The organism is Shewanella mesophila (genome assembly GCF_019457515.1).
Taxonomy (GTDB): domain Bacteria; phylum Pseudomonadota; class Gammaproteobacteria; order Enterobacterales; family Shewanellaceae; genus Shewanella; species Shewanella mesophila.
In genome coordinates, this window is the sequence record NZ_CP080421.1 from 3,633,305 (window position 1) to 4,323,583 (window position 690,279).

Here is a 690,279-nt window from a genome sequence, read left to right on the forward strand (position 1 = left end):
CTGTCAAATTCCACAGTTTGGGTTAATGTTCCAGAGCAAACAAAGACAGAAATATGTAATGTGAAAAACACTTAATCGGGTAGCCGGAGGTATCTAGCCTCCAGCCCCCACACCACCCTGCATGCGGCTCCGCACACGACTAAATGGATTAGGAGGTAGGGCGAAGCAGGATGCCAGAGCTGAAGGCGGTTCATTTAGAACGCCTAACGAAACTTTCTGGTTAGCTTCTTGGTTTCGAGAGTGAACTGCGATCCATCCATCTCTCAGTGAATATAATCCCGCCTTCTTAAGATAATCATTACTCAGTGCTTGCTGTATCCCCGGTGTTTTCGAGCTTCGCCACGGCCCTTTACTTGTGATCCCACAAGCAACAGCTGATTGGATCCTGACGCCACGTTTAAGTAAGTTCTGCACCTTAGTCCGTGGTTTTCGCCACTGACGCCAGTAGCACATACGTACTCGACGACGGATCCAATGATCGAGTTTGACACACCCTTGGTAAGCGTTAGCTATGCCAAAGTAGTTTATCCAGCCTTGCATGTATTGCCGCACTTTAAACAGCTGATAACCCATGCTTACACCCCAGTTTCGGTTCGTCAGCCGTCTCATCTTTTGTTTGAAAATGTGCAATGTTTTAGCATGCCACTGGATCTTACCTCGGTTAAATGTAAACCCAAGAAACTTGCTTTGACCTACCTTAACCACTTGGCTTTTCTGTTCATTAACAACCAGTTTTAGCTTAGTCGCAAGGTATTGAGTAATGCTCTTGAGTACCCGCTCTCCCGCTCGAATAGACTTTACCAAAATGATAAAGTCGTCCGCGTAGCGGGCGAATTTATGCCCTCGGCTTTCCAGCTCTTTATCCAGACTATCCAACATAATGTTTGATAGTAATGGCGAGAGTGGACCGCCTTGAGGCACGCCTTCAAAGCTTACTTCAAATTGGTCATTGACCATCACACCAGCTCGAAGGTATTTACCAATAAGCGCCAACAGACGCTTATCCTGCACCTTGCTCCTAAGTTGAGTCATCAAGAGATCATGATTAACTCGGTCAAAGAACTTAGACAGATCAACATCGACGGCAAATTTGCGTTTCTGTTTGATGATATCCCTTACTTGCAGTACCGCTTGTTTGGCATTTCTGTTCGGCCTAAAACCAAAGCTGTTGGTCGAGAAGAATGGGTCAAACAGTGGCGTGAGTATTTGCGCAATCGCTTGCTGTATGACACGGTCAATGACATTTGGGCTCCCCAATTTGCGTTTACCGCCATCGGGTTTGTCGATCTCAACACGCCTGACCGCTGAAGGTTGGTATTCACCTTGCCCATGGTTGATGAGACAGGCAGAGTTATTCGTAGTGACAAACGTGGAGTTATTTCGTCGAGTGCAGAAAACATCCTCAGTCGCTTGAATATACCGTCAGCAAATTGGCTCAAAATTGTCACGGAGTTTGGTCAATTGTTCCACGGCCCTGTTGGTACATTGGAGGAATTTAGCCGATACTGCGAACACCTCAACAAGCGACGACGGCACTTTTCAAGCAGCTGCAAGTATATGCAAAACCACTCACTCTAAATGTTACAAAAACATCGACTTTCCTTAGACGAAATTGCTGAGTTAACCATCTGCACTTATTAGAAAGCTATTTCAACCAAATTTCATCATTTCCTACAAATTTCGATAGAAGGTTCTCTTTCGCGAGGAGGATTCATGATAAGAATACGACTAAGTATTGAAATCGCGCTTTTAGCTCGTTATGTTGTTGATTAGCAATGGCTGGCTAATAACTTACTAAACTGGCAAAGAAAACGGCAAATATGCAGCCAACTAACCCACATAAAAACCGTCACTTTGACACAGAAACCACTTGTAGCAACTGTCATAACGTTCACGAAAAATCACAAAACTACTGTGAAGGTTGTCACGCTCGTTTTAACTTCGTAGTACCGTAAGCTGGCTAAGAGCATTTAACCACTTCATCTACAATAAAAACCACCCGCGTTAAAGGGTGGTTTTTTTATAACGCTGAGCTCAATAACTCACACTCCAGTATCTCCCATTTTCCACAAATGCAACTGATTGCCCTTTTATCCAGCTCCCCTCTGCTTAACTGCTAAGTAGCTCAGTTTGTTAGTGCTCCATCCACTTGCTTCGGTTACGTTTGAGAACATTCTTATCTGCTGAGTGGCCATGAAGGTCGTCCTTTCCTTATGGCTGACGCTTTTACTTCAACCGAGGTGTGCACAGTTGCCCCTTATGCAATGGTGCAGTCACATTAGGCGAGCACTTTCCTAACTTGCTCAACAATGTGGCTCTCATTAAGGGGCTTACCGTTCATGGTTTGTGTGCTTAATAAGCCTAACATCAAGGTATACAATGAAGCTCGGTGCTCTAGAGAGACGTACCGCTCTAACATAGACATATACTTTTGATTGGCGAGTAACATGCATGGATCACTCGCTACGTTTTCTTGCCCAATAACATCGATATAATCGAAGACCAACTTCATTTCCTGGAAGAATCGAGGCGCTATCTGATTAAATATTAATATAAAATTTTCAATGCGCTGCTCGTCGCTAGCGTCAGGCAACGCTGGCCGTTCAAACAAGACATTTGCATCAAAATTCACACTCGCCTCTGTCGCAGCTCGGAATAGCTCATTTTTACTTTTATAGTAATGGTAAACGGCGCTTTTGCTCATCCCGAGTTGTTCACATAACTGTCTCATTCCAACATTTTTATAGCCAAATTCAAGGAACACTTCGGTGGCTTTTAGCGCAATCTCTTGTCTTTTTTTGTCATGGTCGACAATTTTAGGCATCTATTGATCTCGATTATCTAAGTTCTACAAACTATATCACAACTCACATTTATTAGACCAACCGGACTATAAAACCCTTTACCTTAAATGGCGAATGCATTAACTTATAAAGACCACCTGGTCTAAATAAGGTTTTTGGCGATGAAAACAAATCCTCGAATACTCGTTGCGGGTTCTACAGGCTATCTAGGCAAGCATATTATTGAGCAATTACTGTTCAAAAAAGCCGATTTCATCGCATTCGCAAGAAGCAAGGAAAAGCTACTCGATATAGGTTTAGATGAGTCTCAAGTGTTATTGGCGCAAGTCACCAATCCAGATGAAGTGCGCGGAGTATGCGATGGCGTCGATGTGGTGATTTCATGCTTAGGTATCACTCGGCAAAAAGATGGCCTTAGCTATATGGATGTGGATTATCAAGCCAACCTTAATCTACTCGAAGAAGCCAAGCGCGCTGGAGTAAAAAAGTTTATCTATGTATCTGCTTTCAATGCACAAAAGTACCCACAAGTTAGGCTATTGAGTGCAAAAGAGCGCTTTGCAAATATACTGTTGAAATCTAACGATATAGTGCCATGCGTGATTCGTCCAAACGGATTTTTTTCTGATATAACAGAGATTTACAACATGGCAAAAGCAGGTAGAGTATATGCTTTTGGAGATGGAAACGTTCGCCTGAACCCTATTCACGGCGAGGATCTCGCTAACTTCTGTCTAGAAGCTATAGATAAGACTGAAACCGAGTTAGCAGTTGGCGGACCTGATGTGCTGTCTGTCAATGAGATAGCACTTTTGGCTTTTAATTCATTACACAAACCAGAACGAGTGACTCACTTACCTGACAGCTTACGCCTTTTATCACTTAATATTGTCAAACGGTTACCTGAAAAATGGGGTGGGCCAGCTGAGTTTTTCTTAACCATGTTGGAAAGCGATGCCATTGCTCCCCAACATGGTTGCCATCGACTTAAGGGTTACTTTAATGAACTCTCAGAAAACGAGTCGTAGTGGCAAAAACAAATGTTCTTCCAACCCAGAGCAAAAGTCATTTGATTCCAGCCAAACTGACAAGGGCCTGTAAAAGGTTGCGGTTTTCTCTCTTTAAGATCTAGAGTCAAGACACCTACTCCTTGAGCCGTTTCCTCAGTTTAACTTACCCTGTTAGGTAATTGGATGCATCTTCTGATCTGCATGGATGTGAAAGAACGACGTATGTGCAGATACGCCGGTGGCACGCTGTGCGCCCTCTGACCTCCAAGGAGGAGGAAATGCCAGAATTGTAGTGGTCAACTAAAATTGGCCCTGGCTGCTCTGCAGTTTCATCTGACCTATATGGATGTAGGGAATGCCGAAAAATGTCTGGAACATTTTCGGCCATAATTTCGAAGGCCAAAACTGCGCTTACACCTATCTCTAACGCTTCTTCGATTTGGCGGTATTTGGAGCTAGTAGCGAATCTAAAGGCTGGGTTATTTTGCCCCATTGCGCGTTTGTACATGTACTAATTCATATAATTATTTTTTATCAATCAGTTATGTATTCACGATTTGAGATAATAGGTTTGGAAAACGCGCATGCGCGTTTTTCTAGATGGTATATTTAGCAAAATGCTGATAAGTTCATTACATACAGATAGTTAGCTGTGCGCGTTTTCACTGGTCCAACGAGGTAAACGCGCATGCGCACTAATAAAATGTTCTTGACCTGCGGTAGACGATTTTTAGCAAAAAAGAAGTGATATTTAAGTCTAGCCGAAGGAATAGATAGAGCCAAACGCGATGGAAGAAACGCCTCATTTATGATAGCTTGAAGGCACTTGCTAAGGCTCGTAAAGCGAAGCTTTCAAAGAGACCTGCAATTGACTTCAAGTAAAGCAGCGATGCTTCCCTCACGCCGCAGGGGGCATAAATTAAGCCCCAAGGGCATGGAATAAGAGCTCACGGATTGAGTAGCGATAACCTCCTCTCTCCGAAAGTAAAGAACAAGCCGTTACACGAGACCTTCGGCTCGTGAACTAAATCGTTAAGAGCCTATGAGATACATAGACGTAGAGTGGAAGCATGATTTCAAAGATGAGCCTACAAGGCTTGTCTCAGAAATTGGAGCGGATGATTACGAAACAAGAAAATTGGAGTTCTTTCCTGATGGCTCAGTTGGCTTTGCTTTCGAATCAACAGAAAGCCTCAATACGAGGCTAGGTACTGATGTTGTGCCGCCCTTAGAAGAAATAAACTCACAACAAGAGTTTCGGGGGAAAACAATATCAAAAAAGCAATTCGAGTTGCTTTGGCAAGAGTATGTGCCAAGTAGCTCTTAACAAGTTTAGGCAAGCGACGCCAAAAAGCGGCGCGCCTGCTAAAAGCGTTAGGTTTTTAAAGGAGTAAGGCTTTTGAATTCAATTAGGAAGATTATATTAATTAGTTTGTTTTTACCATTTGCAGCTTTCGCAGAAGGTAAAATTGGAATTGCCGCAGGTGTGTCTGTTGATGGATTCTTTAGTCCTGAAATAACCGAGTTTAAAATTAATGAAGTTCATTCTGGATCCCCAGCAGAAAAAGCTGGAGTTACAGTGGGTCAATTAGTTATTGAACTTGATGGTTGCAAGATTCCTGGCTGTCCAGCGGCTAAAGCTAAAAAACTAATGGATAAAGAAACAGGTGAAATATTACCATTGCTTGTCAAAAACTTAGATGGAAGTGAAGTTTTGCTGAAAATCCATGTCGGTGAGTAAAAACCTAACAAATAAGGATAGGCCGCGCGCAGCCGCGTCCTTATCCCGAGTGTTGAACAAGCCCGATTGATACCTTTAATTGTAAATAACAGATCGAGAGTTCGGTCTGTTTGAATGATTGGTCAGTAGTTTGTTTTCACCAGAACATATCTAGCCCTTAGCAAAGCAGCCAATTAGACAAGTCCCGCTATATCAGTGTGTTGTATTTACTCCCCTTCTTTTAACTCAGTGTTACCGTTATCCTTATTCTTCCTGCGCTAGGCTGTGAACATTGAACTCGTCGGTCGTCTGTTGAGATGAATGCCCATGAAGCGCATCGGCTGACGGCAGCAAGGACAAGTGCGGTTCACCACAGTACGCTTTAGCTCTGGCACTTCCAGACTTCCTACTACTTGAGGCAGCGCACCAGCAACCGCAAGCATTAGCTGGATCTGCTGACGGATCTTTCGACTGCTACCTTGCAACAAGCCATAATCTCTGACTCGTCGTAGCCCTTTGGGTAATACGTGTTGCAGCACTAACCATAAGAACTTCACCGTAGCTAAGGTACGTATTTTTGTCGTTTTACTCTGGCTGTCTTGATACTTAAAGCTGACTTGGCCATCTATGTCGCTGATAATATCCTTATCGGGTAATACACCGCGATAGAGGTATCGGGACAGGTACTTTAGAGCTGGTAAGCCTTTGCCCACATGCAGGCAATCGACTACCCACTTCTTAGGCAGGTGTTCTGGTAACATGATGTTGAGTTTTTCGGTCAGTTGTTTAAGCAATCTTGCTTTCCACACAGTGGCGAGATTAAAAGCGTTGAACAGATATTTACCTCTGCTTTTCAACCACTGATTTTTGGCTTTGTTGAAGCTACCTGCGGGAATGATGAAGTGAATATGCGGATGGTAGTCTCTACGCCTGTTGTGGGTATGCAGTACGCCAGTAAAGCCAACCTCTCCACCGAGTTGCTTTGAGTTTTTTGCGAATGCTTTTAGCACGCTGGCAGCTACAGAAAACATAGCTTGATAGCTCAACTCAGGTTGATGTTTTGCAATGACTCGAAGCTCAAAAGGTAGGGTAAAAGTCACCATGTAATACTCAACGGGCAGTAGTTTAGCTTGCTGCTTGTTGAGCCAATCTGTCGTGGTGTTGTGCTGGCATAGAGGGCAGCTCCGGTGACCACATGAGAGTGGATAATCAGTGGTATGAGTACAACTCTGACAGGCCCAATGACTCGTGCGTTCAGTATTGGTGCGACAGCTGAGCATCGAATAAATGGCTTGTCGCATCGCGGTTGTTATCTGTTGCTCGTATGCCTGATTAAACGCATCTAGATGGTCACGTAAAATATCGATGAACTTCATACGCCACACTCCCACTTCAGCGCTAACCCCTCTGTCAGCAAGTTAATTGCCTCGACGGTGTTCTTGCGAGTGATCTGGGGAAGTCGTGTATATCGAGCAGTGGTATTAAGGCTGTTATGGCCGAGCAGGCTTTGAACAGAGCGCAGATCTAGCCCTTGTTCTAGCAGGTGTGTAGCATAACTATGGCGTAGATTATGCGGGCTGATGGATTTATGAATGTTGCACTCAGCAATGACGCGTTTTAGCGCTTTTTGGATCCCACCTTTGTCTATCAATGAGTCAGACTTGTTATCTTTACCGGGAAACAGGTAGCGGGGATGGCGATGGGTTTTCCAGTAATAACGCAGTGCTAGTAAAGTACGTTTAGGCAACGGAACCAACCTATCTTTACCGCCTTTAGCGTTACGAATATGCACCTGCATTAACTGTGAATCGATATCCCCCACCTGCAGTGAAATACCTTCGCCAAGCCTAAGCCCCATGCTGTAGAGCACCAAAAAGAACACCTGATAACGCAGTTGATGAGTGAGGCTAATGACGATAGCGACTTCAGCAGGGGTTAGAATATCGGGCAAACGTTTTACCGGTGGCGGCTTGACGATGTTGAGCCACTGCCACTCCTGATTGAGAACATGACGGTAAAAAAACTGCAGGCCGTTACGGTCAAGTTTAATAGTGCTCCATGAGTGTGATGCGATTAAATCGGCAAAGTAGCGCTTCAAATCATCAGTAGATAGGTTATCGGGGCAACAATCAAAGTAGTTCGCAATACGCCTGACTGCACGACTATAAGCGCCGATGGTTGCGGGTCGCTTGCCTTGTAGGGTTAAGTTGGTAAGATGTTGTTCATAAAGAAAATCAAAGCGTTGTTGTTCGGATGTGTTCATGACAATACTCCTAGGTTAGCGCTCCAAATGGAACGCCTCTAGAAAGTATTTAGGATGGAAAAGCAAAGAGGCTTGTTATCTCTTCTGCCGCGTAGCGGCTTCGTTCAACAAGCAAATTAACAGGACAAAAAACAGTTGATTTTGCTCCTGCATCGCTATTTTAACCAACTATTTTTTGCCCATTATTTGGGCATCATGTGGCTAGGAGGCCTAACTCATGAAGATTAAGATCAGGAGAAGTTCTTCTCATTCATACGGTATTTTTCGGAAAATGAAAGTCGTATTGGACGGCAAAGTAATTGGACATTTAAAAAGAGGAACCGAATTAGAGTTTGAATATTCTGAGGGTAGCGAAATTTTCGTAAAAATTGATTGGTGCCGAAGTCCTAAATTAAAATTATCAGTAGAAAATACATCATTGCTCTGTGGTACTGAAAATTTTTTCAAGGCACTTTTATTTACATTTATATGGCCTGTGAATGTTTTCAAACTAGAGTGCGGTTAATTCGCCACATAACAAGGGTTATCAAGTCGGACTCGTAGCAGCTTGCTCGCCGCTTAAAACGGCGTTAAGAATCAATCAAGCATGAGTAATCTAAGGCGAAAATTAGAGCTAAAAATTGATCCTGAGCAAGGCTTGGTTTTAGACCTAGATGATTGGAACATCGAGATTACATCGAGGATGTCTTGGCTGAACATTTTGATATCGATTATGAATATCTTGTCGAAGATGAAAAATCAGGCAGATACACTTTGTATTTCTGTGACTCTGCCAAAGAAATTGATATTCAAAATGCCATAGAAATATTACTCTTAAACTCACATAGTAGAGCAAAAGTCCTAACGCAGAAATGTCCAGAAATGAGTTAACTTGTGATTGCCCAAGAGGTACCAGTAAGGTCAAATCGAAGAGATAGAAAACTCGGTGTGAACACAGTTGTGACCTTCCGAGGCATGGACGCCGAGGTAGAGCTCACATGGAAGTGCTCGTAGCGCGTCACAAATGTGTTTGCACATGAGGCCTGCTGCAAGCGATTCAAAACAATGAAGGTTAACGCTACCATCAGCCATACCAAAAACCAATTCAGCCAAATGTTATAAGCCAAAAATGCCAACACCTTCATTCGAAGGTAAATCCACTTTTGTCCAAAAGTGATTTGATTTTAACTTACCTAATGCTCCAATACAGCTAAATCGAAGAGATGAAAAGTCGGGTGTAGATACGCTGGTAAGCTTCCGTGACAGGGAAGTCACCGCAGAGTCTACAGGGATGTACTTGCGGCGTCTCACTAGCGTATCTGCACATATGGCCTGCCGCAGGCAATTAATAACAGTAACGGCTACCGCTAAAACAAGGGTAATGAATTTCAATTAATCACAAAGAAGGTCACCCTTTAACGCAAAAAAGGGCTTAGATTTTCATCTAAGCCCTTTCAATAACTGGCGCCTGTTACTCCATAAAGTAACTAAAGCGCCCTCACTAATCGCTAAAATTAATGAACAATCTCCATTTCTGCCAACAGGTTATCGGCATGATCCAGATACTTCATCACCCATAGCATGTAACGGCTGTCGACCTGAATAGAGCGGTTGGTGTCGGTATCGTAACCCCAATCACCAATGATGCTCTCATACACACCGTCGAACAGTAGACCGACTAGCTCGGCGCGGCCGTTTAGTGTTGGCGAACCAGAGTTACCGCCCGTTGTATCTAAGGTCGATAGGAAGTTAACAGGCACAGAGTCAATTGATTTCACGTAGAAATCGCCGTACTGCTTCTGCTTAATTAACTCAAGCTGCTTCTTAGGTGCATCGAATGGATCTGCGCCAGTATCTTTAGCCAAAATCCCCTCAAGGCGGGTAAATGGCACAGCCTGCAAGCCATCTTGTGGTGAGTAACCTTTCACATGACCCACAGTCACACGCAGGCTTGAGTTAGCATCGGCATAAACAGGCTTACCTAGCTCTTTGTTGTAAGCGATGATGGCATCCATATACTGAGGACGCACCTTCATTAACTTACCGGCTAACTCTTTCTCTTGCTTCTCTTGGGCCATATCTGTGTCGTACATGGCTACCGCAAACTTAATGAACGGATCGTTAGAGGCTTTAAAGTCACTGACCGATTTGTCCATCCAAGCGAGACGGGTTTCTTTATTACCAAGTTTGGTTTTAGCATACATCTTGTCTAAGGTTTTGCTCAGCTTAGCGGCATCGAACTTCTTACCCAGACCAAATGCTTTATCGAGTGCAGGGATACGCTCATCGGCTGGCAATGCGGCGTAACGCGTTAGTAGATCGAGCACAACCGCTTTATCAACACTTGGCGCATAACGTCTATCGATACGCTCCATACCAGACTTAAAGCGCGTCATATCACGCTCTTGATAACCTGGCTCACGCGCCATATCATCAAGCTGCTTTTCATTGGCTAAACGATATAGATTTCGTGCTGTAGGCAACATGGTGGTGTAACCCAGATAGCCTAAGATAATGTCGCGCGCTTGGTGATCTTGGCTCTCTTTGATCAGCTTATCGAGCTCAGCCATGGTCTTGCCGTATTTAGCCTGACGCGCGCTGTCTTTGTTGATCCAAGCCGTTAGCTCTGCTTCACGCCCTTTACGGTCATCAAGCATGGTCGACTTGCCATAGAACTCGATCATCGAGGTGAAGTTTTTGGCATAGTTAGCCAAGCCAGCAATCAGGCTCTCATACTTGATACGCTCGTCGCTGCCTTCTGGGGCGGTTTCTTTAATGATCTCAATAAAGCGTTCGCGCAGCATCTTACCTTCTGGGTAAGCCCACTCGAACTGGTTTTCGACTTCATTGGCGGTGCGGTAACGGTTAGTGCGACCAGGATAGCCAGCCACCATCACGAAATCACCGTCACTCACGCCTTTGGCCGAGACTTTAAGGAAGCTCTTTGGCTCGTAAGGCACGTTGTCTTGGCTAAAGTCGGCAGGCTTGCCATTTTTCGCCACATAACCACGATAGAAAGAGAAGTCACCGGTGTGACGTGGCCACATCCAGTTGTCGATATCGCCGCCATATTTACCCACGCTCGCCGCTGGATTATACACCAAGCGCACATCGCGGATCTCAAGCTGTTTAACCAAGTAGTATTCTAAGCCGCCATGAAAGCTATATACCTGACAGCGATAGCCATCTTCCGCTTCACACTCTGCAACCAGCGCTTTCTCTTTGGCTTCAATGCCTTGGTAGAAATCGTTACCGACTTTCTCTGCTTGTCCCGCTTTAACCTTGTCGGTCACATTGGTGACGGCTTCGGTGACATAGATACGAGATCCAGGTGTGGCAGGCAGTTCGTCAGCATAAGATTTTGCTAAGAAGCCATCTTGCAGTAAGTTTTTCTCCGGCGTTGAGTTGTATTGAATAGAGCCATAAGCACAGTGATGGTTAGTCACAACCAGCCCTTTAGGTGACACGAATGATGCGGTACACCCACCGAGACTGATGACAGCATTCATAGGGAATTCAGTTAATTTTGAGATAGATTTAGCATCAATCTCTAATCCTTTTGCTTTTAGCTCATCCGCCATTGCGGGTAACTGATAGGGCTGCCACATTCCTTCATCAGCTTGTGCGGCAAAAGAGGCCACCAGCGCTGCTGTTATTATCAATTTTTTCATTTTGCTAAGTCCGTTTTGTTATCGTTATTTCATCGATATCATGATGATTGTTAAACCCTAAATTTCAAACATAAAAAAAGCCGGGCTAATGCCCGACTTTATCACAATTTTTAACAACTCACACAGCGACAACCCTGCCTAAAACAGGGATAGAGTTGTAACCAACTGTGTCATTACAAGGCGACCCAAAGCTGGGCAGCAATAATAACTAATCCTAGCGCCGCTGATGCCATTAGCGCTGGCTTTCCACCACACACTTGGTAACCACCAAGATCTTGTTTACGCTGACTAAGTGCCATAGCGATCGGCAAGAAAATAATCATCACCACTAATGGAATAGCCGCAAACCCTAGCACCTGAATAAAACCATCGGGGTAATAAAGCGCGCACAATAACGGCGGTACAAAGGTCACTAGCCAAGTTATGATACGGCCACCAACATCGTCTTTAGCACGAGTCAGCTCAGCAATATAGTCAAACAGACTCATGGTTACCCCAAGGAAGGAAGTGATCAACGCCAAGTTAGCAAACAGGTCAATACACTGCTGCAAAATAGCCGAATGAGCGATACCTTGAAGCGCCGAAACCAATTTAGGCAATGAGCCTTCAAACCCATAAACCGTCGCGCCACCCACCGTACCTAAGGTCACCATTAGCCACAGGATGTAACAGACTAATGGAATCGTCGAGCCAATAATCAACACCTTACGCAGTGACATAGCATCACCATCCAAGTAGCGCACAATCGTCGCAATACACACATGGAAACCGAATGAGGTAAAGACCACAGGAATTGCCGCTAGCCACAGGTTACCTAGTTCACCTTTTGATACGATCTCACTCGCCGATTCACGCAAGATATAGCTAGGGCTCACTTCAGGTAGCAAAAACAACACCACGACGATAAAGAGCGCAACCATGGCGGTAAACAGCACCCGAGAAACTTTGTCGATCCAAGAGACACCAACGGCGATAAAACCACCGAAGACCACAGTAAAAAGCAGCACCGCGAACTCATGGTCCATGGTAATACCCAGAGGCTCAAAACGAGATTTTAATAGCGAAGAACCGCCCATCAGGTACACCATAGTCAAGGCGAACAACAGGCTTAAGAAGGAACCACCTTGGAGTAACTGGCCTACTTTACCTAATGTTTTACCTGTAATGGCGTGCACGTTTAAACCAACGCCTGCACGCAGGTTGATTTCTAACATTAACAAAGAGGTATAAATGGATATGGCCCAAATGGATACCAATAGAAGTAACGCGGGAATCGTGCCTAATGAAGCGGTTGCCAGCGGCAGTGCCAACATTCCGCCACCAATTGCAGTACCAGCGACTATGGCAATAGAGCCAAGCATTTTTAAGTTCACAAAATTGTCCTGTCTTTAATTATTATCTATTTGGGAAGGTCAGATTTAGAACGGCTGCAAAGGCGGGAATTAGTAAAAAAACAAACTAAGTGCTAGCCTCCTAACCGAACTTTTGCATCTCTGCCTAAGTACGAGTTGGGTTGGCCTCAACAGCTTAGCTAACATAGTGTACCGATACTCTAGCTAAGCCCTTGAGGCTGCATAAATCGGTAACAATATCGATAGGTTTGTTTCATCACTACCTTACTCTGTAAATTTGACTGCTTGGCACATTAACAGAGGCAAACGCAGTGCACAAGGCATCTATCGCAATCCAAGCCAAGATTGTGCAATCGAGCAACAATGCAGAAATAACGGCACTACAGACAGCTTGATTACCGAACACTTTTCACTACTGATTTAATAATCTAGGATCTTGCCATAGCCGATCTTATCAGTATAATTGCGCCACTGCTTTAGGGGAGTAGCTAACGAGTCTCTATTTGAGTCGCGAGTGAGTATCAACACACTTGGCCATATGCCATGGTACTCACAGCAAAATGAAGGGCTGTAAACGCCGCCACTTTTGCCTGGCAAGACCTAAGCACAGTAACCGCTCAAATTAGGGGGGCGGCGGACTGTGCTTGGATTTTTTGCCCCCTAAGGAACCATCATGGAAGCTTTACTCGCATCAACTTTCACCGTTGCCATTGCCGAAATCGGCGATAAAACTCAACTGTTAGCGCTTATTCTTGCCGCCCGTTTTAAAAATAAAACCGCCATTATTTTGGGTATCTTGCTATCAACATTAGCCAACCACTTTGCTGCTGCCTGGTTTGGGCAATGGGCCATCAATTGGCTAAGTCCAGCGCTGGCCACCTATTCAGTCGCCTTCTCCTTTTTTGCCATTGCCTTATGGGTATTAGTGCCAGATAAGGTCGATAGTGAAGAGAGTCGTTTTTATAAGATGGGTCCTTTAATCGCCACCTTTATTCTGTTCTTTCTGGCTGAAATGGGCGATAAAACCCAAATAGCTACAGTAGTACTGTCGGCCAAATATGATGCTCTCGGTTTAGTCGTCATAGGCACCACCTTAGGCATGATGATCGCCAACGTACCAGTGGTGATCGCTGGACACTTCAGCGCCGATAAATTGCCAATGAAGTGGATCCATCGCGGTTGTGCCGTCTTGTTTGCGCTATTAGGGGTGGCGACGCTATTGGTCTAGGAGCTGGGAGTTACGAGCTAAAGGCCTGAAGCGAGAAGAATACCAAGCAAAAAACCAATGGCTTAGCCATTGGTTTTCATTCACTTGTCGCTTATAACCCGAGAGCTTGTTTAACTCGCTGACCATAATCACTGTCGGCGTTGGTAAAGTGTGTCACCATGCGTTGCTGAACATCTAGCGTCGCTTGGCTCAATGACCCAGATATAGTGGCCACCAGACGTACTTTCTCCTCTTCTGAGAATATCCGGTATAGATTTCCCGCTTGAGTAAAATCGTCTTGATCATAACGGCTGTAACGCGCCGCTTCGCCCTCAATTCGTAGTGGTGGCTCAGCAAACTGAGTCGGTTCCACTAACGCTGCAGCCGTACTATTTGGACCGTAGTTTGCGCTAGCGTCGGCGCCAGTCTGACTGCCACTAAATGGACACAGAGTACCAGCCATTGCACCGCCACGTTGATGGTGGTTAGCTTGCGTAGCATGCGGGCAGTTAACAGGTAACTGGTTATAGTTAGCACCAATACGATAACGCTGGGCATCGGCATAGGCAAATAATCGCGCTTGCAGCATCTTATCTGGTGATGCGCCCACACCTGGCACTAAGTTACTCGGCGCTAGCGCCACTTGCTCCACTTCGGCAAAATAGTTTTGCGGCAGACGATTAAGCTCCAGCTCACCCACTTCAATTAACGGGTAATCGCTATGCGGCCAAACCTTAGTCAAGTCAAACGGGTTGATATGATAATGGTTGGCGTCAGCTTCTGGCATGATCTGCACATTGACCGTCCAGCGAGGGAAATTACCATCATTAATCGCAGCGACCATGTCGCGTTGCGACGAGTCCGGGTCAATCCCTTTCAAAATATCGGCTTGCTCACCCGTCAAGTTGACCACGCCTTGTTGTGATTTAAAGTGGAACTTGACCCAAAAACGCTCACCCTTGGCATTCCAGAAAGAGAAAGTATGCGAACCATATCCATGCATTTGACGATAGTTAGCGGGAATACCGCGATCTGACATTAATATGGTGACTTGATGCATGGCTTCAGGGTTTAGCGACCAAAAGTCCCACATTGCCTGTGGATCTTTTAAGTTGGTTTGTGGATTACGCTTTTGAGTGTGAATAAAATCGGGAAACTTGATACCGTCACGCAAAAAGAAGGTTGGCGTATTATTCCCCACAATATCGTGATTACCGCGAGCCGTGTAAAAACGCAGTCCGAAACCACGCGGATCACGCTCCGCATCGGCAGAGCCCATCTCACCGCCTACGGTGGAGAAACGAATGAAGGTCTCTGTTTGTTTACCAACGCCATTAAAGTGATCCGCTATGGTGAAATCACTTAGATCTTTAGTTAAGGTGAAGGTGCCATATACACCAGTACCTTTGGCATGAACGATACGCTCAGGAATACGCTCACGGTTAAAATGCGCTAGCTTCTCAATTAAGTGCCAATCTTGAAGTAGCAGTGGACCACGCTCGCCAACCGAGAGTGAGTTTTGATCATCGGCAATAGGGGCGCCGCTTTGGCTGGTTAAAGTATTGTTCGTCTGAGTCATTATGTTTATCTCCAAAGTTCAAATTTGTCTGCGCTAAATAGGTTTATTCAACTAATGCTTGCTGTTAATCCAATCTTCAATCACGTCATAGATGGTTGCCATAGTGTGAGCTCCTAACCGACGCCTTCCGTCAATGCGACTTCAATAACGCAATAATAGAGCGAACAGGAAAACAATAAAAACGATTAAAATGAATCAGAGTTATAGATTTAACAGATTAAGAGTGAGTGATGATGACTTAAATGTAGGAGTGATGGAAAGCTTAAAATACTGAAGTGCTTGAGCGATAAAGAGATTTTTAAAATAAAACAGCCCAACGAATGCGGGCTGATAGTCAATAGAGTGGTTACAGGAAAAGCTCACCTGCTCCTTTTACCAATCGATATAACATTATGCAATCGATTGATCATAAGTTGTTCGGTACTGCCCGCAACGACTAACCGTCAGAAGCTGGTAGCTCTGGCTCACGATATAGCTTTACTAAATAGTAGGCATCGATTAACACTATAAAGAAGTTAACTAATGCAACCGGAATCGCCCCAATAGCAACACCGTAGGCGACGAAAAGCAACGCACCTATTAAGTTCCACCAGCGTAGCTTCTTGATATTTGACATCATCAATGACACAGCCACAACCACTGAGGCTAGATAACCTACCCATTCCCAAATTGTCGCGCTATCCATAGATACCCCTTCAATTAACAAACTCTATTTTTTATTATGGACACTAACTGCTATAAACGACAGTAATGGCCAAGATAACAAGCGTTTATTTAGCACAATAAATACGCGCTATATCGCTAACAATTAACGCTGCACTACGGCAGCCGTCATACGGGAGATACAACATAGTTCGCCCGCGCTATTATGGATCAGAATTTCCCACACAGAACTGCGTTTCCCCAGATGAACGGGTTTTGCCGTCGCAGTGAGCACCCCATTACGTGATGCCTTCAGGTGATTGGCATTAATCTCTTGCCCGACGCAATAAAATTTCTCGAAATCGACAACAAAATTAGCGGCGTAACTGGCAACGGTCTCGGCCAATGCGACGTTAGCACCACCATGAACAATGCCAAGTGGATTATGGATCGCTGGAGAGGCTGGCATAGTAGCCTTCATATAATCCTCGCCAATTTCAGATATTGTAATCCCCATGGTTTGCATCAATGTACCTTTACCATGCATGCCTGCATCCATCTTGGCGCAGTCTTCCAGTGTCACAGGTCTAAACCAAATGCTCATGCGTTATTCCATTTTGTCTTTAAAGAGGGAGCGTTAGTCTACTGCGTCAGACCGGAAATATAAACGGGTAGAAGCAATTGCCTTACGGGTTAGTCGATTGCAATTCGAGAGTGAAAAGTGCCGTTTGCCTGGTGCATACCAAGAAAAGCGCCCACCCCAAAGGTTGGGCGCAGTTTCGAGCTCTAAGGCAGTACCAGACTAACCTTATTAAACAATAAGATTAACCGCCGCAGCCATCAGAACTTCTGGAGTTGATATAGCGAACATCTTTCGCTCTGTCATAATCTACAGGGTCAAGCGTGCCATGCTTTTTAATGAATTGATAAAGCATATCTGCGTCAATAAAACCTGTATCTCTCGCCTTTTCCTTCAACTTGGGATATTTATTACCGCCCGCAGCGTTGTAGCTAGGGAGAGTAAATCGATAGTTATCCTCTAGGTTAAAAGGCTTACCGCCAACCGTTCTAATATCGACATCTTTAGCTTTACAATCAACGGTCATCTTGATGCCACTGAAGTGGGCAAAGCCGCCAGAACCTCGAGTCTTAAGCGCCACCTTAGACAGATACTTCTTCAGTTCTGCCCCATCCATTTCAGTCACAGTCACGCTGTTAGAAAAAGGCTGCACCTTAAGCACATCACGATAGCGAATAGGCCCTTTCTTTATGGTGGCACGAATACCTCCAGAGTTCATGATGCCGAAATCTGCAGGCACAGGAAGCTGAGTCTGAGCATGGGCGATCATCATCCCCAGAGGTGTAGCCTGGTTACGAACAACCTTACGCTTACCAATGAAATCCGCTTTTGCAACACCGATCTGCTCTCTCAACTTCAGCTGACCATTACGCTGATAAGGACGGAGCAGTTCAAGGGTTTCTTTATCCTTAGGCGTCATCATTTCAGGCGGATAATAGGAACCAAACTTGGTTTCGGTATTCACCGGCACCAACTGGTAGTTTGCCAAGTGTAACTCACCACCATAGTATTCAAAATCGGCGCGACCAACATACTTGCCCCATTCGTAGGCTTGCATGATCCAAGTGCCATTTTGACGATCAGGCTTACAAGGTTCATCTCGACCATAATCTTTTACGTACTTACCAGTATCCCCTTCCATACACACAGGTAATTGCGAATGACCGCCAATAATTGCTTGGATCTGGCCAGGCTTTAGGCTACGAGCCAGAGCAACATCACCGGGCGCGTTGCTGCCATGTACCCCGTTTTCATAGTGACCCATATGGGTAAGGCCAAAAACAAGGTCCGGCTGATACTTCTCTTCAAGCTCAGCCAAAACCGCTTTAGCCTCAACTTGAGCGGGTGTGAACTTTAGCGCTTCAACGTACTCTGGATTGCCGATCACCGCAGTATGTTCGGTAGTCAGGCCGACCACCGCTAGCTTCAATCCTTGAACCTCGAATAGTTTATAGGGTTCAAAGTAGCGTTGCCATTCACCATCAACTTGGCGATAGATGTTGGCCGATAACCAAGGAAACTTTGACCAGCCTCTCTGCTTATCCATCACCGTCGATGGATTATCAAACTCATGGTTACCTACGGCCATGGCGTCATAGCCAAGGTGGTTCATACCGATAAAATCTGGCTCGGCATCTTGAAGATCAGACTCAGGAACCCCCGTGTTGATATCGCCACCAGAGAGCAGTAAAGTCTCCCCACCTTGTTCGGCGACCTCTTTACGGATCTGGTCCAGTATGGTTTTTCGTGCAGCCATACCATACTCACCTCTTGAGCCCTGCCAAAAGCGGCCGTGGTGATCATTGGTATGCAGCACGGTGAAGCGCTTACAGTCATCACCAGCGGCTTGACAGGCAATGGATGCTGTCGTCTTAGGCGCCTCTTTCACCTTTTCCTTACCACAGCCGCTCAATACTAATGTTAGAGCAATAGCTGAGCCAGTAAGAAATAGGCGAGAAGGACGGAGTGAAGTATTCATAATAATACCTTCAATAATATTCAGATAAGCGTTGTCACTTGCCCTAAGGACTTTGTATCGATATTGACAACAACCCGCGCAAAGCAAGCTATAGACAACGTCTGTAGCGTTAAAAAAAGCAGCACCCAGAGCGATCCCGGTGCTGCTTTTTCAGGCTTAACTGATGATTAGCCTTGGCGGCGACGCAACCAGACTAGCGGTAGAAGTAGAGTCATAAAACCACCTAAACTACCCGCCCCATCTGGCTTAACCCAACCAGGCTCTTCGGTGTTTGTCACCTCAATGCTAACAGACTTAGCGAAGCTTTCTTCGCCAACTGTTGCCGTGAGTTCGAACACAAGTACTTGGTCAATATTGACACTAGGTGCAGTCACATCAAGTGTCAGACCTGTAGCGCTAAACACTGCCGTAGTACCAGATACCTGTTTCCAGCTGTAGCTAGCCCCTTCTGGTGCATCGGCAACCGCTGCAGTAATTGAAGCCTTTTCACCTTCAGTCACTTTAGTTGTACCAGCAAACTCTACATTCAGTGTCAACGGCACGTTGATCACGCTTAGGCTAACCGCTTTAGTTGTTTCCAACGTACCGTCACTGATGGTCAAGGAGAAGTTCAAAGTGTCATCGACTGCAACCATTGGTGCGGTCAGAGACAAGATCGCCTCATTGCCAACAACAGTCTTCTCTTCACCAACAATCTGTTCCCACTTGTAAGTAAGCGCAACACCTTCACCAGCTTTGATTGCAGAGGCATCGATGGTATATGCAGCCCCTTCAGTAACACTTTCAGGAGTAACAATATCACCTTCGACTACCAAACTAGGGCTTGGATCATCACCACAGGCAGCACCATACACTTCTTGCACTAACTCAGGGCGGTCAATGAAGGGGTTACGGTTACCCTGGTATTTGTATACCTGGTTGTTACGGTTCTGCTCGTAGGTATCAACAGCATCTAACTGACTCCACGCATACAGAGTACAAAGCGTACCAATAAGCGGAGCGTCATCCTCCTCGGTCGTCGTTAGACGATCGACCGCGACGAGATCAGGCATATTAGTTGTAGCTGTATCGGTACCTTGATAGCGCGTATCCATATACATGATCATACGGGCAACGTCGCCTTTCACCTCATCACGAGGCTCCCAGCAATCCGTGGCTTTGTCCAGATAGTTACCAGTACCAACACCGTTGAATAGAACCTCTTCACCAGTGTCCTTACACAGACCAAAGTCATTATTGCTTCGTGCAGTGTTGATACCTGGATCTGAAGGACGCAGGTGGTGAGCATCGGTATAGCCCCACTGAGACTCACTTGGGAAGCCATGGCTCTTGGCCCAAACGTGTTCACGGTTCCACTTACCTACACCGCTACCACCCGTCTGGTTGTCATACTTGGAAATAGAAGCACCTGTGTAGATTTCGATAACATTTTTATCGTTATCTGGATCTTGGTCTGCATAGCTCAGAGCGCTCCAAACCTGCTTATAGGTCAGTTGCTTATGATCTTTCGCAATGACAACAGACAGGGCATTCTTAAGTTCTTCGGCATTGGCAAAATCACCACTCAGAATATCTGAGTAATAGATCTCACTATTGAACTTAGTAGGATCGGCAACCGGAGTCAGCGTCTCGCAACCCGTGCAAGGACCAGTTTCTGGCTCTGGTTCTGGAGGCGTAACCGAACCGTCGCAGGCTCCCTCACCAGCACAACCAAGGCCGTCAGAGGTATCGACATCAAATACTGCCCACTGATTGTTGGCTCCAGGGAAATCGCCTTCAGCAACTGTGTCACCGGCAGTGACACTGGCTTTACGACGCAGCGTCTTGTTCGCTGTAGAGAAATTGGCATCATTTGGATCGGTCCAAGCAGAGCCTGGATCTTCACCACGCTTACCGAAGCGATCGATAACCACATCGTCTTTGGTCAATACCAGCGCATCATCACCGTTGAAATAAGTGACCGTAGAAGCATTGCCTACTTTAAAGGCATCTGCAGCACCTGCGTTGTGAAAAACAAGACTCTTTCCAGGCTCCAGAGTGCCAGTCAGTGTCTCACTGTTGCCAGGGTTTGATGCGTCAGCACCATTACCAAACAGGGTCAACTTATAAACGTTGGCATCCAGATCGATGGCAGTGCCACCGACGTTAGAAATCTCAATCGCTTTGTTGTTGCTGCTACCTTCAATATATTCGGTCAGCAAGAGTACGCCAGGCGTCGCTTCAGTGCTACAAGCGCCTTCACCCGAGCAACCAAGGCCATCAGCAGTGTCAGTATCGAACACGACCCACTGATTGTCTGTACCAGGGAAATCAGCCTCAGCTACGGTATCACCAGTAGTGACACTGGCTTTACGACGCAGTGTCTTATTCGCTGTGGAGAAATTAGCATCGTTTGGATCTGTCCAAGCAGAACCAGGATCTTCACCACGCTTACCGAAGCGATCGATAACCGCATCGTCTTTGGTCAATACCAGTGCATCGTCACCATTAAAGTAAGTGACGGTAGAAGCGTTGCCCACTTTGAACGCATCAGCGGCACCAGAGTTGTGGAAAACGAGACTCTTTCCTGGATCTAGCATGCCAGTCAGCGTCTCGGTGTTACCAGGATTTGATGCGTCAGCGCCATTGCCAAACAGAGTCAGCTTGTAAACATTGGCATCCAGATTAATGGCACTATCACCAACATTGGAAATCTCAACCGCTTTGTTGTTGCTGCTGCCTTCAATGTACTCAGTAATCAGTAAGTCGGCATTGGCTGCTGTAGACAAGCCGCCCAAAACCATGGCAGTGGCCGCAGCAACTGCATTCATTTTAATTCTCATAATCGTATCTCTTTTGAATCCTTGATGGGAAGCGCACTGTCCAAAGGCAGGCGCTTCATTATCGAGAGCAACGCTTATTTGCGAAGACGACGGCGCATAGCAGCTAATCCGAATAGGGATAGTAAGCTGATGAAACCAGTGCTACCAGCACTACCGTCACCACCTGTTTTATCGCTTTCTTCTTCTACAATGTCAGCAATCAAGGCGTCACGGTTAGATACCTTGGCACGGAAAGATTGCTTAGATCCTTCCACAAGTTTGCCATCACGCATTAGGCTTACGGTCACGTCGTAGATAGCAGATGGTGCACCAAAGACCTCAAAATTCACCAAAGCAGTGTCGTCATTAGAAAGGACCACATTAGGCTGTACCATTTGGGTCAAATCTAAACGCTGTTCATCATCCACAGGACTCATACTGATGGTCGCCACATCGCCAGCTTGAGCGGCAATATCTGTAGGGATCTGGTAAGGAACCTTGATCAGCTTTCTCAGTTTTGGCAGGTTCAGAGGCACGTTAGCATCCGCATCACCAGGCTTATAGCTAAGAGAAATTAATGCTGGATCGTGATCCGACGCGCGATACATGTTTGGTTTGTAGAACTTATGCGCGCCAGTGCCGTCGATACTACCTTTAAAGCGGTTTTGGTAGTCATACAGGCCAGTCTCGGCTGCATTAACATGCCAGTCAGTAGCATCAATCACACGATCTTTTAGCGAAGGAGAGATCAAGATGTGATCAAGCGAGCCAATTTCATCACTGAAAGAGTAACTCCAAGGCGTCTCGCCCTTCTCCTTGAACTTTTCACCGACGATATCGACGTAGCCGTAAGTTTTAGTGATGGTAACTGGTGAGCCATCTTCGTTAAACTGAGGCTTAGGTCCAAGGAAAGTGTGGCTAGCGCTAACGATCGTTTTGTTACGTGGGTTCTCAGTTAGAACCAGTACTGGATCTTCTTTAGCGTAAGAGTTCAAATCACCAAGGATGATCTTATCCCCAGGAATGTCTTCCATCTCTTCGCCTAAGTGAACGGCACCCGCTACGCGGAACTCAGCACAAGATCCTTGGAAATCTAGATCCGGTGCTTCACGGTTGTTCCAAGTTGTAGCATTACCAAACTCAACACCTTGCCACTCTTCCCAACAAGTAGAGCCTTTTGACTTAAGGTGATTGACAGATAGCGTCAAACGCTTGCCTGTTTGGTTAACGATAAAGGTTACCACCAAGGCGTCACGGTGATAGTTCTGACCGTTCTCTAGAATTTCCTCATTCTGATCTTTGATCACCTCACCTAAGTCGTTCACTATGGTAGGTGCTTTTTGCTGAGGCATTGGGATCACGCGAGTGCGCTCAATGCTCAACTTGCTTGGGCGATAGATGATACCTGTAGCAATGGCATCAGAACCAATGGCGTCCAGATTATCCAACATTTGATTGCCGTTGTTGTCAAAACCAACAAACACATAACGGTTCTCAGTTGAGTTAGGACCATTGTAATCTTGGGCGCGCTCATCCACATACTGGATATTGACCTGATTAACAATCTCTGCAATGGCTGAGGCATCGCCAAAACCGTTGTTTTCAATCTCCATCAGTGCCATGACATCGGCATCCTGAGCACGAATAATTTCTACCAGCTTGGTTCTCTGGTGAATGTACTCATCGAAAGTCTCTGCACCTCGGCTCTGACCATAGTTGTTATTGTCACCACCGAAAGGAGAGTTGAAGAAGTTAAACAAGTTCTGGCTAGCAACGCGAATAGCAAACTCATCTTCTGCCACTGTGTCTTTCAGAGCAGGTTTCGTCGTACGTGGTAAGTTATGAATAAAGTTATCACTGGTCAACTGGTTGGTAATCGTCAGGCTATAGTCCTGATCAAACTTATCAGTTCCTGGGATCAACTCAGTTTCATATTGACTGATCACACCCTGCGCGTTAACGAGGCTATCATCGATACGAATATAGTTTGTGTGTGGGTCACTGTTAAAACCAGCGTAATAAGGCAAGTCAGTGCCGTTGGACTTAGTGGCACTCTCAATCACTAAACGATAGTCATTGTTTTGCTCATAAGCCGCTTTTGATTCTGGGCTTCCGGCAACGTGCAAGTGGTTGGGCTGCAAGTTAGGACGCTTATAAGCCGCCACCATGTTATTGCGACCGTTAGGAGACGACAAGTAGTTGTAGCTAAAGCTGCGAGTAATACGCATATCTTGGTCGCCATCAGTCTGAGGATCCAGATCTGTAGGCAGGTTAACCAACATACCTTCATAACGCTCTAATGTCTTATCGAAAGAGCCGTTATCAGAGCTTAGAACCTCAATATCTGTAGGCTGCGTTAGAATGTCAGTATCTGTCACGTTCCAGCTAAATGCGGTATCTGCAGATAGTTGAGTCTGACCTTGGTACTCGACGACTTTACTACCGACACAGATAGTTTGCCCAACCTTCAGAGCGCCCGCTGCGCTAGAACTAACGAAGATACCATCGGAAGTCTCAGGATCGTTGTCAGAGGCAATATTGCGAAGATAGAAGCCCTCATTAGGAAGAGACACCTTAGCTGAAATAATACCTTCTACGGCAACTTTTTCAGCTGATTCGGTTTCCCCTTCGGCAATCAGAGGCGAGGTAAAGCCTGTACCCTGGACTTCGCTAGGAGACAAGATTTCATTGCTATCAGTTGGACAAGTGAATATGTCCATGATGTCGGCAGCGTCGGCAGCAGGCAGCTCTGACTTACCTAAATCATCAAACCTCATTGGTAAGATGTTCTGCCATTTAGCTGCATCGAAGGTGCCTGATTGAGCAGGATTACTGCCATCGGCGGCTTTTTTACGACGCAAAGTGGTATTGGGTGCCCACTTGCTAGAATCATTCACGGCACCAACACGATCGATAACGGTATCGCCATTTTTCAGGAAGAAACCGTCATCACTGGTCATGAACAGGTTGTTGTACTTATTACTTGGATCATAGGTAGAGACAACAACGCTGCCACCTTGAGCCACAATGGCATTACGAAACTCTTCGCTCGATCTGCTATTGACAACCACCATAGAAGCACCAGGTGCAAGCGTATAGCCAGTCAACAACGGCTTAGCATCAGCGTTAAGCAACTCGTTGTCGTACTTGCCGCTAGAGCGTTGATAAGCAGTAATGCTATCGGTGAAAGTAAAGGCATCAGAGCCTGTATTAGTGATCTCAACCGCGCCGACATTGGCATCGGTGCTTTGGGTCATTTCGGTGATCAGCAGATCTTCAACGCCAGCGAAGGCGCCCATGCTGATGGTACTGGCAATGGCCAATGATAGGAGACTTTTTTTCATAGTAAACTCTATAAAAGTTGAATTCAATTCGGACTAAAAATACATACGCGCATAAGCGTAAGCTGCCTCTGGGGCCTCGCCTACTCTGCCTTCTAGTGATAGAACGATGTCACGAGCTGGACGATAGTTGAAACCTAAACTGGCCCAACGACGCTCTTTTCCGTACTCTGGAGGCAACTCCGAATAGTCATAGTTCGGACCGATCAGATCCCAGCCCTCGTATTCTTCATGGTTTACAGAGCTGATGATTTCCCAGTGTTCATTCCAATCGTACTTGGCAGTGAGCGTTAGTCCTTGGTTGCGGAAAGTCTGGTAATCTAGGTGTACATCGCCGCCCTTACGTGTAGACAAGTCTTCATCTTCTAAAAAGCCATTGAGACCAATAGACAAATCAGGCATCACTTTCAGGCGTACACCCAAACCTATCTGCTCTTGCTCACCATATTTACTGACGCCGTTGGAACCACCGCGAGTTTCTAAACCAACTACAACAGATAACAGATCAGACATCCAGCCAACATATCCGTTGACTATGTCACCTTGCAGCGCACCACTCTTGTGTTCACCATTGTATGAATAAGAAACACCGTAGATCAGATGTTCAAACTTGGCTTGGTATTTAACTGTGTTCTCTTGGTCACCCGCTTCACCGGTTTCAACAGACTTGTTGAAGGTGAAATCACCGAAGTGGTCGTAGTCGTCGAATGCAGTATCGGTCAAGCCTAGCTCGATCCACTGCTGATCGGTTAAGAGATAACCTACGTACATCTTGTCGATGGCCAACTCGAACTCACCATCGCCGCCAAGCCAGTTGCGACGTTGGTAGTCTAGTTCTAGACGATAAGTGAACTGTTGACGTTGACCTTCTACGCCCATAGTCGCAAAGCTATCATCTACATAGCCCTTGGTTTCGTAGAATTCATCGTGGTTGTAATCTGCATGGGTATCGAAATGCCCACCTACACCTACTTCGCCATACAAGCGAACATGGTCACCTTGACTGTCGCCATCTAGCGTTACAGCGCTCACTGAACCAGCACTAAACATAGTGACGATAGCGATTGCAATTGTTGTTTTTTTTAACATTCCTGTTACTTCCGATTAGAAATTTGTCAGCCTATATTTGAAGGCCAAACTCAAAATTAAAAATGTCTATTAGTAATATCTTAAACTTCTGGCTGGTCAGATAGGTGGAGAGTTCGATGACGAAATCACCGATACAGTTATTACATACTTCATATATCAACCCCATTTTTTATAATAATGTCGCTAACTTTCATTAACGCGCGAAGCGATTGTTGCAGAGTTTTATAACAAAAAAAAGAAGGGTTAATCACATTTGGAATGTATAAGCGATTGTTAAACAAAGGAAAACAGAGCCAGATTGACCACATCAGAGAACGTAGCTAAACTTCAGAAGCAACAAATCCATATAATCAAACACTTAAGCAAGAACAGGGATGCGTATTTTTTTGTATAAAATGATGGAAAAATTAAGATGATTTTTTTATGAAAAACTAAATTTTGATCATGAATCTTCGACTACAAGCTAAAAATGGTCAGAAAAACCCATTTAAAAGCTATAAAGAGGCTTTTAAAAGGCTTTTTATAGAGATAATAGAGACGACCACGAATAACAAAGAGGCGACACAAATCTTGATGATTGCATCTTTCAAAGGAAACGATGCTGTTAAAGAATAGAGTTCGAAGTGGCTAGATAGGTACCCAGCGCTGCTTTTCAATCTATTCGACACTAAATCTAGATGATAGAGTCTTTGAAGCGAGGCTATATTATGGGCTCGTGCCCAAAAGATTCCTTGCTAAGTACAAAACTCCAAGTGGCAGGCATTGGCCTGAGACCAGCGTAGTAGTTCGACTCGATTCCGTGACTGGGTTTTTCTAAAAATAGAGGAGATATGCGCCTTAACCGTGTGCTCACTTATACATAAACGATCGGCTATTTCTTTGTTTCTTGCGCCGCTGGAGACAAACTGAATGATGGTCCGCTCTCTGCTTGTTAACTTCTGCAACATAGCAACCGTATCTTGGGTCAACTCGATACCACTATCTTGCCGGCTCACTAAACGCCTAAATACTTTAGAAATCAACGGACGATCATACCATAACTCGTCACCAACCATCTTACGTAACCCCGTCAGCAACAGGTCCATGCGCTGATCGGAAAACAACAAGCCTCGCACACCAAGTAACAAGGCCGCTTCAGGCTCTAACGTGCCTCTTTCAACTTGGTAAAGGGCAATCGGCACATGGGGTAGTAATCGAGACACAATTAATGGCACACCATTACTGTCTAAAGCGGCACCTTTTTGGGCAACAAGATAAAAACTATTATGATCGCGATCCGGATCGAGATCACTCACCAGCTTAGCGATTCGAGTTTTTAAGCCTATTGATTCCGCCAAAACGGCTAAATGGCAAGGGGTGGAGAGCTGATGTAAAAATACTAATTCGTTGATTCTACTCATTAACTTCTCTCCCTGAAAAGTGTTGAATCACATAACTAACCATATTAAGTATGCTATCCCTATCAATCCTAATGATGACTTATTGACCCATTCTATTCGTCAATTTAATGCGCTAGCCTAACCGATACCAAGTTAGGCCTAGTAGAAAAGTATCGCTATCATACTAACCAAGATTAATAATAACAGCTATCACCAATAGTTATAAGAAACAATAAACTTACAACTATTACCAACTAGAAAAGCATTAACTACCGCTACCTTCTGCTCGTTTTGAGAGAGGCTAGCAATCTATCATGCCAGCGAGATAAAACGATCAAGCTAACCACCGCGCCCAACAGTGCCATCGCCATATCTGATTGGGTATCCCACACATAACCTTGAGTCCCTAAAAAGGATTCTGCATCTTCCCCAGAAAATAGCGCCACCCACCATTCGATAAGCTCATAAAACGCTGAAAACCCAAGAGCGAAACAACAGATTAAAAAATTACACCAAGCTCCAGGCTTAACCACTTCGAGCCTTAGAAACACTTCGCGAGCAAGCAATGCAGGAATAAAGCCTTGGGCAAAATGTCCTAGCTTATCGTAGTTATTACGCTCTCCTCCCATGAGCTGAGCGATCCAATCGAATAGCGGAACCTCGGCATAGGTATAGTGACCTCCCACCATTAAAATGACCGCGTGGATCAAAATTAGCCCATAGGCTAATGAGGTCAAAGGGAAGCGTTTACGGGTAAAAAATAGCACAGGTAAAGCGATCAACGCAGGCACAACTTCTAAAAACCAAGTGAAGTTATCTTTAGGCTCAATACCCGACCAGATAAGCACGGCAAAGAAAATTGTGAGCCAGATAGTGCTTTTATTCAAAATTGAAACTCCTTAGATGATATTGTTTTAATATCAGAATAATAACTTTAGCCATCTAGCCCTCCACACTGACTAAAAAAGGTGCTATTTTGTGGAGGCTTTGGCAGTCAACAATCAAAATAATTACCACATAATAGCAACAACCGACAAAGAGGGTACCTAAATCATGGCGAAACACTCGCTGGACAAGGATAAGATCAAGATCCTGCTGTTGGAAGGCGTCCACCAATCTGCGGTAGATGTGTTCAAACGAGCAGGTTACAGCAACATTGAATATCACAAAGCATCACTGGGTGAGGAGGAGTTACTCGCCACAATCAAAGATGCTCACTTTGTCGGTATTCGCTCGCGTACCCAACTAACTCAATCTGTACTTAACCATGCAGAAAAACTGGTCAGTATCGGTTGCTTCTGTATCGGCACCAATCAGGTCGATCTCTCTGCAGCTGAAAAACTGGGCATCCCAGTGTTTAATGCCCCCTTCTCAAATACTCGAAGTGTGGCAGAACTGGTATTAGGTGAGATCATCATGCTGTTTCGTGGAATTCCACAGCGTAATGCTTTAGCCCATCGTGGCGGCTGGTTAAAGAGCGCTTCGGGTAGCTTTGAGGCTCGTGGTAAGACCTTAGGTGTGATCGGTTATGGTCACATAGGGACTCAGCTCGGCATCTTAGCTGAAACCTTAGGTATGAGAGTGATCTTCTTCGATATTGAAGATAAGTTGCCATTAGGTAATGCGCAACAGGTGCATTCTATGGAGCAGTTGTTATCGCTATCGGATGTAGTCAGTCTGCATGTTCCTGAAACACCACAAACTAAGAATATGATTGCCGAAGATGAATTGGCTTGTATGCGCGCGGGCAGCATCTTAATCAATGCTTCTCGTGGCACAGTGGTCGACATCGATGCCCTAGCGAAAGCGATCCGCAGTGAACATATTGCTGGCGCTGCCATCGATGTATTTCCTGTCGAGCCAAAATCAAATGATGATGAGTTCGTCAGCCCGCTTCGTGGACTAGATAACGTGCTGCTAACGCCTCATGTTGGCGGCAGTACCCAAGAAGCACAGGAAAATATCGGCATCGAAGTGGCTGGTAAGCTCGCGAAATACTCTGACAATGGCTCAACCATGACAGCAGTTAACTTCCCAGAGGTTTCACTAGCGCAGCATAAAGATGCTTCACGCTTGCTGCATATTCACCATAACCGCCCAGGTATCTTAATTAAGATTAACCAAGCGTTCGCAGAGAAAGGCATTAACATCGCCGCCCAATACCTGCAAACCACGGCAGAGATAGGTTATGTGGTGATGGAAGTCGACTCAGACCAAGCTGATGAGGCTCTCGAAGAGATGAAAGCTATCGAAGGAACTATCAGAGCGCGCCTACTGCACTAATTCTTACATCGATATCCAACACAAAAGACGCATCCGATAGGGTGCGTCTTTTTTAATCTCAACTCACTGTTCCATGACTGACTTGCTCACATTCATCGCTTTAACAATAGCTCTGGTCAATGACCAATTGAACAGCTTCAAGTCGCAACTCTGGGCTATATGTAGGTCTAGCTCTCGTTGTCATAATGCCACCGGTTAAATACAAAAGTGATGATATCACCTCTAATCAGGTGGCCAAATTCACCAAACGACTACATCCCCCTTTAAATTGGATTAAACGCCCATATATTTATGAGTAATAAACCATTAAGGTTACAATCGAATACTATCTCCATGCCAACGCCTAGGAACATGATATGACACTTACCGTTTCCCAACCTCAGTGGAGTGTAACTGAGGAGATCCCCGAACTCGTTTTTTGTAATCTTTCCCACTTAGGCCTACTTAGTGTCACTGGCGAACAGGGTCGTAGCTTTATCCATGGTCAAGTGACTACAGATATCAGTTCACTTAGCGCCGACCAATGGATGTGGGGCGCCCACTGCGATCCCAAGGGTAAGATGCTTGCAAGCTTCAGAGCCTTTAGCATAAATGATGCATTGATGCTGATGATGCCTAAAGACACTTTAGCCGCAGATTTACCCCAACTGGCCAAATATGCCGTATTTAGCAAAGCCGACCTTGTTGATGCAAGCGATAGTTGGATCATATTAGGCGTTGCCGGACAAGACGCCAATACCTGGGTTGAAACCCAGTTTGGTGAGGTCTTAGAGCCTGTTACCGCTATATCTAATGGCGTTATTGTGAAAGATGGCGAGCGCTACATTATAGTCCTTGCTGCCGAAACCAGCGATGCCATAATCGATAAACTAGAACAACCTATCTACGCAAGCAGCGTTTGGCAAAGCATAGAGATTAAAGCAGGATATCCCAATATCGCTGCAGTTCATCAAGGCCAGTTTGTGCCTCAGATGTGTAATCTACAAGCCGTCAATGGAATCAGCTTTAATAAAGGCTGTTACATGGGCCAAGAAACGGTTGCTCGGATGAAATATCGTGGGGGTAATAAGCGCGCGCTCTATATTTTGACGGGAACATCCAAGAACCCAATCTCCCTCGAGAGCCAGCTCGAATTAGCCTTGGAAGCGGGTTTCAAAAAAACTGGGACAATTATCGAGTATGCCCAATCGGGAGAACAGCTGGTATTAACGGCTGTACTCCCCAATGATACTACTGACGCTGCGGTACTTCGTTTTGCTGATGATGAAACATCAAGCCTGTCGATTCAGCCACTGCCCTACGCCCTCGATGACGAATAACTTTCAGCATTAATCTAATACAGACCAAGATAAAAGGCGCATTAAGCGCCTTTTTCACTATTCCCATGACATCCAATAAGCGCTATTCAGATTCGTTATGGGCATCACGGATTTTTACCGCTTCATCTAAAATGGCGCTAAAATGGACCACCAGATCAGGATCAAAATGCTTGCCCGACTCACTCTCGATTAAGTTCATGGTGTCTTCAATTGTCCATGCTTTCTTATAAGGCCGAATGGAGGTGAGTGCATCAAATACATCGGCAATCGCCACTATACGTCCCTCTAATGGAATATCTTCTCCCGACAATCCATTAGGATAACCAGAACCATCCCATTTTTCATGATGACTAAGGGCAATTCTTTTGGCCATTTCAAGTAAAGGATCATTATGATCGCCGATGATCTCTGCACCTATTTCGGCGTGGCGTTGCATCTCTATCCATTCATCTTTATCTAACTTAGCAGGCTTTTTCAAAATTGAATCTGGTGTACCTATTTTACCTATATCGTGCATCGGCGCCGCATTGTAAATAAGTTCACAGAACTTATCGGGTAAGCCTGCTTGCTGTGCTAATAGCTTGGCATAATGGCTCATGCGTATAACATGCAAACCCGTTTCATTATCCTTGTATTCAGCCGCCCGTCCAAGTCGACGGATGATCTCAAAACGAGTCTCTTCGAGCTCTTTCGTCCGAGATTTAACCTCCTCTTCTAACAAACGTTTTTGATCATACAACGCTAAATGAGTTTTTACTCGAGCCTTTACTACGGGTGCACTTACTGGCTTAGTGATGTAATCGACCGCGCCAAGTTCAAACCCTTGGGTCTCATCGGCAACCTCGGCTAATGCGGTAACGAAAATAACGGGAATATGACTCGTTAGGGGATCTTGCTTAAGGCGTTGACACACTTCATAGCCGTTCATGCCTGGCATCATCACATCAAGCAAGATGAGATCGGGGGCGCTCTTGTTTGCCAGCGCTAAAGCTTTCGGGCCATCAATGGCCACTTTGACCTTATAATCCCCCCCTAAAATCCCAACCAAAATATCGATATTTTCAGGGGTGTCATCTACAACCAGAATCGTAGCATTGTCCATGAAACTCATTCTCCTTTGAGTGCAAAAAAACCGAATCAGACTGATCTCAGTATAGTCACCAATACTTGATGACTTTGTTCAATTCCACGTGATTTATAGCTACAACCATCAACTCAGCTTATTGATCGTGGGCGAAGTACTCTTCAATCAACTCCGCGGCCTCATCGAATTGGTAGCCATTGACCATAGCGACCGCCGGACTGATTTTTTGCCACATTGCAGCGGGGATCCCCTCTTTAATCTGATTCATCTTATCTACAGCACTAGAGTCAGCATCTTCTAGCATATCGAGCAGCTCCCGAATCGCTTGACTTAACTCACTATCTGACATCAACGGTTTGTCTGATGCGGCATCATCGGGCGCATCTTGTTGCTGATGCGATATCCACTCAGAGATGGCTTCACATATCGATGTAACTAGCTCAGACAAAGTCGCTAGCTCAGCAGAAATATCAGCTTTCTCCGAAGTCACCAGCTTGGCTTCGATCTCTTTCGCCAGTTCGACCAATTTGGGACTGCAAAGATTCCCTGACACGCCCTTAAGAGTATGGGCGTAACGAATAGCGTCATCGACGCGTCCCTGACTTAAGGCTAAGTCTATCTCTTCGGCAACATGCATCTGACCAGAATAGAAACGCTCAAATATTCTCCGGTACAGCCTTACTGAGCTTTGGACTAACTGCAGTCCCTTGTCGATATCTATGGCTTCGTGCTGCGGCCAAAACAGCATAGACTCCTCATGGACATTCGCTGCAATATCCTTATCACTAATCGCCTGCGAGCCATCACCTAAATACTCAATTAAGGTCTTATAGAGCAGGGAAACCTCTATTGGCTTAGCAATATGGTCATTCATCCCTGAGCGCAAACACATCTCTTTGTCACCCGCCATAGCATTAGCTGTCATGGCGATCACAGGAAGGGATTCAAACTGGGGATTTTTACGCAGTGCTTCTGTTGTTTGGTAACCATCCATAACCGGCATCTGGCAATCCATTAACACCAAGTCAAAACTCTGCATGGCCAGTTTCTCTAGCGCAATTTGGCCATTTTCGGCAATCGATAATATCACCCCAACCTGCTCCAGAAACTCGGTCGCGACCTCCTGATTCATCTCATTGTCTTCGACTAATAAGATACGCTTACCCTTAAGTTGTGAAAGCACCTCTTTACTGATATCGACACCTCTGCGGCGCACAGGCATGGCACCATTCTTGCCCAAAGACAACATGATGCCATCGAGTAAACGTGAGGCACTGATAGGTTTAGTGATATATCCAGATATCCCACTGCTCTCTATCTTATCGATAAACTCGGCATTGGCATGAGCTGAGACGATCAATAATTTAGGTGGATTCTCGATCTGATTTAAGATCTTTTCCGATGTCTCTAAACCATCCATTTCTGGCATACGCCAATCAATCAACGCCATGGGGTAATGCACCTGCTCACAGCGAGAGATGGCTTCGGCACCACTTCGCACCGTATCCACCTCAAAGCCCATGCTTTCTAAGGTAGTACGTAAAATATCGCGCGCTGTCGCATTGTCATCGGCCACCAAGATCTTCATCCCTTCTAGCTCTTGCTCAGCCTTTAACAGTTGACTGTCGGCGACTTTAAAGCGCACCGAAAAGAAGAAGGTGCTGCCATTACCAAATTGGCTTTCGACCCCAATTTCACCGCCCATCAACTCGACCAATTGTTTGCAAATGGCCAACCCTAATCCGGTGCCACCGTACTTACGGGTCGTCGAGGTATCGGCCTGACTGAATGACTTAAACAATTTACTACGTTGCTCTTCGGTCAAACCGATGCCATTGTCGCGAACACTAAATCGCAACACGATATCGTCTTCGACTCGCTCTAGCTGACTAATCGACAGCAAGACTTCGCCCTGTTCGGTGAACTTAATCGCGTTGTTCATTAGGTTGATCAGCACCTGACTCAAGCGCAACGGATCACCTTCGAGATGCCTTGGGATATTGGGCGCGACTGCAAACAACAGCTCCAGCTGTTTATCGGCGGCTTTTACTGAGAACATATCGCTAAGATCTTCAAGCATGGTATCGAGTTGAAACGGTATCGATTCGATATCTAACTTACCCGCCTCAATCTTAGAGAAATCCAAAATATCATTGATGATCCCCAGCAATGATTTAGATGCGCGATCAATCTTCTGTATGTAATTTTGCTGTTTCTGATCCAACTCGGTCTGCAAACATAACTGAGACATGCCGATGATGGCGTTCATGGGGGTGCGGATCTCATGGGACATATTGGCCAGAAAATCACTCTTAGCCTTACTAGCCGCATCGGCAACATCTTTAGCCTCTCTTAACTCCTCAGATATCGCTTTCAGCGAGGTGATATTCGCCATGGACAAGACGGCTGAATTGATATTGCCTTGTTTGTCTTGCAGCCAAGTGACTGTGATATCCATCCACATCAATTCACCACTGCGATTGACTAATCTTATTTCGCCAGAAATGCTGTCACCGCCCTTTTCGACTCTCTCACGTAATAGCGCCTTAGCATCAGCACGGCCTTCGGGATGTTGGCAATCAAAGAATGAGGTCCCCTTGAGATCGGCTACAGATAACTGCATATATTGGCTAAACTGCTCGTTACAATCGATAATGACTCCGCGGTCGTCAATATTAACAATGCCGATACCCGCATGATCAAACAGGGCTCTAAAATGAGCTTCTCGGTTCGCAAGCTCCCTATCTAACTGTTTACGCTCTGTAACATCCATGAGGTAACCATTCCATAGTAGGCTACCATCCTCCTGATAACTGCCATGAGCCCCCGCTTGCAACCAGCGAACATCTCCTGTTGGATGGTTATATCTAAACTCCTCTATCCATTTTAATCCTTCACTACTTTGACCCGACAGCAATTGGATAATATGCGGCCGTTCCTTTTCAACGATGCAATTAGCAACAAGGTTAAAGTTATGGATGGCTTGGTCTCGATGGAAACCTAAGGTGGTGATGCATGCACTGGATAGGAAGGTAAATTTACGTTCCTTATTGGATATCCAACGTAATTGATACACAGTACTAGGTATTGATTCGGTAATGGTTTCCAGTTGGCGCTGAGATTGAGCAATCTTCTGCTGGGCCAGTTTACTGCTGGTGACGTCATTAATACTGCCATCAAACCATAAAGGTTGACCGGCATCATCGTAGATCGCCTTACCTTTTTCGTGCACCCAATGTTCGCTACCGTCTCTGTGTTGAATACGATACTGCACCTCAAATCCGCGGCGCTCAGCGACACCACGGTTGATCGCCTCACTGACTAATTCACGATCGGCCTCAATAATCAAACTGGCAAAACTACGTTGACTGTTTTCGATAAAATCACTGGCGGGATAGCCTGTAATATCACCTATGTTGTCGCTGACATATTCCATCAACCAAGTATCGCCTATGCGCGTTCGATATACCGCGCCAGGAATATTGGTAACTAGACCTCTAAAACGGTTTTCACTATCACTAACACGCTTGGCGATCGCCAACTCTTCTGTCATGTCCCGCACAGATGCGGCAACTTGCCTAACACCATCAACATCTTGCGGCAATATTCCAAGGCTGATTTCAACAGGAAATAGACTTCCATCGGCCTTAAGTCCCATAAGCTCAGCACCAGCACCGAGTCCCATCTTCCTATCCTGTCCAGAGGCAACAAACTTACTCCTAAATTCTGGGTGCTTATCGCGGGCATATTCTGGTACTAACTTATCGACAGACATAGATAACATCTGCTGTTCATCATAGCCAAACAAGGTTTGACAGCGAGTATTAGTGAAAACAATCTGACCCCTTTCATCGACGATCAACATCGCCTCAGGCGCTGATTCGAGTACGGCATTAGACCATGCCGCGGCAGAAAACTGTTCAGTCACATCATTAAATAACATCTCAACCGACAGTAGCTCTTGGCTATCGGAAACCAGTGGCTGCATAAACAGATCGAGCTGACGCAACTTACCACGGGCATCAAGCATCTCGACTTGATGAGGCGGCACACTTTCCCCCTTTAACGCCCTGTCCATATACTCCCAATTTTGCTCATTTAAAGGGTTATCAGAGAACATTCGTTGATACTTTCGTTTCAACAGATCAGGAGTCACCCCCAACACCTTTTCAACTCCAGCGCTGACCTGAGCAATCTGCCCATCGGGTTCTAATGAACAATAAAAAGATTTATCGCTCATACCGTCAATCAACTTAGCAAAACGATTGCCGCGAGAGTCTAATAGCGCCTGCTCTCGCTCCTCTAACACCCCCGCCATATCATTAAACTTATTGGTCAGGGTCACGATTTCACTTACTGCGCCACCCGGTTTTTCTATCCGCTTGGCGCTCCCGGCGGCGAATGCGACGATCCCCTCTTCTAACTCTTCAATTGGCCGTGTTAGACGACGGGCGGTAAAATAGCTTGTCAGTAACAGCACTATGACTATCAGTAGCAGATTCAGTGTCAATGAGGAGGAACCACTGAAAAACTGGTTATAAAGTTGATCTTCTGGGGTCATGATAATCACTCGCCAACCGAGTGTCGGCACCACACCTACACTGGCAAGAAAAGTATTACCTTCACTATCTAGGAGCAAGCTACTCCCCTCTTTACCAGCATTAAATAGGTCGACAAACAGTTGATTATCATTTGACTTGGCCAACCAGGCCTCAGTCCCTTGTGCCAACAGAAGGCTTTGATTCTCGTGAAAAATTAATCTGCCACTATCATCGATAATCACAATCCGCTCAGGAGGGATACCCGTCATTTGTGGAATAACATCTAAGGCCAAGTCAACCGTCAGCACCCCGTCATAGGGCAATGCGGAACCAAAGGGGTAAGAATAAGTGATCATCAAAATATTGCCCGCTCCCTCATCAAAATAAGGGGCAGACCAATAGCCATTAATGTTATCTATCGCCTTACTCCACCAATCCCATTTCCCATCGGTATAGTCATAACCATCGACACCAATATCTAGGACATTGATATTTTCTTTCTCACGATAAACGTAGGGAGCATACAGGTTTCGCCCCTGTACTTTGTTTTTTTGAAAGGCGATGGCACTGCCGTAGAAATCAGGATGAAGCGCTAAACGACGGGTAAGTAATTGACGTAGTTTTTGATCGTCACCGAACAGCTGCTCATTGTCGATGTCACTAAGCAGATCAGCGATGGCTTTAGTATCTTTTGCGGCCGTCGACAAAAAAAACTGCATTCTACGAGCAGCATTGTCGGCTTGCTTGGCCAAGTCATCATAAATATATTTTTCTTCAGCCTGATAATTGAACCAAGCATTGATACTGAAAACGATAGCCATGATCGCAATTAACGGTAGAGCGATATGCGATAAAATCCTGCTACGAAAAGTACGAAGTCTGCTCATATCCATATTCCACAGTGCTGAGAAGTCGAGAGATTTACTCACAAATAAATCAATACGCCGTCACGGTCAAAATCGATCGCGTCAATTACAAATATTGAAACCGATCGCTTTTGCTGAAACAACGCCGTCATTGTGCTAACCCACTTAAGTGTATAACTCAAATGTCGCTAACTACATGAAGATTTTGAAAATAGTGAACTCATTAAAGCACCATGATGGGATGCATTCAACAACAAACTGATGATTTAACCAACAAACATCAAGCTATCCGCCTTAAAGGCTTATCCCCTTCTTAGGCCTTGGCGAGCTAGCTATAAAACGGCTTTTCATTAGTAATGAAAAACCTCATAAAATAAACAACAAAGATCTTTATCAAGATCCCACGCGTACAAGCTTGTTTTAGGCAGAACCCAGGCTAAATTACGATAGGATAACAATATGGTTTACGGCATGATGCTACTAGGGCCAGTTAATCTTTGCTGGTTGAAGCGTTCGACAAACACAAGATTGCAAGATTAACAGGCCCTAGGCAATAACTTGAGTAGGAGCGGTAATGGATACAAGCGTCGTTAGCTTAGACAATATCTCTAAAGGGTTTACCGATGGCGATAAATTTCATCGCGTTCTTGATGATGTCGTCCTCAAACTCAATCATGCCGACACTGTAGCCCTTACAGGCCCAAGTGGCTGTGGTAAAAGTACCCTACTCAATATCATTGCTGGATTTGAACCACCGACATCAGGCACCTTATCAATACTGGGGCAAATCTCGACACATTGGAGTGATACCGACTGGAGCCAGTTTCGTCATCAACAGCTTGGAGTGGTATTCCAACAATTTAATCTGCTAACGCCGCTCAATGTCGAAGATAACATTGCCTTCCCGCTTCATCTTAATGGCGATCGTTGGAACAACTGGTGCGATCATCTCGTTGACAACTTAGGCTTACGCCCCCTGCTCAAACGGCACGTGGAGACCCTGTCTGGCGGTCAACAGCAGCGAGTAGCGATAGCCCGAGCCCTAGCCCATAAACCCGCATTGCTCCTAGCCGACGAACCTACGGGTAACTTAGATCAAACCACCAGCCTAGAGGTGATGGGGTTAATCTGTGCCCTTGCAGCCGAACATGACACTAGCATTCTAATGGTGACTCACAGCCAAGAATGCGCCGACTTTATGCAACGACGTTGGCATTTAGATCTTGGCAAAATACATGAATAATCCCAACATCAAAGGCAGCCTGTTAACTCTTAAGGTGTTCTTAGCTCACTATCGCCAATCACCGCTGCAAGCCGGGGCGATCATTATTGGGATCATTTTGGCCGTCACCCTATTAACAGGGGTGCGTGCTACCAATGAGAACGCGATAAACAGTTATAGCAATGCCACCGAACTCCTGAGCCAACAAGCAAAATGGATCATCACACCTCGCCCACAAGATGTATTAGACGAGCAACGCTATTTTGAGCTTAGGCAGATGGGGATTTACCACAGCTTAGCCGTGGTTCAGGGCTGGATAAGTGATAGTAACCAGCAACGCTGGCAGGTTCAGGGCAGTGATTTAATCGCCGCGATAACCGCCTCAGTAAATCACTCGACTGATAGCGACCACACTACCCCCATTGCTCGGTCGCCTTTACCCCTTAACCGAGTGATCGCTGGTGAGCCGATTGTACTCATGAGTCAATCTAGCGCCGATACACTCGGCAGTAACACATTGACGCTAGCCGAGCATACCTTAGAAATTGTCACCATCGATGACAGTTTTAATCTAGGCAATCGTCTATTAATGGATATTTCGCTGGCGCAGCAAGTGTTAAACAAGCCTAACCAAATCAGTTATATCGCTATTTTTAGCGATATAAGCAACAGACAAATCCAGCTGGAAAATTGGCTCAGCGATAAAGGAAATCTTAGTCAGAGTGACAACGGCGACAGCATGAAGGCACTGACCAACAGCTTTCATCTCAACCTCACCGCCATGAGCCTACTCGCCTTTATCGTGGGGCTTTTTATCGCTTACAACGGTGTGCGTTACAGCCTGCTTAAACGCAAACGCCTCATCACTCAGCTGCAACAGCAAGGGATCATGAAACGGTCGATCATGCTGGCGCTCACTGGCGAGCTATTGTTGTTAGTGCTACTTGGGTCGATCATTGGCTTTATCTTAGGCTTGCAGCTCAGTTATTGGCTGCAACCTATGGTCTCTGTGACCTTAGAACAGCTTTATGGCGCGAATATTTTACCAGGGATCTGGCGCTGGCAATGGCTATTGCAGGCCACAATCTTAACCTTTGTCGCCGCTTTGCTCGCTTGTAGTTCACTATTTTCCGAGTTGATAAGGCAACCCTTAGCGCAAGGTCATGGTCAGTTTAACCTACAGAGCAACGCCAGAAAGACGCAAAAACGGCAATTAATTTGCGCTATTTTACTGGGCTTAATTGCACTCATTTTTATGCCCATCAGCCAAGATTACCGTATTACCATGGCGCTGCTGGGCTTAGTCGTCTTAAGTATTCCGCTCTGCTTACCTTGGCTGTTGCAGCATCTAATTCTGCTTATCGAGAAGATTAGCCCTAAAGGGCTTATTGGTTATCAGATTGCCGAAACCAAGGAGCTTATCCCGCCGTTATCTCTCGCCATGATGGCCATGCTACTGGCGCTGACGGCGAACATTTCGATGAATAGCCTAGTGGGAAGTTTTGAGATCACCTTAAAACAATGGCTCAACGCTAGGCTACATGCGGATCTTTATCTGCGTCCACCTAAGAGTCAAGTGAGCGAAATCACCGCCGCTCTGTCGCAAGATAAACAGGTTACGGGGATCTATAAACAGTGGTTTACCACCACTCAATATCAGCAAACGCCGATAAATTTAATTACCCGCGATCGCTATTCAATCGAGCACACTACGGTGATCAAAAAGGCACAGCCAAACCTTTGGCAGCACTTTTTTGCTCAGGCTCCATCGGAAAAAACGTTATCGGATCAAGAACCATATGTACAAACGATAGCTTTGGTGAGTGAGCCATTTGCGATAAAACATCAAATGCAATTGGGAGACACCATTAAAGTGGCGGCGCTGGGCGATACAAAGCTCACCATTGGTGCCATTTACTATGACTACGGCAATCCTTATGGCGAGGTGATCATCTCCCCAGCTCTGTGGAAGCGAGCAGATCTTGGCTCGACGCCCTTAAGCTTAGCGATAACCTATCGAGGTGATTTCGACGCCTACGGCATACAGTTACAGCAACAATTTGATCTACCTGAGATCCTGATTTATAGCCAAGCTCGGATAAAAGCCCAGGCGATAGAGATGTTTAAACGCACTTTTTCTATCACCCAAGTGCTCAACAGCTTAACCTTACTGGTCGCAGCCGTAGGACTATTTAGCGCCTGCTATATGTTAACTCAAGCCCGTATGGCTCCCATTGCACGCTTATACACCTTAGGGGTTAACCGTCGCCAGCTCACCCTTATGGTCACCAGTCAGATGTTACTCATGGTGATATTGACCTGCTTGGTCGCCCTGCCCACTGGAGCGATATTAGGTTACCTGTTAATCCATAAAGTGACCCTACAGGCCTTCGGCTGGAGCATCGCCATGGTCTGGGATTGGCAGGCCTATTTTGAAATAGTGCTGCTAGCACTGATTGCCAGCGCCCTTGCGGTCGCCTTTCCACTGTATCAGCAGACAAGACGCCCATTAATCAGTAGCCTACAGAGTGATGTACTATGAGTTATTGCACCAAGTTACTCACCAGCATGCTGCTATTGACCTTGATTGGCTGCGATTCACCAGCAGACACTCACAACTCAGCTATGGGCGGCTTAATGGGTGAAACGACGAGCGATTTTACTCAAGTGCTGCCCGATAAAGAGATCCGCTTTCCAAGTGATCATCTAGCCCATGATGGTTTTCGCCAAGAGTGGTGGTACTTAACCGCTAATCTCACCATCGAAACAGGCGCTCCCTTAGGACTGCAGTGGACTCAATTTCGTATTGCCTTATCAGCTGAGGCGCCTAAATCAAGCTCAAACTGGGCGAGTAACCAGCTCTATATGGCTCACAGCGCTATAACTACAGGTAAGCATCATCAAGCCGAAGAGCGCTGGTCTCGAGGTCAGCCGCAACTGGCCGGTGTATCCGCGGTGCCGCTAACGATAGAACTCGATAACTGGCGCTGGCAGAGCCAAGACGAGGAACTGTTTCCTGCCACGCTCGATGTTGCAGGCGATAGTGTTAATTACTCGCTTAGGCTAACCACCAGCGCGCCTTATCAACTGCAGGGAGAAGGCGGCTACAGTGTAAAAAGCGCCGATGCGAGTGTCGCCTCTTACTACTACAGCCAACCCTTTATCGATGTCAGCGGCCGAGTGATGCTTGATGGCAAATTCGTTCAGGTATCGGGCAAGGCGTGGCTCGACAGAGAATGGAGTTCGCAGTTTCTCACAAGACAACAGCAGGGCTGGGACTGGTTTGCCTTGCGCCTAGATGACGGCTCAACCTTAATGCTGTTTCAGCTCAGGGGTGATGTTCAAGAGGCATCCAGCAAGCACTTCTACAGTGGCAGACGCATGTACGCCGATGGACGTGGTGAGACCATTACCTCCAATGACATAAGTATGACTCCCACCGCTTGGCAAACGATTGATGGTAAAACCTACCCTGTGGAGTGGCAGATCCGTATCGACAACCAAGCCATTGAGCTGCAGATATCACCGCTCAACCCCAATGCCAAGATGCCGCTTTCTATCACTTATTGGGAAGGGCCAGTTTCAATCGAAGGTAGCCATACTGGCTCGGGCTATATGGAACTTACCGGATATTAACCACCTAGATTACGAATAATTATCATTTTTATAATGGATCTTTTGATTCAATAACTTAGAAAATTACCGTCTACTTAACTGCACACTAATTAAGCAATATATAGCTCAAAACTGTTTTGCAACAATTTGTGAACAACATCACGCCAAAAAGTTTGATCTCGATCGACAAAAGCCTCAGTTACCCCCGAAGAGGTATACCCACATAAAGTACAAGGTTTAGACTGAGTTCAATCTTAGAGCAGGTCTTACTCCTTTCATTCCCCAAATGCTCAGACGTTAGCCTGCACGCCAAAAGGTAAAAAGATGAATCTGGAATATCATGTTACAAGCTTGGTAGTGCACGCTGCTCCCAACGCGGTAACCCAAGTAAGAAATGAGATCGACGCTTTAATTGGCGCCGATATCCATGCCGTTACCGACGAAGGTAAGTTTGTGGTCACCCTAGAGGGTGAAACTCAAGCATCTATACTGAGTAACGTCGAAGCCATCAACGCCCTTAACGGGGTGTTATCAAGCAGTCTTGTCTATCACCAAGTTGAACCAATAGAAGAAAAGAGTGAGGAAACACCATGAGCATTAGCCGCCGCGAGTTTCTAAAAGCCAACGCCGCAGTTGCAGCTGCGACCGCTGTTGGGGTCACTCTGCCAGTGAAGATCGTTGAAGCCGCTGAGCAGAAGGACAACATCAAGTGGGATAAAGCCCCCTGCCGTTTTTGTGGCGTGGGTTGTAGCGTATTAGTAGGCACAGATAAAGGTAAAGTCGTTGCTACTAAGGGCGATCCAGAAAGTCCAGTGAACAAAGGCCTTAACTGTATTAAGGGTTATTTCCTATCAAAAATCATGTACGGTAAAGACAGGCTAACCACGCCGCTACTGCGCATGAAAGATGGCAAATATGATAAAGAGGGTGAATTTACCCCTGTGAGCTGGGATGTCGCACTCGACACCATGGCCGACAAATGGAAAAACACCCTCAAAACCAAAGGACCGACTGCCGTCGGGATGTTTGGTTCTGGCCAATGGACAGTATGGGAAGGCTATGCCGCCTCGAAACTGCATAAAGCGGGTTTCCTCACCAATAACATCGATCCTAATGCCCGTCACTGTATGGCCTCTGCCGTCGGTGGCTTTATGCGTACCTTTGGTATTGATGAGCCAATGGGTTGTTATGATGACCTAGAAGCCGCCGATCACTTTGTACTTTGGGGTGCAAACATGGCCGAAATGCACCCTATTCTATGGGCGCGCTTATCGGACCGCCGCCTCAGCAGCCCAGATAGTCGCGTGCACGTGTTATCGACCTTTGAAAACCGTAGCTTCGACCTAGCGGATAACCCTATGGTGTTCCGCCCGCAATCAGACTTGGTGATCCTGAACTATATCGCCAACTACATCATCCAAAACGATGCGGTAAATAAAGACTTTGTCACCAAGCATACTAAGTTTGCCTTGGGGACAACCGATATCGGTTACGGACTGCGTCCAAACCATCCACTAGAACAAAAAGCCAAAAACCCAGGCAACGGTAAGTCGACGCCAATCAGTTTCGATGAATACGCCAAGTTTGTCAGCACCTATACCTTGGAATACGCCGCTAAGATGAGTGGCGTCGAGCCAGAAAAGCTTGAAATCATGGCCAAAGCTTATGCCGACCCTAAAGTGAAGGTGATGAGCCTATGGACCATGGGGATCAACCAGCACGTACGTGGTGTCTGGGCCAACAACATGCTCTACAACATCCACCTACTTACAGGTAAAATTGCCACACCAGGTAACAGCCCATTCTCGCTAACGGGTCAACCATCAGCCTGTGGTACCGCTCGCGAAGTGGGCACCTTTGCTCACCGTCTACCTGCCGACATGGTGGTTAAAAATCCTAAGCATCGCGCCGCGACTGAAAAGCTATGGCAACTGCCTGAAGGCACTATCCCGCCAAAACCGGGTTACCACGCCGTACTGCAAAGCCGTATGCTTAAAGATGGCAAGCTCAACTGTTACTGGACCATGTGTACCAACAACATGCAGGCTGGCCCTAATATTAACGATGAAATTTACCCAGGTTTCCGTAACCCAGAAAACTTCATCGTGGTGTCAGATCCTTACCCAACGGTCACCGCCATGGCCGCCGACCTAATTCTGCCTACCGCTATGTGGGTAGAGAAAGAGGGCGCCTATGGTAACGCCGAGCGCCGCACCCACATGTGGCACCAACAGGTTAAGCCACCTGAAGGGGCAAAATCTGACTTGTGGCAATTAGTTGAGTTCTCTAAGCGTTTCAAAGTCGCTGAAGTTTGGCCAGCCGAGCTGGTCGCGAAGAAGCCAGAGTACGCCGATAAGACACTTTACGACGTGTTGTTTGCTAACGGTGTGGTGAACAAGTTCCCAACATCGGATTGCAAAGCCGACCTAAACGATGAATCCGAGGCCTTTGGTTACTACCTGCAAAAAGGCTTGTTCGAAGAGTATGCCCAATTTGGTCGCGGCCATGCCCATGACTTAGCGAACTTTGACCGCTACCACGAGACCCGCGGTCTGCGCTGGCCTGTGATTGACGGTAAAGAGACATTGCGCCGTTTCGTCGAAGGCAGCGATCCTTATGTTAAGGCTGGCGAAGGTTTTAATTTCTATGGCAAGCCAGATGGTAAAGCGGTAATTTTCGCCCTACCTTATGAGCCCGCCGCCGAAGAGCCTAATACCGAATACGATCTGTGGATGTCAACGGGTCGCGTGCTTGAGCATTGGCACACAGGGTCTATGACAGCCCGCGTTCCCGAACTTTATCGCGCCTATCCTGATGCACAGATCTTTATGCACCCAGAAGACGCCAAAGTCCGTGGACTGCAGCGTGGCGACGAAGTGGTTGTGGCCTCACCTCGTGGTGAAGTTAAAACCCGTGTCGAAACTAAAGGCCGGAACAAACCGCCTAGAGGCGTGGTATTTATGCCATTCTTCGATGCGCGCCAACTGGTCAACAAGTTGTTACTCGATGCGACCGATCCACTCTCTAAAGAGACGGATTTTAAAAAGTGTCCAGTAAAAGTGATGAAAGCCTAAGGCGATTCATTCAACCCAAACAACTTTAAACGCTTGAACTAAAACAGAGAGTTAACGAGCACAATATGAACCAGGTCAATCGCAACACCAAAGCCAAAGGCGTCAACCGCCGCCAGTTCTTAGCCACATCGGCTAAGGCGGGTTGTGCGATGGGATTATTGGGATTAGGTGTGACGGGGGTTGCTAAACAATCGTCTCATCTTGACCCATTGGCGATTAGACCACCCGGTGCATTAACGGAAGATGACTTCTTATCTGCATGTGTTCGCTGCGGCTTGTGTGTCGAGGCTTGCCCCTACGACACGCTAAAACTGGCACGCTGGTTTGAGGGAGCCCCAACGGGAACACCCTACTTTACCGCGCGCGCAGTACCGTGCGAAATGTGTGACGATATTCCCTGTGTTAAAGCCTGCCCATCGGGCTCGCTGGACCACAGTTTGACTGAGATTAATGAGTCAAAAATGGGCATTGCCGTATTAATTGATGAGAAGAGTTGCCTCAATTTTAAAGGGCTACGCTGTGACGTCTGTTACCGCGTCTGCCCATTAATTGATGAGGCCATCACCTTAGAGCGGCAGCACAATCAACGCAGCGACCACCACGCTATGTTCCTCCCCACCGTCAACAGCGATAGCTGCACCGGTTGCGGTAAATGCGAACATGTTTGCGTGTTGGAAGAGTCGGCGATCCGTGTATTGCCCGCACACATTGCACTGGGTAAAACAGCTTCACACGATACCTATATCAACACCGAAGAGACCACACTTGAGATGTTAAACAAGGGGCTCACATTATGAGCAAGGGTACAAGCAATACCTCTACAGACCGTTTCGCTCAAGCTGCGATCGATGAACTAGGCTGGTGGCGTGCCCACAAGTTTCTATTTCTACGTCGCGCTAGCCAACTGTCTGTGTTGCTTGCCTTTGCTATTGGCCCTTGGTTTGGCCTTTGGTTACTCAAAGGCAACCTCTCAAGTAGCGAGTTATTGGCTACCATTCCACTGTCTGATCCACTGGCGACCTTGCAAGTGTTGATGACAGGGCATTGGCCAGAACTCAGCCTACTGCTAGGCGCCGCCATCATCGCCCTATTTTATCTAGTGGCTGGTGGACGCGTATTTTGCAGCTGGGTATGCCCGGTTAACTTAGTAACAGATGCCGCTAGCTGGCTGAGACGTAAGTTTCATTTGCCTCGCACCAGCGAGATGCCAAGAAACTTACGCTACTACCTGCTGGCAGTGGTGCTGCTTATGCCACTATTTTCGGGCATCGCTGCCTGGGAGTGGGTTAATCCTGTCCCTGTCGTCTATCGCGCCCTACTGTTTGGTGCGGGAAGCGGCTTGTGGATCTTAGCGGCGATCTTCTTGCTCGACCTGTTTATCAGCGAGCGAGCATGGTGTGGTCACCTTTGCCCAACCGGTGCGATGTTTGCGCTGCTCGGTAAAGCTAGCCCAGTAAAAGTATCGGCTGTGAATGCCAAAGATTGCGATAACTGTATGGATTGTTTTGAGGTATGCCCAGAAAGGCAGGTGTTAAAGCCCGCCCTTAAAGGCACAAGCCCCATGATAACTGACAGTGATTGCACCCAATGTGGTCGTTGTATCGATGTCTGTGCTCAACGCGTTTTCCAGTATCAAAATCGAATTGCCCTAAAGGCGGAGAACAACCAATGAAAAAAGTACTCACTTTAGTCGCGCTCATGGCGCTAGGTGCCTGCTCTGGTCAGCAAGCCAACAATACAGCAGAGCCTGTGAATGTCAGCTCACTCGGGAAATCTGAGATCACCGACGTCCGTGCGGCCGACGCGATGCCCACTTACCCTAAAAAGGGAGCATCAATCGAGCGTGGCTTTGTCCACCAGCCACCGCTGATCCCCCATAAAGCCGACTACAGCATCACCATTAAGAAAAACGGCTGCATGACGTGTCACAGTCCAGCAAAAGCTCAGCGCATGAAAGCGACGGAGATCCACGCTTCGCACATTCTTGCCGACAACAAGCTTAACAACGAATACTTCAACTGTACTCAGTGTCACGTGCCACAAGCCGAGAACAAGCAGAAGTTAGTCGAGAATAACTTTTCGAATCAGTAAGGTTTAGCCTCCTAAGACGTAGCTCCTTAGGGAGTCGCTTAGATGTACTGAAAACCACCCAACAATGGGTGGTTTTTTATTGCCTGGCGGCAATGGAGGCTCCGCAGCTGTATCTACACTAGGTTATTCACTCTCTTCGATTTGACTGTGTTTGGTGTGAGTGGCGAGTAAAAAGCTAACGTGCTTTTACCCCAAAGTTTGGTGGCCTTAGAATGAAGGTTTAGCATTTTTTGGCTTAGTAGCGTTTGGCTGTATTTTCATTTACTGAGAGTATTTGAAGGTCGAACCTTCACTGTTATTAATCGCCTGTCCGGCGAGGAATGTGCAAGCACTCTTTTGGCTCGCTGTGAATATGTCCCTATACGCTCCACGGTGGCATCCCTGCCACCAAGGGCCAAAACCGCGCTTACACTTATCTCTAATGCTTCTTCGATTGGACTTCATTTGATACGACTAGTGAGTGAAAGGCTAACGTGCTTTTGCCCCAAAGTGAGTTAGCACCTGTTTTGCGGAGTAGTTACAAGCAGACTTTCTCGCCTAGAAATTTTCATCCATTTCACTCAAATGTTGCAATGCTTAAAAGCTGGACAGACATGGCTCTTCGTCGAAGGTGGTGGTAAACGTAGCTTTTAAGATAAACTTCTTCGTACAATTTCATATTCCCGATAGTCATGAGCGAAACCCTTTTATACCAGAAAGTATTAGGCCTAAAGGCTCCATGGTTAGTTTCTAAAGTTCAACTTGATGAAGAGCATCAACGTATTATCGTCGTTGTGGACTATGTACATAGTGGTGATTCAGTTTGCCCTGTCTGTCAGGGTTTAGCTCGTCATTATGACTCACGCCCTCGAACTTGGCGTCATCTAGATACTTGCCAATTTGAAACGATAATCCACTCAAATGTGCCTCGTATTCATTGTCCTAACCATGGCTATCAGACACTCCAAGTTCCTTGGGCGCATGAAAGCAGTCGCTACACTGAATTACTGGAAATGAGAGTGTTGGCGATGTTAGCAATGAGTACGCTAAATGCGGTCAGTAAATTTTTTAAACTAAGCTGGGGAGCCATTGACCGAATAATGGAGAGAGCCGTCTCTAGAGGGTTAGCGCATCGAACCGCTTGTTCGACAGAGTCGTTGCTGATTGATGAAACAGCGATTAAAAAAGGGCATGATTACGTCACTGTGCTTTCCAACTCTCAAGGCCAAGTGTTAGCCGTCTCAGACGGTCGCTCTAAAGCCAGTTTTAACGCTTGTTTTGCGCAATTGCCTTCATATACGAAATCACAAACTAAAACCATTTGTATGGACATGAGCCCTGCTTATATTTCAGCGGCAAAGGCAGCATTTCCTGACGCTGAAAAGCGGATTGCATTTGACCATTTCCATATTGCTAAATTACTGACTGAAGCCGTCAATGCTATACGAAGGGATGAAATATACAGGCTGTCTCCCTCAATGAGACAAGAAGCTCATCGCACACGCTTCTTCTGGCTTAAGCAGAGGCACAACTTATCAGCAGATAGGAAAGAAAGACTAAATAAACTCGTGCCTTCGTTAATGAATACAGCGCTAGCTTGGTATTTTAAAGAGCAAGCTCGTGACATATGGTATGGCGAACTGCGTTCGCGGCACTAAGCAGAGATGGCTAGAATGGATAGCTTTAATCAAGGCAAGTAATATCAAGCCTTTAATTTCCGTAGCTGAAACAGTTGAGTCTAAATTATGGGGAATACTTAATGCGATGCGTTTTGGTGTTTCAAATGGTCTAGCAGAAGCTATCAATAGTCAAATAAGGCTGCTGAGAGTAAAGGCCATGGGGTATAGAAATACAGAGCGATTTAAGCGAGCAATACTGTTTCACTTTGGGAAGTTGGATATGGGGTTCCACCATTAACGACGAAGAGCCACAGACATACAGTCATATTGAAATCATGACCATTTTTATCCCAACTTCGTGCGCGTTTTTACATTCCAATATAAATAAATATGATTAAAATCATATAATTATAAAAGCTATAGGTTAGATAATAGGTTTGGGAAACGCGCATGCGCGTTTTTCCGGATGGTATATTTAATAGAATACTGATAAGTTCTTTTCATACAGATAGTTAACTGTGCGCGTTTTCACTGGTCCAACGAGGTAAACGCGCATGCGCACGAATAAGCTGTTATATGCCACGTGGATATTCAATCAAGGAGGCTGTATATGTCTAAAAAATCGAGAGTCGTTCTATTGCCACTTATTGCCAGCATTTCATTTGTATTTTCGTTCTGGATTTTGGAAGTGCGCAAGGCGCAAGAGTTTTCGGGTATCAGTAACGATGTAGCAGGAGGTGCGGTTTTGGGTTTGGGTATTGGTGTAATGCTCGTGCTACTTGCAACTGTACAAAACAAAAAACAGGGCTCTTTTTAGAGACCGTCATATAACAAAACGCTCAAGTCGCATCCCGCTGCGCGGGCTGCTGGGACAAAAACACAATGCGGCTTCGCTATTTTCGCATTGTGCTTTTGCCCCTTAGCTTAGCGTTAGCCATAGAAATATTAATCTTAAACTCACATAGTAGAGCAAAAATCCTAACGCAGAAATGTCCAAAAGCTTCTCACAAGGTCAAATCGAAGAAATAGATAACTCGGTGTAGGTACGGCTGTGACCTTTCGTGACATGGATGTCACGGCAGAGCCTACAGGGAACGTACTTGCGGCGTGTCACAGAAGTACCTGCACGAATAGCCTGCTGCAAGCAATTCAAAACCATGAAAGTCAACGCTACCGTCAGCGAAATAAAACCAACTCCGCCAAATGTTATAAGCCAAAAATGCCAACACCTTCATTCGAAGGCCATTAATAAACCATGAAGCTATGGTTCACAAAACACTGACCAATAACCACTCAGCCGAAGGCCAAATGCTGAAAGCGACCCTTTCGATAACGTTAATTCGAAAACTTGAGTTCGATGACATTCCCTTCGGGATCGTTAATGTAGAGTGAGCGGCCGAAACCTTGGGCGCCGTAACGCTTGGCGAATCCCTCAGGGGCAATGTTGAACTCTACGAGGTAATCCAGCAGTGCCTGTTCATCCATTGGGTTAATCAGCAGGCATACATGGTCGACGTTACGTCCATCTTGCTGCGGAGCTTTGCCACCTAAACAGCCAAGTTCACTGTCACAACACACGATATCAATCAGGGCATTGCCAGCTCTTAGCTGAGTAAGGCCTTCATCCTTTAACTCGCGCTCAATGGCGCATCCGAGTATCTGCTGGTAAAAATGCAGCATGGCATCTAGCTTAGTGGTACGAAACACCACATGGTCGAGCCCTTGAACCTGAATCATCATTTCTCCACTAACACCGCCACTAGCACCACCATTAATACCGCAAAATCATAGCTTAATGCTGTAATAATAGCCGATTGAGAATCAGTTAATGCCTAAATCTAACATCTTGTTCAATATTGGTAATTTGTCATTTTTTATTCACCCTATTTAGGGTAGTTTAGTACAATCAGCTTTGATGGAGTCAGTTATGAAACAAGGCAAGCACGACGCACAACTATTAAAACTCGCCATGGAAATTGGTGTAGGCTACGCCAAGAAACGTGGGTTCGATGATTTCGATAAAGGGATCTCCCCTAAAGATAAAGTCGAGTGTATCTACCGATTATTAGTACAAGATAAACTGATCCAACCGTTAGCCACAGACAAAGAAGATGGCCCTAATATGAAGCATAAGCTGATACTGTGGATCAGCCGTCAACTCCCCGAAGATCACCCTCTACTCAATTAATATTATCTAGGGCCTGTTGATCTTTGCTGGTTGAATTTTATTCGAGACAAAAACGTTTTAATCAAGGCAAGTGGATTGCAGCCTAGTCATCTAAGCAAAATTCACTTAACAAAGCGTAAAATGTTTTTAGCCGAACCCTTCGGGCAGCGTTTGTTGGTGATTTCTACTGCGTTCTCAGCTTTTTATGTAGAGCAACTACACCACAAAGCTTCTGCCTTGTATAAATACCCAACCATTCGCTGCAAAAATAACCTTGAAAGATCAACAGGCCCTAGTTAAGAAATCAGAGCCTATCGACAGATCTATGGGCACTGATTTCGCTGTATATCAATGCCCCAAAAGCAAGATGTTGATCTCTATCAACAAGCGCTTCGATTCCCTGCAAAGTTCCTCTAGATAAGCTATAGATCAATTATCATTCACTAACCAAAATCTAGGGTCTCCAGTGGCACTGCATGGACTAACGAGTCAGCAGGCACACACTCTGTTACAGCAACATGGCCAGAACTGCCTGCCTAAACCGCCAAAATTAAGCTTTATTACACTCTTTATCACTCAGTTTAAAAGTGCCTTTATCTATGTCCTATTGGCAGCCTTTTTGATGTGCTTGTTGTTAGGGCAACTTCTTAATGCCATTTTCATTTTCGCGGTATTAATGCTTAACGCCATCATAGGCACAGTACAAGAGTTCTCAGCCCAGCAAGCGGCTGATGCATTGAGCAAGATGGTGCCACTGCAGAGCCATGTGATCCGCGATGGACATCCGCTGACGATTAGCAGCATGGATCTCGTCCCAGGGGATTGGCTCATGCTGAGCAATGGTGATCGCATTGGCGCCGATATTCGCATTGAAAATCACAATCAATTTAAGGTGGATGAGTCGGCGTTAACCGGCGAGTCTGTTTCGGTCAACAAGACAGATTTAGCCTTTGCTGGCACCTTAGTGACCCACGGCCGCGCAGAGGGGGAAGTGATAGCCACAGGCACTAATACCCAGATCGGCCAAATTGCCGACTTAGTTCATCAACAAGGCGGCGCTAAGCCACCGCTAATGCAACGTATTGAAAGATTTACCCTAATTATCGCCATCGCGACATTGGTGATCATCGCGCTGATTTTTGGGTTAACCTTAATTCGCGGCGCCGATCTGTCACAGGTATTCTTACTCGGGGTCGCGCTAGCCGTATCAGCAATCCCAGAAGGCTTGCCCGCCGCCATTACCGTGGCATTAGCTATCGGCATGAAGCGGATGTCCAAAGCCAATGTGATCGTGCGAAAACTGGTGGCGGTAGAATCCTTAGGCTCTTGTACCTACATCGCCTCAGATAAAACAGGTACCCTCACAGTTAATGAGATGACGATTAGCCAAGTTTGGCTGACCAATGGCGACAAGTATCATGTTGCAGGCACCGGGCTGGCATCGACAGGGCTGATTCATAAACATGGTCACGGCGTTCGCGTATCTAACGATGATGCGCCGCAGCTCTATCGATTAGGATTAACAGGCATACTCGCCAACGAGGCTCACCTGGTTTTCGATGATGGTAAGATTCACAGCGATGGTGATGGGGTTGACCTTGCCTTTTTAACCTTGGGCTACAAACTCAATTTGCCGATGCAAACCTCACAGATCCCTCCACAGGCTCAGCTTTTTCCCTATGAGTCTGAGAATCAGTTTAGCGCCAGCATTAATAAGATTGATGGCCAATTAGTTATCTCGGTAAAGGGTGCGGTCGAAAAGCTGCTAACCATGTGCAATCTTAGCGATGCCGAAATAGAACAAATCCACCATGAAACCCATTGGATGGCACGCCACGGCTATCGCGTCCTAGCCCTTGCATCTGGTCATCCCTGCGAGCTAGATAATCCATTTACTGGACTCACGTTTCTGGGATTAGCTGCAATGAGCGATCCCCTCAGGGAGGACGCTATCGAGTCGGTAAGTCTGTGCCAAAAGGCCAGAATCAAGGTGGCGATGATCACAGGCGATCACCCTGTCACTGCGCTGGCGTTGTCACAGCAACTTAAACTGGTATCAGATAAAGATGATGTGGTCACGGGTGATCAGCTAAGCCAAGCACAACAACAGGGCGTGAAGGCATTCGATGCTTTGATTGCAAAACATAGGGTATTTGCCAGAGTACAGCCCAAACAGAAGATGGAGATCACTCAATCATTGATCCGCCAAGGGGAATTTGTCGCCATGACAGGCGATGGTGTCAATGATGCGCCCGCACTAAAACACGCTCATGTGGGCATTGCCATGGGGTTAAAGGGTACTGATGTTGCCAGAGAAAATGCCGACCTCGTGCTCACCGATGATAAGTTTAGCTCAATCGTAAAAGGGATCATCGAGGGGCGAATCGTCTACAATAACATTCGTAAGGTGATCTATCTGCTGATCAGCACGGGGGCGGCCGAGCTGTTGCTGTTTATTCTGAGTGTACTTTTCGCCCTACCGATTCCGCTGTTTCCACTGCAGATTTTATGGCTGAATTTAGTCACCAATGGCGTGCAAGATGTGGCGCTAGCCTTTGAGCCAGCAGAAGGCCATGAGATAGAGCAGCCACCTAGAAAGCCGAGCGAACCGATTTTCGATCACCTCATGTTAGAGCGTGTATTTATCAGTGCCCTGTGGATGGGCCTTGTTGCCTTTGGGCTATTCGCCCTCACACTCAAGATGGGAGCCACTGAAGAGATGGCACGTAATCTCACCTTAATGTTGATGGTGTTGTTTGAAAATGTGCATGCTCTTAATAGTCGCTCAGAGCGTAACTCACTGTTTGCGATGCGTTGGTTTAGTAATCCTTTACTGCTGGTCGGGATGATCGTCGCGCAAACTATTCACATCGGCGCAAGTTACACTCCCGGACTAAGTGACGCTTTAGGACTAAGCCCAATAGGTATACAGCAGTGGCTAATCCTACTAGCCACTGCATTAACGCTATTTATCGTCGATGAACTCCACAAACGTCATTGCCGTAACAAACACCAGACTAAGCCAGCGGCATCAGCAACTGATCATCAGCTGGAATAACCAGAACATTACTGCGAATTCGACTCAACATCGCTTCGACAGTGTTACCTATGACATAACCAAGCATACCGCTGCGTTGGCGCGCGCCGAGCACGACATAGCCCGCTTTTAAGCGGCATGAAAGTTCATACAGACAAAGATCCGGTTCACCCGCTAAGATATGAATATGATCTTGAGGTAGATCGATTTCAGCCAATTGAGTCTGATAACGCTGATAGGCATCTTTAATCAAGGTACGAGTATTAACCAGATCCATATCTCTCAGTATTTTGGGGACCCGAATAATATAAGCTAAATGCAGCTCGCTGTTAGTGGCTTGCGCCAGCGCCTTAGCTTGTTTAATAACACATTGATTTAGCTGTTTCTTTATCATGTTATCGCTACCTAAATCGACAGCCATTAATACACAGTCACTGCGATTAAGGGGATTGTCAGACAATAGCATTAATGGGATTTTAGTATGGCGGATCAGATGCCAATCCATGGGTAAATAATGGTCGGCATGATGTACGGCTTTGACCATTAAATCGAATCCATGGCGCACGGAGTGATTACAAGCATGCTCAAACAGATCTTTAGTCCACACTGTATGTACAGGAACATCGTCAGCGTGAAGGGCGCCGAGCTCATCTTCTATTTCGCTGCTGCGTTGTTTCATAATTTGCAGCTTAGCAACAGCGGCAAGGCGGGGGTTGTAGTGCTCTTTACCACTAAAGGATTCGTAACTATAAGCAAATACTTCGGCGCTTTTATCAAGCGTTTTTGCGAGGCTGACACCTGTTGCTATCGCATCGGCTTGCTGTTGTTCTTTCTGCGAAATAATAAACACCTTATCCATGGTTCTCTCCTATTACTAAAGCGTATTTTGAGCTTAGTCACACTTGTACAAAATAGCCTTGATATCGGTCATCATATTGACAAAGATCATACTTACATCGCCACTCGCGATCGGAGACCGATATGGCCATAGATAACTTTGTGCTATCACTGTGTCTAATCTTACTTTTTGGTCGCCTGTTCGGTGACCTATTTCAGCGCTTACAACTCCCCAGCGTCGTCGGAGAGATGCTCGCGGGATTACTACTGGGCCCCACATTACTCAATTGGGTCACTCCCCACGAAACCCTTGGGGTCATGGCTGAACTCGGCGTGATTTTGTTGCTGTTTTCCATCGGCTGTGAGACCTCGATAAAACATCTATATCAGGCAGGAAGCAGTGCTATTGGTGTGGCCTTCATCGGCATATTGATGCCTGCTATCGTCGTCACTGTGACGGCCATGTTGTGGTTAAACCAATCTGGCTTTACCGCTATCTACCTTGGCTGCGCACTCACGGCAACAAGCATAGGGATCTCCATAAGAGTGCTAGCGCAAGCTAAGCAGGCACACTCTCGCGAAGGCCATATTATTCTAGGCGCTGCGGTGATCGATGATATCGCAGGAGTTATCTTACTGAGTGTACTGTTTAACTTCGCCGCCAAAGGCGAGCTGAGTCTGCTTGCGACTCTGTTATTGATCATCAAAATCGTCGGCTTCTTGCTACTGTCTCCTCCTATCGCTCGCGGCTTACTCTATATCTTTAGAGCATTAAGGCCGACCGAACACCATACTGGCTACGAAGCCATTATCACTATGGTGCTAATCTGTCTATTTGCTTGGCTGGCGCACGCCTTTGGTGCACCAGCGCTGCTCGGAGGCTTCGCCGTTGGACTCGCCCTAAGCAGGCAATTTGTCTCCCCGATTAACCGATATCTAAAAAACCCCTTCCCCTTTACCCATCAGATGGAGGTCGCCTCTAAACCTTTAGTAGATGTGTTTGCACCGATCTTTTTTGTTTATGTCGGTGTGAGCTTAGATCTAAGTCAAATCGATACCAGTTGGAGCGGCCTATTAGTACTCACCACCCTGTCGATCTTGGCGATTGCGGCTAAAATCGCAGCGGGGGCGTTTATCGAAGGAAGCTCGCGCACTAAACTGATCATCGGCAGCGCCATGGTGCCACGAGGAGAGGTAGGGCTGGTTTTTGCCGAGATGGGACTACAGATGGAGATCATCTCCTCAAAACTGTTTACCGAGTTGGTACTCGTCATCGCCATCACTACGATAGCTGGCCCACTGCTCTTAAAATGGGCACTGCATTCGCCACGAAAAGCTAACTAAGCAGACAAAAAAATACCCATCATAAGATGGGTATTTCTAATATTATTCTGCTAGACGTGATTGCCTACACTGGCGATACCACAAATAGAAGCTCACCTTGTGAAACCTGCTGACCGTTACTGTTAAGAATACGCTCAATACGGTATTGCTTATCTTCTGGGTACAACACTGCGTCTTGGCGGTTAAAGCCTGCAAGCGTGACCTGTGAGAACATCTTCATCGCTTCGGTTAATGCTAACGTCTGATCGACACTGACGATATCACCTTCTTTAACAAAATCTGACTCACCTGGTGCTGGCGAGGTATAGAAGATACCAGCGCCTTGTGCCAATACTTTCAGCTCGTTACTCTCGCCGACACGTAGCGACTCGGTATCGACACCTATGGTTTCAGCAGCCGCTTCCATCTCTGCGATCAACACAGGGATATCCAGTTCAGCCATGAAACGTGGCAGATAGTTAGTATCGTAAACGCCTTCGTTGAAGGTGCCATCTTTGAGGATACGCGTTAACAATGGAATGTTAGTCGCGATACCTTTGATCACCACTTGATCCGCTAAGTAGTCGTGTAACTTGTTAATCACATCCTCACGGCTTTCACCACGACAGATGATCTGAGCGATCAAGCTATCATAATATGGTGAAACCTCTTTGCCTTCACCGGCGATAGAGATGATCTCAATATCATCACGCTCAGGCATGACATACTCAGTGATCTTACCTGGATGTGGTACTAACTGCAGAATACCGTTGCTGTCGAGCGCCGCTTTCTCTGCCGTTACACGCACTTCAATCGCATAACCTATGTCTTGTGGCTCAAGATTTTCAATTGAGCGGCCTGCCGCAATATCAAAACCAGCGCTAACAATATCGATACCTGAAGTCGCCTCTGTCACAGGATGTTCAACCTGTAGACGGGTGTTCATCTCCATGAAATAGACTTCGTTAGCGTCTAGGTTGTAGATAAACTCAACGGTACCTGCGCCCATGTAATCGGTCGCATCACCCAAGGCACGAGTGTAGGCCATAACCTGTTGCTTAAGCTCATCTGGCAACATAGTAGAACCAGACTCTTCAACCACTTTCTGGTTATTACGCTGAACCGAACAGTCACGTAAACCCAGTACCTTAGTGTTACCAAACTTGTCACGTAGCAACTGAACTTCGATATGACGCAGTGAAGTTACATACTTTTCTAGATAAAGGTCACCGTTACCAAATGCTGCTGCGGCTTCGGTAGAGGTCTTCTGGAACAGAGAGATCATATCTCCTGGACGTTCAACAACCTGAATCCCCTTACCGCCACCACCTTGTACCGCTTTAAGTAATACAGGGTAACCAATTTCACTGGCAACATTTACCGCCTGCTCTGCATTGGTCAAAATACCGTGGCTGCCTGGTACGACAGGTACATTTTGTGCCTGTGATGTCTTAATCGCGTTCGATTTGTTACCCATGGTGGTCATTGAGTGAACACTTGGGCCAACGAAGTTAACGCCGTTGTTGACACAAAGTGCCGCAAACTGTGGGCTTTCAGACAAGAAACCGATACCTGGATGCAGCGCATCTACCTGCTCATATTCAGCCACTTTCAGCACTGAGTAGGCGTTTAGGTAACTTTCATCGGAAGTATTACCACCGATACACACTAGCTTGTCGTTCTCATTTAGCATATCGGCTGGCACTGATGTCATATCGGGATCAGATGCAACCAGTACAACCTTGATATTGTTGTCGTGCGCTTTACGAATAAGCTTAACTGCGGTACAACCACGAGCGTGAACCAGCACCTTGTCGATAGGCTTCATCAGCTGACGAGGATCGTCTTGAACGATCTCCTCTTCGGTGATCATCATCTCAGGAACAAGAGTCGATAATGCACTACCAATAACATCTTCAACTTTAGCCGTTGGCTTAGGCATCAATGGATCGATACCCGCGAGCTGCTCGTCAATACTGTCACTAAATGGATTGTTCACTAGCGCGTTCATCGCACCAGGGACTTTCGACAAGTAGTTAGACAGAGTCGATGTTGAAGGCAAGTATGCAGGTACAACCATTTGACCCGCAAACGGCATATTGGTACCCGATAGGTAATAGGTCTGAACCAATGGATGGGTTACAAAACTTGCTTGCGCGCCACCGGTACAGTCACCGTAACCGAACATCAATACTGGCAACTCATTATCACGGATAAAACGAGTAATACGATCGTTTACTACCGCCATTGAGAATAGTGCCGCGGCGCCCTCTTTGGTCTGCATGCCACCTGAGCTAATAAAGCAGATAACAGGGAGTTTACGCTTCGCACACTCGATAAGTAGCGCACTGAATTTCTCAGCACTGGCCATATCGAATGCACCGGCTTGGAAAGCGGTATTTGATACAGCAACACCCACACGCATAGTCTGGCCGTTATGCTCAAAATCAGCCGTACCGGTGATCAAACCACAAGGGCGAATCCCTTTATCTAGCGCATCTTCGATAGAGAGACGGAAACCAGGGAAGTTAAGTAGGTTAGCCGACATCTTGTCGCCGTTAAGTTCATCAAACTCGGTGAAGAACTTAGCAATGACATTTTCCCAGGTCATATTTCCTTTGCGCTTCTCATCACGAAGCACTTTTTGGATAAGCAGATCTTGGTAACCCATGGTTAAGCGGTTCCAGAAATCTTTACGACGACCGATACGTACAGGGTTGATTGCACCAGTATATTCACTGCTCTTCTCTTCGCTGGCGAAATACTCTGGTAATAGACGCTCGAAGAAGTAGGTCAAGATAACGAAGAGACTGTCGTTAAGTTGTGGGAAACCCACACTCTTCCACTGCTCTGTTTTGGTGAGCAGATCGGCGCGGTTTGACTGAGACATAAAGTACTTCAGCCACTTATAGAATTTGCTCTTATCGTTAGCCGTGTCTTGCTTAGAGATGGCGCGATCGATTGAATCATGTAACAGGCTATCAACTGATGCACGTGACAAGCTCTTAGACATCATGGCTTCTTTAGCTATTGAGGCCAAATTACCTACAACATTGTCATAAAGCGCGTTGAAGATCAGAATGTTATAGCACTGCCAGATGAAGTCTTCGCGTAATTCGTCATGGACGATCACATCGAGAACCGTTAGCTGGTTAAGCTCAGGCCAATCGGCTTGAGTCACTTCATCAGGTAGGCTTTCCAAGTAATGGATTAGGCCCTTGAAGTTGTTTTCAGCGTTGCTCTTCCAGCGGTGGTATAGCGACCAACCGATGTTAAACAGTAGCGCCTTACGTGCTTTCTTATAGTTCTCTTTTGGCTCACCTAAGATGAGACGAGTCAGCATGTTACGTTCGGTAGCAACATCGTCACGCTTAGAGGTAAAGTTACCCCAAAGCTTGTTTAGCTCTTCGTCGTAAACTAATTTATCAGGGCTAGATAACCAAGATTGGAATACCTTGTCTTGCTCTTGCTGAATACGTGCAAGTAGATCACCTTCAGGAATACTAACCTTAGATAGGCGACCATACTGTTCTTGAGAGATAGAGTGAATACGGCTACGTAGCGTAAGATAGCGTAGGTAACGATAGGCACTACCAAACAGATTTAAGTGCATGGTTGGATTGTCAGCGACCGCTAACTCCGCCTGTTCCTCTAATGCAGCAAGGTTCTTCGACGGGAGAAGAAAACGGGTCAAACTACGATCGTAATGCTCACGCAGATCTTTTGACTCACGAACAAACTGCACTGCCGCATTTTCAACCGCTTCGATGCTGCTAACGATAGCGCGGCGCAGATTGTGCTGGCGCTCATCTTTGTCTGAAGGCGAGAAATCGATAATGCCATCGATACAACCTGAGGTGTACAACTCTTCTGGCGATACCCCAACAGACTTAGCACATTCCTGCCAAGACAAGTTGTACTTACGCGCAATGCTCTGCAAGCCCTGTGGTTGAATGGTATTGAAAATACCATCACGCAGAGAGAGTAAGATGTTTGCTGCTGCTAATGGAATTGCGCCGCCTGAATAACCCGCACCGATAACGATACCGACAGTCGGTACATCAACGTTAGCACTCTCAGCAATCGCCTTAGAGATGGTATGCGCTTGGTTTTGGCTGTTAGCCACCTCACCCGCGTCAGCACCAGGGGTGTCAATAAGGTAAACGATTGGCATACATAATTCGGCAAAATGACGAATAGCAGCACATGCCGCTAAGTGATGCTCAGGCATCCACGCACCATTACTGGTGGTGCGTTCTTGAGCAATAAAACCGATACGGCGAGTACGAGATCCAAAATTCAGTTCGATCTCTGCACTATAAAAAGCGCCTAAATGTTTTTCGGTTATCAGCTTACCTTTAAGATCGGCAATCACACGCTTAGCGCCAGCACGGTTCTTATCTAGCGTTGGCTGAATAACTTTGGATACATAACCGTCAACGTCTAACTGTTCCAGCTCTTTAAGGTTAGACTGAATCGTATCTTCGCTTAGTAGACCATTAATCTGATGCGAAAGACTCTGTTTACTGTGCTTAGGAAACAGAGAAAAATCTTGTGCCAAATGCTCTGCTTGAAGAAAAAGCGGATCGGCAGTTTGAACCTGAGTCGTGTTTGTGGGCTGATTGGTGCTGGTCATCAATAGATCCTCTGCTTTAGCCTCTAAAATTTTTAGCCCATAAATATAGCTTTGTTATAGGGTCAAATGCTATTAAACTGGCTTAGACGCTTTGTTCCATATTTGAGACAGTGATAAAAAAATGCCAGATTTGAACGGTATGATGCTATTTGCAGCGGTAGTTAGAGCTAAGGGGTTCTCCCAAGCAGCGCGTAATACCGGTATGCCAAAATCAACCATAAGTCGTAAAGTTGCCCAACTTGAAGAGCAGCTTGGCGTACGATTGTTGCAGCGAGATACCCGTAATTTAAGCCTAACTCAAGTGGGTGCATTATTTTATCAACACTGCAGTAGTATTAATGATGAAATCGAAGCTGCCAAGGCTGCAATCGAAAATACTCACAATGACGTATCGGGTTCACTGCGCATCGCTATCCCAGTTTCGTTTAGCCAAGAGCTAATAGCAAAGCTCTGTAGTAGCTTTATGCGCCTCTACCCTAATGTCGAACTCGACGTACAGTTCACCGATAATGATGTGGGCCTCGTTGGCGAAGGTTATGACATCGCGATTAAATATGGTCCGCTACAATCCTCAGATTTGGTCGCTAGACTACTGTTAGAGCGCCAACCTATTTTGGTCGCGAGTCCGGCCTATTTAAAAGCCAAGGGCACTCCTGCAACACCACAGGAGCTAAGTGAACATAGCGGTATCTTACTTGGTACTTCTCGCTCGGCGCCCATTTGGCCGTTAGGCAAGGGGGAACGCAAGACTATGGTCAACTTTCAACGAAAAGTGAGGGTCAACAGCGCAATTATGGTGAAACAGCTAGCATTGGATGATTTTGGCATTGCCATGCTATCTAATTCGGTATGTAAAAATGAGTTAGCCGGAGGCAGCTTAGTGCCACTATTACAAGAGTGGCCGATAGAGCCGTTCAAAGTATATGGCGTATATTCAAGCCGGCGTCAGCTTGCAACCAATATCAGTGTCTTCTTAGATTTCTTTACCAAACGATTTAGCAGTCATGAATCGCTGCAGACTTTGATGATCTAACGCTTGAGCTTGAGGGTTTAGCAGAATATAAACACCTACCCGCTCTATTACTTTCCAACCTAAAAGGCCTTTAACCAAACGACAAAAGCGATCACATTAGTCCGAGGTTTTTCAGCGCCTGCCTGACGATAGCTTGTCGATAGGGCAACTCTTGGGTGTTGTCTAAATCCATATTCATGGCAAAGAAATAGGTATTATCTTCTTTCTCAATCCAACCAACCCACCAGCCAATTTTTTTATTCTGCCTAACGCCATATCCCGTTTTTGCCCTAAGCACCCAATCACTATTGGCTTCGTTCAACATCATGGTTTTCACTATACGTTGACTACGCTCGGAGACGGGAAGCTGATTATGATAAAGTCGCTGCAGAAACTGCACCTGCTCAGTTGCAGAAATAGCTAGCTCACCGTCTAGCCAAAAGCTATCCAAACCACCAGAAATATCCTTATTGCCATAGTTAAGCAAGCGAACCCCTTTGCTCATTTTATCCTCTCCGAGGGCTAAGGCTAATTTTTGATAAATGGGCACAACTGAATACTTCATCGCTGAAGCGAAGTTATGGTCTCGATTCCAACTGCTATAGTCACGCTTAACACCATCCCAAACAAATTGCGTATGCTCATCTTTAACTAATCCTGCCTCAAGTAAGAGTAAACTGTTAGGGATCTTAAACGTTGAAGCTGGAATATATCGCTGTTGGCTGCGGACGCTATTATTGGTCAGTTGCTCGCCACTACTGTCATTAAGCAACACAAGAGCGCCGTCGACATTAACATCATTAAACGCTTGTTGCAGCGGGTCGACCTTGGCGTTTGCTTGATGGCTCAGCGATACCAAACTGATTACGGCAATAGTGGTTAAGATTAGAAAACGCATGAATTACACTCCAAATGATCGACGTACTCAGCATAACAGAACATGAGGTTCGACAATCGGCCAAAGCTGTGATGATTTATGTCAAAAAAAGGGCATTTTATCAATAAACCTCAATGCTTTATTTGCGCTTTGATGTCGTGCATACTCAGTTGTTGACTATAATAAATTCAAATTGATAATTACCCAGCCATACATTGCCAGATCCACGCCTTGTATCCTAGGAAAGGGTCAAAAGATAAGTACGGAAAGGATTAAAAGCCATGAGTAAATCAGCCTTAGCCTTGGCGATGACCGCCATTTTAAGCAGCACCGCCGCCCTTGCAAATCTCGATGTCGAAGAGCTACGCATCCCAAGCGCGACCCAAGCGATTCCTAATGTGGTGAGTCGCTACCAAGCTATGGTTGAAGATCTCGACAGCAAATATCGGCAACAAACCGATGAGCTTGTCATGACCCAAGTGGTCGCCCGTCAGGGAGAGAGATTATGGCAACAAGCGGTCAGAGATGTGCAGTCTGGTGGCCAAGATGATAGACCGCTCTACTGGAGCCGCCTCTCTATGAAGCAACAGCTCAAGCAGCATAATCCCGCATTCAAGATTGCTACTTGGCAACGTAAAATTCTCCTTAACGCGGTGGAGAAATCTTCTCGGGGTTTTAGTGATATACAATTCGATGACAATACTCAAATCCGTATTCTATTGACAGGCTTCGATCCCTTCTTCCTCGATCGCAATATTGATCAGAGTAATCCATCTGGTTTAGCCGCCCTAGCGCTTGATGGTTACAAGTTCAGTGTCAATGGTAAGCAAGCTCAAATCGAAACCGTGATGATACCTGTGCGCTTTGCCGATTTTGACCAAGGCATTATCGAATCCTTGCTGACACCTATTTATCGTGAAAATAGCGTTAAGGCAATTTTCACCGTCAGCATGGGGCGTGATAACTTCGATCTTGAACGCTTTCCAGGGCGTAACCGCAGCGCCGCAGCGCCTGACAATTTAAATGTACTCACGGGAGCCAGTGCTTCTGCGCCTAAAGCCCCCATGTTCGATGGCAAGACCCTAAATGGACCTGAATTTGTGGAGTTTTCCCTTCCGGTAGCGGCAATGCAAAGTGTCGAGGGACCATGGAAGGTCAATGATAACCACACTGTGACCACACTTGCCAAAGGTGAGTTTCAGGCTAAATCGCTACTGGAATTACAAAGCGCAACTTCGGTAGAAGGCTCTGGTGGTGGCTATCTCTCAAATGAGATCTCCTATCGCACAGTGTTACTTGGGGCGCAGTTTAACAGTGCTATCCCTGTTGGCCATATTCACACCCCGAGAATAGCGGCCTATGAAGCCGAGACGGAAATGAAGATAGTGGCTCAGGTCAAAGCTATGGTTGAAGCCGCGGCAACTCAGTTATAATATCCATCATTAAGGTGCCCACATACAGTGGGCGCAATCATAAGATTTAACATGTATCAGCGCATCAGAACTATGATCAAGGGCAAGGCGTCCGCTCAAGTTATTCCCCCTCACGTAAATAGAAGTGCGCCGCCCAAGACTGATAATCAGGCGCACATTTTGCGCAGTGTAGAAAGTTGCTATCGACTCGCAGAGCAACAACTCAACAGATCCTTTCCTCGCCCAGAAGTTAACTTCAAACTTAGAGGTAAAAGCGCAGGCACGGCCCATCTACAACTCAATAAGCTGAGATTTAATGCTACCTTGCTAGAAGAGAATGCGGCCGAATTCGTTGCCCAAGTAGTGCCCCACGAAATTTGTCATCTACTCGCTTATCAGCTCTATGGACGGGTCAAACCCCATGGAAAAGAGTGGCAATCTTTAATGATAAAACTCTACCAACTACGACCCAGCACCACTCACAACTTAGATATCAGCTCAGTTGAAGGTAAAACCTATGGGTATCGATGTGATTGTGGGCCCGTAAATCTGAGCGTTCGCAGGCATAATAAGATACTCCGTCAACAAACGCAGTACCGTTGCCGCCGTTGTAGCCAGACATTAACCTTGGCAGGATGATGAGCACTACCCAAAAAGATTAGTCAATCACTCACCTCGACGCCTTGCTTCATTACTGTCCCATCCCGTAAAATCAGCGCCAAACAGCAGAAGTAATGTTAAGTTTTTGTCACTACTAGCATAACTATCACCATAATTTTTACTGTATCTATTACTGTAACAATCGCTGTATCAAGGTGACACTGAAGCTCAAGGCCATCTAGAGCCAATAGCATATATTCAGTGCCGCTGTAATTGTATTTTTAGGGATTTATTATATTGAACACCATATCTAGCCGGTGCAAATGGGCACTGACGGCTATGCTGCTGGCGCTGTCTATATTGTCGAGCGGTGCACAGGCTTCACACCCCAGCAGTTTTGGTCAGGCTAAAAATATCGCGCGACTCCTCTATACAAAAGAACTTCCCGCCACCAGTTTCTATTGTGGTTGCGATATCACGGTGACGGGTAAAAAATGGCAGCCTAATTTTAGCCATTGCGGATATCAGGTGCGTAAGCAGCAAAAACGCGCCAGCCGAATAGAATGGGAACACATTGTCCCAGCATGGGAGTTTGGTCATCAACGTCAATGCTGGCAAAAGGGTGGCAGAAAACAGTGTGGTAAGAGTGATGACCAATTTAAGATGATGGAAAGCGACCTGCACAACTTGGTGCCTGCCATCGGCGAGGTCAATGGCGACCGCAGCAACTACCGATTTAGTCAATGGAATGCCCATCCAAATCAGTATGGTCAATGCGCCATGGTGGTCGACTTTAAATCTCGCAAAGTAGAACCGCCGAGTTATACTCGCGGTAAAATTGCCCGCACCTATCTCTATATGCAACAGGCGTATGGATTACAGATCGCTAAAAGCCAATTAAAGCTATTTAAAGCATGGGATAAAACTTACCCAGTTGATACTATTGAGTGTCAACGAGATCTGGCGATAGCTAATCGCCAAGGCAATCACAACCCTTTTGTGCAGGCACAATGTCAAAAGTTGGCCGAATTTAAACAGACTGCGGAGTAGCAGATGAGAGTTCCAAGGATCTATCAGCTGGGCGAACTCGCCCTATCTCAAACTGTCATGTTAGACAGCGAGGCCGCGGGCCATGTTGGCCGAGTATTACGTATGGGACCGGGCGAAAAGCTCGAACTCTTCAACGGCGACGGACACAAATATTTAGCTGAAATTGTCAGCGCTAGTAAGAAAAACGTCGAAGTTAAGGTCTTAACTCAAGCGACCAACGATAGCGAGTCACCATTGAACTTGCATCTAGGACAAGTGATCTCACGTGGTGACAGGATGGAGTTTACGATCCAAAAATCGGTAGAACTTGGCGTAAGCACCATTACCCCGCTGTTTTCTGAACGTTGTGGAGTAAAACTTAACGGCGAACGTTTAGAGAAAAAGATCCAGCAATGGCAGAAGATTGTTATCAGCGCCTGTGAGCAATCGGGTCGCAGTACAGTGCCGCTTGTACGCCCAGCAATGTCACTCGAAGCCTGGTGTGCAGAACCAAGCGATGCACTAAAACTTAACCTTCATCCTCGCGCGGCTCACGGTATTAATGGCTTGCAACTCGATACCACTAGAGTACGTCTGCTAATCGGCCCAGAAGGTGGTTTATCAGAAACTGAGATCATGATGACAGAGCAATATCAGTTTACCGATGTACTGCTTGGTCCCCGCGTACTAAGAACAGAAACCGCGGCGCTGACGGCGATCAGTGCGCTACAACTTAGATTTGGCGATTTAGGTTAATCAACCTAGATGAACCACCAGAAACAATAAGGATACAGAGATGATTAAGCTTGGCATAGTGATGGACCCGATTAGCGACATCAACATTAAGAAAGACTCGAGTTTCGCCATGCTGTTAGCGGCGCAGTCTCGCGGCTATCAACTTTTTTATATGGAAATGAAAGATCTCGCTATGGTCAACGGCGTTGCTATGGCAACCATGAGTCCGTTAACCGTGCAGCAAGACGAGCAGAACTGGTACCAACTTGGTGACGCTACCGACACACCTCTGGCAGAATTAGACGCGATTTTAATGCGTAAAGATCCGCCATTCGATACTGAGTTTATCTACGCAACCTATATGCTTGAGCGCGCCGAAGAGCAAGGCGTACTGATTGTTAACAAGCCGCAAAGTTTGCGTGATGCCAATGAAAAACTCTTTACCGCTTGGTTTAGTGAGTTCACTCCAGAAACCATAGTAACCCGCGATGCTGCACGAATTCGTGCTTTCTATCAAGAGAAAGGCGATATCATCTTAAAACCACTCGACGGCATGGGTGGCAGCTCGATTTTTAGAGTTAAAGCTAACGATCCAAACCTTGGCGTGATCATCGAGACACTGACTAATCACGGTCAACAATACGCGATGGCACAAGCCTTTATCCCAGATATCACCTCTGGAGATAAACGTATTTTGGTGGTAGATGGACAGCCCGTGCCTTATAGCCTGGCGCGCATTCCACAAAATGGTGAAACCCGCGGTAACTTAGCTGCCGGCGGCAGAGGCGTCGCCCAACCACTGTCAGAAAGTGACTGGGCAATTGCCAATGCGATTGGCCCAGAACTTAAAAAACGTGGACTTATCTTCGTCGGTTTAGATGTTATCGGTGACAAACTTACTGAGATCAATGTGACCAGCCCAACGTGCATTAAAGAGATAGAAGCCGCTTTCGATGTTGATATTACTGGCATGTTGATGGATGCCATCGAAGCACGCGTTAATCCTTAATTCGGAGCCCAAATGAAGTTATCTCAATTTGTATCTTTTATCGCTGCCGCGCTGTCACTGGTTAGCTGTGCGAGTTTTGCCAATGCCATCGCGCCAACAGAAGCGCCTGCTATCCCTAAAAATATCATCATCATGGTGGGTGATGGTATGGGGCCTGCTTATACCGCGGCTTATCGTTATTACCGCGATAACCCAAACACTCAAGAGGTTGAACAAACCGTTTTTGACCGCCTTTTAGTGGGCAATGCCAGTACCTACCCCGCAGCGGTAAGCGGCGTAGTGACTGACTCGGCTGCGGCGGCTACCGCTTTAGCTACCGGGATCAAGAGTTATAATGGTGCTGTCTCTGTCGATGTAGACAAACGCCCTATTCCAACCATTATGGAGCAGGCTAAAAAACGAGGCATGAGCACAGGTATCGCAGTGACATCGCAAATCAACCATGCAACTCCAGCCGCCTTTTTAAGTCATAACGAAAGCCGTCGTAACTATGATGAGTTGGCAAAAAGTTATCTCAATATCGATGCCGATGTGCTGCTTGGCGGCGGGCAAAAATATTTTCCAACGTCCTTAATCCAAAAGTTTGAAGCCAAGGGTTACCAGTATCTCTCTGATTTCAATTCGCTAGCAGCGCTAACTCAACCCAAAGTCATCGGGCTTTTTGCCGATGTGCAGCTGCCTTGGGCCATCGATGAACCAGAAGCTAACCGTCTAAGTCAGATGACAGAAAAGGCATTAAGCTTATTATCCAATAATGACAAAGGATTTGTGCTTTTAGTCGAGGGAAGCCTTATTGACTGGGCTGGTCATGATAACGATATCGCTGCCGCTATGGCTGAAGTGAATGAGTTTGCCAACGCTATCGAAGTGGTAGAGCAATATATTCGTAGCCACAATGATACGCTGTTAGTGGTCACCGCCGATCATAACACTGGCGGTTTATCTATTGGCACAGATGGCGACTACCGCTGGGATGGTCAACTCCTTCGCAATATTACCGCAAGCCCTGCCACGATAGCGACTCAGGCAATCGCCACTGATGAGTGGCGCTCGGTAGTTGAAAATCACCTAGGGCTAGCATTAACCGACGATGAATTTAAACAGCTTAGCAATGCAAGAATGCAAGGGCAGAAAACACTGCACGCCAAGATTAAGCGCCTTATCGACAAACGCTCAAATACAGGCTGGACAACTGGCGGCCACACTGGCGTAGATGTGCAAGTGTTTGCAACAGGTCCAGCATCGACACTATTTTTTGGCCATCAAGATAACACCGATATCGCCAATAAGTTGATCAGCTTATTGCCTAAGATGCCAAGGCCTACAGCAACGACACCTGCGGCGCCCAAGACACAAAGCGGTCAACCTGAAAGAGAGCAACCTATAGCCACAAGTATGCCAGCGGAAACAGGCACAACGACTAGACTATAAGCTTAACTCGCTCTCGCAGTTTGGCAGCAAACTGCGAGAGCTTATTCATCGATATACCCAATTGACTTAAATAACCTGGACTCGGGATACTAAACGTAAAACGCCCAAGTCATCTAACCTTAATCCATCTCTTAACCCGAGTTCAGGTTAAATAGATCTTCAGTTTAAAAAGCGATTTTAATCTCGAGTTAACTGCAAAAATAGACATCACCCGATAAAATCATTACTGATAATGGCTAATCACAGATATAATTATCGACAAATTCTATCGATATATTGGTTTTTCGTGCTATCTAACCCCTCGCAACTTATTTTAAGAAACAGTGAACTATTTGAATCAAAGAATGTTTTACTGCTCAACTTTGAAAGTGATCTACTCGCTAAAGAACTACTTCACAGCGCCAAACAGGTCACCGCGTTAGCACTCGATTTCAATCACTATCAACAATTAGCTTCCCATGAGTCTGCAAGTCTATCGGTCTATTTCGGGCACAATTTGCCCGTTGAGGCTAAATTTGATGCTGTAATATTGTTTTATCCTAAGTCCAAGAGTTTAGCCCCTTACCTCATCAACTTAGCAGGTTTACATCTTAAATCGGGCGGAGAACTTTTTGTCGTAGGCGAAAATAAGGGCGGCGTTCGCTCTATTGCGAAACAACTTCCCGACTACTTTGATAGCGCCAGCAAATTGGACAATGCGCGCCATTGCCTACTCTTTGGCACAGAGCTGATTAATACCGCCCCGGCAATAAAACTGGAAGACTGGGTAAGCCAATACACCTTATCGACGCCACAAGGAGAGATCACCATATGCAATCTGGTCGGTGTATTTAGTGAGAAGCGTTTAGATGAGGGTACAAAACTACTACTCGAACACCTTCCTGCATTGCATGGCAAAGTGCTCGATTTTGGTTGTGGCGCGGGCATCATTAGTGCGGCGATGCTGAAATTACAGCCGACACTCGACATCGATTGCGTCGACATTAATGCGATGGCCTTGGCCTCTTGCCGACTCACATTAGCTGCCAATGGCATGACGGCAAACGTCTATCCGTCAGATGGCATAGGGCAAGCACAAGGGGTATTTGACGGTATTATCTCTAACCCGCCCTTCCACGATGGATTGCAGAGCACCACCAATATTGCGGCACAATTTGTACAAGATAGCGCCAAAAAGCTAAAGCCTTCGGGTAAATGGCGCATCGTAGCCAATCGCCATCTCCCCTACAGCGAGCTTATTGCGAAACAGTTCAAAACCGTGAACGTCATAGCGGAAAATAATAAATACAAAGTTTATTCAAATAGTTAAAAACGTTTTATCAATCTGTAAAACCATTTAATAAGGCTGAGGGTTATCGATTTCCCCCAGCCTTTATTTTATATTCTCTCCAACACGAGACTCAGCTCAAATACTTCATAAATAAAGACTTCATAGGTCAAACTTTATGCTGTTATACTCAGGCAACACACTCTAATAATAAGAATCTAACTTCGGAAACAACATATGCTGGATCCCGGACTCATAGAACTAAGTAACGATGGCAAATTTGCAGAATTAAGATTGATCCCCAACACCCACGGACCAGTGAGTGTTGAGGGGATTAACGAGTTGCTCTCTTTCCCTGAATTATCACGTCTCTTCCCTCGTACCAATGTCATCGATAAAGCCGTTATACAAGTAAACAAGTTAATAGGCCAAGATGATGGCCAATATGAACTCTTCTTTGAGGTAGCTGAGCGGCGTGATGGCGAAATTGAAATTGCGATAGCCGAAGATAATATGAGTGCCGAGATGACTTTAGTCGCGCCATGGGGTGGCAATGAAACCACCCTACCCGATATCCTAAAGGCATTAAAAGCTAACAATATCAGCATGGGGCTCAGCAAGCTTAAGATCCAATCCTTATTGAAACAATTGACATCTCTCCAGCCTGGTGAATCTTGTACCAACGTCATTGCTCATGGAAAACCGGCTATCAATGGTGATAACGCCATTATCGAACGCAAAGTTCCATTAGCAAGAGAGCGACTTTTACAGCCCCAAGAACGCGAAGACGGCACTGTCGATATGCGAAACTTGGGCGATGTGATCATGGTCAAGCCTAATGATACGCTAATGATAAAAAAGCCAGCTACCGAAGGGACTTCTGGTTACGATGTTAGAGGTCAAAAGCTAGAACCAATCCCAGGCAAGGATATTACATTGACTGCGGGTAATGGTGCCCACCTGCTTGAAAGCGATGCAAACGTACTAGTAGCATCGGTTGCGGGTCAACCCGTCGAAACCAAGACAGGCATGCAGGTCGATGATGTACTTGAGATAAAAGATGTCGATATTGGCTACGGTAACGTCGACTTTAAAGGCAGTATCTTAGTAACCGGCGATGTTCATGAAGGTATGGTGGTCAAAACCACAGGTGATATTACCGTGATGGGATTTGTCGATTCAGCTCACCTCATCGCGAATGGTGATATCACCGTCAGCAAAGGGGTGATCGGAAGACAGTTAAAAGAAGATCAGCTTTCAACCAAGTTGCATGCCAAAGGTCAAATTTCAGCTCAATTTGTCCAATATTCGGAGCTTGAGGCAGAAGGTGAGATTTTAGTTACTAAACAGCTACTTCATAGTCATACCAGCACAACCCAAACCCTGACAGTCAGTGACGCGAACGGACGCAGAGGTGACTTAGTTGGCGGCATAGCCAAATCAGACAAAGGGGTCAAAGCGGTAATTATTGGCGCTACCGCTGGTACCAAAACCGAAATCTATTGTGCGATGAAATATGGCGAACTTAAAGAATCACTCAAACAGTTCGATCAAAGTATTAAACAGATGGTGGTTGCTAAACTTAATATCGAATCGAGCCTGAATAAATTACCGCCAAAAGCCCAGTGGCAAGATGATGAATTAATGGTTGAACAAGTAAAAGGCATGCTGGAAGAGAAACGGCGAATCACTGCCGAGTGCTCAAAAGAAGAGATCGAATATAATCTGGCCCATCAAGAAGTCGAAGACTACTATCAACAATATCGCATAGAAGCTTGCAAACATATCTTTGCCAACGTAGAACTTCATATCGGGCCAGCCTTTAATCGCACTCAACGCGAACACGGCCCCTGTATTGTGACAAATGTAAACCAAGAGATTAACTTCGATTACAGCAGTAGAAAGTAACTCTGTCGTAGCTTTTTCTTGAAGAGGCGTAACCCAAAATTACGCCTCTTTTATTTCTTTCAGTTTTACAGGCATAATCCCGCACTATAACGCTGTGTAAATAAGAGATATAACGTGGAAATACTCAGGATCGACTGTCTAGGAAAAGAGCTACGCCTTGAAGGCTCTATGGCCGGTTGGCAACAACTGTATTGGAGCAATGAACTCGTTTCTATTAAACAAGCCTCGGCAAATCCAGAAGGATTAAGAAGCCATGAGTTTGAACTTAACGCTCAAACCGCTGAAGCCGAAGAGCAAACTCTAATATCAACAAGCATAAAAATCACCCTAGAAGTCGACTTGCAGTGGCAACCCTTTAATTTGCAGTATCGTCTGCTCAAAGATGATGAGATCCTTAGCCAAGGTCATCGTGACAGCAAAGATATTGAGCGGCAGACTCCGGTTACGCCTATCCCAGTAAAAAAGCAGTTTAGCTTAGTCGGCTTAGCTTCTTTAGGCTTTAAACTTTTAAAAAGTGCCAAGGTGATCAAGGTGATCCTCGCAGGTGCGAGTATCGCGGCATACTCTTGGCTATTCTCTTTTCAGTTTGCTTTAGCACTTATCGCCTGCCTTGTGTTTCACGAATATGGCCATATCAGGGCAATGAAATATTTCGGCATGAAGACTAAAGGCATTTACCTAATCCCATTTATGGGAGGACTCGCCCTCAGCGATGAAAAAATTAACACACGCTGGCAAGATGTGGTGATCTCCATCATGGGGCCAACATTTGGCTTATTGATGTCTATTGCAGCGCTAATAGCCTACTGGGTCACTGGCAATGTGTTTTTCGCAGGATTAGCCGCCTTCAATGCCCTACTCAACCTGTTTAACCTTTTACCAATTTTACCTTTAGATGGCGGTCATATTCTCAAAAGCATCAGCTTTTCCATGAACAGCGTACTGGGGTTGATCGCCTGTGTTGCTGGTGCGGCTATAGGCGTGTTTATTAGCTACACCTTAGGGCTAGCACTGCTAGGATTTTTACTGCTCATTGGTAGTTTGGAGATCGTATTTGAGTGGAAAACCCGTCACCAAAGTCACCTCCTGCCGTTAGACAGATATGGCCAACTGTTTTCTGCCATTTGGTACCTTATTACTGTTGCTGCACTCGTCGCTATCATCTGGTACTTTGCGGGCAGCGGCGATGATATGCTCGGTTTACCCCTGAAGATATTACAAAGTTAATATTGTTTGCATGAGGGGATACGAACCATCCCCTCATCTATATTCGTTAATATACTGCGCCCTTCCAAACCAACCAGATCAATTCAAGTCGTAGGATTGATAAAAAAGCCGTTGAAGAAATCAGAGAAATATAATTCTGACGCTAACTCGCGATTTGACTCCTTAAGTCTAAACTTAATTAAAACAAAGGAGTCGCCATGTTTAAAAGTATCCGAGTTAAATTCTCTTTGATGTTTATCGCCGTCGCGGCTGTACTTATTTTTATCTCTATATTTGATGCCACACGCAATCATCAAATAGTCAATCAACTACAAGAGTTTAGTCAACGGTTTAACCCTGCGACATCAGCTATCCTGAATGCTGATCGAGATTTATACCAGGCACAGCTCAGTGAAGTCACCCTACTAGGCGATCAATTAAATGCAGAGCAGAGACAAAAAGAGATAAAAAACTGGCAAGAAAATGTCGATCAAGCCAAAGATAGAATGCTGCAGTTTAGAGAGATGCTAGTCGACCACCCAATGGTAACCGATGCAACGAAAGGTTTTGATCAACAATTCAAACTTTGGTATCAAGCATCTAGCAAGGTAGTGAAGTCTATAGAGCAACAAGACTATGCTGGTGCGATTTCTCTGCATAACCAATTCTCTAAAAAAGAGTTTAAAGCATTGCGAAGTATATATAACGCAGCTGGAGAAGCAGCAGATAAGAGAGTACAAGAACTCGACACAATTATTAGTGAACGAGCCACCAGCCAAAATAGGATATCGGTCGCTGTCGCCGTCATCGTAGCTATTTTTGCACTCATCATTGCCTACTTTGGCCCTAAAACTATAGTTGACGCAATCAATGAGATAACCCATAGGATCAACGATATAGCTAACGGCAATGGTAATCTAACCCAACGAATTCGAATAAAGCGAGACGATGAAATTAGTACCCTTGCCAGCTCTTTCAATCTGTTTGTCGAACAACTACAGAAGATGATAATCACCATTAGCGCTCAGACGAGTGAAGTTAACTCTAGCGTTGAACAGTTATCAGAGAAATCCACTGAAACACTAACAATCAGTTCAGACCAGTCGCAGTTTGTTGAAACCATAGTCACGGCCGTAAACGAAATGAGTGCCGCAGTAAGAGAAGTCGCCAGCAACGCAATGGATACCGCGAGCGAGATAAATAAAGTGAACGATCAAACCATAGAGGGGAAACGCGTTCTCAGTCTATCGGTTGATCAAATAGATCAGCTATCCGGGTCGGTAAAACAAGCCGTTACTGTTATTGAGAAACTATCGGAAAACTCGGCTAATATCGCCTCCGTACTAGATGTGATCCGCGGTATCGCGGAACAAACCAACCTATTAGCATTGAATGCCGCAATTGAAGCTGCCCGCGCCGGAGAGCAAGGTCGAGGCTTTGCAGTGGTCGCAGATGAAGTGCGCACCTTAGCGAGCAGAACAGAAACCTCCACCCAAGATATTCAAAAAATGATAGAGCAATTGCAACACGGTGTGTTAGATGCAGTAAAAACCATCGAAGCTGGCGCAGCCTTGACCGACTCTACGGTCTCGTTAACAGCCCAAACTCAAAATGCCTTAGATGAGATCTTATCCTCAACCTCCAGAGTAAGTGACATGTCTAGCCAAACCGCAACGGCAACAGAAGAGCAGACTCATGTGTCTGAAGAGATTAACCGAAACTTGACCGAGCTGTCAGATAAAACCGTGCACTGTCACGATGTGATCAGTGAGACGCAGAAAATTGTTCAAACCACACAAACTATCTGCAATAACCTTCAACATGAGGTATCACGATTTAAAGTTGCTTAGGAAAGGTTAGCGCCATGTTCTATAGATAAAGCCTTGCATCAGCAAGGCTTTAAAGTTGGTACAGATGGCGAGACTTGAACTCGCACGACCGTTAGGCCACTAGCACCTGAAGCTAGCGTGTCTACCAATTCCACCACATCTGCAAATTTTTGATATAAAAAAACCTGCTCTAAGGCAGGCTTTCTCTCTCTAAAGAGAGTAGCTCTTAAAGAGCAATTTTTGATAATGGCACCGAAGGACGGACTTGAACCGTCACTCCCGAAGGAAACGGATTTTGAAAAGAACACCTCTAAAAATACTCAATAATATCAATAGATAAAAACCACTAAAAACACCTTTGCAAACTCTTTGCAAGAACAAGCGTTTCTCATTATGATGGATGAATGAGTGTTAATTTGTAATCGCTCTCAGTTCAGTAATCACAACCAGTTATGACCAGAAGCCCCCAGAACATCTCTCAGAGGGCTTACAGCAGCGAAATTATCTATTGAATGTAATGGCGTTGTTGCCTAAATCGAAGGAACCATTTGGGCACTCTGTGATCTGATCTTGTAAGTACCGATACGAGACAGGCTACATGGGCAAATCTAAGCGTAAAATAATTAACTGGAAACAGTACAACCAAGCATTAGTCAATCGAGGTTCGGTCACTTTTTGGTTGGATGAATCAGCCATCAATGCTTGGCACTGCAAAGCCCATCACGGCGGTCGTGATAGAGGCTTTCAATTCAGTGATACAACGATTGAAACTGCCCTAATGCTCAAAGGTGTATTTAAGTTGTCACTGCGGGCAACTGAAGGCTTCATAAATTCTCTGTTTCGACTGATGGATGTACCATTAGCGGCACCGGATTACACTTGTATAAGCAAACGGGCAAAGACTGTTGAGGTTAAGTATCGTAACCCCTGTCGAGGCCCCGTTACTCATCTTGTCGTCAATTCAACAGGATTGAAAGTTTACGGTGAAGGTGAATGGAAAACCCGCTAGCAAGGTAAGGAACGGCGTCGCACGTAGCGTAAGTTACATCTCGCGATTGGCACAGAGACTCACGAAGTCGTATCAGCCGAAGTTAGCTTCGATAATGTGGCTGATAGCAAGGTATTACCGACAATGCTCAACCCGCTTCGCCGAAAGGTTAATCAAGTCTCAGACGGTGGTACATACGACACAATAGAGTATCACCAATTGCTTCGACGTAATGGTTCAAAACCCACCACTCCACCGCGTTCAAACGTAGGATACTGGGAGGCGGGCACCCGAGAAATGGAGCCGTTAAAGCGCTCAAAATGAATCAATTAGCACAATGGAAACAGAGCAATAATTACCACGTCAGGTCACTATCAGATACAACGATGTATCGATATAAGCAGTTGATTAGTCCTAAAGTTAGCCTTGTGATTACAACGCTCAGAGCGGCGAAACTTCAACTGGTATCAAAGCGAAGAACAAAGTCATAAAACCAAAAATACCTATTAGGAAACAAGCTGCCCAACTAGGTACAACCCTTGGGGCAAGAGTGTCTAGGGCCATGATTTGATCAATAACGCCCTTTTATCGATAAAAACCAATCTGAGACACAGAATTACCAGGAAAATTTGTTTAACTTAATGAGGGAATGTTAAAAATCAAACAACAGAAACTTTTACTCTCTCCCCTATGAATATTGATAAACTCGATTATCAGTCACTGATCATTTTCGAATCGATCAGTCGTCACTTGAATGCAGGTCTGGTCGCCAACGAGCTGGGGACGAGTATCTCATCGGTCAGCCGTCACCTAGGCATACTCCGAGACATTTTTAAAGATGTGCTCTTTATCCGTCGTGCACAAGGTTTTGTGTTATCTGACAAAGCCATACAACTACTACCCTATATCAAGCAATTACTTCATGATTATCAAGTTATCAAACATAATCATATTCATTTTAATCCGCTCACCGCTAGGGGACACTTCAAGATATACGCCTACAACGAGTTCACCTATGTGATCAACAAGGTGATTCATCACTATATATTGCCTCTTGCACCTAATTTAAACTTCGAGGTACGTACCCTTTCCAGCGATTGCAGTCGTGCGATAGAACATGGTGAAATAGATTTCGCGGTGGTTTATGAAAACTTTAAAGATCACAAAATCATCAGTGAGATGTTTTCACCCACCGAAAAGCTTTTTTTAATAGCCAAAGAAGATCATGCTGTATTTGGGGAGGCGTTTACCATAGAAAACTTATGCCAATATGATTATTTTGCCTTGGATAATTATAATGACCTAAATCAGCCCTTAATAGAACAACTCGCCAAACAGCAAGGGATAGCAGTCAATGTCATAGGCGCGACGGACAATATCGCCGCACTGAGCCGCCATATTCTCGATGGACGCGCCATCTCCATGAGCTGTAACGTATTCACCCGAGAGTTTTACTCTTTAATCAAGGGAATACAAACGGCCACCCTCCCGAGTGAGCTAACCGAGCGATTACTCAAACAGATCACTGTCGGACGCACGATCGGCAACTACCTCATCTACTCGGAGATCAACCAATCTCCCACCCACCATTGGCTGAAACAGCAATTATTTAAGCACTTAAGCGATGAGTGGACTTTAGCGATGAAGCACTAAAAGAAAAAACTCTATTTATCAAAAGAGCGGATAAATAGAGTATCAAGGTAAAACCTTTGTCGCTAAGACAGGAGGGGGGGGGGCAAAAGTGTCCTATCTGCAAGATTGACAACAAAGATAAGCCTAGAAAAAGAGCACATCTAATCTGAACTTAGCAAATAGGAGCGTCGTCTCAATAGAGACGACGCTCCTATTGCTTTTACACCTTACGAATCGCCACTGGCACCCCATGTCTCGCTGTCGAACCAAAGGTTCTGTCGCGATAGAGACTCGCGCCTTTGCGGCTTGGATCCACTACGTTGAAGGGATTAGGACAAACTCCCGTACCTCTCGATGGAATCCCAGGGACTAACTGACCATCGAGCTCTAGATCGCTGGCGCCGAAGCACCAGTGGCCATAGCCCATGCCCACCACTATGGTATTACGAGCCACCGTCTTATCAGCCTGCACTATCCCCTCGATATGTTTCCCTTTGGGAGATAGCACCTGCGCCCTATCGCCATTCTTGATATCGAACTTGGCGGCATCATCCTCATGCAGATGAATATAGTTAGTCTCACCCAGTGCCGTGATCCGTGGCAGGGTTACAGAATAAGGGCTGCGAAGATGCAGCTTGAAGGTAGAAAGGTTAAAAGGAAACTCTTTCACCTTCCACACCTCACGCACCGCCGAACCATCCCAGAAGCGATCCACATCGTAGACGGGTTGGCCGTCGTGGTACTTACCACTATAAGAGTCTTTCACCCGTGCAAGCGACTCGTTGTACACCTGGAACTGAGTGTCCATGCGCATCATGGGATTAAAAAACTCACCTTGGTAGCGCTCATCCACCCGCTCGTAACGACCACCACGGGTAAGCATGTAGGCGGTTGGTCCCACCTCCTCTGGCTTGAGTCTAGCCTTAAACAGTGGCAGCACGCGATCCACGCTGGTAAAGGCGATATCCTCTTCAGTAGGCGATGGCAGCACAGAGCCTGTATGGGCAATATTGGCAAACAGGGGCACATAGAAATCTGCCGGCGTATGAATAGGGAAATCACGTCCCTCGGCCCCCTTAAACGCCTTGTCACCAAAGCCTGGCAGACCTATTGCCTTACTGATATCGATCAGGAACTGTTCCATGTTGACCTCATGCCCTTGGGCGGTCTTGACGTTACGCGACGCCACCACAGGGACACAGGCCACATCACCAATAAATTCACTCCCCCACATGCGTGAGTTAGCCCACTGCTCATACTGCAGTGAGTCTGGCACTATGTAGTCGGCAAAGACATTGGTCTCGTTGATGTAGGGATCCAGTGCGATGATCAGCCCTAGTTGCTTCGGATCTTTTATGCTTTCCTCTACCTGATCTTGCAAACCAGAGCAGCCATAGATGGGGTTGGTCGCCCAGGTGATCCACGCCTTGAACTGGAAAGGATTCTTGTTGGCATGGGCCACCAGCAGCTCGCCGCTGTTATCCTGTACAAAAGTGTTGTTCCATGGCTGATCCGCAGGGTAAGGATCTAGCCCCTTGGCCAGTTTCTGCTGGTATTCATGGCTCTGTTCATAGTCGCCAGAACGCTCAGCGTTAAAGCCGGTCAATGTCGTATGCTTAAAATCCATTAGGTTATACAGAGGACCATCGTAGATGTCATACATGGCGGCGTAGCCCACGCCCCCCATATGCATCATGCCCCCCTTGGCGTTATGAGCACCCACCAAGGTAGCCAACATGATCATGGCAAAGGCGAATTGTCCGCCGTCCGAAGCATTACAACCAGTATTGGTCTCGATTGCCACACTACGACCATGAGAGGTAAATTCCTTGGCCAGCGCCTCTATCTTAGCCACAGAGATGCCACAGCGTTCGGAGAGTTGGCGCATAGAGGTCTCGTTGACCCGCTGTTTAAGCAGTGAGAAGGCGGTCTCGACTTGCAACTCGCCCCCGTTGCCAATCGACAGTTTGCCCTTGTAGAAGAGCTCGGCAGGTTGATCGCTCTCACCTGTCACCAGCTGACCCGTGGCCTTGTCGATCACCATCTTGACCTCGGCCTCGCCCAGGCCACAGGCTTCGGCTGTAAGGAACTGGTTATACAAAGGATGACCATGCTCTTTGACCACCAGATAGGTGGCATTGGTGTAGTTGATCTCACCAATTGCATCTGCGCAGGCCTGACTCGGCGCTTCCAAATAGGCACGGCGATAGCGATCATGGTTGATGATGTACTGCATCATGGCAAACATCAACGCGGTATCGCCACCCGAAATAATGGGCAACCACTCACCTTGGTTATTGTCCACCTCAGAGGTTAAGGAACGCAATATAGGATCGATAACCACATACTTAAAATCAGGGCGATCGCTACGGGCCTTAGCCAGACGGCGAGAGCCCACATTGAGCCCATTACCACTCAGCCCAGGATTCGTGCCGATGAAAATAGCAAACTTGGTCTCTTCATAATCCACCTGGGGCAAGGCCATTTCGTCGACAGCGTCAAAACAGCCCAAAGCACAACCCGCCACCTGTTGGTGGCCACAGTAGGAGTCTTTATTGCCTATATTAGGCGTGCCCCAGGATTCCTTGACAAAGCGGTGTAAAAAATCGGCCCGAGCACCCTGCTCTGAAGATGTGGAGACCAGTAACTGATTTTTCGCCGGACCGAAATCGGGATAATGAGGATTAGCTAACGCAGGGTTATCATGAATAGCCCTGAGTCCTTCAATCTTGCCCTCTCCGAACAGATCGCCGCCCTCGATCACCTCTTTAAGCAGCTGCTCGTAGGAGATACTCTTCCAGCGATTCTCACCGCGCTTACCCACCCGCTTAAGACACTGGGTGATACGGTGCTTGTCATCAAACGCATCGGGCACGGCATTACCGCGTCCACACAAGGTGGCGCGATTGCTCTGGTTCTGACCGCTGACCGCAGATAGCTGTAACATTGCCTCCTTAGGCGGCGTCTCCATGGTAAAGGGCTGACCGGCATTATTGGTCAAGGTATAGGGGTTCCCGACGGCGCGCAGCACCCTATCAGTCTTGTTATCTATGCTGACCCGAGCACCGCAGACGTTGAAACAACCGAAACACTTCGAGAAAGCGAAACGCTGCTCAGGATTTTCCACCAGTTGCTTGTCCTGATCAAAATAGTAATCAGGCGTCAACGACGTCGGAGCATAACGGCTGATCTCGGCATCGCTAATCTCAGTCTTTGTCGCGGCTTTGGCGTCCAACACACCAGTTGTCATCATGGCGGTAACAGACCCCGCCTTTAAAAAATCTCTACGATCCATGCTGTTACCTCTGCCAAGTTTGAGGAGAATTGATGCTGTAAGCTGTGTCGCTTTCGTTTTGGGTCAAGCCGATATAAAACACATTAGGGGATGTCTGCTTACCTGCCTGCAACACCAGCGGTCTATGTTGATGTATTAGTTTGGAGACTTCACTCTCGGGATCATTAATATCCCCAAAGACACGTGCGCCGCCAGTACAGGTCTCGACACAGGCAGGCAGCAGCCCACGACTAGTTCGCTGAATACAGAAGTTGCATTTATCTATTGTGCCCGTATCCGAGTGAATAAAGCGCACTCCATCGTAAGGACAAGCCTGGATACAATAGCTACAGCCGATACATAGCTCTGAGTCCACGACGACTATCCCGTCCTGCTCACGCTTAAAAGTGGCGCCCGTCGGACAGACAGAGACGCAAGAAGGCTTATCGCAATTGTTGCAGAGGATAGGCATATTAAACACATACTGCTTACCCTCTAGTTCCACACTGTGTTGTGGAACCTGAGTTCTGTGCTCATCTGGCAAGTTACCATTTTCTATTCCACAGGAGACCACACAGGCCTTACAACCATTGCAGCGCCCGAGATCGATCACCATAGCCAGACGCTTTTTACCCTGACGACGAATGTCGGCGATCACCGCCTCGGCTGGAATAAACATCATGCCTGTGGTTGCAATAGCACCACCAGCCAGGAGTTTGAGTGTTCTTCTTCTATCTAACATCTTTAACTCCTAATAATATTGATCGGCTAACAAGCTCGAATAACGTAAACACTTCACTCATAGACATTCCTTATTATTCTACTTATCTCTTTATTTCAGCCGATTAGTTTATAGGCGTTAACTAAAGAAATTCAGAGATGATATATAAATGGCCAAACATATTTTAAATTCACATTTGCCACCATTAAAATCATACAAACAAAAGCAAAATAAATAGGGAGCCAGATCACACTAAAAACCAATAACAAAAATCAATAACAACAACATGAAGGAAGTAGTTATTTTTACTTTATAAAAAATAGGTTTACCAAAATCACCAAAATAAGACACTCAAAGCGATACTACACAAGATTAGAATAAATGCACATCAAACAACAACTTAACAAGGCATCAATTACAAGCACAATACATTACCCTCTCCTAACAAGTGAAAATCTTATTTTTACAAAAACAGAAAAAAGCCACTGACTCACAAATAAAAGATATTTAAACAACTAGCAATTATTTTATTTAAATATATTCATTACAATCTAAACACCACAACATATGTGGCAAAAAAAGTATTTAAACAGATTTAATTAAAATTTATTAGAACAAACTAAAAAATAATTTAAGGGTTGATAATGAATAAGATAATACTCACCTCATGCGCTTTAGCTATCGCCTGCACCCTAAGCCAACCGCTGGCAGCAGAAGAAAGTCAATTCGCCGCATCGGGCGTACTCATGGGACTAAGTAATTACCTGTGGCGCGGCCAGACCATCAGTGACGACAAGCCCACACTGCAGGGCGATCTTATGGTGGAACATGAAAGTGGCTTCTATCTGGGCACTTCCTTCGAGACCTATCGATATGAAGATGAAGGTAACATTTTAAAGGACTATGAAATCGACTATTACGGAGGCTACTACCAGATGATCAACGAAGATCTGGGCCTGGGCTTCAATGCGATGAAATATACCTATGGGGCGGGTGGCTACACAGTCGAATACACAGCCAGCCTCGACTATAAGGCATTTAACCTTATGGTAAGCTACGACCAAGACGTAGAAGCATGGTATACAGAGATCAACTACGGCTTCGACCTGTTTAACGAGAGTCAATTAGTTGCCCACGCAGGCCTGTTCACCGATGCGGAAAACTATGAATATCTTAACAAGGGTAAGGTAGCCGACACCATTTATGATTTGGGGCTGCGCTATCGCTACCCACTCTTATCTCAGCTCGATCTGATGTTAGAGGCCAGCTATCAGGAGTTCGAGCACGATCACTATATGATTGGTCTAGGTTATAACTTTTAATCACCTGTAGATTAGGCAAACAGAAACAAAAATGGAGCGTCTATGGCGCTCCAGCTACTTAGGCTATAAGAGGGACTGCTGTATCATATGAGAGACAATCTGCAATATTGACAAATTTCAGGCATAAAAAAACCTGCTTTAAGCAGGTTCCATTCTTAGGGATTGCATTTTGTCAGTCACAACTTGGTACAGATGGCGAGACTTGAACTCGCACGACCGTTAGGCCACTAGCACCTGAAGCTAGCGTGTCTACCAATTCCACCACATCTGCAAATTTTTGATATAAAAAAACCTGCTCTAAGGCAGGCTTTCTCTCTCTAAAGAGAGTAGCTCTTAAAGAGCAATTTTTGATAATGGTACCGAAGGACGGACTTGAACCGTCACTCCCGAAGGAAACGGATTTTGAATCCGTCGTGTCTACCAATTCCACCACTCCGGCATTATCAAATAGACTATGCTAAGTGGTTACCCTTAGCTAGTGAACCGAATTATACCTTTGGTTTAACTAATGGCAAGCCTTTTGAAGCTTTCACTTTATCAAATGAACAAAATTCCGTCTAACTGGTTCAATCACAGCTAACGCTTATACCAAGCACGACTCAATTCGATATCTCGATCACAAATTGAGTACCCATATTTAACAAAAGTATCGAATTGACAGCGTTACTTGATCGAGATCAGCATTGGCAACATCCATTCGCGCTAATTTAGCTCTGACATCAGTATAAACATCTGCGAAAGAGGACTTCTCAAATGGCATTTTGGTTAGATTTAATGTTTGGTAACCCCATTGGTTTAATGTCTATGATCGTTATTTTCACAACCATCGGAATAATGTCATATCTCATGTGGCTGTTTATATCGAAATCAAAACCAGAATAGATAGAGCCTACAGGCTCAGTGTGAATACACTTTTCTAATGCGAATGGGGGCTTATGCCCCCTCTTTTTGTCTATGTTTTCCCATTATTGGATCATGCAGCGTGCTTGCGGCTCGGAACCACACTATGAATAAAGTGAGGCCTAGCCTTAATCAATAACTGCATCTGTTCTTGGTTAGGCTCACCTGGTGGTAAACGCAGCACTTGTCGATTTAGGTAGCGTCTTGCCGCCATAGAAATTTTATAGTCAGCCGTCGGTCCGTGGATAGCATAATGCTTCTTGTTACCTAGATATTCCAAGATATTAGTTTCAAGTAAGCTTTTCACCGCAGCTTCATTTTCAGGCAAAGTTAATACGGCTTCCCCTTGCAAGAAAAACTCGCGCAGCAAGGCTCTCTCGATTGGATCGAGCAATAGTACTTTGTTCTCTATCGTCTCGACGGTGCGCTTACTCCGTAAGTAATGAATCGCTTCATCAAGAAAGTAGTTAGCAATTTTCATCAATAAATATGCTGCGCCTATAATCAGTCCAAGTCCGATAAAGTGGGCATATTGATTAACTACACTATCTAACTTTAGCGCCCCAAGCAGCGAAACTGGTGCGAAAAGTAATGCGGAGCTAACCAATGTAAGCCACAACATAAGATTAAAAACCATTTGTTTTGGCGCTGCATGTTTAAACAGAGTCAGATTCAGCTTGTCCATCTCGATACCTAGTGTCAAAAATCCGCAGATACTTAGTCACTTGCAAATATAGTGCCAAAGAAAACACCACAAGAAAGACTTAACAAACATTACTTTGTGACTATTTTTATCAACTAGATCATGCAGAAAATAAGATCGAGACTATGCTTAAAGCTATCCCTTTCCTCTGCAAGCGATGAGCTAGAGCATCATCGTATCGATAGCATATAAAGGTAAGCGAACTTTTCAATGCCAAATATGACAAAGCAACTACTCAAAAGCCCGATAGGCAGAAAGCTCACTCTGTCTATTATCCTTTTTAGTTCGTTAATCACCTTACTAACGACAGGTTATCAACTGGTCAATGACTATCGCAGCGACGTCAATAGAATTTCAAATCAATTCGAGAGCATTGAAAAAGTGAACCTCGACGTCATGGCCGCAAGCATCTGGGTTATTGACGAACGCCTTATTAACACCCAAATCAATGGTTTGATTCAATTGCCCGATATTACTTATATCGCTATTTATGATGATAGCGGTCAGCAATGGCAAGCGGGGATAGCAACACCGAAAAACACCATCGAAAAATCTTTTCCACTAACCTACGTCTCGGGCGAGCAGAATATCAATGTCGGCACACTCACGGTACAAGCCGATTTGAGTGTGGTATATGAGAAGCTACTCGATCGGGCGATCATTATTCTACTATCCAACGCAGTTAAGACCTTCATTGTTGCAGGTTTCATTTTGTTTTTAGTGTGGTTTTTGGTTACTCGTCATCTTCACAAACTCAGTGAGTATAGCCAAAACATAGATTTAGACAGTGATTTTGAACCCTTGGTTTTCGTCAAAAATAGCCATAAAAATGATGAATTTTGGTTAGTGGCTGAAGCCATTAACCAAATGCAACGACAGCTTAGAACATCTTTTGACGATATAAAGAGGTCAAAAATTGAACTTCAAGAAGCCCTTGAAGACAGAGAAAGACTACTCGAACTTGAGCGAAGCTATAAAGATGAACTCGCACGACAAGTCAAAGAGAGAACCGCCGAACTAGAGCAGTCGCTATTGGTATTAAAGCGGGCACAGGAAGTATTAGTCGAGCAGGAGAAAATGGCGGCCTTAGGAGGGTTAGTTTCTGGAGTGGCCCATGAGATCAATACCCCAATAGGTATCTGTCTTACTGCGGCAAGCACTCAACTGACCCATATCGAAGAGTTGATTAAGTTAATTCACAGTGAGAATGCCACACTCGAAGAGATCAATAGCATCTTAGTGGAATACCAACAGAGCTGTGAATTGATCATCAATAATATCTCTCGTGCCAGCAGTTTAATTCAAAAATTTAAAACCATTGCCGCAGAGCAAAGCCAGGAAGAGAAGCGCTGCATCAACGTGCAACAAGGACTGATAGAGCATCATGAATCAATGAAATTTATCTATGGTACTCAACTTGTTAACGTCGACTATCATCTTGATCCCAACTTAACTATCTGGACTAACCTAAGCCTGTTTAAGCAGATCATTACCAACCTGTTTTCAAATGCCTATGCCCATGGCTTCAAAAATAGAACCAATGGCAGACTACGCATAGATGCCAATGTTGATAACCAGCTTCTTACCATAAGAATTCAGGATGATGGTGAAGGAATAAGCCCTGAGGCTGCCTCCCATATATTTGAGCCATTTTATACCACGACCCGTTCACAGGGTGGCACAGGGCTTGGGTTATCGGCAGCATTCAACGCGGCTACTTTGTTGAATGGAACAATGCGTTATCAGCCAGAATGTGAACTGGGCGGCGCTTGTTTCGAAGTCAGCTTTCCCGTCGAAGTCGTTGAAGTTGACTCTCCAGAGTTCGTCTCAGCCAATAGCCTTTAATTTCCAACCAGATCCTAACGATATTGCCTTGCCGTTAGCTTACAGATCTCAACAATCACCTCGGTTGCTTTTACCATTGACTCCAAACAAATGAACTCATGTTTACCATGGAAATTATGTCCACCAGTGAACAAGTTTGGGCAAGGTAATCCCATATATGACAGGCGACTACCATCGGTAGCACCACGAATAGGATCGACAATCGGTTCGACATCAATATTCAACATTGCCTGCTTAGCGATGTCGATAACATGAGGATAAGGTATCAGTTGCTCACGCATATTGTAGTAACTATCGGTGATCACAATACTCAAGGTTCCCTGCTGAAGCGCTTCGTTATATTGCTCGACCTTTTCTGTTAACCAATGCTTTCGCTGCTCAAAAGCATCTAGCTCAAAATCACGGATCAAGTAGGTTAATTGTGCTTTTTCGGTAACCCCTGCCATCTCAATCAGATGATAAAAACCCTCATAGCCACGGCTTTTTTCTGGCGTATCCCCCACAGGCATCTGTGCATGGAAATTGGCGGCGATAGTCTGAGCATTGACCATCACCCCAAATGCGGTACCTGGATGACAGTTATTCCCCTGCGCGGTAATAACCGCATGTGCGCCATTAAAGTTTTCATACTCCAAATGGCCAATGGCTCCGCCATCTACGGTATAAGCCCATTGAGAGTTAAAGCCTTCAACATCAAAATGATCCGCCCCTCGCCCAATCTCCTCGTCGGGAGTAAAACAGAGGTGAATATCACCGTGAGTAGCACCAGCTTCATTCTTGAGTACGCTAAGTGCGGTAATAATTTCTGCAATTCCGGCTTTATCATCGGCGCCAAGCAGGCTACTGCCATCGGTCGTAATAAGGGTTTGGCCAATATAATGCGCTAATTCAGGAAACTCCTCAGGAGATAAGGATTCATTTGCCCCTAGAGGGATGACGTGACCATCATAATCTTCGATGATTTGTGGCTTCACACTCTTACCTGAGAAATCGGGAGCGGTATCAAGATGAGCGATAAAACCGATAGCGGGTACATTAGCCACAGTCGCTGGCAATAATGCCGTTAGGTATCCCTTCTCGGAAAGCTCTACATTGCTAAAACCAAGTTTAATTAGCTCTAACTTGAGTTGATCCGCTAAAGCGAGCTGACCAAATGAACTCGGTATACTAGTGCTCGATGAATTGGATTGGGTGTCAAACTGAACATAACGCAAAAAACGATTAAGAAGAGCTTGTTTCATGACCAAAGACCTGCAAGAAAAGTCACATGAGTCTAACAAGCCCCATCAAGTTGTCTTTAGACCTTGATCAATTTTTGGCAATATTTAGCTTTGGTTAGCTTTGGCGGCGAGCTTATTAAGCACTCGACTAACGGCAACAAAGCCAAAGGTTCCAGTGACTACCGTTACCGCGCCAAATCCCGACGCACAGTCCATACGCATACTTCCCTCTGCAGTCGCCTTTACATTACATACGCTACCATCGGACTGGGGATAAACTAACTGCTCAGTCGAAAATACCGCTTCTATGCTAAAGCGACGTTGCACATTCTTCGAAAAATTATATTCACGTCTAAGTAGATTTCTAACCTTAGCAAGCAAGGGATCTTGATAGGTCTTAGCTAAGTCCGCTACCTGTACTTGAGTCGGATCGGTTTGGCCTCCAGCACCACCAACCGTCACAATCGGCAGCTTCTGGCGTTTACACCAAGCGATTAAAGCAGTCTTAGGCTTGACTGCATCGATACAGTCAACAACATAATCGAGACTTCCACCCAACTTCTTACCACTAAAGTAATCGCCCAAGTTATCTGTGGTAATAAAATCTTCGACTTCATTAACCTTACAGTCAGGATTGATCTGGCGGATCCGCTCGGCCATCACCTCAACTTTAGACTCACCAATCGTTTGTTTAAGCGCGTGTAATTGTCGGTTGGTATTCGTGACACAAATATCGTCGAGATCGATGAGTGTGATCTCGCCAATCCCACTTCGAGCAAGTGATTCCGCAGCCCAAGTGCCTACGCCACCAATGCCCACAACAGCAACGTGAGACTGAGCAAATTGATGTAACGCCCTCACCCCATAAAGACGACCTATTCCAGCAAATCGGTTTAAGTACGTATCGGATAACGTTGGCTGGCTCAAATTGTGCTCCACAGGCAATGGGATAAAGGCGCTGATTTTATCCTAATCATCCATAAAGCCAAAATAAAAATACCCGCAACAAGTGTTAACCAAACGGAAAAACCAACAGACATAGGCAATGGTGATGTGAAAGATGTAAAAATAAATATTAAACCAATGATTTTAAATGTAAAAAACAATAATCGATATCACGGCAATTCACCGAAACGTGATCGAGATCTCCTAGTAAAAATCTAGAAACATGCAAATATCTCCCCAAGATACAAAAGCTTACCTAACAAGAAATAAACGCTCTGATAAAAGAGCATCAACGCCACAGGAAGATAACAATGAAGAAGACTGTTCTATCCGTAACTATCGTATCTGCACTTGCTGCGACCTCTTTTACTGCATTAGCCGATGGGCCAAACTTCTATGGACGTGCCGATCTTGCTTTTACTAACTCAGATCTTGGCGTAGCAACTCAAAGCCAGAAAGATGGCACTATCATTGAGAATAACTTTTCTTGGCTCGGCGTAAAGGGCACAGAAAAACTCAGTGATGATATTGAAGTGGTTTACCAAATGGAGTTTGGCGTAAGCAACTTCGATAACTCCAACGCAACCTTTGCAGCGCGTAACACCTTTTTAGGATTGAGATCAGCCGCAGCAGGTACATTCTTGGTTGGTCGTAATGATACTGTGTTTAAAGCTGCTGAAGGTGGATTTGACCTCTTTGGTAACACTAACTCAGATATAGACTTACTTGCCGCAGGTCAATCACGGAGTGCCGATGGTATCACCTATTACTCACCGAAAATTGCAGATCTGGTCACCTTTAATGCTACTTACTTAATTGAAGACAACTATGTAAAATATGATGGTGATGAGCGTATTGATGCTGGCAACATGTATGCCCTTAGCGCAACCTTAGGTGACAAGGCATTAAAGACACAAAATTACTTCGTCTCTGCTGCATATAACGACAGTATTGATAGCGTTAAAGCCTACCGTGGTGTTGCCCAAGTCAAACTTGGCAGCGTTCTCTTAGGAGCTTTCTACCAAAATAGTGAACATGTCGATGATAAATACGCCAACTTAGAGGGTGACACTTTCTTCGTCAACGCAGCCTATGTTATGGACAATATCAAATTCAAAGTAAGCTATGGTCAAGATGACTCTGGTCTAGGTAAATACGTGAGTCGCTTCGTCGGTAATAACGATGGCACTGGCATGGAAACCGTTTCCGATGTGGATCTTAAGCAAATCAGTGTTGGTGCAGACTACCGCTTCAGTAAAAACACCTTACTTTATGGTCACTACACTAAATACGATGGTGACATGCTGCTCGGTGGCGTAACACAAGATTTAGGAGACGACATAATAACACTAGGTATGCGTTTCGATTTCTAAATCAGTTTTATGAAAGAATCAGCCAAGCGACCTCCGAGTCGCTTTTTTGTGACATCAATCACACACATACTGTAAACCCCTCTCTCATCTGCACATTATCTATACATTTCAATGCATTTATTAGCAAACAAACTACAATTTTAGCGTCTACTTATTAAGCTTGTATTCAATTTGACTTTCAACTTGAACTACCTCTTTATAAGTAGATGAAAAGCCATGATTTTACAAATTTAGTATTAATTTTGTACAGAGCATTCGAATTGTTCACAAATTAGCTTTAAACCTAACGTGAATAGATAGAAATTTGATCTACACCACAATCTTAATGACATAAAACTGTAAACTTCTGGCCAACTTTGTTACGAGAATGGACGCTTGGAACAAATTATAGAAACTATGTTAATAACCATTAAAAAATGGAAAAGAACTCAGTTCTTGGGAGCACAACAAATGAAAAAATCTCTAATCTCTGCATCAGTTGCATCTGTACTTACTCTAGCTTCATTCGGTGCGCTAGCCGATGGTCCTAACTTCTACGGACGTTTAGACCTAACTGTGACAAACTCTGACACAGGTGTAACGACACAAGAAGGTAAAAGTGGTACCGTTTTAGAAAATAACTTCTCACACGTTGGTGTTAAAGGTAGCGAAAAGATTTCTGATGGAATCGACGTTATCTACCAAATGGAATTCCAAGTAGAAAACACTTCTTCAAATAAAGACGTATTTAAAGCGCGTAACACTTTCCTAGGTCTTAAGAGCGCCGCCGGTACCCTGCTTGTTGGTCGTAACGACACTGTTTTCAAACAGGCTGAAGGTGGTATCGATCTATTCGGTAACTCAAACGCCGATATCGACCGTCTAGTGGGTGCTCAAACTCGTTCTGCTGATGGTATCTGGTACTACTCACCAAAAATGGCCGATCTAGTGACTGTCAACGCAACTTACTTGATGACAGATAACAATCAAGCTGGTGTTGAGGATGCAGATGACCAATATGCACTAAGCGCCACTTTAGGTGACAAGAAGTTTAAAGCACAAAACTACTATGTCGCTGTTGCTTATAACAAAGGTATCGCTGGTATTGACGCATACCGTGGTGTTGCTCAAGTTAAATTGGGTGATTTCAAAGTTGGTGGTCTATACCAAAATTCAGAAAGCGTTGCAGACGGCTCTGAAGACAACAACACTTATTTCGTTAACGTAGCTTACAACCTAAACGGCGTAAATCTAAAAGCTGAGTATGGCGTAGATGAAGCTGGTTTCGGTAAGTACTCTAAGCTAGCTCCACAAGGTTCTGACATCAATGTAACGCAAATCACTGTTGGTGCTGACTACCGCGTAGCGAAATCAACCCTAGTATACGGCCACTATGCTATGCTTGACGGCGACTACAAAGTTGCTGGTCTAAAAACAGACCTAGAAGATGATAACGTATTCACCGTTGGTGTTCGTTACGACTTCTAATCATCTGGGCCTCAGGCTCTAGTATGATAAAAGGCGACCTTAGGTCGCCTTTTTTATTGCCCTGAAGAGCGAGGAATACCAATAGTTCAAACCCTCGCTGTCGGCAACACGAGTTAACCTCTACGGGTCAATCGATAGACAGATTCAGTCAACCAAGGAACTTGCTTTTTCACAAATCTTGGATTGTCCGCCAGCACGTCCTCGGTATGTAGCAACTCAATCTCAAAATGCTCACTCATATGATCCATAACCCAATCGTTAGATACGGCAAATGGCGGACCATTAAGCGTCTCTTGAGGATAATCTAGAGTAATAAGTAAACCTAGGCTCTTAGGGGGAAGTAATTTAGCTAACTGCAGCACATATTGACGGCGCATCTCATCAGGCCATGCAATGAGTGCAGCCCGATCGTAAAAGGCCGAAATACCTTCCAATAGGTGGGCCGGTAAGGTGAAGAGGTCGCCCTGATAAATAGCGACTTGTTCCGTGCGATACAGAGTATGATCCGTTAGCGCTTGGGCATCGACATCAAGTTGATTGTCAGAAAAAAACTGCTCCACCGCGGTTTGGCTAAGCTCACAACCGACAACGTCTAACCCCCGCTCTGCAAGAAAACAGATATCTAAACTCTTGCCACATAGCGGAACAAAAACTTTGGCACCAGTGGTGACATTGAGTGCATCCCAGTTATCCACCAATAATGGATTAACCTCACCAAGATGAAACCCTATCTGCTGCGACGCCCATTTTTCATGCCAAAAACTTGGTTGCATATCTCACTCCATTTAACCCCAAGACGGTAAATATCTACCGTACTCTAATGATTAGTGAAACTAGATGCAAAATATCTTATGCAAACAACAACCCATCTTACTACTGAGGATTTAATACTTTCTGCACTCGCCTAAGCCAAACACAATTTTCACATTCGCAGTTACGCCTTGATAGATGATGTGGCGTGAGACTCGAATCGATAAAATCAACCGCGATGAGCAGTTGCTGCCTTAACTCTTGTACCGATTTACGTTCAACGGCGACTAACTCGTCATTGTGGTTCATCCAAATACATTCCATCCCTTGGTGGCAGTGGATACATTGGGGATCTGTGCTATTAAAGAAACCTGCATGGGGACAAAACTTCAGTTCCATCGACTGCACGATACGTTTTCTAGGATATTCCAACAGCTCAATTAATAGGGCTTTGTCCGGTTCCGTCATCACACCCTCCTCACTCATCGGGTATTACTCTTTATTTAGAGGCTTAAGTTTATATTAGCTTCAGGTTACCTTTATGTGTATGTAGCAGGATTGATGTAGGTCAACATCTACAGCGAAAATATCGGTTAGGGCTCACAGTGATGGAAAATCTAGCTATTGTGCACTAGACCTTGTTCTTGCTATAAAAACATATCGATTTGCAAAGATGTCACTCATGCCTAATTCAAGCAATCCAACACCAGAGTTGCAGCATTTTTATATCTCAGAAGAGCAATCAATTTATCTATTGAAGGCCGATGATGCGCGTAAACACAGAGCATGGATTCGTTTGTGTAAACAGCAATTAACTAAGCTGGGCTACAGCGACATTGAGTTAGTCGGTAAAGGTGCTTATGGCTTTGTATTTGCTGGAGTAGATAAGCAGCATAATGCCCATGTATTTAAATTCTCTCGACTAACGTTACCGCAACATATTCAGGATCGCTTAGAAGAGGAAGCCTTCATGCTCTCTCAGGTGATCCACCCCAATGTGCCACCCGTCATTAAATTCGAGCACGTAGGGAAACAAGGTATTTTAGTCATGGCTAGAGCGCCTGGGGAGGATCTAGACAAGCTTTGTAAGCGTCTTGGCGCGCTCCCAGTAGATATAGTTGTTAGTATCGCCCGTCAACTCGCTCATATATTGCATTATCTGCACAATGGTCGTCCATTAGTGCACGGCGACATTAAGCCATCCAACCTTGTCTACGATATGAAGACCAATCATCTCTCCTTGATCGACTGGGGATCAGCCGTTTTTGCCCAGCGGGATGGCAATGGCAATCCGGTCAATGGCAATGTCATGGATCTGCTATCGAGCGATCAACAACATACCAACGCCCGCATGGGGGATGTCTATTTTATTGGCGACGAGCAGCTCAATGGCGCGCTCTCAAGCCCAAGGTTTGATGAACAAGGCGCGGCAGCGACCCTATATGCATTGGCGTCGGGTCAAGCAAGTCGCTTTGGCAGCAAGGTGATCCCAGCTACTAGCATAGGCTTACCCATTGAGCTAGCAAAAACCTTAGATGGGATGCTAAGTGATGACCCTATTACTCGAAATAGGGCTGGCGATTATTTTCTTAAAAGCATGGCTCACAGCCATAGACTGTATCTCCCTGAATTACCCAAGCCACCGCTACTAGCGGAGATCCCTGTATGGGAACTCACTCGCAGTAAAGACGTTGAAACCGTGACTTACAGTTCCCGTAAGTCTTTTCTGAAAGAGCACAATGCAGATGATCCCATTGCCAAAATGGACGATCTACAACTGGAAAAATATTACCGCAACTTTATGGCAGGCATGGGAGATACAGAGAAGGGCTTCATCGCCGCTGTCGGTCGTGTGGGCCAATATTCGATTGTGGGTGGACTGGCAATTCATTGGCAGGAATCTGGCGTATTTATCGACTCAAACCTAGCGACTTACAATAGCGAAGAGAAACCTGCTTTAGTGCTCGCGGTGAACAACATGGTGACCTTGGCCAGAGGAATTCGCCGCATCGGTGTATTTAAAGCCTGCTTCTTTAATGCAAGAGACACATTGCATTTAGAGCGAGAGGATACCAGCCAACCTTTTAAACCGAGTCCAGCGCTGCAACTGCCTTTCGAAGTGGGTGATGTTCCATCGCTGGAAGACAAGTCGAGATTACACTCTTACTTCGAAGATGGGCGGGATCCCGATGAAAATCTCGAGCTGCCAAAAGAGATCATGACCGAGCTGGGTTGGATAAACCAGATCCATCATACTGGATGTATCATTTTCGAAGTGTTACCCAAGCATATGAAGATCCATAGTTACCTCAGGCTTCTGAACCCCAGAAAACAGGCCGCGTTTCGCGCCAGTCTCGATCGTATTCTAAGCCACGTAGGTAAGATACAGGGAAAGGGCGTGTCGGGCTTTATGAAGCTGCCATACAAAAATACGCGCCGCTTCAATCATATAGATAAAAAGCCTGACTTTTTCTATCCGAAGAATCCCAAAGCCGTTAAACATGAAACTTAAGCTTTAGGATCCTGTTTGTCGTCTAGCTGATGTGACTCATCTTTTTTTTCCGATGGGTCTGGCTTGCGTTCAAAGTCACCATCGAAGGTATTACCATCATCACGTTTAAAAGGACCATCGCCAAATGGCGAACGACCGTCTTGTGTCCCAAAACCACCAGGACCAAAACCAGCTTGAAAACCACCTTGACGACTCACCCTTAGTTGCATGCGCTTGTACAAGAAGCCTGCAACAGGAATTCGAGTTATCGGGGTTAACAGCAATAAGCCGATAAAATCAGTTACAAAGCCAGGAATAAGTAACAGCAATCCAGCTACAGCCAACATCATGCCTTCGACAATCTCTTGTCCAGGCGCTTCACCTCGAGCCAACTTTTGCTGCACCTGCATTAAGGTACTGATACCTTGGCTACGCACCAAAGAGACCCCAACCACAGCAGTAAACAGTACTAGACCAACGGTCGTCCAACTCCCTAGCGACTCGCCAACACGGATCAGTACATTCAATTCAATAACGGGCACGAGCACAAAAACAATTAATAGAATAAAAAACACACTGACCTCGCAAAAGAAAATTTTTCTTAGTTCATTGAAAACTAAATGGGGGCAATCTGGTCTACTTTCAAGCTAGCCGATAAAAACCACGGTTTCAACTCGGCTTAGTTAACTTGGATAAGCTCACTATTTTAGTAATAGCTTAATGCAAGACACAGGTAAAAGACGTAAAGTATCCCACATCACTCGTACCCTATGAGTCTGATAGTGATGAGTTTACACTCTTTGACTTAAAACAGCTTTAAAACCCTATGCGAGAAAGACTATCGACACCATGGATGACAACTATTTGCTGGTCATTACAAGCTGCCCTGATAAAGAGATTGCAGCTAGTATTGCGCGGGCCGTAGTCAACGCTAAACTTGCGGCGTGCGTACAAATATCATCGCCTGTGACCTCTGTTTACTCATGGCAGGGTGAGCTATGCCAAGAGCAAGAGTTTTCATTGCAGATCAAGTGTCATAGTCAGAATTATAATGAGCTCGCCAAACTGATACTCTCCATACATCCCTATGATGTGCCGGAGCTTATCGCCTTGGAAATCGCTAACGGCTCTTCTGCTTATTTAGATTGGATAAAAGAAACCACACAAATATGAAAAAAATACTGTTCCTTTTTCTCTCGTCACTGTTATTACTTGCCCCCGCGGTTCAAAGTGAAGGCATTTTCAGCAGTAATAAATTTGGCTTTCTAAAAGATGAGCCTAAGCTGATGCCCGTCGATCAAGCTTTTGTATTCGACTTTAAACAAGAGGGTGAGCAAGTTAAAGTCAGCTGGGTTATTGCCGATGGCTACTACATGTATCGCGATAAGCTCAAATTTGAAGCAGACGGCGCGACACTAGGCGAAATACACTTGCCCCGCGGCAAGGCCCATAGCGATGACTACTTTGGCGAGCAAGAGGTCTATTACTCTTATGTTGAAGTTCCTATCGCTATCAAACAAGCCTCTAGTGAAGGTACGCTGAAAGTTACTTTCATGGGCTGTGCCGAGGGTAAGCTCTGTTATCCGCCAACCAAGCGCAGCGCTATCTTAGCTGAAGTTGCAGCAAACGACGGCGTACTGCCAGCAACGGAGGCTAACGCCAACCAAAGTTCATCTGCCACGTCATCTGCCGAGCAAATGACGACTACACCGATCACTGAGCAAGACTCCCTGAGTCAAATGTTGGCTGGTGACAGCCTATTATGGACCTTAGTTATTTTCTTTGGCTTAGGTATCGGTCTCGCCTTGACTCCCTGTGTATTCCCTATGTATCCAATTTTATCTGGGATTATTGTCGGCCAAGGGGAAAAACTCTCGACTCGCAAAGCATTTACCCTCTCAATGGTTTATGTCCAAGGTATGGCTATTACCTACTCCCTACTTGGGTTAGTGGTGGCCTCTGCGGGAATGAAGTACCAAGCTGCACTGCAACACCCTGCTGTACTCGTGGTACTGGCTATTTTGTTCTTCGTGCTCAGCTTATCTATGTTTGGTCTTTATGACTTAAAACTGCCCTCTAGCTGGCAAGAGAAGATGAATCGCTTCTCAAACAACCAGAAGGGCGGCAATATCGCGGGTGTGTTTATCATGGGGATAATCTCTGGCTTAGTCGCCTCTCCATGCACCACAGCGCCGCTTTCAGGCGCCCTTGTCTACGTGGCACAAACTGGCGACTTAGTGCAAGGGTTCTTAGCGCTCTACGTCCTCAGTATGGGGATGGGATTACCTTTATTAATCATAGGTTCATCTGGCGGTAAGCTGTTACCTAGAGCTGGCGCATGGATGGATATCATCAAAACCGTGTTCGGTTTCCTATTAATCGCGGTATCGATTGTGATGCTAGGCCGTATCTGGACAGGTTTGGTCTCAGATCTACTCTGGGCTTTATGGGGTGTAGCGCTTGCTGGATACCTAATGCACCAGAATAAGCAGACTGAGTTTAACTGGAAACAGACCGTTCGCTCTGTGTCACTCTTGCTGATTCTACTAGCTAGCTTCTCCTATGGCTTTCAGGCTGTGATGAATAGCTTAGGGTTTCAATCTCACCCCCTAAGTAGTGAGAATCACGGCGTAACTCACAAGACCATTAAGTCTGTTGCCGATCTCAAGGCTGAGGTCGCTGCCGCAAAAGCACAAGGCAGGCCTGTGATGTTAGATCTCTATGCCGATTGGTGCGTTGCTTGTAAAGAGTTTGAAAACATCACCTTTAAAGATCCGGCGGTTCAACAACGTCTATCACAGATAACTTTTTTACAAGCTGATGTGACCAAGAGTGATGCGATTGATGTAGAACTGCTCGAACAATACGATGTATTAGGACTGCCCACACTGCTCATGTTTGATGCAAACGGTGAACTTCGCGATGAACTCAGGGTAACAGGCTTTATGAAACCCGAAGCCTTTGCCGCCCATTTGGATCTATTGCTCGCTAAATAGCTCAGAACTAAAACATTTAATTAAGCCTCCTTCGGGAGGCTTTTTTATTACAGGCTTATCTTAACCCCGACGGTAAAGGTATTATTTACCCCCGATATTTTCATTTATAGTTAACAAAAATCTTATACAATAAGAGATAGTTAAGGTCACACTATCCCCCTATTCCGAAGGAGTCACATGGAACCCGCCATCCTCATCATCACTTTAGCCTGCGGAATGTTGGTTAGTCGTATCGGATTACCACCGCTGATTGGCTATTTAGTCGCGGGGTTTGTGTTATTTCTTTTTGGGATAAAAGAGGAAAGTCTGCCACTATTGGAGCAGTTAGCCAATCTCGGGGTAACATTGCTCTTGTTCGCTATTGGCTTAAAGCTAGATATTAAAAGCTTACTCAAAGCCGAGGTATGGGCGGGATCGAGTCTACACCTCATAGGGTCGATACTTTTCTTAGTGCCGCTTCTAAAGCTACTAGGACTGTTAGGCCTTGAGCAGCTCAGTGGCCTCGAATGGGACCAATTGGCCCTATTGGCCTTTGCATTGAGTTTTTCCAGTACGATTTTCGCGGTCAAAGTGCTCGAAGATAAAGGTGATATGCAATCACTTTATGGTCGGGTCGCTATTGGTATCTTGATCATGCAAGATATCTTTGCGGTACTCTTCTTGACCATATCGAAAGGCGATATTCCCTCTATTTGGGCACTGAGCTTGTTACTCCTCCCCTTTGCTAAACCCCTTATTTACAAGGCGTTCGACCGTGTCGGTCATGGTGAGCTACTGGTATTATTTGGCCTGGTTATGGCCTTAGTGGTCGGTGCAGGCTTGTTCGAGCTAGTCGGCTTAAAGCCCGATCTAGGGGCTTTGATTGTCGGTATCTTACTCGCAGGACATCCGAAATCATCGGAGCTTGCTAAGTCACTATTTTATTTCAAAGAGCTATTCTTAGTCGCCTTCTTCTTAACGGTCGGCCTCAATGGGTTACCTAGTTTCTCAGATATAGGACTCGCGGCCCTGCTGGTGCTCGTGGTCCCCATAAAAATTGTGTTGTTCTTATATCTACTAACCTACTTTAAACTGCGTTCGCGTACCTCATTAATGACCTCTTTTAATTTGGGTAACTACAGTGAATTCGGCCTTATCGTCGCTGCCGTAGCCATTAGCAAAGGTTGGCTGCCTGCGCAGTGGATGATCATTTTAGCCGTGGCATTAAGCCTTAGCTTTTTGCTCGCGGCCCCACTCAACACGGCTGCAAATAGGTTATACCAACGTTTTCAACCCGGACTTCGCAAACTAGAACGTCATCCGCTACATCCAGAGGACCGCCAGATCCCTGTAGGTAACCCACGTTTTCTTATCTTAGGTATGGGGCGAATTGGTAGCGGCGCCTATGATGAACTGGCCAATAAATTCAGTGGCGAAATTTTAGGTATTGAGCATAAACAGGAGTTAGTCGATTTCCACAGAAGCGAAGGGCGTACAGTTGTTAAAGGGGATGCGTCCGATACTGACTTTTGGGAGAAACTGGATCACGCTCCAAATCTAGAGTTAGTACTACTCGCTATGCCGCATCACGTAGGGAATCTATTTGCGGTTGAGCAACTTAAACGATTAAATTACCAAGGTAAGTTGAGCGCTATTGTGCAATATAGCGAAGATGCTGTGCAGCTTAAAGAATCTGGCGTTCATAGCGTGTTTAACCTCTATGAAGCTGCTGGTGCCGGTTTCGTTGATCATGTCATCCAAGAGCTTGAGTCGGGTAGACAGCACGAAGCCGATATCAATATCGATGAGCAGACTAATCTCAGCTAACTCATAAGATAAATCTATTGCCGTACTTCTCATGGGTCACGACATGAGAAGTACGGCAAGGTAGAGATCCCGCAAGCTCGCAATTCCCCTTTCTTTCCTCCCATAGAACCACCGCTAACGACGACGAATGAAAAACTCAGTTACACCTTAGCTCAGTCGTGATATAAAAATGATAAGGAACGAATTGCGGCTGTCATAATACCTATCAGTATCAGCCGCGAATGACACTGCCACCTAACTATGGTGCAGAGAGTGATAACTTTTTTGTGAGAAGCTTGAAAGCATGTCGAATCCCGCACAGCGCGCTAACAAATTATTTGTGCAAACCTTTGGTACCACAGCCGATGATCTCTATCTCGCCCCAGGAAGAGTGAATTTAATTGGTGAACATACGGATTACAACGATGGCTTCGTATTGCCGGCGGCAATCAATTTTCACACAATAATAGCAATCAAACGCCGCGAAGATGATCTATTCAGAGCGGTATCCGATGTTTATCCCGGCAAGATCAACAGTTGGCATTTTGGCCAAGAGGATCAAGTTCACCCTGAAGATGATTGGGTCAACTACCTAAAAGGGTTTACCTCAGCGCTAGCGGCTTCAGGCCTGCCTGCCAAAGGAATGGATCTTGCCGTGGTGGGTAATGTGCCCTTAGGTGCAGGGCTTGCCTCCTCGGCTGCCTTAGAGATTGCCTTTGGCACCGCGGTAAATGAGAGCAGTCAATTACGTCTCTCTCCCTTAGCCGTCGCTCAGATGGCTCAGCGCGGCGAAAACCAATATGTTGGCAGCGCCAGCGGCATAATGGACCATATGATCAGTGCGCTCGGTGAACAAGATCATGCACTATTGATCGATTGTGAAGATCTCGATAGCGAACCCGTCCCCATTCCAGAGAGTTTAAGCCTGATTATCGTTAACTCTAATGTTCCGCGAGGCGATTTTGACGCCGAATATCATCTGCGTCATGAACAATGCGAACAAGTAGCGGATCATTTTGGTGTAGAGAGCCTACGTCACTTAGAACTCAGCATGCTAGAGGCGGCGGCATCTGAGCTCTCGGATGTAAATTATCGACGTGCTCACCATGTGTTAACAGAGAACCGTCGCACCCAAAACGCAGCCCACGCGTTACAAGCAGGCAATATCGCGAAACTTAGCGAGCTCATGGCGCAATCTCATGCATCGATGAAGGATGATTTTGAGATAACGACACCTGAAATAGATACCTTAGTAGAGATCATCGCTAAGGTTGTTGGCACACAAGGTGGCGTGCGCATGACGGGTAGAGGCTTTGGTGGGTGTGTGGTGGCCTTAGTGGATCATGATCTCACCGACGCCGTAGTGGATGCTATCGAAACTCAATATCAAGCTCAGACCCATCTTGAACCTACGGTTTATCTATGTTCAGCGAGCGATGGCGCGACCCGGCTTGATGATGAACTGTATGAGCTTTGATCTCCGAATACGTATTCAAGTTTAACCAACTAAATTAAAAGATAAAATGAGCCGTAATGGCTCTTTTTATTATTGACAAGGATAGAAGATGGTTCGTTTTCGTTCATTAGATGCGTGGCAAGACCCAAGAGGCGGCCAGATTGAGCGCATCAATATAGACAACGGCATAATTGCATTGGAGGTGCTAAGTTTAGGCGGGATTATTCGCTCTCTATGGACGCCAGATAATAAGGGAGAACGCAGCAATATCGTATTAGGATGCGATAGCGCTGACGACTACCTTAAGCAAAATGCCCATCTAGGCGCTATCGCCGGACGATACGCCAACCGTATTTCTGGTGCAAGTCTCTCTGTCGACAACATCCGCTACCAGCTAAATAACAATCATCAAGACAATTGCTTACATGGTGGAGAGGAAGGGTTTAATCGCAAGCAATGGCATATGGGTCAGCTTTCCGACGGCGTTCGACTCAGCCTATTTAGCCCTGATGGCGACATGGGATTTCCAGGCAATTGCAACATCCAACTCGATTATCGTTTGGTGGCGAATAACCTCTATGTTGAAATTTTTGCCGTCACGGATAAGGCCTGTCCTATCAGCCTTACTCAGCACAGTTATTTCAATCTCGAGGGTGCGAATCATCAAAGTAACGCCGAACACTCGATTGAACTCGCTTGCCAGCACTACCTTGAGACTGATACTCAAGGGATCCCTACGGCGATAAACTCGGTTGCAAATACGATTTTCGATCTAAGAGAGGGGCGTCGATTCAGTGAATTACAACAAGCCTTAGCGGCTACTGCGACTTCAGGCGTTGATCACTGCTTTTTAACCGAAAATACCGACAAAAATACCCTGACTCGAGTGGGGTCGGTGTCCGCAACTCACTCGGGCAGACGGATGACGCTGCACACGAATCAACCGAGCGTACAGGTCTATGGAAGTAACTTTTTGGATGGGACTATAGGTAAGCAAGGGCAGGCTCTTAGATCATACCAAGGATTCTGTATTGAGCCTCAGCAGCTACCCGATGCGCCAAATCAAACCGCACTACCTGGAACGCCTTGGGTAAAACCTGGGGAAGTGTATCATCACATCAGTCGATATCAATTTGACGCAGATGGATGTTAATAATCAATTCCAAAAAGAGATGTATTTTAGGCAAAGGCCTAGTTCAACTAGAACCTAATGCCTAAAATCCACTTATATAATTAAATCTCGCTTAGGGTCGATCGTCATCATCTGACCAATCGTCAAAACCATCATCTAAGCTATCGACTTCTAACTCAACATCATCATCGTCGTCATCACTGCTTACCTCAGGATCGACGACCTTAGGCTTTTTCGGTGCTGGAGCAGGCTTGGCATGAATAGCTTCAACCCAACCCGAATGCCGTTGCATAAACTCCGCCCGGGCTAGTTGCCAGTTGGCGTCATACTCGGCTTTCGCTGCCTTTAATTCCTCATCCGTTAGGTCATGCAGATTCACCTTTACGATATCTTCTGCATATTCAATCACAGCATCTCTTGCCGTGTTATAGAGATAAACCCGTCCGGCAGACGCCTCAGGGAACTCTTTATCATGAATGAGAATAGTGTTGCCTCGCGCAGTGCGGAGTTCACCAAACCAGACAGGTTCTTTTGAAGTGTTATACATATATGCTAATACCCTTAAATCAACACATACCAATATAAATTTATTAAGCCGACCATGGTTAGCTCAGTCATTGTCATCGCACAAAATCAGACCGCAGCGATTATGCCCACATTTTTAATAAATACCGACAGAAATCAATAGCAAAATAGATCTATTTTTTCCAATTGCTATCAAATTGTGCACTCTACCGATACTAGTATGGAATTTAGCCGATCAAATCAGTTATTCAAGTTTTTTTTCTAGTGCCTGGTATTCACATACTAGGATCAAAGCGCCACGCTTTGATCCGGCTCAGTAATCTAGACTGGGGTTAAGTAGCATCTTCTCCTGCAACCTTGAGCACTATCTTGCCTTTATGCTTCCCAGACTCCATGAGTCGATGGGCCTCGGACACTTTATCTAAACTAAATTTGGCAAAAATATGGGGAACTAACTTCTCCCTTTTACCCTGTAGAAATAGTGGCCAAACTTCTTCTAACAGCCTCTTGGCAATGAGCGCTTTGGCCTCGACCGATTGTGGCCTTAAGGTCGCACCTGTCCATGTAATGCGCTTTGACATTAGCCTGAATACATCAACCGAGGCCGTAGGCCCGCGCAGCAGTGCAATAGTCACTAAACGGCCCTCTAGCGCTAACGCCTTCAAGTTAAGATTAACCAGATCGCCTGATGCCATATCGAGCACAACATCGACACCTTGCGGCGCAACGGCAAGGATCTGCTCAAGCAAGTCCTCATCACGATAGTTGAAAGCATGATCGGCACCGAGCTGTTTACAATAATCACATTTATCTTGACTACCTGAAGTCGCTACCACCGTAACGCCAAACAACTTAGCTAACGCTATCGCCGCAGAACCAATACCACCAGAGCCACCATGAATCAGCACAGTCTCGCCAGCCTTTAACCCTCCACGCATAAACAAGTGACCCCACACGGTAAAGAAGGTCTCCGGCAGCGCCGCAGCTTGTGCAAGCGTTAAACCTGAGGGGATAGGTAAACAGTGACAGCCCCAAGTGACTACATACTCGCTATAGCCACCACCTGGCACCAAGGCACATACCACATCCCCAACCTGCCATTGAGTTACCGACTCACCGACTGCAACTATAGTGCCTGACACTTCTAGGCCTAAAATCTCACTCGCATCAGGTGGTGGCGGATACATTCCTTTTCGCTGTGCGATGTCAGGGCCATTGACACCAGCGTAGTTCACTTTAATCAATACTTGCTCTGAACCAACACTTGGCAGTGCCGCGTAAGCGATAGTCAGCACCTCAGGACCACCAGCTTGTTCAAATACGATCTGTTTACAGCGCTCTGTGTGTGCTGCCATTAGTTACCCCAAGTAGTGATTTTAGAATTGAATAGGGCAATTTATCTTGTAATAGCCAAGATCACCATAGCCGTTACATGTTTCTTGAGCATGACAATCAATAATCGGAGATGCTAAAAGAAACTCGAGCCAACCGATGTTCGCACTCTTAATGTTGCTGCAATCTATTGACTATTTAAACGAGGTAGCGAGATGACATTTAGTGATGATTAACCCTATAACATCACAAAAAGCATTAGAAAAAGAAAACCCAGTCATTTGACTGGGTTTGAATACTTCTTACAGCTTATTTTTACACTAATGTAATTACTGGGATCTAAAACGGAATGTCGTCATCCCAACCATCATCCAAATCTGGAGTAAAGTTTTGCTGTGGCTGCGGCGCTGGACGCTGCTGTGGGGCCTGCTGCCCTGCCGCTTGAGGCTTAGGCGCATAAGCGGGTGCCGCTGGAACCGTTTGCTGTTGCGGCGCATAACCTTGTTGTGGCGCGGTTTGCTGCTGTGGCGCATAACCTTGCTGAGGCGCTGGTTGTACGGCAGGACGAGGGGCTGGAGCTGGCGCAGTTTGAGCTTGCGGCGCATATTGGTTTTGCTGTGGAGCATAACCACCAGCACTTTGTCCCATACCACCTTGCTGCTGACCACCTTGGCCACGACTATCTAGCATCTGCATCTCACTGGCATTGATTTCAGTTTTATAACGATCTTGTCCAGTTTGCTGATCTTGCCACTTACTGGTCTGAAGTTTACCTTCGAGGTAAACTTTAGAGCCTTTCTTTAGGTATTCACCTGCGATTTCAGCTAAGCGACGATACATGACAATATTGTGCCACTCTGTACGCTCTTGCATCTGACCTTGCTGGTCTTTCCAAGACTCACTGGTCGCCACTGTAAAGTTGGCTACGGCATTGCCATTTGGCATGTAACGAACTTCAGGGTCTTTCCCTAAGTTACCGACCAAAATTACCTTATTGACACCACGACTGGCCATTGAAATCTCCTGCGATAATCTTACAAATCTAATATAAATACTGCTTAACGGCGAAGCTAAACTCAAGTCCGAAACAGTTAATTGACAGAGCCTAACACAGCTCGCGCTTCTCTCAAATCGAAATGCTCATCAACTTTCAAATAAGCGACTCTCTCCTCAAGAACAACAATGGCTTCTGCGACCCCCGAGAGCTGTGACAGCTCAGTGGCCATGGCTCTGGCTTGCTCTTTGCCTTCAACTTCTGCGGCTAAAGTGTAGCTCTTTAACAACACTGGATTTTCCATTCCGAGCGTCAACACTAACCAGATAAACATCAGGCCTAAGGCGACGGTAAATACCCCCGCTGCGCCGACTAATTGATAGGCACCGCCACCGAGTAATCCACCACAAAATGCTCCTAAAAACTGGCTGGTCGAATAAACCCCCATGGCAGAGCCCTTATCCCCTACAGGACAAAACTTAGCGATCAGGCTAGGTAGTGATGCTTCAAGATAGTTAAAGCCAGTAAAAAACAGCACAACCGCAACACTGAGTACCACTAAGCTGTTGGCAAATAATGCCATTGATGCGAGAGCAGCCATCATGATCAACAGTGCAATTTGGAAAGTCGCCTTCGTATTTTTCTTCTTAACGCCAATGATGATCAACGGCACCATGAGGAAAAAAGCCCCCACAAAAGCAGGGAAATAGAGCATCCAATGTTTTTCTTTGACTAAGCCAGCATCGACTAAATCAAGTGGCAATGCGACAAATACTGCCGTTAACACCAGATGCAAAATAAAAATACCAGCATCAAGCCTAAACAGCTGCGGATCTTTGAGCATGGCTTTGAGCTTGGCTGGCGCAGCGACGGTATCACCTTTCGGCGCTTGGCTAATGGGATTTGGCACCAGAAGTTGCACTATCACCATTCCCAGCAGCGCTAAGCCTGCCGTCATGGCAAACAGGCCTGATAGACCAAGATGCTGCGCGACAATGGGACCGACCAGCAGTGACAGCGCAAAGGAGAAACCGATACACATACCGATAATCGCCATCACTTTTGTGCGCTGTTCATCGCGAGTTAAATCGGCAGCCAAGGCTAAAACGGCCGCCGCAATCGCGCCCATTCCCTGCATGGCGCGTCCTGCAACCACCCCATAAATAGAATCTGCCATCGCCGCGACTACGCTACCGATAGCAAACATCAGTAATCCAATTAAAATAATGGGCTTGCGACCATATTTATCAGACAAAATCCCCATAGGGATCTGCAGTACCGCCTGAGTTAACCCGTATGCACCGATAGCAATCCCTACCCATAATGGCGAGAAGCCCTCTAAGTGTTGCCCATAAAGTGCGAAGACGGGCATGATCATAAACAAGCCCATCATCCGTAAACCGAAGACACTGGCTAACGAAAATGCGACTTTTTTCTCAGTCTTAGACAGTCCATTATTGGCCATTTTTCGCCCTGATCTGAATTCATAAATAAGTCGCGCATGTTATCACGAAGATTCGATTCAGCTCAAAAAGAAAAATGGAAGATGCGATATATATGCAAGATTATCTTTATGCTTAGGCAAGAAACAAGATGTCAGTAGTCAACATTCAAAGAGTGGCTTTTCTATGACCTGCTTCAAATTTTATGCGATAATCGGTCTCTTTTTTATTCGGCCAATCAGAGAGACAGATGGACAAGATTGAAGTTCGTGGCGCCCGCACCCACAATCTAAAAAACATCAACCTGACAATCCCAAGGGACAAGCTGATCGTGATCACTGGCCTGTCGGGCTCAGGAAAATCATCATTAGCTTTCGATACTCTATATGCGGAGGGGCAGCGTCGTTACGTCGAGTCACTTTCAGCCTATGCTCGTCAGTTTTTAAGCTTGATGGAAAAGCCCGATGTAGACCATATTGAAGGCCTAAGCCCTGCGATCTCTATCGAGCAAAAATCCACCTCTCATAACCCGCGTTCTACCGTGGGGACGATTACCGAAATTTATGATTACCTAAGGCTGCTATTTGCCCGCGTCGGCGAACCAAGGTGCCCGACTCATAATCAGCCTTTGGCGGCACAAACCATTAGCCAGATGGTCGATAAAGTATTAGAGCTCCCCGAAGGTAGTCGTCTAATGCTGCTCGCACCTGTCATTAACGATCGTAAAGGGGAGCATGTAAAACTGCTCGATAGCCTCTCGGCACAGGGATTCATCCGTGCACGTATCGATGGCGAGGTGTGCGATCTTTCCGATCCACCAACCCTCGAGTTACACGTTAAGCACACCATCGAGGTTGTTGTCGACCGTTTCAAGGTACGTGATGATATTACTCAGCGTTTAGCGGAATCATTCGAAACAGCATTAGAGCTTTCTGGTGGTATCGCCACGGTAGCCTCAATGGATGGCGATATTGAAGAACTGCTATTTTCGGCCAACTTTGCCTGTCCACACTGTGGATACTCTATGGCAGAACTCGAGCCACGCATATTTTCATTTAACAATCCAGCTGGCGCCTGCCAAACCTGTGATGGCTTAGGTGTGCAGCAGTTTTTTGATGCCGACAGAGTGATCACTAACACCGAGCTATCCCTTGCTGGCGGTGCGATACGCGGTTGGGATCGACGTAATTTCTATTATTTCCAGATGCTCAGCTCATTAGCCGAGCATTATAAGTTTGATGTTGAAGTGCCCTATGAGCAACTTAGCAATAAGGTCCGTCAAATTGTGCTTCATGGTTCAGGCAAAGAGAGCATTGCGTTTAAATACATCAACGATCGCGGCGATGTAGTGGTACGTAACCACCCTTTCGAGGGGATCTTAAACAATATGGACAGGCGCTATCGTGAGACCGAATCTAATTCAGTGCGCGAAGAGCTAGCCAAGTATATTAATACTCAGGCCTGTAAAAATTGTGGGGGGTCGCGTCTACGGGAAGAGGCGCGTAATGTCTTTATCGAAGATCTTAATCTGCCGAAGCTGACCGAGTGGTCGATTGGCGAGGCGATGAGCTATTTTGAGCAGTTATCTCTCACGGGGCAGCGCGCTCAGATCGCCGAAAAGATCTTAAAAGAGGTGCGCGATCGCTTAGGTTTCTTGGTCAATGTCGGGCTTAACTATTTGAGCCTGTCTCGCTCTGCCGACACCTTGTCTGGCGGAGAGGCGCAGCGTATTCGTTTAGCCAGCCAGATAGGAGCAGGTCTTGTCGGCGTGATGTATGTTCTCGACGAACCCTCCATTGGCTTGCATCAGCGTGATAATGAACGCTTGCTGCAGACCCTGATTCACCTGAGAGATCTAGGGAATACCGTTATCGTGGTCGAACACGATGAAGACGCGATACGCATGGCGGATCACATTATCGATATTGGCCCTGGCGCTGGGGTTCATGGTGGCGAGGTGATTTGTGATGGCTCCTTAGATGACATCATCAACTGCAAAGACTCGGTAACTGGACAATATATCTCAGGTACTAAGCAGATCCACATCAGCGAAACGCCAGCCCAGTATGATCCAAAACAAGTTATTGAACTCTTTGGCGCGACAGGCAACAACTTGCAAAATGTTGATTTAACCATACCTGTAGGCCTGTTTACCTGCGTAACCGGTGTTTCAGGCTCGGGGAAATCGACCCTGATCAACGACACCTTTTATAAGATCGCTCATCGTCAGCTTAACGGCGCCACGGTCGATGAACCCGCCCCCTACAAACGTATTGAAGGGATGGATCATTGTGACAAAGTGGTCGATATCGATCAAAGTCCCATTGGCCGTACCCCAAGATCGAATCCCGCGACCTATACTGGCATTTTCACCCCTATTCGCGAGCTGTTCGCCGCGACTCAAGAAGCCAGAACCCGAGGCTACAAACCTGGGCGATTCTCCTTTAACGTCAAAGGTGGGCGCTGTGAAGCCTGCCAGGGCGATGGTCTGATCAAAGTGGAGATGCACTTCCTACCCGATGTTTATGTGCCTTGCGATAGCTGTAAGAGTAAACGCTATAATCGTGAAACCTTAGAGGTGCGTTACAAGGGTAAGAATATTCATGAAGTGTTAGACATGACTGTCGAGGAAGCACGTGAGTTCTTCGATGCGGTGCCAGCCATTGCTCGTAAGCTGCAAACTTTGATGGAAGTTGGCCTCTCTTATATCGGCCTTGGCCAGAGTGCGACCACGCTATCAGGCGGTGAGGCGCAACGGGTCAAACTGGCGAAAGAGCTGTCAAAACGCGATACCGGCAAGACCTTGTACATCTTAGATGAGCCAACGACAGGCTTACACTTTGCCGATATTCAGCTATTACTGGATGTATTGCATCGTCTTAAGGCCCACGGGAATACCATAGTGGTGATTGAACACAATCTCGATGTGATCAAAACCGCCGATTGGATCATAGATCTTGGCCCAGAAGGTGGATCGGGGGGCGGAACTATTTTGGTCAGCGGTACACCTTTGCAAGTGGCCGAGCACCCCACGTCTCATACGGCGCGCTTCCTCAAGCCGCTGCTGCAAGCTTAATATCGAGCCATAAAAACCTTTCATTCGCTTAAAAGTAAAAAGCCTGGTGATAATCAATATTACTCTGGCTTTTTACTTTCTTATCGTTCAACGACTTTCTTTATCTTGCAACTGAAGGTAGGTTAACGGTTACCCTTCGTAACGACTCGCTTTCAATGAAATTGCTCGATTATCAAAAAATAGTCAGCTCATTAAATCCCTCGGTGCTAGCCATGCTTGCGGCTTTGAGTATTATGGCTGGCTGCTCAAGCTCACAATCACAATGTGGTGAGCCATACACTCTTACGTGGGCAGACCAACAGCAGTTAGCCACAGATATTGAAACCTTAAGTTCAGCCGACTTGGAAGGACGAAAAACGGCTAGCCCTGGCGCGGCACGCGCTCGAGCCTACATCATTGAACGCATGCAGCAGGCCAACTTAACCCCATGGGAACAGAGTTACGAACATGGTTTCGATTATGATTATCAGTTTAGCAGTCGTCATGGCGTTAATATCGTCGGCATGCATCAAGCCGCCATTCCAACGGACAAATGGCGAATTGTGGTGGCGCACTATGATCATTTAGGCAAAAGAGGATCAACATACTATCCTGGCGCCGATGACAACGCATCGGGCGTCTCTGCCATGCTTGTCATTGCACACTATATTGCTCAATCACCCGTACAAGATTCCATATCAACTAATCTGCTTTTTGTGGCAACCGATGCCGAAGAACCAGGGCTTTATGGTAGCGAAGCCTTAGTCGAACAGCTCTTGCAACAAGATAGTGTGCCATCTAAACCTCAAATCGAGTTAGTGGTTAATCTCGATATGATTGGCCGTCCAAGCCGGCGAAATAACATCTACATCGAAGGCCGACGTGGCTTTAATCAATTTGAACAACTCAAAGCCATCCTGCAACAAACCGTAGGGCTATGTATCAGGGCAAATCACCCACCTGAGGCGGGAAAATCGATTCAAAGAATAGATTGGTTGAGAGCATCAGATCATTACCCTTTTCATAAAGCCAATATTCCTTGGCTCTACTTTGGTGTCCCACCGCATCAGGACTACCACCAACCAAGTGATGAAGCGGCAAAGATAGATATGAATTTTCTAGCGGCTGTAACAGAAACCGCCTACCAACTGCTTGTTATAGACAGTTATCTCTTAAATAAATAACTAAAACAGTAAACAACCTTGTGTTTTTTAAAACATTCAACCTACTGTTAACCATACGAATTAGTTAACCATTGCTCGGTTAAAGGCTAAATATCCAATCATAGTGGTAGAAAATTACATAACCTCCTGCTATAATAATCGGCTTACTGATTCTTTTCGGTGCGGGAAGTCGACACGGGGTTGATTTTCTGTCTATAAAATCTTTAGGTGCAGTCTCTGCACTTTGTTACACCACAAGGCTACAACCCATGTCATCCAGTGAAAAAACTTTCCGCGAACTCGGCCTTTCCGAGCCTTTGTTGCGTGCTCTTGACGAGCTAGGTTATGAAAAACCAACGCCAATTCAATCTGCTAGTATCGAGCCTCTTATGGCCCGTAAAGACATTTTAGGTCAGGCGCAAACAGGTACAGGTAAAACCGGTGCTTTTGCTCTTCCCCTATTAAATGCGATTGATCCTGCATCAAATACACCACAGATTTTAGTATTAGCGCCAACTCGTGAACTTGCCGTGCAAGTTGCCGAAGCCTTTGGTAGCTATTCAAAATTCATGAAAGGTATGCATGTACTGCCAATTTACGGCGGTCAAAGCATGCACCAGCAACTTAACGCATTGCGTCGTGGCCCACAGATCATCGTGGGCACACCAGGCCGTGTTATGGACCACATGCGTCGTGGCACTCTTAAGTTAGAGTCACTAAAAGCAATGGTACTTGATGAAGCCGATGAGATGCTAAAAATGGGCTTCATCGATGATATCGAATGGATCCTTGAGCATACGCCTAAGCAACGTCAGTTAGCGCTGTTCTCTGCCACTATGCCAGAGCAAATTAAGCGTGTTGCTAACAAATATTTATCTGAGCCTGTACACGTTAAAATTGCGGCGACAACCACTACTGTTGAAACCATCGAACAGCGTTTTGTACAAGTATCACAGCACAACAAACTCGAAGCACTTGTGCGCGTTCTAGAAGTTGAAAAGACCGAAGGTATTATTATCTTCGTTCGTACTCGTAACAGCTGTGTCGAGCTCGCCGAAAAGCTAGAAGCTCGCGGTTATGCATCATCACCGCTACATGGTGATATGAACCAACAAGCACGTGAACGTGCGGTTGACCAGCTTAAGCGTGGCAAGTTAGACATTATTATTGCTACTGACGTTGCGGCTCGTGGTCTTGACGTTGAACGTATTGGACACGTAGTAAACTACGATATTCCATACGATACAGAAGCTTACGTTCACCGTATCGGCCGTACAGGTCGTGCTGGTCGTACAGGTATGGCAATTCTATTCGTTACACACAGAGAGATGCGCATGTTGCGCACCATCGAACGTGCAACCAATAGCCGTATCTCACCAATGGACGTACCAAGCCCAGAGACAGTAACAGAGCGTCGTCTTTCGCGTTTAGGTGAGCAGATTGGCGAAGTGATTGCTAAAGATTCTTTAGACTTTATGAAAGGCGCTGTAGCACAACTATGTCAAGAGCTAGAAGTCGATACAGACGTACTTGCAGCCGCTTTACTGCAACAAGTTCAGAAAGATCGCCCTCTACAGTTGCCTCCAATCAACGAACGTCAGCGCGACAGAAGTGATGACCGTAGCTCGCGTGACCGTGGTGAACGCGGCGATCGTGCTCCTCGCGAACGTACCCGTCGCGACTCACGTCCAACGCCGACCAACCTAGGTAAAGCTGATTCTCTTAAAGACAATCCAGACGTTAAGATGTGTCGCTATATTATCGATGTAGGTCGTGATCATGGTGTTGGAGTTGGTAACATTGTTGGCGCCGTAGCTAACGAAGCTAACATCGACAGTCGTTATATTGGTCAAATCCAATTATTTGATTCTATGACAGCGATTGACCTACCAGACGGTATGCCTAAAGATGTACTACAGCACCTAAAGAAAGTTCGTGTTTGTGGTAAACCGCTAAACATCCGTGAAGCTGGTACTGAACTCCCAGCAAGCAGTGGTGATGACAGCCGTCCACCACGTCGCCGCAAGCCAGCTGGCGACCGTAAACCACATCGTAAGGGTGGTAAAGACAACGCATAATTGCGTTATCTGCTAACAAGAAAGGAGCCCTATGGCTCCTTTTTTGTTGTTCTAATAACGATAATCTTATACCAATTACTGATTGGTATAAGCATTTCAGTCTACTCGTTTTAATCCTAACTCATATTCCTCAAGCAGCCGCTGGGCACAGTTCTGGCAAATACATGCTTTTATATCTTGCTCACTCAGCTCGACTGCACTTCTTGGTGGGAAAACAGTTTGGTGACACCAACAATGATCAGTTGATTGCTTGTTAGCGATAGCACAAGTATTCAACTTTTGACATAAGGGGCAAACTTTATCGTTATCGATCGATTGGGTCATGAGCTGCTATAAAAAGGGAGCAATAGCCTAAGCTAACACTCCCTTAGAAAGGGCTCAATATCTCAGCCGCTATTTTGACGGATTGATTGGATACGCCTTGCTACCCAACACCATGCCGCCATCAACACTCTTGCCGTAATAGCCTTGATGTTGATGATATTGCTTTTGTAACGCGTCAATATCACCTTTATATCGAGGATCTTGTGGACGCTCATGGGAGACCACAAATGCCGCAACATCCCAAGCTTGTTGATTTGTCAGCTGAATACTCTTACCAAAAGGCATATTCTCATAAATGAAATTAGCGGCAGTGTTCACCCTGTGCATACCCGCTCCCCAGTTAAAACTATCGGGTCCCCACAACGGCGGTAAACTGTATACACCCGCAATAGCCAACCCTTGACCATTATCACCGTGACAAGCTTGGCAGTGCGCCGTATAAACCTCAGCGCCGCGCTCAGGTGAATAGGCGAGTTCTGGTTTTGGGATAGCAGGAAAACCTCGTCCAGCCAGTTTGGCACGCTCATCAATCGTCATGGCAGAAGCTATCGCGCCAGGCAGGATGAAATCATCTCGCTTGCCCCCTTTAACTAATTCGGCATCGGACAATTCAGGTACATCCCCTGTGACCTTATATTTATCCATTAAGCCACTCATGACTAACCAATAAGAGTAAGCCGATAACGCGACCAGCTCTTTGCTACCGCTCTCTGGCGCTTTGCCGTTCATCGAATAGGTAAAACAGCCTTGAATCCGCTCTTGATAGCTATTGACCTTGTCATTTTTTTTACGATAGGCCGGATAAGCAAGGTACGCCGCCCACAAAGGTGAAGCATTTGCCTTACGCCCCGCATCCATATGACAATTGGAACAGTTGAGCTCATTGCCAACATATTGCCCTCTAAGCTGTTGGGTATTGACGAATAGTTGATAGCCTAATCTAACTTTGTCGCCAAATTCGCCCTGAGGAATCTCTGCCAGCGCTCCCGCCTTTAGATAGTCATCACTAATGACTGTCGCTAATTTCAGTTCGGCTTGCTTATCGGGTAATTCAGCCGCAATACTCATACTAAAAACGCTACAACCAGCCAAGCCAATAGTTAAGCCCAGCAGTGAGTTAAATTTATTCATTGGTGGCCCCTATTTAATGTCGGCAAAATATTTGGCTAATGCATCGATCTCTTCAGCCGTAAGTTTGTTAGCAATGGTACCCATCATGGCATCGACATCGCCCTTACGAGTGCCCGCCTGCCATGCTAACAACTGGGTTTTGATATAGCTTGCCTGTTGTCCTGCCAATCGAGGAAATTGACCACCGCCTAAAGCCGATGGGCCATGGCATGTGACACAGGCAGGAATAAGCCGCTCCCAATCACCTTGATACACCAACTGAGCAGTAGGGTCTGCATAGTCAACCGATTCTCCACGAAGATGCGGCGTAACTTCTGCAACCTCTTGAGATGCAAAGTACTGCGCCACCTGATTAATCGCATCTCCTTGGAGTGTCATTGACATAGGAGCCATAGTGGTATTTTGACGCAACCCCGTTTGAAACAGCTTAATTTGCTGACTTATATATTCAGCAGATAATCCAGCAAGACGAGGACCAAGAGGCTCAACACCTTGCCCCGTAGGGCCATGACAACTACCACATAACTGGGCTGCAGGCGGCATGACCATTGATTCTGAAAATACTGGCATAGACATAAACAATAGTGCCGCACCAAACGTAAACGATCTCATGTAAACCTCCTTTTTTGGATCTGTTAAGTTTTTCTGGTTGAATTTTGTTCGAGACCAAAACGTGTTAATCGAGGCGAGCGGATTGCAGCCTAGCCGTCTAAGCAAAATTCACTCAACAAAGAGTAAAATGGTTTTAGCCGCCCCCTTCGGGCGGCATTTGTTAGTCATTTCTACTGCGTTCTCAGCTTTTTATGTAGAATAACTACACCACAAAGCTTCTGTCTTGTATAAATCCCAAACAATTCGCTGTAAAAACAACCTTGAAAGATCAACAAATCCTAAATATCTAAATTAGGTAGAGAATGCACAATGCAATTATTCTACATTAGTTTTTTTTAATATTGCAATCTTACTCAACCTAATACAACCGCAGATCTTGGTATATGCCTTGAAGTACTTATGACCCACAAACAACAATTTGGCCGCTTTTCTACTCGAATATGATTCGATCGGACTAAAATTCAAAGATAAACAGAGACTAATACCAAGCAGTATAAGGATAGAAGGGTTTTACCTAATAAGATAATAAACTTAACCCGAGGTCAGGTTAAGTTAGCGAAAAGATGAATATTGAAGAACTATAACAGCTTAAAAATATAATGCCCCAGCGGAAACTGAGGCATTGAGCGATAAAACAGATCTTACTTTGCCGGCCTTACTCCTAATGTATGGCAGATAGCATAGGTCAACTCGGCGCGGTTGAGTGTATAGAAATGGAAATCCTTCACCCCTTCACGAGATAACACTTTAACCATATCGATCGCCACGTTAGCCCCAACAAGTTGACGCGTCGATGGGTCATCTTCTAACCCCTCAAACTGCTTATGTAACCAACGAGGAATAGAGACATTTGTCATACCAGCAAAACGCTTTAACTGAGTAAAATTAGTCACAGGCAAGATACCAGGAATGATTTCAACGTCGATCCCCGCCGCGACACAGCGATCGCGAAAACGTAAGTAAGATTCTACATCGAAGAAAAACTGGGTAATGGCACGATTAGCCCCCGCATCAATCTTCTTCTTAAGATTAATAAGATCGGCTTGAGCATTAGTAGCGTCGGGATGCCCCTCGGGATAGGCTGCAACGGAGATATCAAAATCGGCCACAGAGCGCAACAAGCGCACTAGATCATTAGCGAATCGAGTCGGTTTAGGGCTTCCATCGGGTAAGTCGCCACGAAGCGCCACAATATCGCGAATGCCTGAATTCCAGTAATGCTTGGCGAGTTCAACAAGCTCTTCATCACTCGCATCGACCAAGGTGAGATGAGGCGCAGCGACCAAACTGGTCTCTTTTTGAATACGTTCAATGACACCATGGGTACGATCGCGAACCCCAGAGTTAGCGCCGTAAGTAACCGACACAAACTTAGGCTTGAGTGGCTCAAGACGTCTAATCGAATTCCATAGGATTGTTTCCATCTCTGGCGAGGCTGGCGGAAAGAACTCGAAAGAAACGTTAATGTCACCATTGAGCTCAGACAAGCTTTGGTTTAATGAGTTTGCATGTTGCGCGTGGTGAAAAGCCATCTCTATTTCCTCAGACGTTCGAATAAATGTTAAATGGACGTTTGGACGTCTATATGTCCATATACTAGAGAAACTCAGTTTGAAGTCAAGCGCGAAAGTTAATCAAAATTAAAAATAGTGTGTTCCGCACCAATCTCTCCCTTTCAGACCGCCAGAAATAAGCCATAAGCCATAAGCCATAGTAAAATTTAACTTAAACAGCCAATCAAATGAGTCGACATCAGAAAGGGAAATGAGGATTAGCTAGCGAGAAGAAACAATTTATACCAATCCGTTTAAGGTCAACAAACAAAGATAAAGAACACAAATAAAGAACAGTAAAAAGCCGCTATATTAGCGGCTCTGTTGTGTAAATAAGCAGCCTAGATATCATCTAAGCCGCTACCATTATCCATTATTCTTGCAATAGATCGCGACAGATCTGTGCAAGATCCGACTGTACTGCAGCAGCTGTAACCTCTCGCCCTGCACCTGGGCCGCGGATGATTAATGGATTCGCCTGATAAAAATCACTATGAATAACAAACACATTGTCGCCAGGAGTCAAGTTAGCATAGGGATGGTTGCTATCTACCCATTCGATACCCACTTGTGCTTTAAGCTGACCTTCGAGACGGTCGAGCGCCGCAACATACCTAAGCACTTTATTCTGTTCGGCAGCGGCTTGAAACTGACGTTGCATCTCATCATCTAATTCAGGTAAGCGCTCAATAAACTCAGTCACTGAAATATCAGCAAGATATGCTGGCACTAAAGATTGCAACTCAATATCCTCCAGCTCAATATCATAGCCAATCTCTCGGGCTAAAATAAGCAGCTTACGTTGCATATCGCGACCAGAAAGATCGTCTCTAGGATCGGGCTCTGTGATCCCCAATCCCTTTGCCTCTAAAACAAGTTCAGAAAAGGGTTTCTTGCCATCAAAATGTTCAAATAGCCAACATAGGGTACCTGAAAATATTCCCCCAACGGCTTCAATCTGATCGCCACTATTGTGTAGATCATTCAGCACGTGCTGCACAGGTAACCCGGCACCACAACTGGCATTGTAACGCCAGAATAATCGTCGATTACCCAATTGTTGCTTCAGCTCTTGATAGAAAGGCAAAGGCCCAGAACCAGCTAATTTATTCGCACTCACAATATGAATACCACGAGCAAAAAACTCAGGGTATTGAAGGGTTAAGTCTGCACTGGCGCTGATATCAAGCGCAATAAGCTCGTCACACTCCAGATTTTGCAGCTGCTCAAATAGATGAGTGTACTGCCAGGGTGTCGCTCGCTCGTTAAACTGTTGCAACCAGCTATCTAAATCGATGTCCGTTTCACTGATCAGCGCTTGCTTTGAGCTCAATAGCCCCACTAATTCCACACTGACCTCGAGCTCTTTATTTAGCACGGGCCTAGCACGCTTAAACAGATCCACCCACGCTTCGCCAATGTTACCAACGCCAAGCAATAACACACCAATACGCTTTCGAGGGCCAGCACAGCGACGGTGTACTTTCTGAGTTAACAGATTAACCTGCGCCTTAGGCACTAGCGTCACTAAGCTCAAACCATCATTACATAAAGGATGAGCGTCACGGTTCAATAATCGTGAGAAACCACGGCGATATAGTCCTGCATCGGCACTCACTAACGCTACAAGACCGAGATCTTCCCGCATCTGCAGCTCGTCAATGCCCAAAAACTCTCGATTGGCTTCGAATATCGCTAATGCCTGCTTCTGGTTCTCATGGGTAAAGGCAAGTTCCGCTCTTCCATGGGCAAGTGACCAATACGCTAACGGCGTCAGTCCCGCTTGAGCAAAACAGTCCAACAGCTGAGGTAACTCGGCATTTAGCGTCAAATAAAATAACGATACGCTAGGCAAACTGGTCACCACTGGCGCACTAGCAGAAGAGCTCTTAGGTGCAATTAAAGTAAAGTCAGTATGTGGCGCGTAACTAGAGCGCACCGCCAGACTCACCTCGGTATCAAATAGCGGTTGTAGCGTGCGGTTATGCAGTACTGGAGAGCCAAGATGCGCCAAGCGATTGGCCTCGGTCAAAGACATACTCTTCAACAGTTTGGCATCGTTAATGCGGTTAGGATCGGCATTAAACACACCTTCAACATCGGTCCATATAGTGACACGTTCGATATCGGCAAGACTGGCAAATAAGGTTGCACTAAAATCTGAACCATTACGCCCTAACAGTAAAGTTTCACCTCTATCGTTGGCGCAAATAAAGCCAGTGATCACCAGCCGTTCGTTAGAGTGCTTGTTAAGCAAGTCTTGTACTTTTAGCTTAGATTGCTCGATACGGATCTGAGGCACAGCACCTTCATCGGCGACTAATAAGCTGCGAGCATCGACATCGGATGCTGCGACACCTGACTCTCGCAGTAATGCGGCCAATAATCGCGACGACCAACGTTCACCAAAACTGACCACTTGATTACGTTGATAATCATTCAATGGGTCAATCGACAGTAAGCTGGTTAATTGCGATTTATCGGTCGATAGACGCTCACGCAAACTACGGGCTTGTTCATTAGAGAGTAACTGCTCAATTAAATTCTGTTGATAACTAATCAATACTTGCAGCTCTTCTTGCCACAGCTGATTAGATTCGCTTAGATCGAGCAGCTTATATAAAAAATTAGTACTCTTACCGGCAGCAGAAACCACAATGAGATCATCGCTATGGCCGTGAGTAAGAAGAATATGAGCGACACGGCGGTAACAATCTGCATCCGCTAAACTAGAACCACCAAATTTATGCAAATGACATCGTGTCATTTTTTGCTCCTCAATACCTTTAACAACTTACTGCTTCAGCAGCATCTAAACCCGCCAGAATGTCGGCCACCAGATCATCACCATCTTCGATCCCCACAGACAAACGGATCAGAGTCTCTTTTACTCCAGCTTCAAAACGCGCTTCTGGGTCCATCGCTCTATGGGTCATGGTAGCAGGAACTGCGACTAAGCTCTCTACCCCCCCAAGACTTTCGGCTACTGAAAAGTATTTTAACTGATCTAAAAACGCAATAAGCTGGGATTCTCCACCTTTTAGTTCAAAACTAAGCATTGCACCAAAGCCTTTTTGTTGCTTTAGCGCGATCTCATGTCCTGGATGATCCGTAAGCCCTGGATAATATACCTTTGCAACCGCAGAATGAGATGTCAGTAACGCGAGTACCTTCTGTGCATTTGCTTGATGCTCACGAATTCTTATTGGCAAGGTACGTAAACCACGTAAGGTAAGATAACTATCGAAAGCCGAGCCAGTTAAACCTAAGGTATTAGACCACCAGTGGAGCAGTTCACCGACCTCAGCATCTTTGGCGACAACCGCTCCGCCAACTACATCACTGTGACCATTGATATATTTGGTAGTTGAGTGAATAACTATATCGGCGCCGAGCAGTAGAGGCTGCTGTAAAATAGGGGATAAAAAAGTGTTATCGACCACCACCTGTGCACCTACGCTGTGACTCGCTTTCGCTATTGCTTCGATGTCGACGACGCGTAATAACGGATTAGAGGGCGTTTCTAACCATACCATCTTGGGCTGCTGAGCGATCGCCGCGTCTAACGCTTTAGGATCTGTCTGGTCGACCACGACAAGTTTAAAAGCGCCTTTCTTTGCAAGATTGGTAAACAGACGATAACTACCACCATAGCAATCATGGGGAACGATAAGCAGATCGTCGGGGCCAAGCAAACTAGTCACTAAGGTAATTGCGGCCATACCTGTGCAGGTCACCACACCAGTAGCGCCTCGCTCTAATTCAGCAATTGCATCGCCTAAAATTGATCGCGTCGGATTACCCGAACGACTATAGTCAAAGTCGCGGGGATTGTTATGGCCATCAAAAGAGTAATTTGTTGACAGGTAAATGGGCGGTACAACTGCACCATGTTGAGTATCCGACTCAATCCCGGTACGAACCGCTGTGGTGGCTAGTTTTCGCTCTGTCATCTATTACTCCTAAAAATCGATACGCTAACAGTCATCTTCCACAAAGAGATGTCTGGACGTCTAAATGTACCGAAGCAAGCCCTCACCGTCAACACATTTAGACGTTTAGACGTCCAAACATTTAGAAATCTATTTGCAATTCACAAAAATTAAGGGCAATAATTTGACTGTAATTTGTAAGGGTATAAAATCTGCCCCGAATTTGAGAATTTACAGGTGAGTCAATGACTGAGTGGAATGGCGATTATATCAGCCCATATGCAGAACATGGTAAGAAGAATGAGCAAGTGAAAAAGATCACTGTCTCTATTCCTCTAAAGGTACTTAAGGTATTAACCGATGAGCGAACACGCCGTCAGGTAAATAACTTACGCCATGCCACCAACAGCGAATTGCTCTGTGAAGCGTTTTTGCATGCCTATACAGGCCAACCGCTTCCCCATGACGATGATTTGTCAAAAGACAAGCCTGATAGTATCCCAGCTGAAGTGAAAAAGCTGATGACAGAAATGGGCATCGAATGGGAAGAGTTAGAGTAATACACTCAACTTGCCAAATATTTATCTAGAAAGGGATCTTTTAACGGTCCCTTTTTTGTCAATCATTCCCGCCAGATGGAGTAATTGTGGCTGACTTTATCATCGACCCGACGAGCTTAATTCTCGCCTCATTAATCATCTTTATGGGTGCGTTTACTCAAAGCCTTATCGGTTTTGGCTTAGCCGTTGTCGCCTCGCCACTGCTTTATCTTGTCGATCCCAGCCTCGTTCCCGCGCCAGTGATCTTAATGGGATTTTCAATCTCACTGTTAACACTATTCAGAGAACGAGCAGCACTTGAGTTTAACGGTTTACAATATGCATTACTTGGACGAATTCCTGGAGGCATATTAGGTGCTTTGCTATTGCTCTGGGCACCACAACCGATATTAGGTTTAGCCATAGCGATTATCGTGGCACTGGCAGTATTGCTAAGTTTACTCAAGTTATCTCTCCCTATCACGCGAACTAGCTTATTTGCAGCAGGCATACTATCAGGCATTTTTGGTAATATTGCCGCCATTGGTGGACCACCATTAGCGATCTTACTTTCAGGAAAAGACGCCAAACAGTTCCGAGCCGCACTGTCGGCATTTTTTATTTTCAGCTCAACCATAGCGCTAATAATTTTAGGCTTCAGCGGCCTGCTCACCTTACACCACTTTTATATTTCGGCGCTGCTATTGCCATCGGTTATTTTGGGCTACTTATTTGCGAATCGACTCGTTGGTCGGGTAGACAAGCAGAAAACACGGGTTATGACGTTATCGCTGTGTAGTCTCAGCGCGATCATCTTAGCAAGCAAATCGATATTAGATATGACTAGTTAAATTCAGGTGGCCCAAATAAAAAAGCTGAGATCTTTGCTAATCTCAGCTTTCATCGCTTTTTACTATCAAGCTTAAAAATGATAAGAAGTTTGAATTACGCCGCCGACAGCATCATCGCTGCCCATCATGCCAGTTAAATCGAAATTAAATGAGCGACCAATGGTAAATCCTGTGCCTATGGAATAAATATCAGCGGTCGAATCCTCAAGATCATGACGATAGCCTAAACGCAAAGCAAGCCAATCAGTTGCTTGTATTTCACCGCCTAAACGCCAATACTGGGTGCTATCGATTTCATCAAAGCGCTTATTTTTATTAAGATCTATGTCTGTTGTTACGCTAAATCTATTCCACTCATAAGAAACCCCAGCGGTATAAAGCGCCTCAACTCGATAAGTAAATTGACGTCCAAGTGACTCGACAGTATCCACTTTATGATTGATCAAATTACGACCAGACAAACCAATAAGCATCCCCTCTATAGGTTGCATCGCGACGCCGACATCTAAGTTAAAAGCGGTCTCCTTGTTGCGATATTTTTCATCATCGAAATCGCCCGCATCGAAATCATTGGCGCTAATGACATAATTGTATGTATCGATACGTTGTAACTTAGGCGAGATCCCTACAGCAATAGGCATGTTAACTATGGATATCGGAAAACTAAGTGCAACCCCTAAATCTGAAACTGCACCTGCTATAACAGCACCTTGGGAATCAAGATCAGTCAAGGCAGGCGGATTATTGGGATCGATATTTTCCAACAAATCTAAATCACTTTGTTCTATCGCTGCGACACTCACCGCATCAATATAGGTTTTATAGAATATTGCCATTGGCATCCGCTTAGTTGGCAATACCACAGAGAAACCTAATCCCGCGCTAGCGTAAGCACTCTCATCTTCTAAAGATTGTAAATCACCGATTAGCGCAGTTTTATAACGCTCAATTTCTGCAACATCAGCCACATTAATTGCGCTTTCTAAACCATCATAGGAGAGCTGAAGCAGATCAAATTGATCGCTTAAGTTGTTCACATTTGCCGCATCGCCTCCCAATGCAGGTAACATGACGACACCGCCCGAATATTTTGGCGCATGCACAGCTAACAATGCGGGATTAATGAAGGCTGCACCCTCTCGATTAGAAGAGGCTACGCTCGCGCCCCCCATCGCATCACTACGAGCTTCGTAATATTGTTGCCCAGCGAACGCTGAAACAGATAAACCGCACAACACCATCGTAAATACACTATTAAGGAACCTCATTCCATTCACCCTAATTTTTGTTATTTTCATTATCAAATAGCTCGATTTTAAAGATAGTCCATCATCAGCTTATTGTGGACGATTTAAGCCCTAAAAAATAATAAATTCGTCAAATATCACTACGCCAAACAATATAGAGGCAGCGAACTAAAGTTACGGCCCAACATAATCAACATTTATCATAGAAACAATAGGCTACCACTAATAAACTGACGGCAATTGATAACGAGAGTTCGATACAGTTCAATCATCAACCTTGGTTAACAGTTAAACAACAACTCCACTCAAGAGTCAGGCAAACCGACAACGTTCGGTTAACCCGCCCCTTGTTTAGAAATAGTTAAAATAATGAAGTGTGACATAAATCATCACAGCCCCAGACCTTAAGTTGATTTCCCCTACCAAAACAAAAAACAAAAAAACATTATAAAACATAGAATTAAGAAATTTCATTAGATTTTTATTAATGATATTTTTATCAATTAGATTTTTTTAATTGAAGTGATCAACTTCAAATTAACATCTAGTGTCTTTTGATAAATTTTCCAACAAGAAACAAGCATTTTGTTTCATATCAATAAATCACTCGGAGTAGTGATTAAGGAAAAAGATGATGAAGAACCTAGTAAAAATTGCTACTTGCCTAATGTTAACTCTGTCAATTGGCGGACAAGCCTATGCCGTAGATGGCGGCAACCCGAAAAAGGGCAAACATCTCTACAAAAAAGAGTGTAAGGCCTGCCACAGCAAAGGTGATGCCGCTGGTGAGTTAACACCTATGAGCAAAACCATGAGTCAGTGGGACCGCTTCTTTCAACGTGACATGCACAAAGTAAAACCAGACGTTTTTGAAAAACTCTCCGAAAAGGAACGCTTAGATATTCAACAGTTCCTTTATGACCATGCGGCAGATTCTGATCAGCCACAAACTTGCGGTTAACCAAAAGCGAATTATTTACTGCGTCTTTACGTAACGGGAGAGATAACATGCGTACTCTACTATCAATACTGATTGCCAATGCATTAGCTTTTTCAGGCAGCGCCTACAGTGCCGACCAAGAACAACAAAAACTGGCAGATCTAAAACAGCAGCTAGCAGAACTGTCACAAGAAATTGACGATATTAATAGCCGTGTGGATAAAAATGAGCGCCATACTTCGCTCGATAGAATTGAAATCACGGGAGATTTTCGTACCAAGGCCCATTCATTGCATTACCAAAACGTCACCTGGAACCCTGCTATCAAGGTAGACTTTAATGATTTTGGTCAAAAAGCCATGTCTGGTGCCTTTGGTATGCCTAATGACCCTAGCTCACCATTAGGACAGATGCTCAGCGCCAATCCAGATCTTGCTATGGCTTTCCAAAACGGCATGCTACAAGGTGTTATGCCTTATGTGCTTGCGCCTAAAAGCACCCAAGATATTAACAACGACATTTTCTACACCACTCGTTTACGCCTTAACCTGAAAGCCAAGGTTTGGGACAATGTTAGCTTCGCCGCTCGCCTAAGCATGTACAAAAACTGGGGCGACTCAACAGGCACCCAAGTATTTGATTCATGGCGTTCATTCACTATGGATGGCACCAGCAGCGGTAACACCAGCGGTGACTGGCTCAGAGTTGAACGCGCTTATTTCAATTGGAAAGATATCGGCGGCTCTAACACCTTCCTATCAATAGGCCGCAGACCTTCTACCTATGGCCCTCCATCTCACTACCGCGAAAATGAAAAGCGTGGTGGCACACCTTCTGGTCACTTAGTTAATTTCAACTTTGATGGTTTGACCTTAGGCTACAACCTGAGTGAAATTACTGGTATCGATGGCCAGATAGTACGCTTCTGCTACGGTCAAGGTTTCGAGTCACAATGGGGTAACGGCGAGATGTTTGGCGACATAGTCACCAAAGATACTCATCTTGGCGGCTTTAATATCGATGCCATTAACGACGGAAACCACTTCCTCCAATTCACCCTATTTGGCGCCAAAGATATTAACGATGGCTTCAAAGGCACCATGGCCTTCCCGACTCAGCTAGCGGGCATTTTTGCACCAACCATGTACCAAGATATGCAGAAGTTCTCTAACTTCAACTTCGAAACCCGAGTGCAACCAAGCGGTGTCATTGGTGACATGTACTTAGGTGGTATCGGGTATGCCTACGAAAGTGATGAAGACATGAAAGTATTTGCCTCTCTAGGCTGGACTCGCGCCGAAGGTAACGGCAATGCAGGTATGTTCGGTGGCATGTTAAGCGATGCGGTATTTGAAGCACAGCTTAATGCTGATGGCAGCGAAATCATTATGATGCCAAGTGCCGCGGATTCAGATGATGCTAAAGATGGTTACGGCGTCTATGTCGGTATCCAAGTTCCTGTTCCTTACGGTAAATTTGGTCTCGAATACAACTATGGCTCTAAATACTGGACCCCTTTCACTCAAGCGCAGGATGATCCTATCGGTAGCAAGTTAGCGACCCGTGGTCACGTTGCCGAAGCCTACTACATGTTCGATATCAATCCACGCATGTTCATCAAGCTTGCGGGTCTCTATTACGACTATGAATACACAGGTAGTGGCACCCCAGTTGGCGCGCCACAAAAAATTGATGATGTGATCGCTGGCACTGCATTCTCAATGCTGCCAGCAGTCGACACGGCATACGACATTAACGCCTCATTAGTTGTCAATTTCTAAACCTTTTACTCCCCCCGGCGTAGTCGGGGGGTAGGGATGATTCGATGAAACATACGCTTTATTTAGCTTCGATTATCACCGCAGGCGTAATAGGACTCACCACCTTTAGCGCTGCGGCTGAAAATCCACATAAAGAAGCCATTCAAGGGCCATTTACTCAAGGATCTCAAGTTACCGAACAATGTATCGAGTGCCATGAAGATCACGCAAAAGAGTTCATGAAATCTTCACACTGGACATGGGAGCTAGAACAGGAGCTGCCTGGTCGCACCGTTAAACGTGGTAAGAAAAACGCCATCAACAACTTCTGCACCTCTATTTCAGGCAATGAACCAAGATGCACCAGTTGTCATGCTGGCTACGGCTGGAAAGATAACAGCTTCGATTTTACCGACATGACCAAGGTGGATTGCTTAGTTTGTCATGACACCACAGGGACTTATGTAAAAGATCCTGCAGGCGCCGGAGAAGCCGCTTCTAAGGTCAATCTTGAGCGCGTCGCACAAAATGTGGGAAGTCCCGTTCGCGATAACTGCGGAACCTGTCACTTCTACGGAGGTGGCGGAGATGCAGTTAAACATGGTGACCTAGACTCTTCTATGGCCTACCCTGATAAAGCCACAGATGTGCACATGGACAGCGATGGCAACGATTTCCAATGCCAAACTTGTCATACTACCGCGCAGCATCAAATCACGGGCAATGCCATGGGCGTCTCCCCTGGCGGCACCAATGATATCGGTTGTGAGAATTGTCACGACGCGGCGCCCCATGAAAACAAACGACTCAATACGCATACCGCCAGTGTTGCTTGTCAAACCTGTCACATCCCGTTTTTTGCTCGCAGCGAGCCAACTAAGATGAGCTGGGACTGGTCCACTGCAGGCAGCGATCAAGCGGAAACCGTCGATGAAAATGGCAAGCACACCTTTATGAAGAAAAAAGGTAGCTTCGTCTGGAAGAAGATGGTGCAACCTGAATATGCTTGGTATAACGGCAAGGCCGACGCTTACATGGTCGGGGATAAGATGGATCCAACTAAGGTCACCAAATTGACCTATCCATTAGGTGACATTAGCGACACCACAGCGAAGATCTATCCATTTAAGGTCCATAGAGGTAAGCAGATCTATGACAAGAAGCAGAATATCTTTGTCACGGCTAAAGTTTACGGTAAAGGGGGTTACTGGAAAGATTTCGATTGGGATAAAGCCGCGAAGTTAGGTATGGAAGCCAACCAAGCATTAGCCGAGAAGGGCATCAAGTACAGTGGAGAGCATGGCTTTGCTGAAACCGAGATGTGGTGGCGTATTAACCATATGGTTTCTCCAAAAGACCAAGCTCTTAAATGTAATGATTGCCACAACAAAGGCTCTCGTTTGAATTGGCAAGCCCTAGGTTACGACGGCGACCCGATGAAGAATAAGCAAGGCGCTAAACACGCTAAGTAGCATGATGTTGATAGCTCTATCGAACAAGCGATAGAGCTAATTTTATCGCCAAGGAAACAACACTATTGCAGTCAATGGCTACGAGTAACAATTATTCCATATGGTACCGCCCCCAACCATACGGATAACCTTGTTACTCTGCCATTTTTTGTTATGTCGCCATTGCTGTTATGCAGAAAGTGTCCGAATAAGTCAGGCTAATCTATGAGGCACCAAAAATATTAGCAATCGCAAATATTAGACCTCTTGTCCCACTTAAAAATACCTATGTGACAACTTGTCTCACTCTATCTGGTCAAAAAGGCTCACAAACGCCCTATTTTCCCGCTAAACCCACAAAATTTGTGGCATTAAAATTGTATTGTCCTAATTGACTATTTCCTACGGCAAGCTTTATGAAATGTAAGACAACCCCCTTTGACACCCTCAACAAATATTCAGGAGAATTCAGCGGCGCCTTTGCCGATTTAGGTACTTTTCTTCCCTTAGTACTTGGGCTTATTGCGATCAACCATTTTTCCCCCCAAGGGATCTTTATGGGATTTGGTCTATTCGCACTATTTACCGCCTTCTATTACCGCAGGCCCATTCCTGTGCAACCAATGAAGGTGATTGCGGCGCTGGTTATCGCACAAGGGTTAACCCCTGGCATGTTGCAAGCCAGTGGGATCATGATGGGCATCATTCTCTTAATCTTGGCTTATAGCGGTGCCATTACTTGGATGGCAAAACAACTTTCTCCCGCCATCAGTATTGGGATACAACTTGCCATTGGCTTGCAGCTGATTTGGATGGGAGGCCAAATGATAAGTGACACTTGGATTATCGGCATTATTGCTTTTACCGTCTTATTTGCGAGTCGCTTCTTCCCCTTACCTTACCTTGCTATGCCATTGGTCTTAATTTTTGGCATTATGTGGCAAATAACTAGTGGTCTAGCCCCTAGCTTTGAATTATCAGGTAGCACTCCGTGGCAACTGGGTTGGCCAAGTCTTAATGAATGGTCCTCCGCAGCAGGTCTGCTGGTACTGCCACAATTGGCATTAACCCTGACCAATGCCGTTATCGCGACATCCGCAATGGCCAACGAGAAATTCCCCGAAGACCATATAAAGTTCAACGATCGATTTAGCCCTAAACGATTCGCCACAAGCGCTGGCTGGGCCAACCTGTTACTGGCACCCATCGGCGCTGCCGCCATGTGCCACGGCGCCGGAGGCCTAGCGGTGCAGTATCACTTTGGTGCGCGTACATGGTTAACACCGACCATTTTTGGCGTAGCCTGTTTACTTATTGCCGCATTTTGGGGGCAAGGCATCGCCAGTCTGCTGTCGCTTATTCCGCTGGCAGTATTGGGTAGTCTGCTGGCCATCGCTGGGACGCAACTAGCCTGGTCAAAACGATTTGTCGACGGTAAACCCTTTTGTATTGTGGTGATTTTATCAACCGCCGCTATTTGTTTGCTGGTTAACACCGCAGCAGGATTAGCAGCGGGGGTGATACTTGAAATGGGCCGCAGACAATGGCGAATCATCGCGGACTTAACGCGCTAAGAACGATTTTTTAACCAATAAAAAGCCCAGAGTTCTCTCTGGGCGTTAACGGTAAAACCGAAACTCAAGCTAGGCTCAAGCTTTAGGCTGTGAGTTCATTATCAGCTGATATAACTTTGCCCGGCATACAGCACAAAGTGTCTCAGTGCTAATACCCCTGTTAAGCTACAGCAGGCAACCGCGATCATCACGCCTTTGGTGTGGCGAGTCTGAGCAGGCATGAGCATAGAGAGTAAGGGAATTGCAAAGCCAATACCCACAACGCCAATCCAGAATACACTCGCCCAAACACCAATCGTCAACGAGGCTAGCGCGGCTGCGGCTGCCCCACCTTTGAAATATAGTGCGCAAAATAGCATAAACAGAAACATCATTTCACTCAGCATCACTGGCAGTTCTAACCCATGCATTTTACCAAGAGTTGCGTCGTGACTACTGGTATTAAACATCACCAAAGCCCCAATGGCATTGGCCGCCGCCCCCGCAGATAAACCAGAGACTAAGAATAGCGCCGGTAGTACCGCAGTATTGAGCATAGGGTAGGCATTCATCGCCGAGATCAGGAAGCCAGTATAAGCCCCTACACCGATAGCGAGCACAAATAGCACCACTTCAATCGCCTTTCTAAACGGCTGCAAGGCATGTGCGAGTGGCACTAAAAAGCCCAGCTTCCATTTAGGTAGCTCATCACGGAGCACTATTAGAGAGTACGCGATACCTATGGGCGAGTAGGCCAATAGCGCCAGCACACCAATCGACATTACCGAGCTCAAATTGTAGTTGATTAGAATCAGCCAGAAATGAAATGGCTTAGTTAAATCAAACACTAAGCAAGCCAGGCCAAGCGAGATCGCCACAGGGCTAATAATCGCCGCCGCTTTTAATATTGCGCTCTCTACTGACTTATCTTTGCTGTACCAGCGCAGTCCGATACCGATAAGAATCGACCCCGCCGACAGACCTGCCATAAACAGGTAAACTGCGATGATCCAGTTCCACGTTACCGGATCGTATTGCGCCATATCGCCCCATGTATTGTTCATGACTGGATCCCCCCACGTTTAGTTGGAATGCGATACACCCTAGGTTGAGTCCCAAGATGGGTCTTCTCCTGATAGGTTGCCTTGGTATTAATCAGTTTTGCGACATCGCTTTGCGGATCGTTGGCATCACCAAAGATCAGCGCATCAGTTGGACATACCGTCACACAAGCGGGTAACTCACCGCGTGCTAAACGGGTATCTTTACAGAAATTACACTTGTCAGCCGCCTTGGTTTCGGGGTTCATAAAGCGCACTTTATACGGGCAAGCTGCGACACAATACATACAGCCAACACACTTATCCGCTTTGATGGACACTAAGCCATCATCGCCGACATACGCGGCGCCGGTTGGACACACAGTCACACAAGGTGCATTTTCACATTGCTGACAAGAGACGCGGTTATATTTAAAGTGCAGATGCGGCGCATCACCAAAAGGACCTTCAACTCTGACCTGAAGACGGCTAACGCTTTCAGGCGTGCCGTTTTCGCTTCGGCAAGCAACACTGCAAGCTTGGCAACCAATACAGCGATTTTCATCGTGCACCATTACATATCGTTTACTCATACTGGGCTCCTATTAGATCTTCGCTAGCGTGATGCCAGTAGTGTGAATATTCATGCCACAAACAGGCGCAGTTTGATGCGGTAGCAGGTTGCCACAATGGATACCTTTCCCCGTCGCACGTGCTAGCTCTTTGTTTTTAGAACCAAAGCCCATATAAGCAAATACGGTATCTTGGCGAATACCTGGAGTGACCAGCGCCGTACCCTCCTCACTACCCACACTGCTTGAAAGCCTTATCTTGTCACCCGATGAGATGCCAAGCTTGCCAGCGGTAAGCGGATGGATCCATACGCCATTGTCTGACATTAAATTGGCCAACATAGGAATGTTATGGGTTGCGCCATTGGTATGAACCGCGACTTTACCTTGAATGAAGTAGAGCTCGTCCGCCTGCTTAAGTTGCACAGGACGATACTTAATCACGCCGCGTCCGGTGGCCATTTTCTCGACTTTATCTGAACTGAGCTCAATCTTGCCACTCGGAGTCTTAAAACTCATGGCGCTGGCATAAGTGCCATCTTCATCCGTCGGTTTAGCGTTAGGATACTTAGCGGTAAACGCTGCCACCATGCTAGGTTCACGTAGCATTAAGGGCTTACCATAGCTAACATAACCCTTCTCTTTGATAGTATTCCACAGCGTGACATCACGATTAACTTGCAGCAGTTGCAGGCTTTCCATATTTTCCCAAGGGAAGAACTGACCTAGTCCCATCTCTTCGCCTAATTCTTTAAAGATTTGCCAGCTTGGTTTAGTCTGCCCAATGGTTTCAACGACGCGTTGACGCACATAATAAGCGGGGTTTTTACCCGACTTATCGGCAATCTCTTCATCACGTTCAAGGTAAGTCGATTCGGGCAAGATGATATCGGCGTAAGCAGCCGTTTCGCTGATGTACACATCACAGCACACGACAAAGTCGAGTTTTTTGAGCGACTCAACCACACGAGCTCTATCTGTCATGGTTTGCATTGGGTTGGTACGACTCATCACCCAAGCTTTAAGCTGGTAGGGTTTAGCCTCTAAGGTTGCATCAAGAATGGTTTGATAGATGCCGCCGGATGACCACATCATGGCGTATTGCTCATCCACTTGATCAATACGTTTGGCGGTTGGCTTAGGCAAGCCCTCAACCCCTGGCTTACCTAATGTGGGTGCCACTTTATCGCCAGCGAACTTATTGTAGGTTTTAGCTTTTTTACCAAGGTAAAGCCCACCTTTTCGCTCAATGTTGCCAATCAATACATTGGCCGCAAATAGGGCGCGGCGCATATCAAACTCTTCAGGCGTAAAGGTGGCTCTGTGGCCAAAATCCACCACGGCATGGGGCGCATGGGCAGCGTATTCATGGGCAATTCGGCGAATATCTTTGGCGGGCACATCACTCACGCCTTCTGCCCACTCTGGTGTATAGGCTTTCACTTCTTCGGCAAAGGCCTCAAAACCGACCACATGCTGCTCGATAAACTCACGGTCATACAGGTTATCTTCAATCAGTACATGGCACAGGGCTAACGCGACAGCAAGGTCAGTACCAGGGCGAATGGCAAACCACTCATCAGCTTTATCAGCAACCACGGAAAAGCGCGGCTCAAATACCACTAACTTGGCATTCTTCTCCATCTGCGCTTTCATCATGCCGCGGGTTTCAGACATGTTAATTCCCTCATAGAGGTTATGTCCGAAATTGATAATGTATTTGGAATTACCCAAATCACGCTTAACCTTGGTCCCAAATATCGCTTTAGCCGCGATAACATACCCCCCCGGGCAAGTGGAAGCATGGGTGAAACTATTGGGAGAGCCGAAGGCTTTACCTAAATGAAATAGATGGCCAGAAAGTGAACCTGACTTTGAAGAAAATGCCACGGCTTCAGCGCCATGTTTAGCTTTAATATCATTAAGGCTTTTAGCAATGGTTTGGTAGGCCTGCTTCCAAGTTATCTCTTCCCATTTTCCTTCTCCACGCTCACCTACGCGACGAAGCGGATTAACGATACGTTGCGGATCGTACAACAAACTGTGGCCAGCTCCGCCTCTGGCACATACTTTACCGCCAAAAGACTTAGCCTCTTTATTGCCGCCAATGAAGACATTTTTACCATCAACAACCCTTGCAGAAATAGGGCATCGGGTCGAGCACATTTCACAAATACTCGCCACCTCTTTACCAACGGCTTTTAATGGTTGTTGTTCTAAGGCGGCCAAACTACCGGGCAGTAGTGTCGCCAGCGCACAAGTAGCTCCACCAGCACCTGCACCCTTAATAAACGTTCGTCTATCAAGCTCTATCATGGTTTCCTCCTCATCAGCCTAGGCAGATGAAATCACACACTGTTATTAGTTTTTTTTGCCAACTTGTTGAAGGCATGCCCCATTGTTATCCCACAAAATATTCATGGGTATTGTGGTAAACCACATAGGAAAGAGGTGCGTGATCTAGCTCTGCTATTTCTAGAGGCGTTGTGAAAGAAGTGTGATATTTATGTAGATTGTTAAAACGCCAGCATTGGGCTGGCGTTTTGAAAGGGTTAAGCCGGTAAACTAATATCCATGTTGACTAACCTCAGGCCAATGCTTGTCCACTTCTTCCTTAATAAAGGATTGCTTTTGTTCAGTTAATTTTTCCAACTCTATACCAACTGCTTGCTGGGCACTCTCTTTGGTTGAGATGTCAGGATAATCGACCTGCTTGACCTCTAGCATACTTAACACCTCAGCCAAGGCGTTTCGAGCATAACTGGCCTGCTTGATTGCAGTATCGAGCAGCTCATTGCCCTCTTGTGGATTATGGGCATATAAACCGTGTGACGACATGGCAAAGTCCCAGCGCCATTGGGCGTGGCGAATGGCCATTATGGCATCATTCATGATTGGCCAACTCGCTCCCGCATCCCATGCGGCACCCGCTTCATAGTGGGCCTTAACCAGAAGTTGCTCAACTTCTCGGGCTTTAGCATCAATCTGCGCTTTACCCGATTCCAGCTTGGTCATTAGGGCTTGCTTGTCTGTGTGACAGCCTTGGCAAACCGTATCATAGTTAGGTAATGCCTTACCTACCTGATGATTGGTGAAGGTTTTACCTTTACTATCGGCCGATTGCGGCATATGACAACTAACACAGCTGACACCAGCTTTGGCATGCTCACTGCGACTCCAATGCTCAAACTCTGGATGACGCGCCTTTAAGATTGGCGTTTTAGAAATGGGATGGATCCATTCATAGAAACGACGAGTATCGTAGTACTTCTCTATAAGATCGGCCGTACTACCAAAAATCCATGGGATGTTAACCTTATTACTGCGTTCTGGCTGAAAGTAATAGGTCACATGGCACTGACCACAAACTTGCGAACCTTGCATATTACTGTCTTGCTTTTCGAATGGCAGGTGCACCTTAGTCATCGCATCTTGAGCATGAGGGCGAGGCAAAGTGAGCTTCGCAGACCCTTTAACATGACAGTCCGTACAGTAAACAACGCTGTTCATCTCCTTGCCAAGATCGGTAAAGTTCTTTGCCGAGAATCCCTCGACACCTAGCTCACCGATTAGGCGCGGTACATCGGGTGATTTACAGGTCCAGCAACTCGCTGACAAGCCTTTTTGTCCCTCGGTGGGCGCAACGCCTGTTCGTAACGTATGGCTGACATCGGCGACAGCAAAATGGTGACCGCGAGGGCTATGGTACTCTTTGGCATAAGCTGAACCCGCCCATAAGATGATCGCGGCTGGATAACTCGCGAGCATATCGCTACGTTCCTGCAGCTTGGAGGTGGCCAACCAGCTCGCATATTGATTCGGGAATTTCACCTGCATCAGCTCTGGGGTAACAAGATCTTGCCCTGCCATACTCTTGGTCATCGGCAGCAGTATGGCTAAGATTACGATCGCAAACGGCCTAAAAAAACGAAATATCGAACGATGGGTTATCATAGTTAACTTTCCAAATGTAGGCGCTATAGTGGGTTCGTAACCCACAATATTAATCATGCTCAACTCAGACTAACCAGGCCGACCATCGACTCTAGGTTTTGTCAAAATAGGCGCATACCACCAAACAAAGAGGCCAAAGGCTAAGGTCCAGCAGGTCGCCGCAGCCCAAAGCCAAAACTGCGAATATTGAGGCCATAGCAGTGGCATTACCGCTCGAAGCACGGCCGCTACAATCAGGGCTACAAAGGCGATACTCATATTAGGCCCTTGATAGATATTACGACTAGTATGGCCTAGTGATACGCGAGAGATCATCGACAAGCAGATCGCGGCTAACGTACCGATAGCAAATAGATGCAATAGTTGACGATAGGCATTTTCATCATGGATATTCCATGCAAGCGCAGCCAAAGTTATTGGCAAGAATAGATAGGCGCTATGCAGTGACCATAACAAAGGCTCACCCAAGGTTTTATGAGGATACCAACGTGACCAGCGAATAAGATGCAGTAACGCAGCCAAAGCCAATAAACCTTGCTCTATACCTAGAGGTAAGAACTTAGCTATTCCTTGGAACACGAATGTGAGCATCAATATGATCAAACCAATATCGACCGCTTTAATGGGATCAGGTTTTGTCTGCTTAAGCCGCATTGCAGTAAAGAAGGGAATAACCCGACCACCGACAACAGTGATAATGAGTCCAAGCCACCACAACATCCCCTGCCATATATGCTGGCTTAAGGTAAAGTTACGCTCACTAAGCGCATAATAACTCAGTAAATTAATGCCTGTCGCCAATAGCAGCATTATTGGAAAACCAATGTTGTTCCACTGCTTAACCTTAAAAATGCAACGCCATAGGGTAAACGCCGAGATCATCAAAAATAGTGAATCAAATAGTGCTGGCAGCCAAATAGGCATTTCGAACGGCATGAGCAATAACACGCGCGCCATTAACCAGCATCCAAAAGTCATCGCCAAAGGCCAACCTTTTAAACTCGGTTGATTAGTCCAAGTTTGTACCGCGGTCAGCAGAAAGCCGCATACTATGGCTAATGCAAAACCAAATAACATCTCGTGTGGATGCCACCATAAAGGCACGACTTTTACCCAAAACTGATCTTGAAAAACACTATATTGTGGCAAAAACCAACTTATGATCCATATGGGGATATAGAGCATTGCAACACTGGCACCACCGAGAAAAAACGGCCTAAAGCCTAGACGCCAAATTGCAGGGGTCTTTTCCACTTCACTAGGGTCATCAATATTTAACATCTATCTTGCTCCGCCAACAAATAACAATCATATAAAATGCATCTTTATTATTGAGTATAATAACCAGTGAAATAGGCTTCGACAATGGTTAAACGAAAGTATCTGAAGAAGTGTGAACCAAGCAGAGAAAATTAACCATAATTTTGGTTATATAGTGATGATATTAAAACAAAAATACCTCTTTATAGGCATGTGAGAATAACAAATGACGATCGAATCGATGTTGACAGCAAGGCACAGACAAATCTCAAATGACTCATTATCCGAGTTACAGCAAGTATTAACCCAACACCCAGCTGTAATGCTCTTATTTGGTGCGCCAAGCTGTGGAGTTTGCCAAAGTATCAAGCCACGCCTAGCGGCTATGCTAAGCGATGACTTTCCCAAGATAAAATTTATCTATATCGATTGCGTCGCCCAACCCGACATAGCGGCAAGCCATAACGTGTTTGCCCTTCCCGTGGTGGAACTCTATTTTCAAGGGCAAGCTTTCGGGCGATTTTCCAAGGTGTTTTCAATGGTTGATGTCAAAGAGGCGATCGCTCGCCCCTACGGCCTGTTAGATTGATCTGGACTGCACTTAATCAATTAACGATTCTAAAGCCTGAATAACTCACAGGCTTATCCGCTAATCCGTTAGGTTGACGCTGTTTATCAAGCAGATGGGAGTGAGATTCATCAACTTTATCACCACAGCTACAGTCTCCTGCGCAACCGCCAGAGCTAGCACAACCGCCAGAGCTAGAGCAGCATCCGCCTTTCTTCTCATGATTGAGCGATCTGCGTCCTTGAGAGGCGTCGAGCAGTCGTAGATTGAGATCGCTCGTTGCCGTTAATAAGGATTCGATACTGTTAGTGTTATCACCTTTACTCACACTAATGCCGGCGTCGAGTAGCTTACCCAGCATACGTTCCCCAATTTGCTGCACAATCACAATATCGGTTTTTTGTGCAACGATAAGGGTTAACATTGCTTTTTTAGCACTACAACCGCCCTCAATAGCAGGATTGTCAAAGCTAGTAATTAAGTGATGATATTCATTGAAAAAGCCGATTCGTTGGGCTTTAGAAAAATGAGCGGCAAGACGCCCCCGGCTCATAGGCATGGCGATAATCATAATGATTTCCTATTGTTCTGGCTGAGGCAGCAAGAGTGCATGCCCCTGAGTAATAGCTGTTGCTACCTTTTTACGTGCGCTCGCCAATAGATTGCCAAAAGTTTGTCTAGAGATCCCCATAGACGCCGCCGCGTCTAACTGACTCAATTTCTGTACGTCGCCTAAATTCAGCGCCTCAAACTCATCAGCCTCAAGCTGGATCTTGGTTAATTCATTCGATGCGATACCATTGGGCTTAAACATACTGCAAGGTGCGCAGCAGGAAAGCTGACGACATTTTTTGGGTCTGGACATACTTGGCCTATATATAAAATTAAGGCGTTTATCTGTAAATCACACAAGCTCACATTCAAACTTAATCTCAATGAACTTAGTCTCAATGAACCTTGTCTCAAAAAGCCTAGTCTCGATAGACTGAACCTGAGTAAACTGAATCGCGATAAACAACACTCTTAGTTATTGGCGCACGCCAATAACTAAGAGTTTGTGCTTGTTACCACTAAGAAACTGTGCCAAATGTCACAATCAGAAGATTTACACTGATACGTCATTAATGGCGTTAATGATCTAACCCCATTTATTTGGATAAGTGCCTGTTCAATCTTCCTTAATCGTTACCTTCTCGACAAGAATGACATCGACAGGCACGTCATCATGCTCACCTTTAGAGCATGTTTTAACTTTCGCAATCTTGCTGACCACATCCATCCCCGCAGTAACCTGACCAAATACCGCATAGCCCCACCCCACATTGGTTGTCGCAGTGTGATCCAAAAAACTGTTATTGGCTAAGTTGATGAAAAACTGCCCTGTGGCCGAGTGAGGCGCATCGGTGCGGGCCATGGCGATTGACCCTTTGACATTTTTAAGACCACGGTTGGCCTCATTAACGATAGCAGCACGCGTAGGTTTCTCATCCATATCGGCGGTAAATCCACCCCCTTGGATCATAAATCCTTTGATCACGCGGTGAAAAATAGTGCCCTCAAAGAATCCCTCTTGGCAATATTTAAGAAAGTTCTTCGAACTGACGGGCGCATGCTCCATATCAAGCTCGATTTCGATATCGCCAAAATTGGTAGTAAAAATAATCATAAGAATAGACTCAACTGCTGCATTTACATTTCGAACAAGTATACCTGCGGTTTCGCTCCCCAAGTAAAGAAACATACGCAACACCACAGCTAAGTTTTCCGCTCGACTCGCAGCTAAAGGCATGCTCTATCGGCTATCTACACCAACACATTAAGCCAAACACGAAAAAAGCCGACTCAAATCGGTATCAAGTTGCTCAATTTAGTCCCACTTAGCACTACATATATTCACTAATGGGTTACTCTTAATAAAGTGGTATTCAAACATTCCAACACTGAGTCTAAGACAGGCACTATACTGAATTAACGTTAGAATCTAACTGACGACTAGAGGACTTTTATATGCGATCAACGCTCAAAACCCGTCTGCTATTTAGCAGTCTATTCGCGGTACTTATTACCGTTTCTGTCTTGGTTGTTATCTCAAGTTATTTCATTAGAAATAATGCGCTCGATAATACCCAACAAGAGATTGATCAACTCGCCAACACCTTCGCTCAAGGCATTGGTGAATGGATTCAAGATAGGAAAAATGCGATATCAAGCCTTAAGCAAACCATTGAAACAGATCCTGATCGCGACTTAGTCCCCTATCTTCTGCAGACTCATATCGCGGCTGGATTTGGTCTGACCTACTTTGGTGATGAACAAGGCAACATGTATCGCCAAGATCCCAAGCTTAACAAGGCCGGTTACGATCCCAGAGTAAGGCCTTGGTATCAAGGTGCCAAAGCTGCAGGAATGATGATCATGACTGCGCCCTATGTCAGCGCAACCTTAAAAAAACAAGTCGTTACCATAGCCGATCCAGTCATGATCGATGGCCGTCTATATGGCGTCGCAGCCGCCAACCTGACCATAGGTCAATTAACTGATGCAGTGCAAAAACTTAAAGTTCCTGGCAAAGGTTATTCCATGATGGTCGACAACGCGGGACTCATCATTAGCCATCCCAATAGTCAGCTTAATAACAAGCAGTTGAACGAGGTTGATCCAAGTTTTACAACCAGTTGGTTATCGCAACGCGCTAACGCCAGCACAATGGAAGAACGCAAGCTGAACGACTCAACATCGCTAATATATGTTGCAACGATTCCCAACACCGATTGGGCGATTATTTTCGTAATGAATAAGCAAGAGATCATGTCTCAAGCCACCAATTTAGCCTGGTGGATGTCTATGATGGGTCTCGCGTTATTGGCGCTATTTGGTCTAGTACTTATTGCCATCTTCAAAATTCAATTTAGAGATCTTGAACGAGTAGCACTGGCACTCAATGACATTGCAGAAGGAGATGGCGATTTAACGGTACGTATTAAAACCGCTAATGCTCATGATGAAATTGGTATGCTCGCCTCTGGCTTCAACCGCTTTGTTGAACGACTTCACGGCATGATATCTCGCATGCATAATATTGCAGGTCAATTAGAACACCAAGCTCAAGGAACGAGCACGTCAGCAACCGAAAATAGCCAAAGAATTGAAATTCAGCAAGATGAGGTGACCATGGTCGCAACAGCCGTAACAGAAATGGCCAGCGCGACAGAAGAGATTGCTAATAATGCAGAGCATACAGCGCATACAGCGCAAGATGCCGTTGGTCTTTCTGAACATGGTCAAAATCAGGTGATGCAAAGCCAGCAATCCATTCGTAATTTAGCCAGCGAAGTTGAAACAGCCAGCCATATCATTGGCGAATTAAACGAGCACTCGCAAAAAATCAACAGCATCCTGTTAACGATTAGCGGTATTGCTGAGCAAACCAACTTGTTGGCACTCAATGCAGCCATTGAAGCGGCCCGTGCGGGTGAGCAAGGTCGTGGATTTGCCGTTGTTGCCGATGAAGTACGTGTACTATCCCAGCGCACTCACTCGTCGACGCAAGAGATCCAAGGCATGATTGAAACCTTGCAGCAAACAGCAGGTAAAGCCGTTAAATCGATGAGTCAGAGCCATGAAATGGCTGAAACTAGTGTTAACGATGCAAATTCTGCCAGTGAAAGCTTGCTGCAGATTAGCCAAGCGATTAACGACATCTCTAACATGGCGAGTCAAATAGCCACGGCAGCGGAGGAGCAGACTTCTGTAACCAGCGAGATCAACCGCAACACAGAGTCGATAAGAGAAGTTTCAGAAAATCTCTCTACCGAGGCACAAACCTCCATGAGACAAGCTCAAGAATTGGCACAATTAGCCGCGTCTCTGCAACAGGAAGTCAATCGCTTTAAGCTGTGACCAACAACATCCATATGAAAAACCCGTTTATAATCATTTATAAACGGGTTTTAACTTGCATTCGCTAACCGCCTATTGCTCAATAACTGACTTTACTCTAGATAGCTAAATATATAAAACTGAACAGCGGTGTTTAAAAGGGGCTGTCGAGTTACACCAATCAGTATAAAAACGTGATCCCATCGAGGCTTAAATATGACGAAAGATGATGTTTATTTCTATGAACCGAGTAAAGGGCACGGTCTAGCACACGATCCTCTCAATGCCATCGTCGGCCCAAGACCGATTGGATGGATAGCGTCTCATAATGGCAAAGGGCAACGTAACCTAGCACCATACAGTTTTTTTAATTGCTTCAACTATCATCCACCTATCATAGGCTTTGCCAGCGTGGGCTATAAAGATAGTGTCGCCAACATTATGGAAACTGGGGAGTTTGTCTGGAACCTTACAACCCGTCAATTAGCCGAAAAGATGAACCTAACCTCGGCAAACTTACCTCCTGAGGCCGATGAGTTTTCGTTTGCGGGACTCACGCCAACCCCGAGTGCCATAGTGAGTGTGGATCGCGTTAGCGAAAGCCCAGTCAATTTTGAATGTAAGCTGTCTCAATGCATTCAGCTGCAATCGGCAACTGGTGACAATATCGATACTTGGTTGGTGCTTGGAGAGGTCGTAGCTGTCCATATTGCTAAACATCTACTGGATAATCATGGTATCTATCAAACCGCATTAGCTCAGCCGATACTTAGGGCCGGAGGACCATCGGCTTACTATGGTATATCCGACGATTTGCGTTTCGACCTGCAGCGGCCTAAATCTCCTTAATCAATAAAAGTTGCCTCAATCGCTTAAAAGCTTCCTTCGTCGAGCAAACATGGCCTTAGGTAATCAAAAAAGCCGCCCAATAGGCGTCATATTGGGCGGCTTGTTCAAACACTATGGGGTTCGTTAGGCTAAAACTGCTTTACGTTTTCTATCAGCAAAAACAAGCGCAATTAAACAGACGATGCCTGTTGCAATACCGATCGGGTCGCTTAGGGATTGTTCTAGACCTAAGCCAATGCCCGCGGTCGCAATATACGATACCGTTACGGCCGTACCAATGATCGCTGGTAAACTCACAATCCAATGTATGGTGCCACGATCAAACAGATACTTAGTGGCTAACCACAAGACGCTGGTCGACAGCAGCATGTTGGAGAACGCAAAATAACGCCAAACTAACGAGAAGTTAATCATAGTCATAAAGTAAGCGATAACTAAGATAGGCACAGCCACTAACAGACGATTACGAATACTTTGTGGGATCTTAAAGGCATCGATAATCGTCAGACGTAGTGAACGGAATGCCGTATCACCCGAGGTGATGGGGAAAATTGCAACCGCGATAATCGCCATAATACCACCAGCAACACCTAGGTAAGTCGTCGCCACTTGATTAACGACAAGGCCAGGACCACCCGCATCTAACACGCTTTTAAGCTCTGCATATCCACCAGGGAATGCGGCAATCCCCGCAAGCGCCCATACACAAGCCACGATACCTTCTGACATCATGGCACCGTAATAAACAGGGCGAACATACTTTTCGTTAGTTAAGCAGCGCGCCATGATGGGGGCTTGAGTCGAATGGAAGCCACTGATCGCACCACAAGTAATGGTCACAAATAGTAGCGGCCAAACAGGCAAGCCATCTGGGTTAGGCGTCAATAAGGCTTCGTGTGCACCGTGGTCGAAATAAGCAAAAATATCATCGGCGACAGGTAGATGCGGCGCATTGATAAGCAAAGCAACAGCAATAGATACTGTCATGGTGATCATCAAGAGGCCAAAAGCAGGATAGAGCTTTGTGATGATTTTATCGATGGGTAGCAGAGTCGCAAGGAAGTAGTATCCTAAGATCACCAACACCCAAAACGTATTGTTGGCCATAATTGTGCCTTCAAACATTTCGAGATGGCTGAGCAAACCTGCAGGGCTCATTATGAAAACCACGCCAACAAAAAACAGTAACATGGCGGTAAAGACTAGCATTAAGCCTTTAAAATAGATGTTGAAGTAATGACCTGCAATTTCAGGAAGGCTCTTACCATCTTCCTTAATACTCAGTACACCCGAAAAGTAATCGTGTACCGCACCACCGATGATGTTACCCAATACAATCCAGACTAATGCAACAGGGCCATAGAGTGCGCCCAAGATTGGACCGAAAATAGGACCAACACCGGCTACGTTAAGAAACTGAATTAAGTAAGCTTTAACTGGATGGACCGCGACATAGTCGACACCATCGTTAAATCTTGCCTGGGGAGTTTTTGCGGTAGGGTCAATACCAGCCTGACGTTCTACAAAAGGACTATAGAATTTAAAAGCCAATACGAGTAACGCAATACAAATAAAAAATATCAGCATGGTTATCACCATTTATAGGTTTATAAGTAGGGTAGGAGCATAGATCTTCAGTAACTTATATATTCCCGTCAATTAACTATAGGTAGTATTGCAAAGTTACTGAAAAATCAGTTAGATTGGTACCAACTACAGATTGCAGTTACAACAACCACATCTAAAATCTAACTCGCTGATTTATCCTACTACAAGCCTCATCAATTTAATATTAGCAATTACTGATACCTTTCAATATCCCGTATCAAAGACCCCAGAGGGATCTAGCCTTTGGCAAACGGAAAAATCATAAGAAGTGCAGGTATAACGCTGACAGCCGAGCCCACTTAAGATCACTTCAGCTCACAATGTCTAGACTCACCCTTTTGAGCTGTCAGCGCCATACAGAGTTAACGCATTTTAGCGACTAACTTAAAGCTATCGTTTAGGGTCCTTGAGTATTCCACCTTCCCCAAGCGCTTGCGAACCCCAGCCCGTCTAAGCTTTAAGATCATTCTCGGCTGCAGATTATTAATAACTAGCCCTACCTGTTTATTGGCAAGATCATTAACGATTGATTCCATCGCCACAATAGCGCTCATATCGAGTAAGGTTACTTCCGACATATCGAGGATCACGATTTTCACATCGGGCCTCACCGTAGCAATGGTTTTTAGCGCCTTTTGCGCAGAACCAAAAAACAGTGGCCCATTAATATCGTAAACCACAACATCGTCAGGTATATCAGATGATTCGGTTTGGCGCTCTAACGCTTTGGTGTCAGTCAAACTGATACTGCGACGAATAAATAGCAGTGCCGCTAATCCCATTCCAACTGCAACAGCGATCGTCATGTCAAAGAGCACTGTCAATGTGAAGCATAAAACCAGAATCAAAACATCATCTCTAGGCGCTATTTTAACGGTACGAATAAAATGCTTCGCCTCACTCATGTTCCAAGCAACCACCAGCAATAACGCCGCCATTGAGGCCATTGGGATATAGGATAACAGCGGTGAAAGTAGCAGAATCCCCAATAGAATGAATAGACTGTGGATCACCGAAGACAGTGGCAAGTTACCTCCCGCCTTAACATTAGCAGCCGTGCGAGCTATCGCTGCAGTTGCAGGGATCCCGCCAAATAAAGGCACGAGCATATTACCTATGCCCTGACCGATAAGTTCATCATTTGGATTATGTTTTTTACCCGACATGCCATCGGCAACGACCGCGCACAATAGCGACTCTAGAGATCCAAGAATGGCAATCGTTATCGCCGATGGTAACAACTCTCTGATCAGCTCAAAACTTAAACCTATGGGCTCACCTGCGGCGTTGGGTAAATCCCAGGGCCATTGAAAACTCGGTAAAAAAGGCGGGATTCCGTTGCCAGCAACCCCGTTAGACTCAAAGTGGAAACGACTTCCTATGGTCGCCACTGAAAAATCAGCAAGTAACTGACTCAAAGTCCAAGCCAGCACGCCACCGCATAATAGTGCGGCTAAATGTGCAGGAATCTTAGTTCGTAATTTTGGCCAAATAAGTAAAACCGCTAAGGTTAATCCGCCAATCAAGGTCTCTTGCCAGGCTAGACTAGGGAGCGCTTGGGCAATTTTAGTTAGCTTCTCTAAATAATGCTCACCGCCAGCAGCGACATCTAGCCCGAAAAAATCCTTTATCTGAAAGGTCGCGATCACTACCCCGATCCCAGAGGTAAAGCCCACAATGACAGGGTAAGGCACAATTTCAATTAGCTTGCCGAGTCGTCCAAGACCCATCATCACCAAAATGATTCCCGCCATAAAACCACTAATGAGTAGGCCACCTAACCCATACTGCTGCACGATAGGCAGTAGTATCACCACAAATGCTGCCGTGGGGCCGGAGATATTGACCTTAGATCCCCCGGAGAGAGCAATAACGATCCCGGCAATAATAGCGGTATAGAGCCCATGTTGCGGTGGTACGCCACTGGCAATGGCCAACGCCATAGATAACGGCAGCGCGATCACGCCAACGGTCAATCCAGCCAAAATGTTGGCTTGAACATCCTGAGAAGAGGGTTTACTTCTAACTGATTTTTTAAGTGCTGATAACATGTTAATCCCGATAAAAGAGTGTCGACGACACCGTAATACCAATAGGTATAATGACTACCGAGTGTAGAGAGTCTAGATCAAGGCTTGTATGCACCAAGGCAAATATTGCAAGTCTGAGGTGACGGTACACCTTTGGGTTGTTGCAGGCGATGACACTGAAAAAGCATCATCACATCTTAATATCCACAAAATGGATACGAGTTTTTATTCTAAACCCTTAGCCAGGGTTTAGGTAAGGGGTCTTGTAAAAAATACCGAGAAAAATAAGTGCCTGACCAAGCCAGCGCAACTGATACTAGGGTTATAGCATCCCCTTTTTGGAATAAAAATCGCACAATTAAAACTAAGAGTCGATAAATTGTGAGCGTGCCCTCTTGAGCTCCCTTACAAATTAACGCATGCTATCGGGCCCTATAATTGGCAAGGCATTACCCTTGTCATTTTGGGGATCCGTTCGGATGAAGGTAGCAGGAGAGTGGGGGTTAACCCCACACCGACGAGGCAACTTTGGCGCTGATTAATACCCAGCACGAAGCACTCTTTCAGGTGCCACTTTAGTGGTGAGGACTGTTACTGGACGAGCCTCTGGAGAGACTGTGAACATTTAGTGTTCGTTAACTAGATGCCATCACGGCGCCGAAGGCGAAAGTATTTAGGTGTCAAACCTTTATGCGAAACGCTCAGGCAAAAGGACAGAGGAGAGGATGACTGTATCGGTTATAACGCTATGCGTTATATCAGTCACTGTCGTTTGTCGCTGTGCCTATTCTGCCTTATCTCATTTAAGTCAGTGGTTAGCTGCATTCGTCAGCGCCACCTATCAGCCATTTCTTTTCCTCCTCCATATTAATTTTGTTGTTTAATATTCGAGGAATATCATGAATTTTCACGCGCTACTCAGCGATATCAATGCGATCGTTTGGGGACCTGTCACCCTCTGCTTACTGGTCGGTACTGGGCTCTATCTCACGTTACGACTTAAACTTATCCAAATATTTAAACTACCCCTCGCCCTGAGCCTACTGTTTAAACCCGCCAGCGGCAAAGGCGATTTATCCTCATTTGCTGCCCTATGTACCGCCCTATCGGCAACCATAGGAACGGGAAATATTGTCGGGGTCGCAACGGCGATTAAAATTGGTGGCCCTGGGGCACTATTTTGGATGTGGCTCGCCGCCTTCTTCGGTATGGCAACCAAGTATGCCGAGTGCATGCTCGCAGTTAAATACCGCACCACAGATGCACGCGGCCAAATCGCTGGCGGCCCGATGTATTACATCGAGCGTGGCTTAGGTCTAGGCTGGCTCGCCAAACTGTTTGCCATCTTTGGTGTTGGTGTCGCTTTCTTTGGTATAGGTACTTTTGCCCAAGTAAATGCCATTAGCGATGCAATGAATATTGCCTTCGATGTCCCGACATGGACCACCGCTATAGTGCTAACCGTGATGGTTGCAGCGGTCACCCTTGGCGGCGTTAAACGCATCGCCAACGTGGCGCAAAAGTTAGTCCCTACTATGGCACTGGGATATGTACTCGCATGTGGCTGGCTCTTGATAACCTTTAGCGATCAGATCATTCCAGCGTTTCAGTTAGTACTTCATTCGGCGTTTACCCCCACCTCTGCCGCAGGCGGATTCTTAGGTGCTACCGTGGCTCAGGCACTGCAAGTTGGTATTGCCCGCGGAGTATTTTCTAACGAGTCAGGCCTTGGTAGCGCCCCCATTGCCGCTGCAGCGGCGAAAACCAACGAACCCGTGGAGCAAGGTTTAGTCAGCATGACGGGCACTTTCTTCGATACCATTTTGATCTGTACCATGACAGGACTAGTGCTAATCATCACTGGCGTATGGAATGGCGATACCGCAGGCGCGGCAATGACCAGTGCAGCATTTGCTTCTGGCGGCTCAGTTATGGTAGGCCAATATGTGGTGGCCATTGCCTTAGTCTGCTTTGCTTTTACGACGATTTTAGGTTGGCACTATTATGGCGAGCGCTGCTGGTACTATCTATCGGGTAAACGCTTGGGAGAGAAAGGAGTCAAGATCTATCAACTGCTGTTTTTAAGCTTGATTGCCGTCGGTGCATTTATTCAGCTCGACCTAATCTGGATGTTAGCCGACACAGTCAACGGCTTAATGGCTATCCCCAACCTAATCGCCATTATCGGGCTGCGGCACGTAATTTTGCTAGAAACCAACAAGTATTTTGCCAGAGTCAAAGGCATTAATCATAGTGACATAAAAGAAACTCAATCGATAAATACCTAGGGGAATAACTCAAAATTCGAACCTGAATATCAATATAAAGACGTATCTCTGCTTCAATGAAATAACCTTCTGAGTCGCTTCCCCAAGCGACTCAAAATCATCATTACTTTGTCTTCAGTAGGCTAATGGTCGAAGGTATAGTTTGAATATCCAGCTCCTGCATTATTTCATCAATCACATCGGCAAAACTAGATCGATGCTGACGTACCACCTGATACACTTGAAAACACAAGATAATATCGCTCTGGGTTAAACCTTGATATTTAAAGGCCATAGCAGATAAATAACAACGGATAAGAAGACAATCCAATACCAATAATCTAAATGCTTTCAGCGGTCCATCCTTGCCCAACATCGGAAAGTGATTATGAAAAATAGAATAGAGAATAAAACGCTCAAACAGATCTGGTGACTCACTTAATGCGGGTAAGGCAATGTTGTGCCAAGCTTTATTTAACTCTTCAATACTGTACAGATTATCTTCATTACATATTGAATTTACCGCCTCATTTAATCTAGTAAAACGAGGCCGATGTGCTCGAGAATGGATTTTACACAATTTAGAGTGCACAGAAACGAAAGCATTTTCTTGCACGGCTGGTGTACAAGAGAGCTGCTCATACTGTTCATTTAACAGTCCTGCCTGAACAAATTTCTGTAGCTGTTCAAACCTGACATCGAGAGCTGAAGCTGGCTCAAGACCATTTGCAACACTTTCGCTGGTTCGTATAAGTAACCCAATCGCAAGCAAGGCTTGCTCCCAATCTAACCCCAAGCCCACTAGCAACTCAAGACTATAATCGTAACTTTTCTCTTGCCACTCAGGAATGGGAGCCGCTGATTTATTGCCACTAATTTGAGCTTCAAATTGAAAGGCTTCTGGTTCAAACAGCACAATTCGAGCAACTTCAGGACAAGATAAGCTCAGACTCCTATATCTATTACCAGCTATATGATTGTTCACTTTAGGGTAGGTTTGACAAGTGTTGCTTAACGCTTCCGCCCCCGCTTGATCGTGGATCTTGCATAGTTTTTTCTCATTGAGAAACGGACAAGCTCCTTGCTCATCGAGTTCGATTACAGCCCAACTATCATTGTCCGTTTTCACCTCCTTAAACGCTATTTTGGCTAATGAGGAAAAATCAGGGTGTTTAACTATTTTCTTATAGGTCTTTTTATCGAAATAAATTCCCCAGTCATTGCAGCAACTATCTTCGCATTTAGGTCCTATACAACTAAATATATTTACATAGTTCGGTGTAATGACAAGATTATTCATAGGGGTATTTCGATAGACTAATTTAAAATTAAGATAACAAACAAACACCTCTACTCACAAGATGATTTTTAGTGTAAAACCGACAAAAATCAAAGCTAATATATTCAAAATAAAAACAAACTCCGTTTTATCAAATTGAGCTCTAGCCAGCGATTTATCCTAAACTTTAGTAATTTAGACACACTATTGTAGATCACTAAAAAAATGGCACTATAGAGTCTTCGGCTTTGGTACTTAACCCCCTCAACCTTGGAGATACCTTGCTATCCGATCCCCTCTTTTGGCTTGTTGCAATACCAGCGGTGTTGATAACGGGTATCTCAAAGTCAGGCTTTGCTGGCGGCGCAGGTGGACTGACGGTTCCTCTGCTCGCTTTAGCCATTAGCCCCACCGCTGCGACAGCCGTGATGCTGCCACTCCTCATCTATATGGATCTGCTTAGCGCTCGCTCGTGGTGGGGAAAACACAGTACTAAACAGCTATGGATTTTACTCCCCAGTGCTGTCTTAGGAATAGTTATTGCCTACTTGCTATTTGATCGATTAAACGAGCAGTATCTAAGGGGGATATTAGGTGTGGTCTCACTGGGATTTGGTCTATATGGGTTATTGCAAGGCTCACGTTTGCAACGCCAGCCCTCTTCTTGGCTTGGCAATATTTGTGGCACTATCGCTGGCTTCACCAGTTTTGTCGCCCATGCTGGAGGGCCACCGCTCAACGCTTATCTGTTGCCTCTACGACTAGTCAAAACGGAATATCTCGCAACTGCAGTGATGTTTTTCGCGGTCGTCAATGGCGTAAAACTTATCCCCTACAGCCTACTCGGCCAGATAAACTTAAGTAATTTGATGGTCTCGGCTGCATTGGCGCCACTAGCTTGGATAGGAGTGAAATTAGGGCTAAGGATCCAAGATAAAATAGATGAGAAACACTTCAAGCAGATCATTTTATCACTCATGGTGCTGGTCGGAATACGTCTACTGTGGACCGCTTTTTAAGGCGAATATCAGACTAAACTCGAAGAGGTCATCATAGGATGACCTCTTCATTAACAAGTTTTCGCCCCACTACACCTCAATTAAAATCATAATTACTTAAAACCATGCTCCTTAAAACAGGCGACATAGGCTTTATCTTCTTTTTGGATGTGCTGACTCAGCCAATTTTTTAAAAAGTTCATCAGTTCATCGCCAATATCTTCACCTGCCTCTACTCGCTTCTGAAACGACAACACTTGGCCAACCAGTTTCTGATGAGCGCCGATGTGTTGTTTATCTTGATGATAGCCAAACTGTTCGAACAAGATCTCTTCATATTTAAAGTGATTGGCGGTGTAATCGATGAGACCTTGAACGACGCGCTTGATAGAGGCCAAACCGTAGTTGTTATTGAGTAAATAATAGAGCTCGTTAATCAAATGAACTAGAGTTTGATGCTGTCTATTTATCTCGGCTAAGTCTAAATCGAGGGCATCACTCCACTCGATCAGTTTCTTTCGTCCTTTATCTTCATGGCTGATTTGATGGCTATCGGTTGCGAAACGATGCAGTAAAGAATCGATCTCGCCGGCTAAATTCCTCACAGTGATCGCAGCGAGCAGAGTCTCCTGAGTCGCTTTTACATTTTCATCAGACACTTTATCCACTTCGACTAAGCAGGTTTCTAACACTCGGGTCTGCTCAACTTGATGCTGTGATGCTACCGAAATTTGCTGTCCAAGGCCGTCAATGGCATCTATCTGAGTGGTTAATTCGATAAAATTAGACTCGACCTCAATGGCGACCTCTTTCGATCGCATGACACTTTCACGGTTTCTCTCCATCGAAGAGATCGCGGCATCGATCTGATGTTGAAGATTAACAATTTTATTACTGATATCTTCTGTAGCTACTTGTGTTCGCTGAGCTAATGAGCGAACCTCGTCGGCAACTACGGCAAAACCACGTCCAAGTTCTCCGGCTCTCGCACTCTCTATCGCGGCATTCAAGGCCAATAAGTTGGTCTGCTCGGCGATGCTGGTGATCGCCTCAACCACCTGACCAATTTGCAGGCTCTCACGCTGTAGCACCTCAAAGTTTTGGTTTGACGCCTCAAAATGTTCGCTGACCGCTTCAAGCGCATTCTCAAGCGACTTCATCTCTTCCTTACCCTTATCGGCTTGAAGCTTTGCCTCGGTAGCTCGTTGTGAGGTTGACTCACAAAATGTAGACACTTCAGCGGTAATATCAAACAGTTTAGCTACGACACTTTGAGCCTCTTCGACATCATTTCGTTGTCTAATCGCTCCAAATTTTGATGCTTCCGAGTCCGCTTGCACCGTGTCGGCGACACTCACCAGTTGTCGCGCCGACTTACTCAAAGAAAATACCGTTCTAGAAACATCTTCACCTATTCGATTAAAGGCTCTAAAAATAGGTGCACCTGCCGCACCAGCAGAATCAATCCGAGCACGTAAATCGCCTTCAGACAGTTCAACAGCGGCAGCACGGATCTTTTGCAACATCCCTTTCATGGAGACTAAAACGCTCACGACGAGCAAATGATACAAGATGAGCACAAGCATCAGGCCCCAATGGCCATTTTGAACAGTGAACACGAACAGAGGAAGCAAAGGCAAAGTAGATAATACGACCCATTGAGGTGTATTTAACATGCCAATCCTTTTGGCTATTTTATCAATCATTCCGAAACCTTATATCGCAAAAACCATGTTATAAAATTTAGCCTATATTAGCAGAAAATGTTACTAGCTCATTCACTTAGCACAACAAAAAGAGGTGTGTCGCCGTAAAGCTAATGACCCAAATTGAATAACAATGGCATCACTTTAACTTGTCAGTCACACTCCCTTATACTGAGCTGTTAAACCTAAGGTTAAATTTATTCATCGGCAGGCCGTGAGGTCTGTTAGAGTAATCATTATCTGTATTAAGAGGAGCTTCCCGATGCGCACATCCACTATTCTATCTTTCCCCCTCATGGCCATACTATTGTTAGGCTGCAATGACGAAGTCAAATCACAGCCCACACAAGAAAAACAAGCAACTGAAACAAAAACGGTAACGGATCAACTGAAGGCCTCTGATAATATCATGATTGAGAAGCCACAAATTTCACAACCAAAAGGGATCGTTATGAGACAGGGCACCGTAAGGTATATCAACCTAGAAGGAGGCTTTTGGGGGATCATCAATGACGACGGTAGCCATCTTTTACCTCAAAACCTTGCAAAAGAGTACCGAAAAGATGGCCTGCGCCTAAGCTATAAAGCTCAAGAAATCAAAGATATGATGACAATACAGCAATGGGGAATCTTGTCTAACTTGAGCGATGTAAAAGTGATCGGCCAAGTAGAGAGCCAAAATAGCGACCCTCGTATTTAATTTGGTTTCTAGTCAAAACAGGGCAAACCTTCAATACCATTAGCCCTGTAGAGACCTCTTGAGATAGACAATCACTCACCTATCCGCCAAGCAGATCCCGCAGTTGCTGCTCCGCAATTTGTGCCGCCGTTTTAGGTCTGTCGGCGGCTTTTCCAGACTCGGCTTTCTCTGGCGCAGCTTTATTTGAGAATGGGGGGACTTCACCAAACAGTTCTGCGAACTCTGCCATAGCTTGCGCATTGGCCATATTCTTATTGTCCATATGACCTACAGCTGGCTTAAAATAGTCACAAAAGTTAGCCCGCTCTCGATCCGATATCCACTCGGCGCGATCCTCACGACAGTCACCGCGGCCTGAATCATTAAAAAACACACACATTTTGCAAACGTGTTGATCGGCATGACAGGCAATGCACTCTTCGCGCCGAGACATAGGTAGAATAAGCGCCTCTAACGCTTTACCACACTGCCAGCAGTGAAATTGTTCAGACATGATAACACCTATAATAAACGGCCTATGAGTCTAGATAACAGCCGATATCAGAGACTTAAATCGACTGTTTCTCACGACAAGTTACCCAAATCAGTTATCGATTCAAGCAGCAAGAATTATGTTAGAATCTTGGGCTAATACCAATCGGTACAAACAACATTAATCAGCATATAAGGTATCCTAATGAACCCTATTATTGCCATCTTAAAAGAACACAATGTCAGTGATGAAAAGATCAATGAGCTATTTCAGACATTAACTGAAAACCCATTAATGGCGATGGGCACTATTGGTCAGCTTGGCATTTCCCCTGAAAAGCTACAGCAGTTAATGGCGCTAGTGATGCAAAATCCCGTGTTAATAAAAGAAGCCGTAACAGAGCTTGGGCTAGATTTCTCAAAAGTTGAAGCGGCGAAAGCCCAATTACAAAAGTAACCAAGTAACGTCAGATACCAATAAGTTGGTCTGGGAGAATTTCACCTAAATCAACTTATTGATATAAAAATAATCACTCGCCCTTGTATTCGCTAAACACTTACCTAAATCACACGATATTTAGAAACGAAAGCTCACATCGATCCCAACGTAGGTGCCCTCACGCTCAGGTTTGATAACTGGCGCGAGCCAATATCCATCGGTAACATATGCGCCAACAGCCGAGCCTAAAGTATGTGCCGCGGCATCGAGCAAGGCCTCACTAGCGGAATTAGTTCCTTTGTCATATTCATGGTATTGCACCAAGATACCAAACGCGGTACTGACTGAAAATCCGACCCAGGCTCTATCATATTCAGGCAAATAACTATCCGACATCCATACAAAAGCACCCGCCATAGCAGCCCCCCCAGCAGCATGGCTAAGTTCACTATTCAATCCATTACTAGCCGTTGCTTGACCACAGAAGTCCATTAAGCAAGCGAGAACAATTAAGCGCTTCATTTTATTTCCCTTAAATGAATAGATAAATCTACTGTATCGCTAAGTTATTCTGTTAAATACTGTTTCATACCGCTCCTATAGACGGTCGCAATAACAATAGCAGACGGCAAATCAAATCTTTGTGAACGATTAATCGCTCAGAACATGCGATTAAGGTTCAATATAACAATTAAACCTTAACAATTAACCGCTCAAAAAAAACAACACCTATCGATGTTCAATGACTCAAAATAACAATCAACTCTGTCTCACAAACTAATCCTAAAGTGTTTGATCCATCACGATAATGATCAAATGCCTTGTGCAATACTTGTTATAGCAAAATACATTTGGCTATTATGCCAAATAACAATTGTGCTAACAAAGCGATCAATATGGAGATGGCTATGACAGAACAGGAACAGCTTAGGCTCAACGCCCGAGCCGCGGTTCTCAAGGCATTAGCGCACCCAACTCGACTATGGCTACTCGAGCAAATACAACAACAAGAGCGATGTGTCTGCGATCTCAGCGATGGTATTAACGCCGATATTTCAACGGTTTCAAAACATCTATCAGTCTTAAAGCAGGTGGGAATCGTCAGTAGCCGCCGCGATGGCAAACAGATCTATTATCGGCTTGAGACCCCTTGCTTATTAAAGATGGTTGGCTGCGTAGAAACCGTTTTGGAAAAAAATGCTCAAGCACAAACCTCACGACTTCAATCTGGTTCAACACAAAAAACATAGCTAGAGGGTAACAAGATGAAAATTGAAATATTAGGCAGTGGCTGTAAAAAATGCACCAACTTAGCTGCCAGTGTAGAACAAGTCGCAAACCGTTTATCGCTCAACATTGAACTTGAGAAGGTGACCGATATGGCAACCATTGTTGATTATGGCGTGATGTCGACTCCCGCCATCGTTATCAATGGCACGGTCGTCTCATCTGGCAGTGTGCCCTCTGATACTGAAATCGAACAGCTATTAACCCAAGTAAGAAATGGTTAGCCCGATATAGCTCTATGATAACTGGGACTTAGTGACTAAAACTTGGCTAATGTGATTAAGCACCACATAGTTAGGGCTTATCTAATCTGCGAGCAACTTATGAGATGGCAAGCCGTGTTTAGCCAAACAATGTAATAGCAGGTTTTCCCTAATCCGTTAACGAGGTCAACCAATGTTTATTTGGTTTTCAATATTTGCCGATTGGCTTGTCTACGACACGTTAGGTTTATCCAATCAAACCCAAGTAGGACAAGCGCTGCACTTCTTTGTTGAAGACACCAGCAAGATTTTTGCCCTACTTGTCGTCATGATTTATGCCATTGGATGGTTACGAGCCTCACTTAATGTCGAACGGGTTCGAGACTATCTAGCAGGTAGACCTAAAGTGGTCGGCTATGGATTGGGTGCGGGGTTTGGCGCTATCACGCCGTTTTGCTCGTGCTCAAGTATCCCGGTTTTTTTAGGCTTTACGTCCGCAGGGATCCCCATAGGGATCACCATGGCATTTTTACTCACTTCGCCGCTCATCAACGAAGTGGCCATCCTACTGCTGTTTAGTCTACTCGGCTTAGAAATCACCCTGTTATATGCCTTCACGGGGATCGTTATCGGCATGCTCGGCGGCGCACTACTCGATCTGTTAAAAGCTGAGCGCTGGCTACAACCATTGGCGGCTAAAGCGTACGCCAGAGGACAGCAAGCCGCCCCTACAAAGTCGAGCAACACAGCATCGCTAAACCAAGCCGCTAGCCCATTAAATTGGCAGCAGCGGCATCAATTTGCGAAATCGGAAACCAGTGAGATTTTTGGCCGAGTATGGAAATGGGTCATTATCGGTGTCGGTATTGGCGCCGCGCTGCATGGTTTTGTACCCGCCGGCTGGTTACAAGCCAATCTAGGTGAAGGTCAGTGGTGGTCTGTACCGCTAGCGGTATTAATGGGAATTCCCCTCTACGCCAACGCTACGGGGGTGATCCCTGTACTCGAAAGCTTGCTATTACAAGGCGTGCCATTAGGCACAACATTAGCCTTTTGCATGAGTACCGTTGCCGCCAGCTTCCCCGAATTTGTCATGCTCAAACAGGTAATGCAGTGGCGCCTGCTAGCCCTACTGTTTGCTCTATTGTTGATCTCATTTACTGTCATGGGCTGGATATTCAACCTAGTGTCGTTAGCCTAGCCATCTTGTTCGATTAAGTGCAAGGATATAAAAAAGCCGTATTAAAGTGGTGCATAGCATCCATTAAACTGGATAATTATCCCATCAGTAAAGGTTAAAAGGGGAGCGTCTAGGCCTCAACGGAAGGCTCAATTGCAATCTGAACGGTAGTGATTGAGCGCGATAAGGCCTTGCAGCAGAATGCCATGATAGCGCGCTTGCACAAGCTGATAATCTAGCTCAGGAGCGAAATAGTAGGTCACTTCCTCGGCCCCGGTTTGCTCAACTGGCACAAGCGTAAGCTCGCCCCAAGGCGCTATCGTTTTCGTTTGCTTGGCTTGCACATAATATTGATAAGGCTCTATCGCATCTGAAGCCTGCCTGATTAAGGCAAACTGCTGGCGACCTTGCAGCAAGAGGTGACGCATCTGAATCGCCAAGGTGTCGACGTCGCGCAGCGCAATCGTTGACGAGCGATAGTGCTCGATATCACCGTCGACGTTCACCCGAGACTCGCGGCCATTATCACTAAAAGTCGCCTGCATATCTCTAGCGCGAAACCCACTCACCTGTTGATGAAACTTAGTAGTTAACCACTCATCGCTTGCCGTCGACCAAGATAGCTCGGCCCTCTGACGATACTCAGTGCCTATTCCTAAAATACTGGCTTTACTGTGAGAGCTCACTACCGCCGTTTTTCCCTGCCAAGTTTCGGTTCGACTCATGGTGCCAGTATGGATACCGCTAAGATAAATATCGTAATCTGACTGACGAACGCACTGGGGGACAAAAGCTTTAGCTGGAGCTGATGCTTGCGTAGCGCTGACCGATGCCTTGGCCTCAGTAGTCAAAGCGCCGTCGGCAAACGCTAACACCGAGATTAGCGCAAGCGCAAAGCCAGCTAAGCAAGCAGATGACCGCATCATGCCTAGAACACTTCATTCACGTTGAGGTAAAAGTTGGTTTCATTTTCACCCACACCGATATCGAGGCGTAAGTTAATATTGTCTTTGATCTTAAAGCGAAAACCAGCGCCATAAGAGGTCATCAGCTCGTCGTTGAGCTCGCTCACCTTGTCGGCCACACTGCCAACACCGCCCCAGAACACCATGCCATAGCGCTGGAAGATAGGCAGACGATATTCAACCTGCCCCATCATCATCTGCTCATCACGATAGCGGCCCTTAATATAGCCACGCATCGCACTTGAGCCACCCAAGTCTGGCAGCATATTCCATGGCACATCGCCACTGGTGAAATGTCCCTGCACTTGCCAGGCTATCAGACCTGGCGCAGAACTCAGCAGTGATGTCGAGCTCAGATCGATATAATTGGCCAGCTCAAGGTTATAAGTCGAGAACGTCGAATATTCGCTGTTTTGATAGAGTCCTGCATCAATCTGAAACAACCAGCCTTTAGTAGCATTGAGTCGATAATCGCGAGAGTCATAGATACTGGTTAGCACTAGGCCTGAACTAAAATTGTCTGGCAAAATAGCATTAGATGGCACAGGCAGATCGGTATCGACCAAGGCCAACTTATCGGCACTAGCGTAGGTAAAATCAGCCCCTACACCTAAAAAGTAGTTATCGGCAACTTCTGTCATCCAGCGAGGTTTGAAGCTGTACAGCTGCTCATCGAACTCATGGTGATTACTATCGATATTACCCTGCTCAACTCCTTGTCCGTAATACACTGACGCTTCGTTGTGTAACTCTAGACCGAGCAATAAGCGCTGCTTACCGCCGTTGAAGAAAGTCATGTTTTCCACTTCAACGCCATAAGAGTTGTTCATTGATACAAACGAATTTAACACCAAAGACGATGGCTGATCATCACTCGCAGCGCCGTCGGTTTTGTATAGCCCGACCATCAACAGGCCGATGCCAAACTTCTTCTCAGGCGTGTAATAGGCCGTTGGCAGGTAACTCATATCGATAGCTTTGCTTTCATCAAACTCACCGTCGGCACCAAAGACATCAAGGATCTCGTCGACCCAAGTTGGCTCCATATCTTTTGGGGTTTCAATCAAGGAATCAACGGCGACAGCCTGATGGGATAAGGCTAGCAGGGATAAGCATAAAATCCGTTTCATAGACGCTCTAATCACAGTAATGAAAAAATAGTATGTAGGCAGGCAAGAGACAAATAAAAATACCACTAGGCAAGGCACTACAATAAGGGGGCGCATTTTAACACCCCAGCGCTTTTCAACAACGACTTTTTCGATTAACAATTATTCAAGTAAGCTCGTCTAACCGTTAACAGCTAAGGTGAGCGCAACAGAGAAGTGAACCAACTGCATCACAATAAAAAGCCCCACCGTTGTCGGCAGGGCAATCTCAATCATTCAACAACAATGTGGGCAGCTTAGCTTCAGCAGGCATTATCGTACCCAGCGCATCAACTGATTGGCGTCTTGCACAGCAAGCTGACGCTTAACCAGCTTGCCCGAACCGTCGAACAACAGCAGTTCAGCGGCTCCTGCACGGTACTTAGCGATCATGTTATCGCCCTCGGGCGTGCCGACTCTGGCGAGTAAAAACAGTACCTTGTCGCCTAAGTGACCTCGCGCTTCGTTCATCTGCTCGGTCTGAGTTCCGCTGATGGTCAGGTTGGGATCATACACAAAGACCACCACTGGCTTACCTTGACCTATCTCCTCATGGGTCGCCTTAAAGCCCTTGGGCATCATCATGATCAGCAGCGCGATCAGCCCCACCACTGCCAGACTCACCCCGATCGCTATCCAAGGTCCCCGCTTAGTCCCGTTCAAATCTTGCTCTCCCATGATGCTCAACCTCTTGTAACCATTCAACACAAAACCGTCACCATGTTACCCAAGCAATCTGAGGCAAAGATTAAAAACGGCTAGCTTGAACACGACTAGAAAGAAAAACATCCGTCCGCTGAAAATGATGCGCCCAGCAAGGGCTGCCAATAACGCTACGTCTATGGTGGCGAGGACAACAGAGTGACCAATGCAATAGCCATGCGTCGATCAATTTTGTAACCCTCCTCACATAAAATGCAAATGTCAATGACTCTCATTCGTAATTCAGATATCATACCAACCTTAAAAATAACTTAATTTAGATACGTGTTGAGTATTCGTGCTTATTCAATCTATGTGTCATTCAACATTAAAAGGGAACTCCTTGTGGTAACAGCTCGTGTATTTAGTCAAACACTACTCGCTTCCTCTATATCACTGCTACTCACTGCGAGTGTCAGCGCGCAGGAAGTCGATCAAGAAATAGAGAGAATCCTTGTTGTTCAGCACAAACAAGCTTACAGGGGGGATGTTCCATTAAAACAAACACCTCAGGCCGTGAGTATCGTGTCAAGCGAGTTGCTAAATGATGCAGGGATCACGCGTTTTCAAGACGCATTAGATTTTACCAGTGGCGTAGTGCGCCAGAACAACTTTGGCGGCATGTGGGATAGTTTCGCGATTCGTGGCTTTGCAGGCGATGAAAACCTACCTTCTGGTTATATCGTCAATGGCTTTAGCGCCGGACGAGGATTTAGTGGCCGCAGAGGTACCGCCAATATTGAGAGTATTGAAGTCCTAAAAGGACCGGGCTCTGCCCTATATGGCCGAAGTGAGCCTGGCGGAACAATCAATATCATCACCAAGAAGCCGCAATTTTATCAAAATGGCTATCTACAGATCTCGGCAGGCAACTATGACACTTACCGCGTAGAGGGCGACTATACCAATGCGCTAACCGAAGATGCCGCCTTTAGAATTAACGGCTCTTATGAAGATGCCGGCAGTTTCCGAGACACGGTTAACACTCAGTCGTTAAATCTATCGCCGTCATTCCTTTACCAATTAAATGATGACACCAACCTTAGCTATGAGCTTGAAGTATTGGATCAACAGTCGCCCTTTGATCGCGGCGTCGTCGTACTCAACAATGACTTTAATACCGTACCCGCTTCACGATTTTTAGGTGAGCCAGGTGACGGCAATATGGACATTAAAGCACTGGGGCATCAACTGGTGTTACAACATCAGCTGACCGATGACTGGCATATGCAGGCAGGCTTAAGCTACCGAGAGTCATCGTTTGAAGGCTTTGGCACCGAAGTCGATTTATCTCCAGGTCGTCAGCTGCTGTATGTCGATGGTGAAACGGTTACTCGACTACTTGTAGATAGAGACTTTGACGCCACCGATTTATCTGGTCGCCTCGAATTCAGCGGTCAGGTCAATACCGGGGCATTAAAGCATCACGTTCTAGTTGGGATCGATGCCTATGATTATCAATTAGATAAAGTACAAAACCGCTGGCGTACGCAATTTGGATCACATGATACCACCTACTCGATTAATCTATTCAATCCTGAATATGGCCAAAGCGTCGACGACCTATCGCCACTGCGAAATGAAACCGACAAGCAACAGTCTATCGGGGCTTATGTCCAAGATCAGATCGACATCAATGAACACTGGCAGGCGCTGTTTGGTATTCGGATAGATAGGTTCTCTCAGGATGTGACCAATAATCTAACCGGAAGTGTGACCGAGCAAGATCAAACGGCTACCAGCCCAAGATTTGGCTTAGTGTATAACTTCAATGACGATTGGACTGTCTATTCGAGTTATGCCGAAGGGTTTAGGCCTAACTCAGGTATTAGCTATGACAATAAAGCCTTCGATCCCGAACAGAGCAAATCATACGAAGTCGGCATGAAGTGGTCGCTATTTAATGGTGACTTCAATGGTACTTTGGCGCTTTATAAAGCCGAAAAGAGCAATGTGTTGTCGGCGGACATGGTGCATATCGGTTTCTCAGCCCCACTAGGTGCTGCCGAGAGTAAAGGCTTAGAACTTGATTTAAACGCAAATATTACCAATGATACCCGCTTATCGCTAGCCTACGCTTACACAGATGCCTATACCAAAAATGAGGTGGTAAACAGCGATTGGGGCGTTGCTATCGCAGCAGGAAGTCCACTCATTAACGTTGCCAAAAACACAGCTAACGTCACCTTAGAACATAACTTGTCAATATCTCAACACGACACCTTAATCGGTATTAGCGCCAACTACGTCGGCGACAGATTAGGTGAAACGATAGATCCAAACTATATACTGCCTTCATATACGGTAGTTAGGCTGTTCACTGATATTGAACTTGCCGACGATCTGTCTTTAAAACTCAATATCGACAACTTGTTCGATGAAGAGTATTACGCCAGCTCTTACTCCGCATTATGGACCATGCCCGGCGCACCCAGGACCTATAAAGCCAGTTTAAAGTATCGTTTTTAACTCAAGCTTAGCGGTTCATCATGACAACCAAACCCAGCATTCGCTGGGTTTGGTTTTCTAAAGGCTACATTACCAGCGAAAATAAGTGCATCTTACGCAACACCAAAGTGTAACTTCGTACACCTTTGTTTAAATCTAGCGACTAAACCCAATAAAAGTGCCACTTGTTACACTTTTAAAACTACACCACTCCAGCAAAGTGGGGCTAAATCTTTTAGAGATGAGCTAACTTCAATCATTACCTATTTTTTGGGTTTATCTCTTGCTCCAGCTAAGTGCCCAAAAAATTCACTAAGGCCGTTTTGCTTTCTAATGCGTTCCGCCCAAAAGCCACCAATGATAAAACCTACACCTCCCCAAGCAATAATGGTGAGCGAGTTAAGTTGACCAGACTGTAAACCCCAGAGAAAAGGCCTAAAAGCGTGGGGGATGCCGCAACAGCCAACCACTGTAACGAGTAAACCAATAGACTAACTAACCGCATAGGTTCTCCTTAACCTCTTATATTGAAACCAATAACAGAGTAAAGATTAAATTGCTTATTTGCGGCATATTATGTCTCAAGAGTTAGCTAGTCATAGCTGCGCACCTTAAGCAGGCCAAATCCATTGCACCCATAGGCGATCTTGTGATAAAGCCAAGTTTTACAACCGCAAATGTTCAGGCACCAAACTGGACGGCAACAATGATGGCATACCCAGTGAAAGGTATTCCCTGCAAAAGGCATAGGGTGTAATTAACAGTTAAAGGGTCTAAGGACTTTTTACTCAGCCCCTAATAATCACCTGGTTAAAGCGGTGGCCAAATGAGTTGGCCACTCAATGAATCTATTGCAGAGGAAGTGGGTTACGAAGGCTTGCAACACACACTGTATCTTAAGCTGGCTCTACGATGGAGTTCATAGACTTCACAACCTAACATAGGCTCAGTTCTGTTAAGCACTGCGCCAAAACGGTCAAAGTAGTCTTCATTAACTTGTTTTGCACTAATAAGTGGTACTTCAATACTGACATCGACACGACCTTTACGAACCAAGGCCGGATCAAGACTCTCAAAATGGTTTGTGGTCATGACAACCAGGCAATCATCGAGAGGAATAACTCCGTCTAACGCGTTTAGCACGCCACCTAAGGTAAGTGGCGGGTTGTCTACATTACTTTCAGCCGCGCGTGATACCGTCGCCTTTACACAATCACAGTCCTCTATTAGCAACATAGACCCAGGCGGTACCTTTCTAATAGCCTTATGAATAGTTGCATCATTTACAGTCGATAGATTCAATATGTATAGATCGCGACAGTACTCAACCGCTAGGGCTCTCGCGATACCAGTCTTACCCGTACCCGTTTTTCCATGCAGCAGTATGGTTAACTTACTTACAACCGATTTTCCTCTGCTGGCGAAGTTATCAACTTCACCCATGAACTCTTGTTTAAACCCTTCATCTAGCACTAATTCACTAAAACCCGATGATTTCAATGTGCCATAACGACACCATTCGGTTTCCTCGAAAATATTAACTTTTGGGTCTGTAGAGATATCTCCACGAGTATCTTCCAAAACACTATGCAGTTTATCTTTTGCCCACCATGGTGCAGTTACAGTAATAGTATCGTACGCCATCGTGCTATCGACCTTAGATCGAGTCGCCAACATGAAACAACCATCATATTTAAACAGGTGCATACCGTAGCCAATAGACTTAACACTGACACGACCGTCGTAATTCACACTATAGTCATAGTACACAGCCTCAGAAATAGAGCGTGAAAAAAGCGGAATGGTAGTATTACTAATCAAAAAGGACAGTTTATTGAATACCTCTGTGCGCGCCTGATGGCTATCGTCAATAGTCAGCCGCACAAACAGCAGGCTAGTTAGCCAACTTAACACCGTCGCGAAGATATCTTTTAGCATGTAGCCTACGAATCCAATTAAGGTTAATGCTAACACTCCAACAATCACGGCGGTCAACAAAGGATCACCATTGGTGAGCGCCTTTATTTGTAGTAATACCTCGTTCATTTACGTACCTTTACTATAAATGCCTAATGGACATAGTCCAGAATACTACCAACAGAGGCGAGGATACTACCAAGCAATCCTCAGTATGTGCGCTATAGCACGCGGTTAAAGCGACTTAAGAAAGACGCCTGACTAATCCCCCCACTTGTCATTAGTAAGGTCCAACAATCACCCTTAACGGTTCGAGCAAAAGTGGCGGAAGTGGCGAAAGTCTAGTCAGCGTCTGAGGGATCCCGACGAATTTAATCTCTGAAAGAGCAACCGATTAATTTACAGTAGCTTTTTTGTACTAAGGCTATGTATTATAAAACTGATTTTTATCAGACTGCTAGCTCTTACCTAACGAAAGGGCTAAAGCAGAGAATGGATACGATTGATAGATGATTATCAAGACCAAATCAGTGAAAAATGCGCTGATAAGCCCCTAGAAAAGTATGTACTAGACAGAGGGCTATTCTGACCTGTTAATTAATGTAATTGGAATAAAAATATGCCGCTATGCGTCAACTTGAGTCGCAATTAGTTAATTGAGGAAAAAACTTTGAGGAGCCAGGATAAAGGCACTGCCTAGTTGGAGACTTACCAAGGGCCTTGTTTTCAGGCAGATCAACGACACTCGGTCAAAATCGGCGTTGAGTCACCAAAGAGTCACGGTCACGAAGAGAGGAATGGGATTGTAAACGAAATAAAATCAAAAAGCCCATGCTATTAGATAGCATGGGCTTCATGAATGTTGGCGGAGCGGACGGGACTCGAACCCGCGACCCCCGGCGTGACAGGCCGGTATTCTAACCAACTGAACTACCGCTCCTTTAGTAAAACGCTTACGCGGGATACTAAATTAGGCGCCTGGAAATGACCTACTCTCACATGGGGAGACCCCACACTACCATCGGCGCGATTGCGTTTCACTTCTGAGTTCGGGATGGGATCAGGTGGTGCCACAATGCTATGGTTTCCAGACAAATTTGGAAATTTAGAAAGCTGTTCCCGCCTAAGCAGGAAGTTTTAAAATTGAGTCACACTAAATCAAGTGGCTGTATTCTTTCGCTAAGTATTCACTTAGTTAGAAACCCTTTTGGGTTGTATGGTTAAGCCTCACGGGTCATTAGTACAAGTTAGCTCAACGCCTCACAACGCTTACACACCTTGCCTATCAACGTAGTAGTCTCCTACGGCCCTTTAGAGAGCTTAAAGCTCTAGGGATGACTCATCTTAGGGCTCGCTTCCCGCTTAGATGCTTTCAGCGGTTATCGATTCCGAACGTAGCTACCGGGCAATGCCATTGGCATGACAACCCGAACACCAGCGGTTCGTCCACTCCGGTCCTCTCGTACTAGGAGCAGCTCCCTTCAATCATCCAACGCCCACGGCAGATAGGGACCGAACTGTCTCACGACGTTCTGAACCCAGCTCGCGTACCACTTTAAATGGCGAACAGCCATACCCTTGGGACCGACTTCAGCCCCAGGATGTGATGAGCCGACATCGAGGTGCCAAACACCGCCGTCGATATGAACTCTTGGGCGGTATCAGCCTGTTATCCCCGGAGTACCTTTTATCCGTTGAGCGATGGCCCTTCCATTCAGAACCACCGGATCACTATGACCTACTTTCGTACCTGCTCGACGTGTATGTCTCGCAGTTAAGCTGGCTTATGCCATTGCACTAACCGTACGATGTCCGACCGTACTTAGCCAACCTTCGTGCTCCTCCGTTACTCTTTGGGAGGAGACCGCCCCAGTCAAACTACCCACCAGGCACTGTCCTCAACCCCGATTCAGGGGCCAGAGTTAGAACATCAACACTACAAGGGTGGTATTTCAAGGTTGACTCCAACAAGACTGGCGTCTCATCTTCAAAGTCTCCCACCTATCCTACACATGTAGGGTCAATGTTCAGTGCCAAGCTATAGTAAAGGTTCACGGGGTCTTTCCGTCTAGCCGCGGGTATACGGCATCTTCACCGCAATTTCAACTTCACTGAGTCTCGGCTGGAGACAGCGTGGCCATCATTACGCCATTCGTGCAGGTCGGAACTTACCCGACAAGGAATTTCGCTACCTTAGGACCGTTATAGTTACGGCCGCCGTTTACCGGGGCTTCGATCATGAGCTTCTCCGAAGATAACCCAATCAATTAACCTTCCGGCACCGGGCAGGCGTCACACCGTATACTTCCTCTTGCGAGTTTGCACAGTGCTGTGTTTTTGATAAACAGTTGCAGCCACCTGGTATCTGCGACTCCCGTCAGCTTAAAGAGCAAGTCTCATCACCAACAGGAGCGTACCTTCTCCCGAAGTTACGGTACCATTTTGCCTAGTTCCTTCAGCCGAGTTCTCTCAAGCGCCTTGGTATTCTCTACCCAACCACCTGTGTCGGTTTGGGGTACGATTCCTGCTAACCTGAAGCTTAGAAGATTTTCCTGGAAGCATGGCATCAACTACTTCAGTTCCGTAGAACCTCGTCGTCAACTCTCAGTGTATGTGCACCCGGATTTGCCTAAGTGCACCACCTACTGCCTTAAACGCGGACAACCAACGCCGCGCTAGCCTAGCCTTCTCCGTCTCTCCATCGCAGTTAGCAAAAGTACAGGAATATTAACCTGTTTCCCATCGACTACGCCTTTCGGCCTCGCCTTAGGGGTCGACTCACCCTGCCCTGATTAACATTGGACAGGAACCCTTGGTCTTTCGGCGAGGGGGTTTTTCACCCCCTTTATCGTTACTCATGTCAGCATTCGCACTTCTGATACCTCCAGCGTGGGTTACCCCTTCACCTTCAACGGCTTACAGAACGCTCCTCTACCGCACTAGCGCAAGCGCTAGTACCCATAGCTTCGGTGTATTGCTTAGCCCCGTTAAATCTTCCGCGCAGGCCGACTCGACTAGTGAGCTATTACGCTTTCTTTAAATGATGGCTGCTTCTAAGCCAACATCCTAGCTGTCTAAGCCTTCCCACATCGTTTCCCACTTAGCAATAACTTTGGGACCTTAGCTGATGGTCTGGGTTGTTTCCCTTTTCACGACGGACGTTAGCACCCGCCGTGTGTCTCCCGAGTAGTACTCATTGGTATTCGGAGTTTGCAAAGGGTTGGTAAGTCGGGATGACCCCCTAGCCTTAACAGTGCTCTACCCCCAATGGTATTCGCTCGAGGCGCTACCTAAATAGCTTTCGAGGAGAACCAGATATCTCCCGGTTTGATTGGCCTTTCACCCCCAGCCACAAGTCATCACCGCATTTTTCAACATACGTGTGTTCGGTCCTCCAGTTGATGTTACTCAACCTTCAACCTGCCCATGGCTAGATCACCGGGTTTCGGGTCTACACCTTGCAACTAAACGCGCAGTTAACACTCGGTTTCCCTACGGCTCCGCTATTCGCTTAACCTCGCTACAAAATGTAAGTCGCTGACCCATTATACAAAAGGTACGCAGTCACGGTCTCAAGAACCGCTCCCACTGCTTGTACGTATACGGTTTCAGGTTCTATTTCACTCCCCTCACAGGGGTTCTTTTCGCCTTTCCCTCACGGTACTGGTTCACTATCGGTCAGTCAGGAGTATTTAGCCTTGGAGGATGGTCCCCCCATGTTCAGACAAGATGTCACGTGTCCCGTCCTACTCGTTTTCACGTAAAGTTAGTTTTCATGTACGGGGCTATCACCCTGTGCCGCTGTGCTTTCCAACACATTCCACTAACACCCTCTACGCTTAAGGGCTAATCCCCGTTCGCTCGCCGCTACTAGGGGAATCTCGGTTGATTTCTTTTCCTGAGGGTACTTAGATGTTTCAGTTCCCCTCGTTCGCCTCACAACACTATGTATTCATGTTGTGATACTAGCTTATGCTAGTGGGTTTCCCCATTCGGACATCGTTAGCTCAAATGCTTGTTACTAGCTCGCCAACGCTTTTCGCAAGTTACTACGTCCTTCATCGCCTCTGACTGCCAAGGCATCCACCGTATACGCTTAGTCACTTAACCATACAACCCAAATGAGTTTCACAAGGAAACAAACTTTATCAAGCGGGTAAGCTTGATGTTGTATCGCAACTAATGGTGTTTACTTTCGCCAAAAGAATACTCATGAATCATCATCCTAATTAAAGGGAATGATTCGGCACTTGATTTAAGTGTTTGAGAACTCAATTTTAATTTTCGCGTCAATGCTACAAATAATTACGTACAAGTACGTCATTATCCCTTTCACATTAACACTATCAGCTTTCCAAATTTTTAAAGAACAAGCATCGCCGTTAAGACGTGCCACCTGCTCTAACAAGAACAAGTTATCTGTGTGAACACTCAACAAACATTAAGTTAGTCGTATAGGTAAGGAGGTGATCCAGCCCCAGGTTCCCCTAGGGCTACCTTGTTACGACTTCACCCCAGTCATGAACCACACCGTGGTAAACGCCCTCCCGAAGGTTAAGCTATCTACTTCTGGTGCAGCCCACTCCCATGGTGTGACGGGCGGTGTGTACAAGGCCCGGGAACGTATTCACCGTGGCATTCTGATCCACGATTACTAGCGATTCCGACTTCATGGAGTCGAGTTGCAGACTCCAATCCGGACTACGACAAGCTTTGTGAGATTAGCTCCACCTCGCGGCTTTGCAACCCTCTGTACTTGCCATTGTAGCACGTGTGTAGCCCTACTCGTAAGGGCCATGATGACTTGACGTCGTCCCCACCTTCCTCCGGTTTATCACCGGCAGTCTCCCTAAAGTTCCCACCATTACGTGCTGGCAAATAAGGATAAGGGTTGCGCTCGTTGCGGGACTTAACCCAACATTTCACAACACGAGCTGACGACAGCCATGCAGCACCTGTCTCAGAGCTCCCGAAGGCACCAATCCATCTCTGGAAAGTTCTCTGGATGTCAAGAGTAGGTAAGGTTCTTCGCGTTGCATCGAATTAAACCACATGCTCCACCGCTTGTGCGGGCCCCCGTCAATTCATTTGAGTTTTAACCTTGCGGCCGTACTCCCCAGGCGGTCTACTTAATGCGTTAGCTTGAGAACCCAGTGTTCAAGACACCAAATTCCGAGTAGACATCGTTTACGGCGTGGACTACCAGGGTATCTAATCCTGTTTGCTCCCCACGCTTTCGTACATGAGCGTCAGTCTTTGTCCAGGGGGCCGCCTTCGCCACCGGTATTCCTTCAGATCTCTACGCATTTCACCGCTACACCTGAAATTCTACCCCCCTCTACAAGACTCTAGTCTGCCAGTTCGAAATGCAGTTCCCAGGTTGAGCCCGGGGCTTTCACATCTCGCTTAACAAACCGCCTGCGTACGCTTTACGCCCAGTAATTCCGATTAACGCTTGGACCCCTCGTATTACCGCGGCTGCTGGCACGAAGTTAGCCGGTCCTTCTTCTGCGAGTAACGTCACACCTAAACGCTATTAACGCTTAAGCTTTCCTCCTCGCTGAAAGTGCTTTACAACCCGAAGGCCTTCTTCACACACGCGGCATGGCTGCATCAGGCTTGCGCCCATTGTGCAATATTCCCCACTGCTGCCTCCCGTAGGAGTCTGGGCCGTGTCTCAGTCCCAGTGTGGCTGATCATCCTCTCAGAACAGCTAGGGATCGTCGCCTTGGTGAGCCATTACCTCACCAACTAGCTAATCCCACCTAGGTACATCCAATCGCAGAAGGCCCGAAGGTCCCCTCTTTTCCCCCGTAGGGCGTATGCGGTATTAGCAGTCGTTTCCAACTGTTATCCCCCTCGACTGGGCAGTTCCCTAGGCATTACTCACCCGTCCGCCGCTCGTCAGCAAATTAGCAAGCTAATTCCTGTTACCGCTCGACTTGCATGTGTTAGGCCTGCCGCCAGCGTTCAATCTGAGCCATGATCAAACTCTTCAATTAAAGTTTTGTTGAAGCTTAAAGCTTCGGCTCAATGAATTCTGATTCCACATTAAAGACTCGGAAGAATCTCTAACATGTTGTACATATTGCTATGAACACTCATCTTACATTGAGTAAAATTTTTGATTGCTTTACATCCGAAGACAGAAAAGCAATTTCGAATAACTCAACACCTGTGAGTGTCCACACAGATTTCTTGTTTCATCTTGTTAAAGAGCGTGGCTAACATGACGATTTAACGCGTTCATTTAGCCGCCGCTGACGCTAGGTCGTTGGCTTAGGGATGCGTATTCTACACTTCCCGTTGTCGGCGTCAAGTGCTTATTTTAAGAAGTTTTCCAAGCGATGATTTGTTAACCACTAATGTAATTATCAATCAACACTGAAAGCCTACCGAAGCGCTTACCACCACATTCAAATCGCTTGCGATTTTGAATCCCTAACACCGCTGCAAGTCCCATACAATCTAGCTTGTCGCTAACTCGTTGGCCTGCTGTGCCGTGTCAGTGGATGCGCATTATAGGGAGTTCTCGGATGGGCGCAAGGGCTTTTTTCGATAAAAATCGATTTATTTTTTATACCTGATTTAGGCACACTCTTCACACATATTACACACAGAGTTATCCACACTTGAGACTCTAATTCATTCTCAAAGGTATATACTGGTACTTTCTACGCTGCACTACACAAGCTAAATAAATCCCGTAAATGTTGCCATCTAAACATGCATGAAACCAGTGAGTACTTAATAACGATTAGCTAGGCCACAATAGAGACTGTTCGACGAGTCATTGCGAGTGGCGACATTCTCCTATTCCTACTAATTAGGAATAGTACCAACTAATAATGAGCTGTGATCTAATATGCGCACCAACCTTAACCCGTATTCCAATTTGAAAACTTATAGTGCCGAAGAGCTTTTAGCTTTATCTAGAGCAGAAAAAGAACCTCGTAAACGTATGCGATTACTTGCCGTCGCTCTCTTCCTCGAGGGAAATAATCGTACTGATGTCGCCTTGAGGCTCAAAGTTGCCCGCACTAGCGTCAACGCTTGGGTAGCTAAGTATCTTGCCAACGGTATCAAAGGGTTGAATGCTAAGAAAAATAAGGGACGTGATAGCTACTTAACCTCAAGTCAAAAGCAGCAACTCAGTGCCTACATAGAGGAACAATGCCCGAGTGATTCAGGCGGAAGACTGACAGGTGATGCGATCCTAAAATATGTCAAATATCACTTTAATGTTGATTACCATCCAAACGCGATTTACAAATTACTGGAACAATTAGGTTTTAGTTGGATAACGAGTCGTTCAAAACATCCTAAGCAATCAATAGAAGTCCAAGAGGCTTTTAAAAAAGTTCCAACTGGAAACGATCCTTAACATCCCTCGTAGTGTGGCGCTTGAGAGAGTTGATATCTGGTTTCAAGATGAGGCCCGCTTCGGGCAGCAAAACACGACCACACGTTTATGGGCAAGAAAAGGCACTCGTCCTCGCGCTATACGCCAGCAACAGTTCGAATATGCGCATTTCTTTGGCGCTGTTTGTCCGCAAACAGGCGATACTGAAGCGATAATCGTTCCTTACCTAAGCAAAGACATCATGCGTCAGCATCTATCACTGATCGCACAAAGGACAAAACCAGGTAGGCATGCCGTTGTTGTCATGGATGGTGCAGGTTGGCATACGGCAGATCTCGCAGATGAATTTAACAACCTTAGCATCATCAAATTACCGCCATACTCCCCTGAACTAAATCCGATAGAGCAAGTATGGAGTTGGTTACGGCAGCATCATTTAGCTAATCGCAGCTTTCAAGGATACGAGGATATCGTTGCAGCCTGCTCTGATGCTTGGAACAACTTCATCAGTGATACGAAAAGAGTGATCTCTTTATGTCGTAGAGAGTGGGCAATAATGACTAAGTATTAAGATGGAATGGTATCACTACGTTCGGACTATTTATTTCCCCATTTTCGAGTCGTCATTTCAAAAGCTGTTAAACGAAAAAATCCCCAACACGAAGTACTGGGGATTTATCGACTCTCTTACGAGAAGTATTAGGCGCCTGGAAATGACCTACTCTCACATGGGGAGACCCCACACTACCATCGGCGCGATTGCGTTTCACTTCTGAGTTCGGGATGGGATCAGGTGGTGCCACAATGCTATGGTTTCCAGACAAATTTGGAAATTTAGAAAGCTGTTCCCGCCTAAGCAGGAAGTTTTAAAATTGAGTCACACTAAATCAAGTGGCTGTATTCTTTCGCTAAGTATTCACTTAGTTAGAAACCCTTTTGGGTTGTATGGTTAAGCCTCACGGGTCATTAGTACAAGTTAGCTCAACGCCTCACAACGCTTACACACCTTGCCTATCAACGTAGTAGTCTCCTACGGCCCTTTAGAGAGCTTAAAGCTCTAGGGATGACTCATCTTAGGGCTCGCTTCCCGCTTAGATGCTTTCAGCGGTTATCGATTCCGAACGTAGCTACCGGGCAATGCCATTGGCATGACAACCCGAACACCAGCGGTTCGTCCACTCCGGTCCTCTCGTACTAGGAGCAGCTCCCTTCAATCATCCAACGCCCACGGCAGATAGGGACCGAACTGTCTCACGACGTTCTGAACCCAGCTCGCGTACCACTTTAAATGGCGAACAGCCATACCCTTGGGACCGACTTCAGCCCCAGGATGTGATGAGCCGACATCGAGGTGCCAAACACCGCCGTCGATATGAACTCTTGGGCGGTATCAGCCTGTTATCCCCGGAGTACCTTTTATCCGTTGAGCGATGGCCCTTCCATTCAGAACCACCGGATCACTATGACCTACTTTCGTACCTGCTCGACGTGTATGTCTCGCAGTTAAGCTGGCTTATGCCATTGCACTAACCGTACGATGTCCGACCGTACTTAGCCAACCTTCGTGCTCCTCCGTTACTCTTTGGGAGGAGACCGCCCCAGTCAAACTACCCACCAGGCACTGTCCTCAACCCCGATTCAGGGGCCAGAGTTAGAACATCAACACTACAAGGGTGGTATTTCAAGGTTGACTCCAACAAGACTGGCGTCTCATCTTCAAAGTCTCCCACCTATCCTACACATGTAGGGTCAATGTTCAGTGCCAAGCTATAGTAAAGGTTCACGGGGTCTTTCCGTCTAGCCGCGGGTATACGGCATCTTCACCGCAATTTCAACTTCACTGAGTCTCGGCTGGAGACAGCGTGGCCATCATTACGCCATTCGTGCAGGTCGGAACTTACCCGACAAGGAATTTCGCTACCTTAGGACCGTTATAGTTACGGCCGCCGTTTACCGGGGCTTCGATCATGAGCTTCTCCGAAGATAACCCAATCAATTAACCTTCCGGCACCGGGCAGGCGTCACACCGTATACTTCCTCTTGCGAGTTTGCACAGTGCTGTGTTTTTGATAAACAGTTGCAGCCACCTGGTATCTGCGACTCCCGTCAGCTTAAAGAGCAAGTCTCATCACCAACAGGAGCGTACCTTCTCCCGAAGTTACGGTACCATTTTGCCTAGTTCCTTCAGCCGAGTTCTCTCAAGCGCCTTGGTATTCTCTACCCAACCACCTGTGTCGGTTTGGGGTACGATTCCTGCTAACCTGAAGCTTAGAAGATTTTCCTGGAAGCATGGCATCAACTACTTCAGTTCCGTAGAACCTCGTCGTCAACTCTCAGTGTATGTGCACCCGGATTTGCCTAAGTGCACCACCTACTGCCTTAAACGCGGACAACCAACGCCGCGCTAGCCTAGCCTTCTCCGTCTCTCCATCGCAGTTAGCAAAAGTACAGGAATATTAACCTGTTTCCCATCGACTACGCCTTTCGGCCTCGCCTTAGGGGTCGACTCACCCTGCCCTGATTAACATTGGACAGGAACCCTTGGTCTTTCGGCGAGGGGGTTTTTCACCCCCTTTATCGTTACTCATGTCAGCATTCGCACTTCTGATACCTCCAGCGTGGGTTACCCCTTCACCTTCAACGGCTTACAGAACGCTCCTCTACCGCACTAGCGCAAGCGCTAGTACCCATAGCTTCGGTGTATTGCTTAGCCCCGTTAAATCTTCCGCGCAGGCCGACTCGACTAGTGAGCTATTACGCTTTCTTTAAATGATGGCTGCTTCTAAGCCAACATCCTAGCTGTCTAAGCCTTCCCACATCGTTTCCCACTTAGCAATAACTTTGGGACCTTAGCTGATGGTCTGGGTTGTTTCCCTTTTCACGACGGACGTTAGCACCCGCCGTGTGTCTCCCGAGTAGTACTCATTGGTATTCGGAGTTTGCAAAGGGTTGGTAAGTCGGGATGACCCCCTAGCCTTAACAGTGCTCTACCCCCAATGGTATTCGCTCGAGGCGCTACCTAAATAGCTTTCGAGGAGAACCAGATATCTCCCGGTTTGATTGGCCTTTCACCCCCAGCCACAAGTCATCACCGCATTTTTCAACATACGTGTGTTCGGTCCTCCAGTTGATGTTACTCAACCTTCAACCTGCCCATGGCTAGATCACCGGGTTTCGGGTCTACACCTTGCAACTAAACGCGCAGTTAACACTCGGTTTCCCTACGGCTCCGCTATTCGCTTAACCTCGCTACAAAATGTAAGTCGCTGACCCATTATACAAAAGGTACGCAGTCACGGTCTCAAGAACCGCTCCCACTGCTTGTACGTATACGGTTTCAGGTTCTATTTCACTCCCCTCACAGGGGTTCTTTTCGCCTTTCCCTCACGGTACTGGTTCACTATCGGTCAGTCAGGAGTATTTAGCCTTGGAGGATGGTCCCCCCATGTTCAGACAAGATGTCACGTGTCCCGTCCTACTCGTTTTCACGTAAAGTTAGTTTTCATGTACGGGGCTATCACCCTGTGCCGCTGTGCTTTCCAACACATTCCACTAACACCCTCTACGCTTAAGGGCTAATCCCCGTTCGCTCGCCGCTACTAGGGGAATCTCGGTTGATTTCTTTTCCTGAGGGTACTTAGATGTTTCAGTTCCCCTCGTTCGCCTCACAACACTATGTATTCATGTTGTGATACTAGCTTATGCTAGTGGGTTTCCCCATTCGGACATCGTTAGCTCAAATGCTTGTTACTAGCTCGCCAACGCTTTTCGCAAGTTACTACGTCCTTCATCGCCTCTGACTGCCAAGGCATCCACCGTATACGCTTAGTCACTTAACCATACAACCCAAATGAGTTTCACAAGGAAACAAACTTTATCAAGCGGGTAAGCTTGATGTTGTATCGCAACTAATGGTGTTTACTTTCGCCAAAAGAATACTCATGAATCATCATCCTAATTAAAGGGAATGATTCGGCACTTGATTTAAGTGTTTGAGAACTCAATTTTAATTTTCGCGTCAATGCTACAAATAATTACGTACAAGTACGTCATTATCCCTTTCACATTAACACTATCAGCTTTCCAAATTTTTAAAGAGCGGGCTTAAAAAAGCCAAAGATAAATTTTTCATTTATCTTTGGCATCTCTATCCATGTGCAAGTAAATGGTGGAGCTATGCGGGATCGAACCGCAGACCTCCTGCGTGCAAGGCAGGCGCTCTCCCAGCTGAGCTATAGCCCCATTTACATGCAGTCAAACAAATATATCGAATGCCAAATAATTTTGGCGAAGCCAAATCGAGTTTAGTCAAGGTAACTTGTTGCGACGTTTAGTTCACTAAACGAGTAACAAGTTAACGTAGAGTAAACGAAGATTTGGTGGGTCAGAGTGGACTTGAACCACCGACCTCACCCTTATCAGGGGTGCGCTCTAACCAGCTGAGCTACAGACCCATTCTTTTTGGTTATTTAATTCTAACTGAATCAAATCCCTCAAAAATTATCTTTCGATATTTTGCTCTTTCTTTCTATCAAGTAATCTGTGTGAACACTCAACAAACATTAAGTTAGTCGTATAGGTAAGGAGGTGATCCAGCCCCAGGTTCCCCTAGGGCTACCTTGTTACGACTTCACCCCAGTCATGAACCACACCGTGGTAAACGCCCTCCCGAAGGTTAAGCTATCTACTTCTGGTGCAGCCCACTCCCATGGTGTGACGGGCGGTGTGTACAAGGCCCGGGAACGTATTCACCGTGGCATTCTGATCCACGATTACTAGCGATTCCGACTTCATGGAGTCGAGTTGCAGACTCCAATCCGGACTACGACAAGCTTTGTGAGATTAGCTCCACCTCGCGGCTTTGCAACCCTCTGTACTTGCCATTGTAGCACGTGTGTAGCCCTACTCGTAAGGGCCATGATGACTTGACGTCGTCCCCACCTTCCTCCGGTTTATCACCGGCAGTCTCCCTAAAGTTCCCACCATTACGTGCTGGCAAATAAGGATAAGGGTTGCGCTCGTTGCGGGACTTAACCCAACATTTCACAACACGAGCTGACGACAGCCATGCAGCACCTGTCTCAGAGCTCCCGAAGGCACCAATCCATCTCTGGAAAGTTCTCTGGATGTCAAGAGTAGGTAAGGTTCTTCGCGTTGCATCGAATTAAACCACATGCTCCACCGCTTGTGCGGGCCCCCGTCAATTCATTTGAGTTTTAACCTTGCGGCCGTACTCCCCAGGCGGTCTACTTAATGCGTTAGCTTGAGAACCCAGTGTTCAAGACACCAAATTCCGAGTAGACATCGTTTACGGCGTGGACTACCAGGGTATCTAATCCTGTTTGCTCCCCACGCTTTCGTACATGAGCGTCAGTCTTTGTCCAGGGGGCCGCCTTCGCCACCGGTATTCCTTCAGATCTCTACGCATTTCACCGCTACACCTGAAATTCTACCCCCCTCTACAAGACTCTAGTCTGCCAGTTCGAAATGCAGTTCCCAGGTTGAGCCCGGGGCTTTCACATCTCGCTTAACAAACCGCCTGCGTACGCTTTACGCCCAGTAATTCCGATTAACGCTTGGACCCCTCGTATTACCGCGGCTGCTGGCACGAAGTTAGCCGGTCCTTCTTCTGCGAGTAACGTCACACCTAAACGCTATTAACGCTTAAGCTTTCCTCCTCGCTGAAAGTGCTTTACAACCCGAAGGCCTTCTTCACACACGCGGCATGGCTGCATCAGGCTTGCGCCCATTGTGCAATATTCCCCACTGCTGCCTCCCGTAGGAGTCTGGGCCGTGTCTCAGTCCCAGTGTGGCTGATCATCCTCTCAGAACAGCTAGGGATCGTCGCCTTGGTGAGCCATTACCTCACCAACTAGCTAATCCCACCTAGGTACATCCAATCGCAGAAGGCCCGAAGGTCCCCTCTTTTCCCCCGTAGGGCGTATGCGGTATTAGCAGTCGTTTCCAACTGTTATCCCCCTCGACTGGGCAGTTCCCTAGGCATTACTCACCCGTCCGCCGCTCGTCAGCAAATTAGCAAGCTAATTCCTGTTACCGCTCGACTTGCATGTGTTAGGCCTGCCGCCAGCGTTCAATCTGAGCCATGATCAAACTCTTCAATTAAAGTTTTGTTGAAGCATAAGCTTCGGCTCAATGAATTCTGATTCCACATTAAAGACTCGGAAGAATCTCTAACATGTTGTACATATTGCTATGAACACTCATCTTACATTGAGTAAAATTTTTGATTGCTTTACATCCGAAGACAGAAAAGCAATTTCGAATAACTCAACACCTGTGAGTGTCCACACAGATTACTTGATAAATTGTTAAAGAGCGTTAGCACATCTCGGTAGTTCCAAGTGGCTAGGGCTGCGTATTCTACGCATTCCCCTGGTCGCGTCAAGCAGTTTTTGAAAACTTTTTGATGCGGCACTTTTCAGTGCCTGACCACCTTGTTAGCGAGGTTTATTAACCTTGCTACTTAGTGTTTCGACTTGTCTCTGCGAGCTTTGCCGTGTCAGTGGATGCGCATTATAGGCAGTTCTCGGATGGGCGCAAGCGCTTTTTTAATAAAAATCAGAATTTTTTCGATCTTTAAAGATAGCCACACCATACACACTATTTACCCCCAAGCTTATCCACAAAATCCTCGGGATTGCGCAATATAACAGCTATAGCAGCCTTTACTTATTAGCCCTTACCTCTTGTCTATACGGGTAGCGATTTACTTCAAAGCGTTTAGCCTTATCTGAAATGCCGCACCTTGTTGATCGCATAATACCAATCAGTATAAAGATGTGATCGCTCAGCGAGAATTTAGAACTAAAGTTTAGCGCTTATGAGGCAAGCCCCTTAATTGCTCCTCGCCTCTAGCATCCTCGGTAATTGCTCCATGCATTACCCTACCTCCTAAATCCCTTCAGTTGTGCTTCGCCCTATGTCCTATGTCCTATGTCCTATGTCCTATGTCCTATGTCCTATGTCCTATGTCCTATGTCCTATGTCCTATGTCCATATAGTCGTGCATTAAGGGCATTCACAACATCAGACCTCCAGGGATGGAGGGAATGTCTTAAGTATGTCGGGAACATGCAAGACCCTGTTGATTGCAACGAATGAAGAGCATAGTTGTTCTAGGGTCAAACTCGTTAACACAGCATCAAAAGTGCCAAAAACACGCTGAGTAGATCACTTTCTTATACTGATTGGTATAATTTGCATTGCTTGATAGATGAATGCAAAAAAGCCATCCGATTGGATGGCTTTTTATCATTGCTACTCGTTACTCACTGACTATTAGCTAAGTTTACCGTGGCATTGCTTGTACTTTCGTCCGGAACCACATGGGCATGGATCATTACGGCCAACCTTCTCTCCTTCACGCACAACAGGTTGTGTCGCGGCAAGGGCTTGGGCTTCTTCGGCACCGACTAATGCTTCGGCTGCTGCATGTTGATAATCAAGACGTATCTTAGCCTCTTCTTGGCGACGACGCTCTTCCATCTCTTCAACATCAGACTGAGCCTGAACCTGTACCTTTGACAATACACTAATGACATCATGCTTTAGGGTATCGAGCATTTGTTGGAAGAGCTCAAACGACTCACGCTTATACTCTTGCTTAGGATTCTTCTGCGCATAGCCGCGTAAGTGAATACCTTGACGCAGATGATCCATCGCAGCCAAGTGCTCCTTCCAGAGACCATCGAGTGTCTGCAACATCACAGCTTTTTCAAACTGACGCAGCACTTGGGCACCGACCATCTCTTCTTTCGCTTTATATGATTTAACCCATATATCAACTATACGCTCACGAAGGGTCTCTTCATGGAGGTCTTCTTCTTTATCTAACCATTCTTGAACAGGCATCTTTAATGCGTACTCTTGCTCAAGACGAGTTTCTAAACCAGCGATATCCCATAACTCTTCGACAGACTGAGGCGGAACATATTGATCCACTAATGCATTAACAACATCGGCTTGGATATTAACGATAGTATCTTGAATGCTTTCGGCATCCATAAGTTCGTTACGCTGAGCGTAAACGACCTGGCGTTGATCATTAGCTACGTCATCGAATTCAAGTAATTGCTTACGAATATCGAAGTTACGCGCTTCTACTTTACGTTGTGCATTTTCAATGGCGCGGGAAACCCAAGGATGCTCAATCGCTTCACCTTTCTCCATACCTAGCTTCTTCATCATAGAAGAGACGCGATCTGAAGCGAAGATGCGCATCAAGCTATCTTCCATAGACAGGTAAAAACGTGAAGAACCCGCATCACCCTGACGGCCTGAACGACCACGTAGCTGGTTATCGATACGACGAGATTCGTGACGTTCGGTACCGAGAATATGCAAACCACCTGCGGCAACGACTTCGTCATGACGAATTTGCCAATCAGCCTTGATCTTGGCTTTTTGCTCTGCAGTAGGATTATCGAGTTGTTCAATCTCCATATTCCAGTTACCACCGAGCACGATATCCGTACCACGACCCGCCATATTGGTTGCAATGGTTACCGCACCAATACGACCCGCTTGTGCCACGATTTCCGCTTCACGTTCATGGAACTTAGCATTAAGTACTTCATGGGGGATCTTAGCTTTCTTTAATAGACTATTAAGCAGTTCAGATTGCTCAATAGACACGGTACCGACAAGTACAGGCTGACCACGTTCACGACACCCGATAATATCTTTGATAATGGCGTCGTATTTCTCTTCAGCTGTTAGGTAAACCAAGTCCGCATTATCTTTACGCACCATTGGGCGGTTGGTTGGGATAACGACAGTGTCTAGGCCATAGATATGCTGGAACTCAAACGCTTCAGTATCGGCAGTACCTGTCATACCCGCGAGCTTTTCGTACTGACGGAAGAAGTTCTGGAAAGTGATCGATGCCAAGGTCTGGTTTTCATTTTGGATATGAACCCCTTCTTTAGCTTCGACGGCTTGATGCAAGCCTTCCGACCAACGACGACCAGGCATAGTACGACCTGTATGCTCATCGACAATGATCACTTCGTTGTCCTGCACAATATAGTCAACATCTTTTTCGAAAAGCGTGTGTGCACGCAACGCTGCATTAACATGGTGCAGTAATGAGATATTTGCAGCAGAATAGAGTGAGTCACCTTCGGCTAACATGCCGCGCTCAGTCAATAACACTTCGACTTTCTCTTGACCACGTTCGGTCATATGAACTTGCTTGGCTTTCTCGTCAACCGAGTAATCACCTTCACCTATCTCTTCCTCTGTATCCTCTTTCTCTTGACGGATCAGATGAGGGATAAGCGTGTTGATCTTTATGTAAAGCTCAGAACTGTCTTCGGCGGCTCCCGAAATAATAAGCGGCGTACGAGCTTCATCGATAAGAATAGAATCGACCTCATCTATCAATGCGTAGTGAAGTGGTCGTTGTACACGTTCAGCCGGCGAAAACGCCATGTTGTCACGTAGGTAATCGAAACCAAACTCATTGTTAGTACCATAGGTAATATCAGAGTCGTAAGCCATTTTCTTTTCGGCTTGCCCTAAACCTGCAACGTTAATACCGACCGTCATGCCAAGAAATTCAAACAGTGGGCGGTTATTTTCAGCATCGCGGCGCGCGAGATAATCGTTCACTGTAATGACGTGAACCCCTTTGCCAGTTAGGGCATTAAGGTATGCTGGTAGCGTTGCAGTTAATGTCTTACCTTCACCAGTACGCATCTCTGCAATACGGTTACTATCGAGCACCATACCACCAAGTAGCTGTACATCAAAATGACGCATCTCGAATACACGCTTAGATGCTTCACGAACCACTGCGAATGCTTCAGGCATAACATCGTCTAGTGACTGACCTGATTCTATGCGACCTTTAAACTCAGCCGTTTTCGCTTTTAACTCCTCATCTGAGAGCTTCTCATAGTCAGTCTCAAGAGCGTTAATCTTAGTGACAATCTTACCGAGTGTTTTAAGGGTGCGATCGTTACGACTACCAAATATTTTTGTCAGTAATTTACCAAACATCTGAACCACTTTTTATGTTATTGGCTAACTCACTAAAGAGTCTAAAAGCCTATTTTAAGTTTAACCTGCCTTACGGTAGACATATTTTTTTGGGTCTATCTGCTGTCCACTACGCAAAACTTCGTAATGCACATGCGGACCAGTCGAACGACCTGTGCTTCCCATTTTGGCAATACTCTCGCCTTTTGCGACCACATCACCTATAGCTACCGACAAAGACTTATTGTGTCCATAACGAGTACGTAGACCATTACCATGATCAATTTCAACCAACTCGCCATATCCAAACATATTGCCTGACCAAGTCACGACACCACCAGCGGTAGCCACAACATCGGTCCCCTCTTTCCCAGCAAAGTCGATACCTTTATGCATCGTTCTTCTACCGTTAAAAGGATCATTACGTAAACCATAGGGGGAAGATAACCAACCTTTCTGGATGGGACGCCCCGATATATAACGCTCATCATCTATATGGAGATTAGATGTCACTGTTTCAAGTAGTGATAATTGAACATTATTGTTATCTATTCGTGACACTAGCCTATCCATATCTTGAATAAGCTGATCGAGTTCGATATTGCTGCCCAGTTCACTCAGGCCGCCAACACCGACTTCAGAAGAGAAATCGAATTGATCTTCGAGTTTGTAATCTTTAGCAACTTGCTGACCAAGCGCCTCTAAACGAGCCACTTTCGCTTGCATACGGGCGACATGAGTCACCAACATTGCCAATTGGGATTCGGTAGCACCTTTTAACTCTATGAGTTGATGCTTTTGATCTTCGCGCGCAACACGCTCGTTATCCACGCTCGTTTGTTGCTGCTCAAGTTGTTTTGCATTCTGTTGATAAATCCCTGTTCCTGCTGCAATTAGCAAGACGGGGAGTAACAACCAACGCTTTCCTGGTTGCCAGCGCGTGGCACCATTTCGACCCTGAATAAAAACTGTTACACTCATAGCCTAATTAAGCCATTTTATTATGTTATGAAAAAGCCCCCGCAGGATCTCAGTCAGCTACTACATCAGCAAGGTCAATTACCTTCCATTGCTGAAAAAGCAGAACTATTACTTCACTTGGATCACTATGTGAAACAGGTGATGACTGGTCCTGTCACGGAACATCTTAAAGTTGCCAATTTCCGTCAAGGTGTGCTCGTTATCGAAACCACCACTGCGGCATGGGCTGCACGAATTAACTTTCAAAAGCCCAAAATGTTACAACAGTTACAAGTCGAAACGCTTCCCATGCTGTCCGCTATTGAGGTTAAAGTCAACCCAGGCCTAAATATGTATGCAACAAAATCAAAGCCGGCTCACAACCAAATAAGCGAAACTGCAGCGGCCCATATACAGGCGCTTGCAGACCATACAGAAGGTTCTTTAGGACAAAAACTAAAACGGCTGGCTGCTTTAGCCAGCCGTTCAAGGCAATCCTAATACTGAATTAGGCGAAAGTGGCACCGGTAGGCACTGCGAAGCTCACTGGAGCCTCCTCTTCTTTCTCGAAACTCACTAACTCCCAAGCACCTTGCTCGGCTAACAGGGCACGAACCAGCTGATTGTTCAGCGCATGCCCAGTCTTAAACGCACGGAATTCACCGACGATAGCATGACCGGCAACATAGAGATCACCGAACGCATCGAGAATTTTGTGCTTAACAAACTCGTCCTCATAACGCAGACCATCGGGGTTGAGGACGCGATATTCATCAAGCACAACGGCGTTTTCCATACTGCCACCTAATGCTAGGTTGTTTGCTCGTAGATATTCAATATCACGCATAAAACCAAAGGTTCTTGCACGACTGATATCACGAACAAATGCAGACGATGAAAAATCCATCACCATATGCTGCTGACTTCTGGCGATTTCAGGATGATTAAAATCGATAGCAAAATCGACTCTAAACCCTTTAAATGGACGTAACTCTGCCCACTTGTCACCATCTTCAACACGCACAGGGCGCTTAATTCTTAGATATTTTTTTGCTGCCGCTTGCTCTTGAATGCCAACTGATTGCAGTAAGAAAACCCATGGACTAGCACTGCCATCCATGATCGGAATTTCAGGCGCATCGACTTCGATAACTGCATTGTCGATCCCTAAACCCGCTAAAGCAGCAAATAGATGTTCAATCGTAGAAATACGAACACCATCGTCATTTACAAGCGCCGTACACATGGTCGTTTCACGAACTTGATCCGCTTTCGCTGCGATCGCAACATTAGGGGTTAAGTCAGTACGAACCAATACGATCCCCGTATTAACTGGCGCGGGTTTGATCGTCAAAGTCACCTTGTTACCGGAATGCAATCCGACACCAGTGGTCTTAACCATTTCTCTAACAGTTCTTTGAAAAATCATGTATTTACCCGTTATATCTCAACAAAAAGCATACTATTTTGGCACAACAAAGCAGCGCACAAAAGCGCGGCAGGTCGGACATGCTAGCATATCTTTGCCAATTAACCAAAATTTAGCGTCTAAATGACTTACGCGCTAATTTTAACCATCGCAATCGCTAACAATGTCTAACGACCCAATTAGTCAGCTTGCTTGCGCAAAAATGCTGGAATATCTAAATAATCAAGATCACTCTTTGGCGCTGTCGCTGCCGCAGGTTGTGCAACAGGTACAACATTACCTGCGCCCATCGCTTGTGGCATAGCTTCGTCAACTGGCAATTCGATTTTAACTTCTTGTGCAGCCACTGGCTCTTGACGTGGTGCAGGCTTAGATACCAACTGAATGTCTGGTTTTTTCTCTGCCCCAATACCCGTTGCAACAACAGTCACACGTAGCTCATCGCTCATTTCTGGATCGATAACCGCGCCCACTACCACTGTTGCGTTATCTGATGCATAAGCTTTAACGTGATTACCGACAGTTTCAAACTCTTCGATACTCATATCCATGCCAGCAGTGATGTTAACAAGTACACCACGTGCACCCGCTAGATCGATATCTTCGAGCAGCGGACTTGCAACAGCAGCTTCAGCGGCTTCTTCGGCACGGTCTTCACCACTTGCTACGCCAGTACCCATCATGGCATTACCCATCTCAGACATCACGGTTTTCACATCCGCGAAATCCACGTTGATAAGGCCTGGGCGAGTAATTAGCTCGGCAATACCTTGCACCGCACCTAGCAATACATTATTTGCCGCTGCAAATGCGTCGAGCAAAGAGGTGCCGCGACCTAATACTTTTAGCAATTTCTCGTTTGGAATAGTGATCAAAGAGTCGACATGCTTAGCGAGCATTTCGATACCTTGGTCGGCATAGGCCATACGCTTCTTGCCTTCGAAAGGAAAAGGTTTAGTCACTACAGCAACGGTTAGAATGCCCTCTTCACGAGCAATTTCTGCCACCACTGGTGCTGCGCCGGTACCCGTACCACCGCCCATACCCGCTGCAATAAAGATCATGTCAGATCCTTTAATCGCATTACGAATATTTTCTCTATCCTCTTCAGCCGCTAGACGCCCGATCTCTGGGTTAGCCCCAGCACCAAGGCCTTTAGTGACATCTCGGCCTAACTGAATGGTTGTGCCAGCCGCTGACTTGCGTAGCGCCTGTGCATCTGTATTTGTGGCAACAAACTCAACACCTTCGATGTTGTGCTTTACCATATGTTCTACGGCGTTTCCGCCGCCACCGCCAACACCGATGACTTTAATCACCGCCTCATCTGAATGGCTATCCATGATCTCAAACATGGTATTATCTCCGTTTAGTCTGCGTTATTAAGCTTAAAACTCGCCCTTAAACCAACTTTGGACCCGATTCCAAAGACTGGTTACCCCTTGACGCTCTGGTCGTTCGAACTGACGTTCAATGACCCTTCTTGCACCATAATGTAACAACCCAACACCTGTGGAGTAGATGGGTTGGTTCACATATTCAAATAAACCTTTTACAGGTAATGGCTCGGCCACTCGTACTGGCATACCAAATGTCGCTTCAGCAACATCCACCGCACCTTCAATAGAGGCCGTACCACCTGTTAATACAATCCCTGCGGCAACTTGATCTTCAAGGCCACAGTCTCTTAATTCTTTACGTACCAATTCAAACAACTCTTGGTATCTAGGCTCGACCACTTCAGCCAAGGTATGGCGAGACATGGTACGTGATGGACGTCCACCAACCGATGGCACTTCGATACTGTCTTCACGACTGACCATTGAACTTCTGGCACTGGCATATTGCACTTTGATCTGTTCTGCATGCGATAACGGCGTACGGAAAATCTTGGCAATATCGCTAGTCACTTGGTTACCTGCGACCGGCACAACTGCACAATGCCTAAGCGCACCATTGGTATAGATAGTGATGTCTGTGGTACCACCGCCCATATCGACCAGACATACACCAAGATCTTTCTCATCATCGGTGAGCACTGAGTCGGCAGATGCAATTGCCGAAAATACCAAGTCATCAACCTTTAGACCGCATCGCTCAACACTCTTGGTAATGTTCTTCGCCATGTCATTAGCACAAGTGACAATATGCACCTTGGCTTCCATACGCATACCCGACATGCCAATAGGACTCTTAATTCCATCTTGCACATCGATGGCATATTCCTGTGGTAGTACATGCAAAATACGACGCTCGGTCGGGATCTTCACTGAACGAGCGGTGTGAATCACATTATCCACATCCTCCTGAGTCACCTCTTCGTCATTGATCGATACCATGCCATTTTCGTTTTGACACTCGATATGCTTACCTGAGATCCCCAAATAGACAGAGGCGACCTGGCAATCGGCCATTAACTCCGCTTGATCGAGCGCTCGTTGGACGCTACGTACAATGGAATCAAGATCGTTCACACCACCTTTGTCCATTCCACGAGAAGGATGGCTACCTAAGCCGACCACACTGATCTCTCCGTCAGGTAGCACCTCGCCAATGATCACAGCAACTTTAGATGTTCCTATGTCTAATCCAACGATCAGATTTCTATCTTGATTCTTGGTCATTAATTAACGGCTCTCTTCTTGTGCATCATCCCAACCTACGGCCAATCCGGTATCGTAGCGCAAATCTACTCTAGCAAAGGGCTTTCCCTGCTTTACCAGTGTGGGGTACACATCAATAAAGCGTTGAACCCTTGCCATTTTATCTTCTCGTCCTAATTTCAATTCTATGCCGCTGTCTAGTACACCCAGCCATGCATGCCTAGGACTCAACTCTAAGTGGCTTAGTTTGAAACCATTTATTCCTAATAACTCACTGACCAACTGGTAATTGCTCAGTACCGATGATGCCTGATCTTCAGGGCCAGCTAGATGAGGTAGTTCACCCACCCCTTCTTTCATCGGTGCTTTAAATGCCTGTCCTTGATCGTTAAGCCAATCAGTTCCATTCCAGTGAGCCACCGCGGTTTGTTCAACCAAGTACACTTTCAATTTTGCGGGCCATTCGCGCCGAACCGATGCTTGATAAACCCAAGGTAACGCCTCTAACGCTTGCTGTACCTGGTTAACGTCTGCCGAAAAAAAACTGCGCTGCATTAAATCTTGCAAGGCATCTTGGATCTCTTGGTCGGACGTAAAACGCCTCTCACCTTTAATCGCCACCGCCTCAATGGGCAGTGCATCTGCATCATTTAACACCAAATGAAGCTTCCAGCCCCCAATGCATAATCCACAGAGAACGAGGAACAGAAAAATCAAACCGAAACAGAGATACCAATCAACCTGTCTCAGTCTATTTTTCCAGCCAATCCCCACGTCACTCCAGGACATTAGTTATCGCCCTAACACACTATTTTCAGTACAAAAAACAACCAAATCATTATTCATATGCTGCCGTAAATAACCGGTCATTATAGCGACCTCTGCCATAGCGTCAAAAGCTTCATCATCTGCCTATAAATCCGCACAACAAAACGGCATTACTGAGCCTGCTCAAACAGCAGATTCGAGTCGGCTAGCTGACGACTGATTGCGCCAATATTACCCGCTCCTTGAGTCAGCAACAGATCTCCGCCCTGTAACACACTGGATAAAATTGTCTGTAACTGCTCAGGATCGGCAACAAAAATAGGTTCAAGTTGTCCACGCTGTCTTATGGAACGACATAAGGCTCTACTATCGGCACCCGGCACAGGTGTTTCACCCGCGGCATAGACATCAAGCAGTACCAAGCAATCGACCTGAGCTAAAACCTCGACAAAATCCTCATAAAGATCACGGGTTCGACTATAACGATGCGGTTGGTAGATCATAACTAAGCGTTTTTCAGGCCATCCTGAACGGGCCGCCTTAATGGTTGCGGCCACTTCACTTGGATGATGCCCGTAGTCATCGACTAGCATCACATCGCCAGCGTCGATAGCGAATTCGCCAAGCTGTTGAAAACGACGACCAATCCCTTGAAACTCAGCTAAGGCTTTAACGATTGCCGCATCTTCAATCTCATCTTCTGTTGCGACCGCAATTGCTGCCAGCGCGTTAAGCACATTATGCTGACCAGGTAGATTGACCTTCAGTTCGAGATCATCCAAACCTTGGCGGCGTACCGTAAAGCTGCTGCTATAACCTTGCTGAACAAAATTAAGTGCCTGCACATCCGCATCTTCACTAAAACCGTATGTCACTGCTTTTCGGGCAATCCTCGGTAATAACTCTCTAACGACAGGGTCATCGATACAGGTAACTGCAACACCATAAAAAGGCAGATTATGCAAAAAGTCGACGAAGGTAGATTTCAACTTTTCAAAATCGCCTTCATAGGTATCCATATGATCAGCTTCAATATTGGTTACCACGCTGACCATAGGTTGCAGATGCAAGAAGCTGGCATCGCTTTCATCGGCTTCGGCAATAAGGTAACGACTCTTACCCAATCGCGCATTTGTACCAGCACTGTTAAGCAAGCCACCGATAACAAAAGTCGGATCGCGCTCAGCCTGGGCATAAATACTGGCGATTAAACTTGTGGTCGTGGTCTTACCATGAGTACCAGCAACGGCAACACCATGACGATAGCGCATCAATTCAGCCAGCATCTCCGCTCGGCGAACAATGGGAATACGCAGCTCTTTGGCAGCCATAATCTCTGGATTGCTTGCATCAATCGCAGTCGATACCACCACCACATCGGCACCTTGAACTTGTTCGGCCTGATGGCCAATATAGACATTAGCTCCTAAGCGTCTTAATCGGGTGGTCACCGCATTCTCCGCAATATCAGAACCACTTAAGCGATACCCTTCATTTAGCAATACTTCAGCAATGCCGCCCATACCCGCACCGCCAATCCCAACAAAATAGATCTGCTTTACACGACGCATCTCTGGGATAAACGTTCTCAATTGTGCGTATTTCTCTTCGGCTTTACTCATTTGAATCCTTATTTGCCAGCGCAATACAAACCTCAGCGACTCTGTCTGTTGCATCTAGTACTGCAACACTTTTCGCTAATGCCCCCATTTCATCTAGGGCCAGTCTATCTGAGGCCAGCATCTCTAATTTGCTGATCAACTTTTCACTATCTAATACGGCTTGCGGTAATAAAAAGGCACCGCCAGCTTCAACTAATACTTGGGCATTTTTGGTTTGATGATCATCCACCGCATGGGGATAAGGAACCAACAAACTGGGTAAGCCGACCGCAGCCACTTCTGAAACGGTGAGCGCGCCGGCTCTGCATAGCACCACATCAGCCCAGCGATATGCAGCTTCCATATCATCAATAAACTCAGCAACCTTTACGCTGCCCGAATGGCCAAGTTGTTGATACTCACCTTCAACAGTCGCCAAATTACCCTTGCCGACTTGATGCCATACCGTAATCGAATGATGCTTACTCACCGCAGCAGTGACCGCAGGCATTAAATCGTTAAACACCTTAGCCCCAAGACTGCCGCCAACGACCAAGACCCTTAGCGCATCGTCTTCTGCGTTGACAGCATCTTGCTGACCCAATGCGATCAGCTCAGTTCTAATTGGGTTACCTACAACTTCAGCGCCAGATTCAAAGGTATTTTGAAACGCACATAACACTCGACTTGCGATACGCGATAGCAGCTTATTGGTCATCCCTGGGATGGCATTTTGCTCGTGTAGCACTAGTGGAATACCACTTAATCGCGCTGCAACACCACCTGGACCACTTGCAAATCCGCCCATGCCTAAGACAACATCAGGCTTAAACTCTTTGATCACATCACGTGCCTGCATAATTGAGCGCAGGATCTTAAATGGTGCGGCCAATTTCCGGATCACGCCATTTCCACGCACACCTTTGATATCGATGAAATCGATATCAAACCCATGTTGCGGTACTAAGCGAGCCTCCATCCGCTCGGCGGTGCCGAGCCAGCGTACTTTCCAACCTTGTTTTACCAAATGCTTAGCCACAGCTAACGCCGGAAATACATGTCCACCCGTGCCACCAGCCATGATCAAAATTCGTTTTTCTAAGGCCATTATTTCACCTTACCTTGTACCGCCTGAATAAGGCCTAAACGTCGTTCATGGTCAATTCTAATGAGCAACATTGCTGCTGCGGTCATCACCCATAAACTACTGCCGCCATAACTAATAAAAGGCAGCGTTAGCCCTTTTGTGGGTAACATGCCAATACTGGCGCCAACATTCACCACAGTTTGAAAGCAGATCCAGATGCCAATTGAGTAAGCTAAATAGCCTTCAAACGCGCTATCTCTAAGCAAACACAAATTGCCTAATTTTATCGCCCTTAGTGCCACAAACAGTAAAACTGACAACACTACAATAATGCCGATGAACCCAAGCTCCTCTCCGATCACGGCGAAGATAAAATCTGTGTGTGCTTCAGGCAAATATTCCAACTTCTGAATACTGTTGCCCAAACCTTGGCCTAACCAATCGCCACGACCGTATGCCATCAGTGATTGGGTCAACTGATAGCCGCTACCGAAAGGGTCTTGCCACGGATCCATGAACGAAGTAACTCGTCGCATCCGGTACGGCTCTAGCAGGACCAAACCCACAAATGCCATTGCACCAGTCAAGATCAACGCAAAAAAGTCGAGTAATCTCGCCCCCGCCAAAAACAGCAAACCAACTGTGCCGACGAATAAAACCACAACCGTGCCTAAATCTGGTTGCAGTAAGATCAAAAAGGCATAAACCGCAAATACTGCGATGGGTTTATAGAAGCCTTTAGCGTTCTCTCGTACCTCTTGGTGCCGCCTAACGAGATAACCCGCCATATAGATGGCAAAGGCAAACTTAGCTAACTCGGCTACCTGGATCCGAATAGGCCCAACCGATAACCAGCGAGTCGCGCCGTTAACTGTAGTACCAACGATCGGCACGGCCAATAACATAATGCCAACGACTAACAGCAATATCGGACTCAGTTGTTGCCAACGATGCATTTCAATCTGTAATACAACTGCTGCAATAACGACGCAGCCCGTGATATAAGCAATATGACGCCATACAAAATGGTATGGATTCCCGGTTAAACTCTGCGCCTCGGGCATAGACGCCGACATGACCATAATAAAACCGAAACCAATCAGCGACATCACAGCAAACAACAGAGATCTGTCATAGAGCTGCATCCCAGGCGCTTCACGCTGACTAAACAGACTTGGTAGCGACCAAGCGAGTGAGCCACCAAATAAGTTGAGCTGACGCTCATCGTTACGCATTGACAGCCCCAGCATCTAGTGCTGCAACTTGTGCTCTAAAATCATCGCCACGAGCCATGAAGTTGCTATACATATCTAAGCTCGCACATGCGGGCGACAGCAACACAATATCCCCCTCTTTAGCCAGTGCTGCAGCTTGAGTGACCGCTTCTGCCATTGATTCAACCTTGATCGCACCCTCAAATATCGCCGCGATCTTATCGCCATCTTTACCTAAGGTGATAAGTTGGCTGACATCTTGGAATGCCTCAGAAAGCTGAGTAAAATCGGCGCCTTTGCCTTCGCCGCCAGCAATAAGGATGATCTCTCCTTTATGGGCCGATAACCCATTGAGTGCCGCGACCGTAGCACCAACGTTGGTAGCTTTAGAGTCATTAACAAAGCTGACCCCATGTAGCTTCGCAACCAACTCGCAACGATGTGCAAGCCCTGTAAACTGGGTCGCCACCTCGATCATTGCCGCCTTTTCTATCCCAACACTGTCAGCCAATGCCATCGCGACCAATAAATTAGCCTGGTTATGGCTACCGACTAATGCGATATCTTCCACCGCAACATATTCAGTTGCGCCATGAACCAAAATACCGTGATCGATTCCCCACTCATCGCCATCTGGAACTGATAAACCAAAACTGGTTTGATTCATGGGCTCGTTTGGCAGTGTCAGTAAGTCGTCGCGATTAACGACAGCCAACTTAGACTGCTGATATAAATTCAATTTGGCCTGACGATAGGCATCTATATCAGAATATCGATCCATGTGATCTTCACTGATGTTCAGGCAAGTAGCGCTAATGCAATGTAGGCTTTTAGTTGTTTCAAGCTGAAAGCTAGAAAGCTCAAGAACATAAAGTTCATAATCTTTATCAAGTAGATCCAACACAGGAATACCTATGTTACCGCCCACGGCATAGTTGATCCCTGACTTAGCCGCCATCTGCCCAACCAGCGTCGTCACAGTAGACTTACCATTCGATCCAGTAATTCCTATGACACAAGGCGCCTTATCCGCGATAGCGCGTGCAAAAAGCTCAACGTCACCGACAATATCAATCCCCATATCTAAGGCCGCACGGATCTCTGGCGTATCCATAGGAATACCGGGACTAATAACAATCTGACTCGCTTGTACCAAATAGCGACAATCAAATCCGCCAGTGATCAACAACACCTCAGGAAATTCAACAGTTAGCTGTTCGCGTCCGGGCGGGTGCTCGCGACTATCCATCACCAACGGCGTAATGCCCTGCTTAGTCAAATAACGCACCACGGAGAGCCCTGTTGCTCCCAGGCCTAAAACGACGTGCGTATAACAACTTGCCATAGCGTTTTACCTTAGCTTTAAGGTTGCTAGACCTAGCAACACTAAAAACAGTGAGATAATCCAAAAGCGAACGATCACTCGAGGCTCAGGCCAACCTTTCAATTCATAATGATGATGTATTGGTGCCATTCTAAAAATGCGCTGACCACGTAGTTTGTATGACCCGACCTGCAAGATCACCGACACAGTCTCCATCACAAATACGCCACCCATAATCACTAATAGGATCTCTTGACGCACCAAAACGGCAATCGTTCCTAAGGCCGCGCCGAGAGACAAAGAGCCTACATCACCCATAAAAACTTGCGCTGGGTAAGTGTTAAACCATAGGAAGCCCAAACCTGCGCCGACTATTGCGGTGCAGACGATCACTAACTCGCCCGAGCCTTGTAAATAGGGAAGATGGAGATAGTTTGCAAACTGAACGTGTCCCGATAAATAGGCAATCAAAGCAAATGCCGCCGCAACCATCACAGTCGGCATAATGGCCAGGCCATCTAATCCGTCAGTTAGGTTAACCGCATTACTCGCACCAACGATGGTGAAGTAGGCTAGCACGATGAAAAACACACCGAGCTGGGGCATCACATCTTTGAAAAATGGCACAACCAGTTGGGTTTCACCCACGTCTTGCGCCGATGCATAGAGGTAAAAGGCAATCGCGAGGGCGGCAAGGGACTGCAAAATATATTTCCAGCGAGCGATCAATCCCTTAGTATCTTTCCGTACCACCTTACGGTAGTCGTCAATAAAGCCAATTAAGCCAAATGCGCCTAATACAAACAGCATCACCCATACGTAACGGCTACCGAGATCGCCCCAAAGCAGCACACTGATAAACACGCCAGCCAAGATGAGTAAGCCGCCCATAGTCGGGGTTCCCCGCTTACTGAAATGAGATTCCGGCCCATCGTTACGGACAACTTGACCTATCTGCAACATTTGCAGACGCTCGATCATTTTAGGTCCCCACCAAAGGCTAAATACCATGGCAGTTAGCAGGCCAAGAATGGCCCTAAATGTGACGTAGGAAAATACGTTAAACCCTGAATAAAATTGGGTTAAATACTCAGCCAGATAAACCAGCATTAAAACAACTCCTTGCGCTCAAAGGCGACATTTAAGGCTTCGACAACTCGCTCCATTTTAGCGCTACGAGAACCTTTAACTAACACAGTCACATTTCCTGTTAACTGGTTAAAATAATTAATCAAACCGACTACTAACTCATCTAAATGGGTAAAATGTTGCCCCGAAAATGCCTCACTGCTATTTCGGCTAAGCTCTCCTAGCGAGAACAACGCATCGATCCCCTGCAATTTAGCTTTTTCGCCTAATTGCCGATGTAAAAGGGCCGCATTGTCCCCTAATTCCCCCAAATCGCCCAGCACTATACAACGATTTCCTTCAATTTCTTGAAGCCAGTCAATTGCTGCGCCTACCGAGGCAGGATTGGCGTTATAGCTATCATCGATTAATAGTATTCGACCTAGCTGAATTGGCAGCATCCGCCCCTTGACTGGTGTGAGTAATTTAAGGCCAGCCACTATCTCATCGAGACTCAAACCGAGCGCCAAGCAGATAGAGGTTGCCGCCAGAGCATTACTCACCTGATGACGACCAGATAAAGGCAAGATAACAGGCCTCACTTCGTCCTTGTAGGTCAATTGAAACTGATAACGTCCAACGATATCGGCATGCAATTCAGTCGCTGATACATCCGCAACTTGACCTTGGCTAGAGAAAGAAAGTTGTCGATACGCTTTTGCCGCCTTTCGCATAACATCGGCAAATTCATCATCGCCGTTAATCACCGCAATACCGTCAGCCGCTAGATGATTAAAAATCTCTGATTTTGCCTTAGCAACGCCTTCTAACGAGCCAAAACCTTCAAGATGCGCCGAGGCGACATTATTAACCATTGCCACATCAGGTTGCACCAAAGATGAAGTGTAATTAATCTCTCCGAGATGGTTTGCTCCTAATTCGAACACTCCATATTCATGTTGGGGCTCTAGGCGCAGCAGAGTTAAAGGCACACCCACTTCATTATTGAAATTTCCCGCGGTATAGAGCACTGAGTGGGATTGAGACAAAATCGTCGCCACCATCTCTTTGACGCTGGTTTTACCGTTTGACCCCGTTAATGCAACCGATTTAGGTGCTATGGTTTGCTTTATATAAGCACCAATCTGCCCCATCGCCTTCTGACTGTTAGCCACCACCAGCTGTGGGACGGCTACAGGAAGTTCACGCTCAACCAATAGTGCTCTGGCGCCATTGTTGACCGCCGTTTGAGCAAAATCATGAGCATCGAAACGCTCACCTCTCAATGCAACAAACAGAGTATCTGCATCGACTTCACGGCTATCTGTGGAGATCGCTTTAATCGTGACATCTTGTCCAACTAAGCTTGCATCTAAGTGCGCAGCAAGTGTAGATAGGCTCAAGGAGATCATAGTGCTCTCCTTGAGATCGCTTCAGCAAACGCTCGCTCATCATAATCTAGACGCTTACCCGCTATTTCTTGGTAAGTCTCATGTCCTTTGCCTGCCAGTAAGATAAGATCGCCAGACGAAGCCAGTGTCACCAATTGTTCTATCGCCTTTTGACGATCGACTTCAGTCAACGCCACCTGCGGGCGAGATAAACCGTTAAGTACATCCTTGATAATTAACTGAGGATCTTCGCTACGAGCATTATCACTGGTAACCATGACACAATCGGCGTTAGCTTCTGCAGCTTGTGCCATCAAAGGACGCTTGCCTTTATCACGATCACCACCGCAACCAAAAAGACACCAGAGTTTGCCTTTACAGTGGCCTCTCAATGCCTTTAAGGATTGTTCGATAGCATCTGGGGTATGGGCATAATCGACAACGAGAGTAACCCCATTTTGAGCGGTAAAACGCTCCATTCGACCAGCAACTGGACGCAAAGTAGAAACATGCTTTAGCAATTCGGTCATCGAATAACCACACAGATACAGTGCACCCAGTGCGGCGACCAAATTGGAGAGATTGAATATCCCAAGTAAAGGAGAGTCGATTAAAGCCTCACCTTCGGGCCAGACCAAGGTAGCGCTCACGCCATTGGCATGCTGTTTTACAGCCTTGGTGTAGATAGTGGCATGGGCGTTTCCTAAAACACTAAAGCCGATCAAGCCATTATCGCGCCTGTCTTGTAACCATTGCAGACCGATAGGATCATCGACATTGAGTAAGCCATTCGATAACGAACTAAAACGAAATAGACGTTGTTTGGCTGCTCCGTACGCATCCATAGTGCCATGATAATCGAGATGATCACGACTGAGATTGGTAAACACTGCCACATCAAACGGCACCGCATCGACACGCCCTTGAACTAGACCATGACTAGAGACTTCCATTGCACACACTTTAGCGCCTTGCTCATCAAAATCATGGATTTGACGCATCACAGTTATCGGATCTGCCGTGGTATTACCACTCTCAGTCAAGGCTCCCCACAAACCGTTACCTAAGGTTCCCATGACTGCACTTTTGAGTGCCATGGCATCACATAACTGAGCGATTAACTGAGTCACCGAGGTTTTGCCATTGGTTCCCGTCACCCCAATCAACTTGGTACGTTCAATGCCGAGGCTATAGACCTGGGATGCTAATGCTGACAGCTGACGCGATAGTTGAAAAAATTGGATCTGCAAACCAGCGTCACGACTGACTTTGCCATGTTGCTGAGGGTCATCTGTGTGAACCAAGGCAGCGACAGCACCTTTACTCAGTGCAGCCTCAATAAACTGACGCCCATCGGTTTGATGCCCAGGCACAGCGACGAAGACAAAACCTGGCGTGATCTCACGACTATCAAGACTCAGATGAGTCATAGACTCAGGGCCAGAATAATGAAACCAAGGCGCAAGCAGATCACGGATTAACATCATTCGCCTCTCCTTACATTGCCCGCCAATTTAATTTTTTCACGAGCGCTAATGGGCTCAACATTTAACATCTGTAGTGCACCTGACATCACTTTGGCAAACACGGGAGCAGCAACATCGCCGCCATAATAACGATCACCTTTTGGCTCATTAACGACAACGACCATAGCAAGTCTTGGATTGTGTACCGGCGCGACGCCTGCAAATAGGGCAACATAATCTTCACCGTAACCACCTGCGACGGCCTTACGCGCTGTACCAGTTTTGCCTGCAACTGGATAGCCATCGATATGAGCTTTCTTCGCCGTTCCACCCGGCTCAGTAACACCCACAAGCATCTCCATCACGCTCTGTGCCACATGAGGTGAGATCACTTGCTCGCCTTCAGGTGCTTGTTTGAGTTTTAAAATAGAAGAGGGATATAGCACACCACCACTACCCAACATGGCATACATGCGCGCGATCTGTAGCGGCGTCACAGTCAATGCGTACCCGAATGACAAGGTCGCGCGTTCGAAATCGGACCAACGACGGCGGTCTTGAATAATTCCTGCGCTCTCGCCAGGCAAATTAATTCCAGAGTAGTTACCCAGCCCCATAGATTGGTAGTAACCCAGTAACTCCTGCACTGGCATGGACAAGGCAATCTGTGTCATCCCCACATTGCTTGAGTGCACCAATACATCGCCTAAGCTCATATCACCGTAATTACGGCCGTCACGAACAATCTTTCCACCGATGCGAATACGCCCGGGATGTGTCTTAAATATTTGATCTTCTTCGATAGTGCCAGCTTCTAATGCGGCCGCGACCACAAGAGGTTTAATGGTCGACCCCGGCTCATAGGCATCGGTCAATGCGCGATTACGCATACGATAACTCTGTAAATTATCGCGAGAATTAGGATTGTAAGATGGTGTATTAGCCATCGCCAACACTTCGCCAGTGTGCACATCGAGCACAACAATTGATGCCGATGTCGCCTGATTAATTTCAGTCGCTCGCTTGATCTCACGATAGGCTAACTGCTGAATTCGCTGATCGATACTGAGCACTAAATCATTTGAGTTTTCACCGGTTTGTACAGTATCGAGACGCTCAACCACATGACCGTCGCGGGACTTACGCACCTTCTGTTTAGTCGGTGTTCCTGTTAACCAATTATTGTAGGTATTCTCTATGCCTTCGATACCGATGTCGTCGATGTTAGTTAACCCAACAAGTTGTGCGGTAATTTCACTGGTTGGATAGTAGCGACGTGATTCTGATTTAAGGTAAACACCAGGCAATTTTAGCTGTTTGATATATTCAGCGACCGCAGGAGTCACTTGACGTTTTAGGTAAGTAAATCGCTTCTTAGGATTGGATTGTACTCGCTCTAGAATGTCATCTTTGGGCTCGTGTAACACATCGGCTAACGCCTGCCAGCGACGCATATCGGCAAAACCATCTTTGTCATGAACCACTTTCGGGTCGGCATAAACGGCTTTAACTGGCACGCTCACCGCGAGCATCTCACCATTACGATCGGTGATCATACCGCGATGCACTTCGCGGCTCGTTGTACGCAAGGTGCGCATGTCACTCTCATGGCGCAGTTTTTCGGGTTCAATGATCTGAATATATGCGGCTCGGCCCACTAAACTGGTAAACAACACACACACAAAAGCCACCACGACGTATAAACGCCAGTGGAACAGTTGTGGTTTTTGCTTACGTTTAGCCTGCTTATTCACGGTACTCTTACCACCACTTCTTCATTGGGCAGCGGCCTGCTCATATTTAGCTCTTTAGTTGCAATACGGGTCACGCGACTGTGCTCCGATTGCGATTGCTCTTCGAGTAGCAAATTACGCCACTCAATATCGAGTCGATCTCTTTCCTGTAATAACTGATCCCACTGGGTGGTGTACTTACGACTAGCATGGCTGGTATACACAACTAAAACCGCATTCGCTAACACGATAGCAGCCAGCAACAGCACCCATTTGTGATGCCAGAGATCCAGTAAAACAATTCGGGTTAGGTTTAGTTGCGATTTACTCACTAGCGCCGCCCCTTAACTCGATATGTGCCAAACACAGTTAATAATCTAATCTTTCAGCCACTCGCAGCACTGAGCTTCTTGCTCTGGCGTTACGCTCTATCTCTTCGGCAGAAGGCTTGGTCGCCTTTCCTACCGCCTTAAGCAATCTGGTCTTGTTAATTTCTGCCTCGGTGATCGGCAAACCATGAGGCACAGACTCGCCCTGACTATGACGACGAATAAAACGTTTAACCATGCGATCTTCTAAAGAGTGAAAACTGATCACCGATAAACGCCCCTGGGGAGCTAACACCGTTACCGCGCCTTCTAGGGCCTGATCTATCTGCTCTAATTCGCTATTAATGTAGATACGAATGGCCTGAAATACTCGGGTCGCCGGATGCTTATTACGCTCTTTACTCTTACTGATCCTTGCGATTAAATCCGCCAACTCCTTGGTACGCAAAAATGGAGTTTTCTCTCTGTCGGCGGCAATGCAGCGCGCAATATGACGTGCATTTTTTTCTTCACCATAGGTTTTAAATACCCATGCCATATCCTCTATCTCTGCACGAGCAAGCCACTGCGCAGCGGTTTCACCTTGAGAATTATCCATCCGCATATCGAGTGGACCATCACGCAAAAAACTAAAACCGCGCTCGGCATCATCAAGCTGAGGTGAAGAGACCCCAAAATCGAATAAGATACCGTCGATTTTTCCTTTGAGATTAAGCTCATTGACATATTGTGCCAACTGGCCGAAACCACCATGAACGATGGAGAAACGCTGGTCATCGGCAAACTGCTCTGCAGCAGCGATAGCTTGAGGATCTCTATCGATAGCAATTAATCGTCCATGCTCACCAAGTTGCTTAAGCACTTCACGAGAATGACCACCACGGCCAAACGTGCCGTCAATATAGATACCATCCGGCTTAATATTGAGCCCAGCTACGGTTTCAGTTAACAGTACGGATAAATGCGCAAATTCTTGAGTCATCGCTCTCTTCTATCTATTAAGTTAATCTCTTCGCTACAAAGAGAAGTCCGCCAAACGTTCGCTTTCAACAAATGCTTCACTCTGAATCGCTTCGCGGCTAAGCTCGATCTGTTGCTGCCATGCAGCTTCATCCCAAAGCTCGAATTTATTTAGTTGACCCACCAACATGGCATGCTTATCTAAATTGGCATACTGACGCAAAGGCGGTGGTAACAACAGACGGCCGTTACTGTCTAATTCACACTCATGGGCGTAACCAAGCAGTAGCCGTTTCATGGCTCGCTCTGGTCTTTGGGTATCTGAAAGTTGCAACAGCTTGGCTTCGATTGTCTTCCAAGCTTCGAGTGGATACAGCAACAAACAGGCAGATTGAAAGTCAACGGTAATCACTAATTGGCTATTAAATTCGACGTGCAGCGTCTCTCGGTATCGCTTTGGAATGGCGATCCGCCCTTTGGTATCAAGGTTAATAGCGCTTGCCCCACGAAACACGTTAATCAGTCCCTGTTTGAATTAATAGATCCACAAATATCCACAATTTCCCACGAATGCTAAGTTTAGAGATACAACGCAAGCATTGTCAAGGGATGAAACTATTTATAAATCCAGTATTCAAGCGGGTTCGCAGCATGGTTGTAAATTTTTGATAACGGTGTCGTTGCGAGGTTAAAAGTGGGGTTTTAAAACTGAATATGTTGGAAAAACAAACAGAAGTAAGCAGTTAGATCGAGCTAAATGATCCTAAAGTGGATCTTAGGCCCAAATTCATGCCGTTTAGCTCTTTTAAACGCTCAAATGAAAAGCTAGCCAATCGTTCTTGGATAACTGATTGTTAGCAGGTAAAAAATAACTTGAGCCTCAAAGTCATCTCCCATAGGATGTGCAATAAAAACGAAAACTATGTTCACTAGCACTCAGCGTAATTGGATTCGAAAATCACACAAATGGCTGACCTTGGCCATCAGTATTCAGCTATTGCTCTGGCTTATCTCCGGTCTCTACATGGTATTAATGGAGATCGATTTTATTCGAGGCCAGCATTTAGTTAGTAGCGATAAGCTAGAACTCGATATTTCAGGCGATGTATTAAGCTTCGCAGAGCTGTCTGCAATCTACCCTAGCGCCAACAGTATTACCTTGTATGCATCGGCGATTGAACCTAGATATAAGATCACAATCGATAAACAGTTACAGGTGATCTCAGCCTTAACAGGAAAACCTGTCGCTAATATCACCAAAGAAGAAGCCCTGTCACTCGCTAAGCTTTTATACACTGGCTCAACTGAGCAAGTTGAAGCGATCTTACTGACGACTAACCCACCCAATGAGATCAGCGCTCGCGCTTTACCCCTTTGGCAAGTCAATCTAAATAACGCTCTCGACACTCGTCTCTATATTTCGGCAACTACTGGCGAATTAGTGAGTAAACGCCATGCTTATTGGCGTATTTTTGATTTCATGTGGATGCTACATATCATGGATTACGACGAACGTGAAAATATCCATAATCCACTACTCACAGCAATAAGTATTATCTCGCTGCTGGCCGCCCTTAGTGGTGTCTGTCTATTGTTCATCGCTTTTCAAAAACCTGCGAGCAAAACATCATGATACAGGCTCGCACTTTACACCGTTGGCTAGCATTGATTATCGGCGGACAAATGCTGATTTGGATTGTGACTGGACTCGCCTTCAATTTGGTAAATGAAGACTACTTTAATGCCAATCGTTACCGCACTAACATCGACGCTCGCATTACAGCCAAGTCGAGTGAAATTGAGATACTGAACATCACACCAGTATTACTACAACTCGCCAATGAGTCTGTTCAATCAGTGACTCTCAGCACTCTACTTGACGATCCTATAATCAGGATAAAAACCGCAGCCGCAACTCACAGCTATTGGGGAGCAGATCTCAGCCCTTTAAGACTTAGCGAACAGCAAATTACGCAACTTGCTCAAGCTAGCTACAAGGGACCTGGATTAATCAGCCCACCACAACCCGCTGCTGGCGAGGCACAAAAATATGCTGCGAGTCCTATGCTACTTAGGCTCGACACCAACGATGAACTGGCGACATCAATCTATATCGATGCCAATACCGGTGAAGTAAAAGCCCATGAGAATAGGGGATCTCGCCTCAAACAACTGCTCTTCATGTTGCATTTTATCGACTACTTCCCAAGCAATGGCTTGAGCTTTAATCACCTCGCTGTCCGGACGATTGCGCTGCTTGCCTTTATCTTAGGTTTGAGTGGCATGACAATAATGCTGCGCCAGATCAAAGCGGGGCATTATCGCTTAATCAATAACAAACAGAGCAATAAACAAAAGAACCAGCAGATCACGTTACTCTCTCCTCAAGGCGAAACTCTTGAGCACCTAACACTGCACCACCTAAGTTTGCTCGACAATTTGAACCACAAAAAAGAGCGCATCAGAACTCAATGTGGCGGCGGTGGCCAATGCGGAATGTGCCGAATAAAAATCCTCAACAACCCGCCACAACCGACTCAAGAGGAACTAAGTAAGCTTCGACCACAACACCTTGAGGAGGGCATTCGTCTTAGCTGCCAACATCTAAACATTAGCGGCGAAGTGTCACTGATTAGCTCTGCTCAGTTACGTCATTGGAAAATGCAATAATATGTCTTTTTCATATAATGATACGAGTGAACGACTAATATAAGACATACGGTCAAAACTGAAACACACATAAAAAGCAATAAATAGACTAAAATTCAACCAGAAACGGCCGATATAACACTAGGAGCAGTTATTTAGTCATTAATGGAGGACAATATGGTTGCGTTGGATAGCTTGTATGCCATGTTGGCAAGACCTGTAGTCAAGGTCGATAAGCGAAAAAGAGTAGTGGAACAAACCGAAGACATCGATAGCATTCATGCCGATAGTCATGAGGCGCCTCAATCTCAGCTTCCACCACATCTCGAGCGTCGCCGTCATCTTGAACGCCGTACAACGTCACGAGGGGATCGTCGAGGTAAAGCCAAAAAAGAGGAGGAACAGCAAAAGATACAAGAAGAGGTTATCTCTTCTCCACTTCCTCATATCGATATTGATGTATAGATATTGGTAGCGCTTAATCTGCGCTTATCTATTAAACCTAAATTAAATTTATTTATCCGTGACTTGTGATACGGCCTGTTTCCAACCTAAATACAAACGTTGACGCTCGTCATCGGCAATCATCGGCTTAAAGCTACGATCTAATCCCGCCTTGTGCTTTAACTCGGCAGTGGATTGCCAAAAGCCAACGGCCAAGCCAGACAAAAAGGCAGCGCCCATCGCCGTGGTTTCGGTAACGACCGGACGCTGAACTTCTACATTGGTAATATCGGCTTGAAATTGCATTAGAAAATCATTCGCAACCGCACCACCATCGACCTTTATCTGCTTTAACTCCACGCCGCTATCTTTAGTCATGGCATCGAGCAGATCCTTACTTTGATATGCAATAGCCTCGAGCGCAGCGCGAATAATATGATTACGGTTAGCGCCACGCGACAGCCCAACCAAGGCGCCTCTCGCATTGGCATCCCAATAGGGCGCGCCTAAACCAACGAAAGCCGGTACCAAATAGACACCATTAGTATCATTTACTTTTAAAGCAAAATATTCAGTATCTTGGGCATCACGGATCAAACCTAATTCATCACGTAACCATTGAATAGTTGCCCCTCCCATAAACACCGAACCTTCTAGCGCATAGTTGATCTCACCTTGAGGCCCCACTGCAATTGTGGTGAGTAGTCCATGATTCGATTTCACCGCCTGTAATCCGGTATTCATAAGCAAGAAGCATCCCGTTCCATAGGTGTTCTTAGCCATCCCCTCATCGATACACAATTGCCCAAATAGCGCCGACTGTTGATCGCCAGCCATACCCGCAACGGGTATCTCCCCACCCTCGCCAGCAATCCGAGTATTACCATATACAGCACAGGAAGGTTTAACCTCTGGCAACATAGCAAGAGGAATATTCAGCTCTCTGAGTAAGGTTTCATCCCATTGTTGCTGATGAATATTAAACAGCATAGTGCGTGAGGCGTTAGTGGGGTCGGTCACATGAATACGGCCTTCGGTCAGCTTCCACACCAGCCAAGTATCTATGGTGCCAAACAGCAAGCGCCCCGCCTCTGCTTGTTCACGGGCATTTGGAACGTTATCTAAAATCCAACGAATTTTGGTCGCAGAGAAATAAGGGTCAAGCACCAAACCGGTATTTTGTTGAATATATTGTTCGAGTCCGCGCAGTTTCAACTCCTCGCATAAGGGTTGGCTGCGGCGACACTGCCACACGATCGCATTATAAATAGGTTTCCCAGTTTCTTTGTCCCAAACAACCGTTGTTTCTCTTTGATTGGTTATTCCTATTCCAGCGACTTCATCACTATGAATGCCTGCTCGCGCCAACACTTCGATTAACGTCGAGCTTTGAGATGACCAGATCTCCATAGGATCGTGTTCAACCCAACCTGCTTTGGGATAGATTTGGGTAAATTCACGCTGAGAGGTCGCCACAATATTTGCATCGTGGTCAAAAATAATGGTACGAGAACTTGTAGTGCCCTGATCGAGAGCTATGACATACTTTTTCTTCACTGGACACTCCACACGCTTAACGATGAGTCTCGTCAGGCTCAGGGGTCGCAGTCGTATCAATATCAACGGGTTCATCGCAGGCGTGAGCGGGCAAATACCAAAACTCGGCAATCTTGCCATCTTGTATCCTAAAGTTACCAATACTGCACTGGCTCAATTGCTCTCCGTCGGCGCTCCAAGCGATACGCTCAACCGTACTGACATAATGGCCTGAAGTGATCATCTGCAATATCGACGCTTGTGGATTATTTAAAGTTTCAAAATAATCGGTCATTGCCGCACCAAATTGCGCCTTATCAGAGGTTTCTACTTCCACTTTCGTACCAGAGATATGCATCCAACGAACATCATCTGCAACATATTGCACCATAGCGCTGACGCTATGCTGGTTATAAGCGGTAATAAATCCGGTAACAACCTCAGCAGAGCTCTCTGCAGCAATAACGGATGTTGGAAGTAAAGCGATGCCGATGGCGACAAGGTAGGGTTTCATTTTGACCTCTTATTGAAATTAATGTGCGCCTAACAACACACTGCGAAGTAGCAAAAGTCTGGCGCAGTATAATAGGACAAAAAATGAGATATAACCAAAAAATACTATGAGAATTAGACGAATATAATCCGATGAAGTTCATAGATCCAATAAATATTATCGAGATAAAAAAAGCCCCACATCAGTGAGGCTTCAAATCGCTTGGTTTAAGCAACATTTTTCAAAATTACATTCTATAACTTAGCTGAGCACCAACTAGCCAAACATCACCACTCGCTTCGCCATCAAAGTTGACTTGTGCCATGCCAAGAAGGTTCATTGATTCATTGATAGGTGCGTCGCCATGAGCCTTAATATAAGTAACAGCAAAATCTAATGTCAGCTTCTTAGTTGCTTGATAACCTGCACCTGCACTAAACCAAATACGGTCTGAATCAGGAATAGTGATGGTACGGTACTCATCTTCTACTGCCGTTTTATCTAGCGCAACACCACCACGAACAACCCAGTCGTTATTAACTTGATAGGTCGTCCCTATTGCAAAACGCCAGTTATCCTTGAAGTTCTCTTCTTTTACGAGATCTGACTCAATATCACCAATCGGCTTTTGCTCACCAGGAAAGTAAGCGACTAACTCATCAAATACACTCCACTGAGTCCAGTTAATACTTCCATGCATTGCCCAATTATCAGTTAGCTGGTGATGAGAGGCCAGCTCAGCAAACGCTGGCAGCTCTAAAGGCATGTAACCTTCAATCTCTACATCTTGTCCACCGTTATAAACCAAGCCTGAAGCATGGCCATCCAGTTCGAGCTCAACTCCACTATGATAAGCAAAACCTAAACGATGGGCAGGAGCGATCTGCCAGCTTGCACCTAACTGCCAACCGAAAGCAATATCATCACCTTCCATAGTTTTCAAGCTAGTACCACTTGGCGGTAAAGCGGCGGCAACCTGAGCTGGTAATGTTGGAATGGCCTTGATGCCGTCAACCCATGCGGGCGTTGACGCGCCAATTTTACCGTCACCATAAACAATGCGAACACCCGCACCTACGGAAAATGCGTCATTGATTTTATACGCAATATTTGGGTTAAATTCGACGGTCGTCACGGCGGTTTCATTACCAAAAATCGCAGTGGCATGAGTGCTAGGCACTTCTGTTGCCAAACCGTAATTAGAGTTAAGTGCTAATCCCCAGGTCCATTGATCATTTAGCTGATTTGAGTAATAAAAATTTGGCACTAAAGCATCGCCTGCGACATCTAATGCATCGGCATTCATTGTTATCGTTTGCGAGCCTAAAAATGGAGAAGCTAAAGTAACGTCACCATGAACATCCACATTAGGCATAACATAGATACCACCAGCAGAAAGTTGACGCCCTTCAAGGTAAGTCAACATCGCAGGGTTGCGACCTTGGGCTGAGGCGTTATCTGCCATCGCTGCTTCACCAGCAAATGCGCGACCAAGTCCGGTAGAAGAGTATTCGGCCAGTTGAAAACCAGCTGCTTGAACTTGAGATAGAGGAGCAGCAATCGCTGCCAATACTGCTAAAGATATAATTCGCTTATTCATCGTGGCTCTCTAATGATTATTAATTCGACATAGAGTAATAGCTCCAGTCATTTTATGAGCCGCAGTCTACTTATACAGAACATCTTTACAAGTAAATTAATAATTTAAGATGATTATGCTAACGAATCAGCTAGAACCTAGCTTGAAAAAGGAGTTTAGGAGTCTTTTAAACACTCTCATTTATTGAAAAGTGTGATCTAGATTCACCAAACTGACTCATGAAAAACATAAGACAACACAAATATAAAACAAAAACAATAAGATAAGCGTAAACAACTTGCTTACATATGTTCACTTCAAATTGAAAGGTATGCCAGCATAAATCACTACTCAATAGTGAAAGCTGTTCAAAAAAGTCACCAATAAAATACAAGGCACTGAAAATTCAAACAAAATACCAAACCACATAAATCACTTAAAACAAAGCCAGTTAAATCTCAAATTTAACTGGCTTTGTTGTCATTAATGCTCAGTACAAGTGTACGCTAAATATCTTTCTAGAATATTTAGACTCTCCAACTGGGCACTTGAGATTCATACACTTTAATCTGATCATCATAGGTTAAGCTGATCCCAATCGCGTCTAAGCCATTTAACAGATTGTGTCTGGCGGACTCTGCAATCGCAAAACTAAATTGAACACCTGAGGATGATGTGACCGTTAAGCTTTGAAGGTCAACGCTGATCTCCGCGCCTTCTGTCGCCTGAACCTCATCCATTAATTGTTGCACTTCGGCATCCTTCAATTTTACTGGCAACAGGCCATTATTAATGGAGTTACCGTAAAAAATATCTGCGAAACTAGGCGCTATAATCACTCTCAAGCCAAAGTCGGCCAACGCCCAAGGCGCATGCTCACGACTCGAACCACAACCAAAGTTTTCTTTGGCCAGTAATATAGACGCACCTTTATAACGAGGTTGGTTTAGACTGAAATCGGAATTGGGCTGATCACCCGCCTCATCCAAATAACGCCAATCATGAAAAAGATGCACGCCAAATCCATCACGGGTCACTTTAGACAAAAACTGCTTAGGAATGATCTGGTCGGTATCGATATTGGCACTATCGATGATCACCGCCAAGCCTGTATGAGTTGTAAATGCTTGCATGGTGCTCTCCTAGTAATCTTTGCGTATATCGACAAAATGACCCGCTACTGCTGCAGCCGCAGCCATAGCGGGACTCACCAAATGAGTTCGACTACCTCGCCCTTGACGGCCCTCAAAATTGCGGTTGCTGGTCGATGCGCAGCGATCTCCAGCTTCCAATCTGTCGTCATTCATCGCCAAACACATAGAACAACCAGGCAGACGCCACTCGAAGCCCGCTTCGATAAAGATTTTATCTAAGCCTTCAGCCTCGGCTTGCTCTTTGACTAAACCAGAACCCGGAACAACGATAGCGGTAACGCCTTCGGCGACCTTACGCCCCTTAGCTTGATTTGCCGCAGAGCGTAGATCTTCGATACGCGAGTTGGTGCATGAACCAATAAATACTTTATTGATCGACACATCGGTCATATGAGTGCCCGCTTCCAGTGCCACATATTCAAGGGCTTTCTCAATGCTGCTGCGTACGCTTGGATTGGTTTCATCTAGTGGATTAGGAACGGCTTGATCAATCGCAACCACTTGCCCAGGGTTAGTTCCCCAAGTCAATTGCGGCGCAATGTCGGCGGCCTCAAGCACAACCAGGGCATCAAAAACCGCATCGCTATCGCTCTTAAGCTCAGACCAAGCTGCAATCGCGTTATCCCAATCAGTTCCCTTAGGGGCAAACTCGCGACCTTTCAGGTATTCGATGGTCGTCGCATCAGGCGCTATCATGCCTGCCTTTGCGCCCATCTCAATAGCCATGTTACACACAGTCATACGACCTTCCATAGAAAGTGCTTCGATCGCCTCACCGCAGAACTCGACGACATAACCCGTGCCACCGTCCATACCAATTTTACCGATAATCGCCAGTACGATATCCTTGGCTGTGATGCCATCGGCCACTTTTCCACGAACCTCAATCTTCATGGTTTTGGCTTTTAACTGACGCAAGGTTTGCGTGGCCATCACATGCTCAACTTCTGAAGTACCGATACCAAAGGCCAATGCGCCAAAAGCACCGTGAGTCGCGGTATGAGAGTCACCGCAGACGATCACTGTACCTGGAAGGGTGATCCCCAGTTCGGGCCCCATGACATGGACGATTCCTTGGTTTTTATGATGAATATCATAAAGTCGAACACCAAACTCTTCACAGTTTTGCGCGAGCGTTTCAACTTGAATACGCGCCATAGGGCTCAAGGCATCTAAGCTCGCACTTTTGGTCGAGGTGTTGTGATCCATGGTCGCAAAGGTTTTTTCGGGCGCACGTAGTCTACGTCCTGCCACTTTCAAACCACTAAACGCCTGTGGTGACGTCACCTCATGGACCAGATGTCGGTCAACATAAATAAGCGGTGCCTCACCTTGTGGCGCAGCAACAATATGGCTATCCCATACTTTTTCATACAGCGTCTTAGCCATTACTTTGCCTCTCTTATTGCTTGAGCGATATAGTCGCCCATTTCACTGGTTGATTTCGCATTACCGCGCTCACTGACAGGCAACAACTCACCGGTTAAGTAACCGTCGCTAAGCGCCTTAGCTACCGCGACTTCGATGGCCTGCGCCGCATCTTCAAGCTTTAAGCTATGGCGCAGTAATAATGCGGCAGATAAGATCTGCGCAATAGGATTAGCAATGCCCTGACCCGCGATATCTGGTGCACTGCCACCAGCTGGTTCATAAAGCCCAAAACCTTGGCTGTTTAAACTCACCGATGATAGCAAGCCCATTGAGCCAGTTAACATGGCAATCTCATCAGAGATAATATCGCCAAACAGGTTAGAGCAAAGCATCACATCAAAATCGAACGGGCGACGTAATAGCTGCATAGTGGCGTTGTCGATATAGATATGTTCAAGCTCGACATCGGGGAAATCTTTAGCGACCTCTTCGACCACTTCACGCCAAAGCACTGAGCAGGCTAAGACGTTAGCTTTATCCACTGACGTCACCTTCTTGCGCCGACCTTGCGCGGCTTCGAAAGCAATTTTTGCGATACGACGGATCTCCTTGCGACTATAACGCATGGTGTCGAATGCCTCTTCCTCTTCCCCTTCGCCTTGACGTCCCTTGGGTTTACCAAAATAGATCCCGCCCGTCAGTTCGCGTACACACAGCACGTCAAAACCTTGCTGTGAAATATCGCTACGCAGTGGCGACATATGCTCTAGGCCCGAATGCAATTTAGCGGGGCGGATATTACAAAATAACTCAAAATGTCCCCGCAGCGGCAATAATGCCCCGCGTTCTGGTTGATCATTTGGCGGAAGGTGTTCCCACTTAGGGCCGCCTACAGAGCCAAATAAAATCGCATCGGCAGCTTCACAGCCCTTTAGTGTCGCCTCTGGTAATGGACAACCGTGATTATCGATGGCCGCACCACCTACATCGTATTCGCTATATTCAATATCTAATGAAAAGCGCTCCTCGACTGCCGCCAACACTTTACGTGCTTCGGCCATCACCTCTGGCCCGATCCCATCCCCAGCAAGCACTGCTATTTGATAACTCATACGACACCTAACTCCCTGATCAATTTTATTTAATTCTGCACTGCTAAATATAGCTTTGCTCAATATTGTTACTCATTACTTCGACCGAGCTCTACACGCCGCCTAGAGCCGCACGTTTTTCTTGTATCCTACTTTTATTTTCAGCCACTTTATCGGCGCGCCAAGTCAAGTTCATCACATGCACCAGCGCCTGAACCGACGCTTCAACGACATCGGTAGCCAAACCTAACCCATGAAAATTCTGTTGGTTATAGTTTGCGGTAATATCCACCTGCCCCAAGGCATCCTGTCCTTCACCCTTAGCACCTAGCTTGTAATTAGTAATATTAATCTTGCAATTACTGGCATGAGTTACTGCGTTATAAGCGGCATCAACCGGACCGTTACCCGTTGCGGTCTCGGTAACCACCTCATGACCAACGGCTAAGGTTACTGTCGCAGTTGCTTTACCTTGAGTCGTGTCAGACTGAATAACCAACTGATCCAACTTATAGTGATTTTCATCGTCTGCTTGGGCCTCCATGAACACTAAGGCTTCCAGATCATAATCAAAAACTTGGCCTTTCTTATCGGCCAAATTTAAGAAGGCATCGTATAGCGTATCCATATCATAGTCTTGCTCGCCATAACCCATCTCTTCCATACGATGCTTGATCACATGACGCCCTGAACGCGACGTCATATTCAGATTGTTGCGGTTTAAACCTATGCTTTCAGGCGTCATGATTTCGTAGGTATTTTGCGCCTTAAGCATGCCATCTTGATGGATACCTGATGAGTGAGTAAAGGCATTGGCACCCACAATCGCCTTATTGGCTTGAACAGGCATATTACAAAGCTGACTGACCAAGTTCGAGGTACGATGGATCTCTTTAGCATTGATACCAGTTTCTAACCCTAATACACCTTTACGCGTAGCTAGAATCATGGCGATCTCTTCTAGTGAGCAGTTACCCGCTCGTTCGCCAATACCATTGACAGTACATTCAATCTGACGAGCTCCATGCTGAACCGCAGTAATAGAATTGGCGACTGACAAACCTAAATCGTCGTGACAGTGAACCGAAATCACCGCCTGATCGATATTAGGTACTCGGTTGAACAATGATTCGATAATACTGCCAAATTCGCTAGGAATGGTGTAACCGACAGTATCAGGAATATTAATCGTCTTCGCACCAGCCTTAATCGCCGCTTCGACCATACGACATAAATTATCTATTGGAGTGCGGCCAGCATCTTCACAGGAAAACTCAACATCATCGGTAAAACGGCGAGCATACTTAACCGCGCCAACGGCCATATCAAGCACTTGTTGGAATGAGCGCTTAAGTTTACTTTCAACATGAATAGTGGAAGTAGAGATAAAGGTGTGAATACGAAATTGATCCGCCACCGATAACGATTGTGCAGCAGCATCGATATCTTTCTCTAATGCCCGAGCTAAGGCACAAACACGACTGTTTTTAATCGTGCGCGCAATCGTCTGCACGGATTCAAAATCTCCAGGAGAAGAAACAGGAAAACCCACCTCCATAACATCTACACCGAGTCTTTCCAGTGACAATGCTATCTGTAGCTTTTCCTTAACCGTTAAACTTGCTGCTAATGCTTGCTCACCGTCACGTAAGGTCGTATCAAATATTATCACTCGGTTAGACATCTAGTTTCTCCATGGAACGTCTAGGTTCTATCTTGTGTATTAATTAAATCCATAAACAAAAAAACCCCGCGTTGTAAGGCGCGGGGTTTATGAATGCTGGGGTGTGTTATTAAGCGTGCAACACTACATTCTCCGCGCAGAGTCTGCGAGAAAGAGAATAAGGAGGCTGAGTAGTGCACGATTAGTATTCATCTATTATATTCAAAAAAAGTAACTATTTATTCTGTGTTTTTGGTAAAGACGATTAATTTTTAACGTGTGTAGCCATAATAGTCAACCCCATTTTTTTCACCTTTGAGATATTAGACCAGCTGAAAATGTTGATTTAGGGCGCAAACTCGGCAATTTATTCGATTAAGTTGATGACTTAATGATTAAATTCAGCATACTAGTTTATAAATCCAGCAATACTGCTGTTTGCATTGAACTAGATATTTTTTATGCAATTAGCTATAAAAAATCAGTATAATGCTCGCAATGGAAATATCTTAGTGATCTAGTTTCGGAGTTTTTTAAATGGATTTTCGTTTCATAGTGCTTTGCCTCAGCCTTTGGCTGACGCCGTCATGGGCGGACACTATGGCAGACTTAGATAAATTAGCCGAAACCGTTTATCAATATCCCAATGCAACTCTGTCGAAAATTACCGACCTAGAACCCACCTTAGACAAAGATAACTCAACACCACTACAGCAACTCAGGCTAGCTTTACTTAAATGTGAGGCCTATGTCCAACTTGGCGAAAATGAAGCAGCAATAAACTTAGCTCGAATGAGCGATGCCAAAGCTAAGGCGATGGGAATTCAACAAGCCAGTCCCTATTTTTTCAACTGTATGGCAGCGGCTTATATCGATTATGGTGACCTACGCCAGGCACTAACGCTATTAGATACCTCTATTTTTCAATCTAGAGAATTACAGCAGCCCCAATCTTTAGTGAATGGCCTGTTACTCAGAGGTCGAATAGATACTCACATCGAAAGCCAAAGTAGCGCACTCGAAGATCTGCGATTAGCACAAGACGTTTATCCCGATACATTACAGCAACGACGAAATTGGGCCACGCCACCACAACCGTATATACAACTCGCCATGGCAAAGCTATTGCGTCATAAGGGAGCCTTAAATCAATCCTTCAATACGGCTAAAGCAGCACTAGACAGCCAGCAAACCACTGGCAAAGTCAGATTAACCGTATTGTTAACGCTCGCAAAAATCGCACATTTTAATCAAGAAACTAAGTTTAGAGATGAGATGATTTTGGAAGCAAAAATCTTAATCCCTGAAATAGCGACTGCAACAGAATTAGCTGAAAGTTATACCGAACTCGCTGAAATTGAGTTTCTTCGGGCTAACAATAAAAGTGCAGCCCAACTTTTAGATATTGCACTCAACACTTTTAACAAACAGAAAAAGATTAACGACAGTCTCAGAGCCAGTCGGTTACTCGCACAAATACAGTTAGCAAATGGGGAAGAGCACGAGGGCTTATCCCTAATGCAACAGGCAATTGTGATTGGCGAACGCACCAATCAGTTCGATGAACTTATCGGTTGTTACCAGGTTTTAAGCAACTATTTTGTCGGCAAAGGTGATTTTCAGCGGGCATATCAGTACCAACTGAAACGCTTTGAGAGCGCACAGAGCAGCTATGAATTTCTAAAAGATACACGATTGCTGCAAATTAAGGCACAGTTGGGCCGCTATCAACAGTTGTCACAAAACAATAAACCTCACCCCATCAAGCTCAATGCACAAATCAGCGATAGCTATGGTTTAATTGGTATTCTTATCCTCTTCCTCATACTCACCATCTTTATCTTGCTATCACGTTATCGGAGTATCCCCACGCCGAAAGTCGATATGCATAGAGAGGCGCCATTAAACGTCGATGAGAAAATGGAGGCTTTGCTGACCAGTGCGAAACAGATAGGTTATCCAATCACCATATTGTTAATAAATCAGAATCATCTATACAAAGCTGACATGGAATTGCTGGTAAACCTGTTGAATAACAAATTACGCCAACAAGATATCTTAATCAATACGAGTAGCGATCAGATCTTAATCATGCTGCCATTCACCTCCCTTAAAGGCGCGCAAATCATAGCGAAACAACTAGAAACCATTATTGAACCGATGCAAAATGGCCATAAGGCCCCATTAGGAATGGCCGTCATGCAACATCATGACACCCTGACATCGTTAATAAAAAGAGCAAGCGTTGATCAACTCAGTAGATATAACGGCCAGTTGGCACACTAAAGCGATACTAGCCCTGAGCCAGATAGTCACTTATCTCATCTAAAAATTCACCGCCGAAACGATTTAGCTTGGTTTCTCCAACCCCGTTAACCGCCAACATTTCGCCAGGACTCGTAGGTAACATCGCAGCCATTTCGGCTAAGGTGGCATCGTTGAAAACCAGATAGGGTGGCACATCTAACTCTTCTGCAAGACTACGTCTTAACAGCTTTAATCGTGCAAATAACTTTCTGTCATAATTGAGCGGCGCTCGACTGCTGCCTCGTCGCTTAACATCTGTTTTCAATGCCATGCGAGGCTCTGCCAATTGCAGTGGCAACTCGCCTTTTAGTAAGGCTCTAGCTTGAGGGTTAAGCTTAATCGATGAGCCACGGGTGATATCCTGACTGGCAAAGCCAAGATGAATAATTTGTCGAATAATACTCAGCCAGAACTCATGGCTTTTATCCTTACCTATCCCCCAAGTCGAGAGCTTATCGTGTCCTCTATCCAGCACACTGGCAGATTTTGAACCTCTGAGCACCTCGATAAGATGGTTGATACCAAATTTCTGCTGCAACCTAAACACACATGACAACACTTTTTGCGCATCTTCGACACCATCATAGCGTTTAGGCGGGTCCAGACAGATATCACAGTTACCGCAAGGCTTTGACGCACTTTCATCGAAATAATGCAGCAACACCTGCCGTCTGCAGGTTTGCGCCTCGGCAAACGCCGCCATGGTATTAAGCTTATGAAATTCTACTTGTTGCTGGGGGCCAGGTTCTGATTGCTCGATCAGATGACGCACACGACCAATATCGGCGGGATCGAATAACATAAAAGCTTCGGCATCGAGACCATCCCGACCCGCCCGGCCAGTTTCTTGATAATAAGCCTCGACGCTCTTTGGAATATCGTAGTGCACCACAAAACGCACATTCGACTTATTAATTCCCATACCAAATGCAACGGTTGCCACCACAATCTCTAGCTGATCTTTAAGGAAGCGATCTTGAATATCCCCCCGCTCTTCTTGCGTCTTACCCGCGTGATAACCATCGGCCTTATAGCCTTGCAGCCGCAATCGTTCTGCCACCTCATCGACGCGACGACGACTACCACAATAAATTATGCCGCTATTCCCCTTCTGAGCTTCAATAAATTGTCTCAGCTGATTAGCAGCGTTTAACTTCTCGGCAACGGTATAGCGAATATTGGGACGATCGAAGCTGGTCAATAATACATAAGGGGTGATCCCTAAGCGCTGACAAATATCTTGCCGAGTCGCCTGATCAGCCGTAGCGGTAAGAGCCATAATAGGCACGTGAGGAAAATACTGTCGCAACTGGCCTAAAGAGGCATATTCAGGCCTAAAATCATGACCCCACTGCGAGATACAATGGGCTTCATCGATTGCAAATAGAGATATTTGTAAGTGTTGAATCCGCTCAATAAAGCTGGCCATCAATAGCCGCTCTGGTGAAACGTAGAGCAGTTTAAGCTCACCTCTATGCATCTGCTGAAAAATGGTCTGCGAATCTTCACGAGAGAGAGAAGAGTTTAAATAACCAGCGGCAACGCCCATCTGTTTTAAACTATCGACCTGATCTTTCATCAAGGAGATTAACGGCGAAACGACTATGGTAAGTCCTGGCATCAGCAATGCTGGTAACTGATAACACAAGCTTTTTCCGCCGCCTGTAGGCATGATGACTAATGAATCTTGACCCAAGAATGCCTGATCGATAACCTCTCGCTGACCCTGCCTAAAAGTGCGATAGCCAAATACCGCCTGCAAACAATGTGCTAGCGGATCATGTTCAATGGGATCAAGGTGACTTACTGCAGCGTCCATCAGTCTTCATTATCATCTATAGGGCCGCCTATTCTAATCAAGCCAAAGCATCTTGTCTCGACAACATCCAAAATGATCGGCTTTTAAAGCGTTCGAATTAAAAAAGGCAGTTTATTTATTGATGAGGCAAGATGAGAACCATCAGGGTACACGCCTTACTAACCAATTGTTATAACTGCAAAGATTATAGTTCACACTCGCGTATATTGCCCCGCTTGAGGGATAAAACCATTGGGAGATAAGTTATTATCTGTCGTTAAATTAATTTGATATGACTTCAAGCGCATAAAACCAACGAATGCTTGCTATGGGGCATTGTTTAGATATAGGTTATTTACTCTACTGGATATCGATTAATGGAGTAGTCTTCTGATGACAACGAGCGTTCAAGCCCAGGTCTTAGCCGCAGTAGCGAAGATATTTGACAATAAAGTCCCGTTTCATAATCTGCTTGGGATGGATATCAAGCGCTATGACATCGATGGTATTGAAGTTGTCGTCAATATGAAACAAGAACTTATCGGCAATATACATCAGCAAATCCTACATGGCGGCGTTACCGCAACAGTGCTCGATGTGGTCGGCGGACTGACTGCATTTTCTGGTCTTGTCGCTAGTCGAGATGATTGGAGTATGGAAGAACTCCAGACTCGCTTACAAACCTTAGGAACGATCGATTTACGTATCGACTATCTACGCCCAGGAAGAGGAGAACAATTTACGGGTACGGGTACCGTTATTCGAGCGGGTAATCGTGTATCCGTCTGCCGTATGGAACTACATAACGAGAAAGGTGACCATATCGCTTTTGGTACAGGCACTTACATGGTGGGTTAGCTTGAGCCTAAGCGAAATCGCGTTCAGAGTGTCAGCTTAATATTACTGGGTGTCAGTGATGCGTAACGGCGAATAAACTTAAAGCAGGTCTTATCTCTATTGAGTCAAAGGGCGTTGCGACCTACAATGCCCCTCCTTCTTACATCAGAATCCCAGATTTATGGCCGACACCGAATACCGTAAAGGCATAGTTTTAGCACTTTGCGCTTACAGCCTTTGGGGCTTTGCGCCCTTATACTTTAAACTTCTCAATCAAGTTTCAGCGACCGAGATCCTGCTTCATCGCGTCATCTGGTCATTCGTTTTCATGGTTATTTTAATGCAGTTTATCGGTGGATTCGCCAAGCTGCGCCAGCTATTTAAACGGCCGAAACAGTTAGCGGTATTAACCATTACCTCCATTCTTATCGCGGGAAACTGGTTACTGTTCATCTGGGCGGTGAACAATGACCATATGCTGGATGCTAGCTTAGGCTATTTTATTAATCCGCTACTTAACGTTTTATTAGGGATGCTTTTTCTGGGCGAGCGTCTTCGTAAACTACAATGGTTTGCGGTGAGTTTAGCCTGTGCTGGCGTGCTGGTTCAGCTCATCTCTTTTGGCTCCATTCCACTGGTTTCTCTTGCCTTAGCCGCATCGTTTGGATTTTACGGCCTGCTGCGCAAAAAGGTAAACGTCGATGCAAAAACGGGGTTGCTGGTTGAAACGGCAATCTTACTGCCCGTTGCTATCATCTATCTGTTTGCCACATTGGACTCTGCAACGGCGAATATGTTGACTAACAATATCAACATGAACCTGTTACTCATTGCGGCTGGAGTGGTAACCTCGGTCCCGCTACTCTGTTTTGCAGGCGCGGCGACGCGTATTCCATTGTCGATGTTAGGCTTCTTCCAATACCTAGGTCCAAGCATCATGTTTATCCTTGCCGTTAGCCTATTTAACGAGCCATTCGATCTGGAAAAAGGAGTGACATTCGCATTTATCTGGAGTGCACTGCTGATTTTTACCCTTGATATGGGTTTGAGAGCTAGACGCCGCTGACATAATATAAAAGCCTCGACTCGCTCGAGGCGTGATGCATAAAAAACCACGCTTGAGCGTGGTTTTTTATGCTAAAAGCACTACAGATCAAGGGCCAAAATCTTGGATTTACGTTGATAGTTATATAGCTGCTTCTTCTTATTGGGCAACGCATCGACCTCAACAATTTCAAAGCCATGCTCCAAAAACCAATGGATACTACGAGTCGTGAGCGCAAATAAACGAGAATATCCTCTCACCTTCGCCTGGCCGATAATGTTCTTAAGCAACACGCTGCCGCGGTCCGCATCACGATAATCAGGATGTACAACAAGACAAGCAAATTCGCCTGCATTATCTTCTTCAAATGGATATAGTGCAGCACATCCAATCACTAATGCATCACGTTCGATCAGCATAAACTGCTCAATTTCCATCTCTAACTGCTCACGAGAGCGTCTCACTAACACTCCGCTTTGCTCTAAAGGTCGAATCAGGTCGAGTACGCCACCAATATCCGCAATCGTAGCGCGACGCAGACGCTCAGCGCTCTCTGTAACGATTTGAGTACCAATACCATCACGTGAAAACAGCTCCTGCAGTAAAGCACCGTCGTCCAAGTAACTCACAAAATGACAACGAGCGACGCCGTTACGGCATGCATCGATACTGGCTTGTAAAAATGCCCTAGTTCCGACACACCAATTGTCCTCATCGGTTAACTCTGACAAGATCTGCTGGGCGTGAGTCGGCATTAGCTCGGCAAGCACTTCGCCGTCACTGTCTAAAATTCCCTTCTCGGCACTAAAACCTATCATCTTATCGGCTTTGAGTTTCACTGCAATTTGAGTCGCAACCTCTTCAGCAGTCAAATTAAAACTCTCACCCGTAACGGATGCGGCAACTGGGCCAAGTAGCACTATGCCATGATTGTCCAGCTGACGTTTTAATCCCTGTACATCGATCCTTCTCACCTTACCGCTAAGGCAATAGTCGACACCGTCATCGACCCCCAGAGGCTGAGCAATAACAAAGTTGCCACTGACGACGTTGATCTGCGCGCCCTGCATAGGCGTATTGCTCAGACTCATCGATAAACGGGCGGTAATATCGAGCTGCAACCCTCCAACCACCTGCTTGATAATTTTTAATGATTCATCATCGGTAATTCGAATGCCATTGTAATAATCTGGTGTTAACTGATTTTGCGCTAACGCTTCATCGATTTGTGGCCTAGCACCGTGCACCAAGACAATTTTTATCCCCAGACTATGGAGCAAAGCAATATCATTGATAATGGAGCGAAACTGACGTTGTGCCAACGCCTCACCACCTAACATGACCACAAATGTTTTCCCCCTATGTGCGTTCACATAGGAAGCGGAATGACGGAACCCATCGACTAACTCAGTAGTGCGCACGCGCGTAACCTCTAAATATCAATAATTATGTAACAGCAATTGCTGCATAAGAATAACCAGCCAATAATATTGCATTTAAATTCACTTTAAAAGAATTTATTTTCATTAGCCGACATTATTATAGAATTGAGTAAATAATAGTTAAGCAACTGACTAAACGCGAAATTACTTCGTAACCTGAGCGGATGATTGCTCATAGTCAACAACCCAATACTCAGAGCTTTCTATGGCTGTTCTATTAATAACACTGATTCAATACAATATGACTTCAGACAATATGAAAAAGGCACGAATTACATCTAGTTCTAGATGAAAATGGCGGCATATCAATCGGTATGGCACATAGATTACATCGACTTAGATAGTCTAGTGCAGCTCCTTCAGTCACTCACCGCCCTTCCTAACAAAGCGTATTTACACGCAGATACCGCATCCATTAAAAGCAAAATATTGTGCTGTTTGAGAAATCAAAAACAGAGCGCTGATGGGGCATGAGTGCTCACAAAATTAGGGCAAAAAAAAGGTTCTTCGCAGGTTAGCGGGAACTGAAAACAAAAACGGTAGTTCGTGGTAAGGTTACATCGCCAAACACAACCTTTCACAAACTACCGTTTTCATGCCGAATAATACTTTCCTATCGTCATTCTGGGAAGGCTTTCAGATCGTAAAGTCTTATAAAACTGACACATTAATTTCTATCACTTTAATTCCAGACTCCGCTCCATACTGTTCTTGTGGTCAAGCTTCTGACTCTATCCATGACACCCAGTGGCGAACGCTTAAGGATGCCATGATACTAGGCATACCAGTTGAGTTATTCGTTCAGACTCGACGCATCAAGTGTTCAAATTGTGGTATCAAGACTGAGTCTATCTCTTGGGTTAAGCCATATTCTCGCCTCACTAATCGGCTAATTGATTACATTGAGAATTTATTACCTTTGCTACCCATCAAACACATTTCAGAGCTTACTGGAGTGCACTGGCACACCATCAAAGAGGTAGATAAGCAACGTCTGAAACGTGTCGTGCCTGAGGTGCCTTGGGGGCGTTTGCGCGAACTGGTCATGGACGAGTTCGCCATATTCAAAGGCCATCGTTACGCCACTGTCATCGCAGATGCACAAACGCATCAAGTGCTTTGGATTGGTCTAGGTAGAAGCCGCAAAGACATACGTCCCTTCTTTGAGACGCTTGGAGAACATGCTCAAAATATCGAAGTTGTAGCAATGGATATGAACACCGCTTTTGACCTAGAGGTTCAAGCGCATTGTCCTAACGCTCGTATTGTCTATGACCTCTTTCATGTCGTCGGCAAGTTTGGTCGAGAGGTGATGGACAGAGTTCGAGTAGATCAAGCCAATCAACTTAAAGATGACAGAAGTGCACGTCGTTGGGTTAAGCGCTCGCGCTGGGTGCTACTGAAAAATAGAGAGAAATTAAATACCAAGCAACAAAGCTATCTGGATGAAATACTTGCGATTAACCGTGATTTAATGGTGACTTACTTGCTTGGTGCTCAACTTAAAGAGCTCTGGTACTGCGATTCGGAAAAACAAGCCAAAGACCTTTGGGAGGTATGGTGGCAACAAGTCCATGAAAGCGGAGTAAGGCCACTTATAAACTTTGCTAGAAAGCTGAAACCGTACCTTGATGGAATAGTGGCTTCGGCTTCATATCATTTAAATACATGTACCTTGGAAGGGATCAATAACAAGATCAAACTAATCAAAAGAATGGGCTATGGGTACAGAGATACGGATTACTTCTTTATGAAGATAAAAGCGGCTTTCCCCGGAAAGCCGCGATGAACCAAAAAAAAGCCCCTCCGAGGAGGGGCTTTCAAAAAAGTAGAATCAAGAATTACTTGATTTTAGCTTCTTTATAGATAACGTGCTGACGAATAACTGGATCAAATTTCTTGATTTCCATTTTTTCTGGCATGTTACGTTTGTTTTTCTCAGTCGTGTAGAAGTGACCTGTTTTAGCGCTAGAAACTAGCTTGATCTTCTCACGGTTACCTTTAGCTTTAGCCATGGTTTATTACACCTTCTCGCCGCGGGCACGAAGTTCAGCAACAACAACTTCGATACCTTTTTTATCGATAATACGCATACCTTTAGTAGATACACGTAGTTGAACGAAACGCTTTTCGTCTTCTAACCAGAAACGGTGGTTCTGTAGGTTAGGTAAAAAACGACGACGAGTCGCGTTCTTAGCGTGCGAACGGTTGTTACCAACCATAGGCTTTTTGCCAGTAACTTGGCATACTCTTGACATGTCAATCTTCTCCAAAAACAATTTAACGCTCGAGCACTAATGTACCTCGAATATGGCCGTCGCCCGAGGCACACAAAGAGGGCGCATTTTATACAGCATCTAAAATCAAAGATCAAGGGATATTCAATCTATCCATCCCCTCTCTGCAAACGAAACTATCTCACGATCGCCTATAACCATATGGTCTAAAAGCGAAACATCGATAGTTGCTAACGCGTATTTCAATCGCTCAGTAATTCGCCGGTCGGCATGACTTGGCTCCGCAACACCCGAAGGATGGTTGTGGCAGACAATGACAGCCGCGGCTTTTTTCTCAAGCACTAGGCTTACCACTTCGCGTGGATAAACCGAGGCTGAATCTATGGTGCCACGGAACAATTCAACAAATTGAATTACTCTGTGCTGACTATCGAGTAATAAGATGGCAAACACTTCATAGGCACGATCCGCCAATTGTCTCATTAAATAGTCTCGAGTTAAATCAGGATCTGTTAAAATCTTGCCTCTTTGTAGATTTTCTTTCGAAATTCGCTTACTTATTTCAATCGCCGCTTTCAATTGGGCATATTTTACCGGGCCTACACCACAGATAACGCACATTTCACTCTGATTGGCCGTCATTAGCGCTCTAAGGCCTCCAAAGTGACCAATCATAGTACGAGCCAAGGAAACAGCGCTCTGCCCCGGTAAACCGTTTCTAAGCAGCACTGCTAACAACTCAGCATCAGACAGTTGGCTAACCCCTTCCCTGAGTAACTTTTCCCTAGGTCCTTCGCCCTCTGGCCAATCTTTAATTGCCATCACAACCTCCGTGTTGCTTAACGCGCTCATTCATTTGTCAAAATTTTTTATGAGACATTGAGTATGGCCCAGTTTTTAAAAACTTGTATCTTCAAGCTAAGGTGGATTGTGGTATGGTTAGCTCCACGCCAATCTAGGCAAAATAAATACGATTAGTGATGAAAATGAGTCTGACAAATAAAAAGATATTGCTCGGGATCGGTGGTGGTATCGCCGCCTATAAATCAGCTGACTTAGTTCGCCGTTTGAAAGAGCGCGGCGCCGATGTGCGTGTAGTGATGAGCCAAAGTGCCCAAGAGTTTATTACCCCACTGACACTGCAAGCCTTGTCAGGTCATCCCATTGCTACCGACCTCTTAGACACAGCAGCGGAAGCCGCCATGGGGCATATTGAATTGGCTCGCTGGGCAGATCTGGTACTTATCGCTCCCGCAACGGCCAATCTCATCGCACGCATCAATGTGGGGATGGCAGATGAGCTCATTACCACAACCTGCTTAGCTACCGAGGCACCAGTAGTCTTGTGCCCCGCGATGAATCAGCAGATGTATCGTAATGCGGCAACCCAAAGCAACCTAGACTCATTGCGCAGCAGAGGCATCACCATTTGGGGGCCAGCTTCAGGCAGCCAAGCGTGCGGAGAGATCGGCCCTGGCCGTATGGAAGAACCTTTAGTTATCGCTGAGCGTGTCGAACAGTTTTTTGCACCAAAAATTTTACAGGGGTTATCCCTATTACTGACAGCAGGACCCACTCGGGAAGCCATAGATCCAGTTCGCTATATTTCCAATCATAGCTCAGGAAAAATGGGCTTTGCTATCGCCAAGGCCGCCGCGGATATGGGGGCAAAAGTCACTATCGTCGCTGGGCCAGTGAATCTCGATACGCCACTGAATGTTAATCGCATTAATGTAAAATCAACCCAAGAGATGCTCGATGCGGTGATGGAACAAGTACATCACAGTGATATATTTATTGGTTGTGCGGCGGTCTGCGACTATCGCGTTGCCGAAATAGCTAACGATAAAATAAAAAAATCTGCCGAAGAGATGGCGCTTGCGCTAGTGCGTAATCCTGATATCTTAGCCACGGTTGCAGCTCATGAACATCGTCCGTTTACCGTAGGCTTTGCCGCTGAAACTCAAGATGTCGAGCGCTACGCCAAAGATAAGTTGACCCGAAAAAAGCTAGATATGATCGCGGCAAATGATGTTTCAGATCCGGCTTTAGGCTTCAATAGTGATGCCAATGCACTGAAAGTCTTTTGGTCAAATGGCCAGTATGATTTGCCGGTAACCGACAAGCAGACCTTAGCGAAACAGCTACTCACCCTAATTGCACAGCAGATGAAGACAGCATGAAGACGCCAATTGAACTGAAAATTCTCGATTCACGTATAGGTTCACAATTTCCGCTACCCGGCTACGCCACTCCTGGCAGTGCGGGGATGGATCTTCGTGCCATGATTGAAACCACACTAGAGATTCAGCCTGGTGAAACTCAATTAATTCCTACAGGTATTGCGGTACATGTTGCCGACTCAAGCCTAGCCGCGGTTATTTTGCCTCGCTCAGGTTTAGGCCATAAACACGGTATTGTATTGGGTAATCTAGTTGGTCTCATTGACTCTGATTACCAAGGCCCATTGATGGTATCTTGCTGGAATCGTAGCGATAAGCCGTTTAGCATAGAGATAGGTGATCGCCTAGCTCAGCTAGTGTTTGTCCCTGTGGTACAAGCCGAATTTAAACTCGTCGATGAGTTTGATAGTTCAGATAGAGGTGAAGGTGGTTTCGGCCACTCAGGCACCCGATAATCCGACGCGCCAAACACAGAATTAGAGAGCTATGGGGCTAACTGACCCATTGGCTCCTGTAGTAATTGAGTAAAGGAAACTTAAATGGCTGCAAGCCCTAAAATCAATCGTCGTGAACATATCCTGCAATGTCTAGCCACTATGTTAGAGACCAGTCCTGGGCAACGTATCACCACAGCCAAACTTGCTGCCGAAGTCGGCGTATCAGAAGCGGCGCTTTATCGCCACTTCCCCAGTAAAGCGAGAATGTTTGAAGGGCTAATCGACTTCATCGAAGAGTCCCTACTATCGCGTATCAACCTCATCATGGATGATGAAAAAGACACCATGAAACGCTGTCAGCTACTGCTGCAACTCCTGCTGGTTTTTGCCGAGCGCAATCCAGGGATCTCACGAGTATTAAATGGCGATGCACTACTTGGGGAAAATGAACGTCTACGTAATCGCACCGGACAGATATTTTCAAAAGTCGAGACCCATCTTAAGCAGATTTTGCGGGAAAAGACCCTACGTGAAGGTAAAGCGTTTAACATTGATGAAGCGATTCTAGCCAATTTATTATTAGCCGTAGCCGAAGGCCGCATAGCACAATTTGTACGCAGTGATTTTAAACAGAAACCCACCGAGCACTTTGCCGAGCAGTGGAACTTTATTCAGCAACAGCTGCTGCAAAGTTAGACGACCGTCCCTATTAAGGCAACCTAATTGGTTGCCTTAAATTATTGCGCTCACAAAATCTTTATTTTACTCTCCTGTTGCAACATAAAACCTACAACCATTAACAAAATGATTTACAAGGAAGTTCGATGAAACTAATTAAGTCGTTTAGTTTTTTTTGCTTATGCGTACTTAGCTGTAATGCCCAAGCAAATAATACAGACAAAGCCCAATTATTCAGCCGTTCGGCTGAATTCAGTCAAGTTAAAATTTCTCCTAGTGGAGATTATCTCAGCGCTATCACCTCTAAAGATGGCAAATATATGCTGATGATCCTCGACGCAAAGACTAAAAAGCCCGTTAATGTTGTGCGATTCCCTAGTAATGCCCAAGTCGGTCAGTACGAATGGGTCAATGATGAACGAGTCGTATTAGCCAAAGAGTATTTGAAAGGTTGGCGCGATCATCCTATCTACTATGGCGAACTAATGGCAATCAATGCTGATGGTTCGAAAGCAGCTTATCTATTTGGATACTTAGGTGGCGAGCAGCAGACAGGTTCGCACATTAAGAAAAATACGCCGATACGAGCCACAGCTTATATCCTTGACCCAATGCCGGAAGATGAGCGATATATGCTAGTCAAAGCACTCCCTTGGGGATCTGGAGGAAGTAACACCCCAGAAAACATTCAACAGGTTTATCGCGTCGATGTCTACAAAGGCACTCGAAAGAAAATAGCTACTGCACCAATATCTTATGCAAACTTCCTACCTGATCACGATGGTAATATCCGTTTTGTCAGCGGCACTCGAGACTATATTTCATCTAGCCTCTATTATCTTGATGATGGTAACTGGGTCGATACCGATAAGCTAAATATCAATCTAAGTGACATGAGTCCTATAGCGTTTAGTGATGATAAGAACAGTGTTTATGTGCTCGGAAGTGAAAATAATCAGCCAAAAGGTGTATATCTCGTTAACGTAAAAACGGGAACTAAAAAGCTAATCAGCCAAGATAAAGTGGTAGACCCAAGTAATGTTTGGATAAACCAAATTAATAAAGCGCTTTACGCAGTTGAATATGAAAATGGCTATCCAACTTACGAGTTTGTTGACAATGAAGACAAATTGGCGACCACGCTAAAACAGTTACTAGGGGCTCTACCGGGCCATCAAGTTCATTTAGTCAGCCAGACAAACGACATGAGTAAGCTTGTTATTAAAGCCTTCAACGATCGAAATCCTGGCGACTACTACATCTTCGATACTAATACGAAAAAACTCGAATATTTAGTATCTCAGAAAAACTGGTTAGATCCAGATCAAATGGCCGAAGTTAAGCCCATTACCTTTACCAGTAGAGATGGAACAACGATCAATGGTTACCTAACACTGCCTTTTGGCAAAGAGGCAAAGAATCTTCCACTTGTAGTCAATCCCCACGGTGGGCCTCATGGCCCTCGTGATTGGTGGGGATTCGATGCTCAAAATCAGATGATTGCCAGCGAAGGCGCTGCAGTACTCCAAGTTAACTTCCGCGGTTCAGGCGGATACGGCAGTGCGTTTGAGCACGCAGGTCATCAAAAGTGGGGCAGTGATATTCAATACGACATCATTGATGCCACCCAATATGTGATCGAACAAGGTATCGCCGACAAAGACAGGATCTGTATTGTTGGCGGCAGTTTTGGTGGTTATTCAGCACTGCAAAGCCCAATCCTTGCGCCAGATTTGTTTAAATGCGCCATTGGATTTGCAGGTGTTTATGATCTCGAGGTGATGTTTAATGAAGGTGACGTGCAAGACCGTCGAGCAGGTCAACGCTATCTCGCTCAAGTATTAGGCGAAGACCCAAAAATACTTAAGGCTATGTCTCCAAGCCAAAATGTCGACAAGTTAAAAGCCAAATTACTATTGGTGCATGGTGGCGAGGATGAGCGAGCGCCAATCGAACAACTAGAAGCCTTAGAAGAAGGCTTAAAGAAACACAACTATCCTTATGAGAAGTTGGTAATGGACGATGAAGGACATGGTTTTTATAACGATGAACATCGCGCTAAGTACTATCGCCAAATGATGAGCTTTTTAAAACAAAACCTAAAGCTCTAAAAACAAAAACGCAAAAGCCGATTATCACAATCGGCTTTTTTACTATTCCCCTATTGATTCTGGGTATAAATTACCCGCAAATCAGGGTATCCTCCTTGCCCCGTCATTGTAAGTTTATCTGCAATTGGCGAGCTATAATTACTATTTTAGCGACAAAATATTCGAGTTTACCAATCAAATTGACGTCGTGCTCGACTAGCCTGTTGAGTAGCACATAAGTGAGATTGGTCGTATTTAGGGATTTTGTTGCAGTCGAACTAACCACTATCCACATGGTGGAGGATACAATGGCATTAAGTGAAGCAGCACAGCAGGTGCAAACCGCATTATTAGCACGTGGTCTTGAGACCCCTATGCTCCCGTGTGAGCTGAGCAGCGAAGAGCGCAAGGATAAAATCGAACACCACATGCGTGAGATCTTGACCTTAATGTCTCTCGATCTGCGTGATGATAGCTTAGTCGAAACGCCAAAGCGCATTGCCAAGATGTACGTTGATGAGATTTTCTCAGGCCTCGATTACGCTAACTTTCCCAAAATCACGGTTATCGAAAATAAAATGGGTTTCGATGAGATGGTGAAGGTAAAAGACATCAGTCTCACCAGTACTTGTGAGCATCACTTAGTGACCATAGATGGCGTCGCGACAGTGGCTTATTTACCGCGCAAGAACATTATCGGCTTGTCTAAAATTAACCGAATCGTGCGCTTCTTTGCTCAACGTCCACAGGTGCAAGAACGCTTAACACAACAAGTGTTGGTGGCATTGCAGACACTGCTAGAAACCCAAGATGTGGCCGTTAAGATGGATGCCGTCCACTACTGCGTAAAATCTCGTGGCGTAATGGACTCAACCAGCTCGACCACCACTACAGCGCTGGGCGGTATTTTTAAATCGAATCCAGCGACAAGAGCTGAATTCTTAAGTAACTAATAGAAAAGATTCGAGAGCGAGCCTTCGGCTCTACTAGAACGGGGCAAACCGCCGCGAGAAACTGAAAACAAAAAAGCAAAAGCCAAATAGCTTTTGCTTTTTTTCTAGAAGCGAACTCGTGAGCGCTCTAGTAATCTGAGCTTATCTTTTAGATCCCGTATTGGTCACGATAAGCACTTACTGATGCCAGCTGCGCTTCCATCCCTGGTTTTTCAGACAAGTAGTTAATCAGATCTTCAAGCTTAATAATCGACACGATGTCACAGCCAAAGTCGCGCTCAACTTCTTGAATCGCAGATAATTCACCCTTGCCTTTTTCTTGACGATCCAGCGCAATCAACACGCCAGCAAGTTGGGCTTTATGGGCTTCAATAATCTCCATCGACTCACGGATTGCAGTGCCTGCGGTGATCACATCATCCACCAACATCACACGACCCGTTAAGTCGCTACCGACGAGGCTGCCGCCTTCACCGTGGTCTTTCTTCTCTTTACGATTAAAGCAGTAAGGCATGTCGATGTCATGATGATCGCAAAGCGCAACCGCTGTCGTGGTCGCGATCGGAATACCTTTGTACGCAGGACCAAATAGTAGATCAAACTCAATGTCTGAATCGACTAACGCCGCCGCATAAAAGCGACCAAGACGCGCCAAATCACGACCCGTATTAAACAAACCCGCATTAAAGAAGTAAGGGCTAGTGCGGCCTGACTTTAACGTAAATTCGCCAAATCTTAATACATTACGCTCAAGGGCAAACTCAATAAACTCACGTTGATAGGCTTTCACAATCTCTCCTTAAAAATGTAGGGGTAGTACTTATAGTTTGGATATTAAGGTACAAAAAGGACCCCGTAGGGCCCTTAATAACAATAAAACAAATTAGCTCAATGCGGCCTTCTGCACATCGACGATTTCACGAATACCGTGCTTGGCCAACTCGAGTAGACTGAGTAGCTCTTCATGGCTAAACGGCTCACCTTCTGCAGTACCTTGGATCTCAATGATCTTGCCCGTTTCTGTCATAACGACGTTCATATCAGTTTCAGCGGCGCTGTCTTCAATATACTCAAGATCACAAATCGGCTCACCTTTATAGATACCCACGCTAACCGCAGCGATAAGGAACTTAAGCGGGTTGCTCTTGATGATCCCCTTACCACGAGCCCAGTTGAGCGCGTCAACCAATGCCACACATGCACCTGTGATAGCCGCAGTACGCGTGCCGCCATCAGCCTGAATCACGTCACAATCGATAACGATAGTGTTTTCACCCAACGCTTTCATATCAACAGCTGCACGTAACGCGCGACCGATAAGACGCTGGATCTCTTGTGTACGACCCGATTGCTTACCACGAGCTGCTTCACGGTCCATACGACTATGAGTTGAACGTGGCAACATACCGTACTCAGCTGTTACCCAACCTTGGCCTTGCCCCTTAAGAAAGCGTGGTACGCCTTCAGTGAAGCTAGCAGTACAAAGTACTTTAGTCTCACCAAATTCAACCAAAACAGAACCTTCTGCGTGAGCGGTAAACTGTCGAGTAATAGTTACTGGACGAGATTGAGCGGGCGTTCTGTCACTTGGGCGCATAGGAAATTCCTGTTTAGATAAAGAGAAAGCAAATTTGGCTGCATATTATAGGGGTTAGCGGCGATTGATGCCATGATATTCATGCGCCAAAGCGTAAAGGCGGCAGAGTTTGCTTTAACCCTTTGCATCATCAGACTATAATCGAAGCTCAATTAATCGATTTAAACAATTGGAATAACCCATGATCCAAAGCATGACAGCCTACGCTCGTATCGAGCACAAAGCACAATGGGGCACCGCCTCTTGGGAGATCCGCTCGGTCAATCAGCGTTATCTAGAAACCTACCTACGCCTACCAGAGCAACTTCGCAGCCTAGAACCTGTGCTGAGAGACCGTCTACGCAAACGTTTAAATCGTGGAAAAATCGAAGTCAACCTACGTTATGACCTAGGTGAGAACAAAGACAGCGACCTACAGCTTAACCAAGCCTTAGCTGCCCAGATCATCCAAGCGGCTAACTGGGTAAAACAAGAAGCAGGACAAGGCGAAATCAATCTCGTCGACGTATTGCGCTGGCCAGGCGTCATGTCGGGTAGTGAACAAGATATGGACGCGATCAGCAAAGAATTGCTCGTCGCCTTTGATGATGCAGTTGCGCAGTTCATCGAAGCCCGTGGCCGCGAAGGTGATGCCATCAACACCATGCTGCAAACTCGCCTTGATCAAATTGTCGAGCAAGTCACTATCGTACGTGAACACATGCCAAGCGTTATGCAATGGCAACGCGACAAAATAACCAATCGCTTGAGCGAAATTCAAGGCGAACTTGACCCCGCCCGTATGGAGCAAGAGATGGTAATTCTTGCACAAAAGATGGATGTTGCCGAAGAGATGGATCGACTCGACGCTCACGTTGCCGAGACACGTCGTATCCTTAAAAAAGGCGGATCTCAAGGTCGTCGCCTCGACTTTATGATGCAAGAGTTTAACCGCGAATCTAACACCCTTGCCTCTAAATCCATCAGTAGCGACGTCACCGCCGCAGCAGTCGAACTAAAAGTGCTCATTGAACAAATGCGCGAGCAGATCCAAAACGTTGAATGATATCCAATAGAGTCCAAACAAAACCTTTTATCACTGATTTTAAAAGATTTAATTAAATCTCAGCCCAGAGAGGTTCATTAATACCCACCACTTACCAACGTTAAATGGTGGGTGATATGGTGAGTAACTTAGTATATAGTAAATGCATAGCGGTGGGTAAAACACCCGCCCTTGTATTTGACTGGAGACTAAGGGCTTATGGGAAAGTTAACCGCAAAGGAAGTTGCAGCAAAAACTAAAGGTGAACCTGGCCGATTCGCTGATGGTGAAGGATTGTATTTTGTCGTTCCCAAATCCGGCAAACCATTTTGGATGCTCCGCTACACCGCCAACAAGAAACGCAAAGAGATGACACTGGCTAAATACAGTGATCTTTCATTAGCAGATGCTCGCGCAGAAGCCGCAATTAAAATGAAGCAGTTTCGTGATGGTCTAGATCCTCTAGTCGCCAAGAAACGTGCCGAACAAGCCGAAATTAAAACCGTTGATGATCTCTTTGCCGATTGGCATTTAGGTAATATCAAAAGACTCAAACATCACGAAATCCCCGAACGTATCTACCGTAAAGACATTGCTCCCCATATAGGCAGCTTCAACGTCGATAGCGTAAGAGCCAGAGACATAAGAGCAGTATTACAGGCCATCGCAGCCACTAACCGCCCAGCAATCGCTAACGACGCTCTGATGTACAGCAAGCAACTTTTCAATCACGGCATAAAACTGGATCTGCTTAGCGCAAATCCAGCGAGTGCATTTTCGGTTACTGATGCTGGTGGAGTAGAAAAGAGTAAAGACAGAGCCTTAACCATCGAAGAGCTCACTCAATTTTTTAAAACTGCACGCGAAAATAGCGACAGCTTTAGCCGTGAAAACTATCTTGCTTGTGCATTGCTGGTGACATTAGGTATTAGGAAGTCGGAATTGGCAGAAGCGCCATGGAAGGAGTTTGATCTAGAGCAGAAGGTTTGGAACTTATCAAAAGAGCGCAGTAAATCCGGTGTTGGCATTGTTATCCCATTACCTGAAATTGTAATGGACTGGATACAAGAGCTAAAGATAAGGGCTTATGGCTCTGAATATGTGTTCCCTAGCAGGCGTTCAAGCAAGAACCCACACATGGGCAAAGACACTTTAAATCGTGCTATCACCAAACTCTTTGGTCATGAAGCCGGTAAAAAGAAGCAACCACCCAACTTAATGGGTGATATGGCACACTTTACCGTACACGACCTACGTCGCACTTGCCGCACTTTATTAGCTAAGCAAGGCACACCAGCACATGTCGCAGAGCGTTGCCTGAATCATAAGCTTAAAGGTGTCGAAGGGATCTATAACCAACATGATTATTTTGAAGAGCGAAATGAAGCAATCACTAAGCTATCAGAGGTAATTTCTCCAATGTTGTCCAGATAATTTTAGTTCTCAGATTGTAGCCCCGCATACCGAGAACAGTGATATGCAGGGCTTAATTATCAAATTAGAGTAGCACTCTGGCTCCAGGAACATAGCCTCCTGCTTTGGCAATCTCTCGCTTTAATTCAAAAAGTGAGTCATCTGGTAAACCAAACCATTTTCTTATTTCTTCAATTTTTTGATACAAACTCAATGAATTAACATTACGAATAATAATAAGCCTATCATCAGGACCCACATCACCACGCCATTTTAAAGGATTTCCAGAATCATCATCAATATCAGCCGACTCTCCAATATAGGTAGGGGATAAGTATATTAGAAAGTGGTAATTCATATTATCGCTTAAGTACAATTCACAACGTACTTCTTGCCAATAGTCAGGCATATATTGCTCAGATTTTAACTTTAACCCCCGATATTTATTAAGTTCTATCCCGATTTTTTTCTTACCAATTAAATCAAAAAAAGCAGAGTTAATGATAGTGCTTTCTAATGACCCTCTTTTCATTATCAAAATGCACTTACCTGTTAAAATTACAGGTTCGCTCGGCACTTCAGGCTGAAGGTTTAAAGGGGTGTCACTGCCAAACTTAAACCCTAAATTAGCACTAAATAGTTTTGAAAAGAGATACAGTAGCTTGAAAGAGTCAAAATCTTTGATTATTAAACCTGCAATACTTAAAATCCGACATCCAGCCTCATCAATATTCCACCATTGAAAACCTTCAATAGGTCGTTCGTCATAACCTACTGTAGTTAGGAGTACTTTTGAATACTTCTCGCATTTATCCAGAAACTCTTCAGATATAAAAAGCTCATTTAGCATGGCTTCAATCGTTTCTTTATCTGCTTTATAGTGCAGTTCATGAGGTGATACTGCATCTAACAACTGACTATAAATATCATCATTTTTAATTAGCTTTTGTAATTTTCTATAGAATCGATTTACTGTAATAGATTTAAAATTATCAAAAAACTGTTGAAGATCATTGTATAACTCAACTTCTTCGTACCGACCCGGATTTCTTCTAGGGGCTCCACAATACTCGACTATTTTAACCATTAAATTTTGTGAAATGAGCCCACTCCCGCCTTTCATCTCACTTAACCTAGACTCTTCTATACCTAATAATTTGGCCATATCCTTTTGAGTTTTTCCGATACTTTTAAAATAAGTTATCGCATGATTAATCCATAATATTGTGTCATTTTTAGTTAATTGTTCCATTTTTCACCTCTGTAGTTACTAAGGTTAATAATCTAAAATAGCACCAATAAAATGTAATTACATTTTTTACGTAATTTTTTGTAATTAATTACAAATTATAAGATCGTTCGCAAACAGCAAACAGTTCTGCACTTTTTGATTAAACTCACCATTGATCTTAACACCTTAACTGTCTACTATTAGTGTCATGAAAAAAATTAACCGCTATACCTTAAGTGATCTTTGCCAGCTTGTTGAGCTAACCCCTCGCACAGTGCGCTTCTACATACAGAAGTCTTTAATGCCTGCACCTGAAGGCAGTGGTCGGGGCGCTTTTTACACTCAAGAACATATTGAGCGCTTACTAGAAATTAAGAAATGGCAAGATGCCGGGTTGTCACTTGAGCGCATCAGTGAACTGCTATTTGATGAAAGCAGCACAAAACCTTTGCCGCCACTTAAACGTGCCCAACCTGGTGATATTGAAGTTTGCAGTCATGTACACATTGATGAAGGCATATCGCTCACCTTGAATCCAAGCAAGGCAGGCCTAACACCTGAACAAGCTAAACAATTAACTCTCGAAATAATCTCGTTGTACCAACGCATTGCATTAAGCGATAAGGAAGATAAATGAACAGTGAAATAGGGTTAACGTCGTTATCAGGTGAGCAAGTAGCGCTTAAGTCTGTCGATATAACTGCAACACTTACTGGTGTGCTATCTGAAGTCGAGATTAAGCAACAATATAAAAATAACTCATCAAACAATATTGAGACTGTTTACACTTTCCCCCTTCCCATTGATGCTGTATTAACCTCATTAGAAGTCGAATTAAATGATGATGCTCTTCAAGGACATGTAACAGCACATAAGGGCGCAGAAGAAAATTACGAAGACGCGATTATTAGTGGCGATACTGCAGTGCTACTCAGTAAAACCGCCGATGGCCTATACTGTATCAATCTGGGGAATCTACTAGCTGAGCAAGAAGCTGTTATCTCAATCCGCTACGCTCAGCTGCATCACTGGCAAGGTGATAGCCTTCGTTTTTACCTTCCTACGACTATCGCTCCTAAATACGGTGAGCCACAAAAGAACAGTATTGCAGAGCATCAAGTACCTCAACAGTCATTGTCAGCATCGTATAATTTAAATTTCTCTATCACTGTCGACGGCTTGCTTGCGGGAGCGGCTATCAATAGCCCAACACATAACTTGGCATATCAAGTAACAGATCAAACAATGAGGATAAGCCTTAAACACCCTCAGCCTATGGATCGTGATTTCATTTTAGAAATTGATAAGCCAAAGGGATATATCGGAGAAGGTTATTGGGCGAACGATGGTGAAAGCACAGTTGCGTTAACGTCATTTATTCCACAGCTAGACTCATCGCAAAACCCAGCCATCAAGTACCAAGCTCGCTGCATTAAAATTGTTGTCGATTGTTCGGGCTCGATGGCCGGCGACTCAATAGAACAAGCGCGTATTGCACTACTTCAGATAGTCAATTTGTTAAACGCCCAAGATTACTTCAATATCATTATATTTGGCTCTAACCACCAGCAACTCTTTAATGAGTCGGTCATCGCAGATAGCAATAATATAAGTCTCGCTAAACAGAAGCTAAATGTACTTGCTGCAAATCTTGGTGGTACAGAAATGCAATCAGCATTAAGTGCCGCTTACCATTCAAAAACATTACCCCACTTACCAACAGATTTACTACTGATTACTGACGGACAGACGTGGGATGAAGATGCATTAATCGCTAATGCAGAACGTTCTGAACACCGTCACTTTGTGGTTGGGGTTGGCTGTGCAGTGAGTGAAGCATTTTTATCTAAGCTTGCCAAAGTAACAGGGGGAGCGAGTGAATTCGTTACACCAAACGAACAGATGAACAAGCGAATATTGCAACACTTTAAACGTATCAAGCAGACCAGAATTCACAATCCTCAACTCTGCCTTAGTGACAAGTATTCCGCACCACTTTGTTTTGACCCATTACCTACTCATAAAAGCACAATATTTTTGGGCGATACCGTAAATCTGTTAAGTCACTATGAAGGGTATCCACCGGCAACGGCAGATTTTTACTTTGAAGGTGAGTTTAATGAAGCCAAGAATGAGAATGAAATCTATGGCGCCACTATCACTCTAACTCACAAACAAAATGACAACGGTTTAATAGCGAGGCTTGCAGCCCATGAACGGTTAATGGGCCTAGATACGAATAAAGCAACAGCATTAGCTGAAAAGTATCAATTACTCACCAAGCACACCAGCTATATTCTAGTAAAAGTAAATGATAATAGCGGCCAACTTCCGATACCACAACTTCAACAAATTCCTCACCAAATACCTGCTGGCCAGAGCGGTTTAGGCAGCGTCATAGGTGAAAGTAGCGGTGTGGTATGCCAAGGTGTGCCCACGTATTCATCAGAGTCTATGCCAGATTTAGACTGCTTAGCTATTCCGGCATTCTTGCGACAACAATTTGATGACACACCAATAAAAGTGCATAACTTGACTCGCCTTCAAGCAAAAAATCATCACTCATTAGCTGAGTCACTCAACAGTGAGTTCACTCCCAATAACGACATGGGCATGAGTGAGTTTGATATCTACGATATTGAAGAGTTAGGTGAGAAAGAAACAATAATTGAAATACTCTACCAGCTGGAACATACAGGCTATCACGAGCAGAAGCTGGTGGCAGCTTGGTTAAGCCTTTATAACGAGTTTAATCCTGACAACCAGTTTAGCCGACATGTCATTCGCCTGATTAGAGTGTTATGCAAAGAGCTTGATGTCAGTGCAGACCTGATAAATACCGTTAAAGAAGCAATGAAACAAGAACTGGCTCCCCAGACGATCTAAAAATAAAGGCTGAACGATTCTTCACGAAGAAAAGCGGTTCGGCCTTCCCCACCCCTATCCCATATTGCTAAGGATCTATTCAGCTACTTAGCGTACCGTTCACCTAGCCAATGGCAAATCACATAGCACCGGAAATGTTCAAATACGACCAAGGAGCAATGATGGCTCCTGGTGGTACCGTATAAACATTTAAAATTAAGTCAAAAATTGTAGCTAACAAGTACCACTTCACAATCAAGATTTTTCAATCTAGCATTCGTATCGAAACTAATGATTATCATCTTTATATTGAGACTTATCGGTTAGAATCTTGTATAAATATTCTATTATTCCCAGGGAAGGCATAAAGCAATGATTGAACAAGCTCAAAAACACCGCCAACTTGTCACCGATATTCTTGAGGGTGATGCTTTACATGCCCATCAGGTCGATGCGGCAACAAAAACATTTTCTGCTCTTACGGGAGATGTTAGAGCTGTGGTCACTACCGCGGAGATGCAAGCGGGGAAATCAGGCATTGCTCTAGCTTTATGCTGCCAGCAACGCTTAAGTCTCAGTGATAACGACATCTGTGAGAGAAGACATCTTAAAGATACACTCTATCTAGTAACAATGCCTGATACAGCGCTAAAAGAACAAGCTGAAGATGACTTAGTTCTTGCCAAAAACGTAATCGTTAGCAACTTTGTTAATTTTGAAAAAGCACTTGAGAACGAATTCAAAGGTAACCCCCCTAAACTCATTATCATTGACGAATGCCATTACGGTTCGAATGTTTCAGCAGTTCGATATAGCAAAATATTCGATTACTTAGAGCAGGAAAATGACTCTTGCAAAGTGGTCTTCATTTCAGCAACTCCATTTGGTGCTCTATATGGCGCAGAAACAGAATATGAAGAAGCGTTGGAGTTGCAAGCCGAAGCAGAGTCGAAACAAGACAACGAATTATTCAACGAAGCTAATGATATCGCTGAAAAGGCACTAAAAGACTCTATACTCCGCCGAGACTTCAACACTCGCTTAGTTTTCCACAAGACAAGTGAAGAGTATTATGGCGTGAGAGAAATGCTTCACAATGACAAAGTTAAAAGTTTAGAAGGTGATAGCAGAAACTTTCTTTATCCTTCAGTTGAACGTGATGCTTTTATTAACCAGTTTAAAGATCATCAAGGTGTTGGTTGGTCGTTAGTTCGAGTTCCTGCAGGCAGTGCAATGAATGCGAAGGAATTTCTCATCTCACAAGGCCTGGAAGAGAATTCGATTTATATTTTAGGAAACTCACTTAGTGGTGTACCCGAGGACGAACACTGCAGTATTGAACGTTTTAAAAAGGAATTTGATGATGCACAACTTTTTGAAGACAAACTTATTGCGATAACTGTGGCTGGAGCAAGAGCGGGTATCAACTTTGGCGCCATGATGAAGAATAACCTAATATCCACTTGGGACAGCACTGTTGCAAGTGTCGCTGCGGTTGTACAAGCAAATATTGGCCGAGCTTGTGGTTATCATGGTAACAACTCTTCAATGCACTATACCAATATTAATGCCGCTGAAGCTTATGCTGCAATTTTAGACCATCTTGAAAAAACATGTTCTGAATCTGCAGCCTCAGACTTTGATGGCTTAAAAGAATTCTTTGAAGACGTTTGTCAGGAGTTCCAGGTAAATGGCCTCGATGTAGGTCTGACCATAAAATACAAACGTCGTAAGCCTATTGATGATGTAGAAACTTACAAGACAAGTAATTACATAGCAGTACCAGCAAAGTTACTAGACCATGATTCAGATTTTAGTCATTACACTAATGATAAGCATTTATTACAAGCTATTGAATTAATCAGACATGAGTTTACGGCTAAGGGTGCGCCCAGTGTCAAGGGTAATAGAGCTATGCGGGGCAAGACAAAGAACTGGATTAAGGCTCATTGGATCAATGGTGATAGTTACGACAACCCAGAAAAGGCGCGAGTAGATGGGACTCAAAAAGAGAAAACTATTATGTATACCAATATGCTAAATAATGGTGAATACCTTGAATTTAATCGTGTTGTCGCTCCAGGTTCTGGTGAGTTTTCTGAAAATAAACTCATTACCGCCTCTATATTTAGCATCTACAACATATCCCGTAGGCAGGTAGATAAAAAAATCATGACTACCGAAGATGTATGGGAGATGTGCGATCACTTCGGTATTGAACGCGATGACACAATGTTCGTTCTCTATAAACGTGGTGAATATGATCTCGAACGTTCACTGGCAAAAAAAGAACACAATCAATTACCAGCCAAATCAGGTGATCTCAGTGATGAATCTCATTTCTCTGATGCCGCTGAACTGACCTACTAAATATAAAGGGGGAGCTCTCCCCCGACCTGATTTAAGAGTACTAACAATGGCACAAAAGCATCGGCACTATGTTGAACAAACAATTCAAGAACATACATTTGAACATCAGCGAAATGCCGCTCATAACACATTCTCTAAGTTCAACACGGGCTCAAGAGCAGTTGTCATTTCCGCAGAGATGCAATCAGGTAAGTCAGGGATTGCTTTAGCGTTAGCAGGGTTACAACGACTATCACTTTCTGATGAATTCATTCGCGATAGAAAAAAGTTAAAAGATACACTTTACCTAGTCACCATGCCTGATATAGCCCTTCAAGAACAAGCTAAAAAAGATTTAGCTCCATGTAAAAATGTCGTTGTAAGCAACTTTACCAACTTCGAAACAGCCCTAAAAGTGGATTTTAAACATCATCAGCCACATCTTATTATCATTGATGAATGCCACTACGGTTCAAGTAGCGACAGTGTCCGTTATGATAAAGTGTTCAGTTATTTAGAAAGGGATAATATTCATTGCCGAGTTGCTTTTGTTTCCGCAACACCATTCAGCGCTCTTTATGCTGCGGGTGCAGACTCCATATTGCACCATAACTTTAATACCTCCCTCGTATTTCATCAGACAAGTAGCGAATATCATGGTATTCGCCAGATGCATCGCTTCAATCAGATTATTAAACTTGATGAGAGTCACCGAGATTTCTGTGAAGAATCGCTGATGAGAAAGCGCTTTATTAAGCAATTTAAAGAACATGTGGGTACTGGTTGGTCTCTCATCAGAGTTCCAAGTAGTCAAGCAAAGTCGGCAAAACAGATCTTACTCGAAAATGGTATTGATGAAGACCAAATTCACATAGTTGGCCAAAAGTTAGTCGGTGTTGAGGAGCATGAACTCTGCTCCATTGATGATTTAAAAAGGGAGTTTGAAACGGCGAGTCTATTTGATGAAAAACTGATTGCTATTACTGTCGCAGGATTCCGCGCTGGTGTTAATTTTGGTCAGAAAATGAAAGAGACATTAATCAATACATGGGACAGTAGTATTGCCAACATTGCAGCAGTGGTCCAGGCCAACATTGGTCGTGCATGTGGCTATCATCAAAATACACAGGCAAAACACTATACCAATCTCGATGCGGTTCGAGCATACAGTGAGTTATTAGAGCATTTAGAGTCCCGAGATAGGGACAAAGAGAAAGAGTTTGAAGGGCTCCAAGAAGTATTTGAACAAATTTGCGTTAAGTATGATGTCCAAGGATTCGACAGAGGTACTATTGTTACACCAACAGTAAAAACTGTTATAACCAGAAAACTAGATGACTCAAAAATATATTTAACCAAAGGTTACATTGTCGTACCTGGGAAGCTTAATGAACCAGACTTTGATTATAGTACATTGACTACTGACTCTGAATTACTAAGCGCTATTCAACTTATTAGACAAGAACTGCTCGACAATGATGGACCAATTCGCAAAAAAGGTCGCGCATTACGCGGGACTCATCAAAACTGGATCAAGGCTCAATGGGTTAATGGTGTAACCTATAATGACTACACGCCTAGTTGTGCTAAATCCAGGGCACAGCATTTTACTCAGAGCTTAAATAATGGTGAATCAGTCGAATTCAACCGTATTGTTAATCCTGGCGGTGGTGAGAAAACCGAAGATAAACGAGTGATGGCCAGTATCTTTAGTATTTACAATTTATCCGGTCAAATGGACGCATACAAACGCGCTATGGACATCGAAGATATGGCAGAAATTTGTACGCTTTTTGATATCGATCTAGATGACACGTTAATCTTGCTCTATCAACGAGGTGATTACTCTCAAGAGCGAACCGATTCGACAATACAAAACGATGAGACCTTACACAGTGGTAGGATCAAGCATATCAGCGTGTTTTAAATTCAACTAAAAGTGTACTAGCTCAGACCAGATCTGACAGCTACCCAGTTTTCTGGTGCCTTCGTCAAATTAGTTTGTTTCGGCAACATTTTTTATACTTCTTACCTGAGCCACAAGGACAAGGTTCATTAACTCCTAGTTTTTTTCCTACTTGTAGTGGTTTAGATTTTAATCCTTCTTTAGCATCATCGAGAGCTTTCATTAGGTTATCAGAAAATGCAGAGGTTATTTTTTGAATGGTATTTCCGAAAAATAAATCATAGCCTAATTTTGCCTTTAGATTTCCTTTCTCTGCTGCAAGGTTCATCCAATACTTGGCTTTATCAACATTTTTTTCAAATGTATCACCATTATAATAGTCCATTGCTAATTGAAGCATAGAATACGTACATTCAAGTTCACAGGCTTTTTCTATATATTTTATAGCTAACAAAGGGTCTTTGTTGCATGCTTTACCCTCAGAATAATAATAAAATAAAAAACGTGCAGCGAGAGCGTTATCAGACTGAAAAGCTGTCATTAACAGATTTAATGCATTGCTGTAATTTTCATCAGAATAGTATTTAGCACCCAGTAAAGCTATAGCTGGCATAAAGGATTTTTTTACAGCCACTTCCAATGCAGCAAAACCTTCTTTATACAACTCTTCGCCTAAATCTTCATTTACAGCTATGTCAGCAAAGTGGAACAAATATTCTGCTTTACTTCTCGAAAACTGATATTGCTCAACTTTAGAGTTATCAAGTAATATCTTCGTATCAAGGTCATCTAATTCGGCATCAATTTCAATTGCAGCTTTATAAAATGAGGCTGCTATTTTTAATTGCGACTTCTTATTGCTAATATCAGCATAACTAGCTATCAATGAACCAGACTGAGTCTCTTGATCAGTAAGTATTTTTTCAATAGCTTTGCCACCTAAAAACTTATCATGAGCACGCTGAGAATTCAGAGCATTAAACACCAACTCTCTCAACTCTAGATGCTCTAAGTTGGCCATGTATAGCTTTTCATTAGGCTTTATATATCTAAAATCAGCACTACAAGCTTTTAGTATATCAAACAATAATGCCCTACCATGTATTGCCTTATCTTGTGCTTCCTTATTTTGTTTATTTCTCTCAGATATAAACTCTTGCCTATATTCTTGAACTTGACATTGCTCTAAATCACCTTCTAAACAGGGTGCTTTATGAACAGCTTTATTAGTCATGATTCTTAATTCATGGAGTTTACTTTTTAATTTGTCATCAATTCTTCCCTGATGACAAAGTTCATTAATTTGAACATGTAGAGAATCATAGTGATCGGTAGGTATTTTATGTAACTTGCACAGTGCAACTGACAGTTGTTCAAGTACCTGTCTATATTTAAGTAACGCATATTCCGGAAACACCATCATGACTTCGACAGCCTGACGGTAATCATCACCTATTTTTGCACTAAAACGTGTAGACAATGACAGGTCATCTACTTTTATTTTACTTGGAACTAAATCTGTACCCATCAAAAACGGTCCTTGTTTTACAGTATTAACAACTTTATTTGTTTAACGAGTGTTTAACTAAATCTTGATATTAAGCACTGGCGTTAAGCACTGGCGTTAAGCACTCTTGAAGGCTCAAACCACCGTGATTGTAGTAATCCCCACCGATATAACCTGCAATGCCTGGAGCCATCGCAACTGTGACACTTGGGTTCCAATGCCAAGGAACCGTTAACCCAGATGAGCTCATATTGTCTTTCAAAATAGCGCAACGAGTTAAGCGTTTTTTCACCGATGTTTTAGGGATACTCGCCTCAGCCAACTTGTTCGGCACCCAAAGCCAGCCGTGATCTGTTACAACCTTAATTCGCTTCCATCCAGCATTCAAAAGCCCTTCTATTCGAGCAGCAACATCATTAAGCACAGCATCAATATGCAATGGCATTTTACGTTGCTGAGCATGCCCCATATTATCTAAGTCGCCCGTTTGCACCCAGGCATAACCATCGGGTTCACCGGTTTCTAAACCCTCTAAATATTGCCAACCTTTTTCAGCTAAGGCTTTTTTAAACTGATAAGCAGAAAACTCAGACTCTGTACCTAATAGAACGGGTGTAAAGTTTTCATTATCTTGAAGGCCCGACAATAGATCTGCCACCGGCGTAACCGCAGCTTTAGCCGTCGCAGTTAACGATGGCAGTGCCGCCCATTGCGTGGTTAAGTCGATATTAAGGCCAAGCCGACTTAACTTAACTTCTAATAATTTCGCGGTATCAAAACGCAAGCCATCAACAAAAAAGATCACTTCACCGCCAACAGTATAATGAGATGTAGACTCTTTAATTTGATTATCACCAGGGTAGCCTCTTTGCTCCACCAAGGTTTGAAAATTCAATGTCACCTGCTCTAACCAAGGTGTATAAATAACCGCTAATACATCAGCAATCACCTCTTGTTGGTGGATATCTTGCGCCTTAGCCATGGCGGCAATGGACGAAGCATCAGCTTGCCAAAATCGTTCTTGGTAAAACTCTGCCATTGCTTGAGGTGACGAGCCATTAAAGGAAATTTCTGTATGCTCCAGCACAGCTTTTAACTCAGCTAATATTGCTAACCATGGAGATAAACCTAATTGTGCCCAAACCCAAGATTGGCGTTGGTGTTGTTCGCTCCATAATCGAGTGATGACGGCGGCAATATCAACACGCATCTTATCTTTTAGCGCTTTAAGCTCGCTCTCAATAGCACGTTCATCGCGGTTATTCTCAAATAAGTAATGCTGCGCCTCAAACGCTAAGCCTGATGGCTCAACATCAGCTAAACGCTTAACTAGTAGAGGGAGGTTAGATGCAGTATCAATAAAGCGCTGCCACACACTTTGCCAAGCTCCGTCCGCTCCACATAACAAACTTAATGGGATATTCAGTTGAGTCTGAGTCGGTGTAAAACCGTAATTTTGAGCACAAGACTGCTTGAAAATGTCCCATTTATTACCTTGCCATTGCGACTCTTTCTCTTGGGGGTTATTCAGCCAAGCCAAAATATCTTTAGCAGGATCATTTAATACAATGGCATAAAACTCATCGGCAGTTAATTTTTTACCTTGTAACCGTTCTGCCGGTGATTCAAGAATATCCGGCAACACCTGAATTATCGCATCTAAGGTTTTTTTATCTTTAGCTAAATCTAGGCCTAAACCGACATTGGGATTGGTCAAAAATGACGATACGCTCCAATCACGACCAGCCGAATTATACGCCCACCAGCAACCACGGTATTGCAACTCTGCAAGCGGACGCAAATAATCAGGGCACTGCTCAATGGCACGTAAATCTTTGCGCCCTACTCCAGGTAAATAGATAATTGGCGTTTTACTCGCAGGTAATTGGCAATCCTCTAACACACCCGCAATCGCACACTTAACCCAAATCGCTGGGCCTGTACGCTCTTCGGGTTTGTATTCACCGAGTTCAATTAGTTCAGGCAACTGCTGCTTGATGTATGGCATTGCGGATTGCCATTGGCAATCAATGTCTGTCCACAAAATGGCAGCAGGTGCTACTTGAACTGACTTATTAAAAGTTGCTGAGTTTCGTAACTGCTCGATTAAATAATTAACAACTAACATCAAGGTTCCAACGTTGTTTGCAAAGGTCTACTAATTCTTGTTGGCGGCGTTCTAGTACTTCAGGCGTCCATATTGGTTCATTTAGAACCTGCGTCGTCAACACATAGGACGAGATTCCGCTTTTACCGCCGAAATATGCGGTTTTCTTGCGCTCAAAATCAAAATTTGAAGCTTGAGAGTTCCTCCTTTGTGTCAAAGGAACAAGGTTAGCCAAGCGATGTGTCCACTTATCTCTCTCTTCGTCATCAGGCCAGTTGTTATCCCAATCACTCCCGACTTCTACTGTTTGTGGTAGTACATGCTCTATAGTGAGTACAGAATGCTCGTACTTAGCAGCCCCATCGGTAAGGAAAGAATCGGTTCTAAGAATAAGGTAATTACGTCTTCGAGCCGTTAGGTGATAAACGTTTCCGTTAATAACGTCAACGAACTCTTGTGCTTCAGCTTGTGTTAGATTTATAGATTCTACATCTGACGAGTCAGACCTCTCGATACAATCAAGCACATCGGCATAACGCTCAATACGTTGGTTAATGTTAGCCGCGCATATATGTAGCTTTGCAGCTAAACGCTCCAGACGAATGATGAAATCCAACACTGCATTACTATCTGTTCCAAATTTAGCAAGGTAGCTTATAGCTACAGGTAACCAGTCTGAGTTATCAATCTTGTTCAACCAATAAAGTACCTGGTTAATTTCTCCAGCATTATCTGTAGATTGATAAGCGCAATCACGCGCTATTAGGTACGCATCAGCGTATGGCATTATGATGTCGTTGATTAGCGTTTCAGGCTCTGGTGTTTTTATTAAAACGTGTTCTTTAAACTCTTCAAGTAACGCTCTTTTTGCCTTATTTTTGGCATAAATCATTCGAATATAGGTGAGAAGATCATTTAGACCGTCTCGACCAGTTTCTACTTCAATCGCTTCCCACGTATCGTTAAATTCATCTCGTTTTTGCTCCGCAATCTTGCCTATAGCATCAGCTTTAATGAGATCTGAAGGTAGAAGATCTAAACCACGGTTATTCAAGACAGAAAAAACACGAAATGCAGACTGTTGGCTTGGCGATGTCACTGCAACCAAAAAACAACGCGTCATTAAGAACACGCCAAAGTTGATTAGAGACTGCTCTCTAACAAGCGCCTTACGTAGCTTAGTCTGAAGTAGCAAAGCATTTTTGCGAATGTTGACCTGAGACTCATTCTCCAAAGTAGCTTCATCAATATTAGCAAGCTCATCAAACTTCAGTGTTTGAACTGTATTAGCAAAAAACTCTCGATCACGCTGTCGAAGTGCCAAACGAGGTTTTGCTGGAATACCCTGAAATTTCTTTCCTGGCTCCTGAATGTAGGTAAAGCATTCGTTCCGTGCTTCGTCATCTTCCATCAACGAAGTCAATGCGGCGATCAATATAGTTAATGTTGTAAGCCGCTGTTGACCATCAATAACCTGCGAATGTGGTTTATTTTCCTCTTTCACCAAAACAATACTTCCGAGGAAATAACTTTCCTCGGCTTCATGTTGATAAAAATCGTACAGGTCGTCGAATAGCTCGCCTGCTTGTTCTGTCGTCCAAGCATAAGGGCGCTGATACGGAGGGATTTCATAATCGAAATCTGAACTAAAAATTTTAGAAAGGGCATACTCTGCCCCAGTAATGTTTTTAGACACCTGAAGACTCCTTAGCTTCCCTAGCCGCTTTCTTTTCAGCAAGCGTAAGGTGATGATCGTTAATACGACTACCCTCTTTCTCACCGTAAACTGGGCCAAGGTCAAACCATGGAGCGGAAGCTACATCTGTACCTCGGTCTTTTTTCCAGTGGATGTTTGGCTTACCACGCAGTACACCTGCGCCTTTTTTACCCACATCTTTCGCTAGCATAAATGGGCGGATGTTGAGACGTACCCCATCATTCAGATCTGGGTGCCAACCAATAGGTTGCTCTGCTAATGGTTTCCAGCGAACAAAGATATCTAAGCCTTTTTCACCAGCTAAGATTGCCTCGAGTTGTGTCTTTAGGTTTTCAGCAGCAGACAAACGAATGTCTGCCCCATCGATACCATCGGCGATACCGCGCTTTTGGGTGCTTATCCAGTCATCGAGGTAAGTATAGATAAGACGTTCAAGGCCTTTATAGTCGAGCTTGTGGTAATTCACTAATGCCGAAAAGCCATCTTTTAAGCCATCCCAGATTTGCCAGATAAAGGGTCTATGCTGGAACAGCTTACAATGTTGTTCAAAAAACTTATCTCGCAGCCAATCATCTATGCTGGTGGACTTCACTGCCTTAAGTAGATTAGCTTCAACCGAGTTTGACCAGGCTGAGCCATAGGCTTTTTGTAATATTGCCTCTATACGTTTTACCGCGTTCATTTCACCACGAATAGCAGGAATACAGACGATACCATCGTCATCGACTAGGCCATCAAAATCAGCATTTTTTAGCATCACCTGGCGCATTTGAGGTGCCAGTTCCATGTCTTCGTCTAACTCAGCAGGCCATTGGTAACCAAGTAAGCGTGCAACAGCGACTTGCAGTACGGTGTATTCCTGGCGTAATTCGCCAACAGCGGTGGTTTTAGTTTCTTCATCCCAAACTACAGAGGCACATGGATGACCATGGAAGATCCATTGGGTTGGGTCATCTGTGTATGGTTGTGGGAGGCCGTTGGGATATTTTTCTTCAGCTATTTTTGACCATTTCTCAATTTCAAATGGAACGTGCAAAAAGGAATCATCAGTAATACTTGGTTTCTGATTAATATTTCTAACTTCCTTACAATACTCTTCGCTTGAGCAAAAAGACCAAATAGCCTCTAAGTCATCCTCATCATTAGGAATTATGGTGCTGACATTATTGTTATATGTGTTTCCTCGATACAAGGTTGCAGGTAGATCGCCCATAACCCTTAGCATTATTCCATTTTTGCCCCATGCATCAAGACCACGAATCCATGAACTAACTCTTTCTCCGAGTCTTTCTTCAACATAACGATGAAAATCACCGTTTCCATTCTGCCACTTAATAATGTTATTTAGACCACCATAAGTAGATGTACCTGGAAAGCTGCCCTGCATGAATATCCAAGATGGCGATGTAGTGATTTCCCAAAATGCAAATGAAAACCGTTCAGCATCTCCTAAGCATAAGCCTTTATAAGTGCTGCAAAATGACTTCAAGTAAGCAGATTCACTTTTGTATGCCATTACTCTTGAGTTTGGATTTTTAAGTTGTTGAGCCTGATTCAATAAGTCAAATTGACAATTAGCAAGTGCAATTGACTTGCCATTACTACCCACATGTTGGCTCAAGTTTACATCATAAAAGTTTTTTGATGATTCTGGTTTTTGATTATTGATGGAAATTAAAATTGCTTGAACAACTTCACCTGATATTGTCTCAAATGCCCCAGCACCTAATCTAGCTATCAAGTTCCAAGTTTTGTTTGTAAGAAGCTTTTCACGAACTTTTTTATAGGACGCAAGAAACAACCAGTTTTGAGGCAGAACTATGCTTGATTCTCCAAAACGACCGCATTGTTCAATGCATCTTTCCAAAAAAACAGTTGATAAGTCACTTTTGGAATCTTCAAAATAAAGCTCACAATGTACCTGTAACTTCCTTTCTTGAAGTCCACGACCTAAATAAGGCACATTAGTTACAACCCACTGATATTTATCAGCCAGCAAACCAGCAGCCTTAGCTAATCCTTGCGCTGTAGCCTTTGCTTCGCTACTAGCGTCAGACTTATTTGCCATTGCTGACTGTAACAACTCCCAAGGTGGAGTTCCGTCAACTTTTAAAGCTTTGTTAGGATCTATCAAACTCCCCAAGGTTGGCGCATCTTTAAATGTATTTTGCATCCAAGAAATAGCATCAGAAAGTGCTTCATCTCCTTTAGCTAAATCTTTCCATTCTTTTTGTGCCTCAGTAATCGACATACCTGAACAGGCGAGTTGCAACTCCGGCAACACACGATAACCGCCAGCACCAGGGTAACGCCAAGCTTCAAGCGCTAATGCAAACGCTGCCAACTCCACACAGCGTTGATCTAGCTCTAGGCCATGGATGTTATCTTGCAATACCGCATTGACCGCTTCTTTAGCCGTTAAGCCTTCAAGATGCATGCGCATCGGTACTAACATTAAAAACACTGCCACCAAAAAGTGACCTGAACCACAACAGGGATCGAGGGTTTTCAACTCACTTAAATGCTCAGGCCATTTGTCAAAATCACCCGCAGCACTCTTCCAGCTCCCCTCATTCTGTTCGCTGTAGGCACTTTTATCTTCGCTGTTGGCACTTTCATCCTTAACAAAGCGCAGATACTCAAGTGGAACACCAGGAATAGCGGCAAGTTCACGTAGCTCTTGTTCGCTGTTAGCGCGGATTAAATCATCACTGCTCAAGCGGCGTTTAGCCCACCAGGCACCGAGGGCATTATCGAGTAAAAACGACACCATATAAGGCTCGGTAAATAACTGAGTAACAGGGCTTAGCTCTTTGGCACCAATCTTTACCCCAGACTCATTAACCTGTTTTTTCTTTTTATTTTGCCAAAACTGATAACACCAACCTAGGCTGTCTTGGGCTTGGAAAGTAGCTAAATCTAACTCAGCGATGAGGTTTTCGAGGGTATTGATATGGTTGATGGATAGCTTAATCTCGAATACAGGCGAGTCGGCACGGAAGATTTGCGGCAACATTTTTTGTGCTAAACGGCCCGCTAGCTCCCAACCGTCTTTACAATCAGGTTCTTCTTCGGCAAGCTCGTTGCACTCATCCAGTGTTACCGGGGTGCCTTCATACATGAGCAGATTATTTTGCTCGAGATAACGAGCAAACAGCATGCGATGCCAATGCTCGTAGGCCATTTCATTAACCAGTGACTCGGTTTCTTGTTCGCTACCCACGAGCTTATCGCCTAACTGGCGGGCATGGGCGCGTAAAGTGTTACGCAGCTTACGCTCATCATCGGATAAATAGCTGGGTGCTTGGGTATCAGCAACGCCTAGTCGTGTTAGTGCATCTGTGACTGCGGCTTCAACCACCTCACGAGCTTTTTCAACTGTAATCTCTAATTTTTTACGTAATGTTTTATCGAGTGAACTGCGCATAGTTATCTCTTAAATTTTTTAGCTATGAATGTCTAGCCGCTAGTGTTTAGACACTCATGTTTAGACTCGATCAATTAGTTATTAGCCATTAATCGTTAGCCATATATGTGATAAACCCTTGCTTGTGTGATGAACACATAGAGCAAGGGTGAGCGGCTAAATACTATATAATAAGTAAATGCACCATTTAAGATGGCACAACTGGTCCTTTGGCGAGCTCTGCACGTAAATCTTTTTCGACTTTGTCCAGCCACTTTTGTAGCTGGGTTTCATCTTCGATTAACGGCTTATTGAGTTTGTAATACCTGACTTTTGGTGTCAGCTCACTGATGGCATCTTTAAGTACTTGGTCGAAAATACTCGGTAGCGCGGCAGTTTTATCACTCCATTGATCAAAATTAATCTCATCGAGCGAGTCAAATACACCAGCCGCATCACTCACATTGACTGCAGGCAACTTATCAAGATGACGTTTTTTTAAGAATTCATTGCGTTTAGTTTCATCGAGTTTTTGCCAGTTTTCATCTTCTTCAAGCTCGAGCATGCAAGCTTTATGCTCTTGCTGGTACTCGTTTAACCGACTCGTTAGCGTGTCGCGTAAGCCATTAACCGCTTGCTTGAGTAAAGCATCCACCGGATTTGGATCATCTAATAAACTACGATTAGCGATAATCGCTTGGCGCTCTTTATCTAAAGCACTAAAGATACCTAAATCTTTTGCATACTTAAGTGCAAGTTCAAAATCACTCCAACGCGCTTGGCGAGCTTTAACTTTATCAGCCAATGCTTGCCAATCAGCAAAGTCGCTGAGTAATTGATCTTTATTATCGAACACGTGTTGTAACTGGTCGTTACCAGAATACATCTCTAAATCAGTGAGCAATTTAGTACTAGGCGCCATAGGTAGTGGTGCTTCACCACCAGCACGGCGAGCAAGGTTACGAGCATTAATAATGGCTTGCGGTAGATTGGTTGCTTCTTCACCGGCATTGCATGTTTGCTCATGCAAAGTACTAATGACTCCACGCACCTTGATTAACTGTACTTTTGATAAAGTAACATTTTCAGGGCGGAATTTTGTTTGAGTTATAGAAGACCTATCTAACTTTTTAGCATCTACCGCTCTCTCTTGGTTGTCGGCGGCGCGTAAAATATTGGCGGCGACCATTGCAAGCAATGCACCATCGATGGTGTCTTTACTCCAACCAAAAGGCGCTTGGCGGAAGTTGTCGACAATATCTTTTCCTGGCTTCATTGAACCAATAAAACGTTTTATTTCGGCGCATACTGGGTGTTTGTCGGCATCATCATTATGGCCAATAGCTTCGAGTGCATTGGCATCAGCATGCTTACTTGCACGCTCAAACACTTTAGCCCAGCCTTTATCATCAGCTATTTTAAATTTATGGTATAAACGCTGGCACGCTATTTCACCGGCATTTTGAATTTGATCTTTTAGGGTTTCGCCTTCAACTTCTTGACCACCCGCTAAGCGAACTTGAATTTGCGAGAAGATATCTTTCAGCAATGCCTTTTTAGTTCTCTCGGCATCTCGTAAACGAGTCTCCATGGCATCTTTAGCTTCTTTACCTGCGTCGGTAGTGGCACCACCACGAATGTCTAACGTGTTCTCTGCCGCTTTAAGCGAGACTATTGCCGCTTGTAATTCACTACGGTGTGATGTCGGCACATGGATAAAAATGGTTGCCTCATCAGGATCGCTACCCCGAGATAAATCATTAAACTGTTTCTCTGTTACTTCAGGTGCCCAAGCGCAGATTTTTGTATTCGCATCTTTAGGTAGTTCACCCTCAAAAATCGCCGTGATCATGCGGGACTCTGCAACACTGCCTTGGGTAATGCGTGCTTGAGCAATTTGTTGACGTACATAAGTTTGCAGTTCTTTAGAGCGGTATGACTCCAGCATTTGTGGGTTACCGATTAAATCAGATTCCTGGCGGCGAAATTCATCGTACCAGGCTTGGCTTTCAACCGTTTGTAAGCGGTACTCTTGCCCTACAGTGGTTTCCATAGACATGATCAAATGCTCATCCTCAAGCACTTGCAACATTTTGGGTACGATTGGGCGCAGTTTGTGTTTATCTTGCTGTAAATCTTCTAATAATAAATCCGCTAGGCTGTCTACCGTTGAATGAATGCCATATTCAATATCACTAGGTAGCTTGCTGATCAGTAAAATGAGAGATAATAAACGGCCTTGTAATTGCTCATCTCCATTACCCGCTTTTTTACGGCTGATGGTTTCGTAGATGTCTTTTGATATCACACCGGTTTGAAGTAAATTAGTCGCAATTTGATCGTATATAAAATCTGCGGGGACCACATAACCTAGCTCTTTTTCTGCGGTATTTTTAACAGCCTCATGTACCACACGTAATTGATTGCGCAGTTGAGAGCCGGTACCGGTTTTATCTAGTGCGGGAAGAATTCGCTCCCAAAAGCGACGACGGACAGGTAATAGTGGATAGTCTTTTACCATCCATTTCTCATCGTCTTTATTGTGTTCTATGGTACTACCACGCAAATGACGTGATATTTCACCTAGGTTGTTATCAATAACCGCTTGCACTTGTGCTTCTGCCGAGCTTTTCTTTTGCAGAATCACTTTACGGATCACTGAATCCACGTCGGTGTCTTCAAGTTGCACCGGCACCTGGAAACGGCCTAATAAACGTTGCAAGTTAGACATACCCGATAAGGCACTTTGGCCTGTGGCGATAAACAGTAATTTAGATTTTAATGCACTTGCACCACTACAGGTTTCTACCACTTCTTGAACATCAAATGCCCGCTGGGCATCATCACTGATGTACTGCTGTACTTCATCAAGCACGACAAGGGTTAACGGTAGTTCACCATCAACAGATATTGCATCGACTAAAGCTGACACCATTTCATCGTTGGTGACGTCTTTTACAATTGTGTATTGAGAACGAAGCATCTCACGCACTTCTTTGGCATCTGATGCAAAACCTGGGATCGCGTCTAATATGGCGGTATGCAGTATTGGAGATACATGCAGGTTTTTAAGCTCTTTGTCCCAGCTATCGACACCGTCTTTCGCTTTAGCGTGAGTTTTTACGTATTGCTGTACTTGAGCTAATACGCCTTCTGCTTTTAGCCACATAACAAAACGTGCGAGATGATACTGCTCTGGCAAACCCACAGATTTAAAGATAATGCCAAGAAATGCCATACGCACTTGGTCACGAACACCCGCACCTAGTGTGCCTGATGCGGCATGTAAACCACCGTGATTAATGGCTAGTGATGATAGCTCATCAAAATGTGCGGCAATGTGAGGAGGTAGTTCAACAACACTACGAGCATTGCTTCCATCATTTAGCGTTTGGTTAGTCCATAAAGTACGTAGCATTTTTGCTAAGTGAGACTTACCAGAACCAAAGAATCCACTGATCCACACACCAGGTTGTTCACTATTGGTTTTAACCGCACTTAAGTAGTGACTTAAAATGCTATCCATACCTTTAGCGTAAGCCCCATCGCACACAAAGGTTCTTAATTCGTATTCGAGTGTTTCAAGCGCGGCTTTTGAGTGATCGTCCTTGACTTGTGCAACACCATTGTTAGCTAAACGACTATTGATTGGGTCGTTTATAAAAATTTCACGGTTTAACATCCTTGATCCCTATGAATTAGCTGAAATTGCGGTGGCGTGATATCCCCAACCGTCCTTTGCATCTAGTAATTGAAAATTATTGTTATGTACTTCGCCCGGAAAAAATATCACCAAGCGTCCCTTTACATGTTCAGCCACGGCTTCAACAAGCCCTGATACTGAAGCAAAACCAAATAATGTACCGCAGCCTAACATTGCGATGACATCATTTTCATCTTGGTCATCGACAAACTGTTTTTTAAGACTCTCAACAAGTTCATCAGCAAAGTCACCATAAAGCCCAGTAAGGTACTCAGGGTCTTCAAAATAGGTTTCTTTGTAATCTTGGTCAGCCATCCATGTTTCAAAGCTGTTGGTTAAGTCCAATAGCGTCCACGGGTGGTTATACTGCGTAGTGGCCTGTTCAAACTCGCCTATTCGGGCTCTTAGTTTTAGCTCATCTTCTTTGTGATAAACCAAAAAAATGGTTCGTTCATCCGCTGACACAGTTGATGGCCATGGAAGGCTAATATGACTTTCATAGCTGTTTAACAGTTTTGATAATCTATCTGACATTACCTACACCTTAGGTATTTCAATATTTGGAAATGTGACTTCGACCACTTCACTGGCTTGCTTGAAGTTGATAAGGCCTCGAAGTGAGGCACTATGTGCTAATTCAAAAAGCCTGTCTTTATCTTGGTTTAACAATTTGCACCAAAAGCTATCAAACATTCGCTGACCAGATAGCCCATTACAATGCGCGAGAAATAATGCATAGGCAACATGGATATAGGTAACTTTTGGTATTGCGCGGTATTTTTTGGCTTTACCTGTCAAATAACCCGCTTGCGTCCAAGTCCCATTAATATTCTGAGCGAATGATTTTAATGAAGCAGGACTAAAGCGATCGGGATCATCCTTGGCCAAATGGGCTTCGACTGTTTCACGGGAGATATGTTCACCAGGCTCAAGGTTTAAGATCAGTTCAGCTGAACCTCTTAATATGGGGTCTCGAGCAACTGCAAGTTGCAATGCTAATATAGCGTGTGAATCCTCGGATAGTTCCCACCACTTTCGCAAAGCGTTAAACAGCGGAATATCTAACGAGATGCCATAGAGATCAACCAAGTGACGATAAGTTAGCTTACGTGATTTCTCAGTTGGCTTATGCAGAATATTAAACTCAACGATGTCTTTTTCGTAATCTTCACGAGTGGCGTTTTCTGGGCATGAGAACAGTAACAATGACAACTCTTCAATCATCATACTACGTGCTGAATGGGCACCGTTCTTACCAAATTTAAAGCCAAGCTCTATTAATCGTTCTTGGCTAGTCATTAGTAGACCTCATTTGCTTAACCTTTCTTTGAGATGCTGATTACATTGTTTATTCATTAATGAACCAACTACCTCTTATTCTGGAATATTAACACATTGGACTAGATTAACATTCAATATCCAGATGCTAAAGTAAACTTGGACTGGCCTCAGCCCAAGAAATTAGGGATACCAGGCTGCAAGCGAATATCAATCACAAATCACCAAACATTCTTTCTTAAGGCTTGTATGATAACGATTTACATGCATTATACTAAGATCCCTAAACCTTAGGACTAGGTAAGAAAAATAAAGGATTAAAGCAATATGAATGAAAGTGCAATTGCCTCATCGAGTCCCTCCGATTCGAACTCCCAGCAGCAACTGATCCAACTCCTTAAACGCTTGCAAATCTCACAGCAGGAACTGCAACTGAGCACGCCGCTGGCAGAAAATCTTCATTTTCTTGAAAACAGAATTACGAAATTTAAAGTAACGGTACCTTTGATTGGTAAGTTTTCCTCTGGCAAGAGCTCACTCCTCAACGCATACCTAGGTAAGGATTATTTAAGATATGACATTACGCCAGAAACCGCATTTGCAACGGAGTTAACCTATGCGGAACAGGAACAAGCCATAATTTATCGAACTGATGGCTCAGAACAAATACTAACGCTGGAAGCATTCAAACAGTTAGACGATCCAGATACAGTGCTATATAGCCAACTTAAGATAAATAATCAGACCCTAAAACAACATACCAATCTAGTTCTAGTCGACATGCCAGGATTCGATGCTCAGAACCAAGCCCATCAGAACGCCATTATTCGCTATCTAGAAAAAGGTGACCTCTTTATTAATCTGCTGCCATCTAATGTGCCCTTCGATGGATCTATCATGCAGCAATTAGCTGAAATTCATTATGGTTATGACAAACCTATTACTTGTCTAATCTCCAAAGCGGGAAGATGCACTCAATGTGAATTAACCGCTAAAAGAGAAGAAGTTAGCCAGTTACTAGCGTTACACCTGGAGCAAGACTCTGAAATAGGTTTCGTTGAGAGCATGGGCCCAGAGCAAGACTTGCAAAGCTTCTGCGAAGCACTTGAATTAGCAGAGCGTAGTTTTGACAGTCTACTGTTGCAGCGTTATTCCAACTCAATAAATGATACTATCCTACAAACCAGTACAGAGATTTCAGCCTTACTCAATTTTGCGGCTACCGACTATGCTGAGTTAGAACAAAAAATTCACCGCACATCTCTTGAGTTCGAACAAGCCCAAGAGTCCCTAGATAAACACCTCAACCACCTTCAGCATAACCTACTTGGTAATGGAATAACCCAGTTACGCCAACAGTGCCACAGCGCCCTCTCCAGAGGAAGCGAACAACTAATTCTGGCAGCAAAAAGCAACTCTCTCTCGCAGGCAATAAACAGTATTCTTAGGCCTACCGTTCAAAATGGACTGCAGCAGCTTGTACAGCAGGAAATGAGCCGCCTCCAAACCAATCTGGGGGCTCTCAGCTCAGGAGAATATGCTGAGCTAGATATCTCCCTACAGCTGCCAGAGGCACAAAAGGAGGGGCTACTGAGTGGGCTAGTTGATATCACTATCACACTGAGTACCTTACTGCTTAAAGGGAAATTGTTCTTTCTTGCCCCGATTGTTAGCATAATCGCCAAGGCTCTGGGCAGCGAAATGCAGGAACAAGAACGAGAACAACAGATCCGCGATCAAATTAACAGTCAGGTGATCCCTCAAGCTGTAGCAAGTGTTGAGATACAGGTCTGCGGCCAACTTAAACAGATTGTCACAGAGCTCAGCGACGCTTGCCAACTCTCCTTTGCAGATAAAAAAACTGATTTTGAAACCTGTATATCCCAAATGAAACAAGAATTGGCAGAGTCACAAGATCAACATCAGCAATTAACAGATAAGTACAAAGCCCACTATCGACAGGTTGAACAAGAAATAAAGTTATGCGAGTTGTTATCAATGATACAAGCCACCAACGAGCAACCTGAGGCCGTACTATGAGTGATACAGATTTAGATTTTGATACTTTAATGAACGGCCACCAGCAAACTAAATCGACGGTTCCACAAAAATATGCTCCGGTATCCCAAGGGCAAAATCCCTATCTACATAATCCGCAACAGGGTTTGGAGTTGGTGTCTCAGCTCGTTGCAGATGGCAATAAGCAGGCTTCTTATCATCAGCTTTTACAATCCTTCGACGCATTGATAGAACAGGAGTTTTCAACGCACTCTGAACATGACAACAACAGTGCAGCCACGCAAACTTATCGACAACTCCGACAGCTTAAATCCCGATTAGATGAAGTTGTCGCCTTTCCAGGTATTGAACGAGGTTATACGGTTGCTGTTGGTGGTGCGTTCAGCGCAGGAAAATCCCGTTTTTTAAATTCCTTGCTCGGCTATCATTCACTACTGCCAACAGATACAACACCAACAACCTCTATCCCAACCTATATTTCCCAAGGTAGTGAAGACCGAATCGATGCGCTCAACGTCTATGGTGGCAAAACTCAAATAGATGAGGATGCACTCAAGGCAATCTGTCATGCATTTCATCAACGCTTTAATGTCTCTTTCGGCCATTTTTTGCAGCTAATTTCAGTTGAACGTTCCAATTTTCATTATGAGAATATCAACTTCCTCGATACGCCAGGTTACAGTAAAGCCGATACCCTCAGTCAACAAAGAACAAACTCAGATGAAACGATCGCTCGACAGCAACTCAGTAATGTTGATTACCTTATTTGGCTGGTGGATCAGCAAAATGGCACAGTTCCCCAACCTGACATCGAGTTTATTCAGAGCTTGAACCTTGAACAACCTATCTTATTTGTCATTACCAAAGCGGATCATAAGCCAGCCGCGCAAATACAACAGATCATTGATACCGCACGAAATGATTTACTCGCAGCAGAAATACCAATCTATGATGTTATTGGTTACTCATCACAAACCGGAACAGAATTGTCCAACTCTGGTAATGTGCTGACTGACATGCTCGAATCCATCAATCAGGGTATGCAGGCTTCCACTCTGCTTTGGCAGAATCGCGAGATATTCCGACACTATCAGCGCCACTATGAAACGAATAAAGAAACGCTAAAACTAAGCCTTAAAACGCTAAACGAGCTGCAGTTTGATGAATCCATCTCTTCTGATAATCGCAAACACCTCAGTGATATGCACACTAAAACACGTACACAGTTAAAAATGCTTAGCCACCAGCAAGCCAGCGCAGAGACGATGCTCCAACGAGCCGATGAACTAATAGAAGTGTTATGTGAGCAACTACAATTGCCGCTTTGCTCACAACCCAACCGCATTCAACTAAAAGCCATGAGTAAGCAACAAGCCCACAAACAAACTAAGAACTATCATTTTGAAGCCTTGCTAAAAGGCTCACTAAACCACCTGTCCCACTCAGGGGAGTTAACCTCTCTGCCAGGTTCAGTCATCAAAGTGACCTCGAATGGCATCAGTATAGACATCAAGCAGCCATTGGAGATTTTTGTACCACGCTATGAGCTTGAAAAGCAGCTCAATACTGAAGAGTGGCACAGGCTGTTTTATGCTGGCTGTCTAGTGGAAGTGCAAATCATCAGCGACAAGCTTGCGTTAATTAGTCCTCATCAAGTAGCCAATTAACAGTGACTTATTGAAACGTTCAGACAATAAAACCAAATAGACCAAAAACCATTACATAGTAAGGATACCCAATGGATTTAGATATTTTTGACATCATTGAAGACGCCACCCGCGAGAACAACAGCTTTGAAAACCATCCAATCAATGAATATTCATTAGAAGAACAGTTGCTCTATCTGCAAGGCCTGGCCTTAGTGATGAACGCCGACAACGACATCCACGAAGATGAAAAAGAATATCTGCGGATCTTGATCAAATCTTTTGATATGGACCAATCTAGTCTTGAAGCCTTAGTTGAATTTGCAATAAGTCCCGATAAAGATACCGTCCAAGCATTTTTCAAGACCTTTCGCCGCAAGCCCATAGCCCAACTGTTCTTGTTCGATGCACTAATGATGACCCGCCGTGACAATCAAGTGCACGACAAAGAAACGCGGGTTGTTGATAAAATAGCGGAACAATTAGAAATCCTAAAAGGAACTCAAAGAGATATCTATGATCTGTTTTGCCACATTAAAAACAAAGACTGGAATGAAAGCGCCCTTTACTTCAGCTCTCAGCTATTAAATCCAGAGCATTTTAAGCATCTGCTCAACTATTTCGAAGTGGACTTTGAAGAATTAATGACGCGAACAACCTCATTAAGAGAAGCAAGGCTTCGAGAAGTTATTGCATCAAAGCTGAATTTAGCGAAATGGGACTGGATCCCTCTTAAATATACCACCGATGGATTGTTACCCGAAGCTACCGAGATCACAGCAGATCTTGTCAACCTGAAAGACATAATCACTAACTCAGACATCATCTTGCCCTATTTACAGTCAAAACTTGATAGAGGAGAACTCAGCGTTTCTGCCGAGTCCAACTTATTTACCAACCAAAATAATCAAGAGCAAAAGATTGGGCCATGCAGCCACTTAGGAGTGACGTATGATCATGAATCACGTTCCTTTGCTCTCAACCCTTCTAAAAACGAGGCGGAGCATCTTGAGCAATTGAGTAGCGTCATCGCCATTTTAGCTAATGGCCATCCAGAAATTATAGACGTAAATCAATTCAACCAAGTACTCGAGTTCATTACTGGAATAAAAGATGTCCAAATTGCTTATTCAAAAAGATATAGCTCGGGGGACTCAGACTGTTGCTTCCCGCAAACTAAAGATAATTCGTATCTAAACGAAGAAGTGCTCTATTCATACTCTGGTGCCTTAATCATAAGTGATGGCAATGAATACGCAAGGTATCTAACGCCATGCGATCTGACTTATAACCAGCTACTTTTTAGTGGCCAATTTCGTTTAATACGCTAAACCTAAAACTCAAGGAAGAGCATATGACAGCTTCATCGGCTAACATTAAAAAACAATGTCACAAACTAACAGAACTGCACCATCATTATCAGGACTATCAATCCATTATCAATCCTCTGCTATTGAACGAAATTGCTCGGTTGGCAGATGAATTCAGACTCGATGCAGAGAATGCCAAAAATGAAAACCGTTTGTTACGTATCGGCATCATAGGTCAAATTAAGCGCGGAAAGTCATCATTTTTAAACAGCTTATTGTTTGATGGCCAAGAGATTCTCCCCAAGGCTGCAACTCCGATGACAGCAGCACTGACCCGAATTAGATATGCAGATTTACCGTCTGCTGACATTGAGTTCTATAGCTTGGATGAATGGAACCAGGTCGAACAAACCGTTAGCCGAATGTCACGCATTGAGCAAGAATACCAACAGGAGCTACAAGCATTTCGTAATGCAAAAAAATCGGGCCAATTCAGTACCTCCATCCCTTTAGCACCGCAATTTAATGCAGAAGAAAAAGCCTGCCAAGAGCTGGTAAAAATGGTTCGAACTAGTGGTTTGAATGTCACGGATTATCTTGGGACGATTCAACAACTCGATAAATTTAAAAGCCATACAGAATTGGTCAACCAACTGAACGATTATGTCGGTTCTTCAGGACACTTCACCCCCATTGTAAAGAGCACTGGACTAAAGCTGAATATTCCAGCCTTGAAAAACATAGAGGTTGTGGACACACCAGGAATGAACGACCCTATCGTTTCCCGCAGCCGTCGAACTCAAGAGTTTATAGGGCAATGTGATGTCGTGTTCTTCCTTAGTTACTGTGGGCAATTTCTCGATCTACCCGATATGCAGTTACTGGCGCAAAATATCCCCAACAAAGGCATCGAAGATATTGTGCTTATTGGCTCGCTGTTTGACAGCGCGTTAATTGATGAAGGCCATAACTACAAGGATATCGCCACAGCCCTACACTCATTGACTCACAAGTTAGGCGATCAAGCTAAAAGTAATGTATTACGGCTGGGACAATCAAATAGCAAAGAGTTGTCAAACAACTCCCGACAAAGAGGGATACTTGCAAGCCTTAATCGAGCACTACCTCCAATCTTTATTTCGTCTCGCTGTCTTGATTTGGCACAAAAAGAACGAGCACTTTCGGAAGAGGAAACCCACAGCTTAGCTCAACTGAATGGCCTGTTTGAAGGCTTTGCTTTTACGCCACAAATACTCGAGAAATTAGCTAATTTTGGCAAAGTGGAACAACGCCTCAACGAAGTAAAAGAGAAAAAACAACAAATTTTAGCAGGACGTTTCAACAATCTCTTAATAGGAAGTCAAAGGGAAGTACTTCAAAAGCTTGAGCAAATCCGCGGTGAAGCCCTAAGCCAACAAAAAGCGTTATTGGAAGGTGATGTCGAAACGCTTAGTGCTTCTCAAAAAGCAATAAGCCAACGTATCGAAGCAGGCAAAGCGCGGGTTAATTCTGTATTTAGTCACTGCAGTATCCAAGCAGAGAAAGCGTTAAACAGACATAATACCGAATTGCAACAACTCGCATTGGAAACGAAACGCATTCAATCCCATTCGGGATCAAGACAGGAAAGTTATCAGGTTTCCAGTTCAGTTAGTGCCTCATCTTGGTATAACCCTTTTTCTTGGGGTAGCACTCGAACCGTATACTCTACCCATTACCGGACCATCGACTTCAACTATGCCAACGTCCATGAAGCAATCGATCTTTTAGAAGATTTCGTGCTTACAGCAAACCGCAGGTTAATGGATGCCTGTGAACAGGCGATCAATATCAGCAAGTTTCGCAATGACATCAAAACAGCCATTAAAGACATGTTCGACTTTTCCGACACTACGTTCGATGCAGAACTAATACTCTCGCCACTAAACAACGCAGTGGAGCGCTTAACCATCCCCAAAGTATCATTGGATCTTGATGCTCATATCGATACGATTCGCCAGCAATTTACCTCACACCAAGTGGAAAATGACGAAATAACGACACTGCGGAATGAGCAAGCTCGTGTAGTCTCAATTCTTATTACAGAGATAAATAAGGAGATCGGTATTTTGACAGATAGCATGCTTTCTAGCTTGGCGGCCCAAGAACAGAGTTTTATACCTACATTGACCAAAGGTTTGGAAAGCAAGGTCGCACAATTGAAAACCGATTTACAAAATAAAGAGCAGGCCCTAGAGACCTATTCTGAGTTGATTCAGCAACTTAACCAAGACATTGCGGAGCTATCATGACTAACCTATCTTTCGATACCTTAAAGCAACGTCAGCGAGCCGAGCGCAGTGAATACCCTGAAGCGCTGGGCTTGAGGGTACACAGAGCTTTGAGTTGGCTAAAAAAAGCTGAAACGTGTGATGATAATGATAGCCGCTTTATCTTCCTATGGATTGCTTTTAACTCTGCTTATGCCTGTGATATTCCAGTACAACATCGCCCCTTTGAGCAACAAATGTTTGGTGATTTCATTGCTCGATTGTGCAAAAGTGACACCCATGAGCACCTTGCCAAACTAGTGTGGAACAGCTTTACAGGCCCTATCCGTGTTTTACTGGATAATCCGTTTGTATTTCAGCCCTACTGGGACCACCTGAACGGAAAGATTAGCGAAGATGAATGGAAACAAAGTTTCTTAACCGCTAAACAATCTGCGACCAAAGCGCTCAGTCGAAACGACACAGAGAAATTACTTTCTATTGTGTTGTCTCGTGTCTATACGCTGAGAAATCAATTACTGCATGGAGGAGCAACTTGGAACAGTGAAGTCAATCGTCAACAAATTCGCGACTGCACTCGTCTAATGGAGGCATTGGTACCAAGCATTATCTCCATCATGATGGATACCGCGCAGTCCCATTGGGGAGACCCTTATTATCCGGTGATAAAAGAATAAGTAACCATGACATTGCGGAAGAGGGCTTGGTCTGTAAAATCACACTGAGGCAAGCCCTTTACTTTTGAAACCATAAACATAGTTATTCTAAGTCACATTCCAGCTTTTAAAACCGCCTGAGAACAGTCATCCCTTTCTGTAATCCTTTCTAAAATCCAATCTTGCACTTCGCTTTCAACCCAAGCAACAGCCCTTGCGCCAAGACTTACTGGTTTTGGAAAGGTCTCATCTGCAATGTAGTTATAAATAGTTGAGCGCCCTAGTCCAGTGCAATCCATCACTTCTTTCAGTTTAATTAGTCTCATTGTGAATACCTCATGTTTGATTCACAACATGAGTTGAGCTAGTAAAAATTTACGGTTGTCATCACCTAGATAAAATACGAAACCAATAAGTTTCAGGTATATATCACCACTGTGCATAAGCAAATAACTGATTAAAGGAGGCTTATATGCACAACAAATTTATCAATCAAACAACGTCACATTGGCCCACGACAGCCCTTCAAGTACTTGAGAGCGCTGCGAGTATCATTGCAGAAAAACTGAACCATCAGGATGTGTTCACTAACCCTCAGAGCACAAAGGACTTCCTTACTTACAAGTTAGGTGGTTATGAGCGAGAGGTATTTGGGGTGATGATGCTCAACAGTCAACATCAGCTCATCGAGTTTCGTGAATTGTTCTTTGGCACTATTGACGCTGCCAGTGTTTATCCGAGAGAAGTAGTGAAAGCTGTACTTGAAGTAAATGCCGCTGCAGTCATCTTTTCCCACAATCACCCTTCAGGTGAATCTGAACCATCTCAAGCAGATAAGCTCATAACAAAGAAGTTAATTGATGCTTTGGGATTAATAGATGTCAGGGTCTTAGACCACATTGTAGTGGGTAAATCGCCAGTATCTTTCGCTGAACGAGGCTTAATATAGCCTCGGCCTCAATACCACTAACTGACATTTTAGACTTGGATATTAAGGAGTTCATCATGATTGAATTTACTGACAGCTTTTCTCAAGCTTGTGTGGCTGAAGCCTGTGCCGCTTTCCCTGACTTAAGAAAGCGTTTAATGGTTGAACTGATTTTACCGATGTTTGCAAGGCCGCTTGATCCTGCTGGTAATCAGGCTGGAAAGCCTATTGTTAAACCCAACTCTTATTTGCAAAAAACGGTGTTGTTTGTTGCAGCTAGAGATTTAATTGACCACTTACCCAAAGAGATTGGTTTTTGCCGCTTTACTTGTCACTGTAATGAACACGGTCAGCCGACTGACGTGTGGCAACGTACCATCAATGGGATCTATTACAACCACGGTGATAATCAACAACCTAACTGGTGTGTTCACACCTAGACTGTAAATCTTTTTCAACATACAGCCACATCATTTCACGATTTATATCAATCGCTTCAGACAAGTCCACCAGCAGCATCACACGGACTTAAATCTCAATTTCAAGGACTTACTATTATGACAATGGTACAAGCTTCTACGCCTCATCAGTGGGGCTTACAACGCAGCATTACACCACGCTTTGGTGCAAGGTTAATATTACAAGGTAGTCGTTTAGATTTTCTATGGGACCGTTCTGGGTTCATAGGTAATTTTAGCGAAGTACAAGAACAACGGCTCAACGATGCATTCCCTGAATTTATCAAGCAACTTGAAAACCAGGTATCTGTTGGGAAACTCGATGCTCGTCAGCAACGCTGCGTAAATTTACAGCATGCAGGCTTCATCTGTGAAGCCGACACCTTAGGCAGTCATGGATACCTGTATATCGCAATTTACCCCATCCCCCCCCAAAGATAAGCTTGCTAGCTTCAACAATTAGTTACACCGCTTGAACATCGATATCACTCGCAAATCATCTCGTCACTAATACAGCATAACGCCCCTCCTCCAGACCATGCCATGCATGTGTCAGAGGGAGAGTGACGGTAATTTTTACTAAAAGGAAACACGCTATGACAATTCAATTTAACAAGAACGAAAGGCCAGTAGTACCCGCACGCCTTTATGGTGTTCTAGCCAAAGAGCTTAAAAATACTAACCCAAGTAATGCTAATGCAATTACGTTGAATTTTAGAGATCCAGATTACAGTGCCGAAACGGGTGGCTATCACCCTGTAGAAGTTAGATTAGAAAAGCAGAATAAAATCTGGCGCATGGTCTACATGACCGATTTTGCCTTTCAAGGTCAACCCTATCCAGAGTTAGCTAAAGAGATTGATATCTGCTTTAACTCTCATCAGGTTTATAGCGCGCTCAGTGGTTGGCTCAATCCACATCACGGTAAAGAGCTGCTGGACTTATTCATTAAAAACTTTATCAGTTATTACGCCATGGATGCCTATCAAGTCGAAGTATCACTGGATTAGTCATCTTGCTAATCCAAGTTCCCATATTGGTAAAACGGGAACAAGCAAACCCTTACCCCATGGGCCTTTGCGAAACCAAAGTGCCCAAAACATCGATATAGCAGAAAAAAGGAACTTGCCCATGCCTGAGGTTCAAGCAGTTAAAGATCATGATACGGTTAAACTCATTAGCTTCTTGCTTGAGAAACAGTTTAGCCAACAACTTGCTGATGTGTGGAATATCGGCCTAAACCTAGCGTTACGCATCTCTGACCTACTTTCAATTAAGTTTGATGACATTCAAGACGACAGGTTAATCATCCGTGAGTCCAAAACAGGTAAACTCGCTAACATTAAACTCAACTCGACAACCCTTGAGCGTATAACACGTATTCGCCAAGAACATCCTAACCATATCTATCTTTTTCAATCCTACCGTAATCAACGCGCTAAAACCGTAAAACCAGCACCGTTATCTCGACGCTACGTTTGCAGGGCATTAAATACTGTAGGTGAAGAAATAAAACTAGCCCTAGGTACACACTCCATGAGAAAGACCAGGGGCTATCATCTCTACCAAAACACTAAAGATATCGGTCGTGTAATGAAGATGCTCAGGCACAGCTCTGAGGGCGTCACATTGCGATACATCGGCATTGAGCAGGATGATGTCGACCAAGACTTTCAGGAGCTTGAATTATGAAGACTCTACAACCTACATCTGAACACTTTCAGCTGCTAAAGATAAGGCAAGTCATGAAGGTGACTTGCCTGGCTCGCTCAACCGTATACAAGTACTGTGCAGATAACAACTTTCCCAAACCGATTCAACTTGGCAAAAGGAATGCTGCATGGGTAGAGAGTGAAGTAAAAGAGTGGATTGAGCAGAAGATGCTTCAACGAGCACAGCCTCGTTGATCATCCACACTAAGAAGTGGAACTACCTCCATTTCTTTTTTGGTCATATATCGCCCTGTCACTCACGGACCTCTAGCTATTTTATTTGATGATGAATATTGGCTTTATCAGAAGTAATACAACAAGACTAGTAAGCTTGGAACCTTTAAAATGCGAGTTAGTACCCTAAAGGCCTTCAGGTATATATTATCTTCTAAAAACGATTTTCAGCTTATTTGCGACTACAGCCAAATGAATGAGTACGATCACCATAATGCTTGGTATCGACTTTAGCCAAGTAGCTAAGCCTCTTGAATACAGATTGATAATCCTGATGGAAAGTAACAGCATTCATATCTAAAGTGTAATACGGTGTATCTTTCGGGAAGTGAACAAGTGGTGCAGCTTGAAATGCTTCTCTACGTAGCGCGCTAGCCCAAGCCTTAATGATTTTAGTACTGAGATTATTACCAAGCTGATTATAATCCCCTAGATTAAAGTACCTATCCCGATTAAAGAATAATGCTACATGATAATGATCCTGTAGAGCATCATTCCTTTCTTTGACCCATACGTACCTGACAATACATGGATGCACCCGAATACCTTGCTGCATCTTCATCAATAAGTCTGCTTCAACTTGCGCTTTAAGCGAAGCCATAAAACGTGAGATAACGTTAGTATCAAACTCCATTGGATAATCAGCACAATCAGGTCTTGCTGGTAAATGTAGATCAACTCTAACCACAAATGTTCGCCTATGATCTTCTAGCGAGTACCCAATAACACGTTGAATCGAGCACAAGTGGTTTTGAATCAACTGATAGTTATTATTAACTGCTATGCCATTAAAAACACTGCCACTAAGTAAAACCAAGTTCTTGTTATCACGATGTCTAAAAGCCATTCTTACTCTCCTATGATTAAGTTCATAAGAGATGTCTAATTACTATTTTTTTATCGTGTTCTCATGTTACCTAAAGCCATCACTTTAAGGGTGATGGCTAGTTATTCAACACTACTAGCATTGTCATTAGTCTTCGACATGACAATAAAAAGCTGCTTGAACAGTATTAACAAACAGACATTAAATTTTTTAAAAATATCAGCCAAGAAGTGTGCATAACTATTTTTATACGTGAAAAATCACACTGTAGATAGCAGCCTTTACTCTGAAAATATATTATCTAAGGCTATTTTAGATAGTAAACCAACATATAGCGTTGTACTCAAACGTATTTGAGATACGTTTTTTCAACGAAAAACCTACGATTTCAACCCGAAAATTCCTCACAAAGCCTACATAAAATCACTGTGTAATGATGTTCTAGATTGCATATTAATGCTAATGTGTACTTACTGACTAAATTGAGGTGTGAGCGAAATGGCATTTTCTTGTGCAAAAAGTAACTTGAGTGTTATTAATGATTTTTTTGACACAGTTATAAATGATGAAAGAAAAGCAATATGGGTTTCGGTAAGACTTAAAACAACATTCCAAGATTTCTACCTCCCTACACCTCAATGTTACGAATCAGCAATGATCACGATTAATTACCATAAGAAATATCTGATTGATTCTATTAAATACCCACGCGTAATGAACAACTACATATCTATTATCGATGATTTTAATTATCGATTTTTCGTTACAGATTTTGACTGGATTGATGAAAGAACGCCGAGGATGTGCTTTTGGGTATGGACGCATTTTCAAGTCATGTTTGAAAAGTATGAATGGAAGGAATTAAGAACAACTTATACAAAAATTATGGAATATAGACCATCCAACCATTCAGACTGTAAAAGGTCATTTATATTGGCAATTGATTCATTATATATTCAACATTTAAGCACAAAAACAATAATTGAAAACATGAAAGACACGTGGAGCTTCAAAATATTACCCAATAATGATTACAAATGGATCAATAAAGATAACCACAGTCAATGCTCTTATATTTGGAATTATTTAGAAAATCAAGGTCTACAACAACCTTATTACCGGCCATTAACCACTATAGATATCTACAACTCTATTGTTGCTACCTTCGATAGCTGGATAATATTTGATGATTTAGCAATGAACATTGAGGTTAATGTAGGTAACACGAAAAAGAAATTAAATAGAGAACAGGTTTTATCTTTAATCTATAAAGCTTGGAAACAAAAAATATATAGAGAAAAACAAACCAACGACAAAAAAACCATTAAGTTAAAATCAAAAATTTTTAACTCAATAAAAAAAGAAGCTGAAACTAAAAATACAACTGTTGAATCTTACATAAACAATTTATTTGAAAACAACTTTAGTGGTGGGTAATGCGGTGGGTACAACCACAAAAAACCGCACGCAAACCACCTAATACATTAATTTTAATAGAAAATAAAAACGCAAAACACATTCAGATCCAGAACGTCGAGTAACCCTCTACTCTTAGAAAAAAAGCCTCATATTGAGGCTTTTTTCGTTTTAAGATGCAGTAAAGCTACACCGTGAGTCCCCACATATCGAAGGTTTCTTGGCAAAGCTGCTCTCTGAAATCAGGATGAGCGATGTCAATTAACGCGCGGGCTCGTTCTCGCAGTGATTTACCGCGCAAGTTGGCGATGCCATATTCGGTAACGATGTAATGTACGTGGGCTCTAGTGGTGACCACTCCGGCACCGGGTGACAGCACTGTTGTAATACGCGAGACACTTCCGCGCGCGGCGGTACTTGGCAGTGCGATCACCGAGCGGCCACCTTCTGAAAGGCCTGCACCACGAATAAAGTCCATTTGACCACCGACGCCAGAATAGATGCGCGTACCGAGCGAGTCGGCACAGATCTGCCCAGAGATGTCCACTTGCAGCGCCGAGTTTATAGCCATCACATTGGGATTCTTTCGGATAATAGAGGTGTCATTGACCTGCTCAATATCCATAAAGATCACCGATGGGTTGTCGTCCACGTAGTCATAAAGGCGCTGACTTCCTAACGCGAACCCAGTGACCAACTTGCCTGGATGTACTTTCTTGCGGCTATTGTTGATCACCCCGAGTTCGACCAGATTCAACACTCCATCGGAAAACAGCTCAGTATGGATACCAAGATCTTTATGCTCAGTTAGGCACGAAAGAACCGCATCAGGGATCGCACCAATGCCCATCTGTAAGCAGTCGCCATCACGGACTAACTTAGCCACATTTTGGCCTATCGCCAGACTGGTGACATCGCTCGCGGCGAGTGGATGTTGTGGCAAAGGCATACTCTGCTCATAAACCGCTGCAAACTTATTGTAATGAATAAAACCATCACCATGGGTGCGCGGCATCATAGGGTTGATGTGAGCGATGATCTTTTTCGCCATCTGGCACGCGGCTAAGGTCGCCTCAACCGAGATCCCTAATGAACAAATACCATGCTTGTCTGGTGGTGAGACTTGGACTATCGCGGTATCGATTGGTTGCTCGCCAGACCGAAACAGCTTTGGCACCTCAGATAGGAATATTGGCACGTAGTCCGCATCGCCCTGTTGCAGTAATAATCGCGTTGGTAAGCCACCGAAGAAACAGCGGTGACGAATGTGACCTTTCAAGCGTGGATCGCTAAGCGACTCGGCACATTCTGTATGCAGTTGCAACAAGGTTAAGTCTTGAATCGTTAACGCATGCTGGGCTAACGCATCGAGCAACAGCTTAGGCGTCGCGCCCATGGAGTGAGTCCATAAGGTCTCGCCACTTTCAATTAACGATACGGCTTCTAAAGCACTATTACAGATAATGGGTGCCATCAAAGGTTATCCAATGTAATGAATCTGTAAGCAGTGTAAGGGCTATTGCAAAGCTTTAATAGTAATAGCTATGCTGAGTTTGATCTCACGCAAAGAGTTAATGTCACAGCAGTAAAGATTAGATTGAAACAGGCAAGCGTAGATAAGATGAACGAGGAGGTAAATTCCTCCTCAGATAGTAACACCTACAAATATTTTTTAAGGTTATCTTGTTGGTTCAATAGGCTTTGATATAAGGTAAACTGATTAGCCGCTCGTTGTAGATTATGATTTTCATGATGCACATGGAAATAGACATCACCGTTAAGATGGTCAGTCAAAAAGCGTACACCAATCATTAGGCAGATCACTCGTGCGCCAAGCCAAAGACTTTGCTTCTCATCATGGGTTAATACATCACCTAGTTCACCTAAGTAACCACGGCAAATCGCAGCAAATATCGACTCGCGAACTTCAACCTTCTCGAGATTAGTGGAATCTTCCTCTTCTGGCGAGGTAAAGGTGCGCACCATGTCGCCGAAATCATACATCAGATGCCCTTTCATACAGGTATCTAAATCGATAATAGCCAGACTCGCCATATCACGCTTATCATAAAGCATATTATTGATTTTAGTGTCATTATGGCAAATTCGTAGTGGTAACTTTGTGGCGATTTGTTCAAGCTCTAGAAGCAAACTATCCTGCATTAGGGCAAAGTCTACCCACTTTTTGCAATCAGATAAGCGACCTACGGCATCTTGGGAAGCGGCAGCTTTTAGCTGTTCGATACGTCCAGGAAGATAGTGGAACTGTGGAATAACATCCTCTAAATCTGTGGCATCTAAATCACTTAATGCACAGGAGAAATGACCAAAAGCCTTCGCTGCGGATTCAGCCTCATACTCACTGGTCACCACTTCGATGCTGTGACTGTGAGGCAGATAGTTGATGGCTCGCCAATAGCCCTGCTCGGCCAAATCCAGTGAAAGCGCATTATCTAAAGTAGAGATAGGCTCGACGACACTAAGTTGATATTCCCCTTGAGCCACTTTCTTGTGCAGATGCTGGGCAATTTTTTCGGCGTTATTAACTAACGCATTGGGTATCTTAAATACCTCTGTATTAATACGCTGTAATACCAGCTCACCGCTTTGCCAACGCACTAAAAAGGTATCATTAATATGACCATTCCCAAGGGGAGTCACTTTAGCAGAATTTGCGATGCCAAAGCGTGGCAACACCTGTTGCCGAATAATCTCAATCACCCAATAACTCCATTAATTTTTGTTTTACCCACACGGTGTCTTGTGGATAGGTCACACCTAACCATGATTCGTTCGTGGCGTTGACATAAACAGCCTTACTCATACCCGCTTTGGTTGTCGCTAGGTGATTATCATCTGCAGATGGTAAACAGCTTTGCACTACCGCAGGTAAATAGCATTCACTGCTAGGCAGTTGACCGCTTACCTTAACAAATTTGGTTAACGCCTGCCCAAGTACTGTAAAAATATCTTGCGTAAACCCCCAGCAGGTCATAGAAACTAAACTGACTGGATCCAGCGTCGCCTTTCCAGTGTCATTATGGCCAACCACTTTTTCGCCTTGCCATGCAATATCGAGCCATTCTGCAACTGAAGTTAAATAATGTCCGTTGGTCTGACATATGCCACGGTTAACACCGCCATGATCAGACAAGGTTTCAGCCAAACAATAAGCCACCATCTGCCATCTGTCACTATCATGCCTAAAACCATCGGCCAACAACTGAAATGCCATGTCACCATAGTAATCGTCGGCATTAATCACAGCCATAGGGCCATCGACTAGATCCCTTGCTGCCCACAAGGCATGGGCGGTTCCCCAAGGCTTAGTGCGATAACTGGCATCACCAACTAAGGCTAAACATTCAAGGGGCAGATCTAGCTTTTGTTGCACACAGAAGCTCAGCTTAAACTCTTTTGGTAAGTGCTTGAGCAAGTGATTTAAGGGTTCAATCAGCTCTGCTCTTGTCACGATCACCGCAGCGGAAAATCCAGCTTTTATCGCACTTGCCAAAGAGAGTTCGAGCATAGTTTCGCCGCAAGGCCCAAGCCGAGCCAACTGTTTATCGCCGCCATAACGACTACCGAGGCCAGCCGCCATAATCACTAAGGTGAGTGATGGAACTTCTAAAGAGAGCACTAAAGACATAGTTACAACCAAACTAACTCACGGAACACCCCATGATTAGCCATACAAATACCGAGCAAGGAGTCTAATGAGTTAGCTCGATTAACACCAGTTCTAACTCATCGGCAGACTCACAACAGCAGGTTTTAACCATTATAGATATGGGCGAAATGCGGGTTCTTTAGCCAATGCAGCCTGACTGCCCTTGAGACTAAATTGATAGCCACACAGCTTAAGGCTGCCTCGCATGGCTATATCGTTAAGGATCGCACGCGTATCCAATGGCGAAAAACGTGCAACCGTTGCGGTAGTTGCGGTCAATCGAACCTCAATCGGACGATATTGAGCATCGTTATTAAAGGTCAGGTTTTGACAACTTTTGTCCCCTTTCGCCGTGGCTAAAGACCAAATTAATCCTGGTTCTCCGCGCTCTCCAAGCCAGCTTAACTGCAGCACGTCCCCCTCAAGCAGCACATTAAAACCATCGGGCATCACCACCGTTTTAATATCACTATTCACCTCAGATTGGGGCTCGATTGGCGCCTCTTGCTCAGCAGTTACGTCCTCTTTTTCTGCCGCTGGCCAAAGCATACTCACTGCTATCAAAACCAGCATTGAGGCTGCAAAAGTGCTCCCTACAACCTTTGGATAACGCTTAGCTACAGCTAACAGGTGGCTGACCGCCTTACTAATACCTGAAGCGATAACGGCAAGGGTTTCGGTCAAAGATCCGTTTAAATTAGCGTCATCCTTCATACCTACATCATGGGAGCGCTCTGACTCGAACGAAGATTCGGCGCTATGAGCATGCTCAAAGGGCTCATGCCCAGCGCCATCGAATGAATCTAGGCTAACCTCGCCATTAGGCGTCAACGTCGGCTCGACTCGCCTACGCGACACTCTCGTTGCTACAAGCGGTCCACTGTAACCAAAGGCGTCGAAATGACGCCCCGCATTAGGTAACGGGCGTAATGCGATAACCGCAACTGAGATAACAGATGTCACCACACTCACACCACTTAAAATAGGTAACTCATAAACTAATCCAATACTGAATAACAGCAGACCTAAAGCAGGGACCAACAGCAACGGAACCAACTGGCCATTCGCGCGACGTAGGGCACTTAAAATCAATATCACTGCCGCCCCCAGCGCCACCAAAATGCCGATTGAGTGTCCAGAAAACAACACAAAAAAGAGCCATACCGACAGAAAGCCAACTAGGTTGATTAACCCAAAACGTAGATTACTATCTACACCACGACGACAAAAAAAGGTGTTTAACTGCATAACGCCAAGTCCCATAAAAATCATTCAGTACAAAAAATGGTTAGCTCAGATAATTACTTTACATCCTGAGTCCTAACTTAAAAACCCACTAAAGCAGAACAAAACTGCGGTTTCATGAGCATTAGACCACTTGTTGGTCGCTAAATCACTAGCCTAAAATTGCTGCTAGGTTGTATAATGCGCGGCTACCTAAAACGAATCAGCCTTTGGATAGCAAACAAATGACCGCTCGCGGAAACCTATTTATCATTTCAGCGCCTAGTGGTGCCGGCAAGTCTTCTCTTCTTAGCGCTATTTTGCAGGATAAACCCGCCGATATGAAGGTGTCAGTGTCGCATACTACCCGTCAACCACGCGTGGGCGAAGTTAACGGTGAGCATTATCACTTTGTTTCTGTCGATGAGTTTAAAGCTCTTATTGAAAAACAAGCGTTTTTTGAATGGGCTGAAGTTTTCGGTAACTATTACGGCACTTCTCGCGAAGCCATCGAAGTCATGCTGGCGAAAGGTATCGATGTGTTTCTTGATATCGACTGGCAAGGAGCACAACAGGTAAAACAGATGATGCCTGAAGCTATAGGGGTATTTATTCTGCCGCCGTCGAAAGCCGAGCTTGAACGCCGCCTAACAGGCCGCGGTCAAGATAGCGAGGAAGTCATTGCTGGACGCATGGCACAAGCTACATCAGAAATTTCTCACTATGGTGAATATGATTTCATCATAGTAAATGACGACTTCGAGCAAGCTCAGGTCGATTTAAAAGCAATTATTCGCAGCCAACGCCTCACTCGCGCTGGTCAAATTCATGCTCAAAATGATATGCTTAATGATCTGTTGGCAGATTAACTGTCATCGTGTACAATTTTGCGTCATTTTTTCACCCATAATCACTGGAGTTTCAATACATGGCTCGCGTAACTGTAGAAGACGCCGTAAACAAAATCGGCAACCGTTTTGATATGATCCTGGTTGCAGCGCGTCGTGCTCGCCAAATCGCTGTGCAGGGCAAAGACCCTATGGTTGAAGAAGAGAACGACAAGCCTACCGTTATCGCGCTTCGCGAAATCGAACTGGGTTTGGTCACAGCTGATACCCTTGATGCCGATGAGCGTCAAACTGTCCGCGAACGTGAAGCAGCTGAAATCGCTGCTGTTGCTGCCATCGCTGAAGGCCGCAACATTTTATAAGGAGTGAAGCCACTTGTATCTGTTTGAAGGTCTCAAGGAGTCTGCGTCAAGTTATTTAGAACCGGCGCAAGTAGAATTACTCAAGCAGGCCTATCAGGTTGCGCGTGATGCCCATGAAGGTCAGATGCGCACCAGTGGCGAACCTTATATTACCCATCCGGTTGCGGTAGCCCGCATCCTGGCCGATATGCGTCTCGATCATGAGACGCTAATGGCCGCACTCTTGCACGACACCATCGAAGATACGCCTGTCACCAAAGAAGAACTCTCTGAGTTATTTGGTGAATCTATAGGTGAACTTGTCGAAGGGGTTTCTAAACTGGACAAACTTAAGTTCAGAGACAAAAAAGAAGCCCAAGCGGAAAACTTTCGTAAGATGATGATGGCGATGACTCAAGATATCCGAGTCATTCTTATCAAACTTGCCGATCGTACCCATAATATGCGCACCTTAGGTGCACTTCGCCCCGATAAACGTCGCCGCATTGCAAGAGAAACCTTAGAGATTTACGCCCCAATCGCTAACCGTCTCGGTATCCATAATATTAAGACTGAGCTCGAAGACTTAGGCTTTCAAGCTTATTACCCCATGCGCTATCGCGTCCTCAAAGAGGTCGTCAAAGCGGCGCGCGGTAATCGCAAAGAGCTGATCCAGAGTATCGAAGCTGCCGTTGAAACCCGTCTAGAAGATGCGGGGATCAAAGGAACAGTCAAAGGCCGCGAAAAAAATCTTTATTCCATCTATAACAAGATGCGTAATAAAGAGCTTCAATTTCAAGAAGTCATGGATATTTATGCCTTTCGCGTGATTGTCGATTCTATCGATACCTGCTATCGCGTTATGGGGGCGATGCATGGCTTGTATAAGCCTCGTCCAGGTCGATTTAAAGATTACATTGCCATTCCTAAAGCCAACGGCTACCAATCTCTGCATACTTCGCTTTTTGGCCCACATGCTGTGCCCGTTGAGATCCAGATCCGAACCGAAGATATGGATCAGATGGCAGATAAAGGGGTTGCAGCTCATTGGCTTTACAAAGGAGCTGGCACCCAGCAGCAAGGCACCACCACTCAAGTTCGTGCCCGTAAATGGATGCAAAGCTTGCTTGAACTACAACAAAGCGCCAGTACCTCATTTGAGTTTGTCGAAAACTTTAAGACTGAACTGTTTCCTGAAGAGATCTATGTCTTTACGCCAGAGGGACGCATTCTCGAACTTCCCGTTGGCGCTACCGCCGTCGATTTTGCCTATGAAGTGCATACCGATGTGGGCAATACTTGTGTCGGCGCACGGGTTAACCGCCAAGCTTATCCGTTAAGCCAACCCTTGATTTCTGGACAAACCATTGAAATTATTACGGCTAAAGGCGCTAGACCTAACGCCGCATGGCTTAACTTTGTCGTGACAGGTAAAGCACGTTCCAAAATTAGACAGCTGCTCAAGAGCCTTAAAGAAGATGATGCCGTCATTTTGGGTAAACGTCTTCTAAACCATGCGCTTGGCGATGTTAAAATTGCTGACATTCCCCAAGAACAGATCGACAAAGTTGTGCAAGACACTAAGCATAAAAGTCTCGAACATCTGCTTGCCGATATCGGTTTGGGTAACGCCATGAGCATTGTTATCGCTCAGCGCCTCAAGGGTGACCGCGTCGAACCCCATGAACACAAAGAATCGAACATGATGCCAATACGTGGCGCCGAAGGGATGTTGGTGTCATTTGCCAATTGCTGTCGCCCTATTCCAGGCGATGCCGTTATTGCACATGTCAGTCCAGGTAAAGGCTTAGTGGTACACATGGAAAGCTGCGCCAATATTCGTGGCTACCAAGGTGAACCCAATAAATACATCCCAGTGCATTGGGATAATGCCGAAGGCATAGAATTCCAAGCCAATTTGCGTATTGAGATAGTGAACCACCAAGGTGCACTGGCCAAAATCACCTCGATTGTGGCGGCTGAAGGTTCCAACATTCATAACTTGAGTACCGAAGAGCGTGATGGCAGAGTGTTCCTGATTAATTTGCGGATCTCGGTTACCGACCGAATCCACTTGGCAAACGTTATGCGTCGTATTCGAGTGCTGCCAGAAGTACTGCGTACCTCTCGCAACCGTTAAGCCGCTCATAAAAACCAATACTTCATCACATAGACTTAATCACAAAAGTAGAGAGATCGTTATGGCAGAAAAGATTATCATCGCGACCGATAAAGCCCCACAAGCTATCGGTACCTATTCTCAAGCGGTTAAAGTTGGTGGCACAGTATATCTATCAGGTCAGATCCCGCTCAATCCTGCGACTATGCAGATGGTAAGTGATGAATTTGAAGCCCAAGTCGTCCAAGTCTTCGATAATCTTACCGCGGTATGCGAAGCCGCCGGTGGTTCGCTGAAGGATATTGTGAAACTCAATATCTTTATGACCGACCTAAGCAATTTTGCTACCGTGAACGAAATCATGGGGCGCTACTTTGAGCAACCCTATCCTGCTCGCGCCGCGATTGGCGTTAAGCAATTGCCGAAAGATTCTTTAGTTGAGATGGATGGTGTGATGGAGCTCTAAGGCTAACACACTGCATTGGGGCGCTAAGGCGCCCTTTCTCTTTTTTAAAAAACCAATAAAGCTAAATAACCATGAGCCCTGAACGCTTCGCCCGCATTAATCAAATGCTCGATAATCGCCAAACCGATCTTACTCTTTGTCTCGATAAAGTTCATAAAACCAATAATATCGCTGCGGTTATCCGCACGGCAGATGCCGTCGGTATTCATCAGATCCACGCGGTATGGCCAGATATCGAGATGCGTGTATCAGGTAATACAGCATCAGGTAGTCAGCAGTGGGTTAAAACCATTAAACACTATCACATGAGCGAAGCGGCCGAGCAGTTTAAGGCACAAGGAATGCAGGTGTTAGCCACTAACTTTTCACCGACAGCAGTGGATTTTCGAGAGGTAGATTACACTAAGCCCACAGTGATTATCATGGGCAATGAACGAGATGGCGTCAGTGATGAAGGATTGGCAATTGCCGATCAACATATCATTATTCCCATGATAGGCATGGTGCAATCGCTTAATGTTTCGGTGGCATCGGCACTCATTATGTACGAAGCACAGCGTCAGCGTGAACAAGCGGGTAAATATGGTACTCGCACATTAGATGACGCCTACTGCCAGACCATGTTGTTTGAACAGGGGCACCCAATATATGCCAAAGCGTGTCGTCGTAAAAATATCCCCTACCCGCAAATTGACGACCAAGGGCAGATCCTAGCAGATGAAGCTTGGTGGCAACGGATGCGCGAACCCGATCCTCAAGCAGAAGCTTAACGTTTTAAACAGCTAAAAACGCGCCTCATTGGCGCGCTTCATTTTCGTAACACCGCACCTAAATCCATGACAAATCGCCTATTATTCAGGCAAAGCAATTGTCATAGATCACATTATTCGCCATACTCAATTGTACGCATAAAGATCTAACCAGCGCTAGGGAAAGGCCGCAATGCTCATTAATGGGGGTTAATTGAGATTAGCGGATAGATACAAAGATATCTTCGCGCCCTTTTCTTAAGCTAGGTTAAATAAGCAAGCCCATGCGTCTCCTTAAACACTAAGAATAATTATGGAATAGCAGATGGACTCATTATTTAAATCTCCAATCGACATGTTGCAGCATTGGGTCGAGCAATATGGAGACAACACCTACCTGAGACAACCGATTAATGGCCAATATGTTGATTTTAGCTGGCGTGCAGTACAGCAAAAAATGCAACAGCTGGCTGGCGGCCTGCGTCATTTAGGATTAAAGCCTGGCGATAAAATTGCGGTACTATCAAAAAACTGTGCCGAGTGGTTTATAACCGATCTTGCTCTAATGCATGGCGGTTATATCAGTGTGCCGATTTACCCCACAGCAAATGCCGACACCATACGCTATGTGCTTGAGCACAGTGAAGCTAAAGCCATTTTTATCGGTAAGTTAGATTACTGGGCCGATCAAGAAGCAGGAGTGGGTGGCGATCTACTGCGCATGGCAATGCCCTACGACACTATGCCAGCCCAATATCAATGGGATACCTTACTTAACCTTGGTCAACCACTGGTTGACACCCCAGCGCCTACTTCCGATCAGATAATGACCATTATCTATACCTCTGGTTCTACTGGTAAACCCAAAGGTGCAATGCAAACATTCGACAGCTATGCCTGGACCTGTAAAGCCGTCGTCCGCGATCTAAAAACCGATGGCGAAGACCGCTTATTGTCATACCTGCCACTGGCTCATATTACCGAGCGTGTCGCGATAGAGGGTTCCTCTTTCTATTCCGGTAGCAGCGTTGCCTTTGTCGAGAGCCTCGACAGCTTTGTTGCCGATGTCCAGCGAGCGCAGCCTACGGTATTTTTCTCCGTGCCACGACTCTGGAGCCTATTCCAGAAAAATATCATCGATAAGATTGGCTATACCAAACTTAACTTCCTGCTCAAGGTGCCAATTATTAGCGGCATAGTGAAAAAGAAGATCCACCAAGGTTTAGGACTAGAACATTGTCATCTACTGGGATCAGGCTCCGCCCCCATCCCACCATCACTGATTGCTTGGTATCATAAAATTGGTCTCAACATCAGTGAAGCTTGGGGAATGACCGAAAACAGTGCCTACTCCATTATTAACCATCCTTTTGATGCTCGTAAGATTGGTACCGTAGGTCATGCTGTTGAGGGATGTGAGATTAAGGTTGCAGAGACAGGCGAGCTGTTAGTCAAGAGTCCTGGCCTGATGCTAGGCTACTACAAACAACCAGAAGCGAGCGAAGCCTGTTTCGATGCAGATGGTTTTTTCCATACTGGCGATCTATGTTCCATCGATAATGATGGCTGTGTCACCATTACTGGCCGAGTAAAAGACAATTTCAAAACCTCAAAAGGGAAATATGTCGCCCCGGTGCCAATTGAACGTAAATTGGCGCAAGATCCTCATGTTGAACTCATCTGTATTATCGGCTCAGGTTTGCCGCATCCTATCGCACTGGTGCAGCTCTCTGAAGGCGCTGCATTGCAGCCTAGAGAAGAGGTTCGCACCTCACTAAAGGCAACCTTAGACAGCATTAATCCGAATCTAGAATCCCATGAAACTGTCGATGCTATTGTCGTCGTCAGTGAAGCTTGGGATGTCGAAAACGATGTGCTAACACCAACACTAAAAATTAAGCGTCACGTGTTAGAAGCCAGATTTAGTGCAAAGGTCGATGGCATTCGTGGTGGCAAGGTGCGCTGGGAAGATGAGATAGAATAAGATCATTCCCCGCTCTCACAGAAGGCACGTCTCAGACGTGCCTTTTTATTACATAGTCAGCAATGGCTCAAATTTCGTTAAACAAAATTTAATCCTCTTCTGGCAAAATTTGGTTGTCAAAGAACGCCTACAGTCTATCCTTGCCGCCTATCCATTTTAGAGAGTTAAACATGTTAATCGCACTGGCTATTATCGGTGGTTTTCTGATCTTAACCTTTGGTGCCGAAGCGCTCGTTCGTGGAGCGAGTTCCTTGGCATTGAAGCTAGGAATAACCCCTTTAGTTATCGGCTTAACTATTGTCGCGTTTGGTACTAGCGCTCCTGAGTTAACGGTAAGTTTAAAGTCTGCATTAGCCGGGAATCCCGGCATAGCAATCGGTAATGTCATTGGATCTAATATCGCCAATATTGGACTCATTCTTGGGATCACCGCACTGATCCGTCCGATTCAAATTCAGTCGCAGATGGTCAAGCGAGATATTCCCATTATGATCATCGCCTCGCTGCTATTTTTGGGGCTTAACAGTGATGAAAATCTTAGCCTGCTCGATGGTGCCATACTGACCTCTTTACTCGTTAGCTATCTCATATTTAGCTACTTAAGCGGTAAAAAAGCAGATAAAGAAGAGATAAGTTGTATTGAGATTAGTGGACCAAAGCCGCTTAATCCGCTCATAGCCAGCCTGTTTATCCTAGCGGGTATTTCTATGCTAGTGGGTGGTGGCATCCTATTTGTCGATGGTGCGGTAGAGCTCGCTGGCCTATTTGGCATCAGTGAACTGATCATTGGGCTCACCATAGTCGCGATAGGTACCAGCATGCCGGAGTTAGTGACCTCAGTGGTTGCCGCCCGCAAAGGCGAAAGTGATATCGCCATCGGTAATGTTGTTGGCTCCAATCTATTTAATATTTTGGGCATTTTAGGTATCACGGCTCTGCTACATCCCATTGCATCGAGTGGCCTGCAATTGCTAGACATGGGCGTTATGTTGATACTGGCGATAGTATTACTACCACTCGCTTGGACAGGTATGCGTATTGGACGCAGAGAAGGTGCACTGCTATTAGTAGCCTATCTTTGCTATCTAGGATATTTGATCAATAGCGCCAGCGCTTAGAATCGCTTTATTGTTTTTAAGCTTATTCGTTAACACATTCGAAAAGAGGTGACATTTGTCATCCCTTTTCGGTGACATCTGTGTCTGCAAAAAACTCGCCCCATCCTAGATACTCTCCCTAAGCCCAATAGAGGGACTTAACCATAAGGTAACTGGCCTTATGCTAATCAAGGAGAATCAAATGAAAACCCTAATTATTGCATCGAGTCTTGCTATCATCAGCTCATTGACCCAAGCCAATGAAATCGCCGCTATCGACGGCGCTTCAAATCAAATGAACATCGAGCAACTAACTCGACTCAGCCAACAGACAGACGGCTATGAGAAAGGTTATGCCCTATACCGTCTCGCTATCAATGCCAACATTTTGGGACAAAAAAGCAAAGCATTGTCAGCGCTCCAAGAAGCGGAATCACTGTTAGCTTCCGAGCAAGATAATGGCGAAGTTGCCACGCTGCTGGCGGCAATCTATGGTATGCAGATTGGCTTAGATCTCACCAAAGGGCGTAGCTATGGCCCCAAAGTGTCAGCCGCGATCAATACAGCCGAAAACCTCGTACCCGATAGTCCAAGACTTGCACTCGTCAAAGCCATTTCGGCCTATTCGACACCAGTTGAATATGGCGGCAGTATGCAGCATGCTATTGAGTTAGGAAGTAGAGCAATTGAGTTGTTTGAAAAACCTTGCGATAACATCTGTTGGGGATATGCCGAAGCCTATACTTGGAGAGGCCTTGCTAAGCAAAACTTAGGCGATCAACAAGGCGCGGTTGCAGACTGGAAAGCCGCGCTACGGGTTCAAAGTGATTACGCCTGGGCAAGCTTTTTACTCAAGCAAAATCAGTAATGATGTTAAGTTTATCCGGAGCCATAAAAAGCTCCGGGTCTTATAGAGAATATGACCATGAATAAAGTTAACCTCATAGCTCACCATCAACTAGATCAAACAAAAAAGGTCGAAGATAAACTAGCGTGGATCTATCTTATCAATCTAGGCTTTTATCTGATCCCGCTATTTGTTCAAACTATGCCGCTATGACATATTGCAGTCAGTCTAGCAACGCTAATCCCCTTTATTTACTGCTATTTCTGGGCATATCGCAGCCCAAGTACTGAAGCTCATAAGCCTATAATGGCCATGATAGCCATAGGCATCGCCATTACACCTATCAATTCAGGCTCTCTGTCACTATTTACGTTTGCAGGATTCTTTATCGGCTTTAACTACTCATTACGTATAGCTTTCTATTGTCTTATTGCGATGGCAGCTATATTAGCGATGCTCAGCTCCCTATTCGATTTCCACTATTACTTTATGGTGTACGGCACTGCTTTAATCGCCGGCGTTGGCTTCTTTGGCGTTGCCGAGCAAAAACGAGTCGCGACAAAACTGGCTGAACATCGAAGTCAGCAAGAGATCACTCAACTTGCGACAATGTTGGAGCGAGAGCGAATCGCGAGGGATCTGCATGACATTATGGGCCACTCCCTCTCATCTATCTCACTCAAAGCCGAATTAGCTCAAAAGCTTTTAGCCAAGAGTAAACTTGACCAAGCTAGCGCTGAATTACAGGAGCTTAACGCCATTGCTCGCGATAGTTTGAGTCAGATACGTCAAACCGTCTCAGGTTATAAACATAAAGGCTTAGCTTCCAGCGTGACCTACCTGTGCCAAGCATTACGAGACAAAGGGATGAGCGTTACCTTGAAGGGCGATATTCCACAGCTACCGCCAGATATAGAGACCCATGTGATCTTAAGCTTGACCGAACTTTGCAATAACATCATCCGCCATAGCAGTGCAAGTCACTGCGACATCGTCTTCGCTGATACGGAAGGTGCGCTCTCAATCACTGTAACTGATGATGCGTCTATCGCCTCTATTAACGAGGGAAATGGACTTACTGGTATACGAGAACGACTGGCTCAATTTGGTGGTACACTCGATTATCAGTTAAACACCAACACCCACTTTACGCTGACATTGCCACGCTAAGGATAAGCATGAGAATACTACTGGCTGAAGATCAAGCCATGGTCCGAGGGGCATTAGCGGCACTGCTGTCCCTAGAAGGAGAGTTTGAAGTGATTCAGGCTAAAGACGGCAATGAGGCTCTCGCGCTATTAAAGCGCGATAGTTTTGATCTGCTGCTGACCGATATTGAGATGCCCGGTTACACAGGTCTCGAACTCGCCGACTGGTGTAACACACAAGCCTCACCGATTAAGGTGATTATCCTGACCACCTTTGGCAGAGCGGGCTACATCAAACGAGCAATAGAAGCGGGAGTTGGCGGCTTTCTACTAAAAGATGCGCCATCAGACTCACTCATTGAAGCCATAGGATTGATCGCTAAAGGTAAGCGAGTTATCGATCCCGAACTGGCTATCATGGCCGTAGGCGAGCAAGACCCACTCAACGATAAAGAACGCCGAGCATTACGATTAGCCAGTGACGGACGTAGCACAGCCGAAATTGCCGATACCCTATTTATCGCCGAAGGCACCGTCCGTAATTATTTATCTGAGGCGATCGCCAAACTGAACGCAACCAATCGAATTGATGCGGCCCGTATTGCCAAACAAAAGGGATGGCTATAGCGACAGTGATATAGCAAACCTCAACGAAATTGCGGCAAGATTGCGTTCACATCAAACTCTGATAATATATGTATATATTTACAGTGATTGAGTTATCAAACTTCTAAATGACTCAATTAATCAAATGGGTATAAAGCGTGGATAGACTCGATCTTATGGCTGTAACTGAGTTAAAAGGCGTGGCGACCAAAATGGCGCAGCGGCTAGAAAAGCTCGGCATAAAAACAGTCCAAGACCTATTGTTTCATCTACCGCTACGCTACGAAGATCGTACTCAAATATACCCGATAGCTGCACTTTATCCTGGCAGCTATGGCACCATCGAAGCCACGATTCAATCATCACAAATTATTCAGGGTCGTAAGCGCATGCTCACCTGCACGGTGAGAGATGAAACCGGCATGGTGACACTGCGCTTCTTTAATTTCTCGGTTGCACAGCGCAATGGCTTACAAAACGGTGCCACGATCCGCGCCTATGGTGAGATACGTCGCGGCAAACATCATCCAGAAATTATTCATCCAGAGTACAAGGTTATCCACTCTGATAGCGACCTGAACTTGAGTGAGACTTTAACGCCAATTTATCCCACGACAGAGGGGCTAAAACAGGCCAGTTGGATCAAACTTACCGAACAAGCACTAGCATTACTCGCCCATGGTGGACTAAAAGAGTTATTACCACCTCAGCTGCAGCCAAATCAGATGTCGCTGATCGACGCGCTACAACTATTGCACCGCCCCCCGATCGGCGTAGCCCTCTATGAACTAGAACAAGGCACTCATCCTGCGCAGCAAAGATTGATCCAAGAGGAGCTACTAGCCCATAACCTCAGCATGTTAAAACTGAGACAGCGCAGCAATCATGACGCCGCAGTATCAATGACAGCGACTGGTCAGCTACTCACCCCATTTCTCGCATCACTACCCTTTAAACCTACTGGAGCACAGCAGCGAGTCGTTGCCGATATCACCGCCGATTTAGCGTTAAGCCATCCTATGATGCGTTTAGTACAAGGCGATGTGGGTTCAGGCAAAACACTCGTGGCTGCCCTAGCCGCACTGCAAGCCATAGAGAGTGGCTACCAAGTTGCTATGATGGCGCCAACAGAACTGCTAGCAGAGCAACATGCTACAAACTTCGCCGCTTGGTTTGAACCTCTTGGCTTAACCGTTGGCTGGTTAGCAGGCAAACTCAAGGGCAAGGCACGCAGTCAATCATTAGCACAGATAAAAAGCGGTGAAGCCCACATCGTTATTGGCACCCATGCGATTTTCCAGGAACAAGTGGAATTTAATAAACTGGCGCTAATTATTATCGATGAACAACACAGATTTGGGGTCCATCAACGATTAGGTCTACGAGAAAAGGGGATTAGCCAAGGCTTTCATCCTCATCAATTGATCATGACGGCAACCCCGATCCCCCGCACCTTAGCGATGACAGCCTATGCCGATCTCGATACCTCCATTATCGATGAGCTGCCACCGGGACGAACGCCAGTGACTACGGTCGCCGTATCTGACGGTCGCCGCTGCGAAGTAATTGATCGCGTACGCCAAGCCGCTCTGCATGACAATAGGCAAGCTTACTGGGTCTGTACTCTCATCGAAGAATCTGAGGTATTAGAGTGCCAAGCCGCCGAAGATACCGCCGAAGAGCTCAAACAGCAGTTACCTGAATTATCCATTGGCTTAGTGCACGGACGAATGAAGCCCGCAGAGAAACAAGCCATTATGGCTGACTTCAAAGCAGGGAATATTCATCTATTAGTGGCAACGACGGTGATTGAAGTGGGTGTCGATGTACCCAATGCGAGCCTGATGATTATCGAGAACCCCGAGCGACTGGGCTTGGCACAGTTACATCAGCTCAGAGGGCGAGTCGGTCGTGGAGCCATTGCCAGCCACTGCGTGCTCATGTACAAAGCGCCGCTATCCCATACCGCAACAAAACGCCTTGGGGTATTACGCGACAGTAACGATGGATTTGTGATTGCGCAAAAAGATTTAGAGATCAGGGGACCAGGTGAAGTATTAGGCACCAAACAAACGGGCATTGCGGAGATGAAAATCGCCGATCTTATTCGTGACCAAGCACTTATTCCCCATATTCAAAAGCTGGCTCAGCACGTTATGCAGCAGGTGCCCGATAATGTCGATGCCATCATAATGCGCTGGCTAGGCGAGCGGCAACAATATGTTCAGGCCTGATCTTTGACAGCGTAAGCTCTCATATCAGGTTAATTATTTTTTATTTCAACCAACTTCACTAGACAAGTCGAGTTAATTTTGCAGAATGGAGGAAGGCCATTAAGGGTACGCTCCTTACACACCAGCTATTTTTCAAGGAACTTTCATGCAAGTCAGTCAAGAAGATAGAATCGCACCCCAAGAAAAACGTGGTGGCGCTAGTGCATTAACAATTGCCGTTGCCGTTATCTTGCTGATGGTCGCTGGCGGTACCTATTATCTACTAGATGGCGAAGATAAACAGCCAGAGCCAGAAGTTGCCCCCCCAGTTACGCTGCCTGAAATCATCCCAGAAGAACCATTAGCCACGGACGCTAACATACCTGAGCCTGAAGCGATTGCAGAACCTCAGCCCCCTGAACCGACAGAGGTGGTGAAGCCAGAACTAGAAGTACTCCCCGCTTTGGCAGACAGTGATGAATATGTCAAAGAGAAGACTCTAGAAGTCGCTAATGGAATGAAAATAGATCCTATATTGGTCGAGAAGGATATCGTGCGTCATTTCGTGGTCTTCGTCGACAACCTCGCCCAAGGTGAATTGGCTCGCAAAGTGAGTCCCCTTAAAGCACCTAACAGTCAATTTACCGTATCGGATGTCACCAATAAGACCTATCTTAATCCTGATAGCTACCATAGATACGACCTGTATGCGGACTTTGTTAGCAATTTAGATGAGCAACAACTAGTAATCACTTATCAGCAATTAACCCCACTTATGGGCGAAGCGTTCGATGAACTCGGTTATGGCGATATGAGCTTCAATGACCGCGTCATTGAAGCCATCGATGTAATGCTTGCCGCACCGATAATCGAACAGGCCATCGAACTCAGTAGCGTCAGTGTTAACTATAAGTTTGTCGATCCCGAGCTTGAAACCCTGCCTAATGCACAAAAACTCATGATCCGCATGGGACCAGAAAACAGCAAGAAAGTTAAGGCTGCTCTGCGTAAGTTAAAAAAGCAACTTAAGTGAGTCCAACACCACCCAAACCGCCGACTAGGGCGGTTTTTCGTTTTATGTTGCGATAATTGCAACATCTGAACAGCTCAAAGAGTGCTTTCCTTCCACACTTAGGTGTACAATACCGGCCCCGTTTACCATCATTAACGGGTTCAACCTAATTGTTATGGAAAACGACAGTTTAAACTGTATGTAGAGGCAAAGTAGTGCAGTTAATCTTTGGCATTCAATCTTCGGGCGCCTGGTCGCCACGCTATCAAAAACTCTCAGATTGGCAACAATGGCCCAATAAGCTTATTGATGGTCAAGATAGCCTAGTTTTGGCACCGAAACTTCCTCAAGTACCAGCAATGCAGCGCCGCCGCTATAGTAAATTGACCAAGATGTTGCTCGAAGTCGCTTTCCAATGCGATGCCCCGGCAAATTGCCGTACTATTTTCGCTTCGCGCCATGGTGAGCTCAATCGTACCGTCGACCTATTGCAAGATATCGTGCGTGAACAACCTATATCGCCTATTGGTTTTAGTCAGTCAGTGCATAATACCGCCAGTGGTATCTTCAGCATCCTGACAAATAACTGTTCACCGTCGACATCGATCGCAGCGGGAGAAACCACATTAGCACAGGCACTCATCGAAGCTTATGGTCAACTCAGTGAACACGACAGCGACCTGCTATTAGTATTTGGCGATGAACCCGTAGCTGATATTTACAAAGAGTTTACCAATGAGCCCGAGCTGCCAATCGCCCTTGCCCTGCTGCTATCGCTGCCCAAGCAAGAGCAAAACCTTGAGCTGACACTAAGCCTAGAAACACAGCCAACGGCTGAGCAGCTCGATGCGCTTCAGACCATCAGCTACGGACAGCTATTATGCGCCATTGCCAGTAAGCAAAACCTTTGCGGCAAACTAAGTCAATTTGTCTGGAACATCGCCCATGGCTAAGACTATCGAGGCAAAACGTTTAACGGGAATAGCCTATATTCCTCGTTGGCTCGGCGGCGTAAGCTGTTACATCGTCTTTGGGCTTGGCGGCTTACTAAGCTCGCTCACCCTATTGCCCCTGCTTAGGCTATGGCCAGGAACGCCACAACAGAAAACCACCAGAGTACAACGAGCCGTACATCGCATGTTTCGTGGTTTTGTTGGCATGCTTACTTGGGCGGGTGTGATACGAGTGAGTACTCAACACTTAGAAAGATTAGCTGAAGCACAGGGAAAGGTGATTATTGCCAATCATCCCACCTTGGTCGATGTTGTGGTTTTAATCAGCCTAATGCCCAATGTCGGCTGTATCGTCAAACAGGGGTTATGGCGCAACCCTTTTATGCGTGGAGTCGTCTCATCTGCAGGCTATATACCTAACCGCGGTGCAGATCTGTTATTAAGCGACTGCAAAGGCGTATTAGCACAGGGAACCAACCTGATCATTTTTCCTGAAGGCACGCGTACCCATATTAGTGCTGTAATCAATGAATTCGCCCGCGGCGCTGCCAATATCGCACTGCGGACCAAGACAGACCTTATTCCGGTCGTACTGCGGACTACTGCCGTAGGATTGACCAAACAACAACCTTGGTATGAGATCCCTCGTCAAACCATCGGCATGAATGTCGAAGTAGGCGAAACTATTGAACATATCAGGTATTATGCTCAATCGGGTGGAGATGCCAAAATGGCTCGCCAGCTGACTCGAGATCTTGAAAATTATTATAAACAACAACTTGATACTAATTATGAGCTTACAAAACGAAATTAAACAACTGATCATTGATTGCTTAGATCTTGAAGATGTTAGCATTGACGATATTGAAACTGATGCACCACTATTTGGCGAAGGCTTGGGCTTAGACTCGATTGATGCACTCGAACTGGGCTTAGCGATTAAGAAGCAGTTTGATGTCAAGATTGAAGCAAACTCCGAGGCGACCAAAGCACACTTTTACAGTGTGACAAGCCTTGCTAGTTTCATCGAATCCCAGCGAGTTTAGGAGCCAAGATGCAAAATCGTGAACAGATCCTAGCAATGCTAACCAAGATATTGGTAGATGAATTTGAAATCGACGCCGACGATATCACCCTAGAAGCTTCGTTATATGAAGAGCTAGACCTAGACAGCATCGATGCTGTCGACCTAGTGATTAAATTGCAGCAGTTAACTGGCAAGAAAATTCAACCCGATGAGTTTAAAGCAGTACGCACGGTCGATGACGTCGTCTCCGCTATCGAAGGGCTAGTTAAACAGTAATGCGTGTGGTGTTGCAACTGGTTACTGGCATCCTGTTATTGGGATATCCGGTGGCCGTCTATTTCGGCTTAAACTATTTGCCACCAGGGGTTATCGCGCTGGTTTTATGCCTAATACTCTTGCTTCGACTTGCTATGCTAAAGAAGCAAGTCAAATCGATGGCAATACCCGTTTTAGTCGGCATAGGGCTCACTGCTGGTAGCTTTATCGCCAAGCGTAACGATTGGTTACTCTATTACCCAGTCGTGATCAATCTGAGTATGTTAGCCTTGTTTGGTTATTCACTTAAACGTGGGCCTAGCATGATTGAACGTCTCGCTCGGTTTAAAGAGCCTGATCTCCCAAATGACGCTATTCCCTATTTACATAGGGTCACGCAAATTTGGTGTGGGCTGTTTATATTAAACGGCACTGTTGCCTACTACACGGCAAGCTACGCCAGTTTAGAGATCTGGACATTATATAACGGCTTCATCGCATATCTGCTTATCGGATTATTGCTCGGTGGAGAGTGGCTATATCGAACATTGTGGTTAAAAAAGTCATGACAGAGTTACTTAAAACTTGGCTGTCTCAGGGCCCATCGAGCCAGCAACTTATCAGCTTCAATCATCATGATATCGTCATTGGTAGTGCCTTTACCGGGCAAGTGGCAGCCTTACATCAAACGTTAAGCGAACATAAAGCCACCCGCTGGCTACTCGCCTGCGATAGCAGCGACCTGTTTGCAGCAGGGCTATGCGCTGGCTTGTTAGCCGGTAAACAACTGATTTTACCTAGTAACACTCAAGCGGGTACCTTAAGCGAACTGACCCATGAGTTTGATGGAATACTGTCTGACACTTGTCTATGCGAAGGTAAAGTGTTTCTACCGCTTAAAAAGGAGCTGTATTTAAATGATGCAGCTTGGCCTCACGGCGAAAAACTGGGTGAACTGATACTCTTTACCTCGGGAAGCAGCGGCCAGCCTAAGGCGATCACTAAAACCATAGATCAGCTTGATGCCGAGGTGAGTGTACTCGAACAGACCTTCGCTGCACATCTGCCACAATGCAGTGTTATTTCAACGGTTTCACACCAGCATATCTATGGTTTACTGTTTAAGATCCTCTGGCCATTAGCCGCTAGTCGCCCCTTCTTGAGCGATCAGGTTGAATACCCAGAAACCCTGACCTATTACACAAATTTGTTCCCTAATTTATGCCTAATCAGCAGTCCAGCTCAACTGTCTAGACTTCCTGAAGCCTTAGAGAACCAGCCTCAATATCGTTCGCCAAGTCTGGTTTTTAGCTCTGGCGGACCATTAAGTCAGCAGGCCGCGATCGACATAGCGCACTGCTATGGCAAACCGCCGATTGAAGTCTTTGGTAGTACAGAAACCGGTGGTATAGCTTACCGTCGCCAGAGTCGTGATAATCAACCTTGGCGTGCCTTTAACTCTCATCAAATTGCACAAGATGAACACGACGGGGCTTTACTGCTTAAATCACCCTATTTGGACAGTGCCGACTGGCTAAGATGCGATGATAAAATAAGTATCACGGATACAGGGGAATTTGTGCTGCAGGGTAGGCTCGACCGTATCGTTAAGATCGAAGAGAAACGTATCTGCCTAGTACAGATGGAAGCCTTGTTAGAGAGTCATCCATTGGTATCTAAAGCTGCACTGTTAGTGCTAGAGCAACCAAGAGTTCAACTCGGCGCAGCCATAGTGTTATCAAAGCAGGGCCGACAGCTACTCGCAGATGAAGGTAAGCTCGCCGTCAACAACCGATTAAAAGCGCATCTACTAACCCAATTTGAGCGTGTGACGCTACCAAGACGCTGGCGCTACCCAGAGACGCTCACACTCAATACCCAAGGCAAACTTTTACATCAGGAGCTCAAAGAGCTATTTAGTCATGATTAACTCTAGTTTACCGCCAATCATAGCCAAAACAGTGATGGATGATGGCGTCGAATGGCTGCTCTCTATTACGGCAGATCTACCCTATTTTGAAGGGCATTTTCCTCAGCAGGCAGTACTACCTGGCGTTACCCAGTTAGATTGGGCGACTCAACTGGGGGCATTAGAGTTTGGCTACGCTGCAGAAGTAGAGAGTCTTGAAGTATTAAAGTTTCAGCAGCTTATTTTGCCTGGAACCCAAGTCTTCCTAAAAATCAGCCATAACGCGGGCAAACATAAGCTCAACTTCGCCTATTATGATGGTGACAAACGCTTCGGTTCTGGCCGCATCGCCCTTAGTGGTCGTAAATTCGAGGGTGCTAACTAATGCATTTAGCCTTAGTCATTCCAAACTACAACCATCGTCAAGCGATCACCGCAACTCTTGAGCGCCTCGCGCCATTTAACCTCCCCTGTTACTTAGTCAATGATGGTAGTGATGATGAGACTCGCTATCTACTCATTCAATTGGCCAAACAATATGATTGGGTAACCCTGCTCCATCATCCCCTTAATCGGGGCAAAGGGGCTGCTGTCACCACAGGTTTAAGAGCCGCCTACGCAGATGGCTACAGTCATGCCCTACAGGTCGATGCCGACGGTCAACATGATCTCGATGACATTCCAGCCATGATAACCAAAGCGACAGAGCAGCCCCAGGCGCTTATTTCTGGTTTGCCTCAGTATGATGAATCTGTGCCTAAAGGCCGACTCTATGGCCGCTATATTACCCATTTCTGGGTTTGGGTTGAAACCTTAAGCCTAGAAATTAAAGATTCCATGTGCGGTTTTCGCGTTTATCCACTAGCGGAGACCGAAGCGCTTTTTCTCCGCCAGTCCTTAGGCGAGCGTATGGATTTTGACATCGAAATCTTAGTTAAGCTCTACTGGCAAGGAGTGCAGATCATTCATTTGCCCACTAAGGTGATCTACCCTGATGATGGCAGTAGCCACTTTCAAGGCATAAAAGATAATCTGCGGATCTCAGCCATGCATACCAAGCTATTTTTTGGCATGCTCAAACGGCTACCCAATTTGCTCAGCCGTCATACTGACCGGCAAGAGTACAAGCACTGGTCACGTATGGGTGAACGCGGCAGCTATTGGGGAATTAAGTTGCTCGCCACTAGCTACAAAATAGGCGGCCACTGGTTATGCAGGGCGATCATGTATCCAGTGATCTGTTACTTCTTTTTGACGGGTAAAACGGCTCGTACGGCTTCATTAGCCTTCTTGCAGCAAGTGCAACAGGTCGACCCCAAGCATCCACAATTGCAAGGCGTGATAGGTTGGCGCCATAGTCTAAAACACTTTATCGCCTTCGGTAATGCCGCGTTAGACAGGATAGATGCTTGGTGCGATAGAATTCAGTTAAGTCAGGTGGATTTCCCTCAGCGAGAATTGCTTGCTAATCAACTTCAACAGGGGAAAGGCGCTGTGCTACTGGTATCCCATTTGGGCAACCTTGAGCTGTGCCGAGCAATCTCTATCCACCAGCACAAAGTCAAAGTTAATGTGATGGTGCTGACAGAGAATGCCGAGCACTTTAATCGAGTGCTCAAACAACTCAATCCCAATAGCGCACTGAATCTGATCCAAGTCACCGAACTCGGCCCCAGCACCTCTATGTTGTTACAACAGAAGATTGAACAGGGAGAATTAGTGGTTATTGCGGGCGACCGAACCTCCTCTAATAGTGAAGGTCGAGTCATATACGCCCCCTTTATGGGTAAAGAGGCTCCTTTCCCTCAAGGCCCCTTTATTCTAGCTGGATTACTTGATTGTCCTGTCTATCTGATGTTTTGTATTCGAGAACAGGGACGCTATCAAGTTCATTTGGAGCACTTTGTCGACAGTCTAAAAGGCCCTCGAGCAGGACGTATGCAACGCTTAGAGCAAGCAGTCAAACACTACAGCACACGGCTAGAACATTACGCAAGACGCGAACCAATGCAATGGTTTAACTTTTTCGATTTTTGGCGCAAGGATGAAGAACTCCAGCGCGAGGCTAGCACTAAAAGCAGCCCTCTCACTCCAAACAGGACAGATAAATAGATGACTCAGACGACTCAAACATCAGCATCGGCAACTACAGTTGAGTTCGGCCAACGCTCGCTAACGCTAGAAGAAGTGGTAGCGATAGCCAAGGGGGCCAAAGCACATCTGCAAGACAGCGCTGATTATCAAGAGTATATCCAAAAAGGTGCACGCTTCATCGATAGCCTATTGGCTGAAGAGGGCGTAGTTTACGGTGTTACCACAGGTTATGGCGACTCATGTACCGTCACCGTCGGATTAGATCTGGTCCACGAACTCCCTCTGCATCTATCCCGCTTTCATGGTTGTGGGCTCGGAGAGATCTTATCGCCAATGCAAGCCAGAGCCGTAATGGCCTGCCGCCTGAGTTCACTTGCGATCGGTAAATCTGGGGTGAGCTACGAGTTACTGCAACGTATCGAAACCTTACTTAACCTTAATATTACCCCCGTTATTCCAGAGGAAGGATCGGTCGGTGCCAGCGGCGATCTAACGCCGCTTTCCTATCTTGCCGCCGTACTAGTGGGTGAACGAGAAGTGATCTATCAAGGTGAGCGCCAAAATACTGCTGATGTTTACACTAAATTAAATATCACTCCGCTGAAGCTGCGCCCGAAAGAGGGCTTAGCCTTGATGAATGGCACAGCAGTAATGACAGCGCTAGCCTGTCTTGCCTACGACAGAGCCCAATATTTGGCTCGCTTGGCAAGCCGCATCACCGCGATGGCGTCATTAACCCTTAAAGGTAACTCCAACCATTTCGACGATATTCTATTTGCGGCAAAACCTCACCCAGGGCAGAACCAAATTGCCGCTTGGATCCGTGAGGATTTGAATCATCATGAACATCCTCGTAATTCAGACCGCCTACAAGACAGATACTCGATTCGCTGCGCACCGCACATTATAGGTGTACTGCAAGATGCGCTGCCGTTCATGCGCCAATTTATCGAAACCGAACTCAATAGCGCGAACGATAACCCTATAGTCGATGCTGAAGGTGAACATATTCTCCATGGTGGGCATTTTTATGGTGGCCATATCGCCTTTGCCATGGATTCAATGAAAAATACCGTTGCCAATATCGCCGATCTTATCGATCGTCAAATGGCGTTGGTAATGGACCCTAAATTCAACAATGGCTTACCCGCAAATCTATCGGCAGCAACAGGCAGTCGCCGCGCAATTAACCATGGCTTTAAAGCGGTGCAGATCGGCGTGTCAGCTTGGACGGCAGAAGCATTAAAAAATACTATGCCAGCCAGTGTATTCTCGCGCTCAACGGAATGTCATAACCAAGATAAAGTCAGCATGGGCACCATTGCTGCACGCGATTGCATGCGTGTCTTACAACTTACCGAACAAGTTGCCGCAGCGGCGCTACTGGCGATGACCCAAGGGATCAAACTGCGAATTACCCAAAATGAGCTGTGCGAAGCTTCACTCACCCCTTCGGTGGCAAAAACCTTAGAGCAGGTGAATCAGGATTTTGAAACCTTAATAGAAGATCGCCCGCTAGAAAGCGTACTCAGACAAACCCTTGATAAGATCCAACAAGGTCTTTGGGAAGTGTGTCACTAAGGCTATGGCAATGAAAGCAATACTGACAACCACTATGGAGATGACTATCCCCTTTCATGATGTGGACTCTATGGGCATTACTTGGCATGGTAACTATTTACGCTATTTTGAAGTTGCTCGTTGCCAGTTACTCGATGAGATTGATTATGGCTATCGGAAAATGCAGGCCTCTGGTTATGCATGGCCGATAGTCGATGCCCAGATAAAATATGCTCATTCGAGCACCTTCGATCAGAAGATTAAGGTGATCGCCTCATTAATTGAATGGGAAAATCGCATCAAAATTAATTATGAAGTCCGTGATTTAGACAGCAATAAACGCCTAACGAAGGGCTACACCATCCAAGCTGCAGTTAACATGCTTAATAACGAGCTCTGTTTTGTAACACCCGACTGTTTTCGCGAAAAAATCGCTCACCTTGTCGATATAAAACAGGAGCAATAAGATGACTAGGCTGCTCACCACTCTTCGACTGCCGATACTCGTTTGCTGGCTATGCACACTGAGTCTGTATAGCAATGCGGCACAAAGCCCCTCTTTTGAGGCTCTTTTTAACGCCAAAGTAAACAATGTCCAGCTTGAGCGGCTCGCAAAACAGTTAAATATAGGTGAAAGCGCCCAGGGTCACTTTACCCAGTACCGTTATCTAAAGGTACTTAAGCAGCCTTTGATCAGCCAAGGTGAGTTTATTTTCAAAGAACAATTGGGCTTGGCTTGGCTGCAACATAGCCCATTTGAAAGTGCACTCATATTGACCCAAGGCAACTTAATACAGATCGATAGCGACGGCAATAAGCAGCTGACTCAGGCAAGCGACAATCAAGAGGCCAGTAACTTAGCACAGATGATGCCGACCTTGATGAGCGCGCTTTTAAAGGGAAATATCGCCCCACTCGCCGAGCAATTTAGTCTTCATCTTGTTGAAGGTGAACAGGGTTGGCAACTAGGGCTAATCCCCCTAGATTCGCTTTTAGCTAAAGCGATGAGCGGCATTGTTTTGCAGGGCAGTCATCAACTAGACAGCTTGACGTTACTCAGTAGTAACGGCGATCGCAGTCAAATAAAATTTGAGCAACTGAACAATGCGCCACTCAGCGACAAGCAGCTAGATTATTTCTTGGATGCTACGGCCACTGAATCTGTAACCTCGCCAGAATCCTTAACCACGCCATGATCGCCCTTCTTAGCTATCAACTTAACCGACTATCGGTAAATAGTAGACTGGGTATTTGGTTGCTGTTACTACTGATGGTCACAGTCTTGGGCGCGATCCAGTTGCAACAAGGAGCCAAGATCCAAAGCGACATCCTCGCTATGTTGCCTAAGCTACAAGAGGAGCCATTAACCCAGAGGGCCATCAGTCGAGTCGAGCAGCAGCTTGCCGATAGGCTCTATATCGCGCTAATCACCAAAACCAAAGCTCAAGCGGTCACTGCCGCTCAGCAGCTTATCGATGCATTACACCAGTACCCAGACATTTTTACTCAAGTAAAGAGTGCCGATATCGATAGCGCCCAATCGTTAAATCAGTTCTATTTCCCCTATCGATTTAAGTTGCTGACAGAGCAGCAAAGAGCCCTGATTGAAAATGGACAAATATCGAGATTAGAGGCAAATGCGTTATCCCAGCTTTACAATGCCTTTGGATATGCCAATAGCAGTCTACTGAGCCAAGATCCCTTATTACTCTATCCAGACAATTTAAAGGCACTGGCACCAAGCCAGCGTTTGCATAGCGCCCAGGGAATATTGCTCACCTCTGTCACCGACGAGTCGGGAAACATGAAGCACGCCGCTATCGTGATGGCAAAAGGCGTAGGTAGCGCCTTTAACCCTGACGTACAACAAGCGCAAAATACCACCTTAGATAATGCGCTCAGCGAGGTCACGGTACACTTAGGCAAAGACGCGCAATTGGAAGTACTCAAGGCTGGGGCACTATTTCATGCTAGTGCGGCAACTGAGCAAGCCAAAGCCGAAGTATCTACTCTTGGGTTAGCCTCTCTCATCGGTGTCATTGCCTTAGTTTGGTTCGCCTTTCGCTCTGTTTTTCCGTTAGTGATAGCCAGCCTGACCATCGCCACCAGTTTATTATATGCAACGGTTTCGACTCTGTTTATCTTTGGCGAGCTCCACCTACTTACCTTAGTTTTTGGTACCAGCTTGATAGGCATAGCTATCGATTATAGCTTTCATTTTTACTGTGAGCGGCTCAGCCATATCGATGATTCAGCAACAGATTCGGTCAGTCATGTATTCCCAGCTGCCTTATTAGCGCTGCTGACCACGGTTTTAGCTTACCTAGGGATAGGGCTCACGCCGTTTCCAGGTATGCAGCAAGTGGCGGTTTTTTGCGCCGCTGGGCTTATAGGGGCATTTTTAACCCTTGTGTTTGCCTATCCAAAGATCGCCAACAGCAGCCTAACACCTCGTCCTCGGCCACTTAATTGGGCAACCGCTTACTTAACTTGGCTAGCAAAACTCAAATACGCCAAGCCAAGCCCCCTTGTATTCGCCACGCTTGGGACACTTTCCTTGGCAACGCTGATCGGTTTATGGCAACTCGATATCGATGACGACATTCGTTCTCTACAGCAAAGTCCTGATAAGGTGCTCAAGCAGGAAAAAGCCTTACGTCAACTACTTAGCGGTGGTACCGACAATCAGTTTCTATTGGTCAGAGGCGATAGCCCACAGCAACTATTACAAAATTTAGAAACACTCACCACTCCACTTAACAAACTTAAACAAGATGGTGTCATTGGTAATGCTATTAACCTGGCCAGCTATATTCCTAGCCATGCAAGGCAACAAGATAACTACCGACTGCAAGAATTGATCTATAGCCAAATAGATAAGTCACTGAGCCGATTGGGGCTAGATGAAACACTTGCCCTAGAGATAAAACGCCAATATGCACTGAGCCAAGATCTGTTCATTGAACCAGAGGCTTTCCTCAATTCCCCAGCGGGTCGCCTATTTACCCCACTTTGGTTAGCACCAAAAGACAATGAACATCAATATGGCGCAATAGTCTTGCTTGGTGGGATCAAAGATCTAAACCAGCTGCAAACAATCATTACCCCGATAGCCCATACCCAACTGATAGATAAGGTCGCTGATATCTCCAAGGTGATGGCGAAGTACCGAAGCCTCACCTTAGGTCTACTGGTTCTCTCCTTGGTGATCGCTGGTGCGATATTCTCGCTGCGCTTTGGATTTAAGCTCGCAATGCGAGTGACTGCCGTCCCTGCCTTGGCTGCAATAATGACGCTAGCGATGCTTGGACTATTTGCCTCCCCCTTAACCCTGTTTCATGCACTCGCTCTGATCCTAGTCTTTGGCATTGGGGTGGATTACAGCCTGTTTTTCGCCGAAAGCAAACAAGGCAGAGGAGTGATGATGGCGGTATTTATGTCAGCTTGCTCCACATTATTGGCGTTCGGCCTGCTGGCCTTTAGTCAAACGCCAGCGATTCATTACTTTGGCTTAACATTATTGCTCGGCATTGCAGTCACCTTCTTGCTCTCGCCGTTTATTTACACTTTTACAAGGATTGACAAGTGATACCAACAACTCATTATGATGTGGTTATTATTGGTGCAGGCCCCTCCGGTAGCGTCGCAGCAAGCTTATTACACCAACAGGGAAAGCGAGTGTTAGTGATAGAGAAGCAGCTGTTTCCCCGTTTTTCTATCGGCGAAAGTTTACTCCCCTGTTGCATGCAAATGCTTGAAGAAGCCGGCATGGCCCAAGCGGTAAATGATGCGGGTTACCAGTTTAAAAATGGCGCGGCGTTTAACTCGAAAGGCCGTTCAATTTTGTTTAATTTCACTGATAAATTTACCCCTGGCCCTGGCACTACTTTCCAAGTTGAGCGTGGCCACTTTGACAAGTTGCTAGCCGATACCGCCGCACAGCAGGGAGTCGAAATACGTTACGGCGAAACGGTTACCGCTGTCGACCTCACCGATAAACCCAGATTATCGGTTCTCGATGCGAATAATGAACCTTATCAAATTAGCGCCGAATACTTGCTCGATGCGAGTGGTTTTGGTCGAGTACTTCCCCGCTTGTTAGATCTTGAGCGACCATCTAACTTAGCCAGTCGCACCGCGGTATTTACCCATATCGAAGACAATATCGATCAGGTCGAAATGGATGACTATCAGTTTGATCGCAATAAGATCCTCATCAGTGTTCATCCTGAAAATCGTGATATCTGGTATTGGTTAATCCCCTTTAGTGGGGGCCGCTGCTCACTTGGCGTCGTCGGCGAACCTCATCTACTGGGCGATCTTAATGAAGATTTAGATATAGTATTGATGCGCTTAGTGAAGCAAGAACCTCGCCTAAAGCAGCTGCTTTCGAAAGCAAAAATTGTACGCGACTGTGCACGTATCGAAGGTTATTCGGCCAATGTCAGTACTCTAGCAAGTGACAAATTTGCTTTACTCGGTAATGCGGGAGAGTTCCTCGACCCAGTATTTTCATCAGGTGTCACCATCGCGATGCAATCAGCCTCTATGGCCGTTAAATGTGTAGTCAAACAACTCAATGGCGAAGTCATCGATTGGCAAACGGATTACGCGAAGCCATTGATGCGTGGTGTCGATACTTTTAGAACCTACGTAGAAGCTTGGTACGACGGCCGCTTCCAAGATGTGATTTTTTATGAGTCACCCAATCCCAAGATCAAACAGATGATCTGCTCTATCTTGGCAGGCTACGCTTGGGATGAAAATAATCCATTTGTGACTGAATCGGAGCGACGCCTCAATATGATCGTTGAGCTCTGCCAATGACAAAGCACAGCTTGATTCGCTCTCTCATACTCCTATGGGTTGTTATCGGCATGAGTGGCTGCGCTCAACATCTGCAACGACAAACCTGTATGACTTTGGCAACAGATCTTGATTACTGTCTCGCGCCTCTGCTACAAAATAGTCAACACTCACAGAGCCAAAGAGTTAATTTAGACGTCGATGGCAAGCGTCACCAACTCATGAGCCAACTGGAGTTAAGCCCTGAGCAGCTAACACTTGTTGGTTTAGCCCCCTTAGGACAAGCCCTGTTTACCTTGACCTTCGATGGTGAGCTGTTAAATAGCGAACAGAGTCTGTTACTTGGCGACCAATTTAAGGCCGAGTATCTGCTCGGTTTGCTGCAATTAATCTATTGGCCCCTTGACGATCTAAATCGCCATTTACAAGGAGGCATAATAACTTCACCCGCCTGCGAAGCGATGATGTGTAGAAAACTATATGCTAGTGGCGATATAGGTGGCAAAACCAATGGCAGTGGCAGTGGCAGTGGCAGAGAGATTGTTGATATTCGCTACAGTAAGCAATCCCTATGGCAAGCGAACATAGTGCTCACCCTAGCCCAAGCTAAACTTACGCTGAAGATAACACCGATTGAGTAGCGATTTCGCGACCACTGAAGAAGAATGGATACGATGACAGAGATAGCGATCACCCACTTGGGACTATGTACGCCGCTAGGACAAACTCCAGAACAAGTCTTGACCCATCTACTTGAAGGAAACACCGATGGCATGCAATGGCGCGATGATCTAATCCCTAACACTCAGGTGTTAGTTGGCCAAGTCGACGCGGTTTTACCCGAGATCCCAGAGCATTTTAAACGCTTTCGCAGCCGTAATAATCAACTATTACTCGCAGCAGCTCAGCAGATTGAGCAGCAGGTTGAGCTTGCAAAAACTCAATATGGCACTGAACGGATTGGCATCATATTAGGCACGAGCACCTCAGGGATCGCAAGAGGCGAAAATGCACTGGCTTATCGAATGGAGCATGGCGTTCTGCCAGATGACTACCTCTATTCCAAACAGGAGTTAGGCAATAGCTGTGATTTCTTGCAGCATTATTTCGAGCTTTCAGGCCCTTGCTATACAGTGTCCACGGCATGCTCCTCCAGTGCAAAAGTGTTTGCTAGTGCCAAGCGCTTATTGAATGCTGGTGTATGCGACATGGTCATAGTCGGCGGTGCCGATAGTCTATGTAAACTCACCTTAAATGGCTTTCACTCACTAGAATCTATCTCTAAAGGCCATTGTCAGCCCTTTAGTATTAATCGAGATGGCATCAATATTGGCGAAGGTGCAGCCCTTTTCACCTTAGTGCGTGGCAAGAGCGAAATCATGCTGGCTGGCGTGGGCGAATCGAGCGATGCACATCATATCTCGGCGCCACATCCAGAGGGTACTGGCGCCATCGCCGCCATCGAAATGGCACTAAAAGACGCCAACATAGATGCCTATCAAATTGACTACATCAACTTGCATGGTACGGCTACCATGAAAAATGATGCTATGGAAAGTCGAGCGCTGGCTAAGGTGTTTGGTCAATCCTTACCAATGATGAGCTCGACTAAACCCTTAAGTGGTCATGCGCTTGGCGCTGCAGGGGCCATTGAAGCCGCGTTTTGTTTCTTGCTACTATCTAAACTCAACGTTACTGGCAGGATGCCGCCGCAACTGGGTGACCATCTATGGGATGAAAATAACCCCCTATTGCCCTTCGTCCAATCAAATATGCACACTAAATTAAACTATATTATGAGTAACTCTTTTGCCTTTGGCGGTAGTAATGCCAGCGTAATTTTTTGCCGAGGGACGATCTAAACCTATGAGTCAATCTATAACAATGGACTATCCACTAGCCCATCTCGATGTAGCCGAGTTCATCCCTCATCGCGCGCCGATGATATTGATAGACAACTTACTGGAACATCAAACAGATACCTTGCTAACCGATGTTTACATTAGTGCACAAAGCGCTTATTTCGATCCTGCGACTCAATCGGTTCCTAACTATGTTGGGATTGAGTATATGGCACAGAGTATTGCAGCATTAGCTGGAATAGAAGCAAAAGCCAAACAGGAACCGATTAAGATAGGCTTCCTGCTCGGTACCCGCAAACTCAAGCTCGATATCCAAGCGTATAAGCACGGCGAACACTACCAAACCCGCGTCACCCGTTTATATCAAGAAGATAGCGGGCTCGCCGTGTTTGATTGTCAAATTGTACATAACAATGAAGTTGTGGCGCAGGCCAACGTTAATGTATTTCAGCCTCAAGATACACAAGCCTACATATCGGACAGTATCCAAGGCCAAGAGGAAGAAAAGTAATGACCAATAAACGAATACTCGTCACAGGCTCCAGCCGCGGTATAGGCAAAGCTATCGCGCTCAAACTCGCTCAAACTGGCTATGATATTGCACTGCACTTTCACAGTAATCTGCCAGCAGCACAAGCGACACAGGCGGAACTTGAATCTTTAGGCGTAAACGTCAGCTGCCTACAGTTTGATGTCGCCGATCGCACAGGCGTAAAAGCCGCCATCGAAACGGATATTGAACAACATGGCGCCTACTATGGCGTGGTATTAAATGCGGGGATTAACCGTGATACCGCCTTCCCAGCAATGACCGAAGATGAATGGGATAGTGTGGTTCACACTAATTTAGATGGCTTCTACAATGTTATTCACCCCTGTACCATGCCGATGATCCAGACGCGTCTGGGCGGCAGAATTATCACTATGGCATCGGTTTCTGGCATTGCAGGCAATCGCGGTCAGGTCAACTATAGTGCCTCGAAAGCGGGCATTATCGGTGCGACGAAAGCACTAAGCCTAGAGCTAGCCAAACGAAAAATTACCGTCAACTGTATCGCTCCTGGCCTTATCGAAACCGACATGGTTGCCGATATTCCCAAAGATATGGTTAAAGAGATGGTGCCAATGCGCCGCATGGGTAAACCAGAAGAGATCGCTGGACTGGCAAATTTCTTAATGTCTGAAGATGCTGCCTACATTACCCGTCAGGTGATCTCAGTAAACGGCGGGATGATCTAATGGCGCATTCAACAAGACGAGTGGTTATTACTGGCGTTGGTGGCGTTACGGCCTTAGGTCATGATTGGCCAACGATTGCGGCGAATTTGAAAGCACAAAAGAACTGCGTAAAAACCATGCCAGAATGGGATCTGTACGATGGGTTAAACACCCGTCTAGCGGCTCCTGTCACCGACTTTGAAAAACCAGCTCACTACTCTCGTAAGAAAATTCGCTCCATGGGACGTGTGTCACTAATGGCAGCTTGGGCGAGCGAGAAAGCCTTAATCGATGCAGACTTATTCGACTCGCCAGTGGTCACTTCGGGCGCAATGGGAATCGCTTACGGCTCCTCAACGGGCAGTACCGATCCCATTATTGCCTTTGGCGACATGCTTAAAGAAGGTGATATGTCTGGCGTCACCGCAACTAGTTATATTCGAATGATGGCGCATACCACAGCGGTCAACGTCGGGGTGTTTTTTGGTCTAAAAGGACGCGTACATACCACTAGCAGCGCTTGTACTTCAGGTAGCCAAGGAATTGGTTATGCCTATGAGGCGATCAAATATGGCCAACAAGATCTCATGTTAGCTGGCGGCGGTGAAGAGCTTTGCCCTACAGAAGCGGTGGTGTTCGATACCCTATTTGCCACCAGCACGAAAAATAGTACGCCAGCGCTAACACCCAGTCCTTTCGATAGCAACCGAGATGGGTTAGTCATAGGCGAAGGAGCCTGTACTCTTGTGCTCGAAGAACTTGAGCACGCCAAAGCACGAGGTGCCAAGATATACGCTGAATTAGTCGGTTTTGGTACTAACTCCGACGGGCTCCATGTCACTCAACCCAATGCCGATACCATGGAAGTCGCCATCCGATTGGCCCTAAAAGATGCCAAGCTTGAACCTGACGCTATCGGTTATGTTAATGCCCACGGCACAGCAACCGATCGTGGTGATATCGCTGAGACCCAAGCCACAGAGGCGGTATTTGGTCAACACATGCCAATCTCTTCACTCAAAAGCTACACTGGCCATACCCTCGGCGCCTGTGGGTCACTCGAAGCTTGGATTTCTATCGAGATGATGAATGCAGGTTGGTTTGCGCCAACCTTGAACCTCTCTAATATAGACCCAGCCTGTGGCAAACTTGACTATATCCAAGGCGCGATTCGTGAGATCGATACCGATTATGTGATGACTAATAACTTTGCCTTCGGTGGCATCAATACATCGCTTATCTTCAAAAGATGGCGTGACTAATCCCAATCAGTTAAATCATCTTTAATACCGCCGCTCGTCGGCGGTATTTCCACTGCAATCATTACGACCTTTTTCTCTTTGGCATGTGCCTTGCTAAATCTATAACGATACCCCGCACTATTTGGAGCTATTTATGCAGTTCGTTCTAGGTCTTATAAGCAACGCCAATGTGGTACAACTTCTACAACAACATAGCGACGATATGTATGCTACTTCGCCAGCTGATAGTGTCCACACCTTAGATATACAGGCGCTGTCACAACCTGACATTCGTTTTTGGACATTATGGGATGGCGATCATCTTGCTGGCTGTGGGGCGCTAAAACGTTTAGATAAATACCATGGTGAAATAAAGTCAATGCGAACTGCAAATGCCTATCGTCAACAAGGACTTGGAACGCAAATATTGCACCATCTAATAGCAGATGCCGCACAACTTGGGATCAATCGTGTCAGCCTAGAGACGGGCTCTATGGCATTTTTTACCCCAGCGAGACGGCTATATCAAAAATCTGGATTCCAACTTTGCCAGCCTTTTGGCCACTATCATTCCGATCCTAACAGCGTATTTATGACGAGAGCCTGTTGAGCGGCGAAGGTAAGCAAAAAGCTCATCCTCGCTTATGGTGGTTAAACCTGAGCTTGCACTCAAACATCAATTAGAATAATCTTATTGAATATTTTCTAATTGATGTTTGAGGTAACACAATGTTTCAATCTATCTTAGCTAAACTTTCTGGCAGCCAGTCGTCTGAAAATTGTTGGCAACTTATCGAGCAAGGTGCAAACGTGATTGACGTTCGCTCACCAGAAGAGTTTGCTCAAGGTCACCTACCTCAAGCAATCAATGTTCCGTTAGCACGATTAGATCATTGGCTAGGCAATCAAAAAGATAAGCAGCAAGCCTTTGTATTGTATTGTGGTGCGGGTATTCGGGCACAAAAAGGCTGTGACATACTGAGAGCCAATGGCTTTGAGTGTGCGATCAACGGGGGATCGTTAAAAGATCTACTCTGTTGCCAACCGAACCAGCCCAAGGCTTTATTATGAACACCACAGCCAAAGATAAAACAGTTCAGCCTGAGTTAACGGCACCGCAATGCAGCAAAGCGCAATTTAGGTTTAGCGCTAACCGCCATTTAGCAAGTCATAAGGTACGCTACGTTGAAACCAGCAGTAACAGCCAAGACTGCAGCTTATGTGAATTGACCTGAACTCAGGTTAAATTAATACCAATCAGTATGGCAACTTGAACGACAAAAACTGAAAGAAAATAGCGCTATTCAAACTGACAACCCAAATAGCGCTCTACCGACAAATAATAGGGGTTTGTTGGTAAGCCTTAAAGATAGGCTCGAAATAGATGATGAAAAAAGAAACTGACGTTAACTAAGCCGATAGCAAATCAACGGTGACCGGCTTATTACAAACGGTTAAGCAACTAGCTGGTCAATGGTTTGTTTAGCCGAATTGATCCCTTGCTCAGTCGCCTCAGGTCCCATATTCAAAGCTTCTGCGTAAACCGTATCAACATTATCTATGCCGATAAAACCAAGCACTGTCTTTAGATACGGCACAACATGGTCGGTTACACCACCTTTATGAACACCACCACGAGTCGTGACTAATACGGCACGTTTACCTTCAATCAATCCTTTAGGACCGGTTTCTGTGTAGGTAAAGGTGATGCCTGCACGGGCAATGAGATCGATCCAGTTTTTCAACTGAGTGGGGATATTAAAGTTATACATTGGCGCAGCAATCACAATGGTGTCATGAGCTTTTAACTCGGCAACAAGTTCATCTGACAGAAATAACGCTTGTTGCTGTTTTTCCGACAAATCATCACCACCTCTTAATGCCATAGCAATCTCGCCATCGAGTATCGGCAATGGGTTTTCCACCAAGTCACGTACAGTCACTTGCGCGCCCTGATTTTGCCAATGTTGCTGCAGATGCTCGACTAACTTAGCCGATTGTGAATAGTCACCCAAAATACTCGATTTCAATACTAAAACGTTAGCCATAACTCACCTCAAAACAGGATTAATGATAAACAATGGAGTAAGTTTATATATCGATTAATCGAAACAAAAGCGCATTAAATGCGATAAAAGATACCAAATAATCGAACTATAAGGCTAGTAATAGAGTAGCAAGGTCAATGCGGAAATAGCTTAATTCAGTTGCTGAATATTTTTATTAAGCCTAAACACCTGACGATTATTAAGGAAAGTCTAATAAAATGGATATACCCTGCACTACTCTTCAGTTCAATGCCAAATGCATGGACTGGAGATTCCTACGTGGCGCTCTTGGTCGCACTTAACGAGGCCCATCTGGTAGTGCTAGACAAAATGGCTAGCAGCGATGTAAGAGTGGTACATGGTGTTGCCAATGCCCCTGCAGTCGATGTGTTTCTCGATGGCGCAGCGACTCCCGCAGTGGATATGCTAGCCTTCGGTGATGTAACGGGTTATCTCAATGTCCCAGAAAGTGATCACACAGTTACTGTTGCCGCAGATGCCAGCAATAACGTGATTGTGATCGATGAAGCCCCAGTTACCCTAACCGCAGGCCAAAGTTATAGCGTATTGGGTGTCGGCTCACTCGGTGATGACGCCATTCAGCCTTGGGGGTTAATGGAAAATCGCCGCGCCGTGGTAACTAAAGCTAAGCTCAATGTGGCTCATGCTTCTTATTCTGCCGGTAACGTCGATATCTATCTCACCCCATCAGGCACCAAAACAGTCGCCATTGGTCCACTTAATGTCGGCTTAGCCGCAGGTGGATTATACGGTGTGGCAACCGTCGATGGGCAAGGTGGCGGTGCACCGCTTGGCGTTATCCTAACGGATGATTTTATTGCCAATATGTAACCACACGCTTTCAAATACCGGGGTCTGACAGTTCTAAAGCTTGATCAGAATCGTCTATCAAAGAGGAGTAACAGCGCCATTTTTGGCGCTGTTTCATTTTAATTAACTTAACAGCTGAGATTTAGCCGTACTTTACCAAAGCGTGATGCGCAAATTAGGGTTTGCTGGTGATTTTCTGGTATTCTATGCAGTTATTAAAAATGACTCTATGCATAAAGAATAATGTCAAAACAAGACTCTCTTTGGTTTAAATCATTACGTTGGATCCAAAAGCAATTAGTGCACACTATTGTGGTACCGCAGGATCCTTTTGATGATCTCAATTTAGACTCCGATAGACCGCTGGTCTACGTGATGAAAACGGAATCGATCAGTGATATTGCCGCACTGAGTGAGATCACAGACAAACTCGGTTTACCTAGCCCCTATGTTTCACTTGAGGTTGGCGGTGAAACCGCGCCACGAGTAGTCTGTCTCGAGGGCAGCAAGCCGTTATTAGGTAAGCGTGAAGGTAACCAGTATTACCTAGACAGCTTCACTCGCTTGTTAAGCGCCCATAAACAACAGCCTGAACTGGACATTCAATTGGTGCCCGTCAGCTTATATTGGGGCCGCACCCCAGGCAAAGAAGATGACACCATGAAAGCGGCCGTGTTGGAGCGAGAAAACCCAACTTGGCTTCGAAAATGCCTGATGATCCTATTCCTAGGCCGTCACAACTTTGTGCAATTCTCCAATGCGATGTCATTGCGTTACATGGCCGATGAACATGGCACTGATAAACGTATTGCGCAAAAACTTGCCCGAGTTGCACGAGTCCACTTCCGTCGCCAACGTAAGGTGATGACAGGGCCACAACTCCCTAATCGCCAAAACCTGTTTCATGCCCTGCTAAAATCAGAGTCGATGAAAAAAGCGATTCAAGAAGAGGCGCAAAACAAGAAGGTTTCAGAAGAGAAAGCACGCGAAACCGCGATGCAGTATCTCGATGAGATTGCAGCCGATTACTCAGACAGCTTAGTGCGTATTGCAGAGCGTTTCCTAACTTGGCTTTGGAATAAGCTCTATAAAGGCATCAATATCAAGGGCGCAGAGCTGGTCCGGCAGCTACACCATGATGGGCATGAGATCGTCTATGTGCCTTGCCATCGCAGCCATATGGACTACCTGTTACTCTCATACATCCTTTACTATCAAGGTATGGTTCCACCTCATATTGCCGCGGGTATTAACCTCAATTTCTGGCCAGCGGGCCCCATGTTCCGTCGTGGCGGTGCCTTCTTTATTCGCCGTAGCTTCCGAGGAAATAAGCTTTACACCGCAGTGTTTCGCGAATATTTAGATCAACTGTTTGCTAAAGGTTACTCTGTAGAGTATTTCACCGAAGGTGGACGTTCGCGCACAGGCCGCTTACTTGCCCCCAAAACGGGCATGATCGCCATGACACTCAACAGCGTGTTGCGCGGCGTCGAGCGTCCAGTAACATTGGTCCCCGTCTATCTAGGCTACGACCATGTAATGGAAGTGGCGACTTACCACAAAGAACTTAGTGGTAAGAAGAAGAAAAAAGAGTCAGTTTGGCAGGTTTTTGGTGCCATTCGTAAACTGGGTAATTTCGGTCAAGGTTATGTTAACTTCGGCGAGCCCATTACTCTGCACAACTTCCTCACCGAGCAGGTACCAGACTGGCGCGAAGAGCTAGCAAAAGACCCAGAGCAAAAGCCAAGCTGGTTAACGCCCGTGGTCAACACCTTAGCGAATCGCGTAATGACCCGTATCAACGATGCAGCGGCAGTGAGCTCTGTCACCTTAACTAGCTTAGTATTGTTAGCATCTGAACAAAATGCACTCGAACGCTCTCTGCTTGAGAAGCAACTCGATCTCTACCTAACACTATTAAAAGAGTTGCCCTATACCGAATTTGCTTCTGTCGTCGAAGGTGATGGTGCCAAACTCGTCTCTCAAGGGCTTGAACTGAAAAAATTTACCCTAGAGAGCGACTCATTAGGCGACATCATCTCTATAGATGAAAATATCGCGGTGGCGATGACCTATTATCGCAATAATATTATTCACCTCATGGTGGTTCCCTCATTAATTGCCAGTTGCTTGACTCAGCAAGAGCAATGCTCTCGCCAAGAGATCATCGATACCGTTAATGATTTCTATCCGCTGTTGCAGGCAGAGTTATTTATGGGGATTGAAGATGTGCCAGCTTACGTGGAAAAGCTGCTGGATCTATTCATCGAGCAAGGGCTAATCCTTGAATCCCATCGCTTTAGTGTCAATCCAGAGCGATTGAACCAACTGCTATTGCTCGCAGGTAGTATCAGCGAAACCATGCAACGCTATGCGATTATTTTCAATATTTTGGCCGCCTCACCTAATATTGAACGCTCGTCGCTTGAAAGTGATAGCCATCAATTAGCCCAACGCTTAGGGGCTCTACACGGTATTACCGCACCTGAATTCTACGATAAAAAACTTTATGGCACCCTCAGCGTTAAACTTAAAGAGCTAGGCTACTTGTCTGATAATGCTAATAAAGAGGATGTGCAACGTATTCGTGCCCGCGCGAATCAATTATTACGCACATCAGTAAAACAAACTATCGTCGATAGCGTGGCTGCGGAGCATAACGACTAATGGCCAATCATATGAATGCGGCCAAGAGCGCCGCTTCTGGCAAATCATTATTAGGCGGAGCGATGATCATCGCCGGTACCGCCGTGGGCGCTGGGATGTTTTCTCTGCCTGTTGTGGGTGCGGGTATGTGGTTTAGCTACTCACTCTTGATGATGATGGGCGTATGGTTTTGTATGTTGGTGTCTGGTCTATTATTGCTAGAGACTAATTTACACTTTGAACCCGGGGCCAGCTTCGATACCTTAACCAAAGATACCTTGGGGCAGTTTTGGCGCATAGTAAATGGCCTTTCCATCGCCTTCGTCTTGTATATCTTGGCTTATGCCTACATCAGCGGCGGTGGTTCTATTGTGAATCACAGTCTGACAGGCTTAGGTATAGAACTGCCACAAAGTATTGCTGGCTTGGTCTTTGCGCTAGGGCTAGCGATCATTGTATTTATTAGTACCAAGGCCGTAGATCGTATTACGACAATAATGCTCGGCGGTATGATAATTACCTTCTTCCTCGCTATCGGTAATTTACTCATAGATATAGAACCAGCTAAGCTATTTGTGCCCGATGGTGAAGCGACCTACCTGCCCTACATGTTAGCGGCGATTCCATTTGGTCTAGTCAGTTTTGGCTACCACGGCAATGTTCCCAGCCTAGTCAAATACTATGGCAAAGACTCAAGGACGATTGTTAAAGCGATCACCCTTGGCACCCTCATCGCGTTCGTGATCTATGTGTGTTGGTTGATGGCGACGATGGGCAACATTGCTCGTAGCGAGTTTGTCGACATTATAGCGAAAGGCGGCAACATGGGAGTGCTGGTTGCAGCGCTTTCCGATGTGATAGCAAGCGACTGGCTCACCACCATGCTAACCCTGTTTGCTAACCTGGCTGTTGCCTCATCATTTTTGGGGGTCACTTTAGGTCTATTTGATTATCTAGCGGATCTATTTGGTTTCGACGAGTCACGTAGCGGCCGTCTTAAAACCGCTGCGGTAACCTTTTTACCGCCAACTTTACTTGGATTGTTATTTCCAAATGGCTTCTTAATCGCCATTGGCTTTGCCGCGCTTGCGGCAACAATTTGGGCGGCCATTGTCCCGGCATTAATGGCTTATAAAGCCAGAAAGATGTTCCCAGACAATCAGGGCTTTAAAGTTCCTGGCGGTACGGCGGTGATTGCAATTGTCATAGCCTATGGCTTGCTCACTGGCGCCTGTCATCTATTGGTGATGGCCGACCTACTGCCCGTTTACGGCTCCTAGTCACACCACACCAACTAAAAAGGCGCTCAATGAGCGCCTTTTTGTTTTCAACCCTAAACATCGACTTCGGTAGGTCATTTTTACTACCTCTTTAATCTAATCGGCGCACATCTCATGACGCCAAAACAGTTTTATCACTCGATATATGAATGTATTAAGCAGTGAAGAAACGGATCGGCGTAGACAGATACCCAAAAGCAGACTTAACTTAACCTTAACTTATATTAAATGAGATTTTATAGACAAGGATACCTACATGAAAATATCGCATTATCAGCATGGTAGTCCCTGCTGGATTGAGCTAGCGAGCCAGGAGGCCGCCTCAGGTAAACACTTCTACGCAGCACTCTTTGACTGGCAGCTCAAAGATATGCCGATCCCTGAAGGCATCTATACCATTTTTGCCATCGACAATGACGATATTGGGGCCATGTACCAACTCCCCGAAACATCACTGGAACAGCACGTACCGACGCACTGGGGGATCTACTTTGCTGTAGACGACCTAAATGCCACCCTCGCAACCATAAAAGCCCATGGTGGTAAGGTCATAATAGGACCTCATAGTGTTGGTGAGGCGGGACAGATGGCGCAATGCCAAGATCCAGAAGGTACGACTTTCTCCCTCTGGCAAGCTGGGCAGCATATCGGCTCCATTCGTAAAGATGAGCCTAATAGCTTATGTTGGGTCGAACTTGCTTGTCGTAAGCCTGACGTCAGCAGAGCATTTTATAGCAAGGTGCTCGGCTGGTTGCCGCAAATCACTCTAATGGATGACTTTGACTACTGTGAATGGCTTGTTGGCGATACTGCAATAGGCGGCATGATGGAGATGACGTCAGAATGGGGCGACACGCCTTCGCACTGGATGCCCTACATCATGGTTGAAAACTGTGATGCCACGGTAGCTAAAGCGACAGAGATTGGCGGGAAAGTCTGCGTGCCTCCGACAGATATCGCCGAAGTCGGGCGTTTCTCGGTGTTAAATGATCCACAGGGCGGCGTCTTCTCTGTGATAAAACTATTCTCTCAATAAGCGGGAAACGCATTGTAGCACTAACGACTGATTATTCTTCTAAGTAAAGCGAGTACCATTGTATTTAAACATCTTTCTGGTTAATTTTACCGGTTCTATTACTCGAAAAATTACTCAAAAATCAGGGATGTTAACAATGCTAAAAAAATGGATACTGGTTCTTCTACCTACATTATTAATCGGTGCGGCAGGTTGTGCATCAACCAGTGATGCAGAAAATCAAACCGATGATCAATCGGTAACTAAAACGAGCAAAGATTGCCAAAAAGTAAGAACAACTGGTAGTCGACTTAGTCGTTGTAATAGATAAAAAGATTCAAAGTATAGAATAGCGCGACAAAGCCAAATACCTTGTCGCGCTATTTTTTTCATCGATTTAGCTAGCTACTTATCCAAGCTTCGTCCATAGATCAGCAGATATAGGGCTGGTAGCACAAACAGTGACAATAGCGGCGCAGTGATCATCCCTCCGACCATGGGCGCAGCAATTTTCTGCATGACATCATTACCCGATCCAGCTCCCCACATGATGGGCAATAAACCGAAGAAGATGGTTGCAACTGTCATCGCCTTAGGACGAATACGCATCACGGCACCTTCGATAAGCGCCGCCTTAAGATCGCCTACCGATTCATACCCGCCAGTATCTTTGCGGTGAGCAATCGCATTGTTGAGGTAGACCAACATGACCACACCGAACTCTGCCGCAACACCTGCCAGCGCGATCATACCAACGGCAACCGCAACCGACATATTAAAGTCCAGCAGATACAACAGCCATGTGCTGCCGACCAAAGCAAACGGCAAGCTGAGCATGATAATTGAGGCCTGTAAGGTTGAGCCAAAGGTCATCATCAACAAAATAAAGATCACCCCTAAAGCCATTGGGATCACTTTTTTGAGCTTAGCATCCACGCGTTGCATATATTCATATTGCCCAGCAAAGTTATAGCTATAACGCGCCGGAACCACCAGCTGCTGCGACAATGCCGATTTAGCTTGATCTATATATTCACCGATAGAGATCCCTTCAATATCAACAAATACCCATGAGATTAAACGTCCATTTTCACTCTTAAGCATGGGCGCGCCATCGGTTATCTCTATGTCGGCCAGATTACGCAGTGGCAGATAATGGCCAGACTTGGTAATAACGGGTAACTCTCTGAGTTTCTCAATATTGTCACGCAAGGCACGCGGGTAGCGCAGATTAATCGGGTAACGCTCGGCTCCCTGCACCGACTCGCCAATCTCCATGCCACCAATTGCGTAACGCACCACATCTTGAATATCGGTCAGCGTCATGCCATACCGAGAGGCAACATCAAGTTTTGGGGTTATATCAATATAACGCCCACCACCAACACGCTCAGCATAGGCCGACTTAGTGTTCGGTAACTGACTTAATATCGCCTCAATATCGGCGCCGACTTTTTGTAACTCGTTGACATCGGCCCCAGTAATTTTAATCCCCACGGGAGTCTTAATCCCTGTCGATAACATATCGATACGGGTCTTAATCGGTTGTACCCAAGCATTGGTTAATCCAGGGACTTTGACCGTTTTCTGCAACTGGTCAATCACATCTTTCAATTCGATGCCTTCGCGCCACTCCTCACGAGGTTTTAGCATAATAGTGGTTTCGAGCATGGTTAATGGTGCTGGATCTGTCGCCGTTTCCGCGCGCCCCACCTTGCCAAATACCCGTTTGACTTCCGGCACAGTCTTAATCAGCCTATCTGTTTGCTGCAATACCTCAGCCGCCTTACTGGCACTAATACCTGGCAGAGCCGTCGGCATATAAAGCAAGTCCCCCTCCTCCAACTCAGGCATAAACTCACTCCCCATATTAGTGACGGGATACCAAGCACTAAGCAGGGCAACGAAAGCGAGGATTAAGGTAATCTTAGGAAAACGAAGCACCAAATTAAGCGAAGGCTTATAGATAGCGATCAAGACTCGGCTGATGGGGTTACTGGTTTCTTTGGGGATATTCCCGCGGATAAAAAAGCCCATCAAGATCGGCACTAAAGTGATCGATAACACGGCCGCTGCGGCCATAGCGAAGGTCTTAGTGTAGGCCAAGGGACTAAACAGCCTTCCCTCTTGCGCCTCGAGTGAGAATACAGGTACAAAACTCAAGGTAATGATCAATAAAGAGAAAAATAGTGCTGGGCCCACTTCAATCGAGGCCTTAGAGACGATATCCCAATGCTCTTTATTATCGGGAGCACGTTGGTGCTCGTCTTTAAAATGCTCCAAGTGCTTGTGCATATTTTCGATCATTACAATCGCGCCATCCACCACGGCACCAATCGCGATCGCAATCCCCCCTAGGCTCATAATATTGGCATTCACTCCCATCTTATTCATCACGATGAATGCGATAAGGATCGACAGTGGCAAGGTAATAACGGCCACTAAGGTTGAACGAGCATGCAGCAAAAACAGCAGACAAACGATTCCCACGACAACCATCTCTTCTACGACTTTATGGAATAGGTTTTCCACCGAGTTTTCGATTAAATGGGATCTATCATAAGTAGGGACGATCTCAACACCTTGAGGTAACCCTGCTTTAAGTTGCTCGAGCTTAGCCTTAACGGCATCTATGGTTGCCAAGGCATTTTCGCCATAGCGCATCACAATAATGCCGCCGACCACTTCACCCTCACCATCTAGTTCGGCAATCCCACGGCGCGAAGCGGGCCCTTTACGCACGGTAGCCACATCCTTTAGCAGTAATGGGGTCCCCGATGGACTGGTTATCCCCAGCGGGATCTCGCGAAAGTCTTCTAATGTCTGCCGATAACCTTTAGCGCGCACCATGTATTCGGCTTCGGCCATTTCGATAACGGAACCACCTGCTTCGGTATTCGATTTTGAGATGGCATTCTTGATAGTGGCAATATCGAGTCGATAGATCGCCAATTTGTCAGGTTCGACCACAACTTGATAGGTTTGCTCCATACCACCAACCGTAGCCACTTCCGATACCCCGGCGACGCTTTGTAGCTCAAGCTTTAAGTACCAATCTTGTAAGCTTTTTAGTTGTGATAGGTCGAGACTGCCGGAACGATCGACCAAGGCATATTCATAAATCCAACCAACTCCCGACGCGTCAGGCCCCAACGAAGGCTGGATCCCTTGAGGTAAACGGCTGCTCACTTGGCTTAGGTATTCTAATACCCGCGAACGCGCCCAATAGATGTCGGTGCCATCTTCGAAAATGACATACACATATGAGTCTCCAAAAAAGGAGTAACCCCGTACAGTTTTAGCGCCAGGCACGGCTAACATCGCCGTCGATAATGGGTAAGTGACCTGCTCTTCGACTAACTTAGGCGCCTGACCAGGAAACGGCGTCTTAATGATCACCTGCACATCAGACAGATCTGGCAGCGCATCCAAGGGAGTATTTCTGAGCTCTTGTACGCCCCACACAGTGATCATTATGGTGATAATGAGCACCATCAGTCTCTGGCGAATGGAGGCTTCAATAATCTTCTTTAACATAACGCCTCCTAGTGTCGATGGCCGCTGCTAAGACGCATGAGACTGCCTTTCAGGCTAGCCTCTGAGTCCAGTAGGAATTGGCCCGAAATCACTACCTGCTCACCTTCACTAATACCACTCAGAATCTCGGCTTTGCCTTGGGACATCATGCCAACTGTCACTTGCCTCGCCACAAAACTGCTATCGACTTGCTTAACGATCACCCGATTGTCTTTACCCGTCTGGATCAGGGCTTCTTGCGGGATCACTAAAACATCTTTATTGGGTCCACCAAAAATATCTATCTTAGCTAAGGTATTAGGGCGTAATACGACATCGGGATTCTGCACCACGATGCGCACTCTTAAGCTACGAGTAATAGGATCGAGCTCAGGGTAGATGTAATCTATCACCCCTTCGATTCCCTGAAGTCCCATTGCAGGAACAGATACCTCTGTTTGCTGACCAATAGCCAGCCAACTCTGTTCATTCTCAAACACATCGGCTATCACCCAGACTTTAGAGAGGTCGACTAGAGACAGCACTTCTGTCGCTGGCTGAATATACATACCATCCCGTACAGAAAGCTCTTTAACGATACCGTTACTCAGGGCGTAAAAAGGCACTCGGTATTGGGTCTTTTCTGTTTTGGCTAACTTAGCGACTTGCTCCTTGTTCATACCTAAGAGCTCTAGACGTAAGCCCGCTCTGCGCACTAAATCTTGATAACTTTTACTGTTACCTGAACTCTTTAAACTCCCCAAAGCCAACAGGTAATCATCTTGGGCATTGATAAGATCTGGCGAATAGATCTCATACAACATCTGCCCCTTAGTGATCTTGTCACCTACAGATTTAATGGCCAGCTTCTCTATCCAACCATTTACACGCGCATGAACATGATTGATTTCACTCTCGTCATACCCTATTTGCCCCACAGTACTAACAAACTTCCACAGGGTATCTTTTTCGGCTTTGGCGACCTTTAACGCTAACGCCTGTTGCATGCTGCCTGAGACATCGATCTCTATCTGCTGTTGGCTACCACCAACTTCCACCTTTTCGAGGTTCATGCCGCAAATAGGACAAGTTCCAGGCACATCACTGACGATATGAGCATGCATAGGACATACATATTTAATCGAGGGTTCTGAATTTAGCGGCGCTGGCTTTGCCTCATCGAGAATAGAGAGCTCAGTTTCGGCAGAGTTTCCTTGCATTTTTGCCTGTGGCAGATCACTTTCATTAGCGTGATTAGCCCCATGCTCCTCCTCTTCCTCCTCAACTAAGAACATATTGCACTTAGGGCAACGACTACCCGCTTCGTGACTGGTTTCTTCGGGATGCATTGGACAAACATAAGTTTTTTGCGCAGCAACGACAGTATCCATGGTTTTTGACGATTCAGCCTCTTGCTCAACCAAGAACATGTTGCACTTAGGACAGCGATTACCCGCTTCATGGCTGGTTTCTTCAGGATGCATTGGGCAGACATAGGTTTTCTGGCCTGCCCCATGTTGATGCTCAGCATGCTCTAGAGGATTAGCTGCAACAGCTTCAAGCTGGCTATACGCCAGATGAGGGGTGGCCACCAGAAACAGGCTTAGTAAATAAGCGACTTTATTACTTTTATTCTTCATATTTAAACGATTCATAATGCCTCACTTCCACTCATTTACTAATGATGTTGATGCTGAGCATCATCTTCAGCAGCCTTGTCTGTCTTCTCGCGCTTTACTTTTTTCTCAAGGTTCATACCACACTTAGGACATGTATCGCCTTTTTTTCCTGTCACCTCAGGATGCATAGGGCAATCATAAGCCGCATTCATATGTTGAGCCTGCTGATGCTTAGGGCAGTTATCGCAACGCTTAGCATCATGATGTCCATTCATAGCACCAACTTGCTCTAGGTTCATGCCACATTTAGGGCAAGTATCGCCTTTCTCACCTTTTACTTCAGGATGCATTGGGCAATGATAGTTTTGTCCGTGATGTTCATGTTGAGCATGATTTTCGGCAAATACCATAGGTACAGAAATAGTAAAAATAAATGCTGTCAGCACCAGGCTGATAAGTGTTTTCATTGATTAACTCCATCAAAATAACCGCCCAATTGCTGCCTTGAATGACCCCACAGAGCCTAAGCAAGTGTTAAACAATCAATGGCTAATATAAAGTGATTATCGTTATGAACCTTAGCTATCTTTCCCGGGAACAATATCAAGGATGTTACGGCATTACGCGCTCATAATTGATATCGAAATCACGACAATAGAAATCGGCTAAAACTGATAATTATATAAATTTTAATTAAATATACCGCTTGCTGATCTGACGAACAGATAACAGATTAAGACACTGTTTTAGGCAATCGGAGGCCGCAGGGCAGAACCTAACGAGATGGAGTGGAAATGAGGCATTTGAATGGCCAAAATAGACTCTGAGCCGTTAAAACCTGGCCAAGGCTTAACAGTAAATAGCGTTCCAATCACAGAGATCACCAAGCAGTGATTACAATCTCCCTTGCAATATCCATTGCCTTCGCAACAATGCTGAGTCGCGGGAAGCACATTTTCCTCACCATCGCAGCAATGGGATTTCATCTCAACTTGGCTTTCATGACAATCATCGCTATTTGTCAGCTGCATCATCATTGGCATCTCATCCGCTTGTGCATATGACACCATAGAAAAACCATTAGATAGCATTACCTGGCCCAGCATAGCGAGCAAAGTAAAAGCAACTAATGTATGGTGACGCAGCATTTTACGCATGACACTTCCTAATAATAACGCAGCCTAAGTCTAACATGATAAAACTAGACAACATTGACTGAATTCACAATTTACTGACATTCGACCAGAAACTAGGCTCCAAAGATCAATAATTTGAATTCTGACAGCCCTATTTAACTAATTATCCAGCCAAATTTTTGCCATCAACTGCTGATGATTCATTAGCATGACCGCTTGAACCTGTCCATTATCAGACAGCAGCTTAAGCTTAGGCTGCTTTAAAAATGATTCGGCTTGCTGCTTGCTGTTTATTTGAGGTAGTTCAATACGATAAGTATCTTCGTCGCTAAGAGTCACCGTAAAGTAGAGCGGCGAAGATTTTACCCATGCCCCAGAATCATCGGCGTTGTCAGCAAAAAGATCACGATAAGTGACTTCAATAAGCTGTTTTCCCGCATCTAACTTAAGGGATTGCGTATGTCTGCCATTTACAACTCCTGATGCTTGCACTTCAAGTTCTGGCGGAATGATTAAGGTTGCTGCATTGACAACCGCGCTGGTTAATATGCTTAGGATAAATAGCGATACAGCTGAAACCTTGTTTAATTTTTTCATGACTAACTCCAATAATTATTACTGCGACTTAGCTCAAGCACGGCAGTGCTTACAGCTAAAAATCACCAGCCTAAATAGGCATAAACAGATTAAGGTTTATTGATAAATATTACTGATGAATAACTATCACTAACTTATTGGAGGAGGAGAGAGAGGTGCCAATTCGGCAGTTTGCACAGACCACATATATCCAGCGATCGCAGCACTTTGATCAATTAAAGGCATTAATGGTATCAACTGATGCAAGGCGGCTAAAGTCGAACCACCATGAGAGATACAATGACCGTTACCCACGATGTCACATAGGGATTGGCAATCAAGTCCAGCAAGTAGCTTGGTACCACCATGACTCATAGTGCAGGGCGATGAGCCATGAGACATCATTTTACCTTTCGCCATTACAGCTGTAGTCGTGTCCCGCGATGAATAATTAATTGTAGCCAAACTCATGATCACAGGTTCTGGCTTTACCAATAGTTCATTCATATTTTGCTGGCTATGAAGTAGAGACAATAGTGCACTTGGCATACCCATAGCTGGGGTCAGAATAAACTGCCCAGTGAGGATAATAATAAGTATCACCTTGGTCAAAATACACTTCATAGAGATTATTAATCACCAGAACTTAATTAACTACCAAAGTAGACCGATGTAAAAGGATAAAGGTTCCATCAACACACATGTTTATTTTCCCCTTGCGCTAATCCCTTAGTTTAATGATCGCTGCATTAACTCAACACTTTATAATCTAAGAACAAAATGTCACTTCTTTGTAAAAAAAAGATCAAACTTGTCATATTACAATCTATGCAGTAACTTTAGTAGATGCGCATATATGTTGAGCATAATGAGATAATCTTGCTTATGTAAAATAGAGTTAGAGCTAGCTCTCATTTTGCGGTTTTAAAGCCAGATCCGTAGCCATGTTCTGGTTATACTCTCAACTACAGAGATGAAGTAATTACAATCAAATAAAAATTATATTTTGGAGATAGAGTGATGAACTGGCGTGCACTATTCAAACCAAGCGCAAAATACTCAATTCTTGCCCTAATTGTGGTAGGTATTGTAGTCGGCGTTGTGGGCTATTTCGCTACACAACAAACCTTACACGCAACAAGTACAGATGCGTTCTGTATGTCTTGCCATAGCAACCATTCATTGAAAGATGAAGTATTAACATCTGCACACGGCGGTGGACGCGCAGGTGTTACTGTTCAGTGTCAAGATTGTCACCTTCCTCACGGTCCAGTTGATTATCTGATCAAGAAGATCATTGTGTCTAAAGATCTATATGGTTTCTTAACTATCGATGGTTTCAACACTCAAGAGTGGTTAGACGAAAACCGTAAAGAGCAAGCCGACCTTGCACTTAAATATTTCCGTTCAACTGACAGTGCAAACTGTCAACACTGCCACACTCGCATCTACGAAAATCAGCCTGAAACGATGAAGAAGATGGCGAAGAGAATGCACGAGAACAACTTCAAAAAAGATGCTGACAAGCGCAAGACTTGTGTCGACTGTCACAAAGGTGTCGCACACCCTTATCCTAAAGGATAAAAATTAACGCCAGACTGTACTCTCGCGCTAAAAAATAAAAGCCTCGCAATGCGAGGCTTTTTTGTTTCACTAACGCCAAAAACACGCTGAGTAGATCACTTTCTTATACTGATTGGTATTACAGACTAGGTAAACTCACATAGGTTCCTTCAAACTCGGCGCAGCGCTTACCCTCACAATAAAGCTCAACGGATAGGTTTACCTTAACTCGACGACCAGCAGATAAAGCAGAAAGATCATCTCCCGGCCAAGTCACCTTCGCGGTAGGAGAAGTGGTTATCGGAGCAAGATAGCGAATATGGGCATTAGCCAATACGATATCCCCTTTGACACCGGTTAATTGCTGATTAAGCCAAACGGCTCCCCACCCGGTGAGCGTCATTAAGGTATAGATACTGCCAGCAAACATAGTGTGATGCAGATTAATATTGGGCGCTAAAGGTGCGCTCACTGAAAACACATGTTGTAAATAAGACTCTGGACAGATCTGCATAAACTCACTGACAGGGATAGTTTGATGCCAAGTATTGCCCAGTTGTTCAAGCAGAATAGAGATTTTACTCGTCATCACTATACCTGCAGATTAAACGTCACGGGGCCATCGTTAATTAAGCTAACTTGCATGTCCGCAGCAAATTCACCAGTTTCAACATGCACACCTTTGTTCTGACAGAAATCCACGAATGCCCGATATAGGGTATCAGCTTGCTCGGGCGTTCCCGCGCCAGAAAAACTGGGACGCAGGCCTCTCCCCGTATCGGCAGCTAAAGTAAACTGCGACACGACCAGTAGGCTGCCTCCCACCTGCTGTAAATTCAAATTCATCTTGCCATTTTCATCACTAAATACGCGATAATTCATTACCTTAGTCGCCAGTTTTTCCATCTTAAGCAGATCATCTTCACGCTCAACACCCAATAACACTAACAAGCCATGATCTATGGCACCGATGGTTTTCCCTTCTACATCGACCTTAGCTTGTTTAACTCGCTGGATTAACGCAATCACGACAATTTATCTCCTCGGCTTAATTTGTTTGAGAAATAGGCATTACAGGTAAGGGTTTAATGAATTCGTAGGCATTTGCAGGTATAGCTTTACCCACTGCTTCAAGGGCGTCATCGGTCCAAATAAGGAAGCGACGTAACTCCTCAAGCTCTAAGGTATCGACAAAGGTTGCCGCGCCTTGTACTTGAATTACTTTGCCATTTTCACGCAAAGTAAACTTGGCGAAATTAAGTTTGTCATTCAACGTGAGCAACATCGCCATTAAATCTTGAGACCCCTGAAGCTTAGGACTAACGCTGTAATAGCGACTCGCTAGAATACGATCTATGCCGTTAGGGTTTAAACTCGGTTGCAATACAAACTGGTGGTTACCTAACTGAACTCCAACGCTAGTCGGCGCAATTTTTTTAACCATATAGTTCTTATTCATCAAAGAAACGAGTAAGGCATCTGTTGCGAGTTCATTACTCATACCGTTGAAATAGACGCGCTCAGGAGCCAGCTTTGCCTCATGAGTCTTGTTCGCAGGTATCCTATCTTGTGAGCTCTCTGTTGCCGCGCAACCAGCGAGTATCAGCATCATGCTAGTGATGATCAATTTGTTCATTTATTCAATTCCTTTAAGGTAAGATCGGTTAGCGAGTCGGAGGTTGTAGGCTCTTGGTGTACCGTGCCATCTGCTGCACCGCATCCGCTACTGCGTTACACATCCTATCATCCGTCAGAGTATGATACCCCCCCTTAACTAGACGAGAGCTTAATCGCTGTGGGCCAAATTGTGCTAAAAATTCATCGACTAACTTCTGTGGGCATACCCAATCTAACTCGCCCTGTAAGATAACGGTGGGAGACTGTACATTGACAGCCACTTTTTTCATTAGAGGATAAGCCCCGAAATAACGATGCTTGGCGTAGTGCAGTTCAAGCCTTGCCAGCACCCGCCTCTCATCGGTATAGGTCTCGCTAAAATGTAGTCCAGGCGCCGCTAACTCCAATTCCCAAGCTAACCAGCGGCTAATATATTGATCTCTCACTATGCTTTCTTGATGACTAAAGCCCTGATCAAAATCTTTAAAAAGTAACTCAAGCTCGCCGATCCCTTGAGGGTTAAATTGTCGATATTGGGGAGAAAATATCTGACCTGCGCCACTTCGGCCATATAACCACTCAACACCCTCATTTGAGGGAATAAACATGCCCCAATAAACTTGAGTTAAGACTCTCTCTGGATAAATACAGCTATACAAATAACCTAAGGTAGCCCCAAATGAGCCACCAAGTAGACACCATCGGTCGACCTCGGCCCAGCGCCTCACTTTTTCTACATCTTTTAATAAGCTAAGCAGGTCATTATTGTCCAAAGCACCACAGGGCTTAGAACGGCCTGCCGCGCGCTGATCTAACATGTAGATATGAAAACCGTCATCGATAAATAATTTTAACTCTTCACCACTGCATCCTGCGCCAGGACCACCATGAAGATAGAGCACAGGGATCCCCTCTGGATCGCCATACTGAGCTAAAAAAAGTTGGTGGCCTTCACCCACATCGACCCAATCTCGGCGGATCAGTGGATGAGCACCTTGCGACTTCAAGGCTTTGGCTCTTCGATATTATCTGCTCGTTGAGTATCAGCCTCTGTTGCTGATTCTTGCTCAACCGCATCAATCGACAGCAAGCGCTTATCTAAATATTCGGGCATAGCAGCGGTGATCTCCGCGCCAATGAGCACAATAATCCATGACAGATAGACCCAAACAAACAAGATGGGGATGGTCGCTAACGCGCCATAAATCGCTTCATATGATGGAAACTCGGTCAGATAGAGCGCAAAACCTTTCTTGCCCAATTCAAACAATATTGCCGCAGCAATCGCACCCAACAACGCGTGAAAAAACTTCACCTTTGTATTAGGCACAACCATATAGATGAGTAAGAATGTGGCGACCGAGAAAAACATCGGCAGGCGCTCCACCAATAAGGGCACCACACCACTTAAATCGGCCCCATTAAATACCTTTAGAGATACTATATAAGAGCTCGCCACAATACTCGCGCCCATTAACACAGGGCCTAAGGTCAATACCATCCAGTACATAGAGAAGGAAACGACCATTGAGCGCTTCTCCGTGGTTCGCCAGATCCCATTTAACGACTTGTCGATATTAGAGATAAGTAAAATAGCCACGACCACTAGCGCACCGATACCAACAGCCGTCCCTTTAGAGGCATTGGCAACGAATTCATTGATATACACTTGCACGCTATCACCGGCCGAGGGGATGAAATTCTCATAGATAAAGGCCTCAATATGACCGCGGATCCCTTTAAAAACCGGGAATGCAGATAGCATAGACATAGTCACCGCGACCATAGGAACCAAGGACAATAGGGTCACATAGGCCAAATGTCCCGCGCGCATATTAATCTGATCTTCCGCCACACGCTGTTTTAGATGTATCATAAACTCCCAGATACCCAGCATAATTGAGCGAAGTAGGCTCCCATCTATTCTATTTATCACGGTATTCTCTTGATTCAAGTGGTGTTAACTGCGTAAGCTAGATTACAAGTTTAAAGATGCTAGATACAAGTGTAAGGAACAAATAGATGTCACAACAAGGCTCTGCAGGCAATGTTATTGCCGCAATAGCAAGTTTTTTCTTCCCAGGTCTGGGACAATTAGTACAGGGACGCATCTTAGCCGCCTTGTTATTTTGCGTTATCACCATCGTCGGTTACGCCATGTGGTGGCTGATTATTCCCGCCATCATAGGTGGTATAGCGCATCTATGGAGTATCATCGACGCGGCAAAATTTAAGGCCGACTAACCCCATTAAAGGATAACTTCAGGATGAAAAACCTATTATCAGCTTTTGTCATCACCTCAGCGCTACTGCTCACAGGCTGCCAAAGTGCTTACTATGGTGCTATGGAGAAAGTGGGCTACCATAAGCGCGACATCATGGTCGACCGCGTTACTGCCGCAAAAGAATCTCAAGAAGAGGCACAACAACAGTTTAGTTCAGCGCTGGAAGAGATGCAGGCGCTATTAAACCATGATGGCGGCGATCTTGAAAAAGCCTACAACAAGGCCAAAGATGAGTATGAATCCTCTCAAGAAGCCGCCGATGAGGTAACTAATCGTATCGATAAGGTAGAAGATGTCGCCGAGGCGCTATTTGATGAGTGGCAAGCCGAAATCGGTGAGATTAGTAAAGCCAGCCTACGTCGTAACAGCGAGACCAAGCTACGAGAGACTAAACGCTCATACGGGCAGTTAGTCAAAACCATGCGCCGCGCCGAAAGTAAAATGCCACCTATTCTGACAGCAATGAAAGACAACATGCTCTATCTCAAGCATAACCTTAACGCCCAGGCGATAGGCGCCATCAAGGGCGAGTTTGCCAGCCTGCAAACCGATATATCCAGCCTGATAAAAGAGATGAATAAGTCGATTGCCGAATCAAGCAAATTTATCGAATCTATGGAAGGCAGCAACTAGCGATCTTTCATAGTGATTTTCTGTTATATAAAGCCCTGACCTTATGTTGGGGCTTTTTATTTTCTATCGCTAAGTAGTGCTGCGACACAAACTAGCAACAAGGCGACACAGATCATCAAAATTTGTATCAAGAAGCATTATTTCGCGAGTCACAGCACATTATTTTGATAGCAAAAGAACTTACATCATTCAATAGTCTCTCATAGATACAAGCGGTTACCTTACTCTCTCAATAACTGGTTCTAGCACTATGAGTATTATCGAATCAATCACCTTAACCTTGGCTTTGGTTTATAGCATTAGCTTACTTTACTGGAGCGGCAAAAAGTGGGGCGCTGTCGCAGCGGGCGGCTTACTTGTTGGCTCACTAATCACCACACTCTATTGGCCGTTATGGTTAGCACTGGTTGTCGCGGTTATTTGTCTTGGAGTCGCGAATCGATACCAAAACGAACTCATCAAAGGTGAGGTGCGTTCCAACACGTTGCGGGATGTTATTCAACACTTGTTAGCTCTGTCGATGTTGCTTGTCGGAATTCAATTTGCCGCTAATGCCGCCATGCTCAAGCTAGGAATAACGCCTTGGCTAATGCGCCCCGATGTCGGCGATGCTTTCTTGCCCATCGCTGGCGGCATTGAGATAAAAGCGATTCTAACCTTGGGGATTTGGGACCAAAACCATCCTGCTGCGGCTGTGATGCTCACTGCTGTATTGCTCACTGGTCTCTTGTGTAAACGTGCATTCTGCGGCTGGGCTTGCCCTTTAGGGCTCGCGGGTGAATATCTTTACAAACTGAGAAAACGCTTTATCAAACGTGAGCTTTTACCGCCAATCTGGCTCGATTGGCCACTGCGCATGTTGAAATATCTACTCCTCGGAGGATTATTTTATATCATCTTTACCATGCCAACCGCGTCCATCCCCCACTACCTTAACGGCAATTACCATAAGATAGCCGACCTAAAAATGGCGCTGTTTTTTATTACTCCAGGCCTAGTTACCCTTATGGGCTTTGGCATTATTTTAGGGCTGGCTGCGTGGCGTCGCCAAGGTTTTTGCCGCTACATCTGCCCTTACGGCGCGCTATTAGGACTACTTAGTTTTTTAAGCCCCTTTAAAATTCGCAGGAGTACCCAGCACTGCCTGATTGAATCGAAAGGGATGAACTGCGACAAGTGTACTCGCGCCTGCCCTGCAGGTATCAGTGTCCATACTCAAGCCCATATTCGCTCCGATGAATGCCAAGCCTGTATGCGGTGTGTTTCAGCCTGTCCTAAACAGCAAGCTTTACACTTCAGTACGCGCAATGGCATCAAATTATCGGCACGAGGGCTGACCATCATGTTGCTACTGCTACTTTTCATAGTGCCGCTTATCGCCTATGTAAGTGGTTTTTGGGTGAGCCAGACACCCACCGAGATCAGAATGTATTTAATTCAACACTTAGGCTCGATAGGCCATTGATAATGTTTGCTAACACTCAGATTTAGCCACAGAGAACTGCTACACTTTCTCGTTTAACAGAATCTCTCGGCAACTGAGTGTTAGTTTGACAAGGAATAACGATGCATCCATTTACCCATTTGGGCAACGCAAAATTGATTTTTGGTAACGGCGAGATTAATAAATTAGCCGACCTAGTAAAGCCCTATAAATCGGTACAGTTCATCACAGGTAAGCATTTTGTAGAAACTGAAAGCTGGGCGGAAATTCAAACTAAGTTACGCCAGGCGAATGTCCATTTTAACCACAACATTGTTAGCGGTGAACCGACACCCCAAATTGTCGATAGCTTAACGGAAATAGCTCGTCTCCAAGAGGTTGAGGTCGTTGTGGCCATTGGTGGCGGCAGCGTACTCGATGCAGGCAAAGCCGTTGCTGCAATGCTTTGTCATCAAGGTTCGGTGCTCGATTATCTAGAAGGCATTGGAACTAAAACGCCTGAAGCCAATACCTTGCCGCTGATTGCCGTACCAACAACAGCAGGAACGGGAAGCGAAGCGACTAAAAATGCGGTGATCGGGCAACGGGGCGAAAAACCGTTCAAAAAATCGCTAAGACACGATGCTTTCGTACCTCGCCTAGCCATTCTCGATCCTCAGTTGGCAGTAGGAACCCCCAAATTGGTCACTCTCGCCTGCAGTATGGACTCTTTCTGCCAACTGTTAGAGTCTTTGGTTTCAACCAAGGCAACTCCACTCACACATGCCTTGGCATTACAGGGGATCAGCTTATTTTCTCAAGGGAGCCAGTTGTTCACCGACACACTTTATGGCACGCCAACAGAGCTAGAACTAAGAGGCAAACTTGCACTAGCCGCTTATCTCTCAGGCCTTAGCTTAGCTAATGGAGGACTGGGAACCGTTCATGGTATTGCGGGGCCTCTTGGCGCGGTTTGCAACATTCCCCATGGCGCTGCCTGCGGAATCTTACTCGGTCCTGTATTTAGGCGTTTACTGGAAAAATCTTCGATTAAACAGTTTACGCTTGCCCGTCAGACTCTATTCGGTGAAACCATAGATGATTTAGAAGCGATCGATCTATTTGAGCAGTGGGCGAAGCCACTGGGCAAATTATCAGATTATGGCCTTCGCAAATCTGATATAGATGCGGTAGTTGCTCACGCAGACAACAAGAACTCCCCAGTTTCACTTGATGAAAATGAGATGAAACAGCTATTACTCGAGCTACTCTGATCCTAATTTACTAAAGAGATGCTTTCTGATTAACCTCACTGATAGAGAGATCTCTAATATTGGTATATGGCGGCCAATTAACTCAACTTGATTACAGCAATTAACGCAGCACCTGATAGTACAGCGACCAGAGCTAATAGCGATACAATGGTTCGCAGTATTTCTTTAAATGTCATTTAAATCATCATGTAAGCCGCTTTAACCTGTCACGTGCAGCGAATTTACACCGTATAAAAGTGACATTAGACGTTGATAATTACGGGTGGGACCGAGATTAAAAAATCAGCGCCGAATCAATGCGCCGCCAAATCATTCATGATTGAGGATTAAAAATGCCGACCAGCAAGCTGGTCGGCATGGTATTGCTGCATTAACGCTTATTGCGCGGCAGCTTCTTGACCTGCGATACGTCCAAATACGGTAATATCGGTAATGGCGTTACCACCAAGACGGTTCGAGCCGTGCGTCATACCAGTTACTTCACCGGCAGCAAACAGTCCTGCAATCGGCTTACCTTGGGTGTCTAACACTCGGGTATGAGTATCTGTCATCAAACCACCCATAGTATGGTGCACAGAAGGCTTGGCTACTAGCATATAGAAAGGTGGCTTCATGATCGTTTTCAGGCCACCACGATGATTAAATTCTTTATCATCACCTGCTTTAGCAAACTGATTCACACGGTCAACTTGTGCCATAAGCGCTTTTTTATCGACGCCGAATTTGTCGGCTAACTCTTCGATTGAGTCAGCTTTAAACATCATGCCTTTACGGTTCAGCTCAGCGAATTCATCTTTATGTACGCTAACCACATCGGCAACTTCTTCGATCTCTGCGCCCCACAGTACATAAGCCTGCTGATTAGTTTGCGCTAAGATCGCACGGCTGATAACGTCACGACGCTCTAACTCTTCAACAAAACGATGGCCCTGTTTATTGACAACGATCGCACCGAAGAAACGAGAATCGGCAATTAAAGAGATCACCCCAGTATCGATATGACAGATAGGATAAGTCTGAATCGACTCCATATTGTGGGTTTTAGCATTTAACTTTTCGGCCATAACAATGCCATCGCCCATGATCCCACGTGCGTTGGTGGTGCCATAACGACTATCTAGCTCAGGCACATATTTGGTACGCATCGCCACGTTAGCACCGAAACCACCGGTTGCCATGATCACACCACGCTTGGCGTTGTAGGTTATCTTCTGGCCATTTTTCTCGGCTTCTACACCGATCACGCGTCCGCTTTGATCTTTAATCAAAGCTGTTGCAGTCGTGCGGGTATGAATAGGGATCTGAAGCTCATCGGTTTTAGCCATAAACTTGCTGATCCACTCGGCGCCGGTATGGTTACGTGGGATCAAAGCACGCTTAACGCTGTGGCCACCGAATTGAAATAACTGATCTGGGTAAAAGTCGACCTTAATATAGTCTCTTAACCACTCGGCAGCAGGCAACGCTTGTTCGGCTAAGAGCTGCACCATTTCAGGGTCGCCAAGGTAATCGCCCCCTTTAAGCGTATCTTGTACAAATAACTCGATACTGTCTTCAATACCCATCTTTTTTTGCACCCAGTTGCCTGGCACATTCATCTGGCCCCCCGTGATTAAGCTGTTACCGCCTACCGTTGGCATTTTTTCGATAATAACCACATTAGCACCAGCATTTTTGGCGGTGATTGCCGCACTGAAACCTGCACCTCCTGAGCCAATCACTACCACATCAAAATTCTGCTCACTGGACAGCTGCTCATCTGCTTGGGTATTACCCTTAGCCATACCCGAAACCAAGGTCACGCCAGCAGCAGCAAGAGAGCCTTCAACCGCCTCTTTAAAAGCATTACTCGTGATTGTGGCACCACTGATACCATCTACCTGAGTGCTGTTGCTAGCAAGCATGGCATCTTTCATTTCGGTAAATACCGAGGCGGCTAAGACTTTGTTTTCATTTTGCTTAATGACACTAATATCCACCAACTGACCACCTTTAGTAGCAGTTTGGACCTGGATCTCTCCGTGCTTACCAAAAGCAGCACCTTCACTTTTCACTATAGGTTGACTCTCTTGTGTTGAGCATCCCATGGCCAGAGCTACAATTGCACTCGCGATAATCGTTCTTTTAATCATTCTTTATTCCTTTTTAAGTCAAACCGATACTAGAAAGTAAAACCAAGGGCAACGCCATATTCGATACCGTCATTTGGCACTGAGCCCCAGCTGTCGAAATGAGTAAGATGCAATTTGGTGTAGAAAGAATCGGTAACGCTGGTTTTTAACGTTGTGATGATCTGATGACCATAACTGTCATAACCCAGTGTGCTCATATGCTCGTCATCACGATCGATTTGGCCTTCATAATTGACAGACAATGAATGTTTTAGTCCCGCAAAAGCAAAAGGGTAACGTGCGTTTATCACGGCGGCGTAACCACTTATGCCATCGAAACTGGCCCCAGTTGGATCAAAGTGTGCCGCAGAATAGTTCACCCCTAAGCCCGCGTTAATGAGCAAATCGCCATATTTACGATTAGTCGTGACCCCCAAATAGAAGTTGTCTTCCATTACGGTACGATTGCTGACTAAGAAGTTTTGGACCCAAAAGTTGTACTGACTTTCAGCGATCTGCTTATCAAGCACCAGTAATGACTTCACTGTCAGCTTACCGTCTTTGCCCTGTTGAGCATCTTCGATTTCGCCTGGGTTTTCTAACTTCACATAGGCCAGTAAAGTGCCCCAATCCGCCTTGTTGAAATGAGTTAACTTCACAAAAGGCTGATCGTATGCGCCACCATTATCGGATTTAGTATCAGAGGTGTACGCCTTATAGCCCAAATCGACTGATGTAGCCGACATGGCTGGCGCCACGACAAACGCAGCCAAAGCTATGACAAGTTGCTTTTTCATTTAAACATCCCTTAATTTTAAAATTCCTCGACATGATAAATAAATAAGCAAAATTCTTTGTGAGCTAGCTCGTGTAATAATTTTGAATAGTAAAAAGTGTGTGGATTAGAGAAGTAAAAGCACCAATTAAAAACAGCAAAAAAATAAAAAATTTAATCTAGAAAATTTGACAAATTATATTTGTGAAAATAACGTCAAAATATAAATAAAGCCTAAATGTGAAAATAACGTCAAAATGAAAATGAGATATAAATAAAAATAAGCCTAAAATATTGATAGCAGAGACTAATGCAAAAAGCATGACTAGTTATCATCAATAGATTATTCAAACTCATGATGAATAGTGATTAAAATAGAGTAGGTTAACCATTCTATTTACTATTTTATGTAGATGTAAGAGATTTTAAACAAGAGAGCTAATTGAACAGATAAAATACAACTTAAACAACAAAGCGCTGTATTAGCGATGCAACTATTGCCATCACTAAACAGCGAGTTGTTATTAAAGGTTAAGCTGAATGTATGATGAGGCTTGCTCTAAAAAAGTTATCATCGTAACTGGTTGAATAGTGCCAATTAAGCTGTGCCGTTAAACGTTCAACCAACATCAAACCGAGCCCGAAACCACTGGAGTTATGCCGTGACAACGGGTTAACAATATCGATTCTATTACCTCGTTGAGTGATGCTAATACCTTTAGCACCGTGCTCTAAACTGTTACGCACCAAGTTATTTAACACTATGCTCAGCGGCTCTTTAAGCACTAATAATTGGGTGTCATCACAGGATAACTCCACCTCGACCTCGCTGCCTTGGGCAAATTGTTGATCATAAACAATGCTCTGTAACAAGCTGGCTAACTTCACATGGCTTTTATCCATCGGACTACAATCAGAGCTCATTAACCACAGCAGGGTTTCGGTGATCGATTTCATTTGAGTCGTCGCTTGACTGGCATGCAATGTCGGCCCCGTTAACTGGCCCTGTTGTAAGGTCAAAATATCAAACGAAGACTGACAGATAGCGATGGGCGTGCGGAGTTCATGACTGGCAAAACGCAAAAATGATAGCTCACGTTGCTGCGCCTCTTTAAGCTGTTTAATCGAGCTGTCTAAGGCATCGACAATAGATTGAAGCTCGGCATAACATTGTTTTGGAAACCGAAGTTGTTCCATCTTTTGCCAATCATGCTGCTTTATTGCCCGACTGATCTGATGCACTGGCGAAATGACTCGGCTTTGTAAATACCATGCCAAAATAGCATTCACAGTGAAAGTCATGATAATCAATAAGCAGATGGCGGCCATATTCTTTGGGGCAAACTCTAACTCATGGGTGGCATTATAGTGCAGCCATACATAGCTAGATTTTCCCGCCTCATCTTGATGTAACATCAGAGCATCGATGAATTTACCATCGATATGCTGGTGCTTTACGTCATTAGGCTCTTCGGGGGGCACGCCATTATTTATCGCCTTTATCTTGCTTGGTACTGACTCCCAGCTATTAAATACGCTCAGATTTTCGGTGTGAAAGGGACTATTTCCAGCACTAGCGTATTGCACTGCAGCTTGAGCCGCATTTCTCATGGTGATCTCATGCATGCTAAACATGCCGGTACACATCATACACAGCGGGATAAAACTGTTAATGAGTAAAGTGATCGCCAAAAAGCTTAAACCATAAACCTGATAGACACGCTTTAAACTGAGTTTAGGCTTCATCGTCATCGACCTTTAAACATAGGCCTACGCCACGGATAGTATGCAGCAGTTTTTGCTCAAAAGGCTTATCGACAATTTTACGCAATAGATGAATATGACTGCGAAGACTATCACTATCTGGCAAGCTATCGGGCCAGAGTAATCTCTCAATTTCATCTCGCTCTACTGTTTCAGGACTTCTTCTCGCCAATAGCGCCAGGATCTGCCAGCCTGTACGTGTCAACACTAATCGCTGCCCTTGTCGATGTACGCTATGTCCAGCAAAATCAAATTCAAGATCGCCAATTGTAAGCAAATTCGGCGACGGGCGCCGCTGCGACACCACCTTGAGTCGAGCCACTAATTCAGCCATAGCAAAAGGTTTAACCAAGTAATCATCGGCTCCCACTTCAAAACCAGACAGCCTATCTTGCAGGTTACTGCGCGCTGTCAGCATAATGATGGGAGCAATGATGCACTGCGCTTTCCATTTTTTACAGGCACTAATACCATCACCGTCGGGTAAATTAAGGTCGAGAATAATAGCGTCAAAGTTACGCTTTATTATCGCCTGCTCAGCCTGTGCGAGCGTCTCAGAATAATCCGTTTCGATATCATTCAGTTCTAAATAATGAATAATATTTTTAGCAAGTAGACGGTTATCTTCGACAAGAAGCACTAACATAATTATATAATTTCCAGTTGATGTGCAATGTGTACTAAATTAGCACGATTGCTAGCTGACAGCTTATTTCGCATAGATTCTAGGTGATATTCTACGCCACGAACGGTAATGTGTAATTCTTGTGATATTTCATGATTATGTAAACCAGTCGCAGCCATTTCCAATGCTTTAATCGCGGTTTGATTAAATAACTTATATTGACGGTAGGGATTTATTTGATCATGAAAATGTTCAAATAAATTCATTTGGGCTTGCTTAAGCGTAACCTCTAAGCCAGTCAGATTTAGGTCCTTATAATCATGTTTAGCAAGTAAAGTGAATCGACCGCTCCAAGCATTCGAAGCAAAGTTTTTCAGCGGCCAGCTGACGACCGTATTAACACCATATCGATTAAATAGTTTTTTGGCTTTATTAGGCTGTCCATCTTCTTCAAACACATAGCAATAGGGAGACTTTAGGCACAGAGCTTCGCCAAAGTTAATATCTGTTGCGGCGACACGAGCCAGATATTGTTGATGCAGTTGTTGCACCGTCGGTGATGACGCCAATACGCCAGCAGCACTTTGTAGCGTGCGCCGTGTCAGTAAATTGCCGCGATTATTTTCACGATAGTCTTCATAAGCACTGTTAGCTATGCCTTGGAACCAGAAGCCACCAAAGCCATGTGAGGCTATTGGCCGCTTGATATCATCGAGTACAGTACTGGCAATCGCTGGGGTTGCTTCCGCTTTCGTTATAGGCAGCTGAGTTAAACGTTCCATTTTTACACCACATACGCGCTATCAGAAACCACTACGGCGGCACTTAGCATGCACCGCATCAAACAACTTTGTTACAATTGTTAAACTGATGACGATAAGTCTACGCAATTAATGATATTGGATAAACGCTTATGGTGTGGAACTTCTAACTGCACAACAAAAACATAAATTTTATATTTAATCCTTCTAGTTTTGACGTAACTTTGACGTGCTACGTTTTATACTTCTGCTTACTCACGCCCTACGAGCCTCTCTTTTGTGCCTATTTGCCTTATTGATAATATATGCCCCAGTGATAAGTACATTAATAACAATTTTCTTGGACTGCCCAACCTCAAACCTATAGCACTAAGCTAGCTGGACGTTGAGTTAAACAAAATCAATGCTATGTGCAGATCACAGAAACACATGGAATAATCTTGAATGTGGAACCTTATATTGAGTGTAAGGTCAGAGCATTGTAAGTATTAAGATTTTCTTCTGAAACAAACCCTCTCACTCATATATCTGTAATAAGGTACTCCATGTTAAGCACACCTCCACTGCGCCGCTTGAGACGTCTACGTAGCTCTGAAACTATGCGCAATCTATTGCGCGAAAGCCATATTTCATTAACCGATTTGATCCATCCGATTTTCATAGAAGAACAGATCGAGCAAGCCATACCAATTGCAACTTTACCCGGTATAAGTCGCATTCCAGAAAGCCGCCTAGCCGATGAAATTTACGAGCTACAGTCACTCGGTATTCGCTATGTCATGCCCTTTGGTATATCACACACCAAAGATGCATCGGGAAGCGATACGTGGAACGACAATGGCTTACTTGCCCGTATGATTAAAACCATAAAATCTATCGCCCCCGAGATGATGGTGATACCCGACATCTGTTTTTGTGAATATACCGATCACGGTCATTGTGGTGTGATGCACCACAACGAAGTCGATAATGATGTCACCGTAGAAAACTTAGTTAGACAGTCGATAACCGCTGCTAAAGCTGGTGCCGATATGTTAGCCCCGTCGGCGATGATGGATGGTCAGGTAAAGGCCATTCGGCAAGGACTCGATAACGCTGGTTTTCAACACGTCGCAATTTTGGCCCATTCTGCAAAATTCGCCTCTTCTTTCTATGGCCCATTCAGAGCCGCTGTAGACTGTGAACTCAGTGGGAATAGGAAAGGCTACCAACTCGATTATGCTAACGGTCGTCAAGCACTACTCGAAGCCTCATTAGATGAAGCCGAAGGCGCCGACATTCTGATGGTAAAACCAGGAACCCCTTACTTAGATGTGATCAGCCGTTTAAGACAAGAAACCTATTTGCCTATAGCGGCATATCAAGTCGGTGGTGAATACGCCGGTATTAAATTTGCGGCGCTCGCAGGTGCACTCGATGAACGAACTGTGGTAACCGAAACCTTTGTTGGCTTAAAACGCGCTGGAGCCGATCTCATTGTGAGTTACTACACCAAACAATATGCCCAGTGGTTAGCTGAATAAAATATTGATACCAATCGGTAAAGTCCCTCAGAAACAAAAAGCCCTGAACACTTTCATGTTCAGGGCTTTTTTAATACTTATCGCTTACTCATCGCTGCACCAAAATAGTGCTTGATGACTCAGTAAACTTAAGAAGCGTCTTTTGAACCGCGGTTATGACGCTTACGATCGTTCTCTGTTAGGTAACGCTTACGAACACGAATGCTCAACGGCGTAACTTCTACTAACTCATCATCATCGATAAACTCAAGCGCTTGCTCAAGGGTCAAGTTGATTGGCGTAGTTAGCACTTGCGCTTCATCGGTACCCGATGCACGCATGTTAGTCAGCTGCTTACCTTTAAGACAGTTAACTGTTAGGTCGTTAGAACGAGAGTGAATACCAACAACTTGGCCTTCATACACTTCAGTCGCATGACCAATAAACAGACGACCACGGTCCTGTAGACCAAATAGTGCGAAAGTTAGTGCCTTACCCGTTGCGTTAGAGATCAATACGCCGTTAGCGCGTTGACCAATATCGCCACCTTTAACTGGACCATAATGATCGAATGTGTGGTAAATCAGACCAGTACCAGAAGTTGCAGTTAAGAACTCAGTTTGGAAACCGATTAAGCCACGGCTTGGGATAACGAAGTCGATACGGACACGACCCTTACCATCAAGCTGCATATCTTTCATTTCAGCTTTACGGGTACCTAGCTTCTCGATAACAGTACCTTGATGTTCTTCTTCAACGTCAACTGTCACTGTTTCGTATGGTTCGCACATCTCACCATCGATCTCTTTCATGATCACTTCTGGACGAGAAACGGCTAGCTCGTAACCTTCACGACGCATGTTTTCAATCAAGATTGAAAGGTGAAGTTCACCACGACCCGATACGCGGAAACGATCTGGGCTGTCAGTCTCTTCAACACGTAGTGCAACGTTATGCACTAATTCCTGCTCTAGACGCTCAAGGATGTTACGTGAAGTCACGTACTTACCTTCTTTGCCAGCAAATGGTGAAGTGTTGACCTGGAAGGTCATGGTCAGTGTCGGCTCATCAACAGAAAGCGGTGGCAATGCTTCTACAGCAGTCGTCGCACATACGGTGTCAGAAATCTTAAGTTCACCAAGACCTGTAATCGCGACGATGTCACCCGCGTTAGCAATTTCAACTTCTGTACGATCTAGACCCATGTAACCTAATACTTGGCCCATCTTGCCGTTACGCGTCTTACCGTCGGCACCGACGATAGTCACTTGCTGGTTAGTCTTAACGCTACCACGCTTAATGCGACCTACACCGATAACACCTACATATGAGTTGTAATCAAGTTGCGAGATCTGCATCTGGAAGTCACCTTCCGAATCTGCATCTGGGAATGAAACTTTTTCAACGATAGTTTCGAAAAGCGGCGTCATATCAACACCAACTTCATCTGGATCTAAGGTTGCGTAACCGTTTAACGCTGAAGCGTAAACGATTGGGAAGTCTAATTGCTCATCAGTCGCGCCTAAGTTATCGAAAAGATCGAATACTTGGTCGATAACCCAATCAGGACGCGCGCCTGGACGGTCAATCTTGTTGATAACAACAATTGGCTTTAAGCCTTGAGCGAATGCTTTCTTAGTTACGAAGCGAGTTTGTGGCATTGGGCCATCAACCGCGTCAACTAGTAGTAATACACAATCAACCATAGACAGAACACGCTCTACCTCACCACCAAAATCGGCGTGGCCAGGGGTGTCAACGATGTTGATGCGGTAATCGTTCCACTTGATGGCAGTATTCTTTGCAAGAATCGTGATTCCACGCTCCTTTTCAAGATCGTTCGAATCCATCACCCGCTCAGCGGCCTCTCCTCGAGTTTCAAGGGTTCCAGACTGTGCCAGCAACTTATCAACCAAGGTTGTTTTACCATGGTCAACGTGTGCAATAATGGCGATGTTACGTAAATTCTCTAACACGGATAAACCTCTTACCATCAAAAAAATAGGGTATTGATAACAGCTAATAATAATAGCTGTTGCAATAAAAAACGTGCCATTCTACTCTAGCCGAGGGCTCTCGCACAGGATTATTTTTTAGTCAGCTATGAATAGTCATGTTTATCATGGTGCGCACCAAGATGGTGATTGCACCATAAAAAGGCAACTAACGCACCAATATGGTGCAAAGCCGCAGAGCCTGGACTGCACCTTTCTATTCAAATCATTATTAATCAATAAGTTAATAAATTGGCACGAGTCTAGCTATACATTGGCCAGAACCGCGTTAAGCGCTACGTTGAATTATAAAGAAGGGCATCCCCTCTACCCTACTCGGAGACTTTAGAATGTCAGTTGAATCAGTTTTACAACAACTAGAAGAACTTGAAGTTAAGTTTGTTGATTTGCGTTTTACCGATACTAAAGGTAAAGAGCAGCACGTTTCTATTCCATCTCACCAGGTTGATGCCGATTTCTTTGAAGACGGTAAGATGTTCGATGGTTCATCAATTGCTGGCTGGAAAGGCATTAATGAGTCAGACATGGTGCTAATGCCAGATCCAACTACTTTTGTATTGGACCCTTTCACCGAAGAAACGACTGCACTTATTCGTTGTGACATTCTTGAGCCTGGCACTATGACAGGTTACGACCGCGACCCACGCTCTATCGCTAAGAAAGCAGAAGAGTACCTCATCTCTACTGGTATCGCAGATACAGTATTGATTGGTCCAGAGCCAGAATTCTTCCTATTTGACGATGTTAAGTTTGGTACCGACATGTCAGGTTGTTTCGTTAAGCTAGATGCTAAAGAAGCGGCCTGGAACTCAGGTACTCACTACGACGATGGCAACACGGGTCACCGTCCATTTGTTAAAGGTGGCTACTTCCCAGTTGCACCAGTGGATTCTTCACAAGACCTGCGCAGCGCTATGTGTCTAGTACTTGAAGAGATGGGTCAAGTTGTTGAAGCGCATCACCACGAAGTGGCGACTGCGGGTCAAAACGAAATCGCGACTCGCTTCAACACCCTAACTGAAAAGGCTGATGAAATTCAGATCCTTAAGTATGTTGTGCACAACATGGCACACGCATATGGCAAAACAGCGACCTTCATGCCTAAGCCAATCGTTGGTGACAACGGTAGCGGTATGCACGTTCACCAATCACTAGCGAAAGACGGTGTTAACCTGTTCTCTGGTGATAAGTACGCGGGCCTAAGTGAAACAGCACTTTACTACATCGGTGGTATTATCAAGCACGCTCGCGCGCTTAACGCTTTCACTAACCCAAGCACTAACTCTTACAAGCGTTTGGTTCCACATTTTGAAGCACCAGTTATGCTTGCATACTCTGCACGTAACCGCTCTGCTTCTATCCGTATCCCTGTGGTACCAAGCCCGAAAGCTCGTCGTATTGAGACCCGCTTCCCAGATCCAACCGCTAACCCATACTTAGCGTTTGCTGCACTACTAATGGCTGGCCTTGACGGTATCCAAAACAAGATCCACCCAGGTGAAGCGATGGATAAAGATCTTTATGATCTACCAGCTGAAGAAGCGGCTGAGATCCCACAAGTTGCAACCTCTCTAGAGAATGCACTTGAGAACCTAGCTGCTGACCATGAGTTCTTAACTAAGGGCGGCGTATTTAGCGAAGATTTTATTAGCTCTTATATCGCACTGAAAACAGCAGAAGCTGAGCGTGTTTCTCGCACGACTCACCCAGTTGAATTCGAGCTGTACTACAGCTTGTAATCAGTTAAATCAATAATAAAAACCGCCTAAATAGGCGGTTTTTTTATGCACAAAAATCCCCCTTTAAAAAGAGTTATGCCAATGCATTTAGCGATGTGATAGTTCACGGGCTTACCCTAATCGCTGTTGCAAAAATTAACAGCAGAGTAGTGATGCGACTTCCGTAAAATTAAGCATAAAATTTCACTCACTCCCATAGTTAAAATGATTTATCTTTATCGCCAAACTGCTATGATGAGCAGGCCGTTAATCTACCATAGAATCAATTATGTCTATCCGTTCTCCTTTTGAATGCTTCACCTGGAAAAGTGATATTTTTAGTTGCGACAGTAACGATATCGATACCTTTTATGCTCGCTTGTCTGAGCAGGTCTCACGCTTGGGGCTGCAGGAAAGAAAGTTAGGAGAGACAGGTGATTTTCCGGTTAATTTTTATCAATCTCCGGCTCAAAAGTCAGGCCAACCATCACTATTAATCAGTGCAGGTTTTCATGGCGAAGAAGCGGCGGGTCCTTGGGGCATGCTGTATTTTTTAAATGAACTAGAGCCAGAGTTATTTCAGCAGATTAATCTCAGTCTGTTACCCTTGGTCAATCCAACTGGGTTTAAACGTGGTCATAGATTCAATCAGTTAGGAGAAAACCCTAACCGAGGTTTCGTACTAGATAATGGCCGAGGTAAAAGCAATGATGACACATCTGCTGAAGGCAAGGTATTGCTTGAGCATTCACAACTATTACAAGCGGCCAGTAAAGATGGCATCTTAACCTGCCATGAGGATGTGTTACTCACAGATACTTATATCTACTCATTCGAAGCCAATCAAAATCCTGGTTCATTTAGTAAACATCTACGTGACACCTTAGGTCAGTTTTTTCCAATCGCCCAAGATGGTGAAATCGATGACTGCCCAGTAAAAGATGGGATTATTTTTAATCATTTCGACCTCTCCTTCGAAGCATTTCTGGTTCGTCTAGGGGCTGGTGTCGGTGTATGTAGTGAAACACCAGGCCTACAGAGTTTCGATCAACGGATACTTGCTAACGCCGCGATTATGAGACGTTTTATCGAACTGACGCTCGAAAAACAGTGATCCTCAGGCGACATCTGTTGTTGCAGCTAGCGGGAGCTATAACCTAGTTTAAATTTGAATAGATATTCCATTTATTCAGATATATAGTCACCCTATTATCTCAGAAAAAATAGGAAGTACTATGCAGGAGTTTACCCAAGTTTCCGTTTCAAAACTGGCCAATATCTATTTTGATGGCAAAGTCACCAGCCGCACAGTCACATTTGCAGATGGAAGTAAGCAAACACTGGGTGTGGTGCTCCCGGGAGAGTATCAATTTTCCACCGCCGTAGGCGAAATTATGCAAGTTACTGCAGGCAGTCTGTCGGTACTGCTGCCCGATACCAACGAATGGGTGGATTATGCTGCGGGGAGTGAATTCCAGTTAGCCGCACAAGTCAGCTTTAGCATTCGATGTACTGAAATAGCCCAGTACTGCTGCCAGTACATAGACTAACCGACGTCATTAAAGCCGTTTCATTCGAGCCGCTTAGATCAAGCGGCTTACTTCTAGCTACTGACTTCAAGCGACTTCATGACAACGAAACTTCCCTCTAAAATTACAATACCCAGAGACGAAAGCAGATCAGCAGTAAGGTTTTACCACCTGTAATAGGTGGGTAATATCTTGCTCGGTATTGTAGACATGGGGCGAAATTCTGATCCCTTGGCTACGTGCATCGACGCTAATATTGGCCTGCTCTAACGCTGCCATCACTTCGCTCTCTCGACCTGAAAACTGCAAAATCATGGTACCGCTGCGCCGCTCACGTTCACTTGGAGAGGCCAACCACTCACCTAAAACTTCCATAACCTTATCGATCTGTTGCTGGTTATGCTGTCTCACTACTTCAATCCCTAAGTTGGCAAAGTAGGCAATACTGTGGCTGGCAATAGCATAGGGCGCGATTGACGGCGTACCGCCCCAAAACTTGAGCGCCGAAGAGTGATAACGAAAATCATGAATATCAAACTCAAATGGGTTCTCATGACTAAACCAACCGACATCTTGGGGCTCACATGACTCAATGTGACTTTCATGCAGCCACAAGTAGGCCGCACCAGATCCGCCACATAGCCATTTGACGCTGGAGCCAATCATGAAATCTGGTTGCAGCACCGCTAGGTCAATAGGCAAGATGCCTGCCGATTGAGCCACATCGATAAGCGATAAGCTGCCACGCAACCTTGCGAGGTTGATCACCTCAGCAATCGGCGCTTGCTGACCGGTATTGGAATAGGCATGACTGATGAAGACCAAGTCGATGTCATGACTCAAGTGATCCGCCCACACTTGGGGATCGGTCACATCTAAATGTTTCGCGATAAAGCGCAGTTGGCAATGGGGTAGCGCCTTTCGTAGTGCAAACCCCATGCTAGGAAAATCGATTTCACTCATCAACACTACGGCGCCATCACGAGTTAGCCGTGGTAAGGCCATCACCAGCTTTGTTAGCGCACTGGAGAGATTAACTTGAGGACAAAACTGTCGCTGCGGGCTGTTAAATAGTTGCCCTAAGCTTGCGGTAAAACTGTCGATAACACCTAACCACTCTCCCCACGGCTCTCGGCTAGAGGCTTGCCATGGTGCAAAAAACGCTTGCTGGAATGCGCTTTCACTACTTTTTAATGGACGACCAACCGAGTGATTCAGTAGGTAAGTGCCTTCGGCTAATACAAAGTGATCTTGCAACATTTACGACTCCCCAACGTGAAGGCTTGCTTTTAGCTTGATGAGATCATCAAAGCGGGTGCGAATATCGCCTCGCTTGGCTGCGGCGCGTCGGTCTCGCAGCTTCTCTAACGCGTTAAGCAACACTGGCAGCGGTGGCCCACTTGCGGTGACCTTCTCCATGTGTTGCTGCTCCATCTGTTTTGAGGGCTGGGTAATATATTTATCAACCAATTGATTATGATGCTGTATCGCAGTTTCACCATGGCACTCGCAGACGGCAATAAAACGCTGTAGATTCTGTTGATACCACTGCTGCTCCATACAATCCATAGCCCCTAAGAACTCATCCATTATGCTCGAGCGACGCATGCAGTCCCGCAAAATACGTTGATCTTCTGGCATCATGTAGAGAAATTTATCCACCAGCAACTGAGAATAGGACTGCTCATTGGCAAAGCATAATCCTAGCTGCAGATCGATCACATTGATCCCTGCAAAATCACCGGCATTTGCCCCACGGTAGATCTGCTGCCCAACACGATAAGGTTTGTAGTAAGGGCGAACACAATTAAAGAACATCTCTGCGTCGAGATTATCAAACAGGGTCTTATTTGAACTGATTACCTCAGTCAACGCATGATGAGCGACATCGAGTAAGTCTGCGGTTATCGGATGTGAAATCCCTAAAGGTTGGATTTTTAACAGGGCATCGGCGGCACGTTTATAGGCGAGAATCCCCTTAGTATTGTAATCAACAAATAGCTTCTCATCGTCGAGATCGGTAAAGCGTTTATATAGCCCATTTACTGCACGGTTATGGGTCGTGAGGTGCGCGGTGGCAAAGCGCGGGGTAACACCGATCGACGCCCCGATGTGCATAGCGAGGGCTGAAGCTTCAACCAATGGTGAACAGGTCTCTCGACTCGGCTCCGTGATCTCATGACGACGGCATGCCGCCATATATAAACCGACATTACCCAGTAGGTCGAAGGCACTGTCAAAACCTTCGTCGGTATTGCCTTCATCGAGTAATGTCTTGATCAACTCTCTTCCCTGTTGCTCTAACGCTGTTTTTAACTCATCGCCAACACCAGCAACATTGGCAGGATCATCTTGCTGCAAATAGTTGCGCTCGAGTGCCGAATTTAACTCAACAAACTCATTGCGGATCCAATGATCGAACGCCTGAACATCTCTACTCATAGGGTACCCTTATCTATTTTATTATTTATGGGTTAACGGTTATGGGCTAACCGTTTTTGATTAATGCAGATAACCTAACATCAAGCGGTGAGTTTATATCGCTATAATCTGACTCGCTTTGGCCATTAATTAGTGATTTACGATAAAATTTAATCTATAAATACAGATAATCACTCAGCAATAATATGAATACGAATGAAGTCCCTAGATAGCAAAGACAAGCTGATACTGGAGATCTTGCAAAAAGAGGGACGCATCTCGGTTGCCGAACTCGCAACGCGGCTCAATATGTCTGATACTCCTTGCCTTCGACGGATCAAAAAGTTGGAGCAAGGCGGCTATATTGACGGGTACAGCGCTAGGCTTAGTGCTCAGGCGCTACAGCTTAACGTCGTGGTTTACGCTTTCATTCGCCTGACTGAAAATTCCGATCGTTATGCTGATCAGTTTGAGCAGGCGATCTCCCAACTTGAACAGATACTTGAGTGCTCAGTGATCACCGGAAGCCATGACTATCTACTAAAAATAGTGGCCCATGATCTACTGGAATACGAAAGGTTTGTTAAACGAAAACTGGGCAGCCTTAAGTGCATTGCCAGTATTGAATCGACCGTGGTTCTCAAGCAAACCTTCTCTCGTCACCAACTTCCTGTGGATTAGAGGGCGCCCGAGTTCAAGTTAGTTAACATTTACTCAATGATTTTTGCGACAAAAGCGGCTAATCTGATAGTGATATCACCGTATAACAAAGGATCTTTTATGCGACCGCTTCTGTTTGCTATCCTCATGCTACTCACCGCATCTGCGACGGCTGCCATCTATAAATGGGTAGATAAGGATGGCAAGGTTCACTACTCCGATTCTCCTATAGAAAACGCCCAAGCCGTCGAGTTTAAGAGTAATACCGAAAATCAGATAAAGTTGCCGCCTCCCGTGGTACGCGAATCGGCCCCTAAAGAACCCAAACAAGTTGGCGATATCTATCAGATGCGGATCACCAGTCCCTCTGAGGAGGAAACGATTCGAGATAATAATGGCAATATCACGATTATTGGCTCTATCACACCCGATCTTGCAAAAAACCATGTGCTGGTTCTATTGATGGATGGTCAAGTCACAGGAGCTGCACAATTAACCCCAGTTTTTAACCTAGAAAATGTCGACCGTGGCGAGCACATTTTTGAAATTAGGGCGCTGGCACAAAACGGCAAACAACTTGCATCTACTCCTCCAAGAACCGTATTTCTTCATCGAGCAACCATAAACGCCGTGCCACGACCAACACCTCGTGGCAACTAAAAATATAATTTTATTATTTTTTAGTTAGTTATATACAAACCATTTCATATCGGCTCGATGAAGTTAGCTTGCACCACGCACCATATTGGTGCACCATATTGGTGCAACCTATTTTCAGGGAGTCGTAAATGAACACAGACCCATTGCTCAACCATTTGGTGACCGCCATAATCGTCATCGATGGTGATCTCAAGTTGCGTTATGCCAATAGTGCAGCCGAGCAACTACTTGGCTTGGGTAGCCACCGACTCACCGAACATACGATAGATGATTGTTACCAATCCCTCAGTGTCGAAGCTGAGTTACTCACTACCGCGATTCGAGAGCATCAAGGCTTAACGGTAAACGCGGCAAGCATAGTGACTCTCGATGGACAACTGCACACTGTCGATATCACATTGACCCCGATAGAAACTGCCGATAGTGAAGAGCAAGGGCTATTAGAACTACGTCAAGTCGATCAGCAAAGACGTATCTTGCAGCAACTCACCATAGATGCCCAGCAACAAGCCGCACAATATCTTGTCCGTAATCTCGCCCACGAGATCAAGAATCCACTCGGCGGTTTACGTGGTGCTGCGCAGCTGTTAGCCAGAGAGTTGGAAGATGAAGAGCAACGTGAATTTACCGATCTCATCATCGAACAGGCCGATAGGCTGCGAAACCTAGTAGACAGGCTACTTGGACCACAAAAACCGAGCCAGCACAGCATCCATAATATTCATGAAGTGATCCAAAAGGTGCTCAAGTTGGTGCAGGTTACTCTGCCCAATGACATCAGCCTGATCCAAGATTATGACCCATCGATCCCCGATATCGAGATGGATCAAGAGCAGTTACAACAAGCGGTACTCAATATCGTCCAAAATGCGATTCAAGCGCTGGAGGAGGGTGGTGAGATCCGCATAAGAACACGCACCCAACATCAAGTGACCATAGGGACTCAGAGGCACAAGTTAGCCTTAGCCCTATCGATAATTGATAACGGACCTGGTATCAAACCAGAACTCATGGATACCCTGTTTTACCCCATGGTAACTGGGCGCGAACAAGGATCTGGCTTAGGCCTATCCATAGCGCACAACTTCGCCAGATTGCATGGAGGGCGTATCGACTGTACCTCTGTGGTAGGCCAAACCGAATTTACCATTTTATTGCCAGTCAAAAGCTAGGTAAGTGAACAAGCCAATGAGTATTCAACTTAAGAGAGTAAGTGTATGACAGAAAAAGTTTGGGTTCTCGACGATGATAGCTCGATACGCTGGGTGGTAGAAAGAGCCCTTAAAGGCGCCAAGATTAGTTGCGCCAGTTTCGCCGCAGCAGAATCACTTTGGCAGGCATTAGAACTCGCGCAACCCCAAGTGATCATCTCTGATATCAGAATGCCTGGCACCGATGGGCTAACCCTGCTGGAACGATTACAGCTGCACTATCCCCATATACCCGTGATCATCATGACGGCGCACTCAGACTTAGACAGTGCAGTGAGTGCCTATCAAGCTGGAGCGTTCGAATACTTGCCCAAACCATTCGATATCGATGAGGCTATAGGTTTAGTCGAACGCGCCCTTAGCCACGCCAGAGAGCAATCTCCCAAACCTAAAGCCGAGGCAGAGATCAAGGCACCAGAGATCATAGGTGAGGCGCCTGCAATGCAGGAAGTATTCCGCGCCATTGGCCGCCTATCACGCTCCTCTATCAGTGTGCTGATCAATGGTCAATCGGGGACGGGTAAAGAGCTGGTTGCTGGTGCACTCCACAAGCATAGTCCACGCAGAGACAAGCCTTTTATCGCACTCAATATGGCAGCGATTCCTAAGGAGCTGATTGAATCAGAGCTATTTGGTCACGAGAAAGGGGCCTTTACGGGAGCCGCAGGCGTACGCCAAGGACGCTTCGAGCAAGCCGATGGCGGCACACTCTTTCTCGATGAGATCGGTGATATGCCGCTGGACGTACAAACAAGGTTGTTGCGGGTATTAGCCGATGGCCAATTCTACCGTATTGGTGGCCACTCACCAGTCAAAGTGGATGTACGAATTATTGCGGCAACCCATCAAAACCTTGAGTCTCAGGTAAGCAAGGGGGAGTTTCGTGAAGATCTATTTCACCGCCTCAATGTTATCCGAGTGCATCTACCTCCATTATCTCAACGCCGTGAGGATATTCCTCAACTCGCACGCCACTTCTTAGCGACAGCGGCAAAAGAGATCAGTGTCGAGCCAAAGATCTTAACCAAAGCGACGGCAGAAACTTTAGCCAGCTTGCCTTGGCCCGGTAACGTAAGGCAGTTAGAAAATACCTGCCGCTGGTTGATGGTAATGGCATCGGGACAGGAGATATTGCCACAAGATTTACCACCAGAGTTACTGACGCCCTCCGCCAATAATCATAGTTCTACAGAGGTAGAATCCGGTTCTTGGCAACAAGCATTGACCCAATGGATCGATCGACGTCTCAGCGAAGGAGAAAGCGATCTGCTAACCGAAGTTCAACCCGCTTTTGAACGCATACTGCTTGAGACTGCGCTAAAACATACCAATGGCCATAAGCAGGAAGCGGCAAAGCGTTTGGGATGGGGACGTAATACACTGACGAGAAAACTCAAAGAGTTAGAAATAGACTAACTTCTCTAAGTTCAGATTAGGAAACAGGATAGCGCCAGAGTGATGAGTACAATTTTAGAGCGTTTTATTATCCGACTTTAGCCAGATAAAGATAACCCAGCTTACGCTGGGTTATTGTGTAGCTGTTTAGCACTTGAATCGATCACACCTGCTTGAGCTTGGTTTGATTGTTTTGCAACACACTGCTGTTCATTTTCAACTGGCATAGCCGCTTGCCATAAGGCACCGACCCATAAATTTTGACTTTGTTTCATAGTTATCCCCTTTTCTGTTAGTCAGTTCAAAGTATTCTTATTGCCACTATTAGTAAAATGAATATATTCCATACAGTAGATGCCATTTAAGAATGAACATACCAATCAAAACCTTGCAGCACTATCTAGTGCTAGTGGAAAGCGCTAATTTTACTCGTGCAGCCGAAAAGTGTTTTATCACCCAACCCACATTGAGCAAAATAATCCAGCGACTCGAAGAGAGTCTCGGACAACAGCTGCTACATCGCAACAATCAAAAAGTGGAGCTCACCCAAGCGGGAATACTGCTGGAACAGAGTGCTCGTGAAATCTTAGGGCAATGGCATCGATTACAAGAAGACCTGAACAACTTAAGTGGCCTTAAATCTGGTCGACTTCGTCTCGGTGTCTGCCCTATGATGAGCAGCCTGATCATTGGTTTACTGACAGAGTTTAGGCAACGCTATCCAGGTATCGAACTACAGATGTATGAATATGGCGGGTTTGGCTGTGAGCAGGCGCTACTCAATAACAGCCTCGATATCGCCTTTACCGCACTGCCCACCACCCACGATATCGAATTGGCCAATCAAGCACTAACTCGCTACCCCTTGCTTGCCTGTGTCCCAGAGGGACATGAACTGGCAACTAAAACATCCATTACGTGGCAGGATTTTGCAGCCTACCCTTTCATTCTTTACAACGAAGATTTCTCCTTGGCCAAACTCATTACTCGTCTAAGCGCTAAAGCCGGGGTGCAACTTAATATCGCCTTTCGAAGCGGTCAATGGGACTTCTTGGGCACCATGGTTGAGGCACAAATGGGAGTGGCCATCTTACCCGAACCCATCAGCGATAAACTGAGCAGCAACAAACTGGTATTTATCCCGATGGAGCCCAATCTCACTTGGGATCTAGCATTAATCTGGCGTAAGGATCTGCCGCTGACCCCTGCTGCAGAGGCGCTACTCAGTGTCAGTCAGCAAGCCCAGTCTCCACTGTGAGTGGTAAGCTGTACAGCCATCTTTATCTAAAACAAAAGCAAAAATTAGCACCAAAATCCAATACAGAGCCAAATAAAGGATAAAATGACTCTCTCTTTTGGCTTTTTTTATGATTTACATAAAAATAGTGAAAAACTTTTACTCAATAATTAAAACACCGCCTCTATCTTTTAGCCTACCTAAGCCAACAACTGACAGTCGAAGTAAGATTTGTTTAAAACAATCAACAGGCTAAAGCCAGTTCAACTAGTACTAATGTACAAATAAAAGCCCTTGAAGCCAGTGATTCATCCCGTTAGGTTCCCTAAAGAAGTCTGAAATATCAGGCTTCTACACCCTAAGTAATTAAAACTATAAATAGAGATAAGCCAATGAAGATCTATAACAAGCTAATAATGCTGGGTCTGTTTGCTGTCAGCCCATTGACTTATGCCGCTTCAGGACTCGCGTTCATCCATGGAACAGGCAATCAAACCGATGCACTATCAGATTACTGGACAAGCGAATTTGTCGACTCAGTACGCCAAGGTGCTACCAGTCCCAACAATTATGTCGTTATCAACTGTGATTTCGACCAATACATGTGGGAAGACGTCGCCGCAGGTTGTCTCGCAGAGCAACTCTCGACCTTTATCGACAACAAGGCTATTACTGACCTTACACTCATCACCCACTCCAATGGCGGAAACCTAGTGCGCTGGATATTATCCAACCCCACTTGGGATGGACGTTATCCCAAAATCATCAATGCCGTCTCCAACGTGATCGCCATCGCTCCCTCGAGCGGCGGCACACCACTAGCCGATGCTGTTAACCAAGGTAACGTATTTGAAACCTCATTGGGCTGGTTACTCGGTTACGGCAGTAATGCCGTCAAGCAGCAGCAAGTTAGCTGGATGAGTTACTACAACAATACTTGGCTTAACGGCACCACAAATCGCCCCACCTTAGGCAAGCCGTTCGAGGTTATTGTGGGCTCGGATGTGGAATCGGCAATCTGGGATAGCGACAGCTATTGCGCAGGTTATCAATATCAAGTGGCGCTAGAGACCACACAAAACTGGCTCGATGATTGCTCAGATGGCTTTCTTGAGTGTCAGTCACAAGGTGCCGCTGGCACCGTTTGGTTTACCGACAAGCAGCGCACCGCAGGCAAAGAACCTTTAAGCCATCAGCAAAGCCGCCGAGCTTGCTTTAATCTCGACACCATCATCGCCGATCATATTTAGGAGCCAACTGATGAAAAAATCAATCCAGCTGGCGAGCATGTTCGCCTTAACCACCCTGTTAACAGCATGCCAATCAGAAGAGTCCAGCAGCCTAGATGCTACTGACCAACAGTCTAGCCTCATCACCACAGTGCAACTCTTGCCGCCCAGTGGCAGTGATTTAAGTGTAAAAGACTTAACGGCAAGCGCCTTACCGCCCATTAACCAGGCTCGCGATACGATTCGCTTTTCACAATCTATCGATCCGACACTCAGCTTAACCGCACCCAAAATGACACAGCATCAGCGTAGCGACCAATACTGGCGCACCGTTAGTGGCGCACAGCTGAATGCCGGAATCAAACTAGCCATCAGCCAAAGTGAGAGCATTATTCGCGTTGCTCCCCGTGGCGATAATAGTTCTGGTGGATTACTCCATAGCCCCGCCATCGCTCCTGAGCAGTTGCGCCTCTATAAGATCAATAAAAATGGTATCGATAAATCGGCCTCTATCATCCACTCGATGAGCGATCCGCAAGCCATGGCAACCGCCGGCATTATCGATGACTCCAGCGCACTGACTCTGTCAAAACAAGCCAGCCCAGGCCAATATCAGCTGCAGGTCGTGCAACCATTGGCCGCGCAAGATAGCTATCTTATCAATGTCAAAGAGAAGGGGAGCCCTTACCAGCTTGAACTGGATGCCCCAGCGGCGCTGGCGAGTAATAATGACACGCTTAAGTTCTCCTTAGCGATTAGCGATAGCGATAGCGATAGCGATATCGCACTGCAACCCACTGCGACTCTGAAGCATAGTGATGGCCAATATTATCCACTGGATTTAGTCAATATAGACCAGCAATGGCAGGCGAAACTGCCTGAGGCATTAACCCTCCCCAGTAGCAATCGAGGCCTGAGCGAAATACAGCTAGATATCGAAACCCGCATCGACAACAAGCCCGTCATCCGCACCGTCAAAACGGCATTCAAGCAATATGTGCCTTCAGCAACGTGGGGGCAATCGGCGCAGATCCATTGGCAACAGCAGTTACCCGTTAAAGCGGTATTGGATCTACAAATCGCTAACCCTGGACGCTATGAGCTATCGGCGGTATTGGTGGGTACCGACGCGAACGGTGAGGCGCGCAATATACTGCGCAGCCAGTCGGCATTATGGCTAGAGCAAGATGGTCAAGTCAGCCTCGCTTTTGACGCTGACACTATCATAGCTTCGGGTCTGAAAGCGCCCTTCTTTTTGCAGGCATTGGAGCTAAAAGATCAGGGACAGATGGCAAGGTTAAGTTACTTGAATCATGCGGCGCAACTTTAATCCTTACCGGCAAAACGCCCTCATCATTTGAGGGCGTTTTATTATTACTACTTAAATATCTTGATGTTTATGTATCTTGCCAAAATCGGCCAAGATGGCATAGGCGCACGGGATGATAAACAACACCAACAGGGTCGAGGCAAAAATACCAAACACAATCGAGACAACTAAAGGCTGCACCACCTGTGCCTGTAAGCTGGTTTCCAGCAGTAGTGGTAATAGTCCTGCGGCCGTGGTCAACGAGGTTAAGAAGACCGCACGAAAACGCTCTCGGCTAGCGCTGATCACCGCTTGGTGAACGCTATCGCCCTCATCCACATGATGGCGAATATATTGCACTAGGAGTATCGAATCATTCACTACGATCCCCGCCAGTGAGATAAAACCCATTATCGATGGCATCGACAGGTTATAGCCCAACAGAAAGTGACCCCATAACACACCAATTAGCGCGAGCGGTATCGCGAGCATCACCACTATGGGCTCTAAATAACTGCGAAATTGGAAACTCAATATCGCGAACAGACCAAACAGACCTATCATAAAGCCCTTGGCCATTGAGCTCCCCGTCTTGGCTGTCTCCTTAGCGGAACCTTCAAAATCGACCCTTAAGCTAGGATATTGGGCCGTCACTTGTGACAACCATTCAGACTTAACCTTAGCTAAGGTTTCATTTGCATTGGCACTATGGTTATCAACATCGGCCATTACAGTCACTGTGCGCAAACTATTGATACGCTGAATGCGCACATAAGAGCGTTGATCTTCTAGTTTCGCAATCGCCGACAGTGGCAGTTGGCTACCATCAGCCAGTATGATGGGAAAATTCGCCAACGCCTGTAGGTCGCCCGCCTGCTCGGTATTGAGACGTACATCAATCTCTATATTTTCGGGCCCTACCTGGATCTCATCGGCGGTTTGACCATAGAAAGCACTGCGCAGCTGCGCCGCCACCAGTTGACCATCGATACCGAAGGTTTCTGCACCCGGACGTAAACTGACTTTTATCTCCTCTTTACCCGGACGCATGTCATCGAGGATGCCACTGATCCCATCAAACTGAGCTAAATACGATTGCAGTGACACCGACGCGTGTTTGAGCATATCGAGATCATCTCCCTGCAAGCGCACCTCAATATCACGTCCCGCAGGCCCCATGGTCGGCTGCTTATAGACGATGGAAAGCGGTAGTGCCAGATCGCCGCTATTGGTACGCCAATCGGCAATAAAGGCATCGATAAGGGTGTTGCGCATCTCTGCCGATAGTAGATCTAAGCGCACTGTGGCCACGTGTGGCCCCTTCTCACCTGCATCGGCGTTAAAGTTATATTGTGCTGTGATATCTTGAATCAGCTCAATCCCTCCTTCCACCTCCTCGCTGTAGCGCTCCCCCGTTCGCTTGGCACTGGCTATCAGGTGCTTAACTACACCTTTGGTCTGACTCAAAGAGGTGCCTGGCGGCAAGATGATCCGTGCCTCGGCGATATCGCCATCGAGATCAGGAAAGGGCACAAACTTAATCGCACCGCCCACCACCAAGGAGATTGAGATCAGCAAGAAGCCTAAGATTGCACCGACACTGACATAACGCCAACGCACCATGAAGGTCACTAGGTTCACCAGCTGATCATTTCTAAAGTACTCAAACTTGGCTAAAAACTTACGTTTAAACTTAAATGGCTCACGCTCTTTACCCGCATGGGTCAGCGAATGGTTTAAGTGGTTGGGTAAAATCAAGAAGGCTTCAATCAAACTCACGGTCAACACCATGATAAGCACTGTTGGAATCGCCGACAGCACCGCCCCCATCTGACCGTCGAGCCCAAGCAGCGCGCTAAAGATCAACACAGTCGTCAAGAAGGAGGAGACAACACCTGGTGCCACCTTGCTAACCCCTTTAACCACAGCATCACTCGGGGCCAATCCTCGGTCAATGTGCGATGCAATCGATTCTGCAATCACAATCGCGTCATCCATCATAATGCCGATTGCCATTAACAGACCGACCAAGCTCATGAGGTTAATGGACACCCCAAATAGACTCATCAAATAGAGGCCGCCAAGAAAGGCGACGGGAAGCCCTGCCGATACCCAAAATGAGTAACGCAACGAGAAAAACAGCCACATGCTAAAGAAGACTAAGATGATCCCCTGCCACCCATTTGTTAGCATCATATCTAGCCTATCTTGCAATACCGAAGACAGGTCATTGGTCATGGTTAAGGTTACACCCTCTGGTGCCCGAGTCTGCTCAAGCGCAATAAACGCAGTTACTCGCTCTTTAATCCGCAAGGCATCATCGGCCTTGTTCTTTTGTACCTTGATTAACGCGGCATTCTTACCATTAAACAGGATATGCTCTTCATCCAACTCAAACCTGTCTGTGATGGTGGCAATATCGTCAAGGCGTACCACACTACCATCACTATTGGAGGCCACAATGGTGCGGCCTAGCGCCTGAGGTGTGACCTTACGCTCATCGAAACGCAGCAAAATATTTTTGTCTTGCAGCTCAATATTACCCGCTGGCATTTTGACATTCTGCCGACCCACTTTATCGGCCACATCAGCCGCAGTCAGCCCTAGACGACGCATCGCAATGCTATCTAATTCGATACGAAGCTGGTGATCGGAAAAGCCCGCTATCGATACCAAATTGACGCCCGCATCAATCTTTAGTCGCCGCTTTATATCTTCGGCATAACTTTTTAAATGCGGCCAGCTGGTGTTGGCGACAATCGCGATATCGACGACCGGCTCCGCCCAATCAAGCTCTTTGACCACAGGGGGTTCGATTTGGGCAGGAAAGTTCTGAATCGCATTAATTTGGGTCTGTACATCCACCAGCATCCGCCCTAAATCAGCCTTGGGTTCGAGCTTGAGCCGCATCGATGCCACACCTTCCTGGGCATCACACTTCACCTCTTCAATATTGGCTAAGCCGTCTACCGCATCTTCCATACGCAGACAAATACTCTCCTCCACCTCGACAGGCGAAGCACCGGGATATACCACGGTAGCGACCACATAGGGCGGCGCAAACTCAGGAAAGGTCTCACGCTTTATCGACCCCATATTGATCAAACCCAGCATCAAAAAGGTCAGCATGATCAAATTGGCTAATGTAGGGTGCTTGGTGATATAGGCAATCACAGACTGGCCTCCTTAGGGCTGGTTTGTGGTGCCGTCGGCTCGACAACCTTCAGCGACATGCCAGGAATCGCTGGAATGAGATCGTTAAGCACTACCATATCCCCGGCGGTAACATCCCCATCAATGGCCACTTGCAAGCCATCACGAAACAGTACTTCAACGGGTTTTATCTGCAGTCGGCCATCCTTGTCCATCAGATAGATAGCCCCACCATGAAGCGCCTTTTCTGGGACCACAAAGTGAGGTTTTGCCCCGCCAATGATATCTGCTCGCACAAACATCCCTTTGGTTAATGGTGGGCGAGTTAACAGATCTAACTGGTGAAAATCTTGCTCGACTTCAAGATAAACTCCTATGGTGGCGAGATTTGGATTTACCGTCTCCGCAACGCGAGTCACCTTTGCTGGCCAAGTGAAGCGGTTATTGCCCACTTCAAATTCGACTTCCGCTTGCAGGTCGAAACGTTCGATGGAGGGCATACTCATAGTGGCTGATTTGGATAATATACTGCCCACCAAGGTACGCATATCTTGAATAGAGAGTTCGGCCTTAATCTCTGCGGTACCAAGTTGATGCGCCACCATCATCACAGAACCAGTGGTAACCACCTGATCTTGTTCGATGTTAACATCTGATACTCTGGCATCGAACGGCAGTACCACTTTGGTCTGCTCCAGTCGCCGCTGCGCATCGGCCAACAAGGCGATATCGACTTTCTCTTGCGCTTGACTCACTCGGCGGTCATCTGGCAGCAGCTTTAATGAACTCTGTAAATCTTCTACTAACTTGGTCTGCACCAACAGCGATTGCTTTTGATTTTCGACTTCTGAGCTCGAAACCAGATCACGCTTTTTCAGCGTGACCTTACGTTGATACTCTTGCTCTGCTAACACCAACTTCTGTCGTTCAATTTTGAGGCTGGCATTAAGGTTACGCTCTTGCTGCTCAAGCCGCGTCAACTGAGCCTGAGTTGCATTTAGGTTAGCCTGAGCCTGCGCCAACTTAAGTTCGTACTCCAGCGGGTCGATCGCTAACACCAGAGTGTCTTTTGGCAACATGCGCCCGGTTTCTAACTGTGGATGGCGATAGATAACTTTACCGCCGACCTCCGCCATGGCTTGCCAGACATGTTTGGGTTCCACGCGACCAAACCCTTCGATCCGAGGCGCTAACTCGATCTGCTGAAGCGATAAGACTTCAACAAAACGCGCCTTGTCGTACCCTTGCACTAATGAAGGGGAAGGCTTTAACAGTGCCGCAAAAACCAACACCAGAATACCTATGCCGATCCCAACAAATATCAGGCGTTTTTTATTGTTCATCAGTGTGGTCCTGTTCACGCAATAATCCTCTGCGGAGTAAATTGGCATTTTGTTTGGCTAAGGTTTGTAGAAAATCAGGTGTGAGCTCAATTCCGACACATTTTAGTAGATTATCGGGGACTAAAAAGGGAAACAGCATCATGGCGAAGAAGCTCAGTTGTGCACAGCGGTCATCGATATCCTCTTTTAACATCCCCTTGTCCTTCAACCGTTTAAACATGGCAATATTGTCAAAGTTAACCACCTCGTAAAACGCTTTGGTTACCTCCTCATTTTCCGGCAAGCTTTGATCTAAACCTGCGATACGAAACATCAGTCGAGGAAAATGTGGGTGTTTCGCCATTACGGTGTAATAGGTTTGCATCAAGCTCGCAGGGCTTTCAGCTTTTATGTTCAATTTAGACTGATGCAGCTGCTTGACGACTGGCATGGCCGTTTCACGGATCATGGTAGAAAACAGACTCTCTTTCGAACCGAAGTAGTATCGGATCAAGCCTGGGTCTGTGCCCGCACAGATCGCAATTTCGCGAATCGTGACCTGTGCATAGTCACGCTCAATGAACAAGTTTCGTGCCGCTAAAACCAGCTTAGCTCGATTTTGAGTGTCCCCGCTGGGACGACCGACACGCTTTTTCGCTTCAGCCATATTAATTCCTCATTAGAAGAATTAATTCTAGGAAAAGAATGACTAAATTGGCAGCGAAATAATTCCCCCGAATTAGGGGTTATGTAGAATTAACTTACATGAGATAGGTTGAAGAGAGGTCGCCTGCAGCTGGATTTATGGCTGCAGGGCTAACTTTCACCGCAGATACAGATCACACAGGGTCTTGATGAATGAGCACTTCAACATCGTCGAACAGAGATCTGACTCTCGCCTCAGCCGCATCGGCGATCGTGTGAGCTTCTTCTAGGCTTAATTTTCCATCTAGCTCTAAATGGCACTGAACGAAGGTAGTTTTACCCGACTCACGCGTACGCAGATCATGAAAACCATTGATGCGAGGATCCTTTTCCAGCGCCTGAACTATTTTCAGCTTAGTATCGGCATCTAACTCGCGATCCAACAAGGACTGCGCCGAACGGTAGCCAAGCTCTAGCGCTTGCTGACCAATAAATAGCGCAATTAATATTGCAAACAAACCATCGGCCCACACCCAACCATATTGAGCTAAGAACAATGCTAACAGCACGGCGGCATTGAGTAGTAAATCAGACTTGTAATGCAGAGAATCCGCTTCCACAACGGTACTCGATGTAGCGGCTAACGCTCGTTTTTGTAGCATCACCAAAGCAAAGGTCAGAACAATTGCGATCACCGATACCACCATACCCAATGACGCATGATTTACTGGAGCTGGATTAAGCAATCTATCGCCACCATGAAACAGTAACAAAAACGCCGACCCCATGATAAATGCCGACTGCGCCAAGGAGGCGAGTGGCTCAGCTTTACCGTGACCGTAGCGATGGTCCTGATCTGCTGGCACAATGGCGTAACGTATTGCAATAAAATTGACTATGGATGCGAGCGCATCGGCGAATGAATCGGTGAGTGAAGCCAGCATACTGGCGGAACCTGAATACATCCAAGCCGCCAGTTTGATGACTATCAGGGTGAGCGCTGTCGCAACAGATGCACGACTAGCCAATTTCACCCAAAAATCGTATTGGGAAGTGTCTTTCATAGGGTCACATTACTACTGATTAATGTAGGGGAAGAAATATGACCCAAGTGTAACTCAGTTAAACCTTATGGGCGATCTCCTTTACGCATGCCACGCTTAGCAAAGTTCTCTTTAAACTGAGTTTGCTGCTCAGGTGTGAGTAACTGATAAATCTCCCTTTGTACTTTCAACATTTCGATGCCGCTCTGCTGACGTCGTGCTTGTCTCGCTTCCATAAAGGCTATCGCATCGGCTTCATTAAACGAATCAGCGGTCACAAAGGTTAACATCTGCTCTTGATGAGCCTGACGCACATCACTCGACGGACGTCTCTCTTGCATCGCATCTCTGTGTTGTTGCATTAACCCCCTGATATCGGCGCGCTGCTGATCGGTTAAATTGAGTCCACGAAACATCTTACCCATGTTGTCATGGTAACCTCGATAGTCGCCACGCATATCTTGTCGAGATGCGAAACAATCACCACTGCCATCTCCATTTCCATAATAACCATTAGCGGCATAAGCCATTGGCGTCATTAGTGCTGCAGTTGTAACAAAAGCCAGTAGTCCTGATTTTAAAGTGAACTTATTCATAATTTGCCTCTTACGCTGGTTGCGAGTGATTGCAGTAAATAACTCTGAATGAGTCTGGGTATGACTTAAGTGTACGCCGCGCAACGTAATGGAGAGTGTTTGCTAGGTAAACCTCTGTAAAGTTAATGTAAAGCGCTCTTTAATCAGGGCAAAATGACGACTTTACACAGACTTACATTCGTAGACTGCAATTGACATCGAAACAGGTATACTCAAGCTGTTATAGATGTTGAGAGATGTACCATGAATCAAATACTGTTGATCGATGATGACTTAGGGCTAGCCGAACTGCTCGCACAACTGCTCGAACTGGAAGGGTTCAGTTTGACCTTAGCTCATGATGGCCAATCTGGCCTTGCGCTCGCTTTAGAGCAAGAGTTTGATCTGATTCTATTAGATGTCATGCTACCAAAATTGAATGGCTTCGAGGTACTAAAGGCCCTTCGCAGTAAGAAACAAACGCCAGTATTGATGTTAACTGCTCGCGGTGACGAAATAGACAGAGTGGTCGGTCTCGAAATTGGCGCAGATGATTATCTGCCTAAACCGTTCAATGATCGAGAACTGGTTGCACGTATGAAAGCGATTATTCGCCGCACTGGGCAACAAATTGATGAGATACAGCCCACTATCATCAAATTCTCCGACATCAAGCTTGACCCAAGTCGTCAAGAAGTGATCTGTCAGGAGCAGCTATTAATCTTAACTGGCACCGAGTTTAGCCTGCTCTATTACATGATCCAACACAGCGGTGAAGTACTCAGCAAAGATTGCTTAAGTGAGAAAGTGCTAGGTAAAAAACTGATGCCGTTTGACCGAAGCTTAGATATGCACCTGTCTAATTTACGCAAAAAACTACCCGAACGAACCGACGGTCGTCCCCGGGTTAAGACCCTACGTGGTAAAGGTTATATCTGGTTAACCTAATGAAATTCAGTAGTCTGCCCAATCGCATCTTCATCAAACTGCTACTCAGCTTTTGGCTTTGTAGCAGCCTAATTATCGCCATCGTCGGCCTACTGCCGCTGATCCAGCAACAACACGACCAGACCAAGATTCCCCCTCATCTAGAGGCCTTACTCGAACGCATCGCTAAACGCATCGAACAAGAACCCACACTGCTCGATTCTCGTCGTTCACAAAGATGGCATAGGTTCCGAGAGATGGACCATAAACCTGTACGTTTCTATCTCGTTGATGAGCAAGGACAAGTAGTCAATACCGACAGAGCGTCGAGAGCAATGCGCCGCTTTATGCTGTTAGCGGAGGAGGCTGGCCAACCGATAAGTCATCAATTTAAAGATGAGATCCTGTTCGGCCCCCATGAATTTACGGTCAATGGTAAGAAGTACAGCCTATATGGTCGCCTAGCCGAAATGCACCCTAGACCCTGGTTTTTCTTTTTCATCGACAACATCATCATGACCTTGGTTCTTGCTATTGTGTTATCTGGACTACTATGCGGTATTTTGGCATGGCACTTAGGTAAACCACTAAGATCGCTTAAGCACAGCGCAGAGGCTGTAGCCAAGGGTGAACTGAGTCATCGTGCCGACAAAAACACCACGGCGCGTAACGATGAAATAGGCCAGCTCGCGGTCGCATTCAATGCAATGGCAGACTCTATCGAATCTATGGTCAATTGCCAACAACGGCTTATTAGCGATATATCCCATGAACTGAGAACACCATTAACTCGCCTACAGCTGGCGTTAGCGCTCGCGCGTAAAAAAGGGCAAGAGTCAACCGAGCTAGAACGAATTGGCTATGAGGCACATCAGCTTGAGGCAATGATAGCGGAACTATTGGAATTATCTCGAGCCAAGTTAAACCTGCACGAAAACAAACATAGCTTGTCGCTCAGTGAAACCCTAGGCCAAGTACTGGATGATGCAGAGTTTGAAGCCGAGCAACAAAATAAACAGCTAGTGATCGATATTGATGAGCAGCTGATGTTGCCGATCGCGCCGCGTCCATTGTCGAGGGCAATAGAGAATTTACTCCGAAATGCGATTCACTATGCTAACAAGCAAGTCAGCATTAAAGCGGTAGCCTATAACGAGCACGTGGTTATTGAGATAGTTGATGATGGCCCAGGTATAGCGCTCGAAGCCGATCTCAAAGCCATATTTGATCCCTTCTATCGACCACAGTCAGCGAGGGAAAGAGAGTCAGGCGGCTGGGGGTTAGGATTGGCCATAGCGAAAGCTGCTGTCGACACCCATCAGGGACAGATAACCGCGACCAATACCACTCCTCATGGTCTGTTAGTCACCATCAAGCTGCCGAAATAGCAGTTTGTGTATGTAATAGTGACAGCCAGTTAGCAAACTTTTGCTTAGTGGGGATTCGTTTATCCGAATGCCCCATTAACTGACTTAACGCATAGCTAAATTGATAGTAAATTTGTACATCATCGCACTGCTTAATGCCGTCATCGCTGTTGATCATAGTGCCACGAATATAGTTCCTGAGCAGCTCATCGCGATCAAATCCAGGGCGATCGCCAACAGCTGAGATCATGCCCTGATTCCACTGACAATATTGCGCGAGTAGCTCATTAAATCTATCGCGATACACCTCTGAGGCCTGCTGCAATAACTCTTGATTGGGCATCATGCGCTCTATCACAAAGCGTTTCTGGGCTAGCACATCATGCAAGCGTTGGCAGTGATGGAATAGATAGCATTCAAACGGATCGGTATATTGCTGCTGCTCGCTCTTAGCCGCCGTCAACCAATCTTGATATTGAGAACAGGCAACCGCCACCACTAAATCTGCCTCCGTGGTGAAATGGTTGTAGATGGTTCCCTTCGAGATCTGACTCGCCGCAACAAGATGAGAACGACACAAATCAAAGCTTTGATGCCCCCTAAGACAACGCTGCGCCACTTCTACCAGATACGCCTCTCTCTGTTCCCAGCTACTCATACCGACTCCATCACACTTTCTTAAACAAAACGATTGCAACTTCACAATCAAACTATAGCAGGGTTTCTTGCTAGTCGTTATTGAGTAATACTGATACCACTATGAACAAACTCAATAGCACATGTTAAAAATCGAATTACTGGAAAGTTTTATCGCGGTAGCTGAGGCGGGGAACCTGTCGAAGGCGGCTGATAAAATTTGCCGTACACAATCGACCCTCAGCCTGCAAATTAAGAAGCTTGAAGAGAGCGTCGGCCAACCTTTGCTACTGAGAGACAACAAGGGGGTCACACTGACCGAGTCCGGTGAAACTCTGTTGAATTATGCCTATAAGATGATGCAGCTCAACTCACAGGCGCTGGATGATCTCAAAGATTGTCAAAACCGCGAAACCATCCGCCTTGGGGTTCCCACAGACTATATCAAATGCTACCTTGGCAGTTGCTTACTGGAGTTTATTCGTGAATTTACCTGTATCGAGCTGGTGATCGACACAGATGTTAGCGGCAACTTATACAAACGCTTGCATCAGGGAGAGTTCGATCTGATTGTGGCCACGCACTGGCAGCCACCAGCCAATGGCGAATTGCTATTTGAACGCAAGTTTCATTGGGCTGCGGCAAAAGGCGGCAACGCCCACAAACGCGACACTATCCCCATGGCCCTCTACCCAGAGAACTGTCCGATACGGGCGCAAGTCTTTGCCAACCACCAGCTGACCATGAGGCCGATCAATGTATTGCTCTCAACCCCATCGCCCCAGGCACTGTGTATGGCGGTCGAAAATGACCTGACTATCGCCCCTATTGCCGAGTTTCGTGTTAACGATAAGATGCAGATACTCGATCCCATCGAGCATAACCTGCCTGTGTTACCAGTATTTAATGAGGCCTTATACCTTAATCCCGACACCCAAACCGATGCGACCAAGCAATTGATCACGCTGATCAAAGCCAACGTCAAAAACTTAGCCGAGAATTATCCCGGCTAAATCCCAGCGCACAATCAAGGCTGTGCCAGTCGGCACAGCGGCTTTACGCTCGTTAACCTAAGGTAAACTTATCCACTACGGCCAGCAGTTTCTGATTCAAGGCCGACAACTTATGCGTCTCATCACGACTCGCCGAACCGCTATCTTCTAACACCACCACGATATCGCGTATCTCGGCCATATTACGACTCACCTCGGCCGATACCATGCTTTGCTCTTCAGCCGCGGTGGCAATTTGAGTATTAAGATCGCTCACCGTCTCCACCGACTGGATGACCTCATCAAGATTGGTCGTCACATTGTTAGTCCAATGATTGGTTTGCTCGCAAGTCTCCTTGGTTTGCCCCATAGTCGCGACCGTCGCATCGATCCCCTTGAGCAGCTGACTCAATGTCGATTCTATCTCGGCGGTGCTCGATTGAGTTCTGGCCGCCAGTGCCCTTACCTCATCGGCAACCACAGCAAAACCGCGCCCCTGTTCACCAGCCCTTGCAGCCTCGATGGCAGCATTCAACGCCAATAGGTTAGTCTGATCGGCGATGTCGCCAATCACCTGCAACACCTTGGTGATCGTTGTTGCGTCATGCGCAATATTGCTGATGCTACTCTCGGTCGCCTCGACATCTTCTATCAATCGTGTGACCGTCTCACGAGTATTAGCCACTATCTGTTTGGTGTCATTGATCTGCGAACTTGCCAAGGTCGCCACCTGCGAACCCTGCGAGGTATTACCAGCCACATCATTTGCCGTAGCGCTCATCTCCTCGACGGCGGCCACTATCTGTTCTGTCTCTTGTACGTGCTTGCTCAGCACTTGGCTATTGCCGTCCATCTGTCCCTGCAGCGCGACGATACTCCGCCCAATATCCTGCGAGTCGACATACAGCTCCTTCACTATCCCCTCGAGATTCGCAATAAAACGGTTAATGCCGGTGGCGATATCACCCAGATCGTCACGGCTATTGACTGGTAACCTCATGGTGAGATCGGCTTGCCCCTGTGACAACCCTGTGACCACCTGCTTAAGTTGTATGATCGGACGATACAGCCAATTAAGAATAAGCAGCACCAATATGCTACTGACCAATAACATGATGCCGGAATTGATCAAGGCTGCCTCGAGCGCCTCATCGACCTTGGCATAAGCGGTATCTTGATCGATATTAAGCACAAGAAACCACTTTTTCTTCCCCTGTAAGAGAGGAATAACATGACTGTAGAATAGTAAGTCTTTGCCTGCTCCCTGATACGCCGACGCGAATGCGTCACGCGTCACCATCTCTTGCTCCAGCTGCCCCCAACCTTGCTGGCTCATCAGTTTACCCGACTGTAATTCTGCCATATTGGAGGCCAGCACCTTGCCCGCTTCATCGATAATCGCGGCCGATGCACCGGGAAAATCGATGTTATTCACGGTTTCCTCTAAGATCTCCAGACCAATGTCACCCGACAACACACCATCTCCCACATCGGTAACGATGGAGATCACCGGGTTCCCAGTAACCATATCGACATAAATGTCGGTCAATACTGCCTTGTCATTGTTTTTGGCCAACTGATACCAGCCCCGAGGGCGAGGATCATACTGACTGGGATCGGCGATGCCATTGTGCCAAATCGCATCATCGACCACACTGGCATAGGAGCTACCATCTTCAAACCCCCAAAAGACCGAGTATAAAAGGCTATTCGCTTTGACCAGCCTAGCCAGCATCACATACTCCCCATTGAGTTGACCGCCCCTGTATTGTGCCGCTAGCGCATCGATACTGTTGGCCTTACTCATAAACCAATCCTGTATCCCTTCAGCCTCGAAGCGCGCCATGGTTTGCAGCTTACTGTTCACCTGTTCGACGGTATTAGTCTTTAAGGTGAGATAAGAGAATAAGTTAGACAGTGCCAAACACAGAGACACTAAGAGAATCACCGACAGGGTGATGGTTTTCTTGAAGCCGATGGTTTTCATTGCAGACCTATTTTCGTCATTAAAGCAAAATCGTTGACGCCTACTTTACCGTTGGAATAGATTCCAAACTGTGACGCCAACAGCCCGTTAACATTTGCGCTATTACAGCCCATTAACATTTGATCCATTTTTGATCCATTATAGTCAAAGCCTTAATCACTCGATAATAAAAAAATGCCAACCCTAAGGTTGGCATTTTTATTACAGAGACGAAGTGCGTTTCATCGACTTAGAAGTAATAGCCGAAGTTAATATTGACTCGCTTATCCCAGCTATCACCGATTTCAGGTAAACCGACATGGCCATTATCACGGGTCGAGGCATACATGTTTTTACCCACAATGAAATCGATCATGGTATAAGTTGGGCCTGCTGAAATGGCACAACCTGTGACGTTTTGATAACTGGTATCATAACTGTCGTCGGCAACATCAGGGGTTACCATGCCGAAGTCATTATAGAACTTCAGGCTACCCCAGTCGGTGGCTAAAGTCTTGGCGATATTGACACTGTATGCCTGCGCCTTAGCCGCAATCTCATATTGCCAGTTGTAGGCCGTCACGGCGATCTTGTTGCTATCTACTGCATCGGCGGCGTCATATTCATATTGCATCGCCTGCAGCTGCAGGTTCCAACCTTCGTAGCTGCTGTCCATGTGCAGCGCTACGGCATAGCGGTCGCCATTGCTGCCTGTTTTGTTGTTATAGATCTGCCCATATTCGACAGAGGCGCCAAACAATGTCTTACCACCTTCATAGCTCATCTCATAGGTTTGGCGAAGGTTTAACTGGTTTGTCTCTTCGTTGTTATACTCGGTACCGTTGACGACGCCGCTATACAGATCGGTTGAATAGCGATCGGCGCGACCCGCCCCATATTCGGCATTCTTATAGAAAGCCATCTCAGTTCCCCAGGCGCCGCTCGAATATACCCCTTTCACACCCAAATCGTAGTCATCTTCGAAGCCTAAGTAATAAGGTACGCCAAACCAGAAGCTGTTAGAGATGAAACCAGGATTGCCGAAGGGCACCTGATTGACACCAAACTGGATCTGCCACTCTGGGTTTAGGTCGTAGAAACCATAGCCATAACGCAGCGCTTGCCAACCATCGAAGAAACGGTATTCACTCGCCAATCCCCACTCACCGAGTTTGCCGTTAAATTTGATTGCCGCCATATCAAACGCAAAGTCACCGCCCTTGTCTTTTGAGCTTTCACTGTAGTCTTTATAGGCGTAGTTCACCCTTACAGTACCCGACACATCGATACCGTCCTGCTGCTCTGCTGCCTGTACGGCACTCGCCATCAATGCAGCGGGTATCAACGCAGCAACAAGAGACAAATTTAATTTTTTCATCATTTCACCCTATTATTTATCATTGCCGTGCGATATTAGGTGCACGGCACAACCTTATGTTGGCCTTATACTTGGCCTTACTTCGTTGTAGTTACCACTTCAGATGAGTCAGATCGCACTGAATCACTTCATCTTTATTCGCTGGGGTCCCTGGATTTTTTGCCGACTCACACAACAAGGTTGTGCCATAGTCATTGCGCTTATCGTGAGCATTACTTCTGGCCCAAACGGAGACGATGGCGCGTTCTTCAGGCTTGGCTTCACAGCTACCATCGACCTCGAAGGCATGAATGGTGTTTTGATGGAAGTACATCAGAGGATCTTGCTTATAACTGCCTGCAAGCCATTGGGTATGGCCGTTATGCTGGGCGGCATCAAACTGGACTCTACGCATCTTGTCGTCTTCTTTGACCGTGGTCAGAAGAGGAGAATCGGCACGTACGGCAAAGCTCTTAAACTCATTGCTACAAGCTGGCACGCGCATGTTGTAATAGATCTCTGAGATCGCGTGATTATGATAAGGGTAAAGGGTGTCGACGGACTGCACCGTCATGCCCACTTCTGCCCCCACTTTTTCACCATTGATCTCGTCGATACGCAGCAGCCCCCAGTGACCGAAAATTTCGGCATAGGCATAACCACCGCGAATATTGTTAAAGTTCTTGTCGTTACGCTTACTTTCTTCGGCATACATAGGGAACCAGCCCGCTGCCGCCCACAGGTTTGGCAGGGCGTTGGCGCTGATATCGTAAGGGAAGGCCGAAGGCATTTTGACTTCATCGCCAGTCACCATCTTGGCGAAGTTTTTGGTAAAAGTTTTACCCAGTTTTTGTACGTCTTTGTTGGTGACCTTAGTCTTAAAAAACTTATCAAAAGTTGTGCGCTTAAAATGCTGCGCTACCGGAGAATTCTTGGTGAGCTCTCCACCTGGGTTATAGATCCAGTTAACGTCTTCACGAGCACCGAAGCACTGTTTTGCTTTATCGGCGTTATTGATCACCTGATAGATATTTTTCACCATCAGTTTCATGTCTCTGCGATCCATGATGCACATCTTCTGACCGCCCTGGGTCGAGTCGATAATAGCCTCATCTGAGTTTAGGCAGTGACTGTTTTCGCCATTAGTTAAGGCTACGGCATAGGCTTTTAGATAGGTTAGCGTCTCGTCCCAAAGCATATCCACATACTTCTGATCAGCCTTTGAATAGGTTACAGGCTCACCCAGACATTTAAATTGTGCATTATCAATTTCGCTCTGATCTAAGAAGTCAGGTAGCTCGGCAGCCATCGCCCCATTTGCCGCCAATAATGACAACGCAATAATGGTCTTGTTCATTCATCTCTCCCTTATTTACATATTGTTTTTCACCACTTTGTGGAGGGGAATAATATGCTTGGAATCCATTCCAAAAATGTAATCTGCACATATTTGCAACAATCTGACAGCAGAAAAGACAACTCAGTTCACATAACTGTCAAAACACTGTTTATAAAGAAGTTTTAGGTAAATTAGTGATATAAAAAAAGCCCCTTAATCATGACGACTAAGGAGCATATAAAGCGAAACGGTTAACAGTAAATTGTCTTTGCAGGGATAATGATACGGCCAATGTCGCTAAACGTTTTATTTCACAAGTCTGGGGAGCACCAGAACTTGTTACCCCCATACGGGGAGGAGTTATGATTAGGAGATAGGCCCATTTTTCAATGGGCCTAAATATGGAGATTACTCTTTGTGCTTATCAAACTTAAATGTATGGCAGTTGCTGCATAATGGCTTTTTAGCTTTATGCTCACCATGACACTCTTGGCAAGGTAAGTCTTTTCCATAGTGAAGGTTATTATGTGGGTTCTGCCACTTATCTTCTTCACTACGCGCAGTTTGCTTGACTAAGTCGTCCACATCATGACACTGCAAACAGGCTTGGTCAGACGGAAACTGCTTGATGCCATTGTCATGGCATGTCTTGCAATCTTTGCCGATCACCTCTTTGTGCCAAGGGCGTTGATCGACCGCTTGAGCAGACAGACTCACTAAGCCACCTAAGACCAGCGCGAGTACAATATTTAACTTTTTCATTATTGATTCCTCTTAATTACCGGTCGACTTAGGCTTTCATGACGCTGCGTGCAGCCGTCATACCCATTACCATACACTCAGGAATTGAGCAGCTACCCAAACGGCTCACGCCGTGAATACCACCACACACTTCACCGGCCGCGTACAGACCAGGAATCGGCTTACCAGTGAAGCTATCTTTCACCTCGGCCTTGGTATTCACCTGCACACCACCTTGGCAATAGTGCACTTTTGGCCATAGGCGAACGACAGTAAATGGCGCCTCAATAAACTTATCTTTGGCCTTAGTCATGTTCTTACCGAACTGCTTATCTTCGCCAGACTTAACGTAGCTGTTGTACTCTTCAATTTGCGCTTTAAGCGGTTTCAAAGGCACGTCGAAGTGCTTAGCTAACTCTTCAATGGTGTCGAACTTCCAGCCCACGTTGTACTTAATCACTTTCTTGGTATTTGGATGCTTCTTAGAATCCTTATAGCTGGTGATCAAAATTGGAGGCAGTGCATTACCCTTTTCATCGCGACAAGCAAGCTCTGCATCGGCACGGGTCTTACGGTCGGCGATTTCATTCATGAAACGCTTACCCGTTAGGCGGTTAACCGCCATTGAATGAGGGAAGTTATAGATAGAATAGTTAGATACATAACCAAAACCACCTTCATCAGGTGATGCCCAAGGGCCAGACTGAATGTGTGCAAGATGCACTGGAATTGCGCCTAAACGGAACATTTCGTACATACCTTCACCCGTCGCGCCAGGTGCGTTAGTACAGCCCACTTCAGAGGTCAGGGTTGGATCTTGTGCCATACGTAAATCAACGTTTTGAGCAAAGCCACCTGTGGCCATGATCACGCCACGCTTAGCACGGATATTTAGTACTTTACCGGGTTGGTCTTCACCAAAGTGATAGTTTTGACGCATTTTAACGCCAACCACTTCGCCCTTATCGCCCACCAAGAAGCCTTCAAACTTAGAACGGTTGTGGGTGTTAACACCAATGCGCTTACACTCTTTATAAAGTGGTTGAGTAATCCCTGCACCACAGCTCACTGATGTTTGATAAGTACGAGCAACTGAGTGACCACCGAGCTGTTGCAGGTACGGATGGAATTCAGCACCAGCATCCATGGTCAATTGCAATGCCTCGACAGCGTGTGATGCCACATGACGCAACAAGGCTTCATCGGCAATACCACGACCAGATTTTAGCTGATCGGCAACCATACGATCGACCGAGTCTTGTACACCCTCTTTTTTCTGCATTGGCGTACCAGGCGCCGCAAACAAGCCACCGTTAATGGCAGAGTTACCGCCGAAGTAAGCCATCTTCTCGAAGATATGCACATCTTTCGCGCCCTTGCGCGTTGCTTCAATCGCAGCCGCTAAACCGGCAAAGCCTGAACCAATGATCAGTACTTCGACTTCTTTGTCCCATTTCACACCGTCAGCTTTCTCAGAAACCGCCATTGCAGGCGATGCCATTGCTACACCCGCAGCGGCACCTAGACCTTTAATGAAATTACGGCGTCCTAGCAGATCTATATTGCTCATCTGTTATCACCCTTTTATGTTTTATTGACGAGAAAATAATAGGACTGGAACCAGTTCCAAAACGGGAGTTAATCAACAGTTATCTTTAAAACAACTTCGTAACATTGTTAAAACAATAACTAGCTTCAAATTTACTCAAAATTACTACTTTGTGGGTATTTTGGAACCGATTCCAAAAACGTGTTCGCTGCACATTGAGCTTAAAAGTGAGAGCAAAAAGCTTGTGAGACTGTTAAATTAAATGACGTTTCTTCCCAAACAATAGAACGTCATGGAACTTGAAGAGATCTATCGCCAAGATCTAAGCCTGCTTATTGCACTGCAGATTTTGGTCGAAGAGTGCAGTGTTACTAAAGCAGCAAAACGGCTGCATTTAAGCCAATCCGCCACCAGCAGAATATTAAGTCGTCTGCGAGAGATGCTTGGTGATCCCCTGTTTTCTCGGGTGGGTCAGCAATTGGTGCCAACCCAATATGCCCTCGATTGTTATCAGCAATTACAGGGCCCCACGGGAGAGTTGTTACAGCTGCTAACCCCTAAGGCTTTTATTGCCGAACACTGCCGACAAAAGTTCACTATTGCCGCAACCGATTTTGCCATACAGGGGTTATTACCCTTTATTTTACCCAAGATCTACCAGCTAGCGCCTAATATTAGTATTGAGATCATTCCTGTACAACATCAAAATCTACAGACGCAACTCAGTTTACAAGGGGCCGATATGGCGATCTGTCGCGCCATTGGCCAAACGGAGCAATTACAACATACCCCACTAGGGCGGGTAGGTGTCAGCTGTTTAGTATCAAGCAAACACCCATTGGCAGATCAAGAAGTGGCACTGCAAGATTATCTACACTATCCCCATGCCACCATTGCCATTAGTGATGGCGTTAAAGCGATTGTGGACAGCGCAATCGAGCAGTTCCCCCCTAGAATCGAACTGCTGCGCACGCCGAATTTAGACAGTGCGTTAGCCTTACTAGAGCTACATCCTTTGATTATTACCTTGCCAGAGGGGTTAGCCGAAATGGCGGCGACAAGGCATAGATTACGGGTCAAACCACTGCCGTTTAAGATCGCGGCACTCAACTACAACTTGTTTTGGCATGGGCGCTATGAAATCGATAGTGGCCAGCGCTGGCTGAGGCAGCTAGTAGTAAACTTGATACGACCACTGCTTGGGATGGAGACAGCTGACTAAGCAGCAAATCTCAATAACAATAGACAAAATAGCTAATGTACTAAAAATACTGCTTGGATTAACAATGAAGATCAGACTGAGTAAGGGGCGATATTCACGACCTTGAGAGCAGGCAAGACTCAGGGCCGCCACCGAGGTATCCTTGCCAACTTCAACTGACTTAATAACACCCACAAAAAAAGTGGCTATCTCAGCCACTTTTATTCACTTCAGTCAGTTCTAGCATTAGCGCTCGACCTAAAAGGTTTAAATTAAACCTTAACCAAAATACGTCCAGTAACCTTGCCTTTTACGATATTAGCAGCACATTCTGGTACCGCTTCCAAGGAGACAGTTTGACAAGCTTGCTCATAAAAACTGTCAGGCAACAAGCTAATCACTTGCTCCCAAGCGCTCATTCGTTTCTCATAGGGACAAGATACAGAGTCAACACCGAGTAGATTAACGCCACGTAGAATAAATGGCATTACCGTCGTTGGCAGCGCAAAGCCACCCGCTAAACCACAAATAGCGGCACTGCCACCATAGTTAATCTGTGACAACGCATTGGCAAGCACCTTGTTACCCACGGTATCGACAACCCCCGCCCAGCGTTGCTTATCCAGTGGACGCCCCTCTTGTTCGAGTTCACTTCTATCAATAACGTCGCTGGCACCAAGCTGCTTAAGTAGCTCGCCGTTAACCTCGACTCGACCCGAGCTTGCCACCACGCGATAACCCAGCTGCGCAAGTAAGGTCACCGCCACTGAGCCTACACCGCCGCTAGCGCCAGTCACTAATATGTCGCCAGCGTCAGGCTTCACGCCAGCTTGTTGCAACGCTTGCACACATAACATGGCGGTTAAACCTGCAGTACCTATCATCATCGCCTTAGCTGCATCACAACCTTTTGGCATAGGAACTAACCAATCGGCTTTGACTCTTGCCTTTTGCGCCATACCGCCCCAATGATTTTCGCCCACGCCCCAACCTGTGAGAATCACCTCGTCACCCACCTTGTAACGAGGGTCGGCCGACTCGCTCACCACGCCAGCAAAATCGATCCCTGGCACCATAGGAAACTGACGGATGATTTTGCCAAGCCCCGTCACCGCTAGACCATCTTTGTAGTTGAGTGATGAATAGCTAACATCAACCAGTACATCACCTTCGGGTAAATCCGATAGGGATAATTGACGAACTTCTGCTTGGGTCTGCTTATCATGCTGGGTCAAAACGAGTGCGTTAAACATGGCGCCTCCTTATATTTCAAATAGAACAAAAGCATAGTGTAAAAAATGCTATGAATACACTGCACATTTTGCATATCAACCATGCATCACACACATAGTGACATTCGGCTTAAGGTTTAAGCCCAATCAACTTAAGTTTGCGATACAGAGTATTACGACTAATCCCCAGATGCTTGGCACACTGGCTAACATTGCCATTAAACCGATGAAAGGTCGCCACAATATTAGCGTTAACCATGAGGGCTAATTCACTCTCGCAAGCCTCTGATTGTGGTTCATCTTGTTTGGTTTGCCCTAATTGTTGCTGCAATGCATCGGGAAGATGATGCCAGCAAAGCACCTCTTCGCCATCAGCCATCAGGCAGGCAACCTGCATCAGGTTATCTAACTCGCGTAAATTGCCCGGCCAACTATGGCGTAGCAAACTCGCGAGTAACTCGGGAGATAATCGCTGCGGGGCAATACGATAACGTTTATGCAGTTTATGGATAATCCGCTCAATATCGGCGCGTTTCCTTAAGGGCGGTAGACTCACCTGCAAACCATTGAGCCTGTAATAAAGATCCTCCCTAAACTGCCCCCCGCGCACTAGCCCTTGCAGATCGGCATGTGTGGCTGCGACCACTTGAATATCGACCTTATAGCTACGATTGCCTCCTACGGGAACCACTTCTCGCTCCTGTAATACCCGCAATAAACGACTCTGAGTGGCGAGCGGCATCTCACCAATCTCATCGAGAAACAGAAAGCCACCATCGGCTTGGCGGATCTTACCCTCATAACCATTGCGACTCGCGCCAGTAAATGCCCCTGCTTGATAGCCAAAAAGTTCAGACTCCACCAGCTCTGCGGGTAGCGCGGCACAATTAACGGCCACTAAAGGCCGATTAGCACGCTGACTTTGGCGGTGAAGCTTGTTAACAAACTGCTCCTTGCCTACACCCGTTTCGCCAAAGATCAGTAGCGGAATATTACGACTCACCACCTTGTTCGCTTGCTGCCAAGCCCGCTCTAAAATCGAATCGCGAAAACGCACACCTATCTGCTGACTCACTAAATGAGTCTTTGGCGTGGGCACGAGTTGCTGGGTCTTGAGATGCAAGCGTTGATGGTGAGAGATCGGTTCGCCGCTGTTCCACTCCTGCCCCAAGTACTGACGAACATCATCACCGACTCTAGCGCTATGAAGTAACTTTTTCGCCATCGGATTACAGCCTAAAATCTTACCCTCGGCATTAGCGACCACGATTCCCTGCCAACCAGAGGCGATAAGCGATGGCTGCTCCGCCAGATCGATACGGTAATGACTACCAGGTAAGTGACATAGGAGCGCCGTCTCAACCTGCTGCACTAAGCTAGAGATCAAGAGTAAGGTTTGCTGGGTATGACGCTGCTGTTCGCTGGTGATATCTATCGCCCCTATGATCTCACCGTTTGGTGCAAAGATGGGACTGGCGGTACAACTCATAAAGCGATGTTGGCGAATATAGTGTTGTTCGCCAATCACTGACACCACTTGTTTGGCGGTTAATGCGGTGCCGATAGCATTAGTACCACGGTACTGCTCGTGCCAATTAACACCGATATCCAGTGCGATATTGGCAAGCTTATCTGAGTATTTGCTTACACCCCAATGATGCAGCACATAGCCTTCTGGGTCAGACAAGATAAGCCGACTTTGGCTGTGAGCCATTAGCTGATTAAACAGAGGTAAGGCATGCTGCTGCATTAACTCAATAAGCTGCTTATGAGCATAGTGGCGCTCGGCAAGTGCATCGCGATTGAGGCGTTTCTCTTGAGGTCGATCCGTCTCTCTGAGCCCCGCACCTTGACTACGAGACCAAGAGTCAGATAGCCAACCTTGTGTCGGTGAAGCGATCGTCATAACAGTGTTCCATTTTGGCACACATTAAGTGTGCACTTATGTCACAGTGCGACGGCTGTTCCAGTGCAACATCATCCTGGATAACGCACATTCGGACATCAAAAATTAGTTTTTCATCATACTGTTACTTGTCCATCACCACAACTCCTGCCAGTTTGGCGTGCACCTTGCGTTATCCCTTTTGTTAGAGCTTGTACTAGAGTTTGAGTGAGCTAGATGATCAAGTTGAACGCTTGAACATAAACAGTCGGCACTTAGCACACTTCAAAAACCTGTTTTATTTGAAACACAAAGCAAGACATAAGCGATTTATTGCCACAGAGATGGCGACATTCAACAAGACCAAACAAGGAAGCCAATATGATCTACACAAAACCAGGTAGCCCAAACGCACTCGTCAACTTTAAAAGCCAGTATGACAACTTTATCGGTGGTCAATGGGTGCCGCCAGTCGGTGGAGAGTATTTCACTAATAGTTCGCCTGTCGATGGCCAAGCGTTTTGCCAAGTCGCTCGCTCCGATGCGCGAGATATCGACCTTGCCCTTGATGCCGCCCATGCAGCCAAAGAGGATTGGGGCAAGACTTCGGTTGCCGAACGCGCTAATTTATTGTTAAAAATTGCCGATCGCGTCGAACAAAACTTAGAGTTTTTGGCGGTCGTTGAGACCTGGGAAAACGGTAAGGCAGTACGTGAAACCCTGAATGCCGATCTACCGCTGTTTGTCGACCACTTCCGCTACTTCGCCGGCTGTATCCGCGCCCAAGAAGGCAGCGCCGCCGATCTCGATAGCAATACCATCAGTTACCATTTCCCTGAGCCGCTTGGAGTCGTTGGGCAGATCATCCCGTGGAATTTCCCCCTGTTAATGGCGGCATGGAAAATCGCCCCAGCATTAGCCGCGGGTAACTGTGTGGTACTCAAACCCGCAGAGCAGACGCCTGTCTCGATTCTGGTGATGATTGAGTTGATTGAAGATCTGTTACCAGCAGGGATCCTTAATATCGTTAACGGCTTTGGCACCGAAGCGGGGCAAGCGTTAGCGGTCAGTAAGCGCATCGCAAAACTCGCCTTTACTGGTTCAACCCAGATTGGTCACCACATCTTAAAATGCGCCGCAGAATCACTGATTCCCTCAACGGTAGAGCTGGGTGGCAAGTCGCCTAATATCTATTTTGCCGATGTAATGGATCATGAAGATGAGTACTTAGATAAAGCCGTCGAAGGGATGCTGCTCGCTTTCTTCAATCAAGGTGAGGTCTGTACTTGCCCGTCACGCGTGCTGATCGATGAATCTATCTATGACAAGTTTATCGAACGAGTGATCGCCCGAGCTAAGACTATTAAGCAAGGCGATCCCCTCGATACCGATACCCAAGTGGGCGCCCAAGCTTCACAGGAGCAATATGACAAGATCATGAGCTACTTAGAGATAGGTCGTAACGAAGGTGCAGAGGTACTCATTGGTGGCGAAAGCTGTAAATTAGCTGGCGATCAAAGCCAAGGTTTCTATATCGAACCTACTATCTTTAAAGGCACCAACGACATGCGCGTGTTCCAAGAGGAGATCTTTGGCCCGGTAATTTCTGTCACCACCTTTAAAGATGAGGCCGAAGCCTTAGCGATCGCCAACGATACCGAGTACGGCCTAGGTGCTGGCCTGTGGACCCGAGATATGAATCGTGCCCAACGTATGGGCCGTGGCATACAAGCGGGGCGTGTATGGATAAACTGCTACCACGCCTACCCAGCTCACGCGGCATTCGGTGGCTATAAAAAATCGGGCATAGGTCGTGAGACCCATAAGATGATGCTCAATCACTACCAAAATACCAAAAACTTACTGGTCAGCTACTCGACCAGCCCATTAGGTTTCTTCTAACTCGGCCGCGGCCAAATCCTCTGCTGTAGAAGGTTTGGCCCATTTTTTTATCACCCAATAACCCAGGCCAAGCGCATTATGCCTACCCAGATCTCACCTTTAGCAGAAACTAAGATATTGCCCCACGGATTTCCAGATTGGAAATGATCCATTAGCGGTTTTTCACTTTTAGCCCAGTAACGAACCACGTAAATTATATCCATATCATTTTTGTGGATACCATCATGACCCTACTCGATAAACTGGCCAACATAGTTAGCGACCCTCACTTATCTCCCAAACAAAAGTCGAGCTATTTAGCCATAGAGGCCGAAGCGAGTTTGCCCTATGTCGCGGTTTCCGATGCGGTAACCGCGGCCATGCAAGCGGGGATAATTTGCGACATGTTTGAGGGTCACGCGCCTTTCAAGCCACGCTACGTGCTGCCCGATTATGCTAAATATTTGCGCCAAGGCTCAATCTACTTAGAGCTCGCCGCCGCGACAGATTTAGATGAAGCGATCAACGCACTGGTCATCCTCTATCATCATGTACCATCGGTGACTAATATGCCTGTGTATCTGGGCCAACTCGATGAGCTACTCATGCCCTACGTTGAGGGGGTTGATGAACAAAGCTTGTATCGCAAACTTAAAAACTTGTGGATCATGTTAGATCGCACCCTGCCCGACGCCTTTGTGCACGTTAATATCGGTCCGAGAGATAATATCGTCTGTCGCACCATTCTTAAGATAGATGCCGAGCTAAAACAGGTCGTGCCTAACTTGACCTTTATGTATGAGCCAGCCACCACACCCGATGATCTGCTATTGATGGCCGCCAGCAATATTTGTGAGTGCAATAAACCCCATATCGCCAACTACCCAGTGCACGCGAGCACCTTTGACACCAAAGGATTTGGCATTGTCAGCTGTTATAACGCACTACCACTGGCAGGCGGCGCCAATACCTTGGTCAGGATAAATCTAAAACTGTTAGCCAGGCGGGCGACGAGCATCGACGACTTCTTTGAACATACCCTGCCAAGCTACTGCGCCCTCGCCTATGAGCTGATCGAAGCCCGCGCTAAATTCCTCCATCAAGAGTCGCATTTCTTCGACAGTTTCTTGGTGAAAGAGGGCTTAATTGAACCGTCACGTTTCGCGCCTATGTTTGGCATTTACGGCATGGCCGAGGCGGTGGATATTCTACTCGGCAATGCCCCCATATCTGAGCAGATGGGCGACAAACCGAGCAAACATTACGGCCACCATGACACCGCCAATCAGCTAGGCTACCGCATATCGAAGGCCTTAGATGGCATAGTTAAATCGACGCCTGTGACCTACGGTTACCATGAGCGCGCCCTACTGCATTCTCAAAGCGGCATCAGCCTAGATATTGATGTCACCCCAGGCGTGCGGATTCCCTATGGCACAGAGCCTAATCCTGTGGCGCATATTCAAGCGTTAGCACCTCATCATCAATACTACACATCTGGGATCAGCGACATCCTTACTATCGATGCCACCGTCAAACAAAACCCCGAGGCCATGCTGCAGCTATGTAAGGGCGCATTTAACTTAGGCTTTCGCGAGTTCAGTGCCAATGTCGCCTCTAACGACTTAATTCGTGTCACGGGTTACATGATAAAACTCTCAGATATCGCCACCTTTAAGCAGCAAGGCTCGCGCACCAACACCACAGGGCTCGGCGCCGAAGCGGCGCAAAACACTGGCATACTTAAGCGTCAGCCCAGAGTCGCCGCCCATGAACTCACGCCACACTATTTTTAATAAAACAGCTGTGAGTGGAGTAGCTGAGGGACAAGTAGCTGTGAGCGAAACTAGCATAAACCGAGTGTCGGCAAGTACATTGACCAATGTCAGCCAGATCTTGCCCTTCTCCTGTGTCGACGGGCCAGGCAGTCGGTTGGTGATCTTTTTGCAGGGGTGCAATTACAGCTGTAAAAACTGTCACAACCCCCACACCATCACCCCTTGCGATCATTGTGGTGACTGCATCAGCGCCTGCCCACAAGCGGCGCTCGCCATAGATAACAGCGGCGTGAAACCTCGTATTGTCTGGGATAGTGAACGATGCAGCCATTGCGATCAGTGTTTGTCAGCCTGCACTAAACAATCCAACCCTAAAACCCAGCAGTACAGTGTCGAGCAGCTACTGACACAGATCCGCATTAACCGACCCTTTATCAATGGCATCACGGTTAGCGGCGGTGAAGCTAGCCTACAGTTGCCATTGGTTATCGCCCTCTTTAAGGCGATTAAAGCCTGCCCGCAACTTAGCCACCTCAGCTGTATGCTCGACACCAACGGCAGCCTAAGCCAAACAGGTTGGCTCAAATTATTGCCCTATCTCGACGGTGCAATGGTGGATTTAAAAGCGTGGCAGCAAGAGACCCACAACTACATTACTGGCCGCGATAACCACAGGGTTTTTCAGTCAATCAGGTTACTAGCACAACATGAAAAGCTGTATGAAGTGCGCCTGTTACATATCCCCAGCATCAGCGATTTCGACCAAGAAATAGATGCCCTGTCTCAATATCTAAACAAGCTACCCGAAACGGTACGTATTAAACTCAATGCCTTTCATCATCACGGCGTTACAGGTGAAGCGGCACATTGGCCGAACTGCCATGAAGCCGATATCAAGCGGCTTGCCGCTAAGCTGTCACAGCGAGGAGTAAAGAATCTGGTTCTGCCTAATGTATATTTGTAGCGTGATTTTTGAGCTTATAGCGCCAATCTGCCCATCTTTAGTTTTTGAGCGTCAAGCTGACTTTGGTATTTAAAAGGATATTTGAAACCATGACTTTATGGTTTATCAATTGCCTGCAGCAGGTGCAGCGCAGGGATGCGCCAATGCCGCGTTGACATAGACGTCAAAATAGTGGCCATGTCACGGAACGTCCGCAGCCGCATCTACACGAGGTTATTTTATCTCTTCGATTTAGCCTTTCGGGTATCAATCGGACAATCTAAAGTTAAATCGTTTTTGGACAAAAGTGGGTTTATCTTCGAATGAAGGGGCTGGCATTTTTGGCTTATAACATTTGGCTGAATTGGTTTTTGGTATGGCTGATGGTAGCGTTAACCTTCATTGTTTTGAATCGCTTGCAGCAGGCCTCATGTGCAAACACATTTGTGACGCGCTACGAGCACTTCCATGTGAGCTCTACCTCGGCGTCCATGCCTCGGAAGGTCACAACTGTGTTCACACCGAGTTTTCTATCTCTTCGATTTGACCTTACTGGTACCTCTTGGGCAATCACAAGTTAACTCATTTCTGGACATAAATGATTTAGAGTTTAGGCTCTAACTTATGAGATTTTGATTAGGAAAAGTATGGCAATCGGATCAACTACAGTTTGACACCATAGTCACTTGTTAGCACTTAGATCCCAAACTGTTTCACGACTTCATCAAATACTGCAAGATCTGCCTTTGTTACTGTTTTAACTTCTTTATCACGAAGGACCTTACCAAAATGGACACTAGAATTCCGCAATTTATTGATCGCTTTAAAGTGTTGCAAATTAAGCCCTAACGACTTATCTAATTGTAGAAGTTCAACATAGGTAACTAGTTTACCGAGACCTAAGCCATTATCTTTGTCCATAAGACTTCGTTTCACATCATTTTCTAGCAATAGCTGATAAAGAATCGCTTCACTAATAACACCTGCAAGTATCGAACAGGTACTGTATTGCTCATGTTTCAAGTTAGTTCGATATTGTTCGTAGAACGTTTTAACGTAATCACGAAAAGGACTTGTGACATTTATTTCTGATTTAATAGAGCCAGTAATTTTATTTTGAGGAATCGGAACAATTGTATTTAACAGTACTTTTCTAGGAATGCGCCTTAGCACTCCTCCGATTGCAACATCATTCCAATATTCAGATAAGCTTTCATGAGTGAAAAACCACTGTAAGTATTCTTCCGTAATTCCGAGTTCAATTCCTTTATTAGACATAATGAAAGGGATGAAGCCATATTTTGCTAGCTTGGGTTTATTCAATCTACGAAAGCTCAAATTCCCCTGCATTGCAGGTATAAGAACTAGTGTCCCTGTAGGTATTTCTGTTTCACCTTTAGGTATATCTTCGATCAAGCTTGAAAGAACAGCTGTTTTGGAACCGCTAAAGCTTTTATCTATGATATTCTTATTATTTTTTGACTCCAAACTCTCCTCCACTGGTGAGTGATACCGCCTGTCTAAGCGGATTTAAATTCTTGGCTATAATGTGGGACAAAGCAAAACTGAACCAACTGTTTTAGTACCGTTTTCAATGCCTTTTAGCACTATTTATTCATATGACTCGAGCCAATAATTAGACTTTGAGTCTAGCCCAATACGCTCAAGTCCAATTGTATTCTCACACCTTATTGATTGATAAAACTTTGTTTTCTTTTGATGATAACGCAACAAATGGGCTATGGCTGTTTTTGTTTCTACAGAGGTTCTTAATCCAAATGTGATACTAGATATTGCTTCTATTTCAAGTTTAAAAACTTTCCCTCCATTGTTTGGAAGTAAAAAGCGCCATTCTTTTTCGTAAGCCCAATCAGTAGACTTTGTTGTTAACATTTTAAAAAAGAGTTCCATCGTTGATCTGTGAGAATGACCCATTCCAGTTTTTGCAAATAACAAATATGAGTTTCTTACAATATCCTTTTCAGCCACATATTCAACTTGTCGAAGCCAGTCTACTACGCCATTTGGAGATTCGGGAGCTAATAGAACTGGATCGTAACCAATACAAATCCCTGTATGATTTTGCCCGTAATGTGACCACATAGTTGTACTTTCAGGGTCTTCTGATAGTGAGAGTATTCCCATAGTTTCAGATTCACTATCCCAAAATTCTCGAAATAAATTAACTTTCTCTTTTAAATGAGCATTTGGTTTACCATCTTCAAAAAGCATGTCGAAGCCTTCATATGAAATATTTTGGCCATTATTTTCCAAATACCATTTTCTAAAGCTTAAGAAAGCAGACTTAAACTCTTCAATGGAAACATCCGCATCACTAATCTTAAATTGAGCATCAAATGGATCATTTAACTGTTCTGGTTTTGGTATCCACAATCCTTTGCTTAACAAACTAAGTATGGTGTACTTTTCAAATTCTCGATACTTGAACAATTCATTGGGTATTTCCAATACTATCTCCTAATAATGCTGACATTTTAGTATTTATGCGTTGCGTGTTTATCAGGTTAGACTATTCGAGGCGCATACTCATAATCGTCTCATTTCTAAACAGTTGAAATGATTAGACCAAACACATCTTCTGGAAAAACGAGAATGCATATTTTGCTTGCCTTGTATCGCTTACAAACCGAGAATACGCGACTTTAGTTGTTTGAATTTACTATTCTTTTTATTTCCACTCAATAGCAAATCGCGAACTGATTGTTCATAATTTGGAGATTATCTACACAAAACCAATAATACTGTATAAAAATACAAATACAGGTTAAATATTAGGTTGCCGCTAAGCAGAAACACTTACCTTTCCGGTTGATGAGAAAATATATTGCAAAGAAGTTAAGGATGTATTGGAAGAATTGCTGGCGCAAACACGTAATGGGGCAAAACCTTCTTAGCTTTTAACTCTGAATACACACCAAATACGGCTAAATCGAAGAAGCGTTAGAGATAGGTGTAAGCACGGTTTTGGCCTTCGAAATCATGGATGATTTCGCAGAGCCCACATGGATGTGCTGGCGGCGTGCCAAAAGAGTGCTTGCACATTCCTCGCCGGACAGGCGTTCAGTAACAGCGAAGGTACGACCTTCAAGCTCACTTAACCCATTCCCATCCAGCCAAACGCTACATAAGCTAATCCAGAAAATGCCAAACCTTCATTCCAAGGCCACCAAACTTTGAGGCAAAAGCACGTTAGCTTTTAATGCGTTATTAGTCCCATATGAAGTTAAATCGAAGAGATAAAATAACCCAGTGTAAGCGCGGTTTTGGCCTTCGAAATTATGGCCGAAAATGTTCCAGACATTTTTCGGCATTCCCTCCGTCCTTGGAGGTCAGATGATTTCGCAGAGCCCACATGGAAGTGCTCGCAACGATATCCCTATCTAAAAGCCAGTTCGACAATCCCTGTCTCTCGTTCATAAGCACGAAGCTATGCTTCACTCACCGAGCCAAAAAAGCGCTTGCACATTCCTCGCCGGACAGGCGATTGGCAGCGGTGAAGGGACGACCTTCAAACACACTTCACCAATACCCACGCAGCCAAACGCTAAAACCCCAAACCTTACTCCACAGAACGATCCCATATATTAGGAATAACCTTACAGGTATATCCAGAAATAAATGGCTTTTTATGCCCAGAATGGAGGTCATACACATGGCGTTCTACTGCACCGATATTCGCGCCATAGACGTGGATACTGATCGACACACTATCCTTAAGGGCATTAGATACCTTATGGATATCGCCAATACGCGGTGATACAAGATCAACACTACCTGTGGGCAAATGATGTGAACCAATTGCACGCAAGCGAGCGGTTGCAGGGTCTAGTTCAAACACCTCAGATAGCTCATATTCCTCACACAGCTCGGCGCCGCGCATAACACCAACCATGCCCCATACAGTGTGATCATGCACTGGAGTCGTTTGCCCCGGCGCCCATACGAAACTCACCACAGAAAAACGCTCCAGCGGATCGCAGTACAATAAATACTGCTGATACCTTTCTGCGCTCGCCTTGGCAAACTCTTCTGGCAACCAATCATCATGGCTAATAAGCTCTGATAGCAGGTATTTACCCTCGACAAAGATATGCTCTTCATCGTTGCCAACTTGCTCAACCAAATGGGTAAAAGACTGAATAAACTCCCGCAATCTGGCACTGTTTTCCATGACATCACCTGCTTTCGATTTGTGTTCAAACAAGGGTAGGAGATTTGATCTCGCCAATAAATAGGCAATAGGTCGATAGAAGATAGCTGCACTAGATGATGCTTTACTACATCGAAAGGCGTTACAGTGAAATCATCCATTTACACCAAATGCCAACCAGATCAATCGTTAAACATAAAAATGTCATCGACCTCCATTCCGAGACTAACAAGCTTTGGGAGTAAACTCGTTAACTTGTTAACTCGCTACTCAAAAAATATCAAAAGTCACCCAACGCAAACACAGCTGCGAAACAAGCAAATAAAAAATGCCCCTTCACTCAAACGCCGCTCGACTACACTCAACAATCTGTTGATACAGCCAACGTGAGGCTGGGTCATTCATACTCGGACGATGCCAAACCAGACTGTAGGCGACCTTGCCATAATCGAACGGCAAAGCCTTAGTCACCAATCCCTTAGCTTGCAAAGCGGTCTTGGCCCAGTGACGAGAACAGGTAAACAGCAGTTCACTGTGATGACACATTAACGCCGCACTACCAAAATCGGGCACCACTACAGGGGTGGCACGCTGGCGAGACTGCTGGGCTAACTGCATCTCAAAAAAGGGAATATTTAAGTCGGCGTCGCTAATCCCCACATGACTGAAATCTAAGTAATCGGCCATAGAAATGGTCTCTTGAGAGGCCAATGGATGCGCCGGATTCATTAAGCAGACCATCTGATCGTCGATTAGGGTTTCCCAGACTAAGTCTTGCTCAGTAATGGGTGGCTGACTACGGTCATGGGGCAAGATGATGAAATCGAGTGAGCCTTGCACCAAACCGTCGAAGCCAATCCCCTCTTTGGCGCAGATGGTTAAGCGAATATTGGGAGCGATTTTCAGCACCTTGGCGGTTAATTTCGCCGCCAGCAATTCAAAGGAACTTTCACGCATGGCTAGTGAGAAACAGCCCTCATACACGGCAGGATTAAAGGCTTCCTGGCTAACCATCTGGTTCATATCATTAATAATTTGATGGACGCTCGGCACGAGTCGACGGGCAACAGGCGTGGCCACCAACTTATTACCGTTACGATAAAACAACTCATCATCTAAGCTGTTACGCAGTTGACTTAGGGTCTTACTGACACTTGATGGACTAAGACAGAGCCGACGAGCACTATCGGTCACACTCAAGGTGTCCAGCATCACGTGCAAAGTAATCAAGTGTTTCATGCTAATACGTGAAAGTTTAGCCAGATCCATACCTATCTCATCGAATTAATAACCGCCTAAGGCAATATAACCCTAAATGCCGACTATGTTGGTAGCGATGTCAAGAATCACGATCCCACTCACAGTGACGTTTTCCGCTATCGACTTTTACCGTATAATCGCCGCTCATCAATCCAAAGGTAGGCCAGCATGTTCCATATCGCCCTTTATGAACCCGAAATCGCTCCTAATACAGGTAATATCATTCGCCTATGTGCTAATAATGGCTGCCAACTGCACCTAATTGAGCCGCTTGGATTTGATCTAGAAGAGAAAAAGCTACGCCGAGCAGGTTTAGACTACAGCGATTTAACCCGGGTGACGCGTCACAAGGACTTCGCCCATTTTCTCGAGGCGATGGCCGGTAAACGCATTATGGCGTGCACCACAAAAGGTAGCCGCCCACACAGCGAACTGAGTTTTGAAAAAGAGGATGTATTGTTGTTTGGCCCTGAGACCCGTGGCCTGCCAATAGAAATTATCGAGTCGTTACCGACCTCTCAGCGCCTGAGAATTCCCATGGCCGCGAGTAGTCGTAGCTTGAACCTATCAAATGCGGTAGCGATCATCAGCTATGAAGCTTGGCGTCAAATAGGCTATGAAGGTGCGCTTTAACTCACGCCTTCCGTCACACTGAAGTCCAGACTCAGCAATAGATAATTAGCGCATTCTATGCTTGTTATAGTTGTTGTGGTGGGTTGATAGCGCCCTATTGTGGCTGCATGGCGATGGCTCTATACAACCTGTAGTGGTCTTCGTCTTCATCTAGGTATTGCAAGTTCTGCAACCACAACCAGCCCTTATCCTGACGCTCAAACCGTAACTGGATCAATACTGGACGCTGCTTCATCACCCCTTTGCCTAATAAGGTAAAGGCATTGCTGTCCTCATACAAACTAAAGCTTTGATATTTATCCTCATCAACCCCGTTGTAATACAGCAGCGATACCTCTGGAGGGAGATCTCTAAACCACCAAGTTTCGCTAAACGGGTAATTGGCATGTTCGCTAACCGAGAGGATCAATTGGCGCTTATCGGCGGAGCAGATCGCCTCGACACTCACCATTTTGGGTTGTGCCTGCGATTGTGAATGCGCCCGAGATTGCGCGGCATCACCACGCCACTGGCCGGCAAGTGCATCACAAAAGTTGGCTAGTGGAATTTTTTCCATTCCATAAACCGGAGATAAGCAGCAAATATTGATCACTAAACCTGCCAAGAATAGTTGCTTTAGATAGCTCAATGTCATCCTCTGTAACGATGCAAGTTGCCCTAAGTATGGGTATAAAGTGCCATTTTGTGTCAATGACAGCAAACTATCCCATCGCAAGCGCTTATCATCATTCTATTAAAACCTGACGCAAAAGAAAAAAGCCTCTGACGCTTTATCGCTCCAGAGGCTTTTTATCAATGAGCTTTAGTCATTATTGACCAAAACCTATGGCATCAATTTCAACTTGGGTCACTTCGCCATACTGAGCGGCCACACCGGCAATCTTTGCCGCGTTACCAATCAACACATATTGCAGCTTGTCTTGAGGAAAGTGTGTGCTAATGAGTCGCTGGGTATCGGCCAATGTCAATCCATCGACATTCTTTTGGAAGTCATTGATGAAGGCATCGTCGAAGCCGTATAAGTACATATCCGACAATAGCTCCGCCATTTGACCACTGGTCTCAAACTTTGGCGGGAACTGTCCTTTTACATAGGCTTTTGCCGAATCTAAGGTTGCCTGATCTATCCCTTTCTCCCACAGCCTAGCGTAGGTTTTCAGGGCTAAATCAATAGCCTCCTTAGTGGTTTCACTCTTAGTGAAGGTACTAATTCTAAAAACGCCACCCTTTGAATAAGGCGTAAAACCAGAACGGGCACCATAGGTTAAACCAGCATTGACTCTTAATTCATCGTTTAACCATGAGGTAAATCGTCCACCCAAAATGGTATTAACCACCTGTAGGCCCACATAATCAGGGTTGTCGCGAGCGACGCCTTTACCACCGATCAAAAAGGTAGTTTCAATAGCATCACCTTTATTGACCAAAAGTACTCGACTCTTATCTAGGGTCGGTTGCTGCTTTGCAAGCATAGGAGCTTGCACTGCCTCGCCGTTGCTCCAAGTGCCAAACAAACTAGCGAGTTTGGTTTTCATTACAGCAGGGTCAAAGTCGCCAACGATAGCAATCGAACTGTTACTCGGTTGATAGTAGCTTTTGTGAAACGCACGCAGCTGCGACACATTTAACTCTTCTAAAGAGGTACGAGTACCCGAACTAGGATTACCATAAGGATGCAGACCAAAAACTAACTTGTCGAAGTAGCGACCGATCACATTGCGCGGACTCTCTTTCGCTTGGGCAAGGCCAGCCATCTCACGTTGACGCAACTTATCAAACTCATTGGCATCAAAATCGGGAGAAACCAGCAAGTCACGCACCAGAGGCAGCATCTTATCGATATCTTTTGCCATAAAATCAGCACCGATATAGCTACCCTCTTTACCCGCTTGAGCGCCAATAGAGGCACCAAGGAAATCGACCATCTGCTCGATATCTGACTTAGACTGACCATTTGCACCTAACAGCAAAGACTGTGCCGTCATCCCAGCAACACCCGAAGTAGTGTCGTTAACCGCACCAACTCTTACCACGGCATTAACAGTGATCAGCGGCACCTCTTTTTGCGGCATGAGATAGACACTTAAGCCATTATCGAGTTGATAATGTTCATAGGCTGGCATTTTAAAGCTACCAGTATCGACAGATACCGATTGTTGGGTTGCTGCACAACCGGCAAGTCCCACCGCACTGGCAACGACAAATACCGATGCGAGTCGTGATAATTTTTGCGGGATATGATTTATAAAGTGTTTCATTCGTCACTCTCCTCTGTAGCCGCCAGTACAGCAACGGTGCGATTGGCGCGACGCAGATAGGTTTGTGCAACACGCTGAACATCGGCAGGTGTTACCTTGTTATAAGCCTCTGGAGCATTAAACAGTTTGTCGTAACTGCCAAAATAGAGCTCATAAGTACCTACGGTATTAGCTTTGCCATTAATGGTTTCCATTGCTCGATAGAAATCCATCAACTTAATGTTTTTGACCTTTTCCAGCTCTTGCTGACTGACGCCCTCACGAGCAATGCGGTTGACCTCTGCGATCATCCCTTTTTCCAGCTCTAGTGCTGTAATACCTGGGTTAGCAACCCCCATGACATAAAATAGATTGGGGTCAAAACTCATCGGCATATAGGTTTCGACCTCAATGGCGACCTGTTTTTCAACTAGGCCCTGATAGAGGCGAGAACTGTTACCTGTGGTTAAAATTGATGAGAGCAGATCTAAGGCGTAGTAGTCATCACTGGTCGTGGCCGGCACATGATACGCAAGCATGACATTGGGCGTACTCACTGAGGCTTTTTGCACATACACGCGGCGCTCACCTTTTTGCAAAGGTTCTACCGTTTTGACTTCACGCGGTGGCGCCTGAGCTGGAATAGGCGCAAAATATTTATTGGCTAACGCTTTAACTTCATTGAGTTTCACATCACCAGCGATCACAACAACCGCGTTATTGGGCGCGTAATAGGTTTTGTGATACTGCACTAAGTCATCGAGTGTCCACGCGGCAATATCCGACTCGTGACCAATCACAGACCAACTGTAAGGGTGAGCTCTGAAGGCGGCGCCTTTTATCTCCTCTTGCAGGGTTCGCCAGTTAGAGTTTTCTAAGCCCGTGGTGCGCTCTGATGCCACCACGCCACGCTCGCTCTCGACCATTTTCTCGTTGATATCGAGATTGGCGATACGGTCAGCCTCAAGATCGAACATGGTTTCCAAGGCATTCGCAGGAAACCAGTCGGTATAAACTGTGATGTTCTCTGTGGTATAGGCGTTGTTCGCTCCACCCGCGGCTTCCATAGTGCGGTCGAACATCTTAGGACCATACTTTTTAGCACCGTTGAACATCATGTGTTCAAAAAAGTGAGAAATCCCAGTAATACCAGGGACTTCGTTACGCGAACCCACCTTCCAAAATAGGTACATGTTGGCATTGGGTATTGATGAATCCTCCAACACCATAATCTTCATGCCATTATCTAGCGTGAAGCTTTTAATATCTTCCGCTTGTGTTGCTTGTGTCGCCACTGAAGTGAATAACACTCCAATCGACATACACAATGCGATTATCTTTCGCATCATCTGTCGTTCCCTCTTAGTGAGCAGATAAAAATAAAGGAGTTTGGAGACTAAGTCACAAACTAGCCCCTAAACAAACGTCACTATAAGAGGCTAAATTGCAAATGAGATCAAGTGTATTATGCTGATATACGGGCTACTTAATTGTAACGTATTGCTATAGATATCATATTGGATGACAAACCACTTCTGACTTTATTGCACAACAGGGAGCTAAATCTTGCTAAACAATAGCCCTAAGCTTGTGTAAAAAACACCACGTCGTTATCTATCACTTCGAGTTGCCACTGAAAATGACTCGCAATCCATTCAAATGTGGTAACGCTATAGAAACGAATATGGGTAAGATCGCTCTTGTAATGCCAATGAGCAAACGCTTCTTCGCCTAATACCCGCTTAGTCATAATCGCAAGTACACCATTTGCTTTCAGCATAGCGTTTAGCTGCGTGAGTAGCGCGGAAGCCTCTGCAACATGCTCTATTACCTCTGTCATGGTGATAAAGTCATATTGACGAGTGAGTAGGTCGGGGCGGTTGAAATAATACAGATCATAGTTATCCATCATTATCCCTGACTCTTGGGCCATAACGCTAATGGTTGGCCCGGGACCACAGCCAAAATCCAGCCCTTGCATGCTGGGAGATAAGCGCTCGCGCAGCGGATTCCAAGTACGACCAAGGAAACGTCGATAGCCTAAATCTTCACTATTGTTTTCATGATGATCGTAGAAGGCTTTTTCATCAACCGAACTTAACAGATAAGCCTGAGGTACAGACACTAACTGACACACATCACAACGCAAATATTCCCTATGTTTATCGCGATGAAAAAATGATAACGCAGGGCTGTTACATAAAGGACAAGAATTCACAGGGCTTCCTAGGGTTTAGTTTAGGCCAGTCACAATAAGGGATTTATCGGTTAATTATTAAGGCTTAGGTATTTTTCGCTCTTGAGCGGCAGCTTCTTTAGCTTCACGTAAATACTTCTCTTCACGACTCTCACGCTCATTAAACTGCTTTTTCGCTTTCTCTCGCTGCGCGTCTTCCCATTCTCGAGGTTGCAGTCCCTCTACCACCTTCTGCTCGCGAGCCGTGTTTTCCTTGACAGCTTGGCGGGCCTTGTCTAGCTGAGTCTGCTCAGTTTGTTGCGACAACACCTTAGCATCATCAGCCTTCTGGGAAAGACTCTTCTCCTCACCCGCAAGCAGATCAGCGCTCGCTAAGGACAGCAAAAACAGAAGCGGTCCCCATTGTTTAACTCGATTGTTCTCAACAGCCATCTCTCTGCTCCTTGGACTATGCCGCCTTTTTACGTCATTAATGATACTAGATTAGCTGACTTACACAGCCTAATTTTTCCTTCACTGGACGAGGTTATGGTACTGATTGTTATGAATAGCCCGATTCTCAAATAAAAATGCCCTACATGTTTGAGTCTAAACGGTATTCGAGGTACTTTTACTATTATCGCAATGAAACAATGATTAACCAGTTGTTAGCCATAGAGTCATTGATTAAATCCTTTAGCGGAGAGCCATGGATGAGCCAATGGTTTCAGATACTTAATCAGTTAACGTCTAATATCCCTAGCATCCAGCATCAAATTGATGGGTGGCGACAATCACCTGACGCTCAATACCTTGCAATATTAAAGGGTTACTCGTTTTTGGCCGCAAACCAAGGCACCCTAGACTACTTTCAAACCCAGCAAGATAGTTTCATCAATGCAACCCCTTATGACTTCTCTCCGCGCATTCAGTCTTCTGGTAGAAATAGTGTCGAATATTCACAACAAATGATCGACAAGACCAGTAACGGACAAGAGATAAGCTTTAACTGGTTGCACATGAGTCAGCTTGGCGGCGAACTACCAACTAAAGTCACGATTTATCCGGCAACATTCAAAGAGCAGGCCGTCACTGTAGTGCTATTTGAACCCACTAACCGCCGTAGTAACGTCAGACGCAATATGTCTAACGGTTTTGAATTGTTACCTCCTCAGCTAGTGTCTAGCATCTTAGAAGATAGCGCTGAAGCGGTTTATATCACCGATGGCTCACATAAAATTATCGCCGTAAATAAGGCTATGTGCCGAATCTGTGGTTATAGCACCGACCAACTCATCAACAGAAAAGCTGAAGAAATTGGCCTATACCAAGATGCCGAACAACAAAGTAATGAGTACCTTAAGAGCCTAGAGGAGCGAGGTAGTTGGCAGGGAGAAATCACTAAATCACGCTCAGATGGTAGCCAATTCCCCGCATGGAAAAGCTGTAGAAAGCTGCAGATAGAGGGAGAAGTCTTCTACGTTACCCTATTTAGCGATATCAGTGCTCAGAAGCAACTCGAATTGCGTCTGACTGAACAAGCGATGGTCGACACCCTAACAGGCCTCCCTAATAGACATCAGCTGAAACAACTACTCAATCAAGTATTAATTAATAATCAAGCCACTCCCGATAAGTTAGGTGCCGTGATGTTTATGGATCTTAATGGATTCAAAAACATCAATGATTGTTTTGGCCATGCCACTGGCGACAAGGTGCTGCAATTGGTTTCGGCTCGACTCGAAGCGAGCTGCATCGAAAAAGCCGATATTGCCAGGCTAGGTGGTGATGAGTTCACCCTGATACTGCAAGACTGTCATAGTCGCGCTGAGGTGGAAGAATTTTCAAAAAGTTTACTGGCTATCTTCGATGTGCCCTTTGAGATCGATGGCCAGAAATTTTACCTCGGCACTAGCGTTGGTATCGCGCTATTCCCCGAACATGGACGCCAAGCCTCACAGCTACTGAGCTTGGCTGACACCGCCATGTATTGCGCAAAAAAAAGCCCTAACCATGTTCTGTTTTACGACACGAATATGCATATCGAAGCCGAGCAAAAACTAAGAATGCTCAACGATTTACGCCATGCACATAGCCTTAAGCAATTCAAATTAGCCTATCAGGTGATAGTCGACCTTGAGTACAGCAATGTGATCGGAGCCGAAGCCCTGCTTAGATGGCAAAAAAGTGACGGCACGGTAGTTGAAGCCAGTGATTTTATCCCACTATTGGAAGAGACTGGATTATTGATCACCGTGGGGCAATGGGTACTCAATCAAGCTTGTAGCCAAATTGCGTTATGGCGAAAACAGCACGACTGCCAAATACAAGCCTGTATCAATGTCTCGCCAATTCAATTGGAGCATCCCGATTTTCTTAAGCAGGTAAAACATGCCCTCGACCTCAGCAAACTTCCAGCGAGCGGCTTAGTACTTGAGATCACCGAATCGGCACTATTAAGGCAACCCGAGCGGGTAAAGCAGACCTTAAACCAGCTCAAATCGCTCGGCGTTAGAATCGCTATTGATGATTTTGGCGCAGGCCTATCATCTTTAAGTAAGTTAGGTACTTTGCCTATCGATACCTTAAAGATTGACGCGAGTTTCGCCAAGCGTTTAAGTGAACCCCAAGGGAAAGAACTCTGCCAGGCAATGATCCAGCTCGCTCAAGCACTCGATATCCAATTTGTGGTTGAGGGGATCGAAACCCTTACGCAAAAACAGATATTATCAAGCATGGGAAAAGGCTTTGGGCAAGGATATTTCTTTGGTCACCCCGAATCGGCGGAGCGTTTTAACTCGACTAATTTTAGAGAGCATTGAACCGATAGCCGTGCCAGTTTGCATTTGTGCGGTGCGGCACTGCCTCCCTGCATGGACAGTGCACTGGCACAACTATCTGACCACTTGCTTACAAGTGACTAAGGCCATTAGACCCGATTTTGAAACGAATTAAAGTGATCCGCGCCGAAAGATGATTAAGCAAACCCTGATGTTCATCACAAGTTTTGTAAAAACTATTTTATCTTAAATATCTTTGCCTTACAGATAACGGCATCGCATTTAAACGCTGCTCAACTAACGCATTTAAGGCGTCAGTCAGCGGTGACACGTCACAACTAGGCTCAATCGCTTTAATCCCCATAGCGGCCGCTTCAAGGGTCGATAAGCTATCGGCTCGCTTCGCCTTTCGAATGATGTAATTAGAGGGCGAGTTCAGATCTAGATGCACAGCAGAATATTGATTCAACCAAGGGTTAAGGGCTAATAATTTAAACACCTTACGCCAAGTACCATCGATCAATAATAAGATCACATCTTTAGGTAGGGATAGTTCGCTGACACTCTGACTGTCTGCCGATGGATATAAAACAAAAATAGGCTTAATTTGGCTATCGAGATAACTCTTAAGCACCATAAAATCTTCAGCAGTCTCGCCAACCACCACTTGCAGATCCGGTATTACCGCCTTCATCAACTTTACGCTGTTTTTGGCATGTTTCACCTCGCCAGGATCTTGCAACACAACAAGTTCGACGCTGGTCGCAAGGGGTCGAATACTGGCACACAAGCACGCATTCGTGGGATATTGGCAATCAGGACAATTTGGACGTTTCAAAACATTCTCGCATAAAGTGCATAGATTTATAGTTTACAAAAAAAGCCTGCATTAAGGTCAAATAATGCAGGCTAAAGGGTGTTGCGTTTTGGATAATGAAGCGGCTTAACCCGAGTTCAGGTTACTTAATGCGCATGTCGCTCCTGATGCCAATGATCTAGTCGACTCATCGCCATCATCGCCAGTAATAAGATTGCTAATCCGCCCATAACGACCACAACCGCATAAGGCGCAGTTAAATCCGTTTGCTGAACTAGCCCCGCGAGTATAGATGCGCCACTCATCTGAATAAAACCTAACATGGCCGTGGCGGTACCTGCGCGCTCACCAAAACCAGCTAGCGCCATGCTAGTTGCGGGGCCGAGCAACAAAGCAAAACCAATACATAACAACATCATAGGTAACATAAAGGCGAAAGCCGCTGCCAAGCCAACCTGCGGGCCAAACCATTGAGCAGCGACCTGCAATAAGGCCGATGCCACTAAGGTATTTAACGCAACAACTACCGTACGACGATTGCCAACGCGCTGAATAACCATAGGCGCGGCGAAGCAAGCGACAATATTGACCACAGCATTCAGACCAAACAAGCCGCTGAAGGTCAACTCAGATACACCAATTCGCTCAATTAACCATACTGGAGCGTAGGATACATAACAGAGTATTGATGCCATTCCGGCCATACAGGCAAACGCATAGAACAAAAAGTGAGGGTCAATTAACACAGGCTTATAGCGCGACCAACGATACAATGGCCCAGTTGTAACTGTGTTTGCGGGGCGCGTCTCTGGAAGTCGGTAACCTACGACTATCATGATCAAAATGGCATACAGTGTCATAAACACAAAAGTCGAGCGCCAACCAAACTGCAACGCCAATAGCCCACCGAGCGTCGGTGCTAACGCTGGGATCACACAGATCACACCGTTTAAATAGCTGTAGTAACGGGCACCTTCTTTGGGGGTAAAACAGTCTCGTACCGCACTAAATACCACAATTGATGTGGAACAGGCCGCTAATCCCTGTAGCACTCGGGCGATCTGTAGCCAATGAAACTCCATCGCGACGGCAGCGAGTAAGCTGCTGGCGATATAGAGTAATATTCCAGCCATTGCGATAGGTCTGCGCCCATATCTATCGGCCAGCGGACCAATTAAAACCTGCCCCACACCCATGGCGAATAGGAACAAAACTAATGTCGATTGGACATCGCTGGCAGATACGGCAAATTCTGCTGCCATTGTGGGCATTGAAGGCAGATAAATATCGATGGCGAGTGGGCTAAGCACGACCATTAACATTAAAATGGGTAACAAATTACGGCGCATGGGGTCTCTTTATCTAATCAAAGTAGGGTGAAGCAATTAGGGTCTATTTTAGATGAATGATGTTATGAACAGAAATGGTATAATTTCAAAAGCTAATTTCCTTTAAGGAATATCATATGAATCTGGATAACCTCGCTCGTATCGATTTAAATCTGTTGGTCATTTTACAAGTCTTACTCGAAGAGCGTAGCGTCACTCGTGCGGCGAATCGCTTGCACTTAAGCCAATCGGCTCTAAGCAAAAGCCTCAACCGATTGCGCGACACCTTAGGTGATCCGCTGTTTATTCGCACCGCTCATGGACTAAAGCCCACGGCTCACGCAGTAATATTGGGGCAACAGTTACCGAACATGCTGCAAGGACTTTATCAACTTACTCAACCTCCTCGATTTGTTCCAGCAAGCAGTACTCGGCAGTTTTCCATCTCTATGGTCGAAAGTGCCTACGAGACACTCATCCCTTACTTTATCGGCCCACTGCTAAACAACGCCCCCAATCTAAGGCTCGATTCCTATCTTTGGACGGAAGAATCATTAGCTGGACTACAAAAAGGTCAAATTGACTTTGGTATAGCAGGGCGAGACATGACGCCGCAAGCGGATATCGTTACCGACCGATTACCGGAAGGGATTGCCCATCAGACCCTATTCACCGACCACCAAGTGTGCCTAGTTCGGCGAAACCACCCAATCTTGACTGTGCTAAAAACTGACAACTGGAACTTGAACATCTATCTAGAGATGTCTCATGTGCAGGTGCGTTGTGAGGGTAATGAATGGTGGGCACTCGATTACCACTTGGCCGATCTCGGCCATCGTCGCCATTTAAGTACGACCGTGCCAGACTTTTATGGCGCCGCCAGTATCTGTGCTCATAGCAACCTGATCTTTACGCTACCTTCAAGTTTTGCCAGCCACGCCCAGAAACTCTATCCACTCGTCGAATTACCGCTGCCGCTAGAATTTTCGCCATTGGCTTATGTACTGCTGTGGCATGAACGTAATAACGATGAACCCGGACATAAATGGATAAGAGAGACCATCTGTAAGAGTGTGGCAGATGCCTTTAACCAACAAGATAGATTTGGTTCAGCCTAGGTTAATCTAGACTCTGTTAAGGTAAAGGGGTTGGTTCGCTTGAAGAGATATCTGGTTACAGTTTTTGCCAAAGATTAACCGAATTTAACGTGATATCTCACCTGACAATGTGCAGAATCAAACCTTAGCAAATACAGGAGAAACTATGATCTATCATCAATTTCAGCAGACACCTTTCCAGAATCGATTTTCTGGTAGCAAGGGCTGGCTCGCATTTGCTATCGGATTAATTGTCATGACATTGGTCTTGCTAGCGCTTCCCTTTGTCATCCTCATTGGGGCGTTGAGCTTTATCACCTTGAGCCTGTTTGGGCGTCTGTTTTTAAAACGACAACTGGCTAAATTTCGCCAGCAAAGCCAAGATCAATTCGGGTTTGGGCACCACACGGAACAGACATCAAGTGAAACCGCAAACGTATTTAACGATAATACCCCTTTCGGTCGTGATCACGCTCCCCGCCAAGGTCGCACATTTGAGCACAACCCTAACGAGTAAACTTGGCTACTCGCTCAAAATAGTTGGCGTGATTGATCAAGCTGAATAAATGGGTTGCAGTGTCACCACCTCAACTGTAACCCATTTTAAATAACCGCTAACAACTTACTCAGACAAAAGCTCTTGTGCGCGTTGGAGGGTGATTAACTCTTCTGAGTTGGTGGTGACCTTAAGCACATTCTCTATCTGTAACACTAAAGATCGCCACAAAGGCGTAATCACTTCGAGTTCTCGCTCGCTGGCACGTTGGCGCGCTATCTTAAGTAACGCAGCGGAACCTACCACATCGATACGGCCTAAAATGCCATCGGCTAAGGCGATGCTTAACTCAATCATCGCAGGGACACTGTGACCATACTTGACCACTTCCCGCAGATAGCGCTCGGCAACGGTGAAGTCATCACCCAAAGAGTTCTCATTATTGAGCATCTGCTGAGCGCGATTTAACATCGCATCCAATTGCCCCTGCTCTGCTGCCTCAGCCATCCACTGTTCACTCGCCAACGGATCGGCAATACAACCCTCTCCCCGGGCTAACATCAAGGCCAAATGATATTGTGCATGAGGAAATCCCGCTTGAGCCGCAGAGGAAATGTAGTGATAAGCCTGGGTATAATTTGCCTGCTGATAATACAGAACACCAAGGTTAGCCATCGCCTCCGATTGCTCTAAGGCGGCGGCAGCCTGTAAGTAATGTAGCGCATCAGTCTGACTGACTTCTATATGTTCGCCGCCCACTAAATAAAAATAGCCTAACAGTGCCATCGCATTAGCGACACCCACTTTAGCGGCGGCGACAATCGCATTTTCACCGGCGACTCTATCCACCTCACCACTATAACCATGGAGCAGGCTCACGCCATGTTCATGCAAGGCATCTGGATAATGAGGTGCCGCTTGAGCAAACCAATATCCCGCTTGCTTAAAGCTGTTATCACTCTGGTTGACATTCGCTACCTGCTGCTCATTATCATCGAGAGCTTGCTCCTGCTCTCGCTGGATCAAGGCGCGAGTCTTCAGCGACATACCGACCAGATATTGCGCCTGATGATCATTTTCCATCACGGCGCGATAGCATAAGTCTCGACCAGCGATAGAATCGAAAGGCTCGAACTGATATCGCGGTGGCTCAGTTTGATGAAGCTGTCCATATAGATCGACCACAAGCTTAAGCAAACGCTCAATAGCACGCTCAGCGATCTCTTGCAGAGCGTCTGTGGTCAAATGATATTTTTCAGGATGAGCACCACGGTTACCATCACCACGGAGTCGATGCAAAGCACGAGTGACTCGAACATTGATCACCCGCTCTCTATTTAGCGTTTCTATACGATCGTACAGATTGGGGCTGTCGAAAATAATGTGTTGTGGCTTAGCCAGACACTCAGTCAACTTATGAGTAAAACTACGAATATGCAGCAGTGCTTGGGTTGGTACGTCACGCACATAACTCTTTGCGATGCGGTAATCATCTCCGAGCTCTGATGAAAATTGCGTAACAAGTTGGGTATCTGTCAGCACAGGTCGCACTCCGCAAAGGTGACAAACAGGGCCTGATATTCAGACCCTGAAAACGCAATCGTCGTTAAACTTGCTCGTCGATATTCGGGCGAGAAACCATATACAAACGGAATAATGCCACGTTAACAAACAAGCCAAAGAACGCCACTATCACCTCAACAATCAACATTAAAGGTAAGCCCACCGACTCGGCCAGACTCGATAAGGTACCGCCTATCAGTGAAAACGGAATATAAAGCATTAATAGCAGAAGGGTTTTAAATGCAACAGGACCACTAAATTTAAAACTTCCCTTGATCGCCGCCAGCGGCGTCAAACGCTCGACAACCACCATAAAATTTACGTAGGCTAAACGCGCAAATATATAGATACTCATCACTAAGCCGATTAACCACAAGGGGCCAAACGCGGCAAACAACATCACAGGTGCGATAATTGCCATACCAGAGAAAACCCCAGCAAGCAGTAAACCAGGCACAAAACTCAAGCTGGTCTTTAAAATCATCGCATTTGATGGCTCATGACCATGGGATCTCACTTCCATAAACAGAGTTAAAGAAGCAATTAACACAGAAAATACGAGTAACAGCACTATCATAGCGGCCATATGTGAGGCGCCAAATTGTGGGTTCTCGAGATCGGCACTGTTAATCTCCATCCCTAACCACATTTGAATCCCAACCTGAACAAACAGAATTGGCACAGTCAGAATGGCTAACTGACTAATATGATTGCGAAAGAAGTTATATGCTTCGGTCAAAATCGCTGATAATGACATAGGTCTTTCCATTAGATAATTATAAACCAACCAGTAAGTCCGACAGGATACCGAAATTTCAAATTTAATGCACAACAGATGTCTAAAAATAGATACAAAATCTTGACCTAGTTGCGCTAAAATATCTGCCAAATTTGGAACTTTTTTACCATAGGATGGCTATAAATGAAATTATCCACCGTTATTCCCGCTCTACTCGCAACACTGCTACTAAACGCACCCGTTTCAGCTGGGTGGTTTGATGACCTCACCAAAGAAGAGGAAACAAAGCCCGTTGCAGTTCAAACAGAAAATAACGACCTTGTAGGCTCGGTGATGTCTCAGCTAGGTTTGAATCAATCTCAGGCAGAAGGTGGGCTTGGTAGTCTACTAACCCTAGCAAAATCAACCTTGGGCGGTGATAGCTTTGGGCCTATCGCTAGTGCGATCCCTGGCATTGATAGCTTATTGGGCGCAGCGCCTGCATTAGACAATGATTCAGGTATGTCTGGCTTATTATCAAAAGCAGGCGACTTGGGCTCATCTTTACAAGGTGGCGCACAAGTATATGACTCATTTGAGAAACTCGGGATTTCAAAAGAGTTAGCTAAGCCTATGGTCGATATCGTTAAAGGTTATCTTGACGCAAATGCAGGTGCAGGTACCACAGATCTACTCATGCAAGGACTCGGTGCTATTTTATAATCCCGTCTGAGCGTAAGGTGTAGGTTAACATGAAAAAGAGTTCATCTTGTTAAGATGAACTCTTTTTTATTATCAAGTTCTAAAAAAACATTGAGACTCAAATAAGGCATGAATGATGATCGCGAAACTAAAACAATTTCTCAGCTCTCATATTGAGCCAATCTCAGCCGAAGAGCAGGCCAAACATCTACATCTAGCGGCTATAAGTCTGTTGTTAGAGGTGGTCTACGCCGATGAAACCCTAGACGATACGGAAGCCAAACTCCTACCAGAGATGCTCGCAACTTCACTCTCCTTGAGCCCCTCAGAGGTGGAAACCTTGATAGATGAAGCCAAAGCCATCCAAGGTAATTCGACCTCACTCTATGAATTTACCAAGGAGATCAACTCACAATGCTCTATCGAGCAGAAACAGCAACTGATCTTGGCGATGTGGAAACTTGCTTACGCTGACGGAAAGCTATGTCGTTATGAAGACCAGATCATACGCCGTACTGCCGAGCTATTACATTTAAAGCACAGCGAATTGATCCAGATGCGCAACGTGGCAATATCAAGTTAACAGCCAGAGTAGACTCGCTCGCCAGCCCAGGCGGCTCAGCACTTTTACCTCTTAATGACCTCACAATGGGGTGATCACTTGTGCGCTACAACACCCTGAGTCGATCACATTCTTATACTGATTGGTATAACTTAACTAAAACATCCACTACATCACTTTTTAAATTTCAGAACATAGCGATTGGTCTTGCCTTTGACCGACTTATCGAAGACGCTTTGAGTCATGGGATCTTGAGGGTTTTCAAGCAGTGATAGCGAATCTACGAGGGTAAATCCTGCTTGTTGCATCAGCTCAATCACATGAACTTTAGCTAAGCGATGCAGGCGATGAGCGGTTTCAACACCACTGCCAGTAATCGCATCATGATCTATGATGGCAACCAAGCCTCCGGGCTTGAGACTGTCATAGAGATGCTCAACGAGTCTAACCCTATCGATCGCAGGCCAATCCGCTTCATGATAAAACATGTCATGGAAACCTAAGATAAAAAAGACGCTGTCGAAGCTATTTTCCTTGAACGCCAAGTCGTCGGCTTCGCTCACCAACACCTCCACATTTGAGAAGCGATCGGAATAATTACGTTCGGCCAACTCCGCTTTTGCATAGGGCAGATAAGCTTGATTGTTGTGTACCAGTACGCTTCCCTCCTCTCCCACTACGCGAGATAAAAGTTCGCTGTAATATCCACCACCCGAAAACAGATCTAATACTTGCTGACCTGGTTTGATATCGTAAAAAGCCAAGATCTCACCTGGATGCCTATCTGGATCTCGCAACTTATCACGTTCCAGTCGCTCTGGTGCATTCACTGCGGCCGTGATCGCTTCACTCTGCGCAGTGGCATAACTTTGGCTAGTCATACTCGCCATCACTCCCCCCATCAAACACAATAAAATTCCCCAAGATATTTTCACAACAATCGCTCCTCAATTTTTGTATTTATACCAATCAGTATAAAGATGAGATTACACCTGAAACTCACACAAGGTGTTAACAATATGTAATAAAAAGTATCTTACTAAGATATCTACAGGCTTGTATCTGTTGAAAACCGACCAGTACCTAAAGTTAGCAACGCAACGAACACGTCAGCGCCCACTAATGTGTAGGCGCTGGGGATTATCTTAGGTTGAGACTTCTGATAGTTTAGATATTGGCTAAAGCGAGTTGTTTGCGAACATGGTGAACCTTTTGCCACCAAAGCAAAGGCGCAACAACCAGAGTGAGTATGACGGCGTAGAGCATATTCGTCCCTAACGCGATGGCCATCATCAGGCAAAACAACACCCCACAAATGACTAATGGCAGATAACGTTTGCTCAGCAGTTTTGCCGCTGCCAGCATTGCCGCAAAATAGATGATGACAAAAATACCGTTCGTCCAGGCGATCAAATGCTCCAGTTCTTGGCCAAACAGATAGGTGAGTACGATCACCCCTGCCATAGTCAACAATACCGCAATCAATGCCCTTACTGGTACACTGTGTTGATTGAGTTGATCGAAATAACGAGGCAAAACACCTTCACGACTAAAACTCCAAATCAATCTGGCTACGCTGGCGGTATAGACATTTACCGTCGACAAACCACCAGCAATGCCCAGCACTCCGATGATCTGTGCACCATAACCACCAACGAGCTGGTCAAAGGCGACAACCATAGCTAAACCATCGGTTGGCGGCACAAATAACAACAGGAGGGTACAGGCAACATAAACGAGTCCGACTAGGACGGTGCCAATAATCATTGAGGGCAGCATATCTCGATTGGGATTTTTAAAATCGCCTGCAAGATGGGTCATCGCCTCAATACCGAGAAAACTCCAAAAAGCGATACCAGCCGCCGCCATCACTAAACTCATATCACTGCTTGCCGTAGGCACAGCTAGCTCAAGGTCGCTTAAATTTGCTCCACCTGCACCAAACATCACTACTACAACCGTAACGATAGCGAGTGTTAGGGCAAATTGCAGCTTGGCAGACACTTGAATCCCCTTTAGATTGATCGCGAGTAGCAGGACCAACAGCATCAACTCGATCAACACTTGCTTCCAACCCGATAGCGGAACCAGCTCATTAACGAACTGAAACGTCATCATAATCGCAGCGGGTGCGCCAAGGGGAACCACTAAAAGGAAAATCAGCCCTATTGTTCGACCCAGCGTGCGGCCAAAGGCTTTTTCGACAAAATAAGCAGGCCCCGCAGCATGGGGAAACACACCCGCTAGACGACCAAAGACCAAAGTAACCGGAATGATGGCCAAGGTAAGAAATATCCAGGTAAGCAATGCGCCCGAACCAGCTAATGCGATAGTCATCTGAGGAAGAATAAACACCCCAGTGCCTAACAAAGTGGTGGCCATTAGGCCTGCGCCCTGCAAACGACCTATGGAGCCTTGGATCTGGTTCATCTTCTTATCTACTAGGGTTATTAATGGCTTTAGTATAGACTGTTCCGCAAGAACAAACTGTCACACCATTCCGACGAAGCCATGCCGATAACCAGCATTTTAACGGAATTTTCAGAATAAACCGACAATTCGTCGCCTTATTACAGAGAGAACCGATCTTGGACAAATTCGATCAGGCAATCATCACAGCACTGAGACAAGATGCCAGACAAAGCGTTTCCAGTATCGCTGACACCGTGAGCCTATCTCGAAGCGCGGTTTCAGAGCGGATAAAAAAGCTCGAACAGACAGGAATTATTCGCGGCTATCAGGTTTTACTCAGTGAATCTCAAAAAGAGGGAGTTTCCGCTTATTTTGAGATCCAACATCGCTGCCCGCGCTGCGCCGATGTCGTTCATGTATTTCAGGCCATACCCGAAGTTGTCACCTGCCGCGGAATTACTGGCGATATGGATCTACTCGTCTATGTCCAAGCTGAGTCGATGCGACGATTGCATGAGATCAGAGAGTATATCGATGCCCAAACCGATATCATCAAGATAAAAACCCATGTCGTAATGAGCGAGTGGATCGACAACAGAGGTTAGTGAGTTCCATTAGCTGGTTAAGCCGCGAATTTGGCTTTCATTAACAGTTTAGCCACTCAGTTTCCCTTAAAATTAAGTTAAAGATAAACTAGTGCAATCATTACCTTGGCCAAACAATTATGCAGATTGAAAAAACAGCCGAATTGAATCTACTTTGGGGTTCACTCATTTTAGAAGAACTTGCTCGCCTTGGTGTCCAGCACATCTGTATGGCACCGGGATCTCGCTCAACGCCATTAACACTTGCGGCAGCAAAACAGACGAAATTGAAGCAACATCTGCATTTCGATGAACGTGGATTAGCCTTTAAGGCGCTAGGGTTAGCCAAGGCAAGCTGTGCCCCCGTGGCTATCATTACCACCTCAGGAACCGCCGTCGCTAATCTTTATCCTGCAATCGTCGAAGCCTGGTTAACTCAGGTACCATTGATTGTATTGTCGGGCGACCGACCACCTGAATTGCTCGACTGCGGTGCTAATCAAGCGATCGTTCAACCTGCAATTTTTGCCAACTATGCTCAGCAGGTAAATCTACCGACTCCCGATCTGAGCATTCGACCGGAAGCACTGCTGACCACCTTAGATGCGGCTATCACCAATCAAACTCAACCCGTACATATTAATTGTATGTACCGTGAGCCACTTTATCCTGGCACCATGAGCGCAGACTTTACCGACTATTTAAGCACACTGGGGAATTGGCAACATACCTCATCGCCTTATACTCAATATGCCAAGACTCACCTAGAGAGCGCGCCTACCTCTGATGCGCTGGCGAGATTTGTTCACGGAAAAGGCGTTATCGTCGTTGGCACCCTAACGCCACAACAACAGCCCCAACTCATTGTCGAGTTCGCGCACAAGCTTGGATGGCCACTGCTGACGGATGCTCAATCTCAACTGAGACAGCATGGTGCGGCCATAGGGAATATTGATCAATTACTGTTACAGCCCAAAGCCAGGGCACTATTGCAACAGGCCGATAAGGTATTAGTATTCGGTGGACGTTTATTGTCTAAACGCCTGATTAATTATCTAGATGAGCAAAAGTGGAAAAGCTACTGGCAAGTGTTACCCCAGCAGCAAAGGCTAGATCCAAGCCACAGTGCAAAACAGATCTGGCTAAGTTCATTAAGCTCTTTTACCTCACTACCTTGGCCACGCTCTTCTGAAGCCAATTGGGCCGCGCCGTTGATCGAGGTGAATGAAAGATTAGCCACCCTGTTTGAGCGGCAAATCGACCAAGGTGAATTTGGCGAAGCCCAAGTTATCCGTGCCATTGCGAGTCAGACAGATCAACAGTTATTTATTGGTAACAGCTTGCCCGTAAGACTATATGATATGTATGCGCCAATCACTTCGGCGGCAGCCTCTGTCTACACTAACCGTGGCGCATCGGGTATCGATGGCTTGCTGGCGACCGCCTGTGGCATTGCCGCCCATAAGAAACAGCCAACAACCCTTATCATTGGCGACCTGTCTCAATTACATGATCTGAATTCATTAGCCATTGCAGCCAAACAATCGAGCCCGTTAGTCATAGTGATCCTTAACAATGATGGCGGCAATATTTTCAACCTATTACCTGTACCCGATGAGAAACTGCGTAGTGATTATTACCGGCTATCCCACGGTTTTGAGTTTGGTTACGGCGCAGCTATGTTCGGTATTGCCTACAACCAAATCGATGATATTGTCAGCTTCAATGAGGTCTATCGTGATGCCCTCGCCCACAATGGCCCATCGGTAATAGAGGTGAGTGTCGCGCAAGATCAGGCCAGCAATCAGATAGCCAAAATTGCAGCATGGATAACACAGAGCTAATGTTGGCCTCAAGCTGCTATGGCGATCCGTCAAAACCTGCACTGGTATTGCTACATGGCTTTTTAGGTAACAAGCAAGACTGGCAAACACTTATGCCAAGACTGAGTCAGCACTTTTATTGTGTCTGTCTCGATCTACCGGGTCATGGCGATAGCCCTAGCATCACACTTGATAAGCCAGGTTTTGTACAAGTGTCGCAAGTTATCGAACAGACACTTGCAGCACTTAATGTGTCTCACTTCCACCTGCTCGGCTATTCATTAGGTGGCCGTATCGCACTGCATATCGCACTGCTAATGCCGGAAAAAGTGCTTAGCATGACACTCGAATCCTGTCATTATGGTCTCGATAGCCAAGTATCACGCAGCGAAAGGCTCCAAAACGACGAGCAGTGGGATGAGCGCCTGCAACATCTTACGATGACGGAATTTCTAACGCTTTGGTATCGCCAAGCGGTATTTGCTGATCTGAGTGACGATGTGAGAGCAAACTTGATCAAACGTCGGGCGAACAATACCGCCGCAGCCCTTCGCAGCATCTATCTGGCGACTTCTTTGGGGCAGCAGCAACATTTGTCTAATATACCTAACCAATTAGTAGGTGATTGGCATTATTTTGTTGGGAAACAAGACAAAAAATTTATGCATTTGGCGCAGCAGTGGCAAAGCAAGGCGCCGATTAAGCTGCATTTCTTCGAAAATGCAGGTCATAATATCCACCTAGTAAGTAGCCAAGCTTTCTGTAATACCTTGATTCAACACCTTCTAAAGGATCGTACATGACGCTCTTAACTCTTAGCCTATACAGTTATCAGATCCCGCTCGATAAACTGCTTCCTGTGGGAAATCAGCGTATTGAGACTCGAGAAGGTCTAGTGCTTCAAGTAAGCACAGAAACACAACGGCAAGCAGTAGAGATATCACCGCTATCAGGTATCGATGTTGATGGTCAGCCAATAACAGGCTTTAGTCAGGAAAGTATTGCAGAGGTTATACAAGTCCTCGTCGAATCCATGCCATCACTTCAAGGGCTACATATAGACAAACTGTTAGATGTTGCCGACACGACGCCACTTGCATCTCTCGCCTATGGCCTCAGCCTGCTACATGCCAAACTGAATGGAAAACTATCCCTTCACCATGACAGTGCTGGCATTATTCCGCTGATCTATCGCCATCAAGATGAAGCCTCGGAGCATTTACAGCAACGCGTTAACGCATTAAGTAATAAGGTTCATGCGGTAAAGGTTAAAGTCGGACAAACCTCGATGGAAGATGAGATCCTACTCATACACCAAATCTTGGCTATTCGTCCCGATCTCAAGCTCAGACTCGATGCCAATCGCGCTTTTACTCTAGAGCAAGCGATCGATTTCTGCGCCTGCCTGCCATTGGCTTCAATTGAGTATATTGAAGAACCTTGCCACAGCGCCAAAGATAACGTGCAACTTTTCCAAACTGTGGGAATCCCTTTTGCATTAGATGAAAGCCTAAACGATAAAAGGTATCAATTTAACATGCTCCCAGGACTCACAGCTTTAGTGCTTAAGCCTATGTTAATAGGGCACCTTAATCGCTTACAGCAACTTATCGAAGAGGCCAATGTTAATGGCGTTAGAGCCGTTATTAGCTCAAGCCTTGAAGCGAGCCTAGGCATCGAAGCACTCAAAGCGATAAGCCTCGAATGCACGCCAGATGAAATTCCAGGGTTAGACACCTTATCAGCCTTTAGCTGCGATCTTATTGTCTCTAGCGGAAAGCAACACTGCTTAAGCGTCGACGACTTAACCCTTATTCATCGGTGCAAATAGGAGTTATTGGTGGCCTTACTTATCTCACCTGTGCATCACTCTGCGGTGGTAGCGCCAAAACAAACGGCCATCTATTTTTGGCAAAATAGGGCATACCACAGCCTAAGTTATTGTCAGCTGAGTAATATAGTCTCATCGGTTGCCACTCAACTTAAACAAGCAGGGCTTAAAGCTGGAGATCGTTTAGCCTGTATCGACAATAATTCAAAAGAGATGGTCATTCTGTATTGGGCATGTATCGATGCGAGTATCATCTTCTGCCCTTTGTCACCACGGTTCCCCAAAATACAAATTAGCGAGTTAAGTCAATGTTATCAGTTTGATAGGTTCTGGGCGCCGCAACAATTTCAGCATCTTTTGCCTGAATCATCTCTAGAGATAGATTTTATAACCCCCCTAATTAACGCCACCCCAGAGACCATAGATAGCTCACAGCCAGCCAACATCATTTTGACCTCAGGCAGCAGCGGCCAACCTAAAGCCGCAGTGCATTGCTTAGCCAACCATATCTTCAGTGCCAAAGGCTCAAGCGAACTCATTGCGATTAATCAAGGCGACAACTGGCTACTGTCACTCCCGCTGTTCCATATAGGTGGGCTCGCGATTATCAATCGCTGCGCGCTCGATCAAGCGGCTATAACTCTTCCCGCAGCCGAACTGTCGCTAGGTGAACAACTACAACAGCTCACTCTGACCCATCTCTCTTTAGTTGCTACCCAGCTGATTAGGTTGCTGGAACAAGACAAAAATGCACTCATAGGCATTAAGGCGCTGCTCCTTGGCGGAGGCGCTATTGGGTCATCGCTTCTGGATAAGCTCAAACCGCTAGGAATAAACGCTTATACTAGCTACGGAATGACCGAGATGAGCTCTCAAATCACCACCGGATTGGCCACCAGTAAAGGCAGCAGTGGTAAGTTGTTAGCTGGACGCGAATTAAAGATTATTGAGCAGCAAATTTATGTCAAAGGTAAAACCCTGTTTATGGGCTACCTGGCACCCAACAACCCACCCAAAAGATCACAAAACAAGCCTCAAGTATTAGAACCAGAGATCCACCAAGATATACAACAAGGCGGAAAAAGGCTTTGGCGACCACTAGACAATGAAGGCTGGTTTAACACGCAAGATTTAGGTTATTGGGATGAAGAGGGAGATCTAGTTATTATTGGCCGCGCCGACAATATGTTTGTCTGTGGCGGCGAAAATGTGCAGCCAGAAGAGATTGAAGCCGCCCTTAAGCGCCATCCAAAAATCACCGATGCGATTGTCTTTCCAATACCAGACAGCGAATTTGGCTTCCTTCCCGCGGCGATTATCAAAGGCTGCGTTAGCGAAACCAGCGACCTTGATGATTTTGTACGCCAATATGTTGCCAGTTTTAAACGCCCAAGACAGTATTTTGCGTGGCCCAATATCGAAATCGCTAGCCTTAAGGTTTCTCGCAAACAGCTTATCGCGGCAGTATTATACCAATCAGTATAAGCGTTATAGCTAAGCAACTTTAACAATCCATTGAATTTTGGGCATAAAAAAACCTGCTTATTCGCAGGTTTTTTTATTGAGTAGCAGCTTAAACTTCCATGCGCCCTTTGAGCTTATTCATGGCGTTCTTTTCTAGCTGCCTGATACGTTCAGCAGAGACTTGATAGGTTGCGGCAAGCTCTTGCAATGTCGTCTTCTCATCATTCAACCAACGCGCTTGTAAAATATGTTGACTACGCTCATCAAGGGTCTTGATGGCTGCTAACAGTCGCGTTTGGTTATCTGATTCGAAATTATCATTTTCTACCTGAGACGCCAGATCTGAAGAGTGATCTTCAAGGTAGTGCACAGGTGAATAATCTTGATCATCATCGTTATCACTTGCAAGATCGAATGCGGGATCTTGCGCCGCCATACGTGATTCCATTTCGGTCACATCGGCTTTAGAGACGCCCAGGTTTTCGGCAACCATAGTCACCTCTTCATCACTAAACCAGCCAAGACGTTTCTTAGCTTTGCGTAGATTGAAGAACAACTTGCGCTGCGCCTTAGTGGTTGCCACTTTAACGATACGCCAGTTTTTCAGCACATATTCATGGATTTCAGCTTTTATCCAATGAACAGCAAAAGAGACAAGACGGACACCCACATCTGGATCAAAACGTTTTACCGCCTTCATCAAACCAATGTTACCCTCTTGGATAAGATCTGCCTGTGGCAGGCCATAGCCAGAATAACCTTTAGCGACATGAACAACGAAACGAAGATGAGACATAATCAACTGCTTCGCAGCCTGAAGGTCACCAGTCTCTTGCAAACGCTTCGCTAGCTCATACTCTTCCTGAGGCTCCAACATACTAATGTTGTGCGCAGAATGAATATAAGCCTCTAAGCTACCGCTGCTTTGAGGGACAACTAGTGCCATTGATTGCGTTTGACTTGTCATTAACGCTCCTACTTCTTGTCTTTCAAAAATTTAAAACTCTAAATGCCAACAGCTTAGAAAGCCGATACGCCTTGCAACGCTTTAAAGAAGTCGTTTTACACAAGGCTAAGCTGATGAACTATCAACGATCTGACAGTCTATGTCAATATTCTAGGTCAGGCAGATGCCAATTTCACCCAAAACTATGGACATTTCAAGTGAACAATAGTTCATAAAGGGGATGATTGCGAGATCATGACGGCTCTATAGCGCGCAAGTGTTGACGCACAGATAGATAGGAGCCTAACCAACCTAAAAACGAGGCAAGCAACACTAATTGACCTAACTCAACGACCGTTAATGACTGCATCTCCAAGCGACTACCATAGAGGCCTAATAGATCGGCAAGCGCGCCATCAAGATACCACACCAGCACATTGATAATGAGCCAAGCTAAGATACCACCAATCACTCCAAACCAGATCCCAGTATAAAGAAAGGGACGTTGGATAAAGCTTTCGGTGGCTCCAACTAATTTCATCACCTCAATTTCGGTGCGTCGATTCATGATAGCCAATCGAATGGTGTTACCAATCACGAGTACGACCGCCAAGACCAACAATACCGCAATAGCCAACACGGTACGTTCCAACAATCGCACCACGGCCTGCAAACGTTCTAGCCACTCAATATCCAGTCGACCGAAACTTACTTCCGGCTCTAGCTCCAGCTTCTTTAACAGCTCTCTGGCCCCATTTGGACTCGCATATTTCAGTCCTGGCGTAACGGTGATCACCGCAGGTAATGGGTTTTCATCTAAATAGGCAATCGCCTCACCAAATCCAGACAGACGTTGAAACTCATCCAATGCCTGATCACGATTGATATAATTTACCGCACTCACCTCTGAATAAGCGCTAATACGGGTGATCAAGCTCTGTATCGTACGTTCGCTTCTCCCCTCATTAATAAACAGGGATATCTCAGCCGCACTATTCCATGATTGAGTGATGGTTTCAGCATTCTTAACCAATACTTGTAATGCAGCCGGCAGACTAAGACTCACGCCCAATACCGCCATTGTCATCAGTGATGAGATAGGATTGCGCCATAACTCCCCCATGCTGCCCATTGCATGCTGAATATGACGGATGAAGAACATCACTATGCGCCCAGTAAAAGGAAGTTTACTGCGAACTAATTGAGGTTTCTGACTCATCTTTAGCTCCTCAATTACAAGTTGGGTGAAGCTGAAAGCTCTTCACCACCGAGTATTCGACCTTGCTTCAAGGTCAAGGTACGATATTTCATTCGCGCGATTAACCCAAGATCATGAGTCGCGATAAGTACTGTCGTGCCCGAATCGTTAAAGGTCTCAAACAGGCGCAATATATCCATGGACAATTTGGGATCTAAGTTACCAGTAGGTTCATCGGCTAACAACAGTGGGGGCTTGTTGACAATAGCACGAGCAATGCCCACTCGCTGCTGCTCACCGCCGGATAACATGATGGGATAATGGCGCTCTTTGCCATACAGCCCCACCATATCGAGTGCGGCCAGAACACGCTTTTTTATCTCATGGAGTGCAAAACCTTCGATAACAAGAGGTAAGGCGATATTGTCAAATACACTACGATCCATCAGCAGGTGATGATTTTGGAAAATCATGCCGATATCACGGCGAAGATAGGGCACATCTTTAGGGCGAATATTAGCAATGTCATGACCGTTAATTGAAACACGTCCAGCATTCGCGCGTTCAATCACAGTAATTAACTTGAGTAAGGTACTCTTACCTGCGCCAGAGTGGCCAGTTAAAAATGCCATCTCTCCACGCTGCAGGTGAAAACTGACATCGCTGAGCGCCTTCTGTCCACCAGAATAAATTTTACTCACTTGCTCAAATCGAATCATAAATGCCCAATCTTAGTTATTGCAAAGGTCTGCCTAGAGAAAGTGCGCCAGCAAAAACCCTCCAAATGGAGGGTTGCACTTACAAGAAAATTATTGCTCTTCACCTTCTTGACTAAATAATGCATCGACAAAATCTTTGGCATCGAATGGTCGTAGATCATCTATCTGCTCACCAACACCAATATGACGAATAGGAATACCAAACTTATCAGCAATTGCGAAAATGACACCGCCTTTTGCTGTGCCATCTAACTTACTGATGGTGATCCCTGTTACACCGACCGCTTCTTTAAATAGCTGAGCCTGACTAATTGCATTCTGTCCAGTGCTCGCATCCAAGGTCAACATTACCTCGTGAGGCGCAGACTCATCGAGCTTCTTCATTACTCGAACAACTTTTTTAAGCTCATCCATCAAATGCGCTTTATTCTGCAATCGGCCAGCGGTATCGGCGATCAACACATCAATTTTACGAGCACGAGCCGCTTGCAACGCATCAAACAACACCGAAGCACTATCGGCACCAGTATGCTGTGCAACAACAGGAATATCATTACGTTGCCCCCATACTTGCAGCTGCTCTACCGCCGCGGCGCGGAAGGTATCACCTGCTGCTAACATGACAGACTTACCCTGTTTTTGATACTGTTTTGCTAATTTACCTATGGTGGTGGTTTTACCGACACCATTGACACCCACCATCAAAATAACGAAAGGACCATCGACATTTTCAGGCACTAAGGGAATGCTCACCGGATCTAACGTCTTTTGCATCTCTTCGCGCATCAGGTCGTACAATGCTTCTCCATCTTTAAGCTGCTTGCGACTCGCCTGCTCTGTCAGACTTTTGATTAAACGCGTGGTCGTTTCAACGCCCACATCGGCGATCAATAGCTGCTCTTCGAGTTCTTCAAACAGATCTTCATCGATCTTCTTACCCTTAAACAGACCAACAAAACCACTACCAATATTCTCACTAGTACGCTTTAGGCCACGTTTAAGACGGGCAAAGAAGCCCTCTTTACTCGGCTTCTGTTGAGGTTCGGGCTGCTTCTCAGATTGAGTTTCTGCCTGAACTTCTGCTTGAGTTTCTGGCTGTACTTCTACGGCATCCTCAGCAGCTTCGATAACGACAACTTGCTCAGCTAGTTCGGCAGCTACACGCTCGACTTCCGCTTTCTCTGATGCCAAACGCGCCTCTTCTGCCGCCTTAAGTGCATTAACACGTTCCTGCTCGGTTGCAATACGTTCAGCTTCGATACGGGCAGCTTCCGCTTGCTCTAATGCCAAACGCGCCTCTTCTGCCGCCTTAAGCGCACTAACACGTTCTTGCTCAGCCTGCTCGGTTGCAATACGTTCAGCTTCGATACGTTCAGCTTCCGATTGCTCTATTTGTTCTACTTCAGATGTTACTTCTACTTCTGGGGCCGCGACTTCCTCTTTCGATTTGTCTTTACGGAACCAGGAAAAAAAACCTTTCTTTGCCATGTGTAATACCAGTACTCAGCTAACTGATTTAAAATTCGGTATGAAGTCAATTTGTGCCCGTCATTATAACCAGATAGCGAGTCCAAATATGCAGAAAAGCACGGCATTTTTTCGTTAATGCCAGCCTCTTTTCACCATTTTTGGATGCTTTGAGTTAAAATAGCGACTTCAATTTAGCGCAACAGTCTATCACTTTCTCAGGTGAGGCGAAATTAACGCTGAATTTAGCAAACAATCAACAGGTGTAAGATGGCTAAGAATCGCCCCGCTAGCGGACAAGTAAGAATTATTGCAGGACAATGGCGCTCTAGACGCTTACCCATTCACGATCTCGAAGGCCTACGCCCAACGACAGACAGAGTCAGAGAAACGCTATTTAACTGGCTTTCTGGCGATCTTGTCGGCGCGAGAGTGTTAGATTGTTTTGGCGGCAGTGGTGCCTTAGCGCTTGAAGCCCTTTCTCGATATGCGAAATACGCCAAGGTATTCGAACTGCAAGCCAGTGCCGCTAAGCAACTACAACAAAATCTCGTCACCCTAAAATGTAACACGGCCGACGTGATCCATGGCAACAGCTTATCGTTACTTGCACAGGCTCCAGATGATGGATTCGATATTGTGTTTATCGATCCGCCTTTTCGCAAAAATCTTGCAGAGCAAAGTATCACTCTACTTAGTGAAAACAACTGGTTAAACGATAATGCCCAGATCTATGTAGAGACCGAAAGTGAATTAGCTCAACTCGCCGTTCCTGCCGATTGGGTACAGCTAAAAGAGAAAAAGGCCGGCCAAGTTATTTATCGTCTATACCAATATCAGCCTTGATACACAGGAAAGATTTAAGATGAAAATGATGATCCTAGCCGGTAAAGCCATCACCTTGTTTGCATGGGGCGTCATGCTCTACAACTTATTTGCCCCCATTGACGGCAATATAGGCACACTATTAACCATACTACTAGCGATAACCTTGGTGATGCACTGTGTTCAGGTGCTGATATTTCACGCGCTATTTAAATCACTAATGGCCATAGAGAAGTTGCATTATTTAGCCGTACTACTCTTTGGTGTATTTAGCTTATTAGAGTATCGCCAACGCATATTGTTAGCGCAACGAATAGATAGCCGTTAAATATTAGTCTAATAAAAAAGCACCTCAAGGTGCTTTTTTATTAGGTAAAACCTGAACTATAGACCGGGAAGTCGCCCTTGATAACTAATGGGGTAGAAACCTTGGCTATCTTTTTTACCCAGAAAAGTCAGTGCTTGTTTTAGGTCATTGGGCTGTGCATCGGTTTCTTTTATCTTAGCCGTTACCTGCAACAAGTTATCAGCCTTAACTACTGCATTACCTGTTAAACCGAGTTGATTCATGGTTTCATCGGTTGCAATCTTAATGTTGCCATCGACACAGCTCAGCCCTACACCTACATCACCTAGCGGATATTGACCAAACTGATTGTTCACTTGCAAATGCTGGGCAAACAACTTGCCATTTAGCTGCTCACACCAAGGCTGACCTTGATCTAGCTGCTGCACAATAAGGCTAAAGTTACCTTCAACCTCGGCTCGAAAAGGAAGACGAGTATTGCCAATTAAGAAGCTACTTGGCGCATCGAATCTAAGCTCTTTGGCATTAATACCCGATGCGGATAGAGACACAAAACCTTTACCATTAACTGCGCTGGCTCTGTTACCAATAACCAAGTCGAGATTCGCCTTGCCTAGAAACAACCCCCAAGGACTAAGCTGCCACTGAATCAACTCCAATTGACGCTTCTGTACTGTGACCAAATCTGCATTACCAGACCAGATAGTGCCAGAGACACCGCTGATCGCAATATTGTTTGGTAAGGGAGCCAATTTAACCGCGACGCTTGCAGGAAATAGCGCGATAAGGAAAACCAAGTAAACGGCGACACCAATAATAATTTTTTTAACTAAACTCACAACTACACCTTTAAACGCATATTACTGCGACAACTGTATACGACGGACTTTAACAAGACCTGGTGTATCCGATTGAGCCAGATCGATATTATCCAACGATAGCCCCTTCTGCTGCACAAGATCACTCAAATAACCTAAAAGAGAATCGAAAGGCACCTCATCCATCCATACTTGAATTTTGTTGCCTTGTGGCTGCATCCGAGTGATCTCTAGACCGTAGCTTTTTGCACTCTGAGTCACCGCGGCACTCAAACTGCCAGAAAACCCTTTTTGACCACCTGACTGTTTAAGACCAGCAATTTTATTCGCCGTTTGTTTCACATAACTTAAGGTGCTCTTCTGTGCCGTTAAGGATCTCTGTGCATCGTTCTCGGCATCACTTATCGGTGTCCAGACTCCCCAATAGAAAATCCCCATCACAAGCACTACCGCACAAGCACCAACAAGTTGCTGCTCACGTAAAATTAACCCATTCCACCAAGTCTTAATATTCTCCACTTACTTGCTCCTCAGGGTTAAGGTGCTGGTCACTTCATCTTCGCCACTATTCATAGCACCTGAATCGACCACAAACTGTTTGGTGATTATCTCTTTAAACTGTTCTATTTGAGCGTAGCTCTTGGCGGTTATTTGCATGCGTAACTCATTGCGACCACTATCAAAACGCAAGCTTGTCGGCTTTAAATCAGGCACCTTAGTAAAAGCGGCAGCAAGTTCATCTAGCATAGTGAAGAAGGCGGTGCCGCCACCAGAACCTTGCAAACTGCGCAGCTTACTCTCCATTTGAGAGCGAACATTTACCACGCGAGAACTTCCCACAACCTGTTTAAATATCTGCTCGCTTTGTACCTGTAGTTGTGCACGCTCTGCATTCATCTCATAGATATTTAACCCTTTATTGACTAGGGCTAACACTAAGGCAACGGCGATCACTATGGCACTATTGCGCCACAACATTAGGTGCTTACCGTACTCGCGCTTAGGTGTGTAAACACCAGACAATAGGTTAAGTGGCGCGTTCAAAATACCTTTGGCTAACACTAACATAGGCAGATCTAATGGCTGCTGTTGTTGCTCCACGCCTTCAATATCCAGCTCACTGTAACTGGCCAGTGTAATAGGCCCATTTAGGTTTTGCTTCGATAATCTTGGTAAAGCGGCTTCAAACCAATTCGCGTCAAGGCACACGCCTGATCCACTGCCCGTACGGAGCAGATAATCTTGACCAAATTTCATCGCCGCCCACTGGCACTCTTGCAGAGGCAAGGCTAAACAGTCGGGGACAATTTGCCTTGCTTTGATGCCTGCATCGCTTAACCAAGATAACCAGTTTTGCATCTGTTCATGAGCAACAACGGCCACGCTCAACGACTCACCTTCTCGAGGACCTGTAACGAAATGCAGTGCGTCGACATTCTCAGCCAAATTCTCTTCGAGCATAAAAGGCAAGGCCTTCAACGCTTGACGCTGCCCCTTTTCAGGCAGCTGAACCGACGTTAAGGTGATCGCTGACGCAGGCACCAAGATATCGACCGGACGGTTACCCGCACGCTCTGCCAGAGTCGACAAAGCACTCGCATCAGCCAATTCGCCCGACGCGATGATCTCTTGCTCCTGCTCAGACCAAACAAGCCATGAGCAGTTTTGCTCTATGCTTTTTCCTAAACGGATAAATAATCGTTCACTCAATGTATTTCTCCACAAGCCTGATAAAGTCCCGCTTTATTGACTCGTTTATTCTACTTAACCTGCCGCTCACGAGCGACAAAGGTGGTTATTTCTGCCCGCCATATTGACGCGTCAATACTTCTAACTTGTTCTTACCTGCAACTCGCAGCACGCTCTCTAAACGAAAGGTTGCACTATCCACTTTAGCGCCAGCTTCTAATAAAAAATACTGACTCTTCAGGCTAAAACTCGACGCTAAGTTTTTTTCAGTTCGCAGCCCAGAAATTGAACCATTAGCCCAGAAATCCTCAATGGTGTCATAACCATCCCCAGGACGCTGATTAATAATGCTTTCCGCTTCACCAACACTAATTTTGTTATCAAACATGCCCGCTAACAATGCGGCGTGGTCGACCTCTATGGTGTTAACGTTCAATACCTGTCGATCATTACCCGGTATGGCACATACATAGGGAGCCAACTTAAGGTAGATATCTTGGCTAAATCCAAGCACAGCTCGCAGTTCACTGCGATGACTCATCAAGGTATTTGCCGCCCGATATGGCACGGTTCTCGACTCATAGTCGGCATCTTCAGCGCCAAATGGACTCGCAATCGTATCTTCATCGACATAATCTTTTAAGGTATGAGCCAGTCTTTCGGCGGAAAAATCATCCATACCCAAGGCCACTAATAATCCTTTAAATTGCAGCGCTGGCAGTGACATCTTAGGTTGACCGTTTTCAACCTCTTTGGTCTCCATCGACAAGGCATTGAGATTGAAACAGGCTTGCATATCGCTAATCCTGCCACCTATCTCACCAAGCTCTGCTGGAAACACCACATCGGCTTGCGCCCAATACTGTTGTCTGTGGATCTTGCCCTCATCAGCATCTTCTAAATCTTGCTTCAGCACTTTCTTGGCTAGCTCTTCTGCAGAGAGCGCATACCAATAGGCTTGATCATACTGCGCCAAATTGATGGTGCGGCGCACTGAAATCTGATTACGACTATTAATATTGGTAGCAATAATCGCGATCATCGCCACGATCAGCAAAACAACAATCAACGCGACACCGCGCTGTTTATGAGGAAGATTAGTCATTCTCATCTATCTTCCTACCATTATCATCTTCGTCGTTATTGCCGCCAGTATTATTACCGCCGTTGTCGTCACCGGAGTTATTGTCGCCTGAGTTATTCCCATCAGAATCCTTGCCGTTGTCTTCTTCGCTACTTTTTGTGGCGATTGCGCCTAGCGGCAACAGAAACTTACGTTGGATCTTACCTAAGCCTTCGACCTCAACTTCCATCGCGATCCCTTGGGGCAGTGTTGTCGCTTCAACTTTGCGCTGCCACTTATCATCGACGAAGAAGGAATACTCAACTGACAACACATTTCTAATCACTATGGTCTTTATCGGCTCCGCGCCAAACTCTGGCTCTGGATAAGGAAAATACCAGCGCTCCAAATTATTCTGTTGAACAACATAGGCTACCGACTGCACGCTACCGCGGGGCAATATCCCATCAGGGTTTAACCAGCCAATACGATAAAAAACAATGGCTTCAGATTCAGAATCAAATAGATCTGAACCCGTTTGCAGTACAGTACTGCCACGACCACCTTCGAGCATTCTTGGCGTCCGGGCCACCATCTGGCCAAAATCGCGCTCTAATGCGCCAAAGCCCTGCTGCAACGATTTGAGTTTGGTGGCAAACTCCTCTGTTGCGACATCGTTTTTCATTACCGTATGCAGCACAGAATTAGCTGCCAATCCAAGCATGGCAAAGATGGCAATGGCAACTAGCATTTCCAACAGGGTAAAACCCTTAGCAGACCTACTCATCTTTAAACACATAACTGCTGACTTGAGTAATAATGCGCTTGTATCGCTCATCATCACTGACACTAATACGTATCATACGAAAACTATCATCTGTGGTTTTTACGACTTCCTTACGCCAAAACCACTCTTTGTCGGCCAACTCGACGCGTCCCTCTTTCTTGCCTAATTCTGGGAACTTACCCTCTAATCTGGCATCGACCATCTGATTACTTGCGACCCACTGTGCCAGGGTACGCTCCTCTAAGATCGGCATGTTTGCCATTTGCTCACCAAGACTCTTGGTGATCGAAACCGCGGCTATTGCAAACACCGCCAAGGCAACAATAACCTCTAACAAGGTCATACCCCGCTGGTTAGGATTCACAATTAAGCCCCCAACCTAATCGCCCTTTGCCTTGAGCAAGATTAACGAGATAATTCATTGAATTCATCCTCTCGCCCCAGAGTCAGTCGACCTAACGCATCACCCACAACTAAGGCTTCAATCTCGTTACCCAGTTCATCTTTACTCACAAAGGTCAGCTCAAACGAACTCATCTCACCACTTGGGAACAGCATGACCTGAGGCTCAGGAAACTTTTTCTTATCTTCAGCCGATGGTTCTATAAGCGGCTCATCGAACCATGAATCTTGCTCTTCATCATCTTGTGACAGAGGCAATCCGTCGAGTACTAGATACATCTGCACCCCGTACTCCATCTCCCTCTCTGCGAGCAATCTATCTTGCTGCAGAGGTTTCCACTTACCTTCGTCATAAACCACGAACTTATAGCCGTCTTTTTCGATCACAATACCGATGAAGTAGCCGCTAAGCACAGTTTCATCGAGCACTAACTCGGTGGACGCCATAAATTGCCTTGCAACGCGCTCGAGTGCCTGTTGTTTGTCGGCACCACCAGTGGTAAAAGTGACAGCCGAAGCTGCCAATCCCATGATCAGTACGACTAACAACACTTCCATCAGGGTAAACCCGGTCTGGCGTGACACTCTCATCAACTAGGCTCTACTTACTGAAAATCTTGAAGGTTCCAGCTACCGATATCATCTTCGGTGCCAGCTTGGCCATCAGGGCCAGCACTGAAGATATCAATCTTACCTTGCTCACCAGGGCTTAGAAGCAAGTAATTGTTTCTCCAAGGATCTTGAGGTAGACGCTTCACATAGCCGTCCTCACGGTAGTTACGCGGCTCAGGAGAGATAGTCGGCTTTTGCACCAACGCTTCTAGTCCCTGCTCTGTCGTTGGGTAAATACTGTTGTCTAAGCGATACATGTCCATCGCGTTTTCTAAGGCCACAATATCAGATACCGCCTTCTGTACATCGGCCTTGTCTTTGTTGCCCATTAAGTTAGGTACAACCATAGAAGCAAGGATCCCTAAAATAACGATAACCACCATAACTTCTAATAGGGTAAAACCTTTTTGCTTGTTTCTTGCTTGCATTAATACATCCTCTATAAAAAGTGCCTAACCGTAAAAAGTTAGTACGCTACTGCAATGTTGATGCCTATTGCATCATCCACTAATCATGTTATTAAGTTCTAAAATTGGTTGTAGTATCGCCAATACGATAAACAAGACTACCGCTGCCATACTCACCACCAGCAAAGGCTCAAATACCCCAAGAGCGATATTAACATTTGACTCGAACTCGCGGTCTTGGTTGTCTGCGGCGCGCTCAAGCATCTGCTCTAGCTGGCCACTTTTTTCACCCGAGGTGATCATATAGAGCATCATAGGTGGAAAAAGTTTAGTGTTAGCTAATGCCGCACCTAAACTCGTGCCTTCTCGCACCCTCGCCGTTGCCTCTTCGACAGCGGCCCTTACCCGCACGTTCATTAACACTTCGCTGGCAATGCGCATCGCATCGAGCAAAGGTACTGAACTGGCGGTTAAGATGCTTAATGTACGCGCAAAACGGGCGGTGTTAAGCCCTTTGCTGACACGACCAATCACCGGCATCTTTAACAATGCGGTATCGAAACGCATCCGATTGGCGGCGTTTCGAAGTAACTGCTTAGCGCCGGCAATGATGACAACAATCGCCACCAACACCAGCAAACCATAATCTCGAATAAAGTCAGATGAAGCGATCAATAGCTGAGTCGTCCACGGCAATTCTTGCCCCATATGCTCAAATTGACCGACCACTTGTGGCACTACAGCAGCGAGCAATATCGCGATAACGCTAATCGCCACAACAGTAAGCACGATAGGATAGATCATCGCTTGGGTCATCTTGCTTTTAAGCTGCTGACGACGTTCGGTATAATCGGCGAGACGGTTAAGCACCACTTCTAAGTGACCCGACTTTTCACCCGACGCCACCATAGCGCGGTAAAGATCATCAAAAATATGGGGGAACTCAGCCATTGAATCGGCAAGGCTGTAACCTTCTACCACCCGTGAGCGCACCGCCATCACCATGCTGGCAAGACGATCCTTTTCACATTGCTGGCCAACCGCCTTTAGCGCCTCTTCTATCGGCAAACCTGCCGCGACTAAGGTAGCTATCTGACGAGTGATCAATGCCAATTCGGCAACCGAAATGCCACGCTTAAAACTAAAACCACCGCTCTTGGTTTTCGACTCTTTCTCGACAACCGCAGTGATTTCAAGAGGCATTAAGCGCTGTTCACGCAGCTGTCCACGGGCATGACGCGCCGTATCGGCTTCAACGACACCCTTTTGCTGTTTTCCTTTGGCATCAAGCGCCTTGTACTCATATGCTGGCATCGATTACTCCTCGCGAGTGACGCGCAGCACTTCTTCAAGGGTTGTCACCCCACCGAGCACCTTACTCATACCATCATGGCGAATGCTAGGAACCGATTTACGGATATGCTTTTCGATGGCTAACTCTCCGCGGCCGGTATGGATAAGCTCACGAATATTGTCATCTACCAGCAAGAGTTCGTGAATACCGGTACGACCACGATAGCCATTGTGGCCACAAGCGGCACATCCATTGGCGCGGAATATGGTACGAGGATCGTCAGCAGAGATACCAAGTAGTTCGCGCTCACGCTGATCGGGCACATGCTCAGTCTTACACTTAGGACACAAGGTACGGATCAGTCGTTGAGCTAACACACCCAATAGACTCGATGAAACTAAGAAAGGTTCTACACCCATATCTTGCAAACGGGTGATCGCGCCCGATGCGGTATTGGTATGCAGTGTTGAGATCACCATGTGGCCCGTGAGCGAGGCTTGAACTGCGATTTGAGCCGTTTCTAAATCACGGATCTCACCGATCATCACCACATCGGGATCTTGACGTAATATGGCTCGTAGACCTCGAGCAAAGGTCATATCCACCTTAGTATTAACTTGAGTCTGACCAATACCGGCCAATTCATATTCAATAGGATCTTCGACGGTTAAGATATTGGTATCGATTGAGTTAATTTCGGTAAGGCCCGCATACAAGGTGGTACTCTTACCCGAACCTGTTGGACCGGTCACCAAAATGATACCGTGAGGCTTACGCAGCAATTCATCAAATTGATGACGAATCGCATCTGTCATACCAAGCTGTTTTAAGTCGAGATTGCCAGCGTTCTTGTCCAGTAGACGCATAACGACACGTTCACCATGACTTGATGGCATGGTCGATACACGCACGTCGACCGCACGACCCGCAATACGCAGCGAGATACGACCATCTTGCGGGACACGCTTCTCTGCAATATCTAAACGCGCCATGACCTTAATACGCGACACCAATAACGACGATAGTTTGCGATTTGGCTTGAGCACCTCTTTGAGCACACCATCGACGCGGAAACGCACCACCAATTGCTTCTCATAGGTCTCGATATGAATATCGGAAGCTTCCTCTTTAATCGCTTCAGATAACAAAGCATTGATCAACTTAATGATCGGGGCATCATCATCACCTTCGAGCAGATCTTCAGTTTGTGGCAACTCTTCTGCAAGGGTAAAGAGGTCCATCTCATTACCTATATCTTCCATCAGCTGCTGCGCTTCAGAAGAGTTAGCCTGATAAACCTGAGTCAACTTAGCCTCAAATACATTGGCTTCAAGCACCGCTAGTGCCAACTCCTGGCCGGTATAACGCCTAACCTCAAGCATCGCCTCAAGCGGCGTTGTCTGAGTATGATAAAGGATCAGCTTTTCATCTTCGCCTTTATCTAAAACCAGTTGAAAGCGATGCGCAAACGCAAATGGCAGACGCTCGCGGCTGTTTGAGTGAAAAACTTCATCCGATTCGGCCTCTGAGACCAGCCCAAGTTCACTCGATACCTGGGCAAGTTCATCACTTTGAGCGGCTTGCAGATCACTCATCGGTAGCATCTTGCTGTTTGTTTTCATTAATTTGTTTAAGAGCGGGATCGGTTTCACGCATTTGCGTCTCTAACCCTTTACGGTCTTTATAACGTTGCAGCACGTCATTCACCTCTGGTGGCAGATACTCTTCCTGATTCCACTCTTCAAGCACTGGCACATCGGTATTTGGCATCAGGTTAACGCCACGCTCTTGCTGCTCAAGCTGTAATGCACGGAAGTAGTTGTACTTACGACCTGCAATGCCTTCCATGGTGATGCCGTCACGGATAATGGTTGGCTTAATAAATACCATCAGGTTTTTCTTCTTCTTACCACTGGAAGAAGATTTAAAGAGGTGACCGATAATAGGAATATCACCAAGGAAAGGCACCTTCTGTACGCTCTCTTGTACTTCTTCGTTAATTAAGCCACCTAGCACCACAATTTGACCCGAATCGGCCATCACAGTCGTGGTTAAACGACGAGTTGCAAAAGTCACATCGACACCTGTCTTACCATTGATGCCAGAGACTTCCTGCTCAATGGTCAATTTGACTGTACTTCCTTCGTTAATTTGCGGCACGACCTTAAGCTTTACACCCACCTCTTTACGTTCAACCGTTTGGAATGGATTACTGTTACCGTTACTTGAGTTCTGGCTGCCAGTTAGAATCGGCACTTCATCACCGACAATGAATGACGCTTCTTGGTTATCTAGAGTAGTAATAGAAGGTGTTGCCAGTACGTTTGATTTTGTGTCACTCGATACCGCTTGAATAAGCGCACCAAAGTCCCCCATAGCCACGCCCCACGCCATACCGTTCACTTTACCCAAAGCTTGAGCTAGTAGCGTTATATCGCCTCGCTTATCTGGGTTAGTTGTAGTAACAGGATTACCATTCCCATCAATAGTCGTGACAGTATCACCGTCTTCACCTTGAGCCTGCCAGATACCTGCACCAATCTCACCTATGGTTGGGCCTAAATTATTAAACTGAGTACCGCCACCCGACTTGGTTGCCCACTGAATGCCAAAACCAACATCATCACCTTCGGCCACTTCGACAATAATAGCCTCAACAAGCACCTGAGCGCGGCGAATATCCAGCTGACTAATCACACTTTCGATGGTGCGCATCTGATCGGGTTCTGCACTAATGACCAGCGCATTAGTGTCGGCATGGGCCATGATATTGATATCATTACGGCGCTTACTGCGGCCGCCCTGCGCTTGAGCGCCACCATCTTGATCGCTAGCGAGCTTCTCGGCAAACCCTGTCAGCACTTCGACTAATTCTTCAGCTTTAGCGTAACGAAGATAGCGTACTTTAGTGTTTCCTGTGGTAGCCTGTTCGGCGTCGAGCTTCTTAATCAAGCTAACTACACGTTGGCGACTCTTTTCATCGCCACTCACAAGCACGGCATTAGTTCGTTCATCGGCGACCACTTTAGGCGCCTGCCCAGGAAGTTGCGACTGATTTGCCGTTGAGCGATAAAGGGTGTCGATAATTCGCACCATTTCGCCAGCCGAGGCAAATTCAAGTGGCACCACTTGCACTTCGGTATCCCCCTGCTTGTCGACGCGACGCACAATCTCAACCAGCTTGTTAACCACGGCAGCGCGGCCCGAGATCATCAAGACATTAGATGGATCATAGTTAACGACGTTACCGCCACCGGCATTATCATTTAACTGACGAAGTAGTGGCGCTAACTGCTTAGCCTCTGTGTTATAGAGGGCCACAATACGGGTTACCATCTCATCGCCCAAACCAGGCTTATTATCATCGGCGACTCGAATTGCCGAAGTTTTGGCGTCCTTGTCTTTAATGACTTTAATGATGTTATTGTCCATCTCCACTACTGCATAACCATATACCTGCAGTACGTTGAGGAAAAACTGATAATATTGCTCATCACTAAGAAGGTCGTAGCTACGCACGTTAATCTTACCGCGCACAGTTGGGTCGACGATGATGGTTCGATTCAAATTTTTACCAACAATATTGATAAACTCTTGAATGTCTGTGCCCTTGAAATTGGCCGCATATTGTTCTGACCATGCAAGCGAAGGCGCTAATAATGAGGCCCCCATAACAACGCTCGCGATAAGATTGCGGCGAATTTTCTTATTGTTCATTTAATGACTTCCCCTAAACCCTTTTTTATTGCGGCAAACTAAACATGATCTCGACCAGCTGACCCTCTCTTTCTACCATCAAAGAGATCTCGGTCAATTCCGGCAACTGCGCCATCACTTCCAATGCTTGGCTCATTTCAGTCAGATCATAGCCGTTGATTGATTTTGCTAAATCGTTGGCTTTAAAGCCAGCTTGTTGAAATAATTCTCTGTCTTTTCCAGGATTCAAACGATACCCCTGCAGCTCACCGTTACTGTTAACCGGTGAAATAGCGAGATAATCGGTGATCTTACTGGGATCGGCGAGTATCTCGTCACGAGAGCTCTCTAACTCTTCGGCAACGGCTTGGTTGCCTCTCTGGTCAACTTGACGAACGTCACGGGAGCGCTTGGCCTCTTGCAGCTGCCTATTCGCCTCACTTTCCGTATTATATTTGAGACCATCTAGCATCAAGGTTTCATAGCGACCGCTGTTAGAGATAATAATCCTATCTGCATACACCTCTTTAAGCGATGCAGAGGTACCCTTTATCTTGTCGCCTAAGCTATAAGTATTTTGGCTGCCACTGGATTCGATAACCGCTAAACCATGTTGTTCCGACGTTGAAGCAACAACGCCAGTTAACTGAATCGATAGTGAGGTCTTTGGTGCGTCGGTGATCTTCTCTTCGACTGGGGCAACTTTAGGTTGGTTACCATTGGGATCCGCTTTGCCAAAAAGTGACAAATTCTTCAAGGTGGTCAGATTTACGACTGAAGAGGAGTTACCATTACTAGTAGGAACAGGTTGCCATGCCCTAGGAGTCTCAGAGACAGGAACCAACTTCCATGTGATCTGAGCTAACAAATAGATGGCGACAACGAGTCCCACTCCAAAAGTAGCGCTACTCAAAGGCTTATGTGGTATGCCTTTGGCGATAGAAATTGCTTTATCTAATATATCCATATTATGTGGACCCTCTATACAGGTCTCTATTCTGATTATGATAATTTAGGAACTTGTGACTCATGCTAACCTACACTGCTATCGGCAACAAGCCCATAACAGCTGCTAAATTGGCCTACGAAGACTAATTATGCTAACTTTACGCGCCTGAAAAGGGTGTGAAGTGGGTCGCTATATCATCTTATCGCTCCGATCAGCATCGGACTTATTGTCCAGCTTGTGAACTCGCCCATCTTTATACACCTATGGAGATACGATAACCATGGCATCTGATCAACAGATTTCAGTTAGGCTCGACAAATGGTTATGGGCTGCACGGTTTTATAAGACACGTGCCATAGCCAAAGAGATGATTAACGGCGGCAAAGTACACTACAATGGCCAGCGCGCTAAATCGAGCAAAGTTGCGGAAGTTGATGCCGTGATTAGAGTAAGACAGGGATATGACGAAAAAGAGGTCGTCATAAAAAAATTATCCGAACAACGCCAAAAAGCGGTGATCGCACAAGCCTTATATGAAGAAACGCCCGAAAGCATAGCAAAAAGAGAAACCTATGCCGAAGCGAGACGCCTAAATGTACTCAATAATCCGGCACCAGATACTAAGCCAGATAAAAAGCAGCGTCGCCAACTAATACGCTTTAAAGAAAGCTAACTGTGAGATTGAAATGAGCAAAGATATATTAAATCGCTACCTATTTGATAACGCTGATGTACGCGGTCAAATCGTGCAACTTGAACAAAGTTACCAAGAAATCCTGTCAGCACATACTTATCCAGTAGCGATCCAAAAGCTACTGGGTGAGCTAATGGCGGCCACCTCATTGCTCACCGCAACGTTAAAATTCGACGGTGATATTAGTGTTCAAGTACAAGGTAGTGGCCCTGTTTCCTTAGCCGTTATTAATGGCAACAACCTTCAACAACTGCGTGGCGTTGCTCGCTGGGATGGCGATATTGATAACGATGCCGATATCGCAAAGCTGATGGGGCAAGGCCATATGGTCATTACCCTAACACCAACAAACGGTGAACGTTACCAAGGTGTCGTCGCCCTAGACAAGCCGACCTTAGCCGAATGCTTGGAGCAATATTTTGCCCAATCAGAACAGTTACCGACCACGATTCGTTTATTTGCCAACGGCAAACAAGCCGCAGGCATGCTGCTTCAGGTTCTACCAGGGGAGAGCGAGCACAATGAAGAGTTCGAACATCTTGAGCAGCTAACCAGCACCATTAAAGCAGAAGAGCTATTTGAGTTAGATGCCACGGACGTATTACATCGTCTGTATCACCAAGAAGAGGTTCGTCTATTCGACCCTATCGAGGTGAGCTTCTCATGTACCTGTTCTCGTGAACGCAGTGGTCAGGCGCTTCGCACTGTATCGAAAGAAGAGCTCGCTTCCATTTTAGCCGAGCAAGGAAAAATAGAGATGGGCTGTGAGTACTGCAACAGTAGCTATAGTTTCGACTCTATCGATGTTGAAGCTCTGTTTAACAATGCCCAAACACCTGATACAAAACAGTAAACAACAAGCCCCAGATCAAAAACCAAAAGAGGGCGCTCGTGAGCGCCCTCTTTTTTTCAGCAATTTCACGATCTTCCTCACACATTCAATAGCGCTTAAGTTACAATCACGATTCTGCGCCTATCACGCAGAAAAAATAATAACAAGCTGGCACAGACCGGCGCCCAAAACCTACTAAAAATGATGGAGACCTTACAGATGGCTGATGGATCGAAGCAAACTCATAAAAACCCCTCAACGGCACAACTTATTGAGTTTGCACTTGCTCGTGGCGAAGGAGAGCTAACAGCGAATGGTGCACTAGTGGCAAAAACAGGAGAACGCACAGGACGTTCACCTAACGACCGTTTTATCGTTAAAGAAGCCAGCTCTGAAAATGAGATCGATTGGGGCTCTGTTAATAAATCTTTCGAGATGGAAGCCTTTAATGCCCTATGGGATCGCGTAGAAACTTATCTACTAGACAAAGAAACCTTTGTATCTGACCTTGAAGTGGGTGCCGACCCTGAGCATTACCAACCTATTCAAGTGACCACCGAAACAGCTTGGCATCAGCTGTTTGCTCGTAATCTATTTATCGTCCCAGAGCACTTTAATGCCGCCAACAAACCAGTATGGCAGATCATGAATGCACCAGGATTTATATGTGATCCTGAGCGTGATGGCACCAATGCAGACGCAACCGTTATCATCAACTTCGCCGATCGCAAAGTGCTACTTGCTGGACTCAAGTATGCAGGCGAAATGAAGAAGTCGATGTTCTCAGTGCAAAACTTCCTATTACCAGCTAAAGGCGTACTGCCTATGCATTGCTCGGCTAACGTCGGCACAGAAGGTGACACCACGCTATTCTTCGGCCTGTCGGGTACAGGCAAGACAACCCTTTCAGCCGATCCTAAGCGCTTTCTCATCGGTGATGATGAGCACGGTTGGGCACCGGGCGGCGTATTTAACATCGAAGGTGGTTGCTACGCCAAGTGTATCGACCTAAGTCAAAAAAATGAGCCTGTCATTTGGGATGCTATCCGTTTCGGCACTGTGCTAGAAAACGTCACTATGGATGAGCACCGCGTACCTGATTACAGCAATACCGAATTAACAGAAAATAGCCGTGCAGCCTATCCGCTTGAGCATATCGCTCAGCGTAAAGAGGAAAATCGTGGCGCAGAGCCTAATGCCGTCGTGTTCTTAACTTGTGACGTTTCAGGCGTACTACCGCCAGTTTCTAAGCTAAGCAAAGAGCAGGCTGCTTATCACTTCCTCTCAGGCTACACGGCTAAAGTGGGCTCAACAGAGATGGGCTCAACCTCAGCGATTCAGTCGACCTTTTCGACCTGTTTCGGGGCGCCTTTCTTCCCTCGCCCTGCCGGAGTATATGCGGAGCTGTTGATTAAGCGCATTGAGTCATTTGGCAGCCAAGTTTACCTAGTAAATACTGGCTGGACTGGTGGCCCTCATGGCGTTGGCAAGCGTTTCGATATTCCAACCACTCGCGCCATCGTCGATGCCATTGTCAGTGGTGAACTGAAAGATGTGGAAACTGTACATATCGATAAACTTAACCTAGACGTCCCCGTTGCGATCTCTGGTGTAGATAGCCAACTATTAAACCCTGTGAACACTTGGGCTGACAAGGCTGAATACGATAAGTACGCCCAGCAGCTAGCAGAAGAGTTTGCCGCTAACTTCGTTAAATACGATGTTTCTGATGCAATTAAACAGGCTGGTCCTAAAGCATAATCGAGTCGCAACAGCACTCAAATGGCTCCGTTAAGGAGCCATTTTTTATCTGCAACTTAAGACTTACACCCAACCTACCCGAACGGGTAATGGTAATTTAATCATAGCTATAGATAATAGACCCTCAGTCGTATTGGGTTAGCCTGCTAATCCTTTTACCTTTAATATTTGTAAGGACACAAATATGCGTCTAAAGCTTCTAACATCAATTTTACTCACTACTAGCTTGCTCTCGGCCTGCGGCGGATCCAACTCTGATGACGGTACAGATCTCCCGCCTGACGGAGGCACGCCACCCGATGGCGGCACACCACCAAGTAGCTTTAATCATCAAATCACGGGCAATGTTGTTCATACAGGTGCGGTAGCTGGTGCCGATGTCTGTGTCGATTTAGATCAAAATGGACAATGTGATGAATCCGAGCCCAGTTCAACGACCAACAATGATGGGCTTTATCAAATTGATTGGGAAAGCGACCAAGAGCAACCCACTTATGATCTAATTGCCACATGGATTCAAACATCCCAAAGTTTAAGCAAGCCCTCGCCCCTAAAAGCAGCCATTAAGCCAGAGCTAACACAACAGGGCGTGGACGCTAATAGCCCTGTAATCTCTGATAGTGGTGAAGCTAAGTTAATGGCACTACAGGAGCACAACGGGGCCATTAATAGCTTAACCAACATTGAGTTTCAACGTACTACACGCATGCGACAAGCCGGTGAAACACCTCTTGATATCGCCGCCGAACGACTTATTCTTGCCGCCCTTTTACATACCATTTATGACAGAGGCGAAGCCAACACCTATCAACTCTCTGCAACCCAGTCTGTCGATGTTGATTTTCAAGATACCTATAAATTACATCAATATATTGACGCACTTATCGGCAATCAGCTTACCGATTATTTAGCGGTCGATGATGTAATGTCGATGAGCAAAGAACGGCTCAAACAATTAATTAAAGACAGCGGCATGGAAACCCAAACATATCTAGACAGCGATCCCATGGACATACGCTTCCTAGTTAACAACACCTTATTAGCCCAAGGCTATATTGAAGCCCCCATAGATCAAAAAATCATGTCAGCAGATGACTGGCAGGTGGTCACTACCAATTTCCTAGAAGACGAGCAGCAACCCAGTAAGTTCAACTTGGCCCCAGCAAAAGTCAATAACTCTTTTACACTAGACTACGGGGATCCTGCGCTGTCTTTCACTGGATCAATAAACGATGGCAAGGTATGGGGACAAGTTATTGATACGGATGACGGTACAGCTCAAATCGAAGAGTGCTGGAATACCGATATGGGCAAATGGATCAACCCAGATAGAGACGATCAAGGCTATCAACCTCATGCAACGAAGTTTGTTAATAACAACCTACAAACGGTTTATCGCGGCACTAACGTACCTGTAACCGTTGAGTTCACGAAATACCAAAGTAATGGTAGCGACTGGCAGGCCATCCTCAGCACCACACCTGCGGCGTTAAAACTAAGCACGCTGAGCTGGCCCACCGTTATTTATCGCTACACCATTGAACAGGCCGAAGATGTCATGTGTCGAGTTCAAGATGATTTTAATGTTTGGCCAATGCCAGCGCATCAAGATCCCCTACGACTGACCACCACAGATATGGCGAGACTCTTTTGGCCAAGTTTCTATCCACACGACATTGAAATTGATGAAAATACTAAACGGGTAAGTATTGATATCACGGGTGAAAAGGAAACCTATGAATGGTCATTACTGACTAGCGCTAGCGGCCAGTCGATGATCCAGATAAAACAAGTGGATCTTCCGGCTAAATTCGCCGAATTTGTGTTGCCAGATCATTATCTGATTGTTGGCGCTGATATTATCGAAATCACCCTCAACGAGGCGATGCGATACGGTGCCGAAAATGACTACTTGAATCTTGCCTATGATGGCGAAGAAGATGGCTTTAACCAGCGCTTCTATCAACATCTATCATCTCTGGTAGCGACCACCCAACCCTAATCCCCATCAGTATAATAAAATGACAACAGCGTTGAGGAGGCTTCGGCCTCCTCAAGCAATTTGCACTAAGTACCAATTGCAGTATCCGCATTAATAGTCCGCCTTATCGTCATATTTTTAAAAGATCACCATATTTTCCACGAAAAAAATGAGCTTTCTTCAATTAAATCCTGCTTTAATCTTCAGAGCCCTATTTTATCATCAAGGTTTGTCACGATTCACAGACCTAACCTTGTAGTAATGCTAGCCTCCTGCCCTTAATTAAATCGCTATAATCGATCAATCAAAGATACGATAACGAAGAGGCCATTGTGGCAAACAAAACCCATAAACTTATGCGTAATATCGGGGTGCAGGTGGTCATTGCGATGATCATTGGTGCCATTGTCGGCTTCATCATGGGGGAAGATGCCAGCATTTTCGCTCCGCTGGGCACCATTTTCATTCATTTAATCAAGATGCTAGTGATCCCTCTCGTGCTAGTCTCTATTATCTCAGGAGCCGCGAGCCTAGGTGATAGTCCCTCAGCAGGAAAAATTGGTATTGGCACCTTTGGATTTTTCATTGTCACCTCAGGTATCGCGGTCGGCTTGGCGCTGCTGCTAGGCAATCTGTTCCAACCAGGCCAAGGCGTCGATTTTACCGCTCACAGTAGCAGTAATTTAATGACGGTCACCGAGGAACATGGTGCACTACCAGGAGTCATGGACACCTTTATCGGCATGATCCCAACAAATGTGTTCGAGTCATTAACGGGCGGCAACATCTTACAGATCCTCGTTTTTAGTATCTTTTTTGGGATCGCGCTAACCAAAGTCAAAGGTGATGGTGCCAAGCCGATTCTGGCCGTCCTAAATACCATAGTCGATGCGTTTGTATGGATGATTAACTGTGTGATGATCATCGCCCCAATCGGTGTATTCGGCCTGATGGCAGATTCTGTCGGCACCTTCGGTTTCGATGCGCTTGAGGTGGTATTCAAACTGTTTGCTGTATTTGTCGTTGCAATTTTACTGTTTGGTTTCCTATTTTTTCCGCTCCTTGTACAACTCTTTTCTCGCGTCAGTGCGAGAGAATTTATCAGTGCGATGAAGAAGCCTCAGGTCATGGCGCTATCCACCGCATCATCCATGGCAACCTTACCCGTCAACATGGAAACCTGCGAAGAGGAACTCAAGGTATCTAAGGCAACCGCTTCTTTCGTGCTACCACTCGGTGCCACGATTAATATGAGTGGCAATGCAATCTACTACGGCCTAGTGGCGATGTTTTTTGCTCAGATGTATGGTATCGATCTTTCACTCACCGCCTACGCTGCCATTATCTTTACCGCGACCTTAGGCGCCATAGGCCAAGCTGGTGTACCCGGCCCCTCCTTTCTCGTTGTCGCCGTACTGATGGCCGCCGGAATCCCTATCGATGGCCTGCCGTTGTTATTTGCCTTAGACAGAGTGTTCGACATGATCCGTACTTCATTGAATATCACTGGCGATGCCGCCTGTGCACTGATCATGGATAAATATACCCAAGAAAAATAATGCCCTTAAGCGCTTGATGGACTGCAGTTAACGCGAGTTCATCAAGCTTTTTAACGATTTAATCTCCAATTTCTACGCCCCCATCTAAGCTCCCCATCTAAAAGATTTGCACTTTATCCTTTGTAAAAAGTAAAGCGAACCAATCATTATGTAAAATACACTTGACATCAAGGCGGCAGGATACTAGTTTGAATGTCAAGCTTGCTTTACTTCAAAGCAACACCTTGAGAGGGATTTTATGATGAAACATATATTCAACGCGATTTGCGCTAAGGGACTACCGGCAAGAGACCTTAAAAATGCAAACAAGGTAAACCTATTGGCACTGCTATGGGTGGCTAGCTTGGCGCTAAGTAGCTATCTGTTAAAACAAGAACCACTATCTGCAAGCTGGCTGGTTGCCACTCTGTTTGTGGTGCATAGTACGATAGGTATCTTGATGATATTGGCATACAAACGCTTTTTGACTCAGCTAGATGAGATGGAGCGCAAGATACAGCTTGATGCGCTGGCACTCGCCGTCGGTGTCACGATTGTCGGATTCTCAAGCTATTCTGTGTTGGATCTTGCCGATATGGTGCCCGATCTGAAAGCCTCTTATGTCATCGTCAGCATCGCAGTCACCTATATGGTTGGTATTATCTCAGGCCGAGTACGTTACGGATGAACAATCAATTAAAACTACTTCGCGCCCAGCGTAACTGGACTCAAGCCGACTTGGCAGGCTTACTCGACGTATCTCGGCAAACCATTAACGCGATTGAAAAAGATAAATATGATCCAAGCTTGCCCCTCGCTTTTAAGATAGCGCGCCTATTTGAACTGCCAATAGAAGCTATCTTCGATGACGGTAAAGAGATAGCCTAGCTGTCCCAATAGCCATGAGGCAAACTATAGAACAAGGCGTTGGGTCAGTTGTCGAGTAATCCTGGCGCCTCGGCTCTTGCTAAGCACCACACCTGGACATGAATATATCGAGCTTCAAACAGTGCCGCTATGGTATTAGCTGTCGTTCCTGTAGTGACTACATCATCAACGATTGCGACACGTTGGTAATTAACATCATCATTTAACTCAAAGGCATTCGCTAAGTTGCGTCGCCGCTGCTTCCCAGTTAACCCAGCCTGAGACTTGGTATCGACTCGCCGCAACACCGCATCATCAACCAAAGGAATATCGAGCTGACGACTCAGACTATCGGCAATTAGCCATGCTTGATTAAATCCTCGCTGACGCAGGCGATTAGGATGCAGCGGAACGACAATCAATGCCTGAGGCCGCTGAATAATAGCCAGTGCTTCCAGCTCGATGACCCGTTGCACTAGCGCTCTGGTTAGACTCTCTAGCCCTGCTAATTGAGCCTGATACTTGATCGCAGCAACATGTTCACCAAGCCCTTGGTGATAACTGGCTGACGCGATCACCATCAGGGGAGACACGGCCATGCAGCGACCACAGTACGCCATCTGCATTAGCATGGGTCGGCCACAGCCGAGACAGGTTGGAGTTTGATAGAGGCTGGCAGATAAGCAGTGCTGACAGATCCCCCGACTGTCATCGGTTATGTCCTGTTGGCACATCAAACAGCGATTAGGTAAACTAGCACCCAACAAGCGTCGCAGCAGAGAGACTGTGCGCTGCAAGGTTAGCGTATAAGTTAACATCCATTTAGGTAGAGGCATTTTGGTGAGCCAGCAATCCATGCATATTAAAACTATAGGACAGGGTCATCCCATCGTCATGCTTCATGGCTGGGGAGTAAATAGCGCTGTATTTGAACCTCTACATCAAATGCTGTCGCAGTATTGCGTCCATTATGTTGATTTACCTGGATTTGGTGACAGTCCTGCACTCGATGGTGATATTGATACCTGGGTTGACCACATTATCGAGCAGACTCCAGAAAACGCTATTTGGGCCGGATGGTCACTAGGCGGACTCGTTGCTACACGCGCCGTAATTCGCTATCCAAGGCATATTAAGGCATTGCTCACCATAGCCTCATCTCCCTGCTTTATGGCTAGAGAAGCTGAGGGTTGGCCAGGTATTTCGCCACAAGTACTCCATCAATTTGGTGAACAGCTAGATCAAGATTTAAGTAAGATGATAGAGCGCTTCTTAGCGATCCAAGCGATGGGGAGTGAAACGGCCAAGCAAGACATCAAGCAGTTAAGAGATCTCGTGATGGCCAAGCCGCTACCACAAGCCTCTGCACTTAAGCAGGGACTCACTATGTTAAAGGAGGTAGACCTGCGTGCACAACTTGGAACGCTAGATCTGCCTTGGCTAAGGGTATGGGGCCGACTCGATGGTTTAGTGTCACGCCGAGTACAACCCTTAATGCCACCAGCCAATAATCAGATACAAGATTTGATCTTAACCAAGGCGTCTCACGCGCCGTTCTTCTCCCATAAACAGGCATTTTCTGACGGCGTTTTGAGTTGGCTCAACAAGATTAGCTAGGAATCACTTTAATTTAACGCAGTTTTTGTTTATTATTTAAACACTATTGTAGGAGTGAACTCAATGTTAGTGGTTACCAACTATCCCCAAGTGCCTATAGCGACGACGAATCCCGCTACGGATACTGCGCGGGTGGAAAGCCAACAACGCCCACCTATCATTCCGCCCCCACAACTATCGAAGGGAAACGAAGAGCGCCCCTTTAATCCACAAAATGAGCGTGCAGCTGATCAAGCCAATATCCAAGCCAAGCTGCATGAAAAAGTTCAGGCTAAGCAGCAGGGGCACGGTCAGCAACAGCAGGAAGAAAGACAACAGCAGGAACAGGCAAAGCGCACCGCACCAGCCATCATAGGGCCTCAACTCATCAAACCCGCGCTGCAACGCCGCGATATTCGCAGCCCTCAAACCGAACCGCGTCAAACACCTGTGGTAAACGCAAAGGCGCCATTAAAACCCCAATCAACGAGCTTTTACCAAACGGTATCGGCACATATTTCGAGCTTCTATCAAACCCAAACCCTCCCCAAGGGAGAGCCCGGGTTATCAACCTTTATTTAAGGCGCCTTACTCTCTAACGGTGGCGTTTTATATAGCTGATTTTGATAGGCCATACTGCCCCACAATGCCCAAGATAATGCCGCCTGTTTCATCTCATCACTCTGATCTTGATGCACCAGCGTTTTCGCGCCAAAATCATATTTAAATCCTGAAGGATCTCGGTCTGGTTGCAGAATCACCACATCGTCACCACGCAAGTAAGCGAGGTTTTTGTCGTACTGCATCAAAGCTCTTCCTGGCCAGTCTGCGGCAACTTGGGTGAGATCTCGTCCCAGCATGGGGTAGCTATCTGAAATACCCATTAACGATAAGACTGTTGGCGCTAAATCTATTTGACTCACCACTCGCTTATCTTGTTTAGGCTCAATGCCATCACCTAAAATAATGCCAGGTATTCTAAATCGCGATATAGGCACAAGGTCTGCGCCACCAACACGGCTATCATGATCGGCAACCACCACGAAAATCGTATCTTTCCAGTAGTCGGATTGTTTAGCTAACTTAAAAAACTCACCCACCGCATAATCGGCATATTTAGCGGCATTATTACGCGTCTGCTTAGGTTGCTCATAAAGCTCTATACGATCATCAGGGAACTCGAATGGATCATGATTGCTCGAGCTAAAGACTAAACTAAAGAAAGGCTTACCCTGTTTATGGAACGCCTCAAACTCTTGGTTAGCACGGCGCATCAGATCTTCATCCGATACCCCCCAAGAACCGACGAACGCAGGATCTTTATAACTGTTTTCGTCGACAATATTGTTAAAACCATTCCCCAAGAAAAAGCTCTTCATATTATCGAAGTGACTCTCACCACCATACACAAACTGGGTTTCGTAGCCGTGTCGCTTCAGCAAATCGGCAATGGTAAAGAAGTCGGTTTGACTCTTACCTAACTTAACCACAGCGCGGGCTGGTGTTGGTGTAAACCCTGTGGTTACTGCCTCGATGCCACGTACCGAACGCGTTCCTGTGGCATATAAGTTCTCAAACGTCCAACCTTGCTGAGCAAGCTCATCAATTTTAGGAGTTAAGGGCATGCCACCTAAATGGCCCACATAGCCGGCGCCAAGACTCTCTTGCAAAATAATCACTAAGTTCTTTGGATTACCTTGATAAGAAGCTTGGTTAAAGGTCACGCTTGGCAGCTCATCGGAAGTAAATGCGCTCAATGGTCGGCCGCTTTCCTTGCGGACAGTATCGATAATGACCTGTTTATCGAGTTGACCATACACTTTTGATGCGTTCTCCTCATTGCCCATTTGATCTATGGCAAAAAAGAGCGAATAGGAAGAGTTAATCACTAGAGCATTAACTAGCGGATCATCAGCAAAAGCCACCATTGCAGGATTCAGCGGACGATGCCCAAGACTAGAGCGAGCGCCAAGGAAAGTAATAACGATAACTAACAATGCAATCACTGGGCGCCATAACCAACGCGGATAACGGACATCGCGCAGCAGGTAGCCACTAAACTTCCAGCCGCCCCATAAGGTTGCACCGCTAACCAGCAAACCTAGTAGCAATTCGCCTTTACGGCCAGCCCACAACATTGAAAGCACTTCTTTTGGATAGATCAAATATTCGATATAGAGTCGATTTGGACGAATGCCATACTCTTGAATAAACGACGGGGTAGAGATCTCAAGAAACACCATCAACCAGAGTCCAAGCGTCAGCCATACTCTAAGCACCTGCTTCCAGCCACGGCCAACCAAATGATCACCACCAAAAATTGCCGTACCTAATGCGGCAACACCCCATAACCAACATAGGGTAGCAAAATCAACACGAAGCCCTTGAATCAGTAGATGTGACCAACCATCGACGGCCGCGACTCTATCGGCTTGCCAGAGACCTAAGCCAATGCGACTCAACGTCGCCACAACGATTGCTATCAATCCAAAATACAAAATAGAACGAAACGGTCCCATTTTTGAAGCCGGTGTAATCATAATTTTCCTAAGCCAATCAGAAGTTAATATGTGCCCTCAAGGCAACAACTAAATAGGTACGACATAAAGTCGCTATTTTGACATAAAAGCGCTAGATAAGTTCGAAAAATCTCCTTCCACCACAAAACGAGAGGAAGTTGCACCATACAAAAATGCCGAGGCATTGGGCCTCGGCAACTTTTACTTCAACAAATGGTACTATTTCTTTAATTTAGCGAAAGCATCGGCAAAAGCATTTCCCATCGCCGCATTGGCGGGGGCTTTCGCTTGCTTGTTATGGTTCTTATGCGCAGGCTTACCTTGACTGGCTTTATTTGCCTTAGGTGCAGCCTGACGCGGCGCAGCTGCCTTTTCCGAGGCTTTTTCATCGAGGCGCATGCTCAAACTAATTCGTTTGCGTTCAACATCCACTTCCATCACTTTGACTTTCACCACATCGCCGGCCTTAACTACGGCATGGGGATCGCTAACAAACTTATCGGTTAATGATGAAATATGCACTAAGCCATCTTGATGAACACCCACATCGACAAACGCACCAAAATTGGTCACGTTAGTCACCACGCCCTCTAAGATCATATCAGGCTTAAGATCTTTGACCTCTTCTACGCCCTCTTTAAAGACGGCCGTCTTAAACTCTCCACGAGGGTCACGGCCTGGCTTTTCAAGTTCACTTAAGATATCGGTGATCGTGGGTAGACCGAACTCATCGGTGATAAAAGCCTTCGCATCGACCTGTTTTAACAAGTCGCTATTACCTATCAAGGCATCGACCGCCTGTTGCTGGGCGCGTGCAATCGTCTCAACTAGAGCATAAGCCTCAGGGTGAACTGAGCTGGCATCTAATGGGTTATCACCATTGCTAATACGCAAGAAGCCAGCCGCCTGTTCAAATGCCTTTGGTCCAAGACGCGCGACCTTTAACAGCTGCTGACGACTACTAAACTGACCATTCTCATCGCGATAATCTACGATGTTGCGGGCTAAGGTTTTGTTTAAACCAGCGACTTGGGCCAACAAAGGCGCAGACGCCATGTTTAAATCGACACCGACACCATTTACACAATCTTCCACCACGGCTTCTAGTGACTGAGACAGCTGACTCTGACTGACATCGTGTTGATACTGGCCAACACCAATAGATTTGGGTTCGATTTTAACTAGCTCTGCCAAGGGATCTTGCAGACGACGCGCTATAGACACCGCGCCGCGAATAGAGACATCCAGATCCGGGAACTCTTCGGCCGCAAGCTCCGAGGCAGAATAAACCGATGCGCCCGCTTCACTGACCATGATCTTAGTTAAATGAGGCACTTCAGCCTTCATGGTGGCAATCAACTCGGCGGCTAATTTATCGGTTTCACGGGAAGCGGTGCCGTTACCAATGGCAATAAGCTCGACCTTGTGCATTTTGACCAAGTTAGACAGGGTGCGGATCGATTTATCCCACAGATTTTGCGGTGCATGGGGAAAAATCGTCGAGTGAGCCACTAACTTGCCAGTATTGTTAACAATCGCTACCTTCACGCCAGTTCGCAACCCAGGATCGAGCCCTAATGTGCATTTAGCTCCGGCTGGAGCCGCCATCATTAAATCACCTAAGTTACGCGCAAACACATTAATCGCTTCGGTTTCTGCACGTTCACGAAGCTTAGCGATAAACTCAGTTTCCATCTGCAACGCAATTTTAATACGCCACGTCGAAGTAACGACCTGTTTAAGCCATTGATCAACTTCGCTGTCAGTCAACTTAAGGTTGAAGTGTTCACTAATGATCACCTCGCAATAGCTAGCTTGCTTAGCCTCAGTGTCGGGATCGGCATTCATATTGAGGCTTAACACACCTTCGTTGCGGCCGCGGAGCATAGCCAGGGCGCGATGCGATGGGATCTGCATCATCTTCTCGCTGTGCTCAAAGTAATCTCTAAACTTAGCGCCCTCTTTCTCTTTGCCTTTCACCATGCGGCTTTCAAGCACGGCGTTCTGACTTAGGTGACGGCGTACTTTTTGTAGTAACTCGGCATCTTCGGCGTAACGCTCCATCAAAATAAAACGCGCGCCATCGAGCACGGCTTTGGTATCGCCAAAACCAGCCTCACGATTAATAAATTCACTGGCTGCGACTTCGATATTGCCTTGACGATTTTGTAGCAGTTGATCGACCAAAGGTTCGATTCCCGCTTCAATCGCGATCTGGCCTTTAGTGCGGCGCTTAGGCTTATAAGGTAGATAAAGGTCTTCGAGGCGAATCTTGCTGTCCGCCTCGTTAATCGCCGCTTTCAATTCAGGAGTCAGCTTACCTTGAGTATCTATGCTAGAAAGAATCACCTTACGTCGATCATTGAGATCACGTAAATATCCTAAACGGCTAAATAAGGTCCGCAGCTGGGTATCATCTAAACCACCTGTGACTTCCTTACGATAGCGCGCGACGAAAGGAACCGTGGCGCCGTCATCCAATAACGTGATTGTTGCCGTCACTTGCTGCTCGCGGACCTTGAGTTCCTGAGCGATGATTTGTGCAATATTTTGCATAGATTACGTCGTGCCTAAATTGATAGATTTCATTGTCGCCAAAGATACCACAGGCGCTAGATAAGTTGTACGCCAAACCTATGTGAAAAAGCCCGCAAGACGCAGGCTTTTTGAATCAGTTCACCAAATACGGTTTAATTAGCGACAAAGCGCTTGCCACTGCTTTGTGGCTTCAGGATCGCCATTTCGATAGCCAATATAGCAGTTCAGTTTTTTAGTCGTATCACTTTGCAAGGCCAGATCTAATCCTGTGGGCACCTCGATAAGATGCAATCCACCTATCTCGGCGCAAGTCGCTAAGGTATCGATAAACTGTCCGCAGCTTTGACAGTGATGGCCTTTACCTCCATAAGCCGCAATAAGCATCTTGGGATCGAAACCATTATCATTACAGGCATAAATAGCCGCATCACCCGCCTTACCTAAATGAAAGATATTGTTGCGCATATACACTATCACGGCGTTAGCGCCCTGCTTTTGCAGATTGATGAGCTCATTGGCCTGAAAATTAAACCCGCCATCTCCAGTAAGCACTAAAATAGTCTGCTGACTGCCAAGCTGCGCTAGTTGATCGCTAATCGCTCTCGCATAAGGCAAACTTGTCCCCATCGCGGCATACCAAGGATTCGCCAAATAACTGCGGCCAATATCGCTCGCCCCTGTTTCGAGTTCAAAGCTAGCAAATAAGGAGTTGCCCACTTCAGGCACAAAAATGAACGACTGTTGCAACTGACGCTGCACCCGATTAATACAAGCGGCGATATTGTGATACCCCAAGGTACTATCGTAATCCAATGCCTGCTCACTCTTTACGGCTAACAGCGATTTAGAGATAGATTTAGAATAAGAATAAGAATTAGAATTAGACTTAGATTCAAAGCGATAATGCAGCTGCTCCATCACCGCGAGGATATCTTGCTCCCATTTAGCCGTGCCTTTTACCATGGTCTTGTTGGGGTGATTGTCTATGGTGTGCGTTTGGCTGCTAAAGGCGTTATTAGTGTCAGAGGGAAAAATGGCGCTGCCCAGCTCTAAGACATAATCGACTCGCTCATCTATATAGGCTTGATGTTCAAGTTGACTAAAGACCCCGTTATAACTACCTAAACACAATGAGTCCCTCTCATCTAACATTCCTTTGCCAAACCAACTGGTGGCATAGGGCAGATCATGTTGATGACAAAATTCGATAATATTATTGAGTAACGCTTTATTTAATCTCAACTTCTCGCCAAGAAAGACCAGAGGATATTTTGCCTGAGACAATTTTGCCTCAATCTGGGCAGCAATAAGCTCTGCGCCACTAAGATTAAGCGTCTGGGTCTGAAAAAATGCAAGATCGCGAGGAAGAGAGAGGGCTTGGGTGGGTTGATGTACTAGGTCTCTCGGGATCTCAATATATACGGGCTGACGATTGATAAAAGCATGGCTCAATAGATCTAAAAACTGCTCCGCTGCCACATTGGGCTGACCACTATGACGCTGACCTTGCAGACGCTCCGCTCTAAGACCTAAGGCTTTAAACGCATTTAATGCCGCATCGAGATCGGTATGCCAAGCGCTATGTGGATGCACACTATGATGCAAAGCATCACTGTTGATCTCAGTCTCACCTGGCGCACCCGAGATAAAAATCACAGGTAAACCTTCGGTACGGGCTAAAGCCGCAGCCGAGGTACAAGGTAAACTGCCCACGGTATAGGTGGTCAAACAAACCCCTAATGGATTTAACTCAGCTTGTGCACACGCGGTAAAGCCCGCATGCATTTCATTGCTTGAAGGCAGTACCGCTATCAGCTCAGACAGAGCGTTAATCAAGTTAGCGACAAAATCACCGCCGACACCATAGACTCTCTGCACCCCAAACAGCTGCAACTGCTGGGCGATGCTCTGACCGAGCGTCGGCAGTTGCTGGTAATATTGTTCACCGAAGTTGTCTTGTATCTTAGCGTTCATCACGTCACCGCTTAACCATATCTGAGAGAACGCAGCCTAGAGGGGTTAAGGGATTCATGTGTTGATCGAGATCAGTTTAAAAGATTTGAGCCCTAAGTCCCCTGCGAAAACTAATCGTTACGTTCTAGTTGAAATGACCTTTACAGCACTCGATAACCCTGTATTGATATCGTTACAGCCATCAGTATTGCTCTCAAATTTGAGGAGATGGATTAACACTGATGAACAGAGAGAAGCTGATTGGAGTGAATTGATACCGCTCATTCGAAAGAGATAATGAAAAGAAATTGCGCAGTAAAAGGCTTTTGTTTCTTGGAGGAATTGCCCTTTACTGCGATGAGACTAGGCTTCGAACGCCTTATATTGGATCTTATTGACGTACCACTCTTTTTTGCCTGCGGGAGTTCTCACGACAACTTCGTCATCGACCTGCTTACCAATTAACGCACGAGCCATAGGTGAGTCAATCGTAATGTAACCTAGCTTAGTATCTAGCTCATCTTTACCCACAATACGATAACGCACCACTTCACCGGCTTCATTTTCCAGCTCTACCCAAGCACCAAAGAACACCTTGCCCTCTTGCTGGGGTGAATAATCGACAATCTTTAGGTCTTCGACTCGCTTAACTAAATAGCGAACTCGACTATCTATTTGTCTTAAAAGCCTTTTATTATAAGTGTAATCAGCGTTTTCGCTTCGATCACCTTGCGCCGCAGCCTCCTGCACCTTCTTGGTGATCTCTGGCCGATACTCCTTCCACAAATACTTTAGCTCCCTATCGAGGGTCTGCCAGCCTTCGCGGGTGATTAACATGGCTTTTGTATCAATACTGGATTTGTTTTCCATTTAGCTTAATCACTCAACCTTTAGTTAGTTAGACGTTAATGATTTATAAATTAGTCATTCCATCTTAGTGGTAAACCACCATTAATGGCCAGATGATACCCATTGATAGAGGGAGATGACAATAGCATAACTCAGCGAAACACGGCCTAAGATTAACCACGCAGTTTTTACAACCAATAAGCATCATCAACTTAGACGATTCAATTTAGTTACAATTTCGCGTACCAAGCCCAAATAGACTATAATCTACTTTTATTTCAAACAATTAAATCATTAAAGATCGAGCCATAATCATTCTAGGCTAAGATGTAGATGAAATTCTCGCTAGTCATTTAATCGGCAAAACAGCTATATTAAGCGAGCATATAAAATTAATAATGAATATCAGCAAGTTGGACTGGCTTTTATTGGCCAATCGCACTGAAATAAGGGATAAAAAGCATGGGACAAGAAACCTCTAAAATTCTCGTCGTCGATGATGATATGAGGCTAAGAGCCTTACTAGAGCGTTACCTGATGGAACAAGGTTATCAGGTTAGAAGTGCCGCTAATGCCGAGCAAATGGACAGATTGCTCGAACGTGAGAACTTCCATCTACTTGTACTCGATCTTATGCTCCCTGGCGAAGATGGCCTGTCGATCTGCCGCCGTCTAAGACAGCAAGGCAACACCATCCCTATCGTCATGCTAACCGCCAAAGGGGATGAAGTAGACCGTATTATCGGCCTTGAGTTAGGAGCAGATGACTATCTACCTAAGCCCTTCAATCCTCGGGAGCTACTCGCACGCATCAAAGCGGTTATGCGCCGCCAAACGCCTGAAGTACCTGGAGCTCCGACTCAGCAAGAGGAGGAGATAAGCTTCGGTGAGTTTACCCTAAACCTAGCGACCCGCGAGATGTACCACGGCGAAGAGGCGATATCGCTCACCAGTGGTGAATTTGCAGTGTTAAAGGTGCTGGTCAGTCACCCGAGAGAGCCGCTTTCACGGGATAAGTTGATGAATCTTGCTCGCGGTCGTGACTACTCAGCACTGGAACGTTCTATCGATGTGCAGGTATCACGTCTACGTAGGTTGATAGAAAAAGATGCCGCCAACCCTCGTTACATTCAAACGGTATGGGGCCTTGGCTACGTATTTGTGCCAGACGGGGCGGCTCGTCGCTAATGCCGCAAACAATTTGCCGCTAATCGATGAAGTGGCTTAAACGATTTCTACCTCGCAGTGCATTTAGCCAAACAGTATTACTGATTGGCTCCTTGCTGCTGGTTAACCAATTGGTGTCATACCTCTCTGTCGCTGTTTATTTCATTCAACCCACTTACCAACAGATCAACCAACTCATTGCTCGCCAAGTAAAACTCCTGTTTGTCGATGGTGTCGATGTCGGCCGTGAACATTTGACCATGGTCGATGCGCTCAATGCCAAAGTACACGATGATGGCATGCACATTTACAACATCAAGCAAGCCCGTGAAGCCGGCGTCGAAAGAGCGACTTATTACACTTTATTGTCGGCACAGATGTCTGAACATCTAGGGGGCAAGGCCGAGGTGAGAATTGCTCAGGGTAAAGAGTTTGAGATCTGGATCCGTCCGCCGCAAGCGCCGTCGGTGTGGATAAAAGTCCCCTTGACCGGATTTAATGAATTCGGTTTGTCACCGCTAACCCTCTATCTGATGGTTATCGGTGCGCTCAGTGTTGCCGGAGGTTGGTGGTTTGCCCGCAAGCAAAATAAGCCACTTAAAAGACTACAAAAAGCGGCTATTGCGGTCTCTCGAGGAGACTATCCAGCACCACTGCCACCGAGTGGCTCGACCGAAATTATCGAGGTAACGAACGCCTTTAACCAGATGTCTCGTAGCATGCAACAGCTAGAACAAGACAGGGCCCTGCTGATGGCTGGGATCTCTCACGATCTACGCACGCCTCTGACCCGTATTCGCCTCGCCTCAGAGATGATGGTTGAAGAAGATGAATACCTAAAAGACGGCATTGTCCATGATATCGAAGATATGGATGCCATCATCAATCAGTTTATTGCCTATATAAGGCAAGATCAGGAATCGAACCGTGAACAGGGGCAGATCAATGATCTGATTGAAGATGTGGCCCAAGCCGAATCTAAACGTGAAGGTGAGATAGAGATAGCACTCACCTTCTGCCCCAAAATCCCCATGCAAGCGGTAGCCATTAAACGTATCATCGCCAATTTAGTTGAAAATGCATTTCGCTATGGTAATGGCTGGATCAAACTCAGCTCAAACTTCGACGGAAAACGTGTTGGCTTTAGCGTGGAAGACAATGGTCCCGGTATTCCATTAGAGCAGATCCCTAAATTATTCCAACCTTTCACTCAAGGCGATAGCGCTCGTGGTAGTGTCGGCTCAGGATTAGGTCTGGCCATCATCAAACGTATCGTCGATCGTCATCAAGGCGAAGTGGTCTTAACCAATCGTAAAGAGGGCGGTTTACACGCCCAAGTTTGGTTACCCTTAGAGTAGTTCACCTCTTCTATAAAAAACCAATTCATCAATATAGATAATCGCTCTGCACTGTCATCAACTTGTCATGTTTACGTAATAATCTGGCGCAAATTATTATTGGCGCGTGATAATGAAAATTTCTACTCTCTCACTCTGGGCCTCTGCAACCCTGTTACTCCTAGCAGCTCTTCTGGCGACAGTCGTCGTTTGGAGCGGCCAGCAGAGAACACAAATCGAACATGAGACAAGCCTGTTGGCCGACGTGCAAAAGCGCTTCTTGGTAGAGGTTCGCCGCCAACTCGAAGGCTATTTAACTAGTGGTAACGCCCAGTTATTGGACAACGCCAAACAACAACTCAATGATATCAGCAGCGATATCAATCGCCTTTCTCACCAAGATGCACAGCTAGTCGCACAAGCTATCTCAAGCTTTATTCTTGATCTCGATAGCCAATATCGCGCGGCAGGTAAGCTCGCTGGTAACCCTAGAGAATTACTGGCCCATGCAGAAAGCGAGATGCTCTCTTACAACCAACATCTTGCCCAATATGCCACCTCAGGGCTTATCGAACACTCCGAGCTCGCCATGCAATACATGGCGTTAACCCAAGAGTTGCCCCCTCTGGTTTACCAACTTTCTCAGCTAACTGAAGGTTATTTACTAGATAAAGATCAGCGCCTTAAGTCGATACTTTCTACTGCTACCCAAGCGCTAACCCAGTGGCACGATAAATTGGCCAAATTGCCCTTACTGGGAATCTATGAAACTCAGGAGGTCGATGAATTTGCCCTTGGTGATGATGAAGCAGAGCAAATAGAGATTGGTGAGGCTGACTATAGCGAACTCCTATCTCTGAGCAATCGCTACGATAAAGAGGTCACCAATACCGATAATCTATTGATTGCCAACAGACAAGCACAAGATGCCATGATGACAGCCATCGCAGACATAGAGCGGCAGTTACTCACCCTAGGCTTGGCGCAACAATCACAAACCCGTGAACTTAAACAGCAGCTACAACTCATCCTCTACGGCGTTGTTTCCATACTTACGCTGTTTGCACTAGCCTATCTGCTGTTGCAACAGCAGCGAGTGGTAAAACCGCTTAAGCAGCTCAATATCGCCTTTATGCGCTTAGGTGAGTCGAACGAGAGAGAGCGTATTGCGATTCATCGACGCTGCGAAACGGGTCAGATAGCGGGCCATTTTAATCAGCTATTAGATAGATTCGAGTCGGAAGATGCAGAGCAAAGGGTCAAAATAAGCAAAATTTCAGAGTCGCTTTCTCAGTTAGTCGAGCGAATATCCAAGCTGGCGCAAGGAACTGAAACCACACTAAACATTGTCGATATTGCCCAAACGCAGACAGAGCAGATGCGCGCAATCGCAAGAGACGTCAGCGAACTATCCTTACAAGTAGAGCAGAGTGCCCAGCAAACCCATCGGCAGATGGTGTCGAGCCAAGATGAAGTGAAAGCCGTGATGACAGCGGCGGATGAAACCCAACAAGCCGTAAGCCATTGTCACCAATCGCTTAACAGTCTTAATACCTCAGTGAGCGATGTCTCGACCATCATAGATGTCATCGGCAATATTGCCGAACAAACTAACTTACTCGCACTAAACGCCGCAATTGAAGCGGCTAGAGCCGGGGAACAGGGCCGAGGCTTTGCCGTTGTTGCCGATGAAGTTCGCAGCCTATCACAGCGGACACAGCACTCTTTGCAAGAGATCTTGACCATACTCAATCAACTGACAACCGCAAATAGTCAGTTAGAACACAGTGTAAAAGGGATCGAAAATGCCAGTATTAAACAGTCTCAAGGAGCGCAAGCGCTTTGGCAAGTCACTCAAACAGTACAACAGCAAGCGCAAGAGATGAATGAAACGGCCAAGCAGGGCAGCAATTACAGCAGCAATCAAGTAAGTCACTTAGACCAACTGTATAGCGCCATGGATGAATTAAAGCAGCACGCTTTGCACTCGGCTGAGCAAAGTGAAGTGATTGCTAGCGAAGTCGCCCAGAGTGTAGCCGATATAGAAGCGAGTTTAGGGATAGATGTTCCCCCAGAACAAGATAAGTGGGTTGCTTAACCATAAGTATAAGCAACCCAGCACAGTTACAGCGTAGCAATTACCACTTCAGCCTTGCTTACCTCAAAGCTTTTAGGTGCTTCGACGTTAAGGCTAGTCACTACGCCGTTGTCGATCACCATGGCATAACGCTGTGAACGTACGCCGCCAAACCCAGCAGTATCCATCTCTAGTCCCAACGCTTTAGTAAAGCTTGCATCACCATCGGCAAGCATCATCAGCTCGCTAGCATTTTGAGCTTCGCCCCACGCCTTCATCACAAACGCATCGTTAACCGATACACAAGCAATAATGTCGACGCCTTTGGCCTTAAACTCATCGGCTAAAACCACATAACCCGGTAAGTGGGCTTCTGAACAGGTTGGAGTAAATGCCCCTGGAACCGCAAAAAGTACAACTTTTTTATTGGCAAACAACTCGGTCACATCGTGATTAACCATCCCCTCTTTAGTCAATTGAGCTAATGTGGCTGATGGTAACTTTTGTCCTTGTTCGATCATGAGTCACTCCTTAATGATGATAAAAATGGATAACAGTGAATATAGCCTCCAGCATAGTCCTAAATTGCTCTAACAAACACCGACTAAGCTTGTGGTTACTCAATTTATGACGTTAATTTAACCTGTGGCGTTTTGGGCTCACTAGACGATAGGCTTTATGACAACATTTGCCACAAAGGACTAAACATAGTTCGCTCAAAATTGAGATAAAAAAGCCTAGCAGCAAACCTATAGCAATGGCACGGCCATCTAACATAATGGTATGGCTAAAATTCTGCCATACCTGATCGCGGATCTCTGGCAGAGGGCTCATGACAAGTTGGTCGAACCCACCATAGGTCGACTGATTAAATTCAGCGAATGCCTCTGACAACAACCGATATCTTTGGTAAATCGTCTCGATGCTCTCACCACCAGCGTTGAACACGGCATCGGGATTTTGTTTATAGTGAGCGATTAGCCTATCGATATCACCGCCGAAGAAACGGTCAGCGTCACGCTGAAACTCGGCCAGACTCTGCTTAGCCTCCTGGGTATGAGCCGCGAGCGCCTTGCCATACTGATCGACAAAGGCCGGCACCTGCACGCCTAACAGCACGCCACAGACAAACAGCACCAGCCTCAAGTAATCCATCAAACGCCTTAGCATTAATCCGACCTTAGCCTCTCAATTAACAGACATTAGCTCTCTATCACCACGCTAGGATACTGCTCGCTGGCATACTCATGATAGATATCGTCCAGAAAACCAGGTAGATCATCCTCTGCCAGCTCGGGTGGGATAGCCACATCATAGATGCGGGCACGCATCCCCGCTTGCGATTCGTTAAACAACTGCCACTCGCTACCGACGCGTCTAACCGACATAGATCTGCCGAACACATTTACCCTTATCATCGCTCGCTCCCAAAACACCACTAGATTAGCAAGCTAACACTCGCCGCAAGACATCACAATAGCAACCAAGCATCACTCACAAGGCAGAGAAGCAGATCAAAATTAGTAGCTGAAATTACAAATATAGCCAATAGAGAGTGAATCCTTATCAATCAAGAAGATAAGTTTCCCATAAGTAGTAAATAAAAAATGAGGCAACTCTCACCTCTGCTCCTTGACTATTCACAGTTACATGAACCAATAACATAATGATTATAAAGTAAATTGTATTGTAACCACTCAGTTAGAGGTACCTAACAAATCAATATCGAATCAGGTATGAATAAAAAAATCAGTTTTTAAATGAAAAAGCCAAATTGATTGGCTAAAGTTAAATTGTGATTGTTGAATTTATATAGATGAAGCGATTTTTGTCATTATAACAACTTTTGGTAAGTGTAAAGAATATATAGAAAACTTAACGCATGTGAGGCTGATATGTCCGGTACAAAAAATTGGGTTGAGGTTCTTCCATGGAGCCAAACTTTTGAGACTAAGCTTCCGTTAATCGATGAACAACATAAGCGGCTAGTTACACTTTTAAATGAAATGGGATCTAAACTGGCACTCGGTGACGAACTGCTTGAGCTCGATAACGTACTAGACGAACTCCACAGCTATATAAGTTATCACTTTGAATTTGAAGAGAAAATATGGAACAAATACTTTGGTGATGATGCATGGGCCATTAAGCATCATCAAACGCATTCCGACTTTATTGCTAAGGTGGATTATTTCAGACAGCAAGCACGATCAGGTAAGAGAAAGGCATTGTATGAACAAATATTACACTTTCTGCTTTATTGGTTAGCACATCATATTTTAGATGACGATATGCGGATGGCCAAAGTTATCCACTCCCTGGATGCTGGTATTTTGTTACAAGAGGCTAAAATTAATATTCAGACTGAAATGAGTGATTCCATTGAGGTATTTATTAATTCACTACTTAATACGTATGGAAGCTTAACTTCACGAACATTAGAGTTAGAAGAAGAGAAGAAAGAACATGCTAAAGTTACACACGCTCTTGAACTTCGTAAACGTCAGGAGCAGGAGTTTGGCAATGAAATCATAAACAGTGTGCCAGGGCTCGTCTATTTATGCGATAACCAGCAGAACCTCATTCGTTGGAATAAGCGTTTCATTGATGATCTTGGTTATTCAGAAGATGATTTGAGAAGCATGAAAATTTTAGACTTTATCGATAAATCGCAACACAAAAAAGTTTTAACTGCATTGTCAACACTGTTCGATGGCAAATCAATTACAGAGGCCGAAGCCAATGTAAAGACAAAAAATGGCAAACTGATTCCATATTTATTTACTAGCACACCCTTTATCATGAATGACAATCCTTGTTTTATTGGTACAGGAATTGACATTTCTATACGTAAAAATTTTCAAGATAATTTGATCAGAAAGTCGGATGAGCTGAAAGCAGCATTAATAGGAATTATTACCGCTGTTAGTAAGGCGTTGGAGACTCGTGACCCATATACTGCAGGACACCAACAAAGGGTTAAAGAGATAGCTACAGCCATCGCAGAAAAATTAGGCTTGAATGAAGAACGTATAGAAGGTTTAAAATTGGGGGCCAGTATCCATGATATTGGTAAGCTAGCTATTCCAGCAGAAATGTTGGTAAAACCTACTCGATTAACTGAGCTCGAATACAGCGTGATAAAAACTCATGTCGAGGCTGGCGTAAATATCCTTAAGGGCGTTAATTTCCCTTGGCCTGTTGTTGATATAATCGAGCAACATCATGAAAGACTTGATGGTTCTGGATATCCCAATGGACTAAAGGGGAATGAAATTTCTTTAGAGGGGCGTATTCTAGCAGTTTCTGATGTTTTTGAAGCAATGTCTGCTCATCGACCATATCGCCCTTCTCTAGGGATAGATAAAGCCATGCAGGAATTAAATATTAACAGCGGAAAATTATATGACCCTCAGGTTGTTGAGGCATTAAAAGAAATATTGAAAGAGGAGCCAGAGAGAATAAGCCCGCATATATCAAACTGATTATCTGGTGTTCATCATCCCACTTTTCTTTAAATTATGATAGAGCGAATGTTGCAGCAATCAAGTTCACTACGCCATAAATCCGTTTCTGTTCGGTAACAATGTTACATTGTTACCGGCTAAGATATCACAATGAGTTAAGAAATATGGAGTCGTTATTAATCAGGCTTACCCGCATGAATATATCATCATTAATCAATAATATAACTAGCCACCTCTCCAATATCAATACGCACTATCTTGGCCTACATCTGACAATGTACTTTTAACATTTATTGCTATCTATGAATAAGAAAAAACTGTTGATTTTATTCGAAGTAGTGAGCTTGAATACCAGGCAAGGTCATGAACATTTTAAGAGCAATGGCAGACCAAAGTTGACCTAGCCATCCTACGGTGATCTTATGCTCCTCTTTTTAGGAGTAGCCATGAACATAGATACCATCAAAGCACATTTCTCCATCATCCGTGGCGAGCGACAAAGCCCAAAAGTCGATTACCCTGTGTTTGATATTTTGTTTAGCTCGATCTGTGCCGTGATAGCCGAAGGTCAATGCTGGGCTGACATTCGCGAGTACGTTCTGGCCACCATGAATGGTTTCTTAAGCAGGGCTTGTTTGAAAATGACGTGCCTGTTGATGATACTTTTGTCCGCCTGATTGCAAGCATCGATCCTGCTGAATTTCGCGATTGCTTTCTGGCTTGGATGAAAGCCGTACACTGACTGACCAGTGGTGAAGTGGTAACCATTGATGGTTAGACCTTGCGCGGCTCTATGACAGACACGACAGGCAAATCGACAAGCAGTATCTTACCCCTGCCAGCGCTGGCGAGGTTCAGCACTTCAGAATCCGACATCAAGTAACCTCCGATTCGATAATATTTAATTTCGCTAGCGCCTGCTCAAAATCGAGAGCATGAACAGATGCATATAACTCTGGCCAAAGTGGGTGGGACGAAAGCGTGCCAGTTATGTCATCCACTAAGCCAATGGCATCTAAATTATTTTGTTGAAGTAACTCTTTTAACAAGCGAATACGCTCTTTAGCTACCTGCTTATCTTGAGGCGAATCATCAACTAGTTGATTTAAAACGGCAGCTTCACTGGTAGCTGTAGCTGATATGTAGCCAATAAGCTGGTTAACACTAAGTTGTGCCAACAAGGCTAACTTAGCAGTCCAAGCATCGATTTGCTGTGACTCTTGCGCCCCTTGTTTAAACTTTTTCTCCAGATAGGCTGCAAAATTCGCCAAGGATATCGCACCGAAATTACTCGCGAGGCCTTTAATACTGTGGCTATTGGCGGCCATAGCGACAGGATCTCGCGCCGCGACAGATGCTTTAAATTGCGTGAGTTGGTTATCTATTTCAGACTCAAACCCTAGCGCCATCTTCTCGAAGAATGGCTGATTGCCACCAAAACGCTTAAGTATCTGCTGATAGTCATCTAAAAGCGGCTCATCCTCATCAGGCGCTTTGCGCTCTGATACGATCGTGTCTTGGTGCAGTTCAGAGGCCTGTTCAATGGCGAAATCAACGGGCTCACGCCCAACAAGATGCAAAATAGTTGGCACTAACTGCTGCATATCAATCGGCTTACCTATGTGATCATTCATCCCTGCAGCAATACATTCGAGGCGATCGGCATGTGAAGCATTAGCGGTCATGGCGAGAATAGGTAATAACTCAAAACGTGAGTCCGCCCTAATACGCCGAGTAGCTTCGAGCCCATCCATATCAGGCATCTGCACATCCATGATCACTATATCGAAAAGGGGAGCGCTTTCGGTTACCGCTCTTACACCCTCGCCGCCGCCCTCAGCTAGCACAACTCTAGCCCCCTCTAATGTGAGAAGTTCATCGACAACCTGTCTATTTAACTGATTATCCTCGACGACTAAGATAGTTAGGCTCTGTAAACGCTTAGAAGAACTCAGCTTAATCGGGCGTTCCATCACCTGACCAGTGAGCACTTGGCTTATGGATTCGGCCAATAATTGTGAAGTCACAGGCTTAGTTAAAAAATGGACAAATGGTGGGCTAGAATCTTCACCATCGAGCCTAACCACCTCTTCACCATAGGCGGTCAGCATGATCACCGATGGCGCTTTACTGTGCTGGGCCTCCGCGGTATCTCGCAGTCGCTTGGCCGCATGAAATCCATTGAGCTGCGGCATATTCCAATCCATGAGTACGATATCAAACTCTGGTCGATCAGGACTCACCACTTTACATCGCTCAACCGCTTCTTCGCCGCTATATACACACTCGACCTGGCAGCCATAATCACTCAGGATTTTTCGTAAAATTTCAGTAGTAACTTGATTATCATCCACCACGAGGACACGGCAACCTCGAATATCTATATTCGAGGTTGCCTGCATAGGTAACGATTCCAAGACGAGATCAAACCAGAAGCGGCTTCCTTCACCAACTTGGCTAGTAACCAATAACTCACCGCCCATCTGCTCAACCAAGCGCTTACTGATCGCGAGCCCTAATCCAGTGCCACCAAACCGCCTTGACGTTGAAGACTCTGCTTGCTCAAAACCGGTAAAAATACGGCTAAGCTGCTCTTCACTGATACCTATCCCGGTATCACTAATAGAAAAGCGAAGCTCAACCTTGTTACCTAGGGATTGAAGGCATTCAACACCAATAATCACTTGGCCATGATGAGTAAACTTGAGCGCATTTCCTGCCAAGTTAATGAGAATTTGCTGCAATCTAAGCTTATCGATAATCAACCAGGATGGAATTGCAGGATCAAGATTAAACATCACCTCGACATCTCGATTACCTAAATTGCCCGACAACACCACCGCAAGGTCGCGCATCAGCATCTCAATCTCACTAGGTTGTAAATCCAACTGTAACTTGCCTGCCTCAATTTTAGAAAAATCGAGTATGTCATTTAATAAGCCCAATAGGGATTTGGCCGCCGTCTGGGTCTTAGTCATATAGTCACGCTGTTGAGTCGACATTGAGGTATGTTGCATCAGTTGTAACATACCGAGCACAGCATTCATTGGGGTGCGAATTTCGTGGCTCATGTTAGCTAAAAATGCCGATTTGGCAGCACTGGCTTCATCAGCCTGCTTCTTAGCCTCACGAAGAGTAACCTCTAGTTCACGCTGTTCGGTAATATCGATGTTGATACCAATAACCCGCATGACATTACCCTGCTTGTCTTTCTCAACTTCAGCGCCAGCCTGAATATAACGTAAATCACCCTCACCAGTAACGACCCTAAATACTGGATCATATTGCCCGCTGCCAGCGACGGCATCATTCAACTTTTGCTCGGCCAAAGCAACATCATCAGGATGAAGCCGCATTAGCCAGTGCTCATAAGTCAATCCTTCTTGCCGCAAACTAATAGGAAGATCGTAAATAGCAAACATTCGATCGTTCCACTCTAGCGTATTGTCTTGTACGTTCCAGGTCCATATTCCCAGCTTGGCCACCTCAGCGGCCTTACTGAGATGATTACTCGCTGTTATCAATGCTTCTTGCTGTTGCAGGGTCTGAGTAATATCAACCGCAACCCCTAAATATCCAACTAAGTTACCTTGGTCATCGTACATGGCGGTAACAGACAGGGAGACTTGGCAATGAGATCCATCTTTACGCACATAGGTCCAATTTCGCGTCTCTGAGCCTTGAGCTTTTGCCTTATAGACAAAAGTATCGAAGCCTTCAATAGTAAGACCGTATTGCTTGGACAGTTCAAGCGATCGCGATTGCACCTCATCTGGCAGATGCAAAGGCGCAGGAGTCGAGATACCCACTAACTCTTTAGCATCGTAGCCAAGTAGGTTCTCTGCACCGCGATTAAATATAGTAATAACGCCCTGTTCATCGGTTGCAATGATCGACACTTCAGAGGCAGCATTGAGCACGTTAGTTAGCAACGAACCCAGTTGATTCTTCTCTATTTGGGTAAATTTTCTCTCGCTAATATCCGTGCTCAGAGCAACGAAGCGCTCGACATTATCATCGTCATTAATCATTGGGCCAATAACGGTATCAAACCATTGTATACGCCCTTGTTTATCACGATTACAGATTTCACCATGCCAAGATTGACCCGACTTTATCTTGGTCCACATCGCTTGCCAAAAATCATTATCATGCACACCCGAAGATAGTAACGCATGACGCTGTCCAACGAGCTGCTCGCGGGAGTAACCACTCATGCGGCAAAAATAATCATTGACCTCGAGTATCACACCATCAGTATTGGTGACCGAATAAAGCAGTTGATCATTAATCGATTTAAGTAGGATTTTGTTTTCAGATACTGCTTGCTGCAGTTCGTGAGTCCTGTCGGCAACCTTCTGCTCTAGATTTTCATTTAGCTTTAAGATGCGCCTTTCGGCATCTTGCTGCAGAGTAATATCCCGAATAGTTTGGCTTAAGCCTTCTATCTCGCCATGCTCATCGATAATAGGGACGACAGTCATCGCCGTAGATAAAATATTGCCATCTTGACTCTGATGGCGTGAAATCTGATTTAGTATGGTTCCACCCGCAAACACTCGCTTAAACCGCGCAGTTTCAATCTCGGCCTCGGAAGACGGAACGATTAATTCGGTACTTAACAAACCAAGCACCTCAGACTCTCTGTAGCCGAACAGGAGTTCAGCACCTCGATTCCAACTGGTGATACGACCTTCAAGGTCGTAACTAATGATACCGTCTAGAGAATGCTCCAACATACTCGCACGCCTAGCCTGTTCGGCTAACACTTGCTGTTTACGCTGCAGGCCCAAAGACCACATCATCACCAATGCCGCCAGCAACACACTGAGCATTGCGCCATATAAAAAAGTTAAATTTGGGCTACTTAGCTTTAATCCATTGATGAATTCTGGGTAAGCTATGACCTCAAACTGCCATTTTCGGCCAAAAATCTCCTCATTTGCTATGTACTTAAAATGAGATAATGGTCGACTGTCGGCTTCGTGAGTCTCAAAGAAGCTAATGGGATTATCTGCTTGCGTCACATCAATAAGATTTAGCTTGGTCGTTTGCAAAGTTAACTCTAACCCTGCTAACACTTCGTTGGTAACCAGAGGCGCATAGCTCCAACCAAAGCCCTCCGCTTTTCGCGCTTCTATGGTTAACGGTGTCGAACCACTGCGATAAATGGGCATCAAAATCAAAAAAGATTGTAACGGCTTACCCGTCGCTTGCACTAAGGTGATAGGCCCAGTTAAACGCACTTCCCCCGAAAGTAGTGCTGCTGTGGCGGCACCTCGACGGCGCTGCTCTGAACCTATGTCGAGGCCAACGGCTGAACGATTCCGCTCTACTGGCTCTATATATTGGATAACATAACGCTCATCGTTGTGGGCACTTAGCTGACGAATCGAAAAGTCAGGCCAACCATCTTGCTGTGCTTGGGCAATAAATGAGGACTCTTCCTCAGGAGATACTCGGCGAATAAAACCAAAACCACGAGCACCAGGAAACTCTTTACCCACCTCTCGCGTCAAACTGTAGCGAATAAATGCCTCTCGCGTGACCTCGTTCTCGCCAGCGGTAACAACCATTCCTCGCGCACCGCGCAGGCCATATTGATACAAGGTAAGACGCTCTAGAACGTTGTGGCTAATTTGATCTGAAGTCGCTTGAAGTGCTTGGCTAATCTGCTTTGAATTATTGTCTCGGATCAACAGCGCCAACGCGGCGCTAATGGCTAAGCCGACAAGCAGCATTGAGCCACCCCACTTAACGGCTTTTTTATACTCCAAAGACAAATTCATAGTCGCCTAACATTTTAAAATCATGGAGTTATGATTCTGGACTAGTCAGCAGTGTTTCGCCAGTCGAATGACGGCCTTTGAATCAATACCGTCTGTGGATGTTCCGAAGTTTAAGCATAATAAGACGCTCATCACCGATAATAATTTTCATAGATGTATCGAAGTCAGCAGCTGCTAAAAATGCCGAGATAAAACCTTAAATTTATCTTAAATAAACGACTTTATTTGTAACAAAGTCTGTTTCACCTGTATCGACCATTGGTTTGCTTGGGCTATCGCCTTATACTTTTGTACTCAAATATTAAAACAACAACCTCGGAAGCAAGCGATATGGCTATAGGGACTGCTCCGGTAAGTAAAACACATTCTTTTATGACTGTGTCTCTTATCGAATTATGGGAACGCTTTGGTTATTACGGCATGCAAGCGCTGATTGTGTACTTTATGGTGCAGCGCCTTGGCTTTGATGACTCTAGAGCAAATTTAGTATGGAGTGCCTGTGCGGCACTCATCTATGTATCACCCGCCATAGGTGGTTGGGTTGGGGATAAAATACTCGGCACCAAACGCACCATGTTACTCGGTGCAGGCATTCTCTCTCTGGGCTATGCCTTAATGGCAATCCCCACCGAAAACACTTGGTTTATGTTTTCTGCACTTGGAGTGATAGTCGTCGGTAACGGCCTATTCAAGCCCAATGCGGGTAACTTGGTGCGTAAGATCTACGAAGGTGATGATTCAAAAATAGATAGCGCATTTACCATCTATTATATGGCGGTAAATGTGGGTTCGACCTTCTCTATGTTACTCACACCTTGGATTAAAGATTACGTTAACGCTCAGTATGGCAACGAATTTGGTTGGCATGCAGCCTTTGCTGTGTGCTGCGTCGGTATACTGGTTGGTTTGGGTAACTACGCCTTAATGCGTAAGAGTTTAGTGCAGTATGGTTCTGAGCCTGATACCCGTCCTGTGAACAAGAAAAACCTGACGATTGTATTGGCGCTAGCAGCATTATCCGTTGTAGCGTCAGCCATTATCCTTGAATATGAAGCCGTTGCGCGCATCTTCGTTTATGCCGCAGGCATCGCAGTATTGGCGATATTCTTTCACCTGATCCGTACCAGTGAAACCAGTGAACGTGCAGGCCTGATCGCAGCACTGATCCTGACGGTGCAAACTGTGTTCTTCTTTATTTTTTATCAGCAAATGTCGACCTCCTTGGCGCTGTTTGCCCTACGTAATGTGGACTGGGACTTCCAATTCTTTGGTACCCATTTATGGACTTGGTCACCAGCTCAGTTTCAAGCACTAAATCCATTATGGATTATGGTTTTAAGTCCTGTACTTGCATGGAGCTATTCATGGGCGGGGCGTAATAATAAAGACTTCTCTATTGCTGCCAAGTTCGCCCTTGGCTTTGCGGTTGTGGCGCTCGGTTTCTTTATCTACGGCTTTGCGGACCAATTTGCGGTAAATGGTAAAACCTCTTCGTGGATCATGATTTGGGGCTACGCCTCATACTCTTTAGGTGAGCTGTTAGTCAGCGGCCTAGGTCTTGCGATGATCGCCCGCTACGTACCTGCACGTATGGGCGGCTTTATGATGGGTGCCTACTTTGTCGCATCGGGTATTTCTCAGTATCTCGGCGGCGTGGTGGCCAACTTCGCCAGCGTGCCTAAAGATTTAGTCGATCCGTTACAAACCCTACCCGTATATACCAGCCTATTTAACAAACTAGGTATGGCGGCCGTAGTCTGCACATTTATCGCACTCGCCGTTTTACCACTAATGCGTCGTCTGACAGAAACCCACCACTCACATAATAATCTTGATGGTGTTGATGACAGTGCAACAACATCACTACGTGATATAAAAGCCGAGCAGTAGAGCTTTATTGATCATCAGATAGCGATCTAAACCAAACGGCCGACGAGTGCTACTCATCGGCCGTTTTTATCAATAATATCAGTCAACCTCATCAATAATTGTCAATTGAATACTTCAACTGGCGTAAACATGCCCACCTGACTAGATTTGGAGTTTTTTAAGTCTTCTACTAATGGTTGATTGCGAAACGCCAAGCAAAGATGCAGCTTTACTTTGATTTCCATCAGAAACTCGCAGTGCATCTATAATTTTTTCATCAAATAAGTCATCTAGTCGCTTGAAACTAGTATCATTCGTCTCTGGCTCAGCATTCAGAGAACAGCTTTCAATATCCCGGATTTCTGGAAACTCAAAATCTGAAAAAGTAAGCACTTGTCCATCGCTTTTTAACACCGCATTATAAACGATAGAACTTAACTCTCTTACGTTACCTGGATAGCAATAACTCTTTAATAACTCAATTAGTCCATCTGAAATATGAGGTACATTGATAGCATAATCTTCAGCAGCCTGATGAACAAATTTCTTAATTAGTAATGGAATATCGCCAATACGCTGTCGAAGTGGTGGGATATTTATATGATGAGTATTTAGCCTATAGAACAAATCTTTCCTAAACTTACCAAGTTCAATTAACTCAATTAGATTTTGGTTTGTGGCGAAGACTATCTTTGCATCACTGGTTTCTATAAGATCACTACCAATTCGCTGATATTCACCACTTTGCGTGAAATAGAGCAATTTAATCTGCTGGCTTAAAGAAAGATCTCCAATCTCATCTAAAAAGAGCGTCCCGCCATTTGCCTTAGCAATCATCCCTGTCCGTTGCGAACTCGCATTAGTGTATGCACCTTTAGTATGACCAAAAAGTGTATCTGAAAACATTTGCTCATCCAGCCCTGCGACATTAAGAGAGACAAATGGGCCATTAGGCCTAGAATACTCTGCAATAGCCTTAGCCAAAACGCCTTTTCCTACACCACTCTCTCCTGTTATTAAGATAGGATGTTGAGTCATTGAGACAACTTTTAAATACTCAAAAACGGAATGTAACTTTTCATCTTGCGTAACATAAGATGAAAATGGTAACTGTGTATTAACCATAGATAAATCATTAGGAGCAAAGCGAACTCGGTCAAAATGCTCAACACGACTTATCACCTTCTGGATAGATAAAACCAACTCATCTGTTGACATTGCCTTAGGTAGATAGTCATAAGCACCTCGCTCCATACACATTAATGGAATGGACCCTGTAGTCACGCCCGACATAACAACTAATGTAGAGTTCGGAAACTCAGCCCTTAAGCCTTGAATTGCGTCCTGACCAGATTCACAGCCTAAATTCAAATCGAGAAAGAGAATATCGATGGCGTTATTACGAAGAACTTCACAAGCATCACTTAAGTTTGTTGCGTTAAATATGTCCTCAGCATCACATACTTGGTAATCAATTAAGATGTCCGAAAACGTCTTAATCCAGTTCATCTCATCATCTATGATTAATATATGTACTGACATAATTAGCTATCCGATTTCACTTTATTAAACAAAACAGATACACGGGTTCCATTCCCTGCACTGCTAATAACTTCAATTTTAGCGTCATTCTCTTTTACCAACCGACTTACAATTGACAAGCCCAATCCCGTCCCACCCTGCCCTCGACGAGAAGTATAAAAAGGTTTAAAGATGAGTTTTAATCCAGACTCAGATATACCTATACCTGTATCATTGACATAGAGAGAGCAACACTCTTTATCATCGACAACTTCAGTGATAACGCCACATTCAATCACACCATCTTGATTCTTTAATGCGTGGCAAGCATTCTGTATAAGGTTTATTGCTATTTGTTCTACAGTGTTTTCTGCACAGAGAACATAACATTCCTCATCGGGGATGTTAACATTCAAATTTAGAGTATATTTTCCAACATAGTACTTCGTGAGCTCTAATGCCGTTCTAAGGCTGCTACAAATATCAACTATTTTTTTACTCTCACAATAATCACCACCGATTTTTTTCAGTTGTTCGATGGATTTAACGGTCCTATTCAAACTATCCTCAATTATCAAACAATTATCTTTCACTTGTGAAATAATTACATTTTTATCTAAACTCTCAGGAGTCAATGACACAAGATTAGAAAACCTTCTCTTTATAGAAGACATATTGTGAATAATTAGCGCGGTAGGATTATTTATTTCATGTGCAACACAAGATGCCATTTCACCTAGGGCAGCCAACTTTGCAATGGACATAGATTGTTCTTTAATCAAAAAATGCTCTTTTTCTAATGCCTTTCTATGTTCAATTTCTAGCTTTAATTTTTTGGTTCGGTCCTTAACTTTAACCTCAAGCATATGGTTATATGTAATAATAAATAGGAAAATTAAAATAAAAAGAATAGTAAATATAAGAAAATTTCTTTGATTCTCACCTATTGCGTTATATGTGCTAGACCATGTGTTAACTTTCTCAGAATAATTATCGATACCAAAAGCGAAACCAAGATGTTCTTTCAACTTCAAAAAAAGATTCATATTTTCACGATGGAAAATAAATCCATAAGAGGCGGGTAAGAATGCTGCACCACTTAGTTTTAAATTATTGACATGCTCTGACTCTACAGCATTCCTCACCGCCGTCAGCGAAAATATACCCACATCGCCTTTTCCTTCAGACAATGCTTTAATCGCTTCTTCAGTAGAGCGATATGATATAATCTTAACATTGTATTTTTCTCTTAAGCGGTTTCGGACATAATCACTACTCGTACTGCCTTCTAAGACAATAACTTCTTTATCATAGAGATCTTCCTCTGACTCAATCTCTAGGCTATTCTTTCTTACATAGAAATTACCGTAAAACATTGTAGTAATGGGGATTTGTAGTAAGTCATGACCTTTCACTGTATCTGCGAAAGGGGATAATGATGTAACCAGAGTATCAATTTCATTATGCTTAAAAGCTAACAACAATTCATTCCACTTAAATACCTTTACTTTCAGCTCACAAGAACTTTTAGCTGCAAGGCTGTTCATAAGTTCTATATTCAGCCCTTGAGCGCGGCGTTCTTCATCAACCCATGAATATGGTCGATAATCAGTCTCGCTAACGCCAAGTGTTACAATGCATTTATCTGCCAATGAACAAAATGAAAGGCACCACAACACCCCGAATAAAATAGCCCTGTTTAAGGAAAAAAAATGCATGTTCTAAGGGCGCTCTTCTCTCGTTAACTTCGTCTAAGTATTATCATTCTATTTACAGAAAATTCATGCGACATTAATCATAGTTGACGAAAATTTAGAAGGGATATCAACAAGTGTGAAGTGGATTGCGGATAACAGGTGATCACAACATTAACCACCTGTTATTATTGACAATAATACACCTTTAACTTAGGTATATAACTCTAATATTAAAATTGATACTTTAATGAAAGGTTGACAGCATTATCAGACATCGAATGGTCTTCACCATCATATTTTGTATCATTGTCTGTATGACTGAAATAGCCATTTACAGCAGTACTCTTATTTAAGAAATGAGTGTAACCGATTGTTGCTAGATAACCATCGTATTCCTGAATAGCTTTCTTGCTAGCAATTTGAGAGGCTATCGTACCTAATCCAGACTCATCCTTACCGTACTGAGCTAAAATTTCACCTTTAGACAATGGATAGGCAAGGCTGATCAAATATGAGTTCCCTTTCAAACTATCATATTGAGTAGACTTCGAATGCTGATAAATTAAACCAAGTCGACAATTCAGAGCTTTAGTACTGTATGTTACTCTTTGAGCCTTTAGGCCATTTAAACCATCGGCATAACCAATTGCGACATAGTGATCACTCGATCTTAATTTTGAATCACCATAGTGCACCGCATATCCGACATCATTACCATCATATTTTGAATCTAGTTGATAAGTAACACCGAACTTAAAACCATTAATGGATTTAGTATATAGCGTAGCAACTTCATATAATCGGTCATTACCAGGCAACATCTTACTCATATCGCTCGATGTTATATTGAATAAATCAACTTTCCCTTCAGTACTTTTAAAAACAGAATCGTTTCGACCTATGGTTAATGACCCATATTTATTTTCAACACCTAGATAGTTATTTTTTGCTGAAAAAAGATTAGAGCTTTCATAAAACCCTCCAGTATTCGTTATTTCAACTTTATAAATCACTTTAAAATCATCATCTATAACGGTATCACCTTTTACACCTATATATGACGAGTAGCTTTCAATCCCTGTACCGCTATCTTTCCGATTTGAAATAAGACCATTGTCAGAATTATTTAACGCGAGCCAAACTCGACCATATACCTTTTGACTATCAGCAAAAACTGAAGTACTCACTCCTGCCGCGACTAAAAGTGTTAATGATGTAATAACTAGTTTAATATTCACTCTTCCCCCTTAAAAAATAGGGCGTACAACGCTAGCTGCACTCCCTAATATTAACTATTTAATATTCATATCAAATTCATGACAACTATCGCACATTAACGTTGGTAATTTATGACCACTATGGCAATCTGTACATTCACCACCCGTCATATGGTTATCATGGGGATTAGGAGTAACATTTTCAGTTTGTTTACCTAATTCTTCATAGCTACCATGACAATTGAAGCACGACTCTTTTTCTGGTGCACTTTTAGGCGGCATTTTATTATGACAATCGCTGCATTTAAGACCATTATCATGTTTATGCCTATCAGCTAAAAAGTCTCCTTTAGCAAAACTAACAATAGGCAACAGAATTAATACCAATGCCACTAATAATTTATTACACAACATTACAGTTCCTATTTCCAAGGTTTCAAATCTGCTACATTTCGACCAGCAATTTGCCCAAAGACCATACTCTCTGCGTTATTACCGCCTCCCTGATAAATGAGCCCCCAGAAAGAACCTATTTCACCAGCAGCATATAATCTTGGGATTGGGGTATTGAATGGATCTAATACTTCTGACTTGGCATTCCTTTTGGGTCCGCCCTGAGTATTCAGAATCGTTGGAATCATTTCCACAGCATAATAAGGGCCAGTTTCATCCAAAGGTTCTGATATAATCGGCGCTTCACGCCCTTCGAAAGCAACTTTTGCACCTTTAGCTTTGGCAAGTGGACGGCCAAAAGCAGTATCTTTACCTGATTTAATATCTGCATTCCATTGCGCAACGGTAGAGGTCAAATTATCTTCAGGAATACCAAGGATTTTAGCAAGTTCTTCCAATGTATCTGCTTTCTTAACAATCCCACTCTTAATTTCTTTTGAGTTATCAAAGCTCCATTTATAGTTCTCTCGGTTAATTGCATATCCTGAAGTTGCACCACCAGAGATTGGACCTTTCTTACGTGCTTTTTCATCAAATACCATGAAACATGGGATACGTGGGAAACGATGATGAATAGGATCATAGGCATCAACAGCAAGTAACCTTGCATGATTATCTACACCCTTCTCGTTGACAAAACGTTTTGAGTCTTGGTCAACCCAAATATGACTGGGCGCCAACATGTTTACCTGCATACATGATTTAAGTCCTGGCACTTTTACGCCAATAGGGCATGACGTACCAGTCATATGCCATAACGCAGCGCCGGCTTTTTGAGCCATAAGAATACCATCACCTGTATTACCTGGATTACCTAAACCATGTACCTTGGTACCTTTGACATAGTTTTGCATCATATTTTCATTGTATTCAAAACCACCACTGGTAAGAACAACACCGCGCTTAGCTTTAATATTTTGTTCTTTTCCATCGACGATAATTGAAACACCAATAATCTCACCTTCACCGTTTCTGATAAGATCTTTTGCTGCAGTATTTAACTTAATATCAATTTTTCTTTTTACTTCTACCGCATGTCTGTAAGCAGCAAACAAGTTATCACCACCTCGTTTAGCTCCTTTAATACGGAACTTTTTAATGCATTCACTTCCTTCGATAGTTGGGAATCCTGCGTGACCATAAATGTATTGATTTAGACCATCCTGAAGGCTGTCCACATATTTATTTAAGTCAACACATTCTTCTGCAAAAATATTAACAGTTTCTTCATCCAACTCTGAATTAGCATACGTGAATAAGTTTTTAATATAAGTCTTAGCTTTTTCTGCATCATCTGGACAAATGTAGCCACCTGATGATACGGCTGTATTCCCACCACCTTCAGGCATTTTTTCAACGATTAAAACCTTTGACCCTTTATCATGTGCAGCAATAGCTGCAGCAGCACCAGCGCCACCATAGCCGATCACAACGACATCATAATCAGCGCTCCACTTAATATCTTTTGAATACTCTTTGGCCCCAGCAGTTAATGGTAAAGCTGATACTGCAGTTGCTCCCGTCGTCAAGGCTGCAGCTGTGAGGAACTTTCTTCTTGTGATTAATGTCATATTTACTCCGTTGTAGTATATCAATTGAGTTTGCCATTTTATTAATGGCAATATACGTGCCAACGATTTACAATAAATAAGTGTGACTTAACCCTCAGAATAATAATAGTTGACCACATTCACTATGCAGTGCGCATAATGACTATGCATTCTGCATAACCCAATTTATTTTCCATGATCTTAATCACTAAAAGCATAATTAAAAACATCGACGACATTTAACCGCTATCACAACAGATTATGTCTTTGAGATATAAGTTGACTGTAACTACACAAAAATAAAATTATTAAAATAAAAACCATTGCAACTCAAAGAGATGAATTATAACTCACCACTAGGAATCAATGTTTTAAAACAGCCTAAAATTAAACGTATAAAATTAATAACAATTTTTATGATGGAAGAAATACAAATAATCTTAGATTATTTCCAATCTGGAAATAATTAAAAAATGAAAATAACATTACAAGAAAACACTACTATCTAAATCAAGGGAACCTTTTTCCATCAGCATGCTCAGAGCTAGAATTCCCAAGATGGCAACGTGGATGCAGTAAAATAGGGAAATCTAAGTACAAAATAACCAACTGTTCTCTGCATAGCAAAGCGCTCATTAAGCGTGGTTCTCTGCCGTTCTGTGTTGATGAGCAAACAATTAGAGCCTTAGCTACGTACCTGCACGCATGGACGGCTTTATGATGGGCGCCTCTTTTGTCGCATCGGGTATTTCCCAGTATCTAGGGGGTGTGGTGGCTAACTTTGCCAGCGTGCCTAAAGATTTAGTCGATCCGTTGCAAACCCTGCCCGTATATACCAGCCTATTTAACAAACTAGGTATTGCGGCCGTAGCCTGCATATTTATCGCACTCGCCGTTTTACCGCTAATGCGTCGTCTGACAGAAACCCACCACTCACATAATAATCTTGATGGTGTTGATGACAGTGCAACAACCTCACTACGTGATGTAAAAGCCGAGCAGTAAAGCTTTATTGATCATCAGATAGCGATCTAAACCAAGCGGCCGACGAGTGCTACTCATCGGCCGTTTTTATCACTTCATTCAACTTCATTTATACCCTTGTGTTACAACTCATAGCCAAATGAGCTTTAACAAACCTATCTCAGCCCCGCAGTGGCAGGCTTAGGCCTGAGTTGCTAAAACCAAAACCTTCAGTTCCAAATTATCGCCCCCAAACAGGGATGACTTCACCGCCTCGATTTGCTACACAGTAAATACGCACCCAGTGTAAAAACATAGCTCAAGTGCAAACCCAAATTGAAATGATTAAGGGTAAAGGGTTAACCGTTAAAGCTTATTCTTTGCTATACCACTAGTAATGCAACTAACACTATTAGCGCCTTTTGTTTTTACTAGCAAAAGACGGCTGTCACATGGAGACACTATGTCACAACAGACATCAATATTGGCCGATATTCCCTTCTCACTGTTAGAGCTTGCGCCCATGCGTGAAGGTTCAACTGTGGCTGAAACGCTACACAACAGCTTACTGTATGCCAAGGAGGCCGATCGCCTCGGCTTTAATCGTTTCTGGTTTGCCGAACACCACAATATGCCCGGTATCGCCAGCGCGGCGACCTCGGTACTCATTGGCTATATTGCTAGCAATACTCAGCGTATTCGCGTCGGTGCGGGTGGCATTATGCTGCCAAATCACGCGCCTTTAGTCATCGCCGAGCAGTTTGGAACCCTCGAAAGTCTCTATCCTGGTCGCATCGATTTAGGACTCGGACGCGCACCTGGCAGCGATCAAATTACCAGCAGAGCACTGAACCGCGATACTAGTCGCGCAGAACAATTCCCTGAAGAAGTCAATGAATTACAAACTTTACTCGGCCCTTACAATGGTCGCCATGCGGTACGAGCGATTCCAGGAGAAGGCACTAGTGTGCCGATTTGGTTACTGGGATCGAGTCTCTTCAGCGCACAGCTAGCGGCACAGCGTGGCTTGCCCTATGTATTTGCGGGACACTTTGCACCGCGTTTTCTCTACGATGCGATTAAAATCTATCGCCGCGACTTTAAACCTTCCCAAGTGCTTGATAAGCCCTATGTAATGCTCGGCTTACCCTTGGTTGCAGCAGACACAGATGAAGAAGCCCAATACCTGAGCACGACGTCGAAACAGCGCGTACTGGCGCTTATCCGTGGTCATGAGTTATGGTTAAAGCCGCCAGTTGACACTATGGATGACTTGTGGAGCGCGCAAGAAGAAACCTATGTCGATAATTTCTTAGGTTTATCGGTCACTGGCGGCCCTGCGACGATTAAGCATCGTTTGGAAATGATCGCCCAAGAACTCGGCGTGAATGAGTTTATCTTCACGAATGACTTGTATGATCTTGATAAACGTAAAAAGGCACTACAGATCCTAATGGAGATTAAAAATTAGCGATCCACTCACTTCCACAGCGACTGAAATCATTGGACGGAAAAACGGCCGATGAGATAACCTCCAAAGCAATCGCCCATAAAAATCCTGCCGAAATGGGATTTTTATTATACAATAAAACTAAAAATTAATTATAAAACAATACTATATAGACGCTTGAATCGTATTCATTGCCGATTAAAAGGTGAGCTTTTTTGAGCTATTTACCTTTTAAAGCAGCCTGAATGTGTAGCTAAATTCTGTTATGGTCTGAGTGCTCAGTCGTGATCGCCATTTGGGCCCGAAATAACGCTGAAAACGCATCTGGTGTCATGGCCAAAAGCCCTTTGTCACTCAACCAGAACAGAGTGCTCATCCAATCCTTTATGCCCCCTTGAAGACAGAAAACTTAGCAAGGCTTCGGGGCTACGATTCAGTACCCGTTCAATCGGGAAATCAACCGCTTGAATTAACTCAACGGCTTTATCAAACTCACCTAGACTAAACGCGATGTGGGAATCAGAGCCCATCACCAACAACCCACCAGCATCTTTTACCGCATTCGCGATTTCAGTACAGTTATGGATGCTGCCTTTTCTTGAGGTTAAAAATGAGGAGTTATTAATCTCTAGTGCCACATTATGTTTAGCCGCCGCTTCAGCAACCCTGCCGATCTCGATAGGATATGCAGGATTACCCGGATGACTGATAATGTCGACGTTGCCACTCTCAATACAGCTGATTAATGCGTTTGTATGCACCTCTTTGGTTGAAGCTGGAAAAACGGGCTCATGAAAGCCTGCCAACACGATATCTAGCTCTCGCAAATAATCACCAAAGAAATCAATTTCGCCATCTACATTCTTGATATTGGCTTCGATACCTCTTAGCACGCCAATACCATCAATAACCCTTGGCCAAACACGCATATTAACAAAGTGCCAAAAATGGGGTGCATCAGCCATATCGGGACCATGATCGGTAATAGCGAATAACTTAATCCCTTTCGCTTTGGCTACAGCAAGGTAATCATGCAAGGTACTATAGGCATGAGTTGAAGCGATTGTATGTGCATGAACATCAACAAAAAATCTCATGACAATCTCGTTAGCTAAATCAGAAAAGTGGTTATCAAGTCTACTATGTTCATCGGTCTTTCTCCATAGTATCCTGAAAGACAAATAGCCCCAAATAGGCATATGATTGCCACTAAAGTCAGCCGTAAATCGACAGAAAACAGGCCTGTTATAACCACCAGAATAAAGATGGTATATCTGCAAGCTCTTTTACTAAATGGCAAACTGGCTCATGCATAAACCAATAAGCTCGCCTCACAAGAAAGTTGTGCCCATTTGCATGTTAGATACTTAGACTTGCAGGTACCATTCTACGAGTTTGAATAAGTGTATAGCCACCGCTTACCACAATAAGCAAACTTCCTAGTAAAGTGGGCAAATCAGGAGACTCTCCAAATATCAAGATACCGAGGGCCAAAGCAAATAATAAACGGGAATAGCGAAAGGGAGAAACTACAGACACATCACCAGTACGCATAGCAATGGTTAACGCATTATAGGCCACCACACCAAAGACGATTGCTCCTGTAATTTGGGCCGCTAACATCAAATTCAGCTGAATAGATTCACCTTGATAAGCCATTATCACCAAGCCTGTTGGGATTAGCACAAAGAAGCCATATACCCCAAGTTGAGTGTTAGACAGTACAGGTGGCGCGGCGCGTGTCGCCAAATCACGTCCAGCAAAGCCTAAGGTCGCCACAACCGCAAATATCGAGTTGACCTCAAAGCCTGCTAAACCAGGACGAATAATCATTAGGACGCCCACAAAACCGACAACAACGGCCAGCCACCTCTTAACTCCAATATTTTCACCGAATAATAAAGCGGCACCAACCATGGCAATCAATGGTGTGGCCTGCAAAATGGCCGATGCACTCGACAAGGGGGTTAAGGTGATCGCTAAAGCGAAACAGAATCGACCAATAACTTCACAAACGGCGCGTATTAATAGTGGTGCTGAGAGCATGGCAGGATGAAAAACTTGCCCGCCCTTACGCCAAGTTAAAAAGATAAACACAAGCATTCCGCCTAGACCAAATAATGCTAGAACTTGGCCAATAGATGCCGTCTCTGCCGCCGCTTTGATAAACATATCTTCAACGGAAAAGGCCGCCATCGAAGCAACCATAAAAAAACTGCCCTTGGTATTATTCAAAAAAAACCACCACGATCTATGTAGAATTTAATCAAAGTGCTTATGATCAATAGCGATGATTTGCTACTAGCACAGCGAAGAGCTATCGATAACATCTTGTCGAATCGGAATGCTAATAAGCGATCAATCTAATATTTAGCGTCAAGGTCTACTTTTGCCTCGCCTAACGTCTGAAGTAAATTCGATAGCAAGCTGGAAGCCCCAAAACGATAGTGCTTAGGGTTGTCGGCCCAACCTTCCCCAATAATATTATCAACCATATCTAAATATAGTTTGGCTTCTTCTGCAGTCTGAACGCCGCCAGAGGCCTTAAAACCAACGCTATCTTCAACGCCCATCTGCTTAATAACCGAGAGCATGATTTCAGCAGCTTCTGGCGTTGCATTCACAGGCACTTTTCCTGTAGAGGTTTTGATCATATCTGCACCCGCTTTAATGGATATTTCGGAGGCTCTTTTGATGAGCTCAGGCGTTTTTAGCTCACCAGACTCAATAATCACTTTGAAGAAAATGTCACGACCGCAAGCAGCTTTGCATTGCTCAATAAGCTCAAAACAAACATCTTCATTCCCCGATATTAATGCACGATATGGAAACACAACATCGACATCATCGGCGCCATAGGCAACTGCAGCTTTTGTTTCGGCAACGGCTATTTCAACATCATCATTTCCATGGGGAAAGTTAGTCACAGTGACCACTCGAATGTTTGGTGTACCTTGTGATCTCAGTTGTTTTTTGGCGATTGGAATAAAACGCGGATAGATGCATATGCCTGCGGTATTACCGGCAGGGGTTTTCGCAAGCTGACACAGCTCAATAATTTTTTCATCGGTATCACTGTCGCTTAAGGTTGTGAGATCCATCAATTGGAGTGCACGTAGTGCAGCTGTTTTTAAATCACTCATTGGTATTTCCGATACGTAGTAGAAATCTATCCCCAAGGCCCTACAAACCTTGGACACAAATAAAGGAACTGCATTATAAAAGTGGAGGGAATACAAAAGTAGATACAGAAACGATGCCTATGCCTATATCAGATGTTAAGCATCAGCGCTTTCACGTTAGAACTTGAATGCATTATTTTAACCTTGCTATTGTTGATTCATTCGCCAACATACATTCACTGATTATTTGTCCTAATGTCATTATTGCTTGTACTCTTTTATCATTCAGTTCAAAGGACGCGTTCAGTCTCATACAATGATTGTAGTGCTCGGTCACACTGAACATTTTTCCCGGAGCTATGCTGATTTTTTGCTTTATTGCAGCTTGAAACACATCCACGGCATCGATGCCACGCGGGAGTTCTACCCAAATAAAATAACCGCCCCGCTGACTGGTTATATTAACTCCTGAAGGCAGGTACTTAGTCAGTAAACACTCCATCTGTCCTTTTCGTTCATGAAGTTTTTTTCTGAGCTGCTTTAAATGGGTTTCGTAATTACACTTACTTAAGTATTCAATTAGCGCTAATTGAATCGGCGCACTTGTTGCGAGCGTGCTCATTAATTGCAACTTTTGCATCTGCAAAGCACGCTTCCCTGCTGCTACCCAACCTATTCTGAACCCCGAAACCAAAGATTTTGAAAAAGAAGAACAAAGCATTACGTTTCCGCTTTGATCAAACTGTTTGACTGGCATAACGGGCGTACCTTCTTGATAAAGCTCTCCGTACACATCATCTTCAATCAAGGCCACGTTATAACGATTAAGCAGATCATTTAGCGCCTGCTTCTTCTCCAATGTCAGTGTAAAACCCAATGGGTTCTGATGATTGCTCATCAACCAACACGCCTTCACATCATGGGATTGAAATGCCTTTTCCAAAGCATCGAGATCAATGCCTGTTATTGCATCCGTTCTAACCGACAGGGCCTTTAATCCCAGTCGCTCCAATGATTGAAGCGCACCATAAAACGTGGGAGATTCAACCACCACCCAATCACCCGGCTTTGTGCACACTTGCAGGCTGAGATTTAGCGCTTCGAGTGCTCCTGCTGTAATGACGATTTCCTCAGGCGCGACGTTAATTCCTTTGGTCGCATAGCGTTTAGCAAGGATCGTTCGTAACTCTTCATTACCTGGTGGTAAATTATCGAATGTACTAGAAATAGGTAGATTTCGGGCAGCAGACATTAGCGAACGATTAACTTGTTGACGTGGATACAAACTAGGATCTGGATAAGCGAAACCAAAATTAACCATATGCGGGTTACGACCAGCTTGCAAAACTTCAAACACAAAGTCGTTAATATCAACTTTTTCAGTTAACGACACCGCCACCTGTTGATGCGATTCGGTTGCTCTTAACTCAGGTGTTACCCGGTAGCCTGAACGCGCTTGAGAAACCACATAACCTTGAGACTCCAAAACTTGATAAGCGTGTAATACCGTCATCAAACTTAGACCACTATGTTCAGACTGTTTTCTGAGCGACGGTAACTTATCTCCCGCACGCCAGACGCCCGATTCTATTTGTCGTTTGAGCTGATAAACCAGATCTTCATACTTTGCCAATTCGAATTCACCATAACAATTAACGCCTTCCAGATTATAACACCGATAAAAATCATCTGTTATATATCCAGATTTGATTTCTGTGTCTACTGACCTCCTTGCCCATCAATTAATATTACGACCTTCTAAAATGAATAAGGCTAACTTATGTTCGAGTTCGATGCTTTTTTATTAGCACGGATACAGTTTGCGTTTACAGTATCTTTCCACATTATTTTTCCAGCAATAACTATTGGATTGGCTAGCTACCTTGCCGTTTTAGAGGGTTTAAGCCTCAAAACACGCAATCCGGACTACAAAATCCTCTACCTTTTTTGGTCAAAGATTTTTGCTGTAAATTTTGGTATGGGGGTTGTTTCAGGCCTGGTCATGGCCTATCAATTTGGAACAAATTGGAGTGGTTTTTCAGATTTTGCAGGCAGCATTACTGGGCCGTTACTCACCTATGAAGTGCTAACCGCTTTTTTCTTAGAAGCCGGTTTTCTTGGTGTTATGCTATTTGGCTGGCAGCGTGTAGGCGATAAGCTACACTTTTTTGCCACTTGCATGGTTGCACTAGGAACCATACTTTCCACTTTTTGGATCCTCGCCTCTAACAGTTGGATGCAAACCCCAACGGGCTACGAGATCGTCAATGGCCAAGTGGTCCCGACCGATTGGTTTGCTGTCATTTTTAATCCGTCTTTTCCATACAGATTACTTCATATGGCCGTCGCAGCATTTCTCAGCACTGCCGTATTTGTTGGTGCTTGCGCCGCTTGGCATCTGCTAAAGGGCAACAAAACTGGCCCGGTAAAGAAAATGTTTTCGATGGCGATGTGGATGTTAGTTCTTGTTGCGCCGATACAAGCCTATTTAGGGGACATACATGGCCTAAATACACTCGAACACCAGCCTGCAAAAATTGCCGCGATAGAAGGACACTGGGATAACTCAGAAGGCGGCCCGACTCCATTGATTCTGTTTGGTTTTCCGAATATGGAAACGGAACGGACTGACTACGCACTTGAAATCCCAGTTCTTGGCAGTTTAATACTCAAACACAGTTTGGTAGCGCCCATTCCCGCATTGAAAGACTATCCAAAAGATGAAAGGCCTAACTCGCTAGTCGTATTTTGGTCTTTTAGAATTATGGTCGCACTTGGCATACTCATGATTTTACAGGGTTTCTATAGCCTTTGGCTGCGTAAAAAACAGCGCCTTTTTAATACAAGCTGGTATCTAAAGTTCTCTCTCTTCATGGGACCATCAGGGTTGATTGCCATACTCGCGGGTTGGTTTACCACCGAAGTCGGTCGTCAGCCTTGGGTTGTATACGGGCTGATGAAGACGAAAGATGCCGTATCAGGCCATAGTGACTTACAAATGAGTATTAGCCTTGTTAGTTTCTTCGTTGTTTACAGCCTCGTCTTTGGGTTTGGCTATTTCTACATGATGCGCCAAATGAAACAGGGACCTCAATCAGATGACGCACACACAAGCGACTCTCATGAAATTTCTACCGTTTCTGGTCGACTTTAAACTTACGGCATAACTTGAGGTAATTGTTATGGAATTGGATCTTTCGATTGTTTGGTTTGGCATCATCATCTTTGCTACCTTGATGTACATTTTCATGGATGGTTTTGATTTGGGTATTGGCATTGTGATGCCTTTTGTTAAAAGCGGCCCACAAAAAGATGTCATGGTGAACAGTGTTGCTCCCGTTTGGGATGGGAATGAGACCTGGATAGTATTGGGTGGCGCCGCATTATTTGGTGCTTTCCCCCTCGCTTACTCAATAATTCTTGAGGCATTAACCATTCCGCTGACACTGATGCTAGTCGCATTAATTTTTAGGGGAGTGGCCTTTGAGTTTCGCTTTAAGGCGCTGCCTAGCCATCTTAAATTTTGGGATCGCGCCTTTATGGTCGGCTCAATTATTACCACTTATTGCCAGGGTGTCGTCGTTGGTGCCGTTGTTCAGGGGTTTACCATTGACGGTCGTGTATTTGCAGGTGGGCAGTTAGATTGGCTCGCTCCATTCCCACTATTTTGTGGCTTTGGCCTGTTAGCAGCATACGCATTACTGGGTAGCACTTGGTTGCTCGCTAAAACCGAAGGTGAGTTACAACAGACCATATATACTTTCGTTCCAAAAATTCTCAGCTTACTTATTATTGCGATCATTGTAGTGAGCGTGTGGACACCACTAACTAGCGTATCCATTGCCGAACGCTGGTTTACACTGCCAAATCTGTTTCTATTAGCTCCAGTACCATTGTTAACGGCCGCTTTATGCTGGAAAACATTTGATTCAGTCAAGAAGCAAAAAGAAACATCACCCTTTTTAATGGCATTAATGATTGTTTTTCTTGGCTTTGCAGGACTTGGGATCAGCCTGTGGCCCAATATCATCCCCCCTAACATCTCAATATGGCAAGCAGCGGCACCCAAAGAGAGCCTCAGTTTCATGCTGTATGGCGCGCTGATCATCATTCCTGTGATCCTTGCCTACACATTTTGGAGTTATTACGTCTTCGCCGGAAAAGTAAAAGAAGGCGAGGCTTACCACTAGAGCATTACGGAGGTTAAAATGAAACTCAATAGAACACTCCAGCAATGGCTATGGCTTCTGAGTATCTGGGTTATCAGTGTGCTTTCGTTAGGCATGATATCTATGGGGTTTAAATTATTGATGACCGCGGCAGGATTTAAATCTTAAACCACCACTGTCGCTGCACGCATAATAAAGCGTTGCAGCTGATGCCATTAACTATGGGTATCGATATATAGTGATAACAATGCCGATCACACTCGTGATCGGCATTGTATCTTAATCGGCACTATGAGTTATTGGGCAGCAGCCTCTTTGCCTGCAATACGGTCGAATACGCTAATATCTGTGATCGCGTTACCACCTAGGCGATTTGAACCATGAGTTATACTGGTCAATTCTGCTGCAGCATAAAGTCCTGCAATCACCTTGCCTTGCACATCCAAGACGCGAGCATGGGTATCTGTCATCAAACCACCCATAGTATGATGAACGGAAGGCTTAGCAACCAGCATATAGAATGGCGGCTTCATAATGGTCTTTAACCCACCACGGTGATTAAACTCCTTATCATCACCCGCTTTGGCAAACTGATTAACACGACCTACCTGAGCCATTAGAGCCTACTCGTCAATGCCAAACTTACTGGTTACCCAAAATTGCTCAGCCCACTCGTGAACACATGAAAAATGATGATGCTGAATATATGAAGTATTACAATCTGGAAAGGCTGCACTCAGCTAATAATGCTCAGTAACCAGTAGAGTATGATAATTCTTTAAGAAAAGTGTCCGGCTGGCATTGACCAGAACATGACGTGATGAGTGAAACCTATGAACGATATTCAGATGCTAAGCAACTCATGAACTCAATAAGTGAAAAATGCCAAAACATCAATCTTTGGATTCGACCCGTTTCCACTATTCAATACTAATTTTGTGCGTGTTGCTCACCCTAAGCTCAATTTCCTTTAAATTACATTTTTTGCACTCATTCGGGTCACACATCTCAAGGCAGTTTAATTTATTCTGTATCTTATTTAAAAGAATGGGATTGGCAATCGATTTAATAATATTGAATTTAAGTAGATAAACCCCCATCTTGTCCTTGTCATCCAAAGGTGGGTAATACTTCATTTCTTCCGCATTAAAGATAAACTTACAAAACTCTATAATCGGCCTACAATCAATATTAAAAAAATAGATAAAATCCTTAACCTTACAATAATCCATCAAATATAAACAGATGGCTTGCACAATCAACTCAAAATAATGTTCTGAGTTAACGTAATACCCTAAAGATACCAAGCAACTTCTATCCACCTCATTTTGTGGAATATTAATGAATGAAGGAATATCATTTAATTTTTCTATATCAACAATACCCGACCAATGGCCGAGAATTTCATCGTTTTCATTCTTAAGTACAATACTATTGTAATCAATGCTGCTTTTCATTTCATACAAGGCACTTTTAAAATTCTTTAGTGGAGAGACGTTGCCATAAAACTCGCCAAATCGTTCAACATGTTCCTGATAACTGTCGCGTGATATTTCTGACTTAACGTACTTAGGCACGTAACGATAAGAAAGAACTGAAAGTGAAAAATCAAGCGCCTTGGTCAAGTTGTAAAGAGTAGCGTCATACTTCGTGGGATATTTAATTTTGGACAAATCCAACGATCTAATATGCTCTTTCAAGCATATCCCCAAGCATTTAGCTATATAAAATTGCTTGTATAACGGAGGTGTGCTTTTTCCATTTAGCCATCGGCTCAATGTAATTGCATCTAATCCCTTGAATTCTTCGTAGTATTTATTTTGAAGAAGGGCAATTAGTTCTTTCCTTGATATCCCTTTGGTTTCAATCCAGAGGGACAGGCTATCTTTAAATTCTAGAGCCACGGTTAAACTCCTTGGTACTTAATACTTATTATTATAGTTTCACACAATACCTTTGCATTATAATTCTATCAATTAATACAATAGGATTGTTCTTACAAAGCCCAAACAAAAAGAGCCCATCGATGATGGGCTCTTAATTTATTAACCACAGCGGGTATTAATTACTGAGCCCACCACTGTGCTACATATCCTTCACCATTATTCACCGCAGGATGAAACGATTTAGCTCCAGCAGTATCACCATTACAGCCATAAGCCGAGACTCCTCCTATGGACATCAAGGTAGGACTAGTGCAGACACCAAACAAATCTAGCTGATGGTCATTTTCACCCCAAAAACCCCAGAAGTTGTTCAAGTATTGACCATAAATCACTTCATCTACAGAGAAGTGGAATCCATACCCTCCACCATAAGCTGTCATATTGCCCAGACTATTTCCGCCGCTATCTTTTAAATTTACGCTGCGCGTGTTTTGGTATGTACCAACAAAGTAGCTCCCATTGAGCATTCCATAAACTCCAGATTGTTCTCCACCACCATTAAAGACATAGTCACCTTTATAAAACGTAACTGGATGCGTAGTCTGCATATACCAATTTTGTACGGTGTTATCTGGATCTTTGTTAATCGTCTCTACTGACGTATCCGAGGTGTAAGATACTCGTGAATATGACAAGCCGTATTTATTGCTCATCTCAGCGTTCGTTACGCGGAAGTCGTTATAGTTGACAGTGCTACTCTCTGATGTCACCAGTCCTCGACCGTTAGTAAACAAATAGCCATTAAACGCAACATTCTTACCAAGCTGCGAGAACACATTCGTGTTGCCACCAAAACGCTGTAAGTTCGTTTTCTCTGAGTAAGACCATACGAGTGTATATCCACCTACGGATTTCTTTGACGAATCAGATTCTGGTTGTGAAACCATGTCGCACTGGGTTTTGTAGGCGTAGGTATTGTCGGCACTTCTTAGCCAATATTCCCCATCGTTAGCTTTCAGGGCAAACGGAGAGTTATAAGTTAAGAAAATGTCTTGACAACTTTTTGCCGGCTGTTCGAACGATCCGATAACAACTTTGAAGAAATCAAATGAGCCAAGCTCGTAAGTCACCTGGCCAAATACATCGTAGCCAATAACCAACAGAGTCACGTTGTAAATACGTTGTTCAGGAGTAATGGTAAAAGACTTCTCTCTAGAGACGGTTTCACCATTGATCACCCATTCGTACTCATATTTGCTGACATCACAGTATTCGCATGTTACCGATGCGGTAATAAGATCACTTTGTCCCTCAGTTGCATTAATTTCCGTGATATCCAGTGCGGGTGGATTACCTACATGAACAATCACGTTACCAGCAATTTCTGCCCCCGAGTTAGTCTTAACTTCAAAGATGAAGTCATCTACACCTATGACGTTGCTATTAGGTGTATAAATAACTTTGTATACACTCTCATCAGACACTTTGACCGTTCCAAGTAACGCACCTGACATACTTTTAACTTCTACTGAAGCCTGTTCACCAGGACGATACCCTTCAATCAATGACGATATATCGATAGTCAGTGGCGTGTTAACCGTCACGTTAAATGTTCTTTCAAGCTCACTCTTCAAAGACAAATGAGTATTTGAATTAACAATAACTACCCAATGTTGAGTGACATCGTTGTCTCCATCAGTCAATACAGCATCAAAAAAATGTGCTCCTTCGGAATCAACTTGTACATCAACTTGTATTTTTGATTTGTCCGTTGAAATTTTCGCTGTTACTTTTCCAGATGTCGGTTGCGTGACTGATTTAAACGAGACTGTGTCTCCATCGATATCGGTCGCAAGAGCTGATGCGGAAATTGACATTCCTGTGAGTTCATTTGCGTACCAAATATATGGATTATTTTGTAATACTGGTGCGCTGTTTTCTTTTACGTACACACGAACTATACCTGTCGCAAATCCGCCATAGTGGTCGCTAACTTGGTAAGAAATATCGTGCAAACCAGTACGAGTAAATGTCACATCGAACTTAGTATTATCCAGCTGAGTCAGGCTTGTGGGTGAAACGGTGACATCATACGCATAAACACCGACAATTTGTAAAGAGTCGCTATCTGCATCATAGATGCAGCTACCTTTGGTGTCTTGTGGTTCACGTCCATAAGTACACTCGGCGCTGAAATCACTCGCCACATCGATTGTGTATTTCTGACCAACTTTGATATCCGAACCATTATTAGTCCATTGGAAGTACTTGGTTTCAGGGTTAGTATTGCTACCTGATGAGCTTACGCTGATATCAATTGCACCAACTTTAAAATCCCCAATTCCATCACCGTCAAAATCGTCGGATAATGAATATATTAAACGCGTAATTCCGCCTCGGTCACTGGCATCACTGGTGTATTCAACAATGCTTTTTTTTAGGTCATCAGTTGTCGCTTTCGCACTACCTGAGCCAAGCACTAATACCGTACTTGATAGTACGTAGTTTTTACCTTCGCTATCTTCGGGGTATAAACTCGCTAGCTGAGCATTCAAATCGATATTTCCCACGCTTCCAGGCACAGAAATAGAGACTTGAATAGGAGGCAATGTTGTCGACGGCAAGGAACGCAGGCTAGAACGACTATTTGGCATGATCGTTCTACGCCTTTCAACCAGTACGCTTGTGACCATTCTTGGGTTCGAAAAGGTTGTTTCAGATCCAACGCTACGCAGTGAATATTGGTACTGACACATCGTCGGGTTTTCAAAAGCCTCTAGTTCAAATGTCATACCCAATACAGCAACAGGGTCACACTGACTGCTACCCGTGATATTAGTAATATCATCTATCAGCAGCTCTTCTTTATTTGAGATAGAGTTTCTCTCACTCAAATCTACCGAGAACTTTTGCTCGGTATAGGTACGCACAATACCATCTTGGGTATAAACCACTGGCTCTTGCTCTACTGAGCCATTGCCATTATTACTCGATGTTGGACCACCCGAGTCTTCTCCGCTGCAGCCCAATAATATAAAAGGCACTGCTATTAATATTAAATATAATTTTTTCATTATAATTCTCACACATTCATAGAATGAATAAATACGAAGACATATTCGTTAAAAATAACAAAAATATGCCTTGTGAGCTTTCATTATTTATTTTAACTTCTTACCTTTACAACTTCACCCGGATACACGTAATCTAGGTCTCGACCAGCGAAATAATCTCTATTCATGTTTACAAATTCATTTAAAGACATATTAAACTGGCGGCATACCTGATAAATGTAATCACCTTCTTTAAGGACATAATCAAGCACAGGCTTCACTTCTTGATTAATAACAGATGTTGCCTTCGGCACATTTTCCACAATAGATTCAACCACTTTGTGCACTCCCGGTACAGGTTGAACCATTTTATCCTCAGTGAAAATACAGTCACAGACAGGCCGGGAGGCAACAGTTAGCTTCTCTTTATAAAACCTATATTTCACACCCAAACTGACAGCGTATTGATCTAAATAATCCGAACTAAAAGACTGATTAAAGCCTAGAACAATCGTCCAGTTATTATTGATATTGTAATCCACATCCAATTTAATGTAAGGATTCACTTCCTTGTCTCTTGTCTCATTCCCTACATCAAGATCCGCTAAGAAGCCGCCTGACAATGAAAAACTGGTTTTATCGGTGAAAGGGAAGTTCAACTTTAGCAAAGCTCCATATTGGAGGAAGTTGTTTTCCAACTGTTCTGAGTTCCAATCGATGTATCTAATGGTATTTTCAATCGAGACAAATTTATAAACCGGAACACCAATATCTAGGACGTAACCTAAACCGAAATCAGAGCGATCTTCTGAATTCAGTTGATTCACAAAGTCTAATCTCGGCGTAATGTAAAACAATTCATTATATTCCGTTGCATAACCCGCAATAGAATAGATAACAGACGCTAATACAATTATTTTTTTTAACATATTAAAAGTCCAATCCAAATACCACTACAAATGAACCAGAGTAACCTCCTGTGACGACTTCATTGACTGTTTTATCGCTGTAACCGACTGTTAAGTTGTAGTTAATTCTTGTTTTATCACTTCCAACTGGCGCCAATACCACGCCAGCACTATTCAATACAGACGTAGTCATCTTGCCTTTCTCGTCGACAATGACTTTGTCATCGCAGGTATCACAGTGAACGTAATACGGGATTTTTTTATCTGTTTGCGAGGCATGAGTTAAGGAGTAATCTTTTGAAGTATCAAACTTCATTTTTATTCCAGTATTGAAGTAGCCAACCGTCTCGATATTAAATCGAGTTTCACCTTTCACTGTCCCAGAGCCATATTGAGGAGGCATTACACCGCCGTTTTCTGGAGTAACAACCAAGGAAGTAAACATCTCTGGAATATAGTTCACTTGAAAAGTTAAATTAAACGACAGGTTTCGATAAGTTAAAATCGACATGCTGTTGTAGAAATAGTAACGAACCGGAACTGTTAAGTTGCCTACATAAACCCCTTCAGGCTTTCCTTTTAGCGCTGTCAACAATTCTTTTATTTCAAATATCGGCCTAACAAAATAAAAGGGAATGTTCTCTGCCCCCGATTTAGTGATAATAGCGGCAGAGCTAATACAAGATGACATCGAATTATTCAGAATTGTCGTCATACTTGAGGTCGTAGAGTTGCTGCAATAACCTGATTCCAGACCCAATTTATCGTTAACTGCAGTTGAATTGCTTAGACTACCCCAGTCATACTCTAAACCCTGAACTAATACCTGCACGGTTGCTTGTTCTGAAGATGGACCAATTAATGTCACGTTTTTATTTACTCGTTGCATCGCTGGTATCCACTTTTTTGTGGGTTCTAAACTGGAGAATATTTCAGATGTAGTCGCAACGTAATATCCTCGCCCCCAATCGCGTGAATTTTCATATCGAACATTTTGCCCTTTGACTGATATGTTCACAGTCAAAGCATAACTTGACGTGCTGAATGTCAAGGAGAGAACAAATAGAATTAAATATCTCATAAACTACCCATACACCCGTTAACGCCCTTTCGCAGGAACGACGATTTTCTTTCGATAACTTTCGTCATGGTTTATTACCGTGACATTGAGGTCTTTATTTACTAAGCTTTTCGGTAAATCAAAGCTCTTTTTTCTACCTTTGATCAAGGTGTAGAAAACACGACAAGAGCTTTCTTTCACACCTTGGCAGTTATCAATTAACACTCGAAGCATAGTGTTGCCTTTGTTATGGATAAAAAGGCTTTTACCCGCGACATCAATATCGTAGTCAACCTTTGGCTCTTTAGCGGGAACAATTAATACCGGAGCGTATCCGACGAAAATATTCACTGATTGTTCAGCTGACCCTGTGTCGTTAGCATACGGCTTTGGCACAAAAACGATTTCATAAGTGCGATCTTCATCCCATGAACAGCTGTCACCACAGATCGCTCGAATACCAAGACTTTTTGTTCGACCTGGTTCGATAATGAATCTGGGATTACTTACCGCAACCGTCCATTCCGCCAAGTTTTCGCGCGTATATGGTTTACGCACTAATCCACCATCTTCCGTGGTCGCAATTTCATTGATTTTCGTTTCAACGAAATAAACCATCTCTTTATCATTAGTAACAATGAATGACGCGTTGCCGTTTTCATCCGAAACCTGCATCATTTTGTCGAGGTACACAGCGCTGGATAATGTCGAAAAAAGACAGGAAAACACTCCAACTAATAATCTTATTTTCATATTACTTTCTTACCTCACCAATATTGATTGGAGTATTTGTTCTCGAAAACTTAAGCAACATATCCATCTCTTCTAACTGTTTATTTGAGAGAAGGAGTTCATCTTCATAAGAAACATAGACAGCAACTCTCTCACGCTTATCTAGCATGTAAACTTTCATGTCATTGCTTTCAATTCTTGATATGAAATCGAATATGTTGGAATCTTTGTGATACTCACCTAAATATCTGACTATATTATCGTTATCAGGATAACCAGATATAACAATTGACTCGCCTAATCTTAATTCTGGGAAACAATAGTTAGTTCCGTAGTTGGTTTTATTTTGATAAATTTCCAACTCACACACCAAATCATCAGCTTTTAATGTAAAAGGCTGTTCATCAAATACCGTAATATCGAAAACTCCTTCGTAAAGCTCATAAATATTCAAACAGCCCGCACCGTCACACGTTAGGTTTGTAATCGGTGTATCAAAAATATCTTTAAAACCTGAGATAACTTTTTTGGTGATGCCCACACTGGTAGTTAACTGAATTACACCCGATGGATACGAATAACCCGAAGTGTAATCGCGACCACTGTTTTGAAGATCACCGACATCGGTATTCAGCTCAATCGCGTACTGTCGATAGTCATCCATTGGGATAACAGTCTGATAGTTATACATCGATACTTTCTTCAATTGGCCGTCGTTAACGGTTAAGTACGCTTTAAGCTTGTTGTCGTCATCTAAGTGCTGTCGAGCACCATTGCGCTGCAGGTCAACAATGCCATAACTACTGCTTTTATTTGCAGTCACATAACCTTTACCGTTGGCAAAGATCTGTGATGAATCAAAGCCTAGCGAAGCCCCTCTCTTGCCTTGTGTATCAGCCGTTACGAGCCCGTTAGCACGCAAGTAGTCGTTGCGATAATTGCCCGAGTAAGAAGCATCTACTCTGGTCGAGGAGTCAGAAACATTGTTATAAACATGACTTACTTCGCCGTAATCACTGTAGTTTTCTCCGTCGATGATGGACGACGCAGACAAGGTATTTCTGATCGATGATACCTGTCGGTTATAGCCATGAACCGTTGAGCGATGAGAAATAGAATCTTGTGGGCTCAAATTGATCGTCACCGACAAAGTTCCATCAAATTTATCTAGCTCAAAGCCGTCGTCCAAAGAATTGGTTGTGTAACCCAGATTGAAGTCAATGCGGACATAGTTATTAATCCGACGTCCCAAGCCGAATGAGAAGTTATAGTTTTCATAGTTAATCGACGTTACATCACTTTGGTTAAAATTATACGCACCGCTTAACCTCGCTTGACCCAAGTTAAACAACTTAAATGAGCTACCTATATAGGCACGTTTAAAATTACCATAACCGTACAGCGTTGACGCCAAGTTACTATCACTACCTCCTTTATATTCTTGGAAAGAGGTGGTTAATAAGCCCAAATCCAACGTAGTATTAAAATAGGTTTCGCCACTGTTGGCATAGTTATACGTTGACTCAAGAGACAGGTCCCAAGGTAGATCGAATGCTAAGCCCGCCGTCGTAATTACTCCTAAGTCACTGCCAGTAACACCTAGCCCTAAAAGGGTTGAATTGTGTATCTTTAAACTTGTCAGTCCACGCGCAAACATCAACTCGTCTTCTTGCTCTTTATCGATGATATTTTTGCTTTCAAGCTGTCCGACAGAAAACAGAAAGTCATAATCGTTCAGCGCCAAATTGTCAGAACGTTTGTTATAGACAGTATGCGCTTCACTTAACAGTACGCTATCGTTATTACGAATTTCTAAAATGACATCGTAAATACCGTATGGCAGCTCAGAGTAAGAAATAAACTGCTGACCAGGGGCCGAGTTTCGGTTCAATAGTATTCGACCATTATCGGCATCTTTGACGATCAAACGGCCAACCGATGGGGAAAAGAAATAGAGTTGTTTGTTTTCGTTCTTCTTACCCAATAACAGATTGTCTGATGAACCGAAATTTATGGTTCGCTCGGTTACACCATTCAGTGTTGAACCTTCACGTAAGAAACCTGTACTGTTCATCGACTCATGCCCAATAAACTGCCCGACTCGTAAGCTGTATTGGTCAAAATCGAGATGGTACGCAAGCTTGTACACGTCGAAATCATCGCTATAGCTCTGGTACTGCACCTCACTATGGATGTAACCGTAGCTCAACCCAACCATCAACTCATCGTTGATGCTGTAGTTGAAGTCAGAACTATCATATTTATCTAAATCAATAGAAAAATGGTTAATAATAGCTGGGTTATCTTTTTTGGTTTGTTGGTATTTCCCATCGACTTTAGATTCGACTTGATTGACTAAGTTAGCGCTAACAAAAAGCAATAGTCGTTTATTGTCGTAGTCCAAAACCAGCGCATAATCTTCGCTGGCTGGAACCAACACACATTTGGACAGTTCCCTCTCTTTGCACTCATTATTTCTAACCGTGACGCCACCTTTTAAATCGGCTAGAATTTTTGCGGCGTACTGAGGCTTCAGATTATTGCCTAATAATATGCCGTTTAGTTTTGCACTTTCGCTAGAATCGTCGCTTAGCTTTACCCTATCGTAGGCAACCAGCAGAACCACATCACGATAGTCGCCATTTAACTGCTTTAGCTGTAGCTTTTGTTTTTGGTATGCAAAGAAATCTTCAAAACCTTCGGGAACATTCACTCCCATTGAAAAAGCGCTAGACGAGATGCTCAAAGAGATCCAGATTAATAAGTTGCATACACCTTTCATAAATCATACCTAAAGCCCACCACAAACGAGCCATTACAACTCCTAACGTCCTCGTCACCTATGGCCTTGAACTTAAGCATCAGATCATGGGTAAGTACGCTATTTGCTGAATCAAATTGTGTGTCTGAGTAAGTATTCGCTTCACCAATCATCATTGGCTCCACTTTGTTATCGATATGAACGTTGGCGATACTCTCATAGCCATCCAGCTTATTTTCGGTCTCTGGCCGTAGTGATGAGTAGCAACTCGAGACGTTATTTATCAGGAATAACTGGTAGCCTATTACTTCTAGTTCTGAATCGAATGTATAGACAGCAGATTCAACCGTGAGTTTGACTGGCTTATTTGCAAATGAGCTGATAGCTGGGTCATAAGCCAACGTGATGGAACTAGGATCGAGTTTTAAACTGACCGTATCCGCCAACATATCTGAACGGTCTATATTGGTCGACACCTGAAACGTATGACTTTTGTAATCAGCTGCGGTACTTGGAACTATCAAACCCAACAGCAATGCAATGCTACAGACAATAACTCTCACGTGATACTTCCTAGCTCAGTGATTAGGGGCAACCTAGATAGCACTGCCCCAACTCGACTTCTAAATTAAAGCTCTGAAGCCACTACCGTTACTGATAGTGCAGCATCTTGACCCGTGTATGCATCAATCGCACTTGTGTCAGAAGTAGAAACTGCATTTAGAAGCAGGATATCGCCAGTATGAGCAGCAATTTGAGTAACACCAGTTGAAGAAACTGTTGCTAGTTGAGTACCATCATTCTGTACTGACCACTCGATACCTGTAACAGGCGTACCGTTTGCATAGAAAGCAACATCAGCAATGGTCCACTCGATAGAACGTGCTTCTGTACCACCTTGACCGTCATCACGTTCAGTAGTAGAAACCAGTTCCCCAACGACTGGAGCAGCCGCAGTCCCCGTGTTATCACGCGCTTCAAGTTGAATGTTTGGAGCTACGATTGCGCCGTCTTGTGCACGCATTAGCTGACCGATAGGCGTTACCAACGCACCATCCTCACCCGTAATCACAAAGCTGCCAGATTGGATAACACCAGGGACAACTCCCTGCCAGTTAGCAGTTGCAGTTGCAGTATCTCCTGCTGCCGCATTTACGCCTTGAGCCACCAATGCTATTGCGCACGCAAAAAATAGTTTGTTTAATTTCATTCTCTTTACCTCTTGATTATTATTCGAAACAATAAAACGTTAAAGAATCTGCAATATATTCCCACGTCTATAGCAACAACTCGGTATTCTATCTATTTTCTACAACCAGCAATTAGCAGATCAAAAAAATTTAAATCAACAGCGCTAACTTCACGCTGGAGATAAAAATTAATCTAAAGATACAAATTAGAGTAAAAAGCAAATAAATTAAAAGCACTGCAACAATAAATAAACATCAATACACCAACAAATTCGACTGCATATTTATTTAAGTCACACCGACACTAACAACCATACTGACAACAAAAAAACCTCTACCCAGGGCTAAATGGAGATGGATTTAATTCCTATTTGTCATCAAAGATCGTGGCGTAAGGTTTTTCCTATTTTATAAATCACTAATTTCAAACAAAGAATAGGAGAGGCAGACCAATTATATTTTTATATTTTTTGTGGTTAATCAATGACGCCTTAGCACCTCTCAAGAGAACGCTGCACGGATGCTAATGACAAGAGGAGAAGCCGGGCTTAATATGTTTTTAAATTTAACTTATGTGCAAGGTCGCAAATGATTTTAGAGCCTATTCCCTTTAAGTTAGTAGAAACATGGTTTTGGATGGCATTCTCTTGCAAGGCGTCAGCCATCAACAAGGCTGGTAAAGTCAATATAGAGACACACTTTGGTAGCGTCAAAGGGGCTTTAGATAAACACCCTGCTTTACAGCAGTATGCTCATCAAACTAATCAATAAGATTACTCGCTAGATAGAAATACTAAAGGTTTGTTTATGAATAATTGTTACATTCTGAAGTCGAGTTTTTATGAGCCCACGAGAAATCTAGCCGTTGAGTTGCGATTTAAATACCAAAATATTTTCAGCACGAAAGTCAGCTACACTAATAACATTGCGGATAAACAAGGAAGTATTCTAGGGGCAGAGCTCCTTCTGGATTTTAACTTTCTATCAGAGCGTGGGGCTTCGCATGCTGAAGTGAATGACATTATTGTTCTAGGAGAAGCCGCTAACGGCGCTATAGACTGTGCATCACAATTTACACGATTTACTAATAAGAAGGTTATTTTTATTAACCTTGAACGTAGTAATCTGTGTGATGTAAAAATTTTAAGGAGAGTGGTTACTTTAAATGAAAGCCTTAACCTTGTTGGTGTTAAGTTAGTTGTCGAAATAACTGAAAGAAATTATTGTGGAAGATGCTGCCGTATCGTCCAGGGTTTAACTTACCTAAAATCTTGTGATATTAAATTAGCCTGTGATGATTATAATTTTATAGGGCATGAGCTAGGTGCATACGACACGGAACTTTTACTTTTTTATGATTACATTAAATTGGAAATGCCTGTTGGCGAAGCAGATGTTAACAGGATGAATGAGTTTATTGAATATTACGGCACCGATAAGAAAATAATTTTAGAGAAGATTGAGGTAAATGAGCAACTCAACAATGTTAGTTTAGACAATGTTTGGGGCTTGCAAGGTTTTGCTTACTGTAAAGGAATATGTTTACCCAAAAATTTACAGATTAATCTCGCACACGCACCAACAAATAGCAAAAACTATGTAGTGATGTGATGGACACCTCAGCACCTAAGCTTGCATTATAATGCCAAGCTTGTAGCTGACAAATAGTCCAGGAGGTTTTCATCATGGATATTAAAGTCATTGATATCGATTTAGCCAAAAATGTTTTTCAAGTTTGTGTTTGTCTTATGGATAACTCAATCATGAACTAGTTTAATTGAGCAGAACATTTTTGTCGCTAGAAGCATAAGCTGACATAGTCTGCTTCTAGCTTTCAATCACTTAGCACAAAGGTGTAACCATAACCTGACATAAAATATAACCATAAGCTGACAAACAAGAGTAGCCTTTTTCAGGCCATAGTTATGACATGTACTTTTACAACATCCGGATATTTTAAGAATCACTGACAACGCTACATAACGATTGGCAAGAAATAACACCGATCAAGTACACCAGTTGGTAAGCCCCTAGTTTCTTAGACACTACTCGCTTTTCATTGCCGCTTTAACATAGACATCGAAGCGGTTTTTCTTGGTGGCAATAACTGTGCTGGGTTTAACACCATCTAAATCTTCGGCGTAATCGGGACGCTTAACGACCACACGCTTGGTGGCTAAGGCCATTGCGGGAGCGAGCAGCCCATCAGCGTCGAGATCGGCACCGACCAAGGATTGGAATACGCGCATCTCTTTTTTAACTAGTGCAGATTTTTCACGGTGGGGATACATGGGATCTAGGTACACCACATCGATTTCGGTACCAGAGGTGTTGGCGGCATCGGCTAATGCATTAAGGCTTGAACCATGAAACAGACTCATACGCGCTTGCATCCACTGACCGATCTCGGCATCAAGATAGGCACGGCGCAGACCATCTTCTAATAGCGCGGCTACCACAGGGTGACGTTCGACCATGATCACCTTGCAGCCTAAGCTTGCCAATACAAAGGCATCGCGTCCTAGACCTGCGGTGCCGTCAACAACGGTCGGCGTAACGGCTTGCTTAAGGCCAACAGCTTTGGCAATTGACTGGCCTCGGCCACCACCAAACTTGCGTCGATGGGCCACGGCACCACCGATAAAGTCGACATTAATACCGGCCAGTTTAGGTTCATCACGTTTATATAAACTCAGGGTATTTTGTTCAAAGCGCAGTTCGAAAAGGGCATCTTGATCCCACTTAAGGCCCCAACGTTCACTCACCTCAACCAATGTTGGGTACTGACAATTAAAAAAGATAGCTGTTTGCAAAATACCTTGACCACAATTGAATAAAATCACTGCGCCATTATGCCAAAAGCAGTCGGTGCTGAACATCTGATTTATTGGTGTCACGGGGAGGCTTTTGCACTCAGCGGTTTTACCTCGTCGCACTTACCCCCTATAATCGCCGTATTCAGGCAATTGCCCTCGACCATTGGACACCCCATGTTAAGTTATCGCCACGGCTATCACGCCGGAAATTATGCCGATGTGCTCAAACACACAATCTTGTTGCAAACCATCCAACTCATGCACAAAAAAAATAAGCCGATGGTGTATATCGACACCCATGCTGGTGCTGGCGGCTACGCCTTGTCAGATGAATTTGCCCAGAAGACCGGGGAATATTTAGAGGGCGTCGCCAAGCTGTGGGACAAAACAGATCTGCCTGAAGCTTTGAGTCAGTACATTGCAGACGTCAAGCATTTTAATAGCACAGATGAGCTTGAGTTATACCCAGGCTCACCCGCTTTTGTCGACATGAACCTGCGTGATAACGACCGTATGGTGCTGCACGAACTGCATGGCGCCGATCATCTGTTGCTGGACGAGCAACTGGGTGGCGATAAAAAGATTAAGGTAATTAAAGGCGACGGCTTAAAGGGGCTTATTGCTGCAGTGCCGCCACTAGAGCGTCGTGGCGTCATATTGGTCGACCCAAGCTATGAGATGAAAACCGATTACCAAGAGGTTGCCAAGGCGGTTATTCAGGCCCATAAGCGCTTCTCCACTGGGGTATATATGATCTGGTATCCAGTGGTTAATCGTGCGCAAACAGAGTCAATGTTTGAGCTATTAAAGCAAAGCGGCATTCGTCGTCAGTTACGCATCGAACAAGCCATTAAAGCCGACAGTGATGAGTTTGGCATGACCGCGGCTGGCTTATGGGTCATTAACCCACCTTGGCAGCTCGATGAGATTGCACAAACCACATTAGATTATCTTGGCCCACTGCTCAACCAAGGTGGTGGCTCGACTCAGGTGACATGGGAAGTGAGCGAATAGGCCGCTAAAAAAATGCCTCGCAGGGGGTGCCTTGGTGATAGATCACCTGCCAACGCTCTCCCTCAAGCTTCCACAAGGATGTTCGCAATGAATAGCGTTTATCCAGCTCGTTGACGGGTTTAAAGCTAGCGCGATAGGTTAATTGAGCTAAGTCATGGCTCAATAAGCGATAATTAATATCAAACACATTAAATGTCGGCGCTTTCTGTTGTGGTAAGAGCAGTAACACTTCCGCTTTACCAAAGCTAACGCCAGAAGTACCAACCTCAATAAATTCATTATGAACAAGCTGTTGGAGTGCCGAAACGCTGGTGCGTACCTCTGGGGTTAATAGTGCAAGCTCTAACTCAATAATGGTTTGTCTCATCCGTGACTACCCCACTTTTTGATAGCGTTTCAGTAAAATCTTAACCCGTTTCACATAGGCCTGAGTCTCCGGGTACGGCGGTATACCTTTATACTGGGTTACCGTCGTAGGGCCAGCATTATAGGCGGCGCAGGCGAGATCAATATTGCCATCGAACCTTGCCAACATTTGCGCTAAATAACGCGCCCCACCATCGATATTTTGCGCTGGCTGATAAGGATTACTCACCCCCATATCTTTGGCAGTATCTGGCATTAACTGCATCAAGCCCATGGCTCCACTTCGAGACAATGCCATTGCGTTAAATGCCGACTCGGCGTGTATAACCGCCCGAATCAGAGCAGGATCAAGCTGGTGCGTCTTAGCGGCGAGACTAATCAGCTCATCATAGTCTGCGCTAAACAGCGGCATTTTCTGCCAATCTAAATCTGAGTTGGGCTTGCATGCATAACAATCGTAGAGCAGCACTCTAAAATCATCTTTACCTGGAGCATGATCGGCAAATACCACAACCCCATTGCTTTGGGTATATTGGTACACCTTAAGTTTATCGTCCTGGAATTGCGCCTTAACATGGGTTTCGGCGGGGGCGTCACTATTTGTCAGTATCTTACTATTGGAATAGGTCGCCTTGTAATGCGGTTTCTTAATCTGCGTCTCTTGCGCCCATGTTAGCGATGGCGCAAATAGAAGCGACCACAGCCAACAGGCAACAACCACAAAACGATGACGCGAAAGTTTCATTACAATCCAATATCTTGATCGAGTTTAAGTACTTCAATCATAGCAAACAGCTGCTTCATTTCGCGGTTTATTTGACTAAATTCATACTCAAAGGTCGCACCATGGAAAATAGAACCTAATTCAAAGCGATTATCTCGACTGGCCAGCATGATCAATAATTTATCCTCATAAAATGCACACTGGATTTTGCCCGAAAACATCGCCGCTAATTCTTGTAAGCGCTCCATAAAACTGACAGTTAACAGATATCTGGCCTCAATCTGATCGGTCGCAAATACATCAAACTGTTTCTCAAATCTGGGATCTTCAAGCTTTACCCGACTGAGCCCCTTAAAAGAGCTGGATAAAAAATTGATCAAGCCACCGCGATTTTTAACCACGACAGTATGACCTTTAAATGCCTTATGGCTACTCAACTGCACCATAACACCTCTAAATACCGTTTCTGTCTCGGTACGTTTATCACGGCGAACTTCTTTGGTGAGCTGTAGCTCATTGATAACGATTTCGATGCCTTTATGACTCCCCTGAACATAATCATCGAAATGGGCATCATCATAACCAGGTAATAACTTAGAGCGTTTAAGTTCCGACAGGCTCATATGATGAGTTGGACTAAAAATATAGTCGCTGCCAAAGTACTTAAAAATTTGAGGAAAGACTTGCTGCTTAACATCGCTTTTATAGCGTTTTATCGGCCTTAAACACCACCATACCAACGGCAAAGCGGGCAATAGTAAAAATAGCCATGGCACATCAATATAATGCCCAGTGCTATACAAGAGCACGACAAAAGCTAAACCCAATAACATCACGAGGCTAGTATATATCCGCTGACGTAATGCTTTGAGGCTGGCGACACGATGATTTTCGAACTTACGAGTTAAGGGCTCAATATGTTCAGCATAGTGAGCCTTAAACTGCTCGAGTTCATTAGATGATGCCACTAAACGCTGAGGCTGATGCTTGGCTTTGATTGGCGCACCGAAAATAAAACTGATGATGTTCATGAGTAGCCGTCAGATAACCGATTCTACAGAAAATCGGCAGCATCAACTGGCGCTCTCGCTGCTTCATCGGCCTCATAAAATGGCATCACTTTAACCTTTGCCATCGACGCGATAATCGAACCAGGGAAGATTTCAACTGCGGTATTGAGATCCGATACTGCGGCATTATAGAAACGCCTTGCAGCAGAGATATGTTCCTCGACCTCATTATAAGTCTGCATAGCGTGCAGCATGGTATTGTCAGACTTAAGCTCGGGATAATTTTCAACATTCACCATCAACTGACCCATCTTACGATTAAGGTGTTCGGCTGCGACCAGATGCTCTTTAATGGCCTGAGGATCATTCACATTATAGCCAGCGGTAACCTGAGCTCTAAGAGAGGTGATCTCAGTAAGAAGTGACTTCTCATGCTCCATAAACTTTTTAGCAATTTTAAGAATATTGGGGATCAGGTTGGCGCGCTTTTTTAACTGAACATCGATACCTGATAATGCCTCTCGACCCACATTGCGTTTCTTGATCAGGCTGACATACCAAAGGTAAGCAATCATGACCACTATACCTAAACCTAATAGTAACCCTTGCATCGTTATTTCCTTCTATAATGCTTTCATTTGTCCTGTGACGCTTTAGCTGCTCACCTTCTCTGATTTTAGTAAATATTTCCAGCTATTTATCTTATTGGGCTAGGAATGATAGCGATGACTTATTCACCACATTTAAATAACCGAAGAGGAAATCCGCGCCTAAAACCCAACTAAACAGCATTTTATTTACCTTAAACCTGAAATTTACAACCCATGCACAAAAACACCAACAAAACTCACCGACTTATCTTTAAAACCATAAATTACAGCTAGATACAGCAAAAAAAAGATAGGTAAACTCAACAGAGTTAAGTAAAAAATAGCTTTACCCACAAAGAAAACCAACAAAATTGATGCAAAACAACCTCACTGCCGAATAAGTGACATAATCATAAATAATCTAGACAAAACACCCAGCAGGAAACTGTTCAGCTTATATACAGCATGATTAGCTTATAGTGATGTTATTGAAGTGACCGACGCTTGTTAATCCATACCCTTTTGCCTCCTATCTCCCCTAGATAGGAGGCTTTTTTTTACCAGTTTCATACCAATTAGAACTGCAATATCCAGTCCCAAACTCTGGTTGATGCTTGTTCAGTAGAGGTACAGTATCGATAGCGTATTCTGTTCATTAACCAAACAACAGACATTGTCATCCCCCGTTTGTCATTGGTTCAATCATCATCCTATTTAGGCCCTTTCATCTTTGAATTGGGCTTTTTTTTATTCAAAAATCACTCAAAAGAAGCCCTACTGAGTAAATTAAGCTTCAGTTAAAGCTCTTCCTTCATCATACGAGGCTAACTGGGAAATACTCGGTAATGACTATAAATAAGGTCCAAAGAGGCCCGTATTGAAGGAAGACCCATGAGCCTTAACCAACAAGAAAGCCTTGCGACGTCAAACAATGATGCCAGCTCACCACCGAAGCAGAGTGGTCTATTTGTACGATTCTTAAATATCGTCGAACGCCTGGGTAATCTACTCCCCCACCCAGTCACTCTATTTACCTTGTTTTGTTTAGCCGTTATCGTCATCAGCGGTATCGCTGGCTATTTTGAACTCACAGTGAACGATCCCCGCCCCGTAGGAGCCCCAGGGAGAAGTGCCGATGGATTAATCCATGTGGTGAGCCTGATGAATGGCGAAGGTTTGCGGATGATAGTCTCAAATCTGGTCACTAACTTTACAGGTTTTACACCTCTCGGCACGGTACTGGTCGCACTACTTGGGGTCGGCATAGCAGAACGCTCAGGGCTATTGTCGGCGGCAATGCGTTCATTGGTCATGGGCGCATCGGAGCGTTTAGTCACTCTGACTGTTGTTTTTGCGGGTATCGTCTCCAATACCGCGGCTGAACTGGGTTATGTGGTGTTAATTCCTATGGCGGCATTGATTTTCCACTCTTTAGGGCGACATCCTCTAGCTGGACTTGCCGCGGCATTTGCAGGGGTATCTGGCGGCTACAGCGCCAATTTGCTGCTGGGCACTGTCGATCCATTATTGTCGGGCATTACCGAAGCCGCAGCGCAGATGATCGATCCTGAATACTTAGTTGGCCCTGAGGTTAACTGGTACTTTATGTTTGCCTCAACCTTCGTGATTACCGCACTTGGGGCATTAGTAACCGAAAAAATTGTCGAGCCTAAACTGGGAAAATACGATCTAAGTGAAGCAAGCATTGACCTTAGCGCTCAGAAAATGGATGGCGTGACCACCATTGAGAAGCGAGGTCTAAAAGCGGCTGGCCTCGCTATTTTGGTCTTAGGTGCACTTTTGGCGTTGACTGTGATCCCAGAGAATGGGCCACTTCGCAACCCAGAAACTGGTCTTGTGGCTGGATCGCCTTTTCTTAAGGGAATAGTGGCCTTTATCTTTATCTGTTTCGCTATTCCCGGTTTGGTCTACGGTAAAGTTGTCGGCACCATGAAACGTGATAAAGACGTGATCGATGCCATGTCACACAGCATGAGCACCATGGGGATGTATATTGTGTTGGTCTTTTTTGCCTCGCAATTTGTCGCCTTTTTTAAATGGACCAATCTTGGAGCGGTACTAGCCGTAACCGGAGCCGATACTTTAAATGCCATTGGTCTAACTGGGCCACTGGTGTTTCTGCTGTTTATCATGATGTGCGGCTTTATCAACCTCATGCTCGGTAGTGCATCGGCACAGTGGGCCGTTACCGCGCCAATTTTTGTCCCTATGCTGATGTTAGTCGGTTATGCCCCTGAAACGATTCAGGCGGCCTATCGAATAGGTGATTCGGTCACCAATCTCATCACACCAATGATGAGCTACTTTGGTCTTATTCTGGCGGTCGCTTCTCAATATAAAAAGAACCTTGGGATCGGCACATTAGTTGCCACCATGCTGCCTTACTCGATTGTGTTCTTCATCGGCTGGACTTGCTTCTTCTTCATCTGGGTATTTGCTCTTGGATTCCCCGTGGGGCCTGGTGCAGCCACCTACTACACGCCGTAATACAAGTTGCGAGGTCGGTGAAACCATCGGCCCCGCTCATTCTTCTAGATCAGACTGGCCGTGATCACTTCCCGCACCGATTCCACCCACCTTGGCCGGATCAATTGTCGACGACGGCACAGACAAATGGGTTCACAAACGGCAACAGATCACACCCTGATGCGCAAAAGATCGCTGATCTACATGGAAGATCCCTTCGGCAACATCTTGGAGATCTACAGCCACAGCGATGAGCTGACCTATAGCACGGGCACCTCCCCATCAGGTAGCTGTCAGCCATAAACAAAAGGCCAATCCCTTATCATAGGGCTGGCCTTTTCAGATCGATAATAGACGAATCAGATTAAAGCATTAGCCCTGAATACCCGAATGTCTCAGCAAGGCGTCTATCTGCGGCTCACGGCCGCGGAATCGTTTAAACAACTCCATAGGTTCCAAGCTGCCGCCCATCTCGAGGATGTTTTCCAGGAAGCTGCGCCCAGTATCGGCATTGAAAATCCCTTCCTCCTCGAAACGAGAGAAAGCGTCTGCCGACAGAACTTCGGCCCATTTATAGCTGTAATAACCCGCGGCATAACCACCCGCAAAAATATGCGCAAAACTATGTTGGAAACGATTAAAGTCAGCCGCCTTAACCACGGCAACTTGCTCTCTGACCTCATCGAGCTTAGCCTGAATATGCGCCCCTTCAGCAGGGTCATATTCCAGATGCAGTCGAAAGTCAAACAGCGAAAACTCCAGCTGACGTAACATCACCATACCTGACTGGAAGTTCTTCGCGGCTAGCATCTTATCTAGCATCGCTTTAGGTAGCGGCTCACCCGTTTCGAAGTGTCCAGAGATCTCAGCCAGCGCTTCCTCTTCATAACACCAGTTTTCCATAAACTGGCTTGGTAGCTCTACGGCATCCCAAGGTACACCATTGATACCAGAGACTCCTGCGACATCTATTTGAGTCAACATATGGTGAATGCCGTGGCCAAACTCATGAAATAGCGTGGTGACTTCATCATGGGTAAATAATGCTGGTTTACCATCGACAGGCGCATTGAAATTACAGGTTAAATAGGCAACGGGACGCTGCAAGCCGTTAGCGGTTTGACGACGCACTCGGCAGTCGTCCATCCAAGCTCCGCCACGCTTGCCTTCCCTTGCATAAAGATCGAGATAGAAGCTACCTCTATGTTCACCTGTAGCATCTTTAATATGGAAAAAACGCACATCTTTATGCCAAGTATCGACGTTACTTTGCTCTTCAATGGTTAAACCAAATAGGCGCGACACTGTGTAGAATAGGCCTGATAAAACTCGATTTTCAGGAAAATAGGGACGCAGCAGCTCCTGCGAGATCTCATATCTATGATGCTTAAGCTTTTCAGCATAATAAGTGAGATCCCAAGGCGCCAACTCAGTTACGCCATGTTGCAGTTTGGCAAACTCTGTTAGTTCGGCTAATTCAGCCTCACCTTGCGCTTTTGAGCGATCCGCTAGCTCATTTAAAAAATCGAGCACTTGCTGTGGCGACTGCGCCATCTTAGTCGCTAACGACTTATCGGCATAACTGGCAAACCCAAGTAACTGAGCAAGTTCATGGCGTAACGCCAAGATCTCATCCATCAAGGGGCCATTATCGAACTCACCCGCATTTGGACCTTGATCAGACGCCCGAGTAACGAAGGCTCTGTAACACTCCTCTCGCAACTCTCGGTTATCGCTATAGGTCATTACGGGTAAATAAGAGGGGAAATCTAGCGTAAACAGCCAGCCTTGCTGTTCTTTGGCCGTCGCCATGGCTTTCGCTGCCGCGATCGCAGACTCAGGCAAGCCAGCAAGTTCTGACTCATCGGTGATCAACTTAGTCCAAGCTTGTGTCGCATCGAGTAGCTGATTAGAGAAACTACTTGTTAGCTCAGATAAACGTTTAACCAGTTTACCGTATGTTTGTTTATCTTCATCGCTCAATCCGATACCTGAAAGTTCGAAGTCACGTAAACTATGATCGATACTCGTCTGCTGGGCTTGGGTTAAACTCGCAAACTCCTCACTGGCCTTTAGTGACTTATAGGCTTCATACAGCCCCTGATGCTGACCGACATAAGTGCCATACTCAGATAGCAGGGGCAAGCAAGCATCATGGGCCGCACGCCATTCATCGGTGCTGAGCACTGAGTTCATGTGTGATACCGGTGACCAAATTTGACTAAGTTGATCATCAACCTGCTCTAATGGTGCAATGAAGTTGTCCCAATGATATGGACCACCAGTTGCTAACACCTCATCGATTTTGCGGCGACAATTTTCAATCCCCTGCTCGACAGCTGGCTGAATATGCTCTGGTTTTATTTGCGAAAACGGCGGTAGTTCGGCACCACTTAGCAAAGGATTACTCATCTTTCATTCCTCAATAAATCGATTGATATAGACTCTAGATATGGGCTAAAAGCCAGCTATTCAAGCCACAGATAGCAATCAATCATAAAACAAGCGCTAACAGGCTACGGTTTAAAATACTTTGATCTACTACAAGAAAATTATTTACTCAATACGTACAAAATGGTTATTGCCAAGCTGATCGCAAATACAACTCATTGTCATTTGCGTTAGATGAAGTAGAGCCTATGATTCAAAAATACCTAAATTTTAATAGATCTCTTCTAACGATGAACAGACTCACTGCCATTTCATTAACGGCCAGCCTATTATTTAACAGTTGCTACCTCTTTGCCGATGACCTCGCATCAGACATTAGTATTGATGATGCTCATCTCAATCAAATTGTCGCTAATAATGAGGTTACGGCTACGGAGTTCATGCTCGATCTTGGTTGGGATTCCAGATACATATCAGAGGGGCGAAACAACCTAGACAAAGGTGGGATCTTTTGGGCAACCGCAGTCTATCAGTATGAAAATATTTCGCTGTATGCGGTATCGGGCCGCGCCGATAGTGAGCATTACATTGAATGGAATCTGGGACTAGAATATGGCATCACTCTCAGTGACAACCTCGCTGGAGCCGTCGGATACCAACGCATAGAAGCCTATGCCGATGATCGTTGCAGTGACAATGAGTTCTTCGCCTATCTTGAGTATACGGCGCTGGACTGGCTTACTCCGTCACTGGGCTATACCTATTCGACTGAAGCGGGTGGCTATTTTGTCGAAGCTAGCCTGCACAGCAACTGGGAACTGTCAGACAGCATCACAGTAACGCCCTACATCACACAGGCTTTCGATTTTCAATATGTTACCGAAGCTCATGATGGGGCTAACCATTTTCAATTTGGTTTAGAGGCACAATATCAGCTCAACACTCAGTTGATGCTGTCTGGGCATTTGAGTCACACTATCGCCCAAGAAGATATCAAACGAGAAAATAGCGACTCCCAGTCCAATCTGAACCAGACCTATGCTGGAGTGCATATCAGCTGGAGCTTTTAACGGGCATAACATTGAAAGCCCCACAAGCTTGAACTAGTTTTAAGGATGAAAGGGGGCAAGGAGTGCCTTCTACAAACAGGAGGGACAAGGAATGTCTGCCATGATTAATACCTTAAGACTAATTAGCCTTTTCGCCGTTGTATTTATCTCACCTATAGCTGCCAACGAACCCACAGAGCCTCTCCCCCTGCCCGCCAACAGCGCACTCGACAGCGATGGCAATCCCATTGTAATCCCCAAAGACCACAGCAGCGCATTGCATTACACCTCAGAGCCAATTCGACAAAAACCAACGATTAAGCCGTCACAGAAAAACACCAAGAAAAGCAGCAAAAAAAGCCATCGACTTAGCCGAAAACAGCAACTCGCAAGTAGGCAGAGCGTCGCCGACAATCCCAGTTGTCGCTGGCTAAATCAACGTATGACACAACTAGAAAAAAGCCTTAAAAAGCAACGTAGTCATCAATTTGGCTATCAGGCTGAAGAGTTAAAGGCTCGCAAGAGTGAATGGGTTTGCATGAAATGTGGCGCAGAAGGACCGAATCAAAACGATCATCACAAGTGCCAATACAAGCGTTAACAACATAGATTCACTGAAAGCAAATAGCGCCCAAGCAGGTCTTTCACTATACGAAAAAACTAGGGTCTGGTTTGACAACAGGTTTCCCCCTACAATGACCGCAATATGCAATCGTTCGAATTTGGAGAAAATGATGGCTCAACATTTTGACTATATCTGTTTAGGCGCTGGTAGTGGCGGTATTGCTTCGGCCAACCGCGCTGCAATGCGCGGTGCAAAAGTGCTACTTATCGAAGCCAAAGCATTAGGCGGCACTTGTGTCAACGTTGGCTGTGTTCCCAAAAAAGTGATGTGGTATGGCGCTCAAGTCGCCGAAGCCATGCACCTATATGCAAAAGATTATGGCTTCGATGTTTCGGTCAATCAATTCGACTGGAGCAAGCTAGTTGAAAGCCGTGAAGCCTATATCGAGCGCATCCATGGCTCTTACGATCGTGGCCTAGAAAGCAACGGAGTGACCTTAGTTCGTGGCTACGGTCGTTTCGTCAACAACAATACTATCGAAGTCAATGGCGATCATTACAGCGCCGATCATATTCTGATCGCAACAGGCGGTTCACCCACCATTCCTAATATTCCAGGCGCAGAATATGGCATAGATTCCGATGGCTTCTTTGCATTAAACGAGCAACCTAAGCGTGTAGCGGTGGTTGGTGCTGGTTATATTGCGGTAGAGGTTGCAGGTGTACTGCACGCCCTTGGCAGCGAAACTCACCTGTTTGTGCGTAAACACGCGCCGCTACGCAGCTTCGATCCTATGCTCAGTGAAGCCTTAATGGAAAGTATGGCGAGCGACGGCCTTGCACTGCATACTCATAGCGTGCCGCAATCTGTGCTTAAAAATGATGACGACAGCCTAACACTGACCCTTGAAAGTGGTGAGCAATATCAAGTCGATACTCTTATCTGGGCAATCGGCCGTAAGCCTTCGACGAATAACATCGGTATCGAAAACACCGACGTTAAGCTAAACGACAAAGGCTACGTAGTGGTGGACGCACAGCAAAATACCACAGCCAAAGGCATCTATTGTGTTGGCGATATTATCGAAGGCGGCGTTGAGCTAACACCCGTGGCAGTTAAAGCGGGTCGTTTACTCTCTGAACGTCTATTTAACGGCATGACTGACGCCAAGATGGATTACAGCCTAATTCCTACAGTGGTCTTTAGTCATCCAGCGATCGGTACTATGGGATTAACCGAACCTGAAGCCATTGAGCAATATGGTGAAGCAAACGTTAAAGTTTACACCTCTGGCTTTACCTCTATGTATACCGCCGTTACCGCTCACCGTCAGGCGTGCAAGATGAAACTTATCTGCGCTGGCGACAATGAAAAAGTCGTGGGTATTCACGGTATCGGCTATGGCATGGATGAGATCCTACAAGGCTTCGGTGTCGCCATGAAGATGGGCGCCACCAAGGCCGACTTCGATGCTGTTGTCGCTATCCACCCCACTGGTGCCGAAGAGTTTGTTACCATGAGATAAATGCCTGCAAATAGTGGTGCGTGGCAGGAATAGCAACGCACCATTACTGTATAAGAATATTACACTCAAATATTGAACAAAAAGGTTATACATCTCATCGGCATAACCTGTTTATTGCTCGGCAAAAAGAGAATCTAATGCTCAGCGTTATAGTCAGGTGATGCTGCTCAACTTATATTAACTAGCATTAAACTTGGTCTGGAACCTTTCGCTCCTGAAGGACCTCTTTAAAAGCAAACATCCCGTTAAGTGCCGCTGGAAACCCTGCATAAACAGACATTTGCAAAAGCACTTCCTTTATTTCCTCCTCGCTACAACCCACATTCAAAGCCGCATTCAAATGCACCTTAAGTTGAGGCTGACAGTTACCCAGTGCAGTAAGCGCGGCGACCGTCGCTATTTCTCTAGACTTCAAGTCTAAGGCTTGCCGAGTATAGATATCCCCAAACGGGTATTCGATAGTAAATCGAGCTAAATCAGGACAGATATCTTGCAGACTTTCAATGACTTTATGACCCACTTCGCCATCAATTTTTGACAGTTGCTCTAAACCTAAAACAAATCTTGAGCCTTCCATTTATACACTCCCAATAACGGTGGAAGTGACAGCTTACAGGTTAGAGTTAACTCTAAGTCAACTCACTTTATTGGCTTTATATAGATTAATTTTATCTTCTAACATAGCCAAATGCTGTTGCTGCAATTCAATATGCGCTTTCAAATTATCTTTATGCTGCTCTAGCAATGTTTGGCGCGCCAAGACTGTACTGGTTCCACGTTCTCGTAATGTGGCGTATTGCTGAATTTCAGCTAGCGGCATTCCCGTGTCCTTCAAGCGAGTAACAAATTCAACCCACTGCAAATCTTTGTTTGTATAGTCTCGATGACCGCTGGAATTACGATGGACCTGTTGAAGTAAGCCAATTTTCTCATAGTAGCGCAGTGTATAAGGTGATAGTCCGGCTAATTTAGAGAACTCTCTCATGTTCATAATTTTCTCTCTCTAGCAACGCGCCTTGCTTGTGAAATTTAAATTGATGTTACAAATTGATGTGCGTTAAAAAACGTCAATAACCTTAGCTGTGCTCATAGGAGCAAACAGTATGATGACTCAAAATAGAGGCCTACATTTACCAATCAACAGCGTTACTTGTATTGTATGGCTAGATCAATCAAATCTTATACGTTGCCCTGATTGTCAAGCCTAATGAAATGAATCACATATGATAATAACTCAAATAATTACAATTGTTTGGGTATTTGCATATCGGTAGTAAAGCAGATACGGTAGATCATACCTATTGCATTAGTGTTTCTGTTCATTCAGCGATAATTACTGCTAACGGCAATGAATGCTCAGCGCCTATTTTAAGACTAAATAGCCGCCTTTAAGTTGACGAAAATCGAGATCCGTAAAGAGCTCTCCAATGACTTATTTTCAAAACGCTCTCACAAGCAAAATAGCTTGTTGTGACGACAAAAATAATTAGCTTTTCACTTCACGATTTTCGCCCTAAGGTCGCGTCCTAATTTTGATAAACGCCAATCAACTTTGACAATCGAATGATATAAAAGAGCAATATTTGCTCTTGATCACGACCGTCATGATTTGTGGCTATAGTTAGATCACAGTAATTATCCAATTATGGATCGATAGTATTTCGGCCAATGACAAATAGACGCATTGCCGTGGTAATTTTTTATTAGCTACTGATAAGTGGCATATTTTAATCCCTTAGTTAACCGAGGGAGATATTAAGGAATACAGACATGCGTATCGCAATTTTGTCTCGTAACGAAAATCTTTATTCAACTCGTCGCCTAAAAGAGGCGGGAGAAGCCCGTGGACATGAAGTCGATATCATCGATACGCTTCACTGCTACATGGATATCACCAGCAGCAACCCAACCGTGCGCTACATGGGTAAAGTGTTGCCTAAATATGATGCGGTTATCCCTCGTATTGGTTCATCAATTACCTTCTATGGTACTGCGGTAGTACGCCAGTTTGAGATGATGGGGACTTTCTGTGTCAATGAATCGGTAGCTATCAGTCGCTCTCGTGACAAACTGCGTTCGCTACAGCTGCTATCACGTAAGGGCATTGGCCTACCTCGTACTGGTTTTGCGAGTAAACCCGATAAGATCCAAGATTTAATTAAGAATGTTGGTGGTGCACCACTGGTGATAAAGCTACTAGAAGGCACTCAAGGAATTGGCGTTGTATTGGCAGAAACCAACAAGGCAGCAGAAAGCGTAATCGAAGCCTTTATGGGTTTAAAAGCTAACATTTTGGTACAAGAGTTTATTAAAGAAGCTGGCGGTGCCGATATTCGTTGCTTCGTTGTGGGCGACAAAGTCGTTGCAGCAATGAAACGTCAGGCTGCTGAAGGGGAGTTTCGCTCTAACCTTCACCGTGGTGGCGTGGCTCAGCTAGTCAAACTAAGCAAAGAGGAGCGCGCTACCGCGCTTAATGCGGCGAAAGCGATGGGATTAAACCTTTGCGGTGTCGATATTTTACAATCTAACAATGGCCCAGTGGTTATGGAGGTAAACTCTTCTCCTGGATTAGAAGGAATTGAGCAAGCCACAAGTAAAGATGTCGCCGGCCTGATTTATGGCTTTATCGAAAAGAATGCCAAGCCCAACGCCAACAAAACTCGTGGAAAAGGTTAATGAAAACACCGTTAAATATTGGTGGGGTTGATATCCTGCTCGGTGAACAACGTCAATTAGAACTGCCTGTAGCGAGTCTCTACACGGATACTCAGGTGTCAATTCCGGTACATGTTATTCGGGCAAAGAAACCTGGGCCTACGGTGTTTATTAGCGCGGCGGTTCATGGTGATGAACTCAATGGTATTGAGATCATCCGGCGCCTAATCCAGCAACAGATAAAACTCACCACAGGCTCGCTTATTTTGGTGCCTATGGTCAATGTTTACGGTGTACTCAATCAGAGTCGTTACATGCCAGATAGACGCGATCTTAACCGCTGCTTTCCTGGTTCTCAAAAGGGATCGCTCGCTGGCAGGGTAGCCTATACCTTTATTAATAGCATTGTGCGTCATTGTGATTACGGTATCGATCTTCATACTGGCGCTATACACCGCTCTAATCTGCCCCAGATTCGGGCCAATTTAGATGATGCCGATACCTTAGCGTTAGCTCAGGCATTTGGAGTACCCGTGTTGTTAAACGCTAATGTTCGCGACGGCTCGCTCAGAGAGGCGGCGGTCAATAACGGCGCTCGCGTGCTGCTATATGAAGCGGGAGAGGCATTGCGCTTCGACGAATTATCGATTCAAACTGGGGTGCGTGGCATCCTCAATGTCTTGTCCTCGTTAGGGGTGATCCGTAAACGCCGACTAAGGCAAAAAATCGCCCCCTTCGTGGCCAACCGCAGTGACTGGACTCGCGCCGCCGCCAGCGGGTTTGTGTGTGAATTTGCCAAACTCGGCGCTTATGTTGAAAAAGGTGAGGTACTTGCAGAGATCAACAGCCCCTTGGGTGAGTTGATCCAACAAGTGACCTCTAATCGTGCGGGCATTGTCATAGGCAAACAAAACATCCCCTTGGTACTAGAGGGTGATGCTATGTTTCATATTGCCTATTTTGGCAGTGCTGCAGATGAAGTGGTCGAGCACATTGAGATAATGAACGACCAAATTATGCCTATCGCAACTCCTGTAATATAGCGATACCTTAACCGGTTAACTTTGTCATCTTTAGGTTTAATAAAATGAACAAAATCATCATCGGAAATTTAGAATCATGCAACCTACCCGATCTTGGGATTAATGATCTACAAGTACGTATAGATACCGGAGCAAAAACCTCCTCTTTGCATGTCGACAACCTCAAGCGCATTAAGGTGAAAGGCCGCCCCTATGTGGAGTTTGACCTACACCCTGATATCTATAATTTAGAACAAACTGTGCATTGTAAGGCCCCCGTATTTGACTCACGCCGCATCAAGTCATCCAATGGTGAAGTTGAACAACGCTGTGTCATTCAAACCACCCTTCAATTAGGTGACAATCAATGGCCTATCGAATTAACCTTAAGTAATCGTCAAGATATGACCTACTTAATGCTACTTGGTCGTGAAGGAATGGGTGAGCGTGTATTGGTTGATCCGGCTGAAAGTTTTCTGGTTAATGGCACATAAATCGTTCAATAACGGCTAGTAAAACTATCTCCCCCTTGTAGAATGACGCCATAAAAACCGATACCGCGTTTAGATAAGGATATTTCCATGACAATGCCTGAATATGAGCCTCTTACCGAAGAAGAGGTAAGAGATGACTTACTCTCTCGGGTCATTGACATTGTCAGTCACCCTGAAAAACAAGAAACCGTATCGCTCTCATTTATCAGTGAATATAGCGATGCCGATCTTGCCCATCTATTAGAATCGGTCACAGATCAATATCGTTCGTTGTTGTGTCGCAAGATCCCCGTCGACCGTGGCTGGCCTATCCTGCATCTACTGCACTATGAAACAGCTCGTCACGTCTTAGATCTTCTCTCTGCCGAGCAGATGCAAGGCCTACTAAAACGTATTTCCGAGTTAGATATTCTAACCTTTGCAGAAATACTGCCTAACGAAGTGGTCGAAGATTATCTCGACCAGCAAGCATCGCTTACCACAGAGCAGATGCAGCAAGCACTGAGCTATCAAGATGAGGCGGTCGGTCGTTATCTTAACAGTGATATTTTGCGCTCACGTCCCACAGCGCCAGTGAGCCGCGTATTGGAACGTTTAAGTAAACACGCATCTCGAGAATTTGTCGCTGTCTATGCTGTCGATGCAAAAGGCGAGTACCAAGGCGCCTGCACGATAGAGCAACTTCGTCATGTCGAGCCGAGTACATCACTATCAGAGATCATCACTGACATTGAACCTGTATTGGATGAGCAAGATATTACTAAAGCGGCTCAGCACCTGAATCCTGTCGCAGGTTTCGCATGGTACCCTGTCCAAAAAGAGGGCAAGATCATTGGGGCTATTGCCGCTTCGACCTTAATGCAGCGCTTAAAAGAGCGAAGCCTCGAAGTCCTAGCCTCTGATACCGCGCAAGATGAAGAAGATCTCTTCACCCCTGTCTCTGTCGCTGCCAGAATGCGCGCGATTTGGCTGACCACAAATTTGCTAACCGCCTTTTTGGCTTCATGGGTAATTGGCTTGTTTGGTGAGGCGCTACAACAGGTTGTGGCGCTGGCAATATTAATGCCCGTCGTCGCCAGTATGGGCGGCATTGCAGGCAGTCAAACCTTAGCGGTTGCATTACGTGGTATTGCCCTTAATCACTTGAAGCGCAGTAACTTGAAGCTGCTACTGGATAAAGAGCTTAAAATTGCGGCCTTTAACGGTGTATTGTTAGGCGCGCTCATCGGCTTGGTGGTCAGTTATTGGTTCAATTCAGTGCCCCTTGGCGGCATTATCTTTGTTGCTATTGTCTTTAATAGTTTGGCTGCGGCATCATCGGGAACGGTGATCCCTTTTGTACTCAAACAGATGAAAATAGATCCAGCCGTTGCAGGATCAGTTATTCTGACGACAGTCACCGATGTGGTCGGTTTCTTTATCTTCTTAGGTTTAGGTAGTTTACTGCTACTCTCTTAATCGAGCTGGCAGCATCATGCTGCCGCTTTGCCAAAGAAACCCATGGTCATAACATTCGCTTTAGAATAAGAAAAATTTAATCTCTAGATAAGCGTTCTTGAATTTATTAGAGGATTTGCCAAGGCTATACTGCCAAACTCTTAAAATAGGACACGATTATTTTCCGATGAGATCTTTTTTCAAACCCAACATATCTGATCCATCTCAGCTTGTTTTCATCCTGTGCGCACTGATCAGCCTGACCCCCATTATCTCTTCACCTATCGCCTTGGTGTTGGGCTTTACCTTGGCAAGTTTAGGTTTGGTACCTAAATCCATAGATCTAGGCAAGGTCACCAAGAAGTTGCTAGCCTACTCAATTATTGGATTGGGATTTGGGATTCAACTCGACGCCGCTCTGCAAGCCAGTGCAGACAATATCACCTTGATCTTGGGCTCTATCGTATTCACCCTATTGCTGGGCACGCTACTGAGCCGAGTGTTCCAAATTGATGCCAAACTGGGCCATATGATCTCGGCTGGTACCGCCATTTGTGGAGGGAGCGCTATCGCGGCCGTTTCACCCGCAATTAAAGCAGATAGCCATCAAACCGCGATCGCACTGGCTACGGTATTTGTACTCAACTCTATTGCCCTATTTTTATTCCCAGCCTTAGGACATCTGTTTGAGATGAGCCAATATCACTTTGGTATTTGGAGTGCGATAGCCATCCACGATACTTCCTCTGTGGTCGGAGCAGCTTCAGCCTATGGTGATGAGGCGTTAACTGTCGCGACAACCATTAAACTGGCACGCGCGCTTTGGATCGTACCACTGGCGTTAATCAGTGCTCTGCTCTTTGGTGGTGACCGTCGAAAAATTGCCGTCCCCTATTTCATTCTGCTCTATTGTGTCGCCATTGCCGTAGCGCACTACTTGCCGCAAGGACATGATATCTATCAAGTTATCTTTAGCGCAGCAAAACGTACTTTGGTCCTTTGTCTCTTCCTGATCGGCGCGGGAATCACTGTTAGCAAAATGCGCCAAGCAGGTGCAAAACCTATGATATTAGGGTTGTTATTGTGGGGTTCGATAGGAGCGGGGTCGTTACTCTATATTATTAACTTTAGTTGAATCTTGCATAGACCAAACTAAGCCCAAAATTGACGCAAATGCAATAAGATCGACTAACGCACGTACCAAGCCCGTTGTGAGCATAGAGGCAGCAACGAAGACGCCACAAGATAAAAGAATAAGCCACTTTTGCATTTCGCCTCCTTGATAGATTAGGCGTTAAGTTGGAGTGGCTATTATTGAGTGCTAAATCCCGATGGACAAATATCCGTTTTCACTAACAAATAGCGGAATCAGCTAAGGCACTATTGCTAATAAAATGGCGTCGGATCAACTTCTAAGGAGCTCGGTGAAATCCCTCGCTCAATATTTACATCGCTTTTAAGCAGATCAACCATAGTGACCTCGGTATAGCGTTTATGTTTGATCGAATAGAAGCATTTTAAAATAGGGTGCAGCGCGTCTCTTCCTTTGGCGTCCCATACGATACCTATGCGTCCATCAGACAACTGCACCAGCGAACCAACAGGGTAAACGCCAACACAGCGGATAAACTCATATACCAGCTTTTCGTCGAGATGAAAGGGCGTTAGGCTTAACAGTATTTTAAACGCGGCGGCGGGACTCATCGCCTCCTTGTAACAACGTGTTGCAGTCAAGGCGTCAAAGATATCGACGATGCAACTCATTCTGCCATGCAGACTCAGTTGTTCCCCCTTAAGCCCGTTGGGATAACCTTTACCATCAAGCTTTTCATGGTGCATCAAACAGACGTCACGGCTAATTTGTGGCAAGTCTGGAGTTTCAGTCAAAATCTCCTTGGCATAGACCTGATGCAATTTCATATGCTCAAACTCTTCAGGCGTTAACCGCCCAGGCTTATGCAGTATCTTGTTATCAACTTTAACCTTTCCAATGTCATGCAAAATCCCGCCAACAGCAAGGTGTTTTAACACATCGCGCTTGAGAGAAAGATACTTACCAAAGGTCACCAGCAAAAAGGCAACATTGATTGAATGCTCTAACAAATAGGCGTCTTTAGAGCGAAGAGCCGAAATACACTTAAAAGCATCGTCGTCTAACATCACAGATTCGATCATGTTCTCGGCTAAATCTTCAAAGGGCGCGACTTCAATAGCCTTACCTTCAAAGGTTTCCGACAACACTTTTTGCACCAGCCCTTTGGCCTCAGCCATTAAGCGCTTGGCTTTATCTTGAGATTGCTCACGGCTAAGTTTTTTAACTTTAACTTCTGGTTTTATTGGCTTTTTACTTAACCCACAACTTTCAGCAGAGCGCTCAACATCGACCCAAACATATTTGATACCATTTTTACTCAGTTTGTTGATCGTTTCTCGGTTTTTGATCTGCCCTGGGTTGGTAATATTCACCAGACCTTGACTATCAATCGCCTGCACAAACATCCCCAAACGTAAGTGTGGCACAGCTAATTTAATCAAATCTGTTGTATCGCCGACTCTGTCATTCATATAACTCACTCAACACCTTGGATTCATTCCCGACATTTCAAGTCCAGTCTGAATAACAACATAGCGCGCCTAACAAAAAGCACACTTTATGAAAGCGCTAATAGTATGCCCACCGCGGAAAAATCACCACTAACTTTAAGCCACTTCTGCAGATAAGTATTAAAAAGTAGCGGGTAAGATGGTTTAGTCAGAACAAGGCGCTATAAAGCAGCCTCTAGTGAAATACCAATCAGTATAAGAATGTGATCTACTCAGCGGTTTTTTTGGCAACTAATGCAAGGCGAATAGATGATAGAATGGTTGTTCCCTTGTGAGTCTATTCAAGGCAGAAGTAGGCAGGTAAAAAACGCCTAAAAGGCGAATTTTAGCGCATCTGATCTTTATACTGATTGGTATAAGGCGTTATGCTGTGAGGCTCATAGCACAGTGCATTCAATCGCATTGATTAACCAGCGTCTATTGGCACAATTTACACATGACAATTCAACATCATCCACCTGCTCATCTTCATCATCGGCGATAAAACTAGCACAGGATTTCGCAGCCTGCCGTGACAGATAATAGTCATCATCTTCAACAGGTAGCTGCCAACGCTGATCTCTAAAACTGAACCAAGTTTGCATACTATCCTCAACTAATAATGTTTTAGGTGCTGCTTGAGGGCATTTCGCCAAACTCCATCTTGCTGATAAACAAGCAGAGAGACCTGATGATCGCGATATACGGCTTTAACTTTACCCGACAATAATAGCGGCGTCTTAATACATAATGATTCACCAGTATCGGCTAAGACGCGATCAACCCCGGTCAGCTCAACAACATCTGCTACCGACAAATTAACGCCTCCTTGGTCTAATCCCTTGAGTTTAAACTGCCCCTTGATACGACCATCGTTACCATGGAGTCGTAGTCCTAGTCCTGCAATTGCGCCAATCACGCCTTGACCCGTTCCACCATGCTCTGACAAGTGAATACCTAAGCGCTGAGCGAGCTCATAGGCTTGCGGTTTATTTTTTACCTCTTTCTTCGCTTGCAAGCCAAAATCGATTAGCTGCTGATGTTCAATATCGGCTTGCAAATCTAACAACGCAAACCCAGGATCGGCTGCAGGGGCACTTTCTTGCATCAAATGCTCCTTGGCAATATCGACTATTGCTTCTTCACTCAATAAGCTCCTGACCTGAAAGCACATGGCACTATTGTGAGAGGTGTAAGGAATGTCGGGATGGACAAAGAGTTGATGTCTTGTCACAAAGCTACACCGACTCAATCGCTGCTCTGGTGACAACAATACCGCGAGCTCCTGAGCAATCTCTCCCGTGCCTTTGGTACCTATATCATCGGTATCATCAATACACACTAACCAAGACTTTAACCGCTGATTTGCTCTCATTACAGCTCCTCTCTATCTAATAGATCATGACTTCTCAAGCGATTGAGTACTGGGGGTACGAGCACTGCACCTAATATGGCAAAAAAACTGCCAAAAAGGAGACTCTTACCTAAGTGCAGCAGTGCAATCTGGATACTGAATCCCACTATAAGATCTTCAATGAATCCTTTGCTTGCCCATGCAAACGTGGCCACTATGGCTAGAATAATACAGCGCCATTTCAGCGCCATCACTGTTGGTAGTACCAATAAACAAAGATCCATGGCAAATGCTGGAAGCGCAAACTTCACCAAGATAAACGGCCCGCCTTTGCCCACGCTTAACATCATCGCCATCATTCCAGCGAGTAGCCCACAAATGCTAATCGCGCCCCTCTTCTGCACAGCGCCATAGCAGATCAGATAAAAGAAACTCATCAAAAACATTGAGTGACCAGTGAGCCCTAACTTAAGCCGTAACACTCCTTTCAAGGCCACCAACAAAGTGGCGCCGAAACCAATGAACAGGGCATCCTGAAGGGTAAAACCATTATTATTCATATTATAAAACGTCTCTAATCTGGCCAGTGTGTCGGCTTTTTATGCTGACCAAAACGGCGTAGCTGAGCAGCTAATGCCATCTGTTTGGATAACTTAAGTAGCAAAATCAATAAGGGGTAGAGCACACAATAGATAAGCTCACTCCAATTTGTAGGGCGACACAAATCCTTGGGGGTTATACGAGCTCCGCGCATCACCTGCATCTGATAAATCTCTTTTAATTCACGACTCATATAGGGCAGTAAACTAAAACTCGCCGCCATAACAAAAGCCCATTTATGAGGTAAAAACCAACTGAGTACCTCTCCAATGCGATGTGGTGCGCAAGTCATAGATAACCACCAACCTGGCACGATAGCCAGTAGGATCCTCACCACAGCCATCGCCCCCTCACTCACCCGCCCTACGTCATGTAACAAGAGATACAAAGATACGGTAAAGACCAGCTGAGTACTAAACAGCAGTAACAATCCCCTGAACTTGCCCCCCATAAAATATCCATGAATGAGCAAGACCGTATTAATTAAGATGATCGACGGCAACAACTTAGTGGCGAGAAAAAAGGCGCAACTAGATAGACTTAAGCAAAACAGCATGCAAACGGCACAGAGTAAAGGGTTTCGAATGGGATAGTAGCCGCTATCGACACAGCAGGTATTGGCTAGTGGCATACGAGAGCGACGCTGTTTAACCCACACGGGCATAACCCTGATCACCTCGATAGTGATCATCGACAAATTCAGCTGGTAGGCAAGTTTGCAGACATTTCTGACTAATATGCCAAATCTTATCTAAGGGAAATTGACCCAATGGCCTGTGGCTCGCTATCACGACACCAGTACCTTGTTGGCTGAGATCTAAAATAAGGTGAGCAACCTTGGCAAAGCTGGCATTATCTAAACCAGCAAATGGGTCATCCAGAAGTAAAATCTGAGGTTGTAAACATGCCAACGAAGCTAGTGCGATCAGATGCTGCTGTCCATAGGAAAGCTTATGTGGTGACTCCTCCGCTAAAGTCGTTAATCCTAAACGAGCTAACATATCAATGGCGCGCTCAAGAGGAAAACCATAACGCTTAAGGCTAAATTGCATCTCCTCTATCACAGTCGTTTCAAAAAGTTGCCTACTCGGTCTTTGATGCAGTAATGCTAAGGAATGTCCGTAAATTCCAAGCTTAGGACGCTTACCTAAGACCTTAACATCGAGATGTTCCACATCGGCCTGAATACCCGCCAAACACTTAAGCAAGGTACTTTTACCTGTACCGTTATCGCCAATTAAGCCGACTATCTCACCCGCATGCAGAATCAGTTGCTCGGTTTCCAGTAGGAACTTCTTTTTGCCAAACCGCAGCTTAAAGCCACGACTCGAGATTAACGGCATATTTGCGCCGCTCGCTTTTGTCACCAAACGAGAATCGACGATAGCAAGAGATTGGCGTTCCTCTCCTTGTTGGTAGGGAATTAAGCTGCCACTTTGTAGTTGCCAGCGATGTGTTGCACAAGCGGTAAAAGCGGTCTTGTGATGTTCAACTATGACTATCGCCATTCCCTGAGACTTTAGCTCAACGATAAGATGCGACAACTCTCTCACACCTTGATTATCGAGCTGTGCCCAGGGCTCATCAAGCAATAGAATATCGGGTTGTAGCACCAGCTGAGCGGCAATCATCAAGCGATAACGTTGGCCCAAAGAGAGTTGAACCACTGGCGTTTCTAAGCTAATAAATAGCCCCACCTGACGGAGTGCCTTGATCACCTCACCATGCATCTTCACCGGATCGACACCTAAATTTTCCAATGCAAATGCCACTTCTGCACCCAAAGTTTGCCTAAGTAGCTGCACGTTGGGATCTTGCATAACGACACCGAAGCTTAAATTGGGTGCACAGATCCGCTCACCAGATGACGCTAAGATCCCTAAGATCAATTTTATCAGGCTCGATTTACCCGAACCTGTATAACCATAAATCAGCTGGCAATCTCCTCGCGCTAAGGTAAACTCCAAATCATCAAACAGCGATGAACTCGCCGCTTGATAATTGAAACTAACTTGACGCAATTGAAGTAGCGGCATAATAAATATCGCGCTATAGCTGCCAATTCACGCCGAAGAAGACTTGCCTACCTGCTTGAGGTAATGCCTCACTCTGGTAATAGTGTTCATCGAGTAAATTGGTGGCTCTAAGATAGAGCGACAGACTCTCACCCATAATAGGTTGAATAAGATTGAGATCGACTAAGGTGTAGTCATCTAACTCCTGCTCCAGTAATACCTTTTGTCCGGCGACCTTCTGTTGTTGCTGGTACACTTGCCCCATAATATGCTCAATATTCATATTGATGCGCATCTCAAATGGCAACTCATAATCAGCCTGCAACCTAAATTGATGACGCGGACGATATTCGAGAGTTTGCAGGCCTGGCGCCGCATCTTTATCCTCTGTATCGAGGAAGCTGTAGGCGAAGGTAATTGCAAGTTTATCGATACTGCGGTTATGCAGTGCAACATCGACACCCGTAAACTGATAACGCCCCATGTTTTGATAAACACCATCGACATCCTTGGCGATATAGTTTTTTGCATCCGTATAAAAGCCTGCAATGTTTAAATCTGTATTACTGCCTAGCCCTTGAGCTAGACTCAACTCAAGATGCTTCGAGGTTTCCGCCTCTAGCCCTTCGTTACCCGATGACAGAGAATATAAGTTACGCATCGATGGGAAACGCACCTTACGAGCAACGCCTAAGTTGACTCGGGTATCATCTAACACCTGCCAATAACCAGCGACTTGGGCAGAGTAATCAGACTCATCATCTACCACTCGCTCTTGTTGGTGTAATGCACCACCGAAAATGAGTCCGACCGCATCTTGCTGATATTGATACTCCGCCGCGGCTGTATACAACCATGATGCATCATCAAAGGTTTCGCTGCTGGCAGAACCGCCACCAGAGCCACTTCCACCACCAGAACCTGTGCCACCACCCGATCCGCTGCCGCCGCCAGAACCTTTACCAGAACCGGAACCGCTTCCACCACCAGTGTTGACCGAGGTATCATCCACAGCCTCGCTAATCGACTCCCAACTTTGGCGCTCAGCAATAACCGACCCAGTTAACAGCTGGCCATCGGCAAAATCTGTAATTAGCTGTACATTTCCACCATTAACGGTCGAACGACCATCTTGGGTCTGCTCCAAGACTTTATAACTAGCATCGACATAACGATTTTCTAAAACATCACTCTGATTTTGATAAATAAAACCACGTAGTGTCATCAAGTCATTAAACTGATGCGCCATACCTAGCTGAACCGTATGGGAATCATAATCATCGACACGCTCAAACTTCGCCTTCGCATCGGTCGTACCATCTACAGCAGGTTTACCCCAATCGCCCTCACGATAACTCAGGTTTGCCATAAATTGAGTGCGATCTGACAGCCAGTAGGTTCCCTGTGCAAACAAGCTTGTTATGCCTTTGTCGGAATTTAAACGGGTATCGCCTGCTTGTAATGCATTATCAGGCTGATCACCTGCGACCGACCAACCATCGGTTTTCTGACTAGAAACGGATACCAATCCCTGCCATTTATCGCCAGCACCAGCAAGGGTAACATCCCCATTGAAAGTGTCATGTTCAGCGCCCTCTAAATGACCTGACAATAAGGGCGCATCATCCCCCTCTTTAGTGCGAATATTGATCACCCCACCCGCTCCGCCGGGTCCGTAAAGCACCGAAGTCGGCCCTACGGATATGGTGATCGAGGCAATCTGGCTTGCAGGTATGACACTAGGATCAAACTGACCATCTTCAGCACCATTTGCAGGAACACCATTGATGAGATAAATAACGTGGCGAGCCTTAAAACCTCGAACATCGACTCTAGGAGTACCTTGACCACCGACTCTGACATAGACGCCTGGAGCATTTTTTAAGATCTGATCTAAACTCTGCGCCCCTAGCGCTTTAATCTCATCTTCATTAATCGTCCAAGAGGTCGTTGTTTGCTGCTGTGCAGTAGGCTGTTCACCCGTCACCACAATAACTTCGGCAACATCTAAAATTGGCGCCCTATCGACATCATCAGCTAACGCCCAATTACTGCTAGCCACTGCGATAGCAACCAGTGATAACTTCATCGCTTTCTGTTTCAATTTCATTGTTCATTCATGTTGTTATGTACTCAATGGATAACATTGTTCTGCCTTGGCTCCGACTAAACAAGCAAGTAAAAAACAAAAACCAACCCAGATCGACTAATTTGAACTTCGTCAGTGAATGAACATATCAAGTAAGGACATTTTGTCCCGCCTGCGCACATCAAAAGACAAAATAACTCACATTTTGACTAGGATATAATTCGAAAGAAAAAACGATTTTTTGGTCAAGTTCACAGCTTAAAAAGCTGTAACTTGACAGTTTTTTGCTGGCGCATTAGTTTGTGGTAAAGATTCTTATTACCAATAGTAATAAGTCTCATCCATAATGGGCATGAAGCCTTACTCGCCACGAACAACAAGATTTTTCGATAGCGTTGGAGCATTTATTGAGCGTTTCCTCACCGCAGCAGGCAATACAATCCTTAGTCGATAAGCTGAAAAAATTAGAGATCCATCAACATGGAGAACCCATTATCCAGCTTTCGGTGCCCGTATGCCCATTGCCAACGATTGCTTGGCTTGCAAGCCAATCTTGCTATCCTAGAGTGTATTGGAGAGGACGCGATACTCAAGAAGAGGTCGCCGCGATAGGTTCATGTAAAGACTTTAGTTTTGAAGATGCCGTCGATGACAATCAGCTTTGTGCCGCATATCAACAACAAAGAGCATTGTCGACCAATCAAGATATCCGTTATTACGGCGGAGTCGCATTCGATCGCCATACTGAGTGTTGGCCAGAGTATGGCAGGGCGCACTTCATCTTGCCTCGTATCGAGTTACGTCGAAGCGGTAACGAATATAAACTGCTAATTAACCTTAATATTGAGTTCAATGACATCGAAGTTGAACGTCAATTAGCGCTTAAGGCACTGGCAGAGCTTTTATCACCTTCGCCCTTATCTCCACCGAACAAGATTAATTTGCTCAGTCGCAGTGATCGACCTAATCAGAGGCGCTGGAGCGAGCTGGTCAATCAAGTCACTCAAGCTAAGTTTATTAAGGATACGCCTAAGGTCGTACTGTCTCGATTGACCCAACTCGAAATCAACGAAAGAGTGGATCCTTGGATGTTACTTGCCAGCTGGCAAGGTCGTAATCAAAACAGTTTTCAATTTGGTTTTCAGTTCAGTCCAGACAGCGCCTTTATTTCCTGCACGCCAGAGCGCCTCTATCGGCGCTGCCAGCGAGAACTCTTTACCGAGGCACTAGCGGGAACAACCACTAGAGGGCTGAATGAAGATGAAGATATTATGTTGGCGCAGCAGCTACTCGACGACACAAAAAATAGCCATGAAAACCAACTCGTTCGTGAACATATTGTCGATGCGCTGACGCCGCTGAGTAATTATGTGGGGGCCGATGAATTTCCTAAGATTTTTAAACTTAGCCATATTCAGCATTTGCACCGCTCCATTAGGGCTGAATTGAAAGCGGGGGTGAATGACTTTCAAATTCTCCAGGCCTTACACCCAACTCCCGCAGTAGGAGGCCTACCTAAAGAGTCAGCCATTAACTTTATTAGGCAACGAGAAGGTTATACTCGGGGCTGGTATGCGGGTGCTTGTGGCTACTTTAATAAGTACGACAGTGAGTTTGCCGTGGCAATACGCAGCGCGCTAATTGAGCCTGGCAGAATTAACTTATTTGCGGGAGCAGGGATTGTATCGGGCTCAGAAGCCGATGCCGAGTGGAATGAGCTAGAAAATAAGCTGCGCACCATACTATCGATCTTGACCGAAGTATAAGCATATTTCAGTAGATGATTGTTGAGCCTATTGGATACGGTTACGATTAGGCATGTACTTATGAAAAATATTATCTATCTCTCCTGACTGGATCAGTTCATCCATCTTGCTATCAAATATCACCTTAAGTCGCTCACCTTTGGGAGTTTGCGGAAACACAAAATATACTGCCGGGCTCAGCACATTTTCGATGATCACATACTGACGAGGATGAGAGAGCTTAGTCGCTAGCTTCTCCATTTCATCTTTATAATCCATTACCGCATCTATACGACCAGAATTGACATGATTGAGCATCTGTAACAGGTCACTACTCTCTTCATAATACATGGGAACACTAACAAAACTATCGAAACGGTACTCTAGCATCGCCTGTACTTTCTTCCGTTTCAGACTAGATACATCTTTCCACATCGCCGCCAATTCGGGGGTAACTGCAGCATCGACTTTATCTACTTCTACAGGCTCACGACTATAATAGGAGACATTCACATCGCCTAAGTAAACCCCTAAACCCATGTCGGCTCGTTTCTGTTCCACCAGATAGAGGGATCTGGCAAAAGGTACAAGGTCAACTTCTAGTTGAAACTCAGGCTCTGGAAACACACGACGAACGAGGTCTAAATAATAACCACTACCATCCCTATTGGTATAATCAGTCATCTCCTCTCCTACAATAGAGATGCTGATAGGCTCTGCAATCGCAAACTTAAGCGACAGCAAGCATAGCAATAATAAACTCCATATAAATCGGTAAACCATTCAATGCTCCAGTAAAAAAGAACCTTATAAGGCAAGTCTAGGTTGCATTATGAAAATAGATAGCACTATTTAAAGTAAGACTTTAACAAAAATAGCAGATAATCCTTGCTCATTTTTAATGGTTCTCTATAATCTCCCGCCCTAAACTTTAAGCACCCTCCGAGCTAGATGCTGTGGATGGTATCGATTCACCTATAGCGGGTTCCCTCACCCCGCGTTAACCACTAAAAAGGCCACAAGATGTTAATGTTATCTCAAGCGCAGACACAGCGTGCTTTATGGCTATTGGTCAGCTTTCATATATTGATCATTTCGGCGAGTAATTACCTAGTACAACTCCCTTTCCAGATATTTGGCTTCCATACCACATGGGGCGCTTTTAGCTTTCCATTTGTTTATTTGGCAACCGATCTTACTGTCAGAATTTTTGGCCAACAAAACGCCAGACAGATCATCCTTAAAGCCATGCTCCCCGCTTTAGTGATCTCCTATTTGATAGGCGTTCTTTTCCACCAAGGCAGCTTTCAGGGGGGCCAGTCTCTGGCTGAATTTAACAGTTTTGTATTTCGTATCGCCTTCGCTAGCTTTGCCGCCTATTTCGTTGGTCAACTAATGGATATTACGGTATTTGCCAAATTAAGAGCGGCTCGGGCGTGGTGGGTAGCACCAGCGGCATCGACAGTGATAGGCAACCTCATCGATACTCTGGTATTTTTCAGCGTGGCCTTTTACGCTTCGACAGACGAATTTATGGCAATGAACTGGCCAGAAATTGCGACGGTTGACTACAGCTTTAAACTTATCGTCAGTTTAGGCCTGTTCCTTCCCGCCTACGGCGTACTATTGAAGGTGCTACAAGAGCGTATCCTTCACGTCGACCCAGTAAAAACGAACGACCCACTGGCCTGACCAGTTGTTTTGTAATATCATCGCGGCACTTTTAATCAGCCAGAGTGCCGCCTTGATGGCGTCGTTGTTTGGAGAGCGACTATGTACACCACCACTATCGAACGTCATACCCAACTTAGCGATGAACTGCTTCAATCTATTATCAAGCTCACCCACCAAGTACCTGAATTTGATAGCCGTTATAGTGCTCAAGACTATTTGCAACGGCTTAACAATAAACCTTTGATAGTTCAAACCATTCGCATCGAAGGTGAGTTAGCCGGATTTAAGATTGGTTACAGTGAACAATCAGGTTTGTTCTACAGCTGGCTTGGGGCTATTTTGCCTGAGTTTAGGCAACTTGGATTAGCCAAGGCCCTATTAAACGATCAGGAGAGCTGGGCCAGAGAAAATGGGTTTAAAACAATGGAAGTAAGGACCTACAATCGCTTTGCTGCAATGTTGCAGATGCTTATTCAACAAGGATATAAGATTTCAGGGTTACAAAAGCATGAATTAGAGATCAATGATAACAAATTGATTTTAAACAAAACTATAAATTAATCATTAAAAGCGCCCATCTTTACACTTAAAACCCTTGCCAACACAAATGATAATGATTACTATTTACGTGCGTTCCAAAACTCAGTTTGTTAAGCACTTCATCTCTGCTTCACTCCTTGAGTTCGCAAGCACAACATTGCTCACACACTCTTTGTGGCCGGAATCTCTTTATTCCGGCTTTTTTTTGCCTGTTAAACCGACATTGATTTAGAGCACTTATCCATTGCGAACCTTCTTATCTATCGAGCTAGAAAAGTGCAAGCCTTCATAGGGAGGATTAAATTGATCATCTTTGGCTTTGTGATACAGGCCAATTGTAAACAAAGTGCCTTTGCCTAGGGTTGAACTCACCTCGATAGTTCCGCCTATACGCTTAATAATCCCGTAGCTTAGCGATAGCCCTAAGCCTGTACCATCTTTACGCGTAGTGAAAAAAGGATCAAAAATACGACCGAGTTGCTCTTCAGGTATCCCTTTACCCTCATCCTCAATCTCAATCTTAACCCCAATAGGTTCACCTCTATGTACCCAATCATAAGTTCGGATCCAGATCCGTCCCTGACCATCCATCGCATGCGCGGCGTTAACGACTAGGTTAATCAGCACCTGTAACAATTGAGGACGATTGACCTCAATAGGATAGCTCGCATTGAGATCTTGATTGAGTATCACTTCTTGCTTTTGAATGGAATGGCGCACCAAGATCAACATCTCTTCTATGATAGGCGTTAACTGATGCATCTCCAGCGGCGCATTAAACTCTCCAGGGCGACTATACTGCAGCAAACTGCGGATAATGGTACTAATACGGCCGACCTGCTGAATAACAATGTCGATCTCCTCTTCCACATCTTCAGCTTTGTCACCTAGCTCAAACTTGAGTAATTCCATGTTGCCTAAAATCACCGCCGTCGGGTTATTAATCTCATGGGCAATACCCGCGGTCAGCTCACCAAGAGCGGTGAGTTTTTCGTTGGTAACCAACTGCTGACGGGTCTCGTTTAGCAGTGCGACGTTACGTTGTAGCTCTTCTGTTTTCTCCTGCAAGCTGCGGGTTCGTTCTTCAACTTTAACTTCTAACTGCTCGGCAGCCGCCTGAATTTGAGAGTTACGCCGCTGCAGTAGATCCAACATGCGATCAAACTGCTCAGCCAAATTAGACAGCTCATTGTCCTCCTCGAGCCCAAGTGAACCAATGCGTAAGTTGCGACCCGACTGCACCGCTTTGACCACATGATGGATCCGCTCTATCGGTTGCAATAAGCTGTAAGCGCCGCGATACACTAAGAGTCCCGAGACCAACAACACCAGCATTAAAATAGTGCCGAGCTCGATAATATTAAGCAGATAGTTGTGGATAAAGGGTGATTCCGAAAACCCGGTATAGATCATACCAATGCGCTCACCTCGAATATCTTTAAGCGGCGCATAAGCAGAGATAAACCAATCGTTGTATACAAAGGCTCTATCGACCCACATCAGCCCTTGCATCAATACTTTCTGGCGTACCTCTTCTGAGACCAAACTGCCAAGAGCACGCCCCTGTTTCTCGCTAACTTGAGGAAAAAAATGCAAGGGGACATTAGTACTAATACGAGTGTTATCGAGAAAAATGGTGACCGTACCAATGGATCGCTCTGGCAAGGTCCCTTTGTCGTACACCAGATCTCGGATATGGTCGACAATTCGAATATCACGATTGAGCAATATTCCACCATCGAGATACCAACTCAAATTGCCATTATCACTGTGAAGAGGCAGCAGACTGCGACTCAACATACCGCGCTTCTCGACCTCTTTAATTGGCTTTTGCGAACGAGGAGTATCGACTAACTTAATTACCGCCTCTTGTTCTAGCCTAGGCTCAAGCCTAGCTAATCGTTGCGGCTCCAATACCATCAAACCAGATACCGCTTCATTTTCATGGATTTTAGGTAGCATCATCCTGAGATCGGGATCGCTAGCTGCTTCAGAGACACTAACCAGTCTCAAAAAATCCAGATTGAGCTGTTTCTTCTTTGACGCAAGAAGTTCAGTGATTTTAATCCGTGCCGCTTTGGTATCAGTGTCAATATTGCGAAATTCATTTTGAAACTCCCAAGAGGTCTTGACCAATTCTAGCCGGCTCTCTTGCTTATCTTGCACCGCAATAAGGGTATTACTAGCCACGGTTAAGTCAGCCTTTACCTTCATAAATAGCTGCTTACCCGTATAACTGATATTCCAATAGATGGTGATAAAGACTAGGCTCACTAGGGTGAGTAAAATAGGCAATAGAGTCAGAATTAAGATGCGATAGCGCACCTTAGCCCGCATCTGCTGCCAATTAATACCCAAGATACGCGAGAAGAATGACACCTTATTCTTCCTCAGGCTGATTTAGCTCAAACCACTCTTTATATTTACGGTCCAATGTCTTACGAGAAACACCAAGATCGCGTGCGGCAGCCGATTTATTCCCTTGATGAAGATCGACCACAGAGGTCACGTGATGTTTTTCAACCGCCTTCAAAGTCCAATCCAATGGGTAACCCGACTCACAAAAAGATTCGGCTTTAGGTTGTGATTTCCAGTATTCCGCAGGAGGCTTACCAAGCAAGATACAACGCTCAATCATATTGCGCAGCTCACGAATATTGCCTGGCCACTCGTGTTGCTGCAGCTTGAGCATATCCTCATGGCTCCACACCACCTCTTTAACACCTAGCTCTGCGGCCAATTGCCGAGTGAAGTGATGAGTTAGTTCAACCACATCTTCTGGACGATCCCTTAATGGCGGAATCACAATATCGAGCACGTTAAGACGGTAAAAAAGATCTCGTCTAAAATTACCAGCCTCAACTTCATCGGCCAGTTTGCGATTTGTCGCCGCCAGCACCCGCACATCAATATTAATCTCTTTCTCACTGCCCACTGGACGTATAGTACGCTGCTCTAACACGCGCAGCAGAGCCGTTTGCATCTTAAGTGGCATCTCACCGATCTCATCTAAGAAGATAGTGCCACCCGACGCGAAGCTAAATAAGCCCTCACGATTGCCCTTGGCGCCAGTAAATGAACCAGCTGCATGACCAAATAACTCACTTTCGAGGAGCTCTGGTGCGATAGCGCCACAATTGACCGGTACAAATGGCCCTTGACGGCCACTGAGCAGATGTAATTGTCGCGCTACCAACTCCTTCCCCGTACCGGACTCACCTTCAATTAAGATCACCGCGTTGGTTGGCGCCACACGTTCAATAACATGTTTAACTTCCATCATTCCATCACTGCTGCCGATGATGGTAGATGAGTGACCTATAGAGACTTCGCGTCGTAGCATTAAGTTTTCACGTTTAAGCAGACGGCGTTCGATACAACGATCAACCGCCTTCATCATCTGCTCGAGGTGAAATGGCTTCATAATGAAATCTGATGCGCCAGCTCTCAATGCTTTTATCGCGACATCCATATCGGCATAACCCGTCATAAAGATAATGTCTGAGCGACGTTCTTGATCATTAAGCGCTTCATCCCATTCGATACCTGAACGGCCAGGAAGACGAATATCGACAATAAGAAGGTCGAAATGACAGCGACTACGCAACTGCTCAGCATCTTCGACACTCCCAGCGGTCTCAACCAAGGCAAACTTCTTCGATAAAGCCTTCTTTAAAAAGCTTCTCATGCCGGGTTCATCATCAACAATCAACACAGAAACCGCGGAGGGTAGTGGCTTTATCTCTTTACTCGATAGGCTCATATTGTCTTCTTTTGGACATTTTGACTCACATGGAATTGATTCTAGCATCAAAGTCCAGCTAATTGGTCACCCTGAACCAGATGAATGAGACTCTGAGACATTATGTCTGCCTTGATCTTACCAAGCTTGAGACCTATCTCACACTTTAGTGAGAGGCTGAGACATTATTCGGCCCAATTTAATATTGGCACCTTTTTTGCTGTTTTAAGGAGGTTGTTTTATATGTAATCAAATGCGAAAGCGGCGAGTCGCATTTTCTAATTATGCCAAGGAGCAAAAATGTTAAACCTAAAATCTATCTTTAGTGTTGCTGTTATCGCAAGTGCTTTAGCTATCACCCCTGCGCAAGCTCAAGAAATTATTAAGCTTGCGACAACAACCAGTACAGAAAACTCTGGTTTGCTTAAAAACTTACTTCCTAAATTTGAGGCCGAATCAGGCTATCAAGTACAGGTTATTGCGACAGGTACAGGTAAAGCCCTTAAACTAGCGCGCCAAGGCGATGTTGATGTTGTGATGACTCATGCGCCCGCTGCCGAAGCAAAATTTGTTGAAGAAGGTTACGGTATTACCCCACGCGGCATAATGGAAAATGATTTTGTGATCTTGGGCCCTAAAAATGACCCAGCAAAGATCCGCAGCAGTAAGACAGCTGAAGAAGCTTTTGCTAAAATAGCAAGCTCTGGTGAAGGGTTTGTATCACGAGGCGATAACTCTGGCACCAACATGAAAGAGTTAATCGTATGGAAAGGTGCTAAGGTAGAACCCACTTTCAAAGGGTACCACTCGGTTGGGCAAGGTATGGGTAAAACACTACTCATGGCAAATGAGCTGCAGTCATATACCCTTTCTGATCGCGGTACGTATGTTGCCTATAAAGCAAAACTAGACCTAGCTATCGATTATGATGGTGGTGCAGCGTTAGCGAACCCATACCAAATCATCCTAATCAATCCAGAGATGTATCCCGATCTTAACCACAAGGGTGCAAAAGCATTAAGCGATTGGCTTATCAGCGACGAAGCCCAAACTATGATTAATAGCTACACCGTAGAAGGTGAGCAACTATTTAAGGCAACATATAGTAAATGAGTGAAGGCTGGTTAGCCCTATTACAGCAGGCATTAAGCCTGCTGTTTTCTTTAGACCCCGATGTGTGGTCCATTGTTAATGTTTCTTTTTCTGTCTCGTTTGCAGCGCTGGCGATCACCTTAGTACCGTCACTTGTCTTAGGCTTTATTCTTGCTTTTGTTCACTTTCCTGGCCGCTGGTTTGTCACCAATTTAGTTCAGACAACACAATCTATACCCACAGTTGTAATAGGGCTATTAGTCTATTTATTGCTAACCCGCATGGGGCCTCTTGGTGATCTCAGATGGCTATTCACCCAAAAAGGGATGATACTAGGTCAGATGATGATCTGCGCCCCTGTATTAGTGGCCATGAGCCAAGCCGCTTTTACCAGTGTAGATAAACGAGCTTGGGAAACCTCTCGAACATTAGGTGCCTCTTGGTTGCGTTCGGTGTGGGTTATCTGCAGAGAATTAAAAGTACCACTATTGATGGCTATCGTTGCTGCATTTAGTCGTATCCTTACGGAGGTCGGTTGCTCAATGATGGTGGGCGGTAACATTGCCGATGTCACTCGTAACATCCCTACCGCTATCGCACTTGAAACCAGTAAAGGTGATTTTGCCCAGGCGATAGCACTGGGTCTCGTTTTACTTATCCTCTCATTGATACTTAACTTTACGCTAGGTACCTTGAGAGGCAAAGCTGAGCCAAGGAGCCACTAAGCTATGGTCAAAGTCACAGCTCGCCATATTGAGATGCGCTTCGGTGATCGCCATCTTTACAGTTTCGACGAACTCAGCCTATCTCAGCAACAAACCATACACTTGCAAGGAGACAATGGCTCGGGCAAAACCACCCTAATGAAGCTGTTTGCGGGTTTGCAAACACCAACTAAGGGTAAAATAAATTCCGATGGTTTCGGCCCATCACCGTGGTGGAGAAGAAATCTGCAGTTAGGCAAAGCTGTCTATCTGCACCAGCACCCTTACCTATTCGATGGCTCCGTGGAGTACAATCTCAACTATGTAAAACCTTTTTGCCAATTAAGCAGCACTGAAATAAAGCAGCGTGCCAAGGTCGCAATTGAGATGGCACAACTTGGCTCACTCATTCCGCAACAAGCATCGAGTTTATCGGGTGGAGAGCGACAACGGCTAGCCATAGCTCGAGCCTGGATTATGCGTCCAAAGCTATTGATGCTCGACGAGCCGACCTCTAACATGGATCAGTTGTCACAGCAGTTAGTGCTTAACATGATAAGCAACCTAAAGGCACAAGGCACGGGGATGCTCATTAGCAGCCACCAAAGCTGCTCTTTAACGAGTCTTTGTGATCAGAGCTGGCATATTTGCGATCAGCAGATTATCACCACAGATAAACAAGATGCGACAATATCGGCTTTTAACCAACATCAACCTAAGCAGGAACTGAGATATGTCACAGCAAATTGATGCGGTGATCCTTGCCGGAGGCATGGCAAGACGCATGGGCGGAAACGATAAAGGCTTGGTCGAGCTCAATGGCAAGCCAATGATAAAACACGCCATAGACAGAATTACACCGCAGGTGAAAGCGATCCTGATCAATGCCAACCGCAACCAAAACCAGTATGCTGAATTTGGTTTTAAAGTATTAAGTGATGAAGACTCTGGGTACTTAGGTCCCTTGGCCGGCATGATCACCGCACTTGGTCACACCACAGCAGATTATCTACTCGTCGTGCCTTGCGATTGCCCGCTGTTACCGCTGGACTTAGTCCCACGCATGCTGGCAAAGATCAAAGAAAATAATGCAGAAATGGCGGTTGCCAGTGATGGCAAACGGGAGCAACCAGTAGTGTTACTGATGAAGCCTGAGCTGCGGACATCGATGAAAGCCTTCTTAGATGCGGGCGAACGTAAAATCGACTTCTGGTATGCCAAGCATCATTGTGTTGTGTGTGAGTTTCCCGACCAACCCAATGCGTTCGTAAACGTCAATACGCCAGAACAAAAACAACAACTTTCTGAGGCAATTGCCAACTAAATTTGAGGTCTACATGAGCATACCGTTTAACAATCCACTGTCGATCCCCGTTCTCGGATTTTGTGCCTATAGCGGCACAGGCAAAACGACATTGCTGAAAAAATTGATCCCTGAACTCAATCGCCGTGGTTTACGCTTAGCGGTCATTAAGCATGCTCACCATGACTTCGATGTCGATATTCCGGGCAAAGATAGTTATGAAATGCGTAAAGCTGGCGCAAGACAGATGCTGGTCGCGTCACATGTTCGCTGGGCGTTAATGACCGAGGACTTGGTCAAAGAAGCCCCCTCATTGCCTCATCTACTTAAGCAGATAGAACAAGACAAGGTTGATCTGGTATTAGTCGAAGGCTTTAAAAAGCTAGAGCTACCGAAAATTGAATTACACCGTGCATCCCATGGCAAACCTTTCATCCATACCCAAGACAGTAACATTCAAGCGATAGCGTGTTGCGATGACACTCAGCTGCCTTCAGATCTAAGGCGTTTAGATATCAATAATGTCGAGCAGATAGCTGACTTTGTCATCGAATATGCTAATCAATGGCAACCATGCGCACCGTCACTTCCCCTAGCCCCTGAGTGTGGCTGTGAGCTAGATACCAGCAAGACGCTGTCTGTAAGGCAAGGAATCGATAAGATCCTCTCCTATGTGAATCCTATTACAGAAGTAGAAACCATCGCCTTAGATGAAAGCAGTAGTCGTGTACTTGCTCATGATGCAATCTCACCTGTCGATGTGCCGCAACACACTAATTCGGCAATGGACGGTTACGCATTTAAATACTCAGAGCCTATGTTAGACAGTTATAAAATTGTTGCCGATGTGATGGCAGGGCATAGTTACCAGCATACGCTAAATGACGGTGAAGCAGTACGGATCATGACAGGCGCGCCCATTCCTGCTGGCGCCGATACCATACAGATGAAAGAGCTTGCAAAGGAAGATGACGATAGCGTTAGCTTCTCAGGCTCTATCGCACTTGGGCAGCATGTTCGCCAAGCAGGTGAAGATATCGCCAAAGATCAAACCGCACTTGCCGCAGGACATAGATTGCAAGCCGCTCATCAAGGCATGCTAGCTTCGCTTGGCTTTGGTCAACTCCCCGTCTACAGAAAGCCGCGTGTAGCCGTGTTTTCTACTGGCGATGAAGTGTGTCAGCCAGGGCAGCCGTTAAAACCCAACTGTATTTACGATTCAAACCGCTTCACGATTAAATCAATGGTTAAGCAACTTGGTTGTGAAGTGATTGATCTTGGCATTATTCATGACTCTGAAGAAGCGCTGATCGACGCCTTAAAAGGTGCTGCAGTTCAAGCCGATGTCGTGATCAGCTCCGGTGGTGTGTCGGTAGGCGATGCAGATTTCATTAAGTTGGCCCTCGCCAAAGTCGGCCAAATCAACTTCTGGCGCATCAATATGCGCCCTGGACGCCCGCTAGCCTTTGGTCAAATTAGCGATAGTCTATTTTTCGGTTTGCCAGGTAACCCAGTTGCCGTGATGGTCTCATTTATGCAATTTGTACAACCGGCTCTGCGCAAGCTTGCTGGTGAACTTGAATGGGCGCCAACTATGCTGCCAGCAGTTGCCGATTGTAACTTACGCAGCCGAGAGGGACGCACCGAGTTTACCCGTGGCGTCTATCATTTGGCCTCCGATGGCAGACTGCATGTCACCAGCACCGGCGCCCAAGGCTCGGGGATGTTGAGCTCTATGGTCAAAGGCAACTGTCTCATCGTCATTGGCGAGCAAGATGAACTGCTTATTCCAGGTGATACCGTCTATATTCAGCCCTTTGCGGATCTTTTATAAGTAATATATTAGCCAGGCCAGCATCACTTATTGATGCTGGCCGTATTAGGTGATCTTGTATGAGTTTGATTGTTGATACCTTTGGCCGCACCGTAGAATATTTACGCCTATCGGTCACCGATAGATGCGATTTTCGCTGCGTTTACTGCATGAGCGAAGATCCCTGTTTTCTCGATAGAGAGCAGGTTTTAAGCTTGGAGGAGCTTGCGTGGATAGGCCAAGCCTTTACCGAACTTGGCGTAAAAAAAATAAGACTAACTGGCGGTGAACCCTTAGTTAGAACCGACTGCGATCAGCTGGTCAAGCTGCTGGGCAATCTCCCCGGCTTGCAAGAGCTGTCGATGACAACTAATGGCTCAAGACTAACTAAATTTGCCGATAAGATGCGTCAATCGGGACTGCGTCGCCTCAACATTAGCCTAGACACCTTAAAACCAGAACTCTTCACGCAACTGACCCGTAATGGCAAACTGGAAAGAGTGATCGAGGGTATCGACGCAGCAAAGGCCGCTGGATTTGAGCGCATTAAAATTAATGCGGTTATCTTACGTGGACAGAACGACGACGAAGTACTGGATCTCATTGAGTTTTGTCGCGAACGTGAACTTGATATCGCCTTCATCGAAGAGATGCCTCTTGGGGTCATTGATGAACGTAAAAAGAGTCGTCATTGCAGCAGCGATGAAGTAAAAGCCATTATCAAGCAAAGATATCCTTTACACCTGTCCGATAAACGCACAGGCGGCCCCGCTCGCTACTACACCATGCCTGGCAGTAACATACATGTGGGCTTTATCTCTCCCCATAGCAATAACTTTTGCCATGAATGTAATCGCGTCCGTGTGACGGTCGAAGGCCGCTTACTATTATGTTTAGGCAATGAGCACTCGGTCGATCTAAAAGCTATCGTACGCGAAGCCCCTGGTGATATCGAACGGTTAAAACATGCGATTCTCGATGCCATCAAACTCAAACCTAAAGAGCATGTGTTTGGCAATGAAGGGGAGGTACAAATTTTACGATTCATGAATGCAACCGGCGGGTAATGCCCTCGCGCTTTTTCGGTGATAAACTCATTATCATTATCGATATCAATTGAGCTAAATCAGCGATGGCATTATCTCGTAAAAAGTGGAATAACATCATCATTTTCGCCTCCGTTGCTATGGTTGCGATCCTCACCTTTTTAGACCGAGAGACTCCCTCGCTACCCGATGATGCAACACCACTATTTGATAAAGCGGCTCCCTTGTATCAGTTGCAATATGATGATTTGTGGCTAAGTCAGGGTGGTTTCTCTTGGCAATGCGAGCCAAGCATCCTCAATTGTGACGCTTGGGCCGAGGCTTGGAGTAAGATATTAGTCTCTCCCATCGAAAAACTGATCACGCCAGAGTCAAGGGCACATGAGTTAGTGATCCAAGTAGAAGATATCGCAACGCCACAATTGTGGTTAATCTATCCCGAACATGGATTACTCAAGTCACCTGTCGGAAACTGGTATCAAATCCCTCCCAGCTTACGCGGTACACTCGAACCCGTGATCGATGCAAACCACCAATAGAGAGCAGCATGCCAGAATTACCAGAAGTTGAAGTGACTCGCCAAGGGATCACGCCTCACCTTATCGACCAGCAGGTGACAGGTTTAACTGTACGCAATCCATCACTGCGCTGGCCAGTTCCCGATATCGCCCAGCAAATTGTCGGTCAAACCATACGAAATGTGCGCCGCCGTGCTAAATACCTACTCATTGATACCGATGCTGGCACCACAATAGTGCATCTAGGCATGTCAGGCAGCTTGCGTATTCTACCTAAAACGGCCGCTATTGAGAAACATGACCATATCGATCTCGAGATGGCTAGTGGCAAAATATTAAGGTTTAACGATCCGAGGCGCTTTGGCGCCTGGCTCTGGTGTGAGCTTCCCGAGGAAGCCCATCCGTTACTGTCGAAACTAGGGCCAGAGCCCCTGTTAGCGGCTTTTAATCTGGACTATTTAAGCCAAGCATTAAAAGGCAAAAAAAAGGCGATTAAACTCTGCCTAATGGACAATCATATCGTGGTGGGCGTGGGTAACATCTACGCTAACGAAGCACTCTTCGCCGCAGGTATTCATCCACAGGCAGAGGCAGGCAAAGTCGATACCGAGCGGTTGACCATTCTGGTGGCGGAGGTTAAGCAGATCTTAGCCAATGCGATAAAACAAGGCGGTACCACCTTAAAAGATTTTACCAATGCGGAGGGAAAACCTGGGTATTTTGCCCAGAAACTGCATGTCTACGGTCGCGGTGGTGAAACCTGTACTCAGTGTGGCAACTTACTAAGTGAAATAAAACTGGGACAGAGAACCACGGTATTTTGCGGTTTGTGTCAGACACGCTAAGAGCGTGTAACAAGGGTTCTAACATGATGAAATACCGTCATGCTAGAACCCGATAAGGTTTATCAAGGATTAAAAGCGATACTCGTAGGTGCCAAATAGGGTGGCGTTGGTATCTTTATCTAAGGTTTCAAACTCAGACTGTGATACGGTGCCGCCAACACTCATCATCCCCTGCCAAATTGGCATACGATAACTGAGCTCTAGCATCAACAGATCCTCTTTTAACGGCTGTGGCGCCCAGCCTCCACCTCGATTAGCACCATCTTTGTTTAGTTGGGCATAGCGTAAGATAGAGGTAATACCGCGGCTATTGCTAAACTGACCAATTAAGCCAAGGGCATACACTTTTGCATCACTATCATAGGTACTGCCATAAGCACGGCCATAATAACGAGAACCACTTTGATAGTCGCTATGTTCATACATGCAGTTAAGGCTATTGGGGTCCAAGCCACAAGCCACCATGGTATCCGTGTATTCAAAAAACAGTTTGTATTGTGAACTATCAAAATTAAAGCGGGTATCTATACCGCCAAAATGGCCACAATCGACGATATCCCAAGGTGCTGCGCTCTTGGCATCTTCGCATGTACGCTCATAATAAACCCCAACGGGGACGTTAAACCAAGTGTCGCTATAGCGAATATCGTAACCCGCGACCTGATTTCCATAGTTAGTGCATCCACCCTCACCAGCATCGCGACAATCACGTTGACCCGTTATCGACTTCAATGCACTTTCAAGACTGCATTCTTGGCCATCACCACAAAACTGTGTCGACCAGGAAAAGCCTATCTCTAGCTGTTTGAAAGGGCGTAGTGTGCCTCGAAAATTCCACAGCAAGGTATCAGGAACCGCGCGTTCCTCTTCTAACATGGCGACCCCAGCTGTTAGGGTCCAAGGACCAATCCAAGAAAGCCAAGGAGTTTCAAATGCAGCCGCATTATTTCGGCTCAACATCACTGACGGTCTAGGTCTAGCGTTATTTGATCTATGCAGGGCGGAGTCAAAACCGGGGCCCCACCACTGCTCTATGGCACCGGCTGTAACCATCCAATTCCCTAACGCCACCGCTAGATAAGAATCATCAAGACGAAATTCTTTTTCATCAAAAGGATCATAATTGGCTGATGCGGCGACTTTGAAAGCGAAACGCTCGCCGACATACTCGTGAGACGCTTTGATTTCACCTTGCTCACGATAATCTGAGCCAAAATGCTGAAAACGAGCGGGGTCGGTTGCCGCTGCAGCCTTAATACTCGAATTTCCCCGATTATTAATCGCATTTTGATAATAGTAATTCACTCGAGCAAAGGCTTCCGCTAAGGCAGGGGTTAGCGTTGAAGGCTCAACTTTGTTAAGGTCGACACCAATACCAGACCACATCAAGGGATAGGTATTCACAGGAACTGTGATCACCCCTTCATCCGCTAATGCTTGGATATCGGCTCTAAGATAAACATCGGAAACATCCACCCAGGGTGCCGAATGGGCCCCCAAAGATAGAAACAGGCTAACAGCAGCAAACATGCCTACCGTTAAACTTTGTATTTTTTTCAGCATAACTAACCACTTAATCCTTTTGTTTAAGCGCTTTGGTCACTTCTGGGTGAACAAATTGACTGACATCACCACCATGTAATGCCACTTCTTTTACAAGTGTCGAGGAGATAAAAGAGTTCTCTTCGGCGGGGGTTAAAAACACACTTTCTAAATCAGCGCTTAGACGGCGATTCATATTCGCAAGCTGAAATTCATACTCGAAATCAGACACGGCTCTTAGTCCACGCACTAACACACTGGCATTTTGCTCCTTAGCAAAATCCACCAGCAATCCGCTAAAGCCAACCACTTCGACATTGTCCAAGTGAGCCGTCACCAGCTTCACCAGCTCAACTCGCTGAGCTAAACTGAATCTGGGTTGTTTAGAAGGATTAGCCGCAATACCAATGACAACATGCTTAAACAATTTTGCCGCCCGTTCAATGAGATCGGCATGACCATTGGTGATTGGATCGAATGTTCCTGGGTATATTGCTCTAGTGTGCAAAACTGAACCTATTGGTGTTTGAAACACAGTTGATTTTAGACAGTTATTTTAATGCAGGATTTTACCTGCTTTGACCCGCGATGGGAATCTTTCACGGTGCCTAACGCCGCGACTCACGATTCAACACTTAGCCACAAATGCAGATGACTCGCGTAACCCCATTTTCGCTTAAGTTAATGATTAGGAGTGTGCTGATCGGAAAATCTTTAAGCAAACCTTATCACTTAAATTCTGCAATGAGTATAATGCGCAGCATTGAGATAATATAAAGAGTCGACCAATGAAAAGAATTGCTATTTTTTGCCATAATCTGTTTGCTAATGGCACGGTTAAAGTTGCTTTAACTCAAGCTGAAGTATTACAAGAAGCTGGACAAGAGGTACATCTTTTCATTTTTAATCGAGGCGGTGATTTTACCCCCCCGCAGAACGTGAAAATTCATTATGTGTTTGAATCTCAAAAATCACTCTCTCTGGCTAATCAACAGCAACGCTTACAGCAAGTCGTGCAAGATGTTGAAAATGAAGTGGGTAATTTCTCTTTGTTTCTCAGCAACTCTACCGATTGCGATCTCGTCGTCAGTGGTTGTAAATTCGATCCTTGTTACTACTTTTGTCATTGCGCCCTAAAACAAGAACTACTGATGGAGTTTAAACGAGGGCCAACTCACTTTTATCGTCGCTGGAAAAAAGCCAAGGCTCTGATAGGCAAACGTATCATTACCGTATCAGATGGTATTGCCGATGAATTGAGAAACACGCGCTGGTTAAAACCTATAAGCGTGCAAAGTATCTATAATCCTTTTCGAATAGATGAGATCGAGCAAAAAGTTAACGAAAATGTCCCAGGAATACCTGATGAACCCTTTATGATCCATATTGGTCGAGTCACACGGCAAAAACGCTTAGATATTCTCTTTCAAACTTTGAAAGCCATGCCTTCTGCGCCAAAACTTGTGTTACTGACAAATCGTCCAGAGAAGGCACGAAAACTGGCTAAAAAATACGGTGTTGAGGATCGAATAATCACACCCGGCTTCCAAAGTAATCCTTATGCATGGATTGCCAAAGCCAAATTAATGTTGCTCAGCTCTGATTTCGAAGGCTTGCCTACGGTGCTGATTGAATCCTTACTTTGTGGCACCCCAGTGGTCAGTACGAATTGTCCTCATGGACCAAGCGAAATTTTAACGGGTGATTTAGCTCAATATCTTGTGCCCTGTCGCGCCCCAGAACAACTGGCGGCCAAGGCACTGGAGTGCCTGGACAACCCACCATCATTAACTCAGCTTGAAATAAGAGCAAAGGTCGAAAGTCACTATATTGCTCAGCAGTATATTAAGTTATGCGAGAATGAAGGCGCGGTAAATTAGACCTGTATTTTTTATAATCAAGCCCTTGGCAAGTAATACCTCTTGCCAAGGTGACTTCATCTAACCTTTACCATTTCCAATAACCAAGTTTCCTGCGCATTTTAAAGTGGCGTAGTAAATTCAGCGGTTTGGGTTTTAGATCGGCAATGCCATTCTCAATCAGCTTGTCTGTGGCAGCAAGCACTCGCTCACTAGAATAGCCATCTCTGTAAGGGTGGATCTCATCGCAATATTGCTCAATTTCGGCCATCAGTTCTGGCGGACGTGTCAGCACCTTCTCTAAGGCAGGTTGAATATCTTCCAGCTGTTCGACGTTTACTAAATGGGTTCTCTGAGTATGATTATTGAACGTGACCACAGGCTTTCCCTGTAGCAAGAACATAATCAATATCGATGAGGTATCACACAACATCACATCTGCAGCTTGCAGCAATGGCAGTACATTGTCGGTCTCGACAAAGGTTAAATTCTCGTTTTCCAGCGATTTATAACGCTCGACAATCTCTTTGCTCATTTTAGGGTGAAACTGCACTAACCAGCGCCAATCTCCTTGCAGAGACATAGCTTTAATCTGCTCAAAAACCACGGGAGCACAAGATAGGCTGCGAGAAAATGTGGAGCAAAACAAAATAGTAGGACGATTATCACCATCACGCTTATAGGGATTATCAACATTGTCAGTGAACATAGGATCTAATGTTGGCCATCCAGTCTCAGCCACCTTAAAGGTGCCAAATTTTTCGGCTAAGCGAATAAATGGTAGAGTCGTCGCCGGGCCTTGGGTGCAATACAGATCAAAGCAATCGCGGATCTCAAAGTGATCTTCACGTCCTTTATGATTCATTTTCCCCGCATTAAAACCATGAAACACACCGACTTTAACGCCAGGAATAAAGCTGGGAACCACATTACCAGGAACAAAGACCGCATCGGGTCGCCAAGCCTTTACATCGTCAATAGAAAGCAACTGGGTCTCACTCGGCTTTAAGAATGCCCCATCGACCTCTTTCCCCTCGAGAAACCAGCTTACTTCGTCACCTCTAGCCAGAATCACCTGTTGCAATGGCCTCAACATGGCGTATGAATAATTTTGCGCTATATAAAATAGATAACGCTTGTTGGCTCTATTCACCACAACTCTCCCCCACACACAAACTCTTCAATAATTATTTAACTAAAGCCAAATACTCTTGGGCAATTCGCGTCGCTGATACTTTCGCCAAAATATCGGCGTTAGCTACAGACGGCGGTGCCATCAAAAGTTGATCGACTTTATCGGCTAATGCTTGCGGATCTCGTCGCGGAACCAGAAACTTAGCTAATTCACCAGTTAATATCTCACTAGGCCCGTGAGGACAATCGGTACTCACAACAGGCGTCCCACAGGCTAAGGACTCTATTAATACCGTAGGTAACCCTTCAAAGTCCGAACTCAGTACGAGCGCTTTGGCATGCTTGATCCAAGGAAATGGATTAGGTTGAAATCCGGGGATCACCACTCGATGCGCCACCCCATATTTTTGCGCAGCTTTTAGCGCCTTCTTAGGGTTATGGCATAAGAGCACTACCGGGAGCTGACTTTTCATCTTCGCGATAGATTGAAAAAGAATATCGTGACGCTTCTGTTTAACAAAACGACCTATATGGATCAGGTAGTCACCATCGGGTATTCCTTGAGTTTCCTGCTGTGCTAACTCGGTAATATCCTCAAACTCGAACGGATTATAAATACATCGAATAGAGGCTGGCGAGATTCGCTTTGTCCGGGTAATTTCATCGGCAATCCCTTGAGACACTGTGACGAGATGATGACCATTTAAGGCTTTCTTTGCCCATAACTTCTTCAAATACGCAAAGGGCCCAAGCTTAGCATGACGAGCTAGCTCCTCTTCCACCGATGCATGCACCACCACAAACAGCGGCGCGACGCCTGTTTTAGCCATAAGGCGATTGGTCTTGTCTAAATTGGATAAAAATAGATCAAACTTGCCAATCTTAGACTCTATCTCTTTGATCTTATTCGATAGCTTGGTGACTGCTGGAGTCAAATGCCAAAAACGATTGAAATCACTATCTTTTTTATCGAAACAAATATGGATCGGCAGATAACTAGGTATATCAAATGCGACATCATCGGACATCACTAGAAAATGAGGCTCATGGCCCGATTCAGTCAACTCTTTCGCGAGAGTCAACATAACCTTCTCTGCGCCACCACCAGCCAAGCTATCAATTGCTATAGCTATTCTCATTGCCGCACTCCAAACTTACTTTCAAATAGTTCACTAATAATATTCATGCCGATATCTAATCCATTAACACAAGAGCATTGAGTTAATGCAGCTTCGAGTAAAGACAAGCGCTGCGTATCGAGTAGAGCTAAAACCCCGCGAGTGATTGCCGCAGTATTATTATCACTGCATACGGTCAAACCCTTGTTCTCACATACACTTAGTCGGTGATACTGGTCTTTAGACACAGCAACCGATAGGGTTGGCTTCTTAAGAGCGATTGCTTGCAACAAAGTATCACCGCCACTCAATACCGCTAGTTTTGAGGCATCTAACAAGTCGATAAAATCACTATGGACTAGCTCTCTTATCGCTATAACCCCTTCGTACTCGGACATTTCACTTGGATAATTGGGGCCATAAATCATCACGCAAGGGATTTGGGTCGCCTTAAAAAGGGCTCTTGCTGCATTAGCAAACTCTTCGACAACATACCCACCACTATTTTTGTGACCACCCGAGCCTGCATTAAACAGAAAAAACTCTCCATGCTTCAAATCATGCGCCGCCAGCAACTGTGTCTGCTTAACGCTATTGGGAGAAACAAAGATGGGCCCGGTGATTGTGGGTTCAGGCTTGCCGATAAAACGTAGCTTTAACTTATCTATCCAGTTAATCGAACCAATAACAAATTCAGGTTGCACAACCCAATGACTATCGGTGACTCGTGCCCTTAGTATTTTCATCCCGCGGCTGCGCTTACGCTTATGCTGACTCAGAAAGATCACTTTCGCTCCCAACTCATTCGCGTGAACCAGCTGAGAACGTCTACCCGAAGCATCGAAAATGACAAAATCGGGTTGAAAATATGAAACAAAATCATTAACCGCTTTTATATTTTTAGTTGGCGTATCATCGAGTAATGCAACAGGATAGGGACAGGTGCTAGCGTAAGGAGCGTGACGACTCAGCACAAATTGAACCAAGGCATTAGGCCAACGCTCCTTAACCGCATCGGCAACTATCAATGATCGCATATACTCACCAATCCCCTCTTCAGAGGAAACTGGGACAAACAGAAATTTTGGCGTCACCGACATCAAATATATCCCTATTGCTTAACGCATTAAACAACCAGATGAAATTAGGTCAATTGCTTGCATCTTCGTCCTTGAGCAAGCAGCATATATGGCCAAGTTTACCATTAGCGGCTTAATCGTTGCGAGAGCAGATTAAATCGCTCAATCACAGATTCCACCGCTATCATCTCCATCAAATGTGCTCCCTTAGCGCGAGTCCCCCAAGTTATATCACCAGTAACCTGCGAAGCTATGGCTTCATCGTAAACGCTAACGACTAAATCTAAACAAGTATAAGGCCCTGTACGACCTGGATTAGAATGAGCATAAAGGCCGATAACAGGTGTTGCTTGTGTCACAGCCATATGTGCAGGACCAGTATCAGGAGCAAGCACGATAGAAGCCTGTTTTAACACCGCAAGTAACTGAGTCAAGGTGGTATTACCGACTTGATTCTCGACATCATGTTTAGCAATACTTTGGATCGCTTTCGCCAACTGCCTTTCCAAATCAGAAGGGCCGCCGCACAATATCACTCGATACCCTTGCTCAGTTGCATGATCGGCCACTGCTGCGTAGCGCTCGGGCAACCAATTTCGTTCTGCCTTGCTCGCCGCTGCGCAGATCACCAAGGTGTTACCCCCATCAGGGATCATATCTCTAGCAAACTCTGTATCTTGCTGGGGAACGGGAATGTTCCAGCGAGGTGCTAGTTCTTCGACGCCTATCGCTTTCGCAAAGCCCATAAAACCTTCTAGCACATGGGGTTTACTCAATGGCTCAACGCTACGATTGGTGACTAACCACTGACCCTCTTTTGCGCGAGCGCGATCGAACCCGATACGCTGTTTAGCAGAAATAGCCAAAGACGCTATCGTCGCCCGCAAGGCGACTTGCATATGCAATAGCAGATCAAATTTACGTCCGGCCAATGCCTTTTTCAGATTGAAGTAACTTCGCCAGCCTTGAGACTTATCAAAAATCACAAATTCAACACCAGGGAGATGCTTTAACAGCTGATATTCAATTTTGCCAATAACCCAAGTGATTTTAAGTTGTGGATATTGCCTTTGTATCGCCTGCACCATGGCCACCGCATGGCAAACATCACCAATTGCGGATAAACGCAACAAACATAAAGAATTAGCTGACTGCAAATTTAAACTCATAAGATTTAGGGGTCACAGGGTTAAATAGTGATTAAGGATCCGCAACGAGTTTAATGTAGAATGTATCTAGGTTCCATGTTTAGGCTCTCTTCGGGTCGAATTTGCATGATAAATAACTAGGATAAATGATGAAAATCCTAAATACTCAACTGCCCGATGTAAAATTGCTCGAACCTCAGGTGTTCGGTGATGAGCGAGGCTATTTCTTCGAAACCTTCCGTGATGCCTGGTTCAAACAACATATTGCCGATGTCGACTTCGTGCAAGAAAATCAAAGCAAATCATGCAAAGGAACCCTGCGCGGCCTGCATTATCAATTACAGCAGCCTCAAGGAAAGTTAGTTCGTGTTGTCTCTGGCGAAATATTCGATGTGTGTGTCGATTTACGATGTGACAGTGCAACATTTGGCCAATGGACAGGGCAATACCTTTCTGCAAAAAATCATCGTCAAATGTGGATACCTGCAGGGTTTGCGCACGGCTTCTATGTCGTATCCGATATGGCGGAGTGTCTCTACCAATGCACAGACTACTATGCGCCGACCGATGAACACAGCATCAAGTGGAACGATGCAACCTTAGCCATCTCATGGCCGATCATCCCAGAGCAACCACTGATCACCTCAGACAAAGACGCTAATGCTAACCGTTTTAGTGAGGCGGTATTATTCAATTCGCCTTCCAATATCGCATCAGTCGCAAAACAGGGAGACAGAGATGGAATCTAGAGCGATTCTCGTCACTGGCGGTGCTGGATTTATCGGCTCGGCGTTGATCCGTTATCTTATCGAACACACAGATCACAAGGTTGTTAACTACGATAAGCTTACCTATGCAGGCAACCTGTTATCCCTAAGAAGCATAGCTGACAAGCCAAAATATCATTTTATTCAAGGCGATATCAATGACGCACAAAAGGTTCAGTGCACCTTGCAAGAGCATCAAATCTCCTTGGTGATCCATCTCGCCGCCGAAACCCATGTAGACCGCTCTATCACGGGGCCAAAAACCTTTATCGACACTAATATTATGGGTACCTTCGTGCTGCTAGAAGAGTGCCGAAAATATCGAGATAGCCTAGAGAAGCCGATGGCAAAGCTGTTTCGTTTTCACCATGTATCTACCGATGAAGTGTTTGGTGACTTAGGTGAAGAAGGCTTATTTGAAGAGCAAACCCCTTACGCTCCGAGCTCGCCCTACTCAGCCAGTAAAGCCGCAGCAGATCATTTAGTCAGAGCCTGGCACCGAACTTACGGCTTGCCCGTGGTATTATCAAACTGCTCTAACAACTATGGTGCTTACCAATATCCAGAAAAACTGATCCCTCTGACCATATTGAACGCATTACAGGGAAAGCCTATCCCTATCTATGGTAACGGCCAACAGATCCGCGATTGGCTCAATGTCGATGATCATGCCATCGCCCTGTGTAAAGTTGCCTTTGAGGGGCAAACAGGCGAGAGCTACAATATCGGTGGCTGGAATGAAAAAACCAACCTAGAGGTAGTGCGAGCTATTTGCCAGCAATTAAATCAACTGATAAAAATAAAACCCGTTGGAGTAGAAGACTTTAGCTCTCTCATTACATTTGTCGATGATCGCCTTGGACATGATAGCCGCTATGCCATCGACGCGACTAAAATAGCCAAGCATCTCGGTTGGAAACCACAAGAAAGCTTCGAAACGGGCCTCAACAAAACTGTCCTCTGGTATATCAATAATATGGATTGGTGTGCAGAGATCGCTACACTTGCCTCAGATCAAAGCCCTGCTCAGCTTAGGTTAAACTAATGAGCACACAAGCTAACAGCACCAAATTAAAAGCGCTGGTGATTGGTCGTCATGGCCAACTAGCACAAGCACTGCATGCCACTATTCCAGCAGGCATAACAGCTAAATTCTATGGCAGAAGCCAACTTGATATCAGATCACCAGATCAAATTGAAGATCTATTAGAAAAACAGCAGTTTGATTTGGTGATTAACGCCAGCGGCTACACTGCCGTCGATGCCGCCGAATCCCATACCGTGGATGCTTTTGCTCTCAACCACCTAGCCGTTAAACGGCTCGCCATTAGCAGCCAAAAACGGGGCATCAGACTAATCCATATATCAAGTGATTATCTGTTCGATGGCGAGCAAACTAAGCCTTACCGCATCGACGATATACCCAAACCGATTAATGTTTATGGCCGCTCTAAACTCGCTGGTGAACAGGCATTAGTTGAATATCATCCCAGTAATAGCACTGTGGTACGCAGCGCTTGGCTCTACTCTCCCTTTGGCAATAACTTTGTCAAAACCATGCTCAGATTGATGATTCAAGTGCAACAACTAAAAGTAATAGATGACCAATTTGGGACACCAACCTCGGCCACAGAGTTAGCACAATTTATTTGGCAACTTGCAACGCAAGATACACTCTCGCCAATCTATCACTGGAGCGATAGCGGTATTACCTCTTGGTTTGAATTTGCCAGCCAAATTGAATTGCTCGGCAGAGCCCAAGGACTAATAACAAATCCAGTCATTATCCATCCTGTTCATACTCGAGATTACCCCGCTGCGGCTACACGTCCTCGGTTTAGTCCATTAGACTGCCAGCAATCTCAAGCCATCAGAATCGCTAAACCTTGGCAAGAGAACCTTAATGATGTGATTCAAGCAATTAAACGTCAGGCTAAAGAGTTCTGACCCGCCACAAAGATCAGGTACAATGGACCTATTGCTTAGTGCCACTAATGAAACTCGATAATTTATGCAAATAAAACGAACCGATGCAGGCCATATTGCCTTTTGCCAGCCAGAGCTTAAACCGATCACTCCCGATTGGTTTACCTTAGACTACTGGCAGGAGCTGGGCGCTATCACAGGGTCCTCGAAGGGGCGTTATACCACTTGGTTTGTCAATCCTCAGCCCATTTCTGCAGATGCCAATGTCCAGTGGGTGCTGCGCCATTACTATCGTGGTGGCATGATGGAGAAACTTAGTCGCGATGCCTATCTCTACACAGGGCTAAAACGCACGCGCGCCTTTGCAGAGCTAAAACTACTGGAACAACTCTTTAGTGAAGGTTTTGCAGTACCAAAACCCGTCGCGGCTCAGGTGCAACGCAGTGGCATGCATTATCGTGGAGACATCATCATTGAGCGAATCGACGGCGCACAAGATCTTGTGGCTCAACTCTCAAAATCGCCAATGAATGAAGTTCAATGGCGATCGCTGGGTGCACTTATCGCCAAATTCCACCGACGCGGTGTTTATCATGCGGATCTCAATGCGAAAAATATCTTAATTAGTGGCGATAATTTTACCCTCATAGATTTCGATCGAGGCGAGCTACGCAAACCGTCACCAAAGTGGCAACAAGCCAACTTGGATCGCTTGTTGCGTTCATTCAACAAAGAGAAGGGCAAGCAGCCTAAGCTGCATTTCAGCGAGCAAAACTGGCAACTGCTGTTAGCAGGTTATGCTGAGTCCTAAAACGATGACAAGCCTCTAGCGCTCTGGAATAACCAAGCGCTATATTCAGTTTATGCCGCCAGCATAAATGATGGGGGATAGGCAATAAAATATTATTGCTCGATTAACCGCGATGCTATTTTAAATTGCTCAGCTAACGCCCCTTTATTCTCTTCAACTACCTTGAGACCAGCCTGTCGGGCTTTTAGGTATGCCGCCTTATCCTCATGCTTATCCACCAGCTGTAGAATTAAGTCATCGGCGGACTCAACAACACCTAACGCGCCAGCCTGTTTGAGCATCTGAGTAATTTCGGCGAAATCCCAATGGTTAGGCCCCACATAAACCGGTAAGCCAAGTGCTGCGGGCTCGAGTGGATTATGACCTCCATTTGCGATCAGCGTGCCACCTACAAACGCTTGATCCGCCGCGCCATAAAAGCTAAGTAGTTCGCCCATGGTATCGCCAAGTAAGACTTGCGTCTCAATAGTAACTTCATCACCTTTGCTGCGACGAGCTAAATTAAACCCAACAGCCTTAACTCGGTGCGCCGCAGCATCGAATTGCTCGGGATGCCTTGGCACCATGATCAATAGCGCCCCAGGAAAACGCGTCAGCAGATTTTTATGGGAAGCCAAGATAATATCAAACTCACCAGGATGAACACTGCCAGCCACCCAAATAGGGCTATCGACTCGCTGCCATTGGCTGCGTAATGTTATTGCCTTATCGACATGCTGCTGTTCAATTGAGAGGTCGAACTTAAGACTGCCACACACTTTCACTCTGTCGGGCTCAACACCTAACCCGATGAAACGCTGAGCCGCTTGATAAGACTGTGCCGCAATGACATCTAAGGAATGCAACATAGGCGTCGATAATTTAGGCCGCAGTTGATATTGTTTGGCTGATTTTTCAGATAAACGCGCATTGGCTAGCATCAATTTGATGCCGCGGCGCTTAGCTTGATAAATCAGATTAGGCCAAAGCTCCGTTTCCATAATAATGCACTGCTTAGGCTGAACTTGCTTGATAAAACGTGCCACACACCAGGGAATATCGAAAGGCAGATAACAATGCTGCACCTTATCGCCAAAAGCTTTGGTAACCTCAGCAGAGCCAGTCGGACTCGTCGTGGTAACTGTGATGCTAAGCTGCGGGTACTGCTCCATAAGCTTGTTGATCAATGGGATCGCAGCCAGAGTCTCCCCCATGGAAACGGAATGAATCAAGAGGTCGCTTGGCTGCAGACGCTTCAATCCAAAACGCTCACCCCAACGCCCTCGATAACTGGGGCTTTTAATCGCCCGCATAGCCAAATAAAGCAGCAACAAGGGAGAAAGCAGATATAACAGGGTTGAGTATAAGATTCGATTCATAAAAGTGAGCACTTGATTGCATTTTGTTTGCTTAGTTGCCGTAATACTAACATAAGCACAGTAAACCGAGACATTTCGGGCATTTACATCTACTAACAACCCCATTTTCGACAGAACTTCAATTTAGGGTAAGATAAATCCCCCCTAATAACAGCGGTAATTGCATGAAAACCAGCGAAAAAATTGTCCACGCTAGCCTCGAACTATTTAACACTAAGGTGAGCGACGTATTACCACTAACCATATTGCGGCGCATTTAGGTATTAGTCCTGGCAACCTCTATTATCACTTTAAGAATAAAGAGGACATCATTCGCTCTATCTTCAGTCTTTATGAGGAACATCTGCACGCGGGGTTTCAACCTTATTCGCACAAGAGTGTCGACGTAGAACTGCTGGTTGGCTATTTCGATACCATGTTTGATATTCTGTGGCGTTTCCGCTTTATGTATACCAACCTGACCTATATTTTAAGTAGCGATGAGGCATTGCTGCAACGCTATCTGCAAGTTCAGCAATTAGCGCTTGATCGCTCAAGTAACATCTTAGGACAACTCAAACGCGATGGGCTGTTACATATCGACGACGATAAGGTCATGCCGCTGGCCGACACCATGAGAATGGTGGCCTGTTTCTGGATTGGCTACAAACAGACTCACTCCTCATCTATCGCCATCACTAAAACTTGCCTTTATGAAGGGCTGCTTAGGGTGATCATGATTTTTAAAGCGCACGCAACCCCCACATCTATCGCGACCTTTAACCGTTTAGAGCAACACTATCAAACCTTGGCACAGCCTCAAAGTTGCCAAGCATCCTAGTTAAGCGTACAACTAGAATGATGCCACATAGCCACTGGTCTGATTAGCCATCAATTGACTTTTGTTAAGCGCATGTTTACCTTTTCAGACTCCGTTACGGTGCTGAACAATTAAATCTATAATAATTAAAGCCCACTTCCGAAGAATAATTGAACAACACCTTTAACTGACCTATGTAGGATCCCCATGAAAACCCGCGACAAAATAATACATACCAGCCTGGCACTCTTTAACGAGCATGGTGAACGTAGCATTACCACCAACCATATCGCCGCGCATCTAGGGATCAGTCCGGGTAATCTCTACTACCATTTTCGCAATAAAGAAGACATTATTCGCTCAATTTTCACCCTCTATGCACAACATCTGGAATCGGGCTTCCAGCCTTATGAGGGAGAAGAGGTCGATGTTGATCTGCTCATAGGCTATTTCGATGCCCTGTTTTATACCTTGTGGCAATTCCGCTTTATGTACGCCAACCTTGTGATCATACTTGGAAGAGATGAAGAGCTAAACCGCTTATATACCGAAACGCAACAGCGCTTTTTAACTCGCGCAACCAGTATCCTGTCTAAGTTGAAACAAGACGGCGTGTTGGTGATTGATGATAATGAAATAACGCCGCTCGCCGATACCATTCGCATGGTGGCCTGTTTTTGGATTAGTAACCGTTTAACGCACTCAGCGACGACAGAGATTACTAAAACCTCGCTATATGAGGGCTTACTTAGAGTGCTAATGATTTTTAAGGCCTATGCGACCGAAAGCTCAAGACCGACATTTTTACGTCTGGAGCAACATTACCAAACACTCGCCAAGAATGAGCAAGAAGATTAATCTAAGGGGTCCAAGTGGACCCCTTATTTTATCTTGCTCGTCGGTAGTGAAGAAGACTGAGTGTTCAGCCTAAAAGCAGTATGAAAACTCCCTTTTGTAATATTTCGCATTATTTTTTGTTATGCGAAAGTTGCACTAGCACTATCTTAGTTAATAGCTAAAAAAAAGATTGTGGTACTAGACTTGTTTAAGGTTAGAATTCGCCCAAACTATAGCTTAGGGTAGTCGATACAAACTGTGTTTTAGTCATGATTAGCACTGTAGATAGAGCGGTAAATGAGAGCTAAATTAAACTCACACTCTCGTTACTCTGGCACATAGCGAACACTAAGACTCAGCGAGTAATAATGCTAGCTAGATAACAAAATTCCTAACTTGTCCATTTTTGCCCATCGCCTTCTTACATTAACTCGGTCGATGAAGCCTAAATGATAAAAATAAAATTATATAAAAGAAGGAGACACCAGGTGGCAACAACCTCATTCTACGATCAAATTAATCAGCAGCTTGCTGAAGTTAAAGCGGAAGGCTTATATAAAAGCGAGCGGGTTATTGCCTCTCCTCAGCAAACCGAAATTGAAGTCAACGGTACCGAAGTAATGAACTTCTGTGCTAACAATTACTTAGGCTTAGCCAATCACCCCGAGCTCATCGCTGCTGCGCAGCAGGGATTAAGCGACCACGGTTTTGGTATGGCATCGGTGCGCTTTATTTGCGGCACCCAAGATATTCACAAACAACTTGAAGCCAGCCTGAGTGACTTTCTCGGTATGGAAGACACTATTCTGTACTCTTCTTGCTTCGACGCCAACGCTGGGCTTTTCGAAACTCTCCTCGGCGCTGAAGATGCCATTATCTCAGATGCACTCAACCACGCCTCAATCATCGATGGTGTTCGTCTATGTAAGGCTAAGCGTTTCCGCTATGCCAACAACGATATGGCCGATTTAGAGACCCAACTTAAAGCAGCGAAAGAGGCTGGCGCGCGTCACATTCTTATCGCGACTGACGGCGTGTTCTCGATGGATGGCGTTATCGCTAACCTTAGAGGTGTATGCGACCTTGCAGACAAGTACGGCGCACTTGTGATGGTTGATGATTCACACGCAGTAGGCTTCATCGGTCAAAATGGCCGTGGTACCCATGAATACTGTGACGTAATGGATAGAGTCGATATCATTACCGGCACCTTAGGTAAGGCATTGGGTGGTGCATCGGGTGGATTTACTTCGGGTAAGAAAGAGGTGATTGACTGGTTACGTCAACGCTCTCGTCCGTACCTGTTTTCTAACTCATTGGCGCCTTCTATCGTAACGGCATCAATCCATGTACTCGACATGCTCAAATCTGGCCAAGCACTACGTGAAGCCGTTTGGGAAAACAGTCGTTACTTCCGTGAAAAAATGACCGAAGCAGGCTTTACTTTAGGTGGTGCGGATCATGCCATTATCCCAGTGATGATTGGTGACGCTAAGCTCGCCGGTGATTTTGCCAATCGTCTACTAGAAGAGCATATCTATGTTGTCGGTTTCTCTTTCCCTGTAGTACCAAAAGGTCAGGCGCGTATTCGTACTCAGATGTCTGCAGCCCACACCCGTGAGCAGTTAGATCGTGCTATCGATGCCTTTACCCGTATCGCTAAAGAGATGGGCATAATTTAGGATTCAATGATGAAAGCGTTAAGTAAATTAAAGCCTGAAGAAGGCATCTGGATGGTTGATGCGCCAAAACCCGAAGTTGGCCATAACGATCTGTTAATCAAAATTCGTAAAACCGCCATCTGTGGTACCGATGTACACATCTATAACTGGGACGAGTGGTCACAAAATACGATTCCTGTCCCCATGGTTGTAGGCCATGAGTATGTGGGTGAAGTCGTTGAAATAGGCCAAGAGGTTCGTGGCTTTGCCATTGGCGATCGCGTCTCTGGCGAAGGTCATATTACCTGCGGACACTGCCGTAATTGCCGAGCAGGCCGTACTCACCTTTGCCGTAATACCTCTGGTGTTGGTGTAAACCGTGAAGGTGCATTCGCCGAATATTTGGTGATCCCAGCATTTAATGCTTTTAAGATCCCTGATGACATCTCTGATGACTTAGCCTCTATCTTCGATCCATTTGGTAACGCAGTACATACGGCTCTATCTTTTGATCTTGTCGGTGAAGACGTGCTGATCACTGGGGCAGGTCCTATCGGTATTATGGCTGCTGCGGTCTGTCGACATGTCGGCGCTCGTCATGTGGTGATCACCGATGTGAACGAATATCGTCTCGAACTGGCGAAAAAAATGGGCGCCACCCGAGCCGTCAATGTGGCCAAAGAAAAACTTGAAGATGTCATGCAAGATCTAGGTATGACGGAAGGTTTCGATGTCGGCCTTGAAATGTCTGGAGTTCCCGCAGCATTCCATTCAATGCTAGATACCATGAATCATGGTGGTAAAGTCGCAATGCTAGGGATCCCTGGAGGCGAAATGGCAATTGATTGGAGCAAGGTGATCTTTAAAGGATTAATCATCAAAGGTATCTATGGCCGTGAGATGTTTGAAACTTGGTACAAGATGGCAAGCCTTATTCAATCAGGCCTTGATATCTCTCCTATTATCACTCACCACTTTAAGGTTGATGATTTCCAAGCGGGCTTTGACGCTATGCGCTCGGGTCAATCTGGTAAGGTGATCCTAAGCTGGGATTAATCTAAAACCAGATCGCAATACGGAACTGTACAGTCTCAGCTTCGTATTGCACACCCATTCAAAATCTCTACTTTTTATGGATTTACTATGTCAGCTTTTCAACACTTAAGTGTTAATCAACTTATCCATCTGCAGCAAGAAAACAGCCAACTGCAAGTGGTCGATATTCGTGATACCGCTAGTTTCGAAGCTGGGCACATTCCTCATTCGACCAACTTAACCAACGAGAATCTTGCCGCTTTCATTGGCGATGCAGATATGGACAAGCCATTGGTTGTGGTTTGCTATCATGGCATCAGCAGCCAAAATGCCGCACAATACCTAAATGAACAAGGTTTTGATGATGTCTATAGCCTAGATGGAGGCTTCCAAGCCTGGCGCGACGCCAACTAACCTCTACGAGGAGTGCTAAATGCTGGAAATTGGTCACTTACCTAATGCTCGAGCCGCTCAGGCGTTAATCGACTACCTTAAAGGCCAAGGTGTCAACTGCCAGCTCACTCCTACTGAGCAAGGTGTGGTTATTTCGGTAACTCAGGAAGCTGACTACTCAATAGCCAAAATGGAATATGAGCAGTTTCTCCGAAACCCCAATGATGAGAAGTATTTACAGGCATCTTGGGACAACGGCAGTACCAACACTAAATTCGATTACGGCGCCCCTGGTCTGCAATTATTTACGCAATTTGTCTCTGGCGCAGGTCCGCTAACCCTAACGATCATCGCCATTTGCAGCATCATCTTTGTAGGCTTCAATATTGGCTTTGCCAATACCCTGTTTGAGCACCTATCATTTTTTGGTGCAGTTCCTGACAGTGGCTTTGAACAATTCTGGCGAATATTCACCCCTAGCCTAATCCACTTTTCGGCCATGCATATCATCTTCAATCTGCTTTGGTGGTGGTATCTAGGCGGAAAAATCGAAAATCGACTGGGAATAAAACCCCTGCTCATTTTGCTATTGGTCGCCGGAACCCTACCCAATATAGTGCAATACTATCTCGCGGGTCCCAACTTTGGTGGACTCTCGGGTGTGGTCTATGCCGTGGTTGGATACACTTGGATAGTTGGAGTCAAACGTCCAGAATCAGGGATCGGGCTACCGCCAGCTTATATAGGTTTCATGTTACTTTGGTTGGTATTTGGATTTACCGATATGTTTGGCCTATCTATCGCTAACGGCGCTCATATTGGTGGGCTTTTAGTGGGTATAATCCAAGGGTTTATCGATGCAAAAAAACACGCCTAGGCTAGTGCCTAGGCCTTTAGTATAACTTCAAGATTAAGCAGTAAACTCCAGTATTTTGTTCACCAGCTTTTCAATACCGATATGCGCCTGAGCGATATTTTCTGCGAGCATATAGGCAGGAGTGCTCACCAGTTTATTGGCTTCGTCGACGACAATCTGCTCTACGTTGGCATCGACATGCTGACCACCCATTAAATTAAACGCATGGGCGGTTTCGCTGTCATGGCCAATCGTGCCGCGCGCACCAGCATTATAAAGTTTAGGTATCATGACTGGCGAGATACAGATGAAACCAACGGGCTTTTTAGCTTCGATAAACTCATTGATGAATATTTCAACTTCTGGAGCCAGATCGCAGTCACTGCCGTTCACTGCAAAATTACATAGATTCTTAGCAGCCCCAAAACCACCAGGGATAACTAAAGCATCAAACTTTTCGATCTCTAGCTCTGTAGTGGCCTTGATGTCGCCTCGAGCGATCCTTGCCGACTCGACCAATACGTTGCGCTTATCGTCAACATTTACTTCACCAGTTAAGTGATTAACCACATGCATCTGCTCTATATCTGGGGCAAAGCATTGATAGCTAGCACCAGCTTGCGTTAAACACAGCAGTGTCAGCACAGCCTCATGGATCTCGCTGCCATCAAAGACCCCTGTCCCGCTCAACAAAACAGCTATCTTTTTCATTAAAAACTCCTCTTATAGAACTAATAATTTTAACAAACAAACAACAAACCTCTTGATCTGTTTATTTTTCGTGCTAAGTTAGTTCATCGACTTTAGCAAGGCACTCAAGATTCGCCAAGTAAGAGTTGAAAAAATGGATTCAAAATAAAAAGTCCACAAATTAGGAAGTTTTACTTGGAAGTAATACCTAGTTCACACAAAAAATAAAAACAAATAAAAATCAACAGTTTGAATCACCACCTTTAGTTGTCACCGTGATACCAACTCTTTGAATTAAATTTTAGCTCACAGACTTATCCACAGCCTGGTGAGTAATTTTGCATGGCCGAAATCCTCCTGATGTGGCATGCTAGCGCCATCATCGAACACCGATAAATGAATTAAAATTATGCCTAATATAGCCAATAACCCTCTCATTCTTGTGGATGGTTCTTCATATCTTTACCGTGCTTACTATGCCCCCCCTCACCTCACCAACTCAAAAGGCGAAGCCACTGGTGCGGTTTATGGCGTAATTAATATGCTACGTAGCCTGCTTAAACAATATAAGCCGACTCAGATGGCCGTCGTCTTCGATGCGAAAGGCAAAACATTTAGAAACGACATGTATGCCGAATATAAGGCCCATCGCCCGGCCATGCCTGATGATCTACGTACCCAAATTGAACCATTACACCGCATCATTCGAGCACTTGGCTTACCGCTGGTTTGCATTCCAGGCGTTGAAGCTGATGATGTGATAGGCACCATAGCGACTCAAGCGAGTAAAGAAGGGCGCTCAGTGCTGATCAGCACTGGCGATAAGGATATGGCCCAGCTAGTTGATGATAACGTGACCCTCATCAACACTATGACCAATACCATACTCGGCCCAGATGAAGTTATCGAAAAATTTGGGGTCGGACCCGAATTGATCATCGATCTACTCGCGCTTCAAGGTGATAAAGCCGATAACATTCCAGGGTTACCGGGGGTCGGAGAGAAAACCGCGTTAGCTATGCTTCAAGGACTTGGTGGCATAGCACAAATTCTAGCCAACTCAGACCAACTACCAGGGCTTGGCTTTAGAGGCTCGAAAACTATGCCGGCAAAAATAGCCGAGCATGGCGAGATGCTAAAACTCTCTTATGAACTAGCAACCATTAAACTTGATGTTGAACTCGATCAAGATTGGCATCAGCTTACTATCACGCCAGCAGACAAAGACGAGCTAGTAAAATGCTACGGCGAGATGGAGTTCAAACGCTGGCTGGCTGAAGTACTCGATGGAAAAGGCGCGAACAGCACCACGTCCAGCGATGAAGACGAAGAAGAGAGCATGCCAGTCCCACGAAATATCGACGCCGAGTACAGCACCATATTAAGCTGGCAAGATCTAGATGAATGGATTAACACCCTTTCTAAGGCTGACTTATTCGCACTCGATACAGAAACCACCAGCTTAAACTACATGCAAGCCAAACTTGTCGGGTTATCGTTTGCCGTTGAACCAGGTAAGGCAGCCTACCTGCCTTTGGGACATGATTATCCCGATGCCCCAGAACAACTGGAAATGGCCCAAGTATTAGCCAAGCTCAAACCATTACTTGAAGATGCCCACATAAAAAAGGTCGGCCAAAACTTAAAGTATGATATGAGCATCTTGGCGAATGTTGGGATCACCCTTCGCGGCGTTGCGTTCGACACCATGCTCGAATCCTATGTCTTCAACTCTGTGGCATCGAAGCACAATATGGATGACCTGGCGCTTAAATATCTAGGTCACAAGAACATCAGCTTCGAAGAGATCGCTGGCAAAGGGACAAAACAGCTTACTTTTAATCAAATACCATTAGAAACTGCAGCGCCTTATGCGGCCGAAGATGCGGATATCACCTTAAGGCTGCATCAACATCTATGGCCAAGATTAGAGAAAGCCAAAGATCTTGCCAAGTTGTTTAGCGAAATTGAACTGCCGCTACTTACCGTGCTATCCCAAATTGAACGTCAAGGCGTATTAATCGACGGCATGCTACTTGGCCAACAAAGCGAAGAATTGGCGCGAAAAATAGATGAACTTGAACACAAAGCCTATGAGATAGCTGGAGAGACATTTAATCTCAGTTCAACTAAGCAGCTACAAACTCTGTTTTTTGAAAAATTGGGTTACCCTGTCATTAAAAAAACCCCAAAAGGTGCGCCATCTACAGCAGAAGAAGTGTTAGTCGAACTCGCCCTTGACTATCCGTTGCCAAAAATCCTGTTAGAACATAGAAGCTTGTCGAAATTAAAGAGCACCTATACCGATAAGCTGCCTCTCATGGTCGATGCAAATACAGGCCGGGTGCACACTAGTTACCATCAAGCAAATGCGGCGACAGGACGCCTGTCATCGAGCGAACCCAATCTGCAAAACATTCCGATCCGTACTGAAGAGGGTCGTCGTATTCGTCATGCATTTATCGCCAATGAAGGACGGAAAATCCTCGCTGCCGATTACTCTCAAATAGAATTACGCATTATGGCGCACTTGTCTCAAGATAAGGGGCTATTGAGCGCATTTGCTGAAGGCAAAGATATCCACCGTGCAACTGCAGCAGAAGTTTTCGATGTCGACTTTAGCGAGGTGACCACCGAGCAGCGTCGCCGTGCTAAAGCGGTTAACTTTGGCCTAATTTATGGCATGTCGGCATTTGGATTAGCCCGCCAACTCGATATCCCTCGTGCAGAAGCGCAAAAATATATCGATATCTATTTCAAGCGCTACCCGGGTGTCCTTAAATACATGGAAGATACGCGCGCGATAGCTGCAGAGCAGGGTTACGTATCGACACTATTTGGCCGTAGACTCTATCTGCCAGCAATTAAAGATAGAAATGCGATGCGCCGTCAGGCTGCGGAGCGTGCAGCCATCAACGCGCCAATGCAAGGTACTGCGGCGGATATTATTAAAAAAGCAATGATAGATGTGGCACATTGGATTGCCAATGACACCAATGGTGAAATAAGCATGATCATGCAAGTACACGATGAGTTGGTTTTCGAAGTCGATAGTGACAAAGCCGAAACCTTGAAGAGTAAAGTGTGCGAACTCATGGCCAAAGCAGCCAATCTTGATGTTGAACTCCTTGCAGAAGCGGGGATTGGTGATAATTGGGAACAAGCTCATTAATACAGACGCTATAACATAAGTAATACGTCCAATATCAGCTATACGGCCTCACCTCAGGTGAGGCTTTTTATTGCATCAAAAACAGTAATGACAATGATGTTCGGTGTACTAAACGATAGTTTTCACTGTAATCCACACTCTATCCATCAACTTTAAGCTAAATAGCCGATCTAATTATGAAAAAGTAATTTAATTTCATTTTTAACATAAAAATAGCTAAATTATTATTTTAAAGCGTAAAAATGAACATTTACGATCAAAAACATGCTGATTAAGTAAGCAGGTTTTTAGATATTGCTCACATTATTGCCACTTTTGCTAAAAAACAGTTTCCCAAATTACGGTCAATACAGTATTATTCTCTGCGTAGGGTACAGAGGTTAAGATGTTCTATCTTTCAGACCTTTTTATTTCACTGTTAAAGTGAACAGCCAAATTATGGCGCCCCAGCGACTCGTTTGCTGGGGCTTTTTTTCGCCCAAAATTTATTTTAGAGCAAATACTTCAACTTCATTCTAATTCGCGATATGCTATTACCATTAAGCGCCATCTTATATCGATGGAACTTGAGTCTTGTTGAATTTAGCTTCTCCCCAAAAAAGCTAATTTATTCACCGATGGTTAACGCCATCGGTTTTTTTTGCCATTTTTTGCTCATCAATAAACTCATTGCGATCTATCGCTTCCGGCCAAAAAAAACGCTTCACAAAGGAAGCGTTTAGTCGTTGTCTTTATTGCGACGCCAATTCTACTCTTCGTCAGCCTCAGCCAATGCTTCAACCAACCAGTCTGGATGACACCACTCATTCAAAATACCCAAAACCTTAGGTTTACCCGTCCCTTTTAGCGAAGAAAAGGGTTCAACCTTAACGGCATCACCGAAATCAGCCAAAGCTTTACGCACTTCATTAACCATTTTCATACGTGCGCTCTGGGCCAACTTATCACACTTAGTCAATAGGGCCAGCACAGGGATCTGACTATCCACAGCCCACTCAATCATCTGCATATCGAGATCTTTTAACGGATGACGAATATCCATCAATACCACTAAGCCACTTAAGCACTCGCGCTCTTGTAGGTATTGGCCTAATGCCTGTTGCCATTTTTTCTTCAACGCCAATGGCACCTGAGCAAAACCATAACCAGGCAAATCGACCAAACGGCGATGCTCATCTAACGCAAATACGTTAATTAATTGAGTTCGTCCTGGAGTTTTACTGGTACGCGCCAAGCTCTTTTGCTCTGTCAGCTGGTTTAATGCACTAGACTTACCGGCGTTTGAACGCCCAGCAAACGCAATCTCCACCCCTACGTCACCAGGCAAGTGCTCATTAAGATGTGCGATATCAGGTGCACTGATCAAAAACTTAGCCTGCCGAAAATCGATACGAGAATCAGTCACTACCCACTCCAAAATTTGTTTATTCTTTAGTTTAAATATCGAAGAGTTGCTTACATTTGCACAATTTCGTGTAAAATATTACTCCGATCACATAAATCATATTTTATCACGCTTGCAGGTCACTCTCGTAAGCTCAGGACAAAAAATTTAACTAAAAGTTGGAACGCCATGAAAAAGTTAGCTATTGCGCTATCAATTTTAGCCACATTATCAACGCCAGCTATCGCTGCTGGTGATGCTGAAGCGGGAAAAAATAAATCTATGCTTTGTTCTGCCTGTCACGGTGTTGATGGTAACAGCATGATAGACATGTACCCAAAGCTTGCAGGACAGCAAGAATCTTACCTTAACAAGCAATTGCACGATTTGCGTCAAGCCGCACACACTGGTGGCAAAGAAGGTCGTAACGATCCAATGATGAGCCCAATGGCTGCAGGATTGAGCGATCAAGATATTGACGATTTAGCCGCTTATTTCTCTTCACAGACGCTAGTGGTCGGTGAAGTAAAAGATGTTCCAGCTCATGGTGAACAGCTTTACAAAGGTGGTGATGTGGTACGTGGTATCACAGCATGTATCGCCTGTCATGGCCCAAATGGTAAAGGCTCTGAAGCTGCAGGCTTTCCCGCTATTGCTGGACAACATGCAAATTACATCAAAATACAGCTGAATAAGTTTCATGATACAACTCGTAACAACGACCTAAATGGTATGATGCAAGATGTTGCTAAGAAACTAACTAGCGAAGATATCGAAGCATTATCTAAATATATTTCAAGTATTAAGTAACTTGTTAGCTTTTATAAAAGGGTGGTTTTAACCGCCCTTTTATACATACCAAAGTTTACGTTTACGTAAACTGCAAAAAAATAGAGGCTTGACATGGATCACATATTTAGGTTTAATTGTGCCCGTACCGAGGTGAACCCAACTGTTTAGACAAAATTTATCTAATAATATTAAACAGATTTCGGTATGCAAAAATCATTTAAGATATAAGAATAAAGCTAAACCATAACAATAATAATACTTAGACCACTCACTAAAAATAATAAGAGCAGTACTTCACATTTGAAGTCAGGTCAAAACTATTTGGTAAGGATATTGGTTAGGAAGGCCAATGCGCTATATAGCACTCTCCTTACAGTTCAGAAAGCAGTTAAACTACTGGTCTTACTGAACCAATGTGTAAACACTACAAGGATGGTTTATTAGGCGTCATAGATGACGATATGGATAGTGATGTGTCATGAAGACCATCTACGGAAGCTGTGGTCAGGAAGGCAACAGGAAATAAAAAAAGCGTCTGGAAGACCAAAAACTAGAAAATCAAGCATGGATAGCTGACTAAAAAATAAGATGGAATCCGACCGGGAAAGTCGCTTAGCAAGTAAGGAAACTTGGAATCAGAATTGAGTACCTTTGGTACTTTTTGGAAGGCGACAGTCATACTGTCGCCTTTTTTTATTGCAAGATGTAGACTAACCCAACAACCTTAGAGAGTTATTCGTCATTGATGCGCAGATGCCCCTTGTGTAGTAGCGATAAAACCACTCCTTTTTACCAAGATAGAAAACGCGCTATCCATCGCTGTAAAACCTGTATGTTGTTATTTGCTGATGCCAGTTCGCATCTCCCGCCCGATGCAGAGCTAAAAAAATATCAAGCTGCAAACAATAAACACAAGCCAATGCAGCAGCTGATCTTAAGTTTGGTGACTCAGCTAGAACAACTTAACAAGCAACCTTTAGTTGGGCTCAATTTCGGAAGAGTTACCACTGGTTCTCTGATAAGTGACCTCACGAACAAAGGACACCAACTCTATCAATACGATCCCTTTTTCGCGCCCGATCACCAATTGCTAAAACAACAATATGATTTCATCTGTTGTTACAAGGTCTTTGAGCATTTTCGCTTCCCCAGCCGAGAATGGCATCTGCTCTGCTCAATCTTAAAACCAGGAGGTTGGATAGCAATTAACACCCAGTTAATTACCGAGTTGAACGGCTTCGCGAAATGGCACCATAAAAATAATTTAACTCATGTCAGTTTTTATCAGCAGGCCACGTTTCAATTTCTAGCAAAACAGGCCGACTTTACGCTATTATTCGCGTCAAACGATCTCCTTTTGGTGCAAAAACCATCAAAATCTGATATAACACGCGACCCAAGTTCACTTATCTAATCAGATGTAAGATAAGTTCACGATATTTTTGTAGTTGAGATTATTGCTATGTCCCGTAAAAAAACGCGCAAAATCAATGAGAATGCGCCTAAACGACAACCAAGAACAAAGAAAGAAGAGCGAGTCGTCGCAGGTAAAAAGCAAAATGCGGGTAACAAAGCGGGCAGTCGTCACAACGAAAAGCAGATCCAACAGGCTCAAACGGGAACGGCAAAAGCTAAAGATCCGCGTCATGGAAGCAAAAAGCCTGTAGCGCTCGATCTTCCGAAAGCGAAACCTGTAGAGAGTAAGCCTAAAGCACCAAAAATGAGTGACGAACAGAAGCTGCTTAAGTTAGAAGATGATCCACGTCTAAACTCACTACTCGATATGCTCGAAGAAGGTAAAACTCTCAATGCGGCAGATCAAGCTTGGTTAGAGAAACAACTCACTGAAATCGAACGATTGATGGATCGTCTCGGCATCTCTGAAGAAGATGACTTAGCACATGTGATGAAAACTACAACAAGCTCCGATGACGACCTACTTGATAAATTCGAATCAGGTGCTGATCTTCTTAAGGACTATCAAAACCGCGATTAGAGTTAACGCGAGTCGCGCATAATGGCACCTAATTCGGTGCCATTTCTATATCAACGCCATTATACCGGTAGGTATGACACATCATTATCAGGATCCCATTATGACTACCTATCTTATTGTTATTGGAGCCTTCATTATTTTCGGGCTCGCAGCCTACGCTACAAGCTTATTGATAAAGTTAAAACAACAAACGCAACAGCTAAAAGCACAACAAGATGCCCAGCAAGCAGCAACACAAGCGCGTGAAAATGAACTGCTAGGCAATATTCATTATATTGCAGCTGCGATGCTAGAAGAAAGGTGTGAGCTATCTGAAGGGGTTATGCGCATTGGTAAATTGTTTGAGATCCTCGGTCAAACAGAACAAGTATTACCACGCTATCCATCACTGTTTAAACATTTTGAGGTGATAAAAGTACACCCTATTATGGAACAGCGAAAAACCTTGGAGAAACAACAACGGATGAAATTAGATTTGCTCAGAATGAAATCCGAAGCAGCATTAGAAGCAGATATAAATCTAGAAGCTCAGAAACTTGTAAAAGATTACTCAGCTTATGCTAGCTAAACAGCGATATGAAGCAAACCGCCAGCCTAGCTTGGCCAATAAGCCAAGATAAAAGTAACGGCGAGTGATCGGCCCCGATAACATTGAGCGTGAGAGCGCGCACAAAATTTAGCTTACACCACAGACATTGGAAGGAAATTCAAGGATATTCGCTAGCTAACATAAATTGCAGTGCTAATTTGCAACCTGGATCAATGTTATTCGCTCGATAACATTGCATACTTCGCTAGTTGCTAATTTACTACCTTCGGAGGACACGCCTTGAAGCAGCCCACCCAAATTAGTTGGGATCAGTCAATGATCGAAAAGTATAATTATAGCGGTCCCCGTTACACCTCTTATCCGACCGCCTTAGAATTTGACGACTCTTTCACCGAAGACGATCTACTGACTTCCATAAAAAATAGTAAAAGCGACAAACTCTCGCTCTACTTACACATACCGTTTTGCGCCAAGCTTTGCTACTACTGTGGCTGTAATAAGGTGATCACCCGTCATTCACATAAAGCCGATCAGTACATCGAATATCTCGCAGCTGAAATTGTAAAACGCGCACCGCTATTTAAAAACTATTTAGTCACACAGATCCATTGGGGCGGTGGTACACCGACCTTCCTCAGCCCTGAGCAAATTCTGAGACTATCCGCACTTCTTCGCGAGCATTTCAATATTGCCGATGAAGGCGAATACTCCATTGAAGTCGACCCACGTGAAATCGAGCTATCTATGCTTGATACACTCAAAGAGGCGGGCTTTAATCGTATCTCTATTGGTGTGCAGGACTTTAACAAAAAAGTTCAGATAGCAGTAAACCGCGAACAGGATGAACAGTTTATTTTCGATCTTATGGCAAAAGCCAAAGAGATGGGATTTGTCTCAACCAATATTGATTTAATTTACGGTCTACCACATCAGACACCTGAAACCTTTGCAGAAACTATGCAACGGGTTTTAGATCTCGATCCGGACCGTCTCTCTGTATTTAACTATGCTCACCTACCGGCTCGCTTTGCCGCGCAGCGTAAGATTAAAGATGAAGATCTAGCCTCTCCACAGCAAAAGCTGGAGATGTTGCACCAAACTATCGAAACCTTAACTGGCGCTGGCTACCAATATATCGGTATGGATCACTTTGCTAAGCCTGATGACGAGCTATCGATATTACAAAATGAAGGACGCCTGCACCGCAACTTCCAAGGTTATACAACTCAAGAAGAGTGCGACCTACTTGGTCTAGGCGTTTCATCGATTAGCCAGATTGGTGATTGCTACGCACAGAATCAAAAGGATATTCGCCCTTACTACGAATCTGTCGATGCATCAGGCCATGCATTGTGGAAAGGCTGTAAGCTAAACCGTGACGATGAGATTCGTCGCGTAGTGATTAAGCAGCTTATCTGTCATTTCGACCTAGATATGGCCGCTGTCGAACAACAACTCGGCATCAACTTTGAAGAATATTTTGCAGAAGACCTCAAACTACTGCAAACATTCATCGATGATAAACTGGTTGATATTACCAATAGAAAGATCACCGTTAGTGATACAGGTCGCCTATTAATCCGTAATATCTGCATCTGTTTTGACGTTTATTACCGTGATAAGGCGCGTCAGCAACAGTTCTCTCGCGTGATCTAACTGCAAACAGATTTAGCCTGCTTTAAGGCTAAATCAAGCCATAAAAAAGCCGATGACAATTCATCGGCTTTTTATTAGCTAAACTACAGCACTAAGCTTTTGAGGCATACAGTGCTTTACGTTCGCTATCTGACAGAAATGCCATCTCGACGCCGTTACGTTGCAGTGTTGCCAACTCGGCATCGGTAAATCCCATCTCTGACTTGACTACCCGATATTCATGCTCAATATCAATCGCACTTACACCAGGATCGTCTGTGTTAAGTCCAATCAATACCCCAGCATCCATAAAGGTGCGCAATGGATGCTCTTGATAGCTAGCGACGGTTGAGGTATGCAAATTACTCGTCGGGCAAGATTCTATGCCAATTTTATGCTTAACTAAATATTCCATTAACTTGGGATCATGCACCGCATTGACACCATGACCAATACGAGTTGCGCCTAACTCTTGAATCGCCTGCCACATACTTTCTGCGCCAGCAGCTTCACCAGCATGAGCTGTGATGGCTAAATTCGCATCTCGGACTTTCTTGAAATGGTCATTAAATAAGGCGCCAGGAAAGCCGATTTCATCACCAGCAAGATCCATGGCCACCAAATGTTGTTTATGTGCAAGCAGCGCATCAACCTCTTGCATACAGGCCTCTTGGCCGAATGAGCGCGACATGATGCCAATCAAATTGATTTTAACATCATGCTCTTTGACACCAGCCTTAACGCCGTCAATCACTGCCTCAACAACAGCTTCAAGCGGTAACTTATGGTTCATCGCCATATAATATGGACTAAAGCGCAGCTCAGCGTAATCAAGCCCTGACAATGCAGCATCTGCAACATTTTCATAAGCAACACGCTTAACAGCATCGAGATCAGCTAACACGGCAACCATCCAATCTAGTTTCTTTAAAAACGCAACTAGACTAGATTCTTTCCCTTGGATTTGAACAAAAGGCGCTAGTCCTTCCAACGTATCGGACGGCAACGCAATATTATGTTGATGGCCTAACTCCCAAATCGTCTTAACCCTGACGTTACCATCAAGATGACGATGAAGATCCACCAACGGTATGGACGTATCGATCATATTTAACCCCTTTGTGAACCCCTCAGCCAATATTGTTGTTATTTGGTCTGAAGTTGTTGTCACTATAACATGCCTTTTTTAATGATATGCATGACTTATGTTCAGCTTTTAAGCTTTATATTAGTCACAATAACTCACTGACGTCATAAAAGTTATCCGGTATTTATAATGACGCTGTTAAAGCGAATAATGCATAATATCTGCACACTAGTAATAATTAAAACTTAAGGACTCTCTGATGCACAAATGCTTTATCTCTTGCCTACTCCTATTAAGCCTCAGCGCATGTCAACTTAACCCATCGATATCGCCAACGTCCGTAACTAAGAACGACATAACGTCTGCACCAACTGCGGCTAACCCACAACTGGCATCCTTAATAGATAAAGCTTGGCAATTAAGATTAGAGTCTAGTCCAGATTTAGCTTATGCTCAGGGAGACACGACTGCAGCAGGAAAGCTTGCCGATATGTCACCTGAGGCGCTGGCAACAATAAATAGTAAAGAACAAGCACTGTTAGATAGCCTTAAACTGATAGATAAAAGCTCCCTTGCCAAAGAAGACAAGATCAATGCGCAGATCTTGCAATATCAGCTGCAAAACAGCGTCGACCTATATCGCTATAAAGATCATTATCTGCCGATTTCAGCAGAGAGTGGATTTCATGCTTATATTGCATCGATTGCTAAAGGTCGGTTCAATACCGAGCAAGATTATCAAAACTATATTGCTAAACTAACAGCATTACCCCAATACTTCGCACAGCAAACCTACTGGTTAAAGCAGGGACTGAACTCAGGGATCACGCCAGCTAAAATCACCCTAAATGGTTTCGAAAATAGTATTAGTGCCTTTATCGTTCCTGTAGAAAAAAGTGGTTACTTTGAGCCATTCACTCACTATCCAAAACACTTCAGTGATGAACAAAAACAACAGTTCACAGAACAAGGCAAACAGTTAGTTAGCAACACAGTGCTACCGACTTACCGAGCTTACTTTGATTTCATGACTAAGGAGTATATTCCTGGTGCTCGCAACACCATAGCGGCATCAGATCTTCCTGATGGGCGGGAGTTCTATGAAAACAGGGTGCGTTATTACACCACTCTCAATATGACGGCCGAACAAGTGCATGAGCTCGGGCTTAAAGAGGTTAAACGGATCCGCGAAGAGATGCAGACAGTCATTAATCAAGTCGGCTTTAAGGGTGACTTTGCAGCATTTCTTAACTTCTTACGTACTGATCCTCAATTTTATCCAAAAACACCTGAAGAGCTGCTAAAAGAAGCGGCATATATTGCCAAAAAGGCCGATGCCATGCTGCCTAAGTATTTTGGGAAACTACCCAGAATGCCTTATGGGATCCAGCCTGTGCCAGCAGAAATAGCCCCTAAGTACACCACAGGCAGATATTCAGGTTCTAATCGTGCAGATGAACCAGGATACTACTGGGTGAACACCTACGCCTTGGATAAACGCCCACTATATGAAATGGAAGCATTAACGTTACACGAGGCTGTACCGGGTCATCATCTGCAGATCTCACTCAATCAGGAATTAACCTCTCTACCTAACTTCCGTCGCTACAGTTATATTTCAGCTTTTGGTGAAGGTTGGGGGCTCTATTCAGAGTTTTTAGGTTTAGAAGCTGGGTTCTATCAAGATCCCTACAGCAACTTCGGACGATTAACCTATGAGATGTGGCGGGCGGCTAGACTTGTGGTCGATAGCGGCATGCATGCAAAAGGCTGGTCTCGTCAACAAGCACTAGACTTTATGGCAAGTAATACGGCTTTATCAATGCATAACGTGACCACAGAGATCGATCGTTACATCTCTTGGCCAGGCCAAGCACTTTCATACAAAATTGGTGAGTTAACCATTAAGCGCCTGCGCAAAAAAGCGGAATTAGCTTTAGGTGAGCAATTTGATATTCGTGCATTCCACGATGCGATTTTAGCAAATGGTTCAGTTCCCATGGAGTTGCTTGAGCAGCAGATTGATGACTTTATCAAACGACAGAATAACAAGTCATAACCAGTAATCTTAACCCAAATAAGAGTGGTGGGTGCAAACCTGACTCATCACTCGTGGTTACTAACGGAACCATGTTACACTGACAGCTATCAGATCACTGTCCTGCCAAATCAATGTTTACAGCCATTAACGACCAAAATATTGCCATTAAACCATTACTTTTTTCATCAGAAGAGAGTTGTAATACAGAACAAGTCGATCGTTTTTGGCTGGGTGTTACCGAGGGGATGCTGACAACGCAGGATAATGTTTCGCTCGCCTATTGCTTCATTAAACATCCTCAATCAAGTAAAGCTATAGTGATCAGCAGCGGTAGAATAGAGGCTTACTTAAAGTATAAAGAGCTCATTTTCGATCTCTACCACCTCGGGTATAGCATCTATGCGCTCGACCATCGCGGCCAAGGTCTATCTAGTCGACTATCAAGCAACCCACATCAAGGACATATCAATAGCTTTGATGATTATATCGATGATTTTGATCTTTTTATCAATGATGTTGTCAAACCCGCTAAACATAAGTCTTTGTTCTTAGTGGGTCACTCTATGGGCGGAACCATAGGTACGTTATATATTAAAAAATCGCCATCGACCTTTAAGGCCGCGGTATTTTCAGCACCTATGTATGGCATTGTATTGCCGCTGAATAAACACTTCATTCGATGGCTTGCCAAGCAATTAGATAATGGTTCAGCATCTCACCCCAATTACGTCATTGGTGGCAAAGATTACACTCCAGAGGCTTTTAAACACAATGATCTAACCCATAGCGAATCTCGTTATAACAACTATCGTCAAATCTACCAAGCGTTACCTCAGTTGCAATTGGGGTCGCCCACCAACCGATGGTTGATAGAGGCGATTGATGCCAGTGAACGCGCAGTTATCGCAGCGAAAGAATCACAAACACCGATCTTAATCTTGCAGGCAGAAGAAGACTCTATTGTTGACAATGATTGTCAAGATAGAGCTGCCAGTGAGCATTGTGTAATAACAGAGATAGCGTCTGCGCGTCATGAGATCTTTATGGAAAAAGATCTCCCAAGAAATCATGCATTATCATTGTTAAGCGAGTTTTTAAACTTACATAGCTGAAGATGATATCTTAGCCTTAGCACTAATAAGCGCCTTAAGTTTATCTGCCATCATCGGGCGGTGAAATAGATACCCTTGATATAGATCGCACTGATAAGCAGCCAATTGATCATGCTGTGATTGAATCTCAACTCCTTCAGCAACAAATTGTAAGTCTAGGCTATGAGCCATATCTATCATGGCCTTAACAATCGCTCCAGACGTTTCACCATTGCCCATGTCTCTGATAAAACTGGCATCCAGTTTCAATCTATTCAATGGCAACCCTTGTAAATAACTCAGCGAACTATACCCTGTACCAAAATCGTCAAGCGCTATACTGACGCCCGCTTCGCGCAATACACTCATGGACTGCCTAACCTGATCGATATCAGTCAACAACGCATATTCTGTAAGCTCTAATTCAATATTATTCGCCTGGATTTTTTGCTCTTGTAGTGTATTTAGTAAATTTTTTGAAAACTCATGCTGGTTAAATTGGCGCGAACTGACATTTATAGAGATCATTGGTGGCTCGATGCTTTGCTTCTCTAACAACTGAATAAAGCGGCAAACCTCCAATACGACCCAATGACCAATCTCGTTGATTAAGTCACTGCCTTCTGCAATCGGAATAAACTCCGCAGGAGAGATAGAGCCGTGTTGCGGGTGTTTCCAACGCAATAAAGCCTCTACAGACACAACATTGCCATCAGTATTCACTACAGGCTGATAAACCAATGATAATTGCTCTCGGTCGATAGCATGAACTAACTCAGTTCTAATCAGCAAGTTTCGCTCTGCCTTAAGGTCCATCTCTCGACTATACACAACGACCCCATCGCGACCATTCTCCTTTACTTGCGCTAAAGCTAAACTAACTCGTTTTAGATGCTGCTCTGGTAATAATTGCTCTGAATGATCAACAATAGTAATCCCCACGCTAGCAGACAAATTAAAAGTATGAGCGCTAATATTGAAACTTCGCGCTATAAGTTGTCGCACCTGGCTCGCTAAAGCTTGGGCTCTACGTTGAGCAAGTATCGGGTCTGTCGGTAATCGTTTAACCAAAATAACAAACTCATCAGCCGCTAAGCGGGCAATTAAAGAGTTAACTGAAAAATAACTAGATAACCTTGCTGCGATTTGAATCAACAATCGATCACCACCGTGATGACCAAGTACATCATTCACAACTTTAAAGTTATCCAAATCAATCATAAACAATGCTGCGCAGCTGTCTGACTCTTTCTCTAAATCATAAAGTTCATCCATCAAAGCACGTCTATTTGCCAAATCGGTAAGAAGATCATGCTTAACTTGGCGAGATGCTGCCTTCTGATTTCTAATATCATCAGTTACATCAGATAGAGTCCCGATCATCCTAAGGGGTCGCCCTTGAGCATCCCACTCGACAGTCATACCACGATCTAGCACCCAAATATAGTGTCCCTGCTTATGACGTAATCTGTGTACACTCTCAAACTCTTCTGTTTTTCCTGACAAATAGCCACTTAGCGTGTCTAGAGTGCTCTTCTTATCATCAGGGTGTAACCGACTCTGCCATGTCAATAGACTACCTGACAGCTCATAAGGTTTATAACCGAGCATATCCTTCCATCTATCGGAAAGGAAAACCGAGTCATCCAAGATATTCCAATCCCAAATACCGTATCGAGAGACCTCTACAGCAAATAGCCAACGCTGCTCACTATCCTTTAGCTGCTGGGTACTGCTCAAGTACTTATCCTTAAAATAGGACAAATTATCAGCGAGTGACTCAAGCTCTATGAATGGCGAATAAGCATTACTGACAGGGACTTCCTCGCCATTGACTTCACTAGACTGCTGGCTAATCTGCCTTAACGGACGCAGTACATATCGATAAATAAATGCCAAAAGAACCAAGATGATCCCCAAGGCAATAAGTCCGATTCGGATTAAACTAAGGAGCACATTTTTATCTGACGCCATTAGTGCTGGAGATACGTCGTACTCCAAATAAATAAGTTCTGGCCTTTCAACCGACAACGAAGATACCGCAGGGAAAATAGGGAAATATGCTTGTATAGATTGTCTCTGCTCATTGAACTTAATCAGAGGTGTATTGGTATCTACCGCTTCATGATGATAATCCTTCAGATAACCATCAATAACTAAACTTGCAGAGCTGTCTCGCCAAACAGCGTGATTAGCGAAACGTATATTGCCTTGACGATCAATTAAGGTATAAACAGCCATCCATATATCACTGCTCGATAGCGATATCTCCTCCTCAACGCGTGAAAAACTCTGTGATTCGGATGCCAAAGAAACCAAATGATTCATTCGAGTGAGCATCTGGGAAACCGAATCAATCTTACCGTTATAGACATCAGTATGATGCTGATTACGTTCAACATAGTATGAAACAGTTAAAAAAAAGACAAACAGAAGAATACACACCAAAGGTGTAAATAAAAGCAGTGATGGACGTACAAAGAGTTTTTGCAAAAGCGAATGTACCTAATTGAAACACTCAATCAAACAACACACCTCTGTATTCTACACAAAAATGAGTTTAAAAAGCAGTTTAACTGCGTAATTATGACACAGTTAACTTGTTATCGTTAGTAATACCAATCAGTTGAACTGGGGGCAAACTCGTTAACACAGCATCGAAAGCAGTAAACTCTCGCAGAGCGATCAGATCTTTATACTGATTGGTATAACCACTCTTTTGCTTTTCTAATTTCCTCCCAAAACGAAAAAAGCCTCTGCATTACTGCAGAGGCTTTCGTCTTTATGTTGGCGGAGCGGACGGGACTCGAACCCGCGACCCCCGGCGTGACAGGCCGGTATTCTAACCAACTGAACTACCGCTCCTTTAGTAAAACGCTTACGCGGGATACTAAATTAGGCGCCTGGAAATGACCTACTCTCACATGGGGAGACCCCACACTACCATCGGCGCGATTGCGTTTCACTTCTGAGTTCGGGATGGGATCAGGTGGTGCCACAATGCTATGGTTTCCAGACAAATTTGGAAATTTAGAAAGCTGTTCCCGCCTAAGCAGGAAGTTTTAAAATTGAGTCACACTAAATCAAGTGGCTGTATTCTTTCGCTAAGTATTCACTTAGTTAGAAACCCTTTTGGGTTGTATGGTTAAGCCTCACGGGTCATTAGTACAAGTTAGCTCAACGCCTCACAACGCTTACACACCTTGCCTATCAACGTAGTAGTCTCCTACGGCCCTTTAGAGAGCTTAAAGCTCTAGGGATGACTCATCTTAGGGCTCGCTTCCCGCTTAGATGCTTTCAGCGGTTATCGATTCCGAACGTAGCTACCGGGCAATGCCATTGGCATGACAACCCGAACACCAGCGGTTCGTCCACTCCGGTCCTCTCGTACTAGGAGCAGCTCCCTTCAATCATCCAACGCCCACGGCAGATAGGGACCGAACTGTCTCACGACGTTCTGAACCCAGCTCGCGTACCACTTTAAATGGCGAACAGCCATACCCTTGGGACCGACTTCAGCCCCAGGATGTGATGAGCCGACATCGAGGTGCCAAACACCGCCGTCGATATGAACTCTTGGGCGGTATCAGCCTGTTATCCCCGGAGTACCTTTTATCCGTTGAGCGATGGCCCTTCCATTCAGAACCACCGGATCACTATGACCTACTTTCGTACCTGCTCGACGTGTATGTCTCGCAGTTAAGCTGGCTTATGCCATTGCACTAACCGTACGATGTCCGACCGTACTTAGCCAACCTTCGTGCTCCTCCGTTACTCTTTGGGAGGAGACCGCCCCAGTCAAACTACCCACCAGGCACTGTCCTCAACCCCGATTCAGGGGCCAGAGTTAGAACATCAACACTACAAGGGTGGTATTTCAAGGTTGACTCCAACAAGACTGGCGTCTCATCTTCAAAGTCTCCCACCTATCCTACACATGTAGGGTCAATGTTCAGTGCCAAGCTATAGTAAAGGTTCACGGGGTCTTTCCGTCTAGCCGCGGGTATACGGCATCTTCACCGCAATTTCAACTTCACTGAGTCTCGGCTGGAGACAGCGTGGCCATCATTACGCCATTCGTGCAGGTCGGAACTTACCCGACAAGGAATTTCGCTACCTTAGGACCGTTATAGTTACGGCCGCCGTTTACCGGGGCTTCGATCATGAGCTTCTCCGAAGATAACCCAATCAATTAACCTTCCGGCACCGGGCAGGCGTCACACCGTATACTTCCTCTTGCGAGTTTGCACAGTGCTGTGTTTTTGATAAACAGTTGCAGCCACCTGGTATCTGCGACTCCCGTCAGCTTAAAGAGCAAGTCTCATCACCAACAGGAGCGTACCTTCTCCCGAAGTTACGGTACCATTTTGCCTAGTTCCTTCAGCCGAGTTCTCTCAAGCGCCTTGGTATTCTCTACCCAACCACCTGTGTCGGTTTGGGGTACGATTCCTGCTAACCTGAAGCTTAGAAGATTTTCCTGGAAGCATGGCATCAACTACTTCAGTTCCGTAGAACCTCGTCGTCAACTCTCAGTGTATGTGCACCCGGATTTGCCTAAGTGCACCACCTACTGCCTTAAACGCGGACAACCAACGCCGCGCTAGCCTAGCCTTCTCCGTCTCTCCATCGCAGTTAGCAAAAGTACAGGAATATTAACCTGTTTCCCATCGACTACGCCTTTCGGCCTCGCCTTAGGGGTCGACTCACCCTGCCCTGATTAACATTGGACAGGAACCCTTGGTCTTTCGGCGAGGGGGTTTTTCACCCCCTTTATCGTTACTCATGTCAGCATTCGCACTTCTGATACCTCCAGCGTGGGTTACCCCTTCACCTTCAACGGCTTACAGAACGCTCCTCTACCGCACTAGCGCAAGCGCTAGTACCCATAGCTTCGGTGTATTGCTTAGCCCCGTTAAATCTTCCGCGCAGGCCGACTCGACTAGTGAGCTATTACGCTTTCTTTAAATGATGGCTGCTTCTAAGCCAACATCCTAGCTGTCTAAGCCTTCCCACATCGTTTCCCACTTAGCAATAACTTTGGGACCTTAGCTGATGGTCTGGGTTGTTTCCCTTTTCACGACGGACGTTAGCACCCGCCGTGTGTCTCCCGAGTAGTACTCATTGGTATTCGGAGTTTGCAAAGGGTTGGTAAGTCGGGATGACCCCCTAGCCTTAACAGTGCTCTACCCCCAATGGTATTCGCTCGAGGCGCTACCTAAATAGCTTTCGAGGAGAACCAGATATCTCCCGGTTTGATTGGCCTTTCACCCCCAGCCACAAGTCATCACCGCATTTTTCAACATACGTGTGTTCGGTCCTCCAGTTGATGTTACTCAACCTTCAACCTGCCCATGGCTAGATCACCGGGTTTCGGGTCTACACCTTGCAACTAAACGCGCAGTTAACACTCGGTTTCCCTACGGCTCCGCTATTCGCTTAACCTCGCTACAAAATGTAAGTCGCTGACCCATTATACAAAAGGTACGCAGTCACGGTCTCAAGAACCGCTCCCACTGCTTGTACGTATACGGTTTCAGGTTCTATTTCACTCCCCTCACAGGGGTTCTTTTCGCCTTTCCCTCACGGTACTGGTTCACTATCGGTCAGTCAGGAGTATTTAGCCTTGGAGGATGGTCCCCCCATGTTCAGACAAGATGTCACGTGTCCCGTCCTACTCGTTTTCACGTAAAGTTAGTTTTCATGTACGGGGCTATCACCCTGTGCCGCTGTGCTTTCCAACACATTCCACTAACACCCTCTACGCTTAAGGGCTAATCCCCGTTCGCTCGCCGCTACTAGGGGAATCTCGGTTGATTTCTTTTCCTGAGGGTACTTAGATGTTTCAGTTCCCCTCGTTCGCCTCACAACACTATGTATTCATGTTGTGATACTAGCTTATGCTAGTGGGTTTCCCCATTCGGACATCGTTAGCTCAAATGCTTGTTACTAGCTCGCCAACGCTTTTCGCAAGTTACTACGTCCTTCATCGCCTCTGACTGCCAAGGCATCCACCGTATACGCTTAGTCACTTAACCATACAACCCAAATGAGTTTCACAAGGAAACAAACTTTATCAAGCGGGTAAGCTTGATGTTGTATCGCAACTAATGGTGTTTACTTTCGCCAAAAGAATACTCATGAATCATCATCCTAATTAAAGGGAATGATTCGGCACTTGATTTAAGTGTTTGAGAACTCAATTTTAATTTTCGCGTCAATGCTACAAATAATTACGTACAAGTACGTCATTATCCCTTTCACATTAACACTATCAGCTTTCCAAATTTTTAAAGAACAAGCATCGCCGTTAAGACGTGCCACCTGCTCTAACAAGAACAAGTTATCTGTGTGAACACTCAACAAACATTAAGTTAGTCGTATAGGTAAGGAGGTGATCCAGCCCCAGGTTCCCCTAGGGCTACCTTGTTACGACTTCACCCCAGTCATGAACCACACCGTGGTAAACGCCCTCCCGAAGGTTAAGCTATCTACTTCTGGTGCAGCCCACTCCCATGGTGTGACGGGCGGTGTGTACAAGGCCCGGGAACGTATTCACCGTGGCATTCTGATCCACGATTACTAGCGATTCCGACTTCATGGAGTCGAGTTGCAGACTCCAATCCGGACTACGACAAGCTTTGTGAGATTAGCTCCACCTCGCGGCTTTGCAACCCTCTGTACTTGCCATTGTAGCACGTGTGTAGCCCTACTCGTAAGGGCCATGATGACTTGACGTCGTCCCCACCTTCCTCCGGTTTATCACCGGCAGTCTCCCTAAAGTTCCCACCATTACGTGCTGGCAAATAAGGATAAGGGTTGCGCTCGTTGCGGGACTTAACCCAACATTTCACAACACGAGCTGACGACAGCCATGCAGCACCTGTCTCAGAGCTCCCGAAGGCACCAATCCATCTCTGGAAAGTTCTCTGGATGTCAAGAGTAGGTAAGGTTCTTCGCGTTGCATCGAATTAAACCACATGCTCCACCGCTTGTGCGGGCCCCCGTCAATTCATTTGAGTTTTAACCTTGCGGCCGTACTCCCCAGGCGGTCTACTTAATGCGTTAGCTTGAGAACCCAGTGTTCAAGACACCAAATTCCGAGTAGACATCGTTTACGGCGTGGACTACCAGGGTATCTAATCCTGTTTGCTCCCCACGCTTTCGTACATGAGCGTCAGTCTTTGTCCAGGGGGCCGCCTTCGCCACCGGTATTCCTTCAGATCTCTACGCATTTCACCGCTACACCTGAAATTCTACCCCCCTCTACAAGACTCTAGTCTGCCAGTTCGAAATGCAGTTCCCAGGTTGAGCCCGGGGCTTTCACATCTCGCTTAACAAACCGCCTGCGTACGCTTTACGCCCAGTAATTCCGATTAACGCTTGGACCCCTCGTATTACCGCGGCTGCTGGCACGAAGTTAGCCGGTCCTTCTTCTGCGAGTAACGTCACACCTAAACGCTATTAACGCTTAAGCTTTCCTCCTCGCTGAAAGTGCTTTACAACCCGAAGGCCTTCTTCACACACGCGGCATGGCTGCATCAGGCTTGCGCCCATTGTGCAATATTCCCCACTGCTGCCTCCCGTAGGAGTCTGGGCCGTGTCTCAGTCCCAGTGTGGCTGATCATCCTCTCAGAACAGCTAGGGATCGTCGCCTTGGTGAGCCATTACCTCACCAACTAGCTAATCCCACCTAGGTACATCCAATCGCAGAAGGCCCGAAGGTCCCCTCTTTTCCCCCGTAGGGCGTATGCGGTATTAGCAGTCGTTTCCAACTGTTATCCCCCTCGACTGGGCAGTTCCCTAGGCATTACTCACCCGTCCGCCGCTCGTCAGCAAATTAGCAAGCTAATTCCTGTTACCGCTCGACTTGCATGTGTTAGGCCTGCCGCCAGCGTTCAATCTGAGCCATGATCAAACTCTTCAATTAAAGTTTTGTTGAAGCTTAAAGCTTCGGCTCAATGAATTCTGATTCCACATTAAAGACTCGGAAGAATCTCTAACATGTTGTACATATTGCTATGAACACTCATCTTACATTGAGTAAAATTTTTGATTGCTTTACATCCGAAGACAGAAAAGCAATTTCGAATAACTCAACACCTGTGAGTGTCCACACAGATTTCTTGTTTCATCTTGTTAAAGAGCGTGGCTAACATGACGATTTGACTCGTTCATTTAGCCGCCGTTGACGCTAGGTCGTTGGCTTAGGGATGCGTATTCTACACTTCCCGTTGTCGGCGTCAAGTGATTTTTAAGAAGTTTTTCAACTTATTCACTTTAAACTCAACTTTCTGAATCACTGCATTCATGTCGCTTAGCGACGCTGTTTGCCGTGTCAGTGGGGCGCATTATAGGGAGTTATCGATTGTGCGCAAGGGCTTTTTTAAAGAAAACCATTACTTTTGCACTGTTTGAATGCTTTTTAGCCTGACCAGCTACTTTTTACCCATTATACTGCTAGATTCTCGCTATTTTAGCCGTTTTAAGGACTACCCAATGGCAAATTGTTTACGATCTTATAAGGGTATCAGCCCGCAGTTTGATAACAGTGTCTATATTGACCAAGCTTGTGTTTTAGTAGGTGACATTTTTTTAGATAGCGATGCCAGTGTTTGGCCCTTAGTGGCGGCTCGTGGCGATGTGAACCAGATAAGAATTGGTAAGCGCTCTAATATTCAAGACGGTACTGTATTGCACGTGACCCGTAAATCGGCCGCTCGGCCTCTAGGGCATCCGTTGACTATTGGCGATGATGTCACTATTGGCCATAAAGCCATGTTGCATGGTTGTCAGTTAGGAGATCGTATTCTTGTAGGTATGGGAGCGATCATTTTAGATGGGGCGATCATTGAAGATGATGTGATCTTAGGAGCTGGCTCTTTGGTTCCTCCTAACAAAACGCTTGAGCAAGGACACCTTTATGTGGGAAGCCCAGCGAAAAAGATCAGAGCATTGACCCAAGACGAATTGAACTTCTTACCTCAATCGGCCGACAACTATGTGCGTTTGAAGAATGAATATATAGAAGAAGCACTGCAAGACTTACCGACTTAAATTGAATTAATCACTAAACAGCCTTGCTCATCGACGGCTTCCTGGTCGATGAGCTCTTGTGCCCTATCCTCAATATCGAATCGAAATTGCTCAAACAGGGCGATGACCTGCTGAGGCTGGGCCTCTTCTAAACCTGATAATGCCAGCAGTGCCGCTAAATTAATGTAACAGTCGATTGTCATCCCTTGTTGCTGCGCAACAAAATGAACGCTACTCCGATCTGTATCCCATTGGCAACTATCGCCAAATATAACGCTTTGGTTCATTTCCTATCCTTTACTGAATAATCACTTTTACTGATCTTAGCGCTCTAGCTTAATTGCTGACGCAAGCTAGCGAGTACTGGGGTAACATCAGGCTCGACGCCGCGCCACAAGGCAAAACTCTTGGCCGCTTGGCCGACAAGCATCCCGAGACCATCAATGACTTGTTTAGCACCATGCTCCCGCGCCCACAGATTAAAGGCAGTAAGTTGTTTAGCATACATCATGTCGTAGCAAGCTGTATGAGCGCCAATTACCACGCTTGGTAGTGCTGGGGCCTCACCAGTTAGACTCGATGATGTTGAGTTAATCACCAGATCAAAAGGCTGCCCCAGCTCGTCTAGTCCCTTAGCCTGAATATCGCCAAAGGGAGCAAATAGCTTTGCTAACACGACTCCTTTCTCTTGGGTACGGTTATGGATAACTATCGAGTCGATGCCACTATTAAGCAAAGGAAGGATCGAGCCCCTCGCCGCACCACCAGCCCCCACGAGTAATACTTTCTTGCCATGAAGATCACCTAGGTGGCGCTGCAGATCGGCAACGAGTCCAATCCCATCGGTATTGTCTCCTTTTAATCTGCCGTCTTTCAGTACGCTTAACGTGTTAACCGCCCCAGCCAATTTGGCTTCTTCGCTGAGTTCATCACACAAGGTAAATGCCAGCTCTTTAAAAGGTACCGTGACATTGGCCCCTTTGCCGCCATCTGTGATGAATTGCTGCAAGCAAGATTCAAAGCCATCGATTGGCGCGAGTATCGCTTCATAACTTACTGCTTGCCCTGTAGCAGCCGCAAACGCTTGGTGAATTGCGGGCGATTTACTATGGCCTATAGGATTACCTAATACGGCATATCTGTCTGTCATCGATTGGCTCAGTGTTTTTTGACTATGGCATCAGTCTACTGAGCTTTAGCTGGGAATCAAAGTCAATGCATGTCCATTATTTTCATCAAGGCGGATTTAGTACGCTTAGTTGATTGACACTTAACAATACGCTAGGGTGCGAGTCATCATAAATAACGCCTACTATACCAATGAGTATAAACATAGGTTTCAGCAATGAAGTGGTTAACAAAGTTATTATTAAAGAAGCAGGATCAGCGAGATCCGCAGCAGTCGAATGCTTATGATCGTATCGGTGGCGAGAAGGTCATTGCGGTATTGGCAAAACAGTTTTATCGGCAGATGCAAAGCAATCCCGAGACTCAAGCGCTATTTGCTATGCATCGCTCCCCTATCGCCGAATCGGAGCAGAAACTGTTTGAGTTTTTAAGTGGCTGGCTAGGTGGTCCACCGCTGTTTGAGCAAAAATATGGTCATCCTGCTCTGAGGGCAAGACACATGTCTTTTGCTATAGATAGCAAGATGCGCGATCAATGGTTGCTATGTATGAAACGTGCTATTGAGCTAGAGATTAAGCAACCGCAGCATAGAGAAGCCATTTACCAAGCTATATCCACACTCGCCGATAATATGCGTAATCGATAAAGATGACGCTATGACCCACAAAAAAGGAGCTTATTTAGCTCCTTTTACTGTTGTACTGTTTCACTCAATGCCTAACCAATCTCTTGGTGCGAGATAATCGCTATAGAGCAGCGCCTCAGGACTCCCCTCTTCAGGGGTATAAGCATATTGCCAGCGCACCAGTGGCGGCATCGACATTAAAATCGACTCTGTACGACCACCGGTTTGCAGCCCAAATAAGGTACCTCGGTCATACACTAAATTAAACTCGACGTAGCGTCCGCGGCGATAAAGCTGAAAATTACGCTCGCGCTCACCATATTCAACGTGTTTGCGGCGTTCAACAATTGGACCATAGGCTTTTAAAAACCCATTACCTACCGACTGCATAAAGGCAAAGCTAGTATCGAAGCCTTGCTCATTGAGATCATCAAAGAACAAGCCACCAACACCACGGGTTTCGTTGCGATGTGGCAAGAAGAAGTAGTCATCACACCATTTCTTGTATTTAAGATAAACATCATGGCCAAAAGGTTCACATAACTCTTTGGCACTTTGGTGCCAACCAATGACATCTTCTTCAAACGGATAATAAGGAGTGAGGTCGAACCCACCACCAAACCACCATACTGGGTCGGCTCCCTCTTTTTCGGCAATAAAGAAGCGAACATTAGCGTGTGTGGTTGGAATGTAGGGATTTTTAGGGTGAATAACCAATGACACACCCATCGCCTCGAAACTACGGCCAGCCAACTCAGGTCTATGAGCCGTGGCCGATGCAGGCATGGCAGATCCCGTCACGTGGGAAAAATTAACCCCTGCCTGTTCAAATACTTGTCCATCGGTCATCACTCGACTGGTTCCGCCGCCACCCTCTTCTCGCGTCCAAGAGTCAGCAATAAACTCAGCCTTACCATCGAGGCGCTCTAAACCTGCGCATATCTGCTGCTGCAGACCGAGTAGGAATGCTTTAACCTCACTGGTGATTGGCTTACTCATATTTATTCCTTGTTATGGTTTTATCTGGTTCAAGCTAAAAAGTGGCTCTACCTTAAAATCTTGCCACTAATGGCATCGATTATTGTCGAGGGCTTTAGCTCACGACCTAACTCGCCTGTAACCAGCGCATCGATTTTGCCATCGAACTGCAAAATGACCTCTGCAGCCGTCATCGCAGGATCTTGCCCCGTCAAATTGGCACTGGTCGAAACAATAGGTTTACCCAGCGCCTGGCACAAGGCCTGTACACCAGGATGATTAGAGACCCTTACCGCCAATGAATTAAATTGACCGCAGAGTAACTGAGATAAGTCAGGCTTAATGGGCATGATAAAGGTAAAGGGGCCAGGCCATTTGTCGATTGCCCGTTGCAACTGCTCTGCACTAAGCTGTGATTCATCGATATAGGGCTTTAGCTGTGAAAAATCGCTAGCGACTAAGATCAGCCCTTTTTGCCAAGGCCGTTGCTTTAATTCCAGCAACTTTTTAACAGCGCTGTCATTATCAGGATCGCATCCTAAACCATATACTGCCTCAGTTGGGTACGCGATGACACCACCTTGTAAAACAACATCAACTACCGCATGGGGATCTTGCTGCAACATTTAGTCTAACCTTCTCATCGAACTTATTTAGACGTATCATCATTTTCAATGAATCGAGATTATACAGAGATAGCTAATACTGACAACGCTGTATACATAAGGGCCTATAACGGGCGTTTATATTTACACTGCTTTTGCGGGCATTCTACTCGCATACCAGCAGCACCTTTACGCTCGACGAGAATACCAAAACCGCAATCAGGGCAAGTTTCTGCAACTGGAGAGTAATTAACTAAGAATTTGCATTTAGGATAAGCGCTACAGGCGTAGAAGGTTTTACCGAAACGGCTGGTTCTATGTTCAATGACCCCTTTTTTACAGCTAGGGCAGGCAATCTGTTCCTGCTCATCGTCATGATCATGCTTTTCAATATGAGTGCACTCTGGGTAACGAGTACACCCGATAAAAATACCGAAACGACCCGACTTTACCGCGAGCTCCGCACCACACTCTGGACACTCAGAGCCTTCGATGACCTGTGTCTCTATTGATTCATGATGAACGAGTGGACGAGTGTAATCACAAGCAGGATAGTTGTTGCAGCCGACAAACCCACCATGCTTACTGTTTTTTACCGACAATTCACAACCACACTTAGGACAAAGCTCATACTCCTTTTCCAAGGCATGCTCATGAGAGGTAAACAGTTGTTGATCAATTTTTGACATGGTCATCTCGTTGGCTAAATCTTTATGCATTTTACCAAGCTCCGATACAGCTTGGGAATCGAATAAGCATCTAATTATAGTTAGTCTTTGTTAACAACTATGGATATGTTGTATACAAAAAAGAAGGAGCCACTATGTTACCCCGTTCATTGATCACTCTATCCGAGCCTGGTCCTGCTCTCAGCTTGTAGCGCTGTAACGCAAATCGACAAAAAATCGTTTATTGTTCAGCAGTTGCAAACCACCGACAGCTCTGTTCTTTAGCCATGGTTCGCTCCATACTCGTGACAGCTTCAATCAAGCCATTAGGCTTAATCAAAGTAAAAATACCGCCGTTCAGCTCGATAAACAGCTCTATTTTCAGCGAGCATTTATCTATTTTGCTCCTCTGGACGCTCTCGACCTTGAAGATAAACAGCGTCTAACACATGCATTATACCCTATCACGCCGTCAGATATTGGCTGAGCAACCTAAGCTACGAGCCAGTACCTACTGGGCATTAGGACAATATCGTCTCGCACTCCCGATTGGCGAGGATGGCAAGCCCACCTCCTCAGAATTAGCCATAGACACAGCCGTAGCCAAAATGACCAAAGCCGATATTGAGCAACGTGGTAGCCTCGCAAAAAACACTTACACACTCGATTTCCATATCAACACCTTTTCTGGACAGGCAAGCTGTGTACAGCAGAGTGAAACTTGCCATATACCCGCGCTAACAGAGGTCTTACCGATTAATCATATCTGCTCAGAATCACTGTTGATTCTGGCACAAGATCTCAACCCGCAAGGACTGGCACATCGCCGCAACAAACTTATTTCACAAGGATCAAGTTTCCACCGATTACTTCAAACTGAAAATGCACCGACAGCCAACGACACAAATAGCACCTTACGAGTAGTGGCATTCAAAAACTGGAGTCATATAACGCCTACGGACAGCTGCTTTTTGATATTCAAATCGACAATGGCAGCATATAAATCGAAGGCACACCGTCGACACCAGAGAATCAAGCGACATTCTTTGCCTATCGTCAATTTTGGATTGAACCAGAATTCACTACCTGGAACCTTAACCATAAATATATGCACTACCTCAACGGTCACTTTGTAAAATATGGCGGCTTTGGACACTTCCCAAGCAAAATGGAGTGGTGGTCGGAAGGACTCGCCGAGTACATGTAGAAAGGTAATGATAACCCCTCTACATTCGAAGTGATTAAGCGAAATATAGAGAAAGCGCCTACATTAGAAGAGAGCTTTGCCACCGAATACAAAGATGAACTCGATAGAACCTATAAATAGAGTTACATGGCTATTCGCCTTCTCGCTGAAAACTACCATGACGATTTTGTGCAGCTGAGCAAATATTTAAAAACAGATTATTTCGAAGAAAAAACGGCGCGGGCAACACCAAAAATAAACAAACTCGATCGCTATGGCTATCGTGACTATTTGACCCCAAACTATCTCATTCAAGATAACAAGCATCGGCATTTTCAAAATGATGGAAATGAAAAAGGAGGCAAAAACCTCCTTTTTATTCAATCTACTTAAGAGTGTAACCTTCCATCAGGCTGCTCAAAAACAAGATCTTCCATCTGTTCATAGGCAGATTCATTTCCTGGTGAATTAAATAACACCATTAAAATCACCCATTTTAGATCTTCTAACACCAATGATGGTTCATCTAGATCCATTACTCGGTCAATGACCATTTCACGGGTTTCAACACTAAGTACTTTTATCTGTTCTAAAAACAGTAAGAAACCACGACACTCAACGTCGAGCTTATCCATCTCTTTTTCGGTATAAATCCGAAACGAATGCTGAGCATGATCACAGAGGTAAGGCTGCTCACTCTCCTGTAACGTTGCAAGATGCTCTAACCAAGTCAATGCCTTGAGAATCGCAGATTGGTGAAAACCAGCTCGTGTTAATTCTTTAGTCAATTCGTCTTCATCAACTAATAAATCAACCTCACTGTGAACATAGTTTTCAAATAGATACATGAGGATATCAAACATGGCTAGCTCCTCTTAAGTCTTATATAACCACCGGGTACTGCTGAAACCCAACCTTGTAGTTCAAGTTCAAGCATTTGCTCTAGTACTAGCTCTATCGTTTTTCCACTATGCTCGACCACAACATCTATTGGTGTGGCCTCATAACCTACACTAGCTAACAGCGAGGCAAATGGCAAATCAGAAGCTAACTCCTCCCCTATATGGTGACGCTTATGCAACTCTTCAAGGTGAAAACTCGATAAAGGTGCAAGCTCTTCTATCATATCGGCCGCTGACTCGACAAGTTTTGCCCCATCTCGTAACAAATCATGACAACCTTGATGATCCCCCGCGAGGATACTGCCTGGTACAGCAAACACTTCTCGCCCTTGCTCTAAGGCTAATCTAGCAGTAATTAGTGAGCCGCTTTTTCGCGCAGCCTCGACCACTAACACACCCAGAGATAGCCCACTAATAATACGATTGCGCTTTGGAAAATTACCTGCATAGGGTTTTGTGTCGGGCCAAAACTCACTCACCAAACAGCCAGATGCTTGAATATCAGCGTATAGTTTACGATGCCTTTTAGGATAAATAACATCAATTCCAGTCCCCAATACCGCGATGGTTGTTCCCTCAATATCCATTGCCGCCTGATGCGCGGCGCCATCTATGCCAGCAGCCATGCCGCTACATACGACTATTTCACATGCCGCCAACTCTCGTGCCAATTGATAACCAACAGCTAAACCCGTTTGAGATGCAGCACGGCTCCCGACGATAGCGATCATTGGACGGAGCAGAGCATTAGGATCGCCTTTGACAAACAACAAGGGAGGCGGGTCCGCTATCTGTAGCAATAGACTGGGGTAAAGAGGATCACTCTGGGTGATAATATGATGCTGCTCGCTACTATCAAGCCAACTTAGAGCAGCTTCAACACGAGAAAAGTCAGGAGTGTAACAAGCTTTGAGCAGCTGCTCAGGCAAAGGTAAGGCATGATGTTCATGCTCGAGCCTTTGCCTCAGCTCCTCTACTTCCATGTAATTTAATAATTGTTTAATCCGAGCGGGTCCTAGCCCAGATACCGCACAAACAACTAGCCAATCGACCAGTTTTTTATCTATTTATTCACCTTGTAACAATGTGTCAGGCTGAAGCAACTTATCGTGCACTCTGACAGGCTTCTCATTGATTAAAATCAATCCAAGACTTACCTTGTCAAACACCTTAAATACCATTAACTTGCCATGATAAATATCGGGCATCTTAACTGCATTATCAGAAGAGATAGCCGATAACATATCTTCGTACGCGCTGCGATCTTCAGGCTTTACCGGTTGACCGTTACCATCGATAACGATTTCAGTACCATCTCTAAATATCGAAAAGACATGACCAGGTTCAACGCCATCATTAGTACCGCGATCGATATAAACCACATCTAACTTGCCCATGGCTCTAATATTACGCTCTGAAGCTAATACTGATGCCGAGGTTGTCGCAGCGGCAGGTATAAAATATGCCGACATTAATGCGTCATCATCAATAGGTAGAACCCGATACCCCGCCTTAGTCTCTCTCATATTGCTGAGCAAATGAACCTTGGATACGGGACCAGATTCTACAACACGGCCACTAGCGGTTAATATCACCTCTTGGCCTAGATCGTCACCAGAGTCTTTATCGGTAAACTGACGACCTGCGGCATAAACACCAAACTTGTCACCAACGGTTAATTCACCTCGAATATAAACAATATTATCCATCACATGGTATTTCGAGTCGCTCTCCCCCCCCATCACCATAGGTTGCTCTGCAAACCAAGCGGCATCGACGACTCTATTCTGCACTAAATAGGGTTGGATCAACGCCAAATCTATTGCAGGAATGGCTCCGCCCTTAGGTAATACTCTGCCCTCAGGACTTTTACGAATATGAGGCTTAACCACCAACCTAGGTTCGCCATCAATAAACACTAAGGTCAGTCTATCACCGGGATAAATAAGATGAGGATTGGCTATTTGAGGGTTAGCCCCCCAGAGTTTAGGCCAACGCCAAGGATCCTTAAGAAAGTATGCTGAAATATCCCAAAGGGTATCCCCTTTCTTTACAACATAAGAATCGGGATGCCCTGACTTCAATGTCAGAGTATCTGCGAAAACGAACGAACAACTTAATATCATTAAACCGAGTAAAATTAGTCGTTTCATGGGGGTATCCATGCTGTTTGCCCTTAATATCGAGCTTTTGCTGTTATTGATTGCCACTAAGGATTAAAATTAATCTATTAGCTTAGGTCAGTATAACCAACTGGCTCAAATTTGACAGACTTGTTAAGAGTTTATGTATGAGTTTACTAAAAGTACTACGTTTCCCAGATGAGCGCTTACGCACAATTGCTAAGCCAATTACAGAATTTACCGCTGAGCTTCAAACACAAATCGATAATATGTTCGAAACAATGTATGAAGAGAAGGGGATTGGTCTAGCCGCAACCCAAGTTGATTATCACCATCAATTGATCGTGATGGACTTGCAAGATGACGTTGAGCGACCAAAAGTTTTTATTAACTTAGAAATCATTGAAAAAAGTGGTGATTTTTGCAACGAAGAGGGTTGCCTGTCGGTACCCGATGTCTATGCCAAAGTTGATCGCGCCGAATTTGTCACCATAAAGGCACTCGATCGCAATGGCAACGAGTTCACTTTAGAGGCTGATGGATTGTTTGCTATCTGCCTGCAACATGAACTTGACCACCTCAAGGGTAAACTGTTTGTCGATTATCTATCACCACTAAAGAGACAACGCATTAAACAGAAGCTAGAAAAAGCTGCCCGCCTCGAAGCCAAGCAAGGATAAGTTGCACTTGAAACCACTTAATATCGTTTTCGCGGGAACTCCCGATTTTGCGGCTCGTCATCTACAAGCCTTGATAGAGTCTGAGCACAATGTCATCGGCGTTTACTCTCAGCCAGATAGACCTGCAGGCCGCGGCAAAAAACTACAATCTAGCCCAGTCAAAACGTTAGCCATAGAACACCAAATACCAGTTTATCAACCTAGCAGTTTACGCAATGAAGAGGCTCAAGCAGAGCTTGCCAAACTCAATGCCGATATTATGGTGGTGGTTGCTTATGGGCTTATTTTGCCGCAAGTGGTACTCGATACACCAAAACTGGGATGCATTAATGTTCATGGCTCAATTCTCCCTCGCTGGCGCGGGGCAGCCCCCATTCAACGTGCACTTTGGGCGGGAGATGAGGCAACGGGCGTAACCATTATGCAGATGGATATCGGCCTAGATACTGGCGATATGCTACTAAAAACTTATCTACCTATTGAAGACAGCGATACCTCAGCAACGCTTTATGAAAAGCTCGCTCAGCAAGGTCCTGACGCACTTATCGATGCATTAGCAGGCATAGCCGGTGGTACGCTCAAAGCCGAGCCACAAGATGAAGCCCTCGCTAACTACGCAGAAAAGCTCAGCAAAGAGGAAGCACTATTAGACTGGAGTAAGCCAGCTATGCAGCTTTGGCGAGAAATTAGGGCATTTAATCCTTGGCCTGCCAGTCACTTCTCTCACATGGATGCCAGCATAAAGGTGTGGCAAGCCAGTGTCATTCAGCAAGTCAGCGATTGCGTCCCCGGCACCGTAATTACCGCCGATAAACAAGGGTTAGCCATTGCAACAGGTGACGGTATTTTGGTTTTAGAGACAATGCAACTTCCAGGCAAAAAAGCGATGCCTGTCGTCGACATTCTTAACTCTCGCGGCGACTGGTTCACACCGGGCACGCAACTTCAAAATGCAACACAAAACTCAGAGGCCAATGCCTAATGAATCTACGAGGCTTAGCCGCGAAAGTGGTATTTCAGGTATTGGAAAAAGGTGTATCACTCTCTGTGGCGCTGCCTGAGCAACAGCAAAAATTATCCAGTGGCAAAGACAAAGCGTTATTAGCTGAGCTCTGTTACGGCGTAATGCGCTACCTCCCTCAGCTCGATAAACTCATCAGCGATTGCATGAGCAAGCCGATGAAAGGTAAGCAACGTATTGTCCACCAGCTACTACTAATCGGCTGCTACCAACTGTACTTTACTCGTATTCCTGCACACGCGGCGATATCTGAAACCGCAGAAGCCTGCCGACAGCTAAAATTCGATGGCTTAGTCAAAGTCGTCAACGGTGTTCTACGAAACTTGCAGCGCAATCAGGCGCCCTTGCCAACAGATAACGATACCTTAGCCTTTAATACTCCAGCTTGGTTAGTCAAAAGATTAAAAGACGCTTACCCAGACAGTTGGCAACAAGTAATTGAGCAAAGCCACCAACGTCCACCTATGTGGCTACGTAACAACCAACTGTCCCAAACTCGTGAACAATATCTTGCCCTGCTTGATGAACAAGAGATAGCGGCGACAACAGGAAGTAGCGACAATGCTATTTTACTTGAGAGCCCTAAAGATGTTGCGCTATTACCGGGATTCGGTGAAGGTGCCGCATCGGTTCAAGATGGCGCGGCACAATGGGCTGCGACGCTTCTAGCGCCGCAAGCCGATGAGTTAGTGCTCGATGCCTGTGCTGCTCCAGGCGGCAAAACCTGTCATCTATTAGAGACAGAGAAGAGTATTGACTTAGTCGCTGTCGATTTCGATGCCAAACGGCTCGAGCGTGTACAGCAAAATCTTGATCGTTTATCCCTTAATGCCAAAGTCATTCACGGTGATGCGGCGGATATCGATTCATGGTGGCACGGGGACAAATTCGATCGCATCTTACTCGATGCTCCTTGTTCGGCCACGGGTGTTATACGTCGCCACCCCGATATTAAATGGTTACGCAAACAAGCCGATATTGAAGATCTAGCGTCGCTGCAGTCACAAATTTTAGATCATTGCTGGCAGTGGCTAAAACCAGGTGGCACACTGCTCTATGCAACTTGCTCAATTTTACCGCAAGAGAATGCCGAACAGATCCGTGCATTTTTGGCGAGAACCCAAGACGCAACACTCGTCCCCATCGCACAACAATCCAATAGCGGTGATATCGGCTGGCAAATTACGCCAGGCCAAGACAATATGGATGGGTTTTATTACGCTCGCCTGGTTAAGGGATAACGTTAGACCATGAAAATTATCATATTAGGTGCAGGCCAAGTAGGTGGTACATTAGCCGAGAACTTGGTGGGTGAAAACAACGACATTACTATCGTCGATAACGACAGAGATAGATTAAGATCGTTACAGGACAAGTACGACTTACGTGTCGTGCTCGGACACGGTGCACACCCTGGCGTTCTCAAAGATGCTGGTGCCGAAGATGCCGATATGTTAATTGCGGTCACCAATAGTGATGAGTGCAACATGGCTGCATGCCAAATTGCCTACTCCCTGTTTGGTACGCCAACGAAAATTGCCCGTATTCGATCTGAGCAATACTTGGCTCTTAGAGACAAGCTATTCATCGACAGCGAGACCAAAAATAGCGAAAACCGCCCACGAGGTGGTTTTATTATCGATGAACTCATCGCGCCAGAGCAGCTCGTTACCTCTTACATTCGTCGTTTAGTGGAATACCCTGGTGCCTTACAAGTGCTTGAATTTGCAGAAGGACGTTTGAGCCTTGTTGCTGTACGAGCCTATTACGGTGGTCCACTCGTGGGTAACGCATTGGCCGCATTGCGAGAGCACATGCCCAATATCGATACTCGCGTCGCCGCTATTTTTAGGCAGGGTCGGCCGATCATGCCAAGAGGCACCACCATTATCGAAGCCGATGATGAAGTGTTTTTCGTCGCCGATAGCCGCCATGTTCGCGCGGTGATGAGTGAGATGCAAAAGCTCGATAACACCTATCGTAATATTATGATCGCCGGTGGTGGTAATATTGGTTTAGGCTTAGCAAAGCAACTGCAGAGAAATCATGCCGTTAAGCTTATCGAGCATAATCAGGAACGCGCCGAAGCATTATCGGAAAAGCTAGAAAACACCACGGTATTCTGCGGTGATGCATCGGATCAAGAATTACTGTTAGAGGAGCATATCGATCAAACCGACGTGTTTATCGCCGTAACCAATGATGACGAAGCCAACATCATGGCCGCACTCTTGGCGAAGCGAATGGGCGCAAAAAAAGTGATGGTGCTGATCCAACGCGAAGCCTATGTCGATATCGTCCAAGAAGCCAATATCGATATTGCAATCTCGCCGCAGCAAGCCACTATTTCGGCGCTACTGACCCATATTCGTCAAGGTGACATCTGTAACGTTTACTCTCTCAGACGTGGCGCAGCGGAAGCGATTGAAGCTATCGCTCATGGTGACCCGAGCACCTCAAAGGTTGTTGGTAAACAGATCAGTGAGATCAAATTACCACCAGGCACTACCATCGGCGCGATAGTCCGAGATGAAGAGGTGTTAATGGCACACGATAAAACCGTGATAGAGCAAGGTGACCACGTTATCCTCTTCCTTGTTAATAAGAAGTTTATTGGCGAAGTTGAAAAACTGTTCCAACCCAGCGCCTTCTTCTTTTAAGCCAATAAAAACCTCGAAGACAGAGCTAGCGATGCTAAATATTCGGCCATTACTGTTCATATTAGGCGTGTTTTTATCGACACTGACCGCCTTTATGTTTATTCCGCTGCTCTTTGCCTTAATCTATGGCGAAGAGACGGTTGGCGCCTTTATGATAGCTTCTCTTGCAACAGGTACGTGTGCCAGTGCCTGTATGCATCAGGGCCATAGTGATAATTTACGTCTTAATATCCGCGATATGTTTCTGCTGACCAGTCTGACTTGGTTTATCGTCAGCCTGTTTGCCGCAATGCCATTTACCCTCTATCACGGTATTAACTATACCGATGCGTTTTTTGAAACCATGTCAGGCATCACAACCACGGGGTCAACGGTACTCTCGGGGTTAGACACCATGGATCACAGTATTCTCATCTGGCGTTCGTTACTGCAATGGCTTGGCGGTATCGGCTTTATCGTCATGGCGGTAGCAATCTTGCCTTTCCTCAACGTTGGTGGGATGCGACTCTTTAGAACCGAATCCTCCGATTGGAGCGATAAGGCGGTCCCCAGAACACAGAATATGGCTAAGCAACTGTTCTGGGTCTACATCGGCCTTACCGTTGCGTGTGGGTTTGCCTACCATGCGGCGGGAATGACCTGGTTCCAAGCGATTAACCATTCGATGACAACCCTGTCGACAGGAGGCTATTCGACCTCAGACAGCTCAATGGCGGCATTTTCGAAATCGGCACATTGGGTGGGCGTTCTGTTTATGGCCGCAGGTGGTTTACCACTATTGATGTTTGTACACTCTTTGTCACAACGCTCGGTTGCCATCTGGAATGATGCCCAAGTGAAAGGGTATTTACTCTTCCTTGTATGCGTCTCTTGTAGTTTGGCTTTTTGGTTATGGCAGGGACACGATATGACACCTGCCGATGCACTTCGCCTAGCCAGTTTCAATGTGGTCTCAGTTGTCACCACCACAGGGTATGGCCTAACGGATTATACGGCATGGGGAGCGTTAGCGAATGTCGCTTTCCTCTTTCTGATGTTTGTCGGTAGCTGCTCAGGCTCCACCTCTGGCGGAATTAAAATTTTCCGCTTCCAAATCGCCATAGCCATCATGCGTGAGCAACTCAAGCAACAGTTTCATCCAAACGGTATCTTTAAAGAGCGCTATAATGGCCGAGCCATAAGCGAGGATATTGTTCGCTCATTGGTGACCTTCATTCTACTCTTTATGTCGGTGATCGTTATCTTATCTGTCATTCTTGTGATGACGGGGCTAGATCCAACCACCAGTTTTTCGGGCGCTATCACGGCGGTGACCAATGTGGGCCCAGGGCTTGGACCCGTGATCGGCCCCGCGGGAAATTTTTCATCATTGCCCGATATCGCAAAATGGTCACTCGCAATTGGCATGTTACTGGGACGACTCGAGATCTTAACTGTGGCGGTACTCTTTCACCCCAACTTTTGGAAATATTAGACACCTTCCGCTCAGCGGCGATATTGATGCCATAACTCGCGCTGGCTAGGTTCAAGAAAACTCCAAGCCAGCACACGAGTCAACTTATTTCCCTGAGCCATCTCTATCGTTTGCACGGTAACCGCGCCTAGCTGTTCGAGTGCTCGATAACCGGGTTTTAGGTTCTCTTTTTTAGAGACTAAACTGGTAAACCACAAACATTGATTCGAAAATGCATGGCTTTCCTTAATCATATCTAGCAAGAATCGCAGCTCCCCGCCCTCACACCACAACTCCGCTTTTTGACCGCCAAAATTAAGCTTGTCAGTCGATTTATCACTTACCTTGTCGTGACCTTTAGCGAGGCGATTTGAGGCTAAGTTCTTCAATTTTCGCTCGCTACCAGAGGTTGCCTCTTCAAGGGATGCATGAAAAGGCGGATTACACATAGTCAGATCAAAGCGCTCGCCCTGTTTGATCATGCCATTGAAAATAGCCAATGGATTAGGCTGTGATCTCAGCTCTATCTTTCCCTGTAAACACAAGTTTCGATCGATAATCTGTTGTACGTTGGATACAGACCTAGCATCAATATCGCTGGCAACAAAATGCCAGCCATAACTCCGCACACCTAGAATAGGGTAAATGCCGTTGGCTCCCGTTCCGATATCGAGCACTTTAACTTTTTGCCCTTTAGGCGGCTTAACCGCACGCTTTATTGCGCTGTTACTCGTCGCATCATCGGCAAGTAGATCGGCAACATAGTGCAAGTAATCGACTCGGCCAGGGATAGGCGGACAGAGAAAACCTTGGGGGATATCCCAATATTCTATTTGGTAATGCAGGCGCAGTAATGCCAGATTCAATGTTTTTATCGCAACGGGATCGGAGAAATCGATAGAAAGGTTGCCGTAAGGGTTTGGCCTGACAAAACCCTCAAGCTCAGGGGTGTGCTCAATCAGTGCCGCAAAATCATAGCCACTGCCATGCACATTTCTGGGGTGGAATCCTTTGGGTGGAGTCAGTTTAACTTGAGAATTTAAAGACTTAGTTTTACCGGAAGATCGGCGAGGTGCGCGGGGCTGGTTCATCTAACAATTACCATTACTGGTGTAGTCGCGCTAAAGAGCCTTGCGCGACTACAAAGGCGAATTCATCTAACTTTAGTCGTATAAATATTTAGTAAAGAGCAAATTAACCACCAGTGGCTTACCGATCTCTTGCTCTAACAAACGGTTAAGGGTGTCATAGCATTCACGGCGAATTTCCTCTTTACCGGTAAGCGACTTCACTTTATCCTCGGTTTGCGATCCGAGAATTTCTATAATGGCTGCGCGTAGCAAGGGATCATGGTGTTCTAACACGATAAGATCTTCAGGTACTTTAACCATCAACTCAACACTGATCTTAACGTAACCCAATTTTTTACGGTTTGAGATATAGTTGGTCACGATATCGGGTTCAAAACCATAATAAGCATAAGTATCTAAGGTCTCTTCCTCTTCGGCAAATGCTGCAATGCTAGAGAGACTGGTGACAAAAAGAAGCAACAGCAGCGCGAACTTTTTCATATCTAGTGAATACTCCATTGTTGTTATCTAAGCTTACTGATTATTAGACTAAGCTAGTCACCCACTCTATTTACAGTAATACATCTAAGCACGTAATTACCGACATATTCTGCGCAGCATGTTAAAATGCTAGCGTTTGTGAGTATTGTACCGAGAAATTCATGAGTGTGACTAGGTTAAGCTTCCCCTATGGTGAATCAATTCAATGGTATTCACCGGACCAAATTCCCCAATTACCGACTTCGCCACTAAAAGATTGGCTATTAGCTTCAGGTAGTTTAACTCAAAAACTCAAATCTCACTGTAGTGAATTTGAAGTAAAAGTCTTAGGCGAAGATATTCTTAACCCGTTTGATAGCGAATTACCAAATCAATCACAAGCTTGGATAAGAGAAGTCCTGCTTTGTCTTGACGGTATTCCTTGGGTCTTTGCTCGAACTTTAGTCCCCGGCGAAATGTTAGCTATGGTGGAATCCAATTTTTTAACCTTAGGGACTCGTCCGCTAGGGGAACTGTTATTTACCAGTGGTGAATTCACCCCAGGTAAAATTGAGCTCAGTGAATTTACGCCATGCACTAGCTTAGCCGCACTCATCACTTCCTTAGATCAATCGTGTACGCAAGCATTATGGGGGCGTCGACGCTACTTCAGCCATCAAGAGCAGCAACTTATTGTCAGCGAAATCTTTTTACCTGCAGCGCAACAACAGATTGAAAGTAAAAATCTTATCTAATAAAAACGCCTCAATTTAGAGGCGTTTTTGATATTGAGTTTACGCCCGACGACGTAATCCGAATAAGAGTAATGCGGATAAACTTAGCCAACCTAAGCTACCGCCGCCAGAACTCTTTTCAGGCTCCACAACGGGCGGCACGACCACAGGTGGAACTACCACTGCACTGGTCACCACAAGAGTTTCATTTGCCATTGAAGTATAGCCTTTAGCATCGGTTACGGTTAGTGTTACCGTATAGCTTCCTGCTTGGCTATAGGTATGAACCGGCGACGACTCACTACTGCTGGCACCATCGCCAAACGTCCATTGGTAGCTAAGCGCACCAACACCTGCTGATGTCGAATCGCTAAAGGTCACTCTTAGATCGCTCGTAGCAAAACTAAAGCTTGCCGTCGGTGGCACTTCTACATTGATCAGGATACTGTCTGTTGCCGTTACTCCCTCACCATCGGCGTCGGTAACGGTTAACGACACCGTATAATCATTAGATTCACTATACACATAGGTTGGATTAGCTTCAGTACTCGTCGCTCCAACGACACCAAATCCCCAAGCATAACGGTAATTACCATCACCACCTGTAACGTTTGCGCTAAAGCTAACGCTTGCCAAGGTTTGCTGCGCGCTAATGCTGACGGTTACAGGAACCGGTTCTGGTTCCGGCTCTGGCGGTACGGGCTCGCCGCTATAATTAAAACGTACCGTGGCACTGCTTGAATCATTACTTTGTGCAATCACCTCCATAGTCAGCCCTAACGCAGGCAAGATGATGCCCGATTGAGGTTGCAGTGGAGCACTGTAATCTTGACCGTCATCAAACAGATTATTCGCTGCCAGGTGATTGTCATTGAAGTAAGCCGACTGGTTAAACATACTAAAGGTAGCATCACGGATCTGGGTTGCGGTGCCATAGCCACCAATCAGATTTTGATCCGCATCGACCACCCCAATCAAACCTGAACCAGGATGTTCGCTGGAGTTATTATTTGTAACATTGAAGTCTTCTAACCAAAGCAGCACACCCGGCTCATAAGAGTGGCTAGCGAGCCCAGCATCCACACCATTGTGGCTGCGTAACTGCACTAAATAACGACGGTCCTTACCTGGACGATTGTTATCAATACGGGCAAAACCGCCAGAAAGCGTCATCTTGCCTTCAGTCTCTGCGTCATCACTATAGACTTCATTCGTACCATCGAGCAGTTTAATCTCATCGACCACTAAGCCATAGTCACCAACGGCTTGATCTGTAAAGTAAACGATACTGATTTGACGGCTAGATCCGGCATAGCCAGAAAGATCGAATGTTAAATCAACCCAGCTATCAGCCCCTTCGGCGCCTGCAATATCAGATGATTTTCCCGTAATAATGTACTTCGCATTATTGGTCGAATTACTCGCCTTAGTATGGTTGCCAGCAACGACGACGCCATCAACCATCACTTGGGCATAATCATAATCTTGTTCAATATTCCAATGCGCCTTCATCGTCAACGTCAATGACGCACTTACTGGTAGATCGATAGAAAATGCCGCCGCGGCACTGATCATATCTCCCTGACCAGAATAATATTGATAGCTACCTGCATAAGGGAGTTTAAAGGCAATATCTGTCGGGGGAAGCTTGACCGCAATCTGATTGACTTGAGTATTGTTGACCGCCTCAACAAGCGCGACTTCACGCCCGCCTGCAGGAATATCATTTAAGCTCAGCACCTCTTCAGTTAACCACTTACCTTTGTACTTGTTTTGCAGGTATGATCGCGCATAAGGGCTGAAGCCAACAGGCTCGGTACCCGCTATCGCCCCAGTCCAACTACCACCCGACATGATTGACCAGGATCCCACTGGCGAGCCATCACCACTATTAGTGGTGTCATATTCATCGGGTAAACCTAAGTCATGCCCAAATTCATGCACCACGACACCAGCGGCGGCATCGATAGGCTGAATGGTATAGCCAAAGACCTTCTTACCCGTTCCAGGAATGGTGTAACCTGGTGCATTGTCCTCATAGACAAAAAATCGGTGTGACCAGATAGCGTCATCGCTCAACACCCCGCCACCCGCTTCTTCACCAATACTCGAATGAAACAGCATGACATGGTCGATATCACCATCAGCCTCATTAAGGTTACCGTCACCATCTAAATCATAGGGATCTTCAACATCATAACTCGCAATCTCTTCACTGGTCATGCTAGCCAATGCTTGTGTCACCGCCTCCTTGACTAACTCAGGTACCGCGGTATCGTCATTGTCGTTATCGGGATCATTTGCCCCATAGTAAGCCGCATTTTGGCTGGCGGTATACCAGCCTTTTACGCTACCAGTAAAATAGAAACTACCACCGGACTCCGCATGATAATATTGATACCCTGTCATCAAGTTTTGCCCCTGAGGACCGCTAAAACCTGTAGTGGAAAACATCATGCTATTGTAATGACTAGTGGGATAACTCGGGTAATACATGGCAGTATCGCTTGCACTTAAGCGATTGTTGTCATGGGGCAGGTCGGGGAAGTCGATCAATATACCAAGAACTTTTACCGTCTTATTAATGTCAGCATCGGCTTGTGGCGCGGCAAAGCTCATGGCACGAATAGTCTTTGCTTGCTTTAAACGCTGATTCTGTTGTTTTTCAAGCGATTGTTGGATCAACAAACTCTTCTGGGAACCTGTCGCTCTTTCAGTATAGGCAGCTAATGCAGCACGCTTTTGCTCAGGTGTAGCATCGATAGCCAGTTCACCACGCTTTACCATCCAGTAAAGAATCCGCTCTTCATTGATGACACCTGCATCAGCAATCGGAGCCAACGAGCTAACATCCAAAGGCGCAGCGAGGGGGGTCGCGCTCGCTAACATTAGCGACAGACTCAGGGCCGCCAACGCCCCGACATAATATTGATCTTTCATACTGCAAATATCCTTGTGTCTACCTATTACTGCCGTAATGACGATCTATAACTCTACATCATCATAGGCATATGCAATGTTAATAATTATTCTAGTCAGAACTTTGAGGGAGATAGGAAATTTCTAGCGATCAACTCGCGAGGCTCAATGACCTAAGCCTAGGATTAGCGATCGACTGGTATTGGCGTAAGACCCAGCTTAAACGCAACAACAACACCTAAAGTCTGACACAAAACATTAACAGCATTTTGCGCTAGAGAATAGATCTCTACCAATATTTTTCGCTAATTTACAATCTAAATTAGTTTAACAATCGTTAATATTTACCGATACCATTGCTTAAAACTGATACTAGCGATATCAAGCGCTCACAGAGTCATACCAGCACTCAATGCACCCATTGCGTGTAGGTCAACAAAAACACCGATGCGGACCAACTAAAATTAGTGCAGTGCAAACCATTACCCGTTAGCAGATTGCGTAATTGCAGCCGAGACATGCTGTCACTCAGGTGCAGACTGTACTCTTGCGCGATAAATAGTGGCCCAATGAAACGACCATCATAGTCAGGCTCATTGGGCAGATGAAAACCATGCCAAGCGCCCATATCAATGTAAACGGCGGGAATAATCAAATTCCCTTGCCGATCTCACTGCTCCATCGACTGGGGTACACCGCCGTAGGGTAAGAGATTGCGATATTCGCTAACCGAAATGGTTACTGAAAAGCAACAGCTTAGCGCACCAAGCAATATCACAAGCCCAAAATAGCCACGCCAAAACCGATAACCCAAACCAGTATTGAATACAACATTCAAATGAGCACGGAATTATCATTCAGATGCAAGTAAGCGTGGCAGAAGGGCTTGAGGGCTTGAGGGCTTGAGGGCTTGAGGGCTTGAGGGCTTGAGGGCTTGAGGGCTTGGCAGTTTTACAAAAATAATCACCATCAAGCACTCGCTAAGTGACCGTTAATCAGTTTGCCTGTCCCGTATGTGCAATATAGTTAGCCACACCATCGAGGAACATCTGCACCGAGATCATCACCAGTACCATCCCCATAAGGCGTTCAACAGCGGTAAGCCCTTTCTCGCCAAGCAGCTTTGTAAAGACTTTATAGAAGAGTAAGATCACCGCACTCGCCAGCCAAGCCCCCAGCAATGCAATCGTCCAATCCACCATACGTGTACTGTCGGTATGGGCTAACAGAATAAGCGCCGCGAGTACTGAGGGACCTGCCATCAAAGGAATCGCCATCGGTACGATAAAGGGTTCCTCACCAGCGGCTAAACCTACGACACCACCAGGCTGTGGGAAAATCATTCGAATCGCGATTAAAAACAAAATGATACCGCCAGCAATGCTGACCGATTCAGATCTGAGGTTTAAAAAGCTTAATATCGCTTCACCGGCGAACAGAAATAGCAGCATAATGATCAAAGCGAATATTAACTCACGAATCAATACCCTACGTCTCTTTTTAGGTTCAATATGACGAAGTATCGAGGCGAATATGGGAAGGTTTCCTAAAGGATCCATAATCAAAAACAACATTACCGCAGCAGAAAAAATGTCCATAACTCAATATTCATCAAAAAATTGAACCTATATTGTATAACGTATTTTCAATATTAATCAGTAAATAACCCAACAAAATCGTGCGCGAGTGCAAAATCGAAACAAACAAACCCAAGTTCAGGCTAGCCGTTCAATGTAAATTCAATCGCATCCTATGCTAATTATTCGATTGGTAGAGATAACACTGTTATACTAGCTGGCTTTCTAGGCTCCCTTGTTAACATTTATATGTACTATCTCATCGCCAGTTGTATCGCACTCCTGCTAGGCCCGCTTTTCTACCGTTTTTTTACCACGGGAACCGGCCTGCAAAAAGGCTTAGATGGATTCATCTTTGTCTCGCTAGGTGGTTTAGTGCTTATTCATATCCTTCCCGAGCTGTTAGAGCATGGTGGGTTTCTCGCTATCATTTTTGTGGTCATCGGCTTATGGGGACCTACCCTAAGCGAGCGCTTATTTCATCGTTACTCTGAAGTCACCCACAATCTCACTCTCACCCTCGGCATCACAGGGTTGTTGCTGCACACCATAACCGATGGTGGCGCAATGATATTAGCTCAACAAGATGGCAATTCGGCCTTGTTAGCCTTGGGGGTGATACTTCATAGACTACCGGTTGGCTTAGCCATTTGGTGGTTGTTAAAACCTCAAGTGGGTCAACGCTGGGCGATGATAGTACTGGTTGGCATGATGCTGTTGACTGGCGTAGGTTATTTCGCGGGCGAACAACTTTTAGCACATCTAAGCCTAGATAAAACCGTTTATCTGCAAGCCTTCGTTACAGGTTCTATTTTACACGTGGTTCTTCATCAGCCCCATGGTCATAATATTAGCGACAAGCAGGGTAAGTATGAATATCAAGCAGGCATAGGTAGCCTTCTGGGGATCTGCTTATTATTTATTTTATTGATGATGGACTCTGGTGGTCATGAGCACCATGATCATAGCCATAGCACAGAGCAACTATTTGACTGGCTACTGACATTAGCGCCAGTACTCCTACTTGCCTATATTATCGCGACGCTGCGATATCTGTTTGGCCTGTCACCGCATCATCCACAATTAGGTCAGCGCTGGTTACAACGCCTTGCGGGACCAGAGGCGCTAGCGATCACCTTTCTGTTACTCGGCCCCAGTTTGGCAATGATCCAGCTCATCAGCCTAGTGCTCATTGGTATATTACTCACTCTCACAAAGGTACAACTGACCGATCCACACAGAGGCTTACCCATCTCTGCATGGCGCTTTGGCTTTGCTCATCTGGTTGATAGAAGCGCCCCTTGGATTATTCTTAGCCTTATCCTAGCGAATTTAATAGGCCATCCATCTGTACCACTTGAAAACCCTATGGTTCAGGTCGCGGTCTTGTTACTCCTCTTTCTGCCTATGCGTTTTTGCAATCTGGGAGGCGCAGTCTTAGCGTTATCGCTGGCTTATAGTGGCTGGAGCATAGAGGCGGTTATGGTGGCACTGCTGGCGGCCCCTGTATTTAACCTCGCTCAGTTAAAGTTGATGAATTGGACACAAAGATTGCTACTGAGTGGCGTTATAGCACTCTGTTTACTGGGCACTCACTGGCTGATCCCTCAATGGAATCCTATTATCGCATTACCTCAGAGCATAAATGCTGTCGCGTTAGCTATCCTAGCCCTACTGTTTGCCGCCAGTTTACTTAGACTTGGACCGCGCCAATTTATGGCTCGAATCATGTTATGGAAGCCTAGACCACATCAACATGATCACTCCCATGAGCATAAACATGAGCATCACTCAAACAGCGACCAACACCATCATGGTCACTCGGGTAAAGAGCATAGTTAGGAGTAATTGACCTTCTAATCCTGTTGTTCGAATATGGCCGATAAACAGCGGGTATAGAACGCTCAACAACTCGCTATAAAAATTGAGATAGCTTTTATCGATCACCAAGGTTAAGTTAAGTTGATTAGCCTTCTTAGGATCAGTTTATGTGTATCCTGTTTATTGCCTTAGACATCTACCCTGAACATCCTGTGATCATCTGTGCTAATAGGGATGAGTTTCATGTTCGTCCAACTGAGCCCGCCCATTTCTGGCCACCTGAAAACCACTTGCTTGCAGGCAAAGATCTTCAAGCCGGTGGATCTTGGTTGGGAGTCAACAAGCATGGGCAGATCGCGGCGCTAACCAATATTCGCGCTCCAGAGCTACAACAATCAGATAAACGCAGTCGTGGCGAGTTGGTGCTTAAAGCATTAGACGAACCGAGCACAATGACAGCCAACTGGCTTAGAGAGCAAAGCCATTTCTACAATCCATTCAACCTGCTATTTGGTAAAGGCAACGAACTCTATTGCTACCACAGTCTAAATGGCGAGGTACAGAGACTATCGCCAGGATTTCATGCCATTAGCAATGGGGCTCTAGATGATATCTGGCCGAAAATGGCTAAAGGTACACAAGCACTAGAGAAACAACTGTCGAGCACCGGTAATATTGATATCGATGCTTTACTCGCAATAATGACGGATCAAAGTCAAGCTGAGGATGCTGAACTACCTCAGACAGGAATTGCACTTGAGTGGGAAAGACAGCTCTCATCTATCTATATTAAACATCCAGAGTATGGCACACGCTCAACGTCGATAATCATTCAAGACCATCAAGGCAATACCGAGTTTGTTGAGGTGCGCTACGACGGCAAGGGTCGCAACTTAGGTCGCCAGAGTTTCAAAATGCCCGCTAGCTAATCAGATGTATGATCATGGGTGATCACCCACTTGTCATCAATCTTCTCGATCAATAGGGTAAATATACCATTAGGGTTATCTTTAGCCCGCACCAATTGCCAACGCCCCACCACCAAAGCCGCATAATTGCTAAGCATTTTAGTCTCATTAATGGTGAATTTGAGCTGGCCCAAAGTCCCCTTATCTGGGTAATTTTTCTTATACGCGGCTAACGTCTCAGTCCAGCCATAGCGAAACGTCTTACCCGATGCAAAACGCACTTTCTCACTGTTCCAATAGCCCTGCATGTAAGCATCTAGGTCACCCCGATTCCAGGCCGATTCCTGAGCTTCAATGACTTTCCTTATCTCATCTGTAGGTACTGCTGAGGCTGGAAAAACCAACAACATCAGTAGCAACAACCATCCATTTTTAAACATCATATACTCCGTGGGGAGAATTTAGCGTGTAGTATACAATAATATAAATTACTCTAAGGCATTATGGCTTAAAAAAACTGCCTCAAATAAAAGAGTTACGCCTATGTTTCAAAGTTTTTGTAAAACCATTTTAAAGTTAACGGGCTGGAAAATTGATGGTGCCTTACCTACTGCGCCGCAATATATCGCCATTGTCGGACCACATACCAGTAACTGGGACTTTATCTTAGGCGTGCTTGCTCGAGGTGCCCTAGGGCATAACATCCACTTTCTGGGCAAACATCAACTCTTTATCGCGCCATGGGGATGGTTCTTTAAAGCAATAGGCGGAGCTCCCGTTGATCGCCGTAAAAATAACAACCTCGTCGATGCCGTGGTCCAATTATTTAAGCGTAATCCTCTGTTTAAATTAGCACTCGCACCAGAAGGCACCCGCAGCCCAGTTAAACGCTGGAAGACCGGCTTTTACCACATAGCGGCCGCAGCTCAAGTTCCAATTGTCACTGTTGCACTGGACTTCGCCAATAAAAAAGTGGTGATCCCACAGGCACTAACGACAACTGGCAACATAGAAAAAGATATGGACACTATTCTAAGCTTTTACCGTACGATTAAGGGACGCCACCCTAAAACAATTCCCGATTACACGGCGCCAAAATAACCCAGCTCAAGGTTTGCTAAAGGTTGCCACACTAGTTATAGTGCGCCAACCTTACATTTTGCATGCAATTTATACCGATGAGTTTTGATACTTGGTTACTATATCTATTTGCGATCTTACTGATAGCTATATCGCCAGGCACCATGGCGGTACTGTCGATGAGCCATGGTATCCACTTCGGCAAGACCCGCAGCATAGCGACCGCACTCGGTAGTGTTAGCTCCGCCTTATTGTTAATGTTCGCCTCTGCAGCAGGGCTAGGTGCGCTACTCAGCGCGACCGAACATGGCTTCACCCTACTCAAATATTGCGGCGCAGCCTATTTGCTCTTCCTCGGCATAAAACTCATTTTAACCAAGGCGAGTGCCCAAGGACTAGATCTCCAGCACATTAAGGGAAAAGGCTCACCCAAGCAGATGTTTAAAGAAGCTTTTCTCGTTGGGATCAGTAATCCAAAAGACCTGCTGTTTTTCGGCGCGTTATTCCCACAGTTTATCGACATCACTGCACCACAAGCCCCGCAGTTGGCAATATTGGCACTCAGCTGGGCGGTGGTCGATTTCAGTTTTGTGATGATTTATGCCAGCATGGCAAACGTGTTGGCCCCTACACTCAAATCGAGTAATAAGCTGCATTGGTTCGACAGAACTAGCGGGGCAGTATTTCTTACTCTAGCAGCAATATTAGTGACTAGGGAATAGGGCTTGAGGGCTTGAGGGCTTGAGGGCTTGAGGGCTTGAGGGCTTGAGCAGCAATCAAATCTCTTTCGTTAACCTCAAGCCTAAATGTCGAATCACTGTAACTGTCCAGTTTTACCCTTTTAAGCTGCGAATATCGGCCCCCGTTGGCGCCTGAAAGGCTCGCAGGTTAAATTGTGGCAGGATGGCATAGATATGGTCGAAAATATCCGCTTGAATATCTTCATAAAATGCCCATCTGGTATCGTTGGTAAAAATATAGATCTCTATCGGTAGTCCCTCTGTCGTCGGCGCTAATTGACGCACTAATAACGTCATCTCTTGATGCACTTTCGGATGCTTGCGCATATATTCCAGCAAGTAAGCCCTAAAGGTCCCAACATTAGTCAGATTACGGCTATTCACCGGCATATCACCATCTTGGATATTGGCATTGAACTCGGAAATCTCGGCCTGCTTGCGCGCTAAATACTCCTTCAGCAGATTAATCTTACCTAGGCGTTGTAGCTGCTCACTGGTCAAAAAGGTTATCGAGTCGATATCGATATTCACCGCTCGCTTAATGCGTCTTCCGCCACTATCAGACATACCGCGCCAGTTTTTAAAGGCATCTGACACCAAGGCATAGGCAGGGATCATTGTGATAGTCTTGTCCCAGTTTTGCACCTTAACCGTAGTCAAGGACACCTCTTCGACAGAACCATCGGCACCATATTTGTCCATCTGGATCCAATCACCTGGACTCACCATGCGGTTGGCAGCCAGCTGAATGCCAGCGACAAAACCCAAGATGGTGTCTTTAAACACCAACATCACTAAACCCGTTGCAACCCCTAAGCCACTCAAGAAATACACTGGAGATTGCTCGGCTAGCACCGAGATTGAGATAATGATCGCCACAAAAAACATAAACAGCTTTAGCAACTGCACGAAGCTCTTAATGGGTAGACGCCGACTAATCAGATTGACATCGGCAACCTGATTCGCGGCGTCGAGTGCACTGTAGACTGCACGGACAAATAACACCACGATAGTGACATCGAGTAAGCGATCGGCAAGACTACTGACCAGCGGATGTGATACCAAGGCTAGCGGCAATAGAATATTGAGGATCAGTGCGGGGACGAGTTTGGCGAAATTTTCGAGAACGCCATGTTGCATGAAAATATCATCCCAACTCACTCTAGAGCGCTGAATAACAATGTTCATCGTGCTAACAACGCCACGCTTTACCACCACGTAGCCAATGAACGCGATCAACAGACAGGCAACAACCATAATTCCTGTCGAGACGCCATCTGCGGGGCTATCTATGCCAAAGTGTGTCAACCACTGTGACACCTGTGCGCGTAATTCTTGATCCAAAACCTTATCTCCCAATCCTAAACCGCTCAAGTACGTAAAATCATATTAACAAGCACAACCAAGCTTACCAACAAGTTTGACTCAACCACTTATTTTAAAAGCAATTTCACCTTTGTTAGTTGACTGTAATATAAAGATTCACAACAATCCATTTCTAACCCATTCATTTGAGAGCGCTATATTTAAAAACCTCTTTAACTGTTTTCTAGTCTTGTTCAGTGGCCCCTAGCACCGAGCCATTACGACTGGAATTATGCCAACAGGGGTTACGACATAGGTTACGCTCAAAGCAAGAAAGAGGATATAGATGTAGCGGTGCCAGCGCATATATTAACGAACATGCCTATACCAATAATATCTCCCCGCGTATCCTAGGTGACAACCCCACATGGGAAACAAATAACGACACCACTTGTGGGAACTGAGGTAGGACTTAGATACATCATAGGTCAACATTTGACGCTGGGTGCTGGTTACAACTCTGCCATCGATTCCGCAGTATTAAGTCTCCGATAATCGATGCAATGATCAACAGAGCTTGAACTAGCTAGTGTTAATTTCGTTTGAGTTTGTCTATGCTAAAGGCCTTAAACAGGCCTCTTTAATTGGTTAACATCAATGTATAAAACACTACAAAGCTTCGCTATCGCAGTGCTGATCCTCTACGCCGTTCCTTCATATGCTGAAGATAGCGACGCAGAACAGATCGCCATTGTCACCCTTAAGAATGGGGCGACCGTCAAACTGAATGATGATTTCACTTGGGAGTATGTGTTTCTAAAGACAAAGAGCACAGAGGCCACTGCAAATACTCAAAGCACCACCTCCCCAACCGCTGCGACTAAAACAACCTCCGCAATCGCCGAACCAGTAACTCTGGTCACCACCGAAGCAGAGATAGCTGGGACACTCACCACCAGCGCGATGGCACAATCAGCCCTGTTAAAATCAATAGCCAAAGGCGGCGTCAAAATTAGTTTTATCAATAGCCAGTGGGACAATGATGGCCGTCTTGGGCTTAACTTCGAACTAGCAAATTCCAGCTCAGAAAACTACGTAGGGATTGAACTTGAAATAGGCCTATTCGCTGACTCAGGAAATCTGATTAAGAAGGAAACCGTCGATGTGTGGCAAGCCATTTTTAGAATGCCAGATACCTATCTTCGTAATGGTCAAACACGTAACAGCGAAACCCTATGGATCGAAGGTATAGATAAAGATCTCTGGAATAAGCAGTTAATGACTCTTAAGGTTATAGATATGAGTTCTCGATAACCGATCGATACAATGAACCGAATCAGTCTGCTCAAATTGAGCGGGCTGACTTATCTCGCGATCACATCATGGTATCGGGCATTTTTACCGCCACCATATGACCTTTCGCACAAACGATTCCTGCAGCCGATAAAGTAATCTCTACCACCACTTTTCGTGGTTTCACCTCTTTTATTACACCAACAAGCTCAAGCTCAACACCCATAGGCGTTGGTGCCAAATAATCAATATTTAGCGCGGCAGTGACAAATCTTGGTGGCTCGGCATCAGTTTCACCACCATCTTGCAATGCGCGCAGCGCGGCTGCACTAGCACTGCCCGTACCATGGCAATCGATAAGCGAAGCTATCAGCCCGCCATAGACAAAACCTGGAATCGCCGTATGAAATGGCTCAGGAATAAAATAGGCCACCGTCTCGTCACCATCCCAATAACTCTTTAATTGATGACCATGAGGATTGTTTTTACCACAGCCATAGCAATGACTCAGTTCCTCCGGATAAGCATCCTGAAACGCAATGCCCTGCATACTAACCTCCTCTACTCAACACAAACGACCAAGCTATATCGCTTTAGGCCCGCCCGCAATACCGACTTAAGACCTAGTCCATTTGGCCTCACAAACGCCCGTACTAAACAGTATTCAATAAAAAAGGGCCGTTAGGCCCTTTCTACAATGTCTCCATCGATGCGATTAAAAGCTCGGCATTGTGCCTTCTGGTAGATAAGCATTAAAGCTTGCAGTCAATAGCAAGTCAGTCGCTGCCTCGATATCTGGGCCGAAGAAACGGTCCTTATCGTAGTAAGTCACCAGATCACGTAGCTCGGCTTTCGCTGTCGCTACCGCAATACTGGGTTGCAGTGGTGCCCTGAAATCTAATCCCTGCGCCGCAGCGAGTAACTCAACCGCCAGCACACCACGGGTATTTTCAGACATGTCACGCAGACGACGGGCCGCAAACGTCGCCATCGATACGTGATCTTCTTGGTTAGCCGATGTCGGTAAACTATCAACCGACGCAGGATGCGCGTAAGTCTTGTTCTCTGAGGCCAAGGCTGCTGCAGTGACCTGAGCAATCATAAAGCCAGAGTTCACTCCGCCATTCTCGACGAGGAACGGAGGGAGTTTTGACAAGTTAGAGTCAATCAGCAGTGCAATACGGCGCTCGGCAATTGAGCCAAGCTCGGCGATCGCAATCGCTAAGTTGTCAGCGGCCATCGCCACTGGCTCGGCGTGGAAGTTACCACCCGAGATAATATCGCCCGTATCTTGGAACACTAATGGGTTATCGGTTACGCCGTTGGCTTCGGTGCCTAATACCTCTGCCGCATGACGAATTTGCGTCAAACAGGCACCCAGTACTTGAGGCTGACAACGCAGAGAGTAAGGGTCTTGCACCTTCTCACAGTTAACGTGATCTAGACTGATCTCCGACTCATCACCTAATAGATGACGGAAAATCCTTGCCGAATCGATCTGGCCTTTTTGACCACGCGCCGCGTGAATGCGAGGATCGAACGGGCTGCGACTGCCCATCGCGGCTTCGACACTCATGGCGCCAATGACCGAGCTAGCGGCAAAAAGGTCTTCTGCGTTAAACAGCCCCTCGAGTGCTAATGCGGTTGAGGCTTGAGTACCGTTGAGTAGCGCCAAGCCCTCTTTAGCAGCCAGCTCTAATGGCTTAAGACCTGCAATTTCAAGACCTTCAGCCGCTGAAATAAGCTCGCCCTTGTAACTCATCTCACCCTCGCCGAGCAGAGGCAAACACATGTGTGACAGCGGAGCCAAATCACCCGACGCACCTACCGAGCCTTTCTCTGGCACACATGGGTAAACTTCGGCATTAACTAAGGCGATAAGGAAGTTGATCACCTCAAGACGAATTCCCGAAAAACCACGGCTTAACGAGTTAATCTTCAGCACCATCATCAATCGCACCGTCGCATCTTGCATATACTGGCCTGTGCCTGCGGCGTGAGACAGCACAATAGAGCGCTGCAACAATTGCAGATCTTCAGTACCAATTTTGGTGTTGGCCAACAGCCCAAAACCAGTATTGATACCATATACGGTACGGCCTTCATCTAAGACTTTTTGTACCAGCCCAGCACTGATATTGATATCGGCAATGGCACTCGAACACAGCTCAAGGCTAACTTTTTTACGGCTAATTTCGCGCAGCTGCGACAGGCTCAGCGTGCCTGGTTTTAACACTAAATGACTCATGAATTCTTGCCTCTACTTATTATTGTTATTATTTATTCAGTGTTGCGAGCATCGGCAGATCTAAGCCCTGCTCTGCGGCGCACTGCTTCGCAATCTCATAGCCTGCATCGGCATGACGCATCACCCCTGTTGCAGGATCATTCCACAGCACACGGCCTAAGCGCACGGCGGCATCTTCACTACCATCGGCCACAATCACCACACCCGAGTGCTGACTAAAGCCCATGCCGACACCACCACCATGATGCAAAGAGACCCAAGTGGCGCCACTAGCAGTATTAAGCAGCGCATTCATCAATGGCCAATCCGATACCGCATCACTACCGTCGAGCATAGACTCGGTTTCACGGTTCGGGCTGGCTACCGAGCCAGAATCTAAGTGATCACGACCAATCACGATTGGCGCCGATAACTCACCATTTTTAACCATCTCGTTAAACGCCAGCGCTAAACGCGCACGATCTTTTAGCCCCACCCAACAGATACGCGCTGGTAGACCTTGGAACGCAATACGCTCACGCGCCATATCGAGCCAGTTATGTAACTGAGGGTTATCAGGAATAAGCTCTTTGACCTTAGCGTCTGTCTTATAGATATCTTCAGGATCGCCAGACAGAGCCGCCCAACGGAATGGACCAATACCTTCACAAAACAGCGGACGCACATAGGCGGGCACGAAACCTGGGAAGTCGAATGCATTTTCAACCCCCTCTTCGAACGCCATCTGACGAATATTATTGCCGTAATCAGTCGTCGCCGCGCCAGCCGCTTGCAGTGCTAGCATCGCCTTAACCTGCACAGCCATCGATTGTTTGGCCGCCTTAACAACCGCAGCTTCATCTTTTTGGCGCATCTGGGCAGCGTATTCTAGCGCCCAGCCCTGTGGCAGATAACCATTGAGCGGATCATGGGCAGAGGTTTGATCCGTCACCACATCAGGGGTAATTCCACGCTCGACCAACTCGGCAAACACATCGGCGGCATTAGCAAGTAAGCCTACGGACACTGGAGTGCCCGCTTTGTTAGCTTCATCGATCATCGCCAAAGCTTCATCTAGGTTAGTGGCCTTTTTATCGACATAGCGGGTGCGTAGGCGAAAATCGATACGCGTCTCATCGACCTCACACGCAAGCACAGAATAGCCCGCCATGGTGCCAGCCAAAGGCTGCGCTCCGCCCATACCACCAAGGCCACCAGTTAAGATCCACTTGCCCTTCGACTCACCACCAAAATGCTGCTTAGCCATGGCTACGAAGGTTTCATAGGTACCCTGCACAATGCCTTGAGAACCAATATAGATCCAAGACCCCGCCGTCATCTGGCCATACATGGCCAAACCTTTCTTATCTAGCTCGTTAAAGTGCTCCCAATTTGCCCAGTGCGGCACCAAGTTTGAGTTAGCAATGATCACCCGAGGGGCATTGCTGTGGGTCTTGAATACACCTACAGGCTTACCAGACTGCACCAACAAGGTTTCATCATCTTCTAGGCGCTGTAGTACTTCGATGATCTTGTCATAACACTGCCAGTCACGCGCCGCTCGGCCAATGCCGCCATAGACCACGAGGTCCTCTGGGCGTTCGGCCACATCGGGATGCAGGTTGTTCATCAACATACGCATCGGCGCTTCGGTAAGCCAACTCTTACAGCTTAATGTGGTGCCGTGTGGCGCGATAATGCGACGGCTAGGGTCGTGTCTCTTATCCATTTTTAACCTACCTCAATCTGTTTTTTATTTAATCGATTTAACTTAATTTTTATCGTTATTATTACTAACCTGTTACCACTTGGGCTTATGGGACACAGGTATCCCCTTGAAATCTGCTGATCTGATTTAACGATTAAAGGTCAAATGTCCACCTAAACGGAAACGGCTACCAGGGTGGAGCAAGCGCGCAAAACTCACCACGCCTTGACGTGACCATGTGCGACGCAAGATCTGCAAACAAGGCTCTGTCCCATCAATTTGCAACGCTTGTTGCTGCGCACTGTTGGGGACGATCGCCTCTATGGTATGACGCGCCTCAGTTAATGGTGCGACAAATGACAGATACTCATGGGGCGTTTGCAAGGCATAATCTTGCTCAAGATAGTCAGGCACCAACTGCGGATTAACGAAACGCTCTTCGAGCTGTAAGGGAATCCCCTGTTCACAATGTACCAACACAGAATAAAAGACGGGGTTTCCCTCTTCGATCCCCAAAGCAATCGCAATCTGTGCCTGCGCCGCGCTCTGAGTAAGCTCGAGCTGCGTGACGCTGTAGCCATGGCCTCGATCTTTAATCTCATCGGCAATATTACGAATCGCCATCATCGATGATTGTGACTTAAGCCCCGCCACAAAAGTGCCTAAACCTTGCGAGCGCTCAAGCACTCCCGATTCGCTCAACTCAGTCAGCGCCCGTCTAGCCGTCATACGACTACACTCAAACAGCTCGGCTAACTGATTTTCAGACGGCACGCGACTATGTTGTTGCCACTCACCGCTTTCAACCTTAGTGAGAATAAACTGTTTAATTTCGGCAAACTTGGGCGTAGCCATCTAAGCTCCTTAACGCTCATAATCTGTTCTCAATGCCACGATTGCGCATCAAGTAACACCGATATCACTTTTCAAATGGTGAAAATTACCGCTATAATCCTAGCTTGTATATACAAGTAAACACAAGCTAGCTCACACAAATTTATTGTCGCGACCAACCGACGTCGCAGCTTGAGGGGAAAATTATGTCTTGGGATCAGGTTTGGATTGACGTCAACATCGCGACAATGGATCCAGAAATTTCAGCGCCTTACGGTGCGATCACAGATGCAGCTCTCGCAGTAAAAGAGGGCAAAATAGCTTGGTTAGGTCCCCGCAATGAGCTGCCTGAATTCGACGTATTGTCAACGCCAGTTTACAGGGGCAAAGGCGGTTGGCTGACTCCAGGGATCATCGATGCCCACACTCATTTAGTGTTTGCGGGCAATCGCGCCAATGAGTTTGAACTGCGCCTGCAAGGCGCCAGCTACGAAGAGATTGCGCGGGCGGGCGGCGGTATCATCTCGACGGTAAAAGCCTGCCGTGAAGCATCGGAAGCGGAGTTATTTGAGCTAGGAAGACAAAGACTAAATGCCCTCGCCAAAGAGGGAGTGACCACGGTCGAGATAAAATCAGGCTATGGGCTGGATACCGACACCGAACTCAAACTACTTAGGGTCGCTCGAGAGCTTGGCAAGCATCATCATGTAGATGTAAAAACTACGTTTTTAGGTGCCCATGCGATCCCCCCCGAATATAAAGATGATAGCGACGCTTATGTGGATCTCGTGATCGATGAGATGCTACCGGCTGTGATAGCTGAAAACCTCGCCGATGCCGTCGATGTGTTTTGTGAAAATATCGCCTTTAGCCTAGCGCAAACCGAGCGCGTGCTCAGCGCGGCCAAAGATGCCGGGCTGGATATCAAACTTCATGCGGAGCAGCTATCTAACTTAGGCGGCTCAGCCATGGCGGCCAAACTGGGGGCTAAATCGGTGGATCATATCGAATACCTAGACGAAGCGGGCGTAAAGGCCCTCAGTGAAAGTGGCACCTGTGCCACCCTGCTACCAGGCGCATACTACTTCCTGCGTGAAACCCAGATGCCTCCTATCGACTTGTTGCGCCAATACCAAGTACCTATGGTACTCGCCAGCGATTACAACCCCGGCTCATCACCATTGTGTTCAAGCCTATTGATGCTCAACATGGGTTGTACCCTATTTCGCTTAACGCCTGAAGAGGCTCTCGCAGGCATGACTCGCAACGCCGCTAAGGCGCTCGGTATTGAAGCGAGTGTCGGCGTACTGCGCGCAGGCATGCAAGCCGACTTCTGTCACTGGGATATCACTACCCCAGCCGCACTCGCCTATAGCTATGGAGTCAATGTGTGTAAGGACGTAGTGAAGAAAGGTCGATTAGTTCATCAATAATTTTCACTTAACCTATGCGATGAAGCTGATTCATCGTTTAGGCTTGTTTACCCCAAATGGATTTGATACTTAACCTGCGAATTTAATAATCATGGCTTTATGGTGATCAATTGCCTGCCGCAGATGCAGTATAGGGACATACCAATGTCGTGATCACATGGATGTGAAAGAACGACCTCATGTGCAGATACCGCCTCGGCACGGTGAGTGAAGCGCAGCTTCTAGCTTACGAACGAGAGGCATGGATGCCGAACTGGCAGTTAAACAGGGACGTTGTTCAAGCCCTTCCCTAGGCACTCTGCGGTGGCATCTGATGTGAATGGATTCACAAATGCAGCGATGACATATATGTCAAAGAGCTGCCATGCCACCGAAGGCCAAAAGCGTGCTTACACCTAGTCATCAATCTCTTCGATTTGACTTTTCGTTCAGCACACAACAATTTCATATACATAGCACCATTTGAATGACTTAATGATTAACTCAAATCATCAATTTTGACTCTTTGGCGAATATGAGTATGTGCTGCCTCTGAAATATCGCACCCCATCGACTTCCGTCCCAAATTTTTTGCAGCAATTAAAGCTGAACCTGAACCAAAGAATGGGTCGATGATTAACTCATCGGGTAGAGAACTTTGCTTTATTAAAATTTCGATCAACTCGACAGGCTTTTCAGTCGGGTAGCCCCGATACACTCTTTTACACTCTAAAACATCGGGTATGCCAAGATCATTTAGTTTCCGCTTACCCTTCTCAAAAAAAAGAATAAACTCATATTTAGCTCGATAGTGATAACCCATGCCAATCGTTAGCTTATTCCAAACTATTGGTTTCCAAAATTTAAAACCAACTTTCTCAGCTATTGGTTTCACATAAAACATAGTTTCTTGATCGCAAAACAGATAAAAATGGGTGTTTTTCTTTAATACACGATAAATTTCAGTGAACAGCTCTTCAAAGCGTTGATTAGGAAATATATCAAACCATTGGTTGCTCGAACCATTACTGACTTTTAAACGAGTCGTGGTCCCTATTTTCCTATGTTTTTCAAGAGATTCATATGGTGGGTCTGTCACCATAAGATCAACGCTCGCATCGGCGATCGTTGATAACCAACTTACAGCATCATCACGAAATAACTGCATTAATACCTGCTAAAAAGTGCAACAAGAACGTCCGTGCGAGTGTACTGTTGAAGCAATGCCTTTGTCTAATCCTCGACAATCAATGCAATAGCTTTGATGTCCATCAGGATTTCTTGCCGTCACACGGGCTGGTGTTTTGCCAAATTGGGTAGGGTATGGATGAAACACATGCTCCCCACCATTAGCAGCAGAACAGTGCGGACAGGACTTAAACTTTTGGCCAGAATTAATATCCACTTTGACCAGCATGCCACTATTTAATTTTAATCCACAACAACTACATCCCATATAAAACTCCCTTTTTATAATGAATTTTAAATATCAAAACCAATGTCGTACTTAACAAACTATAGCGAGGAGGAATATACAGAAGGCATACATTCACCCTTGGATAAAAATGCTCTTATTTGTTTACTATTTAGGCTAAATTTAAGCTTAAGGCTAAAGATGAATGAATGGAAATGATTTCTAACTTCGCCGTGACATTCGTATCTGCAGAAATTCACAATATTTCTTTGGCAGCGGATTAATCGAAGAGGCGATGGGGATGAGGTGTAGGTATGACTGAGGGTATCGAAAACAGGGCCGAAAATGTTCCCGACATTTTTCGGCATTCTCAACATCCTTGTCGGTCAGGTAGATTCGTTAAGCGGCCATGGATGGCTTTACAGCGGTCCGAAGACATACCTGCGCATTAGGCATTCGTACAATCATGATATTCGCATATCCTTAGCCGACACCCGCGGCAAGTGATTGATAACAGCGAAGGCAAGCATAATAGATAGCAGAGCTAAAACGCTTACCTATTGATGACCAATAATCCAGCTAATTTCTAACTAGGAACGTAAAAGCTCAAGCCATTCATCGGCGAATGCCAAGATAAATTTATAGGAGTGATCATCTGACAGGGTGATTTTAATCGCATCGGTAGTCACGGGAATAAAGCCGCCACCCGTCGCTACGCATTTCTCGACTTTAGATACCGATTGTCTATCGAGCTTATAGGGACCTAAGCCAAACTCGGTGTTGTACGGTTCAAAATGGATATCACTTTCGGTGACCCAAAACTTACCATCTGCGCGTGCGACGCCATTTTGAATGGTGGCATTTGACGACTTGATTACGACTTGTTGCATGGCTTCCCTCTCCATAGGAAAGATTAAAGTACAGCATCAAAACTATAAGACTCGTTGGCAGAAATCAATCGGCCAACCTCAAAAAAGTTGCTTTTTACTTCGTCTCTTTAGCTTTACAGCAACCACTACCTTGTTGAATGGGTGGACACTTCACTGTGCCATAGGAGCAAAAAATGCAGCAGTCACCAGCAAGCGGTTTGAGGAGCTGATGACATCCAGTACATTCATAAAAAAACTGACACGCATCTGTTGGCATAACTTCCAACTTACTGGTACCGCACAAAGGACAGGTAATTTCAGACACTAATTCAATTGAGCTCATTGTTGCTCCAACAATATCACCACAGATGATGTCGATTAAAGCCTCACTCGATGATGTCACCAACAGGTGTCAGTTAAGCCGCCTCATTCGATGCAATAATCGCCGCAAATTCATCATTGTGCTCTTGAATAAAATCTTCCATAAACCAAGCACAGAAAGTATGGCGACCATCGACCTCTGACTTAGCGTAGATAGAAGAGGCCTGCTGGCGCACCGTTTTCTCTTTAGTTTGTCTCACCTCGGCAATCTCTTTAAAGCTCAAACCTTTTAACAGTAAAAACGCGACCTGCGCCTCACTCTTGGTGAACTCCCAAAGACCAAATTGATTAGCGACTGCATGGCTATACTCTTGTCTAGCAGAGCGCATCTGAGACGACATATTATCGATCTGCTTATCCGCCTGAACGACTCGATGGGCCAAGGCTTTTACCTGCCGAGAACGACGTCTCAGATCATAACTTAGATAGACGGTTCCTATGATGGTGAGCAACACCAATACGCTCTCTTGCATGATATGCCATAGCGGGATATCCAACTGCACGTCAGCGACAATATCAAGCAATTTAAACAGCATGATCAGTACTAACAAGGCGATAATCACTACATCCTTTTTCATGGGAAACCTAACTCCTATAACCACAATATCAACACCGATTTCAATCTTATAAAGCGCTAATCCAACCTAAACGGATAAAAAAACTAACGTTAACTTTTGAACTGTAAATAAGGTAAAACAACGCAAAATCAGGCAATTATTTTATGGGACATATGTACCATACACGCTTTTATGATACAGATCCCTCAAGACATTAAACCATCAAGCTCTAAACTAACGACACATTTTAATATCATAGAAATCACTTATGTCTGTCGTTAAGTCTTGTATCAAGATATGTCTGTTGACCGCATTAAGTAGCAGTAGTTTCTTAAGTCATGGCGCATCCAATAGTGAACAGCCACAACTACTCGAACTCAGCCAAGCCAGATTAAACGCTGCACAGCGTTATGGCACGCCACTCAATGATGAACGCTCACTTCAATTAAGCAGCTCATCGTGGCTCAGCGGCCTACCGAGTATCAGCCTTAGCCACTTGGGTAGCTTAGATAATGGTAACAGTTACGAGCAGGAAGTGTCGCTCAATTTGCCGATAAAATCCCCAGGACTGCACAGTAGTGATAAACAACTCAAGCAACTGACACAAGCCATTCAGGACCAACAACTTGCTTTGCAAGGCCTATATCTTTCCGGACTACTAAGACAGAGTATCTGGGATCATCGCATCGCATCGATGAAGCTCACACAGCTTGAGCGTAAGACTCAGCTGCTGGAAAAATTGCACATTCAGCAAAAACGCTTAACCGATGTGGGCGAGTTACCATTGGCTAACCTGCTGCTGTTAGAAAGAGAGCTGGTTGATATTGAACTGCAGCAAATTGACCTTAAACAGCAACAAGCTGAAGCGCTATCACTGTTTAGTCAGCTAACTGGCTTGCAGCAGATACCAGCTAAAATTGATGAAAGTTCCCACCCTGTTGCTGCTAGCGACTTATCAAGCCAAGAAGTGGTTAATCACGGCTTAGCGCAACATCCATTGTGGCAACTACAAACCCTGCAACAGCAACAGCAGCTATTGATAATAAAGAGTCAGCAAGCGGGTGAACGCGACCCATGGACCTTATCACTTACCGCCAAGAATACCTCAGACGATCAAGTCGATGATCAGCAACTTGGATTAGGCATCACTGTACCGCTTGGCTTTAGCTCTGCGCTTTCTCAAACCGAGTTATCAACTTGGCAGCAAATCCATAGTGAGCAGAACCTCAATCGTGACCGCATCTATCTTGAGCTCAAAACACAGACTGAAAAACTGGCAAAGCAGCAACAAAACTTACAGAACCAACAGGCCTTGTTACAACGCGGCCTTGCGTTGAGCCGCACCATCACCGAAGAACTCGCCAAGGTGAAAGATCAAAATCAGGTGAGTTACGAAATATGGTTGCGTCGTTATATGGACGCCCTCGACACCGAATCACGTTTAGTGCTTAACCAAGTCACTCAACAGCAACTTCATTCCCAGCAACTGCAAGCCTTAGGAATCTCATTATGATGGCCAAGTTCGGCGCCCGCCTTTTATGTTTATCAGCCTGTCTCTCCACCAGCTTGGTGCAAGCAGAGTCATTGCCTCTAGCAAGTTTAGGCAACTTAGAGCTGAGCTATACCCAGCCACAAAAAGTTGCCAGCTATGAAGGTAGCGCCCTGCCCGCACAGGTCGCTCGCCTGCCCGGCAATGATTACTGGGTAAGCACCCCAGAAAATATTCAGCAAGTCACCTTTTTAGTCGGTCAGGGGCAGAATGTCGCCAAGGGACAAGCGATTGTGAGATTAACTGGGCCAGAGGTATTCCATTTTCTCGCTCAAGTCGAAGCCGCGGGCAGCCTTTATCAACTGGCGAAGCAGCGCTACGACCGAAATAAACCGCTGTTAAAAAATGGCAGTATCAGCGCCGAAAAGTGGCGTGAGATCAGTCAAGACTACTTCAGTAGCCATCTCGAATATGAGCATATGCAGCACTTTATGGAGATGGTGCTAAGCACCGACGAAGCTACCGACTCATTGGTGATCAGCGCCCCGGTTGCGGGCATAGTCAAGCTTAATCAACTCAATAGCCCTTACATGGCCGACTCGCAACTGTTCTCACTCGTGCCAGCAGAGAGTATTCGCGTCCAAATCAATGTACCTATGAGTCAGTCGACGTCACTGTCGGCAATTAATATTAATCAGTGCCATATCGCCATCGACTCGCTATCAGCCATTGCCGATGGCGCCTTTGTTAGTGCCTGGTCAATGCCCGTGCCTCGGGAGTGTAATCTGCTGCTAGGACAACAAATCACTGTGATACCCGAGTATCAAAAAGCGGTATACCTGTTGCCAAAAAACAGTGTATTTAGCTGGCAACAAGAGAGCCAAGTCTTTACCCAAAAGGCAGATACACTGGCGGCGATCAGTATCGATATCTTAGGCTCTACGCCACAGCAATATATCGTTGCTAGCGATCAAGACTTAAGCCAGATGCAGGTGTTGTCACAATCGGTTGCGGCAGTGAAAGGCATCTTGCTCGGCCTAGGAGGCGAATAACATGCTGACATCGGTGATCCGTTTTTCGCTCACTCAGCGATTATTTGTGCTGATTGTGGCGATGATCTTAATGTTAGCGGGCGCACGCGCTTGGTTTGCTATTCCGCTAGATGCTTTTCCCGACATCTCACCGACTCAGGTGAAGATCATCTTAAAAGCTCCGGGCATGACGCCAGAGGAGATTGAAGCACAAATTACAGTGCCGATTGAAACCGAGCTGCTGGGGATCCCAAATCAAGCCATTTTACGCTCGACCACTAAGTATGCCATCAGTGATATCACCCTCGACTTTACCGAAGGTACCGACATCTACTGGGCAAGACAACAGGTTAGCGAGCGCCTCGCCGCCGTGTGGGATAGTTTTCCTGAAGGGGTTTCTGGCGGTGTCGCGCCTATGAGTACGCCCCTGAGTGAGATTTTTATGTTCTCACTCGAGAACCCGAATCTGTCGCTGATGGAGCGCAGGCAATTACTGGAATGGGAAGTTCGTCCGCTACTGCGTACCGTTGCAGGTGTCGCCGACGTGAATATTCTGGGCGGTTATGCAAAAAGCTTTAGCGTCAATCCTAACCCTGCAGCGATGTCGGCCGCGGGAGTGAGCTTTGCTGCTTTGCAACAGGCAATCAATGATAACAATCATAATGAGGGCGCAGGCAAGCTCACCATAGGCACAGATACCATCATTGTTCGCGCTGAAGGGCGGATCGATGATATCGATGAGCTGAGTCAATTAGTCATTAAGGCCGATGATGCCAAGGTGTATCGCCTGCGAGATTTAGCCGAGATCCAAATTGGTCACTTAGCGCGTTATGGCGCGGTAACCAAAGATGGTGAAGAGACGGCCGAGGCGTTAATTATCGCCCTTAAAGATGCCAACACCGCCCAAGTGGTGACTAACATCAAAGAGAAGTTACAGCAGATCAGTGCCAGCCTTCCCGAAGGCAGCGTGATCAATACCTTTTACGACCGCGCCAACCTGATCAATACCGCCATCGATACCATCTCTAGTGCACTGTTTGAGGCGGTGATCTTGGTAATTGTATTGCTAGCACTATTTCTAGGCAATGTGCGCGCCGCCCTTGTAGTGTCGCTCTCCTTACCGCTCGCGGCGCTAATGACCTTCTTGATGATGGATCTATTCAGCTTATCAGCCAACCTAATGAGTTTAGGCGGCTTAGTGATCGCCATTGGTATGTTGGTCGACTCCTCGGTAGTGGTGGTCGAAAACATGGTCAATCTGATCGCCACCAAGCAGCGCTTACCGCGCTTGCATTTGATTTTTCGCGCCACTAAAGATGTGGCGATACCAGTGGTATCGGGCACCATTATTGTGATGATCGTATTCTCGCCGTTACTGACGCTAACGGGACTAGAGGGCAAGCTTTTTACTCCTGTTGCAGTCACGATTGTGTTTGCCATGTTGTCGGCACTGGTGCTCTCACTAACCGTTATCCCAGTGATCGCCTCTTATCTGGTTAATGAGAAAGCCGCTCAAGAACCTAAGGCTATCATCAAACTCAAAGCCGCTTATCTTGGCAGCCTAAAGAGCACCTTTAACCATAAAAAGCCGTTTATATTGGTGACCTTTGCCCTACTAATTGTCAGTCTTGGCTTGTTCAGCTTAGTAGGTAAAACCTTCATGCCGACCTTAGATGAAGGCGATATCATTTTACAGCTGGAAAAATCCCCCTCTATCTCACTCGATGCCTCCATTGCCATCGATAAGCAGATCCAGCAAACCTTGCTATCACAAGTTCCTGAGATTAAACAGATGGTTGCCCGTACTGGTGCCGATGAAATTGGCCTAGACCCTATGGGTCTTAACGAAACCGATGTGTTTTTAGAGCTCGCGCCACGGGATCAATGGCGCTTCGCGAGCAAAGAACAGCTTATAGAAGCGATCCGCAGTGAACTCCTTAACTATCCCGGGGTGAACTTTAACTTTACTCAGCCGATCCAGATGCGCGTATCGGAGATGCTCACCGGAAGTATTGGTGATGTGGCCATTAAGGTGTTTGGTACCGATATCGACACCTTAGGTAAGTTAACCGCGCAAATCGAACAACTCGTTAGCGCCACCAGCGGCAGTATTGATGTCAAAATGTCGATGATTGAGGGTAGCCCCTTTATTAACCTGACCCTAGACAACGAATTGGCTCGTGGCTTTGGCATGAGTACCATGGAGTTTGCGCGCTACCTCAAAAGTCAGCTTGAGGGCGTGGTCGTTACCGAAGTGTTGCAAGGTAAAAAACGCACCCCAGTGTTAATAGCCAACAACCAAAGCCCTTTAAGTAGCATCAACGAGCTACAGAATCAACTGCTGGTGATGCCAGATCACTCACTAAAACGCCTAACCGATGTAGTCAAACTCAGTTACAAAGAGGGGCCAATTTTGATTGAGCGCGAACAGGGCGATCGCTTCTCGGTGATCACCACTAACGTACAAGGGCGAGATATTGTCAGCTTTGTCGAAGAACTTGACGCTAAAATCGCCGAACAGGTTAATCTTCCCAGCGGTTATAGCGTGAGCTTTGGTGGCGAGTTTGAAAACCAGCAGCGCGCCACCAACAACCTGCTACTGGTGATCCCTATCGCTATTGCACTGATCACCTTAATCCTATTCACCACCTTTGGCTCACTCGCTAAAGCAGGATTGATCCTAGCTAACGTGCCCTTCGCCATGATGGGCGGTATTGTCAGCCTGTATCTATCGGGCGAATATCTATCGGTACCGGCATCGGTGGGCTTTATCGCGCTTCTTGGTGTGGCGGTACTCAATGGCGTCGTGATGGTGAGCTATTTTGAGCAGACGAAACATCTATTTAGCAATCTGTTAGAGCGAGTTGAACAGGGCGCAGCGCGACGTCTGCGCCCCATCTTAATGACGGCAACCACTGCTATGTTTGGCTTGATGCCACTGGTATTTGCGAGCGGCCCAGGAGCCGAGATCCAAAAACCACTCGCGATTGTGGTTATTGGTGGCCTCCTCACCTCCACCATTACCACACTTTACCTATTACCAATCCTCTATCACTGGCTGGAGAAACGTCAATGAGCACAGAACAGCTATTAGTGCTAATCGCCCAAAACGATATTAAAGACGATATTGTCGATACGCTAATCGAACTCGATTTTCTATCGGGTTTTAGCCTAGGTAACATTTGCGGTTTTAGCCGCGAGCACAGCCATTTTAATATTAAGGAACAGGTGGAAGGGTATAGGGAATTTTGTAAATTTGAGATTATGCATCCAAGCGCCCAGCAAGAAGCCTTGCTACAAGTGCTCGCTATCGTCTGTAAGCATAATCCTTGCCGTTATTGGATCATGCCAATCCAGCAGACGGGAACCCTCTGCTAACCATTTTATCTCAAAAAGGCCATGAGCAACTCATGGCCTTTTTGTTATCACGATTTCCCATTGGCTTGCTTGAGTAACAGCTCAGCTTTTGCACCGAGATAAACATAAACCCCCAATGCCACCAGCAGCCCCACTACCGCGAACATCATTAAGATCGCGGGCTGTACATATTTCATCTCGCCCAAAGAAGCCTTAAACATGGTCAGTAGTGCCTCGATTGAAATTGCAATTAAGATGGTTGAGATAAAGCGAGTAATAGTGCGCCGCGTCGAACTATGGCGAAAGATATCTTTATGCATTAACACTTCTTCTTCGAGGATGGTTTTTCCCAAGTCGAATACCGCTAACGCTAAGGTGATGAAGATAATGATCCCAAAGGGTTTTATCGAACCGCTGGGCACAACGCCTTGAGAGAGTAGAGCAACAATATCGACCGCAGCCATACTAATTAACACCATCACCATGATAAACAGCCCTAGCACCAGAGCACTATAAACCCCTTTAAACAGTGGCGTCGCTTTACGACGAGCGCTATCGCCCATCATAAATTCGATTAGCTGAGTAAGATTAACATCGACCACGATATAGCCTTGCTCCTCATCATCACCAATACGATAGGAGGCAGACAGACACAGCTTGCCGCTGGCGTTCGATAGATAGGGGTGCGTTATTTTGAGTGAATCTGCCTGCTGGGTCTTGGAGAAATAGGGCCTATGGCTTCGATTAAGATTCCGACCAACCGGGACCGACTGCACCACGCGATTCACAATCGCCACATTGTCACTTATCTGCATGCCGCTGCCATCGAGCACATAAAGCAGCTCGATAAAGGGATAGCTATTTGCCATCTCAGCCATGGCACGCACACGAATACCAGGATCAGACAGCATGATAGGATCACTAATCCCTACCAGAATCGATTCCAACAACTCTTTTACTAACTGTTCATGCTCGTGATATCGCTCAATCACACTCAAATAACTCATCGCGGCCATAGCCTACTCCCAATTCGATAACCAGAAGCAGTATTGCAACTATAGCGCCAATCACTATCGGCTAACCCTTGATGAGTGAAAAATGCCGTTTAAAACTGAGATAAAGGCCTTGTGGTGGGGATTAACAACGAATCTAAAACTGACACAGCGGAAGTTGGCAAAGGTGAAAATCAATGGTTTCAAACAATACCACCTTAGATCTTGCCAAGATATCCACCAAATGCACCAAAACAGGGCGATGCCGAGTTCCGAAACTAAAACAGCCATAAAACCGGTCATCAAAATAAGTTATGACGACCACGGCTTTATGTTTGCATCACTTTCCCGCTTCAAAGGCCGCTAAGCTATCTGAATATTTTTTAGTCCAAAAAGGATGATTAGTATGCTTAAGCGCCAGCTTTTCATGCTCTACCGCCTTATCAAACTGGGCTAACTTAGCATAAGCACCCGCTAAGGCATCATGAGCAGTATGAGAATCGGGATTAGCCGCTACCGCAGCTTGATACACGGCTAAACCTTGAGCCGAATCAATGCCAAATTTGGCGTCGGCCAAGGCAATTAACGAGTCGGTAGACGGTACCTCGAAACCATACTTCTGTTTAGACAAAAACTGATAGTGAGCAATGATCGCATCGGCGCCTTGCTTTGAGATCTCAGAATCGGGTTTTAATACTCGATGATAATCGTCAAACAACCACTCGATACCGTAAGCCGTAGCTAAGATAGGCTGGGTCATATAGTAACTGCCATCGAAACGCTTAATCGCATAATTGAGGGTTTTATTAGGATTAGCTTCGATAGTCTGCTCCAACAAGGCAAAATCGGCCAACTGTCCTTGCTCGAAATCGCTATCGCTGGTGCTCATCATCAAAAAACGAGGTTTACCTGCCATTGCAGCCAGTTTCTTCGGCGCATCCTTTACCACATAAGCAAAATCACCGCTGAGCACTGGGCTGGCAGCAAAATAGGCATTAAACAGCTCGGGACGGTTTAACAAGGTATACAGCACTAAACCAGCATTACCAGTAAAGCCATTGATAATACGAAAGCCATTAGTGCGATATTTAGCATCGATGGCAGGCAGTAATGACTGCTGCATAAAATCGAGCAGCTGAGTATTACCTTGCTGCTCAATCGCTAAGGTTTTGAGCTCACCCAATGCTTTATTGCCATCTGGCGCCGTGACAATAATGGTTTCAAGCCAAGGCCAATCGCCATTGTGGCTCATCCAATCATGCATGCCATCGAGATAGGCGCGGCTACGGGGATGAAAGTCAAACAACACCACATAGCGCTTATCTTTATTGTCGTTATAACTAGGTGGCAAAGTGACGGTAAAAGGCATAGGTTCACTCGCCGATGCCGTCTTAACATCTAAGGTATCAATCCGCTGAAAAGGTTCGCAGCGTGCAGCAAGAGGCACCATGGAGCAGAGTGCCATCACCACCAGCATGCATGAAGCCACTAAGGATCTAATCATCATATTCAATTCCCTGAAATCTAACTAAGTGAGCCTAAGTTAGTCGTACAATTCATTGTTGTCTAAAGTAAGCCAAAGCTAACACCCTCAGATGGATCTGACAATCGACAGCCTAAGATAAGGCCGATAAGCCAAGCTATCGGCCAACTCTCCCTTGATCGGGTGATCCCAATCAGTATAAGTTTAATGAAGTGATACTCAGTCATTTTAGCTATTCACGACACATAGATTGCTAATTAAACTAGCCAACAGAGGCAATACAGCTTAGGATCTGGAGTGTAATTTAAGCTATCATTTTTAGTAATGCATTGTGGAGTAAGCCAACATTATGGGTATTCGAGCCATAGTTGTAGATACAGCTGGTACAACAACCGATCTTAACTTTATTCAGGACACCCTTTTTCCTTATTCGGCTAAGGTCCTTGCTGATTTTCTTAATGAAAATCAGAGTAATGTATTAGTCGACAACTGCATCTGTGATGTAAGAGATATCGCATTAGAACCTGATGCTTCGCTCGATCGTGTTGTCGAAATCCTCCAGCAATGGATAACTGAAGATCGCAAAGCCACACCGCTTAAAACCCTACAGGGCCTGATCTGGAAACAGGGTTACGCTAAAGGTGAATTTAAGGGGCACATCTTCCCTGATTTTATCGAAGCCGTGAAGGGTTTTAAGGCACAAAATGTGCGCCTTTACAGCTTCTCTTCAGGCTCGGTTGATGCACAGAAATTGCTATTTAGTCACAGCGACGGTGGCGATTTAACCCAGTACTTCGATGGTCATTTTGATACCCGTACTGGAAATAAGCTGTTTAAGCAGGCTTATAGCAACATCATTAACACCATCAGCTTAGCGCCCAAGCAAGTGCTATTTATTTCAGATGTGATTGAAGAGCTAAAAGCCGCCGAACAAGCGGGCCTACGCACATTGCAGATGGTTCGTGAGACCACTCAGCGTACGGGCGATTTTAAGCAGATCACCAGTTTTGACGAATTAGAGATCTAGCCGTCAATCTAGTCCTTACCAAAAGGCATCGTAAGATGCCTTTTTTGATCCTCCAGTTGCCCCTTGTTGCTTATTAGGCATGCTGTTATGCTCAATCAAACAAGTGTTTAAATTTGAAAGAGCAAAAGGAAGTGAGCCCTGTGGAAAAATTTACCCAACAATATCCTATCCATACTTCTATCTCGGTTGCGTGGGGGGAAATGGATGCCCTACAACACGTCAACAATGTGGTCTATTTTCGCTACTTTGAAACGGCACGCATCGACTTCTTTAACCGCTTTTTTCCACTCGGAGAGATGTACAAATCTGGCCTAGGCCCAGTGATCAGCGACAATAGTGCGCGCTATAAAAGACCAATCACCTTTCCCGATACCCTGCATGTTGGCGTGAGTGTGAGTGATATTCAAAGCGATCGCTTTACCATGCACTATCGAATCTTTAGCGAACAGCAGCAAGCTGTCACCACAGTTGGATCGTCGGTGGCGGTGATGTTTAATTTCAAAACCAAAACCAAGGCGGAATTAACCCCAGAGCTGTTAGCCGTGTTACGTGAGCATCAAGCAAGCTAACCCTAACGAATAAAAACCTGCTGGCGGTAAAAAGTGAATCAAAGCTCCTCGTTGAGCAATAACACAATGCCACCGCCGCTTAGGCCACTATTGATATTAAGCGTAATGCCCACGCCAATATTGTCTAACCATGAGGACAAAGATGGTGTTTCAATTATCCAACCAGCACCTAATTCGTAATAGTAGTGAGTTCCCATAGGATCGACCACGTCGCCAGTGAGATCAACCCGCTTGGCAAGCAGACGCATTTCATTGCGATTATCCCAAGCATTAGGCAGCTGATAATGAAACACAAAAGCGTTACTAAAACGGCCCACTTGAGGAGAAACCGCCTGAGTACCGTCATCGGTAAACAGGGTTCGCCCAACGGCGTAGCGCAGTGAGCTAATAAACTCCCATTTATGCCCATACCATTGGCTCGCATAGGTGAGCTCGGCATTGGGATCAAACATAAGTGCACCATAGCGAGTATTCACTAAGGCATTATCAAAGAGTTCACTTAGCTCCTCGAGAAGGGGATCGCGATACTTTAAGGTGTTTTCAAGCCATATGAACTGACCACCCAGACCCAAAGCCAGATCCCAGTTGTTATTGATCTTATATTTCCAGCGATACTCTCCAGCCAGAAGATAGCTAGTGTCTTCTAGTGGGCTGTGAAGTGATTTATCGTCAATTCCCTCGATGCTGTCTGTCGCATTAACATAGGAAAACCGCGCTCCGAAGGAACTCGTCCATTGAGGTGACAACTTTGTCTCATCACTTTCCCAGGGAATCGTGTAACTCTTTAATTGGCTACGGCGACGCAAGGTATCTTCATCACCCACGTTAATATCGCCTATCTCGCTCAAGTCGACAAAAGAGTTGGGATTAAAGTCGACAATTCCTAGGGTGATCAGGTTTGCATCGGTTAATACAATGGCACTGGTAATATCACCTTTAACTTTGGTTTCAATCGCATTGCGCAAGTCCACATAAGCAGCGTGCGCATTTACGCTCAATCCAGGGAAACCAAGCACGATGGCAAGGCAGATAAGATAGCGAGACACTTGGAGAATATTAGATCTAATTTTCAAAACCGATACAGACTCAATTAAAGGAGTGACAACTATCATAATCCATTTACGCCATATCAGCGTGGTCTATTCCAGGCTACCGACGAGATTACCATAGCGAGTGGCGGCCAAAAACTGGTATAACAGGGACATTACTCAATCGGACTTATAGAATCTTATGACAGAGATTGCCATTACACATCAGGCTGAACAACAACGGTTTGTTGTCGAAATTGACCATCATCAAGCGGTTTTAGAATATCGCCAGCAAGGTGACAAGATTGATTTCTCACGTACTTATGTTCCTGAAGCCTTGCGAGGTCAAGGAGTTGCTGAGCGTTTAGTCAGACACGGATTGCAGTGGGCTAAAGCGCAAGAATATGAGATAACCGCCAGCTGCTGGTATGTACAGAAGTTTCTTTAATCCCCATAGGCATTAACTCACAAAGCAATCCCAGTTCAGATTGACTACTCGCCTGTCACTTTTTGCAGCGCTAACTTAATCTCTTCGGGTATGGCTCTGCTCTTTTCTATACTGTAATCGTAATGAACCATGGCCGTCTGAGCTTCGGCGGTTTTCTTACCATTTTGCCAACACTGCTGGGTGATCTCAAAGCTGCTATTACCCACCCGGCTTATCCAAGATTTTATTTCTACGGGCTTACCATAGTTAGTGGGTAAAACATAAGCGATGGTAAAGCCTGCAACAATTAGGTTCCATCTTGCGATATCGAGACCTGGGTTAAATATCTCAAAGACAGGTTCGCGGCCTGCCTCGAACCACACTGGAATAACGGTATTATTGATATGGCCTAAACCGTCGGTTTCGTTAAATCGAGGTTGGAGAGTTAGGGTAAAAAAGGTCTCTGACACAGGTAATTCCTCGTAAAATAGGCTGTTTTATTTTTAATTGTGCAGCAGACGTTAACCGAGAACTCTTGATGATGCAATATCGACTTTCGGATTGGCTTTAAGCCATAAAAAAGGACGCTAATGCGTCCCTTCTCGTCACCACTTATCGGCTACTTACCATACATAGCGCTGATTTCACTAGCGTATTTATGGTAAATCATCTTGCGGCGCAACTTTAGAGTCGGGGTAATTAGCCCCGCTTCCATAGAAAATGCCTCAGGTAACAGAGTGAACTTCTTGATCTTTTCGAAGCCAGCAAGCTCGCTCTGTAAAGTCTTTAAGCGTTGCTCGAAGTGCTCGATAACATGGCTATGACGCAATAGATCGATAGGTGACTCATAGTGCAGTCCTTTATCCTTCGCCCATGCTTCTAACGATTCAAATGCAGGTACGATCAACGCGGTAACATAGTTCTTGGCATCGGCAATAATTGCGACTTGCTCGATGAATGGACAACAACCCACTTTACCCTCAACACGTTGCGGAGCGATATATTTACCGTTAGAGGTTTTCATCAACTCTTTAATGCGATCTGTGATAAACAGATTACCTTGGGCATCAAACTGTCCAGCATCACCGGTTTTTAACCACCCATCTTCGAATGCTTCTAGGGTTTCCTGCGGGCGATTGTAATAACCTCGCATAACCGTATCACCGCGAACCAAGATTTCATTATCTTTACCTAGCTTAATTTCAACTTCAGGTAAAATCTTACCGTTTGAGCCAGCGACACGATTATTAAGCGTGTTACAGGTCACGGTTGCAGTCGTTTCTGTCATACCGTAACCACACAGAACAGGCACATCAATAGCGTGGAAGAAACTCGCCACATTTTGATCTAATGCCGCGCCGCCACAAGGCATAAACTTTAACCGCCCACCCAGTACTTGCTGCAACTTACTAAAAACTAACTTATGTGCCAGTTTGTACTGCAAACTTAACCATGCAGAGCCTTGAGCACGACCTTGGTTTGCCTCGAACTGACGCTCACCCACTGCCATTGCCCATGCAAATAACTTCTGCCTTGTCGATGGTGCCTTAGCAACCTTATCTTGTACTGCGCTATACACTTTCTCCAGGAAACGCGGCACGACGCACAAGGTGTGTGGCTTCACATCGACAATGGCTTCTTTTACCGTCATAGGATCTTGCAAATACACGTTGTGCCCACCACGGCACAACACGTAGAAGCTCCAGCCACGCTCAAACACGTGACTAAGAGGTAAGAAAGCCAGCGAAACATCCCCTTGAGTAAAAGGCAACACTGTATCGTGCTGACGAACCATAGATGCAATGCTTCGATAATCGAGCATCACTCCCTTTGGGTCTCCAGTAGTGCCAGAGGTGTAGATAAGCGTTATTAGATCATCGAGAGAAGTTTGTTGTAAACGCCGCTCTAGTTCCTCACAGTTTCTTGCGTGGTGCGTGAGCTTCAACAATGAGTCAAAGTGGAAATGCTGCTTGTTATCGGCGAGCATCACTTCGTTATCAAATACCACTATGTGGGTTAAAGAGGGGCATAACGCCAAAAGCTCACAGGCCATCTTGTATTGCGCGGCATCGCCGACAAAAATCAACTTTGCCTCGGCATCATTAACAATATAGCGTGCCTGCTCTAAGGTGCTGGTTGGATACACAGGCACAACAACAGTTTTTGCCTTAAGCGCACCGACATCGGCACAGGTCCACTGGGGACAGTTTTGTGACAAGATCACCACCTTGTCCTGCACAGCTAAATCGAAACCGATAAGCGCCTTTGCGATATCGCTACTTATCTGGTCAAATGCCGTCCAACTGACCTTATCCCAAGGTGCAGCCATACCATAACCTTCAAGCGCAATGGCTTCGCCTAACTTTTGACTCTGCTCTTGAATCAGACGTATTGGATGATATTGCTCGAGCGACATATTCTTAACCCTTTTAGCGTACACTTGTACCTGTTTTGTGCATTTTACTTGAACATCGCCTAAAAAATAAGAGCTTTTGCTCCAACAATGTTATTTACAGCACAAAATCACTCTATTGGGGTCATTAACACAGGTCGCCATTCCAAAGCTTTTTCTTTCCCCACCAGAGTGTTAGCACAGAAAAAGCAACTAGTCCGATGTCTACCAATAACCAAGAAATTATTTGCTCCCCATCGCGTAAAGCCACTAAAGAACTCGATAACCAAGCTGAATGAAACACCACCACCAGCATGCTCAAGGTAATGTGCATGGCGCCTTTAGCTGCGCAGCCAAAACCTAACAACATACAACAAGCACAAAAAGTACTCAGCACTATGTGGCTCCACAATACGAAGGTAAACTCTGGATTAAGCCAACATACCAGTGCCGCTAATATCGCCATAATTAAGGTGATCAGCGCCAATAATCGGTACTGCGCATTCGCAAACGCCTCTATTAACCCCTGCTTACCATCAAAGCCGGGCAATATGTAAAGTGTTTCAACCGAACGCCAACGCTGAATTCGGCTCCAATGCACCATGGTACAGGTCACAGCGCTAAACTGACTCACAACAAACAGCACTGGAAACTCCATGCCAGAAAAATAGTTGCCAATAGTCACGAGTAACGCCAATACAGGCATTGCGATAAGGATCGTCGACAACATGGGGCCAAGAAAAAAATTCACCGGATGCAGAAGCTTATCGAGATACGACATCAATTTAGATGACCCCAAACTAGGTAACCAAAACCAGCCCATCTCAAGCCCATTTAGATACACGGTTCGAGCGTCGCTATGCCAGCGCAACCCCCTAATTTCTCGCCAAGTCAGAGAAGCCAAAATCACTATCAAAAATGGCACTAGAGCAATAACCAAATCAGGCAAAAAATCGGTGATCTCTGCAAGAAATGGCAAGAGCAAAAACAGAAAAAACGACAGATAGAAACCATTAATATGACGGCGGCAATAGTAGATAAAGCCAACGCCCGCTAGGGTAGCCAGCATCACCTGCTCAAGGCCACCTTCAAGCTCCAAAAACAGACAAGCAGCCAAGGAGATGCTGGTTGCTGTAGCTCCAAGCAGTAAGGATTGCAGCGCAATATTATCACTATAGTTGGGCACTAAACTGGCCCATTCGGTCGCGGCTAATCGGTTAAATTGCCAAGCGATGGCGGCAGAAATCGAGAGCTGAATCATGCCCAGGGCTATCGGTATCGCGGCCTGTTTCGAGCCAGTAGTTAGCGCCAACATCATGATCAGCGCCAACAGAGCCGTCCCTAAAAAACTCACGCTCCCCAGATCAAAAAGCCAAAAACGCACCATGCCACGTAATGCTTTGGGCGTTCTCATCGATGTAGCTCCATAAACAATTGCTCTAAGTTAACGGGCGTGACTGACGAAAAATGGCTGACGAGATCAGCATGGTAGTTATCCACCAGCAATTTGTCTTGCTGACGACTTAATACGACAAGCCCCTCGGGTAAGTCGGCCCCTTCCTTGAGGGTGACTAGCTGCACCTCTTCACGCAACTTGTCGATCTCTTTAAACAGGATCAGTTTGCCCCGCTTCATTAATGCCAAATGACTCGCAACCCGCTCTAAATCTGATGTGATATGCGATGAAAACAGCACGGCAGAACCAGAATCTAACGCTAAGTCAAAAAGATCTGACATAAACGCTCGCCTTGCTATCGGATCTAAACTGGCCACAGGTTCGTCTAAAATAAGCAGTTTGGGTCGATAAGCCATCGCCATGATTAAAGCCAGAGATTGTCTTTGACCTACCGATAAACGCTGAACCTGCTGACTGCCATCGAGTTCGAAACGCGCTAACCAGTCACGCTCTAATGCCATATCCCAATTGGGATAAAAGCTGCGATGTAAGGCTAACGCCTTCTCGACACTAAAGCCCTCATATCCAAAGGGTTGCTGTGGCACATAGCCTATCAGCTCTTTTTGGACAGAGCTGATATTTTCCGTAGAGTGACCCATTACCTCTACACAGCCTTGGCTGACCTCGACAATTCCCAATGCACAGCGCATCAAGGTCGACTTACCCGCTCCATTTTGACCGAGTAACCCCACCACCATTCCAGGTGCTAACGTCATGGTCAAGTTGTCGATGGCAAGGTGATCGTCAAACCCTTTACTGATCTGCTTAAAGGCTAAGATCGGCTGTATGCTATTATCCATCTGCTGCTATCCTATCTTGCTATTGATTCCAAAGTGCGGCGATAACCGCTTGGAGTTCATCTAAACTCACACCCAACTGCTTAGCTTGGGCAATCAGATCTTTAGCCTCTGGGGCGAGTAATTCGGCACTCGAGGTATTTTCAGAAGACCTTCGCTCAGCCACTCGAGTCGCCTGACCTCGGCGACGCTCTAGCCACCCTTGCTCCACCAGCTGCTGAATCGCTCGCGACACGGTCATCGGATTAACAGTCAGATGCTCGGCTATCTGCCTTACCGAAGGTAAAACTTGTTGAGCTTGTAGTTGGCCCCCCACAATTAAACGAACAATTTGCTCACTCAGTTGCCGATAAATTGGATCACCACTACTGGGGTTGACATTAAGTAATTCTAGCATTAGCCTTTAGCCACTGTATTAATACATTGATACACCGATACAGTACTAAATTAACATAGATACAGTAAATTTCAACTAAGGAATCGGTATCATGCTTCAAGGAAAGGTTATCCAAACTCGCAGCGTTCAAGGGCGATATCACAGATTAAGACTAGGGACATATACCCTGTTGCCGCTAGTCGCAGCATTGTTACTCTTTGCCCTGCCCACTTGGGCCAGCGATAATACCGCAACCGATGACTCTTGTTACGTAGATGGTCTATCGGATCGTTTACGCTGCGGGTTTGTCAAAGTACCAGAAAACTATGACGAGCCAAACGGCAAGCAAATTCAGGTGCATTACGCGGTACTTCCAGCAATAAAACCCAGCTTTACTAAAGAAGCCTTGTTGGCAATAGCTGGCGGCCCAGGTCAATCGGCCATAGAAAATGCAGCAAGTTTTGATCATATTTTTACTAAGGTCCGTCAGCAAAGAGATATTTTACTGGTAGATCAACGTGGAACGGGTCAATCAAATCAATTGCAGTGTTTGGGAGAGGGTTTTGAAGGCGCGCTCGCCCTTAATGAAAGCGATCTTGATATCACCGTAGAAACGCAAAAATGCTTCGACGCAATAGATGCCGATGTGACCCAATATGGCAGTGAAACCGCGCTGAAAGATTTCGAAGCGGTGCGAACCCACTTAGGTTACGACAAACTCCATCTCTACGGTATTTCTTACGGTACGCGTATGGCGCAGCTGTACATGCGACACTACCCGCAAGCATTAGCCACGGTAACCTTAGATGGTGTAGTGCCTATGCAACAGAGTGTGCTACATATCGGTGATGCGATAGATAGAGCCATAGGTTTACTGCTAGATAACTGCAGCAGCAATGAGCTATGTCAAAACCAATTTAACAACCTCGAACAAGAGCTCAACCAAGTCAATACCTTGCTAGAGCAAGGCCCCATTATCAGTCAAACCCGTGATCCTCTGACCAATGAGCCGACACAACTGACCATGACTAGGGTGAAGTTTATGGGGGCCATACGCATGGCCCTGTATTCGGCAAATGTAAGAGCACTTCTCCCTCACGCGATTCACCAAGCCGCCCAAGGAAACTATCAATCGGTGATGGGTCTCTATGCGCTGACGGTGAATAGCACAGGCATCGCAGCGGGCATGCATGCTGCGGTTGTCTGTGGTGAAGATTGGCAGCGCTTTGGTGAGGATGAACGTCAACGAGCACAGCAAAGTTACTTTGCCCGAGAGATGCTCGATGGCTTCGATAAGACCTGCCCTATCTGGAACATACCAGCAGTAGCTGATAGCTTCTCGGCTCCGATTGACAGCGACATTCCGACACTCGTCTTATCTGGTCAGATCGATCCTGCCACACCACCAAGTTGGGGTGAAATGGCAATGGAAAAGCTCACCAATGCGAAACATTTTGTCGCCCCGTTCGCTACCCATGGTGTTGCCTATCAGTCTTGTGGTAACGACTTAGTGGCCCAACTTATCAGCAAAGGCAGCCTAGAGAGTCTGTCCGATGAATGTCTTAGCAAAGATGTTAGCCGTAATTTCTATCTCAATGCCAATACCGTAGAGCTCATCGTAACTGATAACAATAATAGCGCTATCAAGGACACTGACGCCCAAGGAGCGAGCCATGATTAAAGTATCCCATCTTTCAAAACATATCGGCGAAGTACAAGCGCTCAACGATCTCAGTTTCGAGGCGTTAGATAGCCAGATCACTGGTCTACTGGGCCCCAATGGCGCAGGTAAAACCACCTGCCTACGTACCATATTTGGTTTACTCAAACCCGATAATGGCATTGCCGAAATAGACGGTATCGATGTCGCCAAAGATCCTGTTGCCGCCAAGCAACAGTTGGGACTATTCCCCGATCCTTTTGGCCTATATGAAAGACTCACGCCAAGAGAATATATCAGCTACTTTGCCGAGCTAAATGGTTTAAACCGCAAAGAGGCTAAAGCGGCTGCGGCTAGCGTATTAGGCAAATTGCATATGGATGATATTGCCGATAGAAAGTGCAAAGGCTTCTCTCAGGGACAACGAATGAAAACCGCGTTAGCACAAGCGATAGTCCATGAACCCACTAATATCATTCTCGACGAACCTACACGCGGACTCGATGTCATGAGTACTCGTGTGTTGCGCGAGCTATTAAAAGATTTAAAGGCTGCCGGACACTGTGTGTTGTTCTCTAGCCACGTGATGCAAGAAGTGGCAGCACTATGTGATCGCGTCATTGTGATGGCAGAAGGCAAAGTGGTCGCCATTGGTAGCCCCGATGAACTTTGTCAGCAAACAGGGAAAGCATCCTTAGAAGATGCCTTTATTGAGCTTATCGGCACTGACGAGGGAATTGCAGCATGATAAACACCATTATAGCCATGGTTCGTAAAGAACTCATCGATGCCGCACGGGATAAACGCTCGGTAATGGCGGGACTCTATTACGCAATCGGCGCACCGCTAATGATGTGCGGTATGTTTATGTTGCTCATAGGTCAAATAACTAGCCCTGAAGCACTCAACATTACCATCACTCACGGTGAGCGAGCCCCCGATCTGGTTAAATACCTTGCAAGCAATGAGATAAGCCAAGGTGATGAAGCCGAACGTAAAGAGATTGAGCTTATCATCAGCCAAGACTACGCCGACAATATGGCTAACAGTCATCCTGCGGAGATAACCTTAATCGCTGATAATTCGAATGAAAAACTGCAATCGTCGATTCGACGTTTAGAGAAGAGTCTCCAACGCTATAGCGTCGAAATGGGGAGTCTACGCCTGATAGCTCGGGGTATCGATCCTAAAGTGGTTCAGCCTTTAAAAGTCCAAGTTGAAGATCAAGCAACGTCGGACTCGAAAGGTGGGATGATCCTCGGCGTGGCTATCTTTATGATGGTTTATGCGGTATTTATTTCCGGCATGAATCTGGCTATCGATACCAGTGCTGGCGAACGAGAACGTAATTCTCTCGCGCTCCTGCTAAGTCACCCCGTGTCGACTCGAGACATTGTTATCGCCAAGATTGCGGCCGTCACCATCTTTGCCATGCTCGGACTCATATTGACCTTAGTGATCTCAAAAATCGCCTATGGCTTTGTCCCTTGGCAAGAGCTTGGATTTAGCGTCAACATCACCCCAGACTTTATCGCATTGATGTTGGTCATCGGCCTTCCAATATCATTAATGGCCGCTTCGCTACAGCTGTTTGTTTCTTTTATGGCGAAATCATTTAAAGAGGCCCAGTCCTATCTAACAATAGTGCTAGTGGTACCCATGATGCTATCGATGGCGGCAAGCTACAACATAGCGCCCGATACGCTGCAATGGTTACCAGTATCAGGCCAGATGCAGGCATTGATCGCATTCATTAAAGGAAAGGAGATACCACTAACGCAACTGGTACTCTCAAGTGCGAGCACCTTAGCGATTGCTGTCGCCCTAGCATTTGGTATGGAGCGCTCGCTAAAGAGTGAAAAGATCGTCTTCGGACTGTAATCAAAAATGAAATTATGTGGTTAAGGAGTGATGACCGTTTGAAATACGGTTATTGCTCCGAGTTAAGGTTATTTACATATTTAGCTATAAACTCGCGCAACGGACTAATCGCTATGCCATCAGGCAATACAAGTTTCAGTTAATTCCATGGTAAAGTGACGCTTTGACAATACAATCAAGAACCAATAGAACATTTTTATGAGACTATATTCCACAATAAAACTCACACTTGGGCTAACAGTACTCATATCAGTGCTATCAGGTTGCGCCAGCGCACTGTGCGACGCACAAACCGACAGGGCTGTTGACCCATTGCAACAAGAGTCAGAAAGAATACGCTGTGAGCGACAAGTAGAAGATGCTATCGCTGAGCATGAAAGTAAGCAAGATCGAGACAATAAGGCACAACTGAAAGCCTCAATGGATAAGCACTTAAAGTCAAAAACCTAGCCACCCACATAGCTAGGTTATTAGTGACAGAAATTTAAGCTATTTTGCTTTCGGTCTAAATGGCTTAATAACCGACTCATCGCACTCTAAGAATGGCCCTTCCATTAAGTCGATACAGTATGGGATAGCTGGGAAAACCGCATCGAGACACTCTCTAATCGACTTAGGCTTACCAGGCAGATTAACAATTAAACTATCTGCGCGTAATCCTGCGGTTTGACGAGATAGAATAGCAGTAGGGACAAACTTTAATGATTCGGCACGCATCAACTCACCAAAGCCTGGCATCATACGGTCGCATACAGCCTCGGTCGCTTCTGGCGTAACATCTCGCTTAGCAGGCCCAGTACCGCCAGTGGTCACGATCAAGCAACAGCCTTGCTCATCAGCCATCTTAATCAGCGTCGCCTCTATCACATCTTGTTCATCTGGGATAACTTCATACACAGGTTGCCACTCGGAAGTAAGGTATTGGTTTAGCACATCAATAATAGCCTTGCCTGAGATATCTTCATATACACCCGCACTAGCACGATCACTAACGGTCACAATGCCTATTTTTGCCTTCGCCATTCCACTTTTCCTTTAACAACTGAGAGAAATTGATGCCTAAAATAGCATATTTTGCAGATATCAGGCGCAAAATAGTAAGAGGTGAGGTTCAAGTTAGCGACAAAAGTTGCAATGAGTTAGGGCTCAACATAGAAAAGCGAATCGGCATGTTCACAATTTGATTCTATCGCACCTATTTTTGCCAAGGACTGGCAAACATCTACACCCATCTGCTGTAGCTTTTGCGGTTGTTGAAATAGCTGCCGCTGCTGCTCTATGCTCAACAAATTTAAGCCATCTAAAGCTTGGGTGTATTCAGCCACAGTTAACCCTTCCTGAGCTGCCATCATGGCTATCACCTCTTGTGGATGCTGCTGCAAATAATCGAAGGCTAGCCTCCAAGCTTGTTTCATCTTATCGACAAAAAGGGGTTGTTGTTGCAACACTTTTTCGGAAATAGATAGAATATCGATAATATCCTCAGGGATCTCTTTGGTGGTAAAAAGTTGCCGATAATACCCTGTATTCTGTAGCGCTATCGAATAAGGAGGATAGGTCACCATAGCGACAATTTTACGTGAATCTAAAGCCTCGCTAACCGCTTCTTGCTCAATATTAACAATGTTGACGTCTGCTAATGTCATTTGATGTACGGCAAGCGCTCTCGCCAAAATATAAGTCCCCAGAGAACTCACTTCACAACCTACCGTTTTTCCTTTGAGGTCCGCCATACTATTGATTTGAGCGCCACCAATAATGACATCACCCCCATTGGAATAATCTGTAATCAATACCGCTTTACTTGGCTCTCCACCAACAACACCAACCTGTACAGCCTCTACCAAGGTACTAGCAAAACCATCGACCTCTCCAGCCAAGTATGCGCGCTGTGCATCGGCCAATGTAGAAACTCTAATAATTTCAACGTTAATCCCAACCTGCGAGAAAAACTCTTTTTTATCAGCAAGGTATAACAACACGTTACCAGGCCAAGGGTTCAGCGCTATTGATACCTTGTTTAGCGTCTTTATCTGACCGCAGGCAATGAGAAAAAAAGCTATTGTTATCCCTAAAAACGCCCTAAGCATGCAACCTCCCTATTGGTTGTATCACGAGTTATCTAACGTAACATAACAGCCACCTTGATAGCAGACAACGCAATTACGACCATCTGCTTTCGCCTTATAAACGGCCTCATCAGCTAACGCTAGTAGATGAGAAAAATCGGCACTATCAACGCTGACCCCAACTAACCCAAAACTTGCAGTTACCTCGATCCCTATGGGTTTTAACTGCTGCAATTTACTCCGAACCAGCTCTACCTTATCGCAGGCCTCTTCTAATCCAAGCTCCATCAGTATCACAAACTCTTCGCCGCCCATTCGGGCAACCAAATCTTCTTTACGAAAACTATCCTGCAATAGCTTGGCTACAGATTGTAAAACGAGATCGCCAACATGATATCCATTGAAGTCATTTAGCTTCTTAAAACCATCGAGATCGAGCATAACCATCGACAGTTCGGTATGGTGACGCATCATACTAGATAAGCTCTGCAGGGCGCGTTCAGCAAAGAAATGACGATTGTAGAGTCCTGTGAGTTGATCGTGCAGCGCCATAAACTTGAGTTTGTCGCGGTGTTGTTTGAGCTGAATATGGGTCGACACCCTAGCCAGAACAATTGCTGGATGGAGAGGTTTTGTGATGTAATCAACGGCACCGAGTTCTAAGCCTTTGTGCTCATCACCAAGATCTTTATCTGTAACAAAAATAACCGGTATATCCGCAGTTTCTGTATCAGCCTTTAGTTGACGACATACTTGATAACCATCCATATTCGGCATAACGACATTCAGCAATATCAGATCTGGTCTTCGCTTGGCCGCAGAAAGACAAGACTCACCACTGTCAGCAGTCCAAACTTGATATTGATCTTTAAGACATTGCTGCATGATGAGTACATTCGTCTTTACATCATCAACAACCAGTACAACAGCAGCTTCTTCCATGCTTTCCCCTAGCAAACACCAACAACTTAGATGTGATGATTCAAATGGATAGCGCTTGCTTTAAAAGTGTAGCAGATAGGTAAGAGTTCACTCGAAATTGTAATAAAGAACCTTATATAAATATGAATCTATATCGTCTACTCAACAAGAAACCAGCTAAACATGCGTCTATATTTCCCAGCTGTTACTAATAGATGTGACACAGATGAGATCTAACTATTTCTTACAAAGAATATCTAAATAATCAATTGATAAACAAAATAAAATACGATTTAATCATTCAATGATCTCTTAATGTGCATCTTTCATGTCATTTGTTAACCATTTTTTACTACTATCCGATGACAATAACTCACATGAAACCATACCTAATTGGCAAATAAGTGCACTAAGAATAATCTTGTTGTCGGGGCTATTACTCTGTGTAGCAACGGCAATTGATATATTTAATTCTGCAATTAAATTCAATTACCTCTGGATGATCGCACTAACAATTTGCTTTTCATCTGCTATGTTTTTGCTATTAATAGCAAGTAAACGCTTCTACTACACTTGCTCCCACCTTTTACTCATAACGATTGTTTTAGCCAGTGTTGCAATGAACTTGTTTCTCTATGACTTAGAACTGGCCAAAATAGGCTCTATGCTAATGTTTGTTTGCCCAGTTATAGCACTAATGCTTATCGGTTATAAATCGGCACTAGGTTATGCATTATTGAATATTGTGCCGTTCTACATAATTTTACACGACATCGATTTATCAATTCTAATAGGGCGTCAGCATCAACTTCCTGATGCAAATTGGTATATCACAGGCCTCATTTTTCTCTTCTTTAATATATGTGTTCCCTTAGCCGTTGCTCGAACGATAGTGGCTGCCAAACGACTCAATGATGCAACCTTATGTTCTAATGCCCACTTGAAAGACAAAAACAAACTTTACCGAACATTCTTCATTGATTCCCACAGGCCAAAAATCATCGTTGATAAGCATGGTAATATTTGTGATTTTAATGGAAAAGCCGCCAAACTCTTTGGTTTAAAAGTGAGAAATAGCGACGATAACAAAAAGCGAATATCGACATTAATACCCAGTTTCAATTCAGAACAACACAATCCAAAAGACCAAATATTGCAATATAAAGATTTTTATCTACGGGTAATTAACCAAAAAGTATCTGACTCCAATTTCAACGTATATGACTTTTATGATTGCACCGCAGAGCAGAGCATTAAAAGCAATTTAGCCATTATGGAGCAGGAGAATAAGCGTTTACGCTATCGAGATAGCCAAACCTTGTTACCCAATAGAGATTGGTTTGAATTGCAATGCGATAGATTAATCGCAAAGCGGTATAAACGATTTTACGTTGTTGTAGCCCAAAATGTTAACAACGAATATTTAAACTTAAAGTTTGGCAACCTTAACTCTCAAAAAATCACGGTTGCGGCCTATAAACGATTAAAAGGTCAAACTGATGCACCACTTCTATGTGCTCATATCGGTCTAGGAAAAATAGCTTTTATCCTAGGCTCACACCACAAAGAGGGCTTAGAAAACACGTTAAGCAAAATCAAAGCTATCCTAGATAAAAATTATCGTTTTTTGGGAGTAAAATCAGCTCAATCCTTTGTCTTTGGCGTCGCTCAATATCCTGAACATGGAAACTCAAGCAGTAAAGTCATCTCTCATGCTTTGGAAACCGTGAAACTAGCTAACAATGACAATATCTTCAGTATCTACAACGAAACAAACTCTCAGAGTTTTCTAGAGAAATATGAACTCTCCATGCTACTGGATGAAGCGTTACAACAAGGAGAATTAGAGATACATTACCAACCCAAAGTAACAGCAGCAGGCCAATGTATTGGCTTTGAAGCCCTTGCTCGATGGCACAGTCCAATATTAGGTATCGTATCTCCAACTACGTTCATCCCCATCGCTGAAGAATACCGAATGATTAGCCGTTTAACGGATTTAGTTGTTCAAAAAGTCTGCGCGCAAATAGCAGAATGGACAAACAAAGGCATATCATGTGTTCCCATTGCAATAAACATCTCTTTATTAGACTTTAGCCAATCTGATTTTTTAGCTAAATTGGTTAAGCACTTAGCAGACTTCAACGTTAGACCCAATCAAATTGAACTAGAGCTGACAGAAACAGCACTTGAAGCGAATAAAGGGCTCTCGCTCAACCTACTTAAAACTCTCCAATCTTGGGGTTTTACTATCTCTGTCGATGACTTTGGCGTGGGCTATTCTAATATTGCTAGGTTGGCCGATTATCCTATCGATAAACTCAAACTAGATCGTTCACTTATAAATCAAGTCACAACATCAAAGCGTCAACGATGCATCGTTAAGACAATTCATAATATGTGTGAAGAGTTAGAGATTAAGTGTGTTTCCGAAGGGGTTGAAACCGAACAACAAGTACAAATTATGACACGAATGGGCTGCAAGGAATTCCAAGGCTTTTATTTTTCAAAACCACTAACCGTAAACCAGCTTTCAAATCATGTACAAAAACATGGTTTGATATTTACCCCAAACAAGCCTGCAGCAGAGACCCCTCAACAGATAAGGTCTATCTCAGCTTAATTAGTGCTAATTAACCTGAACTCGGGATAATAAACGCCTCTTAGTGAATATAAACCCGCTTTCTTAAGATTGTCATCACTCAGCGCTTGCTGTATTCCTGGTGTTTTCGAGCTTCGCCATGGGCCGTTGCTTGTGATACCACAAGCGACGACGGATCCAATGGTCTAAATCGACACATCCTTGGTAGGCATTCGCTATGCCAAAGTAGTTAATCCAGCCTTGCATATATTGGCGCACTTTAAACAATTGATACCCCATACTGACGCCCCAATTTCGGTTCGTCAGCCATCTCATCTTTTATTTGAAAATGTGTAATGTTTTAGCATACCACTGGTTCTTATCTGCTTTAATCAAACAGGACACATAAAAACGAAGACTATCTTTAAGGCTTAGCTATCAATTGGTTAAGCCTTTCAAGTTATGAAATCGAAGAAAGATTGTCGTCAGTGTAATTTTAATTGTCTTCGTTTTAATTTTATTAAATCATCTAAACTGCTTGCCCTGCCGCGACACCGGATGCCCATGCCCACTGGAAATTGAATCCGCCGAGCCAGCCGCTAACATCCATCACTTCACCCGCAAAAAATAATCCCGGCACCTTCTTACTCTGCATATCTTTTGAGGAAAGCTCATCGGTGTCGACGCCACCTAGCGTCACTTCAGCGGTGCGATAACCTTCTGTGCCATTCATCAATAACTGCCATTGATGCAAATCGATAACAATTTGATCTCGCTGAGCGTGCACCAATTGGTTCAGCGCCATGTTAAGCAAAGACTCCTCGAATAACACTTCGATCAGACGCTTTGGCAACCACTGACTCAGGGTATTGCGTAAACTTTGTTTAGGGTGCTGTTCGAGCGCCTGTGCTAATGCTTGCTCTGCATCCATATGGGGTAATAGGTTTATCGAGATAGTCTCACCCGCTTTCCAATAATTAGAAATTTGCAGAACAGCGGGGCCAGAGAGGCCTCTGTGAGTGAATAACAAGGCTTCACTAAACTGGGTGCCATCTTTGGCTGTAATAGTGCTGGGGACGGCAATACCAGATAACGGCTCAAACTTTTGTTTTTGTTCACTATGCCAAGTAAAAGGAACCAAGCCTGCATGGGTAGGTAATAGCTCAAGGCCAAATTGCTCGGCAAGTTGATAGCCAAACGGCGTTGCACCCAGTTTGGGCATAGATAAGCCACCAGTAGCCACAACCAAAGATTGGCAACTGTATTGACCCTTGGATGTTTCCAATACGAACAAGCCAGAATCATCCTTAGCGACAGAGGTGATTTCAGTTCTAAGCTGAATTTTGGCGCCAGCCCATTCACACTCGGTGAGCAACATGGTGACTATCTCTTTAGCTGAGTCATTACAAAACAACTGGCCGTGATCACGCTGATGATATTCAATCCCATGACGCTCGACCAGTTCGATAAAGTCCTGAGAAGGGTAACGCGCGAGTGCAGATTTAACGAAATGAGGATTGCGACAGATAAAATTACTGGGCTCAACTTTTTGATTAGTAAAGTTACACCGCCCACCACCGCTGATCAGGATTTTACGACCCGCCTGTTTAGCGTTATCTAACACCAATACATCACGACCTCTATATCCTGCGGTTGCTGCACACATAAGTCCCGCAGCCCCGGCTCCGATAATGATCACGTCATGATGTTTCACTGAAATTGCCTTCATCTTACATATAAAAAGGGCGCTATTTTAGCACCCTTTTTATTATTCACATAAACCAATCAAGCTATGAGTCGCTATCGGAAGTCTCTGACTTTTTATCTCGAGCTAACAGCGCTTTAGCGGCTTCATGGGGTGTTCCACCTTGATATAACACGCGATAAACTTGCTCTGTAATCGGCATTTCAACACCTAAACGCTTAGCTAAGGTATAAACCTCTTTGGTATTTCGGTAGCCTTCGACCACCTGACCAATTTCAGCTTGAGCAGTATCAACATCTTTACCTTGGCCCAACGCCAATCCGAAGCGACGGTTTCGAGATTGGTTATCGGTACAAGTCAGTACCAAGTCACCGAGGCCCGCCATCCCCATAAAGGTTGAGGCTTGTGCTCCGATAGCCTCACCAAGACGAGTTAACTCAACCAGTCCACGAGTAATCAATGCGGTACGCGCATTGGCCCCAAAGCCGATACCATCAGACATACCCGCGCTAATAGCGATAACATTTTTAACCGCACCACCAAGCTGTAAGCCAGTAAAATCATCATTGGCATAGACACGTAAACGACTTGGACTGTGGAGTAACTCAACTAATTCCTTAGTAAAGGTATCATCTGTGCCCGCTACCGAAATAGCCGTTGGCATACCAGCAGCCAGTTCTTTAGCAAACGTGGGCCCAGACAATACCGCCAGAGGATATTGATCACCTAACACTTCACGCGCAACCTCTTGCAGTAAACGCCCGGTTTCAGGTTCTAACCCTTTGGTAGCCCAAACAATGCGCGCATCTTTGCGTAGCAATGGTTTAGCTTGCTTGAGAACAAGCCCAAAAACATGACTCGGTACGACGACGAGCACATTGTTAGATGCGGCTAACGCGGTTGCCAAATCAGCTTCAGGAATGAGTAAGTCGGGTAGTGCAATACCGGGTAAAAATGCTTGGTTACATCGATCCCGCTTGAGGTTTTCGATATGTTCAGGCTCGTGGCCCCAAAGCAATGTTTTATGACCGTTACTGGCTAAAGAAATAGCAAGGGCGGTGCCATAAGAGCCCGCCCCCAGTACCGTGATATCGGCAGTGTTGTTCATGCGTAATTAAACGTTCGCTTCTTCAGCAGTTTCTGGTGCTGCTTCAGCAGCAGCTTGACGCTGTTGAACATATTGTGCAAATAGCGCGTCAAAGTTAACTGGTGCAAGGTTTAGTTGTGGGAAAGTACCACGAGAAACAAGGCTACCAACGGCTTCACGAGCATATGGGAAAAGTACGTTAGGGCAGTATGCACCTAAAGAGTGAGCAAGTTGTTGCTCTGTTAGACCACTGATAGCGAAGATACCAGCTTGCTGAACTTCACATAAAAATGCCGTTTCTTCACCGTTTTTAGCAGTAACAGTAAGAGAAAGTACCACTTCAAATACGTCGTCAGCCAATTTTGCGCTACGAGTATCTAGGTCTAGTTTAACTTCTGGATTCCACTCTTTTTGGAACACAGCTGGGCTGTTTGGTGTTTCGAATGAGATATCTTTAGTGTAAACACGTTGAATGTTGAACTGTGGACCCTGTTGTTCGTTGTTTGCTACTTCAGCCATAATATCCTACCTAATCAATTTTGTTTGATTCCCCTAAATAGAGGAATAATCTTTAGGGCTTTTGTTACTCGAGTCCTAAACAAGACCTCAGCCACCATCCCAGTTTTAGTTTTTCTTAAAGAACTAACTGATAGTTCCCTAAGTCATTTTTTAAAGAGATGACACTCTAATCAAAGTTGCTTATTAAAAGCAAACATTGTGTGGGGTTTATCGCTTATTCTTAGCAACCGGTAAATTACTCTGCTGCCATTCGCCCATCCCACCCTTGAGATTGTAAACAGATTCAAAACCCGCCTTAACCATCAACTGAGCTGCCTGTGCCGATGTCATTCCAGCATTGCATACCATTATAATGGGACTCGCTTTAAAGTTTTCAAGGGCAGATGTCTGATTATTTTTAATTTCAGATAACGGGATGTTAAGCGCGTCAACAATATGACCTTTCTTGAACTCTTCTTTTGAACGAACATCAACAACTTTGGCGTCTTGCTTGTTAATTAACAACGTCGCTTGTTGATGATCAACCGTTTTGACTTTAGAGATACTAGACTTAAAAACGCTCACTAAAAGAGCGACAAGTAAACCAATCCAAGCAAGGCTAAGCATTGGGTTGGCTTTTAAAAATTCGATATATTCTTGCATTATTTACGGCCTACTTCTGTAGCTTGAGATACTGTCAGGGCAGAGAGTATAACCGATCGTCACGGCATATTGCAGCAAGTTGTTGGCTAAGCTTGCAGTCTATCGTTAGCACTAAATGCCAATGTGTGACCGAATCGATGACCGCTATCTATGTAAATCGCTTTTTGATCTAGGTGGTCCGTAGTAATATTTAACCAATTTCAGAATTCAATCTTTCTTTTAAACTTAAAAGGTATCACCATGACGACACGCAAACGCCCTTTGGCTCTGCTGATCCTCGATGGCTGGGGTTACCGTGAAAATACCCATAACAATGCGGTATATCACGCCAACACTCCCGTACTCGATCGACTCAACCAAGAATATCCAAACAGTCTTATTTCGGGCTCAGGCCTTGATGTAGGTTTACCCGATGGGCAAATGGGTAATTCAGAAGTAGGCCATATCAATATCGGCTCAGGCCGTGTGGTTTATCAAGAGCTGACTCGCATCGGCAAAGCTATCGATGATGGCGAATTTGACACTAACCCCGCGTTAATAGAAGCCGTAGATAAAGCGATAGCGGTTAATGGCGCAGTACATATCATGGGGCTACTCTCTCCAGGTGGAGTACATAGCCATGAAGATCACATCGAGGCTATGTGTAAGATGGCAGTAAAGCGCGGTGCTAAAAACGTGTACCTCCATGCCTTCCTCGATGGCCGCGATACGCCACCACGCAGCGCAAAATCTAGCTTAGCTCACTTCAGCGAACTATTTAAAGAGTTAGGCACGGGTCGAGTTGCCTCACTTATTGGTCGTTATTATGCGATGGACAGGGATAACCGCTGGGATCGCGTCTCACAAGCCTATGAACTGATCACCGAAGGTAAATCACAACATCAATACACAGATGCAGTTGAAGCACTTGAAGCCGCTTACGGTCGTGACGAAAATGATGAATTCGTGGCGAGTTCGGCGATCACTGACGCGGCGGGTCAAGTGGCTAAGCTTAATGATGACGATGCGTTGATCTTTATGAATTTCCGTGCCGATCGCGCCCGTCAAATCACTCGTAGCTTTGTCAATGCCGACTTCGACGGTTTTGAACGTGCGGTAATGCCTAAGATTAACTTTGTCATGTTAACTGAATATGCGGGTGACATTAATGCTGGTATTGCGTATCCATCAGTAGATTTGGTCAACACCTTAGGTGAAGTGCTGCAAAATGCAGGCAAGACCCAGCTGCGGATCTCTGAAACAGAGAAATACGCACACGTTACCTTCTTCTTTAATGGCGGCAAAGAGGAGCCATTTAAAGGTGAAGATAGAATTCTGATCCAATCGCCTAAAGTGGCCACTTATGATCTACAACCGGAGATGAGCTCCGCAGAATTAACAGACAAACTCGTTGAAGCCATTGAATCAACTAAGTATGACGTTATTATCTGTAATTATCCTAACGGTGATATGGTTGGTCATACAGGTAACTTCGACGCGGCAGTTAAAGCCTGTGAAGCCGTTGATGCCTGCATCGGTCGAGTTGTGGAGGCGCTTGCTAAGGTTGATGGTGAATGTTTGATCACCGCAGATCATGGTAACGCCGAGCAGATGACTGATGAACAAACCGGTCAGGCTCATACCGCCCACACCAGTGAATTAGTCCCGCTAATCTATGTTGGTCGCAAAGGCGAAATCGCCGACAAAGGAAGATTAAGTGATTTGGCGCCAACCATGTTAACCTTGATGGAACAAAGCGTTCCAGCAGAAATGACAGGGCGCTCAATCATTAAACTAAGCGAGTAACGATTCATTGCTTAAACGATTCGGTTGTTATAAAGCCAGCATTTTCGCTGGCTTTATCATGCTTTCCCTCACTGCTCAGGCGTCAGATCTGAAGCAGCGCCAATCCGAACTCGAAGCAATACAAAAGCAGATCAGTAACCAGCAATCAACACTTAAAAACACCAATAAGCAACATGAAAAGTTGATCAAGTTACTGAAAAAAGATGAGCAAGCGATTGCCGCCGCAGCGAAGAAAGTGAATAACACTAAGGCATCACTTGATCAAACAGATAAGAAATTAGCCGAGCTTGATTCTCGAAAAACCAAGCTCGATGAGCTAAAGAAAAACCAACAAAAAACCTTAGCCAATCAACTAGCAAGTGCCTATCTGGCTGGTAACCATGATTACACTAAGATGTTGCTCAATCAGCAGAGTCCTGCAACCATTGAGCGCTTGCTCGCTTATTACCAATATCTTAACGATGCTCGAATGGCCTCCATTAAAGAACTACAACAAACCATTACCGAACTAGATAGCATTGAAACCGCCCAAAAAGAGCAGAAAAATAGGCTCAACAAGCTCGTACTAGATCAAGAACAACAAGCGAAATCACTGACCCAAGAACAGACGCAAAGACAACAAACTTTAGCCCAATTACAGCGAACACTGAACTCACATGGTGTCAAACTTGAACAGCTGCAAATAGAAGAAGCCAGCTTAAAGCGAGTCGTCGAGCAAGCCCTTAACGCAATGAAAGATAACCCGGCTATGGACGGGTTATCGAGCAAACAACATTTAAATTGGCCGACAAAAGGCCGTATCCGCTCGGGCTTTGGCAGCAAGCGTTCGGGTGAAGTAAAATGGAAAGGCGTCATCCTCTCCGCGCCAGAAGGACAGTCTGTAAATGCAATCGCCGATGGTAAGGTTATTTATGCCGATTGGCTTAGAGGATTCGGTATGGTGATGGTGGTTGACCACGGTAAGGGCTACATGAGCCTATATGGTCACGCACAAACTTTACTTAAAAATGCGGGAGACTCTGTTAACAAAGGTGAAACCGTTGCACTGGTCGGACGCTCGGGTGGACAAACAGAACCTGGCCTATACTTTGAAGTAAGGCATAAGGGGCAAGCGGTCGATCCTGCAAGATATTGCAGACGATGACACCAAAGCGGCCCCTTTAAACAGGGGTTGCACATGGCTAAATTCATCCGTTATCTCATCTGCGTGGCATTTGGTGTGAGCCTAGGTTTATCGATAACCTTATCAGGGCAAGAAAATGTACAACCATCACCGTCAAAGCTAAACTATCCCCTTTTAATCGATATCATCAGCACGATAGAGACCTACTACGTCGATAAAATCCCTGAGCAAGAGTTGATCCAAGCCGCTATCGAAGGGATATTTAATAAGCTAGACCCTTATTCAAATTTCCTCGATAAAGATGCCTTTTCCGATCTTAAAGATGCCAATAGCGGAGAGTACTTTGGCTTTGGTATTGAGATAGCGACAAGCGATGATAAGGTCACCATCATCAGTCCATTTCCACACTCCCCCGCAGCCATTGCCGGAATACTACCTGGCGATAGGATAGTTAAAGTTAATCATGAAAGCGTAAATGCCAAACAGTTAGATAACGTTTTAAAAAAGATTAAATTCCACAGTCAAAACAACCTTACTATCAATTTATCGCTCAGTAGAAGTAACTCTGACGACGTTTTCGATGTCACACTAAAACCCACGATGATCGATGTGAACTCGGTGACGACAGAGCTACTAGGCGACGGCATAGGCTATATAAAACTATCGAGTTTTCAAGACGACTCCACCGAAGACCTCATCAAGCAACTCAACCAATGGCAAAATAAACCGCTCACTGGAATTATTCTTGATCTCCGCAATAATCCCGGTGGGTTGTTAGATCAAGCCATAAAAATAGCAGACCTATTCCTCGCCAAAGGGCGTATTGTGTCCACTCGCGGCCGTTTTTTCGATGCGAACTCTGACTACTTTGCATCACCACAGAATCTGTTTTCAAAGTTACCTATTATCGTCTTAATCAACAAGGGTTCTGCATCTGCATCGGAAGTGCTTGCTGCGGCACTGCAAGAAAATAAACGCGCCATATTGATTGGCGAAAAGAGCTTTGGAAAGGGCACTGTGCAAAGCATCATTCCAACGCTGATAGATGGCAATGCAATCAAGCTCACCATTGCACATTACACCACCCCAAAAGGAAGAGATATTCACTCGATAGGAATTGAACCAGACATAAATATCACAACAGATGCTATTAACAATAAACAAAGTATGCCTATAATCGACGAACTACCGCCCCATGAAAAAATAGCTAAGGATAAGTTCGTAAAATCGGCTATTACATGGATAAAAACAAATACTTAATCACAATAAGAATATAGTGCGCTTATTACTTTTATTAGCATTCATCTTGATTGTTAGCCCAACAAAAGCCGCCCAAGTAGCCATCATCATAGATGACATTGGATACCGTCAAACCGATACGGCGGTGTTGTCATTGCCCAGTTCAATCACACTGTCTGTATTACCACATACACCTCTAGGTAAAGAAATTGCCCTCTTAGCAAATGATAATGGTCACGAAATCATGCTACATCTTCCTATGCAAGCGCTAAACGGGAAAAAACAAGGGCCCGGCGGATTAACCAATAAAATGAATGAGCAAGAGTTCAAACAGACTATCGACTCAGCCCTAGGAAGCATACCCAATGTAAGAGGCGTTAATAATCATATGGGGAGCTTACTAACACAGATGAATGAACAGATGATCTGGTTAATGGAAAGTCTTAAGCAACAAGATACCTATTTCGTCGATAGCGCGACAACTCGATACACCAAGGCGGGCGAAATGGCGAATAAGCTCGGTGTCCCGCAACTTAAAAGGCAAATATTTCTCGACAATGATGTAAGTGAAACGGCACTAGAGTATCAGTTTCAACGACTCATTAAGTTGGCTAATAATGAAGGACAGGTAGTAGTTATAGCGCATCCCTACCCAGAAACTATTCGTTTCCTACAAAGTAATCTTAAAAGGTTAGAGCAACAAGGGCTCACATTAGTAAAAACATCTCAATTGCTGCCATACCAACTAGCCCAAAAAGAGTCTAAGGTCACTGGCAGCAAAACGCATGTGCGATAATCTAATGGATCCGTTAGATTTCTAAAACAGGAATAGATAGATCAGGCAGAAGTGCCTTTAACTCATCGCGATTACTAACGACATCAGCCAATGTATAACGGTCTAAAACCGCCAGATAGGCATCTACAGCCTCCGCTAACATCCCTTTCAATTGACATGAAGGAGTGAAACGACAATAGGGCTTAGTACAATCGATAGGGGCTAAGGAGTTTTCTAAGATCCTAACTAGCTGACCAATATTTATTTGCTCAGCAGGCTTACCCAATCTAAAACCACCGCTCTTGCCACGAACTGTCTGCAGATAACCCTCTTTTCCTAAATGATGCACTATCTTCGACACATGATTAGGTGAAAGATCAAACACCTCTGTAATTTCAGCAATTCTAAACAGTGTTTCTCTTTCTGGCGATAGGGCCAAATACATTAAAGTACGAATGCCAAAATCTGTATAACGAGTTAACTGCATATTTTACCTTCTAAGATATTGTAGCTGCTTCTAACGAAGTGATAAGCCAAAGGGCCTCTTCATTGGTACTACCGCAAACATCTTCTGTAGCTGCAAAGCGATCACATAAATCAGGCCTCTCGGGCTGACCAAAAATTTTACAGAGATTATTATCATCTAATTGAATACAACGAACACCTGCTGGTTTGCCATTCGGCATACCAGGTATAGGGCTAGTAATTGAAGGCGCAACACAACATGCACCGCATCCAAGACGACAATTCATAAGGCATTATAACTCTATTTACGTGGCGTGTTACCCACAAAGATCACAGCATTATTCTGAGATCTCATAAAGGTTAGCCCTATCTAATAATAAAAGAGACAAAAATCTAGGTTTCTCTGTGAGAGTCTTATGCAGGTGTAGTTAAATTCGGCAATCAATCAGTTCTCACATGGGAACCTAAGACATCCGCTTATCAAGCAAAGCTTGATGGATGGCTGCGAGCCGAGGGCAAGGCACATGGATGTGCCGAATGGCATAAACGCAGGATGCAGTTTATGGCCAAGCCCAGCAGTGGGACGACGTCAGGAGTAAGCATTCATGCCTACATAAGTGATTAAGCCACCAGATATTAATCAAGATGGTTTCGAGAAAGAGCGTCGATAATTTCATAAACCCTAAACGCAAAAAAGCCACCTTATTCAGGTGGCTTTTCACTAAATTAGGCGCCTGGAAATGACCTACTCTCACATGGGGAGACCCCACACTACCATCGGCGCGATTGCGTTTCACTTCTGAGTTCGGGATGGGATCAGGTGGTGCCACAATGCTATGGTTTCCAGACAAATTTGGAAATTTAGAAAGCTGTTCCCGCCTAAGCAGGAAGTTTTAAAATTGAGTCACACTAAATCAAGTGGCTGTATTCTTTCGCTAAGTATTCACTTAGTTAGAAACCCTTTTGGGTTGTATGGTTAAGCCTCACGGGTCATTAGTACAAGTTAGCTCAACGCCTCACAACGCTTACACACCTTGCCTATCAACGTAGTAGTCTCCTACGGCCCTTTAGAGAGCTTAAAGCTCTAGGGATGACTCATCTTAGGGCTCGCTTCCCGCTTAGATGCTTTCAGCGGTTATCGATTCCGAACGTAGCTACCGGGCAATGCCATTGGCATGACAACCCGAACACCAGCGGTTCGTCCACTCCGGTCCTCTCGTACTAGGAGCAGCTCCCTTCAATCATCCAACGCCCACGGCAGATAGGGACCGAACTGTCTCACGACGTTCTGAACCCAGCTCGCGTACCACTTTAAATGGCGAACAGCCATACCCTTGGGACCGACTTCAGCCCCAGGATGTGATGAGCCGACATCGAGGTGCCAAACACCGCCGTCGATATGAACTCTTGGGCGGTATCAGCCTGTTATCCCCGGAGTACCTTTTATCCGTTGAGCGATGGCCCTTCCATTCAGAACCACCGGATCACTATGACCTACTTTCGTACCTGCTCGACGTGTATGTCTCGCAGTTAAGCTGGCTTATGCCATTGCACTAACCGTACGATGTCCGACCGTACTTAGCCAACCTTCGTGCTCCTCCGTTACTCTTTGGGAGGAGACCGCCCCAGTCAAACTACCCACCAGGCACTGTCCTCAACCCCGATTCAGGGGCCAGAGTTAGAACATCAACACTACAAGGGTGGTATTTCAAGGTTGACTCCAACAAGACTGGCGTCTCATCTTCAAAGTCTCCCACCTATCCTACACATGTAGGGTCAATGTTCAGTGCCAAGCTATAGTAAAGGTTCACGGGGTCTTTCCGTCTAGCCGCGGGTATACGGCATCTTCACCGCAATTTCAACTTCACTGAGTCTCGGCTGGAGACAGCGTGGCCATCATTACGCCATTCGTGCAGGTCGGAACTTACCCGACAAGGAATTTCGCTACCTTAGGACCGTTATAGTTACGGCCGCCGTTTACCGGGGCTTCGATCATGAGCTTCTCCGAAGATAACCCAATCAATTAACCTTCCGGCACCGGGCAGGCGTCACACCGTATACTTCCTCTTGCGAGTTTGCACAGTGCTGTGTTTTTGATAAACAGTTGCAGCCACCTGGTATCTGCGACTCCCGTCAGCTTAAAGAGCAAGTCTCATCACCAACAGGAGCGTACCTTCTCCCGAAGTTACGGTACCATTTTGCCTAGTTCCTTCAGCCGAGTTCTCTCAAGCGCCTTGGTATTCTCTACCCAACCACCTGTGTCGGTTTGGGGTACGATTCCTGCTAACCTGAAGCTTAGAAGATTTTCCTGGAAGCATGGCATCAACTACTTCAGTTCCGTAGAACCTCGTCGTCAACTCTCAGTGTATGTGCACCCGGATTTGCCTAAGTGCACCACCTACTGCCTTAAACGCGGACAACCAACGCCGCGCTAGCCTAGCCTTCTCCGTCTCTCCATCGCAGTTAGCAAAAGTACAGGAATATTAACCTGTTTCCCATCGACTACGCCTTTCGGCCTCGCCTTAGGGGTCGACTCACCCTGCCCTGATTAACATTGGACAGGAACCCTTGGTCTTTCGGCGAGGGGGTTTTTCACCCCCTTTATCGTTACTCATGTCAGCATTCGCACTTCTGATACCTCCAGCGTGGGTTACCCCTTCACCTTCAACGGCTTACAGAACGCTCCTCTACCGCACTAGCGCAAGCGCTAGTACCCATAGCTTCGGTGTATTGCTTAGCCCCGTTAAATCTTCCGCGCAGGCCGACTCGACTAGTGAGCTATTACGCTTTCTTTAAATGATGGCTGCTTCTAAGCCAACATCCTAGCTGTCTAAGCCTTCCCACATCGTTTCCCACTTAGCAATAACTTTGGGACCTTAGCTGATGGTCTGGGTTGTTTCCCTTTTCACGACGGACGTTAGCACCCGCCGTGTGTCTCCCGAGTAGTACTCATTGGTATTCGGAGTTTGCAAAGGGTTGGTAAGTCGGGATGACCCCCTAGCCTTAACAGTGCTCTACCCCCAATGGTATTCGCTCGAGGCGCTACCTAAATAGCTTTCGAGGAGAACCAGATATCTCCCGGTTTGATTGGCCTTTCACCCCCAGCCACAAGTCATCACCGCATTTTTCAACATACGTGTGTTCGGTCCTCCAGTTGATGTTACTCAACCTTCAACCTGCCCATGGCTAGATCACCGGGTTTCGGGTCTACACCTTGCAACTAAACGCGCAGTTAACACTCGGTTTCCCTACGGCTCCGCTATTCGCTTAACCTCGCTACAAAATGTAAGTCGCTGACCCATTATACAAAAGGTACGCAGTCACGGTCTCAAGAACCGCTCCCACTGCTTGTACGTATACGGTTTCAGGTTCTATTTCACTCCCCTCACAGGGGTTCTTTTCGCCTTTCCCTCACGGTACTGGTTCACTATCGGTCAGTCAGGAGTATTTAGCCTTGGAGGATGGTCCCCCCATGTTCAGACAAGATGTCACGTGTCCCGTCCTACTCGTTTTCACGTAAAGTTAGTTTTCATGTACGGGGCTATCACCCTGTGCCGCTGTGCTTTCCAACACATTCCACTAACACCCTCTACGCTTAAGGGCTAATCCCCGTTCGCTCGCCGCTACTAGGGGAATCTCGGTTGATTTCTTTTCCTGAGGGTACTTAGATGTTTCAGTTCCCCTCGTTCGCCTCACAACACTATGTATTCATGTTGTGATACTAGCTTATGCTAGTGGGTTTCCCCATTCGGACATCGTTAGCTCAAATGCTTGTTACTAGCTCGCCAACGCTTTTCGCAAGTTACTACGTCCTTCATCGCCTCTGACTGCCAAGGCATCCACCGTATACGCTTAGTCACTTAACCATACAACCCAAATGAGTTTCACAAGGAAACAAACTTTATCAAGCGGGTAAGCTTGATGTTGTATCGCAACTAATGGTGTTTACTTTCGCCAAAAGAATACTCATGAATCATCATCCTAATTAAAGGGAATGATTCGGCACTTGATTTAAGTGTTTGAGAACTCAATTTTAATTTTCGCGTCAATGCTACAAATAATTACGTACAAGTACGTCATTATCCCTTTCACATTAACACTATCAGCTTTCCAAATTTTTAAAGAACAAGCATCGCCGTTAAGACGTGCCACCTGCTCTAACAAGAACAAGTTATCTGTGTGAACACTCAACAAACATTAAGTTAGTCGTATAGGTAAGGAGGTGATCCAGCCCCAGGTTCCCCTAGGGCTACCTTGTTACGACTTCACCCCAGTCATGAACCACACCGTGGTAAACGCCCTCCCGAAGGTTAAGCTATCTACTTCTGGTGCAGCCCACTCCCATGGTGTGACGGGCGGTGTGTACAAGGCCCGGGAACGTATTCACCGTGGCATTCTGATCCACGATTACTAGCGATTCCGACTTCATGGAGTCGAGTTGCAGACTCCAATCCGGACTACGACAAGCTTTGTGAGATTAGCTCCACCTCGCGGCTTTGCAACCCTCTGTACTTGCCATTGTAGCACGTGTGTAGCCCTACTCGTAAGGGCCATGATGACTTGACGTCGTCCCCACCTTCCTCCGGTTTATCACCGGCAGTCTCCCTAAAGTTCCCACCATTACGTGCTGGCAAATAAGGATAAGGGTTGCGCTCGTTGCGGGACTTAACCCAACATTTCACAACACGAGCTGACGACAGCCATGCAGCACCTGTCTCAGAGCTCCCGAAGGCACCAATCCATCTCTGGAAAGTTCTCTGGATGTCAAGAGTAGGTAAGGTTCTTCGCGTTGCATCGAATTAAACCACATGCTCCACCGCTTGTGCGGGCCCCCGTCAATTCATTTGAGTTTTAACCTTGCGGCCGTACTCCCCAGGCGGTCTACTTAATGCGTTAGCTTGAGAACCCAGTGTTCAAGACACCAAATTCCGAGTAGACATCGTTTACGGCGTGGACTACCAGGGTATCTAATCCTGTTTGCTCCCCACGCTTTCGTACATGAGCGTCAGTCTTTGTCCAGGGGGCCGCCTTCGCCACCGGTATTCCTTCAGATCTCTACGCATTTCACCGCTACACCTGAAATTCTACCCCCCTCTACAAGACTCTAGTCTGCCAGTTCGAAATGCAGTTCCCAGGTTGAGCCCGGGGCTTTCACATCTCGCTTAACAAACCGCCTGCGTACGCTTTACGCCCAGTAATTCCGATTAACGCTTGGACCCCTCGTATTACCGCGGCTGCTGGCACGAAGTTAGCCGGTCCTTCTTCTGCGAGTAACGTCACACCTAAACGCTATTAACGCTTAAGCTTTCCTCCTCGCTGAAAGTGCTTTACAACCCGAAGGCCTTCTTCACACACGCGGCATGGCTGCATCAGGCTTGCGCCCATTGTGCAATATTCCCCACTGCTGCCTCCCGTAGGAGTCTGGGCCGTGTCTCAGTCCCAGTGTGGCTGATCATCCTCTCAGAACAGCTAGGGATCGTCGCCTTGGTGAGCCATTACCTCACCAACTAGCTAATCCCACCTAGGTACATCCAATCGCAGAAGGCCCGAAGGTCCCCTCTTTTCCCCCGTAGGGCGTATGCGGTATTAGCAGTCGTTTCCAACTGTTATCCCCCTCGACTGGGCAGTTCCCTAGGCATTACTCACCCGTCCGCCGCTCGTCAGCAAATTAGCAAGCTAATTCCTGTTACCGCTCGACTTGCATGTGTTAGGCCTGCCGCCAGCGTTCAATCTGAGCCATGATCAAACTCTTCAATTAAAGTTTTGTTGAAGCTTAAAGCTTCGGCTCAATGAATTCTGATTCCACATTAAAGACTCGGAAGAATCTCTAACATGTTGTACATATTGCTATGAACACTCATCTTACATTGAGTAAAATTTTTGATTGCTTTACATCCGAAGACAGAAAAGCAATTTCGAATAACTCAACACCTGTGAGTGTCCACACAGATTTCTTGTTTCATCTTGTTAAAGAGCGTTGCTAACATGACGATTGACTCGCTCATTTAGCCGCCGCTGACGCTAGGTCGTTGGCTTAGGGATGCGTATTCTACACTTCCCGCTGTCGGCGTCAAGTGCTTATTTTAAGAAGTTTCCCAAGCGATGATTTGTTAACCACTGATGTGATAATCAATCAACACTGGAAGCCTACCGAAGCGCTTACCACCACATTCAAATCGCTTGCGATTTTGAATCCCTAACACCGCTGCAAGTCCCATACAATCTAGCTTGTCGCTAACTCGTTGGCCTGCTGTGCCGTGTCAGTGGATGCGCATTATAGGGAGTTCTCGGATGGGCGCAAGGGCTTTTTGGAAGAATATGACACTTTTACGTTTGAACGCACAGTTATCAAACGATACGTATAAAAAAGGGGCTAATTAGCCCCTTTAATCCCTATATACACCAACCTCTATAGTTATCTGCTGAAGAAACGCGACTCTTGCGTTGCCTCTAACTCAGAACCATCGACTATTGTTTTCACTTTAAAATCGACTTTAGTCATTGGACGCGACAACTCGACAGGATCTACCGCGACACTAATTGGCAGAGTTAGCACCTCACCACCTTCAATTGTGACAGTTTCTAATCCATACCATTTGTAATTAGGTAATCCTTCAACACTGAGCTGGTATTCATGCAGGGCTTCTGTCTTATTGAGGATCTTTAGGGTAAAGGTATTCTCAATCAAGCCCTGATCGTTTTCTCTAAAGAGTTGATTTCGATCTCGTATGATATCAACCCGCACTGGTGCGATGGTGGCACTGGCGTACACAAAGATGATTATCATCACCGCTAATACGGCACCATAACCCACAAGTTTAGGTCTAAGGACCGTTTCCTTTATACCTTCGAGCTTGTTCTCTGTGGTATAGGCAATAAGCCCTTTTTGATATCCCATACGTTCCATAGTGTTATCACAGGCATCAATACAAGCACCGCAGTTGATACACTCATATTGCAAGCCGTTACGAATATCAATTCCCGTTGGGCATACCTGAACACACAGATCACAATCAATACAATCACCGAGGCCTAACTCTTTTGGATCTTGTTTACGGGTTCTCGGGCCACGTTTTTCACCCCGTTTGCTGTCGTAACCGACTATATAGGTATTCTTGTCGAACATCGCCGCTTGGAAACGTGCATAAGGACACATGTGAATGCACATGATTTCACGCATCCAGCCAGCATTGCCATATGTGGCTATGGTAAATAGAGCGACCCAAAAATAGATGCCACCAGAGGCATTACCGCTAAATACATCAATATATACCTCACTAGTCGGTACAAAATAGGAGACAAATGTCATAGCAGTTAATAGAGATACTAATAACCAACAGAGATGTTTTGATGTTTTGCGCCATAGTTTATTAAAACTCCATGGCATCTGATCGAGTTTTATTCGCTTGTTGCGAGCACCTTCGAACTTTTCCTCAAACCAGATAAAGATAAAAGTCCATACGGTTTGAGGGCAGGTATAGCCACACCAGACACGACCAAGATAGGTAGTAACGAAAAATAGACCGAAAGCAGCTATCATTAATAGTGCTGCAAGCAAGGTAAGATCTTGAGGCCAGATAGTTAAACCAAATATGTGAAACTTCTGTTCACCTAGGTTAAACCATACAGCTTGTCTATTCCCCCAAGGTATCCAAGGCAGTATGAGGAAGAATAACATAGCTACCCAACCCAAACGGCGACGCAGCTGAGTCCAAAATCCTTCTATTGCTCTGACATAAATACGATTGCGGGGATTGAAGCGATCGGATTTATTTACGTCTGGCTGGTGAATTTTAATCCGCTCAGCCTTCGAATAATCCTTTTTATTTGATTTTGCGTTCATATTTAACAGCCTTACAGCTTTAATATTCCATAAAAACTGGCTTATTATACATTTTATATTACAAATTGTTCACCATGGTTGGATAAATAATGAAACGCTGGATTATTTTAGGAGCGGGTATAGGGTTACTCTATTACCTCGCGACCGAAACAGATAAGCTCGATGAGCCAATGGCTCAAACCGACGCGCTAATAACAAAGATTGAGCGCAAACTCGACTCGATGACAGGGACTAAGCTCATCAAAGCCGATAACCATATCTCTCAATTAAAGACAGAGATAGCCAACCGAATGACTAAAGTAGAGCTTGCGGCTTTAGATGGGATTTTAGAGTCAGAACACACAGTACTAGAGTTTAAGGATGAATATTGCGGTGATAATCCCAGTCGCTTTACGGCATTGAGTAAGGATAATCAAATATTCATCTGCGATAGATTAAGATAATCCCATCACTTGAAATATGAAAACTTCGCTCTTAATGCAGTTTTCATATCGATGATTGACCTATATAGCTAATGAGCCTAGCCTTTGCACATTCGTCTTAATTGAAAATGCAGACACAGAGTAATAACCATGACAGATAAAGTTTCTGATATTTTTGATCCTAACCTTTGGGATCGAGTCAGTGGATTTGAATTTGAAGATATCACCTATCATAGAGCCAAAGATCAGGGAACTGTCCGTATCGCTATCAATAGGCCTGATTGTCTTAATTCATTTAGGCCAAAAACCGTCGATGAACTCTATACCGCACTCGATCATGCGCGCCAATGGTCAGATGTCGGTTGTGTATTAATAACCGGAAATGGACCGTCGGCTAAAGGGCAATACTCATTTTGTGCTGGCGGTGATCAACGTATTCGCGGTAAGGATGGCTATAAATATGAGGGGGACGAGCAAGGCAAACCAGACGTCGCCCGTATGGGACGCTTACACATATTAGAAGTGCAACGTCTTATCCGTTTTATGCCAAAAGTCGTGATTGCCGTTGTCCCTGGCTGGGCTGTCGGTGGAGGTCATAGCCTGCACGTCGTATGCGATCTCACTCTTGCATCGAAAGAGCATGCCATATTTAAACAAACTGATCCCGATGTGGGTAGTTTCGATTCTGGTTACGGTAGCGCTTATCTCGCCAAGATGGTCGGTCAGAAGCGCGCCCGCGAAATATTCTTTTTAGGTTTTAACTACAGCGCCGATGAAGCGTTTGATATGGGCATGGTTAATCGCTCAATTCCTCACGCTGAACTTGAAACCGAAGCATTGAGTTGGGCCAAAGAGATCAACGCTAAATCGCCAACGGCTATGCGCATGTTGAAATACGGCTTTAACCTGCCGGATGATGGATTAGTCGGTCAGCAACTCTTTGCTGGCGAAGCCACTCGTCTGGCCTACGGTACCGATGAAGCCGTTGAAGGCCGCGATGCCTTCCTAGAAAAACGCGACCAGGACTTTTCCAAGTTCCCTTGGCATTATTAACCACAAATATGTTGCCTCAATAAGCTCACCTATAACAAAGCCGCATCACATCGGCTTTGTTATACCAATCAGTATAAGAAAGTGATCTACTCAGCGTATTTTTTGCAAACTAATTCAAGGTGAATGGATGATGGAATGGTTGTTCCCTTGTGAGGCCATTCCTATTGATTGGTATTAAATTGAATAATTACACACGTCAGCGGTCAATCTAGAAACTCTTTTAAGCCTATCGGCATTTACCTCTTTAAATTGCAAATGATAATAGTTATCATTTAAAAACACTAAAGAGGAGTTTCATCATGGCTAAAACATTCACTTTTGCAATACTGCATTTCAGCGTTGCCTTCACTATTACTTACCTACTAACTGGCAGTGTCGTTATTGGTGGTGCAATAGCCTTAATTGAACCCGCAGTAAATACGGTTGTGTTCTACTTTCATGACAAAGTATGGAAACAGATAGAGAGCCGTCAAGCACAGCTAATCGCTTAACACTCGAAAATTAACTAGTGATTACCCTAACAATAATAGCAGTATGATCACTACAGATTGCAGGCCACAGAGTAATTGCCAGAAACCAAGCGGATTTCGCTCTAGTAAGGGGACATAATGACTTCTCTCTATCACCGTCTTATTGGGTGTTTTTAGATCGAGCACCAGTTCAGACATAGACTGATAACGCTGCTTTTCATCCGGATGACACGCCTTTCTCAATACATGATCGAGCCACAAGGGAATATCTTGACGATGGCGTAGTGATGGCTGGTAATCCCAACGCCCCCCACTCCCCCTCAAATGCAACGACACAGCTTGTTTATAGGGAAGCTTAGTCGTCAATATCTCATAAATAATCACCCCAATAGAGAAAATATCCGATAGATGTGTTGCCTCACCACTCATGAGGTATTCAGGTGCAATATATCCCGCAGCGCCCAGAGGCACAACGTCACGGTATGATGATAACTCCTCTAAGCCTTCGGCTTGAGCGGCACCATAATCAATGAGCACTAAACGATTATCGGGCATCAACATAAAATTTTCTGGTTTTAGATCTCTATGAGTGACCCCTAAACGTTGCAGAGCCCTGACCGCGATAACCATGCCATCCACCATCATTCTCATTTGGGTCAAGTCTGGATTAGGGGTGTCATACATCCATTGGCGTAATGTTTGCCCTGGAATGTATTGGCATAGGTGATAGAGAAAATCGGAGTTATTGGGGTAAATACGCATCAAGGCACCATGCCGAGTTCGTTGCCCAACCCACTGTTCACGAATAAAACTCTGTAAAAAGTTGGCGTCATCTCGATAGTTTAACGACGGCACTTTCAACACGTAGCGTTCACCATCCTCCCGCTGTTTGACCAAATAGAGGTGACTACGAGTGCCACTATATAACACGCTCTCGACCTCAAATTGATCGATGCAGTGTCCCACCTGCATCACTGGCGGGATCACTTTATCGGCAAATAGAGCCGCCAACTCGTCAGTATCGGCAAAGGGCAACCCATCCACCCGCAGCAATAAACAGGTCAGGTTATCATCGCTTCCCTTTAATTGCGCCTGACCAAGCAAGGCGTCACCACAATCAGGCAAGCTGACATTTGCAACTAGCGCTTCAAACAACTCACTCATCGACAAAGAGTCGTGTACGCCATCTGTGGTTAACAGATAACTATCGCCCTTCTTCACCTCATGACATTGATAATCCACCTCTAGATGTTCATCCATCCCCAGTGCGCGAGTCAAAAAGCCCTTGTCACCGCTACGTTGATGACAATGATCTCGCGTCAGCTGCGTCAACTCACCAGCCCGATAACGATAAACACGGCTGTCACCAACATGAAACAGATGCAGACGATTAGATTTAAATATGACCCCGCTAAATGTGGAAATATAGCCATTATGGCGCAGATCAGAGTGCTGGCTGTGGTGATATAGCCATTGATTGAGCGAACTCAATACCCGAGTCGCCGACGACTTAACCCCCCAGCTGTCGGGCGTACTCAGGTAATCTTCAATAAACTGGGTCACACACAGCTGGCTGGCCTGCTGACCATTTTGGCTGCAACTTACCCCATCTGCCACGCAGGCAACAACCCCTTTATGAGTCAACTCCATTGATGACTCGCTATGATGCACCGCAAAGGCATCTTGATTTTGTTCACGAATACCTGCCGACGATACGCCGTAGAAACTCAACTTCAGGCTATTATCATCGTCACCATGCTTCATCGCATCGAGCAATGTTGTATCTAATGGGTTAGCGGTCATCATAATCACCTCTAGATTATCGGCTCGAGACATCAATCAATGTCACGCTGCCATCCTGATTCACTTCAGCCATCTGTCCCTTAGGCTCTTCCATCAACATCAAGGCAGCAAAGCCCACTACGGCAGTCGCAGCAATCACATAAAAGAAAGTGCTGTAATCGACAAACGATAGTACGGTTAAGTAACACACCGCCCCAACATTACCGTAAGCCCCAGTCATACCTGCGATTTGACCTGTCATGCGGCGCTTGATTAACGGTACCGTGGCGAACACAGCCCCCTCACCCGATTGCACAAAGAAGGAACATGCCATTGCCGCGGCAACCGCTATCCACACCGGCCATTCACTATTTACCTGACCCATAAGGAAATAGCCCGCTGCTAAGCCCGCAGTCAATATCAACAAAGTTGGCTTACGACCAAATTTGTCCGAGATCCACCCTCCACCAGGGCGCGACATTAAGTTCATAAAGGCGTAAGCCGATGCCACCATTCCCGCCATCACAGGCGTCAACTCAAAGGTTTCCGCAAAAAACAGCGGCAACATAGAGACCACAGCTAACTCAGAACCAAACGTCGCAAAATAAAGGATGTTCAGTACCGCCACTTGCTTAAACTTATATTGGTGAATCGCAGGCACTGGCCCATCAAAGACCTGTTTATTCACCTTCCACACCTGTGATAGCTCATAAAGATAGAGCAATACTAAGCCGGCATAGATCCCCAACACACTGTTAGCACTCAACATGCCCACACCCGATGGCGATAGTTTCCATGCTAATAACGCTAACGCCCCATACATAGGTAGCTTCATCAGTAGCAGCAAGAATAAATCGCCTTTGGATGTCACTTCCATTGCGGTCATGTTCTTAGGCTTAAAATAAGTCGCGCCCTTAGGCGTATCTTCGACATTTAGGTAAAACACTACCGAAAACAGTAGGCTCATTAAACCCGTTATTCCCATGGCATAGCGCCAGCCATCTTCACCACCAAACATGAGTGCAATCGTCGGTAAGGTAAACGCCGCAGCGGCGGAACCAAAGTTACCCCAACCACCATAGATCCCTTCGGCGGTTCCCAGTTCATTATGGGGAAACCATTCAGACACTAAACGAATACCCACCACAAATCCTGCGCCGATGAAACCCAACATAAAGCGGGCAATGGCCGCTTGAATGAAACTGTCGGCAACAGCAAAGGCAAAACAAGGCAGCGCGCAGATAGCCAATAAGGCGGAGTAGACGATGCGAGGGCCGAATCTGTCAGTTAACATACCTATCACCACCCGCGCCGGAATAGTAAAAGCCACATTGAGGATCAGTAGAGTCTTTATCTCTGCGGTCGTCAGCCCCAGTGATGCTTTCACCGATTGCAGTAATGGCGCAAAGTTAAACCACACCACAAAGGTAATAAAAAAGGCCATCCAACTCAGATGTAAAATCTTCATCTTTCCGCTGAAGCAAAATAGATTAAAGCGATTATCTGTACTCATGTTCACTCTCCTTTTGGGTGGTCTAAGCTTTTTAAGGCCGCAAGACTCCCTGCTACTGAGGCGTAGCATTTTTAAAGTTAATAAAACTTATTAAAATGTAGAGGGTTAATCTATTACCCTAGCGTATTCATACAGAGCTGAACCTCTGCCCCCTGCGTCCGCACTAAATAGGTGGTTAGCTGGTACTCTGGCGCTTGTAAACAGCTACCAGTATTGAGATCGAACTGATGCTTATACAGTGGAGAGGCCACAACGGGCGCCCCTTCAATTGAACCAATGATCCCCCGCGACAAGACATTTGCGCCCCCAACAGGATCGTAATTATCGATACCGTAGAATTGATTAGTTTGGCGACATCGAAACAGCGCAACCTGTCGTCCTTCGACTAAGGCGCACACCCCCGTACCTGGAACAATATCGTCCTGTAAGCAAACCGATATCCAGATGTCTCTCATCTTGCCAATGTCTATTCCCATCACTCGCACTCCCTATTCACAGATCGCTAAAATATCTATTTTGTCGCTCGGTCTTATTGGCATACGCTGTTCACGCTTCACCTCATAGGCCAAGTTGCTATCACCCACCTGACTATTAATGAAATGCTGGAAACGTTTGAGCTTTTCAGGGTTTTCTATAGTGGTTTTCCACTCACATTGGTATTGGGCAATGCTATGAGCCATTTCAGATTCTAACTCTTTCGCCAACCCCAACTTATCATCAATCACCACAGACTTGAGATACTCGATGCCGCCCTCGAGGTTTTCTATCCATACCGAGGTGCGTTGCAAGCGCTCGGCACTGCGGATATAGAACATCAGGAATCTGTCGATATAGCGGATCAGTGTTTGGTCATCGAGGCCGGATGCGAACAACTCGGCATGTCTTGGTCGCATGCCGCCATTACCACCTACATAAAGGTTCCAGCCATTTTCGGTGGCAATGATCCCCACATCTTTCGATTGCGCCTCGGCGCACTCGCGGGTGCAGCCAGATACGGCAAACTTCAACTTATGTGGTGAACGTAAGCCCTTGTAACGGTTTTCGATATCGATGGCGAAGCCCAAGCTGTCATTGACACCATAACGACACCAGCTATCACCCACACAAGATTTTACCGTGCGTACCGACTTGCCATAGGCATGGCCCGTTTCAAACCCGGCATCCACCAGCTTGCGCCAAATTAGCGGCAGCTCATGCAGTTGAGCGCCGAAGAGATCGATACGCTGACCACCAGTTATCTTGGTATAGAGGTCAAACTCTTTAGCGACTTCACCGAGTACAATTAGCTTATCAGGGGTAACTTCACCGCCCGCAATACGCGGCACTACAGAGTAGGTACCATCTTTTTGCATATTACCTAAGTAGATATCGTTGGTGTCTTGTAGGCCGATATGTTGGTCCTCCAGAACATAATCATTCCAAAAGGACGCGAGAATAGATCCTATCGTTGGCTTACAGATATCACAGCCGAGTCCGTGACCATGGCTGGCAAGCAACTCATCGAAACTCCTGATTTTTTTAATACGAACGATATCGACCAACTCTGGACGGGTATAAGCAAAATGCTCGCAGAGGCTATTATCAACCTCATGGCCTAACGCAGCCAATTCACAGTCCATCACTTGCTTAACCAAGGCACTGCAACCACCACAGCCTGTCGACGCCTTTGTGCAGGATTTTATCGCCCCCATATCTTTGGCACCACTGGCAACCGCCGCTACGATGTCACCCTTTGTCACATCAAAACAAGAACATAACTTGGCCGTGGCAGGCAAGGCCTCGACACCAATAGCATTGGCTTCGGCACCTTCGACATGAGGTAAAATGAGGGTAGAAGGATGATCGGGTAGCGGCATATCATTAAGCATCATCTGTAACAGCTGGCCATAGGCACTCACATCGCCAACCAAAACCGCCCCCAGCACTCGGTCTCCAGCAGCATTGACCACAAGACGTTTATAGACCTGCGCCACTTCGTCGTGAAAGGTATAAGACTGCGCCCCTTCTGACTGAGCATGCGCATCGCCAATACTGGCGACATCCAGACCTAAGAGCTTTAACTTAGTGCTCATATCTGCACCCATAAAGCGCTGCTCCGAGCCGCATAGATGAGAAGCGGCAACCGATGCCATGGCATAACCCGGCGCGACTAAACCGAATATGCGACCTTGCCACAGCGCACATTCGCCCACCGCATAAATATCGGCATCGCTGGTCTGGCAATGATCGTTAATCACTATGCCGCCGCGTTCACCCACCTCAAGATTAGCTAAACGCGCAAGTTCATCCTGAGGACGAATGCCCGCAGAAAACACGATCATGTCGGTTTCAAGGAATGATCCATCGGCAAAATTGAGTCGATAACGGCTCTGCTCACCCGCGACAATCTCAGTTGTCGCCTTTTCGGTGTGAACATAGACACCCAAATCTTCAATCTGATGTCTTAGCAAGCTCGCACCACCATCATCCAGCTGCACCGCCATCAATCGCGGTGCAAACTCAACGACATGGGTTTCTAACCCTAAGTGCTTTAGGGCATTAGCGGCTTCTAAGCCCAACAAACCGCCGCCAATTACCACGGCCTTCTCGCTATGACAACTCGATTCGGTGATAGCCTCAAGATCGGCGATGGTGCGATACACTAAACAGTGTTCCTGCTCGTGTCCGGGTATTGGAGGAACGAACGGATAAGAACCTGTTGCCAATACCAATTTATCATAATGGCAAAGCTCTCCATTGGCCAAGGTCACAGTATGGTCTGTTGAATTAATACCGATAACCTTAGTATCTAGCAGATAGTTGACCTTATGTTGTTGGTAGTAACTTTCATCGGTTAATGCTAAATCCTGCTCCGTTTTACCGCTGAAGTAGCTACTCAGCTGTACACGATCGTAGGCCAACCTTGGCTCTTCGGAGAATGTGGTTAATTGAAAATGCTCCGCTTGCTCACTCGCCAATATGTTGTCGATAAACTTGTGACCAACCATTCCGTTGCCCACGACTAATACAGATACTCTATCCATCTTGCTCTCCTTAGATAAAAGGCTAGGCACTTAAACGGGCCACGGTAAATTTGGCAGCGGGCGCTACCTGCTGTTGCTCAAACCAACTCAATTGCTCAGCAAGATCTACAACCTTACCAACCACAATTAAGGTGGGCGATTGAAGTTGATGCGCGGCGACTAAATTGGGTAAATCGGTGAGGACGCCACGAATGACGCGCTGCAGCTGGGAACAACCACGTTCGATCAGCGCAACCGGAGTGTTAGCCTCAAGGCCTGAGCCAATAAGCTCACTGGATATCAATCCAGCCTTACTGAGCCCCATGTAAAACACTAAGGTGTGATCTATCATGGCTAGCCCCTGCCAATTAATGCGTAAATCACTCTCGGCATGGGCGGTTACAAACGTACAACCTTGTGATACGCCGCGATGGGTAAGTGGAATGCCTGCATAAGTCGAACATCCAGATGCGGCAGTGATACCTGGAACGATTTCAACTTCAATACCCAAGGGCTTGAGCGAAAGCACCTCCTCTCCACCACGGCCAAAGATAAACGCATCCCCACCTTTCAAACGGCAGATATTTTTACCAAGCAACGCCTGCTCGATTAGGAGTTCATTTATCTTAGATTGCTCGACGCTATGCTTATTTTTGGCTTTACCTACATATAGGGCGGGTGTGGCAGAGGGAAACAGGGCACAGATCTCCTCACTGACTAATCTGTCATAGATGATGAGATCGGCATTTTGAATAATTCGCAGCGCTTTCACCGTTAGTAATTCAGCATCACCAGGTCCAGCCCCCACCAAGCTGACACGCCCAACTGCTTTAGGCTCTTTAAAACCGATATTGATAACACCTTGATCTGTATATGGATGTTTGTTGTTCATGGTATGAGCCTCTTTGCTTATCCCCTGCGTTGATGAAACATTGAGCAAACAAAGTGCCAACAAGTTAGAAACAACTAAAATGAAAACCACAAAACCAATATTTTCAATTACATAAATAAAAAACCAACAGCGCCACATTTATAAAAGCCATACTTTTAGCAACTACAATCGCTTTCAAATCGCACCCAGTTAGTGCAAACAAAGATCATTTAAGAGCAAAAACCATAACCAACTGAAAAATATAACAACAAAGATATACCTCTAAATGGGTAGATTTATTTTAACCAAAACACAAACTTTTGTTTTTATTTAAATAAAAGAAACAACAAACCGACAATACAACCCATGGCTCAACATTTGCTACTTAAACGCACAAACCCATAAAATAGAGAGAACCACCATGAGCCAGAATCCCGTAACTCCTTGGATTAAAACAACCTGTGCATATTGTGGTGTGGGATGTGGAATAGAAGCCAAACCACAACGAAATGGTTCGGTTTTGGTGCGCGGTGATGACAGCCATCCTGCCAATTTAGGGAAACTTTGTTCTAAAGGATTAGCATTAGGCGAAACCTTAGTAGAGGCTGGACGCTTAAGCTATCCGCTGGTGAATAAGCAGCGAGTCAGTTGGAATAGCGCCTTAACGACGGTGGCGCAACGCTTTAATGAAACCATTGAAAAACATGGCTCTGATTCCGTCGCTTTCTATCTATCTGGCCAGCTATTAACAGAAGACTATTATGTGGCCAACAAGCTGATGAAGGGGTTTATTGGTAGTAGTAATGTCGATACAAATTCTAGACTCTGCATGTCATCCAGTGTCGCAGGCCAGCAACGCGCATTTGGCAGTGATAGTGTTCCTGCTTGCTACCAAGATATCGAAGCAGCACAATTAATTGTGTTGGTCGGCTCAAACTTAGCCTGGTGTCACCCAATCTTGTTCCAGCGCATCAAAGCAGCAAGGGCACAAAACCCACAATGTAAACTAGTTGTGATTGATCCAAGAGTAACAACCTCCTGCGGTGAGGCGGACCTGCATCTCGATTTAGATCCAGGCAAAGATGTATTGCTGTTTAACTGCCTACTTAAGTACCTTGCTAATAACAATTTGGTAGACAAGGATTATATTGATACTCACACCGATGGCTTTGACGCTGCATTACAAAGTGCAGACTCAGAGAGTAAAGGCATACAAGAGTGCGCGGAGCGACTTGGCATCACCACAGCTAAACTTGAACAGTTTTATCGCTTATTTAGCCAAACTGAAAAAGTATTAACCCTCTACTCCCAAGGCATCAATCAATCTTCCCAAGGCACAGATAAAGTCAACAGCATCATCAATTGTCATCTTGCCACCGGAAAAATAGGCAAACCCGGTAGCAATCCCTTCTCAATTACGGGTCAACCGAATGCAATGGGTGGACGCGAAGTCGGTGGGCTGGCCCATACCTTAGTATCCCATTTAGGGTTTAACGAATCTTCCCGCCAACTTGTTGCTGAGTATTGGCAAACCAATAATTTAGCCAGCAAACCCGGACTAAAAGCGGTAGATATGTTTGATGCCATTGCCAGCGGCAAAATTAAAGCTATTTGGATCATGGCAACCAACCCAGCGGTCAGTTTACCCGATAGTAACAAGATAAAAGCGGCTCTTAACCAATGTCCTTTTGTAGTGGTATCCGATTGTGTCAGCGAAACAGATACACAAGCCTTTGCTCATGTGCAACTTCCCGCCCAAGGCTGGTCAGAAAAATCAGGTACTGTGACCAATTCAGAGCGACGGATCTCTCGTCAGCGTAGGATAACAGTATCTCCAGGAGAGGCCCGCGCCGACTGGTGGATCATCAGCGAAGTGGCCAAACGAATGGGATTTATTCATAGCTTTAACTACCGTCATGAAGCACAGATATTTCGAGAGTATGCCCAGTTAACCCGTAAAGCCCATGAGCAGACTAAACACTCGCTCAACCTAAGCGGTTTAGCCGAGCTATCGGATACTGAGTATCACGATATGGCACCTCAGCAATGGCCTGTTACCGCTAAACAAACCACGCCAACCCACCAGCACCTATTTGGCGACGGTAAGTTTGATACACCGAACCAGCGAGCCCAACTGATCCCGGTAACCTATCTGCCATCACCACAAACTTTAACGTCCCAATACCCGCTGCGCCTCAATAATGGTCGCAACCGCGATCAATGGCATACGATGACTCGCACCGGGTTATCACCACGTTTAAGCAGCCACCAAGCCGAGCCGGTTTTACAGATAAGTCCAGTCGATGCCGCACACCATCAGCTGGTGGATAACGATATTGCCCAAATTAGCAGCCTTGCGGGAAGCGCCATAATGCGCGTGCTCGTCAGCAATAGCGTTAAACCAGGTGATCTGTTTGCCCCAATCCATTGGAGTGACAGCAATTCATACGGCGGCAAGATCAGCACTCTAGGCCAAGGGATCACCGACCCAATTTCAGGTCAGCCAGAGATGAAGAGTACTCCAGTAAATTTAAAACGCTATCAAGCCAATAGCCAAGCATTGGTCGTCAGTCGACAGGAGCAGCCTATGCAAGGGTTTAGCTATTGGGTAAAACAGACGGTCCAAGATGGATTTTGCTACTTTATCGCCAGCGATGACTCAGCAGCAGACCTCAACCGCCTGCTGCAAAATCTCGCCCCAACGCAGAAAACCGTGCGTGTCAGCACTGAGCAAAGTGATCAGTGCAGCTATCGCTTTGCGGCAAGTAATGCCAACCGAATAGATTTTGCTTATACGATTAGTGTTAATTTAAATTTCAAGCAATACTCTTGGTTTACAGGGCTATTGAATGCAGACACTGACCAAGCGGCACTTTGGGTTAGCCTAATGTCAGCAAGTCCTCAAGGAGATTTATCTAAAGGTAGAATCATCTGCGCCTGCAAACAGGTTGGCGAAAACCAACTCAATTGCGCTATTCGCGAGCAGGGAGCGAAAGATATTGCTAGCTTAACAGCCCTAACACAGGCTGGAACGGGCTGCGGTAGTTGTATCGCTGAATTAACTGAGCAACTTAAAACTACGCTTATTAATTAACCTGAACTCAACCTTATTTGACTGCAGGGAAGTCTATTTGGGCGCAATTAACAAGCCCTAATCTACTTATTTATCGACAAATACTTTGATAAATTTTGCCATATTACATTTCAAGTAGATAAAATATCTGATATAAAAAATTTAGATATTTTGTTATCACATTTCAAAGGATTGTTATGAAAGCTATTATTGCTGCAGCTTGCCTGCTCGTTACACCTCTTTCTTTCGCGTCGGATTACCATCACGCCCTGTCACTAGGGGCTGGCATTGGTGAAACAAGAGTCTCATCAACCAAAGCCATCGATGGTGATGACTTTCAGTCCCATTATGATCTCGCCTACCGTTACCAATTCAGCCCAGAATGGGGGGTAGAAGTGGGTTACATGCGACAGGATGTATTTATCAGTAACCTCTTTAGCTTTTTTGGCAATCAACTTGATGATGTCGGCAGCTTCCGAGCGGCGGCCCTGTATACACTCCCCCTATCTCAGAGAAATCGCTTGGTATTTAAATTCGGCGCAAACCAATATCGACTAGAGTTTACCGATACCGATGACAACGACCGTAAATACACAGATGATGGTACTGGCCTGCTGGCAGGACTAGGCTGGCGGATGGAGTTTGCGTCCGGCATGGATCTCGGCCTCACCTATCACTATCAGGCGATGGACCTGCTCGATACCCATACGCTAACGTTTGCCCTCGGCTACCGTTTCTAACGTCGTGAATAGATGTTAAAAGAAAACATACACACAGTAAGCACAGGATGAAAAACATCCGAATAAACTCGCAGCTTCACCCAGATGAGGTATTAGTGAATGGTATCTATGTACAATCACAATAATGAACTCTGTAATAAGTGAAGCCACACTAGAGCCAGGGGATCCCCACTCAAGTCAAGTATATAAAAAAGACCAGTAGCTATTGCTACTGGTCTAATCAAAACCGTCAAATTATTTCAAGACGCAATATATAACAGCCTTACATTGGCTATTTACAGAGATATCTTTTTACTCAACAGTCACCGATTTGGCTAGGTTACGCGGCTGATCCACATCGGTGCCTTTAATTAATGCCACATGATATGACAGCAGCTGCAAAGGAATAGTGTAGATAAGTGGCGCCATAAAGTCATCGCAATGAGGAACCGGGATCACCTTCATAGTTTCATCTGACTCAAACTCGGCATCTTTGTCGGCAAACACATACATTAGACCGCCGCGAGCACGCACTTCTTCAACGTTTGATTTAAGTTTTTCCAATAACTCATTGTTTGGCGCCACAACGATCACAGGCATGTCAGCATCGATAAGAGCTAATGGACCATGCTTTAATTCGCCCGATGCATAAGCTTCGGCATGAATATAAGAGATCTCTTTAAGCTTAAGCGCACCTTCCATCGCAATAGGGTACTGATCGCCACGACCTAAAAAGAGTGCGTGATGCTTGTCAGCAAAATCTTCTGCCAGTTCAGCAATTGCATCATCTAAGCCGAGTGCCTGCTCAACTTTAGCAGGCATAGATTGTAGGCTTTGAGTGATCTTAGCCTGCATTTCGTCTGACATGCCGTTATGGCGCCCTACTACTGCGGTTAGCATGAGAAGCCCAGCGAGTTGCACCGTAAAGGCTTTAGTTGATGCAACACCAATTTCGGCGCCCGCTTTCATCATGTAAGCCATATCTGACTCGCGCACCAAAGAAGAACCCGGTGCATTACAGATAGTCATAGTGGCTTTGTAACCCATATCTTTAGCAAGACGCAGCGCCGCTAATGTATCGGCTGTTTCACCCGACTGTGAGATAGTCACTAGCAAGCTGTTAGGGAACAGGTGTGATTTGCGGTAACGGAACTCGGAGGCAATTTCAACGTTACATGACACACCCGCCCAATCTTCAAGCCAGTAACGTGCTGCCATACCCGCATGGTAACTGGTACCACAGGCGATGATCTGTACGTGTTTAATATCTTTTAAAAACTCAGCGGCATTTTCGCCAAATGCAGAATCTAAAACATGGCCACTCGCAATACGCCCCTCTAAGGTATGAGCAATCGCGCGTGGCTGCTCATAAATTTCTTTGAGCATGTAATGGCGATATTCACCTTTATCACCCGCATCATGTGTCACTTCAGACTCTTTGATTTCACGCTCAACGGCATTGCCATCGACATCAAAAATACTCACGGTGCGACGAGTCACTTCTGCAACATCACCCTCTTCTAAGAAAGCAAAAGAGCGCGTGACTGGTAGCAGTGCTAACTGATCAGAAGCAACAAAGTTCTCACCTAAGCCGAAACCAATAACCAGTGGGCTACCTGAGCGCGCGACTATCATCCGCTCGCTATCGCGACGGTCAATCACAACAGTACCGTAGGCACCGTCGAGCTGCTTTACCGTAGCTTGGACTGCGGCAAGTAAGGTGTCATGTGACTTAAGCTCATGATGCACTAAGTGGCAAATCACTTCGGTGTCGGTATCAGAGGCAAACACATAGCCTAAGCCTTTAAGCATTTCACGTAGCTTATTGTGATTTTCGATAATACCGTTATGTACCACGGCAATATCACCAGATGACTGATGAGGATGGGCATTGCGCTCACTTGGCTCACCGTGAGTAGCCCAACGCGTATGGGCAATACCTGTGCCGCCAACCAGTGGTGTTAGTTCTAGCGCACTCGATAGCTCTTGCACCTTACCCACCCGACGAGTACTGCTAAGCTCACCATTATAGATAACGGCAACGCCCGCCGAGTCGTAACCGCGGTACTCAAGGCGACGTAAGCCTTCAACCAAAATTTCCGCAACATCCCTTTGCGCTACTGCGCCAACAATTCCGCACATAATCTATTCCTACACTTAATAAATATTAAAAACTAAAGTTCGTTTGAATAGGGCGCTAATATCACCTCAACACCCTGCTCTGTAATTTTGTTAACGATTGCTTGCTCTATTCTGTCGTCAGTCACCAACACACTAATCTGCTGCCAAGCGAGCTCTAAATTGGGAATACGTTTACCAATTTTATCTGAATCCACCATCACGATAACTTCGCGAGACACTTCAGCCATCACCTTGCTCAGGCCTGTCAGTTCGTTAAATGTGGTGGTACCACGGGCTAAATCGATACCATCGGCGCCAATAAATAGCTGGTCGAAGTTATAGGAGCGCAATACCTGCTCCGCCACTTGGCCTTGAAATGATTCCGAATGCGGGTCCCAAGTGCCGCCAGTCATCAAGAGTGTTGGTTCATTTTCCAGCTCATGTATTGAGTTAGCCAGTTGCAGCGCGTTGGTCATCACCACCAAACCACGCTTATCATTTAGCTGCTGCACTATGCCAGAGGTCGTGCTGCCACTATCGATAATGATACGGTTATGATCTTTTATTAGCTTGGCGGCAGCCAGAGCGATGGACAACTTATTGGGTGTAATTTTGGCACTGAACTGTTGGGTCACTTCATCAGGAATGGCTACGGCACCACCATAACGGCGTAGTAATAAACCGGTTTTTTCTAACTCAGCAAGATCTTTTCGAATAGTGACTTCAGAGGTTTCAAAACGATTAGACAACTCATCGACACTCACTTCACCTTGCTGGTTTAAGATAGCAATAATGCTATGTCGGCGCTGTTGTGTATTTCGTTTGTTCATAAAACTTTTCACATAACTTTCGTTTCGAAAGGTGCATTATAGTGAAACGAAACTTTTTTACCAGCATCGAAACTCATTTTGGCTAAATTTCCCAAAAAAAGCCCCTATCGAAAGATAGAGGCTCATGAGTATGCTTTGGCTTACAACATGTTTAAAACTTAGCTTCTAACGCTAAACCAAAGTGTCGCCCTTCTCCTACTGTCACATCGGTATTGGTGCCACCCGCTAAGTAGTCAGTGTCGAATAGATTTTTAACGTTCAAACGCACGCTAACATCGCTGCCCATCACATCCATGGAATAAGCAGCACCCATGTCGAAACGAACATAGCTATCTTTGCTAATGGTATTTTGAGTATTTGCAAAACGCTCACCGACATACACGGCGCCAAAGTTAAATGCTAATGCTTCAGTGATTTCATAACGGGTCCAGATATTAGCAGACCACTCAGGCGCATCTACTGGCGTCTTACCATCTAATGCGTCACCCGTATTATAAACGGCATCTAAATACATCATAGAACCTGTCACAAACCAGCTATCGCTGACTTGGCCCTGCGCGCCCATTTCGAACCCTTTGTGGCGTTGCTCACCACTTTGGTTAGTAATAGTTTTATCACCATCGTCATTAGGCACCTCAAGATTTTGCCTGACGGTGACATTAGAAACGGTAATATCAAAAACAGCACCCGTTAACAGCAAGCTACCATCAAATAGCTCCCACTTGGTACCGATCTCATACTGCTCACCATATTCGGGATCCAGGTTCATCTGATCGTTCACATCTTCAGGATCATTCACCATCCCCTGCGGCGTGAAGCTTTTTGAATAGTTAACGTAAATGCTACCGTTAACGGCTGGCGAATAGATCACGCCAAACTTTGGTGATACGGCATAGCTGTTATTACCCGCGCCCTCTTTTTTCTGCTCGTCATAACGTACACCCGCTAACAACTGCCACTGATCATTTAAGGTCATTAAATCTTGAATATAGAAGCCGTAGTGTTTGTATTCGGATTCATATTTACCATCAGGATCATTATGGTAATCAAGATCGGGTTTTGGCAACGGTTGACCAGGCATGACTGGTTGTCCTCTTTTGCCAGAATCTTTTAGTTGGCCATAGTAGTAATCCAGCATATTGGCACCGATTAACAATTTGTGGTCGAAACTCCCCGTACTAAAATCACCGGTAAAATCGATAAAGCCTGTCTTATGCTGCCAGTCATCATAGCGGTCGAATGGGCTGATGGTATAACCGTCTTTGAATGGATCTTCAGAACCTTTAGCTAAACTTGGCGACGAATCTAAACGCTGACGATTAAACTGCTGATCGTTGTAACCCGCTTTCACTTTCCAATCATCACTGATGTGATAAGTTAGCTCGGCTCCCAAGTTTGATACTGTATTATCGGTAAAGGCCCATGGCATATCCCAAATAATATCTTCGCCACCGATCAACTCACCATCGCTATTAAGCCAACCACCGCGGTCAATCCCCGTCTTGTCTTGAGTGTGATCGTATTTAAGTGACAGTAATAGATCATCGGTAATATCAAACTCTAGATTCAAGTAACCTAACCAACGATCTCGCTCTTGACTAGAACCATCTTGATATTCCCTAAAGTATTGAGTGTCTTGCTTAACCAACACACTGCGATAACGAATCGTTTTATCTTCATTTAAACAGCCGCCCACATCGACTTGGTAACGGGTAGATCCATGCTCATCGGTATCAAAACCAACATCGAAAAATGTGTCATAGGTAGGCTTCTTGGTCACCATGTTAATCAATCCGCCAGGGCCAGATTGGCCATACAACATACTTGATGGACCTTTAAGCACTTCAACTTGTTGCAACGTCTCAATCGGCTGTACGTAGTGAGACCACTGTTGCTGACCATTGATTAAAAAACCAGAGCCTGAAGATAACTCAAATCCACGAATATTGAATACCTGACGATTCCACTTTTCGCTGCCGCTAGTAACACTCGAATCATTAACTAGCACTTCTGACAAATTAGTCGCTAGTTGCTCGTCAGTAACAAAGTTAGGGATCACTGAAACTGATTGTGGAGTGTCCATTAAATTGATATCGCCGCGCATCGCTCCCGACGCAGCACCGACTTTATAATCGTTAAAGGTTCGTCCAGTAACCGTAATACGTTCAATATTGGCATCTACAATAGAATTTGCAGCTTCATCAGCAACAGCTATGGTACTAGCAATAGCCGCCAGAACGGCTAAACCGATAGTTGAATAAGCAAATGGAGAACCTTTGACAGACATGAAAACCTCGCAACAAAACAGGAATAAACTAAAGTTGCGAGAAATATAAATGAGAATCGTTTCCATTCAAACCTATTTACGGCTATTTACATTGTAAATGTGATCATCATTAACAAAGTGTAATAGCAACAAAAAAGCGACCCTAAGGTCGCTTTATTTCATCGATTGAAACTTACTTCTTTTTCTTAACCGGACGAGCCCATCCCGTTAAATGACGTTGCTTAACACGGGTGATGACTAACTCATCTGCCGCAACATCTCGAGTAATGGTAGAACCAGCCCCTAAGGTTGCGCCCTTGCCTATAGTGACAGGTGCAACTAACTGGGTATCACTACCGACAAATACATTATCTTCAATCACAGTAAGGTGTTTATTCGCGCCATCGTAGTTGCAGGTAATGGTTCCCGCGCCAATATTAACCCCTGCGCCAATTTGCGCATCACCAATATAGGCAAGATGACCCGCTTTAGAACCTTCACCCAATACCGCCTTCTTCATCTCAACGAAGTTACCAATATGAGCATCACGCTTTAGCTCAGCACCGGGGCGCAGACGAGCAAATGGTCCGGCACTGGCTTTTTCACCGACAATGGCATTTTCGACAATCGAATAAGGCTTAATCTCGGCATTGTCAGCAATTTCACAATCAATCAAAATTGCGCCGGCACCAATGGTGACATTATTACCTATGGTCACTTTACCTTGGAAAATAACATTAACATCGACCATCACATCCATACCCACGCTAACATCGCCGCGAATATCGATACGGGCAGGATCTCTAAGATTTGCGCCTTCAAGCATCAATTTTTCAGCTGCGCGAACCTGATAGGCACGCTCTAATTGTGCTAATTGTATGCGGTTGTTGGCACCTTCTACTTCAATAGCCGACTGCGGTTGCGCAGTGGTAATCACTACACCGTCGCGGTGAGCCATGGCTACGATATCGGTGAGATAGTATTCCCCTTGGGCATTGTCCGATGATAACTGACCGAGCCAATCTTTAAGCTGTTTACCTGGTGCCGCCATAATACCAGTATTGATCTCGTTGATCTTAAGCTGCTCGGCATTAGCATCTTTCTGCTCGACAATACCCACCACCTGGCTGGCTTCACGTACGATGCGGCCATAGCCAGTAGGATCAGGTAGATTAACAGTAAGAATAGCTAGGCCATTGTCATCGCGCGCCGCTAACAGTGCATTCAGCGTCGATGCCTGAATTAATGGCACATCACCATATAAAATTAGTACGGTATCGTCATCATTAATATTATCGTTGGCTTGCGCCACCGCATGACCCGTTCCTAATTGCTCCGCTTGTAATACCCAATTAAGTTGCTGCTCGCCTAAGCTTGCTTGCAGCTTATCGGCGCCATAACCATAAACCAACTGAATAGCGTTACTTCCCACTTGGTGCGCTGTGTCTATCACATGCTGAACCATGCTTTTGTGCGCTATAGGGTGAAGAACTTTAGGAAGATCTGAGCGCATGCGGGTTCCCTTGCCTGCGGCCAAAATCACTACATTCAGTGCCATGGGTTTATCCTTGAGCTAATGCTATTTAATAAGAAGGTCAATTTTGTGGAGGTGATTTTAATAGATCAGGCATTTAAAAGCGACCAAGTCGACAATAAAGGCTAGATAGCAGGATTAGTCGTTAAAAAGTAATTGTTTTATCAGAATCTAATACCCATTGCCCTAGATCATCCATAGTCGCGACCTGACAACCGTCGATAACAGCAAGCTTAGTTAAACCACGGGCATGCATACAAGATCCACAAAATTTAACGGCACTACCTTGGGCTATTACGATTTCTAGCATCTGCTGAATATTGTAACCCTCACTGGGATTTTGTTTAGGCAGTACCGCAGTTATCGCGTCAGACAGCAGAAATAGCCTTACCTTAACTGGTGTACACTCTTGTTCATTGAGCTGTATTGCCAAACGCAGGGCATTAAACAATCGCTCTGAACCATAAGGAGCATCATTAACAATAATAAGTATGTCCTGCATTGAAAGCTCGCTTCAAACATAAATAAATTAATGAACACAGAGTAGCATCACTCTAAAAATGAAAGATTTATATATATCACGTTCCAGCTGTTCATTGCTGTTGATTTCAGATACAAAAAAGGCGCCCTGAGGCGCCTTTTATCATCAAACAATAACCTTATCTGGCAATGTTCTTTTTGATGGTTTCTACAACGCGCAATTGAGCGATAGCCTGAGCTAATTCAATCGCTGCAGCGGCATAGTTAAAGTCTGCACCTGCATCAGCCATATGGGCTTCTGCACGACGCTTGGCTTCTACAGCTGCCTGCTCATCAATCTCTTCGGCACGCAATACCACGTCAGCCAATACGGATACTGAAAAAGGTTGTACTTCCAGGATACCACCCGAAAGATAGAACACTTCTTCTTTACCATCTTGCTTGACGATGCGCGCCATGCCAGGTTTGATAGGTGTAAGTAAAGGAGCGTGACCAGGCATAACACCTAGATCACCTTCACTACCAGTGACTTGTAGGTGTGCTACAAGGCCTGAATAGATGTTACTTTCTGCACTTACAATATCAAGTTGTACTGTCATGGCTGCCATCCGTTCTCCTTAAAATACCAAGCCTAGGCCCGATTATTTTTTGTTAGCTCGCTCGATAACTTCATCGATTGAACCTGCCATGTAGAACGCTTGCTCTGGAATGTGGTCAAACTCACCTTCCAATAGTCCCTTAAAGCCACGGATAGTGTCTTTTAGAGAAACGTACTTACCTGGAGAACCGGTGAATACTTCAGCTACGAAGAATGGCTGAGAAAGATATTTTTCAATCTTACGAGCACGAGATACAGTGGTCTTATCTTCATCAGATAATTCGTCCATACCTAGAATCGCGATGATATCTTTCAGCTCTTTATAACGTTGTAGTACGGTTTGTACACCACTTGCTACGTCATAATGCTCTTGACCAACAACTAATGGATCTAACTGACGAGAAGTCGAATCCAATGGGTCAACCGCTGGGTAAATACCCAGAGAAGCAATGTTACGTGACAGTACAACAGTCGCATCTAAGTGAGCGAAGGTTGTTGCTGGTGACGGATCCGTTAAGTCATCCGCAGGTACGTATACCGCTTGAACTGAAGTAATAGAACCAGTTCGAGTTGAAGTAATACGTTCCTGAAGAACACCCATCTCTTCAGCCAATGTTGGCTGATAACCTACTGCTGATGGCATACGGCCTAGCAGTGCAGATACTTCCGTACCCGCCAAGGTGTAACGATAGATGTTATCAACGAAGAAAAGAACATCTTTACCTTCGTCACGGAACTTCTCGGCCATAGTCAGACCAGTAAGTGCCACACGTAGACGGTTTCCTGGAGGCTCGTTCATCTGACCATAAACCATGGCCACTTTATCGAGAACACCAGACTCTTCCATCTCGTAGTAGAAGTCGTTACCCTCACGAGTACGCTCACCTACACCAGCGAATACTGACAAACCAGAGTGCGCTTTAGCGATGTTGTTAATCAGTTCCATCATGTTAACTGTCTTACCAACACCCGCACCACCAAACAGACCTACTTTACCACCCTTAGCAAACGGACAAACAAGGTCGATAACCTTGATACCAGTTTCTAAAAGTTCAGTAGTGTTTGACTGATCTTCATATGAAGGCGCTTCACGGTGAATAACATAACGTTCTTCTTCACCAATTGGGCCCGCTTCATCAACAGGTTGACCTAATACGTTCATGATACGGCCTAGGGTCGCAGCCCCAACCGGAACAGAAATAGGTGAACCAGAATTTACTACCTCAAGACCACGACGCAGACCATCTGAAGTACCCATAGCGATGGTACGAACTACACCACCACCAAGTTGCTGCTGAACTTCCAGCACCAAGCCTTCACTTTTGATCTCTAGAGCGTCATAAACCTGAGGTACGGCATCATGTGGAAACTCAACGTCCACAACCGCGCCAATTACTTGGACAACAGTACCTGTGCTCATGATTAATCCTCTAAACTTTTATTCGTTACCCAGCCTAAACTGCTGAGGCCCCTGAAACAATTTCCGACAGTTCCTGCGTAATCGCAGCCTGACGGGCTTTGTTGTAGACCAACTGCAAGTCATCGATAAGCTCACCAGCATTGTCAGTCGCAGCTTTCATAGCAACCATTCGGGCCGCTTGCTCAGATGCGATGTTTTCGACAACACCTTGATACACTTGAGATTCCACATAGCGAACCAATAAAGTCTCCAAAATTTCTCTTGGATCTGGTTCGTATAAGTAATCCCAGTGATGAGCAATCTCATCATCTTTTGACTTAGGCAAAGGTAGCAGCTGTTCGATCACAGGCGTCTGACTCATGGTATTAACGAACTTGTTAAATACCACATACAGACGATCAAGTGTGCCTTCGTTGTAAGCTTGTAGCATTACGCGTACTGTTCCTATCAGGTCGGCGAGCTTTGGAGCATCACCTAAACCTGAAGCATGAGCAGACACTTTACCACCAAAGCTATTGAAGAATTGTACGCTTCGTGCACCAATTGGGCAGAATTCAACTTCTGCACCGGCTTCACGTTGCTTCTTCACGTCTGCGACAACCTTTTTGAAAAGGTTGACGTTCAGACCACCACAAAGACCACGGTCGGTTGATACAACAATGTAACCAACCCGCTTAGCTTCTCTCACTTCCAAATAAGGATGCTTATATTCGAGAGAACCTTGCGCCACGTGACCGATCACCTTACGCATATTTTCTGCATATGGACGGCTCGCTGCCATGCGTTCCTGCGCTTTGCGCATTTTGCTGGCTGCAACCATTTCCATCGCAGATGTGATCTTCTGAGTGTTTTGAACACTCGCGATCTTGGTTTTAATCTCTTTAGCGCCGGCCATCTTTACTCTCCAATCTGGACCTGAGGTGCCTTAAGACACCTCTGTGTCTTTACCAGGTTTGGGTTTCTACGAACTTGTCGAGGCCAGCCTTCAAACCACCTTCGATATCGGCATTGTAATCGCCAGTCTCGTTGATAGTCTTCATTAGGTCAGCATGCTCGCTGTTCATGTAAGAGAGCAAAGAAGCTTCGAAGTCACCGATCTTGTTTAGCTCAACGGCCTTTAGGTAACCTTTTTCAGCTGCGAAAATAGACACAGACTGATCGGCTACGCTCATTGGCGCATATTGCTTTTGCTTCATTAGTTCGGTAACACGCTCACCATGCTCAAGCTGAGCACGAGTTGCATCGTCAAGATCAGATGCAAACTGAGAGAACGCCGCAAGCTCTCGATACTGTGCTAGTGCAGTACGGATACCGCCAGACAGTTTCTTGATGATCTTAGTCTGCGCAGCACCACCAACACGAGAAACAGAGATACCAGGGTTAACAGCAGGACGTAGGCCTGAGTTAAATAGGTCAGTTTCAAGGAAGATCTGACCATCGGTAATCGAAATTACGTTGGTCGGTACGAATGCAGATACGTCACCCGCTTGAGTTTCAATAATCGGCAGTGCTGTTAGAGAACCAGTTTGGCCCTTAACTTCGCCTTTAGTGAACTTCTCAACATACTCAACGTTTACACGTGAAGCACGTTCTAGTAGACGAGAGTGAAGATAGAAAACGTCGCCTGGGTATGCTTCACGTCCTGGAGGACGCTTAAGTAGCAATGAGATCTGACGATAAGCAACTGCTTGCTTAGAAAGATCATCATAGACGATTAGTGAGTCTTCACCGCGGTCACGGAAGTATTCACCCATTGAACAGCCAGAATATGGCGCCAAGTATTGTAGTGCAGCAGCTTCAGAAGCGGTTGCAACAACAACGATGGTGTTAGCCAATGCGCCGTGCTCTTCAAGTTTGCGAACTACGTTAGCAATAGTAGAAGCCTTTTGGCCTACCGCTACGTACACACACTTAATGCCAGAGTCTTTTTGATTGATAATGGCATCGATCGCTAGCGCTGTTTTACCAGTCTGACGGTCACCAATTACCAATTCACGTTGTCCACGACCGATTGGGATCATAGAGTCAACGGCTTTGTAACCAGTTTGCACTGGCTGATCTACTGACTTACGTTCAATAACACCTGGTGCGATAACTTCAACAGGAGAGAAACCATCGTTATCGATAGGTCCTTTACCGTCGATCGGTTGACCCAAAGTGTTGACTACGCGACCTAATAGACCACGGCCAACTGGAACTTCCAAGATACGACCAGTTGTTTTAACTTTTTGACCTTCTGCCAAAGAGGCATAAGGACCCATAACTACGGCACCGACAGAATCACGTTCTAAGTTCAACGCGATTGCGAAACGGTTACCAGGCAGTTCGATCATTTCACCTTGCATCACATCGGCTAGGCCGTGGATGCGGATGATGCCGTCACTTACTGCAACGATAGTACCTTCGTTGCGAGCTTCACTAACGACTTCGAACTGCTCGATCCGCTGTTTAATCAGATCGCTGATTTCAGTGGAATTCAGTTGCATGCTCAAACTCCCAATTACGACTGCAGCGTTTCAGACAGACGGTTTAGTTTACCGCTGACCGAGCCATCAATGACTAGGTCGCCTGCCGTGATAATTACACCAGCGACAAGGCTGGCATCTACGCTGCAATTCAGCTTAACTTTGCGTGTGAGACGTTTCTCTAGAGAAGCACCTATTTGCTGTTGTTGCTCTGCGTTAAGCTCAGTGGCAGAAACAACATGTGCTTCAACCTCTTTAGCCCACTCATTGCGTAACTCATGAAAGAGTTCATACACAGCAGGAAGTACTTCCAAACGACCGTTTTCAGCCATTACCTTTAACAGGTTCTGACCTTGCTCATTGACCTGCTCACCACAAACTTTAATAAAAAGTTCTGCAAGCTGGTTACTGGCTAATGCGCCAGACAGTAGCGGCTTCATCGTCTCGTTTTCACTGACTTGAGCTGCAAAATCAAGCATCTCTGCCCAACTATCTACTGCATCTTTTTCAAGAGCAAAGTCAAACGCTGCCTTTGCGTAAGGACGAGCGATGGTGGTTATTTCAGCCATAACTCAACTCCCTTATCAAATTTCAGCAACTAGTTTATTAACTATGTCACTGTGGGCGGCTTCATCAATCGAACGCTCAAGGATCTTCTCTGCACCAGCGATGGCTAGAGAAGCAACTTGCTTACGCAAGTCTTCTTTCACGCGATTACGTTCAGCTTCAATTTCTGCTTTACCCTGAGCGATAATTTTAGCGCGCTCAGCGTCTGCTTCGGCTTTGGCCTCTTCGACAATCTGAGCTTTACGCTTATTAGCTTGCTCAATGATTTCGTTAGCAGTTGCCTTAGCTTCTTTTAGTTGGTCGGTGGCTTTCGCCTGTGCCAACTCAAGGTCTTTTACAGCACGATCAGCATCAGCTAGACCGTCGGCTATCCTTTTTTGGCGCTCTTCGATGGCATTCATCAAAGGGGGCCAAACAAACTTCATGCAGAACCACACGAAGATAATAAAGGCAACCGTCTGACCGATTAGGGTAGCGTTGATATTCACAACAGCCTCCTAGTTAGATTAAAGACAGAAGCGTTGATTACAGCATTGCACCCAGTGGGTTAGTAAACAGCATAAATAGTGCAATACCTACACCGATCATGGTTACCGCATCCAATAGACCAGCAACAATGAACATCTTAACTTGTAGCATAGGAGCCATTTCTGGTTGACGCGCAGCGCCTTCCAAGAACTTGCCACCTAGTAGGCCGAAACCGATAGCGGTACCTAGAGCACCCATACCAATCAGTAGAGCAACAGCGATAGCTGTCATGCCTAATACAGTTTCCATCTCTATCTCCAGTATTCTAAATCTTTAGTTAGTTAGTGATTTAGCTTAAAAAAATTTCTTCGGCAATCCTTAATGATCTTCATGAGCCATGCTTAGATACACGATCGTAAGCATCATGAAGATAAACGCCTGTAGGGTAATAACCAAAATATGGAATATTAACCAACCTAGCTGCAATGTCACACCTAGAGCGGATAACGCCATATTGGCACCATACATCAGCGCAATAAGGATGAAGATCAACTCACCAGCATATAAGTTACCGAATAGACGCAGTGCCAATGAAATAGGCTTAGCGATAAGGGTAACTGATTCTAGTAGGAAGTTGACGGGTATCATTGCCCAATGGTTAAACGGATTTAACGTAAGTTCTTTTACGAACCCTGAAACGCCCTTGACCTTTATGCTGTAGTAAATAATCAGCAAGAACACACCAATAGCTAAGCTGAAGGTGATGTTTAAGTCAGTAGTTGGAACCACTTTCAAGTAAGGGATACCAGCAGCAGCTGCCAGTGATGGAATCCAGTCAACAGGAATCATATCCATGAAGTTCATCATGAATACCCAGACAAAAATGGTTAAAGCTAGAGGAGCAATGACAGGATTACGTCCATGGAAGGTTTCTTTCACGCTGCCATCAACGAATTCAACGATCATCTCGACAAAACACTGAAGTTTGCCAGGAACACCGGTAGTCGCTTTTTTGCCAACACTATGAAAAATCCATAGGAATAATACGCCAAGACCAACCGAAAAGAGCAACGAATCAACGTGCCATGTCCAGAACCCTTCGCCAACGTGTAAGTTGGTAAGATGGTGCTGGATATAGCCCTGCGGTGTTAACGCTTCACCTGTTGCAGACATGATTCATCCCACTTAACTTTGCTTGAAGTATAAAGGAGCTGTCCAATGCACAATTAACGCTGATATATAACAAACAAAAAGCGGCATAAATACGACCTTAAGATTGATAAACACTAACGAAAACATTGCTATGGTTAACAGCAACTTTACCGCTTCCCCCCAGTAAAAAGTTTTCATCACTTTTCCTGCAGAGCTTGCTCCCGTGTGGGAAAAAGCGAGGGTTGCGAATACAAAATTAGGAAGTACAGCGATTGCACCACCTGCTAACGCAGATAATCCAAACTGAGCTCCCCACACGGCGAAAAAGACAATTGAAACACCCCCAGCCACCGCCGCCTGCATCATCACCAACTTATAGGCTGACCACCGGCCACGACGTGCTAAAACCTTGCTCAATTCATCTTCTCCGCATTCATACTTTTTGTTTCTATGACTGAATTTCAGTTATCCAATCAATGACGAGGTACAAAAAGCTTGCGAAAGTATACCTTTTCGCACATCCAAAGCAAGTTTAAGGTAAGTAAAAATAGAGACTTTTAACGTGATCTAGGCCAAAAGTCTAAAAGTAGAAGATTAACAGATGTCACAAAGTTACATAATATTACGTTAACGTGGGATTTTTAGCGGATTTTTTCAATAATACCATCTAATTCAGCCAAATTCTGATAGTTAATAACCATTTTTCCCTTACCTTTTTTGTTATGGGTAATAGAAACTTTGGCCCCTAATTTTTCAATTAACTGGCTCTCTAAACGGGCAACATCATGATCTTTTGCTGGTTTATCGACGATTTCAGGTGGATTTAAGGTTTTATTAACTAAACGTTCAGTTTCACGAACAGTTAGCTCTTTAGCACTCACTAATCTAGCCAGTGTAGTTTGTTCATCTCCTGAGACGGCAAGTAACGCTCTAGCGTGCCCCATATCAATATCACCGTGCTCTAACATACGCTTTACCGCTTCATTTAAACTATTCAAACGTAATAAATTTGAAACAGTCGCACGAGATTTACCCACCGCATCAGCCGTTTGTTGATGAGTCAGATCAAACTCTTCAATAAGGCGATTTAATGCGATGGCTTCTTCCATAGCATTAAGATCTTCACGTTGAATATTTTCAATTAAAGCAATAACTACGGCAGATTCATCGGGGACTTGCTTAATGATACAAGGAACTTTTTCTAAGCTTGCTAACTGCGAAGCACGCCAGCGACGTTCGCCGGCAATAATCTCATACCCTTTATCAGAAACTCGACGAACAACGATAGGCTGAATGATCCCTTGGGTACGAATAGACTCAGCTAACTCCTCTAATGCCTCAGGAGACATATCTTTACGAGGTTGATATTTACCAGGTTGAAGCAGGTCAACCGCGATCATCTTCAGCTCTTCAGTATTATTATCAGCTGTGTCAGCAGCATCTTGGGACGCTACTTGCTTTGAAGCTGCATGGCTAGTGCTTAATAGCGCATCTAATCCTTTGCCTAAGCCACGTTTTTTCGGTGTCATCAATTTTTCCTTAAGCTTGCTGTAACTTAGAATGTTGCTCTGCACGTCTAATAATTTCACCCGCTAACGCAAGATAAGCTTTAGCACCGGCGCTCGATTTATCATAATACATGGCAGGTGCACCAAAACTGGGCGCTTCGGCCAATCGGACGTTACGAGGGATAACAGTCCGATACACTTTATCGCCAAAATGCTGCTTTAGCTGATCGGACACATCATTTGCTAATCGATTACGCGGATCATACATAGTACGCAAGATCCCTTCGATTGAAAGACCCGGATTAACCATAGCCGCCAATTTACTGATGGTATCCATCAACGCCGTTAACCCTTCTAGGGCATAATATTCACACTGCATAGGCACTAACACCGAATCAGCAGCAGACATAGCATTGACCGTCAGCATATTGAGTGAAGGCGGGCAATCGATAAAAATATAATCATAATCATCTTTGATAGGAGCAAGCGCATTTCGCAAACGGATCTCGCGGGCAAAAAACTCCATTAGCTTGATCTCAGCCGCCGTCACATCGCCATTACCGGCAATCAGATCATATTTTCCAGCGGTATTTCGATAAACGATCTCGTCGAAGCTCTTTTCTTCGACTAACAGTTCATAAGCGGTATTTTCGACGTTGTATTTATCGACGCCACTACCCATGGTTGCGTTGCCTTGAGGATCAAGATCGATAAGTAAAACTTTGCGCTTTGTTGCAGCCAAAGATGCCGCTAAATTAACACAAGTAGTTGTTTTTCCTACGCCACCTTTCTGGTTGGCTACAGCTATCACTTTACCCAAAATATTATCCTGTCTTCACGTTAGCTGATTCGATACGCTTATTGTTTTATCAAATTGCTTGAACTGGTTTAATAATGCAACTCTATTGGCGTTACGCTTGTGAGTTTTTGACCACTCTAAGCAAATGGCGCTGTTCTTCAAGACGAGGGACTTTCAATTCAAACACATCGGTAACACTATATCCTTCAGGAATTTGTGCCATCTCATCATCGCCAAGCTGACCTTTTAGCGCATAAAAACAACCATTGTCTTTAGGTAGATGCTGACACCAATGCAACATATCTTCAATTGATGCAAATGCGCGGCTCAGTACCCCATCAAATTTTTCTTCTGGTTGATAAGCCTCAACGCGACTTTCAACTGAACTAATATTATTGATCCCTAGCTCAAACTGAACCTGTTTCTGAAAACGGATCCGTTTACCTAAACTGTCGAGTAACACAAAGGTTTTATCAGGATTCATAATTGCCAAAGGAATTCCAGGCAATCCGGGCCCGGTTCCAACATCAATAAAACGTTCACCAACAAGATGCTTACTCGCTGCAAGACTATCCATAATATGACGGATCAACATCTGCTCAGGATCTCTTACCGAAGTCAGGTTATAGGCCTTATTCCATTTTGCGAGCATAGCAACAAAATCGAGCAACTTTTGCTTTTGCTCTGGCGTGGCCGTCATATTAATGTCGGCTAAATAAGTATCTAATTGGACTGATAACACAGAGGTATCCTCGATAAACAATGGGATATTATGAAGCCGAGAAGCCTAGATGGGAAGCACCAAGGCCACTCATCTAGGCGAACAACAATTTTACGCTATGAATTTAGGCACTCTTTCTGAGTAAACCACGCTTCTTAAGATGAACCAGCAAAATCGAAATAGCAGCAGGGGTAATGCCTGAAATACGCGATGCCTGACCAATTGTTTCTGGTTTATGGTCATTAAGCTTTGCAATCACTTCGTTTGATAAACCTGGAACCTCTTGATAATCAAGATTTTGTGGCATTAAGGTTTTTTCGTTACGAATCGCTTTATCGATCTCATCTTGTTGACGTTGGATATACCCCGAATATTTAACCTGGATCTGCACTTGCTCTGCAGCACGTGGGTCTTCGATTGCAGGACCAAATCCTTCGATCCCCATTAATTTAGGATAATCGAGTTCAGGACGACGTAATAACTCTTCAAACGTCGCTTCACGAGTGATCGGCGTTTTCAAATGTGGGTTAAGTTCATCAACCAAAGGAGAGTTTGGATGGATCCATTGGCTGCGCAGACGCTGAAGTTCTAATTCGATCGCCTCACGCTTAGCATTAAATTTAGCCCAACGTTCATCATCAACTAAGCCTATTTCACGTCCCTTCTCGGTTAAACGCAGATCGGCATTGTCTTCACGAAGCAATAAGCGGTATTCCGCACGGCTAGTAAACATACGGTAGGGTTCTTTGGTTCCAAGAGTTGATAGGTCATCAACCAAGACGCCTAGATATGCTTCATCACGACGTGGACACCAAGATTCTTTACCTTGCACTTGCAATGACGCATTCATACCAGCAAGTAAACCTTGTGCGCCAGCTTCTTCGTAGCCCGTGGTACCGTTGATTTGTCCAGCAAAGAACAAACCATTTATCGATTTGGTTTCTAATGAGTTTTTAAGATCGCGAGGATCAAAATAGTCATATTCAATTGCGTAGCCTGGACGAATAATCTGGGCGTTTTCCATACCTTGGATAGAGCGAACAAGATTTAGCTGCACATCGAAAGGCAAGCTAGTAGAAATTCCGTTCGGGTAAATTTCTGTGGTATTTAGGCCTTCTGGTTCAATAAAGATCTGATGCGATGTTTTATCTGCAAAACGATTGATCTTATCTTCGATAGAAGGGCAGTAACGGGGACCAATTCCTTCTATCACACCTGAATACATTGGGCTTCTATCTAGTCCGCCACGAATAATATCGTGAGTACGCTCGTTAGTATGGGTCACATAACAGGACACTTGGCGAGGATGATCTTTTACATCACCTATAAATGACATCACAGGTAATGGGTCATCACCTTTTTGCTCTGACATCAAATCAAAATTAATCGTATTAGCATCGATTCGTGGTGGCGTACCTGTTTTTAAACGACCAACACGAATGGGTAATTCATGTAAACGATGCGCCAATGATATCGATGGTGGATCACCAGCACGACCGCCGCTGTAATTTTCTAAACCAATATGGATCTTGCCACTGAGGAACGTACCAGCAGTTAGCACTACGGCTGGTGCCTCAAAAGCTAATCCCATTTGGGTAACAACACCAACAACCCGATCATTTTCAACAATCAGATCGTCTACCGATTGCTGAAACAGACGTAAATTGAGTTGGTTTTGGAGGATCTGTTGGATCTTAGCGCGATAAAGGGCTCTATCTGCTTGTGCACGAGTAGCTCTAACCGCTGGTCCTTTACTGGAATTTAAGGTTCTAAATTGGATCCCGGCATGATCGGTAGCAACTGCCATTGCACCGCCTAAGGCATCGATCTCTTTAACTAAATGGCCTTTACCGATCCCACCGATAGCTGGATTACAGGACATCTGTCCCAAGGTATCTATGTTATGGGTCAATAATAATGTTTTTGACCCCATCCTAGCAGATGCCAATGCTGCTTCGGTCCCAGCGTGACCGCCACCAACAACAATTACATCGAACCGCTCATGAAAATGCATCACAGTACCTTAGATAAAAACCTGTATCGAAATTGAAAGTAGAAATTGATAGTTAACTATCGACAAATTACTCAACGAGTAGCCGAGTATTTTAGCACTTGGAAGGCATTTGGTGAAAGATCAATTTAGGTCTTTCGATCTCCAATGGATCTGCTTAATAGATCTTAAGATCTTTATATAGATCCTTTATTATGTTTACTATTAGGATCGCTGTTTTCGGTGGATAACCCTAATTTTTTATGTAAATCAGTAATTAACAGCGTTTCGATCCTGTGATCTGATCGCGATCTAACTTGCGTAAGCTTGGGGATAGATCGCCTACTTATCCACAAGGTGGATCTTTGGTCGGATCGGGCGGTGAATAATACAGAGTTAGATCATGATCAAATAATACCTTATCCACATATTTATCATTTAAGATCGTAATATGTGGATAAGATAGATCTAATCTGTGGGTTGTTAAGGTGGTTATACTGATAAAAGATCGTTAAAGATGATCTTGCCAAGCTGCTAACCAAGCTTGAGCGGGTTCTTCGGGGATGGGATCATATTGCACATCAATTTGGATCTTATCCACATAGACTTGTGCACCGCAATTTTCGATCGCTTCAACTAATTTTTCAGGGCCTTGGCAAAAAGTGTCGTAGCTCGAGTCTCCGATCGCGCATAATGCAAATTTAGTTCGGCTGAGATCTGGTTTTTTAGCCTCTATTTCTTCAAAAAATGGCTGAATATTGTCTGGAAGATCGCCCGCACCATGAGTAGAAGATACGATTAACCAAAGACATTTGGGGTCGATATCGTTAAGTTCAGGCGTTAAATGTACCGTTATTTCGTGATCTAATGCTTCTAATTGAGCCGCTAATTCATCAGCCACATATTCCGCACTGCCCAGTGTTGTACCGACAATGACTTCAATTTTTGCCATGATTTTTCCTAAATAGACTTACGTTAATTTGGCTAAACTTTATGAGGAATAACCCGTGTTATTGCTAGCAATCATAAGTGAAAAGGGCGGTTTGGTCTTGTAGAACAGTGGGATTAGCTGGGCATATAATGATTTATGTGGTGAATATCTAGCTTTCTATTGCTACAAATCTAGCGCACATCTGTGGTTTTTTGGGCATAAAGCAGGTAATTAACATCTGGATTATTGGTGATTTTCCATCGTCCTGTAAGTGGATTAAAAGCCATTCCTTCGACGGTAATGGTCTTTAATCCATGGGGAGCGATCATCGACGCTATCTCTTGGGGTTTAACGAAATAATTCCAGTCATGGGTGCCCTTGGGGAGATATCTCATTACATATTCGGCACCAATAATGCCAATAATATAAGACTTTAAGGTGCGATTAAGCGTGGCCATCACCAGTAAGCCTGATGGTTTTAATAATCGACAACAGGTATCCACTAGTTGCTGTTGATCATCGACATGCTCTATTACTTCGGTATTTAATACCACATCATATTGCTGTTCACTGCCGACAAGATCTTGTGCAAGACAATGTTTATAATCGACTTTTATGGACCATTGTTGGGCATGGCGTTGTGCCAGGGTAATGTTATGCCCACTGGCATCGATTCCGATGACATCGGCCCCTTGGCTCGCCAGAGGCTCACATAATAGACCGACGCCGCAGCCAATATCGAGGATCTTTAATCCTTTAAACGGAATATCTTGATTGAGATCGCGTTGAAAATGGACCGCTATAGCATTTTCTATTGCCATTAAACGGATGCTATTAAAGGCTAATACATGCTTAAACTTGCCCTTGGGATCTCGCCATTCTTGGGCTAAAGCATCAAACTTAGCTATTTCAACATCTTGATTTGATTTTGCTATGCCAGCACTCAATTGACTCTTATCTAACATAAATGGATATCCCATCAGGCCGTCGATTCAGTATATACGTAACGATAAGTGGTATGGCTCACCTTTTTATATTTGACCTGTCAATTTTGAACTAGGTTAAAAGCAAGGTCACTGTATTTAACTTAATTGGTGTTAGATTGTGGTGCTGGTATCTTTCACTATATAAAAAGTATGCCTCAGTTACATGTTCTTCAATTAAGAGTCCTTCAACTAAGTGACCTAACGGAACGTTAGATTATGATAAATAAAATAATTCTCGATACCGATCCTGGGATCGATGATGCAATGGCAATACTGTTTGCCGAGGCGCATCCAAAGATTGAACTAAAGGCTATAACTACTGTTTACGGGAATGCCACAATCGATAATGCGACACATAATGCACTATTTTTAAAAGAAAAATATGGTTTTAGTGCTGATGTGGCTAAAGGTGCGGTTAAACCGATCGTTCGTCCACCAGTCGGTCCAACGGTCGTTGTTCATGGTGAAACAGGTTTTGGTGATGTACATGCGCCGAAGACATTAACCACCCAAGCCGATCCGCGGCCAGCGTATCAATACATCATCGACACTGTTAAAGCCGAACCTGGTGAAATAACTTTAGTTGCCGTTGGTCCGCTTACTAATTTGGCTTTAGCCTTAGAGGCTGAACCCGAAATAGTCTCCCTCGTTAAAGAGGTGGTCGTGATGGGCGGTGCATTTGGTGTTAATGATCATCGTGGCAATGTTACTCCTTATGCAGAGGCCAATATTCATGACGATCCCCATGCCGCGGACAAGGTGTTTACCGCTTCATGGCCAGTAGTGGTCATCGGCTTAGATGTCACCGAAGAGAGCTTCTTTACCCGTGAATATCTAGATAGATTGCGTGATGATGCGGGCGAAGTGGGTCAATTTATCTGGGATATTAGCCGTTATTACCTTAAGTTCTACTCAGAAAAGGTGGGGCTTGAGGGATGTCATGTTCACGATCCATCTGCGATAGCGTATGTTATCGATCCGACACTGTTTACCCTGCGCGAAGGGCCTATACGGGTTGTCACCGACGGCCCTGCAGAAGGGCACACCATACAAAAGTTTGATGATAGAAAATACTTGCATGATGAATGGCAAGATCATGCACATCAACGGATTGGCGTAGCGGTAAAAGATCAAGCCTTGCTCAAACTGTATAGAGACACTATTGTTGAATACGGTACAGATAGAGATAAGCACGAGATATAAAAGGAATAAGTGGGATTTAATAGTGGCTACGGAGAACATTTTCCGTAGCCATTTTTGTACTGGCGCACGCTATTAGTTTTCGGTAATTGATTTAGGCTAATAGTTAAGAATTAGCTAATGCCTTGCACTTGTGAGGCCAATAGCCATATTGCTAATGCAAAAAAGATAACGCCCATAAATTTGTTTTGATAAGTTCTAAACTTGTCATTTTTCAATAGTGGCTTACCTAAGGTTCCTACCATAGCCACCAGCAATAGGTTAAACAATAATCCCATCACATTTAGCAGTAGTCCAAGCGCTAACATCTGTTCACCCGAGCTGGCATTTAGTTGAGTCGAGACAAATTGCGGTAGAAACAGTACAAAAAAGATCAATGCTTTAGGATTGAGTAGATTACTCATTACCGCGCGGCGATAGAGCAGCTTAGCAAGATTGTTATTTTGCTCTATTTGCGGCGCGTCGGCTGCACTGGCGCTAATACAATCCCACCCCATTTTCAATAGGTAAGCCGCGCCTAATATACGAAGTAGCTCTAAAGCTAATGGATTAACTGCTATTAGTGCAGAAACGCCCATTGCCGCCAGCAATGTCAAAATAAGCCCCGATGTCGCATTGCCAAAACTGGCGTAGACACCGACTTTTTTACCGTAACTTAAGCTAGAACTGGCTATCAATAACATGTCTGGACCAGGAATAAGCAGTAGGGCGATAACAGTGGTTAAATAGAGTGGCAGTAGATTGAGATCGATCATCAAAAATAGGCTGCTTAAGGTTTGAGATTAAAACAAGGCGCGGATTTTACAGCGATCGATTAGAAATGAAAGTGATGTGGCGTTTAAAACCAGTGATCACTGGCAGGGTAGGTTTACGGTGTTAGCGAGAGGTGCTGTTAATTGATTAAGTTACTCATTTATATAGGCTAAACATCTGTGAGTTAATCAATGAATTGATCCATTGTTATTGCTGAAATATCTCAGTACGGTGATGGGCTAAGAACTCTTCTTTTGGAATAAATTTAGTTGGAAGGGTAATAGATTTTCCCTCGTATTGTTTAAAGCAGTAATCCACAAATGGGTTATTTTTATGTAGTAGTTTGCTCGATAATACGACCTCTAGATTTGAGTTGAGTGTGAGCAGACCTTGGTCAAAAGCACTGTCATGAATACTCGATAGGCACAATCCATTACACGGATTCAATCGTTCACTTGGCTTAACACTCCAAGGCATAATGTGGCTCGCGACCAATAAATTAGGAATACTCAAATTTGTAATACAGCATTTATCATTATAAGAACTCAGTATTATCTGGCGGAATTGATTTTGTCCGATACGGGCCTTTGATTGAACTAATCTTTCGCGGCCGGTGAAGTTGCTATCCGTCGATTCACTTTCTTCATGTTCATTGGTGATAGTAAGGAATGCTTCAGCACTTGTGATATAAAAATTTTCCCAATCGGCAGACATCTCCGCCCACATATCCTTGTCAGCTTTCGATGCACCTTTTAGTCCACTGCGGCCAGATACTTGGATCATAGGATCACAACTGGCTATATTGGCCATTTTCATCGATAGAGAAGATGGAGTTCGGTTTAAAAACTTAGATACTTTTATTATCTCTGGATTTCGGGCGCTAATTTTTCCAAATGATGTTTTATTATAGAGATAGAATGCTACCAGTAAGTCATTCCGTGACCATGGACGACGTTCTGTCATTATTACTTCTCATTAGGATTTTTGATTATCATCATAAGATAGCCGATTATTTTGTTGATTAATATATACTATCTATTAATTTACTGAGTTTTATCCCTGTTTGTATTCCCTTTATTTTATTACTTTAATTTATTAGAGACAGTAGAAATTGATCACTAAGTTTGATTGTAATAGTCACAAGATATTCATCATCGGTCTGCCTCGAACGGGGACAACGAGTGTGAGTGTGGCCTTGCTTGAGCTGGGTTATAAAGTGGCACATCAGGCGTTTACTAAGCAGGCATTTGAGTTGGCGGATGTGGTGTCTGACGCACCTTGTTTCAGTGATTATCGGCAACTGCATAAGCTCTATCCCTATGCCAAATTTGTTTACCTTGAGCGGGCCTTAGATGCCTGGGTGCCATCGATGCAGATGCTACTTAGTCGGATGCTAGTGCATTTAGATAATAAGACTGGCAAGTTTCATCCAATATTAAAACGTAGTTTTAACCATAGTTTTGATATTAACGGCATTGATGATCCTTTGGATGCCGAACATTTGGTGAGTTGTTACCTTAGCCACAAAAAACAAGTATTTGAGTATTTCGAACAATTTAACATAAACAACTTTATCTGTATCGATATCAGCCGGCCTGATAGTTTAACTCAATTGCGTCAGTTTTTAGCTAGCGATTTAAACTTCAGTGGCGAGCAGTCCATAGATAATCCCTTACACAGTCGCTGTGAAGGAGAGGGGGTTCCACACCTTAATCGTGGTCGTAATGTGGCGAGTTGGGATGAGTATAAGCACCCCAATAAAGTTAGTACTAACGCCACAGGGCCTGATAAACGCAAGTTCTTTGATTACAAACTACTTTAATCACAGTCCTATCTGTTGAATCTGTAATGGCTTTAGTGTGAGAGTTTAACCTTAGCAGTTAAAGTTGCCCCATTTATTTATTGGCGCGGTATCATTGCATCCATTGCTAATCATCGTTGCTAAATCATGTCTAACTCTTCAGTAACCGCTTTTTCTTTACCCGCTTTGCCGATAGACAAACTCTATAACGAGTTTAAATTAGCGATAAAACATCATCATTTGGTCGTGGAGTCTGATACAGGCTCGGGTAAATCCACTCGTTTACCGCTGTGGTGTGCTGAGGCTAATGATAGTGGTAAGCCTCAGCGTGTATTGGTGATAGAGCCCCGGCGCGTGGCCTGTTTAGCCTTGGCAGACTTTGTCGCCAAACAGACTCAGTTGCAAGTCGGTTATGCTATTCGTTTCGATTCTACGGTAAATGAACAGACGGATATTGCGTTTGTAACGCCGGGTATCGCACTGCGTTGGCTCTCTGCTAATAGTGAAGCTGTTGATGAGGTGGGGGACAAAGCCGGCTTAGCCTGCTTCGATACCATTATTATTGATGAGTTTCATGAACGGCGCTGGGATACAGATCTGTTGTTAGCATTACTTAAAACCGCTGGTAAACATCGTTTAGTGATCACCTCCGCAACCATTGATGGTGAACGGTTAGCGAGCTATTTAACTGATAAAAATGGCAATAAAGGCACGCGATTACAAGCTGAAGGGCGAAGGTTTCACGTGGAACTAAGATACCAGTCTACCGAGAGTCACCATCTGCCTGATGTGCGTGATATCGATAAAAAGGTAAAACAAGCCGTTGAAACGCTACTGACTCAAACCGCGGGCGATATATTGGTATTTCTACCAGGGAAAAAAGAGATTCAAATCTGTTTGCAGGCCTGCCAGGGCTTATTAGCGACAAATGATGGGCTTGAGCTGCTGGGATTACATGGTGGAATAGATGCTAAACAGCAGCAGGATATATTATCGGAAACAGATCATCAGCGAGTAATCTTTGCGACCAATGTGGCTGAAACCTCGTTAACGATTCCTGGCGTGACCGCTGTTATTGATTCTGGGCTTGAGCGCCGCACACATCAGCGAAATGGTCGTACCGTTCTATCGTTAGCTCGAATCTCAAAAGCGAGTAGTGAACAACGTCTTGGCCGCGCTGGGCGAGTACAAGCTGGGATCTGTATTCGCTTGTGGGGCAAAGGTGCACCTCTCGAGGCGATAACCCCGCCCGAGCTGCAAAGAGAGGAGCTGGTTGAACCTATGCTTGCGGCTGCATGTAGCGGCTATCAACTATCTAATCTGCCTTTTGTGGACAAGCTACCAGAAAAGTCATTAACAAAAGCCACTGAGCAACTGTTGTCTATGGCCGCCATAGACAGCGCTGGGCTGGTCACTGTCCATGGTAGAAAACTGTTCCCACTGCCTATCGATACTCAATTTGCTCACTTAATTAGTGCGATGCCAGATGATGCCTGCAAAGGCTTAATGGTCGACTTAGCTGCGGCGTTAACTGTGCCTGGGCTGATTTATACATTACCCGTTGATGAGTTTGGCTTGCAGCAGCTTGGGCTATGGGAGCCTTTTGGCTGTGATGCCTATTTTATGATTAAACTGCTGCGCGCGGATGCGCCTGATTGGCTAACAATGAGCGATGCGAACCAGAGCTTACTGAAAGAAGCGCGTTTTTTAGCATCACAGATCAGGAAGGTATTAAGCCTACCTGTTGGCAAAGAAGATGATTTATCTCACGTTGAGTTGAGACAGCGTTGGTGTCTAGCGGCTATCGAGGCGCTGCCAGCACTGGCATTTATCCGCCGAGATAAGCGCCAACAAGCCTTGGGTAACGGTTATAGCGAAGTTCAAATCGCTCGTGATTCCCGTTTTGATCTCCCTCTTGATAAACAAGTGTTACCTATTGCTGCGGTGGTATTCGATCAATTTGCCTTAGCGGGGCGAGGCGCTAAACAGACGCTAAATCTTGCTACCTGCATGGCACCGATTTCGATAGATATGTTACTTAAGGCGCAATTAGGTGAGGAGAGGCTAGCAAGCAATAAAGAGCTGGCAGACGATGCCGTGTTGATTGAGCGTGTGTATGCCGGACGCATTATTAATACCTACCGTAAACAAGTATCAGGCGAGCAAGCCATTGAGGCAATAGTACGCAGCATTTGCGAAGGACGCAGTTTTAAAGGGTTAAGTCAGAAGCTTAGCAAAGATATCGCCGCTTGGAATATCTGGTTGGCATTAGGGAATATAGATGACCAAATAGCAGATGTTAAACCTGATTTTGATCGACCATTGGAGCTAGTGAGTTATCTTTATGATCGATTAATTGAACTAGGCGTGGAGTCCTTTGCCGATCTTGAGTTGATTGAGGCTGGAGATCTGTTTTTTGAAGGTGTTCCCGATTGGCAGCGACAGGAGTTTGATCAACTCTACCCGATCGAGCTGGTGTTAGCGGATCTAAAATTATCGGTAAGTTACCTGCCTAAACGAAAATTGGTCTTGCTTGAATACCTAAATGGTCAGCGAAAATTGGGTCCGAAAAGATGGGAGTTACCACGTTGGCAGGGCTGGAAAATTCAGTATAAAAAAGCGAGTAGGGTAGTTGACATCAAGTAAGGCATTGATCTGTGCTTCGATCGATTAAAATTATAGTGATATGTTTTGAGTATAACTTTTTCGATAAGATCTAAATGTGATTAAGTAAATTAGTAAAAACAAAATCAGAATTAGTTTTTAATTGTTTCAAATCAAATGTTTACATTAAATTATTATTCGATCCCTATTTTTGATCTTGCTGGGGATTGCTTGTTGATATCTCTGTTGATTAAATCGATCCAGATCTTGGGTATTTATGCATCAAAATGCGACAAGATCTTTAAATGATCGATTCAAATCTGTTTTAATTTTGAGCAGATATTGTCTGAGAACCGCTATAGGCTTGAGTTAAAAAAGAGCATCTAGATTGGTGCGTTTGAATAACCCCTAGATGCCCTTAAATAGTGCGACTTCGTTTTGATTACTTACCGATACAGAATGAGCTAAATATTTTCCCGAGTAGATCGTCGGAAGTGAACTTACCGGTAATTTCAGACAAGGCCATTTGACACATGCGCAGCTCTTCAGCCAGCAGTTCGCCCGCTTGGTAAACCTCTAACTGCTCTTTTCCTAACAGTAAATGACTCGATGCTAGTTCTAGCGCTTCTAAATGGCGTCTTCGGGCGATAAAACCGCCTTCGAGGTTACTTTGGTAGCCCATCAATGATTTTAGGTGAGCTTTTAGCTCTTCGACACCTAAACCTGTTTTGGCCGATAGTCTGAAGACTTTGTGGTCTTGCTCTTGAGTCGAGGCCAATGGTTCGCCAGTTAAATCTGCTTTGTTGCGCACAACAGTCACGCCGAGATTTTTTGGTAATCGGTCGATAAAGTCTGGCCAAATGTCATGAGGGTCGACCGCATTGGTCGTGGTGCCATCGACCATAAACAGCACTTGGTCTGCGGTTTCTATTTCTGCCCACGCCCGTTCGATACCAATCTGCTCGACGGTATCTGTGGTGTCTCGCAGGCCTGCGGTGTCGATAATATGCAGTGGCATACCGTCAAGATGAATATGCTCACGTAATACATCACGAGTGGTGCCAGCTATTTCGGTGACAATGGCTGACTCTTTGCCTGCTAGTGCGTTAAGCAGGCTCGATTTGCCGGCATTAGGGCGACCGGCAATAACCACCTTCATCCCTTCACGAATAATTGCGCCTTGCTTGGCACTCGACTGCACCGAATCGAGTTTGTCTATGATGCGATAAAGTGCGCCGGCAATTTTACCATCGGAAAGGAAATCGACTTCTTCATCTGGAAAGTCGATAGCGGCTTCAACGTATAGACGTAGGTTAGTCACTTGATCGACGAGTTCGTGTACTTGAGCCGAAAACTCACCTTGTAATGAATTCAGTGCGCTCTTGGCTGCTTGTTCGCTGGTGGCGTCAATCAGGTCGGCGATGGCTTCGGCTTGAGTAAGATCCAGCTTGTCGTTCATAAACGCTTGCTCACTGAACTCACCAGGTTTAGCAATACGCACGCCGCTCACATCCATTACGCGGTTGATTAGCATATCTAGAACAATTTGGCCGCCATGGCCTTGTAGCTCAAGAACATCTTCACCAGTGAATGAGTTAGGGCCTTTAAAGTACAAGGCGATGCCCTGATCGATAACGTTTCCGTTAGCGTCTTTAAAATCACAGTAATCGGCATAACGGGTCTTAGGTAAGTGGCCTAACACTGTCATTGCGACTTCGCTGGCCTTATCACCAGAGATACGAATGATACCTACGCCGCCGCGTCCAGGTGCGGTTGCTTGTGCCACGATAGTATCTGTTGTCATTACTGTGTTCCTACTCTTAAATTGGGAAAAACGAGTCGTTCATTAAAAAGCAAAAAGCGGTCAATACTGAGTATCCGACCGCTTTTTCATTAGTTGGAGCTAAAGGTTATTTTAACCCTTTTTTCTCCAAACCAGCATAGATGATCTTCTGCTGAGTAATCGCAACAATGTTACCGACTAACCAGTAAAGAACCAAACCTGCAGGGAACCATAGGAAGAATACGGTAAATACTACAGGCATCCACTGCATCATCTTTTGTTGCATAGGGTCCATTGTTGGTGCCATTGGCTGCATCTTCTGCATCAAGAACATAGAGATACCCATTAGAATTGGCATCACGTAGTAAGGATCTTGTACTGATAAGTCAGTAATCCAAAGCATAAATGGTGCATGGCGTAGCTCGTAGCTTTCTAGCAGTACCCAGTATAGCGCGATGAAAATAGGCATCTGTAGCAAGATAGGAAGACAGCCACCCATAGGGTTTACTTTCTCTTTCTTGTACAGTTCCATCATGGCTTGACCCATCTTTTGACGGTCATCACCGAAGCGCTCTTTCATGTCCGCTAGCTTAGGTTGCAGGTTACGCATCTTAGCCATAGAGGTGTACTGGGCTTTAGTTAGCGGGTACAACATGCCACGTACGGTCAGCGTGATAAGAATAATTGCCACACCCCAGTTACCCACAAACGATTGATAGAACATCAACAACCAGTGAATCGGGATAGCTAGCCACCAAAGGAAACCGTAATCAACAACTAGGTTGAGTGATTCAGAGATAGCCGATAGCGCTTCTTGATCTTTAGGACCAACATAGAACTGAGCACTAATAGTTTGGTTAGCACCTGGTGCTACATCGTATACCGCGCCGCGGAAACCGATATTGGCTAAGCCGCCTGCACTGACACTTGAGAAAATGGTGTTTTGATCAGCCGCTGGTGGAACCCAAGCAGACACGAAGTAGTGTTGTAGCATTGCTGCCCAACCACCTAAGGTCTTCTTATCTAGGTTCTTGTCTGCCATATCTTCGAAGCTGTACTTCTCGTAACGAGTGTCTTGAGTCGAGAAGGCTGAACCGCGATAAGTCGGCATCATCATGCTGCTTTCGCTTTTCTTGATGCTGTGCTTGATCTGACCATACATCTGAACTTGTAGCTGCTGAGATGAGGTGTTGTTGATGCGGTAGTCGACACCAATATCAAATCTGCCACGGTGTAGAACAAAAACTTTGGTATAAGTCACGCCATTGTCGGCAACATAGGTCATAGGTACTTCAAGAGTATCTTGACCTTCAGCAAGGGTAAATTGCTGAGATTGAACCGCGTAATGAGCACGACCCTTAACACTGCTGTCAATACCGTCACGACCGATCAAACCACTTTGAGAGATATAGTAAATATCGTTAGTTTGCTCGAGCAGTACGAACGGCTCTTCTTTTTCTTGCTCTAGTTTATGACCAACTAATGCAGAGTAAACGATGTCACCGCCAACAGGGTTAATTTTTAACACCAGTTGGTCTGTCGTTACTGTGATCAGTTCTTTCGATGCAATCACAGCTTCTGGTAGCGAAGCATCTGCGTCAGGGACGTCAGCACTGTGTGAATCTGTAACGGTTGGAGAATTAACAACCGAAGATTGAGTCGCAACAGGTTGCGGGTTTTTTTCTGTTTGCCATTGCTGCCACAGCAAAAAGCTGACAAAAAGCAGACCGATAAGCAATATATTGCGTTGAGATTCCATAGCCTATTTATTACACCTGTTATTTTTTGGAGGGACGGGATCTTCACCGCCCGGATGTAAAGGGTGACATTTTAATACGCGTTTCCCTGCAAACCAACTCCCTTTCACAAATCCATGCAAACGAATTGCTTCTATTGCGTAATATGAACATGTGGGATGAAAACGGCACTTTGGTCCCAGTATTGGGCTGATAAATATTTGGTAGCCACGAATTAACGTGGTGGCTAGCCATTGTAACGGCGACTGAGTTTGCGCCATAACTTTTCTACCAGTTTGTGGAGTGCGGCATTATCCATATCCAATACGCCATTTCTTACCAGAACGACTATATCCAAATGCGGTAATTCGTGTTGATGTAGACGAAAGTTATCGCGAATGATTCGTTTAATTCTGTTGCGTTGATTAGCTCTCTTTACATAACGTTTTGCAACAGTTAATCCGATACGAGGATGTTGCTCTGAGTTAGGTATAGCAAGTAAGGTAATTTCAGCCGAAGAAGCTTTGATAGGATTTGAGAATACAGATTTGAATTGCGCGGGAGTTAACAAACGTAACTCCCGCGTAAAGGTATAGCTGGTCACTTGCATTTCTACTGATTAAGCAGAAAGACGAGCGCGACCTTTTGCACGACGACGTGCGATGACCTTACGGCCACCTACAGTAGCCATACGAGCGCGGAAGCCGTGAGAACGCTTGCGCTTCAGGTTGCTAGGTTGAAAAGTACGTTTACTCATTATGGCAATCCGTATTTGTTAGGTGAATAAACCTTATCTCTCAATAAAAGAGGTAAGGGCAAAAAAGAGGCCGAATTGTAATCACTTTAGTTATGCCCGTCAACAAGCAAAACTAACAAGTGAACAAAATCTGCCTTAAAATCTTCTTATCAAGCCATCTTAATACACTATCTAGTGTGGATAACTCTGTGAATGGACACTACATCTTGTGGATCTAGCTATCATTACAATGATCGAAGGTTACGTATTATAGATCGATCTGGATCGCTTAATAAAGCTGAGTTTAGTGGTTTATTCAAATAAATCGATCGGGCGGGATCGTTTTAGATCGGCGTAAATAAATAAAGATGATCTTACTGGGGATAAATATATTTAAAGGATAGCGATCCTTGTTGTCTCACTATAGAATACACCTCTTTTGTGTGATCTTTTGGGGATAAGTA

The 690,279-nt window shown here is 45.4% G+C and carries 569 protein-coding genes, 7 tRNA genes, 12 rRNA genes, 11 pseudogenes and 1 riboswitch (1 of these 600 running past the window's edge); of the genes and pseudogenes, 279 read left to right on the top strand and 320 right to left on the bottom strand.

Features of this window, described 5'->3' with window-relative positions; all coding sequences use genetic code 11:
• Positions 1-75 carry the 3' end of a hypothetical protein gene (locus K0I73_RS16080; protein WP_220062053.1) on the top strand. The gene continues 234 nt to the left of window position 1, outside the view, so the window shows 75 of its 309 coding nt (coding positions 235-309); the start codon falls outside the window, past its left edge; it ends in the stop codon at positions 73-75.
• Between the two features lie 150 nt (positions 76-225).
• On the opposite strand, the pseudogene ltrA reads toward K0I73_RS16080, so the two are convergent.
• Positions 226-1,338: pseudogene (gene ltrA / locus K0I73_RS16085) on the bottom strand (group II intron reverse transcriptase/maturase); the annotation flags it as partial.
• On the opposite strand from ltrA, the pseudogene K0I73_RS19205 reads away from it, so the two are divergent.
• Together K0I73_RS19205 and K0I73_RS16090 are read left to right on the top strand one after the other, a co-directional pair.
• Positions 1,324-1,578, top strand: a pseudogene (locus K0I73_RS19205) (transposase); the annotation flags it as partial. The pseudogenes ltrA and K0I73_RS19205 overlap by 15 nt on opposite strands.
• Before the next feature lie 221 nt (positions 1,579-1,799).
• Entirely contained in the window at positions 1,800-1,955 is a 156-nt protein-coding gene (locus K0I73_RS16090) for a cytochrome c3 family protein (protein ID WP_434086724.1), read from the top strand.
• Positions 1,956-2,278: 323 nt separating this feature from the next.
• Here the strand turns inward: K0I73_RS16090 and K0I73_RS16095 are convergent, their stop codons facing one another.
• Entirely contained in the window at positions 2,279-2,824 is a 546-nt protein-coding gene (locus K0I73_RS16095) for a TetR/AcrR family transcriptional regulator (protein WP_220062055.1), read from the bottom strand.
• A gap of 141 nt (positions 2,825-2,965) precedes the next feature.
• Here K0I73_RS16095 and K0I73_RS16100 point away from each other — a divergent pair, with 141 nt between their 5' ends.
• From K0I73_RS16100 to K0I73_RS16110, 3 genes are all read left to right on the top strand, one after another.
• A complete protein-coding gene (locus K0I73_RS16100; RefSeq protein ID WP_220062056.1) occupies positions 2,966-3,832 on the top strand; it encodes an SDR family oxidoreductase in 867 nt (288 codons plus the stop codon).
• 1,024 nt (positions 3,833-4,856) lie between these two features.
• The gene (locus K0I73_RS16105) at positions 4,857-5,141 is read left to right on the top strand and encodes a DUF6881 domain-containing protein (RefSeq protein WP_220062057.1); all 285 of its coding nucleotides are present in this window, start codon (positions 4,857-4,859) and stop codon (positions 5,139-5,141) included.
• 72 nt (positions 5,142-5,213) lie between these two features.
• Positions 5,214-5,555: a PDZ domain-containing protein gene (locus K0I73_RS16110; protein WP_220062058.1), complete on the top strand. Its 342-nt coding sequence runs from the start codon at positions 5,214-5,216 to the stop codon at positions 5,553-5,555.
• A 257-nt stretch (positions 5,556-5,812) separates the two neighbouring features.
• Here the strand turns inward: K0I73_RS16110 and K0I73_RS16115 are convergent, their stop codons facing one another.
• Both K0I73_RS16115 and K0I73_RS16120 read right to left on the bottom strand, forming a co-directional pair.
• Positions 5,813-6,910 carry an IS91 family transposase gene (locus tag K0I73_RS16115; RefSeq protein WP_220062059.1) on the bottom strand — a complete coding sequence of 366 codons (1,098 nt, stop codon included), beginning with the start codon at positions 6,908-6,910 and terminating at the stop codon, positions 5,813-5,815.
• Positions 6,907-7,797, bottom strand: a complete 891-nt coding sequence (locus K0I73_RS16120) for a tyrosine-type recombinase/integrase (protein WP_220062060.1) — start codon at positions 7,795-7,797, stop codon at positions 6,907-6,909. The genes K0I73_RS16115 and K0I73_RS16120 overlap by 4 nt, the downstream gene beginning before the upstream one ends.
• Before the next feature lie 217 nt (positions 7,798-8,014).
• Between K0I73_RS16120 and K0I73_RS16125 the strand changes: the two genes are divergently transcribed.
• A complete protein-coding gene (locus K0I73_RS16125) occupies positions 8,015-8,302 on the top strand; it encodes a hypothetical protein (protein WP_220062061.1) in 288 nt (95 codons plus the stop codon).
• A gap of 988 nt (positions 8,303-9,290) precedes the next feature.
• Here K0I73_RS16125 and K0I73_RS16130 read toward each other — a convergent pair.
• Positions 9,291-11,447 (bottom strand): S46 family peptidase, encoded by a 2,157-nt coding sequence (locus K0I73_RS16130; protein ID WP_220062062.1) that lies wholly within the window; start codon positions 11,445-11,447, stop codon positions 9,291-9,293.
• Between the two features lie 173 nt (positions 11,448-11,620).
• On the bottom strand, positions 11,621-12,820 hold the full coding sequence (locus tag K0I73_RS16135) for an aromatic amino acid transport family protein (RefSeq protein WP_220062063.1): 1,200 nt from the start codon (positions 12,818-12,820) through the stop codon (positions 11,621-11,623).
• A 652-nt stretch (positions 12,821-13,472) separates the two neighbouring features.
• On the opposite strand from K0I73_RS16135, the gene K0I73_RS16140 reads away from it, so the two are divergent.
• Positions 13,473-14,027 carry a TMEM165/GDT1 family protein gene (locus K0I73_RS16140; RefSeq protein ID WP_220062064.1) on the top strand — a complete coding sequence of 185 codons (555 nt, stop codon included), beginning with the start codon at positions 13,473-13,475 and terminating at the stop codon, positions 14,025-14,027.
• A 91-nt stretch (positions 14,028-14,118) separates the two neighbouring features.
• Here the strand turns inward: K0I73_RS16140 and katB are convergent, their stop codons facing one another.
• The 9 genes from katB to K0I73_RS16185 all read right to left on the bottom strand — a co-directional run bounded on the left by katB (position 14,119) and on the right by K0I73_RS16185 (position 28,282).
• Complete coding sequence (gene katB, locus K0I73_RS16145) at positions 14,119-15,585, bottom strand: catalase KatB (protein ID WP_220062065.1); 1,467 nt, start codon at positions 15,583-15,585, stop codon at positions 14,119-14,121.
• Positions 15,586-16,021: 436 nt separating this feature from the next.
• Complete coding sequence (locus K0I73_RS16150; RefSeq protein ID WP_220062066.1) at positions 16,022-16,270, bottom strand: YgjV family protein; 249 nt, start codon at positions 16,268-16,270, stop codon at positions 16,022-16,024.
• 123 nt (positions 16,271-16,393) lie between these two features.
• Positions 16,394-16,831 (bottom strand): PaaI family thioesterase, encoded by a 438-nt coding sequence (locus K0I73_RS16155; protein WP_220062067.1) that lies wholly within the window; start codon positions 16,829-16,831, stop codon positions 16,394-16,396.
• A gap of 220 nt (positions 16,832-17,051) precedes the next feature.
• Positions 17,052-18,785, bottom strand: a complete 1,734-nt coding sequence (ushA, locus tag K0I73_RS16160) for a bifunctional UDP-sugar hydrolase/5'-nucleotidase UshA (RefSeq protein ID WP_220062068.1) — start codon at positions 18,783-18,785, stop codon at positions 17,052-17,054.
• Positions 18,786-18,952: 167 nt separating this feature from the next.
• Positions 18,953-21,607, bottom strand: coding sequence for an endonuclease (locus tag K0I73_RS16165; RefSeq protein WP_220062069.1), 2,655 nt, complete (start codon positions 21,605-21,607; stop codon positions 18,953-18,955).
• 74 nt (positions 21,608-21,681) lie between these two features.
• A complete protein-coding gene (locus K0I73_RS16170) occupies positions 21,682-24,930 on the bottom strand; it encodes an ExeM/NucH family extracellular endonuclease (RefSeq protein ID WP_220062070.1) in 3,249 nt (1,082 codons plus the stop codon).
• Positions 24,931-24,963: 33 nt separating this feature from the next.
• Positions 24,964-26,016, bottom strand: coding sequence for a porin (locus K0I73_RS16175; protein ID WP_220062071.1), 1,053 nt, complete (start codon positions 26,014-26,016; stop codon positions 24,964-24,966).
• 734 nt (positions 26,017-26,750) lie between these two features.
• On the bottom strand, positions 26,751-27,416 hold the full coding sequence (locus K0I73_RS16180) for a helix-turn-helix transcriptional regulator (protein WP_220062072.1): 666 nt from the start codon (positions 27,414-27,416) through the stop codon (positions 26,751-26,753).
• A gap of 254 nt (positions 27,417-27,670) precedes the next feature.
• Positions 27,671-28,282, bottom strand: a complete 612-nt coding sequence (locus tag K0I73_RS16185) for a DUF2238 domain-containing protein (RefSeq protein WP_220062073.1) — start codon at positions 28,280-28,282, stop codon at positions 27,671-27,673.
• A gap of 166 nt (positions 28,283-28,448) precedes the next feature.
• Between K0I73_RS16185 and serA the strand changes: the two genes are divergently transcribed.
• Both serA and ygfZ read left to right on the top strand, forming a co-directional pair.
• Entirely contained in the window at positions 28,449-29,678 is a 1,230-nt protein-coding gene (gene serA / locus K0I73_RS16190; RefSeq protein WP_220062074.1) for a phosphoglycerate dehydrogenase, read from the top strand.
• A 356-nt stretch (positions 29,679-30,034) separates the two neighbouring features.
• Positions 30,035-30,997 (top strand): tRNA-modifying protein YgfZ, encoded by a 963-nt coding sequence (gene ygfZ / locus K0I73_RS16195; RefSeq protein WP_220062075.1) that lies wholly within the window; start codon positions 30,035-30,037, stop codon positions 30,995-30,997.
• A gap of 82 nt (positions 30,998-31,079) precedes the next feature.
• Here the strand turns inward: ygfZ and K0I73_RS16200 are convergent, their stop codons facing one another.
• Both K0I73_RS16200 and K0I73_RS16205 read right to left on the bottom strand, forming a co-directional pair.
• Positions 31,080-32,099 carry a response regulator gene (locus tag K0I73_RS16200; RefSeq protein WP_220062076.1) on the bottom strand — a complete coding sequence of 340 codons (1,020 nt, stop codon included), beginning with the start codon at positions 32,097-32,099 and terminating at the stop codon, positions 31,080-31,082.
• 118 nt (positions 32,100-32,217) lie between these two features.
• Positions 32,218-37,515, bottom strand: coding sequence for a PAS domain S-box protein (locus K0I73_RS16205; RefSeq protein WP_220064427.1), 5,298 nt, complete (start codon positions 37,513-37,515; stop codon positions 32,218-32,220).
• A gap of 547 nt (positions 37,516-38,062) precedes the next feature.
• On the opposite strand from K0I73_RS16205, the gene K0I73_RS16210 reads away from it, so the two are divergent.
• From K0I73_RS16210 to K0I73_RS16260, 11 genes and pseudogenes are all read left to right on the top strand, one after another.
• On the top strand, positions 38,063-38,731 hold the full coding sequence (locus K0I73_RS16210; protein WP_220062077.1) for an ABC transporter ATP-binding protein: 669 nt from the start codon (positions 38,063-38,065) through the stop codon (positions 38,729-38,731).
• Positions 38,724-41,252 (top strand): ABC transporter permease, encoded by a 2,529-nt coding sequence (locus tag K0I73_RS16215; protein ID WP_220062078.1) that lies wholly within the window; start codon positions 38,724-38,726, stop codon positions 41,250-41,252. Before K0I73_RS16210 ends, K0I73_RS16215 begins: the two co-directional genes overlap by 8 nt.
• A complete protein-coding gene (locus tag K0I73_RS16220) occupies positions 41,249-42,346 on the top strand; it encodes a lipocalin-like domain-containing protein (RefSeq protein WP_220062079.1) in 1,098 nt (365 codons plus the stop codon). The genes K0I73_RS16215 and K0I73_RS16220 overlap by 4 nt, the downstream gene beginning before the upstream one ends.
• Positions 42,347-42,649: 303 nt before the next feature.
• Positions 42,650-42,919, top strand: a complete 270-nt coding sequence (locus tag K0I73_RS16225; protein WP_220062080.1) for a chaperone NapD — start codon at positions 42,650-42,652, stop codon at positions 42,917-42,919.
• Positions 42,916-45,399, top strand: coding sequence for a nitrate reductase catalytic subunit NapA (napA, locus tag K0I73_RS16230; protein ID WP_220062081.1), 2,484 nt, complete (start codon positions 42,916-42,918; stop codon positions 45,397-45,399). Before K0I73_RS16225 ends, napA begins: the two co-directional genes overlap by 4 nt.
• A 65-nt stretch (positions 45,400-45,464) precedes the next feature.
• Positions 45,465-46,196, top strand: a complete 732-nt coding sequence (napG, locus tag K0I73_RS16235; protein WP_220062082.1) for a ferredoxin-type protein NapG — start codon at positions 45,465-45,467, stop codon at positions 46,194-46,196.
• Entirely contained in the window at positions 46,193-47,071 is an 879-nt protein-coding gene (gene napH / locus K0I73_RS16240) for a quinol dehydrogenase ferredoxin subunit NapH (RefSeq protein ID WP_220062083.1), read from the top strand. The genes napG and napH overlap by 4 nt, the downstream gene beginning before the upstream one ends.
• A complete protein-coding gene (locus K0I73_RS16245) occupies positions 47,068-47,490 on the top strand; it encodes a nitrate reductase cytochrome c-type subunit (RefSeq protein ID WP_220062084.1) in 423 nt (140 codons plus the stop codon). The genes napH and K0I73_RS16245 overlap by 4 nt, the downstream gene beginning before the upstream one ends.
• A gap of 671 nt (positions 47,491-48,161) precedes the next feature.
• Positions 48,162-49,386, top strand: a pseudogene (locus K0I73_RS16250) (ISL3 family transposase).
• A 312-nt stretch (positions 49,387-49,698) separates the two neighbouring features.
• Positions 49,699-49,905 carry a hypothetical protein gene (locus tag K0I73_RS16255; protein ID WP_220062085.1) on the top strand — a complete coding sequence of 69 codons (207 nt, stop codon included), beginning with the start codon at positions 49,699-49,701 and terminating at the stop codon, positions 49,903-49,905.
• A 234-nt stretch (positions 49,906-50,139) separates the two neighbouring features.
• Positions 50,140-50,337 (top strand): hypothetical protein, encoded by a 198-nt coding sequence (locus tag K0I73_RS16260; RefSeq protein WP_220062086.1) that lies wholly within the window; start codon positions 50,140-50,142, stop codon positions 50,335-50,337.
• Positions 50,338-50,423: 86 nt separating this feature from the next.
• Here the strand turns inward: K0I73_RS16260 and K0I73_RS16265 are convergent, their stop codons facing one another.
• The gene (locus K0I73_RS16265) at positions 50,424-50,828 is read right to left on the bottom strand and encodes a VOC family protein (protein WP_350355264.1); all 405 of its coding nucleotides are present in this window, start codon (positions 50,826-50,828) and stop codon (positions 50,424-50,426) included.
• 187 nt (positions 50,829-51,015) lie between these two features.
• On the opposite strand from K0I73_RS16265, the gene K0I73_RS16270 reads away from it, so the two are divergent.
• Positions 51,016-51,276: a DUF5062 family protein gene (locus K0I73_RS16270; protein WP_220062087.1), complete on the top strand. Its 261-nt coding sequence runs from the start codon at positions 51,016-51,018 to the stop codon at positions 51,274-51,276.
• Positions 51,277-51,721: 445 nt separating this feature from the next.
• Positions 51,722-54,313, top strand: a complete 2,592-nt coding sequence (locus tag K0I73_RS16275) for a cation-translocating P-type ATPase (protein ID WP_220062088.1) — start codon at positions 51,722-51,724, stop codon at positions 54,311-54,313.
• Here K0I73_RS16275 and K0I73_RS16280 read toward each other — a convergent pair.
• Positions 54,273-55,151: a universal stress protein gene (locus tag K0I73_RS16280; RefSeq protein ID WP_220062089.1), complete on the bottom strand. Its 879-nt coding sequence runs from the start codon at positions 55,149-55,151 to the stop codon at positions 54,273-54,275. The two genes, K0I73_RS16275 and K0I73_RS16280, sit on opposite strands and share 41 nt — an antisense overlap.
• Positions 55,152-55,273: 122 nt before the next feature.
• Between K0I73_RS16280 and K0I73_RS16285 the strand changes: the two genes are divergently transcribed.
• Positions 55,274-56,473, top strand: a complete 1,200-nt coding sequence (locus K0I73_RS16285) for a cation:proton antiporter (protein ID WP_220062090.1) — start codon at positions 55,274-55,276, stop codon at positions 56,471-56,473.
• 64 nt (positions 56,474-56,537) lie between these two features.
• Here the strand turns inward: K0I73_RS16285 and K0I73_RS16290 are convergent, their stop codons facing one another.
• A complete protein-coding gene (locus K0I73_RS16290) occupies positions 56,538-61,088 on the bottom strand; it encodes an ATP-binding protein (RefSeq protein WP_220062091.1) in 4,551 nt (1,516 codons plus the stop codon).
• 121 nt (positions 61,089-61,209) lie between these two features.
• Between K0I73_RS16290 and K0I73_RS16295 the strand changes: the two genes are divergently transcribed.
• Positions 61,210-62,121, top strand: a complete 912-nt coding sequence (locus K0I73_RS16295; RefSeq protein WP_220062092.1) for a LysR family transcriptional regulator — start codon at positions 61,210-61,212, stop codon at positions 62,119-62,121.
• A 91-nt stretch (positions 62,122-62,212) separates the two neighbouring features.
• Here K0I73_RS16295 and blaOXA read toward each other — a convergent pair whose 3' ends face one another.
• Entirely contained in the window at positions 62,213-62,998 is a 786-nt protein-coding gene (gene blaOXA, locus K0I73_RS16300; RefSeq protein WP_220062093.1) for a class D beta-lactamase, read from the bottom strand.
• A gap of 260 nt (positions 62,999-63,258) precedes the next feature.
• On the opposite strand from blaOXA, the gene K0I73_RS16305 reads away from it, so the two are divergent.
• From K0I73_RS16305 to K0I73_RS16350, 10 genes are all read left to right on the top strand, one after another.
• Positions 63,259-64,410 (top strand): PA0049 C-terminal domain-containing protein, encoded by a 1,152-nt coding sequence (locus tag K0I73_RS16305; RefSeq protein WP_220062094.1) that lies wholly within the window; start codon positions 63,259-63,261, stop codon positions 64,408-64,410.
• A 51-nt stretch (positions 64,411-64,461) separates the two neighbouring features.
• A complete protein-coding gene (locus K0I73_RS16310; RefSeq protein ID WP_258405219.1) occupies positions 64,462-65,028 on the top strand; it encodes a SprT family zinc-dependent metalloprotease in 567 nt (188 codons plus the stop codon).
• 300 nt (positions 65,029-65,328) lie between these two features.
• Entirely contained in the window at positions 65,329-66,039 is a 711-nt protein-coding gene (locus tag K0I73_RS16315) for an endonuclease (RefSeq protein WP_220064430.1), read from the top strand.
• 3 nt (positions 66,040-66,042) lie between these two features.
• Positions 66,043-66,774 (top strand): 16S rRNA (uracil(1498)-N(3))-methyltransferase, encoded by a 732-nt coding sequence (gene rsmE / locus K0I73_RS16320; protein ID WP_220062095.1) that lies wholly within the window; start codon positions 66,043-66,045, stop codon positions 66,772-66,774.
• A gap of 40 nt (positions 66,775-66,814) precedes the next feature.
• Positions 66,815-67,762, top strand: a complete 948-nt coding sequence (gene gshB / locus K0I73_RS16325) for a glutathione synthase (protein ID WP_220062096.1) — start codon at positions 66,815-66,817, stop codon at positions 67,760-67,762.
• 12 nt (positions 67,763-67,774) lie between these two features.
• Positions 67,775-69,193 (top strand): alkaline phosphatase, encoded by a 1,419-nt coding sequence (locus K0I73_RS16330; RefSeq protein WP_220062097.1) that lies wholly within the window; start codon positions 67,775-67,777, stop codon positions 69,191-69,193.
• Positions 69,194-69,479: 286 nt separating this feature from the next.
• A complete protein-coding gene (locus K0I73_RS16335; protein ID WP_220062098.1) occupies positions 69,480-70,502 on the top strand; it encodes a methyltransferase in 1,023 nt (340 codons plus the stop codon).
• Positions 70,503-70,697: 195 nt separating this feature from the next.
• On the top strand, positions 70,698-72,368 hold the full coding sequence (locus K0I73_RS16340; protein WP_220062099.1) for a flagellar assembly protein A: 1,671 nt from the start codon (positions 70,698-70,700) through the stop codon (positions 72,366-72,368).
• Between the two features lie 114 nt (positions 72,369-72,482).
• Positions 72,483-73,595 (top strand): site-2 protease family protein, encoded by a 1,113-nt coding sequence (locus tag K0I73_RS16345; RefSeq protein ID WP_258405220.1) that lies wholly within the window; start codon positions 72,483-72,485, stop codon positions 73,593-73,595.
• Between the two features lie 197 nt (positions 73,596-73,792).
• Positions 73,793-75,424 (top strand): methyl-accepting chemotaxis protein, encoded by a 1,632-nt coding sequence (locus K0I73_RS16350; protein WP_220062100.1) that lies wholly within the window; start codon positions 73,793-73,795, stop codon positions 75,422-75,424.
• A gap of 56 nt (positions 75,425-75,480) precedes the next feature.
• On the opposite strand, the gene K0I73_RS16355 is transcribed toward K0I73_RS16350, so the two are convergent.
• A tRNA-Leu gene (locus tag K0I73_RS16355) sits at positions 75,481-75,567 on the bottom strand.
• A gap of 434 nt (positions 75,568-76,001) precedes the next feature.
• Between K0I73_RS16355 and K0I73_RS16360 the strand changes: the two are divergent.
• Positions 76,002-76,962, top strand: a pseudogene (locus K0I73_RS16360) (IS5 family transposase).
• A gap of 119 nt (positions 76,963-77,081) precedes the next feature.
• Positions 77,082-78,044: a LysR family transcriptional regulator gene (locus tag K0I73_RS16365; RefSeq protein ID WP_220062101.1), complete on the top strand. Its 963-nt coding sequence runs from the start codon at positions 77,082-77,084 to the stop codon at positions 78,042-78,044.
• A 199-nt stretch (positions 78,045-78,243) separates the two neighbouring features.
• Here the strand turns inward: K0I73_RS16365 and K0I73_RS16370 are convergent, their stop codons facing one another.
• On the bottom strand, positions 78,244-81,318 hold the full coding sequence (locus K0I73_RS16370) for a molybdopterin-dependent oxidoreductase (protein ID WP_220062102.1): 3,075 nt from the start codon (positions 81,316-81,318) through the stop codon (positions 78,244-78,246).
• Positions 81,319-81,322: 4 nt separating this feature from the next.
• The gene (gene dsrO, locus K0I73_RS16375; protein WP_220062103.1) at positions 81,323-82,039 is read right to left on the bottom strand and encodes a sulfate reduction electron transfer complex DsrMKJOP subunit DsrO; all 717 of its coding nucleotides are present in this window, start codon (positions 82,037-82,039) and stop codon (positions 81,323-81,325) included.
• Between the two features lie 623 nt (positions 82,040-82,662).
• On the opposite strand from dsrO, the gene K0I73_RS16380 reads away from it, so the two are divergent.
• Positions 82,663-83,340 (top strand): TorF family putative porin, encoded by a 678-nt coding sequence (locus K0I73_RS16380; RefSeq protein ID WP_220062104.1) that lies wholly within the window; start codon positions 82,663-82,665, stop codon positions 83,338-83,340.
• A 184-nt stretch (positions 83,341-83,524) separates the two neighbouring features.
• On the opposite strand, the gene K0I73_RS16385 is transcribed toward K0I73_RS16380, so the two are convergent.
• Both K0I73_RS16385 and K0I73_RS16390 read right to left on the bottom strand, forming a co-directional pair.
• Positions 83,525-83,611: transfer RNA gene (locus K0I73_RS16385), tRNA-Leu, on the bottom strand.
• Between the two features lie 83 nt (positions 83,612-83,694).
• Positions 83,695-83,779: transfer RNA gene (locus K0I73_RS16390), tRNA-Leu, on the bottom strand.
• A gap of 314 nt (positions 83,780-84,093) precedes the next feature.
• Here K0I73_RS16390 and K0I73_RS16395 point away from each other — a divergent pair.
• Positions 84,094-84,222, top strand: coding sequence for a DUF3149 domain-containing protein (locus tag K0I73_RS16395; RefSeq protein ID WP_081730679.1), 129 nt, complete (start codon positions 84,094-84,096; stop codon positions 84,220-84,222).
• A gap of 91 nt (positions 84,223-84,313) precedes the next feature.
• Here the strand turns inward: K0I73_RS16395 and K0I73_RS16400 are convergent, their stop codons facing one another.
• On the bottom strand, positions 84,314-84,925 hold the full coding sequence (locus K0I73_RS16400) for a superinfection exclusion B family protein (RefSeq protein ID WP_220062105.1): 612 nt from the start codon (positions 84,923-84,925) through the stop codon (positions 84,314-84,316).
• 228 nt (positions 84,926-85,153) lie between these two features.
• Between K0I73_RS16400 and K0I73_RS16405 the strand changes: the two genes are divergently transcribed.
• Positions 85,154-86,788 (top strand): sensor histidine kinase, encoded by a 1,635-nt coding sequence (locus K0I73_RS16405; protein WP_220062106.1) that lies wholly within the window; start codon positions 85,154-85,156, stop codon positions 86,786-86,788.
• A gap of 14 nt (positions 86,789-86,802) precedes the next feature.
• On the opposite strand, the gene pepT is transcribed toward K0I73_RS16405, so the two are convergent.
• Complete coding sequence (pepT, locus tag K0I73_RS16410) at positions 86,803-88,029, bottom strand: peptidase T (RefSeq protein ID WP_220062107.1); 1,227 nt, start codon at positions 88,027-88,029, stop codon at positions 86,803-86,805.
• Between the two features lie 84 nt (positions 88,030-88,113).
• Positions 88,114-88,935 carry a tRNA cyclic N6-threonylcarbamoyladenosine(37) synthase TcdA gene (gene tcdA, locus K0I73_RS16415; RefSeq protein WP_220062108.1) on the bottom strand — a complete coding sequence of 274 codons (822 nt, stop codon included), beginning with the start codon at positions 88,933-88,935 and terminating at the stop codon, positions 88,114-88,116.
• Positions 88,936-89,264: 329 nt separating this feature from the next.
• Here tcdA and K0I73_RS16420 point away from each other — a divergent pair, with 329 nt between their 5' ends.
• Positions 89,265-90,326 carry a porin gene (locus K0I73_RS16420; protein ID WP_220062109.1) on the top strand — a complete coding sequence of 354 codons (1,062 nt, stop codon included), beginning with the start codon at positions 89,265-89,267 and terminating at the stop codon, positions 90,324-90,326.
• A 450-nt stretch (positions 90,327-90,776) separates the two neighbouring features.
• Entirely contained in the window at positions 90,777-91,793 is a 1,017-nt protein-coding gene (locus K0I73_RS16425; protein WP_220062110.1) for a porin, read from the top strand.
• A gap of 113 nt (positions 91,794-91,906) precedes the next feature.
• Here the strand turns inward: K0I73_RS16425 and K0I73_RS16430 are convergent, their stop codons facing one another.
• A complete protein-coding gene (locus tag K0I73_RS16430) occupies positions 91,907-92,566 on the bottom strand; it encodes a thiopurine S-methyltransferase (protein WP_220062111.1) in 660 nt (219 codons plus the stop codon).
• A 100-nt stretch (positions 92,567-92,666) separates the two neighbouring features.
• The gene (locus K0I73_RS16435; protein ID WP_220062112.1) at positions 92,667-93,011 is read right to left on the bottom strand and encodes a hypothetical protein; all 345 of its coding nucleotides are present in this window, start codon (positions 93,009-93,011) and stop codon (positions 92,667-92,669) included.
• 214 nt (positions 93,012-93,225) lie between these two features.
• Here K0I73_RS16435 and K0I73_RS16440 point away from each other — a divergent pair, with 214 nt between their 5' ends.
• A complete protein-coding gene (locus tag K0I73_RS16440; RefSeq protein ID WP_220062113.1) occupies positions 93,226-95,055 on the top strand; it encodes a protein kinase domain-containing protein in 1,830 nt (609 codons plus the stop codon).
• Here K0I73_RS16440 and K0I73_RS16445 read toward each other — a convergent pair.
• Entirely contained in the window at positions 95,052-95,609 is a 558-nt protein-coding gene (locus tag K0I73_RS16445) for an FxsA family protein (protein WP_220062114.1), read from the bottom strand. The two genes, K0I73_RS16440 and K0I73_RS16445, sit on opposite strands and share 4 nt — an antisense overlap.
• Before the next feature lie 274 nt (positions 95,610-95,883).
• Between K0I73_RS16445 and cutA the strand changes: the two genes are divergently transcribed.
• From cutA to K0I73_RS16470, 5 genes are all read left to right on the top strand, one after another.
• Positions 95,884-96,207, top strand: coding sequence for a divalent-cation tolerance protein CutA (gene cutA / locus K0I73_RS16450; protein ID WP_220062115.1), 324 nt, complete (start codon positions 95,884-95,886; stop codon positions 96,205-96,207).
• A complete protein-coding gene (locus K0I73_RS16455) occupies positions 96,204-98,030 on the top strand; it encodes a protein-disulfide reductase DsbD (protein WP_220062116.1) in 1,827 nt (608 codons plus the stop codon). Before cutA ends, K0I73_RS16455 begins: the two co-directional genes overlap by 4 nt.
• Positions 98,031-98,207: 177 nt before the next feature.
• The gene (locus K0I73_RS16460; protein ID WP_220062117.1) at positions 98,208-99,836 is read left to right on the top strand and encodes a cation:proton antiporter family protein; all 1,629 of its coding nucleotides are present in this window, start codon (positions 98,208-98,210) and stop codon (positions 99,834-99,836) included.
• Between the two features lie 283 nt (positions 99,837-100,119).
• Complete coding sequence (gene galK / locus K0I73_RS16465) at positions 100,120-101,292, top strand: galactokinase (protein WP_220062118.1); 1,173 nt, start codon at positions 100,120-100,122, stop codon at positions 101,290-101,292.
• An 88-nt stretch (positions 101,293-101,380) separates the two neighbouring features.
• Entirely contained in the window at positions 101,381-102,424 is a 1,044-nt protein-coding gene (locus K0I73_RS16470) for an aldose epimerase family protein (protein WP_220062119.1), read from the top strand.
• Positions 102,425-102,515: 91 nt separating this feature from the next.
• Here K0I73_RS16470 and K0I73_RS16475 read toward each other — a convergent pair whose 3' ends face one another.
• The 4 genes from K0I73_RS16475 to K0I73_RS16490 form a co-directional block, all read right to left on the bottom strand.
• Complete coding sequence (locus K0I73_RS16475) at positions 102,516-102,950, bottom strand: hypothetical protein (protein ID WP_220062120.1); 435 nt, start codon at positions 102,948-102,950, stop codon at positions 102,516-102,518.
• Between the two features lie 310 nt (positions 102,951-103,260).
• Complete coding sequence (locus K0I73_RS16480; RefSeq protein ID WP_220062121.1) at positions 103,261-104,283, bottom strand: NAD(P)H-quinone oxidoreductase; 1,023 nt, start codon at positions 104,281-104,283, stop codon at positions 103,261-103,263.
• A 316-nt stretch (positions 104,284-104,599) separates the two neighbouring features.
• A complete protein-coding gene (locus tag K0I73_RS16485) occupies positions 104,600-105,274 on the bottom strand; it encodes a single-stranded DNA-binding protein (protein WP_220062122.1) in 675 nt (224 codons plus the stop codon).
• 77 nt (positions 105,275-105,351) lie between these two features.
• Complete coding sequence (locus tag K0I73_RS16490) at positions 105,352-106,719, bottom strand: MFS transporter (protein WP_220062123.1); 1,368 nt, start codon at positions 106,717-106,719, stop codon at positions 105,352-105,354.
• Positions 106,720-106,946: 227 nt separating this feature from the next.
• On the opposite strand from K0I73_RS16490, the gene uvrA reads away from it, so the two are divergent.
• From uvrA to K0I73_RS16505, 3 genes are all read left to right on the top strand, one after another.
• Positions 106,947-109,772, top strand: coding sequence for an excinuclease ABC subunit UvrA (gene uvrA, locus K0I73_RS16495; protein WP_220062124.1), 2,826 nt, complete (start codon positions 106,947-106,949; stop codon positions 109,770-109,772).
• 155 nt (positions 109,773-109,927) lie between these two features.
• Entirely contained in the window at positions 109,928-110,935 is a 1,008-nt protein-coding gene (locus K0I73_RS16500; RefSeq protein WP_220062125.1) for a M28 family peptidase, read from the top strand.
• Positions 110,936-111,183: 248 nt separating this feature from the next.
• Positions 111,184-112,992: a DEAD/DEAH box helicase gene (locus K0I73_RS16505; protein WP_220062126.1), complete on the top strand. Its 1,809-nt coding sequence runs from the start codon at positions 111,184-111,186 to the stop codon at positions 112,990-112,992.
• Positions 112,993-113,088: 96 nt separating this feature from the next.
• Here K0I73_RS16505 and K0I73_RS16510 read toward each other — a convergent pair whose 3' ends face one another.
• From K0I73_RS16510 to metB, 6 genes are all read right to left on the bottom strand, one after another.
• The gene (locus K0I73_RS16510) at positions 113,089-113,316 is read right to left on the bottom strand and encodes a cysteine-rich CWC family protein (RefSeq protein WP_220062127.1); all 228 of its coding nucleotides are present in this window, start codon (positions 113,314-113,316) and stop codon (positions 113,089-113,091) included.
• A gap of 69 nt (positions 113,317-113,385) precedes the next feature.
• A complete protein-coding gene (locus K0I73_RS16515) occupies positions 113,386-114,384 on the bottom strand; it encodes a c-type cytochrome (RefSeq protein ID WP_434086725.1) in 999 nt (332 codons plus the stop codon).
• Positions 114,385-114,456: 72 nt separating this feature from the next.
• A complete protein-coding gene (locus K0I73_RS16520; RefSeq protein ID WP_434086726.1) occupies positions 114,457-115,023 on the bottom strand; it encodes a c-type cytochrome in 567 nt (188 codons plus the stop codon).
• Between the two features lie 677 nt (positions 115,024-115,700).
• Entirely contained in the window at positions 115,701-116,591 is an 891-nt protein-coding gene (gene metF, locus K0I73_RS16525) for a methylenetetrahydrofolate reductase (protein WP_220062130.1), read from the bottom strand.
• Between the two features lie 394 nt (positions 116,592-116,985).
• Entirely contained in the window at positions 116,986-119,379 is a 2,394-nt protein-coding gene (locus tag K0I73_RS16530) for a bifunctional aspartate kinase/homoserine dehydrogenase II (RefSeq protein WP_220062131.1), read from the bottom strand.
• Between the two features lie 19 nt (positions 119,380-119,398).
• Positions 119,399-120,565, bottom strand: coding sequence for a cystathionine gamma-synthase (gene metB, locus K0I73_RS16535; RefSeq protein WP_220062132.1), 1,167 nt, complete (start codon positions 120,563-120,565; stop codon positions 119,399-119,401).
• Positions 120,566-120,789: 224 nt separating this feature from the next.
• Between metB and metJ the strand changes: the two genes are divergently transcribed.
• Together metJ and K0I73_RS16545 are read left to right on the top strand one after the other, a co-directional pair.
• On the top strand, positions 120,790-121,104 hold the full coding sequence (metJ, locus tag K0I73_RS16540; RefSeq protein ID WP_220062133.1) for a met regulon transcriptional regulator MetJ: 315 nt from the start codon (positions 120,790-120,792) through the stop codon (positions 121,102-121,104).
• A gap of 143 nt (positions 121,105-121,247) precedes the next feature.
• Positions 121,248-121,934 (top strand): sulfite exporter TauE/SafE family protein, encoded by a 687-nt coding sequence (locus K0I73_RS16545; protein WP_220064432.1) that lies wholly within the window; start codon positions 121,248-121,250, stop codon positions 121,932-121,934.
• Positions 121,935-122,005: 71 nt separating this feature from the next.
• On the opposite strand, the gene K0I73_RS16550 is transcribed toward K0I73_RS16545, so the two are convergent.
• Positions 122,006-123,202, bottom strand: coding sequence for a conjugal transfer protein TraF (locus tag K0I73_RS16550; protein WP_220062134.1), 1,197 nt, complete (start codon positions 123,200-123,202; stop codon positions 122,006-122,008).
• A 610-nt stretch (positions 123,203-123,812) separates the two neighbouring features.
• Between K0I73_RS16550 and K0I73_RS16555 the strand changes: the two genes are divergently transcribed.
• The 4 genes from K0I73_RS16555 (at position 123,813) to K0I73_RS16570 (ending at position 128,906) form a co-directional block, all read left to right on the top strand.
• Entirely contained in the window at positions 123,813-124,142 is a 330-nt protein-coding gene (locus K0I73_RS16555) for a c-type cytochrome (RefSeq protein ID WP_220062135.1), read from the top strand.
• A 47-nt stretch (positions 124,143-124,189) separates the two neighbouring features.
• Positions 124,190-125,902, top strand: coding sequence for a DUF3373 domain-containing protein (locus K0I73_RS16560; protein ID WP_220062136.1), 1,713 nt, complete (start codon positions 124,190-124,192; stop codon positions 125,900-125,902).
• A gap of 44 nt (positions 125,903-125,946) precedes the next feature.
• Positions 125,947-127,353 carry a tetrathionate reductase family octaheme c-type cytochrome gene (locus tag K0I73_RS16565; RefSeq protein WP_258405221.1) on the top strand — a complete coding sequence of 469 codons (1,407 nt, stop codon included), beginning with the start codon at positions 125,947-125,949 and terminating at the stop codon, positions 127,351-127,353.
• 395 nt (positions 127,354-127,748) lie between these two features.
• Positions 127,749-128,906 carry a putative sulfate/molybdate transporter gene (locus K0I73_RS16570; protein WP_220062137.1) on the top strand — a complete coding sequence of 386 codons (1,158 nt, stop codon included), beginning with the start codon at positions 127,749-127,751 and terminating at the stop codon, positions 128,904-128,906.
• A 101-nt stretch (positions 128,907-129,007) separates the two neighbouring features.
• Here K0I73_RS16570 and nrfD read toward each other — a convergent pair whose 3' ends face one another.
• The 5 genes from nrfD to K0I73_RS16595 form a co-directional block, all read right to left on the bottom strand.
• Entirely contained in the window at positions 129,008-129,949 is a 942-nt protein-coding gene (gene nrfD / locus K0I73_RS16575; protein WP_220062138.1) for an NrfD/PsrC family molybdoenzyme membrane anchor subunit, read from the bottom strand.
• Positions 129,946-130,518: a 4Fe-4S dicluster domain-containing protein gene (locus K0I73_RS16580; RefSeq protein ID WP_220062139.1), complete on the bottom strand. Its 573-nt coding sequence runs from the start codon at positions 130,516-130,518 to the stop codon at positions 129,946-129,948. Before K0I73_RS16580 ends, nrfD begins: the two co-directional genes overlap by 4 nt.
• A 12-nt stretch (positions 130,519-130,530) precedes the next feature.
• Entirely contained in the window at positions 130,531-132,813 is a 2,283-nt protein-coding gene (phsA, locus tag K0I73_RS16585) for a thiosulfate reductase PhsA (protein ID WP_220062140.1), read from the bottom strand.
• Positions 132,814-133,062: 249 nt separating this feature from the next.
• Positions 133,063-134,379 (bottom strand): ammonia-forming cytochrome c nitrite reductase subunit c552, encoded by a 1,317-nt coding sequence (locus K0I73_RS16590; RefSeq protein WP_258405360.1) that lies wholly within the window; start codon positions 134,377-134,379, stop codon positions 133,063-133,065.
• A gap of 141 nt (positions 134,380-134,520) precedes the next feature.
• Entirely contained in the window at positions 134,521-135,732 is a 1,212-nt protein-coding gene (locus tag K0I73_RS16595; protein ID WP_220062142.1) for an NnrS family protein, read from the bottom strand.
• Between the two features lie 205 nt (positions 135,733-135,937).
• Between K0I73_RS16595 and K0I73_RS16600 the strand changes: the two genes are divergently transcribed.
• On the top strand, positions 135,938-136,300 hold the full coding sequence (locus tag K0I73_RS16600) for a thioredoxin family protein (protein WP_434086689.1): 363 nt from the start codon (positions 135,938-135,940) through the stop codon (positions 136,298-136,300).
• A 16-nt stretch (positions 136,301-136,316) separates the two neighbouring features.
• Here K0I73_RS16600 and K0I73_RS16605 read toward each other — a convergent pair whose 3' ends face one another.
• The 3 genes from K0I73_RS16605 to K0I73_RS16615 all read right to left on the bottom strand — a co-directional run bounded on the left by K0I73_RS16605 (position 136,317) and on the right by K0I73_RS16615 (position 137,945).
• Complete coding sequence (locus K0I73_RS16605) at positions 136,317-136,850, bottom strand: NifB/NifX family molybdenum-iron cluster-binding protein (protein WP_220062143.1); 534 nt, start codon at positions 136,848-136,850, stop codon at positions 136,317-136,319.
• Between the two features lie 9 nt (positions 136,851-136,859).
• A complete protein-coding gene (locus K0I73_RS16610; protein ID WP_220062144.1) occupies positions 136,860-137,144 on the bottom strand; it encodes a DUF134 domain-containing protein in 285 nt (94 codons plus the stop codon).
• Between the two features lie 303 nt (positions 137,145-137,447).
• Positions 137,448-137,945, bottom strand: coding sequence for a peptidylprolyl isomerase (locus K0I73_RS16615; RefSeq protein ID WP_220064435.1), 498 nt, complete (start codon positions 137,943-137,945; stop codon positions 137,448-137,450).
• 341 nt (positions 137,946-138,286) lie between these two features.
• Here K0I73_RS16615 and K0I73_RS16620 point away from each other — a divergent pair, with 341 nt between their 5' ends.
• A complete protein-coding gene (locus tag K0I73_RS16620) occupies positions 138,287-140,179 on the top strand; it encodes a methyl-accepting chemotaxis protein (protein WP_220062145.1) in 1,893 nt (630 codons plus the stop codon).
• A 195-nt stretch (positions 140,180-140,374) separates the two neighbouring features.
• Complete coding sequence (locus tag K0I73_RS16625) at positions 140,375-141,007, top strand: flavin reductase family protein (RefSeq protein WP_220062146.1); 633 nt, start codon at positions 140,375-140,377, stop codon at positions 141,005-141,007.
• 123 nt (positions 141,008-141,130) lie between these two features.
• Here K0I73_RS16625 and K0I73_RS16630 read toward each other — a convergent pair whose 3' ends face one another.
• Both K0I73_RS16630 and dauA read right to left on the bottom strand, forming a co-directional pair.
• Positions 141,131-142,594, bottom strand: a complete 1,464-nt coding sequence (locus tag K0I73_RS16630; RefSeq protein WP_220062147.1) for a carbon starvation CstA family protein — start codon at positions 142,592-142,594, stop codon at positions 141,131-141,133.
• A 383-nt stretch (positions 142,595-142,977) separates the two neighbouring features.
• Positions 142,978-144,666 (bottom strand): C4-dicarboxylic acid transporter DauA, encoded by a 1,689-nt coding sequence (dauA, locus tag K0I73_RS16635; protein WP_220062148.1) that lies wholly within the window; start codon positions 144,664-144,666, stop codon positions 142,978-142,980.
• 575 nt (positions 144,667-145,241) lie between these two features.
• Positions 145,242-145,372, top strand: a riboswitch (glycine riboswitch).
• A gap of 172 nt (positions 145,373-145,544) precedes the next feature.
• On the opposite strand from dauA, the gene K0I73_RS16640 reads away from it, so the two are divergent.
• Positions 145,545-146,933, top strand: coding sequence for an alanine/glycine:cation symporter family protein (locus K0I73_RS16640; RefSeq protein WP_220062149.1), 1,389 nt, complete (start codon positions 145,545-145,547; stop codon positions 146,931-146,933).
• Between the two features lie 103 nt (positions 146,934-147,036).
• Here the strand turns inward: K0I73_RS16640 and fliB are convergent, their stop codons facing one another.
• Entirely contained in the window at positions 147,037-148,212 is a 1,176-nt protein-coding gene (fliB, locus tag K0I73_RS16645; protein ID WP_220062150.1) for a flagellin lysine-N-methylase, read from the bottom strand.
• Positions 148,213-148,472: 260 nt separating this feature from the next.
• On the opposite strand from fliB, the gene K0I73_RS16650 reads away from it, so the two are divergent.
• Entirely contained in the window at positions 148,473-149,210 is a 738-nt protein-coding gene (locus K0I73_RS16650; RefSeq protein ID WP_220062151.1) for a sulfite exporter TauE/SafE family protein, read from the top strand.
• A gap of 92 nt (positions 149,211-149,302) precedes the next feature.
• Here K0I73_RS16650 and K0I73_RS16655 read toward each other — a convergent pair whose 3' ends face one another.
• The gene (locus K0I73_RS16655) at positions 149,303-150,895 is read right to left on the bottom strand and encodes a bacteriohemerythrin (protein ID WP_220062152.1); all 1,593 of its coding nucleotides are present in this window, start codon (positions 150,893-150,895) and stop codon (positions 149,303-149,305) included.
• 262 nt (positions 150,896-151,157) lie between these two features.
• Between K0I73_RS16655 and K0I73_RS16660 the strand changes: the two genes are divergently transcribed.
• On the top strand, positions 151,158-151,595 hold the full coding sequence (locus tag K0I73_RS16660) for a hypothetical protein (RefSeq protein ID WP_220062153.1): 438 nt from the start codon (positions 151,158-151,160) through the stop codon (positions 151,593-151,595).
• A 79-nt stretch (positions 151,596-151,674) separates the two neighbouring features.
• Here K0I73_RS16660 and K0I73_RS16665 read toward each other — a convergent pair whose 3' ends face one another.
• The gene (locus K0I73_RS16665; RefSeq protein ID WP_220062154.1) at positions 151,675-152,088 is read right to left on the bottom strand and encodes a hypothetical protein; all 414 of its coding nucleotides are present in this window, start codon (positions 152,086-152,088) and stop codon (positions 151,675-151,677) included.
• Positions 152,089-152,271: 183 nt separating this feature from the next.
• On the opposite strand from K0I73_RS16665, the gene K0I73_RS16670 reads away from it, so the two are divergent.
• Positions 152,272-152,523, top strand: a complete 252-nt coding sequence (locus tag K0I73_RS16670; protein WP_220062155.1) for a DUF2999 family protein — start codon at positions 152,272-152,274, stop codon at positions 152,521-152,523.
• 120 nt (positions 152,524-152,643) lie between these two features.
• Here the strand turns inward: K0I73_RS16670 and K0I73_RS16675 are convergent, their stop codons facing one another.
• Complete coding sequence (locus K0I73_RS16675) at positions 152,644-153,027, bottom strand: hypothetical protein (protein WP_220062156.1); 384 nt, start codon at positions 153,025-153,027, stop codon at positions 152,644-152,646.
• A 386-nt stretch (positions 153,028-153,413) separates the two neighbouring features.
• Between K0I73_RS16675 and K0I73_RS16680 the strand changes: the two genes are divergently transcribed.
• The 3 genes from K0I73_RS16680 (at position 153,414) to K0I73_RS16690 (ending at position 155,196) form a co-directional block, all read left to right on the top strand.
• A complete protein-coding gene (locus K0I73_RS16680; RefSeq protein WP_220062157.1) occupies positions 153,414-153,755 on the top strand; it encodes an ArsR/SmtB family transcription factor in 342 nt (113 codons plus the stop codon).
• Positions 153,756-153,770: 15 nt separating this feature from the next.
• Entirely contained in the window at positions 153,771-154,016 is a 246-nt protein-coding gene (locus tag K0I73_RS16685) for a thioredoxin family protein (RefSeq protein ID WP_220062158.1), read from the top strand.
• Between the two features lie 172 nt (positions 154,017-154,188).
• Positions 154,189-155,196: a permease gene (locus tag K0I73_RS16690; RefSeq protein WP_220062159.1), complete on the top strand. Its 1,008-nt coding sequence runs from the start codon at positions 154,189-154,191 to the stop codon at positions 155,194-155,196.
• A 128-nt stretch (positions 155,197-155,324) separates the two neighbouring features.
• On the opposite strand, the gene K0I73_RS16695 is transcribed toward K0I73_RS16690, so the two are convergent.
• The 3 genes from K0I73_RS16695 to K0I73_RS16705 form a co-directional block, all read right to left on the bottom strand.
• Positions 155,325-156,101, bottom strand: a complete 777-nt coding sequence (locus K0I73_RS16695; protein ID WP_220062160.1) for a hypothetical protein — start codon at positions 156,099-156,101, stop codon at positions 155,325-155,327.
• 2 nt (positions 156,102-156,103) lie between these two features.
• On the bottom strand, positions 156,104-157,270 hold the full coding sequence (locus K0I73_RS16700; protein WP_220062161.1) for a BamA/TamA family outer membrane protein: 1,167 nt from the start codon (positions 157,268-157,270) through the stop codon (positions 156,104-156,106).
• Positions 157,271-157,561: 291 nt separating this feature from the next.
• On the bottom strand, positions 157,562-157,966 hold the full coding sequence (locus K0I73_RS16705) for a hypothetical protein (protein ID WP_220062162.1): 405 nt from the start codon (positions 157,964-157,966) through the stop codon (positions 157,562-157,564).
• A gap of 369 nt (positions 157,967-158,335) precedes the next feature.
• Here K0I73_RS16705 and K0I73_RS16710 point away from each other — a divergent pair, with 369 nt between their 5' ends.
• Positions 158,336-160,459, top strand: coding sequence for a TonB-dependent siderophore receptor (locus K0I73_RS16710; protein WP_220062163.1), 2,124 nt, complete (start codon positions 158,336-158,338; stop codon positions 160,457-160,459).
• Positions 160,460-160,805: 346 nt separating this feature from the next.
• Here the strand turns inward: K0I73_RS16710 and K0I73_RS16715 are convergent, their stop codons facing one another.
• Complete coding sequence (locus K0I73_RS16715; protein ID WP_220062164.1) at positions 160,806-160,943, bottom strand: hypothetical protein; 138 nt, start codon at positions 160,941-160,943, stop codon at positions 160,806-160,808.
• Between the two features lie 119 nt (positions 160,944-161,062).
• Between K0I73_RS16715 and K0I73_RS16720 the strand changes: the two genes are divergently transcribed.
• A complete protein-coding gene (locus K0I73_RS16720) occupies positions 161,063-161,188 on the top strand; it encodes an excalibur calcium-binding domain-containing protein (RefSeq protein ID WP_220064436.1) in 126 nt (41 codons plus the stop codon).
• Between the two features lie 117 nt (positions 161,189-161,305).
• Here the strand turns inward: K0I73_RS16720 and K0I73_RS16725 are convergent, their stop codons facing one another.
• From K0I73_RS16725 to K0I73_RS16745, 5 genes are all read right to left on the bottom strand, one after another.
• On the bottom strand, positions 161,306-162,484 hold the full coding sequence (locus K0I73_RS16725) for an AAA family ATPase (RefSeq protein ID WP_220062165.1): 1,179 nt from the start codon (positions 162,482-162,484) through the stop codon (positions 161,306-161,308).
• A 734-nt stretch (positions 162,485-163,218) separates the two neighbouring features.
• Positions 163,219-163,295, bottom strand: a tRNA-Asp gene (locus tag K0I73_RS16730).
• A 36-nt stretch (positions 163,296-163,331) separates the two neighbouring features.
• Positions 163,332-163,447, bottom strand: a 5S ribosomal RNA gene (gene rrf / locus K0I73_RS16735).
• A gap of 124 nt (positions 163,448-163,571) precedes the next feature.
• Positions 163,572-166,465: ribosomal RNA gene (locus K0I73_RS16740) — 23S ribosomal RNA — on the bottom strand.
• A gap of 349 nt (positions 166,466-166,814) precedes the next feature.
• Positions 166,815-168,357, bottom strand: a 16S ribosomal RNA gene (locus tag K0I73_RS16745).
• Together the 16S, 23S and 5S rRNA genes with 1 tRNA gene alongside form the textbook arrangement of a ribosomal RNA operon.
• An 863-nt stretch (positions 168,358-169,220) precedes the next feature.
• On the opposite strand from K0I73_RS16745, the gene K0I73_RS16750 reads away from it, so the two are divergent.
• Positions 169,221-170,289 (top strand): IS630 family transposase gene (locus K0I73_RS16750; protein WP_220062166.1). Its coding sequence is split into 2 segments (ribosomal slippage): positions 169,221-169,717 and positions 169,716-170,289, totalling 1,071 coding nucleotides; the frame shifts between segments, so codons are not numbered across the junction.
• A gap of 134 nt (positions 170,290-170,423) precedes the next feature.
• Here K0I73_RS16750 and rrf (K0I73_RS16755) read toward each other — a convergent pair.
• The 7 genes from rrf (K0I73_RS16755) to K0I73_RS16785 form a co-directional block, all read right to left on the bottom strand.
• Positions 170,424-170,539, bottom strand: a 5S ribosomal RNA gene (gene rrf / locus K0I73_RS16755).
• 124 nt (positions 170,540-170,663) lie between these two features.
• Positions 170,664-173,557 (bottom strand): 23S ribosomal RNA (locus K0I73_RS16760).
• Positions 173,558-173,884: 327 nt separating this feature from the next.
• Positions 173,885-173,960, bottom strand: a tRNA-Ala gene (locus K0I73_RS16765).
• A 135-nt stretch (positions 173,961-174,095) separates the two neighbouring features.
• Positions 174,096-174,172 (bottom strand) — tRNA-Ile (locus K0I73_RS16770).
• Between the two features lie 126 nt (positions 174,173-174,298).
• Positions 174,299-175,841, bottom strand: a 16S ribosomal RNA gene (locus K0I73_RS16775).
• A gap of 1,176 nt (positions 175,842-177,017) precedes the next feature.
• Positions 177,018-179,741 carry a preprotein translocase subunit SecA gene (secA, locus tag K0I73_RS16780; protein ID WP_220062167.1) on the bottom strand — a complete coding sequence of 908 codons (2,724 nt, stop codon included), beginning with the start codon at positions 179,739-179,741 and terminating at the stop codon, positions 177,018-177,020.
• 60 nt (positions 179,742-179,801) lie between these two features.
• Positions 179,802-180,701 (bottom strand): M23 family metallopeptidase, encoded by a 900-nt coding sequence (locus K0I73_RS16785; protein WP_220062168.1) that lies wholly within the window; start codon positions 180,699-180,701, stop codon positions 179,802-179,804.
• A gap of 27 nt (positions 180,702-180,728) precedes the next feature.
• On the opposite strand from K0I73_RS16785, the gene K0I73_RS16790 reads away from it, so the two are divergent.
• Positions 180,729-181,181, top strand: a complete 453-nt coding sequence (locus tag K0I73_RS16790) for a DUF721 domain-containing protein (RefSeq protein WP_220062169.1) — start codon at positions 180,729-180,731, stop codon at positions 181,179-181,181.
• Positions 181,182-181,188: 7 nt separating this feature from the next.
• On the opposite strand, the gene lpxC is transcribed toward K0I73_RS16790, so the two are convergent.
• From lpxC to mraZ, 15 genes are all read right to left on the bottom strand, one after another.
• Complete coding sequence (gene lpxC, locus K0I73_RS16795; RefSeq protein WP_220062170.1) at positions 181,189-182,109, bottom strand: UDP-3-O-acyl-N-acetylglucosamine deacetylase; 921 nt, start codon at positions 182,107-182,109, stop codon at positions 181,189-181,191.
• Positions 182,110-182,288: 179 nt separating this feature from the next.
• Positions 182,289-183,464, bottom strand: a complete 1,176-nt coding sequence (ftsZ, locus tag K0I73_RS16800; protein WP_220062171.1) for a cell division protein FtsZ — start codon at positions 183,462-183,464, stop codon at positions 182,289-182,291.
• Positions 183,465-183,497: 33 nt separating this feature from the next.
• Positions 183,498-184,733 carry a cell division protein FtsA gene (gene ftsA, locus K0I73_RS16805; RefSeq protein WP_028763076.1) on the bottom strand — a complete coding sequence of 412 codons (1,236 nt, stop codon included), beginning with the start codon at positions 184,731-184,733 and terminating at the stop codon, positions 183,498-183,500.
• Positions 184,734-184,736: 3 nt separating this feature from the next.
• The gene (locus K0I73_RS16810) at positions 184,737-185,501 is read right to left on the bottom strand and encodes a cell division protein FtsQ/DivIB (RefSeq protein ID WP_220062172.1); all 765 of its coding nucleotides are present in this window, start codon (positions 185,499-185,501) and stop codon (positions 184,737-184,739) included.
• 149 nt (positions 185,502-185,650) lie between these two features.
• Complete coding sequence (gene murC, locus K0I73_RS16815; RefSeq protein ID WP_220062173.1) at positions 185,651-187,102, bottom strand: UDP-N-acetylmuramate--L-alanine ligase; 1,452 nt, start codon at positions 187,100-187,102, stop codon at positions 185,651-185,653.
• Positions 187,095-188,189, bottom strand: coding sequence for an undecaprenyldiphospho-muramoylpentapeptide beta-N-acetylglucosaminyltransferase (murG, locus tag K0I73_RS16820; RefSeq protein ID WP_220062174.1), 1,095 nt, complete (start codon positions 188,187-188,189; stop codon positions 187,095-187,097). The genes murC and murG overlap by 8 nt, the downstream gene beginning before the upstream one ends.
• Positions 188,189-189,403 carry a cell division protein FtsW gene (gene ftsW, locus K0I73_RS16825; protein ID WP_220062175.1) on the bottom strand — a complete coding sequence of 405 codons (1,215 nt, stop codon included), beginning with the start codon at positions 189,401-189,403 and terminating at the stop codon, positions 188,189-188,191. Before ftsW ends, murG begins: the two co-directional genes overlap by 1 nt.
• The gene (gene murD / locus K0I73_RS16830) at positions 189,396-190,727 is read right to left on the bottom strand and encodes a UDP-N-acetylmuramoyl-L-alanine--D-glutamate ligase (RefSeq protein WP_220062176.1); all 1,332 of its coding nucleotides are present in this window, start codon (positions 190,725-190,727) and stop codon (positions 189,396-189,398) included. The genes ftsW and murD overlap by 8 nt, the downstream gene beginning before the upstream one ends.
• A 6-nt stretch (positions 190,728-190,733) precedes the next feature.
• A complete protein-coding gene (mraY, locus tag K0I73_RS16835; RefSeq protein ID WP_220062177.1) occupies positions 190,734-191,816 on the bottom strand; it encodes a phospho-N-acetylmuramoyl-pentapeptide-transferase in 1,083 nt (360 codons plus the stop codon).
• Positions 191,816-193,186, bottom strand: a complete 1,371-nt coding sequence (locus tag K0I73_RS16840; protein WP_220062178.1) for a UDP-N-acetylmuramoyl-tripeptide--D-alanyl-D-alanine ligase — start codon at positions 193,184-193,186, stop codon at positions 191,816-191,818. The genes mraY and K0I73_RS16840 overlap by 1 nt, the downstream gene beginning before the upstream one ends.
• Entirely contained in the window at positions 193,183-194,652 is a 1,470-nt protein-coding gene (murE, locus tag K0I73_RS16845; protein ID WP_220062179.1) for a UDP-N-acetylmuramoyl-L-alanyl-D-glutamate--2,6-diaminopimelate ligase, read from the bottom strand. The genes K0I73_RS16840 and murE overlap by 4 nt, the downstream gene beginning before the upstream one ends.
• Positions 194,649-196,385 carry a peptidoglycan D,D-transpeptidase FtsI family protein gene (locus K0I73_RS16850; protein ID WP_220062180.1) on the bottom strand — a complete coding sequence of 579 codons (1,737 nt, stop codon included), beginning with the start codon at positions 196,383-196,385 and terminating at the stop codon, positions 194,649-194,651. Before K0I73_RS16850 ends, murE begins: the two co-directional genes overlap by 4 nt.
• Positions 196,382-196,696: a cell division protein FtsL gene (gene ftsL / locus K0I73_RS16855; protein ID WP_220062181.1), complete on the bottom strand. Its 315-nt coding sequence runs from the start codon at positions 196,694-196,696 to the stop codon at positions 196,382-196,384. Before ftsL ends, K0I73_RS16850 begins: the two co-directional genes overlap by 4 nt.
• A gap of 37 nt (positions 196,697-196,733) precedes the next feature.
• The gene (gene rsmH / locus K0I73_RS16860) at positions 196,734-197,675 is read right to left on the bottom strand and encodes a 16S rRNA (cytosine(1402)-N(4))-methyltransferase RsmH (protein ID WP_220062182.1); all 942 of its coding nucleotides are present in this window, start codon (positions 197,673-197,675) and stop codon (positions 196,734-196,736) included.
• A gap of 33 nt (positions 197,676-197,708) precedes the next feature.
• Positions 197,709-198,167 carry a division/cell wall cluster transcriptional repressor MraZ gene (gene mraZ, locus K0I73_RS16865; RefSeq protein ID WP_220062183.1) on the bottom strand — a complete coding sequence of 153 codons (459 nt, stop codon included), beginning with the start codon at positions 198,165-198,167 and terminating at the stop codon, positions 197,709-197,711.
• A 408-nt stretch (positions 198,168-198,575) separates the two neighbouring features.
• Here mraZ and K0I73_RS16870 point away from each other — a divergent pair, with 408 nt between their 5' ends.
• From K0I73_RS16870 to K0I73_RS16880, 3 genes are all read left to right on the top strand, one after another.
• Entirely contained in the window at positions 198,576-199,286 is a 711-nt protein-coding gene (locus K0I73_RS16870; RefSeq protein WP_220062184.1) for a peptidase, read from the top strand.
• Entirely contained in the window at positions 199,283-200,323 is a 1,041-nt protein-coding gene (locus K0I73_RS16875) for a PepSY domain-containing protein (protein ID WP_258405224.1), read from the top strand. Before K0I73_RS16870 ends, K0I73_RS16875 begins: the two co-directional genes overlap by 4 nt.
• A gap of 156 nt (positions 200,324-200,479) precedes the next feature.
• Positions 200,480-200,767 carry a hypothetical protein gene (locus K0I73_RS16880; RefSeq protein ID WP_220062186.1) on the top strand — a complete coding sequence of 96 codons (288 nt, stop codon included), beginning with the start codon at positions 200,480-200,482 and terminating at the stop codon, positions 200,765-200,767.
• A 48-nt stretch (positions 200,768-200,815) separates the two neighbouring features.
• Here the strand turns inward: K0I73_RS16880 and glpK are convergent, their stop codons facing one another.
• The 7 genes from glpK to leuA all read right to left on the bottom strand — a co-directional run bounded on the left by glpK (position 200,816) and on the right by leuA (position 209,654).
• Positions 200,816-202,303, bottom strand: a complete 1,488-nt coding sequence (gene glpK / locus K0I73_RS16885; protein ID WP_220062187.1) for a glycerol kinase GlpK — start codon at positions 202,301-202,303, stop codon at positions 200,816-200,818.
• Positions 202,304-202,319: 16 nt separating this feature from the next.
• Positions 202,320-202,796 carry a nuclear transport factor 2 family protein gene (locus tag K0I73_RS16890; protein ID WP_220062188.1) on the bottom strand — a complete coding sequence of 159 codons (477 nt, stop codon included), beginning with the start codon at positions 202,794-202,796 and terminating at the stop codon, positions 202,320-202,322.
• A 226-nt stretch (positions 202,797-203,022) separates the two neighbouring features.
• Complete coding sequence (locus K0I73_RS16895; RefSeq protein ID WP_220062189.1) at positions 203,023-204,375, bottom strand: outer membrane protein transport protein; 1,353 nt, start codon at positions 204,373-204,375, stop codon at positions 203,023-203,025.
• Positions 204,376-204,881: 506 nt separating this feature from the next.
• On the bottom strand, positions 204,882-205,487 hold the full coding sequence (leuD, locus tag K0I73_RS16900) for a 3-isopropylmalate dehydratase small subunit (RefSeq protein ID WP_220062190.1): 606 nt from the start codon (positions 205,485-205,487) through the stop codon (positions 204,882-204,884).
• 9 nt (positions 205,488-205,496) lie between these two features.
• Entirely contained in the window at positions 205,497-206,897 is a 1,401-nt protein-coding gene (leuC, locus tag K0I73_RS16905) for a 3-isopropylmalate dehydratase large subunit (protein WP_220062191.1), read from the bottom strand.
• Positions 206,897-207,991 carry a 3-isopropylmalate dehydrogenase gene (gene leuB, locus K0I73_RS16910; protein WP_220062192.1) on the bottom strand — a complete coding sequence of 365 codons (1,095 nt, stop codon included), beginning with the start codon at positions 207,989-207,991 and terminating at the stop codon, positions 206,897-206,899. The genes leuC and leuB overlap by 1 nt, the downstream gene beginning before the upstream one ends.
• A gap of 91 nt (positions 207,992-208,082) precedes the next feature.
• The gene (leuA, locus tag K0I73_RS16915) at positions 208,083-209,654 is read right to left on the bottom strand and encodes a 2-isopropylmalate synthase (RefSeq protein ID WP_220062193.1); all 1,572 of its coding nucleotides are present in this window, start codon (positions 209,652-209,654) and stop codon (positions 208,083-208,085) included.
• A 516-nt stretch (positions 209,655-210,170) separates the two neighbouring features.
• Between leuA and K0I73_RS16920 the strand changes: the two genes are divergently transcribed.
• Positions 210,171-211,919, top strand: coding sequence for a tetratricopeptide repeat protein (locus K0I73_RS16920; protein WP_220062194.1), 1,749 nt, complete (start codon positions 210,171-210,173; stop codon positions 211,917-211,919).
• A 7-nt stretch (positions 211,920-211,926) separates the two neighbouring features.
• Here K0I73_RS16920 and recQ read toward each other — a convergent pair whose 3' ends face one another.
• Positions 211,927-213,759 carry a DNA helicase RecQ gene (recQ, locus tag K0I73_RS16925; RefSeq protein ID WP_220062195.1) on the bottom strand — a complete coding sequence of 611 codons (1,833 nt, stop codon included), beginning with the start codon at positions 213,757-213,759 and terminating at the stop codon, positions 211,927-211,929.
• A gap of 372 nt (positions 213,760-214,131) precedes the next feature.
• Here recQ and K0I73_RS16930 point away from each other — a divergent pair, with 372 nt between their 5' ends.
• A complete protein-coding gene (locus tag K0I73_RS16930; protein WP_220062196.1) occupies positions 214,132-214,596 on the top strand; it encodes a thioesterase family protein in 465 nt (154 codons plus the stop codon).
• A 160-nt stretch (positions 214,597-214,756) separates the two neighbouring features.
• Positions 214,757-215,641 (top strand): EamA family transporter RarD, encoded by an 885-nt coding sequence (gene rarD, locus K0I73_RS16935; protein ID WP_220062197.1) that lies wholly within the window; start codon positions 214,757-214,759, stop codon positions 215,639-215,641.
• A gap of 80 nt (positions 215,642-215,721) precedes the next feature.
• On the opposite strand, the gene argA is transcribed toward rarD, so the two are convergent.
• Positions 215,722-217,041 carry an amino-acid N-acetyltransferase gene (gene argA / locus K0I73_RS16940; protein WP_220062198.1) on the bottom strand — a complete coding sequence of 440 codons (1,320 nt, stop codon included), beginning with the start codon at positions 217,039-217,041 and terminating at the stop codon, positions 215,722-215,724.
• Positions 217,042-217,657: 616 nt separating this feature from the next.
• Here argA and K0I73_RS16945 point away from each other — a divergent pair.
• A complete protein-coding gene (locus tag K0I73_RS16945; RefSeq protein ID WP_220062199.1) occupies positions 217,658-218,851 on the top strand; it encodes an ISL3 family transposase in 1,194 nt (397 codons plus the stop codon).
• Positions 218,852-218,903: 52 nt separating this feature from the next.
• On the opposite strand, the gene rpmG is transcribed toward K0I73_RS16945, so the two are convergent.
• From rpmG to radC (K0I73_RS16960), 3 genes are all read right to left on the bottom strand, one after another.
• Positions 218,904-219,077 (bottom strand): 50S ribosomal protein L33, encoded by a 174-nt coding sequence (gene rpmG / locus K0I73_RS16950; RefSeq protein WP_007651290.1) that lies wholly within the window; start codon positions 219,075-219,077, stop codon positions 218,904-218,906.
• Positions 219,078-219,083: 6 nt separating this feature from the next.
• Positions 219,084-219,320, bottom strand: coding sequence for a 50S ribosomal protein L28 (gene rpmB, locus K0I73_RS16955; protein WP_011867275.1), 237 nt, complete (start codon positions 219,318-219,320; stop codon positions 219,084-219,086).
• Between the two features lie 123 nt (positions 219,321-219,443).
• Complete coding sequence (gene radC / locus K0I73_RS16960) at positions 219,444-220,121, bottom strand: RadC family protein (RefSeq protein WP_220062200.1); 678 nt, start codon at positions 220,119-220,121, stop codon at positions 219,444-219,446.
• A 164-nt stretch (positions 220,122-220,285) separates the two neighbouring features.
• Here radC (K0I73_RS16960) and coaBC point away from each other — a divergent pair, with 164 nt between their 5' ends.
• The 5 genes from coaBC (at position 220,286) to folE (ending at position 225,640) form a co-directional block, all read left to right on the top strand.
• Complete coding sequence (gene coaBC, locus K0I73_RS16965; RefSeq protein ID WP_220062201.1) at positions 220,286-221,482, top strand: bifunctional phosphopantothenoylcysteine decarboxylase/phosphopantothenate--cysteine ligase CoaBC; 1,197 nt, start codon at positions 220,286-220,288, stop codon at positions 221,480-221,482.
• A complete protein-coding gene (gene dut, locus K0I73_RS16970; RefSeq protein WP_220062202.1) occupies positions 221,479-221,937 on the top strand; it encodes a dUTP diphosphatase in 459 nt (152 codons plus the stop codon). Before coaBC ends, dut begins: the two co-directional genes overlap by 4 nt.
• Positions 221,938-222,021: 84 nt before the next feature.
• A complete protein-coding gene (gene slmA, locus K0I73_RS16975; protein WP_220062203.1) occupies positions 222,022-222,615 on the top strand; it encodes a nucleoid occlusion factor SlmA in 594 nt (197 codons plus the stop codon).
• A 128-nt stretch (positions 222,616-222,743) separates the two neighbouring features.
• Positions 222,744-224,708: an alpha/beta hydrolase family protein gene (locus K0I73_RS16980; RefSeq protein ID WP_220062204.1), complete on the top strand. Its 1,965-nt coding sequence runs from the start codon at positions 222,744-222,746 to the stop codon at positions 224,706-224,708.
• Positions 224,709-224,995: 287 nt separating this feature from the next.
• On the top strand, positions 224,996-225,640 hold the full coding sequence (folE, locus tag K0I73_RS16985) for a GTP cyclohydrolase I FolE (protein WP_069671232.1): 645 nt from the start codon (positions 224,996-224,998) through the stop codon (positions 225,638-225,640).
• A 148-nt stretch (positions 225,641-225,788) separates the two neighbouring features.
• Here folE and pyrE read toward each other — a convergent pair whose 3' ends face one another.
• Both pyrE and rph read right to left on the bottom strand, forming a co-directional pair.
• Positions 225,789-226,430: an orotate phosphoribosyltransferase gene (gene pyrE, locus K0I73_RS16990; protein ID WP_220062205.1), complete on the bottom strand. Its 642-nt coding sequence runs from the start codon at positions 226,428-226,430 to the stop codon at positions 225,789-225,791.
• A gap of 93 nt (positions 226,431-226,523) precedes the next feature.
• The gene (gene rph / locus K0I73_RS16995) at positions 226,524-227,237 is read right to left on the bottom strand and encodes a ribonuclease PH (RefSeq protein ID WP_028763040.1); all 714 of its coding nucleotides are present in this window, start codon (positions 227,235-227,237) and stop codon (positions 226,524-226,526) included.
• Between the two features lie 181 nt (positions 227,238-227,418).
• Between rph and K0I73_RS17000 the strand changes: the two genes are divergently transcribed.
• Together K0I73_RS17000 and K0I73_RS17005 are read left to right on the top strand one after the other, a co-directional pair.
• Positions 227,419-228,282 (top strand): YicC/YloC family endoribonuclease, encoded by an 864-nt coding sequence (locus K0I73_RS17000; RefSeq protein ID WP_220062206.1) that lies wholly within the window; start codon positions 227,419-227,421, stop codon positions 228,280-228,282.
• 198 nt (positions 228,283-228,480) lie between these two features.
• Positions 228,481-229,695: a tyrosine-type recombinase/integrase gene (locus tag K0I73_RS17005; protein ID WP_220062207.1), complete on the top strand. Its 1,215-nt coding sequence runs from the start codon at positions 228,481-228,483 to the stop codon at positions 229,693-229,695.
• 64 nt (positions 229,696-229,759) lie between these two features.
• Here the strand turns inward: K0I73_RS17005 and K0I73_RS17010 are convergent, their stop codons facing one another.
• Complete coding sequence (locus K0I73_RS17010; RefSeq protein ID WP_220062208.1) at positions 229,760-230,926, bottom strand: helix-turn-helix domain-containing protein; 1,167 nt, start codon at positions 230,924-230,926, stop codon at positions 229,760-229,762.
• A gap of 187 nt (positions 230,927-231,113) precedes the next feature.
• Between K0I73_RS17010 and K0I73_RS17015 the strand changes: the two genes are divergently transcribed.
• The 4 genes from K0I73_RS17015 (at position 231,114) to K0I73_RS17030 (ending at position 238,046) form a co-directional block, all read left to right on the top strand.
• A complete protein-coding gene (locus K0I73_RS17015; protein WP_220062209.1) occupies positions 231,114-231,542 on the top strand; it encodes a helix-turn-helix domain-containing protein in 429 nt (142 codons plus the stop codon).
• Positions 231,539-233,791, top strand: a complete 2,253-nt coding sequence (locus K0I73_RS17020; protein WP_220062210.1) for a VIT domain-containing protein — start codon at positions 231,539-231,541, stop codon at positions 233,789-233,791. Before K0I73_RS17015 ends, K0I73_RS17020 begins: the two co-directional genes overlap by 4 nt.
• Before the next feature lie 351 nt (positions 233,792-234,142).
• Positions 234,143-236,140 (top strand): DEAD/DEAH box helicase, encoded by a 1,998-nt coding sequence (locus tag K0I73_RS17025; protein ID WP_220062211.1) that lies wholly within the window; start codon positions 234,143-234,145, stop codon positions 236,138-236,140.
• 46 nt (positions 236,141-236,186) lie between these two features.
• Positions 236,187-238,046, top strand: coding sequence for a DEAD/DEAH box helicase family protein (locus K0I73_RS17030; RefSeq protein ID WP_220062212.1), 1,860 nt, complete (start codon positions 236,187-236,189; stop codon positions 238,044-238,046).
• 64 nt (positions 238,047-238,110) lie between these two features.
• On the opposite strand, the gene K0I73_RS17035 is transcribed toward K0I73_RS17030, so the two are convergent.
• From K0I73_RS17035 to K0I73_RS17065, 7 genes are all read right to left on the bottom strand, one after another.
• A complete protein-coding gene (locus tag K0I73_RS17035; protein WP_220062213.1) occupies positions 238,111-239,553 on the bottom strand; it encodes an SEC-C metal-binding domain-containing protein in 1,443 nt (480 codons plus the stop codon).
• Between the two features lie 70 nt (positions 239,554-239,623).
• Positions 239,624-241,660, bottom strand: coding sequence for a BREX-1 system phosphatase PglZ type B (gene pglZ / locus K0I73_RS17040; protein WP_220062214.1), 2,037 nt, complete (start codon positions 241,658-241,660; stop codon positions 239,624-239,626).
• Positions 241,647-243,335, bottom strand: a complete 1,689-nt coding sequence (locus K0I73_RS17045; protein WP_220062215.1) for a DUF262 domain-containing protein — start codon at positions 243,333-243,335, stop codon at positions 241,647-241,649. Before K0I73_RS17045 ends, pglZ begins: the two co-directional genes overlap by 14 nt.
• Positions 243,328-246,783: an Eco57I restriction-modification methylase domain-containing protein gene (locus K0I73_RS17050; RefSeq protein ID WP_220062216.1), complete on the bottom strand. Its 3,456-nt coding sequence runs from the start codon at positions 246,781-246,783 to the stop codon at positions 243,328-243,330. The genes K0I73_RS17045 and K0I73_RS17050 overlap by 8 nt, the downstream gene beginning before the upstream one ends.
• Positions 246,784-246,970: 187 nt before the next feature.
• Positions 246,971-250,444, bottom strand: coding sequence for a BREX system P-loop protein BrxC (gene brxC / locus K0I73_RS17055; RefSeq protein WP_220062217.1), 3,474 nt, complete (start codon positions 250,442-250,444; stop codon positions 246,971-246,973).
• Positions 250,445-250,453: 9 nt separating this feature from the next.
• Complete coding sequence (locus tag K0I73_RS17060; RefSeq protein WP_220062218.1) at positions 250,454-250,999, bottom strand: BREX protein BrxB domain-containing protein; 546 nt, start codon at positions 250,997-250,999, stop codon at positions 250,454-250,456.
• 3 nt (positions 251,000-251,002) lie between these two features.
• A complete protein-coding gene (locus K0I73_RS17065) occupies positions 251,003-251,764 on the bottom strand; it encodes a hypothetical protein (protein WP_220062219.1) in 762 nt (253 codons plus the stop codon).
• Positions 251,765-252,070: 306 nt separating this feature from the next.
• Between K0I73_RS17065 and K0I73_RS17070 the strand changes: the two genes are divergently transcribed.
• From K0I73_RS17070 to K0I73_RS17090, 5 genes are all read left to right on the top strand, one after another.
• A complete protein-coding gene (locus K0I73_RS17070; protein ID WP_220062220.1) occupies positions 252,071-253,783 on the top strand; it encodes a dynamin family protein in 1,713 nt (570 codons plus the stop codon).
• Positions 253,780-255,429, top strand: a complete 1,650-nt coding sequence (locus K0I73_RS17075) for a dynamin family protein (RefSeq protein ID WP_220062221.1) — start codon at positions 253,780-253,782, stop codon at positions 255,427-255,429. The genes K0I73_RS17070 and K0I73_RS17075 overlap by 4 nt, the downstream gene beginning before the upstream one ends.
• A gap of 71 nt (positions 255,430-255,500) precedes the next feature.
• Positions 255,501-256,739, top strand: coding sequence for a TerB family tellurite resistance protein (locus tag K0I73_RS17080; RefSeq protein WP_220062222.1), 1,239 nt, complete (start codon positions 255,501-255,503; stop codon positions 256,737-256,739).
• Between the two features lie 23 nt (positions 256,740-256,762).
• Complete coding sequence (locus K0I73_RS17085) at positions 256,763-259,009, top strand: dynamin family protein (RefSeq protein WP_220062223.1); 2,247 nt, start codon at positions 256,763-256,765, stop codon at positions 259,007-259,009.
• Positions 259,006-259,665 (top strand): HEPN domain-containing protein, encoded by a 660-nt coding sequence (locus K0I73_RS17090; RefSeq protein WP_220062224.1) that lies wholly within the window; start codon positions 259,006-259,008, stop codon positions 259,663-259,665. Before K0I73_RS17085 ends, K0I73_RS17090 begins: the two co-directional genes overlap by 4 nt.
• A 92-nt stretch (positions 259,666-259,757) precedes the next feature.
• On the opposite strand, the gene K0I73_RS17095 is transcribed toward K0I73_RS17090, so the two are convergent.
• On the bottom strand, positions 259,758-259,970 hold the full coding sequence (locus K0I73_RS17095) for a helix-turn-helix transcriptional regulator (protein ID WP_220062225.1): 213 nt from the start codon (positions 259,968-259,970) through the stop codon (positions 259,758-259,760).
• A gap of 146 nt (positions 259,971-260,116) precedes the next feature.
• On the opposite strand from K0I73_RS17095, the gene radC (K0I73_RS17100) reads away from it, so the two are divergent.
• The 6 genes from radC (K0I73_RS17100) to K0I73_RS17125 all read left to right on the top strand — a co-directional run bounded on the left by radC (K0I73_RS17100) (position 260,117) and on the right by K0I73_RS17125 (position 262,937).
• Positions 260,117-260,593 carry a RadC family protein gene (gene radC, locus K0I73_RS17100; protein ID WP_220062226.1) on the top strand — a complete coding sequence of 159 codons (477 nt, stop codon included), beginning with the start codon at positions 260,117-260,119 and terminating at the stop codon, positions 260,591-260,593.
• A gap of 56 nt (positions 260,594-260,649) precedes the next feature.
• Positions 260,650-261,012 (top strand): hypothetical protein, encoded by a 363-nt coding sequence (locus K0I73_RS17105; protein WP_220062227.1) that lies wholly within the window; start codon positions 260,650-260,652, stop codon positions 261,010-261,012.
• 117 nt (positions 261,013-261,129) lie between these two features.
• Entirely contained in the window at positions 261,130-261,471 is a 342-nt protein-coding gene (locus tag K0I73_RS17110) for a type IV toxin-antitoxin system YeeU family antitoxin (protein WP_220062228.1), read from the top strand.
• Between the two features lie 155 nt (positions 261,472-261,626).
• Positions 261,627-262,040, top strand: coding sequence for a DUF2787 domain-containing protein (locus K0I73_RS17115; RefSeq protein WP_220062229.1), 414 nt, complete (start codon positions 261,627-261,629; stop codon positions 262,038-262,040).
• A gap of 121 nt (positions 262,041-262,161) precedes the next feature.
• Positions 262,162-262,722 carry a tyrosine-type recombinase/integrase gene (locus tag K0I73_RS17120; protein ID WP_220062230.1) on the top strand — a complete coding sequence of 187 codons (561 nt, stop codon included), beginning with the start codon at positions 262,162-262,164 and terminating at the stop codon, positions 262,720-262,722.
• Complete coding sequence (locus K0I73_RS17125) at positions 262,719-262,937, top strand: helix-turn-helix transcriptional regulator (RefSeq protein ID WP_220062231.1); 219 nt, start codon at positions 262,719-262,721, stop codon at positions 262,935-262,937. The genes K0I73_RS17120 and K0I73_RS17125 overlap by 4 nt, the downstream gene beginning before the upstream one ends.
• Before the next feature lie 211 nt (positions 262,938-263,148).
• Here K0I73_RS17125 and K0I73_RS17130 read toward each other — a convergent pair whose 3' ends face one another.
• On the bottom strand, positions 263,149-263,823 hold the full coding sequence (locus K0I73_RS17130; RefSeq protein ID WP_220062232.1) for an inovirus Gp2 family protein: 675 nt from the start codon (positions 263,821-263,823) through the stop codon (positions 263,149-263,151).
• A gap of 477 nt (positions 263,824-264,300) precedes the next feature.
• Here K0I73_RS17130 and K0I73_RS17135 point away from each other — a divergent pair, with 477 nt between their 5' ends.
• The gene (locus K0I73_RS17135; protein WP_220062233.1) at positions 264,301-265,239 is read left to right on the top strand and encodes a hypothetical protein; all 939 of its coding nucleotides are present in this window, start codon (positions 264,301-264,303) and stop codon (positions 265,237-265,239) included.
• Between the two features lie 166 nt (positions 265,240-265,405).
• Here K0I73_RS17135 and K0I73_RS17140 read toward each other — a convergent pair whose 3' ends face one another.
• The 4 genes from K0I73_RS17140 to K0I73_RS17155 all read right to left on the bottom strand — a co-directional run bounded on the left by K0I73_RS17140 (position 265,406) and on the right by K0I73_RS17155 (position 270,136).
• On the bottom strand, positions 265,406-266,692 hold the full coding sequence (locus K0I73_RS17140; protein WP_220062234.1) for an acetyl-CoA hydrolase/transferase family protein: 1,287 nt from the start codon (positions 266,690-266,692) through the stop codon (positions 265,406-265,408).
• A 185-nt stretch (positions 266,693-266,877) separates the two neighbouring features.
• Positions 266,878-267,939: a phosphotransferase enzyme family protein gene (locus tag K0I73_RS17145; RefSeq protein ID WP_220062235.1), complete on the bottom strand. Its 1,062-nt coding sequence runs from the start codon at positions 267,937-267,939 to the stop codon at positions 266,878-266,880.
• Complete coding sequence (locus K0I73_RS17150) at positions 267,932-268,867, bottom strand: NTP transferase domain-containing protein (RefSeq protein WP_220062236.1); 936 nt, start codon at positions 268,865-268,867, stop codon at positions 267,932-267,934. Before K0I73_RS17150 ends, K0I73_RS17145 begins: the two co-directional genes overlap by 8 nt.
• A gap of 132 nt (positions 268,868-268,999) precedes the next feature.
• Complete coding sequence (locus K0I73_RS17155) at positions 269,000-270,136, bottom strand: DUF805 domain-containing protein (RefSeq protein ID WP_220062237.1); 1,137 nt, start codon at positions 270,134-270,136, stop codon at positions 269,000-269,002.
• Between the two features lie 221 nt (positions 270,137-270,357).
• Here K0I73_RS17155 and gmk point away from each other — a divergent pair, with 221 nt between their 5' ends.
• The 33 genes and pseudogenes from gmk to K0I73_RS17320 all read left to right on the top strand — a co-directional run bounded on the left by gmk (position 270,358) and on the right by K0I73_RS17320 (position 301,702).
• A complete protein-coding gene (gene gmk, locus K0I73_RS17160; RefSeq protein WP_220064437.1) occupies positions 270,358-270,981 on the top strand; it encodes a guanylate kinase in 624 nt (207 codons plus the stop codon).
• Between the two features lie 59 nt (positions 270,982-271,040).
• Positions 271,041-271,322, top strand: a complete 282-nt coding sequence (rpoZ, locus tag K0I73_RS17165) for a DNA-directed RNA polymerase subunit omega (RefSeq protein ID WP_220062238.1) — start codon at positions 271,041-271,043, stop codon at positions 271,320-271,322.
• Positions 271,323-271,335: 13 nt separating this feature from the next.
• Positions 271,336-273,441 carry a bifunctional GTP diphosphokinase/guanosine-3',5'-bis pyrophosphate 3'-pyrophosphohydrolase gene (gene spoT, locus K0I73_RS17170; protein WP_220062239.1) on the top strand — a complete coding sequence of 702 codons (2,106 nt, stop codon included), beginning with the start codon at positions 271,336-271,338 and terminating at the stop codon, positions 273,439-273,441.
• Positions 273,442-273,502: 61 nt separating this feature from the next.
• Positions 273,503-273,886, top strand: coding sequence for a RidA family protein (locus K0I73_RS17175; protein WP_220062240.1), 384 nt, complete (start codon positions 273,503-273,505; stop codon positions 273,884-273,886).
• 71 nt (positions 273,887-273,957) lie between these two features.
• Positions 273,958-274,656: a tRNA (guanosine(18)-2'-O)-methyltransferase TrmH gene (gene trmH / locus K0I73_RS17180; protein ID WP_220062241.1), complete on the top strand. Its 699-nt coding sequence runs from the start codon at positions 273,958-273,960 to the stop codon at positions 274,654-274,656.
• 304 nt (positions 274,657-274,960) lie between these two features.
• Complete coding sequence (locus tag K0I73_RS17185; protein WP_220062242.1) at positions 274,961-276,619, top strand: AMP-binding protein; 1,659 nt, start codon at positions 274,961-274,963, stop codon at positions 276,617-276,619.
• A gap of 170 nt (positions 276,620-276,789) precedes the next feature.
• Positions 276,790-277,737: a calcium/sodium antiporter gene (locus K0I73_RS17190; RefSeq protein WP_220062243.1), complete on the top strand. Its 948-nt coding sequence runs from the start codon at positions 276,790-276,792 to the stop codon at positions 277,735-277,737.
• Between the two features lie 181 nt (positions 277,738-277,918).
• The gene (locus K0I73_RS17195; RefSeq protein ID WP_220062244.1) at positions 277,919-278,584 is read left to right on the top strand and encodes a tetratricopeptide repeat protein; all 666 of its coding nucleotides are present in this window, start codon (positions 277,919-277,921) and stop codon (positions 278,582-278,584) included.
• Positions 278,585-278,641: 57 nt separating this feature from the next.
• Positions 278,642-279,733 (top strand): annotated as a pseudogene (locus K0I73_RS17200) (sensor histidine kinase).
• 8 nt (positions 279,734-279,741) lie between these two features.
• Positions 279,742-280,338: a response regulator transcription factor gene (locus tag K0I73_RS17205; RefSeq protein WP_220062245.1), complete on the top strand. Its 597-nt coding sequence runs from the start codon at positions 279,742-279,744 to the stop codon at positions 280,336-280,338.
• A gap of 137 nt (positions 280,339-280,475) precedes the next feature.
• Positions 280,476-282,551: an ATP-dependent DNA helicase RecG gene (gene recG, locus K0I73_RS17210; protein ID WP_220062246.1), complete on the top strand. Its 2,076-nt coding sequence runs from the start codon at positions 280,476-280,478 to the stop codon at positions 282,549-282,551.
• 145 nt (positions 282,552-282,696) lie between these two features.
• Positions 282,697-283,563 (top strand): DUF3014 domain-containing protein, encoded by an 867-nt coding sequence (locus K0I73_RS17215; protein ID WP_220062247.1) that lies wholly within the window; start codon positions 282,697-282,699, stop codon positions 283,561-283,563.
• 194 nt (positions 283,564-283,757) lie between these two features.
• On the top strand, positions 283,758-284,495 hold the full coding sequence (locus K0I73_RS17220) for a beta-ketoacyl synthase chain length factor (protein ID WP_220062248.1): 738 nt from the start codon (positions 283,758-283,760) through the stop codon (positions 284,493-284,495).
• Positions 284,488-285,309 (top strand): lysophospholipid acyltransferase family protein, encoded by an 822-nt coding sequence (locus K0I73_RS17225; protein ID WP_220062249.1) that lies wholly within the window; start codon positions 284,488-284,490, stop codon positions 285,307-285,309. The genes K0I73_RS17220 and K0I73_RS17225 overlap by 8 nt, the downstream gene beginning before the upstream one ends.
• Positions 285,287-285,541, top strand: coding sequence for a phosphopantetheine-binding protein (locus K0I73_RS17230; protein WP_220062250.1), 255 nt, complete (start codon positions 285,287-285,289; stop codon positions 285,539-285,541). Before K0I73_RS17225 ends, K0I73_RS17230 begins: the two co-directional genes overlap by 23 nt.
• Positions 285,542-285,549: 8 nt before the next feature.
• Complete coding sequence (locus K0I73_RS17235) at positions 285,550-285,798, top strand: acyl carrier protein (RefSeq protein ID WP_220062251.1); 249 nt, start codon at positions 285,550-285,552, stop codon at positions 285,796-285,798.
• Positions 285,798-286,346 (top strand): COG4648 family protein, encoded by a 549-nt coding sequence (locus K0I73_RS17240; RefSeq protein ID WP_220062252.1) that lies wholly within the window; start codon positions 285,798-285,800, stop codon positions 286,344-286,346. Before K0I73_RS17235 ends, K0I73_RS17240 begins: the two co-directional genes overlap by 1 nt.
• Positions 286,343-287,707 (top strand): AMP-binding protein, encoded by a 1,365-nt coding sequence (locus tag K0I73_RS17245; protein ID WP_220062253.1) that lies wholly within the window; start codon positions 286,343-286,345, stop codon positions 287,705-287,707. The genes K0I73_RS17240 and K0I73_RS17245 overlap by 4 nt, the downstream gene beginning before the upstream one ends.
• Entirely contained in the window at positions 287,700-288,071 is a 372-nt protein-coding gene (locus K0I73_RS17250) for an ApeI family dehydratase (protein ID WP_220062254.1), read from the top strand. The genes K0I73_RS17245 and K0I73_RS17250 overlap by 8 nt, the downstream gene beginning before the upstream one ends.
• A complete protein-coding gene (locus K0I73_RS17255; protein WP_220062255.1) occupies positions 288,071-289,798 on the top strand; it encodes a glycosyltransferase family 2 protein in 1,728 nt (575 codons plus the stop codon). Before K0I73_RS17250 ends, K0I73_RS17255 begins: the two co-directional genes overlap by 1 nt.
• The gene (locus tag K0I73_RS17260; protein WP_220062256.1) at positions 289,799-291,361 is read left to right on the top strand and encodes an HAL/PAL/TAL family ammonia-lyase; all 1,563 of its coding nucleotides are present in this window, start codon (positions 289,799-289,801) and stop codon (positions 291,359-291,361) included. It abuts the gene before it with no gap.
• A 10-nt stretch (positions 291,362-291,371) separates the two neighbouring features.
• Positions 291,372-291,806, top strand: coding sequence for an acyl-CoA thioesterase (locus K0I73_RS17265; protein WP_220062257.1), 435 nt, complete (start codon positions 291,372-291,374; stop codon positions 291,804-291,806).
• Between the two features lies 1 nt (position 291,807).
• The gene (locus K0I73_RS17270) at positions 291,808-292,536 is read left to right on the top strand and encodes an outer membrane lipoprotein carrier protein LolA (protein ID WP_220062258.1); all 729 of its coding nucleotides are present in this window, start codon (positions 291,808-291,810) and stop codon (positions 292,534-292,536) included.
• Positions 292,533-294,929, top strand: a complete 2,397-nt coding sequence (locus K0I73_RS17275) for an MMPL family transporter (RefSeq protein ID WP_220062259.1) — start codon at positions 292,533-292,535, stop codon at positions 294,927-294,929. The genes K0I73_RS17270 and K0I73_RS17275 overlap by 4 nt, the downstream gene beginning before the upstream one ends.
• Positions 294,926-296,167: an NAD(P)/FAD-dependent oxidoreductase gene (locus K0I73_RS17280; RefSeq protein ID WP_220062260.1), complete on the top strand. Its 1,242-nt coding sequence runs from the start codon at positions 294,926-294,928 to the stop codon at positions 296,165-296,167. The genes K0I73_RS17275 and K0I73_RS17280 overlap by 4 nt, the downstream gene beginning before the upstream one ends.
• Positions 296,164-296,787 carry a DUF3261 domain-containing protein gene (locus K0I73_RS17285; protein WP_220062261.1) on the top strand — a complete coding sequence of 208 codons (624 nt, stop codon included), beginning with the start codon at positions 296,164-296,166 and terminating at the stop codon, positions 296,785-296,787. The genes K0I73_RS17280 and K0I73_RS17285 overlap by 4 nt, the downstream gene beginning before the upstream one ends.
• A gap of 33 nt (positions 296,788-296,820) precedes the next feature.
• Positions 296,821-298,008, top strand: a complete 1,188-nt coding sequence (locus K0I73_RS17290) for a beta-ketoacyl-[acyl-carrier-protein] synthase family protein (RefSeq protein WP_220064438.1) — start codon at positions 296,821-296,823, stop codon at positions 298,006-298,008.
• Between the two features lie 4 nt (positions 298,009-298,012).
• Positions 298,013-298,519, top strand: coding sequence for a hotdog family protein (locus K0I73_RS17295; protein WP_220062262.1), 507 nt, complete (start codon positions 298,013-298,015; stop codon positions 298,517-298,519).
• Positions 298,519-299,247 (top strand): 3-ketoacyl-ACP reductase FabG2, encoded by a 729-nt coding sequence (locus tag K0I73_RS17300; protein ID WP_220062263.1) that lies wholly within the window; start codon positions 298,519-298,521, stop codon positions 299,245-299,247. Before K0I73_RS17295 ends, K0I73_RS17300 begins: the two co-directional genes overlap by 1 nt.
• Positions 299,247-300,488, top strand: coding sequence for a beta-ketoacyl-ACP synthase (locus tag K0I73_RS17305; RefSeq protein WP_220062264.1), 1,242 nt, complete (start codon positions 299,247-299,249; stop codon positions 300,486-300,488). Before K0I73_RS17300 ends, K0I73_RS17305 begins: the two co-directional genes overlap by 1 nt.
• A 133-nt stretch (positions 300,489-300,621) precedes the next feature.
• Positions 300,622-301,077, top strand: coding sequence for a GNAT family N-acetyltransferase (locus tag K0I73_RS17310; RefSeq protein ID WP_220062265.1), 456 nt, complete (start codon positions 300,622-300,624; stop codon positions 301,075-301,077).
• A gap of 119 nt (positions 301,078-301,196) precedes the next feature.
• On the top strand, positions 301,197-301,538 hold the full coding sequence (locus K0I73_RS17315; RefSeq protein WP_220062266.1) for a rhodanese-like domain-containing protein: 342 nt from the start codon (positions 301,197-301,199) through the stop codon (positions 301,536-301,538).
• Positions 301,535-301,702, top strand: a complete 168-nt coding sequence (locus K0I73_RS17320; RefSeq protein ID WP_220062267.1) for a hypothetical protein — start codon at positions 301,535-301,537, stop codon at positions 301,700-301,702. The genes K0I73_RS17315 and K0I73_RS17320 overlap by 4 nt, the downstream gene beginning before the upstream one ends.
• 219 nt (positions 301,703-301,921) lie before the next feature.
• Here the strand turns inward: K0I73_RS17320 and K0I73_RS17325 are convergent, their stop codons facing one another.
• A complete protein-coding gene (locus K0I73_RS17325; RefSeq protein ID WP_220062268.1) occupies positions 301,922-302,515 on the bottom strand; it encodes an FMN-dependent NADH-azoreductase in 594 nt (197 codons plus the stop codon).
• 279 nt (positions 302,516-302,794) lie between these two features.
• Between K0I73_RS17325 and K0I73_RS17330 the strand changes: the two genes are divergently transcribed.
• The 4 genes from K0I73_RS17330 to K0I73_RS17345 all read left to right on the top strand — a co-directional run bounded on the left by K0I73_RS17330 (position 302,795) and on the right by K0I73_RS17345 (position 308,308).
• Complete coding sequence (locus tag K0I73_RS17330) at positions 302,795-303,367, top strand: DUF4397 domain-containing protein (protein ID WP_220062269.1); 573 nt, start codon at positions 302,795-302,797, stop codon at positions 303,365-303,367.
• Positions 303,368-303,589: 222 nt separating this feature from the next.
• Positions 303,590-306,013, top strand: a complete 2,424-nt coding sequence (gene plsB, locus K0I73_RS17335) for a glycerol-3-phosphate 1-O-acyltransferase PlsB (RefSeq protein ID WP_220062270.1) — start codon at positions 303,590-303,592, stop codon at positions 306,011-306,013.
• On the top strand, positions 306,013-307,272 hold the full coding sequence (mtr, locus tag K0I73_RS17340; protein ID WP_220062271.1) for a tryptophan permease: 1,260 nt from the start codon (positions 306,013-306,015) through the stop codon (positions 307,270-307,272). The genes plsB and mtr overlap by 1 nt, the downstream gene beginning before the upstream one ends.
• A gap of 256 nt (positions 307,273-307,528) precedes the next feature.
• Positions 307,529-308,308, top strand: coding sequence for a VOC family protein (locus K0I73_RS17345; RefSeq protein WP_220062272.1), 780 nt, complete (start codon positions 307,529-307,531; stop codon positions 308,306-308,308).
• 384 nt (positions 308,309-308,692) lie between these two features.
• Here K0I73_RS17345 and K0I73_RS17350 read toward each other — a convergent pair whose 3' ends face one another.
• The 6 genes from K0I73_RS17350 to K0I73_RS17375 form a co-directional block, all read right to left on the bottom strand.
• Entirely contained in the window at positions 308,693-311,824 is a 3,132-nt protein-coding gene (locus K0I73_RS17350; protein ID WP_220062273.1) for an efflux RND transporter permease subunit, read from the bottom strand.
• A gap of 8 nt (positions 311,825-311,832) precedes the next feature.
• Positions 311,833-313,458: an efflux RND transporter periplasmic adaptor subunit gene (locus K0I73_RS17355; protein WP_220062274.1), complete on the bottom strand. Its 1,626-nt coding sequence runs from the start codon at positions 313,456-313,458 to the stop codon at positions 311,833-311,835.
• Positions 313,459-313,481: 23 nt separating this feature from the next.
• Positions 313,482-313,889: a heavy metal-binding domain-containing protein gene (locus K0I73_RS17360; protein WP_258405227.1), complete on the bottom strand. Its 408-nt coding sequence runs from the start codon at positions 313,887-313,889 to the stop codon at positions 313,482-313,484.
• A gap of 279 nt (positions 313,890-314,168) precedes the next feature.
• The gene (locus tag K0I73_RS17365) at positions 314,169-314,579 is read right to left on the bottom strand and encodes a hypothetical protein (RefSeq protein WP_220062275.1); all 411 of its coding nucleotides are present in this window, start codon (positions 314,577-314,579) and stop codon (positions 314,169-314,171) included.
• A gap of 138 nt (positions 314,580-314,717) precedes the next feature.
• Positions 314,718-315,155 carry a DUF2057 family protein gene (locus K0I73_RS17370; RefSeq protein ID WP_220062276.1) on the bottom strand — a complete coding sequence of 146 codons (438 nt, stop codon included), beginning with the start codon at positions 315,153-315,155 and terminating at the stop codon, positions 314,718-314,720.
• Between the two features lie 129 nt (positions 315,156-315,284).
• Positions 315,285-315,758, bottom strand: coding sequence for a hypothetical protein (locus K0I73_RS17375; RefSeq protein ID WP_220062277.1), 474 nt, complete (start codon positions 315,756-315,758; stop codon positions 315,285-315,287).
• A gap of 396 nt (positions 315,759-316,154) precedes the next feature.
• Here K0I73_RS17375 and K0I73_RS17380 point away from each other — a divergent pair, with 396 nt between their 5' ends.
• Positions 316,155-316,718, top strand: a complete 564-nt coding sequence (locus K0I73_RS17380; RefSeq protein ID WP_220062278.1) for a NapC/NirT family cytochrome c — start codon at positions 316,155-316,157, stop codon at positions 316,716-316,718.
• Between the two features lie 118 nt (positions 316,719-316,836).
• On the opposite strand, the gene K0I73_RS17385 is transcribed toward K0I73_RS17380, so the two are convergent.
• The 5 genes from K0I73_RS17385 to K0I73_RS17405 are packed head-to-tail and all read right to left on the bottom strand — an operon-like array spanning position 316,837 to position 320,211.
• Positions 316,837-317,286, bottom strand: a complete 450-nt coding sequence (locus tag K0I73_RS17385; protein WP_220062279.1) for a thioesterase domain-containing protein — start codon at positions 317,284-317,286, stop codon at positions 316,837-316,839.
• 2 nt (positions 317,287-317,288) lie between these two features.
• Entirely contained in the window at positions 317,289-317,726 is a 438-nt protein-coding gene (gene dtd, locus K0I73_RS17390) for a D-aminoacyl-tRNA deacylase (protein ID WP_220062280.1), read from the bottom strand.
• A gap of 19 nt (positions 317,727-317,745) precedes the next feature.
• Complete coding sequence (locus tag K0I73_RS17395; protein WP_220062281.1) at positions 317,746-318,333, bottom strand: YbjN domain-containing protein; 588 nt, start codon at positions 318,331-318,333, stop codon at positions 317,746-317,748.
• Positions 318,334-318,361: 28 nt separating this feature from the next.
• Positions 318,362-319,321 carry an alpha/beta fold hydrolase gene (locus K0I73_RS17400; protein WP_220062282.1) on the bottom strand — a complete coding sequence of 320 codons (960 nt, stop codon included), beginning with the start codon at positions 319,319-319,321 and terminating at the stop codon, positions 318,362-318,364.
• A complete protein-coding gene (locus K0I73_RS17405; protein WP_434086727.1) occupies positions 319,318-320,211 on the bottom strand; it encodes a virulence factor BrkB family protein in 894 nt (297 codons plus the stop codon). The genes K0I73_RS17400 and K0I73_RS17405 overlap by 4 nt, the downstream gene beginning before the upstream one ends.
• Before the next feature lie 125 nt (positions 320,212-320,336).
• On the opposite strand from K0I73_RS17405, the gene K0I73_RS17410 reads away from it, so the two are divergent.
• The 4 genes from K0I73_RS17410 (at position 320,337) to K0I73_RS17425 (ending at position 323,929) form a co-directional block, all read left to right on the top strand.
• Positions 320,337-320,558: a hypothetical protein gene (locus K0I73_RS17410; RefSeq protein WP_220062284.1), complete on the top strand. Its 222-nt coding sequence runs from the start codon at positions 320,337-320,339 to the stop codon at positions 320,556-320,558.
• Positions 320,559-320,581: 23 nt separating this feature from the next.
• Positions 320,582-321,232: a DUF2959 domain-containing protein gene (locus K0I73_RS17415; RefSeq protein ID WP_220062285.1), complete on the top strand. Its 651-nt coding sequence runs from the start codon at positions 320,582-320,584 to the stop codon at positions 321,230-321,232.
• Positions 321,233-321,482: 250 nt separating this feature from the next.
• Positions 321,483-322,697 carry a 4Fe-4S binding protein gene (locus K0I73_RS17420; protein ID WP_220062286.1) on the top strand — a complete coding sequence of 405 codons (1,215 nt, stop codon included), beginning with the start codon at positions 321,483-321,485 and terminating at the stop codon, positions 322,695-322,697.
• Positions 322,698-322,798: 101 nt separating this feature from the next.
• On the top strand, positions 322,799-323,929 hold the full coding sequence (locus K0I73_RS17425) for an iron-containing alcohol dehydrogenase (RefSeq protein WP_220062287.1): 1,131 nt from the start codon (positions 322,799-322,801) through the stop codon (positions 323,927-323,929).
• 377 nt (positions 323,930-324,306) lie between these two features.
• Here the strand turns inward: K0I73_RS17425 and K0I73_RS17430 are convergent, their stop codons facing one another.
• From K0I73_RS17430 to K0I73_RS17450, 5 genes are all read right to left on the bottom strand, one after another.
• Entirely contained in the window at positions 324,307-326,061 is a 1,755-nt protein-coding gene (locus K0I73_RS17430) for a flavocytochrome c (RefSeq protein WP_220062288.1), read from the bottom strand.
• A gap of 29 nt (positions 326,062-326,090) precedes the next feature.
• Complete coding sequence (locus tag K0I73_RS17435) at positions 326,091-326,837, bottom strand: outer membrane protein OmpK (RefSeq protein ID WP_220062289.1); 747 nt, start codon at positions 326,835-326,837, stop codon at positions 326,091-326,093.
• 509 nt (positions 326,838-327,346) lie between these two features.
• A complete protein-coding gene (locus K0I73_RS17440) occupies positions 327,347-328,561 on the bottom strand; it encodes a sensor histidine kinase (RefSeq protein ID WP_220062290.1) in 1,215 nt (404 codons plus the stop codon).
• Positions 328,551-329,225, bottom strand: a complete 675-nt coding sequence (locus K0I73_RS17445; RefSeq protein ID WP_220062291.1) for a response regulator transcription factor — start codon at positions 329,223-329,225, stop codon at positions 328,551-328,553. The genes K0I73_RS17440 and K0I73_RS17445 overlap by 11 nt, the downstream gene beginning before the upstream one ends.
• Positions 329,226-329,227: 2 nt before the next feature.
• Positions 329,228-329,986 carry a response regulator transcription factor gene (locus K0I73_RS17450; protein ID WP_220062292.1) on the bottom strand — a complete coding sequence of 253 codons (759 nt, stop codon included), beginning with the start codon at positions 329,984-329,986 and terminating at the stop codon, positions 329,228-329,230.
• 524 nt (positions 329,987-330,510) lie between these two features.
• Here K0I73_RS17450 and hemB point away from each other — a divergent pair.
• The gene (gene hemB / locus K0I73_RS17455) at positions 330,511-331,488 is read left to right on the top strand and encodes a porphobilinogen synthase (protein WP_220062293.1); all 978 of its coding nucleotides are present in this window, start codon (positions 330,511-330,513) and stop codon (positions 331,486-331,488) included.
• Positions 331,489-331,616: 128 nt separating this feature from the next.
• On the opposite strand, the gene typA is transcribed toward hemB, so the two are convergent.
• The gene (gene typA, locus K0I73_RS17460; RefSeq protein WP_220062294.1) at positions 331,617-333,443 is read right to left on the bottom strand and encodes a translational GTPase TypA; all 1,827 of its coding nucleotides are present in this window, start codon (positions 333,441-333,443) and stop codon (positions 331,617-331,619) included.
• A 368-nt stretch (positions 333,444-333,811) separates the two neighbouring features.
• Between typA and glnA the strand changes: the two genes are divergently transcribed.
• The 3 genes from glnA (at position 333,812) to ppnP (ending at position 336,750) form a co-directional block, all read left to right on the top strand.
• Positions 333,812-335,221: a glutamate--ammonia ligase gene (gene glnA / locus K0I73_RS17465; RefSeq protein ID WP_220062295.1), complete on the top strand. Its 1,410-nt coding sequence runs from the start codon at positions 333,812-333,814 to the stop codon at positions 335,219-335,221.
• A 268-nt stretch (positions 335,222-335,489) separates the two neighbouring features.
• Entirely contained in the window at positions 335,490-336,314 is an 825-nt protein-coding gene (locus tag K0I73_RS17470; RefSeq protein WP_220062296.1) for an N-acetyl-ornithine deacetylase, read from the top strand.
• Between the two features lie 121 nt (positions 336,315-336,435).
• Positions 336,436-336,750, top strand: coding sequence for a pyrimidine/purine nucleoside phosphorylase (gene ppnP / locus K0I73_RS17475; protein ID WP_220062297.1), 315 nt, complete (start codon positions 336,436-336,438; stop codon positions 336,748-336,750).
• 129 nt (positions 336,751-336,879) lie between these two features.
• Here the strand turns inward: ppnP and K0I73_RS17480 are convergent, their stop codons facing one another.
• Both K0I73_RS17480 and K0I73_RS17485 read right to left on the bottom strand, forming a co-directional pair.
• Complete coding sequence (locus tag K0I73_RS17480; RefSeq protein ID WP_220062298.1) at positions 336,880-337,989, bottom strand: aminotransferase class V-fold PLP-dependent enzyme; 1,110 nt, start codon at positions 337,987-337,989, stop codon at positions 336,880-336,882.
• A complete protein-coding gene (locus tag K0I73_RS17485) occupies positions 337,990-339,171 on the bottom strand; it encodes a PrnB family protein (RefSeq protein ID WP_220062299.1) in 1,182 nt (393 codons plus the stop codon). It abuts the gene before it with no gap.
• Between the two features lie 195 nt (positions 339,172-339,366).
• Here K0I73_RS17485 and K0I73_RS17490 point away from each other — a divergent pair, with 195 nt between their 5' ends.
• The 4 genes from K0I73_RS17490 (at position 339,367) to glnG (ending at position 343,097) form a co-directional block, all read left to right on the top strand.
• The gene (locus K0I73_RS17490; protein ID WP_220062300.1) at positions 339,367-339,831 is read left to right on the top strand and encodes an Lrp/AsnC family transcriptional regulator; all 465 of its coding nucleotides are present in this window, start codon (positions 339,367-339,369) and stop codon (positions 339,829-339,831) included.
• Between the two features lie 99 nt (positions 339,832-339,930).
• Entirely contained in the window at positions 339,931-340,470 is a 540-nt protein-coding gene (locus tag K0I73_RS17495) for a DUF4124 domain-containing protein (protein ID WP_220062301.1), read from the top strand.
• 128 nt (positions 340,471-340,598) lie between these two features.
• A complete protein-coding gene (gene glnL / locus K0I73_RS17500) occupies positions 340,599-341,642 on the top strand; it encodes a nitrogen regulation protein NR(II) (protein ID WP_220062302.1) in 1,044 nt (347 codons plus the stop codon).
• A gap of 45 nt (positions 341,643-341,687) precedes the next feature.
• Positions 341,688-343,097, top strand: a complete 1,410-nt coding sequence (gene glnG / locus K0I73_RS17505) for a nitrogen regulation protein NR(I) (RefSeq protein WP_220062303.1) — start codon at positions 341,688-341,690, stop codon at positions 343,095-343,097.
• Between the two features lie 101 nt (positions 343,098-343,198).
• Here glnG and K0I73_RS17510 read toward each other — a convergent pair whose 3' ends face one another.
• Positions 343,199-343,351: a hypothetical protein gene (locus K0I73_RS17510; protein WP_220062304.1), complete on the bottom strand. Its 153-nt coding sequence runs from the start codon at positions 343,349-343,351 to the stop codon at positions 343,199-343,201.
• Positions 343,352-343,443: 92 nt separating this feature from the next.
• Between K0I73_RS17510 and K0I73_RS17515 the strand changes: the two genes are divergently transcribed.
• From K0I73_RS17515 to K0I73_RS17525, 3 genes are all read left to right on the top strand, one after another.
• Positions 343,444-344,334, top strand: coding sequence for a LysR family transcriptional regulator (locus K0I73_RS17515; protein ID WP_220062305.1), 891 nt, complete (start codon positions 343,444-343,446; stop codon positions 344,332-344,334).
• Positions 344,335-344,705: 371 nt separating this feature from the next.
• Complete coding sequence (locus K0I73_RS17520) at positions 344,706-345,563, top strand: lipase family protein (protein ID WP_220062306.1); 858 nt, start codon at positions 344,706-344,708, stop codon at positions 345,561-345,563.
• Between the two features lie 10 nt (positions 345,564-345,573).
• Entirely contained in the window at positions 345,574-346,872 is a 1,299-nt protein-coding gene (locus K0I73_RS17525) for a DUF4785 domain-containing protein (protein ID WP_220062307.1), read from the top strand.
• A gap of 51 nt (positions 346,873-346,923) precedes the next feature.
• Here K0I73_RS17525 and K0I73_RS17530 read toward each other — a convergent pair whose 3' ends face one another.
• The 5 genes from K0I73_RS17530 to K0I73_RS17550 form a co-directional block, all read right to left on the bottom strand.
• Positions 346,924-350,025, bottom strand: coding sequence for an efflux RND transporter permease subunit (locus K0I73_RS17530; RefSeq protein ID WP_220062308.1), 3,102 nt, complete (start codon positions 350,023-350,025; stop codon positions 346,924-346,926).
• Positions 350,022-351,347: an efflux RND transporter periplasmic adaptor subunit gene (locus tag K0I73_RS17535; protein WP_220062309.1), complete on the bottom strand. Its 1,326-nt coding sequence runs from the start codon at positions 351,345-351,347 to the stop codon at positions 350,022-350,024. Before K0I73_RS17535 ends, K0I73_RS17530 begins: the two co-directional genes overlap by 4 nt.
• Entirely contained in the window at positions 351,337-351,993 is a 657-nt protein-coding gene (locus K0I73_RS17540) for a TetR/AcrR family transcriptional regulator (RefSeq protein ID WP_220062310.1), read from the bottom strand. Before K0I73_RS17540 ends, K0I73_RS17535 begins: the two co-directional genes overlap by 11 nt.
• 172 nt (positions 351,994-352,165) lie before the next feature.
• Positions 352,166-353,035, bottom strand: a complete 870-nt coding sequence (gene fieF, locus K0I73_RS17545) for a cation efflux pump FieF (protein WP_220062311.1) — start codon at positions 353,033-353,035, stop codon at positions 352,166-352,168.
• A gap of 65 nt (positions 353,036-353,100) precedes the next feature.
• The gene (locus K0I73_RS17550; RefSeq protein ID WP_220062312.1) at positions 353,101-353,610 is read right to left on the bottom strand and encodes a Spy/CpxP family protein refolding chaperone; all 510 of its coding nucleotides are present in this window, start codon (positions 353,608-353,610) and stop codon (positions 353,101-353,103) included.
• 243 nt (positions 353,611-353,853) lie between these two features.
• On the opposite strand from K0I73_RS17550, the gene K0I73_RS17555 reads away from it, so the two are divergent.
• Together K0I73_RS17555 and K0I73_RS17560 are read left to right on the top strand one after the other, a co-directional pair.
• Positions 353,854-354,537, top strand: a complete 684-nt coding sequence (locus tag K0I73_RS17555) for a response regulator (protein ID WP_220062313.1) — start codon at positions 353,854-353,856, stop codon at positions 354,535-354,537.
• Positions 354,537-355,904 carry an ATP-binding protein gene (locus tag K0I73_RS17560; protein WP_220062314.1) on the top strand — a complete coding sequence of 456 codons (1,368 nt, stop codon included), beginning with the start codon at positions 354,537-354,539 and terminating at the stop codon, positions 355,902-355,904. The genes K0I73_RS17555 and K0I73_RS17560 overlap by 1 nt, the downstream gene beginning before the upstream one ends.
• Here K0I73_RS17560 and K0I73_RS17565 read toward each other — a convergent pair.
• Positions 355,888-356,541 carry a TetR/AcrR family transcriptional regulator gene (locus K0I73_RS17565; protein WP_220062315.1) on the bottom strand — a complete coding sequence of 218 codons (654 nt, stop codon included), beginning with the start codon at positions 356,539-356,541 and terminating at the stop codon, positions 355,888-355,890. The genes K0I73_RS17560 and K0I73_RS17565 overlap by 17 nt on opposite strands.
• 121 nt (positions 356,542-356,662) lie before the next feature.
• On the opposite strand from K0I73_RS17565, the gene K0I73_RS17570 reads away from it, so the two are divergent.
• A complete protein-coding gene (locus tag K0I73_RS17570; RefSeq protein ID WP_220062316.1) occupies positions 356,663-357,532 on the top strand; it encodes a LysR family transcriptional regulator in 870 nt (289 codons plus the stop codon).
• 52 nt (positions 357,533-357,584) lie between these two features.
• Here K0I73_RS17570 and K0I73_RS17575 read toward each other — a convergent pair whose 3' ends face one another.
• The 5 genes from K0I73_RS17575 to ardA form a co-directional block, all read right to left on the bottom strand.
• Positions 357,585-359,498, bottom strand: coding sequence for a methyl-accepting chemotaxis protein (locus tag K0I73_RS17575; RefSeq protein WP_220062317.1), 1,914 nt, complete (start codon positions 359,496-359,498; stop codon positions 357,585-357,587).
• A 229-nt stretch (positions 359,499-359,727) separates the two neighbouring features.
• Entirely contained in the window at positions 359,728-360,858 is a 1,131-nt protein-coding gene (locus K0I73_RS17580; protein WP_220062318.1) for a hypothetical protein, read from the bottom strand.
• A gap of 88 nt (positions 360,859-360,946) precedes the next feature.
• A complete protein-coding gene (gene dddY / locus K0I73_RS17585; protein ID WP_220062319.1) occupies positions 360,947-362,191 on the bottom strand; it encodes a dimethylsulfoniopropionate lyase DddY in 1,245 nt (414 codons plus the stop codon).
• Positions 362,192-362,581: 390 nt separating this feature from the next.
• Complete coding sequence (ardB, locus tag K0I73_RS17590; protein WP_220062320.1) at positions 362,582-362,935, bottom strand: acrylate reductase cytochrome subunit ArdB; 354 nt, start codon at positions 362,933-362,935, stop codon at positions 362,582-362,584.
• 28 nt (positions 362,936-362,963) lie between these two features.
• Positions 362,964-364,484, bottom strand: coding sequence for an acrylate reductase flavoprotein subunit ArdA (gene ardA / locus K0I73_RS17595; protein WP_220062321.1), 1,521 nt, complete (start codon positions 364,482-364,484; stop codon positions 362,964-362,966).
• Between the two features lie 271 nt (positions 364,485-364,755).
• On the opposite strand from ardA, the gene K0I73_RS17600 reads away from it, so the two are divergent.
• Positions 364,756-365,685, top strand: coding sequence for a LysR family transcriptional regulator (locus K0I73_RS17600; RefSeq protein ID WP_220062322.1), 930 nt, complete (start codon positions 364,756-364,758; stop codon positions 365,683-365,685).
• A 251-nt stretch (positions 365,686-365,936) separates the two neighbouring features.
• Here the strand turns inward: K0I73_RS17600 and acuI are convergent, their stop codons facing one another.
• Positions 365,937-366,917, bottom strand: a complete 981-nt coding sequence (acuI, locus tag K0I73_RS17605) for an acrylyl-CoA reductase (NADPH) (protein WP_220062323.1) — start codon at positions 366,915-366,917, stop codon at positions 365,937-365,939.
• A gap of 109 nt (positions 366,918-367,026) precedes the next feature.
• Positions 367,027-368,802 (bottom strand): sigma-54-dependent Fis family transcriptional regulator, encoded by a 1,776-nt coding sequence (locus K0I73_RS17610; protein ID WP_220062324.1) that lies wholly within the window; start codon positions 368,800-368,802, stop codon positions 367,027-367,029.
• 360 nt (positions 368,803-369,162) lie between these two features.
• On the opposite strand from K0I73_RS17610, the gene exaC reads away from it, so the two are divergent.
• The 3 genes from exaC to K0I73_RS17625 all read left to right on the top strand — a co-directional run bounded on the left by exaC (position 369,163) and on the right by K0I73_RS17625 (position 373,404).
• Positions 369,163-370,683 (top strand): acetaldehyde dehydrogenase ExaC, encoded by a 1,521-nt coding sequence (gene exaC, locus K0I73_RS17615; protein ID WP_220062325.1) that lies wholly within the window; start codon positions 369,163-369,165, stop codon positions 370,681-370,683.
• Between the two features lie 224 nt (positions 370,684-370,907).
• Complete coding sequence (locus K0I73_RS17620; protein ID WP_220062326.1) at positions 370,908-372,458, top strand: YjjI family glycine radical enzyme; 1,551 nt, start codon at positions 370,908-370,910, stop codon at positions 372,456-372,458.
• Between the two features lie 40 nt (positions 372,459-372,498).
• Positions 372,499-373,404, top strand: coding sequence for a YjjW family glycine radical enzyme activase (locus K0I73_RS17625; RefSeq protein WP_258405228.1), 906 nt, complete (start codon positions 372,499-372,501; stop codon positions 373,402-373,404).
• 675 nt (positions 373,405-374,079) lie between these two features.
• On the opposite strand, the gene K0I73_RS17630 is transcribed toward K0I73_RS17625, so the two are convergent.
• The 4 genes from K0I73_RS17630 to K0I73_RS17645 form a co-directional block, all read right to left on the bottom strand.
• On the bottom strand, positions 374,080-374,871 hold the full coding sequence (locus tag K0I73_RS17630) for a hypothetical protein (RefSeq protein WP_220062328.1): 792 nt from the start codon (positions 374,869-374,871) through the stop codon (positions 374,080-374,082).
• 123 nt (positions 374,872-374,994) lie between these two features.
• Positions 374,995-375,852 carry a DUF2971 domain-containing protein gene (locus K0I73_RS17635; RefSeq protein ID WP_220062329.1) on the bottom strand — a complete coding sequence of 286 codons (858 nt, stop codon included), beginning with the start codon at positions 375,850-375,852 and terminating at the stop codon, positions 374,995-374,997.
• A gap of 1,111 nt (positions 375,853-376,963) precedes the next feature.
• Positions 376,964-377,575 (bottom strand): cysteine dioxygenase family protein, encoded by a 612-nt coding sequence (locus K0I73_RS17640; RefSeq protein WP_258405229.1) that lies wholly within the window; start codon positions 377,573-377,575, stop codon positions 376,964-376,966.
• Between the two features lie 315 nt (positions 377,576-377,890).
• Entirely contained in the window at positions 377,891-378,823 is a 933-nt protein-coding gene (locus tag K0I73_RS17645) for a LysR family transcriptional regulator (protein WP_220062330.1), read from the bottom strand.
• A 159-nt stretch (positions 378,824-378,982) separates the two neighbouring features.
• On the opposite strand from K0I73_RS17645, the gene trmL reads away from it, so the two are divergent.
• A complete protein-coding gene (trmL, locus tag K0I73_RS17650; protein ID WP_220062331.1) occupies positions 378,983-379,447 on the top strand; it encodes a tRNA (uridine(34)/cytosine(34)/5-carboxymethylaminomethyluridine(34)-2'-O)-methyltransferase TrmL in 465 nt (154 codons plus the stop codon).
• Between the two features lie 94 nt (positions 379,448-379,541).
• Here the strand turns inward: trmL and K0I73_RS17655 are convergent, their stop codons facing one another.
• The 5 genes from K0I73_RS17655 to K0I73_RS17675 all read right to left on the bottom strand — a co-directional run bounded on the left by K0I73_RS17655 (position 379,542) and on the right by K0I73_RS17675 (position 384,313).
• Positions 379,542-380,003: a hypothetical protein gene (locus K0I73_RS17655; RefSeq protein WP_258405230.1), complete on the bottom strand. Its 462-nt coding sequence runs from the start codon at positions 380,001-380,003 to the stop codon at positions 379,542-379,544.
• 253 nt (positions 380,004-380,256) lie between these two features.
• Positions 380,257-381,705 carry a M16 family metallopeptidase gene (locus K0I73_RS17660; RefSeq protein ID WP_220062332.1) on the bottom strand — a complete coding sequence of 483 codons (1,449 nt, stop codon included), beginning with the start codon at positions 381,703-381,705 and terminating at the stop codon, positions 380,257-380,259.
• Positions 381,702-383,033, bottom strand: a complete 1,332-nt coding sequence (locus K0I73_RS17665) for a M16 family metallopeptidase (RefSeq protein ID WP_220062333.1) — start codon at positions 383,031-383,033, stop codon at positions 381,702-381,704. Before K0I73_RS17665 ends, K0I73_RS17660 begins: the two co-directional genes overlap by 4 nt.
• A gap of 233 nt (positions 383,034-383,266) precedes the next feature.
• Positions 383,267-383,902: a class I SAM-dependent methyltransferase gene (locus K0I73_RS17670; protein WP_220062334.1), complete on the bottom strand. Its 636-nt coding sequence runs from the start codon at positions 383,900-383,902 to the stop codon at positions 383,267-383,269.
• A gap of 57 nt (positions 383,903-383,959) precedes the next feature.
• Entirely contained in the window at positions 383,960-384,313 is a 354-nt protein-coding gene (locus tag K0I73_RS17675; RefSeq protein WP_220062335.1) for a hypothetical protein, read from the bottom strand.
• 260 nt (positions 384,314-384,573) lie between these two features.
• Between K0I73_RS17675 and K0I73_RS17680 the strand changes: the two genes are divergently transcribed.
• Positions 384,574-386,682, top strand: a complete 2,109-nt coding sequence (locus tag K0I73_RS17680; RefSeq protein WP_220062336.1) for a putative bifunctional diguanylate cyclase/phosphodiesterase — start codon at positions 384,574-384,576, stop codon at positions 386,680-386,682.
• A gap of 199 nt (positions 386,683-386,881) precedes the next feature.
• On the opposite strand, the gene K0I73_RS17685 is transcribed toward K0I73_RS17680, so the two are convergent.
• Both K0I73_RS17685 and K0I73_RS17690 read right to left on the bottom strand, forming a co-directional pair.
• A complete protein-coding gene (locus tag K0I73_RS17685) occupies positions 386,882-387,478 on the bottom strand; it encodes a tRNA-uridine aminocarboxypropyltransferase (RefSeq protein WP_220062337.1) in 597 nt (198 codons plus the stop codon).
• A 125-nt stretch (positions 387,479-387,603) separates the two neighbouring features.
• Positions 387,604-388,806: a multidrug effflux MFS transporter gene (locus tag K0I73_RS17690; protein ID WP_220062338.1), complete on the bottom strand. Its 1,203-nt coding sequence runs from the start codon at positions 388,804-388,806 to the stop codon at positions 387,604-387,606.
• 116 nt (positions 388,807-388,922) lie between these two features.
• Here K0I73_RS17690 and K0I73_RS17695 point away from each other — a divergent pair, with 116 nt between their 5' ends.
• On the top strand, positions 388,923-389,903 hold the full coding sequence (locus tag K0I73_RS17695; RefSeq protein WP_220062339.1) for a LysR family transcriptional regulator: 981 nt from the start codon (positions 388,923-388,925) through the stop codon (positions 389,901-389,903).
• A gap of 145 nt (positions 389,904-390,048) precedes the next feature.
• A complete protein-coding gene (locus K0I73_RS17700) occupies positions 390,049-390,399 on the top strand; it encodes a hypothetical protein (RefSeq protein ID WP_220062340.1) in 351 nt (116 codons plus the stop codon).
• 105 nt (positions 390,400-390,504) lie between these two features.
• On the opposite strand, the gene K0I73_RS17705 is transcribed toward K0I73_RS17700, so the two are convergent.
• Both K0I73_RS17705 and K0I73_RS17710 read right to left on the bottom strand, forming a co-directional pair.
• Positions 390,505-391,920, bottom strand: coding sequence for a DUF4145 domain-containing protein (locus tag K0I73_RS17705; protein ID WP_220062341.1), 1,416 nt, complete (start codon positions 391,918-391,920; stop codon positions 390,505-390,507).
• A gap of 64 nt (positions 391,921-391,984) precedes the next feature.
• Complete coding sequence (locus tag K0I73_RS17710; RefSeq protein WP_220062342.1) at positions 391,985-392,698, bottom strand: hypothetical protein; 714 nt, start codon at positions 392,696-392,698, stop codon at positions 391,985-391,987.
• Between the two features lie 165 nt (positions 392,699-392,863).
• On the opposite strand from K0I73_RS17710, the gene K0I73_RS17715 reads away from it, so the two are divergent.
• Positions 392,864-393,382, top strand: coding sequence for a DUF2780 domain-containing protein (locus K0I73_RS17715; RefSeq protein ID WP_220062343.1), 519 nt, complete (start codon positions 392,864-392,866; stop codon positions 393,380-393,382).
• A 115-nt stretch (positions 393,383-393,497) separates the two neighbouring features.
• Positions 393,498-393,944, top strand: a complete 447-nt coding sequence (locus K0I73_RS17720; protein WP_220064442.1) for a tellurite resistance TerB family protein — start codon at positions 393,498-393,500, stop codon at positions 393,942-393,944.
• Between the two features lie 152 nt (positions 393,945-394,096).
• Here K0I73_RS17720 and K0I73_RS17725 read toward each other — a convergent pair whose 3' ends face one another.
• The gene (locus tag K0I73_RS17725; RefSeq protein ID WP_258405231.1) at positions 394,097-394,858 is read right to left on the bottom strand and encodes a class I SAM-dependent methyltransferase; all 762 of its coding nucleotides are present in this window, start codon (positions 394,856-394,858) and stop codon (positions 394,097-394,099) included.
• Between the two features lie 232 nt (positions 394,859-395,090).
• Positions 395,091-396,353, bottom strand: coding sequence for an L-methionine/branched-chain amino acid transporter (yjeH, locus tag K0I73_RS17730; protein ID WP_220062344.1), 1,263 nt, complete (start codon positions 396,351-396,353; stop codon positions 395,091-395,093).
• 158 nt (positions 396,354-396,511) lie between these two features.
• On the opposite strand from yjeH, the gene K0I73_RS17735 reads away from it, so the two are divergent.
• The 5 genes from K0I73_RS17735 to K0I73_RS17755 all read left to right on the top strand — a co-directional run bounded on the left by K0I73_RS17735 (position 396,512) and on the right by K0I73_RS17755 (position 402,058).
• Positions 396,512-396,940 (top strand): Lrp/AsnC family transcriptional regulator, encoded by a 429-nt coding sequence (locus K0I73_RS17735; protein ID WP_220062345.1) that lies wholly within the window; start codon positions 396,512-396,514, stop codon positions 396,938-396,940.
• A 119-nt stretch (positions 396,941-397,059) separates the two neighbouring features.
• Positions 397,060-398,763: a 2-succinyl-5-enolpyruvyl-6-hydroxy-3-cyclohexene-1-carboxylic-acid synthase gene (gene menD / locus K0I73_RS17740; RefSeq protein ID WP_220062346.1), complete on the top strand. Its 1,704-nt coding sequence runs from the start codon at positions 397,060-397,062 to the stop codon at positions 398,761-398,763.
• Positions 398,745-399,545, top strand: coding sequence for a 2-succinyl-6-hydroxy-2,4-cyclohexadiene-1-carboxylate synthase (gene menH / locus K0I73_RS17745; protein ID WP_434086690.1), 801 nt, complete (start codon positions 398,745-398,747; stop codon positions 399,543-399,545). Before menD ends, menH begins: the two co-directional genes overlap by 19 nt.
• Entirely contained in the window at positions 399,542-400,573 is a 1,032-nt protein-coding gene (gene menC, locus K0I73_RS17750) for an o-succinylbenzoate synthase (protein WP_220062347.1), read from the top strand. The genes menH and menC overlap by 4 nt, the downstream gene beginning before the upstream one ends.
• A 9-nt stretch (positions 400,574-400,582) precedes the next feature.
• A complete protein-coding gene (locus K0I73_RS17755) occupies positions 400,583-402,058 on the top strand; it encodes an AMP-binding protein (RefSeq protein WP_220062348.1) in 1,476 nt (491 codons plus the stop codon).
• Between the two features lie 88 nt (positions 402,059-402,146).
• On the opposite strand, the gene rpoH is transcribed toward K0I73_RS17755, so the two are convergent.
• The 4 genes from rpoH to ftsY form a co-directional block, all read right to left on the bottom strand.
• Positions 402,147-403,004, bottom strand: coding sequence for an RNA polymerase sigma factor RpoH (rpoH, locus tag K0I73_RS17760; protein WP_220062349.1), 858 nt, complete (start codon positions 403,002-403,004; stop codon positions 402,147-402,149).
• Positions 403,005-403,236: 232 nt separating this feature from the next.
• Positions 403,237-404,202 (bottom strand): permease-like cell division protein FtsX, encoded by a 966-nt coding sequence (ftsX, locus tag K0I73_RS17765; protein ID WP_220062350.1) that lies wholly within the window; start codon positions 404,200-404,202, stop codon positions 403,237-403,239.
• A 14-nt stretch (positions 404,203-404,216) separates the two neighbouring features.
• Positions 404,217-404,900 (bottom strand): cell division ATP-binding protein FtsE, encoded by a 684-nt coding sequence (ftsE, locus tag K0I73_RS17770; protein WP_220062351.1) that lies wholly within the window; start codon positions 404,898-404,900, stop codon positions 404,217-404,219.
• 90 nt (positions 404,901-404,990) lie between these two features.
• Entirely contained in the window at positions 404,991-406,388 is a 1,398-nt protein-coding gene (ftsY, locus tag K0I73_RS17775; protein WP_220062352.1) for a signal recognition particle-docking protein FtsY, read from the bottom strand.
• Positions 406,389-406,637: 249 nt separating this feature from the next.
• On the opposite strand from ftsY, the gene rsmD reads away from it, so the two are divergent.
• Both rsmD and K0I73_RS17785 read left to right on the top strand, forming a co-directional pair.
• Positions 406,638-407,213: a 16S rRNA (guanine(966)-N(2))-methyltransferase RsmD gene (rsmD, locus tag K0I73_RS17780; RefSeq protein ID WP_220062353.1), complete on the top strand. Its 576-nt coding sequence runs from the start codon at positions 406,638-406,640 to the stop codon at positions 407,211-407,213.
• Between the two features lie 19 nt (positions 407,214-407,232).
• A complete protein-coding gene (locus K0I73_RS17785; RefSeq protein ID WP_220062354.1) occupies positions 407,233-407,520 on the top strand; it encodes a DUF1145 domain-containing protein in 288 nt (95 codons plus the stop codon).
• A gap of 56 nt (positions 407,521-407,576) precedes the next feature.
• On the opposite strand, the gene K0I73_RS17790 is transcribed toward K0I73_RS17785, so the two are convergent.
• The 12 genes from K0I73_RS17790 to gspC all read right to left on the bottom strand — a co-directional run bounded on the left by K0I73_RS17790 (position 407,577) and on the right by gspC (position 419,234).
• Positions 407,577-408,338, bottom strand: a complete 762-nt coding sequence (locus K0I73_RS17790; protein ID WP_220062355.1) for a type II secretion system protein N — start codon at positions 408,336-408,338, stop codon at positions 407,577-407,579.
• 21 nt (positions 408,339-408,359) lie between these two features.
• Positions 408,360-408,836 (bottom strand): type II secretion system protein M, encoded by a 477-nt coding sequence (locus tag K0I73_RS17795; protein WP_220062356.1) that lies wholly within the window; start codon positions 408,834-408,836, stop codon positions 408,360-408,362.
• Complete coding sequence (gspL, locus tag K0I73_RS17800) at positions 408,837-410,027, bottom strand: type II secretion system protein GspL (protein ID WP_220062357.1); 1,191 nt, start codon at positions 410,025-410,027, stop codon at positions 408,837-408,839.
• Positions 410,028-410,112: 85 nt separating this feature from the next.
• A complete protein-coding gene (gene gspK / locus K0I73_RS17805) occupies positions 410,113-411,111 on the bottom strand; it encodes a type II secretion system minor pseudopilin GspK (protein ID WP_220064446.1) in 999 nt (332 codons plus the stop codon).
• Entirely contained in the window at positions 411,104-411,868 is a 765-nt protein-coding gene (gene gspJ, locus K0I73_RS17810) for a type II secretion system minor pseudopilin GspJ (RefSeq protein ID WP_220064447.1), read from the bottom strand. Before gspJ ends, gspK begins: the two co-directional genes overlap by 8 nt.
• Positions 411,849-412,220: a type II secretion system minor pseudopilin GspI gene (gspI, locus tag K0I73_RS17815; RefSeq protein ID WP_350355275.1), complete on the bottom strand. Its 372-nt coding sequence runs from the start codon at positions 412,218-412,220 to the stop codon at positions 411,849-411,851. Before gspI ends, gspJ begins: the two co-directional genes overlap by 20 nt.
• Before the next feature lie 41 nt (positions 412,221-412,261).
• A complete protein-coding gene (gene gspH, locus K0I73_RS17820; RefSeq protein ID WP_220062358.1) occupies positions 412,262-412,849 on the bottom strand; it encodes a type II secretion system minor pseudopilin GspH in 588 nt (195 codons plus the stop codon).
• Positions 412,850-412,863: 14 nt separating this feature from the next.
• Positions 412,864-413,298, bottom strand: coding sequence for a type II secretion system major pseudopilin GspG (gene gspG / locus K0I73_RS17825; RefSeq protein ID WP_220062359.1), 435 nt, complete (start codon positions 413,296-413,298; stop codon positions 412,864-412,866).
• 72 nt (positions 413,299-413,370) lie between these two features.
• Complete coding sequence (gene gspF, locus K0I73_RS17830; RefSeq protein ID WP_220062360.1) at positions 413,371-414,591, bottom strand: type II secretion system inner membrane protein GspF; 1,221 nt, start codon at positions 414,589-414,591, stop codon at positions 413,371-413,373.
• Positions 414,592-414,594: 3 nt separating this feature from the next.
• The gene (gene gspE / locus K0I73_RS17835; RefSeq protein ID WP_258405232.1) at positions 414,595-416,166 is read right to left on the bottom strand and encodes a type II secretion system ATPase GspE; all 1,572 of its coding nucleotides are present in this window, start codon (positions 416,164-416,166) and stop codon (positions 414,595-414,597) included.
• A complete protein-coding gene (gene gspD, locus K0I73_RS17840; protein ID WP_220062361.1) occupies positions 416,159-418,288 on the bottom strand; it encodes a type II secretion system secretin GspD in 2,130 nt (709 codons plus the stop codon). Before gspD ends, gspE begins: the two co-directional genes overlap by 8 nt.
• Positions 418,289-418,313: 25 nt before the next feature.
• Positions 418,314-419,234, bottom strand: coding sequence for a type II secretion system protein GspC (gene gspC / locus K0I73_RS17845; RefSeq protein ID WP_220062362.1), 921 nt, complete (start codon positions 419,232-419,234; stop codon positions 418,314-418,316).
• Positions 419,235-419,496: 262 nt separating this feature from the next.
• Between gspC and hslR the strand changes: the two genes are divergently transcribed.
• The 7 genes from hslR (at position 419,497) to K0I73_RS17880 (ending at position 426,910) form a co-directional block, all read left to right on the top strand.
• Complete coding sequence (gene hslR, locus K0I73_RS17850; protein ID WP_220062363.1) at positions 419,497-419,889, top strand: ribosome-associated heat shock protein Hsp15; 393 nt, start codon at positions 419,497-419,499, stop codon at positions 419,887-419,889.
• 13 nt (positions 419,890-419,902) lie between these two features.
• Positions 419,903-420,763: an Hsp33 family molecular chaperone HslO gene (hslO, locus tag K0I73_RS17855; protein ID WP_220062364.1), complete on the top strand. Its 861-nt coding sequence runs from the start codon at positions 419,903-419,905 to the stop codon at positions 420,761-420,763.
• Positions 420,764-420,961: 198 nt separating this feature from the next.
• Positions 420,962-422,503, top strand: coding sequence for a phosphoenolpyruvate carboxykinase (locus K0I73_RS17860; RefSeq protein ID WP_220062365.1), 1,542 nt, complete (start codon positions 420,962-420,964; stop codon positions 422,501-422,503).
• Between the two features lie 184 nt (positions 422,504-422,687).
• The gene (locus K0I73_RS17865; RefSeq protein ID WP_220062366.1) at positions 422,688-424,505 is read left to right on the top strand and encodes a hypothetical protein; all 1,818 of its coding nucleotides are present in this window, start codon (positions 422,688-422,690) and stop codon (positions 424,503-424,505) included.
• Positions 424,506-424,840: 335 nt separating this feature from the next.
• On the top strand, positions 424,841-426,043 hold the full coding sequence (locus K0I73_RS17870) for a dicarboxylate/amino acid:cation symporter (protein ID WP_220064449.1): 1,203 nt from the start codon (positions 424,841-424,843) through the stop codon (positions 426,041-426,043).
• Between the two features lie 238 nt (positions 426,044-426,281).
• On the top strand, positions 426,282-426,710 hold the full coding sequence (locus tag K0I73_RS17875; RefSeq protein WP_258405233.1) for a hypothetical protein: 429 nt from the start codon (positions 426,282-426,284) through the stop codon (positions 426,708-426,710).
• On the top strand, positions 426,707-426,910 hold the full coding sequence (locus K0I73_RS17880) for a helix-turn-helix transcriptional regulator (protein ID WP_220062367.1): 204 nt from the start codon (positions 426,707-426,709) through the stop codon (positions 426,908-426,910). The genes K0I73_RS17875 and K0I73_RS17880 overlap by 4 nt, the downstream gene beginning before the upstream one ends.
• 44 nt (positions 426,911-426,954) lie before the next feature.
• Here the strand turns inward: K0I73_RS17880 and K0I73_RS17885 are convergent, their stop codons facing one another.
• Positions 426,955-427,707, bottom strand: coding sequence for a ComF family protein (locus K0I73_RS17885; protein ID WP_434086728.1), 753 nt, complete (start codon positions 427,705-427,707; stop codon positions 426,955-426,957).
• Positions 427,708-427,744: 37 nt separating this feature from the next.
• Here K0I73_RS17885 and bioH point away from each other — a divergent pair, with 37 nt between their 5' ends.
• Both bioH and K0I73_RS17895 read left to right on the top strand, forming a co-directional pair.
• Positions 427,745-428,506 carry a pimeloyl-ACP methyl ester esterase BioH gene (gene bioH / locus K0I73_RS17890; RefSeq protein WP_220064451.1) on the top strand — a complete coding sequence of 254 codons (762 nt, stop codon included), beginning with the start codon at positions 427,745-427,747 and terminating at the stop codon, positions 428,504-428,506.
• Positions 428,507-428,569: 63 nt separating this feature from the next.
• A complete protein-coding gene (locus K0I73_RS17895; RefSeq protein WP_220062369.1) occupies positions 428,570-429,067 on the top strand; it encodes a hypothetical protein in 498 nt (165 codons plus the stop codon).
• Here the strand turns inward: K0I73_RS17895 and K0I73_RS17900 are convergent.
• From K0I73_RS17900 to greB, 4 genes are all read right to left on the bottom strand, one after another.
• On the bottom strand, positions 429,064-431,025 hold the full coding sequence (locus tag K0I73_RS17900; RefSeq protein WP_220062370.1) for an LTA synthase family protein: 1,962 nt from the start codon (positions 431,023-431,025) through the stop codon (positions 429,064-429,066). The two genes, K0I73_RS17895 and K0I73_RS17900, sit on opposite strands and share 4 nt — an antisense overlap.
• Before the next feature lie 198 nt (positions 431,026-431,223).
• Entirely contained in the window at positions 431,224-433,560 is a 2,337-nt protein-coding gene (locus K0I73_RS17905) for a Tex family protein (protein WP_220062371.1), read from the bottom strand.
• A 138-nt stretch (positions 433,561-433,698) separates the two neighbouring features.
• Positions 433,699-435,516: a thiamine pyrophosphate-binding protein gene (locus K0I73_RS17910; protein ID WP_220062372.1), complete on the bottom strand. Its 1,818-nt coding sequence runs from the start codon at positions 435,514-435,516 to the stop codon at positions 433,699-433,701.
• A 342-nt stretch (positions 435,517-435,858) separates the two neighbouring features.
• On the bottom strand, positions 435,859-436,365 hold the full coding sequence (gene greB / locus K0I73_RS17915; RefSeq protein ID WP_220062373.1) for a transcription elongation factor GreB: 507 nt from the start codon (positions 436,363-436,365) through the stop codon (positions 435,859-435,861).
• 441 nt (positions 436,366-436,806) lie between these two features.
• On the opposite strand from greB, the gene ompR reads away from it, so the two are divergent.
• The 3 genes from ompR to K0I73_RS17930 all read left to right on the top strand — a co-directional run bounded on the left by ompR (position 436,807) and on the right by K0I73_RS17930 (position 440,946).
• Complete coding sequence (gene ompR / locus K0I73_RS17920) at positions 436,807-437,532, top strand: osmolarity response regulator transcription factor OmpR (protein ID WP_220062374.1); 726 nt, start codon at positions 436,807-436,809, stop codon at positions 437,530-437,532.
• A gap of 26 nt (positions 437,533-437,558) precedes the next feature.
• Positions 437,559-438,869, top strand: coding sequence for a two-component system sensor histidine kinase EnvZ (envZ, locus tag K0I73_RS17925; RefSeq protein ID WP_220062375.1), 1,311 nt, complete (start codon positions 437,559-437,561; stop codon positions 438,867-438,869).
• 112 nt (positions 438,870-438,981) lie between these two features.
• Entirely contained in the window at positions 438,982-440,946 is a 1,965-nt protein-coding gene (locus tag K0I73_RS17930; protein WP_220062376.1) for a methyl-accepting chemotaxis protein, read from the top strand.
• A gap of 26 nt (positions 440,947-440,972) precedes the next feature.
• Here K0I73_RS17930 and K0I73_RS17935 read toward each other — a convergent pair whose 3' ends face one another.
• The 3 genes from K0I73_RS17935 to K0I73_RS17945 form a co-directional block, all read right to left on the bottom strand.
• Positions 440,973-441,446 carry a peroxiredoxin gene (locus K0I73_RS17935; protein ID WP_220062377.1) on the bottom strand — a complete coding sequence of 158 codons (474 nt, stop codon included), beginning with the start codon at positions 441,444-441,446 and terminating at the stop codon, positions 440,973-440,975.
• A 112-nt stretch (positions 441,447-441,558) separates the two neighbouring features.
• Positions 441,559-442,080: a DUF2937 family protein gene (locus tag K0I73_RS17940; RefSeq protein ID WP_258405234.1), complete on the bottom strand. Its 522-nt coding sequence runs from the start codon at positions 442,078-442,080 to the stop codon at positions 441,559-441,561.
• Between the two features lie 47 nt (positions 442,081-442,127).
• The gene (locus K0I73_RS17945) at positions 442,128-442,343 is read right to left on the bottom strand and encodes a DUF7661 family protein (RefSeq protein ID WP_220062379.1); all 216 of its coding nucleotides are present in this window, start codon (positions 442,341-442,343) and stop codon (positions 442,128-442,130) included.
• A 477-nt stretch (positions 442,344-442,820) separates the two neighbouring features.
• On the opposite strand from K0I73_RS17945, the gene K0I73_RS17950 reads away from it, so the two are divergent.
• Together K0I73_RS17950 and K0I73_RS17955 are read left to right on the top strand one after the other, a co-directional pair.
• On the top strand, positions 442,821-444,410 hold the full coding sequence (locus K0I73_RS17950) for a bacteriohemerythrin (protein WP_220062380.1): 1,590 nt from the start codon (positions 442,821-442,823) through the stop codon (positions 444,408-444,410).
• A 428-nt stretch (positions 444,411-444,838) separates the two neighbouring features.
• Positions 444,839-445,134, top strand: a pseudogene (locus tag K0I73_RS17955) (transposase family protein).
• A gap of 133 nt (positions 445,135-445,267) precedes the next feature.
• On the opposite strand, the gene K0I73_RS17960 reads toward K0I73_RS17955, so the two are convergent.
• Positions 445,268-450,181: a PAS domain S-box protein gene (locus K0I73_RS17960; RefSeq protein ID WP_220062382.1), complete on the bottom strand. Its 4,914-nt coding sequence runs from the start codon at positions 450,179-450,181 to the stop codon at positions 445,268-445,270.
• A 330-nt stretch (positions 450,182-450,511) separates the two neighbouring features.
• Here K0I73_RS17960 and K0I73_RS17965 point away from each other — a divergent pair, with 330 nt between their 5' ends.
• On the top strand, positions 450,512-452,071 hold the full coding sequence (locus tag K0I73_RS17965; protein WP_220062383.1) for a peptide MFS transporter: 1,560 nt from the start codon (positions 450,512-450,514) through the stop codon (positions 452,069-452,071).
• A gap of 141 nt (positions 452,072-452,212) precedes the next feature.
• Here K0I73_RS17965 and K0I73_RS17970 read toward each other — a convergent pair whose 3' ends face one another.
• From K0I73_RS17970 to K0I73_RS17990, 5 genes are all read right to left on the bottom strand, one after another.
• Positions 452,213-453,592, bottom strand: coding sequence for a sigma-54-dependent transcriptional regulator (locus K0I73_RS17970; protein ID WP_220062384.1), 1,380 nt, complete (start codon positions 453,590-453,592; stop codon positions 452,213-452,215).
• A gap of 2 nt (positions 453,593-453,594) precedes the next feature.
• Entirely contained in the window at positions 453,595-455,289 is a 1,695-nt protein-coding gene (locus K0I73_RS17975) for an ATP-binding protein (protein WP_220062385.1), read from the bottom strand.
• 209 nt (positions 455,290-455,498) lie between these two features.
• Positions 455,499-456,506: a porin gene (locus K0I73_RS17980; protein ID WP_220062386.1), complete on the bottom strand. Its 1,008-nt coding sequence runs from the start codon at positions 456,504-456,506 to the stop codon at positions 455,499-455,501.
• Positions 456,507-456,560: 54 nt separating this feature from the next.
• On the bottom strand, positions 456,561-456,899 hold the full coding sequence (locus tag K0I73_RS17985; protein WP_220062387.1) for a cytochrome c3 family protein: 339 nt from the start codon (positions 456,897-456,899) through the stop codon (positions 456,561-456,563).
• 8 nt (positions 456,900-456,907) lie between these two features.
• Positions 456,908-458,509, bottom strand: a complete 1,602-nt coding sequence (locus K0I73_RS17990; RefSeq protein ID WP_220062388.1) for an FAD-dependent oxidoreductase — start codon at positions 458,507-458,509, stop codon at positions 456,908-456,910.
• Positions 458,510-459,178: 669 nt separating this feature from the next.
• On the opposite strand from K0I73_RS17990, the pseudogene K0I73_RS17995 reads away from it, so the two are divergent.
• Together K0I73_RS17995 and K0I73_RS18000 are read left to right on the top strand one after the other, a co-directional pair.
• Positions 459,179-459,493, top strand: a pseudogene (locus K0I73_RS17995) (MFS transporter); the annotation flags it as partial.
• Positions 459,494-459,914: 421 nt separating this feature from the next.
• Positions 459,915-460,922, top strand: a complete 1,008-nt coding sequence (locus K0I73_RS18000; protein ID WP_220062389.1) for an LLM class flavin-dependent oxidoreductase — start codon at positions 459,915-459,917, stop codon at positions 460,920-460,922.
• Positions 460,923-461,251: 329 nt separating this feature from the next.
• Here K0I73_RS18000 and K0I73_RS18005 read toward each other — a convergent pair whose 3' ends face one another.
• The 4 genes from K0I73_RS18005 to K0I73_RS18020 all read right to left on the bottom strand — a co-directional run bounded on the left by K0I73_RS18005 (position 461,252) and on the right by K0I73_RS18020 (position 465,656).
• The gene (locus K0I73_RS18005; protein ID WP_220062390.1) at positions 461,252-461,998 is read right to left on the bottom strand and encodes a phosphatase; all 747 of its coding nucleotides are present in this window, start codon (positions 461,996-461,998) and stop codon (positions 461,252-461,254) included.
• A 262-nt stretch (positions 461,999-462,260) separates the two neighbouring features.
• Positions 462,261-463,136 carry a DMT family transporter gene (locus tag K0I73_RS18010; RefSeq protein WP_258405235.1) on the bottom strand — a complete coding sequence of 292 codons (876 nt, stop codon included), beginning with the start codon at positions 463,134-463,136 and terminating at the stop codon, positions 462,261-462,263.
• A gap of 128 nt (positions 463,137-463,264) precedes the next feature.
• Positions 463,265-464,044, bottom strand: a complete 780-nt coding sequence (deoC, locus tag K0I73_RS18015) for a deoxyribose-phosphate aldolase (RefSeq protein ID WP_220062391.1) — start codon at positions 464,042-464,044, stop codon at positions 463,265-463,267.
• A 172-nt stretch (positions 464,045-464,216) separates the two neighbouring features.
• A complete protein-coding gene (locus tag K0I73_RS18020; RefSeq protein ID WP_220062392.1) occupies positions 464,217-465,656 on the bottom strand; it encodes an aminotransferase-like domain-containing protein in 1,440 nt (479 codons plus the stop codon).
• A gap of 147 nt (positions 465,657-465,803) precedes the next feature.
• Between K0I73_RS18020 and K0I73_RS18025 the strand changes: the two genes are divergently transcribed.
• The 3 genes from K0I73_RS18025 to K0I73_RS18035 are packed head-to-tail and all read left to right on the top strand — an operon-like array spanning position 465,804 to position 468,360.
• On the top strand, positions 465,804-467,177 hold the full coding sequence (locus tag K0I73_RS18025; RefSeq protein ID WP_220062393.1) for a cytochrome ubiquinol oxidase subunit I: 1,374 nt from the start codon (positions 465,804-465,806) through the stop codon (positions 467,175-467,177).
• Positions 467,178-467,205: 28 nt separating this feature from the next.
• Positions 467,206-468,213: a cytochrome d ubiquinol oxidase subunit II gene (gene cydB / locus K0I73_RS18030; protein WP_220062394.1), complete on the top strand. Its 1,008-nt coding sequence runs from the start codon at positions 467,206-467,208 to the stop codon at positions 468,211-468,213.
• An 18-nt stretch (positions 468,214-468,231) separates the two neighbouring features.
• A complete protein-coding gene (locus tag K0I73_RS18035; RefSeq protein ID WP_220062395.1) occupies positions 468,232-468,360 on the top strand; it encodes a DUF2474 domain-containing protein in 129 nt (42 codons plus the stop codon).
• 128 nt (positions 468,361-468,488) lie between these two features.
• Here K0I73_RS18035 and K0I73_RS18040 read toward each other — a convergent pair whose 3' ends face one another.
• The 9 genes from K0I73_RS18040 to K0I73_RS18080 all read right to left on the bottom strand — a co-directional run bounded on the left by K0I73_RS18040 (position 468,489) and on the right by K0I73_RS18080 (position 479,802).
• Positions 468,489-468,809 (bottom strand): FAD-binding protein, encoded by a 321-nt coding sequence (locus K0I73_RS18040; RefSeq protein ID WP_286670426.1) that lies wholly within the window; start codon positions 468,807-468,809, stop codon positions 468,489-468,491.
• A 303-nt stretch (positions 468,810-469,112) separates the two neighbouring features.
• Positions 469,113-470,096: a helix-turn-helix domain-containing protein gene (locus tag K0I73_RS18045; RefSeq protein ID WP_220062396.1), complete on the bottom strand. Its 984-nt coding sequence runs from the start codon at positions 470,094-470,096 to the stop codon at positions 469,113-469,115.
• Between the two features lie 161 nt (positions 470,097-470,257).
• Positions 470,258-473,152 (bottom strand): hypothetical protein, encoded by a 2,895-nt coding sequence (locus K0I73_RS18050; RefSeq protein WP_220062397.1) that lies wholly within the window; start codon positions 473,150-473,152, stop codon positions 470,258-470,260.
• 92 nt (positions 473,153-473,244) lie between these two features.
• Positions 473,245-474,060, bottom strand: coding sequence for an outer membrane beta-barrel protein (locus tag K0I73_RS18055; protein WP_220062398.1), 816 nt, complete (start codon positions 474,058-474,060; stop codon positions 473,245-473,247).
• A 1-nt stretch (position 474,061) separates the two neighbouring features.
• Positions 474,062-475,120, bottom strand: coding sequence for a hypothetical protein (locus tag K0I73_RS18060; RefSeq protein WP_220062399.1), 1,059 nt, complete (start codon positions 475,118-475,120; stop codon positions 474,062-474,064).
• Positions 475,121-475,138: 18 nt separating this feature from the next.
• Positions 475,139-475,852, bottom strand: a complete 714-nt coding sequence (locus tag K0I73_RS18065; protein WP_220062400.1) for a hypothetical protein — start codon at positions 475,850-475,852, stop codon at positions 475,139-475,141.
• Position 475,853: 1 nt separating this feature from the next.
• Positions 475,854-478,613 carry a TcfC E-set like domain-containing protein gene (locus tag K0I73_RS18070; protein ID WP_220062401.1) on the bottom strand — a complete coding sequence of 920 codons (2,760 nt, stop codon included), beginning with the start codon at positions 478,611-478,613 and terminating at the stop codon, positions 475,854-475,856.
• Positions 478,610-479,155, bottom strand: a complete 546-nt coding sequence (locus K0I73_RS18075; RefSeq protein ID WP_220062402.1) for a hypothetical protein — start codon at positions 479,153-479,155, stop codon at positions 478,610-478,612. Before K0I73_RS18075 ends, K0I73_RS18070 begins: the two co-directional genes overlap by 4 nt.
• A gap of 65 nt (positions 479,156-479,220) precedes the next feature.
• Positions 479,221-479,802, bottom strand: coding sequence for a hypothetical protein (locus tag K0I73_RS18080; RefSeq protein ID WP_220062403.1), 582 nt, complete (start codon positions 479,800-479,802; stop codon positions 479,221-479,223).
• 568 nt (positions 479,803-480,370) lie between these two features.
• Between K0I73_RS18080 and K0I73_RS18085 the strand changes: the two genes are divergently transcribed.
• Positions 480,371-480,553 carry a hypothetical protein gene (locus K0I73_RS18085; protein WP_220062404.1) on the top strand — a complete coding sequence of 61 codons (183 nt, stop codon included), beginning with the start codon at positions 480,371-480,373 and terminating at the stop codon, positions 480,551-480,553.
• 36 nt (positions 480,554-480,589) lie between these two features.
• Positions 480,590-481,393 carry a hypothetical protein gene (locus K0I73_RS18090; protein WP_220062405.1) on the top strand — a complete coding sequence of 268 codons (804 nt, stop codon included), beginning with the start codon at positions 480,590-480,592 and terminating at the stop codon, positions 481,391-481,393.
• Positions 481,394-481,827: 434 nt separating this feature from the next.
• Here K0I73_RS18090 and K0I73_RS18095 read toward each other — a convergent pair whose 3' ends face one another.
• Positions 481,828-482,661, bottom strand: coding sequence for a class I SAM-dependent methyltransferase (locus K0I73_RS18095; protein WP_220064453.1), 834 nt, complete (start codon positions 482,659-482,661; stop codon positions 481,828-481,830).
• Between the two features lie 111 nt (positions 482,662-482,772).
• Here K0I73_RS18095 and K0I73_RS18100 point away from each other — a divergent pair, with 111 nt between their 5' ends.
• Positions 482,773-483,612, top strand: a complete 840-nt coding sequence (locus tag K0I73_RS18100; protein WP_220062406.1) for a 23S rRNA (adenine(2030)-N(6))-methyltransferase RlmJ — start codon at positions 482,773-482,775, stop codon at positions 483,610-483,612.
• A 4-nt stretch (positions 483,613-483,616) separates the two neighbouring features.
• Here K0I73_RS18100 and K0I73_RS18105 read toward each other — a convergent pair whose 3' ends face one another.
• The 4 genes from K0I73_RS18105 to K0I73_RS18120 are packed head-to-tail and all read right to left on the bottom strand — an operon-like array spanning position 483,617 to position 486,323.
• Positions 483,617-483,979 carry a nuclear transport factor 2 family protein gene (locus K0I73_RS18105; RefSeq protein ID WP_220062407.1) on the bottom strand — a complete coding sequence of 121 codons (363 nt, stop codon included), beginning with the start codon at positions 483,977-483,979 and terminating at the stop codon, positions 483,617-483,619.
• 6 nt (positions 483,980-483,985) lie between these two features.
• A complete protein-coding gene (locus K0I73_RS18110) occupies positions 483,986-484,723 on the bottom strand; it encodes a lytic transglycosylase domain-containing protein (protein ID WP_220062408.1) in 738 nt (245 codons plus the stop codon).
• Positions 484,723-485,733 carry a DUF3137 domain-containing protein gene (locus K0I73_RS18115; protein ID WP_220062409.1) on the bottom strand — a complete coding sequence of 337 codons (1,011 nt, stop codon included), beginning with the start codon at positions 485,731-485,733 and terminating at the stop codon, positions 484,723-484,725. The genes K0I73_RS18110 and K0I73_RS18115 overlap by 1 nt, the downstream gene beginning before the upstream one ends.
• A 23-nt stretch (positions 485,734-485,756) precedes the next feature.
• Positions 485,757-486,323: a LemA family protein gene (locus K0I73_RS18120; protein WP_220062410.1), complete on the bottom strand. Its 567-nt coding sequence runs from the start codon at positions 486,321-486,323 to the stop codon at positions 485,757-485,759.
• A gap of 870 nt (positions 486,324-487,193) precedes the next feature.
• Between K0I73_RS18120 and K0I73_RS18125 the strand changes: the two genes are divergently transcribed.
• Positions 487,194-488,810 (top strand): AbgT family transporter, encoded by a 1,617-nt coding sequence (locus K0I73_RS18125; RefSeq protein ID WP_220062411.1) that lies wholly within the window; start codon positions 487,194-487,196, stop codon positions 488,808-488,810.
• Between the two features lie 126 nt (positions 488,811-488,936).
• Positions 488,937-489,092 (top strand): hypothetical protein, encoded by a 156-nt coding sequence (locus tag K0I73_RS18130; protein WP_220064469.1) that lies wholly within the window; start codon positions 488,937-488,939, stop codon positions 489,090-489,092.
• A gap of 69 nt (positions 489,093-489,161) precedes the next feature.
• Here the strand turns inward: K0I73_RS18130 and prlC are convergent, their stop codons facing one another.
• The gene (gene prlC / locus K0I73_RS18135) at positions 489,162-491,201 is read right to left on the bottom strand and encodes an oligopeptidase A (protein ID WP_220062412.1); all 2,040 of its coding nucleotides are present in this window, start codon (positions 491,199-491,201) and stop codon (positions 489,162-489,164) included.
• Positions 491,202-491,470: 269 nt separating this feature from the next.
• On the opposite strand from prlC, the gene K0I73_RS18140 reads away from it, so the two are divergent.
• The 3 genes from K0I73_RS18140 (at position 491,471) to gorA (ending at position 494,319) form a co-directional block, all read left to right on the top strand.
• On the top strand, positions 491,471-492,250 hold the full coding sequence (locus K0I73_RS18140) for a hypothetical protein (RefSeq protein ID WP_220062413.1): 780 nt from the start codon (positions 491,471-491,473) through the stop codon (positions 492,248-492,250).
• Positions 492,251-492,341: 91 nt separating this feature from the next.
• On the top strand, positions 492,342-492,830 hold the full coding sequence (locus K0I73_RS18145; RefSeq protein WP_220062414.1) for a hypothetical protein: 489 nt from the start codon (positions 492,342-492,344) through the stop codon (positions 492,828-492,830).
• Positions 492,831-492,963: 133 nt separating this feature from the next.
• On the top strand, positions 492,964-494,319 hold the full coding sequence (gorA, locus tag K0I73_RS18150) for a glutathione-disulfide reductase (protein ID WP_220064454.1): 1,356 nt from the start codon (positions 492,964-492,966) through the stop codon (positions 494,317-494,319).
• Between the two features lie 187 nt (positions 494,320-494,506).
• Here the strand turns inward: gorA and K0I73_RS18155 are convergent, their stop codons facing one another.
• Positions 494,507-494,896: a carboxymuconolactone decarboxylase family protein gene (locus tag K0I73_RS18155; protein WP_220062415.1), complete on the bottom strand. Its 390-nt coding sequence runs from the start codon at positions 494,894-494,896 to the stop codon at positions 494,507-494,509.
• 57 nt (positions 494,897-494,953) lie between these two features.
• Positions 494,954-495,310, bottom strand: a complete 357-nt coding sequence (locus K0I73_RS18160) for a MerR family transcriptional regulator (protein ID WP_220062416.1) — start codon at positions 495,308-495,310, stop codon at positions 494,954-494,956.
• 779 nt (positions 495,311-496,089) lie between these two features.
• On the opposite strand from K0I73_RS18160, the gene rimK reads away from it, so the two are divergent.
• From rimK to K0I73_RS18185, 5 genes are all read left to right on the top strand, one after another.
• On the top strand, positions 496,090-496,995 hold the full coding sequence (gene rimK, locus K0I73_RS18165) for a 30S ribosomal protein S6--L-glutamate ligase (protein ID WP_220062417.1): 906 nt from the start codon (positions 496,090-496,092) through the stop codon (positions 496,993-496,995).
• Positions 496,995-498,017 carry a succinylglutamate desuccinylase/aspartoacylase family protein gene (locus K0I73_RS18170; RefSeq protein ID WP_220062418.1) on the top strand — a complete coding sequence of 341 codons (1,023 nt, stop codon included), beginning with the start codon at positions 496,995-496,997 and terminating at the stop codon, positions 498,015-498,017. Before rimK ends, K0I73_RS18170 begins: the two co-directional genes overlap by 1 nt.
• 44 nt (positions 498,018-498,061) lie before the next feature.
• Positions 498,062-498,490, top strand: a complete 429-nt coding sequence (locus tag K0I73_RS18175; protein ID WP_220062419.1) for an ATP-dependent zinc protease family protein — start codon at positions 498,062-498,064, stop codon at positions 498,488-498,490.
• Between the two features lie 87 nt (positions 498,491-498,577).
• On the top strand, positions 498,578-499,948 hold the full coding sequence (locus K0I73_RS18180) for a magnesium transporter (RefSeq protein ID WP_220062420.1): 1,371 nt from the start codon (positions 498,578-498,580) through the stop codon (positions 499,946-499,948).
• Positions 499,949-500,114: 166 nt separating this feature from the next.
• The gene (locus K0I73_RS18185) at positions 500,115-501,062 is read left to right on the top strand and encodes a YeiH family protein (protein WP_220062421.1); all 948 of its coding nucleotides are present in this window, start codon (positions 500,115-500,117) and stop codon (positions 501,060-501,062) included.
• Here the strand turns inward: K0I73_RS18185 and K0I73_RS18190 are convergent.
• The 8 genes from K0I73_RS18190 to K0I73_RS18225 form a co-directional block, all read right to left on the bottom strand.
• Positions 501,036-501,197, bottom strand: coding sequence for a hypothetical protein (locus K0I73_RS18190; RefSeq protein WP_220062422.1), 162 nt, complete (start codon positions 501,195-501,197; stop codon positions 501,036-501,038). The two genes, K0I73_RS18185 and K0I73_RS18190, sit on opposite strands and share 27 nt — an antisense overlap.
• Positions 501,198-501,313: 116 nt before the next feature.
• Entirely contained in the window at positions 501,314-502,492 is a 1,179-nt protein-coding gene (locus tag K0I73_RS18195) for a cyclic di-GMP phosphodiesterase (protein WP_220064455.1), read from the bottom strand.
• Positions 502,493-502,908: 416 nt separating this feature from the next.
• Entirely contained in the window at positions 502,909-503,115 is a 207-nt protein-coding gene (locus K0I73_RS18200; protein WP_220062423.1) for a hypothetical protein, read from the bottom strand.
• A gap of 11 nt (positions 503,116-503,126) precedes the next feature.
• Positions 503,127-503,885 (bottom strand): DNA-binding protein, encoded by a 759-nt coding sequence (locus K0I73_RS18205; protein WP_220062424.1) that lies wholly within the window; start codon positions 503,883-503,885, stop codon positions 503,127-503,129.
• Positions 503,885-504,424, bottom strand: a complete 540-nt coding sequence (locus tag K0I73_RS18210; protein WP_220062425.1) for a core component of ECF transporter — start codon at positions 504,422-504,424, stop codon at positions 503,885-503,887. The genes K0I73_RS18205 and K0I73_RS18210 overlap by 1 nt, the downstream gene beginning before the upstream one ends.
• A gap of 14 nt (positions 504,425-504,438) precedes the next feature.
• The gene (locus K0I73_RS18215) at positions 504,439-505,122 is read right to left on the bottom strand and encodes an energy-coupling factor transporter transmembrane component T (RefSeq protein ID WP_258405236.1); all 684 of its coding nucleotides are present in this window, start codon (positions 505,120-505,122) and stop codon (positions 504,439-504,441) included.
• Positions 505,112-506,500: an ATP-binding cassette domain-containing protein gene (locus K0I73_RS18220; protein ID WP_220062426.1), complete on the bottom strand. Its 1,389-nt coding sequence runs from the start codon at positions 506,498-506,500 to the stop codon at positions 505,112-505,114. Before K0I73_RS18220 ends, K0I73_RS18215 begins: the two co-directional genes overlap by 11 nt.
• Positions 506,501-506,513: 13 nt before the next feature.
• Positions 506,514-508,589, bottom strand: coding sequence for a TonB-dependent receptor plug domain-containing protein (locus tag K0I73_RS18225; RefSeq protein ID WP_220062427.1), 2,076 nt, complete (start codon positions 508,587-508,589; stop codon positions 506,514-506,516).
• Positions 508,590-508,975: 386 nt separating this feature from the next.
• Here K0I73_RS18225 and K0I73_RS18230 point away from each other — a divergent pair, with 386 nt between their 5' ends.
• Positions 508,976-510,334 (top strand): isochorismate synthase, encoded by a 1,359-nt coding sequence (locus tag K0I73_RS18230; protein ID WP_220062428.1) that lies wholly within the window; start codon positions 508,976-508,978, stop codon positions 510,332-510,334.
• 27 nt (positions 510,335-510,361) lie between these two features.
• Here the strand turns inward: K0I73_RS18230 and K0I73_RS18235 are convergent, their stop codons facing one another.
• Complete coding sequence (locus K0I73_RS18235) at positions 510,362-510,997, bottom strand: substrate-binding periplasmic protein (RefSeq protein ID WP_258405237.1); 636 nt, start codon at positions 510,995-510,997, stop codon at positions 510,362-510,364.
• Positions 510,998-511,336: 339 nt separating this feature from the next.
• Here K0I73_RS18235 and K0I73_RS18240 point away from each other — a divergent pair, with 339 nt between their 5' ends.
• Both K0I73_RS18240 and K0I73_RS18245 read left to right on the top strand, forming a co-directional pair.
• Positions 511,337-512,005 carry a 7-cyano-7-deazaguanine/7-aminomethyl-7-deazaguanine transporter gene (locus K0I73_RS18240; RefSeq protein ID WP_220062430.1) on the top strand — a complete coding sequence of 223 codons (669 nt, stop codon included), beginning with the start codon at positions 511,337-511,339 and terminating at the stop codon, positions 512,003-512,005.
• Between the two features lie 81 nt (positions 512,006-512,086).
• The gene (locus K0I73_RS18245; RefSeq protein ID WP_220062431.1) at positions 512,087-512,548 is read left to right on the top strand and encodes a GNAT family N-acetyltransferase; all 462 of its coding nucleotides are present in this window, start codon (positions 512,087-512,089) and stop codon (positions 512,546-512,548) included.
• Between the two features lie 216 nt (positions 512,549-512,764).
• On the opposite strand, the gene K0I73_RS18250 is transcribed toward K0I73_RS18245, so the two are convergent.
• Together K0I73_RS18250 and K0I73_RS18255 are read right to left on the bottom strand one after the other, a co-directional pair.
• Positions 512,765-514,864 carry a sensor histidine kinase gene (locus K0I73_RS18250; RefSeq protein ID WP_434086729.1) on the bottom strand — a complete coding sequence of 700 codons (2,100 nt, stop codon included), beginning with the start codon at positions 514,862-514,864 and terminating at the stop codon, positions 512,765-512,767.
• 43 nt (positions 514,865-514,907) lie between these two features.
• Positions 514,908-516,338 (bottom strand): sigma-54-dependent transcriptional regulator, encoded by a 1,431-nt coding sequence (locus K0I73_RS18255; protein WP_220062433.1) that lies wholly within the window; start codon positions 516,336-516,338, stop codon positions 514,908-514,910.
• A gap of 231 nt (positions 516,339-516,569) precedes the next feature.
• Between K0I73_RS18255 and K0I73_RS18260 the strand changes: the two genes are divergently transcribed.
• The 8 genes from K0I73_RS18260 to mutM all read left to right on the top strand — a co-directional run bounded on the left by K0I73_RS18260 (position 516,570) and on the right by mutM (position 523,590).
• A complete protein-coding gene (locus tag K0I73_RS18260; protein WP_220062434.1) occupies positions 516,570-517,382 on the top strand; it encodes an ABC transporter substrate-binding protein in 813 nt (270 codons plus the stop codon).
• On the top strand, positions 517,379-518,086 hold the full coding sequence (locus K0I73_RS18265) for an ABC transporter permease (protein WP_220062435.1): 708 nt from the start codon (positions 517,379-517,381) through the stop codon (positions 518,084-518,086). Before K0I73_RS18260 ends, K0I73_RS18265 begins: the two co-directional genes overlap by 4 nt.
• A gap of 3 nt (positions 518,087-518,089) precedes the next feature.
• Complete coding sequence (locus K0I73_RS18270) at positions 518,090-518,815, top strand: ATP-binding cassette domain-containing protein (protein ID WP_220062436.1); 726 nt, start codon at positions 518,090-518,092, stop codon at positions 518,813-518,815.
• Entirely contained in the window at positions 518,799-519,389 is a 591-nt protein-coding gene (gene mobA, locus K0I73_RS18275; RefSeq protein WP_220062437.1) for a molybdenum cofactor guanylyltransferase MobA, read from the top strand. The genes K0I73_RS18270 and mobA overlap by 17 nt, the downstream gene beginning before the upstream one ends.
• 13 nt (positions 519,390-519,402) lie before the next feature.
• Positions 519,403-521,202, top strand: a complete 1,800-nt coding sequence (locus K0I73_RS18280; RefSeq protein ID WP_220062438.1) for a bifunctional molybdopterin-guanine dinucleotide biosynthesis adaptor protein MobB/molybdopterin molybdotransferase MoeA — start codon at positions 519,403-519,405, stop codon at positions 521,200-521,202.
• Positions 521,203-521,261: 59 nt separating this feature from the next.
• Positions 521,262-522,248, top strand: a complete 987-nt coding sequence (gene moaA / locus K0I73_RS18285) for a GTP 3',8-cyclase MoaA (RefSeq protein WP_220062439.1) — start codon at positions 521,262-521,264, stop codon at positions 522,246-522,248.
• Between the two features lie 65 nt (positions 522,249-522,313).
• A complete protein-coding gene (locus K0I73_RS18290; RefSeq protein WP_220062440.1) occupies positions 522,314-522,766 on the top strand; it encodes a hypothetical protein in 453 nt (150 codons plus the stop codon).
• Positions 522,767-522,774: 8 nt separating this feature from the next.
• On the top strand, positions 522,775-523,590 hold the full coding sequence (gene mutM, locus K0I73_RS18295; RefSeq protein WP_220062441.1) for a bifunctional DNA-formamidopyrimidine glycosylase/DNA-(apurinic or apyrimidinic site) lyase: 816 nt from the start codon (positions 522,775-522,777) through the stop codon (positions 523,588-523,590).
• A 69-nt stretch (positions 523,591-523,659) separates the two neighbouring features.
• On the opposite strand, the gene K0I73_RS18300 is transcribed toward mutM, so the two are convergent.
• Together K0I73_RS18300 and coaD are read right to left on the bottom strand one after the other, a co-directional pair.
• Complete coding sequence (locus tag K0I73_RS18300) at positions 523,660-525,153, bottom strand: capsule assembly Wzi family protein (RefSeq protein WP_220062442.1); 1,494 nt, start codon at positions 525,151-525,153, stop codon at positions 523,660-523,662.
• 10 nt (positions 525,154-525,163) lie between these two features.
• On the bottom strand, positions 525,164-525,640 hold the full coding sequence (gene coaD, locus K0I73_RS18305) for a pantetheine-phosphate adenylyltransferase (RefSeq protein ID WP_220062443.1): 477 nt from the start codon (positions 525,638-525,640) through the stop codon (positions 525,164-525,166).
• A gap of 280 nt (positions 525,641-525,920) precedes the next feature.
• Between coaD and K0I73_RS18310 the strand changes: the two genes are divergently transcribed.
• Positions 525,921-527,012: a glycosyltransferase gene (locus tag K0I73_RS18310; RefSeq protein ID WP_220062444.1), complete on the top strand. Its 1,092-nt coding sequence runs from the start codon at positions 525,921-525,923 to the stop codon at positions 527,010-527,012.
• 67 nt (positions 527,013-527,079) lie between these two features.
• Here K0I73_RS18310 and K0I73_RS18315 read toward each other — a convergent pair whose 3' ends face one another.
• The 4 genes from K0I73_RS18315 to K0I73_RS18330 form a co-directional block, all read right to left on the bottom strand.
• On the bottom strand, positions 527,080-528,087 hold the full coding sequence (locus K0I73_RS18315; protein ID WP_220064457.1) for a CDP-glycerol glycerophosphotransferase family protein: 1,008 nt from the start codon (positions 528,085-528,087) through the stop codon (positions 527,080-527,082).
• A gap of 91 nt (positions 528,088-528,178) precedes the next feature.
• Entirely contained in the window at positions 528,179-529,264 is a 1,086-nt protein-coding gene (locus K0I73_RS18320; RefSeq protein WP_220062445.1) for a glycosyltransferase, read from the bottom strand.
• Positions 529,261-530,343, bottom strand: coding sequence for a glycosyltransferase family 9 protein (locus K0I73_RS18325; protein ID WP_220062446.1), 1,083 nt, complete (start codon positions 530,341-530,343; stop codon positions 529,261-529,263). Before K0I73_RS18325 ends, K0I73_RS18320 begins: the two co-directional genes overlap by 4 nt.
• A 104-nt stretch (positions 530,344-530,447) precedes the next feature.
• On the bottom strand, positions 530,448-531,491 hold the full coding sequence (locus K0I73_RS18330) for a glycosyltransferase family 9 protein (protein ID WP_220062447.1): 1,044 nt from the start codon (positions 531,489-531,491) through the stop codon (positions 530,448-530,450).
• Between the two features lie 128 nt (positions 531,492-531,619).
• On the opposite strand from K0I73_RS18330, the gene rfbC reads away from it, so the two are divergent.
• From rfbC to K0I73_RS18350, 4 genes are all read left to right on the top strand, one after another.
• Positions 531,620-532,219 carry a dTDP-4-dehydrorhamnose 3,5-epimerase gene (rfbC, locus tag K0I73_RS18335; protein ID WP_220064458.1) on the top strand — a complete coding sequence of 200 codons (600 nt, stop codon included), beginning with the start codon at positions 531,620-531,622 and terminating at the stop codon, positions 532,217-532,219.
• Positions 532,209-533,282: a dTDP-glucose 4,6-dehydratase gene (gene rfbB / locus K0I73_RS18340; RefSeq protein WP_220062448.1), complete on the top strand. Its 1,074-nt coding sequence runs from the start codon at positions 532,209-532,211 to the stop codon at positions 533,280-533,282. The genes rfbC and rfbB overlap by 11 nt, the downstream gene beginning before the upstream one ends.
• Positions 533,282-534,184: a dTDP-4-dehydrorhamnose reductase gene (gene rfbD, locus K0I73_RS18345; RefSeq protein ID WP_220062449.1), complete on the top strand. Its 903-nt coding sequence runs from the start codon at positions 533,282-533,284 to the stop codon at positions 534,182-534,184. Before rfbB ends, rfbD begins: the two co-directional genes overlap by 1 nt.
• A gap of 64 nt (positions 534,185-534,248) precedes the next feature.
• Positions 534,249-534,974: a 3-deoxy-D-manno-octulosonic acid kinase gene (locus K0I73_RS18350; RefSeq protein ID WP_220062450.1), complete on the top strand. Its 726-nt coding sequence runs from the start codon at positions 534,249-534,251 to the stop codon at positions 534,972-534,974.
• Positions 534,975-535,066: 92 nt separating this feature from the next.
• Here the strand turns inward: K0I73_RS18350 and waaA are convergent, their stop codons facing one another.
• Positions 535,067-536,332 carry a lipid IV(A) 3-deoxy-D-manno-octulosonic acid transferase gene (gene waaA, locus K0I73_RS18355; protein ID WP_220062451.1) on the bottom strand — a complete coding sequence of 422 codons (1,266 nt, stop codon included), beginning with the start codon at positions 536,330-536,332 and terminating at the stop codon, positions 535,067-535,069.
• Positions 536,333-536,496: 164 nt separating this feature from the next.
• Between waaA and K0I73_RS18360 the strand changes: the two are divergent.
• The 6 genes and pseudogenes from K0I73_RS18360 to glpG all read left to right on the top strand — a co-directional run bounded on the left by K0I73_RS18360 (position 536,497) and on the right by glpG (position 541,934).
• Positions 536,497-537,152, top strand: a pseudogene (locus tag K0I73_RS18360) (TetR/AcrR family transcriptional regulator).
• 186 nt (positions 537,153-537,338) lie between these two features.
• Positions 537,339-537,989, top strand: a complete 651-nt coding sequence (locus K0I73_RS18365; RefSeq protein ID WP_220062452.1) for a TetR/AcrR family transcriptional regulator — start codon at positions 537,339-537,341, stop codon at positions 537,987-537,989.
• Between the two features lie 467 nt (positions 537,990-538,456).
• A complete protein-coding gene (locus tag K0I73_RS18370; protein ID WP_220062453.1) occupies positions 538,457-539,650 on the top strand; it encodes a glycine C-acetyltransferase in 1,194 nt (397 codons plus the stop codon).
• A gap of 9 nt (positions 539,651-539,659) precedes the next feature.
• On the top strand, positions 539,660-540,685 hold the full coding sequence (gene tdh, locus K0I73_RS18375; protein WP_220064459.1) for an L-threonine 3-dehydrogenase: 1,026 nt from the start codon (positions 539,660-539,662) through the stop codon (positions 540,683-540,685).
• An 87-nt stretch (positions 540,686-540,772) separates the two neighbouring features.
• Positions 540,773-541,078 (top strand): thiosulfate sulfurtransferase GlpE, encoded by a 306-nt coding sequence (gene glpE, locus K0I73_RS18380; protein ID WP_220062454.1) that lies wholly within the window; start codon positions 540,773-540,775, stop codon positions 541,076-541,078.
• Between the two features lie 19 nt (positions 541,079-541,097).
• Positions 541,098-541,934, top strand: a complete 837-nt coding sequence (gene glpG, locus K0I73_RS18385) for a rhomboid family intramembrane serine protease GlpG (RefSeq protein WP_220062455.1) — start codon at positions 541,098-541,100, stop codon at positions 541,932-541,934.
• A gap of 33 nt (positions 541,935-541,967) precedes the next feature.
• On the opposite strand, the gene elbB is transcribed toward glpG, so the two are convergent.
• Entirely contained in the window at positions 541,968-542,624 is a 657-nt protein-coding gene (gene elbB, locus K0I73_RS18390) for an isoprenoid biosynthesis glyoxalase ElbB (RefSeq protein WP_220062456.1), read from the bottom strand.
• Between the two features lie 388 nt (positions 542,625-543,012).
• On the opposite strand from elbB, the gene polA reads away from it, so the two are divergent.
• On the top strand, positions 543,013-545,775 hold the full coding sequence (polA, locus tag K0I73_RS18395; RefSeq protein ID WP_220062457.1) for a DNA polymerase I: 2,763 nt from the start codon (positions 543,013-543,015) through the stop codon (positions 545,773-545,775).
• Between the two features lie 748 nt (positions 545,776-546,523).
• Here polA and yihA read toward each other — a convergent pair.
• Complete coding sequence (gene yihA / locus K0I73_RS18400; RefSeq protein WP_220062458.1) at positions 546,524-547,180, bottom strand: ribosome biogenesis GTP-binding protein YihA/YsxC; 657 nt, start codon at positions 547,178-547,180, stop codon at positions 546,524-546,526.
• Between the two features lie 168 nt (positions 547,181-547,348).
• Here yihA and K0I73_RS18405 point away from each other — a divergent pair, with 168 nt between their 5' ends.
• The 5 genes from K0I73_RS18405 to hemN all read left to right on the top strand — a co-directional run bounded on the left by K0I73_RS18405 (position 547,349) and on the right by hemN (position 552,153).
• Entirely contained in the window at positions 547,349-547,969 is a 621-nt protein-coding gene (locus K0I73_RS18405) for a c-type cytochrome (RefSeq protein WP_220062459.1), read from the top strand.
• A 727-nt stretch (positions 547,970-548,696) separates the two neighbouring features.
• Entirely contained in the window at positions 548,697-549,365 is a 669-nt protein-coding gene (locus K0I73_RS18410) for a methyltransferase domain-containing protein (protein WP_220064460.1), read from the top strand.
• A 48-nt stretch (positions 549,366-549,413) separates the two neighbouring features.
• The gene (gene yihI / locus K0I73_RS18415; RefSeq protein ID WP_220062460.1) at positions 549,414-549,947 is read left to right on the top strand and encodes a Der GTPase-activating protein YihI; all 534 of its coding nucleotides are present in this window, start codon (positions 549,414-549,416) and stop codon (positions 549,945-549,947) included.
• A gap of 100 nt (positions 549,948-550,047) precedes the next feature.
• A complete protein-coding gene (locus tag K0I73_RS18420) occupies positions 550,048-550,515 on the top strand; it encodes a DUF2489 domain-containing protein (RefSeq protein ID WP_220062461.1) in 468 nt (155 codons plus the stop codon).
• A 261-nt stretch (positions 550,516-550,776) separates the two neighbouring features.
• Positions 550,777-552,153 (top strand): oxygen-independent coproporphyrinogen III oxidase, encoded by a 1,377-nt coding sequence (hemN, locus tag K0I73_RS18425; protein WP_258405238.1) that lies wholly within the window; start codon positions 550,777-550,779, stop codon positions 552,151-552,153.
• A 91-nt stretch (positions 552,154-552,244) separates the two neighbouring features.
• On the opposite strand, the gene add is transcribed toward hemN, so the two are convergent.
• Positions 552,245-553,240 (bottom strand): adenosine deaminase, encoded by a 996-nt coding sequence (gene add, locus K0I73_RS18430; RefSeq protein WP_220062463.1) that lies wholly within the window; start codon positions 553,238-553,240, stop codon positions 552,245-552,247.
• Positions 553,241-553,478: 238 nt separating this feature from the next.
• On the opposite strand from add, the gene K0I73_RS18435 reads away from it, so the two are divergent.
• Together K0I73_RS18435 and K0I73_RS18440 are read left to right on the top strand one after the other, a co-directional pair.
• Positions 553,479-555,278, top strand: a complete 1,800-nt coding sequence (locus tag K0I73_RS18435; RefSeq protein ID WP_220062464.1) for a DUF885 domain-containing protein — start codon at positions 553,479-553,481, stop codon at positions 555,276-555,278.
• Between the two features lie 113 nt (positions 555,279-555,391).
• Entirely contained in the window at positions 555,392-556,372 is a 981-nt protein-coding gene (locus tag K0I73_RS18440; RefSeq protein WP_220062465.1) for an alpha/beta fold hydrolase, read from the top strand.
• On the opposite strand, the gene K0I73_RS18445 is transcribed toward K0I73_RS18440, so the two are convergent.
• The 5 genes from K0I73_RS18445 to K0I73_RS18465 all read right to left on the bottom strand — a co-directional run bounded on the left by K0I73_RS18445 (position 556,361) and on the right by K0I73_RS18465 (position 564,278).
• Positions 556,361-558,844 (bottom strand): putative bifunctional diguanylate cyclase/phosphodiesterase, encoded by a 2,484-nt coding sequence (locus tag K0I73_RS18445; RefSeq protein WP_220062466.1) that lies wholly within the window; start codon positions 558,842-558,844, stop codon positions 556,361-556,363. The genes K0I73_RS18440 and K0I73_RS18445 overlap by 12 nt on opposite strands.
• A 295-nt stretch (positions 558,845-559,139) precedes the next feature.
• Positions 559,140-559,216 (bottom strand) — tRNA-Asp (locus K0I73_RS18450).
• A gap of 36 nt (positions 559,217-559,252) precedes the next feature.
• Positions 559,253-559,368, bottom strand: a 5S ribosomal RNA gene (gene rrf / locus K0I73_RS18455).
• Between the two features lie 124 nt (positions 559,369-559,492).
• A 23S ribosomal RNA gene (locus K0I73_RS18460) occupies positions 559,493-562,386 on the bottom strand.
• Positions 562,387-562,735: 349 nt separating this feature from the next.
• Positions 562,736-564,278, bottom strand: a 16S ribosomal RNA gene (locus K0I73_RS18465).
• Positions 564,279-564,847: 569 nt separating this feature from the next.
• Between K0I73_RS18465 and K0I73_RS18470 the strand changes: the two genes are divergently transcribed.
• The gene (locus K0I73_RS18470) at positions 564,848-565,405 is read left to right on the top strand and encodes a gamma carbonic anhydrase family protein (protein WP_220062467.1); all 558 of its coding nucleotides are present in this window, start codon (positions 564,848-564,850) and stop codon (positions 565,403-565,405) included.
• On the opposite strand, the gene K0I73_RS18475 is transcribed toward K0I73_RS18470, so the two are convergent.
• A complete protein-coding gene (locus tag K0I73_RS18475) occupies positions 565,402-565,671 on the bottom strand; it encodes a DUF1488 family protein (protein WP_220062468.1) in 270 nt (89 codons plus the stop codon). The two genes, K0I73_RS18470 and K0I73_RS18475, sit on opposite strands and share 4 nt — an antisense overlap.
• Before the next feature lie 44 nt (positions 565,672-565,715).
• On the bottom strand, positions 565,716-566,534 hold the full coding sequence (gene aroE, locus K0I73_RS18480) for a shikimate dehydrogenase (protein WP_220062469.1): 819 nt from the start codon (positions 566,532-566,534) through the stop codon (positions 565,716-565,718).
• A gap of 195 nt (positions 566,535-566,729) precedes the next feature.
• On the opposite strand from aroE, the gene K0I73_RS18485 reads away from it, so the two are divergent.
• A complete protein-coding gene (locus tag K0I73_RS18485) occupies positions 566,730-567,158 on the top strand; it encodes a group II truncated hemoglobin (protein ID WP_220062470.1) in 429 nt (142 codons plus the stop codon).
• A gap of 60 nt (positions 567,159-567,218) precedes the next feature.
• On the opposite strand, the gene hemF is transcribed toward K0I73_RS18485, so the two are convergent.
• The 3 genes from hemF to K0I73_RS18500 all read right to left on the bottom strand — a co-directional run bounded on the left by hemF (position 567,219) and on the right by K0I73_RS18500 (position 569,409).
• Positions 567,219-568,136 carry an oxygen-dependent coproporphyrinogen oxidase gene (gene hemF, locus K0I73_RS18490; protein ID WP_220062471.1) on the bottom strand — a complete coding sequence of 306 codons (918 nt, stop codon included), beginning with the start codon at positions 568,134-568,136 and terminating at the stop codon, positions 567,219-567,221.
• A 47-nt stretch (positions 568,137-568,183) separates the two neighbouring features.
• Entirely contained in the window at positions 568,184-568,741 is a 558-nt protein-coding gene (tsaC, locus tag K0I73_RS18495; RefSeq protein WP_220062472.1) for an L-threonylcarbamoyladenylate synthase type 1 TsaC, read from the bottom strand.
• A gap of 104 nt (positions 568,742-568,845) precedes the next feature.
• On the bottom strand, positions 568,846-569,409 hold the full coding sequence (locus K0I73_RS18500; RefSeq protein WP_220064461.1) for a DNA topoisomerase family protein: 564 nt from the start codon (positions 569,407-569,409) through the stop codon (positions 568,846-568,848).
• 223 nt (positions 569,410-569,632) lie between these two features.
• Between K0I73_RS18500 and K0I73_RS18505 the strand changes: the two genes are divergently transcribed.
• From K0I73_RS18505 to K0I73_RS19225, 4 genes and pseudogenes are all read left to right on the top strand, one after another.
• Positions 569,633-569,875 carry a hypothetical protein gene (locus tag K0I73_RS18505; RefSeq protein WP_220062473.1) on the top strand — a complete coding sequence of 81 codons (243 nt, stop codon included), beginning with the start codon at positions 569,633-569,635 and terminating at the stop codon, positions 569,873-569,875.
• A 121-nt stretch (positions 569,876-569,996) separates the two neighbouring features.
• Positions 569,997-570,272: pseudogene (locus tag K0I73_RS19215) on the top strand (collagenase); the annotation flags it as partial.
• A gap of 119 nt (positions 570,273-570,391) precedes the next feature.
• The gene (locus K0I73_RS19220) at positions 570,392-570,595 is read left to right on the top strand and encodes a collagenase (protein ID WP_286670431.1); all 204 of its coding nucleotides are present in this window, start codon (positions 570,392-570,394) and stop codon (positions 570,593-570,595) included.
• A gap of 126 nt (positions 570,596-570,721) precedes the next feature.
• Positions 570,722-570,967: a hypothetical protein gene (locus K0I73_RS19225; RefSeq protein WP_258405239.1), complete on the top strand. Its 246-nt coding sequence runs from the start codon at positions 570,722-570,724 to the stop codon at positions 570,965-570,967.
• On the opposite strand, the gene K0I73_RS18515 is transcribed toward K0I73_RS19225, so the two are convergent.
• From K0I73_RS18515 to K0I73_RS18525, 3 genes are all read right to left on the bottom strand, one after another.
• A complete protein-coding gene (locus K0I73_RS18515) occupies positions 570,964-571,437 on the bottom strand; it encodes a DUF494 family protein (RefSeq protein WP_220062474.1) in 474 nt (157 codons plus the stop codon). The genes K0I73_RS19225 and K0I73_RS18515 overlap by 4 nt on opposite strands.
• A gap of 2 nt (positions 571,438-571,439) precedes the next feature.
• The gene (gene dprA / locus K0I73_RS18520; protein WP_220062475.1) at positions 571,440-572,459 is read right to left on the bottom strand and encodes a DNA-processing protein DprA; all 1,020 of its coding nucleotides are present in this window, start codon (positions 572,457-572,459) and stop codon (positions 571,440-571,442) included.
• An 84-nt stretch (positions 572,460-572,543) separates the two neighbouring features.
• On the bottom strand, positions 572,544-573,641 hold the full coding sequence (locus K0I73_RS18525) for a LysM peptidoglycan-binding domain-containing protein (protein WP_220062476.1): 1,098 nt from the start codon (positions 573,639-573,641) through the stop codon (positions 572,544-572,546).
• A 125-nt stretch (positions 573,642-573,766) separates the two neighbouring features.
• Here K0I73_RS18525 and def point away from each other — a divergent pair, with 125 nt between their 5' ends.
• The 5 genes from def to K0I73_RS18550 are packed head-to-tail and all read left to right on the top strand — an operon-like array spanning position 573,767 to position 579,434.
• Positions 573,767-574,279, top strand: coding sequence for a peptide deformylase (gene def, locus K0I73_RS18530; protein WP_220062477.1), 513 nt, complete (start codon positions 573,767-573,769; stop codon positions 574,277-574,279).
• 7 nt (positions 574,280-574,286) lie between these two features.
• The gene (gene fmt, locus K0I73_RS18535) at positions 574,287-575,261 is read left to right on the top strand and encodes a methionyl-tRNA formyltransferase (RefSeq protein ID WP_220062478.1); all 975 of its coding nucleotides are present in this window, start codon (positions 574,287-574,289) and stop codon (positions 575,259-575,261) included.
• On the top strand, positions 575,261-576,541 hold the full coding sequence (gene rsmB / locus K0I73_RS18540; RefSeq protein WP_220062479.1) for a 16S rRNA (cytosine(967)-C(5))-methyltransferase RsmB: 1,281 nt from the start codon (positions 575,261-575,263) through the stop codon (positions 576,539-576,541). Before fmt ends, rsmB begins: the two co-directional genes overlap by 1 nt.
• Positions 576,542-576,550: 9 nt before the next feature.
• Positions 576,551-577,960, top strand: coding sequence for a Trk system potassium transporter TrkA (gene trkA / locus K0I73_RS18545; RefSeq protein ID WP_220062480.1), 1,410 nt, complete (start codon positions 576,551-576,553; stop codon positions 577,958-577,960).
• Positions 577,961-577,991: 31 nt separating this feature from the next.
• Complete coding sequence (locus K0I73_RS18550; RefSeq protein ID WP_220062481.1) at positions 577,992-579,434, top strand: TrkH family potassium uptake protein; 1,443 nt, start codon at positions 577,992-577,994, stop codon at positions 579,432-579,434.
• A gap of 11 nt (positions 579,435-579,445) precedes the next feature.
• Here K0I73_RS18550 and rlmF read toward each other — a convergent pair whose 3' ends face one another.
• Both rlmF and K0I73_RS18560 read right to left on the bottom strand, forming a co-directional pair.
• A complete protein-coding gene (rlmF, locus tag K0I73_RS18555) occupies positions 579,446-580,504 on the bottom strand; it encodes a 23S rRNA (adenine(1618)-N(6))-methyltransferase RlmF (RefSeq protein ID WP_220062482.1) in 1,059 nt (352 codons plus the stop codon).
• Between the two features lie 72 nt (positions 580,505-580,576).
• Positions 580,577-580,984 carry a flagellar basal body-associated protein FliL gene (locus tag K0I73_RS18560; protein WP_220062483.1) on the bottom strand — a complete coding sequence of 136 codons (408 nt, stop codon included), beginning with the start codon at positions 580,982-580,984 and terminating at the stop codon, positions 580,577-580,579.
• A gap of 161 nt (positions 580,985-581,145) precedes the next feature.
• Between K0I73_RS18560 and K0I73_RS18565 the strand changes: the two genes are divergently transcribed.
• The gene (locus tag K0I73_RS18565) at positions 581,146-581,718 is read left to right on the top strand and encodes a chorismate--pyruvate lyase family protein (protein ID WP_220062484.1); all 573 of its coding nucleotides are present in this window, start codon (positions 581,146-581,148) and stop codon (positions 581,716-581,718) included.
• Positions 581,719-581,757: 39 nt separating this feature from the next.
• On the opposite strand, the gene K0I73_RS18570 is transcribed toward K0I73_RS18565, so the two are convergent.
• From K0I73_RS18570 to K0I73_RS18580, 3 genes are all read right to left on the bottom strand, one after another.
• Positions 581,758-584,637 carry an immune inhibitor A domain-containing protein gene (locus tag K0I73_RS18570; RefSeq protein ID WP_220062485.1) on the bottom strand — a complete coding sequence of 960 codons (2,880 nt, stop codon included), beginning with the start codon at positions 584,635-584,637 and terminating at the stop codon, positions 581,758-581,760.
• A gap of 388 nt (positions 584,638-585,025) precedes the next feature.
• On the bottom strand, positions 585,026-585,271 hold the full coding sequence (locus K0I73_RS18575; protein ID WP_220062486.1) for a hypothetical protein: 246 nt from the start codon (positions 585,269-585,271) through the stop codon (positions 585,026-585,028).
• A 340-nt stretch (positions 585,272-585,611) separates the two neighbouring features.
• Positions 585,612-586,214, bottom strand: a complete 603-nt coding sequence (locus K0I73_RS18580) for a YhgN family NAAT transporter (protein ID WP_220062487.1) — start codon at positions 586,212-586,214, stop codon at positions 585,612-585,614.
• Between the two features lie 228 nt (positions 586,215-586,442).
• Between K0I73_RS18580 and K0I73_RS18585 the strand changes: the two genes are divergently transcribed.
• Together K0I73_RS18585 and K0I73_RS18590 are read left to right on the top strand one after the other, a co-directional pair.
• The gene (locus tag K0I73_RS18585; protein ID WP_220062488.1) at positions 586,443-588,035 is read left to right on the top strand and encodes a metal transporter; all 1,593 of its coding nucleotides are present in this window, start codon (positions 586,443-586,445) and stop codon (positions 588,033-588,035) included.
• A 146-nt stretch (positions 588,036-588,181) separates the two neighbouring features.
• Positions 588,182-588,943, top strand: a complete 762-nt coding sequence (locus tag K0I73_RS18590) for an NRDE family protein (protein WP_220062489.1) — start codon at positions 588,182-588,184, stop codon at positions 588,941-588,943.
• On the opposite strand, the gene K0I73_RS18595 is transcribed toward K0I73_RS18590, so the two are convergent.
• The gene (locus tag K0I73_RS18595) at positions 588,940-589,362 is read right to left on the bottom strand and encodes a YybH family protein (protein WP_220064462.1); all 423 of its coding nucleotides are present in this window, start codon (positions 589,360-589,362) and stop codon (positions 588,940-588,942) included. The genes K0I73_RS18590 and K0I73_RS18595 overlap by 4 nt on opposite strands.
• Positions 589,363-589,465: 103 nt before the next feature.
• On the opposite strand from K0I73_RS18595, the gene K0I73_RS18600 reads away from it, so the two are divergent.
• Entirely contained in the window at positions 589,466-590,023 is a 558-nt protein-coding gene (locus tag K0I73_RS18600) for a lysophospholipid acyltransferase family protein (protein WP_220062490.1), read from the top strand.
• Positions 590,024-590,100: 77 nt separating this feature from the next.
• Positions 590,101-590,724, top strand: a complete 624-nt coding sequence (locus K0I73_RS18605; RefSeq protein WP_220062491.1) for a LysE family translocator — start codon at positions 590,101-590,103, stop codon at positions 590,722-590,724.
• Between the two features lie 111 nt (positions 590,725-590,835).
• Here K0I73_RS18605 and K0I73_RS18610 read toward each other — a convergent pair whose 3' ends face one another.
• Positions 590,836-592,086, bottom strand: a complete 1,251-nt coding sequence (locus K0I73_RS18610; protein ID WP_220062492.1) for a mechanosensitive ion channel family protein — start codon at positions 592,084-592,086, stop codon at positions 590,836-590,838.
• 618 nt (positions 592,087-592,704) lie between these two features.
• On the opposite strand from K0I73_RS18610, the gene K0I73_RS18615 reads away from it, so the two are divergent.
• Entirely contained in the window at positions 592,705-593,361 is a 657-nt protein-coding gene (locus K0I73_RS18615; protein ID WP_220062493.1) for a DUF3157 family protein, read from the top strand.
• Positions 593,362-593,422: 61 nt separating this feature from the next.
• Here K0I73_RS18615 and K0I73_RS18620 read toward each other — a convergent pair whose 3' ends face one another.
• From K0I73_RS18620 to hutC, 4 genes are all read right to left on the bottom strand, one after another.
• Positions 593,423-593,890: a PaaI family thioesterase gene (locus K0I73_RS18620; protein ID WP_220062494.1), complete on the bottom strand. Its 468-nt coding sequence runs from the start codon at positions 593,888-593,890 to the stop codon at positions 593,423-593,425.
• Between the two features lie 165 nt (positions 593,891-594,055).
• A complete protein-coding gene (gene hutH / locus K0I73_RS18625; RefSeq protein WP_220062495.1) occupies positions 594,056-595,588 on the bottom strand; it encodes a histidine ammonia-lyase in 1,533 nt (510 codons plus the stop codon).
• A gap of 28 nt (positions 595,589-595,616) precedes the next feature.
• Positions 595,617-597,296 carry a urocanate hydratase gene (gene hutU, locus K0I73_RS18630; protein WP_220062496.1) on the bottom strand — a complete coding sequence of 560 codons (1,680 nt, stop codon included), beginning with the start codon at positions 597,294-597,296 and terminating at the stop codon, positions 595,617-595,619.
• Positions 597,297-597,422: 126 nt separating this feature from the next.
• The gene (hutC, locus tag K0I73_RS18635) at positions 597,423-598,130 is read right to left on the bottom strand and encodes a histidine utilization transcriptional repressor HutC (protein WP_220062497.1); all 708 of its coding nucleotides are present in this window, start codon (positions 598,128-598,130) and stop codon (positions 597,423-597,425) included.
• 185 nt (positions 598,131-598,315) lie between these two features.
• On the opposite strand from hutC, the gene hutI reads away from it, so the two are divergent.
• Complete coding sequence (gene hutI, locus K0I73_RS18640) at positions 598,316-599,542, top strand: imidazolonepropionase (protein WP_220062498.1); 1,227 nt, start codon at positions 598,316-598,318, stop codon at positions 599,540-599,542.
• Positions 599,543-600,020: 478 nt separating this feature from the next.
• On the opposite strand, the gene K0I73_RS18645 is transcribed toward hutI, so the two are convergent.
• From K0I73_RS18645 to K0I73_RS18660, 4 genes are all read right to left on the bottom strand, one after another.
• On the bottom strand, positions 600,021-600,689 hold the full coding sequence (locus tag K0I73_RS18645; protein WP_220062499.1) for a DNA-methyltransferase: 669 nt from the start codon (positions 600,687-600,689) through the stop codon (positions 600,021-600,023).
• Positions 600,690-601,525: 836 nt separating this feature from the next.
• Complete coding sequence (locus tag K0I73_RS18650) at positions 601,526-601,825, bottom strand: hypothetical protein (RefSeq protein WP_220062500.1); 300 nt, start codon at positions 601,823-601,825, stop codon at positions 601,526-601,528.
• A 94-nt stretch (positions 601,826-601,919) separates the two neighbouring features.
• Entirely contained in the window at positions 601,920-602,147 is a 228-nt protein-coding gene (locus K0I73_RS18655; protein ID WP_220062501.1) for a GDCCVxC domain-containing (seleno)protein, read from the bottom strand.
• Between the two features lie 73 nt (positions 602,148-602,220).
• Positions 602,221-602,763 (bottom strand): helix-turn-helix transcriptional regulator, encoded by a 543-nt coding sequence (locus tag K0I73_RS18660; protein ID WP_220062502.1) that lies wholly within the window; start codon positions 602,761-602,763, stop codon positions 602,221-602,223.
• Positions 602,764-603,010: 247 nt separating this feature from the next.
• Between K0I73_RS18660 and K0I73_RS18665 the strand changes: the two genes are divergently transcribed.
• From K0I73_RS18665 to K0I73_RS18680, 4 genes are read left to right on the top strand one after another with little or no spacing between them, the layout of a single operon-like run.
• Positions 603,011-604,255, top strand: coding sequence for a TolC family protein (locus K0I73_RS18665; protein ID WP_220062503.1), 1,245 nt, complete (start codon positions 603,011-603,013; stop codon positions 604,253-604,255).
• Complete coding sequence (locus K0I73_RS18670) at positions 604,252-605,283, top strand: efflux RND transporter periplasmic adaptor subunit (protein ID WP_220062504.1); 1,032 nt, start codon at positions 604,252-604,254, stop codon at positions 605,281-605,283. Before K0I73_RS18665 ends, K0I73_RS18670 begins: the two co-directional genes overlap by 4 nt.
• Position 605,284: 1 nt before the next feature.
• Complete coding sequence (locus K0I73_RS18675; protein ID WP_220062505.1) at positions 605,285-608,338, top strand: efflux RND transporter permease subunit; 3,054 nt, start codon at positions 605,285-605,287, stop codon at positions 608,336-608,338.
• Positions 608,335-608,640, top strand: a complete 306-nt coding sequence (locus K0I73_RS18680; protein WP_220062506.1) for a DUF3240 family protein — start codon at positions 608,335-608,337, stop codon at positions 608,638-608,640. The genes K0I73_RS18675 and K0I73_RS18680 overlap by 4 nt, the downstream gene beginning before the upstream one ends.
• A gap of 47 nt (positions 608,641-608,687) precedes the next feature.
• Here the strand turns inward: K0I73_RS18680 and K0I73_RS18685 are convergent, their stop codons facing one another.
• Both K0I73_RS18685 and K0I73_RS18690 read right to left on the bottom strand, forming a co-directional pair.
• Positions 608,688-609,635 (bottom strand): PDC sensor domain-containing protein, encoded by a 948-nt coding sequence (locus tag K0I73_RS18685; protein ID WP_220062507.1) that lies wholly within the window; start codon positions 609,633-609,635, stop codon positions 608,688-608,690.
• A gap of 316 nt (positions 609,636-609,951) precedes the next feature.
• The gene (locus tag K0I73_RS18690) at positions 609,952-611,115 is read right to left on the bottom strand and encodes an alpha/beta hydrolase-fold protein (protein WP_220064463.1); all 1,164 of its coding nucleotides are present in this window, start codon (positions 611,113-611,115) and stop codon (positions 609,952-609,954) included.
• A 328-nt stretch (positions 611,116-611,443) separates the two neighbouring features.
• Between K0I73_RS18690 and mtnC the strand changes: the two genes are divergently transcribed.
• Both mtnC and K0I73_RS18700 read left to right on the top strand, forming a co-directional pair.
• On the top strand, positions 611,444-612,121 hold the full coding sequence (mtnC, locus tag K0I73_RS18695) for an acireductone synthase (RefSeq protein ID WP_220062508.1): 678 nt from the start codon (positions 611,444-611,446) through the stop codon (positions 612,119-612,121).
• 140 nt (positions 612,122-612,261) lie between these two features.
• Complete coding sequence (locus tag K0I73_RS18700) at positions 612,262-612,690, top strand: acyl-CoA thioesterase (protein ID WP_220062509.1); 429 nt, start codon at positions 612,262-612,264, stop codon at positions 612,688-612,690.
• 38 nt (positions 612,691-612,728) lie between these two features.
• Here K0I73_RS18700 and K0I73_RS18705 read toward each other — a convergent pair whose 3' ends face one another.
• Positions 612,729-613,763 carry a Solitary outer membrane autotransporter beta-barrel domain gene (locus K0I73_RS18705; RefSeq protein WP_258405240.1) on the bottom strand — a complete coding sequence of 345 codons (1,035 nt, stop codon included), beginning with the start codon at positions 613,761-613,763 and terminating at the stop codon, positions 612,729-612,731.
• A gap of 157 nt (positions 613,764-613,920) precedes the next feature.
• On the opposite strand from K0I73_RS18705, the gene K0I73_RS18710 reads away from it, so the two are divergent.
• Positions 613,921-614,166, top strand: coding sequence for a GNAT family N-acetyltransferase (locus K0I73_RS18710; RefSeq protein ID WP_220062511.1), 246 nt, complete (start codon positions 613,921-613,923; stop codon positions 614,164-614,166).
• A 44-nt stretch (positions 614,167-614,210) separates the two neighbouring features.
• Here the strand turns inward: K0I73_RS18710 and K0I73_RS18715 are convergent, their stop codons facing one another.
• From K0I73_RS18715 to K0I73_RS18735, 5 genes are all read right to left on the bottom strand, one after another.
• Entirely contained in the window at positions 614,211-614,615 is a 405-nt protein-coding gene (locus tag K0I73_RS18715; protein ID WP_220062512.1) for an acyl-CoA thioesterase, read from the bottom strand.
• A gap of 149 nt (positions 614,616-614,764) precedes the next feature.
• Entirely contained in the window at positions 614,765-616,561 is a 1,797-nt protein-coding gene (locus K0I73_RS18720) for an AMP-dependent synthetase/ligase (protein ID WP_220062513.1), read from the bottom strand.
• Between the two features lie 124 nt (positions 616,562-616,685).
• Positions 616,686-617,951, bottom strand: a complete 1,266-nt coding sequence (locus K0I73_RS18725; protein ID WP_220062514.1) for a hypothetical protein — start codon at positions 617,949-617,951, stop codon at positions 616,686-616,688.
• Positions 617,948-618,793 (bottom strand): ABC transporter ATP-binding protein, encoded by an 846-nt coding sequence (locus K0I73_RS18730; RefSeq protein ID WP_220062515.1) that lies wholly within the window; start codon positions 618,791-618,793, stop codon positions 617,948-617,950. Before K0I73_RS18730 ends, K0I73_RS18725 begins: the two co-directional genes overlap by 4 nt.
• 19 nt (positions 618,794-618,812) lie before the next feature.
• Positions 618,813-619,187 carry a GntR family transcriptional regulator gene (locus K0I73_RS18735; RefSeq protein ID WP_220062516.1) on the bottom strand — a complete coding sequence of 125 codons (375 nt, stop codon included), beginning with the start codon at positions 619,185-619,187 and terminating at the stop codon, positions 618,813-618,815.
• A 91-nt stretch (positions 619,188-619,278) separates the two neighbouring features.
• Here K0I73_RS18735 and K0I73_RS18740 point away from each other — a divergent pair, with 91 nt between their 5' ends.
• The 4 genes from K0I73_RS18740 to K0I73_RS18755 all read left to right on the top strand — a co-directional run bounded on the left by K0I73_RS18740 (position 619,279) and on the right by K0I73_RS18755 (position 623,157).
• Positions 619,279-620,847, top strand: coding sequence for an alpha/beta hydrolase (locus K0I73_RS18740; protein WP_220062517.1), 1,569 nt, complete (start codon positions 619,279-619,281; stop codon positions 620,845-620,847).
• Positions 620,840-621,574 (top strand): ABC transporter ATP-binding protein, encoded by a 735-nt coding sequence (locus K0I73_RS18745; protein WP_220062518.1) that lies wholly within the window; start codon positions 620,840-620,842, stop codon positions 621,572-621,574. The genes K0I73_RS18740 and K0I73_RS18745 overlap by 8 nt, the downstream gene beginning before the upstream one ends.
• Positions 621,574-622,707, top strand: a complete 1,134-nt coding sequence (locus tag K0I73_RS18750) for an ABC transporter permease (RefSeq protein WP_220064464.1) — start codon at positions 621,574-621,576, stop codon at positions 622,705-622,707. Before K0I73_RS18745 ends, K0I73_RS18750 begins: the two co-directional genes overlap by 1 nt.
• A gap of 198 nt (positions 622,708-622,905) precedes the next feature.
• Positions 622,906-623,157, top strand: coding sequence for a hypothetical protein (locus K0I73_RS18755; RefSeq protein WP_220062519.1), 252 nt, complete (start codon positions 622,906-622,908; stop codon positions 623,155-623,157).
• Positions 623,158-623,196: 39 nt separating this feature from the next.
• Here the strand turns inward: K0I73_RS18755 and mog are convergent, their stop codons facing one another.
• The 3 genes from mog to K0I73_RS18770 form a co-directional block, all read right to left on the bottom strand.
• Positions 623,197-623,730, bottom strand: coding sequence for a molybdopterin adenylyltransferase (gene mog, locus K0I73_RS18760; protein WP_220062520.1), 534 nt, complete (start codon positions 623,728-623,730; stop codon positions 623,197-623,199).
• 116 nt (positions 623,731-623,846) lie between these two features.
• A complete protein-coding gene (locus K0I73_RS18765; protein WP_220062521.1) occupies positions 623,847-624,797 on the bottom strand; it encodes an ABC transporter substrate-binding protein in 951 nt (316 codons plus the stop codon).
• Between the two features lie 21 nt (positions 624,798-624,818).
• Positions 624,819-625,718 (bottom strand): GGDEF domain-containing response regulator, encoded by a 900-nt coding sequence (locus K0I73_RS18770; protein ID WP_220062522.1) that lies wholly within the window; start codon positions 625,716-625,718, stop codon positions 624,819-624,821.
• 307 nt (positions 625,719-626,025) lie between these two features.
• Here K0I73_RS18770 and K0I73_RS18775 point away from each other — a divergent pair, with 307 nt between their 5' ends.
• Entirely contained in the window at positions 626,026-628,320 is a 2,295-nt protein-coding gene (locus tag K0I73_RS18775) for a GGDEF domain-containing phosphodiesterase (RefSeq protein ID WP_220062523.1), read from the top strand.
• Here the strand turns inward: K0I73_RS18775 and K0I73_RS18780 are convergent.
• The 5 genes and pseudogenes from K0I73_RS18780 to K0I73_RS18800 all read right to left on the bottom strand — a co-directional run.
• Positions 628,317-628,659: pseudogene (locus K0I73_RS18780) on the bottom strand (group II intron maturase-specific domain-containing protein); the annotation flags it as partial. The gene K0I73_RS18775 and the pseudogene K0I73_RS18780 overlap by 4 nt on opposite strands.
• 148 nt (positions 628,660-628,807) lie before the next feature.
• Complete coding sequence (locus tag K0I73_RS18785) at positions 628,808-629,992, bottom strand: BaiN/RdsA family NAD(P)/FAD-dependent oxidoreductase (RefSeq protein WP_220062524.1); 1,185 nt, start codon at positions 629,990-629,992, stop codon at positions 628,808-628,810.
• Positions 629,993-630,068: 76 nt separating this feature from the next.
• Positions 630,069-631,091, bottom strand: coding sequence for an NAD(P)H-dependent glycerol-3-phosphate dehydrogenase (gene gpsA, locus K0I73_RS18790; protein WP_220062525.1), 1,023 nt, complete (start codon positions 631,089-631,091; stop codon positions 630,069-630,071).
• 6 nt (positions 631,092-631,097) lie between these two features.
• Positions 631,098-631,589, bottom strand: a complete 492-nt coding sequence (secB, locus tag K0I73_RS18795; RefSeq protein WP_220062526.1) for a protein-export chaperone SecB — start codon at positions 631,587-631,589, stop codon at positions 631,098-631,100.
• Positions 631,590-631,796: 207 nt separating this feature from the next.
• Positions 631,797-632,231, bottom strand: a complete 435-nt coding sequence (locus tag K0I73_RS18800; RefSeq protein ID WP_220062527.1) for a rhodanese-like domain-containing protein — start codon at positions 632,229-632,231, stop codon at positions 631,797-631,799.
• Between the two features lie 240 nt (positions 632,232-632,471).
• Here K0I73_RS18800 and gpmM point away from each other — a divergent pair, with 240 nt between their 5' ends.
• Genes gpmM through K0I73_RS18820 form a run of 4 tightly spaced genes read left to right on the top strand, consistent with a single transcriptional unit; the run spans position 632,472 to position 637,174 of the window.
• A complete protein-coding gene (gene gpmM, locus K0I73_RS18805; protein ID WP_220062528.1) occupies positions 632,472-634,016 on the top strand; it encodes a 2,3-bisphosphoglycerate-independent phosphoglycerate mutase in 1,545 nt (514 codons plus the stop codon).
• Between the two features lie 58 nt (positions 634,017-634,074).
• Positions 634,075-635,160 carry a murein hydrolase activator EnvC family protein gene (locus K0I73_RS18810; RefSeq protein WP_220062529.1) on the top strand — a complete coding sequence of 362 codons (1,086 nt, stop codon included), beginning with the start codon at positions 634,075-634,077 and terminating at the stop codon, positions 635,158-635,160.
• Positions 635,161-635,193: 33 nt separating this feature from the next.
• Complete coding sequence (locus K0I73_RS18815) at positions 635,194-636,399, top strand: S41 family peptidase (RefSeq protein ID WP_220062530.1); 1,206 nt, start codon at positions 635,194-635,196, stop codon at positions 636,397-636,399.
• A gap of 16 nt (positions 636,400-636,415) precedes the next feature.
• Positions 636,416-637,174, top strand: a complete 759-nt coding sequence (locus K0I73_RS18820; RefSeq protein WP_220062531.1) for a divergent polysaccharide deacetylase family protein — start codon at positions 636,416-636,418, stop codon at positions 637,172-637,174.
• Positions 637,175-637,187: 13 nt separating this feature from the next.
• Here K0I73_RS18820 and K0I73_RS18825 read toward each other — a convergent pair whose 3' ends face one another.
• From K0I73_RS18825 to ccoG, 6 genes are all read right to left on the bottom strand, one after another.
• Entirely contained in the window at positions 637,188-637,640 is a 453-nt protein-coding gene (locus tag K0I73_RS18825; protein WP_220062532.1) for an Rrf2 family transcriptional regulator, read from the bottom strand.
• A 10-nt stretch (positions 637,641-637,650) separates the two neighbouring features.
• Positions 637,651-637,905 (bottom strand): YkgJ family cysteine cluster protein, encoded by a 255-nt coding sequence (locus tag K0I73_RS18830; RefSeq protein ID WP_220062533.1) that lies wholly within the window; start codon positions 637,903-637,905, stop codon positions 637,651-637,653.
• Positions 637,906-638,350: 445 nt separating this feature from the next.
• Positions 638,351-638,466 (bottom strand): 5S ribosomal RNA (gene rrf / locus K0I73_RS18835).
• A 124-nt stretch (positions 638,467-638,590) separates the two neighbouring features.
• Positions 638,591-641,484: ribosomal RNA gene (locus tag K0I73_RS18840) — 23S ribosomal RNA — on the bottom strand.
• A 349-nt stretch (positions 641,485-641,833) separates the two neighbouring features.
• Positions 641,834-643,376: ribosomal RNA gene (locus K0I73_RS18845) — 16S ribosomal RNA — on the bottom strand.
• A gap of 657 nt (positions 643,377-644,033) precedes the next feature.
• Positions 644,034-645,461, bottom strand: a complete 1,428-nt coding sequence (gene ccoG / locus K0I73_RS18850) for a cytochrome c oxidase accessory protein CcoG (RefSeq protein ID WP_220062534.1) — start codon at positions 645,459-645,461, stop codon at positions 644,034-644,036.
• 89 nt (positions 645,462-645,550) lie between these two features.
• On the opposite strand from ccoG, the gene K0I73_RS18855 reads away from it, so the two are divergent.
• The 3 genes from K0I73_RS18855 (at position 645,551) to K0I73_RS18865 (ending at position 647,427) form a co-directional block, all read left to right on the top strand.
• Complete coding sequence (locus K0I73_RS18855) at positions 645,551-645,904, top strand: hypothetical protein (RefSeq protein WP_220062535.1); 354 nt, start codon at positions 645,551-645,553, stop codon at positions 645,902-645,904.
• Between the two features lie 129 nt (positions 645,905-646,033).
• Entirely contained in the window at positions 646,034-646,936 is a 903-nt protein-coding gene (locus K0I73_RS18860) for a 1,4-dihydroxy-2-naphthoyl-CoA synthase (protein WP_220062536.1), read from the top strand.
• 299 nt (positions 646,937-647,235) lie between these two features.
• Positions 647,236-647,427: a DUF2061 domain-containing protein gene (locus K0I73_RS18865; protein WP_220062537.1), complete on the top strand. Its 192-nt coding sequence runs from the start codon at positions 647,236-647,238 to the stop codon at positions 647,425-647,427.
• Between the two features lie 21 nt (positions 647,428-647,448).
• On the opposite strand, the gene K0I73_RS18870 is transcribed toward K0I73_RS18865, so the two are convergent.
• From K0I73_RS18870 to K0I73_RS19270, 6 genes and pseudogenes are all read right to left on the bottom strand, one after another.
• Positions 647,449-649,242 carry a bifunctional protein-serine/threonine kinase/phosphatase gene (locus tag K0I73_RS18870; RefSeq protein ID WP_258405241.1) on the bottom strand — a complete coding sequence of 598 codons (1,794 nt, stop codon included), beginning with the start codon at positions 649,240-649,242 and terminating at the stop codon, positions 647,449-647,451.
• Positions 649,226-650,701, bottom strand: a complete 1,476-nt coding sequence (locus tag K0I73_RS18875; RefSeq protein WP_220062538.1) for a NarK family nitrate/nitrite MFS transporter — start codon at positions 650,699-650,701, stop codon at positions 649,226-649,228. Before K0I73_RS18875 ends, K0I73_RS18870 begins: the two co-directional genes overlap by 17 nt.
• A gap of 113 nt (positions 650,702-650,814) precedes the next feature.
• Positions 650,815-651,177, bottom strand: a complete 363-nt coding sequence (gene nirD / locus K0I73_RS18880; protein WP_258405242.1) for a nitrite reductase small subunit NirD — start codon at positions 651,175-651,177, stop codon at positions 650,815-650,817.
• Positions 651,178-651,189: 12 nt separating this feature from the next.
• Complete coding sequence (nirB, locus tag K0I73_RS18885; protein ID WP_220062539.1) at positions 651,190-653,724, bottom strand: nitrite reductase large subunit NirB; 2,535 nt, start codon at positions 653,722-653,724, stop codon at positions 651,190-651,192.
• A 22-nt stretch (positions 653,725-653,746) separates the two neighbouring features.
• Entirely contained in the window at positions 653,747-654,595 is an 849-nt protein-coding gene (cobA, locus tag K0I73_RS18890; RefSeq protein WP_220062540.1) for a uroporphyrinogen-III C-methyltransferase, read from the bottom strand.
• 280 nt (positions 654,596-654,875) lie between these two features.
• Positions 654,876-654,950, bottom strand: a pseudogene (locus tag K0I73_RS19270) (hypothetical protein); the annotation flags it as partial.
• A 45-nt stretch (positions 654,951-654,995) separates the two neighbouring features.
• Here K0I73_RS19270 and K0I73_RS18895 point away from each other — a divergent pair.
• Together K0I73_RS18895 and K0I73_RS18900 are read left to right on the top strand one after the other, a co-directional pair.
• Positions 654,996-657,668, top strand: a complete 2,673-nt coding sequence (locus tag K0I73_RS18895; protein ID WP_220062541.1) for a nitrate reductase — start codon at positions 654,996-654,998, stop codon at positions 657,666-657,668.
• Positions 657,669-657,844: 176 nt separating this feature from the next.
• Positions 657,845-658,387: a porin family protein gene (locus tag K0I73_RS18900; protein WP_220062542.1), complete on the top strand. Its 543-nt coding sequence runs from the start codon at positions 657,845-657,847 to the stop codon at positions 658,385-658,387.
• Positions 658,388-658,678: 291 nt separating this feature from the next.
• On the opposite strand, the gene glmS is transcribed toward K0I73_RS18900, so the two are convergent.
• The 20 genes from glmS to ubiG all read right to left on the bottom strand — a co-directional run bounded on the left by glmS (position 658,679) and on the right by ubiG (position 679,181).
• Positions 658,679-660,508 carry a glutamine--fructose-6-phosphate transaminase (isomerizing) gene (glmS, locus tag K0I73_RS18905; RefSeq protein ID WP_220062543.1) on the bottom strand — a complete coding sequence of 610 codons (1,830 nt, stop codon included), beginning with the start codon at positions 660,506-660,508 and terminating at the stop codon, positions 658,679-658,681.
• 32 nt (positions 660,509-660,540) lie between these two features.
• Entirely contained in the window at positions 660,541-661,317 is a 777-nt protein-coding gene (locus K0I73_RS18910; RefSeq protein ID WP_220062544.1) for a DeoR/GlpR family DNA-binding transcription regulator, read from the bottom strand.
• Positions 661,318-661,468: 151 nt separating this feature from the next.
• Positions 661,469-663,604, bottom strand: a complete 2,136-nt coding sequence (locus K0I73_RS18915; protein WP_220062545.1) for a TonB-dependent siderophore receptor — start codon at positions 663,602-663,604, stop codon at positions 661,469-661,471.
• A gap of 172 nt (positions 663,605-663,776) precedes the next feature.
• Positions 663,777-665,141 carry a bifunctional UDP-N-acetylglucosamine diphosphorylase/glucosamine-1-phosphate N-acetyltransferase GlmU gene (gene glmU, locus K0I73_RS18920; RefSeq protein WP_220062546.1) on the bottom strand — a complete coding sequence of 455 codons (1,365 nt, stop codon included), beginning with the start codon at positions 665,139-665,141 and terminating at the stop codon, positions 663,777-663,779.
• Positions 665,142-665,262: 121 nt separating this feature from the next.
• Positions 665,263-665,619, bottom strand: a complete 357-nt coding sequence (locus K0I73_RS18925; protein WP_220062547.1) for a DsrE/DsrF/TusD sulfur relay family protein — start codon at positions 665,617-665,619, stop codon at positions 665,263-665,265.
• A gap of 157 nt (positions 665,620-665,776) precedes the next feature.
• Positions 665,777-666,205, bottom strand: coding sequence for a F0F1 ATP synthase subunit epsilon (locus tag K0I73_RS18930; RefSeq protein ID WP_220062548.1), 429 nt, complete (start codon positions 666,203-666,205; stop codon positions 665,777-665,779).
• Positions 666,206-666,238: 33 nt separating this feature from the next.
• A complete protein-coding gene (gene atpD / locus K0I73_RS18935; protein ID WP_220062549.1) occupies positions 666,239-667,615 on the bottom strand; it encodes a F0F1 ATP synthase subunit beta in 1,377 nt (458 codons plus the stop codon).
• Between the two features lie 34 nt (positions 667,616-667,649).
• Positions 667,650-668,510 carry a F0F1 ATP synthase subunit gamma gene (gene atpG, locus K0I73_RS18940; protein ID WP_220062550.1) on the bottom strand — a complete coding sequence of 287 codons (861 nt, stop codon included), beginning with the start codon at positions 668,508-668,510 and terminating at the stop codon, positions 667,650-667,652.
• A gap of 49 nt (positions 668,511-668,559) precedes the next feature.
• Entirely contained in the window at positions 668,560-670,101 is a 1,542-nt protein-coding gene (gene atpA, locus K0I73_RS18945; RefSeq protein ID WP_220062551.1) for a F0F1 ATP synthase subunit alpha, read from the bottom strand.
• Positions 670,102-670,115: 14 nt separating this feature from the next.
• A complete protein-coding gene (gene atpH / locus K0I73_RS18950) occupies positions 670,116-670,649 on the bottom strand; it encodes a F0F1 ATP synthase subunit delta (protein WP_220062552.1) in 534 nt (177 codons plus the stop codon).
• Positions 670,650-670,664: 15 nt separating this feature from the next.
• Complete coding sequence (atpF, locus tag K0I73_RS18955) at positions 670,665-671,135, bottom strand: F0F1 ATP synthase subunit B (protein WP_220062553.1); 471 nt, start codon at positions 671,133-671,135, stop codon at positions 670,665-670,667.
• 37 nt (positions 671,136-671,172) lie between these two features.
• Positions 671,173-671,424, bottom strand: coding sequence for a F0F1 ATP synthase subunit C (gene atpE, locus K0I73_RS18960; RefSeq protein WP_011639455.1), 252 nt, complete (start codon positions 671,422-671,424; stop codon positions 671,173-671,175).
• A 69-nt stretch (positions 671,425-671,493) separates the two neighbouring features.
• Positions 671,494-672,288 carry a F0F1 ATP synthase subunit A gene (atpB, locus tag K0I73_RS18965; RefSeq protein ID WP_220062554.1) on the bottom strand — a complete coding sequence of 265 codons (795 nt, stop codon included), beginning with the start codon at positions 672,286-672,288 and terminating at the stop codon, positions 671,494-671,496.
• 12 nt (positions 672,289-672,300) lie between these two features.
• Positions 672,301-672,684 carry an ATP synthase subunit I gene (locus tag K0I73_RS18970; protein ID WP_220062555.1) on the bottom strand — a complete coding sequence of 128 codons (384 nt, stop codon included), beginning with the start codon at positions 672,682-672,684 and terminating at the stop codon, positions 672,301-672,303.
• 224 nt (positions 672,685-672,908) lie between these two features.
• Positions 672,909-673,796 (bottom strand): ParB/RepB/Spo0J family partition protein, encoded by an 888-nt coding sequence (locus tag K0I73_RS18975; protein WP_220062556.1) that lies wholly within the window; start codon positions 673,794-673,796, stop codon positions 672,909-672,911.
• Positions 673,797-673,806: 10 nt separating this feature from the next.
• Positions 673,807-674,595, bottom strand: coding sequence for a ParA family protein (locus tag K0I73_RS18980; protein ID WP_220062557.1), 789 nt, complete (start codon positions 674,593-674,595; stop codon positions 673,807-673,809).
• A 91-nt stretch (positions 674,596-674,686) separates the two neighbouring features.
• A complete protein-coding gene (gene rsmG / locus K0I73_RS18985; RefSeq protein WP_220062558.1) occupies positions 674,687-675,316 on the bottom strand; it encodes a 16S rRNA (guanine(527)-N(7))-methyltransferase RsmG in 630 nt (209 codons plus the stop codon).
• Between the two features lie 103 nt (positions 675,317-675,419).
• On the bottom strand, positions 675,420-677,309 hold the full coding sequence (gene mnmG / locus K0I73_RS18990) for a tRNA uridine-5-carboxymethylaminomethyl(34) synthesis enzyme MnmG (protein ID WP_220062559.1): 1,890 nt from the start codon (positions 677,307-677,309) through the stop codon (positions 675,420-675,422).
• Positions 677,310-677,796: 487 nt separating this feature from the next.
• Complete coding sequence (gene mioC, locus K0I73_RS18995) at positions 677,797-678,237, bottom strand: FMN-binding protein MioC (RefSeq protein ID WP_220062560.1); 441 nt, start codon at positions 678,235-678,237, stop codon at positions 677,797-677,799.
• A gap of 170 nt (positions 678,238-678,407) precedes the next feature.
• Positions 678,408-679,181, bottom strand: coding sequence for a bifunctional 2-polyprenyl-6-hydroxyphenol methylase/3-demethylubiquinol 3-O-methyltransferase UbiG (ubiG, locus tag K0I73_RS19000; RefSeq protein ID WP_220062561.1), 774 nt, complete (start codon positions 679,179-679,181; stop codon positions 678,408-678,410).
• A 237-nt stretch (positions 679,182-679,418) separates the two neighbouring features.
• On the opposite strand from ubiG, the gene K0I73_RS19005 reads away from it, so the two are divergent.
• Positions 679,419-680,405, top strand: coding sequence for a nucleoside hydrolase (locus K0I73_RS19005; protein WP_220062562.1), 987 nt, complete (start codon positions 679,419-679,421; stop codon positions 680,403-680,405).
• Between the two features lie 110 nt (positions 680,406-680,515).
• Here K0I73_RS19005 and K0I73_RS19010 read toward each other — a convergent pair whose 3' ends face one another.
• Together K0I73_RS19010 and K0I73_RS19015 are read right to left on the bottom strand one after the other, a co-directional pair.
• Complete coding sequence (locus K0I73_RS19010) at positions 680,516-681,157, bottom strand: LysE family translocator (RefSeq protein ID WP_220062563.1); 642 nt, start codon at positions 681,155-681,157, stop codon at positions 680,516-680,518.
• A gap of 205 nt (positions 681,158-681,362) precedes the next feature.
• Positions 681,363-682,118 carry an HNH endonuclease gene (locus tag K0I73_RS19015; RefSeq protein ID WP_220062564.1) on the bottom strand — a complete coding sequence of 252 codons (756 nt, stop codon included), beginning with the start codon at positions 682,116-682,118 and terminating at the stop codon, positions 681,363-681,365.
• 148 nt (positions 682,119-682,266) lie between these two features.
• On the opposite strand from K0I73_RS19015, the gene K0I73_RS19020 reads away from it, so the two are divergent.
• Positions 682,267-682,977 carry a sulfotransferase gene (locus K0I73_RS19020; RefSeq protein ID WP_220062565.1) on the top strand — a complete coding sequence of 237 codons (711 nt, stop codon included), beginning with the start codon at positions 682,267-682,269 and terminating at the stop codon, positions 682,975-682,977.
• 126 nt (positions 682,978-683,103) lie between these two features.
• Complete coding sequence (locus K0I73_RS19025) at positions 683,104-685,602, top strand: helicase-related protein (protein ID WP_220062566.1); 2,499 nt, start codon at positions 683,104-683,106, stop codon at positions 685,600-685,602.
• Between the two features lie 400 nt (positions 685,603-686,002).
• On the opposite strand, the gene mnmE is transcribed toward K0I73_RS19025, so the two are convergent.
• From mnmE to rpmH, 5 genes are all read right to left on the bottom strand, one after another.
• Positions 686,003-687,364: a tRNA uridine-5-carboxymethylaminomethyl(34) synthesis GTPase MnmE gene (gene mnmE / locus K0I73_RS19030; protein WP_220062567.1), complete on the bottom strand. Its 1,362-nt coding sequence runs from the start codon at positions 687,362-687,364 to the stop codon at positions 686,003-686,005.
• Positions 687,365-687,470: 106 nt separating this feature from the next.
• Positions 687,471-689,102, bottom strand: a complete 1,632-nt coding sequence (gene yidC / locus K0I73_RS19035) for a membrane protein insertase YidC (protein ID WP_220062568.1) — start codon at positions 689,100-689,102, stop codon at positions 687,471-687,473.
• Positions 689,103-689,105: 3 nt separating this feature from the next.
• Positions 689,106-689,360 carry a membrane protein insertion efficiency factor YidD gene (gene yidD, locus K0I73_RS19040; protein WP_081730661.1) on the bottom strand — a complete coding sequence of 85 codons (255 nt, stop codon included), beginning with the start codon at positions 689,358-689,360 and terminating at the stop codon, positions 689,106-689,108.
• Complete coding sequence (rnpA, locus tag K0I73_RS19045) at positions 689,327-689,683, bottom strand: ribonuclease P protein component (protein ID WP_220062569.1); 357 nt, start codon at positions 689,681-689,683, stop codon at positions 689,327-689,329. The genes yidD and rnpA overlap by 34 nt, the downstream gene beginning before the upstream one ends.
• 15 nt (positions 689,684-689,698) lie before the next feature.
• On the bottom strand, positions 689,699-689,836 hold the full coding sequence (rpmH, locus tag K0I73_RS19050; protein ID WP_011867659.1) for a 50S ribosomal protein L34: 138 nt from the start codon (positions 689,834-689,836) through the stop codon (positions 689,699-689,701).
• Between the last annotated feature and the right edge of the window lie 443 nt (positions 689,837-690,279).

What these genes read in the sequence shown, in the direction of transcription:
- K0I73_RS16095 (WP_220062055.1), bottom strand. Translation starts at nt 2,824, where the DNA reads ATGCCTAAAATTGTCGACCATGACAAAAAAAGACAAGAGATTGCGCTA.
- K0I73_RS16100 (WP_220062056.1), top strand. Translation starts at nt 2,966, where the DNA reads ATGAAAACAAATCCTCGAATACTCGTTGCGGGTTCTACAGGCTATCTA.
- K0I73_RS16105 (WP_220062057.1), top strand. Translation starts at nt 4,857, where the DNA reads ATGAGATACATAGACGTAGAGTGGAAGCATGATTTCAAAGATGAGCCT.
- K0I73_RS16115 (WP_220062059.1), bottom strand. Translation starts at nt 6,910, where the DNA reads ATGAAGTTCATCGATATTTTACGTGACCATCTAGATGCGTTTAATCAG.
- K0I73_RS16120 (WP_220062060.1), bottom strand. Translation starts at nt 7,797, where the DNA reads ATGAACACATCCGAACAACAACGCTTTGATTTTCTTTATGAACAACAT.
- K0I73_RS16125 (WP_220062061.1), top strand. Translation starts at nt 8,015, where the DNA reads ATGAAGATTAAGATCAGGAGAAGTTCTTCTCATTCATACGGTATTTTT.
- K0I73_RS16130 (WP_220062062.1), bottom strand. Translation starts at nt 11,447, where the DNA reads ATGAAAAAATTGATAATAACAGCAGCGCTGGTGGCCTCTTTTGCCGCA.
- K0I73_RS16140 (WP_220062064.1), top strand. Translation starts at nt 13,473, where the DNA reads ATGGAAGCTTTACTCGCATCAACTTTCACCGTTGCCATTGCCGAAATC.
- katB (WP_220062065.1), bottom strand. Translation starts at nt 15,585, where the DNA reads ATGACTCAGACGAACAATACTTTAACCAGCCAAAGCGGCGCCCCTATT.
- K0I73_RS16150 (WP_220062066.1), bottom strand. Translation starts at nt 16,270, where the DNA reads ATGGATAGCGCGACAATTTGGGAATGGGTAGGTTATCTAGCCTCAGTG.
- K0I73_RS16155 (WP_220062067.1), bottom strand. Translation starts at nt 16,831, where the DNA reads ATGAGCATTTGGTTTAGACCTGTGACACTGGAAGACTGCGCCAAGATG.
- ushA (WP_220062068.1), bottom strand. Translation starts at nt 18,785, where the DNA reads ATGAATACTTCACTCCGTCCTTCTCGCCTATTTCTTACTGGCTCAGCT.
- K0I73_RS16165 (WP_220062069.1), bottom strand. Translation starts at nt 21,607, where the DNA reads ATGAGAATTAAAATGAATGCAGTTGCTGCGGCCACTGCCATGGTTTTG.
- K0I73_RS16170 (WP_220062070.1), bottom strand. Translation starts at nt 24,930, where the DNA reads ATGAAAAAAAGTCTCCTATCATTGGCCATTGCCAGTACCATCAGCATG.
- K0I73_RS16175 (WP_220062071.1), bottom strand. Translation starts at nt 26,016, where the DNA reads ATGTTAAAAAAAACAACAATTGCAATCGCTATCGTCACTATGTTTAGT.
- K0I73_RS16180 (WP_220062072.1), bottom strand. Translation starts at nt 27,416, where the DNA reads ATGAGTAGAATCAACGAATTAGTATTTTTACATCAGCTCTCCACCCCT.
- serA (WP_220062074.1), top strand. Translation starts at nt 28,449, where the DNA reads ATGGCGAAACACTCGCTGGACAAGGATAAGATCAAGATCCTGCTGTTG.
- ygfZ (WP_220062075.1), top strand. Translation starts at nt 30,035, where the DNA reads ATGACACTTACCGTTTCCCAACCTCAGTGGAGTGTAACTGAGGAGATC.
- K0I73_RS16200 (WP_220062076.1), bottom strand. Translation starts at nt 32,099, where the DNA reads ATGGACAATGCTACGATTCTGGTTGTAGATGACACCCCTGAAAATATC.
- K0I73_RS16205 (WP_220064427.1), bottom strand. Translation starts at nt 37,515, where the DNA reads ATGGATATGAGCAGACTTCGTACTTTTCGTAGCAGGATTTTATCGCAT.
- K0I73_RS16210 (WP_220062077.1), top strand. Translation starts at nt 38,063, where the DNA reads ATGGATACAAGCGTCGTTAGCTTAGACAATATCTCTAAAGGGTTTACC.
- K0I73_RS16215 (WP_220062078.1), top strand. Translation starts at nt 38,724, where the DNA reads ATGAATAATCCCAACATCAAAGGCAGCCTGTTAACTCTTAAGGTGTTC.
- K0I73_RS16220 (WP_220062079.1), top strand. Translation starts at nt 41,249, where the DNA reads ATGAGTTATTGCACCAAGTTACTCACCAGCATGCTGCTATTGACCTTG.
- K0I73_RS16225 (WP_220062080.1), top strand. Translation starts at nt 42,650, where the DNA reads ATGAATCTGGAATATCATGTTACAAGCTTGGTAGTGCACGCTGCTCCC.
- napA (WP_220062081.1), top strand. Translation starts at nt 42,916, where the DNA reads ATGAGCATTAGCCGCCGCGAGTTTCTAAAAGCCAACGCCGCAGTTGCA.
- napG (WP_220062082.1), top strand. Translation starts at nt 45,465, where the DNA reads ATGAACCAGGTCAATCGCAACACCAAAGCCAAAGGCGTCAACCGCCGC.
- napH (WP_220062083.1), top strand. Translation starts at nt 46,193, where the DNA reads ATGAGCAAGGGTACAAGCAATACCTCTACAGACCGTTTCGCTCAAGCT.
- K0I73_RS16245 (WP_220062084.1), top strand. Translation starts at nt 47,068, where the DNA reads ATGAAAAAAGTACTCACTTTAGTCGCGCTCATGGCGCTAGGTGCCTGC.
- K0I73_RS16255 (WP_220062085.1), top strand. Translation starts at nt 49,699, where the DNA reads ATGTCTAAAAAATCGAGAGTCGTTCTATTGCCACTTATTGCCAGCATT.
- K0I73_RS16265 (WP_350355264.1), bottom strand. Translation starts at nt 50,828, where the DNA reads ATGATGATTCAGGTTCAAGGGCTCGACCATGTGGTGTTTCGTACCACT.
- K0I73_RS16270 (WP_220062087.1), top strand. Translation starts at nt 51,016, where the DNA reads ATGAAACAAGGCAAGCACGACGCACAACTATTAAAACTCGCCATGGAA.
- K0I73_RS16280 (WP_220062089.1), bottom strand. Translation starts at nt 55,151, where the DNA reads ATGGATAAGGTGTTTATTATTTCGCAGAAAGAACAACAGCAAGCCGAT.
- K0I73_RS16285 (WP_220062090.1), top strand. Translation starts at nt 55,274, where the DNA reads ATGGCCATAGATAACTTTGTGCTATCACTGTGTCTAATCTTACTTTTT.
- K0I73_RS16290 (WP_220062091.1), bottom strand. Translation starts at nt 61,088, where the DNA reads ATGACCAGCACCAATCAGCCCACAAACACGACTCAGGTTCAAACTGCC.
- K0I73_RS16295 (WP_220062092.1), top strand. Translation starts at nt 61,210, where the DNA reads ATGCCAGATTTGAACGGTATGATGCTATTTGCAGCGGTAGTTAGAGCT.
- blaOXA (WP_220062093.1), bottom strand. Translation starts at nt 62,998, where the DNA reads ATGCGTTTTCTAATCTTAACCACTATTGCCGTAATCAGTTTGGTATCG.
- K0I73_RS16305 (WP_220062094.1), top strand. Translation starts at nt 63,259, where the DNA reads ATGAGTAAATCAGCCTTAGCCTTGGCGATGACCGCCATTTTAAGCAGC.
- K0I73_RS16310 (WP_258405219.1), top strand. Translation starts at nt 64,462, where the DNA reads ATGTATCAGCGCATCAGAACTATGATCAAGGGCAAGGCGTCCGCTCAA.
- K0I73_RS16315 (WP_220064430.1), top strand. Translation starts at nt 65,329, where the DNA reads ATGCTGCTGGCGCTGTCTATATTGTCGAGCGGTGCACAGGCTTCACAC.
- rsmE (WP_220062095.1), top strand. Translation starts at nt 66,043, where the DNA reads ATGAGAGTTCCAAGGATCTATCAGCTGGGCGAACTCGCCCTATCTCAA.
- gshB (WP_220062096.1), top strand. Translation starts at nt 66,815, where the DNA reads ATGATTAAGCTTGGCATAGTGATGGACCCGATTAGCGACATCAACATT.
- K0I73_RS16330 (WP_220062097.1), top strand. Translation starts at nt 67,775, where the DNA reads ATGAAGTTATCTCAATTTGTATCTTTTATCGCTGCCGCGCTGTCACTG.
- K0I73_RS16340 (WP_220062099.1), top strand. Translation starts at nt 70,698, where the DNA reads ATGCTGGATCCCGGACTCATAGAACTAAGTAACGATGGCAAATTTGCA.
- K0I73_RS16350 (WP_220062100.1), top strand. Translation starts at nt 73,793, where the DNA reads ATGTTTAAAAGTATCCGAGTTAAATTCTCTTTGATGTTTATCGCCGTC.
- K0I73_RS16365 (WP_220062101.1), top strand. Translation starts at nt 77,082, where the DNA reads ATGAATATTGATAAACTCGATTATCAGTCACTGATCATTTTCGAATCG.
- K0I73_RS16370 (WP_220062102.1), bottom strand. Translation starts at nt 81,318, where the DNA reads ATGGATCGTAGAGATTTTTTAAAGGCGGGGTCTGTTACCGCCATGATG.
- dsrO (WP_220062103.1), bottom strand. Translation starts at nt 82,039, where the DNA reads ATGTTAGATAGAAGAAGAACACTCAAACTCCTGGCTGGTGGTGCTATT.
- K0I73_RS16380 (WP_220062104.1), top strand. Translation starts at nt 82,663, where the DNA reads ATGAATAAGATAATACTCACCTCATGCGCTTTAGCTATCGCCTGCACC.
- K0I73_RS16395 (WP_081730679.1), top strand. Translation starts at nt 84,094, where the DNA reads ATGGCATTTTGGTTAGATTTAATGTTTGGTAACCCCATTGGTTTAATG.
- K0I73_RS16400 (WP_220062105.1), bottom strand. Translation starts at nt 84,925, where the DNA reads ATGGACAAGCTGAATCTGACTCTGTTTAAACATGCAGCGCCAAAACAA.
- K0I73_RS16405 (WP_220062106.1), top strand. Translation starts at nt 85,154, where the DNA reads ATGCCAAATATGACAAAGCAACTACTCAAAAGCCCGATAGGCAGAAAG.
- pepT (WP_220062107.1), bottom strand. Translation starts at nt 88,029, where the DNA reads ATGAAACAAGCTCTTCTTAATCGTTTTTTGCGTTATGTTCAGTTTGAC.
- K0I73_RS16420 (WP_220062109.1), top strand. Translation starts at nt 89,265, where the DNA reads ATGAAGAAGACTGTTCTATCCGTAACTATCGTATCTGCACTTGCTGCG.
- K0I73_RS16425 (WP_220062110.1), top strand. Translation starts at nt 90,777, where the DNA reads ATGAAAAAATCTCTAATCTCTGCATCAGTTGCATCTGTACTTACTCTA.
- K0I73_RS16430 (WP_220062111.1), bottom strand. Translation starts at nt 92,566, where the DNA reads ATGCAACCAAGTTTTTGGCATGAAAAATGGGCGTCGCAGCAGATAGGG.
- K0I73_RS16435 (WP_220062112.1), bottom strand. Translation starts at nt 93,011, where the DNA reads ATGACGGAACCGGACAAAGCCCTATTAATTGAGCTGTTGGAATATCCT.
- K0I73_RS16440 (WP_220062113.1), top strand. Translation starts at nt 93,226, where the DNA reads ATGCCTAATTCAAGCAATCCAACACCAGAGTTGCAGCATTTTTATATC.
- cutA (WP_220062115.1), top strand. Translation starts at nt 95,884, where the DNA reads ATGGATGACAACTATTTGCTGGTCATTACAAGCTGCCCTGATAAAGAG.
- K0I73_RS16455 (WP_220062116.1), top strand. Translation starts at nt 96,204, where the DNA reads ATGAAAAAAATACTGTTCCTTTTTCTCTCGTCACTGTTATTACTTGCC.
- K0I73_RS16460 (WP_220062117.1), top strand. Translation starts at nt 98,208, where the DNA reads ATGGAACCCGCCATCCTCATCATCACTTTAGCCTGCGGAATGTTGGTT.
- galK (WP_220062118.1), top strand. Translation starts at nt 100,120, where the DNA reads ATGTCGAATCCCGCACAGCGCGCTAACAAATTATTTGTGCAAACCTTT.
- K0I73_RS16470 (WP_220062119.1), top strand. Translation starts at nt 101,381, where the DNA reads ATGGTTCGTTTTCGTTCATTAGATGCGTGGCAAGACCCAAGAGGCGGC.
- K0I73_RS16475 (WP_220062120.1), bottom strand. Translation starts at nt 102,950, where the DNA reads ATGTATAACACTTCAAAAGAACCTGTCTGGTTTGGTGAACTCCGCACT.
- K0I73_RS16480 (WP_220062121.1), bottom strand. Translation starts at nt 104,283, where the DNA reads ATGGCAGCACACACAGAGCGCTGTAAACAGATCGTATTTGAACAAGCT.
- K0I73_RS16485 (WP_220062122.1), bottom strand. Translation starts at nt 105,274, where the DNA reads ATGGCCAGTCGTGGTGTCAATAAGGTAATTTTGGTCGGTAACTTAGGG.
- K0I73_RS16490 (WP_220062123.1), bottom strand. Translation starts at nt 106,719, where the DNA reads ATGGCCAATAATGGACTGTCTAAGACTGAGAAAAAAGTCGCATTTTCG.
- uvrA (WP_220062124.1), top strand. Translation starts at nt 106,947, where the DNA reads ATGGACAAGATTGAAGTTCGTGGCGCCCGCACCCACAATCTAAAAAAC.
- K0I73_RS16500 (WP_220062125.1), top strand. Translation starts at nt 109,928, where the DNA reads ATGAAATTGCTCGATTATCAAAAAATAGTCAGCTCATTAAATCCCTCG.
- K0I73_RS16505 (WP_220062126.1), top strand. Translation starts at nt 111,184, where the DNA reads ATGTCATCCAGTGAAAAAACTTTCCGCGAACTCGGCCTTTCCGAGCCT.
- K0I73_RS16510 (WP_220062127.1), bottom strand. Translation starts at nt 113,316, where the DNA reads ATGACCCAATCGATCGATAACGATAAAGTTTGCCCCTTATGTCAAAAG.
- K0I73_RS16515 (WP_434086725.1), bottom strand. Translation starts at nt 114,384, where the DNA reads ATGAGTATTGCGGCTGAATTACCCGATAAGCAAGCCGAACTGAAATTA.
- K0I73_RS16520 (WP_434086726.1), bottom strand. Translation starts at nt 115,023, where the DNA reads ATGTCTATGCCAGTATTTTCAGAATCAATGGTCATGCCGCCTGCAGCC.
- metF (WP_220062130.1), bottom strand. Translation starts at nt 116,591, where the DNA reads ATGGCTTTTCACCACGCGCAACATGCAAACTCATTAAACCAAAGCTTG.
- K0I73_RS16530 (WP_220062131.1), bottom strand. Translation starts at nt 119,379, where the DNA reads ATGACACGATGTCATTTGCATAAATTTGGTGGTTCTAGTTTAGCGGAT.
- metB (WP_220062132.1), bottom strand. Translation starts at nt 120,565, where the DNA reads ATGACAGAGCGAAAACTAGCCACCACAGCGGTTCGTACCGGGATTGAG.
- metJ (WP_220062133.1), top strand. Translation starts at nt 120,790, where the DNA reads ATGACTGAGTGGAATGGCGATTATATCAGCCCATATGCAGAACATGGT.
- K0I73_RS16545 (WP_220064432.1), top strand. Translation starts at nt 121,248, where the DNA reads ATGGGTGCGTTTACTCAAAGCCTTATCGGTTTTGGCTTAGCCGTTGTC.
- K0I73_RS16550 (WP_220062134.1), bottom strand. Translation starts at nt 123,202, where the DNA reads ATGAGGTTCCTTAATAGTGTATTTACGATGGTGTTGTGCGGTTTATCT.
- K0I73_RS16555 (WP_220062135.1), top strand. Translation starts at nt 123,813, where the DNA reads ATGATGAAGAACCTAGTAAAAATTGCTACTTGCCTAATGTTAACTCTG.
- K0I73_RS16560 (WP_220062136.1), top strand. Translation starts at nt 124,190, where the DNA reads ATGCGTACTCTACTATCAATACTGATTGCCAATGCATTAGCTTTTTCA.
- K0I73_RS16565 (WP_258405221.1), top strand. Translation starts at nt 125,947, where the DNA reads ATGAAACATACGCTTTATTTAGCTTCGATTATCACCGCAGGCGTAATA.
- K0I73_RS16570 (WP_220062137.1), top strand. Translation starts at nt 127,749, where the DNA reads ATGAAATGTAAGACAACCCCCTTTGACACCCTCAACAAATATTCAGGA.
- nrfD (WP_220062138.1), bottom strand. Translation starts at nt 129,949, where the DNA reads ATGAACAATACATGGGGCGATATGGCGCAATACGATCCGGTAACGTGG.
- K0I73_RS16580 (WP_220062139.1), bottom strand. Translation starts at nt 130,518, where the DNA reads ATGAGTAAACGATATGTAATGGTGCACGATGAAAATCGCTGTATTGGT.
- phsA (WP_220062140.1), bottom strand. Translation starts at nt 132,813, where the DNA reads ATGATAGAGCTTGATAGACGAACGTTTATTAAGGGTGCAGGTGCTGGT.
- K0I73_RS16590 (WP_258405360.1), bottom strand. Translation starts at nt 134,379, where the DNA reads ATGACCAAGAGTATGGCAGGGCAAGATCTTGTTACCCCAGAGCTGATG.
- K0I73_RS16595 (WP_220062142.1), bottom strand. Translation starts at nt 135,732, where the DNA reads ATGTTAAATATTGATGACCCTAGTGAAGTGGAAAAGACCCCTGCAATT.
- K0I73_RS16600 (WP_434086689.1), top strand. Translation starts at nt 135,938, where the DNA reads ATGACGATCGAATCGATGTTGACAGCAAGGCACAGACAAATCTCAAAT.
- K0I73_RS16605 (WP_220062143.1), bottom strand. Translation starts at nt 136,850, where the DNA reads ATGATTATCGCCATGCCTATGAGCCGGGGGCGTCTTGCCGCTCATTTT.
- K0I73_RS16610 (WP_220062144.1), bottom strand. Translation starts at nt 137,144, where the DNA reads ATGTCCAGACCCAAAAAATGTCGTCAGCTTTCCTGCTGCGCACCTTGC.
- K0I73_RS16615 (WP_220064435.1), bottom strand. Translation starts at nt 137,945, where the DNA reads ATGATTATTTTTACTACCAATTTTGGCGATATCGAAATCGAGCTTGAT.
- K0I73_RS16620 (WP_220062145.1), top strand. Translation starts at nt 138,287, where the DNA reads ATGCGATCAACGCTCAAAACCCGTCTGCTATTTAGCAGTCTATTCGCG.
- K0I73_RS16625 (WP_220062146.1), top strand. Translation starts at nt 140,375, where the DNA reads ATGACGAAAGATGATGTTTATTTCTATGAACCGAGTAAAGGGCACGGT.
- K0I73_RS16630 (WP_220062147.1), bottom strand. Translation starts at nt 142,594, where the DNA reads ATGCTGATATTTTTTATTTGTATTGCGTTACTCGTATTGGCTTTTAAA.
- dauA (WP_220062148.1), bottom strand. Translation starts at nt 144,666, where the DNA reads ATGTTATCAGCACTTAAAAAATCAGTTAGAAGTAAACCCTCTTCTCAG.
- K0I73_RS16640 (WP_220062149.1), top strand. Translation starts at nt 145,545, where the DNA reads ATGAATTTTCACGCGCTACTCAGCGATATCAATGCGATCGTTTGGGGA.
- fliB (WP_220062150.1), bottom strand. Translation starts at nt 148,212, where the DNA reads ATGAATAATCTTGTCATTACACCGAACTATGTAAATATATTTAGTTGT.
- K0I73_RS16655 (WP_220062152.1), bottom strand. Translation starts at nt 150,895, where the DNA reads ATGATTGATAAAATAGCCAAAAGGATTGGCATGTTAAATACACCTCAA.
- K0I73_RS16660 (WP_220062153.1), top strand. Translation starts at nt 151,158, where the DNA reads ATGCGCACATCCACTATTCTATCTTTCCCCCTCATGGCCATACTATTG.
- K0I73_RS16665 (WP_220062154.1), bottom strand. Translation starts at nt 152,088, where the DNA reads ATGTCTGAACAATTTCACTGCTGGCAGTGTGGTAAAGCGTTAGAGGCG.
- K0I73_RS16670 (WP_220062155.1), top strand. Translation starts at nt 152,272, where the DNA reads ATGAACCCTATTATTGCCATCTTAAAAGAACACAATGTCAGTGATGAA.
- K0I73_RS16675 (WP_220062156.1), bottom strand. Translation starts at nt 153,027, where the DNA reads ATGAAGCGCTTAATTGTTCTCGCTTGCTTAATGGACTTCTGTGGTCAA.
- K0I73_RS16680 (WP_220062157.1), top strand. Translation starts at nt 153,414, where the DNA reads ATGACAGAACAGGAACAGCTTAGGCTCAACGCCCGAGCCGCGGTTCTC.
- K0I73_RS16685 (WP_220062158.1), top strand. Translation starts at nt 153,771, where the DNA reads ATGAAAATTGAAATATTAGGCAGTGGCTGTAAAAAATGCACCAACTTA.
- K0I73_RS16690 (WP_220062159.1), top strand. Translation starts at nt 154,189, where the DNA reads ATGTTTATTTGGTTTTCAATATTTGCCGATTGGCTTGTCTACGACACG.
- K0I73_RS16695 (WP_220062160.1), bottom strand. Translation starts at nt 156,101, where the DNA reads ATGATGCGGTCATCTGCTTGCTTAGCTGGCTTTGCGCTTGCGCTAATC.
- K0I73_RS16700 (WP_220062161.1), bottom strand. Translation starts at nt 157,270, where the DNA reads ATGAAACGGATTTTATGCTTATCCCTGCTAGCCTTATCCCATCAGGCT.
- K0I73_RS16705 (WP_220062162.1), bottom strand. Translation starts at nt 157,966, where the DNA reads ATGGGAGAGCAAGATTTGAACGGGACTAAGCGGGGACCTTGGATAGCG.
- K0I73_RS16715 (WP_220062164.1), bottom strand. Translation starts at nt 160,943, where the DNA reads ATGCGGTTAGTTAGTCTATTGGTTTACTCGTTACAGTGGTTGGCTGTT.
- K0I73_RS16725 (WP_220062165.1), bottom strand. Translation starts at nt 162,484, where the DNA reads ATGAACGAGGTATTACTACAAATAAAGGCGCTCACCAATGGTGATCCT.
- secA (WP_220062167.1), bottom strand. Translation starts at nt 179,741, where the DNA reads ATGTTTGGTAAATTACTGACAAAAATATTTGGTAGTCGTAACGATCGC.
- K0I73_RS16785 (WP_220062168.1), bottom strand. Translation starts at nt 180,701, where the DNA reads ATGAGTGTAACAGTTTTTATTCAGGGTCGAAATGGTGCCACGCGCTGG.
- K0I73_RS16790 (WP_220062169.1), top strand. Translation starts at nt 180,729, where the DNA reads ATGAAAAAGCCCCCGCAGGATCTCAGTCAGCTACTACATCAGCAAGGT.
- lpxC (WP_220062170.1), bottom strand. Translation starts at nt 182,109, where the DNA reads ATGATTTTTCAAAGAACTGTTAGAGAAATGGTTAAGACCACTGGTGTC.
- ftsZ (WP_220062171.1), bottom strand. Translation starts at nt 183,464, where the DNA reads ATGTTTGAGATCATGGATAGCCATTCAGATGAGGCGGTGATTAAAGTC.
- ftsA (WP_028763076.1), bottom strand. Translation starts at nt 184,733, where the DNA reads ATGACCAAGAATCAAGATAGAAATCTGATCGTTGGATTAGACATAGGA.
- K0I73_RS16810 (WP_220062172.1), bottom strand. Translation starts at nt 185,501, where the DNA reads ATGTCCTGGAGTGACGTGGGGATTGGCTGGAAAAATAGACTGAGACAG.
- murC (WP_220062173.1), bottom strand. Translation starts at nt 187,102, where the DNA reads ATGAGTAAAGCCGAAGAGAAATACGCACAATTGAGAACGTTTATCCCA.
- murG (WP_220062174.1), bottom strand. Translation starts at nt 188,189, where the DNA reads ATGGCCTTAGAAAAACGAATTTTGATCATGGCTGGTGGCACGGGTGGA.
- ftsW (WP_220062175.1), bottom strand. Translation starts at nt 189,403, where the DNA reads ATGCGTAACGATGAGCGTCAGCTCAACTTATTTGGTGGCTCACTCGCT.
- murD (WP_220062176.1), bottom strand. Translation starts at nt 190,727, where the DNA reads ATGGCAAGTTGTTATACGCACGTCGTTTTAGGCCTGGGAGCAACAGGG.
- mraY (WP_220062177.1), bottom strand. Translation starts at nt 191,816, where the DNA reads ATGCTGGTTTATCTGGCTGAGTATTTAACCCAATTTTATTCAGGGTTT.
- K0I73_RS16840 (WP_220062178.1), bottom strand. Translation starts at nt 193,186, where the DNA reads ATGATCTCCTTGAGCCTATCTACACTTGCTGCGCACTTAGATGCAAGC.
- murE (WP_220062179.1), bottom strand. Translation starts at nt 194,652, where the DNA reads ATGATGTTAATCCGTGATCTGCTTGCGCCTTGGTTTCATTATTCTGGC.
- rsmH (WP_220062182.1), bottom strand. Translation starts at nt 197,675, where the DNA reads ATGACTCAAGAATTTGCGCATTTATCCGTACTGTTAACTGAAACCGTA.
- K0I73_RS16870 (WP_220062184.1), top strand. Translation starts at nt 198,576, where the DNA reads ATGTTCACTAGCACTCAGCGTAATTGGATTCGAAAATCACACAAATGG.
- K0I73_RS16875 (WP_258405224.1), top strand. Translation starts at nt 199,283, where the DNA reads ATGATACAGGCTCGCACTTTACACCGTTGGCTAGCATTGATTATCGGC.
- K0I73_RS16880 (WP_220062186.1), top strand. Translation starts at nt 200,480, where the DNA reads ATGGTTGCGTTGGATAGCTTGTATGCCATGTTGGCAAGACCTGTAGTC.
- K0I73_RS16890 (WP_220062188.1), bottom strand. Translation starts at nt 202,796, where the DNA reads ATGAAACCCTACCTTGTCGCCATCGGCATCGCTTTACTTCCAACATCC.
- K0I73_RS16895 (WP_220062189.1), bottom strand. Translation starts at nt 204,375, where the DNA reads ATGAATAAGCGAATTATATCTTTAGCAGTATTGGCAGCGATTGCTGCT.
- leuD (WP_220062190.1), bottom strand. Translation starts at nt 205,487, where the DNA reads ATGCAAGCATTTACAACTCATACAGGCTTGGCGGTGATCATCGATAGT.
- leuC (WP_220062191.1), bottom strand. Translation starts at nt 206,897, where the DNA reads ATGGCTAAGACGCTGTATGAAAAAGTATGGGATAGCCATATTGTTGCT.
- leuB (WP_220062192.1), bottom strand. Translation starts at nt 207,991, where the DNA reads ATGAGTTATCAAATAGCAGTGCTTGCTGGGGATGGGATCGGGCCAGAG.
- leuA (WP_220062193.1), bottom strand. Translation starts at nt 209,654, where the DNA reads ATGTCTAACCGAGTGATAATATTTGATACGACCTTACGTGACGGTGAG.
- K0I73_RS16920 (WP_220062194.1), top strand. Translation starts at nt 210,171, where the DNA reads ATGGATTTTCGTTTCATAGTGCTTTGCCTCAGCCTTTGGCTGACGCCG.
- recQ (WP_220062195.1), bottom strand. Translation starts at nt 213,759, where the DNA reads ATGGACGCTGCAGTAAGTCACCTTGATCCCATTGAACATGATCCGCTA.
- K0I73_RS16930 (WP_220062196.1), top strand. Translation starts at nt 214,132, where the DNA reads ATGACAACGAGCGTTCAAGCCCAGGTCTTAGCCGCAGTAGCGAAGATA.
- rarD (WP_220062197.1), top strand. Translation starts at nt 214,757, where the DNA reads ATGGCCGACACCGAATACCGTAAAGGCATAGTTTTAGCACTTTGCGCT.
- K0I73_RS16945 (WP_220062199.1), top strand. Translation starts at nt 217,658, where the DNA reads ATGCCGAATAATACTTTCCTATCGTCATTCTGGGAAGGCTTTCAGATC.
- rpmG (WP_007651290.1), bottom strand. Translation starts at nt 219,077, where the DNA reads ATGGCTAAAGCTAAAGGTAACCGTGAGAAGATCAAGCTAGTTTCTAGC.
- rpmB (WP_011867275.1), bottom strand. Translation starts at nt 219,320, where the DNA reads ATGTCAAGAGTATGCCAAGTTACTGGCAAAAAGCCTATGGTTGGTAAC.
- radC (WP_220062200.1), bottom strand. Translation starts at nt 220,121, where the DNA reads ATGGCAATTAAAGATTGGCCAGAGGGCGAAGGACCTAGGGAAAAGTTA.
- coaBC (WP_220062201.1), top strand. Translation starts at nt 220,286, where the DNA reads ATGAGTCTGACAAATAAAAAGATATTGCTCGGGATCGGTGGTGGTATC.
- dut (WP_220062202.1), top strand. Translation starts at nt 221,479, where the DNA reads ATGAAGACGCCAATTGAACTGAAAATTCTCGATTCACGTATAGGTTCA.
- slmA (WP_220062203.1), top strand. Translation starts at nt 222,022, where the DNA reads ATGGCTGCAAGCCCTAAAATCAATCGTCGTGAACATATCCTGCAATGT.
- K0I73_RS16980 (WP_220062204.1), top strand. Translation starts at nt 222,744, where the DNA reads ATGAAACTAATTAAGTCGTTTAGTTTTTTTTGCTTATGCGTACTTAGC.
- folE (WP_069671232.1), top strand. Translation starts at nt 224,996, where the DNA reads ATGGCATTAAGTGAAGCAGCACAGCAGGTGCAAACCGCATTATTAGCA.
- rph (WP_028763040.1), bottom strand. Translation starts at nt 227,237, where the DNA reads ATGCGCCCAAGTGACAGAACGCCCGCTCAATCTCGTCCAGTAACTATT.
- K0I73_RS17000 (WP_220062206.1), top strand. Translation starts at nt 227,419, where the DNA reads ATGATCCAAAGCATGACAGCCTACGCTCGTATCGAGCACAAAGCACAA.
- K0I73_RS17005 (WP_220062207.1), top strand. Translation starts at nt 228,481, where the DNA reads ATGGGAAAGTTAACCGCAAAGGAAGTTGCAGCAAAAACTAAAGGTGAA.
- K0I73_RS17010 (WP_220062208.1), bottom strand. Translation starts at nt 230,926, where the DNA reads ATGGAACAATTAACTAAAAATGACACAATATTATGGATTAATCATGCG.
- K0I73_RS17015 (WP_220062209.1), top strand. Translation starts at nt 231,114, where the DNA reads ATGAAAAAAATTAACCGCTATACCTTAAGTGATCTTTGCCAGCTTGTT.
- K0I73_RS17020 (WP_220062210.1), top strand. Translation starts at nt 231,539, where the DNA reads ATGAACAGTGAAATAGGGTTAACGTCGTTATCAGGTGAGCAAGTAGCG.
- K0I73_RS17025 (WP_220062211.1), top strand. Translation starts at nt 234,143, where the DNA reads ATGATTGAACAAGCTCAAAAACACCGCCAACTTGTCACCGATATTCTT.
- K0I73_RS17030 (WP_220062212.1), top strand. Translation starts at nt 236,187, where the DNA reads ATGGCACAAAAGCATCGGCACTATGTTGAACAAACAATTCAAGAACAT.
- K0I73_RS17035 (WP_220062213.1), bottom strand. Translation starts at nt 239,553, where the DNA reads ATGGGTACAGATTTAGTTCCAAGTAAAATAAAAGTAGATGACCTGTCA.
- pglZ (WP_220062214.1), bottom strand. Translation starts at nt 241,660, where the DNA reads ATGTTAGTTGTTAATTATTTAATCGAGCAGTTACGAAACTCAGCAACT.
- K0I73_RS17050 (WP_220062216.1), bottom strand. Translation starts at nt 246,783, where the DNA reads ATGCGCAGTTCACTCGATAAAACATTACGTAAAAAATTAGAGATTACA.
- brxC (WP_220062217.1), bottom strand. Translation starts at nt 250,444, where the DNA reads ATGTTAAACCGTGAAATTTTTATAAACGACCCAATCAATAGTCGTTTA.
- K0I73_RS17060 (WP_220062218.1), bottom strand. Translation starts at nt 250,999, where the DNA reads ATGTCAGATAGATTATCAAAACTGTTAAACAGCTATGAAAGTCATATT.
- K0I73_RS17065 (WP_220062219.1), bottom strand. Translation starts at nt 251,764, where the DNA reads ATGACTAGCCAAGAACGATTAATAGAGCTTGGCTTTAAATTTGGTAAG.
- K0I73_RS17070 (WP_220062220.1), top strand. Translation starts at nt 252,071, where the DNA reads ATGAATGAAAGTGCAATTGCCTCATCGAGTCCCTCCGATTCGAACTCC.
- K0I73_RS17075 (WP_220062221.1), top strand. Translation starts at nt 253,780, where the DNA reads ATGAGTGATACAGATTTAGATTTTGATACTTTAATGAACGGCCACCAG.
- K0I73_RS17080 (WP_220062222.1), top strand. Translation starts at nt 255,501, where the DNA reads ATGGATTTAGATATTTTTGACATCATTGAAGACGCCACCCGCGAGAAC.
- K0I73_RS17085 (WP_220062223.1), top strand. Translation starts at nt 256,763, where the DNA reads ATGACAGCTTCATCGGCTAACATTAAAAAACAATGTCACAAACTAACA.
- K0I73_RS17090 (WP_220062224.1), top strand. Translation starts at nt 259,006, where the DNA reads ATGACTAACCTATCTTTCGATACCTTAAAGCAACGTCAGCGAGCCGAG.
- K0I73_RS17095 (WP_220062225.1), bottom strand. Translation starts at nt 259,970, where the DNA reads ATGAGACTAATTAAACTGAAAGAAGTGATGGATTGCACTGGACTAGGG.
- radC (WP_220062226.1), top strand. Translation starts at nt 260,117, where the DNA reads ATGCACAACAAATTTATCAATCAAACAACGTCACATTGGCCCACGACA.
- K0I73_RS17105 (WP_220062227.1), top strand. Translation starts at nt 260,650, where the DNA reads ATGATTGAATTTACTGACAGCTTTTCTCAAGCTTGTGTGGCTGAAGCC.
- K0I73_RS17110 (WP_220062228.1), top strand. Translation starts at nt 261,130, where the DNA reads ATGACAATGGTACAAGCTTCTACGCCTCATCAGTGGGGCTTACAACGC.
- K0I73_RS17115 (WP_220062229.1), top strand. Translation starts at nt 261,627, where the DNA reads ATGACAATTCAATTTAACAAGAACGAAAGGCCAGTAGTACCCGCACGC.
- K0I73_RS17120 (WP_220062230.1), top strand. Translation starts at nt 262,162, where the DNA reads ATGCCTGAGGTTCAAGCAGTTAAAGATCATGATACGGTTAAACTCATT.
- K0I73_RS17125 (WP_220062231.1), top strand. Translation starts at nt 262,719, where the DNA reads ATGAAGACTCTACAACCTACATCTGAACACTTTCAGCTGCTAAAGATA.
- K0I73_RS17130 (WP_220062232.1), bottom strand. Translation starts at nt 263,823, where the DNA reads ATGGCTTTTAGACATCGTGATAACAAGAACTTGGTTTTACTTAGTGGC.
- K0I73_RS17135 (WP_220062233.1), top strand. Translation starts at nt 264,301, where the DNA reads ATGGCATTTTCTTGTGCAAAAAGTAACTTGAGTGTTATTAATGATTTT.
- K0I73_RS17140 (WP_220062234.1), bottom strand. Translation starts at nt 266,692, where the DNA reads ATGGCACCCATTATCTGTAATAGTGCTTTAGAAGCCGTATCGTTAATT.
- K0I73_RS17150 (WP_220062236.1), bottom strand. Translation starts at nt 268,867, where the DNA reads ATGTCTTTAGTGCTCTCTTTAGAAGTTCCATCACTCACCTTAGTGATT.
- K0I73_RS17155 (WP_220062237.1), bottom strand. Translation starts at nt 270,136, where the DNA reads ATGCAGTTAAACACCTTTTTTTGTCGTCGTGGTGTAGATAGTAATCTA.
- gmk (WP_220064437.1), top strand. Translation starts at nt 270,358, where the DNA reads ATGACCGCTCGCGGAAACCTATTTATCATTTCAGCGCCTAGTGGTGCC.
- rpoZ (WP_220062238.1), top strand. Translation starts at nt 271,041, where the DNA reads ATGGCTCGCGTAACTGTAGAAGACGCCGTAAACAAAATCGGCAACCGT.
- K0I73_RS17175 (WP_220062240.1), top strand. Translation starts at nt 273,503, where the DNA reads ATGGCAGAAAAGATTATCATCGCGACCGATAAAGCCCCACAAGCTATC.
- trmH (WP_220062241.1), top strand. Translation starts at nt 273,958, where the DNA reads ATGAGCCCTGAACGCTTCGCCCGCATTAATCAAATGCTCGATAATCGC.
- K0I73_RS17185 (WP_220062242.1), top strand. Translation starts at nt 274,961, where the DNA reads ATGGACTCATTATTTAAATCTCCAATCGACATGTTGCAGCATTGGGTC.
- K0I73_RS17190 (WP_220062243.1), top strand. Translation starts at nt 276,790, where the DNA reads ATGTTAATCGCACTGGCTATTATCGGTGGTTTTCTGATCTTAACCTTT.
- K0I73_RS17195 (WP_220062244.1), top strand. Translation starts at nt 277,919, where the DNA reads ATGAAAACCCTAATTATTGCATCGAGTCTTGCTATCATCAGCTCATTG.
- K0I73_RS17205 (WP_220062245.1), top strand. Translation starts at nt 279,742, where the DNA reads ATGAGAATACTACTGGCTGAAGATCAAGCCATGGTCCGAGGGGCATTA.
- K0I73_RS17215 (WP_220062247.1), top strand. Translation starts at nt 282,697, where the DNA reads ATGCAAGTCAGTCAAGAAGATAGAATCGCACCCCAAGAAAAACGTGGT.
- K0I73_RS17225 (WP_220062249.1), top strand. Translation starts at nt 284,488, where the DNA reads ATGGCTAAGACTATCGAGGCAAAACGTTTAACGGGAATAGCCTATATT.
- K0I73_RS17230 (WP_220062250.1), top strand. Translation starts at nt 285,287, where the DNA reads ATGAGCTTACAAAACGAAATTAAACAACTGATCATTGATTGCTTAGAT.
- K0I73_RS17235 (WP_220062251.1), top strand. Translation starts at nt 285,550, where the DNA reads ATGCAAAATCGTGAACAGATCCTAGCAATGCTAACCAAGATATTGGTA.
- K0I73_RS17240 (WP_220062252.1), top strand. Translation starts at nt 285,798, where the DNA reads ATGCGTGTGGTGTTGCAACTGGTTACTGGCATCCTGTTATTGGGATAT.
- K0I73_RS17245 (WP_220062253.1), top strand. Translation starts at nt 286,343, where the DNA reads ATGACAGAGTTACTTAAAACTTGGCTGTCTCAGGGCCCATCGAGCCAG.
- K0I73_RS17250 (WP_220062254.1), top strand. Translation starts at nt 287,700, where the DNA reads ATGATTAACTCTAGTTTACCGCCAATCATAGCCAAAACAGTGATGGAT.
- K0I73_RS17255 (WP_220062255.1), top strand. Translation starts at nt 288,071, where the DNA reads ATGCATTTAGCCTTAGTCATTCCAAACTACAACCATCGTCAAGCGATC.
- K0I73_RS17260 (WP_220062256.1), top strand. Translation starts at nt 289,799, where the DNA reads ATGACTCAGACGACTCAAACATCAGCATCGGCAACTACAGTTGAGTTC.
- K0I73_RS17265 (WP_220062257.1), top strand. Translation starts at nt 291,372, where the DNA reads ATGAAAGCAATACTGACAACCACTATGGAGATGACTATCCCCTTTCAT.
- K0I73_RS17270 (WP_220062258.1), top strand. Translation starts at nt 291,808, where the DNA reads ATGACTAGGCTGCTCACCACTCTTCGACTGCCGATACTCGTTTGCTGG.
- K0I73_RS17275 (WP_220062259.1), top strand. Translation starts at nt 292,533, where the DNA reads ATGATCGCCCTTCTTAGCTATCAACTTAACCGACTATCGGTAAATAGT.
- K0I73_RS17285 (WP_220062261.1), top strand. Translation starts at nt 296,164, where the DNA reads ATGACAAAGCACAGCTTGATTCGCTCTCTCATACTCCTATGGGTTGTT.
- K0I73_RS17290 (WP_220064438.1), top strand. Translation starts at nt 296,821, where the DNA reads ATGACAGAGATAGCGATCACCCACTTGGGACTATGTACGCCGCTAGGA.
- K0I73_RS17295 (WP_220062262.1), top strand. Translation starts at nt 298,013, where the DNA reads ATGAGTCAATCTATAACAATGGACTATCCACTAGCCCATCTCGATGTA.
- K0I73_RS17300 (WP_220062263.1), top strand. Translation starts at nt 298,519, where the DNA reads ATGACCAATAAACGAATACTCGTCACAGGCTCCAGCCGCGGTATAGGC.
- K0I73_RS17305 (WP_220062264.1), top strand. Translation starts at nt 299,247, where the DNA reads ATGGCGCATTCAACAAGACGAGTGGTTATTACTGGCGTTGGTGGCGTT.
- K0I73_RS17310 (WP_220062265.1), top strand. Translation starts at nt 300,622, where the DNA reads ATGCAGTTCGTTCTAGGTCTTATAAGCAACGCCAATGTGGTACAACTT.
- K0I73_RS17315 (WP_220062266.1), top strand. Translation starts at nt 301,197, where the DNA reads ATGTTTCAATCTATCTTAGCTAAACTTTCTGGCAGCCAGTCGTCTGAA.
- K0I73_RS17320 (WP_220062267.1), top strand. Translation starts at nt 301,535, where the DNA reads ATGAACACCACAGCCAAAGATAAAACAGTTCAGCCTGAGTTAACGGCA.
- K0I73_RS17325 (WP_220062268.1), bottom strand. Translation starts at nt 302,515, where the DNA reads ATGGCTAACGTTTTAGTATTGAAATCGAGTATTTTGGGTGACTATTCA.
- plsB (WP_220062270.1), top strand. Translation starts at nt 303,590, where the DNA reads ATGTCAAAACAAGACTCTCTTTGGTTTAAATCATTACGTTGGATCCAA.
- mtr (WP_220062271.1), top strand. Translation starts at nt 306,013, where the DNA reads ATGGCCAATCATATGAATGCGGCCAAGAGCGCCGCTTCTGGCAAATCA.
- K0I73_RS17345 (WP_220062272.1), top strand. Translation starts at nt 307,529, where the DNA reads ATGAAAATATCGCATTATCAGCATGGTAGTCCCTGCTGGATTGAGCTA.
- K0I73_RS17350 (WP_220062273.1), bottom strand. Translation starts at nt 311,824, where the DNA reads ATGTTAAAGAAGATTATTGAAGCCTCCATTCGCCAGAGACTGATGGTG.
- K0I73_RS17355 (WP_220062274.1), bottom strand. Translation starts at nt 313,458, where the DNA reads ATGAATCGTTTAAATATGAAGAATAAAAGTAATAAAGTCGCTTATTTA.
- K0I73_RS17360 (WP_258405227.1), bottom strand. Translation starts at nt 313,889, where the DNA reads ATGAAAACACTTATCAGCCTGGTGCTGACAGCATTTATTTTTACTATT.
- K0I73_RS17365 (WP_220062275.1), bottom strand. Translation starts at nt 314,579, where the DNA reads ATGCGTAAAATGCTGCGTCACCATACATTAGTTGCTTTTACTTTGCTC.
- K0I73_RS17370 (WP_220062276.1), bottom strand. Translation starts at nt 315,155, where the DNA reads ATGAAAAAATTAAACAAGGTTTCAGCTGTATCGCTATTTATCCTAAGC.
- K0I73_RS17375 (WP_220062277.1), bottom strand. Translation starts at nt 315,758, where the DNA reads ATGAAGTGTATTTTGACCAAGGTGATACTTATTATTATCCTCACTGGG.
- K0I73_RS17380 (WP_220062278.1), top strand. Translation starts at nt 316,155, where the DNA reads ATGAACTGGCGTGCACTATTCAAACCAAGCGCAAAATACTCAATTCTT.
- K0I73_RS17385 (WP_220062279.1), bottom strand. Translation starts at nt 317,286, where the DNA reads ATGACGAGTAAAATCTCTATTCTGCTTGAACAACTGGGCAATACTTGG.
- K0I73_RS17395 (WP_220062281.1), bottom strand. Translation starts at nt 318,333, where the DNA reads ATGAACAAATTGATCATCACTAGCATGATGCTGATACTCGCTGGTTGC.
- K0I73_RS17405 (WP_434086727.1), bottom strand. Translation starts at nt 320,211, where the DNA reads ATGCTGGGTATCTGGGAGTTTATGATACATCTAAAACAGCGTGTGGCG.
- K0I73_RS17410 (WP_220062284.1), top strand. Translation starts at nt 320,337, where the DNA reads ATGTCACAACAAGGCTCTGCAGGCAATGTTATTGCCGCAATAGCAAGT.
- K0I73_RS17415 (WP_220062285.1), top strand. Translation starts at nt 320,582, where the DNA reads ATGAAAAACCTATTATCAGCTTTTGTCATCACCTCAGCGCTACTGCTC.
- K0I73_RS17420 (WP_220062286.1), top strand. Translation starts at nt 321,483, where the DNA reads ATGAGTATTATCGAATCAATCACCTTAACCTTGGCTTTGGTTTATAGC.
- K0I73_RS17425 (WP_220062287.1), top strand. Translation starts at nt 322,799, where the DNA reads ATGCATCCATTTACCCATTTGGGCAACGCAAAATTGATTTTTGGTAAC.
- K0I73_RS17430 (WP_220062288.1), bottom strand. Translation starts at nt 326,061, where the DNA reads ATGATTAAAAGAACGATTATCGCGAGTGCAATTGTAGCTCTGGCCATG.
- K0I73_RS17435 (WP_220062289.1), bottom strand. Translation starts at nt 326,837, where the DNA reads ATGAAAAAGCAACTTGTCATAGCTTTGGCTGCGTTTGTCGTGGCGCCA.
- K0I73_RS17440 (WP_220062290.1), bottom strand. Translation starts at nt 328,561, where the DNA reads ATGAAGCCTAAACTCAGTTTAAAGCGTGTCTATCAGGTTTATGGTTTA.
- K0I73_RS17445 (WP_220062291.1), bottom strand. Translation starts at nt 329,225, where the DNA reads ATGTTAGTGCTTCTTGTCGAAGATAACCGTCTACTTGCTAAAAATATT.
- K0I73_RS17450 (WP_220062292.1), bottom strand. Translation starts at nt 329,986, where the DNA reads ATGGAACGTTTAACTCAGCTGCCTATAACGAAAGCGGAAGCAACCCCA.
- hemB (WP_220062293.1), top strand. Translation starts at nt 330,511, where the DNA reads ATGTTAAGCACACCTCCACTGCGCCGCTTGAGACGTCTACGTAGCTCT.
- glnA (WP_220062295.1), top strand. Translation starts at nt 333,812, where the DNA reads ATGTCAGTTGAATCAGTTTTACAACAACTAGAAGAACTTGAAGTTAAG.
- K0I73_RS17470 (WP_220062296.1), top strand. Translation starts at nt 335,490, where the DNA reads ATGTCTATCCGTTCTCCTTTTGAATGCTTCACCTGGAAAAGTGATATT.
- ppnP (WP_220062297.1), top strand. Translation starts at nt 336,436, where the DNA reads ATGCAGGAGTTTACCCAAGTTTCCGTTTCAAAACTGGCCAATATCTAT.
- K0I73_RS17480 (WP_220062298.1), bottom strand. Translation starts at nt 337,989, where the DNA reads ATGTTGCAAGATCACTTTGTATTAGCCGAAGGCACTTACCTACTGAAT.
- K0I73_RS17485 (WP_220062299.1), bottom strand. Translation starts at nt 339,171, where the DNA reads ATGAGTAGAGATGTTCAGGCGTTCGATCATTGGATCCGCAATGAGTTT.
- K0I73_RS17490 (WP_220062300.1), top strand. Translation starts at nt 339,367, where the DNA reads ATGAAGTCCCTAGATAGCAAAGACAAGCTGATACTGGAGATCTTGCAA.
- K0I73_RS17495 (WP_220062301.1), top strand. Translation starts at nt 339,931, where the DNA reads ATGCGACCGCTTCTGTTTGCTATCCTCATGCTACTCACCGCATCTGCG.
- glnL (WP_220062302.1), top strand. Translation starts at nt 340,599, where the DNA reads ATGAACACAGACCCATTGCTCAACCATTTGGTGACCGCCATAATCGTC.
- glnG (WP_220062303.1), top strand. Translation starts at nt 341,688, where the DNA reads ATGACAGAAAAAGTTTGGGTTCTCGACGATGATAGCTCGATACGCTGG.
- K0I73_RS17510 (WP_220062304.1), bottom strand. Translation starts at nt 343,351, where the DNA reads ATGAAACAAAGTCAAAATTTATGGGTCGGTGCCTTATGGCAAGCGGCT.
- K0I73_RS17515 (WP_220062305.1), top strand. Translation starts at nt 343,444, where the DNA reads ATGAACATACCAATCAAAACCTTGCAGCACTATCTAGTGCTAGTGGAA.
- K0I73_RS17520 (WP_220062306.1), top strand. Translation starts at nt 344,706, where the DNA reads ATGAAGATCTATAACAAGCTAATAATGCTGGGTCTGTTTGCTGTCAGC.
- K0I73_RS17525 (WP_220062307.1), top strand. Translation starts at nt 345,574, where the DNA reads ATGAAAAAATCAATCCAGCTGGCGAGCATGTTCGCCTTAACCACCCTG.
- K0I73_RS17535 (WP_220062309.1), bottom strand. Translation starts at nt 351,347, where the DNA reads ATGAACAATAAAAAACGCCTGATATTTGTTGGGATCGGCATAGGTATT.
- K0I73_RS17540 (WP_220062310.1), bottom strand. Translation starts at nt 351,993, where the DNA reads ATGGCTGAAGCGAAAAAGCGTGTCGGTCGTCCCAGCGGGGACACTCAA.
- fieF (WP_220062311.1), bottom strand. Translation starts at nt 353,035, where the DNA reads ATGAAAGACACTTCCCAATACGATTTTTGGGTGAAATTGGCTAGTCGT.
- K0I73_RS17550 (WP_220062312.1), bottom strand. Translation starts at nt 353,610, where the DNA reads ATGAATAAGTTCACTTTAAAATCAGGACTACTGGCTTTTGTTACAACT.
- K0I73_RS17555 (WP_220062313.1), top strand. Translation starts at nt 353,854, where the DNA reads ATGAATCAAATACTGTTGATCGATGATGACTTAGGGCTAGCCGAACTG.
- K0I73_RS17560 (WP_220062314.1), top strand. Translation starts at nt 354,537, where the DNA reads ATGAAATTCAGTAGTCTGCCCAATCGCATCTTCATCAAACTGCTACTC.
- K0I73_RS17565 (WP_220062315.1), bottom strand. Translation starts at nt 356,541, where the DNA reads ATGAGTAGCTGGGAACAGAGAGAGGCGTATCTGGTAGAAGTGGCGCAG.
- K0I73_RS17570 (WP_220062316.1), top strand. Translation starts at nt 356,663, where the DNA reads ATGTTAAAAATCGAATTACTGGAAAGTTTTATCGCGGTAGCTGAGGCG.
- K0I73_RS17575 (WP_220062317.1), bottom strand. Translation starts at nt 359,498, where the DNA reads ATGAAAACCATCGGCTTCAAGAAAACCATCACCCTGTCGGTGATTCTC.
- K0I73_RS17580 (WP_220062318.1), bottom strand. Translation starts at nt 360,858, where the DNA reads ATGATGAAAAAATTAAATTTGTCTCTTGTTGCTGCGTTGATACCCGCT.
- dddY (WP_220062319.1), bottom strand. Translation starts at nt 362,191, where the DNA reads ATGAACAAGACCATTATTGCGTTGTCATTATTGGCGGCAAATGGGGCG.
- ardB (WP_220062320.1), bottom strand. Translation starts at nt 362,935, where the DNA reads ATGAAAAAGTTAAATATTGTACTCGCGCTGGTCTTAGGTGGCTTAGTG.
- ardA (WP_220062321.1), bottom strand. Translation starts at nt 364,484, where the DNA reads ATGAGCAATATAGATCTGCTAGGACGCCGTAATTTCATTAAAGGTCTA.
- K0I73_RS17600 (WP_220062322.1), top strand. Translation starts at nt 364,756, where the DNA reads ATGGAACTTGAAGAGATCTATCGCCAAGATCTAAGCCTGCTTATTGCA.
- acuI (WP_220062323.1), bottom strand. Translation starts at nt 366,917, where the DNA reads ATGTTTAACGCACTCGTTTTGACCCAGCATGATAAGCAGACCCAAGCA.
- K0I73_RS17610 (WP_220062324.1), bottom strand. Translation starts at nt 368,802, where the DNA reads ATGACGATCGCTTCACCGACACAAGGTTGGCTATCTGACTCTTGGTCT.
- exaC (WP_220062325.1), top strand. Translation starts at nt 369,163, where the DNA reads ATGATCTACACAAAACCAGGTAGCCCAAACGCACTCGTCAACTTTAAA.
- K0I73_RS17620 (WP_220062326.1), top strand. Translation starts at nt 370,908, where the DNA reads ATGACCCTACTCGATAAACTGGCCAACATAGTTAGCGACCCTCACTTA.
- K0I73_RS17640 (WP_258405229.1), bottom strand. Translation starts at nt 377,575, where the DNA reads ATGGAAAACAGTGCCAGATTGCGGGAGTTTATTCAGTCTTTTACCCAT.
- K0I73_RS17645 (WP_220062330.1), bottom strand. Translation starts at nt 378,823, where the DNA reads ATGGATCTGGCTAAACTTTCACGTATTAGCATGAAACACTTGATTACT.
- trmL (WP_220062331.1), top strand. Translation starts at nt 378,983, where the DNA reads ATGTTCCATATCGCCCTTTATGAACCCGAAATCGCTCCTAATACAGGT.
- K0I73_RS17655 (WP_258405230.1), bottom strand. Translation starts at nt 380,003, where the DNA reads ATGGAAAAAATTCCACTAGCCAACTTTTGTGATGCACTTGCCGGCCAG.
- K0I73_RS17660 (WP_220062332.1), bottom strand. Translation starts at nt 381,705, where the DNA reads ATGAAACACTTTATAAATCATATCCCGCAAAAATTATCACGACTCGCA.
- K0I73_RS17665 (WP_220062333.1), bottom strand. Translation starts at nt 383,033, where the DNA reads ATGATGCGAAAGATAATCGCATTGTGTATGTCGATTGGAGTGTTATTC.
- K0I73_RS17675 (WP_220062335.1), bottom strand. Translation starts at nt 384,313, where the DNA reads ATGGCTGTTGAGAACAATCGAGTTAAACAATGGGGACCGCTTCTGTTT.
- K0I73_RS17680 (WP_220062336.1), top strand. Translation starts at nt 384,574, where the DNA reads ATGAGCCAATGGTTTCAGATACTTAATCAGTTAACGTCTAATATCCCT.
- K0I73_RS17690 (WP_220062338.1), bottom strand. Translation starts at nt 388,806, where the DNA reads ATGCGCCGTAATTTGTTACCCATTTTAATGTTAATGGTCGTGCTTAGC.
- K0I73_RS17695 (WP_220062339.1), top strand. Translation starts at nt 388,923, where the DNA reads ATGAATCTGGATAACCTCGCTCGTATCGATTTAAATCTGTTGGTCATT.
- K0I73_RS17700 (WP_220062340.1), top strand. Translation starts at nt 390,049, where the DNA reads ATGATCTATCATCAATTTCAGCAGACACCTTTCCAGAATCGATTTTCT.
- K0I73_RS17710 (WP_220062342.1), bottom strand. Translation starts at nt 392,698, where the DNA reads ATGTCATTATCAGCGATTTTGACCGAAGCATATAACTTCTTTCGCAAT.
- K0I73_RS17715 (WP_220062343.1), top strand. Translation starts at nt 392,864, where the DNA reads ATGAAATTATCCACCGTTATTCCCGCTCTACTCGCAACACTGCTACTA.
- K0I73_RS17720 (WP_220064442.1), top strand. Translation starts at nt 393,498, where the DNA reads ATGATCGCGAAACTAAAACAATTTCTCAGCTCTCATATTGAGCCAATC.
- yjeH (WP_220062344.1), bottom strand. Translation starts at nt 396,353, where the DNA reads ATGAACCAGATCCAAGGCTCCATAGGTCGTTTGCAGGGCGCAGGCCTA.
- menD (WP_220062346.1), top strand. Translation starts at nt 397,060, where the DNA reads ATGCAGATTGAAAAAACAGCCGAATTGAATCTACTTTGGGGTTCACTC.
- menH (WP_434086690.1), top strand. Translation starts at nt 398,745, where the DNA reads ATGGATAACACAGAGCTAATGTTGGCCTCAAGCTGCTATGGCGATCCG.
- menC (WP_220062347.1), top strand. Translation starts at nt 399,542, where the DNA reads ATGACGCTCTTAACTCTTAGCCTATACAGTTATCAGATCCCGCTCGAT.
- rpoH (WP_220062349.1), bottom strand. Translation starts at nt 403,004, where the DNA reads ATGACAAGTCAAACGCAATCAATGGCACTAGTTGTCCCTCAAAGCAGC.
- ftsX (WP_220062350.1), bottom strand. Translation starts at nt 404,202, where the DNA reads ATGAGTCAGAAACCTCAATTAGTTCGCAGTAAACTTCCTTTTACTGGG.
- ftsE (WP_220062351.1), bottom strand. Translation starts at nt 404,900, where the DNA reads ATGATTCGATTTGAGCAAGTGAGTAAAATTTATTCTGGTGGACAGAAG.
- ftsY (WP_220062352.1), bottom strand. Translation starts at nt 406,388, where the DNA reads ATGGCAAAGAAAGGTTTTTTTTCCTGGTTCCGTAAAGACAAATCGAAA.
- rsmD (WP_220062353.1), top strand. Translation starts at nt 406,638, where the DNA reads ATGGCTAAGAATCGCCCCGCTAGCGGACAAGTAAGAATTATTGCAGGA.
- K0I73_RS17785 (WP_220062354.1), top strand. Translation starts at nt 407,233, where the DNA reads ATGAAAATGATGATCCTAGCCGGTAAAGCCATCACCTTGTTTGCATGG.
- gspK (WP_220064446.1), bottom strand. Translation starts at nt 411,111, where the DNA reads ATGACTAATCTTCCTCATAAACAGCGCGGTGTCGCGTTGATTGTTGTT.
- gspJ (WP_220064447.1), bottom strand. Translation starts at nt 411,868, where the DNA reads ATGTGTTTAAAGATGAGTAGGTCTGCTAAGGGTTTTACCCTGTTGGAA.
- gspH (WP_220062358.1), bottom strand. Translation starts at nt 412,849, where the DNA reads ATGAGAGTGTCACGCCAGACCGGGTTTACCCTGATGGAAGTGTTGTTA.
- gspG (WP_220062359.1), bottom strand. Translation starts at nt 413,298, where the DNA reads ATGCAAGCAAGAAACAAGCAAAAAGGTTTTACCCTATTAGAAGTTATG.
- gspF (WP_220062360.1), bottom strand. Translation starts at nt 414,591, where the DNA reads ATGCCAGCATATGAGTACAAGGCGCTTGATGCCAAAGGAAAACAGCAA.
- gspE (WP_258405232.1), bottom strand. Translation starts at nt 416,166, where the DNA reads ATGAGTGATCTGCAAGCCGCTCAAAGTGATGAACTTGCCCAGGTATCG.
- gspD (WP_220062361.1), bottom strand. Translation starts at nt 418,288, where the DNA reads ATGAACAATAAGAAAATTCGCCGCAATCTTATCGCGAGCGTTGTTATG.
- gspC (WP_220062362.1), bottom strand. Translation starts at nt 419,234, where the DNA reads ATGGATATATTAGATAAAGCAATTTCTATCGCCAAAGGCATACCACAT.
- hslR (WP_220062363.1), top strand. Translation starts at nt 419,497, where the DNA reads ATGGCATCTGATCAACAGATTTCAGTTAGGCTCGACAAATGGTTATGG.
- hslO (WP_220062364.1), top strand. Translation starts at nt 419,903, where the DNA reads ATGAGCAAAGATATATTAAATCGCTACCTATTTGATAACGCTGATGTA.
- K0I73_RS17860 (WP_220062365.1), top strand. Translation starts at nt 420,962, where the DNA reads ATGGCTGATGGATCGAAGCAAACTCATAAAAACCCCTCAACGGCACAA.
- K0I73_RS17865 (WP_220062366.1), top strand. Translation starts at nt 422,688, where the DNA reads ATGCGTCTAAAGCTTCTAACATCAATTTTACTCACTACTAGCTTGCTC.
- K0I73_RS17870 (WP_220064449.1), top strand. Translation starts at nt 424,841, where the DNA reads ATGCGTAATATCGGGGTGCAGGTGGTCATTGCGATGATCATTGGTGCC.
- K0I73_RS17875 (WP_258405233.1), top strand. Translation starts at nt 426,282, where the DNA reads ATGATGAAACATATATTCAACGCGATTTGCGCTAAGGGACTACCGGCA.
- K0I73_RS17880 (WP_220062367.1), top strand. Translation starts at nt 426,707, where the DNA reads ATGAACAATCAATTAAAACTACTTCGCGCCCAGCGTAACTGGACTCAA.
- K0I73_RS17885 (WP_434086728.1), bottom strand. Translation starts at nt 427,707, where the DNA reads ATGTTAACTTATACGCTAACCTTGCAGCGCACAGTCTCTCTGCTGCGA.
- bioH (WP_220064451.1), top strand. Translation starts at nt 427,745, where the DNA reads ATGCATATTAAAACTATAGGACAGGGTCATCCCATCGTCATGCTTCAT.
- K0I73_RS17895 (WP_220062369.1), top strand. Translation starts at nt 428,570, where the DNA reads ATGTTAGTGGTTACCAACTATCCCCAAGTGCCTATAGCGACGACGAAT.
- K0I73_RS17900 (WP_220062370.1), bottom strand. Translation starts at nt 431,025, where the DNA reads ATGATTACACCGGCTTCAAAAATGGGACCGTTTCGTTCTATTTTGTAT.
- K0I73_RS17905 (WP_220062371.1), bottom strand. Translation starts at nt 433,560, where the DNA reads ATGCAAAATATTGCACAAATCATCGCTCAGGAACTCAAGGTCCGCGAG.
- K0I73_RS17910 (WP_220062372.1), bottom strand. Translation starts at nt 435,516, where the DNA reads ATGAACGCTAAGATACAAGACAACTTCGGTGAACAATATTACCAGCAA.
- greB (WP_220062373.1), bottom strand. Translation starts at nt 436,365, where the DNA reads ATGGAAAACAAATCCAGTATTGATACAAAAGCCATGTTAATCACCCGC.
- ompR (WP_220062374.1), top strand. Translation starts at nt 436,807, where the DNA reads ATGGGACAAGAAACCTCTAAAATTCTCGTCGTCGATGATGATATGAGG.
- envZ (WP_220062375.1), top strand. Translation starts at nt 437,559, where the DNA reads ATGAAGTGGCTTAAACGATTTCTACCTCGCAGTGCATTTAGCCAAACA.
- K0I73_RS17930 (WP_220062376.1), top strand. Translation starts at nt 438,982, where the DNA reads ATGAAAATTTCTACTCTCTCACTCTGGGCCTCTGCAACCCTGTTACTC.
- K0I73_RS17935 (WP_220062377.1), bottom strand. Translation starts at nt 441,446, where the DNA reads ATGATCGAACAAGGACAAAAGTTACCATCAGCCACATTAGCTCAATTG.
- K0I73_RS17940 (WP_258405234.1), bottom strand. Translation starts at nt 442,080, where the DNA reads ATGGATTACTTGAGGCTGGTGCTGTTTGTCTGTGGCGTGCTGTTAGGC.
- K0I73_RS17945 (WP_220062379.1), bottom strand. Translation starts at nt 442,343, where the DNA reads ATGATAAGGGTAAATGTGTTCGGCAGATCTATGTCGGTTAGACGCGTC.
- K0I73_RS17950 (WP_220062380.1), top strand. Translation starts at nt 442,821, where the DNA reads ATGTCCGGTACAAAAAATTGGGTTGAGGTTCTTCCATGGAGCCAAACT.
- K0I73_RS17960 (WP_220062382.1), bottom strand. Translation starts at nt 450,181, where the DNA reads ATGAATTTGTCTTTGGAGTATAAAAAAGCCGTTAAGTGGGGTGGCTCA.
- K0I73_RS17965 (WP_220062383.1), top strand. Translation starts at nt 450,512, where the DNA reads ATGGCTATAGGGACTGCTCCGGTAAGTAAAACACATTCTTTTATGACT.
- K0I73_RS17970 (WP_220062384.1), bottom strand. Translation starts at nt 453,592, where the DNA reads ATGTCAGTACATATATTAATCATAGATGATGAGATGAACTGGATTAAG.
- K0I73_RS17975 (WP_220062385.1), bottom strand. Translation starts at nt 455,289, where the DNA reads ATGCATTTTTTTTCCTTAAACAGGGCTATTTTATTCGGGGTGTTGTGG.
- K0I73_RS17985 (WP_220062387.1), bottom strand. Translation starts at nt 456,899, where the DNA reads ATGTTGTGTAATAAATTATTAGTGGCATTGGTATTAATTCTGTTGCCT.
- K0I73_RS17990 (WP_220062388.1), bottom strand. Translation starts at nt 458,509, where the DNA reads ATGACATTAATCACAAGAAGAAAGTTCCTCACAGCTGCAGCCTTGACG.
- K0I73_RS18000 (WP_220062389.1), top strand. Translation starts at nt 459,915, where the DNA reads ATGTCACAACAGACATCAATATTGGCCGATATTCCCTTCTCACTGTTA.
- K0I73_RS18005 (WP_220062390.1), bottom strand. Translation starts at nt 461,998, where the DNA reads ATGAGATTTTTTGTTGATGTTCATGCACATACAATCGCTTCAACTCAT.
- deoC (WP_220062391.1), bottom strand. Translation starts at nt 464,044, where the DNA reads ATGAGTGATTTAAAAACAGCTGCACTACGTGCACTCCAATTGATGGAT.
- K0I73_RS18025 (WP_220062393.1), top strand. Translation starts at nt 465,804, where the DNA reads ATGTTCGAGTTCGATGCTTTTTTATTAGCACGGATACAGTTTGCGTTT.
- cydB (WP_220062394.1), top strand. Translation starts at nt 467,206, where the DNA reads ATGGAATTGGATCTTTCGATTGTTTGGTTTGGCATCATCATCTTTGCT.
- K0I73_RS18035 (WP_220062395.1), top strand. Translation starts at nt 468,232, where the DNA reads ATGAAACTCAATAGAACACTCCAGCAATGGCTATGGCTTCTGAGTATC.
- K0I73_RS18040 (WP_286670426.1), bottom strand. Translation starts at nt 468,809, where the DNA reads ATGGCTCAGGTAGGTCGTGTTAATCAGTTTGCCAAAGCGGGTGATGAT.
- K0I73_RS18050 (WP_220062397.1), bottom strand. Translation starts at nt 473,152, where the DNA reads ATGAAAAAATTATATTTAATATTAATAGCAGTGCCTTTTATATTATTG.
- K0I73_RS18055 (WP_220062398.1), bottom strand. Translation starts at nt 474,060, where the DNA reads ATGTTAAAAAAAATAATTGTATTAGCGTCTGTTATCTATTCTATTGCG.
- K0I73_RS18060 (WP_220062399.1), bottom strand. Translation starts at nt 475,120, where the DNA reads ATGAGATATTTAATTCTATTTGTTCTCTCCTTGACATTCAGCACGTCA.
- K0I73_RS18065 (WP_220062400.1), bottom strand. Translation starts at nt 475,852, where the DNA reads ATGAAAATAAGATTATTAGTTGGAGTGTTTTCCTGTCTTTTTTCGACA.
- K0I73_RS18070 (WP_220062401.1), bottom strand. Translation starts at nt 478,613, where the DNA reads ATGAAAGGTGTATGCAACTTATTAATCTGGATCTCTTTGAGCATCTCG.
- K0I73_RS18080 (WP_220062403.1), bottom strand. Translation starts at nt 479,802, where the DNA reads ATGAAATTAAACAAACTATTTTTTGCGTGCGCAATAGCATTGGTGGCT.
- K0I73_RS18085 (WP_220062404.1), top strand. Translation starts at nt 480,371, where the DNA reads ATGATTTTAGAGCCTATTCCCTTTAAGTTAGTAGAAACATGGTTTTGG.
- K0I73_RS18090 (WP_220062405.1), top strand. Translation starts at nt 480,590, where the DNA reads ATGAATAATTGTTACATTCTGAAGTCGAGTTTTTATGAGCCCACGAGA.
- K0I73_RS18095 (WP_220064453.1), bottom strand. Translation starts at nt 482,661, where the DNA reads ATGTTCAGCACCGACTGCTTTTGGCATAATGGCGCAGTGATTTTATTC.
- K0I73_RS18100 (WP_220062406.1), top strand. Translation starts at nt 482,773, where the DNA reads ATGTTAAGTTATCGCCACGGCTATCACGCCGGAAATTATGCCGATGTG.
- K0I73_RS18105 (WP_220062407.1), bottom strand. Translation starts at nt 483,979, where the DNA reads ATGAGACAAACCATTATTGAGTTAGAGCTTGCACTATTAACCCCAGAG.
- K0I73_RS18110 (WP_220062408.1), bottom strand. Translation starts at nt 484,723, where the DNA reads ATGAAACTTTCGCGTCATCGTTTTGTGGTTGTTGCCTGTTGGCTGTGG.
- K0I73_RS18115 (WP_220062409.1), bottom strand. Translation starts at nt 485,733, where the DNA reads ATGAACATCATCAGTTTTATTTTCGGTGCGCCAATCAAAGCCAAGCAT.
- K0I73_RS18120 (WP_220062410.1), bottom strand. Translation starts at nt 486,323, where the DNA reads ATGCAAGGGTTACTATTAGGTTTAGGTATAGTGGTCATGATTGCTTAC.
- K0I73_RS18125 (WP_220062411.1), top strand. Translation starts at nt 487,194, where the DNA reads ATGAGCCTTAACCAACAAGAAAGCCTTGCGACGTCAAACAATGATGCC.
- K0I73_RS18130 (WP_220064469.1), top strand. Translation starts at nt 488,937, where the DNA reads ATGGGTTCACAAACGGCAACAGATCACACCCTGATGCGCAAAAGATCG.
- prlC (WP_220062412.1), bottom strand. Translation starts at nt 491,201, where the DNA reads ATGAGTAATCCTTTGCTAAGTGGTGCCGAACTACCGCCGTTTTCGCAA.
- K0I73_RS18140 (WP_220062413.1), top strand. Translation starts at nt 491,471, where the DNA reads ATGAACAGACTCACTGCCATTTCATTAACGGCCAGCCTATTATTTAAC.
- K0I73_RS18145 (WP_220062414.1), top strand. Translation starts at nt 492,342, where the DNA reads ATGTCTGCCATGATTAATACCTTAAGACTAATTAGCCTTTTCGCCGTT.
- gorA (WP_220064454.1), top strand. Translation starts at nt 492,964, where the DNA reads ATGGCTCAACATTTTGACTATATCTGTTTAGGCGCTGGTAGTGGCGGT.
- K0I73_RS18155 (WP_220062415.1), bottom strand. Translation starts at nt 494,896, where the DNA reads ATGGAAGGCTCAAGATTTGTTTTAGGTTTAGAGCAACTGTCAAAAATT.
- K0I73_RS18160 (WP_220062416.1), bottom strand. Translation starts at nt 495,310, where the DNA reads ATGAACATGAGAGAGTTCTCTAAATTAGCCGGACTATCACCTTATACA.
- rimK (WP_220062417.1), top strand. Translation starts at nt 496,090, where the DNA reads ATGCGTATCGCAATTTTGTCTCGTAACGAAAATCTTTATTCAACTCGT.
- K0I73_RS18170 (WP_220062418.1), top strand. Translation starts at nt 496,995, where the DNA reads ATGAAAACACCGTTAAATATTGGTGGGGTTGATATCCTGCTCGGTGAA.
- K0I73_RS18175 (WP_220062419.1), top strand. Translation starts at nt 498,062, where the DNA reads ATGAACAAAATCATCATCGGAAATTTAGAATCATGCAACCTACCCGAT.
- K0I73_RS18180 (WP_220062420.1), top strand. Translation starts at nt 498,578, where the DNA reads ATGACAATGCCTGAATATGAGCCTCTTACCGAAGAAGAGGTAAGAGAT.
- K0I73_RS18185 (WP_220062421.1), top strand. Translation starts at nt 500,115, where the DNA reads ATGAGATCTTTTTTCAAACCCAACATATCTGATCCATCTCAGCTTGTT.
- K0I73_RS18190 (WP_220062422.1), bottom strand. Translation starts at nt 501,197, where the DNA reads ATGCAAAAGTGGCTTATTCTTTTATCTTGTGGCGTCTTCGTTGCTGCC.
- K0I73_RS18195 (WP_220064455.1), bottom strand. Translation starts at nt 502,492, where the DNA reads ATGAATGACAGAGTCGGCGATACAACAGATTTGATTAAATTAGCTGTG.
- K0I73_RS18200 (WP_220062423.1), bottom strand. Translation starts at nt 503,115, where the DNA reads ATGCAAACTTGGTTCAGTTTTAGAGATCAGCGTTGGCAGCTACCTGTT.
- K0I73_RS18205 (WP_220062424.1), bottom strand. Translation starts at nt 503,885, where the DNA reads ATGAGAGCAAATCAGCGGTTAAAGTCTTGGTTAGTGTGTATTGATGAT.
- K0I73_RS18210 (WP_220062425.1), bottom strand. Translation starts at nt 504,424, where the DNA reads ATGAATAATAATGGTTTTACCCTTCAGGATGCCCTGTTCATTGGTTTC.
- K0I73_RS18220 (WP_220062426.1), bottom strand. Translation starts at nt 506,500, where the DNA reads ATGCCGCTACTTCAATTGCGTCAAGTTAGTTTCAATTATCAAGCGGCG.
- K0I73_RS18225 (WP_220062427.1), bottom strand. Translation starts at nt 508,589, where the DNA reads ATGAAATTGAAACAGAAAGCGATGAAGTTATCACTGGTTGCTATCGCA.
- K0I73_RS18235 (WP_258405237.1), bottom strand. Translation starts at nt 510,997, where the DNA reads ATGACTGATTATACCAATAGGGATGGTAGTGGTTATTATTTAGACCTC.
- K0I73_RS18240 (WP_220062430.1), top strand. Translation starts at nt 511,337, where the DNA reads ATGTTAATGTTATCTCAAGCGCAGACACAGCGTGCTTTATGGCTATTG.
- K0I73_RS18245 (WP_220062431.1), top strand. Translation starts at nt 512,087, where the DNA reads ATGTACACCACCACTATCGAACGTCATACCCAACTTAGCGATGAACTG.
- K0I73_RS18250 (WP_434086729.1), bottom strand. Translation starts at nt 514,864, where the DNA reads ATGCGGGCTAAGGTGCGCTATCGCATCTTAATTCTGACTCTATTGCCT.
- K0I73_RS18255 (WP_220062433.1), bottom strand. Translation starts at nt 516,338, where the DNA reads ATGCTAGAATCAATTCCATGTGAGTCAAAATGTCCAAAAGAAGACAAT.
- K0I73_RS18260 (WP_220062434.1), top strand. Translation starts at nt 516,570, where the DNA reads ATGTTAAACCTAAAATCTATCTTTAGTGTTGCTGTTATCGCAAGTGCT.
- K0I73_RS18265 (WP_220062435.1), top strand. Translation starts at nt 517,379, where the DNA reads ATGAGTGAAGGCTGGTTAGCCCTATTACAGCAGGCATTAAGCCTGCTG.
- K0I73_RS18270 (WP_220062436.1), top strand. Translation starts at nt 518,090, where the DNA reads ATGGTCAAAGTCACAGCTCGCCATATTGAGATGCGCTTCGGTGATCGC.
- mobA (WP_220062437.1), top strand. Translation starts at nt 518,799, where the DNA reads ATGTCACAGCAAATTGATGCGGTGATCCTTGCCGGAGGCATGGCAAGA.
- K0I73_RS18280 (WP_220062438.1), top strand. Translation starts at nt 519,403, where the DNA reads ATGAGCATACCGTTTAACAATCCACTGTCGATCCCCGTTCTCGGATTT.
- moaA (WP_220062439.1), top strand. Translation starts at nt 521,262, where the DNA reads ATGAGTTTGATTGTTGATACCTTTGGCCGCACCGTAGAATATTTACGC.
- K0I73_RS18290 (WP_220062440.1), top strand. Translation starts at nt 522,314, where the DNA reads ATGGCATTATCTCGTAAAAAGTGGAATAACATCATCATTTTCGCCTCC.
- mutM (WP_220062441.1), top strand. Translation starts at nt 522,775, where the DNA reads ATGCCAGAATTACCAGAAGTTGAAGTGACTCGCCAAGGGATCACGCCT.
- K0I73_RS18300 (WP_220062442.1), bottom strand. Translation starts at nt 525,153, where the DNA reads ATGCTGAAAAAAATACAAAGTTTAACGGTAGGCATGTTTGCTGCTGTT.
- K0I73_RS18310 (WP_220062444.1), top strand. Translation starts at nt 525,921, where the DNA reads ATGAAAAGAATTGCTATTTTTTGCCATAATCTGTTTGCTAATGGCACG.
- K0I73_RS18315 (WP_220064457.1), bottom strand. Translation starts at nt 528,087, where the DNA reads ATGTTGAGGCCATTGCAACAGGTGATTCTGGCTAGAGGTGACGAAGTA.
- K0I73_RS18320 (WP_220062445.1), bottom strand. Translation starts at nt 529,264, where the DNA reads ATGAGAATAGCTATAGCAATTGATAGCTTGGCTGGTGGTGGCGCAGAG.
- K0I73_RS18325 (WP_220062446.1), bottom strand. Translation starts at nt 530,343, where the DNA reads ATGTCGGTGACGCCAAAATTTCTGTTTGTCCCAGTTTCCTCTGAAGAG.
- K0I73_RS18330 (WP_220062447.1), bottom strand. Translation starts at nt 531,491, where the DNA reads ATGAGTTTAAATTTGCAGTCAGCTAATTCTTTATGTTTGTTGCGTTTA.
- rfbC (WP_220064458.1), top strand. Translation starts at nt 531,620, where the DNA reads ATGAAAATCCTAAATACTCAACTGCCCGATGTAAAATTGCTCGAACCT.
- rfbB (WP_220062448.1), top strand. Translation starts at nt 532,209, where the DNA reads ATGGAATCTAGAGCGATTCTCGTCACTGGCGGTGCTGGATTTATCGGC.
- rfbD (WP_220062449.1), top strand. Translation starts at nt 533,282, where the DNA reads ATGAGCACACAAGCTAACAGCACCAAATTAAAAGCGCTGGTGATTGGT.
- K0I73_RS18350 (WP_220062450.1), top strand. Translation starts at nt 534,249, where the DNA reads ATGCAAATAAAACGAACCGATGCAGGCCATATTGCCTTTTGCCAGCCA.
- waaA (WP_220062451.1), bottom strand. Translation starts at nt 536,332, where the DNA reads ATGAATCGAATCTTATACTCAACCCTGTTATATCTGCTTTCTCCCTTG.
- K0I73_RS18365 (WP_220062452.1), top strand. Translation starts at nt 537,339, where the DNA reads ATGAAAACCCGCGACAAAATAATACATACCAGCCTGGCACTCTTTAAC.
- tdh (WP_220064459.1), top strand. Translation starts at nt 539,660, where the DNA reads ATGAAAGCGTTAAGTAAATTAAAGCCTGAAGAAGGCATCTGGATGGTT.
- glpE (WP_220062454.1), top strand. Translation starts at nt 540,773, where the DNA reads ATGTCAGCTTTTCAACACTTAAGTGTTAATCAACTTATCCATCTGCAG.
- glpG (WP_220062455.1), top strand. Translation starts at nt 541,098, where the DNA reads ATGCTGGAAATTGGTCACTTACCTAATGCTCGAGCCGCTCAGGCGTTA.
- elbB (WP_220062456.1), bottom strand. Translation starts at nt 542,624, where the DNA reads ATGAAAAAGATAGCTGTTTTGTTGAGCGGGACAGGGGTCTTTGATGGC.
- polA (WP_220062457.1), top strand. Translation starts at nt 543,013, where the DNA reads ATGCCTAATATAGCCAATAACCCTCTCATTCTTGTGGATGGTTCTTCA.
- K0I73_RS18405 (WP_220062459.1), top strand. Translation starts at nt 547,349, where the DNA reads ATGAAAAAGTTAGCTATTGCGCTATCAATTTTAGCCACATTATCAACG.
- K0I73_RS18410 (WP_220064460.1), top strand. Translation starts at nt 548,697, where the DNA reads ATGCGCAGATGCCCCTTGTGTAGTAGCGATAAAACCACTCCTTTTTAC.
- yihI (WP_220062460.1), top strand. Translation starts at nt 549,414, where the DNA reads ATGTCCCGTAAAAAAACGCGCAAAATCAATGAGAATGCGCCTAAACGA.
- K0I73_RS18420 (WP_220062461.1), top strand. Translation starts at nt 550,048, where the DNA reads ATGACTACCTATCTTATTGTTATTGGAGCCTTCATTATTTTCGGGCTC.
- add (WP_220062463.1), bottom strand. Translation starts at nt 553,240, where the DNA reads ATGATCGATACGTCCATACCGTTGGTGGATCTTCATCGTCATCTTGAT.
- K0I73_RS18435 (WP_220062464.1), top strand. Translation starts at nt 553,479, where the DNA reads ATGCACAAATGCTTTATCTCTTGCCTACTCCTATTAAGCCTCAGCGCA.
- K0I73_RS18440 (WP_220062465.1), top strand. Translation starts at nt 555,392, where the DNA reads ATGTTTACAGCCATTAACGACCAAAATATTGCCATTAAACCATTACTT.
- K0I73_RS18470 (WP_220062467.1), top strand. Translation starts at nt 564,848, where the DNA reads ATGGCAAATTGTTTACGATCTTATAAGGGTATCAGCCCGCAGTTTGAT.
- K0I73_RS18475 (WP_220062468.1), bottom strand. Translation starts at nt 565,671, where the DNA reads ATGAACCAAAGCGTTATATTTGGCGATAGTTGCCAATGGGATACAGAT.
- aroE (WP_220062469.1), bottom strand. Translation starts at nt 566,534, where the DNA reads ATGACAGACAGATATGCCGTATTAGGTAATCCTATAGGCCATAGTAAA.
- K0I73_RS18485 (WP_220062470.1), top strand. Translation starts at nt 566,730, where the DNA reads ATGAAGTGGTTAACAAAGTTATTATTAAAGAAGCAGGATCAGCGAGAT.
- hemF (WP_220062471.1), bottom strand. Translation starts at nt 568,136, where the DNA reads ATGAGTAAGCCAATCACCAGTGAGGTTAAAGCATTCCTACTCGGTCTG.
- tsaC (WP_220062472.1), bottom strand. Translation starts at nt 568,741, where the DNA reads ATGTTGCAGCAAGATCCCCATGCGGTAGTTGATGTTGTTTTACAAGGT.
- K0I73_RS18500 (WP_220064461.1), bottom strand. Translation starts at nt 569,409, where the DNA reads ATGTCAAAAATTGATCAACAACTGTTTACCTCTCATGAGCATGCCTTG.
- K0I73_RS19225 (WP_258405239.1), top strand. Translation starts at nt 570,722, where the DNA reads ATGGCTATTCGCCTTCTCGCTGAAAACTACCATGACGATTTTGTGCAG.
- K0I73_RS18515 (WP_220062474.1), bottom strand. Translation starts at nt 571,437, where the DNA reads ATGTTTGATATCCTCATGTATCTATTTGAAAACTATGTTCACAGTGAG.
- dprA (WP_220062475.1), bottom strand. Translation starts at nt 572,459, where the DNA reads ATGGAAGTAGAGGAGCTGAGGCAAAGGCTCGAGCATGAACATCATGCC.
- K0I73_RS18525 (WP_220062476.1), bottom strand. Translation starts at nt 573,641, where the DNA reads ATGGATACCCCCATGAAACGACTAATTTTACTCGGTTTAATGATATTA.
- def (WP_220062477.1), top strand. Translation starts at nt 573,767, where the DNA reads ATGAGTTTACTAAAAGTACTACGTTTCCCAGATGAGCGCTTACGCACA.
- rsmB (WP_220062479.1), top strand. Translation starts at nt 575,261, where the DNA reads ATGAATCTACGAGGCTTAGCCGCGAAAGTGGTATTTCAGGTATTGGAA.
- trkA (WP_220062480.1), top strand. Translation starts at nt 576,551, where the DNA reads ATGAAAATTATCATATTAGGTGCAGGCCAAGTAGGTGGTACATTAGCC.
- K0I73_RS18550 (WP_220062481.1), top strand. Translation starts at nt 577,992, where the DNA reads ATGCTAAATATTCGGCCATTACTGTTCATATTAGGCGTGTTTTTATCG.
- rlmF (WP_220062482.1), bottom strand. Translation starts at nt 580,504, where the DNA reads ATGAACCAGCCCCGCGCACCTCGCCGATCTTCCGGTAAAACTAAGTCT.
- K0I73_RS18560 (WP_220062483.1), bottom strand. Translation starts at nt 580,984, where the DNA reads ATGAAAAAGTTCGCGCTGCTGTTGCTTCTTTTTGTCACCAGTCTCTCT.
- K0I73_RS18565 (WP_220062484.1), top strand. Translation starts at nt 581,146, where the DNA reads ATGAGTGTGACTAGGTTAAGCTTCCCCTATGGTGAATCAATTCAATGG.
- K0I73_RS18570 (WP_220062485.1), bottom strand. Translation starts at nt 584,637, where the DNA reads ATGAAAGATCAATATTATGTCGGGGCGTTGGCGGCCCTGAGTCTGTCG.
- K0I73_RS18580 (WP_220062487.1), bottom strand. Translation starts at nt 586,214, where the DNA reads ATGGACATTTTTTCTGCTGCGGTAATGTTGTTTTTGATTATGGATCCT.
- K0I73_RS18585 (WP_220062488.1), top strand. Translation starts at nt 586,443, where the DNA reads ATGTACTATCTCATCGCCAGTTGTATCGCACTCCTGCTAGGCCCGCTT.
- K0I73_RS18590 (WP_220062489.1), top strand. Translation starts at nt 588,182, where the DNA reads ATGTGTATCCTGTTTATTGCCTTAGACATCTACCCTGAACATCCTGTG.
- K0I73_RS18595 (WP_220064462.1), bottom strand. Translation starts at nt 589,362, where the DNA reads ATGTTTAAAAATGGATGGTTGTTGCTACTGATGTTGTTGGTTTTTCCA.
- K0I73_RS18600 (WP_220062490.1), top strand. Translation starts at nt 589,466, where the DNA reads ATGTTTCAAAGTTTTTGTAAAACCATTTTAAAGTTAACGGGCTGGAAA.
- K0I73_RS18605 (WP_220062491.1), top strand. Translation starts at nt 590,101, where the DNA reads ATGAGTTTTGATACTTGGTTACTATATCTATTTGCGATCTTACTGATA.
- K0I73_RS18615 (WP_220062493.1), top strand. Translation starts at nt 592,705, where the DNA reads ATGTATAAAACACTACAAAGCTTCGCTATCGCAGTGCTGATCCTCTAC.
- K0I73_RS18620 (WP_220062494.1), bottom strand. Translation starts at nt 593,890, where the DNA reads ATGCAGGGCATTGCGTTTCAGGATGCTTATCCGGAGGAACTGAGTCAT.
- hutH (WP_220062495.1), bottom strand. Translation starts at nt 595,588, where the DNA reads ATGAGTCATTTAGTGTTAAAACCAGGCACGCTGAGCCTGTCGCAGCTG.
- hutU (WP_220062496.1), bottom strand. Translation starts at nt 597,296, where the DNA reads ATGGATAAGAGACACGACCCTAGCCGTCGCATTATCGCGCCACACGGC.
- hutC (WP_220062497.1), bottom strand. Translation starts at nt 598,130, where the DNA reads ATGGCTACGCCCAAGTTTGCCGAAATTAAACAGTTTATTCTCACTAAG.
- hutI (WP_220062498.1), top strand. Translation starts at nt 598,316, where the DNA reads ATGTCTTGGGATCAGGTTTGGATTGACGTCAACATCGCGACAATGGAT.
- K0I73_RS18645 (WP_220062499.1), bottom strand. Translation starts at nt 600,689, where the DNA reads ATGCAGTTATTTCGTGATGATGCTGTAAGTTGGTTATCAACGATCGCC.
- K0I73_RS18650 (WP_220062500.1), bottom strand. Translation starts at nt 601,825, where the DNA reads ATGCAACAAGTCGTAATCAAGTCGTCAAATGCCACCATTCAAAATGGC.
- K0I73_RS18655 (WP_220062501.1), bottom strand. Translation starts at nt 602,147, where the DNA reads ATGAGCTCAATTGAATTAGTGTCTGAAATTACCTGTCCTTTGTGCGGT.
- K0I73_RS18660 (WP_220062502.1), bottom strand. Translation starts at nt 602,763, where the DNA reads ATGAAAAAGGATGTAGTGATTATCGCCTTGTTAGTACTGATCATGCTG.
- K0I73_RS18665 (WP_220062503.1), top strand. Translation starts at nt 603,011, where the DNA reads ATGTCTGTCGTTAAGTCTTGTATCAAGATATGTCTGTTGACCGCATTA.
- K0I73_RS18670 (WP_220062504.1), top strand. Translation starts at nt 604,252, where the DNA reads ATGATGGCCAAGTTCGGCGCCCGCCTTTTATGTTTATCAGCCTGTCTC.
- K0I73_RS18675 (WP_220062505.1), top strand. Translation starts at nt 605,285, where the DNA reads ATGCTGACATCGGTGATCCGTTTTTCGCTCACTCAGCGATTATTTGTG.
- K0I73_RS18680 (WP_220062506.1), top strand. Translation starts at nt 608,335, where the DNA reads ATGAGCACAGAACAGCTATTAGTGCTAATCGCCCAAAACGATATTAAA.
- K0I73_RS18685 (WP_220062507.1), bottom strand. Translation starts at nt 609,635, where the DNA reads ATGGCCGCGATGAGTTATTTGAGTGTGATTGAGCGATATCACGAGCAT.
- K0I73_RS18690 (WP_220064463.1), bottom strand. Translation starts at nt 611,115, where the DNA reads ATGATTAGATCCTTAGTGGCTTCATGCATGCTGGTGGTGATGGCACTC.
- mtnC (WP_220062508.1), top strand. Translation starts at nt 611,444, where the DNA reads ATGGGTATTCGAGCCATAGTTGTAGATACAGCTGGTACAACAACCGAT.
- K0I73_RS18710 (WP_220062511.1), top strand. Translation starts at nt 613,921, where the DNA reads ATGACAGAGATTGCCATTACACATCAGGCTGAACAACAACGGTTTGTT.
- K0I73_RS18720 (WP_220062513.1), bottom strand. Translation starts at nt 616,561, where the DNA reads ATGTCGCTCGAGCAATATCATCCAATACGTCTGATTCAAGAGCAGAGT.
- K0I73_RS18725 (WP_220062514.1), bottom strand. Translation starts at nt 617,951, where the DNA reads ATGAGAACGCCCAAAGCATTACGTGGCATGGTGCGTTTTTGGCTTTTT.
- K0I73_RS18730 (WP_220062515.1), bottom strand. Translation starts at nt 618,793, where the DNA reads ATGGATAATAGCATACAGCCGATCTTAGCCTTTAAGCAGATCAGTAAA.
- K0I73_RS18735 (WP_220062516.1), bottom strand. Translation starts at nt 619,187, where the DNA reads ATGCTAGAATTACTTAATGTCAACCCCAGTAGTGGTGATCCAATTTAT.
- K0I73_RS18740 (WP_220062517.1), top strand. Translation starts at nt 619,279, where the DNA reads ATGCTTCAAGGAAAGGTTATCCAAACTCGCAGCGTTCAAGGGCGATAT.
- K0I73_RS18745 (WP_220062518.1), top strand. Translation starts at nt 620,840, where the DNA reads ATGATTAAAGTATCCCATCTTTCAAAACATATCGGCGAAGTACAAGCG.
- K0I73_RS18755 (WP_220062519.1), top strand. Translation starts at nt 622,906, where the DNA reads ATGAGACTATATTCCACAATAAAACTCACACTTGGGCTAACAGTACTC.
- mog (WP_220062520.1), bottom strand. Translation starts at nt 623,730, where the DNA reads ATGGCGAAGGCAAAAATAGGCATTGTGACCGTTAGTGATCGTGCTAGT.
- K0I73_RS18765 (WP_220062521.1), bottom strand. Translation starts at nt 624,797, where the DNA reads ATGCTTAGGGCGTTTTTAGGGATAACAATAGCTTTTTTTCTCATTGCC.
- K0I73_RS18770 (WP_220062522.1), bottom strand. Translation starts at nt 625,718, where the DNA reads ATGGAAGAAGCTGCTGTTGTACTGGTTGTTGATGATGTAAAGACGAAT.
- K0I73_RS18775 (WP_220062523.1), top strand. Translation starts at nt 626,026, where the DNA reads ATGTCATTTGTTAACCATTTTTTACTACTATCCGATGACAATAACTCA.
- gpsA (WP_220062525.1), bottom strand. Translation starts at nt 631,091, where the DNA reads ATGAACAACACTGCCGATATCACGGTACTGGGGGCGGGCTCTTATGGC.
- secB (WP_220062526.1), bottom strand. Translation starts at nt 631,589, where the DNA reads ATGGCTGAAGTAGCAAACAACGAACAACAGGGTCCACAGTTCAACATT.
- K0I73_RS18800 (WP_220062527.1), bottom strand. Translation starts at nt 632,231, where the DNA reads ATGCAAGAATATATCGAATTTTTAAAAGCCAACCCAATGCTTAGCCTT.
- gpmM (WP_220062528.1), top strand. Translation starts at nt 632,472, where the DNA reads ATGACGACACGCAAACGCCCTTTGGCTCTGCTGATCCTCGATGGCTGG.
- K0I73_RS18810 (WP_220062529.1), top strand. Translation starts at nt 634,075, where the DNA reads ATGCTTTCCCTCACTGCTCAGGCGTCAGATCTGAAGCAGCGCCAATCC.
- K0I73_RS18815 (WP_220062530.1), top strand. Translation starts at nt 635,194, where the DNA reads ATGGCTAAATTCATCCGTTATCTCATCTGCGTGGCATTTGGTGTGAGC.
- K0I73_RS18825 (WP_220062532.1), bottom strand. Translation starts at nt 637,640, where the DNA reads ATGCAGTTAACTCGTTATACAGATTTTGGCATTCGTACTTTAATGTAT.
- K0I73_RS18830 (WP_220062533.1), bottom strand. Translation starts at nt 637,905, where the DNA reads ATGAATTGTCGTCTTGGATGCGGTGCATGTTGTGTTGCGCCTTCAATT.
- ccoG (WP_220062534.1), bottom strand. Translation starts at nt 645,461, where the DNA reads ATGAACGCAAAATCAAATAAAAAGGATTATTCGAAGGCTGAGCGGATT.
- K0I73_RS18855 (WP_220062535.1), top strand. Translation starts at nt 645,551, where the DNA reads ATGAAACGCTGGATTATTTTAGGAGCGGGTATAGGGTTACTCTATTAC.
- K0I73_RS18860 (WP_220062536.1), top strand. Translation starts at nt 646,034, where the DNA reads ATGACAGATAAAGTTTCTGATATTTTTGATCCTAACCTTTGGGATCGA.
- K0I73_RS18865 (WP_220062537.1), top strand. Translation starts at nt 647,236, where the DNA reads ATGGCTAAAACATTCACTTTTGCAATACTGCATTTCAGCGTTGCCTTC.
- K0I73_RS18870 (WP_258405241.1), bottom strand. Translation starts at nt 649,242, where the DNA reads ATGTCTCGAGCCGATAATCTAGAGGTGATTATGATGACCGCTAACCCA.
- K0I73_RS18875 (WP_220062538.1), bottom strand. Translation starts at nt 650,701, where the DNA reads ATGAGTACAGATAATCGCTTTAATCTATTTTGCTTCAGCGGAAAGATG.
- nirD (WP_258405242.1), bottom strand. Translation starts at nt 651,177, where the DNA reads ATGGGAATAGACATTGGCAAGATGAGAGACATCTGGATATCGGTTTGC.
- nirB (WP_220062539.1), bottom strand. Translation starts at nt 653,724, where the DNA reads ATGGATAGAGTATCTGTATTAGTCGTGGGCAACGGAATGGTTGGTCAC.
- cobA (WP_220062540.1), bottom strand. Translation starts at nt 654,595, where the DNA reads ATGAACAACAAACATCCATATACAGATCAAGGTGTTATCAATATCGGT.
- K0I73_RS18895 (WP_220062541.1), top strand. Translation starts at nt 654,996, where the DNA reads ATGAGCCAGAATCCCGTAACTCCTTGGATTAAAACAACCTGTGCATAT.
- K0I73_RS18900 (WP_220062542.1), top strand. Translation starts at nt 657,845, where the DNA reads ATGAAAGCTATTATTGCTGCAGCTTGCCTGCTCGTTACACCTCTTTCT.
- glmS (WP_220062543.1), bottom strand. Translation starts at nt 660,508, where the DNA reads ATGTGCGGAATTGTTGGCGCAGTAGCGCAAAGGGATGTTGCGGAAATT.
- K0I73_RS18910 (WP_220062544.1), bottom strand. Translation starts at nt 661,317, where the DNA reads ATGAACAAACGAAATACACAACAGCGCCGACATAGCATTATTGCTATC.
- K0I73_RS18915 (WP_220062545.1), bottom strand. Translation starts at nt 663,604, where the DNA reads ATGTCTGTCAAAGGTTCTCCATTTGCTTATTCAACTATCGGTTTAGCC.
- glmU (WP_220062546.1), bottom strand. Translation starts at nt 665,141, where the DNA reads ATGGCACTGAATGTAGTGATTTTGGCCGCAGGCAAGGGAACCCGCATG.
- K0I73_RS18925 (WP_220062547.1), bottom strand. Translation starts at nt 665,619, where the DNA reads ATGCAGGACATACTTATTATTGTTAATGATGCTCCTTATGGTTCAGAG.
- K0I73_RS18930 (WP_220062548.1), bottom strand. Translation starts at nt 666,205, where the DNA reads ATGGCAGCCATGACAGTACAACTTGATATTGTAAGTGCAGAAAGTAAC.
- atpD (WP_220062549.1), bottom strand. Translation starts at nt 667,615, where the DNA reads ATGAGCACAGGTACTGTTGTCCAAGTAATTGGCGCGGTTGTGGACGTT.
- atpG (WP_220062550.1), bottom strand. Translation starts at nt 668,510, where the DNA reads ATGGCCGGCGCTAAAGAGATTAAAACCAAGATCGCGAGTGTTCAAAAC.
- atpA (WP_220062551.1), bottom strand. Translation starts at nt 670,101, where the DNA reads ATGCAACTGAATTCCACTGAAATCAGCGATCTGATTAAACAGCGGATC.
- atpH (WP_220062552.1), bottom strand. Translation starts at nt 670,649, where the DNA reads ATGGCTGAAATAACCACCATCGCTCGTCCTTACGCAAAGGCAGCGTTT.
- atpE (WP_011639455.1), bottom strand. Translation starts at nt 671,424, where the DNA reads ATGGAAACTGTATTAGGCATGACAGCTATCGCTGTTGCTCTACTGATT.
- atpB (WP_220062554.1), bottom strand. Translation starts at nt 672,288, where the DNA reads ATGTCTGCAACAGGTGAAGCGTTAACACCGCAGGGCTATATCCAGCAC.
- K0I73_RS18975 (WP_220062556.1), bottom strand. Translation starts at nt 673,796, where the DNA reads ATGACACCGAAAAAACGTGGCTTAGGCAAAGGATTAGATGCGCTATTA.
- mnmG (WP_220062559.1), bottom strand. Translation starts at nt 677,309, where the DNA reads ATGCATTTTCATGAGCGGTTCGATGTAATTGTTGTTGGTGGCGGTCAC.
- mioC (WP_220062560.1), bottom strand. Translation starts at nt 678,237, where the DNA reads ATGGCAAAAATTGAAGTCATTGTCGGTACAACACTGGGCAGTGCGGAA.
- ubiG (WP_220062561.1), bottom strand. Translation starts at nt 679,181, where the DNA reads ATGTTAGATAAGAGTCAATTGAGTGCTGGCATAGCAAAATCAAATCAA.
- K0I73_RS19005 (WP_220062562.1), top strand. Translation starts at nt 679,419, where the DNA reads ATGATAAATAAAATAATTCTCGATACCGATCCTGGGATCGATGATGCA.
- K0I73_RS19010 (WP_220062563.1), bottom strand. Translation starts at nt 681,157, where the DNA reads ATGATCGATCTCAATCTACTGCCACTCTATTTAACCACTGTTATCGCC.
- K0I73_RS19015 (WP_220062564.1), bottom strand. Translation starts at nt 682,118, where the DNA reads ATGACAGAACGTCGTCCATGGTCACGGAATGACTTACTGGTAGCATTC.
- K0I73_RS19025 (WP_220062566.1), top strand. Translation starts at nt 683,104, where the DNA reads ATGTCTAACTCTTCAGTAACCGCTTTTTCTTTACCCGCTTTGCCGATA.
- mnmE (WP_220062567.1), bottom strand. Translation starts at nt 687,364, where the DNA reads ATGACAACAGATACTATCGTGGCACAAGCAACCGCACCTGGACGCGGC.
- yidC (WP_220062568.1), bottom strand. Translation starts at nt 689,102, where the DNA reads ATGGAATCTCAACGCAATATATTGCTTATCGGTCTGCTTTTTGTCAGC.
- yidD (WP_081730661.1), bottom strand. Translation starts at nt 689,360, where the DNA reads ATGGCGCAAACTCAGTCGCCGTTACAATGGCTAGCCACCACGTTAATT.
- rpmH (WP_011867659.1), bottom strand. Translation starts at nt 689,836, where the DNA reads ATGAGTAAACGTACTTTTCAACCTAGCAACCTGAAGCGCAAGCGTTCT.